The sequence below is a fragment of the Streptomyces sp. CA-251247 genome, from assembly GCF_050952975.1.
In the GTDB taxonomy this organism is placed as follows: domain Bacteria; phylum Actinomycetota; class Actinomycetes; order Streptomycetales; family Streptomycetaceae; genus Streptomyces; species Streptomyces achmelvichensis.
In genome coordinates this window covers 5,509,552-6,432,297 of sequence record NZ_CP191861.1, presented here as the reverse complement: position 1 = coordinate 6,432,297, position 922,746 = coordinate 5,509,552, and the positions used below count along the sequence as shown (strand labels likewise).

Sequence of the window (922,746 nt, the reverse complement as noted above, 5' to 3'; positions counted from 1 at the left end):
CGTCGGGGAACCGGGCGAGGACGTGGGGCGGCTGGAGCGTGCGTCCGGCGGTGACATGACCGAGTCGGGCACGAACCCGGACGGCAGCACGTTCCACGAGGTCTGGACACCCCTGCCCGGCAGCGAAGGGCCGTGCGCCGCCTGGCGGTCGGGCCCGGTGCAGGTCGTCCGCGTGGGCAGGTACGTGGTGCATGTCGACGAGCGCGGCGGCAGTTTCTTCGCCTTGCCGGAGGACGACCGCGGGTGAGTGCCCACCGCGGCTACACCTCGGTCTCTCCCCAGGTGCCGACGGTCAGTTCGTCGCCCACGGACAGCGTGCCGGGCCGCACCACCGCGAATTTCGCGCCGAAGGCGACGCCGCCCTCCCTCGCGCGGCGGTAGCCGGCCAGCGAGCGGAGCGGCTCCGGGCCGTCCCGTTCGCCGGTCAGCTGGTCGACCACCGTCACGGCGCAGCGAATGGCCGGTTTGGCGTAGCCCAGTTCCGCCGTTCCGACGGTGATGCGGCGTGCCCGGTCCTCCGTGTGCGGCTCGTCCCAGCCGCCGACGACGATGTTGGGGCGGAAGCGGTCCGTCGGCATCGGCGCGGCGCCCCGCTCGGCGAGCTTCGCGTTCAGCAGGTCGAGGCTCGACCGGGACAGCAGGTGGACGGCGCAGCTGTCGGCGTAGCCGGAGGTGCCGGGTGTCCGGCCGTCGGTCACCCGGTGGTGCTCCGGCGGCACGCGGACGAGCCTGCTCGGTGCGGCGAGGACGGTGGAGAGCCAGTGGGCGGCGTCGTCGCCCTGGTCGATCCCGAGGAAGGCGGCACCGAACAGATCCACGTCCCTGCGTGGTCCGGTGGTGTCGACGCCGATCGCGACCGGCTCGTGCCGGGGCGCGTTCAGGGTGAGCCGGAGGCCGTCGGCGCTGATCGCGGGGACGATCAGCGCGAGGCGCGGGTCCCGGCGCTGGGTGCGGTACACCCCCTGCTCACCGACCACCATGAAACTCCGGTCGTGTGCGAGTCCCGCAGGTGTCAGCACCGCCTCGTGCAGCGCGCTGCCGGCGCACCCCTTGACGGGGTAGTACGCCAACTCCACCACTCGTGCCACATGCGCCCCCTGGTGTCTCCGCACTCGGCCCGACCGTACCGCCGCCGCCCCGTCACCGCCCGCACCATCCCGCCGACTTGGTCCAGACCTATTGACGAGAGGTCTGGACCACACGACGCTGAACTCCTCCGGCAACACTCCGGCACGAAGGGAGCACGGCATGATCGGACGGAAGTTACGTCTGCTGGGCGTCGGTCTTGCGATGGCGGTCGTCGTACCGCTGCCGGCCGCCGCGGCGTCGAGCGGACCGCCCACGCCGAGTGAGCCGCGGGCCGTCGCCTGCGCGGTGAAGTCCAAGCCCTCGGGCAAGGTGCTCCAGGGGTACTGGGAGAACTGGGACGGCGCCTCGAACGGTGTCCATCCGCCCTTCGGATGGACACCGATCACCGATACCCGCATCCGCGAGCACGGCTACAACGTCCTCAACGCGGCCTTCCCCGTGATCCGTTCGGACGGCACCGTCCTGTGGGAGGACGGGATGGACTCCACCGTGAAGGTCGCCACCCCCGCCGAGATGTGCCAGGCCAAGGCGTCCGGCCAGACGATCCTGCTGTCCATCGGCGGCGCGACGGCCGGCATCGACCTCAGCTCCCGTGCCGTCGCCGACCGGTTCATCCAGACGGTGGTGCCGATCCTCCAGACGTACAACTTCGACGGCATCGACATCGACATCGAGACCGGTCTCGTCGGCAGCGGGAACATCAACCAGCTGTCGGCCTCGCAGGCCAACCTCGTCCACATCATCGACGGCGTGCTCGCGCGGATGCCCGCCAACTTCGGTCTGACGATGGCACCCGAGACCGCCTACGTCACCGGCGGCAGCGTGGCCTACGGCTCGATCTGGGGCGCGTACCTGCCGATCGTGAAGAAGTACGCCGACAACGGACGGCTGTGGTGGCTCAACATGCAGTACTACAACGGCAGCATGTACGGCTGTTCCGGCGACTCCTACTCCGCCGGGACCGTCCAGGGCTTCACCGCGCAGACCAACTGCCTGAACAAGGGCCTGGTCGTCCAGGGCACCACGATCCGGGTGCCGTACGACAAGCAGGTCCCGGGTCTGCCGGCCCAGCCCGGCGCCGGCGGCGGCCACATGGCGCCGAACCTGGTCGCGCAGGCCTGGAACACCTACGGCGGAGGGCTCAAGGGCCTGATGACGTGGTCGGTCAACTGGGACGGGTCGAAGAACTGGACGTTCGGGAACAACGTCAAGGCCTTGCAGCGCCGTTGAGGCGCAGTCGGGCAGCCGTGCGAGGGGCCCGCACCGAGACGGTGCGGGCCCGGTCCGCAGGCGGGGTTGCCGGCGCGTGCTAGATCAGGCCCTGGGCCAGCATCGCGTCCGCCACCCGCTCGAACCCCGCGATGTTGGCACCCGCCACGTAGTCGCCGGGAAGGCCGTAGCGCTCGGCCGTGTCGTGGGCGACCTGGTGGATGTCCCGCATGATGACGGCCAGTTCCTCCTCCACCCGCGTCGCGGTCCACGCGTCGCGGGAGGCGTTCTGCCGCATCTCCAGGGCGCTGACCGCGACACCGCCGGCGTTCGCGGCCTTGCCCGGGCCGAACGCCACGCCCGCGTCCTGGAGGATGCGTACCGCCTCGGGGGTGGTGGGCATGTTGGCGCCCTCGGAGACGGCCTTGACCCCGTTGCGCACGAGGGCGAGCGCGTCGTCGGCGTGCAGCTCGTTCTGGGTGGCCGACGGGAAGGCGATGTCGCAGGGCACGTCCCACACCCGGCCGCCGGGGAGGTAGCGCGCCGATGCGCCGCGGCGCTTCGCGTACTCACTGACCCGGGCGCGCTCCACCTCCTTGATCTGCCGCAGGAGTTCGAGGTCGATGCCCTTCTCGTCCACGACGCAGCCCTCGGAGTCGGAGCAGGTCATGGGGTGGGCGCCGCTGCGCGTCAGCTTCTCGATGGTGTAAATGGCGACGTTGCCGGAGCCGGAGACCACGGCCGCCTGGCCTTGGAGCTCCTCGCCGCGCAGACGCAGCATCTCGGCGGCGAAGAGCACGCTGCCGTACCCGGTCGCCTCGGTGCGCATGGCCGAGCCGCCCCAGCCCTGGCCCTTGCCGGTGAGGACGCCGGCGTCCCAGCGGTTGGTGATCCGGCGGTACTGGCCGAACAGATAGCCGATCTCCCGGCCGCCGACGCCGATGTCACCCGCGGGAACGTCGGTGTGCTCGCCGATGTGCCGCTGGAGCTCGGTCATGAAGGACTGGCAGAAGCGCATGACTTCGGCGTCCGAGCGGCCGCGCGGGTCGAAGTCGCTGCCGCCCTTGCCACCGCCGATACCGAGCCCGGTGAGCGCGTTCTTGAAGACCTGTTCGAAGCCGAGGAACTTCACCACGCCCAGGTTCACGGAGGGATGGAAACGCAGTCCGCCCTTGAAGGGGCCCAGCGCGCTGTTGAACTCGACCCGGAATCCGCGGTTGACCTGAACCTCACCGCGGTCGTCCTGCCAGGGCACGCGGAAGATGATCTGCCGTTCGGGTTCGCAGAGTCGCTCGACGAGCCCCGGTTCCGCGTACTCGGGCCGGGCGGCGAGTACGGGCGCCAGGGTGTCCAGCACTTCCGTCGCCGCCTGATGAAATTCGGGCTGTGCCGGATTGCGGCGCTCGAGGTCGGTGCGCAGCGCTGCCAGTCGGGCCTTCGAAGAAGACAGGGTCACAGCATGTCCCTCCTGCCCGGCCGGCGTATGACGGACCGACCGTGGCGGTGACGGTCCAGGTGTCGTTGCCAGTCAGCAGTACGGCCGTGCGGGGCCGGACGTTCATCGGCCGGAAGTCTGCCACGCCCGGCCCGCCGGGGTGCGGCCGCCGCGCAGTCGGCGCGCCGGTCAGCGGAAGATCGCCATCGCCTGCACCTCCAGCACGGCCTCCTCCGCGTTCCAGTCCTGGACCTTGCCGAGACAGCGGGCGGAGAACGTGCCCTGCGGGACCTCGTTGCGCAGTCCCTCCGTCGCGCAGGTGACCCGCACGCGCGGCCCGCGGGCCGGATCGTCGGGATCCCCGTAGGGCGCGAGCAGGACCGTCGACTCCGCCGACTCGCCGACCTTGCGGAAGCGGCCGCGGATCAGGACGAAGTCCTCGATGTCGCGCAGCCGGGCGGTCGTGGGCGCGGATCGTGAACGGGGCAGTGCGGCCAGGCCGTTGATGAGGGCGGCGTTGCGCCGCACGGTCTGCCGGACGAGGTCGACGTGGACGATGACGTCCTGTGCTTCGAGGACGTCCATGATGACGCCGATCACCGAGATGGGCTCGGCGACCTGGAGGTACTTGCTGACGACCTCGCTGTTGTCGCGCCGCCCGCCCCCCGCGCTCACTCCGAAGACGCTGGCACGGATGGTGCCGTCCTTGCTGTCACTGGTCCGCTGTTCGACCTCCTTGCGCAGGGCCGCCGCGTAACCGCGCATCTGGTAGTGGTCCATGACCGAGCGGTCGTGCAGATAGAAGCAGATGCTGAAGGTGAGGTTCCGGTCGCGGGACCTGCGTCGGCGGACCGCCCACAGGAACACCGCTCCCAGCAGCGCCGCCGCCCCCGCCGCGGTCGCGAGCCACAGCAGCATCCACGGCCACCAGACATCCCACCACGCCTCACTGAACGCACCCACGGATCTCCTTGAAAGCGCTGAGAAGGGACTGGGCGGTGGCGTCGACCATGCGGCCGCCTGTCGCCCGTGCCGCCCGGTCGAGTTCTGCCGTGTCGGCCTCGCCGTAGCGGACGGTGTACGTACGCACCGCCCGCGCCGCGTCCGGACGGCCCGCGTACCGCCGCACGAACGCGTCGAGGCCGAGACCCGCGTTGTTCTCCCCGTCCGTCATCAGGACGACGGACAGGGGCACGTCCGGCCGGTCCCGGACCAAGGCCGCGACCTTCCTGTAGGCGTGGTCGAGGGTGGACCAGATGGCCGTGGCGTCGCCGAAGTCGTCGGAGGCCACGAGGGCCCGCAGTCGCGCCAGATCCCGCGGACCGCTGTAGGTGACGCTCCGTTCGTCGAGGACCCGGCCGCCGAACCGCATCACGGTCACCGTCTCGCCGCGGTGGAACCGGACGAACTTTCCCGAGCGGCTGTCGTCGGCGCCGCTGAGCCCGTCGAAGGTGGCGCGGAGCTGCTCGATGCGCTCTCCCCGCATCGAGCCGGAGAAGTCGAGCAGAAACAGCACATGCCCGGCCGCGTCCCGCTTCGGGTCGCCGTAGTCGGCGAGAAGCCGGTCGACGACGGCCTGCTGGTCCGGGAAGTACAGCGCGTTGCCGATCGGTTCGCGCAGGGCGGGGATGCGGGTCAGGCCGGCGTCGATGGGCCTGCGCTGCGTGCGTTCCATGATCCGCTTCTGGACGCGCTCGCTCTTGAGCCACTCGACCAGCCTGTCGTACGCGGCCCGCTTGGCCGGGTCGAGCAGGAGCAGGGGGTAGTCGGACAGCACCGTGCCGTCCTTGGGTCGGACGATCTCCAGCGGGGTGCGCAGCCTGCCACCGGAGTTGAGGGCGAGGATCTCGGACTCGTAGGTGATGAGAGCGTCCAGGCCGTCCTGCCGACGGGCGAACGCGTCGGTGAGGCGGACGGTGGAGTCGTCGGTGAGGCGGTGGCCGCTGAAGAAGCCGCGCAGCCGGTCGCAGGAGACGTCGCCCGGGCGCAGCACTCCGCCGGTGCCGGCGGCGGCGGTCGCGACGCCGACGAGGGCGGCGAGGCCACTGTTGGTGCGGTGCGGGTCGGCCATGGCGAACCCGAGAGACCCCTCGGCCGCCGCGTCCGCCACATCGGCCCAGGAGATCTGCCCGCCCGGTGCGCCGCGGCGCAACTGGGCCGCGACGGCCGGTTTCATGCCGATGACGACAGGCGAGCGCATAATGCTCGTGGTCAGCGGTTTCTCGGCGTTCCGGCCGGACTCCTTCAGCTTGAGCTGGAACCAGCGGTCGGAGGAGAGCCAGGCGAGATCGTGCCGGTACCTCCCCGGTGCGAGCGCGTTGCCGGCGTCGACGGCACCGCCGTAGTCCATCTTCAGGGTGATCCCGGTGTCCTTGCGGAGGTCGTCCAACAGGGGGCCCATGTCCGCGAGTTCGGAGCCGGCGAGCACGCTCAGGCTGATCCGCCGGGGCTCGTCGGTGGTGCACGCCGTCGCGGATCCCAGCACCAGGGCGGCGAGGGTGAGGGCGGCCCATCGGGTCAGGCGGGAGAGCCTGTTCATCCTGAGGTCCCGGCAGCGGGGTCGGCGGCGGGGCAGTCGCCCACGACGGAGATCATCCGCTCCAGGAAGCGCAGCCGGGGCATCGAGGAGCGGGTGTTGTCGCTCGCCACGGACGGGACGGGGATGCCCCGTTCCGTCAGGAACCGCGAGAGCTGGTCCCCCGCTACCTCGCCCGAGGGATCGAGGATGCGGAAGCCCAGTTCCATGGCGCGCCGGCGCAGCTCGGGGTCGCGGGTGATGAGTTCACCGAGCCGGTCGCCGTCCTCGGTGAGGGCGATGAACAGCGGCTGCGTCACCATCTGTCCGGCCGGGTACAGCAGCACCCGGTCGGTGTCGAGCCTCTTCGACTCGGCCAGGAACTGCGCCTGGTAGGTGAGGTACTGGTGCTCGTACGCCACGACCACCGGCGCTATCCCCTTCCCCTCGGGGGAGATGTACGTGCGGAACACATCGGCCGCGGGCAGTCCCTGCTCCAGCAGCGGCTTGATGGCCCGCGCCCGCGCGTCCGCCTCCTGGTCGCTCTGTGGCACCTCGTTGCCCTTGCCGCGCCAGGTGAAGGAGACGAGCGCGAGATAGGTGCCGGCCGAGTTGGAGCCGCAGACGTCGGGACTCTGGGCGAGGACCCGGTTGGCGTTGGCGATGCCGTACTTCTGGATCCCCAGGTCGTTCCACTGGAGCTTGTCGTCGATGCTCCGGAGGAACTCGAGCATGTCCAGGCCGTAGTAGAGCGGTCTGTCCTGGCCCGGGGTGCGCTGGGCGGCGGCCATGCCCCGGTCCTGGAGGGTCTCGGCGTACTCGCGGTAGGTGGCGAGCACGATGGGGCTGACGAACGGCCGGTGCACCTTGGCGTAGGCGTTCCGGGCGGCGAGCCGGCTGGTGATCAGATCAGCGGCGGGCTGCCCGGAGGGAAAGACGAAGTCGTACGAGGAGATGTCCTGGATCGCCACCTCGCGCGAGCCCGAGCTCGTGATGTGCACCTTGATGTGATGCTTCATCAGGAGCCGCTGGACCTCTTCGTCCTCGAAGAAGTCGCGCTTGGACGCCATCTTTCCTTCGAGGGTGATGACGCGTTCGAAGGGCAGCAGCGTGTTGCCGGAGACGGCCAGCGCGGTGACGCCGGTCAGGACGAAGGCCAGCGCGGGCAGGAAGGCGGCCAGGAAGCCGCGCCGGGACCAGAAGGACGACGACGGCCGCCGTACGGCCAGGCTCGGTTCCTCGACGACACGTCTCTGCCCGACGACCACGGACGCCTCCCCCGATTCCCCCGCCTCAGCCGATGACAGCATTCCGCAGCCAGGTGGCCGCGCGGGCACGGTTGAGCGAATCGACGGTGAACAAGTCCGCTGTCACATAGGGCAGTTGGGACGCGTGATGCAGATGGGGACGAAGGGGGCGTCAGGAGGACGGAGCGCCGCCCGGGGCCGCGTCCCGCAGACGGACGACCTCACCGCCGAGCTTGCTGCGCAGGGAGTCCAGCAGCTCCGGCTTTCCGCCGACGGCCCATCGCGGCCCGACCAGATAGGTCCCGCCGTACATCCGGGCACTGTCCAGCCAGATCGTCTTGAACTTCTCCTCGGGGAACGTGGTGACGGTCCAACTGCCCTGCGCCGTCGTGCACACGCCTTCGCGGAGTTCCTTGGCCTGGACACGGACCTCGGGAGTGCAGCCGGTGAGCGCGCCGATCTTCTCGACGTTCGCGGGAGCCGGCGCCGGCGCGGCCGGGCGGGGTTGCTGCTTCGCCGGGGTCCGCTTCTCCGCCGCCTGCCTCCCCGCCGCCTTCTTGTCCGCCGCCCCGTCCGGCTCTGCGGAGCAGCCGGCGAGCGGAAGTACGAGCAGGCCTGCGAGCAACACGGTGGCCCGTCGGCTCCGGGTCGCGTATCCCATGCTGAAGGTCCCTTCGGGGCGTGCGGGAGCGTACGGGAAGGGATACGTACGACGCGTGCGCCCTGCTCAGCGGCAGCCGTGAGACATCGGTCCAGGAGGGCTGTGGTGTGCCCGTCCGTTCAGGCGGGCTGCTGCGGGTCCGGTTCGGCGACGCCCAGCCGCTGCGCCCACTCCAGGGCGCTGGGCACACGGGACTCCCACGGCAGCGGGCTCGGATCGGAGGTCGAGTCCATCAGGTCTCTGAGAGCCTCGGCGTTCACCGTGCGGGACGCGACCCGGGCGGTGAAGCGCTCGGTCACCTCCCGGTCCCGGTAGCCCGCGTCCGCGCAGCTGTCGGCGAGCGACCTGTCGTCGAAGAGTCCGGCGTAGCCGTCGCAGGAGGCGGCCAGACCGTCGTCCTCGACCAAGTCGGGGTAGGGGGCACGGCCCCAGCGGTCCCCCTCCCACCAGTACAGATAGCCCAGTTCATAGCCGTCGTTCAGATCACGGAGTCTGCCGTGGGGCAGCCAGGAGGGCGCGCCCGCCAGCAGGTCGACGGGCTTGTCGCCCCCGTAGGTGGTGTCGCTGCAGTCGACGTCCTGGCCGAAGAAGAGCGCATTGCCGTCCGGCAGCAGCTCCAGATTCCACCCGCCATTGGAATGCGAACACTCCAACGCGCGCTCCCCCAGGCGGAATGCGGGACGGGCCGTTCTGGTGACGGCGATCAGCACGAGGACGACAGCGCGTTCCCACATGCGCTCGGGCCTGCCCAGGAGGGCTGGTATTTCCGGCTCGTTGGTCATCTTCCGTTTCCCGTGTCGTAGCCACCTACTGACTCACCATTCAGCTGGTATAGAACCATACGGCGGTGCGCAAGGGCGCCGTCGGCGAATGCGCCGCGCCCCGGCCGCGGCATCCTTCGCCGCCGCCGGGGCCCTGAGGGCTGTCCCCAATCCCCGGCGGGACAGCCCTCAGCCCGAAACCCTCGGTGACGTCAGGCGATCGTGTGCACCAGCTGACTGTCCAGTTCGTAGCGCGCCCCGACGACGGCCAGTTCACCGGCGGCGATCTTCGCCGCCAGGTCGGGTTCCGCCGAGAGCCGGCCGTGCACCAGAGCGACCTGACGGTCGATCGTCGAGTCGACGCGTGCGTCGCCGTGCTGGCCGCGGTCTATCGCCGGGCGTATCTGGTCGGCCAGATACTGGATGTGCACGGGGAGTTCCTCCCCCGTCTCGTCGGCGTGCACCGCTGCCTTGACCGCACCGCATGACTGGTGCCCGAGCACGAGGACCAAGGGTATGCCGAGTTCCAGTACACCGTACGCGACGCTGCCCAGCACCGCCTCGTCCAGCACCTCGCCCGCCGACCGCACGGTCAGCAGATCGCCGAGGCCCTGATCGAAGACCAGCTCCGGAGGTACCCGCGAGTCGACGCAGCCCAGCACGACCGCGAACGGGTTCTGCCCGGAGACCAGGGCATGGCGAACGGCCCTGGTCTCGTGGGGGTGTTGCTGGCGGAAAGTGCGCCAGCGGTGGTTGCCCGCGGAAAGCTCCTTGAGCGCGTGAGCGGGGGTGGCCGGGCGGGTGCCGGTCCGCGGTGCCGCCGTGGCGGGCGTCGCGCCGAGCGCGAGCCCGCCGACCGCGGTCGCACCGCCGGCGACCGCGGCACGCAGCAGCGCACGGCGTCCGGTGCCGGGCCGGTAAGGGCCTGCGCCGGTCCGGGGAAGGCCCCTGTCGGCCTGGGGAAGGTTTTTCGGATTCACGGCTCGAACGTATCCGCCGCGATCGACACGCCGTTCCCATTTACTGATCGTTTACCGATCAGGAATGACCACGATGGCTCGAATGCAATGGCCAACGGAAAAGGAGGTGTTGAGTACTCGTGTCACACCCGCGCATGCGCGGTGATGTCCGCTCCGAACTGCTCGATCATTTCGGTCGTCACCGTCGGGCGGCACGCGGAGATCGCCGTCAGATAGTCCTCGGTCCCCGCCCCGAGATCGCGGCGGTCGAGCGGGTCGCCGCCGATCGTCTCCAGGTCCCGCTCGAACGCGCTCTGGGCCGCGATCCGTGCCGCGTGCTCGATGTCGGCGGGCGTGAACAGCTCACTGGCCGCGACCAGGACAGGGACCTCGACATCAGGGCGGCCGTCCGTGAACCGGGACCAGATCGCGGCCCGGGCCGCCGCGTCCGGCGTACCGATCGGAATCAGGTAGTCGAATCTGCCGGGCCGCAGGAACGCCGGGTCCAGTGAGCGTACGGAGTTGGTGGCGCACACCAGGAGGCGCTCGTCACCCTCCCGGAAACCCGGTATGAGCTTGAGCAGTTCATTGGTCACACCGTGCATACCGCCCGGCTGCACCGCGTCTGCGCGCACCGGGGCGATCTCCTCGACCTCGTCGATGAAGACCAGCACCCGCTCCAGCTCCGCGATCCGGGCGAAGGCGCTGCGCAGCGCGGCGGCGAGATTGCCCTCGTCCGCCAGCCGGGACGGCAGCAGTTCGACGAAGGGCCAGCCGAGCCGGGCCGCGACGGCGCGGGCGAACGTGGTCTTGCCCGTCCCAGGCGGACCGAACAGCGCGACGGCGCGCGGCGGTCGGACGCCGTGCCGGGCGGCGCGCTCGGGCTCCGCCAGCGGCAGCACCACCCGCCGTTCGATCAGGTCCTTCTCGGCCTCCATGCCGGCGACCCTGGTCCACAGATCGCTCGGCAGGAACCGGCCGCCGAGGTCCTCCAGCAGATTGGCGGCCGGGCCGTGCAGCGGCTCGACCTTCTCGAAGTAGGCGACGGCGGGCTGCCGGGTGTACCCGGCGTTCAGCAGTCCCTCGCCGAGCAGTTCCTCCTCGGGCAGCACATAGGCGATGCGACCGACGCGGGCGGCGATCAGGCGCCGCTCCAGCTCCACGAGGAGCGCGCTCGCAAGACCCCGGCCGCGCCAGGCGGAGGAGATGGCGATACGCATCACCCAGGCCCTCTCGCCCGCCACGGTGGCGAGCGCCGCGCCGATCGGTACGCCCTGGTGCACGGCGACGACCGCGGGCTGGCGCGAGGTGAGCGCGCCGATGCACTCGGCGAGCGAGAACACGGACTCCTGGCCGAGCTCGGCCGTGGTGTCGATCAGGTGGACCACCGCCGCGAGATCGCTCTCGCGGTAGTCGCGGATGAGCCAGTTCACCGGTACCGCCCCTCGTTGGTGCTGTTCCGGCGAGGCTAGGGGCGGTGTACCGCTGCGGGCCTGCGCCGTTGTGCACAAGGCCGGCGGCGCGAACGCGACGTTCCGTCGGTAGCCAGAGGCACCCGGGTCCGGCGTGGCGCCTTTCGGGCCTCCGGCGTCCCGCCCGCGGTTCAGCCGGTTCAGCCGGACGTCTCCGCGCCCGTCGTGCGGTGGACGATGTTGGACCGGTGTCCGTAGCGCAGAGGCCGGACGCGGATCGCCGCCTTCTTCTCCTGCGGCAGCGTGATCAGCCCGGCGGACTCGATGTCCGCGTCGAGGACCGCGGCGACCCGGTACTCGCGGGCACCGGCGGGCCGTATCTCGATCAGATAGCCCACTTCGTCCCGGGCGTGGTCCTGCCAGGTGAGCTTCACACCGTTCGCGTGCATGACGGTCGCCTTCAGCCCGGTCGGCGCCGCTGCCCTGTCCGGGCCTCCCGTGACGGGGTGCCGAGGTGCGCCGGCCCCTTCGTCGCCGGGGAGCTTGCGGGGCTCGGCCCACCCGTGGTCCTTCCGCTGATCCCGCTCACCGAACCCGCCCGGCGGCAGCGCGATGCCGACCGCGTCCGACGCCGGCCCGTAGTAGGGCCGGAGCCGGTAGTAGAACGGGGTCATCGGGATGAGATCGGGATGGGTGTACGTCCGCCGGCCGGGCGGTGCGAACTGCAGGATGGTGTACGGCCCCTGCCGCTCGGTGGCGAACTCGACGACGTGCCCCGCCGCCCCCGGGTCCCGGCCGCTCCAGTGCAGGGTGATGTCGGTCGGTGAGTCGAGCGTGGCCGCCAGCGTCACACCGGCCGTGGTGTCAGGTTTCCCGGCGGCGGGCCCGTCCGCCCGCGCGCCCGCAGTGGCGTCCGGGGAACTGTCCGTGCAGCCGGACAGGACGGCGGACACCAGAGCGGTGGCCAGCAGCGCGCGGGCGGCCGGGCGGGGAATCGTCGTCATCCGTGGACCGTGCGCTCACTTGCGCCAGAACGTGATGCCGCTCCACTGCACGGTGGCGGTCCCGTTGCCGCTGTTCGTGCGATAGGCGCCGAACTTGTCGTAGTAGCTGCCGCCGGGGCTGTCGTACGTGTGCCGGCGGGAGCCGTTGATGTAGGTGCGGTGGGATGTGCCCACCTGGTGAACGGTGTTGACGCGGACCTGCGTGCCGACCGTCGCACCGTCGGCGACGGTCGCGCCGCCGTGCACGGCGTACAGCCGACCGCCGCGCTCGACGGCGAGCATGAAGTACGGACCGGCCGACGAGCCGTCGCGGAACGTCTGCTTGAGACTGATGCGGGTCCCGCCCATGGCCGTGATGCGGAAGTAGCCCTCGAACTGGTGGGTGCCGCCGTTGTACGTGGCGTACCGGCGCTCGGCGCGCTGGTCGCCGCTGGTGGTCGAGCAGGTGAGGCGGAAGGTGAGGTTGTCGACCTGGCCGCACCCCCTCTCCTGGACGGAGAAGGACGGCGAGTGCGACGTCCACCCTCCCGGCTCGACCTCCGCGGAGGCCTGGGGCGCGACGAGGATCAGTCCGCAGATCGCTGCGGTCCCCGCCAGTAAGAGACGCTTACCGGTCATCATGGGCTCCTTCAACCGCTGCTCGTTCAGGATTCTGAACGATGGGTTAATAGCTGAACAACCTCAGCGATAGGAAGGTAGGTCTGTGGCGTGTCTGCGTCAAGACACCCGGACGCCGCGGTATCAGGCCGCGGGCCGGACGTGGACCGCCGCGCTGCCCGGGGCATCAGGAACTGCCCAGGCCGCGGCGAACCCCCGGCCCGTGGCGGCCAGTCCCATCTGCTCCCCCAGGAAGTAGCCGCGCGGGCTGCTCGCATCGGGAATCCGGGGCGCCTGACGCATGTCGAAGGACTCGGGAGTCAGCCGTGTCTCCTTCCAACGGGCTGAACCGCGGTCCGTACCAGCGGTCGGCAGATGACAGCCGCCCGCGGCCGACGCGAGCGGGCGGCAGCGCACCAGCCAGCGGTCCGTGAACAGGGGCGCCCGGGCGTCGTTGTGGCGGAAGTCGGAGTACGCGACACCGACCGTCCCGTCCCGGGCCACGTCCAGCGAGACGGTGAACGCCTGCTGATGGGGGGCGGGGATGCCGGCCGGTGTGCGGTTCACCTTGACGGGCTCGCTCCAGGTGCGCCCGCCGTCGCCGGAGGACGACAGCGCCACCCCGTCGGCTGCGTCTGAGCTGAACCGCGCGTCCTGCCAGGCCGCGTACATCCGCCCGGTACGCGGATCGACGGCCGAGTCGGAGAGCAGGCTCGTGGTGTGGGAGACCTGCTCCCCCGACTCGGGGTCCTGGAACAGCCACTTCGTGCGCAGATCGGACACCTTGACCGGCGCCGACCAGGTCCGCCCGCCGTCCGTGGAACGCGTGGCCTGCACGGACAGGACGGGGCCGCCGAACCGGATGAGGGTGTAGACGTCGACGAGCGTGCCGTCGGGCAGCACGCTCAGCCGGTGCCCCGACACCATGTGGCCCTCGCCCGAGTCGACGACCAGGTGCGGGCTCTGCCAGGTCCGTCCTCCGTCGCTGCTGCGGGCGATCAGGGCCTGGTTGCGCGAGCGTTCCGTCGCCGGGAAGCGCGGGGTGACGGCGTACATCACCCGGGGGCTGCGCGGGTCGACGACGACCGGTCCGGCGGCGACCCCGCCCTCGGCCGGGTCCGGCTCGCGGGCGATCACCGCCGGGGCGGCCCATGTCGCCCCGTCGTCGTCGGAACGCACCGACAGACCGGCCGAGTCGGATCCGTCGGCCATGAACAGACCGCCCGACACGACGAGTCCGCCGTCGCCCGTGAAGGTCACGGACGGCTCGTCGACGTAGTCGAAGTGGCCACCCGAGCAGCGGGTCAGACCGGGAACGACGGACCGCTTCCACGTGCGGCCGCCGTCCTTCGTCACGGCGACGACCAGACCCCGCTGGCGGTCCTGCGGCCACACCGCGGCCATCCGGCCGGGACGGGACGGGTCGGACGCGAGGCCGGGTTCGATGGCGCCCTCGGCCATCAGTCCGTCGGCCGCGCCGGGGGCACAGCCGGCGAACGGGCTGGGCCCGGACAGCCGTACCGGCCCGGATCCACCCCCGGACGCGAACGCCGTACCGGCGGTGGACAGGGCGATCAGGGGCAGCAGTGCGGTGGCAAGCAGCGCGGCAGGGTGGCGCATGGCGACTCCTTCGGACGGTTGCTGCCATCCTCGGCATCCGCCTCGGGCCGGTCGTCCCCTGCTCGGCGCAACTGCCCGTACCCCACGGGGAGCAGGCCTGGCCGCCGCGTGTCGGCCTGCGGACGGACACGGCGTCAGGGCCACGCATTCCGTTCTCCCCGGAAGGTCACGCCCCCGCGATCAGCCGGTCGACCGCCGCCGTCCCCGACGTGTAGCCGGGAACCATCGCCTGCGAGAGCGCGGCCGCGGGTGCCGCCGGGGGTGCAGCGGTGCGGCCGGGGGCCGGCCGGCGGGCCGGGGACAACCCCCGGGCCGAGACCGGTTCCTGAGCGAGCGCCAGCATCGGTGCCGGGGCCTGCATCTGCATCTGCATCTGGGGCTGCGGCTGGCGCTGGGGCTGCGGCTGGGGCTGGGGTTGGGGCTGTGCCTGCGAGGGGACCTGCGAGAGCATCGGCGCCATCGGCTGCGGAGGCTGCTCGGGGACCTGCACGCTGCGGCCGTAGAGGACCTGTTCCATCGCCGACATCAGCCGTGCCACATCGTGCTGCGGTCTGATCACGAGTCGCAGGAAGCGGCTGGAACTGCCCACCTTGTTGCTGCACTCGCGCACCAGCACGCCGTGCTCGCCGAGCAGGCGGTCACGCAGAACGGACCCGTCCACCCCCTCCGGAAGGCGTACGTAGAGGAAGTTCCCCTGCGAGGGGTAGACGGTCAGCCCCGGCAGCTGGGACAGCCGCCACATCATCTCCTGCCGGTCCTGGCGCGCCTGGGCGAGGCTCTGCGCGTACTCCTGGCGGTGTTCCCTCAGCATGAACACCACGGTCTCGGCAAAGGAGTTGAGGTTCCACTTGGGCAGCGCGGCGCGCACCTTGCCCGCGAGCGTCGGATTCGAGACGAGATAGCCGAAGCGGACGCCGTGCAGGCCGAAGTTCTTGCCGAGGCTGCGCAGCACGATCACGTTCGTCCGCAGGACGGCCTCGGCGGCGACGCTCGGATCGGGTTCGGCGTCCGAGAACTCGAGGAACGACTCGTCGACGACGACCAGATCGAGGTCCTGGAGCTCGTCGAGGAGGGCGATGACCTTCTGCTTGGGCAGATAGCCGCCGTCGGGGTTGTTGGGGTTGCAGATCACGGCGGTGCGGGAGCCGCGGGACCGGATGAACTGCACGAAGGAGGCCGGGTCCAGGCCGAATCCGTGTGCCTCCGGAAGCAGCAGCATGTCGACGCGCTTGCCCGTCTCCATCGGCTGGTCGGTCCACCGTCCGAAGGTGGGCACGGGGACGGCCAGCGACTCGCGGACCAGCAAGTGGTCGATCCAGGTGATCAGTTCGGTGGAGCCGTTGCCCATGGCGACGGTCTGCGGGTTGAGGCCGAGCACCTGGCACAGCTCGGCGGTGATGGTGTCGGCGCCGCTCGGGTAGTAGGTGAGGATCTCGCGCAGCCGGCTGCCGAGCATCTCGAACATCTCAGGGGTGGGGAAGTACGGGTTGCACGGGATGCAGAAGTCGGTGATCTCTCCCGCCTCCGCGCCGCCCGCCCTGTTCAGCGTGAAGTACGAAGGGCTGTGCGCCGTGGACGCGCGAAAGAGTGCCGTGACATTGCTGCCGGCCATGAAGCTGCCTCCCCTGCCTGCCTGTGGCCCTCACGATGCGCAGGGACCCTCTCCGAATACGGATCGTGGAGTGGTGATGTTCAACCCCTGAGGCACGCGGGGCACTACTGTGAAGGTGATGTTCACCCCATCGGGCCCCACCCTTCGCGAGCTGGCCGTCCAGGCTCTCTCGTCGGTCGAGCACGGCTACGACCTGCTGGCTCCCACGTTCGACAGGACGCCCTTCCGTACCCCGGACCGCGTACTGGATCCGGTGATCCGCGCGTTGCGGGCCCTCGGTCCGTTCCGCTCGGGGCTCGATGTCTGCTGCGGCACCGGCGCGGGCGTCGGCGTACTGCGCCAGGTGTGCGAGGAGCAGGTCACGGGCGTCGACTTCAGTGCGGGGATGCTCGCCCACGCGCGGGCGGTCCTGCCGGAGCCGGGCACGCCGAAGGGCCCGTCGGTGCACTGGGTCCGCGCGGACGCCCGGGCGCTTCCCTTCGCTCCGGTCTTCGATCTGGCGGTGAGTTTCGGCGCGTTCGGGCACTTCCTGCCGCGTGAACTCCCGGCGCTGTTCACCCAGGTCCATCGGTCGCTGCGGCCCGGTGGCCGGTTCGTCTTCCCGCTTCCGGCGCCCGCGCGGGTGGGCTCACGGCAGTACTGGACGCTGTGGGGCTTCGACGCGGTGATGCGCGTACGGAACCTGGTCTGGAAGCCGGAGTTCGTCATGTACTACCGCACCTTCCGCCTCGTCGAGGTGCAGGACGAGCTGACCCGGGCGGGGTTCACGGTGGAGTTGCTGCCGCTGGAGGAGCTGGGACGCCTGACGGACGGCAGCCCGCGCTGCCGGCTGGTGGTGGCGACGAAGGGCGGCTGAGACGGGCCGTGCGTCCCGGGTCCGGGGACCCGGGACGCACGACTCGTCGTCACAACGCGGTCAGGCGCTCCAGCGGGAACGGCGGCTGCGCCAGCGGCCGGACCGCGAGGCGTGTCAGCGGCAGGGCGTTGTCATCGCCCGCCGTCCGGTTGGCGTGGAGCACACCGCAGTGCGTACAGCGGTGGACGAGCACCCACTCTCCATCACCGCGTACGGAGATGGCGAGGGGTTCCATCCGGGCGCCGCAGTCGGCCGCCCGGTCGCCCGGGGTGTCGTCGAGGTGACGGCTCCACAGGCAGTTCGGACAGTGGTTGCGGTGGCCGGTGCCGGCAGCGGTCATCGGAACGTCGAGACCGCACTGCAGACAGCGGAAGGACTCGGCGCGCGCCTCGGTGCGGGCGCGCCGGGAGGTGTTGCGTGACATCGTGGACACGACTCCTGGGTGATGCGTGGGACAGGGCGACAGCGGTCGATGTCGTCTCGCATCCGGGGAGTTCACACCACGGGGGTGGGAGGCCTTCCCCGATCGCGAGAACGCTTCCACCGGGCCCTGGGCATACACGCACCACCTCTGAGTCGTCGAGTCTTCCCCCTGATGAGACCGTGCCGTGCGGGAGTTCGGCAACCGAATTCCTGGCGGTCGGCGGGAGCGTCCCGCCGGTGGGCCGCCGGAGCGCGTTCCGGCCCGGGAGCCGCGTCGTTCCCCGCAGGGGCGCAGCGTCCGAGATCGGGCGGACAGGCGGACGGGCGGACGGGCGGACGGGTCAGGCGACCGAGCCGATGCGGCCCGCGGTGCGGTCCGTGCCGTCGTGGTGGATCGGGGTGTGGGCGCCGGTCAGTGAGACGCCGCTGCCGCCGCGGCGATGGGCGACGATCTCCGCGGCGATCGACAGCGCCGTCTCCTCCGGGGTGCGGGCTCCGAGGTCCAGGCCGATCGGGCTGCGCAGCCGGGCCAGTTCGAGTTCGCTGACGCCCACCTCGCGCAGGCGCCTGTTGCGGTCCTGGTGGGTCCGGCGGGAGCCCATCGCGCCGATGTAGGCGACCGGGAGGGTGAGGGCGAGTTCGAGGAGCGGCACATCGAACTTGGCGTCGTGGGTCAGGACGCACAGGACCGTACGGGAGTCGACCTCCGTCGAGTCCAGGTAGCGGTGCGGCCAGTCGACGACGATCTCGTCCGCCTCCGGGAAGCGGGTCCGGGTCGCGAAGACGGGCCGTGCGTCGCAGACGGTCACGTGGTAGCCGAGGAACTTGCCCATCCGTACCAGCGCCGAGGCGAAGTCGATCGCACCGAAAACGATCATGCGCGGGGCGGGGACGCTCGACTCGACGAGCAGCGTCAGCGGACGGCCGCAACGGCTGCCGTCCGCGCCGATGGTGACCGTGCCGGTGCGGCCGGCGTCCAGCAGCGCGCCCGCCTCCGCCGCGGCCGTACGGTCCAGTTCCAGATGGCCGCCGAGGCTGCCCTCGCGGGAGCCGTCGGGGCGCACGAGCAGCGCCCGGCCCAGCAGGTCGGCCGGGCCCTCGGTGATCCTGGCAAGGGCCGCAGCCTCACCCGACGCGGCCGCCGCCAGAGCCGCCGGGATGACGGCGCCGCGGACCGGGGTGACGAGGATGTCGATGACCCCGCCGCAGGTCAGACCCACGGCGAAGGCATCGTCGTCGCTGTAGCCGAAGCGTTCGAGGACGCTTTCGCCGTCCTCCAGCGCCTGCCGGCACAGGTCGTACACCGCGCCCTCCACACACCCGCCGGAGACCGACCCGATCGCCGTGCCCTCGCTGTCGACGGCGAGCGCGGCTCCCGGCTGCCGGGGCGCACTGCCGCCGACCGCCACCACGGTGGCGACAGCGAACTCACGGCCCTGCTCGACCCACCGGTTGAGCTCGTCGGCGATGTCCAGCATGTCGGTCTCCTCAGAGTGTGTGGCGGGCGGCGGGAGCTACTTCACTCCGAGCCAGCCCTCGATCGGGTGAAGGGCGAAGTAGGCAAGGAAGACGACCGACAGCACCCACATCAGCCAGCCGATGTCGCGGGCCCGGCCCTGGACGGCCTTGATGAGGACGTGGGCGATGACACCGGCCGCGATGCCCGCGGTGATCGAGTAGGTGAAGGGCATCAGAACGGTGGTCAGGAAGACCGGGATGGCGGTGGCCTGGTCGTTCCAGTCGATGTGCTTGGCGTTCGTGAGCATCATCGATCCGATGACGACGAGCGCGGCGGCGGCGACCTGGGTCGGGATCAGCTGGGCGAGCGGGGTGAAGAAGAGGCAGAGCGTGAAGGCGAGTCCGGTGATGACGCTGGCGAAGCCGGTGCGCGCACCGTCGCCGACACCGGCGGTGGACTCGACGAACACGGTCTGGCCGGAGGCGCCGGCGAGGCCGCCGATCGCGCCGCCCGCACCGTCGATGGCCAGGGCCTTGTTGAGGCCCGGCATCTTGCCCTTGTCGTCGGCGAGGTTCGCCTGCTGACCGATGCCGATGATGGTGCCCATCGCGTCGAAGAAGCCGGCGAGCACGAGGGTGAAGACGATGACGCCGACCGTGATGCCGCCGACGCTGCCGATGCCGTCGAACGAGACCTGGCCGAAGAGGCCGAAGTCGGGGGTGCTCACGATGGATCCGGTGAGCTCGGGAGCGTTCAGACCGCCCCAGGCCTTCTTGTCGAGCCCGGCGAACTGGTGGACGACGGCGGCGAAGACGGTGCCGCCGATGATGCCGATGAGGATCGCGCCGGGCACCTTGCGCACCTGGAGCAGGAAGATCAGCAGGACCGTGACGGCGAAGCAGAGGACCGGCCAGCCGGTGAGCATGTCGCTGGTGCCGAGCTGGATGGGCTTGGCACCGGCGATGCCTCCGTCTCCGGGCATCGAGGTGACGAAGCCCGCCTGGACGAGACCGATGAGGCAGACGAACAGACCGATGCCCATGGTGATGGCGTGCTTGAGCGCCAACGGGATCGCGTTCATGATCAGTTCACGCAGGCCGGTGACGACCAGCAGGACGATCACGAGGCCGTAGATGACGCACATGGCCATCGCGTTGCCCCAGGTCATCTCCGGGGCGACCTGGAAGGCCATGACGGCGGAGACGCTGAGTCCCGCCGCGAGGGCCAGCGGCACATTGCCGATGAAGCCCATCACGATGGTGGTGGCCGCCGCGGCGAAGACGGTGGCGGTGGTGAGCTGGTCGCCGTCGAGCCGGTGACCGGTCGCGTCGGGGACCGAGAGGATCACCGGGTTGAGAAGGATGATGTACGCCATCGCCATGAAGGTGGTGATGCCGCCGCGCACCTCCCGGCCGACGGTCGATCCCCGCCGGGATATGTGGAAGTAACGGTCGAGCCAAGAGCGTCCGGCGGGCGAGCGAAGCGAGGTGGGGGTCCCCCCAGGCCGAAGGTTCTGGGGGAGGGTGCCGGTGCCGGCGTCCTCCTCGCTGCTTCTGGGCTTTTGGGACTGCTGGGTCATGATGCCTACTCCCAAGGTTCACAGGGGCACCCGCATGGAGACGGAGATTGCGGGATTTGGGATGACTGTGTGGGCTGCACGACCCGGGGGACGGCCCGAGACGAACGGTGGGGGAACGGCCGCGAGCGGTGCGGTGCTCCGGTGCTCCGGGCGGTACGCCGTGGAAGTGTGACGTTCCCTGGACGTACCGCCCGGAGGGCTTGACTCAGGTGCCGGTGAGGTGCTCGGGACGTACCGGCGTCCTGTTGAGTTCGAGACCCGTCGCGTTCCGGATCGCCGCGAGGACGGCCGGGGTGGACGACAGGGTCGGGGCCTCGCCGATGCCACGGAGGCCGTACGGCGCGTGGTCGTCGGCGAGCTCGAGCACATCGACGGGGATGGTCGGGGTGTCGAGGATGGTGGGGATCAGATAGTCCGTGAAGGAGGGGTTGCGCACCTTCGCGGTCTTCGGATCGACGATGATCTCCTCCATGACCGCCACGCCCAGGCCCTGGGTGGTTCCACCCTGGATCTGGCCGACGACGGACAGCGGGTTGAGCGCCTTGCCGACGTCCTGGGCGACCGCGAGTTCGACGACCTTGACGAGCCCGAGCTCGGTGTCGACCTCGACGACCGCGCGGTGCGCGGCGAAGGAGTACTGGACGTGGCCGTTGCCCTGGCCGGTGCGCAGGTCGAAGGCCTCGGTGGGCCGGTGGCGCCATTCGAGCTCCAGGTCGACCGCCTCGTCCTCGAGGACGTCCACCAGGTCGGCGAGGACCTCGCCGCCGTCGGTGACGACCTTGCCGCCTTCGAGCAGCAGCTCGGCGGTGGCCCAGGCCGGGTGGTAGGAGCCGAACTTGCGGCGGCCGATCTCGAGGACCTTCTCGCGGACGTTCTCGCAGGTGTTCTTGACCGCGCCGCCGGTGACGTACGTCTGGCGGGACGCGGACGTCGATCCGGCGGAGCCGACCTGGGTGTCGGCCGGCTGGATGGTCACCTGGGTGACGCCGAGCTCGGTGCGGGCGATCTGCGCATGGACGGTGACACCGCCCTGGCCGACCTCCGCCATGGCGGTGTGCACGGTCGCGACGGGCTCGCCGCCCACGACCTCCATGCGCACCCGGGCGGTGGAGTAGTCGTCGAAGCCCTCGGAGAAGCCGACGTTCTTGATGCCGACCGCGTAACCGACGCCGCGGACGACGCCTTCGCCGTGGGTGGTGTTGGACAGACCGCCGGGCAGCGCGCGGACGTCCGCCTGCTCACCGGCCGCGAGCCACTGCTGCTCGGGCGGGAGGGGCCTCGCCTTGACGCGGCGCAGCAGCTCGGCGACCGGGGCCGGCGAGTCGACCGGCTGGCCGGTCGGCAGCAGGGTGCCCTGCTCCATCGCGTTGAGCTGCCGGAACTCCACCGGGTCCATGTCCAGTTTCGCGGCGAGCTTGTCCATCTGCGCCTCGTAGGCGAAGCACGCCTGGACCGCGCCGAAGCCGCGCATCGCGCCGCAGGGCGGGTTGTTGGAGTAGAGGGCGATGGCCTCGATGTCGACGTCCTCGATGACGTAGGGGCCGACGGAGAGCGAGGAGGCGTTGCCGACGACCGCCGGGGAGGCGGAGGCGTAGGCGCCGCCGTCCAGGACGATCTTGCACTTCATGTGCGTGAGCTTGCCGTCCTTGGTGGCGCCGTGCTCGTAGTAGAGCTTCGCCGGGTGCCGGTGGACATGCCCGAAGAAGGACTCGAACCGGTTGTAGACGATCTTGACGGGCTTGCCGGTGCGCAGCGCCAGCAGACAGGCGTGGATCTGCATCGACAGGTCCTCGCGGCCCCCGAACGCGCCGCCGACGCCGGAGAGCGTCATCCGCACCTTCTCCTCGGGCAGGCCGAGTACGGGTGCGATCTGGCGGAGGTCGGAGTGCAGCCACTGGGTCGCGACGTACAGCTCGACGCCGCCGTCCTCGGACGGCACCGCGAGGCCGGACTCGGGGCCGAGGAAGGCCTGGTCCTGCATGCCGAAGGTGTACTCGCCCCGGACGATCACATCGGCGCGCTTCGCGGCCTCGTCGGCATCGCCGCGCACGATGGGCTGGCGGTGCACGATGTTCGGGTGCGGCACATGGCCGATGTGGTGGTCGTCGCGGTTCTCGTGGACCAGGATCGCGTCCGGAGCGGTCGCCGACGCCTCGTCGGTGATGAGCGGCAGCTCGGCGTAGTCGATCTTGATCTTGGCGGCCGCGCGGCGTGCGGTCTCCGGGTGGTCGGCGGCGACGATGGCCACCGGCTCGCCGTGGTGGCGGACCTTGCCGTGGGCGAGCACCGGGGTGTCCTGGATCTCCAGGCCGTAGTTCTTCACCTCGGTGGGCAGGTCGTCGTGGGTCAGCACGGCGTAGACGCCGGACATCGCGAGCGCCTCGGAGACGTCGATCGACCGGATCTCGGCGTGCGCCACGGTGGAGCGCAGGGTGTGGCCCCAGAGCATGTCCTCGTGCCACATGTCGGAGGAGTAGGCGAACTCTCCGGTGACCTTGAGGGTGCCGTCGGGGCGGAGCGTCGACTCGCCGATGCCGCCCTTGGTCTTGGAGCCCTGGGTGATGTTCGTGGGGGTACCAGTCGTGGCCATGGCTGTCAGACCGTCTCTTCCTGGCGGGCCGCAGCGAGGCGTACCGCGTCGAGGATCTTCTCGTAGCCGGTGCAGCGGCAGAGGTTCCCGGAGAGCGCCTCGCGGATGTCCGCGTCGGACGGCTCGGCGTTGCGCTCGAGCAGCTCGTCGGCGGCGACCAGCAGACCGGGGGTGCAGAAGCCGCACTGGACGGCGCCGGCGTCGATGAACGCCTGCTGGATGGGCGAGAGCTCGGCGCCCTCGCGGGTCTGCGAGTCGGTGCCCTGGGCGCTCCACTGACGGGCGTCCTGAAGGGTCGTCCCACAGGCGCCGGTCGCGCAGCCGCCGGCGGAGCGCTGCTGGGCGAATTCGGCCAGGCCCTCGACCGTCACGACCTCGCGGCCCTCGACCTGGCCGGCGGCGACGAGGCAGGAGCAGACCGGCACACCGTCGAGGCGGACCGTGCAGGAACCGCACTCGCCCTGCTCACAGGCGTTCTTGGAGCCGGGCAGACCCATGCGCTCGCGCAGGACGTAGAGAAGGCTCTCGCCCTCCCACACATCGTCGGCCTCCTGCTTGCGGCCGTTGACCGTGAAGTTCACGCGCATTATGCGACTCCCTCAGTGCTGCGGCCGTTGCCGCGGTACGACTCCCAGGTCCAGCCGAGCGTGCGGCGGGCCATGATCCCGACAGCGTGACGGCGGTAGTTCGCGGTGCCGCGAACGTCGTCGATCGGGTTGCAGGCGCCGGAGGCGAGCTGGGCGAACTGCTTGGCGACGGACGGGGTGATGATCTTCTTGCTGTCCCAGAAGCCGCCCTCTTCGAGCGCGGCGTTCAGGAACTCCTCGGCCGCCGTCGCCCGGACCGGGGTGGGCGCGGCCGAACCGATGCCGGTACGGACCGTCCGGGTCTCGGGGTGCAGCGCCAGACCGAACGCGCAGACCGCGATCACCATCGCGTTGCGGGTGCCGACCTTGGAGTACTGCTGCGGCCCGTCGGCCTTCTTGACGTGCACGGCGCGGATCAGCTCGTCCGCGGCCATCGCGTTGCGCTTCACGCCCGTGTAGAAGGCGTCGATGGGGATCAGGCGGCTGCCGCGCACCGACTCCACCTCGACCTCGGCGCCCGCGGCGAGCAGTGCCGGATGGGCGTCGCCGGCCGGGGAGGCGGTGCCGAGGTTGCCGCCGACGCCGCCGCGGTTGCGGATCTGCGGGGAGGCCACGGTGTGCGAGGCGAGGGCCAGTCCCGGCAGCTCGGAGCGCAGCTGCTCCATGATCTGCGTGTACGGGACGGAGGCGCCCAGGCGGACGTTCTCCTCGCCCACCTCCCACTCGCACAGCTCACCGATGCGGTTCAGGTCCAGGAGGTACTCGGGCCGGCGGTGGTCGAAGTTGATCTCGACCATCACATCGGTGCCACCCGCAATGGGTACAGCGGTGGGGTGCTCTGCCTTGGCGGCGAGCGCCTCCTCCCAGCTGGCGGGGCGAAGGAAGTCCATGAGTGGCTCTCTTCTGAATCGAAGTCGTTCGTCTCAGCGGGCCCGGGACGGTCGGCCCTCGACTGGTTATTCACGTGCTGTTAACGCGGTGTGGCATCAGTACACAAGGGCGTGCTCCGGTCGGTGCAGTCACCGAAACCATGAAGGAGTTGGCTGGTCGCCCGTCCCGTCTTGTAGATTCGAACGAAAGGTGGGGCTCAGTAACCCCACTGTTTTCCCCTGGAAACCCTGGCCACGGGCCACCGGCAACAACGAGACAGATCGGCGGCGACGAGATGCGGCTGCGCGCACTGCTGGAGAACGACGCGCTGGGGCTGCGGCTGCTCGGCGGCGAGGACGAACTCGACCGCGGCGTACGCGGCGTGATGACGACGGACCTCAAGGACCCGAGCCGCTATCTCTCGGGCGGCGAGCTGGTGCTGACCGGGCTGGCGTGGCGGCATTCCGCGGAGGACTCGGAGCCGTTCGTACGGATCCTCGCGGGCGCGGGGGTCGCGGGGCTGGCGGCGGGCGAGGCCGAGATGGGCGACATCCCGGACGATCTGGCGGCGGCGTGTTCGCGCCATCGCCTCCCCTTGTTTGCAGTCAATGAATCCGTTGCATTCGCAACGATCACGGAGTATGTCGTCCGTCAGGTCTCCGGCGAGCGGGCGGGCGACCTCGCCGCCGTCGTAGACAGGCACAGAAGGCTGATGACCTCCGGCCCGGCCGGCGGCGGACCGGAGGTCGTCCTCGATCTTCTCGGCTCCGACCTGGACCTTCACGCCTGGGTCCTCTCCCCCACCGGCCGCCAGATCGCCGGCGCGGGCGACGAGCTCCCCGCTTCCGTGAGCGCCACTCTTGCGGGTGAACATCTGGCCGCGACCCGTACGGGACGCCGTGGCCCGCACCGGGCGACGCTCGGCGGTACGACGTACTCGCTCTTCCCGATCCGGAACACCGGCCGCGGAGCAGCGCCCGCGTCCCGGGACGTCCGCGAGAGCGTCCTGTCCGACTGGCTGCTGGCCGTGGAGGCCGACGCGGGCGACTGGCCCGCCGCCCGGCTGGACCTGCTCCAGGGCGTGACCCAGCTGATCGCCGTCGAGCGGGACCGCCGCGAGGCGGCCCGCACGGTACGGCGACGGCTCGCCCAGGAGGTCCTCGAACTGGTCCAGACGGGCGCCGCGCCCGCCGAGATCGCGGCGCGTCTGCGGGTGGCCGCGCCCGTGCTGCTGCCCGGCCTCGGCACCGCCCCGCACTGGCAGGTCGTGGTGGCCCGGGTGGACTGGGACCAGGAGTCCACCGGCCAGCCGGGTTCGGCGGCCACGGCGATCGAGGCCGGCCCGGTCGCACAGTCCCTGCTGGAGGAGATCCTGGTCGACCCCACGGCCCCGGGACCCGACTCATCGGACCGGATCGCGGTGGCCCATACGGGTGACGAGGCGATCGCCCTGGTACCGCTGCCCGCCGTACCCGCGGACCCGGACGCGGAAGACGCCAAGACCACCGACGAGGGCCTGCACGCGGACGCCCTGCTGTCGTCCGTACGCGACCCGCTGTCGGCCGGCCTCGCGGACGACGGGCGCCTGACGCTGGGCGTGAGCGCGGCGGTGAGTTCGGCGGAGGGCCTGCGTGGCGCCCTGGAGGAGGCCCGGCACGCCCGCCGGGTGGCGGCGGCGCGCCCCGGCCGGGTGTGTGCGGCGGGCCACCACGAGCTGGCGTCGCACGTCCTGCTGCTGCCGTTCGTCCCGGACGACGTCCGGCGCGCGTTCACGGCCCGGCTCCTGGACCCGCTGCGGGACTACGACCGCCGCCACCGCGCGGAACTGATCCCGACGCTGGAGGCCTTCCTCGACTGCGACGGCTCCTGGACCCGCTGTGCGACCCGCCTCCACCTGCACGTGAACACGCTGCGATACCGCGTGGGCCGCATTGAACAACTGACGGGCCGGGACCTGTCGCGCCTGGAGGACAAGCTGGACTTCTTCCTGGCCCTGCGGATGAGCTGACGGGACGGCGGGCCGCTTCGGGTCCGCGGTGAACGGGGCTCGGGGCGCGGGGAGTTGACGCAGCGGCGGCACCTGCGGCCGCGGTCGGTGCGGTGCGTGCGCAGGCCGGTGTTCCCGCTCGACCCGTGCCCGGCCCTCCCGCTCGCGTACACCCGGGTACAGGCAACGAGAACGAACTCGCCCCGCCCGCCGCCGCATCGCGCCCCACCCGGCATTCCCGCCGGATGCCGACATCCGTGGCCGGCGGGCCCCTCGGCACGGGGGGGGGCCGTCACCCCGGCACGGCATCGGGGACTTCACTCGTGGCGGTCATGGAAAGATCCAGCTGGTTGACGCCTCGGCGGCCGATCCCGTAGCCCCACCGACCGCGCCCACTGCGGTCGATCACTCCCCCACGCCGGCGCATATCACGATCCCACCACCCGCTGAGCGATTGTGAATTCATTCACCTAGCCTCTTGGCCCGGCGTGCACATCCATGCTGAGATGCGACTTACTCAACAGCTCAATGGCGTGCTCGGGGAGGGCATAGTGGCGCATACCGCCATGTCTGGTTACGGAACCACTGCGGGTGACGATCCTCTCCAGACCGCGGTATGGCGGCTGCGTTCGCGCGGCTGTTGGACCGACGCGGCTGCTCTCCTCGCCCCGCGGGCCGCGGACCCCGCGGCCGCGCTCGAACGTGCCGGACTGCTCGTCGAGCGCTGCCTGTTCACCGGCGACGGCTGGGCCGAGGCCGAGGACGCGCTGCGGACCGCGGAGGCCGTCGCCCGGGACGACGAGGAGCGCGGTGGGGCCGCCTGCGAGCGCGGCAGGCTGGCCTACGCGGCCACCCGGCTCGGGGTGCGCGACCGTGCGGACGAGGCCCGGTCCGCGCTCGGCCGCGCGGCTGCCCTGCTCGCACCCACCTCACCGGGACGGCCGCTGCTGGACTTCCGCCGGGGGCTGGTCGCCGAGCACATCGCCGACTCGCCGCAGGCCGCTCGCGCCGCGTACCGGCGTGCGCACGACGGCGCCACCGCACAGGGCGACACCCTGCTGCTCTCGTTCACCTGGCACCATCAGGCCGGACTCGCCCTGCGTGAGGGCGAGTTGGCCGAGGCACGGCACGGCTTCGCGGAGTCGCTGCGGATCCGCGAGGAGCTCGGCTATCTGATCGGTACGGCCCCGACGCTGGCCGCGCTCGCCGACTGCGAGCCGGAACCGGAGGCGTCCCGGCTCCGGGCGGAGGCGGGACGGCTGTTCCGGCTGCTGGGCGGTGTGCCGGTGTGGCTCGAGAGCCAACTGGCCGCCGGCATCCCCCCGCAGCCGTCCCCGGCCCAGCCGGAACCCGCCGCATGAGCGGGCTGTCCGCCCGGTGAGAACGCGCCGCAGGGAAGGGGACGTTCCGGAGCCGCGGTCCCGGTGGGACGAGATCACGACGGGCCTGTGGATGGGCGGCCATGTCTGGGCGGACGGGGAGCGGGACCACCAGGACGTGGTCGTGGACCGTGAGTTCGACCTGGTGATCAGCCTCTACACCCGCGAGGGTCACGGCCCCTCCCCCGGTGTGGAGCACCGGGTCGTACCGATCCCGGACGACTGGCTCACCGCGGAGGAGATCGACCGCGTACGCCGGATCGCGGAGGTTGCGGCCGACGCGGTCCGCGGCCGGCGGCGTGTGCTGGTGCGCTGCTACTCCGGATACAACCGGTCGGGGCTGGTGGCCGCGCAGACGCTGATCGAGCTGGGCCACGACGCACCCGGGGCGATCGACCGGGTCAGGCTGCGGCGCTCACCGTGGGCGCTGCACAACCGGGCTTTCGAGGAATACCTGCTGACGGGTCTCGACGTGGCGTCACTGCTGACCGGGCTGGAGCCACCGGCTTCCTGACACGGGGCCCGCGGAGCCACGGACCGTCACCAGCGTCAGCGCGTAAGAGGGTCAGAGGGTCAGAGCGTCGCAAGAAGATCGGTCACGCACGGACGGTCACGAGAGCCAGGACAGCGCTCGGCCGGGATTCATGACCACCAGGGCGACCCCGACCGCCACCACCACCCAGACCAGCCCCCAGGCCCTGCTGCGGGGCTTGTGCACCCGATCCCGTGATGCCCATGCCCGCCATGCGTCGGGCTCCGCCCTGCGGCGCCTGCCGAGGCCCTGCCGCGCGGCCTCCTCGTCGGCCCGCCGCAGCCGCTCGGCCACGATCCGGGCCCGCGCCGAGGGCTCCTTGGGTGCCCGCAGCCGCGCGGGGCCCTCGCTCTCCCGCTGGAACTGCTCCCATGCGTCGTCGGGTATCGACGACGCAGACAACTCACTCGACTCACTCGACTCATTCGATTCCGACGAGTCCGGCGACTCCGCGGTCATGGATGAACCCCCCGTTGCTGAGGACGTGACCGCGCACGAGCGGTACCGCTCATCACTTTAGTCCCCTCCGCCCCGGCAGCACCGGGGGTCGCGGAGGCATACCCGTCACATCAGATCTGACGGTGCGTCAGCCATCCGCGCCCGTGAAGTGCTCCCGCACCAGCGACCGCACCACGGTCAGGTCCTGGGCGATGAGGGCCTCCAGGAGGGCCATGTGTTCCGCGGCGTCCGCGACCAGGTCCGCCCGGCGGCTGACCAGGGAGGTCGACAGCGGCCACTGGGACCGGCGATGGAGGTCGTCGGCGACCATCACCAGCTGGTCATTGCCCGACAGGGCGAGGACGGCACGGTGGAAGGCCCGGTCCGTGTCCGCGTACGCCGCGCGGTCGCCGACGGCCGCCGCCGCTGCGGTCGCGTCCGCGAGCGGACGCAGCTCGGACCAGCGCGCGACGGGCACCGTACGGGCCAGCCGCAGCATGACGGGGATCTCGATCAGGGCGCGGACCTCGGCCAGTTCGGCGAGTTCGCGCGGGGTGCGGACGATGACGCGGAACCCGCGGTTGGGCACGACCTCGACGGCGCCCTCGACCGCCAACTGCTGCATCGCCTCCCGGACCGGGGTGGCCGAGACGCCGAACCGTTCGCCGAGGGCCGGGGCCGAGTACACGGTGCCGGGCACCAGTTCCCCGTCGACGAGCGCGGTGCGCAGCGCGTCGAGGATCTGACCGCGGACGGAGTGACGCCGGACGGTGTGCGGGGCCGGCGGCTCGCTGTGGGTGTGCTCGCCGCGGGCCTGCTCCGGGACACGGGGCGAGGAGCAGGGCACGGGGCGGTCCTCTGCTCCCTGCTGGCCGGGGATGCGCACCGAGGCGTGGGGCTGCGAGGTCGCGGCATCGCGCGCTCGGGCCTGCTCCACTCGGGTCCTCCTCCGGGCTGGGCCGAGTCCGGCCTGCGATGGCGGGGCCCCTGGAGCACGATAGGCGGACCGGCCTCCAGTTCAAACATCGATCACATCGGGTAAGGTAAGGCTAACCTGCTAACGATCGTGATTCGGTGGTCCCCGGCATGGCCGTTCCCACACTTCTGCCCTCCCTCACCTCGCCCGTCGAGGACGCCTACGCGCGCCTCTCCGAGGTCTTCTCCGGGTTGCGCGTGCGCGAGCTGAAGGACGGCGAACAGTCCCCCGCCGGCGGCGGCTGGGTCGGTGCGAGTGATCTCGCACACGGCGGGCCCGCGCTCGACGCCTTCCTGGCCTGGGACAACGCGCAGGTGCTGCGCGACTACGGACAGCAGGCACGGCCCGACGTGATCGCCAGCTTCGGACTCCACCGCTACGCCTGGCCCGCCTGCCTGCTGATCACCGTCCCCTGGTTCCTGCACCGCCGGGTTCCCCGGGTGCCGCCCGAGCACGTGGCCTTCCAGCGCGTACTGGGGCACATGACGGTCCGCGTGACCGAGTTCGCCTGTCTGCCGGGGGACCCCGCGGCCGCGCTCCCCGGCGCCCGGGTCGTGCCGGACGAGGAAGCCCTGCGCGACGAGGTGAGGGCCGCCGTCGCCGAGCATCTCGGGCCCGTCCTGGACGGCTTCGGGCCGCGGATGCGGCGCGGGAAGCGGGCCCTGTGGGGCATGGCGACCGACGAGGTCGTCGAGAGCCTCTGGTACATCGCGGGCCTGTTCGGCGAGGAGCAGCGCGCCATGACGGAACTGGACCTGCTGCTGCCGGGCACCACCAAGCCGTACGTCGGCACCCCCGGCTTCCGGGTGCTCACCGGGCCCGCGGGCGAGGAACTGCCGACCCGGGACCGGGCGAGCTGCTGTCTGTTCTACACGCTGCGTCCGGAGGACACGTGCGGGACCTGTCCGCGCACCTGTGACGCCGACAGGATCACCCGGCTGCTGGCCGACGCCTGACCCCCCGGCCCGCCCACGCCACCCGTGCGAGTGGACTAAATCGAACTCAACTCACTTCGCCCACACGGCCGTTCGAGTAAATCGCACCTATCTGTGCTCCGTGTGGCCCCGTTGGCGTTCTCTTGCCCCGAAACCCTCTGCCGTCCCCAGGACTTCGGCCACTATGGCGGCCGAAACGCCCTACCGCGATGCAGATGCAAGGGACACCGCACATGAGACTGACCGACATATCGCTGAACTGGCTGCTTCCCGCCGGAGTGATGCTGGTGGGAGTCCTGGTCGCGGTGGCGGTCGTCGCGCGCGGCAAGCGGGCCGCCGGGCAGGCTGCGGCCGAGGACTCCTGGGAACGCAGCGAGGAACGCCGCCGGCGCAAGGAAGCCGTGTACGGCACCGCCTCCTACGTGTTGCTGTTCTGCTGCGCCGCGGTGGCCGCCGCCCTCTCCTTCCACGGACTGGTCGGCTTCGGCCAGCAGAATCTGAACCTCTCCGGGGGCTGGGAGTACCTCGTCCCCTTCGGCCTCGACGGCGCGGCCATGTTCTGCTCCGTCCTCGCCGTGCGCGAGGCCAGCCACGGTGACGCGGCCCTGGGCTCACGGCTGCTGGTGTGGACCTTCGCGGGCGCGGCGGCCTGGTTCAACTGGGTCCACGCACCACGGGGTCTGGGCCACGCCGGCGCACCGCAGTTCTTCGCCGGCATGTCACTCTCGGCCGCGGTCCTGTTCGACCGCGCGCTCAAGCAGACGCGCCGGGCGGCGCTGCGCGAACAGGGCCTGGTGCCCCGTCCGCTGCCGCAGATCCGGATCGTCCGCTGGCTGCGCGCCCCCCGGGAGACCTTCGGCGCCTGGTCGCTGATGCTGCTGGAAGGCGTACGCACCCTGGACGAGGCGGTGGAGGAGGTCCGCGAGGACCGGCGCGAGAAGGAGCAGAACCGTCTCCGCAGGCGGGACCGGGAGAAGCTGGAGCGGGCGCGCATCAGGGCGTTCAACCGGCAGCACCGGGCCTGGGGCCGCAGTCGCACCGGCCGGGAGCCGGAGCTCGCCGCCCTCGGTGCGGCAGGCGGACCCGCGCTCGGCGCCGGCTCGGCCTCCGCACCTGCCGTCACCGGCGGATCGGGGTCCGTCGCGGAGCCTGCCATAACGGAGCCGGGACAGCTGCCGCTGCGTTCCCGGCCCTCCCTCCAGGCCGTCCGCGCGGACGGCACTGAGCCCCGCACGGTCGACCTCACCGCCGAGGACGACACCCAGGCGCTGCCGCGGCTGGACTCGCTGGAGCGCAAACTCAAGGATCTGGAGCAGCAGTTCGGCTGAGTGACACAGCCCCGGAAGGCCGGCCCGAACCCTCAGGCCGGCCTTTCGTGCAGCTCGAACCAGACCACTTTGCCCATGCTGTGCGTCCGTACGCCCCAGGCGTCCGCGAGGCTCTGCACCAGCATCAAGCCGCGTCCATGGGTGCCGAGATGGACCTCGGGGAGGCTCGGCATGGGCAGCCCCGCCATGAAGTCACGCACCTCCACCCGCAGGGTGGTGGAGGCCACGGTCGCCGTCACCACGGCGCCGTGATCGGTGTGGATCAGTGCGTTGGTCACCAGCTCGCTCGTCAGCAGTTCCGCGACATTCGCTCGGTCGGACCCGTGCCAGTGGTGCAGCAACTCCCGCAACACCTGCCGGACTTCGGGGACGGCTCTGAGGTCGGCGCAGCCCAATCGCCGCCGCAGCCGGCCCGTCGCCTCCTCCGCCCCGGGGTCGCCGCCGTACCCACCCGCACCGGCTCCGGCTCCTCCCTGACGCCCACTCATCATCCCCACCCGCACGTCGGAACAGCCCCTTACTCCGGAACGGCCTCGAAAGCGTTCACGGAAAGCATTGCCCCGACCACGGCGCGCCACTCATCGGGCCGGGTCAAGCACTCCCAGGAGACGGACTTTGCGCACAGAAGTGGGAGGCGGGGTACGCCCATTGCCGCAGTCGGCACGCGGCCCGAGCGGTTCATGCTTCGTGGTGGAGCACGTCCAGGGCGGTGAGTTCGTCGTCGGACAGCTTCAGGGCTCCGGCGGCCACGTTCTGCGTGAGGTGGTCGGGGTTGCCGGTACCGGGGATGGCCAGCACATGGGGGCCACGGTGCAGCGTCCACGCCAGCCGGATCTGCGCCGCGCTCACCCCGTGGGCGCGGGCGACGGCCTGCACCTGAGGGGTAGCGTCCGTGGTCGCGCCGGCCTCGCGGCCCGTACCGGCGATGGAATAGAACGGCACGAACGCGATGCCTTGTTCACCGCAGGTGCGCAGGAACACCTCCTGCTCGGGCGACGCTCCGATGCCGTACATGTTCTGGACGCAGACCACCGGGGCGATGGCCTGAGCCTCGGCGAGGTGATGGGGACGGATGTTGGACAGGCCCAGGTGGCGGATGAGCCCCGCCTCGCGCAGGTCGGCCAGGGCACCGAAACGCTCGGCGATCGAATCGGTCCCCACGATGCGCAGGTTCACCACGTCCAGGTGGTCGCGGCCGAGCTGGCGCAGATTCTCCTCGACCTGGCTGCGGAGCTGCTGGGGGCCGGCATGGGGCAGCCATGTGCCCGACGGGTCCCGGCCCGGCCCGACCTTGGTGACGATGACGAGATCATCGCTGTAGGGGGCGAGCGCCCGGTTGATCAACTCGTTGGCGGAGCGCAGCGCCGAGAAGTAGAAGGCGGCGGTGTCGATGTGGTTCACCCCGAGTTCGACCGCGCGGCGCAGCACGCTGACCGCCCGCCCTCGGTCGCTCGGGCGGGCATCGGCCGCGAACGCCTCGCCCTCCTGGGTCAGGCGCATCGCGCCGAACCCGATCCGGTGGACCACCCGGTCCCCGAGTGTCCAGCTGCCCGATGCCGCCGCGGTGATCGTCTCTGCTGTCATGCCGGAAGACTGCCGCGCGATAGACTCGCGCACCATTGATTAAGGCATGTCCGAATTCTGGGAGTGGTACCCCTGCAGGAGCTGGCCTTCTCGGCGCATGATCTGGCGCAGCTGCGGTTCGCCGTCTCGCCGATGTGGGAGATCACTCCCAGCTTCCGACTGCTGGAGTCCGCCGCCACGCATCCCGTGCACCATCCCTGGGTGGAGCAGGTCCGGCCGCGCACGGCGGCCGCCGGGGCCGCCCGGGGCTGGCTCGCCGAGCTGATCCCGCCGTCGGGGTACGTGCCCGACTTCCTCAACCCCGCACCCGTTGGCCCGGCCCCGACCCTGGCGGCGGAACTGGCCGCGATCCGCGCCGCACCCGTCGACCGGGTACGTGGCGACCTCGACCACCTGGCCCGGCATCAGGGGCGTCTCGGCCCCCGGGCACGGGCTCTGTACGCCGACCCACGGGCCCTTCTGCCCAAGGTCACCGCAGCGGTCGAGACCTACTGGGAGCTGGCGCTCGCCCCGTACTGGGCCCGGATCCGCACCGTGCTGGACGCCGACGTCTTCCACCGGGCCCGCCAGGTCGCCGAGCGCGGCACCAGCCATCTCCTCAACGACCTGCACGCCACGGTGAGCTGGGACGACAACGCCCTGCGGCTGGCCCGCCGCAAGCAGCCGTTGACCCGCGAGACGGCGGGCGCGGGGTTGGTGCTGATCCCCTCGGCCTTCACCGGCCCGGACCTGCGCACCCGCGTGACCTTGCCCGACCCACCCCAACTCGCCTATCCGGCCCGGGGTGTGGGCCTGCTGTGGGAGTCCCGGCCCATCACCGGCACCGAGGCCCTGGCCGCCGTGCTCGGCCGCTCACGCACGCGGCTGCTGACCGAGCTGGAGACTCCGGCCTCCACGACCGACCTGGCACGCCGTACCGGACTCTCGGCGGCCGGGGTGTCCCAGTACCTGACAGCACTGCGCGACGCGGGCCTGGTCAGCGCCCACCGCGCGGGCCGCTCGGTCCTCTATGCCCGCACCGCCGCCGCCGAGACCCTCCTGGCTGCGGTCAGGGTCCGGAGCTGATCCACCCAACAGGTCTTACGGACACCACCTAGGGCCTCGGCACATTGCGCAGATTCGAGCGGGCCATCTGGAGCATCCGGCCCACCCCGCCGTCCAGCACGATCTTGCTGGCCGACAGGGCGAACCCCGTCACCATCTCCGCGCTGATCTTCGGTGGGATCGAGAGAGCGTTGGGGTCCGTGACCACGTCCACGAGCGCCGGGCCCTTGTGGCGGAAGGCGTCCTTCAGGGCGCCTGCCAGTTGTTTCGGCTTCTCGACCCGGACGCCGTACGCTCCCGCCGCGCGGGCCACGGCCGCGAAGTCGGGGTTCACGTTGGTGGTGCCGTGCGAGGGAAGACCGGCGACCAGCATCTCCAGCTCCACCATGCCGAGCGCGGAGTTGTTGAACAGGACGACCTTCACCGGCAGGTCGTACTGGACCAGGGTGAGGAAGTCGCCCATCAGCATGGAGAATCCGCCGTCGCCGGACATCGAGACGACCTGGCGGTCGCGGTCGGTGAACTGCGCCCCGATCGCCTGCGGCAGTGCGTTCGCCATCGAGCCGTGGCTGAACGAACCGATGATCCGGCGCCGGCCGTTGGGGGAGAGATAGCGCGCGGCCCACACATTGCACATGCCGGTGTCGACGGTGAACACGGCGTCGTCGTCGGCGAGTTCGTCGAGCACCGAGGCGACGTACTCCGGATGGATGGGCATGTGCTTCTCGACCTTGCGGGTGTACGCCTTGACCACGCCCTCCAGCGCGTCGGCGTGCTTCTTCAGCATCTTGTCGAGGAACCTGCGGTCCGACTTGGCCCGGACCCGCGGCGTCAGACAGCGCAGCGTCTCGCGTACGTCGCCCCAGACCGCGAGGTCCAGTTTGGAGCGGCGGCCCAGGTGTTCGGGCCGGACGTCGACCTGGGCGATCTTGACGTCGTCGGGGAGGAACGCGTTGTACGGGAAGTCGGTGCCCAGCAGGATCAGCAGGTCGCACTCGTGCGTCGCCTCGTAGGCGGCGCCGTAGCCGAGCAGTCCGCTCATGCCGACATCGAACGGGTTGTCGTACTGGATCCATTCCTTGCCGCGCAGGGCGTGCCCGACCGGTGACTTGATGAGCTCCGCGAACTCCATGACCTCCGCGTGCGCCCCCGCCGTACCGCTGCCGCAGAAGAGGGTGACCCGGTCCGCCTCGTCGATCATCCGGACCAGTTTGTCGATCTCGGCGTCCCCGGGCCGTACGGAGGGCAGGCTCGTGACGAGAGCGTGTTCGATCGTCTTGGCCGAGGCGGGCTGGGACGCGATGTCGCCGGGGAGTGCCACGACACTGACACCGCTGCATCCGATCGCGTTCTGGATCGCGGTCTGCAGCAGCCGGGGCATCTGCCGTGCGTTGGAGATCAGCTCGCTGTAGTGGCTGCACTCGCGGAACAGCTGGTCCGGGTGGGTCTCCTGGAAATAGCCGAGCCCGATCTCGCCGGAGGGGATGTGCGAGGCGATGGCGAGCACCGGAGCCATCGAGCGGTGGGCGTCGTACAGCCCGTTGATCAGATGCAGGTTGCCCGGGCCGCTGGAGCCCGCGCAGGCTCCGAGCCTGCCGGTGATCTGTGCCTCGGCGCCCGCCGCGAAGGCTGCGGTCTCCTCGTGCCGGACGTGGATCCACTCGATGCCGTCGTGCCGCCGGACGGCGTCGACGACAGGGTTGAGGCTGTCGCCGACGACTCCGTACAGCCGCTTCACACCGGCGCGGACGAGGATGTCGACGCACTGCTCCGCGACGTTCTGCTTGGCCATGGGATGCGTACCCTTCTCGGCTTGACGGCCCGGAGGTCCATCAACCCATGGCGCAGCCGGTTACGCCTCCCAGACGGCGACGGCCGTACGGTCGTCGGCGTAGCCCTTCACCCGCACCTGGGTGTCGGCGAGGAAGGTCGCGAGGCCCGGTGGCTCGACGGATGCCCAGCGTCCGGCCAGTTCGTCGGCGAGGGCGGGCTCGCCGCGCAGCGGCTCCGCCAGGCCCGGGCTGCACAGCAGGAGCGCGTCACCCGGGCGGGCCACGGAGGCACGGAAGCGGAACGGCTCGGGAGGCGGCGGCGGTGGTGCCTCGACATAGGGGGCCGGGGGCGTCGGGATGCCGAGGTCCATCGTCAGCCGGTCGCCGGCGGGGGTCTCCGAGGGGATGCCGGCGAGCGGATTCCCCTGGATGCCGTCCCTCCCGTCCCCGGCCGGTGCGGAGCCGAACCCGACCACGGGAGCGCCGGCCGCCGGCTCGGGAACGGGCGGCTCGATGTCCTGCCACACGCCGTCGCGCAGCCGGAAGAGGCCGCCGGGGCCCACTCCGAAGAAGACGCGGGTACGGCAGTCGGGGTCGGCGGAGAGCAGAAGGCAGCGCAGACCGGCGCTGTAGTCCTCGGGCTCCACGCCCCGCGCCGCGGCGCCGGCCCGGAGCTTGCCGAGGCTGCGGTCGGTGAGCCGGTGCAGACCGGATTTGAGGTCGCCGCGCCGGCCCGCCCGGATGTCCTCCGACAGCCGGGCATGACTGCGGCCGACGGCTCCGCCGATCCAGCGACAGGCGTCGGCGGCGGCGAGATGGGCACCCTCGGCCGCGCGGGCCCCGCTCGCGACGGCGACGAGGAGCAGTGCGGCGGGTCCGCTGCCGAACCGTGCGGTGAGCAGGGCGTCGCGCCGTGGCTCCCCCCGGAAGCGGGCGGAGTCCCCGCGCACGGACGCCGCGCGCAGGGTGTACGTGCCGTACCGGGCGCCGTCGAGCACGGTGTCGGCGACCAGGTCGTCGAGCGCGTCGGGGCCGGCGGCGGGGAGTGCGGTGGGCTCGGGGTCGTAGGTGGGGGGCCCGTCACCGACGTGGTCGACGCGGGGGCGCGGCGATGCGACGGGAGGCTGCGCGGGCGGCTCGGGTACCTCGGCGGCGACGGGTGCGGGCACGTACCGGGGCTGCGGCGGCTCGGGTACCTCGGCGGCGACGGGTGCGTGCCGGGGCTCGGGGGGCGAGGACTGCGGCTGTGCCGGTACGACAGGTGGCTCCCACGGAGCACGCCGGCGCGGCGGTGACGGGGGCACAGGCGGCGTACCGGGTGCGGACGGCCCGCCGTCGTCCGACGGCCGGGGCGGGCGGGCGGACGACGCGCTCCCTGGCCGGTACGGATCGAACCCGGTTCCCGCTGACCGGTCGTCGGTGGACGCCGGTGGCCTGCCGGGGCGGTCCGGCAGTCCGGACCCGGGTGCCGCAGCCGGCCGATCCGGTCCGGGCCGGTCCGGCACCGACCGGGCGGGCGCCCGGGGTTCGTCGGCGTGGCGGGGTGCGGGCGGCCGCGGCGCCTGCCGGTCCGGGGCTGTGAACGGCCAGTCCGGGCTGTCCGAGGTCTCGTCGCCGGACGGGCCGCCCGCCGACGGGGCCGGCGCGGCCAAGCCCTCCGGGAGGCCCGGGACTTCCAGCGTGTCCGCCGGGTCCGTCTCCCACCACGCCTTCGGCCGGTCCGGCTGATCGGCGGCAGGCTCGGGCGCGGAGACCGCGTCCGCTGCCGAGTCGAAGCGGTCGTCCAAGGTGTCGCCCGGCTTCGTCGCCGGGCCGGTGTCCGGGGCGGACTCGTCGTACAGCCGGTTCCACCAGTCGTTCTCGGTGGTGGGCCTCTCCCCCTGCTGGCTCATGCCCTTATTGTCCACCGCCAGGGCGGTACGAAAACGGGGCATCCACAAAAAGAACGCGGCGAAAGTGGTCCGCCGGGCGCCTCAACCCCCCACGGGAAGAACGCCCGGCGGACCCGTTCGTGGTCAGCGCACGGCGTACGCGTCGACCACGAGCTGGGTGACGGAGTTGCCGCGCGCGTCCGTCAGTTCGGTCCTGAGGGTGACGGGCCGGCCCGCCGCGCCCGCGTGGCCGACGGTCGCGGTCCAGACTCCGTCCTTGCGGGCGGTCGACGCCTGGATCCACGTCTCGCCCCGGTCGTACGAGTACGACAGTTTCGCGGCGGTCAGGGCGCCGGGCGTGTAGCCCGCGTGCCCGGTGACGCTCAGGGCGATCTTCTGGCCGTCCTTCGCCGGCAGGGTCTTGAGCCCGTCCTCGGGCAGGCCGTAGTGCGGGAAGAGGAGTCCGAGGCCCTGGGAGTAGACGTTCTCGTCCAGCCGGGAGCGGAACCTCCAGGTCGTCAGCACCTCGGTCGAGCGCTTCCAGACAGCGGCGGGCTGCCCGAACTTGGTGGTGTCGAGGGACAGTTCGTAGGCCGCCTCGTCCGCCGGGACCTCGAAGACCCCGAACGGGTACGGGCTCTCGCCGATCTGCTCACCGTCACGGCGCAGCCGCATGCTGCCGATGTCGCCGAACGAGCCCGCGATACCGGCGTGTTCGGCGTCTCCCCAGAATGCGGGGGCCACGCCGAGGAGATTGCCCTGCCGTTCACCGGCCAGCGCCGGCCGGCCCGTGGTGTCGCGCGGGGCGGCCGGGGCGAGGACCCCGCCGTACCAGCTCTCCTTGCGCACCGAGCCGGCCCGGTAGGTGCGCGGCTCGTCGATCAGGAACTCGCCCCAGGGGAAGCTGGAGGAGACGTAGTGGTCCCAGGAGGTGTCACCGGCCGTGTAGTACTCGGTGCGGGTGCCGGGGACGGCGACCAGGTCGAATCCGGAGGCGGAGGCCGTCGCGCCGCTGGGGCGCTGGGCGAGGACGGAGTCGGAGTAGTCGGCCTTCAGACCCATGGCGTGATACGTCGACTCGTTGCGGCCGAGCTTGCTGTCGCGCACCCGGTAGGTGCGGTCCGAGGTGACCGGGCCGGTCTCGGGGAAGGCCAGGTTGTAGACGTACGGGCTCGCGGCGGTGGCCTTCCAGCGGAGGGTGACCGGTCCGTCCGCGAGCCGCGTCAGCAGGTCCTTCGCCTCGGCGGCCTCCAGACCGAGCACCGGGTGCGGCGCGGTCCCGAAGCCGGTCGACGGGAGCCAGCGGCCGGCGGCCGGACGGTGCACGATGACGGCCTTGGCGCCCGCGGCCTTCGCGTTGCGGGCGACCGTGATGATGTCGGCGTCGGTGTCGGGGACCTCGACCAGGGCGAACGCGCCGTCGGCGCCCGCGGCCCGGAGCTCTTCGGGCGTGCCCGTGCCGGCGTCGACGACGGGGGCCTGTCCGGTGCCGTCGAGGTTGACGGAGCCGAGGCTCGCGACCACGGGGTGCAGTGCGGGTCCGCCGGCCACGGAGAGCTTCTCGATCTGCGGGGCGTAGGCGCGCCAGTAGCTGGCGAACTCGAACCGGCCGTCCTCGGCGCGGCCCTGGACGTCGGCGTAGTAGCCGGCGGCGAGCCGGTTGCCGGAGATGCTGCCGGAGTGCAGCCAGGTGTCGTCCCAGCTGCGAGCGAAGCCCAGGGTGACGGTGCGGCTCTCGCTGGTGCGGTCGGTCCGCACGCTCAGCCGGTGGGCCCTGCGGGCGTCGAGGACGACCGTGGTGTCCTTCGTCAGATCGAGCTGGGGGCGGCTCAGGTAGCCGACCGTCAGGTCGGGCGAGTCGACGAACGAGGACAGGAAGTACGCGCCGGGCCGCAGCCGGTAGACCTGGTCGGCCGCGCCGTCGTTGAACCGCCGCTCGCCGCTCGCGTCGTCGGTGCCGATGACGTCCAGCGAGGACGCTCCCCCGGCGGGCCTGCCGGAGCGGTCGACGAGCTTGACGCGCAGGGTCACGGTCTCGGGCTGGACGTACAGCGCGAAGGGGGTGGAGACGCTGACGCCGGACGCGGTCGCGACGATGCGGCCGGTGACGTCGCCGTACTGGGCGCGGTCGATACGGGCGGACGGGTCGAGGGTCAGCGGCACCTTCACCGTCGCGCCGGCCGGGACGGTGACGGACCGTGCGCCGAGGCGGGCGAGCGAGGAGCGGATGCGGGAGCCGTCGTTGCCGGTCACGGACCGGACGTCCAGGCTCAGCCGGACCGGCTTGTCGCCGGAGTTGGTGTACGGGACCTGGACCGTGGTGCGGTCGCTGCCGTCCTGGGGCCAGTTGAAGGTGCCGCCCTGGACGGCCGGCGCACCGGTCACGGTCGTGGAGATCGCGGCCTTGGCGTCGAGCCGTCCACCGCCGGTCTCGCGCACGTCCCCGGGGACGGCGGTCGTGGCGGAGGAGACGAGCGCGGCCTTGATCTGCTGGGCCGTCCAGTCCGGGTGGCGCTGCTTGACGAGGGCCGCGGCGCCCGCGACATGGGGCGTCGCCATCGACGTACCGGACATCGCCTGGTAGGCGTACACCCCGCGGCCGCCCGCGGCGGCGGCGGAGATGGCGACGCCGGGCGCGGAGATCTCCGGCTTGAGGGTGTGGGTGACGGGCGCGGGGCCACGGCTGGAGAACGAGGCCGTGGAGTCGTCGCGGTCGACGGCGCCGACGGTGAGCACGCCGGGGGTGCAGCCGGGCGAGGAGACGGTGTTGAGGCCCGGGCCGGCGTTGCCGGCGGCGACGACGAACAACGTGTCCTCGCTGCGGGAGAGTTCTTCCGCGGCGACGCTCATCGGGTCGGTGCAGTCGGTCGGTTCGGGGCTGCCGAGGCTCATGGAGACGACGTCGGCCTTGTTGTCGACGGCCCACTGCATTCCGGCGATGATCCATGAAGTGGCGCCGGAGCCGCTGTCGTTGAGCACCTTGCCGTTAAGCAGCGCGGCGCCGGGTGCGACGCCCTTCTTCCTGCCGCCGCTCGCCGCGCCCGAGCCGCCGGCCGTGGAGAGGGTGTGGGTGCCGTGCCCCTGACGGTCGGTGTCGGAGTCGGAGTCGGTGAAGTTCTTCGCCGCGGCGATACGGCCCGCGAGGTCGGGGTGTTCGGCGTCCGCGCCGGTGTCGAGCACGGCGATCCTGGTGCCCTTGCCGTCGTAGCCGGCGGCCCAGGCGAGGTCGGCGCCGATCTGCCGGGTGGAGCGGTCGAGCGTGGCCTCGACCTTGCGGTCCAGCCAGAGCTTGCGGAGCCCCGACGCGGCGCGCGAGCGGGTGGCGGTGACGTCGGACCAGAAGTGCGCGGCCTGCTTCTTGTCGGCCTGGAGGGCGACGCCGTCGACGGCGTTCAGGACGAGGCCGCGGCGCGCGCCCCGGGGGACGACGGGCACCGAGCGGGAGACGTCGGTGCCGTAGACGGCGATCAGCGGCAGGGTGGCGGAGTGGGCGTCGTCGTAGCCCTGGCGGACCAGGCCGGTGACGTTGAAGAGTTCCTCGTCGACCGTGCCGGCCGCGAGGGCCGCTGCGGCGCCCTCGGGGTAGACGTACAGGTCCGAGCCGGACCGGCGGGTCTGCACGAGCGGAGCCGTTCCGTCACCGCCGGGCAGGACGGTGGCGGACGGTGCTCCGGACCGGTCGCGGCTCACGGCCACCCGGTCGCCGGTCACGAGGGTCACGGTGACCGGCCGTTCCGCCTGCGCGGCGGCGGACCCGCTGCCGGTCAGCGGTCTCTTGCCTGTCGTACCGTCGTCGGGCCGCCCGGCGGCCGTCGACGGCGCGACCGCCGTGACGGCCAGAACGGCGGCGGTGGCCGCCCCCAGGGCCGTACGCGTCATCAGGCGCATCGCTCTCCCCATCTGAATTCGGCACAAGTGCACACCAAAGGCACGGATGCCGAAGGCTGTTGGTGCTGCGGTGGCGCCACATTGGCAGAGCGGCGGGTGGTGCAGGGATGATGTGCGCGGCGGGAACACGCCGTGGCCGGTTTCCGCCAGCGCGGCGAGGAAGTGCACGTCCGGGGAGGGTTCTGGTGCTGGGAGCGATAGGTCTCGACGAGAAGCAGGAGTCCGCGTACCGCGCGTTGGTTGCGCTCGGGGCGGCGGAGGTCACCGATCTCGCCCATCGGCTCGCGCTGCCCGAGACCGTGACGGAGCGGGCGCTGCGGCGGCTCGAACAGCACGGGCTGGCGGCTCAGTCGTCGGCGCGCACCGGCCGCTGGGTGGCAGCGCCCCCGGGGGTGGCCCTGGGCGCCCTGCTGACCCAGCAGCGGCACGAGCTGGAGCAGGCGGAACTGGCCGCAGCGCTGCTGGCCGAGGAGTACCGCGCCGAGGCCGCCGAGCCGGCCGTGCACGACCTGGTGGAGGTGGTGACGGGCGCGAGCGCGGTCGCGCACCGTTTCGTCCAGCTCCAGCTCGGGGCGACGGAGGAGGTCTGCGCCCTGGTCACCGGAAATCCGGTCCTGATCACCGGAGCGGACAACGACGCCGAGGAGAAGGCGGCGCGGCGCGGGGTGACCTACCGCGCGGTGATCGAGCGCGAGGTGCTGTCCGCGCCGGGCGGGGTCACGGAGCTGACCGCCGCGCTGGGCCGCGACGAGCAGGTACGGGTGGTGGACCGGGTGCCGACCAAGCTGGTCGTCGCGGACCGCACCCTGGCGATGGTTCCGCTGACGGGCCGTGGCGCCGACCCGGCCGCGCTCGTGGTCCACGGCAGCGGCCTGCTGGACTCGCTCATGGGCCTGTTCGAGGCCGTGTGGCGGGAGGCGCTGCCGCTGCGGCTCGGAATGGGCGCGGTGGGCGGGTCCTTCGAGGAGGTGTCGTCGGGCCCCGACGCGACGGATCTGGAGATCCTGTCGCTGCTGCTCGCCGGAATGACGGACGCTCGGGTGGCCAAGCAGCTGGACCTGGGGCTGCGGACGGTCCAGCGGCGCGTGAAGGGGCTCATGGAGCTCACCGGGGTGACGACCCGTCTGCAGCTCGGCTGGCATGCGTACGCGAAGGGCTGGGTGGCTCGCGACCTGCGGGAATGATCCCGATCCTGCACGCTGGGCAAATGAGCGTGTGGCAGCTCCTGCTGGTCGGCCTGGTCATGGTGCTGGGTCTGGTCGGGGTGCTCGTCCCCGGTGTGCCGGGGCGCTGGCTGGTGTGGGCGGGGATGCTCTGGTGGTCGCTGCATGTGCAGACGGGCCTGGCCTGGACGCTGCTGGTGGCGTCGACGGTGGTGCTGCTCGTCGACCAGGTCGTGGTGTGGCAGCTGCCGCCCCGCAGGATCCGCGAGGTGGGAGTGAGGCCGGAGCTGGCCGCCTGGGCGGGCACCGGGGCGTTGCTCGGGTTCCTTCTGCTGCCCGTGGTGGGTGCGATCCCGGGGTTCATCGGCGGGATCTATCTGAATGAGCGCCGGCGGCTCGGCGGGCACGGTCCCGCGGCCGCGTCCACCCGCGCGGTGATGCGGGCCGTGGGGACGAGTGTGCTGGTGGAGCTGTTCGCCTCGCTGCTCGTGGTGGGTGCCTGGCTGGGCGCGGTCGTCTGGGGCTGAGGGTCCGGCGTTACCGCTCGTGAATGGGATTCAGATGAACGGAGACACATCGGATCTCTCTCCCTGTATTGACGACCTCCCGCCACTTCTCTACGTTCCCTCCCGGGATAGCTCGGATGAATAGGCATGTCGGCAGACGAGCCGCCGGGAGGCGACATGGCAACCGCACCAGACCCATCTCCTGCCGTCGAGGCCGAGCACGTGCCGGAAGGCGGGGAGCCCCCGTCCAGGCGGTCCGTGCTCGCCACCGGGGTCGCGGTCGGCGGCGCGCTGGCCGTCGGAGGTCCGGCCGCCCCTCCTGCCGCCGCCCTTCCCGCCCCGGCCCCGCCCGTGGACGCGACGACCACCGTCACCGCGGCCGGCGACATCTGGCGCACCGTCCTGGACGACGCCGACCTCGTCTGGCAGAAGATGCCGACGACCTGGTACGAGGGCCCCTACCTCGGCAATGGCCGTCTCGGATCCGGCATCTACGCCGAACCCGGCCGAGGCGCCGTCCGCTTCAACGTCCAGCACTCCGAAGTGCAGGACCACCGGCCGGAGTTCGGCTCCCTCTTCGGGCTCGCCCGGCTGCCCATCGGCCACTTCACCCTGGAGCCGGTCGGCACGATCACCGGCCTCGACTGGCGGCTGCGGCTGCGCGACGCGGAGCTCACGGGAACGCTCACCACCACCGCGGGCACGGTACGGCTGCGCGCCTTCATCCACACCACGGCCTCCGTCATGGCCGTCGAGATCACCCCGAGCGCGGGCGAGAAGAACATCCGCTGGGTCTTCCACCCGGCCGAGGCCATCAGTCCGCGGGCCGCGTTCAAGCCGCTGCCCGACGGATACCGCGGCAATCCGCCGGCCGTCGTGGAGAAACACGGTGAACTGACCGCGGCCGTCCAGCCGTTGCTGGCCGGCGGACAGCATGTGACCGCCTGGCGCGAACGCGCCGACCGGCGGGGCGCCGGGCGCACCCTCTACGTCGGCGTGGAGCACTCCTTCCCGGGAACGACCGCTCGCGACCGTGCGCTGCGCGCCGTCCGTACCGCCTCGGCCGTTCCGTACGACGTGCTCGCACTCCCCCACCGCGCCTGGTGGGACCGCTTCTACCGCAAGAGCTTCCTGTCCCTGCCCGATGCCCGGTTGCAGCGCTTCTACTGGATCCAGCTGTACAAGACGGCGTCCGCGGCCCGGCGCGACGCGCCCGCGATGGCGACCTGCGGACCCTGGCTCGAATCCACTCCCTGGCCCAACACCTGGTGGAACCTCAACGTCCAGCTGGAGTACTGGCTGATCCACGGCTCCAACCATCTCGAACTCGACGCCGTGACCCGGGCGCTGAGCGAGTTCAGGTCCCAGCTGACCGCCGAGGTCGCCGCGCCCTACCGCGCCGACTCGGCCGGCATCCCCCGCACCACAGACACCCGTCTGGTCAACGGCGGCGCGACACCGACCGGCAACGGGTACGGCGTCGGCATCCCCGGCGAGAACCCGCCGACCCCCGAGGTCGGCAACCTCACCTGGGCCCTGCACAACGTCTGGCTCTCCTACCGTCACACCATGGACAGGTCGATCCTGCGCGACACCCTGTTCCCGCTGCTGCGCAAGGCGGTCAACTACTACCTGCACTTCCTCACCCCCGGCGCGGACGGCAAGCTGCATCTGCCCGCGACCTTTTCGCCCGAGTACGGCGTGGACGCCCCGGACTGCAACTACGACCTCATGCTGCTGCGCTGGGGCTGCCGCACCCTGCTGGACTCGGCCGCGGAACTGGGCGTCCTCGACCCCCTGGCCCCCCGCTGGCAGGAGGTGCTCGCGCGGCTGGCGCCGTATCCGGTGGACGCGAACGGCTACATGATCGGCGCGGGCGTCCCCTTCGCGAAGTCGCACCGGCACTACTCGCATCTGCTGGCCGTCTATCCGCTGTACGAGGTCACCGGCCGCACACCCGAAGAGCGGGCCCTGATCGAGAAGTCCCTCGACCACTGGGTGAGCTTCGAAGGCGCCCTCCAGGGCTACACCTTCACCGGGGCCGCCTCGATGTCAGCGCTGCTGGGCAAGGGCGAGGACGCGCTCAGGTACCTCGGCGAGCTGATGAGCCGTTTCATCCAGGCCAACACGATGTACAAGGAGTCCGGCCCGGTCATCGAGACTCCGCTGTCGGCGTCCCAGTCGGTGCACGACATGGTCTGCCAGTCGTGGGGCGGAGAGATCCGGGTCTTCCCCGCGCTGCCGGCTGCCTGGCGGGAGCTGGTCGTGCACGACTTCCGTACGCAGGGGGCGTTCCTGCTCAGCGCGGTCCGCGAGAACGGCAGGACGCGCTGGGTCCGGCTGCGGAGCGAGGCGGGCGCGCCCTGCGTCGTACGCCACGGCATCGAGGGACCCATCGAGGTGCGCGACGGGCACGGGCGGCGGCTAACCGGGGAGCCGGCGGGCGACGGGGCGATCCGCATCCGGCTGCGCAAGGGCGAGTCGGCCCTGATCACGGCTCATGGCGACCGCCCGGACCTGCGGATCGGGCCGGTGCGGCCGAACGCGCCGGCGCCGCGGTGGGGGTTGCCGGCATGAGGCGTAGGCCGGGAGCCGTAGACCGATGATCCGATGCGGTGGGCACGCCCGGCGTGTGAGGCTGGCGGTATGACCGAATTCAGTGATGCCGAGCGTGCTTACCTGGCGTCCCAGCGGCTGGGGCGGCTCGCGACTGTCGATCCCAAGGGCCAGCCGCAGGCCAACCCGGTCGGCTTCTTCCCGCAGGAGGACGGCACGATCCTGGTCGGCGGATACGCCCTGGCGACCACCAAGAAGTGGCGCAACCTTCAGGCGAACCCGAAGGTCGCGCTCGTCGTCGACGACATCGTGAGCCTCAAGCCGTGGAAGGTGCGCGGTGTGGACATCAGGGGCGAGGCCGAACTGCTCACCGGACCGCACGAGCTGGGCCCGCACTTCAGCGAGGAGCTGATCCGGATCCACCCGAGGAAGATCCACAGCTGGGGCCTGGACTGACCGGGTGCGGCGCGCGGAGACCGCGCGCCGCACCCTGCCCGTCGAGACCCGTCGAGGCCCGTCGAGGACCGTCGGGACGACGTCAGCGCAGATGTCCGCGCTTCGCCTGCATCGCCGCGCGCCCTTCCGCGCCCTTGCGCTTCCAGTCCTTGAGGATCTCCGAGCGGAGCCGGGCATCGGTCTTGGCGACGATGCGGCGGTTCTCCCGGAGCAGCTTGCGGTAGCTGTCGAGACGGCGTTCGGGCAGTGAGCCGTCCTCGACGGCGGCGAGCACCGCGCAGCCCGGCTCCGCCTCGTGGGCGCAGTCGTGGAAGCGGCACTGCCGCGCGAACTCCTCGATCTCCGCGAAGACCTGGCCGACACCGGTCTCCGCGTCCCAGAGCCCGACACCGCGCAGCCCCGGCGTGTCGATCAGAACACCGCCACCGGGCAGGACGAGCAGGTTGCGGGTCGTGGTGGTGTGCCGGCCCTTGCCGTCGATGTCACGGGTGGCCTGCACATCCATCACGTCCTCGCCGAGGAGCGCGTTGGCGAGGGTGGACTTGCCCGCGCCGGAGACCCCGAGCAGCACGCTCGTACCGTCGGCGACGACGGCACCGAACACGTCCATGCCGTCGCCGGTCAGCGAACTGACGGTCAGTACCTGCACGCCGGGCGCGGTCGTCTCGACGTCCTGGACGAGATACGAGAGCCCGGTCGCGTCCGGCACCAGGTCGGCCTTGGTGAGCACCACGACCGGCTGGGCCCCGCTCTCCCACGCGAGCGCCAGGAAGCGCTCGATCCGGCCGAGGTCGAGCTCGACGGCGAGCGAGACCGCGATGACGGCGTGGTCGACGTTGGCCGCGAGGATCTGCCCCTCGGAGCGGCTGGACGAGGTGGAGCGTACGAAGGCGGTCCGGCGCGGCAGATACGTCCGGACGAACCGGGGATCGCCGGCCGGGTCGACGGCCGCCCAGTCACCGGTGCAGACGACCCGCAGCGGATCGTGCGGGGTGACGAACGCCGTGTCGGCCCGGACCGGGCCGGCGGCGGTGACGACGTCGCACTGGCCCCGGTCGACCCGTACGACACGGCCGGGCAGCAGACCCCGCTCGGCGTAGGGAGCGAACTCGTCCTCCCAGCCCTCGTCCCAGCCGTAGGCGGCCAGCGGATGCGAGGACGACGCGACCGACGAGGAAGACAACGACGATGACGAAGAAGACGACGCCGGAGGAGAAGAGTGGGACGGAGAGAAAGACAAGGGGTGACCCTTCACATGGGTGGCCCCGGCACGCGCACACAGGCGCGGAGAAGTGAGGTGAGGTCAGCCGGAGACCACGGGGGTGGAGTGGATGAACATCTGAGTGAGGGCAGCGCCCAGCGCGATGACAGCCATCGTTCACACCTCCCGGATCATGCTCGGCCTGACGCGGCGACAGTGGGCCACCGCGAGAACGCCGTCACGTTAGCCCGGCCCGCCCGTCCGGCGCCACGGGTTTTTCTCCGTCGTACCGGCGCGGGGCGGAAAACACCCGGTCGCCGCACGCGGTGTATCCATCCGCTCACTCCGTGTGGCGGGCCCGAATGATCACCCATAGCTTCGGCTCATGACGAAACGACAGTTCAGGTGCCTCGCATGCACCGCAGTCGTCATGGTCTCGGGACTGGGCGCCGCCGCCCCCTCGTCCGGAGCGACCATGCGCGCGGTCCATCCGGGCGAATCGATCCAGGCAGCAGTGGACGCGGCGAAGCCGGGCGACACGATTTTCGTCGCACCCGGCACCTATCGCGAGAGCGTCCTTGTCACCACGTCCGGTCTGACCCTGCGGGGCGCCGGCCCGGCCACCGTCATCCGGCCCGCCGCGGCCGGTACACGGGCCGCCAACGCCTGCGCGCAGATCGGCAGCGGCATCTGCGTACGGGGCACGGACAGCAAGCCCGTGAAGAATGTCGCCGTCCGCTCTCTGACGCTGAGCGGCTTCGCGAAGAACGGTCTGTGGGCCACCCGTACCGACAGGCTCTCGGTCCGGAAGGTGACCGCGGAGAAGAACGGCACCTGGGGTCTCGCCCAGGAGCGCTCCACCCGGGGCGTGTTCCGCGAGAACACCGCCCGCTCCAACGGTGACGCCGGGATCTTCCTGGCGAACACCATCGACAGGGAGGGCGGCGCCACCGACATCGGCGGTGCGGTGGTCGCCGGCAACCGGCTGTCGGACAACCGCATCGGCATCACCGTGCGGCGGGTCCGGAACCTCTCCGTACTCCGCAACGAGATCACCGCCAACTGCGCCGGCATCTTCGTCGTGGGTGACGAGTCGAAGCCGGCGGCCGGCGCGATGACGATCGCACGCAACGTCGTCAGCAAGAACAACAAGCACTGTCCGGCCACGGCCCGGCTGCCCTTCCTCCAGGGCTCCGGCATCGTGCTCACCGGCTCCGAGGCCACTGTCGTCCGCCACAACAAGGTGACCGACAACGTGGGCACTTCGCCCCTGTCCGGCGGCATCGTCCTGTTCCAGAGCTTCGTGGGGGCGGCCAACACCGACAACGTCATCGAGAACAACCGGGTGACGGGCAACGGCAAGGCCGACCTCGCCAACGCCACCGGCGGCGCGACCAACAAGTTCAGCGGCAACCGCTGCAAGACGTCCGTACCCGCGGGGATGTGCTGAGCCCGTGACCGCGATCAGCCCCAACCCCCGTTTCACCGGGTCCGCCGGAGCGCGGACCCTCAGACGATTCGAGGCCGCATGACCACCGTAAGCCCCAGACCTGTCCAGCCCGTCGTGGACGACGTCGCCGCCCCTCCCCCGGCCATGCGCCTGCGTGAGCTCGTCTTCGGCGCGGCGGTGTCCGCGGCCGTCCGCGCGGCGGCCCGGCTCGGCGTGGCGGACGCTCTCGACGAGACGCCCACCACCGCCGAGGCGCTCGCCGTCAAGGTGACCACCGAGCCGCAGCCCCTGCGCCGGCTGCTGCGTGCGCTGTCCTGCTACGGGATCTTCGTGGAGACCGAGGACGGCACGTTCGCCCACACGCCCATGTCCCGGATGCTGCGCGAGGACGACCCGAACAGCCTGCGCTACATCTCCCTGTGGTGCACCGAGCCGTGGACCTGGGACGCCTGGCCGCGCCTCGACCAGGCCGTGCGCTCCGGCGAGAGCGTCTTCCAGGACCTGTACGGCAAGGGGTTCTTCGAGTACCTCCACGACGACGCCCGTGAGTCGGCGCACGTGTTCAACCGCGCGATGACCACGTCCAGCGTGCAGTCGGCGCAGGACGTCGCCGACCTGCTCGACCTCAAGGGCGTCAGGACCGTGGCCGACATCGGCGGCGGTCAGGGCCATGTGCTGGCCAGCCTGCTGGAGAAGCACCCGACGGTGAAGGGCACCCTGTTCGACCTGCCGGGCGTCGTGGCGAAGGCGGACCCGCGGCTGCGGGACGGCGGTCACCTCGCGGGCCGGGTCACCATCGTGGCCGGCGACTGCCGCCGCGAGATGCCGGTCGACGTCGACCTGTACGTCATCAAGAACATCCTGGAGTGGGACGACGAGAGCACCCGCAGCGCCCTGCGGAACGTCGTCGAGGCGGCCCGGCCCGGAGCGCGGGTCGTGGTGATCGAGAACCTGGTCGACGACACCCCGTCGATGAAGTTCACGACCGCCATGGATCTGCTTCTGCTGCTGAACGTGGGCGGCGCGAAGCACACCCAGAAGTCGATGACGGACCGGATGACGCAGGCGGGCCTGGTGGTCGGTGAGGTCCGTCCGGTCAACGCCTACCTCCACGCGTTCGAGTCCGTCGTGCCCGGGTGAGTCGGTCCCACCACCCCCGCAGCACGCCGACGCCCCGGGTCCTCCGATCAGGAGGAGCCGGGGCGTCGTCGCGGTCTCACGCGGTGCTGTCGCGTTCCCACCGGTAGAACTGACGGGCCATCGCGTCCTTCGGACTCCGCCAGGTCTGCGGGTCGTAGGGGCTGACGAAGGCCGTCAGCCGGTCGCTGATGTCCTTGAACGCCGGGTGCTCGGTCACCTGGGCGATCGCCGGTCCCGGAGGGCGGTCCGACTCGATCAGATGCATGTACACATCGCCGAACTGGAACAGACTGCGCCGGGTGACTCCGACGAGGTGCGGCAGTTCGCCGCCGTCGGACGCCGCGAACAGCTCGGCGATGTCGGGTGCCGACTCGGGCGCCATGCGGGCCACGATCAGCGCCTGGTGCGGGGAGTTCATCCGCTGTGTCCTTCCTTCCGGGTCAGTTGGAGGGAACCGCGGCGCCGCGGCTCTCCCGGTCGCGCTGCTCGATCTTGTCCTTGATGAGCGCCATCTGGACCTTCGAGTTGCGGTTGATGTTGTCGGTCATCCACTCGTCGTCGACGGGCGCGTCGGGCTTCATGGCGAAGTCCTGGCGCCACAGCATCCGCGTGCCACCGGCGACCTCGGAGTACTCCCAGTGGATGTTCATGTGCTCGAAGGGGCCGGTCTCGACGCGACGGGCCTCGACCGTGCGCGCCGCACGGTTCGGGGTGCGCTCGGAGACCCAGCTCCAGACCGTCCCGTTCTCGTCCGGGTGCATGGTCAGCCGGAACGTCGTGGTGTCGCCCTGGCGCTCGATGACGTCGACGGAGGCGTACTCGCTGAACAGCTGCGGCCAGTTCTCCAGGTCGTTGGTCATGTCCCAGACGAGATCCAGCGGCGCTGCGACGACGATCTCGTTCTCGGTGTGTCCGGACACTTCAGGCTCCGCTCATGAGGTTGGCGTTGACGAGGTCGAGGAACTCCCGCGGGGTCTTGCACCGGTCGGCGTCGGGCGGGAGGGGACGGCCGTGGCGGTTCTCCAGCTCGCCGACGATGCCGAGCAGACCGAGCGAGTCGAGGCCGAACTCGTCGAAGCGGGTTTCGCTCCGGCCGGCGAGGTCGGCGGGATCCACGGTGAGGCCGGCGCCCTTCTTCATCAGGGCGGCGAGCTCTTCGATGGTCAGTACGTCTGACATGGCAGTTCTCCTTGTCACGAGTTGTCACGAGGGCGATCGGCCGCACCGCGCACCACCAGGGCCGCGTTCGAGCCCATCAGCCCGCGGCTCAGGACGAGGGCCGTACGCAGCGGTGCCTTGCGGGCCTTGCCCGTCACGACGTCGATGTCGTGGCACACGTCGAAGACACCCGGGGTGGGCGGCACGACGCCGTGCTCCATCGCGAGGACCGCCGTGGCCACGTCGAGCACGGGCCCGCCGCAGTACGCCCGGCCGATCCCGGTCTTGGGCGCGGTCACCGGGACCCGGCGGCCGTGCGCGCCCAGGGCGTCGGCGATAGCCAGCGCCTCGGCACGGTCGGCCTCGGGCACACCGAGCGCGTCGGCGAAGACCACGTCGATCTCCTCCGGGGCGCAGCCGGCCTGCTCGAGTGCGCCACGGATCGACATGGCCAGTCCTTCCCGGGACTCCTTCCACCGGGAAGGACCGGTGAAGGTGGCCCCGTGCCCGGCCACGTATGCGCGCGGCTGCACACCGCGGCGCAGCGCCGCCGACTCCTCCTCGACGACGAGCATCGCCCCGCCCTCGGCGGGGACGAAGCCGCAGGCCTCCGAGGTGAAGGGCCGGTAGGCCCGGGCCGGGTCGTCGCTGGTGCTCAGGTCCTGGTAGCCGAGCTGGCAGACGACCGAGTAGGGCGCGAGCGGGGCCTCGGCGGAGCCGACGACCACCGCGTTCGTGCCGCGGGCGACAGCGCCCGCGGCATGGGCGAAGGCGTCCAGGCCGCCCGCCTCGTCACTGGCCACCACACCGCAGGGGCCCTTGAAGCCCCCGCGGATGGATATCTGGCCGGTGCTGGCGGCGTAGAACCAGGCGATGGACTGGTACGGCCCGACATAGCGGGAGCCCTGGCCCCACAGCCGCTGGAGCTCCCGCTGGCCGAACTCGCCGCCGCCCGACCCGGCGGCGGTGACGACACCGACGTCGTAGGGCTCGTCCTCGTAGTCGGCGCGGCCGAGCCGCGCGTCCTCGAGGGCGAGATCGGCGGCCGCCATCGCGAAGTGCGTGAACCGGTCGGTCTGGACGAGGTAACGCCCCTCGATCATGGTGGCCGGATCCAGTCCGCGCACTTCGCCGGCGACGCGCAGCGGCAGATCGCCGCATCCCTCCCGGGTGACCCGGTCGAGGACGCTGATGCCCTCCTGCGTCGCCTTCCAGAAGACATCGGTACCGACCCCGTTGGGGGCTATGACACCGATCCCGGTGACAACCGTGCGCCGGTCGCTGCGGGTGCTCATCCTGACCTCCCACTGGGTCGGGTCATGACGACCGCCGACTGGAACCCGCCGAACCCACTGCCGACGGAGAGCACGCTGCGCAGCTTCCGGGAGCGGGCGGTGCGCGGCACGTAGTCCAGGTCGCACTCGGGGTCGGGGGTCTGGTAGTTGGCCGTCGGCGGGACCACCTGCCGGTCCATCGCCAGGACGCACGCGACGAGTTCGATGGCGCCGATGGCACCCAGCGAGTGACCCACCATGGATTTGATGGAGCTCATGGGCGTCTTGTAGGCGTGGTCGCCGAGGGAACGTTTCACCGCCGCGGTCTCGTGGCGGTCGTTCTGCTTGGTTCCCGACCCGTGCGCGTTGACGTAGTCGATCGCGGAGCTGTTGATCCGGGCATGGCCGAGGGCGGTGTCGATGGCGCGGGCCATCTCCAGGCCCTCGGGCGTCAGTCCGGTCATGTGGTACGCGTTGCCGAAGGTCGCGTAGCCACCGATCTCGCAGTACACGGTCGCGCCACGGGCGCGGGCGTGCTCCAGCTCCTCGAGGACGAGTACCGCTCCGCCCTCGCCCATGACGAACCCGTCACGGTCGGCGTCGAACGGCCGGGAGGCGTGCTCCGGGTCGTCGTTGTTCGCCGATGTCGCCTTGATCGCGTCGAAGCACGCCACGGTGATCGGGGATATGGGCGAGTCCGACGCGCCGGCTATGCACACGTCCATCCGTCCGTCCTCGATCGCGTGGAACGCGTAGCCGATCGCGTCGAGTCCGGAGGTGCAGCCCGTCGAGACGGTCTGCACCGGACCGTGGGCGCCGATCTGTTCGGCGACCGCCGAGGCGAGGGTGCTCGGCGAGAACGCGCGCTCGAGGTGCGGTCCCGCCGGGCGGTGGTCCACGTCCCAGCGCGCGCCCGAACTGCTGACGGCGACGTAGTCGTGCTCGAGGCGCGTGGTGCCGCCGACCGCGGTGCCGAGCGACACCCCGATCCGCCAGGGGTCCTCGTTCTCGGGGTCGAGACCGGAGTCCTGTACGGCTTCCCGGGCGGCCACCAGCGCGAACTGGATGTACCGGTCCGAGCGCGCCACCAGCTCGGCTTCGAGACCGTGCCGCGCGGGGTCGAAGTCGACCTCGGCGGCGATACGCGAGCGGAAGCCCTCGGGGTTGAAGAGGGTGATACCCCGCGTGGCCGTACGTCCGCTCGCGAGCAGGTCCCAGAACGCCGGGGCGCCGACACCGCCGGGGGCGACGATGCCGACCCCGGTGACCGCCACCCGCCGGTTCACGAAACGGCCCCAGTCCGTTCCGGCGGCCTGCCCTGCTCGGCAGCCTCCTCGACATGCTCGGTGTCGACGTGCCCGAGTTCGGGGCGCGGCGCGAGCGGGCCGAGGTGGAAGACCATACGGGCCTCCTCGTTGCCGACGTTGCGGAACCGGTGCCGCACGTTCAGCGGGATCATGAGGCCCTGGTCGGGACTCATGGAGTGCGTCTCGCCGTCCAGGTCCACCTCCAGGAGCCCCTTCACCACGTACACGAACTCCTCCGAGTACGGGTGGTAGTGCTCGGCGATGGACTCACCGGGCGGCACGATCGCCAGGCCCATGAACCCGCTGGTCGCTCCCACGGCCGTCGGCGTGAGCACGGCGCGCAGGTCACCGCCTCGCCGGGTGTTGGGCTGGGTCTCGCTGAGGTCCACGATGCGTGGGCTGTGCGTGGTCATGCTGCTTCCTCCAGATGCAGGGTCCCGGTGGTTCGGCCCGCTGGCCGCTTCGCCGGGCGCGGGGTCAGGACGTCGTCAGGACTCGGGCGGCGCGCTCCGGTCGGTGATGAGCTGCATGTCGGAGCGCGCGAGGAAGCGCGAGATCTCCGCGTCGGTGGTCGGCACACCCTCGTCGCCGTCGGCGAGGAGCTTGGCGAGGCAGGCGGCCTTGCGGTCACCTGCGACGCCGAGTGCCATGGCGGGGTGCCCGTCCAGCGGCCCGACGACGTCCACCAGGCGGACAACGATGTCGTCGCGCTGGAAGACCGTGCTGCCGGCGATGGGGTTCCCGGGGCTGTCGGCCGCCGCCTCGTCCTGCTTGGCGAGCATCCGGGCCAGGGCCATCCCGCAGCCCTCCTTGGCCTGGTAGAACAGCGCGTGCCGGTTGACCTCGTCGGTGTCCACTCCGTCGCCCGAGACATGGTGCACGGCGGGCAGTGCGGCACGGGTGAAGAAGAGCCGCGCGGAGTTGGGGTCGTCGAGATCCCGGTCCTGCTCCAGGTACGGGTTGATGGCGTCCTCGACGGCCCGCACCTCGGGCTGCCGTGCCACGTGCCGCAGCGCGGCCATCAGGTCGCCCTGCACCTCGATCGCCCTGACGACGCGGTTGCCGTGCATGAAGAGCGAGGTGCGGCGCAGCCGGGTGTCGTCGTCGACGCGAGCCGACGGCGAGGTGTAACCGGCAAGGATCTTGGCGACCTTCTCCTCGGTGCCCGGCTTGACCGTGAAGGTCAGCGCGTGCCGGACCACTCCGTCGCCGACGCGAGGAGCCGCCTGGAGGCCGCCCTTGCTGGGCGCGAAGGACTCGGTGAACGGCGCTCCGGTCTCCCGCAGCACACTGAAGCGCAGCGAACGCGTGTCCCGTACGCAGCTGTGCAGCGGCTGGACCGTCTCCACGTGCTCCTCGCTGTTGACCCACGCGAGGAAGGGCGGTGCACTCTCCCACTCGCTCGTGATGAGCCACTGCGACGGGTTCTCGATCGACTGGCAGAGCTGGTCGTTGATGTGCCCCGGTACGGAGGCGACCTGGTTCCGCATGTGCTCGTACGCCTCGAGGAACTGCTTCTGCGCCCCGTCGTGGAGGTCCAGCAGCAAAATCACCCGAAGCCTGGAGCCGTCGAAGGCGGACTGCGATATCCGTTCCGACAAGGTTGTCATCCTTGTTCACACTCCTTCGCGACCGTGCCAGACATGGCCCGTCGTCAGTTGTCGGTGGAATCCGCACGGTCGAGCCCTGCGGATCCGCAACGATCGCCCCACATGGCCCGGGGGCGCTCCCGCAACCGATCGTGGTCCGGTCCCACGTCCGGCGCGAGAGCTGAGCACCATGCGGGTGAATGGGCGAGGGAACCCCTGTCGCGCCGGGCATCTAGTTCCCATGGAAGAGAACGCCGATCACCGCGTGCCGGTACTGATCGTCGGCGGGTCCCTGGTGGGCCTGGCCACCTCGATGTTCCTGAGCCGTCATGGCATCGGGCATCTGCTTGTCGAGAAGCACTCGGGCACATCCACCCACCCCCGCGGACGAGGAATGAACGTCCGCACAATGGAGCTGTTCCGCGTCTGCGGAGTGGAACAGGACATCCGCGAGGCTGCGGCCGTCCTTGCCGAGAACCACGGAATCCTTCAGGGCGGGTCCCTGACGGGCAATGACTCCGCTTGGCTGTTCAAGGAGATCGACCCGGGCGGCCGGCTGGCGCGGATCAGTCCCGCCGGCTGGTGCCTGTGCAGCCAGAACGACATCGAGCCGGTGCTCTCCGAGCATTCGCGAAGGCTCGGGGCGCAGATGCTGTACTCGAACGAGATGCTCTCCTTCGAGCAGGACGCCAAGGGTGTCAGCGCGATCGTCAAGGACCGTACGACCGGCGAGCACAGGACCGTGCGCGCCGACTACCTCGTCGCCGCCGACGGGCCGCGCAGCCCCGTCCGGGAACAGCTGGGCATCGGCCAGACCGGCAACGGCGAGCTGTTCCACAACGTCAGCGTCACCTTCAACTCCCGGCAGCTCGCCGACGTCGTCGGCGACCGGCGCTTCATCGTCTGCTACCTGACCAAGCCCGGCGCGGACGGGGCCCTGCTGCCGGTGAACAACGTCGACCGCTGGGTCTTCCACGCTCCGTGGCACCCCGAGGACGGTGAGACCCTCGACGACTTCACCGACGAGCGGTGCGCCGACCACATCCGCCGGGCGGTCGGGGCCGAGGACCTCGATGTCGAGATCACCGGCAAGGCGCCGTGGCACGCGGCCGAACGGGTCGCGGAACGCTACTCGGACGGCCGGGTCTTCCTCGCCGGCGACTCCGCCCACGAGATGTCCCCGACCGGGGCGTTCGGCTCCAACACCGGTATCCAGGACGCCCACAACATCGCCTGGAAGCTGGCGGCGGTACTGAAGGGCTGGGCCGGGCCGGGGCTGCTCGACACCTACGGCATGGAGCGGCTGCCGGTCGCGCGGGTCACCAGCGAGCGCGCCTCGGCCCGCTCGGCGGAGCACAGCCACCCCGGCTACGCACCGTCGCCCACCTCGGGCGGCGGCCGGCAGGGCGGTGTGCTGATGGTGGCGATGGGCTACGGCTACCGCTCGGGCGCGGTCGTCGGGGTCGACCCCTCGCTGGCCGTGGTGCCCGAGCGCATGCAGCTCTCGGGGGACCCCGGCACCCGGGCCCCGCACATCTGGGTCACCGGACAGAACGGCCGTGTGTCGACGGTGGACCTGTACGAGCAGTCGCTCGTGCTGCTGTGCGCCGAGAACTCACCGTGGCGCGAAGGCGCCCGCAAGGCCGCGGCGGGACTGTCCCTACCTCTGGAGGCCTACGCGATCGGCGGCGGGCCCGCCGCCGACCTCGCCCCGGAGGACGGGGAGGACTGGGCCGAGCGGCACGGCACCACCCCCGAGGGCGCGGTGCTCGTCCGTCCCGACGGCTTCGTGGCGTGGCGTTCGCCGGGTGCGGCGGCCGATCCCGAGGCGACGCTGCGGAAGGTGCTCACGGAGGTTCTGAGCCTGGGCTGAGTACTTCCCCGGCAGACAGCTGGTCCGGCACGCGCGACGCATCTGGGCAAACGCGTCGCGCGTGCGGCCGTTGCGCTCTACGGTGCGCGGATAGCCCACCGTATGCGGGAGGTGTAGAAATAGGACATGGCCGCACGCTACGGCCGCCGGCGCTCGGTTCTCCGGATGAGAACCCTCGCAGGTCAGGTCTTTCTCCTGCAGGTGGCGATCGTGGTGTTGCTCGTCGCCGCAGGCATGGGCGCGCTCGTCCTGCAGTCCCGGTCGGACAGTGAGCGCGAGGCACGCAACCGTTCGGTGGCGGTGGCCGAGACGTTCGCGCACTCGCCCGGTATCGAGGCTGCGCTGGAGAGTCCGGACCCCACAGCAATTCTCCAGCCGCGCGCCGAGGAGGCGCGTAAACGTTCCGGCGTCGACTTCATCGTCGTGCTCAGTACCCAGGGCATCCGCTACACCCATCCGCTCCCCGACCGGATCGGCAAGCAGTTCGTCGGCAACCTGGCCCCGGCCCGGGCCGGCAAAGTGGTCACCGAGAAGATCACCGGGACCATCGGGCCACTCGTCCAGGCAGTGGTGCCGGTGCGGGGGGCCAACGGGGCGGTCATCGGCATGGTGTCGGCGGGCATCACGATCGACCATGTCAGCGGTGTCGTGGAGGACCAGTTCCCGCTGCTGCTGGGCGCCGCGGGAGTGGTGCTGCTGCTGACCACCGGTGGCACGGCCCTGGTCAGCAGACGGCTGCGACGGCAGACGCACGGCCTCGGGCCCACCGAGATGACCCGGATGTACGAGCACCACGACGCCGTCCTGCACGCCGTACGCGAAGGCGTGCTCATCGTCGACGGCGAGGGGCGGCTGCTGCTCGCCAACGACGAGGCGCGGCGGCTGCTGAGTCTTCCGGCGGACGTGGAGGGCCGGCCGGTCGCCGAGCTGGGACTGGACCCCCGCACCGCGGAGCTGCTGACCTCGGGACGCATCGCCAGTGACGAGGTGCATCTGGTCGGGGACCGGCTGCTCGCCGTGAACCAGCGCTCGACCGACGCGGACGGCGGACCGCCCGGCAGTGTGGCGACGATCCGCGACACCACCGAGCTCCAGGCGCTCAGCGGCCGGGCGGACGTGGCCCAGGCGCGGCTGAAGCTGCTGTACGACGCCGGTACGGAGATCGGCACCACGCTGGACGTGGTGCGCACCTGCGAGGAGCTGGCGGAGTTCGCCGTGGGCCGCTTCGCCGACTACGCCACCGTCGACCTGATGTCCGCCGTGCTGCGCGGCGAGGAGCCCACGCCGAGCGGCGGCGGCGCGGAGATGCACCGTGTGGCGTTCCACGGACTGCGGCAGGACACGGCGCTCTACCCGCTGGGCACGGCCATCCGCTTTCTGCCGACCACCCCGATGGGCGCGGGGATCGGCAAGGGCGAAGCCGTCCTGGAGCCGGATCTCGCCGCGCTCAGAGGCTGGCAGCAGCAGTCGCCCGTCCGGGCGCAGAAGCTGGTCGACTCCGGATTTCACTCCATGATCGCGGTGCCGCTGCGGGCTCGCGGGGTGATCCTGGGTGTGGCGATGTTCTGGCGCTCCAAGCGGCCGGAAGCCTTCGAGGAGGAGGACCTCTCCCTCGCCGAGGAACTGGTCGCCCGGGCGGCGGTGAGCGTGGACAACGCCCGCCGGTACACGCGCGAGCACACGATGGCGGTGACGCTCCAGCGCAGTCTGCTCCCCCGCGGGCTGCCGGAGCAGAACGCCCTGGATGTCGCCTTCCGCTACCGCCCCGCCCAGGCGGGCCTCGGCGGGCTCGGCGGAGTGGGCGGCGACTGGTTCGACATCATCCCGCTGCCGGGTGCGCGGGTGGCGCTCGTCGTCGGCGACGTCGTGGGGCACGGGCTCCACGCGGCGGCCACGATGGGCCGGCTCCGGACGGCGGTGCACAACTTCTCCACCCTGGATCTGCCGCCCGACGAGCTGCTGTGGCATCTGGACGAACTGGTCGCCCGGATCGACCAGGAGGAGGTCGCCGACGGCAATGAGGGCGGCGAGGCGGGCGTCACCGGCGCGACCTGCCTCTACGCGATCTACGACCCGTCCACCGGCCGCTGCACGATGGCGCGGGCCGGGCACGTCCAGCCGGTGGTGCTCCACGCGAACGGCACCGCGGACTTCGCGGAGGTCCCCGGAGGCCCGCCCCTCGGTCTCGGCGGGCTGCCCTTCGAGACGCTCGAACTCCAGCTGCCGGAGAACAGCAGTCTGGTGCTCTACACGGACGGTCTCGTCGAGGACCGCGAGCGGGACATCGACGAGAGCCTGGCCCTGCTGCGCCGAACCGTCGCGGGGCATCCGGACCGCAGTCCCGACGAGACGTGCGAGGCAGTGCTCCGGGCCCTGCTCCCGGAGCGACCGCGGGACGACATCGCGCTGCTGGTGGGCCGCACCCGCGTACTCGACCCGGCGAAGGTGGCGGACTGGGAGGTCCGGCCGGACCCGTCCGCGGTCGGCGAGGTCCGGGGGGCTGTGGCACGCACGCTGGCGGAGTGGGGTCTGGAGGAGGAGGCCTTCACGACGGAGCTGATCCTCAGCGAGCTCGTCACCAATGCCATCCGCTACGCCATCGGGCCGATCCACGTCCGGCTGATCCTGGACCGCAGCCTGATCTGCGAGGTCTCGGACCACAGCAGCACCTCGCCACATCTGCGCCAGGCCGCCACCACCGACGAGGGGGGCCGCGGCCTGTTCCTGGTGGCCCAGTTCGCCGACCGCTGGGGCACCCGGTACACACCGGACGGCAAGGTCATCTGGACGGAGCAGCCGTTGCCGTCCGAGGACCTGTGACGGGCGGTGGGGGCGCCGGGGTGCTGTGGATCGGCGGCCCGCCCGGCGCCGGCAAGACGACGGTGGCCAGGCTGCTCGCCCGTCGGCACGGTCTGCGCTGGTACAACGCCGACGCGCACACCTGGGAGCACCGTGACCGCGCGCTCGCGGCGGGCCACCCGGGGGCGGTGAGGTGGGAGGCGCTGTCGCGTGAGGAGCGCTGGTCGGCTCCGGTGGCGGAGATGTTCTCGATGTCCCTGCACCGCGAACGCGGGCCCATGATCCTCGACGATCTCCGGGCGCTGCCGCCCGCGCCGCTGACCGTCGCCGAGGGCACCCCGGTCACGCCCTCGGTCACCGGCGCCGAAGCCGCCGCCGTGTGGCTGATGCCCACGCCGGCGGTGCAGGAGGCCCGGCTGGCCGAACGCGGTCTGGAGCGGGGCCAGAGGGAGCTCTACCGGTTCCTGGTCCGCGAGATCGCCGAGGAGGTGGAGGCGTACGGGGGTGCGACGGTCATGGTGGACGGCAGCCGCAGCGTCGAGGACACGCTTGCCGAGGTCGGGAAACATCTCGCGGCGGCACTGGCCGAGGGCCCGGCGGCACGGACGGCGGCCGGGCGCGGTGAGCTGCTGCGGTATGCGAACCGGGCTGTCGTCTCCCAGTACCTGGCCTTCTACGCCCGGCCGTGGGCACCGGGAGATCCGCGGACGACAGTCCTCGCCTTCGCCTGCGAGTGCGGTGCGGACGGGTGCGAGGAGGATGTCCGGCTCGCGGTCGCCGCGTTTCCGCGGAGCCCGGTGCTCGCGCCAGGACACGGATAGAGGCCGAGGAGACCGACGCCGGTGGTGTGTTCGGCCCCTGCCGGCCGAACGGGCCCCAACTGCCGTCACAGCGGCGGCCGGACAGGTCACGGCCGGTCCCGCTCCCCCGCGAGTGGCCGGCCGCAGCGCAGATTCCACCGGCCGGCCCGGCCGCTCAGTTCGGTGAGCGTCAGCGGTGCCACGTCGAGCCGCCAGAACACCTCGGTGGGAAGGCCCAGCGCATGGACGGTCACCGCCCGCGCGAACGCGGGCTCCACGACCGCCAGCACCCGTCCCGCGTCCTCGGGCAGGGAACGCAGCCAGTCGCCCGCCCGGGCGCAGAGCGCCGTCAGGCACTCGCCGCCGTGCGGGACGGCCGACGGGTCGGACAACCAGGCAGCCACCGCCTCGGGTTCGCTCGCGCTCACCTCGTCCAGCCGCCGTCCCCGCCAGCGGCCCATGTCCCAGTCGGCGAGCCGGTCCACGGGCTCGGCCCGAAGCCCCAGCGCCTCGGCCGTCGCGCGGCAGCGCAACGACGGTGCGCACAAGGGCTGTTGGACCCGCGGCAGATCGCCTGCGGCGGCCCGCGCCGCGCGTGCCCCGAGTTCGTCCAGCGGCTCGTCCGCCCCGAATCGCGCCTCCCGCACAGCGGCCGTCGTCGCAGGTGAGACCAACATCACCCGTACTGTCATCGGTTGCCCGTCCTTCCCGCCGCAGTGCCCACGGCGCAAGCACATCACGGGTGTTCCGGTGTTCTCCCGCGCCCCCACGCGCCGTAGCGGCGCGGGCCCGCAAGCGGTACGGTCGCGTGGACATGACGACGGTGTGACGGAAGCCCGGTGAGAATCCGGCACGGTCGCGCCACTGTGAACCCGTACCTCTGCGGGAAGTCAGACCCAGCACCTTCGTCTCAGGCACCACGATCGGGACGCGTGTTCCCCAAGGAGGTTCTGCCATGGCTCAGTCCGTTGCGCCCGCCACCACCGCGCCGGCCATCACCCCCATCTCGCTCAAGGCGATTGCCCCCTGGGCGGCCTTCTTCGGCATTCTGATGCTGGTCCTGCTGTACTTCGTCGGCGCCGAGCAGGGCGCCACCTCGCTCATCGCCGGTGAGAACGTTCACGAGTGGGTCCACGACGGACGCCACCTGCTCGGCTTCCCCTGCCACTGAGATCCCGGGGGAACCGATCATGAACTCCATATCTGTGAGAGCCCTGCTCGTCCGCGGCATGCTCGCCGGACTGGTCGCCGGTGCGGTCGCCATGGCCGTCGCGTACTTCCTGGGTGAGGGTCCCGTCGACTCCGCCATCGCGTTCGAGGAGAGCCACTCCCACGAGCACGGCGGCGAGGAACTGGTCACCAGGGCCATGCAGTCGACCGCGGGTCTCGCCACCGGTGTGCTCGTCTTCGGTGTGGCGGTCGGCGGCATCGCCGCCCTCGCCTACTGTGTCGCGCTCGGCCGCATCGGCCGGTTCGGTCCGCGCGCCACAGCCGCGCTGCTCGCGCTCGGTGCGCTGCTGAGCGTGTACGTCGTGCCGTATCTGAAGTACCCGCCGAACCCGCCGGCCGTCGGCGACCCCGACACGATCGGCCAGCGGACCTCGCTGTACTTCCTGATGGTCCTGCTCAGCGTGCTGCTCTCGGTGGCAGCGGTGATCCTCGGCAAGCGGCTGGCCCCGCGCCTCGGCAACTGGAACGCGACGATCGCCGCGGGCGGTGCCTTCGTGGTCGCCGTCGGTCTCGCCTACGCCTTCCTGCCGTCGTTCAACGAGGTGCCGAAGGGGTTCCCGGCCACGGTGGTCTGGGAGTTCCGGCTGGCGACGCTGGCCATCCAGGCCACGCTGTGGACCGTCTTCGGTCTGGTCTTCGGCTTCCTGGCCGAGCGGCTTCTGACGCCGAGGACGGTGCCGGCGGCGGACGAGAGCGCCTCTGCCTCTCCTGCCGTGGCAGCCAACTGATTTACCGTCAGCATGGAGGAACCCGCCGGGAGACCGGCGGGTTCCTGTGTTTGGCCCGCCCCGGTCCCTTGGAGAAGGGGCCGGGGCGTCGCCTGACTCACCGAGGCCGTCGCCTCACGAACGAGGCAGGCCGCGGCGGCGTCTCACCCACCGAGGGCTTCGCCGCTCGGAGTTCAGCGCGTGAACGTCACGCCGACCTGTTCCGGCGCCTTTCCCGCGGCTCCGCGGCACTGGGCGTCCGCGCCCGGCTCGGCGGTCGCCAGCCTGCCGACGACGAGCGTCAGACAGCGGCCGAGCGCCTGCTGGCCGTAGTAGTTGGGGTGCAGAAGCTCCTGTGCCTCGTCGACGGGGAGTTCGGTCTTCGTCCGTGGCACATAGCGGGCCCATTCGGCCGTGGTGGCGGGCGGCGAGACGACGGCGCCGTCCGCGGCGAAGGCGGTCTGGAGAGACTTCTTGCCGCAGACCTGGTGGCCTTCGAGCAGCCGGCCGAGGTCGACGTGGTCGGCGCCGGTCCGCACGGCAGCCTTCTTGATCTCCCGGTTGAGGGCGGCACCCAGACCGGTCGCGATCCAGCGCAGGTCACGGTTGTAGAAGGGGCAGCCGTACGCGCTCCAGCGGTCCCAGCCGTTCTCGTCGTGCGCGGCGGTCGTGGCCGCCTTCCCCGAGGCCAGCGGCATCGGATAGGACTGCACGAGGATGCGCGGGGAGGACCCGGTGTCCTTGACCGCTGCCCGGACCGCCTCGACGGCCTCGGCCACCTTGGCGCCCACGGTACGCACGCGCTCGGCGGCCGGGGCGGTGACCGCTGTGTCGGTCGAGCAGTAGCGGTTGTTCTTCCAGGCGTCGGCGCACACCTTCATCGTGTCCGTCAGGTGGACGTCGTTCCCGCCGACCGAGACGACGACCACCGTGACGTTGTTCTCGGTGGCCAGCGTCCTCAGCCGGGCCAGCTGCGACTCCTCCGTGCGGAAGTTCCGCGACAGATGCTGCGTCGCCGCCCCGGAACAGGCGATGTTGAAGCGCTTCGGGGTGCCCGCACCGATGACGGCGGCGTCCGCGCGGTGGCAGCCGGGGCTGTAGATCTTCTCCAGGCCGATGCCCGCGGTCTTCACACGGTCCGTCGCATCGCGCAGAGCCTGCGGGATGCCGCCGAAGTTCTTGAGCCCTTCGGCATTCCCCTGCCACCGGGCGCCCTCGCCGGAGATGAAGCTGTCGCCCATGGTCACCAGAGCGTCGGGCTTCGCCTCGGCCGCCACAGCGGCCGGGGTGCCGAAGGTGGCCGTGGCGGACAGGACCGCGAGGGCGCACAGGGTCGCGGCGGCCCGGTACCGGCGTGCGCGCACCGTCCCGGCTCCGGCCGTGGCGGGGGCCGGGACGGTGGTGGCACGCGCGGATCCGGTCGTCTCAGGGGCGGGGCATGTGGTCATCGGCGAGTCCTTCCGCAGTGGTTCCCCCTCTCACTCAGTGATGTTGGAGTCGGCGCGGGACGGTCAGTCCTGCCGGGGCGGGAAGTCACCCGTACGGAGCGGGACGGCTCGGCCGGCCGCACAGGTCCGATTCGTTCAAGACCCGCTGCGGGCGCCCTGCCTAGATTGACGTCATGACTCCACAACTCGACGCGATCGGCATCGTCGCCTCCGACATGGCCGCATCTCTCGCCTTCTACCGCCGCATCGGCCTGGACATCCCGGCCGGCGCCGACACCGCCCCGCACGCCGAGGCGACGCTGCCCAACGGGCTGCGTGTGCTGTGGGACACCGAGGAGACCATCCGCTCCTTCGACCCCGAGTGGACCCGCCCCACGGGCGGCGGCGAACGCATCGGTCTCGCCTTCCGCTGTGACAGCCCGGCCGAGGTGGACGCCGTGTACACGGACCTCACCGCGGCCGGATATCAGGGGCACCTCAAGCCCTGGGACGCGGTCTGGGGACAGCGCTACGCCGTGGTGCTCGACCCCGACGGCTGCGGGATCTCGTTCTTCGCGGACGCCGCGTAGGCACTGAGGGTCGTACCGCCGAGGTCCCGCATCTCCCGGGCGAGGTGCGCCTGGTCGGCACAGCCCGCGGTGAGTGCGGCGTCGGCGTACGGCACTCCGGCCCGTACGAGTGTCAGCGCGCGCTGGAGCCGCAGCACCCGGGCCAGGGTCTTGGGCCCGTATCCGAACGCCGCCAGGGAACGGCGGTGCAACTGGCGGGCGCCGAGGCCGGCCGCGGAAGCGGCGCCGGCGACGGTGCCGCCCTCGTCGAGACGGCGGACGACCTCGCCCAGCAGCGGGTCGGGACGTTCGGCGTCCGCGGCGCGGGCGATCGCCACGGTCTCCAGCTCCCCGACGGTGTCGGCGGCCGTCAGGATGCGCTCGGTGAGCCGGCGGGCCTCGGCCGCACCCCACAGATCGGCGATGTCGACGCGCCGGTCGCGCAGTTCGTGCGCCGGTACGCCGAGGAGCGCGGGCGCGGTGCCCGGGGCGAACCGGACGCCCATGGCCGTGATCGGCCGGGTGTCGGCGATCTGGGCGCGCGAGTCCGGACCGGCGACGAGGAGCCGGCCGTCGACCACCATGAGGTCCATGCAGCCGTCGGGCAGTACGGGGTGGGCGGGACCCGGGCGGTCGGCCGGGGTGCGGGTCCACACGACGGCGCCCTCCAGGCTTGAGGGGCGTTCCACGTACATGCCATCGAGGCTAGTGCTTCCCCCCTCGTCCCGCGGCGGCGCGGACGAGCGGCTCCCGGGGACCCGCCGTCACTCCCCCGGCGGCGCCTGCTTGTGGTGCTCCCTGCCGGAGTGCAGCCGGGAACGTACGTCGTCCGGGGGCAGGAAGCGCGACCAGCGCTCCGGGAACTCCGAGGGCATGGGGGCGTCGTCCCCGTCCGCCTCGTCGTCGTCCGGGTCGTCGTACATGTGCGCCGCCTTCGCGCGGGCGAGGATCTCCGCCGCCTGGGCGGCGCGCATGCGCTCGTTGGCGGCGCGGGCCGCCGACGTCGCGACCGACGGCCAGACACGGTCGATCGCGGCGTTGACCGCGGCGCCGACGAGCACCGCGAACGCGGTCAGACCGATCCAGAGCAGGACGGCGATGGGCGCCGCGAGGGAGCCGTAGATCGTCGGGCCCTCGACCGTGCTGGTGAGGTAGATCCGCAGCAGGAAGCTGCCGAGCACCCACATCGCGAGGGCCACCAGGGCGCCGGGGACGTCCTCGATCCACGGCGAGCGCACGGGTACGGACACGTGGTACAGCGTGGTCAGGAAGGCGATGGAGAGCAGGATGACCACCGGCCAGTACAGGACCGCCACCACTTCCGTGCCCCACGGCATCAGCTCCACCACCCGGTCGGGGCCGACGACCGCCAGGGGCAGGACCACCGCCCCGATCAGCAGGGCGATGATGTAGAGCAGGAACGCGAGCAGGCGGGTGGCGACGATGCCGCGCTGGCCGTCGAGGCCGTACATCACGGTGATGGTGTCGATGAAGACGTTGACCGCGCGCGATCCCGACCACAGGGCGATCGCGAAACCGATGGAGATGATGTCCGGCCGGCCGCCGTGGGTGACGTCCTCCAGCAGCGGCTTGGCGATCTGGTTGACGCCCCGGTCGGACAGTACGGTGCCCACGGCGGTGAGGATGTTCTCCTCGATCGAGGCGACGGTGGTGGTGTCGGTCCAGTCGTCTATGTAGCCGAGCAGACCGATCAGGCCCAGCATCAGCGGCGGCAGGGACAGCAGCGTGAAGAACGCGGCCTCGGCCGCGAGGCCCAGAATGCGGTACTCGATGCACGAGTTGACCGTGTCTTTCAGGAGCAGCCACGCCATCTTCCGCTTCGAGACGTTGCGGTAGAGGACCCGGGCCCGGTGGAGCCGTCCCGGTGGCCGCTCGGGTGTTTCATTTGCTGCCTGCACCTCCTTACCGTAGCGGCATGGCAGCTAGCACCCACACAGTGACCAACCAGGCTCCGCCCCTGGTGGGGTACGACGTCTACACGTCCGACCGGGCCCTCACCGAAGCCGTGGAGCGGCATGTCGCACCGGGCCTTCTCGACGAGGCACGAGAGGAGCTCTCGGAACTCGGCCGCAGCGCCGGATCCGCCCAGGCGCAGGAGTGGGGGACGCAGGCGAACGAGAATCCGCCGAAGCTGCGGACGCACGACCGGTACGGCAACCGGATCGACGAGGTCGACTTCCATCCGGCCTGGCACCGGCTGCTCGGCCACGGCGTCACCTCGGGTCTGACCAACGCCTGGGGCAGGCCCGGCGGACACGTCCGTCGCGCGGCCGGTTTCCTGGTGTGGACGCAGGCCGAGCCCGGACACGGCTGTCCGCTGTCCATGACGCACGCGGCCGTGCCCGCGCTGCGGACGGACCCGGCGCTGGCAGCCGAGTGGGAGCCGAAGCTGACGTCGCAGATCTACCAGGAGGACCTGCGGCCCGCGGCCGACAAGCCGGGTGTGCTGTTCGGGATGGGGATGACCGAGAAGCAGGGCGGCAGCGACGTCCGGGCGAACACGACCCGGGCCGAGCCGGTCGGCGGGGACGGCGAGTATCTGCTCACCGGTCACAAGTGGTTCTGCTCCGCCCCGATGTCCGACGGCTTTCTGGTGCTCGCGCAGGCCGCCGAGGGCCTGACCTGCTTCCTCGTGCCGCGGATCCTCGCGGACGGCACCCGCAACGTGTTCCGGATCCAGCGGCTCAAGGACAAGCTGGGCAACCGGTCGAACGCGTCGAGCGAGGTGGAGTTCGACGGGACGTGGGCGCGCCGGGTCGGTGACGAGGGGCGCGGGGTGCGCACCATCATCGAGATGGTGGCGGCGACGCGGCTGGACTGCGTGCTCGGGTCGGCGGCGCTGATGCGGCAGTCGGTGGCGCAGGCCGTGCACCACTCCGTGTACCGCAGCACCTTCGGCGGTCCGCTGATCGACAAGCCGCTGATGCGCAACGTCCTGGCGGACCTGGCGCTGGAGTCGGAGGCGGCGACGGCGCTCGGGCTGCGGCTGGCCGCCGCGTACGACGCCGACACGGAGGAGGAGCGTGCCTTCCTGCGCCTCGCCGTGCCCGCCGCCAAGTACTGGGTGACCAAGCGGTGCACGCCGACGGTCGCCGAGTCGCTGGAGTGTCTGGGCGGCAACGGCTATGTCGAGGAGTCGGGGATGCCCCGGCTGCTGCGCGAGTCGCCGCTCAACTCGATCTGGGAGGGCTCGGGCAATGTCCAGGCGCTGGACCTTCTGCGGGCGCTCCAGAGGGAGCCGCGGGCCCTGAACGCCTTCCTCCAGGAGGTGGGCCGGGCGCGCGGCGCGGACCACCGGCTGGACGCGGCGATCAAGAATCTGCTGACCGAGCTGGCGGACCTGGACGGCATCGAGGCGCGGGGCCGCCGGCTGGCGGAGCGGATCGCGCTGGTGCTCCAGGGTTCGCTGCTGGTGCGGTGGGCCCCGCCGGAGGTGTCGGACGCGTTCTGCGCCTCCCGGCTCGGCGGTGACTGGGGTACGGCCTTCGGCACCCTGCCGCACACGCTCGACCTGGCGTCGGTCGTCGAACGGGCGCGGGCCGAGGTCTGAGCCGGCGGGGCCGAGACGAACCCGGGGTGGTGCCGCGTCGGCGGCACCACCCCGGGGGCCGTGCACCGTCGTATCCGCGCAGGCAGGTGCGCGATGGCGGCCCCCGGCACGAGCCACGGGACCGCCGTCCACCGTCCGACCCCCCTTGCGCCCCACCGCCCCCCTCATGGTTCCCTGGCGCTCATGAGCATCACCGTGACCACCTGGCACCTGGAGCAGACCTCGCCCTCCGATCTGCGGCCCGCGGCCGCACCCGGGGACGACGTGCGCATCGTGCGCGCGGAGGTGCCGTCGCCCGAGTTCAGCCGGTTTCTGTACACGGCCGTCGGCGGCGACATCCGGTGGACCGACCGGCTCACGATGACGTACGCACAGTGGGAGGAGGTGCTCGGCAGGCCGGGCACCGAGACCTGGGTGGCGTACGACCGGGGCACACCGGCAGGCTACGCGGAGCTGGAGGCCCAGGACGGCGGCTCGGTGGAGATCGTCTACTTCGGCCTCGTCCCGGCGTTCCGGGGGCGCCGCATCGGCGGCCATCTGCTGTCGTACGCGACGGCGAGGGCCTGGGACCTGGCGGAGCGCCGGCCGGACATCACGCCGACGAAGCGCGTCTGGCTGCACACCTGCTCCAAGGACGGCCCGCACGCCATGGACAACTACCTGCGGCGCGGCTTCACTCTCTTCGACACCACGGTGGAAGAGGAGCAGGAGTCGGTCACTCCCGGCCCCTGGCCCGGCGCTCACGGCTGAGTGACCGGCAGCACACGTCTCACAGTACGGGACATCCTTGTCCACATCGTGGATAATGGTGGACTGCCGTCGGATCCGCGTGACACGCTTCCGTCATGTCTCGAGCTGGAATTGCCTTGGTGAGTCGGCGGCACGTCGACCTCGGCCGCATGTCCAGCGCCATCTGTCCGGTCTGCTGACAGACCAGCACAGCCGAGCATTCCCCACCGAGCAACCGCCCTGCGCACCGACGCGCCTCCGCGCGAGTGTGCAGCTCAGAGCCGCCCTCCTGCAGTCTCGAAGGACGTACAGCCATGGCCTCCACCCCCGAAAAGCCCACTCCCGCCGCGTCGCGTCGCAAGACAGGACGTCACCGCGGCGAGGGCCAGTGGGCTGCAGGGCACATGACGCCGCTCAACGCCAACGAGCAGAACAAGAAGGACGACGACGGTCTCAACGTGCGGACACGCATTGAGACGATCTACGCCCACCGCGGCTTCGACTCCATCGACGGCGCCGACCTGCGCGGACGCATGCGCTGGTGGGGTCTCTACACCCAGCGCAAGCCCGGCATCGACGGCGGCAAGACCGCGATCCTGGAGCCGGAGGAGCTGGACGACAAGTACTTCATGCTGCGCGTCCGGATCGACGGAGGACGGCTGACCACCGAGCAGCTGCGGGTGATCGGCGAGATCTCCCAGGAGTTCGCGCGCGGTACCGCCGACCTCACCGACCGGCAGAACGTGCAGTACCACTGGATCCGCATCGAGGACATGCCGGAGATCTGGCGCCGCCTCGAAGGGGTCGGTCTCTCGACGACCGAGGCCTGCGGTGACACCCCCCGGGTGATCCTCGGCTCGCCCGTCGCCGGTATCGCCGAGGACGAGATCATCGACGGCACGCCCGCCATCGAGGAGATCCACCGCCGGATCATCGGCAACAAGGCCTTCTCGAACCTCCCGCGCAAGTTCAAGTCCGCGGTCTCCGGATCGCCGCTGCTGGACGTGGCGCACGAGATCAACGACATCGCCTTCGTCGGGGTGAACCACCCGGAGCACGGCCCCGGTTTCGACCTGTGGGTCGGCGGCGGACTCTCCACCAACCCCAAGATCGGCGTCCGGCTGGGCGCCTGGGTGCCGCTGGACGAGGTGGCCGACGTCCACGAGGGCGTCATCTCGATCTTCCGCGACTACGGATACCGCCGGCTGCGCACCCGCGCCCGGCTGAAGTTCCTGGTCGCCGACTGGGGGCCGGAGAAGTTCCGTCGGGTGCTGGAGGACGAGTACCTGAAGCGCACGCTCGTCGACGGCCCCGCGCCCGAGCAGCCCGTACAGCAGTGGCGCGACCACGTCGGCGTGCACCGGCAGCAGGACGGCCGGTTCTACGTCGGGTTCGCCCCGCGCGTCGGACGCATCGACGGCGCTACCCTCACCAAGATCGCGGACGTCGCCGCGGCGCACGGCTCCGGCCGGCTGCGGACCACCGTCGAGCAGAAGATGATCGTGCTCGACGTCGAGGAGGACCGGATCGAGTCACTCGTGTCCGGACTGGAGGCGCTCGACCTGCGGGTGAACCCCTCCCCGTTCCGGCGCGGCACCATGGCCTGCACCGGCATCGAGTTCTGCAAGCTGGCGATCGTCGAGACGAAGGCGCGCGGCGCCTCGCTGATCGACGAACTCGAGCGGCGTATGCCGGAGTTCGACCAGCCGGTCACCATCAACATCAACGGCTGCCCCAACGCCTGCGCCCGGATCCAGGTCGCGGACATCGGCCTCAAGGGCCAGCTGGTCCTGGACGACGAGGGCAACCAGGTGGAGGGCTTCCAGGTGCACCTCGGCGGCGCCCTCGGCCTGGAGCCCGGCTTCGGCCGCAAGGTCCGCGGGCTGAAGGTCACCTCCGCCGAACTGCCCGACTACGTCGAGCGGGTCCTCAAGCGCTTCGAGGCGGAGCGCGAGGACGACGAGCGCTTCGCCACCTGGGCGGCGCGTGCCAGCGAGGAGGCCCTCTCATGAGCGAGCGCGCCGCCCCGTTCTACTGCCCCTACTGCGGCGACGAGGACCTGCGTCCGAACGAGCAGGGACACGGCGCCTGGGAATGCGCGGCATGCAACCGAGCCTTCCAGTTGAAGTTCCTCGGGCTGCTGACCCGTGGACTTCAGCGCAACGACGGTGGAGGGGACGAGATATGACGCTGACTCGGACGAATCTCGAGGAGCTCGCCGAGCAGGCCGGGCGGGAGCTCGAGGACGCGCCGGCCCTGGACATCCTGAGGTGGGCCACCGAGACCTTCGGGCCCCGCTTCTGCGTCACCTCCTCGATGGAGGACGCGGTCGTCGCCCATCTCGCCTCCCGCGCCCTGCCGGGCGTGGACGTCGTCTTCCTCGACACGGGCTACCACTTCGAGGAGACCATCGGCACGCGGGACGCCGTCGAGGCCGTGATGGACGTCAACCTCATCACGCTCACCCCCCGCCAGTCGGTGGCCGAGCAGGACGCCGAGTACGGCCCGAAGCTGCACGACCGCAACCCCGACCTGTGCTGCGCGCTGCGCAAGGTCAGGCCGCTGGAAGAGGGCCTGACCGGGTACGACGCCTGGGCGACCGGGCTGCGCCGCGACGAGTCCCCGACCCGGGCGAACACCCCGGTCGTCGGCTGGGACGAGAAGCGGCAGAAGGTCAAGGTCTCGCCGATCGCCCGCTGGACGCAGGACGACGTGGACGCCTATGTCGCCGAGTACGGCGTCCTCACCAACCCGCTGCTGACGGACGGCTACGCCTCCGTCGGCTGCGCACCCTGCACCCGCCGGGTGCTGGAGGGCGAGGACGCACGCGCCGGCCGCTGGGCAGGGCGCGGCAAGACCGAGTGCGGGCTGCACGGCTGATGGACGACGACGAGAAGCAGCGGGAGAAGCACGTGACTGGGGCCACTGTCTGGCTCACCGGTCTGCCGAGTGCCGGCAAGACCACGATCGCCTACGAACTCGCCGCACGGCTGAGCGCCGACGGGCACCGCACGGAGGTGCTCGACGGCGACGAGATCCGTGAGTTCCTCTCGGCGGGCCTCGGGTTCAGCCGCGAGGACCGCCACACCAACGTCCAGCGGATCGGCTTCGTCGCCGAACTGCTGGCGTCCAACGGCGTCACGGCACTCGTCCCGGTGATCGCGCCGTACGCGGACAGCCGTGAGGCGGTGCGCAAGCGGCACGCGGCTGAGGGCACTGCGTATGTCGAGGTGCATGTCGCCACCCCGGTGGACGTCTGCTCCGCGCGCGATGTGAAGGGTCTCTACGCCAAGCAGGCGGCGGGCGAGATCAGCGGGCTCACCGGCGTCGACGACCCGTACGAGGAGCCGGCGAGCCCGGATCTGCGGATCGAGTCGCAGAACCAGACCGTTCAGCAGTCCGCGGCGGCGCTGCACGCGCTGCTCATCGAGAAGGGCCTGGCATGACGACGAGCGTCAACCATCCGAGCGGGGACGTCGACAGCCCGTACGCGCTGTCGCACCTGGACGCCCTCGAGTCGGAGGCCGTCCACATCTTCCGCGAGGTGGCGGGTGAGTTCGAGCGGCCGGTGATCCTCTTCTCCGGCGGCAAGGACTCCATCGTCATGCTGCACCTCGCGCTCAAGGCCTTCGCGCCCGCCACGGTCCCCTTCACGCTGCTGCACGTCGACACCGGGCACAACTTCCCCGAGGTCATCGAGTACCGCGACCGCACGGTCGAGCGGCACGGTCTGCGTCTGCACGTGGCGTCCGTGCAGGAGTACATCGACGCCGGCACCCTGCGCGAGCGGCCCGACGGCACCCGCAACCCGCTGCAGACCGTCCCGTTGACCGAGGCGATCCAGCAGCACCGCTTCGACGCGGTGTTCGGCGGCGGGCGGCGCGACGAGGAGAAGGCGCGCGCCAAGGAGCGGGTCTTCTCGCTGCGCGACGAGTTCTCGCAGTGGGACCCGCGCAGGCAGCGCCCCGAGCTGTGGCAGCTCTACAACGGACGGCACGCGCCGGGCGAGCACGTCCGGGTCTTCCCGCTCTCCAACTGGACCGAGCTGGACGTCTGGCAGTACATCCAGCGCGAGAAGATCGAACTGCCGGAGATCTACTTCGCCCACGAGCGCGAGGTGTTCGCCCGCAGCGGTATGTGGCTGACCGCCGGCGACTGGGGCGGCCCCAAGGAGTCCGAGTCGGTGGAGACCCGGCTCATCCGCTACCGCACGGTGGGCGACATGTCCTGCACCGGCGCCGTCGACTCCGACGCCACCACGCTCGATGCCGTGATCGCCGAGATCGCCGCCTCCCGGCTCACCGAGCGGGGCGCGACCCGTGCCGACGACAAGATGTCCGAGGCCGCGATGGAAGACCGCAAGCGCGAAGGGTACTTCTAGCCATGACGACCACCACCGGGCAGCTCGCCGGTATCTCGGCCACCACCCTGCTGCGTTTCGCCACCGCCGGCTCCGTCGACGACGGCAAGTCCACGCTGGTCGGACGGCTGCTGCACGACTCCAAGTCGGTTCTCACCGACCAGTTGGAGGCCGTGGAGCACGCCTCCCGCTCGCGCGGCCAGGAGACGCCGGACCTGGCGCTGCTCACCGACGGCCTGCGGGCCGAGCGGGAGCAGGGCATCACCATCGACGTGGCGTACCGCTACTTCGCCACCGCGCGCAGGCGGTTCATCCTCGCCGACACCCCGGGCCATGTGCAGTACACCCGCAACATGGTGACCGGCGCGTCGACGGCCGAGCTCGCGGTCGTGCTGGTCGACGCGCGCAACGGAGTGGTGGAGCAGACCCGCCGGCACGCCGCCGTCGCCGCTCTGCTGCGCGTTCCGCACGTCGTCCTCGCGGTGAACAAGATGGACCTCGTCGACTACGCCGAGCCCGTCTTCGCCGCCATCGCCGAGGAGTTCACCGCGTACGCGGCCTCCCTCGGGGTGCCCGAGATCACCGCGATCCCGATCTCGGCGCTCGCCGGTGACAATGTGGTCGACCCGTCCGCGAACATGGACTGGTACGGCGGCCCGACCGTGCTGGAGCACCTGGAGACGGTGCCGGTCAGCCACGATCTGACGAGCTGCCACGCGCGGCTGCCGGTGCAGTACGTGATCCGTCCGCAGACCGCCGAGCACCCGGACTACCGCGGCTACGCGGGCCAGATCGCCGCCGGCACCTTCCGGGTGGGCGAGCAGGTGACCGTGCTGCCGGCGGGCCGCACCTCGAAGATCGCGGCCATCGATCTGCTCGGCAACGCGGTGGACGTCGCCTGGACGCCGCAGTCGGTGACCCTCCTGCTGGAGGACGACATCGACATCTCGCGCGGCGATCTCATCGTGCCGAGCGACGACGCCCCGGCCACCACCCAGGACATCGAGGCGACGGTCTGCCATGTGGCGGACCAGCCGCTGACGGTCGGCCGGCGCGTGCTGCTGAAGCACACGACCCGCACGGTCAAGGCGATCGTCAAGGAGATCCCCTCGCGGCTCACCCTCGACGACCTCTCCCAGCACCCGAACCCGGGACAGCTGGTGGCCAACGACATCGGGCTGGTGAAGGTGCGGACCGCCGAACCGCTCGCGCTCGACTCGTACGCGCACTCCCGGCGTACCGGATCCTTCCTGCTGATCGACCCCGCCGACGGCACCACGCTGGCCGCGGGTATGGCGGGCGATTCCTTCGCCACCACCGCCGAGGCCGTGCAGGCGGCCGACGACGACGCCGAATGGGACTTCTGATGACCGACGTCTTCTCCACCTTCGCGAAGGAGGGCGGCCGCGTGGGCAGCGGCACCCTCGGCGCGGGATCCGGGGGTGTCGTGCGATGTGCGCGCTGACCCGCATGCACGACCGAACGCTGCACCACAGACGAAGACACAGACCAGTCGACCTCCCGGCCACGCTCCGTAGGACGTGACCGCCGGGCCTCCGAGAGGAACACCTCCCGTGCCTGCCACCCGTACCACCCTGCGCCGCGGCATCGCCGCCGCCGCCGCACTGCCGCTGCTGATCGGCGCACTCGCCTCCTGCGGATACGGCTCCGAGGCAGAGAAGGACGACAAGGTCGCCCCCGTCGCCAAGGGCAAGAAACTCTCCGCCGACAGCGTGAAGCTCGGCTACTTCCCGAACCTGACCCATGCCACCGCCCTCGTGGGCGAGCAGGAGGGCATCCTCCAGAAGGAACTGGGCGGGACGCAGATCAAGTCCACGACGTTCAACGCCGGTCCGTCCGAGATCGAGGCGCTGAACGCGGGCGCGATCGACATCGGCTTCATCGGCCCCTCCCCCTCGATCAACGCCTACACCAAGTCCCAGGGCAAGAACCTCCGCATCGTCGGCGGCTCCGCGTCCGGCGGTGTGAAGCTGGTGGTCAACCCCAAGAAGATCAAGACCCTGGACGACCTCAAGGGCAAGAAGATCGCCACGCCCCAGCTGGGCAACACGCAGGACGTGGCCTTCCTCAACTGGATCAAGGAAAAGGGCTGGAAGGTCGACGCCCAGAGCGGCAAGGGCGACGTCTCCGTGGTCCGTTCGGACAACAAGATCACCCCGGACGCCTACAAGTCCGGCTCCGTGGACGGCGCGTGGGTGCCGGAGCCGACCGCGTCCAAGCTGGTCAGCCAGGGCGCCAAGGTCCTGCTCGACGAGTCCGCCCTGTGGCCCGACAAGAAGTTCGTCATCACGAACATCATCGTGTCGCAGAAGTTCCTCAAGGAGCACCCGGACGTCGTCGAGGCGCTGCTGCGCGGCACGGTGAAGACGAACGCCTGGATCAACGCCAACCCGGACAAGGCGAAGGCCTCCGCCAACGCCAAGCTGAAGGCGCTCACCGGCAAGGATCTGCCCGCCGACATCATCGACCCGGCGTGGAAGTCCGTGCAGTTCATCGACGACCCGCTGGCCGCGACGCTGCAGGCACAGGCGGACCACGCGGTGAAGGCGGGGCTGCTGGAGAAGCCGGACCTGACCGGCATCTACGACCTGACGTCGCTGAACAAGGTCCTGAAGGCCGAGGGCAAGCCCGAGGTCGCCGACGCCGGTCTCGGCGTCAAGTAACCACGTAAGCCCACGTTCCCAGGAGGTGACGACCATGGCCAGCACCCTCACCAAGGACCAGGCCGAGGAGCGCACGACGGCCGGGCACGCCGCCCGTCTCGAGCATGTCTCCAAGTCCTTCGCAGGACCTGCCGGACAGCAGCTCGTCCTGGACGACATCACTCTCGATGTCGCGCCGGGAGAGTTCGTCACGCTCCTGGGGGCATCGGGCTGCGGTAAGTCCACGCTGCTCAATCTGGTCGCCGGGCTGGACGCGCCGAGCGCCGGGGCCATCGAGACCCCCGGCGGCCGGCCGGCCCTGATGTTCCAGGAGCACGCGCTGTTCCCGTGGCTGACCGCGGGCAAGAACATCGAACTCGCGCTGCGGCTGCGCGGTGTCGCCAAGGCCGAGCGGCGCAACGAGGCCGAACGGCTGCTGGAACTCGTACGGCTCAACGGCGCGTACGGCAAGCGGGTGCACGAGCTGTCGGGCGGTATGCGCCAGCGTGTCGCCCTGGCCCGTGCGCTGGCGCAGGACAGCCAACTGCTGCTGATGGACGAGCCGTTCGCGGCGCTGGACGCGATCACCCGGGACGTGCTGCACGACGAGCTGACCCGGATCTGGCGCGAGACGAACGTGTCCGTGCTGTTCGTCACCCACAACGTCCGCGAGGCCGTCCGGCTCGCCGAGCGTGTGGTGCTGCTGTCCTCCCGTCCGGGGCGCATCGCCCGCGAGTGGACGGTGGGCATCCCGCAGCCGCGCCGGATCGAGGACGCCGCCGTGGCGGAGCTGTCGATCGAGATCACTGAACAACTGCGTGGGGAGATCCGCCGACATGGCCAGCACTGAGACCACCGCGAAGGTCACCAAGTCCGACGACCTCGCCGGGCTCGAGGCCGGCCTGGACGCACTGGACGCGGTGCAGTCGCACCGCACCCCGGTGCGAGAGGTGCTGCTCAAGAAGGTGCTGCCGCCGCTCACCGCCGTCGCGCTGGTGATCGTGGTCTGGCAGGTGCTGGTGTGGGGGAAGGTCACGGACGAGGGCAGCCTGCCCGCGCCGTCCGCCGTCTGGACCAGCGTCTTGGACCTGTGGCTCCAGGGCAGCCTGCTGGAGATCGTGTGGACGAGCATCTCGCGCGGTCTGCTCGGCTTCCTCCTGGCGCTCGCCATCGGCACACCGCTGGGTCTGCTGGTCGCCCGGGTGAAGTTCGTCCGTGCGGCGATCGGGCCGATCCTGTCCGGTCTCCAGTCGCTGCCGTCGGTGGCCTGGGTGCCGCCGGCCGTGATCTGGCTCGGGCTGAACAACCAGATGATGTACGCGGTGATCCTGCTGGGCGCCGTCCCGTCGATCGCCAACGGTCTCGTCTCCGGGGTCGACCAGGTGCCGCCGCTGTTCCTGCGGGCGGGCCGGACGATGGGAGCGACGGGCCTGCGCGGAACCTGGCACATCGTCATGCCGGCAGCACTGCCCGGCTATGTGGCCGGACTCAAGCAGGGCTGGGCCTTCTCCTGGCGCTCGCTGATGGCCGCCGAGATCATCGCCTCGTCGCCCGATCTCGGCCTGGGACTTGGCCAGTTGCTGGAGAACGGCCGCAACAACTCCGACATGCCCGGGGTGTTCCTGGCGATCATTCTGATCCTGATCGTCGGTATCGCCATCGACCTGCTGATCTTCAGTCCGCTGGAGCGCGCGGTGCTGCGGGGCCGCGGTCTCCTCGTCAGGAGCTGAGTGACGTCATGCCCCGACCCGTACTCCTCGTCGTCGCCCACGGCAGCCGCGATCCGCGGCATGCCGCGACCGTCCATGCGCTGGTGAACCGGGTACGGGCCCGGCGGCCGGAGCTGCGGGTCGAGACGGGCTTCCTGGACTTCAACGCGCCGTCGGTGCCGCGTGTCCTGGAGCGGCTGGCGGCGGAGGGCACGGAGGAGGTCGTGGCGCTTCCGCTGCTGCTGACCCGCGCCTTCCACGCCAAGTCCGACATCCCCGCCGTGCTGCGGGAGGCGTCGGGGAGGCTGCCGCGGCTGCGGGTGCACCAGGCGGAGGTGCTGGGCCCCTCACCGCTGCTGCTGGCCGCGGTGGAACGGCGGCTGCGGGAGGCCGGGCTCGGCCCGGCCGACAAGCGCTCGACCGGGCTGGTTCTGGCCTCGGCGGGCTCCACGGACCCGGAGGCGATCGCAGTGATCGCAGAAGTAGCGCGGGAGCTGCGGGACACCGGTTGGTGCGCCGTGCGGCCTGCGTTCGCCTCCGCATCACTGCCCCGCACCGAGGACGCGGTGCGTTCCCTGCGGGCCGACGGCTGCGCGCGCGTCGCGGTCGCCCCGTACGTCATCGCGCCGGGCCGGCTGCCGGACCGGATCGCGGAGGGTGCCGCCGAGGCGGATGTCCTGGCGGATGTGCTGGGCCCGTCGCCCGAGCTGGTCAGCCTGCTGCTGGAGCGGTACGACGAGGCGCGGGTCGGGCACCGGATCGCGGCCACTGCCTGACGGCGGAGCGGCCGCCCCGGCCGCACGGGCCCGATCGGGCGCACGGGCCGTGGGCGCGGGAGCGCCGAGCGATCAGGGCGATCAGGCGCCGAATCCGGTCTCATGAGCCCACAGATGGGCGCAGTTGGAGCACTGGAGCTGGAGTGTGCTGCCCCGGCTGGAGAGCAGATAGCGCCAGTGGGTGCTGCACGAGCGGCCGGCCAGGCAGACGGCGCAGTCCTGGTGGTCGGCGCACCCCGGGCACCGCACCCAGGCCCGTCGTCCGGCATCGGCCGTGGGATCAAGCGGCAGCACGGCCCCCGCCCTCCCCTCCCGGAAGGACGCCGGCCGCGACCAGCCGGTCGTAGGTCTCCTGCTGCCCGGCGTCGAGGTTCGAGTAGAGCAGGCGGTACGCCTCCTGCTCGCCCGCCAGCACGGCCACCGGGTCCCAGTCGTCCCCGAGTGCGCGGAGCACCGCGGCGCGCCGCCGTACCTCGTCACGGGTCAGGTCCATCTCGAACTCGTGGAGATCCGGAGTCTGGTCGTGGATCATGCCTTGCTTCTCCCGCCGGGTCGCTGACCGAACCCGACGTGTCTATCAAGGGCATCCGAACCGAGGAAGCGTCAGCTCAAAGGGGTCGTCACCACCTGAAACGGACGGTCGACCCACTGAAGTCACCACCCTCACATATCGGGCAGAAGCCATCGGAAACGGTGGGTCGTGTGAGGGACTCCACAGGGTCCGCCGGCGCCGGACGGACGCCCTCGCGCACCGGTGGCGGTGCTCTCAGGCCCGTGGGTCGCGGCCGCTCGTCGCGAGCGCCCGCTCGAAGGCCGTGGCGTCCCCGGCCGTCGGGACGGGGGCGGCGAAGCCGTCGTACTGCCGGTAGACCTCGGCGTGCTCCTCGACGACCGTCAGCACGAACGCGCCTGTCGCCTCCGGAAGGCTGAACGCCTGGCCGGTGGAACGGGCCAGGTCCCAGCCGTGGAGAGCCAGTTCCTTGACGATGAGCGAGGCGATCTCCGCGGCGGGCATCGCGGTGAAACCGAGGTCCACCTCCCCCTCCCAGGCCTCGGGCACCGACCAGGCCTTCAGTGCGCGCTCCAGCCGGCCCGCGTACTGCTCGGCCCAGTCGGCCTCGGCGGTGAAGTCCCGCTGTACGAGCTCGTCGGGCAGCTGGACGCGCAGGGCGCGGTGCTCCAGTCCGTGCGAGGAGTACAGGACGAGGTGGTTGGCGAGCTCCCGTACGGTCCAGGCGTCACAGACGGACGGCATCGTCAGCTGGTCGGGGCTCACGGCGCGGGCGACACGAGCGGCCTCGGCGGCACAGGTCGTCAGGTGCGGGTGGATGCTGTTCATGCCTCGACGCTAGGGCGACGCCTCCGACGGGTCTTGAAGAATCGCGACAGCCTCGTCGACCAGGGCGGTCAGCTCGGCGACGGTCATCGAACCGGCCGCGCGGCGCTCGCGGGCGAAGCTGTTGGCGACGCGCTGGAGGGTGTCGTTGACCGGGGTCGGTACGCCGTGCAGCCGCCCGAGCAGGGCGATCTCGCCGTTGAGGTAGTCGGACTCGATCGTGCCCGTACCGCGGTCGAGCGACTGCCAGGACGAGCCGCCGCGCCGCTTGGAACCGTCGAAGGGATCGAAGCGGATCTTGTCGGTCCGTACCTCCTTCTGCTCCTCCTCTCCGGCCACCTCGATGCCCGCGGCCGCGAGGACCACGCGGCCCTCCGCCATCACACGCCGGGCGAGGGCGACTCCGGCCTCGTCGGCGAGGACGCCGGTCGCGGCCTCGATGGCGTTGGCGAGGTTGCTGGTGAGCTTCGCGTACTTCCAGCGCATGACATCGGCGACGACCGGGGCGAGAAAGTTCGACTTCTCCAGGTCGGCGGAGACGCGCCGGGCGGTCTCGTCCGTGCCGCCCGGGAAGCGGCCGATGTGCAGCACTCCGGTCAGCGGCCGGCCGGACGCGGAGACCGCACCCGGTTCGAGGTGGGTGGCGGGCAGATAGACACACATCCCGTAGACCCTGCGGAACCTGCGCAGTGCGAGACGTTCGCTCTCCACGCCGTTCTGCGCACAGACCAGGGGCAGCCGCTCCGACGCGGTGCCGCCGCCGTCCACGGGCTGCGCGGCCCAGTCCTCGAGTGCGGCCGTGCTGTCCTGGGTCTTCACGGAGAGCACCAGCACATCGTCCGGCGTCAGCCGGACGGCGTCGGCCCGGTCGACGACCGGCAGCCGCTGCGTGCCGGTGCCGTCCGCCGTGGTCAGGCGCAGTCCGCCGTCCCGCAGTGCCGCGTAGTGCGCCCCGCGCGCGACGAGCACCACCTCATGGCCGGCCTCCGCCAGCCGTCCGCCGATCGTGCCGCCGACCGCCCCTGCCCCGATGATGATGTAGCGCATACGTACGAGGCTCGCACAGCCGCAGCCGATCTCGCACGGGCCGGCGGTGACACAACCGTGGCGTGGCGGTGACGGCCACGGGGCCCGCACGGTTCACCATCGAGGGAAGGAGGCCGACATGTCGTTCTATTACCACAAGCGGATCACCATCATCCCCAAGCTGCTGCACCTCAACATCGGCTCGCACGGCTGGTCCTGGACTCTCGGCGGGCGTCGCGCCCACCTCACCCGGGACAGCCACGGACACCGCAGCGCGTCGGTGCGGCTGCCGGGCGGCTTCAGCTGGCGCCGGCGCTCCGGACGGCACTGATCCGCGGCGGGCCGTCAGCTCCGTGTGAGCTCGACCAGCTTGACGACCGTGTTCCAGTTGCGGGTGGTGGCGACGATGCCCCGGTTGAACCGGGGCCTGCCGAGCGCCTCGGCGAGCTTGGAGCGCCCGAGCCCGTTCGGCGCGTAGAGGTACAGCGCCCGGTCGCCGATCCGGAACTCCTCCGGGACGAAGGCGGCCGGGTCGATCTCCGCGAACCGTTCGGGGCCGACGGGGTCCGAGAAGTACGTGACGTGGAGCTGCTTGCCCTCCAGCTCGGCCGCGGGGAACGGGCAGTCGTCGGCGATCGCCCGCAGATAGGCGGCGTCGCGTACGAGACAGTCGACGCGGAAGCCGAAGTGGTCCTCGATGCCTCGCTCCAGCTCCACCGCGAGGGACTGCTCGTCGCCGGCGGCCGCGTCGAAGACGGCGTTGCCGCTCTGGAGGTGGGTCGCGACGGCCGAATGGCCCAACTCCTCGATGAGCACACGGAGTTCGGCCATGGGCACTCTCTTGTGCCCGCCCACATTGATCCCGCGCAGAAGTGCCGCATACCTCGTGGTCATCGGCCCACCCTAACCAAGGCGACCGCCGCGCCCCGTGGGGGAGGGCGCGGCGGCCGCCGGTTCAGCGCGGGTGGGCGTCGGTCACTCGACGACCTTCAGCAGCTTGTTGGGCGTGCCGGCGCTCGGGTTGGAGATCTTGTCGGCCGTGGCACCGTCGGTGAGGGCCTTGGCGACCTGCTCCGGGGTGGCGTCCTGGTGACCGGCGAGGTAGACGGCCGCGGCACCGACGACATGGGGCGTCGCCATGGAGGTGCCGGAGATCGTCTTGGTGCCCTCGTCACTGTCGTTCCACGCCGAGGTGATGTCCGAGCCCGGGGCGTAGATGTCCACGACCTTGCCGAAGTTGGAGAACTCCGACTGTGCGTCCTCCTCGGTGGAGGAGGCGACGGTGATGGCCTCGGTCACCCGTGACGGCGAGCCCTGGCCCGCGTCCGAGGACTCGTTGCCGGCCGCGACCGCGAAGGTGACGCCAGCGGCGACCGCCTTGCGGACGGCCTCATCGAGCGCCTCGTCCGCGCCGCCGCCGAGGCTCATGTTGGCGACGGAGGGTCCCTTGTGGTTCTTGGTGACCCAGTCGATGCCCGCGACGACCTGCTCCGTGGTGCCGGAGCCGTTGTTGTCGAGCACCCGGACGGCGACGATCTTCGCCTTCTTGGCGACACCGTGGCTCGCACCGGCGATGGTGCCGGCGACATGCGTGCCGTGGCCGTTGCCGTCGTCGGCGTTGTCGTCGTTGTCGATCGCGTCGAAGCCGCTGGTCGCCCGGCCCTCGAAGTCCTTGTGCGTGACACGGACTCCGGTGTCGATCACGTAGGCCGTCACCCCCTCGCCCGCACTGTCGGGGTAGGTGAACTTCTTGTCGCCCGCCGTGTCGGCCTGGTCGACACGGTCCAGACCCCACGACGGCGGGTTGTCCTGCGTCGCGTTGGCCTTGAACTTCTTGTTCTGCACGACCTTGTCGACCGCGGGGTCGGCGGCGAGGCGCTTGGCCTCGGTCTCCGTGAGACCGCTCGCGGAGAAGCCGTTGATGGCGGAGCCGTAGTTGCGCTGGAGCTTGCCGCCGTACTCGGTGGCCAGGTCCTGCTTGTCGGCCTTCTTGTCCAGCATCACGATGTAGCTGCCGGCGACCGCGCCTTCGGCGTTGGCCCCGAATATGGTGCCTTCGGCGGGCGTTGCCGCACCGGCGAAGGACGTGCCGAGCACGGTCACTCCGGCCGCTGCCGCGACAGCTGTGATGGCAGCGGTGAGCTTCATCCTGCTCGTGCGCTTGTGATCTGCCATGAAGAGGGGTCTCCTCGTCATCATTTGTGGGGGGATTGGCCCTCGGCCGGAAGATCTCCGGGGGCTGGTTCGAAACCCTGACCGATTGACGCGCCCAGATCAAGACCTTCATGCAGCTGTGACTTAGACAACAAGGTTTCGTAATAAGAAACCGGCCAAGGCCTCCCACATCGGGCGGCAGACCCATCTGCCTTTACATGTAAGGGGCTTCGATCCTTCTTGTCGGGGATGCGCCCGGTCCGAAAGGAGGAGATGACGGCCTCCCGGGGTCACCGCCGGGCAGGAGGAGACGGCCTGAATGTGCCCCTAGCGTCAGAACCGAGACGCAGGCGCCGTGTTCGCGTCCGGGAAAAGGGGGCAGCTGTCATGGAGAACGCAGCGAGAGGACCGCGCGGTCTCGCCGCGCGGGCAGGCGGCTGGAGCGCCCGGCACCGATGGGCCGCGGTGGGGATCTGGGTGGTGTTCGTCCTGGTCGCCATGGTGGCCGGCTCGGCCGCCGGCACGGTGGAACTGAAGGACAGCGACCAGTTGAAGGGGGAGACCACTCAGGCATCGAAGATCACCGAGGACGCCGGGGTCGACGAGCCCGCCAGCGAGTCCGTACTCCTCCAGGCGAGGAACGGCTCACTCAAGGCCACCGACGCCGAGTTCCGGTCGGCCGTCGACGCGGTGATGAAGGCGGTCAACGCCACCGGTGAAGTCACCGGCGTCACCTCGCCGTACACCACCCGGAGCATTTCGAAGGACGGGCGCAGCGCGCTCGTCCAGTTCGATGTGCGCGGCGAGGCAGAGACGGCCGGCGAGCGGATCGAGCCGGTGCTCAAGGCCGTTGCCGACGTGCAGGACAAGCATCAGGAGCTGCGGATCGAGGAGATCGGCGGCGCCAGTATGAACAAGACGTTCGACGACGCCTTCGGTGACGACTTCAAGCAGGCCGAACTCTCCGCCGTGCCGGTAGCGCTCGGCATTCTGCTGATCGCCTTCGGCGCGCTGGTGGCGGCTCTGCTGCCCGTCGCGCTCGCCATCACCGCCATCATGGCGACGATGGGTCTGATGGGTGTCGTCAGCCATGTCATGCCGATGAGCGAGACGGCGAACTCGGTGATGCTGCTGGTCGGTCTCGCGGTCGGCGTCGACTACTGCCTCTTCTATCTGCGCCGTGAGCGCGAGGAACGGGCGGCGGGGCGCGACGCCCACACCGCGATGCAGATCGCCGCGGCGACCAGCGGCCGGGCCGTCATCGTCTCCGGTGTGACGGTGTGCGTGGCCATGGCTGGCATGCTGTTCACGGGCATCGGGGAGTTCGAGTCCATGGGCCTCGCGTCACTGATCGTGGTGGCCGTGGCGATGGCCGGCTCGGTGACCGTCCTCCCCGCACTGCTGTCGCTGCTCGGCGAGCGGGTGGAGAAGGGGCGCATCCCGTTCCTCAACCGGGCCAAGCGCGGCACGAACGGCGAGAGCCGGCTGTGGACCGCGGTCCTCGGCGGAGTGCTCAAGCGGCCGATGGTCTCCCTCGTGGTCGCCGCGGGCGCACTGGTGGCGATCGCCCTGCCCGCGATCGGGATGAAGACCCAGAACCTCACGCTGGACCAGGAGTTCGGCGACTCGGTGCCGATCGTGGCGACGTACGAACGGGTCAACGAGGCCTTCCCCGGCGGCGCCGACCCGGCCGAGGTCGTCATCAAGGCCGACGACATCAACGCGGCGCCCGTGAAGTCGGCCATCGCCGACTTCCGTGCACAAGCGGTGAGTTCGGGCGCGTCCAGGGGCCCGGTCGAGGTCGTCACGCACGACGCCGAGAACATCGCCTTCATCTACGTCCCGCTGGTCGGCGGTTCCGACCAGGAGAAGGCGGAGAAGAGCCTGGGCATCCTGCGCGAGGAGGTCCGGCCCGCGACGCTCGGCGCGGTCGACGGCGTCCAGGCGCCGATCAGCGGCCAGGTCGCCGGCTCGAAGGACTTCAACGACCAGCTCACGGGGTCCGTCGCACCGGTCTTCGCCTTCGTGGTGGTGTTCGCCTTCATCCTGATGCTGCTGTCGTTCCGGTCGCTGACGATCGCGGTCACCTCGATCGCGCTCAACCTGCTGTCGGTGGGCGCGGCGTACGGAATCCTGACCGCGGTCTTCCAGCACGGCTGGGGCGCGTCACTGGTGGGCGCCGAGGGCGTGGGCGCGATCATCTCCTGGCTGCCGCTGTTCCTCTTCGTGATCCTGTTCGGGCTCTCGATGGACTACCACGTGTTCGTGGTGTCACGGATCCGCGAGGCGAAGATGCAGGGCCGCGACACCCGCGACGCGATCACGCACGGCGTGGTCACGACCGCGGGAGTGGTGACGAGCGCGGCGGTCATCATGGTGGCGGTGTTCGCCATCTTCGGAACGCTGTCGATGCAGTCGATGAAGCAGATGGGTGTGGGCCTGGCCGCCGCGGTGCTGATCGACGCGACGATCATCCGCGGAGTGCTGCTGCCGGCGGTGATGGCGCTGCTGGGTGAGAAGAACTGGTACTTCCCGACGTGGCTGCGGTGGCTGCCGGACATGACGCACGACGAGCCGGTGATTCCGGTGGAGGCGGGAGCGGGGGTGCGGGGTCATGACGACGACGGTCGCGGCGCGCCGGTAGCCGTGTAGGAGCCCTTCGTTCGGGGCGAACTCGGATGCGCAGCACCGGACCAAGGTGCCCGAACGCGGGGGGCGCGGCCCCGAACCGGGGGCACGGCCCCGAACCGGGGGCACGGCCCCGAACCGGGGGCACGGCCCCGAACCGAGGGCGCGGCCCCGAACCGGGGGCGCGGCTCCGAATCCGAGCGCGGGCACAACCGGCAAGGCCCTCGGTGCACAGCCTCTGACGCACGGCCCCTGTGACAAGGGCCCCCGACCCCGCCTCCTCGATCGCCGGACGGGCTTCTCCCCGAAGCCCGTCCGGCGATCGCCTCATGTCCGCGGCAGCCCGGCCTCGCGTCGCACCCGCGGCAGCTCGGCCTCGATCAGGTCCGCCGCGCGCGGTGTGCCACCCTCCCCCGCCATCCCCGCCCCGATCTCCGTGAGCCGACGGGCCACTTCCGGGTCGGAGGTCAAGGACAGCACCGCCTCCCGCAGGTCCTTTGCCGTCGCGGTCGTCGAGTCCAGACGGCGCGCCACCCCCAGACCCACCAGCATGTCCGCGTTGCCGAACTGGTCGACCGCCTGCGGCACCGCGACCATCGGGGTGGCCGTCGCCAGTCCCTCCTGGCTGCCGCCCGCGCCCGCGTGCGTGATGAACGCGTCCGCCTCGCGCAGCACCGCCAGTTGCGGCACCCACGAGCGCACCTCGATGTTCGGCGGTACGTCCCCGAGCTCCGACTCCTCGACGTAGCGGCCGATCTGGAGCACCACGTGCCAGCCCGGCAGTCCTCCGAACGCCTTCACGCACTCGCGGTAGAACGCCGGGACCTTGGTGAAGGCCGAGCCCAGCGAGACGAGCAGCACCTTCTCCGCGCCGCCCGGCCGCTGCCACTCCCCCTGGTCCTTGCGCTCGCCCTGGCATGCGCCGACGAAGGTGTGGACGGACTCGTCGACCCGGTCGGCGTTCGGCTGAAGTGCCCTGGGGATCAGGACGAGCGACCGCGCCGGGCGACCGACGAAGGCGTCCGGGTCACGGTCGGCGAGCCCGTTCTCCGCGAGCCACCCGCCAAAGCGCGCGTAGTACGCCCGGCCGCGCTCGGACGCCTTGAGCTCCGCGAACATCGGCTCGGCCACCTCTTCCTCGTATCCCTCCCAGGCGACGAGGTTCGGGGAGAGCGAGACGGCGGGCACGCCCCAGCGGTGGGCGAGGATGCGCGCCGGATAGGAGGTGATGTCGTGGATCACGAGGTCCGGCTCGTCGCCCTCGAAGGCCGCCGCCAGCTGCGGCAGCACCTGGATCGCGTCGTGGAGGAAGGGCTCGATGTTGTCGATGAGTTCGGTTCCCCACGCCTCCGGTTCCTCCTCCGTGGGCAGGGTCGAGGTGTAGACGACCGGCGTCGCTCCCGTCGCGGCGACACGGTCGGCGTACGAGGCGGGGATCGCGTAGCTCACGCGATGGCCGCGTGCGACGAGTTCCCGGACGACCTCGATGCTCGGGTTCACATGCCCGGGGGCGGCGATGGAGAACATGGCGATATGGGCATGCTGTCGCTCGGTCATGGGATCAACCGTAAACGAGACGAGACGTCTCGTGCAACCAGAAAGCCCCGGCCGGCGTCAGCGCTGGTAGCGCGCGAGCACCAGATTGCCGTCCTTCACCAGCCGCTTCTCCAGCTCCTTCCGGTCGATGGCACCGCTGTAGTACTCCTGAAGCGCGGGCGTCGCCACCTTGTCCTTCCACTCCGGATAGCCGCGGACCGACTGCGCCGGGGCGGACCGCAGACTCCGCGCGAGCTCCGCGCCGGTGGCCCAGCCGTCCTTCGGGGTGTGCAGTGCCGGGTCCGCGAGCGCCCGGGTGCCGGTCGGCAGCATCCAGTCCCCCTTCGCGAGCCGCACCATGTTCGGCGGCCGGAGCATGAAATCGATGAACGCGGCCGCCTCCTTCTTATAGGGACTGTCCTGCGCGACCGACAGGGTCTGCGGACTGACGCCCTGGGCGTTCCCCTCGTCACCGGCGGGGGCCGGCAGCACCGTCCACGCGAAACCCTTCGGCGCCTGCTGCACGACCTGCTGCCGGAACGAGAAGCCCAGCGGGACCATCGCGTACTTACCGCCGAAGAGGCCGGGAAGCGTGTCGGAGCCGCTCATGCCGAGCGTGGTCCGCGAGGCGCTCCGGTCGGTGTTGACCTGGTCGTGGACCGTCCCGGGCATCACCCCGTCGGCGTCCGTGAACCGGACGGTGACCTTGCCGTCGTCGCCCCGGTGGAAGAGCCGGCCGCCCGCCGACAGCCCGAGGTTGAGCGTGACGGACACCGGCTCCTTGAGCGGCCAGGCGACGCCGTACCTCCCCTTGCCCATCGCGGCCGTCAGCGTCCTGGTGACCTCACGGAACTCCGCCCAGCTCCACGGATGCGCGGCCGTCGGGACCCTGACCCCGGAGGCGTCGAGGATCTTCTTGTTGGCGATCAGGACCCGCGGTTCCTGGAGGAAGGGGACGCCGTAGGTCTTCCCGTCGAAGGTGGCCGTCTCCCAGCTCTGCCGGGGGATGTCGTCCTTCAGCCGCTGAGGCAGGAGGCCGGTCAGGTCGGCGAGATAGCCGCCGTACGCGAAGTCGGCGAGGTCGTCGGACGCGTCGTGGATGATGTCCGGCGCCTCACCGCCCTCGAACGAGGTCAGCAACTGGTCGTGGACGCTGTCCCAGCTGCCCTGGACATAGTCGACCTGCACGCCGGGATGGGTCCTGTTCCACTCCGCGACGAGCTCCTTGTTCGCGTCGACGGACTCCTTCTGCCAGGCGAGGGACTGGAACCGCAGCCTCACGGTCCCGTCCGTCCGCCCGTCGTCGCCGTCCGAGCAGCCGGTGAGCAGCAGGGCCAGCACCGTGGCCGCGGCGGCCAGCGTCCGCGCCCGCATCAGGACTTCACCGCCCCGGCCAGCATGCCGCCGGTGATCCGCTTCTGGATGACCGCGAAGATGACGAGCGAGGGAAGCGTGGCGAGGAACGCGGCGGCGGCGAGCGGTCCGAGATCGGCGGCCCCCTCCGCGCCGAGGAAGTGCGTCAGGACGACCGGCAAGGTCTGCTTCTCCGGGGTCTTGAGCAGGACGAGCGCGAAGAAGAACTCGTTCCATGCGGTGATGAACGCGAACAGTGCCGTGGCGACGATGCCCGGCGCGAGGAGTGGCGCGGTGACCGACACGAGCGTGCGCAGCCTGCCCGCGCCGTCGACGGCCGCGGCCTCCTCCAGCTCGCGCGGCACGGCCCGTACGTATCCGACGAGCATCCAGAGCGCGAACGGCAGCGCCCACACGACGTACACCATGATCAGCCCGGCGAGGGTGTTGATCAGATGCAGGTTCTTGAGGATCAGGAACAGCGGAATGATCACCAGGACGAACGGGAACGCCTGGCTGACCACCACCCACCCGGTGGCGGCGGTGGAGAGCTTGGTGCGGTTGCGGGCCATGACGTACGCTATCGGCGTCGCGATCAGCACCGCGATCAGGGAGGCGGACACCGCGGCGATCAGGCTGTTCCCGGCTGCCTGGAGCAGGGGCTGTTCGTCGAAGGCCTGACGGAAGTTGTCGAGCGTCGGGTTCTCGGGGATCCAGGTGGGGTGCAGCGAGCCCAGTTCCCGCGGCGGCTTGAAGGCCGTGGAGATCAGCCAGAGGAAGGGGAAGGCGAGAAAGACGAGGTAGCACGCCAGCGCGGCGTACTGTCCTGCGCGGCCGGCCCTGCCGGTACGGAGCGTGCTCACTCGTCCCCTCCCTTGAGTCGTCCCACGAGATAGAGGGCGAGCATCACCGAGATGACCGCGACCATCACACAGCCCATGGCGGCGGCGTAGCCGAACTGTCCGTAGCGGAAGGCCTCTTCGTAGGCGAAGAGCATGGGGAGGCGGGTGCGTCCGCCGGGCCCGCCGTTGGTGAGCACGTACACCAGCGCGAACGAGTTGAAGTTCCAGATGAAATTGAGCGCGGTGATCGCGAGGGCGATGGGCTTCAGCGCCGGCCAGGTGACCGTACGGAACCGGCGCCAGGCGCCCGCGCCGTCGAGGGCGGCGGCCTCATGCAGTTCGTGCGGTGTGTTCTGCAGTCCGGCGAGCAGGGCCACGGTGGTCTGCGGCATGCCCGCCCAGATGCCGACGACGATCACGGCGGGCAGGGCGGTGGCGAGCCCCGTCAGCCAGTCGCGTCCGTCGCCGAGCCCCAGATCGCGGATCGTCTCGTTGAGGATGCCCGCGTCGGGGTTGTAGACGAGCCGCCACATGATGCCGACGACCACCTCGGGCATCGCCCAGGGAATGATCGCGAGGGCGCGGGCGAGCCAGCGCAGCCGGAGCTGCTGGTTCAGCAGCAGCGCGAGGCCGAGCGCCAGCACGAACTGCGGCACCGTCACGCCGACCGCCCACAGCAGGCCGATTCTGAAGGAGTCCCAGAACAGCGTGTCGTGGAGCAGGTCCTGGAAGTTGAGGGTGCCGGTCCACTCCGTCGGCTCGGTGCGTCCGGCCTGGGAGTCCGTGAACGCCAGCGAAATGCCGTAGAGCAGCGGCCCCACGCTGAGCACCAGAATGGGGATCAGCGCGGGGAGGACCAGGAACCAGGCTCCATGGTCCGTCCTGCGCGCAGACCGCTGCGCTGCGGTCGCCGATGTCACGGAATCGACTCCTTCGGGCGGCTGGTCCTGCTGGTCCGGCCGCCCTGGCGGCCCCCGTCATGGTGCTGACGGCCCGTCGCTTCGTCAACCCCACCTGCACGGATGCGAGACTTTGGCGGATTCGTCAGGCCGTGGGAGCAAGAGCGGGAGTGGTGCCGAATGGACGAGACGAGGGCACGCGAGGTGCTGAGGGCCGCCGGGCTGCCCGCCGACGCGGCACTGCTGGCGCTCGGCGAGAACGCGGTCTTCTCGGCGGACGACCTGGTCGTGAAGGTCGGCCGGAGCGTCGGCGACGAGACCCTTCAGGCGCGGGCGGAACGCGAACTGGCCATCGGTGTCTGGCTCGCGGACGCGGGGGTGCCCGCGGTTCGGCCCGCGGAGCCGCAGGCACGGCGGGTCGAGGGGCACCCGGTGACGCTCTGGCACCGCCTCCCCGACGCGGTACGCCCGGCCGACGCGACGGACCTCGCCGGTCTGCTGCGTCAGGTGCACGCGCTGCCCGAGCCGGACTTCACGCTGCCGCGGCGGGAGCTGCTGGGCGGGGTCGAGCGGTGGTTGCACCTGGCCGGGGATGCGATCGACCCGGCGGACGCGGCCTATCTGCGGGAGCGGCGCGACGGTTTCGCGGCGGCGTCGGCCGCGCTCACCCCGCACCTGCCGCCCGGGCCGATCCACGGGGACGCACTGCCCCGCAACGTCCATGTCGGCCCGGACGGCCCGGTATTGGTGGACCTGGAGACATTCTCCGGCGACTTCCGAGAGCACGACCTGGTGGTGATGGCCCTGTCCAGGGACCGGTACGGCCTGGGGTGGGAGGCGTACGAGTCCTTCACCGAGGCGTACGGGTGGGATGTGCGGGAGTGGGAGGGGTGCGAGGTGCTGCGGGGCGCGCGGGAGACGGCGAGCTGTGCGTGGGTGGCGCAGCACGCGCCGACGAACGAGGCGGCGCGACTGGAGTTCGGCCGCAGGGTGGAGTCCCTGCGGACGGCCACGCCGGACGTCCGCTGGTACCCCTTCTGACCGCCTGTTTTCCGACCCGGGCGTCCCGCACGCTCTCGGCCCGCATGACCCGCGTCCTGCGACCCTCTGCCGTCAGGCCTGGAGCACGGCCTGGATGTCGAGGTCGATCTTGATCTTGTCGCCCACGACCGTGCCGCCGCCTTCGAGGGGCATGTCGAAGGAGATGCCGAACTCCTTGCGGCTGATCTCGGTCGTGGCGGCGAACCCGGCACGGGTGCCCAGAGGGCTGTCGACCTGGACACCGTTGAACTCGACGTCGAGCTCCACCGGACGGGTGGTGCCCTTGATCGTGAGGTCACCGGTGACCGTGTAGTCCGTGCCGGAGCCCCGCACGCCGGTCGTCACGAAGGTCATGACCGGAAAGCGGTCGCTCTCGAAGAAGTTGGTGCTGCGGAGGTCGTTGTCGCGGTCCTCGTTGCGGGTGTCGATCGAGGACATGTCGATCTCCACGCGTGCGGAGGAGAGCAGCGGGTCCTCGGCGATGATGATCTCGCCGGAGAATCTCTCGAAGCTGCCGCGGACCTTGGACACCATCAGGTGACGTACCGAGAAGCCCACCGAGGAGTGGACGGGGTCGATGGTCCACGTGGCGGGGGTGAGGTCCGGGATCTGCTGTGGAGCGGTCATGCGAAGCGCCTCCGAATGTCGTTCGAACCGTCGACAACGGTCTCGTGGGATGCGTAACCCGGTCGGAGGTCACGAAACGGCCCGTCCGGGCGAGGCACCGCCGACCCCCTGTCGTGGCGCGTGCACGGTCCCCGGCCCGGCCCCGGATGGCCCCCGGACAACGCCCTTCGTCACCGGACGCGAGGACGTCAGGATCCCGTCGGTGCCACTTCCCGCAGGGGCCAGGACGCGTCCACCCTCGCGTCCGCGCTCCCCTTGCGCCGCAGGAAGGCCTCGAAGTCCGTCGCCCACTCCGCGTACCACTCGATCTGACGCTCATGCAGCTGCTCCGGCGTCAGCGACGCCACCGGCACATGACGCTGAGCCAGTGCGCACGCCACCCGCACGGCCGCCAGTGCGTCGGACGTCGCGTCGTGGGCCGTGTCCAGCAGCACGCCGTACTCCCCGCACACCGCCTCCAGATTCCGCTTGCCCTTGCGGTAGCGGTCGACGGCGCGGTCGATGGTGTACGGGTCGATCACCGGGCCGATGGGCCGGCCGTCCAGCCGGTCGCTCAGCGGCGCCAGCCCGTGCCGCCGCAACTCCGCCGTCAGCAGCGTCAGATCGAACGCGGCGTTGTACGCGACCACCGGCACGCCCCGCGCCCAGTACCCGCACAGCGTCGAGGCGATCTCCTCGGCCACCTCGCGGGCCGGACGTCCTTCCGACGTCGCCCGCTCGCTGCTGATGCCGTGGATCGCCGAGGCCTGCGCGGGGATGAGGATGCCCGGGTCCGCGAGCCACACCCGCCGGTCCACCGGCTCCCCCGCCCGCACCTCGACGACCGCGGCCGTCACGATCCGGGCCTCCAGCGGCTCCGTGCCCGTCGTCTCCAGGTCGAAGCCGACCAGCGGTTCCCCGTGCCAAGCCATCGTGGCCCTCCTCCGTACTGCGTGATGCTGTCCCCCGTGCGTTGCTCACCCTCCCACGCGGCACTGACAACCCAGGAAGCCGACCGCCGCACACGGACCGTTCAGGAGACGGGCCGTGAGTCCGCCCAGACCGACTCGAATTCCTCGCGGTAGGTCTGGAACAGACCGTTCTCGGTGTCGTTCCCGGCGCGGACCACGGCCCGGCCCCCGCCGCGCAGCACCAGGACGGGCGCCTCCATGCCGCGTGCCTTGCGCAGATAGGACTGGATGACGGCGAGCCCGTCGGCGCCGTCGCCGTCGACGAGGTAGGCGGTGAAGCGCGGGGTCTCGTCGAAGACGTGGATCTCGAAGGCCCCCGGGTCGCGCAGCCGGGAGCGCACCCGGCGCATATGGAGGATGTTCATCTCCACCGTGCGGCTCAATTCGCCCTTTCTGATGCCCAGTTCCCTCTCGCGCCGTTTGACCGCGCTGCTGGCCGGGTTCAGGAAGAGGAGGCGGATGCGGCAGCCCGACTCGGCGAGGCGGACCAGCCGGCGGCCGGAGAAGTTCTGGACGAGGAGGTTCAGGCCTATGCCGATGGCGTCGAGCCGGCGCGCGCCGCCGAACAGGTCCTCGGCCGGCAGCTGGCGCTGGAGCCGAACCCGGTCGGGGTGGACGGAGACGACGTCCGCGTACCGGTCGCCGACGAGCTCCTCGACCGCGTCGACCGGGAGCCGGTCGGCGGAGGGGACCCCGGCGCCGCTGCCGAGTATCTCCAGCAGTCGCGCCGAGGCGCGCTCCGCCTGGGCGAGCACCGCCTCGTTCAGGGCGCGGTTACGGGAGACGACGTTGCGGGCCACCTCCAGCTCGTCCAGCGCGAGCTCGACATCGCGCCGGTCGTCGAAGTAGGGCTCGAAGCAGGGCCAGTGCTGGACCATCAGCTCGCGCAGCTGGGGCAGGGTGAGAAAGGACAGGACGTTGTCGTCGTTGGGGTCCAGGAGATAGCCCTTGCGGCGGGAGACCTCGCGTACGGCGACGGCCCGCTGCACCCACTCCTGCCCGGCGGGCCCGGCCGCGGCCACCACCCAGTCGTCGCCGTGCACCGGTTCGTAGATGGGGCGCAGCACAGCGGCCACCACGGCCCGCAGCCGCTGCTCCACCAGATTCAGCCAGATGTAGGCCCGTCCGGCCCGTTGCGCGCGCGTACGCACCTCGCTCCAGGCGTCCGCGCCCCAGTCCAGTTCCGCCCCGATCTCCATCGGCCTGGCGAGGGAGACCGCTCCTGGCGGGACCTCGGCGGAGTCCCCCTCGTGACCCGCGTCACCTGGGGGTAGCTCCAGCCCTCCCGAGCTCACCCGCGCACCGCCTTCCCGTCCCCCACCCAACGATCAAGGAAGACTACTCCGCATGCGGGACAAGGTGCAGCCGGATCGACGGGCGGCTTTCCCAACTCCCTTGATCCTCTTGGACGTTCCGCCTGGCGAGATCGGCCGGAGTGAGGGGTTTCATAGCGGTTGGGTACCCGGGCGACAGAAGGAACACGATGTTGACCGCGTCGTCCACTGCCATGGAGGCGTTCGGCGGCGATACTTTCGGGGAGGATCTGGGCCAAGTGCCCTCCAGCACCCGGATCAGAAGTGGAAGAGTCATATCTATGCAGGTCTGGCCGGGACAGGCGTATCCGCTCGGCGCCACGTACGACGGCGCCGGCACCAACTTCGCGGTGTACTCCGAAGCCGCACAGCGCATCGAGCTGTGCTTGCTGCACGACGACGGATCAGAAACGGCGGTGGAGCTGCGCGAGACGGACGCCTTCGTGCGGCACGCCTATCTGCCGGGTGTGATGCCGGGTCAGCGGTACGGCTTCCGGGTGCACGGCCCCTATGAACCGGAGCGGGGGCAGCGCTGCAACTCCGCCAAGCTTCTCCTCGATCCGTACGCGCGTGCGATAAGCGGAAGCATCGACTGGGGCGAATCGGTGTACGGCTACCACTTCGGCAAGCCGGACTCCCGCAACGACCTGGACTCCGCGCCGAACACCATGACGTCGGTCGTGGTCAATCCGTACTTCGACTGGGGCGACGACCGGTCCCCCCGGACGGACTATCACCGGACAGTGATCTACGAGGCCCATGTGAAGGGCCTGACCATGCTCCATCCGGAGCTGCCGCAGGAGCTGCGCGGCACCTATGCGGGGCTCGCGCACCCGGCGGTCATCTCGCATCTGACCGAGCTCGGGGTGACGACGCTCGAACTGATGCCGGTGCATCAGTTCGTCAACGACCACCGGCTGGTGGACGCCGGTCTCAACAACTACTGGGGCTACAACACCATCGGCTTCTTCGCCCCGCACAACGCCTACGCCTCCTGGGGCGACCGCGGTGAGCAGGTACTGGAGTTCAAGCAGGCGGTGCGGGCCCTGCACCAGGCCGGTATCGAGGTCATCCTCGACGTCGTCTACAACCACACGGCCGAGGGCAATCACCTCGGCCCCACGCTGTCCTTCCGGGGCCTCGACAACGCCTCGTACTACCGGCTCACCGACGACCGCCGCTACTACATGGACACCACGGGCACCGGGAACTCGCTGCTGATGCGCAGCCCCCATGTGCTCCAGTTGATCATGGACTCGCTGCGCTACTGGGTGACCGAGATGCACGTCGACGGGTTCCGCTTCGACCTGGCGGCCACCCTGGCCCGTCAGTTCCACGAGGTGGACCGGCTGTCGTCCTTCTTCGACCTGGTGCAGCAGGACCCGGTGGTCAGCCAGGTGAAGCTGATCGCCGAGCCGTGGGACGTGGGCGAGGGCGGCTACCAGGTGGGGAACTTCCCGCCGCTGTGGACCGAGTGGAACGGCAAGTACCGCGACACCGTGCGGGACCTGTGGCGGGGCGAGCCGCGCACGCTCGCCGAGTTCGCCTCCCGGCTGACCGGCTCGTCCGACCTCTACCAGGACGACGGGCGCCGGCCGCTCGCCTCGATCAACTTCACCACCTGCCACGACGGCTTCACCCTGCACGACCTCGTCGCGTACAACGACAAGCACAACGACGCCAACGGCGAGGGCAACCGCGACGGCGAGAGCCACAACCGGTCCTGGAACTGCGGCACCGAGGGCGACACCGACGACCCCGAGGTCGTGGAGCTGCGGGACCGTCAGATGCGCAACTTCATCGCGACGCTGATGCTCTCGCAGGGTGTGCCGATGCTCAGCCACGGCGACGAGTTCGCCCGCACCCAGGGCGGCAACAACAACGCCTACTGCCAGGACAACGAGGTGTCCTGGGTGCAGTGGCCCGAGCCGGGCTCGGACACGGACGGCACGCTGCTCGCCTTCACCCGGGCGATGGTGTGGCTGCGCCGCGACCACCCGGTGTTCCGCCGCCGGCGCTTCTTCCACGGCCGCCCGGTGGAGGGGACGCACGATGAGCTCTCCGACATCGCCTGGTTCACCCCCGAGGGCGAGGAAATGAAGCAGCGGGACTGGCAGGCGGCGCACGCCAAGGCGCTGTCCGTCTTCCTGAACGGGCACGCGATCTCCGAGCCCGGGCCCCGGGGCGAACGGATCGGGGACGACTCGTTCCTGCTGATGTTCAATGCCAGCGCGGAGGAGCTGGACTTCGCGGTGCCGGTGAACCACGGCCGGCAGTGGCAGGTCGTGGTGGACACCGCCCGCAAGGAGGGCGTCCCGCCGGGCGAGGGCCCGAAGGTGGCGGCCGGCGAGCGGGTGAAGCTGGTGGGCCGGAGCCTGACGGTGCTTCGCCGGCCGGCCTGAACCGCCGGCCCCGACGGGACTCCCGGCGCGGCCACGGGCATCAGCGGGCGGAGCTCTCCACGGGCTCCGCCCGCTCCGTCGTTGCCGGTGTCCCGGTCCGTACCGTCCACGACAGCAGGGCGCACAGGGCGGCGGCCGCCACCGCCACGGCGAAGGCCGCAGCCGGGCCGCCGGACTGCGCAAGCGTGCCGGACAGCATGACGGCGGCGGCCTGACCGGCGACGACACCGCTCGTCAGGAAGGCCATGCATTCGGCGAGCCGGGCGGCCGGGACACTGCGCTCGGTCAGGGCGAAGACCGTGATCAGCTGAGGCGCGTACGCGACGCCGAGCACGGTCACCACCGCGTACAGAGCGCCGAGCGAGTCCACGAACAGCAGGGGCGCCGACAGGACGATCAGCGCGGCGGTCGAGGCGCGCCAGCGGGTGGTGAGCCCGAGGCTCTGCGGGAGGGCGGCCATGGCGAGACCGGCCGCCGCGCTCATCACCCCCATGGCCGCATAGACCAGGGCCGCCTGTTCCGGCCGTCCGAGCCGGTCCGTCAGGGCGGTGATGCCGGCCTGCGAGGCGCCGAACATGGCGCCCTGGAGGACCATCGCGACCCGCAGGCCGTGGACCGCGCCGGACAGCCGGGGCTTCGCACCGGACGGGGCCGGTGCGGCCGTGCCGCCGGTTCGTGCGGCCGTCGGATGCAGGGCGAAGGCCGTGCCGCACACCGCCAGCAGCGCCGCGGCCGTCAGCAGCGCGGCCGCCGGATGGGCGAGGGCGGCCGCGATGCCGACGAGCGCGGGACCGAGGACGAACGACACCTCGTCGAGGGTCCCCTCGAAGGAGAGCACCGCGCCGGTCACCCGGTCGTCGGCGCCGGAACCGCGGGCCAGGGCCACCGAGCGACTGCGGGCCAGCGGTCCGATCTGCGGCACCGTCGCGCCCGCGAGGGCGCCGAGGAGCACCAGCAGGGCTGTTCCGGCGTCACCGAGGGCGGCGAGGACGAGCGCGGTCACCGCGACCCCGCCCGCGAGAGCGGCGGCGAGCACGACACCGCGCTGGCCGCGGCGGTCCGCCGCACGGCCGAGCAGGGGGCCACCCACCGTCTGGCCCCCTGCCAGTGCTCCCCCGACGAGCCCCGCGGCCACGAGGCTGCCACTGGTCTCGGCGACCAGCAGCAGACTGCCGAACTGGCACATCGCCGTGGGCAGTCGCCCGAGGAAGGAGATGACCGGCAGCAGCGGCCCGGTGAGGGCCACCACCTCGCGATACGTGCGGAGCATCGGGCGAACGTAGCCCGATCGGCCGACACCGGCGCAGGGACGGATGACACAGAAGCCCTCAAGGTGGGTACGTACGTTCGCATGAGGCCCACCGCCACGTACCGGCTCCAGATCCAGCCGGACTTCCCGTTCACGTCCGCCGCGGCAGCCGTGCCGTACATCGCCGGTCTCGGCGTCTCGCATCTGCATCTGTCGCCGGTGCTGGAGGCCGTGCCCGGCTCGACGCACGGGTACGACGTCGTCGATCCGACCCGGGTGCGCGAGGAGCTGGGCGGTGAGGAGGGCCTGCGGGCGCTCGCCCGCACGGCACGCGAGCACGGTCTCGGGCTCGTCCTGGACATCGTGCCGAACCACATGGCGGCCGTGCCACGGCACAACCCCGCCCTGTGGGAGGTGCTGCGGGAGGGACCGCTGTCGCCGTACGCGCCGTGGTTCGACATCGACTGGGAGGCCGGCGGCGGGAAGGTGCTGCTGCCGGTGCTCGGCGGACGGGTCGGCGACGAGCTCGGCTCCCTGAAGGTCGAGGGGGACGTGCTGCACTACGGGGAGCAGCGCTTCCCGTTGCGCGAGTCGACGTCGCACCTTCCGCTGCCCGAGCTGCTCGCAGCGCAGTGGTACCGGCTCGGCTGGTGGCGCCTCGCCCGCACCGAGCTCAACTACCGTCGCTTCTTCACGATTTCGGACCTCATCGGGGTTCGCGTCGAGGACCCGGACGTCTTCGGGGCCACGCACGCCAAGATCCTGGAGCTGGTGCGGGACGGTGTGGTGGAGGGTCTGCGGATCGACCATCCGGACGGGCTCGCCGATCCGGAGGGCTATCTGCGGCGGCTGGACGAGGCGACGGGCGGTGCGTGCTGGACCGTCGTCGAGAAGATCCTCACCGGTGACGAACGGCTTCCCGCGGGCTGGCCGGTGGCGGGCACCACGGGCTACGACGCGCTGCGGCAGCTGGACGGGCTGTTCACCGATCCGGTGGGTGCCGGGGAACTGGTCACGCTCTACCGGGAGTTCGCGGGCCCCGCGGGCGACCGCGGCGGGTACTGGGAGGCCACGATGCGCCGCGCGGCGTACCGGGTGGTCACCCACGAGCTGGCCGCCGAGACCGCCGCGCTGACCCGGCTGGCCGAGCGGGTGTGCGACCGGGATCCGGCGCTGCGCGACCATGCTCCGTGGGCCCTGCGGACGGCGATCCGGGAACTGCTGGTGCGGGTGCCGGTCTACCGCCCGTACCGCGTCGGCGGGGACGAGGTGCTCACCGTGAAGGCGGCGGCGAGCGCCAAGGGCGCCTTCGCGGTCCCTCAGGAGGGCACGGCGGTCGACGTGGTGCGCGATCTGGCGCTCGGCCGGCTCGGCGACGGCCCGGACCACGTGGCCTTCCGTGCCCGCTTCGCACAGACGTCCTCGGCCCTGCGCGCCAAGTCCGTGGAGGACACGGCGTTCTACCGCTACGTCCCGCTGATCTCGGCCAACGAGGTCGGCGGCGACCCGGGCAGCCCGGCGGTCGCCCCCGGGGACTTCCACGCCTACTGCGAACGGCTTGCGCGTGACTGGCCCGCCACCGGCACCGTGCTGACCACCCACGACACCAAGCGCAGTTCCGATGTGCGGGCCAGGATCGCGGTGCTGTCCGAGTGCCCGGACCGGTGGGCGGCCTTCGTCCAGCAGATCACGGAGGAGGCCGGCCGGCTGGAGGGCGGGCGGGCTCCCGATCCCCATCTGGCGTGGGTGGCCTGGCAGACCGCCGTCGGCTTCGGGTTCCCCTACGAGGGGCGGCTGCGGGAGGCACTGCTCAAGAGCGTGCGGGAGGCGGCGCTGCACACCACCTGGACGGAGCCGGACGAGGCGTACGAGAGGGCCGTCGCCGACTTCGTGGAGGCGGGTCCCGAGGGGCCGCCGCTGTACTCGGTGGCGCAGTTCGCCCGTGAGCTGGACCCGTTCGTGCGGGCCAATGTGCTGGGGTCCGCGCTGCTCCAGCTGACGATGCCGGGGGTGCCGGACCTCTACCAGCGCACGGAGGGCGAGTTCCTGGCCCTGGTGGATCCGGACAACCGGTACCCGTTCGGCGAGGCCGTGCCGAACGAGAAGACGGCGCTGACCCGGGCGGCGCTGCGGCTGCGCCGGGAGCGGCCGGCGGCCTTCGGCGAGTCGGGGACCTATGTGCCGCTGGCCGCGAGCGGTCCGGCCGCCGCGCACTGTGTGGCCTTCTGCCGTACGGGCGAGGTGGTCACGGCCGTCACCCGGCTCTCCAAGCGCCTGGCCGCGGCGGGCGGCTGGGAGGGGACGGAGCTGGCCCTGCCACCGGGGCGCTGGGCGGATCTGCTGGACGGGGCGCGGGAGTTCGACGGCGGCGCGGTGCCGCTGGCCACGCTGTTCGCGGACCGGCCCGTCGCGCTCCTCAGCCGCACGGCCGTACGAGAAGGCTCCGAGGGGAGCGGGTGAGCAGTCCGGTCGCCGTGGGCCGGAACCCGTCGGCCCACCGGAGGCGGGGCATCGCGCCGAAGAGCGCGCGCAGTCCGTGCTCCGCCTCCAGGGCGGCGAGCTCCACGGCGGGGCAGTCGCCCGGCCCGTAGGTCAGCTGGCCGGTGTCCTCCCGGGTGAGGTCGAACAGGTCGGGCTCCCGGAACCGGTCGGGGTCGCGGCCCGCCGCCCCGATCAGACAGGCGACGGTGGCGCCCGCGGGTATCGTGCCGCCGCTCACCCGTACCTCGATGGAGGCCCGGCGCACCACGACGAGGACGGGCGGGTCGCGGCGCAGCGACTCCTGCCAGGCGCGGCCGATCAGCCCGGGGACGCTGCGGAGCGCGGCGATGCGGTCGGGGTGGTCGAGGACGTTGGCGAAGAAGGACGCGAGGGCCATCTCGCGGACCGACAGCTGCGCGACGCACCTGCCGGCGGGACCGACGGCAGGCGCCCGTCGTCCGCGCCCGCCGAGGGCTCCCGTGGGCAGCCAGCGGCAGAACTCCTCGACCAGGTCCGCCTGTTCACGCCGGGCGATGCGGTGCGCGAGGACGTACGAGGTGCGCTCGACGACCTCCTGCATCGCCTGCGGCACGGCACCCCGGTGCCGGCCACAGGCCCGGTCGCCGGGCCGGCGGCCGTCGACGAGGCGTGGGTCGCGCAGGGCAGCGGCGACGTCGGCGTAACGGCTGAGCAGCCAGGCGCCGATGGAGGGGTCGTAGACGAGGGGATGGTCCTCGCGCAGACGGCGGTAGAGCTCGTACGGGTCCTGCTCACGGGTCTGGGAGAGCAGGCCGGGCAGGGGTGCGGGACGTGCCGTCGCGGAGGACTGGACCGGTATCAGATCGCCGGGTGCGGCAGCGTCCATCGTGACTCGTTTCCCTGAGGCCGCCGCGCGCGACTCGTCACGCGGATCCCCCCAAGGCGACCACCGGTGCGCGGTCCGCGCAGTCCGCGTGCGCCGGACGGGTGAGGAACCGGAGGGCCGGCCCGGGTGCGGCTTCGGGCCCGGTCAGGGGCAGCGTCGGTCAGCGCGCGGTGAGCCGGAAGCTCATCCGGCCGAAGCCCACCATGTCGCCCTCACGCACCACGACCGCCCCGGTCACCCGCTGCCCGTTGACGGTGGTGCCGTTGGTGGAGGCGAGATCGCGCAGGATCCACCGGCTGCCCTGCATGCTCAGTTCGGCGTGCAGCCGCGAGACGCTGTCGTGGCTCAGCCGCAGACCGTTGCCCGGGTCGCGGCCGATCCGCAGGGGGTAGGGGCCCGGTTCCGGCAGCAGCAGCGGCGGCAGCTTCTCGGCCTGCCACGCCCTGCGGAGGCGTACGAAGAACGCGGACACTCCGCCCACCGCGCCGAACAGCACCTGTGACGCGCGGTTCTCTACCCGGAGATCGGCGGTGAGCACGCTCAGTTCCTCCGGCCGGCGCGCGACCAGGGCCAGCTCCATGCGCCGCAGGAAGGTGTCGTGCGACAGCTTGCCCTGCGCGGCGCCCTCCCGGAGCACGCCGACGACACGGTCCCGCTCGGCATCCGAAAGCCGTGCGGGGTACGTGGGGAACTCGGGGGACGACGTCACGTCCGTAATTGTCGGGCCGAAAGGCCTGGGGTGTCCAGAAGAACCGGCGTTCTCATCCTTCCCGACCCACCGCTGACCTGCACGGAAGCAAACATTCCGGCCCGGGAAAACCTCGTTGCGCCTGCCCGCGCGGCTGTTACTGTCCCCCGGACCCGAACACCGAGGAGCCCTCACCCGTGACAGCTGCACCGGCGGCACACCCGGAGTTCACCGTCCGCGCGCTGAGCGGACCGGACGAACTCCCCCTGTTCCAGCGCCTTTCGTACGTTCTCGACCATGAACTCGAGGACGATCTCGCCACCGGCCGGCGGCGTCCCGAGTGGATGTGGGTCGCCCTGCGCGGGGAGCGGGTGCTCGCCCGGCTCTCCTGGTGGACGACGACCGGCGGTGACAGGCCGCTCGCCCTCGACTTCTTCGACGTCGACGACGAACTGCCCCCGGCCGAGCGGTCGGAGGCCGGGCTGCGGCTGCTGGAGACCGCGACGGCCGCGGTCGTCCCGGCAGGCGCGCCCCGGCCGGAGTACGGGCGCTTCATCCCGCCCGACTGGCGTGAGGACCCGGCGGCCCGCGCGGTGGTGGAGACCCGCACGGCCGTCCTGGAGGCGACGGGCGCACGGCAGCTGGTGGAACGGCTGCGGCTGGAGTGGCGCCCGGGAACCGCCGTGCCCGCGCCGGGCGGACGTCTGGACTTCCGCGCCGTCGCCGGCCGGGACGATCTCCTCACACTGATGACTCCGGTCATGGAGGGCACCCTCGACGTGCACGCCCGGGCCGATCTCGCCTCCGGCCTCACCGCCCGCGAGGCGGCGGAGAAGCACTACGACGAGGAGCTCGCCGGCTACACGTCGCCGCGCGCGTGGTGGCGGATCGCCCAACTGCCCGGCGGCGGAGAGCCGGTGGGCTTCGTGATCCCCGCCCGCAACAACTACAACGCGATCATCGCGTACATCGGGGTGCTGCCCGGCCATCGCGGCAAGGGGTACATCGACGAGATCCTCGCCGAGGGCACCCGCATCCTGGCCGCCGAGGACGTTCCGCGGATCCGGGCGGCCACGGACCTGGCCAATGTGCCCATGGCCAAGGCCTTCGAGCGGGCCGGGTATGTGAACTTCGAGCGGGCGCTCAATTTCGTCTGGGACTGATCCCGGGGTCCGGGGACTGCTACCGAGGCCCGGGGCATGGCAGTCGTCCCGGAGAGGTACTCCGCCGGCAGTCGCCGGGTCCGGGTGACTGTGGCCGGGTCCCGGGCGGAGGGGCCGAGCGCCGGGCTCCGGCGGGACCGGTCGCGAGTTCCCGGAGTCCCGGACCACGGGCCGGAGCTCACCCGGGAAAAACGCTGGACGGCTCGGGCCGTGCCGTCTACGGTGATCACCACGCCTGTGACGACGGAAGGAGGCGAGTGCGATGCCCACCACACGATTCCCGCGCTCCCGCCCCGTCCGCCCGGCGTTCGCAGTCTGACCGGGAGCGCATCACCCTGATCTCTTCCCGGAGGACTTCCTCATGACCGATCTGGTCATCCGCGCTCTCGACGAGAGCGACGCACATCTCTTCGACTCGCTTCCCGACCCGCTCGGCGTCGGCCGTGCGCTGTCCCGTGCCACCCACCGGCCCGAGTGGAAGCGCGTCGCCCTGCGCGACGGCAAGGTCGTCGCACGGGCCGCCTGGTGGGGCGGGCCCGACGACACGGCCCCCGTCAACGTCAACTGGTTCGATGTCGCCGACGGCGAGGAGGACGCGGGCGCCGAACTGCTGCGCACCTCCCCGCACCAGGTGGAGTACGAGCTGATCCTGCCCGCCGGCTGGCGTGAGGACCCGGTGCTGCGGGCCGCCGGTGAGAGCCGGCTGCGGGCCGCACAGGCGGCCGGGATGACGGTGCTGGTGGAACGCTTCCAGTACCGGTGGACACCGCAGAACGGGCTGCCGGCGCGGCCGGGCCGGCTGGTCTTCCGGCCGGAGCCGGACGACGAGGTGTTCCTCGACGTCCTGCGCCGGGTGCACTCGTCGACCCTCGACGCCCATGCCCTGCGCGCGATCGCGGACGGCGGTCTGGACCGGGCGGCCCAGGAAGAGCTGGACTTCTTCCACTGGTGCCCGTCACCGCGCGAGTGGTGGCAGCTGGCCCACACCCCGGACGGTGAACTGGTCGGGTTGCACATCCCGGCGCACAATCCGTCGGGGCCGTGCGTCGGCTTCATCGGGGTGGTGCCCGGGCAGCGCGGCCACGGTTACGCCTACGACCTGCTCGCCGAGTGCACGCACTTCCTGGCCGAGCGGGGCGCGGAGTTCATCGCGGGCGCCACCGACCAGGGCAACTTCCCGATGGCGGCGAACTTCACCAGGGCCGGGTACCCGGTCGTGCAGGAGCGCGTCCACCTGGAGCCGGGCTCGCAGGACTGAGGTGAGGGCCGGGGCGTCCGGAGTTCCGGGCGCCCCGGCCCCCGCGTCCTCGGCCCCTGCCTGCGCCCCCCGTCCTACTCCCCTGCCCGCTCTTGCCTACTCCGGTGCCGGCGTGCCGATCCGCTTCTCGAACCAGTGGTGGGCGTACGGCTCGTCGTTGAAGGCCGGGACCTCCTCGAAGCCGGCGGAGTGGTACAGGCCGATGGCCGCGTCGAGTGCCTTGTTGGTGTCCAGGCGCAGGAGACCGCAGCCGTGCCGGACGGCCCGCTTCTCCAGCTCCCCGAGGAACCGGCGGCCGAGACCGAGGCCCCGGGCCCGGGGTGCGACCCACATCCGTTTGATCTCGGCCGGTGCCCCGGCCGGCAGCTTCAGACCGGCGCAGCCGATGGGTTCGCCCTGCATCCGGGCGACGAGGAACAGGCCGTGCGGCGGCCGGAGTTCGCCGGCGTCGGGCAACAGACTCCTGGCAGGGTCGAAGCCGTTGTCGAAGCGCTCCTGCAGCTCGGTGAAGTAGGACCGCAGGCAGTCCCGGGCGTCGGGGCTGTCCGGGTCGACGGCGTCCAGTACGACCGTCGCGGCGGTCAGCAGGCGGTCGACCTCGGCCATGGCCGCGACCAGCCGGCCGCGCTGGGCGGGGCTGAGCGGTTCGAGCATGGAGCCCGCCAGCTCGTCGCTGCGGCCGTCGAGCACGGCGCGCTCCGCGCGGCCCGCGTCGGTGAGCCGGACGGTGCGCACCCGTCTGTCCCGGGGCTGGGGTTCCACCGTCACCAGACCGGCGGCCTCCAGCGAGCGCAGGAGACGGCTGACGTACCCGGAATCGAGCCCGAGACGCTCGCGCAGGCGCCGTACGTCCTGGCCCCGGTCGTCGATCTCCCAGAGCAGCCGGGCCTCGCCGATGGGCCGGTCGCGGCCCAGATAGTGGTCCTGGAGCGCGCCGACGCGTTCGGTGACGGTGCGGTTGAACCGTCGCACCTGTCCGATCTGCGTCGCATCCATTCTCTGACTTTAGTCAGAGAATGACGAGGGGTCCAGTGCGGCCCTCACCGTGGCCGAACGGCGTGCTGGGCTGCGATCGCGTCCCGGTACCAGGCGTACGAGGCCTTGGGAGTGCGCTCCATCGTCGCGTAGTCGATGTGGACGAGGCCGAAGCGCTGCGAGGCGCCCTCGACCCACTCGATGTTGTCGGTGAGCGACCAGGTGAAATAGCCGCGCACGTCGACACCCTCACCGATGGCCCGGTGAAGTGCCCGCAGATGCGCGTCCAGGAACGTGATCCGGCGCCGGTCGTCGAGCCCGTCGTAGGAGCAGCCGTTCTCCGTGATGTACACCGGCGGCAGGCGGTCGCCGTAGCGGTCCTTGAGGTGGACCAGCATCTCGCGCAGTCCGTCGGGGACGACGGGCCAGCCGAAGGCCGTGCGCTCCTCGCTCGGTGTCTCCCGCAGCCCGAAGGGCAGTTCGGCCGGCATACCGACGCCCGCGAAGTCACCGAGCGCGTCCTGGGCGGGGGCTCCGACGAGCATGGGGTGGTAGTAGTTCACGCCGTACCAGTCGAGCGGAGCGGCGATGACGGCGAGATCCTCGGCGACCGGGCCGGGCATCAGCGCGGCGACGTTCTCGTCGGGGTAGGCGCCGGTGAGGATCGGGTCGGCGAAGAGCCAGTTGGTCAGCGTGTCGTAGAGGTCCGCGCCGAACCGGTCCTCCTCGCTGGTGCCCGCGGCCCGTACGGGCGAGTGCGACACGGCGATGCCGATGTTCGTCGCGCCGGCCGCCCGCAGGGCCGCGACCCCGAGTCCGTGGGCGAGCAACTGGTGGTGGGCCGCGGGCAGGGCGTCGAACAGCAGCTGCTTGCCGGGGGCGTGCTCGCCGAGTGCGTAGCCGAGCAGGGTGACCTCGGCGGGCTCGTTGACGGTGATCCACAGGGGGACGCGGTCCGCGAGCCGGTCGGCGACCGCGGAGACGTAGTCGGCGAAGCGGTACGCGGTGTCCCGGTTCATCCAGCCTCCCGCCTCGTCCAGCGGGAGCGGGGTGTCCCAGTGGTAGAGCGTGGGCGCCGGGGTGATGCCGTTCGCGCACAGTTCGTCGACGAGCCGGTCGTAGAAGCCGAGCCCGGCCGCATTGACCGGACCGCTGCCGCCGGGCACCACCCGCGGCCAGCTGACGGAGAACCGGAAGGCGTCCGCGCCGAGCCCGGCGAGCAGGGCGACGTCCTCGCGGTAGTGCTCGTGGAAGCCGGTGCCGCGCGAGGCGTCGGAACCGTCCTTGATACGGCCCCGGGCCGCGAAGGCGTCCCATCCCGACGGCCCCTTGCCGTCGGTGTCCGCGGCCCCTTCCGTCTGGAAGGCGGAAGCGGAGGCGCCCCACAGGAAGCCGGGCGGAAAGGCGGGCAGCGGTGGCATGGAGCTGGCCGATGACATAGCCGTTGACCTTAATGGCCGCAACGTCACCCCCTCCAGACCCCGGCCTTGTCAGGATGGGGGTCGGCATCGACGACGAGGGGACCGCCAGTGCTGTTCGAGGTATGGGCACCGCAGGCCGAGGAGCAGGTCACGCTGCGGCTGGAGGGCGCCGAGCGCCCGATGGCCCGGGACGCAGAGCGCAGGGACTGGTGGACCGCCGAGGCGGAGGCCGACGACGGCGCCCGGTACGGCTTCTCGCTGGACGGCGGCCCGGTGCTGCCCGACCCCCGCTCGCGCCGTCAGCCCGACGGCCCGGACGGCCCGAGCGCGCTGGTGCGGCAGGACACCTATGTGTGGCGCCACGCCTGGAACGGGAAAGAGCTGCGGGGTGCGGTGCTGTACGAGCTCCACATCGGCACGTACACCCCCGCGGGAACGCTCGACGCGGCGGTCGAACGGCTCGGCGAACTGGCCGAGTTGGGCATCACCCACATCGAGCTGATGCCGCTCTGCCCGTTTCCCGGGGTGCACGGCTGGGGCTACGAGGGGGTGTCGCTGTGGGCCGTGCACGAGCCGTACGGCGGACCGGAGGCACTGAAGCGCTTTGTCGACGCAGCCCACTCGCACGGCCTCGGCGTGGTGCTGGACGTGGTCCACAACCACTTCGGCCCGTCCGGCAACTACCTGCCCGCCTTCGGTCCCTACCTCACCGACACCCACACCACGCCCTGGGGCTCGGCGGTCAACCTCGACGCCCCCGGCTCGGACGAGGTCCGCGCCTTCCTGCTCGGCAGCGCGCTCGCCTGGCTGAGGGACTACCGGCTGGACGGCCTGCGCCTCGACGCCGTGCACGCCCTGGTCGACCACCGGGCGCTCACCTTCCTGGAGGAACTCGCGGCCGCGGTCGACGGACTCTCCGCCGAGGTGGGGCGCCCGTTGTTCCTCATCGCCGAGTCGGATCTGTGCGACCCGCGCACGACGACACCGCGCGACGCGGGCGGTATCGGCCTGCACGCCCAGTGGAACGACGACTTCCACCACGGCCTGCACACCGCCCTGACCGGCGAGTCCCAGGGCTACTACGCCGACTTCGCCGCAGCGCCCCTCGCGGCCGTCGCCAGGACCCTCACCCACGGCTTCTTCCACGACGGCACGTACTCCAGCTTCCGCGGCCGCGCACACGGCCGCGCCCTGGACGTGGCCGCCACGCCCGCCCACCGCTTCCTCGGCTACGCCCAGACGCACGACCAGATCGGCAACCGGGCACTCGGCGACCGGCTCTCGGCCTCCCTCTCCCCCGGGATGCTGGCCTGCGCGGCCGCGCTGGTCCTGACCGGGCCGTTCACCCCGATGCTGTTCATGGGCGAGGAGTGGGGCGCCCGTACACCCTGGCAGTTCTTCACGGACCACACCGACCCGGAACTCGCCGAAGCCGTACGCAACGGCAGGCGGCGGGAGTTCGGAGAGCACGGCTGGGCGGAGGAGGAGATCCCTGACCCGCAGGACCCGGCCACCCGCGATCGCTCCTGCCTGGACCGCGCGGAACGCGACCGCGACCCGCACGCCCGGCTGCTGGCCTGGCACCGCGAACTGATCGCCCTGCGCCACGCCCAGTCGGACCTGGCGGACCCGGATCTGGCCGCGGTGAAGGTGGCGTTCGACGAGCAGGCCCGCTGGCTGGCCTACCGACGCGGCGATCTGCGGGTCGCGATCAACCTGTCGAAGGAACCGGCGGCGATCCCGCTGGGGGGCGGGGGGAGGGTGCTGGCGGCGTGGGAGTCGGTCGAACCGCCGGGCGGGGACGGGATGTTGCACCTGCCGGCGGAGTCGTGTGTGGTGCTGGCGGACGGGTGAGGCCTCCGCACGCCGGTGCGGCTCTCCCGCTGCGGAGCGGGCGCCGTCAGTCCATCAGGTCCGGCCAGATGGTGAAGTCCCTGTCGTCCACGACGTCCTCACCGAGGCCGAGCTCGTCGCCGAGCGCGAGGTAGCGTTCGTACCGGGCCTCGCTGATCGGCACGGAGTACGCCTTCAGGGCCCGGAGCAGCAGCCGGAAACCCAGGTCGGCCTCGACGTCCGCTGCCTGTTCCATGGCCGGGACGACACCGTCGAGCGCGTTGTAGGGGTGGTGGGCGGTGGCCTGCTCCAGGGCAGGCCCGACCGACCTGATCTCGGTCCGGACCGCCTCTTTCGTCGCGTCGTCCACGATCGGTGCGACAGCCTCGGGCTCGAAGGAGGGGTCGTCGCGCCGGATCCGGTCGGTACAGATGTCCGCGATCTGGCGCAGCCACGCCCGCCCGTCGATCCCAAGGCGCTCCACGTCGAATTCGCGGAACGTCCCTGCCAACCACAGGATCTCGATGTCCCGGCCGGCCAGCGGTGAGTCCAGGAGGACAAGACAGTCCCGCAGTAGCTGATGGGCGAACGCCCCGTCGAACCGGTCGGCAACGCTCGTGACGACGTCCAGGCCGGCGGTCTCACTGATGACCAACGGGTAGCGGATCCACTTGATCAGCCCGCTGAGTCCGATGTCGACACCGAGGTGCCGGTGTGACAGCGTCATGGTTCCGTCTCCTGCTTCGGGTGGGGGGTGTGTATCGGCGTCCGGTCGACTGCCTCCTCGCGGCGACAGAGGGGCTCAGCCGCTCATGCCGGGCTGGGCGGCAACCGCTCGTCAATATGGCCGTCGCCGTAGCCCAGTTGATCGGCAATCGACTTGTACCGGGTGCGCGTGCCCTCGGTGATGGTGATCTCGCACGCACCGACAATCTGCAGGAACAGGCGAAAACCCAGGTCGGGATCGACGGCCATGACCACCTCTTGCAGCGCCGCCACGGCGTTCCGCAGTGTCGCGGCGCCGGTCTCTTCGGTCCTGTCCGTCAAGTTCGGGACCATCTGCCTGACCTCCGCAAGGACCGTCTGCGCCAACTCGGTCCGGGCGGGCGACACGACGGGGGTGTAAGCGGGGTCGACGTTCTCCAGGTGCTCACGGCACACTTCGGCGATTTGCCGGAGCCATGTCCGGCCGTCCGCGTCGAACTCGTCGGTGTTGTTCCACCGTCCCGAAGCCGCCCGCCACAGCGCGGTGACAGCGTCGTCCGGCAGAGTGGAATGCAGCAGCCGTTGCACATCTTCCAGCAGCACGGACGCGTAGGAGCCGGGAACGTATCCGGAGTCGGCAGTGGTGACGTTCTCGACGTTCTCCCGCACGGTGCCGACGTACGGCCACCCGGATCCCTGGAAGACGGCCGCCAGGATCGGGAGCCCGAAGCGCCCCAGCTCGAAGTCACGCCGACTCGAATCGATCGGTGCCCACGACACGTTCAGATCCTCGTAGACGGCGGCTGCCGGATAGGCCAGTCGTTCACCGATCGTCATCAGCCGGTCGTACTGCTCCATCCCGATCGGGACGGAGTACGCCTTGGCCGCGCGCAGCAACATACGCAGACCCAGGTCGGCGTCGACCTGAGCCACCACCTGATGCAGCGCCGCGACAATGCCGGTGACCGCGACAGCCTTTTCCAGGCCGGCTGCGGCCCGGTCGATCTCCGCCGCCACGGTTGCGCGCAGTTCCTCCTCGGCTGCCACCGGTCGTTCCGCGTCCAGGACCATCGCCTCGATCGGGTCCCTCTCCCGCACCCGCGGCGGGCATACATCCGAGATGCGGCGCAGCCAGGCGCGCACATCCGAACCCAGCTCAACCGGATCGAAACACCTTCGCGCGGCAGCCAGCCACACGGCATGGATCGTCCTGTCCGGAAGCGAAGAATCCAGCAGCAGCCGTACGTCCTTACCGAGCTGATCGTCCTCGTCCTCCTCGGCCGCCTTCGCAGCGAGGGCGAGCACCACCGGGTCGTCGAGACGCAGGTTCGTACGGGAAGAGAGGGTTTCCGCGAGGCCGCTGAGCCCGAAGTCCGCGCCGAAGTCGTCGTAGTACACCTCGCGAGGCTGAACCATCACACACCTTTCGCCGGGCACAGGCTCACCGAGGCATGACCTGGAGCGTGCCGTCATCGACAACCAACTCGTGGTACCCGAACCGCTCGCCCAGTTCGCGGTACCGGAGGTGCTGCGACTCGCTGATGTAGATCAGATACGCCTTGAGGACCCGCAGGAAGAGCCGGAACCCGAGATCGGGGTCGACCTCGGTGACGAGCCGTTCCAGCGCCGGAACCACGTCCGGCACGCTCAGGTAGGGATGGTCGGCGGTGGCACGCGCCAACTCGGGCGCGAACGCGCGCACCTCGGCGAGAACCGCATCCTTGAGGTCCCCGAGGTCCGGATCGCAGGGAGTCACCGGAGGGAGGTCGTGGGATCGCGGTTCGTCCCGGCGGATGCGTTCCTCGCAGACGTCCACGATCTGGCGGAGCCAGTCGCGTCCGTCGATCCATCGCTCATCCGGGACAAACTCAGAGCGCACGGCCGCGCACCACAGAATGTCGATCACCCTGGTCGGCAGGGGTGACTCCAGCAGCCTGACAGCGTCTTCCCGGAGGGTGGGTGCGTAGGCACCCTCCCCCCCAGTCCGCGGCAGCGACGACGAGTTCCAGCGGAGTGAACTCGAAGAGGCTGCCGAACCATTTAGTGAGACCGCTGAAACCGAAGTCGATCCAGACGTCCTTGCGATCCATTGCCTTACGGCTCTCATTCCGGGTGCGATGTGGAAACCAGATGGCCGGGCTTGTGCAGGGGGCGAATCGTCCAGCCTCGAAGTCTGGTGCTGCTAGGTGCCAGGTTCCACGAGGTAGTCGATTGCACTCACCACGTACTCCCCGCAGTGGAAGTCCTTTCCCAACGCCTGCAACCTTTCGTACTGCCCCTTGGACAGATACAGATAGTTCGCAGCAGAGCCGCCTGACAGGCACGATCCGACGAAATCACCGTCTGCCCAAGGCCGTTCGCACGAAAGCGACGACCGCCTCCACGAGCGACCCGAGGTCGTCCGTATCCCTCCCCCGTGGCGGCACCGTTCCCCCGGCCGCCGACCGATACGCGTACGTCACGGCAGAGCGGTCAAGGACCGCCTCGCGTATGCGGTGGACACCATAGGCACAGGCCAACACCCCCGAGCAAGGCATTACTTGACCACCCCGTCAGCCCAGCCGCACATCCTCCCCCCGCGCGTGCACCGTCACCCCCGACTCCCCCACCGTCACCTCCGTCGGGCTGAGACCCGCCGGCAGGTCCGGCACCACGCGGTCCCGTTCCGCGAAGGCCCGGGCGATCCGGGGAGCGGAGGGGTCGAGCGGGCGTCCCGCGAACGAGGCCGACACCGGGACCGCCGTGATGGTGCGTCCGGTGAGCCGCAGTTCCGCCGTCACGGTCAGGGGGAGGCCGCGCACCCCCTCGATCCGCAGCCGTCCGTCCTCGTCGGCGGAGAGCGACGCGGCCCCGCCGGAACCGCCGCCCAACGAGTCGAGCGGCACCGTGAATCGTCCGTCCGCGCTCGCCGCCGTATAGGTGCCGGCCTTCTCCGTCACGGTGTGCAGTTCTATCGCCGCACTCACGGGCTGCTCCTCGGCCGTGACCGCGTCGGCCCGCACCGACACCTGCGGGAAGGTTCCGCGGGCCGCGTCCAGGAGGAAGGGGAAGCCGTCGATCCGTACCTGCGGGGTGCCGACCACCGCGGTGCTCACGGCGGCGACCCGGTCGGCGATCCGTCCCTCGGCGACGCCGGCGGCGACGCGGTCGGCAACGGGCAGAGCGGCGAGTACGGCGCACAGCGCGAGAACGGTCCAGCGGCGTCGGCCGCGCCAGGTCGGGAACAGGCGGGTCACGACGCACCTCCGTCGCCCGCGAAGGCCGCATCGGCGACCGCGTCCTTGCGGGGTCGCGCCGGACCGTGGCCGTCGTCCTCGATGTCCATGTGCGGCAGCAGCCGGTCCAGCCAGGCGGGCAGCCACCAGTTGACGCGGCCGAGCAGGATCATCGTGGACGGGACGAGAATGCCTCGGACCACCGTCGCGTCCAGGGCCACGGCGGCGGCCAGGCCGATGCCGAACATCTTCACCACCGGGTCGTCGGACAGCACGTAGCTCAGGAAGACGCTGACCATGATCAGTGCCGCGGAGGTGACGATCCGGCCGGTCCCCGCCAGGCCGCTGATCACCGCACGGCGGTTGTCGCCGTCGCGTACATAGGCCGCCCTGATGGCGCTGAGCAGGAACACCTCGTAGTCCATCGAGAGCCCGAACAGCACGGCGAACATCAGCAGCGGTACGTAGCCGGGTATCGGGACGGCCCCCTCCAGGCCGATCAGTTGCGCGCCCCAGCCCCACTGGAAGACCGCGGTCAGCACGCCGTAGGCGGCCGCCACGGACACCAGGTTCAGCACCGCGGCCTTCACCGCGATGACCGGGGAACGGAAGGCAGGCAGCAGGAGCAGTCCTGCGACCGCCAGGACGAAGCCGACCACCAGCGGCATCCGCCGGGCCAGGCGTTCGTTGAGGTCGGCCTGAGCTGCCGTCGCGCCGCCGACATGCGTGACGAGTCCACTGCCGGCCGTGGCCTCGGGCAGGGTGTCCTCGCGCAGCCGGTGCACGAGAGCGGCGGTGTCCGGATCCCCGGGCGCGGTCTCGGGGGTGACCTGCCAGCGGGCGTGGCGGCCGTCGGCGGCCAGTTCGGCCGGTGCGACCGCGGCGACGCCGGGGGTCGCCCGCAGCGCGCCGACGACCGGGGCGAGCCTCGGGTCGTCGGGTGCGGCCGCGGGGTCGGACAGGGTGCCGGTGACCTGGAGCGGCCCGTTGGCGCCGGGGCCGAAGGCCGCCGCGGTCCGGTCGTACGCGGTACGGCTCGCCGTACCCACGGCCCGGTCACCGCCATCGAGTTGACCGAACGTCAGGTGGGCGGCGGGTGCGGCCAGGACACCCGTCAGGACGAGCCCGGCCGCCAGGCAGCGCCACGGCCGGGCGGCGACGTACTCGGCGATACGTCCCCAGCCGGGCGGGCGGGCGTCGGCGCCGGTGTCGCTCTCCACCGGCCGCGATGCGGAACGCTTCGATGCGAGCTTGGGTATGAACCTCGGTACGCGTATCGGTACGGGCTTCGGTGTCAGCCTGGGCCCGAGCAGCGCCAGCACCGCCGGCAGCAGCGTCAGTGTGGCCGCCACTGCGACCAGTACGGCGATCCCTGGTGCCAGGGCCAGAGCGTGCAGCAGAGGCAGCCCGCCCAGAGAGAGACCGGCGAGCGCGGCGATGACCGCGGCTCCGGCGAAGAGCACCGATTTACCGGAGCCGGCCATGGTGCGTGCGACCGCGTCCTCCACGCCCGCCCCGGCGGCCAGCAGTTCACGGAACCGGGTCAGACAGAACAGCGTGTAGTCGATGCCCACGCCGAGGCCGATCATCGCCGCGATCGTGGTGCCCGACGACGGCATGTCGACGACGTGCCCCACCAGCCCGACCACACAGAGGGAGCCGGCCAGCCCCAGCGCACCCGTGAGCAACGGCACCCCGGCCGCCACGAGACTGCCGAACCCCACGGCGAGGACGACGAAGGCGGCGGCGAGCCCGATGATCTCGCTGTGTCCGGTGGAGCCCTTGTCCTCGGCCTCGGCGAGGTCGCCGCCCGGCGTGACCTCGATGCCCGCGTCGGTGGCAGGGCCGGCCGCGTCGACGATGCCGCGGGTGATGACAGGCGTGATGTCCCGCCCGGTGAGGTCGAGTTCGACCAGCATCCGGCCGGTACGGCCGTCGGCGCTGAGGGCGCTCGTGCCCGACCGGCCGTAGGGGGTGGTGACGGCCACGACATGGTCCACGTCGGCGATGGCCCGCGCCGCCGCCTCGACCGCCGCCCGCTGTGCCGGGGAGGTCAGCCCCGCCTCCCCGGACGCGGTGTGGAGGAGGACGGGCTGGGGCCCGGAGGCCGCGTCGCCGAACGTCTCGCCCACGTCGCGGGCCGCCTGGCTGTCGCTGCCCGGGATGGTGACGGCCTCACTGGTGACCGTTCCGAAGACCCCGACGGCGGCGGCCAGGGCGGTGAGCAGCAGCAGCCAGGCGGCCACGGTTCGCTTGGGTCTGCGGGCGCACCAACGCCCGACGGACAGGAGCATCAGGATTGCGGCCCTTTCGTACGAAACTCATTGCACTCGGCGTGCAATCAGAACCGTTGCATCGCGAGTGCAACAATGTCAACAGCGAGACTTCAGGAGGGACCGTGGTGAAGCAGCCGGCGCGACAGTCACCGGACGGCGGCGAGACGCGTGCCCCGGGCCGGAGCCCGGGCGGCAGCGAGGGACGCACTCCGCCGGGCCGGGCCCAGGGCGGCAGCGAGGGGAACACCCCCGCCCGCGCTCCGGACGGCCGTACCGAGCGCGGACGGCAGACGCGCGAGAAGATCGCCGACGCTCTGCTGGCGCTGCTCGACGAGGGCGAGGCGCACTTCTCCGCGGACCGGGTCGCCGAGCGGGCCGGTGTGTCCCGGCGGTTGGTGTTCCATCACTTCGCCGACATGTCCCAGGTGATCGACACCGCGATCACCCGCCGGCTGGAGCAGCTGTTCGCACAGATCAAGCCGCTGCCGACGGACGGTCCCCGCAGTGCGCGCGTCGCGGCGATGGCCGAACAGCGCGCCCGGATCCTGGAGTGGATGACCCCGACACGGCTGGCGATCATGCGCCAGGACCAGCCGTCGGAACGCGTCGAGCAGGTGACCCGTGAGGTCTACGACTTCGCGCGCGATCGCCTGGCCGAGATCTTCGCCGTCGAACTCGACCGGCTGCCCGCGGACCGCCGGGCGGATCTGCTCAACGGGCTGGACGGGGTGACCACCTGGGGCGCCTGGTACCACTGGCGCAGCAGCGGCCTGGACACCGCGACGGCCCGCCGCGCCATGGAGACGACCGTGCACGCGCTGCTCGCGACGACGGACACGCCCGCGTCGGCGTCGGCACCGACCCCGTAGATCTCCCTGCGCCGGCGACACCGGGCGAGGCCGGGTCTTGCCATCGAGAGTGCTCCAACTCCTAGTCTCGGGGCATGAAGCAACTCAATCTCGGCAGGACGGGTCTGCGCGTCAGCGAACTGTGCCTCGGCACCATGAGCTTCGGCGACGACACCGGCGGTCATGGCGCCCTCGACGCCTTCACCGAGGCGGGCGGCACCTTCATCGACACCGCCGACATGTATGCGCGAGGAGGCTCCGAGGAGATCCTGGGGCGCTGGCTGAAGGGACGCCGCAGGGACGACCTCGTCATCGCGACCAAGGTGTGGGGGCGGATGGGCGAGGCGCCGAACGACGGTGGCCTCAGCCGCAAGCACATCATCGCCGCGGTGGAGGCCAGCCTGCGGCGGCTCGGCACGGACTACATCGACCTCTACCAGACGCACATCTGGGACGCGACGACCCCGCTCGAGGAGACCCTCGCGACGCTGGACACGCTCGTGCGGTCGGGCAAGGTCCGCTACGTCGGCACCAGCAATGTGACGCCGTCCCAGCTCCAACGCGCGCTGGACCTGGCGCAGTTCCGCGGCTGGGAGCCGTACGTCAGCCTCCAGCCGCGCTACAACCTGCTCAGCCGCGAACTGGAGTGGGAACTGGCGCCGATGTGCGAGGAGCAGGGCGTCGCCGTCATCCCGTGGAGCCCCCTCGCTGGCGGCTGGCTGACGGGCAAGTACCGGCGCGGCATGGAGTCCGTGCCCGCCGGTTCGCGTGAGGCCTACTTCCAGGAGCAGTCGGGCAAGGAGGGCTGGCGCGAGCGTGACACCGAGGAGACCTGGCGGACGCTGGACGCGGTGGACGAGGTGGCGCGGGAGACCGGCCGTACGGCGTTGCAGGTGTCGCTGCGGTGGCTGATGCAGCAGCCGGCGGTGACCGCGCCCATCATCGGCCCGCGGAACGCGGAGCAGTTGAAGGAGAACCTCGGGGTGGTCGAATTCGAGCTGACGGAGGCGCAGTTGGCGCGGCTGGACGAAGCAAGCCGCAGGCCACTGCCGTATCCGTACGAGATGCTGGCGCGGCTGTCGCACCACGACCCGCGGTAGGCCCCGGCCCGGGGTGCGTTACTCGGCCCCGGGTGCGTTACTCGGCCCCGGGTGCGTTACTCGGGCCAGGGGCGATGCTCGGCCCGGGGCCGCTAGTCGACGATCGCCATGGTGCGTGGCGTGTTGTTGAACCGGCGGCCCCCGGTCTCCGTCACCGTCACGATGTCCTCGATACGGACCCCGAACCGGCCCGGCAGATAGATCCCCGGCTCGACCGAGAAACACATGCCCGGCACCAGCGGCTGTTCCTCGCCCTCGATCATGTACGGCGGTTCGTGGGTGGTCACGCCGATGCCGTGGCCCGTGCGGTGGATGAACAGGTCGCCGTATCCCGCCTCTTCGATGATCTCGCGGGCCGCCCGGTCGACCTCCTGGCAGGCGACGCCCGGCTTCACCGCGTCGACGCCCGCCTGCTGGGCCTCCAGCACCACGTCGTGGATGTGCTGTTCGGCGGGGGCGGGCTCGCCGACGTGGACCGTGCGGGAGGTGTCGGAGCCGTAGCCGTCCAGCAGTCCGCCGAAGTCGAGGACCACCATGTCGCCGGTCTCGATGGTCCGGTCCCCCGCCTCGTGGTGCGGGTTGGCGCCGTTGGGCCCGGAGCCGACGACCGTGAAGTCGACCTGCGAGTGGCCGAACTGCCGCAGCAGGTCGGCGAGATCGGCGGCGATGTCCGACTCCTTCCGCCCGGAGAAGCGGACCTTGAGGATCTCCTCGTAGGTCGCGTCCGCGGCGGCGCCGGCAGCGGCCAGCCGCTCCAGTTCCGGCCCGTCCTTCACCGCGCGCAGCATGGGCAGCACCTCGGTCACCGAGGCGTACGAGGCATCCGGCAACTGCCGCTGGAGACCGAGCAGATGCATCGCCCAGGTGTTGTCGCTGACGCCGAACCGGCCGCCGGCCGGAAGCAGCGGCCCCGTCACGCCGTAGGGGTCGGTGCCGTCCGTCCAGTCGCGCAGCGTGAGAGCGGGCCCGCCGACGGCACCTTCCGCGTCCGGTGCTTCCAGTTTGGGGACGACGAGCACCGGGTCGCGGCCCGCGACGAGGACGAGCAGCGTGAGCCGTTCGGTGACCCCCGGCTGATAGCCGGTGAGATGCACGAGATCGGGCCCGGGGGCGATCAGCAGACCGTCGAGCCCCGCAGCGGCGGCGGCCTCGGCGGCGCGGACCATACGGGCCCGGTAGTCGTCGGCGGTGAAGGGCGCGGGAGTCGTCGGCATGAGCCCATCCTGCCTCCGGCTCACATCCCGCGCGAGCTCAATCTCCGTATCCGCCGTCCTCGGCCACGAGCCGTTCCAGCAGCTCCTGGAAGTCCTCGCCGACGACGATCCGCAGGCCGTCGCCGTCCTCGTCCCGGTCGCTGAGCTGGGTGAGCGTCCCGTCGCGCCACCAGTAGACGTACGGGCTGATCGCGCCGGGGGTGTCGGCGAAGCCGGAGGCGGCGAACGAGGTCATGGCGCTCAGCGTGGGGATCACACCGGTGTCGTGGATGGCGTGGAAGGCGAGCTGGTGCCGGAACGGCATGGCCACCAGTGCGCCGTCGGCGGTGAGCTGCTCGCCGCCGATCTGCCGGATGACGCTCTCCAGCGCGAGGACGCGGCTCGCGGTGTAGAAGGAGTCGCCGAGGACGACCTCGAAACACATGCCTCCCTCGCCCTTGACGGTCTCGTGCCCCTCGACCGGCAGGCCGCGCAGGTTGTACAGCGCCTGCTCACGGAGGTACGGCAGATCACCGAGCGGCTCCAGGGCCTCGTCGGTGAGCATCATGACGCTCTCCGGCAGATCGAGCGCGATGATCTCGAAGAGGCCGGGGGCGAGGGGGCGGGCGTAGCCGAAGTTCTGCGGATCGAAGCCCTCGTGGCCGACCACCCGGGGGTAGAGCTGGGCGCGGATCTGCTCGGTCGGCAGGGTGTCCAGGGCGGAGGGCGCGTTCATGGTGCGCAGGACCATGCCGACGTGCCGCCGGACCAGCTCGGACCAGGCGCGGGGTCCACGGTCGTCGTTGTGCAGGACGGCGGCCAGATTGCCGAGTCCGAACTGACGTCCGTCGCTGTCGGTGACGACATCGGCGAACACGGTCACTTCGAGGCCGTGCTCCGCGAACGCCTCCCGCACCTGGCCCCGGAAGCGCGCACCCTCGTCGACCGAGAAGAAGGAGAACTCGGGGTCCCGGGGCACATCGAGTCCGTCGCGCTTCGGCCCCCGCCGGAACAACCCCACGTCATCAGCCCTTTCGTTCGCCCGCCAGGACCGGACCTGCCTGGACTCCGAGCGTACCCACCCCGTCGGCGGGTGATCCCCCGGGGAATGGGTCGTGGCCTGCGCTGTGCCCGGCCTGTGCCGACTCATGGGCCGGCCGGGCCGTCAGTACCCCTCGGTAGCATGCGGGCGCATGACCGATCTCGCCCTGGAGCTGCTTCGGCGGCGACCGGATCTGGCGGCCCTGGCCGCGTTCCCCTTCGACTTCGACCTGGACCGGGCGGAGCACGGCGAGGAGGTGCACCTCGCATCCGGCGCCTCGCTGGAGCCGATCGCCGGGGACGACACCGGCGGGACCTTCTTCCTGTGCGGCGGGCGCACGGTGCTGTATGCCGACTCGGAAGGCGGCGCGGGCCTCATCGCGGACAGCGTGACGGACGCGCTGGACGTCGTCATCGGACTGCCGGCGTGGCGCGACCTGATGCACCCGGGCCCCGATCCGGAGACGATCCGCGAGCTGGAGGACGGGATGCGCACCTCCTACGCGCCCGACCTGGACGCCCGGCGCGCCGAACTGCGTACCGCCCTCGGTCTGCCCGAGCGCTCCCCGGCCGAGCTGGTGGCCCGTCTGCACGCCGCGCTGTTGCGCACCGACCCGGACCATCTGCTGCTGAACACGGACGAGTTGCTCGCGTACGACTTCCTGGACCGGCTGCCCCGCGAGCCGCAGCGCTCGATCGGGCCGGTCCGCAGGGAAGTTGTCCGCGCTTCGCTGATCCGCCGGCTCGACGACACGGGCCCGCATCCGGAGCGACTGGGCGAACTGGGCCGGGAACTGGAGCAGATCGGCGAGTACGCGCAGGCCGCCCGGGCGCAACGTGGGTTGCTCTCGCTCCGGACCAGCGCCTGGGACCGGGCCGCGGCCGGCCATGTGCTCGCGCGGCGAGAACGCTCGGCGGGAGATCTCGCGTCCGCCGGCCGGACCCTGGCGCGCGTCCGCACGGCGATCGGTCTGGACTCCCCCGGCACGCCGCCCCCGCGCGAGCAACTGACACGGGACCTCGGTCCGGGCGGCGAATCGCCCGCCCGGGACACGAGCGCCGAGGAATGGCACCGTCGCGGTCTCGGCCGGATGATCACCGAGGAGCATCTCGCGCTGGTGCTCGCCGCGATCGCCGCCGGGGAGGAGGGCCTGGCCCGGGAGACGATGGCCCACGCCCACCACCTGCTCGCGGTGATCGCGAAGCAGTTCCGCCAGTCGCTGGGCGATCTGCCCGCCCGGGCGAAGTGGGCAGTTGCGCGCCTTCCCAAGGTGTGAGCCCTCAGGGCTCCCCGCTCCCGAGATCGAGCTCCGCGCGCACGGTCTTTCCCACCGGGACGCGGTCCAGCACCGACCACCTGTCCGCCAGGGCCTCCACCAGCATCAGCCCCCGGCCGGTGCCGTCGAGTGCGGCGGGCGGGTGCACATCGCCCGGGCCGGGCGGACGGCGTTCCCCGCGAGTGTCGGAGACCTCGATACGCAGGGTTGCGGGCGTACGGGTGAGCCTCAGCTCGAAGTCCCGGCCGGGGACCCGGCCGTGCGTCACAGCGTTCGCCGCCAGCTCGGCGACGATCAGTGCGGCGGTGTCGGACGCCTCGGAGCCGTGCGGCACGTCCCAGGCGTGGAGTTGATGGAGAGCCAGGTGACGGGCGAGCCGGGCGCCGAGAGCTGTGGAGCTGAACCGCTGCGTGAACACACGTACGGTGCCCAGCTGTTGGGGTGTGACGGGTGGGTGCATGGCCCCACCGTGGCCGCCCGGAAGAGGCCTCTCCAGATCAGCGACTCGTACGCTGCGTCAGCGTACGGGTACACACGGTGGACAGTCGCAGTGACCCTCCGTGACCATGGACGCGGGAGGTGGCCGTCCATGGTGGACAGCGGGTGCGGGGAGCCGGAGGTCTCGGACAGCCTGAAGGCGTTCGGGGAAGTGGTCAAGGCTTTCAGGAAGAGGGCGCGACTGACACAGGAACAGTTCGCGCCACGGGTGCGGTATTCGGTGCCGACGGTGGCTTCGATCGAGCAGGGGCGGAGGTTCCCGCCGGCGGATTTCGTGGACCGGGCGGAGGAGGTGCTGGACGCGTTCGGAACGATCCGGGGCGCGGCACGGCACTTGTCGCGGCGGCCGGGGCTGGCGAGCTGGTTCCGGCAGTGGGCCCAGCTGGAAACAGAGGCGGTGAATCTGTGCACCTACGAATGCCGGTTGATTCCCGGCCTGTTGCAGACCGAGGCCTACGCCCGGACGCTGTTCACGAACCAGTTGCCGCCGCTCTGCGACCAGCAGATCGCGGACCAACTGGCCGCGCGGCTGGACCGTCAGAAGCTGTTACGGGAGAGGCCGAACACGGCGTACAGCTTCATCCTGGAGGAGCATCTGTTCCTGCGCCGCGCGGGTGGTGCGCAGATCACACTGGAGCTCATCGAGCACATCCTCGGGCTCGCGGAACTCCGCAACATCGAGATCCAGGTCATGCCGATGGTGCGAGAGAGTCACGCCGGGCTCGACGGCCCCATGCAGCTCCTGGAGACCCCGGACAACAAGTGGTTCGGTTACTGCGAAGGGCAGAAGAGCGGTCAGTTCATCTCCGACCGGAAAGTGGTAAGTGAGCTCCAGATGCGGTATGCCAGGATGCGGTCACAGGCTCTCTCTTTGGAGGACTCCGTGAGCCTGCTGCGGCAGATGCGAGGAGAGGCATGACCACCACGGAACTGGCCTGGTTCAAGAGCAGCTACAGCGGTGGTGACGGCGACAGCTGCGTCGAAGTCGCCCTCGACTGGCGCAAGTCCAGCCACAGCAGCGGATCCGGAGACGACTGCGTCGAGGTCGCCACCTGCCCCACCACCGTCCACGTCCGGGACTCCAAGGTCGAGCAGGGCCCCCAACTCGCCCTCTCCCCCGCCTCCTGGACCACTTTCATCACCCACACCGCTCAGGCCTGACGGCGCCTCACACGCCCTACGGCATCGGTACGACGACGTCCGCCCGGTCCCTGCCCCGTGCGACCAGGCGGGCGTTGGCCTCGTCGGAGTCCCGGACCCAGCACTCGGCGAAGGACATCTCCTTGCCGAACTCCACGTGCCGGTCCACCAGTCGGGGGACACGGACCGCGGGATCGAGCTCCAGGTACCAGATCTCGTCGAGCAGGGCGCGGATCCCGGCCCAGGCACCCTCGTCGTGCAGGAGGTAGTTCCCCTCCGTGACGACGAGGGGAACGTCGGGCGGGACGGCGATGCTCCCGGCGACCGGCTCCTCCAGGCGCCGGTCGAAGGCGGGCGCGTAGATGGTGGTGTCCGCCGACCGCGTGCGCAGCCGGGCGAGGAGAGCGGCGTATCCGGCCGCGTCGAAGGTGTCGGGGGCGCCCTTGCGCCCGGCCCGGCCGAGGCGTTCGAGCTCGGCCTGCGCCAGATGGAAACCGTCCATGGGGACGAGGACGGCGAGCCCGTCGAGGGCGTCCACGAGACGACCGGCGAGCGTCGACTTGCCCGCGCCGGGCGCTCCGGCGAGCCCCAGGATGCGACGCCGGCCGGGGACGGCGAGGGCGCGGGCTCGTTCCAGCAGGTGCGGAGGGGGCGGCTGCGCAAGCATGTGCGCATTGTTCCATCACCGGTCATACGTATAACGTGAGTGCCATGTCGTTCATCGCCCTGGTCACCCTCGTCGTCCGTGACTACGACGAGGCCATTGCCTTCTACACCGACGCGCTCGGCTTCGAACTGGTCGAGGACACCGACCGCGGCGACGGGAGTCGCTGGGTCGTGGTCCGCCCGGCCGGTTCCGGCCATGGCAGCGCCCTGCTGCTGGCCCGCGCCAGGGACGAGGAGCAGCGCGCGAGCGTGGGCGCCCAGACGGGCGGCCGCGTCGGCTTCTTCCTGCACACCGAGGACTTCGCGGGCGACCACGCACGCATGACGGCGGCGGGCGTGCGCTTCCTGGAGGAGCCGCGGCACGAGGCCTACGGTTCGGTGGCGGTCTTCGAGGACCTGTACGGCAACCGGTGGGACCTGCTCCAGCCCAAGTAGCCCCGCCGGACCGGCGGACCGCCCTGCGGCACGGCATCGCGGGCGCGATCGATGTACGGGACGAGCGCGGCAGGCCGCTGCCGTACCGGGACATGGGCGGGGGCAGGATCGCCGTACCGCTGCGCAGGGGGCGGGCCTCGGTGATCAGCCGCGAGGGCAGCCGTCCGTCGCCGCGTCCCCGGGATGTGCCGACGAACGGGCCGGCCGCGGTCTGGGGGCTGCCCTGGGGCAGGAGCCCCGGCCGCGGCCGGCTGTGCTCGGTAGGGGGTCACCCGGCCGTAGCCGGGTTCGCCCGTGGGATCAGCTCTCGTCCGGCGTCAGCCGCAGCGAGATGCTGTTGATGCAGTACCGCTGGTCGGTCGGGGTGGGATACCCCTCACCCTCGAACACGTGCCCGAGGTGCGATCCGCAGCGCGCGCAGCGCACCTCGACACGGGTCATGCCGTGCGAGCGGTCCTCGATGAGTTCGACCGCGTCCGTGTCCTTCGGGTCGTAGAAGGACGGCCAGCCGCAGTGCGACTCGAACTTCGTGTCGGAGCGGAACAGCTCGGCGCTGCATGCCCGGCAGGAATAGACACCCTCCGTCTTGGTGTCGGTGTACTCACCGACGAAGGCGGGCTCCGTACCGGCCTGGCGCAGCACCTTGTACTCCGCCGGATTCAGCTCCGCGCGCCACTGCTCGTCCGGCTTCTCGATGTCGTACGCCATGAAATTCGGCTCCCTCAGCTCGACAGACGGGCCAGGATCAGCGGACCGAGGTCCGTGACGTCTCCCGCGCCCATCGTGAGAACGAGATCGCCGGGCTTCGCCATTCCCGCGACCACCTCGGGGACCGTCTCCTTGTCGTGGACGGCGGTGACGTCCGCGCCCGCCGCGTGGGCGGCGTCGATGATCAGCTCGCTGGTGACGCCGGGGATCGGGTCCTCGCGGGCCGGATAGATGTCGAGGACCACCGAGGCGTCGGTCAGGGCGAGTGCCTGGCCCATCTCGGTGGCGAGCTCCTGGGTACGGGAGAAGAGGTGCGGCTGGAAGACGACCAGCAGCCTGGAGTCGGCCGCGGCGCCCCGCATGGCCTCCAGGTCGGCGGTCATCTCGGTGGGGTGATGAGCGTAGGAGTCGATGACCTGGACGCCCGCGGCCTCGCCCTTCAGCTGGAGCCGGCGCTTGACCCCGGTGTACTTGCCGAGGGCGGAGGCGAGATTGTGCGCCGGGATGCCCAGCGCGACACCGGCGGCGAGGGCCGCCACGGCGTTGTGCGCGTAGTGGCTGCCGGGGACCGAGACGGTGAAGGTCAGGAACTTGCCGTTGAGCAGGACGGTGACCTCGCTGGTGAGGCCGCGCGGGGTGACCTTGTGCACCCGCACGTCCGCGGACTCGGCGGCGCCGTAGGTGACGACCTTCAGCGTGGACAGGTCACGGATGCGCGAGGTGAGCTCCACCGCGCCCGGCTGGTCGGCGGAGATCACCAGGGTGCCGCCGGGGACGACCTTGCCGACGAAGGTCTCGAAGGAGTCGTAGATCTCGTCCATCGAGGCGTAGTTGGCGTGGTGGTCGAGCTCGACGTTGAGGACGATCGCGACCTCGGGGTCGTACTTCTGGAAGCTGCGGTCGCTCTCGTCGGCCTCGGCGACGAAGATGTCCCCGGCGCCGTGCCGGGCATTGGTCCCCGGGCCCTCCAGGTCACCGCCGATGGCGTACGAGGGGTCGAGACCGAGCTCGGTGAGCGCCACCGCCAGCATGGACGTGGTGGTGGTCTTGCCGTGGGTGCCCGCCACCGCGATCGAGCGCAGGCCGGTCATCAGGGACGCGAGCGCGTCGGACCGGTGGACGACCGGGACCGAGAGCTCGCCGGCACGGGCCAGCTCCGGGTTGTCGGCGCGGATGGCGCTGGAGACGACGACACAGCTGGCGTCGGAGGCCAGGTGCTCGGCGGCGTGCCCGATGTGGACCGTGGCGCCCAGCGAACGCAGGCTCTCGGCGGTCGCGGACTCCTTGGCGTCGCTGCCCGCGACCGTGGCGCCGCGCTGGGCGAGGATCTTCGCGATGCCCGACATTCCGGCGCCACCGATGCCGATGAAGTGCGGGCGTTCCATGGCGCTAGGGATGGCGGGTGCCATGCGTGTGTCTCCCCACGAGGTACGAGTACGTGCGAGGGGCCAGCCTATTCGCTGTGCGCGAAGAGCTTGAGCACCGGGACGCCGACCTTGTGGCGGGCTCTGGAGGCCCAGTCCCGGTGGAAGAACTCCTCGACGTAGTGCGGTGCGGTCAGCACGATCACCTCGTCGGCGCCCGCCTCGTCGACGACCGCCTTGAGCTTGTCGAGCGGATGGTCCTCGACGACCTGGCCGACGGCCTCGCTGCCGGCGGCGCGCAGGGCGGCCAGGGAGTTGTCCAGCGCGCGCTCGGCGGGCGCCTTGGCAGCCTCGCCCTCCGGCTCCTCACCCTCCTTGACGGCCTCTTTCAGTTCGCCGTAGGCCACGTCGTCGATGGCACGCAGCAGGAGGTCGGCCTGGTCGCCGCGCGGCTGCATCAGGACGACGAAGGAGACGTTCTCATCACCGTGCAGTGTGGTGACGAATTCCACATCTTCCGAGGTCAGGGGCTTCTCGATCATCAATACGCTTGTGAACACGTCAGGAGCCCTTCTGCGGAAACCATCCTTCCCCGCGCCGGCACGGGGACTGCGAGAGTAGTCTGCCCGGCCGGAGCAAACCGGAACGACAAATTCCGCCGATTGTCAGATGCGACGGTAGCGGGTGAAAAGGAACCCCGCCTCCTCCAGTACGGACGTCGGCGCGAAGCGCTCCGGGACGGCGAGTCCCGGCCCGCCCGTGATGCGCTGCGCGTCCCCGACCGTGAGCATGGGCGACACGGTCAGACACAGTTCGTCCAGCACGCCCGAAGCGGCGAACTGCCCCAGCATGCGCGGCCCGCCCTCGGTGAGCAGCCGCCGCAGACCCCGTTCGGCGAGCGCCCGCAGAGCCCTCGGCGGATCCACCCCGGGCCCGTCGCCCGCGACCACCACCTCGGCGCCCGCCTTCTCCGCCTCCCGGACCCGGTCCTGCGGGGCCGCGGCGCCTGTCAGCACCAGCGTCGGCACCAAGGGCTCGGTGAACAGGGGCAGGGAGAAGTCGAGGTTCAGCGAGGCGCTGACCACGGCGATCGCGGGGGCGGGACCCTGGCCGGCCGCGGCCCGGCGCTCCGCGAAGGCTTCCCGGGCACGTGCGGGCCGGTAGCCCTCCAGACGTACCGTTTCCGCCCCGACCACGACCGCGTCGGCGAGGCCCCGCAGGGTGCCGAAGATCCGCATGTCCGTGTCGGAGGAAAGAGGCTGGGACCGGCCGTCGTGCTGGGCCGCGCCGTCCAGCGAGGACACCATGTTGGCTCGCAGCCAGGCACCCTCCAGGGCGTCCGGATACGCGTAGGCGTCCGCCAGCTCGTCCAGGGACCACTCGCGGTCCTCACCGGATGACTGGTCGGTCACAGGGAGCAGTCGTCGCATGCGGAGCAGTCTGGCACGACCCTTACAGTGGGGAACTGTGTCGACCAGTGCCATAACCGAAGCGGCCCCCCTTTCGCTGTGCGCCCGCGAGCCGCACGTCCCCGCCGACCGGCTGGTCGCGGAGATGGTGCCGCCGCCGCGCTTCGACTCGGTGCGCTTCGACACCTACGTCCCGGACCCGAACCAGCCCAGCCAGCGCGAGGCGGTCACGGTCCTCAGCACGTTCGCGGCGGGCCTCGGCGGGGCGCACGCGAGCGGATCCGGCAAGCGCCGGTGGTTCGCGAAGAAGCCGGCCGCTCCCACCGGGCCTCGCGGGGTCTACCTCGACGGCGGCTACGGCGTCGGCAAGACCCACCTCCTCGCCTCCCTCTGGCACGCCACCCCGGCCGAGCCCTCGCTCAAGGCCTTCGGCACCTTCGTGGAGCTCACCAACCTGGTCGGCGCCCTCGGCTTCCAGCAGACCGTGCGCACCCTGAGCGGTCACCGGCTGCTGTGCATCGACGAGTTCGAGCTCGACGACCCGGGTGACACCGTCCTCGTCTCGACCCTCCTCGGCAAGCTCGTCGAGGCGGGTGTGGCACTCGCGGCCACCTCCAACACCCTGCCGGGCAAGCTGGGCGAGGGCCGGTTCGCCGCCGCCGACTTCCTCCGCGAGATCCAGGGCCTCTCCGCGCAGTTCCGTCCGCTGCGGATCGACGGGGAGGACTACCGTCACCGCGGACTGCCCGACGCCCCTCCCCCGTACTCCGAAGAGACGGTCACCAAGGCCGCGTACGCCACCGACGGCGCCGCGCTCGACGACTTCCCGGCACTGCTGGACCACCTCGCCAAGGTGCACCCGAGCCGCTACGGCGCCCTGACCGACGGCATTCGCGCGGTCTGTCTCACCGATGTGCAGCCGGTGCCCGACCAGTCGACCGCCCTGCGCCTCGTCGTGCTCGCCGACCGGCTGTACGACCGCGAAGTGCCGGTGCTCGCCTCGGGCATGCCCTTCGACCGACTGTTCAGCGAAGAGATGCTGAACGGCGGCTACCGCAAGAAGTACTTCCGCGCCATCTCCCGTCTCACCGCGCTGGCCCGGGACGCAAAGGGCCTTGTGGAGCAGTAGGTTCGGGTGCGTAACCACCTTTCCGTCAGAAGGGATTCGCATCATGGCCACCACGCGTCAGGCGCACACGGTCTGGGAGGGCAACCTCACCGAAGGCACGGGCACCGTCACCTTCGACTCCTCCGGAATCGGCGAGTACGCCGTCTCCTGGCCGTCCCGCGCCGAGCAGGCCAATGGAAAGACGAGCCCCGAAGAGCTCATTGCCGGCGCCCACTCCAGCTGCTTCTCGATGGCCCTCTCGCACGGGCTCGCCCAGGCCGGCACCCCGCCGACCCGGCTCAACACCCAGGCCGAGGTGACCTTCCAGCCCGGCACGGGCATTACCGGAATCCACCTCACCGTCGAGGGCACCGTCCCCGGCCTCGACGAGGCGGGTTTCGTCAAGGCGGCCGAGGACGCGAAGGCCAACTGCCCGGTCAGCCAGGCCCTGTCGGGCACGACGATCACCCTGAGTGCATCGCTCGCCTGAACGGTTGACTTGTAGGGACAGCTGAAGGCTCATGTGGCCCGCACGGTTCCCGTGCATCCAGGTGCGTGATACACACGTGCGGGTCACATCTCCTGTCCCCTCCCCGGCTTCGGCAACGGGAGGTCCCCCCAACAGGGAGTTGCCTCATGTCCGCAACACGTCGACAAGTTCTGGCCCGCACCGGCGCACTGACCGCCGGGATCGCGTTCACCGGCGCCTTCTCCGAGCTCTTCGCGGGGACCGCGGCCGCTCGCGGGCACCACACCGGCTACGGACCGCTCGTCCCCGACCCCGCCGGTCTGCTCGACCTGCCGAAAGGATTCCGCTATCGGGTCCTCTCGCGGGAGGGCGAGCCGCTGAGTTCCGGCGAAGGCCGCGTTCCGAGCAACCACGACGGCATGGCGGCCTTCGCGGGGCGCCGCGGCCGGGTGCACCTCGTCCGCAACCACGAGAACCGCGTGGACGCCGCGATCTCCGTCCCCACGGTCAAGGGTCTGACCTACGACCCGATGGGCAAGGGCGGTTGTACGTCCCTGGAGCTCGACGGGCGGGGCAACGTCCTGTCCGAGCGGGTGGCGATCGCCGGCACCGCCGTCAACTGCGCAGGCGGGCCGACCCCTTGGGGCACCTGGCTGACCTGCGAGGAGACCGAGGACAAGGCCGGCACCAACGGCTACACCAAGGATCACGGGTTCGTCTTCGAGGTGCACGGCGCCGACCCGCAGCGCACCGGGGCCGTACCGCTCACCGCGATGGGCCGCTTCCAGCACGAGGCGATCGCGGTCGATCCGCAGAGCGGGATCATCTACGAGACGGAGGACGCCTTCCAGCGGCCCTTCGGACTCTTCTACCGCTTCCTGCCGAACAGGCCACTGGGCGGGACGCGTTCCCTGCGCGCGGGCGGCGAACTGGAAGCCATGCGGGTGCCGGGCGTGCCCGACCTCTCCGCGATCCAGGAACCGGGAGCGAGCTTCGACCGGATCGAGTGGGTGCCCGTACCGGACAGCCAGGCGAAGCAAACACCCATCCGGCTCCAGGACTTCGGCCCCAAGGGCATCACCCACGCGCAGAAGCTGGAGGGCTGTTACTGGGGCGGGCGCTCCGTCTACTTCGTCTCCAGCTTCGCCCGCAGCGGCGAAGGTTCGGCGGCGGACCACTTCGGCCAGGTGTGGAAGTACGAGCCGCACCGGCGCCGCCTCACGCTGGTCATCGCCTTCGGTCCGAGCACGGACATCCAGCTGCCCGGCGAGTCCCCGGACAACATCTGTCTCGCGCCCAGCGGCGGGCTGATGGTGTGCGAGGACGGCAGCGGCGCCCAGCACGTGTACGGGCTGACCAAGTCCGGCACGGTGTACGCGATGGCCCGCGGCCGCCAGAACATCGGGACCCCGGAGGCGCCGGAGTGGGGCGAGTTCGCGGGGGTCACCTTCTCGCCGGACGGCGAGACGATGTACGTCAACTGCTACACACCGGGGACGACGTTCGCGGTCACGGGCCCCTGGGGCTGACGGACGCGGGCGGGGCAGGCGCGGCAGCGCCGGGCGGGGTGGAGGCTGCCGGGCGGGCCGTCGCCGGGTGACCGGTCCATGGCTGCCGGGGGGTCTTGGCCCCGGGTCGTGGGATCCAGGCTCCGGGCCCACGCGCGGGAGCCCGTGGGCTACGGGCTCCCGCCCGCGGCCACCGTGAGCTCCGGCGGGTGCCGGCCGGGCGGGCGGGATCCCCTGGTCAGCCGCGCCCGGCGTGCGCCCGTGACAGGCGCGCCGCACGATGGAGCCGTCTCCAGAAGCGCTCCCAGAATTCTGGAGCAGCCGGTGAAGCCCGGGACAGGTCCGGTAACTCCCTGTCCCGGGCTTCACCTTGCGCGGGGCGACTACTCGATGACGAGCTCGACCGGCAGGTTGCCGCGGGTCGCCTTGGAGTAGGGGCAGTAGGCGTGGGTCTTCTCCAGGAGGTCACGGCCGGCCTCGCCCTGAAGGTGGTCCGGAAGCTCGACGCGCATGATCACGGAGAGGCCGAAGCCACCGTCGGTGTCCTTGCCGATGCTGACCTCGGCGGTCACGGACGCGTCCTTGACGTCGATCCGCTCCTGTCGGCCGATGGCGCCCATCGCGCTGGCGAAGCAGGCCGCATAGCCGGCGGCGAAGAGCTGCTCGGGGTTGGTGCCCTGACCGTTGCCGCCCAGCGCCGCGGGGAAGGCGAGCGGGAGGTCGATCTGACCGTCGGAGCTGACGGCGCGGCCCTCACGGCCATTGGCGGTGGCGACTGCGGTGTAGATCGCGTCCATGAAATGCATCCCTCTTCGTCCGTTGCGAACCGATGACGCAAGTAGAGCACACAACTAAGTTGTGCACAACTGAATGGGACGCAGGTATGCTGGACGCATGGAGAAGACGCCACTGACCGATGTGCCGGACGAGGCCTTCCTCCGCCTCGACCACCAGATCTGCTTCTCGCTGCACGCCGCGTCCCGGGCGTTCAACAGCGTCTACCGGGTCGCCCTCAAGGATCTGGGGATCACCTACCCGCAGTACCTGGTGATGCTGGTTCTGTGGGAGCACGGCGAGCTGCCCGTCAAACAGATCGGCGAGCATCTGCGTCTGGACTCCGGGACCCTGTCCCCGTTGCTCAAGCGGCTCGAATCGGCGGGCTATGTGGAGCGCCGGCGCAGCAAGGAGGACGAGCGCTCGGTGACGGCCCGGCCCACCGCGGCGGGTGCGGAGCTGCGGGAGAAGGCACTGGACGTACCCCGCAGGATCGGCGAGGCCACCGGCCTGTCGGTGGAGCGGATCCGGGCGCTGCGCTCCGAGCTGGAGGCACTCACGGCCACGCTGGACACGACCGGCGTGGGGGCCGCGGCCTGCCTGACGGAGGACGACTGACGCCCGGCACGGAGGACGGCTGACGCCCGGCGGAGCCGAGGACGTCACGAACGCAGGACGGAGCCGGGCACGGTCGCGGCCGACGCGCCGACCACCCCGGGCACGGACGAGCCCCGGACATCCGCCGATGTCCGGGGCTCCTCGTCTGCGGGTGTCCGCGGAGACTCGGCCTCAGTTGTGCTGGCCCGTGCCGTCGCCGGCCGCGTCACCCCCCGCGTCGTTCCCGCCGGCACCGTTGTCGTCGGCGCCACCGTTTCCGTCGGCTCCGCCGTTGTTCTGCAGACCGCCGTCGGCACCGGCATTGGCCTCGGCACCGCCGTTGTCCTGGACGCCGCCGTCGAGGCCGCCGTTGTCCTCGGCACCGCCGTCGGCACCCGCGTTCGCCTCGGCACCGGCATTGGCCTCGGCACCGCCGTCGGCACCCGCGTTCGCCTCGGCACCGCCGTCAGCTCCCGCGTTCGCCTCGGCACCGGCATTCGCCTCGGCGCCGCCGTCCGCACCCTCTCCGGCGCCCGCGCCGTCACCGATCTGCGCGCCGACCGCCGCGAGGGCCGTGGTCACCGGCTGGAAGAACGTCTCGCCGCCCGAGGTGCAGTCGCCGCTGCCGCCCGACGTGAGGCCGATCGCGCTGCCGTCCTGGGTGAAGAGCGCACCGCCGCTGTCACCCGGCTCGGCACACACGTTGGTCTGGATCAGACCGGTGACGGTGCCCTCGGGGTAGTTCACGGTGGCGTCGAGTCCGGTGACCTGGCCGTCGTTGAGCCCGGTGGTGCTGCCCATCCGGATCACGTCCTGGCCCACGGCCGCGTCAGCCGCCTGGGTGATCGCGACCGTCTGGCCGTTGCCGAGGTCGACCTCGCTCGGTGCCTCGGTCGCCGGGTCGTCGTACGTCACCAGCGCGAAGTCGCCCTCGCCCGGGAACACCGCTTCCTGGACCGTGCCGATCGGCTCGCCGTTCGCCTCCTCGGACCACTGCTCGGCCGCGACACCGCAGTGTCCGGCGGTCAGGAAGCCGGGGCTGCCGTCCTGCGTGGTCACGTTGAAGCCCAGGGAGCAGCGCGCACCGCCACCGAAGATGGCGTCGCCGCCCTCGAGGAAGGTCTTGAACTCACCGGCGGACTTCTGGATGCGGGCCACGCCGGGGCCGAGGGCCTGCACGGCGGATTCCAGTCTGTCCCAGCGCTCGCCGGCGACGGTGCGGTCCGCGGTGACCAGGACCTGGTTGTTCCGCGGGTCGACGGCCCAGGAGGTGCCGGCCATGGTGGCCTGCTTGCTGAGCGTGCTCTTCGCCGCGGTCAGCTTCGTGGCGCTGTTCTGGACGCTCCTCGGCACCGCGCCGGCCTTCTTGACCTGGACGACGACGTTGTTGTTGTTGCCCACGACGTTCACGACGAGCTGCTGCTTGTCGGAGTCGTAGTACGCACCGCCGTAGGACTCGCCGAGCTGCTGGCCGAGTTGCTGGAGGAGCTCTGCCGCGGAGGCGGCGCTCATCTTCTTCGGAGCCGACGCCGCCTCGGACTGGGAACCGTCTTGCCCAGCGTAGGCCTGTGGGAGCAGGATGGCGGCCGCGGCGATGCCGACGGCACCCGCTCCCGCCAGTACGGCCTTTCGCTTGGTTATTCGCCTGTGACTCAACTCGTCGCCTCCTGTAGGGGGTACGGAGTCCGGTTGCCGATGGACACCGGGGGACGCGTCCGCCCTTGGATACGCATGAGGCGCGTGTTGTTCTCATCGCACAAGCAAAAGAACCTTGTTGATGGTTCGTCAGAAAGCGCTCAGGACGCCAGTGAACTGCCGCAACGGCTGCAGTAACGTGCGTCGATTGCTTCGGCCGGACGGTCGCAGGCGGGACAGATCCGGCTCAGCAGACAGGCCGCTTCGCCGCCTTCCGGCTCCGCGGAAACGGCGGCGACGGCGGAGGCGTTGCGGATGGCGAGCCCGGGACGGCGGGTGTGCGCGGTGACGTAGGCGAGTCCGTCCGCCCCGGCCGACAGCGCGCGGTGGCTGCCGCGCGGGAGCCAGGCCACGGAACCGGCCTCCAGACGTTGCCGGCCCGCGTCGGTCTCCAGCTCGCCGTCGCCGTCGAGTACACAGAGCAGGACGTCCAGGTCCGCTTCGGCATGGCGCGCGACCCGGTCACCGGGCGGTACGCGGATGATGTTGGCGTCCAGTTGCCTGCCCGCCTCCGACAGTCGCCACAGCGCGCCGCCCCGGTCCACGGGCACCGCGCGCACGTCGGCCAGGCCGGCGAGAACTCCGGCTCTCGGGGACACCGTCATCTCATTCCTCCCGAACAGGGCCCAGACGTCGGCGAGCCCGCGCCGGGCATCATTGCACAGTGCAAGAGAGCGGTACCGCCACCGGCGGCCGGTGCGGCGCCCCGCCATGAGTACGCGTCGGGCGAGGAGCACGTTCACCGGCGGCGGTCGCCGCGGCAGGGTAGAAAGAGGCCCATGCAGGAGCAGACAGAGCAGCACGGCGCGACCGGTCACCACCGGGAGCCGGCCGGTCCCGGCAGCGGGCTGCGCGCCGACGGAATGGACGACGTGGAGGCGGTCACCGGCGCGGTGCTCACCGCCTCCCGACTGCTGGTCGCGATCTCGGCGCGGTCCCTCGCGTCGGTGGAGGACCGGGTCACGCTCCCCCAGTTCCGGCTGCTGGTCGTGCTGTCCACGCACGGCGCCGCCAAGCTCGTCCTGCTCGCGGAGCGGCTGGCGGTCAGCCCCTCGACGGCGATGCGCATGGTGGACCGGCTGATCGCCGTCGGCCTGGTGGACCGCCGGACCAACCCCGGCAACCGCCGCGAGACGGAGCTGCGGCTGACCCCGGAGGGCGCGCGCATCGTGGACGAGGTGATGACCAAACGGCGCGGGGAGATCAGCACGATCGTCGAGCGCCTGGCTCCGGAGCAGCGCGCGGCCCTGATCGCGGCGCTGAACGCCTTCTCGGAGGCGGGCGGCGAGCCGGACGCCCCGTCCGGACCGGTGGAACTGCACCCGCTCGGCTGGACCTCGGGGACGTAGCCCCCGACACCAAGCGCCGCGTCCCTTCACTGATGGAATGATCGTATATTTTCCGTCAGTGATCATTATCGTACGAAGGCTTGCGGCCGTGACCGCCCTGGGTGCCGTGCTCGCCGGCTGCGGAAGCGGGGCATCGTTCACCCCGCCTTCTCCCGGCAAGGCAGCCGCCGCCTCGCCCCATCCCGGAAAACCCCCGGAGCAGCGCCCGAAGCAGGCCCCGCCGACACTAGCCCCCGGTCCCGGCGGGGTGACACCCGTCTTCGAGCGGGCCGCCACCTCCACCGCGACGGGCGACATGACCGTCGCGCTCACCTTCGACGCCGACATGACGGCGGATCAGGGACCGCGGGCGGCCGACGGAGAGCACTTCGACAACCCCGGGCTCATCGCGTCGCTGCGGGAGCTGAAGGTCCCCTCGACGGTCTTCATGACCGGCCGCTGGGCCGAGCAGTATCCGGACCAGGCGAGGGCGATCGGCAACGACCCGCTCTTCGAGACGGCCAACCACTCCTACAGCCACTACGCCTTCAAAGCCTCCTGCTACGGCCTCCCGACGGTCGCCAGGAGCGAGATGCGGGCCGATGTGGACCGGGCGTTCGCCGCGTTCTCGAAGGCCGGGGTGCGCAACACCGTGCCGTACTTCCGCTTCCCGGGCGGCTGTTACGACGACGCCGCCCTGCGCGCCATCGCCCCGGCCCAGGTGACCGCCGTCCAGTGGGACGTCGTCAGCGGGGACGCCTTCGCGACGGACGCGGACGCGGTCGCGGAACAGGTGCTCGACGGGGTGAAGCCCGGATCACTGGTGGTGATGCACTGCACGCGCAGCGCCGCCCCGGTCACCGAACAGGCGGTCCGGAGAATCGTCCCCGAACTGCGCAAGCGCGGCTACCGCCTGGTCAAGGTCTCGGAGCTGATGCGGAGGGGCCGGGCCTAGGGTCGTAGCCGCAAGGTCCCGCCGTCCGCCGGAGGCGGACATGATCACGACCGGCCCGGGGTCCTCTTCGGGCGCCCCGAGTGGAGCAATCGCCGCCCCCAGGCGCATGCTGGAAACAGGCCTTCAGGGCAAGGGAGCCCTTTGTCCTCGGAGCACGTCCTGCGCTGAGGAAGGCGATGCGCGCATGCCCATCATTTCGCCAGGATTCCACGGCCGGCGGCCTGCCGACGGCAAGAAGCTGCCGCCCGGCCAGTACGAGACATTCGACTTCCCGGTGCTCTCCGCCGGCCCGACCCCCCATGTGCCGCAGGAGACCTGGGAGCTCGCGGTCATCGCGGAGGACGGCCGGCGCCACACGTGGGACTGGGCGGCCCTGCTGAAGCTCCCGATGGAGACTCCCACGGTCGACCTGCACTGCGTGACCAAGTGGTCCAAGTACGACACCGAGTGGCGGGGCGTGTCCCTCGACGTACTGCTCGAAGATGTCGAGACCGCGGCGGACTTCGCCCTCGTCCATTCCTACGGCGGCTACACCACCAACCTCCCGCTGGAGGACCTGCTCGACGGCAAGGCGTGGATCGTGCACGACTACGACGGCCAGGAGTTGGCGCCCGAGCACGGCGGCCCCGCCCGGCTTCTCGTTCCGCATCTGTATCTCTGGAAGTCCGCGAAATGGGTGCGCGCGATCGAGCTCCGCCTGGACGACGAACCGGGTTTCTGGGAGAGCGCCGGCTACCACAACTACGGAGACCCATGGCAAGAGCAGCGATACAGGGGCGACTAGGTGACCGTCTGCGCTGGCGGACCGCTCAGGTGGAGGACCGGCGTACGGAGTCGGGTACGGCGACCACGCTCGTGCTGAGCGTGCCGGACTGGCCGGGCCATCTGGCAGGCCAGCACGTCGACGTCCGGCTGACCGCCGAGGACGGATACAGCACGCAACGCAGCTATTCGATCGCGTCCGTCGCGGACGGCGAGCATCTGGAACTCACGGTGCAGCGCATAGAGGACGGGGAGGTCTCGCCCTATCTCGTGGACGCGCTGCTGGTCGGGGGGCTCGTGGAGATCCGCGGGCCGGTCGGCGGCTGGTTCGTCTGGCAGCCCGAGCAGTCGGAACCGGTCCTGCTGGTGGCGGGCGGCTCCGGAATCGTCCCGCTGATGTCCATGATCCGTACCAGGGCGTCGATCGGCAGCCGGGTCCCGTTCCGCCTGCTGTACTCCGTACGCGATCCGGCGGACCGTCTCTACGCCGACGAGCTGCGCAAGGGCTCACCGGGCCTGGACACGTCGTACGTCTACACACGGGTGACACCCGACGGGTGGCCCCGGCCGGCGGGACGCGTGGAGCCGGACGACCTGGTGCGGCACGGCTGGCCCCCGGAGTTCGAGCCGACCTGCTACGTCTGCGGCCCCACCGGCTTCGTCGAAAAGGCCGCCACCTACCTGGTCCTGCTCGGCCATTCCCCCGATCGCGTCCGCACAGAACGATTCGGCTAGCGGAGGGTGACATGACGGTTTCAGCCGGCTACGCGTCCAGCGGGCCCACCTACAGGGACGGCAACGCACTCGCCGGACCGCTCTCCGAGATCTTCGCGGTCGATGTCACCGCGGCGATGAGCCGGTGTGCGCACTGCACCCGCACCGGGCCCCTCGGCGGGCTGCATGTGTACGACCGCGGCCCCGGCCGCGTGGCCCGCTGCCCGGGATGCGGTGAGGTCATGATGCGCATGGTCCGCGGCAGGGGCGAGGTCTGGCTCGACATGAGCGGCACCTCGGCGCTCGCCATTCCGATGGACGACCGGTGAGCATCCCGTTCGGCTGTCGGACCGGTACGCGCCGGCGAACACGCGCTCCGTACCGTCCTGCCGCGTGACCGGGTGCTGCTCGGGCGGGAGTTGACGCATCGTCGGACGGACACACCGATCGCGCGGAGGCACCGCAGACACCGGAGACACCGGATCGAGGACCGCGCGGATCTCAGCGCTGCTGGTCCTCGGCGTCGGGGACGATATGGACGGCTGCCTCCTCGGCGGAGGCGGCCCCGCCGTCGACGCCCACGTCACGCGCCCAGTAGTCGTAGCCGTCGTAGCGCCGGCCGCCCGTCACGTCGGTGTCCCAGGCGAGCAGGCGGCCCGCTCGCGCATCGCCCACCTCGTCGTCGATCAGCTCGCCATCGGTGTCCGATGCGTCACCGATCCCGTCACCCTCGTCGACCGCGTCCTCGCCGACCTCCCGGGCCAGCCGATGGTCGAGGTCCTCGTGCGACAGCGCCTCTCGGGCCGTGACGCCCCATTCGCCGATGCCCAGAGGCCTTTCCGGCGGCGAGTACCCGGCGTCCAGAAAGTCGCCGATCTCCTCGTCGTCCAGACCCTCCTGGGATCTGAGCAGCCCCGCCGATTCGGAGCTTTCCGACTCGCTCGTCGATGCCATCGCTGAGTCCTTCGTGCCGTGGGATGCGCCCCGGCGAGGGCTGAACAGCGGCCCGGGGGACGCCGCCATCCCGGAATGCATCGTTCCACCCAGCGTAACGCGGTTGGCCGTCAAGGGAATGCGGGCGGACGGGACCCGCTCCCGGTCAGTCCTCCGCGACGCGGATGATCGTCTTGCCGCGGGTGCGCCGGCCGGGGCCGAGTGCGTCCGGCGCTTCGGCGAGGCGCCGCACGGATCCGACGATCGGCTCGACCCGTCCGTCCCGGAGCCGCCGCGCGAGGTCCATGAGCCCGGCGCGATCGGGTTCGACGATGAAGAAGACCGCGCGCCCGTCCTCGGGACGGACCGTGGGCGGCGTGGCGACGGCGACGAGCGTGCCACCGGCGCGCACCAGCGCGGCCGAGCGGTCGAGGACCTCGCCGCCGATCGCGTCGAACACGACGTCGACCTCGCCGGCGTCCTCCAGCCGGTCGTTCTCGAGGTCCAGATAGACATCCACGCCGAGACCGAGGGCCACCTCCCTGCCGCCGGCCCGCCCGGTGCCGATCACCCGCGCTCCCGCGTCGTGCGCGTACTGCACCGCGATCGACCCGACGCCGCCCGCGGCGCCGTGGATCAGTACGGTCTGCCCCGTCGTGAGACGGCCGTGGTCGAACAGGCCCTGCTGCGCGGTCAGCCCGGAGATCGGCACCGCCGCGGCCACCACGTGGTCGACGTCCGACGGGAGCGGTGCGAGGTTGCGGGCCTCCACAGCGGTGTACTCGGCCAGTGAGCCGTTGCGGGCCCAGTCGGTCAGTCCGAACACCCGCTGGCCGACGGTGAGGCCGGTCGTTCCGTAACCGAGTTCGGCGACCACACCGGACAGTTCATGGCCCGGCACACTCGGAGTCCGGTCGCGGCCGGCGCGGTCGGTCCACGTCCCCGGCCAGTCGAGTTCCCCGGAGGTGAACCCCGCGGCACAGACCTTCACGATGACGTCGTTCTCCGCGGCGTGGGGGTGGGGCATGTCCGTCAGGGAGAGTCCACCGAGACCGGCGGCGCGATCTCGAACGGTAACGGCTTGCATGGCAGGTCCTCTCTGTGACGGAGACGTCCGGTCGGAGCGCACAGATCATGCGGACCTCGGTTCACCGGGGGCTTGACCGCCATGTGTTCGCCCGGCGGGGCGACATCAACCGCGTGAGCAACGCGTTCTGCGGGGACGTCTGCGGGCATCTTCGTGCTGCGCGGACCTCGATCATGACGAAGGATCACAGCGGTCGCCCCGCGCACATGTCCCTCCATCGACACAACCACCCAGCCGTGGCACGGGCAACTCGGCCGGGCTCACGCACCGTCGCGCCGCCGGACCTCCCTGTCGTCGCCGGCGTGGTCCACGCAGAGCGGCCCTGCCGGGCCGTTGGGCTGGTGGTGTGGTCGTCCGTCGCCCGCCGCGCCGTAGCGGCCGGAGCAGGGGCCCGGAGCGCACCATGGACGGCGTCGCACCGCCGTGAACGGCACGGTGACAGACTCCAGGAGGGCTCCGTGACCGCCCAGCCGCCGACCGCCGATGCGCTTCCCGACCGCTTCGACGGCCTCCGCGCCCTCGTCGTCAACTGCACGCTCAAGCGGTCGCCCGAGGTGAGCAACACCCAGGGACTCATCGACAAGAGTCGGGCATTGATGGAGACGCAGGGGGTCCGGGTCGACGTCGTACGGGCCGTCGATCACGACATCGCTACCGGCGTGTGGCCGGACATGACCGAGCACGGGTGGCCGAGCGACGAGTGGCCCGCCCTGTACGAGCAGGTCATCGCGGCCGACATCCTCGTACTGGCCGGTCCGATCTGGCTGGGCGACAACAGCTCCGTCATGAAGCAGGTCGTCGAGCGGCTGTACGCGTGCTCGTCGCTGCTCAACGACCGTGGCCAGTACGCGTATTACGGGCGGGTCGGCGGGTGTCTGATCACCGGCAACGAGGACGGGGTGAAGCACTGCGCGATGAACGTCCTCTACAGCCTCCAGCACCTCGGATACACGATCCCGCCGCAGGCGGACGCGGGCTGGATCGGTGAGGCCGGGCCCGGGCCCTCGTATCTCGACCCCGGTTCGGGCGGGCCGGAGAACGATTTCACCAATCGCAACGTCACGTTCATGACCTGGAACCTGATGCACCTCGCCGCCATGATCAAGCGGGCCGGCGGCATCCCCGCCCGGGGAAACCAGCGCACCGAGTGGGACGCGGGCGCGCGCTTCGACCAGCCGAACCCCGAACACCGCTGAGCGGGCCGGTGGGCGGCGGGCAGGTCGCTCGGCGGCCACCGGTCGCAGCGGAACTGCCGGCGGGTAGGTCGCTCCGGGGCCACCGGTCGCAGCGGAACCGCCGGGCGCCTACTCCTTCGACCCGCCGCCGGATCCGCCCTCGCCCTCACCATGGCTCATCTCGACGAAGCGTGCTTCGTCCTTCACCACCTGAACGGCCTCCTCGAGGATGTCCAGCACCTCCGCCCCGGGAATGATCGCCGCCCCGGCCGCGTCGGCGAACACATAGTCACCGGGACGCACCACCACTCCCGACACCACGGCCGGCCGGTTCGCCTCGTACGGCGTGACGGCGTCCCCGCCCCAGTGCACGGCTTCTCCACTGCAGTAGGCGGCGAACTCGTACTCCGCGAGCTCTGCGAAGTCACGCAGGCGAGCGTCGGTGAGGATGCCGGCGAGCCCGTGGACGGCGAGCGGGGAGAGCTTGACCTTGCCGCCGAGCGAGGCGTCCGGGTAGCCGTTGCTCGCCAGGACCAGCACCCGCCCCTGCCCGCCGTCGCGGATGGCCTCACGGAAGAGCTCGGTGAAGTTGTACCGGTCGGTCGGCAGGGACTTCTGGCACGACGGCAGATACGAGACGGTGACGGCCGGCCCGAAGAGCAGGCGATCCGGCGTGGGACTCTTCAGATCCGTCAGATGGCATCGATGCCGGTGAAACCGCCCCACGGCGTCGACCACGTCAGCGGTGCGTACACGAGCTGCGAGTTCACGCAGTCGCGACTCTTCCTCCACCATCGCACCTCCCGCACGTCCGCCGCAGCCCGGCCTGCGGCGCGGGAACGGCGGCGCCAGATGGCGTGCCGGCGCCTTCGGCGAGCTCTTCAGCAGCACTCTCCATCTTGCGCCGCCGAGCGGGCAGCGGCTACACGATCACCGGGGGCGTCAGTTCGACGCGGGCTGCGCCGTGAGCTCGCTGGGCCGCACGATCACGAAGCCCTCGCCCTGGAGCATCAGCTGGACGGCCTCGCCCGAGCCGCCGCGGATCATCGAGCCGACGGACTGGGAGCGGTGCAGCGAGGTGTTCAGCTGGGCGCTCCAGCCGACGACCGCGTCCGTGTCGACGTAGACGGGCTGCTGGGCAGTGACGGGAATGACGATGGGGTTGCCCTCGCAGATGACGGCGAGCTTCCCGTAGCCGGTGAAGAGGCTGTTGAAGAGGCCCCCGCCGGTCATACCGGCGCCCTTCACCGTCCGTATCTCGTACGACAGTGTGGCGTCGAAACAGAGGACGTTGCGGCCGTTGATCGTCAGGGCGTCGCCCTGGTCGATGTCGACGATGAAACAGTTCTGTGCCTCGTGCGCGAACCACGCCTCACCCTGGCCGCGTACCGCCATCAACGCCAGGCCCTCACCGGTGACCGCACGCTTGAGCATGCCGCCGATGCCCTGGCTCTTGCGCTCGAACTGGAGGTTTCCGCGGTAGGCGATCATCGACCCCTGCCGCGCGTGCATCTCGCCGTTCACGGCGTACTTGACCGATTTGGCGTTCTGCAGGGTCATTCCGGGCACGGTGGCCTGCTGCGCCATGTTCTCCGAGGCAAAGAGATCGCTTTTCATGGGGTGCATCGTCGCCCGGACGCATCCGTTCCGCCAACAGCCCCCGCAAAACGGGCCCGGAGCGGCTGGCAGACTGGCGGTGTGAGCAGCGAAGACATCAGCCCCGACAGTCCCTTCCGGCACGAGAGCGTCGCGCGCGACGAAGCGCCTCAGTACGTACTGCCGCTGGTCGTGCGGATCGAGAAGGCCGCGCCCCCGGCGCGCACCGACGCGCTGGAGACCGCCGCACGAGCTGTGCTCACGATCCTGTCCGACGACCGCTCGGCCGGAGACGGCGAGTGGGCGCAGGCGATGCGCGACTGGCAGGACGCCCGCATCCGCAAGGTCGTCCGGCGGGCGCGCGGCGCCGAGTGGCGCAAGGCGTCGGCGCTGCCCGGGATCACCGTGACGGGCGAGGAGGCGGAGGTACGGGTCTTCCCTCCGGTGCCCCTCGACGGCTGGCCCAAGGAGCTGGCCAAACTGCAGGTTTCCGGCACGGATCTGGATGATCCGGAGCCGCCGGCCGAGCCGGGCCCGGGAGAGCCGGTGCTGTGGCTGAGTCCCGAACTGGACATGTCGGCCGGCAAGGCGATGGCCCAGGCCGGGCACGGCGCCCAGCTGGCGTGGTGGGAACTGTCGGACGCCGACCGCAAGTCGTGGCGGGACACGGGATTCCGTTTGTCCGTCCGCACCCCGGGGCGCGCTCTGTGGCAGGAACTCACGGTCAGCGGGCTGCCCGTGGTGCGCGACGCCGGTTTCACGGAGATCGCTCCGGGCTCCTGCACCGTGGTCGCCGATCATCCCTCGCTCCGGAGTTGAACACTCCGCCGCTGCGTTACGTACCTCTCAGTACCGCCGAATGCATTGAACACGGTTTCAGTTGGCGGTTGGTTTGCGGTGTAGCACATCGGCTCAGGAGGCATTTTGTTGCGGCGCATCAACGGGACGGCACTCATCATCGCGGCCCTGGTCGCCACGGTAGGGGCCCTGGCGTTCCCTGTGTGGTCGTACGCGGACCGTTCCGGCACCGGCCAGGACAACGTCAACGCCTCTTCGGTGGCGACCCAGTGGGGACCCCTGACGGCGACGGACCGCGATTTCCTGGTGAAGGTCCGGCTGGCGGGACTCTGGGAGCTGCCGGCGGGGCAGCAGGCGATCGAGCGGGCCCCCACGAAGGCGATCAAGGACGCGGGTGACCACCTGATCGTCGGTCACTCGGACCTCGACAAGCGGTCGCGCACCGTGGCGGCGCAGCTCGGGGTGGAGCTGCCGAACCAGCCCAACGACATCCAGCAGGGCTGGCTGCGGGAACTCTCGGCGGCCAGCGGGCGCGAGTACGAGTACAAGTTCGCCAACCTGCTGCGCAATGCGCACGGCAAGGTGTTCGCGCTGATCGCCCAGGTCCGGCACACCACCCGGAACACACTGATCCGGCAGCTCGCGAGCGACGCCAACCTGACGGTCCTCGACCACATCACCATGCTGGAGAACACCGGCATGGTCGACTTCGACGCCATCGCCAACGAGGCGGCCACCGGCGTGACCGCGAGCCCCACGGGCCCGCCGCCGCCGGACGGCAACCTGCCGCCGGCGCCGCAGCCCGCGGAGCCGTCCGGGAACCAGTCCTTCACCTCGAGCCCGTCGCCGGTCGCGCCGGGCACGGTCAACACCAACCGCCCGGAGGCGTCCGAACCGCAGCCCGCCGGCTAGGAAGCCGGGCGGCCCGCAACCTCAAATCAACCTCTGAACGTCCCCTCCTCCGGATTCACCGCCGTCCTGCGGGGCCATAGGCCCTGCACGCACCGTCACACGGCGCAGTGGGCAGAGGAGGGGACTTCCCATGGAACTGGGTATCGGAATCGGCTGGCGTCCTGAGATCGCGGACGCCGTGGAGGGCCTGCCGGGCCTCGACTGGGTCGAGGTCGTGGCGGAGAACGTCTGCCCCGGCCATCTGCCCGCCTCGCTGACGCGGCTGCGTTCGCGGGGTATCAAGATCGTCCCGCACGGGGTCTCCCTCGGTCTGGGCGGCGCGGACCGTCCCTCGGAGCAGAAGCTGGGGGACCTCGCGGAGCGGGCTGTGGCGCTGGATTCGCCGCTCGTGACGGAGCACATCGCGTTCGTCCGGGCCGGGGGCGTGCTCACCGCCTCCCCCCAGCTCGAAGCCGGCCATCTGCTGCCGGTGCCCCGCACCTGGGACGCGCTCAAGGTGCTCTGCGAAAACGTCCGCATCGCCCAGGACCTCCTGCCGGTGCCGCTGGCCCTGGAGAACATCGCGGCGCTGATCTCCTGGCCCGACGAGGAGCTCACGGAGGGCCAGTTCCTGGCCGAGCTGGTCGAGCGCACCGGCGTGGGCCTGCTGATCGACGTGGCGAACCTCCACACGAACCATGTGAACCGCGGTGAGGACCCGGCGAAGGCGCTCGACGAACTGCCGGTCGAGGCGATCCGGTACGTCCATGTCGCGGGCGGTGTCGAACGCGACGGCGTCTGGCACGACACCCACGCCCACCCGGTCACCGAACCGGTCCTTCGGGTTCTGCGCGAGCTGAGGTCCCGGGTCGCGCCGCCCGGCGTCCTGCTGGAGCGCGACGACGACTTCCCGCCGCCGGGGGAGCTGGCGGCCGAACTGGAGACCGTCCGCGCGACGGTGGTGAACGGCGCCGGGCCCGCGGCCCGCGCCGACGGCGACGCGCACACGACCCGCGCCGGCGATGGCGTGCGCGCGGCGGCGGAGACCACGGACGGCGGCGGGCGCGCCACCGGCCGGGAGGAAGACCCCGGGGCCCGGGAGCGCGTCGGCATCGCCCAGGCCTCCCTGCTCTCGGCCCTGGTCGCCGGGACCCCCGCTCCCGAAGGCTTCGACCCGCGGCGGCTCCGTGTGCAGAGCCGGGCGCTGGCCGCCAAGCGCGCCGACGTCGTCGCCAAGGTCGCGCCCGAACTACCGGAGATCCTCGGCACGGACTACCGGCCCGCCTTCCTCGCGTACGCCAAGTGCCGCCCCATGGAGGCCGGTTACCGGCGTGACGCGCTCGACTTCGCGGAGCAGCTGCTCGTCACCGGGCAGCCCGCCGACGAGACCGCCCGCCGGCTGCTGACCCGCTGGTGGGAGGAGCGGGCCGGAACGCACCCGCCCCGGCGCACCGCCCGCATCGTCCGGGCGGCACGGGCCGCGCTGGTGAGGAGGTGACTGCCGTGACGGTCCTCGCGATCCTGGTCTACGTCGCCGTGGCCACCTCGTCCACCGCGCTGCTGGTCCGGGTGTCCAGGTCGCACCGCGGCCCCGGCCCCGGCCACCGGGCACAGATCCACGACGTGTACGAGGCCGCCTTCCTCGGCGGCGGTCCCGCGCGGGTCGTGGACGCGGCGCTCGCCGTTCTGCACGCGGACGGGCGGCTGGCGATCGGCGGTCCGGGCATCGCCGTCGCCCAGCGCCCGGTCGCCCAGGACCCCGTCGAACGGGCGGTGTTCGACGAACTGGCCGTATCGCCCACCGGGGCGCTGCACACCCTGCGCCGCTCGGTGATGCGCAGCCCCGCGGTGCAGGAGATCGGCGACGGTCTCGCCGCACGCGGGCTGATGCTCCCGCCCCGGGCGAACCGCGCGCTGACCGTCTGGGGCCTCTGTCAGGGGTTCGTGTGCGTGATGGGGATTCCGTTCGCGTTCGTCGTCACGGTTCTGAGCTTCGTCTCCGGTCCCGACGACCCCGACATTCCGTTCATCATGCTGGTACTGCCCGCCCTGTTCGTGGGCATCGGGTTCGGCTTCACGGCGGCCGCCCGCTCGCGCCGCCGGATCAGTTCGGCCGGCCAGGACGCCCTGCGTTCCTTCGGGGTGCAGTTCGCGCATCTGCACTCCCCCGCCCATCTGGTCGCCCTGTACGGCCTGCGCGGGGTGACGGACCCCTTCCTCCAGGCACAGCTGAGGACCGCGGCCCGGACTCCCGTGTCCCGGCAGGAGCGTTCGGCCGCGTTCGCGACCACCACCGCGGTCGTGTGGTGTGCGGCGTCGAGCCCGGACGGCGGCGGAGGGTCCGGCTGCGGCAGCAGTTCCGGTTCGGGGTGCGGCGGTTCGTCGGGAGGGTCGGGCTGCGGCGGGTCCTCCGGCGGTTCGTCGGGCGGCTCCAGCTGCGGCGGCTCGTCCGGCGGGTCGTCCGGCGGATCGAGCTGCGGGGGTGGCAGCAGCTCCTGACCCCGGCTCCGCCGTGCCCGCCGGGCCGTCACCGGTCCCCGATGTGGTGTCCGGATCGTGGACACGATGTGGCGCCGCGAAGGAGATCTCGCGTACAACACGCCCATGCTCTCGCTCCTGTTTCTGTTCCTGGCCTGGTCAGCGGCAGGACTCAGCTGCGCCCGCCTGTGTCTCGCGGCGGTCGACACGGCCCGCCCGCCCAGCGTGCGGCTCGGCGCACAGCGGGAGTTGACGCTGTACGAGGCGGCCTTCCTGGCCGGCGGCCCGCAGCGGGTCACCGAGCTCACCCTCGTCTCGATGCACCGCCGGCGCAGGCTGCTGCTGGCGCACACGGGCTGGGCCACCGTCGTGGACCCGGACGGCGAGGACGAACTGGAACGTTCGGTGATCGGCGCCATCGGGCCCGCGGGTCAGGCGCGGATCGGTGCGGTACGGGCCGCCGCGTCCGCCGCCGACGCGGTGCGCTCCCTCGCCGACCGGCTCGTCCACGCGGGCCTCGCCGTCCCGGACGGAGACCGGACGCAGGTGGCCTCCGCCGTCCGTCAGGTGCGCGGCGCGACCGTGCTCACCGCGGCGCTGGCAGCTCTTTCGCTGCTGATGGTCCCTCAGGAGGAGGGCGGCGGCGGGCCCCTGATCGTCTGGTTCGCGCTGCCGCTGATCCTCACGCTCGGCGCTCTGGCGATCGCGCGGATCGAGGCGCATCCCTACACCCGGTGGGCCTCACCCGACGGCCGGCGCCTGCTGGGCAGCCTCGTCGGCACCGGGGACGGCAGCGAGCGGGCATTCCTGACCGCGGTGGCGGTGCACGGCGTCGGTGCGGTCGACGACCCGTCGCTGCGTGCCGCTCTCACGGCCGGCCGCACAAGTGGTTCACCTCTTACGGGTCATTGAGGCCGACACCTCATTCAGGTTCTTTACATGACTATCTGCTCCGCGAAGGATCTCCCTTTCCACGGCCGCACAGCCGCCGTCCGTACGAAGGGAACGCGATGAGAGCAGTGACGAAGTACGGGGCCGTGAGCGGCCTCGGCTCCTTGGTCATCACCGCACTGGCCGTCGCCCCGGCCGGCGGTACCACCACCCTCGACACCGAGATGCAGGGAACGGCTGTCGCCGCGAAGCGGGCCGCCGACGCGGGCATCGTGTTCGGCACCTGTCCCAAGGTCGAAGGGCTGCCCTCGTCCGTCAGCTGCGGGACGGTCAAGGTTCCGCTGGACTACGCGGACCCGTCGGGCCGTCAGATCACCCTGACCGTCAGCCGGGTGCGGGCGAGCGGTGAGGCGACCGAGTACCAGGGGGCCTTCGTCTACAACCCGGGCGGCCCCGGCGCCTCCAGCATGTACTTCCCGATGGCGGCCCAGCTCCCGGAGTGGAAGCGGATCGCGCGGGCGTACGACATCGTGGGCTACGCCCCGCGCGGGGTGGGCCGTTCGGCGCCGCTGTCCTGCCAGGACTCCGCCGGCTTCGGCAAGGCTCCGACGCCGTCTCCGGTGGACCCCTCCCCCGCGTACAAGAACGAGCGGATCGCGCAGGCGAAGGCGTACGCGGAGGGCTGTGCGCGCAAGACCGGTCCGGCGCTGCGTCATTACACCTCGCTCAACAACGCCCGTGACCTCGATGTGCTGCGGGCGGCGCTCGGCCAGCCGCGGCTGACCTTCATGGGTGCCAGCTACGGCACGTACTTCGGCGCGCTGTACGCGACCCTCTTCCCCTCGCACGTACGCCGCATGGTCTTCGACTCGGCGGTGAACCCGGACACCGACCAGATCTGGTACCGCAACAACCTCGACCAGTCACTGGCCTTCGAGAGCCGCTGGTCGGACTTCCGCGCCTGGGCCGCCCGGCACGACGGGACGTTCCATCTCGGCACCACGCCCGAGCAGGTCATGCGCAGTTACGAGAAGGCGCGCGACCGTCTCGCCACGAAACCGGCGGGCGGGAAGGTGGGCCCGGGGCAGCTGCACGCGGCGTTCCTCGGCACCGGGTACTACGACGACGTCTGGGTGGCGCGGGCGACCGCGCTCTCGGAGTATCTGAAGGGCAACGAGAAGCCGCTGATCGCGCAGGCCGCCCCCAGGCCGGAGCACGCGGCGGACTCGGAGAACGGCAACGCCGTCTACACCGCCGTCGAGTGCAACGACGCCCCGTGGCCCACCGAATGGGAGGTCTGGGACCGCGACAACACCGCACTCGCCCGCCGGGCGCCGTTCGAGACCTGGGACAACGCCTTCATGAACCTGCCGTGCGCGTTCTGGACGGCGCCCCGGCAGGAGCCGCTGGAGGTGCGTACGAAGCGTGGGGCGCTGCCGCCGACGCTGATCCTGGCGGCCGAGAGGGACGCGGCGACGCCGTACGAAGGGGCGCGCGAACTGGCGCAGCGGCTGAAGGGTTCCGTGCTGATCACGGAGGAGGACTCCGGGACGCACGGCATCGGGGGCGGCAGCAACGAGTGCGTCAACGCCCACCTGGAGAACTACCTGCTCCGCGGTGAGACACCGGTGCGGCGCGCGTCGTGCGCGCCGCACCCGGAGCCTGACCCGGTGTCGCTGGACCGGCGGGCCGCGCAGCCGAAGCTGCCGCACGCCGTCTGATCTTCCGGGTCGCCGAGGCCGGGTCCGCGGATGCGGGCCCGGCCTTCATGGTGTGGCCGGCCTCAGGCGAGGCCGGCCACCAGGTCGCCGACCGACTTGCGGCGGCCGGTGTAGAACGGAACCTCTTCACGGACGTGCATCCGTGCCTCGGAGGCGCGCAGATGACGCATCAGGTCGACGATGCGGTACAGCTCGTCCGCCTCGAAGGCCAGCAGCCACTCGTAGTCGCCGAGCGAGAACGACGCCACGGTGTTGGCGCGCACGTCCGGGTAGCCGCGGGCCATCTTGCCGTGGTCGGCGAGCATCCGGCGGCGGTCCTCGTCGGGCAGCAGGTACCAGTCGTAGGAGCGCACGAAGGGGTAGACGCTGACGTAGTCGCGCGGCGTCTCGTCGGCCAGGAAGGCCGGGATGTGCGACTTGTTGAACTCGGCGGGGCGGTGCAGCGCCATGTTCGACCAGACCGGCTCCAGCGCCCGGCCGAGGCGGGTGCGCCGGAAGAGGTTGTACGCGTCCTGGAGCTCGTCCGCGGTCTCGGCGTGCCACCAGATCATGAGGTCGGCATCGGCGCGCAGCCCGGACAGGTCGTACGTGCCGCGCACGGTGACGTCCTTGGCGGCGAGCTGGTCGAACAGCTCCTGGACCTCGTCCGCGTAGGCGGACCGGTCGGTGTCGCTGGGGAGCACATCGCGCAGCTTGAAGACGGACCACAGCGTGTACCGGATGACCTCGTTGAGGTCCTTGGCCTTCTTGCCTGCGTTCGGGATCTTTTCGGGCGCACTCATGAGGCTATTCTCCCGCCTGCCGACCGGTGCCTCGCGCCAGGGTCGGCGTGGCGATGATCTCCTCCGCGGCTCGCCGGCCGTCGGCGATGCAGGCGGGGATGCCGACACCGTCGTACGCGGCCCCGCAGACCCGTAGGCCGGGCAGCTTGGCGACCTCGTCGCGGATGCGGGCGACACGGGACAGGTGGCCGACCGGGTACTGCGGCAGCCCGCCGATCCAGCGGGTCACCTCGGTGGCCACGGGACGGGCCGCGAGCCCCGTCGCCTCACCGAGATCGTCCAGGGACACCGCGACGAGGTCGGCGTCCTCGCGGTGCAGATGCTCCTCCTCGCCGTACCGGCCGATGGAGGTGCGCAGGACGAACAGGTCCGAGGAGCTCTCGCCGACCCAGCCCCACTTGCTGCTGGAGAAGGTGGAGGCCTTGATGGTGCGGCCGTCGACCGGCGGCACCAGGAAACCGCTGCCGTCCGGCAGGCCGGTCAGGTCCGCCCGCCGGAAGGCGAGGGTCACCAGGGCCATGGAGGCGTACTCGATCCGGCCGAGTTCGGCGGATGCTTCGGGCGACTCGGCGGACAGCAGTGCCGAGGCCGACCAGGCGGGGGTGGCGAGCACCACCGCGTCGGCGGCGAACGCCCCGCGGTCGGTACGGATCTGCCAGCCCTCGGCGTCGCGGCTCAGACCGACGACGGGGGTCTCGGTGAGGATCTCGCCGCCGGCGGCGCGCACGGCGTCGGCGACGGCCCCGGGCAGCAGGCCGACACCGCCCGCGATGCCCATGAAGACGGGCCCGCTCTGCGGCCGTTCCTGCGCACGGCGCTGGATCTCGGCCACGCCCTCGAGCAGGGAGTCGTGGGTTCTGGCCGCCTCGAAGAGCTGGGGGACGGCGGCGCGCATCGAGATCCGGTAGGCGTCGCCCGCGTACACGCCGCCAAGGAGGGGCTCGACCAGGCGGTCGACGACCTCGCGGCCGAGGCGGTCGGCGACGTAGGCGCCCACCGCGACATCGTCGCCGAGTTCGACGGGGGCGAGGTCGCGCTCCCGCTCGATCCGGGCGATGCCGTCGGCGGAGAGAAGTCCGGCCAGGGCGTCGGCGGAGCCCGGTACACCCATCACATGCCCCTTGGGCATCGGGCGCAGCGCGCCGCGCGTCCACACGGAGGCGGTGGCCGTGGCGGGCGGCTGGAGCCGCTCGCCGAGTCCCACGGCGCGGGCGAGGTCGACGGCTTCCGGGCGGCGGGCGAGCATCGACTCGGCGCCGAGATCGATGGCCAGCCCTTCGATCTCGCCGGCCTGAAGCTTGCCGCCCAGCCGGTCGGTCGCCTCCAGCAGTGTCACGCGCACCCCGGCGGTGACGAGCCGGTGGGCGGCCGCGAGGCCGGCGATGCCGCCGCCCACGACGACGACATGGCCGGTGGGGGTGCCCGTGTTCGGGGAAGACTCCATGTCCCCACTCTCTCAAACGCCGTTCCGAGTCCCGACCGTGACCGCTTCGGGACCGCAGGACGGCAACCCTTGCCGCGGGCCCGCCGTCGAACCGGTGACACTCACCGATGTCCCTGGGGGGCCGACATGCGGGCTCGACGTACGTTCGCGGCACTGCTGCTCACCGCTTCACTCGCCGTCGCCGGATGCAGCGGCGGGGCGAGCGACGACAAGGGGGAGAGCGCGGCCGGTCCGGCCGCACGGGAGGGGGCGGCAGGGTCCGCCGCGGACAGGGCGGAGTCCGACGCGCAGCACGCCGCGCCGAAGAAGCCCGTCTCCCTCGCGCCGGCGCACATCATCCGTACCGCGGCGCTGGAGGTGGAGGTCGCGGACGCGCAGAAGGCCCTGGCCTCCGCCCGCAGCGCCGTCGAGATGGCCGGGGGTCATGTCGCCGACGAGTCGACGGAACGGATCGACGACACACATGTGGCTTCGCGGGTCGTGCTGCGCGTGCCGCAGGAGAAGTACGACGAGGTGCTGTCGACACTGGCGGGCACGGGCAGGCTGCTGTCCCGCAAGGCGGACGCCAAGGACGTCACCGACCAGGTCGTGGACGTGGAGAGCCGGATCGCCACCCAGCGGGCGAGCGTGGCCCGGGTGCGGGCACTGATGGACCGGGCCACCAAGCTCGACGACATCGTCGCGCTCGAAGGCCAGCTGAGCAGCCGTCAGGCGGATCTGGAGTCGCTGCTCGCGCAGCAGGCCGCGCTCAAGGACCGCACCACGCTGGCGACGATCACCCTCTCGCTCTCCGAAAAGGAGAAGGAGGAGGAGCAGCGCGACGACGACCCGGGCTTCATGGACGCGCTCGGCGGCGGCTGGGACGCGCTGGTGGCCACGGGCCGCTGGGCGGGCGTCGTGATCGGCGCGGTGGCCCCGTTCGCCGCGGTGCTCGTCCTGCTGTACGCGCTCTGGCGGTGGGGGGTACGGCCGCGGCTTCCGCGGCGTGCGGCCACCACGCCGGCGGCGCCCGCGCATCTGCCGTGGCCGGGTGACAGCAATGCGGGTGGCACGGGGTCCGGCCCGGCGCGCGGCCCTGGCCAGGACTGAACCGCCGCTCCCCCGTAGCGTGTTCCCATGGCAACAGAGCGACTGGTGATCGTCGGGGGCGATGCGGCGGGCATGTCCGCCGCATCGCAGGCACGCAGGCTCAAGGGCCCGGAGGAGCTGGAGATCGTCGCGTTCGAACGCGGCCACTTCAGCTCGTTCTCGGCCTGCGGGATCCCGTACTGGGTCGGCGGTGACGTACCCGAACGGGACCGGCTGATCGCCCGTACGCCCGAGGAGCACCGCGAGCGCTCCATCGGTCTGCGCATGCGCACGGAGGTCACGGAGATCGATGTCGCCGGCAGCCGGGTGCGCTCGCGTGACCTGGAGAGCGGCGAGGTGGCCTGGACGGGCTACGACAAGCTGGTGATCGCGACCGGCGCCCGCCCGGTCCGCCCGCCGCTGCCGGGCATCGACGCGCCCGGGGTGCACGGCGTGCAGAACCTGGACGACGGTCAGCAGCTGCTGGACACGCTCGCCGGCACCGAGGGGCGCCGCGCGGTGGTGGTCGGCGCGGGCTACATCGGCGTCGAGATGGCCGAGGCGATGCTGAAGCGCGGCTTCGAGGTGACCGTGCTCAACCGCGGCGAGCAGCCGATGATCACTCTCGACCCGGACATGGGCCGGCTCGTCCACACCGCGATGGACAACATGGGCATCACGACGGTGAACGAGGCCGAGGTCACCAAGGTCCTCACCGGTGAGGACGGCCGGGTCCGCGCGGTGGCGACGGAGGACAGGGAGTATCCGGCGGACGTGGTGATCCTCGGCATGGGGGTGCGGCCGGAGACGACCCTCGCCGAGGCCGCGGGGCTGCCGCTCGGTGCGTACGGCGGGCTGCTCACCGATCTGGCCATGCGGGTCCGCGGCCACGACAACATCTGGTCGGGCGGTGACTGCGTCGAGGTGCTCGACCTGGTCTCGGGCCGCGAGCGGCACGTCCCGCTGGGCACACACGCCAACAAGCACGGCCAGATCATCGGGTCGAACGTCGGCGGCGGGTACGGGACGTTCCCGGGCATCGTCGGTACGGCGGTGAGCAAGGTGTGCGAGCTGGAGATCGCGCGGACCGGTCTGCGCGAGAAGGACGCGGCCGAGGTCGGACTCCAGTACGTCACCGCGACGATCGAGTCGACGAGCCGGGCGGGCTACTACCCGGACACGGCGCCCATGACGGTGAAGATCCTCGCCGAGCGCCGCACGGGCCGGCTGCTGGGCACCCAGATCGTCGGCCGGGAGGGTGCGGGCAAGCGGGTCGACATCGCGGCGGTGGCGCTGACGGCCGGGATGACGGTGGAGCAGATGACGGCCCTGGACCTGGGCTACGCACCGCCGTTCTCACCAGTGTGGGACCCGGTCCTGGTCGCGGCCCGCAAGGCGGTGGCGGCGGTCCGCAAGGCGGGCTGATCCCGGTCCGAACCCCTGCCGTGACCGGACTTCGGCCCGGTCACGGCGACGAGGAAAACTAACGGACGGTCCGCTCGTGGACGAACTCCACGAGCCGGGTCAGGGCGTCCGGGTCCGTCGTCGGGAGCACCCCGTGGCCCAGGTTGAAGATGTGGCCCTCGAGGTCCGACGCCGCGTCCAGCACCTCCCGGGTCTTCGTCTCGACGGCCTCGCGGGTGGAGAAGAGAACCGCCGGGTCGAGATTGCCCTGGAGCGCCTTGCCGGGGCCGACGCGGCGCGCGGCCTCGTCCATCGGGACGCGCCAGTCGACACCCACGACGTCGGCCCCGGCCTCGCCCATCAGACCGAGCAGTTCGCCCGTGCCCACGCCGAAGTGGATACGGGGCACGCCGTACGAGGCGACCGCGTCGAACACCTTCGCCGACGCCGGCATCACCGAGCGCCGGTAGTCCGCGGGGGCCAGCGCGCCCACCCACGAGTCGAACAGCTGCACCGCACTGGCGCCCGCCTCGATCTGCACCTTGAGGAACGCGGACGTGATCTCCGCGAGCCGGTCCAGCAGATCCGCCCACAGCTGCGGATCGCCGTACATCAGCGCCTTGGTGTGCTCGTGGTTGCGTGAGGGGCCGCCCTCGACGAGATAGCTCGCAAGAGTGAAGGGCGCACCGGCGAAACCGATGAGCGGGGTGGAACCGAGCTCCTGGGTGAGCATGCCCATCGCCTCGGTGACGTACCAGACGTCCTCGGGCGTGAGATCGCGCAGCCGGTCCAGGTCGGCCCGGGTGCGGATCGGATCGGCGACGACGGGTCCGACGCCGGGCTTGATGTCGAGGTCGATGCCGATCGCCTTGAGCGGGACGACGATGTCGCTGAAGTAGATCGCTGCGTCGACCTTGTGGCGCCGTACGGGCTGCAGCGTGATCTCGGTGACGAGCTCGGGACGCATGCAGGACTCGAGCATCGGGATGCCCTCGCGGACCTTCAGGTACTCGGGCAGTGAGCGGCCCGCCTGCCGCATGAACCAGACCGGCGTGTGCGGCACCGGCTCGCGCCTGCACGCCTTGAGAAAGGCGGAGTCGTACGTCTTCGGCTGCTGGCCCGAGGGGCGTTCGTTGGCGCTCACGTCCCAAATCTTCGCACGTACACCTGAAGTGGCTGCCCCGGCCCGGGTGTCCCTCCCTGCGCCGAGCCCCCGTTCCGCCTACTCTTCCCCGCATGGCTGCGGCTCAGGGACAGTTTTCTGATCATCCGGATCATTCCAACGGCGCTGATGCGACGGACAGCGCGGAGGGGAATGCCGTCCCTCGCGCGTTCTCGCAGGCGGTCGACGCGCTGCGGGCCGCACGGCTGCGCCCCGAGATCGAGGTGGATCCGGCCCGGCCGCCAAAGCGGCTCGCCCCGCATGCGTACGCGCTGGAGGCGGCGGTGGTCGACGGCGAGGACGATCTCGCCGACGGACGTCTTGTGCTGCTGCACGACCCGGCCGGCCACGATGCCTGGCAGGGCACGTTCCGGATGGTGACGCTGGTGCGGGCGGAGCTCGAACCGGAGATGGCCGCCGACCCGTTGCTTCCGGAGGTGTGCTGGTCGTGGCTGACGGGCGCGCTGGAAGCGCGCGGACTTTCGTACGGTGAGCCGAGCGGCACCGTCACCCGCGCGGGGTCTCACTATTTCGGTGGACTCTCCGACCGGCGGCCGGCGACGCAGATCGAGATCCGTGCGTCCTGGACACCGCGCGAGGGTCACGGCGGGGTGCCGGACTCGGGCGCACACCTCGCTGCCTGGTGCGATCTGCTCTGTCAGATCGCGGGGCTGCCGCCGACGCCGGCCGGTCCGGCGGACGCGGTGACGGGCGTGGTCTCCCTTCCCCAGCGGCGGGGCCCGCAGCATCGGTGACGTTCACCCCCCGCACGGCCCGCGACACTGTGCGCGGGCCGTGCTTCGTGCCGTGCCCGCACCGCTCTCCCCACCGGGCCTCGCACGAACGGCCTGATGAGCTCGCTCGTAGGATGATCGATCACCTGTCCGAATTGCCCCAATTGTTACTCACTAAATCGTGATCATTCTCTAAAGGCGGCCGGGTTCGGTGCCGAAGAGGTCAGTGACCTAACTGCACGGTTTCGCCCCGGCTTCCCCGAGCCGGCCCCGTCCCGCACCTTCCCCAGGAGGCCTGGTGTCCGTTCTTCTCGAGCAGCCCGCAAGCCTGGTCGCCTACCGCCCGAACAAGCCGACGGCCATGGTCGTCGTGGCCGACCCGCGCGTCCGCTCCACCGTCACCCGCCACCTGTGGGCCCTCGGAGTACGTGACGTGATCGAGGCGTCGTCCATCGCGGAGGCCCGTCCCCGCGTCGGCAACCCGCGCGACATCTGCGTTGCCGACGTCCACCTGCCCGACGGTTCCGGGCTGACCCTCCTGTCCGAGACCCGCGCGGCCGGCTGGCCGAACGGTCTGGCCCTGTCCGCGGCCGACGACATCGGCGCCGTGCGCAACGCGCTCGCCGGCGGCGTCAAGGGGTACGTCGTCACCGGTACCCGTACGAACATCGGTCACCCCACCCGTCCCGGCGCGGCGCCCATCGGCGCCGGAGCCGGCCGACTGCACCGCCGCCCCCCGGGTGCCCCGAGCCACCCGGGCGGCTACCGCGAGCTCTCCGGCCGTGAGGTCGAGGTGCTCCGGCTCGTCGCCGAAGGCCAGTCGAACAAGGCCATCGGCGTCTCGATGGGCCTGTCCGCGCTCACCGTCAAGAGCCACCTCGCCCGCATCGCCCGCAAGCTCGGCACGGGCGACCGTGCCGGCATGGTCGCCGTCGCCCTGCGCACCGGCATCATTCACTGATCGCTCCACATTTCTTTCGCGCCCGTCGACGGAACGTTCCGTCGACGGGCGCTGTCCGTTCACAGATACCCTTGACACGTGACCGACGCCCAAGAGACCGCAGCAGAGACCGCACTGCGAACCGCCGGGGGCGCTCCCCCGGACGACGGCGTCGCAGCCGAAGAAGTACCGATCCCCTTGCTGGAGCCCCGCGAGGGGATCCCGCCGGTGGTCGCCGACGCCGATGCGCTGGCCGAAGTGATCGCCGCGTTCGCCGCCGGCACCGGCCCGGTCGCCGTCGACGCGGAGCGCGCGTCCGGCTACCGCTACGGCCAGCGTGCCTATCTCGTACAGCTGCGCCGTGAGGGCGCGGGCAGCGCGCTGATCGATCCGATCGGCTGCCCCGATCTGTCCGGTCTGGGCGAGGTGCTGTCCGGCACGGAGTGGATCCTGCACGCCGCGACACAGGACCTGCCGTGCCTGCGCGAAATAGGCATGCTCCCCACCCGGCTCTTCGACACCGAGCTGGCCGGGCGGCTCGCCGGCTTCCCCCGGGTCGGGCTCGGCGCGATGGTGGAGTCCGTCCTCGGTTTTGCCCTGGAGAAGGGCCACTCCGCCGTCGACTGGTCGACCCGCCCGCTCCCCGAGCCGTGGCTGCGCTACGCCGCGCTCGACGTCGAGCTGCTGATCGATCTGCGCGATTCACTGGAGAAGGAGCTGGACCGGCAGGGCAAGCTGGAGTGGGCCCAGCAGGAGTTCGACGCGATCGCCTCGGCGCCGCCCGCTCCCCCGCGCAAGGACCCCTGGCGGCGGACGTCCGGCATGCACAAGGTGCGCAGGCGGCGTCAGATGGCCGTCGTACGGGAGCTGTGGACGACCCGGGACCGGGTGGCACAGCGGCGGGACGTGTCACCGGGCAAGGTGCTGGGCGACGGCGCGATCGTGGAGGCGGCGCTCGCCCTCCCGGCGAATGTTCAGGCACTGACCGCGCTGCCCGGGTTCGGGCACCGGATGGGCCGGCGGCAGCTGGAGCAGTGGCAGGCGGCGGTCGACCGGGCGAAGGCACTGCCCGACGCCGAGCTGCCGCAGCCGGGCCAGCAGCTGAACGGCCCGCCGCCGCCGCGGTCCTGGGCCGACAAGGACCCGGCCGCCGCCGCACGTCTGACGGCGGCGCGGGCGGCGGTGTCCGCGCTCGCGGAGGAGCTGAACCTGCCGCAGGAGAATCTGATCACTCCGGACACGGTCCGGCGCGTGTGCTGGGAACCGCCGGCGCAGCCGTCGGTCGAGGCGGTGGCGCAGGCGCTGGCGTCGTACGGGGCGCGGCCGTGGCAGATCGAGCAGGTGGCGCCGCTGCTGACGCGCGCGCTGGCGGCGACGGCGACGACCTGACGCAACGGGACCCCGCGCCTCCGGCCCCGCCGCGATCGAGGCGCGCGGTCCGGTCGGGATCCCGCGAGAACCCGCGCACGCCGCGGGCCGGCACACCCTTGCGGGCCTGTCCTCCCCTCCCGACGGGCTGGATGTTCCGGGCCTGCCGGCCATCGAGGCCCGGGGCCACAACCCCCCATGCATCCGCACACCGGAACGGCTGAAGCGCCTCACCCCGGTGTGACGTTCGCCGCTCCCGCCGCTTGGGGTGGGCAGCTTGGTTACCCACAAGTAGCATGGCCGGAGGAAAGCGCGCGCTCAGCGCGCCCCGCAGCAGTGCCACCCCGCACCCTGGAGGAGAGCCATCGTGCCTCGTACCGTCAGGGACGTCGTCTTCGTCGACGGCGTCCGCACCCCGTTCGGCAAGGCGGGCCCGAAGGGCATTTACCACGAGACCCGGGCCGACGATCTCGTCGTGAAGGCGATCCGGGAGCTGCTGCGCCGCAACCCGGACCTCGACCCCGCGAAGATCGACGAGGTGGCGATCGCCGCGACCACGCAGATCGGTGACCAGGGCCTGACCATCGGCCGCACCGCCGGCATCCTCGCGGGTCTGCCGCAGTCCGTGCCCGGCTACTCGATCGACCGCATGTGTGCCGGCGCCCTGACCGCCGTCACCTCCGTCGCGGGCAGCGTGGCCTTCGGTGCGTACGACATCGCCGTCGCCGGCGGTGTCGAGCACATGGGCCGCCACCCCATGGGTGAGGGCGTCGACCCGAACCCGCGGTTCGTGAGCGAGAAGCTCGTCGACGAGTCCGCCCTGTTCATGGGCATGACCGCGGAGAATCTGCACGACCGCTACCCGCACATCACCAAGCAGCGCGCCGACGAGTACGCCGTGCGCTCGCAGGAGAAGGCGGCGAAGGCGTACGCGAACGGCAAGATCCAGCAGGACCTGGTGCCGATCTCGGTCCGCCGCACCAACCCCGAGGCCGGCGAGACCGGCTGGGGCCTGGTCACGCAGGACGAGCCGATGCGGCCCGGCACCACGCTGGAGAGCCTCGCGGGTCTGAAGACCCCCTTCCGTGTGCACGGCCGGGTCACCGCGGGCAACGCCGCCGGTCTCAACGACGGTGCCACCGCCTCGCTCATCGCGTCCGAGGAGTTCGCGCGCGAGAACAACCTGCCGGTCAAGATGCGTCTCGTCTCGTACGCCTTCGCCGGCGTCGAGCCCGAGGTGATGGGCTACGGTCCGATCCCGGCCACCGAGAAGGCGCTGGCCAAGGCGGGCCTGTCGATCGAGGACATCAACCTCTTCGAGGTCAACGAGGCCTTCGCCGTCCAGGTGCTCGCCTTCCTCGACCACTACGGCATCGCCGACGACGACGCACGCGTCAACCAGTACGGCGGCGCGATCGCGTACGGCCACCCGCTGGCCTCCTCCGGTGTCCGTCTGATGACGCAGCTGGCCCGCCAGTTCGAGGAGCAGCCCGAGGTCCGCTACGGCCTCACCACGATGTGCGTCGGCTTCGGCATGGGCGCGACGGTCATCTGGGAGAACCCGCACTTCGACGGAGGCACCAAGTGAGCACCACCACGGAACTCCTGAAGGGCGCGGCCGAGCTGTTCCCGGACGAGGTCGTCACGCAGGCGCACGTACGCCACCTCGACCTGCCCGGCGCCGGCCGGTTCGCGCTGATCACGCTCGACAACGGCCTGGACCACACCAAGCCGACCACCTTCGGTCCGCAGTCGCTCGCGAATCTCGACGCCGCGATCGACCAGGTCGAGAAGGAGGCGTCGGAGGGCTCGATCACCGGCGTCGGCATCACCGGCAAGCCGTTCATCTTCGCCGTCGGCGCCGACCTCAAGGGTGTGGAGCTGCTCAAGGAGCACTCCGACGCGCTCGCCATCGGCAAGGGCGGCCACGACGTCTTCAAGCGTCTGTCCCACCTCGCGGTGCCGACCTTCGCGTACTACAACGGCGCGGCGATGGGCGGCGGTGTCGAGGTCGGTCTGCACTGCTCGTACCGCACCGTCTCGCAGGCCATCCCCGCCTTCTCGCTGCCCGAGGTCTTCCTCGGTCTCGTCCCCGGCTGGGGCGGCTGCGCACTGCTGCCGAACCTGATCGGCCCGGAGCGCGCGGTCTCGGTCATCATCGAGAACTCGCTCAACCAGAACAAGCAGCTCAAGGGCGCGCAGGTCTTCGAGCTCGGCATCGCCGACGCGATCTTCGAGGGCGCCGACTTCCTGGAGCAGTCGCTGCTGTGGACGGCGTCCGTCCTCAAGGGCGAGATCGTCGTCGAGCGTGCGGAGATCGACCGCGGTGACGCCTGGGACCAGGCCGTCGCCCGTGGCCGTGCCATCGCCGACTCCAAGGTGCACGGCGCCGCCCCGGCCGCCTACCGCGCCCTGGACATCGTCGCGGCCGCCAAGGACGGCGACCTCCAGGCCGGCTTCGACGCCGAGGACACCGCGCTGGCCGACCTGATCATGGGCGGCGAACTGCGCAGCGGTATCTACGCCTTCAACCTGGTGCAGAAGCGGGCCAAGCGTCCCGCGGGCGCCCCGGACAAGAGCCTGGCGCGCCCGGTCACCAAGGTCGGCGTCGTGGGCGCGGGCCTGATGGCCTCCCAGCTGGCGCTGCTGTTCCTGCGCCGCCTCGAGGTGCCGGTCGTCCTGACCGACATCGACCAGGAGCGCGTCGACAAGGGTGTGGGCTACGTCCACGCCGAGATCGACAAGCTGCTCGGCAAGGGCCGCGTCAACCAGGACAAGGCCAACCGCCTGAAGGCCCTGGTCTCCGGTGTGCTGGACAAGGCGGAGGGCTTCTCCGACGCCGACTTCATCATCGAGGCCGTCTTCGAGGAGATCGGCGTCAAGCAGCAGGTGTTCGCCGAGGTGGAGGCCGTCGCCCCCGCCCACGCGATCTTCGCCACCAACACCTCCTCGCTGTCCGTCACCGAGATGGCGTCGAAGCTCCAGCACCCCGAGCGGGTCGTCGGCTTCCACTTCTTCAACCCGGTCGCGGTCCTGCCGCTGCTGGAGATCGTCCGCGGCGAGCAGACGGACGACGCCTCGCTCGCCACCGCGTTCGGTGTCGCGAAGAAGCTGAAGAAGACCGCGGTCCTGACGAAGGACGCCCCGGCGTTCGTCGTGAACCGCATCCTGACCCGCTTCATGGGCGAGATCCAGAACGTCATCGACGAGGGCACCCCGGTCGCCACCGCCGAGAAGGCGATCGAGCCGCTCGGACTGCCGATGTCGCCGCTGGTCCTGCTGGAGCTCGTCGGCCCGGCGATCGGTCTGCACGTCTCCGAGACCCTCAACCGCGCCTTCCCGGACCGGTTCACGGTCTCGGCGAACCTGGCCGCGGTGGTCAAGGCCGGCAAGCGCGGCTTCTACGTCTACGATTCCGGCAAGCCGGAGCTGGACCCCGAGGTCGCCGCGCTCCTCCAGCAGGGCGACTCCGTCCTCACCGAGGAGCAGGTCCGCGACCGCGTTCTCGACGCGGTGGCGCAGGAGATCGGTCTGATGCTGGACGAGGGTGTCGTGGCCGAGGCCCAGGACATCGACCTCTGCCTGATCACCGGCGCCGGCTGGCCCTTCCACCTGGGCGGCATCACGCCGTACCTGGACCGTGAGGGTGTCTCCCAGCGGGTGAACGGCAAGCCGTTCCTGGCGCAGGGCGTCGCGAGCGTCCCCGCCTAGTCGTACCGCTGACGAAGGCCCCGGCACCTCTCTCGGTGCCGGGGCCTTCGCATGTCACGCTGGCTGTATGGAACCCCTGCTGATCGTCGATGCGGCCAACGTCATCGGATCCGTGCCGGACGGCTGGTGGCGGGACCGGCGCGGGGCCGTGGAGCGACTGCGCGACCGGCTGCCGCAGGTCGCCGCCGCCGGGCTGCCGACGCATCCCGGTCCCCTCGACGTGGTGCTCGTCGCGGAGGGGGCCGCGCGGGGTGTGGAGAGCATCCCCGCGGTACGGGTCTCCTCGGCACCCGGCAGCGGTGACGACCGGATCGTGGAGCTGGTCGCCGAGGCGGACGCCGGCCGGGACATCGTGGTGGTCACCGCCGACCGGGAACTGCGGCGGCGGGTCGAGGCGCTCGGCGCCGGCTGCGTGGGTCCCCGAGCGCTTCAGCCGCCGGACGAGCGGACGTAGAGCACCGCGCCGTCGATCTCGTCGGGGAGCGGTTCGTAGTGCCGCTCCAGGAGCCTGCGCAGGGTCGGGACGCGTTCGGGGGCGAACGGTTTGCCGCGGGAGTCGTCGACGATCAGCGCCGGCGGGTGGGTGCGCATCTCGTCGGCGAACGTGGGCCAGGCCCCGTCCACCCCGTACTTCTCCCCCACCTGGGGGCCGTTGCGGCCGCCGCTGTAGTTGGTGAGCAGTCCGGCCGTCAGAAAGCGGCTGGCGGGCGGCCGGTCGGCGAGCCAGTACGTCTCCGGGTGTATCCCCCACACGAGAACGCTCTCAGCGGGGCCTGTGCGGGCCTGTACGGCCGTCGCGAGGCGCTGGGCGTGGGCCAGCTCCGGACGAGGCGTCAGCGTCCCCCACAGGAGGAACAGGGCGCAGCCGCAGGCCGACCACAGCAGCGCGGACGCCAGCCGGTGACGCGGCAGGATCTGCAGCGCGCCCGTCGCCAACAGGGCCAGCGGCGGGATCAGTTGCAGGTAGTAGTGCCCGAAGAAGTGGAAACCCAGCAGCACGGCGGCCGCCGAGGACGCCAGCCACAGCCAGAGGTCGCCCACGCCCGTGCGCGCACTGCGCAGCACCCGCACGACCGGCGGGACCAGTCCCGCGCAGGCGACCGAGAGCAGCGCCGTGTTGGCCACGGCCCGGGACAGGACGTGCAGTTCGGAGCCGGTGAACGAGGCGTACGCCCCTGATCCGGTGACCGTCCAGAACAGAAAGCCGGACGGGTCGGTGAGCAACGCGGCGGCCAGCACCGGCAGGGCGAATCCCAGGGCCGTGCGCAGCAGGGCGCTGCGGTGCACCGGCGCGGTCTGCCAGAGCAACCACAGGACCGGGCCGAGGACGGCTCCGCCGGTCTGCTTGGTGAGGAACGCCCCCGCCACCGCGACGCCCGCGGCGCCCCAGCGGCCGCGGTCCGCGTACCGGACGGCCGCGGCCGTGAACGGCAGTATGAAGACCTCGAAGGTGGCGGCCTGGGCGTCCTCGGGGTTCAGACCGATGGACACCAGCAGATACAGCACGCCCGCGGTGCGCCCGGCGCGGTCGCCCCAGCGGCGGCGGGCGATGCTGGCGAGCAGTGCGGCGGTGACGAGCTGGGCGAGGACCGCGAGGACTCTCACCGAGCGCAGCGACTCGTCGCCGAACAGCGCGAACAGCATCTCGTAGAGCAGCGGCAGCAGGGGCGGCTTGCGGTCGACGACCGTCTCGTACAGCGCTCCGCCGTCCGCCAGTATCCGCGCCTGGACGGCGAGATAGCCCTCGTCCGGGCTCCACAGCCGGTGCCCGAAGGACGGGAGGCGGGTGACGAGCGCGAGCAGGCCGAGGGCCGGAAGCAGGCGCCGCCAGTAGTGGAGACGGCGCGCCGGGGCCGGTACCCGGCGGCGCTGCCGGGGCAGGGACCGCGCGGGGACGCGGCGTAGCGAGGATGGCGGCTCCGCCGGCATGAGTGCCTTTCCGGGTCAGGGTGCAGGCCCGGAAACGCACAGTATCCGGCCCCGCAGGTCCTGCCGGGGCAGGACATACGGGGCCGGTGCGAAAGGTGGCGCTGTTACTGCTGCTGAGCGGGGGTGCGGCCCGCCGGGCTACTTGGGGTTCCCGTCACCCGGGAGGGATCCGCCGTGCCCGGCTCGCGTCTGCAACCGGCTGTGCCCGCGGCCGTAGAGGTAGTACACGACCACACCGATCACCATCCAGACGCCGAACCGCAGCCAGGTCTCGGTCGGCAGGTTCAGCATCAGCCAGATCGACGCCCCGATGGAGATGATGGGGAGCGCCGGCACCCACGGGGTGCGGAAGGCGCGGTGCAGGTCGGGGCGGGTGCGGCGGAGGACGATGACGCCGAGGGCCACGATCACGAAGGCGAAGAGCGTGCCGATGTTCACCAGGGCCGCGAGCGCCTCGAGGCTGGTGAAGCCCGCGATGACGGCGATGACGCAGCCGAGCACGATGGTCGCCCGGTGGGGGGTCCGGAACTTCGGGTGGGTGACGGAGAAGAAGCGCGGCAGCAGCCCGTCACGGCTCATCGCGAAGAACACCCGGGTCTGGCCCAGGAGCAGGATCATGCAGACGGTGATGAGGCCCACGACCGCGCCGAGGCTGATGGCACCGGCGAAGAAGGGCTGGTCGACGGACTTGAAGGCGTCGGCGAGCGGCGCGGTCGCCGACATCTCCTTGTAGTTCTGCATACCGGTGACGACGAGCGTCACGGCCACGTAGAGCACGGTGCAGATGACCAGCGAGCCCAGGATGCCGCGGGGCATGTCCCGCTGGGGGTTCTTGGTCTCCTCCGCCGCGGTGGCGACGACGTCGAACCCGATGAAGGCGAAGAAGACGATGGACGCCGCGGTGAAGATGCCCATGACGCCGAAGTTGGTGGGGTCGTAGCCGAACAGCACCTGCACCAGCGGCGCCGTGAGACCGCCCCCCGTGTCCTGCGCCTCGGCCGGCGGGATGAACGGGGTGTAGTTGTCGGCCTTGATGAAGAACGCGCCCGCGACGATGACCAGCAGGACCACGGTGACCTTGATCGCGACGACGATCGCGGTGATCCGGGCGGACAGTTTCATGCCGATGACCAGGATGACGGTCAGCGCCAGGATGAGCAGGAAGGCCAGCAGGTCGAAGTGCCCTCCCGCATCGGGTCCCGACAGCGCGGCGGGCATCTGCCAGCCGAGATTGGTGTCCAGGAGGTGCCGCGCGTACCCGGACCAGCCGACCGCCACCACGGCGGTGCCGAGAGCGAACTCCAGGACCAGGTCCCAGCCGATGATCCAGGCCGGCAGTTCGCCGATGGAGGCGTAGGAGAACGTGTACGCGGAACCTGCCACCGGCACGGTGGAGGCGAACTCCGCGTAGCAGAGCGCCGCCAGTGCGCAGACGACGCCGGCGACGACGAAGGACAGGGCGGTCGCGGGCCCGGCGTTCTCCTTGGCCGCGATACCCGTGAGGACGAAGATGCCCGTGCCGATGATGACGCCGACGCCGAAGACGGTCAGGTCCCAGGCGGAGAGGGACTTCTTCAGCGCATGCTCTGGCTCTTCGGTGTCGCGGATCGACTGCTCGACCGTCTTGGTCCGGAAGATGCCCTTTCTGCCTGCTGGGCCGCCTGCAGGGTCTGTCTGTGTGCTCACCGTGCACCTCCACGCTTGACGTCCCCGACATCATCGGGACGGTGGGTGGTCCACGGGCGGCCGTCAAAGCACGCTTCACGCGAAGGGGCCGGTAGGACCACCCCACCAGGGTGACCCTCCGGCCCCTATTCATGCACGCTGTGCAGCGCCATTCGCGTCAACCGGGTGACGGTCAGTCGCGGGCGGGCTCCACGGCCTCGCTGTCGAAGCGGCCGTCGAGCCTGGCCACGAGACCCGTCACCTGACGGGCGATGTCCGGCGCCGTCAGGCCGATCTCGGCCATGACCTCCTTGCGGGAGGCGTGGTCGAGGAAGCGCGGCGGGATGCCGAAGTCTCGCAGCGGGACATCGACGCCGGCGTCCCGCAGCGCCTGGGCGACGGCGGAGCCGACGCCGCCGACCCTGCTGTTGTCCTCGACGGTGACGACGACCCGGTGCAGCTCGGCGAGCGGCGCGAGGGCCTCGTCGACCGGCTTGACCCAGCGGGGGTCGACCACGGTGGTGGAGATGCCCTGCTTGTCGAGGAGATCGGCGATCTCCAGGCACATCGGGGCGAGCGCGCCGACGGAGACGAGCAGCACGTCGGGGTCGGCCACCTTCGCCTCCCGCAGGACGTCCATGCCTCCGACCCGGCCCACGGCCTGCACCGAGGGGCCGACGGCGCCCTTGGAGAACCGCACGACGGTCGGCGCGTCGTCGACCTCGACCGCCTCACGCAGCTGGGCCCGCACCTGGTCCGCGTCGCGGGGGGCGGCGATCCGCAGGCCGGGGACGACCTGAAGGATCGACATGTCCCACATGCCGTTGTGCGAGGCGCCGTCGGTGCCGGTGACACCGGCGCGGTCCAGCACGAACGTGACGCCGCACCGGTGCAGGGCCACGTCCATCAGGACCTGGTCGAACGCGCGGTTGAGGAAGGTGGCGTAGACCGCGAAGACGGGGTGCACACCGCCGGTCGCCAGACCCGCCGCGGAGACCGCGCCGTGCTGCTCGGCGATGCCGACGTCGTAGACACGGTCGGGGAAGGCCTTGGCGAACCTGTCGAGCCCGACCGGCTGGAGCATCGCGGCGGTGATCGCCACGATGTCCTCCCGCTCCTTGCCGAGCTCGACCATCTCCTCGCCGAACACGGAGGTCCAGTCGAGTCCCGAGCTGGCGATCGGCAGTCCGGTGTCGGGGTGGATCTTGCCCACCGCGTGGAAGCGGTCCGCCTCGTCCTGGAGGGCGGGCTGGTAACCGCGGCCCTTCTCGGTGAGGCAGTGCACGATCACGGGCCCGCCGAAGCGCTTGGCGCGGGCGAGGGCGGACTCCAGTGCCTCGATGTCGTGGCCGTCGATGGGGCCGACGTACTTCAGTCCCAGGTCCTCGAACATGCCCTGCGGGGCGATGAAGTCCTTGAGGCCCTTCTTGGCGCCGTGCAGGGTCTCGTAGAGCGGCCTGCCGACGACGGGGGTGCGCTCCAGGATGTCCTTGCCGCGGGCGAGGAAGCGCTCGTAGCCGTCGGTCGTCCGCAGGGTGGCGAGGTGGTTGGCCAGGCCGCCGATCGTGGGCGCGTAGGAACGCTCGTTGTCGTTGACGACGATGACGAGGGGGCGGTCCTTGGCGGCGGCGATGTTGTTCAGCGCCTCCCAGGCCATACCGCCGGTCAGCGCGCCGTCACCGATGACCGCGACGACGTGGTCGTCCTTGCGGAGCACCTCGTTGGCCTTGGCGAGGCCGTCCGCCCAGCCGAGCACCGTGGAGGCGTGGGAGTTCTCGATGACGTCGTGGTCGGACTCGGCCTGCGACGGGTAGCCGGAGAGGCCGCCCTTCATCTTGAGCCGGGAGAAGTCCTGACGGCCGGTGAGGAGCTTGTGCACGTAGCTCTGGTGACCGGTGTCCCACAGGACCTTGTCCTTCGGGGACTCGAAGACCCGGTGGAGAGCGATGGTCAGCTCGACGACGCCGAGGTTGGGACCGAGGTGTCCGCCGGTCTTGGAGACCGCGTCGACGAGAAAGGTCCGGATCTCTGCGGCCAGCTGATCCAGCTGCTCCGGGCTGAGCCGGTCCAGATCGCGCGGTCCCTTGATACGGGTAAGCAAAGCCACCCGTGCCTCCTTGACTGTTGAGCTGGTCGAGCGTGCCGATTCGTCGAGTCTAATGTTCCGCGACGGACCGCAGTCATCGGGCGGTGCGTTCCGCATCACTCCAACGGCCCAGACGCAGCAGTGCCCGACACCGTGTCACGGTGCCGGGCACTGGCTGGTTGTGCTACGCGCGACCTGCGGTCTTCTGCGTCTTGCGGGTGATCGAGTCGATCACGACGGTGGCCAGCAGCACACCACCGGTGATCATGTACTGGATCGGGGTGGCGATGCCCTCGAGAGCCAGTCCGTACTGGATCGAGACGATGACCATGACGCCGAGGAGGGCGTTCCAGGTCCGGCCCCGGCCGCCGAAGAGGCTGGTGCCGCCGATGACGGCCGCCGCGATGACGTTCATCAGCAGGTCACCGGCGCCGGCGCTCTGGTTCGCCGCCGCGATCTTGGAGGCCCAGAACAGGCCGCCGATGGCCGCGAAGGTGCCGGCGAGCGAGAAGACGGAGATCCGGATGGCCGTGACGTTGATACCGGCACGCCGCGAGGCCTCCACGCTGCCGCCGAGCGCGAAGATCTTCCGGCCGTAGGTGGTACGGCGGAGGACGAAGTCCGTGATCACGAGGACGGCCAGGAACAGGACCAGCGCCAGCGGCAGGCCCTTGTACTGGTTGAACATGATCGCGCCGGCGAAGGCGATCACGGCCAGGGCCACGGTGCGCACCACGATGTCGACGAGCGGCCGGGACGGGATGCCGGCGGCCGCACGGCGGCGGTTGTCGAAGAAGCTGGAGAGGAAGAAGCCGGCCACGGCGACCGCGGCCAGACCGTAGGCGGCGGCCACGTCGGTGAAGTAGTACGTGGTCAGCTTGCCGACGACACCTTCGCCGTCCAGGTTGATCGTGCCGTTCGTGCCGAGCAGCTGGAGCATGAAGCCGAGCCAGAACAGCAGGCCGGCCAGCGTGACGGCGAACGCGGGGGCGCCGATCCGGGCGAAGAAGAAGCCGTGGAGCGCACCGATGGCGGCGCCGCTGACCACCGCGACGAGGATCGCGAGCCACTCGTTCATGCCGTGGGTGACACTCAGCACCGCGACGACGGCGCCGGAGACACCGCTGACGGAGCCGACCGACAGGTCGATCTCACCGAGCAGCAGGACGAAGATGATGCCGACCGCCATCATGCCGGTGGCGACCATCGTGACCGCGATGTTGCTGAGGTTCTCGGCGGAGAGGAAGTTCGAGTTCAGGCTCTGGAAGATCGCGCCGATGATGATCAGACCGACGACGACCGGAATCGAGCCCAGGTCACCGGCGTGCATCTTGCGCTTGAACTCGGAGAAGTAGCCCGCGAGGCCCTGCTCGCGCACCAGCAGCCGCGGGTCGACCGCGGTGACGGCGGCCTTGGCGGCTTCCGGGTTCACGACGGGCGCGTCCGCAGGCGCGCCGGTCGTCGTGGAGGTCTTGTCGATGTTCACTTCTGAACCTCCGCGTTGCGCGCCGCACGACGGGTCACGGCGTTGTCCGTGGCGCCGGTGATGGCGGAGATGATCTCTTCCTGCGACGTGGACTTCACGTCGAAGACACCGTTGTTGCGCCCGAGGCGCAGGACGGCGACCTTGTCGGCGACGGCCTTGACGTCAGCCATGTTGTGGCTGATCAGGATCACCGCGTGGCCGCGCTCGCGCAGCCGCTCGACGAGGTCGAGGACCTGGGCGGTCTGCTCGACACCGAGGGCCGCGGTCGGCTCGTCGAGGATGACGAGCTTGGGCTCGCCGAGCATCGAACGGGCGATGGCCACCGTCTGGCGCTGACCACCGGACAGCGAGGCGATCGGGATGCGCACGCTGGGGATGCGGATCGACAGCGTGTTCAGGAGCTCGAGTGCACGACGCTCCATCTCGACCTCGTTGAGAATGCCGCGCTTGCGGATCTCCCGGCCGAGGTAGAGGTTTCCGACAACGTCGATGTTGTCGCACAGCGCGAGGTCCTGGTAGACGGTCGCGATGCCCAGGGCCTGGGCGTCGTGCGGACGGTTGATCGACACCGACTTGCCGTCCCACTCGATGACGCCGTCATCGATGGGGTGCACGCCGGCGATCGTCTTGACCAGCGTGGACTTTCCGGCGCCGTTGTCGCCCACCAGGGCTACGACCTCTCCGGAGTGGACCTCAAGCTCTACGTCGGTGAGCGCCTGGACGGCACCGAATCGCTTGGAGACCCCTCGCAACGCCAACACGGGCGTAGCGGACACGTGAACCATCTCCTTCGCCGCCTGACCGGCGGGGATGCCGCGCCGGGGTGTGGCGCGGAGGCTGAGCAGCAGGGAACAGGGGCGAAGCGATCCGTCCGGCGCCCCGCCCCATCAGCGGGGTGGTTGGGATGGGGCGGGGCGCCGGACAGGCTTCTGCGGGTGCGGGCCCGGACGGGCCCACGGCCTTACTTCAGGCCCGCCGCGTCACAGGCGGCCTTGTACTTCGGGGTGCAGATCTCCTGGACGGTGTAGACGCCGTCCTTGATGACCGTGTCGTTGATGTTGTCCTTGGTCAGCGAGACGACCGGGACGAGCACGGTCGGGACGCCCTTGGTGGTGGGGCTGTCCACGGTGTCCTTGGCGATCGAGTCGAGCTTCTCGCCCTTGGCGAGCGCGACAGCCATCTCGGCGGCGGCCGCGGCCTCCGGCTGGTACGGCTTGTAGACGCTCATGAACTGCTCACCCGCGACGATGCGCTGCACACCGGCGAGCTCGGCGTCCTGGCCGGTGACCGGCGGGAGCGGGGAGATGCCGGCGGCCTTGAGGGCGGTGATGATGCCGCCCGCCATGCCGTCGTTGGCGGAGTAGACGCCGACGATCTTGTTCTTGCCGAGGGCCGAGATCGCCGCCTCCATGTTGGCGTTGGCGTTCTCCGGCTTCCACTCCTTGGTGTCGTACTCCTTGCCGACGGTGACCTTGCCCTCGAGCTCGGCCTTCGCACCCTTCTTGAAGAGCGCGGCGTTCGGGTCGGTGATCGCACCGTTCATCATGACGATGGAACCGGCCTTGGCCTTGGTGCCCAGCGCTCCGAGGAGCGCCTTGCCCTGGACGTGGCCGACCTCTTCGTTGTCGAACGAGGTGTAGGCGTCAATCGGACCCTCGGCGAGACGGTCGAAGGCGACGACGGGGATGCCCGCCTCCTTGGCCTTCTTGACGCCACCGGCTATGGCCTTGGAGTCGACAGCGTCGACGATCAGAACGTCGACCTTGTTGGTGATCATGGTGTCGACCTGCTGCGTCTGCAGAGTCGCGTCCTGCTTGGCGTTGGCGTAGACGACCTTCGCCTTGCCGTTCGTCAGCTCGCCGACCTTCTTCTCGATCAGCGGCTTGTCGAACTTCTCGTAGCGCGCGGTCTGGTTCTCCGGCAGCAGCAGACCGACCGTGATGTCGTCGCCCTTCGCGGCGCCCGACTCCTTGGCCTTGTCGCCGGACTCCTTCGCGCTGCCACAGGCAGCGAGCGAGACGGCCATGGCGGTGGCGGCAGTAGCAACGGCGGCACGACGCAGATGTGCGTTCATCTGTGGAAACCTCCCTGACGGGGCCGCGTCGTTGCGGCCGAGGTGGCTGGAAGTCAACTCGGCCCCGGTGCCAGCGTCAAGGAGTAAATCCTTAACGAGATGACAACGGTGCCATTCGTTATCTAAGTGAAGGCAGGCGCACTGGTCGGCAGAGCGCTGTCAAGAAGGGTCGAATCGCCCATTTCGCTGAGCACCAGAGCCAGCGCGCCCAGCACCTCGGCCCGTCCGCCGAGGGCGCCCGGTGCCACCGACAGCTGCCGCGCGGCGCTGGGGATGGCGTACCGGGAGACGGACTCACGAATGGGTCCCAGAACCAATTCTCCGGCCTCCGCGAGGTCCCCGCCCAGTACTACGCGGCTCGGGTTCAGGAGATTGCAGAGATTGGCCACGCCGCTGCCGATGTGGCGGCCCACATCGGCGACGACCCGGCGGCAGCCGGGGTCGCCCTCCCGGGCCAGCTGGACCACGCGTTCCATGGTCAGATCGACGCCGTGGCTGGACTGGAGCAGCGGCAGAACGTAGCGGGCCGCGGCGAATGTCTCGAGGCAGCCGCGGTTGCCGCAGCGGCACACGGGACCGGACTCGTCCAGGGTGATGTGGCCGATCTCCCCGGCCGTGCCGCCCGGCCCGCGGTAGATCTGGCCGTCGATCACCAGACCGGCGCCGACACCGCTGGCGACCTTGATGTACGCGAGGTCCCGCACCCCCCGTCCGCTGCCCCAGACCAGCTCGCCGAGGGCGCCGAGGTTGGCGTCGTTGTCCACGTAGACCGGGACGCCGAGCCGTCCCGAGAGCTCCTCGCTGGGGTTTATCCCCGTCCAGCCCGGCAGGATCGAGGTGGAGCCGAGGGTGCCGGACTCCACGTCGATGGGACCGGGCACACCGAGGCCCACGCCGATCACCTTGTCCGGGCCGATCCCGGTCGCCGAGATCAGCCGGTTGACCAGCTGTTCGGCCCGCCCGAAGCCCTGCGCGGAAGAGGCGTCGACATCGAGCGGCTCCGACTCCTCGGCCAGCACCTGGTGGGCGAGATTGCCGACGGCGACCCGCAGATGCGTATGGCCGAAGTCGACGCCGATCACGATGCCCGCGTCACCGCTGAGGGAGACGCTGCGGGCCCGCCGGCCGCCGGCGGAGGTGGGTGTGACCTCGACGGTGCCGCCGTCTTTCAGTTCGCGAACGATGTTGGAGACCGTGGCCGCGGACAGGCCGGTGCTCCTCGCGATCTCGGCCTGCGTCAGCGAGCCCGCCATGCGGACCGCGCGCACAACCCGTTCGAGGTTGGCCCGGTGCAGAGATGTCTGCGATCCCGGAGTCTCCATTGACTCATCCACTCCTGCCCCCGGTGGGCGGCACGACGGCCGCCCCCGGCCGGAATCCCCGTGAGGCAATCCCGACGTCTCTCCAACTTGTGAACTCTAAGCTGAACGCCCAGGGGGTTATCCCGTCAAGACCTTGAGCGGCGCGAGGGACACCCGCGCACCGGTTGTACAGGGCAACGGTACGGCGAATGCCCCGGCGGGAAGGCCCGCCGGGGCACGGCCGTCGCTTCGGCACGGACGGGCTACTTGATCGCGCCGGCCGTCAGTCCCGCCACCACCTGACGCTGGAAGATGATGTACGCGGCAAGCACCGGCAGCATCGCCATCACCAGACCGGCGAACAGTCCGGACCAGTCGCCCTTGTACCCCTGGCTCACGGCCAGCTCCACCAGACCCTGCGAGAGCACCTTGCGGTCCGGGTCCGTGTTGAGCACGGTCGGCAGCATGTACTGGTTCCACTGCCCGAGGAAGTTGAAGATGCCGACGCTGATCAGTCCCGGCTTGGCCATCGGCAGCATGACCTGGAAGAAGGTCCGGGTGTGCGACGCGCCGTCGATCATCGCGGCCTCGGCCACCGACGAGGGCAGCGTCCGGAAGAAGGCGGTCAGGAAGAAGACCGTGAACGGCAGCGAGTAGGCGATGTAGACGAGGATCAGACCGTGCAGCGTGTTCAGCAGGCTGACGTTGTTCAGCACGTAGAACAGCGGCACCAGCGCCAGCATGATCGGGAAGCTCATTCCTCCGATGAAGAGGAAGTAGATGAAGCGGTTCCCGGGGAAGTCGAAGCGCGCCAGGACGTACGCGGCCATGGAGCCGAACAGCAGCGTGCCGATCAGCGAACCGCCCACGACCAGGATGGTGTTGAGGAAGTAGTCGCTCATGTGCGCCTGGCTCCAGGCGCGCGACCAGTTCTCGAAGTGCAGCGAGTCGGGCAGCGACCACGGCGAGGTGAAGATCGCCCGGTCCGTCTTGAAGGACGTCATCACCGCCCACAGCAGCGGCAGCACGACCATGATCGCCCAGATGACGAGCACGCCGTGCGAGAAGACGTTGAGCACGCTGCCCGAGGTCTTCTTGGCGGGGGCGGCGGGCTGCACCTTCGTCTTCATGACCGGCGGGCGGACCTCGGAGACACCGGCGGGCGGCGCGTCAGTGGATTTCACCGGAAATCACCTCGTACTGTCGTGCCGGCCACCGCGACCGAGCTGCTTTTCTGCCGGGGGTCCGAGGGCGTGTCCCCGGGATGACGCCGCATCAGTACTCCAGCCGCTCGCGCCGGCCCAGCCGCATCACGACGGCCGCGAAGGCCAGGGTGACGACGAGCAGGGCGACACCGATCGTGGTCGCATAGGCGGCCTGTCCGTCGCGGAAGGCCGTTTGGTACACGTACAGCGTGAGAACCGTGGTCGAGTAGTCGGGTCCGCCCGGTCCCACGGTCATGATCTGCACGACCGCGAAGGACTCCGCACCCAGGGCGAGGATGCCCATGTAGACCCAGCCGGACTGCACGGTGTCCCACAGCAGCGGCAGGGTGATGCGGAAGAAGGTGGTGAACCGGCTCGCGCCGTCGAGCAGCGCCGCCTCGTAGAAGTCCTTGGGAATGGACGCCATACCGGCGGAGAACAGGACGACGAAGAATCCGACCGTGCTCCAGACCAGGACCGCCATGACGCACCACAGGGCGAGGTCCGGGTCGCCGAGCCAGTCCGGCTGGATGCTGTCGAGACCGACGGCCTGAAGGGCGCCGTTGATCGCACCGTCGTTGGGGTTGTACGCGAACTGGAACAGCAGGGCGACAATCGCGATCGACAGCACCTGCGGGAAGAAGTACGCGATTTTGTAGAACGACGAACCGCGGACGCCGGCGATGGCGGCGCCTTTCCGGCGCCGCCCGCCGACATTCAGCATGAACGCGAAGAACAGTGCGAGGCCGAGCGTCACCAGCGGCAGGAGCAGCGCGAACCAGAGGCTGTGCTGCAGTGATTTCCAGAAGATGTCGTCGTCGAGCATTCGACTGTAATTGTCGAAGCCGACCATCTTGAAGTCCGGGCTCAGGCCCGTCCAGTCCGTGAACGAATAGTAGATGGACTGGATGAACGGCCAGATGACGAAGACCGCGTACAAGGCCAAGGGGGCAGCCAAGAAGCCCACGATGAACCGGTACTTGCCGTGTTGCATGGTTACCGACCCCGATCTTCCGGCGAATGCCGCCGCTGGTGACGCCTGCTCACTGGTGCTTGTAGTGCTTGATCGACTGGTCCTTGGCCGCCGCGTCCGCGAAGCCCTGGATCTTCTTGATGGTCTCCGCGGGGGTCGCGCGGCCGGCCATCATCTCACCGAGACCGGCGACGCCGATCTGCTCCTTCTGGAGCTTCACGTACCAGTCCTGGATGCGCGGGTTGACCACGTTGTCGCCGGCCTTCTTCAGCGAGTCGACGCCGGACTGCATGGCCGTCGAGAGCGTCAGTCCGTCGGTTCCGCCGTTGAACGCCGTCAGGGACTTCACCGACGCGGTGAAACTCTTCGACGAGGCCTCGCTGAGCATGATGCGCAGCTGCTCCATACCGCCCTCGGCGTTCTTCGCCTTGGCCGGCACGATGAAGGGCTCACCGCCGGACGCCCAGATGGTGCCGAACGGCAGCTTGTCGGACGCATCCAGGCTGGAGGGCGCGGCCACCATCATCTTGAAGTCCTTGGGCGTGGTCTTCGCCGCCTCGTTCTCCACCCAGGAGCCGTTGGGGATGAAGAGCGCCTTGCCCTCGGTCCAGGCCGTCTGGGACTGGATGTGGTCGATGCCGGGCGTGCCCTTGAGGATGTAGCCCTTCTGGTAGAGCTCGTAGTACGCCTCGAACGCGGCCTTGACCGCCGGGTGCTCCCAGGCCTTCGGCTCCAGGTTGTCGATGGCGTCGAGGACCTCGCGGCCACCGATCTTGGCGATGAAGGGGTACAGCGAGAACGGCAGGTAGTACGGGTGCTTGCCCGCGTACGTCCAGCCGGCGATGCCCTTCTTCTTCGCCTTCGCGCAGAGCGCGAGCATCTCGTCCCAGGTCTCCGGGTACGCGGAGTCGAGCTTCTCGAGGTTGGTCTGCGAGTACCAGACGCCGTAGACGGTGTAGGCGTAGTAGAGGATCCAGACCGGTGCGCCGTCGAACTGGCCCATCTCGACGATGCCCGGCCGCAGGGTGTCGCGGACCTTCTTGTTGGGGTCGTCGATGGAGGGCGCGTCCAGCAGCGGGGTGAGGTCGGAGAGCTGCTTCTTGCCGACCAGGACGCCCATGTCCATCTGCTGGGCGCCGGAGTTGTCGATCAGGTCCGGCGGGGTGCCACCGTTGAAGCGCGGCTGGAGCTCCGACTGGATCTTCTGGGTGGCCCGGTGCTTGACCTTGGGGGCCTTGGGGAAGGCGGCCTGGTACTTCTTCTCGGCGTCCAGTGCGTACTGCTGGCCGAATCCGCCGTCGAAGATGACCACCTCGAGCTGCGCCGTCTCGTTGACGCCGAGCGGGTTCTTGGCGGACTTCTGGCCCTTGTCGACCTTGTCGCTGCTGCCACCGTCGCCGCTCGCGCAGGCGGACAGGAAGCTCATCGTCGGCACGGTCAGCAGGCCGAGTGCGGCAGACCGCTTGATCAGACTACGACGGCCAAGGCCCTCATTGTTGTGGGCGGAGGTGGATCCCATGCTCAAGTCCTCGCCTTCTCCAGGACTCAGGCGGTGTACCGGTCGCCCGTCCATATCGCCACAGGCGAAGGGCCCCGCCACCGCGGTCAGTTGCTGTGTTCTCCCGGGGGGAAAACCAGTGAAGCTCGGGGTCGTGCACGGTTGGCAGCGGGAACGGATCGTGTGGGGGCGGTAGTCGATACGCTCGGCCGCCCGCCTCCCCCGTCCCCCCTGGCCCGCTGCCATATAAAACAGGTATGCGGACGCCGACAGGTATAGTCCACTTCAGGTCAACGGAGCAAGATCGAAAGCAAGTTTGGGGAGCAGTCTTTCCCGAGTTGAGACCTCGACGGATACCTGGCCCCCGTGCGCGCCCATATGACCACATCATTTGCGGCGGAACGGTCGAATCCAGCCGCGCCACATCGCCAACACCCTTGACACCGCGTGGCACTTGCCTCCCTACTGGAGCCTGCGCATCGCGCTGACAACGTTGTCCGACGCGGCTTCCCCTGGAGGACAGGCCCGTGATGGCCAGACCCAGACTTCGGCAGAGTCCACTCAATGCGGCAGCCCTGGCGGCTGCCGCTTCCCTGCTTGTGGTGACGGGCCAGTCGGCCGCCGTCGCCCAGCCCGCGCCGGCGGCTCGATCCGCCGCGGCAGACCGGGAATTCACGACCTCCTTCGAGGAGGACGAACGCCAGCCCGACTGGCGCAATACCGTAGAAGTCGGCCCGGACGGAAAGAAGCGGTCATCCGGTGTCGATGGCGGCTTCTCCACCGGAATACCGGGCAATATCACCGACAAGGTGATAGAGCTCCGCGCGAGCGGCGAGAACACCGGCGCGGGAGAAACCAAGGAGAACCTGGTCGATCTTCAGCCGGGCACCAAATGGCTGGGATTCGAGCCCACCGCCTGGATCGAGTTCGACACCGACGAGCCGGTCAAGGTCGTCACGTACGCCATGACGTCCGCGAACGACCACGCCGAGCGGGACCCGAAGGACTGGACCCTCAAGGGCTCCGCCGACGGCAAGGACTGGAAGGTCCTGGACACCCGCGAGGGCCAGAGCTTCGAGAAGCGCTTCCAGACCACAACGTACGACATCGGCGCCGCCTCCGAGGTGACGGCGTACGCGCACTACCGGCTGGAGATCACCAAGAACAACGGTGCCTCGGACGCCACCCAGTTGGCCGACGTCCAGTTCTCGGACGGTGACACCAGCGCCCCGACGCCGGACGAGATGCGCAGCCTCGTCGACCGCGGACCGGCCGGCTCCCCCACCGCCAAGTCGAACGCCGGATTCACCGGAAAGCGTGCCCTGCGTTACGCCGGCAACCACAAGGCGGACGGACGGGCCTACTCGTACAACAAGGTCTTCGACGTCAACACGGCCGTCGGCCGCGACACCGAGCTCTCGTACCGGATCTTCCCCTCCCTCCCGGAGACGGATCTGAACTACCCGGCCACGAACGTGTCGGTGGACCTCGCCTTCACCGACGGCACCTATCTGAGTGACCTGCGGGCAACAGACGCGCACGGCGGGCTGCTGACCCCACAGGGCCAGGGCGCCGCCAAGCGGCTGTACGTGAACCAGTGGAACCACGTGGCCTCCCGGATCGGCTCGGTGGCGTCCGGCAAGACCGTCGACCGCGTTCTGGTGGCGTACGACTCCCCCAAGGGCCCGGCGAAGTTCCAGGGCTGGGTCGACGACATCACGCTGGCGCCGAAGGCCCCGGAGAAGCGCCTCGCGCACCTCTCGGACTACGCCTCGACCACCCGCGGCACCAACTCCAGCGGCTCCTTCTCGCGCGGCAACACCTTCCCCGCGACCGCCGTGCCGCACGGCTTCAACTTCTGGACCCCGGTCACCAACGCCGAGTCCAAGAGCTGGCTGTACGAGTACTCCCGCGGGAACAACGCGGACAATCTGCCCGCCGTGGAGGCGTTCGCGGCCAGCCACGAGCCCAGCCCCTGGATGGGTGACCGGCAGACGTTCCAGGTGATGCCGTCGGCGCTCGCCGGCACCCCGGACACCGACCGTGACAAGCGGGCGCTGCCCTTCAGGCACGAGAACGAGACCGCGCGTCCGCACTACTACGGCGTCACGTTCGAGAACGGCCTCAAGGCCGAGATGACACCGACCGACCACGCGGCGATGATGCGGTTCACCTATCCCGGTGACGACGCGAGCATCCTCTTCGACAACGTGACGAAGGAGGGCGGCCTGACCCTCGATCCGGCCACCCGTTCCTTCAGCGGCTACTCGGACGTGAAGAGCGGTCTGTCGACGGGCGCCACCCGGCTCTTCGTCCACGGCGTCTTCGACGCCCCGGTCACCGACTCGGGCGCCACCGGCGTCAGCGGTCACTTCCGGTTCGACGCCGGCAAGGACCGGAGCGTCACGCTGCGCCTGGCCACCTCGCTCATCAGCGTCGACCAGGCGAAGAAGAACCTCGCCGACGAACTCCCGGCGAGCAGCCGCTTCGACCGGGTCAAGGACAAGGCGCAGGACGCCTGGGACGAGGTGCTCGGCCGGATCGAGGTGGAGGGCGCCAACCGCGACCAGCTGACCACGCTCTACTCCAGCCTGTACCGGCTGTACCTCTACCCGAACTCCGGGTTCGAGAACACCGGCACGACGTCGCGGCCCAAGCAGCAGTACGCGAGCCCGTTCTCGCCGATGACCGGCCCGGACACGCCCACCCACACCGGCGCGAAGATCGTCGACGGTGAGGTCTACGTCAACAACGGCTTCTGGGACACCTACCGCACCACCTGGCCCGCGTACTCCTTCCTCACCCCGAAGAAGGCGGGCGAGCTGGTGGACGGCTTCGTCCAGCAGTACAAGGACGGCGGCTGGATCTCCCGCTGGTCATCGCCGGGCTACGCGGACCTGATGACCGGCACCAGCTCCGACGTCGCCTTCGCGGACGCATACGTCAAGGGCGTGGACTTCGACGCCGAGGCGGCGTACGAGGCGGCGCTGAAGAACGCGTCGGTCGTCCCGCCGTCCTCGGGCGTCGGCCGCAAGGGCATGGAGACCTCGCCGTTCCTCGGCTACGCCTCCACCTCGACCCATGAGGGGCTGTCCTGGTCGCTGGAGGGCTACCTCAACGACTACGGCATCGCCTCGATGGGCAAGGCGCTCTACAAGAAGACCAAGAACCCGCGGTACAAGGAGGAGTCGGAGTACTTCCTCAACCGGGCGCGCAACTACGTCTCGCTCTTCGACTCCGAGGCCGGCTTCTTCCAGGGCCGTGACCTCAAGGGCGACTGGCGGGTGCCGAGCGCCTCGTACGACCCGCGGGTGTGGGGCTACGACTACACGGAGACCAACGGCTGGGGCTACGCCTTCACCGCTCCGCAGGACAGCCGCGGTCTGGCGAACCTCTACGGCGGACGCTCCGGGCTCGGCAAGAAGCTCGACACCTACTTCTCGACCCCGGAGACGGCTTCCCCCGAGTTCGTCGGCTCGTACGGCAGCGTCATCCACGAGATGACGGAGGCGCGTGACGTACGGATGGGCATGTACGGCCACTCCAACCAGGTCGCCCACCACGTCACGTACATGTACAACGCGGCCTCGCAGCCCTGGAAGACGCAGGAGAAGGTGCGCGAGGTGCTCTCCCGCCTCTACACCGGCAGCGAGATCGGGCAGGGCTACCACGGCGACGAGGACAACGGCGAGCAGTCGGCCTGGTACCTGTTCTCCTCGCTCGGCTTCTACCCGCTGGTGATGGGCAGTGGTGAGTACGCGATCGGTTCGCCGCTGTTCACCAAGGTGACGGTCCGCATGGACAACGGCCGCAAGCTGGTCGTCAAGGCACCGAAGAACAGCGCGAAGAACATCTACGTCCAGGGCCTGAAGGTGAACGGCAAGTCCTGGAACTCCACCGCTCTGCCGCACGAACTGATCGCCCGCGGCGGCACCCTGGAGTTCGCGATGGGGCCGAAGCCGTCCGCCTGGGGCAGCGGAAAGAAGGCGGCCCCGGTCTCCATCACCCAGGACGACCGGACGCCGAAGCCGCGGCACGACGTGATCGAGGGTTCGGGTCCGCTGTTCGACAACTCGTCGGCGACGGAAGCGACGCTCGGCACGGTGGAGCTCCCGGTGGCGTCGAAGACGCGCGCCCTCCAGTACACCCTGACCTCCTCGGCCCGCGCCAAGGCGCCGACCGGGTGGGTGCTTCAGGGCTCGAACGACGGGGAGCGCTGGAAGGACCTCGACCAGCGGTCCGGCCAGAAGTTCACCTGGGACAAGCAGACCCGCGCCTTCACCGTCGCGCGGCCCGGTACGTACACGAAGTACCGGCTGGTGGCGGTGGGGACACCGACGCTGGCGGAGATCGAGCTGATCTCCTGACCCTGCTCTCCTGATCCGGGCACTGCCCGGCAGTGCCCGGATCAGGCCCCGGTCATACGGAAGGGCCGCACCCCCCACCGGGGGTGCGGCCCTTCCGCCGTACTGCCGTGCCTAGCTGCGGATCAGGTTCCGCAGCACGTACTGCATGATGCCGCCGTTGCGGTAGTAGTCCGCCTCGCCCGGGGTGTCGATGCGGACGACCGCGTCGAACTCCACACCCGTGTCGGTGGTGACCTTGACCGTGCGCGGCGTGGAGCCGTTGTTCAGCTCGGTCACACCGGTGAAGGAGAAGGTCTCCTCGCCGGTCAGACCGAGGGACTCGGCAGTCGCGCCCTCCGGGAACTGGAGCGGCAGGACGCCCATGCCGATGAGGTTCGAGCGGTGGATGCGCTCGTACGACTCGGCGATGACGGCCTTGACGCCGAGGAGCGCGGTGCCCTTGGCCGCCCAGTCACGGGACGAGCCGGAGCCGTACTCCTTGCCCGCCAGGATCACCAGCGGCGTGCCGGCGGCCTGGTAGTTCTGCGAGGCGTCGTAGATGAACGACACCGGAGCGTCGTCCTGGGTGAAGTCGCGGGTGTAGCCGCCCTCGGTGCCCGGCGCGATCTGGTTGCGCAGGCGGATGTTGGCGAACGTGCCGCGGATCATGACCTCGTGGTTGCCTCGGCGCGAGCCGTAGGAGTTGAAGTCGCGGCGCTCGACGCCGTGCTCCGTGAGGTACTTGCCGGCCGGGGTGTCGGCCTTGATGGCACCCGCCGGGGAGATGTGGTCGGTGGTGACCGAGTCGCCGAGCTTGGCGAGCACCCGGGCGCCGGTGATGTCCTCGACCGGGGTGGTCTCCATGGTCATGCCCTCGAAGTACGGGGGCTTGCGCACGTAGGTGGACTGCGGGTCCCACTCGAAGGTGTTGCCGGTCGGGATCGGCAGCGCCTGCCACTGGGCGTCGCCCGCGAAGACGTCCTGGTAGGACTTGTTGAACATGTCCTCGCCGATGGCGTTCGCCACGACGTCGTTGACCTCGGCCTCGGTCGGCCAGATGTCTTCGAGGAACACCGGCTTGCCGTCCTGGTCGATGCCGAGGGCGTCCTTCGTGACGTCGACCTTCATCGAACCGGCGAGGGCGTACGCGACGACCAGCGGCGGGGACGCCAGGTAGTTCATCTTGACGTCGGGGTTGATCCGGCCCTCGAAGTTGCGGTTGCCGGAGAGCACCGAGGTGACCGCGAGGTCGTGGTCGTTGACGGCCTTGGAGACCTCGTCCGGCAGCGGGCCGGAGTTGCCGATGCAGGTGGTGCAGCCGTAACCGACCAGGTTGAAGCCGACCTTGTCGAGGTAGGGGGTCAGGCCCGCCTTGTCGAAGTAGTCGGTGACGACCTTGGAGCCCGGGGCGAGGGTGGTCTTGACCCACGGCTTGCGGGTCAGGCCCTTCTCGACCGCCTTCTTCGCCACGAGCGCGGCGGCGACCATGACGTACGGGTTCGAGGTGTTGGTGCACGAGGTGATCGCGGCGACGGTGACGGCGCCGTGGTCGATCTCGTAGGTCGAGCCGTCGGGGGCGGTGACGGTCGTCGGACGCGAGGGGACGCCGTTCGTGGAGGCCGGGGCGTCGGAGGCCGGGAAGGACTCCTTGCCCGCCTCGTCGTCGTCCTCGACGTAGTTGCGTACGTCGAGCGAGAACTGCTGGGCGGCGTTGGCGAGGACGATGCGGTCCTGCGGACGCTTCGGACCGGCGATGGAGGGGACGACCGTGGAGAGGTCGAGCTCCAGCTTCTCGGAGAAGTCGGGCTCGGCGGCCGGGTCGAGCCAGAGGCCCTGCTCCTTGGCGTACGCCTCGACGAGCGCGACCTGCTGCTCGTCACGGCCGGTCAGGCGCAGGTACTTCAGGGTCTCGTCGTCGATCGGGAAGATCGCGGCGGTGGAGCCGAACTCCGGCGACATGTTGCCGATGGTGGCGCGGTTGGCGAGCGAGGTGGCGGCGACGCCCTCACCGTAGAACTCGACGAACTTGCCGACGACGCCGTGCTTGCGCAGCATCTCGGTGATCGTGAGGACCAGGTCCGTGGCGGTGGTGCCGGGCGTGAGCTCACCGGTCAGCTTGAAGCCGACGACGCGCGGGATGAGCATCGAGACGGGCTGGCCGAGCATCGCGGCCTCGGCCTCGATGCCGCCGACGCCCCAGCCCAGCACGCCCAGGCCGTTGACCATGGTGGTGTGCGAGTCGGTGCCGACGAGGGTGTCGGGGTAGGCCTGGCCGCCTCGGACCATGACCGTACGAGCGAGGTGCTCGATGTTGACCTGGTGCACGATGCCGGTGCCCGGCGGGACGACCTTGAAGTCGTCGAAGGCGGTCTGGCCCCAGCGCAGGAACTGGTAGCGCTCCTTGTTGCGGCCGTACTCCAGCTCCACGTTCTGGCCGAAGGCCTCCGCGGTACCGAACTTGTCGGCGATGACGGAGTGGTCGATGACCAGCTCGGCCGGGGAGAGCGGGTTGACCTTCGCCGGGTCGCCGCCGAGCTCCTTGACGGCCTCACGCATGGTGGCGAGGTCGACGACACAGGGCACACCGGTGAAGTCCTGCATGATCACACGGGCCGGCGTGAACTGGATCTCCTGGCTCGGCTGCGCCTGCGAGTCCCAGTTGCCGATGGAGCGGATGTGGTCGGCGGTGATGTTCGCGCCGTCCTCGGTGCGGAGCAGGTTCTCCAGCAGCACCTTCAGGCTGTAAGGGAGGCGGGCGGCCCCCTCGACCTTGTCCAGCCTGAAGATCTCGTACGACTCGTCGCCCACGCGCAGCGTGCTGCGGGCGTCGAAGCTGTTCGCCGACACGACAGTCTCCTTCATCAATGTGCGCGTACTACGTCCATGCTGCCGCCACGGCTCCTCGCCGATCCGCTAAGGTAAGGCTTAGTTAGGTAACCCTTACCGGTGGCGGCTGCGGTACGCCTTCGGCAGATATCTCGATGTCGAGATAACCCTAGTACATGACCGCGGATCGGTCATGCCTGGACTCAGGTGACGGACCTCATGCCCTGAGCGGGTCCAGGCGGGCGAACCCGGTCATTTCTCCCGAGGGCGAGGCGATGGGCGGAGGGCGGGGCAGGACGTCCGGAGCGGCGATGGGCGTCGCGGCGCGTGCGGGCTCGGCGCGACCGCGGAGACCGGGCGGTCGGTTCGGCCGCCGTGGCGCGGTCGGCGGCCGAACCCCTCGACGGCCCCAACTGTCCCTGAATGGGCAGCATCACCCGTTTGCTCATGATTCGTCACTCCGACAGGCCCCCTTCACGTGATCGCATCTCATATCTGAGATAGCGTGCCCCCATGGCAGACGACTACCTCGTACGCATCGGCAAGCTCATCCGTGACGCCCGGCAGCACCGGGGCTGGACACAGACACAGCTCGCGGAGGCACTCGGCACCAGCCAGAGCGCTGTGAACCGCATCGAGCGCGGCAATCAGAACATCAGCCTTGAGATGATCGCTCGGATCGGCGAGGCGCTCGACAGCGAGATCGTGTCCCTCGGCTATGCCGGGCCGATGCATCTGCGGGTGGTCGGCGGACGCCGGCTCTCCGGCGCCATCGACGTCAAGACGAGCAAGAACGCCTGCGTGGCGCTGCTGTGCGGCTCCCTGCTCAACAAGGGCCGCACCGTACTGCGCCGCGTGGCCCGCATCGAAGAGGTCTTCCGCCTGCTGGAGGTGCTCAACTCCATCGGCGTACGCACCCGTTGGATCAACGAGGGCCTCGATCTGGAGATCGTGCCGCCCGCCCAGCTCGACATGGACGCCATCGACGCCGAGGCCGCCCGGCGGACCCGGTCGATCATCATGTTCCTGGGCCCGCTGCTGCACAAGATGGACGCCTTCAAGCTCCCGTACGCGGGCGGCTGCGACCTCGGCACCCGCACGATCGAGCCGCACATGATCGCGCTGCGCCGCTTCGGCCTCGACATCACCGCGACGGAAGGGCTGTACCACGCGGAGGTGGAGCGGGCGACGACGCCGGACCGGCCGATCGTGCTGACCGAGCGCGGCGACACGGTGACCGAGAACGCGCTGCTGGCCGCGGCGCGGCACGACGGTGTGACCGTCATCCGCAACGCCTCCTCCAACTACATGGTCCAGGACCTGTGCTTCTTCCTGGAGGCACTCGGTGTACGGGTGGAGGGCGTCGGCACCACGACGCTCACCGTGCACGGCATCCCGACCATCGACGTGGACGTCGACTACTCCCCCTCCGAGGACCCGGTCGAGGCGATGAGCCTGCTGGCCGCTGCCGTCGTCACGGAGTCCGAACTCACCATCCGGCGCGTCCCGATCGAGTTCCTGGAGATCGAGCTCGCGGTGCTGGAGGAGATGGGCCTGGACCACGACCGCACGGCGGAGTACGCGGCGGACAACGGCCGCACCCGGCTGGTGGACCTGACGGTGCGCCCCTCGAAGCTGGAGGCGCCGATCGACAAGATCCACCCGATGCCGTTCCCGGGCCTGAACATCGACAACGTCCCGTTCTTCGCGGCGATCGCCGCGGTCGCTCAGGGCAAGACGCTGATCCACGACTGGGTCTACGACAACCGGGCGATCTACCTGACCGACCTCAACCGCCTCGGCGGCCGCCTCCAACTCCTGGACCCCCACCGCGTCCTGGTCGAGGGCCCGACCCGCTGGCGCGCGGCGGAGATGATGTGCCCGCCGGCCCTGCGCCCGGCGGTGGTGGTGCTGCTGGCGATGATGGCGGCGGAAGGGACGTCGGTCCTGCGCAACGTGTATGTGATCAACCGGGGTTACGAGGAGCTGGCGGAGCGGCTGAACTCGGTGGGGGCGCAGATCGAGATCTTCCGCGACATCTGAGGCAGCCCCGGGTCCTACCTCCTGGCGGCGTGCCGGCCGTCGGCCGTGTCACCGGAATCGTCCGGACACGGCTGACGGCCGGGAGGCCGGGCTTCAGGATGCGGTGCACGCCTGGGCGATCGACAGGCTGTTCTCGTACAGGTGGTGCCGGGTGATCCGGCCCTCCTCGACCGTGAGGTGGAGGGCGAAGGGGCCCTCGAAGGTCTTTCCCGTCGCCCGAACGGTTCCCGAGAGGTGCCCCATCAGGACGGCGTCGTTGCCGTCCACGAGGAAGGTGTCGACGGAGGCCCGTGCGTCCTCGGCCACCGTGTGCTCGGCGAGGTCGGTGAACTGGGCGGCGCACTCCGCTCCGGTGGAACGCGGGCGGATCCACGGGACGGCGGGGTTCTCGGCGAGCTGCCAGTCGACCTCGCCGGCAAAGATCTCGACGAGCCGCTCGACGTCACCGGCCACCCGGGCGGCGATGAACTCCTGGACGACGTGACGGGTGGCGTCGTCGGTGGAACTCGCGGTCGTGTCGGGGGACGTGAGAGACATGGTGCGCGCTCCTCGGGGCCTGCGCTTCCGGATCCCTCGCCGGGGATCTCGCTGACGTGTTCCACGGTGCCGTGATCGCGTCGTGGGGTCGATTACGTCAGGGGTAAAGGGACTCCCCCGCCGGAGCATCTCTCCGCGGGGTCGGGTCTCCTTCAGCCAGCCTGTTCGGCGTGCACGAAGGAGCGGCCCCCTGCAGCGCACCTTCCGCGGGCGCTGCAGGGGGCCGCTCCTTCGTCCGATTCTGATTCCGGAGCCCAGGTACGGGCGTTTCACTGGCAGTTGTCGCCTAGGCCAAGCACTCCTGGAACGGGTTCTGTTGCAGGCACTTCGGAAGCGAGTCGTCCCACTGGGTGAGCTTCTTGGTTGCCTCGGACCGTTGCTCGGACGAAGAGTTCGGGTTCTGGGCCGCCTTCATCGTGTTGTTCACCTGGTTCGCGAAGTTCGTCGCCGCCTTCTGTTGCGCTGGTGGCGTACCGGCCTTCAGAGAAGAAACCAGGATCTCCGATGTCGACTTCACGACGTTTGTCGCCGACACCTTGACCGAGGACGGTGCATCCGACTTCAGAACGTCCACCAGAACACTCGTCGTCGTCTCCACCGTGTTCGTCACCGCGACCTTCACTGCGGGCGACGCATTGGACTTCAGAACGTCCACCAGGACGCTGGTCGTCGTCTTCACCGTGTTCGTCACCGCGACCTTCACCGCGGGTGAGGCACCGGACTTCAGGACATCCACCAGAACACTCGTCGTCGTCTCGACCGTGTTCGTCACCGCGACCTTGACCGACGACGGCGCATCCGACTTCAGGACATCCACCAGAACACTCGTGGTCGTCTTCACCGTGTTCGTCACCGCGACCTTCACCGCCTGCGACGCATCCGACTTCAGCACGTCGACCAGCACGCTCGTGGTCGTCTTCACCGTGTTCGTCACCGCGATTTTGACTGCGGGCGAAGCATTGGACTTCAGGACATCCACCAGAACGCTCGTCGACTGCTCCACCGTGTTCGACACAGCGATCTTGACCGCGGGTGACGCATCCGACTTCAGGACATCCACCAGAACACTCGTGGTCGTCTTCACCGTGTTCGTCACAGCGACCTTGACCGAGGACGGCGCATCCGACTTCAGCACGTCCACCAGAACACTCGTCGTCGTCTCCACGGTGTTGTTCACCGCGACCTTGACCGACGACGGCGCATCCGACTTCCCGATGTCCACCAGAACATCCGTCGACTGCTCCACCGTGTTGGTCACTGCCGCCTTGACCTCGGGCGACGCATTCGACTTGTCGACATTCGCCAGGACATCCGACGACTGCTTCACGATGTTCGCGAGCGTGACGCGCTCTGCCAGCGGTGTGTTCGGGTTCTCGATCACCTTGAGCGTGTCGTTCAGCTTGGTTGCCGTCTCCTTGAGCTCTTGCGGGGCGTCCTGCTGATTCGTCAGTTCCTGAACGTCCTTCTTCAGGTCAGGCGTCAGCTTCTTCAGGTCCGCCTCCTGCTCCGCCGGGGGCGGCGGAGGCTGCTCCTGCTCCGCCGGGGGCGGAGGCGGAGGCTGCTGCTCCTCCTCCGGGGGCGGCGGAGGCTGCTGCTCCTCCTCCGGGGGCGGAGGCGGGGGCTGCTGTTCCTCCTCCGGAGGCGGCGGAGGCTGCTCCTGCTCCTGAGGCGGTGGCGGAGGCTGCTCTTCCTCCTCCGGCGGTGGAGAAGGAGGACTTGGTGCGGCCGGCAGCGCAGTCGCTGCTTCAGCGCGTGCTTGGGGTGCTGCCTCAGCACTCGCCAGGCCCGGCGACAGCGCGAGCGCCGCAGCCAGGCAGGAGGCACCGACAAAACGGAAGACTTGTTGCTGAGCAGTTCTCGACATGGCTGTTCCAAGTGTGCTCTGCACGTACTTTCTTGGCGCCCCGAGGAACCCGAGTCTGAAGGCGACGACGGCCCGTGGCATGGAGATCTACAGCTCAACGATGCACAGGCGATACAAGACCCACTCTTCTCCCCCTTGAGGGATCTCGCAAGGCGACCGAAATCGATGGGGGAGCTGTGTCATACAGCGGGCCCGCGGAACCCGTCTCCTGAGCGAAGCAGCCCCGTCCTCGCAGACACATCAAGGAGCGCCCCATGCCCAGGAATCGCACCCGCCTCGCCGCCGCCGGCCTCGCGCTCGTGGGAGCCGCCACCATGACCGGTGTCGCCGCGGGGACCGCCCACGCCGGGACTTCGGGGTTCTACGTGTCGTTGCAGCCGAACAGCAACGTCCGTACAGGCCCCTTCGTCGTGGCCAGACTGCTCGCCAACACGGGCCCCACGGTGGACCGCTTCTACATGGACGGCGTCTGCTATCTGGAGGGCGACCGCGTCACGGCCGGCGGCTACACGACCGACATCTGGTACCGGGGAACGGTCTTCGACAGTGCCTCCCCCGCCACCTATCGGACCGCTTGGGTGTGGGGCGGCAACGTGAACATCGGGAAGGACCCCTCCGACTCCGTCGACCAGTGCTGACACCCCTCGGCGATTCGCCCCCGGTCGCCGTCGGCCCTTCGGCCGCGTGCCGTGCGTCGCGCGCTCACCCCTCCTCCCCCGGCGCCTTGCGCCGGATCCTCACCGCCATCAGGGCCACGTCGTCCTCCGCGTGCGCCGCGTCCAGCTCACGCAGGACCTCGTCCACCAGGTCGTCCAGCGAGCCCTTCGGGTCGGGGCGGACCGCGGCCAGGCGGGCGAGGGAGACGTCGATGTCCTCGCCGCGGCGCTCCACCAGGCCGTCCGTGAACAGCAGGAGCGTGTCCCCGGGGTCGAGGGCGCGGGACACGATGTCGTAGCCGCCGACGCCGGTGCCGAGCGGGGGGCCGACCGGGACGCGGATCAGGTCCGCCACTCCCTCGCGGTCGAAGACCACCGGCGGAAGGTGGCCGGCGCTGGAGAAGGTGGCGAGTCCCCGGGCCGGGTCGAGGCGGGCCAGCAGGCAGGTCGCCGGCCGGCGGGTGTCGGCGTCGGAGATGTCCTGGTCGAGGCGGCGCAGGACGCGGTGCGGCGGGAGGTCGGCGGAGGCGAAGTCCCGCAGGGCCGAACGGTAGCTGTTCATGTCGACCGCGGCCTCGACGCCGTGGCCCATGACGTCGCCCATCGCCAGCAGGGTGCGGCCGAAGTGCAGCCGTACGGTCTCGAACCAGTCGCCACCCACCAGCGTGCCCATGCCCGAGGGCAGGTAGCGGGTGGCGAGCTGGAGGTTGGGGTGCGGCAGACCGGGGTCGGTCAGCAGGGCCCGCTGGAGTTCGACGGCCGTGCGCTGGGCCTGGGCGAACATCCGTGCGTGCTCGATGGCGACGGCCGCCCGCCGGGCCGCGGACTGGGCGATCAGCAGATCGCGGTCGGTGAAGTCGCCGTCGGCGCGGGCGAGGGTCACCGCGCCCAGGACGCGGCCCTTCAGCGCGAGTGGCAGGGCGAGCCGCCCTTCGACGAGGACCGGCCGGCCGCGCAGGACGGCCCGGGGCGGGTGGTCCGGCAGCAGCTCGACCCGCCCGGCGGAAGCCACCCGGTCCGCCACGGGGCCGTTGTGGGCTGCCGGATCCTCCGGCAGCAGGTCGACGGCGGCGGCGTCGGCGAGTTCGGAGTGCAGGAAGCTGACGACTTCCAAAAAGGTGGCCCGCTCGTCCAGGGTCGTGCCGATCCGGTCGGCGGCCTCGGCGATCCGGAGCCGGTCGGCCGTGGTGGTGGTCTCGGTGACCAAGACCACCACACCCAGTACCTCGCCGTGGACGGTGAGCCGCTCCCAGGTGCAGCGCGTGGCGGGCGTGGCGAACGAACGGGTGTGGCCGTCGGCGAGCACGGCGGCCGACAGCGGCGCGGCGCCGACACTGAGCGCCGCGCGGGCGCTGATGCTCCGGCCTTCCAGGCCGGCGCGTACTTCGCCCGAGATCCGGCAGTAGGACGGGTCGGCGAAGAGGTATTTCATGTCCGTATCGAGCACGGCGAGGCCCACCGCCTGGGACGCACCCCCGTCTCCGTCAGGCGAGTCGGCACGCACACGATCACCTCCTCCCTCACGGGCGATGATCTCAGTCTCGGGCGCCCCACGTGACACCGCATCCGGCCCGCCGGCCGTGGGACAGAAGGACCTGGTGGGAGGTGCGGTGTCAGGGGGTGGCCACTGGAGGTGGTGTCAGGGGCCGGGGGTGACCCCGCCTTTCAGCCGCTCCAGGTCGGAGGGCCGGACCTGGATCGCCAGGAGAGCGATCACGGCGGCGATCACCGTGAAGATCGCGGCCACCACGAAGGCCGCGGAGACCCCCGAGGTCAGCACCTCGTCACCCCAGTGCGCCGGCAGCTGCCCCGTACGCTGGAACATCAGCCGTTCCGCCGGGGTGGCGTTCGCCATGAAATCCCCGATCTGGTCCTCGGCCTCGTTGCGGCTGGCGGTGCCGAACACCGTGACCAGGATGGACAGGCCCAGCGAACCGCCCACCTGCTGGGTGGCGTTGAGGAGACCGGACGCCGCTCCCGTCTCGGCCGGTGCCACTCCGGAGACCGCCATCAGTGTCAGCGAGACGAACTGCATGCCCATACCGAGGCTGAAGATCAGCATGGGTCCGAGGATGCTGCCGAGATACGTGGAGTGGATGTCGGTCTGCGTCAGCCAGCCGAGGCCGATCGCGGCGAGGATCGCGCCGGTCACCATGAAGGGCTTCGGCCCGAATCTCGGCAGGAGTTGGGAGGCCAGTCCCGCGCCCACGGCGATGACGGCGCTGACGGGCAGGAAGGCGAGACCGGCCATGAGCGGGCTGAAGCCGAGGACGTTCTGGACGAAGAGCGTGAGGAAGAAGAACATGCCGAAGATCGCTGCCGCGAGGCTCAGCATGATGCCGTACGTGCCCGCGCGGTTGCGGTCGGCGAACATGTGCAGCGGTGTGATGGGCTGGGACGAGCGGCGCTCGACCATGATGAACGACGCGAGCAGCACCACCGCCGCCGCGAACGAGCCGAGTGTGACCGGATCGCGCCAGCCTTCCTGGGCGGCCCGGATGAAGCCGTAGACCAGCGCGACCATGCCGAGGGTCGAGGTCAGCGCCCCGAGGAGGTCGAAGTTGCCTGGATGGCGCTCGGACTCGTTGATGTGCCGGGGGGTCAGCAGCACGATGATCAGGGCGATCGGCACATTGACGAAGAACACCCAGCGCCAGTTGAGCCATTCGACGAGCATGCCGCCCGCGAGCAGGCCGATCGCTCCGCCGCCCGCGGACACGGCGGCGAACACGCCGAACGCCCGGTTGCGGGCCGGGCCTTCGGGGAACGTCGTGGTGATCAGCGAGAGAGCGGTCGGCGACGCGACGGCACCGCCGACGCCCTGGAGGGCGCGTGCGGCGAGGAGTTGGGCCTCGTTCTGGGCGAACCCGCCGAGGAACGAAGCGAGTGCGAAGAGCAGCACACCGAAGATGAAGACCCGGCGCCGGCCGAGGATGTCACCGGCGCGGCCGCCGAGCAGGAGCAGTCCGCCGAAGGTCAGGGTGTAGGCGTTGACCACCCAGGCCAGGCTCGTCGTGGAGAAGTCCAGCGAGCTCTGGATGTGCGGGAGCGCGATGTTCACGATGGTGATGTCGAGAACCACCATGAGCTGGCAGGACGCTATGACGAGGAGAGCTATTCCGTGGCCTTTGCCGGAGTCCGGCGTGGTGGTCGGCGAGGCGGGTGTCGGCTGCGAGCTCGTCATGGCGCATCGTGCCCTCACACAGCGGTGAGCAGACGGTTCCGTCCACTCATCGACGGTAAACCCGGGCACTCGGCGCCACCAGTCGATCAACACCCCCCGGCCGTGGGCTCCGCGATGAACGCGCGCAGGGCGCTCGCGAGCCGCTGCGGCTGGTCCTCCGCGACGAGAGTGCGGCTGTCGTCGATCTCCAGCAGCCGCCCCCGGGGCAGCAGTTCGGCCAGCCGCCTGCCGTGCTCACGCGGCATCATCCGGTCCTCGGTGGCCCAGACCACCAGGGCGGGACGGTCGAATGCCCGCAGTCCGTCGACCGCTTCGAGCAGTTCGGTCCTGCGGACGGCGTTGCCGTAGCGCCGGAAGTCGGCCCGGATCGCCCTGTCGGTCAGCAACGGCCGCAGCCAGGCGTCGACGACGTCGTCCGGTACGCCGTGCTTGGTGAGCGCGCCGAAGCCGACGGGCAGCCGGCGCAGCGGCTTCAGGGCGAGCGTGCGCACCAGCAGGCCGACACCGCCCGGGACTTTGCAGGCTGCCGAGATCATCTTGCCCGGCAGGCCGGGCGGGTAGTTGTCGAAGGCCTCGCAGGAGATGAGCACCAGCCGCGCGAGCCGCTCCGGATGCCGGCCGGCGACGGTCTGAGCGCGCCCGCAGTCGCTCTCGACGAGGGTCACTTCGCGCAGATCGAGCCGGTCCAGGAACTCCGCGATCAGCTCGTTGACGGAGTCGGGGCTCAGCGCGACGTCCGGGCGCATGGGCGTGCGGTGCGCACCGTAGGGCAGGGTCGGGGCGATGCAGCGGTGGTCCCGGCGCAGATCCGCGATCACCTTGCGCCAGACCGTCGCGTCGTGGACGAGACCGTGCAGCAGTACGACAACGGGACCGGAACCGCCGGTGTCCTCGTAGGCGATCGTCCCGGCGCGCAGCTCGATCTCCGGCATGTGCACATCCCCTCGTTCCCCGGCCGTGACGGTGTCGCGGGGGGTGCGTTACGGCAGGACCGCCATGCCGTCGAGCTCCACCAACGCCTGCTCGTCCCAGAGCCGCACGACACCGATGACGGCCATCGCGGGATAGTCACGGCCCGCCAACCGCCGCCAGATGGTGCCCAGTTCGTGCGCGTGGGCGCGGTAGTCCTCGACGTCGGTGGCGTAGACGGTCACCCGGGCCAGGTCCTGCGGAGCTCCGCCGGCGCCGGCGAGGGCCGTCAGCAGGTTCGCCAGAGCCGTCTCGAACTGTTCGATGAGGGTCTCCCCCACGACCTTTCCGCCCATGTCCAGCGAGGTCTGGCCGGCGAGGAACACCAGCCGGGTCCCGGTCGCCGTGACGGCGTGCGTGAAGCCGGTGGGCGGCGAGAGCTCGGCCGGGTTGTGGCGGTGCAGGCTCATACGGGCGGCTCCTTGGCGGCGTACGGCTTCCCGGCGTACAGCTCCTTGGCGATGATCGAGCGCTGGACCTCGGTGGCACCCTCGTAGATCCGGGGAGCCCGCACCTCACGGTACAGATGCTCCAGCAGATGGCCACGCTGCAGCGCACGCGCGCCGTGGAGTTGGACGGCCGCGTCGACGACGGACTGCGCCGTCTCCGTCGCGAGAAGCTTCGCCATCGCGGAGCGCTTGGGCACATCGGCGGCGCCGTCGTCGTACGCCTCGGCCGCGGCGTACACCAGCAGCCGGGCCGCCTCGGTGCGGGTGGCCATCTCGGCGACCTGGTGGGCGACGGACTGGAGGTCCTTGAGCGGGCCCCCGAAAGCCGTGCGGCGGGAGGTGTGCTCCACCGTGGCGTCCAGGGCCGCCTGCGCCATGCCGACGGCGAAGGCGCCGACGCTGGGGCGGAAGAGGTTGAGGGTGTTCATGGCGACGCGGAAGCCGCGGTCGGGTTCGCCGAGCATGTCGTCCCTGGTGACCGGTACTCCGTCGAAGGTCAGCGCGCCGATGGGATGCGGCGAGAGCATCTCCAGCGCCTGTCCGCCGAGCCCCGGCCGGTCGGCCGGTACGAGGAAGGCGGTCACCCCGCGGGCGCCCGCGCCCTCGGTGGTGCGGGCGAAGACGGTGCAGAAGTCGGCCTCGGGGGCGTTGGAGATCCAGCGCTTCTCGCCGGTCAGCCGCCATCCTTCGCCGTCCGGTTCGGCCCGCAGCGCGAGGGCGGCCGCGTCCGAGCCGGCGTCCGGCTCGCTCAGCGCGAAGGCCGCGACGGCGCGGCCCGCGATCACCTCGGGGAGCCAGCGCTCCTGCTGGGAACGGGTACCGGCCTGGACGACCGGGTACGTGCCGAGCCCCTGGAGGGCGAGTGCGGTCTCGGCCTCGGTGCAGCCGTGGGCGAGCGATTCGCGCAGCAGGCACAGTTCCAGCGCGCCCGCGCCGAAGAGGCGGGCGAGGAGACCGCGCTCGCCGAGAGCGGCGACCAGGGGGCGGTTCACCCGGCCCGGTTCGCCCTTCTCCGCCAGCGGGCGCAGCGTCTCGGCGGCCAGGGTGCGCAGCTGGGCACACCAGGCGGTCTGAGCCGGATCGAGCGAGAATACGGGCATTCGTGCCCCCACTTCGACGGCCGGGGGTCCGGCGGTGGCCCCCGGAGCAGCACAATATCGCGGACCATTGACTGTCGTCACCTTAACGATACGCTCCATTCACGACCCCACGACGAGAAGGGGGCGCACCATGGAGCTGACACCCTCGGCCCACGTCGACACCTTTCCGCGCGACCACCTCCCGCCCGCCGGGCAGTGGCCGGAACTCCTCTTCGAGCTGCCCGCGCTGCACCACCCCCCGCGGCTCAACTGTGCCGCCGAGCTGCTGGACCGCACGATCGACCGATTCGGGGCCGAGAGGCCCGTCTTCCGTACCGGAGGGGGCGAGATCTGGTCGTACGGAGACCTGCGCGACCGGGTCGACCGCATCGCCCGCACGCTCACGACCGATCTCGGGGTCGTCCCGGGCAACCGCGTCCTGCTGCGCGGCCCCACGACGCCCTGGCTCGCGGCCTGTTGGCTGGCCGTGCTCAAGGCGGGCGCGGTCGCGGTCACCGTGCTGGCCCAGCAGCGGGCGGGAGAACTGGCCACCGTGTGCGAGATCGGCGCGGTCAGCCATGCCCTCTGCGACATCCGCTCCCTCGACGACCTGGCGAAGGCCGAGGTGCCGGGGCTGCGGATCACCTCGTACGGCGGTGACTCCCCCGACGACCTGCTCCAGCTCGCCGCCGCGCAGCCCGCGGAGCCGTTCACCGCGGTGGAGACGGCCGCCGACGACGTCGCACTGATCGCCTTCACCTCCGGCACCACCGGCCGCCCCAAGGGGTGCATGCACTTCCACCGGGACGTGCTGGCCGTCGCGGACACCTTCTCCGCGCAGGTGCTGAAGCCGGAGCCGGACGACGTCTTCGCCGGCAGTCCGCCGCTCGGCTTCACCTTCGGCCTGGGCGGACTGGTGATCTTTCCCATGCGGGCGGGCGCTTCCGCGCTCCTGCTGGAACAGGCGGGTCCGCTGCAGATGCTGCCGGCCATCGCCGAGCACCGGGTGTCGGTGCTGTTCACCGCTCCGACCGCCTACCGCGTGATGCTGAACAACCTGGACACCTGCGACGTCGGCTCGCTGCGCCGATGCGTGTCCGCCGGGGAGAACCTGCCGTCCGCCACCTGGCAGGACTGGCTGGAGCGGACGGGCCTGCGCATCATCAACGGCATCGGCGCGACCGAACTGCTGCACATCTTCATCTCCGCGGCCGACGAGGACATCAAGCCCGGCACCACGGGCATCCCGGTGCCCGGCTGGCAGGCGCGGGTGGTGGATCGTTCCGGCACACCCGTCCCGGACGGCGAACCGGGGCTGCTCGCGGTCCGCGGCCCGATCGGCTGCCGCTATCTGAGCGACCCGCGGCAGCTGGACTACGTGCGCGACGGCTGGAACCTCACGGGCGACACCTATGTGCGCGACCCGGACGGCTGGTTCCGCTACGTCGCCCGCGCCGACGACATGATCATCTCCGCCGGCTACAACATCGCCGGACCCGAGGTCGAGGAGGCCCTGCTGCACCACCCGGACGTCGCGGAGGCCGCGGTGATCGGACGGGAGGACGGACTCCGCGGGCAGATCGTGGTGGCGTACGTCGTTCTGAGCGACGGGGTCTCCCGGGGCGAGGAGACGGTGGCCGCGCTCACCGAGTCGGTCAAGGACCGGCTCACGCCCTACAAGTGCCCCCGCGAGATCGTCTTCCTCGACGCGCTGCCGCGCACCCCGACCGGCAAGCTGCAGCGCTTCCGCCTGCGGGCCCTAGAGTGATCACGTGGCCGACCAGCACACCCCCCGTTCCCTGATCGTCACCCTCTACGGCGCGTACGGACGCGAACGGCCCGGGCCCCTGCCCGTCGCCGAGCTCATCCGGCTCATGGCGGTACTCGGCGTGGACGCGCCCTCCGTGCGCTCGTCCGTCTCCCGCCTCAAGCGCCGCGGGCTGCTGATCGCCGGCCGCGCGCCCGACGGCGCGGCCGGATACGCGCTGTCCGAGGACGCCCGGCAACTGCTCGACGACGGCGACCGGCGCATCTACGAACCGCCGGCGCCGCTGCTCACGGACGGCTGGGTGCTGGCCGTCTTCTCGGTTCCCGAGGCCGAACGCCACAAGCGGCATCTGCTGCGTTCCCGGCTGGGCCGTCTCGGCTTCGGGTCGGCGGCGCCGGGGGTGTGGATCGCGCCGGCACGGCTGTACCAGGAGACCCGCCACACGCTGCGCCGCCTCCAGCTCGACCCGTACGTCGAACTCTTCCGCGGTGAGCACCTCGGCTTCGCGGCCACGGCGGAGGCCGTCGCGCGCTGGTGGGACCTGGGCGCGATCGCCAAGCAGCACGAGGAGTTCCTCGACGCGCACGAGCCGGTGCTGCGGGTCTGGTCGGCGGGGCACACGGGCTCGCCCGAGGAGGCCTACCGGGACTATCTGCGGGCGCTGGACTCCTGGCGCCGGCTGCCGTACGTGGACCCCGGGCTGCCGCTCGAACTCCTCCCGGAGGGCTGGCCCGGCGGCCGTTCCGCGGAGGTGTTCACCCGTCTGCACGAGCTGCTGCGGGATGCGGGAGCGGTCTTCGTCGAGACGTGAGGGTGGCCGTGGCGGTCGCGGCGGGTGCCGGTCCGAACTCGTCCGCACCCGCCGTCCGCGCCACTCGCCTCAGCGCAGCGTGAGCCTCGGTTTGGGGGCGTCCGTGCGGCCTGTCGGGGGCTTGCGGCTGCCCGCGCCGTACGGCAGCGGCCAGGGCGCGCCCGGGCCCGTGTAGTCCTGTTCGGCCGCCGCGTGCAGCGTCCAGTGCGGGTCGTAGAGGTGGGGGCGGGCGAGGGCGCAGAGGTCCGCGCGGCCGGCCAGCAGCAGCGAGTTGACGTCGTCCCAGGACGAGATCGCACCGACCGAGATGACCGGCACGCCGAGGGTGTTGCGGATCCGGTCGGCGTACGGCGTCTGGTACGAGCGGCCGTACTCGGGGCGTTCCTCGGCGACGACCTGTCCGGTGGAGACGTCGATCGCGTCGGCGCCGTGGGCGACGAAGGCCCGGGCCATCGCCACGGCGTCCTCGGCGGTGGTGCCGCCCTCCGCCCAGTCGGTGGCGGAGATACGCACGGTCATGGGCCGGTCGCCGGGCCAGATGTCCCGCACGGTGTCGAAGACTTCGAGGGGGAAGCGGAGCCGGTTCTCGGGCGATCCCCCGTACGCGTCGGTGCGGCGGTTGGTGAGGGGCGAGAGAAACCCGGACAGCAGGTAGCCGTGGGCGCAGTGGAGTTCGAGGAGGTCGAAGCCGCTGCGGACGGCTCGGCGGGCCGCGTCCGCGAACTGTTCTCGGATGTCCGCGAGTCCCGCACGGTCCAGTTCCCGCGGGATCTGGTTGACACCCGGGCGGTACGAGAGCGGTGAGGCGGCGACGAGCGGCCAGTTGCCGGTGGGCAGCGGCTCGTCGATGCCCTCCCACATGAGCTTCGTGGACCCCTTGCGGCCGGAGTGGCCCAGCTGCACCCCTATGGCCGTGCCGGGCGACCGGTCGTGCACGAAGTCGGTGATACGGCGCCAGGCCGTCGCGTGCTCCTCGGTGTACAGACCCGTACAGCCGGGTGTGATGCGGCCCTCCGCGCTCACACACACCATCTCGGTCATGACCAGCGCGGCGCCGCCGAGGGCCCGCGCGCCGAGGTGGACGAGGTGGAAGTCGGCGGGCAGTCCGTCCGTCGCGGAGTACATGTCCATCGGCGAGACGACGACCCGGTTGCGCAGTTCGAGGCCGCGCAGCCGGAACGGGGTGAACATCGGGGGCGTGGCGGGCGGACACCCGAAGTCCTTCTGGACGTCGTCGGTGAACGCCGGATCGCGCAGCCGGAGATTGTCGTGGGTCACCCGGCGGCTGCGGGTCAGCAGGTTGAAGGCGAACTGCCGTGGCGGCTGGCCGAGATAGGTGCCGAGCTCCTCGAACCAGCGCAGACTCGCGGCAGCCGCCCGCTGCGTCGACTCCACGACCGGCCGGCGCTCGGCCTCGTACGCGGCCAGTGCCTCGTCGAGGGTCGGCTGCTCGTCGATGCAGGCGGCGAGGGCGAGGGCGTCCTCGACGGCGAGCTTGGTGCCGGAGCCGATGGAGAAGTGGGCGGTGTGCGCGGCGTCGCCCAGCAGCACGGTGCGGCCGTGGGACCAGCGGTCGTTGACGACCGTCCGGAAGGCGATCCAGGCGGAGTTGTTGCTCCGCAGCGGCCGGCCGTCGAGAGCGTCGGCGAAGATCTTGGCGCAGCGTTCGGATGACTCCTGCTCGTCGCAGGCGTCGAAGCCCGCCGCCCGCCACACCTCCTCACGCATCTCGACGATGACGGTGGAGGCGTCGGGCGAAAAGGGGTAGCCGTGGAGCTGCATCGCGCCGTGCTCGGTCTCGGCGATCTCGAACCGGAACGCGTCGAGGGCGAAGTCGGCGGCCAGCCAGATGTAGCGGCACCGGTGGGTGGTGATCCGGGGCGCGAAGGCGTCGGCGTGTGCGTCGCGGGTGAGGCTGTTGACCCCGTCGGCCGCGATGACGAGGTCGTGCGTGGCGGCGAGTTCGGCGGCGGGGGGCGCGGGGGTGCGGAAGCGGATCCGTACGCCGAGGGACTCGCAGCGCTCGTGCAGTATCCCCAGCAGTGTGCGCCGGCCCAGGGCGGCGAAGCCGTGGCCGCCGGAGGTGAGGGTGCGGCCGCGGTGGACGATGTCGATGTCGTCCCAGCGGACGAACTCGTCCTGGAGCGCGCGGTAGATGACGGGGTCGGCGTGCTCGATGCCGCCGAGGGTCTCGTCGGAGAGGACGACGCCGAAGCCGAAGGTGTCGTCGGGGGCGTTGCGTTCCCAGACGGTGATGTCGCGGGCGGGGTCGAGCCGCTTGAGCAGGGCGGCGGCGTACAGTCCGCCGGGTCCGCCGCCGATGACGGCGACGCGCAGGGGGCGCGGGCCGGAGCCGGTGGGGTCCGTCGCGGGCAGCGGGGCCCCAGCGGGCCGGTCGGAGGTGCGCGGTGCTTGACCGCCGGCGGCCGGGCCTGCGGCTTCCGCGGGGTTCACCGGCCCTGCCACTTCGGCGGGCGCTTCTCGGTGAAGGCCGCGTGGAACTCCGCGTAGTCCTCGCCCTTCATCAGCAGGGCCTGGGTCGAGGCGTCGAGCTCCACGGACGCGGCGAGCGGCATGTCCAGTTCTGCGGTCAGTAGCGCCTTGGTCTGGGCGAGGGCCAGCGCCGGGCCGTCGGCGAGACGGCGGGCGAGTTCGGCCGCGCGGGCGTCCGCGTGGCCCTCGTCCGTCAGCTCGCTGATCAGTCCGATGCGTTCGGCCTCCGGCGCGCGCACCGCTTCGCCGAGCATCAGCAGCCGGGTGGCGTGTCCGAGGCCGACGACGCGCGGCAGCAGATAGGCGGCGCCCATGTCACCGCCGGAGAGCCCGACCTTCGTGAACAGGAACGCGAACCGGGCCGACGGGTCGGCCACCCGGAAGTCCGACGCCAGCGCGAGCACGGCGCCGGCGCCGGCCGCGACCCCGTGGACCGCCGCGATCACCGGGAAGGGGCACTCACGGATGGCCCGGACGACCTGCCCGGTCATCCGGTTGAAGTCGAGCAGTTGCGCGGTGTCCATGGAGAGCGTCGCGCCGATGATCTCGTCGACGTCGCCGCCGGAGCAGAAGCCGCGGCCCTCGCCGGCGAGCACCAGCGCCCGCACGGAGCGCTCGCGCGACAGCTGGGCGAGCAGATCGCGCAGGTCGGCGTAGGCGCCGAAGGTGAGGGCGTTCAGCTTCTCGGGCCGGGCGAGCGTGACGGTCGCGACGCCGTCCTCCGTGGTGACGCGCAGATGACGCCATGCGTCCGCGCGCGGCGCTGAGCTGGGAAAGGGGCTCATGGAGTGGTGCCTCCCTCGGCCGGCGGTCCTGCCTGCCCTTCGAAGCTATCACTCGTACGTGACTGCCGTCACGAGTGCGCTATACGCCGGACCGGGACGGGCGCCGGGGCTGTGATGTGCGCGACAGTCATGGCGTGACACGGCAATGGTCCTGTAGCGGTTGTGACACAGGTCCTGACCAGGGTGGCCTGCGCCCCTTGTTCGCGCAGCCGCGATTCCTATGGTGGAGGGCAGGACCTCACCTCGTGAACGGATCCACCCAGAGCTGACCCCTGAATGGACCCTGCCTTGCTCGAAGCCTCCGGCCCCGCCTCATGGCGCATCGCCCTGCCGCACACCACGGCAGCGGTGCCCATCGCGCGTGCCCTGGTCCGCACGGCGCTCGCGGAGATCGAGGCGACGGCGGACAGCGACACGGCGGAGCTGCTGACGGCCGAGCTGGTGGCGAACGCCGTGGAGCACACACCCAGCGAGTCGCCCATAGAGCTCGTGGTGGAGCTGCTCGCGGGCGGCTGCCAGGTGGAGGTCCACGACGGCGACCCGGCGCCACCCGGGGATCTGTGCCGTATCGCCGTGCCGGGCGGTGAGCCGGACCCCTGGCAGGAGCACGGGCGCGGACTGCTGCTGATACGGGCCCTGAGCTCGGACTGCGGGCACCGGGCGACCGCGGAGGGCAAGGCCGTCTGGTTCACACTGCCGTCACGGACCTGACGCGCTCCTCCCGCATGACTATCCGGAGAACGCGGCGTCGGCGGGTCCCGCCAGCGTGGCGACCAGGACCGCCTTGATCGTGTGCATGCGATTCTCGGCCTCGTCGAAGACGACGGAGTGCTCCGACTCGAACACCTCGTCCGTCACCTCCAGTTCGCCCAGACCGTACGTCTCGTGGATCTCCCGGCCGACCGACGTGCCGAGGTCGTGGAACGCGGGCAGGCAGTGCATGAACTTCACTTCCGGGTTGCCCGTCGCCCGCAGCACATCCATGGTCACCGTGTACGCCGCCAGCGCCTTGATGCGCTCCGCCCAGATCTCCTTGGGCTCCCCCATCGACACCCAGACATCGGTGGCGACGAAGTCCGCGCCCCGGACGCCCTCGGCGACGTCCTCGGTCAGCGTGATGCGGGCACCGCTGGACTCGGCGGCCGCGCGGGCACGGGTCACGACCTCGTCGGCCGGCCAGTACGCCCGCGGGGCGGCGATCCGTACGTCCATGCCGAGCAGGGCTCCGGTGACCAGATAGGAGTTGCCCATGTTGAAGCGGGCGTCGCCGAGGTAGGCGTAGGCGATCTCCCCGAGCGGCTTGCCACTGTGCTCGACCATGGTGAGCACGTCGGCGAGCATCTGGGTGGGGTGCCAGTCCGCGGTGAGGCCGTTGTAGACGGGCACCCCGGCGAACCGTGCCAGTTCCTCGACAGTGGCCTGCGCGTCACCGCGGAACTCGATGGCATCGAACATCCGGCCGAGGACCCGTGCGGAGTCCCTGGCGGACTCCTTGGTGCCGATGTGGGAGCCCGACGGGTCGATGTACGTCGTCGCGGCACCCTGGTCCGCGGCCGCGACCTCGAACGCGCAGCGTGTACGCGTCGAGGCCTTCTCGAAGATCAGCGCGATGTTCTTCCCGCGCAGCCGCTGCACCTCGGCACCGGCCTGCTTGGCAGCCTTGAGCTCGGCGGCCAGCTCGACCAGAGCGCGGAACTCCTCCGCGGTGAAGTCGAGCTCCTTGAGGAAATGGCGGCCTTCGAGATGTATGGCCATGGCGGCTGCTCCTGGGTCGCGACATGCGGTGACCATGGAAGTGTATACGACAGACCGTATTGCTATACAGCATCCCTCTCGACCGGGCAGCTCATACAGCGGGGCCCGCCCCTGCCACGCCCCAGTTCGCTGCCGGGGATCTCGATCACTTCGATGCCCTGTTTGCGCAGATGCGTGTTGGTGGTGACATTGCGCTCGTACGCGACGACGACGCCCGGCTCCACCGCGAGAACGTTGCAGCCGTCGTCCCACTGCTCCCGCTCCGCCGAGTGCACGTCCTGCGTCGCCGTGAGGACGCGGATCTCCTTCAGCCCCAGCGCCGCGGCGATCGCGCTGTGCATGTGCTCGGGGGGATGGTCGCTCACCTTCAGACCGCTCGAACCGTCCGCGGGCTCGATGGTGTACGAGCGCAGCATGCCGAGACCCGCGTACTGCGTGAAGGTGTCCGCGTCGACCATGGTCATGACGGTGTCGAGGTGCATGAAGGCGCGTCTCTTCGGCATGTCCAGCGCCACGATCGTGCGCGCCGATCCGGCCGCGAACAGCCCCCGCGCCAGCATCTCCACCGCCTGCGGTGTGGTGCGCTCGCTCATCCCGATCAGCACCGCGCCGTTGCCGATGACGAGCACGTCGCCGCCCTCGATGGTGGAGGGGTAGTCGTCCTGCCCCTCCGACCAGTGGTGGAACGGTCCGGCCTGCGAGCCGGTGAAGAGCGGGTGGTACTTGTAGATCGCCTCGAAATGGACCGTCTCGCGCTGCCGGGCGGGCCAGCGCATGGCGTTGATCGAGACCCCGTCGTAGATCCAGGCGGACGTGTCCCGGGTGAACAGGTGGTTGGGCAGCGGGTCGAGAAGGAAGTCGTCCAGGTCCATCACATGGAAACGGACGGACGTCGGCTCGGGGTGTCCCGCGAGGAACTCCCGCTTCGTCATCCCGCCGACCAGCGCCTCCACGAGATCGGGCGTCGGCAACTCGTCGAAGGCGACCCTGAGGTGGTCGGTGGCGAGCGGACCGTACTCCTTCTCGTCGAAGACCCGGTCCAGCACGATCTTGCGGGCCTCGGGGATGTCCAGCGACTCGCGCAGCAGATCGCCGAAGAGGTGCACCTCCACCCCGCGGTCACGCAGTATGTCCGCGAACCCGTCGTGCTCGTGGCGGGCTCGGCGCACCCACAGCACGTCGTCGAAGAGCAGCGCGTCCTTGTTGCTCGGGGTGAGGCGCTTCAGTTCGAGGTCGGGCCGGTGCAGTATGACCCGGCGCAGCCGCCCGGTCTCGGAGTCGACGTGGAATCCCATGTCCCCATCCTCACCGCGCGATGCGCCGTTCACCCGGCGAATGGCCAGTCAAACGATGAATCCTGATGTTTGCCGCCGCCGCATCGGGCATTTCGACGGCGGTTCGCCCTCGCGCACGGACACCTGCACACCGTTGTGCGGGTTCCGGCGCGCCCTCGGTACTGCAACGGCCTCGCGTCCGGGGTGCGGGTCCGGGGTCCGCCGCGGCGGCGGACCCCGGACCGGGCCGCGGCGGCAGATCCGGCCGCCGGGCCCGGCCCGCGCCTGCCGGGAGGTCAGAGCCGCGGGTCCACCGGCTCCGACTCCAGTGCCAGCACCGCGAACACCGCCTCGTGGACCCGCCACAGCGGCTCCCCGTCGGCCAGCCTGTCCAGCGCCTCGAGACCGAGCGCGTACTCCCGCAGCGCCAGCGAACGCTTGTGGTTCAGGAACCGGCCGCGCAGGCGCTCCAGGTTCTCCGGGCGGGTGTACTCGGGGCCGTAGATGATCCGCAGGTACTCGCGGCCGCGGACCTTGATGCCCGGCTGCACCAGGCGGCCCTTCCCGTCGCGGGCCAGCGCCCCGAGCGGCTTGACGACCATCCCCTCGCCGCCCCGCCCCGTCATCTCCAGCCACCAGTCGACCCCGGACGCGACCGAGGACGCGTCGGCCGTCTCCACGACGAGCCGGCGGGTGACCTGGAGCAGACCGGTGGGGTCGTGCTCCACCAGGCGGTCCAGCCAGACCAACTGCTCGTCGTGGGGCACACCCGCGAGCGAACGCCCCCGCACGGCGAGGATCTGGAACGGCGCGAGACGCACCCCCTCCAGCCCCTCGGTCGTCCAGCAATAGCGCCGGTACGCCTCGGTGAACGCGGCCGCGTCGGCGGCCCGTTCGCGCTGCGTGGCCAGCAGGCCGTCGACCGGGATACCGCGCGCGACCGCCTTGTCGAGGGCGGCCGTGGCGCCGGGGAAGACCGACCCGGCCGCGGCACCGACCGCCGCGTACTGCGAGCGCAGCAGGCCCGAGGCCTTCAGCGACCACGGCATCAGCTCCGCGTCGAGCAGCAGCCAGTCCGTGTCCAGCTCGTCCCAGAGCCCCGCCTCGGTCACGGCCGTCCGCAGCCGCTCCAGGATCTCCTCGGTGACGGCCGGGTCGTCGAAGAAGGGCCGGCCGGTACGGGTGTGCAGCGCGCCCGTCGGTCCCTCGACCCCGAACCGCTCGCGCGCGGCAGCGGCGTCGCGGCACACCAGCGCCACCGCCCGCGAACCCATGTGCTTCTCCTCGCACACGACCTTCTCGACACCGTCCGCGCGGTACTGCGCGAACGCCTCGACGGGGTGTTCCAGAAAGCCCTCCGCCTTCGAGGTGGCCGTCGGTGCCATCGTCGGCGGCAGATAGGCCAGCAGCTGAGGGTCGACGGCGAAGCGGCTCATGACTTCCAGCGCCGCCGCCGCGTTCTCCTCGCGCACACCGATCCGTGCCATGTGCCGGGTCTCCACGACCCGGCGTCCCTGGACGTCGGCGAGATCCAGCGGCCGGCCCTCGCGGCCGCCCGGTGCCTCGGTGAGCAGAGGCCTGACCGGCTCGTACCAGACCTTCTCGGCCGGTACGTCGACCAGTTCGCGCTCGGGCCAGCGCAGCGCCGTCATCTTTCCGCCGAACACCGCGCCGGTGTCGAGGCAGATGGTGTTGTTGATCCATGAGGTGCTGGGGACCGGAGTGTGGCCGTAGACCACCGCGGCCCGCCCCCGGTAGTCCTCGGCCCACGGATAGCGCACGGGCAGCCCGAACTCGTCGGTCTCGCCGGTCGTGTCGCCGTACAGCGCGTGCGAGCGGACCCGGCCGGAGGTGCGGCCGTGGTACTTCTCGGGCAGTCCGGCGTGGCAGACGACCAGGTTGCCCCCGTCCAGGACGTAGTGGCTGACCAGGCTGTCGATGAACTCCCGCACCTGCGCCCGGAACGCGTCGTCCTCCTTGTCCAGCTGCTCGATGGTCTCGGCCAGTCCGTGCGTGTGCTGGACGTTGCGTCCCTTGAGGTAGCGGCCGAGCTTGTTCTCGTGGTTTCCGGGCACGCACAGCGCGTTGCCGGAGGCGACCATGGACATCACGCGGCGCAGGACGCCGGGGCTGTCCGGACCGCGGTCGACCAGGTCACCGACGAACACGGCCGTACGCCCCTCGGGGTGCACGCCGTCGCTGTAACCGAGCGCGGCGAGCAGCGTCTCCAGCTCGGAGCTGCAGCCGTGGATGTCGCCGATGATGTCGAACGGCCCCGTCAGGTGGGTGAGGTCGTTGTAGCGCCGCTCCAGGACGACTTCGGCGGCCTCGACCTCCTCCACGCTGCGCAGGATGTGGACCTTGCGGAAGCCCTCGCGCTCCAGGCCGCGCAGGGAGCGGCGCAGTTCGCGGCGGTGGCGCGAGATGACGTGGCGGGGCATGCCGGCACGGTCGGGACGTGCGGCATTGCGTTCGGCGCACACATCCTCCGGCAGGTCGAGGACGATCGCTATGGGCAGCACGTCGTGCTGCCGTGCCAGCTGGACGAGCTGACGACGGCTCTCGGACTGGACGCTGGTGGCGTCGACGACGGTCAGCCGCCCGGCGGCGAGCCGCTTGCCCGCGATGTAGTGCAGGACGTCGAAGGCGTCGCCGCTGGCGCTCTGGTCGTTCTCGTCGTCCGCGACGAGCCCCCGGCAGAAGTCGGAGGAGATGACCTCGGTGGGCTTGAAGTGCTTGTGGGCGAACGTGGACTTGCCCGACCCGGTGGCGCCGATGAGGACGACGAGGGACAGGTCGGTGACGGGGAGCACGCGCTTCGCCGGCGCGGCGGTGGTACTGGTCGTGGTCATGCGGCCTTCGCCTCCTTCTCGGTCCCGGTAGTGCCGTTCCCGGCGTCGTTCCTGCTGTCGGTGTCGCTCTTGCTGCCGTTGTCGTTCTCGATGTCGCTCTTGCTGTCGTTCCTGGTGAACACGGCCATCTGGGTCGGCGGTCCGACCTCGGGGTCGTCGGGCCCGACGGGGACGAACGCGACGCTGTAGCCGTCACGTTCGGCGACGCCCGTCGCCCAGCCGCGGAACTCCTCGCGCGTCCACTCGAAGCGGTGGTCGCCGTGGCGGACGTGTCCGGCGGGCAGCGTCTCCCAGCGGACGTTGTACTCGACGTTCGGCGTCGTCACGATCACGGTATGCGGCCGGGCGGACCCGAACACCGCGTACTCCAGGGCGGGCAGCCGCGGCAGGTCGAGATGCTCGATGACCTCGCTGAGAACAGCCGCGTCATAGCCGGTCAGCCGTTTGTCGGTATACGTGAGCGAGCCCTGCATCAGCCGGACGCGTGCGGCCTGGCGCTCCCCCATGCGGTCCAGCTTCAGCCGCCGCCCGGCGATGGTCAGGGCGCGTACGGACACATCGACCCCGACGATCTCGGTGAAGCGCGCGTCCTTGAGCAGCGCCTGCACCAACTGGCCCTGCCCGCAGCCCAGGTCGAGCACCCGGCCCGCACCGGCCGCGCGCAGCGCCTCGAGGATCACGTCCCGCCGCTGCACGGCGAGCGGCACGGGCCGCTCCTCGGTGTCGGTCGTCTCGTCGACGGCGTTGTCCACGGCCTCGACCTCGAGGTCGTCGGCCTCGGCGAGGCGGACCAGTTCGAGACGTTCCATCGCCTGCCGGGTCAGCCCCCAGCGCCGTGACAGATAGCGGCTGGTGATGAGCTTCTGCTCCGGGTGCTCGGCCAGCCAGCCCTCGCCCGCCCGCAGCAGCTTGTCGACCTCGTCGGGCGCGACCCAGTAGTGCTTGGCGTCGTCGAGCACCGGCAGCAGCACATACAGCTGCCGCAGCGCGTCGGAGAGCCGCAGCTCCCCCTCCAGCACCAGCTGTACGTAGCGGGAGTCGCCCCACTCCGGGAACTGCTCGTCCAGCGCCACCGGCCGCGCGTCCACCGAGGTCCAGCCCAGCGGCCCGAACAGTTTCCGCACCAGTTCGGCGCCACCGCGAGCGGGCATGGCGGGCACCTCGATCCGCAGCGGCAGAGGTGCCTCGGCGCGCTCGGGAAGCGCGGCGCACACGCCGCGCAGGGCGCTCTTGAACACGGTGGTCATGGCGACCGAGAGCAGTGAGGACGCGGCGTAGGGGCGGTCGTTGACGTACTGCGCGAGCGCCGCGTCGGGCGCGCCGCCACGGCCCTTGCCCTTGCCGCGCCGCACGAGCGCCACCGGATCCACCTCCAGCAGAAGTGCGGCAGTGCACCGCTCGGCGGACGCCTCGGGGTAGAAGACGTGCGCCGTGCCGTGCGAGGTGGAGAACGTCTGCGCCTTGTCGGGATGCTTGTGCAGCAGAAAGCCGAGGTCGGTCGCGGGACGCTCTGGGGTGCCGGTGGTGCTGATCGTCAGGAACACCCGTCCGAGTATGGCCGCATTCACCGGTCCCGACCAGGGAATTCCTTGTCGGACGGAAGCGGGTCGACGGGCGCGGCGGCAGGCCGCGGCGCACCTGCGGTTGCTTCGGGCGCCGGAGGTTCGGCCCAGTAATCCGCATGCGTTCCGGCCGCCCCGCGTGCTACCTCAGCACCATGGACGACCTTGTGACAGCGCGGCTCGTACTGCATCCGATGAGCCCCGGCGACGCGGAACGCGTGCTGGCGGGCGAGCCGGACAGCAGCACCCGGTGGGCGCCCGGATACCCGACCGACGGGGACGTGGCCGGAGCCAGGCGCTTCCTGGGTGTGTGCGCGAGCACCGGTGATCCCCAGCCCTTCGGCGCCTATGAGATCCGGCTGCGCGAGGACGGACAGGCGATCGGCGGGACGGGCTTCCACGGTCCCGCGGACCACAGCGGCAGCGTCACGATCGGCTACGGTCTGATCCCGTCCGTGCAGGGCAAGGGATACGCCTCCGAGGCGCTCCGCGCTCTGCTGGCATTCGCCCGCGCACGCGGCATCACCTGCGTGCAGGGTGACACCGACCGCGACAACATCGCGTCCCAGCGCGTCATGACCGCAGCCGGTATGGAGCAGTTCGCGGAGGACGAACGCTTGACGTACTACAAGATCACCTGGCCCGACGCGTCGGCGCTTGCCGACCCGCGCGCTTAGGGAGGGTCCGCAAAGTGTCGTCGTCCGCCGGGAGGGCGGGGTTCGCGGCGTCCGGTGCGTGCGATCGCATCCGGCTCGCGACGGCCGACCGGTCGTGACCTACCCGTCAGGGGTCCAGCCGCCACCACGCGTGAGAGCGGCGACGCGGGCGATCGTGTCGGGACCCACCCGGCAGCAGCCGCCGATCAGACGGGCGCCCGACGCGGCCCAGTCCGCTGAGCGAGCGGGATCATAGGTCGGCCCGCCCCGCCATCGCCGCGCACCGGCGTCCCACTGTTCGCCGCTGTTGGGGTACACGACGACGGGCTTTCCGGTCACCGCGGCCACCTGCTCGACCGCGGGGCCGGCGTCGTCCGGCTCGCAGCAGTTGATGCCCACCGCGATCACCTGGTCGTGCCCGGCGGCCGGTTCGCAGGCGGCTGCCAGCGGCTGGCCGGCCCTGGTCCGGTCACCCGAGACGCTGTACGACAGCCACACGGGAATCCCGCAGCCGTCGACCGCGCGCAGCAGGGCCTCGGCCTCGTCGAGGTCCGGCACCGTCTCCAGGGCGAGGACATCGGGCCCTGCCTCGGCCAAGGCCTCGATCCTGGGCCGGTGGAAACGCTCCAGCTCCCGCACGGACAGCCCGTACCGCCCGCGGTACTCGCTCCCGTCGGCGAGCATCGCTCCGTACGGCCCCACCGAGGCCGCCACCCACACCTCGTTCTGTGTCGACTCCGCGGCGGCCCGGGCCCGACGCACGCTGCGGGCGAACAGCTTCGCCGCCTCGGGACGGCGCACGCCCCGGCGGGCGAAGCCTTCGAACGTCGCCTGATAGCTGGCGGTGATGAGGACCTGTGCACCCGCCCGGACATACGCGGCGTGGGCCGCCTCGATCTGCCGCGGATCGTCCGCGAGCAGCCTGGCCGACCAGAGGTCGTCGGACAGATCGCATCCCTGGGCCTCCAGCTGGTTGGAGAGGCCTCCGTCGAGGACGACGGTGCCTTCGGCGAGGGCGGCGGCGAGCGAACGGGCGGGCTGCACAGGTGTCAGCTCAGCTGGGACTGGACCTGTGCGGAGATCAGCTCCAGGTGTTCCAGGTCGTGCAGGTCCAGGACCTGGAGGTAGAGCCGGGACGCGCCGATCGCCTCGTACCGCCCGATCTTGTCGACGACTTCGGCGGGCGAGCCGGCCAGTCCGTTCGCCTTGAGCTCGTCGACGTCCCTGCCGATGGCGGCGGCTCGGCGGGCCACCTCGGCGTCGTCCTTGCCCACGCAGACGACCAGGGCGTTGGAGTACACCAGGTCGCCGGCCGCGCGCCCGGCCGCCTCCGCGGCGGCGCGGACCCGGCCGAACTGGCGCTCGCTGTCCTCGATGGAGGCGAAGGGGATGTTGAACTCGTCGGCGTACTGCGCGGCGAGGCGCGGGGTGCGGGTCGCCCCGTGTCCGCCGATCAGCACCGGCACCTTGCCGTGGACCGGTTTGGGCAGCGCGGGCGAATCGGTCAGCTGGTAGTGCCGGCCCGTGTGGGAGAACGTCTTGCCGACCTCCGTCGCCCAGAGCCCGGTGACGATCGCGAGCTGCTCCTCCAGCCGCGCGAACTTCTCCTTGGGGAAGGGGATGCCGTAGGCCCTGTGCTCCTCCTCGAACCAGCCGGCGCCCAGGCCCAGCTCGACCCGGCCGCCCGACATCTGGTCGACCTGGGCCACCTGGATGGCCAGCACGCCCGGAAGCCGGAAAGTGCCCGCGGTCATCAGGGTCCCGAGCCGGATCCGGCTGGTCTCACGGGCGAGTCCGGCCAGGGTGATCCATGCGTCGGTGGGCCCGGGAAGCCCGTCGGTGGAGCCCATGGCGACATAGTGGTCGGACCGGAAGAAGGCGTCGAAGCCGAGGTCCTCGGTCGCCTTGGCAACGGTCAGCAGGGTGTCGTAGCTCGCCCCTTGCTGGGGCTCGGTGAAGATTCGAAGATCCATACATCCATCCTGCACCTTCGAGGGTGAGTCAACCCCACCGTCGTGGCCAGTCCCGCCCTGCCACGGTCGGGTGAACACCGTGCCCCGGGGCACAAGACCGGTCGTGGCACACCGGCACCCCCACCGGCACCCGGGGCCGCGCCATGCCCGGCACCCTCGCCCGAGCCGGCGCCGCCTCCGGCACCCGCACCCGCACCCGCACCCGCACCCGCACCGAGTCGGCATACGCGCCCGCGCCGCGCCCGGCACACGCACCGGTCACGATGTACCCGCCGCCGAGTCCACCGCATCCGGCATGACCACCGGCCCCGACGTCCCTGATGTCCCTGACGTGCCCGGCAGCTCCGACGGCCCGGACCTCCCGGGCGGCGCCGGGGGCCCGGACTGCCCGGACGCGCCACGCGGGCACGGCGGACCGGCCTCGGACGGCTTCGTCAGGCGCTCGGCCGGAGAGTCACTCCGAACGGACGGGGTGGCCGCAGGTCCGGCTCTCGCTCTGACCGCATCAGGCGGTCTCGCCGCTTCCCGCGCGGTCAGCCGTCGCAGCATCCCGCGCACCCGGTCGTTCGACTCGTCGGCCGCGTCTATGGCCTCGATGCACTGCCAGTACAGACCCTCCTCGTCGGTGCCGCAGGCCACCCCGACCAGGGCGATCCCCACGTCGCCCAGCAGCGCGCCGAGTCCGATCAGCGTCTCTCGTGCGTCGGCCACCCCGGAGAGCTGCGCGGCTCTGATCCCGGCGCTGCGGACGACCGGGTGGTCCAGCGCGGAACCGCCGCCTCCGCCGATCTCGCTGAGTCCGCGCGCCTCGCCTCTCACCTCCAGTGGCCCGTGGGCCGCCAGCCTGTCTCCGATCGCCTGGGCGAGGGCCTGGGCCTGCCAGGCCTCCGCCACGATGTCCGGCACTTCCCTGCTCTGTGCCAAGGCATGTCGACTCGCGTCGATGAGCCGCTCCGCGTCCATGAACGCCGCCCCCGTTCGTACGACTTACTGCCCACTCAGTTCATTACCCAGAGTGAAGGCGGTTGAGCCTGAACGCCAGAGGAATTCGGAAATCTGTGGACAGCAAGGCGGTTGTGGATAAGTAGACAACTCCGGAGAGTGACAGAAGCATGATCAACAGGCTTCCGGACCCTCTCATTCCACCTGGAGTTCACTTCACCGGGAAGCGGGTCTCGTTGCGGTCGATCTTGTCGGAGAGTGCCGACAGCGCGTCCACACCGAGCACTTCGCAGAACTGGAGCAGGTATGCCAATACATCGGCGACCTCGTCCCGCACCCGGTGCGCCTTCTCCCGGTCCTCCATCACGCGCGCCGACTCCTCGGGCGTCAACCACTGGAAGATCTCCACCAGTTCGGCCGCCTCGACGCTGAGCGCCACTGCCAGATTCTTCGAGGTGTGGTACGGCTCCCAGCCGCGCGCCTGAGCGAATTCGGCGAGCCTGCGCTGCAACCCGGCCACATCCAGTCCGTCGTGTCTCGTCACGGGACCAGATCTACCACCGTCACGCCCTCCACCCCGCGCGCGAAGCCCGCATCGGCGACGGCCCCCACCAGCCGTACATGCCCGCGTGCCGTCATCTCCGCGGCCAAGAGGGCCAGTTCGCGTGCCTGCCGCGGGTCGAGACAGCGGTCGAAGCCGTCCGCGAGGACGGTGAGGGACTGATACGCGGACGGCACCTCCGCCGCCTGGTCCATCGCGAGCACGCCGGGCCCGGTGAGCAGCACCAGCGCGAGTCCCAGGTACCTCAACTCGCCTTCCCCGAGCCGCCCCACGGGCGTCGCGTCCCGCCCTTCGCCCCGGCCGAGCAGAGCCCGTACCGTCCCGTCACCCAGTTCCTCCACGGCCAGATCCGCCACATCCCCGGCGCATCCGGTGCGGGCCGCCGCGGCCAGCCGGGCATGACGCCTGGCACACTCGCTGCGCGTGCGGTGCAGCACTTCGGCGAGGTTGTCGCAGCCCCGTCGCAGCCTGCCCTCCCCCGCCGCCACCGGCCGACGCATGCCGTACGGCTGCGGGTCGCAGGCGAAGACCGAGCGCAGAGCGACCACCACCTGTTCGGCAGCGGCGAGCACGCGTAACTGGCCGTCCGTCTTGCCGGCCACGCGCAAGGGCAGCAGCGCTGTGCCGAGCCGGTCGTCGGGGAGCGGTGCGCGGGTCACGGACACGGATCCGGCGGTGTGCCAGGCAGCTTGGACCGTGGCCCGTCCTGGGTCACGCAGCGCGGTGGTGAGCAGTGTCTGGCGCCCGCAGCTCAACCGCTCGCCGACGATGCGCAGCTCGGGTTCGGCCTGGACGGCGAGGTCGAGCCGTACCGGGCCCACGGGACCGTCGACCGTGCAGCCGATGCGGAATCCCCGTCGCCCCTGTGCGTCGGGCCCCGCCGACTCCGGTACACAGGCCGCCGGGTCCGGGAACGCCTCGTCGAGTTCGTCGCCCGCGCCGAGCCGTGCCAGCGCCTCGTACGCCTGGAGGACACTGGACTTGCCGCTGCCGCTGGGCCCGGCGAAGAGGGTGAGCGGGGCGACGGGATACGTCGCTCCCCGGTGCTTGCGGAAGGCGGACAGCCGCAGTTCGGTGACGGTCGGGCGGGCACTGGGTGCGCCGGCCGGCACGGAATCCGGGCCGGTGAGCGGACTGCTGGTGGTCATGAACCGGACCGTACGCAGCGTTCGACACGCCGAACCGTTCCGCCTCGGCGACCTTCCTACGAACGGGGGACGGAGCGGCTCAGGGTGTCGGTGGCGGCTGCCAGGCCCTCGACCTCGGTGCCGACGGGGGCGAGCAGAAAGACGTTCCGGTCGACCCGGTGCATGGCGCTGCCGAGGCCGAAGACGACACCGCTGCTGAAGTCCAGGATGCGCTTGGCGACATCGGTGTCGGCGCCGGTCAGGTCGAGCAGGACCGGGATCTGCGCGACGAGGTACTCGGCGACCTCGCGCGCGTCGGCGAAGACCTGCACGCGCAGAACGACGAACCGGCGCTGCTCGACGGCCTCGTAGTCGTGGGGGACGGTCCGGTGGTCGACACGCGACGGCCACTCGTTACGGCTGCGCAGGGGGACGACCTGGGCGAGGCCCTCCCACTGCTCGTCGGTGACGTCGTACCTCTCGTACCTACTCATGCTCCCCATCCTGGCGCGCCTCACCCGTTCGGCCCAACAGCGACACGGGTGAGTCGGGCACGGATCGGGCGCGCGGGGTCAGCCCTCGGCGGGTGCGGGCACGAGGCCGTCGGCGACCAGACCGGCGAACACGGCGTCCGCCATGGTCTGCACGGCGGACAGCGGGCGGACCATCACGGTGAACTCCTTGATCCTTCCCGACTCGTCGAACTGAAGGAGGTCGAGGCCATGGATCTGCTTGCCGTTGACCGTGGCCCGGAAGACCAGGATCTCGGACGGCGCCTCCTTGCCGTCCGCGGTCTCCCCGGTGCCGTCGAGCCGTCCGACGTAGCGGAACTCCTCAAAGGTACGGAACAGGACATTGCACAGGCCGATCACCATCGGCCTGCCCTCGAAGGGCTTGAACTTGACCGGGCTGTAGAAGCGCACGTCCTCGGTGAACAGATCGTCCAGAGCGGTGAGATCACGGCTCTCCACGGCTGCGCGGAATCGGTCGGTGGTGCTCGTCATGGTTCCTCCAGGCTTCCCGGACTGACTCTGCATGGATGCCATAGTCAGAATAGTGACTAGTCAGTTTCTTGACTATCACGCCGAGTGCGGACGACGGAAGGGGTGAACGCGGACCCGACGGCCGCGGCAAGCGCCGCCGACCCGACGCGCCTCGGCAACTGTCCACGCCAGGGGTTGACTTGGAGTACTCTCGAAGATCCAGACTCCTCTCCTGCGCCCTGGCACCACGGCGCAGGAGAGGAACCGGGATGAGATACCGCACGATCGGTGAGGACCCGAGAACCCGCCGCGAGGTGAGCGTCCTGAGCCTCGGCGCCATGCTGCTGGGCACCGCCACCGACGAGACCACGTCGTTCGCCGTGCTCGACCGCTATGTCGAGGCCGGTGGCACCTTCATCGACACCGCCGACAACTACGCGTTCTGGAACACCGGAAGCCAGGGCGGGGAGAGCGAGCAGCTCCTCGGCCGCTGGCGGCGCAGCCGCGGAGTCACGGACGAGGTGGTGATCGCCACCAAACTCGGCGGACGGCCCAACAGGCCCAGCACCACGTTCTCCCACGACATCGAAGGGCTGTCGGCGCGGGTGATCCGGGAGTCCGCGGAGCGGAGCCGCAAGCACCTGGGCGTGGAGAAGATCGATCTCCTCTACGCCCACACCCAGGACCGGCGGGTGCCGATGAAGGAGACCGTCGAAGCCTTCGCCGGGCTCGTCGCCGACGGCAGCGTCGGTCTGCTGGGGGTGAGCAACCACTGGGCCTGGCAGGTCGAACGTGCCCGGGCCCTGGCCAGGGACGCCGGTCTGCCGGGGTACGAGGTTCTTCAGTACCACCACAGCTATCTGCGCCGGCGCACCGACTTCCCGAGCCGTCGATCGCCCGACGGTCAGGAAGGCGTGGTGAGCGGGGAGTTGCTGAGCTATCTGCGCTCCGAACCCGGGCTGCCGCTGGTCGCCTACTCGCCACTGCTGTCCGGCGCGTACGTCCGGGAGGACAAGCCGCTGGGGAGCGACTTCGAGCATGCGGGCACGCCGGTACGGCTGGCGGCGCTGCACGAGGTGGCGAAGGAGGCCGGCGCGACCGTCAACCAGGTGGTGCTGGCCTGGCTGATCGGCGGGGAGGTTCCCATGATTCCCCTCGTCGGGGCGTCCTCGGTGGCGCAGCTGAACGAGAGCCTGGAGGCGGTCGACCTGGAGCTCACGGAGCAGCAGCGGGAGCGGCTGGATGCGGCGTACTGACCCGGCGGGCAACCCGGCCGGCGGCCCTCAGCCCAGCGGCTTCTGCAGGACGGCCTTGCGGTGGCTGAACGTCTCGATCGAGTACCGGCCGTGGTAGTTGCCCATGCCGCTTTCGCCGACTCCGCCGAACGGCAGGTCGGAGACGGTGAGATGGGCGAGCGGCAGACCGAATCCGAGGCCGCCGGAGGACGTCTCCGCCGCGAGCCGCCGGCGGGTGTCGGCCGACTCGGTGAAGGCGTACAGCGCCAGCGGCTTGTCGCGGTCGTTGATGAAGTCGATGGCCTCATCCAGTCCGGGAACGGTGACGATGGGCAGGACCGGGCCGAAGATCTCCTCCTGCATGACCGGGGCGCCGGGGTCGACATCGGCCAGGACGGTCGGGGCGATGTACTTGCGGTCGCGGTCGGTGGTACCGCCGACCACCACGCGTCCGGAGTCCAGCAGGCCGCAGAGCCGGTCGAAGTGGCGATCGTTGACGATCCGGCCGTACTCGGGGGAGATCGCCGGCTCGGCGCCGTACAGCTGCCGCACGGCCTCGGTCAGGGCGGGTTCCAGGGCGCGAGCGGTGTCCGGATCGGTGAGGACGTAGTCGGGTGCGACGCATGTCTGGCCGGCGTTGAGGAACTTGCCGCGCGCCAGGCGGGCGGCGACCGTGGTGGGGTCGGCGTCCCGGTCGACGAACACGGGTGACTTGCCGCCCAGTTCGAGCGTGACCGGCGTGAGGTGCTGGGCCGCGGCCGTCATGACGATGCGGCCGACCGTCCCGTTGCCGGTGTAGAAGATGTGGTCGAAGCGCTCCGCGAGGAGGGCGGTGGTCTCGGGAATCCCGCCTTCGACGACGGCCACGGCGTCCGTGTCGAGGAACCGCGGCAGCAGGCGCGCGAGGACGAGAGAGGTGGCCGGGGCCATCTCACTGGGCTTGGCCACCACCGCGTTGCCCGCGGCGAGCGCGCCGATCATGGGCGTCAGCAGCAGCTGCACCGGATAGTTCCACGGCGCGATCACAAGAACGACGCCCAGCGGGTCGTACTGGGTCCAGGCCGTCGCCTCGCCGATGTGCGCGGGGACGGGCGCGGGCTCCGGGCACAGCCAGTCGTCGAGGTGCTCCAGCGTGTGGTCGATCTCGCGGACCGTGAAGTCGATCTCGGTACGGAAGGCCTCGGTGGAACTCTTGCCGAGGTCGGCGTGGAGGGCGTCGGCGAGGTCGGTGCCGTGCTCGGTGAGCATCTCGCGCAGCCGGCGGAGCTGGGCCGTACGCCAGTCGACGGGGGCCGTTCGGCCGGCGCGGTACGTGGCCCGCAGACGGGGAACGATGTCGGCGGGCTGCTCGGGGCTGTGCTGGTTCACGTTTCCTCGCTGGTGACGTGGGAGCTTCGGTGTCGGTCGTTGCAGATACCAACGTTCTGGCGGACGGAGACATTCCGGCGCTGGTGTGCGACTTCCCCGCGCGAGCGGGGATACGGCTGCGGGGGTGAGGTGGTGCGTCCGCGGGGCGACGTGGTGCGGCCGCTCCGGGAGACCGCGAGGGGCCTGTCCGGCGCGATCGGGGTGGCGCGGCTCGCCCATCCCGTCCGTCCGACCCCGAAGGTCCGGCCGGGCCCCACCTCGGTACGGGCCCGGACCGCGTCGCATCGTGTCAGGCCCGCGCCTGCGGCACCTTGGGCGAGGGCTGCTCCCCGCCTTCGGGCAGCGGTGCCGCGGCCACGGCACGGACGGGAATGAGCGCGGCGACGACCGCGGCGGCCAGACCCACGCAGCAGCCGATGCACCTGAGGTCACCGCGTCCGCCTCTCCCAAGGCCCAACTCCTCTGGCTCAAGATGCCTGAGTCGCCGAGGCGGGAAGCGGCGGCAGAACCAACGGGGCGGCGTACGCCGACGCGATGTCGGAGTACGCCGCCCCGGAGGACGATCCGCGGGTGCGGCCCGCAAGCTGCCACCCCCTACTTCGGGTCGCGGTTGAACACCGACTTGGACCAGACGTAACCGAGGACGGCGAGCCCCACGCACCAGACCACGGTCAGCCACCCGTTGTGGCCGATCTCGGTGCCGAGCAGCAGACCGCGCAGGGTCTCGATGGCCGGGGTGAAGGGCTGGTACTCGGCGATCGGCTGGAACCAGCCCGGCATCGCGTCGACCGGGACGAAGGTGCTGGAGATGAGCGGGAGGAAGATCAGCGGCAGGGCGTTGTTGCTGGCAGCCTCGGCGTTCGGGCTGATCAGGCCCATCCCGACGGCGATCCAGGTGAGCGCCGTGGCGAAGAGCACGAGCAGTCCGAGCGCCGCGAGCCACTCCAGAACGGTGGCGTCGGTGGAGCGGAAGCCGATGGCCACTGCCACCGCGCCGACGAGGACCACGCTGGCGACCGCCTGAAGGACGCTGCCGACGACGTGTCCGATGAGGACGGAGCTGCGGTGGATCGCCATGGTGCGGAAGCGGGCGATGATGCCCTCGGACATGTCGGTGGAGACGGAGACCGCGGTGCCGATCGTGGTGGAGCCGATGGTCATCAGCACGATGCCCGGGACGAGATACGCGATGTACTCGGATCTGTCGGCTCCGCCGCCGCCGATGCCCGCGCTCATCACCTCGCCGAAGATGTAGACGAAGAGCAGCAGCAGCATGACCGGAGTGAGCAGCAGGTTCAGGGTCAGCGACGGATAGCGCCGAGCGTGGAGCAGGTTGCGCCGCAGCATCGTGTTCGAGTCACGGACGGCGAGAGAGAGGGCGCTCATCGGACGGTCTCCTTGGACTGGTTGGGGACGGCGGTGGAGCCGGCAGAGGGGCCTGCGGTGGGGCCGGTCAGGGCGAAGAACACGTCGTCGAGGTCGGGGGTGTGCACGGTCAGTTCGTCCGCCTCGACTCCGGCGGAGTCCAGCCAGTCGAGGATCGAGCGCAGCTCACGCTGGCTGCCGTCGCTCGGGATCTGCAGCGACAGCGACTCGTCGTCCCGGGTGACCTCATGCAGGGCAACGGCGGCGGACTGGTAGGCGGCCGGGTCGGTGAAGCGGATTCGGACGTGTCCGCCGGGGATCAACCGCTTCAGCTCGTCGGCGCTGCCCTCGGCGACGATCTTCCCGCCGTTCAGGACGGCGATGCGGTCGGCGAGTTCGTCCGCCTCTTCCAGGTACTGCGTGGTGAGGAAGACGGTGACGCCGCCGGAGACCAGCTCACGGATGATGCCCCACATGTTGTGCCGGGCCCGCGGGTCGAGTCCGGTGGTCGGCTCGTCCAGGAAGATGATCCGCGGATCACCGACCAGCGTCATGGCGATGTCGAGACGGCGCTTCATGCCACCGGAGTAGGTGGATGCGGGCTTCTTCGCCGCGTCCGTGAGGTCGAATCTCTCCAGCAACTCAGCTGCGGTACGCCGCCCTTCGGCACGGGACAGGTGGTGCAGGTCCCCCATCAGAAGCATGTTCTCCTCGCCGGTGATCAGACCGTCGACAGCGGAGAACTGCCCGGTGACACCGATCGCGGCCCGCACCGCCTGCGGCTCGGCAGCCAGATCGTGGCCCGCGACCTGGGCCTGCCCGCCGTCGGCCGCGATGAGCGTGGAGAGGATCTTCACGGCGGTGGTCTTGCCGGCGCCGTTCGGACCGAGCAGCGCGAACACGGACCCGGCCGGCACGACGAGGTCGATGCCGTCGAGGACGGTCTTGTCGCCGTACGACTTGCGCAGACCGACGGCGGATACTGCGGCCGGCGAGGGGGAACCGCCGGACCGACTGGACGTGGGCATGACAGAAGAAGGCATGAGGCCCTCCCATTCGAAGGAGCGGTGAGCGGTGAAGTGGGGCTGGTGGGCGGAGACTTGGCAGTCAGGCGCGGGCGCGGCGGATGTCGATGTTGCCGTAGCGGGTGCGGGCCTTGACCTCGACGGTCTCGTCGGTCTTGTCCGGGTTGTCGGAGGAGGCGAGCCCGTTGCGCACCTGCCCGTTGCTCGAGCTGACGTCGAGCCAGGCGGCCGTGCCCTCGCGGACGCCGATCTCGATGGCGCCGTAGGAGGTCTCCAACTGGACGGTGCCACGGGCCACATCGCCCACGCGCAGGGTGCCGTGGGCGGTGGTCGCGGTGACCGAGCTCTCGGCGCGCTGAATGTCGATGTCGCCGTTGGCTCCGCTCACCCGCAGCTCACCGATCGCGGCGCCGACGTTCGTGGAGCCGTGCGAGTTCTTCAGAACGGCCGGGCCGTCCACGACACCGACGCGCACACTGCCGGAACTGGTGGTGATCTCGGCCAGGCCCTCGACCTGACCGACGGTGATCGAACCGTGCGACGCGGTCAGCTGGAGCGGGCCCGTCTCGTCCAGGCGGACGTCACCCGACGAGGTCTTCACGCGGACCTCGCCGAGCCGGCCCTCGCCGAGCACCTGGGTCCAGGAGCCGGTCGTGTCGATGCGCGAGCCGGTGGGCAGTTCGACCGTCACGTCGACGCTGCCGGTGGGCCCGATGAGGTAGGGACCCTTGGGTGTCCTGATGGTCAGCACACCGCCGGAATAGGTGACCTCGGTCTGCTCGACGACCCGGACGTCCTTGTCCTTCTTCGGGTCGCGGGGCCGCACCTCGACGACGGTGTCGTGGCGGTCGGTCGCGGTGAACTGGATGGAACCGGCGGCCACGTTGGCGGTGACCGAGATCGGCAGAGGGGTGTCGAAAGAAGGCATGGCTGTCCCGTCCTCTTGGGTCTTCGCGGCGTCCCTGCTGGTGGGACGTGGTGTGAGTGAAGTGGGAGCGGGGCGCGGCTAGCGCACCCAGCCCGTGAAGCTGTTTCCGACGGTGCGGGTGGCTCGGGTCTTCTCCGACGTACGCGACTGAGTACCACCGTCGACCGCGGCCGACACGGCCCGCACCAGCCAGGCATTGACCGACAGGCCCTCGCGAGCCGCGGCCTCCTCGGCACGCGCCTTGAGGTGGGCCGGCAGGCGCAGATTGACGCGGGCGGTACCGCCCTCGTCGCCGTCGGCGGGCGCCGGAGCCGGAGCCCTGAGCGGCTCGGCCGGCCCGCTCCCCTCTTCGTACGCCTCGTCGCCCGCCGGCCGTGTCACCACGAAGTCGGGGTCGAGTCCGCGCAGCCGTACGTCGACCGAACCCGGGGCGAGTTCACGGGTGACCTCGTCCATCGCGGCGGAGAGCACGTTGAGCATCGTCAGGCGGGTCGCCGACTCCAGGGGAGCGGTGAGGCGCTCGGCGATTTCGCGGGCTTCTTCGCCGCCGGCTTCGGCGGCCACCGCGAGTTCGCGGCGCAGGTTGTCGACATACGGCGTGAGGTCCATGACGTCATCATGGCACCACAGTGGCATCACAGGCAAGTACCCACGGGAAGCAATCACCGTCTCCGATCAACCTGAAGGCTCTGAGCTGCGGAAATGCGTCATCATCAGATTGCGCCAGCGCGGCACCACATGGATTCACGGCCTCCTGGACGCCACCATCGAGGCACCTGATGGCGCCGACTGGCATCGCCAGGCGCCGCGAGGTTCGACGATCGACCTCCGGGAGCCCGCCCAGAGGGGTCCCTTCAGAGAATGCGCGAGGGGAACTGCCTCCACCCAGCACCCGCGACCCGCGACGACGAAGGGCAGGCACCGAACCTCCGGCACTACATCGAGCCTCCGACCTGCGCATTCGCGATTCACGCCCCGCCACGACACTGCGGGCGGCACGCGCGATGCCGAATATGGCTCCACGTGGCGCCATTTATGTGCCACTATGGCAGCACAGCCTCCGGCCCCGCGGTCGAGGGGTGCGCGTTTTCGCAGAGTGAGAGCCGAAGGGGTCGGACCATGGAGACAGCACAGGGTCAGCAGCAGGCGATGCCCGGCGCCGTCACCGCCTTCGCCCGCTTCGTGCTCTGCGGCGGCGGGGTGGGGCTGGCCTCCAGCTTCGCCGTGGCGGCCCTCGCCTCCTGGATCCCCTGGGCCCTCGCCAACGCTCTGATCACCGCGGTCTCCACGCTCCTCGCCACCGAGCTGCACGCACGCTTCACCTTCGGCGCGGGTGGGCGCGCGACCTGGCGCCAGCATGTGCAGTCGGCCGGATCCGCGGCGGCGGCGTACACGGTGACCTGTGTGGCGATGCTCGTTCTGCACCAACTGGCTTCGGAGCCCGGCGCGCTGCCCCAGCAGGTCGCCTACCTGTCCGCCTCCGCACTGGCCGGTGTCGCGCGGTTCGCGGTGCTGCGTCTCGTCGTCTTCGCACGCAAGCGCTCGCAGGGCGCGGCGGACGCCCACCCGGTGCACCTGACCGTGGGCCGGCCCTCGATCCCGGCCGGCTCCGAAGCGCTCTGCTGCGCCGCCTGACGGTTCCGCCGGGCATCTGCCGCTCGGGATTGATCAAGCTTGCCCGCACGTCGAGCGCCGGCTGTTCGCGACGCACCCCTCATCGGCGCCTGGGCCGCCGGCCCGCACTCGGACCGTGGCGCGGCGGGGCGCTCTTGAACTTGCCGCCGGACACCGACACCCTCGCATCGTGCGCTCCTGAGCGCACGATGGCATCAAGTCACCTGTAGACACCGGCAGTTGAGTCCAGCCTCAAAGCTTGACCACAAATTGCACACATCCTCTCTACAGATCGGCCCTGCTGGTCTAGATTGACCGTGCTTCAACCGCTCGGGCACGAGACGACCAGTCTCGGACACAACGCGACCAGTAGTGACCGACAAGTCCGGCACTACGGAAAGTCAGCAGTCGTATCCTCACCGCCAGATGTGGGGATGATCAGTTCTTGGGGCCCAAGAGGGGGCTTCGGGTGCGGGGAGCACCCGAGGTTCCGGCGGTTCCCATGCACCTCGAGAGTCCGACAGGACGTGCAAGTCCGCTGCTGGCAGGGCGGGTTGTTCAAGTAGCGCCGAAGCGGCCGTGATGTCGTGCAAGGGGCGGGCGGGGGCCCTCCCACAGACGAGGAACAGCGCGGCGCGGGGGGCGATGGGCCTCCCGAGGGGTGGATGCGTGCGGGGGGCGGGGGCCCCCGGGGGGAGGAACAGTGTTAGGCGAGCACGTCGAACCACTGGGAACCTGGGGGGTTCTGTGCAACAGGGGGGACTAGTCGGCCCTGTTCCGTCGACGCGGGGGCGTCTGGCGAATGGGGCAATCAGCCGGCCTGTGAACGGCTGGGAACAGCGGTACCGCCGCACCGTGATCATCAGCGACACCGTGGCCACCGCCTTGGTGGTGGCGGCGATCGGCAACTTCTTCGGGTCCCGAGACGCGGCCAACTGGCACGAGAAGTGGGGAATTCTCGCATTCGGCACCGAACTGCTGGTGCTGGGAGCACTTGCGGTGAACCGGTCGTGGGCTCCGGCGGTACTCGGCCAGGGCGCCGAGGAATTCCGCCGGCTCGGACGCTCACTGTTCACGGCGACCGTCGTCCTGGCGCTCGGCGGGATCGCCCTCACCTCGCGCAACATCAAGCTCTGGATCTTCGTCGCGATCCCCGCGATCGCGCTCGTCACGATGACCGAGCGATATCTGCTCCGCCTCGGGCTGCACAAACAGCGGTACGAGGGACGGTGTTTGAGACCGGTGCTCGCTGCCGGGAGCCCGGCCACCGTGCGCGACCTGATCAGCCGGACCCGCAAGTTCCCGCACCTCGGCTGGCGGGTGGACGCCGTGTGCACGACGGACGGTCTCGGGCTCGACGGTGACCAACTGGACGGTGTGCCGGTCGTCGGCCGACTGACGGACGTCGCGGGCCACGTCCGCCGCGACGGCTACCGTGTCGTCGCGGTCACACCGGACCCGCACTGGTCACCGGACCGGCTCCAGCGGCTGGCGTGGAACCTCGAGGGCAGCGATGCCGAGATGGTCGTGGCCCCCGTGCTCATGGAGGTGGCCGGACCGCGGCTGCACGTCGACGCGGTGCTCGGGATCCCGCTGTTGAGGGTCAGCATGCCGACCTTCACCGGGGGCCGCCGGGCGGTCAAAGGGGTCGTCGACCGCGTGGCCGCGGCGGTCCTGCTGATGCTGTTCGCCCCGCTGATGGTGTTCGTCGCGCTGCTCGTCCTGGTGGACAGCCGGGGTGGGGCGGTCTATCGCCAGCGCAGGGTCGGCAAGGACGGCCGCGAGTTCACCATCCTGAAGTTCCGCACCATGGTCGCCGGGGCCCACGGGGCACGTGCCGAGCTGGCCGGCCTCGACGAGGGGGCAGGGCTGCTGTTCAAGCTCCGCCGGGATCCGCGAGTCACCCGGGTGGGAGCCGTGCTGCGCCGGTACTCGATCGACGAACTGCCGCAGCTTTTCAACGTGCTCACCGGCTCGATGTCGCTCGTCGGTCCGCGGCCGCCGTTGCCGGAGGAGTGCGCTGCGTACGGCCCGGACATCCGGCGACGGCTGCTGGTCAAGCCCGGACTCACCGGCCTGTGGCAGATCAGCGGACGCAGCGACCTGCCGTGGGAGGAGGCGGTCCGCCTCGACCTGCGGTACGTGGAGGACTGGTCGCTCGCCCTGGACACAGTGATCTTGTGGAAGACGCTGCGTGCCGTGCTCCACGGGCAGGGGGCCTACTGATGCGCGGAAGGCAGCGGCTCAACCGGCCGGCCGACGCAGGTACGGCAGGCCACCAAGGCCTGTCTGGGGGGAGGAACGCGTCATGAGAGTCAGCGTTTTCGGGCTCGGTTACGTGGGCTGCGTGTCGGCCGCGTGCCTGGCCAGCATGGGCCACGAGGTCATCGGGGTGGACGTCAACCCGGTCAAGGTCGACCTGGTCAACGACGGCAAGGCCCCGGTGGTCGAGGAGCGGATCGGCGAGCTCATCGCCGACGTCGTACGGACCGGAGCACTGCGCGCCACCGGCGACGTCCGCGAGGCGATCATGGGCAGCGAGGTGTCGCTGATCTGCGTCGGTACACCGTCGGAGCCCAACGGAAGCCTGTGCACCACATATCTGGAGCGGGTCACCGAGCAGATCGGTGCCGCGGTGGCCGAGCGGGGCGGGCGGCAGACCATCGTGTTCCGCAGCACCATGCTGCCGGGCACCTGTCTGAACCTGCTGGTCCCGATCCTGGAGAAGTACGCCGGCGGCACGGCCGGGGTGGACTTCGGAGTCGCGGTCAACCCGGAATTCCTGCGCGAAGGCACCAGCGTGCGGGACTTCTTCGACCCGCCCAAGACCGTCATCGGCGAGCTCGACCCGGCAAGCGGCGATGTGCTGACGGCGCTGTACGAAGGATTGCCCGGCGAGGTGTTCCGGGTGCCGGTCCCGACGGCCGAGGCGATCAAATACGCGGACAACGCGTTCCACGGCCTCAAGGTCGGCTTCGCGAACGAACTGGGTGCGGTGTGCCAGGCGCTCGGCGTGGACTCGCACCAGGTGATGGACGTGTTCCTGGCCGACCGCAAGCTGAACATCAGCCCCGCCTACCTGCGGCCCGGCTTCGCCTTCGGCGGCTCCTGCCTGCCCAAGGACCTGCGCAGCCTGGTCCACGCGGCGCAGCGGGCCGACGTCTCCGTACCCATCCTCGCCCATGTGCTGCCCTCCAACTCCGCACATCTGCAACGCGCGGTGGAGCTGGTCGAACGCACCGGCAAGCGCCGGGTGAGCCTGTTCGGGCTGTCCTTCAAACCCGGCACCGACGACCTCCGCGAGAGCCCGCTCGTCGAACTGGCGGAGACACTCTTCGGCAAGGGGTACGACCTGCGGATCTACGACCCCAACGTGAACCTCTCCCGGCTGCTCGGTGCGAACCGCGAGTACATCGAGACCCGGCTGCCACACCTCGCCCGGCTGCTCGCGGATTCCGTCGACGACGTGCTCGAGCACGCCGAGGTGTGCCTGGTCGGGACCAGAGACCCGGCCGTGCTCTCGGCGCTGCCTCATGGCGACGGCCCGGTGATCATCGACCTCATCCACCTTCCCGACGCCGAAGCGCGCCGGACCGAACCGGGGTACGTGGGCCTTGCTTGGTGACGCAACCAGCGGCGACGGGACGGCCCGTCGCGCGCTGATCCTGGTGGAGAACCTGTCGGTGCCGTTCGACCGGCGGGTGTGGCAGGAGTGCACGACCCTGCGCGACGCGGGCTGGGAGGTGCACGTCATCTGTCCCCGGGGGGAGAAGCGGGACACGGAGCCGGAGGCAGTGATCGACGGGGTGCGGATCCACCGCTACCCGCTGCGCGCGGCCACCGGCGGACCGGCCGGCTACCTGCGGGAGTACGGAACGGCGTTGTGGCACACGGCCCGGCTGGCCCGCAAGGTCGGCCCGGTCGACGTGGTCCACGCCTGCAATCCGCCCGACCTGCTGTTCCTGCCCGCGCTGTGGCTGAAGCGGCGCGGCGCGCGGTTCGTCTTCGACCAGCACGACCTGGTACCCGAGCTGTACCTCTCCCGGTTCGGCCGCGGCAAGGATCTGCTCTACCGCGCCGTGTGCGCGCTGGAACGGCGGACCTACCGGGCCGCGGACATCGTGCTCGCCACGAACGAGAGCTATCGGGACGTCGCGGTGCGCCGTGGCGGCCGACGCCCTGAGGACGTTTTCGTGGTGCGCAGTGCGCCCCAGACCGACCGGTTCCAACCGGCGCCTCCCGAGCCGGAGTTGAAGCGCGGCAAGCCGCATCTGCTGTGCTACCTCGGCGTCATGGGTCCTCAGGACGGCGTCGACTACGCCCTGCGGGCCCTGGCGAAGCTGCGCGACGAGTTCGGGCGGACCGACTGGCACGCGGTGTTCGTCGGTGCCGGCGACGCCTTCGACGCGATGGTGGAGCTGTCCCGGCAGCTCGGACTCACCGAGCAGGTGCAGTTCACCGGGCGCATTCCGGACGCCGACCTGGTGCGCTACCTGTCCACGGCGGACGTGTGCCTGTCTCCCGACCCGCGTAATCCGCTCAACGACGTGTCGACCATGAACAAGGTCCTGGAGTACATGGCGATGGGCCGGCCGATCGTCTCGTTCGACCTGAAGGAGGCGCGCGTCTCCGCCGGTGACGCCGCCGTCTACGCGCCGGCCAACGACGAGGCCGAGTTCGCCAAGCTCATCGCCCTGCTGCTCGACGATCCGCAGGAGCGAGCCCGTATGGGCGGGATCGGCCAGGAACGGATCAGCGGACCGCTGTCCTGGCGGAACTCGCAAGCGTCACTGCTCGCCGCCTACGCCGCAGCCTGCCGCAACCACACTCCGGTATCGGCGGGCGACCCGGACCGTGCAGGGAAGAGGCCGCACCGTTGAGCGATGACACGATACGCCTGGCCACGATCGGCAGGATCATCCGTCGGCGCCGGCGGCTTCTCACCGTCCTCACCCTGGTGGGTGCGCTCGCCGGCTACGGCACCTCTTTGCTGTTGCCGCCGCGCTACACGACGTCGGCATCCGTCCTGCTGCCCGGGGCGTGGGAGGAACGCGAGCTGCTCACCCAGGCGGAGATCGCGACCAGTTCGGTCGTGGTCGACCGCGCGGCTGCCACGCTCGGCTGGAGCGGGGTCAGCGGCAGCGAGTTGCGGGACCGGGTGAACGCCGAGGCCGCCGACGGGAACATCATCACGATCTCGGGAACGGCCGAGACCCCGGAGCGTGCGCAGCGGCTCTCCGACCAGGTGGCCCAGCAGTACGTCACCTTCGCCGCGCGGATCGCGGGCGACAACGCCGACCCGGAGACGGCGGCGGCGCCCGAGGCGCTGCGGAAGATGGTGGCGCAGACCAGCCGCCGTATCACCGAGCTGGCCGAGGCAGCCGATCCGGGTCGGACCGTGGAGAGCGTGCAGACCCGCACCGAGCTCGCGAAACTGCGCACCGCACTCCAGGTGGCCGTCAGCAAGCTGGAGCAGGCCGACCCGGCCACCAACAAGGCCAACATGGTCGTCATGGGGCCGGCTGCCCGGCCGGCCGGCGAGGCACCGCCGACGAGGATGCAGCTCATCGTCGGCGGTGCGCTGCTGTTCTTCCTGATCACGGTCATCGGCCATCTCACCGCCGCACGGATGAGCCGCCGGCTGCGCAGCGAAGCCGAGATCGCCGCCGCGCTGGGCTCGGCCCTCCTCGGTACGGTCGACGTACCTGGTGAACCGCGCGCGCGTCGGCCGAAAGGCCTTGGCCCGCGGGCCCGGATCCGGCGGCTGCTCGGCGTCGACATGCGGTGGGACACACCGCCCCCGCAGGCGTCCGGCGACGAGGCCGGCAGGAAGATCCGCTACCGGCGGGTGTGCGCCCGCCTGCGGGACCAACTGCCGTCCCCCGCAGGGCTGCTGGTCGTCGTCCCGGACGGCGACGAGATCGCCCAGCGGGCCGCCGGGCACCTCGTCGCCGAGGCCCGGAGCGATCCTTCCCCCAGCTCTTCGAGCAGGGGTTACCCCGCGCTGCGCGTGGTGGGGGTTTCGGTGTCCCAGCCGCTGATTCCGGACCGCGACGAAGAGTCCGGTGCCCTGGTCGTGCTCAGCGCGGGCAACTGGACCGCGGCAGAGCTCGCCGGCATCGCCGAGGCGTGCGCGGACGCCGGGCACAAGGTCGTCGGCATCGTCGTCGCCGGCACGGTCCGCGGCCGTCCGACGCCATCCGCCGACGATTCTCCGGATGGCGCCACTCCGGCCGTTCCGGTGGGCGTCGACGCAAGGGGAGGTACAGCATGACGACGAGCACGACGTCGAAGTCGTCGGCCGCCACTCCGCTCTTCGACCTGCACGCGCTGGTCGTCGCGGTGCGCAGGCGCCGCCGCCTCTGGTGCTCCATGGCGCTGCTCGGACTGCTGGCCGGCGCGGCGGTGGCGGTCCTGATGCCGCCGCCGCCGACCGCGGTCACCAAGGTGCTCGTCGCCCATCAGGCGGACCAGCCGAACGACCCCGGAACACTGATCCGCACCGACGTCGCCCTGCTGCAGACGACGCGCATCGCCGGAACAGCCCTGAAGTCCCTCGACTCCCCGGTAAAACCTGAGGACTTCATGCAGGACTACGAGGGTGTCGGTCTGACCAACAACCTGCTGCAGATCAATGCGACGGGTGACAGCGACGCCGAAGCGGTGGCTCGCGCCAAGGCGCTGGCCGAAGCGTTCGTCGCGGACCATGTGAGACGGATCCAGCAAGCCGCGAACGCCGAGGCCAAGGATCTGCTCAGCCAGCGTGACCGCATGCGGGACGAACTCGCCCAGGTCAACGAGGCGATCGGCGAGGCATCGCCTCAGAGCGGCCCCGAAGACTCCGCGAACCTCGAGTCACTCTTCGCCCGCCGGGCCGAACTCACCTCGCGCATAGCCGATTTCGATCAGCGCGCCGGAGAGGCGCGCACCGGCACACCCCGGCTCGTCGCCGGCACACAGATCGTGGACGCCCCCCGCGCGGTGCGGCACTCCCTGCCCAGGGCCGCTGCCACCAACGCCGCCATCGGGCTCGTCCTCGGGCTCGTCCTCGGGCTCGCGCTGGCCGCCGTCGGCACCGTGGTGGCGGACCGCCCCGTACTGCGCCGGGACATCGCGGCGAACCTCGGCGCCTCGGTCATCGCGGAACTGCCCCGCCGCTCGGGCCGGCTGGGGCAGCGCCGGCGGACCCGAGCGGCACGCGAACGGCTCACCGCGTCCCTGGCCCGCACCGTGCGCGGTTCCGCGGAACCCGTGTCGCTGCTCGAACTGGGCTGCGCGCACAGCGCGAGCGTGATCGTCCTGGACCTCGCCAAGGCACTCGCGGCGGAGGAGCCGGTGGTCGTCATCGACGCTCTGCCCGGCCGACAGCTCGCCAAGCGCCGCCCGAAGCCAGGAGACCCCACCGTGGTCGGCAGCGAAGCCGCCGCGACCGTGCCGCATCGGGAGCGCCGGCTCGGCGTCGGCTCCGTGGCGCCCGGCACCGCATGGACCACCCTTCCGGACCTCGGCACGCAGACCGTGCTCGTCGTGCGTGCCGGACACGGCAACGCCGCATGGCTGCACACCGTGGCGCGGCAACTCGCGGACCTGCTCATACCGGTGATCGGTGTGGTGCTGATCGACCCCGATCCGCGGGACCGGACCGACGGCACGCTGTGGGACGGCCTGCACACCGCGCTGCGCAGCCACAACGCGCGGGCCCGGGAGAACGTGACGGACCGGCCGCGGAGTCAGCCGCCGTCATGGGCACGAGTCCCGGACATCGACCAGGAAGCGCGGTAAGACATGTGTGGCATCGCAGGCACGTACCGCTGGCCGGACGGAAAGGCCGTGACCGACCGGCTCACCGATACCCTCGCCCACCGCGGTCCGGACGGAGCAGGCCGCTACAGCCACCCCGTCGGTGACGGCGAAGTGCAGCTCGGACACCGCCGGCTGGCCATCATCGACCTGTCCGAAACCGGCGCCCAGCCGATGGTCTCGGGCGGCCTCGCCCTCACCTACAACGGAGAGCTGTACAACGCGCCCGAACTCCGTGCCGAGCTGACGGCCGCCGGGGTGCGCTTTCGCGGAACCTCTGACTCCGAGGTACTGCTGGAAGCCTGGCGACGCTGGGGCACGGACTGCCTGCCGCGGCTGCGCGGCATGTTCGCCTTCGGGATCTTCGACGAGCGAACCGGTGACCTGGTGCTCGCCCGCGACCAACTGGGCATCAAGCCGCTGTTCTTGCTCCGGCGCGGTGAGGGCCTCGTCTTCGCCTCCGAGCTCAAGGCGCTCGCCGCCGCCACCGGCGGAGGGCTGGAGGTGGACCACGCGGCGCTGGTGGCCTCGCTGCTGTACTACTGGGTGCCCGACTCGCGGTGCGCGTTCCGCGAAGCAGAGAAGCTGCCACCGGGAAGCTGGCTCCGGTGCCGGCCGGACGGCCGGGTGGAGCGCGGCCGGTACTGGAACCTGAAGGACATCGCCGCCGAGGGCCAGGAGCGGGCCCGGGCCGGCGAGCAGCCGGACCTGGCCGCCATCGTCGAGGAGTCGACGCGTCGCCACCTGCTCTCCGACGTACCTGTGGCGACCTTCCTCTCCGGCGGTCTCGACTCCAGCTATCTGACCGCACTGGCGGCCCGCGACCGGCCCGGGATCTCCGCCTACACGATCGGGTTCCGCGCCGAGGACGCCAAGTTCGAGGCGATGCCGGACGACCTGCGCTATGCCCGGCAGGTGGCCGCGCGGTTCGGCGTCGATCTGCACGAGATCGAGATCGCTCCGAACGTGCTCGACCTGCTGCCGCAGATGACCTACCACCTGGACGAGCCGATCGGCGACCCCGCCGCGATCAACACCTTCCTGATCTGCTCGGCCGCCCGCGAGGCCGGGGTCAAGGTGATGCTCTCGGGGATGGGCGCCGACGAACTGTTCGCCGGGTACCGCAAGCACCTGGCCAACCTGATCGCGCTGCGCTACCAGCGCGTCCCACGGCCGCTGCGCCGTGCCCTGTCCACGTCCGTGAACCGGCTACCGGTCGCCACGGCCCGCCGGGGGTACCGCTCGGTGCGCTTCGCGAAGCGGTTCCTCTCCTTCGCCGACCTGCCGGAGGAGACCGCGTTCCGGCGCAGCTACACCATGTACGACCAGGACGAGCTGCTCGCCCTGATCGATCCGGACCTGGCACCCACGGTCGACGACGTGCTGACCGAACATGCGGACATCTACCAGGACAACGACCTCGACGACTTCGTCAACCGCATGTGCCTGGGCGACGCCCGGATGTTCCTGCCGGGCCTGAACCTCGCGTACACGGACCGCTCGAGCATGGCCGCCTCGACCGAGGTGCGCGTGCCGTACGTGGATGTCGAGGTGGTCAAGGCGGCGTTCGCCGTGCCCGGCGACCGCAAGATCGCCGGACGACAGGGCAAGGCCGTCCTCAAGGAGGCGGCCTCCTCGATCCTGCCCCGGGAGATCGTGTACCGGCCCAAGGGCCTGTTCAGCGCCCCGTTGCGGGCCTGGATGAGCCGGGACCTGGCACCGCTGGTGCGCGAGGTGGTCAACGACGGCGTGCTCGTCAATTCCGGGTTCCTGCGCCGCGATGCGCTGGCGCGCATGGTCGCCGAGGACGCCGCCGGGCAGCGGGACTTCTCCAAGCATCTGTGGCATGTGCTGACGCTCGAGTACTGGTATCGCGACGCGACCTCTGGCTCCGGCCAGAGCCAAGCGGCTTGACGGCGTAGAAACAAGAGGAGCTCGGGTGAAGCAGGTTGTTCAGAACTACAAGAGCGGCGAGCTGTCGGTGCTCGACGTGCCGGTGCCGGGGTGCAAGCCGGGCGGTGTGCTGGTCCGCACCGCCTACTCGCTGATATCCACCGGGACCGAGCTCATGAAGGTGTCCGAGGCCGGCATGTCGATGCTCGGCAAGGCCCGCTCCCGCCCGGACCAGGTGGCCAAGGTCATGCAGAGCGTGGCCACCAACGGGGTGCCCGCCACCTACCGCAAGGTGATGGGCAAGCTGGACTCCTACACACCGCTGGGCTACTCGCTGTGCGGGGTGGTCGAGCAGGTCGGCGCCGGGATCGACGACGTGAAGGTCGGCGACCTGGTCGCCTGCGCCGGCAACGAGCACGCGTTGCACGCCGAACTGAACTGGGTGCCGAAGAACCTCTACGCCCCGGTGCCGGACGGCCTCGCGCCGCGGCACGCGGCCTTCGGCACCGTCGGGTCGATCGCGATGCAGGGCGTCCGCCAAGGCGAGTCGCGGCTCGGCGAAGTCGCGCTGGTCGTCGGCCTCGGGCTGATCGGGCAGCTGGTGGCGCAGCTGCTCACCGCCTCGGGAGTCCGCGTCGTCGGGGCCGACCCCGACCCGGCGCGCTGCGAGCTCGCCGAGCGTCTGGGCGCGGCGGCCTGCGGCGATCCCGCCTCCGCCGCCGTGGAGGCCGCCGTCGCCGAACTCACCGGCGGTCACGGCGTGGACCAGGTGTACCTGGCCGCCGGCGGCAGCAGCAACCAGCCCGTCGAGCTGGCCGCGCGGCTCTGCCGCGACCGCGGCCGTGTCGTCGACATCGGCAAGTGCCGCCTGGACCTGCCGTGGAACGCGTACTACGAGAAGGAGCTCGACGTCCGCTTCTCGCGCAGTTACGGCCCCGGACGCTATGACCCGGGGTACGAGCTCGAAGGGCGGGACTACCCGATCGGCTACGTACGCTGGACGGAACGCCGGAACCTGGCGTGCTTCCTCGATCTCCTTGCCCGCGGCAGGGTCGACGTGGAGCCCCTGGTCTCCCACATCGCCGACTTCGATGACGCCGTCGCGACGTACCAGAGCCTCAAGGACGGCGACCTGAAGGCCGTGGCCGTCCTGTTCCGGTACGCCGGCCCCGCTGAGGACACAGCCGAGGCGGTGGCCCCGGTGGTGACCGTGCCCGCGGTGAAGCGGCGGAGCGGCTCGGTGTCCACCCCGGCCCGCTCCGCCACGGCGCCGGTGCGGCTGGCGTTCGTCGGCGCGGGGAACTACGCGACGTCGATGCTGCTGCCTCATCTGACACAGCGCGCCGGCGTCGAGTTGTCGACCGTCGTCACCACGACGGCGCTGTCCGCGGCCAACGCCCAGCGGAAGTTCGGCTTCGCCGAGGCGACCACCGATCTGGATGCCGTACTCGGCGACAAGTCCATCGACGCGGTGTTCGTGGTCACCCGGCACAGCTCGCACGCCGAACTGACCCGAAAGGCGCTGCTGGCCGGCAAGGCGGTGTTCGTGGAGAAGCCGCTGGCGCTCACCGAGGACGACCTGGCCGATGTGCTCGCAGCGGTGGAGGAGTCCGGCAACGACCGGCTGCAGGTCGGCTTCAACCGCCGGTTCGCGCCGCTGTTGCAGGAGGCCAAGAAGCGGTTCGGCGCCCGGACCGGTCCGGCGAGCCTGCGCTACCTGGTCAACGCGGGCCGGTTGCAGCACGGCAGCTGGTACCTCCAACAGGGCACCGAGGGCTCACGGTTCGCCGGCGAGGGCGGACACTTCATCGACACGGCGAGCTGGCTCCTCGATGCCGACCCGGTCTCGGTGTACGCGGTCGCCACGACCGGCAACGAGGTCGGCAGTGACATGCAGATCGTGCTGCGCTACCCGGACGGGTCCACCGCCACCATCAGCTACGTCACCACCGGCGCGGCCGGCTTCCCCAAGGAAACGCTGGACCTTGTCGCGGACGGCAAGGTGCTGCGACTCGACGACTTCGTCCGTGCCTCGCTGTTCGTGGACGGAGGGGCCGGCCGCAGACGGTGGGTCAGCTCGCGGCTGCCCAAGGCCCGGGACAAGGGCCAGTCCGCCGAACTCGCCGCGTTCATCAAGGCCGTGCGGACCGGAGGGCCGATGCCGGTACCGCTGGAATCCCTGGTCACCACCACATCGGCCACCCTCGCCGTGCAGGCCGGCCTAGCCGGCGGCGCGCCGGTGACGCTGGCGAGGACACGATGACGGTGAGCTCGGGGAGTCCGGGCTGGTACCTGCGGCGGCTGTCCCGGATGGGACCTCGGGAGATCAGCGGGCGGGCGGGCGACGCGGTACGCAGGCGCCGGTGGCGGTCGGCGCGGCCGGACTGCCCGAGCGTGACCGGCGCCCGGTTCACCGCGGTACTGCCCGCCGGGACGATCGCGGCCATACCTCCGGACGCGGCGAAGCGTCTCATCGCCGAGGCGGACCGGCTCATGTACGGGCACGCCGAGTATTTCGGCGTGGTCCGCGACGACCTGGACGACCCGGACTGGTGGTGCGACCCGAAGACCGGCCGCCGGGCCCCGTGGGGCTACGCCTTCGACGTGCCGTACCGCAACGAGGACGCGGTCGGGGACATCAAGCAGATCTGGGAGCTGTCCCGGCATCAGTACCTCACCGTGCTCGCCGCCGCCTATGCGATCACCGGCAACGAGCGGTACGCGGAGCGGGTCGCCGAGCACCTGCGGTCGTGGTGGACCGCCAACCCACCGCTGCGCGGCGTGCACTGGATCAGCGGCATCGAGCTGGGCATCCGGCTGCTGTCCTGGGTGTGGATCCGCCGGCTGCTCGACGGCTGGCCGGGGGCGGCCGGACTCTTCGAGGACAACCCGGTGGCGCTGAACCAGATCTGGCACCACCAGCGCTGGCTGGCCGCCTTCCCCAGCCGGGGGTCCTCGGCGAACAACCACATCATCGCGGAGGCCGCCGGACAGTTCGCCGCAGCCTGCGCGTTCGGGTGGTTCCCCTCCTCGGCACGCTGGCGAGCCGGTGCGCTGCGGTCGCTGGAGCGGCATCTGCACGACAACACCTTCGCATCCGGCCTCAACCGCGAGCTGGCCACCGAGTACCACGGCCTGGTGCTGGAACTCGGCCTGGCCGCGACGGCCGAGGCGGATGCCGCCGGCGTGCCGCTCCCCGCGTCGATCCGGCTGGTACTGCAGCGGATGACCGACGCGCTCGCGGCCGTCGTGGACAGCCGGTTACGTCCGCCACGCCAGGGAGATGCGGACGACGGGCACGGTCTGATCGTGGACGGCGCGGGCACCGACCGCTGGGCCTCGCTGCTGGCCACCGGGGACGCGGTGTTCGGCCGGCTCGCCTGGTGGCCGGCGGTGACCGGCACCGATGTGCGCACCCCGCTGCTGGCCGCGCTCATCCGGCCGCACACGAACACCGGAACAGCGCCGGCCGCGACCCGCCCGGCAAGCCGACCGGACCATTTCGCCGACGCGGGCATGACCATCCTGCGCGGTCCGGGGGAGATCTGGTGCCGCTGCGACGGTGGCCCGCACGGCTTCCTGTCCATCGCCGCGCACGGCCACGCGGACGCGCTGTCCCTGGAGGTCCGGCACGACGGGGTCGACGTGCTCGCCGACCCGGGGACGTACTGCTACCACGGGCAACCCGAGTGGCGGCAGTACTTCCGGTCGACGCTCGGCCACAACACCCTGCAACTGGACGGCCATGACCAGTCCGTCTCCGGCGGCCCGTTCCTGTGGACCCGGCATGCCCGCAGCCGCGTCCTGACCGCGGACACATCCGGCGCTTCCGAAGGGGGGACGGCCCGCTGGTGCGCCGAACACGACGGCTACCAGGGCTCCGTGCACCGCCGCCGGGTGGAACTGAGGTCCGCAGCACAGGAGTTGAGGGTGGTCGACGAGGTACGCGGCCCGCGCCGGGCCGTGCGCCTGGCATTCCACCTCGGCCCGGCGATCACCGCGGACCTGGCGGACAACCGGGCACAGCTCACCTGGACCCGGGACGGGCAGGAGCGCACCGCGGAGTTCGACCTGCCCGGGCAGCTGACCTGGCAGGCGCATCGCGGCGAGACGGACCCGCCGCTGGGCTGGTACTCCGCCGGCTTCGGGCGCAAGGAACCCACCACAACGCTGGTCGGCACCGGCTTCACCGACGGCACGGAAGGCTTCACCACCGTGCTCAGGTTCCACGGCTAGGGGGGCGCGTGGAGATCAAGAGGCGGCACCGGGCATGGGCTGCGGCACCACTGGCGCTGGCCCTGCTCGCGGCGACCGGCTGTGAGAGTGAGAGCACGCCCACCGCCCGGGCGAAGCCGACCGCTGCGCCGTCCACGCCCGTGGCCCGCGTGTGCGCCAAGCCCGCCGCCGGGCCGGCGAAGGCGCCGGCAGGCGCCGTGACGGTCGACCCCGCGGTGGTCGGCGACCTGGCGGCAAAGACCCGGAGCAGCCCTCCGAACACCTCGTTCTGGCTTCGGCCGGGCAGGCACACGCTCGCCCCGGACCGCTACGCCCAGGTCGTTCCCAAGGAGGGGAACCGCTACTTCGGTGCGCCGGGCGCGGTGCTCGACGGCCGGAAGAAGAACCAGTACGCGTTCAGCGGCAACGCCCGCAACGTCACCATCCGCCACCTGACCGTGCAGGGCTTCGTCGCCCCGCACAACGAGGGCGTGGTCAACCATGACTCGGCCGACGGGTGGGTGATCGAGCACGCGACGATCCGCAACAACTCCGGCGCCGGACTGATGGCCGGTGCCCGCCAGCAGGTCCGCGCCAGCTGCCTGCGCGACAACGGCCAGTACGGCATCAACGCCTACAAGGCCGGGGACGCCATCCGCGGCCTGGTGGTCGAGGGCAACGAGATCGCGGGAAACAACACCGAGGACTGGGAACGGCGGCGACCGGGCTGCGGCTGCACCGGCGGCATCAAGTTCTGGGCCGTCAACGGCGCCGACGTACGCGGCAACTGGGTGCACGACAACCGCGGAGCAGGGCTGTGGGCGGACACCAACAACAACGACTTCCGCATCGAGAACAACCTGCTCGAGGCCAACGACGGTGCCGCGCTGATCTACGAGACCAGCTACAACGCGGTCATCCGGAACAACACGATCCGGCGGAACAACTGGGTCGAGGGCCGCAGTTACGCCGACCGCGGCGACAGTTTCCCGTTCGCGACCATCTACCTGTCCGAGTCCGGCGGCGAACCACGCGTCCGGGCCCGTACCGACAAGATCGAGATCTACCGGAACGTGCTGGAGAACAACTGGTCCGGGATCACCCTGTGGGAGAACGCCGACCGCTTCTGCAACAGCCCGGCCAACACCTCCGCCGGCGACTGCACGTTGCTGGTGGACACCACCGGCCGCTGCGCACAGCCGGCCATCGCCGGCGCACCGCTCTACGCCGACTGCCGGTGGAAGACACAGCGGGTGGACATCCACCACAACCGCTTCGTGCTGGACACCTCCGTCGTCGACTGCGCGGTCAAGTGCGACCGCATGGCGGTGCTGGCCAACTACGGCACCTATCCGGACTGGTCGCCGTACCAGGGCGAACGGGTGGCCGAGGCGATCACCCACCGGCAGCACAACCGCTGGCACGACAACGTCTACCTCGGACCATGGAAGTTCGTCGCCCACGACCCGAGCCGGATACTCGACCCCGTGCAGTGGCAGGGCACGCCGTACCAGCAGGACGCGGGCAGCACCTTCCGTGCAGGGAACGGTGGTTGAGATGAGCCCGGACCACACGGACCACAATGACCACACGGCGAAGATCGTCGGGGCGGTCTGGGGGCTGCTGATCCTCAACACGCTCGGCTCCGCCGGGGCGAAGACCATCGTCCCGCTCCCCCGCTCCCTCATCCAGATGGTCACCATGGGGGCCCTGGTCGCCGCGTTCGCGCTGGCGCTCGCGGTCAACCTCCATCTGCGCATCCGGCCCAGCGCTTTCGTCTTCCTGCTCACCCTGCTGCTGGTGCCGAGCGTGATCTCCAGCGCGGACCTGGAGTCCGGGTTCGGCGCACTGTTCCGATGCGCCCGGCTGGCTCTCTTCATCGGCACGCTGTGGTTGCTCAGCCGCTGGTGGAACGGCGGCCTCACGTTCGTCCGGCACCACATCCGGGTGTACTTCGCGGTGCTCGGGTCGGTGGCCGCCGGCCTGGTCGTCTCACCGGGCGCGGCCATGCCCGAGCTCTACGGCGGGCGGCTGGTCGGCGCGTTGTGGCCGCTCACCCCGCCGCAGATCGGACAGTACGCCGCGGTGATCATCGGGCTCACCGTGCTGCTCGTCCTGGGCCGGCGGACCGACCGGGTCAGCGCCGCGGTGGTCATCGTGCCGTCACTCGTCCTGCTCGCTCTGACCCATACCCGGACGGCCACGCTCGGCCTGTTCATCGGGTTGGCGTTGGCGATCGGCTCGCTCATCCTGACCAGCACCGCGGCCCGCCGCTTCTTCACCTGGGCGGTGGTGTGCGCCGCGGTGGCCGCGGTGGGATTCGGCTCCGCGCTGCGGGAGTGGTTCCTGCGCGGACAGAGCCAGGAGAACTTCACCAGCCTCACCGGTCGGGCCAAGGTTTGGGACGCCCTGCTGGCAGCGCCCCGGACGTCCGCGGAGGAGTTGTTCGGCATCGGCCTGGGCGACAAGTCGTTCGGAGGACTGCCCATCGACAACAGCTGGCTGGCCGTCTACCACGAGCAGGGTCTGACCGGCGTCACCCTGGTGGCGGCGATCATCGTCGTGCTGGGCGGCGTCGCGCTGCTGAGACCACCGTCGCTGCCGAGGGCCTGCGCGATCTTCCTGATCAGCTACTGCGCGATCGCGTCGTACACCGAGGCCGGCCTCGGCGACGCCTCGCCGTATCTGCTGCATCTGGCCCTGGCCGCCTCGCTGCTGGCGGCGCCGGCCACGGCCGCCTCCCTCGCCACGCCCGCCCCCCTCGCCGCGCCCGACGTACCTCGACGACGTATCCCGCGATGGGCCCGAAGATCGGAGGTGATCTGACCATGCACGGCATTCACGTTCTCGTGGTGCACAACCGCTACGCCTCGGCGCAGCCGAGCGGGGAGAACAAGGTCGTCGACCAGGAGGCGGAGCTGCTGCGCGCGGCCGGCCACCGGGTCACGGTGTTCGAGCGGCGCAGCGACGACATCGCCGCCCGTTCCCTGCTCAGCAAGGCCGCAGTGCCGCTGCTCGTGCCGTGGAACCCGGCGGTCCGTGCGGAGCTCGCCGCCCGGCTGCACACCGAGCGGCCGGACGTGGTGCACATCCACAACGTCTTCCCGCTCCTGTCACCCGCGGTGCTGGCCGCCTGCGCCGACGCCGGCGTGCCCGCCGTCGCCACCCTGCACAACTACACCCAGGTCTGCCCGCCCGGCACGCTGCAGCGGGACGGCCGGCCGTGCACCGAATGCGTCGGGTCGGCGACGGCGCTGCCCGCCGTCCGGCACGGCTGCTATCGCAGCTCCCGCCTCGCGACGGTGCCGCTCGCCGTCAGCCTGCGGGTCAACCGGCGGCGGTGGTGGTCCGGCGTGGAGCGGTTCTTCTGCATCTCCGCGGCGCAGCGCGAGGTCCTGGTGCGGGCCGGCATGCCGGCCGAACGGCTGGCGGTGAAGCACAACTTCGTGCCCGACCCGGAGGCCCGCCGGTCAGGCACCGGCGAACATCTGCTCTATCTCGGCCGGCTCGCGGAGGCCAAGGGCGTACGGCTCCTCATGGCCGCGTGGGACGAGATCGCAGCGAGCGGCGGTGTGGGAGTGCCCCTCGTGATCGCCGGCGCCGGGCCGCTGGAGCGGGAGGTGACCGCCTGGGCGGCGGGCCGGGACGACGTGCGCTACGTCGGCCTGTACGACACGACGGAGTGCCGGCAGGCCATCGCGCGGTCGGTCGCGGTGGTGGCTCCCTCGACATGGCTCGAGGCGTTCGGCCTCGTGGTCGTCGAGGCGATGGCGGCCGGCGTCCCGACGGTCGCCGCCGGCCACGGCGCCTTCGTCGAACTCGTCGACGACGGCGTGACCGGGCTGCTGCACCGGCCGGGCGAGGCGGCCTCGCTCGCGTCCTGCGTACGCCGGATCGCGTCCGAGCCCGCCCGCAACCGGGAGATGGGTCAGGCGGCCCGGCACCGATACGAGCAGGGGTTCAGCCCGGCCGTCGGCCTGGAGCGCCTGCTGGAGGAGTACCGCACCGCGATCGCGGGACGGTCAGCACTGGCTCGCGGCGGAAACGTCCGCGCGAGCAGGGGGGATGGGGACAGCAGATGACACGATGCCGACTCTGCGGCTCGGAAGCGATGGCGAGCGTCGTCGACCTTGGGGCGACGCCACCATGTGAGAGCTTTCTCGCCGCGGACCAACTCGACCGACCGGAGCCGGCGTACCCGCTGCACCTGCGGGTCTGCACCGACTGCTGGCTGGCGCAGATCCCGCCGCTGATCACGCCGGAGGAGACGTTCAGCGAGTACGCGTACTTCTCCTCCTTCTCCACCTCCTGGGTGGAGCACGCGCGCACGTTCGTCGCCGACGCCGTGCAGCGGCTGGGTCTGGGCACCGACGCCTTCGTGGTCGAGGTGGCGAGCAACGACGGGTACCTGCTGCGGCACGTGGTGGACCGCGACATCCGCTGCCTGGGCATCGAGCCGTCGGTGAACGTCGGCGCCTCGGCGCGGGACGCGGGTGTGCCCACGCTGACGGAGTTCCTCGACCCGGCCACCGGCTCGGCCGTCCGCAAGGAGCACGGACCGGCACACCTGGTCGTGGCCAACAATGTGTACGCGCACATCCCCGACGTGGTCGGGTTCACCCAGGGGCTGCGCGCCCTGGTCGCCGACGACGGCTGGGTCTCCATCGAGGTGCAGCACCTGCTGACCCTGATCGAGGAGAACCAGTACGACACGATCTACCACGAGCACTTCCAGTACTACACGGTCGCGTCCGCGATCCGGGCGCTGGCCAGCGGCGGACTCGCACTCGTGGACGTCGAGTTGCTGCCCACGCACGGCGGCTCCATCCGGCTGTGGGCCCGGCCGGCCGAGGTGGCCGGCGAGCCGAGCGGACAGGTGGCCGACGTGCTGGCCCGGGAGAAGGCCGCCGGGCTCCAGGAGCTGTCCGGGTACACCGAGTTCTCCGCCCGGGTGGCCACGGTGCGCCGGGACCTCCTGCGGTTCCTCATCGAGGCGGCCGACCGCGGCGAGACGGTCGTCGGCTACGGGGCACCGGGCAAGGGCAACACCCTGCTCAACCACTGCGGCATCCGGCCCGACCTGCTCCCGTACACGGTCGACCGCAACCCCTACAAGCACGGCAGGTTCACCCCGGGCACCCGCATCCCGATCCTGTCGCCCGATCAGATTGCCGTCGACCGGCCGGACTACGTCCTCGTCCTCCCGTGGAACCTGCGGGCCGAGCTGGTCGAGCAACTGTCCTTCATCGGCGACTGGGGCGGCCGACTGGTCTTCCCCATCCCGGAACTGAGCATTGTCGAGGTCACGTCGTGAAGGTCGTTCTGTTCTGCGGCGGTTACGGGATGCGGATGCGCAACGGAACCCCCGACGACGTGCCCAAGCCCATGGCGATGGTCGGCCCGCGCCCGCTGATCTGGCACGTCATGCGCTACTACGCGCACTTCGGGCACACGGAGTTCATCCTGTGCCTCGGGTACGGGGCCCACCACATCAAGGACTTCTTCCTCAACTACGAGGAGACGACGTCCAACGACTTCGTGCTGCGAGGGGGACGGACCGAGCTGCTGTCCACCGACATCTCGGACTGGACGATCACGTTCGCTCAGACCGGCGTCGAGTCACCGATCGGGGAACGGCTGCGCCGGGTGCGACACCACCTGGACGGCGACGAGATGTTCCTCGCCAACTACGCCGACGTGCTCACCGACGCCCCGCTGCCGGAGATGATCGACCGGTTCGCCGGGCGCGACGCCGGCGCGTCGATGATGGTGGTGCCGCCGCAGTCGTCCTTCCACTGCGTGGACCTCGGCGAGGACGGCCTGGTGGGAGGCATCACCGCGGTGAGCGAACTGCCGCTGTGGGAGAACGGCGGCTACTTCGTGCTCCGCCAGGAGGTCTTCGACCACATCCCGGAGAACGGGGACCTGGTCGCCGACGGATGCGCCCAACTGGCCAAGCACGGACGGCTGGTGGCGCACCAGCACCGCGGCTTCTGGAAACCGACCGACACGGTGAAGGAGCGGGCCGCGCTCGACGCCGCCCATGCCCGGGGCGACCGCCCGTGGGCCGTGTGGGAACGGGACGGCGCGGGGGCGAAGGCCGGAATGAGGACCACATGATCCGGCTCGGCGCCGGACGTCCGGACCGGATCGCCGCGGTGGGCGCGCACTGCGACGACATCGCCATCGGCGCCGGCGGCACGCTGCTGACGATGTGCCTCGCGCGCCCGGGCATCCGCGTCGACGCGCTGGTGCTCTCCGGCGGTGGCAGCGACCGGGAGCAGGAGGAGCAGGCCGCGCTGGCCGCCTTCTGTCCCGGCGCCGACCTGCGGCTCACCGTGCACAAGCTGCCGGACGGCCGGCTGCCCGCGTACTGGGAGGAGGCCAAGGCCGCGGTCGAGGAACTGCGCGGACAGACCGACCCGGATCTGATCCTGGCCCCGCGCACCGATGACGCGCACCAGGATCACCGCGGCCTGGCGCAGCTGATACCCACCGCGTTCCGCGATCACCTCGTGCTCGGCTACGAGATCGTCAAGTGGGACGGCGACCTCGGCCGTCCCTCTGCGTACCAGCCGCTGTCACCGGAGATCGCCGAACAGAAGGTGCGGCTGCTGCAGGAGCACTACCCCTCGCAGCGGCACCGGCCCTGGTACGACCGGGAGGCCTTCCTCGGGCTGGCCCGGATCCGCGGTATCGAATGCCAGGAGCGCTACGCCGAGGCCTTCGCCGTCACCAAACTCACTCTCGACCTGGGGGAATGAACCTTGCGCGTATTGCTGACCGGACATCAGGGCTACCTGGGCACCGTCATGGCCCCGGTGCTCACGGCCGCCGGGCACGAGGTCGTCGGGCTCGACGCCGGCCTGTTCGCCGACTGCGTGCTGGGCCCGCCGCCCGCGGCCCTGCCGGGGCATCGGGTGGACCTGCGCGACGTCACGGCCGAACACGTGGCCGGGGTGGACGCCGTGATCCATCTGGCCGCCCTGTCCAACGACCCGTTGGGATCGCTGGCGCCGGAGCTCACCTACGACATCAACCACCACGCGTCCGTACACCTGGCCCGGCTGGCACGCGACGCCGGAGCGCGGCGCTTCCTGTACGCGTCGACCTGCTCGGTCTACGGGGCCTCCGGCGGTGACGACCTGGTGGCCGAGGACGCCCCGCTGCGCCCGGTGACGCCCTACGCGGAGTCGAAGGTGCGGGTGGAGGACGACCTGCATGCGCTGTCCGACGGTGACTTCAGCCCGGTGTACATGCGCAACGCCACCGCCTTCGGCTACTCACCCCGGCTGCGCGCCGACATCGTGCTCAACAACCTGGTGGGCCACGCGCTCCTGTCCGGCCAGGTGCTCGTCCTCTCCGACGGCACCCCCTGGCGTCCGCTGGTCCACGCCGCCGACATCGCACGGGCCTTCGCGGCCGCGCTGACCGCGCCGCGCGAAGCCGTGCACGACCGGGCATTCAACATCGGCAGCGAGATCAACAACGTCACGGTCGCCGAGATCGCCGAGCAGGTCGCCGAGGCGGTCTCCGGCGCAGTGGTGAAGATCACCGGGGAGAACGGTGCCGATCCGCGCTCCTACCGCGTGGACTTCTCCCGGTTCCGCGCCGCGATACCCGGCTTCGACTGCGAGTGGACGGTCAAGCAGGGCGCGCTCGAACTCGCCGACGCCTACCGGAAACACGGGCTGACGCGGGAGGACTTCGAGCGACGCTTCACCCGCCTCGCCGTGCTGCGCGAGGCGTCCGAGGCCGGCGCCGTCGACGACACCCTGCGGTGGCGCCGATGACCTCTACCGGTGAAGAGATGCACGCGCTGGTGGAGCGGCTCTACCCGCTCTGCCGGAGCATCACCGGCGACGGAGTGCGGGCCACCCTGGACATCGTCGGCGAGTACATCCCGCTGCGGACGCACGAGGTGCCGACCGGGACACAGGTCCTTGACTGGACGGTGCCCCAGGAGTGGAACATCCGGGACGCATACATCGCCGACGCCGCCGGAAACCGGGTCGTCGACTTCGCCGCGTCCAGCCTGCACGTGCTCGGCTACAGCGTGCCGGTGTCGCGCACCATGCCGCTCTCCGAGCTGCGGGCACACCTGCACACCCTGCCGGACCACCCGGCCTGGGTGCCGTACCGCACGAGCTACTACACGCCGGAGTGGGGATTCTGCCTGTCGCAGGAGACCCTGGACGCGCTGCCGGACGGCGACTACGAGGTGCGCATCGACTCCACACTCGCGGACGGCCACCTCACCTACGCCGAGCATGTGATCCCCGGTCAGGTCCCCGACGAGGTGATCGTCTCCTGCCATGTCTGCCACCCGTCGCTGGCCAACGACAACCTGGCGGGCATCGCGGTGGCGACGTACCTGGCCCGCGCGCTGGCGCAGGAGACGCCGTACTACACCTACCGGTTCATCTACGCGCCCGGCACCATCGGGGCGATCACCTGGCTGGCCCGCAACGCGGAGCGGATCGAGCGCTTCCAGCACGGGCTGGTGCTGGCCTGCGCCGGCGATTCGGGGCAACTGACGTACAAACAGAGCAGACGCGGCGACGCGGAGATCGACCGGGTGATGCGACACGTCCTGGCCGCCTCCGAACGCCCGCACCACGTCACCGAGTTCACCCCGTACGGCTACGACGAGCGGCAGTACTGCTCGCCCGGGTTCGACCTCGGCGTGGGCTCGCTCAGCCGCACTCCGTACGCCGGCTACCCCGAGTACCACACCTCGGCGGACAACCCGGACTTCGTCTCCCCCGCGGCGATGGCGGACACGCTCGCCGTCTGCCGCGAGGCGTTCGCCGTCCTCGACCGCAACCGGAGTTACCTCAACCTCAGCCCGTACGGCGAACCGCAGCTCGGCCGACGCGGGTTGTACGACTCGCTCGGCGGCCGCAGCGACGCGAAGCAGGCCCAGATGGCCATGCTCTGGGTGCTCAGCCTCTCCGACGGCGAGCACAGTCTGCTGGATGTCGCCGAGCGGTCCGGGCTGCCGTTCGACACCGTCGCCGCCGCGGCCGACGCCCTGCACGGCGCCGGTCTGATCAAGGCGTGACGCAGATGACCACCGAGGAGGAGAAGGCAACGGCACCGGCCGGATCCGCCCGGCGGGCCTTCGCCGGGCGGCTGTCCTGGGGACTTGCCGACCAGGCGGCCTCCAGCATCAGCAACTTCGCGGTGGGGATCTACGTGGCGCGCTCGCTGGGGGTGACGGCGTTCGGCGTGTTCAGCCTCGCCTGGGTGACGTACGGCGTGGTGCTCAACGTCTCCCGCGGCCTTGCCACCGATCCGCTCGTGGTGCGCTTCAGCGGAGTGTCGGACGCGTCCTGGCGCGGGGCGGTGGCCCGGTCGTCGGGTACCGCGCTCGGCGTCGGTACCGCCATCGGTGCGGTGTGCGTGGTGGTCGGCGTCGCTCTCGGCGGCAGTGTGGGACCCGCGTTCGCCTGTCTCGGCGTCATGCTGCCGGGGCTGCTGCTCCAGGACGCCTGGCGGTACTCGTTCTTCGCCGCCGGCCTCGGGCGGAAGGCCTTCGTCAACGACCTCGTGTGGGGTATCGCGCTGGTCCCGGCCCTGGTCGTGGCGGCCCATGTGGGCAGCGTGGCCGCATTCGTGCTCGCCTGGGGCGCGTCCGCCACGGTGGCCGCGGGGTACGGCTGCATCCAGTCCGGCATCCGGCCCCGGGCGACCCGGGCAGGCGCGTGGCTGCGCGAGCAACGCGACCTGGGCTACCGGTACCTGGTCGAGAACGTCAGCCTCAGCGGCGCGGGCCAGCTGCGTGCGTACGGGCTCGGCGCGATCGTCGGGATCGGCGCGGTGGGTGCGGTCCGGGGCGCCGAGCTCCTGCTCGGCCCGTTCCTCGCCGTGCTGATGGGTCTCTCGCTGGTCACGGTCGCGGAGGCGGCACGGGTGCTGCGGCAGGCCCCGCACCGCCTCGGCACGTTCTGCCTCCTCCTCGGCGGCGGGCAGGCCGTCGCCGCGCTGCTCTGGGGCGGGGCGCTGCTCCTGATGCCGGACCGGCTCGGCGAACTCGTGCTCGGCGACGTCTGGCACACCGCCTCACAGCTCATCGTGCCGGTCACCATCGGCGTCGCGTGCGCGGGCCTCGGCACCGGCGCGGCGGCCGGGCTGCGCGCACTCGCCGCGGCCCGGCGCAGCCTGCGCTGCCAGCTGTTCGCCTCCGCCTGCTACGTGGCAGGCGGGCTCGGCGGGGCTGCCCTGGCCGGCACGGTCGGCTCGGCCTGGGGCGTCGCCGCCGCGACGCTCGCCGGCTCCGCCGTGTGGTGGCTCCAGCTGCGCTCCGCCCTGCGCGAGCACCACCAGGACACCATTCCCGAAGTGAGGACACCATGACCGCGCAACCCAGGCTGAGCATCGGCCTGCCCGTCTACAACGGCGAGGAGTATCTCGCCGAATCGCTCGACGCCCTGCTCGGCCAGACCTACGAGGACTTCGAGCTGGTCATCTCCGACAACGCCTCGACCGACGGGACCGAGGACCTCTGCCGCACGTACGCCGCGCAGGACTCGCGCATCCGGTACATCCGGCTGCCGCGGAACATCGGCGCCGCGCCGAACCACAACTACGTCTTCACCGAGTGCCGCGGCGAGTTGTTCAAGTGGGCCTCGCACGACGACCTTTACGCCCGGGACCTGCTGCGGCGCTGCGTGGAGGCGCTGGACGAGCGGCCGGACGTGATCCTCGCGCACTCCGACCAGGCGGTCATCGACGGCGAAGGACAGCTGAAGGTCCCGTACGAGTACGGGCTCGCCACCGGCTCGCCGCACGCGCCGGAGCGCTTCCGCAGTTTCCTGTTCGAGCCCGGTGGCGACGACTTCTACGGGGTGATGCGTGCCGACATGCTGCGCCGGGTGCGGCCGCACAACAGCTACCACCACGCCGACCGGACCTTCGTCGCCGAGATCGTCCTGAACGGGCCCTTCCACCAGGTGCCGGAGCTGCTGTACTTCCGCCGCGACCACCCCACCCGCGCCGAGCGGGCGAACCCGTCCAAGCGATCCCGTTGCGTCAATCTGGACCCGCGCCGGGCAGGTGCGCTGCACCCGACGCCCCGGCTGCTCGCCGAGTACGTCTGGGGCTTCGTCGCGGCGATCCGGCGGGCTCCGCTGTCCCCGGCCGACCGCCGCGCGTGCTTCCGCCACCTGGCCGCATGGATGACCAGCCGGGTCCGGCCGGGCGCGGGCGAGCGGGTCGAGGACCGCGCCCCGGTCGACCCGGGCCGCCTCACCGTCTCCGTCGACGCCCTCGTCGCCGGACGCGAGGGGAGGCAGGCATGACGTCCGCGGACGAAACTCCGGTGCGTGTGGGGGTGTTCGGCCTGCTCGGCTCCGGGAACCTCGGCAACGACGGGTCGCTGGAGGCGGTGCTCGGGTACCTCCGCGCCGAGCATCCGGAGGCGGTCGTGGACGCGCTCTGCGGCGGACCCGAGGTCGTCGCGGCCCGGTACGGGATCCCCGCGACTCGGCTGCACTGGTACCGCGGGGAGTACCGGACCGCGTCGCGTGCGCGCGCGATCGCGGGCAAGGCTCTGGGCAAACTCGCCGACGCGTTCCGCACCGCCGCCTGGGTGCGCCGGCACGACGTGGTGATCGTGCCGGGCATGGGCGTCCTGGAGGCCACGCTGCCGCTGCGGCCGTGGGGCTTCCCGTACTCGCTGTTCCTGCTCTGTGCGACCGGCCGGCTGTTCGGCACCCGGGTCGCGCTGGTCGGCGTCGGCGCCGCGGCGATCGGCGACCGGCCGACCCGGGCCCTGGTGCGCCGGTCGGCACGGCTGGCCACGTACCGGTCGTACCGGGACGCCCTGTCCCGCGACGCGATGCGGGCGATGGGCGTGGACACCGCACGCGACGACGTCTACCCGGACCTCGCGTTCGCCCTGCCGACACCGAGCGCGGGGGCGCCCTCGGGTCCTCCGGGTCCGGTCTGCGTCGGCGTCATGGCCTTCCACGGCGGCAACGACGACCGCGCCCGTGCCGAGGAGATCCACCGGCGCTACCTCGACGGGACGACCCGGTTCGTCCGCGCGCTGGTCGAGGACGGCAGGCCGGTCCGGCTGCTCATCGGCGACGCGTGCGATGCGCCGGTGGTCACCGCGATCCTCGACGCGGTGGACTCGCCGCTGGTCACCGCCGCCGAGGCGGCCTCGCTGGCCGACCTGATGAAGGAGATGGCGGCTGCCGACACGGTGGTGGCGACCCGGTACCACAACCTGATCTGCGCGCTGAAGGTCGGCACCCCGACGCTCGCACTGAGCTATGCGGCGAAGAGCGACGCGCTCATGGATCGGATGGGGTTGGACGCGTACTGCCACCCGGCTCGCGAGGTGGACGCCGACCGGCTGCTGGAGCAGTTCCGGGAGCTGGAGAAGCAATCGGCGGAGCTGCGGCGGACTCTCGCCGAGCGGAACCTGGTCGTCGCCCGCCAACTCGAGGACCAGTTCACCGCGTTGACCGCCGCCCTGTTCCCGGCGACCGACCACGGACACGCCCGCACCCGGCAGGAGACTCCATGAAGGCGACCGAAGTCCCGGCGATCGCCGGCGCGTACCTCTTCGAGCCGACGTCGTACGCCGACGAGCGCGGCTTCTTCTGCCGCACCTTCGACGCCGACGTGGTCCGCTCGGTGGGCCTCGATCCGAACGCCTTCGTCCAGGACAGCGTGTCCCGCTCGGTCCGAGGCGTGCTGCGCGGTCTGCACCTGCGCTCCGGCGCCGGCGAGTCCAAGCTGGTGCGGTGCTCGTACGGGCAGATCTTCGACGTCGTCGTGGACCTGCGCCCGGAATCGCCGACCTACCGCAACCACGCCTCCTTCGAGCTGTCCGGCGATACGCAGGTGACCCTGTACATCCCGGCGGGGTGCGCGCACGGCTTCCAGGCACTGACGGAAACCGCCGACACCTCGTACCGGATAGACCGCCCCCATGATCCGGCCGAGGACGTGACGATCGCCTTCGACGACCCGGAGCTCGCCATTCCCTGGCCGCTGCCGGTCACATCGATGTCCCAGCGGGACCGGGAGGCGCCGAGCCTCGCCGAGGTCCTGAAGCACAGGGAGAGTTGAGGTCGGCGTGGACACCGAAGAGTTCCAACTGCCCCGGTCGCAGGCGGCGAACGAGCGGCTGCACGCCATGATCCCCGGGGGCGCGCACACCTACGCCAAGGGCGACGACCAGTATCCCGAGAACCTGGCCCCGGTCATCAGCCACGGCCGCGGTGCCCACGTGTGGGACGTCGACGGCAACCGCTACATCGAGTACGGCTCCGGCCTGCGGTCGGTCAGCCTCGGTCACGCCCACCCGCGCGTGATCGAGGCGGTGCGGCGGGAACTCGACCGCGGCAGCAACTTCGTCCGGCCCTCCATCGTGGAGGCCGATGCCGCGGAACGCTTCCTGGCCACGGTGCCGACCGCCGAGATGGTGAAGTTCGCGAAGAACGGCTCCGACGCCACCACCGCCGCGGTGCGCCTCGCCCGCGCCGCCACCGGGCGCCCACGGGTGGCCATCTGCGGCGACCAGCCGTTCTTCTCCGTCGACGACTGGTTCATCGGCTCCACGCCGATGTCCGCCGGTATTCCGGCGGCGACGACCGAGCTCACCGTGTCCTTCCCCTACGGGGACCTGGCCGCGACGGAGGAGCTGCTCACCCGGTATCAGGACGAGATCGCCTGTCTGATCCTCGAACCCGCCGGCCACACCGAGCCGCCACCCGGCTACCTCGCAGGCTTGCGCGAACTGGCCGACCGGCACGGCTGCGTACTGGTCTTCGACGAGATGATCACCGGCTTCCGCTGGTCCGAGGCGGGCGCCCAGAGCCTGTACGGCGTCGTCCCCGACCTCTCCACGTTCGGCAAGGCGCTGGGCAACGGATTCGCCGTCTCCGCACTGGCCGGGCGCCGCGAGCTGATGGAGCGGGGCGGGCAGCGCCACTCCGACGACCGGGTGTTCCTGCTGTCCACCACGCACGGCGCGGAAACGCACTCCCTGGCAGCCGCGATGGCCGTGCAGTCCACTTATGTCGAGGAGGGCATCACCGCACAACTGCACGCCCTCGGCGCACGGTTGGCCGCCGGTGTCAGCGACGCCGCGGCCGGCATGGGTGTCGGCGACCATGTCGTCGTCCGAGGCCGGGCCAGCAACCTGGTCTTCGCCACCCTCGACGAGAAGGGGCAGCCGTCGCAGCAGTACCGCACCCTCTTCCTGCGCCGTCTCCTCGCGGGCGGGGTGCTGGCCCCGTCGTTCGTGGTGAGCAGCGCGCTCAGCGACACCGACATCGAGCACACCGTCGATGTGGTGGCCCAGGCATGTGCGGTGTACCGCAAGGCACTTGACGCCGGTGACCCCACCCCCTGGCTGGGCGGACGACCGGTGAAGCCGGTATTCCGCCGCCGGGCATGACGTGACGTCAGCGGCGGTGCCACCGACCGTTGCCGGCGATCCGGTCCACCAGCCACGCGGTCGCCGGGACCACCACCAGGGCGGTGCACCAGCCGCCGAGGACGTCGGTCGGGTAGTGCGCGCCCAGCGCGACCTGCGCCCAGCCCATGGCGACACCGGCGACCAGCGCCGCGGTGAGCACTGTCAACGTGCCGGCCGTGCTGCCGAGTCCGAGCCGGCCGGTCGCGAGTAACGCCACCACGAGGGCGAGCGCGGTGAAGAAGGCGGTGTGCCCGCTCGGATAGGACAGGTTGTCGGCACCGTGGATGGTGCGTCCCACCAGGGACTTGAGCAGCGTGGTCGTCCCCACGGCCAGGCCGGTGCCGGCAACGACGAGCATCGCCGCGCGGGGACGCCGTAGCAGCAGGCAGCCCGTCACAACAGTCGCGACCAGCGCCGCCGCTCCGGCGGGCTCCCCCAAGAAGTCGATGGCCAGGGCGACTTCCCGCCACGGCGACGGCACATCGCCCACCGCCGACTGGATCCACACGTCCGGACGGCTGGGCTCGCTGTGGCCGGCGTACAGGACCCCGAGCACGAGGACCACGAGCGCGGCGAGGGCCGCGACGAGCCCGAGCCCGGCGCGCAGCGAGGGGGGCAGCACCGCGGGCACCGGCGGGCCGGTCACACGGTCACCGGGGGTGGTCGACCTGCGGTGGCCTGCCGTGATCGGTGGAGGGCGTTCCGGGTCCTGACTTCTGCGCCTCCCCCGTCGTCCACGAGAACTGCCCACTGCCGCCCGCCGAGATGGCCGGGACGTCAGATGTGCGGACTGCGGCTCAGCCTCGTCCGGCTTCGATTCCACGAACCTTCCCTTCAACTCGGGGCAGAACCAGCTGTCACAACCGGCTCCCTCCGCAGGCTCCGCACGCTCACTCCGGACGCCGGCTCGCACATCATGACCCCCGCCCCTTGTCCGGCCCGCCACATCGGAGTCATGTCCTCGAGCCCACAAAGCAGCCCGCACCCGCGCCGACGGACCTCTCTGGCGCGGCCGCATCGAAGGGCTGGCCGCCCCGGGCGACCGGGTGGTGCTCTCCGAATGCAACGGCCGCCTGGGCGGCGCCACCCACCTGCACTGGTTCGGAGAGCGGCGCCGTCGATTCCAACCATGACTGCGTGGGGGCCTTCGAGCCTCATCGGCAGGGCCGCAATCCTGTGATTGCTGCCGCGTAAGATCGATTCACCCGAGCCGACAGCACCAGGAAGGCGAACTCCCATGACGGATCAGCGCGTTGTGGTCGTGACGGGGGGAGGAACCGGAATCGGTGCGGCGACGGCACGGCTGCTCCGGGCGTCCGGCCACGACGTTGTCATCTCCGGTCGACGGCCGGAACCGTTGCACCGCATCGCCGAGGAAACCGGAGCCCTGGCTTGTCCGGCCGACACCGCCGACCCGGACGCCGTTCACCGTCTCGTCGAAACCACCATGGCGCAATTCGGCCGCATTGATGGATTGGTCGTCAATGCAGGAGTGGGACGCGGTGGCGGCGTCGGAGACCTGTCCGACGAGGACTGGGATCTGGTACTCCGCACCAACCTGACCGGCCCTTTCCTCTTGATGCGCGCGGCATTGCCCCACCTGCTCCAGGCCCATGGCTCCGTCGTCGCGGTTTCTTCGGTGTCCGCCCTCCTCAACGGAGTGGGCAATGCCGCGTACGCCGCCTCCAAGGCGGCATTGCTGCAGTTGTGCCGGTCACTTTGCGTGGACTACGGGCCGCAAGGCTTGCGGGCCAACGTGGTCTGCCCGAGTTGGGTACGTACGGAGATGGCCGACCGCCGCATGACACGGTTCGCGGACGACGCCGGACTGACCATCGACGAGGTCGACGAAGCATACGAAGAAGCCACCCGGTTGCTGCCGGCACAGCGCCCCGGAGACCCTCGTGAGGTTGCCGAGGCAATTTCCTGGCTGTTGTCCTCGGCCGCGTCTTTCGTCAACGGAGCAGTCCTGACCGTGGATGGCGGAGCAACCGCACTGGATCCCGGAACCATTCCCTTCGAATTCCACGTCACCCGGCGCGATGTCAAACACTGAACTTTCGTCGGCCGGACCGCGCCGGGCCGCCACAGGCCAGGAGACGTACGTGAGGTGATCGCCGAACTCGTAGCGGAGAGCAGCCTGTTGTTGCGCGAACGGCACCGGGCGGCACTTGCTTCGCGTCCTCGTCGACGAGCTGTCGGCGCCGGTGCCGGTGCCCTTGAGCCCGCAGCTCAGGCGCCCTTGTCCGCCGGCTCCAGCACCGCCACGCACTCCACATGATGCGTCATCGGAAACAGGTCGAACGCCCGCAGCGTCCGCACCCGGTACCCGTTCTCCGCGAAGTACGAGATGTCCCGCGCCAGCGCCGCCGGGTCGCATGCCACGTACGCGATCTTGCGTGCTCCCAGGCCCGCCAGGTGCTTCACCGTCTGCTTGCCCGCCCCCGCGCGCGGCGGGTCGAGCACGATCAGGTCCACCTCGGTGATCTGCGTGCGCGGCAGCACCTGGTCGACCTTGCCCTGTTCGATGCGGACACGCTCGAAGTTCTGCAGGTTGTGACGCGCGTCCTCGACCGCGCGCTTGCTCGATTCGATGCCGAGCACCGCGCCCTTGTCGCCCACCCGGTCGGCGAGGGCGCCCGCGAACAGGCCGACGCCGCAGTACAGGTCGAGCGCCATGTCGCCCTTGCGCGGGAGCAGGCCCTGCATGACGGCCTTCATCAGGGTGTCCGCGGCCTGCGGATGGACCTGCCAGAAGCCGCCGTTGCCGACGCGGTAGGTGCGGTCGTCGGCACGCTCGCGGACGAAGGCGCGGCCGTGCACCCGGTGCACTCCCCCGTCGCGCTCGTCCACCCGCAGCACCGAGACCGGCTTGTCCAGTTCGACCAGCGGGAGCCGGCCGCCCGGCTTCGGGGTCAGGATGACCTGGCGGTCGTGGGAGCCGGTGGCCGCGATCGCCTCGACCGTGGACATCTGGGCCCAGTCCTGCTTCTCGATGCCCAGCTCCGTGACGCCCGGGGCCGCGATCATGCAGTGGTCGATCGGCTGGACGTCGTGCGAGCGGTGCTTGCGCAGACCCGCGCGGCCCTCCGTGTCGATCGCGTACTGCACGCGCGTGCGCCAGGCCGGCACCTCGCCCTGGGGCAGCTTGTCGCCCTCGGCCGGCATGACCGTGCCGTCCCAGCCCGCCTCCTCGGGGGTGAGGCCCGCGAGCCGCTGGAGCTGTTCGGCGATCACCTCGCCCTTGAGCCGCCGCTGGGCACCCGGCTTGGCGTGCTGCCAGTCGCAGCCGCCGCAGTTCCCCGGGCCGGAGTACGGGCAGGGCGCCTCGATCCGGTCCTTGGAGGCGTCGATGATCCGTACGGCGTCGGCGCGCAGGAAGCGGGAGTCCTCCTCGCCCTCGGTGACCCGGGCGACGACCTTCTCGCCGGGCAGCGCGTGCCGGACGAACAGCACCCGCCCCTCCTCGGTGCGGGCGATGCAGTGGCCACCGTGCGCGACCGGCCCGACCTCGACCTCGTACTCTTCCCCGACCAGCGAAGACTCAGGTGCGTTCTGCATGGCGGGGTGACTCCAGGGATCAAAGGAAAACGGCCGGACAACAACCCACCACTGTACGTGGGTCCCGACCGGCCGCTTGCCATGAACGTCTCAGCGCAGGATCACTCCTTGCCGGTCGGCTCCTTGGGCCGCTGGTCCACGGGGCCGCGCCGTACCGAGCCGGGAGCGTTCCAGTCCTGGCGCTTGCGGGCCCGCTTCTTCGCCGCTTCCGAGGACTGCAGCTGGTACGGCACCGAGGTGACCATCACGCCGGGCGTGAACAGCAGCCGGCCCTTGAGCCGCAGAGCGCTCTGGTTGTGCAGCAGGTGCTCGTACCAGTGGCCGACCACGTACTCGGGGATGACGACACTCACCACGTCCCTCGGGCTCTCGCGGCGCAGTCCCTTCACGTACTCGATGATCGGCCGGGTGATCTCGCGGTACGGGGAGTCGAGGATCTTCAGCGGCACGTTGATGCCCCGCCGGTCCCACTCCTCGCGCAGTGCCTTCGTCTCGGCGGCGTCCACGCTGATGCTGAGCGCCTCGAGCTTGTCGACCCGCATCAGCTTGGCGTACGACAGGGCGCGCAGCGTGGGCTTGTGGAGCTTGGAGACGAGCACGATGGCGTGCACCCGGGAGGGCCGCGCGGTGTCGTCGCTGGGCTCGTCCGGTGCCGCGATCTCCTCGGAGACCCGGTCGTAGTGCTTCCGGATCGCGCTCATCGTGCCGTAGAAGATCACCATGCCCAGCAGGGCCACCCACGCGCCGTGGGTGAACTTGGTGGCGAGCACGACCACGAGCACCAGGCCGGTGAAGAAGGCGCCGAAGGTGTTGATCGCCCGGGAGCGGATCATGTGGCGGCGCTTGGCGACGTTCTTCTCGGTCCGCAGATGGCGGTTCCAGTGCCGCACCATGCCCGTCTGGCTGAGCGTGAAGGACACGAAGACGCCGACGATGTAGAGCTGGATCAGCTTGGTGGAGTCGGCTCCGTAGATCCCGACGAGCAGGATGGCCGCGCCGGACAGCAGCACGATGCCGTTGGAGAACGTGAGCCGGTCGCCGCGGGTGTGCAGCTGGCGGGGCAGATAGCGGTCCTGCGCGAGGATCGAGCCGAGCAGCGGGAAGCCGTTGTACGCGGTGTTCGCGGCCAGGAACAGGACGAGCGCGGTGGCCGCGGCGAGGACGATGAAGAAGAACGTCCCGTCGCCGAAGACGGCGGCCGCCACCTGGGAGATCACCGGGTTCTGGACGTAGCTCTCGCCGACGGGGGTGCCGTCGCGGAGCAGATCGTGCGCGGGCTGCTCGGCCATCTTCACGTCGGTGGCCATGGCCAGGCCGATGATGCCGCAGAACATGGTGACGGCCAGGCCGCCCATCAGGGCCAGCGTGGTGGCGGCGTTCCTGCTCTTCGGCTTGCGGAAGGCCGGCACGCCGTTGCTGATCGCCTCGACACCGGTGAGCGCGGCACAGCCGGAGGAGAACGCACGCAGCAGCAGGAAGACCAGGGCGAAGCCGGCGAGGCCCTGGTGCTCGGGCTTGATCTCGAAGTCCGCCGTCGGGGCCTTCATGGTGTCGTCGAGGACGAGGCCCCGGAACGCACCCCAGGCGATCATGACGAACACGCCGGTGACGAAGACGTACGTCGGGATCGCGAAGAGCTTGCCCGACTCCTTCACGCCGCGCAGGTTCATCACCGTCAGCAGCACGATTATCCCGACCGCGCAGAAGACCTTGTGCTCGACGACGAACGGGATCGCGGAGCCCAGGTTCTCGACGCCGGAGGAGATGGAGACGGCGACGGTGAGGACGTAGTCGACGAGCAGGGCGCTGGCGACGGTGAGACCGGCCTTCGGGCCGAGGTTCGTGTTGGCGACCTCGTAGTCGCCGCCGCCGCTCGGGTACGCGTGGACGTTCTGCCGGTAGGACGCGACCACCGTGAACATCAGAACCACGACGGCCAGCGCGATCCACGGGCTGAAGTGGTAGGCCGACACGCCCGCGATGGAGAGCACGAGCAGGACTTCACCGGGTGCGTAAGCCACCGAGGACAGCGGGTCGGAGGCGAACACGGGAAGCGCGATGCGCTTGGGGAGAAACGTCTCCCCCAGCTTGTCGCTGCGCAGGGCCCTTCCGATGAGGATCCGTTTGGGAATGTCGGTCAGTTTGGACACGCAGAGGATCGTATGCGGTCGATATGAACAGCGCCCACCCACCACCCCCGTCGCCCGGGATTCTTCGCCCCCAGCCTCGCGAGGGTCCCCGCGCGGACCGCGCGTGTGTAGCTTGGGCCACGGTCTGAGACCCTGTTAAGCCTGAGTAAGGGCCTTTGCAGAACTGACAGCCGGAAGGACGGGCGTGCACATCGTCATCATGGGATGCGGGCGAGTGGGATCCGCTCTCGCGCAGACCCTGGAGCAGCGGGGGCACACGGTCGCCGTCGTCGACCAGGACCCCACGGCCTTCCGCCGCCTGGGCTCGGGGTTCGGTGGCCGTCGCGTCACCGGAGTCGGGTTCGACCAGGACACCCTGCGCGAGGCGGGGATCGAGGAAGCCGGCGCGTTCGCAGCCGTCAGCAGCGGCGACAACTCCAACATCATCGCGGCGCGGGTGGCGCGCGAGATGTTCGGCATCGAGAACGTCGCCGCCCGTATCTACGACCCGCGCCGCGCCGAGGTCTACCAGCGTCTCGGCATTCCGACCGTCGCCACGGTGCGCTGGACGGCCGACCAGATGCTGCGGAGGCTGCTGCCGTCGGGGGCGGAGCCCTTGTGGCGCGACCCGAGCGGCGGGGTCCAGCTCGCGGAGGTGCACACCTCCGCCGCCTGGATCGGGCACAAGGTCAGCACCCTCCAGGAGGAGACCGGCGTACGGGTCGCCTTCCTCACCCGGCTCGGGGAGGCGGAGCTGCCGACGTCGCAGACCGTGCTCCAGGAAGGCGACCTCGTCCACGTGATGATGCGCACGGACGAGATCGAGAAGGTCGAAGCGGCGTTCGCCGAAGGCCCTGAGGGGGGCGGTCACTGATGCGCGTCGCAATCGCGGGCGCCGGCGCGGTGGGCCGTTCCATCGCGGGCGAACTGCTGGAGAACGGGCACGAGGTCCTCCTCGTCGACAAGGCGCCGACCGCCATCTCGGTGGAGCGGGTGCCGCAGGCCGAGTGGCTGCTGGCCGACGCGTGCGAGATCACCTCGCTCGACGAGGCGGCGCTCCAGCGGTGCAACGTCGTGATCGCGGCGACCGGTGACGACAAGGTCAATCTGGTCGTCTCACTGCTGGCGAAGACCGAGTACGGGGTGCCGCGGGTGGTGGCCCGGGTCAACAACCCGAAGAACGAGTGGCTCTTCAACGAGTCCTGGGGCGTCGATGTCGCGGTCTCCACACCGCGCCTGATGTCGGCGCTGGTGGAAGAGGCGGTGAGCGTCGGTGATCTCGTCCGGCTGCTCCGCTTCAGCCACGGCGACGCGAACCTCGTGGAGCTCACCCTCCCGCCGGAGTCGGCGCTGGCGGGCACCTCGGTCGGCGATGTGGCCTGGCCGGAGGACACCTCGCTGGTCACGATCATCCGCGGCTCGCGGGTGCTCACGCCCAGTACGGAGGAGACACTGGAGGCGGGTGACGAGCTGCTGTTCGTGGCGGCCCAGGCCCGCGAGGAGCAACTGGAGGACCTGCTCTCGGTCCGCCGGGAGACCTCCTGACAGCACAGCATGACGAGAGGGGCCCGGGACCGATCGGTCCCGGGCCCCTCTCGTCGTAAGAGCTCCGTGCGCTGCCGGCGAGGACTACGCCTCGCGCTGCTGCGCCGCCGCCTTGCGCTCCTTCTCGGCAAGCTCCTCCGCCTCCATCTCGGCGAAGACGTCGATGGGCGGGGGCGCCTTCGCCAGGAACAGCCAGGTCAGATAGACGGCCAGCAGGAACGGCGGGATCTTCAGGGCGACCAGGACCCAGCCGAACTGCGTGGTGTCGGCCCACCAGTAGAGCGGGAAGAGAATCGCGCACTTGGCGAGCAGGATCAGGCCCCACGCCCAGCTGGCCTTGGCGTACGCCTTCTTGCGGCCCGGGTTGCGGGTGCGCCAGGACAGGTTCTCCTTGAAGACCGGTCCGAGGATCAGACCGATCAGCGGGACGCCCGCGATGGTCGTGATGATGTACGCGAGGGCCAGGCCGAGGGTGTAGAGCATGCCCGGCAGGTAGAAGTCCTTGGCATTGCCGGTCATCATCGCGAAGACGACACCGAAGGCCACACCGAAGACGCCGCTGAAAGCGTGCTTGACGGTGTCCTTGCGCAGCAGGCGGACCGCGACGAGCGCGAGGGAGACCGCGAGGGCCGCGATCGCCGCGATGTGCAGGTCCTTGTTGATCGTGAAGATCGTGACGAACAGCAGTCCGGGCAGGACCGTCTCCACCATGCCGCGCACGCCGCCGAAGGCCTCGAACAGGGCCGCCTCGGTGACCGCCTTGGCGTCCCTGTCCTGCTGCTGCTGGTCGTTCGTCGTGGTCGGCTTGTCGACAGACGTCACCGGCTACTCCTGTCCGAGTGGTCGGAGTTCGTATTTGGGATTGAACAGCACCCGGCGGCCGTGGCTCATGGAGATCCGTCCCGAGGCGATCAGCCTGCGGCCCGGTTCTATGCCCACGATCGACCGGCGGCCGAGCCAGACGACGTCCAGTGGGGCCGTACCGTCGAAGAGCTCCGCCTCCAGAGCGGGCACTCCGGCCCGCGGGCGCAGGGTGACCGTGCGCAAGGTACCAGTCACCCGGACTATCTGGCGGTCGTTGCACTCGGATATGCGGGTACACCCCGATGCCTGCGCGTCCTCCCGCAGCTCCTCCGATTCGAGGTCTTCCTGCGAGCTGGACAGCCGGTCGAGCATGCGGCGGAAGCGGCCGGCGGGCTTCGGTGCCCGGTCGGCATTCCCGGAACGGGGTACAGCGCTCATACAGCAAGCCTACCGGCCGCCGGGGGCGGCTCCGGGAGCCGCGTTGCCCCGGCTGCCAGGGCGGCCGGAAGGGGCCTCAGGAGCGCTCGAAGCGGTAGCCCATTCCAGGCTCGGTGACGAAGTGCCGCGGGTGCGAGGGGTCGGTCTCCAGCTTGCGGCGGAGCTGGGCCATGTAGACCCGCAGATAGTTGGTCTCGGTGCCGTAGGACGGGCCCCAGACCTCCTGGAGGAGCTGCTTCTGGCTGACCAGACGACCGGCATTGCGCACCAGGACCTCCAGCAGATGCCACTCGGTCGGGGTCAGCCGCACATCGCGTCCGTCGCGGTGGACCTTCTTGGCGGCGAGATCGACGGTGAAGCCCTCGGTCTCGACGATCACGACGTCGTCGTCACCGCCGCCGACCGGCTCGGCCCTGCGGACGGCGGCCCGCAGCCGTGCGAGCAGTTCGTCCATGCCGAAGGGCTTGGTGACGTAGTCGTCGGCGCCGGCGTCCAGCGCCTCGACCTTCTCGTCGGAGGTGTGCCGCGCGGAGAGGACCAGGATCGGCACCCGGGTCCAGCCCCGCAGGCCCTTGATCACCTCGACGCCGTCCATGTCCGGCAGGCCGAGGTCCAGGACGATGACGTCGGGGTGCCGGGCGGCGGCCAGCTGGAGCGCCGTCGCACCGTCGGGAGCCGCGTCCACGTCGTACTTGCGTGCCTTCAGATTGATCACGAGGGCACGTACGATCTGCGGCTCGTCGTCGACCACGAGCACCCGGGTCATGGCGGGCCTGCCTTTCTGCACTGTCGTTTCTCCACTGTCCCCGCCCACGCTGCCCCCGGCTCCCCCGTCGCGGCCGGTCACGTGGTGACCCCGGAGGAGAGACCGGGCTCGGCGGGCTCATGTCGCTGAGCCGCCTGGAGGGTGAGGACCATGGTCATGCCGCCGCCGGGGGTGTCCTCGGCGGTGAGGGTGCCGCCCATGGCCTCGACGAAGCCGCGGGCGACCGCGAGGCCGAGGCCGACTCCGGCACCGCGTGGAGCGTCACCGTAGCGCTGGAACGGTTCGAATATCCGCTCCTTCTCGTCATCGGGGACGCCGGGGCCGCGGTCGGCGACGCGCACCTCGACCCGGTCACCGAGGGCACTCGCGGCCACGGTGACGGGGGTGGCGTCGGGGCTGTACTTGACGGCGTTCTCGACGATGTTCGCGACGGCGCGCTCCAGCAGGCCACGGTCGACGGCCACCATCGGCAGGGTCTCGGGCACGTCCAGTTCGACGCTGTCGTCGGGGACCGAGACGAGGGCCATCGGCACCACCTCGTCGAGGTCGGTCACCCGGATCAGCGGGGTGACGGTGCCGGTCTGGAGGCGGGACATGTCGAGGAGGTTGCCGACGAGATGGTCGAGCCGGTCGGCGCCGTCCTCGATCCCTTCGAGGAACTCGTCCCGGTCCTCCTGCGACCACGCGACGTCGTCGGACCGCAGCGAGGTGACGGCGGCCTTGATGGCGGCCAGCGGCGTGCGCAGATCGTGGCTGACGGCGGCGAGGAGCGACGTACGGATCTTGTTGCCCTCCGCGAGCCTGCGGGCCTCCTCCGCCTGCCCGACCAGGCGCTGGCGATCGAGGACCACGGCTGCCTGCGCGGCGAACGCGGCCAAAACCCGGCGGTCCTCGGCGGGCAGCACCCGCCCGGAGAGAGCGAGCGCCATGTGGTCACCGACGGGCATGTCCACCTCGGCGTCCTCGGGCCGCACGACGGAGCTGGGGCCGACGCTGCCCGCGGTGGTCCACGGATCCACGTCGCTCTGTCTCTCCAGCAGCGCCACGGACTCCATGGCGAACGTCTCGCGGACCCGTTCCAGCAGGGCGTCCAGGGTGGTCTCGCCGCGCAGCACGCTGCCGGCCAGGAAGGAGAGGATCTCGGACTCGGCACGCAGGCGGGCGGCCTGATGGGTGCGCCGGGCGGCGAGATCGACCACGGAGGCCACCGCCACGCCCACCGCGAAGAAGATCACGATGGCGACGAGGTTCTTGGGGTCGGCGACCGTGAGGGTGCGGGTGGGTGGGGTGAAGTAGTAGTTCAGCAGCAGCGAGCCCACCGCCGCGGAGGCCAGGGCGGGCAGCAGCCCGCCGAGCAACGCCGCCAGCACGGTCAGGAACAGGAAGAGCAGGACGTCATTGGCGAGGCCCAGGCGGTCGTCGAGGGCGGTGAGCAGCAGGGAGAGCAGTATCGGGGCGGCGACGCCGACGATCCAGCCCCAGATGATCCGGGAACGGCCGAGCCGCGCGCCGCGGGCCACCGGCAGTCCGCGGCCCTTGCCGGCCTCGCCGTGGGTGACGATGTGCACGTCGAGGTCGGGCCCCGACTCGCGGGCGACCGTGGCCCCCACGCCGGGGCCGAAGATGTACTGCCAGGCCTTGCGGCGGCTGGAGCCGAGCACGATCTGGGTGGCGTTGACCCCGCGCGCGAAGTCCAGCAGCGATGTCGGGACGTCGTCGCCGATGACGTGGTGGAAGGTGCCGCCGAGGTCCTCGACGAGGGTCCGCTGGACGGCCAGCTCCTTGGGCGAGGCGGAGGTCAGTCCGTCGCTGCGGGCGATGTAGACGGCGAGGATCTCGCTGCCGGAGCCCTTGGCGGCCATGCGGGCGGCGCGCCGGATGAGGGTGCGGCCCTCGGGTCCGCCGGTGAGGCCGACGACGATGCGTTCCCGGGCCTGCCAGGTGGAGCGGATGTTGTGCTCGCCGCGGTACTGCTGGAGGTATTCGTCCACCCGGTCGGCGACCCACAGGAGCGCGAGTTCGCGCAGGGCCGTGAGGTTGCCGGGGCGGAAGTAGTTGGAGAGGGCCGCGTCGACCTTGTCCGGCTTGTAGATGTTGCCGTGGGCCATGCGGCGGCGGAGTGCCTGTGGCGACATGTCGACCAGTTCCAGCTGGTCGGCGCGGCGGACGACCTCGTCGGGAACGGTCTCGCGCTGCCGTACGCCGGTGATCGACTCGACCACGTCACCCAGCGACTCGAAGTGCTGGATGTTGACGCTCGACACGACGTCGATCCCGGCGGCGAGCAGCTCCTCGACGTCCTGCCAGCGCTTGGAATTGCGCGAGCCCGGCACATTGGTGTGGGCCAGCTCGTCCACCAGGGCGACGGCGGGCCGTCGCTCCAGTACGGCGTCGACGTCCATCTCCGTGAAGACGCTGCCGCGGTACTCGATCTCACGTCGCCGGATCTGTTCGAGGCCGTGCAGCATGACCTCGGTACGGGGGCGGTCGTGGTGCTCCACGAAGGCCACGACACAGTCCGTGCCCCGCTCCACACGGCGATGTGCCTCGGAGAGCATGGCGTAGGTCTTGCCCACGCCCGGCGCCGCACCGAGGTATATCCGTAGCTTGCCGCGTGCCATGGCCCCATTGTCTTTCAGAAACTGTCCGTCAACCTGCGTGCACCCTACGGCGGGGGTTTCGGACATATCGGACCGATGGCCGTCGTGACCGGCGTCTTTGACGTGATTCTGATGCGTGTACGACCGCGGCGGATGGGGGTGCCGCCGCGGCGCCCGGGAGCTCTCCCGCCGCGGTGTCGGGGGCCTGTCCCGGCACGGCACCCGGCGCCCGTCCCGCGACGGCGCCCGTCCCGCAACGGCGCCCGGACAGCCGGACGGGCCGCACCCCCGCTCGGGGAGTACGGCCCATCCGTCATGCCGGAGCGCTCTCAGCGATCCGTCGTGCCTGACCGGTGTCAGCGGACCTCGGTGATCTCGGGGCCTCGCTGCAGCTGCCCCATGCCTCCGGAGAAGCGGGAGCCTTCCTGCTCCTCCTGCTGGACACCCTCGGGCACCATCTGGGCGTCGTCGGGCAGCTTGAGGACGATCGGGTCGCGCGGAGCCATCGGGCCCTCGCCGCGTACGACGACCGCGTCCCGGAAGATCTGCTCGAGCAGACCGGCGGCCTCCGGCTGCACCGCTCCCTGGCCGGAGATCACTCCGCGCAGGAACCAGCGCGGGCCGTCGACGCCGACGAAGCGCACGAGCTGCACACCGCCGGTGCCGTCCGGGAGCTGGACCGGTACCTGGGCCCGCAGTTCCCAGCCGAGCGGGCCCTCGACCTCGTCGATGATGCCGCCCTGCTGGGTGATGCCCGAGGCGATCTCCTCGCGGACCTCGCCCCAGATGCCTTCCTTCTTGGGCGCGGCGAACGCCTGGAGCTGGACCGCGCTGTCGCGCAGGACGACCGTCGCGGCGACGATCGCGTCACCCGCTACCTCGACGCGCAGCTCCATGCCCTCGACTCCGGGCACGAAGAGGCCGCCCAGATCGACCCGGCCCTCGCCGGGCTTGGAGACCTCGGAGAGGTCCCAGGGGCCGTCGGGCCGCGGCGCCGGCGGAAGATTCGTCCGGCGGGGGCCGTCCTCGTCGTCGGCATACTCCGTGTCGCGCTCGGCAGACAAGTCTGCGACTCGCTCGGCCTCGCCCGTTGCGTCCGCGTCCTCCGCGGAACCACTCTTCTTGCGACGTCCGAACACGTCACTGTCCTTCCCGGTCGGATACGGCCGAAGCGTATCGATTCCCACCCGTAGAGCCGTCCACGACGGAGTGACCGCCGGTGGACCCGAAGCCCCCTTCGGCCCGCGCCGAGCCGGGAAGCTCCGCCACCTCGTGGAAGCGCACCTTCTCGACCTGCTGGACGACCAGTTGGGCAATCCGGTCGAACCGATCGAACCGCACGCTCTCGCGCGGGTCGAGGTTGACCACGATCACCTTGATCTCCCCACGGTACCCGGCATCCACCGTCCCCGGGGCATTCACGAGGGCTACTCCGCAGCGGGCGGCGAGACCCGATCGCGGGTGCACGAACGCCGCGTACCCGTCGGGGAGGGCGATGGACACCCCTGTCGGCAGCACGGCGCGCTCACCGGGGGCGAGTTCGGCGGCCTCGCAGGTCACCAGATCGGCACCGGCATCGCCGGGGTGCGCGTACGCCGGCAGCGGAACCTCGGGGTCCACACGACGGATCAGCACGTCCACAGGGTTGGGCATCAGGGGTTCACCTCGAAGGCGCGTGCGCGCCGGATCTGGTCGGGGTCGGCCATGGCCGCGCGGATCTCCTCCGTACGGCCGTTGTCGATGAAGTGGTCGACCTTGACCTCGATGAAGAGAGCGTTGGCGCGGACGGCTACGGGCCCTTCCGGTCCGCCGATCCGGCCCACGGCGGAGGAGTAGATCTTGCGGCCGGCCACCGCGGTGACCTCGGCCTTCAGATGGAGCACCGTGTCCACGGGCACCGGGCGCACGAAGTCGGTCTCCAGCCGGCCGGTGACGGCGATGGTCCGCAGCAGCCAGTTCAGCGAGCCGAGCGTCTCGTCCAGGGCAGTGGCGAGCACCCCGCCGTGCGCGAGGCCCGGCGCTCCCTGGTGGGCCTCCTTGACGGTGAACTCGGCGGTGATGCTCACGCCTTCACCGGCCCGCGCCTGGAGATGGAGTCCGTGGGGCTGGCCCTCGCCGCAGCCGAAGCAGTGGTCGTAGTGAGCGCCGAGGAGTTCACCGGGGGCCGGGGCGTCGGGGTGGCGGGCCGGCGCTATGGCGTCGGCCGGCGGGATCAGAGCCGAGGCCCGGTCCTGGCGGTCTCCCCGCGCCCCGGGGGCGGAGGGAGAGGATCCGGGGTTCTCCCCCCGGGATTTCGCAGTACTCACAGGCGCAGACCTTACCCGCGCGAATACCCCCCGGCCGCACCGTGCCAAGCTTGACCGCATGCAGCCTTCCGCCCCGCACTACGACGAACGTCTGACCGCTCCCGCTTCGTGGTGGGCCATCACCGCTCTGTTCGGGATCTCGGGCGGTCTCGTCGCCCTCCCCCTCGGCACGCTGCCGATGCTCGCGGGGCTCGTGGGCGCCTGTGCGCTGGCGGCCCTCGTGGTCAGTTCCTACGGCTCGGTCCGCATCCGGGTGGTGGCCGGCTCGCTGGTCGCGGGCGATGCCCGGATCCCGCTGACGGCGCTCGGTGAGCCCGTGGCGCTGGAGGCCGAGGAGGCGCGGGCCTGGCGGTCGTACAAGGCCGATCCGCGGGCGTTCATGCTGCTGCGCAGCTACGTGCCCACCGCGCTGAAGGTGGAGATCACGGACCCGGACGACCCGACTCCGTACGTGTATCTGTCGACGCGCGATCCTCAGGCGCTGGCGGCGGCCCTCACGGCGGTGCGGGCGGCCTGACGCCAGGACCGGGTGTGGGGCTCAGTGCCCGAGCTCCCGGGGCCACTGGCTCGCGTCCAGGGCGTCCTTGTGCTGTTCCAGGGGCGGCAGAGCGGGCAGGGCGTCCCAGGGCACCTGCCGGGTGCGCAGATCCTTGCGGATGCGGTCCGCGAGCTTCCTGGTGTCCCGCCGGTTCATCACCGCACCGACCGCGGCGCCGACCATGAACGGCATCAGGTTCGGCAGGTTGCGGATCGTGCGCTTCATGATCTGCTGGCGCAGCTCGCGCTTGAGACCGCCGCTCAGCGCGATGTTCTTGTAGGTGGCCGGCTTGGTCACGTCGAGTCCGCGCTCCTCCGTCCAGGAGGTCAGATACGCGGTGCTGCGCTCCCTGAGATTGCCTTCCGGCCGCATGCCGTAGACCTCGTGGAGCTCGGCGATGAGCTTCAGTTCGATCGCCGATACACCGGCGATCTCCGCGGCCAGTTCGGCCGGCATCGCCGGAGGTACGGGCATCATCGCGGCGGCTCCGATGCCCGCGCCCACCGTGGAGGTGGCGTTGGCAGCGCCCGCGACGAGTTTGTCCGCGAGCTGCTCGGGGCCGAGGCCCGGGAACTGCCGGCGGAGTGTGTCGAGATCACGCACCGGCACACGCGGTGCGATCTCGATGATCCGGTCCGCGAGGTGGCCGAGCGCCGCTTTGGCGCTCTCGCCGCTCTTGCGGACGCCCTGGCGCACCGCGGCCAGACGCCCCGGCTTGGCCGGGGTCCCGGGTCCGTCCGCCGCGTGCGGGGGGCCTTCGAGCGAGGCCGGACGGCCCCGCCCGTCGTTCCCTGCGCCGTGGGGCACCAGGACGGCCGAGTGCCCGTCAGAAGGCGTGGCGCCTTCTGCGGGTCCCGAACCGCCCCAGGGCGTCTCCGACGGCTTCTGACGCCGGAAACGCCGCTTCCTGGACGGTGTGTCGCCTGCCACGGCCGACCTGTCCTCAGTCGCAGTCGCGGCAGATGGGCTGGCCGTTCTTCTCGCGCGCCAGCTGACTGCGGTGGTGCACGAGGAAGCAGCTCATGCAGGTGAACTCATCGGCCTGCTTGGGAAGGACCCGGACGGCCAGTTCCTCGTTGGAAAGGTCCGCGCCGGGCAGTTCCATGCCCTCGGCTGCCTCGAACTCGTCGACGTCGACGGTCGAGGTCGACTTGTCGTTCCGGCGGGCCTTCAGTTCCTCAAGGCTGTCGGAATCGACGTCGTCGTCGGTCTTGCGTGGGGTGTCGTAGTCCGTTGCCATGTCGCTCTCCCCCTCTGGGTGGTTGCGGTGTCTCCAGCGCACGTAACGCGTGAGAGGCCGGACTTGTGCCCGACCTGAGGCGGAGATTTTGCCTCACATCAAGGTCTGTTACTCAATCGACACCCAACCGGATCCCTCGAGAGGTGATCCGTTGAGTGGCGAAGGGGACCGTACACGGTCCGAATGCCGCACTTCACAGCGCCACCCCGTGTACTTCCCGTGATCCGGACCCCCGGAAACCCGGACTTTTCCCGGCTTTCCGACAAGAGTCTTGATCACGGAGAGTAGATGGCCTGAAATTCATATCTGTGATCGATCCCACACCCTCAACTTCGGAACAGGTCCCGAAAATTCCGCGTAAAGCGAACTAAGTGCGCAGGTGCCGACCACTGTCTCAGACGGGCAGGGTGACTCGCATCACGAGGCCTCCGCCCTCGCGAGGCTCCGCGATGATACGGCCTCCGTGAGCCCTGGCCACCGAGCGCGCGATCGAGAGCCCCAGGCCGACCCCTTTGTCGCTGCCCGTGCGCTCCTGCCGCAGCCTTCTGAACGGCTCGAAGAGGTTGTCGATCTCGTACGCGGGAACCACCGGTCCGGTGTTCGAGACCACCAGGACCGCCTGGCCGCCCTCCGTCTCCGTGGTGACCTCCACCCAGCCGTCGTCCGGCACGTTGTAGCGCACGGCGTTCTGTACGAGGTTCAGCGCGATCCGCTCCAGCAGGACGCCGTTGCCCTGCACGGTGGCGGGCCCGCGCTCGCCGCGGATCTCCACGCCCTTGGCCTCGGCCTCGCCCCGTGACTGGTCGACCGCACGGGTGGCGACCTCCGCCAGGTCCACCGGCTTGCGCTCGATGACCTGGTTGTCGCTGCGGGCGAGCAGCAGCAGACCCTCGACGAGCTGTTCGCTGCGCTCGTTGGTGGCCAGCAGGGTCTTGCCGAGCTGCTGGAGCTCCACGGGTGCCCCGGGGTCGGAGAGATGGACCTCCAGCAGCGTGCGGTTGATGGCGAGAGGGGTCCGCAGCTCGTGCGAGGCGTTCGCGACGAAGCGCTGCTGGGCGGTGAAGGCCCGCTCCAGCCGGTCCAGCATCTCGTCGAAGGTGTCGGACAGCTCCTTCAGCTCGTCGTCGGGCCCGTCGAGCTCGATACGGCGCGAGAGGTCCGAGCCGGCGACCTGGCGGGCCGTGCGGGTGATCCGGCCGAGCGGCGACAGGACGCGGCCCGCCATCGCGTAGCCGAAGGCGAAGGCGATGATGCTGAGGCCGAGCAGCGCGAAGAGCGAGCGGCGCAGCAGGTTGTCCAGGGCGATCTCGCGCTGGTGCGAGACGCAGGCCCGCAGGGCGGCGTTCGCCTCGTCGGCGGAGAGGTCAGAGGTGAGACCCGCACAGCTGTTGTCGGTCAGCTGCACCCTGCTGTCGGGCAGCAGCTTGATCGGCACACCGTTGCCGGCGTGCAGGGCCTGGGCGGTCAGCAGATAGATGATCGACAGCAGCAGGATGCCCGCGATCAGGAACATCCCGCCGTACAGCAGCGTGAGCCGTATCCGGATCGTCGGACGGAGCAGGGGGCGTACCGGGTCCCGCGGGTCCCAGGTCGGCTTCGGGGGCGCCGTGGGCGGCGCGGGAGCGGCGGTCACGGGGTCAGATCCGGTATCCGGAGCCGGGCACGGTGACGATCACGGCCGGTTCGCCGAGCTTGCGGCGCAGGGTCATGACGGTCACGCGCACGACGTTGGTGAACGGGTCGGTGTTCTCGTCCCAGGCCTTCTCCAGCAGCTGCTCGGCCGAGACGACGGCGCCCTCGCTGCGCATGAGGACCTCCAGGACCGCGAACTCCTTGGGGGCGAGCTGGATCTCCCTGCCGTCGCGGAAGATCTCCCGGCGGTTGGGATCCAGCTTGATCCCGGCGCGCTCCAGGACCGGCGGCAGCGGCACCGTCGTACGCCGGCCGAGCGCGCGCACCCGGGCGGTGAGCTCGGTGAAGGCGAACGGCTTCGGCAGATAGTCGTCGGCACCGAGCTCCAGGCCCTCGACCCGGTCGCTGACGTCGCCGGAGGCCGTCAGCATCAGCACGCGGGTCGGCATGCCCAGCTCGACGATCTTCCGGCAGACGTCGTCGCCGTGGACGAGGGGGAGGTCGCGGTCCAGGACGACCACGTCGTAGTCGTTGACACCGATCCGTTCCAGGGCCGCCGAGCCGTCGTACACGACGTCGACGGCCATGGCCTCCCGGCGCAGTCCGGTGGCCACCGCATCGGCGAGCAGTTGCTCGTCCTCGACGACGAGTACGCGCACGTCGCGTTCCTTCCTCCGTGGCCCGTCACCCATGATCAGGGCTGGTTGTGCACTGTCTGTGTGTCTCCATCCTGCCCGTTACGCGCGTAAACCGGCTGTAAGGCGAGGACGGCCGGCCCCGGCGGACCAGGGCCTTCCGGAAAGGGGCGGATTCCTGGGCCAGTTGAGGTTTCCTTGAGAGAAGCGCTGGGGAGGACGACTAAACACCCGCGATCACGCCCTGTATGTGGCACGCCACGACTTGTTCCAGGGTGGATCACCCCACCTCTGCTGCGGCAGGGGGACCCCGAAGGCACACCCCCGTGCCACCGACCCACGACTTGGGGGCGCACATGGACGCATTCACCGCAGGACTGCTTCAGCGCATAAAGGCCGCAGAGACCGACCTGACACTGGCGCGTGAGACGGGCGACGACTTCCTGGCGGATGTCGAGCAGGCGGAGCTGGACGACCTGCACCGCCTGGCCGCCGAGCACGGTGTGCACGTCGACGAGGAGCAGCGGGTCGGCGCAGCCTGACGCCGGTCCACGCACAGTGCCCCGACGCCGCGGGACGGCGTCGGGGCCCCTGTGTGTGCGGGTGCCGCCTCGTGCGCGGAGATCCGTGCGCGCGGCGAGGCGTCAGTCGTGCCAGGCCCCGAACTCCTCCAGCAGCCCCTGGAGCGGCTCGAAGACGCCCGGGCTCGCCGCCAGCGTGAGGTCGTAGGACGGCCGCTCCCCGGGGCGGCCGCCGGTCAGCGCGCCCGCCTCGCGGGCGATGAGGTCACCGGCCGCCAGGTCCCAGGGGCTCAGTCCGCGCTCGTAGTACCCGTCGAGGCGGCCCGCCGCGACATCGCAGAGGTCCACGGCCGCCGAACCGCTGCGGCGGATGTCGCGCAACCGCGGGATCAGCCGCTGGGCCACGTCGGCCTGGTGGCTGCGCACGGTCGCCACGTAGTTGAAACCGGTGGAGACGAGCGCCTCCGCCAGCGGGGGCGCGGGCCGGCACCGCAGCGGCCGGTCACCGGCGTACGCGCCGCCGCCGGTCACGGCACGGTAGGTCTCCCGGCGCATGGGGGCCTCGACGACACCGACGAGCGTCTCGCCGTCGCGCTCGGCGGCGATGGAGACGGCCCAGGTCGGCAGGCCGTACAGATAGTTCACCGTGCCGTCGAGCGGGTCGACGACCCAGCGGATGCCGCTGGTGCCGGCGCTGGACGCGCCCTCCTCGCCCAGTACGCCGTCGTCAGGACGGCGTTCGGCCAGGAATCCGGTGATCAGCTTCTCGGCGGCGATGTCCATCTCGGTGACGACATCGATGGGGCTGGACTTGGTGGCTGCGACACCGAGGTCGGCGGGGCGGCCGTCCCGCAGCAGCTCCCCCGCCCGTCGGGCGGCCTCCAGGGCGATGTCGAGCAGTTCGGACAGGAGAGGGTCGGTCACGGCGACTCCTTGGGCGTACGGATCATGCGTACGGGCTGTCGGCGCCGGCGGCCGCGGGGCGAGGAGCCCGGGCCGGGCAGCAGCCGATGGGGCACAGGTCGTGGGAGGGGCCGAGGGCGCCCAGCGCGCAGCGCTCGGCGGGCACACCGCGCTCGGTGGCGGCGCGCTCCAGCACCAGGTCGCGGACGGCTTCGGCGAAGCGCGGGTCGGCGCCCACGGTCGCCGAGCGGCGTACGGGCAGCCCCAGCTCGGCCGCCTTGGCGGTGGCCTCGGTGTCGAGGTCGTACAGGACCTCCATGTGGTCGGAGACGAAGCCGATCGGCACCATCACCACCGCCGGTACGCCGGAGCCGTGGAGCTCCCCCAGGTGGTCGCAGATGTCCGGCTCCAGCCACGGGATGTGCGGGGCACCGCTGCGGGACTGGTAGACGAGCTCCCAGGGGTGCTCGGTGCCCGTCTCCGCGCGCACGGCGTCGGCGATCTGCCGGGCCACGTCCAGGTGCTGGCGTACGTAGGCACCGCCGTCCCCGTGGTCCGCGACGGGGCCCGAGGTGTCGGCCGCCGCGGTCGGGATCGAGTGGGTGGTGAAGGCGAGGTGCGCACCTTCGCGCACCGCGGCGGGGAGGTCGGCGAGGGCGCTCAGCACGCCCTCGGTCATGGGGCCGACGAAGCCGGGGTGGTTGAAGTAGTGCCGCAGCTTGTCGACGCGCGGGAGCTCCAGCCCCTCCGCCTGCAGGGTGGCGAGCGCGTCCGCGAGGTTCTCCCGGTACTGGCGGCAGCCCGAGTACGAGGCGTAGGCGCTGGTGGCGAGGACCGCGATGCGGCGGTGGCCGTCGCGGGTCATCTCGCGGAGCGTGTCGGTCAGATACGGCGCCCAGTTGCGGTTGCCCCAGTACACCGGGAGATCCAGTCCGTGGTCCGCGAAGTCCTTGCGCAGGGCGCCCAGCAGGGCACGGTTCTGGTCGTTGATGGGGCTGACGCCGCCGAACAGGAAGTAGTGCTGCCCCACCTCCTTGAGCCGCTCCGTGGGGATACCACGGCCGCGCGTCACGTTCTCCAGGAACGGAACGACATCGTCCGGACCCTCGGGGCCGCCGAAGGAGAGCAGCAGCAGGGCGTCATAGGGGGTGGGATCGCGATCGTCGGACATGAAAACGATCCTGCCACCACCCCCGCGCCGTCCGGCGGGGACCCACCCCACGCCGGTGAACCGGAAACGGCGGTGCGCGGCCTCCGCCGGCGGACGTAATCTGTCAACGTCACTGATACGCCTTACGGAGCCCCCCGTTGCCGAGTCCCTACCGCGCCATCTTCGCCGCCCCCGGCAGCAAGGGTTTCTCCTTCGCGGGGTTCTTCGGCCGTATGCCGATGTCGATGATGGGCATCGGCGTCGTGACCATGATTTCCCAGCTCACCGGCCGCTACGGGCTGGCCGGCGCGCTCTCGGCGACGCTGGCGATGTCCGCCGCGGTGATGGGCCCGCAGATCTCCCGGCTGGTCGACCGGCACGGCCAGGCCAGGGTGCTGCGCCCGGCCACCCTCGCGTCGGTGGCCGCCGTGGCGGGCCTGTTGGTCTGCGCGCAGCAGGGTGCACCCGACTGGACTCTGTTCGTCTTCTCCGCCGCGGCCGGGTGCGTGCCGAGCGTGGGCTCGATGGTCCGCGCCCGGTGGGCCGCGATCTACCGTGGCTCGCCGCGCGCGCTGCACACCGCGTACGCATGGGAGTCGATCATCGACGAGGCGTGCTTCGTTCTCGGTCCGATCGTTTCCATCGGTCTGTCCACGGCGTGGTTTCCCGAGGCGGGACCGCTGCTGGCGGCGGCCCTGCTGCTCATCGGCGTCTTCTGGCTGACCGCGCAGCGCTCCACCGAGCCGGTGCCGCATCCGCGCGAGCAGCACACCAGGGCCTCGGCCATGCGCTCCGGCGGACTTCAGGTCCTGGTGCTCACCTTCGTGGCCACGGGCGCGATCTTCGGGGCGGTCGACGTGGTCACCGTGGCGTTCGCCGAGGAGCAGGGGCACAAGGCCGCGGCCAGTGTGGTGCTGGCGGTCTACGCGCTCGGCTCCTGCGTCGCGGGCCTCGTGTTCGGACTGCTCCACCTGAAGGGTCCGGCCGGCCGGAGGTGGCTGGTGGGAGTCTGCGCGATGGCCGTGAGTATGATCCCCCTCCAACTGGCCGGGAGCCTCACCTTCCTGGCCGTGGCGCTCTTTGTCGCGGGCCTGTCCATCGCACCGACGATGGTGACCACGATGGCTCTCGTCGAAGCGCACGTACCGCGCACCAAACTGACCGAAGGCATGACCTGGATCAGCACCGGCCTCGCGGTCGGAGTGGCGCTCGGCTCCTCGGCCGCCGGCTGGACGGTGGATGCCGCCGGAGCGGACGCGGGGTACGCGGTGCCCGCTGTCGCGGGAGCGGTCGCGGCCGTCGTGGCGCTCCTGGGGTATCGCCGGCTGAACAGGCCGGTGCCGACGCGGGAGGGGCGGGCCGATGAGCACGATCAGCACGACGAGCACGAGTCGCACGTGGCGTAACTGGGCCGGAAACGTCTCCGCTCGTCCGGCCAGGGAGGCCTCCCCCGCATCGGCCGAGGAGGTCGCGGACGTCGTACGGCAGGCGGCCGAGGCCGGTCTGCGGGTGAAGACGGCGGGTGCCGGTCACTCCTTCACGGCGGTCGCCGCCACCGACGGACTGCTGATACGGCCCGACCTGCTCACGGGCATCCGGCACATCGACCGCACGGCGATGACCGTGACGGTCGAGTCGGGCACCCCGCTGAAGCGGCTGAACGCGGCCCTCGCCCGGGAGGGCCTGTCGCTCACGAACATGGGCGACATCATGGAGCAGACGGTGGCGGGCGCCACCAGCACCGGTACGCACGGCACCGGCCGCGAGTCCGCCTCGATCGCCGCCCAGATCAGGGGCCTCGAACTGGTGACGGCCGACGGCTCGTTGCTGACGTGCTCGGAGAAGGAGCGTCCTGAGGTCTTCGCCGCGGCCCGGATCGGTCTCGGCGCACTCGGCGTGATCACCGCGATCACCTTCGCCGTGGAGCCGATCTTTCTGCTGACGGCGCGCGAGGAACCGATGACCTTCGACAAGGTCACCGCGGAGTTCGACGCGCTGCACGCGGAGAACGAGCACTTCGAGTTCTACTGGTTCCCGCACACCGGCAACTGCAACACCAAGCGCAACAACCGCAGCATGGGTCCGGCGTCCCCTCCCGGCACGGTCAGCGGCTGGATCGACGACGAGCTGCTCTCCAACGGGCTGTTCCAGGTGGTCAATTCGGTGGGCCGGGCCGTACCGGCGACCATCCCCGCGATCGCCAAGGTCTCCAGCCGGGCCCTGTCCGCCCGCACCTACACCGACATCCCGTACAAGGTCTTCACCTCGCCGCGCCGGGTGCGCTTCGTGGAGATGGAGTACGCGCTCCCGCGGGAGACCGCGGTCGCGGCGCTGCGCGAGGTGAAGGCGATGATCGAGCGCTCCCCGCTCAGGGTCAGCTTCCCGGTGGAGGTCCGCACGGCTCCGGCCGACGACATCACGCTGTCCACGGCCTCGGGCCGGGAGAGCGCCTACATCGCGGTGCACATGTACCGGGGGACGCCGTACCAGTCGTACTTCACCGCCGTCGAGCGGATCATGACCGCGCACGGCGGCCGGCCGCACTGGGGCAAGGTGAACACCCGTGACGCGGAGTACTTCGCCGAGGTGTACCCGCGCTTCGGCGAGTTCACGGCGCTGCGCGACCGGCTGGACCCGGAGCGGCGGTTCGGGAACGACTATCTGCGGCGGGTCCTGGGCGACTGACTGCTCACCGGGTGTCGCCGTCGCCGCGGTCCGTTCACCGGGTGTCGCCGGTGCCGCGGTCCGCTCACCGAGCGTCGTCGGTGCCCGCGTCCGCGCCGGTGCCGGTGCCGGCACCGGGGTCCGGGGCGGAGGCGGACGGCGTGGGAGTCGGTGTGGGCGTGGGCGTCGGGCTCTGCTTGCCGTCGTCGCCGGTGGACGGGGACGAGTCGGGGGACGTGGGCTCGGTGTCCGCGTCGTCGCCCTGCCTGCCGGTCCCGGAATCTTGTGAACGGCCGCCGTCGGGACCCGTGTTCGTCTCCCCTTCCGGAGAGCGCCGCTGATCGCGGTCCTGGTCGGGGCTCTGCGACGGGCTGGTGGCCGGCGCGGGATTCCCGCCGCCCCCGCCCCCGCTGCCTCCACCGCGGACGGCCGAGCCGACGGTCGTGCCGTTGCCGCCGCCGAGTTCAGCCCCGGAGGCCACCTCGTACCCGGTGATGCCGACCATGGCCACCCCGAACACGACGGACGCCGCGACGAGGGGCCGTTTCCAGCCGCGGACGCGGGTGCCGTGGGTACTCGCGGCGCTGAACTCCTCGCGGCCTTCTTCCCGGTGGACCTGCCGGAGCATCTGTGTCGCGTCATCGGCCGGAGGCAGCGGCACCTGACGGCCCTTCGGCTTCGTCTGGACCGTGACATCGCGTATCTGCTCGCCGGTACGGCGGAAGAAGTGCTGGAACACCGAGCCGCCACAGGTGGCGACGACACTGACGAGGCCCGCCCCGATGATCGTGCCGTAGACGCCGAGTTGGGAGGCGAGCACCGCCGCCGCGATCGCCGCGAGCGCGCTGCCCGCCACTTGCGGGACGCTCAGGTCCAGTCGCTGTCCTCCCTCTTGCGTGCGCTGTGCTCCGGTGTCCGGCTTCTGATGCATCCTCAGTCCCTGCTTGCCCTTCTGTCACGTCTGTACCAATGAAGGACAAACGAGCGAAGTGAATAGTTCCCTTTGGGAAGATTCTGTGAATCACGACACCCGTCACCCATGCCCCCGCCCCGAACTGCCGTACGCAGGCAGAAGTTCGGCGGCGCGGCAGTCCACCCACATGGCCCGAATGGAGTACTGTGGCGAGCCCTGGGCCCGGCGTCCCTTGTGGATGCCAGGACCCCAGGTAGGGGGCCGAATGTGGCGCTCGATCCGGCGGCGCCGCGGTACCGCACGGGAACCTGCACACAGAGTGACCGACGGTCACGCTGAGTGCCGAACAGGTAACCGTGCCATAACGGCGATCCAGGGCCTGTGCCCGACACGCCGGGCAACTCGGCAAGGTTGTGGCAGGCTGCACCCGGGCAGGCCACACTCGACTAGCGGAAGCAGCGACGCACGTGACGTCGGCAGGCACCACCCGGGAGGTCCCCATGCCCGAACTGCGTGTCGTGGCCGTCTCCAACGACGGCACACGACTGGTGCTCAAGGCTGCGGACAGCACGGAATACACGCTTCCGATCGATGAGCGGCTGCGCGCCGCCGTGCGCAACGACCGCGCCCGCCTCGGGCAGATCGAGATCGAGGTGGAGAGCCACCTCCGTCCCCGCGACATCCAGGCACGTATACGCGCAGGTGCCTCCGCCGAAGAGGTCGCGCAGATGGCCGGCATCCCGGTCGACCGCGTACGCCGCTTCGAGGGGCCCGTGCTCGCCGAGCGCGCGTTCATGGCGGAGCGGGCCCGCAAGACTCCCGTGCGCCGCCCCGGCGAGAACACCGGACCGCAGCTGGGCGAGGCCGTGCAGGAGCGGCTGACCCTGCGCGGCGCGGAGAAGGACGCCGTGCAGTGGGACTCGTGGCGCCGTGACGACGGCACGTGGGAAGTGCTGCTGGTCTACCGGGTGGCGGGCGAACCGCACTCGGCGAGCTGGACGTACGACCCGCCGCGGCGGCTCGTCCAGGCCGTCGACGACGAGGCGCGCGCACTGATCGGCGAGACCGACGACACCATCGCCTCGCAGGAGCCGAGCTTTCCGTTCGTTCCGCGCATCGCGCGGCTGCCGAGGGACCGGCCGCTGGACCGTGGCACGGAGCGTCCGGTGGAGCCCCCGTCGGCGGAGGACAACAGCAACGGCAGCAGCGAGCGCGATTCGCTGACGAGTCTGCTGGAGGCGGTGCCGAGCTTCCGCGGCGACATGGTGGTGCCGGAGCGCCCGGCCCCGCCGGAGCCGCCGACGGAGCCGGTGCAGGAGCCCGAGGCGGAGGAGCCGGTTGCCCCGGCGGCGTCCGCCGGCGCGGGTTCGGCGTACGCGGATGTGCTGATGCCGCGGTCGGTGGCGGGCCACCGCGACCGTCTGACCGGCACCACGGACCGCCAGGCCGAGGCGGACGGCGTCCGCCCGGGCCGCCGTGCGGCGGTCCCGAGCTGGGACGAGATCGTCTTCGGCACGCGGCGCAAGAAGCAGGAGTAGCAGGCGAGGTGACGCGAAGGGCCCGGCACCGTGGGTGCCGGGCCCTTCGCATGTCTCGTCCGGATACCGGCGGAGGCCTCAGCCCCTGTCCGGGCCCGTCGCCACCGGGCGGTCCGGGTCCTGGGACCACTCCGACCAGGAGCCTGCGTAGAGGGCGGGGTGGAAGCCCGCCAGTTCCAGGGCGAGGATCTCCTGGGCGGCGGAGACGCCCGATCCGCAGTAGACCCCGATCTCCGTACCGGGTTCGGCTCCCAGCGCCGCGAAGCGTGCCCCCAGCGCCTGGGGCGGCAGGTAGCGGCCCTTGTCGTCCAGGTTCTCGGTCGTCGGGGCCGAGACCGCGCCGGGGATGTGGCCCGCCACCTTGTCGATCGGCTCGACCTCGCCCCGGTACCGCTCCCCCGCGCGGGCGTCCAGGAGCAGGCCCGAGCGCGCCAGCGCGGCAGCGGTGTCCGCCGTCAGGACCGGCAGCGCACCGGGGGCGGGCATGAAGTCGCCCTCCGCGGGCTCCGGTGCCGCGGTCTCCAGCGGCCCGGTCCACGCCGCGAGGCCGCCGTCCAGGACCCGTACCTCCGTGTGACCGGTCCAGCGCAGGAGCCACCAGGCGCGGGCGGCCGCCCACCCCTGGGCCGCGTCGTACGCGACCACGGGCGCGTGGGCCGAGACCCCGGCGCGGCGCATCACCGCTCCGAACACCGAGGGATCGGGCAGCGGATGGCGGCCCGCCGCTCCGGGCGGGGTGGCCAGTTCCGCGTCCAGGTCGACGAAGACCGCGCCGGGGATGTGGCCGGCGTCGTAGTCGGGCCGCCCGTGCGGCCCGCCGAGCTGGTAGCGGACGTCGAGGAGCACCGGCGGGCGGGGGCCGGCCAGCTCGCTCGCAAGATCGGCAGCAGTGATGATGGGGTTCATGAAAGCCATCCTCGCGCAGCACCAGGCCCTCCCGTAACGCCGCTGATTCGGATGTGCCGCCTCAAAACGGGCATCCTCCATCGGGAACCCGCCAAATCCGGCGCGGCCGGGGCGCGTCGGACGCTTCGGGGTGCAAGCATCTGCTGGGGCGACCGGCCGTTCCGCACAACGGCCCATCCGGTTCCCCGCACGGCCACCACAATGGTCCGAGGAGAGAGAAGACAATGACCGAGGCGACTCGGCACACGCCCGGCACACCCTGCTGGGTCAGCTTGATGGTGCACGGCCTTGAGGCGACTCAGGCTTTCTACGGCGAGCTGTTCGGCTGGGAGTTCTCGCCCGGGCCACAGCAACTCGGCCCGTACGTCCGCGCCCTGATCGACGGCAACGAGGTCGCGGGCATCGGGCGGCTGCCCGTCGACCGGCATCTGCCGACCGCATGGACGCCGTATCTGGCGACCGACGACGCGGATGTGACCGCGGAGGCGGTCCGCAGCTGCGGTGGCACGCTGGGCGTCGGCCCGCTGGACGCCGGCGACGCCGGCCGCATGGCGATCGTGACCGACCTGGCGGGCGCCGTGTTCGGTCTGTGGCAACCGGCCGCACACGCGGGCACCGCTCTGCACGGCACACATGGCACGCCGGTGTGGAACGAGCTGCTCACCACGGACACGCAGTCCGTCACGAAGTTCTACCAGGCCGTTTTCGGCTACGACGCCAAGCCCGACGGCGATCCCGGCGAGGACCGGGTGACGCTCTGCCTGGACGGCCGTCCCGTGGCCGCTCTGCACGGCGTCCCGTCCCGGACCCGCGACCGGGGCAGCCACTGGATGACCTGGTTCGAGGTCGAGGACCCCGACATGACCGCACGCCAGATCACCAGGATCGGCGGTCAGGTCCTCGAACCTCCCGCGGACGGCCCCCACGGACGGCTCGCGAGGGTCGCCGATCCGGAGGGCGCGGTGTTCACGATCGTACGGTCACTCCGTTGACGTCCACCGGCAGGACGTCCGGGGACAGCGTCGCCGCACGGGCGCTCGCGGCGGTCATCCGGCGCCGGTGGTGCCGTCGGCACAACACCTCGTAGCCGACCTCGTCGCCCGCGTTGACGTCTCCGACCACGACCTGGGCGCCTTCGACGACCATCACCCCGCCGACCGTACGGGCGTTGTGCGTGGCCCGAGCGCCGCACCAGCACAGCGCCTCGACCTGAAGCACCTCGACCCGGTCGGCGAGTTCCACCAGCCGCTGCGAGCCCGGGAAGAGCTTGGAGCGGAAGTCGGTCGTGATGCCGAAGGCGAAGACGTCCAGGTCCAGGTCGTCCACCACACGGGCGAGCTGGTCGATCTGCTCCGGCGCGAGGAACTGCGCCTCGTCGGCGATCACGTAGTCGCAACGGCCGCCCTGGGACAGGCTCTCGACCAGGTACGCGTAGAAGTCGAAGCCCTCCGCGGCCTCGACCGCGTCGGTCACCAGGCCGAGCCGGGAGGAGAGCTTGCCCTCGCCGGCCCGGTCGTCGCGCGTGAAGATCATGCCCTGAAGACCGCGCGTGGACCGGTTGTGCTCGATCTGAAGAGCGAGGGTGCTCTTTCCGCAGTCCATGGTTCCGGAGAAGAACACCAGCTCGGGCATGGGAGGTTGAGGACCTTTCGGGTCTGTGGGCGTCGTTCAGGGGTGCGGTACGGGGGCAGCGGGACGGCTACGAGCGTACTTCGATCAGCGGCACGAGCTGCTCGACGGGGGTCATCGAGCCGTGCATCCCGACCATCGCCGACTCGTTCGGCTCGCGGACGGAGGCGGTCACCACGACGTCGTCGCAGGCCGCGGCCACCACATCGCCGATCCGGCCGTGGACGCGGTCGTCGATCACGGGACCGAACCAGCCCGCCTCGATCGCCTCCTCGCGGCCCGCCACCCAGAACTGCTCGCCGAGCACCTCGCGCCAGACGGCGAGGACATCGGCCTCGGCGCCGGGGACCGCGTAGACATGACGGGCGCGGCCCTCACCGCCCAGCAGGGCGACTCCGGCGCGCAGTTCCCAGTCCTCGTCGAAGTCGATGCGCGACTGCTCGTCGAAGGGGATGTCGATCATGCCGTGATCGGCGGTGACGTACAGCGCCGAGCGGGGCGGCAGTTGCTCGGCCAGGCGCTGCACCAGCCGGTCGACGTACATCAGCTGGCCGCGCCAGGCGTCCGAGTCGACGCCGAAACGGTGGCCCTTGCCGTCGACCTCGCTGTAGTACGTGTAGACCAGCGAGCGGTCGCCGGCGGCCAGTTGCTCGGCCGCCAGGTCCATCCGCTCCTCGGCTCCGAGCCGTCCGTGAAACGTTCCTCCACTGAGCGCGACCTGGGTGAGCGGGGTCTGCTCGAAGGTGGGTGAGGAGACCTGTGCGGTGTGCACGCCCGCCGCGTCCGCGAGCTGGAAGACGGTGGGGTACGGCTGCCAGACCTTCGGCGGCGTCCACGGCTTCCAGCGCAGCTGGTTCATCAGCGCGCCCGAATCGGGGTCGCGGACGGTGTAGCCGGGGAGGCCGTGCACGCCGGGCGGCAGGCCGGTGCCGACGGAGGCCAGCGAGGTCGCGGTGGTGGCGGGGAAACCGACGGTGATGGGACGTCCCGTGCCGCCGCGCGAGGTGCCGAGCAACGAGGTGAGGTACGGGGCCTCGTCGGGATGGTTCTTGATCTGCTCCCAGCCCAGGCCGTCGATCAGGAAGACGCAGTTCCGGTCGGCGGGGGTGAGCTCGGGGATGCTCTGGGTGAAGCCGGGGACGCCCTGGCCGGCGGCGAGCGTCGGCAGCAGGTCGGCGAGTGAGCCGGTGCCGTAGGCGGGCACGGGCGCGGTGTCGACGGCGAGCGGGGCGGGGTGGGCGTTCCCCCAGCCCACAGGCTCCGGGGTCGGGGTCGAGTCGTCTCGCCAGGCAGCGGGCTGGGCCATCAGCGCGTGGCTGCCGTGGCTTCGGAGAGCGCCTGGGCGAAGGCGAGGGTCTGGCGGACCGTGTCGGGTCCGTCGCCCGCCTCGCTGACCCGAAGACTCAGATCGTCCGCCGTGGAGCTGCCGGTGTAGCCGTGGTCCGCCTCGCAGTTGGGGTCGCCGCAGGCGGCGGGCTCCAGGTCGAGCCGGGATACGGCGCCCCAGCCGATGGTGAGGACGACCTCGCGCGGCAAGGTGCCCGGGGTGTACGACTCCGGATTGGCGACGACCCGGCTGACCACGACCGACGAGATCCGGCTGAGCTTGACCGATTCGGTGGAGGTGGTGGCGTACGGCGTCGGGGAGCTGGTGTCGGCGGCCTGCTCGTCGGTGTGGCTCACGATGAAGCGGTTGGCCGTCAGCACGAGGACCGTCACATGGCGGCGCACTTCGTTGGCGTCGAACGTGGTCTCCTGGTGCACCAGGTAGGACGCGATCTGCTCGCCTCCGACGGCGGCCTCCACCGCCTCGGCCACGAGAGCCGGGTAGTAGCCGCTGCGCTCGATCGCCGCGCGCAGCCCCTGGGTCGTCGTACCGGTCTTCGCCATGGGGCCCATCCTACGGGGCCCCGACAGCGGTGAGCGTTCAGTAGCTGGGGAGTCGTCGGGGTCCCAGGTCGCTCTGGGTGGTGGGTGGGGCGAGGCGTACGGACGCGCCGAGGACCGTGAGCCCGTGTTGAGCGACGACGACCGGTTCAAGACTGATCCCGATCACTTCCGGATGGTCGTCGACCAGTCGTGACACGCGGAGCAGCAGTTCCTCCAGGGCAGGGGTGTCGACGGGCGCCGAACCCCGCCAGCCGAACAGCAGCGGGGCGCTGCGGATCGACCTGATCAGCTCGGCCGCGTCACGATCGGTGGCCGGAACGAGACGGTGCGAGGTGTCCCCGAGCAGCTCGGAGGGGGCGCCCGCGAGCCCGAAGGAGAGCACCGCGCCCACGGCGGGATCGAGGGCGGCACGCACCACGGTGTCGACGCCGCGCGGAGCCATCGCCTGCACGACCGGCTGGAGCTCCTCGGGCTTCCCGAGCAGCTCGGTCAACTCGGCGTACGCCTGCCGCAGTTGCTCCTCGTTGGCCAGGTCCAGCCGCACGCCGCCGAGGTCGGCACGGTGCCGCAGATGGGGGGCGGTGGTCTTGAGCGCGACGGGGTAGCCGAGCCGGCCGGCGGCCCGTACGGCGTCGTCCGGTCCGGGAGCGGGCAGGGTCGGCCGCACATGGATCCCGTACCGCGCGAGCAGATCGTGGGCGTCGGCCGGGGCGAGGGTGATGCCCCGGGCGTCCCCGGGGGCCTGGAGCAGCGCCTCGATCCGGGCACCGGCACCGCTCTCGTCGATGTCGTCGTACTCGGGAACGCGCCCGGGCTCGGCTGCCTGGCGTCGCCACTGGGCGTACCCGACGGCCTCGGACAGGGCGCGGACGGCACGCTCGGCCGCGGGATAGGCGGGGATGCGGCTGCCCGTCGGCCGGGCACCGGGTGCGTCCTGCGCGGCACCGCCGGCCTCGCTCGCGTCCGCGGGGCCGCGCGTGTCCGGGGTGCCCTCGGCCGGCGGCGCGGCCGCAGGCGGCTGTCCGGGGACGGTCCGTGTGCTGGTCGCCGCCGAGAGGGCGTCCGCGAGACCGCCGAGTTCGACGTGCACCACCATGACCGGCTTCGCCGGGGCGGTGGCGGCCGCGTCGCGGAGCGCCGCCGCCAGGACCTCACCGTCGCCCGCCTGCGGGTCGCCGTCCTCCCCCACCCACGGAATGGCCGTCACCACCACCGAGTCGCAGCCCTCGTCCGCCAGGGCCCGGGCCAGCGCCGAGCGGAAGTCCGACGGCGTCGCCGCCGTCGTGAGGTCCAGCGGGGGCAGCGGGCGCAGCCCGGCCGCGAGGCAGGCGTCGTAGGTGAGCAGACCGAGGGACTCGGAATTGCCGAGGATGGCGACCCGCGGGCCCGCGGGCAGGGGCTGGTCGGCGAGGAGGATGCCGGCGTCGACGAGTTCCGTGACGGTGTCGACGCGGATCACACCCGCCTGGCGGAGCAGCGCCCCGACCGTCGCGTCCGGGACGCGGGTCGCCGGCACCGCATGACCGGGCGGCTCGCTGCCGCTGTGCCGGGCGCCCTTGACGACCACGACCGGCTTGACCGCCGCCGTGCGCCGGGCGAGGCGGGAGAACTTGCGCGGATTGCCGATCGTCTCCAGGTAGAGCAGGACGACATCGGTGTCCTGGTCCTCGTACCAGTACTGGAGGAAGTCGTTGCCGGACACGTCCGCGCGGTTGCCGGACGAGATGAAGGAGGAGAGTCCGGCGCCCCTGCGGTGCAGTCCCGCGAGGAGCGCGATGCCGATCGCCCCGGACTGGGTGAACAGACCGATGCGTCCGGCGGCCGGGGTCTCGGGCGCCAGCGAGGCGTTCAGCCGGACGGCCTGCGAGGTGTTGATGATGCCGAAGGCGTTCGGGCCGATGATCCGCATGCCGTACGACCGTGCCTGGCGCACCAGTTCCCGCTGGAGCAGCCGGCCCTGCGCCCCCGACTCCGCGTATCCGGCGGACAGCACGACCAGGCCCTGTACGCCGTGCTCACCGCAGTCGGCGACGGCCTCCGGCACCCGTTCGGCGGGCACGGCGACGATCGCCAGGTCGACCGGCTCCGCCGTCCGGGCCACGATCTCGCCGACCGAGCGGAACGCCGGCACGCCCTCCAGCTCGGTCTGCGACTCGGCGAAGGCCCGGTTCACCGCATACGTACGGCCGGTGTAGCCCGCCCCCAGCAGATTGCGCAGCACCGTACGGCCCACCCCGCCGGGCGCCCGGCCGGTGCCGATGACCGCGACCGAGCGCGGCGCGAGCAGCCGCTGCACCGAGCGCGCCTCCGCACGCTGCTCGCGGCCGCGCTGCACCGCGAGGGACTCCGCCGTCGGTTCGAGGTCGAGGGTGAGATGGACGGAGCCTTCCTCAAAGCTGCGCTTCTGGGTGTAGCCGGCGTCCCGGAACACCTTGATCATCTTGCCGTTCGCGGGCAGCACCTCGGCCGCGAAGCGGCGGATGCCGCGCTCCCGGGCCACCGCCGCGATGTGTTCGAGCAGGGCGGATGCCACGCCCCGTCCCTGGTGCGCGTCCTGGACCAGGAACGCGACCTCGGCCTCGTCCGCCGGCGCGCTCGCCGGGCGTCCCGTGGGATCGATCCGGTCGAAGCGGACGGTCGCGATGAACTCGCCGCCGACCGTGACCGCGAGACCCACCCGGTCCACGTAGTCGTGATGGGTGAACCGGTGGACGTCCTTGGCGGACAGCCGGGGGTAGGGCGCGAAGAAGCGGTAGTACTTCGACTCGTCCGAGACCTGTTCGTAGAAGCTGACCAGGCGATCCGCGTCCTCGGCGGTGATCGGCCTGATGCGCGCGGTGCCTCCGTCGCGCAGCACCACGTCTGCTTCCCAGTGAGCGGGGTAGGCGTGGTCCGGCTGGGTCTGCATGGCAGAAAGCGTACGGCGCGATCACCGGTCGCGGAGGGTGTTGGGGCGCGGCAGTCTGAGGATGGCCCGCAGACGTCCGCGGTCGGACCCGGGGCCGGTGCCGACCCGCGACCGCACATGAGAGACTGGTCTAGACAACCGCTAAGACTTGAAGGGCAACACCATGGCTGAGCGCCGCGTCAACGTCGGCTGGGCCGAGGGCCTTCACGCCCGCCCCGCTTCCATCTTCGTCCGTGCCGCCACGGCTTCCGGCGTCCCCGTGACGATCGCCAAGGCCGACGGCAACCCGGTCAACGCCGCGTCGATGCTCGCCGTGCTCGGCCTGGGCGCCCAGGGTGGCGAGGAGATCGTGCTGGCCTCCGAAGCGGACGGCGCCGACGCCGCCCTGGACCGGCTCGCCAAGCTGGTGGCCGAGGGCCTCGACGAGCTTCCCGAGACCGTCTGACCACCCGACGGTCCTGCGGCAAGGAGCCGCGGCATCCCGAATACGGGAGGCCGCGGCTCTTGCATTTCGCCGCCCGACTCTCGGCGATTTCCCGGGCGTCCTGGCCATATGGACGACATTGCCCTGCCATTCCGATCCTGTGAAAGGAATTCGGGCAGCCGGAAAGAAGCCCTGCAAACAACTCCCTCTTTGTATACGGCGCGACTGTTAATTGCGGACGCTCGCGGTGTTTACGGGATGTTGCGAAGTCCTCACGTGTTCCGTGATCCGCAGCCGGTGCGCGGCAGCCGCCCGCTCGGTGTGCAGGGCGGTCAGCGCCCGGGCCCGTTCGGCGTCGCCCCGCGCGACGGCATCCACGATCGCGCCGTGCTCGGCCCACGACTCGACGGGCGCGGCCGGCTGCTCCACGACGTACATCCAGGCGATCTTGTGCCGCAGCTGGGTGAGCAGAGCGATCAGGCCCGGGCTGCCGGAAGCCTGGGCGAGCGTCTCGTGGAACCAGCCGCCGAGCGAGCGCAGATCCTCACCCTGACCACGGCGGGCGCGCTCCTGGCCCAGCCTCACCAGGCCGCGCAGCACCTTGAGATGGGCCTCGGTGCGCCGCTGGGCCGCCCGGGCAGCGCCCAGCGGCTCCAGCAGCATCCGCACCTCCAGCAGGTCGGCCGCCTCCCGCTCGGTCGGCTCCGCCACACACGCGCCCGCGTGACGCCGGGTGGTGACGAAGCCCTCCGACTCCAGGGTCCGCAGGGCCTCGCGCACCGGGACGCGGGAGACACCGTAACGGCGGGCCAGCTGCTCCTCGGTGAGTCTGCTGCCGCGCCGGAACACACCGGAGACGATGTCGTCGCGGATCGCCGTGCATACCGAGTGCGCGGGAATGCGCATGACCGAACCTCCGCTTTAATCCGCGCGAAACGCAGCCGATTGACGACCGTTCGGTGACTCTATTGCAGCGGTCCACATTTTCCGATGCCCGGCGGGCATTCATGGATATCTTTTGGCCAGTTACCGGCGTACACCGCGCGGCATACCCACACCGGCATACCCACACCGGCACACATACATCGGCGCACACGGAAGGCCCCGGCGGTGGGCCGGGGCCTTGGGTGCGGTACGCGGACGTCGGGCGCGCGGCGCCTCTCGGCCGCCCAAGCCGTTTTCAGACGGTCGAGCCGTTCAGACGGTCGAGCGATCAGGCGGTCACGCGGCTCAGATGGTGACGCCGTGCGAGCGCAGGTACGCGACCGGGTCGATGTCCGATCCGTACTCGGCGCCGCTGCGGGCCTCGAAGTGCAGGTGCGGTCCGGTGGTGTTGCCGGTCGAGCCGGCGAGGCCGATCTGCCGGCCCGGGGTGACGGTCTCGCCGACCGACACGTTCAGCGACGAGAGGTGGCCGTACTGGGTGTACGAGCCGTCCTTCATCTTGATCACCACGTTGTTGCCGTAGGCGCCGCCCCAGCCGGCCTCGACGACGGTGCCCGCGCCGACCGCGTGCACCGGGGTGCCGGTGGCGGCGTGGAAGTCGATGCCGGTGTGGCTGCCGGAGGACCAGACGGCTCCCCCGGCCTGGTAGCCGGTGGAGACGTACGAGCCGGAGACGGGTGACACGAAGGCGTTCAGGCGCTTGCGCTCGGCCTCGCGGGCGGCACGCTCCCGGGCCTCGCGGGCCTCCTTGGCGCGGGCCTCGGCCTTGCGCTTGGCCTCGGCGGCGGCCTTGGCGCGGGCGACGGCCTCTTCGGCCTCCTGCTCCTGGGCCGCGGCCTGGTCGGCTATCTCGGTGGCGAGCGAGTCGGCGGCGACGGCCGTGCTCAGGCCGGTGCTCTCGAGAGTGACGGTGCCGGACTCGGGAGCGGCGGCTCCGGTCTCGGCGGCCAGCGACGGAGAGGCGAGGGTTCCGATGACGCCGGTGGTGGCCAGGGCCGCGACGCCGGCGATGCTCGCGCTTTTGCGCGCCATACGGCTCGGGGCACGGTGCTTCCCGGTGGGACGGGCGAACGCCATGAAGTGGCTGGTCCTTTCCTTCCTTCTCGCCTACCGGGTTAGCTGACGGGTTCGGAGCAGGAAGGTCTCCTACGGGCGCCTCCGCCGCAGCACAGCCGCGAAGGCATCCGATTCACCCCAGGGACTTCGTGTGGGTCCCCGGCTCCCCAGGCTCGCGCCTGACGGGGACTCGGCGATGGCTGTCCGTGCCGCGGATGCGGCGGTACTGGCGAACAGCCGGACCGACGCTAAGCGTGGCTACTTTCAATCACCAAACAGACAGCCCTGTTTGTAGCGCATGCCACAGGGCAGAGGGGAAGCCCCGCAGCAAATCGGGCAAACAGCGGAACCCCGGCATCGGGTGATGCCGGGGTTCCCTGGCCGCGCCCACCGCTCCACCGGACCGCGGAGACTGCTCCACCGGGAGGCAGAGGCAGCTCCGCCGAGAGGCAGGGGCGGGCCGACGGCCTCAATCAGCCGGTGACAACCGTCACTTCGCCGATACCGAGCGCCTTGACCGGCTCCTCGATCGCGGACGCGTCACCCACGAGCACCGTGACGAGACGGTCCTGGGGGAAAGCGCTGACGGCCGCGGCCGTCGCCTCCACCGTGCCCGTCTCGGCCAGCCGCACATACAGCTGCGCCTGGTAGTCGTCGGGCAGATGCTGCTCCACCTGGTCGACGAGCGTGCTCGCGACGGACGCGGCCGTCTCGTACTTCAGCGGGGCGACACCCACCAGGTTCTGTACGGCCACATCGCGCTCGGCGTCGGTGAGGCCCTCGGCCGCCAGCGTGCGCAGCACCTTCCACAGATCGTCCAGCGCCGGGCCGGTGTTGGGCGTGTCCACCGACCCGCTGATGGCGAGCATCGAGGCACCCGTGCCGTCGGGCGCCGAACGCAGGACCTGGCCGAAGGCCCGTACGCCGTAGGTGTAGCCCTTCTCCTCGCGCAGCACGCGGTCGAGACGCGAGGTGAGCGTGCCGCCGAGGCAGTACGCACCGAGCACCTGGGCGGGCCAGACGCGGTCGTGGCGGTCCGGGCCGACGCGGCCGATGAGCAGCTGCGTCTGTACGGCTCCGGGCCGGTCCACGATGATCACGCGGCCCGTGTCGTCGGCGGTGATCGCCGGGACGGGCCGGGACTCCGCGGTGTCGCCCGTCCAGTCGCCGAGGGTCTCGGCGAGCACGGCGTCGAGGTCGACCCCGGTGAGATCGCCGACGATCACCGCGGTCGCGGTCGCGGGCCGGACGTGGGCGTCGTAGAACGCCCGGACGCCCGCGGCGTCGATCCGGGCCACCGTCTCCTCGGAGCCCTGACGCGGGCGCGACATCCGCAGCGAGGCCGGGAAGAGCTGCTTGGACAGCTCCTTGGCGGCGCGGCGGGCCGGGTTGGCCATCTCGTGCGGGATCTCGTCCAGCCGGTTGCGCACCAGCCGCTCGACCTCGCTGTCGTCGAAGGCGGGCGCGCGCAGCGCCTCGGCGAGCAGCCCGAGCGCCTTGAGCAGCCGGGACACCGGCACCTCCAGCGAGACCCGGACTCCGGCGTGGTCGGCGTGCGCGTCGAGGGTGGCCCCGCAGCGCTCCAGCTCGGCGGCGAACTCCTCGGCGGAGTGTTTGTCGGTGCCCTCGGACAGGGCGCGCGCCATGATCGTGGCGACGCCGTCGAGGCCCTCCGGCTCGGCGTCGAGCGGGGCGTCGAGAGAGATCTCGACGGCCACGACCTGCTGGCCGGGGCGGTGGCAGCGCAGCACGGTCAGACCGTTGTCCAGGGTGCCGCGATCAGGCGCGGGGAAGGCCCACGGCTTGGCGGTACCCGCCTGCGGCTGCGGGTGGAACGTCATGGCGGTCAACGGCACGGCGGCGTCGCTCACTGGTCCGCCCCTTCTTCCGAGTTGCTCTGGTCGTCCTGGTCGTCCTGGTCGGCGGAGACCGGTTCGTACACCAGCACCGCCCTGTTGTCGGGGCGCAGCCGGGCCTGGGCGACCGCCTGCACCTCCTCGGCGGTGATGTCCAGCACGCGGTTGACGGCCGTCAGCGCGAGCTGCGGGTCGCCGAACAGCACGGCGTAACGGGCCAGTTCGTCGGCGCGGCCGGCGACGGTGCTGAGCCGGTCCAGCCATTCGCGCTCCAGCTGCGCCTGCGCGCGCTCCATCTCCTCAGGCGTCGGACCCTCGGCGGCGAACCGCGCGAGCTCGTCGTCGACGGCGGACTCGATCTGCGGGACCTCGACGCCGGCGGACGTCTTCACGTCCAGCCAGCCGAGCGAGGGGGCACCGGACAGACGCAGCAGGCCGAACCCGGCGGCGACGGCCGTACGGTCCCGCCGCACCAGACGGTTGTGCAGCCGGGAGGACTCGCCGCCGCCGAGGACGGTGAGCGCCAGGTCGGCGGCGTCGGCCTCGCGGGTGCCGTCGTGCGGGAGCCGGTAGGCGGCCATCAGCGCACGCGACGGGACCTCCTCCCGGATCTCCTCGCGCAGCTGCTCACCGATGATCTCCGGCAGGGAGCCGTCGCGCGGCGGCTGCTTGCCGTCGTGGGAGGGGATGGAGCCGAAGTACTTCTCGATCCAGGCGAGCGTGTGCTCCGGGTCGATGTCGCCGACGACCGACAGCACCGCGTTGTTCGGCGCGTAGTACGTACGGAAGAAGGCGCGGGCGTCCTCGAGGGTCGCGGCGTCGAGGTCGGCCATCGAGCCGATCGGGGTGTGGTGGTACGGGTGGCCCTCGGGGTAGGCGAGGGCGGTCAGCTTCTCGAACGCCGTGCCGTACGGCACATTGTCGTAGCGCTGACGGCGCTCGTTCTTGACGACATCGCGCTGGTTCTCCATGGACTCGTCGTCGAGGGCGGCGAGCAGGGAGCCCATGCGGTCGGCCTCCAGCCAGAGCGCCAGCTCCAACTGGTGGGTGGGCATCGTCTCGAAATAGTTGGTGCGCTCGAAGCTGGTGGTGCCGTTCAGCGAGCCGCCGGCGCCCTGCACGAGCTCGAAGTGACCGTTCCCCTTCACCTGGCCCGAGCCCTGGAACATCAGGTGCTCGAAGAGGTGAGCAAGCCCTGTACGGCCCTTGACCTCGTGGCGCGAGCCCACGTCGTACCAGAGGCAGACCGCGGCGACCGGGGTCAGGTGGTCCTCGGAGAGCACCACGCGCAAGCCGTTGGCCAGCCGATGCTCAGTCGCTGTCAGGCCGCCGGAGCCGGCCTGCGCTGTGGCCGTGTGACCCATGGGCATGTACGTCCCTTCGATCGCGATATGGAGAGTGCTGCCACTGTATGCAAGCGGGCTGACACCTGGCGAAGTTCCCGGGTCGTGGTCTGCGTTGTCAGTGGGACGGTCCACAATGGTCCGCGTCAGATCCAGATCCGGTACGTGAAGGAGCAGCAGCCGCGATGGCCCGCCGCAGCACGAAGACCCCTCCGCCCGACGACTTCGAGGAGCGGATCCTCGACATCGACGTCGTCGACGAGATGCAGGGCTCCTTCCTCGAGTACGCGTACTCCGTGATCTACTCGCGCGCCCTGCCCGACGCCCGCGACGGCATGAAGCCGGTGCACCGCCGCATCGTCTACCAGATGAACGAGATGGGCCTGCGGCCCGACCGCGGATACGTCAAGTGTGCACGTGTCGTCGGCGAGGTGATGGGCAAGCTCCACCCCCATGGCGACGCCTCGATCTACGACGCCCTGGTGCGGATGGCGCAGCCCTTCTCCATGCGGGTGCCCCTGGTCGACGGGCACGGAAACTTCGGTTCGCTCGGCAATGACGACCCGCCCGCGGCGATGCGTTACACCGAGTGCCGGATGGCCGACGCGACGTCGCTGATGACGGAGTCGATCGACGAGGACACCGTCGATTTCTCGCCGAACTACGACGGCCAGGAGCGGGAACCGGTCGCTCTTCCGGCAGCCTTCCCGAACCTTCTGGTCAACGGCGCGTCCGGGATCGCGGTCGGCATGGCGACGAACATGCCGCCGCACAACCTGGGCGAGGTCATCGCCGCGGCCCGCCATCTGATCAAGCACCCGGGCGCGGACCTCGAGACCCTCATGCGGTACGTCCCGGGGCCGGACCTGCCGACCGGCGGGCGGATCGTGGGCCTCACGGGCATCAAGGACGCGTACGAGTCCGGCCGCGGCACCTTCAAGATCCGTGCCACGGTCACGATCGAGGACGTCACGCCGCGCCGCAAGGGCCTCGTCGTCACCGAACTGCCCTTCACGGTGGGCCCGGAGAAGGTGATCGCGAAGATCAAGGACCTCGTCGCCGCGAAGAAGCTCCAGGGCATCGCGGACGTCAAGGACCTCACCGACCGTGCGCACGGCCTGCGCCTGGTCATCGAGATCAAGAACGGGTTCGTTCCCGAGGCCGTCCTGGAGCAGCTCTACAAGCTGACGCCGATGGAGGAGTCCTTCGGCATCAACAACGTGGCGCTGGTGGACGGCCAGCCGCTGACGCTGGGGCTTAAGGAGCTGCTGGAGGTCTACCTCGACCACCGCTTCGAGGTCGTGCGCCGGCGCAGCGAGTTCCGCCGCACCAAGCGCCGCGACCGGCTTCACCTGGTCGAGGGCCTGCTCGTCGCCCTGATCGACATCGACGAGGTCATCCGGCTCATCCGGTCCAGCGAGAACTCCGCGGAGGCGAAGCAGCGGCTGATCGAGCGCTTCTCGCTGAGCGACATCCAGACCCAGTACATCCTCGACACCCCGCTGCGCCGGCTGACCAAGTTCGACCGGCTGGAGCTGGAGAGCGAGCGCGACCGGCTGAACACCGAGATCGACGAGCTGACGGCGATCCTGGAGTCCGACGCCGAGCTGCGGAAGCTGGTCTCGGGCGAACTGGCCGCGGTGGCGAAGAAGTTCGGCACCGACCGGCGCACGGTGCTGCTGGAGACCGGCGCCACGCCGGTCGCGGCGGTGGCGCTGGAGGTCGCCGACGACCCGTGCCGGGTGCTGCTGTCCTCGACCGGACTGCTGGCGCGTACCGTCACCGGCGAGCCGATCCCGGACGACGAGGTCAAGCGCTCCAAGCACGACGTGATCGTCTCCGCCGTCCCCGCGACCGCGCGAGGCGATGTGGGAGCGGTGACGTCGACGGGCAGGCTGCTGCGGATCTCGGTGATCGACCTGCCACAGCTGCCGCACACCGCGTCCGCGCCGAACCTGTCGGGAGGTGCGCCGCTCTCGGAGTTCCTCTCGCTGGAGACGGACGAGACGGTGATCTGCCTGACCACGCTCGACGAGTCGTCCCCGGGCCTCGCGCTCGGCACACTCCAGGGTGTCGTCAAGCGGGTGGTGCCCGACTATCCGGCGAACAAGGACGAGCTGGAGGTCATCACCCTCAAGGAGGGCGACCGGATCGTCGGCGGCGTCGAGCTGCGGACCGGCGAGGAGGACCTGGTCTTCATCGCCTCCGACGCCCAGTTGCTGCGCTACCAGGCGTCGCAGGTGCGGCCGCAGGGCCGGGCGGCGGGCGGCATGGCCGGTATCAAGCTCGCGGACGGCGCACAGGTGATCTCGTTCACCGCGGTGGACCCGGCCGCGGACGCGGTGGTGTTCACGGCCGCGGGCTCGACGGGCGCGCTGGACGACTCGATCACGACGGTGAAGATGACGCCGTTCGACCAGTACCCGCGCAAGGGGCGGGCGACCGGAGGCGTGCGCTGCCAGCGCTTCCTGAAGGGTGAGGACATCCTGCTGCTGGCCTGGGCGGGCGCGAATCCGGTCCGGGCGGCCCAGCCGAACGGCTCACCGGCGCGGCTCCCGGATCTGGACCCGCGCCGGGACGGCTCGGGCACCCCGCCGCCGTCGCCGGTGGCGGTGCTGGCCGGTCCGTCGAGCTGATCGAGGCTCTGCCGCATGACGTGCCGGAGGGCTTTACGAGCCCTCCGGCCCGTCCGGTACGAAGCGCAGGACGCCCCACATGGTGTGTTCATCGGGGGTGTCCTGCGGCCCGGCCACGGGGAGGGCGTCGAGTTCCTTGCGCAGGGCAGCGGTGTCGATCCCCGAGCCGATCAGGACGATCCCGCTCTGCCGCCGCTCGCCCACCGGCCAGGGCTCCGGGTGGAACCGGAGGAACCGGCCGACGGCGTGGACGGCGTAGCGATTGCGCGGATCGAGAGCGCCGAAGTCGACAAATCCCTTGATGCGGTACAGGCCTTCGGGCCGTGAGTCGAGGAAGTCCAGCAGCCGGCGCGGGTGCAGGGGTTCGTCCGCGGTGAAGGAGACGCTCTCGTAGGCGGCATGCAGATGGCCGTCGTGCGCCTGCCCATGAGGGTGGCCGGCGCCGTCCTGGTGCCCGTCGCCGTCCTCGTCCTCCTCGCGCAGGTCCTCGAACGAGAGCTGGCCGACGCGCTCGCCGCGGGGCCGGCACTCGAAGAGCAGTTCCGGGTCGATCCGCCCGTACGTCGCGCTGACCAGTGCCCCGCCGCCGAGCCCGCGGATCCGCTCCCTCAGCCGCTGCCCGGCCGCCTCGTCGACCCGGTCCGCCTTGTTGAGCACGACGAGATCGGCGATGCCGAGGTGCCGGGCGATCTCGGGGTGCCGCTCCAGGGTGGCGTCGAACTCGGCCGCGTCGACGACCTCGACGAGCCCGCCGTACATGACACGCTCGTTCTCACTGGCGAGCACCATCCGTACGAGTTCCTGCGGCTCGGCGAGCCCGCTCGCCTCGATGACGATGACATCGAGGCGGGCGTCGGGGCGGGTGAGCCGGTCCAGGAAGACGTCGAGTTCGCTCGCGTCGACGGCACAGCACAGACACCCGTTCCCGAGGGACACGGTGGAGTCCCCGAGCTGCCCGGCCACGGTCATGGCATCGATCTCGATGGCCCCGAAGTCGTTGACGACGACGCCGATACGGGTGCCACGGCTCGCGCGGAGAAGGTGGTTGAGCAGGGTGGTCTTGCCGGATCCCAGGAAGCCCGCGAGGACGATGACGGGCACGGGTTTGCTGGTCATGGGGGTCGAGCGTAGTGGACGCGGCCGACAACTCCGGGCCGGGCACGGCCCTTCAGGACGCCTGCGGCAGCACCGGCGGCGGCCCGACATACCTCGCCGCGGGGCGAATGATCTTGGAGTCCTCCGACTGTTCCAGAATGTTCGCGCTCCAGCCCACCACCCTCGCCGCGCAGAACGTCGGCGTGAACATCTCCCTGGGCAGACCGCACAGCTCCATGACCACGCCCGCGTAGAACTCCACGTTCGTATGCAGCTCCCGGCCCGGCTTCAGCTCCGCCAGGATCGCTTCGACCTGTGACTCCACCTGGACCGCGAACTCCACCAGGGGGCCGCCGAAGCTCTCCGCGATGCCCCGCAGCATGCGTGAGCGCGGGTCTTCGGTGCGGTAGACGGGGTGGCCGAAGCCCATGATGCGTTCGCCCGCGAGGACCCGTTCGCGGATCCAGGGGTCGATGCGGTCCGGGGTGCCGATGGCATCGAGGGTGTCCAGGGCCCGGCTCGGGGCGCCGCCGTGCAGAGGGCCCGAGAGCGCGCCCGTCGCGCCGACCAGGCAGGCAGCCAGGTCCGCTCCCGTGGACGCGATGACCCGGGCGGTGAAGGTGGAGGCATTGAAGCCGTGGTCGACGGTGGAGACGAGGTACTGCTCGATCGCCCTGGCCCGGGCGGGTTCCGGCTCCGAACCGGACAGCATGTAGAGGTAGTTGGCCGCGAACGGCAGGTCCTCGCGCGGTTCGACCGGTTCGAGACCGCGGCCCAGCCGGTAGAGCGCGGTGAGCAGCGTCGGCACGGCGGCGCATGCGGTCAGCGCGTCCCTGCGGCGGGACTCGGTGTCGAGGTCGTAGACCGGCCGAAGCCCGGAGGCGGCACCAAGCAGCGAGAGCGCCGTCCGCAGCCCGGCGAGCGGGCCGGACGGCGCGCTGGAACGGGCGATCGCCGGCAGTGCCGCCCGCACGTCGTCGGGCAGCCGGCGCAAGGACGCCGTCTCGGCGAGGAAGGCCCGGCGCCGGTCGGCGTCCGGGAGTTCTCCGTAGAACATCAGATGCCAGACGTCCTCGAACCCGGTGCTCTGCGCGAGCTCGACGGCCGAATACTGGCGGTAGTGGTAGAAGCCCTCCCGCCCCCGGACATCTCCCAGTGCGGTGTCGGTGACCACGACCCCGGCGAGTCCGCGCGGTACGTCCATCTGCATAACAGCCTCCTTGAATTGATTCGACTGTCCATGCTTGATTGCATCACTGTCAATATTGATTGAATCAATATGTGTACGGTGTTCCTCATGACGGAGAACGCACCGGAGACGGACCGGATCACCACGCGCGAGGCGGCCGAGCGGCTCGGTGTGAAACCCGAGACGGTGTACGCGTATGTCAGCCGGGGACAGCTCTCCAGTCGCCGCGACCCGACCGGCCGGGGCAGCACCTTCGACGCCAAGGAGGTCGCCGCGCTCGTCCGCAAGGGGCGGCGGGAGCCCTCGGCCGGCAGTGACGTCACTCAGCGGATCCGGACCGGCATCACGCTGATCGACAAGGACCGGTACTACTTCCGCGGGGTGGACGCCACCGAGCTGGCCCGCAGCCACTCCTACGAGGAGATCGCCGACTGGCTCTGGACCGGCACGCTGCACCACGGCATGCGTTTCACCTCCCCGCCCGAGCCGCTGACCGCCGCCCGCCGGGCGGTCGAGTCGCTGCCTACCCACAGCGGGTCCACGGACCGGCTGCGGGTGGCGGCGATCGCGGCGGCCGTCGCCGATCCGCTCCGTTTCGACCTCGGCCGCGACGCCGTGCTCGGCAGCGCCCGCTCCCTCATCCCTGTCCTGGTCGACGCGCTCCCCACGGTCGGTGAGCCGCACCGGGGAGAGGGCCGGCTGGCCTGGCGGCTGTGGTCACGGCTCACCGCGACCCGCCCCGACGAGGCGTTTCTGCGCGCCCTGGACATGGCGCTCTCGCTGCTCATCGACCACGACCTGGCCGCCTCCACCCTCGCGGTGCGGGTCGCGGCCTCCGCGCGCGCCCATCCGTACGCCGTCGTGTCCGCCGGGCTCGGCGCGCTGGACGGACCGCTGCACGGAGCGGCCAGCGGACTCGCCCACCGGATGCTCGCCGATGTCCTCGAACGGGGCGGGGCGGCCCCGGTCGTCGCCGACCATCTGCGGGCGGGACGCCGGGTTCCGGGGCTCGGGCACCGTCTCTATCCGGCCCAGGACCCGCGCGCCGAGGCCTTGTTCGGCGCGTTGGAGCAGATCCCGGCTGCTCATAAGGCGCTGGCGGCCGCTCGCGAGGTGGAGTCGACGACCGCCCGCCATGTGGAGCTGCACTCCAATGTGGACATGGCGCTCGCCGTGCTGTCGCTGTCGTCGGGCATGCCGGCCGAGGCGGGCGAGACCGTGTTCGCCGTGGCGCGCACGGCCGGCTGGATCGCCCATGCGCTGGAGGAGTACGAGGAGCAGCCGCTGCGGATGAGGCCGAGCGGTCACTACAGCGGACCCCGCCCGCCCAGGCCCGCGCCGTGAAGAGGCGGGAACGGCCGGGGCGGGCGGAGGCGCACGTCCGTCAGAATCGGTCGGCCCTCAGACCTCCGGAGCGCTGAGGGCCGGGCCGGCGGCTCCGGCCGCGGGTCAGGACCGCAGCCACGCCGCCGTGTCCTGCGGGAGTCGCCCGTCGTCGTCCAGAGGGCCGCTCGTCAGCAGGACGCTGGTGTGGCCGGGGAGTTCGACGGGCTCCCCGGCGAGGTTGACGACGCAGATCAGGCCGCCGGTCCGGACGAAGGCGAGGACGTCCGGTGCGGACCGCAGCCAGTTCAGGGGACCGTCGCCGAAGCCCGCCTCGGTGCGGCGGATGCGCAGGGCTTCGCGGTAGAGGACGAGCATGGAGTCCTCCGTCGCGGCCTGCCGGTCGGCGGAGTAGCCCGTCCAGTCCGCGGGCTGCGGCAGCCACGGCTCCTGCTCGGACCCGAAGCCGTAGTGCGGGGCGTCCGCGCGCCACGGCAGGGGTACCCGGCAGCCGTCCCGTCCGGGGTCCACGCCGAGCGAGCGGAAGTGCATCGGGTCCTGGATGCGGTCCAGCGGTATGTCCGCCTCGGGGAGGCCCAGTTCCTCGCCCTGGAACAGATAGACGCTGCCGGGCAGAGCGAGGGAGAGCAGGGCCGCGGCGCGTGCCCGCCGGGTTCCGGTGACCAGGTCGGACGGTGTGCCGAAGCGCTTCTTGGCGAAGTCGAAGCCGGTGTCCTCGGCCCGTCCGTAGCGGGTGACCGTGCGGGTCACATCGTGGTTGCAGAGCACCCAGGTGGCGGGCGCGCCCACCGGCGCGTGGAAGGCCAGCGTCGTGTCGATGGAGGCACGCAGCTCCGCCGCGTCCCAGGGCCGGGCGAGAAAGTCGAAGTTGAAGGCGGTGTGCAGCTCGTCGGGGCGCAGATAGCGCGAGAACCGGTCCGGGTCGGGCACCCACAGTTCGCCGATGAGGACACCGTTGTACTCGTCGGCGACGGCCCGCCAGGAGCGGTAGATGTCGTGCAGTTCGTCGCGGTCGACATAGGGGGTGGTGTCGTCCTCGGCGGCGTCCGGCAGATCGGGGTCCTTGGCGCACAGGGCCGCCGAGTCGATGCGGACGCCGGCGGCTCCCCGCTCGAACCAGAAGCGCAGCACGTCCTCGTGCTCCTGGCGGACCACCGGGTGACTCCAGTTGAGGTCCGGCTGCTCGGGCGTGAACAGGTGCAGATACCACTCGCCGTCCGGAACCCTGGTCCAGGTCTCCCCCGAGAACTGCGACGGCCAGTTGTTGGGCGGCAGTTCACCGTTCTCGCCGCGGCCCGGCCGGAAGTGGAACAGCTCGCGCTCCGCGCTGCCGGGCCCTGCCGCGACCGCGGCCCGGAACCAGGCGTGCTGGTCCGACAGATGGTTGGGCACGATGTCGACGATGGTGCGGATGCCCAGTCCGCGGGCCTCGCTGATGAGCTTCTCGGCCTCCGCGAGGGTGCCGAAGGCCGGGTCGATGGAGCGGTAGTCGGCGACGTCGTAGCCGCCGTCCGCCATCGGCGAGAGGTACCAGGGGTTGAACCAGATGGCGTCGATGCCGAGTTCGGCGAGGTAGGGCAGCCGGGCCCGCACCCCGGCGAGATCACCGGTGCCGTCGCCGTCACCGTCGGCGAAGCTGCGTACGTACACCTGATAGATGGCGGCGCCGCGCCACCAGTCGTCCGTGTGATCCAGAGGGGCTGCCACGTGAGGTCCTTTCGGGCAGGTGGGACTCCGCCGCCGGCCCGGACAGCGGGGCGCCAGGGCAGGGCCGGCGGCGGAGGCTCGAGGGGGAACAGGCGGTGCGGGCCGGTCAGCCCTTGAGTCCGCCCGCGGTGAGACCGCTCATGATGTTGCGCTGGAAGGCGAGGAAGATCAGGAGGGTGGGGATCGAGGCGATCGTGAGCGCGGCGATCAGCACGTTCTCCGGCACGCCGTTGGAGAGGGAGTAGATACCGACGTTGAGCGTCTGTTTGGTCGGGTCGGGCAGGGTGAGCATCGGCCAGAGGAAGTCCTTCCAGACGCCGACGACCGCGAAGATCGACACGACGCCCAGGATGGGCCGCGAGATCGGCAGCACCACGGACCACAGGGTTCTGAACCGGGACGCACCGTCGATGGCGGCCGCGTCGAGCAGCTCGTGCGGGATCGAGTCGAAGAACCGCTTGAGCAGGAAGATGTTGAAGGCGTTGGTGACCGACGGAAGCCAGATCGCCCAGGGCGAGTTGAGCAGGTTGCGCTCGATGATCGGGACGTCGAGCACCGTCAGGTACTGCGGCACGACGAGGACGGTGGCCGGGATCATCAGCGTCACCAGCATCATCGCCAGGATGGCCTTGCCGAAGACGGGCCGCAGCCGGGAGAGCGAGTAGGCAGCGGCGACGTCGAAGACCAGTTGGAACGCGAGTGCCCCGAAAGCGTAGTAGAGCGTGTTGAACAGCAGCCGGGAGAGGTCCATCACCTCCCAGGCGCGGGAGTAGTTCTCCGCGTTCACCGAGCCCGGGATCAGGGTGGGCGGCGACTGGACGACTTCCTGGGTGGTCTTGAGCCCGCCGGAGACCATCCAGTAGAGCGGTCCGAGGAAGACCAGCGTGAACAGGACCATCACCAGGACGAAGGCGGTCCAGTAGAGCAGTCTGCCGCGGGGCCTGGCGAGTTGGGCCGGTGAGATGAGTGTGCGTGTGGTCATGGCCGTCTTCCCGCCTACTCGTCCTCGGCGCGGCTGAGCCGGACGTACGCCGCGGAGAACCCCGCGAGCAGTACGAGCAGGACCAGGCCGAGCGCGGCCGCGCTGCCGTAGTTGTTGAAGTTGAAGGCGTACTGGTAGATCAGATAGACGACCGTGGTGGTCGAGCCCTCGGGCCCGGCGCCGCCGGCGAGCAGGAACGGCTCGGTGAAGACCTGCATCGTCGCGATGATCTGCATCAGCAGCATCAGCGAGAGGATGAGCCGGGTCTGCGGGATGGTGACGTACCAGATCTTGCGCAGCAGGCCGGCGCCGTCCAGCTCGGCCGCCTCGTAGAGCTCCCCCGGGATGCCCTGGAGGGCGGCGAGGTAGATGAGGGTGGCGCCGCCCATGTTCATCCAGGTGGCGGCGATGACCACGGAGAGCATCGCGGTGTCGGGATCCTGGAGCCATTGCTGCTGGGGAAGGTGCGCGAGCTCCAGGAGCCGGTTCAGCAGTCCGTAGCCCGGGTCGTAGAGGTACTTGAACAGCAGGACCGAGGCGACCGGCGGCAGCATCACGGGCAGGTAGACGAGCAGGCGCAGGAACCCCTGTCCGTGCCGGAACTCGTTGAGGACCAGGGCGACGACGAACGGGACGATGAATCCGAAGACCAGCGCGAGCCCCGTGAACAGAAGGGTGTTGCGCCAGGCCTGCCAGAACGCCGGGTCGTTGAAGACGGTGGTCAGGTTGGACCAGCCGGCCCAGGTGGTCTGTCCGTTCTCAGTCTTCTGGAAGGCCAGGATGAACTCCCTGACCATGGGATACCAGGAGAAGAACGAGAAGCAGACGACGGCGCCGATCAGAAAGCCGTGCGCCGACAGGTTGCGGCGCAGGGCCCGTACGAACGCCTCCCTCGACGCGTTCGTACGGGGCCCGCCGTCGCGCCCGGGACGCGGTGCGGCCTTGCGTGGGATGAGAGTGGGGGCCGACATCGGCTACTGGTTCGCCAGGATCTGGTTGACCTGCGACTCGGCGGTGGCCAGCAGCTTGCCCGCGTCCGCGTTCTTGTTGGTCAGGACGCCCGACATCACGTTGTCGAGGACCTTGTAGATCTCCTGCGCCTTGGGCGGCTCCGCCTTGCCCTGCACCGGGTTGTCCATGAAGGACTTGAAGTTCTCGACCGGCATGGTGGCGTTGGCCGCACGCGACGCGTCGTCCTTCGTCTTGCTGCCGCCCAGCCAGAAGTTGGGCTGCGGCACACCGACGGGCAGACCGTCGGCCTTGGTGCGGGCCCAGTCGAACTGCCCCTTGCCGACCGTGAGGTTCTTGAAGTTGAGCCAGGCGACGGCGGCCTTGATCTTGTCGGGCGAGATGCCCTTCTTGACCATGTAGTTGTTGCCGCCGAAGAGGGTGGCCTTCTGGCCGGGGATCGGGCCCATGCCGAAGTTCTCGTACTTGGCGCCGAGTTGCTGGACCATGTACGCGATGTCGTCGGGTGCGGCGAGGAACATGCCGAGCTTGTCGCTGGCTATCTGCTTCTGGAGGTCGCCCCACTTGAGCAGCTGGGTCTTGCCCATGCTGTCGTCCTGCCAGCGCATCGCCTTGAGGTTCTCGACGACCTGTTTGCCGGTCGCGTCGTTGAAGGCGGCCTTCTTGCCGCTCTCGTCCACGATGTTCCCGCCGAGGCCGTACATCTGGGCGGTGAAGTGCCAGCCGCCGGTGTTGCCGGCGCTGTACTCCCCGAACCCGGCGATGCCGTTGCCGAGTCCGGCGATCTTCTTCGCGGCCGCGCGGACGCCCTCCCAGGTCGTCGGCGGGGCGTCGGGGTCGAGCCCGGCCTGCTGGAAGAGCTTGCGGTTGATCAGCAGGCCCATGGTGTAGTTGCTGGTGGGCAGGCCGTAGAGCTTGCCGTCCTTCTTCAGGGAGTTCAGGACGTTCGGGTCGATGTCCGCGATCGCCGGGACGGTCTTCGGGGTGACGTACGCGGTGATGTCCTCGCCGCCGGCGTTGTCCAGCACCTGCGTCAGGTCCGTGAAGTACGTGTAGAAGACGTCCGGCTGGGACTTGGCCTTGAGCATCGCGGTGAACCGCGGCGGCTCCAGGCACTGGCCGGGGGTGGACCGGCCCTCGATCCTGATGTTCGGATACGTCTTGTTGAACGCCTTGACGTCCTCTTTCCACTCCTTGAGTTCCGCGGCCTTCGCGGCCGGCGGCATGCAGTCGATCGTCAGCGTCAGCTTGGTCTTCGGGTCCAGCGGAGCTGACGGATCGGACGAACCGCCGCCGGATCCCTCGTCGTTGTCACCGCTGCTGCTCGTGCCGCAGGCGGCCAGGGCGGTCAGGGCGAGCGCGGAGACGAGCGCGGTCGCGGCGGAACGGCGCGTACGGCGGAACCCAGCACTTCTCATCGGTGGTCCCCTTCGGGCCTGAGCGTGGATGACCCGCGGCTGACACGCAGCGGGAACGCGGCACACTCAACCACCGGCGACAGAAGACCGCAATATGTCGCGCCGATTTCGTAAATGATTGACAGTCGGTTGAATCAGGAGCGCGGAGCCTTTGCGGTGGAGCCGCGCACCACCAGTTCCGGCTCGAAGAGCAGCTCACCGGGCGGGACCTCGCCGCCCTGGATCTGCGCACAGAGCAGTTCGACCGCGGCACGGCCCATGGCCTCGATGGGCTGACGGACGGTCGTCAGCGGCGGTTCGGTGCAGTTCATGAAGGCGGAGTCGTCGTAGCCCACGACGGAGATGTCGCCGGGGACGGCGAGCCCCCGCCGGCGCGCCGCGCGTACGGCACCGAGGGCGAGCGGATCGCTCGCGCAAATGATGCCGGTGACACCGCGGTCGAGCAGCCTGGAGGCCGCCGCCTGCCCGCCTTCCAGCGAGAACATGGAGCGTTCGATGCGCTCGTCGGTCAGCTCCCCGCCGGATGCCTTCGCGGCCGCGTGGGCCGCCGCGAGCTTGCGCCGGGACGGCACGTGGTCGAGCGGGCCGAGGACGAGACCGATGCGGTCGTGGCCGAGCGAGGCGAGGTGGCGCCAGGCCTGCTCGACCGCCACGGCGTCGTCGCACGCGATGCAGGGGAAGTCGAGATTCTCGATGGCGGCGTTGATGAGCACCACCGGAATCCGGCGTTCTGCCAGCAGCCGGTAGTGGTCGTGCGGGGCGTCCTCCTGGGCGAAGAGCCCACCGGCGAACACCACGCCGGACACCTGCTGCTGGAGCAGCAGTTCGACGTAGTCGGCCTCGGAGACCCCGCCCTTCGTCTGGGTGCACAGGACCGGCGTGAGGCCCTGCTGGGCCAGCGCGCCGCCGATCACTTCGGCGAACGCCGGGAAGATCGGGTTCTGCAGCTCCGGCAGGACGAGGCCCACGAGGCGCGCGCGCTCGCCGCGCAGCTGGGTGGGGCGCTCGTAGCCGAGGACGTCCAGCGCGGTCAGGACGGACTGGCGGGTGGCCTCGGAGACCCCCGGCTTGCCGTTGAGCACCCGGCTGACCGTGGCCTCGCTGACCCCTACCTTCTTCGCCACCTGAGCAAGTCGTCGCGTCATGCACGCAAGACTAGCGCAAGCCATGCAAGCGGCTTGCGCTAGTCCGCGTTTCGATCAGAAGCCGATCACGGGCTTGGTGCCGGGGTCGGCCTAGGGGTTGATGTTGATCTTGAAGGTGGACGTGGTGTTCTTGATGTCCTGGGCGTTGCCGGCGAACCGCAGGCCGTTGAAGGTGACCTCACCCACCGCAGGGCCCTGGCCCGCCTCGGGCATCTCGTTCGCCCAGAGACCGAAGCCGGACTTGGCGTCGAAGGCGTCGCCGCTCTTGCGTGCACCGGTGATCGAGATGTCGCTGAGTACAGTGTCCTTGATCGGGAACTGCGGCTGGCCTCCCACATAGTTGGTCTGGAACATGATTCCGCTGTACGTCGGATCGACGATGTCGACGTTGTTGACCCGGATCCCCTGGAACACCTTCGAAGCCGAGAAGAGCCAGATCCCGGGGAAGGTCTGCGCACCCCAGAAGTGGCCGCCGGCCCGGACGATCGAGACGTTCTCGACGGTCGTCGGCTCGGTCCCGAAGCCGTTCATCGGATACCCGAAGTCCAGCGAGCTGATCGTGATGCCCGAGTAGACGAGGGTGTCCGCGATGTGGATGTTGCGGAAGGTGTTGTTGTACCCGCCGTAGACGGCGATGCCCGCCGCCCTCCAGGTGAGGATCGACGTCAGGTTCTCGTAGACGTTGTTCTTCATGTCCGCCCCGCCGGCGTCGATCGCCGAGAACAGGGCGAAACTGTCGTCGCCGGTGGCCCGGGCCTCGTTGTTGGTGACGAGGTTGTCGGTGGACCCGTTGGTCATGTTGATGCCGTCGGCGAACATGTTGCGGATCCGCGAGTTCTTGATCGTGATCTTGTCGGTGTTCGCGCCCCAGTAGAGGCACACCATGTGCTCGTTCCAGATGTTGTCGATCACGATGTCCGTGACGTTGGAGAAGTCGAACACCTTGCCCGGACCGTCGATGCGCGAGGTGTAGTTCCCGAAGTAGGCGAAGCCGGCGAACGACGAGCCTTTCGCCGACGCCTCCGCCCGGAAGCCCACATCGGTGTTGTCCTGGGTCGAGGGCGCGTTGAAGCGGGTGTACCAGGGCCCGGCGCCGGCCACCTTGACGGCCTTGCCGTAGACCTGGAACTTGCTCGCCGTCTGGTAGTCACCGGCCGGTAGATACACGCCGACCAGCGTGCCGGTGGTGTCCATACGGACCTTGTCCAGGGCGTTCTGCACGTCCTGGTGCGTGAATCCGGCCGGGACGGTGTACCTCGCCGGGTCCGGGTTGGCGACCGGCGCGACCTGCTCCAGATTGACGAAGTCGATCGCGTACCGCGAGGTGTTCGCCGCGTCCTTCTGCAGCCTGATCGTGCTGCCCGCCGGGACGGTCTCGCCCAGCATGACGTGCGCCTCGTCGTAGATGTGCCGAGGGGCGCCGGAGCCCGGCGAGTTCCCTGGGCTCGCCTCCGCGCCGTACAGCCAGGAGTACTTCGACGTGAGGTCGATGGCCTTGCGGAAGGTGCCGTTGACGTACACGTTCAGCGTGGAGTCGATGCCTCCGCCGCCGGGCGCGTCCGGGATGGAGAAGCGGGTCACCAGGGTGTTGGTGCTGGCCCTGGTCGTGAACTCGACGTAATTGCCGGTGTTGTCGAGGGTGACGGCCTTGCGGCCCGAGGCCTCTCCCGCGATGTCGCCGACCGTGCGGTTCGGACCGACGACGGCCGCTCCGCCGCCCGCGGAGCCGTCCTCGGCCTCGTACATGTCATAGGGCATGTTCGCCCCGCGGCCGATGAACAGCGACTGGCTGCTCGTGTTGTTGGCGCGCTTCACGGGCAGTTCGTTGGCGTCGTCGGCGACGACCACCTTCACGGTGTACGAGCCGTTGGCGGCGGCCCAGGTGCCGAGGCTGACCGGCGCAGCGGTCGCGCCCGCGGCGATGACCCCGCTGTGCGCACCGGTGAGGGTCTTCACCGTGGCGCCCTTGGAGTCGGTCAGGGTCAGGGTGATGCCGTGGCTGCCACCGGCCGAGGCGACCGTGCCCTGGTTCTTCAGGGCCACGGAGAAGGTGACGGTGTCACCCGCGGAGGCGCCGCTCGGCGTCCAGTTCACGGCCGAGGCGATCAGGTCGGAACTGTCGACAGGCTTCACCACGAGGGAGGTGGGGCTGGTGTAGGTGTTGTTGGACTCGTTCTGCTCGATGACGGCGTTCGCCTCGTCGGCCACCGCGCTCAGCTGGTACGTACCCGCGTCGCGGGCGCCGATGGTGGCACTGACCGTGGTCTGCGCCCCGGCCGCGAGGGCTCCGACCGCGGCCGAGCCCACCTTCGTCCCGCCGAGGCGGAAGGCGAGGGTGCTCGCTGCGGAGGCCGCCGGACCACTGTTGCGGACGGTGGCGGACAGCGTGATCGGATCCGACTCGACGGGAGCGGTGGGCGCGGCCGTGAGACCGGTGACCTCCAGGTCCGGGTTGGGCGCGGCGACTCCGATGACCTGGAACTCGGCGATCTGTCCCGCGGACGAGCCGGTGTTGGAGGTGAACCTCAGCTGGACGTCGGCGGCGCGGGCGTCGACCGGGACGGTCACGGTGTTCTGGCTCGCGGGGTTGAAGGTGTAGTCCTTGGCGGCCACCAGGCCGGTGAAGCCGGATGCGCTCTGTTCCCGGCCGAGGACCTGGATGTTCTGGGTGCGGCTGCCCCAGGAGCTGTCGGGGTTGAGCTTCAGGACGAGGCTGCCGACGTCGGCGTTGGCACCCAGCTTGACGGTGAGGGTGTTCGGATAGCTGCCCGCCGCGCCCTCCCAGTAGGTGGCAAGGCTGTTGTCGTTGGCGTTCTCCGCGACGAACGTGTGGATCACGGACGACGCGGTGATCGGCTTGCCGACCGCGAGGTTGGACCCGTTGCCGCCGCTGCCGTTGCGGGTGACGGTGTTGCTGTTGCCGGACTGGTTCCCGGCAGCGTCCTTGGCCCGCACGAAGTACGACACGGTCGCACTCGCCGGCTGGGTGTCCGTGAACGTCGTGACATTGCCCGCCACGCTCTGGCGCAGCGAGTTGTTCGCGTAGATGTCGTAACCGGTCACCGCCGTGTTGTCGGTGGACGCGCCCCAGGTCAGCCTGACCTGTCCGGCGGCGGGTTCGGTGAAGGCGAGGCCCGCCGGGGCCGTCGGAGCCTGGGTGTCGCCGGTGTCGCCCCTGCGGGTGACGGTGTTGCTGTCGCCGGACTGGTTCCCGGCCGCGTCCTTGGCCCGCACGAAGTACGACACGGTCGCACTCGCCGGCTGGGTGTCCGTGAACGTCGTGACATTGCCCGCCACGCTGGTCCGCAGGTCACCGCCTGCGTAGATGTCGTAGCCGGTCACCGCGGTGTTGTCGGTGGACGGCTTCCAGGCCAGCCTGATCTGTCCGGTGGCCGGTTCCGTGTAGGCGAGTTCGGTGGGCGCGGTCGGAGCCTGCGTGTCCCCGGTGGCCGGTCCGTAGATCTCCAGCTCGGACAGCTGGGCTGCCGCCCTGCCGGAGTTGGCGGTGACGAGGACCCGGACGTACCGCGTGGTGGCGGCGTCGAAGGTGATCGTCGCCGACTGCCCGCCGGCCGCGTTGAAGGCGTACGCCTTGGAGGCGGTCAGGTCCGTGTAGTCGGTGCCGTTGGCGCTGCCCTGGATCTGGAGGGTCTGCGTTCTCTCCGGCCAACCGTCCGGCAGCCGCAGTACCACGCGGTCGATGCGGACGGACGCGCCGAGGTCGGCGCGGATCCACTGCGGGAGGCTGCCGTTGGCGCTCTCCCAGTAGCTGCCCTTGTTGCCGTCGTTCGCGTTGGCCGCGGTGTAGACCTCGGTGTGGCTGCTCGCGGTGAGCGTCTTGCCGCGGGCCAGATCGACGGACGACTCGCCGGCGGCGTGCACCTCCAGCTCACTGAGCTGGGCGGCGGCCCAGCCGGTGTTGGCCGTGATGTGGACGCGGACGAATCGGGTCTGGGTGGCCGGGAAGCCGACGGTCACGGTGTTGCCCGAGCCCGGCTGGAAGCTGTAGGCGGCCGAGGTCTTGATCGTGGTGAAGCTGGTGCCGTCCGCGCTGCCCTGCACGGACAGCGTCTGGCTGCGGCTCTCCCAGCCCGCGGGCAGCTTCAGCACCACCTCGTCCACCCGGCTGGTGGCCCCCAGATCGGTCTGCACCCACTGGGGAAGGCCCCCTTGGGCGCTCTGCCAGTACGTCCCCTGACTGCCGTCGGTGATGTTCCCGGCGGGGTACTCGGCATGGGCGGTGCTGGCGGTCGCGGGCCTGCCCGCGGCGATATTGGGGCCGTCGGCCGCCGAGGCGGTGAGCGTCGGCCATCCGATCAGCAGAAGGCTGGTCGTGATCACGGCGGAGAGCACCCGCCAACTCCGGCGTTGCGGTCTCATTTGTCCCCGATCTTCGGCCTCGCGCCGAGGCGAGGCGCGGCTCTGTCGGCGTGCATGGCGACGTGCCCGTGCGACTGGCGTTTGTGCACGGTTGAACTGAGACTTTTGCGTTCAGCGGTCAGAGAGTTGCAGAGAACTGCTAAGTCGTCTACTGCCATGACCGCGTCAAATTCTGTCGCCGATCGCCCTGGAACCTTCGAATCCGCCCCACACCAGCGGCTTTATCGCCGACTTTCAGGAAATCGCAAACAGACCGCAAATGACGCAAGCGGCTTGCGTCACAGTCCGGAAATTTCAGAAAGAGCTGCTCGACCTCTACCGTTCGTAGGCATGAGTCCCGAACCGACCCTGCCGGCCGGACGCCGGCGGTTCGGCTGGCCGCAGCGGGTCTTCTCCCAGGTCCTGCTGATGCAGCTGGCCATCGCGACCGGTGTGACCGTCCTGGCCACCGGTCTCTTTCTGGCGCCTCTCAGCGAGCAGCTCGACGACCAGGCCATGCGCCGGGCGCTGGCGATCGCCGAGACCACGGCGTCCACCGAGGTCGCGGGCGACCTCACCGGCACCGAGCCCACGGCCACCGGACCGGTCCAGGCCGAGGCCGAGCGGATCCGCAGGGCCACCGGCGCCGAGTACGTCGTGATCATGGACCGGACCGGGGTGCGCTGGTCGCACACCTCCCCCGCCCAGATCGGCCGGGTCGTCTCGACCGACCCGAGCGAAGCGCTCGCGGGCCGGGACGTCATGGAGATCGACAGCGGCACGCTCGGCCGCTCCGCCCGGGGCAAGGTGCCCCTGCGCGACGACAGCGGGGCGATCGTCGGAGCGGTGTCCGTCGGTATCGAGTACGACAACGTCCGCGCCCGCCTCCTCGCGGCGATCCCGGGCCTGCTCGCCTACGCCGGGGGCGCCCTCGCCGTCGGGGCCCTGGCCGCCTATCTGATCTCCCGCAGACTGCAGCGCCAGACCCATGACCTGGCCTTCTCCGACATCTCCGCGCTGCTGGCCGAGCGCGAGGCGATGCTGCACGGCATCCGCGAGGGCGTCGTGGCCCTCGACGCGGCAGGCAGGGTCCGGCTGCTGAACGACGAGGCGGAGCGGCTGCTCGGCCTCGGCTCCGACGTCAGGGGCCTGCCGCTCACCGAGGTGCTCGGCGAGGGCCGTACGGCCGACGTCCTCACCGGCCGCATCACCGGCGAGGACCTCGTCACCGTGCGCGGCCACCGCGTGCTGATCGCCAACCGGATGCCCACGGACGACGGCGGCGCCGTCGCCACCCTGCGCGACCGCACCGAGCTGGAACAGCTGGGCCGGGAACTGGACTCCACCCGCGGACTCATCGACGCCCTGCGGGCCCAGGACCACGAGCACGCCAACCGGATGCACACCCTGCTCGGGCTGCTGGAGCTGGAGATGCACGAGGAAGCGGTGGAGTTCGTCACCGAGGTCGTCGGGGTGCACCGCGCCACCGCCGAGCAGGTCACCGAGAAGATCCACGACCCGCTGCTTGCCTCCCTGCTGGTGGGCAAGGCGACCGTCGCGGCCGAGCGCGGGGTCTCCCTGCGCATCGCGCCGGACACCCTGCTGCCCGACCGCCTGGTGGATCCGCGCGGCATCGTCACGGTCGTCGGCAACCTCGTCGACAACGCCATGGACGCCGCAGCCGGCTCAAAGGACGCACGCGTCGAGGTCCGCCTGCGGGCAGAGGGGCGTACAGCGGTGCTGCGGATCTCGGACAGCGGCCCGGGAGTCCCGCCCGAACAGCGTGAGCAGATCTTCACCGAGGGGTGGTCCACCAAGGAACTCCCGGCCCACGGCAAGCGCGGCATCGGGCTGGCCCTGGTGCGCAGACTCGCGGAACGGCAGGGCGGCAGCGCCCGGGCCGGCGAAGCGACCGGCGGAGGCGCGGAGTTCACCGTCGTGCTCCCCGAAGCACTGACCGAACTCGCCGATCCGGAGCCGGCCGTCGCCGGGGAGGCACCGTGAACGACCGACCCGCCGAGAACGCCGAGACCGCCGAGGACCCCGTGGAGGTCCTCGTCGTGGACGACGACGTGCGCGTGGCAAAGATCAACGCGGCCTACGTGGCGAAGGTGCCGGGCTTCCGCGTCGCTGCCACCGCGCATTCGGCGGCCGAGGCGCTCGCCCGGATCGCCGACACCCCCGTGGACCTGGTGCTCATGGACCACTATCTGCCGGACGGGAACGGCCTCGCGGTCGTCCGGGAGCTTCGCCGGTTGGGTCATCAGACCGACGTGATCATGGTGACGGCCGCGCGCGACGTGGCCACCGTCCAGGCGGCGATGCGCCACGGCGCGCTCCAGTACCTGGTGAAACCGTTCAACTTCGCCGGTCTGCGGGCGAAGTTGGAGGCCTACGCGGGACTGCGCCGCACCCTGCGCGGCGGCGGGGAGGCGGAACAGGCCGAGGTGGACCGGATCTTCGGCGCGCTGTCGGCCGGATCTCTCGCCCCCGATCTGCCCAAGGGCCACTCGCCGACCACCGCCGAGGCCGTACGCCAGGTGCTGCTGGCGGCCGACGGGCCGCTGTCCACGCAGGAGATCGCCGACCGGGCGGGTGTCAGCAGACAGACCGCCCAGCGCTATCTGAAGCTGCTGGAGCGCACGAGCCGCGTGCAACTGAGCCTGCGGTACGGCGAGACCGGCCGCCCGGAGCACCGCTACTCCTGGTCCGCGAGCCTGTGACCGAACGTCCTGGGTGCCTGACTGGCATCAGACGGCACCCGCGCCGGTCAGCGCCCGTACCTCCGTCTCGGCGTGCCTGGCGTCGTCCGGGGGCTCCGACGAGGTGACGGTGCCGATCCAGCCCGCGAGGAAGCCCAGCGGAATGGAGATCACGCCCGGGTTCTGCAGCGGGAAGACATGGAAGTCGACGCCCGGGAACAGGGACTCCGGGCTGCCGGAGACCACCGGTGAGAGCACTACCAGCAGCATGGCGGGGAGCAGCCCCCCGTACACCGACCAGACAGCGCCGCGCGTCGTGAAGTTCCGCCAGAACAGCGAGTAGAGCAGGACGGGCAGATTGGCGGAGGCGGCGACCGCGAAGGCCAGGCCCACCAGGAACGCCACGTTCAGATCGCGGGCCAGCAGACCGAGGGCGATCGCCACGGCACCGATCCCGGCGGCGGCGAGCCGCGCGACCGCGACCTCGCTGCGCTGCTTGGCGTGCCGGCGCTTCAGCGAGGCGTACAGATCGTGGGCGACCGAGGCCGACGAGGCCAGGGTGATGCCGGCGACCACCGCCAGGATCGTGGCGAAGGCGACCGCGGCGACCACCGCGAACAGCACCGTGCCTCCGGTGGAGCCCGCGCCGCCCCCGAGGTCCAGGGCGAGCAGCGGTACGGCTGTGTTCCCCGCGGCGTTGGAGGCGCGTACCTCCTCGGTGCCGAGCACCGCGGCGGCACCGAAACCGAGCACGATCGTCATCAGATAGAAGCTGCCGATCAGACCGATCGACCAGACCACCGAACGGCGGGCGGCCCGCGCGGTGGGCACGGTGTAGAAGCGCGACAGGATGTGCGGCAGGCCGGCCGTGCCCAGGACGAGGGCCAGGCCGAGGCTGATGAAGTCCAGTCGCGCGGTCCAGTCCCCGCCGTACCGCAGGCCGGGCGCGAGGAAGTCCTTTCCGTGGCCGCTGCGTTCGGCGGCGGTGTTGAGCAGCTGGTTCACATCGCCGTGGAAGCGGGCGAGGACGAGCAGCGTCATGGCGATCGCGCCCGCCATCAGCAGGACGGCCTTGACGATCTGGATCCAGGTCGTCGCCCGCATCCCGCCGAACGACACATAGATGACCATCAGCGCGCCCACGCCGATCACCGTCCAGGACTGGGCGGCCTCGCTGGTGCCGCCGAGGAGCAGCGCGACGAGACTGCCGGCGCCGACCATCTGCGCCACCAGGTAGAGCACCGACACGGTGACCGACGACGTGCCCGACGCGATACGCACCGGGCGCTCCCGCATCCTCGACGCGATGACGTCGGCGAGGGTGAACCGGCCGCAGTTGCGCACGAGTTCGGCGACGAACAGCAGCACGACCAGCCAGGCCACGAGGAAGCCGACGGAGTAGAGCATGCCGTCGTACCCGTAGAGGGCGATCAGCCCGGAGATGCCGAGGAAGGAGGCGGCGGACATGTAGTCGCCGGCGATGGCGAAGCCGTTCTCCATCGGCGAGAACAGCCGGCCGCCGGCGTAGAACTCCTCCGCCGAGCCGTGTCTGTTGCGGCTCACCCAGGTGGTGATGCCGAGCGTGACCGCGATGAACGCGCTGAACAGCAGCAGCGCCAGAGTCTGGTGGTCGCCGGTCACCGCTCGCTCCCCCGGGCCGTCTCCTGCGCCCTCGCCCGGTCGAACACGGTCCAGCGCAGATCGAGCGCGGCCCGGTCCCGGCGCAGTCGCGCATGGCGGGCGTACGCCCAGGTCAGCAGGAAGGTGGTGAGGAACTGGCCGAGGCCCGCGACCATGGCCACGTTCACAGCGCCCGCGACGGGCCGGGCCATCAGACCGGGAGCTGCGGTGGCCGCCACGACGTAGGCCAGGTACCAGAGGAGAAAGGCGAGGGCGGCGGGGACGACGAAGCGGCGGTAGCGGCTGCGGACCTCCTGGAAGGCGGCGCTGCGGTGCACCTCCAGGTAGATCTCCGCGGTCCCGGGCCGGTCGGCGGCCCGCTCCACGGGCTGGACCGGGACGGCGGTGGCGGGAGCACCCGTGCTGTCCAGTTCGCCCCAGCCGGCGGCCAGCGCGTCGTACCACGGGTCGTCGAGCCGCACCGCTGCGGCGTCCTGCCCGTCCTGCTTCTCCACCGATCAACTCTCCTTGTCAGCGAACCGTTTCGGCCGCGTGCCCAAGGATGGACAGAGCGGGAAGATCCCGGACTCTTCTCCCGCCGGTCTTCACCCCATCAGGTGACGCTCGTCCCAGGTGGCTGCGCCAGACCTTCCCGATAGGCGTAGCGCACGGCCTGGGCGCGGTCGTGCAGATCGGCCTTCGAGAACAGGTTGTTGATGTGGGTCTTCACGGTGGCGGTGGAGATGTGCAGCCGGCGGGCGATCTCGGCGTTGGTGAGCCCTTCCGCGATGAGGGTGAGCACCTCGCCCTCGCGGGCGGTCAGTCCGTCGGGCAGCTGCGGCGCGGCCGGCGGGCCGGCGGCGGTGACCTGCTCCAGCAGACGGCGCTGGACGACCGGTGAGAGCCCGGCCCGCCCGGCCATGACGTCCTGGATCGCCCGGACGATCTCGTCCCCGTCGGCGTCCTTGGTGAGATAGCCGCGTGCTCCCGCCCGCAGCGCGGGGAAGAGGGACTCGTCGTCGGCGTACGTCGTCAGCACCACGATCTGGGTCGCGGGGTACTCGCTGCGGATCCGGCGCGTTGCCTCGACCCCGTCGCAGCGGGGCATCCGGAGATCCATCAGGACGACGTCGGGGGCGAGTTCGGCGACCAGGGCCACCGCTTCGTCGCCGTCCTTCGCCGAGCCGACGACCTCGATGCCGGGCAGCAGCCCCAGCAGCATCACGATCCCCTCGCGCACCACCGCCTGGTCGTCGGCGACGATCACTCTGGCGTTCTGCTCGCTCATGCCGGCACTCGCAGCCGCACCACGAAACCTTCTCCCTCCGGTCCCGCCTCCAGGCTGCCGCCGAGGAGTTCGGCCCGCTCGCGCATTCCCAGCAGACCGTACCCGGAACCGGAGGCCCCGAGCTCGCCGGTCTTCGCGGTCGTGCCCGAGTCCCGTACTTCCAGCATCACGTGGTCCGTCTCGTAGGCGAGCAGCACCCGCACCGTGGCGCCGGGGGCGTGCTTGCGCGCGTTCGTGAGGGCCTCCTGGGCCACCCTGCGTACAGCTTGTGAAGCCTCGGCGGTCAGCAGCCTCGGGGCGCCCCGCACCTCGGTCGCGGCTCCGTCGGCGACGGCCGGCTCCCGCAGGAAGTCCTCGACGGGCACCATCTCGCCTCGGAGCGCGGACAGCGCCTGTCTGGTCTCGGCGAGGCCTTCGCGCGCCATGCCGCGGGCCGCGACCACCCGCTCCAGGATCCGGTCGCGGAAGGGCCCTTCCGGCTCTCTCTCGATCTGGATCCGGGCGGCCTCCAGGTGCACGAGCTGCGCGGAGAGGCTGTGGGCGAGGACGTCGTGGATCTCCCTCGCGATCCGCGCGCGTTCCCCGAGTGCCGCCGAGGTGGCCTCGGCCTCGCGCGCGGCCCGCTCCTGTGCGAGCAGCCGGAACCCGGCACCGCGGGCCTGCCCGTCCAGCCGGAGCGAATAGCCGCCGAAGAGGATCGCGGCCACGGTGATGCCCGACCCGAGCGGTCCGCCCTGCTGCATCACCGCGAAGGAGCCGACCATCAGCACTCCGGTGGCCAGGCCGTACGCGAGCGGCAGCCGCTCCATCGCCAGGATGGCCGCCGTGATCCAGGGGACGGCCGCGGCCACCTCGGCGCCCTCCGCGTACGCCCCCCAGCCCACCCCGGCGAAGACGAGCAGCATGCCGAGGGAGGGCAGCAGCCGGTGCCTCAGGGTCGTCTCGTGGAAAGCAAGGAAGGCGCCCGCGCAGAGCAGCAGCCCGACGGCCGGCAGGACCGTCTCCAGGCCGCTGAAGGCGCCGGAGGAGTACGAGCCGGCCAGCGCCCACGTGGCCAGTCCGGCCAGCACGAAGCCGTCGAGGACTGCGCGGGTGCGCGGCACCCCCATCCGGGACAGCGACTCACGCGTGGGCCACGCGGTCCCCCTGCTGCTCAGCACGTTCATGCCCCTCCTCCGTCGCCTCGATGCTACGGAGGAGGGCCGCCGCCCGGAATCGGTTCAGGGGTGGAGCCGGCGGCTCCACCCCTGGGTGGGCGGACGGTGGATCAGGCGTCGATCCGGGACCGGTCCAGCGTGGCCGCGGAACTGGTGATGAATTCCTTGCGGGGCGCGACCTCGTTGCCCATCAGCAGGTCGAAGACCTGCTCGGAGGAGTCGAGGTCACCGATGTTGATCCGGCGCAGCGTGCGGTGACGCGGGTCCATCGTCGTCTCCGCCAGCTGGTCGGCGTCCATCTCGCCCAGACCCTTGTAGCGCTGGATGGAGTCCTTGAAGCGGACCCCCTTGCGCTGGAACTCCAGCAGGGTCTGCCGCAGCTCGTTGTCGGAGTAGGTGTAGACGTACTTGTCCTGGCCCTTCTTGGGCTGGACCAGCTCGATCCGGTGCAGCGGCGGCACCGCGGCGAAGACCCGGCCCGCCTCCACCATCGGCCGCATGTAGCGCTGGAACAGCGTCAGCAGCAGACAGCGGATGTGGGCACCGTCGACGTCGGCGTCGACGAGCAGCACGATCTTTCCGTAGCGGGCGGCGTCGATGTCGAACGTCCGGCCCGAGCCGGCTCCTATGACCTGGATGATCGCGCCGCACTCGGCGTTCTTCAGCATGTCCGACACGGACGACTTCTGGACGTTGAGGATCTTTCCGCGGATCGGCAGCAGCGCCTGGAACTCGCTGTTCCGCGCGAGCTTGGCGGTACCGAGCGCGGAGTCCCCCTCGACGATGAAGAGCTCGCTGCGCTCCACGTCGTCGCTGCGGCAGTCGGCGAGCTTGGCCGGCAGCGAGGACGACTCCAGGGCCGTCTTCCGGCGCTGCGCCTCCTTGTGCTGCCGGGCGGCGATCCGGGTGCGCGCGGCGGAGACGGCCTTCTCCAGGACGGCCCTGGCCTGCGCCTTCGCGTCACGCTTGGTGGAGGTCAGGAAGGCCTTGAGCTCCTTGGCGACGACGGCTGCGACGATCCTGTTGGCGGCCGAGGTGCCCAGCACCTCCTTGGTCTGGCCCTCGAACTGGGGCTCCGCCAGCCGGACGGTGACGACCGCGGTGATGCCCTCCAGGGCGTCGTCCTTGACGATGTCGTCCTCGGCGACGCGCAGCATCTTGGCCGAGCGGAGCACTTCGTTCACCGTCCGGGTCAGCGAGCGCTCGAAGCCGCTGACGTGGGTGCCGCCCTTGGGGGTGGCGATGATGTTCACGAAGGACTTGACCGTGCTGTCGTAGCCGGTGCCCCAGCGCAGGGCGATGTCGACGCCGAGCTCCCGGGTGACCTCGGTGGGGGTCATGTGGCCGCGGTCGTCCAGGACCGGGACGGTCTCCTTGAAGCTGCCGGTGCCGGTGAGCCGCACCACGTCACAGACGGCCTTGTCCTGGGCGAGGTACTCGCAGAACTCGCTGATGCCTCCGTCGAAGCGGAAGATCTCCTCGCTCTTGCCCGCGCCCTCCAGGCCCCGTTCGTCGCGCACGACGATGGTGAGACCGGGCACCAGGAAGGCGGTCTGGCGGGCGCGCTGGTAGAGCGTGTCCAGGTTGAGCTTGGCGTCCTTGAGGAAGATCTGGCGGTCCGCCCAGTACCGCACACGGGTGCCGGTCCGTGCCTTGGGCACCCTCTTGCCCTTCAGCAGGCCGTTCGCCGGGTCGAAGGGGGCGTCGGGGCCCTGCTCGGTGAAGATGCCGGGCACGCCTCGGCGGAAGCTGATCGCGTGGGTGGCGCTGTTGCGGTCGACCTCGACGTCGAGGCGGGCCGAAAGCGCGTTGACCACGGACGCACCCACGCCGTGCAGACCGCCGGAGGCGGCGTAGGAGCCACCGCCGAACTTGCCGCCGGCGTGCAGCTTGGTCATCACGACCTCGATGCCGGACAGGCCGGTCTTGGGCTCCACGTCGACCGGGATGCCCCGGCCGTTGTCCCGGACCTCGACGGAGCTGTCGTCGTGCAGGATCACTTCGATGTGGTCGCAATAGCCACCGAGAGCCTCGTCGACGGAGTTGTCGATGATCTCCCAGAGACAGTGCATCAGACCGCGGCTGTCGGTCGACCCGATGTACATGCCGGGGCGCTTGCGGACCGCTTCGAGCCCTTCGAGGACGAGCAGGTGCCGCGCGGTGTAGTTGGACCCGTCACGGTCTGCGGTCAGTACCGCACTGGACGGCACGGACGTTTCGGCGGTCACGCGGTTCGCTCCTCGCTGAATTTCAGATGTGGCCAAGTGGGGTAGAGGCCCGGCGTCGGTCGCCGGTCAGAGGGTACCGAGGCCTGGTAGAGCCGATGTAACGCCACCCACGTGATTTTTCATGCTAGTCCAGCCTCGCATACATGTTCGATCCCTCGATGGGGTGACGCGTACATCACGTTCCCTTCGAGGCATGAACCATTTAGGCTCCGGGCACGTCCTCATCAACAACCGGCAACCCAGCCGGGAGGGCCAATCGAGACAAGCAACGCGAAATCCGTAGAGCGAAGCAATACGGCTCATTCGCCGCCAACCGGCAGCAGACAGCCGCCTTGAGAAGAAGTTTCGAGGAAAAGCCCCGAGCGGGAACGTTTTCGGGCTGGTTGGATGTTGACCCTGGTACGACAGCTCGTCGAGCTAGAGAAGAGGCGACGTGACTACTGTTCTGACCCCCGCGAGCCCGCTGACGGCCGGTGACCGCTGCGACCGCTGCGGTGCGCAGGCCTATCTGCGTGTCGTCCTGACCAGCGGCGGTGAACTGCTCTTCTGCGCCCACCATGGACGCAAGTTCGAGCCGGAACTCAAGAAGATCGCCGCAGAAATACAGGATGAGACCGACCGACTCACGGCCGTACCGGCCGCCGTCGGTGAAGAGGATCACTGATACCTCACATCCACGACGAGCCAAGGTCGGTCCAGGACCGGCTGACGGGCGGCAGCCCCTGAACACCAGGGGCGGCCGCCCGCTCTCGTACCGTGACCGCGCCAGCGGTCCCTTCTGATCCAGCGGCCTTCAGGACCCGGCCACCGCGGAAACCCGCGTGTACACCCCCGGACTGTCGGCCCGCCCGCAGCCACTCCCCCAGGACACCAGCCCGATGAGGCGGCCCCGGGCCACCAGCGGGCCTCCGCTGTCCCCCTGGCAGGCGTCGTGGCCCCCTTGCGGGTCTCCGGCGCAGAGCATCGTGGAAGCCACGTAACGGCCCCCCAGACCGCCGGGATAGGCCTGCTCGCAGGTCCCGTCCGACAGGACGGTCACGGGGGCGGCACGCAGCGACGAGGCGTAGCGGCCGCTGCCGCTCATGTCGCCCCATCCGTAGACGGTGGCACTGGTGCCCGGCGCGTACGCGGCGTCACCGGCACCCGCCAGCGGCAGGACGAACGACGCCGGGAGGGCCTTCGCCAGCGTCAGCACCGCCATATCCGCACTGTTGGTCGCCGGGTCATAACGGGGCGAGACCCAGCTGTCACTGACGGCGATCTCCTGCCCGCCCGCGCCGGCCAGTGCCGACCGTCCGGCGATGACCCGCAGATCCGCGACGTCGCTCACCTTCTGACCCAGCACGGTCCGGCTCAGGCAGTGGGCCGCGGTCATCACCTTGGTCGGCGCCACCACGACGCCGCCGCAGAACTGACCCGCGCGGGTTCCTCCGAACCGGTCACGGCTGGAGAGGGCCACCACCCAGGGACTGTCGGCGGCGCGTACCGGGGAGCCACCCACGACGACGCCGTCGGCGACTGCCGGAACGGACGCCGCCAGGGGCGCGAGGGCCGCCGTGGAAATGAGGGCCAGCGCCCCTGTCAAGGCTCGGACGAGGGGACGACGCATACGGCCTCCTGACTCTGTGTGAATGGAGTCCACTCAGAGTCACGCAGGTCGACCGCAGCCGCACCCTCACACATGCCGAGGGCCCGGATCCCTGACGGGATCCGGGCCCTCGAACGACCGAAAATCGACGGTGCCGACTAGTCGAGGTAGTCGCGCAGAACCTGCGAACGCGACGGGTGACGCAGCTTCGACATCGTCTTCGACTCGATCTGGCGAATCCGCTCACGCGTCACGCCGTAGACCTTGCCGATCTCGTCCAGCGTCTTCGGCTGACCGTCAGTGAGACCGAAGCGCATGGAGACCACGCCGGCCTCACGCTCGGAGAGCGTGTCGAGCACCGAGTGGAGCTGCTCCTGCAGCAGGGTGAAGCTGACCGCGTCGGCCGGGACGACCGCCTCGGAGTCCTCGATCAGGTCACCGAACTCGCTGTCGCCGTCCTCGCCCAGCGGGGTGTGCAGGGAGATCGGCTCACGGCCGTACTTCTGGACCTCGATGACCTTCTCGGGGGTCATGTCGAGTTCCTTGGCCAGCTCCTCCGGGGTGGGCTCGCGGCCCAGGTCCTGGAGCATCTGACGCTGCACTCGCGCGAGCTTGTTGATGACCTCGACCATGTGCACCGGGATACGGATGGTGCGGGCCTGGTCGGCCATGGCGCGGGTGATCGCCTGACGGATCCACCAGGTGGCGTACGTGGAGAACTTGTAGCCCTTGGTGTAGTCGAACTTCTCGACCGCGCGGATCAGACCGAGGTTGCCCTCCTGGATCAGGTCCAGGAAGAGCATGCCGCGACCGGTGTAGCGCTTGGCCAGCGAGACGACCAGACGGAGGTTGGCCTCCAGCAGGTGGTTCTTGGCGCGGCGGCCATCCTCGGCGATGATCTCCAGCTCGCGCTTGAGCTTCGGCGCCAGCTTGTCGGAGTTCGCCAGTTTGTCCTCGGCGAACAGGCCAGCCTCGATGCGCTTGGCGAGCTCGACCTCCTGCTCGGCGTTGAGGAGGGGGACCTTGCCGATCTGCTTCAGGTAGTCCTTGACCGGGTCGGCGGTGGCGCCGGCGACCGCGACCTGCTGTGCGGGCGCGTCGTCCTCGTCGTCGTCGGACAGGACGAAGCCCTTGCTCTCGCCCTCGGTCTCTTCCTCTTCACCCTTGGCGCCGGGCTGCGCCTCGTCGGCGAGCTCCTCGCCCTCGGCGGGCTCGTCGGAGTCCTTCTTCGACGTGGCCTTCTTCGCCACGGTCTTCTTGGCGGCGGTCTTCTTGGCCGCCGTCTTCTTCGCAACCGTCTTCTTGGCGGCCGCCTTCTTGGCAGGCGCGGCCTCCGAGACCTCGTCGTCGGCCTGGACGTCGACGGACTCGGCCGTCGGCGCCGCGGAGGCGGCGACAGTTTTCGCCGTGGCGGTCTTGGCCGCGACGGTCTTGGTGGCGGTGCGCTTTGCCGGGCTCTTCGCAGCGACGCTCTTGCGGGCGCGCTTCGGCGACTCCGCGGCACTGACCATCAGCGTCACACCCTCTTCCTCGAGGATCTGGTTGAGGCTGCGCAGAACATTCTTCCACTGGGTTGGCGGAATCTGGTCAGCCTCGAAGGCCCGACGCACGTCATCGCCGGCGATCTGCCCATCAGCCTTTCCCCGCTCGATGAGCGCCATCACAGACTCGGACTCGGCGATCTCCGGCGGGAGCGTACGGGATGTGCTGGCCGACACGAACAACCTCTCGGAACGATGGAAACGGCTTCCGGCCCCGCCCATGATCGGGCCGGAGCCGACGACCACCTGGCTGCGGATGTGCCGGTGGCGCGGGCGGAACCTTGGAACTGCACAGCGCCGTGAACGACTGCTGTATTCCCTCCTCGGCTGCCACCTCTTAGGTCATCGCACTGTTTCGAGGAGTGTTACGCCCAATCCGCGTGGCCCGAGTCACACCCCATTCTCCGTGAAACGACCAGAACAGGCGTTCCCCACACAATCGTGCCGCCGGACCCCCGTGGAATCCGGCGACACGCGGTGCGTACGCCTCTGCGTTCCGGCCGTGACCGGATCAGTGCTCGCGGGGGGCGGGCACGACGCGCTCCACCTCCGGATGAACCGTCAACAGTTGACGCATCGCGGACTCGGCGGCGGGCGCGTCCCCTGCCGCGAGAGCCTCGACGATACGGCCGTGGTGCGCCAGAGAGGCCTCGTTCGGGCGGTCACAGCCCGTGACCGGACCGCCGGAGACCTGGAGGGCCGCCGAGACGATGCCGGAGAGGTGCTCCAGCATGCGGTTCCCAGCGAGCTGGATGAGGAGGGCATGGAACTCGGTGTCGGCCCGCGAGAACGTGATGCCGTCACCCTGGGCAAGGGCGTGGCCCATGATCTCGACCATGTCGGAGAGCCGCTGCTGGATGTCCTCACGGCCGTGGCCGGCGGCGAGACGGGCGGCGAGTGGCTCGATGGTCCACCGCAGCTCGGAGAGCTCGCGACGCTGATCGTCACGCTGCGGACCGAAGGCGCGCCACTCGATGATGTCGGCGTCCAGAAGATTCCAGTCACTGACCGGCCGGACCCTGGTGCCGACATTGGGGCGGGCACTGACGAGGCCCTTGGCCTCGAGGACGCGCAGCGACTCACGGACGACGGTGCGGGAGACCTCGAAACGCTGGCCGATCTCCTCGGGGACGAGCGGGCGGTCGGCACCCAGATCCCCGGAAACAATCATCTGGCCGAGCTGTTGCACGAGTTGGCCGTGCAGCCCGCGGCCCCGGTTGCCTGCCGCGCGGCGGCCGACCCGGCCCAACTCCGTTTCCGAACCCTCCCAGGAGGGCGGGCCGACGCGGTCGACACCCGGGGACTCCGGGTAGGGGTAGCGGTCGAGTTCGCCCGGTCCTGCGAGGCCCGAATCGGCGGGGCGGGCGGCGGTCATCATGGTGTGCGCAAGGGTACTCACGCATCCTTTGTCGGCGAGGCTCCGGCGGCCCTTGAGGTCTTTGGTGAAAAGCACACGAAAGGGTGATCGGCGCCCGCCCCGCAATTGACGCCTTATCGGAAGGAAACGGGCGCACTCAAGGGAGTTGTGGGCAGAAGACCGCTCCGTGGTCGCTCATGATCACCAGGGCACCCTGCGACGAAGGCCGGTGACCATATATGCGCAGATCAGGACCGACAACGACAAGACCAGCGCGGCTCCGACGGGTTGGGCAAGGACCCGCACCCCGGCCATGACCAGGTCGTCGGCCTGGCGGGGCAGCCGCACCCAGGTCAGTTCGCGAAGCCTCCCGGAGATTCCGGCGATCGAACGCACGGACGGTCCGATGATCGCCTTCTGCACCAGCGGGGCAATGATGATCGGCACGGCGAGCACGGCGGCCACTCCGGCGGCCGTGACGCGGAAGACTCCCGCCGCGAGCAGACCGGCCCAGGCGCAGCCCACCGAGAGGCCGCCCCAACCGGCCGCCAGGGCGGGCCAGTTCCGCGGCAGGTCGGTCACATCGCTCCCGTAGACGACGCGCAGAGCCTGGGCGTCGGCCACCACGACGACGAGCGCCAACAGCAGGGCAGCAGTGGCGGTGACCGTGAGTTTGGCGATCAGCAGCCCGAGTCGGCGGGGGACGGTGCCGCGGGCGGTGGCGAGCGCGGGGTGGCGGAACTCCTCACCGAAGGACAGGGCCCCGATCAGCCCGGCGCCGAAGGCCGCGGGCGGCAGCGGGAAGAACGGCGGCCAGGCGGCGAGCACGACCGGCAGCGGCATGGTCCGGGAGCGGGCGAGCAGGATGCAGCAGGCGAGGGAGACGAGGAGGACGACGGCGAGGATGACGGCGGGAGTACGCACGCCGAGGAACCGGAGCAGTTCGTAACGCAGCGGCCTCACAGGGCTGGTGGCGGGGCGGGGCAGCGGCGGAGGGCCACCGGCGGGCGGCGTCGGCCGCGCCCCTGCTGCGGCTGCGGTATCCCCGGCAGACGGGGGCGCGAGGCCCGTGTCGCCGATCTCGTCGGTGAGCCGGTGTACGAGCACACCGTGCCGGAAGGCCGTTTCACCGATCTCGGCGCAGCTGCTGCCGTAGACCGAGAGCCGGTTGCCGGCCTCGGTCACCACTTCGACCGACCGCTGGGCGGCCCGGGCCTCGCGCTGCACGACGGCGGCGAGGCGCGCCGTGTGCGGGGTACGTACGGCGACCCGGGGGCGCAGCCGCGTGCGGGAGAACTCACGGGCGTCCTGGTCGCCGACGAGCCGCCCGGCATCGAGGGTGACGACATGATCCGCGAGGCGGGCCGCCTCTCTGGGGTCGCTCGTCGTACAGAGCACGGTTCCGCCGTGTTCGGCGTGCTCGCGCAGCAGGGTGTACAGCCAACCCGTCTCGCGCGGGGCGAGGCCCTTGCCGGGCTCGTCGAGGATGAGGGTCTGCGGGTCGCCCAACAGGGCGGAGGCGAGGCCGAGTCTGCGGTCCATACCTCGCGAGAGCGTGCCGAGCTGCTGGGCGCCGAGACCCGCGAGCCCGACGACATCGAGCATCTCGTCGGCGCGGGCCACCGGCACCCCGGCGGCGGCGCAGAGCATACGGAGCTGCCCCCGGGCGGTACGCGCGGGATGGCCGGGCACGTCGCCGAGGAGTACCCCGACCTCGCGGGCGGGGTGGGCGATGCGATGCAGGGGGTTGCCGCGGAAGTAGGTGATGCCGCGGCCCGGTTCGAGTTCGAGCATCAGGCGCAGCGCGGTCGACTTGCCGGAACCGTCCGCCCCGAGGAGGGCCGTGACCTGGCCGGGCCGTGCCTCGAAGGTGAGGTCGTCGACGGCGGGCGGGAGGTCCCGCCGGTGGGCGCTGGTCAGTCCGATGGCCTGGAGCATCTGTTCTCTCGCGGAGGAGCGGTGGACCGCTCGGCGGCGTGGGGGCTACCGCAGCAAGATAACGCGACATTTTGGACTTTTGGCGCAGGGTGGAGGGTTGACTCGGCGGGTGTCAGACAGCGCGGGCGCAGGACGACGGGGGTGGGGGCGGTGGGGGTGTCCGCAGAGGCGTAAGGGCCGAGGCGGACAAGGTGTCAGGAGGCGGGGCGGGCCCCAGGAGTGCGGGAGGGGCGTGCGGGAGGGGCATGCGGGGCGGGTTGGGAGGGCCGCCGGCGTGGGGCTGGGGCCGGGGCTCAGTGCGGGGGCGTGGGCGGGCGCCCCGGGCCCTTGGGCGCGGCGGGTCGGGTCGGGTCGGGTCGGGTCTCAGGCCGGCTCAGGTCGGGTCGGGTCGTGAAGGGCGCCGAAGCGGGGCTGGGCCCGGGACTCAGTGCGGGGGCGTAGGCGGGCCCCCGGGCCCCTGGCGCGGCGGTGTCAGACTTCCGGGCGCAGCATCGGCGGGTTCAGCACAGTGGCTCCGCCCGCCCGGAAAAGCTGCGCGGGCCGACCGCCCTGGCGAGTGGTCGTGCCGCCCGCCGGAACCAGGAACCCTGGTGTGCCGGTCACCTTGCGGTGGAAGTTCCTCGGGTCCAGAGCGACACCCCACACCGCCTCGTACACCCTGCGCAGCTCACCGACGGTGAACTCGGGCGGGCAGAAGGCCGTGGCCAGCGACGAGTACTCGATCTTGGAGCGCGCCCGCTCCACCCCGTCCCCGAGAATCCGCGCGTGGTCGAACGCCAGCGGAGCCGCCGACTCACCCTCGCGCGCGAACCCGCCCTCCTGGCCGAGAAGGTCCTCGACCGGCGCCCACCGCGCGCTGTTCGCGTCCCCGCCGGCCCGGGGAGCCGGCAGATCGGGAGCCAGCACGAGATGGGCGACGCTGACGACCCGCATCCGCGGGTCCCGCTTCGGATCGCCATAGGTGGCGAGCTGCTCGAGGTGCGCACCATTGCCGGGGGCCGGTGACAAGGGGTCGTGGACGCACAGGCCGGTCTCCTCGGAGAGCTCACGCGCCGCGGCCGCCGACAGATCCTCGTCCCCGCGGACGAAGCCACCGGGCAGCGCCCACCGCCCCTGGAACGGCGGCTCCCCGCGGCGAACGACCAGTGCGCAGAGCGCATGCCGACGCACGGTGAGCACGACCAGATCGACGGTGACAGCAAAAGGGGGGTAGGCCGACGGGTCGTAGGGAGGCATGCCGTGATCATAGTCGTCTGCCTGACGATAAACACTCGTTTCGTCGGGGAGGGGGGTGCTTTCTTCCCCCCTCCCCCCGCCCACCCCGCCCACCCGCTCACACCCCCGGTTGAAGGCCCGGCGCGTCCTCCTCGATCATGCCGACACCCAGCCTGCTGACGCGTACGGCGAAGGGCTCACCGGCCACGCTCAGCCCCAAGATCCCGACCGCGCCGAGCGGAGCGCAACGCACCGGGCGCATGGGTGTGGTGGCGTGTCTTCCGTGGGCTCCGGACAGCCGCTGCATGTACGAAGGCACGGGTCGTACGACCCCGCCACGACGGTGAACGGCTGCACAGGCATACGGGTCACGGCTGTCATGGCTCGCTCCGCGAGTCCTGCCGGCCGTCGCGCCGGCTGTCCGGGCTGCGCTGACCTGCTGCCTTGCGGGGGTGCGCCGACGCGGACGCCGTCTTCGCGGGTCGGCGGGGCCGGGTGCCGATCGGGGCCCGGGCCTGCCGGGTGCGCGGGCGCCCTCGCCGCCCCGCCACGTCGGGTGTCTGCGGCTGGTCGGGTGTCTGGTGGATACGCCGGCTGTCGCCGTCGGCGGCGCTCTGGAGCTCCTCTCGTGAAGTGCGCTCCTTACGAAGGCAGTTGCGCAGGGTCTCCGGGTCCAGGCCCTCGTTGCAGGCCTGGTGGAGGAGGCGGGCGAAGACGTACTGATCGTCGAGGCGCAGGGCGAGTCCGAGAGCGACGCGGGCACTGGGCTCGTCCCCGGTGGACCAGGCGACCCAGCCCGCGAGGGTGAGGGGTGCTGTGGCGTGCTCGGCATACGGGGCGACGCATCGCCGGCACAGGGCCCGCCACAGGCGCAGGGCCGAATCCGCGTCGGGGCCCTCCATCCACTCCGCTGCGCGGTCCCGGGTCTCCCGGTCCTGCAGCCCGAGAATCATGGCGGCGGCTTCGTCGTGGCTGAGGAGTGCGTCGTCGGTGGCATCCGCCTGCGACCTGCTGGAGGTCCAGGGTGTCTCGGCGATGCGGGCCATGAGCGTGCGAGCCAGGGTGAGCGTCTCGGTGGCCACCTGCTTGCGTCCCAGTTCGTCGAGGATCCTCGGCACGAGTGCCGCTCCTGCCCTGTCGAGCGCTTTCGCCTGGGCGCCGGCCGATGAAGCCGTCGTGGGTGCGAGCCGCGCCTCCATCTCGCGCAGTGATCCGCGCACGTGGACCCCGGCGTAGGCCGCGGCGGCCGCCATCACCGATGTGCCGGGGATGGCGAGCCCTTTCCCTTCCGGCGGGCAGCAGCGTTCGTCGGGGCAGCAGTAGGACCAGAAACGTCCGTCGGAGATGCACAGCGCCTCGTAGACGGGCACGTCGAGGAAACCGCATGCGGTCCGCAGTCGCTGGGCGAGAGGGCGCAGTCGCTCCATCACGCTTCGGCTCGTCTCACCTTCGGCCGGGTCCTGGCAGAGGTAGACGACGAAGCCGTCGGGACGCGACCCTCGCCGCTCGCTCCCTTCGATCAGGCATTCCGCGAGCTGCTGGGCCACGGGTGACCATTCACGCTGCGAGCGGGGAATGCCGAGCCTCACCCGGCCTCCGAAGCGGCCGCGGCTGCCGTGCAGCGCGACGATCACGATGGAGTCGGTGGGGTGAAAACCCATCATGTACGGAAGCGCATCGGCCAGTTCGGCGGGGCCGCGCAGGGTGATCTGCTGGTCGTCGGTGCGGTGGACGGGTTCGTGGTGCTTGTTCATGGCATGACGGTCTCGCGGGAGATCACCGTCCGCGACCCCTGTGGATAACGTTATCCACAGGCCGGCGGCTCATTCGCGGTTTGTCGGTGCCATCGGGTTGCATGGGGTCATGACCAACGCAGACCTCGCGGATTCCGCGGACCTCAGGGCCTCGGCCGACGCCGTGCTCGCCCGCCTCGTCTCGGACAGTTCGGGCACGGCCCGGCTGCGCGAGGACCAGTGGCGGGCGATCGAGGCGCTCGTCGCCGACAAGCGCCGGGCCTTGGTGGTGCAGCGGACCGGCTGGGGGAAGTCGGCGGTGTACTTCGTCGCGACGGCGCTGCTGCGCGGGCAGGGCAGCGGCCCGACCGTGATCGTTTCTCCGCTGCTCGCTCTCATGCGCAACCAGGTCGACGCAGCGGCCCGGGCGGGCATCCGCGCCCGGACGATCAACTCGTCCAATACGGAGGAGTGGGACACCGTCCAGGAGGAGGTGGCCGCGGGCGAGGTCGACGTACTGCTCGTCAGCCCCGAGCGGCTGAACAATCCGGACTTCCGCGACCAGGTGCTGCCCAAGCTTGCCGCCGCCACCGGCCTCCTGGTGGTGGACGAGGCTCACTGCATCTCCGACTGGGGCCATGATTTCCGCCCCGACTACCGGCGGCTGCGGACCATGCTGGCGGAGCTGCCGGCCGGGGTGCCGGTGCTGGCCACCACCGCGACGGCCAATGCCCGGGTGACGGCGGACGTGGCGGAGCAGCTGGGTACGGGCGCGGGGACGGACGCCCTGGTGCTGCGGGGCCCGCTGGACCGGGAGAGCCTCAGCCTGAGCGTGCTCCAGCTCCCCGATGCCGCCACTCGTCTTGCGTGGCTGGCCGATCATCTCGGCGAGCTGCCGGGGTCGGGAATCATCTACACCCTCACGGTCGCGGCGGCCGAGGAAGTCACGGCGTATCTGCGCCAGTGCGGGCACACGGTGGCCTCGTACACGGGTCGTACGGAGAATGCGGATCGCCAGCAGGCCGAGGAGGATCTCCTCGCCAACCGTGTCAAGGCACTGGTCGCCACATCCGCGCTGGGGATGGGGTTCGACAAGCCCGACCTCGGTTTCGTGGTTCATCTGGGTTCACCGTCGTCGCCCATCGCCTACTACCAGCAGGTGGGCCGTGCGGGGCGTGGGGTGAAGCACGCGGAAGTGCTGCTGCTGCCGGGCAAGGAGGACGAGGCGATCTGGCAGTACTTCGCGTCGGTCGCCTTCCCGCCGGAGGAGTTGGTGCGGCGCACTCTCGATGTGCTGGCGCAGACGGACAGGCCGCTTTCCCTGCCGGCGCTGGAGCCGTTGGTGGAGCTGCGGCGTACACGGCTGGAGACCATGCTCAAGGTCCTCGACGTGGACGGCGCCGTGCGCCGGGTCAAGGGCGGCTGGACGACCACGGGCCGGCCCTGGCAGTACGACGCCGACCGCTACGCGTGGGTGGCCCGGCAGCGGGACGCCGAGCAGCAGGCGATGCGGGAGTACGCGCGGTCGACGGGCTGCAGGATGGAGTTCCTGCGGCGGCAGTTGGATGACGAGGAAGCGGTTCCGTGCGGCCGCTGTGACAACTGTGCGGGGGGCCGGTTCAGCGACAAGGTCTCCGACACGGCGCTGGACGCTGCTCGCGGAGAGTTGAGCAAGCCCGGTGTCGATCTCGATCCCCGCAAGATGTGGCCGACCGGTCTGGCCGCGGTGGGCATCAATCTCAAGGGCCGGATTCCGGAGGGCGAGCAGGCCTTCACCGGGCGGGCGCTGGGCAGGCTCTCGGACATCGGCTGGGGGAATCGTCTGCGACCGATGCTGACCGCGCAGTCGCCGGACGCTCCGGTGACGGACGACGTGGTGAACGCGGTGGTGACGGTCCTCGCCGACTGGGCGAAGGGGCCCGGCGGCTGGGCATCGGGTGCACCGGACGCACCGGCGCGTCCGGTCGGCATCGTGACCGTCGCATCGCGGAGCAAGCCCCAGCTGGTCGGTTCCCTCGGTGCCAGGATCGCCGAGGTGGGCCGCATGCCGCTGCTGGGATCCGTCGAGTACGCAGCCGAAGCCACGGACACCCGCATCTCGCGCACCAACAGCGCTCAACGGGTGCGGGCACTGCATGAAGCCTTCACGGTGCCGGCCGAGCTGGCCGAAACCTTGACGGCGGCCGGCGGGCCCGTGCTGCTGGTCGACGATCTTTCGGACAGCGGATGGACACTGGCAGTAGCGGCGCGGCTGCTGCGCAGGGCCGGTGCCAAGGGGGTGTTCCCGCTGGTCCTTGCAGTCCAGGCGTGACCGCAGGGGTCAAAGAAGCTGTGGATGGGCAGGGATATCTGCGTCATACCCGCCGAATCCCGCCGGTGGCGTCAAATTGCTCGTTGCCGCATGCCGACGCGCCAGCGAGAATTGGAACGCTCCCCGCACGGCCCGTTCGCGGTCCGGATGAGCCGTGCCGCGGTGCGCCTTCACCCGATCCTGCCCGCACTGTGGGCGCGTATGCGAAGGGAGTTTCGTGACCTTCGGATTCGCTTCGTCCGCAGCCACTTCGATCACCAGCTCGGGCAATTCCGCCAACCGCCTCGCCAGGCTGCTCGAGCCCGCCGAGTGGGCGGCCGCGGGAATCCCGTTGCTGCGCAATCCGCGAGAAGTGGTCAGCGGTCTGCACGCCCGGCACAGCCCCGCCCCGACGACGGCGGTCGTCGCCGTCCTCGATCATGAGGAACGGCTCGCCGCCAGTGCGTCGTTCGCGCGGCGCTCCGCACCCGTCGACGGCTGGGAGTTCCGAAACGTCCTGCTGGCGCATCTTCGCCGGGTCATCCCCCACGATCTTCGCCGTCGTACGCCGGTGCGGACAGCCGTGCTGCTCTACTGCCGTGAGGGCGACGAGCGGTGGACGGAGGAGGACGGCGCGTGGATGTGGGGGCTGCGGGACGCCTGCACTCTCCACGGGCTGCGCTGTGGCGCGTACATCACGCTGACCCGTGGCGGCTGGCAGGTCCTCGGCGAGGGCCGGGGTGGCCGCCGGCCGAGCTCCACGTCGACTCCGGGGGATCTGGCGGAGATGGCGGCGGTCGGCGAGCCACTGGAGCTGCGCACCGCCAGCGGCGCGGTGGACGCGTTGCGGCGCGCGGCCGCCCGCTGAAGCCCTGAGCTGCCGGCGCGCGGGAGCCGCGGCGGCCGCCACGGCTACTGATCAACGGCGGACACCGGGGCGCCCGGCGAACCTGCTACGGCTGACGTCAAACCGATGCCGGACAGGCCCGCCCGGCGTCGTGTCGCGCATCGGACCCGTCGACCAGCCCCCGCACCACGACGTGCCCCGTCAACTCATCGGGCGGCCGGCCAACTGGCAAGGGTTCATGGAGCAGGGCACGAGTACGCGCCGCGGCCTCCTTCATCGGGCGACGCGCACGCCGAAGCGCCCTCTGCGCCCTCCCGTTGTCCGGCTGCCCTTCGTCAGGCTGCCGGACAACGGCACACCGGGAGGTTCCAGTCAGGCCGCCGCACCGAGTGCGGTGTTGATCCGCTTCGGGTCACCGCACACGATGAGTAGTGCACCTGCCTTGGCCAGCGCCGCCGGGAGTGCTGTGGCGGCTTCCTCGTCGGTACCACCGTTGAGCGCGACGACCACCACGGGACGGGTGGAGGCCCGGCCCAGAGCGGTGGCGGCGGCGTAGAACACGTCGTCGCCTGCGTCGTGCTGTGCCCAATAGGTGGCTTCGCCGAAGGACAGCTCATGCGCGGCCCACGGGTGCTGTTCACCCGTGGTGAGCACCAGGACGTCGCCCGGTGCCCTGCCTGTGTCGAGCAGGAGGTCGATCGCCTCTTCGGCGGCGTCGAGTGCGCCGTCCGCGGGGGCGGGGATCAACTGGATCTGCGGCTGGGAACGGTTCTCCGACCGGGCGGCTTGCGGCTGTCCGGTGGAGGTGTGCGTACGCGGCGTCGGCGCGGGCCGGGTGGAACCCGGGCCCGGATGTCCGGGACGCGGCGAGGCCATGGAACGCGGACCGGGTACGGGACGAGGGGTCGGCGCGGTGCGGCCGGCGGCCGGTGTAGCGCGGGGACCCTGGGCGCTCTCGTGAATCTGAGGCTCCTCGGGAATGAGAGGCATGGGTGGATGTCTATCAAATGCCGGTTCGAACGGCATAGGCGGGTGGGCACATGAGTGCGACTGCCCTGCCGGCAGGGCTGGTTCAGAATTCGAAGCCGAGCTGGCCCCCACTCTCCAGTTCTGCCGCCTCCGGAGAGAGTCGAATCTTCTTCAGGTGCCGCCATGCGGGCAGGGCGTCGAGATAGGCCCACGAGAGCCGGTGGTACGGCGTGGGGCCGAGCTCTCTGAGAGCGGCCTGGTGGACGGGCGAGGGGTAGCCGGCGTTGTCGGCGAAGGCGAAGTCGAGGAACTCCCCCTGCAGTTCGGCCATCATCGCGTCCCTGCGCACCTTGGCGAGCACCGAGGCCGCTGCGACCGCGACGCACGACTGGTCTCCCTTGATGACCGTACGGACGCGCCACGGATCCCCGAGGTAGTCGTGCTTGCCGTCGAGGATGACCGCCTCCGGGCGTACCGGCAGCGCGTCCAACGCGCGGGTGGCCGCCAGCCGGAGGGCCGCGGTCATGCCGAGTTCGTCGATCTCCTCCGGCGAGGCATGCCCCAGGGAGTGGGCCGTGACCCACCTCTCCAGCTGGACGGCCAGCTCCTCGCGGCGCTTCTGGCTCAGCAGTTTGGAGTCGGTGAGGCCGACGGGCGGCCGGCGCAGTCCGGTGATCGCGGCGCATACCGTGACGGGACCGGCCCAGGCGCCTCGTCCGACCTCGTCGACACCGGCAATGATCTTGGCGCCGGTGGTCGCTCGGATCGAGCGCTCGACTGTGTGGGTGGGTGGTTCGTACGGCATGGCGCCAGCAAGCCTACGCCGACCGACCCTGCCCGGAACAACCGGATTCCCGTCACGGTTCGACCGCGCCGGACAAGGCCCGTCCGGGAGGGTCGATCAGCCCTTGTGCGGACGGAGCAGTGGGACCATCACCTGGTCGATCATTTCGGCGATGTCTCCGTCAGGCCATTCGCTTCCGCACACCTTGGAGCGATACATCATCAGGCCCGGAATCACGTCGATGACAAGGTCGTGAGCAGCGTCGGGGCGGACGTCCCCCCGGACCATTCCACGGCGTACGACGTCACGGAAGAGCTGCGTGGACGGTTCGATCACCTGGCGGACGATCACCGCGAGAAACCGTTCGGCAGCGGCAGAGTCGCACTCGTGAAGCACTGAGCGGAGTGCGAATCCGGACCGCGAGTACATCGCGTCCCGCACTCGACGGCACAGCTGGAAGAGATCCTCGCGGATGCTTCCGTGATCGTCGGCCTCGACCAGCTGGGGCAGGGCGGCCTGCAGGGCATCGGCGACAAGGTCCTCCTTCGAGGGCCAGCGACGATAGACAGCCGCCTTCCCGGTCTGGGCACCGGCGGCGACACCTTCCATGGTGAGTCCGCTCCAGCCGACGGTGCTCAGCTGCTCAAGCGCAGCATCGAGGATCGCGCGTTCCAGCACCTGCCCGCGACGGCGCAGCGAGACCGGGGATGTCTCGGCAGCGACCGTCCAGCGCGAATTGGCCATCATCTTCTCTCCGTTGGGGACTGGAGTTCAGTGAACGCTTGCGTTCACTGATGGGGACTCTCTACGGTTGACAACAGTGAACGACCGCGTTCACTAACACACTTGTGGGGGGACACCAGTGACAACTTCTGAACTAGCAGCTCCCAGTACGCCCGGGGCCGCTCGCCGACCAGGACGCCCCGGGATTGCCCTCACTGTCATCGCCGCCCTCCAGCTCATGGTGGTCCTCGACACCACGATTGTGAATATCGCGCTCCCCCACATCCAGGGGACACTCGAGTTCACCACGACCCAGCTGTCCTGGGTGATCAACGCCTACACACTCACCTTCGGCGGGCTGCTGCTGCTCGGCGGCAGGGCGGGCGACATACTCGGCCGCCGGAGAGTCTTCATCTTCGGCGTGCTGCTGTTCACCTTCGCCTCGCTGCTGTGCGGCGTCGCGCAGGAGGCGTGGCAGATGCTTGCCGCGCGCGCACTCCAGGGTGTCGGTGGCGCGATCGCCTCACCCACCGCGCTCGCACTCATCACCACCACTTTCCGCGAAGGCCCGGAGCGCAACCGGGCGTTCGGCATCTTCGCCGCCGTCTCGGCCAGCGGCGCGGCCATCGGTCTGCTCGCCGGCGGCATGCTCACCGAGTGGCTGGACTGGCGCTGGGTGTTCTACGTCAACCTGCCGATCGGCATCCTCATCGCCGTACTCGCGCCGATGTTCATCAACGAGTCCGACCGGCACTCCGGCCGCTTCGACATCACGGGTGCGCTCACCTCGACCGTGGGCATGGCGTCCTTGGTCTACGGGTTCATCAGGGCCTCCGAGGACGGCTGGAGCGACGGGCTCACGCTCGGCGCGTTCGCCGCGGCGATCATCCTGCTCACCGCGTTCGTCATGATCGAACGCAAGGCACGTGAACCGATCACACCGCTGCGCATGTTCGCCGACCGCAACCGCTCGGGCACGTATCTGATCATGATGAGCCTCGCCGCCGCCATGTTCGGCATGTTCTTCTTCATCGTCCTGTTCGTGCAGAACGTGCTGGACTACAGCCCCATCACCTCCGGTCTCGCGTTCCTGCCGGTCACCGTCATGATCGTGACTGCGGCCGGGCTCTCGTCGAAGCTGCTCCCCGTACTCGGCCCCAAGCCGTTCCTGGTGGCCGGGGCACTGTTCACGGGAAGCGGTATGGCGTGGCTGACCGCGCTCTCCCCGGAGAGCTCGTACCTCGGCGGGGTGCTGGGACCGATGCTCCTCTTCGGTTTCGGCATGGGCCTGGTCTTCGTGACCGCGACCCTCACCGCGGTCTCCGGGGTGTCGCAGCACGAGTCGGGGGCGGCCTCCAGCCTGCTCAACGCCACCCAAATGGTGGGCGGTTCGCTGGGACTGTCGATCCTCATGACCATCTTCAGCACCGCCAGCCGCGACGAGGCCGAGCGACAGCTGCCGTCGTTCCTTGCCGAGTCCACTCCGGCGCAGAAAGCCGTCTTCGAGAAGACGCACGAGATGCCGCCGCCGTGGGGACACCAGGTACTCGCCGAGGGCATCGCGACATCGTTCTGGGCAGGTGTCGGCCTGGTCGGACTGGCCGCGGTGATCGCCCTGTTCGTCATTCGGGTGCGCAAGAGCGACCTGGAGGCACTCAGCGGGGCAGCAGGCCCTGGAGGGCACGCCGCGTAGCGCCGGGGGTGTGCGGGCCGCGCCGGCGATCGACGCGGCCCGCACAGACGCCCCGACCGCCGATGCGGCTCCCAACAAGGTCCGTCAGCGGGACTGAGCAACAGACCCGAGCAGATCGAAGCCGGGCACGCACACAGAGTGAACCGAAGATCAGCGACAGACCCTCAGCTAGCCGCTGCCGGGAGCCAGCCCGGCAGCGTCTCCGTACGCTCCAGCCACGCGGCCGGCGGCTGTCCGGCCTTCCCCGCGGCGACCACCCCGCAGGCGATGGCGCACGTCGTGTCCACGTCGCCTCCGACCTGCGCGGTCGTCCAGAACGTCCGCTCGAAGTCACCGAGCGACCGAGCGGCTGACCAGAGCGCGAACGGCACGGTGTCGTGCGCGCTCGTGCGCCTGCCGCTGCCCAGGACCGCGGCGACGGTCCCGGCGTCGTTGTAGTCGAGCATGTCCCGCGCCCGGCGCAACCCCGCTCCCACCGCGCTGCGCGGCACAAGCGCGATGACGCCGTCGAGCAGATCCGTGGGCTGGGGAGGTCCCGCCGGATTCGCCGCGATCGCTGCTGCCGCCGCCACAGCCATGGCGCCGACCACAGCCTCACGGTGCTGGTGCGTGGTGTACGAGGAGATCTCGGCCTGGTGCGTGGCCTGCTCCGGGTCGTCCGCGTACCAGGCGCCGAGGGGCGCGATCCGCATCGCGGATCCATTTCCCCACGAACCCTGGCCCTTGAACAGCCCCGTGGCCAGTTCTCGCCAGTCGCCGCCTTCGCGGATCAGCCGGAGCATGCGATTGACGGCGGGGCCGTATCCGCGGTCGAAGTCATGGTGCTCGGCGAAAGAGCCGGCCAGCGCGTCCTGGTCGATGCGCCCGTGATGCGCGAGCACGGCGAGCACCGAGGAGGCCATCTCTGTGTCATCGGTCCATTGCCAGGTGCCCGAGGGCACCTCGCGCCGCTTCAGCAGCGGGTAGTTCGACGGTACGAAGTACTGGGAGCCAAGGGCGTCTCCCACAGACAGTCCGCGCAGGCTGTCCAGGGCGCGTGCGAAGCGCCGGTCGCGAGAGGAGTCAGCGGTCATCTTCCTGCCACTCTATCCGGTGACGCCGTACGGTTCGGGGGTGCGCCAGCGCTCGAACGGCCGGTCAAGGGCATAGCGGCCGTCCTCGCCGAGCTCGAGCACCCGCATGTCGCCGTTGCAGGGATTGGCGAGCGACTCGAAGTCCGCGACCGTCCAGTGGAACCAGCGCATGCAGAAGAGCCGCATGGTCAGTCCGTGCGTCACGAGGAGCACGTTCGGCGGGTGGTCGGGCGACTCGAAGCTCCGGTGAAGGCTCTCCAGGAAGGCGCCGACCCTGTCGTACACGTCCGCTCCGGATTCGCCCTGGGCGAAGCGGTAGAAGAAGTGCCCATAGGCGTCTCGATAGGCCTTCTGGAGCCGCACGTCGTCCCTGTCCTGCCAGTTTCCCCAGTCCTGCTCCCGCAGGCGCGGCTCCTCGCGGACCCGGACGAGTTCGGGGTCGAGGTCGAAGGCGCGGAAGGTCTGGTGCGTGCGGCGGTAGGGCGAGACGTAGACGCTCACCTGCTCCCGGCCGAACAGCTCACGCACCCGGCGGCCCGTTTCCTCGGACTGGGCCCAGCCCTTGCTGGTCAGCCCCAGCGCATGGTCGGGCTCGCGCTCGTACACGGTGTCGTCGGCGTTCCCTTCCGACTCTCCGTGTCGGACGAGGACGATGCGTTGCGGTCTTGCCATGTCTCGACCCTAGATCGCCCTGGGGCCTGCTGAGCGGCGGGACAGGATCCAGGCGGCCGATCCGGCCCGTGAGGTGTGGCACATCAGAGGCCGCCGCCGGGTCGGCAGGAGGCCGTCAGACGGTCCAGGACGGTTCGAGCTGGACGACATCACCGCTGAGTGCCGCCACATCCGCCTCGGTCTGTGCCCGAAGGAGCAGCCTCTCGACGCGTTCCCGGCGGTACTTCCCGTGCTCGGCGGCAGACTGCCACATCGACATCACCAGGAACTCGTTCTCGGGAGCCTCGCCGAACAGCCCCCGGACCATTCCGGGCGAGCCCGCCATGGCCGGGTTCCACACCTTCTCCTGCATGAGCGCGTAGTGCTCGACCCGGTCCTCGCGGACCTTGCAGTGCGCGACCCGCACCACGTCGGCCCCGGTGAACCGCGGCTCGAAGCCGGTCTTCACATCGAAGCGGTGGTCGAACAGCTTGGCCTGACTGTCCTTGTACGTGCCGGACTGGCTGGACGCCAGCCGGTCGTGGGAGCGCGCCATGAACGAGTCGTAGAACGCCCGGCTCTCCCAGAATGCGAACACATGGGCCACATGCGGCCGCCCCTTGCTCCACCCGCCACCCTGTCCCCGGAATCCCGGCTCACCCAGCAGCCCCGCCCACTTCCGCTGTCCCCGCTCGAACCCACGACGGTCCACCACGGTGCAGCGAATCCACTTGACCAGCACCGCGCCATCGTACGGCTCGGAACGTGGCGCCGGTCACTCTCCAGAGGAGTGCACTCCTTCCAGATCGACACAAGCATCGGCCGCCAGTTCGATCTCGAACCCGTCGGCGAGGACCCAGGGCTCACCGACGCTCAGGAATGATCAATTCCGGGCCGCGTGCCGTTCGGCGGTCGGGCAGGACCGGCCCCGCCTCTCCCTGGAAAGCCGGCCGCACTGTCAGACCCACGCTGCACAATGATCGTCATGACGGCGTTGCACACCAATCCCCTGTTCAGCCGGCTGGAGTCGGCCGAGCGCGTTCTCGTCGCGGGTGCGGGCGGCGGGTTCGACGTGTACGCCGGTCTGCCGGTGGCGCTGTCCCTGCATCACCAGGGCAAGGAGGTCCACCTCGCGAATCTGTCGTTCAGCGCCCTCGAAGGTCTGCCGCTGGACGCCTGGCTCGCACCCGACGTCGCCGTCGTCACCCCGACAACGTCGCTTCACCAGACCTATTTCCCCGAGCGCACCCTCGCCCAGTGGCTCGACCTCCACGGCTACCCGAGCACGGTCCACGCCTTCGCCCGCGCGGGGGTCCAGCCGGTGCGCGCCGCGTACACGGCCCTCCTGGAGCAGTACGACATCGACGCTGTGGTCCTCGTGGACGGCGGCACGGACATCCTGATGCGCGGCGACGAATCAGGGCTCGGCACCCCCGAGGAGGATCTGACGAGCGTGGCCGCGCTCCACGGAGTACCGAAGGAGCTCGCGCCGGAGCGGCTGGTCGTCTCCCTCGGTTTCGGTGTCGACGCCCACCACGGGGTGAGTCACGGACTGGTGCTGGAGAACATCGCCGCTCTGGACGCCGACGGTGCCTACCTCGGCGCCTTCTCGGTGCCGCGCAGCACCCGTGAGGGTGCGCTCTTCCTGGACGCCGTGGCCCATGCCCAGGCGCACACCGCGGATCACCCGAGCATCGTCAACGGCTCGATCGCCGCCGCGGTCCGGGGCGATTTCGGTAACGTCCAGTTCACCTCCCGTACCCGCGGCAGCGAACTCTTCATCAACCCTCTGATGTCCCTCTGCTTCGCCTTCGAGCTGGACGGACTGGCCCGGCGCTGCCTCTACCTGGACCGCATCGAGCACACGCATCTCATACGCCAGGTCAGCAGCGCGATCGAGGCATTCCGCGACGAGATCGTTCGACAGCGACCGCCTCGCCGCATCCCGCACTGAGCCGATAACGTCAACCGACCGTGAAATCCGGACAGTTACGGGAAGGGCAATCTGGTGAGCAGCCTCAACAAGGGTGTCGGCAAGGTCGAGGTGTCCCTCCGATGGGATCCGAGTCCCCTGGGCGAGGCGCCCCACGACCTGGACATAGTCGCCGCGACCTATACCTCGGAAGCGCCCCACGGTGAACCGGCGTACGTCGTGCACTTCGACAGCCGGTCGCCCGACGGCACCATCAATCTGACCCGGGACAGCAAGACGGGGCAGGGCTTCGGGTCCGATGAGGTCATGACGCTGGAGTTCGAACGGCTGGCCCCCACGTACGGACGTGTTCTGGTGGGTGTGGTCATACAGCAGCGGGACGGCCACCAGGTGTTCGGCGACGTGGCGAACACCCTGGTGAAAGTCACCGAGGGTCATACCGAGCTCGGGCAGAACGACTTCGCCGGCCTCCCGACGGCCACGGCGGCCGTCGTCGCGGAGTTCGTCCGCGGCGATACGGGCGAATGGCAGTTCCGCGAGGTCATGCGCGGCTACGACACCGAGCCGCAGGTATTCATCTCGCTGATGGGCAGCGACTGAGAGGACGGCCCGGATAAATCAAGAACTTCGGAAGCGTTTCGCGACGCTGACGACCGCCCATCTCGCGGACGCCTGCATCCGCGCCCGGCTGCCGGTGCGCTGCGCCCCGGCGGCCATGCACGCCGTGATACCGGGCAGTCGGCTGGCCGGGCGTGCCGTGCCCGCGCGGCACGTCGGCAGCGTCGACATCTTCCTGGAGGCGTTCGAAGGGGCGCGGCCCGGCGACGTGCTCGTGGTCGACAACCGGGGCCGTACGGACGAGGCGTGCGTCGGTGACCTGGTGGCCCTGGAGGCGCTGGACGCGGGTCTGGACGGCATCGTGATCTGGGGCCTTCACCGCGACACGGCCGACATCCGGGAGATCGGCCTGCCGGTCTTCAGCCTGGGAGGCGTCCCGACGGGCCCACTGAGGCTCGAAGCCCGTCCGGAGGGCGCCCTGGAGTCGGCCACGGTCGGCGAGTGGACGGTGGACCGTGCGGACCTGGTCCTGGGCGACGAGGACGGCGTCCTGTTCATCCCGGCGGCGCATGCCGATGAGCTGTTCGCACTCGCGGAGACGATCCGGGACACGGAGCGCCGCCAGGCGGAACGCATCCGCGCGGGTGAGTCCCTGCGCAGCCAGGTCCGGTTCAAGGACTATCTGACCTCGCGGGAGCAGACGCCGTCGCTGACCTTCCGCGACCATCTGCGCGCCGTGGGCGGGGCGATCGAGGAGTAGCCCCACCCCACGGGCTCAGACCAAGGGGCGGGGAGCCGGAAGAACCCGACTCCCCGCCCCGACAGGGTGGTTCACCCCGAGGGGTGCCCCGGGATCAGCTGCAGCCGCTCGTCGAGCCGCAGCCCTCGCAGATGTAGCAGGAACCGGCCCGCTGCATCTTCGTCCCGCAGGAGAAGCACAGCGGCGCGTCGGCGCTGATGCCCAGCTGCATCTCCACCAGCTCCGCCGAGGTGTGCGCCTGCTGCGGGGCCGGGATGGCCGCCTCCGGGGTGGCGACCGCCTTCAGTTCCTGCTGCCGCGGAGCGGACTGGGCCAGGCCCTCGACGTCCAGCTCCTCGTCGGTCGGCTCGTACGACCCGGTCTCGAGGTGACGCTGACGCTCGTCGGCCGAGTGGATGCCGAGCGCCGAACGGGTCTCGAAGGGCAGGAAGTCGAGCGCCAGGCGGCGGAAGATGTAGTCGACGATCGACTGCGCCATCCGCACGTCCGGGTCGTCCGTCATACCGGCCGGCTCGAAGCGCATGTTGGTGAACTTCGAGACGTACGTCTCCAGCGGAACGCCGTACTGCAGACCGACCGAGACGGCGATGGAGAAGGCGTCCATCATGCCCGCGAGGGTGGAACCCTGCTTGGACATCTTCAGGAAGACCTCGCCCAGACCGTCGTCCGGGTAGGAGTTGGCGGTCATGTAGCCCTCGGCGCCACCCACCGTGAAGGAGGTGGTGATGCCAGGACGGCCCTTGGGGAGGCGCTTGCGGACCGGGCGGTACTCGACGACCTTCTCGACCGCGGTCCGGATCGTCTCCTCCGCCTTCGCGGTGACCTCGGCCTTCTCCTTGTCCTTGGTCTTGGCGGAGAGCGGCTGGCCGACCTTGCAGTTGTCGCGGTAGATGGCGAGCGCCTTGACGCCCATCTTCCACGCCTCGAAGTAGACCTCTTCGACGTCCTCGACGGTGGCGGTCTCCGGCAGGTTGACCGTCTTGGAGAGGGCGCCGGAGATCCACGGCTGGATGGCCGCCATCATGCGGACGTGTCCCATCGCGGAGATGGAACGCTCACCCATGGCGCAGTCGAAGACCTCGTAGTGCTCGGTCTTGAGGCCGGGGGCGTCGATCACATTGCCGTGGTCGGCGATGTGGGCGACGATCGCCTCGATCTGCTCCTCCTGGTAGCCCATGCGGCGCAGGGCCTGCGGAACGGTGCCGTTGACGATCTGCATCGAGCCGCCGCCGACGAGCTTCTTGAACTTGACCAGGGCGAGGTCGGGCTCGAGACCGGTGGTGTCGCAGGACATCGCGAGACCGATGGTGCCGGTGGGCGCGATGACCGAGGCCTGCGCGTTGCGGAAGCCGTTCTTCTCACCGAGGCGGATGACGTCCTGCCAGGCCTCCGTTGCGGCGGCCCAGATCGGGGAGTCCAGGTCGTCCATGCGGACGGCCGTGGTGTTGGCGTCGGCGTGCTGCTTCATGACGCGCCGGTGAGGGGTCGCGTTGCGGGCGTAGCCGTCGTACGGGCCGACAACCGCGGCGAGCTCGGCGGAGCGCCGGTACGAAGTACCGGTCATCAACGAGGTGATGGCGCCGGCGAGCGCGCGGCCACCGTCGGAGTCGTACGCGTGACCCGTCGCCATCAGCAGGGCGCCGAGGTTGGCGTAGCCGATGCCGAGCTGGCGGTAGGCGCGAGTGTTCTCACCGATCTTCTGCGTCGGGAAGTCCGCGAAGCAGATGGAGATGTCCATCGCGGTGATGACCAGCTCGACGACCTTGGCGAAGCGCTCGACGTCGAAGGACTGGTTGCCCTTGTCGTCGTCCTTGAGGAACTTCATCAGGTTCAGCGAGGCCAGGTTGCACGAGGTGTTGTCCAGGTGCATGTACTCGCTGCAGGGGTTCGAGCCATTGATACGGCCGGACTCCGGACAGGTGTGCCAGTTGTTGATGGTGTCGTCGTACTGGATGCCGGGGTCGGCGCAGGCCCAGGCCGCCTCCGCCATCTTGCGGAAGAGCGACTTGGCGTCGACCTCCTCGATGACGTCGCCGGTCATCCGGGCGCGCAGACCGAACTTGTCACCGGCCTCGACGGCCCGCATGAACGCGTCGTTCACCCGCACCGAGTTGTTGGCGTTCTGGTACTGGACGGACGTGATGTCGTCGCCGCCCAGGTCCATGTCGAAGCCCGCGTCGCGCAGGGCGCGGATCTTCTCCTCTTCCTTCACCTTGGTCTCGATGAAGTTCTCGATGTCGGGGTGGTCGACGTCGAGAATGACCATCTTGGCCGCGCGACGGGTGGCGCCGCCCGACTTGATCGTTCCTGCAGAGGCGTCCGCACCGCGCATGAAGGAGACCGGACCGGAGGCGTTGCCGCCGGAGGACAGCAGTTCCTTGGAGGAACGGATCCGGGAGAGGTTCAGGCCGGCGCCCGAGCCGCCCTTGAAGATCATGCCCTCTTCCTTGTACCAGTCGAGGATCGACTCCATGGAGTCGTCGACGGACAGGATGAAGCAGGCGGAGACCTGCTGGGGCTGAGGCGTGCCGACGTTGAACCACACCGGCGAGTTGAAGCTGAAGATCTGGTGCAGGAGGGCATACGCCAGCTCGTGCTCGAAGATCTCGGCGTCGGCGGGCGAGGCGAAGTAGTTGTAGTCCTCACCGGCCTTCCGGTAGGTCTTCACGATCCGGTCGATCAGCTGCCGCAGACCGGTCTCGCGCTGCGGGGTGCCGACAGCCCCGCGGAAGTACTTGCTGGTGACGATGTTGACCGCGTTGACCGACCAGAAGTCGGGAAACTCGACGCCCCGCTGCTCGAAGTTGACCGAGCCGTCGCGCCAGTTGGTCATGACGACGTCACGGCGCTCCCAGACCACCTCGTCGTACGGATGCACTCCGGGGGTGGTGTGGATTCGCTCGATGCGCAGACCCTTGCTCGCCTTGGACCCCTTGGCGCGGGATCCTCGTGCCGGGCCGCTCGTCGTCTCTGTCATGCCGCCTCCCATACATGGGCAAAAACGCCCTGATGTGCCCAGATCTTCCCGAGGCACAGTTCTTGTCCGATGCCGCGAACGCCGCAGGGCGCCGTGGCAGGTCTTGGTGCCGCCTGACTGCGGTCGGCGGGCGATCGGGTGTCCGACCGCTCCGGCCGGCGTCGCTCAGTCGGCGGCGGTGGCGGGAACGGGGACCTCGAGGGTCTCGCCCGTGCCGCCTTCCTCTGCGGGCGGCCGTTGCTCGCGGAGCTCCGCGATGGCCGCCTCGAAGTCTTCGAGTGAGTCGAATGCCCGGTAGACGGACGCGAAGCGCAGGTAGGCGACGAGGTCGAGCTCCTGCAGAGGGCCGAGTATGGCCAGACCCACGTCGTGGGTGGTCAGCTCGGCGCTTCCGGTGGCGCGCACCGCCTCCTCGACCCGCTGGCCGAGCTGGGCGAGGGCGTCCTCGGTGACCGGCCGCCCCTGGCACGCCTTGCGCACGCCGGAGATGACCTTGTTACGACTGAAGGGCTCCGTGACACCGCTGCGCTTGATCACCATCAGCGAGGCGGATTCCACCGTCGTGAAGCGGCGAGAGCAGTCGGGACACTGCCGACGGCGCCGGATCGACGTCCCGTCGTCGGTGGTGCGACTGTCGACGACACGGCTGTCGGGGTGCCTGCAGAAGGGGCAGTGCATGGTTCCCAACCCTCCTTCGCGGCACGACTGAATAGCCTCGACAGGCGGTCGAAGCCCTTTCGAAGCAGCCCCAAGCATAGGCGATGACCACGGTCTTGGAGCACCGGGGACCACAACTTGTGGGCGGCAGACACAATCCAACCACTAGATCTGGGGTTGGGCCGCCTTTTTCGCGCCTAGAGCGTGTCGCGTGGCGAGCGCAGATCGCGGACGGCATACGGGCGGTGACGCCCCGGCACCGACGGCGCTCGACGGGCGGCGAACCCCTGCGAGTGAAGACGCGGTGGCGGGCGGCGCGGACACGCTCACGAAGACCGGCCACGAGGGTACGCGAGGGGCGCGGCGCCACCGCTTTCCGGGGCCCGGATGCAAGACTGCGGGCACCGCCCTGCCGTTCCGCGAGGCGGGCGATTACCGCAATGGCCCGAATTGCCCGCTGAGCGATCGTTCGCACATACACCCAGCCGCGCGCTTGCGTCAGCTAATCTGCCATATTTCACTCGAACGTGTGTTTGGCGCAACCTTTCGAAAGCAACTACCGTTGTCCAGCTAGGGAGACCATTCGAGAGGGGCCGACGTGACCACCACCGCAGACAGTGCCACCATCACTGCCCAGGACCGCTCCCAGAACCGATTCGAGCCGGTGCATGCCATGAATGACGCAGCCACGACCCCCGAGGGTCCCAAGCCGACGCGTTCGCTGCCCGGCCGGCCCCCAGGGATCAGGGCGGACAGCTCCGGGCTCACGGATCGGCAGCGGCGTGTCATCGAGGTGATCCGTGACTCCGTCCAGCGACGGGGTTACCCGCCATCGATGCGCGAGATCGGCCAGGCCGTGGGCCTGTCCAGCACCTCCTCGGTCGCCCATCAGCTGATGGCGCTCGAGCGCAAGGGCTTCCTGCGCCGGGACCCCCATCGGCCCAGGGCCTACGAGGTGCGCGGCTCCGACCAGCCCAGCAACCAGCCGACGGACACCAGCGGCAAACCCGCCGCGTCGTACGTCCCACTGGTCGGCCGGATCGCGGCCGGTGGCCCGATCCTGGCCGAGGAGTCGGTCGAGGACGTCTTCCCGCTCCCCCGGCAGCTGGTCGGCGACGGCGAGCTGTTCGTCCTCAAGGTCGTCGGTGACTCGATGATCGAGGCCGCCATCTGTGACGGCGACTGGGTGACCGTGCGGCGCCAGCCCGTCGCGGAGAACGGTGACATCGTGGCAGCCATGCTCGACGGCGAGGCCACGGTCAAGCGGTTCAAGCGGGAGAACGGCCACGTCTGGCTGCTTCCGCACAATGCGGCGTACCAGCCGATCCCCGGCGACGAAGCGACCATCCTCGGCAAGGTGGTGGCTGTGCTGCGGCGGGTGTGACACCACCCGCCGGCTCCGACCGGGCCCCGGGACCCACTGCGCCGGTCCCGGGGCCCTGCCATGTCTGCAGGGCCCCGCACCTCCACCGCGTCTCGCGCCGTACCCCGGCGTCAGGTTCCTGCCTTCGCCGCGGCGTCGATCGCGGACAGTGACCGACGCACCTGGTTGCGGTCCGTCGTGTACCAGAAGTCCGGCAACGACGCTCGCAGGTAGCTCCCGTACCGGGCGTTGGCCAACCGGGGATCGAGTACGGCAACGACGCCGCGGTCACCCGTGGCCCGTACGAGACGTCCGGCGCCCTGCGCCATCAGCAGCGCGGCATGCGTCGCCGCCACTGCCATGAAGCCATTGCCACCCGCCTCTTCCACTGCCTTCTGGCGGGCGCTCATCAGCGGGTCGTCGGGCCGCGGGAAAGGAATGCGGTCCATGACCACCAGCTGACAGTTGGGACCCGGCACGTCGACGCCCTGCCAGAGCGAGAGAGTGCCGAACAGACAGGTCTCCGGGTCCGCGGCGAAGGCCTTGATCAGCTCGCCGAGTGTCTCCTCGCCCTGCAACAGGATCCGGTTGTCGAGTCGCCCGCGCAGCTCCTCGGCCGCGGCCTGGGCAGCCCGCATGGACGAGAACAGTCCGAGAGTGCGGCCGCCGGCCGCCTCCACCAGCTCGGAGAGCTCGTCCATCATGTCGCCGCGGGACCCCTCGCGGCCCGGCGTCGCCAGATGGCGTGCGACGTAGAGAATCCCCTGCTTCGGATAGTCGAAGGGCGAGCCGACGTCGAGGCCCTTCCACTGCGGGACGTCCTCCCCGGCAATCCCCTCGGGGGACAGACCGAGGGACGCGCCCACACCGTTGAAGTCGCCCCCGAGCTTGAGGGTCGCGGACGTCAGCACCACCGACCGCTCGGTGAACAGCTTCTCCCGCAGCAATCCCGAGACGGTCAGCGGGGCGACCCGCAGAGAGGCGCCGAACCGGTCGTGGCGCTCGTACCAGACGACGTCGTACTCGGAACCCTGGGTGATGCGCTCCGCGACGCCGTGGATGTTCTCGACGGCTGCCAGAGCCTGCTTGCGTACCGCGTCCTCGTCCTGGACGGACTTGTCGCGGGTGGAGCCGAGCGCCGAGATGACATTGCGCGATGCGTCGCGCAGCGCCAGCAGGGCGTATCCGAGATCCTCGGGGATCTCCTCCAACCGGCCGGGAAGGGCGAGCTCCATCAGCCGCTCGAAGGTCTCCGAGGCGGTCTGCAGAGCATCCGCCGCCTTTTCGTTGACCAGCTTGGCCGCGCGCCGCACCGCCCGGTTGACCTGGCCCGGCGTGAGCTCCCCGGTCGCCGCACCCGTCACCCGGGAGACGAGCTCGTGGGCCTCGTCGATGATCAGGACCTCATGGCTCGGCAGCACGGGCGCGCCCTCGATGGCGTCAATGGCCAGCAGCGCGTGATTGGTGACGACGACGTCCGAGAGCTTGGCCCGCTCCCGGGCCATCTCGGCGAAGCACTCAGCGCCGTAGGCACACTTGCTGGCACCCAGGCACTCGCGGGAGGAGACGGAGATCTGCCCCCACGCCCGGTCGGAGACGCCGGGCGTGAGGTCGTCCCGGTCGCCGGTCTCCGTCTCGTCGGCCCAGTCCCGCATACGGAGCAGGTCCTGGCCCAGCTTGCTGGTGGGGGCGGCCGCCTCAAAGGGGTCGAACAGCCCGTCCTCCTCTTCCTGCGGCACGCCTTCGTGCAGACGGTGCAGACAGAGGTAGTTGGAACGGCCCTTGAGCATGGCGAACTCCGGCCGGCGACGCAGCAGGGGGTGCAGTGCGTCCACGGTGCGCGGCAGGTCCCGCTCGACGAGCTGCCGCTGGAGGGCCAGGGTGGCCGTGGCGATGACGACGCGCTCCCCGTGCGCCAGCGCGGGCACCAGATAGCCCAAGGACTTTCCGGTGCCGGTACCGGCCTGGACCAACAGATGCGAACCGTCGTCGACGGCGGCGGCCACGGCCTCGGCCATGGTGACCTGGCCAGGCCTCTCCACACCACCGACGGCGGTGACGGCGGCGTGGAGTAGTTCGGGGAGGGATGGCTTCGTCATAGGCCGACCACCCTACGGCTCACCACTGACAACTCCGATCCGATCACGCCAGAGGGTTGGGGACGGTGCCGTGGACAGCGGCGTGCGGGCGCTGCGGCCGGTCCCGGTAGCCGTCCAGGTGAAGCCGGTTGCGATTGAGACAGAGCCGGTCGATACGGGGAGTGAGCAGGTCGAACGCTTCGTAGCGGTCCTTGAGCTCGGGGAATCGGCCCTGGTGACGCAGGATCTCCGCTCTGACCAGCGCCCAGAAGTCCGCTTCCGGCACGCCCAAGTGGTCTTGGCACAGAGGTGCGAGGTAGCGGAAGACACCGATGAAGAGGCCGGAGTGGATGAACTGGGTGAGGAACGCCGGCTCCTCCGCGAGCAGCACGGAACGCACGTCTTGGGGCATCGAGTCGTGCTCGGGCAGCTGCTGTGCGCTCACGTTGACGTCGTCGACGAAGTCCTTGATCGCGAGGCGTACGGGAACGTCCTGGCCGTCGTAGACGACGATGGCGTTCTCGCCGTGTGGGGAGAAGACCGTTCCGTAGCGGTAGAGAAAGTGCAGCAGCGGCGGAAGCAGGGCGGCGAACAGGCGATGCAGCCAGACAGCGGGGTCGAGTCCGGAGCGGGTGACGAGCTCGGCGGTGAACGAGCGGCCCTGCGGGTCGGTGTGGAGAAGCGACGCGAGCGTCCTCGCTCGCTCGCCGGGTGCCAGGCGCGGCTGCAAGGGCTCGCGCCAGATCGCACCGAGCAGTTCCTTGTACTGGTACGGCACCTCGGGAAGGCGGTCGTAGAGCGGATGCTCGACGCTGACCGACGCGACTTCACCCAGAAGGATCACGCCGCAGTCTTCCCGCAGGAAGGGGTCCCCGTCACGCAGCCCGTGCACCCAGGCGGTGACGGCGGGGGCGGCGAGCGTGCGCTCGGTCGGCAGGCCGCGCCAGACGAGGGTGTTGAGGATGGACAGCGGCAGCTTGACGGTGTGCCGGTGGGGGCGGTCCAGGTTGACGAAGGTGCGGATGGACTGCTGGGGCAGCCGCAGATCGCCGTCGGTCGGCAGTGGCAGGATCTCGCCACGCGCGATAGCCGGCGCGTAGAGGGGCAGGATCACCTCGTCCCACTGCCAGGGGTGCACCGGCAGGAAGAGGTAGGAGTCCGGGTCGAGCTCCTTGGCGCGCAGGGCGTCGACGAAGGACTCGCGTACGGGGACGTCGAGTTCGCGGGCGTACAGGTCGCCTGCGGTGGCGAGGGAGGAGACTCCTCGGAAGGAGGCGAGCGATGTACTGACGGCGATCCAGGGCAGCCGTGCCGGCCTGCGGGCTTCGGGCGCCCACGCGGCGGTGTCGGTGGCAGAGAATCCGATACGGCCCTTGTTGAGCACGAGCCAGGGGTGGCCGGTCTGGTGGCCTTCGAGTTCGGCGTAGCCGAGATCGGCGAGTTCGGCGGCGGACGGTGCCGTGTGGTCGAGACCCGTGTCGGCGACAAGGGTGACGCTGAGCTCACGGAGCAGGTGGCCGAGGGTGGCGCCGTCGAGGTCGATGACGTTGCGGGCCCGGACGAGGAAGTCGAGAGGGTCGGCGTACGGCTCGTCGTCGCACCGGATGGAGTCGGCGTCCACACGCCAGCTTCCGTAGGCTCCCCGGCGTGCGCGGAAGGACAGGCGGGAGGCGTCGTCGAGATCGAGAGCGTAGCGAGCGGGCCGGGGGTGGCCGTTCCCGCTCGGAGCTATGCCCGGTGCCGGTGGGTGCTGGGCGTCGGCCTCCCGGTTCCGTTCGCCGTCGGCCGACGCAGGTGCCTCACCGGCCTCGTCCCGTACCGGCTCGATGATCTCCTCGTACGCGAACTCGCCGAGCATCTTGGCGAGAAGGCGGGCTGCCGCCCGGTCCCAGCGCTGCGCGGTCAGGCCGGGTGGGCTGAAGGGTGCCGCGGACGGGTGCTCGGAGTCGGAGCTGGCAGGAGGCTTGGGCACGGGGACTCCTCGAGTGGAACCGATGCGGGGCGAGCGGTGTATGTAAGGCAGCGGATCGTTCACAGCAGGTTGCGCAGCGCGCGCTCGCGGACCATGAGAGCGGCCCGCTTGCGGGGAAGGTCGATCTCCGCGGAGTAGCGGAAGCCACCGCTGAGGAAGGCGGAGACGGAGGGGGTGTTGCGGAGGTCGGGTTCTGCGATGACGCGTGTGCACCGGGAGCGCTTGTCGAAGATGAGATCGGCGACGGCTCTGAGCAGGGTGGAGCCGACGCCGCGGCCGCGGTCGGCGATACCGCCGACAAGGAGGTGAAGGCCGGTGTCATGAGGACGAGCCGGATAGTGCCGCGCCAAGGGGTCGAGGTCGGCCCGGTAGATCTCGAAGTAGCTCATGGGCACGCCTTCGAGCACACCCAGGCAGGGGAGGCTGCGGCCGTCGCCGTCGAGCTGGGTGCGCAGATGGGCGGCGGTGACGGAGTCGGGTCCCGCCAGCTCCCAGAAGGCCGCGACAGCAGGGTCGTTCATCCAGCGGCTGATCAGGACCAGGTCCCGTTCGACGCGCACGGGGACGAGCTGGAAGGAGCCGTGGGAGGTGGTCGCCGGCCCCCATTCGGCGAGGTGGTCGAGCAGATCGCCGGCACAGCCGTCGGCCTGCTCGGGGTCGGCGTCGCGCTCGGCCTCCCGGAACTGCGCCAGCAGCTCATCCGGGATCCGTAGTTCGAGGGTGTCCTCGACGCTCTCGGCGAGCTGGGGTGCGGGGGCACCGGCTTCGGTTCCGTTGCTCGCATCGATGGGAGGCATTGCGGCGCTCTCCTCTCGCAGGTCGGTCAGGGGTGTGCTTCCTCAAGAACGAAGGGGGTTGGCGATGGTGACGTAGACGGACTGGGTGTCGACCGGGCCCACGAGCTCGTCGAGACCGCGCAGCCGGGTCAGCAGATTGGCCTTGGAGCGCAGGGTCGGGGACTCCAGAAGCTGCGCGGGCAGCGGGGAACCGAGGCCTGTGGCCGCCGCGAGGAAGCGGCGCAGGCCGGCGATGAGGAGCCGCTCGTCGGCGAGGCGTTGTGCTCCGAAGGCACCGATCAGGCCGAGGACGTTGTTGATGCCGAGGTAGTAGGCGAAGCGCTCGTCGGTCACGGCATCGGAGACGAACGTGTCGCTGAGGGTGCCGATGCCGGGGAGACGGCGCTGGAGTTCCTCGCGGTGCGACTCGCGGAAGTAGTAGCCCTGGTTGTCCCGGTAGCGGCCGCCGGCCGGCCAGCCTTCGGGGTCGAGGAGCACGAGGGTGTTCTGCTGGTGGGCTTCGAGGGCGATGCCCGCGGTGCCGTCCAGCCAGAGCACGGGGCGGACAACGCGGTCGAGGTAGCGCAGGAACCACTCGGCGGCGACGGCTCCGACGGGCCTGCCGGTCCGCGTAGCCAGTCGGCCCACGAGCTCGGCGAGGCGCGAGTGCATGCCCGGGCGTCCGGGCCAGGGGCGGAGGGCGGTCAGTCCTGCCATGCAGGCTGCGTCGTCCCCGGGCCCGAACGGGTTGTGCCGGAGCAGGACGTCGAGCCCCGGCACCGGTTCGCCGTCGGCGGTGTCCACGGCGAGCCAGGCGGGGTCGCGGACGATGTCGAAACCGGGGTGGGCAGCCCGCCACTGCTTGGCGAGGCCGGTGCGCAGCAGTCGGTGGACCTCGACACCACGGTGGAGTTCCTTGCGGAGGTTCTCACGACGGGAGTTGGTGATGCGCAGGCCGAGGGAGAGCTTGAGCATGGCGGGGGCGCCGGGGCGGTGCACGGTCCGGATCGAGGAGGTGGGGTGCCAGGGGTCTCCGTGGGCGCCGAGGTCATGAAGAAGACCGGCGTCGAGGAGTGCGGCGACGGCGGGGCGGTCCCGCAGCTCACGTGCCTGCCAGGGGTGCAGGGGCAGGGCGACGCACCTGTCGGGGAGTGACAGGTCGCCGCTGAGCCGGGCGGTGAGCTGCTCGGCGGGCAGCGCACGGCCCTGCTCGGTCCACGCGGAGTCTGTGGCGAGGACGGACCGGTCCACAGCCATCCAGTGGAGGGGGAAGGAGCCGTACAACTCCGGTGAATAGCTCCGGATTTCGCTCTCGGCGAGCCCTTCACGGCTCTTGGGGGTCGGGTGCAGGGGGTGGCCGAGCAGCAGCGACTGCTCGGCGTTGAGGAAGAGGTCGGACTCGGCCGCGGGGGTTGGACGGACGCGACGGTCGGCGATGAAGTCGGCTGTGCGGCGTACGGAGTCGGCGACGCGGCCGACGAGATCGGTGCCTTCGCTCTGGCCCGCTTCCCGGCTGAGGAGGGCGGCGACGGTCACGGCGTCGACGGCCTGCGCGTCGCGAAGTGCGCCCTCCATGGAGGGCGCACCGAAGCGGTGCCAGCCTGCGGCCGACCAGTAGCGCACAGGGACGAGCAGCGCGGTGCCGCTGGCGTACAGCGGGATGCGTAGGGCGGGTCCTTCGGGCCGGTCGAGGTTGTTCTCCCGCACCCAGCAGCGGAGCAGGCTCTCGACCGCTGCCGCGTCCGCCGCGCGGTGGGGGTCGGGGTGGTCGAGGAGTTCGGTGCTCAGGGCTCCGGTGGTCAGCACCACAGGATGCGGTTCACCATGGCTCCCCTGCTGGCGCGGCACCGTCGCCGACTCGGCCGTGAGGGGGCCGCGGTCACCGTCCGGTCGGCGGTCGGCAGCGGTGGAACGGCCGTCGGCCTCGGGGACGTCGGGAGCGGGAATGGGGTTCACGGATGCTTCCTTGCGTTCTGTCCGGGTCAGTAGGACTGCCTGCTGTCGTTGCGTCCATGCGTGGACCGCTCGGCCGCGGCCAGGGCGTCGGCGAATCGGTCGAGGACGGCCATCGCCTGTTCGTCGGTGAGGGTGAGAGGAGGAAGGAGCCGTACGACGGCGGAGTGCCGTCCGCCGAGTTCGACGATGAGCCCGCGGTCGAGGCACTGCTGCTGGACGGCCGAGGCGAGTTCCGGTGCGGGCGGGGGCACCAGCGCGTCCGGGGCCGCGGAGTCCGGGTCGACGAGTTCGACGCCGATCATCAGGCCCCGCCCCCGGACGTCGCCGATGCAGGGGTGGGCCGTGGCCAGGCCCTGGAGGCGGCCGAGCATCCGGGCGCCCAGGGTGGCGGCGCGGTCGGCCAGCCGGTTCTCGCGTACGAACGCGAGAGTGGCGGCACCGGCAGCCATGGCGAGTTGGTTGCCGCGGAAGGTGCCTGCGTGCGCGCCCGGTTGCCAGGCGTCGAGCTCGGAGCGGTAGACGATCACAGCCAGCGGGAGGGAGCCGCCGATCGCCTTGGAGAGGACCATGACATCGGGGACGATCCCGCTGTGTTCGACGGCCCAGAAGGTGCCGGTGCGCCCGACTCCGGTCTGCACCTCGTCGGCGATCAGCGGGATGGCGCGGTCGGCGGTGATCTCCCGCATTCTGCGCATCCAGTTGTCGGGGGCCGGATTCACCCCGCCCTCCCCCTGGACGGGTTCGAGGATCATCCCGGCCGGCATCGGCACACCGCTCTTGGGATCGTCGAGAAGGCTCTCGGTCCACCGCGCGCCCAGTTCGGCACCACGCTCACCGCCGACGCCGTAGGGACAGCGGTAGTTCTGCGGGAACGGCAGCCGGCTCACCCGGACGTCGGTTGCTCCGCCGGACACATCGAGGGCTCCGGAGGTCATGCCGTGATACGCACCCGTGAAGGCGAGAAGCCCGGAGCGGCCGGTCGCCGTGCGGACCAGCTTGAGGGCGGCTTCGACGGCGTCGGTGCCCGCGGGCCCGCAGAACTGGATGCGGGCGTCCTCGGCCAACTCCCGCGGCAGCGTGGCGAAGAGCTCGGTGGTGAAGGCGTCCTTGACCGGGGTCGCGAGGTCCAGGATGTGGAGGGGCGCGCCGGAGTCGAGGACCTTCTTGATGGCTTCGAGCACCACCGGGTGGTTGTGACCGAGCGCCAGGGTGCCCGCGCCGGAGAGGCAGTCCAGGTAGCGCCGGCCGTCCGCCCCCTCGATCGTGAGCCCTCGTGCGCGCACGGGAACGATGGGCAGCGAGCGGGCGTAGGTCCTGGCCGCGGATTCGCGCAGCGACTGCCGGCGGAGAATTCCCTCGTGGGCGGCCGGCGGCGCCGGAGCAGGTTCGGTCACGGCCACGGCTGTTGATCCTCCAGCTGTAACAGTTGCGTTGCACATCGGTACGGCGTCCGTACGCCGCCCACCTGGGATGAACGCTGTCCTGGTGTCCCCCGTACGTACCAACGACGCCGGAAGCCGGAGATCACGGGCAATCGGAAGATCCTTGGTGTGGCGGAACCGCGAACCTGCTGCGTGCCGTCCCCATCGGCACCGGCATAGTGGGGGACGCCTTCCGGCTCCGGGCATCACGGCCGGGATCAGGGGCCCTTGTAGGGTTCCGGCAGTTCGACGGTTCAGTAGCTCATCAGTTCTGAAGTCCCAGGGGGATCACGACATGCGACCCATTCGCCCGAAGCTGGCAGCGGCATCCTTCGCCGCCGTGCTCGCACTGGCTGCCACTGCCTGCGGTCCGAGCGAGGACAACGCGGGCGACAAGCCGAGCGCCGCTGCCAGCGAGTCCACCGACGGCAAGATCACTATTCCGGACGATCTCAAGGACCGGCTCAAGGAGCACGGGATCGACCTGGACAAGTGGAAGAACGGCGAGTGGAAGAACTGGGACCGGGACAAGTGGCTGCGCGAGGCGCAGGACTTCGTCAACCCGATCATCGAGGACCTGTGGGACCCGGACCGGATGCGCGAGGCGGAGAAGCCGCCGGAGAAGCCGGTCGACCCCGACATCTCCGGTGACGAGGGTGTCACCGACCCGACGCCGGACCCGGTGAAGGCGCAGGCGGTGAAGGCCCCGTACAACTCCAGCGAGGCCGAGGCGGGCAAACTCCTCTTCGACGGTCCCGACGGTTCCATGGTCTGTTCGGCGACCGTGGTGAAGGACCCGGCGCACCCCGGCAAGTCCAACATGGTGTGGACCGCGGGCCACTGTGTGCACGCCGGCAAGAACGGCGGCTGGTACCGCAACATCGCCTTCGTGCCGTCGTACAACGACAGCGCCAAGTCCACCGCCGAGTTGGCGAAGGCGCCCAGGGAAGAGATCGCTCCGTACGGTGTGTGGTGGGGCGACTGGGCCCAGACGTCCGAGCAGTGGATCAACCAGGGCGCGGCGACCGGTGGCCAGGGCGCGCCGTACGACTACGCCGTGATCCATGTGACCCCGGAGAAGGGCGGCACGGGCAAGTCGCTGGAGGAGACGGTCGGTTCCGCGCTCCCCGTCGACTTCAACGCACCGGCCGCGACGGACATCGCCAAGATGACCGCCACGGGGTACCCGGCGGCGCCGCCGTTCGACGGCGAGAGGCTGTTCCAGTGCGCCGACAAGCCGGGCCGCCTCTCCATCAAGGCCGACGAGCCCACGATGCACCGCATCGGGTGCACCATGACCGGCGGTTCGTCCGGCGGCGGCTGGGTGGCCGAGGGCCAGGACGGCAAGCCCGCGCTGGTGTCCAACACCTCGATCGGCCCGGTCACGGCCGGCTGGCTGGCCGGCCCGCGCCTGGGTGACGGGGCGAAGGCCATCTACGACGCCGTGAGCAAGAAGTTCGCCGGCCAGTAGGCACACGCTTCGCAGGAATGAAGGGCAGGGGCCCGTGACCGGGCGGTCGCGGGCCCCTGCCTTCTCTCTATCGGGCATCCGGCGTTGAGCGTTGGCCCGGCCTTCTGAACCGGCGTTCGTCGATGCCCCGGAGCCCGGTGATGCCCCGCCTCGTGGAGACTCCGTGCAGGTGAGGGTCCGCCCCAACTCCGTGGCCTGCCACCGTCATAGAGTGGCGCCGCGGTAGCGGGCGGCCCCGGAAGGCCGCCCTTTCGCATGACCGGTCCACGGCCTTTCACGTGACACGTTCATGACGCATTCCGCAGCACGTCAGAAGCATCTACAGAGCACATTCAGGGGGAATCGTTTCCATGCGATCCATACGTCCGCTGCTGGCCGTCATCGGCGCCGCCGCGGCGCTCGCGCTGACGGCCACCGCATGTGGCCCGGGTGAGGACAAGGCTGCCGACAAGCCCGCCGCTTCCAGCTCAGCCGCCGATCAGGGCGGCGCCGAGATTCCCGCGGATCTGGCCGACCGGCTCAAGGAGCACGGTGTCGACCCGGAGAAGTGGAAGAACGGCGAGTGGAAGAACTGGAACAAGGACAAGTGGCTGCGTGAGGCCAAGGACTTCGTCAACCCGGTGATCGAGGGGCTGTGGAAGCCCGAGCGGATGACGACGGCCAAGGCGCCGGCGAAGACGCTCGCCGCCGGAGACATCTCCGGTGATCAGGACGTCACCGACCCGGAGCCGCGCCCGGTGCAGGCCGTCCCGGAGAAGAAGCCGTACCACCAGAACGCCGCACCGGTCGGCAAGGTCTTCTTCGATGCCCCGCAGGGCTCGATGGTCTGCTCGGCCACCGTCGTCAAGGACCCGAAGAACCCGGGTAAGTCCAACCTCGTCTGGACCGCGGGCCACTGTGTCCACGCCGGTCAGGCGGGCGGCTGGTACCGCAACATCGCCTTCGTCCCCGCCTACAACGACAAGGGCCAGTCCCCCGCGGCGCTGGAGTCCGCGCAGCCGCAGGACGTCGCCCCGTACGGCGTGTACTGGGCGGACTGGGTCTCGACCTCCGGCGAGTGGATCAGCCAGGGCGGCCCCACCGGTGGCACGGGCGCTCCGTACGACTATGCCGTGATGCATGTGAAGCCGGAGCGGGGCGGCAAGTCGCTGGAGGAGACGGTCGGAGTCGCGCTCGACGTGAACTTCGCTGCTCCCGAGGCACGGAGCATCGGCTCGATGGGCGCGTGGGGCTACCCGGCAGCGCCGCCGTACGACGGCGCGATCATGCACAAGTGCATCGACCGTCCGGGCCGTCTCTCCATCGCCCCGGGTACGCCCACCATGTGGCGTATCGGCTGCACGATGACCGGCGGTTCGTCCGGCGGCGGCTGGTTCGCCACCCAGCCGAACGGCAAGCTCGCGCTCGTCTCCAACACCTCCATCGGCCCGGTCACCTCGGGCTGGCTGGCCGGTCCGCGCCTGGGTGAGGGCGCGCAGCAGATCTACACGACGATGAGCGACAAGTTCGCGAACCAGTAGTCCCGGCGCGGGCCGCCACCTCCGGATGGGTGCGTCCGCCAGGACGGTCCGCAACAGAGCGACGGCGCCCGCCCCTCTCGACGAGGGGCGGGCGCCGTCGGCTGTGATCAGTGCGCGATCAGTCGGGCGATCAGTGAGGCACCGGCACATAGGGGGCCAGCGCGGCGGCCAGCTCCTCGTGCACCCGTGCCTTGAGCAGGGTGCCCTCCGTGGTGTGCTCCTCGGAGAGGACCTCACCGTCGGCGTGCACCCGCGAGACCAGGCCGCCCTGCGTGTACGGAACGAGGGCCTCGATCTCGACCTCGGGCCGGGGCAGTTCGATGTCGATGAGCGCGAGCAGCTCATCGATGCCCTTGCCGGTCCGGGCCGACACCGCGATCGCGTGCCGCTCGATGCGCAGCAGCCGCTGCAGCACCAGCGGGTCGGCCGCGTCCGCCTTGTTGATCACCACGATCTCGGGTACGTCGACCGCACCCACATCGCGGATCACCTCGCGCACGGCGGCCAGCTGCTCCTCCGGCGCGGGGTGCGAGCCGTCCACCACGTGCAGGATCAGGTCGGCGTCACCGACCTCTTCCATGGTGGAGCGGAACGCCTCGACGAGGTGGTGCGGCAGATGCCGTACGAACCCGACGGTGTCGGCCAGCGTGTAGAGCCGGCCGCTCGGCGTCTCGGCCCGGCGGACGGTCGGGTCCAGGGTGGCGAACAGGGAGTTCTCCACCAGGACACCGGCGCCCGTGAGGCGGTTGAGCAGGGACGACTTTCCGGCGTTGGTGTAACCGGCGATCGCGACGGAGGGCACCTTGTTGCGCCGGCGCTCCTGCCGCTTGATCTCTCGGCCGGTCTTCATCTCCGCGATCTCCCGGCGCATCTTCGCCATCTTCTCGCGGATCCGACGACGGTCCGTCTCGATCTTGGTCTCACCGGGGCCACGGGTGGCCATGCCGCCACCGCCGCCGCCACCCATCTGCCGGGACAGCGACTGTCCCCAGCCGCGGAGCCTCGGCAGCATGTACTGCATCTGCGCCAGGGCCACCTGAGCCTTGCCCTCTCGGGACTTGGCGTGCTGGGCGAAGATGTCGAGGATCAGTGCGGTCCGGTCGACCACCTTGACCTTGACGACGTCTTCCAGGTGGATCAGCTGGCCGGGGCTCAGCTCACCGTCGCAGACGACGGTGTCGGCGCCGGTCTCGAGCACGATGTCCCGCAGCTCCTGCGCCTTGCCGGAGCCGATGTAGGTGGCCGGGTCCGGCTTGTCGCGGCGCTGGATGACACCGTCGAGGACCAGGGCGCCCGCCGTCTCGGCGAGGGCCGCGAGCTCTGCGAGGGAGTTCTCCGAGTCCTGCACCGTCCCCGTGGTCCAGACACCGACGAGCACCACGCGCTCCAGGCGCAGCTGCCGGTACTCGACCTCGGTGACGTCCTCGAGCTCGGTGGAGAGGCCCGCCACACGCCGCAGCGCGGCACGCTCGGAGCGGTCGAACTGGTCGCCGTCCCGGTCTCCGTCGATCTCGTGGCTCCAGGCGACGTCCTCTTCCATCAGGGCATCGGCCCGAAGGCTCTCGGTGCGCGTCTCCGCGAAACTCTGCTCGTCCTGGGAAGGGGATGAAGAGGAGGTCATTGGATCCTTTGCTTCGAAGAAAAATGCCGTGACGTGCCGGAGAACTCCGGTACGTATGTCAGTGACAACGTGTGACGGGCCCGGATCATTCCCGTGGGGAGATCCCGGCCCCGGCCGCGTCGCCGACCTGTTGATGGTCGCACGGTGCCTCCGGGGCCGTCACCCTTATTTCACCGGGCCGCGGCCTGCTTCGGAGCCGTGGTCCGCCAGTCCGGGTGGCCCGGCATCGCCGGGGTCCGCTGCCCGTAGAGCCACTCACGGAAGAACACCGAGAGGTCACGCCCCGCGATCTCGGAGGCGAGTGCGGTGAAGTCCGCGGTGGTCGCGGTGCCGTCCCGGTGCTCGCTCACCCAGGTCCGCTCCAGCTGCTCGAAAGCCTCCTTGCCGATCGTCTGCCTCAGTGCGTAGAGGGCGAGCGCGCTGCCGTCGTAGACCACCGGGCGGAAGAGGCTGATCTTCTTCCCCGGGGCCGGCGGCTTGGGCGCCGCCGGCGGGCCGCCGTCGGTCCGCCACTGGTCGGAGTGCTTGTACGCCTCGCGCATCCGGCTCTCGACGGTGTGACCGGACTTCTCCTCCGCGTAGAGCGCTTCGTACCAGGTGGCGTGGCCTTCGTTGAGCCACAGGTCGGACCAGGTGCGGGGCGAGACGCTGTTGCCGAACCACTGGTGGGCCAGCTCGTGCACCATGATCGAGTCGACGTACCACTCCGGGTAGGCGGGGTTCGTGAAGAGCGAGCGTTCGAACAGCGAGAGGGTCTGGGTCTCCAGCTCGTACCCGGTGTCGGCGTCGGCGACCAGCACGCCGTAGGTCTCGAAGGGATAGGGGCCGGCCTTCTCCTCCATCCACTCCAGCTGGCCGGGCGTCTTCGCCAGCCACTTCTCCAGCCGGTCCCGGTCCTTCGCGGGGACCACGTCGCGCACGGGCAGTCCGCCGGGGCCCTGGCGGTCCACCACGGCCGAGGAGCCGATGGACACCTGGGCCAGCTCGGTGGCCATGGGGTGGGTGGTGCGGTACGACCAGGTGGTGGTGGTGGTGCCGTTCCGGTGCTTCGACTCGGCGAGCCCGTTGGCCACCGCCGTGAGCTCGCTGGGGGCGGTGATGCGGAAGGTGAAGTACGCCTTGTCGGCGGGATGGTCGTTGGACGGGAACACCCGGTGGGCGGCGTCGGCCTGGTTCGCCATCGCCAGCCCGTCCCCGGTGCGCACCCAGCCGCCCGCACTGGCCGCGCCCCTCGGGTCGCTGGTGTGCGCGACGGTGATACGCACCTGGGAGCCGCGCTGGAGGGCGACGGCCGGTTCCACGACGAGGTCCTCACCCGCGGTGGCGAACTCGGCCGGGAGGCCGTTCACCACGACCTCGCTCACCGTGCCGTGGGTGAAGTCGAGGTTGATGCGGTCGAGTCGCTGGGTGGCGACGGCGTCGATCCTGGTGACGGCGTCCAGCGGTGTGGTGTTGGTGCCGTTGTAGGTGAGGGCGATGTCGTAGGAGACCACGTCGTAGCCGGGATTGCCGAGGTGCGGGAACAGCGGGTCGCCGATGCCGAGCGGCGTCGGTGACGGCAGGGCGGCGGCGACGAGGGTGGCCGACGCGGCGGCCAGCAGGGCGGCACGCAGACGGCGCCGGGAAGAGAGCAGCATGCCCTACCGCTACCAGCGCGTAGGGCGGCCGCGGTGACGACGCGCGTCGCGCCACCCGAACGAGGTCAGGTGGTGGCCGCCGGATGCTGGGTGCGGCTCACGTCGTACACCCCCGGCACATCGCGCATGGCCCGCATCAGGGCGGGAAGCCCGGCGGCGTCGGGGAGTTGCAGGGTGTAGGTGTGCCGGACGCGCGACTGGCTCGGCGGCTCGACGGTCGCGGAGACGATGGCCGCGCCCTCGGTGGCGATGGCCTCGGTGAGATCGGCGAGGAGCCGGGGACGGCCGAAGGACTCGGCGACCAGGGTCACCCGGCACGCGGCGGCGTCGCCCCAGCTGACCTTGATCGGCTCGCGCTCCAGGGACTTCATCCGCGCGACGGCGGAACACTCCTCGCGATGGACGGTCACCACTCCGCCGCGTACGGCGAAGCCGGTGACAGCGTCGGGCGGTACGGGTGTACAACAGCCGGCGAGCCGTACGGTCGCGTCGGGCAGATCGACGACCGCGTTCGCGTCGGTGGGCCGCTCGGTGGTGACGGGTACGGGCCGGCGGGGCGCCGCCGCCGCGTCCTTCGTCTCCTCGGGGTTGGCCTGGAGCCAGGTGGTGATGGCGATGCGCGCCGCGGGTGTACGGGCGTGGTCGAGCCATTCGGGCGAGGGTCCCGAGGCGGAGTCGTGGGCGAGCAGCAGATGCACCGTGTCGCCGTCGCTGAGCACCGTACTCAGCGTCGCCAGACGGCCGTTGACGCGCGCGCCGATGCAGGCGTGCGCCTCCTCGCCGTACTGCGCGTAGGCGGCGTCGATGCAGCTCGCGCCGGCGGGCAGTCCGAGCATCCGCCCGTCGGCTCGGAAGACCGTGATCTCGCGGTCCTGTGCCAGGTCGGCGTGCAGCGAGGTCCAGAAGGTGTCGGGGTCCGGGGTGGACTCCTGCCACTCCAGCAGCCGGGAGAGCCAGCCCGGCCGGGTGGGGTCGGCGCGCTCGCCGTCGGCCGGTTCCGTGCCTTCCAGGGGTACGTACGGATTGCCGAGCGCGATGACGCCGGCCTCGGCGACCTTGTGCATCTGGTGCGTCCGGATGAGGACTTCGGCGACCGCACCGTCGGGGCCCGCGACGGCGGTGTGCAGCGACTGGTACAGGTTGAACTTGGGGGCGGCGATGAAGTCCTTGAACTCGGAGATCACCGGCGTGAAGCAGGTGTGCAGTTCGCCGAGGACCGCGTAGCAGTCGGCGTCCTCGCCGACGAGTACCAGCAGGCGTCCGAAGTCCGTGCCGCGCAGATCCCCGCGCTTGAGGCTGACGCGGTGGACGGAGACGAAGTGCCGCGGCCTGATGAGGACTTCGGCGGTGATGTCCGCCTCCCGCAGCACCGCGGCGAAGCGCTCCGCCATGGCATCGAGCAGCGCTCCGGCGGCGGTGTTCTCGGCGATCAGGGCGCGGGTCTGCTCGTACTCCTCCGGGTGGAGGATCGCGAAGACGAGGTCTTCCAGCTCGGTCTTGAGCGCCTGGACGCCGAGCCGTTCGGCGAGCGGGATGAGGACGTCGCGGGTGACCTTGGCGATACGGGCCTGTTTCTCGGGGCGCATCACGCCGAGCGTGCGCATGTTGTGCAGCCGGTCCGCGAGCTTGATGGACATGACGCGGACGTCATTGCCGGTGGCGACGAGCATTTTGCGGAAGGTCTCGGGTTCGGCGGCAGCGCCGTAGTCCACCTTCTCCAGCTTGGTGACGCCGTCGACCAGATAGGCGACTTCGGCGCCGAATTCGGCCTTCACCTGCTCCAGCGTCACATCGGTGTCCTCGACGGTGTCGTGGAGCAGAGACGCCGTCAAGGTCGTGGTCTCGGCGCCCAGTTCGGCGAGGATCAGGGTGACGGCGAGGGGATGGGTGATGTAGGGCTCGCCGCTCTTGCGGAACTGTCCGCGGTGCGACGTCTCCGCCAGGACGTACGCCTTGTGCAGGATGGCGAGGTCGGCGTCGGGGTGGTGGGCGCGGTGCGCTTCGGCGACATGCCCGATGGCGTCGGGCAGCCGGTCACGCCCGGCGGGTCCGAGGAGCGCGGCACGCCCCAGCCGGCGGAGGTCGATCCTGGGACGGCCGCGTCTGCGGCTGTGGGCACCAGGGTTGGCGGCCTCTGCACTCATGGGGGCACCTCCGGCAACAATCGACCGGCGGTGGATGAGCAGGCGTGCCCTCCGGGCCGGTGCTTGATGCTACCGAGCCCACCACGTGGCGCAGTCCGGCTCTCGCTGAGCGTGAACCGGATCACCCATTCGAGCGAAGCTCTATCCGAGCGGGGTTTCGGTCTGTGCGAGGAGCGCGGGCTCGATGTACCCCTCGGCGACGATCACGGCAGGCCCGGTCATCTCGACCTCTCCGTCGGGACGCTCCGTGATCATCAACCGTCCGCCGGGCAGATCCACGGTGTATGTCACGGGCACACCGGTGGCCGCGGGGTCGATGCCGTCCCTGCGGGCCGCCGCGACGGCGACGGCGCAGGCACCGGTGCCGCAGGAGCGGGTCTCGCCGGAGCCGCGTTCGTGCACCCGCATGGCGACATGGCGCTCACCGCGGTCGACGACGAACTCGATGTTCACCCCGTCCGGGTAGACGGCGGCCGGGGAGAAGGGCGGTTCGGTGTAGAGGTTGCCCGCGTCGTCGAGGTGCTCGACGAAGGCAACGGCGTGCGGATTGCCCATGTTCACGTTCTGCGTGGGCCAACTGTGTTCCTGCACCGTGACGGTGACGGTCTGTCCGGGCAGGGCCGCCCGGCCCATCGACACGGTGATGTCGCCCGCGTCGGCTCCGCTGTCGGGTGCGGCCTTCGCGATGTGCACCGTCTTGACGCCGCCCCGGGTGGCCACGGCGAGATCGCCGGACTCGACATGGCCCGCCCGCTGGAGGTAGCGGGCGAAGACGCGTACGCCGTTGCCGCACATCTCGGCGATGGACCCGTCGGCATTGCGGTAGTCCATGAACCATTCAGCTTCGTCCGCCATGGCCCGCGCCTCGGGATGGGCCGCGGAGCGCACGACGTGCAGCAGCCCGTCGCCGCCGATACCGGCCCGGCGGTCGCACAGCCGCCCGACGACGGACGCGGGCAGGTCGATGACGTTGTCCGGGTCGGGGACGATCACGAAGTCGTTCTCGGTCCCGTGACCCTTGAGGAAGGGGACCGCCGAGGTCTGCGAGGTGCTCACGCCGTCCATCGTACGAGGAGGGTGCGACAACGGGTGATCCGAGGCGGCTCCCCCCGGGGCGACGCCCGGGTGCGCCGGGGCAGGAGTCAGCGGAGGCGGGCCACGCGCCAGACGGCGAGCGTGACGATGACGACGCCCACGCCGACGTAGAGGGCGATGACACGCCAGTCCGGACGTTCCCCGGAGCCGCGGGGCGGCAGGCCGGGCCAGATGTGGCCGACCCGGCGGGCGGCCATGACGCCCCAGCCCGCGGCGCAGCAGCTGATCAGGAGGCCCAGCATGGCGACGACCGCGCCGCCGTCCCCGGTGCCGAAGGCGAGGGGGAAGGCGAACATCAGCGATCCGAGGGCCGCCAGCATCACGATGGGGGCGAGCTGCCAGATCCGCAGCCGGCGCGGCGGCCGGAGTTCGACCTCGACCTCGTCCGCGAGGACGTCCTGCTCGTCGGGTCCGTCAGGGCTCAACCGGGACGCGCTGTCCGTCGCGCCCAGCGGTTGTTGCTCTGTGTCATGAGGGCCGGCCTCCATCGCCACGCGCCCTCCCAACTCGGACTCACCGTCGATCGATGCTCGATGATGGCACGGTCCGGGGCGCCGAAATGACGGGCAGGGCGTCCCGATGCCATCACGTGATCAGGCTGTAACCGCTCGTTCGACCAACGTCAGCGCCTGATGCGGAAGTTCCTCCCGGTGGGCGGCAGCCCCGCTCAGCCAGTGCACACGCGGGTCCCTGCGGAACCACGAATCCTGACGGCGCGCGAAGCGTTTGGTGGCGCGTACGGTCTCCGCGCGCGCCTCCTGCTCGGTGCACTCCCCCGCGAGCGCCGTGAGGACCTGCTGGTAGCCGAGCGCACGTGAGGCCGTGCGCCCCTCCCGCAGCCCCTGCGCCTCCAGCACGCGCACCTCGTCGACGAGCCCCGCCTCCCACATCCGGTCGACACGCAGCGCGATGCGTTCGTCGAGCTCGGGCCGCTCGACGTCGACGCCGATCTGCACGGTGTCGTAGACAGCGTCATGGCCGGGCAGATTGGCGGTGAAGGGCCGGCCGGTGATCTCGATCACTTCGAGGGCTCGGACGATACGGCGGCCGTTGCTGGGGAGGATCGCCTTTCCCGCGCCGGGGTCGGCGGCGGCGAGCCGGGCGTGCAGAGCGCCGGGGCCGAGCTCGGTGAGTTCGTCCTCCAGGCGGGCGCGGATCGCCGGATCGGTGCCGGGGAATTCGAGGGCGTCGATGGCGCCGCGCACATACAGCCCGGAACCGCCGACGAGAACAGGGGTGCGGCCCGCGGCGAGCAGCCGGTCGATCTCCGCGCGGGCCAGCCTCTGGTACTCGGCGACGCTCGCGGCCTCGGTGACGCCCCAGATGTCGAGGAGATGGTGCGGGACGCCCGCGCGCTCGCCGGGCGTCAGTTTGGCGGTGCCGATGTCCATCCCCCGGTAGAGCTGCATGGAGTCGGCGTTGACGACCTCGCCCCCGAGCTGCTGGGCGAGAAAGACACCCAGATCGGACTTTCCGGCCGCGGTGGGACCGACGACGGCGATGACCCGCGGTGCGGGAGCTGCAGTTCTCACCGACCCAGTTTCGCAAACATGCGGAGGAGTCCCCGAACGAGCGAGGTGACGGTACGGCCGGGGGTTCGTTGCCTGTTGCGAGGTTCCGAACGCCGGTTTACCGACCGGTGCCCGCGGGCGGCGCAAGGAGACGCTCCGGGCGGTACGGAACTTCGCCCACACGAGTAGGTTTTGGAGTAGATATGGGCGTTTTTTCACGTTTCCGCCGTAAGGCGACACCCGAGGCGCCGTCGGAGGAGACGAACGCCGCGCCGGTGACGGCGGAGGCCCCGGCCGAGGACGCTGCCGAAGCAGTCTCCGACGCGGCCTCGGAGACCGCCCGCGAGGCCGCCCCCGAGGCGGAGGACCCGGCGACGTCGGAGCTGACGCCGGAGGCTGCCGCGTCCGACGAGCCGGAGGCCGCGGAGGCCCCCGTCGCCGACGCCGTGGAGATCCCGAAGCAGCAGTCGGCCGAGGAGGCGGCAGAGACGACAGCGGGCGAAGGCGCGCGCAACTGAGGTTGCTCGGCAGCCACCGCACCGCCTGCTCTCCGGGCCGGCGGTACTGAACGGCGGACGGCCGCGGAACGACATGTCCGCGGCCGTCCGCCGTTGAGTCGACGGGCCGGGGAGCGGGCCACGACCGGTCCGGAGTCTGCGGCAGGTCTAGGACCAGGTGGCCACGAAGTAGCCGACGCCGTACGGGGCGTCGTCATACAGCAGCCGGCCCTCGGGATCGGCGCCCTCGGCCGCCCCCGCGAGAACCTGCCACGGGGCACGGCCCGCCGCCTTGAGTTCGTAGGCCAGGGACTCGTCCAGCGCCTTCAGCGCCGCGACATCGGCGTCGCCGAGCGCGCGCGCGGCGCGTGCGTCGAAGTCCGCGGCCCGCTCGTCCAGGTATCCCGGTGCCTTGAGCGTGCGGCAGGCGCTGCCGTCGCCCATCACCAGCAGAGCGACCCGCCCGGCCCGGGCACCGAGCTCCCGCCCCGTCTCGGCGCAGCGCTCGGCAGAGAGGTCCTCGCTGATACCGAGACCCTCCACCGGACCCGACCACTGGGCGCGGTCGAGCAGCCAGGCGCCGACCACGAGGGACAGCGGCAGGATCCGGTCCAGTGCCTGAGCCCTGTCGTCGCCGAGGCGGACATCGACGTCCACCCCGAAGCCACGGAAGGAGCCGGGCGCCCCGGCGGCGTACGGCCCACTGTCGCTCTCGCCGGTGGGCCCGACCACGACCAGCAGATCGGGGCGGGCGGCGGCGAGCACCCCGAGGGCATCCGCGCACGCTGTCCGCGCCACGTCGAGTTCGGGCGCGGCCCCCGCGGCGACCTCGGGCACGAGCAGCGGCGGACAGGGGCACACGGCAGCGGCGACAAGCATGATCGGCAGCCTAGTCCGCCCGGGGAACGGGCATCCCCGCGGTCGGTGCGAAGTCTCTCCGCGCAGGGCCTGGCACCGTCGCTCAGGCCCCTCCGGACACGGCCCTCAGGGCAGTCCCGTCATCCCCGGCGGGCGCACGACAACAGTTACGGCCCCTAGTCGCAGCCGCAGCCCGGTGCCGCAGCCGCCGGGAGCGGCTCCGGGACGCCGATCTTCGGCAGTCCCAGCATCACGCCCGCGGGCTGCGCCGCCTGCGTGGCATTGCGCTTCTCCCAGGCGTCGCCCGCGCGGGTGCGGCGCACCGACGTGGCCCGGCCCTCCGCGAGCAGATGGTGCGGCGCCGCGTAGGTGATCTCGACCGTCACCACGTCGCCCGGCCGTACCGCCTCGTCCGGCTTGGTGAAGTGCACCAGGCGGTTGTCGGGCGCACGGCCCGACAGGCGGTGGGTGGCACCGTCCTTGCGGCCCTCGCCCTCGGCGACCATGACGTCGAGGACCCGGCCGACCTGCTGCTTGTTCTCCGCCCAGGAGATCTCCTCCTGGAGGGCGACCAGACGCTCGTAGCGCGCCTGCACGACCTCCTTGGGGATCTGGCCGTCCATGGTGGCGGCCGGGGTACCGGGGCGCTTGGAGTACTGGAAGGTGAAGGCGTTGGCGAAACGGGCCTCGCGCACCGTGTGCATCGTCTGCTCGAAGTCCTCCTCGGTCTCGCCGGGGAAGCCCACGATGATGTCGGTGGAGATGGCGGCGTGCGGGATCGCGGTGCGCACCTTCTCGATGATCCCGAGGAAACGCTCCTGCCGGTACGAGCGGCGCATCGCCTTGAGCACGGTGTCCGAACCGGACTGCAGCGGCATGTGCAGCTGCGGCATCACGTTCGGGGTCTCGGCCATGGCCGCGATGACGTCGTCCGTGAAGTCGCGCGGGTGCGGCGAGGTGAAGCGCACGCGTTCGAGACCCTCGATCCCGCCGCAGGCGCGCAGCAGCTTGCTGAAGGCCTCACGGTCGCCGATGTCGGAGCCGTACGCGTTGACGTTCTGGCCGAGCAGGGTGATCTCGGAGACGCCCTCGGCGACGAGTGCCTCGATCTCGGCGAGGATGTCGCCCGGCCGGCGGTCCTTCTCCTTGCCACGGAGCGCGGGGACGATGCAGAAGGTGCACGTGTTGTTGCAGCCGACGGAGATCGAGACCCAGGCCGCGTACGCCGACTCGCGGCGGGTCGGCAGCGTCGAGGGGAAGGCCTCGAGCGACTCGGCGATCTCGACCTGCGCCTCTTCCTGGACGCGGGCGCGCTCCAGCAGGACGGGCAGCTTGCCGATGTTGTGCGTACCGAAGACGACGTCGACCCAGGGCGCTCTGGTGACGATGGTGTCGCGGTCCTTCTGGGCCAGGCAGCCTCCGACGGCGATCTGCATGCCGGGCCGCTTGGTCTTCATCGGGGCGAGCCGGCCGAGATTGCCGTACAGCTTGTTGTCCGCGTTCTCCCGCACCGCGCAGGTGTTGAAGACGACGACATCGGCGTCACCGTCGGCCCCCTCGGGCGCACGGACGTATCCGGCACCCTCCAGCAGGCCCGACAGGCGCTCGGAGTCGTGGACGTTCATCTGGCACCCGTAGGTGCGCACCTCGTAAGTTTTCGCACTCATCGCGCCAACCAGGGTACGGGGTGGCAACGGCCCTCCGCCCCGGCCTTCCGCGAGGCCGGGCCTGGCCATCACAGGGAGTGAGCTGGCAGGATCGCCAGCATGCTCCAGCCCCTGTCCCGTGTCAGCCGTCGTCGTGCTCTGCAGACGTCGGCGACCGCGCTCGCGGTGGTGGGGCTGCTGCTCTGGTGGCTGCTGCCCTTCGGCAGCACCTCTCCGGAGGGCTCGATCACGTTCAGTACGGGCTCGCAGAGCGGTGTCTATCAGCGTTACGGCGTGCTGCTGAAGGACGCGCTCGCCAAGGACCTGCCGGACGTCGACATAGATCTGCGGCTCAGCGAGGGGTCGCAGGAGAACCTGGCACGGGTGGCCTCGGGCGAGGCCGACTTCACCATCGCCACCGCCGATGCCGTCGCGAAGTACAAGCGGGAGAGCAAGGCGGGCGCGGAGCGGCTGCGGGGCTGTGCGCGGCTGTACGACGACTATGTCCAGCTCGTGGTGCCCCGGAGCTCGTCGGTGCTGAAGATCGAGGACCTGCGCGGCAAGAAGGTCGGCGTGGGCCAGGTGGGATCAGGAGTGCGTCTGGTCGCCGAGCGGCTGCTGACCGCCGCCGGCGTCGACCCCAAGAGGGACATCACGGCCGTGCCGGCGGGCATCGACACCATGCCGTCGCAGCTGGAGCGCGGAAAGCTCGACGCCTTCTTCTGGTCGGGCGGTCTGCCCACCAGCACCGTGCAGAAGCTGTCGGAGCGCTACCAGATCCGGCTGGTGCCGCTGGAGTCGGAACTGGTGGAGAAGCTGCACGTCACCAGCGACGGGGCGAACTACTACCGCTCGGCCGTGATGCCGCCCGACGCCTACCTTCAGGCGCAGAGCGGGGCGACCGTGCCGACGATGGCGGTGGCGAACCTGCTGGTGACGACCGACCGGATCGACCCGGCGATGGTGGAGGGCTTCACCCGTACGGTGATCAGGAGCCGCGACCGGATCGGCAACACCGTCCACCCCGCCCAGCTGGTGGATCTGCGGACCGCGGTCTACACCGACCCGCTGCCCCTGCACGAGGGCGCCCGGCGCTACTACAGCTCGTCGAAGCCCTGAGCCGGTACGGCTCCCCTGAACGCGAGAGCCACCGCAGCTCCCCTACGCCCTGAGCCCGCCCGGCCGATCCCGGCAGCCCTCACGGAGACGTGCGCGGCACACTCACCGTCACCACGAGTCCGCGCGGATCATGGTGCGCGTACGCGATCCGACCGCCGCCCGCCGACAGCAGGGCGCGCGAGATGGACAGTCCGAGGCCCGAGCCCTTGATGTTCTGGTGGCGGCCGCTGCGCCAGAAGCGGTCGCCGATGCGCGTGAGTTCCTCGTCGGTCAGGCCGGGGCCGCAGTCGGTGATCACGATGGTGGACCTCTCGCCGTTGGAGGCGACCGTCACCGTGACCTCCTCACCCGCCGGCGTGAACTTCAGGGCGTTGTCGATCACCGCGTCCAGGGCGCTGGACAGGGCGATCGGGTCGACCCAGGCGGTGACGGCGGCCCGGTGCTCGATGAGCCGGACGCCCTTCTCCTCGGCGAGCGGACGCCAGGCGGCGACCCGTTCGGCCGCCAGCTCCCCGATGTCGGTGAGCCGTAGATCCGCGGCGGCGTGCTCGGCCAGCGCCAGGTCCAGCAGATCGTCGAGGACCTGGGCGAGACGCTTTCCCTCGGTACGGACGGAGGCGATCTCCTCGTTGCCTTCGGGCAGTTCGAGGGCGAGGAGTTCGATCCGCAGCAGCAGCGCGGCCAGTGGGTTGCGCAGTTGGTGGGAGGCGTCGGCGACGAACGCGCGCTGCTGTTCCAGCACTTGCTCGACGTTGTCGGCCATCTCGTTGAACGAGCCGGCCAGCCGTCTGAGCTCAGGCGGCCCGCCCGCCGCAGCCACCCGCGACTTCATCCGGCCCGTCGCGATGTCGTGCGTGGCGGCGTCGAGCACGCGAACCGGCCGCAGCACCCACCCGGTCAGACGGATGGCCGCGCCGACGGCGACCAGCATGGCCGCGCTCTCGCCGGCGATGATCAGCAGCCAGCCGCGCAGCACACGCGAGCGCAGCTGGCTGGTGGGTGAGTCGGTGAAGACGACGGCGACGACGTCCCCGTCCCGTACGACGGGCGAGGCGACGACGAGACGGCCGCCCTGCTGCCACGGCCACACCTGCGGCGGGTCCTGGCTGCGACGGCCCGACAGGGCGTCCCTGAAGGCCTCGCGGCCCTCGCCGTCCGGCGGCACGGACCAGTCCTCGGGCGCACGGGCCATCGCATCGCCGTCGCGGTAGAAGACGCCCGCCTTGATGCCGTAGGTGGCGTGGTAGCGGTCGAGCTGCTCCTGGAGCGTGGAGCGCCGCTCGTCCAGGCTGGAGCGGTCGGTGACGAACTGCGCGAGCGCCGCGAAGCGCACCGTGTCGTCGATACGGTCCACGACCACCCGCTGCTGCTCCGCCGCCGCGACGCTCACCGCGAGCGGAAAGCCGAGCGCGAGCAGCACGCCCGCCATGAGGACGATGAGGAGCGGAAGAAGTCGGGTACGCACAGGGGGTTACGCGGCCGGGGCGACCAGGCGGTAGCCGACGCCACGCACGGTCTCGATCAGTGCGGGCATGCGGAGCTTGGAGCGCAGGGAGGCGACGTGCACCTCGAGCGTGCGGCCGGTGCCTTCCCAACTGGTGCGCCAGACCTCGCTGATGATCTGTTCCCGGCGGAAGACGACACCGGGCCGCTGGGCGAGCAGCGCCAGCAGGTCGAACTCCTTGCGGGTGAGCTGCACCGGGGCGCCGTCGACGCTGACGCGCCGGGTGGGCAGTTCGATGGTGACGGCGCCGAGCTGCAGCGCCTCGTCACCCACGGCCACCGCCGGTTCGTCGCCACCCGACTTGCGCCGGCTGACGGCGTGGATACGGGCCAGCAGTTCGCCGGTGTCGTACGGCTTGACGACATAGTCGTCGGCGCCGAGGTTGAGGCCGTGGATACGGGAGCGCACGTCGGCGCGTGCGGTCACCATGATCACCGGGGTCGACGTGATCTTCCGGAGCTTTCCGCACACTTGGTAGCCGTCCTGGTCGGGCAGCCCCAGGTCGAGCAGGACGACGCCGAACGGCGGCTTGTCGGGGTGCGTCGCGGGCAGCACCGCGTGCAGGGCCTCTTCGCCGTTGCGAGCGTGCACGACGTCGAAACCGTGCCGGGCGAGCACCGCGGACAGGGCGGCGGCGACATGGTCGTCGTCCTCGACGAGCAGCAGCCTCATGGCCCCCCTTCGGTCGTGCGGTCTTCCGGCGTACCAGGGCATCAAGGCTGATTCCCGGGCGGACAGTCAAGAGACTTTCCCATGCCCGACGCGTTCCGTTACCCACCCGGTACGCCGACCGTACGCCCTGCGTCAGCGTGTTCACACATAGTGTCCGTTTGCAGCCGGATCGTTATGCTCAATTTCCGCTCAGATGTAATGACGCTGGTCGCGGTGCGTGACTAAGGTCCTTCCAACCGAGGAGGACGGAGCTAGAAGCCGATGAGCGGAGTGTCAGTGACCAAGGGCGCCGACGACGCCGTACCCGCAGCGGGCGACCTGGTCGTGCTGAGCAACGTGAACAAGCACTTCGGCGCGTTGCATGTGCTCCAGGACATCGACCTGACGATCACACGCGGCGAGGTCGTCGTGGTGATCGGACCGTCCGGGTCCGGTAAGTCCACGCTGTGCCGCACCGTCAACCGTCTGGAGACGATCGACTCCGGAGCGATCTCGATCGACGGCAAGCCGCTGCCCCAGGAGGGCAAGGAGCTGGCCCGGCTGCGCGCCGATGTCGGCATGGTCTTCCAGTCGTTCAACCTCTTCGCGCACAAGACCGTCCTGGAGAACGTGACCCTGGGCCAGGTCAAGGTGCGCAAGACCGACAAGAAGGCCGCCGAGGAGAAGGCGCGGGCACTTCTCGACCGCGTGGGCGTCAGCGCCCAGGCCGACAAGTACCCGGCGCAGCTCTCGGGTGGCCAGCAGCAGCGCGTCGCGATCGCGCGGGCCCTGGCGATGGACCCCAAGGTCATGCTGTTCGACGAGCCGACGTCGGCCCTCGACCCCGAGATGATCAACGAGGTCCTCGAGGTCATGCAGCAGTTGGCGCGTGACGGGATGACAATGGTGGTCGTCACCCACGAGATGGGCTTCGCCCGGTCCGCCGCCAACCGGGTCGTGTTCATGGCAGATGGCAAGATCGTCGAAGAGGCCACCCCCGAGGAGTTCTTCAGCAACCCGCGCAGCGACCGGGCCAAGGACTTCCTGTCGAAGATCCTTCACCACTGAGTCCTGGATCCCCCGATCCGCATCACTTCGCGTCAACTCTAGGGAAATCATCATGAAGCTTCGCAAGGTCACCGCCGCTTCGGTCACCGTGTTCGCGCTTGCCCTGACCGCCACTGCCTGCGGCTCGGACGACAAGGACAGCGGCTCGGGCGACTCGGGCGGCAAGAAGATCACCGTCGGTATCAAGTACGACCAGCCGGGCCTCGGCCTGAAGACGCCTGACGGCAAGTTCACCGGCTTCGACGTCGACGTCGCCAACTACGTCGCCAAGGAGCTCGGCTACGCCCCGGGCGACGTCGAGTTCAAGGAGACGAAGAGCGCCGACCGCGAGACCGCACTGGCCCGCGGCGACGTGGACTTCATCGCCGCCACGTACTCGATCAACGACGAGCGCGCGCAGAAGGTCGACTTCGCCGGCCCCTACCTGCTCGCCCACCAGGACCTGCTGATCCGGTCGGACGACAACGTCGCCAAGGGCGACGACCTCAACGGCAAGAAGCTCTGCTCCGTGACCGGCTCCACGTCCGCCCAGAACGTGAAGAAGGACTTCGCGCCCAAGGCCCAGCTGCAGCAGGTCGGCACGTACTCCGAGTGCCTGGCTGCCCTCCAGAGCGGCGCCGTCGACGCGCTGACCACGGACGACTCGATCCTCGCCGGCTTCGCGGCGCAGGACCAGTACAAGGGCAAGTTCAAGCTCGCCGGTCTGAAGCTCAGCAACGAGAACTACGGCATCGGCGTCAAGAAGGGCGACAAGGCGATGGTCGACAAGATCAACGCCGCCCTCGAGAAGATGGTCAAGGACAAGGCCTGGGACAAGGCCGTGACGGACAACTTCGGTCCGGCCAACTACAAGAACGAGCCCGCCCCGAAGATCGGCAACATCGTCAAGTGAAGCAGGGCTGAGACGGCACGCCGCCACTGACGGCGGCGTGCCGCGCCCTCCTACACGCGGAAGCGCGGGAGACAGTGTTCGACTTTCTTGAAGGTTACGACTTGCTCGGGGCGTTCTGGGTGACGGTGCAGCTCACCGTCTTCTCCGGAATCGGCTCCTTGGTACTGGGCACCATTCTGGCCGCGATGCGGGTGAGCCCTGTTCCTCTGATGCGTGCCTTCGGCACGGTCTATGTGAACGTGGTCCGGAACATTCCGTTGACCGTCATCATCGTCTTCTCCTCGCTCGGTCTCTCCAATGTCTTCGGCATGACGCTGGGCGCGGCGGACGACTTCAAGGCACTGGCGTTCCGGCTGTCCGTACTCGGACTGGCCGCGTACACCGCAGCCTTCGTCTGCGAGGCCGTGCGGTCGGGCATCAACACGGTGCCGGTCGGTCAGGCGGAGGCGGCGCGGGCCATCGGACTGAGCTTCAGCCAGGTGCTCATGAGTGTCGTGCTCCCCCAGGCGTTCCGCTCGGTGGTCGGTCCGCTCACCAATGTGCTGATCGCCCTGACCAAGAACACCACGGTCGCGGCTGCCATCGGTGTGGCCGAGGCGGCCCTGCTGATGAAGGAGATGATCGAGAACGAGGCGCAGCTGGTGCTCATCTCGGCCGTCTTCGCCTTCGGATTCGTGGTCCTGACTCTGCCCACCGGTCTCATCCTCGGCTGGGTCGGCAAGCGCGTGGCGGTGAAGCGATGACCTCGGTCCTCTACGACGCTCCTGGCCCCCGCGCCAAGCGCCGCAACATCGTCTACACCGCCGGCTTCCTGGCAGTGCTGGCGCTGCTGTGCTGGTGGTTCATCAGCGTGATGTCGGACAAGGGACAGCTCGAATGGTCCCTGTGGAAGCCCTTCACCGAGGCGCAGGCCTGGACGACCTATCTGCTGCCCGGCCTCGTCAACACGCTGAAGGCCGCCGCCCTCGCGATGGTCATCGCACTGCCCCTCGGCGCGATCTTCGGCATCGCCCGGATGTCCGACCACCGCTGGATCAGGGTTCCGGCCTCGGTCGTCGTGGAGTTCTTCCGCGCCATTCCGGTCCTTCTCCTGATGCTGTTCGCGAACCAGCTCTACGCGAACTCCTCCGGCATCAGCAGTGACGTCCGACCGCTGTACGCCGTGGTCACCGGCCTCGTCCTGTACAACGCCTCGGTGCTCGCCGAGGTCGTACGGGCCGGCATCCTGTCGCTGCCCAAGGGGCAGACGGAGGCGGCCAAGGCCATCGGCCTGCGCAAGGGTCAGACGATGACCAGCATTCTGCTGCCGCAGTCCGTGACCGCGATGCTGCCCGCGCTGGTCAGCCAGCTCGTCGTCATCGTCAAGGACACCGCTCTCGGCGGCGCGATCCTGGCCTTCACGGAACTGCTGAACGCCCGGGGCACACTCGCCGCGAACTACGCGAACGTCATTCCCAGCTTCATCGTCGTCGCGCTGATCTACATCGTCCTCAACCTGATCCTCACGACCTTCGCGTCGTGGCTGGAGCGCAGGCTGCGCCGTGCGAAGAAGAGCACGGGGGCGGTGCTCGCCGCCGATCTGGCCGGCGCCGAGGAGCCCGTCGCCGAGCCCGGCATCAGGACCGGTGACGGCAGGACCACCTGACAGCTCATCGGATGTACGACCGGTGAGGGGCGGCGGCCATGGGCCGCCGCCCCTCACGGCGTTCCGGTGACACGTCCCACGAGTGCCCGCAAAACGCAGGGCCCTCCGTTGCGTACCGTGGTCGCTTGACGCGGGCACGCGCAATAGGTTGCATACGTTCTGTGATCGCGCACCGGGCTCCTACCGCACCTCTCCGCACGTCCCTCCGGGCCCGAGGAGTCACGTCGTGGACCCGGTGATCATCGTCGGCGCGGGTCCCGTGGGGCTGGCGCTCTCCGTGGCCCTTGCCCAGCGAGGAGTCCCTTCTGTCCTGCTCGACGACAGCGTCGGCAAGGAAGAGCCCCGCCCGGCGCGCACGGTCGTGCTCCGCCCCGATGTCGCGTCCATGATGGAGCGGCTCGGATGCACCACTCTTCGTGACGAAGGAGCCCGCTGGGTCGGCTGGCGCACGATGCGGCGGAAGCAGGACGTCCGCGTGGTCGCGCTGGAGGACGATGTTGCTCCCTCACCGCTGCACATCCCTCAGCACGCCCTGGCCCGCGGGCTGCGCGACGCCGTCGCCGCCCAGCCGCTGATCAACCTCGTGACCGAGAGCCATGTGGACTCGCTGGAGCAGGACGACGACGGGGTCAGCGTCCACACCCGTGGCCCGGAGGCCACGTGGTGGCGCGGGAGCCATCTCGTGGGGTGCGACGGCGCGCGGTCGACGGTCCGCAAGCTCCTCGGTGTCCGCTTCCCGGGACGCACGGCGGTGGAGCGGCACGCGGTCGCCACGCTGCGCACCGAACTCCCCTGGCCCGACGAGGCGTTGCTGCACCGCCTGCCGCCGTGGCGGACGGGCGGTGAGGAGATCACCGCGCGCCCGTTGCCGGACGACGTCTGGCGCCTGGACTGGCTGCTGCCGGCCCGTGGCGAACTGGTCACTCCTGATGCCCTGATCGCGCGGGTACGGGACACGCTCGCCGGCTGGTCCGGCGGGACGGCGTCGTACGAGCTGATCGACACCGGAGTCCACACGCTGCACCACCGGCTCGCCCGGCGCTGGCGCGTGGGCCGGGCCTTCCTCGCCGGCGACGCCGCGCATCTTCTCGGCGCCGTGGGCACCCAAGGGCTCGACGAAGGGCTGCGGGACGCGGAGAACCTTGCCTGGAAGCTGGCGCACGTCTGGCACCACGGCGGGTCCGAGCTACTGCTGGACAGCTATCAGGCGGAACGCCGTTCGTGTGTCGCTGCCCGGCTGCGGGCCGCGGACCAGTCACTGCCGATACTGCGCGGCAGCAGCCCGCTGCGTACGTACCTTCCCGGTGCCGCGCGCGGCCACGACGCCCTCCTCATGGACGGCCATCTGGGGCTGGGCCCGCTCGGCGCGCCCCCCGTCTACACGCACTCCCCTCTGGCACCCGAATACGCCCCTGGGCAGACACTCGTCGGTACGGAGGCCGGCGCCCCGGTCGTCGACGTCCGGGTGACCACACCCGACGGGACGAGCGCGCGACTGCGGGACCGGCTGGACGGCGGGCAGTTGCTCGTGGTCCTCGTCGCACCGGGTACGGGGGTGTGGGACCAGCGGCACTGGATGAGCGCGGGGGTGATGCCACGCCTGGCGGCGGCGGTGACGGCACTGCCCGTGCGGGCAGAGCTACTGGTGACGGAGAGCTATCCCGGCGCCTCGGCACACACCGTGCTGCTGGTGCGGCCGGACGGGCATCTGGTCGCCGCGTTCACGGGGGTGCGGCCCGCGGAGCTGTATGCGGCGGCGGACGCGGCGCGAGGTGGCCCACCGTCATCGGTGCGCAGTGACCGCACTGCGGACATCAATTGACCGTCACGGACACGCGTGGTGTACTCCGGAACGTGACCGACACCGATGTGCGCCTGTGGCGGAGGGTCCATATGGACCTCGTCCGCTATGCGGGCTGCGTGTGTCGACCCTCCTGCTGAATTCGCCTCTCCCTCGCGCGCGGGCCACTGAGCCTGCGCGCGCTCCCGCGAACTTCCAGGACGGTTTCCGTGTCCCAGTCTGTCGTGAACCCTGTCACCCCTGCGTCTGACACTTCTGCCTCTGACACCTCTGCCTCTGACATCTCGGTCTCCGGCACCGCTGGCTCTGGCACCGCTGTCTCCGGCACCTCTGCTTCCGAGCCCGCCGTGTCCGTCTCCGGCGCCCCGGTCGAGAGCGCACCGGACTCGGAGGACCTGGTGGCCGAGCCGACGGCTCCGACCGCGGCCGAGCTCCTCGAATTCGTGCGGAACGCCGCCGCCGACACCGACCTCATCGCCTCACTGCCCCTCGACCCCGAGGGCCGCACCTGGGTACGGCTCGAAGGTCCCGGCGGCAGCGAGGCCTGGCTCATCGCCTGGCCACCCGGCACGGGCACCGGCTGGCACGACCACGCCGAGTCGTTCGGCGCGTTCGCCACGGCCGCCGGTGAGCTGAAGGAGAACTCGCTCGCCGTACGGCTGCCCGCGAGCGGCTGGAAGACCTTGGAACTGCACGAAGGCGTCGACCGCGAGCGGCAGTTGGGCGCGGGCCGGGCCCGCGCCTTCGGTACACACCATGTGCACGAGGTGCTGAACGAGTCGGCGAGCGAGCATGCCGTCTCGGTCCATGCCTACTACCCGCCGCTGCCGCTGATCCGGCGCTTCAGCCGGACCGGTGCGGTGCTCCGTCTCGAGCAGGTCGAGAGCCCGGAGGACTGGCAGTGAGTGAGCAGGGTGACCGGGTCGGGATCGACGAACTGCTGGAACGGGTCCGCGAAGGACTGGACCGCGTCGAGCCGAAGCAGGCCTTCGCGGAAGCGGCGGAGGGCGCCCTGCTGGTGGACATCCGCTATGCGGCCCTGCGCGACCACGACGGGCTGATCCCCGGCGCGCTGGTGGTGGAGCGCAACGAGCTGGAGTGGCGCCTGGATCCGCAGGGCAGCCATCGCGCACCCGAGGCGGTCAGCCACGACCTGCGGGTCGTGGTGATCTGCAACGAGGGCTACGCGTCCTCCCTCGCCGCGGCGTCACTGCGCGACCTGGGCCTGCACCGCGCGACCGACCTCATCGGCGGGTTCCAGGCGTGGAGGGCAGCGGGCCTCCCAGTAGAGGCGTAGGCCGGCCCGGGGTCGCGCCGGGCGCCCCCGGGCTTCCGGCTTCCGGCTTCCGGCTTCCGGCTTCCGGCTTCCGGCTTCCGGCTTCCGGCTTCCGGCTGGATGCTGGGCCGTTCCCCCGTGCGCTCCTCCCCCGCCGGCCCGAGAGGCTAGAACCCCCCACCCTCGTCCAGGCCTTCCACGTCCTCGCCCTCTTCCTCCAAGGCTCGTCTGACCACCCGTAGCGCCATGCCCTCCGGGTAGCCCTTGCGGGCCAGCATGCCCGCGAGGCGGCGTATGCGGCGGTCGCGGTCGAGGCCGCGGGTGGAGCGGAGTCTGCGGGCGACCAGCTCGCGCGCGGTCTCCTCCTCCTGCTCGGAGTCGAGCTGCCCCACCGCCTCGTCGATCAGCGACGAGTCCACGCCCTTCGTCCGCAGCTCCCTCGCCAGCGCCCGTCGGGCGAGGCCGCGGCCGTGATGGCGGGACTCCACCCACGCGTCCGCGAAGGCCGCGTCATTGATCAGGCCCACGTCCTCGAAGCGGGAGAGAACCTCCTCGGCCACCTCCGAGGGGATCTCCCGCTTGTACAGCGCATCCGCGAGCTGTTTGCGGGTGCGCGGCGTCCCGGTGAGCAGGCGCAGGCAGATCGCCCGCGCCCGCTCTGCCGGGTCCTGGGGCGACAGCTCCTTCTCGGCCCTCGACGAGTCGGCGCTGTCGCCCGGCCATTCGGTTCGCCGGGCCATGCGCTAGCCCTTGGCCGCCGCCGTCTTGGCCGCCTTGGCCTTGGTGGCAGGCGCAGGCACCGACTTCGCCGCGTCCTCGGCCGGAGCAGCCGGGCTGCCCGCCGCGTCCGCGCCGGGCTCGGCCGCCGGCGCCTCCGGCTTCACACCGACGCCCAGCTTCTCGAGGATCTTCTTCTCGATCTCATTGGCGAGATCGGGGTTGTCCTTCAGGAAGTTACGGGCGTTCTCCTTGCCCTGTCCGAGCTGGTCGCCCTCGTACGTGTACCAGGCGCCCGCCTTGCGCACGAAGCCGTTCTCCACGCCCATGTCGATCAGACCGCCCTCGCGGCTGATGCCATGGCCGTAGAGGATGTCGAACTCGGCCTGCTTGAACGGCGGTGCGACCTTGTTCTTGACGACCTTGACCCGGGTGCGGTTGCCCACCGCGTCGGTGCCGTCCTTCAGGGTCTCGATACGCCGGATGTCGAGGCGCACCGAGGCGTAGAACTTCAGCGCGCGGCCACCGGTCGTGGTCTCCGGCGAGCCGAACATCACGCCGATCTTCTCGCGGAGCTGGTTGATGAAGATCGCGGTGGTCTTCGACTGGTTCAGCGCGCTGGTGATCTTCCGCAGCGCCTGGCTCATCAGCCGCGCCTGCAGACCGACGTGCGAGTCGCCCATCTCGCCCTCGATCTCCGCCCGCGGCACCAGCGCGGCGACGGAGTCGATGACGATCAGGTCGAGCGCGCCGGAGCGGACGAGCATGTCGACGATCTCGAGCGCCTGTTCACCGTTGTCCGGCTGGGACAGGATGAGGTTGTCGATGTCGACACCGAGCTTCTTCGCGTACTCGGGGTCGAGGGCGTGCTCCGCGTCCACGAAGGCCACCGAGCCGCCCGCCTTCTGGGCGTTGGCGACGGCGTGCAGCGTGAGAGTCGTCTTTCCGGAGGACTCCGGGCCGTACACCTCCACCACACGGCCTCGCGGCAGTCCGCCGACGCCGAGCGCGACGTCGAGCGCGGTCGACCCGGTGGGGATGACCTCGATGGGCTCGTTCGGCCGCTCGCCCAGGCGCATCACCGCGCCCTTGCCGAATTGCCGTTCAATCTGTGCGAGCGCGGCGTCGAGCGCCTTCTCGCGGTCGGTTCCTGCCATGGGTTCCACCCGATTTGCTTGAGTCGATCGCTTCACGTCAAAGACGCTATCCCCTGCCACTGACAATGGGCCTCGACGTCCTTCCAGCCTGTGGACAACTCCCGGGTCACCGCGGCCGGAATCCCATAAGAATGGATGTTCGATTTCGGTGTCAAGCGCACCACGCTGCGCACCACGAACCGTCGGCCCCGGCCTGTCCGGGCAGGCCTGCACCCCGCCTGGTGGCGCCCGTCAGGCGGGACGATCGGGGTCGTCGGTGCCGGGCCCCGCACCGGGTTCGCCGTGCGGATCCGGTGCCGCAGGACCACCGGCGGCGGGCGGACCGGCGGGCGGCTCCCCCTCGCACGCAGCTCCCTCGGGCCGCTCGGCCTCGTGCGCGGCCTCCGCGGGCGCGTTCTTCCCCGCTCCCGGGGCGTCCCGCTTCTTGCCCAGCACATCGCGCATCCGCCGGAGCGTCCGGCCGCCGCGATGCCGGTGACCGTGCACCCGCGGGTCGTCGGTGACCTCGTACCGCTTCACATAGGCACCCAGGAAGGCCTGGAGCGTGGCGACCGCCGGAATCGCCACCAGGGCGCCCACCGCTCCCAGCAGCGCCGTGCCGGCCACGACCGATCCGAAGGCCACCGCGGGATGGATGTCGACCGTCTTGGAGGTGAGCTTCGGCTGGAGCACGTAGTTCTCGAACTGCTGGTAGACCACCACGAAGCCGAGCACCCACAGCGCGTACCAGGGGTTCACGGTGAAGGCGATCAGCATCGGCAGCGCGCCCGCCAGGTAGGTGCCGATGGTCGGGATGAACTGGGAGACGAGGCCGACCCACACGGCGAGCGCCGGGGCGTAGGGCACACCCAGGATCTCCAGCAGGACGTAGTGCGCGCCGCCGGAGATCAGTGCCATCAGGCCGCGCGAGTAGATGTAGCCACCCGTCTTGTCGACGGCGATCTCCCACGCCCGCAGCACCTCGGTCTGCCTGGCCGGCGGCAGGACGGAGCACAGGGCGCGGCGCAGCCGGGGTCCGTCGGCCGCGAAGTAGAACGAGAACAGGAAGATCGTCAGCACCTGGAACAGACCGCCGAGCACGGTCGCCGAGATGTCCAGCACGCCGCTCGCGCTGTTCTGCACATAGCGGCGGAGCCAGTCCGAGCGCAGCAGGCTGTCCTGGACCTCCACGCGGGACAGCTCGGTGCTGAAGGTGTCGTTGATCCACTTGATGACCGAGTCGAGGTACTGGGGGAAGTCCTCGACGATCTGCACGATCTGACCTGCCAGCATCGAGCCGAGCAGGAAGACGAAGCCGGCTCCCGCGATCAGCACGGCGAAGAAGACCAGGAAGGTGGCGAGTCCTCGCCGCATCCCCCGCGCGGCCATCCTGCCGACTGCGGGCTCGATCGCCAGCGCCACGAAGAAGGCGATCAGGATGTTGATCAGCAGCCCGATGAGCTGATGGAAGGCCCAATTGCCGAGCTGGAAGCAGGCGTAGAGCGTCAGCGCGAGCACCATCGCGCGCGGCAGCCAACGGGGCATCCGGGCAGAACCGGCGGATCCGGCCACCGGCGGGCTCGGCGGCGCCTGCGGAGGAGTCGCGCCTCCCGCGGGCGTGCCCTGCTCGGTTCTCTCCTGGTCACTCTCGTCGGTCTGGGCCACGGGCTCAGTCTCGCCTACAGCCGCGGCCGCTGGTCGGCCGCCCGGGTGTCCATCACATGAATCACCTCTTGTCGGCAGGTACATCCATGGCTGCGCACACGGCTCGCCAGACGTCCTTGGCCTCCCAGCCGGACCGCAGCGCCTCGTGGACCGTACGCCCTCCGAGCTCGGTCATCACATGGTCGCGCGCGAAGGAGTCGGCGTAGGCAGAGCCGAAGTGGTCCGCCATCCGCTCCCAGAAAATCGTCAACCGCATGACTGCATTATCCCGCTCCCGGGGGTGCAGCATCGTCCGTCCCACATGCCGAAAGCTCTTTCCGCCCTACCGTCGGAGGATGGCTGGAACCGGAGCAACCCCTGTGCCCTCTCCCGCGTCACCACTCTCCCGCGCAGAGCAGTTCGTCTGGCTCACGGCCCGGGTCCTGGAGCAGAGGCGATTCGCGTATCACTTCCTGGGCGGGAGCTCTGATGCCGTCGAGACCGCCCTGGCCGCCTATCTCGACGAGGACGGCGGCTACGGCCACGCCCTCCAACCGGATCTGCGCGGACCCGTGAGCCAGCCCCTGCACACCGCACACGCCCTGCGCGTCCTGGACTCCATCGGCCGTTGCGGCGGGCTCCGCATCGAGCGGATGTGCCGCTACCTCACCGATGTCTCGACCGCGGACGGTGCGCTTCCCGCCGTCCATCCCTCGCAGCGCGGCTATCCGTCGGCGCCGTTCGTCCCCGTGGTCGACGACCCGCCGAGCGAACTCCTCACGACGGGGCCGGTGGTCGGCCTGCTGCACCGCAACCAGGTCTGGCACGCGTGGCTGTTCCGGGCCACGGACTACTGCTGGACCGCCGTCGACGCGCTCGAGAAGTCGCATCCGTACGAGATCGAGGCCGCGATCACCTTCCTGGAGGGTGTGCCGGACCGGGTCAGGGCGGAGGCCACCGCCGACCGGCTCGGGCGGCTGGTGCGCGAGCAGACACTGGCGGTGCTGGACCCGGCACGGGTCGAGGCGTTCCCGGTCGCCGACGGCTATGCGCCGGAGGAGCACCACTTCCCGCACGACTACGCCCGTACACCTGAGTCCCTGGCGAGGCGCTGGTTCACGGACGACGAGATGGAGCGGTCGCTGGACCACCTGGAGAGCCGCCAGCAGGACGACGGCGGCTGGCCCGTGAACTGGTGCCAGTGGGCGCCCGGTACGGCCCTGGAGGCCCGCCCGATCGTGACGATCGAGGCACTGCGGACACTGCGGGCGTACGGCCGTGCGATCGGCTGACCGCGCGGGCCTCAGCCCGCTTCACCGCCTCACTCGTCGCCGCCGCTTCACCCGCCGAGTGCCCGCACTCCCGCCGTGACCGCCACGGCCGCGCCGACCACGATCAGGAAGGGCGCCCGCATCATCAGCGCGACGGCGGCCGCCGCGAGGCCGGCCGCGCGGGCGTCGAGGACCAGGGAGCTGTTGTCACTGAAGGTCTGCTGGGCGGTCAGGGCGGCCAGCAGCGCGACGGGCAGGAGGGCCGCCAGCCGCTGGACGACCGGGCGCTCGAGCGTGTGCGCCGGCACGAGCAGACCGGCCAGCTTGACCAGGTAACAGCCGACGGCGGTGGCTGCGATCGCGATCCAGATGGTCATCGGTCGTCTCCCTTCGTACTGCCGGACTCGTCACGGCCGGACTCGTCACGGCCGGGCTCGTCACTGCCTCGTTCGGTACGGACGGCCTCAGCCGCGTCCGCGTCCGCCTCAGCTGAGGCTGCCGGTCCGGCGGCACTCGCCGCGATGTCGGTCTCCTGTGCCCTGCGCCCGAGCAGCCCCCGCCCCATGAGCCAGAGCACTGCAGGCGCGGCCAGCGCGGCCACCAGCACCGGGACTCCGGCGGGCAGCACCGGCAGGAACCCGAGTCCCAGGACGACGGCCAGCCCGGCGACGACACGTTCGGTGGTCGTCCGCAGCATGGGTGCGAGCAGTGCCAGGAACACGGCGGGTCCAGCGGCGTCCAGCCCCCAGGCATCCGTGTCGCCGAGCGCCTCGGCACCGAGCGCGCCGACCAGCGTGGTCAGGTTCCACAGCACGTACAGCGTCAGACCGGTGACCGTGAAGCCGATCCGTACCGCCCGACGGGTCGGCTGGGCGAGGGAGACGGCCGTGGTCTCGTCGATCACCCAGTGCGCCGCGAGCGGACGCACGAAGCGCGGCAGGGCGAGCAACTGCGACAGCCGCAGTCCGTAGAAGGCGTTCCGCACGCCGAGGAAGAAGGCTCCTGCTGCGGCGGCGAGCGGGTTGCCGCCCGCGGCGATCGCGCCGACGAGCGCGAACTGCGAGGCGCCGGTGAACACCAGAAGGCTCAGCGCGCAGGTCTGGAGCAGGGTGAGTCCGGCGCCCGCGGACGTCACGCCGAAGGCGAAGCCGGAGAGGCCGACGGCGATGCCGACGCCGAGCGCGTCACGGACGACGGCCGAGTCCGGCTTGGACGGGGGCTCTGGGGGTGTCGTGCGTATCTCCGGCGGGCTCGGGGTGCGGGTCTGGGGAGGGGCTGTCTGTTCTGGCACGTCAGGGACGCTACGTGGGGCTCTCGCCCGAGGTCTTGTACGTTCTTGCACGCTCTTTGCGATAAGCGCCGGGAGGCACGCCCACGATCCGGGTGAAATGCCGGTTCAGATGGGGCTGGTCGGTGAACCCCACGGCGACGGCCGCGTCGGCGGGCGCGGCCCCGGCGTCCAGGAGCCGACGGGCCCGGCGTACCCGCGCATTGGTGAGCCAGGTGTGCGGAGGCATGCCGTACGCCGCTTTGAAGGCCCGCAGGAGCGCGAAGGGGCTCGTGCCGAGCTCCAGCGCAAGCCGCTCCAGGGACGGCGGATCGGTCATGCGCTCCTCCAGCAGCGCCTTCGCCTCCGCCGCCGTACGCGCCCCGGAGGCACTCGGCGTCCGGGAGGGCAGCCGGCTGCCGTGCCGCGCGACCAGCCGGGCCACGGCCACTCGGAGCAGGCTGTCGGCGGCGAGTGCGTTGCCCGCCTCCGCCGCCTGATGGACACCGCGAATGAGTTCGGCGGTCTGCGCGTCCTCGACGATCGTCTCGCCGAACGCGGGCGTGCCGCGCACCGCGCTGACCTCGCCGGCTATCTCGGTGACGAGATCCACGGAGGGATACAGGGTCGAGTACGCCCAGCCCTCGTCCACTCCGGCCCGCGCCGAGTGCGGCACCTCGGGATTGATCATGACGACCGTGCCGGGCCGGGCGCTGATGTTGCCCTCCGGCATGCTCACGTCCTCGACCCCGCCGGTGACCGCCCCGAAGACGAAGCCCTCGTGACTGTGGCGGGGAAAGGTGTGCCGCACATAGCGGGCACGCAGGAGGTCGAGGCCGGGCAGTTCCTCGTACTGCCAGTGCCGTGCCCACTCGTGATCCGCCGGACCGCTCATTCAGCCATTGTGCGCCCGAGCGTGCCCCGCTGACCTGCGCGTCCATGACGCGGACAGTAATTGTCAGTGGTCCGGTGCACGATGGTGGACATGGCCAGGACCGCACTCGATTCCTTCTCTCCCGCGACCCGCAGCTGGTTCACGGGAGCCTTCAGCGCGCCCACCGCCGCGCAGGAAGGGGCCTGGCAGGCGATCGGCGAGGGCTCGGACGTCCTGGTCGTGGCGCCGACGGGCTCGGGCAAGACGCTGGCCGCGTTCCTCGCCGCGCTCGACGACCTCGCCTCCACTCCCCCGCCCGCGGACCCGAAGAAGCGCTGCCGCGTCCTGTACGTCTCCCCGCTCAAGGCGCTCGCCGTCGACGTGGAGCGCAATCTCCGCAGCCCGCTGACCGGTATCCGCCAGGAATCCGTGCGTCTCGGGACGCCCGAACCCGAGATCCGTGTCGGCATCCGCTCGGGGGACACCCCCGCCGCCGAGCGCCGCTCCCTGGCGACGAAGCCGCCGGACATCCTCATCACCACACCCGAGTCGCTGTTCCTGATGCTCACCTCCGCCGCACGGGACGCGCTGTCGGGCATCGAGACGGTGATCCTCGACGAGGTGCACGCCGTCGCGGGGACGAAGCGGGGAGCGCACCTCGCCCTGTCGCTGGAGCGTCTCGACGAGCTGCTGCCGCGCCCGGCCCGGCGTATCGGCCTGTCGGCGACGGTCCGCCCGGTGGACGAGGTGGCCCGCTATCTCTCCCCGCAGCGGAAGGTGGAGATCGTCCAGCCGACGTCGGGCAAGGAGTTCGACCTCTCGGTGGTCGTCCCGGTCGAGGACATGGGAGAGCTGGGCGGATCCCCGGCCTCCGAGGCCTCGTCGTCGCCGGACGGCGGCGACAAGCCGTCGATCTGGCCGCATGTCGAAGAGAAGATCGTCGACCTCGTCCAGGCCCATCGCTCCACGATCGTCTTCGCCAACTCCCGCCGGCTGGCCGAGCGCCTGTGCAACCGCCTCAACGAGATCGCCTATGAACGGGCCACCGGCGAGGCGATGCCGGACGAGGCGTCGCCCGCGGAGCTCATGGGGCAGTCGGGGTCCGTGCGCGGCGCCCCGCCGCTCCTCGCCCGCGCGCACCACGGTTCGGTCTCCAAGGAGCAGCGAGCCCTGGTCGAGGAGGATCTGAAGGCGGGGCGGCTGCCTGCCGTCGTCGCCACCTCCAGCCTGGAGCTGGGGATCGACATGGGGGCGGTGGACCTCGTCGTGCAGGTCGAGTCGCCGCCGTCGGTGGCATCCGGCCTTCAGCGCGTCGGCCGCGCGGGCCATCAGGTGGGTGCGGTCTCCACCGGTGTCGTGTTCCCGAAGTACCGCGGCGACCTGGTGCAGTCGGCGGTCGTCACCGAGCGGATGCGCACCGGTTCCATCGAAGCGCTGCGCGTCCCCTCGAACCCTCTGGACGTGCTCGCCCAGCAGCTGGTGGCCATGGTTTCCCTGGACACCTGGCAGGTCGACGACCTGCTGGCACTGACCCGGCGGGCCGCGCCGTTCGCCTCGTTGCCCGAGTCGGCGTTCACGGCCGTCGTCGACATGCTGGCGGGACGGTATCCCTCCGACGCGTTCGCCGAGTTGCGGCCGCGTGTGGTCTGGGACCGCGTCGCGGGTACGGTCACGGGCCGGCCGGGCGCACAGCGTCTCGCCGTGACGTCCGGCGGCACCATCCCGGACCGCGGTCTGTTCGGCGTGTTCCTGGCGGGCGCGGACCCGAAGAAGGGCGGCGGCCGGGTCGGCGAGCTCGACGAGGAGATGGTCTACGAGTCGCGGGTGGGCGACGTCTTCACACTGGGCACCACCTCGTGGCGGATCGAGGACATCACCCGCGACCGGGTGCTCGTCTCCCCAGCGCCCGGAGTTCCGGGACGCCTGCCCTTCTGGAAGGGCGACCAGCTGGGGCGCCCGCTCGAACTGGGGCGTGCGGTGGGCGCGTTCCTCCGGGAGGTCGGCGGACTGTCCCCCGAGGACGCCCGGCTGCGGATGCTGGCCGCCGGCCTGGATGCCTGGGCCGCCGACAACATCCTGGCGTACCTCGACGAGCAACGCCGTGCGTGCGGCCATGTACCCGACGACCGGACGATCCTCGTCGAGCGGTTCCGGGACGAGCTGGGCGACTGGCGGGTGGTGATCCACTCGCCGTTCGGCGCCCAGGTGCACGCCCCCTGGGCGCTGGCGCTCGGCGCCCGGCTCAGCGAGCGGTACGGCATGGACGCCCAGGTCATGCACGCCGACGACGGAATCGTGCTGCGGCTGCCGGACGCCGATCTGATGGGCCTGGACCTCCTGGACCAGGACCCGGTGCATCTGGATGCGACGTTCGACAGCGACCAGGCCCCGGTCGGTGCGGCCGACGCCGTCTTCGACAAGGGCGAGATCAACCAGATCGTCACGGACCAGGTGGGCGGCTCCGCGCTGTTCGCCTCCCGGTTCCGCGAGTGCGCCGCGCGGGCGCTCCTGCTGCCCCGGCGCAGCCCCGGCAAGCGCACCCCGCTGTGGCAACAGCGCCAGCGTGCGGCCCAGCTCCTGGAGGTGGCGAGCGAGTTCGGGTCCTTCCCGATCGTCCTCGAAGCGGTCCGTGAGTGTCTCCAGGACGTCTTCGACGTGCCGGGCCTGACCGAGCTGATGGGCGACATCGAGGCCCGCCGGGTCCGGATGGTCGAGGTCACCACACCCGAGCCCTCGCCCTTCGCCCGTTCGCTGTTGTTCGGCTATGTCGCCCAGTTCCTCTACGAGGGCGACTCACCGCTGGCCGAGCGCAGGGCGGCCGCCCTGTCGCTGGACTCCCGGCTGCTGTCCGAGCTCCTCGGCCAGGCGGAGCTGCGCGAGCTGCTCGACGCCGACGTACTGACCGAGCTGGAGCGCGAGCTCCAGTGGCTCACCGAGGACCGAAGGGTCAAGGACGAGGAGGGCGTCGCGGACCTGCTGCGGCTCCTCGGCCCGCTGACGGACGCGGAACTCCTCGAGCGCGGCGCCGAACGGCAGTGGCCCCGCGACCTGGCCGCGTCCCGCCGGGCGATCCAGGTGCGGATCGCCGGAGCCGATCACTGGGCGGCGATCGAGGACGCCGGACGTCTGCGCGACGCACTCGGGACCGCGCTCCCGGTGGGCGTCCCCGAGGCCTTCACCGAACCGGTCAAGGATCCGCTGGGCGATCTGCTCGCCCGGTTCGCGCGGACACACGGCCCGTTCACCACGGCACAGGCGGCCGGCCGTTTCGGGCTGGGCGTGGCCGTGACCGACGGTGCGCTGCACCGGCTGGCCGCGAGCGGGCGTGTGGTGCAGGGCGAGTTCCACCCCGCCGGCATCGGCCAGGAATGGTGCGACGCGGCCGTGCTGCGACGGCTGCGCCGCCGGTCGCTGGCGGCCCTGCGCCACGAACTGGAGCCCGTACCACCGGCCGCCCTGGCTGCCTTCGTCCCCCAGTGGCAGCATCTGGGCAACAACAGCCTGAGCGGCATCGACGGGCTGGCCCGCGCCGTCGAGCAACTGCAGGGCGCGGCCGTCCCCGCCTCCGCCCTGGAGAAGCTGATCCTGCCGTCCCGCGTCCGCGGCTACAACCCCGCGATGCTGGACGAGCTGACCACGGCCGGCGAAGTCCTGTGGGCCGGGGCGGGCGCGCTGCCCGGCAAGGACGGCTGGGTCTCGCTCTACCTCGCCGACGCGGCACCACTGCTGCTTCCCCAGCCCCATCCGCTGGAGCTCACCGCGCTCCACGAGTCCGTCCTGACCGCCCTCGCCCCGGGGTACGGGCTGTTCTTCCGCCAGATCGCCGAGCAGGTCCGCGCCACGACCCATCCGGACGTGAACGATCCCCAACTGGCCGACGCGGTATGGGATCTGGCCTGGTCCGGCCGGCTCACCAACGACACGCTCTCCCCGCTGCGCTCGCTCCTCGGCTCGGGCCGCACCGCCGGTTCGACGGCACACCGCGCCAAGCGGACGGTGCCGCGCGGGCGCTACGGAAGCCTGACAGCCGCCGCCCGCACCGCTTCCCGTACCGGACCGCCGACGGTCAGTGGCCGCTGGTCGCTGCTGCCGCCTCTCGAACCCGAACCGACCCATCGCGCACACGCGCTGGCCCGCACCCTGCTCGACCGCCATGGCGTGGTGACGCGCGGCGCGGTGGCGGCCGAGGGGGTCGAGGGCGGCTTCTCCGCCACGTACCGGATCCTCGCCGCCTTCGAGGACAGCGGACAGGCGCGGCGGGGCTATGTGGTCGAGGGGCTGGGGGCGGCCCAGTTCGCGATGGACGGTGCGGTGGACCGGCTCCGGGCCGCGGCCAACACCCTGGACCGGAGCGGAGGCGACGCGCCGCCCCAGGCGGTCGTTCTGGCCGCCGCGGACCCGGCCAACGCCTACGGAGCCGCGCTGCCCTGGCCCGAGCCGCCGGACGGCGCCGGCCACAAGCCGGGCCGGAAAGCGGGATCCCTGGTGGTCCTGGTCGACGGCGAGCTCACGATGTACATGGAGCGCGGCGGGAAGTCATTGCTGTCCTGGGCGACCGACCCGGATTCGCCGGTCCTGCACGCGGCGGCCACGGCGCTGGCCAACGCGGCGCGCGCGGGAGCCATCGGCACGATCACGGTGGAACGGGCCAACGGCGTCTCGGCGCTGACCTCACCGCTGTCCCGGGCGCTGGAGGTCTCGGGCTTCCTCGCCACACCACGAGGGCTTCGGCTGCGCCCCTGAGGCGTTGACCGCGAGGCCGGGCCGGGGCGCGCGAGGCCCGGTCCCGTACAGAGAAGGCCCGCTCACGGACACCGCCCCGCTCGCCCTCACAGAGACGGTGCTTCGCCTCGCACACGGCTCGCTCGCGGGTGCGCCCCCTCACGCCGAGGGCTCGTTTGCGTGGCCCGGCTCCCCCACCGAGCCCGCCTCCCGCATCATGGATCCATGCCCGAAGGAGACACCGTCTGGCTGACCGCGAAGCGGCTGCACACCGCCCTCGCGGGCCAGGTTCTCACCGTGTCCGATCTGCGCGTGCCGCGGTTCGCGACCGCCGACCTCACCGGCCGGTCCGTTCTGGACGTCACCTCACGCGGCAAGCATCTCCTGACCCGTTTCGAGGGGGGTCTCACTCTCCATTCGCACCTGCGGATGGACGGCGCGTGGCGTGTGTTCGCCGTCGGCAAGCGCTGGAGCGGTGGGCCCGCGCACCAGATCCGGGTCGTCCTCGGCACTGCCACCCAGACGGCCGTCGGCTATCGCCTCCCCGTCCTGGAGCTGGTCCGCACCGTCGAAGAGAACAACGTCGTCGGCCATCTCGGCCCTGATCTCCTGGGCCCCGACTGGGACCCCGACACCGCCCGGGCCAACCTCCTCGCGGACCCGGCCCGCCCCCTCGGCGAAGCGCTCCTCGACCAGCGCAATCTCGCCGGGATCGGCAATGTCTACAAGTCGGAGCTCGCGTTCCTCGCCGGGGTCACGCCCTGGCTCCCCGTGGGCGAACTGCCCGAGGGCGTCCCCGCCCGGCTCGTCGCCACCGCCCAGCGGCTCCTGGAGCTCAACAAGAACACCTTCGAACGGCAGACCACGGCCACCGACCGCAGTACGCCTGCCGGCCCTCGCCGGCAGGCCTTCGGCCCCCGGCTGTATGTCTACGGCCGGGGTGGACATCGCTGTCTGCGCTGCGGCACCGCCCTGCGCAAGGCGGAACAGAGCGACGGCACCGGCGAACGCGTCACGTACTGGTGCCCGGGCTGCCAGGCGGGCCCGAGCCCGACTCCCTGACATCCCCGGCCTGACGCCCCGCCACCCTGGCCTGACGCCGCGGCACCCCCGGACATCACGTGCACCTGTGACCGGACAACGAGTCGACGACGACTAGTTGACGATGCGTCAGATCCGGCCGTACGGTCCGGGCATGGGTCTCACCGCGTACGACCTCACCGGCCGGTCGGCGTTCGTCACCGGTGCAGCCGGCGGCATCGGCCGCGCCTCGGCCGTACTCCTCGCCGAAGCAGGTGCCGCGGTCCACTGCGCCGACATCGACGAGAAGGGACTGGACGAGACCCGCAGCATGATCAGCGACGCGGGCGGCACGGCCTCCACCCACACCCTCGATGTCTCGGACCGCGCACAGGTGAAAGCCGCGATCGAGAGCGCCGGACGGCTCGACATCCTGGCCGCGATCGCCGGAATCATGCACAGCAGCTCCGTGCTGGAGACCAGGGACGAGGACCTCGACCGCGTCCTGGCGGTCAACTTCAAGGGAGTTCTGTACGCGTGCCAGGAGGCGGCACGCACCATGATCGCGGCCGGCACTCCGGGCTCCCTCGTCACCATGACGTCAGGAGCCGTGGACGCGGCCGGCGCCGGTCTGCTCTGCTACAGCGCGGCCAAGGCGGCCGTCGTCCAGCTGACGAAGACGCTGGCCACCGAACTCGGCCCGCACTCCATACGAGTGAACGCCATCGCCCCCGGCTGGGTCCGCACCCCGATGACCGACCGCCACGACGCGGCGCTCCAGCATCAGGCGGAGGCGGCCATGGTCCGGCTCTCCCCCCTCCGCAGGGTCGGTGAGCCCGAGGACATCGCGCACGCGGTCCTGCATCTCGCCTCGGACGCATCGTCGTTCACGACGGGCCAGATCATTCGCCCGAACGGGGGCGTCGCCATGCCCTGGTGAGGCCGGAACCGCCGTGCACCTGGGGACCCTGCAGTGCCCGCGTGACGCGCCGCATCCATGTGCCGCGCGACGCCTTACCGATACGGCGCGATCCGCCACCGACGCGAGCCGGGTCCTCGGCACCAGCCCCGCCACCGATGCGGGCCACCGCCCCACCACCCCCGCGGGACGCCCTGACCACCCCGCGGGATGCCGTGACATGCACGGGCAGCAGGCTCAGCCCCCAGCCTCCCGCCGCCACCGCCCCCTCGACCAGGCCGGACTGGTCCGGCGCCAGCAGCAGGCGCAGCACCGCCCACCACCACAGACCGCCGGCTATGAGTCCCAGGGCGACCACGGGCACGCGCACTCCTCCGCCTCGTGCCATGGCTCGCCTCCCTCCGGCCCCACGCTAGACCGGCGCGATCAGCCGCCGGGAGGGCGCACCGGATGCAGGCCCGGCGCGCGAAACGGCACCGGGCTCCGATCTACGCGCTCTCGGCCTGGAACATCCAGGCGTGCTTCTCCAGGTCCGCGGTGAGCCCGATCAGGATGTCCTGGCTCACGGGGTCCGGTTCGTCCGTCACCTCGATACGTTCCCGCATCCGCTCGATCACCGCGCCGAGGGCGTCCACCAGCGTCTTCACGGCGTCGACGTCCTTGATCCAGCCCTCGGGCACCGTGCCGATGGCACTCTGCGACGCCACCGTGCCGGCCCGGCCGTCCGGGGTCACACCGATGGCAGAGCAACGTTCGGCCACGGTGTCCGAATGCTGGCGGGCCGTGTCCACGACCTCGTCGAGCTGGAGATGGACGGACCGGAAGCGCGGCCCCACGACGTTCCAGTGGACCTGCTTGGCCACGAGGCCGAGATCCACCAGATCCACCAGGGCTCCGCGCAGCGCGTTACCGACCGCCTTGAGGTCGCTCTCGGACAACGGGCTCTTCACGACAGACATGCGTGTCCTCCAGTGGGTGGTCAGCTCGAGTCAGCTCGGCAGTCAGCCTTACCCACCATGACATAGACGCACGTACCAGACATTCGGGCACAAGCCATGCAAAGCAAAAACCCCGGCGCGCCGCCCACAGGGGCAGCGACCAGGGCTCAGCTCGCAAACGAGCCGCACCAGCCGTACGTATCAGGCGGCCACGACGTCGACCGCCTCCGCAGGCGCCTTGATGGTCACCCGCTCCGTCGGCACACCTGCCACCGACGTCACGGATACGGAATTGAGCATCGGGCGTACTGGCACAGGCACCGTCTCGGTGGCCGCTGCCGACTCGGCCAGTTCGGCCAGCGACAGCTCGTCGCTCACTTCTCGCATGAGCTCGGACATCCGTACGTCAAGCGCGTCGCAGATGGCGGAGAGCAGTTCAGAGGAGGCCTCCTTCTGCCCCCGCTCCACCTCGGAGAGATAGCCGAGCGAAACTCGGGCGGACGAGGAGACTTCGCGCAGAGTACGGCCCTGGCGCTGGCGCTGCCGACGCAGCACGTCACCCAGCAGGCGACGGAGCAGAATCATCGGTGGCTCCCTCCTCGGACCGTGTAGCCGCATCCTTCACGCCCCACCGTACCGCCTCGCGCTGCGGCCGTGCGGGGAGCGATGTCGTGTTCACTCAGGGCTGCAAACATCAATTCCCCCCGTTCTGTTCCGTATCCTGTGCCCTCGCATTTTCGTGCAGTTCGCCGGAGAGCAGCTCGAGCACGCTGCGTACACTCTCTCTACGGATTTCCGCCCGGCCACCGTTCAACCGCAATGCGGCGACTTTCCCTGAACCGTCCGGCCCGGCGACAGCCACGAAGACCGTCCCGACAGGCTTCCCGTCCTGCGGCTCGGGACCTGCCACACCGGTGGTGGCGATGCCCCAGCCGGCGCCCAGGACCGTGCGCACACCGGCCGCCATCTGCACCGCGACCTCGGCGTCCACCGCGCCCCGCTCCGCCAGGAGGGTCCCGTCGACGCCCAGGACGTCCCGCTTCAGCTCGGTTGCGTACGCCGTGACGGACCCGCGGAAGGCCGCCGAGGCTCCGGGGACACCGGTGAGCTCCGCGGCCACCAGACCGCCCGTCAGGGACTCCGCGGCCGCCAGGGTCTGGCCACGCTCCGCAAGCACCGCGATGATCCGGGCGGCGACGGTCACCGGTCGGCCTCCGCCACGGCACGCTCCCTGGCCAGCCCCTTGCGCCTCAGCACGATCGCCTGCCGCACGTAGTCGAGCCCGGTGAGCACCGTCAACGCGACGGCGAGGGCCATCACCCAGAAGCGGAGGGTGGCGAGTGGACCGGTCAGTGCGAGGACGTACATCCCGACCGCCGCGCCCTGCGCGAGGGTCTTCATCTTGCCGCCGCGGCTGGCGGGAATCACGCCGTGGCGGATCACCCAGAACCGCATGAGCGTAATGCCGAGCTCACGGAAGAGGATCACTCCGGTCACCCACCACGGCAGATCGCCGAGCGCGGAGAGGCAGATCAGGCCGGACGCCATGATCGCCTTGTCGGCGATCGGGTCGGCGATCTTCCCGAAGTCGGTGACCAGGTTGTACGTACGCGCCAGATGACCGTCGAAGATGTCCGTGATCATGGCGACGGCGAAAGCGGCCCATGCCCAGGCCCGCCATGCCGGGTCGTACCCGCCGTCCTGCAGCAAGAGCAGGACGAAGGCGGGCACCAGCACCAGCCGCACCATGGTGAGAATATTGGCGATGTTCCAGAGGCTGGCCTGATTGACGGCCGCAGCGCCGAGCTTGCCGCCGGGCGCGGGCCTACCCGTGCCGCCCCCCGCGGATGCCGGCACTCCGGTCATCTGGCCGCCTCCTGAACCCTGTGGTCGTCCTCCAGGACCTCGCAGAACTCGGCCACCAGGTCGACACCCTCCGTACCGACAGCCTTCGCCACGACCATACGGCCGGGGATCAGGCCCTCGCCCGAGGTGAAGATGACCTGGCCGTCCGTCTCCGGGGCCTGGTGCGCGGCGCGGCCGACCGCACCGTCCTCCCCGTCCACGGACTCGACGAGCACCTCCAGGCGCTCACCGAGCCGCTCCTCGGCGCGCTGCGCGGTCAGCTCCTCCGCGAGCCGCGACAGGTGCTCCAGCCGCTCGGCGATGACGTCGGCGTCCAGCTTGTTGTCGTACGAGACGGCTTCCGTGCCGTCCTCGTCGGAGTAGCCGAACACACCGATGGCGTCCAGACGCGCATGCGTGAGGAAGCGTTCCAGCTCGGCGAAGTCGGCCTCGGTCTCGCCGGGGAAGCCGACGATGAAGTTCGAGCGCACACCGGCCTGCGGAGCCTTGGTCCGGATGGTGTCCAGGAGCTCCAGGAACCGCTCGGTGTCGCCGAAGCGCCGCATGGCCCGGAGCACACCGGGGGCGGAGTGCTGGAACGAGAGGTCGAAGTAGGGCGCGATCTTCGGCGTCGAGGTCAGCACGTCGATCAGCCCGGGCCGCATCTCGGCCGGCTGGAGATAGCTGACGCGCACCCGCTCGATGCCGTCGACGTCCGCGAGCTCCGGCAGCAGGGTCTCCAGAAGGCGGATGTCGCCGAGGTCCTTGCCGTACGAGGTGTTGTTCTCGGAGACCAGCATGACCTCCTTGACGCCCTGCTCCGCCAGCCAGCGCGTCTCACCGAGGACGTCGCTGGGCCGCCGGGAGATGAAGGAGCCGCGGAAGGAGGGGATCGCGCAGAACGAGCAGCGACGGTCGCAGCCGGAGGCGAGCTTCACGGACGCGACGGGGCTGGTACCGAGGCGCCGACGCAGCGGAGCACGCGGCCCGGACACCGGGGCGACTCCCTCGGGAAGGTCCTCGGGCACGTCCTCGGGTGCCTGGGCGTGGCCCGGCAGCGCGACCTCGGTCGCCGACTGGCGCTCCACCGGGCTGAGCGGCAGGAGCTTGCGACGGTCGCGCGGAGTGTGCGAGGCGTGGACACCGCCGCTGAGGATGGTCTGCAGCCGGTCGGAGATGTCGGAGTAGTCGTCGAAGCCGAGCACACCGTCCGCTTCGGGCAGCGCCTCGGCGAGTTCCTTGCCGTACCGCTCGGCCATGCAGCCGACCGCCACCACGGCCTGGGTTCTGCCCTGGTCCTTCAGATCATTGGCTTCGAGGAGGGCGTCGACGGAGTCCTTCTTCGCGGCTTCGACGAAGCCGCAGGTGTTGACGACGGCGACGTCCGCGTCGGCGGCTTCCTGGACGAGCTCCCAGCCGTCCGCTGCCAAGCGGCCTGCAAGCTCCTCCGAGTCCACCTCATTACGGGCGCAGCCAAGAGTGACAAGGGCGACGGTACGGCGTTCGGGCATGGGCTCAAGACTACTTTGTCCCGGCCCTCACCCCGGCCCCGAGGGTTCCCGGCCGTCCGCCGCCCTGTGGCGTCAGCCGACCTCGGGGTCACCCTTGGTGTACGACAGCCGCTCGACCTGGCCCGTCTCGAACCGGTCCTCGACCTTCTTGCCGTTGACGTACAGCTCGATCGCGCCGGCGTTGCCGAGGATCAGATCGACCCGCTCGTCGTCCTGGAAGGTCTTGGACTGGCCCTTCGAAAGGGTGCCGTCGAAGAGCAGCTTGCCGTTGTGCGACTTGGCGGAGATCCAGCTCTTGTCGTCCAGGACGGACAGCTTGACCGTGACCTTGTCCTTCGGCACCGCGGCGATCGCGCTGTCGGAGGGTTCGGGCTTGGGGTCGACGGGCTTGCTCGTGGACTTGCTGGGCGAGGGCTTCTTGTCGGGCGCCGAGCCCTCGGCGACGTTGGAGCCGTCCTTGCCCTCTTCATCGCCGTTGAACATCGTGAAACCGACAAAACCGATCACGGCGACGATCGCCGCGACCATCGCCGCGGTCCAGTTGGGCCGCTGGCGCTCGGGGCGGATGCGTTCGGCCTCGAACAGCGGCGCGGCGGGCGTCGGCGCGGGCCGCCCACCGTGCTCGGCGTCGAACTGGGAGACGAGCGGATCGGGATCGAGGGCGACGGCACGCGCGATCATGCGGATGTGGCCGCGCGCGTACACATCACCGCCACAGCGGGAGAAGTCGTCCTGTTCGATCGCGGTGACGATCGGGACGCGCACCCGGGTGGAGGCACTGACCTCGTCGACGGTCAGACCTGCGTCGATGCGGGCTTGCTGGAGCACATGACCGATCGAAGGCCGGTCCTCCTCGGGGGAAGGCCGGTCGTCTTCGGGGGAGTTGCCGATGGACACGGGGGCGCCTTTCGAGCGTGTAGCCACCTGCTGGAGGTTCAGTCTATGGGTGGTACGAAAGGGTGGGGCAACTGGGCGGAGGGAGTTTGTACGCCATCGGAATGGCCGGGCATCCGTGATGGTGGGACATCTGTATGTCCCTCCCTCCAACTTGACGTAGGACCGGGGGAAACGGTTGCTCTCGAAACCCTTACGAGTGAGACTCCCCGCGGATCACGGCCAGCACTCCATCCAGCTCATCAGGTTTCACCAGAACATCACGAGCCTTTGAGCCTTCGCTCGGGCCGACGATGTTGCGCGACTCCATCAGGTCCATCAGCCGTCCGGCCTTGGCGAAACCGACGCGCAGCTTGCGCTGGAGCATCGACGTGGACCCGAACTGGGTGGATACCACAAGTTCGGCGGCCTGGCAGAGCAGATCCAGGTCGTCGCCGATGTCCTCGTCGATCTCCTTCTTCTGCTTGGTGCCGACCACGACGTCGTCGCGGAAGACCGGCGCCATCTGATCCTTGCAGTGCTGGACGACGGCCGCGACCTCGTCCTCGGTCACGAAGGCGCCCTGCATACGGGTGGGCTTGTTGGCCCCCATCGGCAGGAAGAGCCCGTCGCCCTTGCCGATCAGCTTCTCCGCGCCCGGCTGGTCGAGGATGACCCGGCTGTCGGCGAGCGAGGAGGTGGCGAAGGCGAGCCGGGACGGCACGTTCGCCTTGATCAGTCCGGTGACGACGTCCACGGACGGCCGCTGCGTCGCCAGTACCAGATGGATGCCCGCGGCGCGCGCCAGCTGCGTGATGCGGACGATCGCGTCCTCCACGTCCCGCGGCGCGACCATCATCAGGTCGGCGAGCTCGTCCACGATGACGAGCAGATAGGGATACGGCGACAGCTCGCGCTCGCTGCCCTCGGGGGCCTTCACCTTGCCGTTGCGCACGGCCTGGTTGAAGTCGTCGATGTGCCGGTATCCGAACGCCGCGAGGTCGTCGTAGCGCAGGTCCATCTCCCGCACGACCCACTGGAGCGCCTCGGCGGCCCGCTTGGGGTTGGTGATGATCGGGGTGATCAGGTGCGGGATGCCCTCGTAGGCGGTGAGTTCGACCCGCTTGGGGTCGACGAGCACCATCCGGACGTCCTCCGGGGTGGCCCGCACCATGACCGAGGTGATCAGGCAGTTGATGCAGGACGACTTGCCGGAGCCGGTCGCGCCGGCGACCAGGACGTGCGGCATCTTGGCGAGGTTGGCCATCACGTAGCCGCCCTCGACGTCCTTGCCGAGCGCGACCAGCATCGGGTGGTCGTCCTCGGCCGCGTCCGCGAGCCTCAGGACGTCGCCGAGGTTGACCATCTCGCGGTCCGTGTTGGGGATCTCGATGCCGACCGCGGACTTGCCGGGGATCGGGGAGATGATCCGGACGTCGGGACTGGCGACGGCGTACGCGATGTTCTTCGTCAGGGCGGTGATCCGCTCGACCTTGACCGCCGGGCCGAGCTCCACCTCGTAGCGCGTGACCGTGGGGCCCCGGGTGAAGCCGGTGACGGCCGCGTCGACCTTGAACTCCATGAAGACGTTGGAGAGCGAGGCGACGATCGCGTCGTTGGCGGCGCTGCGGGTCTTGCCCGGCCCTCCCCGCTCCAGCAGGTCGAGCGACGGCAGGGAGTAGCTGATGTCGCCGGCCAGCTGGAGCTGCTCGGCGCGCGGCGGCAGGGGCTGGGAGTCGTCGGGAGCGGGCTTGGTGAGATCGGGGACGGGCCCGCTCCGCGAGGGCGTCTCCTCGGGCTCCTTGACCCGTCGCTTCCTGGGCTCCGCCTGCTCGGGCTCGCGTGCCGCCGGCAGCGGGGACGCGGCACGCTGCCGCTCCGCGGTGACGTCCTTGGTCAGATCGGCGACCAGGGGCGAGGGCGGGAATCCGTTGTAGACGGCTCCGTCGAGCGCTGCGGCCGCGGCGGCCGCCACGTCCACGGCGTCCATCGGACGGTCCATGGCGGGCTGCACCGAGCCGCGGCGCGGCCGGCGTCGCCTCGACAGGGCCTCCGACTCGGCCTGGTCCGGGTCGTAGTCGGCGGGGGCCTCGCTGCGGCGGGCGCCCGAGCGACGGGCGCGGGCCGGGACGGCCTCGCGCCACTGCTCGTCGTAGCGGCGGTCGTCGTCCGAGTCCTCCGCGTACTCGCCGTCCCCGTACTCCCCCGGCTCGTACACCGGGTCGAGGATGCCGAGCTTGGAGCCGAGCAGTCGCAGCCGCTGCGGAATGGCGTTGACCGGCGTGGCGGTGACGACGAGCAGACCGAAGAGCGTGAGCAGGACCAGCAGCGGTACCGCGAGCACCTCACCCATGGTGAAGATCAGCGGCTTGGACGCGGCCCAGCCGATCAGACCGCCGGCGTCCTGCATGGCGCCGGTGCCCTCGCCGCGCCCCGGGGAGCCGCACGCGATGTGCACCTGGCCGAGCACGCCGACCACGAGGGCTGACAGGCCGATGACGATGCGGCCGTTGGCCTCGGGCTTCTCGGGATAGAGGATCAGCCGGACGGCGACCGCGCCGAGCAGTATCGGCACCAGCAGATCGAGCCTGCCGAAGGCTCCGGTCACCAGCATCTCGACGAGATCGCCGACCGGGCCGCGGAGGTTGGACCAGGTTCCGGCGGCGACGACCAGTGCGAGACCGAGGAGCAGCAGCGCCAGGCCGTCCTTGCGGTGGGCCGGGTCGAGTCCCTTCGCGCCACGCCCTATGCCGCGGAGCATCGCCCCCAGGCCGTGCGCGAGTCCGAGCCAGAGCGCGCGAGCGAGCCGATAGACACCACCGGTGGGAGACGGTGCCGGTTTCGGCGCGGCTTTCTTGGCAACGGCCTTCTTGGCCGGTGCCTTCTTCGCGGGCGCGGTCTTCTTTGCGACGGCTTTCCTGGCGGGCGCCGCCTTCTTCGCGGCACCGGTCGTACGGCCGGGGCGCGGCTTCGCGGTGCCCGCCGTGCCCTGGGAACCCTTGCCGGACGTACGTGAGGCCATAGTGGTGAGGTTACCGGTGTGGGAGGCAGTGGACACGTGTGCTTACTGCTTCACCCGTTCGTGTCGCCCTGCGGAGGCGGCAAAGTGACGTTCCCTCACACACCGGATGACGCTTCGGCCGCTCAGTTCTGCGAGGGCAGGGCGCTGGGGCCGCCGGTCCCCGGTTCCAGTGCGTCCAGGGCTCTGCGCAAACCCGTGAGTTTGCGCTCGAGATGCGCCGCGGTCGCCACGGCGGCCGCATCCGCGGAGTCGTCGTCGAGCTGCTTCGAGAGCGCCTCGGCCTGTTCCTCGACGGCCGCGAGGCGCGCGGAGAGCTCGGCGAGCAGGCCCGCCGGCTCCTTGTGGTTGTCGGCGCCCGACTGCCCGCCGCCCTCCAGTTGGAGCCTCAGCAGCGCGGCCTGCTCCCGCAGTTGGCAGTTCTTCATGTACAGCTCGACGAAGACCGAGACCTTGGCGCGCAGCACCCACGGGTCGAACGGCTTGGAGATGTAGTCGACCGCGCCGGCGGCATAGCCCCGGAACGTGTGATGCGGTCCGTGGTTGATCGCGGTGAGGAAGATGATCGGGATGTCCCGGGTCCGCTCCCGCCGCTTGATGTGCGCCGCGGTCTCGAAACCGTCCATTCCAGGCATCTGGACGTCCAGCAGAATGACCGCGAAGTCGTCTGTCAGCAGCGCCTTGAGCGCTTCCTCCCCTGACGATGCCCGCACCAGTGTCTGATCGAGCGCAGAGAGAATGGCCTCCAGCGCCAGCAGATTCTCCGGCCGGTCATCGACCAGGAGGATCTTGGCCTTCTGCACCATGCCCCGTCCTCCTCGCCCCGGCGTGGGGTCTCCCCAGCTCTTCGAGCCGGGGGACGCACCGGGCGCCGCCCCAGGGGGCGACTCCCTTGCGTCGCCCGTCCTTGTGCCGGTCATGGTAGCCGCACCCCGCCCGTCGCCACACCCTGTCACCGCGTTGTCACAGTGCACGAAGCAGAAACGTAGCGGGAGACCAGAAGGTTCCCCGGATACCACCGCCTCACACGCCTTTGGCCACAGCCAGTCAACAACGGGCGAAGATCCGAACGGCGGCCGCTCACTCGTCGCGCATCCACTGCTCCATCACGGAGAGCAAATGGTCAGGATCGACCGGCTTGGTGACATAGTCGGATGCCCCCGACTCGATCGCCTTCTCCCGGTCCCCCTTCATCGCCTTCGCGGTGAGCGCGATGATCGGCAGTCCGGCGAACTGCGGCATCCTGCGGATCGCCGTCGTCGTCGCGTAGCCGTCCATCTCCGGCATCATGATGTCCATCAGTACGACCGTCACATCGTCGTGCTGCTCCAGGACTTCGATGCCCTCACGACCGTTCTCCGCGTACAGCACGGACAGGCCGTGCTGCTCCAGCACGCTGGTGAGCGCGAAGACATTGCGGATGTCATCGTCGACGATGAGCACCTTCTCGTTGTCGAAGGTGAACGTCCGCCGCTGCTCCGGCGCCTCCTGGCCACCGCGGCCGCCCTGCCACTCCTCCCGGCCCCGGACACCCTCGCCCGGCGCCCCGGCGCCGTCGCCGGGCGCCCCCTGCCGACCCGGCAGCGCCGTCCGCTCGTCGGTCGCCTCCAGCGCCTTGCGGCGGCGCCGGAAGAGGGCGGCCGGACCCTGCTGCGGCGCGGACCGCTCGGGCCGGGGCTGCGAAGAGACCTCGTCCGCCGCGTCGTCGGCCGGCCCCGGCTGCGCCTCCACGGCGCCCGAGGTGACCTGCGCATAACCCTGCGGCGGCAGTTCACTCGGGTGAAGGGGCAGATAGAGCGTGAACGTCGAACCGCGGCCCGGTTCGCTCGCCGCGTGGATCTCGCCGCCGAGCAGCCGCGCGATCTCCCGGCTGATCGACAGACCCAGGCCCGTACCGCCGTACTTACGGCTCGTCGTACCGTCGGCCTGCTTGAACGCCTCGAAGATCACGCGCATCTTGCCCGACGCGATCCCGATGCCCGTGTCGGTGACGGAGAAGGCGATCAGATCGGCGTCCGCGTCCTGCAACGATCCGGCCTCCAGCAGCTGCTCACGGATCGACTGCGGCACATCCGCGCTCGCCGGCCGGATGACCAGCTCCACGGCGCCGGAGTCGGTGAACTTCACCGCGTTCGACAGGAGGTTGCGCAGCACCTGAAGCAACCGCTGCTCGTCGGTGTGCAGCGTCGCCGGCAGCTCCGGCGAGACACGGACCGAGAAGTCGAGGCCCTTCTCCGCGGTCAGCGGGCGGAAGGTGGCCTCCACATAGTCGACCAGCTGCACCAGCGCGATCCGCGTCGGGCTGACGTCCATCTTGCCCGCCTCGACCTTCGACAGATCGAGGATGTCGTTGATCAGCTGGAGCAGGTCCGAGCCGGCGCCATGGATCGTCTCCGCGAACTCCACCTGCTTCGGCGAGAGGTTCCCCTCGGCGTTGTCGGCGAGCAGCTTGGCCAGGATCAGCAGCGAGTTGAGCGGCGTCCGCAGCTCGTGCGACATGTTCGCCAGGAACTCGCTCTTGTAGCGCATCGAGACCGCCAGCTGCTCGGCGCGCTCCTCGAGCACCTGCCGGGCCTCTTCGATCTCGGTGTTCTTGACCTCGATGTCGCGGTTCTGCTGCGCGAGCAGTTCCGCCTTCTCCTCCAGTTCGGCGTTGGACGCCTGGAGCGCCTTCTGCCGGTTCTCCAGCTCGGCCGAGCGCTCACGCAGCTGCTCGGTCAGCTCCTGCGACTGCTTGAGCAGCACCTCGGTCTTGGTGTTGACGCTGATGGTGTTGACGCTCGTCGCGATCATCTCGGCGAGCTGGTTGAGGAAGTCGCGCTGGATCTGCGTGAACGGCTGGAACGAGGCCAGCTCGATCACCCCGAGGACCTTCCCCTCGAAGAGCACCGGCAGCACGATCACATACGCAGGTGACGCCTCCCCGAGACCCGAGGAGATCCTCAGATAGCCCGGCGGCACATTGACCTGGATCGTCCGCTTCTCCTCGGCGGCCGTCCCGATCAGCGTCTCGCCCGGCCGGAACGACGTCGGCATGAGCCCCGCGGAGTAGCCGTAACTGCCGCGCATGCACAGCTCGTAGGCCAGCTCCCCGTTGCCCGGTACGTCCGAGGTACTGCCCGTCGGCATCGCCATGAAGAAGGCGCCGTGCTGCGCCGAGACGACCGGCGTGAGCTCGCTCATGATCAGCGACGCCACGTCGTCCAGGTCGCGCCGGCCCTGCATCAGACCGGAGATCCGGGCGAGGTTGCCCTTGAGCCAGTCCTGCTCCTCGTTGGCGAGGGTGGTGTCGCGGAGGTTGGCGATCATCGTGTTGATGTTGTCCTGAAGGACCTGGATCTCGCCGGCAGCGTCCACGTCGATCTTGAGGTTCAGATCGCCGCGGGTCACCGCGGTCGCGACAGCCGCGATCGCGCGCACCTGCCGGGTCAGGTTCCCGGCCATCTCGTTCACCGACTCGGTGAGGTCGCGCCAGGTGCCGTCGACGTCCCGCACCCGGGCCTGACCGCCCAACTGCCCGTCCGTGCCCACCTCGCGGGCCACGCGGGTGACCTCCCCCGCGAACGAGGACAGCTGGTCGACCATCGTGTTGATGGTGGTCTTCAGCTCCAGGATCTCGCCCCGCGCGTCGATGTCGATCTTCCGGGTGAGATCGCCCTTCGCGATGGCGGTGGTGACCGTGGCGATCTGCCGCACCTGGCCGGTCAGGTTGGACGCCATCGAGTTCACGGACTCGGTGAGGTCCTTCCAGGTGCCGGAGACGCCCGGCACGTGCGCCTGACCGCCCAGCTCGCCTTCGGTGCCCACCTCGCGGGCCACCCGGGTCACCTCGTCGGCGAACGACGACAGGGTCGTCACCATCGTGTTCACGGTCTCGGCGAGCTCGGCGACCTCGCCGCGCGCCTCCACCGTCACCTTCTTGGTCAGATCACCGTTGGCGACGGCCGCGGAGACGCGGGCGATGTTACGCACCTGGCTGGTCAGGTTGTTGGCCATCAGGTTGACGTTGTCGCTCAGGTCCTTCCAGATGCCGGTGACACCGCGCACCCGGGCCTGACCGCCCAGCACACCTTCCGTACCCACCTCACGGGCGACCCTGGTCACCTCGTCCGCGAAGTCGGAGAGCTGGTCGACCATCGTGTTGACGGTCGTCACCAGCTCCAGGATCTCGCCCTTGGCGTCGACGGTGATCTTCTTGGAGAGATCTCCCTTGGCGACCGCCGTCGTCACCTCGGCGATGTTGCGGACCTGGCTGGTCAGGTTGTTGGCCATGAAGTTCACGGACTGCGTGAGGTCCTTCCAGGTGCCGGAGACACCCTGCACCTCGGCCTGACCGCCGAGGATGCCCTCCGTACCCACCTCGCGCGCCACCCGCGTGACCTGTTCGGCGAAGTTCGAGAGCTGGTCCACCATCGTGTTGAGGGTGTTCTTCAGCTCCAGGATCTCGCCGCGGGCGTCCACGTCGATCTTCTGCGACAGGTCACCACGCGCCACCGCGGTGGCCACCTGGGCGATGTTGCGGACCTGGGCGGTGAGGTTGCCCGCCATGCCGTTCACGGAGTCGGTCAGATCGCGCCACACACCGGCGACACCGGGCACCTGCGCCTGTCCGCCGAGCCGGCCGTCCGTACCCACCTCGCGAGCCACCCTGGTGACCTGCTCGGCGAACGCGGAGAGCTGGTCGACCATCGTGTTGATGGTGTTCTTCAGCTCCAGGATCTCGCCGCGGGCGTCCACGTCGATCTTCTGCGACAGGTCACCACGCGCCACCGCCGTGGTCACCTGGGCGATCTGCCGCACCTGCGAGGTCAGGTTCCCCGCCATGAAGTTGACGGAGTCGGTCAGTTCCTTCCAGGTGCCGCTGACGCCGTCGACCCGGGCCTGGCCGCCGAGGCGGCCCTCCGTACCCACGTCCCGCGCCATACGGGTCACCTGGTCGGCGAAGGACGACAGCTGCGCCACCATCGTGTTGACGGTGTTCTTCAGCTCCAGCATCTCGCCGGCCACATCGACCGTGACCTTCTGCGACAGATCACCGTTGGCCACCGCCGTCGTCACCTGGGCGATGTCACGGACCTGGCCGGTGAGGTTGCGGAAGGCCGTGTTCACCGAGTCGGTGAGGTCCTTCCAGGTGTTCGCGGCGCCCGGCACCTCGGCCTGACCGCCCAGGCGGCCCTCGACGCCGACCTCCCGGGCCACCCGCGTGACCTCCGCACCGAAGGACTGGAGCTGGTCCACCATCGTGTTGACGGTGTTCTTCAGCTCCAGCATCTCGCCGGCCACATCGACCGTGACCTTCTGCGACAGATCACCGTTGGCCACCGCCGTCGTCACCTGGGCGATGTCACGGACCTGGGTGGTCAGATTACGGAAGACGGTGTTGACCGAGTCGGTGAGGTCCTTCCACGTCCCGGCTGCGCCCGGCACCTGTGCCTGGCCGCCGAGCAGACCCTCCGCGCCGACTTCGCTCGCCACCCGGGTGACCTCGTCCGCGAACGTACGCAGCGTCTCGGTCATCTGGTTGATCGTCTCGGCGAGTTGAGCCACTTCGCCGCGTGCGCTGACCGTCACCTTCTGCGACAGGTCACCGTTGGCGACCGCGGTGGTCACCTCGGCGATACCGCGCACCTGGGAGGTCAGGTTGCCGGCCATGGTGTTCACGGAATCGGTGAGGTCTTTCCACACGCCCGCCACACCCGGCACCTCGGCCTGACCGCCGAGCTCGCCTTCCGTACCGACCTCGCGGGCCACCCGCGTGACCTCGGAACCGAAGGACTGGAGCTGGTCCACCATCGTGTTGACGGTGTTCTTCAGCTCCAGCATCTCGCCGGCGACATGGACGGTCACCTTCTGCGACAGGTCGCCCTTGGCCACGGCGGTCGTGACGAGAGCAATGTCACGCACCTGCGCCGTCAACCGGTACGCCATGGTGTTGACCGAATCCGTGAGGTCCTTCCACGAACCGGACATACCGCGCACCTGTGCCTGGCCGCCGAGTTTGCCCTCGGTGCCGACCTCCAGGGCGACCCGGGTCACCTCGTCGGTGAACGCCGACAGCTGGTCCACCAGGCTGTTGACGGTCCGCGCGACCTTCAGGAACTCGCCGCGCAGCGGCCGTACGGCCCCCTCCCCCTCCGGGGCGTGGGAGCGCAGCTCCATCCGCTGTTCCAGGTCGCCCTCGGCGACGGCCGACAGCACACGGCCCACCTCGGACACCGGTCGCGCGAGATCGTCGACCAGCGCGTTCGAGGCGTCGATCGCCGTCGCCCAGGAGCCCTCACAGGCCCCTGTCTCCAGCCGTTCGGTGAGCTTTCCCTCACGTCCGACCATCCTGCGCACCCGGGCGAGCTCGCCCGTGAGGTGAACATTCCGGTCCGCGACCTCATTGAAGACAGCCGCGATCTCGGACATCACCCCGTCGCCGGACACGGTCAGGCGACGGCGGAAATTGCCGTCCCGCATCGACACCAAAGCTCCCAGCAGCCTGTTCAGGGCCGCTGTGTCCACCTCGGTTGTCCCATTGCTACGGGACCGTCCGCCTTTCGCACGCGTGCTCTTGCCACGCGCCGCCACGCCAGACTCCACCGTGTCCCTCCCGCAGGGGTTGACCGTACTGTCCGGGCTGTACCTGGAAGCCTGCCCAGTGTTTCACCTGCGCCGAACCAGGCCATAACAGTTCGGCAGCTTCGCATAGCGTCCCCGCCCCCGTCGGGCGGAAACAGCGGCAACCGGCATCCGCTCGGACAGCGAAGGTAAGTAACCTGGCATCCGGCTGTCCAACCGCCCCGGTCCGCCCGGCGGGGGCGGCCCGGACGCAGTACTACCACCGGGCACCGGGAGGGGCAGGCCGATCATGGCAGAGCCGGGCGTCGAGACGCGTACGAGGAGTTCTGTGATCACCGCGCGGGCGGCTGCCACCTTCGACCCTGTCGGGCGGTCCGTCGCGACCGCCCGGGCCTTCGTGCGGGACACACTCCACGGGTGGGGGTTCTCGGACGTCGTCGACGACGCGGTCGTGCTCACCAGCGAGCTCGTCACCAACGCCGTCATCCATGCCGGCACGGCGGCCGACGTCCTGTGTCTGCGCTCGGACGACGGTGTACGGGTCGAGGTCGCCGACCGCTACCCGGAGCGCGAGGTCCCGATCCAGGGCACCGGTCTCTCCCTCGGCAGCCCCGATCGCGAGAACGGCCGCGGACTGCTGCTGTGCGCGGCGCTGGCGTCCCGCTGGGGCGTCGAGTACTCCCCCACGTTCAAGCAGGTCTGGTTCCAACTCGACCTCCCCCAGCGCCCGGTGGGCACCCGCTCCGCGGGACCCGTCCTGCCGACCCCGCTCCTCCCGGTCGCCGACGAACGCGTCCGCGTGGCCGTCACACAGATCGACAGAAGCGGCGCGATCTCCGTCTGGAACGACGACGCCGAGCACCTCTTCGGATACGCGGCCGACCAGGTCATCGGCAAGCCGCTCACGGACTTCGCCGCCTGGCCGCACACCCCCGGCATCGGCACGGGCATCGCCGAAGCGCTCCAGCTCTCCCGCTGGGAGGGCAGCTACGGCATCCGCGGCACCGACGGCCGAGTCCTCCCCGTCTACGCCTCACACCTGCGCGTGCGGGACACCAACGGCGAACCCTCCACCGTCTGTCTGCTCGTCAGGGACGACGAACGGGCCGTGCTCCAGAGCCCGCAGCGCGCCCCCGTGACCGACACGGGCACCGACAGCCACACCACCGACCCGTTCGAGGTCTTCATCGGCTCCCCGGCGCCCGACGACCTCGACGGCCTCCTCCAGCGCACGGTGGAGCGCGCCCGGGACATGCTCGACGGTGACGCGGCCTTCCTGCTGCTGGCCACCGACGACGAGACCGAGCTGGAAGTACGGGCCAGCACCGGGCTCCCCTCCGCACGCCAGCGCTTCGCCCGCGTGCCCGTCGAGGCCGGCACCGGACGCTACGGGTCAGCGCGGATGCCCGCGGTGCACGAGGACCTCACCGTGGTGCCGGGCGCCGTCCCGCTCCTCAACTCGACGGGCATGCGCTCCGTCGTCACCGTCCCGCTGAAGGTCGAGGGCCGCCTCACCGGATCGCTGGGCGTCGCCGCGGAAGCATCGGGCCGGTACTCCAACGAGGAGGCCCTGCGCCTGCAGTTCGCCGCCGACCGCATCGCGCTGGCCGTGGAGTCCGCCCGTCTCGGCGAGCTCGAACGACTGCGCCGCGGTTCCCTCTCCTTCCTCGTCGAGGCGTCCGACCTGCTCGCCGGCACCCTCGACCGGGACCAGACACTGGCGCTCATGGCGCAGATGACCGTGCCGACGCTGGCCACCTGGTGCGCCGTCTACACGATCGCCGACCAGGCCTCGGACCCGTACCTCAGTTACGTGCTCCACGAGGACGAGGAGCGCATCGACGGCCTCAAGGCGCTCCTCTCGAAGATCGCGCCCCCTGACCCGGTGCCCACCCCCGGCGCACGCGTGTGGACCGCACCCGCCGAAGCGGCCCAGCAGGCGGCGCTGCTCACCTCCAAGCGCGAACTCGGCATCGGCTCCGCCCCACCGGTCTCCTCCGGCATCGGCACCACGCTCGCCACGGCAGCCGCCGTGGGCGGGGAGACGGTCGTACTGCCCCTGGTGGCGCGCAACCGCGTCATCGGCATGCTGACCCTCGGCAAGCCGTCCGACGACCACTTCCGCCAGGAGATCCTGGAACTCGCCGAGGACCTCTCGCGCCGGGCCGCCCTGGCCCTCGACAACGCGCGGCTGTACTCGGAGCGCGTGGCCATCAGCCAGTCCCTCCAGCGCAGCCTGCTGCCGCCGGAGTTGCCGCACATCCCGGGCGTCGAGGTGGAGGTCATCTACCGCGCGGCCGGCGAAGGCAACGAGGTCGGCGGCGACTTCTACGACCTCTTCCCGATCCGCGACGGCGCGTACGGCTTCGCCATCGGCGACGTCTGCGGTACGGGCCCGGAGGCCGCGGCGGTCACCGGCCTCGCCCGGCACGCTCTGCGCCTGCTGGCCAGGGAGGGCTTCGGCGGCCCCGCGGTCCTGGAGCGCCTCAACGCCGCGATCCTCGACGAGGGCGCCCGCAGCCGCTTCCTCACCCTCCTCTACGGGGAGTTGTGGCCGCAGGAGGACGGCAGCGCCGTCCTCAAGGTCGTCTGCGCCGGCCATCCGCTCCCGCTGCGCCTGCGCCAGGACGGCACCGTCGAACCGGCGGCCGAACCGCAGCCCCTGCTCGGTGTCATGGACGACCTCGAGCTGTACGAGCAGATGGTCACCCTCGACCCGGGCGACGTCCTGCTCTGCGTCACGGACGGCGTCACCGAACGGCGCGAGGGCACGCGCATGCTGGGCGACGAGGGCCTCACCGATGTGCTGACCACCTGCACCGGACTGACGGCGGGCGCGGTGGCGGCCCGCGTGCTGCGAGCCGTGGAACGCTTCGCCGCAGAGCCGGCCTCGGACGACATGGCCATCCTCGCGATGCGCGTACCGGAGCCTCAGCACTCCTGAACAGCAAGAAGGCCCCCGCCACTTGGCGGGGGCCTTCTTCGTACGAGCCCCAATACGGAATCGAACCGTAGACCTTCTCCTTACCATGGAGACGCTCTACCGACTGAGCTATTGGGGCCTGCTGCGCTGCGGCAACGGGATAGATCATACCCCGAACCGAGGCGTGGTTCGAACCACCGGGGCCACAGGATCTCCGTCTCTGTCGGCGATCGGTCGTGAACGCAAAAATGCCTCAACCCCCGGACATGGTCCAGGGGTTGAGGCTAAAAATTGTTCGGCGGCGTCCTACTCTCCCACAGGGTCCCCCCTGCAGTACCATCGGCGCTGAAAGGCTTAGCTTCCGGGTTCGGAATGTAACCGGGCGTTTCCCTAACGCAATGACCACCGAAACACTATGAAGATATCGACCCGGAACCCACACAGACGGGGGTTCGACAGTTCGTTACTTCAGAACTAACACAGTGGACGCGAGCAACTGAGGACAAGCCCTCGGCCTATTAGTACCGGTCAACTCCACCCATTACTGGGCTTCCATATCCGGCCTATCAACCCAGTCGTCTACTGGGAGCCTTACCCTCTCAAGGAGGTGGGAATACTCATCTCGAAGCAGGCTTCCCGCTTAGATGCTTTCAGCGGTTATCCCTCCCGAACGTAGCCAACCAGCCATGCCCTTGGCAGGACAACTGGCACACCAGAGGTTCGTCCGTCCCGGTCCTCTCGTACTAGGGACAGCCCTTCTCAATATTCCTACGCGCACAGCGGATAGGGACCGAACTGTCTCACGACGTTCTAAACCCAGCTCGCGTACCGCTTTAATGGGCGAACAGCCCAACCCTTGGGACCGACTCCAGCCCCAGGATGCGACGAGCCGACATCGAGGTGCCAAACCATCCCGTCGATATGGACTCTTGGGGAAGATCAGCCTGTTATCCCCGGGGTACCTTTTATCCGTTGAGCGACGGCGCTTCCACAAGCCACCGCCGGATCACTAGTCCCGACTTTCGTCCCTGCTCGACCCGTCGGTCTCACAGTCAAGCTCCCTTGTGCACTTACACTCAACACCTGATTGCCAACCAGGCTGAGGGAACCTTTGGGCGCCTCCGTTACTTTTTGGGAGGCAACCGCCCCAGTTAAACTACCCATCAGACACTGTCCCTGATCCGGATCACGGACCCAGGTTAGACATCCAGCACGACCAGAGTGGTATTTCAACGATGACTCCACAACCACTGGCGTGGCCGCTTCACAGTCTCCCACCTATCCTACACAAGCCGAACCGAACACCAATATCAAACTGTAGTAAAGGTCCCGGGGTCTTTCCGTCCTGCTGCGCGAAACGAGCATCTTTACTCGTAGTGCAATTTCACCGGGCCTATGGTTGAGACAGTCGAGAAGTCGTTACGCCATTCGTGCAGGTCGGAACTTACCCGACAAGGAATTTCGCTACCTTAGGATGGTTATAGTTACCACCGCCGTTTACTGGCGCTTAAGTTCTCAGCTTCGCACGCCCGAAAGCGTACTAACCGGTCCCCTTAACGTTCCAGCACCGGGCAGGCGTCAGTCCGTATACATCGCCTTACGGCTTCGCACGGACCTGTGTTTTTAGTAAACAGTCGCTTCTCGCTGGTCTCTGCGGCCACCCCCAGCTCGAGGAGCAAGTCCTCTCACCAGTGATGGCCCCCCTTCTCCCGAAGTTACGGGGGCATTTTGCCGAGTTCCTTAACCATAGTTCACCCGAACGCCTCGGTATTCTCTACCTGACCACCTGAGTCGGTTTAGGGTACGGGCCGCCATGAAACTCGCTAGAGGCTTTTCTCGACAGCATAGGATCATCCACTTCACCACAATCGGCTCGGCATCAGGTCTCAGCCTTCATGTGTGACGGATTTGCCTATCACACGGCCTACACCCTTACCCCGGGACAACCACCGCCCGGGCTGGACTACCTTCCTGCGTCACCCCATCGCTTACCTACTACCACCTTGGATCGCCGGCTCCACCACTTTCCATTCCCCGAAGGGTCCGGAACGGCTTCACGGGCTTAGCATTAATGGGCTCGATATTGGGCGTTTCAAAGCGGGTACCGGAATATCAACCGGTTGTCCATCGACTACGCCTGTCGGCCTCGCCTTAGGTCCCGACTTACCCTGGGCAGATCAGCTTGACCCAGGAACCCTTAGTCAATCGGCGCACACGTTTCTCACGTGTGTATCGCTACTCATGCCTGCATTCTCACTCGTGAACCGTCCACCACTGCCTTCCGGCGCGGCTTCACCCGGCACACGACGCTCCCCTACCCATCCCAGCAGGCGTTGGCCCTATATGCTGGAATGACACGACTTCGGCGGTACGCTTGAGCCCCGCTACATTGTCGGCGCGGAATCACTTGACCAGTGAGCTATTACGCACTCTTTCAAGGGTGGCTGCTTCTAAGCCAACCTCCTGGTTGTCTCTGCGACTCCACATCCTTTCCCACTTAGCGTACGCTTAGGGGCCTTAGTCGATGCTCTGGGCTGTTTCCCTCTCGACCATGGAGCTTATCCCCCACAGTCTCACTGCCGTGCTCTCACTTACCGGCATTCGGAGTTTGGCTAAGGTCAGTAACCCGGTAGGGCCCATCGCCTATCCAGTGCTCTACCTCCGGCAAGAAACACACGACGCTGCACCTAAATGCATTTCGGGGAGAACCAGCTATCACGGAGTTTGATTGGCCTTTCACCCCTAACCACAGGTCATCCCCCAGGTTTTCAACCCTGGTGGGTTCGGTCCTCCACGACCTCTTACAGCCGCTTCAACCTGCCCATGGCTAGATCACTCCGCTTCGGGTCTTGAGCGCGCTACTATGTCGCCCTATTCGGACTCGCTTTCGCTACGGCTTCCCCACACGGGTTAACCTCGCAACACACCGCAAACTCGCAGGCTCATTCTTCAAAAGGCACGCAGTCACGACGCAAGGAACAAGTTCCTTGCGCGACGCTCCCACGGCTTGTAGGCACACGGTTTCAGGTACTATTTCACTCCGCTCCCGCGGTACTTTTCACCATTCCCTCACGGTACTATCCGCTATCGGTCACCAGGGAATATTTAGGCTTAACGGGTGGTCCCGCCAGATTCACACGGGATTTCTCGGGCCCCGTGCTACTTGGGTGTCTCTTAAACGAGCCGCATGAATTTCAGCTACGGGGGTCTTACCCTCTACGCCGGACCTTTCGCATGTCCTTCGCCTATCCATACGGTTTCTGACTCGTCTCACCGCCGGCAGACGATGATAAAGAGATCCCACAACCCCGCATGCGCAACCCCTGCCGGGTATCACACGCATACGGTTTGGCCTCATCCGGTTTCGCTCGCCACTACTCCCGGAATCACGGTTGTTTTCTCTTCCTGAGGGTACTGAGATGTTTCACTTCCCCTCGTTCCCTCCACACTGCCTATGTGTTCAGCAGCGGGTGACAGCCCATGACGACTGCCGGGTTTCCCCATTCGGAAACCCCCGGATCAAAGCCTGGTTGACGACTCCCCGGGGACTATCGTGGCCTCCCACGTCCTTCATCGGTTCCTGGTGCCAAGGCATCCACCGTGCGCCCTTAAAAACTTGGCCACAGATGCTCGCGTCCACTGTGCAGTTCTCAAGCAACGACCAGCCACCCACCACCCCGCTGAAAACAGCGAGTTCACTGGGGCCGGCATCGCGAAGGACGAGCTCACGCTCGCACCCTCAGACACCCAACAGCGCGCCCGGCACGACCAGCCTGGAGTCACGTTCCACACTCCGAAGAGCAGTACTAGTGATCCCTGCGGATCGTGCCGAATAGTCAACGTTCCACCCATGAGCAACCAGCACCGGACATTCGCCGATGTACTGGCCTCTGACCTGATCCGAAGATCCGGTAAGAAGTGCTCCTTAGAAAGGAGGTGATCCAGCCGCACCTTCCGGTACGGCTACCTTGTTACGACTTCGTCCCAATCGCCAGTCCCACCTTCGACAGCTCCCTCCCACAAGGGGTTGGGCCACCGGCTTCGGGTGTTACCGACTTTCGTGACGTGACGGGCGGTGTGTACAAGGCCCGGGAACGTATTCACCGCAGCAATGCTGATCTGCGATTACTAGCAACTCCGACTTCATGGGGTCGAGTTGCAGACCCCAATCCGAACTGAGACCGGCTTTTTGAGATTCGCTCCGCCTCGCGGCATCGCAGCTCATTGTACCGGCCATTGTAGCACGTGTGCAGCCCAAGACATAAGGGGCATGATGACTTGACGTCGTCCCCACCTTCCTCCGAGTTGACCCCGGCAGTCTCCTGTGAGTCCCCATCACCCCGAAGGGCATGCTGGCAACACAGAACAAGGGTTGCGCTCGTTGCGGGACTTAACCCAACATCTCACGACACGAGCTGACGACAGCCATGCACCACCTGTCACCCGACCACAAGGGGGGCACCATCTCTGATGCTTTCCGGGCGATGTCAAGCCTTGGTAAGGTTCTTCGCGTTGCGTCGAATTAAGCCACATGCTCCGCTGCTTGTGCGGGCCCCCGTCAATTCCTTTGAGTTTTAGCCTTGCGGCCGTACTCCCCAGGCGGGGAACTTAATGCGTTAGCTGCGGCACCGACGACGTGGAATGTCGCCAACACCTAGTTCCCAACGTTTACGGCGTGGACTACCAGGGTATCTAATCCTGTTCGCTCCCCACGCTTTCGCTCCTCAGCGTCAGTAATGGCCCAGAGATCCGCCTTCGCCACCGGTGTTCCTCCTGATATCTGCGCATTTCACCGCTACACCAGGAATTCCGATCTCCCCTACCACACTCTAGCTAGCCCGTATCGAATGCAGACCCGGGGTTAAGCCCCGGGCTTTCACATCCGACGTGACAAGCCGCCTACGAGCTCTTTACGCCCAATAATTCCGGACAACGCTTGCGCCCTACGTATTACCGCGGCTGCTGGCACGTAGTTAGCCGGCGCTTCTTCTGCAGGTACCGTCACTTTCGCTTCTTCCCTGCTGAAAGAGGTTTACAACCCGAAGGCAGTCATCCCTCACGCGGCGTCGCTGCATCAGGCTTTCGCCCATTGTGCAATATTCCCCACTGCTGCCTCCCGTAGGAGTCTGGGCCGTGTCTCAGTCCCAGTGTGGCCGGTCGCCCTCTCAGGCCGGCTACCCGTCGTCGCCTTGGTAGGCCATCACCCCACCAACAAGCTGATAGGCCGCGGGCTCATCCTTCACCGCCGGAGCTTTCAACCCCTCCCCATGCAGGAAGGAGTGTTATCCGGTATTAGACCCCGTTTCCAGGGCTTGTCCCAGAGTGAAGGGCAGATTGCCCACGTGTTACTCACCCGTTCGCCACTAATCCACCCCGAAAGGCTTCATCGTTCGACTTGCATGTGTTAAGCACGCCGCCAGCGTTCGTCCTGAGCCAGGATCAAACTCTCCATGAATGTTTTCCCGTAATCGGGATGAACACCACAAGAGCGGAACAGTCGATCGGAATAAGACCGACTGTCCACAGCGTCCTCGCTGTGTCATTGCCTACCAACCCCTAAAGGGGCCAGCAGGACTTTCAAAGGAACCTCGCCATCCGAAGATGGACGGGGTATCAACATATCTGGCGTTGACTTTTGGCACGCTGTTGAGTTCTCAAGGAACGGACGCTTCCTTTGTACTCACCCTCTCGGGCTTTCCTCCGGGCGCTTCCCTTCGGTCTTGCGTTTCCAACCCTACCAGATTCTTTTTCCGTTCCGTTTCCGGTGGAGTGTGAATCCGATGGCCGATTGGAGTGGCCTTTTGCCTTTCGGCTGCACCGACTTTATCAGAGATTCTGAGTCGGAATTTCCCTCCCGTTCAGGTCACTGCTTCGAGCGCGTAAGCACATCGAGTTCCCTGCGGGCGGAGACGTAAACGTACTGGAGCGGAGCGCCCCGATGCAAATCGAGGGGCTCCGCTCCGAGAACAGCGACGTCAGAGGGTCAGACCTCGACGACGACGGGGAGGATCATCGGCCGGCGACGGTAGGTGTCGGACACCCACTTGCCCACCGTGCGGCGTACCAACTGCTGGAGTTGGTGCGGTTCGGCGACGCCGTCGGCGCCTGCCTTGGCGATCGCGTCCTCGATCTTCGGGATGACCGCGTTGAAGGCCGAGTCCTCGATTCCGGAACCGCGCGCGTGCAGGTTCGGGCCGCCGACGACCTTGCCCGTCGTGGAGTCGACCACGACGAAGACCGAGATGATGCCCTCGTCTCCGAGGATGCGACGGTCCTTCAGGGACGCTTCGGTGACATCGCCGACCGAGAGACCGTCGACGTACACATAGCCCGCCTGGACCTTGCCGACGATCCTGGCCTTGCCGTCGACGAGGTCGACGACGACTCCGTCCTCGGCGATGACGATGCGCTCCTTGGGAACGCCCGTCTGTGCACCGAGTTCGGCATTGGCCCGCAGATGGCGCCATTCACCGTGGACCGGCATCAGGTTCTTCGGCCGGCAGATGTTGTAGAAGTACAGCAGCTCGCCCGCCGAGGCGTGACCCGATACATGGACCTTGGCGTTGCCCTTGTGGACGACGTTCGCGCCCCACCGGCTCAGGCCGTTGATCACGCGATAGACCGCGTTCTCGTTGCCGGGGATGAGCGACGACGCCAGGATCACCGTGTCGCCCTGGACGATCCGGATCTGGTGGTCGCGGTTGGCCATGCGGGACAGGGCCGCCATGGGTTCGCCCTGCGAGCCCGTACAGACGAGGACGATCTCGTGGTCCGGCAGGTCGTCGAGCGTCTTGACGTCCACGACGAGTCCGGCCGGGACCTTCAGATAGCCGAGGTCACGGGCGATGCCCATGTTGCGGACCATCGAGCGCCCGACGAAGGCGACACGCCTTCCGTATTCGTGGGCGGCGTCGAGGATCTGCTGGATGCGGTGCACATGACTGGCGAAGCTCGCGACGATGATGCGCTTCTGGGCGTTCGCGAAGACCGTGCGCAGCACGTTGGAGATGTCCCGCTCCGGCGGGACGAATCCGGGGACCTCGGCGTTCGTCGAGTCGGACAGCAGAAGGTCGATGCCTTCCTCGCTGAGCCGGGCGAAGGCGTGCAGGTCGGTCAGCCGGCCGTCGAGCGGCAGCTGGTCCATCTTGAAGTCGCCGGTGTGGACGGCCATGCCCGCGGGGGTGCGGATGGCGACGGCCAGGGCGTCCGGGATGGAGTGGTTGACCGCGATGAATTCGCAGTCGAACGGGCCGATGCGCTCGCGGTGGCCTTCGCTCACTTCCAGCGTGTACGGCCGGATGCGGTGTTCCTGGAGCTTCGCCTCGATCAGGGCGAGGGTCAGCTTCGACCCGATGAGCGGGATGTCCGCCTTCAGGCGCAGCAGATAGGGGACGCCACCGATGTGGTCCTCGTGGCCGTGCGTGAGCACGATGCCGTCGATGTCGTCGAGGCGGTCCCGGAGGGTGGTGAAGTCCGGAAGGATGAGGTCGATTCCGGGCTGTTCCTCCTCGGGGAAGAGGACGCCGCAGTCGACGATGAGCAGTCGGCCCTCGTATTCGAAAACCGTCATGTTGCGGCCGATCTCGCCGAGACCGCCGAGCGGGGTGACGCGCAGGCCGCCCTTCGGGAGCTTCGGCGGGGCGCCGAGTTCGGGATGCGGATGACTCAAAAGACTCTCCTCACCACGTACGCCACGTACCGCTGGGGCACGTGGCGTACATGTCATTCGTGCACTTGCTGTTGTCTGTCCGACCGCGGATGGCCGGTTATTCCTGCTTATTCAGTTGTGAAGTCGGTGGTCAGAGCTGTACCCCGCCGGCCGCCAGGTCGATCTTGAGCTGGGCGGTTTCCTGCGGGGACAGCTCGACGAGCGGGAGCCTGAGCGGCCCGGCGGGGAGGCCCTGAAGGGTCAGCGCCGCCTTGGTGGTGATGACGCCCTGGGTGCGGAACATGCCGGTGAAGACCGGAAGCAGCCGCTGGTGGATCTCGGTGGCCTTCTGGACGTCACCGCCGGCATGGGCGTCGACGAGGGCGCGGAGCTCCGGGGTGACGACATGGCCGACGACGGAGACGAATCCGATGGCGCCGACCGAGAGCAGCGGGAGGTTCAGCATGTCGTCGCCGGAGTACCAGGCGAGGCCGCTGCGGGCGATGGCCCAGCTGGCGCGGCCGAGGTCTCCCTTGGCGTCCTTGTTGGCGACGATACGCGGGTGCTCGGACAGACGCACCAGGGTTTCCGTGTCGATGGGGACACCGCTGCGGCCCGGGATGTCGTAGAGCATGACGGGCAGTTCCGTCGAGTCGGCGATGGCTGCGAAGTGACGCAACAGGCCCTCCTGCGGGGGCTTGTTGTAGTACGGCGTCACCGCGAGAAGGCCGTGCGCGCCGGCCCGTTCGGCCGCGCGGGCGAGTTCGATGCTGTGGCGGGTGTCGTTGGTGCCGACTCCGGCCACGACATGGGCCCGGTCTCCGACCGCTTCCAGTACGGCTCGTACGAGCTGGTCTTTCTCCGCGTTGCTGGTGGTCGGCGACTCACCGGTGGTGCCGTTGATGACCAGGCCGTCGTTGCCTGCGTCCACCAGGTGGGCCGCCAGGTGCTGAGCACCGGCGAGGTCAAGTGCGCCGTCAGCCGTGAACGGCGTGACCATGGCGGTGAGGACCCTGCCGAAGGGGGTCTGCGGAGTGGAGATCGGAGCCATGGGTAACACGCTACTCGCTGCTCAGCACGGTGTGTCCCCTCGGGGCACGTGACGTACGACGTGACATGAGGAGCCCGGCACTGCCTGCTCGGGGGTTCAAGCAGTGCCGGGTCCGTTTGATCAGCCTAGATGAACTTCACGAAACACCGCAATGCGGACACTTCACCCGTGGATGCGTACGTATGTACTCGCAGGCGGCTCAGGGAGCCACGCGGCCGTTGGCATTGAAGGCCGCGTAGGTGAGCGGCATCAGCCGCGCCCAGTGCTCCTCCATCCTCTCGCCGACCATCTCGATCTCCCGCTGCGGGAAGGACGGAACGGTTGCCAGCTCGTGCTGGGTACGCAGGCCGAGGAAGTGCATCAGCGAGCGTGCGTTGCAGGTCGCGTACATCGACGAGAAAAGACCCACGGGCAGGACCGCACGGGCCACCTCACGGGCGACGCCCTCGGCCAGCATCTCCTGGTAGGTCTCGTAGGAGCGCCGGTAGGACTCCTCCATGGCCTCGCTGACGACCTTGTGCTGCTCCGGAGTGCCGTCGACGAAGACGTACTTGCCGGGGCGGCCCTGCTGCACGAGCTTGCGGTCCTGGCCGGGGACGTAGAAGACCGGCTGAAGCTCCCGGTAGCGGCCGGACTCCTCGTTGTACGACCAGCCCACGCGGTGCCGCATGAACTCGCGGAACACGAAGATGGGGGCGCTGATGAAGAAGGTCATCGAGTTGTGCTCGAAGGGGCTGCCGTGGCGGTCCCGCATCAGGTAGTTGATGAGCCCCTTGGAGCGCTCCGGGTCCTTCTGGAGCTCCTCCAGCGACTGCTCGCCGGCCGTGGAGACGCGGGCGGCCCACAGCACGTCGGAGTCGCCGGCGGTGTGCTTCACCAGCTCGACTGTGACGTCACCGCGGAAGCTCGGAGTTGCGCTCTCGGCAGGGGTGTCGGGCACCAGGGGTCCTTCCGGTCGTACTCAGGGGGCGGCGACCACTTTAACGACGCAGCATCCCGGGAGTACCTCCGCCCTCGTGAGCCTTCTGGAGCAACTTGCCGAACGATGGCACCTCCGGGTGGTTTCTCGCGTCTCTACCAGGAGAAGCGTCCAGATACCAGACCTCAAGGAGTTTTCTGATGTTCTTTCGGCGAGAAGCCGTCCCGTTCACCTTCGTCGCCGAGGCCGATCGCTTCCGCAGTAACGTCACTCCCCCACCCCGTGAACGACCGAGCGTCTCCGAGCTCACCGGCCGTACGCTGCTCGGGCTGACCGTCGTCGCCGGGCTGGTCGGCTCGCTGCTGTTCGGGCTTCCCGCGCTCGGTTCCGGCCAGGCGCCGGCCCATTCACAGCAGTCCGAGGCGTCCGAGGGGCGCTGATCTCGCCTTCGCGGCCCAGAGCGGGCCGGGGAAGCACCCCCATGGCCCCCCTGGGGTGGTCGGCCGGTGACCTGCTCGGTAGCCTCACCGGGCACAGCCCAATCGAGTGTGCTGGTGAGTGAGGATCAGTCGTGCCCCTGCCCTTCCTGACGGCGGACCGCGCATTTGACACGAACGCGGACGATGTCGCGCTGCCCTTCGACGACCACGACCGGTGGCGCCGGCCGTACCGGCCGGGCCCGTGGCGGGTCGCGGCGGCCGCACTCTTGCTGCTGCTGGCGTCGTTCATCCTGCTCGCCGCGATGATCATCGCCTTCGCCGGCGCGCTGCCCGGTGCCGCCGTCTGTGCGGGCCTGGGGCTCGTGCTCATCGTCGCGGCGCTGCGACTGCTGCGCGTCGGTGTGTGGGTCAGCAGGCACGGGCTGCGCCGCGTGGGCTTCTTCGGGACCACCACGGTTCCGTGGAACGAGGCGGCCGACGTCCGTACAGTGCAGCAGCCGGTCCGCTGGCTGGGCCTGCCGCGGACGGTGCAGGGTCAGGCACTCGTTCTCGCACGCGCGGGCAGCGAGCCGCTGCCTCTGATCACCGACCACAACGCGGACTTCCTGGCGCGCGTCGAGGCGTTCGACCGGGCCGCGGACAGCGTCGAGGCATGGGGTTCGGAGTACCGGACCGTGCAGGCCTGAACCTGCTTTCAGGTGGCCGTCTGTTTCCAGGTGGCAGCCGGTTTCCCGGTGGCCACCGGTTTCTACGGGCTGTCCCGTCATCCCCGGTGGAACAGCGCGCGGCGTCAGATGCGGTGCATCGCAAGGCGAAGGGTCGCCCTCATACTGGGCGTATTCGGGCGATCCGACAACGCAGCGTGGGGGCACCTCCCGTGCCCGAAGGGCTACGGGGGAGTGCCGTAGCTGTCGTCGTGCGCCCGCCGGGGATTACGGGACAGCCCTTAGGTGGGAGCCGGCCGGCCGTCGTGCAGGGCGATGGCGCGCTGCATCGCCTTGCGGGCGCGCGGGGTGTCCCGGGCGTCGTGGTACGCGACCGCCAGCCGGAACCAGCAGCGCCAGTCGCCCGGTGAGTCCTCGGTCTCCGCGCGGCGCCTGGCGAAGACGGAGTCCGCCGAATCGCGGTCGATGCGGCCGCCGGGGGTGCGTTCCAGTTCGTCGACCGGCAGCCCGCCCTCGGCGTCCAGTTCGGCCGCGAGCTGGTTGGCCCGGGTCACGAACTGTGTGTTCTTCCAGAGGAACCAGAGGCCGATCACCGGCAGGATCAGCACGGCCACGCCGAAGCTGACGGTGAGCAGGGTGCCGTGCTGTATGAGCATCACCCCGCGGCTGCCGACCAGGACGAAGTAGACGACCAGGACGGCAGCCGTGACGAGGTACGTGATTTTCGCGCGCATGAGGGCTTTCCGGGTCAGCCGAGGTCGAGGAAGTGTTCCAGGCCGAAGGTGAGCCCGGGTGCGGACACGACCTGGCGGACGCCCAGGAGGATGCCCGGCATGAAGCTGCTGTGGTGCAGCGAGTCGTGCCGGATGGTCAGCGTCTCGCCCTCGCCGCCCAGCAGGACCTCCTGGTGGGCGAGCAGACCGCGCAGCCGTACGGCGTGCACCGGAACGCCGTCGACATCCGCGCCACGCGCGCCGTCCAGCGCGGTGACCGTGGCGTCGGGCTGCGGTGCGAGGCCCGCCTCGGCGCGGGCGGCCGCGATCAGCTGGGCCGTGCGGGTGGCCGTGCCGGAAGGGGCGTCGGCCTTGTTCGGGTGGTGGAGCTCGACGACCTCGACGGACTCGAAGTAGCGCGCCGCCTGCTGCGCGAACTTCATGGTGAGCACTGCGCCGATCGAGAAGTTCGGCGCGATGAGCACACCGGTCTGCGGGGAAGCGGCGAGCGAGGTGTTGAGCTGCGCGAGGCGTTCGTCGGTCCAGCCGGTGGTGCCGACGACCGCGTGGATGCCGTGGCGTACACAGAAGTCGAGGTTGCCCATCACCGAGGTGGGGGTGGTCAGTTCGACCGCGACCTGGGCGCCGGCGTCCACCAGGGCCTCCAGCTTGTCGCCCCGGCCGAGTGCGGCGACCAGTTCCATGTCCTCGGCGGCCTCGACGGCCTGTACGGCTTCCGAGCCGATCCGGCCGTTGGCACCGAGGACGGCCACGCGCAGCTTGCTCATCGTTTCTATCCCTAATGTGAGGAACTCTAGGAGACAGCTTCGTGCAGGCGGTCGGCCTGCCTGTCCTTGAGCGGGCCGATCACCGAGAGGGACGGGCGCTGTCCCAGCACCTCGCCGGCCACCGCGCGCACCTCGTCGGGGGTGACGGCCGCGATCCTGGCGAGCATCTCGTCGACCGACATCTGCTCGCCCCAGCACAGCTCGCTCTTGCCGATGCGGTTCATCAGCGCGCCGGTGTCCTCCAGGCCGAGCACCGTGGAGCCGGAGAGCTGGCCGACGGCGCGGCCGATCTCGTCGTCCGACAGTCCCTCGGAGGCGACCCGGTCGAGTTCGTCGCGGCAGATCTTCAGCACGTCGTGGACCTGGCTCGGGCGGCAGCCCGCGTAGACGCCGAAGAGTCCGCAGTCGGCGAAGCCCGAGGTGTACGAGTACACGCTGTAGGCGAGGCCGCGCTTCTCCCGCACCTCCTGGAAGAGGCGCGAGGACATGCCGCCGCCGAGGGCGGTGTTCAGTACGCCGAGGGCCCAGCGGCGGTCGTCGGTGCGGGCGAGGCCCGGCATGCCGAGGACGACGTGGGCCTGCTCGGTCCTGCGGTTGAGCAGTTCGACCTTGCCGGCGGTGCGCAGGGTGCGGTGTCCGTCGCGGGGGGCGAGCGGGACCGCGTCCGTGCGGGTCAGGGCGCCGGCCTTCTCGAAGGCGCGGCGGACCTGCCGTACGACGGTGGCGTGGTCGATGTTGCCCGCGGCGGCCACGACCAGATGGGTCGGGTCGTAGTGCTTCTTGTAGAAGCGGCGGACACGCTCGGCGGTCAGCGCGTTGACGGTGTCGACGGTGCCGAGGACCGGGCGGCCGAGGGGGGTGTCACCGAGCATGGTGTGCGCGAACAGGTCGTGCACACAGTCGCCCGGATCGTCCTCGGTCATCGCGATCTCCTCGAGGATGACACCGCGCTCGGCGTCGACGTCCTCCTGGAGGATCAGCGAACCGGTGAGCATGTCGCAGACCACGTCGATGGCGAGCGGCAGATCGGTGTCGAGCACCCGTGCGTAGTAGCAGGTGTACTCCTTCGCCGTGAAGGCGTTCATCTCGCCGCCGACCGCGTCGATCGCGGAGGAGATGTCGAGGGCGGAGCGCTTGTGCGTGCCCTTGAACAGGAGGTGCTCGAGGTAGTGGGTGGCGCCGTTCAGCGCGGGGGTCTCGTCGCGGGAGCCGACGTGTGCCCAGATGCCGAAGGTCGCCGACCGGACGGACGGGAGCGACTCGGTGACGATGCGCAGGCCGCCCGGGAGGGTGGTGCGGCGGACCGTGCCGATGCCGCTCTCGCCCTGGAGAAGCGTTTGGGTACGGGCGACGGCCCGCGCCTCCGAGGAGGTGCGGGCCGTCGTCGTGGAACTACGAGCCGTCACTTGGCAGCGTCGTCCTTCTCGGCCTCGGGCTCTTCTTCACCCTCGACGACGGGGATGAGGGAGAGCTTGCCGCGGGAGTCGATCTCGGCGATCTCGACCTGGACCTTGGAGCCGACCGCGAGCACGTCCTCGACGTTCTCCACGCGCTTGCCACCGGCGAGCTTGCGGATCTGCGAGATGTGCAGCAGGCCGTCCTTGCCCGGGAGCAGGGACACGAACGCACCGAAGGTGGTGGTCTTGACGACCGTACCCAGGTAGCGCTCGCCGACCTCCGGCATGGTCGGGTTGGCGATGCCGTTGATCGTGGCGCGGGCGGCCTCGGCCTGCGAGCCCTGCTGGGCACCGATGTAGATGGTGCCGTCGTCCTCGATCGTGATGTCGGCGCCGGTGTCCTCCTGGATCTGGTTGATCATCTTGCCCTTGGGGCCGATGACCTCACCGATCTTGTCCACCGGGATCTTGACGGTGATGATCCGCGGGGCGTTCGGGGACATCTCGTCCGGGACGTCGATGGCCTCGTTCATCACATCGAGGATGTGGAGGCGGGCGTCGCGGGCCTGCTTCAGCGCGGCGGCCAGGACCGAGGCGGGGATGCCGTCGAGCTTGGTGTCGAGCTGGAGCGCGGTGACGAAGGTCTTCGTACCGGCGACCTTGAAGTCCATGTCGCCGTAGGCGTCCTCCGCACCGAGGATGTCGGTGAGGGCGACGTAGTGCGTCTCGCCGTCGATCTCCTGCGAGATCAGGCCCATGGCGATACCGGCGACGGCGGCCTTGAGGGGCACACCGGCGTTCAGCAGCGACATGGTGGAGGCGCAGACCGAGCCCATGGACGTCGAGCCGTTGGAGCCCAGCGCCTCGGAGACCTGGCGGATCGCGTAGGGGAACTCCTCGCGCGTCGGCAGCACCGGCACGATGGCGCGCTCGGCGAGCGCACCGTGGCCGATCTCGCGGCGCTTCGGCGAACCGACGCGGCCGGTCTCACCGACGGAGTAGGGCGGGAAGTTGTAGTTGTGCATGTAGCGCTTGCGGGTCACCGGGGAGAGGGTGTCCAGCTGCTGCTCCATCCGGAGCATGTTGAGGGTGGTGACGCCCAGGATCTGGGTCTCGCCACGCTCGAACAGCGCCGAGCCGTGCACGCGCGGGATGGCCTCGACCTCGGCGGCGAGCGTACGGATGTCCGTGACGCCACGGCCGTCGATACGGACCTTGTCCTTGATGACGCGCTCGCGGACCAGCTTCTTGGTCAGCGCGCGGTAGGCACCGGAGATCTCCTTCTCGCGACCCTCGAACTGCGGGAGCAGCTTCTCGGCGGCGATCTCCTTGATGCGGTCGAGCTCGGTCTCGCGCTCCTGCTTGCCCGGGATGGTGAGGGCCTGGGCGAGCTCGTCCTTGACCGCGGCGGTGAGCGCCTCCAGGACGTCGTCCTGGTAGTCGAGGAAGACGGGGAACTCGCCGACGGGCTTGGCGGCCTTGGCGGCGAGGTCGGACTGGGCCTTGCAGAGCGCCTTGATGAAGGGCTTCGCGGCCTCGAGACCGGCGGCGACAATCTCCTCGGTGGGAGCCTCGGCGCCGTCCTTGACGAGCTGGATGGTCTTCTCGGTGGCCTCGGCCTCGACCATCATGATCGCGACGTCGCCGTCCTCGAGGACGCGACCGGCGACGACCATGTCGAAGACGGCGTCCTCGAGCTCGGTGTGCGTCGGGAACGCGACCCACTGGCCCTTGATCAGGGCGACACGGGTGCCGCCGATCGGGCCGGAGAAGGGCAGGCCGGCCAGCTGCGTGGAGCAGGAGGCGGCGTTGATCGCGACCACGTCGTACAGGTGGTCGGGGTTGAGCGCCATGATCGTCTCGACGATCTGGATCTCGTTGCGCAGGCCCTTCTTGAAGGAGGGGCGCAGCGGGCGGTCGATGAGGCGGCAGGTGAGGATCGCGTCCTCGGAGGGCCGGCCCTCACGACGGAAGAAGGAGCCGGGGATCTTGCCGGCTGCGTACATCCGCTCCTCGACGTCCACCGTCAGGGGGAAGAAGTCGAGCTGGTCCTTGGGCTTCTTGGAGGCGGTGGTGGCCGACAGCACCATGGTGTCGTCGTCCAGGTACGCCACGGCGGAACCGGCGGCCTGCTTGGCCAGGCGTCCCGTCTCGAAGCGGATGGTGCGGGTGCCGAAAGTACCGTTGTCAATGACGGCCTCGGCGTAGTGGGTCTCGTTCTCCACTAGCGTTTTCTCCGTTACGTTGCGTCTTTCGTCCTTCCGCCCGTGTGGCGGGAGGACGGTGGCGGAGAAGCTCTCGTTCTGCGGGCCGGTCTTCGATCGAAGCACCCGGGGGCTTGTGTCTCCGGGAGCCACTACCGAGGACCGGCGGCGGCGAGGCGGCTTCCCGCTCGTGTTCGGTGGTGCGTTCTGCGACCAGACTAATTGGCGTCCGGTACGTCGCGCACGTACAGCAAAGGGAGCGGCCCCCTCAGAGTGGGAACCGCTCCCTTCACGGCGTCCTTACTTGGCACCGCCGGCCGCACCACGGCGGATGCCGAGGCGGTCGACCAGGGCGCGGAAGCGCTGGATGTCCTTCTTGGCCAGGTACTGCAGCAGACGGCGGCGCTGGCCGACGAGGATCAGCAGACCACGACGGGAGTGGTGGTCGTGCTTGTGCGTCTTGAGGTGCTCGGTCAGGTCCGAGATACGGCGCGAGAGCATCGCGACCTGCACCTCGGGGGAGCCGGTGTCGCCCTCCTTGGTGCTGAACTCGGTCATGATCTGCTTCTTCGTAGCGGCGTCGAGAGACACGCGGTACTCCTCTTTGATGTTCGATGCGCCCACGAGTGCCCCTGGTCTGGTTCTCAGGAGTGCTTCCGTGACTCGGAGGCGAAGGTCCGATGAGCGCTGCACCCAGAGCATCGAGGCTCCGGGAAGGGCGTACACAAACGGCCGTCACACAGCGTACCAGCCTCGGCTACGAGGTCAGCGCCCGGATGGAGTGGTACACGTCGAACACCGCGAGGCACAGCGGCACCAGCGTGAGCAGCACAAACGTCTCGGCGACCTCCAGGAAGCGGCCCCAGAAGGGGGTCACTCCCTTACGGGGCACGATCAGGCCGATGGCGGTGATCAGCGCGGCCACACCGGCGACGGCGGCGGTCAGCCAGATCGTACGGACGTCGAGGGCCGTGCTGTCGCCGCGCAGGGCGTCGCGCATGAGGCCGGCCGGCGGGTTGAGGCACAGGCCGAGCCCGAGCAGCACCAGGGAGCCGAGGCCGGCGCCCAGCGCGCAGCCGACCTGCGCGGTGTAGCGGAAGAGATGGGCGCGCATCAGCATCGCGATGCCGGTGCTGAGGGCGAGCAGCTGGCCCCAGACGTTGTCGGAGAAGCCGAGGACGGCGGCGGAGGCGACGGCGACCAGCGCGCAGCCGCCGACGAGGCCGACCATCAGCTCGTGGCCCCGGCGGGCCTGGGCGGCGATGCGCTCGGCGTCGACCGGGCCCGCGGGCTCGGGGTCGCTGCCGTACTCCCCCATGGTCGTGCGCGGCGGATCGAAGCCGATGGGCAGCCGGGCGAAACGGGTGGAGAAGCCCGGAAGGAAAGCGAGGGCGCCGACGGCGAGGGGTGCGCACACCGCGGCGCTCTCGACCGGCTCCAGGTCACGCAGGATCGCGACGAAGGTGACGAGCACGCCGACCGTCGCGGCGAAGACGAACGCGACGAAGGGGCCGTCACCGGCGGGGGCGACGATGGTCAGGAGCACCGCGAAGACCAGGACGGCGGCGCAGGCGAGCAGGAACTGGAGCTTGCCGATGCCCTGTCCGGTGGCCGGGGGCAGCAGTCCGGAGCCGGCGACGGCGGCGTTCGCCATCGCGCCGATGCCGAGGGCGACGGCCGATCCGCGGTCGTCGTACACCCGGGCCCGTACGCAGGCGAGCGCGAGCAGCAGGACGCCGGTGACGGCGGCCAGGATGCCGGCGAGTCCGTGCATGTCGTGCAGCGGGTCGGCCGTCCACAGCACGAAGCCCACCAGGACGAGCAGGACCGAGCCTCCGAAGAGGCCGGCGCCCCGCATCAGGCCGTCGCTCCACAGGGTGCGGTCGCGGGCGACCGCGGAGGCGACGGCGTCGGACACGTCGTCGAAGACCGCGGGCGGCAGCGACTCGGAGAACGGCCGCATGGACAGCAGTTCGCCGTCGAGGATGCGCTGGGAGGCGAGGGAGCGGGTGCTGTCGAGCACAGTGCCGTCGCGGCGCACGAGGTGGTAGCCGACCGGAGCGCCCTGCGCGGGGCTCTGTCCGGACAGGCGCAGGATCTCCGGGTAGAGGTCGGCGAGGGGGATGTCCTCGGGCAGTGCCACATCGACGCGGCCGTCCGGCGCGACGACCGTCACTCGGCAGAAACCGGTTCCGCTGCTCGACGGAGTCGCGGAACCCGGATGACCCGTCCCCGCAGCCGCCGCTCGGGCCGTCATAGTCACCTGCTGCATCCCCTCGTGGTCCTCATGCTTCGTACGCCCGGCATTGCGCTCCGAATGACCCATTTTTTGCGGAAGTTCATGGGTGCGCAAAGACGTCGCGCCACCCTACCGCCCACCCGTCCGCCCCGGCGCAAGTAGGATCCCTCCCCGCGGACGGGACCCGTCGCCACGGGGGCGCCGATAGGAACATTTCCGTCCGGCAAGGGAATTGGTGAGCTTGTGAGTCAGATCGTCGTCAAGCGCCCACCCCGGGCCCTGCCTGCCGAGGTACCCGGCGAGCAGGTGCAGTTGCAACCTCCGCCCGAGCTGCCGAGAGGGCAGCAGGAGGGCGCGCTCATGCAGCTGCTGCCGATGCTGGGCATGGGCGGTTCCGTCGTCTTCTTCTTCATGACCCCGAATCCGATCATGCGGATCATGGGTATGGTGATGATCGCGTCGACGGTGGCCATGGCGATCGCGATGCTGGTGCGTTACCGCAAGGGCACCCAGGGGCAGCTCGCCGACCTGCGTCGCGACTATCTCAAGTACCTGACGCAGACCCGCCGTACGGTGCTGCGGACGGCTCACCTCCAGCGTGACGCGCAGTACTACCTGCACCCCTCCCCCGAGCAGCTGTGGGCCCTGGTCGCCGAGGGCAGCCGGGTGTGGGAACGCCGGGTCGGCGACGCCGACTTCGGGCAGGTGCGCATCGGGCTGGGCAGCCAGCAGCTCGCCACTCCGCTGCTGGCCCCCGACACCGCTCCCGTCGACGAGCTGGAGCCGCTGACGGCGGGTGCCATGCGCCAGTTCCTGTCGGCCCACAGCACGCTCGACGGACTGCCGATGGCCGTGTCGCTGCGGGCGTTCTACCACGTGACCGTGAGCGGTGAGCCCGAGTCCGTGCGCTCCACCGCCCGCGCGATGGTCGGCTCGCTCGCCTCCCTCCACTCGCCCGAGGACCTGGTGATCGTCGTCGCCGCGGGCCGGGAGTCGGCGCGGCACTGGGAGTGGACGAAGTGGCTGCCGCACCTCCAGGCGTCGGGCCCGGGTGACGGTGCGGGCAGCCGTCGTCTGATCACCGCCGACGCACGGGAGTTGGAGGACCTGCTCGCCGGGCGGCTCGACGGCCGGCCGCGCTTCCAGGGCATTGCGCACCCGCTGCTGGACCAGCCGCACCTCGTCGTCGTCCTCGACGGTCAGTCCGTACCGCAGACCTCGCCGCTCGCGGCGGCCGAAGGGCTCCAGGGCGTGACGGTTCTGGAGGTCGTCGCCGGTGAGGTCACCGGCGCGCGCGGCGAGCTGTCCGTGGTGGTCCACCCGGATTCGCTGCAACTGGAGTCCGGGCACGGGCTCGTGTACGACGGTGTCCCCGACCGGCTGAGCCTGGAGGCGGCCGAGGCGCTCGCCCGCCAGCTCGCGCCGCTGCGGGTCGCCACCGGCGGCGACGACGACGAACCCCTGCTCGCCAACCTCGAGTTCACCGACCTGCTGAACCTCGGCGACGCCGCATCCGTCGACGTCAGTCGCACCTGGCGCCCCCGTTCGCAGTCGGAGCGGCTGCGGGTCCCCATCGGTGTCGGCGAAGACGGCGCCCCTGTGATGCTGGACCTCAAGGAAGCGGCGCAGGAGGGCATGGGCCCGCACGGTCTGTGCGTCGGCGCGACCGGTTCCGGCAAGTCCGAACTCCTGCGCACGCTGGTGCTCGGCCTGGCCGTCACGCACTCCTCGGAGACGCTCAACTTCGTCCTCGCGGACTTCAAGGGCGGCGCGACCTTCGCCGGTATGTCGCAGATGCCGCACGTCGCCGCGGTGATCACCAACCTGGCCGACGACCTCACGCTGGTCGACCGCATGGGCGACTCCATCCGCGGTGAGCTCAACCGCCGGCAGGAGATGCTCCGCGACGCGGGCAACTACGCCAACATCCACGACTACGAGAAGGCGCGTGCGGCGGGTGCCCCGCTGCAGCCCATCCCGTCACTCGTTCTGGTCATCGACGAGTTCAGCGAACTCCTCACCGCCATGCCGGACTTCATCGAGATGTTCGTGCAGATCGGCCGCATCGGCCGTTCGCTCGGCGTCCATCTGCTGCTGGCGTCGCAGCGTCTGGAGGAGGGCCGGCTGCGCGGCCTGGAGACCTATCTGTCGTACCGGGTGGGTCTGCGGACCTTCTCGGCGGCCGAGTCGCGGGCGGCGATCGGTGTGCCCGACGCGTACTCCCTGCCCAACGTCCCCGGTTCCGGCTACCTGAAGTACGGCACGGACGAGATGGTGCGGTTCAAGGCCGCGTACGTCTCCGGTGTGTACCGCGTGAGCGGCCACCAGGCCGCGTCGAGCGGCGGCCCGCTGCCGGTGGACCGCAGGCCCGCCCCGTTCACCGCGGCGCCGGTACCGGTCCACTACGCCGAGCCGACCGCGGGGGCTCCGGTGCCGGACGCGCGCCGCTCCTCCGACGACGACGCGCTCGCCGACTCGGTGCTGGACGTGATCGTGCGCCGGCTGGAGGGCCGCGGGGCCGAGGCCCACCAGGTGTGGCTGCCCCCGCTGGACAACCCGCCGCCGCTGGACGAACTGCTGCCGGGGCTGTCGAACGTGGACGGCCGCGGACTCACCCAGCCGGGCTTCGAGGGCTCGGGCCGGCTGGTCGTACCGCTCGGTGTGGTCGACAAGCCCTTCGAGCAGCGCCGGGACACGCTCTACCGTGACTTCTCCGGCGCCGCGGGCCACATGCAGATCGTCGGTGGTCCGCAGTCGGGCAAGTCGACACTGCTGCGCACGCTCATCGCGGCGTTCGCGCTGACCCACACGCCGCAGGAAGTGCAGTTCTACGGACTGGACTTCGGTGGTGGCAGCCTCTCCTCGATCTCCGGGCTGCCGCACGTCGGCGGGGTCGCCTCACGACTGGACCCGGAGCGTGTGCGCCGGACGGTGGCCGAGGTGTACGGCATCCTGACGCGCCGGGAGGAGTACTTCCGCAGCGCGGGCGTCGACTCCATCGCGACGTTCCGCAGGATGCGGGCGCGCGGCGACATCTCGGTGACGGAGCAGCCCTGGGGGGATGTGTTCCTGGTCATCGACGGGTGGGGCAACTTCCGTTCGGACTACGAGGGTCTGGAAACCGCGGTCGTCGACATGGCGGTGCGGGGGCTGGGCTACGGGATCCACGTGATCCTGACGGCGTCCCGCTCGATGGACGTGCGCTCCAACATCAAGGACCAGCTGATGAACCGCCTGGAACTGCGTCTGGGCGACCCGATGGACTCCGAGGTGGACCGCAAGATCGCCATGAACGTGCCGCCGGGCGTCCCCGGCCGCGGTCTGGTTGCCGAGAAGCTGCACTTCATGGCGTCGGTGCCGCGTATCGACGGCATGCAGTCCGACAGCGACCTGTCGGAGGCGACCACCGCGATGGTGCAGGAGGTCACCCGCCACTGGACCGGCCCCGCCGCGCCGCAGGTGCGTCTGCTCCCGCGCGAGCTCCCCGCGGGGCAGCTCCCGGCGGGGTTCGCCGAACCCCGGCGCGGAGTGTCGTTCGGGATCGACGAGAACAACCTGGAGCCGGTGTTCGCCGACTTCGCCCGCGACCCGTTCTTCCTGGTGTTCGGTGAGAGCGAGTCCGGCAAGTCGAACCTGCTGCGCCTGCTCATCAAGCAGTTGACGGAACGGTACGAGGGCAACGCCGCCAAGTTCTTCGTGATCGACAACCGGCGCGCCCTGCTCGACGTCACCCCCGCCACGCACCTGGCCGAGTACGTGCCGATGTCCAACAACATGGACCATCACGTCGACGCGCTGGCGGAGCTGATGCAGCGCCGTGCGCCGACGGCCGACGTCACGGCGCAGCAGCTCCGCGACCGGAGCTGGTGGCAGGGCCCGGACGTCTTCGTGGTCGTCGACGACTACGACCTCGTGTCCACGTCGAGCGGCAACCCGTTGGCCAAGCTCACGGAGCACCTGCCCTTCGCGCGTGACGTGGGTGTCCGCTTCATCATCGCCCGCAACTCGGCGGGAGCGAGCCGCGCGGCGTACGAGCCGTTCCTGCAGCGGATGATGGAGCTCGGCGCACAGGGTCTCCTGCTCTCCGGCGATCCGCAGGAGGGCGAGATGCTGGGCGTCCGTATGCGGCCGATGCCGGCGGGGCGTGGCATCTTCGCGTCGCGCCAGCGGGGGAAGCCGCTGGTGCAGACGGGGTGGCTGGGGGATCCGCAGTGACGGCGTGCGGGGCGGGAGCGGTAGACGGCGAGCTCGCCGTCGCCGCTCTGCCTCTGCCCGCTGCCCTCTGCCCGCACAGCGGAGCAACGGAGAGACCTGACGCGGGGTGAACCCACCTCGACCTCGGGCTGCGTGACAGCGGATGGCCGGTGGCGCGCCCCGCGAGGCCGGGCGGGGGCCGGCGCAGTGGCACACCCCGCGGGCGGCTGCGAGATGCGTCGGGAGTCCGTCGACAGACCCCCCCCGATCAATCGAACGAGTTGAGCTGAACGGAGGCACTCCATGGCTTGGGACGAGTGGGAACAGCTGAAGGCGTCGGCGGCCGGGAAGGGGCCGACACAGATGCAGCTCAACGGAATACCGGACGAGGACAAGCCCAACGCCGGCGGTCCGGTCGGCGACCTCAACGTTCGTCAGCAGGACCTGGCGAAGATCGGGGACCACGCCTTCAAGCTCTACAACCGGCTGTGGCAAGAGGCCCGGGTCACCAGCACGGACGGCGCCGGCAGCGACCTCGCCGGGCAGGGCTTCGCGCTCGGCGGTGCGCTGCAGCACGTGTCGACGCGCTGGGACAAACAGCTGGGGTCGGTGATGGACGCCTGCGCGCTGATCTCCAACCACATGGACTTCACCAAGAACGCGCACGCCGGTGACGAGGTCTTCATCCAGCGGCATGTGAGCAGCATCCACACACTCGACGCGGGATTCGACGAGAACTGGGCCAAACCGGGCAAGGCGAACGGAATTTACGGGACGAAGGACACGAAGGACAAGGACTGACTCCTATGGATTTCGAAGCCCTGCACTCGGCCAACTTCAAGCTCCTCGATGACACCGTCGGCGACTGGTCGACTGTGCTGACCAATCTCGAAACGTTGAAGAAGGACGCCGAGGACGGTCTGCACGGTCAGGCCAAGAAGTCCAGCTGGGCCGGCTACAACGCCACCGTCTCGCGTGAGTTCATCGGAAAGACGGCCGGGGAGTTCGGCGACGCACTCACCCAGGCGACGTCCATCCGCAACATCATGCGCGACACCCGCGACGAGCTGAAGTCCCAGCAGCGTCTGCTCAAGGAGGCCATCGAACGCGGCCGGGGAAAGAACCTCACGGTGACCGCGAACGGCGGCGGTGGCTACACCGTGCGGGAGAACCCCGACAAGAAGGCTCCGGGCGGTCAGACCGATGTCGACGGATTGCGCGACGAGATCAAGGTGATCCTCGACAAGGCCACCGAGATCGACAGCACCGCGGCAACCTCCCTCAAGGCCTTGGTGGATCTCACCGACTACGGGTTCTCCGACGCGACCTACAAGAATCGGGACGAGGCGGCCGATGCCCTCAAGGAGGCCGAGCGGCTCGCGGCGCTGGCGAAGAAGAAGCCGGAGGACATGACGCGGACGGACTTCGACGCATTGAAGTCGGGGCTGGAGAAGTACTCGGGCGACGAGATCTTCGCCGAGCACTTCGCCACGACTCTCAAGCCGGAGGGCGTCCTGAACTTCTGGGCGGGGCTGAACGATCACCATGCCGCCTACAAGGTCGGCAGCGAACGGGTCGACCAGTACGACGATCTCCAGAAGGCACTCAGCCTGACGCTCGCCTCGGCCACCCAGGCGGACACGCCAGAGATGTCCCGTTGGAAGGTCGACATGGTCAACCTCGGTGACCAGCCGATCTCCAGGAACAGCACCATGGGCTTCCAGGTCATGAGCAACCTGATGCGCTGGGGCGACTACGACGACCGTTTCCTGAACGACTACGGGAACAGGCTGATCGAGACCGAGAAGAAGCTGACGGACAACGGCCGGCGCGAACCCATGGCCTGGCACCGTATGGGTACGGACCCGCTGCTCAACCGTACGGGTACGGACTCGGGTGCCGATCCCATGACGGGCTTCATGAAGGCTCTCGCCAACAGCCCCGACGCGGCGACGGAATTTTTCAACGCCGATTTCGTCACCAAGGACGAGGACCACGAGTTCGAGCGGGACACCGACAATGACGGCAAGAACGGTAAGGTCGGACTCAGCAACTTCCAGTACCTCTTCGAGGAGAGGGACTGGCCACAGGACAAGGACGTCAAGGGCGAGGACAGTATCGCCGGGCGCAACAACCTGGCCATGGCGCTCGAGGCGGCCACGACCGGCCACCCTGCGGGGCAGATGCGGACGGACGACACACCACCGCACAATGCCGAACAGACCAAGCTGATGGAGAACCTCGTCCAGTCCATCTCGGACAACAACAAGCGGCTCACGGACCACGGCTACATGTCCGACAGCATGGGGCAGATCGCGTCCGAGTACCTGCCGGACATCAACCGTGCAACGACCGAGACAAACGCGGACCCGAACGCCACCCAGGCCGAGAAGGAAGCCCGCGACAGGATCGAGCGTTTGTTCCCGGTCGCAGGTAGCGAAGCGGTGATGGACCACCGAGCAGTCTCCCGCTTCCTACTCACCGTGGGTCAGGACCCGGAGGGGTACGCCGCCGTCGAGGTCGGCCAGAAGGCGTACATGGCCAACCTGATGGACTACCACCTCAATCCGGACCTCCCTCAGGCCGACCGCTTCTCCGACGATCGGCAGCTCGTCGTACGGGAGATCGCGCATGCTTCCGGGGAGGTCTCGGCGACTCTGAATGTCGGCCGTCAGGAGGCGACAGCCGGCGACGCCGAGACAGCGGACAAGGAATACGAGCAGTCGGTGGCGATGTGGAAGTCCGGGATCTCCGGTGTCGTGGGAACAGGCATCGGTGTCGGCACCTCCTTCGTGGCCAGCCCCGTCGTCGGTGCCGCTGCCGGTGGCGCTGCGTCGACCGTGAGCGGCATGATTCTCGAGGGTCTGTTCATGGACGCCGAAGGCAGCGCCAAGGAGGGCGCCGGAGCCCAGATGGGCGAGGACTGGGAAAACGGCCTCGAGACGAACATCAAGCACACCGCCGGTGCGGCCGACGCGGCGGCGAAGGCCCACGGACTCGCGAATCCCGGAGATATCGCGGAGTACGCACGCTCAGGTGTGCGGGACGGGTACGACTTCGGGGGCAATTTCGCCGACCGGGTGGCTCCGGAGCTCCGGACGAACATCTGATCCGAGTGCTCGCCCAGGCGACCGGCATCGCCTCGTTTCGCACCCGGCTGGAGGGCCTCCGGGCCCTCCAGCACTGCCCAGGAGACATCGTTGCAGATCACATCTTCCACACGCCCGGCCCAGCGCTGGAAGTGCTCACTCGCCACTCTCGCCCTCATCACTCTGGCGGGTGGCGTCACCGCATGCTCGACGGCATCGAGCGGGGAGAGCAAGGAGTACAAGGTTCCCTCCACTCTGTGCGGTACACCGGTCTCGGGCGAACTGCTTTCGCCGTTCCTACCGTCCGGGGGCTCAGTGTCGAGCAAGACCGAGGGCACGGCAGGGACGGGCATCAAGCGCTGTGAGATCACCGTCGACGAGAAGCCGGCTTTGACGGCAGCGACAGAGTGGCGGGAGAGGGGCGAGCGCCCGTCGGACGTCGCACTCGATCACAAGCGTGTGGACATGACCGACTACGAATCAACTGGCACCTACCTGTTCTCGGGCACCGGCGCTGTGGGCAGGGTCGACGGATGCAACAACCCGTCGTTCAAGGGGGATCTGTTTACCGTCATCGAGACCCAGGTGGACAGCGACGACAAGGCGGCCATGAAGAAGCTCATCACGGCCTATAGCGAGGCGACCCGAAATACGGGCGACTGCGGCGCGCGATGACGCGATGAGCCGAGGCGCACATGGTGCGCCTCCCTCGCCCTCGTCCCGCTGACAACCGTCGCCGCAGGGCGAGTTGCCGAGCGCGGCGGCGCAACGGCACGGCGGCGCGAGGGCGCGACGGCGCGGCGGCGCGGCGGCGCGGCGGCACCAGGCTCACAGCCCGCGCCGTGCCCTCCCCCCGCCTCCCGATAGGCTCCGGGCATCGTTCACTTCACAGGGGGATTCGCACATGGAACGAGGGCGCCCGCAACGCCCCGTCGGGGACGGGCTGCGTCGCATCGGGCCGTACCAGCTGATCACCCGGCTCGACCCGGACGGGCTCGGTCCGTCTCTCGTCACGGAGCGCCGGTTCGTCGCGCGCAGCGCGGACGGGGAACGCACGGTGCTGATCTGCGCGCCGTTGGCCGGTGTCGACGCGGAACGGTTCCTGGTCGAGGCGCAGGCGGCGCGGGGGTTCGGCGGGCCCTGGGTGCTGCCCGTCGCGGAAGTGTCGCCGTCCGCAGAGGCGCCCTGGTACGCCACGCCCTACCTCCCCGTGCTGCCTCTGCCCGTCGCGCTCGCCGTGCACGGCGGCCCGTTGCCCGAGCACACGGTGCGGGCCCTGGGCACAGCCCTCGCTCACACCCTCGCGGCGGCGCACGCCGAGGGTGTCACCCATGCCGGCCTGTCCCCCGCCGCGGTCCTGGTCGCCTGGGACGGGCCACGGCTCACCTGCTTCGGCGCGGTACGCGCCGCCGGGCCCGACGGAGAGGCGCGCGTCGGCCGCCCCGGTCTGGAGCCAGGCAGTCTCTCCCCCGAAGCGGCGGCCGGAGCACGCCCGCGCCCCGCGGGTGACATCCACGGACTCGGCGCGGTACTCGCCTACGCGGCAACCGGCCACACCGTCCCGGACCGTGCTGAACTGCCCTCGTCCTTGGCGCCGTTGATTTCCCGCTGCCTGTCCCGCGACGCAGCGGCCCGCCCGTCGGCGGCCGAGCTGCTGCACGGTCTTCCGCCGGCGTCGTCCGCTCCGTCCGCCACGGTGCTGGACTCGGCGGCGTCACTGCTCACGCCCGGCTGGCTGCCGGGTCGCGTCGCCGCCGCTCTCGCCAGCCAGTCGGCCCAGGTACTCGCGACCGAGTTCCGTGTCCCCGACACTGTTTCCAGGACCTGATGACCATGCCCTCGCCCCTGACCCACGACGACCCCGGCGAGATCGGTGGCCACCGGCTTCTCGCCCGCCTCGGCCACGGCGGCATGGGCACCGTGTACCTCGCGCGCTCCGCGACGGGCCGCACCCTGGCCCTGAAAACCATGCACGCCCGCATCGCGTCCGACCCGGCCGCGCGCACCCGCTTCCACCTCGAAACGGACGCCGCCCGGATCATCGGCGACCACCACGGCGCGGCTGTCTTCGCCGCCGACCCCGCCGCCGAAACGCCCTGGCTCGCCACCGAATACGTCCTCGGCCCACCGCTCGACGACGCCGTCGCCCTCTGCGGCCCCCTGCCCGAGGCATCCGTCCGGGCCCTGGGCGCGGCTCTCGCCGGCGCGCTCGCTCAGCTCCACGCCTCCGACGTCGTGCACCGCGACCTGAAGCCCTCCAACATCATGATCACGGCGTACGGTCCCAAGATCATCGACTTCGGCATCGCCCGCGCGGCCGGCGACGACCGCCTCACCCGTACCGGCACGGCGGCGGGCACGCCCGCCTTCATGTCTCCGGAGCAGGCCACGGGCCAGGAACACACGCCCGCGGGCGACGTGTTCGCCCTCGCCGGGGTCCTCGTCTTCGCCGCAACCGGCCGCGGCCCCTTCGGCACGGGCCAGGCGGCCGACCTCCTCTACCGCGTCCGCTACTCCGACCCCGACCTGTCGGGAGTCCCGGCCGACCTGGCGCTGGTCCTTGACCGGTGCCTGGCCAAGGCCCCCGCCCAACGCCTCACCACCCGGCAACTGGCGGCCGAACTGCACGACGGGCACGGCGATTTCGCCAACCACCTGCCGGCCCCGCTGCTCACCGACATCGCCCGCCGCGCCACCGCCGTCTGGCAGCACCAGCCGCAGCGACTTCCCGCACCCCCGGACCACACCACGCGGACCATTGCTTTCGGACGCCGTGTATACAGCAGGCGCGCCCTGCTCACCGTCGGTGGCGCGGGACTCGTCGGCGCCACGGCGATCGGCGGTGGCATCCGGACGTGGGCCACCTCGGCGGACGGAAGCAGAGACGACACCTCGGGCGCCAAGAACACATCCCCCACGCCGACGGCCGAAAAGGGCGATTGGCTGTGGGAGCTTCCGCTGCGCCTGGAGGGAGCCTCACTGTCCCCGCCGGTTCCCCTTTCCTTCGGCGTCAGTCTCGCCATCGCGGACGACGACGGGCTGCGGACCATCGACGTCGGCAAGGGTGGCGTCGACATCCCCTCACTGTTGAAGGGCCCGGCGCACCGGTGCACTGACGACGAGGACATCGACGAGTCCAGGGTGTACGCCTCCGAATCCCCGCGATCCGGCAACCACCCGCTCACCATTTCCTCTGTCAAGTCCGGCCGCGATCTGAAGCCTGACATCGTCGAACTGGAGGACTACAACGGAGTTCTCCCCGCGACACAGCTCCTGAGCGCCTACGCCGGCGTCGTCTTCCTCGCGGCGGGACAGGGCGAGCACTTCGACACGGGAATCGGCTACGACAGTTCCCAGGAGGTACCTGCTCGCTGTCGACGTGCACACCGCAAAAGTACTGTGGCGGCAGCCGCTTCCCTCCCGACCGCGAACGTCGGACCGGCTGCATTTCCTGGCCGCGCGGGCCGTCAAGGACCATCTGGCCGTCCTCCAGGAAATGGCCGACGGCACGGTCACTCTGGCTGTCCACGACTCACGTCGGGGAAAGGAACTGTGGAGGCAGTCGCTCGACGTCCCCGCCCCGGACGCCATCCGGGGAATGCTGGAGGTCGACGATGGGCAGGTCTACCCTCCGGTGGGCCGGCTGCGCGCTCTTGACCTGAAGAACGGCGAGGAGAAGTGGTCGTTCGGGCCGGGCCGCGCCAAGGCACGGACGGGGCCGCCCGCGTTGGGGGGAGATGGCGTGCTCGCCGTCGAGGAGGGCTTCGGTCTCATTGCCCTCGACTGGGTCACGGGAGAACTGCGGTGGCGCGCCCCGGGCCGCAGCGGAGCTGACCTCGACGTAACGCTGCCGCCCGCCCCCGGCGTTGGCGAGGTTTACGCGTACAGCAGTAAATCTGGGCTACTGCGGTCGTTCTCCATCCGTACGGGCAAGGCGGGCAGAACTCGCAAGGCTCGGGGGGACCGCTTCTACGCCTTCGACGGCATCCCGGAGGCGATTGTCGCCGTAGGCGAGGACTACTTCGCCGCCTATCCATACAGCTGACCCCCGATCGCGCAGAAAGCAGCCTCCCGCGTGAAACCCCTCGGCACCGGCGACCCGCTCCGGCTCGGACCGTACCGACTCCTCGGCGTTCTCGGCGAGGGCGGTATGGGCAAGGTCTACTTCGGCCAGGACTCCTTCGGCAGAAAAGCCGCCGTGAAGGTGCTCCACCCTGAACTGGCGCACGACACGAATCTGGCCCAACGCTTCGTCCGCGAGGCCCAGATGGCGCGGTCCGTCACCAGCAACGGCGTGGCACGGGTGCTCGGCGCACACACCGAAGGCGGGCGCCCATGGATCGCCACCGAGTTCCTCACCGGTCCGACGCTGGACGACGCCATCGGCAGACACGGACCACTGGATGAGCCGGCACTACGCGTCCTGGCCTCCTCGCTGGCCCGGACACTGGCCGACATCCATGCGGCCGGGCTGATCCACCGCGACCTCAAGCCCGCCAACATCGTTCTGACCTCGGCCGGACCGCGCGTCATCGACTTCGGTATCGCCCGGCCCGAGCACGGGCTCACCCTCACGACCACCGGGCAGATACCCGTCACTCCCGGCTTCGGCGCTCCTGAGCAGGTGGTGGGGCAGCGTGTCGGACCCACGGCAGACGTGTTCTCACTGGGTGCCGTACTGATCTACGCGATCACCGGGGCCCAGGCGTTCACCGGAACCCACGTCGCAGCGGTGCAGTACGAGGTCGTGCACGGAGCACCACGTATGGACCGGGTCCCGCCGCATCTCGCGCCGCTCATCGGCCCCTGCCTCGCCAAGGAACCGGCACATCGGCCGACGCCCGGTCAGCTGGCGGTCGCGTTCGCGCCCGCCCGCGGCGCGGAACGGATCTGGCGCCACGGACCGCTGGCGTCGGACATCAAGGAGCGGGAACGTACGATCCACCACCTGACGACGGTGGTTGCCTCCTCGGGCTCTGGGGGGATGTCACGACGGCGCATGCTCACCACACTCGCAGTGGGCGGAGCGGTGCTCGCAGCCGGAGCCGGGGCAACCGCCTGGTGGCTGGGCAACGGCGGCGACTCGGGGCCCTACGCCCTGCCACCGGCGGCCGACACCCCGATGGCCGACCCGGTTGCCGCGACGGCCGGGAAGCCCAAGCCGCTGTGGGGGCCCGTACAACTGCTGGCCAAAACGGGGGGCGGACTGGTGCCTGTACGCGACGTCGTGTTCGCCATGGACACCGCAGAGGCTGGGCTGACTGCCCACAGCGTCGTCGACGGCAAGCCCCGCTGGCACGCCCCCGGCCCGGTCGCTGCCGCCGGTATCGTCACCATGTCGGACGCGCTCGTCGCGGCCGTGGACAAGCAGGGCAACGTGATGACGTTCGTCGCCTCCTCGGGCGAAGCCCGGTGGTCGGTCCCCGCATCCGCGAAGTACGTCCTCGCCGCCGACGAATCGGCCGTGTACGTCCTCACCGAGAACGACCGGCTCCGCGGCATCAGCCGCTCCGACGGCAGCATTCTCTGGACCGTCCGCCCCAAGGTCTTGCTGGATGCCAAGACCGGACCGCGCAGCGTGGCCGGGGGCGGCCGACTGGTGATCGCGACGGGCAAGGGCCGTGTGCTGGCCGTCGACACGGCCGACGGACGCGAGGTGTGGAACATCGATGACCAGTCGTCCATCGACCAGGCAGGTCTCCACCCTGTGTTGCACAAGGAGATGGTCCTGATCAACGGTGCCACGCTGACCGCCCGCAACCTGTCGGACGGCACCGAACGGTGGGCAAAGAGCATCACGGTCGACGGCATGCTGCAACCCTCGGGCCCCCCTCTCGTCCAGGACGACATCGTGTACAGCACGCAGGGCCCGTACATACTGGCCTGCGACGCGACAGACGGCACCGAGGTCTGGAGATCACCAAAGGGCTACTTCATATACAGCCCTGTCGCAGTACAGGGCGATGCGGTGTGCGCCATCAACTCGAGGGCGGGCGATGGGGACGACTGGGAGCTCTACGTGATGTCCCGCAGCGACCACCAGCACGTCTGGAGCCGCCGACTGCCGGACGATGCCGGCTCCTACTGGGTGCAGGGCGACGGCAACCGCCTCTTCGTGAGGGCGGGGGCACAGGTGACGGCGCTGCCGGTCTTCGAGTGAGAAGTCGTCGTCTGCCGTGAGCGGCCGGGGGCCTGGCAGAGGCAGTCACCGGCCCACTGACGCACCCGGTCATGGAGCTGCCGCAGGCCACGTGTTCAAGCGACGGTGATGGCGCAGCCGGTCTCCTCGAACAGGCCGCCTGTGTGTCGACACAGCAAGAGGGTGGGCACCCCTCGCGCGTGCCCACCCCACCTTGCTGCGTACTACTTCGAGCTACTAGTGGAAGTAGCTGGCAGCCTTCTTGTCTCCACCCATGTAGTCGCCGCCTGCCTGGCCGACGACCTTGCCGATCCCCTGGAGAGCCTGCTGAATGTCTGTGGCTTCCTTGTCCCACAGCTCTTGCTGCTCGACGTAGGCCTGGTGCGCTTCGCCCTCCCAGCCGGCGGCGACGCTGGCCATGGCCGTCTTGATGGAACGCAGGTCCTCTTCGAGCTTCTTGGCCTGGTTACCGAGCACCGTGGCCGTTGCGTCGAGAGCTCCGTACTTGACGACAAGCCCGTCGTAATTCGTGCCCATGATTCCCTCACTCACCTGTTGTTGTGATTCGGCTTTGGCCTGCCGAGATCGGATCCGCCCAGTGGTACTAGAGCTTGCTCAGGTTCGACGGCGCAGTGGTACCGACACCGAGGTCGACGTTGATGCTCTGAACAGCGGCACGGACGTCATCCTCCGAACCGTCCTTGATCTTCCTCGAAGCGCTCAACGCCTCGAGGAACTTCGCCAGGATGTTGCCGAGACGCACCATCGAGGTGTTGATCTCTTCCTGCTTGCCGTCGAAGGCTCCGCGGGCGATACCCTGCCACTGGCCCTCAAGGCTGTCGATCGTGCCCTGAATCTGCTGAAGCTGGCCCTTGATCGAGGTGAACTTCTCGAAGAGGTGCTTCTCGAGCTGGATGACTTGCTGGTCTGAAAGCCGCTGGCCCTGTGACACGGTTGCGTTTCCCTTCTGAACTACGGTTGTGACTGGTTACGTTAAGCCTCACCGAGTAGCGAGGTGAAGCACAACAACTTGACATGAAGGTCTGAACGGGCCTTAACGGCCCGGCCGTTCGGTCAGGCGCTGCGACGCTTACGGACGACGACGAAGGCGCCGACGGCGATCACCACGGCTGCGCCGATCCCGATGATGAGCCCCAACTGGCCGCCGTCCGACGTGCTCTTGCTGGAGCCTGCCACGGTGGCGTTGGATCCGGGCTTGGGCTTGGGGGGCTGTGACGAAGCTGGTGCAGAGGGGGCGGCGGAGCCGCCGGTCTTCTCATTGGTCAGCGGGCTGAGGTTCGGGTCGCCCGGCTTCCCGATGCCTCGGTTGATGGCGGCGTTGGGGCGGACGATGCCGTGACCGAGGTAGTTGCTCACAGTGCCGGGCTTCCAGTCGTCGCCCCGGCCGGCGGACTCGAACATGACGCGGAGCACCTGGTTGGCGGTCCAGTCGGGGTGTTCGGACCAGATGAGCGCGGCGGTCGCCGAGGCAAGAGCGGTTGCGGCACTGGTTCCGCCGTTGCCGACGCAGTACTTGGCGAAGGTCGCGTCGCACCAGTACGGGATGTCATTGCCGGGGGCGGCAATGTCGACGAAGTCCCCGTGCTGGGAGTAATTGGCGACTTGACCCTCGCGATCGGTAGCCGCGACGCCCACGACTTCGTCATAGTTTGCCGGATACTCACGCTTGTTGGACTTGTTGCCGCTGTTACCGACCGGAGCAAAGAAGAGCTTGCCCTTGCTCTGCGCGTACTTGACGGCTTCCTGCTCCCGGTAGGTCAGGAACGGGGTGCCGAGCGACATGCTGATGATGCGCGCGTCGCTGTCGGCGGCTGCCCTGATGGCAACGGCCTCGTCCCACGCGTTCACCCCCGTGCCCTTGAAGTCTTCGGTGGCAACGCGCATTGGGATGACCTTGGCACCGGGTGCAAGTCCTCGCAGACCGCCTCCCTTGCCTGTTCCGGCGATCAACTCGGCCATTGTCGTCCCGTGGCCGGTGTAGTCGTCGGTCGCCTCCCCTTCGGATTCCGTTGCGTCAAGCCCCTTCAGGACTTGCCCCTTCAGCGAAGCAGTGGACGAGTTGACACCCGTGTCAATGACGGCGACCTTGATGCCCTCGCCGGTGCTGGACTTCCAGATGTCCTCGGCACGCATAGCATCCAGGTACCACTGCTTGGACCTGATGTCCGCGGCAACCGCCTCAGGAGCGGCACCGATAGTGCCCGCTGCCCAGACCCCCAACGCGGCAACCGTGCACAGCAAGCCACGCCTCATGGCGTACGACCCGCTGCGCTTTCGGACCTGGCTCATTCCTGCCGTCATCCCTACTTCCGAACCTTCCGCTGTGCCTAGTCGATGACCGGGGGAACGGCATTACGCCGCCTGGCCGCCCACGTTTCTTCGTCTTCCGTCAGGTAGTCCGGACGCGCAGACCCGGAACTCTCCTGTTCCTCGTCATTGCGCTGCCGCTGTCCGGGGCGGCTGCCGCTGAGCCCTGCACCGCCCGTTGTGAAGGCGCCCGCACCCGACCGAGAGCCACCTGCGCCGGCACTTCGCGGCGTGCCCACAACGCCGTTCGAGCTGGGAGTTCCCCGACCTGCCGGCCGTGCAGCGCTCTGAGCAGGGCCTGCGCCCACGACACCAGACTGACTGGGCCTCGCGGCGGAAGAACGCCCTACCGTGGGCCCCTCGCCGCCGATGACAGTGCCGCGAGGGATACGCGAACCGGATGAGCCACCGGCGGTGCGCTGTGGTGTCCCGCCCACGATGCCGTCGGCTCGTCCGGACCTGGGCCCGGAGCCCCTTGTCCCGGCACGTCCAGCCGTCGGCTGCCCTGCTGCACCAGCGCGGCCCGTGACTGGGCTCTGCCCCCCAGCGACTGGCCCACCGGCACGTCCCCCAGGCGTCCCGCCGGCGCGTCCGGCGGGAGTGCCAGTACCGGTGGCTCCCGGTCGGCCGACGGGTCCGGCATTGCCGGCTGTTCCCGACCGGCCTACCGACGGGGACCCGTTGCCTCCCGTGGCCCGCCCGACAGGGCTGGAGGTCCCACCGCCACCGGCCCTCGGCACGCCGGGCGTGCCTCCCGAGCGGGCAGTCCCGCCCTTTACGGGGTTCGCGAACCCACTGGTCATCGGCGGAACCGGCCCTCCGCCTGTGGTGCTGGGAATACCAGTGGCCGTGACGGGCTGTGTAGGTCCGGGGCTCGTGGTCGGAGCCGGTGGCGTCACGACGTTGTCGATCTGCAACGACGTCTCGGGAGTCGGCGTCGGCTTCACCACGGCTTCCGCTTCGGGGCGTGTGGTGCCTTCTGTGTCAGCTACTTCGGCTTGTGAAGGCTTCAGCTGCTGGCTGACGGCGCTCACAGAATCACTGTTTGAAGCCGCGGTGGTCGACTCAGTGCCTCGCTGGGAGATCTCCGGCCGTGGCACCGCCGCATTCAGCATCTTCGGCATCTCCGGCGGCTGCTGCTGGGCCAGCGACTGCTCCGAGACCGCGTAGAACGACGACAGCCGGTTCATCTGATTGATGGCCTCTTGGCGGTTCTTCTCCACCTTGACGGCCTCGATGTACTCCGGGTTGGTGTCCTTGGCCGGTGCCAACGCGAATGCTTCAGGCTTCTTCGCGATCAGCCGAGTGTCGCGCTCCCGCGGCATGGAGTTCTTCACCGAGGTCAGGCCCGTGCTGGCGACCGTCATCTGCGTGCCGACCACGTTGGCGAAGGCGCCCAGCTTCCAGGCGTAACCGGCAAGTTCGCTGCCGTAGCGCTGGAACTCGGTCGCTCCCTCGCCTTTCCAGTCCGTCTTCTTGACGAAGTCGTCGAGGTCCTTGGCCGCCTTGTTGAGGGCGACCCGAGCCTTTTCGAGGTTTTCTCCGGCCCGCTCGAGGTCCGAGGGGTTGGAAGCTTCGAGCAGGTCGAGCATGGCGTTGAGCTGAACTTCTTCGAAGCTCGTCTTGCCGAACAGGCCGCCGGGGTTACCGAAGCCGATCTTGTCCATCACCGTTGCGAAGCGCTCGAGGGCGTCAGTCGCGCCGAATTGGCCCTCGATCTGCGAAGCGGTCTCGGCCTGCTTCTTCTCGTGATCCTGAGGGGTCAGCTCCGGCTTCTTCTCATCACCCATCAGTCGTCACCCCCATTCCCCTGTGCCACCGGTGTCGTTCTGGCGAGGTGCATCGGGCTCGCCACCCTTGTCTCCCGGCTTCTTCTCCCGCTGCTCGTGAGCCTTCCTCTCCTCCTCCAGGCGTGCCTGGATGGTGTGGAAGCGGGACCGCAGATCTTCCTCGACGTTGCCGTAGCCGACGTCGGCGGCGTGTACGCCGATGCTCATCAGCTCGATCTGGTCGCTGAGACTCCGGGAGAGCGACGTGAGTGCCGAGTGCACACGGTTGTACTGGGTGAAGAAGCCGTCGGCTTCGGCGAAGGCCATATTGGTTCCGCTGAACGAGCCGCGCGAGACTTCCTGAGCAGCCACCTTCGACTTCCCGGCCGCGCCGCCCTCGAACTCCGCCAGCAGTGCGTTGATCTGCTTCTGGAACGTCTTCAGCGCGCCTACACCGCGCGCCAGGTCACTCCCACCGGACGTGCTGCCCCCGCCACCCTCTGCCTCGAGCACGATGCCCGTTCCTCCCCGTTTGCTCCAGCTGTCCCACGTTGCGATCGTGGTGAACCGGCCATCACCGATCGTCGACCTACCACTCTAGCCACTGGGTCTGACAGCCCCAAGTGCCTTATACGTCACTCGACTTCTCTGGTGTGACGCTTCACGACCGCTATGCGGTTGCAATCGTTCCCATCATGACAGTCCTGTGAAAGTTGACCCCACAGGGCCCACCAACCCCTCACAGAGCACCCCTGACCACAGCACCGCTGACACAGCACCTCGACAGAAGCAGGGCTACCCTGCCCCGAGCCGCCGCGCGCGGCGCTTCGAGTCGCGGAACGCCACCGCGCCGCCCGCGATCGACGCCACCAGGACGCCCCCTCCCACAACGACGTACGTCGCCATCCGGGAGTTGCGCTCTTCGGCCGATTCCCCGAGTTGGAGTTCGGCCGGGGTCGGGACCTCGCCCTTTGTCACTCCTTCGTGGGCCACCGGTTGCTCGATCGGCTTGTCATCCTCCGTCAGGGCGCGGACCGGGTCCACGACTCCCCAGCCGACCAGGCGGTCGTGGCCCGGGGTGGAGCGTTCCGCCGTCTGCTGGATCTGGGCCACGATCTGCTTCTGGGTCCAGCCCTCGTGCTTGCTCTTGATCAGGGCCGCGACCGCGGCGACGTAAGGGGCGGAGAAGCTGGTCCCGTTGTCGGGGCAGTGGCCTTTGCCGGGGACCGTGGTGACCATGTCCACACCGGGGGCCGCGATGCCGACGAAGTCGCCGGACTGGGAGAAGGCCGCCCGTTCGTTGTTGCGGTCCGAGGAGGCCACCGCCAGGACGCCGGGGTACGAAGCGGGGTACGTCTTCTTCACGTTGCCGCCGAGGCCGTCGTTGCCCGCGGATGCGACGACCACCACGCCCGCGCCCAGGGCAGCGTCCACCGCCTGCTTCAGGGCGGGTGCCGGCTCCACCGCGTCGGCCGTGTCCTGGGAGATGTTGATCACGTCGGCGCCCGCGGCCACCGACTTGGTGATCGCCGAGGCCAGGGTCGCCGCGGTGCCGTTGCCCTCCGCGTCGTTCTGCTTGACCGGGATGATCGTGGCGGCGGGGGCGAGGCCCACAACGCCCGTGCCCTTGAGAGGGCGGGCGGCGATGATGCCGGCGACCTTGGTGCCGTGGCCCACCGTGTCCGTGGTGCCGTTGCTCGCGCCGCGGTCGATCTTCTCGCCCTTCTTGTTCTTGGCGGGCAGCAGGTTCAGCCCCTTCTTGGCATCGACCGCGCGCTTCAGCTGTGGGTTCTTGGTGTCCACGCCGGTGTCGATGACGGCGACCTGCACGCCCTTGCCGGTGGACTGCTTCCACAGTTCGTCCAGCAGTACGCGTTGCAGCGCCCAGGGGCGGCCCTTGTAGGTGTCGCCGGGGAAGTTGCACTGGCCGGAGTCGGCGGCGGCCGTCGTGGCCGGCAGGCCGATGAAGACCAGCACCGTTGCCGCCGCGAGCCTGAGGGATCGGTGGGTGTACGTCATCTCCGGCGGCCTCACGAGCCCTGGGGCTGGATCGCGGCGCCGGTCGACAGACGGGGGCCCGTCGGCAGGAAGCCGGACCAGGCGGCCGGGATCGGCAGCGGGTCGACCTCCTTGTAGCCGAGCCGCTCCTGCGCATCCTGCGCTTCTTGCTGGACGTCTTCCTTGTCGGAGCCCGAGGACCCGATGCCGGAGTCGTCGGTCGCGCTGTCACCGTTGGACTGCATGGCATAGCGCAGACCCGTGTCGGTCACGAGGAAGAGGAAGCCGGAGCGGGTCGAGGAGCCCTTGAACTGGCGGAACAGCTGTCCGGATCCGGGGGTGACGTACGCACTCGTGGAGCCCGTGGGCAGCACTTCCGGAAACGCGGTGCCGGCCCAGGTGCTGAGCGTGGTCGTGCCGTCGTCCTCGTCCACCTTGCGCAGCACGTTGCACACCGTGTTGCGGCTTCCCTCGTCGGTGCTCGCCGAGTTGACCGGCCTGGGCGCGTTCGCGGGCCACTTCTTGTCGTCGCCGAAGGGGGTTCCGGGCTGGAAGCTGGCGGCGCTGACGGAGGTCGCCCGGCCCGCCTGGCCGAGGCGGATCAGGTCTCGGCTGTTGAGCAGCAGCTTCGCGGTGAAGTCGGAGACCGGGGCGACCCTTCCGCGGAGGACGACGTACTGCTGGTTCTTCGTCCCGTCGGTCGCGGTGAGGACCATGCCGACCTTGTTGACCTCGGGGTCCAGCTCTCCGGACACTCCCGCGTCGGCGCCGGGGGTGTCGGGAATCCTGGGGAAGGAGATGGGGTCGCCCTTGTGCAGGGTGCTCAGCCAGGCCTCGGAGACCCGCTGGGGCTCACGGCCTTGGCCGACGAGCTGTCGCAGCAGCAACTCGTCGTCGGCGACCGGGTATGCCGTGCCGCCGGCGTCGACGATGTACCGGGCCTCGCCGGGCCCTTCGACGTACATCAGATCGCCGCCGGTGAGGCGGTTCGGCCCCTCGGTCTTCGACTCCTGCCGCTCGGCGAAGACGAAGGCCGCCTTCTCGATCGCCCTGCCGCCTTCGCCCGGACGCTCGCACACGGCCCAGCGCTTGGCCGCGCCGGCTTCCTTGGCCTCGGGCAGCCGGTCGGGGGCGTAGGGGATGCCGAGGGTCGCGCCGTGCGGGATCTTGCCGCTGTCGAGCACGGATTCGTCGACGTTGATGACCTTGCCCTTGCCGGGCTTGAGGAGGAGCTTGGCCGAGGACATGTTCAGCACCGGGTGGAGCTGCCTCTTGCCCTTCGTCTCCAGGACGACGTACCGGGTGGTCGACTTGCTGGCGATGATGACGTTCTCTTCGGCGACGTCCCAGCCCTTCGGCGCGACGGGCTTGAACATCCCCCACGCACCGAACCCGGCGAGGATCACGACACCGACGATCGCTCCCGGTACCACCGCACGCAAAGGACGGGGCGCGCCCTCCTCCGAGCCGGTCGCGTTGGGCTGGAGGAACTGCGCGATCAATCTCCGCTTCGCGAAGGTGTATGCGTTGAGTTCGTCCCGACGTGATGCCATCTGTCCGCTGTCCCTCTCCCCGCTGTGCGGCCGGGCTGTGCACTCTCCGAGCGGGCCCGCCGTCGTTCCGCCCCCCTACTATGCCTGCTGGGGTTCACGACTTACTGCTCAGGTAGGGTGATCGCCCGGTCAACGCCCATGGGAAATTGGCTATTACGGACACGAGGGGGCAACGCGGCGATGGGTACGGCGACGCGCGCGCGAAATGGGCGGACTTCCGGACAGGCGCCCGGCGGTTCCCGCGGGCAACGCAGCAATGCGCAGGTGAGAACCCCTTCGTCGGCCGCCCCCGCGACGACCACCCTGCGCCCCCTGTCCCGCACCAGACGTGTCGGTCCCTTCCAGTTGCGGCAGCTCGCCCTGGTGGAGATCGCGATCGCCCTGGCGCTGATCGGGATGGTCCTCGGTGACCTGTGGATGATCCCCGCGGCGGTCATCGGCGGAGTCCTCGTCCTGCTGGCTTTCGTACGGCGGCGTGGCCACGCCGTCCAGGACTGGGTGGCGACCGCCCTCGGCCTGCGGGTGCGCAGGCGGGCGGCAGGTCCCGCAACGGCGGACACCGACCCGTCCCTGGCACCTGTCGTCGAAGGCGCCCCCGGTCTGCGTCCGTTCACCTTCGTCGACCGCGACCGCCGCACCATCGGGATGCTCGGTGACGGCACGTTCCTGACCGCGGTCGTCCGCATCGAGGCGAGCGGCTCCGCGCTGCGGCCGGCGTTCGGTGCGCGGTCGTTGTCGCTCTCGCTGCTCGGCGGGGCTCTCGCGGTGGACGACATCGTGCTGGAATCGGTGCAGTTGGTGCAGCAGGTGCGTTCGGCACCTGCTCCGCATCTGCCCCAGCAGTCGGTCGCCCGGCTCTCGTACGCACCGCTCCAGGAGCGGACCGGGGCGCCCGCCCTGCGGATGACCTGGGTGGCGGTGAAGCTCGACCCCGAACTCTGCCGGGAGGCCGTCGAGGCACGCGGCGGCGGGATCGAGGGCGCCCAGCGCTGTCTCGTCCGTGTCGCCGACCATGTGGCGAGCCGGGTCACGGGCGCCGGGTTCCAGGCCGTCGTCCTGGACCAGGAGGAGCTGAACTCCGCGATGGCGACGGCCGCTTGCGCGAGCCCACGTCTCGCGGCCCGCGCAAGCAGGCCCGATGCCGCACCGCAGCAGCGGACCGCGGAAACAGCGCGGGTCTGGCGCTGCGACGACCGCTGGCACACGACCTACGCGGTGGGCCGCTGGCCCGAGTTGGGGCGCGGCGCTGCGCCGCTGCCCAAGCTGGTGTCCACCCTCACGGCGGCGCCCGCGTACGCGACGACCTTCAGCCTCACCCTGCGGCACGGTGCGCACCAGGGCGGGCTTGCGGTGGCCGGCCATGTGCGGATCACCGGCGGCTCGGACTCCGAACTCATCGGCGTACGGCGGACGTTGGAGCAGTCCGCCCGTGCGGCGAAGGTCGGTCTCGTACGGCTGGACCGCGAGCAACTGCCCGGTGTCCACGCGACTCTCCCGCTGGGTGGTGTTCTGTAATGGCCAGGATGGCAGCGATGCGCGGACTGATCGGTCCGCGCCATGCGGGGCACACCATGGCCGCCGACCATCTCGGCGCGCTGTCCCTGCCGGTCGGGGACGACGGTGTCGTGATAGGCGACGACTCCGAGGGCCGGCCCCTGATGGTGGGATTCCACCGGTCGACCCCTTACGACGTGCTGTTGATCGGCGGGCTGTGGACCGCTCAGGTGCTGGCGCTGCGTGCGGCGGGCACCGGCGCCCGGGTCGCGGTGGAGACCGGGCGCGCACAGGCATGGACGACACTGGCGCAGGCCGCAGGCGCGGGCCTCGACTGCATCGCCCTGCACGACGTGGGCCGGGTGCCGCCGATGGGCGCGACGGTCGGCAGCCCGGTCGTGGTGGTGCGGGACTGCGGTATGCGGCCGCCGCGCGGACGCGTGGTGTCGTCGCCCTGGCAGTCGGTCCTGACCCTGCTGCCGTATCTGAGCCCTGTCGCGCCGCGTCTGCTGCGGGACTCGACGCTCGTGGGCGTCCAGCGGGTCTCACCACAGGAGGCGGAGCAGATCGGGCGGATCCTCGGTCTGACGCGCGTCGAGATCGACGCGCTGCCGACGCTGGCGGACGGTGTCACGCTCTGGGTCGCCGGGCGCGAACGCCACTGGGTCATGACGAGCGGCACCGACGCCGAGACGGGGCTGCTGGGCGTCGCCCGCCGGATGGACTGACCGCCGGTCCGTACACCGCCGTCCCCGTACGGGGGAAGCCCGCAGGACGCGGGAAGCGTTCCCGTTCGTGGGAAGCATCTCCGTTGCCCGGAATCTGCGGGCGGGACGGACATAAACTGCCCGCGTGACGTGGACTTGCATCTGGCTCCGGGAAGCCTCCCGGCATGCGGGGCAGGTCCGTCCCGCCGTTACCGAAAGGGAGCTTGGCTGATGGGGAGCGCTCAGGAGAAGGACGAGCTGTACGCCCTCGACATCTCTGACGTCGAGTGGCTCAGCGCCCCCGGCACGAGCGAGGACGAGGAACGGGTCGAGATCGCGCATCTGCCGGGCGGAGCCGTGGCGATGCGGTCGTCTCTGGAGCCCGACACGGTCCTGCGCTACACCGAGGCCGAGTGGCGGGCGTTCGTGCTCGGTGCGCGGGACGGGGAGTTCGACCTCCGCTGAGCGCGTTGAGCACTGAGCACTGAGCACTGAGCACTGCGGGCGCCGGACGGGCGTCCTTCACGGGGCGCGCCGCCCGCGCTGTGCTGGGCGAGCGGTGCCGGGTGAGCGGTGCCGTTTGCGTCGGCGTGCTTCGCCCGTGCCGCGCGCCGGTGCGTGGTGCGCGCATCGTGGTCGCCGGTCGTCGAGACCGGATTGTTGGCGCGGCCTCCTGGACGACCGGTGGCGCCGAATTCCGTAGGCAGTTGTACCGGTTTGCCCCACGGGTTTCCTCACGCTCAGCCGCCCGAAGTTCACTTGGGGGCATCGGGTGACGTACGGGACAGCAGCCTGGGGGTGGGCGGGCCTGCCGGAGCGCCCTTGTTGACGATTAGGGTGGTACGGAAAGCGGCAGAGGAACCTGCGGGGATGCCCGCTGCGTCCCCAGGGGGAGAGCCGGGCCGATCGGTTGTCAGCGGTCGCCGCCCCCACCCACTACGGCACAAGGGTGCTCGACCACACCAGGAGGCACAGTGAACAGCGATCGGGACGAGATCCGCGGGGGATGGGACCTTCCCGCCGACGAGTCCGACGCGGAGCCCGCCGAGCTGACGGGTGAGTTCACCATCGACTACACCCCTCCGGCCTGGTACACGCAGAACGCCTCGAGTGACTCCTCGGGCGCGAACGCGGGGCAGCAGGGGCAGGGTGGTACGCCGCCTCCGCAGCCGACCGGGGCGCCGGTGGCGATGCCCGGAGCGCCCGCGAGCGGCGGCTACGAGCCGAACTGGCAGCAACCGGCTCCGCCCGCCCAGGCACCTCAGGCGCCGCAGACGCCTCCTCCGTCGCAGACCCCTCCTCCTGCGCAGACACCGCCCGCGGTCGTGCCGGGCCCCGACCCGGTCCAGGGGCAGCCGCAGGTTCCGCAGTCTCCGGAAGGTGCCGCCGCACCTGAGGCTCAGGCACCCGCTCCTCAAGCACCCGCGCCGGGCCCGGAGTCGACTCCCGAGCCCGAGCCGCAGCCCTTCGGCGGCGGTGATGTGGAGAGCGGCGCCACCATGCGCTTCTCCCCCGCCGCGCTGAGGCGCGAGATGGCGGAGCGTGCGGCGGCGAAGGAAGCGGAGGAGGCCGCTGCCTCGGACGCCACCGACGAGCCCGAGCCCAAGCCCGAGTCCGAGTCCCCCGAAGCCGGCGCTCCGGCCGACGCCGAGACCGCCGCCGACACCTCCGAGCAGACCGCCGTCGCCGAGCCGGAGTCGGACACCGAGGACCACTCCGAGGTGGACAGCGACACCGGCGACGGCGGCGACGGCGACACCCCGCCTCGCGCCGAGGACGGCCCTGAGGGCCCGGACACCGCGACGAACGACGACGTGACGGCGGAAGCGGCCACGGCGGACGAATCGTCCGACTCCGTGCCCGAGGACGCCGTTCCCGAGGGCCCCGCGCCCGTCACGCCTGCCGAGCCGCAGGACGCTCCCCCGGCGCCCGCCCCCGCTCAGCCCTGGTCTCCCACGCCGCCCGCACAGGATGCCGGGCTGCCTCCGCTGCCGCCCGCCTTCCAGCCTGCGGCACCGGCGCCGGCGCCGCAGTGGCCCACGACTCCGCAGGCTCCGGACCCGTCCGTGCCGCCCCAGGCCCCGGCGCCGACCGGGTACGGATTCCCTCAGCAGGCACAGCCCGGGCAGCAGCCGCAGGCCGTACCGCCGGCCCCGCTGCCGCCGACGGCTCCCGGCCCCAACGCCCAGCAGCCGCAGGCCGGTTACGGGTTCCCGCAGCCCGGCCAGCCGCCGCAGGCAGCTCAGCCGCCCCAGACACCGCACAGCGGCGGCTACGGCTTCCCCCAGCAGGCACAACCCCAGCCCGCACCCATCCCGCCCACGGCCCCCGGCCCCAACGCCCAGCAGCCCCAGGCCGGTTACGGATTCCCCCAGCCCGGCCAGCCCGGCCCCGGCCAGCCCGGTCAGCCGCCGCAGACACCCCAGCCGCCCCAGACACCGCACAGCGGCGGCTACGGCTTCCCCCAGCAGGCACAACCCCAGCCCGCACCCATCCCGCCCACGGCCCCCGGCCCCAACGCCCAGCAGCCCCAGGCCGGTTACGGATTCCCCCAGCCCGGCCAGCCCGGCCCCGGCCAGCCCGGTCAGCCGCCGCAGACACCCCAGCCGCCCCAGACACCGCACAGCGGCGGCTACGGCTTCCCCCAGCAGGCACAACCCCAGCCCGCACCCATCCCGCCCACGGCCCCCGGCCCCAACGCCCAGCAGCCCCAGGCCGGTTACGGATTCCCCCAGCCCGGCCAGCCGCCGCAGGCACCTCACGTACCCCCGCAGCAGACGCACCCGCAGGGACCGCCCCCGGGCGCCCCCGTCGATCCGCGTGCCGGTGCCGCGTGGCCCACGCCGGTCACGCACGACCAGCGTGAGCGGTCCGTGCCGGGCGCGCCGCTCGGGTACACCGCCGCCGTCGAGCTGTCCTCCGACCGTCTGCTGCGCAACAACAAGCAGAAGGCCAAGTCGAGCCGCAACCCGTCCGGCGCCGCCGCCCGCTTCAAGCTCGGCGGCAAGAAGGAGGAGGCCGAGCGGCAGCGGAAGCTCGACCTCATCCGTACGCCGGTGCTCTCCTGCTACCGGATCGCGGTCATCAGCCTCAAGGGCGGTGTCGGCAAGACCACGACGACGACCGCGCTCGGCTCGACCCTGGCCACCGAGCGGCAGGACAAGATCCTGGCGATCGACGCCAACCCGGACGCCGGCACGCTCGGCCGCCGGGTGCGCCGGGAGACCGGAGCCACGATCCGCGACCTGGTGCAGGCGATCCCGTACCTCAACTCGTACATGGACATCCGCCGGTTCACCTCGCAGGCCTCCTCCGGTCTGGAGATCATCGCGAACGACGTGGACCCGGCCGTCTCGACGGCGTTCAACGACGAGGACTACCGGCGCGTGCTGGAGGTGCTGGGCAAGCAGTACCCGATCATCCTCACCGACTCCGGCACCGGGCTGCTCTACAGCGCCATGCGCGGAGTCCTCGACCTCGCCGACCAGCTGATCATCATCTCCACGCCGTCCGTGGACGGCGCGAGCAGTGCGTCGACGACGCTGGACTGGCTGTCGGCGCACGGATACGCGGACCTCGTGCAGCGTTCGGTCACGGTCATCTCCGGTGTCCGGGAGACCGGAAAGATGATCAAGGTCGATGACATCGTCCAGCACTTCCAGACCCGCTGCCGCGGTGTCGTCGTGGTGCCTTTCGACGAGCACCTGGCGGCCGGCGCCGAGGTCGACCTGGACATGATGCGCCCGAAGACCCGCGAGGCGTACTTCAATCTGTCCGCGCTGATCGCCGAGGACTTCGCCCGGGCCCAGCAGCAGCAGGGCCTGTGGACCGCCGACGGCAACCCGCCGCCGACGATGGCCCCGCCCATGCCGGGACACCAGCAGGCGCCCGGACAGTATCCCGCCCCGCAGATCCCCGGGCAGCAGATGCCCGGACAGCAGGTGCCGGGCCAGCCCGCCCCGGGTCAGCAGCCCTACCCGCCGCAGCCGCCCCACCCCCAGGGCCAGCAGCCTTACCCGCCGCAGCAGGGCCAGCCGCCGCAGCCGTACGGCGGTCAGCAGCCGCCCCAGCAGCCCTATCCGCCCCAGGGATGGCAGCAGCCGCCCCAGGCTCAGCCTCCGGCGCAGCCCGCCGGAGCTCCGCCGCAGCCGGGCCACCCCGGTCAGCAGGCCGGCCCGGGGCAACCCGATTCACCAGGACCTGTTCCGTCCGCCGAGTGGATGCAGCAGCAGCCTCCGCAGGCGCCGCCAGCCCCTCAACAGTAGGGCGTCAGAGGTCTGAACCAATGAGGGCCCGCACCGTCTCCACGGTGCGGGCCCTCGGCGCATTCCCGCAGACCACACCACGTTTGACGCGCCGTTGACGCCGCTCGACCACCGCTGATAAACCTTCGCTTCACCAGCTGGCGAACCAGAGAAATGAGTCCCGCCTCCACGCGGGACTCCACAGCGAGTGATGACGCGAGGTCACGCCCCATGGTCCACAAGGATTCGTCCCGCACTGCCCGGCAACGCCCACGGTTCCTCCGCCTTCTCCTCGCCTCGGGCCTCGCTGCCTCCGCGCTCGTGGCCGTACCGCAGCAGCCTGTCCAGGCGGCCGACGACGACGGCAAGAAGGTGCTCACCGTCGCCGTGTCGCAGAGCGTGGACTCACTGAGCCCGTTTCTGGCGCAGCGTCTGGTCAGCACCACCGTCCACCGGTTGGCCTACGAGTACCTCACGAATTACGACGTGAAGGACGGCAGCACGATCCCGGGGCTCGCGACCGAGTGGAAGTCGTCGCCGGACAAGCTGACGTGGACCTACACCATCCGCAAGGACTCCAAGTGGTCCGACGGGAAGCAGGCCACGGCCGAGGACGCCGCGTGGACGTTCAACAAGATGATGACGGACGAGAACGCCGCCACGGCCAACGGCAGCTTCACGTCCAACTTCAAGACCGTCACCGCGCCTGACCCGGAGACGCTGGTCATAGCGCTGAAGAAGCCGCAGGCCACGATGACGGCGCTGGACGTCCCGATCGTGCCGCGGCATGTGTGGGAGAAGGTCGGGGACTTCTCGAAGTTCAACAACGACAAGCAGTTCCCGATCGTCGGCAACGGCCCGTTCGTCGTGACGGACTTCAAGGTCGACCAGTTCGTCAAGCTCAAGCCGAACAAGGACTTCTGGCGCGGCGCACCCAAGTTCGACGAGCTGGTGCTCAAGTACTACAAGGACGGTGACGCGGCGGTCGCGGCCCTCCAGAAGGGCGAGGTCTCCTTCGTCCAGGGCCTCACTCCCGCCCAGGCGTCCGCGCTGAAGAGCGCGAAGAACATCAAGGTCAACGACGCGCCGGGCCGCCGCTTCTTCGCTCTGGCCACCAACCCGGGGGCGAAGTCGAAGGACGGCAAGGCGTTCGGCAGCGGCCACAAGGCCCTGCTCGACCCGAACGTGCGCAAGGCGCTCTTCCAGGCCACCGACCGCAAGACGATCGTGGACAAGGTCTTCCAGGGGCACGCCGTCGAGGGCGAGGGGTACATCCCGCCGCGCTTCGGGTCCTACTTCTGGAAGCCGGCGGCCACCCAGAAGATGGGGTACGACCCGGCGAAGGCGGCCTCGCTGCTGGACCAGGCGGGCTACAAGAAGAACAGCAGCGGCAAGCGCGTGGGCAAGGACGGCAAGGCGCTCGACCTCCGCATCCTGTGCCACGCGACCGACCCCAACGACAAGGCGATCGGCAAGTACCTCCAGGAGTGGTGGGGCGAGCTCGGCATCGGGCTCAAGGTCGACTGTCTCGACAATGTGTCCGACCCCTGGCTCAAGGGCGACTACGACCTGGCCTTCGACGGCTGGTCGGTCAACCCCGACCCGGACTTCGTCCTGTCCATCCACACCTGCGCGGCGCTGCCTGCCACACCGAAGGACACCGGCGCCACCGACAACTTCATCTGCGACAAGCAGTTCGACCAGTTGTACGCACAGCAGGCGGTCGAGTACGACGCGGCCAAGCGGGCCGATCTGGTGAAGCAGATGCAGTCGCGGCTGTACGACACGGGTTACATGAATGTCCTCGCGTATCCGAACGCGGTCGAGGCGTACCGTACCGACCAGATCAAGTCCATCACGACGATGCCGGAGGCGGCGGGCAACCTCTGGGGTCAGGACGGGTACTGGAGCTGGTGGTCGGCCGAGCCGGCCGCCGGTGACGGCGGTTCCGACAGCGGCTCCTCCACGGGCGTCGTGATCGGCATCGGCGCGGCCGTGGTCCTCGTCGCCGCCCTCGGAGTGTTCGTCGCGATGCGCCGCCGGTCCACCGCGGAAGACCGTGAATAGCCGATGAGCACCACCAGCACGACAGGCACCGCCACCGCGGTGGCGCGGGTCCCTGAGGCCCGCGCCGCCGGCGGGAACGCACGGGCCTATCTCCTCTATGTGGCGGGCAGGCTGGGCGGCGCGGCGATCTCGCTGCTGGCCGTGCTCGTCACCAGCTTCTTCCTCTTCCGGATCATCCCCGGTGACCCGGTGAAGGCCATGACGCACGGCATGCCGACGTCGGCCGAGCAACTGGCGACGCTGCGCAAGCAGTTCGGGCTGGACCAGCCGATGTGGCAGCAGTTCACGGACTACTGCGGCAAGGCGCTGACGGGCGATCTGGGCATGTCGTACCAGTTCCACGCGCCCGTCGGCGAGCTGATCGCCCAGAAGGTCCCGGCGACGCTGCTGCTCACGGGTGTCGCCGTCGTCGTCTACTCGGCGATCGGCCTGTGGCTCGGCACCCGCTCCGCCTGGCGGCACGGCAGCCTGGGTGACAAGGTCAACACGGGTGTGGCGCTGACGCTGTGGTCGGTGCCGTCGTTCTGGCTGGGTCTGCTGCTGATCATCACCTTCTCGGTGGGCATCGGCCCGATCCCGGGGCTGTTCCCCACCGGCGGCATGGAGTCGGGCGACGAGACGGGCTTCGCCTACATCGCCGATGTCGCCCACCACATGGTGCTGCCGGTGATCACGCTGGTCGCGGTCGGCTATGCGCAGACCCTGCTGGTGATGCGGTCCTCACTGCTGGACGAGATGGGCAGCGACTATCTGACGACGGCACGGGCGAAGGGGCTGCGCGACGACGTCGTGCGCCGCCGGCACGCCGTGCCCAACGCCCTGCTGCCCACCGTGACCATGGTGTTCATCAATCTGGGCCATGTGGCGGCCGGCTCGATCCTGGTCGAGACGGTGTTCTCCTGGCCCGGGCTCGGCGGCCTGTTCTACCAGGCGCTGAGCGTGCCCGACCTGCCGCTCGTCCAGGGCCTGTTCGTGGTCTTCGCCGGCGCGATGATCGTGATGAACCTCCTCGCCGACCTGCTGTATCCGCTGCTCGACCCCCGGGTGGGCCGATGACGACCGCAACCACCGCCTCGTCGCTGACGTGGGCGCGCCGCCGCGACTCGGTGAGCCGCTTCTGGCGCTCGTACCGTACGCACCGGGCCGGGCTCTTCGGTCTCGGAGCGCTCGTCCTGATCGCCCTGATCGCGGTGGCCGCACCGCTGCTCGTCGGTGACGACGTGCAGAGCGTGACGAACGCGCCCGGAACCGCGCTGGAACGGCCGAGCGCCGAATTCCCGCTGGGCACCGACCAGTTCGGCCGGTCCCTGCTCAGCCTCCTGGTGTGGGGCGCCCGGATCTCGCTCACCGTGGGTCTGCTGGCCGCCGCGCTGTCGGTCGCCATCGGGACCGTCGTGGGGATCATCGCCGGGCACTACGGCGGCTGGTTCCAGACCGTGCTGATGCGGGTCACCGACTGGTTCCTGGTGATGCCGACCCTCGTGCTGGCGATCGTGCTGGCGACCGTGATGTCCCGCAGTGTGTGGACCGTGGTCATCGCCATCGGCGTGACCAGCTGGCCGACGACGGCGCGCCTGGTGCGGGCGCAGACCATCGCGGTCGAGTCGCGGCCGTACATCGAACGCGCCAAGGCACTCGGCGGCGGACACGGACACATCATGAGCCGCCATGTGCTGCCGAACGTGATGCCGCTGGTCCTCGCGCAGACGACCCTCGGCATCTCGACGGCGATCCTCACGGAGGCGACGCTCGCCTTTCTCGGCCTCGGCGATCCGACCGTCGTCTCCTGGGGCGGCATGCTCCAGGATGCGCGGGAGGCGGGTGCGGTCTCGTCCGGCCACTGGTGGTACCTGGCACCGCCCGGGCTGGCGATCGCGCTCGTGGCGCTGGCGTTCACCCTGTGCGGGCGGGCGATCGAGTCCGTGCTCAACCCGAAGCTGGGGGTGGCGCGTTGAGCCTCCTGGAACTCAAGAACCTTCAGGTGACGTACGGCTCCGGCGCCCGCGCCGTGCCCGCCGTACGCGGTGTCGACCTCACGCTCGCGGCGGGACAGAAGCTGGGCATCGCCGGTGAGTCCGGCTGCGGCAAGTCGACACTCGCCCTCGCGCTGCTGCGTCTGCTGCCCGCCTCGGCACAGCTGAGCGGACAGATCCTGCTCGACGGCGAGGACATCCTGAGCATGCGGTGGGGGCGGCTGCGGGCCGTGCGGTGGGCGGGTGCGTCGATCGTCTTCCAGGGCGCGATGCACTCGCTGAACGCGGTGCACCGGATCGGCGACCAGATCGCGGAGCCGATCCTGCTGCACCAGAAGGCCACCCCCGCCGTCGCGAGGAAGAAGGTCGGGGAACTGCTCCAGCAGGTGGGTCTGCCGGTGGCGCGCGCCGACGCCTATCCGCACGAGCTCTCCGGCGGTCAGCGGCAGCGCGTGATGATCGCCATGGCCCTCGCCTGCGCCCCGCGACTGATCGTGGCGGACGAGCCGACGACCGCGCTGGACGTCATGATCCAGGCGCAGATCCTGCGGCTGATCGAGCAGTTGGTGGCCGAACAGGACATCAGCCTGCTGATGATCAGCCACGACCTGGCGGTCCTGGCCGACACCTGCGACCGGCTCGCGGTCATGTACGCCGGCCGGATCGTGGAGGAGGGCCCCGCCCGTACCGTCTACGACTCCGCCCAGCACCCCTACGGCCGGGCACTCTCCGACGCGTTCCCGCGCATCGGCGACATCGGCTCCCGCCGGGCGCCGCGCGGACTGCCGGGCGACCCGCCGGACCCCGCCGCCCTGCCCACCGGATGCACCTTCCATCCCCGCTGTCCCGTGGCCCTGGACATCTGCACGGACGCGGACCCGGAGCTCGTGTCGGCCGGGGACACCCACCAGGCGGCGTGCGTGCATGTCGGCGCGGCGGTGGAGAAACAGCTGTGACCCAGGAGCCCGTCATGACCACCACTCCCCTGCTCTCGGCCGCCGGTCTGCATGTGACCTTCCCCGGACGGCGCGGCGGCCCGTCCGCCCGCGCCGTCGACGGGGTGGACCTCGACATCGGCGCGGGCGAGATCGTGGCCCTGGTCGGCGAGTCCGGCTGCGGCAAGACCACCCTGGCGCGCTCGCTGCTCGGCCTGGTGCCGCCCACGTCGGGGCGTGTCACCTTCGGCGGCAGCCCGCTGGACTACGGCTCGCGTGGGCTCAAGTCGTACCGCAAGCGGGTCCAGCTGGTCCTCCAGGACCCGAGCGGCTCCCTCAACCCGCGGCACACGGTCTACGACGCCGTGGCCGAGGGCCTGCGGATCCACGGATACGAGGGCGACGAGCGCACAGCCGTCGCCGGAGCACTGTCCCGGGCGGGGCTGCGTCCGCCCGAACGCTTCTTCCTGCGCTATCCGCACGAACTCTCGGGAGGCCAGCGTCAGCGTGTCGTCATCGCCGGCGCACTGGTCCTGGAGCCCGAACTGATCGTCGCGGACGAACCGGTGGCCTCGCTCGACGCATCCGTGCGCGGCGAGATCCTCGCGCTGCTGCTGCGCCTGCGGGACGAACTGGGCCTGTCGGCCCTCGTGGTGACGCACGACCTCGGCCTTGCGTGGAACATCGCGGACCGGGTGGCGGTGATGTACCTGGGGCGGATCGTGGAGACCGGCACGGTGGAGGAGGTGCTGACGGCCCCTCAGCATCCGTACACACAGGCGCTTTTGTCGGTTCTCCCGGAGTCGGAGGTGCCGCCGGTCGTCCTCACGGGCGAGCCCCCGGATCCCTCCCGCATCCCGTCCGGCTGCCGTTTCCACGCCCGCTGCCAGGTGTTGTCCTCGGGCGAGGCGGACCGAGCGGGGGTGTCGGGCGACTGCCGTACGAAGGAGCTGCCGGTGCTGGGGAGCGGAGCGGTGGCGGGGGTGGCCTGCCACTGGGCATCGGCGTGACGCCGGCGGGGTGTTGAGCTGCACGAGCGTGCGGCCGGCGGCGGGCCGGATTCCCTTCGGGTGACGGCCCGCCTCCGGTGCCGTTACGCCGTGCGGGTTTCGAGTTCGGCGAGGACCCGGCGTGCGGTGTCGACGCTCGACTGCGGGTTCTGCCCGGTGATCAGGTTGCCGTCGACGACGACCTTGCTCTGCCAGGCCGGACCCGCGTCGATGACGGCACCGAGCTCCCGGAGCCGCGTCTCGACGAGGTACGGGGACGCGTCCCCGAGTCCGCCCTGCTTCTCCTCCTCGTCGGTGAACGAGGTCATCGAGCGCCCGGCGAAGACGAAGCCGCCGTCCGCGCGGGTGGCGCTGAGCAGGGCGGCCGGTCCGTGGCAGAGCGCGGCGACGAGCTTCCCGCGCGCTTCGGCCTCGATGAGCAGCCCGGCGAGGTCGGCGTCGTGGGCGAGATCGGCCATCGGGCCGTGGCCGCCGGGGATGAAGACGGCGTCGTAGTCGTCCACCGACACCGCGTCCAGGGCCAGCGGAGCGGCGAGGTCCCGCGCGATGCCGTCCAGGTACGTGCGGAACCGTGCCGCGTCCGCCTCCTCCACGCCGCCGCGCTCGTCGAGGCTGATCGGATCGACGGTGGGGGCGGCGCCGCCCGGGGTGGCGATGTCGACATCGGCCCCGGCCTCGCGCATGAGCTGGTGGGAGGCGGCGAGCTCCTCGGCCCAGAAGCCGGTGGGGTGGGCGGTGCCGTCGGCCAGCGTGAGGCTGTCGGCGGCGGAGACGATCATGAGGATCCTGGCCATCGTGTTCTTCTCTCTCGTCGTTCTCGGTCGGACGCGTCGGGCGATCGCTCGCTTCCTTCGCGTACCTCGTTCCGGTCGACACAACCACGGAACCATCAGCGTTAGTCCAGTAGGCTGATTCCAGTCATCACCATTCTTATGACTGAAGGGTTGCGTGGTGGATCTCGACCTGCTGGCCACCTTCCTGGAGATCCACCGCGCGGGATCGCTGACCACCGCCGCCACCCGGCGCGGTCTCTCCCAGCCGGCTGTGACCGGCCAACTGGCGCGCCTGGAGCAGCAGATCGGGGAGCCTCTGTTCGTACGCTCGCGCCGCGGTGTGACACCGACCGCGCGCGGCGACGACCTGGCCCGGCGCGTCGGGCCGCACCTCGACCAGCTGCGGTCCGCCATCAGCGACGGTGACAGCGGCGGGGACGCGCTCTACGGACAGGTCCACCTCGCCGGCCCGGCGGAGCTCGTCACCGCCCGCGTCGTCCCCGCTCTCGCTCCGCTGGCGGCCCGCGGGCTACGGCTGCGGATCAGTGTCGGACTGGCCGGTGATCTGCTCTCCGCCCTGGCGAACTCCCGTCTGGACCTCGTGGTCTCCGCCGTGCGGCCCGCCCTCAAGAATGTGGCGGCGACACCGTTCGCGGACGAGGAGTTCGTACTCGTCGGACCGCCGACGCTGGCCCGCACCGTCGACCCCGCCCTGCTGGCCACGGATCCGGTCAAGGCCCTGGGGACGCTGCCCCTGGTCGCGTACGCCGAGGAACTGCCCATCATCCGCCGCTACTGGCGCTCGGAGTTCGGCCGCCGGCCGTCCAACGAGGTCGCGGTCGTCGTGCCCGACCTCCGCGCGGTGCTGACGGCGGTGGTCGCCGGAGCGGGTGTCTCGGTGCTGCCCCGGTACCTCGCGGAACCCGCCCTGGCCGCGGGCTCGGTGGAGCTGCTGCACCACCCACACGTGGCACCGCTCAACACGCTCTATCTGGCCACCCGCGTCGGCGGTCTCGCCCATCCGTCCGTGGCGCTCGTCCACGACCACCTGATGAAGCGTTCACGCCTGTGGGGAGCGCTGTGACCCGCGCCGCGGCCGGCGCCGGCCGCTCACGGCGCTAGAGACCCGCCGTCAGCGCGCGGCACTTCTTGACGTCCGCGGCGATCGCCTCCAGGAGCGCCTCGATCGACTCGAACTTCTCCTGGCCCCGCACGTACGCCAGGAAGTCCACGGCCACATGCAGTCCGTACAGATCAAGACCCACCCGGTCGATCGCGTACGCCTCCACCGTGCGTTCCGTGCCCTCGAACTGCGGGTTCGTGCCCACCGAGATCGCCGCCGGCATGCGTTCGCCGTTCGCCGTCAGCCAGCCCGCGTACACACCGTCCGCCGGGATCGCCGTGTGCGGAAGCGTCTCCACGTTCGCGGTGGGGTAGCCCAGCTCGCGGCCGCGCTGCGCGCCGCGCACCACCACGCCCTCCACCCGGTGCGGGCGGCCCAGGATCTCGTTCGCGCCCTCGATGTCACCCTCGGCGACCAGCCGCCGCGTGAGGGTGGACGAGAACGGTTCGCCGCCGCCGGCCTCACCCGAGACGTACAGATCGACGACCTCGACCCCGTAGTCGTACGTGGGGCCCAGCTCCGCGAGGAACTCGACGTTCCCCGCGGCCTTGTGGCCGAACCGGAAGTTCGGTCCCTCGATCACCGCCTGCGCGTGCAGCTTGTCGACCAGCACCTTGACGATGAAGTCGGCCGGCGACAGCTTCGAGAACTCGGAGGTGAAGGGCAGGATCAGGACGGCGTCGACGCCCAGTTCCGCCATCAGCTCGGCGCGCCGGTGGTGCGGGGCCAGCAGCGGCGGATGGCTGCCGGGGCGGACGACCTCGCTGGGGTGCGGGTCGAAGGTGACGACGACCGACGGCACCGAGAGCTCACGCGCCCGTTCCACCGCCCGCCCGATGATCAGCTGGTGCCCGCGGTGCACCCCGTCGTAGGAGCCGATGGTGACGACGCTGCGTCCCCAGTCCTGGGGGATGTCCTCCAACCCACGCCAGCGCTGCACTGTGACCGCTCCTCGCCCGAACCTGTGTCTGGATTGCCGATTACGCAGGTCTAAGACTGCCATGCCCGCGGCTTCCGGCATGCATCGGCACCGGGCTGCCCAGGGTCTCGACCATCCGCCGTGCGCTCGGACCGACGACCGCCGCCCATTCCTGCGGCGCTCCGGCCAGCCAGCCCGCTACCTGGGCGGCGAACCCGGGCACCTCACGGGCCAGCTCGACAAGTCGACGGTCGAAGCAGGTGGCGCCCTCGGGCGTACGGACGAGGAGCATGCCGGTGCGGTGCACCAGAGCGCGGGTACGGGCCTCGGGCCGGGTCGCGCAGCCGAGCGCGGCGGCCCGCAGCACCGCGTCGAGGACGGACGGATCACGGCTGCTCCGCGATCTCTGCGGCGCGACGCGTCCGTACCCCGGTGCGTCCGGGGCGGACCCGTGTCCCAGGGCGGGCCCGTACCCCGGTTCCTGTTCCCGCTCCTCGCAGTCCAGCAGGATGTCGAGCAGCTCGGAGCGCAGCGCCCGCGACACCACCGTGCCAGGAGCGGCCAGCACCGGTGCCAGCGCCCGGCGCACCTGGCAGGGGCGGCCCCGCAGCAGCCCTCTCACCAGGGGAAAGAGGACAGCTCTGGCTCCGGGCCCCTGTTCCAGGCGGCGCTCGACGTACGCGGCGACATGCGCCGCACCCTCGGGCCGGTGATCGAGGTACTCGCCGACGAGTTCCGCCGCCCGGCGCGCCAGGACCGGTTCGTCGACCTCCGCCAGGGCCCGCAGCACCTCCGCCGCGCCTTCCCCGGGCTGGTGCAGCCGCTCCCGGAAGGCGGCGAGCACGGGCTCGGGGTGGGTGGTCAGGGCCCTGGCGAGCGCGCTCACCGGCAGCCGCGGGTCCCCCGCGGTGAAGGCGGCCAGCGCCCTGCCGAGGTGCCGGGAGCGGGTGTGCGGGTCGCGGACCAGGAGAGCGAGGGCGGGCCCGTGCAGCGAGGTGTCGGCGGCGCGGGCGAGGAGGGCGAACGCGGCGTAGCGCAGCAGTTCACGGTCGGCCTCGGTGGTGACCCGGGCGGCGGTGACCGGTCCGTACGCGGCGGCCGCGACGCGCCGCTCGGGCCGCGGGTCGTGGGCCCAGCGGTCGACGGCCCGGCACAGGGCGGACGGCTCGTCCCCGGCGAGCGCGGCGAGCAGTTCGTCGGCGCGGGGGTGGGCGGTGGCGACGAGGGCCTCGGTGAGGTCGTCGACGGCGAGGTCCCGGCGGGCGTAGAGCAGCGCCTGCGCGGCGCCCGCGACGGTGGGCCGCAGCTGCGCGCCGGGCTCGGCGGGCAGCGGTGTGGTGTCCGTGAACCAGCGGCACAGCAGCGGCTGTACGGCCGAGGGGGCGGCGGCCAGCCGGGCGGCGGCGGCGTCCAGATAGCGGGGAAGGCGCCGGGCCCCGGGAGGCCCGTCGGCGGGCACGAGCCGGCGCAGCAGATCCAGCCGCTCGGCCTCGGGCACCTGGAGCCGCTCCCAGAACCAGGGCCCGAACTCGCCCAATCCGCCGAGGTGTTCGGGGCCGCCCTCGCGTACGGAGCGCCGGGTGATCCGGTCGGCGAGCAGCCGCAGGACGGGGAGGTACGCACGCGCGTCGGGAACCCGCAGCAGGGCCTCGCCGAGCAGGTGGGCACCCCACCAGCGTGCGTCGTCGACCCGGTCCCGCGCACCGGTCCGCTCCCCCGCCACGGCCGGATCAGGTGCCACCACGTCCTCCCTGTCGCCGACCGCCCACGCCGTATACGCCCGGTCGCAGTCGGCGGGCCGGTCGCCGCCGGAGTCCTCGCGCACCTCGTCCAGGCGTTCCAGCGCATCGATCAGCTCCTCCAGCCGGCGGGTGAGCGCAGCCGGGCCGTGTACCCGGTCGAGCAGGAGCAGCGCCTGGACGACGGGTCCGATGCGATGGCGCGGTACGGCGAGCGTCGGGGCGCGGGTCCCGCCCGACCCCGGTGGCGGCGGAACGTATCCGCCGCCACCACCGCTCGCACCCGGCCTCGACGGCAGCCCCACCGGCGCGCTCGCGTGCCAGCGGTGCACCAGGGAGTGCAGGGCCGCGTCCAGGTCGAGATGCGCGCCCTGGACCCAGTCGGCCGGTTCCTCGTGGGCGAAGCGGTAGCCGGTGCCCGCGGGAACGAGCAGTCCCTCGGTGAGGACCGCCGATGCCCAGCCGGTGCGCCACGGGAAGATCTCCTCGAACGACTCGCGGTCCAACTCCCCCTGCCCCGGCCCCAGACAGCGTCGTGCGGCCTCATGGACCCGGCCGGACACCCGCGCCGCCAGCCGGCGTACGGCAGCCCCTCGCAGCGGTGGGCGTGAGGCGGCCGCGATGCGTACGGCGATGCGCAGGCACAGCAGATCCAGATGCGCGGTGAAGATCTCCTCGCGCGAGGGCCGTCCCGGTACGTCGCCGGGCAGCGCCTCGCGGACCTCGGCGAGCAGCCGCAGCGCCAGCGGATGCCGTTCGTCGGCCGCGTCGACCGCGTCGGCGGGCAGTCCGTACCGTTCGCGCGCCTCGCTCGCCTCGTCCGCCGAGAGGGCACCGACGCGGACCGCGGGCGGCAGCCGAAGCGCGGACCGGGCCGGCTGGTGCAGTACCTCAGGCGGGCACAGTGCCCCTGTCTGCTCCCAGTACTCGGGGCGGCAGCCGACCACCATCCGCACCCCGCAGTCGCCGAGCCACTCGACCGTGCCCGCGGTCCAGTCGGCGAGCCGGTGGGCCAGCTGGGGCGGCATCTCCTCGGGCCCGTCCAGCAGAATCATCAGCGGGCGCCCGGCGGCCCGGGCCAGGCGGGCGACCCGTCCGGGCGTGACGAGCCCCATGTCGCCGTGCGCGCCCGACGCGGTGAGGATGCGCCCGGCCTGTCGCAGTGTGCGGGCGAAGGCGTCGGCGACGGAGGTGTCGTCGGCGTGCAGATCCGCGCCGCGCAGCCACACCGTGGGCTCGGGGCGGGCACCCTGGCCGCGGCGGCAGGCGAGCGCGGTGAGTTCGGTCGTACGGCCGGTGCCGGGATCGCCGACGAGTCCCATGACGAGGGCGGTGAAGGAGCCGAACTCCCGCAGCAGCTCGGGCCGTTCGACCGGGTGGGGCCAGGCACTGGGGCCGCCGACCGTGCCCACGGAGGTCGCGGTGAGTTCGAGGACGGCGGCCAGGTTGAGGTCCTGCCCGTAGGCCGGGACGGTTGCGGCATTGCGCCGCAGCAGGTCGGCGAGGGGCCCGTCCGCGGGCGCCGCGGCGGTCCGCAGGGGCAGCGCGAATCCCGCCGCACGATGTCCGCTCTGCAGTGCCGTGCCGAGGACGGCGAGCACAGCGCCCGTCGAGGAGTCGAGCACGGGGCCGCCGGCGGCCCCGCCACCCAGTCGCAGCGCGTCGCTGCCGTCCGTCCCGATCGCCAACTCCACTGCCTCGGCGACGAGATGGAAGCGGTCGGTGGCGGTGTAGGTCACCTGTGCCGATCCGAGGACCCGGGCCTCGCGCCAGCCACCGGCGGGCAGCCGCACGTATGTCCCCGCCTCGATCCGCTCACGCGTACCGATCGGCAGGGGCCGCACACCGAGACCGTCGGTGCGCACCAGCGCGAGGCCGGCCTCCGGCAGCGGGGTGATGGCGTCGGCCTCCGCGAGGCAAGTGCGGTCGCCGGGCGCGTGCAGCACCAGCCGCACCAGCCCGTCGACAGCCTCATGGCTGGTCACGACCGTGCCGAGCTGGTCGGCCACGAACCCGGTGCCACGCGGCCGCCCCGCCAGATCGCAGATACGTACCAGCGTTGCCAGGTCCCCGCGTCCCATGGTGCGACGGTAGATCGGCAGTGATCAGCGGGAGAAGTACGCAAGTCGAACGCGCCCCCGAGTGCACCCGTGGTCACTCCGAGCGCCTGCTCGATGGGGTGAATCCAGGGTGCCCGGTGGATAGACACCGTCCGAGGGGGATCGTGGAACGGGCAGCGACCCTGCCCGTTCCACGATGAGGCCGTGTGCGTCCGCGGACGTTGCACGGTGAGAGCCTGCCCGCCCCGGACGTGCCGGTGGGCGTGCTCCGGAGCCGGTGCCGCCCGGCCGGCGGTCAGCCGAAGACGGCGAGGCTCTTGGCCTTGCCCTTCTGCTCCTCGACGAGGGCGATGAAGCGTCCGTCGGGCCCGAACGCGGCGACCGGAGCGCGGTCGAAGGCCGGCATGTCCAGCCGCACACCGTTGATCAGCAGCCGGGAGCACTTCTCGTCCACGTCCCAGCGCGGGAACGCCGCCTCGGCGGCCTCCGCGATCGGCATGACCGTGAGCTCCTTCTGGAGCTCGTCGAGCGTCTTCGCCGAGTCCAGCCCGTACGGGCCGACGCGGGTACGCCGCAGCGCGGTGAGATGGCCGCCGACGCCGAGGCCGGCACCGAGGTCACGCGCCAGCGCACGGATGTACGTCCCGGACGAGCAGACGACGGAGACGATCAGGTCCACGACGGCGGTCCCGTCCTCCGCGACCGCTTCCCGCACGTCGTACACGCGGAACGAGGAGACCGTCACCGGACGGGCCGGGATCTCGAACTCCTCGCCGCCGCGCACGCGCGCGTAGGAACGCTTGCCGTCGATCTTGATGGCGCTGACCTTGGACGGCACCTGCATGATGGCGCCGCTCAGGGCCGCCACACCGGCGTCGATACCTTCCCGGGTGACCCCGGAGGCGTCCACGGATGCCGTGACCTCGCCCTCGGCGTCATCGGTGACGGTCGTCTGACCGAGCCGGATCGTGCCGAGGTACTCCTTCTCGGTGAGCGCCAGGTGCCCGAGGAGCTTGGTGGCCCTCTCGACCCCCAGCACCAGGACCCCGGTCGCCATCGGGTCGAGTGTTCCCGCGTGTCCGACGCGACGGGTCTTCGCGATCCCGCGCATCTTGGCGACGACGTCGTGCGACGTGAAGCCGGACGGCTTGTCGACGATGACAAGGCCGTCCGGCGTCTTGTTCTGCTGTGTCATTCCGAGGCTTCGTCCTCGTCCTCCGGCTTGCGGTACGGGTCCGCCTCACCGGCGTACGCGGCGCCCGAGGACGCCTCACGCACCTTCGCGTCCGAGGCCCGTGCCTTGTCGAGCAGGTCCTCGATCGTCTTGGCGTTCTCCGGGAGGGCGTCCGCCACGAAAGCCAGGGTGGGCGTGAACTTGGTGCCCGCCGCGGCGCCGACCGCGGAGCGCAGAACGCCCTTGGCGCTCTCCAGTCCTGCAGCGGCGCTGGCCCGGTCCTCGTCGTCGCCGTAGACCGTGTAGAAGACCGTGGCCTCCCTCAGGTCACCGGTCACCCGGGTGTCCGTGATGGTCACGTGCGTGCCGAGCCGCGGGTCCTTGATGCCGCGCTGCAGCTTCTCGGCGACCACCTCCCGGATGAGGTCCGCCAGTTTCTTCGCCCGCGCGTTGTCGGCCACTGGTCCTTCTCCTTCTTTGCCTTGCCATCAGTCTTCGTCGCTGTGGAGCCTGCGTCGAACGGACAGCAGCTCCACCTCCGGCCGGCCGGCGACAAGGCGCTCGCACCGGTCGAGTACGTCTGTGAGGTGCCCCGTGTCCCCGGAGACCGCCGCGAGGCCGATCTCTGCCCTGCGGTGGAGGTCCTGGTCTCCGGTCTCCGCCACGCTCACCGCGTACTTCCGGTGGAGCTCGGCGACGATCGGGCGGACCACGGAGCGCTTCTCCTTCAGCGACCGTACGTCGCCGAGAAGCAGATCGAAGGACAGTGTCCCCACATACATGTATGTATCCGGATGTCCCGCCGGTTCGGGTTCATGACACCTGCCAGGGTTTGGCAGGGACACAAGAACCGTACACGCAGCGGCCGGGGCCGCTCGACGGATATTTTCCCGTCGAGCGACCCCGACCGATGCTGCGTGGATCAGCCGCGAGGCTTCTCCCGCATCTCGTACGTCGCGATGACGTCGTCGATCTTGATGTCGTTGAAGTTTCCGAGGTTGATACCGCCCTCGAAGCCTTCGCGGATCTCGGTGACGTCGTCCTTGAAGCGGCGCAGACCCTGGATGTTGAGGTCCTCCGCGATGACCTTGCCGTCGCGGATGAGCCGGGCCTTGGTGTTGCGCTTGACCTCGCCGGAGCGGATGAGAACACCCGCGATGTTGCCCAGCTTGGACGAGCGGAAGATCTCGCGGATCTCCGCCGTACCGAGCTCGACCTCTTCGTACTCCGGCTTGAGCATGCCCTTGAGGGCCGCCTCGATCTCCTCGATGGCCTGGTAGATCACCGAGTAGTACCGGACGTCGACGCCTTCGCGCTCCGCCATCTGCTGGGCACGCCCGGCAGCGCGGACGTTGAAGCCGATGACGATGGCGTCGGAGCCCATCGCCAGGTCGATGTCCGACTCCGTGACCGCACCCACACCGCGGTGCAGCACCCGGATGTCGACCTCTTCGCCGACGTCGAGCTGGAGCAGCGAGGACTCGAGAGCCTCCACCGAACCGGACGCGTCGCCCTTGATGATGAGGTTGAGTTCCTGCACCAGACCGGCCTTGAGCGCCTCGTCCAGGTTCTCCAGGGAGAACCGGACACCCTTGCGGGCGAAGTTGGCGTTCCGCTCACGAGCGGCACGCTTCTCGGCGATCTGCCGTGCGGTGCGGTCCTCGTCGACGACCAGGAAGTTGTCGCCGGCACCGGGGACGTTGGTGAGACCCAGGACCAGGACGGGAGTGGACGGAGCCGCTTCCTCGACGTTGTTGCCGTTGTCGTCGAGCATCGCCCGGACACGGCCGTACGCGTCACCGGCAACCATCGTGTCGCCGACGCGGAGCGTTCCGCGCTGGACGAGCACCGTGGCGACGGCACCGCGGCCGCGGTCGAGGTGAGCCTCGATCGCAATACCCTGCGCGTCCTGCTCCGGGTTGGCCCGCAGGTCGAGCGAGGCGTCCGCGGTGAGGACCACGGCCTCCAGCAGGGAGTCGATGTGCAGACCCTGCTTGGCGGAGATGTCGACGAACATCGTGTCGCCGCCGTACTCCTCGGCCACCAGACCGAACTCGGTGAGCTGACCGCGCACCTTGGTCGGGTCCGCGCCCTCGACGTCGATCTTGTTGACCGCGACCACGATCGGCACACCGGCCGCCTTGGCGTGGTTCAGCGCCTCGATCGTCTGGGGCATCACACCGTCGTTCGCCGCCACCACGAGGATCGCGATGTCGGTGGACTTGGCACCACGGGCACGCATGGCGGTGAACGCCTCGTGACCCGGGGTGTCGATGAAGGTGATCTTGCGCTCTTCACCGTTGACCTCGGTGCCGACCTGGTACGCACCGATGTGCTGCGTAATACCGCCGGCCTCGCCCGCAACGACGTTCGTCTTGCGGATCGCGTCCAGCAGTCGGGTCTTACCGTGGTCGACGTGACCCATGACGGTCACGACCGGCGGACGGGACACGAGGAACTCCTCGCCGCCCTCGTCCTCGCCGAACTCGATGTCGAAGGACTCGAGAAGCTCGCGGTCCTCCTCCTCCGGGCTGACGATCTCGAGGACGTAGTTCATCTCGTCCGCGAGCAGGCGCAGCGTCTCGTCGGAGACGGACTGCGTGGCAGTGACCATCTCGCCGAGGTTCATCATCACGGCGACGAGCGACGCCGGGTTGGCGTTGATCTTCTCCGCGAAGTCGGTGAGGGACGCACCGCGCGACAGACGGACGGACTGTCCGTTGCCACGAGGCAGCATCACACCGCCGACCGACGGGGCCTGCATGGCCTCGTACTCCTGGCGCCTCTGCCGCTTCGACTTACGGCCACGACGCGCCGGACCGCCGGGACGGCCGAACGCACCCTGCGTGCCACCACGGCCACCGGGACCACCCGGACGTCCGCCGAAGCCGGGACGGCCACCGCCGCCACCGGGACCACCGGGACGACCGGCGAAACCGCCGCCACCGCCACCGGGACCGCCGGGACGACCGGCAAAGCCGCCGCCACCGCCGCCGCCACCGGGACGACCGGCGAAGCCGCCGCCGCCACCGGGACGACCGCCGCCGCCGCCACCGCCGGGACGACCGCCACCGCCGGGACCACGGCCACCGCCGCCGCCACCGGGACCGCCACCAGGACGGGGACCGGCAGCAGGACGCTGCGGCATCATGCCCGGGTTCGGGCGGTTACCGGCAGGACCGCCGCCGCCACCGGGACGGGGCGCCTGCGGACGGGGCATGCCGCCGGGAGACGGACGAGCGCCGCCCTGGCCCTGGGGCCGGGGAGCGCCGCCGGGACCACCCTGCGGACGCGGGGCGCCGGGAGCGCCGCCGCCACCGGGACGGGGAGCGCCACCCGGACGGGGCGCCTGCGGGCGCGCCATTCCGGTGGAGCCACCCGAGGTGAAGGGGTTGTTGCCCGGACGGGGACCGGCCGGACGGCTGCCACCGGGGCGCGCTCCGCCCTGGCCCGCGGGGCGGGCAGGACGGTCGCCGCCGCGGCCGCCGTCACGCTGACCACCGTCGCGCTGACCGCCGGCCGGAGCCGGACGGGCAGGACGCGGGGCGGGGGCACCGGGACGGGGGGCCTGCGGCGCGGCGGGCTGCGCCGGGGCAGGTGCGGAGAACTCGGCCGCGGGCACCGGAGCCGCCGGAGCGGGCTTGGCCGGCGCGGGCTTGGGACCCGGGCGGGGGCCGGAAGCCGGTGCGGTCGAGGGAGTGCTGCTCGCCGGAGCCTCGGCTGCGGCCGGCTTGGGGGCCGGGACGCCGGGCTTGGGGGCAGCGGGACGGGCCGACGGCGCCGGGGAGGGCGCGCCGGGCGTGGGGGTACCGCCCGCGCGGTTTGCCGCTGCGGGGGAGGGCGCGGCCTTGCGAGGCGCGCCGGGCTTCGCAGCGGACTTGCCGGCGTTGCCGCCGGGCCCCTGCAGTGCGTCAGTCAACTTGCGTACAACCGGCGCCTCGATCGTCGAGGACGCCGAACGGACGAATTCACCGAGTTCTTGGAGCTTGGCCATGACGACCTTGCTCTCAACCCCGAACTCCTTGGCGAGTTCGTATACCCGGACCTTAGCCACTTCGCTCCTTTTAGGTCCGGGTTACCGCCGGACCGTCGCTACTTCATGGGCGTACTCATCGCGTACTCATCGAGTGCTCATCGCAATCTCGACCTACTTCCAACTCGCGAGGTACCTGACCGCACGGGGTTCCGTGCCGTACTTCTCTTCCTTACGGTGCTGCCTGCTCGACATACCGCCGTACTCCAGCCGTGTCGAGCGGTCCCTGGGCCCGGAAGGCCCGTGGGAAAGCCCGGCGGCGTACAGCCAGGTCGAGACAGACCGAGGCGGGGTGTACATACGCACCCCGGCCGGGCAGCGTACCGCGATCATCGGGGACACATTCGCCACCGACCACCACGATGCGCAGCAGATCGCTCTTGGCCGCCCGCTCCCGGCATCCCACACATGTGCGTTCAGGGCATGCTCGGTCGTGCGTCCGGCCAGACACGTCTAAGTCTACCTCCCCGTAGCGACCTCACCCCTTCGGGGCAAAAATCGAACGATCGTTGTCTCGATCCCGGTGAGGCGCCCCGTTCGTGAAACGGCGCTCAGCCCGGTGGCATTCCTCAGCCCTGGTCGGGGCCGTGGTCGTCGCTCTGCTCCGTGTCCGGGCGGATGTCGATGCGCCAGCCGGTGAGACGGGCGGCCAGACGGGCGTTCTGCCCCTCCTTGCCGATCGCCAGTGACAGCTGGTAGTCGGGGACGGTCACCCGGGCCGAGCGTGCGCCGAGGTCCACGACCTCGACCTTGCTGACGCGGGCGGGCGAGAGGGCGTTGGCCACCATCTCGGCGGGGTCGTCCGACCAGTCCACGATATCGATCTTCTCGCCGTGCAGCTCGGCCATGACATTGCGGACCCGGCTGCCCATGGGGCCGATGCAGGCGCCCTTGGGGTTGAGTCCGGAACGGGTGGAGCGGACCGCGATCTTGGTGCGGTGGCCGGCCTCGCGGGCGATCGCCGCGATCTCGACGCTGCCGTCCGCGATCTCCGGGACCTCCAGCGCGAAAAGCTTCTTCACCAGGTTGGGGTGGGTTCGGGAGAGCGTCACGGACGGGCCGCGCACACCCTTCGCCACCCGGACGACGTACGTGCGCAGACGCAGACCGTGGGTGTACTCCTCGCCCGGGACCTGCTCCTGCACCGGCAGGATCGCCTCGAGCTTGTCGTCCAGCCTGACGAGAACGTTCTTCGGGTCCTTGCCCTGCTGCACCATGCCGGCGACGACATCGCCCTCACGGCGGGCGTACTCGCCGAAGGTGACGTCGTTCTCGGCGTCCCGCAGCCGCTGCTGGATGACCTGGCGGGCGGTGGTGGCGGCGATACGGCCGAAGTCCGAGGGAGTGTCGTCGAACTCCTTGGGCTCCTGGCCCTCCTCCAGATCGGCCTGCTCCTCCTTCGCCCACACGGTCACATGGCCGGTGTCGCGGCTGAGCACGACACGGGCGTGACGGCGGCTGCCGTCGGTGCGGTGGTACGCGATGAGGAGGGCCGACTCGATCGCCTCGACCAGCAGGTCGAAGGGGATCTCCTTCTCTTGTGCCAAGCCCTTCAGGAGCTTCACATCGATGTCCACGGCTACGCCTCCTCTTCCTTCTTGTCCTTGCGGCTGAACTCGATCTCCACGCGAGCCTTGGCGATCTCGGCGAAGGCGACCCGGCGGGCGGTGGGCTTGCGGCCCTTCACGCCGGGCACCTCGAGGTCGAGCCCCTCGTCGTCCACGGCCAGGATGCGGGCCACCACGTCCCCGCCCTCGGTGAGTTGAAGCTTCACGAGCCGGCCGACGGCACGCACGTAGTGGCGGTGCTCGGTCAGGGGGCGGTCCGCGCCGGGCGAGCTCACTTCGAGGACGTACTCGTCCTCGCCCATGGCGTCGGTCTCGTCGAGCTTGGCGGAGATGGCGCGGCTCAGCTCGGCACAGGCGTCCAGCGTGGCGCCTTCGTCGGAGTCCACGATGATCCTCAGCATGCGACGCCGGCCGGCCCGGGACACCTCGATCTCTTCCAGATCCAGGTCCGCGGCGCTGACGAGCGGTTCCAGCAGCCCGCGCAGCCTCTCGCTCTGGGTGGTGCTCATCCGGGTGACTCCTCGGCCGCGTGTGCTGTTGTGGGATCGTCGCGTGTCAGATCAAAGGGTATCCGGTCCCGAGGGGTGTTGCCGTCCACCTGCACGGCACCCGCAGGTACGCTCGCCTGCGGCGATGATCACGAGATGCCGAGGGAGAGACGCGTGGGGCGCACGGGGACGACACGCAGACGTGCGTTCATGGCGACGGGTGCGGCTGCGGCGGCGGTGTTGACGGGCTGTTCGGACCGGCCGGCCGCCGAGACCCGGACCTCCGGCCCGGCGGGCGACCCGGCCCGGGCGGAGAAGGCCCTGCGCAGGCGCCTGGCCGCGACGAGCGGGTCCCTGCGGGACCACTACGACGCCACCATCGCACAGCATCCGGCGCTGGCCGGGCGGCTCACCCCCTTGCGCACGGCGGTGGCCGCGCATGTCACGGCGCTCGGCGGGACGCCCCCGGTGGCCCTCACTGCGCCGGTCCCCACGGTTCCCGCGCAAGCGCTCGCCTCGCTCGCCAGTGCGGAGAAACGTGCCTTCGAGGCACACGCCGCCGCTCTGGACGAGGCGCCGCCCGAGCTGGCCCGCCTGCTGGCGTCGGTCGCCGCGGCGGGCGCGACGCACGTCTACCTGCTGACGAACGGGGCCTCGCCATGAGCACGGACGAGGTCCTGAAAGCCCTTCAGGCGGCGCTGGCCGCGGAGCACGCCGCGGTCTACGGCTACGGGGTCGTCGGCGCCCGGGTCGGCGAGGCCCGCCGGGCCGAGGCCACCGCCGCGCACGGAGCGCACCGCGCCCGGCGTGATGCGCTCGTCCGCACCGTGCGGGACCTCGGCGGCACGCCCGAGGCGGCGGCCGCCGCGTACAACCTGCCCTTCGCGGTACCGGACACGGCCGCGGCCGTGCGCCTCGCGGCAGTACTGGAGGACCGGATCGCGGGCGTCTGCTCCGATCTCGTACGGGCCGCCGACGGACCGCTGCGGCGCGAGGCCGCCGGGGCGCTGCGGGAGGCGGCGGTGCGTGCCGTGCGCTGGCGCGGCAGCGGCGTAGCCTTTCCTGGGCTCGCCGAGCGGGCGGCCGGGCAGTGAAAGGGAAGCACACACGTGGGTTTTGAAGCGCCCCGGCGTCTGGTTCGGGCGCTCGGCGAGAGCGACGACTGGCTCGGGCTGCTGCCCGCGCTCACCGACGAGGCGGTGTCCCGTGAGGGGCTGGACGTCGAACGGGTGATGGCCCCGGGGGCCGGAGCAGTGTGGTCGTCCTCGTACGCCTGGAGGACGGCACCCCGGCCGCGCTGAAGCTCGCCCCGCCCGCGGCCGCGCCCGCCCTGGAACGGGCCGCGCTGGAGCACTGGGACGGCTGGGGCGCGGTGCGCCTCCTCGCGGCTCCCGGCGACGCACTGCTGCTGGAGCGGCTGCACCCGGAGATGAGCCTGCGCTCACTGCCGGAGGCCAAGGCGCTGCTGGAGGCGTCGGGGATCGTACGGCGGCTGTGGGTCGAGCCGCCCGCGGGCCACGGTTTCGAGTCGGTGGCGGACCGGACGGCACGGCAGGCGGAGGCGATGCGGGTCTCGGCGGAGGCGTCGTCGGCGCTGGTGTCCGAGGCGCTCGCGGCCCGCGACGAACTGACCGCCGCGCCGCCGGAGACGCTGCTGCTGCACGGCAACTTCCGCCAGGGCAAGGTCCTCGCGGGCGACCGCACGCCGTGGCTGGCGGTGGGCCCGGAACCGCTGGTGGGTGAACGCGCCTACGACCTGGCGCGGCTGGTCCGCGACCGGGTGGAGGACCTGATCGCCGCGTCCTCGGGGGCGTCGGCGGCCCGCCGCCGGGTGAACAAGCTGGCGGACTCACTGGAGGTGGACCCGGACCGGCTGCGGGGCTGGACGCTGTTCCGCGCGGTGGAGTCGGCGACGAGGGCGCAGTCGTCGGGCCGGGCGCAAGAGGCGGAACTGGGCCTGGAGTTCGCGAGCTGGCTCTGAGGTGTCGCCGGCCGGGCTGAACGTGCCCCGCACACCGGGCCGCACATCCAGCCCCGCCAGGGCAACGGGCCGCACATCCAGCCCCGCCAGGCAACAAGCCGCACCATCCCAGCCCTCGCCAGGGCGGCAGGCCGCACCATCCAGCCCCGCCGGCGATTGAGGCGCGGGGTCCGGGCCCCGGGGCAGCGCCCCGCCAACCCGCCGCGCCGTCACTGCCGGGCACGCCCTACGGGCATGTCCTCGAACGCCGGACGGGCTGGAATCGGGCGCCCCCGACCGCTCAGCCCCGCAGGCGCGCGACCGCCTCCGACACCGGGAGCTCCTCCCGCTCCCCCGTGCGGCGGTCCTTCAGTTCCACCACGCCCTCCGCCGACCGGCGGCCCGCCACCAGGATCTTCGGGACACCGATCAGCTCCGCGTCGGTGAACTTCACGCCCGGCGAGACCCCGGGACGCTCGTCCACCAGGACCCGCAGGCCCGCCGCCGCCAGCTGGTCGGCGACGTCCAGGGCGAGCTCCGTCTGGAGTGCCTTGCCCGCGGCGACCACGTGGACGTCCGCCGGGGCGATCTCCCGCGGCCAGCACAGGCCCTGCTCGTCCGCCGTCTGCTCCGCCAGTGCCGCCACCGCGCGCGAGACGCCGATGCCGTACGAGCCCATCGTCACCCGCGCCGGCTTGCCGTTCTGGCCGAGCACGTCGAGCTGGAAGGCGTCCGCGTACTTCCGGCCGAGCTGGAAGATGTGGCCGATCTCGATCGCGCGGTCGAGCTTGAGCCCCGTACCGCACTGCGGGCAGGGGTCGCCGTCCTGGACCACGACGACGTCGAGGTAGTCGTCGACCTCGAAGTCGCGGCCGGCGACGACATTGCGGGCGTGGGTGTCGGCCTTGTTCGCGCCGGTGATCCAGGCCGTGCCCGGGGCCACCCGCGGGTCGGCGATGTAGCGGACCTTCTCCAGGCCCTGCGGGCCGACATAGCCGCGTACGAGGTCGGGGCGGCCGGTGAAGTCGTCCGCCGTGACGAGTTCCACGGTGGCGGGCGCCAGGTGGTCCGTCAGCTTGCCGAGGTCGACCTCGCGGTCGCCGGGCACACCGACGGCGACGATCTCGCCGTCGACCTTGACCAGCAGGTTCTTCAGCGTCGCGGAGGCGGGGACCTCCAGGAGCGCGGCGAGCGTCTCGATGGTCGGGGTCTCGGGGGTGTCCAGCTCCTCCACCGCGGGGTGGTCGGCGGAGACCGCCTGGGCGACGAAGGTCACGGCCTCCGTGTTCGCGGCGTAGTCGCAGGACGGGCAGTACACGAAGGTGTCCTCGCCCGCGGCCGCAGGCGCCAGGAACTCCTCGGACGCGGAGCCGCCCATGGCTCCGGAGACGGCCGAGACGATGCGGTGGGAGAGCCCGAGACGCTCGAAGATCTTGATGTACGCGGCGCGGTGCAGCGCGTACGACTCCGCCAGGCCCTCGTCGGTCGTGTCGAAGGAGTACGAGTCCTTCATCTGGAACTCACGGCCGCGCAGGATGCCCGAACGGGGACGCGCCTCGTCGCGGTACTTCGCCTGGATCTGGTAGAGGATCACCGGCAGGTCCTTGTAGGACGTGCACTGGTCCTTGACCAGCTGGGTGAAGATCTCCTCGTGCGTCGGACCGAGCAGGTACTCCGCGCCCTTGCGGTCCTTGAGGCGGAACAGCTCCGCGCCGTACTCCTCCCAGCGGCCCGTCGCCTCGTAGGGCTCCTTGGGCAGCAGGGCCGGCAGCAGGACCTCCTGGGCGCCGATGGCGTCCATCTCCTCGCGCACCACGCGCGTGACGTTCTCCAGGACCCTCTTGCCGAGCGGCAGCCAGGACCAGATGCCCGCCGCGTTGCGCCGGACGTACCCGGCGCGGACGAGCAGCTTGTGGCTGAGCGTCTCGGCGTCCGCCGGGTCGTCGCGCAGTGTCTTGACCATCAGACGGGACATGCGCTGGACCTGGGCTGCCATGGGGAATTCTCCTGCGTCGTATAAGGATGCTGGCAGGAGGTTATCCGGGCGGTGGGTGCGGGCGGAAATCAGTTCCCGCGGAGCAGGGGCAGCGGGGCGCCCATCACGGCGTACGGACTGGGGGCGCTGGGGAACAGAACCTGGCGCGCGAGGTCCCGGTAGCCGAGCGAGCGGTAGAGGGCGCGGGCCGGGCTCTCGATGTCGATGGCGGAGAGGATCGACCGCGGCTGAAGTGCCCGGTCGGTGATCGTGGTGATCAGCTCACGGCCGATGCCCTGGCCCTGGAAAGCGGGGTGGACGTGCAGTTCGGTGATGACGAAGGAGTCGTCGAGCCAGCCGTCGCTGTCGTCCCGCCGCAGATAGGGCTCGACGACGGTGGACCACCAGTGGGTGCGGTCGTTGGGCATGCCGTAGACGAAGCCGACGAGACGCCCGTAGCCGGTCAGTGCGCCGAGGGCGCAGGCGCCGGGCTGGAGGAGATGGCGGTCGACGATGTGGCGCCGGACCTCGACCTCGTCGTCGCTCAGCCCGAAGGCGAGGGCCTGCACCGCGAGGGCCTCGTCGATGCGCGCGGCCAGATCGACCGGTCCGACGGAGATGTCGGGGGTCAGGGGTGCGCCTCCGGGAAGTGCTGCCATGCGCGAACCCTACTTGCCGTCGCGCTCCGTCAGAACAGCACGCTCATGAAGGCTCCGACCTCACGGAAGCCGACGCGGCGGTACGACGCCCTGGCAGCGGTGTTGTAGTCGTTGACGTACAGGCTGACGACCGGGGCGACGTCCGCGAGCGCGTAGCGCAGCACGGCCGCCATGCCCGTCTCGGACAGTCCCCGGCCACGGAACTCCGGGTCCACCCACACCCCTTGGATCTGGCAGGCGTCCGTGGTCGCCGCGCCGATCTCGGCCTTGAAGACGACCCTGCCGTCCTCGATCCGGGCGAACGAGCGCCCCGCGGCGACGAGTTCGGCCACGCGTGCCTGGTAGAGCAGTCCGCCGTCGCCCGCCATCGGGGAGATGCCGACCTCCTCGGTGAACATGGCCACGCAGGCGGGCATGATCACTTCCATCTCGTCCTTGCGGATGCGGCGGACGTGAGGGTCGGGCTCGATGTCGTCGGGGACCTGCTCGGTGACCATGAGCGGCTGGTTGGCGCGTACGTCCCTGGCGGGGCCCCAGCTCGGTTCGAGCAGCCGCCACAGCTGGGCGGTGGGCTCGGCGGGGCCGACGATGGACGAGCAGCGGCGGCCGGCTCTGCGGGCCCGGTCGGCGAAGGCGCGTACGGCTTCGGGTCCGGCGCAGATCGGCACGAGGTTGGCGCCGGAGTAGCAGAGTGAGCGGAGCCGCCCGTCCGCGTACCAGCCCCACATCTCGCCGCCGAGGCGCCAGGGGTCGAGCCCGGCGACCTGGACCCGGGATGCCACGAAGGCGTTCGTCACGGGCTCGCTCTCGAGGACGGCGAGCGCCGCGCCGAGGTCGCTGGGTTCAAGGACCCGGGTGGTGGTCTGCGTCAACACGAGGGGCCTCACCATACGGTCTGCTGATCTCCGAACTGTACCTGGCGGGTACCCCGGGTGCCGAGCTCAGCAACAGGCCCCGGTGCACGACACTGCGTGCCCGGGGCCCGATGGCGTCTGTCAGCTGACCGAGACCTCGGGTTCGCCGGACATGACGCCGTCCTTCTCCATCTGTTCGGCGATCTTCATCGCCTCTTCGATGAGCGTCTCCACGATCTTCGACTCGGGCACCGTCTTGATGACCTCGCCCTTGACGAAGATCTGACCCTTGCCATTGCCGGACGCGACACCCAGATCGGCTTCACGGGCCTCACCCGGGCCGTTCACCACACACCCCATGACCGCGACCCGCAAAGGCACCTCCATGCCCTCAAGACCCGCCGTCACCTCATCGGCCAGCTTGTACACATCCACCTGCGCCCGACCGCACGACGGACACGACACGATCTCCAGCCGCCGCTGACGCAGATTGAGCGACTCCAGGATCTGGATACCGACCTTGACCTCCTCCGCCGGCGGCGCCGACAGAGAAACCCGGATCGTGTCCCCGATCCCCTCACTGAGCAGCGCGCCGAACGCCACCGCGGACTTGATCGTGCCCTGGAACGCCGGACCCGCCTCCGTCACACCCAGATGCAGCGGATAGTCCGACTGTGCGGCCAGCTGCCGGTAGGCGTTGACCATCACCACCGGGTCGTTGTGCTTCACCGAGATCTTGATGTCCCGGAAGCCGTGCTCCTCGAACAGCGACGCCTCCCACAGCGCCGACTCCACCAGCGCCTCCGGCGTCGCCCTGCCGTACTTCGCCAGCAACCGCGCATCCAGCGAACCCGCGTTCACCCCGATCCGGATCGGGGTCCCCGCATCACCCGCCGCCCGCGCGATCTCCTTCACCTTGTCGTCGAACTGCTTGATGTTCCCCGGATTCACCCGCACCGCCGCACAGCCCGCGTCGATCGCCGCGAACACATACTTCGGCTGGAAATGAATGTCCGCGATCACCGGAATCTGCGACTTGCGGGCGATCGTCGCCAACGCGTCCGCGTCGTCCTGCGTCGGACACGCGACCCGCACGATCTGGCAACCGGACGCGGTCAGTTCAGCGATCTGCTGCAGCGTGGCACCGATGTCCGACGTCCTGGTCGTCGTCATCGACTGGACGGAGACGGGGGCGTCGCCACCGACGGCGACGGTGCCGACCTGGATCTTCCGGCTCACCCGGCGGTCGGCGAGCTTGGTCGGAACGGATGGCATACCGAGAGAAATCGCGGTCATCTGCTGTGCAACCCCAAGGAGTGGATCGAGGTCCCGAGATCGGCGGGCTCCAGCAGTCGAGATTACGGCACCGGGGTTGTCGTCAGCACATCGCGCAGGCAAACACCCCGAAAAGGTGAGCGGCCGGACACATGGGGTGTCCGGCCGTCTCCGTACCTGTCCGCCGTGGCGGATCCGCTCAGCTGATCTTGACGGGGTTGACGATGTCGGCGACCAGGACGAGCAGGGTGAAGCAGATGAAGATGCCCGCGACCACGTAGGCGACCGGCATCAGCTTGGCCACGTCGAAGGGGCCGGGGTCGGGACGCCGGAAGAGCTTGGCCAGATTGCGGCGTACGGACTCCCACAGGGCGCCCGCGATATGACCGCCGTCCAGTGGCAGCAGCGGCAGCATGTTGAACAGGAACAGCGACAGGTTGAAGCCGGCGAGCAGCATCATGAACATCGCGATCAGGTTCTGTGCCGGTGCGTCGAGGTTCATCACCTCACCGCTGATACGGGCCGCACCGACCACGCCCACCGGGGAGTCGTCCTTGCGGTCGCCGTCGCTGAAGGCGGCATTCCACAGGTCCGGGACCTTGGCGGGCAGCGCCACCATGGACTCGACACCGTTCTCGATCATGTCGCCCATGCGGTCGACCGAATCGGGGAAGGACAGCGGCAGGATCTCGGTCTTGGCGGCGAAGCCGAGGTAGCCCGCGGGGACGTACTGCCCGGGGACGACCTCGCCGTCGGCGTTCTTCTTGGCCACCGAGTTCTTGGCGAGCGTGGCCTGAAGGACCTGCTCCTGTCCGCCGCGCTCGACGGTGATGGTGGCCGGGCCGATGGTCTCGCGGATGCGGTTCGACAGGGTGGCCCAGTCGTCGACCGGCTTGCCGTTGAAGGCGACGATCTTGTCGCCCGTCTGCAGGCCGGCGGCCTCGGCGGGCGAGACCGGGTCGCCCTTGGCGCAGGTGTCACGGTTCTCGCTCTGGGAGATCACGCACTTCTGGACCCCGGCGACCTCGGTGGTCTGGGTCGCGAAGCCGAAGGTCATCGCCACCCCGAGGAAGATCGCGACGGCGAGGATCAGGTTCATGAACGGCCCGGCGAACATCACGATCACGCGCTTCCAGGGCTTGCGCGTGTAGAACAGCCGCTTCTCGTCCCCGGGCTTCAGTTCCTCGAAGGCCGCCGAGCGGGCGTCCTCGATCATTCCGCGCCAGGGCGACGTCGACCGCGCCTCCAGCCGGCCGTCCTCGCCGGGCGGGAACATCCCGATCATGCGGATGTAGCCGCCCATGGGGATGGCCTTGATGCCGTACTCCGTCTCGCCCTTGTGCCGCGACCAGATGGTCGGGCCGAAGCCGACCATGTACTGGGGGACGCGGATGCCGAAGAGCTTGGCCGTGGAGAGGTGGCCGAGCTCGTGCCAGGCGATGGAGATCAGCAGCCCCACTGCGAAGAGAGCTATGCCGAGGACCGTCAACAGAATCGTCATGCGCGAGCCTCCGCCGTAGCCTTCACTGCCAGTTCCCGGGCCCTCGCCCGGGCCCAGGTCTCCGCTTCCAGGACGTCCGACACCGTCAGCCGGGTTCCCTCGGCGGGCACTCCGTGCTCGGTGACGACTTCGGTGACCGTATCCAGGATTCCGTTGAACGGCAGCCGCCCTGCGAGAAACGCGTCGACGCACTCCTCGTTCGCGGCATTGAACACCGCCGGCGCCGTGCCGCCCAGCTGCCCCACATGCCGGGCGAGTCCGACGGACGGGAAGGCCTCGGTGTCCAGCGGGAAGAACTCCCAGGTCGACGCCGTGGTCCAGTCGAAGGCCGGGGCGGCGTCGGGGACCCGCTCGGGCCAGCCGATGCCGACGGCGATCGGTCCGCGCATGTCGGGCGGGGTGGCCTGGGCGATGGTCGATCCGTCCGTGAACTCCACCATCGAGTGGACATAGGACTGGGGGTGGACGACGACCTCGATGCGGTCGAACGGGATGTCGTAGAGGAGGTGCGCCTCGATGACCTCCAGTCCCTTGTTGACCAGCGTCGCGCTGTTGATGGTGATCACCGGGCCCATCGCCCAGGTGGGGTGCGCGAGGGCGTCGTCGGGGGTGACGTTCGCCAGTTCCGCGCGGGTCCGGCCGCGGAAGGGGCCGCCCGACGCGGTGACGACGAGCTTGCGTACATCGGCCCGGGTGCCCGCGGCCAGCGCCTGGAAGAGTGCCGCGTGCTCGGAGTCGACCGGGATGATCTGGCCGGGCGCGGCGAGCGCCTTCACCAGCGGCCCGCCGACGATGAGCGACTCCTTGTTGGCGAGGGCGAGAGTGCGGCCCGCCTCGAGCGCGGCAAGGGTCGGGGCGAGGCCGATGGAGCCGGTGATGCCGTTGAGCACGGTGTGGCAGGCGGAGGCGGCGAGCTGGGTGGCGGCGTCCGGCCCGGCGAGGATCTCCGGCAGGGGCTCGGTGCCGTACTGCCCCGCGAGCGCCTCGCGCAGCGCGGGCACGGCGTCCTCGCGTGCCACGGCCACCGTGTCGACCCGCAGCTGCCGGGCCTGCTCGGCCAGGAGCCCGACCCGTCCGCCGGCGGCGGAGAGTGCGGTGACGCGGAAGCGGTCGGGGTTGCGCAGGACCAGGTCGATGGCCTGCGTGCCGATGGACCCCGTGGAGCCGAGGACGACGATGTCCCGGCGGCCTTCGGACGGATCGAAGGCGATATGGGGGTCGGCGAGAGGGGATGGGCTGTCGCTCATTCCCCCATTGTGGCCGTAACCGCTGTGCGGTCGGACAGTGCGTCCCGCGAACGGGCGCCCGCGCCGGGGTGACCGGGGGCTGTCTGCACGACCGGGCGCCGGATGCCGGTCGGCGCGTCGGTGCCCCGGCCGCCGCGGATCGGGAGATCGACGACGGCCGGGGCACCGGGTGCGCACGGTCAGCGGATGGGGCGGTGGACGTTCTCCCGCTGCGCCGGGCCCGGAGTCGCATCCGCGATCCAGGGGCCTTCGCCGCTCGGGTCGACGATGCCCTCCTCCAGCCAGGTGTACCTGCCGGACAGCACACCGCCCACGACCTTGTTGTCGAGGTCGTCGGTGTTCGACCACAGACGGGTGAAGAGTTCCTCGACCCGGATGCGGGACTGCCGGCAGAACACGTCGGCCAGCTGGTACGCCTCACGGCCGTGCGCCTCGGTGGTGCGCAGCAGTTCGGCGCGTACGCAGGCCGCGCTCATCGCAAAGAGTTCGGCTCCGATGTCGACGATCCGGCCCAGGAAGCCCTGCTTCGTCTCCATGCGTCCCTGCCAGCGGGACATCGCGTAGAACGTCGAGCGGGCGAGCTTGCGGGCCGAACGCTCGACGTAGCGCAGGTGTCCGGACAGATCCGGATGCCCGGGCGGGTGGAACTCGTTGTACGTGCGCGGCAGTTGACCCGGACCGGTGACCAGCTTCGGCAGCCAGCGGGCGTAGAAGGCCGCCGCGTTGGCGCCGGCCCTCGCCTTGTCGCCGAGCGTCTTGTCGGGGTCGATGATGTCCCCGGCCACGGCGAGATGGGCGTCGACCGCCTCGCGGGCGATCAGCAGATGCATGATCTCGGTGGAGCCCTCGAAAATGCGGTTGATGCGCAGGTCGCGCAGCATCTGCTCGGCGGGGACGGCCCGTTCGCCGCGCGCCGCCAGCGAGTCGGCGGTCTCGAAGCCGCGGCCGCCGCGGATCTGCACCAGCTCGTCCGCCATCAGCCAGGCCATCTCGGACCCGTAGAGCTTGGCGAGCGCCGCCTCGATACGGATGTCGTTGCGGTCCTCGTCGGCCATCTGGGACGAGAGGTCGAGCACCGCCTCCAGCGCGAAGGTGGTCGCCGCGATGAAGGAGATCTTCGCGCCGACGGCCTCGTGCTTGGCGACCGGCCTGCCCCACTGCTCGCGCACCGCCGACCATTCACGGGCGATCTTCAGGCACCATTTGCCCGCTCCGACACACATCGCGGGCAGCGAGAGCCGGCCCGTGTTGAGCGTGGTGAGGGCGATCTTGAGTCCGGCACCCTCGGCGCCGATGCGGTTGGCGGCCGGGACGCGCACCTGGTGGAAGCGGGTGACGCCGTTCTCCAGGCCGCGCAGGCCCATGAAGGCGTTCCGGTTCTCGACGGTGATGCCCTCGCTCGCGGCCTCGACGACGAAGGCGGTGATGCCGCCCTTGTGCCCCTCGGACTTGGGCACACGGGCCATCACGACGAGGAGGTCGGCGACGACACCGTTGGTGGTCCAGAGCTTGACGCCGTCGAGGATGTAGTCGTCGCCGTCGGGGACGGCCGTGGTGGCGAGACGGGCGGGGTCCGAGCCGACGTCCGGCTCGGTCAGCAGGAAGGCGGAGATATCGGTACGGGCAAGGCGCGGCAGGAACGCGTCCTTCTGCTCCTGCGTGCCGAAGATCTTCAGGGGCTGCGGTACGCCGATCGACTGGTGCGCCGAGAGGAGCGCGCCGATCGCGGGGTTGGCCGAGCCGACGAGCGCCAGGGCCTTGTTGTAGTACACCTGGGTGAGGCCGAGGCCGCCGTACTTGATGTCGATCTTCATGCCGAGGGCGCCGAGCTCCTTGAGCCCGTTGATCACCTCGTCGGGGATCCGTGCCTCGCGCTCGATGAGCGCGCCGTCGATCCGGGTCTCGCAGAAGTCCCGCAGTTTCGCGAGGAATTCCTCGCCGCGGCGGGCGTCCTCGCCGGCGGGCATGGGGTGCGGATGGATCAGGTCGAGCCGGAAGCGGCCGAGGAACAGCTCCTTGGCGAAGCTCGGCTTGCGCCAGTCCTTCTCGCGCGCGGCTTCGGCGACCTGTCGTGCTTCACGCTCGCTGACCTTGGGACGGTTTTTTTCGAGTGGTGCGGTCATGAGGCTCACCTCGCCGCGAGTCGGGGCCGGGGGCATGGGCCGGGGCACGGAAGCGCCTGTACCGGCCGGTGCTACTCGTTCGTAGTACCCGATTACCGCGCGCTCCACCAGTCCGCGTGCCGCACCGAAAGCCCCGTCCGACGGGGTACGGGAACGGCCGGAGCCCCCGCACAGTGGGCTCCGGCCGTGGTCGGTGACGTACGGGCGCTACAGGGCCAGTCCAGTGAGGACCAGAACCCGCTCGTACGTGTAGTCGTCCATCGCGAAGGCCACGCCCTCGCGGCCGACACCGGACTGCTTGGCTCCGCCGTACGGCATCTGGTCCGCGCGGTAGGACGGCACATCGCCGATGATCACGCCGCCGACCTCCAGGGCGCGGTGGGCGCGGAAGGCGGTCTGCACGTCGTGCGTGAACACGCCCGCCTGAAGGCCGTACTTGGAGTCGTTGGCCGCGGCGAAGGCCTCGGCCTCGCCGTCCACCTTGCGGATGGTGAGGACGGGCCCGAAGACCTCCTCGCAGGCGATGGTGGAGTCGGCGGGGACGTCGGCGAGGACGGTCGGGGCGTACGACGCACCGTCACGCTTGCCGCCGGCGAGGAGCGTCGCACCGGCCTGCACGGCCTCGTCGACCCATGCCTCGACCCGCTTCGCGGCGTCCTCGCTGACGAGGGGACCGACGTCGGTGGCGTTGTCGGACGGGTCACCGGTGACCTGTGCCTCGACCGCCGCGACGATCTTGGGGACCAGCCGGTCGTGGACGGAGGCGTCGGCGATGACACGCTGCACGGAGATGCAGGACTGGCCGCCCTGGTAGTTGGAGAAGGTGGCGATACGGGTCGCCGCCCAGTCCAGGTCCTTCTCGGAGGCGAAGTCGCCGAGAACCACGGCAGCGCCGTTTCCGCCGAGCTCCAGGGTGCAGTGCTTGCGCGGCACGGAGTCCATGATCGCGAAGCCGACCTTGTCGGAACCGGTGAAGGAGATGACCGGCAGCCGCTCGTCCTGGACGAGGGCGGGCATCTTGTCGTTCGGCACCGGCAGTACGGACCAGGAGCCCGCGGGCAGCTCGGTCTCGGCGAGCAGCTCGCCGATGATCAGGCCGGAGAGCGGGGTGGCGGGCGCGGGCTTGAGGATGATCGGCGCACCGACGGCGATCGCCGGGGCGATCTTGTGCGCGCAGAGGTTCAGCGGGAAGTTGAACGGCGCGATGCCGAGGACGACACCCTTGGGGAAGCGGCGGGTGAGCGCGAGACGGCCCTGGCCGCCGGCGTCGGTGTCCAGCCGCTGGGCCTCACCACCGTTGAAGCGGCGGGCCTCCTCCGCGGCGAACCGGAAGACGGACACGGCACGGCCGACCTCGCCTCGGGCCCACTTGACGGGCTTGCCGTTCTCGGCGGAGATCAGCTGGGCGATCTCCTCGGTGCGCTCGACGAGCCGGCGCGACACGTGGTCGAGGGCCGCGGCGCGTACGTGGGCGGGGGTGGCGGCGAACTCGTCGCGCACGGCGTACGCGGCGGCGACCGCCTCCTCGACCTGGGCCTCGGTCGGGACGGAGACCTGACCGACGAGCCGTCCGTCCCAGGGGGAGGTGACGTCGAGGGTGGCCTCACCGGTGGCCTGACGGCCGGCGAGCCAGAAGGCGTGGGTGGAAGTCATGTCCCGGCCCTTCCGAGATAGATGGGGATGTCTGCGCCCCACGGTAGGGGCGGGAGGCCGTCCTGGCGTTTGTCCGCGATGGAGTGTTGCCGGGCCCGCCCCCGCCGCTTTGTCGTGCGAGCGGCGGCCCCCATGGAGGACGCGACGGACGGGCACCGCGGATCGTGCGGCCGGACAACCCGCCCCCCACCTCACCTCACCGTCGACGTTCCGTCGAGACGATCAGGCACACCCCCGCCACCACCACCGCTCCCCCCAGCGCGATCGGCCACGACAGCTCCTCGTTCAGGATCAGCGCGCCCAGCAGCACCGCCACCACCGGGTTGACGTACGCGTACGTCGCCACCAGCGACAGCGGGGCCGAGTGCAGCAGCCAGGCGTACGCCGTGAACGCCACGATCGAGCCGAACACCACCAGATACGCGAGCGCCGTCCACGAGCGGGCCGAGACCTCGCCGAGGACGAAGCCGTGCTGCTCTCCGCGGCCGAGGCCCACCAGCGCGCAGCCGATGCCGCCCGCGACCATCTCGTACGCACTCGCCGCGAAGGGGTTCACCGGCATCGGGATGCGCGACGAGGAGAACGAGCCGACCGACCACATCAGGGTCCCGACGATCACCGTGAGGACGCCCCACAGCTGTACATCACCGCTGAGGCCGGGCAGCGTCAGAACCGCGAGGCCCGCAAGTCCGAGGAGGACACCGCAGTACGCCCCGAGACCGGGCCGATCCCCGGACGCCCTGCGCAGGACGACCACCCAGGCCGGTACGACGGCGATCAGCAGCGCGGCGAGGCCCGAGGGCACCGTGGTCTCGGCGAGGACGACGAGGCCGTTGCCGCCGAGCAGGAGCAGCAGACCGACCAGCGCGGCGGACGCCAGCTGCCTGCGGGTGACCTTGAGCGCGGACGGGCCCTGCCGCCAGGCGACGAGCGCCCCGAGGACGAGTCCCGCGACGACGAAGCGCGCTCCTGCGGACAGGAAGGGCGGCATCGTCTCGACGACGATGCGGATGCCGAGGTAGGTGGAGCCCCAGACGACGTAGACGATGGCGAGCGCCGCCCAGACGGCTCCCGAGATCCGCCGGTCGGGGCCGGAAACCCCGTCGGCCCCGGCCACGCCGGCGACGGCGGAGGCCGTGGAGGTATCGGCAGGAGAGGTGTTGGAGGTGGGTGTGCCGGATGAGGCAGCGCGTCGTGTCATCGGTCCTTCTCGTCCCTGGACGGCGCCCGGGAACTCCCCGGCGCCGGCGACCACGAGGCAGGACACTAGGCATTCCGGCAGCCGAGTGCCAGATTTCTGCCCGACTTCGGGCACCGAAACAAGAAATCCTTCAGGAAGTGGCCGAATTCCGGGAGTTGGGGAGTCCGAGAGTTCGGGCCGCCGGCTCACTCGGAACCGGCCGACGACTCACGCGGAACCGGCCGACTGCTCAGACAGAACCGGCCGACGTCTTGAGCGCCAGCCACAACTCCATCCGGACGTCCGGGTCGTCCAGCGACCGCCCCAGGATCTCCTCCACCCGCCGCATCCGGTAGCGCAACGTGTGCCGGTGGACGCCGAGGTCCGCCGCCGCCGCGTCCCACTGGCCGTGCCGCGAGAGCCACGCCCGCAGCGAGGCCACCAGATCGCCCCGCCCGGTCGCGTCGTGCTCGTACAGCGCCCGCAGCATGCCGTCCGCGAACGCCCGCACCGCGTCGTCCGCGAGCAGCGGGAGGATCGATCCCGCCGCCAGTTCCTCGTGCTCGACGAGGGCCCGGCCGCGCCGCCGGGCGACCGAGAGCGCCTGCTCGCACTGCTTGTAGGCGCCCGCCGCCGCTATCGGTCCGGTGGGTGCCGAGAGTCCGACGACCAGCGCGGCGTCGTCGGCCTCCTGCTCGCCGTACGCCGCCGTGCAGGCGCTGACCACGGCTCCGCCGTCCGCGGCCAGCACGACCAGCCGGTCCTCCGTGTCCGGCACCGCGAGCACCGGCTCGGCCGCCCGTGCCGCCGCCGATTCCAGCATGTCGGCGAAAGCCCGGAGCGGCGGCTCCGCGCCCGGCGGCTGCTCCCCCGCCGGCTCGGCGATCAGCAGCCGGAACGGTGCGTCGAGCAGCCCGCCGTAGAGATCTCCGGCGACCGCGCGGGCATGGTCGGGCTGACCGGACAGCAGCATCCGCAGCACCGCGGCGCCGAGCCGCTGCTCCGCCGCCTGGAGCGCACGCGAGCGCTCCGTGGACAGGGTGAGCAGGGCGACGGCCGAGTGCACGGCGTACCGCGACGCGGTGCCCAGTGGCGCGCCCGTGCCGACGGCCAGCGCACCGCGCACCCGCCGTCCGCTGCCGAGCGACTGGAGTTCGACGCGGTCGTCGTCGGTGTCGCCGACGACCGCGCTCGCGGGCGCCGCCCGCTCCCGCAGCCGTTCCACGTCCCCGGTGAGGCGGGCCGCCCGCCGCGCGGCCCACTCGGGCGAGGCCGCGACGACGGAGCCCGAGGCGTCGTACAGCGCGGCCCAGCCGTCCACGTGGGCGGCCAGTTTGGCGACGACGGCGCCGGGGCCCTCGGCCAGCGCCGCCCGGGTCAGTTCCCGCTGGGCCTCGAAGCCGGCGGTCACCGCGCGGTACTGGTCGGCAGCGATCGCCGCGGAGACCGCCTTGCTGATGGCGAGGAAGGGCGTGCGGCGCGGTACGGCGAGGAGCGGGAAGCCCTCCGCCTTCGCCGCGTCGAGCAGCGCGTCCGGGATGTCCTCGTAGTACACGCCGACCGCGAAGCCGAGCCCGACGACACCGGCGCCGACCAGCCTGCGCACATAGCGGCGCATCGCCTCGGGGTCCTCGGCGTCCAGGGTCATCGCCGTGACGAGCAGCAGCTCGCCGCCCTCCATGTACGGCACCGGGTCGGCGAGCTCGCTGACGTGTGCCCAGCGGACGGGCGTCTCGAGCCGGTCCTCCCCGGAGCGCACGGTGAGTTTGAGCGCCGAGTGCTGGACGAGCGAGGCGAGCGTGGGCGGCATGGGACTTCTCGGCCCTTCGAGCAGCGATGAATTTCGCCGTCCCGTATGAACGGCGTACTTCGATTCTGCCAGGGCGTAGCAGTACGGGCTCCGCGGCGGGAGCCCGTACCTCAGGTGCCCGGATCCACCGGCTCAGGTGCGCAGATCCACCAGCAGCGGCGGCGCGTGCTCGCCGCGGACGCTGGTGAGGGAGAGCACCGCATGGCCGGCCGGGACCGCGTGGGCCAGGTCCGAGGCGGACCAGCGGGCGCGCTCGACCTCGCGGACCGTGATCGCCTCGGCCGTGGCCGCCTTGCCGGTGACCAGGCGGCGCATCATGTGCAGCGCCTTGGTCAGCGGCTCGTCGGAGATGATCTGACGGTTGGTGACATCGCGGGTCTGGACCCATTCGGTGCCCCAGGCCTCAGCGAACCGTCCGCCGTCCCAGGGCGCGAGCCCGGCGAACGCCATCCGGCAGCCGACCGCACCGAGCAGCGGTCCGCGCAGCGGCTCGGGCACGTCCTCCAGGGTCCGCAGCGCGAAGACGACACCGGCGTTGGCGGAACGCAGCCGCTGAACGGCGCGCACCGAGTCCGCGGTGACGGTGTAGGTCGCGTCGTCGAGGACGAGCGCGGCGAACAGCGAACGGTCCGACCGGCTCAGCGCCGCCTCGGTGAACTGCGCGAGGATCAGCCGCGCCACGATCCGCGAGGCCTCGGCGTGCCCCCGCTCGGGCAGGTCGACGCGGACGCGCAGCGGGTGCTCGATGGCGCGGAGCGAGAACTGCCGCCCGCGGCCGTCGGTGCGGAAGAACGTGGCGAAGGCGGGCCGGTCCAGGAAGGCGATCCGCTCGGCGAGCAGGACGCCGATGTCGTCGGCGCGGGCCGACTGCCGCTCCCGGGCGTCCAGTTCCCGCAGCTGCGCCGCGGCGACCGGATCGCCCCGCGACTCCAGCGCGGCCCGCAGCGCTCCGACGGCGACGGGAGCGCCGCTGAGCAGCTCCCGCAGCTCCGGTACGGCGGGGAAGCGCTCGTGGACGCAGCGGTACGGCCCGATCAGCTGGGCCAGCGCGGTCGCGGCCCGCCGGCTGTCGCCACCGGGCAGGGTGGCGGCGAGATCCCCGACGAGCGCCTCGGCGAGCACACGGGCGGCCTCGTCGGGGTCCTCAGCACCGCCGTAGAGGTCGAGGTCGTGGGTGGAGTCGGGGCGTCCGACGGAGATGACCAGGTCGAACGAGTCGTCGGGGGCGAGGCCCGTGCCGTGGGCGGTGACGGTGACGACGGCGGCGCGGTTGGCGAGCGCGTGCAGACACATCGACTCGACGACGGGCCGCACGAGCCGCACGCTCTTGCCGGACCCGGAGGGCCCGACGGCGAGGAGCGAGGTCCCGAGGAGGGCGGGTTCGAGTGCGACGCCGGTGGTGCGGCGGGGGTAGGGGTTGCGCTCGTCGTCGACGGCCGTGCCGATCTTCACCTGCCCGGTGGCCAGGTCGTGCGTGGCCGTGCGGACGGGCAGGTCCCGTACGCCGGAGGGGTGGGCGCAAGCGGCCGCGGCATCGGTGCGGACGGTCTCGCTGAACGCGGCGAGCCGGTCCGGCCGGGCGTGGACACCCTGCCAGGCACGCCGGATCCGCGCGTAGTCGACGTCCCCGAGAGCGCCGGCGCGCGTCGCCTCGGTGAGCCGCTGGGCCGCGTCCACCAGCCCGGCGCTGCGCAGCTCGGGCCATTCGGCGGGGTCGGCCTCGGGCGGTGGGACGGGCACCGGAGCCGGCTTGTCGGTGCGGCGCACATAGCGGTGCCAGATCTCCGGCACATGGCCGATCCGCGCGAAGAAGACGAGCAGGGCGCCCCCGACGATCGCGTAGTAGACGTAGCTGGCGGTGGCCCAGGTGGGCGGGTCGGAGCGCCAGGAGTCCGGGGTCAGTACGAGCAGGGGCCAGATCCAGTACCGGCCGAGGTAGCCGTTCCAGAGCAGCGACCACAGGAGCCAGCCCGCGAGCAGCGCGATGAGCGCCCCGGCGAAGAGCCGGCGGGCGGGTACGAGCTCGGGCTCCTCCGCCGGCCGGGCCCGGTGGCCGAGGCGCCACACGCCCGGTTCGGCGCCGGGGCGGGGGATGCGCAGCCAGTCGGCTACGGCGGGACGGGTGGTCGGCGCGTGGCCGGGTACGGCGGGAATCCCGGGGAGGCTCGGCGGCCCTGCGGGCCGTGGCACAGGGTTGGCCTGTGTGCCGCGTGCGTCGAATGTGCCTTCGGATTCCATGAAACCGCTGCCCCCTGACCAGCCAGGCCCGCTCTGTGCACGGTCAATCTAGTGCCCCACTGGGGGTAGTTCACTGATTCGCCCCGCCCGGCGTGCGCGAAGGGCCCTTCCGCGCCCGCCTATGTCCGGCACGGACAACGACACACCCCCAACACTCCCGAACGGCGCATGCCCACCCCCCTCCCCCGCACCTAGCCTGCGGAGAAAGAAACACGAAGCGTCCCACAGCACCCCAGGAGCCCCTCATGACCGCAATCCCGCAGGAGCGCCGCGTCGTCACCGCCATTCCCGGACCGAAGTCCGTGGAACTTCAGTCCCGCCGCACCGCCGCGGTCGCCGGTGGCGTGGGGTCCGTGCTGCCCGTCTTCACCGCGCGCGCCGGCGGCGGGATCATCGAGGACGTCGACGGCAACCGCCTCATCGACTTCGGGTCCGGCATCGCCGTGACCTCGGTCGGCGCCTCCGCCGAGGCCGTCGTACGCCGGGCGTCCGCGCAGCTCGCCGACTTCACCCACACCTGTTTCATGGTCACGCCGTACGAGGGCTACGTCGCGGTCGCCGAGGCCCTCGCCGAGCTGACGCCGGGCGACCACGCGAAGAAGTCCGCGCTGTTCAACTCGGGCGCCGAGGCCGTCGAGAACGCCGTCAAGATCGCCCGCGCCCACACCAAGCGCCAGGCCGTCGTCGTCTTCGACCACGGCTACCACGGCCGTACGAACCTGACGATGGCGCTGACCGCCAAGAACATGCCGTACAAGAACGGCTTCGGTCCGTTCGCGCCCGAGATCTACCGCGTCCCGGTGGCGTACGGCTACCGCTGGCCGACCGGCGCCGAGAACGCCGGCGCCGAGGCGTCCGCGCAGGCCATCGACATGATCAACAAGCAGGTCGGCGCCGAGAACGTCGCCGCGATCATCATCGAGCCGGTCCTCGGCGAGGGCGGCTTCATCGAGCCGGCCAAGGGCTTCCTGCCGGCGATCGCGCAGTTCGCCAAGGACAACGGCATCGTCTTCGTCGCGGACGAGATCCAGTCCGGCTTCTGCCGCACCGGCGAGTGGTTCGCGTGCGAGGACGAGGGCATCGTCCCGGACCTGATCACCACCGCCAAGGGCATCGCGGGCGGTCTGCCGCTCGCCGCCGTGACGGGCCGCGCCGAGATCATGGACGCCCCGCACGCGGGCGGCCTCGGCGGTACGTACGGCGGCAACCCGGTGGCCTGCGCCGGTGCGCTCGGCGCCATCGAGACCATGAAGGAGCTCGACCTCAACGGCAAGGCCAAGCGCATCGAGGAGGTCATGAAGAGCCGCCTGGGCGCGATGGCCGAGAAGTTCGACATCATCGGCGACATCCGCGGGCGCGGCGCCATGATCGCGATCGAGCTGGTGACCGACCGTGAGACCAAGGAGCCGAACGCGGCCGCGACCGCCGCGCTCGCCAAGGCCTGCCACGCCGAGGGCCTGCTGGTCCTGACCTGTGGCACCTACGGCAACGTGCTGCGCTTCCTGCCGCCGCTGGTGATCGGCGAGGACCTGCTCAACGAGGGTCTGGACATCCTCGAGCAGGCGTTCGCGGGCGTCTGACCGGGCCCTCGGACCGTAGCCCTGAGCGTGACCGGAACAGCGGCCCGGACCGTGGGTGATCAGCGGCGGAGCAGCCGGAACGGTCGGGGCCTGTGAAGAACGTGTGGGGGGCCGATGGCGGGATGGAGATCCGTCTGTCGGTCCCCCCGGCCCCTGCCGTACGGTTTCTGCAGATGAGAGAAACACCCCGCTCGCAGGGGACTGCGGGCGACTCCAGGCCGAGGCCTCCCCAGCTTCGTCCTGGCCGTGCCCTCGCGCACACCACTGGAGCTTCTGGCTCCGGAACTCCTCACCGATCGGATGGCCGCCCGCCCCAAACCCCCCGGGGCGCGCGGCAAACCGGTCAGGCCGGCCGCTTCGGAACTACCCCCCCTGTTCCGAGGTGGCCGGCTTTTCCTCGTCCGGTGTGGCCGGCCGTCCTGTGCGCCGTGCTCTTCTCGCTGATCACCTGGCAGGTCGCCGCCGGCGGACCTCTGCGCTCGCAGGACGAGCGCGTCGAACTCCGCATCGCCGGCCACGGACCCCGGCCGCTCACCGAAGCGCTGGCCGATCTCGGCAGCGTGGCCGTCGCTCTGCCCGTGCTGGCCGCCGCCCTCGCATATGCCCTGTGGCGCGACAGGAGGGCCGCACGCCGTGACGCTCTGGTCGCCGTCCTCACGATGGCCGCCGTACCCGCGCTGGTGGTGCCGCTCAAGGCACTGATCGACCGCCAGGGACCGCTCACCGACGCGGGCGGCTACTACCCCTCCGGCCATACGGCGACCGCGATGGTCGCCTACGGCACGGCCGCGCTGCTCCTCGCCCCGTATCTGCGGCTGCGACGGTCGATGCCCGTCGCCCTGGTGCTCACCCTGGCGACGGGCATCGGTCTGGTGCTGCGCGGCTACCACTGGCCGCTGGACGTCATCGGCAGCTGGTGCCTGTGCGGGATGCTGCTGCTGATCAGCTCCAGCGGTATGCGTCGAAGTTCCTGGAGAATTCCCACTGGTTGAAGCGGTCCCAGTTGATGGACCACGTCATCAGTCCGCGCAGGGCGGGCCAGGTGCCGTGGGTCGCGTACGAACCACAGCTCACCTTCTTCGTCAGACAGTCGAGCGCCTTGTTCACCTCGGCGGGTGAGGTGTGCCCGTTGCCCGCCTGGGTGGACGCCGGCAGGCCGATGGCGACCTGCTCGGGCCGCAGAGCGGGGAAGAACTTCGACTGGTCACCGGCCACCGGGAAGCCGGTGAGCAGCATGTCGGTCATGGCGATGTGGAAGTCCGCGCCGCCCATCGAGTGGTACTGGTTGTCCAGCCCCATGATCGAGCCGGAGTTGTAGTCCTGGACGTGCAGCAGCGTGAGGTCGTCCCGCAGCGCGTGGATGACGGGGAGGTAGGAGCCGGCGCGCGGGTCCTGGCCGCCCCAGGGGCCGGAGCCGTAGTACTGGTAGCCCAGCTGCACGAAGAAGGTCTCCGGGGCCATCGTGAGGACGAAGTCCGAGCCGTACTTCGCCTTGAGGGTCTTGATCGCCGAGATGAGGTTGACGATCACCGGTGAGGTCGGCGAGCGGAAATCCGTGTCCCCGGTGTTCAGCGAGAGGGAGTGACCCTCGAAGTCGATGTCCAGGCCGTCGAGACCGTACTCGTCGATGATCTTCGAGACGGAGGAGACGAAGGTGTCACGCGCGGCCGTACTGCCCAGCTGCACCTGCCCGTTGGCACCGCCGATGGAGATCAGGACCTTCTTGCCGGCGGCCTGCTTCGCCTTGATGGCGGCCTTGAAGTCGGCGACGGACTCGACGTTCGGGCACTCGGCCGCCGGACAGAGGCTGAAGCGGATGTCGCCCGAGGTGACCGAGGTGGGCTCACCGAAGGCGAGGTTGATGACGTCCCAGGAGTCGGGGACGTCCGCCATGCGGGTGTAGCCGGAGCCGTTGGCGAAGCTCGCGTGCAGATAGCCGACGAGAGCGTGGGCCGGGAGGCCGGTGCCCGGGTTGCCGCCGCCCGTGGTGGTCGCGCCCACGACCGCGGACTTCGGGGACTCGCCCGCGCTGTTGGTCGCGGTGACCTGGAAGCTGTACGTGGTGCTGGGCGACAGCCCTGTCACGGTGGCCGACGTCCCGGTCACGGAGGTGACCTTGGCGCCGCCGCGGTAGACGTTGTAGCCGGTGGCGCCGGAGACGGGCGACCAGCTCAGCGGCACGGAGGTGGAGCCCGGCGATCCCGCGGTGAGGCCGGTGGGGGCGGCCGGCAGCTGGACCGGGTCGCCCCCGGGGCCGAACAGGGAGACGTCGTCGGCGTGGTAGGCCGCCGTGCCGTACCAGCCATGGGTGTAGATGGTCACCGAGGTGGTCGAGGCGCCGGTGCGGAAGCTCGTCGAGAGTTTCTGCCAGCCGGACGCGGACGGTGTCCAGGTGGAGACGTCGGTGGTGCCGGTGCCGGAGGCTCCGAGGTAGACGTAGCCGCCCTGGACCCAGCCGCTGAGGGTGTAGTCGGAGTTGGGCTTGACGGTGACGGTCTGGCTGCACTTGGCGTTGTCGCTGCCGGCCGGAGTGGCCTTCAGGGCCGAACTCCCGCCGTGGACAGGCGAACTGACGACGGCTCCGCTGCTCGCGGTACAGCTCCAGCCGGTGAGGCCCGCCTCGAAGCCGCCGTTGCGGGCGACTTCGGCGTCGGCCGCTTCGGCGGCGGTGGACGTGGCGACAAGTCCGCCGAGGGCGAGCGCGGCCGCCGTCAAGGCGGCCGAGAGTCTGGTGCGGTCCACAACTGCCTCCGGGCATGGGGGGATTCGAGTGGGAGCTCCCGCAATTTGGTCCAGACCAATGCCGTTGTCAAGACCTCTGACAACGGCACACGAAGCCGGCAGGATCCGAACGACGGGCCCTGAGCCCTCACTCCCCCTCGCGGCGCGCCATGGCCCCCGCAGCCTCGTGCATCGCGAGTTCCAGCAGCGTCGGGTCCGTGAGCGTGCCCGAACCGTCCGGCACGACGAGCCAGCGCACCCCGCCGCCACCGGCACGCCCCGGGTACGGCACGACGATCCAGGTGCCGGCCCCCGCGCTGCGTACACCGGTGCCGAGCCACCGTGTGGCCGTGCCGGGCGGCACGAAGAACCCCATACGGGAGTCGCCGAAGTCGGCGAGCACCGGCCCGGGCCTGTCGACCAGCCTGCTCAGCACATCGAGCGTCGGATAGCCCAGTGCTCCCGGCAGGATCAGTACGTCCCAGCGCATGCCGGCGGGCAGCAGCGCGACCCCCAGAGGGTTGCGCTCCCACTCCCACCGGCAGGCCTCCGGGTCCGGTGCGACCGACGCCAGCCACTCCACCGCGGTCCTGGCCCCCGAGTCGTTCATGACCCCTCTCCCTTCCCTGCGCACCGACGGTGCGTTCACAGGGGAGAGCGGCCAGGGGCCGTCGTATGACGCGAGTTGGGGCTACCAGTTGGTAGTGATCTGGGTCACGCCGGGTCAGCTGTCGAAGCCGAGTCCCATCCGGTCCATGGCCCGCAGCCACACATTGCGTCGCCCGCCCTGAGCATCCGCCCTGGCCAGCGCCCACTTGGTGAGCCCGATACCGGCCCAGGCGACGGGCTCGGGCGGGAAGGGCATCGGCTTGCTGCGCACCATCTCCAGCTCCGTGCGCTCGGTGCGCTCCCCCGACAGCAGGTCGAGCATCACATCGGCGCCGAAGCGCGTGGCGCCGACCCCGAGACCGGTGTAACCGGCGGCGTAGGCGACCTTGCCGCCGTGCGCCGTGCCGAAGAACGCGGAGAACCGCGAGCAGGTGTCGATCGCGCCGCCCCACGCATGGCTGAAGCGCAGTCCCTCCAGCTGCGGGAAGCAGCGGAAGAAGTGGCCGGCGAGCTTCAGATAGGTCTCGGGCCGGTGGTCCAGCTCGGCGCTGACCTTCCCGCCGTACGGGTAGATCGCGTCGTAACCGCCCCACAGGATGCGATGGTCGGCGGTGATCCGGAAGTAGTGGAACTGGTTGGCGACGTCGCCGAGGCCCTGCCGGCCCTCCCAGCCGATCTCGGCGCGCTGCTGCTCGCTGAGGGGTTCGGTCATCAGGGCGTAGTCGTAGACCGGGACGGTGTACGCGCGCACCCGCTTCACCAGCGAAGGGAAGACGTTGGTGCCGAGCGCGACCCGGCGGGCGAAGACCCGGCCGTACGGGGTGCGGACGGCCATCCCCGCACCGGACGCGGCGAGTTCCAGTCCGCGGGTGTTCTCGTAGATGCGGACCCCGAGGCCGCGGCAGGCCTCCTTGAGGCCCCAGGCGAGCTTCGCCGGGTTCAGCATGGCGACCCCGCGGCGGTCCCACAGCCCGCCGAGGAAGGTCGGGGAGTTCACCTCGGCGCGCACCGCGTCCGCGTCGAGGAGTTCGAGCCCGTCGAAGCCGTGCCGCTGCGCCTCCTCGTGCATCTCCGCCAGCTCCGCGACCTGGTACGGCTCGGTGGCGACGTCGATCTCGCCGGTGCGCTCGAAGTCGCAGTCGATGCCGTGGCGTGCGACCGCCTCCTCGATGGCGTCGAGGTTGCGGTCGCCGAGCTCTTCCAGTCGTGCCAGCTCGCCGGGCCAGCGGGCGAGCCCGTTGCCGAGGCCGTGGGTGAGGGAGGCGGCGCAGAAGCCGCCGTTGCGGCCCGAGGCGGCCCAGCCCACCTCGTGCCCCTCGATAAGGACGACGTCCCGGCCGGGGTCGCGTTCCTTGGCGAGGAGCGCGGTCCACAGTCCGCTGTAGCCGCCGCCGACGACGAGGAGGTCGCAGTGCTCGTCGCCGGTGAGCGCGGGCAGGGCGGCGGGTTTGGCGGGGTCGTCCAGCCAGAAGGCGACGGGCTGGGCGTCGGAAAGGGATGAGGCAAAGGTCATGGCGTCTGGGGCCATGGTTTCCACTCCTTCGAGGGCCTTGCGGGCCTGACTGCAGACCTACTTGGCCGCGGCGCTGTTCTTTCTCCGGCCGCTGATCAGCTGGCCGGCCACGACGATCAGTACGGCGATGACGAACATGGCCGTGCCGATGACGTTGATCTGGACGGGCGTTCCGCGCTGGGCCGAGCCCCACACGAACATGGGGAAGGTGACGGTGTTGCCCGAGTTGAAGTTGGTGATGATGAAGTCGTCGAACGAGAGGGCGAAGGCGAGCATCGCGCCGGCGGCGATGCCGGGGGCCGCGATCGGCAGCGTGACCCGCAGGAAGGTCTGCACGGGTCCCGCGTACAGGTCGCGGGCAGCTTCCTCGAGACGGGGGTCCATCGACAGCACGCGCGCCTTGACCGCCACCACCACGAAGCTGAGGCAGAACATGGTGTGCGCGATGAGGATGGTCCAGAAGCCCAGCTGGGCGCCCAGGTTGAGGAAGAGCGTGAGCAGCGAGGCGGCCATGACCACCTCGGGCATCGCCATCGGCAGGAAGATCAGCGAGTTGATCGCGCCGCGCGCCCGGAAGCGGTAGCGGACCAGCGCGAAGGCGATCATCGAGCCGAGCACGGTGGCGCCGATCGTCGCCCACAGGGCGATCTGGAGCGACAGCGACAGCGAGCCGCACATGTCGGCCACGCCGCAGGGGTCGCGCCACGCATCGGTGGAGAACTCGCGCCAGGAGTAGTTGAACCGCCCGGCCGGCTTGTTGAACGAGAACACCATCACGACGATGTTCGGCAGGATCAGGTACGCGAGCGTGAGCAGGCCCGCGATCACCACGAGGTTGCGCCGTATCCAACGCATCAGACCAGATCCTCCGTCCCGGCCCGCCGGATGTAGACCGTGACCACGATCAGCACGACTGCCATGAGAATGAACGACAACGCGGCCGCGGTCGGGTAGTCGAGCACCCTCAGGAACTGCGACTGGATGACGTTTCCGACCATTCGGGTGTCCGTGGAGCCGAGCAGTTCGGCGTTCACGTAGTCGCCGCTGGCCGGGATGAAGGTCAGCAGCGTCCCGGAGACCACACCCGGCATGGACAGCGGGAAGGTCACCTTGCGGAAGGTGGTGGACGGCTTCGCGTACAGGTCCCCCGCCGCCTCGTGGAGCCGTGGGTCGATCCGCTCCAGCGAGGTGTAGAGCGGCAGGATCATGAAGGGCAGGAAGTTGTACGTGAGACCGGTGACCACGGCCAGCGGTGTGGCGAGCACCCGGCTGCCGTCGGTCATCCCGAGCCAGTTGGTGACGTCGAGGAAGCCGATGGAGTTGAGCGTCTCCACCACGGGTCCGCTGTCCGCGAGGATCGTCTTCCAGGCGAGCGTGCGGATCAGGAAGCTGGTGAAGAACGGCGCGATGACCAGGACCAGCAGCAGATTGCGCCAGCGGCCGGCCTTGAACGCGATCAGATACGCGAGCGGGTAGCCGAACAGCAGACACAGCGCGGTGGCCGTGCCCGCGTAGAGCACCGAGCGCAGGAACTGCGGCCAGTACTCGGTGAGCGCGTCCCAGTACGTCTGGAAGTGCCAGGTGACCTGGAAGCCCTCCTCCAGCGAGCCGGTCTGCACCGAGGTCGACGCCTGGTACACCAGCGGCAGCGCGAAGAAGACCAGCAGCCACAGCATGCCGGGCAGCAGGAGCCAGTACGGCACCAGCTTGCGGCGCACGGACGGCTTGTGGACGACCGGTTCGGGGGCGGGTGGCGCGGGCGGCGCCGCGGTGACGGTCACGGCGTCGCCTCCACCGTCTCCACACCGGCGTCGATGTCCTGGCCGGCGTCGAGACCGAAGGTGTGCTCGGGGTTCCAGTGCAGGACGACCCGGGCGCCGGGGACCAGTCGGGGGTCCCGCTCGATGTTCTGCGCGTACACCTCCAGCTCCGGGCAGACCGGGCTGTCGATGACGTACTGCGTGGAGACACCGATGAAGCTGGAGTCGGCGATCGTGCCGGTGAAGCGGTTGCGGCCGTCCGCGATGCTTCCCGCGTCGTCCGCGTGCGCCAGCGATATCTTCTCCGGCCGCACGCCGACCAGCAGCTTTCCGCCGGCGGTGGGCGCGGTCGCGCAGCGCTGCGCGGGCAGCCGCAGCTTGGCGTCGGCGGCGGTGACGACGACCTCCCCGCCCGTGTTGGACGCCACCTCGGCCTCGATGAGGTTGGAGGTGCCGAGGAAGTTGGCGACGAAGGTGGTCTGCGGGTTCTCGTAGAGCTCGGCGGGCGCGCCCAGTTGCTCGACCCGTCCGCCGTTCATCACCGCGACGGTGTCGGCCATGGTCATGGCCTCCTCCTGGTCGTGGGTGACATGGACGAAGGTGATGCCGACCTCGGTCTGGATGCGCTTGAGTTCCAGCTGCATCTGGCGGCGCAGCTTGAGGTCCAGGGCGCCGAGCGGCTCGTCGAGCAGCAGCACCTGGGGGTGGTTGATGAGCGCACGGGCCACGGCGACGCGCTGCTGCTGGCCGCCGGAGAGCTGGTGCGGCTTGCGCTGGGCGAAGTCGCCGAGCTGGACGAGGTCGAGCATGTCGCCGACCTGCTTCTTCACCGACTTGATGCCGCGGCGGCGCAGGCCGAAGGCGACGTTCTCGTAGATGTCGAGGTGCGGGAAGAGCGCATAGCTCTGGAAGACGGTGTTGACGGGGCGTTTGTGCGGCGGCAGGCCGGTGACGTCTCTGTCGCCGAGGAACACGGATCCGGTGGTCGGGTCCTCCAGACCGGCGATCATCCGCAGCGTGGTGGTCTTGCCGCAGCCGGACGCCCCGAGCAGGGCGAAGAACGAGCCCTGCGGGACGGTCAGGTCCAGCGGGTGCACCGCGGTGAAGGAGCCGTAGGTCTTGCCGATCCCGGAGAGGCGGACTTCGCCGCCCGCAGTCTTTTCAGTCATGGGTCGCGATCCCGGTGGTGTCGGTGGAGCGGAGGAGGTCAGGCGCCGATGAGCTTGGCGAACTTCTCTTCGTAGGCCTTCTCTTCCGCGCTGGTGAGGGAGCGGAAGGAGTGGGACTTGGCGGCCATGGCCTTGTCCGGGAGGATCAGGGTGTTCGAGGCCAGCTCGGGGTCGATCTTCGCCAGTTCGGCGCCGACGCCCTCCACCGGGCAGACGTAGTTGATGTACGCGGCGAGCTGCGCCGCCACCGGGAGTTCGTAGTAGTAGTCGATGAGCCGGGTGGCGTTGCGCTGGTGCCTGGCCTGAGCCGGGACCAGCAGGTTGTCGCTGGAGGTGATGTAGCCGGGGGCCGGGATCGCGTACTGGATCGCGGGGTTGTCGGCCTGGAGCTGGATGACGTCACCGGCCCAGGCCAGACAGGCCGCGAGGTCGCCCTTGTCCAGGTCCGAGGTGTAGTCGTTGCCGGTGAAGCGGCGGATCTGCTTCTTGTCGACGCCCTTCTGGAGCCGGCCGATGGCGGCGTCGTAGTCGGCGTCGGTGAACTTCGCCGGGTCCTTGCCGATGTCCAGCAGCGTCATGCCGACGGTGTCGCGCATCTCCGTGAGGAAGCCGACGCGACCCTTAAGGGAGGGGTCGTCGAGCAGCTGGGTGACGGAGTCCACCTTCTTCCCGCCGGTCGCCTTGGTGTTGTAGGCGATGACCGTCGAGATGCCCGTCCAGGGGTAGGAGAACGAGCGTCCCGGGTCCCAGTCGGGGCTGCGGAACTGGGCGGAGAGATTCGCGTACGCGTGGGGCAGCAGCGCCGGGTCGAGCTTCTGCACCCAGCCGAGCCGGATCATCCGGGAGGCCAGCCAGTCGGTGACGCATATCAGGTCACGGCCGGTTTCCTGCCCGGCGGCGAGCTGCGGCTGGATCTTGCCGAAGAACTCGACGTTGTCGTTGATGTCCTCGGTGTACTTGACCTTGATCCCGGTGCGCCGGGTGAACTCGGTCAGTGTGGGACGGCTCTTCTCGTCCTCACTGACGTCCATGTACTCCGTCCAGTTGGAGAAGGCGATCTGCTTCTCCTTCGCGGAGTGGTCGTCGGAGGCCGCTTCGCCCTCGCGCTTGGCGGGCGGGATTCCGCAGGAGCTCAGCGCGCCGATGCCGCCGACGGTGAGGGCTCCGACGCCGGTGGCGCGCAGCATCGAACGGCGGGTGAGGGCTCCCCGGCCGTTGGTCAGACTGCGCCGCACCGCGGCCAGTTGGGCCGCGGACAGGCCGTCGGGCTCGTTGTGGTCCATGAACAGTGCCCTTTCGGGATGGGTGCCGCTGGTCGGGCGTGCTGGCTATCGGTCCCCGAATACGGTGCGGTGCCAGTCCTTGCGGACGACCGCGGTGTTGTCGAACATCACGTGCTTGACCTGCGTGTACTCCTCGAAGGAGTAGACGGACATGTCCTTTCCGAAGCCGGAGGCCTTGTAGCCGCCGTGGGGCATCTCGCTGATGATCGGGATGTGGTCGTTGACCCACACGCAGCCGGCCTTGATCTCACGGGTGGCCCGGCCGGCGCGGTAGACGTCCCGGGTCCAGGCGGAGGCGGCGAGGCCGTACGGGGTGTCGTTGGCGAGCGCGATGCCTTCGTCGTCGGAGTCGAAGGGGAGGACGACCAGGACCGGGCCGAAGATCTCGGCCTGCACGATCTCGCTGTCCTGGGCGGCGCCGGCGACCAGGGTGGGCCGGTAGTAGGCGCCGCTCTTGAGTGCCCCCTGCGGCGCCTCGCCGCCGGTCACGACGGTGGCGTAGCCGCGCGCCCGGTCCACGAAGGCGGCGACGCGGTCGCGCTGGAGGTGGGAGACGAGCGGGCCGAGGTCGGTCGCGGGGTCGAAGGGGTCACCCAGCCGCACGGTGGCCATCAGATCGGCGACCCCGCTCACGAACGCGTCGTAGAGCGGGCGCTGTACGTAGGCGCGGGTGGCGGCGGTGCAGTCCTGGCCGGTGTTGATGAGGGAGCCGGCGACCGCGCCGTGCACCGCCGACTCCAGGTCGGCGTCGTCGAAGACGAGGAAGGGTGCCTTGCCGCCGAGTTCGAGGTGCAGCCGCTTCACGGTGGAGGTGGCGATCTCGGCGACCCGCTTGCCGACGGCGGTGGAGCCGGTGAAGGACGTCATGGCGACGTCCGGGTGCCCGACGAGGTGCTCGCCCGCGTCGCGTCCCGCGCCGTTGACGACGTTGACGACACCGTCGGGGATGCCCGCCTCGGTCGCGGCCGCGGCGAACATCAGCGAGGTCAGCGGGGTGATCTCGGCGGGCTTGAGGACGATGGTGTTGCCGGCCGCGATCGCCGGCAGGACCTTCCAGGCCGCCATCTGGAGCGGGTAGTTCCAGGGCGCGATGGAGCCGACGACGCCGATCGCCTCGCGGCGTACGTAGGAGGTGTGGTCGCCGCTGTACTCACCGGCCGACTGGCCCTGGAGATGGCGGGCGGCGCCGGCGAAGAAGGCGGTGTTGTCGACGGTGCCCGGCACGTCGAACTCGGTGCTGAGCTTGATCGGCTTGCCGCACTGGAGGGACTCCGCGCCGGCCAGGTCCTCGGACTGCTCGGCGAGCACCGACGCGAACCGGTGGAGGGCGTCCGAGCGCTCGCCGGGCGTGGCACCCGACCACTCGGGGAACGCCTCACGCGCGGCGGCGACGGCCGCGTCGACGTCGGCGGCCCCGGCGAGCTCGTAGCTGTGGACCGTCTCACCGGTCGCGGGGTCCACGATGTCCTGCGTACGTCCTGAGGTGCCGGGCCGCGGTCGGCCGCCGATGTACTGCGCGCCGTCCGCGAAGCGGTCCTGCACCTGGAAGCGGTTGCCCATGACGCTCTCCGTTGTCCCAGCTCGATTTGAGTGCCGATCCTGGCAGAGCACGTGTTGCCCAACAAGTGATTCCGTAGTTGCCTTTTGGTTACGCGACGGATTCGGTCGACCATGTGTCGCGTTGCGCCCCTCATCCCCGTACGGAGTGTCAGTGGTGGATGCGAGACTCGCGTGCATGGGGATGGATGAGCTGATCCGGCAGGTCAGCAGCGGTCAACACGTCACGTATCTGCACTTCTGGGGGCACGCACCGCGCAAGGACGGTCGCATGGGTCCGAGCTGCCTCAGCCAGTGGTGGGAGGCGCCTTTCGAGGTGGACGGCGTGCGGTATGCGACGGCCGAGCACTGGATGATGGCCCACAAGGCACGGCTGTTCGGCGACGCGGACGCGGAGCGGAAGGCGCTCGACGCGGCGAACCCGGGGGCGGCGAAGCGGGCCGGGCGCGGGGTGCGCGGTTTCGACGACGCGGTCTGGAAGCGGGAGCGGTTCGCGATCGTCCGCTCGGGCAGCGTGCACAAGTTCGCGCAGCATGCGGCGCTGCGGGAGTTTCTGCTGGCCACGGGAGACCGGGTGCTCGTCGAGGCCAGCCCGCTGGACCGGATCTGGGGTATCGGACTGGCCGCGGACGACGAACGGGCAGGGGACCCCACGCGCTGGCGCGGGCAGAACCTGCTGGGGTTCGCGCTGATGGAGGCGCGCGAGGAGCTACGGGCTGCCGGGGAGCAGGGCTCCTAGGGGGCGAGGCTCACCTGTGGCCGGGGCTGCGGGTGCGGGGCCGGCCCGGGGCCGCCCGAGGTGGGCGCGGGTACCTGTGGCGCGACCCGGACCAGGAGCCTGCACACGCGAACCGCTCCAGGAACGCGTGGTCCGGTCAGCGCGCGGCCGAGAGCGCGGCGGGCGGCGCCGCGCTGTCGATCACCAGCGTGTTGCCGAAGTCGTCGTTCCTGTTCCGCTCGTCGTTGATCGCCTCGGTGATACCCCAGGCCAGCAGTCCGACGACGACCAGGCCGATGACGATGCCGACGGAGCCGAGGATGATGCCGGAGAGCGCCATCCCGCCGTTGGTGGCCTCGCCGCGCTGGACCCGCTTGCGGCCCAGGATGCCGAAGATCAGCGCCAGGACGCCGAGGACGATGGCGACGACGCCGTAGAGGCAGAACAGGCAGACAGAGAGGATGCCGAGCACCATCGCCGTGGTGCCCATGCCGTTCGCCGGGGCCGCCTGCCAGCCGGGCTGGCCGTAGGTCTGGTAGCCGGGATATCCGGCGTGGCCGAAGGGATCGCCGGCGGCGGGTCCGGTCACCGGAGGGGCCGCGGGGTAGCCGTACGGGCCGGGGGCGGGCTGGGCGGGTCCGCCCGGGGCTATCGGGGGCGGCGGCACCGAGCCGGTGTCCCCGACGCCGGGCATGGAGGTGACCGTCATCTGGTCGTGCACCGGCGGGACCGGCGGAGCCGGGGTGGCGGGCTTGTGCAGCGGAACCTTGTCCTGCGGCGCGCTGCTCGCCGGCGGAGCCCACGGGTCGCGGTCACGGGGCTCGGGTCCGCCCGGCGGCTGGGCCTGGTTCTCTGCCATGGTTCTCCCCCATCGTGGTTCGCGCTCATGCTACGGCCTGCCCCATGTCGCGGAACGGCCGCCTACGATGATCCCTGACACCAGCGGCCGCACAGCACACGGAGGACCCCGATGACCGATCTGCACCCCTTCATCGCCGGGCTCCCCAAAGCCGAACTGCATGTTCACCACGTCGGATCGGCCTCGCCGCGCATCGTCGCCGAACTCGCCGCCCGGCACCCGGACTCCAAGGTGCCGACCGACCCCGAGGCGATCGCCGACTACTTCAGCTTCACGGACTTCGCCCACTTCATCGAGGTCTATCTCTCGGTCGTGGATCTGATCCGTACCCCCGAGGACGTCCGGCTGCTCACCTTCGAGATCGCCCGGGACATGGCCCGCCAGAACATCCGCTACGCCGAGCTGACCGTCACGCCGTTCAGCTCGACCCGCCGCGGTATCGACGAGAAGGCCTTCATGGCCGCGATCGAGGACGCCCGCACGGCCGCCGAGGCCGAGCTCGGCGTCGTGCTGCGCTGGTGCTTCGACATTCCCGGTGAGGCGGGCCTGGAGGCGGCGGAGGAGACCACCCGGCTCGCGGTGGACCTGCACCCCGAGGGCCTGGTCGCCTTCGGTCTGGGCGGACCGGAGATCGGTGTGCCGCGCCCGCAGTTCAAGCCCTACTTCGACCGTGCCATCGCCGCCGGACTGCACTCCGTGCCGCACGCCGGCGAGACGACCGGACCGCAGACCGTCTGGGACGCGCTGAACGTTCTGCGGGCCGAGCGGATCGGGCACGGCACCAGCTCCGTCCAGGACCCGGCGCTGCTCGCCCATCTCGCCGAGCGGCGGATCCCGTTGGAGGTCTGCCCGACGTCCAACATCGCGACCCGGGCCGTCACCGTTCTCGACGACCACCCCATCAAGGAGATGGTCGCGGCCGGCGTGCTGGTGACCGTCAACAGCGACGACCCGCCGATGTTCGGCACCGACCTCAACAACGAGTACGGCGTGGCGGCCCGGCTGCTCGGTCTCGACGAGCGCGGTCTCGCCGCGCTCGCGAAGAACGCCGTGGAGGCCTCGTTCCTCGACCCGGCGGGCAAGGCGCGCATCGCCGAGGAGATCGACGCGTACACCACGGCATGGCTCGCACGTTGATCCCCGCGGAGAACGGTCCCGTGCGCACCGTCAGTGTCGTGGCCCATCGCGGCGATCCGTACCGCGTCCGCGAGAACACCCTGCCCTCGCTCCGCTCGGCCGTCGTGCGGGGTGCGGACACGGTCGAGATCGACGTACGACTGACCCGCGACGGTGTTCCCGTGCTGCTGCACGACGCGACACTGAAGCGGCTGTGGGGGCACGACCGGCCGGTGGCGGGCCTGACCCGTGCCGAGGTCGAGGAGCTGACGCTCGGCGGTGTGCCGACCCTGCGGGACGCGCTGCTCGACGTCGGCACCCACCGCCTGATGATCGACCTTCCCGGCGCCACCGAGGAGTCGGTACGGGCGGTGGTCGGCCTGGTCCGCGAGTGCGGGGCGGCCGAGCGGGTGTACTACTGCGCGGGCCCGGTCGCCATGCTCGCGGTACGCAGCGAGGACCAGGCGGCCGAGATTGCGCTGACGTGGACCTCGCTGGCGCCGCCGCGGCCGGTCCTCATCGACGCCGTACGTCCGCGATTCCTCAACTACCGCTTCGGGCTGGTCGGTCAGGAGCTCGCGGACCGTGTGCACAAGGACGGCATGCTGATCTCCGCCTGGACGGCCGACACCCGGCGCACCATGCGCCGGCTGATCCGGTCCGGCGTGGACTCCGTCACCACCAACCGGGTGGACGTGCTGGCATCCGTCGTCCGGGACAACTCCCTTACCGGTCCGCCCTCTTGATCGTTCCGGCATGATGGACCCACTCACCCGGCGGAGGAGCAGAAGTGACCGACAGGATCCGTACCGACGTAGCGCACAACGCCAGGGTCTGGAACCACTGGCTGGGTGGCAAGGACAACTACCCGGTCGACCGTGCGGTGGGTGACCACGTCACCGGCCTGTACCCGAGCATCGGCGAAGTGGCCCGTGCCGACCGGGCGTTCCTGGGCCGTGCGGTGGAGTTCCTGGCCGGCGAGGCGGGCGTACGGCAGTTCCTGGACATCGGCACCGGGCTGCCGACCGTCGACAACACCCATGAGGTCGCCCAGCGCAGCGCACCCGACGCCCGGATCGTCTACGTCGACAACGACCCGATCGTCCTCGCGCATGCCCGCGCTCTGCTCACCAGCTCCACCGGCGGTACGACGGAGTACCTGGACGCGGATGCCCATGACCCGGCCGGGATCGTGCGGGCCGTCGAGCCGACGCTGGATCTGCACAAGCCGGTGGCCGTGATGATGCTCGGCATCCTGAACTTCGTGATGGACACCGACGAGGCGCGCGCCATCGTGCGCACGCTGATGGACGCCGTGCCCTCCGGCAGCTATCTGGTCCTCACCCATCCCACCCTGGAACTGGGCGGGGAGGGCAACGAGGACGCCATGCGCTTCTGGAACGAGAACGCCACTCCCCCGATCACCGCCCGCAGCAGCGCGGAGTTCGCCTCGTTCCTGGAGGGCCTGGAGGTGCTGGAGCCCGGCATCGTCTCGTGCTCCCGCTGGCGGCACGACGTGGCGCGGGAGATCCGGTTCCCGCAGGTGGCGCAGTTCGGCGCGGTGGCCCGCAAGCCCTGACCGCGACGGCGAACTCCCGCTGACTGCCGCCTCCTTCACGCGCCCGTCCACTCGGGCGCACCCTGAGACCCGGTGCACCCGGCGAGGTGGAGCCGGCGAGGTGGAGCCCGCTACAGCCCGACGAGGGAGTTCCATCGCCGGGCGAAGTCCGCGCGCTCCTGCGAGGCGATGTCCCGGGCGATCGCGAGCCGTCTGCGCATCACGTCGTCGGGGAAGATCAGCGGGTCCTCGGCGAGCGCGGCCGTCTCCTCGTCCTTGGACGAGGCGAGCACATCGCGTGCGGCCGGGACCGGGCAGACGTAGTTGACCCAGCTCGCGAGTTCGGCGGCGACCTCCGGCCGGTAGTAGTGGTCGACCAGTGCCTCCGCATTGCGCTTGTGGCGGGCGAGGTTGGGGATCATCAGGCTCTCCGCCCACAGTTCGCCGCCCTCCTCGGGCACGACGAACTCGATGTCGGGGTTGTCCGCCTGGAGCTGGATGACATCGCCGGAGTACGCCTGGCAGGCGACGACGTCACCGGTGTCGAGGTCCTTGATGTAGTCGTTGCCCGTGAAGCGCCTGATGTGCCGGCGCCGCACCAGCTTCTCCAGCCGGTCGCAGACGGCGTGGAAGTCGTCCGCGGTCCACCGGGTGATGTCGACGCCGTCGGCCTGCATCAGCAGGGCGAAGGACTCGTCGAGCCCGGACAGCAGTGTGACGCGGCCGCGCAGATCGTCCGCCCACAGATCGGTCGTACGCCGCAGTTCGCGGCCGAGCTTGCGGCGGTTGTAGGCGATGCCGGTGATTCCCGACTGCCAGGGGACGCTGTGCAGACGCCCCTTGTCGAAGGCGGGCGAGCGCAGTTGCGGGTCCAGGTACCGGGTGACGTTGGGCTGCTTCGTCCGGTCCATCTCCTGCACCCAGCCGAGGCGTACGAAGCGCGCGGCCATCCAGTCGCTGACGACGATCAGATCGCGTCCGGTCTCCTGATGGTTCATCAGGGCGGGGCTGATCTTTCCGAAGAACTCGTCGTTGTCGTTGATCTCCTCGGTGTAGGTGACGGAGATCCCGGTGCGTTCGGTGAAGGCGTCGAGGGTGGGGCGCTCGGAGGTGTTCTCGTCGTCGGTGTCGATGTAGAGGGGCCAGTTGGCGAAGTCGAGACTGCGGTCGTGGCCCGAGTCGTCGCGCGCCGCACGGTCGCCGGGCTCGACGTAGGCCGCGGGCACCCCGCATCCGGCGAGCACGGCGGGGCCGGCGAGGGCGGCTCCCGCGCCGATGGCGCGCAGCAGGGTCCGCCGTGACATGGGGTTCATCCGGATCGCGGGCACGTCCGCAGGATGGCGGCCGGCGCGTGCGGGCGGCAATGGACGGTGCGTCGACCCCTGGGGACAGGAGGGGACACCCTGTCGATCATGGACAGGTGTCTATACTTCATGGACACCTGTCCACGAAACCTGTCCACGCAACAGAAACGAGCCGGTCATGAACACAACGGCCCATGTCCTGGTCGGCCTGGTGGCCGCGCTCCACCTCTACATCCTGATCCTGGAGATGTTCCTCTGGGAGCGGAGACCGGGCCGTCAACTCTCCGGCTTCGACGCCGAGATGGCCCGCGCCACCGCTCCGCTCGCCGCCAACCAGGGCCTCTACAACGGCTTCCTCGCGGCCGGACTCGTCTGGGGCCTGATCGCCTCGGACCCCACCGGCTACCGGGTGCAGGTCTTCTTCACCGCGTGCGTGGTGGTCGCCGGACTGTACGGAGGCTTCACCGCGAACCGCCGCATCCTCTTTGCGCAGGCGCTGCCGGGAGCGCTCGCTCTGGCAGCGGTCCTGGTGGCCGGATGAACGACCCCAGGGCGGAACGCACCCGGGCCCGGCTGCGGGCCGCGCTGCTCGATGAGTGTGCGGACCGTGCGCTCGACGAGGTCAGCGTGGCCGCGGTCGTCCGCAGGGCGGGGCTCGGCCGCGCCACGTTCTATCTGCACTACGCGGACCTTCAGGCGCTGGCGGTCGACGCCTGCGCCGAGGTCGTACGGGAGGCGGTGGAAGCCCTGCACGCCTGGCGCGGCGTCCCCGACCCGGGGGACCCGCCCCCGCCACTGACGGACTTCTTCACCGGCCTGTCCGCCCGCGCGCACCTCTACCGCCCGCTCCTGCGCGAGGGCGGCAGCGGCCCGCTCGGCGATCTGCTCCACACGGAGCTGCGCGCCCGCAGCCGCCGCGAACGCGAACTGGTCGGCGCTCCCCGCCCGGACCTGATCTCCACGGCCGTGGCGGCCACCTTCGCCGGCCTGCTCGCCGACTGGCTCCACGGCGCGATCGAGGCGGACCCCGCGGAGATGGCCGGCCAGGCCTGGCGGCTGCTCATCGCGCTGCACCGGGCCCCCCTGTCGTAGCTCCGGGCAGGCGACAGCCCCCGCGCCCGGACGGGGCGCGGGGGCTGTCGAGTGGCCGGTGAGCGACGCCGGTCAGACGTCCAGCGACGTCATCACGTGCTTGACGCGGGTGTAGTCGTCGAACCCGTACGCCGACAGGTCCTTGCCGTAGCCCGACTTCTTGAAGCCGCCGTGCGGCATCTCCGCCACGAGCGGGATGTGGGTGTTGATCCACACACAGCCGAAGTCCAGCGACTTCGACATCCGCATCGCGCGGCCGTGGTCCTTCGTCCACACCGACGAGGCCAGCGCGAACTCGACGCCGTTCGCCCACTCCAGGGCCTGCGCCTCGTCCGTGAAGGACTGCACGGTGATGACCGGGCCGAAGACCTCGTTCTGGATGATCTCGTCGTCCTGCTTCAGGCCGGAGACGACGGTGGGAGCGTAGAAGTAGCCCTTGTCGCCGACCCGGTGGCCGCCCGCCTCCACCTTCGCGTGCGCCGGGAGCCGGTCGATGAAGCCGGTGACCTGGGCGAGCTGGTTGGCGTTGTTCAGCGGGCCGTAGAGCACGTCCTCGTCGTCCGGAGCGCCCGTCTTCGTCTCCGACGCCGCCTTCGCCAGCGCCGCGACGAACTCGTCGTGGATCGACTCCTGCACGAGCACACGGGTCGCGGCCGTACAGTCCTGGCCGGCGTTGAAGTAGCCCGCCACCGAGATGTCCTCGACGGCCTTGGCGATGTCGGTGTCCTCGAAGACGACAACCGGCGCCTTGCCGCCCAGCTCCAGGTGGACCCGCTTGACGTCCTTGGCCGCGGAGGCCGCGACCTGGATGCCCGCGCGTACGGAACCGGTGATCGACGCCATCGCCGGCGTCGGGTGCTCGACCATCGTGCGGCCGGTGTCACGGTCGCCGCAGATGACGTTGAAGACACCCTTGGGCACGATCGAGCCGATGATCTCGGCGATCAGCACCGTGGAGGCGGGGGTGGTGTCCGACGGCTTCAGCACGACGGTGTTGCCCGCCGCGAGCGCCGGAGCGAACTTCCACACCGCCATCATCATCGGATAGTTCCACGGCGCGACCTGCGCGCAGACGCCGACCGGCTCGCGGCGGACGATGGAGGTGAGGCCCTCCATGTACTCGCCGGCCGAGCGGCCCTCGAGCATGCGCGCGGCGCCCGCGAAGAAGCGGATCTGGTCCACCATCGGCGGGATCTCTTCGGTACGGGTCAGCTCCAGCGGCTTGCCCGTGTTCTCCGACTCGGCCGCGATGAGGTCCTCGGCCCGCTCCTCGAACGCGTCCGCGATCTTCAGAAGCGCCTTCTGGCGCTCGGCGGGCGTGACATCGCGCCAGGCCGGGAAGGCCGCCGCGGCAGCGTCCATCGCGGCGTCCACATCCGACTGCCCGGAGAGCGGCGACGTGGCGTACACCTCGCCGGTGACCGGGTTGATGACATCGATCGTCCGCCCGTCGGCGGCGTCCCGGAACTCCCCGTTGATGTAGTTGCGCAGACGACGCAGCTCGGTGGTCACTGTTGCCACCCCTCCTGTCAGATTCCGATGGGTGAGACAACCCACCCTAATCGCACGGCCGACGCTTTCAACAGCCCCGACCCTCCCCATCTTCGGATTCGGTGACATCCAAGCCCTTCAACGACGAATTTCATCGCTCAGGGCTTGCGAGACAGACGAGTCCCGGTGCACAGTGACCCCGTGGCCAGTCGAAGCGCAGAATCCAGGAAGACGAACGGATCGTCCCCGACGATCGACGCCGTCTCCCTCGCGATCATCGAGCAGCTCCAGGAGGACGGTCGCCGTCCGTACGCCGCGATCGGCAAGGCCGTGGGCCTGTCCGAAGCGGCCGTGCGCCAGCGCGTCCAGAAGCTGCTCGACCAGGGCGTGATGCAGATCGTCGCCGTCACCGACCCGCTCACCGTGGGTCTGCGACGCCAGGCGATGGTCGGCATCCGCGTCGAGGGCGACCTCGACGAGATAGCCGAGGCGCTGACGGCCATGGCCGAGTGCGAGTACGTGGTGATGACCGCGGGCTCGTTCGACCTCATGGTGGAGATCGTCTGCGAGGACGACGACCACCTTCTCGAAGTGATCAACAAACGGATTCGCGCGCTCCCCGGCGTGCGGTCCACCGAGAGCTTCGTCTACCTCAAGCTCAAGAAGCAGACCTACATGTGGGGAACCCGATAGCCGTGAGCAAGGACCTCTCCAAGACCGCGTACGACCACCTGTGGATGCACTTCACACGTATGTCGTCGTACGAGAACGCACCCGTGCCCACCATCGTGCGCGGTGAGGGCACCTACATCTACGACGACAAGGGCAAGCGCTACCTCGACGGCCTGTCCGGCCTGTTCGTCGTCAATGCCGGCCACGGCCGTCACGAGCTCGCCGAGACCGCCTACAAGCAGGCTCAGGAGCTCGCCTTCTTCCCGGTGTGGTCCTACGCCCACCCGAAGGCCGTCGAGCTCGCCGAGCGCCTGGCCCAGCACGCTCCCGGTGACCTGAACAAGGTCTTCTTCACCACCGGTGGCGGCGAGGCCGTGGAGACCGCGTGGAAGCTGGCCAAGCAGTACTTCAAGCTGCAGGGCAAGCCCACCAAGTACAAGGTCATCTCGCGTGCGGTCGCCTACCACGGCACCCCGCAGGGCGCGCTCTCCATCACCGGTCTGCCCGCGCTGAAGGCCCCCTTCGAGCCGCTGGTCCCCGGCGCGCACAAGGTGCCGAACACCAACATCTACCGCGCCCCGATCTACGGCGACGACCCCGAGGCCTTCGGCCGCTGGGCCGCCGACCAGATCGAGCAGCAGATCCTCTTCGAAGGCCCGGAGACGGTCGCCGCCGTCTTCCTGGAGCCGGTGCAGAACGCCGGCGGCTGCTTCCCGCCGCCGCCCGGGTACTTCCAGCGGGTCCGTGAGATCTGCGACCAGTACGACGTGCTGCTCGTGTCCGACGAGGTCATCTGTGCCTTCGGCCGCCTCGGCACGATGTTCGCGTGCGACAAGTTCGGCTACGTACCGGACATGATCACCTGCGCCAAGGGCATGACCTCGGGCTACTCCCCGATCGGCGCCTGCATCATCTCCGACCGCCTGGCCGAGCCGTTCTACCAGGGCGACAACACCTTCCTGCACGGCTACACCTTCGGCGGCCACCCGGTCTCCGCGGCGGTGGGCCTGGCCAACCTCGACATCTTCGAGAAGGAAGGCCTCAACCAGCACGTCCTGGACAACGAGGGCGCCTTCTTCGACACCCTGAAGAAGCTGCACGACCTGCCGATCGTCGGCGACGTCCGCGGCAACGGCTTCTTCTACGGCATCGAGCTGGTGAAGGACAAGGCCACCAAGGAGACCTTCACCGACGAGGAGACCGAGCGCGTGCTCTACGGCTTCCTCTCGAAGGCGCTCTACGACAACGGCCTGTACTGCCGCGCCGACGACCGCGGCGACCCGGTCGTCCAGCTGGCGCCGCCGCTGATCTCCAACCAGGAGACCTTCGACGAGATCGAGGGCATCCTGCGGAGCGTCCTCACGGAGGCCTGGACGAAGCTGTAGTCCTCCCCGCCCACCGGCGCCGACACGGCCCGGGTGCGCCCATCCGAGTGAGATGGGGGCACCCGGGCCGTGTGTTTCCCCGGACCCCGCATCCGACTACCTAGCGTGCGAGTGACCGATCGGCCCTGACGTCGTTCCCCCGTACGGGGGAGGACAAATCTGATCAGAACCGAGGTGACACCATGGTGGCCCCGCCGGACAACGATGTGATCTGGGCACGCTCCCTGCACCACGCACACAGCGGCTCCCCCGCGCTGGCAGGTGTCTCGCTGGGGGTGCGGGAAGGCGAGATCCTCGCCGTGAGCGGCCCGCGCGGCAGCGGGAAGACGACACTGCTGCAGTGTCTGTCGGGCCAACTCGTCCCGCACGAGGGCGAGGTGTGGTTCAACAGCTCCCCCGTGCACACCCTGGCCCCGATCCAGCGGGAGCGGCTGCGCCGTGAGCGGTTCGGCTGGATCGACCCGGAACCGACCCTGGTGCCCGAGCTGACGGCATGGGAGAACGCCGCACTGCCGCTGCTGCTGCGCGGCACCTCCCACCGCAAGGCCAAGAAGGCCGCGACGGAGTGGCTGGAGCGACTCGACATCGGCGCGTGCGCGCGTAAGCGTCCCCGCGCCCTGGATCAGGCGCAACGGCAGCGGATCGCCACCGCCCGGGCACTCGTCAGCGAGCCGTCCGTGCTGTTCGCGGACGAGCCGACGGCCACGCTGCACCGGGCCGAGCGCGCCCAGGTGCTCCGTACGATCACGGCGGCGGCACGCTCGCACCGGATCACAGTGGTGCTCGCGACGCACGACACGGAGGTGGCGGCGCTCGCGGACCGTTCGATCTCGCTCCTGGACGGCCGTCGCGTCAACTCCCTGACGGCCGAGGCGGAAGGCCGGGCCGAGTGCTCGCTCTCCGTCTAGCCCGCGGCTCCCACCCCCTGGCCCTGCTGCGCCGGCTGCTGGTGGCCGCGGCCTCGGCGGGGGTGGGTTTCCTGCTGCTGTGCACGCTGTCGTACGCGCTCGCCCACCCCGGCTCGGCCGCTTCCGTCGCCCGCCTCACCTGGTGTCTGATCCCGCTCGCCGCGACGGTGCACTTCGCCGTGGCCGTGGCCCGCGCGGATCCGAGCACCCGGCCGCGGCCCGGCCTCTCCGCGATCGGCCTCGGACCGGGCCGGCTGGCGGCGCTCGCCGCCGTCTCCACGGCCATGTCCGGCGCCCTCGGCAGCATGGTCGCGATGCTCTTCTTCCTGCATCTGCGGGGCGACCTGACCGGGCTGCCGTTCGACGGGGCCGCCTCCGAGCTGCTGGCCGCCGACCGGCCGCTGCCCCTGGCGGCCATGCTGATGCTGCTGGCGATCGCGCCGCTGAGCGCGACGGCCGCGACGGCGCTGACCCTGCGTCCCCGGCGGACGCCGACGGGCCTCGACCCGGAGCCCGTCGACGAGCCCACGGGCCCGCCGGGAGGCCTGCCCTGGGGCTGCGCGCTGACCACGGCAGGACTGGCCATCGAGACCTACACGGCCCGGACCAGCCCCGGTTCGTCCTTCCCGCTCGCCGGTTCCTTCGAGTCCAACCCGGTCGGCGTCCTCGCCGGCTGGACGCTCACCGCCCTCGGCCTCGCCCTCGCCGGGCCGGCCATCACCCACTTCTGCGGCCGCCTCCTCCAGACCCTGCGGCCCGGCGCGATCCGGCTGCTCGCCGGACGGACACTGATGGACGAGGCCCGCGGCATCGGCCGTCCGCTGGGGGTGGTGTCCGCGGTCGCGTCGGCGGTGATCACGGCCTCGACGCTCTACGAGTCGGGCCCGCGCCCCTTCGGCCCGCTCACCGGACTGGGCGCCGCGCTGGTCATCGCGTGCACGACGGCGACCCTGCTGACCTCGGTGGCCGAGTCCCGCCACGCCCGCTCGATCACCACCGCGAACCTCCGCAAGCTCGGCACCCCCGCGGCCATGCTCCGTGCGGCGGCCGGACTGCGCCTGGCAGCCCTGCTGTTGGTCTTCGGTCCTCTGACCTGGACCGTGGCGACGCTGGCGGCGATCCCGCTCTCGGGCTGAGCCCACCGGGCCGCCGGGGTTCGCCGGCGGCCGTGCAGGGGGTGGGGCCGCCGTCCCGGCCCCACCCCCTATCGTGGCCGCATGGCGCACGGATCAGAGCCCGACTGCAGCGGGCACAGCAACGACCGCGAGATCGAGACCATCGAAGAGTTCGACGACGTCGTCGGGCACGGCTCCCTCGCCGGCTACCGCGTCCAGTCCGTCGATCTGACGGACCGCACATTCCCGCTCCTGTCCCTCGACTGCACCGGCGCCGTGTTCCTCGGCTGCCCGATGGAGCCCGACGCGGCCGTCAAGGTCCGCGCCGAGGGCGCGCTCGTCTTCCCGCCCGTGCCCCATCTCCCCTTCGACCCGTACCGCGGGCTGCTCTACACCGCGGACGAACTCTTCGCGGAGCTCGTCCGGGGCGGCTACGAGGCCACACCCGACGCCCGCGCGTACGCCTGGTTCCAGGAGACCAAGGCCGACCGCGACATCTTCGCCTCGATGCTCCGCGCGGTACACGACGACGCGATCTCCGACGCCCTGGACGAACACCTCGTGGGCGCCCGCGTGGTGGGGGTGATGGGCGGTCACGCGATGGCCCGCGGCACCGCCGCGTACGAGGGCGCAGCGCGCCTCGGCCGGGCGCTCACCCGCTCCGGGTTCACGGTCGCCACCGGCGGCGGTCCGGGCGCGATGGAGGCCGCGAACCTCGGTGCGTACGCCGCACCTCACCGCGACGAAATGCTGCCGGAGGCGCTCGAACTCCTCGCCAAGACACCCTCGTTCGTCCCGTCCGTCTCGGACTGGGCCGGCGCCGCCCTCGACATCCGTGACCGCTGGCCGGGCGGCGGGGACTCCGTCGGCATCCCGACCTGGTTCTACGGTCACGAGCCGCCGAACGCTTTCGCCGGACACATCGCCAAGTACTTCGCCAACGCCACCCGTGAGGACGGCCTCCTGGCACGGTCCAACGCGGGGGTGATCTTCCTGCCGGGCGCCGCGGGCACGCTCCAGGAGATATTCGACAACGCGACGCCCAATTACTACGAGTCCCGCGGCGAACCGACCCCGATGGTCCTCGTGAACACGGCGCACTGGACGGAGAAGCTGCCGGCCTGGCCACTGCTCCAGGCTCTCGCGGCCGGCCGCTCGATGGAGTCCCGTATCGCCCTCGTCGAATCCGTGGAGGAGGCACCGGCCGCACTGGCACGGCTCGGCGGCGGCCTTCCGTAGTCGGCGAGCACTCCCCGGAGCCCGCGAAGGCTCCCGAGGGTCGCGAACGCCTCGAAGGTCTCGAAGCACAAGGCACCGAAAAGCAACGCCATCCGCCGAAATCACGTCTGGCAGTCCAGCCGGAGAGCTGAACCGACCGACGTGAATGGAGCCCTTGGTGCTGATCGGCCTTCTGACCGCTGTCGCGGCCTCGATCTGTTACGGCACGGGGTCGGTGCTGCAAGCCGTCGGTTCCCGCAAGTCCGCGCGGCGCGAGGCGGCCGCGGCCGGCGTCACCCAGCACGGCGGCCCCAATCTGTCGTCCACCGCGAAAGCCGCGATGACCTGGGAGTTCATCGTCGGCACCATCCTGGACTTCGTGGGCTTCGGGCTCGGCGCCCTCGCCGCGCGGATGCTTCCGCTGTTCCTCTCGCAGACCGTCATCAGCGCCAACCTGGTGATCACGGCCGTGCTCAGCGTGAAGCTGCTCGGCATCCGGCTGAACCGCGCCGAGTGGACGTCGATCGCCGTCGTCTGCTCGGCCCTGGTGCTGCTCGCCACGGCGGCGGGCCCGGAAGGCAGCGGTCACACCCCCATCGCCACGCACTGGTGGCTGCTGGCGATCTCGCTGCTGCTGATGGTCGGTGGCACCGTGGCCGTACGGCTCCTCGGAGCGCGCGCCGCGATCCTGGCGGGTCTGCTGTCCGGCCTCGGCTTCGGCGCGCTCGGGGTCGGGGTACGCATTCTGAACGGCATCGACCCCTTCGACCTGGGTGCGCTGCTCACGGACCCCGCGCTCTACGCGATCCTCGTCGCCGGCATCGGCGGCATGTATCTGCACACGGTCGCCCTGCAGATCGGCTCGGTGAACGGTGCGACGGCGGCGCTGGTGGTCGGCGAGACCGTGCTGCCCGGCATGATCGGCGTCCTGTGGCTGGGCGACACCTCCCGGCCCGGCTTCGCCTGGGTGGCGATGACCGGCTTTCTGCTGGCGGTGGCCGGCGCGGTGGCGGTGGCCTGGTTCGGCGCTCCCGAGGCGCACGGGGCGACCGGGCAGGAACCGGAGCAGCTGCCCGAGGACCCGGAGCAGGCGGTGGGACCAGACCGGCTGGCCCACAGCGGGCCGGTGCGGTGAATGCGGCCCCGGCCTACACGGTGGGCAGGGAGAGGCCGGCGGCGGTGGCGTACGAGGGGTTCTGGTGGGTGTAGTCCACCGGCTTGAGCTTCCCGGACCTGGCTGCGGCCTGAAGGTCGGCGGGATAGGGCTCGTCGACCAGTGCGTAGGACGTACCGCCGTACAGGTAGCCGTGCGCGTACGGGGCCGTGAGGTTCACATCGCTGGTGCTGGGCAGCGAGGTCCCCGCCGGCCCGAGCGGTGCGAGCAGCCGGGTCCGGAGGGTCGCCTCCCCGTGGGGTCAGCCCAGCACCACGACGTCGTCGGCGGCGAAGACCACACCCACCTCGGCACCCTCGTGCGGAGCGTCGGCCGGTGCGCACTCGGCCTCCAGCGGCGGGCCGTCGACCGGCCGAAGCCGCAGGACGACATGGTTCCCGCGGAAGGAACGGCTCGCGACCGTGCAGCGCATTCCGTCACCGGCGTCCGTGAGGCGTACGCCCGTGGGCCGTACCAGCAGCCGGCCCTCGCCCTGAGGCGAACCGTCGGGGACCGGGATCTTCCCCCACGGGGTGTCCGCGGCCGTGCCGCTGACCGTTGCGGCCACCACGTTGTCGAAGCCGAGGAAGCGGGCCACGAACGCGTCGGCCGGCTTCTGCCAGACCTCCAGCGGTGTGCCCGCCTGCGCGATCCGGCCCTCCCGCATGACCACGACCCGGTCGGCGAGTGCGAAGGCCTCGCCCTGGTCGTGGGTGACCGCGAGCACGGTGGTGCCCAACCGGCCGAACAGCCCGCGGAGTTCGACGACCAGGCGCTCGCGCAGACCGCGGTCCAGCTGGCCGAGCGGTTCATCCAGCATCAGCAGCCGCGGCTCGGGCGCGAGGGCACGGGCGAGCGCGACCCGCTGCTGCTCACCGCCCGAGAGCGAGGCGATGGCGCGGCCCTGCGCACCGGGCAGCCCGACCATCTCCAGCAACTGCGCGACGCGACGCTCCTGTTCGGCTCGCGCGACGCCGTGCATCCGCAGCCCGAAGGTGACATTGCCGCCGACGTCGCGCTGCGGGAAGAGCTGGTGGTCCTGGAACATCAGGCCGACCCCGCGCCGGTGCACGGGCACTCCCGCCTGGTCCGTGCCGGAGAGCAGCACCCGCCCCGAGTCCGCGCTCTGCAACCCCGCGACGATCCGCAGCAGTGTCGACTTGCCGCTGCCGCTGGGGCCCAGCACGCACACGATCTCGTGCTCCGTGACCTCCAGGTCCACGGCGTCGAGCGCCGTATGGGTCCCGAACCGTACGGTCACGTCCTCGAGTCGCAGCAAGGCCATCAGAACTCCCCGGCGGATCGGTCGACGGGCGCACCCCGGGACGAGGTCCGGGGGCGCATCCTCTCCAGCAGCAGCAGCGCGGACGCGCACACCACCATCAATATCGTGCTCAGGGCCATCGCCTGACCGTAGTTGAGCTCACCCGGCCGGCCGAGGAGCCGGGCCACGGCCACCGGCAGCGTCGGGTTGTCCGGCCGCGCGATGAAGACGGTCGCGCCGAACTCGCCGAGGGACACGGCGAAGGCGAAGCCCGCGGCGATCAGCAACGCCCGGCGCACCAGCGGCAGATCGACCTCGCGCCACACCCGCAGCGGGGACGCGCCGAGCACGGCGGCGGCCTCGCGCAGCCGTCCGTCCACGGCCCGCAGGACGGGCAGCATGATCCGTACGACGAAGGGGACGCCGACCAGGGCCTGGGCCAGCGGCACCAGGATCCACGACGCCCGCAGGTCCAGCGGCGGTTCGTCGAGCGTGATCAGGAAGCCGAAGCCCACGGTCACGGCCGAGACCCCGAGGGGCAGCATCAGCAGGGCGTCGAACCCCCGGACCAGCCGGCCCGCCCTGCGGGTGAGCGCGGCCGCGGCGAGGCCGCCGACGATCACGGCGATGCCGGTCGCGACGAGCGCGTACTCCAGGGAGTTCCACACCGCCTCGACGGGCGGCACGAGGAAGGTGCCGCCGGACGCGTCGAGGGAGCCGAGCGCCCGGTAGTAGTCGAAGCCGTAGCCTCCGGGCCCGTCGAGGGAGCGCTCGACGAGGACGCCGAGCGGGACGAGCAGGAGCAGCACGATGGTGGCCAGCACCCCGCCGAGCAGGGCCCACTGGCCCGCGCCGCGCGGGCGGCGCGCGGTCCGTGCCGGGTCCACGAGCCGCAGCGCGGCCTCCCGGCGCCGGACCGTCCACGCGTGCACGGCGAGGACGATGCCGACCGCGGCGAACTGGACGAGGGTCAGCACGGCAGCCGTCGACAGGTCCAGCAACTGGGCGGTCTGCCGGTAGATCTCCACCTCCAGGGTGGAGTACGACGGTCCGCCGAGGATCTGGACGACACCGAAGGAGGTGAAGGTGAAGAGGAAGACCATCAGGGCCGCCGCCGCCAGGGCGGGCGCGAGCGCCGGCAGCGTGACGCGCCGCCAGGCGGCGAAGCGTCCCGCGCCCAGTACCCGCGCTGCCTCCTCCTGCCGCGGGTCGAGCTGTGCCCACAGCCCGCCCACCGTGCGCACGACGACGGCGTAGTTGAAGAAGACATGCGCGAGGAGGATGGCCCACACGGTGGTGTCCAGCCGGATGCCCCACAGCTCGTCGAGGAGCCCGCCGCGACCGAGCAGCGCCAGGAACGCGGTGCCGACGACGACGGTCGGCAGCACGAACGGCACCGTGACCGCCGCTCGCAGCGCCCCCTTACCGGGGAAGTCGAACCGCGCGAAGACATACGCGCCGGGCAGCGCGATCAGCAGCGTGAGCGCGGTGGACGCCAGCGCCTGCCAGGTGGTGAACCAGAGCACGCGCTGCATGTCGGCGCGGCCGAGCACCTCACCGATCCGCCCGAACTGCCAGACGCCGTCGATCTCCAGGCCGCGTCCGACGATGGCGACGACGGGGTAGGCGAAGAAGAGCGCGAAGAACGCGACGGGCACGGCCATCAGGCCGAGCCGCGTCGCGCTCCCGCGCAGCGCGGTGCCGCGGGCCCCCGGCCCGCGGTCCGTTGCCCCGTGGTCGGGCTTCGTTACTTCACTACGAGTGAGGACCACGACTGAACCCACTGCTCACGGTTCTCGGCGATCTTGTCGGGGGCGACGGTCTCCGGCTCGTCGACGACCGCGCCGAACGTGGTGAACAGCTCGGGCAGCTTCGCCCCCTCGACCACCGGGTTGACGAACATGTTCAGCGGCATGTCCTCCTGGAACTGCCGGGAGACCAGGAAGTCCAGCAGCGCCTTGCCGCCCTCTTCGTTCTTCGCGCCGTCGAGCAGTCCGGCGAACTCGATCTGACGGAAGCAGGTACCCGTGGCGACACCCGTGGGCGCCTCCTTCGGCTGCGGCTTCGCGAACAGCACCTCGACCGGCGGGCTGGAGGCGTACGAGACGACGAGCGGCCGGTCCGCCTTGGCCTTCTTGCCGCCGGCCGAGCCGGAGAACTCCTCGTTGTACGCCTGCTCCCAGCCGTCGACGACCTTCACGCCGTTGGCCTTGAGCTTCTTCCAGTAGTCCTGCCAGCCGGCGTCGCCGTACTTCCCGACGCTGCCGAGCAGGAAGCCGAGGCCGGGCGAGGACGTCGCCGCGTTCTCGGTCACGAGCAGGTTCTTGTACGCGGGCTTGATCAGGTCGTCGAACGACTGCGGCGGCGCCAGCTTCTTGTCCGCGAAGTACTTCTTGTCGTAGTTGACGCAGATGTCGCCGGTGTCGACCGGCGTGACACGGTGCTTGTCCTTGTCGAGCTGCACCTCGGCCCGCACCTGGCCGAGGCCCTTGGCCTCGTACGGCGTGAAGAGACCGTTGTCGAGCGCACGGGAGAGCAGGGTGTTGTCGACGCCGAAGAAGACGTCGCCCTGCGGGGAGCCCTTGGTCAGGATCTCCTTGTTGAGCGCGGCGCCCGCGTCACCGCTCTTGAGCACCTTGACCGTGTAGCCGGTCTGCCGGGTGAACTCCTTCAGCACGGCGTCGGACGCGGCGAAGGAGTCGTGGCTGACGAGGGTCACGGTCTTGGACTTCGTGCCGCCGGACGAGGAGTCCTCGGACTCTCCGCCGCAGGCCGCGAGGGTACTCACGCCTATCGCCGCGGCCAGCGCGGTGACCGTGATCTTCCTGGTGGTGCTCACTGAATTCCTCCTGGGGGTGACCAGGAAGAGACGCGGCCCTGCCCGGTCTCCGAGGAGATCCGGGCAGGGCGCAACAGCTTGAGTAGCGACCGAACTTCCTACCCAGAATGACCTGGGCAAGGTTCAGAGGGTCTGCGGCCTGACGGTGCCGCACTCTCAGCGCTGTGGCGCTCCCCTGTCGGAATATGAAAATGTCCGAGCCCAGCCTACAAGGTCACCGCTCGGAGGCAGCGAGCTGTCCACAGGCGCCGTCGATCTCCTGACCACGGGTGTCACGGACGGTCACCGGAACACCATGGGCGGCGATCGCCTCGACGAACGCCTTCTCGTCCTCGGGACGGGAGGCGGTCCACTTGGACCCGGGCGTCGGGTTGAGCGGAATCAGGTTCACATGGACCCGCTTGCCCTTGAGCAGCCGGCCCAGCAGATCACCGCGCCACGCCTGGTCGTTGATGTCGCGGATCATCGCGTACTCGATGGAGATGCGGCGACCCGACTTCTCGGCGTACTCCCAGGCGGCGTCCAGCACCTCACGCACCTTCCAGCGCGTGTTCACCGGGACGAGCGTGTCGCGCAGCTCGTCGTCCGGGGCGTGCAGGGAGACGGCGAGACGGCACTTGAAGCCCTCGTCGGCGAAGCGCAGCATCGCGGGCACGAGACCGACGGTCGACACGGTGATTCCGCGCTGCGACAGCCCGAGCCCGTCCGGCTCGGGGTCGGTGAGCCGCCGTACGGCGCCGACGACGCGCTTGTAGTTCGCGAGCGGCTCGCCCATCCCCATGAAGACGATGTTCGACAGCCGCGCGGGACCCCCCGGGACCTCGCCGTCGCGCAGGGCACGCATGCCGTCGACGATCTGGTGGACGATCTCGGCGGTCGACAGATTGCGGTCGAGCCCGGCCTGCCCGGTGGCACAGAAGGGACAGTTCATACCGCAGCCGGCCTGCGACGAGATGCACATGGTGACGCGGTCCGGGTAGCGCATCAGCACGGACTCGACGAGCGTCCCGTCGTGCAGACGCCACAGGGTCTTACGGGTGGTGTCGTCGTCACAGGAGATGTGCCGCACGACGGACATCAGGTCGGGCAGCAGCTCGGAGGCGAGCTTCTCGCGCGAGGCGGCCGGGATGTCGGTCCACTGGGCGGGTTCATGGGCGAACCGCGCGAAGTAGTGCTGCGAGAGCTGCTTGGCGCGGAAGGGCTTCTCGCCGATCGCGGCGACGGCGTCCTTGCGCTCGGCGGGCGTGAGGTCGGCGAGGTGCCGCGGGGGCTTCTTGGCTCCGCGGGGCGCGACGAAAGTGAGTTCTCCGGGCTTGGGCATGGTGGTACCAGTGTCGCAGACGGGTTGCCGTGCCCCGGCTGGTCGCCCGCGGAGGAGGACGGCACGCTCCATCGGCCGGCAAGGCCCGTCCTCAGGCGGCCCACGGACGGCCCGGCTCCCGGTGCGTCGGCGCCGACACGGCCGCGGACGCTCCGACGCGCAAGGCGGCGATCGAGCAGTCGCGGCCGGCTGGGAGGGAGTCCCGGATGCGGGCTTGAAACTGCCGCAGCGGCAGCCTCTACCGTCCTGACCAGGGCCGGAGAGACTGGCCCAATGAGCCGGCGAGGGAGGCGGGAGATGGCCTGGCCGATCGCGGAGGTCGCCCGGATGTCGGGTGTGACGGCACGGACGCTTCGGCACTACGACGAGGTCGGCCTACTGCCGCCTGCGTGGATCGGCACGAACGGGCACCGCTACTACGAGGAGAGCCTGCTGCTGCGGCTCCAGCAGATCCTCGTGCTGCGGGCGCTGGGCCTGGGTCTGCCCGAGATCGGCCGGGCCTGGCCGCGTACCAGCGCGACGCCATCGAGGCATACGTCACCGCTCGCCTGAGCTGAAGCGGACAGCCGTCGGGCGCCGGGGTGGGCGCCCCGGGCCCGACAGGCACGCGAGCCCCGCGGACACGCGAGAAGGCCAGATCGCACCCCCGTACGACCTGGCCTTCTCTCCGGTGAGCCGACCGTCCGCTCAGCAGACAGGCACTCCCGGGACCTGGTTGTCCGGCGAGCTCAGGTAGATGTTGGTCATATAGCCGCCGTACTGCGGCAGGTACGCCCACCAGTCGTTGAGGTAGGGCGGCACGCTGACCTGCTGGCCGCGCTTCTGGCAGCCGACGAGGACTTCCACCCCGGCCGGGAGCGTGGTGAGCGGCGATGCCGCGGTGGTCGCCTGGGTGCGGAGCCGGACGCCGCTGCCCCAGGTGCCGATCCAGGTGCCCGCCGGGCGGGAGGCGCCGGGCACGTTGAGCGAGCGGGTCAGCCGGCCCAGGTCGGTGTAGGCCTTGCCGTACGCGGTGCCGCTCGGGTGCAGGGTGTACGCGGCCACGATGGAACGGTCACCGGAGCCGACGACGCCCGTCGTGTGCAGCGCAGGGCGGGACAGGTCCACGGCGTTGATCCCCGCGGCCGACCGGACGGCGGCCGCCGCCGCGCCCGTCTGCCTGCCGGCGCCGGCCGGTGCCTTCGCCGCCAGGCCCGCGGGTGCCGTGCAGCCGCCCGAGCTGAAGCCCGACCAGCCCTGCTTCACGGCCCAGGGGCGGTTGAAGGCCCCGGCGATACCGAAGTGCTGATCGTAGCCGTCGGTGGCGCAGCGGGTCGACTGACGCAGGTTGCCCATCATGTAGTCGCGTACGGACGCCGGGGCGGAGTCCAGCAGATAGCGGTAGATCTTCACGGTGTCGCGGGCCGACAGAGCCGTGTAGCCCCAGAATCCGGGGTGGCTCGCCGGGGGCCGGGCGGTGTCGGTGAGGCCGAGGCGCGGCACCATGCGGTCGATGATGGCGCCGCCGCCGTTGTTCGCCCAGAACGTGCTGGCCGCGTTGTCGTCGCTGCTTCGCAGCATCGCGTCGACACGCGCGCGGTCGGTCGCCGAGAGGTCGCCGGGCTGGCGGTTCCACAGCAGATCCAGGGCGATGAGCAGCTTCACCACGGACGCCGACCGGAACTGGCCGGCGCTGTTCACCTGCTCGGTGAAGGTGCCCGTCTGCCGGTCGAAGACCGCGACACCGGCCGTGACCCCCGCGGGCACTTCGACCTGGGCCGCGCGGGGCGCCGGCTTCTCGGGCGGCGCGGCGGACGCCGCCGAGGTGGTGGACATCAGCGCCGCCAGGCCCACCGACAGCAGCCCGGCCCAGGTGGCGCGGCGGGTACGGGATCCCGGGGCTCTCGTGTCCCCGGTACGGCGTGAGCGGCGTGGCAGAGCGCGGACGAGTCCGGATCCGAGATGACGAGCCATGGTGGTGGTACCTCCGAGAGGTGAAGCCGACGCCGGCCCGAGGGCGGAATCGGGGGAAGGAGTGTTCGCGGGGTCGGGAGCGCCGCAGCGGGCGGGGCCGCTAGGAATGTCGTGGGCGGGACCGCTCGGACCGTCGAGGGCGAGGCCCTGCGCGCGATCAATGGCAGCGCCGCCCGAGCGGCGGAGCCGGCCCGCGTCGTACCGAGGTGTCACGGCCCGTAGCACTGGGGGACGCCGGGCAGCCAGTTGTCCGGGTGCGAGATCCAGTAGCTCGCCATCCACCCGTCGAAGCCCCGGGTCCGGTTCTCCACGAAGACCCAGTTCGGGTTGGTGCCGACCGTCTCGCCCCGCGTCTGGCACGTCACTTCGAGCTGGTCGCCCGGCTGCGCCTGGCCGATCACCCGCGGGCAGTTGCCGGGCGAGGGGAATTCGGGGCAGCGGAAGCCCGGGGCCGAGTCCTTGCGGACGTTCACATCCGTCGCCCAGGTGGTGAAGACCGCGCCCGCGGGCCGCTGTTCGGCAGTCGCCTGGGCGGGCGCGGCGCCCACCGTCATGGCGAGCGCGCACAACACCGCCGCCGCGCCGCCCAGACGGGCGCCGCGCCTCGCTGACTTGTTCAACATGTCGTCCCCTTCGGACCGTTCGGACGCGTGCCCATCACGGGTTCGTGGTCGGTCAGGTGCGTCGTCCGCACCACCGGGTGGACGGGCTCACACGCCGCGCCGTATGAGGACGGGGCAGAGAAACATTTGCTGCCGGGACGGTCATACGCCGAGGCGCCGAGTCCCGTCTGTGAGGCGGAAGCGGATGCCCCGGGCCGCGAGCGACGAGCCCGGTTCTGACCTGACGAGGGGTTCACCATGATGTGGTCACGCAAGAGCACGGACCGGCGCGGCAGCACGATCGCCCGCCGCGGACTGCGCGCGGCGGGGGTGGCCGCGGTCATTCCGACGGCGTTCCTGATGGGGGCCCAGCCCGCCGCGGCCCACCCTCCGTCGGGTTCGGTCCACGTGTGGGGCAGTGACGTGCGGGTGCGCAGCTGCCAGAGCACGTCGTGCGACCTCGCCACGACGGAACGGCTCACCAATGTGCGGGTCAAGGCGTACTGCCAGATCGACAACGGTGAGAAGGGCCGGGTGACCGACGGCGCCTACACCAACACCTACTGGGTGCAGGTCATCACGCCCGGCAGGACCCTTGGCTGGATCTCCGCCGTGTACGTCAGCGGCGGCAGCAACAACGGCCCGGTGCCCGGCGCCCCGGTGGACTCGCCGAGCAACCCGACCATCGACTGCGAGTACATCTGACCTGCGCCGCGCCTCTGCGCGGTGAGCAACACGTGCCCCCGGTAACGCCGTTCACGGCGGAGCCGGGGGCAACTTCGTGTCCCGGTCCGTCATATGGCGTGGCGCCGCATCCGGTCTCACAGGCAGAGCCCCACACCTGCATACCAAGGAGTCCACCATGTTCCAGCGCAGCGCCCGTCTCACCGCCGCCGGTCTCGCGGCCGGCACCGCCCTCGCCCTGTTCGGCGGGGCCGGTGCCTCCCAGGCGGCCCCCAGCATCTCCCAACCGGCTCCCAGCACCGTTCAGGCCTCCTCGATCCTGCAGCCGAACAGCAACATCAGAACCGGGCCCGGTACGTCGTACAGGATCCTCAACACCAGCGGGCCGGAGGGAGCCACCGGAGTGGCGAAGTGCTACGCGCGCGGTGAGCGCGTCACGGCCGGCGGCTACACGACGAACGTCTGGTACCAGGTCACTGTCCACTTCCCCGGGCACACGTACTACTTCGTGTGGGCCTGGGGCGGCAACGTCAACGTCGGCGCCGACCCCGCCCCCGGCATGGAGGTCTGCCCCGCCTGATCTCACCCGTCACGTAGTTCGCCCCCGGCACCGTGTCCAACGGTTCCGGGGGCGAAGTGTCCTACGTACAGCGGTTGTTCAGCAGTTCGGCAGACCGGTGTCCGGCTCGTCGTCGCCACCGCCGACGAGGAAGATCTCGCTCATGTACGACGACGGCGCCATGCCCATGGCCGGAGTCTTGATCCACCAGGTGTGCCAGTAGCCGCCGTAGGTGGCACGGCCGCCCTTGACCTGGCAGACGGCCCGGATGAACCCGTCGTTCGGGGACTTCGCGCTCACCGGTGCATTCGGATCGGGGGCCGAGCGCAGATTGATGTCGGTCCCCCACATCGGGCACTTGTAGGTGCCCGGGTAGCCGGGGTAGGGGGTGCAGGGCGCGGAGTCGGCGGCCTGCGCGGGTGCGGTGAAACCGGGAGCGAGGAGCATCACGGCGGCCAGAGCTGCCGCCGCGATGCCCCTCGAACCGGCTTTGGTACCGGTCAGCACGTGGGAACGCCCGGCAGCCAGGCGTCCTTGTGGTCGATGTAGATGTTGGTGATGAAGCCGCCGAGCGCCGGGATGTAGGCCCAGGCGTCGTTGCTGTATCCCTCGGCGGTGACCATGTCGCCGCGCTTCTGGCACGTGACGTTGACGGGGGTCGGCCCGGTCAGGGTGCGGACGACGGCCGCGTTCAGCTTGGCGTCGGTCCGCACGCGTACGGAGGTGCCCCAGGTGGTGAAGTTGGTGCCGGGGTTGCTCCCGCCCGGGGTGCACGGCAGGCTCACGCCGCGCTCCGCGAGATACGGGCCGGGGTTCATGCCGCGGGTGCTGGAGGTGGAGCTGTGGGCCTCGAAGTGGAGGTGCGGGCCGGTGGACTGGCCCTCGGAGCCCATCCGTGCGATCAGCTGGCCGCCGCTCACCCGCTGGTTGACGGACACGAGCCGCTCGTACATGTGGCCGTACTCGGTGACCGTGCCGTCGTCGTGCCTGATCCGGATCCACTGGCCGTAGCCACTGGCGGTGCCGGAGACGATGACGGTGCCCGCGCCGGTGGAGTAGATCGGCGTGCCCCGGGTGTTGGCGATGTCCACGCCGTCGTGGCCGGAGTGCCAGCCCTGCGTGACGGTGCCGGCGGTCGGGCAGGAACCGGCGTAGCCGGCGGGCTGGGCCGGCGCGGCCTCGGCCGTGGCGGCGGAGAGCGGGACCAGCGCGGACGCGACGGCCGCGGCTGCCAGCAGACCGAGTGACTTGGTGCGGTTGATCACGGGCATGGCGAATCTTCCTCCGAACAGGGATGGGAACAAGGTGGGTCGAGATTCAGTGACGCCGGCGGGCGTCGCTCAGCACTCCGGGACGCCGGGAAGCCAGGCGGCCGGGTCGTCGATGTAGATGTTCGAGATCCACGCCTTGTACGTGGGCAGGTACGACCAGACGTTGTTGGTGTAGCCCTCGGCGGTGACGCTCTCCCCGTAGGCCTGGCACAGGACGTCGACGGCCGTGGGGCCGGGCAGACGGGTCACCGGCGGCTTGCCCGTGCCGGCCTCCGGGCGCAGGCCCACGCCCGTGCCCCAGGTCATGAAGCGCTTGGTGTTCGCCGGAGGCTGCTCGTTGTTGGTGATGCGCAGAGCGCCCGCGTACTGGGCGTTCAGCCGTACGTCGCTGACCATCACCACGGTCCCGGACTCCCGGGCCTCGACCATCTTGCCGTTGCCGAGGTAGATGGCGATGTGGTGCACGGTGTCGTGATTACCGGGACTCGATGCCCACAGCAGCAGGTCGCCGGGCTGCAGCGGGGCGAGGCCCTGCGCGCGGGTGAAGCGGGCACTGGCACCGCTCCACTTGGCCTGGTTCCACGAGCCCTCGGGCAGCGCGATCCCCGCTCCCTGCCAGGCCGCGTACTGCACCAGGTGCGAGCAGTCGAAGCCCTTCACCTTGCTGTCGTGCGCACCGGGACCGCCGCCGGGATAGTCCTGGCCGAAGGTCGGGCCGTGGATCGAGCCTCCGCCCCAGGAGTACGGCACCCCCAGCTGCGAGCAGGCGGCGTTCACGATGGCCGCGGCCTGGGCGGACGCCCCGGTCAAAGGACGGCAGTCGGCGGCGGTCACGGTCCGGGCCTGCTGCGGTGAGTCGGCCACCGCCACGCCGGTGGTACCGACGGCGGCGAGCAGAACTCCGCCCGCCACCGTCACCAGCGTCCGATTCATGCGGCGCACGTGTGTTCCCCCTCGTTTCGGTTCCACTGCTTGCGGCTGAACTGAAGGCAGCATGCGATCCCGCCGCCCTCGTTCGTCGTAGCCGGTGCCGGTGCCGGTGCGCGGTTCGTGGCGCCGGCCTTCAGTGAGGGGACGGGATCGGGGACCGTTGTGTATGCGTCGAGAGCGGCACGAATTTTGGCGAGCCCCCGCATCCGGTTGCGCTGCACGGTTCCGCGGTGCGCGCCGAGCCGCTGACCTGCGACGTCGTGGCTCAGCCCTTCGAGATCGATGAGGATGACCGCGGCCGCCTCCTTGGGTGACAGATGCCGCAGGAGCGCGACCGTCACCGCCTCCGCCTCGCGTGAGGCGAGCCCGCCGTCCCAGCTCTGCTCGGGCAGCCGGTCGGTGCACCGCTCGCGCCGGGAGGGGTGCAGCCAGGCGTCGCGCAGCAGGTTCAGCGCGGCGGCGCAGGTGTAGGCGTACGGGTGCCGCTGGCGGGCCAGGGTCTGGGCGCGGGCGCGGCGGGACAGCCGCAGATACGTCTCCTGGAGCAGGTCGTCGGCGTCGTGCGGGTTGCCGGTCAGGGCCAGCAGCCGGCGGCGCAGCTTCGGCATCACGGCCGTGAAGGCCTCGTCGAACTCGGCGGCGGTCATCCGGTCGGCGCCCGCGAGGAGTTCGGGGGCGAGCTGCTCGGCGCGCTTGGTCTTCGGAGCGGTCGTCGTCGCCGCGTCCGGACGCACCGCGTTGGCTGCGGCGGTGGCGGTGGTCGTCCCCATGGGCTTCGAGACGGCGGTCTTCGTCGTCGCGGTGGTCGTCGTCGCGGTGGTCGGTGAAGGCGAGATGCAGGTGCTGCTTTCCACGTACTTCCCCCGGGTGGTGTCGTCACGGTGCATTCCGGCGTATGCCGGTGTGGTTCGTCGGCTCGATGCGTGGTGGTGCGTGGTGATGCGAGGAAGGTCTTCGGACGAGCGCCGGATGAGTGGGGTGCGTCAGCCCCGCGCGATGGGCCCGTACCTGGCCGCCGGCTCTCCGCTGAGCAGCGCCCAGTACCGGTCGCCGTACGACCAGTGCCACCATTCGGTGGGGTAGTTGACGAAGCCCCCCGCGGTCATGGCCCGGCACATCAGCTCCCGGTTGGCGCGGGGCTCACCGGTTATGCGGGGCGCGGCCGTACGGCAGCCGCCTTCGCTCTCCTCCGGGGTGGCGTTCACCTCGGTGCCGAGCGCGAGTTCGACGCCGTCCTCGGTGCACAGAGTCAGATCGACCGCACCGCCGCTGACGTGCGGGGCGACCTCCGGCGGGGAGATGTACGCGCTCGTCAGCTCGCGGACCCGGTCGGGCGACGCGTCCGGCTCTGCCGCCCGCATGACGGCGGCGTACTCCTGGAAGTAGCGGCCCTGGAGCTGAGGCGGGCGGAATCCCTCCACCAGCAACAGGCGGATACCCGTGGGCAGTTCGTCCTGGGCGATGAGCAGCCGGCGCACCACGTCCGCCCGCAGGTGGGCGTACGAGCCGTCGCCGTCGGCCTGCCGAGTGTCGACGCGGAGCCCGGCTACCTCGCGCACGTCGACCAGCGGCTCGCCGTTGTCGACGACGGGCGTTGCGGCGACTCGGCGGTCCGAGAGCAGGATGATCTCTGTCACGCTCACCAGCGTGCCCGGGGGCGCTGCAGAAGCGATGCAGATCCTCTGCAGGACCCTCTGCATCCCCTTGCATCTCTCTGGGCGCTCCCGCAGGACGTCATGCAGAAGCCGCCGTGCAGGACCGTCCGGAAGACGCTCAGGCAGCGTCGGCACCGGTCAGGGAGACAGGTCCCGGCCGGCCTCCCCTGCGTCGACCGTCTCCACGGCGACCGCCTCGGCGGCCTCCCGGCTGCCGAGCTCCCGGAACACCTCGAGCGCCTCGTCCCGCGCGGCCCGGGCCGCCTGCGCGTCACCCCTGCCGGCCGCCGCTGCCCCCAGGTCCCTCAGCGTACGGGCGCGCCACAGCGGCAGCTGGAGCTTCTCCCACAGGACGATCGAGCGCTGAAGCTCCGCCTCCGCCGCGTCCCACTCCTCCGCCGCGAGGTGCCACTCGCCGAGCGACCGCAGGACCAGCGCCTCGCCGAACAGGTCCTGGCGCTCGCGGGTGACCTCCAGGCACCGTTCGAGCTGCTCCCGCGCCTCGGGCAGCCGGCCCTGCCGCAGATGGACCTTGGCCAGTGACTGTCCGGCGTACATCGAGCCGAAGGTGTCCCCGGTCTGCTCGAAGATGTCCAGAGAGCGCGACAACATCCGCTCGGCGTCGCCGAGTTCGCCCTTGGCCCGGTGGCACAGACCGAGGGAGCGCAGGGTCAGCCCCTCGCCGTGCCGGTCGTCCACCTCCCGGTACAGCTCCAGGGCCAGCGACAGTTCGTCCCAGGCCTCGGCGTACCGTCCCAGATCGCGGTGCACACTGCCGATGCCGTAGTGCAGCTGGGCCACGGCGGTGGTGTCGGCCAGTTCACCGCACAGCACGAGCGCCTGTCCCAGCAGGTCCAGGGCCTCGGTGAACCGTGCCTGTTCGCGGCGCGCCGAGCCCATGCCGGCCAGAGCGCCCGCGCGACCGCGTGCGTCAACCGTCTCCTCGAACAGCCCCAGGGCGTCCTTGAAGTACGCGTACGCGGCCTCGAAGCTGTCCTGTTCGAGGCGGAGTTGGCCCAGCCCGCTGAGCAGCCACGCCTCGCCCTCGGCATCGCCACCGCGGCGGACCGCCTCGAGGGCCACGGTGTGCGAACGGGACCAGGCGTCGAACTGGTTGTAGAGCGCCGCCGAGCTCGCCATCAGCACGGCCGCGAGATCACGCGCCGCGCGGGCCAGTCCGTGGTCCGCGCAGTGCGTGACGGCCGCGACCAGACAGGGCTGTTCGGCCGCGAACCAGGCGGCGGGCCTGGCCAGCAGTTCCCGTACGACGAACGGGTCCAGGGTCACATCCGCGCTCTTGCCGGCGAAGAGCCGTGCGGCCCCGCCCGGCCCGCGCGCCGCCGCTTCCTTGGCCAGCGACAGCCAGCAGGAGACCAGTCGCAGGACGGCATCCTCGCGGGCCTGCTCGGTCTCCTCGGTGTGGCAGCGCTCGCGGGCGTGTTCCCGGGCCAGATCATGGATGCGGTACCGGGTCTGCCCCGTCTCGTCGACCCCGACGAGGTCGATGAAGTGACAGTCCACCAGGCGCTCGACGGCCTCCTCGGCCTCGTCGACGCCCACGTCCAGGAGCGGCGCCGCGACCCACGCGGCGAAGTCCGGCAGGTCCATCAGCGCCAGCCGGCGCAGCGCGCGGCGCTCCTGCTCTCCGAGGTCCGCGTACCCGAGCTCCAGGCTCGCCCGCAACTCCAGGTCACCGGCCTGGAGTTCGTCGAGCCGGCGGCGCTCGTCGCGCAGCCGGGCGGCGAGACGTGCGGGTGTCCAGTGCGGGCGCGCGGCGAGCCGGGCGCCCGCGATCCGTACGGCCAGGGGCAGCCTGCCGCACAGCGCGACGATCTCGGCGACCTGCCCCGGCTCGGCGGTGGCCCTCCCGGGGCCGGCGACCTTGGCCATCAGGGCCAGCGCTTCCTGCTCTCCGGGGGCCGCGAGGTCCAGATGGGCCGCCCCTTCGAGCGCGACCAGCCGCCGCCGGCTGGTGATCAGCACGGCGGAGCCGGATCCCGGCGGCAGAAGAGGCCGCAGCAGGGTCTCGCCGACAGCGTTGTCCAGGATGAGGAGTATCCGGCGGCGGGCGATGTGCGTGCGATACAGCCCGACGAGATCCTCCAGGTCACCGGGCAGTGCGTCGGGGTCGGCCCCGAGGGCCCGCAGCAGCCTGGCGAGGGCGTCGGCCGTCTGCACGGGTGCGGAGTCCGACGCCCGCAGGTCCAGGAACAGCTGCCCGTCGGGGAAGAGCGCCGCCAGACGGTGGCCGATGTGCACGGCGAGCGTCGTCTTGCCCATCCCGGAGCGCCCCGAGATCACTCCGATCGGCGGGGCGGTGCTCGCAGGGTCGTTGACTCTGTCCAGCAGAGCGGTGGCCCAGGCGATCTGCTCGGTCCGGCCGACGAAATCGGAGACGTCGGGCGGCAGATGGGACGGCGTGGGGTGTCCGGGGGCGTCCGGTACCGCCTCGCGGCGTACGGCCTCACGCGCTACGGCCTGACGCGGCCCGCCCTGACGAGGTAAGGCCTCGCGCGGGACCGTCTCCCGCGCGGTCGCCTCATACGGTGCGCGCTCGGCGCCCGGCTCGGTCCCGCCGGAGGCGGGCTGCGGGCCGGCGGCCAGCAGCGCCGTGTCTCCGGTCAGCAGGGCCTGGTGCAGCGCACGCAGCTCCGGACCGGGGTCGATCCCCAGCTCCGTACGCAGCAGTTCGCGCCCCTCCTGGTAGGCCCGCAGCGCGTCGGGCACCCTCCCGGTCCGGAACAGCGCGGTCATCAACTGCCCCCGGGGCTGCTCCCGCAGCGGGTGCGCGGCCACATGCGCGAGCAGTTCCGCTACGAGCTCCGCCCGGCATCCGAGAGTGAGTTCGGCGGCGAACCGTGCCTCCTGGGCCACCAGCCGCAGTTCGGCCAGTCGCGCTGCCTCGATCCGGGCGAAGGACTGATCGAGACCTTCCAGCGCGTCCTGCCCCCGCCACAGACCCATCGCGTCCCGCAGGATCTCCACGGCCTCGGCGGCCCGCCCCTCGGAGGCCGTGCGCCGACCGAGCGCGAGCGCCTGCTCGAACCGGTGGGCGTCGATCCGGGACGGGGGGAAGTCTGCGAGATAGCCGGGTGAACGGGTCTGGATCGCGGTGTCGTCCCCCGCCCCGGCCAGCGCCCTGCGCAGTGCCGACACATGCGAGGCGACGAGGGCCCGCGCGGTGACGGGCGCCTGTTCCTCCCAGACCAGGTCCACGAGGCGGTCGGTGGAAAGCACCTCACCGAGATTGACGACGAGAGCCGCGAGAATCGCCGTGGGTTTGGGGCCGCTCAGCGGAATGCGCCGATGTCCGTCCCACACCTCGGCCGGGCCCAGAAGGCGCACCTCCAACGTCGTCCTCCGATGTCGCGGCCCCTCAGTTGCGGTGCCAACGATATTCGGTGGGAAGGTGCTGGACACGACTGTTACCGGACTGCCTGCGACGACTTCCGCAGTCCGGTGACCTGTTTGTTGCGTCGCCACGGCCCTCGGTCTCGGGAGAGGTGTCCTCGCAATCGGGAATGGGCCGTGATTCCGCTCGGGGAAGGGACGGGACTCACGCTGTCCCCGTATGAGTGAGCCGCGAAGAATTTCTCCGTTGACGAGGAATTCCACGCGGACATGCGAGAGGCCCCTTCCGGAACGTTCCGGAAGGGGGCCTGTCACTGCCTCAGAACGCCTGCCTCAGAACGACAGGAGTCGGCTGCGGGTCAGCCGCTGCCCACGAAGATCACCAGCAGGAGCCACACCACGGGCGCCGTCGGCAGCAGGGAGTCGAGCCGGTCCATGATTCCGCCGTGCCCCGGCAGGAGCGTGCCCATGTCCTTGATGCCGAGGTCCCGCTTGATCATCGACTCGCCCAGGTCACCGAGAGTGGCGCTGGCGGCGACCGCGAAGCCCAGCAGCAGGCCCTGCCACCAGGAGCCGCCGTCGATGAGGAACTGCATGCACAGCGCACCGGCCGCCATCGCGAACGTGACCGCGCCGAGCAGCCCTTCGCGGGTCTTCCCGGGGCTGATGCGGGGCGCCAGCTTGTGCTTCCCGAAGCGCCAGCCCACGGCGTACGCGCCGGTGTCACTGACCACCGTGAGGACGAGGAACATCAGCACGCGCTCGGCGCCGTCGTCGGCGGTGAGCATCATCGCCACGAACGTCGCGAGGAACGGGACGTAGAACGCGGCGAACACACCCGCGGTGACGTCCTTCAGATATCCCTCGGGAGGCTCGGTCATCCGCCAGACCAGCACCGCCAGCGCGGTGAGGGCCATGGCGACCCAGGCGCCCTCGGCTCCGCGCACATAGCCGGCCACGATCATGGCCGCTCCGCCGACCGCGAGCGGCACCAGCGGGGCCTTGATCTGCTTGCGCTCCTCGAGCCGGGACGTCAGTTCCCACAGCCCGACCACGACGGCGACCGCTATCACGCCGACGAACACGGCCTTGACGATGAAGAGCGACGCCACGATCACCGCGCCCAGACCGACGCCGACCCCTATGGCCGCCCTCAGGTCACGCCCGGCCCGCTTCCTCTGCGGCGGTTCGGGCGCCGGCTCGGGGGTAGGCATGGGCTCCTGCGGAATCTCGTCCCGGAACAGGGGGCCACTCAGTGGAGCGGCCCCCCGGTCGAGGTCGTTGCGCTCGTCGCGGTCGTTACGGTCTTCGGCGTCTCTACCTGCGTCGGGAAAGTCCGGCACGATGGGCATGGGCCGAGTCTGCTGTGCGTCATGCTCATCGTATGCGGGACCCGCCGGGGCAGGCCCCTGGTCGGGGGGCAGCCATTCTCCGACGTACCTGGCTCTCTGCGGAGCCCCCCAGGAAGAGTCGTTCATCAGACCTCGAGCAGCTCGGCTTCCTTGTGCTTGAGCAGCTCGTCCACCTGCGCGACGTACTTCGCGGTGGTGTCGTCGAGCTCCTTCTCCGCGCGGCGGCCCTCGTCCTCGCCGACCTCGCCGTCCTTGATCAGCTTGTCGATGGCTTCCTTGGCCTTGCGGCGCACGGAGCGGATCGAGATCTTCGAGTCCTCGGCCTTGCTCTTGGCCACCTTGATGTACTCGCGGCGGCGCTCCTCCGTGAGCTCGGGGAACACCACACGGATGATGTTGCCGTCGTTGCTGGGATTGACGCCCAGGTCGGAGTCACGGATCGCCTGCTCGACATTGCGCAGCGCGGTCTTGTCGAACGGGGTCACCACGGCCATCCGCGGCTCCGGCACCGAGAACGAGGCCAGCTGGTTGATCGGGGTCAGCGCACCGTAGTAGTCGGCCACGATCTTGTTGAACATCGCCGGGTGCGCACGTCCGGTGCGGATCGCGGCGAAGTCATCCTTGGCGACCAGGACGGCCTTCTCCATCTTCTCCTCGGCCTCGAGGAGGGTCTCTTCGATCACCACTTGCTCCTGCGTGTCTTGAGTGGGCCCGGCATGCAACTGGGCTGGGCGGAACCTGTGTCGCGTCTTCCCCTGCACGGTGTCCGACCGGCAGGGCTTTGTCTATCCCTGGAGGGACGCCCCCGGGTCAGCCCCGGGTGCCCTGGTCGCTCACGAGAGTCCCGATCTTCTCACCCTTGACGGCCCGCGCGATATTGCCTTCGGTGAGGAGTTCGAAGACGAGGATCGGAAGGGCGTTGTCGCGGCAGAGGGTGACCGCGGTGGCGTCCGCGACCTTGAGGTTGCGGGTGATCACCTCGCCGTACTCCAGCGCGTCGAACTTCACCGCGTCCGGGTTGGTCTTGGGGTCGGAGTCGTAGACACCGTCGACACCGTTCTTGCCCATCAGCAGGGCCTCGGCGTCGATCTCCAGGGCTCGCTGCGCGGCGGTGGTGTCGGTGGAGAAGTACGGCATGCCCATACCGGCGCCGAAGATCACGACGCGCCCCTTCTCCAGGTGGCGCACGGCGCGCAGCGGGATGTACGGCTCCGCGACCTGGCCCATGGTGATGGCGGTCTGGACACGGGAGTCGATGCCCTCCTTCTCCAGGAAGTCCTGGAGGGCGAGGCAGTTCATGACCGTGCCGAGCATGCCCATGTAGTCGGAGCGGGCCCGGTCCATGCCGCGGACCTGCAGTTCTGCGCCGCGGAAGAAGTTTCCGCCGCCGATGACGACCGCGATCTCGGCGCCGTCGCGTACCACGGCGGCGATCTCGCGGGCGATGGCGTGCACGACGTCGGGGTCGACGCCGAGACCCCCACCGCCGGAGAACGCCTCACCGGACAGCTTCAGCATGAAGCGCCCGGCCTTCTTGTCGTCGTGGTCGCTCTTGTCGCCGGTTGCCTGGTTGGCGTCCGCGCCCTTGTTCATGGAGATCTCCTCGTGCACATACGAGAAGGCCATTGCCGGTGGGTCTGTTTCCCTGTCGGCAATGGCCTCCTCGTCAGATCTGCGGTCGTCCGGCGCTGCAACGCAGTGGTGCCGTCAGGCACGCGCGGCCGATGACTGCATAGGAAACCCTATCGGGCTCCCATGTCGATCGCGTACTTGCTCAGGCGCCGACGCGGAGACGCGCGAAGCGCTTCAGCGTGACACCGGCCTCGTCCAGAACCTTCTGGACGGACTTCTTGTTGTCCTTCGCGAACGGCTGGTCGAGGAGGGTGACCTCCTTGAAGAAACCGTTGACGCGACCCTCGACGATCTTCGGGAGGGCGGCCTCGGGCTTGCCCTCCTCGCGCGAGGTGGCCTCGGCGACGCGACGCTCGTTCTCGACGACGTCGGCCGGGACCTCGTCACGGGTGAGGTACTTCGGCGCGAACGCGGCGATGTGCTGCGCGACGTCCTTGGCGATCTGGGCGTTCTCCTTGTCGAGCTCGACCAGCACGCCGACCTGCGGCGGGAGGTCGGGCATCGTGCGGTGCATGTAGACACCGACGTACGCACCCGAGAACTGCGCGAAGCGGTCCAGGACGATCTTCTCGCCCAGGTTGGCGTTGGCCTCGTCGACGTACGCCTGGACGGTCTTGCCGGCCTCGATCTCGGAGGCGAGCAGCGCGTCGAGGTCGGCCGGGGAGGTGGCGGCGACGTGCGCGGCGAGGGAGTTGGCGACGGCCTGGAACTTGTCACCCTTGGCGACGAAGTCCGTCTCGCACTTCAGCTCGAGCAGGACACCGGAGGTCTTGTCCTCGGAGATGAGGGAGACGACGGCGCCGTTCTCGGCGTTGCGGCCCTCGCGCTTGGCGACGCCCTTCTGGCCCTTGACGCGAAGGAGCTCGACGGCCTTGTCGACGCTGCCTTCGGCCTCGTCGAGGGCCTTCTTGCAGTCCATCATGCCGGCGCCGGTGAGCTCGCGGAGCTTCTTGACGTCAGCGGCGGTGTAGTTCGCCATGTCCTTGAATCTCTCTCGAAAGTCGAAAGTCGAAGATCTACGGGTGAGCGGCGGGGGCCGGCGCTTGTGGCACCGTCCCCCGCCGTTCACCTACCGAAGCTGTGCGGTTCAGGCCTGCTCGGCGTCAGCCGGCTTCTCGGCCTCGGCGGCGGGGGCCTCGGCGGGCTTCTCCGCCTCGTCGGCCGCAGCCTCGGCCGGCTTGTCGGCCTCGGCAGCCGGGGCCTCGGCAGCCGCGGCCTCGGCGGGCTTCTCAGCCTCGTCGGCCTTCTTCTCGCCCTCGAGGAGGTCGCGCTCCCACTCGGCGAGGGGCTCGCCGGCGGCCTTCTCGCCCGGCTTGGAGTCGCCGGTGGCGACGCCGGAACGGGCGATGAGGCCCTCGGCGACGGCGTCGGCGATCACGCGGGTGAGCAGGGTGACGGAGCGGATCGCGTCGTCGTTGCCCGGGATCTTGTAGTCGACCTCGTCGGGGTCGCAGTTGGTGTCGAGGATCGCGACGACCGGGATGTGGAGCTTGCGCGCCTCACCGACGGCGATGTGCTCCTTCTTGGTGTCGACGATCCAGACGGCGCTCGGCACCTTCTGCATCTCGCGGATGCCGCCGAGGGTCTTCTCCAGCTTGGCCTTCTCGCGCGAGAGGACCAGGAGCTCCTTCTTGGTGAGGCCGGACGCGGCCACATCCTCGAAGTCGATCTGCTCGAGCTCCTTGAGGCGCTGCAGGCGCTTGTAGACCGTCGAGAAGTTGGTCAGCATGCCGCCGAGCCAACGCTGGTTGACGTACGGCATGCCAACGCGCGTCGCCTGCTCGGCGATGGCCTCCTGGGCCTGCTTCTTGGTGCCGACGAACATGATGGAGCCGCCGTGGGCGACGGTCTCCTTGACGAACTCGTAGGCGCGGTCGATGTACGACAGCGACTGGAGCAGGTCGATGATGTAGATGCCGTTGCGCTCCGTGAAGATGAATCGCTTCATCTTCGGGTTCCAACGACGGGTCTGGTGACCGAAGTGGACGCCGCTTTCCAGCAGCTCCCGCATCGTGACGACGGCCATGGCCGTATCTCCTTGGATTCTCGGTTTGTCCTGACGCCCCGACGCGCCATGCCACAAGGGACCGAGGAGCGCGGCCATCGACCTTCAGAGGGTGAATGGCGGGGCGTGCGAAGTCGACCCGGTGACCCGGATCGCCAGAAGAAGTGTACGGGACCCGGACAGTGCCGGGTGACGGCGCTGTCCACAACCGATCGGTACTCCACAGATCCGGAGCATGATCCACTCGGTTCCGGCGTCGTACGGGACCGTCTGTGCCATGAACCGCAGACGTCTCGGGCCCCTGCTCGCCCTGTTCCTGCTGGTCGTCGCGACGGCATCGGCCGACCGGGCGTCCGCTGGTCCGCTGCCCACGGGCGACACCGGAAGCTGGCCGCTGGGGCCACCACGGCCACAAATCGTACGGGGCTGGGAGCCACCGGCCTCGGCGTACGGACGGGGGCACCGCGGCATCGACCTCGCGGCCGCGCCCGGGGCACCCGTGCGGGCCGCCGCGCCGGGACGGGTCTCCTTCGCGGGCAAGGTGGCGGGCCGGGGAGTGCTCACCATCAGTCTCACCGGTACGGGGGATCCGCCCCTGCGCACGACCTACGAGCCGGTGACGGCGACGGCTGCGGTGGGCACTCAGGTGAGTGCCGGCGAGGTGGTGGGGCACGTCGCGACCGGCCCGTCGCACTGCGCGGTCGGCTGTCTGCACTGGGGCCTGCTGCGCGGCACCGCGTATCTGGATCCGCTCTCACTGCTGCCTCCGTGGCTGCTGCGCCGAGGCCCGTCGCGGCTGCTTCCGGTCCTGGGAGTACCGGAGCCGGCCGCGGGTGCGGTGGCCGAGCCGGACGCAGAACAGGCGGCTGAGCCGGTGTCGGCGCGCGCGATGGGCTCGGCAGGGGCGCTCCACACGGCAGCGCTGCTGGTCACGGCAGCGCTGGTACACGGTGGGCTGAGGAGGTGGGGGCCCGGTCCGGCTCGGCTTCGGCGGGCCCGAGCGGCAAGGTCCGTCCGCCGTGAGCGCCGGGCCCCGCGACCTGCGGCGGTTCGGCGGTGCACAGCAGCAGCCCGGAGCCGGCTCCGGGCTGCGTCAGCGCGGGAAGCACGGGGGCGCGGCCGGCGGCTGGACCACGATGGTGCTCACCGACGAGACGGGCCGGCGAGCGCAGGTGCCCGGCGGGACCGGCCGGCCGGACAGCCGGACAGCCGGACGGCCGACGTTCAGCAGCGGCGACAAGGAGCAGCGACAGGAACCAGGAGCACGAGCAGGGAAAACCCGGGCTCAGCCGCGGACACCCCGGAGCGCCATGGACACCGCCGCGTCCGCGACCGACGCAGGATCCTCCGCCGCGCCCAGTTCGATCCGCCGGACCGCCGCGTCCACCACGCCCTGCAACAGCATCGCCGCGAGCCGGGGCTGCTCATGACCCAGCTCGCCGAGCGCCTCGACGATCATCGCGATCAGGCCGCCGTGCGCGGCACGGATCTTCTCCCGCGCGCCCGCGTCCAGCTCGCTCGCGGAGATCGCCACCACGGCACGGTGCCGCCGGTCCCCCACGAGGGCCAGCTGCCGGCGCACATACGCCTCGACCTTGTCCTCCGCCGAGTCCGCGCGCTGCATCGCGGTCTCGACCTCCGCCGCCCACACGGGGAAGTCCACCGCGCAGAGCTCCTCGACGACCGCTGCTCGCGAACGGAAGTACTCGTACACGGAGGACCGGGCAAGGCCCGTGCGTTCGGCGAGAGCGGGGAAGGTCAGCGCCTCCGTCCCGCCCTCGGACAACAGAGAACGCGCGGCATCCAGCAGGGCGTCGCGCTGCATCGTCCGGTGCTCGGCCACGGAGGCCGCTCGAATCCTTGGCACGCGCCCACTCTACGGATGTCCCGCCGGAGGCAGGCAAGAATCGGCGTCAACGTCCCACGTCGGCGAGCTTCGCCCGCAGCTGGAGGACCGATTTCGTGTGAATCTGGCTGACCCTGCTCTCGGTCACTCCGAGGACGTTGCCGATCTCGGCGAGGGTCAGGCCCTCGTAGTAGTAGAGGGTGACGACGGTCTTCTCACGATCGGGAAGGGTGTTGATGGCCCGGGCGAGCAGCCGGCGCAGTTCGCGGTCCTCGGCCACCGCGACCGGGTTGTCCGCGGCCGTGTCCTCCAGGGTGTCCATCAGGCTGAGCCGGTCGCCGCCCTCACCCCCGGCGTGCAGCAGCTCCTCCAGGGCGACCACGTTCGCCAGGGACAACTGGCTGAAAACGGCGTGCAGTTCGTCCACACCGATACCCATCTCGGAGGCGACCTCGCCCTCGGACGGGGTACGTCTCAACTGCGCTTCGAGCGTGGCGTAGGCACGCTCGACGGCGCGGGCCTTCTGCCGTACGGAGCGCGGAATCCAGTCCAGGGCCCGTAGTTCGTCGATCATCGCGCCGCGGATGCGGGTGATCGCGTACGTCTCGAACTTGATGGACCGCTCGATGTCGAACTTCTCGATGGCGTCGATGAGCCCGAAGACCCCGGAGGACACGAAGTCCGCCTGCTCGACATTGGACGGGAGGCCGACGCTCACCCGGCCCGCGACGTACTTCACCAGCGGTGAGTAGTGCAGGATCAACTGCTCCCGCAGCCGCTCGTCCCCTGTGTCCTTGTACGACCGCCACAGCTCCTCGAGGGAGGAGGGAGCGGGGGGCCGCACGGTGCCACGGGCAGCGGGGGGCACTGCCGCGCGGTCAGACCCGGAGGTGTGCTGGGGCATGCGTTGCCTTGAGCCGTTCTGCTGTGGGGGGGAGGGGAGTGAAGGGGGACGAGCGTCTGGGGCGGAAATGGTGAGCGTAGCGTGACTGCGCGGTCGCGGTGGGCGAAGGCAGGGGGATGGAACCTGTGCGGGGTATCAGCCATCGGCCACACCTTCGAACCGGCGCGAGCACGGCACGCGCCGGTCCTTCCGGTGTCACCAACAGGCCTGCGGAGGTCATCGCTCACACCTTTTCACCCGAATGCTCCAGGTCAAGGACCGCCTCGCCGCGCGTTCGACCGCCGGACGGCGGTGCGCGTCAACTGCCAGCTCTCTCCGTGCCGTTCGACAAAACCCAGGGCCTGCAGTTCGTACAGCCTGCCGAGCGCCTCGTCCGGGGTGACGCCGGCGGCGTGGGCGATCCGCCCGCCATCGAGCGCGCCACTCGCCGGCAGAGCGTCAAGGACCCGTGCGCTGAGGGGATCCAGCGCATCGCGCGGCAGTACCGGGCCACGCCGCTCGGGCGCCAGCTCTCCGATCTCTCCGACCAGCTCGGCCACTTCGTCGGCGTCGGTGACCAGCACTGCCTCGCCGCGCAGCAGTTCGTGCACGCCGCCCGAGAGACCGCTGGTCGCCGGTCCGGGTACACCCATGGTGTGACGGCCCAGTCTCTGGGCGCTACGGGCCGTGGCCAGCGACCCGCTGCGGTACTCGGCCTCGACGACGACCGTGCCCCGGGTCAGGGCGGCAATCACCCGGTTCCGGAGGATGAACCTGCTGGGCGTCGGATGGTCGCTCGGCGGCAACTCCCCGACGACCAGGCCCTGTTCGGCGATCCGTCCGAGCAACTCGGTGTGGCCCCGCGGATAGGCGACGTTCACGCCGCAGGCAAGCACGGCAACCGTGGCACCGCCTGCCGCCAGTGCGCCGCGATGCGCCGAGCCGTCGACCCCGAAAGCCGCACCCGACACCACGACCCAGCCCCGCTCGGCCAGCCCCGACCCGAGGCCTGCGGCCATGTGCGCCCCGTACGGCGTGCAGGCCCGGGCGCCGACCACCGCGACCGACCGCAGAGCCCATTTCCGCAGGTCGGGCCGCCCCCGGACCCACAGTCCCACGGGTCTGGCATCGCCGAGGTCGTCCAGTTGGGTCGGCCACTCCCCCTCCCCCGGGCAGATGAACCGGCCGCCGAACGAGGCCACAGCCTCCAGATCGCGCAGCGGGTCGACCGCCGCCGCCCGTATGCGGTAGCTCGCCACCCGACGCGGTGACGCGCCCGGCAGCGGCACGTCGTCGGGCCCGGGTGCGGTGAGGCGGGCCATGAGTTCGAGGGGGCCCATCTCGGCCAGCCACCGTCCGCCGCGCTCGTCCCCCGGCTCGATCACCCGGGTGAGGGCGGCCCGTGCGATGCGCTCGTCGTCGCCCACCGACGAATTGCCGTCCGGCATCACAGCCCTCCTCCACCGGTCGGCATCGGCGCACCGCGCGAGACTCCGGTGCGCAGCTCCAGGGCCAGATCGACGTCCTGGGGCTGTGGCCTGTCGTGCCCGGCGAGGTCCGCGATCGTCCAGGCCACCCGCAGAACCCGGTCCAGCCCGCGGGCTGTGAGCAGTCCGCGCTCCATGTCGCGCTCGGCCGCGTGCAGGGCGCCGGGTGCGACGACCCAGCGGGTCCGCAGTTCGTGCCCCGGCACCTCACTGTTGACGTTCCAGGGGGTGTCCCGCAGCCGGGCTGCGGCACGCTGTCTCGCCGCGAGCACCCGCTCCGCGACCACCGCTGTCGGCTCGCCCCGTCCGCCCGGACCGAGCAGATCGCTGCGGTTGACCGGTTCGACCTCGACCCGCAGATCTACGCGGTCGAGCAGTGGTCCGGACAGACGTGCCTGATAGCGGCGGACGGCCGACGGCGGGCACTCGCAGCCAGTGCCCTGCAAGGTGTGCCGTCCGCAGGGGCATGGATTGGCCGCGAGAACCATCAGAAAGCGCGCCGGCAGCCGGACCACGCCGGCGGCGCGCGCCACCACGACGTGGCCCGACTCCAGCGGCTGACGCAGGGCGTCCAGCGCCTTGCCGGAGAACTCGGGCGTCTCGTCCAGGAACAGCACGCCCCGGTGTGCCAGCGACACGGCCCCTGGCCTCGGCAGCCCGTTCCCGCCGCCGACGAGCGACTGCATGGTCGCCGAGTGGTGGGGTGCGCAGTAGGGCGCTCTGCGCACCAGCGGTTCGCCGGGCGGCAGGATGCCGGCCACCGAGTGCACCGCCGTGACTTCGAGGGACTCCTGTCGCGTCAGCGGCGGCAGCACGCCGGGGAGCCGCTCCGCCAGCATCGTCTTTCCCGCACCCGGCGGGCCGTACAGCATCAGATGGTGGCCGCCCGCCGCGGCGACCTCCAGCGCCGTCCGCGCCGCCCACTGGCCCGCGACATCGGCGAGGTCGGGGCCGTCCACCGCCTCCGGCGCGTGACCCGTGCCGACGCCGGCCCCGGGCACCATCAGCCCGGCCAGTATCGGATCGGGACTGCCCTCGGGCACCGGTTCCTCCTCCGGGACGGGCTCGTCGCTCAGCACCGCGATCAGCTGCCGCAGACTTCTCACCCCGAGGACCGAGACGCCGGGGACCAGCCGGGCCTCCCCCGCGGTCTGCTCCGGCACGACCACCTGCCGGTATCCCGCTTCGGCGGCGGCGAGGACGGCGGGGAGCACGCCACGCACCGGCCGCACCCGGCCGTCCAGCCCCAGTTCCCCGATCAGCACCAGATCGGCGATGGCCTTGGGGTCGACCCGTTCCGACGCACCGAGGACGGCCATCGCCACGGCGAGATCGAAACCGCTGCCGCCCTTGGGCACGGATGCCGGGCTGAGACCCACCGTGAGCTTCTTCTGCGGCCACTCGCCGCCCGAGTTCACCACCGCGGCCCTGACCCGGTCGCGGCTCTCCACCAGGCTCTTGTCCGGCAGTCCGACCAGGGTGAACGCCGCGACGCCCGGCTCCAGGTCCGCCTGGACCTCCACCACCACGCCTTCGACGCCGACCAGCGCCACCGAACACGCTCGCGCGAACCCCATCAGGCCACCCCCCGCGCGTGCTCCACGACGGGCGCACCACGCCGGGGCAGCATCACGCCCACCAGGTCGATGCGCACCCCGCCCGGCGGTGGGCCGCCGTGCCGCTCCAGCCAGCATTCGGCGAGCCGTCTGAGGCGGTCCGCCTTCGTGGGCGTGACCGCGGCCATCGGATGCTCGAAGGGACCCGCTCGGCGGGTCTTGACCTCACAGACGACCAGCAGGTCGCCGTCCCGGGCGACGATGTCGATCTCGCCCGTCCGCCCGCACCGCCAGTTCCTCGCGAGAAGCGTCATACCGGCCTCGGTCAGCAGCCGCGCCGCCAACTCCTCGCCGTACCGTCCCAGTGCCCCCGTAGCGTTCATCTCGGCACCACCTCCGGCACCGACTGTGACGCTTCAGATCCTCACGTGTGGATCTTGGTGGACAACTCGCCCCTTGTGGAAAACTCAGCCACTCGGAAGTTCGAGATCGCTCTTGTTGAGCTCCTCGATATTCACGTCCTTGAACGTGAGTACCCGTACCTGCTTGACGAATCTGGCCGGTCTGTACATGTCCCAGACCCAGGCGTCGGCCATCGAGACCTCGAAGAAGACCTCGCCCTGCACCGAGTGGACCTGCATTTCATAGTCGTTGGTGAGGTAGAAACGACGCTCGGTCTCGATCACGTACTTGAACAGCCCGACGACGTCTCGGTACTCCCGGTAGAGCTTCAGCTCCATCTCGGTCTCGTACTTCTCGAGGTCCTCGGCGCTCATGGCATGTTCCCCTTCAGCCGTGCGTCCCCCTATTGTGCGACAGCCCTGGGACCCCTAGACCACTTCTGGGGCCAGGACCACCGGTGTACTCGGAGGACCCTCGTCGAGCAGCGTGCGCAGCAGCTCGGCGAGCCTGGTCGGATACACCGTCTCACGCGCCGCCGACAGTTCGGCGGAGGTCCACCACCTCAGACCCGCGACACTGCGTCGCTCCAGCTCCGTGAGACCGCGCGGATCCGTCGCCGTCTGTGCCGTACGCGCGAGGAAGTACCACTCGTCCTGGTCCCAGCGGCGTCCGGCGAAGGGGAACGAGCAGGTCCGGCGCCACAGGACCGGCCCGAGTTCCACCTCCGTGATCCCGGTCTCCTCCACCAGCTCCCGCAGGGCCGCCTCCTCACGGGTCTCGTCGCCCTCCAGCCCGCCCCCGGGCGTGAACCACCAGGTGTGGGCGGGATCGTCGGGCTCGAAGCCGTGCATCAGCAGAATCCGGTCGTCGGGGTCCAGCAGGACGACCCGTGCGACCCTCCGCAGCTCGCCCCCGGAGCCCGGCGGACCCTCGCCGCCGGCCCTGCCCGGGAAAGCCTCGCCACTCCCGAGATCCCCGCCGTCTCCGGAACCCTCCGAGACCGGCCCAGGGACCCGTCCGAGATCGTCACCCGACACCGGCCGTCGCCTTCCTGCCCCCGCTCCCGGACGCCCCGCGCTTCCTGCCGGACAGCCGCTTGGCCAGCGGCCCGTACGCCGCCCCTCCGAAGATCAGCAGCGCGCCGGTCACGATCACACCGACGATCAGTTGCACCGGCCCGATCCGGGAGATCCCTCCCGGCAGTGCCTCGAATCCCTCGGGCCGCTCCAGCAGCCCGCCGTCCAGGGGCCATGCCACGGCGTCCAGCCGGGCCTCCACCGCCGAACGGGGCACCGACCCCTGCCCGGGGTCCTGGAGGTGCACACGGGAGTCCAGCGACCCCATGCGCTCGTCCCCGAGCATGAACAGCTGGCCCTGCGGGACCGTCGCGCTGAAGGTCTTCCCCGAGGCGGGGCCCTTCTTCTGCAGATACGGTTCGTCGATCGCCGTGCCGTTGACGGTCAGCTTTCCGCCGTCACCGCAGCACGCGACCTTGTCCCCGCCGACGCCGACGACCCGCTTGACCATCGGCATGTCTCCCCACTGGGAGTCGCGGAAGACGACGATGTCCCCGCGCCGCACCTCGGCACCGTCTATCCGCTGCGCCAGCACCCGCTCCCCGACCCGTACGGTCGGCGTCATGGAGTCGGTGGGCACGGTGTACGGCTGATAGACCACGGCACCCCAGATGAACCCTCCGAGGAAGAGCACACAGCCGACGGCCACGGCCACGCCCGACAGAGCACTGCCGAGCCGGCCGTGGCCGTCATCCGTACGTCCTGTTCCCATCCCAGCGCTCCCCACCTCGGAGACTCGCCCCCGGGATGCGCTGCCCGGGGATCGTGCGATCTGGGACGGCACCCTACCCGGCGGTACGCCCGTCGGTCAGCCTCCGCCGGCGCCAGAGCACGATCGGCAGGGCACCCATCGCGCCCATCGCCAGCGGCGCGCTCGACGAGACGGCCGCCGCGGCGGTGTTGATGCCGGGCTGGTCGAAGGTGGACGGCACCGGCAGCGTCGCCCAGCGGTTGAGCGGCCACGCGACCACGACAGCGCGTCCGACGACCTTGTCGACCGGGACGAACCCGCCGTTCACGTCCTCCATGTGGTACCGGGAGTCCCGGGAGTTCTGGCGGTGGTCGCCCATCACCCAGATCCGGTCCTTCGGCACCTTGAACGGCCCGAACGGCTGGTCGTCGCAGGGGGTGTCCCCCGGGAAGATGTACGGCTCGTCGAGCGCCTTCCCGTTGACCTTGACCGGGCCGCCCTTCTTGCACTCCACCGTGTCACCGGCGACCGCGATCGTCCGCTTGATCAGGTCCTTCTCCTCGGACGAGGGCATCAGACCGATGAAGCTGAGGAACTTCTGCGCGATGTTCGGGGCCGGGGTGGGCTCACCGTCGAGCCAGCCGCCCGGGTCGTGGAAGACCACGACCTCGCCGCGCTCCGGTTCCGAGCCGAACCACGGCGTGAGCTTGTCCACGAGCACCCGGTCGCCGCGCTGCAGGGTGTCCTGCATCGAGTCCGACGGGATCGAGAAGGCCTGCACGAGGAAGGTCTTGATGAGCAGCGCGAGAAGCAGCGCGATACCGATCAGGAGCGGCAGTTCCTTCCAGAAGGATCGCTGCTTCTTCTGTCCCGTACCACTGCCATCCGCCGATCCGCCGTCCGCGCCGTGGTCGTCACCGCGCGGCGGATCGTCCGCCGTCCCGCCCGTCATTTCCGCGGGTGGCTCGGCGTGCCCGCCCGGCCTGTCCTCCGGCTGTCCGTGTCCGGATCGTGCGCCGACCGCCACATCCCCCACATCCACTCCTGTCTCCGTGCGTACCGCCTGCCCCGAAGGAGAAGCAGGCCCACCACTCCCATAACGAGCGGGAGTTCCGCAGGGCTCGGGAGCAGGATCAATCCGTTCCGATCCTGAGGAGACACACTATTCGACGCTCCGAGTGCCCCGGTCGCACCGGCGCGCGCGTTGGGGACCGATGCGTATGTCTCCGGCTCTTCCAGTCTGCGCCAGTGACCGATGGGCCAGGCGATCACGACCGCGCGCCCGACGACCTCGTCCTCGGAGACCGTGCCGCGGTCCTTCTCGTCGAGGTGGAAGCGCGAGTCGGCCGAGTTGGCGCGATGGTCACCCAGCACGAAGATCCGCCCCTTGGGTACGGCCACCTCGAACTTCAGCGTCGAAGGAACGTTTCCGGGGTTCAGATAGGGCTCGATGAGCGGGGTCCCGTTGACCGTGACGCGACCGTCCTTGTCGCAGCACTTGACGGTGTCCCCGCCGACCGCGACCACCCGCTTGATCAGGTCCTGCTCGTCGTCCGACGGCAGCAGCCCGATGAAGGTCAGGCCCTGTTTGACCTGCTTGACGACGATCGGATCCTCGGTCGTCGACGGGTTCTGCTCGTCCTGGAGCCAGCCGCCAGGATCCTTGAAGACGACGACGTCACCGCGCTCGGGCCGGGAGCCGAACCACGGCGTGAGCTTGTCCACCAGCACACGGTCCTGGATGCGGATCGTCTGCTCCATCGAGCCCGACGGGATCACGAACGCCTGCACCAGGAACGTCTTCAGCACCAGCGCGATCATCAGCGCCACGGTGATGAGGAGGGGTATCTCCTTGACGGCGGAACGACGGCGCTTGCGTTTCACCTTCTGCGCGAGCCGGCGCCGCTCGGCCCGGCCCGGCAGGGACCTGGAGCCGTTGGTCGGCCGGGTCCCGGTCGGCAGCCGGGTGTCGGACCGGTGGCTCGCACGACGCCCACGGTTACCCATGGGCGCCGTCCGGCATTCGTCCCGCTTCCGGTACGCGGGAGAAGGTGTCCGGGCGCTCCAGGGAGGTCCAGCGGCCCAGCGGCCAGCCGATCCAGTCCGCGCGCCCGATGACGTTGTCGACGGGCACCATGCCGCCGCCGGGCTCACCGAGATGGTCCCGGGAGTCGCGCGAATTGCTCCGGTGGTCCCCCATGACCCACAAAGTGCCCTCGGGAACGACGATGTCGAAGGGCACCTCGGACGGAACGTCGTCGGGATGGAGATATCTCTCGTCCAGCGGTACGCCGTTCACCTCGACCCTGCCCCCCTTGTCGCAACAGACCACACGGTCGCCGCCCACACCCACCACGCGCTTCACGAAGTCGGTCTCGGCCGGCTCGGCGAGACCCAGTGCCGCGAGCGCACCCTGTGCCGCGGCGCTGACCGGATTCTCCGCCAGGCCCTCTTGGACGAAGGAGCCCGTGCCGTCGAAGACGACCATGTCCCCGCGCTGCGGCTCCGAGTCGAAACGGTACGCCAGCTTGTTCACCAGCACCCGGTCCCCGACCTGAAGGGCCGGCTCCATGGAACTGCTGGGGATCTGGAAGGGCTGCACCACGAAACGGCTGAACATCAGGACCGCGAACGCGCAGGCCACGCCCAGCAGCGCGGCTCTCCTCCACGACATCCCGGCGAGCCGGGAGGAACGCACGGAGCGCGACCCCTCTCCCTCTACCCCGGCTTCGGGGGTGGAAGAGCGGTCGCGCTCTGTGTTCTTCGCTTCGGTGTCCATCGAGGGCGAAGCCTATCCGGCCCTTCTGTGGACACGGGCGTCGTGTGAGCCGAAGCTCAGTCGCACGACGCTCAGTTGTCGCGCTTCTCCTTGATCTTCGCGGCCTTGCCGCGCAGCTCACGGAGGTAGTACAGCTTCGCGCGACGGACGTCACCACGGGTGACGAGCTCGATCTTCTCGAAGATCGGGCTGTGCACCGGGAAGGTGCGCTCGACGCCGACGGAGAAGGAGACCTTGCGGACCGTGAAGGTCTCGCTGACGCCCGCACCCTGGCGGCGGATGACAACGCCCTTGAACTGCTGGATACGCGAGCGGTTGCCCTCGATGACGCGCACGTGGACGTTCACGGTGTCACCGGGACGGAAGGCGGGAACATCGCTGCGCAGCGAAGACGCGTTGACGTTGTCGAGCAGGTGGGCCATGGTGAGCTGCTTCCTCGCCGATGCCACAGGTCATCGACGGAACGGTCGAGAATGAGATATGGGTCGCTGTCCTCGTCGAGCGGGCGTCGGTCCCCCTGTGGCAGGGGCGCCGGCCGGACGCACAGCAGCGGCCTATTGTTCCACGGCCGGGGGCCTGCGCCAAAATCGGCCGCCGGGCTCCGGGGCCCAGCCCAGGATGGACAGCATCTCCCGGTCCTTCTTGTCGAAGCCGGCCGGGTCGCAACGCTCGATCAGGTCCGGCCTGTTGAGTGCCGTACGACGGAACGCCTCGTCCCTGCGCCAGCGCGCGATCTTCCCGTGGTGCCCGCTGACCAGCACGTCCGGAATGGCGCGGCCACGCCACTCGGGCGGCTTGGTGTAGACGGGCCCTTCGAGGAGGTTCGCCATCGCGCCGGGTGCGAACGAGTCGTCGCGGTGCGACTCCGCGTTACCGAGGACGCCGGGAAGCAGCCTCGCCACCGCCTCGGTGATCACCAGGACGGCAGCCTCGCCGCCGGCCAGGACGTAGTCGCCGATGGAGACCTCGTGGACCGGCATCCGGGTCGCGTACTCGTCGATCACCCGGCGGTCGATGCCCTCGTAGCGGGCGGGCGTGAAGATCAGCCAGGGGTTCCCGGACAATTCCACGGCGAGTTCCTGGGTGAAGGGACGGCCGCTGGGGGTGGGCACGACCAGCGCGGGGCTGTGGGCGCCTGCCTCGTAGCCGCTCGCCAGCACGTCGTCCAGGGCGTCGCCCCACGGCTCGGTCTTCATGACCATGCCGGGGCCGCCGCCGTAGGGGGTGTCGTCGACGGTGTTGTGCCGGTCGTACGTCCACTCCCGCAGATCGTGCACCTGGACGTCGAGCCGTCCGCGGGCGCGTGCCTTGCCGACCAGCGAGACGTTCAGCGGTTCCAGGTACTCGGGGAAGATCGTGACGACGTCGAGCCGCATCAGTTCTCTTCCTCGGCAGCGCGCGTCTCGGCCTCGGCATCGCGCGACGAGGCGACCTCGGCCTCGCTGTCGTCGATGAGCCCGGGCGGCGGGTCGATGACGGCCCGCTGCTCCTCCAGGTCGATGCCGGTGACGATCTCCTCGACGAAGGGGATCATCACCTCGCTGCCGTCGGGGCGTTCGACGATGAACAGGTCCTGCGACGGCAGATGGCTGATCTCGGTGATCCGGCCGATCTCGGTGCCGTCGGCGAGGACGACGTCGAGGTCCATCAGCTGGTGGTCGTAGTACTCGTCGGGCTCCTCGGGCATCTGCTCCGGGTCCACCTCGGCGATCAGCAGGGTGTTGCGCAGGGCCTCGGCGGCGGTGCGGTCGCGTACGCCCTCGAAGCGCAGCAGCAGCCGGCCACTGTGCACCCGGCCGGTCTCGATCGTCAGCGGCCCGACCGCGGCGGGCTCGGTGGCGAGGACAGCGCCGGGCCCGAGCCGCAGCTCAGGCTCGTCGGTGCGCACCTCGACGGTGACCTCGCCCTTGATGCCGTGGGCACGGCCGATCCGGGCGACTACCAACTGCACGTTGCACTCTCTCTTTCGTACGACCCCTACGACGACGGGCCGGGGACGGCTCGAAAGCCCTCCCCGGCCCGTGCCGGTGTTCCTCTGGTCAGCTGACCTGGTCCACGTCGACGAGGTCGACGCGGATGCCACGGCCGCCGATTGCGCCCACGACGGTACGCAGAGCGCGCGCGGTGCGGCCATTGCGGCCGATCACCTTACCGAGGTCGTCGGGATGGACCCGGACCTCGAGCACACGTCCACGGCGCAGGTTGCGCGAGGCGACCTGCACATCGTCCGGGTTGTCGACGATGCCCTTCACGAGGTGCTCGAGAGCCTCCTCGAGCATGCTCAGGCCTCGGTCGACTCAGTGGCGGACGCCGACGAATCGGCAGCCTCAGCCGCCTCGTCCGCCTTCTTGTCGGACTTCTTCGCCTTCGGGGTGATGGCCTCACCCTTGGACTCGCCGCCCTCGATGCTCTTGGCGAACTCGTCGAACGCGGCGCGCTTGTCGGCCTTCGGCTCAGCGACCTTCAGCGGCGCCGGGGCCGGCAGGCCCTTGTGCTTCTGCCAGTCGCCGGTGAGCTTGAGGATCGCCATGACCGGCTCGGTCGGCTGGGCGCCGACGGACAGCCAGTACTGCGCGCGCTCGGAGTCGACCTCGATGCGCGAGGGGTTCTGCACCGGGTGGTACAGACCGATCTCCTCGATGGCCCGGCCATCACGGCGGGTACGGGAGTCGGCGACGACAATGCGGTAGTGAGGCGAACGGATCTTGCCCAGACGCTTCAGCTTGATCTTGACTGCCACGGAAGTGGTGTCTCCTGGTCTTGACGTGGTTGGGCACAACGGGATGCCACGTGGGGTTGCGGTACTCGGGGTGCCCGATGGACGCGTCAGCCGGAGGAGAGAGGGGTCCTGTGCGACTGTCGAGTACAGCTAGCCATTGTGCCACACGCCGACGGCGCGCTTCCCCCCGGACCTGCACCGCCCCCGTCGGCGGCCGGTGCCGGGGGTCAGCTCGCCGCGGCGACCACTTCGGGAATACGGAAAGGCTTGCCGCAGCCACCGCAGACGATCGGGGCCTGGGCCAGGACGGACGGCACCACCCGGACGTTGCGACCGCAGTCGCAGACGGCCTTCACCCGCACACCGCCGCCCGAGGAGCCGTGCCGGGCGGCAGGTCCGCGGAAGGAGCGCTTGGTGTCGGAGGCGGTGGCGACCGTGTGCGCCTTGAGGGCGCGCTGCAGTCTCTCCATCGTGGGACGGTAGCGGCGCTTCGCCTCGGGGCTGAGCGCAACCAGGGAGAATCCGCTGCTGGGGTGCGGCTCCTCCACATGGTCGAGACCCATCTCCTCGGCGATCGCCAGGAATCGACGGTTGTGGTAGCGGCCGGCGCGTGAGGTGTCGCGGACACCTCGTGCGGCGGCGATGCCGTGGACTGCTTCGTGAAGCAGTCGCTCGAAGGAGAGCTCGGCGCCGCAGGCGGACGAGGACTCTCCGATCAGGGACTCGGGCGCGGCAAGATCCGGCAGTTCGGGGTGGTGCCGCTGAATGTCGGCCCACGCCTGTGCCAGCTCTGCGGCGAGAACAGGTGGTGTCGTGCTCACGTCGTGATAACGAGCCGAACGTCTCGCGGGTTCCATTACGGGGCATCCCAAATAATTTGCACGTACCCGTCAGTTGCCATTGATGCGTCCTGACGAGGGCGGGTGCGCTGATCTGCGGAGAAGCCTCGCAGCTCACAACAAGGTGGTACGTAGCGGCTCGTACGCCCCAGCGCGTGGACGAGCGCTGCGCGCCGGGGGCGGCGGCCCGGAGCCGGGCCGCGTGGCGCGGGCCGCGCTGCCTCAGTAGGCCCGCGCGACGATCGCGACATTACCCGGCGCGTCGTCGGCGTCGGGCACCGACCCGTCCTCGGCGACCAGACAGCGCACCGACACCGACTGCTCGGCGAGCTTCGCCTCACCCTCCTGGCCCAGCGTCGCCCAGGGGATCCTGGCCCAGCCGCCGGCGGTGGCGGCCTCGGCGGCCTCGGCGATCCCGGTCACATCGGCGGTACGGGACTCGCGCCGTTCGCGGGATTCGCGCAGCAGCTGGGCCTGGTCCTCCTCCAGCAGCGCGGGCAGCAGTCCCGCCAGGTCGTCGATGCGCACCGGCTCCTTGCCTCCCGGAATCCGGCGGGCGAGCATCGCGGTACCGGCCTCCAGGTCCCGCGGGCCGATCTCGACGCGTACCGGGACGCCCTTGAGCTCCCAGTCGACCGCACGGCGGCCGAACGGCGTGTCCGTACGGTCGTCGACGTGGACGCGCAGACCGGCGGCCTTCAGCCGGTCGCCGATCTCGCGCACCTTGGCGACGGCCTCGTCCCCCTTGATGGCCATGACGACGACCTGGACGGCGGCCAGGCGCGGCGGGACGCGCAGTCCGTTGTCGTCGCCGTGGGACATGATCAGTCCGCCGACCATCCGGGTGGAGCTGCCCCAGGAGGTCTGCCAGACGAGCTCCTGCTTGCCGTCCTTGGACAGGTACTGGGTGTTGAAGGCCTTGGCGAAGTTGGTGCCGAGCTCGTGGCTCGTACCCATCTGAAGCGCCTTGCCGTCGCCCATCATCCCTTCCAGCGTCAGGGTGTTGACGGCTCCGGCGAAGCGCTCGCGCGCGGTCTTGCGGCCGAGGACGACGTCGATACCGAGGACGTCGACCATGAATGCCGCGTACACGTTCCGGTGGATGTGCGCGGCGTAGTCCCGGGCCTCCTCGTAGGTGGCATGGGCCGTGTGGCCCTCCTGCCAGAGGAATTCCGTCGTACGCAGGAAGACGCGCGGGCGCATCTCCCAACGGACCACGTTCGCCCACTGGTTGATCAGCAGCGGCAGATCGCGGTAGCTCTGCACCCACTTCGAGAAGTAGTCGTTGATGATCGTCTCGGAGGTGGGACGGACGACGACGGGCTCCTCGAGCTCCTTGCCGCCACCGTGCGTGACCACGGCGAGCTCGGGCGCGAAGCCCTCGACGTGCTCAGCCTCGCGAGTCAGGTAAGACTGGGGGATGAAGAGCGGGAAGTAGGCGTTCTGGGCACCCGCGTCCTTGATGCGGGCATCCATCTCCTGCTGCATCCGCTCCCACAGGCCGTAGCCGTACGGCCGGATGACCATGGTGCCGCGCACCGGGCCGTTGTCCGCCAACTCGGCCTTGTTGATCAGGTCCTGGTACCAGCGAGGGAAGTCTTCAGCCTGGGGCGTGAGAACAGGTGCCTTTGCCATGGCGCGCATCGTACGGCGACACGGGTCCGACCCGTGAATCGACCGGAGCCGGGGCGCACATGCGTACGGGAAGCTCCGGGAACCCAAGCATTCCCCCCACGCCCCCTGGACGCGGGGACGCATGGGGAGTTCTCTGGCATACGGGGGATCGCACGGCGCACGGAAACACGGGGGCAGTCCAGTACTCGGCCACACACGGCGGATTGGGGCGCTTTCCATGACACCAACGCTCGTCCGACACCGACCCCGTACGGCGTCACCGACGCCCGCCGAGGCGTGCGCACGGGCCCGGGACTGGGCCGAAATCCAGGAACGGATGCTGGTGCCGCTGTACGAAGCGGTGTACTCACGCCTGGAGGTCGGTTCACGGACCCGGCTGCTCGGCCTCGGCTGCGGCTCCGGTCTCGCCCTGCTGATCGCCGCCTCGCGCGGAGCGAGCGTGACGGGCGTCGACACGGACCGGGAGCGGCTCGCCCTGGCGAAGGAACGGATGGCACCCGACGACGGACCGCGCGCGGCCGCGCCGGACGTCGACGTGGTGGACGGCGAGGTGAGGGACGCGGCCGGCGCGGCTGGGTCCCCGTACAACATGATCACGGCGTTCCAGCCGATCGGTTGCGTCGCCGGTGACACCGAGGGGCTCGGACCGGCGCTGGAAGAGGCCGTGGAGCTCGGCGAGCGCGGCAGCGCGGTGGTGCTCACCGGGTGGGGACCGCCGGAGCGCTGCGCCACCGCGGGCGTGCTGCGGGTGGCCGAGCGGATGCGCGGCAGTGGCTGGCGGCCCGCGCGGCGGGACGACCTGGAGGACGTGGCCTCGAAGGCGGGCCTGAAACCGGACGGCTCGGGCCGGGTGGCGTGCCCCTTCGGGTACGCGGACCTGGACAGTGCGGTGCGGGGACTGCTGTCGACCGGGCTCTTCTCGGCGGCGGTGCGCGCCACGGACCTGGCACAGGTCCGCAAGGAGATGGCGGAGACGCTGCATCCGTACGTCCGCGGTGACGGGACGGTGTGGATGCCGAACGTCTTCCGCTATCTGATAGCCCGGACCCCCTGAGACGCGAACCGTCCCCTCCGGCGGGAGGGGACGGTCAGCGGCGCTGACGAGGGTCGTGAGCGGCCGGGCGCATCCCTGGCGGGTGCGGCCCGGCGCGAGAGACGCGAAAGGGGTCCACGGCCTGCCGGCCGTGGACCCCTCGCGTCGTGCGTGTGAGCCGTCAGCCCATGAACTTCCTGAACTCGTCCGGCAGTTCGAAGTCCTGGTCCTGACCGCCCGGGAGGCCGAAGGCACCGCCCTGCGCGGCGGCCTGCTCGCGGCGGGCCGCGGCGGCCTCCTCCTCGGCCTTGCGCTTCATCGGGTTGCCGCTCTTGCGCTTGCCCTTGGCCTGCTTGATCTGCTTCTTCTGACGGCCGGGGCCACCACCCGTGCCGGGCATCCCGGGCATGCCCGGCATCCCCCCGCCCTGCGCCATGCGCGACATCATCTTGCGGGCCTCGAAGAACCGCTCCACCAGGTTCTTCACGGCACTGACCTCGACACCGGAGCCCTTGGCGACACGGGCACGGCGCGAGCCGTTGATGATCGTCGGGTCCTGGCGCTCGGCCGGGGTCATCGACTTGATGATCGCGGCGGTGCGGTCCACCTCGCGCTCGTCGATGTTGTTGATCTGGTCCTTCATCTGCCCCATGCCGGGCAGCATCCCGAGCAGCTTGGAGATGGAGCCCATCTTGCGGACCTGCTCCATCTGGGCCAGGAAGTCGTCGAGCGTGAAGTCCTTGCCCTTGCTGCTCGCCAGCTTGGAGGCCATTTTGGCGGCCTCTTCCTGGCTGAAGGTCTGCTCGGCCTTCTCGATCAGGCTGAGCACATCGCCCATGCCGAGGATGCGGGACGCCATGCGGTCCGGGTGGAACGCGTCGAACTCGTCCAGCTTCTCGCCGTTCGAGGCGAACATGATCTGGCGGCCGGTGACATGCGCGATGGAGAGCGCCGCACCACCGCGGGCGTCACCGTCGAGCTTGGAGAGCACCACGCCGTCGAAGCCGACGCCGTCGCGGAAGGCCTCGGCGGTGTTGACCGCGTCCTGACCGATCATGGCGTCGACGACGAAGAGGACCTCGTCGGGGCTGACGGCGTCGCGGATGTCCGCGGCCTGCTGCATCAGCTCCTGGTCGATACCCAGACGGCCGGCGGTGTCGACGACGACCACGTCGTACTGCTTGGCCTTGGCGTGCTCGATGGAGTCCTTGGCGACCTTGACCGGGTCGCCGACGCCGTTGCCCGGCTCCGGCGCGAAGACCGCGACGCCGGCGCGCTCGGCGACCACCGCGAGCTGGTTCACGGCGTTGGGCCGCTGGAGGTCACAGGCGACGAGCAGCGGGGAGTGGCCCTGTCCCTTGAGCCAGAGGCCGAGCTTTCCCGCGAGGGTGGTCTTACCGGCACCCTGGAGACCCGCGAGCATGATCACGGTCGGGGGCTGCTTGGCGAAGCGGAGCCGGCGGGTCTCGCCTCCGAGGATGCCGATGAGCTCCTCGTTGACGATCTTGATGACCTGCTGGCTGGGGTTCAGCGCCTTCGAGACCTCGGCGCCCATGGCCCGCTGCTTGACGTTCGCGATGAACGCACGGACCACGGGAAGGGCGACGTCCGCTTCGAGCAGCGCGATACGGATCTCGCGTGCTGCGGAGTCGATGTCCGCCTCGGACAGGCGGCCCCGACCGCGGAGAGTCTTGAACGTCGCACTGAGACGATCGGAAAGGGTATCGAACACGGTGGTCGCAGATCCTCGGGTCGGGGGCTGAGTCAGTCGCCCCCCAGGGTATCCGGCCGCACAAATTGCGTTACCAGGCCCGTCAGGAGCTTTCCGGACACCGGTCAGCGCAGCGCCTGCTCCACCTCTCGCGCCACTTCGGCCGCGCGGGTGTCGGAGAGCATCGACCCGTCCGCGGCCGTGACGTAGACCGTGTCGACCGCGTTGGCGCCGAGCGTCGAGACATGGGCGCTGCGCAGCCGTACGCCGGCCGTTTCCAGGGCGTGACCGATGCGGTGCAGCAGCCCGGGGGCGTCCTGGGCGCGGACCTCGATCACGGTGGCGTGCCGGGAGGCCGCGGAGGCGACGGTGACCCGGGGCGGCGGGGCCTGCACCCCGCGGCGCCGCGGATAGGCGGCCTCGCGTTCGGCGAGGCGGGACGCGATGTCCAGCGAACCGTCCAGGGCGCGGACGAGGTCGGCCCGCAGCCGGGCGGCCTGCGGCAGCGAACCGAAGGCGGCGGCGACCCGCCAGTTCAGGACGAGGACGGACCCCGGCCCCACCGCGCTCGGCAGCTCGACGGCGCTGAGATCCGCGGCACGGACCGTGAGCCGGTGCAGGGCGAGGACTCCGGCCGCGGCAGGCAGCACACGCGGCTGGTCCGGCAGGGCGATCAGCAGCTCCACACCGACCGGCTCCGGCTCACCCTCACCCTCCTCCTCCCGCTCTCCCTGGGGGTTCTCGGCCTGTGCGTGCAGCGAGAGCACCGGGCCGCCGGTGCGCAGCGCCTCGACGGCGAGCCGCTCCTGCTCCGCGCTGGGCGCGGTGGGTTCGGGCTCCTCGGGGGCCTCCCCCGCGAGGACGCCGGCGACCCGCTTGACCAGGTCGGTCACGAGCGAGCCGCGCCAGGTCGACCAGGCGGCCGGCCCGGTGGCCAGCGCGTCCGCCTCGGTCAGGGCGTGCAGCAGCTCCAGGGTGCCCGGGGACTTCACGACGGCCGCGACGGAGGCCACGGTCGCCGGGTCGTCCAGATCGCGCCGGGTGGCTGTCTCGATGAGCAGCAGATGGTGACGGACGAGGGTGGCGATGACGGCGACGTCGGCGCGGTCGAAGCCGATGCGGGTGGCGACGTCCTTGGCGATGGTCTCGCCCGCCACGGAGTGGTCGCCGGGCCAGCCCTTGCCGATGTCGTGCAGCAGGGCCGCGACCAGCAGCAGGTCGGGGCGGTGGACGCGGCGGGTCAGCGCGGAGGCCTTGACGGCTGCCTCGACGAGGTGCCGGTCGACGGTCCAGGTGTGCACGGCGTTGCGCTGCGGCCGGCACCGCACCCGCTCCCAGTCGGGCAGCAGGCGGGTGATCAGTCCTTCGGCCTCCAGCGCCTCCCAGACGGCGACGGTGGACTCACCGGCCCCGAGCAGGGTGACGAGCTCCTCGCGGGCCTCGGCGGGCCACGGCACGGGCAGCGGGCGGGTGGCGGCCGCGAGCCGCCGGACGGCGTGCAGGGAGAGCGGGAGCCCGTTCTGGGCGGCGGCCGCGGCGGCCCGCAGTGGCAGCACGGGGTCGCGTTCGGGCTTCACGGTGCGGGCGAGCACCACTTCGCCGTCGAACTCGACGACGCCCTCGGCCAGCGGGGTGCGCTCCGGCTCCGGCCGGCGCCCCGCGCCGAGCATGGCCCTCAGCCGGGGGCGTACGGACCGCGCCTTGAGGACGCGGTTCACCTCGCGCCAGGTGACATCGGTGGCGTACGAGACGGTCCGGGCCGCCTCGTACACCTGGCGCAGCAGGGCGTCGGCGTCCAGCAGGCCGAGCTCGGCGGCGACCTGGTCCTGCTCCTGGAGGGCGAGGCGGTCGGTGGCCCGTCCGGTGACCAGGTGCAGGGCGTCGCGGGCGTCGAGCAGGGTCCGGCGCGCATCGGCGAGGCCCTCGCGCGGCGCGTCGGCGAGCCAGGACGCGGCGACGGCCCGCAGTGCGGTGGCGTCCCGCAGCCCGCCGCGTGCCTCCTTGAGGTCGGGCTCCAGCAGGAACTGCAACTCGCCCTGGCGCTCTGCCCGTTCCCGGCACAGCTCGTCCAGCTCGGGCAGCCGCTTGGTGGCTTGATTCCGCCAGTCGGCGAGGACGGTGGTTCGCAGCGCGGAGACCAGCCCCAGATCACCGGCGACCGGGCGGGCGTCCAGCAGCCCGAGCTGGACCTTCAGGTCCTCGCCCGCCGTCTTGCGGGCCTCCCCCGGGGTGCGTACGGAATGGTCGAGGGCGAGCCCGAGGTCCCACACCGGGTACCAGATGCGGTCCGCGAGCGTGGCGATCGCGCCGGAGCCCGCGGAGCCGTCGTGGAGCAGCAGCAGGTCCAGGTCGCTGCGCGGGGAGAGCTCACCCCGCCCGTAGCCGCCGACGGCCACGAGCGCCGCGCCGCGCACCCCGGCCTCCTGGCAGGCCGTGCCGAACAGCGCGGCCAGCCACCGGTCCGTGAGGCCGGCGAGGGCCGCACGGCGCGGCGGCCCGGACTGCTCCTTCTCGGTGAGAAGGTGCAGCCGGGCCGCCGCGTAGCCGCTGGGTCCCGAGTCTTCCGCGTCGGTCGTCACTTCGAGGCTCGTCACCCGGCAGCTCCCTTTCGTCCTACAGCGCGTCCGGGCCGCGTTCGCCCGTGCGCACTCGTACCGCCGTCTCGACGGGAACGCTCCACACCTTGCCGTCACCGATCTTGCCCGTTCGGGCGGCCTTGACCACCACATCGATGAGCTGTTCGGCCTCCTCGTCCTCGACCAGCACCTCGATGCGGATCTTCGGTACGAGGTCGACCGTGTACTCCGCACCGCGGTAGACCTCGGTGTGGCCGCGCTGGCGGCCGTATCCGCTGGCCTCGGTGACCGTGAGCCCCTGGACGCCGAAGGCCTGGAGGGCCTCCTTGATCTCGTCCAGCCGGTGCGGCTTCACGACTGCGGTGATGAGCTTCATGCGTCCACCTTCTTGTTCGGCGCTGCGGAAACGGCGTCACTCGGCCCGGGGGCTGCCTTGCGGGACCCGGCGCCGCCGCCCGCTCCGCTGAAGTCGTACGCGGTCTCCGCGTGCTCGTCCTGGTCGATGCCGGAGACCTCGACGTCCTCGTCGACCCGCATGCCCATCGTCTTGTCGATGACGAAGGCGAGGAGTGCCGAGGCCACCAGAGAGTAGGCCAGGACCGCGAAGACTCCGGTGGCCTGCTTGCCGAGCTGGTCGAGTCCGCCGCCGTAGAACAGGCCCTTCGCGTCCGACTGCACTCCGCCGGTGGCGAAGAAGCCGACCAGCAGGGATCCGACGACACCGCCGACGAGGTGGACACCGACGACGTCGAGGGAGTCGTCGTAGCCGAACCGGAACTTCAGGCCCACGGCCATGGCGCACAGCACACCGGCGATGGCGCCCACCGCGATGGCGCCGAGCGGGCTCACGGCACCGCCGGAGGGCGTGATGGCGACGAGACCGGCGACCGCACCGGAGGCGGCACCGAGGGTGGTGAACGCACCGTGGCGGATCTTCTCGTACGCCAGCCAGGCGAGCATGGCGGCGGCGGTGGCGACCTGGGTGTTGACGAACATCACGGCGCCCACGCCGTCGTCGTTGCCGAGCCACGAGCCGGCGTTGAAGCCGAACCAGCCGAACCACAGCAGGCCGGCGCCCAGCATCACCAGCGGAAGGCTGTGCGGCCGCATCGGGTCCCTCTTGAAGCCGACGCGCTTGCCGATGACGAGGATCACGCCGAGAGCCGCGGCACCCGCGTTGATGTGGACGGCGGTACCGCCGGCGAAGTCGATGACCCCCATCTCGAAGAGCCAGCCGCCCGCGCCCCAGACCCAGTGGGCGACCGGGAAGTAGACCACGGTGACCCACAGGGTGATGAACAGCGCCCAGGCGGTGAACTTCACCCGGTCCGCGAGCGCACCGCTGATCAGCGCGGGGGTGATGATGGCGAACATCAGCTGGAAGACGGCGAAGACGTACACCGGGATGGTGTAGCCGTCCCACAGCTGGGTGAGGCCGAGGCCGCTCAGCCCCACATAGTCGGACGACCAGCCGATGAGGGAGCCGTGGTCGGTGCCGAAGGCGAGGCTGAATCCGTACAGGACCCAGAGGATGGTGACGATCCCCAGGCTGATGAAGCTCATCATGAGCATGTTCAGCGTGGACTTGACGCGGACCATGCCTCCGTAGAAGAAGGCCAGGCCCGGCGTCATCAGCATCACGAGGGCGGAGCAGATGAGCATGAAGCCGGTGTTGGCGGCAGACAGCGTGGGTGCGTCTGCGGCAAGCGTCGAGATGCCTGGAGGCATCGGCGTCTCCTCGTCGTCGGTGCGGCGGCGGGTGCCGGGAAACTTCCGGAGCCTGAGCGATTCGGGCGAGCCGGTTATGCGCCATGAGGTTGGCGCAGCGCGGTTTCCGACAATGCCGCACGATGTTTCGCCGCAGTGACGAAGAGGTCCGGCGTGTTACGCAGCCATGAACTGACGGCTCAAGGATGTGGCCCGGGCGTATCCTCTGCGCACATCACGGACCGGCCGCGGCGGTCACCCGATTGACCTGGCACGGGGGAGCCGAGTCGGGCTGTCGGGGTGATCGCCGCGGCCGGAGTACAAGGGGACGCGGGAGCCGGGTGTCGGGGGACGCGGCCCTCAGACGGCCTCCGCGGTCTCGGGCAGCTGCGAGGTCAGCAGGTCGGTGAGGTGGGCGACCTCGGGCACGTCACCGAAGTCACGGGCGGCGGTGTCCACGGTCTTGCGGAGCCGGGTGTTGACCCGCTCGGAACGGACCCGCTTGGCGACGGTGAGGGCCTGGGACGCGAGGGCCGTCGACTGCTCGGGCTCCCTCTTGAGCAGATGGACCGTCGCCATACCGACCAGATTCAGTGCGTACGACCGCTGGTGCTCGTCGTCCTTGCCGAAGAGGTCGACGGCACGCTCCATGACCGGCTCGGCGAGGGAGGCGTAGGTGGGGCTGCGGCCGGCCACATAGGCCAGGTCGCGGTAGGAATGGGCGTTCTCGCCGTTGAGCTCGGCCTCGGAGAAGAACCGGATCCAGTCGGGCTCGGGCTCGCCGTCGATGCCGGCGTCGGAGAAGGTGTCCTCGGCCATCCGGACCGCCCGCTTGCACTTACTGGGCTGGCCCATGTTGGCGTACGCGCGGGCCTCCATCGCATACAGCATGGCCTGGGTGCGCGGGGTGGCGCAGTCGCGGCTGCCGTACTGGGCGAGGTGGACGAGCTCCAGCGCGTCGTCGGGCCGTCCCAGGTGGATCATCTGACGGCTCATCGACGACAGGATGTACGAGCCGAGCGGCTTGTCGCCCGCCTCCTTGGCGGCGTGCAGCGCCAGCACGAAGTACTTCTGCGCGGTGGGCTGGAGGCCCACGTCGTAGCTCATCCAGCCGGCGAGCTCGGCGAGTTCCGCCGCGCAGACGAACAGACGCCGGGACGTGTCCTGCGGCTGCGGTTCCTGGAGCAGGTCGGTGACCTCGTGCAGCTGGCCGACGACCGCCTTGCGGCGCAGCCCGCCGCCGCACTGGGCGTCCCACTGGCGGAACATGGCGGTGGTGGATTCGAGCAGGTCCAGCTCGGGACCGGAGAGCCGGGAGCCCCTGCGCCCGCCAGCGGTGGGCTCGGATCCGGTCTGCTCGGAGGCGGGCGAGGGCACCAGCCAGCGCTGCATGGGCTCGACGAGGGCGGGTCCCGCAGCCAGTGCCAGCGATGTCCCGAGGAAGCCGCGCCGCGCCAGCATGAGGTCGCTGCGCGAGAACTCGCTGAGCAGGGCGACGGTCTGCGGGCCCGCCCAGGGAAGATCCACGCCGGACACCGAGGGTGACTGGTGCGCGGAGCGGAGACCGAGGTCCTCGATCGCGACGACGCTGCCGAAGCGCTCCGAGAACAGTTCCGACAGGATCCGCGGAATCGGCTCACGCGGCTGCTCGCCGTCGAGCCAGCGCCGCACCCGCGAGGTGTCGGTGCTGATGTGGTGGGCGCCCATCTGCCGCGCCCGGCGGTTGACTTGGCGTGCCAGCTCGCCCTTGGACCAACCGCTGCGCACGAACCACGAACTCAGCTGCTCGTTCGGGCGCTTGCCGGTATTCGTACCGGCGCCGCTGCCGTCCACTGGAACGCCCCCATCCACTGATGCCCTGTCGCGCGAACCCCTACCAGAATGCCGCGAGTTGCGGCTCTCCGTACGGTGGATGCACTCCTTCGAACGGGAAGCCGAATTGCCTCCGGCATACCCGTGAGTACACACACTTCCAGGGTTCGTGCACTGAAAGTAATCCTACGATCACCGACTCAGCGAGTGGGATTGCAGAAACGCCACCATTCGCCACCCCTTCGAATGAACTCCCTTGCGGTCAGGCGCGATTCACTTGACACGGGACGATCGAGAGGGAGCGGAGCGATGCGCGCAGGGGCGCGCGGCCCGGTCCGCACCACTCCTCGCACCACAGTGCGCCGTCGGAGCTTCACCGATTGCGACGCTGTGTAACGAGGAGACTTCAGGTCGTAACCACCGGCGAGCGCAACCCGTTGGAGGGGGCATGGGCTTCACTATCGGCGGCATGCGGGACATCCGGTCCGGCTCACGACGCCGCGGCCGCACCACGGAGTGCACCGTGGTGGCGGAGTACACCGGCCTGTGGGGCTGGGCCGTCGTGCCAGGGGCGCGGGCGGCGTCCGGCGACTGCTCGTGCGGCGTCCCGGAGTGTGCGTCCCCCGGGGCTCATCCCCTGGGCTACGCACCCGAGATCCCGGCCGGCGCGACGCTGGACGATGTCACCAAGGCGTGGGCGGAGGTACCCGGTGCGGCCGTGCTGCTGCCCGTCGGCCGCACCTTCGACATCCTGGACGTCGCCGCACCGGCCGGCCGGCGCGCGCTGGTGCGTCTGGAGCGGATGGGACTGCCGCTGGGCCCGGTCTCGGCGACTCCGGACGGGCGCTGCCAGTTCTTCGTGGCGCCTGGCGCCGCCGCCGAACTTCCGCACCTGCTCTACCGGATGGGCTGGGACGACGCCGGGCTCGATCTGCACTGCCTGGGGCCGGGCAGTCACATCACCGCGCCGCCCTCCGACCACGCGGGCCTCGGACCGGTCAGCTGGCTGCGGGCGCCCTCGCTGGACACCGCCGTCGCGCCGCCGCAGGCGCGGCTGCTGCTGGGCACGCTGGCGTACATCTGCCACCGCTCGGCGGCTTGAGGCCCGCAGGGCAACCGACGCACGAGGGCGGGGCCGGATACTCCGGCCCCGCCCTCGTGCGTCCACTGTCCGGGGCTCGCCCCGGCTCTTCCTCACTCCCCGATGAGCGCGTCGACGAACGCCTCCGGCTCGAACGGCGCCAGGTCGTCGGCACCCTCGCCCAGACCCACCAGCTTCACCGGTACGCCCAGCTCACGCTGGACCGCGATGACGATGCCGCCCTTGGCGGTGCCGTCGAGCTTGGTCAGCACAATGCCGGTGATGTCCACGACCTCCGCGAACACCCGCGCCTGCACGAGACCGTTCTGACCGGTCGTGGCGTCGAGGACCAGCAGGATCTCGTCCAGCGGGCCGTGCTTCTCGACCACGCGCTTGACCTTGCCGAGCTCGTCCATCAGGCCGGTCTTGGTGTGCAGCCGGCCCGCCGTGTCGATGAGCACCACGTCGGCGCCCTCGGCGATGCCTTCCTTCACGGCGTCGAACGCGATCGAGGCCGGGTCGCCGCCCTCGGGTCCGCGCACGGTGCGGGCGCCGACGCGCTCGCCCCACGTCTGGAGCTGATCGGCCGCCGCCGCACGGAAGGTGTCCGCGGCGCCGAGGACGACCGAGCGGCCGTCGGCGACGAGCACCCGGGCGAGCTTGCCGGTCGTGGTGGTCTTACCGGTGCCGTTGACACCGACGACCATGACGACGCCCGGGGTGTCCAGGCCGCTCTCGGTCTTGACCTCACGGTCGACGTCGGTGCCGATGAGCGCCAGCAGCTCCTCGCGGAGCAGGTTGCGCAGATCGTCCGGCGTACGCGTGCCGAGCACCCTGACCCGCTCGCGCAGCCGCTCGACGAGCTCCTGGGTCGGCGCCACACCGACGTCGGCGGTGAGCAGCGTGTCCTCGATCTCCTCCCATGTCTCCTCGTCGAGGTGCTCGCGGGACAGGAGCGTGAGCAGCCCCTTGCCGAGCGAGTTCTGCGAGCGGGCGAGGCGGGCGCGCAGCCGGACGAGCCGGCCGGCGGTGGGCTCCGGGATCTCGATCGCGGGGGCGGGGGGCTCGGCGACGACCGGGTCCTCGACGGCGACCGGCGTGTCGGCGGCCTCCTCGGCCGACGGGAGGTCGACCTCCTCGATGGTTCGGCGTGGCTCGTCCCGCGGTGTCTCCGCCTCGTCGCCGACATGCGGCTCGGCGGGCGGAGCGGTGATGGTCGGCGTGCTCGACGGCGCCGAGGGCGGCAGCTTCTTCTTCTTGCGGCTGCTGACCACGAGACCGCTGATCGCGCCGAGAGCGACCAGGGCGATGACTACGGCAAGGATGACGATTTCCATAACCCACCCAGTATCGGCCACGACTCTTCGGCCGCGGCGGCGTCGGACGGTCCTTCAGGGACCTCGGACTGTATTTGGACCTTTTGGGGGGTACATACGATGCTGGTGACTCCGGTTTTCCGCCGGCACCGGCACTGTCCCGGAGTCCCCCCACCCTCTTCACGGAGCTCCCCCATGCCCCACGCCTCCGATGCCGAAGGCGCGACAGAGAGCGCGGTCGAGACGCGCGGCCTCGAACCCGTCCCCGACGGGGAGCGCACAGGCCACGTCCGCGAACTGTTCCCCACCTGGGTCGCCGCCAACATCAGTGTGCTGTTGCTCACGATGGGCGCGGGTCTGGTGGTGTTCAACGGTCTGAACTTCTGGCAGGTCCTGGTCGTCGCGATCGCGGCCCCCGTCGTCTCGTACGGCATCGTCGGCCTGATATCCGTGGCGGGCAAGCGGGGCGGCTCCCCCGGCATGGCCCTGTCCCGCGCGGTCTTCGGGCAGCGCGGCAATCTGCTGCCGGGCTCGCTGATCTGGGTGGCGCGCTGGGGCTGGGAGACGATCAACGCGGTGACCGGCGCCTATGCCGTGCTGACCGTGCTGGATCTGCTCTTCGGCGTACGCAGCAACACCGCGCTGATCATCGTGACGCTGCTGCTCTTCGTCGCCTGCACCTTCCTCGTGTCGGGGCTGGGCATCAACGCCCTGCGGCGGTGCAGCACCTGGTCGACCTATCTCTTCGGCGCCTTCAGCGTGCTCGTCCTGGTCCACCTGGTCACTCACACGGACTGGTCGGCGGTCTTCGACAAGCCGGCCGGGTCGACGGCGATGATGATCGCCGGCATCGGCACGATCGCGGCGGGCGGCATCAGCTGGGTCCCCTCGGGCCCGGACTTCACCCGCTATCTGCCGCGGACGGCGTCCAGCCGCGCGGTGGTCGGCTCGACGATCGGCGGCGCCGGGATCGTCGTCCTGCCGATGGTGCTGATGGGCGCGGTGATGGCGGTCTCGACTCCGGACCTGGCGCGTGCCACCGACCCGGTGGCGTTCATCGGCGAGATCCTGCCGTTGTGGCTCGCCGTGCCCTATCTGCTGATCGCCCTGGTCGGCATGCTGCTGATCAACTCCATGTCCATGTACTCGGCGGGCTTCACCGCGCAGACCCTGGGCATCCGGGTCCCGCGCACCTGGGCCGTCAGTGTGAACGCGGTCATCAGCCTGGTCCTCGGCTTCCTGCTGATGGTGGTGGCGACCAGTTTCACCGGCTCGTTCATCTCGTTCCTGACGCTGCTCGCGGTGGCGTTCTCCGCGTGGATCGGTGTCTTCGGCGTGGACATGCTGCGCCGGAAGGAGTACGACGGCGCGGCCCTGATGGACACCACGCGCACCAGCGCCTACTGGTACCGCGGCGGTTTCGCCTGGCAGGCGACGGCGTCCTGGGCCGCCGCGCTGCTGGTGGGTCTGCTGTTCACCAAGGTCGACTGGTTCTCGGGACCGCTCGCCTCGTCGTGGCTCGGCGAGAACGGTCTCGGCTGGGGAGTGACGATCGTGGTGGCGGCGGCGCTCTACGCGGTGCTGCCCCGGACCGGGACCCCGGCCGCGGCGAGCACACAAGCGGCGGAAGCCGAACCCGTACGCCTGTCGCTCTGACTGCGGCGGGGCCTGTGAGCCACGCTCCTCCCCCGCCGCCGGAAGGCCGGCCGGTCCAGGCCCTGGGAATCTGACATCACGTCAGCTAACGTCCTCCCTCGCCAGGTTCACAACCGGTGGAGGGGGATGTCCCCATGGCCTTCACAGTGGCCCGCTTCAATCTCGTCGATCCCGGCGCGACCCCCGAGACGCTCGCGGCCCGTTACCGCGCGGCGCTGGAGATGGCCGCGTACGCCGACGACCGCGGTATCGACACCATCCAGACCGAGGAGCACCACGGCGCGGTCAACAACTGGCTGCCCTCCCCCTTCGTGTTCGCCGGAGCCGTGCTCGGCGGCACGAGCCGCATCGCGGTCACCGTCTCCGCGATCATCGGCCCGCTCTACGATCCGCTCCGGCTGGCCGAGGACATCGCCGTGCTCGACCTGATCGGGCGCGGCCGGCTCGTCACCGTCGCGGGCATCGGCTACCGGCCGGAGGAGTACGAGCAGCTGGGAGCCGACTGGAGCCGGCGCGGCGCGCTTCAGGACGAACTGCTGGAGACGCTGCTGACGGCCTGGAAGGGCGAGCCGTTCAGCTACCGCGGCCGTACGGTCCAGGTCACCCCGCGTCCGTACACCCAGCCGCATCCCCTGCTGCTGGTCGGAGGCTCCTCGAAGGCGGCCGCGCGGCGGGCGGCCCGTCTCGGGCTGCCGTTCTTCCCGAGCGCGCATCTGCCCGAACTGGAGGCGTACTACCAGGAACTGCGCACGCAGTACGGCACGGACGGCTTCTGCATGATGCCCGCGGAGAAGACCCCGCTGCTGCATCTGTCCGAGGATCCCGACCGCACCTGGGCGGAGTTCGGCGAGCACTTCCTGCACGAGGCGCGCACGTACGCCTCCTGGCAGTCCGCGGACATCCGCTCGGCGGTGCGGTCGAAGGCGACGACGGTCGAGGAGCTGCGCGCCGAGGGGGTGTACCGGGTCGTCACGCCCGACGAGTGCGTGGGTCTCGGGGCCGACAGCCTGGTCCTGCATCCGCTGTGCGGCGGGATGCCGCTGGACGAGGGATGGCGTTCGCTCCAGCTCTTCGCCGAACAGGTGATTCCCCGGCTGACCGCTGCGTAAGGCCCGGTGACGGCGGACTGCCCCGGCTCGATCGGCGAGCCGGGGCAGTTCCGTGAAGAGGAGAGGGGCAGCGGGGATTAGCCCATCTCCTCCAACGCCTTGCCCTTGGTCTCCTTCACGAACAGCAACACGAAGGGGATGGAGAGCACGGCGAAGAATGTGTAGATGATGTAGGTGGCCGAGAGGTTCCAGTCCGCCAGGCTCGGGAAGCTCGCGGTGATGGCCCAGTTGGCGATCCACTGCGCGGACGCGGCGACACCGAGAGCGGCGGCGCGGATCCGGTTCGGGAACATCTCGCCGAGGAAGACCCACACGACGACACCCCACGAGAGGGCGAAGAAGAGCACGAAGACATGGGCCGCGATCAGGGCGACGAGGCCCTGGGTGTCGGGGAGTTTGCCGTCGACGAGGTCGGCGGAGAAGGCCCAGGCCTCGACGGCGAGGGCGATGGCCATACCTGCGGAGCCGACCAGGGCGAGCGGCCTGCGGCCGACCCGGTCGACCAGGACCATCGCGATCACGGTGCCGATGATGTTCACGATCGACGTGGTGAACGAGTAGAAGAACGAGTCGGTCGGGTCGATGCCGACGGACTGCCAGAGCGTCGAGGAGTAGTAGAACGCGACGTTGATGCCGACGAGCTGCTGGAAGACCGAGAGGCCGATACCGACCCACACGATGGGCAGGAAGGCGAAGCGCCCGCCCAGCAGGTCCTTGAACGTCGACTTGTGCTCCCGGCGCATGGCCCGGTCGATCTCGGCGACCCGGGCGTCCAGGTCGATCTTCGTGCCCTCCACCTCGGCGAGGACCTCCTTCGCCCTGGCGACCTTGCCCACGGAGATGAGGAACCGGGGCGACTCGGGAATCGCGAAGGAGAGCAGTCCGTAGAGCACGGCCGGGACGACCATGACGCCGAGCATCCACTGCCAGGCCTCGATGCCGGCGATCTCACCGCGCTGGTCGCCGTCGGCGATCTGGAGGATGCCGTAGTTCACCAGCTGGGAGATGGCGATACCGATGACGATCGCGGCCTGCTGGAAGGAGGCGAGCCGGCCGCGGTAGGCGGGCGGGGAGACCTCGGCGATGTAGGCGGGGCCGATGACCGAGGCCATACCGATGGCGAAACCGCCGACGATGCGCCAGAAGGCGAGGTCGTAGAGGGCGAACGGCAGGGCCGAGCCGACGGCGCTGATCGTGAAGAGCACGGCGGCGATCTGCATACAGCGGATGCGGCCGATGCGGTCGGCGATACGGCCGGCCGTGGCGGCGCCGATGGCACAGCCGATCAGGGCGATGGCGATGACCTGGGCGAGGGTTCCGGACCCGATGTCGTAGCGGTCGCGGATGGCTTCGACGGCTCCGTTGATGACCGAACTGTCGTAGCCGAAGAGGAATCCGCCCATCGCGGCCGAGGCCGTGATGAAGATGACATGCCCGAGGTGGTCGGGGTGGGCCTCACGGGCGCCCGATGCCGGTGGTGGCTCAGTGCTGGTCACGTGTACTCCTGGGGCCTCCGGCAGCGCCGGGCGTGGGGGGCGAGCCCTTCAAGTGGCGCACAACTTCATGCGGCCCACCACTTGAAGGTAAAAGCAACGTTGCAGAGACTATTCGTTCAAGTTTCGAAGTCAATACCTCACCGCCAACGGATTTGGGACACAGGCGTGTCGACTTCAGTTCAAGAGTTGAAGAGTTGTCAGCGGAGGCGCTGACTGATGACCTTGGAGACTCCGTCGCCCTGCATGGACACGCCGTACAGCGCGTCCGCGACCTCCATCGTCCGCTTCTGGTGCGTGATCACGATCAGCTGGGACGACTCCTGGAGCTCCTGCATGATGCGGATCAGGCGCTGGAGGTTGGTGTCGTCGAGCGCCGCCTCGACCTCGTCCATCACGTAGAACGGGCTCGGCCGCGCCTTGAAGATCGACACCAGCATCGCCACCGCGGTCAGCGAACGCTCGCCTCCCGACAGCAGGGAGAGCCGCTTGACCTTCTTGCCCGGCGGCCTGGCCTCCACGTCCACACCCGTGGTGAGCATGTTGTCGGGGTCGGTCAGGATCAGCCGTCCCTCGCCCCCGGGGAAGAGGCGGGAGAAGACGCCCTCGAACTCCCGGGCGGTGTCGCGAAAGGCCTCCGTGAAGACCTGCTCGACGCGCTCGTCCACCTCCTTCACCACCTGAAGCAGGTCGGCCCGCGTCTTCTTCAGGTCTTCGAGCTGCTCCGAGAGGAACTTGTGGCGCTCCTCCAGCGCCGCGAACTCCTCAAGGGCCAGCGGATTCACCTTTCCGAGCTGCTGATACGCCCGTTCGGCCGACTTCAAGCGTTTTTCCTGTTCGGCGCGGACGAAACGTCGCGGCTGGTTGCGCGGGTGGTCCGGGTCCTCCGGCAGCTCCTCGCCCTCGGCCGGCAGCGACGGCGGCACGAGCTGGTCCGGCCCGTAGTCCGAGACCAGCCCGGCGGGCTCCACACCGAGCTCTTCGAGCGCCTTCGTCTCCAGCTGCTCGATCCGCATCCGCTTCTCGGCGCCGAGCACTTCGCCCCGGTGGACCGAGTCGGTGAGCTTGTCGAGCTCGCTCTTGAGGTCGCGGCCCTCGGTGCGGGCCGCCGTCAGCTCCCGCTCCCGCTCGGCCTTCGCCGCCTCGGCCGCGACCCGTTCTGCCTCGGCGCGCACCAGTGAGACCTCGACATGGGCCAGCAGCTGGCGGGCGCCGCTCGCCACCGCGGCGGCGACCTCCGCCTCGTGCCGCAGCCGTGCGCGGTGCTGTTCGGCCCGTGCCCGCGCCTCGCGTTCGGCGCGCGCTCCGCGGTCGAGCGTGTCGGCCCGCCCGGCGAGCCCCTTCACCCGCTCCTCGTGCGTACGGACCTGGAGCCGGGCCTCCATCTCGGTCTGCCGCGCGTTGGCGCCGTCCGCGGCGAGCCGGTCCCGTACATGCGTGTCGGGCTCCTCCTCGACGGGCGTCTCCTCGGCGACCAGCAGCCGTTCGGCCAGTTCCTCGGCCTCCCCGCGGGCCCGCTCCAGCGCCTCCTGCGCCCGGGCGACGGCCGCGGTCGTCCGCTCGGCCTCACCCGCGGCGCCGCGCGCCTGACCCGCGAGCCGGCCCAGCCGGCCGGAGACCGCCGACTTCTCCCGGTCGGCCGCCCTGCGGCGCTCCCCCAACTCCTCGACGAGCCCGGCACATGCGGTGCGCCGCCCGGCCGCCTGCTGCTGGGCGGCCGCCAGTTCCTCGCACCGCACGGCGAGCTCCTCCAGCTCGGCGGCGGCCTCGTCGACGGAAGCCTGTACCTCCAGAAGACTCGGCGCACCGGCCGAGCCGCCCTGCGCGAAGTGCGCGCCGAGAACATCGCCTTCGGCCGTCACGGCGGTGAGTCCGGGCCGTGCGTGGACCAGGTCCTCGGCGTCCTCCAGCGTGCCGACGACGACGATGCCCCGCAGCAGCGAGCGCACGGCGGGCATCAGTTCCTCGGGCCCACGCACCAGATCGGCGGCGTACACAGGGCCGTCCGGGTGCCGTTCCTCGGCGGTCTCGGGGCCGCCGGCCAGCAGTATGGCGGCGCGCCCGGCATCGGTCTTGCGCAGCAGCCGCAGTGCTTCGGCGGCCGTCGCCGTGGTGGAGACGGCGACGGCGTCGGCGGCCGCGCCGAGGGCCGCCGCCACCGGTACCTCATGGCCGGGTGCGACCGTGAGCAGCTCCGACGCCGGTCCGAGCAGTCCGCCGAGCCGGTCCTTCGCCGCCAGCAGGGCACCGGTGCCGTCCTTACGGCGCAGGCCCAGCGCGAGCGCCTCACGCCGGGCGGCGACAGCGGCGCGCTTGCGCTCGGCCGCGGTGAGTTCCTCGCGGGCCGAGCTCAGGGCCGCCTCGGCCTCGCCCAGTTCCCGCTTGGCCGCATCGTGCCGCTCACCCAGCTCCGTGTCGTCGGCGTCGAGGCTGTCGACCTCGGCCTGGAGCTGCTCGTACTCCTCCTGCGCGGCGACCGCCCGCTCCTGTGCCTCGTCCTTGGCGGCGGCCAGCCGGTCGATCTCGGCCTGCGCCGAAGCGGCCCTGCTGCGGGCGGCGTTCACCTGGCCGCCCAGCCGGGCCAGTCCTTCGCGACGGTCCGCGATGGCACGGGCCACGTCCTTGAGCCGGCGTTCCTCGACCGCGAGTTCCCGTTCCAGATCGGCGCGGTGCGCGACGGTGTCCTCCAGGGCGCGCTCCGCCGCGTCCAGCGCGGCCGCCAGCTCGGCCTCCTGCTCACGGATCCGGGCGGCCTCACGCTCCATGTCCTCGGGATCGCGGCCGCGCCGGTCCTCCGCGGGCTGCGCGGTCGCGCTCTTGACCCGGGCGTCGGCCAGCGAGACGGTGCCGCGGACGCGCTCGGCGAGCTGGGAGAGTTCGTACCAGCTCTGCTGTGCCTGCTGGAGCCGCGGCGCGAGCCGCCGCACCTCGTCCTCGAGATCGGCCTCCCGGCCGAGCGCGGCCTTGAGTTCGGCCTCGGCCGCCTCCTTGCGTTCCTTCAGCGCGGCCTCGTCGGCGACCTCGGTGCTCAGCGCCTGCCTGAGCTGTGCGAGATCGTCGGCGAGCAGCCGCAGCCGGGCGTCGCGCAGGTCCGCCTGGATGACGGCGGCGCGGCGGGCGACCGCGGCCTGCCGTCCGAGGGGCTTGAGCTGCCGCCGCAGTTCGTCGGTCAGGTCCTGGACGCGGGCGAGATTGGCCTGCATCGCGTCCAGCTTCCGCAGCGCCTTCTCCTTGCGCTTGCGGTGCTTGAGGACCCCGGCGGCCTCCTCGATGAACGCCCGCCGCCCCATGGGGTCGGCGTGCAGGACGGAGTCGAGCTGGCCCTGGCCGACGATGACGTGCATCTCGCGGCCGATGCCGGAGTCGGAGAGCAGCTCCTGGATGTCGAGCAGCCGGCAGGTGTCACCGTTGATCTGGTACTCGCTGCCGCCGTTGCGGAACATGATCCGCGTGATGGTGACCTCGGCGTACTCGATCGGCAGAGCGCCGTCGGAGTTGTCGATCGTGAGGGAGACCTCGGCGCGGCCCAGTGGCGGGCGCCCGGTCGTCCCGGCGAAGATGACGTCCTCCATCTTGCCGCCGCGCAGCGACTTGGCCCCCTGCTCGCCCATGACCCAGGACAGCGCGTCCACGACGTTGGACTTGCCCGAGCCGTTGGGGCCGACGACACAGGTGATGCCCGGCTCGAACCGCAGTGTCGTGGCGGAGGCAAAGGATTTGAACCCGCGCAGGGTCATGGCCTTGAGGTGCACGCAGCCGGACTCTACCTTTCGCCTCGCTCGGACCGCCGGACCCGGCCCGTCCCGGCCTGCCCCCAGGGACAGTTCGCGGGTGCGCTCGGTCTCGCCATCCGGGACGGCGGGCGGCTCACGGTTTCACCCATGAGGGCGCAGGGCAGATCACGCGGTAGAAGAAGGACTGTAGGACGCCGGGGGGAAAGAAAGAAGGGACGCCGAAGCGTCCCTTGCATATCTTGTGCGGTTGATCTACCGGCGTGACCGAGCTCTGTCAGGTGAGCGCGGGCTCCGCCTGGGGTACGTCGATGTCGATGCCGTCAAGCAGCGACTCTCCAGGGTGCTTGGCGACGGCAGCGTTGAGCGCGTCGTTCTCGGACTGGATCCGTACAAGCTCGGATTCGAGGTCCTGGACGCGCTGCTGAAGCCGTCGCATCTCGGCGAGGAGTCGCGGGTCGGAGCCGCCGACGTAACCGAGAAGCGCCTTTGCCATGATGGATGGTCCTCCACACTGAGTGACCGACCGGAAGCGGTGTGGGTCGTGAGGGAATCGCACCCGCGGTGCTCGACAGTGCTATTGGTGCTCATGTCGCTGCGGTTCGTACTGCCAAACAGCTAAGGTGCGCGGGGCTTCCAGAGTCTCACCAAAAAGTTTGACGGTCAACACGATCACACCCCGTATCAAGGGCGAACCCGGGCGCTCGCTGCCGCGCAACACGCGGTGGAGCCTCTTCTCCGGGGCCGAGGGGCGTGGAGATCATCCTTACGGCCGCAGCCTGGCATGACAAGCCCTTCTTGGCAACCACCAGGCTGTTTCTGCCACGGACAGGTGCCGGAGGCATGCGTTCCGCGACGGCCGGGGCGGGCCGGCGGGGGAACCTCAGCGGATCGCGAAGCTCTCGTAGCCTCCGCGGGGCGTGTCCCAGATCTCAGTGACGCCGTCGACTCGACCGGGTGTGTCGTCGGACCGCAGCCAGTCCAGCAGACGGTGGCAATTCTCACGTGGACCCTCGGCCACGACCTGCACCCTGCCGTCGTCCAGATTGAGGGCGAAGCCGGTGAGGCCGCCGATCTCCAAAGCGTTTGCCCTGGTGAACCAGCGGAATCCCACTCCCTGTACTCGGCCGCGTACCCACGCCGTCAGACGTACAACATCATTCATGGCTGCAAGGTAGCGAATGGACCACTGCTGCATCACATCCCTTTTCGGCGTCATGGCGTACAGTCCGGTCGAAATGAAACTCACCCGTTCGGGTGAGCCTCTTTTTGTACAGCCGTCGAGCACAAGGAAGGCCAGCAGATGGGACGTCATCGACGCTCCGCCAAACGTGCGGGCAGGCCCGTACGCACTGGACTGCTCGGCGTCTCCGCTGCCGTGGCGGTGGGCGCCGTGATCGTCGCGTCCGGCCTGCTGCCGGGTGGCGACACCTCCATCGTGGGCGGCGAGAGCTCGCCCGCCAAGCAGGTCCGCAGCGAGGGATCCGCCCGGCTTCAGACCCAGGGCGACGCGAGCGCCGAACCGACGCCCGAGACGTCGTCGCCGGCCGCCCCGTCATCGCCGTCCTCGCCCGCCACGACGCCCCCGCGTCCGAAGGCACCGGCGAAAAGCCCTGCTCAGAAGCGCGCGAAGCCCGTGAAGCCCGTGAAGCCCGCGGAGCCGACCAAGCCCGCGAAGCCGGCGAAGCCGGCGGCCAAGCCGTCGACGAAGGCTCCGGCCCCGAAGCCGGCCAAGCCCGCTCCCGAGAAGAGCGAGAAGGAGAAGAAGGAGAGCGCCCCGACCCGTACGGAGTCGCGCGCCCCTGACCGCACTCCCGACCGGCAGAAGCCCGTGTCGCCCTCCTCCGAGGCAGCGGCCGAGGCCGAGGTGCTCAACCTGGTGAACGAGGAGCGGTCCAAGGTCGGCTGCAGCCCGGTCCGGACCGACGCTCCGCTCGCCAAGCTCGCCGGCACCTTCAGCAAGGACATGGCCAACCGCGGCTTCTTCGGACACACCGACCCCGACGGCGATTCCCCCTGGGGCCGCGCCGCGCAGTCCGGCGTGACCAACCTCGGCGCCGAGAACATCGCCCGCGGCCAGGCCGACGCCTCCGCGGTCATGAACTCGTGGATGAACAGCGAAGGCCACCGAGCAAACATTCTCAACTGCGATTACAAGACGCTCGGCGTCGGTGTCCACATGGCCGACGGCGGCCCGTGGTGGACGCAGGACTTCGGCTTCTAGCAGTCGCGCCGGGAGCTGCCCGGGGCTGGAGCCTCCTGCGCTAGAGCTTCCCGGGCAGCGGCGTGCGCACGATTCTCGGCGGGCGCTGACAGCGCGGGCAGAAGTAGCTGGAACGGTTCATCCAGGGGCGTCGCCGCATCAGGGTGCCGCAGCGACGGCAGGGCTCGCCCTCGCGGCCGTAGGCGTCCAACGAGCGATCGAAATAGCCCGATTCGCCGTTCACGTTCACATACAGGCTGTCGAAGCTGGTGCCTCCGACGGCCAGGGCCGCGTTCATCACGTCCCGCACATGACCCAGCAGCTCGGCCGAGCGGGCACGGGGCAGGCCGGTCGTGGGGCGCTCGTAGTGGAGCTTCGCCCGCCACAGGGCCTCGTCGGCGTAGATGTTGCCGACCCCGCTGATCAGTGACTGGTCCAGCAGTGCCCTCTTGATCGTGGTACGCCGCAGCCGCAGCGCGGTGTGGAAACCACCGTCGTCGAAGGCCGGGTCCAGCGGATCCCGGGCGATGTGTGCGATGACGTCGGGCAGCCCGTCCGGGGTGTTGTCGTGGAGCGAGAGCCCGCCGAAGGTGCGCTGGTCGACGAACCGGAGCTCGGTGCCCAGGGAGTCGTCGAAGCGGATCCGGATCCGGAGATGCTTCTCGTCGGCGGCGTCCTCCGGCTGCACCAGAAGCTGTCCGCTCATCCCGAGGTGTCCGAGGACGGAGCTGTCGGTGTCCGCCAGCGGCAGCCACAGGTACTTTCCCCGCCTGCGTGCTATCCCGACGCTGTGCCCCTTGAGCCTGGCCGCGAAGTCCCCGGCGCCGGCGAGATGCCGGCGCACGGCGCGCGGGTGCAGGACCTGCACCTCGGCGATGGTCCGTCCGCTGACCCAGCGCTGCAGTCCGCGACGTACGACCTCGACCTCGGGCAGCTCGGGCACGGGGCTCCTTCCGGGGAGGCTCGGAGTGACGCCCGCAGCGTACCTCTCCGTCACCTGCGGAAAAACGCCGAGGCCCCTGCGCTCCGGGAAGGAACGAGGGGCCCCGACGAGGTCGGAAGGAATGCAGCACCACGGACCGGGCCGGGCCCGGTCAGAAGGTTCCGAGGACTAGGCCGTGGCCCGGTCCGCCGGTTCCGAGGACGAAGAGGTGTCGGCGGCCTCTCCGTCTGAGGCGTCGGCAGCAGTGGCCACCGTCTCCTCCGAGCTCGCTGCCGCGGCAGCGAGTTTGTCCGCCTCGGCCTTCTCCGCCTCGGCCTTCTCGGCCTTGGCGGCGGCGATACGGTCGTCCGCGGCGGCACGAATCTCCCGCCATGCGGACTCCGCCGCCTGCTGCTCCGCTTCCTTCTTGCTGCGGCCGGTGCCGGTGCCGTACGAGACACCACCGACGCGGGCGGCAGCAGTAAAGGTCTTCTCGTGGTCCGGGCCCGTCTCCGTGACGAGATATTCCGGAACGCCGAGTCCCTCGGCCGCGGTGAGCTCCTGGAGACTGGTCTTCCAGTCCAGGCCCGCACCGAGGTTCGAGGATTTTTCGATCAGCGGGTCGAAGAGCCGGTGCACCAGCTCGGACGCCGCTTCGAGACCCTGATCGAGATAGACGGCGCCGATCACCGCTTCAAGGGTGTCGGCGAGGATGGATGCCTTGTCCCGTCCGCCCGTGCCTTCTTCACCCCGGCCGAGCCGGATGAAGAGACCCAGTTCCAGACCGCGACCGACTTCCGCCAGCGCACGCGAATTGACCACCGCGGCCCGCAGTTTGGCCAGTTGGCCTTCCGGCAGGTCGGGGTGGGTGCGGTACAGCGTGTCGGTGACCACCAGACCGAGCACCGAGTCCCCGAGGAACTCGAGCCGTTCGTTGGTGGGCAGGCCGCCGTTCTCGTACGCGTACGACCGGTGGGTCAGTGCTCGCACCAGAAGGGCGGACTCGAGGTGATACCCGAGCCGCCCTTCCAGAAGCGTGTGGGACGAGGCTGCGTTGGCTGTGTTTACTGCGTCTGCCTGCTTCTTGGCATGGGACAGTTCAGACATCGGGCCTCTCACCAGCCGCTCAGACCTCGAGGACCTGGCGCTTGTTGTAGGTGCCGCAGCTCGGGCACGCGATGTGCTGCTGCTTCGGCTCCTGGCAACGCTCACACGAAACCAGGGTGGGGACCGCAGCCTTCCACTGCGACCGGCGGTGGCGCGTGTTGCTGCGCGACATCTTCCGCTTCGGAACAGCCACGGCTACTTCTCCTGCTTCTCGTCGACGCCCGCTTCGGCGCCGCCCATGTTGTCCTTCTCGCCGTCCTTGATGGTTTCGGCGAGTCCCTGCAGTGCCGCCCAACGGATGTCGGCGGCGTCATGGTGGTGACCGGGGTTCTCGTCCAGCCTGATCCCGCATTCGGAACACAGGCCGGCACAGGTCTCCCGGCACACCGGCTGCATCGGCAGTGCGAGCACCACCGCATCACGCAGCACGGGCTCGAGGTCGAACAAGCCGTCCTCGAGAAAGAGCGTGTCCTCGTCCTCGGCGTCGTCGACGGGTTCCGCAGTGCGAGTGCGGCTCCGGTCATCGGCGTCGGGGTACGAGAACATCTCCTGGAAGTCCGCCGCGACCTCTTGGTGCAGCGGCTCCAGACACCTTACGCACTCCCCCTCGGCGGTCGCACGGGCGGTGCCGGTGACAAGCACACCTTCCATGACCGACTCGAGACGGAGGTCGAGCTTCACGGACGCACCTTCCGGTACGCCGATGACTCCTTCGATACCGAAGGTCGCCGGCGAACCGGGCGCCTCCACCGAGCGGGACACCCGCTGGAGCGCGCCGGGACGCCGGCCCAGCTCGTGTGTGTCGAACACGAGGGGGTTGCGGTGGTCGAGGCGGGCGTTCAGGGGTCTTCCTGCTTTCGAATCGTGGGGAGTGGGCCGGCCCGGTGCTCCGAGGGAGCGGGCAGCCTGCATCGCGGATCTACGCGCGACCGAAGAACCAGGTTACCGGACGGGCCGCCGTAGACCCAATCCGGTCCCCGTCGGCAGCCGCTCCGCCCGGGGTCAGTGCCCCTGCTCGTACCGGCGCAGCTGTTCGAGGTCGATCATGCTGGTGTCGAAGAGGCTGGTCTCGTCGAGGGCTGCCGCCTGCTGCTGGTGCTGCTGTGGCTGCTGCTGGACCGGCTGCTGGTACGCGTACGGGTCCTGCTGGCCGTACTGCTGGTCGTAGCCCTGCTGCTGGTACCCGGCGTAGGGGTCCTGCTGGTACGCGGCGTACTGCTGGTGCTGGTCGCCGTAGCTCGCGGCGTAGGGGTCCTGCTGGGCCGGGATCGCGGGCTGGGCCTCGGCCACCGGCTGGTACTGCGGCTGCTGGGGCACGGGGGCCTGCTGCGGCATCGGGGTCTGCTGGGGCTCCGAGATCTCGGCCAGTCCGGCCAGGTAGTCGGCGTCGCTGGAGTGCTGGACGCCCGCGGCGTCCTGAGCGGCCATGTGCTCGCCGAGCGCGTCGCTGGTGGTGCGGCCGTGGAGCTTCAGCCGGCCGCGGCCGACGGCCTCCAGGGTCTTGGACAGGACCGCCTCGAAGGCGCCGAGCTTGGCGTCCACGTACTCGTCGGCGCGGCCGATCAGGGTCTGCGGGTCCGAGCTGTACTCGGGGGCGTCCTCGTCGGCGTATCCCTGCGCGTCCAGGCCGGGCCCCCGGCCGAGCAGCTTCTCGCGGCCGCGGTCCACCGAGCCGATGGTCTTGGTGAGGACGACCTCGAAGTTGGCGAGCTTGGAGTCGACGTAGTCGTCGGCCTCCGCACGGATCTCCTCGGCCTCCCGGCGGGCCTCGGAGAGGATGCGGTCCGCCTCGTCCTGGGACTGGCGGGCGACATGGGTGTCCGAGATCAGCGAGCCGCGTTCCGCGTGGGCGCTCTCGATGATCCGCTCCGCCTCCTGGCGGGCCTGGGCGACCAGCTGCTCACGGCCGCCGATCAGCTCCTGGGCATGCGCGAGCGAGCCGGGCAGGGCCTCACGGACCTCTTCGAGCATGGCGAGCAGCTCGGCGCGGTTGACCACGCAGGAGGCCGACATGGGCATGGACCGGGCCGAGCCCACCGCCTCGACGATCTCGTCGAGCTTCTTCTGCACGTCCACCGTGGTTCGCCACTCTCTGCCTGATATGAGACGGACGGGACGACTGTACGGCCCCCGACCGTCCGCCGGACACCGGGTGACGGGCTGTCAGTACGTCACTTCTCGGCGAGCCGCCGGGTGAGTGCCTCGTGCACGACGGGAGGCAGCAGGTGGGAGACGTCACCGCCCCAGGCGGCGACCTCCTTGACGAGGCTGGAGGAGAGGAAGCTGTAGGTGGGGTTGGTCGGGACGAAGAGCGTCTCGACGCCGGAGAGGCCGTTGTTCATCTGGGCCATCTGCAGCTCGTAGTCGAAGTCGCTGACCGCCCGCAGGCCCTTGACGATGGCCGGGATGTCCCGCTGCTTGCAGAAGTCGACGAGCAGGCCGTGGTGGGACTCCACCTCGACGTTGCCGTAGTCGCTGGTGACGTCGCGGATCAGCTCGATCCGCTCGTCGACGGTGAACAGTCCCTGCTTGGACTGATTGATCATCACCGCGACATGTACGACGTCGTACAGCTTGGAGGCGCGGGCGATGATGTCGAGGTGTCCGTTGGTGATGGGGTCGAACGACCCCGGACAGACTGCTCGGCGCAACTGAAGTCCCTCGCTCTCCGGTCCGGTCATGGTGCGTCTTCGCACGTAGAGGCGGCGCGACCGTACCAAAGCGTTCCCTCGCCGTAGCGACGGGCCCGCACCGGTTCGAAGCCCTGCGGCCAGACGAATTCACCGCCTCTGGTGCTGCGCTCCACGGTGACGACGGCATCGTCCGCGAGCCAGCCCTCAGAGCGGAGTGTGAGCAGGATCTCGCGAAGATCATCGTCGGTGACGGCGTACGGCGGGTCGAGGAAGACCACGTCGTAGGGGTCGCCCGGCGCCGGACCCGTCACGATCTGTTCCGCTTTGCCGGTACGGACCTCGGCACCCGGCAGTCCGAGGGTGCCGACGTTCTCCCGGACGATGCGGGCGGCACGCGCGTCCGCCTCGACGAGCAGCGCGTGGGACGCTCCGCGGGAGAGTGCCTCCAGGCCGACGGCGCCGGAGCCCGCGTAGAGATCGGCGACCCGCAGTCCGGCCAGCGTGCCGAGGAGCGATTCCCAGCTGGAGAAGAGGCCCTCGCGAGCACGGTCGGACGTGGGGCGGGTGCCGGTGCCGGGCGGGACGGCCAGGCGGCGTCCGCCGGCCGTACCGGCGATCACGCGGGTCATCTCAGTCCTCACTCGCAAGCGGCCGGGAGCTCGTGCCGGCCGGCCTGGCCAACATCCTCACGGACCAGTGTCTCAGCCCTTGTCGAGATACCGCTCGCGCTCCTTGTCCAGCAGGGCGTCCAGGGCCGTGCGCAGCTCGGGGAGCCGCTCCAGCTCCGGGTCCTCGCCGACGACGGTGACGGCCTCCTCGCGGGCGGCGGCGATGACCTCCTCGTCGTCGATGACGGTGAGCATCCGCAGCGAGGAGCGCACACCCGACTGGGCCTGGCCGAGGACGTCGCCCTCGCGGCGCTGTTCGAGGTCGATACGGGAGAGCTCGAAGCCGTCGAGGGTGGCGGCGACCGCGCCGAGCCGGGCCCTGGCCGGGGTCGCCTCGGGCATCTCGGTGACCAGCAGGCACAGTCCGGGGGCGGAGCCACGGCCCACCCGGCCGCGGAGCTGGTGCAGCTGCGAGACACCGAACCGGTCCGCGTCCATGATCACCATGGCGGTGGCGTTCGGGACGTTGACCCCGACCTCGATGACGGTGGTGGCGACCAGGACGTCCACCTCGCCCGCGGCGAAGCGGCGCATGACGTCGTCCTTGTCGTCGGGCGCCATCCGGCCGTGCAGGACCTCGACGCGCAACCCGTCGAGGGCTCCGCGGGAGAGCTCCTCGGCGATCTCCAGGACGGCGAGCGGCGGCCTCTTCTCCGCCTCGTCCTCGGCCGACTTCTTCTTCGTCTTCTCGTCCTCGCCGTCGCCGATGCGGGGGCACACCACATAGGCCTGGTGGCCCTTGCCGACCTCTTCGCGGACGCGCTCCCAGGCGCGCGCCAGGAAGTGCGGCTTGTCCTGGGCCGGGACGACATGGGTGGCGATGGGTGAGCGGCCGGCGGGCAACTGGTCCAGTACGGAGGTCTCCAGGTCGCCGAAGACCGTCATGGCGACCGTCCGCGGGATCGGGGTCGCGGTCATCACCAGCAGATGCGGCGGCTGCTTCCCCTTGGAGCGCAGGGCGTCGCGCTGCTCCACACCGAAGCGGTGCTGCTCGTCGACCACGACGAGTCCGAGGTCGTGGAACTGCACCTTGTCCTCGATGAGCGCATGGGTGCCGATGACGATGCCGGCCTCGCCGGTCACCAGATCGAGCAACGCCTGCCGGCGGGCGGCGGCGCCCATCGAACCGGTCAGCAGCACGACCTTGGTGGCCTTCTCGGCGCTCCCGAGCATGCCGCCCTCGGCGAGCTCGCCCATCATCTCGACGACGGAGCGGTGGTGCTGCTGGGCGAGGACCTCGGTGGGCGCGAGCATCGCCGCCTGACCGCCGGTGTCCACCACGGTGAGCATGGCGCGCAGCGCGACCATGGTCTTGCCGGAGCCGACCTCGCCCTGGAGCAGCCGGTGCATCGGATGCTCGGTGGCGAGGTCGTCGAAGATCTCCTTGGTGACCTTGATCTGCCCGTCGGTGAGGGTGAAGGGCAGCTTGGCGTCGAAGGCGTCGAGCAGCCCGCCCGGGACGGGCCGGCGGGCCACGGCGGGCAGTTGGGTCTCCGCGAAGCGCCGCCGGGCCAGCGCCACCTGGAGCACGAACGCCTCGTCCCACTTGAGCCGCTGCCGGGCGTCCTCGATGTCGGCCTTGGTGTGCGGCCGGTGGACCTTCAGCAGCGCCTCGGGCAGCGGGACGAAGCCGCGTCCCTCGCGCAGGGCGGGCGGCAGCGGATCGACCGCTTCCCGGGCGCTCGGCAGCACGGCGTCGACCGCCTTGGCGATCTTCCACGACTCCAGCCCTTTGCAGGCCGGGTAGATGGGGATGAGCGCGCCCGCCCAGGACTCGACGTCAGGGGAGTCGTCCCCGCTGTCGGCGGCGAGCTTGGCGTACGTCGGGTGGGCCAGCTGGAGCTTGCGGTTGAAGACGGAGACCTTGCCGGCGAACATCGCCCGGCTGCCGGGCAGCAGTTCCTGGTGCGGTTTGTGCACGCCCCGGCCGAAGAAGACCAGCTGGAGCCGGCCGCTGCCGTCCGTGATGGTGATCTCCAGCCGCTTGCCGCGGCCGGCGTTGAAGGTGTGCACCCGTGCGTCGGCGACCTGCGCGACCACGGTGACGTCCTCGTCCAGCGGCAGCTCGGCGAGCCGGGTGAGCTGGCCGCGCTCCTCGTACCGCCGGGGGTAGTGGTGCAGCAGATCGCCGGTGGTGTGCAGGTCGAGCTGCTCGGCCATCACCTTCGCGGTGGCGGCTCCGAGCGTCTTCTTCAGGGGTTCGTCGAGCGCGGACACGCGATCCATTGCACACCACGGCACCGACAGACGTCGCACACCTGTGGATAACCGCTGGTCACACCGGTGCCGTGGACCCTAGGATGGCGCGGTCTCCCCCGCCTTCCCCGCTGCCTGCCCACGCCGCGATCACCTTCGACGGGATCGCCCGACCCGCGCCGCCGCTCGTCCCCCCACCGGCGCAGCGACGATGACTTCTGAGACCACGCGACCCACGTCCGAGACCACCCCGCACACCTTCCAGGTGGATCTGCGCGGCCTGGTGGATCTTCTCTCCCATCACCTCTATTCGAGCCCCAAGGTGTATCTGCGCGAACTGCTGCAGAACGCCGTGGACGCGATCACGGCCCGGCGGGCCGAGGAGCCGGGCGCACCCGCGCGGGTACGCCTCTTCGCCGAGGGCGGGCGGCTGCGCGTCGAGGACTCCGGCATCGGTCTGACCGAGAGCGATGTGCACAGCCTGCTCGCCACGATCGGCCGCAGCTCCAAGCGTGCCGGTGCCGACGGCATCGCCTCGGCGCGCGCCGACTTCCTCGGCCAGTTCGGCATCGGGCTGCTCGCCTGCTTCGTCGTGGCTGCCGAGATCCGCGTGGTCAGCCGTTCGGCGCGGACGCCGGACGCGCCGCCCGTGGAGTGGTCGGCCCGCGACGACGGTTCGTACACCGTGCGTACGCTGCCGGACAGCGCGCGTCCCGAGCCCGGCACGACCGTGCATCTGACCGCCCGCCCGGGCAGCGGCGACTGGCTGACGGAGGAGCGGGTGCTGGCGCTCGCCCGGGACTTCGGCTCGCTGCTGCCCTACGACGTACGGGTCGGGGACACCGCGGTCACCGATCTGCCCTCGCCCTGGGACCGCGCCTACCCGGGCCCTTCGGCCCGCCGGGTGGCTCTGGCGCGCCACTGCCACGAGCTGTTCGGCTTCACCCCGCTCGACTCGCTCGACCTGAACGTCCCGCTCGCCGGGATCCGCGGGGTCGCGTACGTCCTGCCCCAGGCCGTCAGCCCCGCCCAGCGTTCCGGCCACCGGGTGCATCTGAAGGGCATGCTGCTCACCGACCGGGCCGACGAACTCCTCCCGGACTGGGCCTTCTTCGTACGCTGCGTGATCGACACCGACTCGCTGCGGCCCACCGCCTCCCGCGAGTCGCTGTACGCCGACGAGACGCTGGCGGCCGTACGGGAGGCGCTCGGCGCCCGGATCAGGGAGTGGCTCACGGGTCTGGCGGCCGGTGATCCCGACCGGCTGGCGCAGTTCCTGTCCGTCCACCACCTGGGTGTGAAGTCGCTGGCCAGGCACGACGGCGAGATGCTGCGCACGATGCTGCCGTGGCTGCCGTTCGAGACGACCGACGGCTCGCTCTCGCTGGAGGAGTTCGCCCGTCGGCATCCGGTGGTGCACTTCACGCGCACCGTGGAGGAGTACCGCCAGGTCGCACCCATCGCGTCCGCGCAGGGCATCGGCGTCGTCAACGGCGGCTACACGTACGACACCGAACTGGTCGAGAAGCTCCCGTCGGTTCGGCCCGGAACCGTCGTCGCCGAGCTGGACGCCGACACCGTCACCGCGCATCTCGACACCGTGGACCCGGACGCCGAACTCGCGCTGGCGGGCTTCCTCGCGGCGGCCCGCGCCAAGCTCGATCCGCTGGGCTGTGACGTGGCGTTGCGCGCCTTCCACCCGCTGACCGTGCCCGCACTGCATCTGGACGACCGTGCGGCCCGTCATGAGCGCTCTCGCGCCGAGGCGGAGGAGCAGGCGGACGATCTGTGGGCCGGCATCCTCGGGTCGCTGCGCGGCAGCGCGCCGAGGGCCCGGCTGGTGCTCAACCACCTCAACCCCCTGATCCGCAGGATCAGTTCGCTCGACGACAGGGAACTCGCCGGGACCGCGACGGAGGCCCTGTACGGGCAAGCCCTGCTGATGGCGCAGCGGCCGCTGCGCCCGGCCGACTCCGCACTGCTCAACCGTGCGTTCGTCGGCCTGCTCGAATGGGCCACCCACGACCAGGAGAACGGCCGATGAGTACCGACGTCACATCCCTGCGGCAGGCCCTGGCCGACAACTACGAGGAGCCGGAGGGCCCGGCGCGCAACGCCCGCGCGGAGCGGATATTCGCCGGCATCGAGCAGTCGGGCGACACCGACCTGCTGATCGACGGCCTCAACCATCTGATGCAGGTCTACAACTACAGCTCCGAGGCGGACAAGATGTTCGTCCCCTTCTCGCGGCTGCTGCGCATGTGGGACGAGCGGCCCGGTGACTTCGACGGCCAGCAGACGCACAGTCTGTTCTGGATGTTCAAGTGGGTCTCCAGCGGCATGATCGACCAGCCCCACATCCCGCTCGCCTCCATCGAGAAGTGGCAGGGCGAGATGGAGCACCGCTACCGGGTCGCCGGGCACTCCGAGCGTGCCGTGCGCCAGGGCGAGCTGCGGATCGCGCGCCATGTGGGCGACACGGAGCGCGCGAGACGTGCGTACGCGGCCTGGCAGGCGGCGGACCGCGACGACAAGAGCGACTGCCGGGCCTGCGAGCTGCGCGCCCAGGGCTCGTACCTGGCGCACCGCGGCGACGACGCGGAGGCGTTGGAGACCTGGCGGCCGGTGTACGAGGGCGAGTTCAGCTGTGCGCACGAGCCGCACGCCGTGCTCTCGTCCTCGCTGCTGCCCCTGCTGCGTCTCGGGCGGCCGGACCAGGCTCGCGCGCATCATCTGCGGGGCCACCGGATGGTGCGCTCGATGGAGAGCATGCGCAGCGCCGTCGCCCAGCATGTCGAGTTCCTGGCGCTGACCGGCAACGAGGCACGCGGTCTGGAGATCCTCGCCGAGCGTCCGGCGTACTTCACCGACTCCGGGGAGCCGAGCAGCCTGATGGGCTATCTCGCGGTGACGGCGCTGCTCACCGACCGGCTCACCGCCCTCGGCCACGGAGAGCAGAGCCTCGCCGGACCGGGCGGCCGCGACTGGGCGGCGCGCGAACTGGCGGTGCACGCCCGCAAGGAGGCCCTGGCTCTCGCCGCGCGGTTCGACGAGCGCAACGGCAGCTCCGAGGTGAGCCGCACGATCCGGGAACGGATGGACCAGGAACCGCTGCTGGAGCGGCTGCCGCTGGGGCTGCGCCCCTCCCGGCCCGTCCCGGTGCCGCGCCCGGCCCCGGTCCCCGCGCCCGCCGCCTCCCTCGACTCGCTGCTGGCCGAGGCGCGCAGCCTCTCGGAGGCGCAGCGCCCCGACTCGCTGGAGGCCTGGGCGGCCGTCGCCGCCGCGGCCGGGCGCGAGGGTGCCGAGCTCGGCGCGCGCGACCGTGCCGAGCTGGAGGAGCACCGGGGCCTGGACCGTACGGTGCCGCCCGCCGAGAGCGCCGCGCACTTCCGCGCCGCCGCGGACCACTACGAGAGCGCGGGTGACCTCGGCCGGGCAGTCGCCGCACGGGCGAGGGCCGCCTACGCGCTCTGCCAGGACGAGCACTCCGAGCAGGGTTTCGACGAGGCGCTGGCCGAACTGGCCGGGCTCCGGGCCCGGATGCCGGCCCTCCAAGCGGAAGGCAGCGCGAGCGCCCACCAGGTGAGCCGGGTGCTGCTGTGCCGCTGCCGCATCCTCAACGACCGGATCCATCTGTCCGAGGACACGGCGGCCGCGGTCGGTGCGCTGGAGGAGTCCGTACAGGAGCTGCTGGCCTTCGCCGAGCCGCACCGGGACGACCCGGGCGTCGGCACCACGGTCGGGGAGGCACTCGGCTACCTCGGCAACATCACGGCCTTCGGGGGTGACGCGCAGGAGGCAGCCCGTCTGTACGCCCGGGCAGCCGAGGCGTACATCGCAGCGGAACGCCCCTGGTACGCGGTCGAGGCCGAGACCCAGCTCGCGGGGGTGAGCCGGCATCTCGGCGACCCGGAGACGGCCGAGCGCGCCTCCCGCGCGGCCCTGGAGCACGCACGGGCCTACGCCGAAGCGGGCGGGCTGTGCAGGCTGCACCTCCAGCTCGTCGAGTCGCTCGCCGACAACGACAAGCTCGCCGAGGCCGCCGAGCACGCGCTGGAGGCCGCGCACTGGGCGGACGAGGCGGGCGAGAGCAAGGGCAACGGCGCGTACGCGCGGCACCGGCTCGGCGGCTTCCTGCTCCAGCTGGGCCGCGTCGACGAGAGCGCCGCGGTGCTGGAGGCCGTGCTGCCGGACCTGACCGCCGACGATCACGGCGACGGCATGATCGTGCAGACACTGTGGTGGCTGGGCGACTGTCTGGCGGCGCTGAACGAGCCGCGTTCGGCTGCCGAGCACTGGCTCAGGGCGGCGGACATCGCGCGCGGATGGCCGGAGCAGCGCGACCACGCGATGCTCGCGAACCTGGCCGGCCAGGCGCTGTACCGGGCCGACCTCAACTCCGAGGCGGAGCTGGCCTATCAGCGTGCCGGAGAGCTGTGGCGGGAGCTGGGCGACGTCCACGCGTATGTGCGGACGCTGCGGGTGCGGGCCTGGATCGCCGTCCGTGAGGGCCAGGCGGGCCCGGCGGTGGCGCGCGAGCTGATGGCGTCGGCTGCGCAGGCGTGCGAGGCCGCCCCGGAGGGTGCCGACGACCGGGAGGCACGCGACGGCCTCCGCGCCGAACTGGCCGACACCCACCGGCAGACAGCCGAGCTGATCGCGTCCGCCGTCGAGGGCGGGCCGGGCGAGAACGACACCGACGGCTCGGCACGGGCCGCGTACACGGAGGCGGTGGCGTCCGCGGAGAAGGCGATCGCCGCGTTCACGGCAGCGGGCGAGCAGTACGCCGAGCAGCGGGCCCGGTCGGAACTCCTTGCGGGCTGGCTGGAGGCGGACCTCGGCGCGGCCGACGCGGCGGAGGCCCGGGCCCGGGGAGTGCTGGCACGGCACGGCGCCGAGGGTGTGGGCGCGGATGCGCGGTCACTGCTGGAGTACGTGGGCAAGGGGTGAGCGGGAGGCCCTGCGGCGGGGAGCCGGCCGGGAGCGAGCCGGGGGCCCGGGCCTCGGAAGGCTGAAACCCGGCCTGACGGCAGGGCCGGGCCTCGGGAGGCTGAACCCGGCCTCACGGCAGGCCCGGGCCTCGGGAGGCTGAACCCGGCCTCACAGCAGGCCCGGGCCTCGGGAGGCTGAACCCGGCCTCACAGCAGGCCCGGGCCTCGGAAGGCAGACACCGGGCCTCACCCCGGGGCCGGGCCTCACGGCAGGGCCGGGCCTCACCCCGGGGCCGGGGGTACTGCCTCCGGCCCCGGCCCGGCCGCCCGCTCCCCTACTCCACACCGATCAGCAGCGGTGTCGAACCCCGCCCGCCGCGGTAGAGCACGGTGTCCACGGCCAAGTGCGTGTCCCTGACGTGACGTTCCAGCTTCGCGGCCACCTCGTCGCCGTCGGCGACGCCCTCACCCAGCACCAGCGTCACCAGTTCGCCGCCGGCCGCCAGCATCCGGTCCAGCACGGTCGTCGCCGTCGTCATGAGGTCCGTGCCGATCACCGCGACGTCTCCGTCGATCAGACCGAGCACATCGCCCTCCTGGCACACGCCGGCGGTCGTCCACGACTGCCGCTCGGCCACCGTGACTTCGGCGTAGCGCGTCGCCCCGGCGGCCGCCGTCATCGCGACCACGTCCTCGTCGAAGCGCCGGTCCGGCTCGTGCACCGCCAGGGCGGCGATGCCCTGCACCGCCGCGCGCGTGGGGACGAGAGCGACGCGGACGCCTTCCGTCCTGGCCTGTTCGGCCGCGGCGGCGGCCGTGTGCCGCAGGTCGGCGGAGTTCGGCATGAGGACGACCTCGCGGGCGTGCGCGCGGCGGATGGCGTCGACGAGTTCGCCGCTGACGGGCGGCTCCCCCGGCCGTGCGAGCACCGTCGTCGCGCCCGCCTCGGCGCACAGACCGGCGAGCCCCTCACCGGAGACGACCACGACCACCGCCCGCTGCACCTGCTCCCGTACGGGGGCCGCCGCCAGGTCGAAGTGCGTGATGCGGATCCGGTAGGGGCGCCCCGCCTCGACACCGGCCTCCACGGCGGCACCCGCGTCGTCGACATGGACGTGGACATTCCACAAACCGTCGCCGCCGACGACGACCAGGGAATCGCCGAGGGAGTCCAGCCGGGTCCGCAGCCGCGCCACGGCCTCGTCCTCCGCCTCCAGCAGGTAGATCACCTCGAACGCGGGACCGCCGTCGTCGGCGCAGGGCTGCGCCGGGGCGCCGAGACCTTCGGGACCCGGCCGTACGTGCGCCAGCGGCGGGGGCACCGGGGCCTCACCCGACACCGCCTCGACCAGCGCGCCCAGCACCGCGAGAAGCCCTCGCCCGCCGGCGTCGACGACTCCCGCACGGCTGAGCACGTCGAGTTGTCCGGGCGTCGCCTCCAGCGCGGCCCGTGCCCCCTCGTAGGCCGCGCGCGCGGCATCGTCGGGGGCGCTCTCCGCGGCTTCCGCGGCCGCGGAAGCCACGCTCAGGATCGTTCCTTCGACAGGGTGCGCGACGGCCTCACGGGCGAGCGCGGAAGCCCTTCGCAGAGCGCCTGCCAGGTGGTCCCCGTCGCAGAGCCGCTCCGCCATGCCCCGCAGCAGCTGCGCCAGGATGGTGCCGGAGTTCCCGCGGGCCCCGATCAGCGCTCCGTGCGCCATGGATCGGACCGCGTCGGCCGCCGCGGGGGCCGAGGACCCCGTCTCGTGCGCGGCGAAGACGGCCTCGACCGCCTGGGCCGCCGATTCGAGGGTCAGATAGAGATTGGTGCCGGTGTCCCCGTCCGCGACGGGGTAGACGTTGATCGCGTCGATCTCCTCGCGCTCCCGGCCCAGTGCCTCCAGCGCCCGTGAGCACCAGATGCGTACCGAGGCGGCGTCGAGGGTCTGCGGCACCTGGTGATCCTCCTTGAGCGGCGGGTTGCACCGCAGAGTAGACCCCGGTGGGAGCGGGGGCCGGGGAGGGGGCGGGGCGAACCGTGGTAGTTTCGTATCTCGGACGCAGTCGTTGTATGCTGCTCCGGTTGCCCGATGAAAGTCGGGCCATTCCCCCGGCAAAGCCACCGAATCAGATCACTGATTTCCGGCCGCCGGAATTCACTGTAAGTGCATCTGAAGTCTTTGGAGTGACCCGTGGCTGCCAACTGCGACGTCTGCGGCAAGGGGCCGGGCTTCGGCAACAACATTTCGCACTCGCACCGCCGTACGTCTCGTCGCTGGAACCCGAACATCCAGCGTGTGCGTGCCGTGGTCGGTCGGACGCCGAAGCGGCTCAACGTCTGCACCTCGTGCATCAAGGCCGGCAAGGTCTCGCGCTAACCGCGACGTTTCGTCGTAGCGCAGCCCCTGCGGTTGCCTTGAAAAGCCGGTCCACATCAGTGGACCGGCTTTTTGCCGTGCCGTCGTGCCCGACCGTGCCGCCCCGCTTCGGCCGAGGGAGCGTGCACGGCCGTGCCGTACAGCCGCCGTCTACCGCTGACGCCAGGCGTGATCCACCGGGCCGATGCCGCCGCCCAGGGCGAACCCCGCCGCGATCGCCCCCGTGACGTACTCCTTCGCGGCCACTGCCGCCTCCGGGACGGTGAGCCCCTTCGCCAGCCCCGCGGCCACGGCGGAGGCGAGCGTGCAGCCCGTCCCGTGCGTGTGCCGGTTGTCCAGCCGGGGCGCGCGCAGCCAGTGCTCCTCGGCCCCGTCCGTCAGCAGGTCCACGGCGTCGCCGGAAAGATGCCCGCCCTTGATCAGCGCCCAGCGCGGCCCGAAGCGGAGCACGGCGTCCGCGGCCCGGCGCATCCCGGCCTCGTCCGTCACCTCCAGGCCCGTGAGCTGGGTCACCTCGTCCAGATTCGGCGTGGCCACGGTCGCGACCGGCAGCAGCTTGGTGCGGACCGAGTCCAGCGCGGAGGCCGCGAGCAGGGAGTCGCCGTGCTTGGAGACCCCCACCGGGTCGACGACGACGGGCGCGTCCGTGCCGGCCAGCAGTTCGGCCACGGTCTCCACCAGCGGCGCGGACGCCAGCATGCCGGTCTTCACGGCCTGGACGCCGATGTCGTCGACGACGCTGCGGTACTGGGCGCGTATCGCCTCGACGGGGAGCTCCCACGCACCCTGCACACCCAGCGAGTTCTGCGCGGTGACCGCGGTGATCACGCTCATGCCGTGGGTGCCGAGCGCCATCATGGTCTTGAGATCGGCCTGGATCCCGGCGCCGCCGCCCGAGTCGGAACCGGCGACGGTCAGTACGCGGACCGGCGTCACGAGTCCTCCCCGAAGTGGTCCCAGCCGCTCTTGCTGTGCCAGGGCAGACCGTCCACGGTCACCTGGGGCAGCGCGGACGGGTTGAGCACCTCGCCGATCACCTTCCAGCGGGCGGGCAGCTTCACGTCGGACGGGAAGGTCGCGACGATGGCGTGGTCCTCGCCGCCGGTGAGCACCCACTGCAACGGGTCGACACCGACGGCCTGGCCGATGTCGTTCATCTGGCTCGGGATGTCGATCGAGCCCGAACGCAGGTCGATCCGGACCTTGCTCGCCTCCGCGATGTGCCCGAGGTCGGCGACGAGTCCGTCGCTGACGTCGCACATGGCGGTGGCGCCGAGACCGGCCGCCGCGGGACCCGCGTGGTACGGCGGCTCGGGGCGCCGGTGCGCCTCGACGAACGCGCGCGGGGAGCGGAATCCGCGCGAGAGGACCGCGTGCCCGGCGGCCGACCAGCCCAACCAGCCGGTGTAGGCGACGACATCGCCGGGCCGGGCGCCGCCCCGGGTCACCGGCTCGTGGTTGCGCAGATCGCCGAGCGCCGTGATGGCGAGGGTGATCACCTCGCCGCGGACGACATCGCCGCCGACGACCGAGGCCCCGGCGACCTGACACTCGTCGCGGATGCCGTCCATCAGCTCGGTGGCCCAGGTGACGGGGAGTTCGGCGGGGACGACCAGGCCGAGCAGCAGTGCGGTGGGGACCGCACCCATGGCCGCGATGTCGGCCAGATTCTGGGCGGCGGCCTTGCGGCCCACGTCGTACGCCGTCGACCAGTCACGGCGGAAGTGCCGCCCCTCCAGGAGGATGTCCGTGCTCGCCACGACACGGCGGTCGGGCGCGGCCACGACCGCCGCGTCGTCTCCCGGTCCGATGCGGACCGCTGGGGTGGAGGTGAGCCGGGAAGTGAGCTCTCTGATGAGCCCGAACTCCCCCAACTCGCCCACAGTGCCCTTCACCGAGTCTCACCTCTCCGTCGTGCTGCCGGAACGTCCGGCAGAGCCGCTTCCTTGCGGTCGCGAGCGGTCTTGGCGGTGGGTACCGTCAAGAGATACGTCAACTTCTGCTTTTCCTGCGCCACGCTGCGGGTGCCACCCGGCGCGCGGGTCTCCCCGCGCCCCATCACGACGCGATACCGTGGCGTCCCTTCTCTCCCCCGGCATCTCCCCACCGAAGGTAGGGGAAACGATCCCCGGGCCGTTCTGGAGGTTCCGTGGTACAGGCGTACATCCTCATTCAGACCGAGGTGGGCAAGGCGTCGACCGTCGCCGAGACCATCGGGAAGATTCCCGGAGTGATTCAGGCCGAGGACGTCACAGGTCCCTATGACGTGATCGTGCGTGCGCAGGCCGACACGGTCGACGATCTCGGTCGCATGGTGGTCGCCAAGGTCCAGCAAGTGGACGGCATCACCCGAACCCTGACCTGCCCGGTCGTGCACCTGTAGCCCCCGTCTACGCTTGGCCGGTGACGTCTGCCCACCGGTCCTTCCGTCTGTTCGCCGCCGCGGCGGTGTTCCTCGCCGCCGCGGGCTGCTCCACCACTCACGCGGCGGCGCCGGTAGCGGTTCCCAGCCCCCCGCCCGAGGAAGCGGCCCTGTGCGGTGCGCTGCACAAGGAGCTGCCGAAGACTGTCGCCGGGCAGCGCCGTACCGGCACCGAACCGGACTCCGAACTGACCGCCGGCTGGGGCGACGCCGCGATCGTACTGCGCTGCGGTGTCCCCCGGCCGGAGAAGATGAGCGACGCCCAGTCGCAGGCCGTCGATGCGAACGGGGTCAACTGGCTGCTGGAGCAGCGGGCCGACGGTCCGCGGTTCACCACCACGTACCGCAAGACCTATGTGGAGGTCACGATGGACGAGCGGTACGCGCACGACGTCACCCCGCTCGCCGAGCTGGCCGGCGCCGTCAAGAAGACGGTGCCGGCCACACTCGAAGTCCCCTGAGGGCCGTCCCGACCGGGGGAAGCGTTTCCCTAGCGCAGTCCGGTGGACCGGCGCAGTGCCGCCTGGATCAGCAGGTCGACGAGCTCGGGGTAGCTGACCCCGCTCTCCTGCCACATCCGCGGGTACATGGAGATCGGCGTGAAGCCGGGCATCGTGTTGATCTCGTTGATGACGAACTCCCCGTCCTCGGTGAGGAAGAAGTCCGCGCGCACCAGGCCCTCGCAGGACGCCGCGTCGAAGGCCTCGACGGCGAGCCGGCGCACTTCCGCGGTCTGCTCCTCGGTGAGCGGGGCGGGCACGATCCCGGACGCCGAGTCGATGTACTTGGCCTCGAAGTCGTAGAAGTCGTGGCTGCTGACCGGGGGGATCTCGGCCGGAGCGCTGGCCCGCGGACCGTCGGCGAACTCCAGCACGCCGCACTCGATCTCGCGGCCGCGCAGCAGCGCCTCCACCAGGATCTTCGGGTCGTGACGCTGCGCCTCGGCGATCGCCTCGTCGAGGCCCGCGAGGCCGTCGACCTTGGTGATGCCGATCGACGAACCGGCGCGCGCGGGCTTGATGAACAGCGGCCAGCCGTGCTCACCGGCGAAGTCGATGATCTTCTTGCGGGCCGCGGCGGGGTCGAGCTTCCACTCGCGGGGGCGGATCACCTCGTACGGACCGACGGGCAGTCCGAAGGAGACGAAGACCCGCTTCATGTACTCCTTGTCCTGGCCCACCGCGGAGGCGAGGACACCGGCGCCGACATAGGGGATGCCGGCGAGTTCGAGCAGTCCCTGGAGGGTGCCGTCCTCGCCGTAGGGGCCGTGCAGCACCGGGAAGACGACGTCGACCTCGCCGAGTGCCTTGGGCACGGCGCCGGGTTCGCTGTACACGACCTCGCGGTTCGCCGGGTCGACGGAGAGCACGACGCCGCCCTCGGTCGACTCGGCCAGCTGCTCCACGCTCGGCGTCCGGCGCTCGGTGATCGCCATGCGGTCGGGCTCGTCGGCGGTGAGCGCCCACCGGCCGTCCGCGGTGATGCCGATGGGCAGTACGTCGTACTTCGTCCGGTCGATGGACCTCAGCACGGCTCCGGCGGTGACCACGGAGATCCCGTGTTCGGAGCTGCGGCCGCCGAAGACGACAGCCACACGCGGCTTGCGGAGCGGCTGCTCCGGGCTCTGGGGGAGGTTCTCGGTGCTCATATCGCGTTGAGACTACCGTGCGCACCCGGCGCAGTGGAGTGCAGGCACAGCGCGTGCCGGGTCAGTGGCGCTCGGGCTTCGCGCTGCGCGACATCAGCTCCTTGAGGGCCACCACCGGCGGCTTGCCCTCGTGGACGATGCCGACGACGGTCTCGGTGATCGGCATGTCGACGCCGTGCCTGCGGGCCAGATCCAGCACCGACTCACAGGACTTGACGCCCTCGGCGGTCTGCCGGGTGACCGCGATGGTCTCCTGAAGCGTCATGCCCTTGCCGAGGTTGGTGCCGAAGGTGTGGTTGCGCGAGAGCGGCGACGAGCAGGTGGCCACCAGGTCGCCGAGCCCGGCGAGGCCGGAGAAGGTGAGCGCATCCGCTCCCATGGCGAGTCCGAGGCGGGTGGTCTCGGCGAGGCCGCGGGTGATGAGGGAGCCCTTGGCGTTGTCGCCGAGTCCCATGCCGTCCGCGATGCCGACCGCGAGGCCGATGACGTTCTTGACCGCGCCGCCGAGCTCGCAGCCGACGACGTCGGTGTTGGTGTACGGGCGGAAGTACGGGGTGTGGGCGGCGGCCTGGAGTCGCTGGGCGACGGCTTCGTCCCGGCAGGCGACGACGGCAGCGGCGGGCCGGCGCTGGGCGATCTCCTTGGCGAGGTTGGGCCCGGTGATCACGGCCACGCGATCGGAGGGAACTCCCGCGACCTCCTCGATGACCTCGCTCATCCGCTTGGCGCTGCCGAGTTCGATGCCCTTCATCAGGGAGACGAGCACGGTGTCCGACGGCAGCTTCGGCACCCAAGCCGCCAGGTTGTCCCGCAGGGTCTGGGACGGAACGGCGAGCACGGTGAAGTCCGCGCCGTGCAGTGCCTCGGCGGGGTCGGTGGTGGCCCGCAGCGTCGGCGGAAGTTCGATGCCCGGCAGATAGTCGGGGTTGGTCCGGGTGGTGTTGACGGCGTCGACGAGTTCGGCGCGGCGGCCCCAGAGGGTCACATCGCAGCCCGCGTCCGCGAGCACCATGCCGAAGGCCGTGCCCCACGAGCCCGTTCCGAAGACGGCCGCCTTGGCGGGGTGTGTCACTTGGTGCCCTCCTCGGCGGCCTTGCGGCGCTGCTCCGCGCGCATTTCGCGCAGATCGAACGGGTTGCGGGGGGCCTGCTCGCCGCGCAGTTCCTCCAGCAGTTCGGTGATCGCGGCCATGATGGCCTCGGTCGCCTCCTTCAGTACCTCGGGCGTCGGCTCCTGGTGGTAGAACCGGTCGAGGTCGACCGGCGGACCGGCCTTCACCTGCAGCGTCTTGCGCGGGAACAGGCGGAGCCTGTTCTCCTTGGCGTACGGCGGCATCGCCAAGTTGGCGCCCCACTGGGCGACCGGGATGACGGGTGCGTGCGTCATCATGGCCGCCCGCGCCACTCCGGTCTTCGCCGTCATCGGCCACTGACCGGGGTCCCGGGTGAGGGTGCCCTCCGGGTAGAAGGCGACGCATTCACCGGCCTCGACGGCCTCGACGGCGGCCCGGAAGGCTCCGAAGGCGTTGGAGGACTCGCGGTAGACGGGAATCTGGCCGGTGCCCTTCAGAAGGATCCCCACGCCGGGCGCCTTGAAGAGCGCCGCCTTGGCGAGGAATCGTGGCACACGTCCGCTGTTGTACTGGAAGTGGCCATAGGAAAACATGTCCAGATACGAGTTGTGATTCACAGCGGTGATGAATCCACCCGCGGCCGGAATGTGTTCCATTCCCTGCCAGTCCCGCTTGAACAGAACCAACAGCGGCGGTTTAGCGATGACCGCCGCCAGGCGGTACCAGAAGCCGATTCTACGGCGGGACACGCGAGCACCTTCCTCTACTGCCGGGCCACTGCCCGGCTGCTGGGGGTCAAGTGTCGCCCCAGGCCCCTGGTCTGTCGAGAACACCGTACGCCCCGGTCACCGGGCCGGTCGTCCGCCCCTTCGCGGGGCCGGGACACAATGGGGCGCGATGCACATGGACGATGAGCGTGCCACCAACTGCGACCCGACGGGCCTCTGGTCCCTGGTCGTCCCGCTGAAACCGCTCGCAGAGGCAAAGAGCAGGCTCGCGGCCGCTGCCGACGACAGCCTGCGCCCTCATCTGGCGCTCGCCTTCGCGGAGGACACCGTCGCCGCGGCCCTGGCCTGCCCGTCGGTACGGAATGTGGCCGTTGTCACGGACGATCCGGCGGCCTCCTTCCGGCTCGCCGCACTGGGCGCGCGGATCGTGCCGGACGCCCCCGCGGCAGGCCTCAACGCGGCGCTGACGCACGGCGCGGAAGAGGTCCGCCGCCTGACTCCGGGCGCCGCGGTGGCCGTCCTCAACGCCGATCTGCCCGCGCTGCGCCCACAGGAATTGGCACGAGTACTCGCGTACGCATCGGGATTTCCCCGGGCATTTCTGACGGATAGGGCCGGGATCGGCACCACATTGCTCTCGGCGGCCGCGGGCACCGAATTGCGTCCCGGTTTCGGCGGCCGCTCACGGCGCCGGCATTTGGCGTCGGGGGCCGTGGAAATCCCGCTCGACGGCGTCGATTCCGTACGTCAGGACGTGGACACCGCCGAGGATCTGGCGGCGGCGCTGGCCCTGGAGGTCGGGCCGCGGACGGCCGAGCGTCTGGCGATGACCGACCGCGTTGCGGACATCCCCTAGTGCCCTGGTGCCTGGACCGGGCAGAGCCTGCCGGGAGCGGCACTAGGCTGGCGGCATGCAGGCGACCTCGTACACCTACGACGCTTTGACCCGCAGCGGGAGCGTGCTCCTCGACGACGGCACGCCGGTCGAGTTCGACGCCGCGGCCTTCGACGCAGGCGGCCTGCGGCTGCTGAGGCCGGGCCAGCGGGTGCGCATCGAGACCGAGGGCGAGGGCGATGCCCGCAGGATCACGCTGGTGACGCTGCAGACGCTCTGACGGGCCGAGTCGGGCTGAACCGTGCGACGCCCCCCGGGGAAGCCCTTCACCGGGCGAAGGGCTCGGCAGCGCGCCGGGAAGCGCCCGAACCGGAACACGCCGCGGGCCGGGCTCCCCCAGAGGAGCCCGGCCCGGCGCGTGAGTGGCCCTGCGACCTTGTGCCGCTTACCTCTTCCTGGCAGTGGCCTTCTTGGCGGCGGTCTTGCGCGCCGACGCCTTCCTGGCCGGCGCCTTCTTCGCGGTGGCCTTCTTGGCCGGCGCGGTCTTCTTGGCGGCCGCCTTCTTGGTGGTCGTCTTCTTGGCCGTGGCCTTCTTGGCGGTCGCCGTCTTCTTGGCGGCCGTCGTCTTCTTGGCCGCGGTCTTCTTGGTCGCGGTCTTCTTCACGGCAGCCTTCTTCGCCGTGGCCTTCGTCGCCGTGGCCTTCTTGGCGGTGGCCTTCTTGGCCGCGGCCTTGGTGGTCGTACGGGTGGAAGGACCGCCCGAGAGGCTGCCCTTGGGCGCCTTCTTCACCGAGACCTCGCCGCCGCGCGGGAGCTTCTTCGAGCCGCTGACCAGGTCCTTGAAGCCCTGACCGGCACGGAAGCGCGGAACAGAGGTCTTCTTGACCCGGACCCGCTCCCCCGTCTGCGGGTTGCGGGCGTAGCGGGCGGGGCGGTCGACCTTCTCGAACGAGCCGAAACCGGTGACCGAGACACGGTCGCCGCCGACAACTGCGCGGACGATCGCGTCAAGTACCGCGTCGACAGCCTCGGCGGCCTGCTGACGGCCACCGACCTTGTCGGCAATCGTTTCTACGAGCTGCGCCTTGTTCACGTCTTCCCCTTCGGAGACATTGCCGGAACGAATGCGTCCAGGCTTTTTCGCACGTTAGGCAGATATATACCGCAAATCAAACACGAAACGGGCTAATCACCCTAGTGCCGCAACGAAGTGCGCCGCTGTGGAGTTCGGGTGTCAGTCGCCTTCAGGGAATCGGCCCTCGTCGAGGTCCTGCATGAAGCGGTCCAGACGCCTGGCCGCATCCGGGAGATCGTGCTTCGCCGCTGCCGTGACGACCAGCAGCTTCCGGGACAGCGCCATCCTTACGCCCTCCGGGACTTGCAGTGTGCGCACTCTTGTGTGCGCTTCTTTCAGCCGGGCCGCCACCGCCTCGTAGAGCTCGAGTTGGCTGTCACGGTCCATGCACCGATTGTGCCATCTGGGGCGAGTTGTCGCCCGGCAGGACCTCAACAGACGACTGCGCCCCCCACCGGACGGTGGGGGGCGCAGTTGGGGAAAAGCGCTGATCAGACCTGAATTGTGCGCGGTTTGAAGGCCGGCCTGGAGGCCTCGTAAGTGGAGATGTCCGCTTCGTTCTGAAGGGTGAGGCTGATGTCGTCCAGACCGTTCAGCAGCCGCCAGCGGGCGTTCTCGTCCAGCTCGAAGTCGGCGGTGATGCCTGCCGCACGCACCTGCCGCTGCTCCAAGTCAACAGTGATTTCGGCCTTCGGGTCCGACTCGGCCAGCTCCCACAGCCGGTCGACCGTCTCCTGCGGCAGAACGACGGTCAGCAGCCCGTTCTTGAGCGAGTTGCCGCGGAAGATGTCGGCGAACCGCGAGGAGATGACCGCCTTGAAGCCGTAGTTCTGCAGGGCCCAGACGGCGTGCTCGCGGGAGGAGCCGGTGCCGAAGTCGGGGCCGGCGACCAGCACCGAGGCGCCCTGCCGCTCGGGCCGGTTGAGAACGAAGGAGGCGTCCTTGCGCCATGCCTCGAAGAGCCCGTCCTCGAAGCCGTCGCGGGTGACCTTCTTCAGCCAGTGGGCCGGGATGATCTGGTCCGTGTCGACGTTGCTGCGGCGCAGCGGCACGGCCCGGCCGGTGTGTGTGGTGAAAGCTTCCATGGTTCTCAGACTCCTGCGGGGGTGGCGGCCGAGTCGGATGCGACCAGATCGGCCGGCGAGGCCAGATGGCCCAGTACCGCGGTGGCCGCGGCGACCTGGGGCGAGACCAGATGGGTGCGTCCGCCCTTGCCCTGCCTGCCCTCGAAGTTGCGGTTGGAGGTCGACGCGGAGCGCTCGCCGGGCGCCAGTTGGTCGGGGTTCATGCCCAGACACATCGAGCAGCCGGCGTGCCGCCATTCGGCTCCCGCGCCGGTGAAGACCTTGTCCAGGCCCTCCTCGACGGCCTGGAGGGCGACCCGTACGGACCCGGGGACCACCAGCATCCGTACGCCGTCGGCGACTTTGCGGCCCTCCAGGAGGGATGCCGCCGAGCGCAGGTCCTCGATACGGCCGTTGGTGCAGGAGCCTACGAAGACGGTGTCGACCTTGATGTCGCGCAGCGCCTGCCCGGCGCGCAACCCCATGTACTCCAGGGCCTTTTCGGCGGCGAAGCGCTCCGAAGCGTCGTCGTACGAAGCCGGGTCGGGGACGTTGGCCGACAGGGGCGCTCCCTGGCCGGGGTTGGTGCCCCAGGTGACGAACGGCGCCAGTTCGGCGGCGTCGATGAAGACCTCCGCGTCGAACACGGCGTCGTCGTCGGTGCGCAGCGTCTTCCAGTACTCAACCGCCGCGTCCCAGTCCGCCCCCTGCGGAGCGTGGTCGCGGCCGCGCAGATAGTCGAAGGTGGTGGCGTCCGGGGCGATCATGCCCGCGCGGGCGCCGGCCTCGATCGACATGTTGCAGATGGTCATCCGGGCCTCCATCGAGAGCTTCTCGATGGCCGAGCCGCGGTATTCCAGGATGTAGCCCTGGCCGCCGCCGGTGCCGATCCGCGCGATGATCGCCAGAATGAGGTCCTTGGCGGTGACGTCGTCGGGCAGCTCGCCCTCGACCGTGATCGCCATGGTCCTCGGCCGGGCCAGCGGCAGCGTCTGGGTGGCCAGTACGTGCTCGACCTGGGAGGTGCCGATGCCGAAGGCCAGCGCGCCGAACGCGCCGTGGGTGGAGGTGTGCGAGTCGCCGCAGACGACGGTGGTACCGGGCTGGGTCAGTCCCAGCTGGGGGCCCACGACGTGGACGACGCCCTGCTCGACGTCGCCCAGCGGGTGCAGCCGTACGCCGAACTCCGCGCAGTTCTTGCGCAGCGTCTCCAGCTGGGCACGGGAAACCGGGTCCGCGATGGGCTTGTCGATGTCGAGGGTCGGGGTGTTGTGATCCTCGGTGGCGATGGTGAGGTCGAGGCGGCGGACCTGCCGGCCGTTCTGACGGAGACCGTCGAAGGCCTGGGGGCTGGTCACCTCGTGCAGCAGGTGCAGATCGATGAAGAGGAGGTCGGGCTCGCCCTCGGCGCGCCGGACGACATGGTCGTCCCAGACCTTCTCCGCGAGTGTCCTACCCATCGCTTTCCCTCCGGCCGGCCCGGGGGCCGACACCACTAGAGATCTTGTCGCGGAACCCGTTGGTCTGCGGGCCGCCTCTACAGACTGGCGGGTTTCCGGGAAAATTGAACTTGCGTTTCACAGTGTGAGACGTGAATATCGTTGCATGGACAACTCTAGCGGCGTCGGCGTTCTCGACAAGGCAGCTCTGGTATTGAGCGCTCTGGAGTCCGGTCCGGCCACCCTCGCCGGGCTGGTCGCGGCGACAGGGCTTGCACGGCCCACGGCACATCGTCTTGCCGTGGCACTGGAACACCACCGGATGGTGGCGAGGGACATGCAGGGCCGGTTCATCCTGGGCCCGCGGCTGGCGGAGCTCGCCGCCGCGGCGGGCGAGGACCGGCTGCTGGCCACGGCGGGGCCGGTGCTCACACATCTGCGCGATGTGACCGGCGAGAGCGCGCAGCTCTACCGCCGGCAGGGAGACATGCGCATCTGTGTGGCGGCGGCCGAGCGGCTGTCCGGTCTGCGGGACACCGTGCCGGTCGGCTCCACGCTCACGATGAAGGCGGGGTCGTCGGCCCAGATCCTGATGGCCTGGGAGGAGCCGGAGCGGCTGCACCGCGGCCTTCAGGGCGCGCGCTTCACGGCCACGGCCCTGTCCGGCGTACGACGCCGGGGCTGGGCCCAGTCGATCGGTGAGCGGGAGCCGGGCGTCGCCTCGGTCTCGGCGCCGGTCCGCGGCCCCTCCAACCGCGTGGTCGCGGCCGTCTCGGTCTCCGGACCGATCGAGCGGCTGACCCGGCACCCGGGCCGCATGCACGCCCAAGCCGTCATCGACGCCGCGGGCCGCCTCAGCGAGGCCCTGCGCCGTACCGGCTGACACCTTCGTCCACACTGCTTCCGGGCCGGCCGCTCCGACGCCGCAGCGGCCGGCCCGCGTGCATCCCGGTACACAACTCCCCGTGCGCGGGCGCGAGTTGGCGAGGGCCGGCCGAGGGTCCAACTGACGTCACCCGGGGGCGAGTTCGCAGACACGGCGGACACGCCGACCCGGTCGGACAACGCGAAGAGGCCCTCCGCATGATGCGGAGGGCCTCTTTCGTCTGTACCCCCGACCGGATTCGAACCGGCGCTACCGCCTTGAGAGGGCGGCGTGCTAGGCCGCTACACAACGGGGGCCTTGCGGATGAGCTCCGCGAGCTGGCCTACCAGGACTCGAACCTAGAATGACGGTACCAGAAACCGTAGTGTTGCCAATTACACCATAGGCCATGGTGACTTCCGTACCCCCGACCGGATTCGAACCGGCGCTACCGCCTTGAGAGGGCGGCGTGCTAGGCCGCTACACAACGGGGGCCCTAGCGATCCCACCCGGCGGGGCCGGGTGATGTCACTGCGCGGTCATCGGGAGCGACCCTGATGATCAGCAGGATGGATCTGTACCCCCGACCGGATTCGAACCGGCGCTACTGCCTTGAGAGGGCAGCGTGCTAGGCCGCTACACAACGGGGGCGATGCAGATGAGCTCTGCGAGCTGGCCTACCAGGACTCGAACCTAGACTAACTGAACCAGAATCAGTCGTGCTGCCAATTACACCATAGGCCATCAAAACTCAACCCCCGACGTGGGGGTTCTTGTTTGATTCGCGCTGTCCGGGCGGGCCTTTCGGCCTTCTCGGGCGGCGCAGGAAGAACATTACCTGAAGGTGTCCGGCGCTCCAAAACGGGATTCCCCGCGCAGCAGGCCGGGAAGCTCCCCGAGACCCGTGATCCGGATCAGCTCGGGGCGCCCTCCCACACCGGTGCGGTCCAGCCAGACCGCGGCGAGTCCCGCGTCGATCGCACCGCGGGCGTCGATGTCCGGCTGATCGCCGACGTAGAGCACCTCGCCGGGCGGCAGACCGAGCGCGTCACAGCCTGCGTGGAAGGCCTCGGCGGCGGGTTTGGAGAACCCCAGCTCCGCGGCGCACAGCAGCACCTCGAACCGGTCCCGCACACCGAGCACCCGCAGTTTGCGCTCCTGGTTGCGGAGCGAGGAGTTCGACAGGACCGCGTGCCGGTACTCCCCCGCCAGCAGGTCGAGAGCGGGCACGGCATCCGGGAAGAGGGACCAGGCGGCCTCGTAGTGAACGATGTACCGGTCGAACCAGGCGTCGGCCTCGGGATCGCTCAGGGTCAGCCCGGTGAACATCCGTACGCGGTCACGCCGCTGCTCCTCCCAGCCCACCTCCCCCGCGGAGAAGCGCGCCCAGTGCAGGGCGGTGACCTCGCGCCAACGGCCGAGGGCCTGGTCGACGGAGACGTATCCGTCGGCCAGGCCCTCGGTCCGGAGGTGCTGCATCATTCCGGCGCGGTCGGCGCTGCAGTAGTCGAAGATCGTGTCGTCGATGTCCCAGAGGACCGCGCGGATCGGCATGGTCAGACCCTAAGGGCTGTCCCGTCATCCCCAGCGAGCCCTTAGACGGTGAGCTTCGCCAGCGCGGCGTCGATCCGGGCGAGCGTCTTCTCCCGGCCCAGGATCTCCAGCGACTCGAAGAGCGGCAGACCGACCGTGCGGCCGGTGACGGCGACACGGACCGGGGCCTGGGCCTTGCCGAGCTTGAGGCCGTGGGCCTCGCCCGCGGCCAGGACCGCCTCCTTGAGGGAGTCGGCGCTGCTCCAGTCCGCGGCCTCCAGCTTCTCGCGGGCCGTCCGCAGCAGCGCGTCCGAGCCCTCCTTCATCGCCTTGGTCCACGACGCCTCGTCCTCGACGGGGGCGTCCAGGAACAGGAAGTCGACGTTGGCGGTGATGTCGGAGAGCACCGTGACGCGGGTCTGCGCGTGCGGGGCGATCGCCTGCCACCGGGACTCGTCGAACTGCTCCGGCGCCCAGGCGGCGTGCGGGGCCTGGAGCCAGGGGCGGCAGGCCTCGGTGAACGCCTTCACGTCCAGCATGCGGATGTGGTCCGCGTTGATCGCCTCGGCCTTCTTCAGGTCGAAGCGTGCCGGGTTGGCGTTGACCTCGGAGATGTCGAACTTCTCCACCATCTCCTGGATGGAGAAGACGTCCTGGTCGGCCGAGAAGGACCAGCCGAGCAGCGAGAGATAGTTGAGCAGGCCCTCGGGGAGGAAGCCGCGCTCGCGGTAGAGGTTGAGGTTCGCCTGCGGGTCACGCTTGGAGAGCTTCTTGTTGCCCTCGCCCATCACGTACGGCAGGTGGCCGAAGGCCGGGATCTGCTGGGCGATGCCCAGCTCGATCAGCGCCTTGTAGAGCGCGATCTGCCGCGGGGTGGAGGAGAGCAGGTCCTCGCCGCGCAGTACGTGGGTGATCTCCATCAGCGCGTCGTCGATCGGGTTGACGAGCGTGTAGAGCGGGGCGCCGTTGGCCCGGACGATGCCGTAGTCCGGCACGTTGTCGGGCGTGAAGGTCAGCTCGCCGCGGACCAGGTCCGTGAAGGTGATCGGCTCGTCGGGCATCCGGAACCGGACGATCGCCGGGCGGCCCTCCTCCTTGTAGCGCGCGATGCGCTCGGCGGGGAGGTTGCGGCAGGTGCCGTCGTAGCCCGAGGGCTTGCCGGCGAGGCGGGCCGCGTCGCGGCGGGCCTCCAGCTCGACGGCGGTGCAGAAGCACTCGTAGGCGTAGCCGCCGGCCTTCAGCTTCTCGGCGACGTCGCGGTAGATGTCCATCCGCTGGGACTGGCGGTAGGGCTCGTGCGGGCCGCCGGTCTCGGGGCCCTCGTCCCAGTCCAGGCCGAGCCAGCGCATCGAGTCGAGCAGCTGGGTGTAGGACTCCTCCGAGTCGCGGGCCGCGTCCGTGTCCTCGATACGGAAGACCATGGTGCCGCCGTTGTGCCGGGCGAACGCCCAGTTGAACAGGGCGGTGCGGACCAGACCCACGTGGGGGTTGCCGGTCGGGGAGGGACAGAAACGTACGCGGACATTCGCGTTAGCCACGCTTGATCACCTTGTTGGCGAGAGTGCCGATACCTTGGATGGTGACGGCGACCTCGTCGCCGACGTTGAGGGGGCCGACCCCCGCGGGGGTGCCCGTGAGGATGACGTCGCCCGGGAGCAGCGTCATGGCCTCGGTGATGTTGACGATCAGGTCCTCGATGGAGTGGATCATCTGGCTCGTCCGGCCGAGCTGGCGCTGTTCTCCGTTGACCGTGCACTGGATGGCGAGGTCGTGGGGGTCGAGGTCGGTCTCCACCCAGGGGCCGAGCGGGCACGCGGTGTCGAAGCCCTTGGCCCTCGCCCACTGCTTCTCGCGCTTCTGCACATCGCGGGCGGTGACGTCGTTGGCGCAGGTGTAGCCGAGGATGACGTCCTTGACCCGCTCCCGCGGGACCTCGCGGCACAGCCGGCCGATCACGACGGCGAGTTCGGCCTCGTGGTGGAGCTCCTGGGAGAACGAGGGGTACGCGATGTCGTCGCCGGAGCCGATCACCGAGGTGGAGGGCTTGAAGAAGGCGAACGGCGCGTCGGGCACCTCGTGGCCGAGCTCTGCCGCGTGCTCCGCGTAGTTGCGGCCGAAGGCCACGACCTTGCTCGGGAGCACCGGCGGCAGCAGGCGGACCTTGCTCAGGGGGACCTTGGTGCCGGAGAGCTCGAACTCCGCGAACGGGATGCCCTTGATGATGTCGAGGACGAGCTCGTCCGGGCTGTCGCCCTCGACCGCGCCGAAGGCGACATTCCCGTCGATGGAGAATCTGGCGATGCGCACGGGATGCGGATGCCCCTCTACTACTTATTACGCTGCTGGCGTCTGACGCTTCAGGCTAACGCGGTAGGGGGCTCCCGCCTCGCGCATTACGCTGCGGGGGCGTCCATCAGGACCGTACGGCGGGGATTGGCCGTCTGCGTGGGAAGATCGAGCGAGTGCTCCTGCTGCTCCGGCGTCTGGAGTTCGTCCGCATCCTCGAGGTGGGCGAGAGTGGTGCGCCGGGGGTTGGCTATGTTGCGGAACATCATCGTCTTCATCGGTGGTTTCAGACCCTTGTCGGCGTACGGCCGCTCAGTGAGCGGCGGTTGACGGATTACCCATCCCTGTAAAGCGCCAGGCTAAACATCCAATTCCCCTGTGAGGGGTGTCCAAGTCCGCGATCTAGGTGTGAGTTTCCTCACCAAGGGACGGGCAATCCGGGCAATGCGGACTATGAATCGTCCAGAGTGAAACGGACATTGCATAGCTGAACCAGTCATTCCGCTCCTGATCATGGCGACTGGGGAGCCATCACCCCCAGTTGACTCGTAGAGGAATGCCCCTTTTTCTCCGGGAACAGCCTCTACGTCTTGTCACACGGTGCTCACACCGTGTCATCCAGGTCACAGCCCGGTACGCGGCCCTTGTTGGAGATCCGGCACTGTGCTGGAATTCCACGCACCGCCGCGGCTTCAGGCCGGCGCGCAACGGGCGCAACGCAGCGCCGGGCAGCGGCGGAGAAGGGGGAGAAGCGCCGGTCACTCAACGACCAACAAAAGGGGCGCTCTCGCGCCCCTCACCGACGCCGACACCGTCCCGCCGCTCGCGGTGGGACGCCTGGTCCAGAGGTTGCGACGCTAGTGCAGGGACGTTTCAAGAGGGATGGCAGCGCTGCGGCGGAACAGGAGCCGCGCGGCGGGACCGACCGCGGCTCCTCGCCCCAGCACGCCCAGCACACCCACAAGGCAGATCCGGCATCCCCCGGCGACAGCGGTGACCGTGCCGCACGCCCCGGCGCCGCTTCGTCCGGAGGCGACGGGCCCAAGGCCCCGCCGAAGGCGAAGAGCCCGACGGACACCGGCTCACGAATAGCTCTGCGCAACTGGCGCATCAGCACGAGACTCGTCTCCCTGCTGACCCTGCCGGTCGTCGCGGCCACCACGCTGGGTGGACTCCGTATCAACGAGTCCATGGCGGACATGAAGCAGCTGGACCACATGCAGCTGCTCACCAACATGACCAAGCAGGCGACCGACCTCGCCCAGGCGCTCCAGGCGGAGCGGGACCTGACGGCCGGCCCGCTGGCGAACAACCCCGACGCGACCGACTTCAAGGTCACCGGCCCGCGCGAGGTGACGAACCGCGCCCGGAAGGCCTTCCTCGAAGCCACCCGTGACATCCCCAACACGGACAAGGACGACGCGCTCGAGAGCATCCGGGCCAACGCGAACCAGATCGCCGTCCAGGTCAACAACCTCGGCTCCATCCGCGAGACGGCGTATCAGACGGGGCGCCCGCACTCCCTCACGGTCGAGAACTACCACCGGCTCATCGAGTCGTTGCTGAGCCTGTCGCAGGACATGGCGCAGGCCACCAGCAGCCCGGAGATGATCAAGCGCACCCGCGCGCTGGCGGCGTTCTCGTCCGCCAAGGAGTACGCCTCCATGCAGCGCGCGATCATCGCCGCCGCACTTCCCGGCGGCAGCGGCTCCAAGGGCAAGGGCCTCGAGGACAACGACCGCCTCTACGGCAAGGCCGCTCTCGAGAACGGCGAGTCCTCGCTGGCCGCCTTCGAGTCGGTCTACGAGTCCTCCGGCGGCAACGCCCAGGAGCTCACCGACCCGCTGGACAACGGCAACCCGACCATCGAGGCCTCCGAGAAGTACGCCAAGCGCGTCCTCGACAACAGCAATGGTCTGGCCAGCCAGGACGAGCGCTCCTTCCTGGACTGGACCGACGACTACGGCGTCCGTATCCAGGCCATGCGTGTCATCGAGTCCACGCTGCTCGGCCAGATGGAGGCCAAGGCACGTGAACTGCGCGAGGAGTCGCAGCGCGACGCGATCATCAACGGTGCGCTGATCCTGCTCGTCCTCGGTGTCTCGCTCGTCGGCGCCTTCGTCGTGGCCCGGTCCATGATCCGCTCGCTGCGCCGGCTCCAGGACACCGCGACCAAGGTCGCCCAGGACCGCCTGCCGGACCTGGTCAAGCAGCTCTCCGAGTCCGACCCGCAGGACGTGGACACCTCGGTCGAGTCCGTCGGTGTGCACTCCCGGGACGAGATCGGCAAGGTGGCCGCGGCCTTCGACGACGTGCACCGCGAGGCCGTCCGTCTCGCCGCCGAGCAGGCCCTCCTGCGAGGCAACGTCAACGCGATGTTCACCAACCTCTCCCGCCGCTCCCAGGGCCTCATCCAGCGTCAGCTCTCGCTCATCTCCGAACTGGAGTCCCGCGAGGCCGACCCGGACCAGCTGTCCTCCCTCTTCAAGCTGGACCACCTCGCGACCCGTATGCGCCGGAACGGCGAAAACCTTCTCGTCCTCGCGGGCGAGGAGCCGGGCCGCCGGTGGACCCGGCCGGTCCCGCTGGTCGACGTGCTCCGTGCCGCCGCCTCCGAGGTGGAGCAGTACGAGCGCATCGAACTGGCCGCGGTCCCTGCGACCGAGGTCGCCGGACGCGTCGTCAACGACCTCGTGCACCTCCTCGCGGAGCTGCTGGAGAACGCCACGTCGTTCTCCTCGCCGCAGACGAAGGTCCGCGTCACCGGTCACGCGCTGCCCGACGGCCGCGTCCTGGTCGAGATCCACGACACCGGCATCGGCCTCTCCCCCGAGGACCTCGCCGCGATCAACGAGCGGCTGGCGTCGCCGCCCACCGTGGACGTCTCGGTCTCCCGCCGCATGGGTCTGTTCGTGGTCGGCCGCCTGTCCCTGCGACACGGCATCCGTATCCAGCTCCGCCCGTCCGACTCCGGCGGCACGACCGCACTGGTCATGCTGCCCGTCGACGTCGCCCACGGCGGCAAGAAGGCTCCCGGCTCCCCCGGCGGTCCGGGCAACGGCCAGGGCGCCGTTCCCCCGGGTCCCGGCGGTCCCGCGGGTCTCGGCGGCCGTCCGGGCGGCGGTCCCGGTGGCACGGGCGGCGGCAGCCGTCCCGGCCTCGGCGGTGGCCCCGGTGGTGCCGGTGCTCCCACGGGCGGCCGGATCGGCACGGGCGCTCCGCGTGGTCAGGTCGGGGCCGGTTCGGCTCCGCGGGCCGCGCTTCCCGGCCGCGACGGCGGTCCCGGCCAGGGTCAGCCCGGTCAGGGCCGGCAGGGCGGCGGCCTCGCCGGCGCCTTCGGCTCGGGTGCCGGCCGTGGCGCGCAGAACGCTCCGGCCCGCGGCGAATCCCGCTCGGAGGGCTTCCCGCAGGGTTCCGGCGACCGCGGCAAGCAGCTGCCGGGCGGTCCGCGTGCCGAACTGCCCGGTGCCGGTGGCCCGCAGCGTCCGCCGTCCACCAGCTGGGGCAGCGAGCAGCCGCCCGCGCGCAACCAGCGTCCGGCGGACGCGCCGCGCGGTCACGAGGACAACGACCGCGGCGCCGCCGCCACGGCGGAGTTCGCACGTCCCGACTTCAACGCTCCTCCGCCGCAGCGCGGCGCGGGTTCCGGCCCGTCGACCGGGCAGTTCGTCCGCCCGGACGTGTTCGGGCCGACCAACCCGGCCGGTCAGACGTCCGGTGGCGGTTTCCAGCCGCCCCGCAACGGCTCGCAGGGCGGCCCGTCCCAGGACCCCGCGTCCACCGGGCAGTTCACCCGCCCCGACCTCGGGGCTCCCCAGCCGCCCGCCCCGGGCCGTGCTCCGGCCCCGCGCCGCGAGGCCGCCCAGAACGGCGACTACGGCGCGCGCCGGCCGAACGCCCTGCCGCCGCAGCCGCAGCCCGAGGCGCTGCCGCCCGCGACCGGCCCCGGCGACGGCCGTACTCCGCTGTACGACACGCTCGAGACGAACTGGTTCCACGGCGGCCCGCAGGGCCGGTCCGAGGAGCAGGAGCCGTCCCGGCCCGCGTCGCCCGCCCCCGTTCCGCAGCAGTCCGCGGAGCGCCCCGCCCCGCCGATGCCGCAGCGCACCCCTGCCGCGGCACCGCACAACGGGCAGAGCACCAACGGTGGCGGCTGGCGCTCCTCCCCCAATGACGAGCTGGTGCGCCAGGCCGAGCGGGTCAGGAAGCCCGCGGCCGGCGGCGTCACCACATCAGGTCTGCCCCGCCGGGTCCCGCGAGCCAATCTCGTCGCGGGAACCGCGCAGGAACAGAACACCCAAACAGGTCCGCAGGTCTCGCGTGCGCCGAACGACGTACGCGGCCGGCTGACCAACCTCCGTCGTGGCATTCAGCAGGGCCGTCAGCAGAACTCGACGACCGGCAGCTTCAACCTCGGCCCCACTCACCAGCAGGAGCGATAGTTGAGCCCGATGAGCCAGGCGGCGCAAAATCTGAACTGGTTGATCACCAATTTCGTGGACAACACCCCTGGGGTGTCGCACACGGTGGTGGTCTCCGCCGACGGTCTTCTGCTGGCGATGTCCGAAGGGTTTCCCCGCGACCGCGCCGATCAGCTGGCGGCTGTCGCATCCGGCCTGACCTCGCTGACCGCGGGGGCGTCCCGGATCTTCGAAGGGGGACCCGTCAGCCAGACGGTCGTCGAGATGGAACGGGGGTTCCTCTTCCTGATGTCCGTCTCCGACGGCTCGTCGCTGGCCGTGCTCGCACACCCCGAGTGCGACATCGGCCTCGTCGGCTACGAGATGGCCCTTCTCGTCGACCGCGCGGGCAGCGTCCTCACGCCGGACCTGCGCGCCGAGCTTCAGGGAAGCCTCCTGCACTGAGCCGTGCCCCACACACGGCTCCGCAGGCAAGCGCCAACGCACCAACCCGTCAGGTCGCTCTTTTGCCCCCCACCGGCCCACTCAGACGGCACGCCGACCACTTGCTGTCCCGCCCGGAGGACTCATGACCCCGCCAACCGCCTCTCACGATCCGTACGGAGCGTCCGCGGACGCCTACGGACTGGAGGGCGACCAGCCGCTGGTACGTCCGTATGCGATGACCGGCGGCCGGACCCGGCCGCGTTACCAGCTCGCGATAGAGGCGCTGGTGAGCACCACGGCCGATCCGGCGCTCCTTGCCGGGCTGCTTCCCGAGCACCAGCGGATCTGCCACCTGTGCCGTGAGGTCAAGTCGGTGGCCGAGGTGTCGGCGCTGCTGTCCATGCCGCTCGGTGTCGCCCGGATTCTGGTGGCGGACCTGGCGGAGGCGGGCATGGTGGCGATCCACCAGCCGGGCAACGGAGAGGCCGGTGGCACGCCGGATGTGACACTGCTCGAAAGGGTGCTCAGTGGACTTCGCAAGCTCTAGCGGCGGTGCAGCCCGATCGACCACCAGCGCGAAGATCGTGGTGGCGGGCGGATTCGGCGTGGGCAAGACCACGTTCGTCGGCGCCGTCTCGGAGATCAACCCGCTGCGTACCGAAGCCGTCATGACCTCAGCCTCGGCCGGCATCGACGACCTCACACACACCGGGGACAAGACCACCACCACGGTGGCCATGGACTTCGGCCGTATCACCCTCGACCAGGACCTGATCCTCTACCTGTTCGGCACCCCCGGACAGGACCGCTTCTGGTTCATGTGGGACGACCTCGTACGCGGCGCCATCGGCGCCGTCGTCCTCGTCGACACCCGCCGCCTCGCCGACTGCTTCCCCGCCGTCGACTACTTCGAGAACAGCGGCCTCCCCTTCGTCATCACGCTCAACGGCTTCGACGGACACCAGCCCTACAACCCCGAAGAAGTCCGCGAAGCACTCCAGATCGGCCCCGACACCCCGATCATCACCACCGACGCCCGCCACCGCGCGGACGCCAAGAGTGCCCTGATCACACTGGTCGAACACGCCCTGATGGCCCGGCTCAAGTAGACGGCGACATACGGCACTTGTCGTAGTTGTGACGGGGCGGGCTGTGTCCTTTGACACGGCCCGCCCCCGTGTTCATAACGTTTCGACAGAGAATTCCGGCGGTCCGGACACCCGGTGCGTTCGTCCGGTACCACTGCGCTCAACTTTGCCTCGCCTTTTGGCGGCCCTCGCTCTTTATGCCCGTTTTATCTGTGGTCGCCACTACACGGAATGGCTGATTCCAACTGTTTGGAACGGACCCACCCCGCATGCTGAAATTCGATGAACTCCCTAGTAGTACGGCTCCGAACGAAATACGGCACAGCGTTGGTGCCGACGCCGAGAGGTTGTTGGTCGAGTGAGGCGAAGCATGACGAGCTCCGCACAGCAGCAGGCGCGGGGCAACTTCACCCCGCCGCCGCGCACAGTGGTGTCGCCTGCGGACGAGCCGGCGCCCACGCCGCCGCCCGGTGGCAGCTCCAGCCGGCTTTCCCCGCGCAACTGGCGAGTTCCGACGCGCCTGAACGCGATTCTCCTCATACCCGTGCTCGTGGGCCTGGTCATGGGCGGTTTCCAGGTCAAGAGCTCGATCGACACCTGGAACGAGGCCCAGGACGCCGAGAAGACCGCGCTCATCGTGCGCGCCGCCGCGGAGTACGGCCAGGCGCTGCTCAACGAACGTGACCTGACCGCCGTACCGCTGCTGACGGCCACCTCTCCGGAAGCGCGCAACAGCGACAAGGTGACGGACGCCTACGCCACGACGGACGAGGCGAAGAGGAAGTTCGACGTCGCCGTCCAGGACATGCCGGCGAAGCAGGGCCTCGAACGCCGTCTGGCCCTGTTCCGCAACGAGGAGCCGACACTCGCCGCACTGCGGAAGGTCGCCTACACCAGTGGGATCGAGGCGCAGTCCGCGGTCGGCACCGAAGAGGGCTACGTCAAGGTCCAGCACTCGCTGATGGAGTTCGCGAACGAGCTGGGCCTCGGCACCGGCAACGTCACGAGCTACGGCCGTACCGTCTACGCCATTCAGCTCGCCAAGGCGGCCGAGTCCCTGCAGCGTTCCATTGGTACACACCTGTTGGTGCGGCCGAGCCAGAACAAGACGATCTTCGCCAAGCAGACCGTGGCGTTCAACTCGTACAACTACCTCGAGCAGATCGCGCTCGGCGAGTACAACTCCGGCGGCACCCAGGCCGACACGGACAAGCTCAAGGCGATCATGACGGAGAAGGCCGCCGCCGGGCAGAAGCGTCTCGAGGCCGCCGGCCTCAAGCCGCCCGTCGGGGAGAACGACGGTTCGGTCTTCACCGGTATGGCCCGCGCGATCGGCACCGGCGCGGAACCCTCCGAGCTGGCCAAGAAGGACGTCACTCCCACCACGTGGATGGGAGCCGCCACCGCCAAGTTCGACGGCTACACCGAGATCGAGAACGACCTCGTCGACAAGGCCGTGAACGAGGCCGCGACGATCTCCAACGACGCCAAGCGCGACGCCATCCTCAACGGCGCCATCGTCGTGATCGCCCTGCTCGCGGCGTTCATCCTGGCCGGCCTCATGGCACGCCAGATGAGCCGCTCGATGCGCCAGCTGCGTACCGCCGCGTTCGGCATCGCCGAGCAGCGTCTGCCGATGCTGGTCGACCAGCTCTCGCGTACCGAGCCGGGCCGCGTCGACACCCGGGTGCAGCCGATCCCCATCGACACCCAGGACGAGATCGGCGAAGTCGCCCGCGCCTTCGACCAGGTCCACCGGGAGGCCGTCCGGCTCGCCGCCGAGCAGGCCATGCTCCGTGGCAACGTCAACGCGATCTTCACCAACCTGTCGCGCCGCAACCAGTCGCTCATCGAGGGTCAGCTGACCCTGATCACCGACCTGGAGAACAACGAGGCCGACCCGGACCAGCTGGAGAACCTCTTCAAGCTGGACCACCTCGCGACCCGTATGCGCCGGAACGGCGAGAACCTCCTGGTCCTCGCCGGCGAAGAGCCGGGCCGCCGCTGGAACCAGCCGGTCCCGCTGGTCGACGTGCTCCGCGCCGCCTCCTCCGAGGTGGAGTCCTACGAGCGCATCGAGCTGACCGGCGTGCCCGAGACGGAGATCCACGGCCAGTCCGTGACCGACCTCGTGCACCTGCTGGCGGAGCTGCTGGAGAACGCCACGACGTTCTCCTCGCCGCAGACCAAGGTCCGGGTGACGGCCACCAGGCTCCCCGACGGCCGGGTCATGATCGAGATCCACGACAAGGGCATCGGCCTGACCGCCGAGGACTTCGCCGACATCAACCACAAGCTGGCCAACCCGCCGACGGTGGACGCCGCCGTCTCGCAGCGCATGGGCCTCTTCGTGGTCGGCCGCCTCGCCGACCGGCACGGTATCCGCGTCCAGCTGCGCCCCTCCGGCGAGCAGGCCGGCACCACCTCGCTGGTCATGCTCCCGGACGCCATCACCCACGGTGGCGGTGGCGAGGCCCTGCCCGAGGACGACTTCACGGTCTCCCAGATCATCCCGGAGCAGTCCTCCTTCGAGCACGCTCCCATGCTCACCGCGGCGGAGCTCGGCTTCGACGACTCACGCTACGAGGAGCCGGAGGGCGCCCAGCTCGACCCGGTGAACCGCTCGCTGATGCGCGAGGAGCGCCGTGCGGCGCTGGAGGCGCAGGCACACGGTGATCGGCCGTACGGCCAGGAGCAGGACTACTCCCAGGAGCAGGGCTACGGCCAGGACCAGGGTTACGCCCAGGGCCAGCAGCAGTACGCCCCCGACTACGGTCAGAACTACCCGGAGCAGGGTTACGCCCAGGACCCGTCCCAGCAGGGCTACGACAACTACCCCGCGGTCAACGGCTACCCCGAGCACCAGGACCGTCAGGAGCAGCCCGAAACCAGCTATGCGGAAGCCGGTTACCAGGCTTCGCAGGGTTCCGAGCCGCAGTACGACGGGCAGTACGACACCCAGCCCCACCAGGGCGAGTGGCCGGATCAGAGCGCCTACCAGGGTGCTTATGAGCCGGAGTACCGGCAGGAATCGGAATCTGCGCCCAGCGCCCCCACGGCGGCTCCCGAGCGCGTAGGCTTCGACCGTCCGGGACCCTCTCCGAGCAACAGCCACGCGCTGACCGACGCCGGTCTGCCGCGGCGCGGCGGCCCCCAGCCGTCACAGCCCCAGCAGCAGCCCGAACAGCAGTGGCAGCAGCCCGCAGAGCAGCCTCGACAGGCTCCGCAGAACAGTCAGCCCGAGTCGGCAGGCGGCAGCAACGGCACCGTCGACACCACGGACTGGCGCTCGACCAACGACGAGCGCTGGCAGCGGGCGGAGAAGCTCCGCGAGCCGAAGGCCGGCGGAGTGACCTCCTCCGGACTTCCGCGGCGGGTGCCCAAGGCGAACCTCATCGAGGGCACCGCGGAGCAGACCCAGCAGCGGGGCCCCCAGGTTTCCCGCGCCCCTGAGGACGTGCGGGGCAGGTTGAGCAACCTGCGGCGCGGTGTCCAGCAGGGACGCAGCGCGGGATCGGACACGAACGGATCGGGCTTCGGCCCGGGCAGTACCTACAACCAGGAGCGTTAGTGTGAGCCCGATGAGCCAGGCGGCGCAGAATCTGAACTGGTTGATCACCAACTTCGTGGACAACACCCCTGGGGTGTCGCACACGGTGGTGGTCTCCGCCGACGGACTCCTGCTGGCGATGTCCGAAGGTTTCCCCCGGGACCGAGCCGATCAGCTGGCGGCGGTCGCCTCCGGTCTGACCTCGCTGACCGCGGGGGCGTCGAGGATTTTCGAAGGCGGTGCGGTCAACCAGACCGTCGTGGAGATGGAGCGCGGCTTCCTCTTCATCATGTCGATCTCCGACGGCTCCTCGCTGGCGGTGCTCGCTCACCCCGATGCCGACATCGGTCTCGTGGGCTACGAGATGGCTCTGCTGGTGGACCGGGCCGGCAGCGTGCTGACCCCGGATCTCCGTGCGGAGCTCCAGGGCAGTCTTCTCAACTAACAGACGGACAGTGCGTTTCACGCCACCGCACCATAGGGTGCGGTGGCGCGGCTCCACAGGGACAGGAACCGGCTACCGGCAGTCGGAGGAGGAAACGTGGCAACACCCCCAGGCGGACGCCCCTATGACGGCGGTGCTCACCAGATGCCGGGTGAGCACTCTCAGAACCGCTTCAACTTTCCTTCGACGCCGAGTGGTCAGGGTGCCCAACCGCCCTACCACCAGCCGCAGTCGCCCTACGGGCAGCAGCAGCCGCCGTCGCGCATCCAGCCCGTGCAGCCGCGCAGGGCACAGGAGCCGGCGTCGGGTTCGGGTTCTGCCCAGAACGCGCACAACCCGCTGGTGCGTCCGTACGCCATGACCGGCGGCCGGACCCGGCCGCGTTACCAGCTCGCCATCGAGGCGCTGGTGTCCACCACGGCCGATCCCGCCCGGCTGCAAGGGCAGTTGCCCGAGCACCAGCGGATCTGCCGGCTGTGCTTCGAGATCAAGTCGGTCGCGGAGATCTCGGCGCTTCTCACCATTCCCCTCGGCGTTGCCCGGATCCTCGTCGCCGACCTGGCGGAGGCCGGACTTGTCGCCATCCACCAGCCCGGCGGCGACGAGTCCGCCGGCGGCCAGCCAGACGTGACACTGCTCGAAAGGGTGCTCAGTGGACTTCGCAAGCTCTAGCGGCGGTGCAGCCCGCTCAACCACCAGCGCGAAGATCGTGGTGGCGGGCGGATTCGGCGTGGGCAAGACCACGTTCGTCGGCGCCGTCTCGGAGATCAACCCGCTGCGTACCGAAGCCGTGATGACCTCAGCCTCGGCCGGCATCGACGACCTCACACACACCGGGGACAAGACCACCACCACGGTGGCCATGGACTTCGGCCGTATCACCCTCGACCAGGACCTGATCCTCTACCTGTTCGGCACCCCCGGACAGGACCGCTTCTGGTTCATGTGGGACGACCTCGTACGCGGCGCCATCGGCGCCGTCGTCCTCGTCGACACCCGCCGCCTCGCCGACTGCTTCCCCGCCGTCGACTACTTCGAGAACAGCGGCCTCCCCTTCGTCATCGCCCTCAACGGCTTCGACGGACACCAGCCCTACAACCCCGAAGAAGTCCGCGAAGCACTCCAGATCGGCCCCGACACCCCGATCATCACCACCGACGCCCGCCACCGCGCGGACGCCAAGAGTGCCCTGATCACACTGGTCGAACACGCCCTGATGGCCCGGCTGCGGTAGCCGGTACCGCGGTTCGTGTCCCCAGTCGAAAAGGCCCCCGCACCGCGGGGGCCTTTCGTGTGTCCGCCGCGATGCGGCGTGCCCGTCGGCGCTGCGCGCGGTACGACGAAGGGCCCCGCCCGCCGGAGTACCGGCGAGAGGGGCCCCAGAAGGCCTCAGGAGAGCCTGGCGTCAGCCCCGCCAGCTGTGGGAGGGCTGGAAGCCGCGCTGGCGCTCCAGACGGCGCCAGCCGGCCGTGGAGCGGCCGCGGTGGGCGGGCGCCTCGGGCTGGGAGGCGGCGCGGGCGAGCAGGACCGCGGTGATCGCGGCCAGTTCCTCGGCGTCGGCGTGGCCCTTCTCGACGCGGAGCAAGGACGATGAGTCGGCAGGAGTGCTCATGGCTGTTGGGGCTCCAGTTTCGTCGCAGGGTTACTGCGGGGGGTTGCCGTGCTTGCGGGACGGCAGGTCGGCGTGCTTGTTGCGGAGCATGGCCAGAGATGCGATCAGCACCTCACGGGTCTCGGCCGGGTCGATGACGTCGTCGACCAGTCCGCGCTCCGCCGCGTAGTAGGGGTGCATGAGCTCGGCCTTGTACTCCTTGACCATGCGCGTCCGCATGGCCTCGGGGTCCTCGGCCTCCGCGATCTGCTTGCGGAAGATGACGTTGGCGGCACCTTCGGCGCCCATCACCGCGATCTCGTTGGTGGGCCAGGCGTAGGTGAGGTCCGCACCGATGGACTGGGAATCCATCACGATGTAGGCACCGCCGTACGCCTTGCGCAGGATCAGCGAGATCCTCGGCACGGTGGCGTTGCAGTACGCGTACAGGAGCTTCGCTCCGTGCCGGATGATTCCACCGTGCTCCTGGTCGACGCCGGGCAGGAAGCCGGGTACGTCCAGAAGAGTGATGATCGGAATGTTGAACGCGTCGCACATCTGGACGAAGCGCGCCGCCTTCTCGGAGGCCTCGATGTCCAGGACACCGGCCAGGGACTGCGGCTGGTTGGCCACGATGCCGACCACCTGGCCGTCGAGACGGGCCAGTGCGCAGATGATGTTGCGGGCCCAGCGCTCGTGGATCTCCAGGTAGTCGCCGTCGTCGACGAGCTCCTCGATCACCTGGTGCATGTCGTAGGGCCGGTTGCCGTCCGCCGGCACAAGGTCCAGCAGGACGTCGGAGCGACGGTCGGCCGGGTCCTCGGCGGGCACCGACGGCGGGTTCTCGCGGTTGTTCGAGGGGAGCATCGCCAGCAGGTAGCGCACCTCGGCGATGCAGGTCTCCTCGTCGTCGTACGCGAAGTGCGCGACGCCGGAGGTCTCGGCGTGGACGTCCGCGCCGCCCAGACCGTTCTGGGTGATCTCCTCACCGGTGACGGCCTTGACGACGTCCGGGCCGGTGATGAACATCTGCGAGGTCTCGCGGACCATGAACACGAAGTCCGTCAGCGCGGGCGAGTACGCCGCGCCACCGGCGCACGGGCCGAGCATCACCGAGATCTGCGGGATGACACCGGAGGCGCGGGTGTTGCGCTGGAAGATGCCGCCGTAACCGGCGAGGGCGGAGACGCCCTCCTGGATACGGGCGCCGGCGCCGTCGTTGAGGGAGACCAGGGGGGCACCGGCCGAGATGGCCATGTCCATGATCTTGTGGATCTTGGTGGCGTGGGCCTCGCCCAGCGCGCCGCCGAAGATCCGGAAGTCGTGCGCGTAGACGAAGACCGTGCGGCCCTCGACCGTGCCCCAGCCGGTGATGACACCGTCGGTGTACGGCTTCTTCGCCTCCAGGCCGAACCCGGTCGCCCGGTGCCGGCGCAGCTGCTCGACCTCCTTGAACGAGCCCTCGTCCAGCAGCAGCGCGATGCGCTCACGGGCGGTCAGCTTGCCCTTGGCGTGCTGCGCCTCGGTGGCGCGGTCACTGGGCCCGCGCCGCGCACGGTCGCGCAGATCGTGCAGCTCGGCCACGCGTCCGCGGGCGTCGCTCGGCTCACTGGCGGTCTCGTCCAAAACGGTCATGCCTCGACCCTACGGATCCGACCGAGGAAACCCTGCCGTCGACTCCGTACAGTCTCCGGTCCGTTCTCCTGTTGGCCTTGCACAGAACCATTCGGCACAGCAGCCCAACCACCAGCTCAGTGCCACTGATGTTTGTGGAAGTCCAACAAGGAGTTCAGCTGAGAGTCACCTCACAGCGGTAGCTCGCCCCCGCGGCGCCCCCGGTGAGGCGCAGTCGCAGCTCCCGTCCGGCGGCGAGCACCTCGATGCCGTCGTCCGCGGCGACGACCCGGCGGACCGGCCGGCGCCAGGTGATCTCCAGGGGTGCTCCGGTGCGCAGCGGATCGCTGAGGTGGAGCGTGGCCGTGCGGCGGCGGGTCCGCAGCAGAACACTGGCGGGCGCCGTCGTGGTGAGCGGGCCCACCGTACCGGGCTGCCAGAAGTTCGCCGCGGTCAGGCCCAGGGAGCGGACGGCGACCGCCTGGCGGGCCGCGCTGTTGTCGAGGATCTCCAGCCAGCGGCGGTCGTGCGCGCGCGCCGCGAGCGTGCGGCGGCTCGCGCCCGGCATGAGCAGATAGGCGTAGGAGGCGTCGACGGGGTCGGTGCCGTGGTCCAGCCAGAGGGTGCGGTAGCGGCGGGTGGCGCGTTCGGTGGAACTGGTGGTGTTGATGTCGCTCCACGCTCCGGTCCGGTCCTCCCACAGGGTGCGCAGGTCCTGTGTCCCCGCGGGAAGGACCCAGCCGCCGTGGCCTTCGAGGTGCGCCCAGCCGTGGCCGCGGGTGAACGCGTTCCTGCCGCCCTCGCCCAGATTGCGGTTGTCGACGACGGTCTCGACCGGCACCCCGTCGGTGCAGGAGATACCGGCACCGAGGCAGATGACCGCGTCGGCGACGCAGAACCAGGACTTGTGGGCCCGCAGGGTGGAGCCCAGCCCGAGGAGGTGCTGCCCCACGGCGGCGAACTCGCCGTCACACGCTCCGCCCACCCACCGCGCCGCCGGTTTGGGCAGTCCCCACTCGCCGCCCGCCCTGTCGGGCAGCCGCTTGGTCGACACGGTCGTGCCGGGGAGCCGGTAGAAGTCCACGGTGGGCCAGAACCAGTCGGTGTACTGGTCGCCCTGCTCCTCGCCCGGCCACCAGTAGAGCATTCCGGCGCCGGTGTGCCAGCCGCGCGGATTCTCGCCGTTGCCGCACTCGTAGGACGAGATGCGCTGCGAGGCCATGGAGATGTTCGCGGCCCAGTCGGGCCGACGGTGGACGGCCCGGTCCATGGCCGCGAAGAGGTGGTGTCCGACGGGCTCGGGCGCGGCCGGGACGGGGGACGCGTCGACGGCGTGCAGCCGGGACAGGTCGGCGACCCCGAACTGGGCGCCTTCGAGGATCGGGGTGGTGGTGTCGCGGTCGATCCAGCCCTTGATCCGCGCGTGCCAGCGTTCCCGCTCCGCCGCGCTCGCCCCGCCGGCGAGCAGCGCGATCGCGGCGATCACCGCCTGGCCGTGGAAGTGGTCGCTGCGCATGACCCGGCGGTCGTCGTCCTTGAGGTAACCCCGGCTGATGGCACGGCCGTTGACACTGTCCATCATCAGACCGTTGTGGATCAGGGGCGCGTACGCGCTCTCGACGCTGTCCAGGATGATCTGCCGGCCCGGGTCGGTGACCGCCCAGCTGGAACCGGCGAGGAGGGTGAACAGCCGCCCCAGGCCGTCGAGCATCACCTGTCCGTAGGTGCCCGAGTAGGCGACCCAGGTGTGCTGGACGAAGGAGCCGTCGGCGTAGAGGCCGTCGCCCTCGGTGACGTACGGGAAGACGGGCGACAGGGCGTCGCGGGCCAGTGCGATCTTGGCGGGCGCCTTGCCGAGTACGCCGCGCAGAGCGACCGAGCGGCACAGGTCGACGCGGTTCGCGCCGGTGGAGGTGCCGGTGTAGTCGCCGAGCATCGTGTCGGGGACGAAGTGGTCGACGGCGGCGAAAGCGGCGTCCCGCCGGGCCTGGCCGAGGTCGCCGTGGAGGACGGCGACGGTGTCCATCAGGAGGCGGGGGCTGCCGATCTGCCACTCCCACCAGTTGCCGTAGCGGGTCGTCGAGGGGTTGTAGACGGTCGTCGCGAGATGGTCGAGGCCGCGGAGGATGTCGGCGAGCAGCCCGGCGTCGCCGGTGTGGCCGGTGCCCTGCTGCGCGTAGGCCTGGGTCATGGTCCAGAGCCGGGTGTAGCTCTGGGTGATGCCGGCGGGCGGGTCGAAGGGGTAGCCGGGCCACAGCGAGGTCGCGGTGGGCGCCATCGAGGCGCGGAAGCCCGCGGCGAGCGTCCCGGTCTCGGCGAGACGGGACGCGTACGGTTCGACGGTCGCGTCGTAGCCGCTGCCGAGGCTGATCTCCACCCAGCGCTGCCGCAGGGTCTCGTACTCGTCGTCCGCCGCACTCACTGGTGGTGCGAGAGCGACGCAGAGAGCGCTTGCTCCCGTGGTGGCCAGAAAGGTACGGCGGGACCAGGCTGACGACAGCGGCACAGGGGCCTCCGGTGCGTGAGTGATTCGGTCCGGTCGACCTGTGGTCTAGCACGGCAGCCGGATGCCTTCAATGGTCATGACACGAGGTCCCAGCAAGCGCTTGCGGCACGCATACGGGCGTCGCACCACCCGCCTTAACTCCGCCTTATGGGCAGTGAAAAGCTTCCGAGAGCGCTCTCAGTCACACCTCTTGACGCGTGTACCGGGCGTCGCAACAGTGAGAACTCCCCCACGAGCCACAGGAGTTCTGTCCGTGATATCCCGACGTATCTTCCTCAGCGGAGCGGCCGCCGCAGTCACCGCGGCCACCTATCCCGCCTGGGGAAGCGCTCTCAGCCCTCGCGCCAAGGCCGCAGCCCCCACCTGCGAGCTCGCCCTGGAGAACAAGTCCCTGCCCGGCACGGTCCACGCCTACGTCACCGGACACGAGCAGGGCACCGACCGATGGGTGCTGCTGCGCCCGGGCGGCGGCGTCCACTACCCCGAGAACCCACCGGCGCCCGAGACCCCGCTGCCGGTCGACTGCGCCATCCCGCTGCCCGCGGCGGGCTCCGGCCCGGTGGTGCTGACGCTTCCTCAGATGTTCGGTGCCCGCGTCTACTTCGTCCGCGACGACAAGCTGGACTTCTTCGTGAACCCGGGGCCTTCCCTGGTCGAGCCCGCTTTCGCGACGCCGTCCGACGCCAACTACGACCGCATCTGGTCCTTCGCCGAGTTCACGTTCAACCCGCAGCAGTTGTACGCGAACATCAGCTACGTCGACCTGGTGACGGCCCTCCCCATCGGCCTCACGCTCACCGGGGACGCCACCCACACCGTGGCGCCGCTGCCGGACGGCGCGGTGCAGAAGATCGCCGACGGCCTCGCCGCCCAGGCGGCCAAGGACGGACAGCCGTGGGACAAGCTCGTCATCCGCGGCGCTGACGGTGAAGTGCTGCGCGTGATCGCGCCGCAGAACCTGATGGCCCCCTACTTCGACCGGCCCGCCGAGATGCCGTTCCGCGACGCCTTCGCCTCCTACATCGACCAGGTCTGGGAGAAGTACCGCTCGACCGATCTGCGGATCGATCTCCAGGGCGGACGGGGAGTGTTCACCGGCCGGGTGAACGGGGACACGCTCACTTTCAACGGCGGTCACACCTTCTCGAAGCCGTCCTCGAAGGACGTCTTCACCTGCAACCACGGGCCGTTCGCCAACAACCCCGGTGACCCGGACGACAAGAAGGGCCTGCTCGCCCGTCTCGCCGCCGGCTTCAACCGGACGACGCTGCTGTCCCACCCCGACCAGCCGAACGGAGCGACCGCGGCCGACTACTACCTCGACCCCGGCACGAACCACTTCTCACGTGTCGTGCACGCCAACACCCCGATCGGGTACGCGTTCCCGTACGACGACGTCCGTCCGGACGGACAGCCCGACGTCTCGGGTGCGGCACACGACGGCAACCCGCGGCGCTTCACGCTGACCGTCGGATCCTGACCGCCGGACCTGACCGCCGGGTCCTGACCGCCGGGTCCTGACCGCCGGCACGTGACTGCGCCGAGTGCCCGGCCCCCGCAGGCAGCGGAGGGGCCGGGCACTCGCACGCAGGGTCAGCAGCCGCCGCAGTTGTAGTAGGTCACGTCCCAGTGGTTGCCCTCGTCCGCGTAGACGTTCCCGGACCCGGACCTCCACTGCGGGGCGCCGTCGCCCGGCCGTGCGCCGATGTAGCTGAAGGTGTTCTTGATGTAGTTCCCCACGCACGTGCCCTTGCTGAAGTCGAGCTTGTAGCCGTTCCAGTGGGAGTACGTGCCGCTCGCGTGCCCGGTCTCGGTGCCGCCGGTGATGTTGAGGGCACATCCACTCGCGCTCTTCAGGGTCTGGGCTCCCTGCGCGGACATGAGGTTCAGCTGGTCGAACGACGTACAGGTGGGGTTGTTGCGGTTCGAGCAGCCGCCGGACGAGGACCAGGTGATCCCGGACGAGCGGAACATCGACGTGGCCGTGGCGTGACTGATCTTGGTGGCCGCGTGGGCCTCGGTCGCGCTGCTGAGGACGCCGAAGCCGGGAGCGAGGAGCGCGCCGGAGACGAGCGCGAGCGCGGTGAGCGTCGAGCGGATTTTCATGGGGGGAGATCCCTCCTGCTGATGACCGTTGGGGACCGTGCCTAGTCCGGTGGTACGGGCGGTGCAGGTGGAGCACAGAGATGCTGCCCGAGTTCTACGCGCGTCGCCAGGGGGTGCGCACGTCGTTCGGGTGAACCCCTCGAGAAGATGTTGAACTTTAAACGGAATAGGTCTATGGTCCATCTCGTTGAAGGTTTAACTACCGACCGCCCCGTCCCCGAGGAGTCCGACATCATGGGTATCTTCAATCGCAAGCCCGAAGCCGCAGCCACCGCCACCGCAACGGCCCCCCAGGTCGACCCCGCCCTGGCCGCGCTGTCCGGCAGCTACACCATCGACCCGGCCCACAGCAGCATCGGCTTCACGGTCCGCCACGCGATGGTCACCAACGTCCGCGGCTCGTTCGGCGAGTTCTCCGGCAGCCTCGAGCTGAACGGCACGGACCCGCACCACTCCACCGCCGAGATCGACGTGACGATCACCAGCATCGACACCGGGATCGCCGACCGCGACGGCCACCTGCGCAGCGGTGACTTCTTCGAGGCCGAGAAGTTCCCCCTGATGACGTTCCGCTCGACGCAGGCGGAGAACCTCGGCGGCGACACCTACCGGCTCACCGGTGACCTGACGATCAAGGACGTCACGCGTCCCCTCGCCATCGACCTGGAGTTCAACGGCTCCGCCACCGATGTCTACGGCGCCGAGCGCGTCGGCTTCGAGGGCAGCGCCGAGATCCTGCGCTCCGACTGGGGTCTGACCTGGAACGCCGCGCTGGAGACGGGCGGCGTGATGGTCAGCGACAAGGTGAAGCTGACCTTCGACATCTCCGCGATCAAGGCCGCGGCCTGATCCGGGGCATCACCCCCGCACCCAGAGCGCGCCCGTCCTGCCGTCCCCACGGCCGGGCGGGCGCTCTGCTGTCCGCGCGCTGTCGCTGCCGTGCCCGGGCCCACGCCTCAGGACGCTGCCACCGCCGGGTGCCGCCCGCCGTTCAGAACCCGCCCCCGAAGTCCCCGCCGCCGCCGAAACCTCCGCCGCCCCCGAAGTCCCCGCCGCCGCCGAAGTCCGACGAGCTGAAGTCGGCACCCGAGTAGTCGCCGCCGCTGTAGTCGGCGCCGCCGTAGTCCGCCGCGTACGCAGGGGTCGCGAGCACGCTGCCGAGCAGCGTGCCGGCCAGCAGGCCGGGGAGGATGCCGCCGCCGAAGTAGCCGCCGGCCCAGGGGCCGTACGCCGGTCCTGCCTCCCAGTACGGCCGCCGGCCGTCCCCCGTCTCGACCGTGCGGGCCATCGGGTCCAGGCCGCCCTTCAGCCGGGAGGCGTCCATCGCGCACACCGGGATCTCACGGGCCTGGCCACCGTCCGGGGTCCAGGTCATGTCGGTGACCGAGGGGCCGTGGCGCGGGTCGAAGAAGCAGGGGGCCCTGCGCTTCGGCACCGGCCGGTCCGTGCGCCGGGCGTCCAGCGCGGCCAGGCTGAAGCGCCCGTCCTCCAGCGCTTCGGTGACTCCTCGCACGTCGGAGGGGTGGCGGGCGGCGCCCATCAGCGACTTCGCCCTGTCGTACGAGTCGAGTGCCCTCTCGTAGTCGGCGCGCATCGCGTCGGTCGCGCCCTTCTCCGAGGGGTGGAAGTCCAGTCGGTCGAGCTCTTCGCCGAAGGCGGTGATGTCCTCGTCGACCACCACCCGGAGCTTGTCGAGGGCCTCCCGCTCCTCCTGGGCCTTGCGGCGGCGGTTGCGGGCCACGAGCGCGTAGGCGCCGGCGCCGCCCGCGGCGAGCACCGCGCCGAAGGCGATCACGGCTCCGCCGTTCACGCCCTCGTCACCGCCGGTGGTGCCCCAGGAGGCGGGCGCGCTGCCCCGGATCTGCGGGAGCGCCTGGTCGACGAAGTTGTTGAGCTGGGTGGCGGCGTCGGCGCCGGGAGGCGTCTTGACCGCGGTGACCAGGTTCTGGACGGCCTGGCCCGACAGGACGCGGCTGTCGGCGGCCGCGTTGAACCCGTCGCCGAGGCGGATGGCGTAGAGGCCGGTGACACCCGTCTCGGTGCGGACGTTCCGCAGGACGGATTCGGGCGGGAACTCGGCGGACGCGGGCAGGACGGCCACGAACAGCGGCTTGTCCGCGTTCTTGATCTTCTGCGCCAGCGCGTCCGCGTCCGCCTTCGAGAGCTGATCGGAGGCGCGCGGGTCCACATAGACCGGGCTGTTCTCCAGTGCCGCGGCCACGGTGTCGGGCCCGGTGGCCGCGTGCGCTCCCGGCGCCACCCCGAGGGCGGCCGCCGAGAGCGCGAGCAGCAGACCGGACAGTGCGGTGAACAGCCTGGTCCTCATACCTTGACGCTACCCGAAAGGGTTGATTTTCGGACATGCACCGGAGGTCTGATTCAGGCCACCTTGTACGCGGCCGTCAGCTTGGCCACGGCCGCGGCCGGCTTGCCCGACAGCAGCAGATGGTCCGCGTCCGCGAACGGCTTCGCCGACGCGGCCGTGATCCGCTGGCCGATCTTCTGCTGGACGAGCAGCCGGGCCTGGGAGACCAGCTCACGCGCCTCCGGGGAGTCGCCCCGGCCGGTCACCTCCAGGAGCTTCGCCGCCAGCGCCATGGCCCTGAGGGTGAGTTCCCCGCCGGCCGGCGGCTTCTTCAGGGTGGTGAGCCCCCAGCCGTAGGGGTACTGCGGGTCGTAGGAGGTGTCCCCGACGTTGATCGGCAGCTGTCCGGCCGACTTGGGCCAGGTGACGGGCAGCCGGCCGGTGAACGCCTTCCGGCCGTAGAGGACGTCGGCGACACCGTCGCCCTCGGTGCCCGGCAGCCAGGACGCGACCAGTGCGTCGATGTCACCGAGGCGGTCCCCGATCAGCTGCGGGCGGCCGGAGACGATCAGGACGGCGCACTTCATGGCGGCGCAGACCTTGTCGACGGCGGCCCGGTCGGCCGCGCTCAGCTCCAGGTCGTGACCGTTGCCGACATCTCCGACACCCTCGGCGTAGGGGGTCTCGCCGACGACCACCACACCGACGTCGTGGCCCTCCAGCGGAGCGGACGCGTCCTTGGACCAGGTCACCGTCTCGGGAGCGGCCTTCTTCATGCCCTCGAGGATGGTCGTGCCGGGGGTGATCTTCCCGGACGAACCCTGCCAGCTGATGGTCCAGCCGCCGGCCTGGTTGCCGATGTCGTCGGCGTTGGACCCGGCGACGTACACCTTCTGCGACGGCTTGAGCGGCAGGACCGCACCGTCGTTCTTCAGCAGGACCTGGGACTTGGCGACGGCCTCACGGGCGACCGCGCGGTGGGCGGCCGAGCCGATGCTGCCGAGGTGGGTGGTGTCGGCGTACGGCTTCTCGAACAGGCCCAGGGCGAACTTCTGGGTCAGGATCCGCGAGACGGCGTCGTCGATCCGCGCCTCGGGGATCCGGCCCGCCGTCACCTCGTCCCGGAGGGTCCGGTGGAAGTCCGGGTAGGCCGTCGGCACCATGATCATGTCGAGTCCGGCGTTGACCGAGGTGCGCACATCGCTCGCGTAGTCGCCGGGGATCTGGTCGATGGCCTGCCAGTCACTGATGACGAAGCCCTTGAAGCCCATCCGGTCCTTGAGCACGCCGTTGATCATCTCGGCGTTGGCGTGCATCTTCACCGGGCCCTGGTCGTCGCCCAGGACGTCCAGCGACGAGTAGGACGGCATGACCGTGCCGGCACCGCGCTCGACGGCCTCGGCGAACGGCGCGAGATGGACGGCCTCCAGCTCCTGCCGGGTGACCTTGGTGATGCCCTGGTCGATCGTGTACGAGCCGGTGGAGGACGAGCCGTACTCCGTACCGCCGTCGCCGACGTAGTGCTTGGCGCTGGTCAGCACCTTGTCGTTGCGGGCGAGATCCTTGCCGGACGGTGCGCCCTGCATACCCGTGATCACCGTCTCCATGGCGGTGACCAGGGCGGGGTCCTCGCCGAAGGCCTCGTAGGAGCGGCCCCAGCGCTCGTCGCGGGTCACGCAGAGGCAGGGGGCGAAGTCCCACGGGATACCGGTGGCGCGGACCTCCTTCGCGGTCACGGCGCCGGTCTTCGCGGCGACGGCCGGGTCACGGGTGGCCCCGATGCCGATGTTGTGCGGCATGATCGTCGACCCGATGACGTTGTTGTGACCGTGCACGGCGTCCACGCCGTAGATCAACGGGATCTGGAACCGCGTTGCCTGCGCGCGCAGTTGGTAGGTGTCGACCATCTTCGCCCAGGCCTCGGGGGCGTTCGGGGTGGGCACCGAACCACCGCCGGAGAGCAGCGAACCGAGGTCGTAGGCGGCGATGTCGCCCTGAGACTTCAGGGCGTTGCGCTCGGCCTGGGTCATCTGCCCGGCCTTCTCCGCGAGCGTCATCCGCGAGAGCAGGTCGGCGACGCGCTTCTTCACCGGGAGCTTCTTGTCGAGATACGGCAGACCGTGGGCGTCCACGACGATCTGCGGGGTCTCGGCGGGCGCCTTCGCGCCGGTGACGGTGAGCTTCAGCCCAATCGTCTCGGCCGACTCGGCCGAGCGGTCCTTGCGGGTGGTGACGGCGACCGATGTGGAGGTGCCCGAGACGGAGCCGGCCGGGAAGGTGACCGTGCCGGAGACCGGGGTGTAGTCCTTGCCGGGCTGGGCGGACCCGCCCTCGGTGGTGTACGCGACGGTGACGGGCTCCTCGGTGGGGCCCGAGCCGGTGGTGGCCACGGAGATCTTCACCTTGGCGGTGCCGCCCTCGTCGACCGGGTGGACGGCCGCGTCGGTGATGACGCTCGCCTTCAACGCGGGGTCGGCCTTTCCGTACAGCTCGACACCGTCCAGGGCGAACCTGCCGGGGGCGCCGGTGGGCAGGGTGAGCGCGTAGCCCCACATCTCGTTCAGTCCGAGGATCTGGTCGATGCCGCCGACGGGCTGGTAGTCGGCGCGGTAGACGAAGTCCGCGAAGGGGATCTCGACGAGATGCCAGCCCTCCCAGTCGTCGGTGAAGGAGGTGGTCCACAGCTCGGAGGCCTCGCCGTTGGCGCCGCCGTCCTTGAGCTCGAAGTTGATCCTCTTGCCCGAACCGGGCGGCAGCGGTGCGGTGTTCTGCCCGTACCACCAGAAGCGGATGCCCTTGTACGGGGTCCAGTTCTGCGCGGGCTTGTCGAAGGCGAAGTCGTGGGTGAGGCCGCCCCAGCCGCTGATGTCGTAGGAGCCTTCGAGGACCTTGGCGCCCTCGGGGGCGTCCGCGCGCTCCTTCAGCTCCAGCCGGGGCTGGTCGTCGGCGTCGCTCCCCCACGTGAAGATGCCCTCGGCGGGCGGGTTGGCGAACGGGACCTCGCCCTCGAAGCGGTCGACGGCGAACGGCGCCGGATCGTCGGCCGCCGCGCTGACTCCGGCGCCGGTGAGCAGGGTGGTCAGGACGGCGGTCGCGGCGAGCGCGGCCGTGCCGGCTCTGGTTCTGAAGCGGGTACGGGTGGGGGGCATTGCGGCTCCTTCGGTGCGGACGGGGTGGCACGGCAGGAAGGTCGACGGGCGGGAGGGGTGGTGCGAAGGGAACGTCAGGGAGCGGGCGCGGGTCAGGCGGGTGCCGAGGCGCGCGCGATCAGTTCGGTGGGCAGCACGACGGGTTCGACCGGAGCGGGAGTGCCGGCGAGGTGGGCGAGCAGCATCCCGGCCGCCCGCTCCCCCATCCGGCGCATCGGCTGGCGGACGGTGGTCAGCGGTGGTTCGGTGTGCTGGGCCATGGGGATGTCGTCGAAGCCGACGACCGCGATGTCGTCGGGGACGCTTCTTCCCGCGGCGCGCAGGGCCCGCAGCACGCCGACCGCGCTGAGGTCGTTGTGCGCGAAGACGGAGTCGAAGGCCCTGCCGGTCGCGAGGAAGCGTTCCGTCGCCAGCCGCCCGGAGACCTCGGTGAAGTCGCCGCCGACGACGCGGTCGGTCGGCAGCACGTCCAGAAAGCCCTCCAGCCGCTCACGTACACAGCCGAAGTCGGGGCGGCCGGTGACGATCAGCGGCCGGGAACGGCCGTCGGCGAGCAGATGGCGGGCGGCCGACGCCCCGCCCTCCCGGTTGGTGGTCGCCACGGACGGGAACTCCGGGTGGTGGCCGCGGTCGTCGATGAGGACGACGGGAAGGCCCTTGCGGTGCATCGCGGTGATCGTGTCGAGGGTGCCCTCGGGCTCGACGACGAGGAGTCCGTCGAAGGCGCGGGCGGAGACCTGGCCGGCGAAGTGCTCCACGGACTCCCGTCCGCGGTTGCAGGTGAAGAGCAGCAGTCCGTAGCCGGCGGCCTCGACGGTGTCGACGACCCCCTGGAGGACCTCGCCCATCCACGGCCAGGTGAGCGGGGGCGTCAGCATGGCGACCGTACGGCTGCTGCCGCGGGCGAGTCCGACGGCTCCGCTGCTGGGCACATAGCCGAGGGCCGCGATCACTTCACGAACGCGGGCGGCGGTACCGGCGTCGACCTCGCCCCTGGTGTTGAGCACCCGCGACACGGTCGTCTTGCTGACACCCGCCTGACGTGCGACATCAGCGATGGTGACGGGCATGGGGAGGCCTCCGCGACGAGGTCCGGTACCGGTACCGGAACCGGTACCGGTGGTGCGCGGCGAGTCAACTAGCCGCCCGTCACGCCGTCAAGACTTCACACCGGAATCGCTGAAACCCCAACTTCAGTCCGTGCATGGGCGGTTGTTCGTTCAGAGTGTGAATGCGCAATCTCTTGACGGACGTTCGCATCGGCAGTTCACTCACGCCTCGACCCCCACACCTCTGCCGAGAAGGGCTCCAGCCCATGGCAAGACGACCGAAGCGAACGATCAGAATCCTGCTCGCGGCCACCCTCGCGGCCGCCGGTCTGACCGGTCTGACCGCCGGTACGGCGCAGGCCGCCGGCGAGCAGGTGAACGTCTGGCTCACCACGACCAGCGACGCCGGCGGCCGCACCGTCACCCGCGGACTCCAGCAGCAGACCCCCGTCAACTTCCAGGCGGGCAACGGCGGCAGCGGCACCAACATCACCGTCGACGAGAACACCCGCTTCCAGACCTTCAGCGGCGGCGGCGCCTCCTTCACCGACACGGCCGCATGGCTGATGAAGGGCAGCGGCGCACTCTCCCAGGCCACGCGCGACGCGACGATGCGCAAGCTGTTCTCCCCCACCGACGGGATCGGGCTCTCCTTCGTCCGCAACCCGATGGGCGGTTCCGATCTGGCCCGCTTCGGCTACACGTACAACGACCTGCCGGCCGGGCAGACCGACCCCTCGCTGTCACGGTTCTCCCTCGCCCACGACCTCGCCGACGTGCTGCCGCTCACCAAGCAGGCGCGGCAGCTCAATCCGGGCCTCACGCTGGTGGCGTCACCCTGGACGGCGCCCGCGTGGATGAAGGACAACGGCCAGCTCAACGGCGGCTGGCTGAAGGCCGAGAACTACGGCACGTACGCCAACTACTTCGTGAAGTACCTCCAGGCCTGGCGCGACCAGGGCGTCCCGGTCGACTACGTCACCGCACAGAACGAGCCGACCTGCTGCGCCGGTTACCCGTCCATGAGCTGGAACGGCTCCGGGCTCGCCTTCTTCACCAAGAGCGAACTGCTGCCGAGGCTCCAGGGTGCGGGCCTGCCGACCAAGGTGCTGGCCCACGACTGGAACTGGGACACCTACGACGCGTACGCCGCGCAGACGGTGAACGACGCGGCGGTGCGCAGCCACCCCAACTTCGGTGGCGTGGCCTGGCACGGCTACGGCGGAAACGTCTCCAAGCAGACGGACGTGCACAACCAGTATCCGCAGCTGGACGCTTTCCAGACCGAGCACTCGGGCGGCACCTGGATCGGCAACCAGCAGCGCGAGGACATGATGAACATCATCGACTACACCCGTAACTGGGCGAAGTCGGTGACCAAGTGGTCCCTGGCGGTCGACCAGAACCGCGGACCCCACAACGGCGGCTGCGGGACCTGCGACGGTCTGATCACCGTGCACAACGGCGACGGCCGGCACGGGCAGGTCGACTACACCATCGAGTACTACACGATGGGACATCTGACGAAGTTCGTGAAGCCGGGCGCCCACCGGATCGCCTCGACGGCGAGCGGTGACGTGCCGAACGTGGCGTGGCGCAATCCCGATGGCTCCAAGGCCCTGATCGCCTACAACGACTCGTCGTCGGCGCGTGAGATGCGGATCAACTGGGGCGGCCAGAACGTCCGTTACTCGCTGCCGGGCAAGACGTCGGCGACCTTCACCTGGTCGGGCACGCAGGGCGGCGGCTCGGACGCGTCGGGCGCGCTGGTGGGTCTGGCCGGGAAGTGCCTGGACGTGGCGGGCGGCTCGACCGCCGACGGCACGGCCGTCCAGCTGTGGGACTGCAACGGCTCCACCGCCCAGCGCTGGACGGTCAGGGCGGACGGGTCGGTCCAGGCATTGGGCAAGTGCCTGGATGTGACGGGCGCGTCGACGGCGAACGGCGCGAAGATCCAGCTGTACGGCTGCAACGGGTCGGCGGCGCAGCAGTGGCGGTACGAGGCGTCCACCGGTGATCTGGTCAACGCGGCGGCCGACAAGTGCCTGGACGTCTCGGACAACTCGTCGGCGAACGGGGCCCGGGCGCAGATCTGGTCGTGCACCGGAGCCGCCAACCAGAAGTGGCGGCTCCAGCCCTGATGCTCCGGGGCGCCCCCGCCCGTGGGTCTATTCGGCCGGTTCGACGCCGGCGCGCAGCAGGCCGTAGGTGTAGGCGTCCTCCAGGGCCTGCCAGGAGGCGGCGATGACATTCTCGGCGACGCCGACGGTGGACCATTCGCCGCCTCCGTCACCCGTGGTGATCAGTACGCGGGTGATGGACTCGGTGCCGTGGCGGCCTTCGAGGATGCGGACCTTGTAGTCGACCAGCTCCATCTTGGCGAGCTGGGGATAGAACCGCTCCAGGCCGACTCTCATCGCGCGGTCCAGGGCGTTGACGGGGCCGTTGCCCTCGGCGGTGGCGACGATCCGCTCGCCCTTGGCCCACAGTTTCACGGTGGCCTCGTTGGCGTGGGTGCCGTCGGGGCGGTCCTCGACGATGGCCCGCCAGGACTCGGTACGGAAGTAGCGGCGCGGGCGGCCCTCGGCCTCGGCGCGCAGCAGCAGTTCGAACGAGGCGTCGGCGGCCTCGTAGGTGTAGCCGGCCAGTTCGCGTTCCTTGACCCGCTCCACCACTCGGCCGATCAGCGCGCGGTCACCGCCGAGCTCGACACCGAGCTCCTTGCCCTTCAGCTCGATGGAGGCACGGCCCGCCATGTCGGAGACGAGCATCCGCATGGTGTTGCCGACCTGCTCCGGGGCGATGTGCTGGTACAGGTCCGGATCGACCTTGATCGCGGAGGCGTGCAGACCGGCCTTGTGCGCGAACGCGGACACTCCCACGTACGGCTGATGCGTGGAGGGCGTGAGGTTGACGACCTCCGCGATCGCGTGCGAGATCCGCGTCATCTCCGCCAGCGCACCCTCCGGCAGCACGCTCTTGCCGTACTTGAGCTCCAGCGCGGCGACGACGGGGAACAGGTTGGCGTTGCCGACCCGCTCGCCGTAGCCGTTGGCGGTGCACTGGACGTGGGTCGCGCCGGCATCGACGGCGGCGAGCGTGTTCGCCACGGCGCAGCCGGTGTCGTCCTGGGCGTGGATACCGAGCCGGGCGCCGGTGTCGGCGATGACGGTGGAGACGACGGCCTGGATCTGGGCGGGCAGCATGCCGCCGTTGGTGTCGCACAGGACCACCACATCGGCGCCCGCCTTTGACGCGGTCCGCACGACGGACTTCGCATAAGCGGGGTTCGCGCGATAACCGTCGAAGAAGTGCTCACAGTCCACGAACACCCGCCGGCCCTGCTCGCGCAGGAAGGAGACGGTGTCGCGGACCATCTCCAGGTTCTCCTCCAGGGTGGTGCGCAGGGCCAGTTCCACATGCCGGTCGTGCGCCTTCGCGACCAGGCACACCACCGGCGCGCCCGACTCCAGCAGCGCCCGCACCTGCGGATCGTCCGCCGCCTTCGCTCCCGGACGGCGCGTGGCACCGAACGCCACCAGCTGCGCGTGCCGGAAGGTGATCTCCTGCTGCGCGCGGGCGAAGAACTCGGTGTCACGGGGGTTGGCACCCGGCCAGCCGCCCTCGATGAAGCCCACGCCGAACTCGTCCAGGTGCCGGGCGATCGTCAGCTTGTCCGCGACGGTGAGGTTGATGCCCTCACGCTGCGCGCCGTCGCGCAGGGTCGTGTCGAAGACATGGAAGGCGTCGTCGGTATCCGTGTCCGTGGCCTGTGTGGTCATGGCTGTCCTGACTCCTGTCGGATGAGTGGCTCCGGAAATACTGGCTCCACTTGCCCCCGTCTTCGCGTGCGGCTCGCTCCCGGCCGGGTGAGGCCGTAAAACGAAAAAACCCCTCGCGGGTGCGAGAGGTCTGCGCGCGGGTCTGGGGCACGGTGGCCGCGTCATACATGGTGGTATGAGGCGATCACTGCGGACCGGCGCGCCTGCTGCCGATAATCATGGCGAACGAAAGCACGCTGGCAGTCTGCCACATCGCCGCCGTTCCGTGGACGGTGGTCTCAGTATGCGGGCGGTCCGTCCAGTCCCGGGGCCCGCACCCGGCCCGCACCGCCGATGATCAGGCGCTTTCCCGCAGCAGCGCGTCGCGGAGGAACTCCCTGACATGGGTCAGGACGTGTTCGCGTCCGGTGCCGGGGATGCCGACGGCTACGTGGACGCTGAAGCCGTCGAGGAGCGCACGGAGGCGGGCGGCGAAGCGGTCGGGGTCGACGGGCAGGAACTCGCCGCGGGAGATCCCCTCCGCCAGCAGCGCGACGAGATCCCGGTGCCAGGCCCCCTCGATGGCGGCCTGGCGGGCGCGGGCCTCGTCGTCGGCGTTCTGCGAGCGGTTCCAGACCTCCAGCCACAGCGTCCAGTGCGGATCACGCGGCCCGTTGGGCACATAGAGATCGACATACGCGTCGAGCCGCTCGGCGGTGGGCGCCTGCCGGGACAGCAGCGCGCTGCGCTCGGCCCCCAGCCGGCCCTCGCTCCACTCCAGGGTCCGCAGCAGGAGTTCGTCCTTGGTGCGGAAGTAGTAGAGGAGATGGCCGCTGCTCATGCCGACCTCCCGGCCGAGCCCCGCCATGGTCAGCCCGTCGAGACCGCGCTCGGCGATGGTGGCCATGGCGGCGGCGAGGACGGACTCACGGGGCGGCGCGATGTTCCGCCGCCGGGCGGCGGGGGTCATACGGCGGCCCCGGATGCGGACCCGAGGGCGCCTGCAGCGGTGTGCGACTCATTCACGCGTATGTTCTACCTGATCGTCGGCGCTTGTCGTGGGCCGTCCCTCAGACCTTCGGCTGCTGCTGGGTGATGCAGTGGATGCCTCCTCCGCCCGCGAAGATGGCGCGCGCGTCCACCAGCGTGACCGTGCGGCCCGGGTACAGCCGCCGGAAGATGCCTGCCGCCGGCTCGTCGCGGGGGTCGTCGAAGGCGCACAGGACCACACCGCCGTTGCACACGTAGTGGTTGATGTAGGAGTAGTCGACCCACTCGCCGTCCTCCTGGAGCACGGTCGGGGCGGGGACCTCCACCACCTCGATACGGCGGCCCTTCGCATCGGTCTGCGAGCGCAGCAGCGCCACGTTCGCCTGGCACAGCTCGTGGTCCGGGTGCGCGGGATCGGGCTGAGTGTGGGCGACGACGACGCCGGGCCCGGCGAAGGCCGCGACGATGTCGACATGACCGCGGGTGCCGTACATGCCGTAGTCGCCGCTGAGGCCGCGCGGCAGCCAGATGGCTTTGGTCGTGCCGAGACGGGCGTGGACCTCGGCCTCGACCTGCCGGCGCGTCCAGCCGGGGTTGCGCTCCGGCCCGAGCTGGACCGTGTCGGTGAGGAGGACGGTGCCCTCGCCGTCGACGTGGATCGCGCCGCCCTCGTTGACCAGCGGCGAGGAGTGGACCTCGACGCCCGCGATGTCGGCGACATGGCGGGCGATCTTCTTGTCGTGATCCCAGCGCGCCCACTCGGCGGCGCCCCAGCCGTTGAACACCCAGTCCACGGCCGCCAGTCGGGAGCCGTCCGTGGTGAAGGTCGGGCCGATGTCGCGCATCCAGGCGTCGTCCAGGTCGCGTTCGACCAGCTCGATGCCGGGCCCGAGCAGCTCGCGCGCGGACGCCGACTGCCCGGTGCCCACCACCATGGTCACCGGTTCGAAGCGGTGCACGGCATGGGCCACGGAGGCCCAGGCGGCGCGGGCCTCGGCGAGTTCCTCGTCATCGGTGAAGGTGGGGTTGGGGCCGGGCCAGGCCATCCAGGTGCGCTCGTGGGCGGCCCATTCGGGTGGCATGCGGAACATGGGTGACGTCCTAGAGGAAGTAGAGGCGGTTGAGGGAGATCGCGTCGGCGGGTTCGGAGCGGATCGGGTCGCCGTCGAGGGTCACCAGGCCGGTGCGGCCGTCCACCCCCACGTCGCCGATGCGCGAGTTGAGCCGGAGGTCTGCTGGGCCGATGCCGCGGGTGCCGCGGACCGCGACCCTGCGGCGACGGGTGGGCATGTGGTCGGAGCCCAGTTCGGTCGCCGCGCGTGCCACGAAGGCGACGGAGATGTCCGCCGGCGTCGCGCCGTGCGCCCCGAACTGCGGGCCGAGGACCAGCGGTTCGCAGGTGTCGGTGGCCGCGTTCGGGTCGCCCGTCACTCCGTACGCGGGGAAGCCCGACTTCAGGACGAGCTGCGGCTTCGCGCCGAAGTACTGCGGGCGCCACAGCACGATGTCGGCCAGCTTGCCGACCTCGATGGAGCCGATCTCGTGCGCGAGGCCGTGCGCGATGGCGGGGTTGATGGTCAGCTTGGCGACATAGCGCAGGACGCGGGCGTTGTCGTCGTGCGCGCCGTCGCCCGCCATCGGGCCGAGCTCGGCCTTCATCTTCCCGGCCATCGCGAACGTCCGGCGCACGGTCTCGCCCGCGCGGCCCATGCCCTGGGCGTCGGAGGACGTGATGCCGATCGCGCCGAGGTCGTGGAGGACGTCCTCCGCGCCCATCGTCCCGGCCCGGATGCGGTCCCGGGCCATCGCGGCGTCGCCGGGCAGGTCGGTCTTCAGGTCGTGGACGGAGACGATCATCCCGTAGTGCTCGGCGACCGCGTCCCGGCCGAAGGGCAGGGTCGGGTTGGTGGAGGAGCCGATCACGTTCGGCACGCCCGCCATCTTGAGGACGTTCGGGACGTGACCGCCGCCGCAGCCCTCGATGTGGAAGGCGTGGATGGTGCGGCCGTCGAGGACGCGGAGGGTGTCCTCCACCGAAAGGCACTCGTTCAGCCCGTCGCTGTGCAGGGCGACCTGGACGTCGTGCTCCTCGGCGACCCGCAGCGCGGTGTCGAGCGCGCGGGTGTGCGCGCCCATGTCCTCGTGAACCTTGAACCCGGACGCGCCGCCCTCGGCGAGCGCCTCGACGAGCGGCGCCGGGTCGGAGGACGAACCGCGGGCGAGGAAGCCGATGTTGACGGGCCAGGCGTCGAAGGCGTTGAAGGCGTGCTTCAGCGCCCAGGGCGAGTTGACGCCGACGCCCCACACGGGACCGAACTCCTGGCCGATGACGGTGGTGACGCCGGAGGCGAGCGACGCCTCCATGATCCGCGGCGAGAGCAGATGGACATGGGTGTCGACGGCTCCGGCGGTGGCGATCATGCCCTCGCCGGAGACGATGGAGGTCCCCGTGCCGACCACGACGTCCACCCCGTCGAGGGTGTCGGGGTTCCCGGCGCGTCCGACCGAGCAGATGCGCCCCTCGCGGATGCCGACGGAGACCTTGCGGATGCCCTGGACGGCGTCGATCACCAGGACATTGCTGATCACCACGTCACAGGTCTCGCGGACGGCGGCGGCCTTGAGGTGCAGTCCGTCGCGGGCGGTCTTGCCGAAGCCGGCGAGGAACTCGTCGCCGGGCTTCTGGGAGTCGTCCTCCACACGTACGACGAGTCCGGAGTCGCCGAGGACGACTCGGTCGCCGGCGCGCGGGCCGTGCACGGCCGCGTACTCGTGGGGATCGATGCCGGTCACTGGTCCTCCTCCTGGATGTCCTGCGAGGCGAGGGGCGCCTCCGTATCCGCTGCTGCGCCGGGCGGTGTCGCGCCCAGATAGCCGCACGCCGCGGCCCGGCGCAGCGCCTCCGCCCTGGCGCCCGGCGCGTCCAGCGGGCCGTCCACCAGGCCGGCGAACCCGATGGCCACGCGTGCGCCGCCGATCGGGAGCAGCCCGACCTCGGACTGCTCGCCCGCGCCGAAGCGGACCGAGGAACCCGCGGGCACGCACAGCCGCATGCCGTAGGCCGAGGCCCGGTCGAAGTCGAGGCGCGGGTTCGCCTCGAAGAAGTGGAAGTGGGAGGTGACGCTGACCGGCACGGTCGCGGTGTTGCGCACCGTGAGTCGCAGTACCGGCTCCGGCTCGACGTCCGCGGGCCCGGGCACGACCGCGCCGGGCGCGGCACTGCCCAGGGAGCCGCCGCCGATCGGGTCGGAGACGACCGCGAGACGCGAGCCGTCGTCGAAGACCGCCTCCACATGCACCTCGGTCACGACGTCCGCCACCCCGGGCAGCACATCGCCCGGACCGAGCACCGCGCGCGCCGCCTCGATCGCCTCCGCCAGCCGCCGGCCGTCCCGGGCGGCCTCGCAGACCGTGTCGGCGATCAGCGCGGTGGCTTCGGGGACATTGAGCCTCAGGCCGCGGGCCCGGCGGGCCCGCGCCAGCTCGGCGGCGCCGAAGAGCAGCAGCCGGTCGCGCTCCGTGGGGGTCAGTCGCACGTCGGAAACACCTCCTGTTTGAACGACACTCTAATCATGAGTTTCTTTCCTGGGAAGCATTGACGGGTCAGCATCCCCTGGGTCACATTGAGCGGCATTCAAACAGTCGAGCGTCAGGGGCAGCCGTATGCCGATGGAACAACGCGGGGTCGACACCATCCCGGAGCAGGAGCGCACCAGCACCCCGCGCGACCTCGTCTCGATCCTGCTGGGGTCGAACCTCTGCCTGGGCGTGATCGTCTTCGGCTGGCTGCCGGTCTCCTTCGGCCTCGGCCTGTGGCCGGCCGTCACCTCGGTCGTGGCGGGCACGGCCGTCGGCGTGGCGGTCACCGCCCCGCTCGCCCTCGTCTCGCTGCGCACCGCCACCAATCTGTCGACGTCCAGCGGCGCGGCCTTCGGGGTGCGCGGCCGGCTCGTCGGCTCGGTCGTCGGCCTGCTGCTGTCGCTCGGCTACACCGCCCTCACCCTGTGGATCGGCGGCGACGTGATGCTGGGCACGCTGTCCCGGATCGCGGGAGTGCCGACGGGCGCAGCCGCGCACACCCTCGTCTACGCCCTGCTCGCCGGCTGTACCGTCGTCGGCGCCGTGTACGGCTACCGGCTGCTGCTGCGCATGAGCCGGATCCTCGCCGTCGGCATGACGGCGCTCCTCCTGCTCGGCCTGCTCGCGTACGCACCCGACGCGACCACCGCCGCTCCGCCCGGGACCCCGTATCTGCTCGGCTCGTTCTGGCCGACGTGGCTGCTGTCCGCGGTGGCGGCGGGGCTGAGCGGCCCGATCGCGTTCATCACCCTGCTCGGCGACTACACCCGCTACATCTCGCCGCAGCGGCACAGCCCGCGCCGCGTGCTGCGCGCCACCTGCCTCGGGCTGTTCGCGGGTCTGCTGATCCCGCAGCTGTTCGGCACCTACACCGCGCTCGCCGCCCGCGCCGCGCTGGACTACGCCGGGCCGCTGGTCACCGCGTCACCCACCTGGTACCTGGTCCCGCTGCTGCTCGCCGCCACCGCGGGATCGGTCGGCAACGCGGGGCTGATGCTCTACTCCATGGGCCTCGACCTGGACGCGATCCTGCCGCGTGCCACCCGGACCCGGGCCACGCTGGTGGTCGCCGTGGTCGCGACCGGCTTCGTCTTCGTCGGCCACTTCGCCTGGAACGCCCAGTCGGCGATGACCTCGTTCGTGCTGCTGCTGACCGCGATCGGCACGCCCTGGGCGGTGATCACGATGATCGCGCACCTGCGCTGCGGCGGCGTGTACGACCCGGAGGCCCTCCAGGTCTACAACCGGCGGGCCCGCGGCGGGATCTACTGGTTCCGGGCGGGCTGGCACCCGCGTGCCACCGTGAGCTGGGCCGTCGGCGCCGCCGTCGGGCTCTGCGCTGTGTCCACCCCGCTCTACGAGGGTCCGCTGCTCGCGCTGACCGGCGGCGTGGACTCCAGCTTCGTCCTGTCGGGCGTGATGGGCGGGCTGACGTACACCGCGCTGACGCTGCGGTCCTACCCGACGGTGCCGGTCAAGTCCTTGGCGTAGGCGTCGATCGCCCGCCGGAACCTGCGCACCGAGGGGTCCTCGCTGGTGGCGGCGAGGAGTTCGAGCAGCAGCCGGACGGACTCCTCGTGGCTGCCGGTGTTGAACAGCGCCATGGCCAGAAAGGCCCGCAGGCCGCCGTGCGCGGGAAACTCCTCGGTCCCGCGCCGCAGGGTCCGCTCCGCGTCCTCGTACCGGCCGAGCACCCGGTAGGTGCTGCCGAGGCCCAGCAGGGCGTCGCAGCGGTCGCTGTCCGGCAGGCCGTCGCCGGCGAGGGCGCGCTCGTAGTACGGAACGGCCTCCGCCTCGAGGCCGAGCACATCGTGCACCCAGGCGGTCTGGTAGGCGATCTCCACGTCGTCGGGCAGCCGTTCGGCGAGGCGGAGCAGTATCCGCCGGGCGTCCTCGGCGCTCCCCTGCTCGCGCAGTCGTACGGCCTCGGCCAGTTCACGGTCCCGCTCCGGTGCACCCATGCCCCCATCCTCGCCGATGCCGGACGGCGGGAACGGGGGCAGGGTGGCCGATGAAGTACTGAGCGGGTCAGGCCAGTTCGTGCATCCAGCCGTGCTTGTCGGGCGTGATGCCGCGCTGGATGTCCAGCAGTGCCCCGCGCAGCTTCATCGTCAGCTCGCCCGGCTCACCGCCCGCCTGCGTCCACTCGCCGCTCTCGCACTTGACGGTGCCGACCGGGGTGATCACCGCGGCCGTGCCGCAGGCGAAGACCTCGGTCAGGGTGCCGTTCTCGGTGTCGCGCCGCCACTGCTCGGTCGAGATACGGCCCTCCACGGAGTCGTATCCGAGGTCCTCGGCGAGGGTGAGCAGCGTGTCGCGGGTGACGCCGGCGAGGAGCGAGCCGTTGAGCTCGGGCGTGACGATCTTGTTCCCGTACACGAAGTACAGGTTCATGCCGCCCATCTCCTCGACCCACTTGTGCTCGACGGCGTCGAGCCACACGACCTGGTCGCAGCCCTTGGCGGCGGCCTCGGCCTGGGCGAGCAGCGAGGCGGCGTAGTTGCCGCCGGTCTTCGCGAAGCCCATGCCGCCGGGGACGGCGCGGACGTAGTTCTCGGAGAGCCAGACGGAGACCGGCTTGACCCCACCGGGGAAGTAGGCGCCGGCCGGGGAGGCGATCACGAGGAACAGGTACTCGTTGGCGGGCTTCACGCCCAGACCGACCTCGGTGGCGATCATGAAGGGCCGCAGGTAGAGCGAGGCCTCGCCGCCGTGCTCCGGGACCCATGCGTTGTCCTGCTGGACCAGGACGTCACAGGCCTCGATGAACGTCTCGACCGGCAGTTCGGGCATGGCGAGACGGCGGGCCGAGCTCTGGAAGCGCCGGGCGTTGGCGTCCGGGCGGAACGTGGCGACCGAACCGTCGGGCCGGCGGTAGGCCTTCAGGCCCTCGAAGATCTCCTGCGCGTAGTGCAGCGTCATGTTGGCCGGGTCGATCGACAGCGGCGCGTACGGGGTGAGCTGCGCGTCGTGCCAGCCACGGCCCTCCGTCCACTTGATCGTCACCATGTGATCGGTGAAGTGGCGGCCGAAACCGGGGTTGGCCAGGATCGCCTTGCGCTCCGCGTCGGACAGGGGGTGCGAGGAGGGCTTGAGCTCGATCGTGGGCGTCGTCATGAGTGCAGTGTCCTTCACCGTTGGTTGTGACGGACCGCGCTCACGCCGCTACAGCTGCAGGGACGTCCGAGCATTCCCGCATGCCACGGCCCGGTTCGATTATGGCTCGGGCCGGCCGGTGCATGAAACGGGGTGAAAGCGGTCCGGGGTTGATGGTGGCACCCGGGAGCCGCACAGGAGAAGCCGCCGGGTGCGTGTGCGACCCGGCGGCTTGGTGGAAGCGTCGGGTCAGCCCGCTACGCGTACCGCGAGCGTGTCGCCGATCTCGTCCGTCGTGCGGAACGTGCCGTCGCGTCCCGCGAGGTCGGCGGAGACGGCCTCCTCGATGCGCACGGCCTCCGGCTCGAAGCCGAGGTGACGCAGCAGAAGGGCGACGGAGAGGATCGTGGCCGTCGGGTCGGCCTTGCCGGTGCCAGCGATGTCGGGCGCCGAGCCGTGGACGGGCTCGAACATCGACGGGAAATCACCCGTCGGGTTGATGTTGCCGGAGGCGGCCAGGCCGATGCCGCCGGACACGGCGGCGGCGAGGTCGGTGAGGATGTCACCGAAGAGGTTGTCGGTGACGATGACGTCGAAGCGCTCCGGCTGGGTGACGAAGAAGATCGTCGCGGCGTCGACGTGCAGATAGTCCGTCGTGACGTCGGGGTACTCCTGGGCGACCCGGTCGAAGATGTTCTTCCACAGGTGGCCGGCGTAGACGAGGACGTTGTTCTTGTGGACCAGCGTCAGCTTCTTGCGGGGGCGGGCAGCGGCCCGCGCGAAGGCGTCGCGGACGACGCGCTCCACGCCGTACGCGGTGTTCAGGCTGACCTCGGTGGCGACCTCGGCGGGCGTACCGGTGCGCAGGGAACCGCCGTTGCCGGTGTACGGACCCTCGGTGCCCTCGCGGACGACGACGAAGTCGATGTCCGGACGGCCGGCCAGCGGTGTCGTCGTGTTCGGGAAGAGCTTCGACGGCCGCAGGTTGACGTAGTGGTCGAAGGCGAAACGCAGCTTGAGCAGGAGGCCGCGCTCGAGCACACCGGACGGAACCGACGGGTCGCCGATGGCACCCAGCAGGATCGCGTCGTGGTTCTTGAGCGACTCCAGCTCCGCGTCGGGGAGGGTCTCCCCGGTGCGGTGCCAGCGCTGGGCACCGAGGTCGTACGCCTTGGTCTCCAGCTTCACGTCCTGGGGAAGGACGGCGGACAGGACTTTCAGGCCCTGGGCCACGACTTCCTGGCCGATGCCGTCACCGGGGATCACTGCGAGATTGATGCTGCGAGACATGTCGGCACCCTACTCGCCGTCCCAGCACATGACACATGACGTCCACCATCTGGACGATGGTGGAGTCATGGCGGAGCGCGAGAACTCAGTGGCCGGTGGAGCCACCGTTGTCGCGGCGGTCCAGGGCCCGCTGCAGCGCGGCGGCTGCGTTCTTGCGGTCGGACTCACTGGTGCGGGAGGTGTGACGGACTCGGCGGGCGGTCGCAGCGCGCATGATGATCGACTCCTTGAGATCGGAAAGATTTCGAGGCGCCGGAGGGCGGGGAGCGTGCCGCAGGGGTTACCTGCCGGGGGCACGAGCTCACTGCCGCCATTCGCTGGATCGAGCGAGACGTTCGGCTTCTACAAAGCTAGGACAGGTACGCGCTCCTGTCTCTACAAGTAGTCGGACTTCCTACTATATGAGACGGCGATCATGGAACGAGTCCTCCGGGAGCACTGCCAAATGCGTGCACCGCGCGGCGTTTCACCTGGTCAGGAGCGTCTGCCCGGGCTGCGGACGGTCCGCCGCACGCGCACGGCCCGAGGACCGAAGATCACCACAAATGCCGCTTCCGGAGGCGGAGCGGTGCGCGGCCGGGAACACCACGCCCGGGCCCTCCTCGTCCCGGCGGCAGCACCGCCCATCGGATCCCCCGACAGATACTCAGGGCGAATTGAGTACGCGGCTCGTGGTGAAGGCCCGCCTCCGGGACGACAGTTGGCCCCATGAACGGCCTCTACGCTCTCAAGCCCTGGTACGCGGCCCGGCTCTCCGGGGTCCGTGGCGCGCTCGCCCGTCGTGAGGTGTCGCCGGACACCCTGACGGCGGCCGGTGTGCTCTGCGCCGCCGGCGCGGCCGGGGCGCTCGCCTGGCTGCCCGCACCTCTCGCGGTGCTTCCGGTCGCCGTGCTCCTCGCGGCCCGGCTCGGCTTCGCCAACCTCGACGGCGCGCTGGCCCGGGACACCGGCCGCACCACCCGGCGCGGTGCGGTCATCAACGAACTCGGCGACCGGGCAGCCGACTTGGTGGTCCTCGCCGGATTCCTCACTCTGGCGCCGCTGTGGCTGGTGGCCGTGGCCGCACTGGCCGCGACACTGCCGTCCTGGGTGTCTCTGGCGGGCGCGGCCGCGGGTGCTCCGCGCCGCAACGGCGGCCCGGTCGGCAAGACCGAACGCTGCCTCCTGGTGGCCGTCGCCGCCGCGACGGGCTGGGCGACGCCCGTACTGATCGTCATCGCCGCCGGTTCCGCGCTCACCGCGCTGATCCGGCTCGGGTGGCTCCGGAAGGAACTCGCATGAGCGCGGTCGTGGTGGCGGGGGAAGCGGTGGGCCGGGCGGTGCCGCTGGTCGCGGGTGCTCTCGGGGCCGGGGGCCTGGCGGTCGCCGCGCTGCCGTCCCGGGTGCGGATGCGGGCCGAACTGCGGCGGCGCTGGCGGACCTGGGCCGTTGCCGCGCCCGTATTCCTGGGCGCGCTGTTCCTCGGCGCGGGCGGGGCGTTCGCGCTCGCCGCCTCGCTCGGCGTGATCGCGGCCGGCGAGTACGTACGGATGGCGGGCCTGCAGCCCGCCGACCATGCGGTGCTCGTGGCCGCCTCCGTCGTCCTGCCCGGGCTCGCCTGGCTGCTGCCGCAGACGCTGGACCTGCGGTCCGCCGCGCTGCTGCTGGTGGCGGCCGCGCTGCCGCCGCTGCTCGCCGGGGACCACACCGCGGGCTTCACCCGCGCTTCGCGGACCGTGTTCGGACTTCTGTGGATCCCGGTGGCCCTGACCGGTCTCGTGACGCTCGGGCAGACGGCGGTGGCGGTGGGCCTGGCGGTGGCGCTCGGGGACGTGGGGGCCTGGTGCGGCGGTACGGCGCTGGGACGGCGCGGCCCGCTCGCCGCACCGCTCTCCCCCCTCTCCCCCAACAAGACCTGGGCGGGCGTCCTGGGAGCCGGAGTGGCAACGGCCCTCGCCCTGCTGGCGGTCGGGGCGTTCTCGGCCCTGCTGTGGGCGGCGGTGCTGACCGGGTGCGTACTCGGCGATCTTCTGGAGTCCATGGTCAAGCGGGAGGCGGGGGTGAAGGACGCCGGCAACTGGCTCCCGGGGTTCGGCGGACTGCTGGACCGGATCGACTCGCTGCTCCCGGCGCTCCTGTTCGCGATGGTGGTGACGGCGTGAGGGCCAAGGCTCGTGCCGCGGGGCACGCGACGGCCGCGCCCCCGGCGACGCGGGCCCGGGTCCGGCTGCGACGCGGCCACCGCGGTGCCGTGCGGCGGCTCCCTGGGACCACCCGGCGGACCCCCGTCGTACGCGAGGGCCCTCGCCCCGGTGCCTCGACACCTGGCCCCGCACCGGCCACCTCCCGTACGGCCGCGCTGCTCCGACGCGCCCTGTGGTGGTGCGTCCTGACGCTGACGGGCGGGGTGGAGCGCCGCGGCCACCTGCCGCGCGGCGGCTGCGTCGTCGTCGCCAACCACTCCTCGCACGCCGACACGGCCGCTCTGCTGGCCGCGCTCGACTCCCGGCACACCCCCGCCATCGGCGCCGCGGCCGACTACTGGTTCGCCTCGCCGTGGCGGAGCAGGATCTGCCGCCGCCTCGCGGCCGGCTTCCCGGTCCGCCGCACCGGCGGCGGTATGGACGATCTCCTCGCCACGGCCGGCGCGCTGCGCGCCGGACGCGCGGTCGTCCTCTTCCCCGAAGGAACCCGCGGGGAGGGCGGCGTCGGTTCCTTCCACCGCGGAGCGCTGGTGCTCGCCGAGCGTGCGGGTGTGCCGGTGGTGCCGGTCGGCATCGCGGGCACGGACCGGCTGCTGCCCAAACACGGGCGGCTGCGTTCGTCGCTGGTGCGCGTGCGGATCGGGGCGCCCCTGCCGTCCCTGGTCACCCCGGACGAGGCACGTGCGGCGGTGGCCGCGCTGCACGGGCGGACGAACGCCGAGTCGCTGCGGGACTCCCGGTCGCGAAGGCGGGTGGCGGCCGTGGTGACCTCGCGCTGGGGTTTGCCGATCGCGTTCCTGTGGGCCTTCGCCGAAGCGCTGAGCTGGCCGCTGATGCCGGAACTGCTGCTGGCGATCGCCTGCGTGGCGGTCCCGCGGGCAGCTCTCCGTCTCTCGGTGGGCGCGCTCGCCGGCAGCCTGGCCGGCTCGCTGCTGGCGCTCCAACTGGCGGGCGTGGGGGTACAGATGCCCGCGCCCCTGACGACGGACCGGATGCGGGCGCAGGTGCGCCAGGAGCTCACGCTCGAGTCCGCGGACGCGGTGCGGCACCAGCCGTGGAACGGCATCCCGTTCAAGGTGTACGCCGCCGAGGGCGGGCGCGCGGACGTACCGCCCGGCTCGTGGCTGACGTCGGCGGCGGCCGCCCGCGGCTCGCGCACCCTGACGGTGGGTCTGGTCTGCGCCGCTCTGGGACTGCTGCTGCGCCGGTACCGGCGGTTCTACGGCTCGTATCTGATGGTGCTGGGCGCCGGGTTCACCCTCGGCCTTTCGCTGATCGTCTCCGGCTGGCAGTGATCCGGGCGCCGAACACCAGCCACGTCACCTCGGACGCGGTGAGTCGTGCCGACCTGCGACCACCGGGACGACGCGCAACCGACAGGTTGCACTATCCACCATGACGTGCAACCATTGAGTAGCACGTCATGGAAGAACCGGAGGTGGAAGCCATGACCGAGAACCGGATCGAACGAGAGATCAGCATCGCGGCGCCCGTCGAGCGGGTATGGGCGGTACTCACGGAGCCGGAGCACGTCGGCTCCTGGTTCGGGCAGGGCAGTCCGACGCCCGTCGACCTGCGCCCGGGCGGCACCATGCACCTGGACCACGGCGAATGGGGACAGTTCCCGACGACCATCGTCACGGTCGACCCGCCGAACCACTTCTCCTACCGGTGGGCGAGCGCGTACCCGGGCGAGCAGGCGGTGGAGGGCAACTCCACGCTCGTCGAGTTCACCCTCACCCCCGAGGGCGACGGCACCCATCTGCGCGTGGTGGAGACCGGCTTCGCCGAGCTGGTCATCCCCGAGGACAGGAAGGAAGGGGCGTCGTACGAGAGCCACTCGCAGGGCTGGAGCGAGCAGGTCGTGAACGTCCAGAAGTACGCGGAGCAGCTCGCGGCATGACGGAGGCCGACCAGGATGCCGTGACGGAGGTCCTGTCCGCGCTGGCGGACCCGACCCGCCGCCGGATACTCGACGCGATCGCCGCCCACGGCGAGGCGACCGCCACCGTCCTGGCCCGGGAGCTGCCGGTCAGCCGGCAGGCGATCGTCAAGCACCTCGCGGTCCTCACCCGGGCCGGCCTCGTCACCGGCCACCGGGAGGGCCGCGAGGCCCGCTACACGGTCCTGCCCGCACGGCTGAACGTCACGGCCCGCTGGATGGACCGGGTGGCGTCCGAGTGGGACTCCCGGCTCTCCGCGATCAAGCGGCTGGCGGAGGACGCCGGCGGCGGCAGCACTGCCACGGGCGCCTAGTTCGTGTCCGCAGGGTCTGTCGTTCGGATCAGGCCGGTGAACCCACCTCCCCGTGCGGTGGGTTCACCGGACAGCCCGGGCCGGGGCGGTCGCAGAAATCCGTCGCGCCCGCACGCCACGCGTGTGCTCGGCCTCCCCTCGCGTCACGCCAACGCCCCCTCCCGACGGGCCGCCTGGTGACCTCCCGGTTTTCACGCAGGTCCGCAGGGCACCCGCGTACGGGAGGTTCACTGATGAACGCACGTGCGTTGACGCTTCGTGGACACATGACGGCCCGTCGGGCGGCGAACAGCTCTGCCATGGACGTGGCAGCCCGCTGGGGTTTCGTCGCCCGCGGGGTGATCTATCTGCTCGTGGGCATTCTCGCCCTGCAGATCGCCTTCGGTGACGGGGGGAAGCAGGCCGACCGCGGCGGCGCGCTCGCCGAGTTGTCGGAGAAGCCCATGGGGTCCGTGATGCTGTGGGCCGTGGGGATCGGGCTGGTCGGGATGGCGCTCTGGCGCCTGTCGGAGGCGCTGTTCGGAGCCGCCGGGCCCGACGGCCACAAGACGCACAAGCGGCTGCTGTCGGCTGGCCGCTTCCTCTTCTACGGCTTCGTCGCCTACTCCGTACTGGCCTTCGCCGCGGGCGACCGCAGCAGCGGCGGAGGCGGCGGGTCCTCGGACCAGCAGTCGCAGGACATCACCGCGCGGGCGCTCGAACTGCCCGCGGGCCAGTGGCTCGTGGGCATCGCCGGAGTCGGCATAGCCGTCGCCGGCATCTGGGTCGGCGCCCGGGCCGCCCTGCGGAAGTACCACAAGCATCTGAAGCTCGGCGAGATGTCGCGCAGGACCCGTCAGCTCGTCGATGTCACCGGCGTGGGCGGCGGCGCGGCGCGCGGCGCCCTCTTCACGGCGATCGGGGTGTTCGTCGTACGGGCCGCCGTCGACTACGAACCGGACAAGGCCAAGGGCTTCGACGACGCTCTCCGCTCCTTCGCCGACACCCCGGTGGGGCCGTGGCTGCTGGCCGTGATCGCCGTCGGGCTGGCTCTGTTCGGCGTCTTCTCGTTCGCGATGGCCCGCTGGCGGAAGGTCTGAGGTCCGCGAGCGAACGATGCGGAGAACCGAGGGCGCATGAAGCCGCCCCCGTGCCGGCGTGGGGGCCGGGACGGGGGCGGAGTGCTGGGGGCGACGGAAACCGTCAACCCATGTGCGGGTAGCCGTACTCGGTCGGCGCTACCAGCGTCTCCTTGATGGCGCGGGTCAGCGTCCAGCGCATCAGGTTCTGCGGGGCACCGGCCTTGTCATTGGTGCCGGAGGCCCGGCCGCCGCCGAAGGGCTGCTGGCCGACGACGGCGCCGGTCGACTTGTCGTTGATGTAGAAGTTGCCCGCGGCGTACCGCAGCTTCTCCATCGCGTGCGCCGCGGCCGCGCGGTCGTTGGCGATGACCGCACCCGTCAGCGCGTAGGCCGACACCGACTCCATCTGCTCCAGCATGGCCTCGTACTGGTCGTCCTCGTAGACGTGGACCGCGAGGAACGGACCGAAGTACTCGGTGGTGAAGACCTCGCTCGCGGGGTCCGAGCACTCGACGACGGTCGGGCGGACGAAGTAGCCCACCGAGTCGTCGTAGGTGCCGCCGGCGACGATGGTGCAGCTGTCGTCGGCCTTGGCCCGGTCGATCGCGGCCTTGTTCTTGGCGAAGGCACGCTCGTCGATGACGGCGCCGATGAAGTTCGTCAGATCGGTGACGTCACCCATCTTGATGCCGTCGACCTCGGCCGCGAACTCCTCCTTGAAGCCGGAGTTCCAGATGGAGGCGGGGACGTACGCACGCGAGGAGGCCGAGCACTTCTGGCCCTGGAACTCGAAGGAGCCACGGGTCAGCGCGGTCTTCAGCACGGCGCGGTCGGCGCTCGGGTGGGCAACGACGAAGTCCTTGCCGCCCGTCTCACCGACGATGCGCGGGTAGGAGCGGTACTTCTCGATGTTGTTGCCGACCGTCTTCCACAGGTGCTGGAAGGTCTTGGTCGAGCCGGTGAAGTGGATGCCGGCCAGCTCGGGGTGGTTCAGCGCCACCTCGGAGACGGCGATGCCGTCGCCGGTCACCAGGTTGATGACGCCCTTGGGCAGGCCCGCCTCCTCCAGCAGCTGCATCAGCAGCACGGCGGCGTGGGTCTGCGTCGGGGACGGCTTCCACACGACCACGTTGCCCATCAGGGCGGGGGCGGTGGGCAGGTTGCCGGCGATCGCGGTGAAGTTGAAGGGCGTGATCGCGTAGACGAAGCCCTCGAGCGGCCGGTGGTCCAGCCGGTTCCACACACCCGGGGAGTTGGCGGGCGGCTGCTCGGCCAGCAGGTCACGGGCGTAGGAGACGTTGAAGCGCCAGAAGTCGACGAGCTCACAGGGGGTGTCGATCTCCGCCTGCTGCGCCGTCTTGGACTGGCCCAGCATCGTGGAGGCGGCGAGCGTCTCGCGCCACGGACCGGCCAGCAGCTCGGCGGCGCGCAGGATGATCGCGGCACGGTCGTCGAAGGACATCGCGCGCCACGCGGGCGCGGCGGCGAGCGCGGCGTCGACCGCGTCCTGCGCGTCCTGCTGGGTGGCGGCGGCGAAGGTGCCGATGACCGCCGTGTGGTTGTGCGGCTGGACGACGTCGACCCGCTCGCCACCGCCCATCCGACGCACTCCGCCGATGGTCATCGGCAGGTCGATCGGGTTCTCGGCCAGCTCCTTGAGCTTGGCCTCCAGGCGGGAGCGCTCGGGGGTGCCCGGCGCATAGGAGTGGACCGGCTCGTTGACCGGCGCGGGGACCTTGGTCACAGCGTCCATGGTTGCCGAATCTCCTTAATCAGTAGGTCAGTTGGGGGGTTCAGCCGCGGCTGACCAGCGAACGCAGGAAGAACGCCAGGTTGGCGGGGCGCTCCGCGAGGCGGCGCATGAAGTATCCGTACCAGTCGGTGCCGTAGGCGATGTAGACACGCATCCGGTGGCCCTCGGCGGCCAGCCGGTGCTGCTCCGCCTCCCGGATGCCGAACAGCATCTGGAACTCGTAGTCGTCGAGCTTGCGGCCTGCCCGGCGGGCGAGCTCCTGGCTGATGGAGATGATCCGCGGGTCGTGCGACCCGACCATCGGATAGCCCTCACCCTCCATCAGGATCTTCAGGCAGCGGATGTACGCCTTGTCGACCTCGGCCTTGTCCTGGTACGCGACGGACGCGGGCTCCTTGTAGGCGCCCTTGACCAGACGCACGCGCGAGCCCGCCTCGGCGAGGGCCCGGCAGTCGTCCTCCGTACGGAAGAGGTACGACTGGACGACCGCGCCGGTTCCCGGGAAGCGCTCCCGCAGATCGGCGTGGATGGCCAGGGTCGAGTCGATGGTGGTGTGGTCCTCCATGTCGAGCGTCACCGTGGTGCCGATCTCGGCGGCGGCCTCGACGACGGGGGTGACGTTCTTCAGGGCGAGGTCGTGGCCCCCGGGGAGCGCCTGGCCGAAGGAGGACAGCTTCACCGACATCTCGGCGCGGGTGCCGAGGCCGAGCGGCTTGAGCGCCTCGATGAGCTCCAGGTAGGCGTCCCGGGCGCGCAGCGCCTCGGTCGGGTCCGTGATGTCCTCGCCGAGGACGTCGAGCGTGACCTCGAGACCGCGGTCGGCCGTGTTCTGGACGACGGGGATCGTCTCGTGGACCGACTCGCCGGCGATGAACCGGTTCACCACGGGCTTGGTGACCGGGGCGGCCGAAACGACGCGGCGCATCTTGTCGCTGCGCGACGCGGCGAGGATCACGGGACCCAGCACGGGGACCTCCACGGAGAGTACGGACAGGGCCGGCACGGCCCGCGGTGAACGGATCCGGAACGGCACGAAGAACCACCGTGAAACCTAAGGATCGCTCCGATCGTCTGCCATCGACAGCTGTCACGCATCCGTGTCCGCGATCTCATACATTTGTCTGAAGGGCGTGCCAGAATATCTGCATGAAGGGCGACTACCAGGAACTCGTGGACGAGATCTCGGCGCTGCTGGCCGTTCCGGCGACGCTGGAGAACCGCGATTTCGGGCTGATCGCCTTCGGTGCGCACGACAGCGACGACGACACCGCGATGGACCCGGTCAGGACCCGTTCGATCCTCACCCGCAAGTCGACACCGGCCGTCCGCGCCTGGTTCGAGGGCTTCGGCATCACCCGGGCGACGGGTCCGGTCCGCATCCCGGCATCCCCCGACGCGGGGGTGTTCCGGGACCGGATCTGCCTGCCCGTACGCCATCGGGGCATCGTGCTGGGCTACGTATGGCTGCTCGACGCCACGCCGGGCCCGACCCCCGCGCAGCTGTCGGCGGCCATGGAGGTCACCGAACGCATCGGCACACTGCTGGCGGACGAGGAGCGTGCGGGCGCGGACCTGTCGCGGGAGTTCCGTGCGGTGCTGACGGCGGAGCGCGACTGGCACTACGACATGGCGGTCGCGGACCTGCGCACGGCGCTCGGCAGCGGTCCGGGGCCGGAGGGCCCGCACGCGGTGGTGTGCGTGTCGCCCTGGCCGGCCGTGGACGCGCCCGCGCCGCGCTCCCTGCCGGGGGTGGCCGCCGTGTCCACGGTGCCCCGGCCCGGCGGGCTCCCGGACCATGCCCCGCAGTCCGCCGACGCGGGCGCCCGGCTCGCCGCCCTGGTGCGACTGCGGACCACCGAGTCGCCTGCCCCCGCGCTCGCCGTCGCCGAACGGCTGCTCGCGGCGGCCGGCACCGCGACCGTCGGGATCGCTCGCGCCCGTCAGGGGCTCACCGGCCTCAACGCGGCCTGGCAGGAGGCGACTTCGGCCGCCCGGGCCGCCCGGGCACAGCCCCGCCTCGGGCCGGTCGCGCAGTGGTCGGAGATCGGCCCGTACCGCATGCTGACGGCGCTGCCCGCGGAGACGGCCCACGACCCCGTGGTCGCCACCTTGTTGACCGGCTCCCACACCGAACTGGCGCGTACCGCCGAGGAGTTCCTCGACTGTGCGGGCCAGGCGAGCCGCACGGCGTCCGCGCTCGGCATCCACCGGCAGACGCTCTACTACCGCCTCTCCCGCGTCGAACAGCTCACCGGCCTCGACCTCTCACAGGGCGAGGACCGGCTGCTGCTCCACATGGCTCTCAAGGCGGCGCGGCTCCAGGGAGTGGCCGGGCCGCCCGCCCCCTGACCGCTGGTGACAGACCGTCAGCTGCGGTCCTCCAGCACGGCCCGCAGACCGTTCGTCAGGTCGTCGGCGGACGGCGCGGTGTCCGGGTCCACCAGCCACTGGATCATCACGCCGGCCAGCAGCGCCTGGTAGAACAGGCCCGTCACCCGGGCCTTCTCGGGATCCGCCACCGGATCGGTACCGGCGAACGCCTCGGCGAGACCGAGGCGGCCCTCCGCCTGCGGGTCGCGGATCGCGTCCCGCAGCTTCTCGTCGTCGTCGAGGCGGGAGACGACCTCCAGTTGGAGCTTCCACACGGGCCTGCTGCTGTCGAAGGTCGCCAGGACCTCTTCCCAGGTCTTGCGGAAGCGCTCCAGCGCGTCCTTCGGAGCGTCGAACTCCTCGCGGCCGGCCGGGCCCACCGCATCCCCCCACTCCTCCGTCACCGCGAGGAACGCCTGGTGGAGGAGGGCGTCCTTGGAGCCGTAGTGGTAGCCGATGGAGGCGAGGTTGGTGCCGGACGCGGCGACGATGTCGCGCGCCGTCGTGCGGGCGTAGCCCTTCTCCAGGAGGCAGCGCTTCGCGCCTTCGAGCAGATCCTCACGATGTCCCATGTCAGCAGCCTAGCGCGGTGCCATACAGCCGTCCTATACGTTTGTTTTACACAACTGTTCTAGACAGATGTTTTATACGCTCGTACATTACGAGGCATGACCGAACTCCGCCACTTAGCCACATCTCGCGCCGGCCGCCGGGAGTGGACCGCCTTCGTGGTCCTCCTGCTGCCTCTTCTGCTGGTCTCGATGGACGTCTCCGTCCTCTACTTCGCCGTCCCGGCCATCAGTCGCGAACTGGACCCGAGCAGCACGCAACAGCTCTGGATCTTCGACATCTACGCCTTCGCCCTCGCGGGACTCCTCATCACCATGGGTTCGCTCGGCGACCGCATCGGCCGGCGCCGGCTTCTGCTCATCGGTGCCACCGCCTTCGGCGTCGCCTCGATCGGAGCCGCCTACGCACAGAGCGCGGAAATGCTCATCGCCGCACGGGCGTTGCTCGGCATCGGCGGAGCCACGCTGATGCCGACGACCATGGCGCTGGTCCGCAACATGTTCCGCGACGACCGCCAGCGCAGCCGGGCGATCGGCATCTGGTCGGGAGCCATGGCGGGCGGGATCGCGCTCGGCTCGGTGATGAGCGGCGTGATGCTCAACCACTTCTGGTGGGGTTCCGTCTTCCTGGTCAACGTGCCGGCGATGCTGCTCCTGCTCGTCCTGGTGCCCCTGCTGGTCCCGGAGTTCAAGGACCCGGCGCCCGGACGGTTCGACCTGCTCAGCGTCCCGCTGTCGATGGCCACCGTCCTGCCGGTGGTCTACGGGCTGAAGGAGTTCGCGGCCGAGGGCCCAAATACCGTCGCGGTGCTGTGCGTTGTGGCCGGACTCGCCGTCGGCGCGGTCTTCGTCCGCCGGCAACGCACCCGCTCCGACGCGATGATCAGCAAGGACCTCTTCACCCACCGCATCTTCGGCACGGGCATCGCGCTGAACACCGTCGCCGCCTTCGCCGTGATGGGCTCCGCCTACTTCACCACGCAGTATCTGCAGTCCGTGCTCGGTATGGGCACCCTGGAGGCCGCCCTGTGGAGCCTGGCGCCCTCGCTGGCGATCGGCGTCGCCGCCCCCGTCGCCACCACGCTCGGCGGGCGGACCGACCGGGCCCACGTCATCGCCGGCGGGTTCGTCGTGGCGGCCGCCGGATTCGCCGTCCTGGCCTGCTCGGGTACGGACTCGCTCTGGCTGCTGCTGGCCGGGGCCGCTGTCATCGGCTGCGGCATCGTCACCGTGATGGCGCTGGTCAGCGATCTGGCACTGGCCGGGGCCCCGGCGGAGAAGGCGGGTTCGGCCGCGTCCCTGCTGGAGACGGGACAGGAGTTCGGGGGCGCGCTCGGCATGGCGCTCCTCGGCTCCATCGGCACGGCCGTCTACCGGCAGGACATCGCGGACTCCGCACCGAAGGGCGTACCGGCGGACGCGCTGGACGCGGTCCGCGAGACGCTGGGCGGGGCGGCGGCCGTCGCCGGTCAACTGCCGGACGGGCTGGGCGAATCGGTGCTGGCGGTGGCCCGTGACGCCTTCGTCCACGGCATGCAGCTCGCGGCCGTCGGAGCGGGCGTCGTGCTGGTCGCGGCCGCGGTCCTCGCCGCCACCCTGCTGCGGAACGCCACTCCCCCGCAGACCGTGCGGGCCGCACATGACCCGGCCGGGGACGGCGCGGCCGAACCGGCCGGCGCCCGCTGACACCGGGCAACGCGAAGGGCCCGGCGCACTCCTGTGAGCCGGGCCCTTCGGCGTACGACGACGGACGGTCAGTCGGTGAGGTTCACCGAACGGGCCGAGACAGCGCCGATCTCGTCCGCGATCTCGGTCAGCACCTGCTGCGGCACGGTGTCGTCCACGGTGAGCACGACGAGCGCCTCGCCGCCCTCCTCCGCACGCGACACCTGCATGCCCGCGATGTTCAGACCGGCCTCGCCGAGGATCCGGCCGACGGTGCCGACGACACCGGGCCGGTCGTCGTAGCGCAGGACGACCATGTGGTCGGCGAGCGCCAGGTCGATGTCGTGGTCACCGATCGCGACGATCTTCTGGAGGTGCTTGGGGCCGGCCAGCGTGCCGGAGACCGCGACCTCCTCGCCGCCCGACAGGGTGCCGCGGACGGTGACGACGTTGCGGTGGTCCGGCGACTCCGAGCTGGTCGTCAGGCGCACCTCGACACCGCGCTCCTGCGCGAACAGCGGAGCGTTGACGTAGCTGACGGTCTCGTCGACGACGTCCTCGAAGACGCCCTTGAGCGCGGACAGCTCCAGGACCTTGACGTCGTGCTGGGTGATCTCGCCGTAGACCTCGACGTCGAGACGGACCGCGACCTCGCCCGCGAGCGCGGTGAAGATCCGGCCGAGGCGCTCGGCCAGCGGCAGACCGGGCTTGACGTCCTCGGCGATCACACCGCCCTGGACGTTGACCGCGTCCGGGACGAGCTCACCGGCGAGCGCGAGACGCACGGAGCGGGCGACCGAGACGCCGGCCTTCTCCTGCGCCTCGTCGGTGGAGGCGCCGAGGTGCGGGGTGCAGACGACCTCGTCCAGCTCGAAGAGCGGGGAGTCGGTGCAGGGCTCCTTGGCGTACACATCGAGGCCGGCGCCGGCGACGCGGCCCTCCTTGAGCGCCGAGTAGAGCGCCTCCTCGTCGACGATCCCGCCGCGCGCGGCGTTGACGATGCGGACGGTCGGCTTGACCTTGTGCAGCGCCTCGTCACCGATGAGACCGAGGGTCTCGGGGGTCTTCGGCAGGTGCACGGTGATGAAGTCCGAGACCTCGAGCAGTTCGTCGAGCGAAAGGAGCTTGACGCCCATCTGCGCGGCCCGCGCGGGCTGGACGTAGGGGTCGTAGGCGACGATCTTCATGCCGAAGGCGGACATCCGCTGCGCGACCAGCACGCCGATGCGGCCGAGACCGACGACGCCGAGGGTCTTCTCGCTGAGCTCGACACCCGTGTACTTGGACCGCTTCCACTCGCCGTTCTTCAGGGCGGTGTTGGCCTGCGGGATGTTGCGGGCCGTGGCGACCAGCAGACCGCAGGCGAGCTCGGCCGCGGTGACGATGTTGGACGTCGGCGCGTTCACGACCATCACGCCGGCCTTGGTGGCGGCGGAGACGTCGACATTGTCCAGTCCGACGCCTGCGCGGGCGACGACGCGCAGCTTCCGGGCCGCGGCGATGGCCTCGGCGTCCACCTTGGTGGCGGAGCGGACGAGAATCGCGTCCACATCGGCGATGGCGGGGATCAGCTCCGCGCGGTCGGCGCCGTTGCAGTGCCGGATCTCGAAGTCCGGGCCCAGCGCGTCAACGGTGGCGGGCGACAGCTCTTCAGCGATGAGTACGACAGGTTTCGAGCTCACGTGTGTCCTCACAAGTCCATGGGGCCCCCGCCCGTGCGCCACGCGCTACGGGGGAGAACGGCCGTCCCGACGGCCGAAGGCGGTGGAGGGGCAAGCCGCGTGGAAGACGCACGACACTGTGGGCCTGACGCGTATGTGTTGAGAAGTGTAGTGGTGCTTCGGCGCTGGTCTTACGCCTCCGAGGCAGGATCACCCGTCCGTGGTCAGCCACAATGGAGCAGCGGCCGGACCGCGGCGCGGTGTGCGACGGGGGCCGGGACTCTGTTGTCCCGGCCCCCGTCCGCGGCTCACGCCTCGTCGTTGTCGACCCAGCTCATGAGCTTGCGCAGCTCCTTGCCGGTGGTCTCCAGCAGCGACTCGCTGTCGGCCTTCTTGTACTCGTTGTACTTCTTCAGACCGCCGTGGTACTCGTCCATCCAGTTCTTGGCGAAGGTGCCGTCCTGGATCTCGGCGAGAACCTTCTTCATCTCGGCCTTGGTCTGGTCGTTGATGATCCGCGGGCCGGTGATGTAGTCGCCCCACTCGGCGGTCTCGGAGACCGACCAGCGCATCTTCTCCAGGCCGCCCTCGTACATGAGGTCCACGATCAGCTTCAGCTCGTGGAGGCACTCGAAGTACGCGATCTCCGGCTGGTAGCCCGCCTCGGTCAGGGTCTCGAAGCCCGCCTTGACGAGCGCGGACGCACCGCCGCAGAGAACGGCCTGCTCGCCGAAGAGGTCGGTCTCGGTCTCCTCGGTGAAGGTCGTCTTGATGACACCGGCGCGGGTGCCACCGATGCCCTTGGCGTACGACAGCGCCAGCTCGAAGCCCTTGCCCGTGGCGTCCTGCTCGACGGCGGCGATACACGGAACGCCGCGGCCCTCCTCGTACTGACGGCGGACCAGGTGGCCCGGGCCCTTCGGGGCGACCATGGCGACGTCGACACCGGCCGGCGGCTTGATGAAGCCGTAGCGGATGTTGAGGCCGTGGCCGAAGAAGAGCGCGTCGCCGTCCTTCAGGTTGTCCTTGATGGACTCCTCGTAGACCTGGGCCTGGATCGGGTCCGGGACGAGGATCATGATGACGTCGGCCTCGGCGGCAGCCTCGGCCGGCGTCACCACGCGCAGGCCCTGCTCCTCGGCCTTGGCCTTGGACTTGGAGCCCTCGTGCAGACCGACGCGGACGTCGACGCCCGAGTCACGGAGCGACAGCGCGTGGGCGTGGCCCTGGCTGCCGTAACCGATGACCGCGACCTTGCGGTTCTGGATGATGGACAGGTCGGCATCGTCGTCGTAGAACAGCTCGGCCACTGGAATATCTCCTTGGTGTGCAGGTGTGCGTCCCACCGTACGGCGGGGTCGGGGGCGAAAGTGCGACGGTCTCGCGATGCGAGCAGAGCGCGGGGCGGGCGCTGTCAGGCGCTGCGGTCCAGAGCGCGCAGGGACCGGTCGGTGATGGACCGGGCACCGCGCCCTATGGCGATCGTGCCGGACTGGACGAGCTCCTTGATGCCGAACTGCTCCAGCATCTTCAGCATCGCCTCGAGCTTGTCACTCGAACCGGTGGCCTCGATGGTGACCGCCTCGGGTGAGACGTCCACGGTCTTGGCGCGGAACAGCTGGACGATCTCGACGATCTGCGAGCGCGTCTCGTTGTCGGCGCGGACCTTCACCAGCACGAGTTCGCGCTGGATCGCACCGCCAGGTTCGAGCTCGACGATCTTCAGGACGTTGACCAGCTTGTTGAGCTGCTTGGTCACCTGCTCCAGCGGCAGGTCCTCGACATTGACCACGATGGTGATGCGGGAGATGTCGGGGTGCTCGGTGACGCCCACGGCGAGCGAGTCGATGTTGAAGCCGCGGCGGGAGAACAGGGCGGCGATCCGGGCGAGGATGCCGGGCGTGTTCTCGACCAGAACGGAGAGCGTGTGCTTGGACATGGGTCGGTTTCTCTCTACTCGTTCTCTTAAGCGCGCTCAGTCGTCTTCGTTGTCGCCGAAGTCGGGGCGGACCCCGCGGGCGGCCATGACCTCGTCGTTGGAGGTGCCGGCGGCGACCATCGGCCACACCATGGCGTCCTCGTGGACGATGAAGTCGATCACGACCGGGCGGTCGTTGATCGCGTTCGCCTCGGCGATGACCTTGTCCAGATCGTCCGGGGACTCGCAGCGGATCGCGTGACAGCCCATGGCCTCGGACAGCTTGACGAAGTCCGGGACGCGGGTGCCGCCGCTGGACTGGCCCGCGACGGCGATGCCGTTCTCGGGGCCGGAGTGCAGCACCGTGTTGGAGTAGCGCTGGTTGTAGAACAGGGTCTGCCACTGGCGGACCATCCCCAGGGCGCCGTTGTTGATGATGGCGACCTTGATCGGGATGTTGTTGAGCGCGCAGGTGGTCAGTTCCTGATTGGTCATCTGGAAGCAGCCGTCGCCGTCGATCGCCCAGACGGCGCGGTCCGGCATGCCGGCCTTGGCGCCCATCGCGGCCGGGACCGCGTATCCCATGGTCCCGGCGCCGCCGGAGTTGAGCCAGGTGGCGGGCTTCTCGTAGTCGATGAAGTGAGCGGCCCACATCTGGTGCTGGCCGACGCCGGCGGCGAAGATCGTGCCCTCGGGCGCGAGTTGCCCGACGCGCTGGATGACCTGCTGCGGGGACAGACTGCCGTCGTCCGGCTGGTCGTAGCCCAGCGGGTAGGTGTCGCGCCAGCGGCTGAGGTCCTTCCACCAGGCGCTGTAGTCACCGGTGCGGCCCTCGCTGTGCTCGGCCTGGACGGCCAGCACCAGGTCGGCGATGACCTCGCGGGCGTCACCGACGATCGGGACGTCGGCTGTGCGGTTCTTGCCGATCTCGGCCGGGTCGATGTCCGCGTGCACGATCTTGGCGAACGGGGCGAAGCTGTCCAGCTTGCCGGTGACACGGTCGTCGAAACGGGCTCCGAGGGCGACGATCAGGTCGGCCTTCTGCAGCGCGGTGACGGCGGTGACCGCTCCGTGCATGCCCGGCATTCCCACGTGCAGCGGGTGGCTGTCGGGGAACGCGCCCAGCGCCATCAGGGTGGTGGTGACGGGGGCTTCGGTGAGCTCGGCGAGAACCCTCAGCTCGGCGGTGGCGTTGGCCTTCAGAACGCCGCCGCCGACGTACAGGACGGGCCGCTTGGCCTGGGTGATGAGCTTGGCGGCCTCACGGATCTGCTTGGCGTGCGGCTTGGTCACCGGGCGGTAGCCGGGCAGGTCGGTCTGCGGCGGCCAGCTGAAGGTGGTCCGCGCCTGCAGGGCGTCCTTCGCGATGTCGACGAGAACGGGACCCGGGCGGCCGGTGGAGGCGATGTGGAAGGCCTCGGCGATGGTGCGCGGGATCTCGTCGGCGTTGGTGACCAGGAAGTTGTGCTTGGTGATCGGCATCGTGATGCCGCAGATGTCCGCCTCCTGGAAGGCGTCCGTGCCGATGGCCTTGGAGGCGACCTGGCCGGTGATCGCGACCATGGGGACGGAGTCCATGTGCGCGTCGGCGATCGGGGTGACCAGGTTCGTGGCGCCGGGGCCCGAGGTGGCCATGCAGACGCCGACCTTGCCGGTGGCCTGCGCGTAGCCGGTGGCGGCGTGACCCGCGCCCTGCTCGTGGCGGACCAGGACGTGGCGCACCCGCTGCGAGTCCATCATCGGGTCGTACGCGGGGAGGATGGCGCCGCCGGGGATGCCGAACACCGTGTCGGCCCCCACTTCCTCGAGAGAGCGGATGAGGGACTGCGCGCCCGTGACGTGCTCAACTGCAGCGGTCTGGTGTCCGCCGGTACGGGCCCGCGGCTGCGGATGGTGGGCCCCGGTGGCCTGCTCGGTCATCGGCATTCTCTTCTCGAAGCTGAGGGTTTATGCGAGGACTGCTCGTTTTGTGCGTTTTGACGGTGGTGCCGGTGCAACAAAAAACCCCTCGTGCCATGAGGCAAGCGAGGGGAGCGCGTCGGGAGGGGTCTGCGGGCCGTCATGGCCCACTCAGCCGACGCGCTTTCCAAGTACGAGAATTCGGGTGCGCATGGCACAGACCCTCCCCCCGACGCGGGGGGAGTGTCAAGTGGGTGGGACGCGCGTCTCACCATGTGATCCGCTCTGGGCCGGTAGAGCGCCACCCGTCAGCACCGGCAGAGCGATGCCGCCGGGCACCGGGAACTCGTCGCGGACCAGCGCTCTGCGCAGCCGATACTCGTCCAGCGCGCCGGAGAAGGCCATGCCCTGGCCGTGTGTACATCCCATGGCACGCAGCGCGAGAACCTGCTCCGGCACATCCACCCCGTCGGCCACGGACTGCATCCCGAGGTCGCAGGCGATGCGCAGCAGACCACTGGTGATCTTGTGCAGACGCGCCGACTCCACGACGCCCTCCACCAGTCCTCTGTCCAGCTTCAAGACATCCACCGGCAGTCTGCGAAGGGCGTTGATGGCGGCATAGCCGCTCCCGAAGCCGTCGAGGGCGATCCGCACGCCCAGCCGGCGCAGCGAGACGAGGCGCTGCTCCAGCTCGTCGAACGAGATCCGCGGATCGCTGTCGGCCAGTTCGATGATCAGCGCGCCCGACGCCAGTCCGTGCCGGGTCAGCAGCGCCTCGATGGAGCCGAGCGGCATCGATCTGTCCAGCAGTCCCCGCGCGGAGATACGGACGGAGACCGGCACCCGGTGGCCGATTCTGCTGCGCTCGGCGGCCTGCTCCACCGCTTCCTCCAGGAGCCAGCGGCCGAGCTCCGCGGTGCGGTCGCCGTCGTCGGCGACCCGCAGGAACTCCGCGGGCGTGAACAGGATGCCCTGGGTGGAGCGCCAGCGGGCCTGCGCCGCGACGGCCTCGATCCGGCCGGTGGCCAGGCTCACCACCGGCTGGTGCAGCAGCGCGAACTCGCCGTCGTGCAGTGCGCTGCGCAGCCGTGCGGCGAGTTCGGAGCGGCGGACCACCTCGGCCTGCATCTGCGGTGCGTACAGCTCGACACGGTCCTTGCCGCCGGCCTTCGCGCGGTACATGGCGAGGTCGGCGTTGCGCATCAGGTCGGTGGGGGTGATCGAGGGCTCGGCAAAGGCCACCCCGATGGAGGCGGCCACCCGCACTTCGCTGCCGTCGATGCGGTACGGCTGCGAGAGCGTGAGCCGCAGCCGGTCGGCGATCTCGCGGACCTGGGACTCGCGGGCCGACGCGTCGCGGGTGCCGTCACCGAGGATCAGGGCGGCGAACTCGTCCCCGCCGAGCCGCGCCGCGGTGTCCCCCGCACGGACGGACTCGGCCAGCCGGCGGGCCGCCTGGATCAGCAGCTCGTCACCCGCCTGGTGGCCGAGGCGGTCGTTGACCCCCTTGAAGCCGTCGAGGTCGATGAAGAGCACCGCGGTGCCCGGGTCCCCGGACCGCCGGCCGGTGAGGGACTGACGCACGCGCTCGGTGAACAGCGCCCGGTTCGGCAGATCGGTGAGCGGGTCGTGTTCGGCGTTGTGCTGCAACTGGGCCTGAAGTCTCACCCGTTCGGTGACATCGCGGCTGTTGAAGATCAGGCCGCCCTGGTGCCGGTTGACCGTGGACTCCACGTTGAGCCAGTCACCGGTGCCGGAGCGGAAGCGGCACTCGATCCGGGTGGTGGGCTCCTCCGCCGGTGGAGCGGCGAGAAACCGGCGCACCTCGTGGACGACGCGTCCGAAGTCCTCGGGATGGATGAGCGAGGCCAGTTCCGAACCGATGAGCTCGTCCGCCTCCCGGCCGTACACACCGGCGGCGGCGGGGCTCACATAGCGCAGGATCCCGGTGGAGGCCGCGATCATGATGACGTCGCTGGAGCCCTGCACGAGGGAGCGGAAGTGGTTCTCCTTCTGCGCCAGTTCATGGGTGAGCGCGATGTTGTCGAGGAGCATGATGCCCTGCCGGACCACCAGGGCGAGCACCACCGTGCAGCCGGTCAGGACGACGACACGGTCGACCCGCCGGCCCTCGACAACGTTGTAGAGGATGCCGAGGGTGCAGACCGCGGCGGCGAGGTAGGGCGTGAGGGCCGCCAGGGAGCCCGCGACCGGCCGGCTGGGCAGACGGGGGCCTCGCGGCCCTCCGGGCGCTTCGACCGAGCGCCGCGCACCCCAGGGCGCGTAGGCCAGCAGCAGGGAGCCGGCGAACCAGCCCGCGTCGAGGATCTGGCCGGAGCGGTAGCTCTCCCGCAGCAGGGGGGAGGTGAACAGCGCGTCGCACAGCACGGTGAGGGCGAGCGCGGCGATGGCGGTGTTGACGGCGGAGCGGTTGGTGGACGAGCGCCTGAAGTGCAGCGCGAGCACCATGCTGACCAGCACGATGTCCAGCAGCGGATAGGCCAGGGAGAGCGCGGCGGGCGCCACGCTCGTCTCCTGGACGTGCGTGGTGTGGGCGAGCGCGAGGCTCCAGGAGAGGGTCAGCAGCGAGCCGCCGATCAGCCAGGCGTCGAGGGCGAGGCAGACCCAGCCGGCCCGGGTGACGGGACGCTTGGCGAGGACCAGGAGCCCGACGATGGCGGGCGGCGCGAAGCAGAGGAAAAACAGATCGGCGATGGACGGGCTCGGCACCTCACGGTCGAGCACGACCTCGTACCAGCCCCACACGGCGTTCCCCGCGGATGCCATGGCGGAGGAGACCGCGAACAGCACCCAGGCGGGACGGAAACGGCTCTGCCCGCTGCGCGCGTAGAGGAAGCAGGAGACCGCGGCGATCAGGGCGGCGGCACTGAGGCCGAAGTCGCCCATGATCAGCGACAGTTCGCGGGAGCCCCAGCCGAAGGCCGCGCCCACGCCGTACCCCGCGCAGACGCCGGCCAGCACCAGTTGCGGGACCAGCCCCGAGCCCTTGCCGGGGACCGCCCGCCGGGCCATGAGCGCTCCCTGCGCGCTCACCGCGCCACTCCTCGCGGAGCCGGCGTCGCACCGCCGCCCGGAGGAGGGTGCAAGGGTGGTCGTCGGCGGCCCTGCCGCGTCGGATCGTTCGTCCATTGGCCGTACATCGCCCGTCGCCCCCCTCGAAGTCTGATCGGCAGTCAGGTCGCGTCACTGCGCCGCCCCTCGCCCGGCACAGCCCCCGAGTCCGGACGATACACCAGGATCGTCACTCTGGGATATAGCCCCTCTACTCTCCGTGACCGTCGCTCGTGTCACCGGCACGCGGTGCAACCGAGTGACTTCACAGAGTTGCCGCATGTGGCGGGGTGTTCGTTCATTCAGTTGTGAGCACGACGTTGCGTACGGGGTCACCTGCCTCGAATCGGGTGACTTGTCCGGCCAGCAACCGCTTGGCACGCGGCATGAACGCCGAAGTGGAGCCGCCGACATGAGGGCTGATGAGTACGCCGGGAGCGTGCCACAGCGGATGCCCGGACGGCAGCGGCTCCGGGTCGGTGACGTCGAGGGCGGCCGTCAGCCGGCCGCTGCCGACCTCCGCGAGAAGAGCCTCGGTGTCCACGACCGGGCCGCGCGCGACATTCACCAGAAGGGCGCCGTCCTTCATCCCGGCGAGGAAGCCCGCGTTCACCAGGCCCTTCGTCCGCTCGGTCAGCGGCGTGGACAGAATGACCACGTCCGCTTGCGGCAGCAGGGCCGGCAGATCGGTCAGTGCGTGCACCTCGCCGCGCTCCGAAGCGCGTGCGGAGCGCGCGACGCGCGCCACCCGCGCACATTCGAAGGGCACGAGCCGGTCCTCGATCGCCGCGCCGATCGAGCCGTACCCGACGATGAGCACCGACTTGTCGGCCAGAGCCGGATAGAAGCCCGCCCGCCATTCCTCCTTGTCCTGACCGTGGACGAAACCGGGGAAGCCGCGCAGGGAGGCGAGGATCAGGGCGAGCGTGAGCTCGGCGGTCGAGGCCTCGTGGACGCCCTTGGCATTGCACAGCCGTACGCCCGGAGGCAGCGAGCCCACGCCCGGCTGCACATGGTCGATACCGGCCGAGAGCGTCTGCACGACCTGTACGGAGGTCATGGCGGACAGCGGACGCACCGCGACCTCCATGCCCTTCATGTAGGGGACCGCGTAGAAGACGCAGTCCGCCGGGTCGGCGGGGAAGTCCGGACCTCCGTCCCAGAAACGGTAGTTCAGACCCGACCCGGCGGGGTCCGGGAGTCCGTCGATCTCGCCGGCCGGAATGGGGAGCCACACGTCTGAAGTCATGGTCAGGAGGCTAATGGTCGTGAGGCTGCGCGCAGCGCGGGCCGGTGCATTGGTTAGTTTGGGGTCGGCCGACGGAGGGATACGGGCAGTTGGAGCGCAGGACAATCGGTGCGGCGGCTCTCGAGACGGGTGCCGTCGGACTCGGCTGTATGCCGATGAGCTGGGCGTACAGCGCCTCCCAGCAGCGCGGCGACCGCTCGCTGCGAACGGTGCACGCCGCGCTGGACGCCGGTTCCACGCTGCTGGACACGGCCGACATGTACGGGCCGTTCACCAATGAACTGCTGGTCGGCCGGGTGCTGAAGGAGCGCCGCCGCGACGCGTTCGTCTCGACCAAGGTCGGCCTGCTCGTCGGTGATCAGCACGTGGTCGCCAACGGCCGCCCGGGCTATGTGAAGCGGGCCTGCGACGCGTCGCTGCGCCGGCTCCAGACCGATGTGATCGACCTCTACCAACTGCACCGCGCCGACCCCGAGGTCCCCGTCGAGGAGACCTGGGGAGCGATGGCGGAGCTGGTGGGTGCCGGGAAGGTGCGCGCGCTGGGACTGAGCGCCGTGGGGGCCCGCGCGTCGCGGCGCTCGGGCGCCCATTTGTACGAGGGAACGATCCGGCAGCTGGAACGCGTCCAGCAGGTCTTCCCGGTCAGCGCCGTGCAGGCGGAACTGTCGGTCTGGTCCCCGGAGGCTCTGGAGCGGCTGCTGCCGTGGTGCGCGGCGCGCGGAGTGGGCTTCCTCGCGGCCATGCCGCTGGGGAACGGGTTTCTGAGCGGGACGCTCACACCGGGGCAGGGCTTCGAGCCGGACGACGTCCGGGCACGGCATCCGCGGTTCACGGCCGAGATGATGGCGGCGAACCAGCCCGTCGTCGCCGGCCTGCGGCGGATCGCGGAACGGCACGGCCCGGACACCACTCCCGCGCAGGTGGCACTGGCCTGGGTGCTGGGCCGGGGCCGGCACGTGGTGGCCGTCCCGGGGGCGAAGCGGGAGCGGTGGGCGGTGGAGAACGCGGACGCGGTGCGGCTGGCGCTCTCGGCCCGGGACGTGGCGGAGGTTGCGGGACTGCCGCCGGCACGCGGATCTTGGGACTGACGGCAACTCTTGTGATCCGGTCCGGAAGATCGGGAACCTCTGGGGCCCGGGCGGTGTAGGAAGGGTAGTCAGGCAGCTTCCGCAGCCGTCGAAAGGATCAGTCCTGTGCCACGTCCCGCAGTGACGGCCGTGCTGGCCGCTGCCCTCCTGGTGCTCACCGCCGGGTGCTCGTCCGATGACGGCACGCCCGCGGGCGACCGGTCGGGGGCGACCGCGAAACCGGCCCCCACCGGGTCCGCATCCGGCGGTGCGGCGAGTCCCTCCGCGCCTCCGGCGAAGGGCTCGGCGAAGGTGGTGTCCACGCTCACCGAGAACCTCAAGTCCCCCTGGGGCGTGGCCGCGCTGGCGGACGGCGACCTGCTGGTGGGTTCGCGCGACGAGGGGACGGTCACCCGCGTCGACGTGGAGACCGGGAAGCAGACGGAGATCGGCTCGGTGCCGGGTGTCTCCCCGGAGGGCGAGGGCGGGCTGCTGGGCCTGGCCGTCTCCCCGACCTTCGCCTCCGACCACCAGGTGTACGCGTACTTCACCACCGCGTCGGACAACCGCATCGCCCGCATGCTGTACGACGAGCGGAAGCCGCCCGGCCAGCAGCTGGGGGCCCCGGACACGGTCCTGCGCGACATCCCCAAGGGCTCCATCCACAACGGCGGACGGATCGCGTTCGGCCCGGACAAGATGCTCTACGCGGGCACGGGCGAGACGGGTGAGACGGGGCTCGCGCAGGACAAGAAGTCACTGGGCGGCAAGATCCTGCGGATGACCCCCGACGGGCAGCCGGTGCACGGCAATCCCGACGCCGACTCGGTCGTCTACTCGTGGGGGCACCGCAATGTGCAGGGGCTGGCCTGGGACTCCGAGAAGCGGCTGTGGGCATCGGAGTTCGGGCAGAACACCTGGGACGAGCTGAATCTGATCGAGCCGGGCAAGAATTACGGCTGGCCGGAGGTCGAGGGCAAGGGCGGCGGGTCCGGCTTCGTGCAGCCGGTGGCGGTCTGGAAGACGTCCGAGGCGTCGCCGAGCGGCATCGCGTACGCGGAGGGCTCGATCTGGATGGCGGGGCTGCGGGGCGAGCGGCTCTGGCGGATCCCGCTGGCGGGCACCAAAGCCTCGGCGGACCCGCAGTCGTTCCTGGAGGAGGAGCACGGCCGGCTGCGCACGGTCCTGGCGGTGGGCGGCTCCGAACTCTGGCTGGTGACCAGCGAGACGGACAACAGGGGCACGCCTGCGGCGGGCGACGACAAGATCCTCCAGCTGGACGTCACGTAGGCGCCGCGTAGGGGCGGTCCCCGGGGGCGGGTGACCCCCACCCGCTCCGGGCTCGGGCACCCCACCGGGGCGTCCGCCCGGCGCCTCGAGCCGGCCCCCGGTTCACGGCGAGCCTGATCGCCCCTTCAGGCTCAGCCCTACGGCCCGTTCAGGCCGAAGCCGGGTGGTCCTCGTCCGGCGTCGGGAACAGGCGCAGGCGGTGGGCCGTCGCCGCCGCCTCGCCGCGGCCCGAGACGCCCAGCTTGGCCAGGATGTTGGAGACGTGCACGCTCGCCGTCTTCGGCGAGATGTAGAGCTCCTCCGCGATCTGGCGATTGCTCCGGCCCGCCGCCACCAGCCGCAGGACGTCCTCCTCGCGGCGGGTCAGACCGAACACCGGGCCAGGGGCGGCCCGGGTCGCGGCCGGGGCGGTGGGCGGGTCGTCGGTCAGGGAGATCCGGGCGCGCTGGGCGAGCAGTGCGATGTCCTCGGAGAGCGGGCGTGCGCACAGCCCCCGTGCCGTCTCCGCCGCCTCGCGCAGCAGTGTCGCCGCGCGGGTGCGGTCCGAGGGCAGCAGGGACTCCGCCCAGCGCATGCGGACCCGTGCCAGGTCGTGGGGGAAGTCCACGGCCCCGAAGGCCACGCCGGCTTCTTCCCAGTCGGCGGCCGTGTCCTGGCCGCCCGCGCGCAGCAGTTCGGCCCGTACCCACCGCTCGTGGGCCGTCCAGACGGGGACCGCGGTGACCAGCGTGCGGGCCGCCTTGCGGATGCGGTCCAGCGCTTCGGCGCGGCCCGGTACCGCCGTGGGCAGGCCACGGGTGTCGGCCTCCAGCGTGGCCGCCGCGCGCAGCAGCGGCCAGGCGTACCGCTGGGTGCCCGGCGGGAAACCGGCCTTTGCCGCCCGCTCGAACTCCGCCCGCGCCTCCGTGACCCGTCCCTGCGCCGCCGCGATGCCCAGGGCGATCACGTCCAGCGGGAGGGAGCTCTGTGGCATGGGGTCGTGCGGCCCGAAGTGGGCGCGCGCCGCCTCCAGATGCTCCGTGGCCCTCGCCGTGTCGCCGCGGGCCAGGGCCAGGGTCGCGAGCCGGGTGGCCGCGTAGCCCCGGGGCTTGGGACTGAGCCCGATCCGCAGGGCCCGTTCCGCAGCCTCCAGCGTCTCGTCCCAGCGGCCGAGCGAGTGGTACGACTCGGCGAGGTTGCCGAGCATCCAGGCCTCGGTGTCGCACAGACCGTACTTGCGGGAGAGCGTGACGCCCTCGGCGAGCACGTCCACCGCCTCTGCCGAGCGGCCGATGCCCTCCAGTACGGACGGGAGGTTCACATGGGTGCGGCCGATGAGCGAGGGCAGGTCGAGAAGCACGGCACGCTCCTTGACGAGGTACATCTCCGCCAGGCCGTCGTCGACATGACCGGCGTCGACCAGCAGGCTGCCGTGCGTCAGCCGGGCCCTCAGTTCGTTGTCCTCCTCGCCGACCATGCGGGCGTACTCCACGGCGCGCTCGGCGGTCGCCAGACTCCCCGGGCCGGGGGCATGCACCATGCCCCAGCTTGCCGCCTCGGCGAGCACCTCCGCGTGCACCGGGGACGGCGGCAGTCCGCGCACCAGTTCCTGGGCGTCGGCGAGTTCGGCCCAGCCGTCGCCGCGGCCCAGCGAGGAGACCAGCAGGGAGCGCTGGAGGGAGAACCAGGCGCCGCGCAGGGGGTCGTCGTCGGCTTCCGCGAGCCGCTGCCCCCGTTTGGTGATCTTCAGGGCACGCTCGCGTTCGCCGCACAGGCGCCCGGCGACCGCCGCCTCCGCCATCAGATCGAGGAAGCGCAGTGGTGTGGTCTGCGGGTCGCAGCCGCACGGAGGGTAGGCCTCCGCGTAGTCCAGGGGACGCAGCGCCGCCCGTACATCGGCGGGGGCGCTGTCCCACAGCTCCATCGCCCGCTCCAGCAACCGCAGTTGTTCGGAGTAGGCGTGGCGGCGGCGGGCCTCGACCGAGGCGGCGAGCACCGCGGGCAGGGCCTTGGCGGCGTCGTGCGCGTGGTACCAGTAGCTGGCCAGCCGCATGACGCGTTCCTCGTCGCGCACGAGCGTGGGATCGGCCTCCAGCGCTTCGGCGTAGCGCCGGTTGAGCCGGGAGCGCTCGCCGGGCAGCAGATCGTCGCTGACGGCCTCGCGGGCCAGGGAGTGCCGGAAGCGGTAGCCGTCGCCGTCCGGTGTGGCCAGCAGGATGTTGGCGCCGACGGCTGCCCGCAGGGCCTCGATCAGGTCGTCCTCGGACAGCCGGGCGACGGCGAACAGCAGCCCGTACTCCACGGTCGAGCCGCCCTCGGCGACGATGCGCGCGACCCGCTGGGCGTCCTCGGGCAGCGCTTCGATGCGCACCAGCAGGATGTCCCGCAGCGAGTCGGGCAGGCTCGGGCAGCGGTCGGCCATGCTGCGCGCCAGTTCCTCGACGAAGAACGCATTGCCGTCGGAGCGCTCGAACACCCGGTCCACCATGGGCGGTTCGGGTTCTGCGGCAAGGATTCCGGCGAGCTGGCGGTGCACCTCACCGCGGTTGAACCGGGTCAGCTCGATGCGCTGCACGGTCCGCATGCGGTCGAGCTCGGCGAGGAAGGGCCGCAGCGGATGGCGGCGGTGCACATCGTCGGAGCGATAGGTCGCGATCACGACCAGCCGGCCGCTCCGCAGCGTGCGGAAGAGATAGGCGAGCAGATGACGGGTCGACGCGTCGGCCCAGTGCATGTCCTCCAGCACCAGCACCACCGTGCGGTCCGTGGCGATCCGCTCCAGCAGCCGGGCGGTCAGCTCGAAGAGGCGCGCCATGCCCTCCTCGTCGTGCCGGCTCCGCTCGTGACGCTCCCCCAATTCGGGGAGCAGACGCGCCAGTTCGTGTTCCTGGCCCGCCGCGGCCGCGGCCAGTTCATCGGGCAGCTGTCGGTGCAGGGCGCGCAGCGCCGTCGAGAACGGCGCGAACGGCAGCCCGTCCGCGCCGATCTCGACGCATCCCCCGACCGCCACGACAGCGTCGCGACGGCACGCCTCGGCGAGCACTTCCTCGACGAGGCGGGTCTTGCCCACCCCGGCCTCACCACCGACGAGCAGCGCCTGCGGTTCGCCCGCGGGGCTCCCCGAAGCACCGCCGCCGGCCGCGCGGGCGAGTGCGTCGGTGAGCACCGACAACTCCCCCGCCCGCCCCACGAACACCGGACTCACGGACATGGTCTCCACGGTGCCGAGCATCGCACAGGGCTCCGACAACGCGGCGGGATCCCTGCCTGCGGCCCTGCCCTCGGCCCTGATCGGTACGACGGTCACGGTCGGACGGCCCGGCCGGTTCAGGCGGCCCGGACGAAGCGTTCGCTGAGCCGGCTCACCGGCCCCTCCCCGTCCTTGGCCGACCGCCTCGCGGCACGGCGGGCCCGGCGCACCTGGCGCACCAGACGCTCGGTCTCGGCCTCCTGAATCAGCTCGGCCCGGCGGATCTGAGCGATCTCGTACTCGAACATGTCGTACTCCCTGGTCGGATTCTCCGGTGGTCCTGCCGGCTTTCTGCCGTGCCACCAATCTCGTCGCCCAGGGGGGTCGCTCACATCGGGAGAGTGCCGCATCTTCGCGGGGGCGGGGGCCTTAGACGGGCCTTACGACGGCCCAGTACCGCCTAAGGCCCGGCCGCGTACCGCCTCAGCGCGCGCTGCGGGGGCCTCAGACGGTCGGTCGCGACGCGTGGACGCGCTGCTCGTAGAGGTAGGGCGTCGTGGTGGTGAGGACGGCGAATCCGAGCCGCTGAAGAATCGGGCGGCTCTGGTCCGACGCGTCGACCTGGAGGTAGCGGTAGCCCTTCGCCGCGGCGAGGCGGGCGCGGTGGGCGACCAGGGCGCGGTAGATGCCGCGGCCCCGCCAGGCCGCGAGCGTGCCGCCGCCCCACAGGCTCGCGAACCCGGTGCCGGGGTGCAGTTCCATCCGGGCCGCGCAGACCGGCAGGTCACCGGCCATGGCCAGGGTCATCAGCACAGTGTCCGGGGTGCGCGAGAGCTCAGTGAGGAGCTGGTCGCGCAGTTTCGCCGCACTGGTGCCGAAGGCCTGCTCGTGCACCTCGGCCATCAGCTCCACACCCGCGGGGTCGATGACCTCCACGAGCCGGATGCCGTCGGGGAGCGTGGTGGGGGCCGGAAGAGCGGCGGTCTCGGCGACCATCAGCGTCTCCTCGGGCTCGGGCGTGAAGCCCGCGGCCCGCAGCCGGGCACCGAGGTCGTGGGGTCGGTCGTAGGCGTACAGCTTCCACTCGAAGTCGCGTCCGAGCGCGGTGAAGTACGCGATCTGTGCGGCGATGGCCGCGTCGGCGGTGGCGGCGTCGAGACCCGACCAGACGACGCCGTGCCAGTCGTCGTCGGATCCGCTCTCCCGGATCACGTCGCCGGCCCGCCGCAGCCGGGCCTGTGGCCCGTCGGCGCCGGTGCGCCGACGGAGCCTGCGGTCGAACAGCCGGAGTGCTTCCTCATGGTCCATCCGCACAGGGGAACACCCGGCAGGGGCTCGGGGCACCGGATTTACCGGTGCCCGGTGCCCACGGGTGGCTGTCCGGTGCTCAGGACCCGGCGCTGGGCAGGGCCAGGATGATGTCGAAGTACATGCCGATGGACACGATCAGTCCGAGGGCGCCGAGTGCGGCTCCGGCCACGGCGACGGCGTGTACCCAGCCGGACTTCCGGGGCCGGGTGAGGACGACGAGGCCGATGATCAGCGCGAGCAGTGCGAAGACGCCGTTGCTGAGGGCGGTGGTGTGCCAGGCGTCGCCGTAGATCGCGGAGATCTGGTCGGCCGGGGAGCCGCCCTGGGACGTCTTGATCTGACCGATCAGGGTCTGCCGCTCGGCGGCGATCCGGCCGATCCAGCTGCCGCTGAGGCCGACGACGCCCAGTCCCGCCGCGAAGACGGCTCCGGCGGACGCGGCGAGGCCGGAGGAGGCACGGGGCGTCCGTCCGTCATCGTCCACATCAAGCCGCTCGTCGGCGTCGATGTCGTCGGAGACCGCGGTGTCGTGCTCGTCCCCCACGGTCTCCGCGGTCGTGCCTGCGGTCTTCTCCGACGTCCCGGGGGCCGCGACGGCCGTGTCCTCGGCCTTCGTGTCGACAGCGCCGGTGCCGGCTGCCGCCGGCTGCGTCGTCTTGTCGGTGGTCTTGTCGGTTTCGGTGGGGTTCATGGGGCGCACGCTAGGCGGCTTGTCTGAGAGTCCCCTTAACAAGCGCGGCCGGCCGCGCAGGCACGGCCGCTCAGCGGCTCCGCAGCTCCCGCCACTCCGGCGCCAAAACGGACCAGACCTCCATGTCGTGGCGCACGCCGCGGTAGGGGAACGCGTCCCGCAGCACGCCCTCCCGCGTCATCCCGAGCCGTTTGGCGACATTGACGCTCGCGGTGTTCCCGGAGGCCGCCATCCACTCGACGCGGTGGATTCCCCGCTCGACCACGGCCCAGTCGATCAGCAGCCGGACCGCCCGGGTGACGAGCCCCTTGCCGACGGCCGCCGGTTCGAGCCAGCAGCCGACCTCGCAGTACTCCAGGGCGGCGTCGAAGACCCGGAAGAGCACCCCGCCGACCAGCGTCCCGTCCAGCCAGATGCCGTAGATCCGTCCGCCGTCCGCCGCCTGCTTCTCCGCGTAGGAGTGCAGGAAGGCCCGGGCCGAATCGAGGTCCGTGGCCGCGGCGGCGAGGGCGATGAACTCACCGATGAACTCACGCCCGCGGTCCATGTGGGCGAGGAACTCCTCGGCCTGCCACGGCTCCAGGGGGCGCAGTTCCGCCGCCTCGTCGCCCAGGGATATCGCGAACATCGGAGCTCCTTCGGCCCGTCATGGCACGAGCTGCCCGTCCTCGCTCGTGCGCTGCTCTGGGATCCTCGCATGCGAACGGATGTCGGGAGCTTCGATACTGATCCTCGGCAGCCGGCGGTCGAGCCAGCCGGGGAGCCACCAGTTGGCGCCGCCGAGCAGGTGCATGAGGGCGGGCACCAGCAGCGTGCGCAGGACGAAGGCGTCCAGGGCGACGGCCGCCGCGAGCGCGATGCCGAACATCGCGATGACCCGGTCGCCGCTGAGGACGAAGGCGAGGAAGACGGAGATCATGATGACGGCCGCGGAGTTGATCACCCGGCTGGTCTCGGCGAGCCCGACGCGCACGGCCCGGCAGTTGTCCCCGGTCTCCAGCCACTCCTCGTACATCCGGCTGACCAGGAAGACCTGGTAGTCCATCGAGAGTCCGAAGAGCACCGAGACCATGATGACCGGCAGGAACGGCTCGATGGGGCCCGCTCGGCCGAGTCCCAGCAGCTCGCTGCCCCAGCCCCACTGGAAGACGGCGACGACGATGCCGAAGGACGAGGCGACGGCGGCGACGTTCATCACGGCGGCCTTCACCGGGATGCCGACGGATCGGAACGCCAGCAGCAGAAGCAGACAGCCGAGTGCGATGACCACGCCCACGAAGAGGGGCAGTTTGCCGACGATGATGTCGGCGAAGTCGTCGTAGCTCGCGGTGACTCCGCCGACGTACACATCGAGCGACGTGCCGTCGGTGGCGGCCGGCAGGACGTCGTCGCGCAGCCGGTCCACGAGTTCGCTGGTGGCCTTCGACTGGGGCGCCGAGTCCGGTACGACGGCGAGCAGGGCCGTGTCGCCGCTGCCGTTGTACGTCACCGGGCCGGCCGACGCGACGCCCTCCGTACCGCGCAGAGTGCCCGCCAGGGTGTTCATCGCGAGCCGGTCGTCGGCGCTGTCGAGGCGGGCGACGAGGGTGAGAGGTCCGTTGACGCCTGCGCCGAACCCGTCGGCGAGCAGGTCGTAGGCCTGACGGGTGGTCGCGGTGGAGGCGTTGTTGCCCTGGTCCGAGGTGCCGAGGTGGAGCGAGAGGGTCGGCACCGCGAGGACCAGCATGACGACGGCGGCGACACCTCCCAGCAGCTTCGACCGGCGTTCCACGAACGCGGACCAGCGAGCGGCGAACCCGGAGGGCAGTTGTCGCCGGGGGCCGCGCCTGGCCAGTCGGCGCCGTTCCCGGGCGCCGAGCGCACGCATGCCGATGAAGGACAGCAGGGCGGGCAGCAGGGTCACCGAGGCGGCCACGGTCAGCACGACGGTGAGGCATGCGGCGATCGCGACACCGTTGAGGAAGTCGAGCCGCAGGATGAGCATGCCGAGCAGGGCGATGCAGACGGTGGCGCCGGCGAAGACCACGGCTCGCCCGGTGGTGGCGACGGCGTTGCGGGCGGCCTCCGCGACGGGCAGCCCGCGGCGCAGGCCCGTGCGGTGTCTGGTGACGATGAACAGCGCGTAGTCGATACCGACGCCCAGCCCGATCAGCAGCCCGAGCATGGGCGCGAAGTCGGCGACGGTCATCACATGACCGAGCAGGACGATGCCCGCGTACGCCGTGCCGACGGAGACCAGCGCGGTGGCGATCGGCAGCAGACAGGCCGCGAACGAGCCGAAGGCGAGGAACAGGACGACGGCCGCGACGGCCACCCCGACGACCTCGGCGACATGCCCCGGGGGCGCCGACTCCGTGCGGACGACCGCACTGCCGCCGAGCGCGACCCGGACTGTGTCCGTCTCGGCGGCTTCGGCCGCGGTGACGACCGCTTCGATCTGCGGCAGCGGAATGTCGTCGGCCTTCTGCGTGAAGGTCACGGTGGCGAAGGCGGTGCGTCCGTCCTCGCTGGTCTGCCCGAAGCCCTCGGATCCGTACGGGCCGGTGACGGCGGCGACTCCGTCGAGTCCGGCGACCTCACCGAGCATCCGGGACATGCGCTGCCGGACCTCGGCGGCCCGGACGCTGCCGTCCTCGGTGTGCCAGACGATGGTGTCGGAGTCGCCGCCGCGGCCGGGGAAGCCGGCGTCGAGCAGCGCCGTGGCGCGGCCCGACTCGGTGCCGGGGACGTCGTAATCGGTGGAGTACGCAGACCCCGCGAACCCCGCGGCGGCGGCGACGCCCCCGAGGGTGAAGAGCCAGAGGAGTACGGCGACGAGCCGGTGCGCGACGCACCAACGGGCAATGGCTGCCAACGGACTGCTCCCCGGATGGTTCGTGGATCTTTGTCCGGGAACAGCCCGCAAAGAACTCATGACCTACAAGGCAACACTCTGACAGTCGATCGTGATCGTTTGCCCCTTTCGTGGGCTTGCTCACAGGGTTGTGCGCTCACCCCGACACGCTGGCGCGGCCGTTCTCGACATGACCCGTCAACCGGCGGCGGAACGCGGGCTCGCGGTCGGCCGTCACCTCGATGTCGTACCAGCCGTGCGCATCCGCCGCCGAGTGGACGACGGTGCGGCTGCGTCCGGGCTTGACCGTGATGGAGCGGGTCCAGTCGTCGAGGTCGGCCTCGTCGACGTAGGCCAGCGGCCGGACGGTGAACGTGACCGGCCTGCTGCCGTCGTTGCGCAGCACGAGGTGGAGATCCCGGTCGTGGTGGTCGACCTGTGTGGTGAGCGCCGCGGAGCCTTTGGCGGTGCCGGCGAACTCACGGCGGAAGCCGTTGGGGCCGGTGATCGTGAAGCGGTAGGCGTCCCCGGCGAGGGGGACCGTCCAGTGCGCCGTGCCCCGGACGTCCTTGTGCTGCGGGACGGGGAACTCGCCGGCGTACGGGTACAGCGCGAAGTGTGCGCTCGACCGGCCGCTGTTGCTGAGCGCGACCGTGAACGAGCCGCCGGTGACCCGGCCGTGGGCATCGGGCTGGTACGGCAGCGGCCGTGCGGGCCGGCTGCCCGGCTCCTGCTCCGGCATCCGCTGGACCTGCGGCGGCTTCGGCTGCCAGCGGCCGCTGAACGCCGGAATGGCGCCGGGCTGTTCGACGTCCGGCTGCGGCCTGCCCCGGCGGAAGTCGAACGCGGAGGTGAGGTCGCCGGTGACCGTGCGACGCCAGGTACCGATGTTGGGCTCCCGTACGCCCGTCCATTCCTCCAGGAAGCGGATCACGGAGGTGTGGTCGAAGACCTCGGAGCAGACGTAGCCGCCGACGGACCACGGCGAGACGACGAGCAGCGGCACCCGGATACCGAGGCCGGTGGGCTTGCCCTGCCACTGCTCCTCGGTGACCTCGGGGGGCGCGACGGGCGGCGGCACATGGTCGAAGAAGCCGTCGTTCTCGTCGTAGTTGATGAGCAGGGCGGTGTGCCGCCACACATCAGGATGCCTGCCGAGGGCGTCCAGGATCTTGTAGACGATCGTGGCGCTGTGGATGGGCGAGGAGACGCTCGGGTGCTCGGAGTCGACGGCGGAGGGGACGAGATAGGACACGTCGGGCAGCGTGCCCGCGGCGACGTCCCGTGCGAACTCCTCGGCGAGGGTGCCGGTCGGCACGCGCCGCAGCCCGCGCTCGAAGAGCCGGCGCTCGGTGCGGGAGAGCGTGGCGACGCCTTCCTCCAGCAGGGACAGCAGCCGTTCGCGTCCGGCGGCGTCCTCGGTGTCGCGGACGGCCGCGTAGAACGACTCCATGAAGGTGTGGCCGCCGGTCCGGGCGAGCGCCTTGCGGGCCACGGCCTTGAAGGTGGTGAAGAACTCCAGCTGGTTGTCGGTGAAGTTCTCCCACTCGGTGTACGTCTTCCAGCTGCGCCCCGCCCGCTCCAGACGTTCGGCGTAGGTGCCCCAGTCGTAGCCGGGGTGGGTGCCCTCGTCGTAGGCGTCGTTGTCGACGGCCCGCGTCCCGTCCGCCTCGAAGCCGGTCTTCCCGCTCCACAGGTGGTTGCGGTTGGGGCTGGTGGAGGTGTGGATCGAGGAGTGGTAGGCGTCGCAGATGGTGAAGGTGTCGGCGAGCTCGTAGTGCAGCGGTATGTCACGCCGGTCGTAGTACGCCATCGTCGCGGCCGACTTGGCGGAGACCCAGTTGTTCATCCAGCCGCCGCCCCAGGCCTTGGCGCCGCCGCTCCAGGAGTGGTCGAGTGCGCCGATGTACTGGAGGTCCTTCTGCTGCGCCTCGGCGGCGTCGCGCACCGGGAAGGGCAGCACGGCGCTGCCGTTCGGTCCCGGCTGCTCGAAGACGGAGCCGCCGGTGGGCAGCTCGACGGCGTTGCGGTCGCCGAAGCCGCGGACACCGCGGAGCGCGCCGAAGTAGTGGTCGAAGGACCGGTTCTCCTGCATCAGCACGACGACATGCCTGATCGCCCGCATCCCGCCGGAAGGAGGCTCGGCGGCCAGTGCCGCCTGCAGGGACGGAGGCAGCAACGACCCGGCCGCCGCGGCGCCGATGGCGCCTCCGCCGAGGGCGAGCAGACGCCGCCGTGACATGTCCGTGGTCAAGTGATCCTCCTGATTCCGGTGCTGCCGGGACCGTAGTCGGGCCGGATGACGTGGGGAAGACCCGTGGACGGCGCCGTGGTGAACGGTCCCGTGCCGGCCCTCCCCCTGCCGACGGGCCGCGCCCGTCCCCTCGGCACCGCGAATTCTCGCCAGGTCCGCGGGACTCCGATCCGGCTGCGTCGGGCTGTGCGGCGCTTGTCGGCCGGGCGGGACAGGGCCGTGACCTGTACGCCCGCGTCCGGCCGGTGTCCCGGAGGTAAATCCGCGCCGTCCGGAAACCGTAAATCCCCCTGCGCACCCCCGGTGTTGTCGGCGGCGACTGGCACGATGGACGGCATGGAGACCACGGGGACCAATCAGCCGATCCTGACGCCCTGCGAAGCCGCGGACTTCGCGCTGGCGCTGCACGACGCGCCCGCGGGGTACATCGGCCGCGTTCCCGTGCCCGTGCTCGCCTACCACCCGAGCGCCTCGCTGCGGGAGCGGCGGGAGGCGTTCCGGGAGGTGTACGACGCGATCGTGGCCCGGATCGGGGAGCCCACGCTCTACGGCGGCTCCGCCGACGGACCCAATGTCCGCTGGCGGGACGCCGCAAGGACGGTCCTCCTCTCGGCGACCCGGCACCACGCCGAGCTGTCGGTCCACCCCACGGAATACCTGGAGAGCGAGGAGCGCCGCACCTTCGAGTGGGGCGGCGCCTGGTCGGCGGACGAGCATCACGACTTCGACCTGCTGCCGTACATCTGGCAGCTGGACCGCAGCGGCCCCGGCGAGCGTCCGGTGGAGCGGCCCGGCGGGAGGATGGCCTCCAGCCTCGACCACTTCGAGAGTGCCCTGGGGCTGCTGCTGGGCGCCTGGATCGAGCAGCTCTCCGTACAGGTGGGAGGCGACTGGGCCGGGTTCTCCCTGACCAGCGGCGCCGACCGCGGCCGCCAGCTCCAGATCTCCTACTCGCTGCCGGACGGGCTGCATGTCTCGGTCGACGACCGGGACGGCGAGGACAGCCCGGAGCGTGCCCGGCTGATGTTCTCCCGTGGCTGGCACTCCCGCGACCGAGGCTGGTGGCAGGCGGAGTTCCCGCAGCCCGAGCGGCCCGAAGCGGCGGAGGCAGCGCGGCTGGCGCTGGCGGAGCTGAGGGCCCGGGGCACGTCGCAGCCGAACGAACTGCGGGCCCGGGACGCCAGCTGCAAGGACCGCGGCGAGCTGCTGCTGCCGGGCCTGGGCATACGCAACTGACCTGGGGCAGCCGACGACCGCGGGGCTCCGCGCCCACGGCGGAGACGCCGAGGCGGCCCGCACCGTTCGGTACAGGCCGCCTGGGACGGTGCGTGTCGATCAGCCCTCGGTGACGCCGAGCTTCTCCAGGATGAGTTCCTTGACGCGAGCCGCGTCCGCCTGGCCACGGGTGGCCTTCATGACCGCGCCGACCAGCGCGCCCACGGCGGCCACCTTGCCACCGCGGATCTTGTCCGCGACGGCCGCGTTGCCGGCGATCGCCTCGTCGACGGCCGTGCCCAGCGCGCCCTCGTCGGAGACGACCTTCAGGCCCCGCTTCTCGACCACGGTGTCCGGGTCGCCCTCGCCCGCGAGGACGCCCTCGATGACCTGGCGGGCCAGCTTGTCGTTCAGATCGCCGGACGCGACGAGCGCGGTGACGCGCGCGACCTGCTCCGGAGTGATCGGCAGCTGGTCCAGCGCACGGCCGGACTCGTTGGCGTTACGGGCCAGTTCGCCCATCCACCACTTACGGGCCTGGTCGGCCGGGGCGCCCGCGTCGGCGGTGGCGACGATCAGGTCGAGCGCACCCGCGTTGAGGATCGACTGCATGTCGTGCTCGGAGACACCCCACTCCTCGCGCAGCCGGTTGCGGCGCAGTCGCGGCAGCTCGGGCAGGGTCCCCCGCAGCTCCTCGACCCACTCACGCGGCGGAGCGACCGGGACGAGGTCGGGCTCCGGGAAGTACCGGTAGTCCTCGGCCTCCTCCTTCACACGGCCGGACGTCGTGGAACCGTCCTCCTCGTGGAAGTGGCGGGTCTCCTGGACGATGGTGCCGCCGGAGCCGAGCACCGCGGCGTGCCGCTGGATCTCGAAGCGGGCCGCACGCTCGACGGAACGCAGCGAGTTGACGTTCTTCGTCTCCGAGCGCGTGCCGAACTTCTCCCGGCCGTGCGGGCGCAGCGACAGGTTCACGTCGCAGCGCATCTGGCCCATCTCCATCCGGGCCTCGGAGACACCGAGCGCCTTGATGAGCTCGCGCAGTTCGGCGACGTACGCCTTGGCGACCTCGGGCGCGCGCTCGCCGGCGCCCTCGATCGGCTTGGTGACGATCTCGATCAGCGGGATGCCGGCACGGTTGTAGTCCAGCAGGGAGTGGGACGCGCCGTGGATACGGCCGGTGGCACCGCCGACGTGCGTCGACTTGCCGGTGTCCTCCTCCATGTGGGCGCGCTCGATCTCGACGCGGAAGATCTCCCCGTCCTCGAGCTGGACGTCCAGATAGCCGTTGAAGGCGATCGGCTCGTCGTACTGCGAGGTCTGGAAGTTCTTCGGCATGTCCGGATAGAAGTAGTTCTTCCGGGCGAAGCGGCACCATTCGGCGATCTCGCAGTTGAGCGCGAGGCCGATCTTGATGGCCGACTCGACGCCGATCGCGTTGACGACCGGGAGGGAGCCGGGCATACCGAGGCACGTGGGGCAGGTCTGCGAGTTGGGCGCGGCGCCCAGCTCGGTCGAACAGCCGCAGAACATCTTGGTCTTGGTGCCGAGTTCGACATGGACCTCGAGGCCCATGACGGGGTCGTACTCGGCGAGGGCCGATTCGTACGACACCAGTTCAGTGACGGTCACGGTGAAACATTCCCTCTCAGCCCAGCAGGACGTCGTCGTCGCCGAGCCGCTTCAGCTCGCGATACAGGATCGCCAGGCCGGTCACGATGGCCGCGGCGGAGATGGCGGCATCGATGAGCCGGAGCGTGTCGTTGTCCTGGCGGGCGAGCCTGGCCTGCTTGGCGACGCTGAGCGCACCGAACGCGGTGGTGCCGAGCGACACGTAGAGACCGGACTTGGACTTCTTGAAGTTCTTGGCTTTCTTGGCCATGGCACTCATAGCGACGGAGCCTCCTCAAGCAGCGGGTGTCCCCACTTTTCCACGAAGGCGGCCTCGACGGCGGCGCCGACCTTGTACAGCCGGTCGTCCTTCATGGCGGGGGCGATGATCTGCAGTCCGACCGGGAGATTGTCCTCCGGGGCCAGGCCGACGGGCAGCGACATCGCCGCGTTGCCGGCCAGGTTGGTCGGGATGGTGCACAGGTCGGCAAGGTACATCGCCATCGGGTCGTCGGCGCGCTCACCGATCGGGAAGGCGGTGGTCGGGGTCGTCGGCGAGACGATGACGTCGACCTGCTCGAAGGACCTGTCGAAGTCCTGCTTGATGAGCGTGCGGACCTTCTGGGCGCTGCCGTAGTACGCGTCGTAGTAGCCGGAGCTGAGCGCGTACGTGCCGAGCATGATGCGTCGCTTGACCTCGTCGCCGAAGCCGGCCTCACGGGTGAGAGCGGTGACCTCCTCGGCGGACTTCGTGCCGTCGTCGCCGACCCGCAGGCCGTACCGCATGGCGTCGAAGCGGGCGAGGTTCGAGGAGCACTCGGACGGCGCGATCAGGTAGTACGCGGAGAGGCCGAGGTCGAAGGACGGGCAGTCCAGCTCGATGATCTCGGCGCCGAGCTCCTTGAGCACCGCGACGGCCTCGTCGAAGCGCTGCATGACGCCGGCCTGGTAGTGCTCGCCGCGGAACTGCTGGACGACACCGACGCGCATGCCGGTGACGGAGCCGTTGCGCGCGGCCTCGACGACCGCCGGGACCGGGGCGTCGATGGACGTGGAGTCCAGCGGGTCGTGACCGGCGATGACCTCGTGCAGCAGGGCCGCGTCCAGGACCGTGCGGGCGCAGGGGCCGCCCTGGTCGAGGGAGGAGGAGAACGCCACCATGCCGTAGCGGGAGACGCCGCCGTAGGTGGGCTTGACGCCGACCGTGCCGGTGACGGCCGCGGGCTGGCGGATGGAACCGCCGGTGTCCGTGCCGATGGCGAGCGGGGCCTGGTGCGAGGCCAGCGCGGCGCTGGAGCCGCCGCCGGAACCGCCCGGGATACGGGTCAGGTCCCACGGGTTGCCCGTGGGGCCGTACGCGCTGTTCTCGGTGGAGGACCCCATGGCGAACTCGTCCATGTTGGTCTTGCCGAGAATGACGACGTCGGCCTCCTTGAGCTTGCGCGTCAGGGTGGCGTCGTACGGCGGGATCCAGCCTTCGAGGATCTTGGAGCCGACAGTGGTCGGGATGCCCTCGGTGGTGAAGATGTCCTTCAGCGCGAGCGGCACACCGGCCAGCGGGCCGAGCTTCTCGCCCGCGGCGCGCTTGGCGTCGACGGCACGGGCCTGCGCGAGCGCGCCCTCGCGGTCGACGTGCAGGAAGGCGTGGACCTTCTCGTCGACGGCTTCGATACGGGCCAGGTGGGCCTCGGTGACCTCCACGGCGGTCAGTTCGCCGGCGGCGATCTTCCCGGCGATCTCGGCCGCGGTGAGCTTGATGATGTCCGTCATGATGATCAGTCCTCCCCCAGGATCTGCGGCACCTTGAAACGCTGCTGCTCCTGGGCCGGGGCGCCGGAGAGCGCCTGCTCGGGGGTGAGCGACGGACGGACCTCGTCCGCGCGCATGACATTGGTCAGCGGCAGCGGGTGGGAGGTCGGGGGTACGTCTTGGTCGGCGACCTCGGAGACGCGGGCGACCGCGCCGATGATGTCGTCGAGCTGTCCGGCGAAGTGGTCGAGCTCTTCGCCCTTCAGCTCCAGACGCGCCAGCCGGGCGAGGTGGGCGACCTCCTCGCGCGTAATGCCAGGCATGCAGCGATCCTCAGGGGTGAGTGTGTGTGGTTTGGCCCAATCCTATGGGGCCCGGGGCGCTGCCCACGAAACGGTTTCGCGTCCGGGCCGCTCCACGGGCTCCGGGCGGCCCATCCTGACAGCTGCCGGGGACGCGGTTGCGGGCGCGGGTGGCGAGGCGGGGCGGGCGCCCGGCTCATGGCCGGGGGGCGCCTCCCGGACAGCCTCCCGAACAGCTTTCCGACCTCATGGGCCGCCGCGGTACCGGCGAGGACGGGTCACAGTGGTACGGCAGACTCTCCCGGCGCCTTCGGACAGGTCAGGGCCGGGGCGGCTGAGCGCCCGTCGAGGCCGGCGTACGGCCCTTCAGGGCACCACTTGGCCGGATGGTTCGTCGGCGTCCGAGGACTCGACCTCCTCGTGGCGGTGCCAGCCGCGCTCTCCCCTGGCCCGCAGCCAGGCCGTCGTCTCCTGCGGCGGCATGGCGGCGGCGACCAGCCATCCCTGCACGGCGTCGCAGCCCAGATCGCGCAGCCGCTCCCAGGTCTCGTCGTCCTCGACGCCCTCGGCGACGACCAGCAGGCCCAGCGAGTGGGCGAGGTCGACGGTGCAGCGGACGATCTCCGCGTCCTCGTTGTCGACGGCGAGCCTGGCCACGAAAGAGCGGTCGATCTTCAGTTCGCTGACGGGGAGCCTGCGCAGATGGACGAGCGAGGAGTAGCCGGTCCCGAAGTCGTCCAGGGACATCTTCACGCCGTGGTCGGTGAGCCCGGCGAGGGTGTCGGCGGCGCGCTGCGGGTCCTCCAGCAGCACGTGCTCGGTGATCTCCAGCTGGAGGGCTCCCGGCGGGACGCCGTGCCGGGCGAGGCGTGCGGCGACGGATCCGGCGAAGCCGGGGGTGTGGACGTCGCGCGGCGAGACATTGACGGCGACCGGGACGAACAGGCCCTGCGAGCGCCACTTGGCGACCTGCGCGAGGGCGGTGTCGAGCACGTACTCCGTGAGGTGGGGCATCAGTCCGGAGGACTCGGCGATCGCGATGAACTCGTCCGGCGGGACCCGCCCGCGGTCCGGGTGCACCCAGCGCACCAGGGCCTCCAGGCCCGCCACATGGCCGTCGAAGCGGACTTTGGGCTGGTAGTGCAACTCCACGTCGCCGGCGTCCAGCGCGCGGCGCAGATCGCCGAGCAGGCCGAGCCGGTCGGGGGTGTTGCTGTCGCGCTTGGACTCGTAGACCTCGACGCCCGTACGGTCCCGCTTGGCCTGGTACATGGCGACGTCCGCGCGGCGCAGCAGTCCTTCGGCGTCCAGCGCGTGGTCGGGGAAGACGGCCACCCCGGCACTGGCCTCCAGGACGAGGGTAAGCCCGTCCAGGTCGAGCGGTGAGGACAGTTCGGCGACCAGGAGGCGCGCGACGCGCTGGGCGCTGGTGGTGGAGTCGGCGACCGGCAGCAGCACGGCGAACTCGTCGCCGCCGAGCCTGGCCGCCTCGGCGCCGCGCGGCAGAGCGAGCCGCAGCCGCTCGGCTATCTGCAGCAGCAGCCGGTCGCCGGCGAGATGGCCGAGGGTGTCGTTGACGGAACGGAACCGGTCGAGGTCGATGAGGACGAGCGCCGACCGGGCGCCGCTGCCTTCCGCGTCCTCCAGCGCGGCCCAGGTCCGCTCCAGCAGCCACTGCCGGTTGGGCAGCCCGGTGAGCGGGTCGCGCAACTGCTCCTCCGCCCTCGCCCGGGCGATCCACAGGGTGGAGTCCAGGGCGATCAGCGGCACCGCGAACAGCGGCAGCATCAGAGGCATGGCGACGGCGACGACGCAGATCAGCGGGGCGATGCCGAGCAGGGCGACCGCGACAAGGCCCTGCCGCATCAGGGCCGTACGGGCGATGGTGGGCAGCCCGCTGCCCTGGGGCGAGAGCACGTACCACAGCAGGATGCGGGTGACGGTGAGGTAGACGGCGGCCGCCAGCATCACTTCCGGCAGGGCCGCGATACCCCAGTCGAGTGGTTCCCAGGGCTTCTCGACGCTCGGTGTCACCCCGAAGAGGGCGAGTACGAGAGCCGCGGCGCCGATGCCGAGGATGTCGACGGAGCCGTGCAACAGACCTTGCCGCCGGCGGTGGGTGCGGGCCGCGCCGACGAGGGCGACGACGGCCAGGCTGACCAGTCCGGCCGGCACCCAGCCGAACAGCAGCAGGACGGCGAGGGTCAGGGCGGAGCCGGATCCGGTGCCGCCCCACCAGCGGTCACGGCCGAGGGCGACGAGGTGGCCGACGATGATTCCGGTGAGGACAGCGAGCGACCAGCCGGCGGCGGAGCCCGGAAAGAGTGCGCGGCCTTCGCGGACGGTGTCGAGGACGCCGGTGACGAGCACCAACGCGGCGCCGGTGACGACGGTGACGGGCAGTCCCGGCGTGATGCCGGCCAGGGCCGCGAATCCCCGCGGCCGTGAGACCGGGGCGGCGCTCTCGGTCGGTTTCATTCCCGTCCCTCTCACAGCCGGCGGTGCCGATGCCACGCGATGGCTCCCGTTGTCATGCCACCACGGCTGACATCCCACCACGCAGCCGTGCACGACAGGCGCACGTCTCAACAGTAGGCCGCAGTTGGCTCCGACGGGCAGCGCTCTACAGGTCTTGCCCGAATGCGACCCGGCCACCCTTATCCATCTGCTATGCGCTGAACGGGTGACCTGTACCGGTCGTCGGAACCCCGCACGGGGCGTCTCATTCCCGCCCCGCGCGCCCCCTTCGGCTCCTCGAACGAGCCCCCTCGAAGACCCGCGCACGCCCCCTCCGTCACGCCTCTGGGGGCACAGCGGCCTCACGAGCCGCATCCGGCCCCTGTTCGAGCAGAATCACCAGCCCTTGTTCGTCCAGGACGGGCACCTTCAACTGCATCGCCTTGTCGTACTTGGAGCCGGGGTTGTCCCCGACCACCACGAACGCCGTTTTCTTCGAAACAGAACCGGCCACTTTCGCGCCGAGGCTCTGGAGGGCCTCTTTTGCGCCATCCCGCGTGTAGTTCTCCAGTGTTCCGGTGACGACGACCGTCAGTCCTTCGAGCGGGCGGGGCCCCTGGTCCTCCCCCGCTCCCTCTTCCTCCGTCCGGACGCCGGCCGCGGCCCACTTGCGCAGGATCTCCTCGTGCCACGGCTCCGCGAACCACTGCTTGAGGGAGGCGGCGATGATGTCGCCGACGCCGTCGGTGGCGGCCAGTTCCTGCTCGGTCGCCTGGCGGATCCGCTCGATGGACCGGAATTCACGGGCCAGCGCCTCCGCGGCGACCGGCCCCACATGCCGGATGGACAGCCCGGTGAGGACCCGGGCGAGCGGGCGTTCCTTGGCGGCGGCGATGTTCTCCAGCATCGCCACGGCGTTCTTCTTCGCCTCGCCCTGCTGGTTGGCGAAGACCGTGGCGATCTTCTCCTCGCCGGTCTTCGGGTCGCGCTTGGGCAGTCCGCTGTCCTGGTCCAGGACATAGGCCTTGATGGGCAGCAACTGCTCGATGGTCAGGTCGAAGAGGTCGCCCTCGTCCCGCAGCGGCGGCTCCGCCGGCTCCAGCGGTCTGGTCAGCGCGGCGGCCGCCACATAGCCGAAGTGCTCGATGTCCAGGGACTTGCGGCCCGCGAGATAGAAGAGGCGCTCGCGCAACTGGGCCGGGCAGGAGCGGGCGTTGGGGCAGCGCAGATCGACGTCGCCCTCCTTCATGGGCCGCAGGGCCGTCCCGCACTCGGGGCACTCGGCCGGCATCACGAACTCCCGCTCGCTGCCGTCCCTGAGATCCACGACCGGACCGAGGATCTCGGGGATGACGTCGCCGGCCTTGCGCAGCACCACGGTGTCCCCGATGAGCACGCCCTTGGACTTGACCACGTCCTGGTTGTGCAGGGTGGCGAACTCGACCTCGGAGCCCGCCACGGTGACCGGCTCCACCTGGGCGTACGGCGTGACGCGTCCGGTACGGCCCACGCCGACCCGGATGTTGACCAGCTTGGTGTTGACCTCCTCCGGGGCGTACTTCCAGGCGATGGCCCAGCGCGGCGCCCGGGCGGTGGAGCCGAGGCGGCCCTGGAGCGGGATCTCGTCGAGCTTGACGACCACCCCGTCGATCTCGTGCTCCATCGAGTGGCGGTTCTCGCCGAAGTGGGCGATGAACTCCCGCACGCCCTCCAGTGAGTCCACGACCTTGTTGTGCCGTGCGGTGGGCAGGCCCCACTCGCGCAGCAGGTCGTACGCCTGGGACAGGCGGTCGATGTCGAAGCCCTGCCGGGCGCCGATGCCGTGCACCACCATGTGCAGCGGGAGGGTCGCGGTGACCTTGGGATCCTTCTGCCGCAGCGAGCCCGACGCGGAGTTGCGCGGGTTGGCGTACGGCTGCTCGCCGGCCTCCACCCGCCGGGCGTTGAGCTCCTGGAACTTGGCCATCGGGAAGAAGACCTCGCCGCGGATCTCCACCAGGTCCGGGATGCGGTCGCCCCGCAGCCGGTTGGGGATGTCCGCGATCGTGCGGACGTTGGGCGTGATGTCCTCGCCGACCCGGCCGTCGCCGCGGGTGGCCGCCCGGGTCAGCCTGCCCTTCTCGTACGTGAGGTTCACCGCGAGGCCGTCGACCTTGAGCTCGCACAGGAAGTGGAAGTCCGAGGTGCCGACGTCACGGGCGACGCGCTCGGCCCACGCGGACAGTTCGCCCTCGTCGAAGGCGTTGTCCAGGGAGAGCATGCGCTCGCGGTGCTCGACCTTCGCCAGGTCGGTCTCGTACTGCCCGGAGACCTTCTGTGTCGGGGACTCGGGTGTGCGCAGCTCGGGGTACTGCTCCTCGAGCTCCTCCAGCGAGCGCATCAGCCTGTCGAACTCGCCGTCGCTGACGACCGGCTGGTCCTTCACGTAGTAACGGAAGCGGTGCTCCTCGACCTGCTCGGCGATGAGGGCATGCTGCTCCCGTGCTTCTGCGGGCAGTCCCGTCTGCTGTTCGCCAGCCACCGTTTCGTCCTCCCGATTCCCCGGCACCCTTACTCAGGGTTGTCTGCGAGCGATCTCGCGGCCCGGACGCCGTGGGCGAGCGCCGCCCGCGCGTACGCCGGTGAGGCACCCGCCAGTCCACAGGTGGGAGTGATCACGACGGACTCGGCGAGAGTCCCCGGATTCAGCCCCAGCCTGCGCCACAGCGTCCTGACACCCATGACGCTACCCGCAGGGTCCGACAATGCCGTGTCAGTGGACGGCACGACTCCCGCGAACAGCTTCGTGCCGCCCTCGACCGCCTCACCGATCTCGTCCTCGTCACGCTCGGTGAGCAGACCGAAGTCGAACGAGATGCCCGCGGCGCCGGCCCGGCGCAGCAGGGCGAACGGCACGTCCGGCGCGCAGGAGTGGACGGTCACGGGGCCTTCGCTCACTCCCATGACGTCCCGCAACGCGGACTCCACGAGCTGCCGGTCCACCGCCCGGTGCGTGCGGTAGCCGCTGGCCGAGGCGATCTGCCCGCGCAGCACCGCGATCAGCGAGGGCTCGTCGAGCTGGAGCGTCACCCAGGCGCCCGGCATCCGGCGGCGTACATCCGCCAGATGCGTACGCAGTCCTTCCGCCAGCGACGCGGTGAGGTCCCGGCAGGCACCCGCGTCGGACAGGGCCGCCTCGCCGTTGCGCAGCTCCAGGGCGGCGGCGAGCGTCCACGGCCCGACCGCCTGGATCTTCAGTGGCCCCTCGTACCCCTGGGTGAACTCCTCCAGTGCGTCGAGGTCTTCGCCGAGCCAGGAGCGGGCGCGGCGGGTGTCGCGGCCCGGACGGTCACTGATCCGCCATCCGCTGGGCTCGACATGCGCGTACATCTCCACCAGCAGCCCGATGGTCCGCCCGATCATGTCGGCACCCGGCCCGCGGGCGGGCAGCTCGGGCAGATACGGGAACTCCTCGACGGACCCGGCGACCGTCTTCGCGGCCTCGCGTGCGTCCGTGCCGGGCATGGAGCCCACTCCGGTCGCGGGGCCGAACAGCACGTCGCTCACCGGCCCGGCCGCACGGTCACGTCGTTGATCTCGGCGTCGCGCGGCAGGTCCAGCGCGGTGAGGATCACCGTCGCGACGGACTCGGGGTCGATCCAGCGCGCGGCGTCGTACTCCTTGCCCTCCTGTGAGTGCACCTTGGCCTGCATGGGGCTTGCCGTGCGGCCGGGGTAGACCGAGGTGACCCGTACGCCGTTGCCGCTCTCCTCGTGGCGCAGCGAGTCGGCGAGCGCCTTCAGTCCGTGCTTGGAGGCCGCGTACGCGGACCAGTCGGCGTGCGCGTTGAGGCCGGCGCCCGAGTTGACGAACAGCACCTGGCCCCGGGAGGCGCGCAGTTGCGGGAGCATCAGCCGGGTCAGCTCGGCGGGCGAGATCAGGTTGGCGTTGAGCTGCTGGTGCCAGGTCGTCGGCCGCAGTTCGGCGACCGGGCCGAGGTCGACGATGCCCGCGATGTGCAGGAGCGAGTCGAGCCGGTCCGGCATGGGCTGCATGCCGAACGACTTGGAGATGCGGTCCGGGTCGGCCAGGTCGGCGACGAGCGTACGGGCGCCCTCGTACCGGGCGGCGAGTTCCTTCGCACGGCCGGCGTCGCGGGCCAGCAGGACGAGTGCGTCGCCGCGCTCGTGGAGCCGGCGGGCGACCGCCGCGCCGATGCCGGAGCCCGCCCCGGTGATCAGATGTGTTGGCATACCGCCCATGCTCGCACTGCCCCGACCGGCTACTGCACCCCGGCGGCCTCCTCCAGGTAGGCGAGGGCCGCGACACCGTCCTCGGCGAAGAACACCAGGTCGGTCAGGGGCAGGGGCAGGAAGCCCTCCTCGTCCATGCGCCGGAACTGCTGCTTGAGGCCGTCGTAGAACCCGGCGGTGTTCAGCAGCACGACCGGCTTGGTGTGCTTGCCGTGCTTCTTCAGCTCCAGGATCTCGGTCGCCTCGTCCAGGGTGCCCGTGCCGCCGACCATGATCACGACGGCGTCGGAGCGGGAGAGCAGCAGCGCCTTGCGCTCGGACAGGTCCTTGGCGATCACCATCTCGTCGGCGTCGGCGCGGGCGAGTGTGTGCAGGAAGTCGACGGAGACGCCCACGAGCCGTCCGCCCGCCTCCTGCACCCCGTCGGCGACGACCTTCATCAGCCCGCTCTCGGAGCCGCCCCACACGAGCGTGTGCCCGCCCTTGCCGAGGAGCTCGGCGAACTCGCGGGCCGGGCGGGTGTAGCGGTCGTCGAGGTCGGCGGCGGAGAGGAAGACGCAGATGTTCATGACGCCACCGTACGACCGGGATACCCGGCGCCGGAGACCCGGAGAGGGGGCACGTCGGGAAGAAGCAGGCCGCCGCCGGTGCTGTAGCTGTCATGACGAAGGCACACACCGGACATCGCATCACGGTCGAGCAGGGCACGGTCCATGTCATCGCCCGCCATGGCGGGGTGCTGCTCGCGGAGAGCCGCCGGCCGCTGATCCTGCACGAGACCGGCTATCCCGACCGCTACTACCTTCCGCCCGAGGACGTACGCAGCGATCTGCTCACCCCCTCCGGCACCCACAGCCACTGTCCCTTCAAGGGCGACGCGGACTACTGGTCGCTGCCGGACGCACCGGACCTGGTCTGGTCGTATCCGGAGCCGAAGACCCAAGTCGCCGAGATCAAGGGCCACTTCTGCTTCTACGACACCGAGGTCGTCGAGGACTGACCGCCGTCCCCGCCGGGTCCGCGGAAAAATCTCGCGCGCGACCGATGAGTTCCTGAGCGGGCCCCGGTCAGCCCTCTCATGGACAACATGAGCAGGACGCTGAGCAAGGCGGAGTCGGGGGACGGCACCCTCATCGCGTACGAGCAGCGGGGCGACGGTCCGCCGGTGGTTCTGGTCAGCGGCGCGCTGTGCACGTCCGCGGCGGAGGCACCGCTCGCGGGGCTGCTCGCGTCGCGGTTCAGTGTGTTCACGTACGACCGGCGCGGCCGGGGCGCGAGCGGTGACACCGCTCCGTACGCCGTGGAGCGGGAGATCGAGGACCTGGCCGCGGTGATCGGTGAGGCGGGCGGAGCCGCGTCCGTGCACGGGACGTCCTCGGGCGCGGCACTGGCGCTGCGGGCGGCGGCCGCGGGGCTGCCGATCACGCAGCTGTCCGTCTATGAGCCTCCGTACGACCCGGACGAGGCGCCGGGAGCCCCGCCACCGCCCTACGAACACCGGATGCGGGCACTCCTCGCCGAGAACCGTCGCGGGGAGGCGCTCGCCGTCTTCCTGGGCGAGATGGGAATGCCGCCCGAGGCCCTGGACGCGATGCGCGGGACGCCGATGTGGACGGACATGGAGGCGGTCGCCCCCACGCTCGTCTACGACCACGAGGTCATGGCGGGAGGCGGTGTGCCCACGGCGATGCTGAGCGGCATCGGAACCCGGGTGATGGTCGTGGACGGCGGGATGAGCCCTCCCTTCATGCGGGAGGCCGCACGCCTGGCCGCCCAGGCCCTCCCGCGCGGCCGGCACCGCACCCTGACGGGCCAGACGCACGAGGTGGCCCCGCATGTGCTGGCTCCGCTGCTGCTGGCGTTTTTCTCCGCATAGGGCCGGGCGTCGGCCACAGGACGCGTCAGGCGACCGATGCCGTCTCGCGCCGCGTGGAGGCGATCGTCGCCGAGCCGACCACCCGCGTGCCGTCGTAGAGCACGACCGCCTGGCCGGGGGCCACTCCCCGCACCGGCTCGGTGAAGGTCACCCGCAACTCGCCGTCGACCAGTTCCGCGCTCACCTCGGTCTCGCCGCCGTGGGCCCGCAGCTGCGCGGTGTACGACCCCGGACCCGTCGGCGCCGCCCCGCACCAGCGGGGCTTGATCGCGGTCAGGGCGGTGACGTCCAGCGCCTCCACCGGGCCGACCGTGACCGTGTTGTTCACCGGGGAGATGTCGAGGACGTAGCGCGGCTTGCCGTCCGCGGCCGGGTGCCCGATCCGCAGGCCCTTGCGCTGGCCGATGGTGAAGCCGAACGCCCCGTCGTGGGTGCCCAGCTTCGTACCGCCCTCGTCGACGATGTCGCCCTCCGCCGTGCCGAGGCGGTTCGCCAGGAAGCCCTGGGTGTCGCCGTCGGCGATGAAGCAGATGTCGTGGCTGTCCGGCTTCTTCGCGACCGCCAGCCCCCGCTCCTCGGCCTCGGCCCGGATCTCGTCCTTGGTGGTGAGGGTGTCACCGAGCGGGAACATCGCGTGCGCGAGCTGGCGCTCGTCGAGCACACCGAGGACGTACGACTGGTCCTTGGCCATGTCGCTGGCACGGTGCAGCTCGCGGCTGCCGTCCGCACGCTCGACGACGGTGGCGTAGTGGCCGGTGCAGACGGCGTCGAAGCCCAGCGCGATCGCCTTGTCGAGCAGCGCGGCGAACTTGATCTTCTCATTGCAGCGCAGACAGGGGTTGGGTGTGCGGCCCGCCTCGTACTCCGCGATGAAGTCCTCGACCACGTCCTCGCGGAAGCGCTCGGCGAGATCCCAGACGTAGAACGGGATGCCGATGACGTCGGCCGCGCGGCGGGCGTCGCGGGAGTCCTCGATGGTGCAGCAGCCGCGCGCACCCGTGCGGAAGGACTGCGGATTCGCGGAGAGCGCCAGATGGACACCGGTCACGTCGTGGCCGGCCTCGGCGGCACGTGCGGCGGCGACGGCGGAGTCCACGCCGCCTGACATGGCGGCGAGCACACGGAGGGGACGCTGGGAAGTCTGAGTCATAGCGATACCAGGGTAAGGGGCCCGGGGAACCAGAGGCTCGCGAGTATGCGTTGAACAGCGCATGGGAAGCGATGAGAAGCGCGGCGGACAGCGGCGGATCAGCAGACGTGCCGCGCTGATCGGCGGCACGGCCGCGGTGGTGGGGGCGGGTGCGCTGGCCCACGACGAGCTGCGACGGGTCTGGTGGCGGGTGCCCGGCGTGGAGAAGAAGCGGGTGGAGGGTGAGCTGGACCACGTGGGCGCGGTCTGGACGGCCGCGGCCCGGGCGAACTGGCGCCGGGCCGACCGGCCCGACGACTACGGCATCGACCGGGTGGTCATCCATGTCGTACAGGGCAGCTATCCGACGGCGCTGAAGGTCTTCAAGAATCCGGGGCACGGCGCGGCCACGCACTACGTGGTGGGCAAGGACGGCCGCGTCGCCCAGATGATCCGCGAGCTCGACGTCGCTTTCCACGCGGGGAACCGGGAGATGAACGAACGGAGCATCGGCATCGAGCACGAGGGCTTCGTGGACCGGCGCCGGGACTTCACCGACGCCATGTATCTGTCCTCGGCGAAGCTCACCGCGGGGATCTGCGTGCGGTACGGGATACCGGTGGACCGCGAGCACATCATCGGCCATGTGGAGGTGCCGGGGACGGACCACACGGACCCGGGACCGTACTGGAACTGGAACCGCTATCTGAAACTGGTGCGCGGCCAGATGCCGTCGGCCCGGCAGGTGGCGGAGAAGAAGGCCTGAGCCGGGTCCGGGACGACAGGGCCCCGAGCAGCCTCGGCCAGGCCCTAGCTGAGGCCCGCGGTGCGCGCCCGCTGCACCACCGGTCCGATCGCCTCGGCCACCGCCTTCACATCCGCCCTGGTGGAGGTGTGGCCGAGACTGAAGCGGAGCGTGCCACGCGCGAGGTCGGGGTCCGAGCCGGTCGCCAGCAGGACATGGCTGGGCTGGGCGACACCGGCCGTGCACGCCGACCCGGTGGAGCACTCGATGCCCTGGGCGTCGAGCAGCAGGAGCAGTGAGTCCCCCTCGCAGCCGGGGAAGCTGAAGTGCGCGTTGGCGGGGAGCCGGTCGGCCGGATCGCCACCGAGGACCGCGTCGGGCACCGCCGTACGGACGGCGTCGACCAGTTCGTCGCGCAGGGCGCCGATCTCGCGGGCGAATTCCTCGCGTCGCTCGGCGGCGAGCCGGCCCGCGACCGCGAAGGCGGCGATCGCGGGGGTGTCGAGCGTGCCGGAGCGCACATGCCGCTCTTGGCCGCCGCCGTGCAGGACGGGGACCGGGGTGTACTCCCGGCCGAGGAGCAGGGCCCCGATGCCGTAGGGGCCGCCGATCTTGTGGCCGGAGACGGTCATCGCGGCGAGCCCGGAGTCGGCGAAACCGACGTCGAGCTGGCCGAAGGCCTGGACCGCGTCGGAGTGCAGCGGAATCTCGAACTCCCGCGCCACGGCGGACAGTTCCGCCACCGGCATGACGGTGCCGATCTCGTTGTTGGCCCACATGACGGTGACGAGGGCCACGTCGTCGGGGTTCCGCTCGACGGCTTCGCGCAGGGCTTCGGGGTGCACCCGCCCGTACGCGTCGACCGGCAGATACTCCACGGTCGCGCCCTCGTGCTCGCCGAGCCAGTGGACGGCGTCGAGTACGGCGTGGTGCTCCACGGGACTGGTGAGAATCCGGGTACGGGCGGGCTCCGCGTCCCGCCGCTGCCAGTACAGGCCCTTGACGGCGAGGTTGTCCGCCTCGGTGCCGCCGGCGGTGAACACCACCTCGCTCGGGCGCGCGCCGAGTGCCTCGGCGAGGGTCTCGCGGGCCTCCTCGACGGCGCGGCGGGCCCGGCGCCCGGCGGCATGCAGTGCCGAGGCGTTGCCGGTGACGGTGAGCTGCGCGGTCATCGCCTCGACGGCCTCCGGCAGCATCGGAGTGGTCGCAGCGTGGTCCAGGTAAGCCATGGTGGCCCCGATTCTACGAGGCGTGGCGGGGGCGCGGACGCGGCGCAGGGGGGCACGGGCGCGCGGGGCCCGCCACGCCCGGCCCCGGGGGCGGGCGAGCGGGCTCCGTCGAGGACCTGGTGCGCGTCCTCGACGAGCTCGACGCGCTGCAGGCTGCCGTGCCGGGCCTCGCCGGACGCCTCGACCGCAGCCGTACAGCCGTGGCCGGCCACTCCTGGGGCGCCCAGACCGCGAGCACACTGCTGGGCGCGCGGGTCCTCGGCCCCGACGGCGTTCCCGGGGAGGACATGTCCGACGCGCGGGTGACGGCGGGCGTACTGCTGACCCCGCCCGGCCGGGGCGGCAACGACCTGACCCCGTTCGCCGTCGAGAACCTGCCCTTCATGAACCCGTCCTTCGACGGCATGACCACGCCGGCGCTGATCGTCGCCGGTGACCGGAACCGGTCCGCGCTCACGACCCGGGGGCCGGACTGGTTCACCGACCCCTACATCCTCAGCCCGGGAAGCAAGAGCCTGCTCACCCTGTTCGGGGCGGAGCACTCGCTCGGCGGCATCCCGGGGTACGAGGTCGCGGAGACGACGGACGAGAGCCCCGAACGAGTCGCTCTGATCCAGAAGTTGACGTGGGCGTACCTGCGCAGCGCGCTCGACCCGGCCGACGGCGGCTGGAAGGCGGCACAGGCCGCGCTGGAGGAAGATCCCCACCCGCTGGGGTCGCTGCAGAGCAAGTAGGCCCCGGTAGACGCCGACCGCCTCCCGCAGCGCTGCGGGAGGCGGTGGGTGCGGCGCGGCGAGGAACGCTCGCGGCGCGCCGGGAGTCGCGGGGCGGTCAGCCGCCGAAGCCCCAGACCACGGTTCCGTTCATGGCCACGAGCACTCCGAGGACGACCAGGTCGGCGACGCCGAGGGCGAGTCCGAGGAGGGCGCGGCCACGGCGTGCGGTACCCCGCCACAGGGCGAGGGAGGCGAGCACGACGGCGGTGGGGCCGAGCAGGATGTTCATGACGAGCAGGCCGACGAGTCCGAGGACGAAGGCGGCGACAGCCATGCCGTCCGCGTCACGGCGGCCCGTCGGACGGGTGTGCGCGGCGGAGTCCGGGGTGCTCGGGGTACCGGAGTCCGGCGTGTCCGCGTTCGGCAGGTCGGAATCGGGGGCGCCGGCGTGCGGAGCATCGGCGCCCCGGGCGATGGTGCGTTCCCGCTCGGCGGTCCCCCGGGCGGTGCTGCGGCCGCGCGGGGTGCGGTCGGTGTGCTGAGTGCGGTCGCTGTGCTTGACGGCGGAGAGCTGCATGGCCGGTTCGGCTCCTTCCGGGTCAGTGCTGACGGGCGCGACGCTCGCGCACGGCGAAGACGAGAAGCCAGACGCCGATGACGGCGCAGGCCACGAAGGTGGCGGAAAGGGGGAGTTGGGCCACGGCGCCCAGCAGGATCCCCAGGAGGAGCAGTGCTGCGACGAGGGCGATCATCGTCATCCTTTCGACATTTCGGTGAACACTTGTCGGTACGACTGTTCACTGACTGGCGAGTCTACACTTCCCTTATCCGGAGAACGGTTGTTTACTCAGTTCCATGAGTCACACCGCCGGAATCCGCCAGGCCCAGAAGCAGAAAACCCGTCAGGCCCTCCTGGACGCAGCCCTGCGGCTGCTCGAGGAGCAGAGCCTGAGCAGTCTCGGACTGCGCGAGGTGACCCGGGCCGTGGGTGTGGCGCCGACGGCGTTCTACCGCCACTTCAGGGACACGGCCGACCTCGGTGTCGCACTGGTCGAGGAGGCGCTCGGCAGTCTGCACGCCACGATCGGCGAAGCGCTCACGGAAGAGGCGGACGATGCGCGCATCGACCGGACGGTGGCCCTGATCGTGGATCTCGTCCGCACATCCCCCGCTCATGTCCGCTTCATCGCGCGGGAGCGGCACGGCGGAGTGCAGTCCGTACGCGAGGCGATAGCCGAGCAGTTGCGGCAGTTCGGCGACGAGGTCGCGGCGGCGTTCGCCGACGAACCCGAGGCGGAGGGCTGGAGCGCCGCGGATCTGCGGATGCTCGCCGGGGTGTACGTGGACCACATGGTCATGACGGCGTCCTCGTTCCTGGAGGCCGGGCCTTCGGGGCTCGACCGGGCCGCCTCGCTGGCCCGCCGTCAGCTGCGGCTGATCAGCCTCGGCCGCCGGCACTGGCTGGACTGACGGCGCCCGTCCCGTAGAGCGCGACGATCTCCGCCGCGGCGCGCGCCAGTTCCGCACGCGCCTGCGGCGGGGAGAGCACCTCGACGCTCTCACCGAAGGCGAGCAGCACGCGCACCGCCGCCAGGGAGCCGAGGGCGAGCTCCACCCGGGTCCAGCGCGGTGTCTCCGCGCCCGCCTGCCGCCCGGCCGCGTCCGGCCCCTCCGGCACGGGCTCGCCGGTCAGCCGGCTGCCGTGCATACGCAGAAACAGATCCAGCCGCTCCTGGCTCACCCGCGCCGTCACGCACACCTCCGCGGGCCGGTCCTCGACCTGACGGCGCAGCACCTCCCAGACATCGGCCAACTCCTGGCCGGCACGCCGCCGCACAGGATCGTCGGTGACGACGGCCGACAGAACCCGGTCCGCCCGGAAGAGGCGGGGCGCGCCCCGGTGGTCGGCGATCAGGTACCAGATCCCGGCCTTGACCACGAGGCCGTACGGGTCGAGGGTGTACGTCCGCGGTTCGGTGGTGCCGCTGTGGCGGTAGCGCAGCCGCACCCGGCGGTCCGTGAAGACGGCCGAGTTGAGCGCGTCCAGATCGACGGCCGGACCCGGTGCCTTCATCCAGCGCGCGGGGTCCACCAGGATCCGGCGGCTGGTCAACTCGGCTCCGGGCCGGTGGGGTTCGGGCAGCGCGGCCATCACCTTGCGCAGCGCGGAGCCCAGCGCCTCGTCGAGGCCGAGCGCGCTGTGGGCGCCCTGGGCGGCCAGGACGAACAGCGCGCGGGACTCGTCCGCCGTCAGTCCGGTGACATCCGTACGGAAGCCCGGCAGCAGGGCGATCCCGCCGTGCCGGCCGCGCTCGGCGTAGACGGGGACACCGGCGGCGGAAAGGGCCTCGACGTCGCGGTAGATGGTGCGGACGGACACCTCCAGGCGCTCGGCGAGCTCGGCGGCGGGCACGAGGCCGCGGGTCTGGAGCAGCAGGAGGATCGAGAGCAGCCGGTCGGATTTCACGTGGCGAGCGTCTCCGGAAAACATGACGGGAGATGTCAGGTTATCCCGGAACAGTGCGGGTGGCCGGCGAGCAGCGAGCTCGCGGGCCTTCGGAGTTCGAGGAGATGGATGACATGAACGATCCCCGCCCCCTGTACGAGCGCGCGGCCGAGCAGTTCGCCGGCCTGGTGAAGACGGTGACACCGGACCGGCTGGACGCTCCGACGCCCTGTCCCGAGTTCGACGTACGGGCGCTGCTCTCCCATGTCGTGGGCGGCACGCACCGGATCGCGCTCGTCGGCGAGGGAGGTGACGGTCTGTCGGTGCCCGCCCGCGCGGACGGCATCGCGGACGACGGCTGGAGCGCGGCGTACGACGTGGCGCGCAGCCGCTTCGCCGAGGCGTGGGCGGACGACGCGAAGCTGGCGCGTCCGGTGACGGTGCCGTGGGGCGCCGAGATCCCCGGAGCGGCCGCGGTGGGCGGCTACGTCATGGAGACCCTGGCCCACACCTGGGACCTGTCCCAGGCGCTGGGGCATCCCCTCCCGCTGGAGCAGGAACTGGCAGAGATCATCCTGCCGCTGGCCCGGGAGGTCCTCCCGGTCGAACCCCGCGGCGGACCCGTCCCCTTCGGGGCGGTGCAGGAAGCGCCGGAGGGCTCCGACGCGTACGCGCAGCTGGCGGCGTGGCTGGGCCGGACCGTGTGACGGCACGCCCCGGCCAGGGCCCCGGGAGCGGACGTCACCGCTCCTGGAGCCTGGCCGCCAGGTGCTCGATGCGCTGTCGCCAGGAATCCAGCGCGGCCCGGGTGTCCAGGTCCGCCGGGCCCGTCTGCGTCAGGACCAGGCGCGGGCCGTGGCCGGTGCCCTGGCCCAGTTCCCAGCGGACCTCGCCCTCGGAATGCCAGGCGTAGACGAGCAGTTCGGGGGCGCGGACCTCGACGACCGGTCCCGCGGGGGCCACGGGCGCGGTGAAACCCTCGGGCGCCGGGACCCCGGCCTCGGGAGTCCCGCCGCCGGCCAGGAGGTCCCACACCGTCCCGGCGGGGCGCACGAGCTGCCGCTCGAAGCGGATCCGCGGGCCGTCGGCCGTGTCCTCGACCGTGCCGGCGGCGAGGCCGAACCGCTCGACGTACGCCTCGTGCAGGGTGCCCGCCCTGTCCCCCTCGACGTCGGGCGCCCGGCCGTCGAGCAGTTGCGCCAGCGCGGTGATGCAGACGTGCCAGCCGGAGGCGAAGCTCGCGGCGCCGAACCGGTCGCCGAAGGTGTGCACCAGGGTCAGCAGGGAGCCCTCGCCGTCCGGTGCGATCTCCCAGCGCAGATGGTCCTCGCCCCAGGTGAAGGCGAACACGTGCGGCTCGTCCGCGTCGGTCACGGTGCCGGTCATGCCGGGCTCGGCCTCACCGGGGAACAGGAACCCGATGGCGCCGCCGGGACGCAGTTCCACGCTCACCTCGGAGGGAAACCACTGGGCAAGGTGTTCGGGCGTGGTGATCGCGGCCCAGACCTTCTTCGGCGGGTGCTCGAGACGGCGCTCCATCCGCAGCGCGTTGCGCCCGTCCTCGGTGGTGAGGGTGTCGGGGTGCGGGGTCATGAGGAGTCGTCCTCCATCGCGTCGAGATGGCGTTCGAGGGCATCGAGGCTCCCCGCCCAGAGATGGCGGTAGTGCGCGAGCCAGGCGTCGAGCTCCGCGAGGGGCTCGGGACTCAGCTCGTACCAGCGGCGCTGCGCGTCCTGCCGGACCCGGACCAGCCCGGCCTCGCGGAGCACGCGCAGGTGCTTGGAGGTACCGGGCTGGCTGAGGCCGAGCCGGTCGGTGAGCTCACCGACCAGATGCGGACGCTCCAGGAGCAGATCGAGGATTCTGCGCCTGCTGGGCTCCGCGAGCACGTCGAACGGTATGGGCATACCTCGAACATACTCATTGAGTTATATAACCGCAAGGGAATGAAGAGCTAGCGCGGCGCCTTCGCCAGCTGCCGGGACTGGGCGACGAGCCGGTCGCGGCTGTCCCAGACCTCGGCGTCCTCCTCCAGGAATCCTCCCGCGAGGTTGCGAGTGGTGATGGAGACCCGCAGCGGGCCGGGCGCCGGACGGCAGCGGATGTGTGTGGTGAGCTCCACCGTGGGGGTCCAGCCCGTCAGCCCGAGCTCGAACGAGGTCGGCGGCAGGGCGTCGACCGTCAGGAGCAGCGAGAAGGGGTCCGCGTCACGGCCGTCCGCGAGCGAGAACCAGCCGCGCATCTCCCCCTTGCCCGAAGGCGCCCCGACGGCCCAGCCGACGGTCGCCGGGTCGAGCCGGATGTTCAGCCGCTCGGTGATGGCGGAGCTGCCGGGGATCGCCACCGGGCCGTCCGCGGGGCCCAGACACTGCTCGTACGGGGCCATGGCCGGCGGGGCCGCGGTGGTGCGGACGTCGTCGGGGAGCGCGTCGAGATCGCCGTACGTGGCGAGCACGCGGATGCGCTCGACCTCCGTGCCGTCCTCCTCGAACTGGACCAGGGAGGCCTGACCGGTGGAGAGCGTGCGGCCGGTGCGGACGATCTCGGTACGGATCACCGCGGGTCCCGGCTGCGACGCGGTGAGGTAGTGCGCCGAGACGGTGAAGGGGTCCGGGTGCGGCAGGGCCTCGCCGAGGGCGCGGCCGAGAAGGGCCAGCAGGTACCCGCCGTTGACGGCGCGGACGATCGTCCAGCCCGCCGAGAGCTCCGCGTCGTAGACGCCCGGTGCGCGCAGGGACACAGCGGTGTCGCGGTCGAACTCGCTGTCCCCGATCGATGCCTGAACTGCCTGTGCCATACCGGTACGGTACAACAAGCCATTACTGAGCGGTAGCTTTTTCTGCTGCGGAGCGTCCCTCGGGGCGGCCTCGGACACCGGCTACGCCTCCTCCGCGGCGGACGAGCGCCGGTTCCAGGCACGGGGTGCGCGCCAGTTGAACCGCATCGCGGCCAGCCGGAGCAGGAAGGCGGTGATGACGGCGGTCCCGCTGGTGAACGCGTTCAGCACGTCGAAGCGGATGCACAGCACGACCATGGTCGCGCCGACGATGGCCGGGACGGCGTAGAGGTCGCGGTCCCAGCGCAGCAGGGACGGGACCTCGTTGGCGAGGACGTCCCTCAGCACACCGCCGCCGACCGCGGTCGCGAGGCCGAGCACCGCCGACGAGGTCAGGCTGAGCCCGTACTCGTACGCCTTGGTCGTGCCGGTGACGCAGAACAGGCCGAGGCCGGCGGCGTCGAAGACATTCACCCCGGACTGGATGCGCTCGACCTGCGGATGCAGGAAGAAGATCAGCGCGGCGGCGACCAGAGGCATGAGGAAGTACCCCAGGTCCGTGAAGGCTGCCGGGACGATCCCGATGACCAGGTCACGGAACAGCCCTCCGCCCAGCGCGGTGACCTCGGCGAGCACCGCGATGCCGAAGACGTCGAAGTTCTTGCGCACGGCGAGCAGTGCACCGGAGATCGCGAAGACGAAGATTCCGGCGAGGTCGAGCGAATGCTGGACGGAGGGCGTGAACAGTTCTTGGAGCACCGGACGATTGTGCCGGTTCTACTCCTTGGCGGTGTCCCCCGGGCCCTTGGCCTCGTCCGCGTCGGCGGCCTCGGCCGCCGGCGTCTCGGACACGGTGGTCGTGGCAACAGGGGCGTCGGGCTCGGCAGTCTCGGCCACCGGCGCCTCGGCCACAGCGGCCTCGGGCTCGGCGGCCTTGGTCACCGGCTTCTCCACCACGGGGGCCTCGGGCTCGGCGGCCTTCGTCACCGGCGTCTCGCTCACAGCAGGCCCGGCGACCGGGGCGTCGGCCGCGGCGGCCTCCGCCGACTCCTCCGACTTCGGCTTCGCGTCGACGATGTCGATCGCCTCCCGCGCCGACGCGATCACCACGTCCTGCGGGACCTGGTCCGGCGCGTTCTCCGGGTGGTGGCAGGCCACTTGCTGACCCGGCTTGAGGGCGATCAGCGGCGGCTCCTGCGTGGTGCAGATCTCCGTCGCCTTCCAGCACCGGGTGTGGAAGCGGCAGCCCGTCGGCGGCGAGATCGGCGAGGGCACATCGCCCTTGAGCAGGATGCGCTCGCTCTTGACGCCGCGACGACGCGGGTCGGGCACCGGCACCGCCGACATCAGCGCCTTCGTGTACGGGTGCATCGGCGCCTCGTACAGCGATTTGCGGTCCGCCAGCTCCACGATCTTGCCCAGGTACATGACCGCGATGCGGTCCGAGACGTGCCGGATCACCGACAGGTCGTGGGCGATGATCACGTAGGTGAGGCCCAGCTCTTCCTGGAGGTCGTCGAGCAGGTTCACCACCTGCGCCTGGATGGAGACGTCCAGCGCGGAGACCGGCTCGTCGGCCACGACCAGCTTCGGCTTCAGTGCGAGCGCGCGGGCGATGCCGATGCGCTGGCGCTGGCCGCCGGAGAACTCGTGCGGATAGCGGTTGTAGTGCTCGGGGTTGAGACCGACCAGGCCCAGCAGCCGCTGGACCTCCTTCTTGATCCCGCCCTCGGGCGTGACGCCCTGGAGCTTGAACGGCGCGCTGACGATCGAACCGACCGTGTGACGCGGGTTCAGCGAACCGTAGGGGTCCTGGAAGATCATCTGGACGTCCCGGCGCATCGGGCGCATGGCGCCCACGCCGAGGTGCGTGATGTCGGTGCCCTCGAACTCGATCGAGCCTCCGGTCGGTTCGAGGAGCCGGGTGATGAGCCGGCCCATCGTCGACTTGCCGCAGCCGGACTCGCCCACGACGCCGAGCGTCTCGCCGGGAAGCACGTCGAAGCTGATGCCGTCGACCGCCTGGACGGCGCCGGCCTGCCGGCGCAGCAGCCCCTTGGTGATCGGGAAGTGCTTGACCAGTCCGGTGACCTTGAGCAGCGGCTCGGGCGAGGAGGTGGCCTGCTCCGGGATCGTCATCTCGGAATCCTTTGTCTCGCTCACAGCTTCGGCGCAATCTCTTCGGTCCAGATCCGCGTGCGGTCCTCCTGCGACATGTGGCAGGCCGAGTGGTGCCGGCTGCCCACCTCACGCAGGTTCGGCCGCTCGGTGCGGGTGATGCCGCCCTTGGGCACATCGGCGTACGGGCACCGCGGGTGGAAGGCACAGCCACTGGGGATGTTGATCAGGCTGGGCGGGGAGCCCTTGACCGGGATGAGGCGTTCGGTCTGGTCGCGGTCGATGCGGGGCATCGAACCCAGCAGGCCCCAGGTGTAGGGGTGCTGCGGCTCGTAGAAGACCTTCTCGGCCGGACCGCGCTCGACGCAGCGGCCGCCGTACATCACCAGGATGTCGTCGGCCAGCTCGGCGACCACGCCCAGGTCGTGCGTGATGATGATGACCGCGGAGCCGAACTCCTTCTGCAGATCCCGGATCAGGTCCAGGATCTGCGCCTGGACGGTGACGTCCAGGGCGGTGGTCGGCTCGTCGGCGATGAGCAGCTCGGGGTTGTTGACGAGCGCCATCGCGATCATCGCGCGCTGCCGCATACCGCCCGAGAACTCGTGCGGGTAGCTGTCCACGCGCTTGTGGGGCTCCGGGATGCCCACCCGGTCCAGCAGCTGGACGGCGCGCTTCAGCGCCGTCTTCTTGTCCACCTTGTTGTGGACCTGGTACGCCTCACTGATCTGCTTGCCGATGGTGTAGTACGGGTGCATCGCGGACAGCGGATCCTGGAAGATCATCGCCATGTCGCGGCCGCGCAGGCGGCGCACCTCGTCCGGATCGGCGGACAGCAGTTCCTTGCCGTTCAGCCAGATCTCGCCGGACAGGTGGGCCTTCTGCCGGCCGTACTGGCCGACGCGGTGCAGGCCCATGATGCCGAGTGAGGTCACCGACTTGCCGGAGCCGGACTCGCCGACGATGCCGAGGGTCTTGCCCTTCTCCAGCTGGAAGGAGAGTCCGTCGACGGACTTCACCAGACCGTCGTCGGTGGGGAAGTGCACCTCGAGGTCGCGGACTTCGAGGAAGGCCGTCGAGGGGGCCGATCCCGCGGAGACGGGCTCGCCGACGGCGCCGGTCTTCGTCAGTTCGGTCATGAGAGCCTCACTCGGGGGTCGATCACTGCGTACATGAGGTCCACGACAAGGTTCGCGAGGACCACGAAGAAGGCCGAGATGAGGGTGACCCCGAGGATCACCGGCAGGTCGTGGTCGCTGATGGCCTTCACCGCGTTGTACCCGAGGCCGTGCAGCGAGAAGGTGCTCTCGGTGAGCACCGCGCCGCCGACCAGCGCTCCGAGGTCGAGGCCGAGGACCGTGAGGATCGGGGTCATCGTCGAGCGCATCGCGTGCTTGCCGATGACCACGGGTTCGGTGAGGCCCTTGGCCCGGGCGGTACGGATGTAGTCCTCGTTGAGGACCTCCAGCATGGTGGCCCGGGTGAGCCGCGCGTACATCGCGGCGTACAGGAAGGCCAGGGTGACCCACGGCAGGATCATGCCGTTGAACCAGGTCGCCGGATCATCACCGAATTCCGTGTCCGGGCGCCCGAACCAGCCGAGCTGGTCGGAGAAGAGCGCCAGGGACAGGATGCCGGTGAAGTAGATCGGCAGGGAGACACCGCCGAGGGCGATGCCCATTGCCGAACGGTCCAGCGGGGTACCGCGCTTGAGGGCGGAGACGATGCCGGTGGCGACACCGCCGATGACCCAGAGCACGACGGCACCGAGGGCGAGCGAGAGGGTGACCGGCAGCCACTCGAGGAGCAGCGGCCAGACCTCCTGCTCGGTCTTGAACGAGTACCCGAAGCAGGGCGCGGCGCACTGCGTCACGTCGGAACCGTTGGAGTACGTACGTCCGGCCACCAGCCCGACCATGAACTTGCCGAACTGGACCAGGATCGGGTCGTCCAGGCCCATCTTCTGCCGGATGCCCTCGATGGCGGCCGGGTCGGACTGCTTGCCGACGAAGTAAAGCGCCGGGTCCGTCCCGATCATCTTGGGGAACAGGAAGAAGATTCCGAAGGTCACCAGAGTGATGACCATCAGCATGACGATGACGGCGAAGATTCGCCGGATGAGATATGCAAGCACTGCGCTCGGCCCGACGGCGACCCGGGGGCCCTCTCTTCTGGAGAGGGCCCCGGGCCACCGCTCGCGGCCATCACCTGCCCTTCGTGCCTAGCGGGTGTGGCACTGGAACGTGAACTGACTGGGTTTTACTTGACGACGCCGAGCGAGGCGTAGTCGTAGCGGCCGTTGTAGGCGTCCGCGGTGTAGGCGTTGGTGAGGCGGGTGCTGCGCCAGGTGATCGTCTTGTCGTAGACGAAGGGAAGGTAGACAGCGGCCTCGGAGACCTTCTGGTTCATCTGCTTGTAGATCTCGCCGGCCTTGTCCGGGTCGGTCTCCGCGATGGCCTGGTCGAAGAGCTTGTTGACCGCCGGGTCGTTCAGCTCCGAGAAGTTGTTGTTGCCGCTCTGGAGGATGAAACGGCCGTCGACCAGCGGCTGGGAGAAGCCCTGTCCGGACGGGAAGTCCGCACCCCAGCCCATGATGATGATGCCGTAGCCCTTGTCCTTGACGACCTTCGGCGAACCGATGATGCCGGACGTCTGGGCGCCGTCGAACTGGTCGACCTGGGCGTCGATGCCGACCTGCTTCAGCGCGTTCTGCAGCGAGACGGCCGTGGCGACCTCGACCGGCTTGTTGTTGCGCACCGCGATGGTGGTCTTGAAGCCGTTCGGCTTGCCACAGGCCTTCAGCGCGGCCTTCGCCTTCTCGACGTTCGGCTTGCTGTCGTTCTTCAGGACCTCGTACGGGTCGTACGACGGGTCGGCGCCCTTGATGCCCGCGGGGAGCATGTTCGGGGCGATGTCGCCACCGGCCTGCGGGCCGCCACGGGCGGTCTGCAGGGACTTCTTGTCGGCGGCGTAGATGACCGCCTTGCGGCACTCGATGTTGTCGAACGGCGCGACCGTCTGCGGGAAGACCGCGTAACGGATGAAGCCGGTCTGGCCGTTGTCGAGGTTGCCCTTGTGCTCGCGGATCGCGGTGGTGCGGGCCGCCTGGCCGATGCCCGTCGCGTTGATGTCGATGTCGAAGTCACCCTTGAGCAGGCGCTTGTCCATGTCGTCCGCGTTGGTCATGAAGGTGACCGAGATGCTGTCCGGGAGCGCCTTGCGGATCGTGTCCGACGAGGCCTTCCAGTTGGCGTTGCGCGACAGCTTCATCGACTTGTTCGGCGAGTACGAGTCGATCTTGTACGGACCGTTGGAGAAGGGCTTCAGGCCGTACTTGGCGGCGGTGTCCTTCTCCTTCTTGACCGGAGAGGCGGCCGGCATGGCGAGCATCTGCTCGAAGTCGCCGTTCGGCTTCGGGAGCTTGAAGATGATGGTCTTCGCGTCCGGCGTCTCGATGGCCTTCAGGCCGAGCTTGTCGGCGGACTTGTCCTTGTAGGGGCCCTTGTACTCCGACTTCGGGTCCAGGACCTGCATCAGGTAGACCGGGCCGCCGGAGATGACGTCCTGGGCCCAGGTGCGCTCGATGCCGTACTTGATGTCCTGCGAGGTGACGGGCGTGCCGTCCTCCCACGTGACGTCGTCCTTCAGCGTGTACTTGTAGGTCTTGCCGTCGGGCGAGATCTCGGCCTTCGCGCTCGCGAGGTCCGGGACGAGCTCGGTGCTGCCCGCACCCGGCGACGGCTTGAAGCTGACCAGCTGGCGGGTGTAGTAGCGGGCGAAGTCCCACATGAAGCCGTAGTAACCGCGCTGCGGGTCCCACGAGTCGGCGTCCTGCGTGCCGACGAACTTGAGTTCACCGCCCTTCGCGGTGGACGCGTTGGCGACCTTGCCGATGCCGGCGTTGAAGCCGGGCGTCTTGCCGGCTCCGTCCTTGCCGTCGTCGTTGTTGCCGCCACAGGCCGTGGTGGTGAGCAGGGCCGCGAGCGCGACAGCCGTGCCTGCGGCAAGCCTGCGCTTCGACGTGCGATGGGTTGTCACGATGCTCGCAACCTCCGTGGTAGTCACGGCCCTTGAGGGCCGCGGGTTCTGGGCTGTCGCTCCTGACTGGTGGCAGGGGCTGTGGGTCCGCAGGGGCTTGTGCGGGGGTTCAGCGGGATCCCTTCGGATCCAGCGCATCCCGTACGCCGTCACCGAAGAGGTTGAAGGCGAGCACGGTGATGAAGATCGCCAGACCCGGGATGATCATGAACACCGGGTCGTCCTCGTAGGTGCGCACGGCCGTCTGGAGCATCTCGCCCCAGGACGGGGTGGGCGGCTTCACTCCGACACCCAGGAAGCTCAGCGCGGCCTCGGTGAGGATGTTGGTCGGGATCATCAGCGTCGTGTAGACGGTGATCGGCGCGACCAGGTTCGGCAGCAGCTCACGGAAGAGGATGTAGGACCGGCCGGCTCCCAGGCTGCGCGCCGCCTCGACGTACTCGCGTTCGCGCAGCGACAGGGTCTGGCCGCGCACGATGCGGCCGATGTAGGGCCAGCCGAAGAAGCCGATCACCAGGACCAGGACGGCGATGCGCAGTCCGGAGCCGGAGAAGCCGAACAGTTCGTTCGGGGTGACGGAGATCAGGGCGATGATGAAGAGCAGCTGCGGGAAGGCGAGCAGAAGGTCCATGACCCGGCTGATCGCCGCATCCACCCAGCCTCCGAAGTAGCCCGCGATGACACCGAAGAGGGTGCCGAGCGAGACGGCCACGAAGGCGGACAGGAAGGCGACCAGGAGCGAGATACGGGCGCCGTAGATGATCCGGCTGAAGACGTCACGGCCGTTGACCGGCTCGACTCCGAGCAGGAAGTCGGAGCTGATGCCGCCCCAGCTGCCGATCGGGGTGCCGAGGAGCGGGTCGATCTGGTCCTCGTGCAGCTCCTCCGGCGGGTGGCCGAACGCGTCCACGATCAGCGGAGCGAGGAGCGCGACCAGGACCAGCAGGAGCACCACGACCCCACCGGCCAGCGCGACCTTGTCCCGCTTGAGGCGGACCCAGGCGATCTTCCAGGGTGAACGCCCCTCGATGTCCTTCTGCGGGACATCGGCGGCGACATCGACGGCCGCGGTCTCGGCCGCGCTCGTGTCGTGCAGTGGTGCCGTCATCGTGGTGGGGACCCCTCTCGGCCGGTGGTGACCGACCCATGCCCGCCGCTGTAGCGGCTTCGTTCACATCAGTGGTGCAGTTGTGTGCGGTGCGAGGAAAGTTTGAAGAAGCAGGTCGTACGCGGGACCGAAGGGTCCTTGTTGCGGGGAGTCTTCAACGCTGCCGCGATCACCCGCCAGACCCCCCGGGGAATGTTTGCGTAAACGTGATGAGGGAAGCAGGTTTCCGTTATACGGACGGGACCGCCGACTGAGCGGAACGCCAAATAGCCCATATGGGACGGAAGTTCACCGATGCACCGCCCGTCACGCAGAGGCGCCTCATTCGAATACAAGGCGCTTCACGGGTTGCGCACACACAATCCGACCAGAACATCCGCGCAGGGCATGGAAAGAGGACGAATTCGCCCTCAGGAGCGGTGTGGTGGAAAAGCGGCCGGGGCCGGTCCGTTCAGTGGCCGTGGGGCGGCGGATAGCCGTAACCGCCACCCTGCGGGGCGCCGTGCGCATCACGGTCGTAGAACGGCCGGGAGTTGGCCCGGAGCCACATCGTGACGGGGTCGTACTCGTCGGACATCGCGACGGTGGACACCGGCAGTCCCTCCGGGACGGCCGCGATCGACTGCTGCATCATCGCGCGGACCGCGTCCACCGACTGCCGTCCCGTGTCGTACAGATCGAGCCCGATCGCCAGGTACGGGGCGCCGAGCGCGGGCTGCACCCAGGCGCGGCGCAACGAGCGGACGGCCGGGGTGCGGTGGGCGTTCTGCGAGAGCAGGGCGTAGAACTGCGGGATCTCGATGGCCGGCTCGGACAGCCGCAGCGGTCCCGCGGGCATCCGGTCGAGACCGGTGGCGATCCTGCGGAGGTCGGGCCAGGGGATGCCCACGCCGCCGCCGGGGGCGTGCGGATTGAGCCAGATGCCCCAGCGGTCGGGGTAGAGGGCGCGGGCGATGTCGAGGCCGCCGACGACCTCGTGCGCGCGGTTCCAGCCGGAGACGGCGAGCTCCTGGGCGGAGGTGACACAGGGGGCGTAGCCGACGCCGTCGACCTCCATGTTCCCGTACTGGGCGTCGGGCGAGCCCGCACGGCCGTGCCAGAGCAGCATCCAGACCTGGCCGCTCGCCGGGTCGGCCAGCGCCTTCAGCAGCGCCTCGTACGCGTCGTAGCGTCCGGGAGTCACCTGGCGCAGCATGTGCTCGACCTGCCCGGCCGCCGCGGTGCCTGACGCACTCACTCTGGGTTCCGCCCCTCTTCGCATCACGATTCAGCAGGCCATGAAACCAGCTTAATCGGCCGTTTCGACACCGACTTGACGACTACACGTGCTCTCGTTGGTAGAACGGCCGCACCCGCGCCAGCATCCAGTCGGCGACGGGGTCCTGGGCGACGTCCAGCAGGACGAGGCTGACCGGCCAGCCGACCTGGACCCGGCCGAGCGCCCGACCGAGGGCGTCCATGGGCGCGTTGCTGCCGACCGCGTCCCAGCCGGACAGCTGCACACCGATGAACAGGGTGGGCGGATCGCCCTCGATGGACGCGAGCGCCCGCCGGGCGGTGACGACGACTCCGGACTCCTGGAACTCACCGGCCGCGGCGGCCAGGAAGTCGACGGGCTCCTCCTGCCAGTCCGGCTCGAACAGCCGCACCCGCCCGCCGCTCGGCGCGCCTGCGCCGGCCTGCGCGTCGCCCGGTTCGTGCCGTCCGGCCCGGCAGAGCTCCGCCACGGCGGACGGCGGCAGCGGTGTGCCGACGACACCGCCCGGGTTGACGGCGATGCCGAGCTGCGGGGGCAGCCCGCGGGCGAACTCGCGCGCGGGCGCCACGGTGAAGGGCATGTGGCTGCCCACACAGGTCAGGAACTGGTGCTCGGAGCTGAAGACCGGCACATACGCCTGACCCTCGATCTCCGTGGTGGGCAGATCGAGGTTCGGACTGTCCGGGCCGCCGCCGTTGGGCAGTGGCACCCAGAGGAAGCTGCGGCCGAGGACCTCCACGAGCCGGCCCCCGGCGGCCGGGTTGCCGAGCGAGGCGCCGAGCACCTCTTCGAGCTCGTTCGCCGGCCAGCCGCCGGACGGATGCGGATGCGCCTGTCCCGGAATGGTCATGTGCTGGTCTCTCCCCCGGCTCTCCTCTGTGCTTCCCCCGACCCTAATGTGCGCGCCGGCCGGGCCGGGGACGGGGCCGGACGATCACTCCTCGCCGAAACCGACCCGTGACAGCACGGTCGCCGCGTCCCGGTCGAGCAGCACCGCCGAGGCGCAGCCGGCGGGCAGCTTCCCGGCCTCCGCGTCGCCGATCAGCCGGCCCACGGCACGCTGGTGCCGGGCGAAGGCGTAACCGGACACCCCGCGGCCCCGCTCGCGCTGTCCCTGGCGGGCGATCCCCGGAGAGACGTCGAGGAGGACGAGGTGGAGCGCACTGCCGCGGCGCCGCGCCTCCCGGCCCAGCCAGCGCCGCACCCAGGTCTGGGTTCCGCAGTCGTGCACGACCACGCTCTCGCCGGAGCGCAGGGCCCGGCGCAGGCCCGCGTAGTGGGCGAGCCGCACGAAGGGGCGGTAGACGGCGTACGGGAGGAGTCTCGGCATCCTCGCGTCCCAGCGGTCCCGCGTGTCCTGGGAGTCGATCCGCCGGCCGCTCGCCGCGCGCCTGATCAGCGTGGACTTCCCGCTGCCGGGCAGGCCCGACACCACCACGACGTCGCCCGCGGCGAACCCCAGGCTGCGCGGGCTGCGCCCCGCGCGGTCCCGCAGGTCACGCAGCACGGGCGCCGCTCCCAGGACGTCGCCGGTCTCTCGGGCGGGTACCTGCGGCGGCGCAGGCACTCCCGCGGCGGTCGCATATGCACCGGACTGCTGCAAAGTCATCACCCTCCCCCTGTCGGGTCACCCCACACACTTGCCCATGGAGCGTAAAGAAATGGTAATGCGACGAGGTCGATTTGCCGCTGAGGAGCGCCGCGCCGTCCGCAGAAAGCTCCGGAGCCGTCCACTCCGTCCCCGAGGCCTCCGGCCTGGGGGGACGCCCTTTGGCGCGATGCGTGCAATGATGTGCCCGCCAACTGCATACCGGCCGCTTGAATCCACGCGGGAGAGTCCTGGCCACTGTGTGCGCCGGGCGCCGAAGGAGCAAGTCCCTCCCTTGAATCTCTCAGGCCCCGTACCGCGTGTGATGAGGCAGATCTGAAAAGCGAGCCGCGTTCGAGTGGCTCCACCCAAGGTGCAAGTCACGTCCACCAGTACGTGTGGTCGGGACGAACCTCTCAGGTTCCGATGACAGATGGGGAGGATTGTCCTCGCCGGCCATGCCCTGGGAGTCACATCCATGACCAGTTCCCCCCGTCTCACCGCCCTCGATGCCCTGCATCGCTCGCTGGGCGCGACCATGACCGACTTCGCGGGCTGGGACATGCCCCTGCGGTACGCCAGTGAGCGCGACGAGCACACCGCGGTCCGCACCCGGGCCGGTCTCTTCGACCTCTCCCACATGGGCGAGATCACCGTCACCGGCCCGCAGGCCGTGGACCTGCTGAACTACGCGCTCGTCGGCAACATCGGCACTGTGGGCACCGGCCGTGCCCGCTACACGATGATCTGCCAGGAGGACGGCGGCATCGTCGACGACCTGATCGTCTACCGCCTGGCCGACACCGAGTACATGGTCGTCGCCAACGCGGGCAACGCCCAGATCGTGCTGGACGCGCTGACCGAGCGCGCCGCGGGCTTCGACGCCGAGGTCCGCGACGACCGCGACGCCTACGCGCTGATCGCGGTCCAGGGCCCCGAGTCGCCCGGCATCCTGCAGTCGCTCACCGACGCCGACCTCGACGGGCTGAAGTACTACGCGGGCCTGCCCGGTACCGTCGCGGGCGTCCCGGCGCTGATCGCCCGTACCGGCTACACCGGCGAGGACGGCTTCGAGCTCTTCGCCCTGCCGCAGCACGCGGAGAAGCTGTGGCAGGCGCTGACCGAGGCGGGCGCCCCGGCCGGACTGATCCCGTGCGGGCTCTCCTGCCGCGACACGCTGCGCCTGGAGGCGGGCATGCCGCTGTACGGGCACGAGCTGACCACGGCGCTCACGCCCTTCGACGCCGGCCTCGGCCGGGTCGTGAAGTTCGAGAAGGACGGCGACTTCGTCGGCCGTCAGGCGCTTCAGGCCGCCGCCGAGCGGGCCGAGACCGCACCGCCGCGCAAGCTCGTCGGTCTGATCGCCGAGGGTCGCCGGGTGCCGCGCGCCGGGATGTCCGTGGTCGCCGGCGGCCAGGTCGTCGGCGAGGTCACCTCGGGCGCCCCGAGCCCCACGCTCGGCAAGCCGATCGCGATGGCCTACGTGGACGCGGTCCACGCGGCGCCGGGCACGGAGGGTGTCGGGGTCGACATCCGCGGTACCCATGAGCCGTACGAGGTCGTCGCGCTGCCGTTCTACAAGCGCCAGAAGTGATCGTCCGCACTCCCCCCTCGTTCCCCAGCACTCCCCCGCGTACAGGAGAATTCAGGCCATGAGCAACCCCCAGCAGCTGCGCTACAGCAAGGAGCACGAGTGGCTGACGGCCGCCGAGAACGGCGTGTCGGCGGTCGGCATCACGGAGCACGCGGCCAACGCGCTCGGCGACGTGGTGTACGTACAGCTCCCGGAGGTCGGCGACACGGTGACCGCGGGCGAGACCTGCGGTGAGCTGGAGTCGACCAAGTCCGTCAGCGACCTGTACTCCCCGGTCAGCGGTGAGGTCACGGAGACCAACGAGGACGTCGTCAACGACCCGTCGCTGGTGAACACGGCCCCCTTCGAGGGTGGCTGGCTCTTCAAGGTGCGCGTCTCGGAGGAGCCGAAGGATCTGCTCTCCGCGGACGAGTACACCGAGTTCTCCGGCAACTGACCACCCTCACGACAGGGACTGTGATTCCGCGATGTCGACTCTGAACACCCCTCTTCACGAACTGGACCCGGACGTCGCCGCTGCGCTCGACGCCGAACTCCACCGTCAGCAGTCCACCCTCGAGATGATCGCCTCGGAGAACTTCGCTCCGGTCGCGGTCATGGAGGCCCAGGGCTCGGTCCTCACCAACAAGTACGCCGAGGGCTACCCCGGCCGCCGTTACTACGGCGGCTGTGAGCACGTCGACGTGGTCGAGCAGATCGCCATCGACCGCATCAAGGCGCTGTTCGGCGCCGAGCACGCCAATGTCCAGCCCCACTCGGGCGCCCAGGCGAACGCGGCCGCGATGTTCGCGCTGCTGAAGCCGGGCGACACGATCATGGGTCTGAACCTCGCGCACGGCGGGCACCTGACCCACGGCATGAAGATCAACTTCTCCGGCAAGCTCTACAACGTGGTCCCCTACCACGTCGACGCCACCGGCCAGGTCGACATGGCCGAGGTCGAGAAGCTCGCCAAGGAGTCCAAGCCGCAGCTGATCGTGGCCGGCTGGTCCGCGTACCCGCGTCAGCTGGACTTCGCCGCCTTCCGCCGGATCGCGGACGAGGTCGGCGCCTACCTGATGGTCGACATGGCGCACTTCGCGGGCCTCGTCGCCGCCGGGCTGCACCCCAACCCGGTGCCGCACGCCCATGTGGTCACCACCACCACGCACAAGACGCTGGGCGGACCCCGCGGCGGGGTGATCCTGTCGACGCAGGAACTCGCCAAGAAGATCAACTCCGCGGTCTTCCCCGGCCAGCAGGGCGGCCCGCTGGAGCACGTCATCGCGGCGAAGGCGGTCTCCTTCAAGGTCGCGGCCAGTGAGGAGTTCAAGGAGCGCCAGCAGCGCACCCTGGACGGCGCCCGCATCCTGGCCGAGCGTCTGGTCCGGGCCGATGTGACCGAGCACGGCGTCTCGGTGCTGTCGGGCGGCACGGACGTGCACCTGGTCCTGGTGGACCTGCGCAACTCCGAGCTCGACGGCCAGCAGGCCGAGGACCGGCTCCACGAGCTGGGCATCACGGTCAACCGCAACGCGATCCCGAACGACCCGCGGCCGCCGATGGTGACCTCGGGTCTGCGGATCGGCACCCCGGCGCTGGCCACCCGCGGCTTCCAGGACGAGGACTTCCGCGAGGTGGCGGACATCATCGCCGAGGCGCTGAAGCCGTCGTACGACAGCGACGCCCTGCGTGCCCGGGTCTCCGAGCTCGCCGCGAAGCACCCGCTGTACCCCGGTCTGAAGTAGTTTCGTACTCTTTTTGACAGGAAACCTCGGGGCACCGCGCACACTGGGCTGTGAGCGCGGTGCCCTCCCCCTTGTTCCGCCTTGTTCCGCGCCTGCTCGCACCACCCCGGCAGACAACGGCGTCTACCAACGTTCTAGGAGTCACCCCGTGGCCATCTCGGTCTTCGACCTGTTCTCGATCGGCATCGGCCCGTCCAGCTCCCACACGGTCGGCCCGATGCGCGCGGCCCGTATGTTCGCCCACCGTCTGAAGAACGAGGGCGTACTGGACCGGACCGCCACCGTCCGGGCGGAGCTGTTCGGCTCGCTCGGTGCCACCGGCCACGGCCACGGCACCCCCAAGGCCGTCCTGCTCGGCCTGGAGGGGCACTCGCCCCGCACCGTCGACGTCGAGTCGGCGGACGCCGAGGTGGAGCGCATCCGCACCGATCGCCGCCTCCGGCTGCTCGGTGTGCAGGAGATCGACTTCGACTTCGACGAGCACCTGGTGCTGCACCGCCGCAAGACGCTGCCGTACCACGCCAACGGCATGACGGTCTTCGCGTACGACAGCGAGGGCGCGAGCCTGCTGGAGAAGACGTACTACTCCGTGGGCGGCGGCTTCGTCGTGGACGAGGACGCCGTCGGCGAGGACCGGATCAAGCTCGACGACACCGTGCTGAAGTACCCCTTCCGCACCGGCGACGAGCTGCTGCGGCTCACCCAGGAGACCGGCCTGTCCATCTCCGCCCTGATGCTGGAGAACGAGAAGGCCTGGCGCACCGAGGAGGAGATCCGCGAGGGGCTGCTGGAGATCTGGCGGGTCATGCAGGCCTGCGTCTCGCGCGGCATGTCCCGCGAGGGCATCCTGCCGGGCGGCCTCAAGGTCCGCCGTCGCGCCGCCAACTCCGCCCGCCAGCTGCGGGCCGAGGGCGACCCGCTGGCCCGTGCGATGGAGTGGATCACTCTGTACGCGATGGCCGTGAACGAGGAGAACGCGGCGGGCGGCCGGGTCGTCACCGCGCCCACCAACGGCGCCGCGGGCATCATCCCCGCCGTGCTGCACTACTACATGAACTTCGTGCCCGGCGCGGACGAGGAGGGCGTCGTCCGCTTCATGCTCTCCGCCGGTGCGATCGGCATGCTGTTCAAGGAGAACGCCTCCATCTCCGGCGCCGAGGTCGGCTGCCAGGGCGAGGTCGGCTCCGCCTGCTCGATGGCCGCGGGCGCGCTCGCGGAGGTGCTCGGCGGCAGCCCCGAGCAGGTCGAGAACGCCGCGGAGATCGGCATGGAGCACAACCTCGGTCTGACCTGCGACCCGGTCGGCGGCCTGGTACAGATCCCATGCATCGAGCGCAACGGCATGGCCGCGGTGAAGGCCGTGACGGCGGCGAAGATGGCGATGCGCGGCGACGGCAGCCACAAGGTGTCGCTCGACAAGGTCATCAAGACCATGAAGGAGACCGGCGCGGACATGTCGGTGAAGTACAAGGAGACCGCGCGCGGCGGACTCGCGGTGAACATCATCGAGTGCTGAGAGCCGCAATCGCGGCACCACAGTGCGGCCCCCGGCGCTCCGCCGGGGGCCGCGCGTGTGTCCGCTGCGTCAGGCCTTGTTCAGGTGGGCCCAGAACTCGTCGAACGACAGGAGCTTGTCCTTGTCGGTGTCCTGCGCGGCGATCACGGCCTCGGCCACCGGCTCGGTGACGTTCCAGTCACCCATCTGTGCCATGGCCGACTTGTACTCGGCCGCAGTGATGAAGCCGTCGCCGTCCGCGTCGTAGCGATCGAACGCCTTGCGTGCTTCCTCGATGTCCGCCACCGGTCCACCCCTTCTTGGTGCATTACTGACGTGGGTCAGATTATCCGCAGGGCGCCTCACCGGTTCCGGCGGCCGTCCCCGACCATGGACGCATGAGCGAGAAGCTGGCACGGATACTGGCGGCGGCCGCGCGGGGGGACTTTCCTCCGCAGGACGGAGCGACCCGCGTGATACGGCAGCCGAGCGCGCGGGACGCCGGGGTGATGGCGTTCACCGCGCATTCGGTGGTCTTCACCGACGAGGATCCGGCGTGGGTGCGGGCCGAGTTGGCGGCCACCGACGCCGACCGGCTGGCGGCCGCGATGAACCCGGCGTTCCTGGCCGCCCTGATGGCCCGGACGGGCCGCTCCACGAACACGATCGACCTGGTGACGGTGGCGGGCGCGCTGCCGGGCGGGCCGGACATCTTGTTGCGGGAGATCGAGGATCCGGACCACCCGCGGGTGGCGCGGGCCCTGAAGGCCCGTGACGGCGTACGGGTGTGGGCCGCGGACGGCGGGGTGCTGGTGCTCGGCCGGGGGGTCGCCGGCCGCTGGGAGTGCGCCGTCGAGGTGGACGAGGAGGCCCGCGGACGGGGTCTGGGTATCGCGCTGGCGCGAGCCGCCCGCCATATGGTGCCGGACTCGGTGGTGTGGTCGCAGCAGTCGCCCGGCAACGCCCGCAGCGTGCGGACGTTCCAGACGGCCGGCTTCCGCCCGGTCGGCTCCGAGGCGCGGCTGACCGCCAACTGACAGGGCGTCACACGACATTCCGCAGAGCGGAAGATGTTTTTCGGTCCCGTCCGGAGCGGATCCCGCCAAACCCATGGCCCTCGTCGTCACTCTCCGCCGACGGGGGCTAACTTCATGGCGTCGCCGCCACACCAGGAGCACAGGGCTCCCAGGGACAAGCGGCGCAAGGGTGATGTCATCAGTGACGATCACAACCGAATCCTTCACAGCCCGCCCCTTCACCCCCAACTGCCGTCTCCTCATGGACGAGGGCGACCATGTCCTGATCGGGGTCTCCCCCGGCAACAGCTACTTCTCCGCCCGGCGCATCACCGAGCTCGCCGCCTGGGCGGCCCCGCGTTTCACCGCGGTGGACTTCGTCTACGCCGATCTGCATGTGGCCTCCGTCTTCGCCGCCCTCGGCCACGCCCCCGAGCAGGCCGTCCGGCGCGCATCCAAGGAACTCAAGGCGGTACGCCGGCGGATCCTGGGCGGCGTGGAGGCCGCGGGTCCTTGGGGGCGGCGGATCGGCGTGCGGGCGCTCTCGGAGTTCTCCGGCGATCCGGTGTACGCACTGCTGCACCGGCGGGTGCGCCACTTCCTCGCCACCGACGAGGAGTTCCGCAAGAGCTGCGACCGCATGGTGCGGCAGTTCCTGGCCCCCCGGATCGGCGAGGGCGGGGCCGTCACACCCGAACAGCGCTCCGCGTGCCTGGACTACATCGCCGCCGAGCTCCCCTTCTTCCTCGACACCCCGGGGATTCTCGGCGTCCCCTCCTCCGTCTCCTGCTACCACGCGCTGATGCCGCTCACCGAACTGCTCTTCGGCAAGGGCGGCGGACTGCGGGCCGCCCGCAACCAGGGCTACGCCGTCGTACAGCCGGACCGGCCCGAGAGGAGCGCGGACGATGGACACCGGACAGCTGCAGCTTGACTTCCCGCTCTCCCGGCGGGGCGACGTGCTTCCCGCGGAGTGCGCCGCGCTGCGGAAAGGGGCGCCGGTGGCCCGGGTGCGGACCCTCACCGGCGACCACGCCTGGCTGGTGAGCAGCCACGGGCTGGCCCGCCAGGTTCTGGAGGACGACCGCTTCGGCCTGAAGGAGACGGCGTCGCCGGACGCTCCACGGCAGTACGCCCTGACCATCCCGCCCGAAGTCGTCAACAACATGGGGAACATCAACAGTGCCGGGCTGCGCGGCGCGGTGATGCGTTCACTCAACCCGCGGTCGGACGACGGCCTGCGCGGCTGGCTGCGCACCCGGGCCGACGAGCTGATCGAGGGGCTGCTCGCCGAGGGGCCGCCGGTCGATCTGCGGGCCGCCTTCGCCGACCCGTTCTCGGCGGCGCTGCACTGCAAGGTGATCGGGGTCCCGTTCCGCGACTGGCGGCGGCTGATGTCCGGTCTCGACATCGCCTTCATGACCAGCGCCCGGCCCTTCGACGGGGCCGGACTGAACTGGTACAAGGACCTCGACTACATGGTCGAGCGGCTCAATGTGCCGGAGGCGGAACGCGCCGGTCTGCTCGGCCGGTTGGCGGCGCTGCGGGAGGACGAGGAGTCGGCGCATCTGACCGACGAGATGCTCGCCACCGTCGCCGTGTCGCTCTTCGGCGCGGGCGCGGTCTCCACCTCCGCCTTTCTGCTGCTCGCGGTCGTCGCGCTGGTGCAGCGGCCGGAGCTGATCGAGTATCTGCGGGACCATCCGGAGCGGATGGGGCCCGCCGTCGACGAACTGCTGCGGTGGAACCTCTCCATCGGCGACGGACTGCCGCGGCTCGCCCTGGAGGACGTGCAGCTCGGTGACGTCCTCGTCCGCAAGGGCGAGCTGGTGCTCGTCCTGGTGGAAGGAGCCAACTTCGACCCGGACGTCTTCGAGGACCCGGACCGTCTGGACCTGGAGCGCACGCCCAACCCGCATCTCTCCTTCGGCGGCGGACGGCACTTCTGCCCGGCCTCCGCGCTGGGCCGGCTGCATGCCGAGACCGCGCTGACCGCGCTCGTGACCCGGCTGCCGCGGATGCGACTCGCCGTGCCCGAGGAGCAGTTGGTGTGGCGTACGGGCTTCATCAAGCGGCTGCCGGAGAGGCTGCCCGTGCTGTGGTGACACGCGCGCGCCCCGGTGCCCGGCGGGATGCCGGGACCGGGGCGCGGCGGCGCCGGTGTGGTGGCGTCAGCGGAAGACACCGGTGTGTCCGAGCGAGTAGCGGCCGGGCTGCGGGTAGACGGCGAGACCGTGCGGCCCGCTGCCGACGGGGATACGGGCGAGCTCCTTGCCGCTCGTGGTGTCGATCGCGTACACCTCGGCGTCGTAACGGCCGGACAGCCACAGGACCTTTCCGTCCGCCGAGACACCGCCCATGTCGGGGCTGCCACCGCCGGGCAGCCGCCACTTCTTCGTCAGCCGGTTCCGCGCGAAGTCGAAGACCGAGACGGAGCCCTCACCGCGGTTGGGGATGTACATCTCCCGGGAGTCGCGGCTGATGTAGAGACCGTGGGCGCCCTTGCCGGTGGGCAGCAGCATCGGAGGGGTGAACTTCTCGCCGTCCAGCACCCAGACGCCGTGCGCCACCATGTCGGCGATGTAGAAGGTCTTGCCGTCCGGGGAGATCTTCACGTCCTGCGGCATCGCGCCGGTGAAGGGCAGCTTCTGCCTGCCGATGACCTCCATCTTCTCCGTGTCCACCTTGAGCAGCTCGGCCGAGAACTCGCAGGAGACGATGAAGTAGCGGCCGTCGGCGGAGAAGTCGGCGTGGTTGACGCCGTAGCAGGAGACGGGCGTGGTCTTCAGCGGGGCCATGGTGTGCGGATCGCGGAAGACGAGCTGACGGTCCAGGGAGGCCATCACGACGGCGTACTTGCCGTTGGGTGTGAAGTAGAGGTTGTACGGGTCGTGCACCTCCACCGGCTTGCCCGCCGCGCCGGTGGCCGGATCGATCGGGGTGAGCGTGTGGCCGCGGTTGTTGTTGACCCACAGCGTCTTCAGGTCCCAGGACGGGACGACGTGCTGCGGCTGGTTGCCGACGGGGATGGTGTCGATGACCTTGTAGGTCCTGGGGTCGATGACCGAGACGGTGTTGGAGTTGGTGTTGGGGACGTAGACCCGCGAGGGGAAGCCCTTGACCGCCGGCGAGAACATGCCCGGCCGGTCCGCGGCGTACAGGTCCTTCGGGTCCAGCACCGGAGGCATACCGGGCAGGACGGCCGGGACGGCCTTCCTCGGCGGCGCGGGGGGCGGCGGCGCGGTGGTGTTGCTGTCGGCCCGCATCGGGCCGGCGGGCGAGCCGCACCCGGCGAGGAGGGCGAGGAGGGCGCCGGCGACGACCGCGCCGGCCCGTCGGGTGGCAAGGAGTCTCGGGTGCATCAGCTCAGTAGCTCCGTGGTGGTGACCGCGTGCAGGCCGCGGCGGTCGAGTTCGGCGAGCAGGGCGGGGAGGGCGGCGACCGTGTCCGGGTAGCCCAGGTGCAGGCTGACCACCGAGCCGGACCGGATCTGCCCGGTGACGTTGCGGGTCACGGCCGTCGCACCCGGCGAGGTGAAGTCGAGCGAGTCGACGTCGTACGAGAGGACGTGTGGGTAGCCGGCCCTGCGTGCGAGCCGGACGAGCAGAGGGGTGGCGTACTGGGCCCGGGAGGGGCGGAACCAGGTGCCGATCGATCCGGAGAGTCTGCGCAGCCGCTGTGCGCAGCCGGTGATCTCGGCGTAGGCGTCGGCCTCGGACATCTCCGAGATGCTCAGATGGCGCTGGGTGTGGTTGCCGAGGTCGTGTCCGCCGTCGAGGATCCGGCGGGCCAGGTCCGGGTACTGGTCGAGCCAGCTGCCGACGGCGAGCACCGTGAGCCGGGCCCCGGCCCGCTCGGCCTCGGCGAGCACGGCCCGGGTGACGGCCGGCTCGCCCTGGCCGTGGAAGGTGAGGGCGACCCGGTCACGGTCGCGAGGGCCGTTGAGGATCTGCGCGGGCTGCCCGGGAAAACGGCGGGCGGCGGGGACGGGACGCGAGCCGCGTGACGACGGGGCGGGAGCCGCCGGCCCTACGGGCTTCTGGGGCTTCCCCGGCTGCCCGGGGCTCTCGGCCTTCCCCGTCCGCTCCGCGGGAGGACCGCCGTCGGTGCAGCCCGTGGCGAGGGCGCCGGCCACGGCGGCGCCCGCTCCTGCGCGCAGCGCGCCGCGACGGTCGATCAAGGTCACGAATAGGCACAGTAGATGCTGATCGGACAAAAGATAACGATTGCATCAGAAAGGCTCACCCATCCGGCCTGTCCCCAAGGGGGGCTCGAGTCAGGGTGACCGGTGAAACACCTGATCCAGCTCTCATTCACTCCATATTTACCAGGCGGGTGGCCCACCTCACCTATGATTCACTTCTTCTTGGTCCTCATTTGACCGGTTATGCCGGAGTAGGAGTTTTTGGCATCGAGTCGCCCATCTGCCATAGTCGGAAACACGACCCCCATTGACCCGGGCCAGGTCGTCTTCGGACGCCGTGGAAACACCCCCCCCGTTCCACGGCGCCGTGCAGAAGCCCCCGACGCGCCGCATCCCGGCCCGTACGGGGGTTTCTGCGTGGCGGCGCGAAAAAGGGCCGCACCGACGGTGCGGCCCCGCATCAGGAGGAGAGGCGCTCCGAGACCCGCATCTCGAACCAGGTGGTCTTGCCCCGCGGCAGCAGATCGACGCCCCAGCGGTCGGAGAGCTTGTCGACGAGGAAGAGCCCGCGCCCGCTGGTGTCCAGCTCCTGGACCGGCATCAGACAGGGCAGCCCGCGCGAGGGGTCACGGACCTCGATCCGGATCCAGCCGCGGCGGCGCAGCATCCGCAGACCGAAGACCCGTGCGCCGGTGTGCCGTACGGCGTTCCCCACGAGCTCCGAGACCAGTAAAACCGCGTGCTCCGCGGTCTGGGCGGAGAGCGCCCACTGGCGCAGCACCACGCACTGGGTCAGCCGGCGCGCGGTGGCGGCGGACTCGGGGCGCGAGGGGAGCCTGACCTCTTCCTCGGTGGGGTCACCGAACAACTCGATGACTTCGAGGGTCTGTTCGCCCTCGCTCACAGGCATCCAACGCGCTGCGGTGGCACTGCCGCGCTGCCGCATGTGTTCCACACCTTCGAGGCCCGCCATGCTCCCATCATGGCCGCAACAGGCGGTCTGCGTGGCTGTTCCCGCGGAATGGAACCCCAGGAACGAGGCATTCCGTAAAGACCTATTGGCATATGACTCCGGCGACGTACGGACCTGCCCACCCAGCCTGAGCTGCACTGACGCACGGTCGGCGAATGATCACCGAGCGCAGCGGACGGACGTCGCTTAAGTCTCCCTTAAGGTCCGGTTAAGGCCCACACATGGTTGACGGGGCCCTCGAAGGTGTCAACTGACCAGAATTCAGAGGAACTTGGCCTTGCCCGGGCCTTCCTCCACAAAGCTGCGCATACCGCGCTCGCGGTCCTCCGTCGCGAACAGGCCTGCGAACCAGTTCCGTTCGATCGCGAGTCCCGTCTCGATGTCCGTCTCCAGACCGGCGTCGACGCACTCCTTCGCGGCCCGCAGCGCCAGGGCGGGCCCCTGGGCGAGCTTCGCTGCCCAGGCGTGCGCCTGCTCGTAGACCTCGGCGGCAGGGACGATCCGGTCGACGAGCCCGATCGCGAGCGCTTCCTCGGCCTTCACCTGGCGGCCGGTGAAGATCAGGTCCTTGGCCCGGGACGGGCCGACCAGCCGGGACAGCCGCTGGGTGCCGCCGGCGCCCGGGATCAGACCCAGCAGGATCTCCGGCTGACCGAGCTTGGCGTTGTCCGCCGCGATCCGGAAGTCGGCGCAGAGCGCCAGCTCGCAGCCGCCGCCGAGCGCATAGCCGGTGACGGCCGCGACGACGGGCTTGGGGATGCGGGCGACCGCGGTGAACGACTCCTGGAGCGCACGGGACCGCACGACCATCGCCGCGTGATCCATGACCTGCATCTCCTTGATGTCCGCGCCGGCCGCGAACACCTTCTCGCCGCCGTAGAGGACGACGGCGCGCACGTCGTCCCGGCGTCCCGCTTCCTCGGCGAGCTCGCGCAGCCGGTTCTGGATGGCGATGTCCAGCGCGTTCATCGGCGGGCGGTCCAGCCGGATCGTGCCGACACCTTCGGAGACCTCGAGATTCACAGTCGTCATGCAGGCAGGTTAACCGGCGCTAACGACAACGGACCCGGTGCTGTCGGTCACAGCACCGGGTCCGCCGCACGGCGTCGAGGAGGTCCGGCCTCCCCTGAGGGGACCGTTACTTCGTCCAGTCCGCCCAGGACATGTTCCAGCCGTTCAGGCCGTTCTCCGGGGCGATCTGCTTGTCCTTGGAGTTCTTCACGATCACGACGTCGCCGATGATCGAGTTGTTGAAGAACCAGGCGGCCGGCGTGCCCTTGTCGTAGCCGCCGCGCACATCGCGCAGACCGACGCAGCCGTGGCTGACGTTGGCGGAGCCGAAGGTGCCCGACGAGGCCCAGTAGTTGCCGTGGACGAAGGTGCCGGAGGTCGACAGGCGCATCGCGTTCGGTACGTCCTTGATGTCGTACTCACCGCCGAAGCCGACGGTGGCGCCGTTCATCCGGGTCACCTTGTACTTCTCGCTGATGACCATCTGGCCGTTGTACGTCGTCGTCGACGGCGCGCCCGCGGTGATCGCGACGTTCTTGATCTGCGCGCCGTCCCGGACCACCGTCATCCGGTGCGACTTGGCGTCGACCGTGGAGACCTGGCTGCGGCCGATGGTGAACTTCACCGTCTTGACCTGCTTGCCGTACACGCCCGGCCGTCCCTCGACGCCGTCCAGGTTGAGCTTCACCGTCACCTTGGTGCCGGCGGCCCAGTACTTCTCCGGCCGGAAGTCGAGCCGGTCGTTGCCGAACCAGTGACCCTCGATCGGCACCGACGGCTCCGCGGTCACCTTGATGGCCTTCTCGACGGCCTCCGGGCTGGTGATGCCCCGGGTGAAGTTGATGGAGACCGGCATGCCGACGCCGACCGTGGAACCGTCCTCGGGGGTGTACTGCCCGATGAAGGTGTTCTTCGGTACGAGCGTGGTGAACGTGGTGTCCTTCGCGGACTCACGGCCGTCCGCGTCCTTGGCCACGGCGTGCACCTTGTACTTGGTGGAGCCGGCCAGGTGCTGGAGCGGCTGCCAGGAGGCGCCGTCCGCCGCGACCTTGCCCTCGATCGGGGTGCCCTTGTCGTCCTTCACGGTGACCGTGGTCAGCTTGCCCTCGGCAGCGGTGACCTTCAGCGCTCCGCTGGTGGCGACCGATGTGGCGCCGTCCTTGGGCGCGATGGTCACGACCGCCTGGGAGGCGGAGTTCCCGACCTTCCCCCCGTCCTTCTTCCCCTTGTCGCCGTCGCCCTTGCCGGAGCCCCCGCCCCCGCAGGCCGTCACGAGCACCAGCAGTGCTCCGACGACAAGGGCCAGCAGCGCGGAGCCCCCACGCCCACGCCCGGCACCGACCGATGCCCCCGATATCGGCTGCCCGTTCACCACGGTCTCTCCCCTCGCACGGCCTGGCCCCGCCACGGCCCGCACCCCCGCGCACCTCACGCACGCACTTCGCTAGATAATCACACCGCGGGTTGTTGAATCTTCCCGCGATTGTCACCGTTCAGTCCCAACGTGTTGGCCGGGCTCGGGGGGTGGGGTGCAGGCCGTGCGGGGTGCAGGCCGTGAAGGGTGTGCAGGGGCCGTGCGGGGCGCAAGCCGTGGGGGCTGTGCCCGGACCGCCGGGGTCAGCGCAGCGCGGAACCTTCCTTCCACTGCTTCCAGTCCAGGTTCCAGCCGCTGAGCCCGTTGCCGGGATCGACCTGCTTGTCGGGCGAGTTCACCACCTCGACCACGTCGCCGATCAGCGTCCGGTCGAAGAACCAGCCGGCCGGGGTGTCCGAGCTGCCGCCCTTCACGTCCCGCAGACCGACACAGCCGTGGCTGACGTTGGTCGAACCGAACGTCTCCGGCGCGGCCCAGTAGTTGCCGTGCAGGAAGGTGCCGGAGTCGGTCAGCCGCATCGCGTGCGGCACGTCCTTGATGTCGTACTCGCCGCCGTAGCCGACGGTCCTGCCGTCCATCCGCGTCACGTCGTGGAGCTCGCTGACGACCATCTTCCCGTTGTACGTCGTGGACTTGGGCGCCCCCGCGGTGATCGGCACGGTCGCGAGCACCTCGTCGTCCCGCCGTACCTCCATCGTCTTGGCCTCCGCGTCGACGACGGATACCTGGGAGCGGCCGATGGTGAAGGAGACCTTCTTCTGCTGGATGCCGTAGGAGTGCGGCGCCGCCTGCACATCGCGCAGCCGCAGATCGACCGTGACCTTCGTGCCCGGCTTCCAGTACTCGCGCGGGCGGAAGTCGAGCCGGTCCTTGCCGAACCAGTGGCCCGCGATCTCGACCGGCGGCTCGGAGGTGATCCGGATGGCCCGTTCCACAGCCTCCCGGTTACGGATCTCCTTGTTGAAGTCGAAGGAGACGATCATGCCGGTGCCCACCGTCGCCCGGTTCTCCGGTTTGAAGTAGCCGATGAAACGGCGGTCGGGGACCTCGGTGGTGAAGGTGGTGTGCCGGGCCGAGCGGCGGCCGTGGCCGTCGAGGGCCAGGACGTCGACGCTGTACTTGGCCGCGAGGCCGAGCCGAGCGCCGTCGTTCGGCTTCCACCGCAGACCGTCGTCCGAGATCCGGCCGGGGATCTCGGTCGGCGCCTCGTCCTCGATCTGCGTCACCGTGACCCGTTCGAGCCGTCCGCTGCGCAGTTTCACTTCGAGCGGCCCCTTCGGATCCACCCCCTTGGCGCCGTCCTCGGGAATCACCCGAATGGCCTCCTCGGGCGACCGCGGCTTGCTGCTGATGTCGAACGCCCCGCCGGTGCAGCCGGAGAGCCCGGCCATCAGTCCTGCGCATGTCAGGGCAACGGCCATGCCTCGCCCGGCCCGCTTCAGTACGTGTCTCACGACCACCCAACGACCGCGCCCCTCCAGGGGAAACGTGGGCGGGGGTCATGTTGGGACATCAGCAGTGAGGGAAGAACAGGTGGGAGGACCACGCGCGGGGCGTCACGGCCGGGACTCCGTGACCGCCGGGGGACGTGGCCCGACGAGCCGCGGGAGGCCGGCAGGTGACGAGCGCAGCCGAGCAGGAGACAGCGCAGGAGGGGGTGCGGGCCGACGGGCCCGTCCCCCTCCGGGCAGGCGGCGTCAACGGCCGCCGGGCGGACCCCGGTGCGCCCGGGCCGTCGGTGTGGCCGGGGGCACCGACGCCGCTCGGTGCCCGCTTCCGGGTGGGGCCGGACGGGGTCGCGGGGACCAACTTCGCGCTCTGGGCGGGCGGGGCGGAGGCGGTGGAGCTGTGCCTGTTCGACGAGGACGGCGTAGAGACCCGGGCGCCGCTGACCGAGCTGACCCATGAGATATGGCACGGCTTCGTCCCGGGGATCCACCCGGGCCGGCGGTACGGCTACCGGGTCCACGGCCGCTGGGACCCGTGGACCGGAGCGCGCTGGAACCCGGCGAAGCTGCTCCTCGACCCCTACGCCCGGGCGGTGGACGCGGGCCGGGGCAACGACTGGGGTGCGCTGCCTCCCGAGGTGTACGGGCACGTCCGCGACTGGCCGCAGCAGCATGTCGCCGACACCGTGCGCGACGACCGGGACTCGGCGCCGTACGTCCCCAAGGGTGTCGTGGTGCACGACGACGACGACTGGGCGGACGACCGCCGGCCCAAGACGCCGTGGGCCGACACGGTCATCTACGAACTGCACGTGAAGGGCTTCACCCAGCTCCACCCGGACATCCCCGAGGAGCTGCGGGGCACCTACGCGGGCCTGGCGCATCCGGCGGCCGTCGACCATCTGGTGCGGCTCGGGGTCACCGCCGTCGAACTGCTGCCGGTGCACCAGTACGCCCACGAGGACCATCTGCTCAAGCGCGGCCTGCGCAACTACTGGGGCTACAACTCCATCGGCTACTTCGCCCCCCATGCCGCGTACTCCTCCAGCGGGACGCGCGGCGAGCAGGTCGGCGAGTTCAAACGGATGGTGCGGGCGCTGCACGCCGCCGGGATCGAGGTCATCCTCGACGTCGTCTACAACCACACGGCGGAGGCGGGTGAGCTCGGCCCGACGCTGTCGCTGCGCGGGATCGACAACCGCGGCTACTACCGGCTGCATTCGGACCCACGCGCCTATACGGACTACACCGGCTGCGGCAACACCCTGCACGTGGTGCAGCCGCATGTGCTGCGGCTCATCACCGACTCGCTGCGCTACTGGGTGACGGAGATGGGCGTCGACGGGTTCCGCTTCGATCTGGCCGCGGCGCTGGCCCGGTCGATGCACGACGTCGACATGCTCTCCCCCTTCCTCGCCGTCATCGCCCAGGACCCGGTGCTGCGCCGGGTGAAGCTGATCGCCGAGCCGTGGGACGTCGGCAGCGGCGGCTATCAGGTGGGTGCCTTCCCACCGCTGTGGACGGAGTGGAACGACCGCTACCGGGACGCCGTACGCGACTTCTGGCGCGGCTCGGTGCCGGACGTACGCGACCTCGGGTACCGGCTGTCCGGCTCCAGCGATCTGTACGCCTGGGGCGGGCGGCGGCCCTACGCCTCGGTCAACTTCGTCACCGCGCACGACGGATTCACCCTGCGCGACCTGGTGACCTACGAGCACAAGCGCAACGAGGCCAACGGCGAGGGCAACCGCGACGGCACCAACGACAACCGGGCCTGGAACTGCGGCACCGAGGGCGAGACCGACGATCCGCTCGTCAACGCCCTGCGCAGGCGGCAGATCCGCAATCTGCTCACCACCCTGCTCGTCTCCACGGGTGTGCCGATGCTGGTCGCGGGCGACGAGATGGGGCGTACGCAGGGCGGCAGCAACAACGCGTACTGCCAGGACAACGAGGTCAGCTGGGTGGACTGGTCCCTTGCCGGACAGCCCGGCCCCAAGAGCCTGCTGGACCTCACCACCCGGCTGCTGGCGCTGCGCCACGCCCATCCGGTGCTGCGCCGGCGTGCCTTCTTCTCGGGCCGGGCCCATGCCGCGGACGGGCTGCGGGACCTGGCCTGGTTCACGTCCAAGGGCACGGAGATGACCGAAGGCGACTGGTATGCCCCGGCGTCCACGCTGGCGCTCTATCTCTCGGGCCGTGACATCCCCGGTCGTGACGCCCGGGGAGCGGAGGTGACGGACGACAGCTTCCTGGCGATCCTGCACGGCGCGGACCGCCCGACGGACTTCCGTCTGCCGGGCGCGCCCTGGGCGCAGTCCTACGAGGTGGTCGTCGACACCTCCTGGGAGGAGCAGGAGTCGGCGCCGGGAGTCGTGTACCGGGGCGGAGAGACGGTCAGCGTGGGGGCGCGGTCGGTGCTGCTGCTTCGAGCGGTGATGTGAGAGGGCCGGGACAGCGGCCTCCGGGACATGGGTGCACGGGGCACCGGCCGTCGGTGGGTGCCCGTAATTCGGATGAGCGCTGTCAGTGGTGAACCGTAGGCTCACCCCTGATGTCCACACCACATGCAGCCACCGAGGACCGGTCAGCCGTGCGTTCGTTGCTGCGGTTGTGGCCCTATGTACGACCGGTGCGAACGCGCCTGTTCAGCGCGGCTTTCGTCGCCGTCGTGGCCTCCTGTCTCGGCCTGGTCATCCCGCTCGTCCTGAAGTGGATCGTGGACGGCCCGGTGGCCGACCGCGATCCCGGCGGGGTGTGGCTCGGGGCGCTCGCCCTGCTGCTGCTCGGGATCGCCGAGGCCGTGCTGTTCGGCTTCCGGCGGTGGCTGGTGGCCCGGCCGCTGGCCGGGGTCGAGGCGTCGATGCGCGCCGATCTGTACCGGCATCTCCAGCGGCTGCCGGTGGCCTTCCACGACCGCTGGGCGTCGGGGCAGTTGCTCTCACGGGGCACCACGGACCTGATGCTGCTGCGGATGTTCCTCGCCTTCCCGCTGACCTTCCTGCTCGTCAACGCGACGACGATCCTGGTCGGCTATGTGATCCTGCTCGGCCAGGACTGGACGCTCGGGCTGGTGCTGATGGCGCCGATCGTGCCGCTGGTCGTGCTCTGTTCGTACTTCGAGTCGCGCTACGCCGTCGTCGCCCGACGGGCACAGGACCAGGTCGGCGATCTGACGACGGTGGTCGAGGAGAGCGTCCTCGGCATCCGCATCATCAAGGGCTTCGGCCGCCACCGCAGCCAGGCGCTCGCCTTCCGTGAGCTCTCGCAGCGGCTGCGCGGGACCGAGCTGGGCAAGGCCCGGCTGCTGGCCGGGATCTGGGCCCTGATCACCACCATCCCCGAGATCACCATCGGCGCCGCGCTGGTGCTGGGCACGGTCCAGGTCGCGGACGGCGGACTGTCGGCGGGCACCCTGGTGGCGTTCCTGTCGACGGCACTGGCGCTGCGCTGGCCCGTGGAGTCGATCGGATTTCTGCTGGCGATGAGCCAGGAGGCGGCCACGGCGACCGAGCGGTACTTCGAGGTGATGGACGCCGAGAGCGAGTCGCAGGTGCCCGCCGAGTCGGGTCCGCCGGCTGAGGGCGGGGAGGGACTGTGTTTCGAGGGCGTCGAGTTCCGCTACCCGGACGCGGCGGCCGACGCCCCACCGGTGCTGGCGCGCATCGATCTGCGGGTGCGGCCCGGCGAGACGATGGCTCTGGTCGGCGGGACCGGCAGCGGGAAGACCACGCTGACCGCGCTCGTCCCCCGGCTGCACGAGATCACGGGCGGCCGGATCACGCTCGACGGCGAGGACATCGCCGCGATGCCGCGGGAACGGCTGCGGGAGCTGGTGTCGGTGGCCTTCGAGGAGCCGACCCTCTTCTCCGCGAGCGTCGGCGAGAACGTCCTGATGGGCACGGACGGCGCGGGCGCACCGGAGCTGGAGCGGGCACTGGAGGTGGCACAGGCCGGCTTCGTCTCGTCCCTCCCGCACGGCCGGGACACCCAGGTCGGGGAACAGGGGCTGAGCCTGTCGGGCGGTCAGCGCCAGCGGCTCGCCCTGGCCCGTGCGGTGGTCGGCCGCCCCCGCTTCCTGGTGCTGGACGATCCGCTGTCGGCGCTGGACGTCCACACGGAGGCGCTGGTGGAGGCAGCGCTACGGCGCGTCCTCCAGGACACGACGGCCCTGGTGGTCGCCCACCGGCCCTCCACCGTGCTGCTGGCCGACCGGGTGGCGCTGCTGTCGCAGGGACGGATCGCCGCGGTGGGCACCCACCACGAACTGCTGCGTACGAACGCGGAGTACGCCTGGCTGATGTCGGGGGCCGACAGCGCGGCTCCCGGCCCCGAAGGCGCGCAGTCCTCCCACGCAACCGAGGCCTTGGACGACCGGCTCAGTGAAGGGAGCGCGCGATGACCGCGACCACGACGACGACCGCCGCCGGTTCCGCCGCAGGCGGCGCCCCCGTCGAGGGCGATCCCTTCGACCGGGACGACCTCCCGACGGCCAAGGGCGCGACCGGCGCCCTGCTGCGGTCGCTGCTCGCGCCGCACCGGGCGCGCGTCGTGCGGGTCGCCCTGCTCCTGCTGCTCCAGCAGGCCGCCGTGCAGGCCGGGCCGCTGCTCGTGGCGTACGCGATCGACCGCGGTGTGCCGGCCTTCCGGCGCGACGACTACGGGCCGCTGATCCTGGTGGCCGTCGGCTACGCGGTCTGCTCGTTCGGCGCGGGGCTGCTCCAGTACTCCTTCATCCGGGCGTCCGCCCGGGTCAACCAGGACGTCCTGCTGGATCTGCGCGGCCGTATCTTCCGGCACGCGCAGGCCCTCAGCGTCGACTTCCACGAGCGCTACACCTCGGGGCGGCTGATCTCCCGGTCGACCACCGACGTCGAGTCGCTGCGCGAACTGCTCGGCGAAGGGCTCCAGGAGCTCATCAACGTCATCCTCGCCTTCGTCTACATCTCCGTGATGCTGCTGTGGCTGGACCTCGGGCTCGGCGCGGTGGCCGTCGCCTCGTTCGTCCCGCTGTATCTGCTGGTACGGCTCTACCAGCGCCGGGCCAGGGCCATCTTCGCCCGCCGCTCCACCGCGATCGCCGCCGTCATCGTGAAGTTCGCCGAGACGATGAACGGCATCAGGCCGGTGCGGGCGTTCCGGCGCGAGCAGGCGAACGACGCCGCCTTCCGGCAGCTCAACGACCGCCACGGCCGGATCAACGGCGACTCGCTCCTGGAGATGGCGCGCTATGTCGTCGGCTCGCGGCTCGTCGCCAACACCGCTGTCGCCGGGATCGTGCTGTGGGGCGCGTACCGGGTCGCGGACGGGACGCTCGCGCTCGGTGTGCTGGCTGCGGCCGTGCTGTATCTGCGCCGGCTCTACGACCCGATCGACCGGCTGGGCATGTTCCTCAACTCGTACCAGTCCGCGGCCGCTTCGCTCCAGAAGATCGCGGGCCTGCTGGCCCAGGCGCCGTCGGTCCCGCAGGCCGCGGCGCCCCGCCCGCTGCCCGCCCTCGCCGGTGACCAGCCGGGCCGTGAGGTGGTGTTCGACGAGGTGCGCTTCGCCTATCGCACGGGCGGCGAGGTACTGCCCCGCTTCGATCTGACGATCCCCGCGGGCCAGACCGTCGCGGTCGTCGGCACGACCGGTGCCGGAAAGTCCACGCTGGCCAAGCTGCTGGCCCGGTTCTACGACCCGACGGACGGCCGGGTCCTCCTCGACGGCGTCGATCTGCGCGACCTGGCCACGCCCGAACTGCGGCGGGGTGTCGTGATGGTCACCCAGGAGGCGTTCCTCTTCTCCGGCACGGTCGCCGAGAACATCGCCGTCGGGCGCCCCGATGCCACCCGCGAGGAGATCGAGCGGGCGGCCCGGGCGATCGGCGCGCACGACTTCATCAGCGGCCTGCCGGACGGCTACGACACGGACGTCCGCAAGCGGGGCGGCCGCATCTCGGCAGGCCAGCGGCAGCTGGTGGCCTTCGCCCGGGCGCTGCTCGCCGACCCGTCGGTACTGATCCTCGACGAGGCGACGAGCTCGCTGGACATCCCGGGCGAGCGCGCGGTGCAGCGGGCGATGGACACGGTGCTGCACGGGCGTACGGCCGTGGTGATCGCGCACCGGCTGTCCACGGTGGAGATCGCGGACCGGGTGCTCGTGATGGAGCACGGCCGGATCGTCGAGGACGGCGCTCCGGCCGATCTCGTCGCGGGCACGGGCCGGTTCGCGGACCTCCACCGGGCGTGGCGGGACAGCTTGGTCTGAGGCGGTGTGGTGCGAACACGTCGGCACCGGGCCGATGCAGTCGTGGACGGACGCCGCCCGAGTCGGTCAGGGAAGCAGTTTGTTGACGGCCGCGGTGCCCTCTTCGGCCATCTTGCGCTCCGCCCACTTCAGGTTCGCGGGGGTGACGTCCCGTCCCGAAGCCAGCACCAGGTCCTCGGGCGTCACCTCGCCCTCGGCGCCGGTGCGCAGTCTCGCGTCGGGCGTCACATCGCCGGGTGACGGCCGCTGCGACTCGGATTCTGTACTCATGCTGCCTCCTTGTGTGCTCCATGGGGCGCGCGGCCCCCTGGGGCGTCCCCTCTCGGGGGTGCCGGCCGTCAGCGGCGGCCGGCGATGGTTTCCTCGACCCATGTGCGCAGGGTCGCGGCGGGCGCTGCGCCCGCTTGGCGGGCGATCACCTCTCCGTTGTCGAGCAGGAGCAGGGTCGGTACGGCTTGGACCTGGAACCGCTGGGCGATGCGGGGGGCCTGGTCGACGTCGACCTTGACGAGTTTGATCCGGCCGGCGAGTTCGTGGGCGACCTGCTCCAGAGCGGGGCTGACCATGCGGCAGGGGCCGCACCAGGTGGCCCACAGGTCCACGAGTACGAAGGGCGTGGCCTTCTCCGCGACCTCCGCGAAGTCGTCGTCGCCGGCGTCGGTGATCCAGGGCAGCTCGGCCCCGCACTTTCCGCACCGGGGGCGCCCGTCGGCGGACGCCGGCACGCGGTTCCTGCCGCCGCAGCGGGTGCAGGCGACCGTTCTGTTCGTGACCGCGGCCATCGGAGTCACGCGGCCTTCTGCACGTCGGTACGGTCGGACGCGCCGTAGGTGACGATCAGTTCGCCGTTCTGGGCGTCGACCCGGATGACCGATCCGTCCTGCACGTCACCGCGGATCAGGGCCCGGCCGATGAGCGTCTCGACCTCGTGGGAGATGTACCGGCGCAGCGGCCGGGCTCCGTAGACGGGGTCGAAGCCCTGCTGGGCGATGAGTTCGCGGGCTGGCTCGGTCAGGTGGACGGTGATCTGCCGCTCGGCCAGGCGCCGGCGCAGATCCTCGAACTGGAGCTCCACGATGTGCTTGATCTGGTCCATGCCCAGGGGCTTGAACAGCACGACGTCGTCGATGCGGTTGAGGAACTCGGGGCGGAAGTGGCTCTGCAGTTCGCCCATCACCAGGGCGCGTGCTTCGGGTTTGATCTCGCCGTCGGCGCTCACCCCGTCCAGCAGATGGGTCGATCCGAGGTTGGACGTCATGATGACGACCGTGTTGCGGAAGTCGACGGTGCGGCCCTGGGCGTCGGTGATGCGGCCGTCGTCGAGTACCTGGAGCAGGGTGTTGAACACATCGGCGTGCGCCTTCTCCACCTCGTCGAACAGGACCACGGAGTACGGCTTGCGGCGCACCGCTTCGGTGAGCTGGCCGCCTTCCTCGTAGCCGACGTATCCGGGCGGCGCTCCGACCAGCCGGCTCACGGTGTGCCGTTCCTGGTACTCGCTCATGTCGAGGCGGATCAGGCTCTCCTCGCTGTCGAACAGGGCGGCGGCGAGTGTTTTGGCCAGCTCGGTCTTCCCGACGCCGGTGGGGCCGAGGAAGACGAACGAGCCGATGGGCCGCCGCGGGTCGCGGATGCCGGCGCGGGCCCGGATGATGGCGTCGGTGACGAGCTTGACCGCCTCGTCCTGGCCCACCACCCGCTCGCCGAGGATCTCGTCCAGTCGCAGCAGCTTCTCGCGCTCGCCCTCCTGGAGGCGGGTGACGGGGATACCGGTCCAGGCGGCGACGATCTCGGCGATCTCGTCCTCGGTGACGACCTCGCGCAGCAGCCGGCTCTCGCCCTGCTTGGCCGCGAGTGCCTCCTCCTCGGCCGCCAGCCGCCGTTCCAGTTCGGTGAGCTGGCCGTAGCGCAGCTCGGCCGCGCGGTTGAGGTCGTAGGTCCGTTCGGCCTCCTCGGCGTCCTGGCGGACCTGTTCCAGTTCCTGCCGCAGTTCCTGCACACGCCGGATGGCCTGGCGTTCGGCCTCCCACTGGGCGTGCATCGCGTCGGACTCGGAGCGCAGGTCGGACAGTTCACGGCGCAGTTCGTCCAGGCGCTTGGCGCTCGCGGCATCGCTCTCCTTCTCCAGCGCCGCCGCCTCGATCTCCAGCCGGGTCACCCGGCGGGTGATCCCGTCGAGTTCGGCCGGCATGGAGTCGATCTCGGTCCGCAGCCGGGCGCAGGCCTCGTCGACCAGGTCGATGGCCTTGTCCGGCAGGAAGCGGTCGGAGATGTAGCGGTGGCTGAGCATCGCCGCGGCGACCAGCGCGGTGTCCTGGATCTTCACGCCGTGGAAGACCTCCAGGCGCTCCCGCAGTCCGCGCAGGATGGAGACGGTGTCCTCGACGCTCGGCTCGTCCACCACAACCTGCTGGAAGCGGCGTTCGAGCGCCGCGTCGGACTCCACGTACTTGCGGTACTCCTCCAGGGTGGTGGCGCCGATCATGTGCAGCTCACCGCGGGCCAGCATGGGCTTGAGCATGTTGCCCGCGTCCATGGCACCCTCGGCGCCGCCTCCCGCACCGACGACGGTGTGGAGTTCGTCGATGAACAGCAGGATCCGCCCCTCGCCGCCCTTGACCTCGCCAAGCACCGCCTGGAGGCGTTCCTCGAACTCACCGCGATACTTCGCGCCGGCCACCAGCGAACTCATATCGAGAGCGAAAATCGTCCTGTCACGCAGCCCGTCGGGCACATCACCACGGACGATCCGCTGCGCCAGACCCTCGACGATCGCGGTCTTGCCCACCCCCGGATCACCGATCAGGACAGGGTTGTTCTTCGTCTTACGGCTGAGGATCTGAATCACACGCCGGATCTCCTCGTCACGGCCGATCACCGGATCCATCCGGCCCGTCCGCGCCTCCGCGACGAGATCACGACCGTACTTCTCCAACGCCTCGTAAGAGCCCTCGGGCGTCGCCGAGGTGACGCGCTGGTTGCCGCGGATACGGGTCAGGGCGGACAGGAACCCGTCCTTCGTGACACCGTTCTCCGCGAGCAGACGTCCCGCAGCCGTCGCGGACCCCTCATCACCCAGCGCCAGGACGAGGTGTTCGACCGACACATACTCGTCCTTCAGCCGCTTCGCCTCCTCCTCGGCCACGTCCAGCAGCTTCGCCAGCCGCTGGGTGATGAACACCTGCCCCGGGGTGGCGCCGGGGCCGGTCACCTTCGGCCGACGCGCCAACTCCGCAGACAACGCCGAACGCAACGCCTCGGTATCCGCACCCGCCTGGTCGAACAGACGCGGAATCAGCCCATCCGGCTGATCGAGAAGGGCAAGCAGCAGATGCTCACCATCGACCTCGGTCTGATTCAACCGGCCGGCGATCGTCTGCGCCTCCTGCAAAGCCTCCTGCGACTTCTGCGTGAGCCGGTTCATATCCACGATTCATCCCTCCTCGAACTGGTGTTACTACGCCGCAACGCCTCCTCCAGCTCGGTGATCCGATCGAGCAGATCCAGAACCAGACCGATGGACGCGTAGTTGAGGGGAAGCCCGGCCCGCAACCGCTGGATACGGGCCAGGGTCGCCGGAGCGGTCGGCGGGAACCGGAGCTCTCCGCGGTCGTCACGGGTCGCCTCGACGAGGCCGAGGCTGACGAACCGCCGTACGAGGTCGGGGTGGAGACCCGAGCGCCGGGCGACGGTGTCCAGGCTGAGCCGGCGCACGGGCACCATCGCGTAGCTGCGGACCCGCACATCGAGGTGCTGTGCCGGGGCTGCCTCCGTGCGGCTCGCTCCCCCGGGTCCCGGGGCGGCTGCGGATCGCGGATCGTTGCTCATCCTGGCTTCCTCGGGTCGAAGGTGGACACGGCCGCCAGCTTCTCGAAGAGCTCGCGCTCCTCGTCGTCGAGCTCGGGCGGCACCATGATGCGGATCTCCGCGTAGAGGTCTCCGTCGGGGCCGCGCGGGTTGGGCATGCCCTCACCCCGCAGCCGCAGCCGCCGGCCGCTGGAGGAACCGGCGGGCACCGTGACCCTGGCCGATCCGGTGGGGGTGGGGACCGGCACCGTCGCGCCGAGGGCCGCCTCCCAGGGGGTCACCGGTACCGCGACGTGGATGTCCCGGCCCTCCAGCCGGAACTGCGAGTCCGGCTTGATCCGGACCCGCAGGAGCAGGTCGCCCGCCGGTCCGTCGCCGCTCCCCCGCCCCCCTTCCCCGGCCAGCCGGATGCGCTGACCGTCGACCACTCCGCGCGGGATGTTCACGTCATAAGTCCGCTGCCCGTCCGGACCGGCCAGGGTGATACTCCGGTGACCACCCCGGTACGCCTCCACCACGCCGAGCTCGATCTCCGCCTCCTGATCCGCCCCGGGGACCGGCCCGAAGCCCCCACCGCCGGCACCGCGCCCGAACATCCCGCCGAACAGGTCCTCGAAGTTGATGCCCGCATCGTCGAACCCCTGCCCGCCGCCGGTGCTGTAGCGGACCCGGCCGCCTCCACCCGGCCCGCCGTAAGGGCCGCCACGCGCGCCCGCGCCCGCCGCCACCCGCTCGTCGTAATCCTCCGGAATCTGCCGGAAGTTCTCACCGAAACGGTCATAGCGCTGCCGCATCTTGGGATCGGAGAGCACGCTGTACGCCTCGTTGATCTCCTTGAAACGCTCCTCGGACTGCGGGTCCTTGCTGATGTCGGGATGATGCTTGCGCGCCAGCTTGCGGAACGCCTGCTGGATCTCCTCGGAGTCCGCGTCCCGCCGCACCCCGAGCACGTCGTAGAAGTCCCGTGCCATGGAAGGCCTCACTCCTGCCGTTTGGCGACGATCACGGAGGCGGGCCGCAGTTGGCTGTCACCGGCGCCGTAGCCGGGGCGTACGACCTCGACGACCGTGTTCGGCTCGGCGCCCTCGGCCTCGACGACGCCGACGACCTCGTGCTCGGCCGGGTCGAAGGGCACCCCCGTCCTGTCGTCACGGGGATAGCCGAGGCGGGTCAGTACGTCGACGGCCTGGTCCCGTACGGCTCTGACGCCTTCCAGCACGGGTGAGGAGTCGGACCCGGCGTGGGCGAGGGCCAGTTCCAGATTGTCGAGAACGGGCAGCCAGGCCGCCGCGGTGCGGGCGCGCTCGGTGCCGCGTTCGCGTTCCAGCTCCCTGGCGTGGCGTTTGCGGAGGTTGTCCAGATCGGCGAGGGCCCGGTGCCAGCGGTCCCGGAGGTCGTCCAGCTCGGCGGCGCGGTCGTCCGCTTCCGGCCCCTGCGGTGACTCCGCGGGCTCCGGCCGGTCGGCGGACTGCGTCGGCGGGGTGGCGCCCATCTCCTCCGGGGGCGTCACCGGCCCCTGTTCGGTGGACATGACCGCACCTCAGCTCTTGTCGAATTCGGCGTCGATCACGTCGTCCTCGGATCCGCCGGGGCTCGCGGCGCCGGCGCCGGCCCGGTCCTGCCCGGATGCCTCCGCGCCCGCCGGCTGCGACGCCAGCGAGGCGTAGATCTGCTGGAGTTCGGAGGTCAGCGGCCTGACCTTGTCCACCGGCGCTGCCTGCTGCACCGCCTCGCGGGCCTCGGTGACGAGCATCTCGGCCCGTGCCTTCTCGTGCGCCGGTGCCGCGTCGCCCATCTCACCGAGGCGTCGTTCGACCTGGTACGCCACGGCGTCCAGCTCGTTGCGGGCGTCCACGGCCTCGCGCAGCGCCTGGTCCTCCCCGCGGTGCCGGTCGGCCTCCTGGACCATCCGCTCGACCTCGCTCTGGTCGAGGTTGGATCCCTCGCTGATGGTGATGCTCTGTTCCCTGCCGGTGTCCTTGTCGCGCGCGGTGACGTTCAGGATGCCGTTGGCATCGACGTCGAAGATGACCTCGATCTGCGGCTCGCCGCGCGGTGCGGGGCGGATGTCGGTGAGCTGGAAACGGCCCAGGACCCGGTTGTCCGCGGCGAGTTCGCGCTCGCCCTGGAGAACGACGATGTCGACTGCGGCCTGGTTGTCCTCGGCGGTGGAGAAGGTCTCCGTGCGGCGGACGGGGATCGTGGTGTTCCGCTCAATGATCTTGGTCATGACGCCGCCGCGGGTCTCCACACCCAAAGACAGCGGGATGACGTCGAGCAGCAGGACGTCCTGGACCTCTCCCTTGAGCACACCGGCCTGGATCGCGGCACCGAGAGCCACGACCTCGTCCGGGTTGACGCTCATGTTCGGGTCCTTGCCGCCGGTGAGGCGGCGGACCAGCTTCTGCACCGCCGGGATACGCGTCGATCCGCCGACCAGGATGACCTCGTCGATGTCGTTCTCACCGATCTTGGCGTCGGCCATCGCCTGCTTGACGGGTTCCAGGGTCCGCTCGACGAGGTCCGCCGTGATCTGCTCGAACGTGGACCGCATGACCGTCTCGGTGAGGTGCTTGGGGCCCTCGGCGTCCGCCGTGATGAACGGCAGGTTGACCTGGGTCTGGGTCACCGAGCTCAGTTCCGTCTTGGCCTTCTCCGCGGCCTCGAAGAGCCGCTGGAGTGCCTGCGGGTCCTTGCGCAGGTCGATGCCGTTGGACTGCTGGAAGTTGTCGGCCAGATAGTCGACGAGGCGGCGGTCGAAGTCGTCGCCGCCGAGGTGGCTGTCGCCGGAGGTGGAGCGCACTTCCACCACGCCGTCGCCGACGTCCAGGATGCTCACGTCGAAGGTGCCGCCGCCGAGGTCGAAGACCAGCACGGTCTCGTGCCCCTTCTTCTCCATCCCGTAGGCGAGGGCGGCCGCGGTCGGCTCGTTGATGATCCTCAGGACGTCGAGGCCCGCGATGCGGCCGGCGTCCTTGGTGGCGGTGCGCTGTGCGTCGTTGAAGTACGCGGGCACCGTGATGACGGCCTCGGTGATCTTCTCACCGAGCTGCTTGCTCGCGTCGTCGACGAGCTTGCGCAGCACCAGGGCGCTGATCTCCTCGGGCGCGTACAGCTTGTCGCGCACCTCGAAGCGGGCGACACCGCCCTCGCCCTCGACGACGTCGTAGGCGACGGCCTTGGCCTCGTCGGAGATCTCGTCGTAGTGGCGGCCGATGAACCGCTTGGCCGAGTAGATCGTCCCCTTGGGATTGAGGATTGCCTGGCGGCGGGCCAGCTGTCCCACCAGTCGCTCACCGCTGTCGGAGAAGGCGACGATGGAAGGCGTCGTGCGGGTGCCTTCCGCGTTCGGTACGACGGTCGGTTCGCCCCCTTCCCACACGGCTATCACCGAGTTGGTGGTGCCCAGATCGATTCCGACTGCCTTACCCATGAGGAACTCCTTCGCCTGGCACTTCCCGGCGTCCGCCCGTACCTGGGGGGCGTTTCTGTTGGAGGTGGGGCCGTGGGACGGCGTTCCGCGCGGTCCTGCCGTCACGCGGTGCGGTCACGCACCGACCCGTCTCGTGGTCACGTGGGCAGGCGGACGGCATCACTCCGTGCACCCGCCGGCGCGACGAACGGGCCCGGAGCACCGGCGCGGAGGGCATCACCGCTCGGCGCCTGCCCGCCCCCTTATCGTACCGAAAATGCCTAAATCGGATGAAATGCACAATTGCTGGCATGCCCGGTGTGGAGGACGGTATGCCCGGTGCCGCGAACGAGTTGGGCGGAGCGAGCCGCCCGGCGGGGCCCAGGACGCGTTACGGCGGGCCCGAGCCGTTCAGCCAGAAGGCTCCGTAGACGGCGCCTGCCGCGGTCAGCGTGGTCAGCGTCGCCCAGAGGCACGCGGGGCGTGACCGGGCGAGCACCACCGCGAGCGGCAGCAGCAGCGGAAAGGCCGGCATCAGGAGGCGCGGCTTCGAGCCGAAGTAGCCCGAGGCTCCCAGCGCCAGCAGCGTGACGACGGCCGAGTACACCACCAGAGCCACCGGCTGTCCCTGCCGCAGGCCGATCCGGTGCGGCCACGCGGCCAGCAGGAACAGCAGAACGACCACGACGGCGGTCACGACTCCCGAGTGGGCGAAGGACGAGAGGAAGCGGGCGAAGGCGATGCCTCCGTCGAAGCCGTTGCCCCAGCCCGCCTGCACATCGAGGTAGCCGAGCAGATGCCCCTGCCGGTGACCCACCCACAGGACGAAGCCCGCGGCGCCGAGCGGCGCGATCGCGCAGCCCACGGCCATGGCGGCAACCGGGTCCGGGAGCCGGCGCCGGGTGCGCAGACTGTCCGCCGTCGCCAGCAGCGCGGCGACGATGAGGGCGGCGCACACAGCCAGCCCAATGGGTCGCGTGAGGCCCGCGAGAAGGGACAGCAGTCCCGCGGTGATCCATCGTCCGGTGAGGACGGAGTACAGCGACCAGGCCGCGAGGGCGACGAAGAGGGACTCGCTGTACGCCATGGACTGGACGATCCCGACGGGCAGGGCCGCCCAGAGGCCCACCAGGACGAGGCCGGCCCGGGGGCCGTGGACATGGCTCGCCACGGCGTGGATCCCCCACGCGGCCGCCACCGAGGCCAGGGCGCTCACCACGAGTCCCGCGTCGGGCAGACTCAGCGGGCTGACCGCCGACAGGCCCTCCTCCAGCCAGGGCAGCAGCGGGAAGAAGGCCATGCCGGACAGGCTCCGCCCGTCGGGCGCCTGGAGGGTGAAGTCGTAGCCGTGCTCGGCGACGCGGGTGTACCAGAGCGAGTCCCAGCGCCTGCTCAGCAGGACGTGGGCGCTCTTGCCGGTGGACGCCGACCAGAGGACCAGGACGACGAGGCCGAGGGAGCGGATCGCGAGGTAGAGCGCGAGCGAGGGGCGGGCGGCGCGAAAGCTGTTCCGTAGCGCCGCCAGGCGGGCGGCGGCGAGGCCGCCGGGTGCGCGGAGCGACGGACGGGACGAGGTGATCGACATACAGCCTTCTGGGAGACGCCGTGGAGCGGGCAGGACGGACCATTGAACCGTGACCCGCCGCGGAGACCTATTCGACGGTGCGCGGGACCTCGCTCCCGCGGTGCGCGGACCGCCCGCTCGCGCCGTACGTGCACCGCCGTATGCGCACCACCCCCTCCGGCCACCCGTGCACCGTCCGCCTCTGCCCTGCACGGACCCGCCCACCTCCGCCGACGAGGCGCCGTCCACACACGTGACCCCCCGGGCAAGCACGCGGACGCGGAAGCCGCCTTGGTACGCAGCCGCCGCGACCCGCCCCCGCCCGCGTATGTGATCGTGGGCGGCATGACGAGTGACGTGACACCGGACCCGGCTCCGGAGACGGTGGTGGTGCCGGAGCTCTACGTCGGTTACCCCGGCGTGGCCTTCGGGGGCTTCGTGGCGGGGCTGCTCGCCGAACGGTCCGTCGCGGGCACCGTACGGGTCGACTTCCGCGGGCCCGTGCCCGTCGGGGTGCCGGTGCCGATCGCCGGAACGACGGGCGCCGGCTGGGCCCTGGGCCCCGCGGACATGCCGCTGGCGACGGCACGGCCCGCCGGACCCGACGACCGCCGCGACGATGCGCCGCCGGCACCCGGGTGGGACGAGGCGGTCGCCGCCACCGAGGCCTTCCGGGCGGCGCCGCCGCCGGGAATGGTCGACTGCTTCGGCTGCGGGCTGGACCGTACGCCCGACCGCGGACTGCGCCAGCACTGCACACCGGTCCCGGGCCGGGACGTCGTCGCCTGCGGCTGGATCCCCGACCCGGCGCTCGCGGACTCCGACGGGCTGCTGCCGCCCGAACTGGTGTGGGGCGCACTGGACTGCCCGGGGAACTGGGCGGGACGGCTGCTCGGGACCCAGCAGGCGGGGGCGGTGACGGCGTCCCTGACCGCCACCCTGCTACGGCCGGTGGCCGCGGCGGCGCCGCACGTCTCGTACGCCTGGCTGCGCGAGGAGTCGGGCCGCAAGCACACGATGGGGGTGGCCCTGGCGACGGCCGGGGGCGAGCTGTGCGCGGTCGCCGAGGCCCTGTGGCTGGATCCGCGACCGCGGGCCGCGTGACCCGCGGGCCCGCTGACCGCCTCCGGGCCGGGTGGGTCCGAAAGGACGCGATGAGGGGCGCGGAACGCGCCACACTTCGGGGCGTTCACCGTGGGCGGCGCGTACCCTCCGCCGGCCTGTCCGTTCGAACGGAACGCACACAGGTTTGATATCGGGATTATCGGCGGCTCAGGGCTTGTACGCCCGCCGGCCGGTGCCCTGGTGATGATCGACGAAACGTTCGCTTAACGAACATGACCAAACGGGCACCGGACGAAATCCGGCCAACTTGTTGACGCGGTCCTGACAGGACCCGTTCACCCCTGCGACTCTTCCCCCGATCCACGCACCACATGCTCCGCAGGCTCTGCCCGGACGACCCCACCCAGTCGTCCGGTACCCCCCTCGCAGAAGGAGTTCGCGTGAGACCCACGCCTCGCCGGCGCACCACAGCGACCGGAGCGCTCATAGCCACCGCGGCCCTCCTTGCCGTCGGATTCCAGGCCGGACCCTCGTCGGCCGATCCGGCGGCATCCGCCGTTCCGGCATCGGCGCAAGCAGGGAAGGCCGACCCCGGCGCCCTGCCGCTGAGCCTGAGCCCCGCCCAGCGCGCGGAGCTCATCCGCAAGCAGAGCGCCACCACGGCGGCCACGGCGGCCGAACTGGGCCTGACCGCCCAGGAGAAGCTCGTGGTCCGGGATGTCACCCAGGACCGCGACGGCACCACCCACACCCGCTACGAGCGCACCTACGCGGGCCTGCCGGTCCTCGGCGGCGACCTCGTGGTCGCCGAGAGCAAGGCCGGTGCCACCGAGTCGGTGACCAAGGCCTCGAAGACGGTCCTCAAGAACGTCGACACCAGCGCCGACGTGACGCCGGCCGCCGCGGAGAAGCAGGCGCTCGGTCTCGCCAAGGCCGAGGGCTCCACCAAGACCGACGCGGACCGCGCGCCGCGAAAGGTGGTCTGGCTGGCGCAGGGCAACAAGCCGGTCCTCGCGTACGAGACCGTCGTCGGCGGCCTCCAGCACGACGGCACTCCGAACGAGCTGCACGTCGTCACCGACGCCACCACGGGCACGAAGCTCTACGAGTGGCAGGCCGTCGAGAACGGCACCGGCAACACGCAATACAGCGGCCAGGTGACCCTCGGCAGCACGCAGTCCGGGTCCACGTACAACCTCACGGACGCCGGACGCGGCAGCCACAAGACGTACAACCTCAACCGGGGTACGTCGGGCACCGGCACGCTGTTCTCGGGTCCGGACGACGTCTGGGGCAACGGGCAGGCCTCCAACCTGGAGACCGCCGGCGCGGACGCCGCCTACGGTGCGGGTCTCACCTGGGACTACTACAAGAACGTGCACGGCCGTTCCGGCATCCGGGGTGACGGTGTCGGCGCGTACTCCCGCGTGCACTACGGCAACAACTACATCAACGCCTTCTGGCAGGACAGCTGCTTCTGCATGACGTACGGCGACGGCGCGGGCAACGCCAAGCCGCTCACGTCGATCGACGTCGCCGCGCACGAGATGACGCACGGCGTCACGGCGGCCACCGCGAAGCTCGTCTACAGCGGTGAGTCCGGCGGCCTCAACGAGGCGACGTCCGACATCTTCGCGGCGGCGGTGGAGTTCCACGGCAACAACGCCCAGGACAAGGGTGACTACCTCGTCGGCGAGAAGATCGACATCAACGGCGACGGCACCCCGCTGCGCTACATGGACAAGCCGAGCAAGGACGGCGCGTCCAAGGACGCCTGGTACTCGGGCATCGGCGGCATCGACGTGCACTACTCCTCGGGCCCGGCGAACCACTGGTTCTACCTGCTCTCCGAGGGCAGCGGCGCGAAGACCGTCAACGACGTGAACTACGACTCGCCGACCTCGGACGGGCTGCCGGTCACCGGCATCGGCCGGGAGAAGGCCGCGCTGATCTGGTACAAGGCGCTCACCACGAAGTTCAACTCGACGACGAACTACGCGGCGGCCCGTACCGGCACGCTCGCGGTCGCGACGGAGCTCTACGGCGCCACCAGCGCCGAGGTCAAGTCCGTGACCGACGCCTGGGCCGGCATCAACGTCGGCGCCCGTCCCGGCGGCGGCGACCCTGACCCGGGCGGCGTCTTCGAGAACAGTGCCGACGTCGCGATCCCGGACAACGGTGCCGCGGTCACCTCGACGGTCAACGTCACCGGCCGCACCGGCAACGCCCCGGCCGCGCTGAAGGTCGGCGTGGACATCATCCACACCTGGCGCGGCGACCTGGTCGTCGACCTGGTGGCGCCGGACGGCACGGTGTACCCGCTGAAGCCGTTCAGCTCCTCCGACTCGGCGGACAACGTCCAGACGACGTACACGGTCAACGCCTCCTCCGAGGCCGCGAACGGCGCCTGGAAGCTGCGGGTCCAGGACCGGGCGCGGCTGGACACCGGCTACATCAACAGTTTCAAGCTGACCTTCTGATCCTTCGGGGTCATCGGTCGCACAGCCGCCCGGGGTGGAATTCCACCCCGGGCGGTTTCGCGAGTCCGGCGCCTCGTGGACGGTCAGTTGGGGTTGCCGGCGTGGGTGAGCGTCTCCCAGCCGACGAACAGGTTGTTGGACCCGGCGGGCCGCTGCTGCTCGGTGAGGCGCTGGGTGTTGCTCATGTCGATGCCCATACGGGTGTGCAGGGCGTTGAAGCCGACCTCGGTGACCGGCCCCAGCTTGTCCTTGAGGCTGCCGTTGCAGAGAGTGCCGGGAACCGGGGTGCCGAGCTGGTACTTGGCGTGCAGCCCGAGCGCGTGCCGCAGCCGGTCGGCGATCTCGGGGTAGAGGTCCTGGCCCTGGATGCGGGTGGTCTCGGCGAAGTGCGAGATGGCAGAGAGCCCGTAGCCGGTGTGGGTCAGATCACGGCAGGTCTCCTGGCTGAGCCCGTCCATGAAGGTCGACTGGCCCTGCCAGTAACCGATGATCTTGTCCCGGGTGTTGAGGCCGGACCCCGGTGCCGTCTTCGGCAGCGCGCCGTCCGAGGCGATGTAGATGTACGCGGGCACCCGGCCGCGGAACGTGGTGACGGCCTTGTCGTACGCCGTGCGGTCCTCCAGGAAGACCGCGATGCCGATCGCGGCCTCCATCATGCTCAGCTCCCAGTTGCCGTTGGAGTGCGAGCCGTTGATGACCTCGGGCAGATAGACGGTGCGGAGCATGGTGCCGAAGCGCCCGGAGTTGGGCCAGGAGCTGTAGGTGTACTTGATGATCTCGGCGGCCCGCGGCCACGAGGAGCCCGCCCAGCCGGTCTGCAGCGGGGCGTTGCTGTTCGTGTGGTCCTTGATCACCGCGGACCAGGCGTCCATGATCTGGACGGCCTTGGCGGCGTAGCGGCTGTCACCGCTGATGTACCAGGCGAGCGAGAGGGTGTACGCGGCGATCGCGTCCTCGCGCTCGTCCGTGCAGCCGTTGTTGGGGTTGGAGTACGAGCCGCACTCGACGACCGCGCGGGGCTTGGCGGTACGGGAGAGCGAGGCGTACTTGCTGCCCATCATCTGGTCGTAGGCGCCCTTCCAGGGCTGGGCGTTCGCCTGGACCTTGGCCTTGACGAAGTCGAGCTGGGGGCGGCTGACGAGCACGCCGGGGTGGGTGAAGGCGGCCGGGGCCGCGGCCGCGGCGGCCGCCTTCGCGGTTCCTGCGGGGGCCTCCTTCACGGCGGAGGCCGGGGATATGAGGGTGGCGGCGAGCACGCCGGCCAGCACGGTGGACAGGGCGAGCGCGAGCGTTCGTGGCCTGCGCAGGGCATGGGAGGTGGATCCGGTGCGCATGGGGATGCCTTCCGGGTGGGGGGCTGCGGTCCAACTCGGTTCACTCATATGAACGTTGAGCGTGAGAGTGAACGCGATGGTGGATCAGGAAACTAAAGGCATCGCATGTGCACGTCAAGACACTGAGTTCACGCCATGAAGAAAGTGTGCCCGGCCGCGTCGCGGCCGGGCACACAGGACAAGCGCTCCCGAAGAAGCACGGGGGTCAGCGCATCAGCACGCCCGCGCCCTCCCCCGTGGCCTCCGTCGGGAGGGCCACCAGACCCAGGTCCGCACTCGCCGCGAGCAGCCGGTGCGCGGGCAGAATGCGGACCGTGTAGCCGAACGGGCCGGTGCGGTCCAGCGCGAGCGGACCCTCGTACACCCAGCGGCCCTCCAGATCCGGGCCGCTCGCCGGCTTCAGCGGGAAGGTCTGGGCGTCGGCGATCGCGTCGTCGGAGTCGACCCGGCCGGCCACCGCCTGCACCTCCACGTCGTCCGGCTCCAGATCACCGAGGGCGACCCGCACCCGCAGCCCGAGCGTGGCGCCCAGCTCCGCCGTGCCCTCGGACGCCGGCTGCTCCGACGCCTCCACATGGTCCACGGCGACCCGCGGCCACGAGGTCCGCACCCGCCGCTTCCAGGAGGCCAGTTCGCGTGCGGTCTCCGCGCCCATCGCCCGGTGGGCCCGGGCCGCCGGTGCGTACAGCCGCTCCACGTACTCGCGCACCATGCGCCCGGCCAGCACCTTGGGGCCGAGAGTGGTCAGCGTGCGGCGGACCATCTCGATCCACCGCGACGGCAGGCCCTGGTCACCGCGGTCGTAGAAGCGCGGCGCGACCCGGTTCTCGATCAGTTCGTAGAGGGCCGCGGCCTCCAGGTCGTCACGGCGGTCGTCGTCGGTGGCCGCGCCGTCCGCGGTGGGGATCGCCCACCCGAAGTCCGGCTCGAACCACTCGTCCCACCAGCCGTCCAGCACCGACAGGTTGAGGCAGCCGTTCAGCGCCGCCTTCATCCCACTGGTGCCGCAGGCCTCCAGCGGACGCAGCGGGTTGTTCAGCCAGACGTCGCAGCCCGGGTAGAGCTTCTGCGCCATGGCCATGCCGTAGTCGGGCAGGAAGACGATGCGGTGCCGCACCCGCGGGTCGTCCGCGAACCGCACCAGCTCCTGCACCAGCCGCTTGCCGCCGTCGTCCGCGGGATGGGCCTTGCCGGCCACCACGATCTGCACCGGCCGGGTGGGATGCAGCAGCAGCTCCATCAGCCGGTCGCGGTCGCGGAGCATCAGCGTGAGCCGCTTGTACGACGGCACGCGGCGGGCGAATCCGATGGTGAGCACGTCCGGGTCGAGGACGGTGTCGACCCAGCCCAGCTCCGCTCCGTCCGCGCCCCGCTGCCGCCAGGAGGCACGCACCCGCCGGCGCACCTCGGTCACCAGCTGCTCCCGCAGTTCGCGGCGGAGCCCCCAGATGTCGGCGTCGGGGATGTCGGCGACGGCGTCCCAGGGCCCGGTGTCGCCCACGGACAGGGCGTCGTCGGCGCGGCCGGCACCGATCTGGCGGGCGCCGAGCCGGAACACCTCGGGCGCCACCCAGGTGGGCGCGTGCACGCCGTTGGTGACGGAGGTGATCGGCACCTCCTCGGCGTCGAAGCCCGGCCACAGGCCCGCGAACATGCCGCGGCTCACGGCGCCGTGCAGGGTCGAGACCCCATTGGCGCGCTGGGCGAGCCGCAGTCCCATCACGGCCATGTTGAAGAGGTTGGGCTCGCCGCCCGGGTAGGTCTCCATGCCGAGCTGGAGGATCTTCTCGACCGGGACCTCCGGCAGTTCGGCGTGCTCGCCGAAGTGGCGGGCGACCAGCTCCCGGTCGAAGCGGTCGATGCCGGCCGGCACGGGGGTGTGCGTGGTGAACACGGTCCCGGCCCGCACCGCTTCGAGCGCCGCCTCGAAGTCCAGCTCCCTGCCGCCGTGCTCGGCACCCTGGCCCAGCTCGCGGATGCGCTCCAGACCGAGGAAGCCGGCGTGCCCCTCGTTGGTGTGGAACACCTCGGGTTCCGGGTGTCCGGTGAGCCGGCAGTACGTCCGCACCGCCCGCACTCCCCCGATGCCCAGCAGCATCTCCTGGAGCAGCCGGTGTTCGCTGCCGCCGCCGTACAGTCGGTCGGTGACGTCGCGCTCGCCGAGGCCGTTCTCCTCGACGTCCGAGTCGAGCATCAGCAGGGGCACCCGGCCGACGTGGGCGACCCAGATGTGCGCCCGCAGCGAGCCCCCGCCGGGCAGCGCGAGGGACACCCGCGCCGGGGTGCCGTCCTGTTCCCGCACCAGGGTGACCGGCAGCTCGTTCGGATCGAGCACCGGATAGTGCTCCAGCTGCCAGCCGTCGCGGGAGAGGGACTGACGGAAGTAGCCGTGGCGGTAGAGCAGTCCGACGCCGATCAGCGGTACGCCGAGGTCGCTCGCGGCCTTGAGGTGGTCGCCGGCGAGGATGCCGAGACCGCCGGAGTACTGCGGGAGCGCGGCGGTGACGCCGAACTCCGGCGAGAAGTAGGCGACGGCGGCGGGAAACTCCGGCCCGCCGTCGCCGGAGGTGCCGCTGTGCGTCTGGTACCACCTGCGTCCGTGCAGATAGTCGTCCAGTTCGGCGGCCGCGGCGGCCAGCCGGTGCAGAAAGGGTTGGTCCCCGGCCAGCTCCGCCAGCCGGGAGGCGGACACCGAGCCGAGCAGCCGCACGGGATCGCCTCCGGCCGCCCGCCACCCCGCGGGGTCGACGGCCTGGAAGAGGTCTCGGGTCTCGGTGTGCCAGGACCAGCGCAGATTGCGCGCGAGGTCGCTGAGCGGGCGGAGCGGTTCGGGGAGGACGGGGCGGACGGTGAATCGACGAATGGCCTTCACGGGTCCCACCTTCGCAGGGGAGGTACGCATCCGAGGGGACGCACGGCGGTGTGCGTCTCTCCGTCATGCACGACGTTAGCCGCACCCCGCCCTCCACAACCACGGCGCGCGGAGCCCGGTGGATGCCCGCCGGGGCATTCAGCGCCGGGCGCGCACCGTGGGGCCGTAGGGGGAGCCGAGGCTGACCGTGGCGACCGGGTCCGGGTGCAGGGCGAGGACGTGGGCGAGAGCGCGGCCGTCGACGACCGACCGCGTCGCACCGTGGGAGCCGATGGGGTGCATGGCGTGGGCGGCGTCCTCGATCAGGGTCGTACGGCCGTGCGACCCGCGTTCGACCGATTCGCGGGAACCGACGCAGGCTTTCGGCCAGGGTCCGGGCCGTTCGGCGCGGTGGGTGCCGGTGGAGCACGGCGTGTTCGAACAGGGCCTCGCCCAGATCCTGGGTGCCGCCTCGGCGGCCGGGGCCGCCGGGATCCACCCCTGCATGGCCGCCGCGGTGGAACCCGCTCCGATGAGGGGTGATGACGGTGCGTCGGGGGCCGCCCCGTCGCTGAAACCGGCGCCCGTCGACGAGTGGACGGTCCGTCAGCCGTGGCGGACGTGGCCGGGCGAGCCGTCGTGAACGGGCGGCCCGAACCGGGCCGGGGAACCTGGACCGCGCCCTAGCCGGAATCGAACGGAGTGCGAACGGGGTGCGGGTGGTCACGCGATGCGTGGGCACCCGCACCCCGATCCGCCGATTCGTTTCCCTTGTGCAGCCACCTACGTCCTAGTAGTTAACAAACCACCGGATTGCCCACCCGAAAAGCGTGGGAAGGCTCACCCGGTACGTGCGCGACCGCACTCCCTGAGCGACAGGTTTCAGCCCACCCGAGTGAACGCGGACAGGAGCGGCCATGCCCGCAGCACGCCAGCCGTCGACTGACCAGCTACAAAGAACAGGCAAAGCAGGAATTAGTAGACAATCCGCTCAATCTGTCCTGTCCGAACAGCCCTCAGGTGAGCCCATGATCGGTCGCATCCCTGTCCTGGACGTCAGTCCCCAAGTCGACTGCGGGAGGAGGCCCGCCAAAGCGGTCGTCGGCGAGACCTTCCAGGTCGCCGCCACCGTCTTCCGCGAAGGACACGACGCGGTCGCCGCCAATGTCGTGCTGCGAGACCCCAGCGGCCGCCCCGGCCCCTGGACCCCCATGCGGGAGCTCGCGCCCGGCACCGACCGCTGGGGCGCCGACATCACCCCGGACACGGAGGGCCGCTGGAGCTACGCCGTCGAGGCCTGGAGCGACCCGGTGGCCACCTGGCGCCACCAGGCCGGCATCAAGGTCCCCGCCGGCATCGACACCGCGCTCGTACTGGCGGAGGGCGCCGAGCTGTACGAGCGGGCAGCGGCCGGCGTGCCCAAGGGCGACGGGCGCGAGGCCGTGCTCGCCGCCGTCGACGCCCTGCGCGACACCTCGCGCTCGTCGGCCGCCCGGCTGGCCGCCGCCCTGGCCCCGGACGCCGCCGCGGCGCTCTCCCGTCATCCCTTGCGTGAACTGGTCACCATCTCCCGCCCGTTGTCCCTGCTGGTGGAGCGCAGGCGGGCCCTGTTCGGTTCCTGGTACGAGCTGTTCCCGCGCTCGGAGGGAGCCCGGGTCACCGAGGACGGCCCGCCCGTCTCCGGCACCTTCCGGACCGCCGCCGAACGGCTGCCCGCCGTCGCCGCCATGGGCTTCGACGTGGTCTATCTGCCGCCGGTGCACCCCATCGGGACCACCTTCCGCAAAGGGCCCAACAACACCCTCTCCCCCGGCCCCCACGACGTCGGTGTCCCGTGGGCCATCGGCTCCGCGGACGGCGGCCACGACGCGCTCCACCCCGACCTCGGCACCTTCGAGGACTTCGACCACTTCGTCGAGACAGCGCGCGGTCTGCGCATGGAGATCGCCCTCGACTTCGCGCTCCAGTGCTCGCCCGACCACCCCTGGGTGACCGAGCACCCCGAGTGGTTCCACCACCGCGCCGACGGCTCGATCGCGTACGCCGAGAACCCGCCGAAGAAGTACCAGGACATCTACCCGATCGCGTTCGACCAGGACATGCGCGGACTCGTCCAGGAAACGCTCAGAGTGCTGCGTTTCTGGATGGAACACGGTGTACGGATCTTCCGCGTGGACAACCCTCACACCAAGCCCGTCGTCTTCTGGGAAAAGGTGATCGCGGACATCAACCGGACCGATCCGGACGTGATCTTCCTGGCCGAGGCGTTCACCCGGCCGGCGATGATGCACACCCTGGGGGCCATCGGCTTCCAGCAGTCGTACACCTACTTCACCTGGCGTACCGGCAAGCAGGAGCTCACCGACTACCTCACCGAGCTCTCCGGCGACGCCGCCTCGTACATGCGCCCCAATTTCTTCGTGAACACCCCCGACATCCTCCACGCCTACCTCCAAAAGGGCGGCCGTCCGGCCTTCGAGGTGCGTGCGGTGCTCGCGGCGACGCTGTCGCCCAGCTGGGGTGTGTACGCCGGCTACGAGCTCTGCGAGAGCGCGCCGGTGCGGGAGGGCAGCGAGGAGTACCTGCACTCGGAGAAGTACCAACTCAGGCCCCGGGACTGGGAGTCGGCCGAGCGCGAGGGCCGCTCCATCGCCCCGCTCATCACCAAGCTCAACCGGATCAGACGGCGCCACGGCGCCCTCCAGCAGTTGCGCGACATCCACTTCCACCCCGTCGACAACGACGCGGTGATCGCCTACTCGAAGAAGTCCGGTCCGAACCCGGGCGACACCGTGATCGTGATCGCCAACCTCGACCCCCACCACACCCAGGAGGCAACGGTCTCGTTGGACATGCCGCAACTCGGACTCGGCTGGCACGAGACCGTACCGGTGCGCGACGAGCTCACCGGCGAGACCTATCACTGGGGCAGATCCACCTATGTGCGCCTCGAGCCGGGCAGCACGCCCGCGCACATCGTCGTTCTGCGACCGTCCCCGCCGATCGGAGGGTCACCCACATCATGATCGTCAATGAGCCCGTCCACGACACGTTCGAGGACACTCCCGCCAAGGACCGCGATCCCGACTGGTTCAAACGGGCCGTGTTCTACGAAGTCCTCGTGCGGTCCTTCCAGGACAGCAACGGCGACGGCATCGGCGACCTCAAGGGCATCACCGCCAAACTGGACTATCTGCAATGGCTGGGGGTCGACTGCCTCTGGCTGCCGCCGTTCTTCAAATCCCCTCTGCGGGACGGCGGTTACGACGTCTCCGACTACACGTCGGTCCTCCCCGACTTCGGGGACCTCGCCGACTTCGTCGAGTTCGTGGACGCCGCCCACCAGCGCGGTATGCGGGTCATCATCGACTTCGTCATGAACCACACCAGCGACCAGCACGAGTGGTTCCAGGAGTCCCGCCGCGATCCCGACGGCCCTTACGGCGACTACTACGTCTGGGCCGACGACGACAAGCAGTACCAGGACGCGCGGATCATCTTCGTCGACACCGAGACGTCCAACTGGACCTTCGACCCGGTCCGCAAGCAGTACTACTGGCACCGCTTCTTCTCCCACCAGCCGGATCTCAACTACGAGAACCCGGCGGTGCAGGAGGAGATCATCTCGGCGCTGCGGTTCTGGCTCGACCTGGGGATCGACGGCTTCCGGCTGGACGCCGTGCCGTACCTGTACCAGGAGGAGGGCACCAACTGCGAGAACCTCCCCGCCACGCACACGTTCCTCAAGCGGGTGCGCAAGGAGATCGACGCGCACTACCCGGACACGGTGCTCCTGGCGGAGGCCAACCAGTGGCCGGAGGACGTCGTCGACTACTTCGGCGACTTCCCGGCGGGCGGCGACGAATGCCACATGGCGTTCCACTTCCCGGTGATGCCGCGGATCTTCATGGCGGTACGGCGTGAGTCCCGCTACCCGGTCTCGGAAATCCTGGCCAAGACGCCGGCGATCCCGCAGAACTGCCAGTGGGGCATCTTCCTGCGCAACCACGACGAGCTCACGCTCGAGATGGTCACGGACGAAGAACGCGACTACATGTACGCCGAGTACGCCAAGGACCCGCGGATGCGGGCCAACATCGGCATCCGTCGGCGACTCGCGCCGCTCCTGGACAACGACCGCAACCAGATCGAGCTCTTCACCGCTCTGCTGCTGTCGCTGCCCGGCTCGCCGATCCTGTACTACGGCGACGAGATCGGGATGGGCGACAACATCTGGCTCGGCGACCGGGACGCGGTGCGCACGCCGATGCAGTGGACCCCCGACCGGAACGCGGGCTTCTCCTCCTGCGACCCCGGACGGCTCTATCTGCCGACCATCATGGACCCGGTCTACGGCTACCAGGTCACCAACGTCGAGGCGTCGATGAGCAGCCCTTCCTCGCTGCTCCACTGGACCCGCCGCATGATCGAGATCCGCAAGCAGAACCCCGCCTTCGGACTCGGCGTCTACACCGAACTGCCTTCGTCGAATCCGGCGGTGCTCGCCTTCACCCGCGAGTACAAGGACGACCTCGTGCTGTGCGTGCACAACTTCTCGCGGTTCGCGCAGCCCACCGAGCTCGACCTGCGGCAGTTCGGCGGACGGCATCCCGTCGAGCTCATCGGCGGAGTGCGGTTCCCGGCCATCGGCCAGTGGCCGTATCTGCTCACTCTCGCGGGCCACGGCTTCTACTGGTTCAGGCTCAGGAAGGACGCGGCGGCAGCCTGATGCCCAGGTAACGAGAGGTACCTCCTGCGGGGCGGTTTCCCCCGTCCCGCACCGGGCACTCTCCCCTTCATCCCCGCGCGCCGCCGGACAGCCACTGCTGTAATCCGGGACACTCTGCGCACATGTGGTGTACCCGGGGAAAGGACGCGAAGCCATGTCGGAGGCTGCATCCACCCGGACTCAGATCGCTCTTCTCCCGTCCCTCGCCCCTCTGCTGCACGCCTGGCTGCCACGGCAGCGCTGGTTCGCCGGAAAGGGCCATCCGGTCACCGGGTTCTCGCTCGTCTCGGCGACCGAGCTGCTGCCCCTGGACGGCACGGGACCGGGGCTGCTGCATCTGCTGGTGGACGTGGAGCAGCCGGGCCTGCCGGCCGACGCACCACAGGACTGCTATCAACTGCTCCTCGGCGTACGCGAGACCCTGCCCCCGCATCTCGCGCCCGCGCTGATCGGGCACCCGACGGACGGCCCGTTGGCGGGCCGGACGGTCTACGAGGGTCTGCGCGACCGGCGGCTGGCCGAGATCGTCCTGGAACGGCTGCGCCGGCCCGGACAGCTCGGACCGCTGCGCTTCGCCCGGTTCGAGGGTGCGCCGACGATCCCCGGATCGCTGGTCGCCCGCCCCCTCGAGGCCGAGCAGTCCAACTCGTCGCTCGTGTACGGCGACGCGTACATCCTCAAGTTCTTCCGCCGGGTCCAGCCCGGTCCCAACCCGGACCTGGAACTGCCGCTGGCGCTCGCCCGCGCCGGGTGCGACCGGGTTCCGGCGCCCGTGGCCTGGTACGAGGCACGGCCCCAGAGCGGTTCGACGCCCTACACCCTCGGTGTGCTCCAGCCCTTCCTGCGCGGTTCCCAGGACGGCTGGCAGCTGGCGCTCGACGCGTTGAACAAAGGTTCCTCCTTCACCGCGGAGGCCCGTGCACTGGGCCGCGTCACCGCCGAGGTGCACACCGCGCTCGCGGACGAACTGCCCACCGTCATGCTGCGCCGTGCGCAGACGGAGCACCTGGCGGCCGCGATGAACCGGCGCCTGGAGGAGGCCGCGCAGGCGGTGCCGGCCCTGCTGCCGTACGTGCCCCGGCTGCGGACCGCCTTCGACGCACTGGCCGAACTCGGCCGCGACGGCCGCGCCTGGCGGGCCCAGCGGGTGCACGGCGACCTGCATCTGGGCCAGACCCTGTACGGCGGCTCGCGGACCGAGAACGAGTGGTCGGTCATCGACTTCGAGGGTGAGCCGGCCCGGCCGCTCGCCGAGCGCCGCAAACCCCAGCCCCCGGTGCGTGACATCGCCGGCATACTCCGCTCCTTCGACTACGCGGCCCGCACCCACCGCCCGTGGAACCCGGCCTGGGCCGAGCTCTGCCGGGCGGCGTACTGCGAGGGCTACGCCGAGGCCGCCGGCACCGATCCGCGTACCGAGCCCGAGCTGCTGCGGGCGTACGAGACGGACAAAGCCGTGTACGAGGCCCTCTACGAGGCACGGCACCGCCCCGACTGGCTGCCGGTGCCCATGGCGGCGATCGACCGCCTGGCCGCCACCCCCTGAACCCACCGCGCCCAAGGAGGCCGCCCCCGTGACCGCCCGACCCCCGTCCCGAAATTCCTCCGGATCCGATGCCACCAAGAAGCCGGCCGCGGCCGGCACGGCCGACCCCCGCGCGAAGAAGGCCGCCACGCCACCGCCGCGGGCCGGCGGCAGCCACGGCGTGCGGGCGGCCCAGCCTCTCGGGGAGGGCGACAGGGAGCGGCTGCTGAGCGGCGGGCACCACGACCCGCACGGGCTGCTCGGCGCGCACACGGTGCGGGGCGGCGTCGAACTGCGCGTCCTGCGCCCCTTCGCCAGGACCGTGACCGTGCTCGCCAAGGGCCTGCGGGCCGAGCTGCACGAGGACGGCGACGGCCTGTTCTCCGGCGTGCTGCCGCTGCGCGAGGCCCCCGAGTACCAGCTGCTCGTCTCCTACGACGGCGAGGGGGGCGTGGGTTCGCACGAGGTCGAGGCCCATGACCCGTACCGCTTCCTGCCCTCGCTCGGCGATCTCGATCTGCATCTGATCGGCGAGGGCCGGCACGAGGAACTGTGGCGGGCGCTCGGCGCGCAGCCGATGATCCACCAGGGCGTCACCGGCACCCGGTTCACCGTGTGGGCCCCGAACGCCCGCGGTGTGCGGGTCGTCGGCGACTTCAACTACTGGGACGGCACCGGCTTCCCGATGCGCTCGCTCGGCTCGACCGGCGTGTGGGAGCTGTTCCTGCCGGGGGTGGGCGAGGGCGCTCTCTACAAGTTCCAGATCATGCGCCCCGACGGCTCGTACACCATGCGGGCCGACCCGATGGCGCGCCGTGCCGAGGTGCCGCCCGCCAACGCGTCGATCGTGACCGAGTCCCACCATGTGTGGCGGGACGAGGACTGGATGGCCCGCCGTGCGGACCGGCCGGTGCACGAGGCGCCGTTCTCGGTGTACGAGGTGCATCTGCCGTCCTGGCGCCCCGGTCTGACATACCGCCAGCTGGCACTCCAGCTCCCCGCCTATGTGAAGGACCTCGGGTTCACCCATGTCGAGCTGATGCCGGTGGCGGAGCATCCGTTCGGCGGCTCCTGGGGCTACCAGGTCACCGGCTTCTACGCCCCGACCTCCCGGATGGGCACCCCGGACGACTTCCGCTATCTGATCGACGCCCTGCACCGGGCGGGCATCGGTGTGCTGATGGACTGGGTGCCGGCGCACTTCCCGCGCGACGACTGGGCGCTCGCGGAGTTCGACGGCCGCTCGCTGTACGAGCACGAGGACCCGGCACGCGCCGCGCACCCCGACTGGGGCACCCTCGAGTTCGACTACGGCCGCAAGGAGGTCCGCAACTTCCTGGTCTCCAACGCCGTGTACTGGTGCGAGGAGTTCCACATCGACGGGCTGCGGGTGGACGCCGTCGCCTCGATGCTCTACCTCGACTACTCCCGCGAGCACGGCGAGTGGTCGCCCAACGAGCACGGCGGGCGGGAGAACCTCGACGCGGTCGCCTTCCTCCAGGAGATGAACGCCACGGTCTACCGGCGCTGCCCCGGCGTCGTCACGGTCGCCGAGGAGTCCACGGCCTGGGACGGCGTCACCCGGGCGACCCACCATGTGGGCCCGGGCGGCTTCGGCGGGCTCGGCTTCGGCCTGAAGTGGAACATGGGCTGGATGCACGACTCGCTCGACTACGTCTCGCACGAGCCGGTGCACCGCAAGTTCCACCACCACGAGATGACGTTCTCGATGGTGTACGCCTACAGCGAGAACTATGTGCTGCCGATCTCGCACGACGAGGTCGTGCACGGCAAACAGTCACTGGTGAGCAAGATGCCCGGCGACTGGTGGCAGCAGCGGGCCAACCACCGCGCCTACCTGGGCTTCATGTGGGCCCACCCGGGCAAGCAGCTTCTGTTCATGGGGCAGGAGTTCGCGCAGGGGGCGGAGTGGTCCGAGAGTCACGGTCCGGACTGGTGGCTGCTCGACCCGTCGTACGCCGCCGAGGCGGACCACCACGGGGTGCGGAAGCTGGTCCGCGATCTGAACGGCGTGTACGGCGCGACGCCCGCCCTGTGGCAGCGCGACACCGATCCCGAGGGCTTCTCCTGGGTGGACGGTGACGCGGCCGAGGACAACGTCTTCGCGTTCCTGCGCTTCGACACCTCGGGTGCCCCGCTGCTCGCGATCAGCCACTTCTCCCCGGTGGTCCGCCACGAGTACCGCATCGGGGTGCCGGACTCCGTGCCCGCCTGGACGGAGGTCCTGAACACGGACGCGGCACGGTACGGCGGCTCGGACATCCTCAACTCCGATCCGCTGAAGCCGGAGTCGACGCCGTCGCACGGCCGTCCGTCCAGCCTCCAGCTCACGCTGCCGCCGCTCGCGACGGTGTGGCTGCGGCCCGCCGAGGACGTGTAGGACGGAGCGAGGGGCGGCCGGGCGCGGGATGCGCCCGGCCGCCCCTTTCTCGCGCCGTCCCCCTGCTGCTCAGCTTCCGGACGTGAGCGCCGTCGGCAACTCACCCCGGTGGACGAGACCGAGCCGCTGGGTGGCGCGGGTCATCGCCACATACAGATCGCTCTCGCCGAAGAGCCGGGGCTCGACCACGATCACCGAGTCGAACTCCAGGCCCTTGGCCTCGCGCGGGTCGAGCAGCACGACGGACCGGGTGAGATCGACCGGGCCGCTGCCGAGCGCGGACAGTTCGCCGTGCAGTTCGCGCGGGGCGATGACCGCGAGCCGGCCCTCCTTCGGCGTCTCCCGGGCCACGGCGGCGAGGACCGAGGTGCCGAGGTCTCCCTCGGCTGCCCGCTCGGTCCACGGCCCCTCGCCCGTCGAGCGCACCGAGCGCGGCGGCTCGAAGCCGGGGTAGGTCTCCCGGCGTACCTGGGCCGCGAGCTCCATGATCTCGGCCGGCGTACGGTAGTTGACCCCGAGCCGGGTGTGCTGCCACCGGTCGCCGACGTACGGACCGAGGATCTTCTCCCACGAGCCGAGGCCCGCCACGTCGCCGGTCTGGGCCGGGTCTCCGACCAGGGTCATCGACCGGGTGGGGCAGCGGCGCATCAGCAGCCGCCAGGCCATGGCGGAGAGCTCCTGCGCCTCGTCCACGATGATGTGCCCGAAGGCCCAGGTGCGGTCGGCCGCGGCACGGGCGGCGGCGCTGCGGTCGTCGCTCTCCTCCTGGCGTTCGGCCAGTTCCTCCGCGCCGATGACATCGTGCGCGGCCAGTACCTCGGACTCCTCGTCCTCGAACTCGTAGGTCCGGGAGCCCTGGGAGAGCTCCAGCACTCCCTGCGCATAGGCGACCCGCCGCATACGGTCGGCCTCGGCCTTCGCGCGCTCGGCACTGTCGTCGGCGCCGAGCAGTTCGGCGGCCTCGTCCAGCAGCGGCACATCGGCGGGTGTCCAGGGGCCGGTCGCGCGCCGGATCAGGTCGGCGTCCTCGTCCGGGAGCTGCTCCTCGGGCCGGGCGAGGAGGTCCGCGACGAGCTGCTCAGGGGTGAGTACCGGCCACAGCTCGTCGATCGCGGCGTGCACCTCGGCGCTCGCGGCGATCTCCTTGGCGAGCTGCGCGACGTCGTCGGGCCCGAGGAGATTGGGGCCGCCGAACGGGTCCGCGCCGAGCCGGTCCACCAGCTGCTCGGTCAGCAGGTCGATGATCCGGAAGGCGAAGTAGGGCCGGGCGGGATTGTGCGGCAGCCGGGTGGAGCGGGCGCGGTCGCGCGCCTCGTAGGCCATCTCCCGGTCGAGCCGCAGGACGCCGTACTCCTCGTGGTCGATCTCCAGCGCCGGCCCGGGCAGGGTGCCCTCGTCCTCGTGGTCGACGTCCGGCACCGTCTCGGGGAGCGACTGCCGGTCGCGTACGGCGCGGGCGAGCACCTCGGCCATCTCCGCGCGGCCCTTCACCTCCGCGGCCGCGGCACTGTCCGTGCCGGTGGCGTGCACTCCCGGATACAGCTCGGCCATGGTCGACAGCAGCACGCCGGTCTCACCGAGCGAGGGCAGCACTTCGCCGATGTAGCCGAGAAACGCCGGGTTGGGCCCGACGATCAGCACGGCGCGGCGGGCGAGCTGCTCGCGGTGGGCGTAGAGGAGATAGGCGGCGCGATGCAGCGCGACGGCGGTCTTGCCGGTACCGGGTCCACCCTCCACGACGAGAACACCGTGCCGCGGGGCACGGATGATCCGGTCCTGCTCGGCCTGGATGGTCTGCACGATGTCGGCCATCCGCCCGGTGCGGGCCGCGCCGAGCGCCGCGAGCAGGACGGCGTCGCCGTCGGGATCCTCGTAGCCGGTACGGGTCGCGTCGGCGAGGTCGAGGATCTCGTCGTGCAGCGCGGTGACGGTCCGGGCCTCGGTGGTGATGTGCCGGCGGCGGCGGAGGCCCATCGGTTCATAGCCGGTCGCGAGGTAAAAGGGACGGGCCACGGGAGCACGCCAGTCCACGAGCATCGGTGTGTGTTCCGGGTCGTCCCGCCGGATTCCGATACGGCCGATGTGATGGTGGCTGCCGTCCTGAAGATCGAGACGACCGAAACAGAGCCCGGCGTCCACGGCATTCAGGGCGGCGAGCCGGGCGGAATGCTCGGCAACACCGACATCGCGCTCCAGCTTGGCCTGGAGACCCGTACTGACCTGCCCGATCGTGGACCGGACTGCGGCCTCGGCCTCGTCGCGGAGCACATCGAGGCGCTCGTAGAGCAGAGAGACGAATTGCTGCTCATGATGCATTTCCTCGGTTGACAATTCCGCTCCCGACGCGATATGGTGTCCCTATATTGAGTGCCCGCATCGGTTTATGAAACCGAGCATGCAAACACTCAATATACGCAGCGAAACACCCCGGCCGTCAATTCGGTACCGGGGTATTTTTGTGCGCGGGTGAGCTGCTTCGCCGGAAGTCCGCTTCCCTCCGGCCTCATGCGCCGGGCCGGATCACATCCTCGAGTTCCTGGAGGAGCCGGCGCTTGGGACGGGCACCCACCATCGACTTCACCGGTTCCCCCGCGCGGAACACCATCAGCGTGGGCATCGACAGCACGGCGTACCGGGCCGTGATCTCCGGATTGGCGTCCACATCGAGCTGCACCACCTTGAGCCGGCCCGCCTCCTGGGCCGCCGTCGCACTCAGCACCGGCGCGAGCTGCCGGCACGGCCCGCACCAGTCCGCCGTGAACTCCACCAGCACCGGGAGCTCGGCCCCCAGGACCTCGGCGTCGAAGTCCGCGTCGGTCACTTCCGCGACACCCTCTGCCCGCATCATGTGTGTCCTCCGAATTCGCATCGTGGTTCCGGACCCTGTGCGAAGTCCGCCTCGGCCTTCGCGAGTTGTGCGCCCACCTGGGCGCGTACCGACTGGAGCTGCCCGATGAGCGCGTCCAGTTCACCGAGCTTGGCCCGGTAGACGGCGAGCGAGGCGGGGCAGGAATCGCCCGCCGGATGCCCGGACCGCAGGCACTCGACGAACGGCCGCGTCTCCTCCAGCTCGAAGCCGAAGTCCTGGAGGGTCCTGATCTGCTGGACGAGCCGCAGATCGCCCTCGTCGTACGTGCGGTAGCCGTTCCCCGCTCGCCGCGCGGGCAGGAGCCCCCGTGTCTCGTAGTAGCGCAGGGTCCGTGTGGTGGTCCCGGCCCGCTCCGCCAGCTCGCCGATTCGCATGTCGTCGACGGTAATCCTTGACGTCGGGGTGAAGGAAAGCCCCGCAGGGGAGGGCCGACGGCGGGCCGCTGTACGCCGGTCGGCGCGGACCGGGTCCTTTGGTCGGCCGCTCATGGACCGAAGACGGATGCCGCTGACCCATCCGGCCTTCCTAGCGTGACGGCATGACCGTCGACACCAAGGCGCCGCCTGCGCGGCGGGGCGCCGTGCGACCCCAGGAGCGGGCGCTCGCGCCCGATCTCGCGCGCGGCATCATGCTCCTGCTCATCGCCTCGTCCAACACGGCGTTCCATCTGTGGGCCGCTCGCCGCGGCCCCTCGGGCTGGCAGCCCGTGGACGGCTCGTGGCTCGACCACGCCGTGCAGTTCACGATGATCACCGTGCTCGATCTGCGCGTGTACCCCCTCTTCGCCTTCCTCTTCGGGTACGGCATGACGCAGCTCTACCTGCGGCAACGGGCCGCGGGAAGCTCCGAGAAGGAGGCGGTCGGGATTCTGCGCCGCCGCAGTCTGTGGCTGATCGTCATCGGACTGGCGCACGCGAGCCTGCTGATGGCCGGCGACATCCTGGGGTTCTACGGGCTGATGAGCCTCGTCCTCGGATGGCTCGTCCTGCGGCGCAGCGACCGCGCGCTGGGGTGGTGGATCGCCATCGCGACCGCGCAGCTCGTCCTGCTGACCGTCGCACCGGTCCTGCCCGCCCTGTTCCAGGGCGAGTTGAGCTCGTACGGGGACGCCTCGGCGGAGCCGGGCAACGAGGCCTACGCGGCCGGTGAGCAGAGCTGGCTCGCCGCCTCCGGCACCCGGCTGACCACCGGGCTGTTCGTCACCTTCGCCGCCGCGCCGCTCTCCCTGCTCGCCGGCGCCTACGTCATCTTCCTGCTCGGCTTCTGGGCCGCGCGCCGCCGTGTCCTGGAGGACAGCGGCCGCCACCTTCCGCTGCTGCGCCGGACCGCGGTCATCGGCATCACGGTCGGCTGGCTCGGCGCACTGCCCGCCGCGCTCGCGCACATCGGCGTCCTGCGGGTGCCCGACGCGGCCCAGAGCGAGTCGGGGGCGCTCACCCTGCTCCGGGACGTCACCGGCAACGCGGCCGGTCTCGGCTATGTCGCCGCGGTGGCCCTGTTCACCCGCTGGTGGACCGGACGCCCAAAACGGCGGGGTGCGCGGGCCGTGACGGCGGTGGCCGCCGTCGGCAAACGGTCGCTGTCCTGCTATCTGGCGCACTCGCTGGTCTTCGCACCGGTGCTCGCGGCCTGGGGGCTCGGCCTCGGAGAGCATCTGACCAGCGCCACCATGGTCCTGTTCGCGACCGGCGTCTGGCTGCTCACGGTGGCCGGGGCGTACATCCTGGAACGCGCCGGCCGCCGCGGCCCCGCCGAGGCGGTGCTGCGGCGGCTGATGTACGGCGCCGACGGCCGACGACGACGTGAGGCGCGCACGCACCCCGACCGGGTCAGGACGCGGACCGCACCGCCTCCACCGTGCTCGCCCAGTCGTCCGAGCCATGACCCCGCGCGATCGCCCGGTCCGCCACCGCCTTGACCGACTCCAGCTGCGAGACGTCGAGCCCTCGGGCCCGCGCCGCGTGCAGGATGTGGCTCACGCCCGACGCCATCATGGCGAGGCCCGCCTCCTGGCCGGGGTAGCTGCCCGCGTCGATGTTCTCGGCCGTGTACTGGGCGATGGGCGGCAGGATCTGGACGATGGAGTCGAGATACGGGGCGATGTCCGCCGCCTTGACGCCGTCGGCGGTGGCCAGCGCGTAGGCGTGCACCAGACCCGAGATGCTGCCGTAGAAGAAGTCGAGCAGCGCCAGGTCGTACACGGCGGCGAGCCCGGGGTCCGTACCGACGAAGGCGGCCCGTCCGCCGAGGGTCTTGAGGGTGGACTCGTGCCGCTCGTACGCCTTCCGGGAGCCCGCGTAGAAGAGCAGCGCGTCGGGTGAGCCGACGAGCGGGGTGGGCACCATCACGGCGCCGTCGAGATAGTCGATGCCGTGCGAGGCAGCCCAGGCCGCGGCCTGACGCGAGCGCTCCGGGATGTCGGAGGTGACATTGACCAGCACCCGGCCCCGGAGGGCCTCACCGAGCGGTTCGAGGATCGCGTCCGAGGCGTCGTGGTCGACGACGCAGACGATGATCAACTCGCCCGCCCGGACGGCCTCCTCGGCGCTCGCGGCCTCGACGGCGTCGCGGGCGACGAGGTCGTCCCCCTTGCCCGGAGAGCGATTCCAGACGGTGGTGGGACGGCCCGCGTCGAGAAGGGCGCCGGCGAGTGCGCGGCCCATGGCGCCGAGGCCGATGACGGTGACTGGGGTGAGGGAGTTCTGCGTGGTGGACATGCACACCATGCTTCTTCGGCACGAACTGCCCCACAAGTACCGACTCTTAAGTGGGATACTCACCAAAAGGTGAGCATCCAGGTCAGGGCGGTGCTTGATGCAGCAGCGCATCGCGGTGCTCACGACGGTGGCAGCAGCGGCTTCCGCTCCAGCGGCGAGGTGAGCACGATCGACGTGGTCGTCCGCCCCAGCGCCGACACCAGCTCCAGCACCTCTTCGAGGTGGACCGTGTCCGTCACGGCGACCTTGATGATCCAGCAGTCCTCGCCGACCACATGGTGTGCCTCGGTCACCTCGGGGCGCTCCATCAACTCGCGCGTCCGCGGGTGCCTCAGCGTGTAGCCGCCGTGCGGATCGACGCGGATGAAGGCCTGTATCCCGTGGCCGAGCCGGGCCGGGGAGACATGCGCGCCGTATCCGGTGATGGCGCCGCAGGCCTCGAGCCGGCGGACCCGTTCCGTGACGGCCGCGGGGCTCAGCCGTACCCGGCGGCCCAGCTCACTGAGTTTGATCCGGCCGTCCGTCTGAAGGAGCTCCAGGATCTGCCGATCGATGGGGTCGAAGCGACTGGAACCGGCCACCGATGTTTCGACGGCGGTAGGACGTGAATGCCGAGGTTCTTTCGGCAAAGAGGCCGGATCTCCCATGACTCCCCCTTCAGGTTGCGGCCCGACAACGTAACACTTGCCGTAGAGCGAGAGGGAGTTGAGGAATGCGCGAGATATGCGTCATCGGGGGAAGCCGCTATATCGGAAAGCGGCTGATCGCCCGGCTGCTGGAATCCGGGGACCGGGTCACCGTCATCAACCGCGGTTCGTCCGCGGCTCCCGCCGGAGTGCGGCATCTGGTCGCGGACCGGGACGACGAGAATTCCCTGCGGGCCGCGATCGGTTCACGCTCCTTCGACGTGGTCGTCGACCAGGTCTGCTACACACCGCGCCAGGCGGAGATCGCCGTGCGGGTGTTCTCGGGACGGACCCACCGCTATGTGATGACGTCCACCGTCGAGGTCTACGAGTACGAGCACTCCCCCGAGCCGGTGCGCGAGGAGGCGGTCGACCCGCTGGCGGTGAGTGTCGACATGGCCCTGCCGTGGGACGACGCCACCTTCCGGGAGGAGCACTACGGCGAGGGAAAGCGGCAGGCGGAGGCGGTGTTCGCGGCCGCGACGGAATTCCCGTCCGTGTCCGTGCGCGTCGCCCATGTTCTCGGCGGACACGATGACTTCACCGGACGCGTGGACCACTATGCCGAACGCATCAGAGCCGGCGAGCCGATCGCCGTCCCGGTGAAGAACCAGCCCGCCACCTATGTGTACGTGGAGGAGATCGCGGACTTTCTCGCCTGGACAGCGGGGCAGGAATTCACCGGACCGGTGAACGCCCACGCGAACGGCCCGCTGACGACCGGGGACATCTGCGCCGCGATCGAGCGGCAGACCGGCGGCAGGGTGGAATTCGCCCCGGTACGCGTGGGCGAGACCTCGCCGTTCTCCTTTGCCCGTGCCTACGCCATGGACAACTCCCGCGCCGCCGGCCTGGGATACACCTTCCGGCATGCATCGGAGTGGCTTCAGCAGGCCGTGTCCGAGACCCTCGCGGCGCGCGAGGAGGTGCGGTGATGAGGTACCGCACGCTCGGCGGACTGCGGGCGGGCGCGGTCGGACTGGGCGCGATGCCGCTGTCCATCGAGGGACGTCCCGACGAACGGCAGGCCGTCGCCACCCTCCACGCCGCTCTGGACTCGGGCGTGACGCTGATCGACACGGCCGACTCCTACTACCCGCCGGGCGGCGAACCCGGGCCGGGCGAGCTGCTGGTCGCCCGGGCGCTCGCCTCGTACGGAGGGAACACCGACGCGGTGCTCGTCGCCACGAAGGGCGGGCGTGGCCGGACGGACGACGGCGGCTGGACGGTCGGAGCCGCCCCCGAGCGCCTCAGACGGGCGGCCCACGCCTCGCTGGCCCGCATCGGCGGCGCGGCGATAGGCCTCTACCAGCTGCACAAGCCCGATCCGGCCGTCCCGTTCGCCGAGTCGGTGGGCGGGCTGCGGGAGCTGCTGGACGAGGGCACGATCCGGTTCGCCGGGATCTCCAACGTGGACACGGACCAGATCAGGCTGGCGCGGGAGATGCTGGGCGACCGGCTCGTCTCCGTGCAGAACCGGTACTCGCCGGCGGTGCGCGACGGCGAGGCCGAGCTGCGGCTCTGCGCGGAGCTGGGACTGGCGTATCTGCCGTGGAGCCCGCTCGGGGGGATCTCCCGCAGTGCGCTGGACGGCCCGGCGGGCGGACCGCAGGCCGCGGGTCCGTACGCGGCGTTCCACCGGGTGGCGCGGGCGCGCGGGGTGAGTCCTCAACAGGTGGCTCTGGCGTGGCTGTTGGCGCAGTCGCCGACGGTCATCCCGATCCCCGGCGCGAGCCGACCGGAGAGCATCCGCGACTCGGCAGCGGCGGCCGACCTCGTACTGAGCACGGAGGAGGTGGCCGCACTGGACGCGAGCGGCTCGCGCGCTGCGGCCGGATCGGACGCGACAGGTACCGGACAGGACACCGCCGGATCCTCCGCGTCCCCCGCAGTCACCGGACAGGGCACCGCCGGGTCGCCCGCCGCCACCGGACAGGGCACCATGCCGAGGTGACGGACTACGAGACGGACGGCGGGCGTCCGCGGCGCTCGGTCGACCGGGGCGCCAGGATCGAGGCCTACGCCGATCTGATCCATGTGGTGTGCCCGGGATGCGGCGGGCGTGCCGACGTGGTGCCCCGGCCGGGCCTGCCGGAGCTGAAGTACCACACCGAACTGCTGTTCCGGCCGCGCCGGCTGGCGTGCGTTCGCTGCGCCCCGGTGCGGGACTGGGAGGCCGAACGCCGTGGGGGCGCGCTGATCGCCGCCACACTCGGCGGACCCGACGAACCCTTCTTCGGGCAGCCGCTCTGGCTCCGCACTCCGTGCCGCGGCAAGGTCCTGTGGGCGTACAACGAACGCCACATCGACGCGCTGGAGCACTATCTCGCCGCCGGCCTCCGGGAGCGCGACGGTCATCCGCACATGAGCATGCTGACGCGGCTGCCCGCCTGGATGAAGGCCGCCGGCCATCGGGAGGACGTACTGCGCGGGCTCTCACGGATGCGGGAACTGCTCCATGCCGACGCGCCCGCCGACCGTCCGTCCTCGGCCGTCGGGTCGGGGCCGGGGCGGCTCGCGCGGCCTGTCCGGGCCAGCTGGTCGCCGCCGTACTGACCCGGCCGCACCGGCCTGCGGGCGTACGGACTCCGCGGCCCGGGCACCCGACCAGCCACATCGTGCAACTGCCCTGTCCCTTCAGGAAGTCGACGATCCCGAGCCATTGACGCCTCCACCGGCTCCAACTACAAAACTATCTGAGAGCGCTCTCACACACCCTTGGCACCACCCTCCCGGAGGTGTTCCGTGAGTACGAGCCGCATCAGACGCACCCCCCTGCTCACCGTCGTCGTGGCCCTCGTCGTCGCGCTCGCCGGCTTCATCGGCGTCACCGGCGCCGGGCAGGCGCGCGGTGACGTTCCCCCCACGCCCGGCTGGAATCTCCAGTGGAGCGACGACTTCAACGGCGCCAACCGCACCCTGCCCTCGTCCGCCAACTGGCAGATCGACCTCGGCCACGGCTATCCCGGCGGCCCCGGCAACTGGGGCACCGGCGAGATCCAGAACTACACCGCCAACCCCGACAACCTCAGCCTCGACGGCAGCGGAAACCTGCGGATCACCCCGCTCAGGGACGGCGCCGGCAACTGGACGTCCGGCCGGGTCGAGACCAGGCGCGCCGACTTCAAGGCCCCGGCAGGCGGCACCCTGCGCATCGAGGGCCGTATCCAGATGCCGAACGTCACCGGGCAGGCGGCGCTCGGATACTGGCCCGCCTTCTGGGCCCTGGGCGCCCCCTACCGGGGCAACTACTGGAACTGGCCGGCCATCGGTGAGTTCGACATCATGGAGAACGTCAACGGCATCAACTCGGTGTGGGCCGTGCTGCACTGCGGTGTGAACCCCGGCGGCCCCTGCAACGAGACCAACGGCATCGGCGCCAACCGCGCCTGTCCCGGCGCCTCCTGCCAGTCGGCCTTCCACACCTACCGCTTCGAGTGGGACCGGTCCGTCTCGCCCAACCAACTGCGCTGGTACGTGGACGGCCAGCTGTTCCACAGCATCAGCCAGGACCGTTTCGACGCGGGCACCTGGGCCAACATGACCGACCACGCCGGGTACTTCATCCTGCTCAACGTCGCCATGGGCGGCGCCTTCCCCAACGGTGTCGCGGGCACCGGGACCCCGACCCCAGCCACCGTCCCCGGCCGCCCCATGCTCGTCGACTACGTCGCCGTCTGGACCCGCGGCGGCGGCACGACTCCCCCGCCCACCACCCCGCCGCCGTCCGGCTCCTCGCAGCTGTATCTGCGGACGGGAGGCGGCGCGGGCGACGCCACCGCGTCGGCCGGCTCGGTGAGCGTCCCCTCGGCGGGCGGCGCCAACTACGACGGCACCCCGCACAACCCGCAGGTCTTCACCTCGTCCGGCATCACCCGCAGACACAACGGCGGGGCCACCCAGTTCGACCTGTTCGCCGACTCCGGCTCGGCGGTGGCCAACGGGCAGCAGGTCAGGGTGAGTTACGACCGGACGGGCGACGGCAGCTGGGACCGGACGGAGACGTACCACTACTTCGCCACGGACCCCGTGCCGGGCTACGAGCACTACACCCAGGCGAAGGGCCTCAAGTCCGCGACCGGCGCGCTCGGTGATCTGAGCAACGGACGGGTTCGCGTCGAGGTCTGGAACGCCATCGGCAACGGCGCGAGCACGGTGGGCGTCGGCAACCAGTCCGTCGTCCGCATTCCGTTCGACTGAACCGGCAGCACGAGGGAACGGACGGTTCCATGCTCCGCCGACTGCTCGCGAGCACGGCCGCCGTGATCTTCCTGATCACAGCGGGCTGGGTCACCGCGGGGAACCACTCACCGGCCTCCGGGGCCGCGGACGACGACGGTGTGCCGGGCCATGCGCGCGCCGGTCACACAGCACACGACCACACCTTCAGCCCGGCGCAGGCGGCCGCCATCGTCGCGCAGGCGGCGGCGCCCGTGCGCGGGAGCGAGTTCCGCGCGGAGTGCTTCTCCAGCCATCGCCGGGGTGACGACCCGATCGTCTTCCCCGGACAGGCGGGCCGCTCGCACATCCACGAGTTCTACGGGAACCGGACGGCGAACGCGTCCTCGACGCTCCAGTCCCTGGCCGCCGGCACCACCAACTGCTCGCCGTCGGTGGACCTCTCCTCGTACTGGACGCCCACCCTCTACAAGAACGGAGCCCCGGTGGCCCCCGAGCGGGTCACCGTCTACTACCAGGGCATCACCGACCACACCCGTGCCGTCACGCATCCCCGCGGCCTGCGGTACGTGGTCGGCAACGCCACCGCCACCTCGCCCGATCAGAACCCGGCCGCACGCTGGTCGTGCGTGGGCCGGCCGGAGTCCGGCCGGGACTTCGTGAACTGCCCGCCCGGCACGAAGCTGGAGAACTATCTGGACTTTCCCACCTGCTGGGACGGGCGGAACCTGGACAGCGCCAACCACCGCGACCACATGGCGTACGCGGCCGGACAGACCTGTCCGGCCTCGCATCCGGTCGTCGTGCCGCGCCTGGAGCTGCTGATCACCTGGCCGGTGAACGGCGGCGGGCTGACGCTCGCCGGCACCAGGAACGGGACCAACGTCACGGATCAGCCGGGCTACACCTTCCACGGGGACTTCTTCAACGCGTGGAACGACTCCGAGCTGAATCGCCGTGTCGCCGACTGCATCGTGGCGGGCTACATCTGCGGGACCGACGGCCGTCCGATCCAGCAGTGACGGCAGTGACAGCACGGTGACGGGCGGAAACGACGGTTCCCCGGGCGCCCTCAGGGGCCCGGGGAACCGGCGGTACGCCGCCAGGTGGAATCACGGGGGAAGTCGGCGTACCGCCGTGCGGAGAGAGGGGGCGCCCCTCAGACCTTGGAGACGGCCCCTTCCCCGTCCCGGGGCTCCTGGCCGACGATCGTTGCACCGGAGGCGGAACCCTTGACCAGACGGACGCCGTCCGCGTCCTCGGCGGGAGCGCCGTGGCCGTCGTCCGCGGAGTCGCCGTGGCCGTCGTCGAGCAGTGTCTGCTCGTCGAACGGGATCCGCCCGGCGAGCACCTCGTCGACCCGCACCTTGTCGATCTCCTTCGTCCAGGTGCCGATGAGCACCGTCGCGACCGCGTTGCCCGCGAAGTTGGTCAGTGCGCGCGCCTCGCTCATGAAGCGGTCGATACCGACGATCAGGCCGACCCCGTCGACCAGTTCCGGCCGGTGCGACTGCAGACCGCCGGCCAGGGTGGCCAGACCGGCGCCGCTGACGCCGGCCGCGCCCTTCGAGGCGACGAACAGGAAGAGGAGAAGCGGGATCTGCTCCCCGATCGACATCGGGTCGCCCATCGTCTCGGCGATGAAGAGCGACGCCATGGTCATGTAGATCATGGTGCCGTCGAGGTTGAAGGAGTAACCGGTCGGGACCGTGATGCCGACGACCGGCTTGCTGACACCCAGGTGCTCCATCTTCGCTATGAGCCGCGGGAGCGCGGACTCGGAGGAGGAGGTGGAGAGGATCAGCAGGAACTCGCGGCCCAGGTACTTCAGCAGCGTGAGGATGTTGAGGCCCGCCACGATGCGCAGCAGCGCGCCCAGCACCACGAAGATGAAGAGGAAACAGGTGACGTAGAAGCCGAGCATCAGCACGGCGAGGCTCTTCAGGGCGTCCAGACCGGCCGAACCGGTCACGGCCGCGATCGCACCGAAGGCGCCGATCGGCGCGGCCCACATCACCATGGCGAGGATGCGGAAGACGAGGCGCTGAATGTGCTCGACACCGCGCAGCACCGGCTCACCGACCGAGCCCATGGCCTGGAGGGCGAACCCTGCCAGCAGCGCGACAAGCAGGGTCTGCAGGACCTCACCCGAGGTGAAGGCGGAGACGATCGTCGTCGGGATGATGCCGAGCAGGAACTCGACCGTGTCCTTCGCCTCCTCGCCGACCTGGCCCTGGCCGGCCTCCTTGACCGCGTCGGTCACCGCCAGCCCGTCACCCGGGTTGAGGATGTTGCCGACGACCAGGCCGATGGCGAGGGCGACGAGCGACATGACCATGAAATAGCCGAGCGCGATACCGCCGACGGCACCGACCTTGGCGGCCTTGCGTACCGAACCGATGCCCAGCACGATCGTGCAGAAGATGATCGGCGAGATCATCATCTTGATCAGGTTCACGAAACCGGTACCGAGTGGCTTGAGCTCAGTGGCGAACTCGGGGGCGGCCAACCCCACGGCGATACCGAGTACGACCGCGACGATCACGGCGATGTAGAGATAGTGCGTGCGGTCCCGCCTGACGGCTCCAGCAGCCACGGGTTTCCTCCTTGTTACCGGTCCATGTCCCTATGGATTGCCGTGAGCATTCACCACCCTGTGATGCCGGTCACCCTTGCGTTCGTTTCGTTCATACAAATCCGGCCAGGCACTATGGGCCCATGCGCATACCCCGCCCGCGCAGCCTCGCGGGCCAGCTCTTCGCGATGCAGGTCGTCCTGGTGGCCGCGATCGTGGCCGGCTGCGCCCTGTTCACGTATCTCAAGGACAGCTCTCAGGCCGAGGAGACCGCGCGCCTCCAGTCGAGGGCCACGGCGGCCGCGGTGGCGGAATCGCCGTCGGTCATCGCCGCCGCCCGGTCTGCGAACCCGTCCGCGACGCTCCAGCCGTACGCGGAGGGCCTGCGCCGCGACGCCGGTGTGGACTTCATCGTGATCATGGCTCCGAACGGCACACGGTGGACGCACCCCGAGCCCGGCGAGATCGGCAGGACGTATCTCGGCCACACCGAGCAGGCGCTGCGGGGCGAGATCCACAGCGAGCGGTACGTGGGTGTGCTCGGCTCCTCGATACGGACCGTGGTGCCCGTCATCGACCGCGGGGAGATCGTCGGGCTCGTCAGTGCCGGCATCACCATCCAGAAGATCAGCGAGCAGGTCAGCAAGCAGGTCGTGGCGCTGCTGGCCATGGCGGGCGGGGCGCTGGCGCTCGGCGGTCTGGGGACGTATGTGATCACCACCCGGCTGCGGCGGCACACGCACGGGATGAACGCGGCCGAGCTGAGCCGGATGCACGACTACCACGAGGCCGCGCTGCACGCGGTGCGTGAGGGGCTGCTGATGCTGGATGGGCAGCGCCGGATCGCCCTGTGCAACGACGGGGCGCGGGAACTGCTCGGCCTCGACGAGAACGCGGTGGGCCGGCCGGTCGCCGAGCTGGGCCTGCCGACTCCGCTCACCGGCGCGCTGCTGGCGTCCGAGCCGCGCGTCGACGAGGTGCATCTGACGGGCGACCGGGTCGTCGTGGTGAACACCAGCCCGGTCGTCGGCGGCGAACAGCGCGGCACGGTGGTCACCCTGCGCGACCACACCGAGCTCCAGGCCCTCGCCGGCGAGCTGGACTCCGAGCGCGGCTTCACCCAGGCCCTGCGCTCCCAGGCGCACGAGGCGGCCAACCGGCTGCACACCGTCGTCTCGCTCATCGAACTCGGCCGGGTCGACGACGCCGTCGACTTCGCCACCGCCGAACTGGAGCTGGCCCAGGTGCTCACCGACCGGGTGGTCGGAGCGGTCGGGGAACCGGTGCTGGCCGCGCTGCTGCTCGGCAAGGCGGCGCAGGCGAACGAGCGGGGTGTGGAGCTGGTGCTCGCGCAGGACAGCCGGATCGACGACGGTGTCCTGCCGCCGTCGCTGCCCTCCCGTGACCTGGTGACGATCCTGGGCAATCTGATCGACAACGCGGTGGACGCGGCATCCGAGGCGGCCGCCGGCCGGGAGGGCGGGCCGCAGCCGGCCGGGCGGGCCCGCGTCACCGTCGTCGCCCGGGCCGACCGGGACGAGCTGCTCATCCGTGTGCACGACACGGGCGCGGGAATCGACCCGGCGTCCGCGGACGAGGTGTTCCGGAGCGGCTGGTCCACCCACGGATCGGGACGAGGTCTGGGTCTCGCGATCGTCCGGCAGACGGTGCACCGCAGCCGGGGCACGGTGGTCCTGGCGAAGGGCCCGGACGGAGGGGCCGACTTCACCGTACGGCTGCCGCTGGAGGGCGCGGGGGTGCCGGCGTGAGCGGGGATCCCATCAGAGTGCTGGTCGTCGAGGACGATCCGGTGGCCGCCGACGCGCATGCCCTCTATGTGGGCCGCGTCGCCGGGTTCACGGTGTCGGGGGTGGCGCACTCGCGCTCGGAGGCGGTCCGGGCGCTGGAGCGGACCGAGGTCGACCTGCTGCTGCTCGATCTCTATCTGCCCGACGGGCACGGCCTCCAGCTCGTCCGGTCGCTGCGCGCCGCGGGTCACTCCGCGGACGTCATCGCGGTGACGTCGGCCCGCGACCTCGCGATGGTGCGGGAGGGCGTGTCCCTCGGGGTGGTCCAGTACGTCCTGAAGCCGTTCACCTTCGCGACCCTGCGCGACCGCCTCGGCCGGTACGCGGAGTTCCGCGCGGCGGCCGGTGAGGCGAGCGGCCAGGACGAGGTGGACCGCGCTCTCGGCGCGCTGCGCGCCCCGCAGGGCGGTGGCCTGCCCAAGGGGCTGAGCGGCCCGACGCTGGAGGCGGTCACCCGGTCGCTGCGTGACGCGCCGGAGGGGCTGACGGCCGCCGAGGCGGGCACCGCGGTGGGCATCTCCCGGATCACCGCGCGTCGCTATCTGGAACATCTGGTCACCGCGGGACGGGCGGCGCGCAGCCCGCAGTACGGGCAGATCGGCCGGCCGGAACTCCAGTACCGCTGGATCCCCGCCACTCACTGACGGCGGGCGCCTGGCCCTGCACGGCGCGGGCCGGTGCGCCGGTCAACGACCGTCCCCGTACGCCCCGTAGACCGGCGCGAGGCCGACACGTACGGAGCGGCCCCCGGCCGATCCGCGCTGTTTGCACGATTCGTGCCGAACTCCCCGCAGGAGTAGCCTGACGAGAGTCGGCGCGGACAAGCGCAGACCAGGGAGTGAACCGGGGTGGCACGGGCGCGGCGCGCTGACGAGAGGGTGAGGATTTCCCGCCGTCAGCAATGCGAGGAGCGCCGTCATGTCACTCACGGCCGAATCAACAGACATCCGTCCGTTCCGGGTCGCGGTTCCGGAGAACCAGATCACCGAGCTGCGACGCCGGATCGAGGCGACGCGCTGGCCTTCGAAAGAGCTCGTCGCCGACCGGTCGCAGGGAGTGCAACTGGCGACGGCGCAAGCACTCGCCCGCTACTGGACGACCGAGTACGACTGGCGCACATGCGAGGCGAGGCTGGACTCGCTGCCGCAGTTCGTGACGGAGATCGACGGGGTCGCGATCCACTTCATCCACGTCAGGTCGCCGCACGAGAACGCGCTGCCGCTGATCATGACGCACGGCTGGCCCGGCTCGGTCGTCGAACTGCTGGACACCATCGGTCCGTTGACCGACCCGACCGCTCACGGCGGCTCCCCCGAGGACGCGTTCCATCTGGTGCTGCCGTCCCTGCCCGGCTACGGCTTCTCGGGCGAGCCGGCCGAACTCGGCTGGGGAAACGGGCGTATGGCGCAGGCGTGGGCGGAACTCATGAACCGCCTCGGCTACACGCGCTACGTCGCCCAGGGAGGCGACGTGGGCGCCGCCGTCACCGACGCGATGGGCCGCCAGGGCCCCGAGGGGCTGCTCGGCATCCATGTGAATCTGCTCGCCGGGGCGATCGGCATCAAGGACCACCTGCCGATGGAGTCCGAGCAGGAACGCGCGGCGTTCGACGCGCTCAACACGTTCATGACGGACGGCTTCGCCTACTTCCTCGAGCAGACCACCCGGCCGCAGACGATCGGGTACTCCCTGCTGGATTCACCCATCGGGCTGGCCGCCTGGATGCTCGACCACGACACGGACAGCTACTACAAGATCTCCCGCGCGTTCGTCGACCGCGCGCCCGTGGGCAATCTGACCCGGAAGAACATCGTCGACAACATCACGTTGTACTGGCTGACGGGCACCGGCGCCTCGTCCGCCCGGTGGTACTGGGAGTTCGGACGGGAGATCGCGGGCGGCCAGGCTCCGCCCCCGGTCAGGGTTCCGGTCGCCTTCACGACGTTCCCCGGCGAGATCTGGGCCGCCCCGCGCAGCTGGGTGGAGACGGTCTATCCGGGCGTCGCGTACTTCAACGAGGCCGACAAGGGCGGCCACTTCGCCGCGTGGGAGGAGCCGGAGCTCTTCGCCCGCGAGGTGCGGGCCGCGTTCAGGTCACTGCGCTGACGACGCCGTTCCGTACGGCCGCCCGACCCGCGACACGATGACGGCGGCCGTACCCACGCAAAGCACACATCGTTGCACCGTTCAACGACCCCGACCTGCACGGGCATTGACCTTGTCAGCGAGCCGGTCCTACGGTCACGGCAGCCCCCTGGGCCCTCGGCCCGGACTCCGGCTCAGAGGAGGTCGTGCCCGTGCGCCCCAACGCCCCACTGATCCTCGTCACCGCCGTCACCGCTCTCGCCGCGGCGACGCTCACCGCCTGCGGCAACGGTTCGGGCAGCGACCCCGACACCGTGAAGGTCGTCTACAACCGCTCGACGGACAACAAGATCCGCTTCAAGGACCAGCATCTCGAAGCGGCGAAGAAACAGTTCGAGAAGGAGCACCCGGGCAAGAAGGTCGAACTCGTCCCGATCCAGGCCCCGGACAACGACTACGCCACCAAGGCGCAGCAGATGATGCGCTCCCCCAAGACCGCGCCCGACCTGGTCTACGAGGACACCTTCCGTATCAACTCGGACATCAAGGCCGGGTACTTGAAGCCGCTGGACTCCTATCTGCCCCAGTGGGACCAGTGGGGCCAGTTCGTCGACACGGCGAAGGCGGCGGCCAAGGCCGAGGACGGCAAGACGTACGGCATCCCGGACGGCACCGACACCCGTGGCCTCTGGTTCAACAAGGCGATCTTCGCCAAGGCGGGTCTGCCGGCCGACTGGCAGCCGAAGAACTGGGCCGAGGTCCTGGACGCGGCCCGCACCGTCAAGCAGAAGGTCCCCGGCGTCATCCCGCTGAACGTCTACACCGGCAAGGGTCCCGGCGAGGCGGCCGTGATGCAGGGCTTCGAGATGCTGCTGTACGGCACCGGGGCCGATCCGCTCTACGACGAATCGGCCAAGAAGTGGGTCACCGGCACCAAGGGCTTCCGGGACTCGCTCGACTTCGTCCGCACGGTCTACACGGAGAAGCTCGGCCCCGATGTCTCCGACGCGCTCGACCCGAACGTCGGCACCCGGGTCGCCACCGAGTGGTTCCCCGAGGGCAAGCTCGCGATCTCGCTCGACGGCTCCTGGATGGGCCAGAACTGGATCAACAAGGGCCCCAAGGAGTGGCCGGACTGGAGCAAGGACCTCGCCCAGACCCCGATGCCCACGCAGAACGGACAGGCGCCCGGCAAGGTGTCCATGTCCGGCGGCTGGGCATGGTCGATCCCGCAGAAGGCGGACAACGCCGATCTGGCCTTCGAGTTCATCAAGACGCTCCAGACGGCCGAGAACGCGACACAGTGGTGCGTGGTGGCCGCGCAGATCGCCGTACGCAAGGACGTGGCGGCCGACCCGAAGTATCTGAAGTCCATGCCGGGCATCGAGTTCTTCACCGGGCTCGTGCAGTACACGCACTACCGTCCGGCGCTGCCCGTCTATCCGCAGGTCTCCACCGCCATCGGTGAGGCCATGGAGAAGGTGACGACGGGTGACGCCTCGGCCGCGGAGGCGGCGAAGGCGTACGACGAGCAGCTGAAGACCGCCGTCGACGGCGCGGTCGTCCGCAGGTGACCACGACGAGACGAGGGGTGTGGCGGTGGCTGCCCATCGCCCCCGCCACACTCCTGCTGCTGCTCTTCCTGGCCGGCCCGATCGGCTACTGCGTCTGGATCGCCTTCACCGACACCCAGTTGACCGGTGCCTCGGGTTCCGACTTCGTGGGCCTGGACAACTTCCGCCGGGCCTTCGCGGACGACGACTTCCGCAACGCCGTCTGGCTCACCCTGGTCTTCACCTTCGTCTCGGCGGTGGTCGGGCAGAACACCCTGGGTCTGGCGCTGGCCGGCCTGATGCGGGCCGCGTCGCGCCCGGTCAGAACCATCACCGGCACGCTGGTGATCACCGCCTGGGTGCTGCCGGAGATCGTCGCCGCGTTCCTTCTGTACACGTTCTTCCGCCGGGAAGGGACGCTGAACGCCCTGCTCGACTGGCTCCATCTGCCGTCCCAGAACTGGCTGTTCACGCTGCCCATCCTCGCCGTGTCCTTCGCCAACGTCTGGCGGGGCACCGCGTTCTCCATGCTGATCTATTCGGCGGCGCTCTCCGAGATCCCGCGGGACGTCGTCGAGGCCGCCGAGGTCGACGGGGCGAGCGGGCCGCGGCGAGTCTGGCACATCACCCTGCCGATGATCCGCCGTTCCATCGGCACCAATCTGATGCTGAACACGCTCTCGACGCTCTCCGTCTTCGGACTGATCTGGGCGATGACCCGGGGCGGACCGGGCAACCGGAGCCAGACATTGCCGGTGTTCATGTACGACCAGGCGTTCCTCAAGAGCCTGATCGGCTACGGCACCGCGGTGGCGCTGCTGCTTCTGCTGGTGGGCTCGCTGTTCTCGATCGTCTATCTGCGTCTGATGAAGGTGGAGGTGTGATGCGCCGGTCCACCCGCGCCCGGCTCGCCGCCAACGCCGCACTGCTGGTGACCGCTGCCGCGTTCGCCCTGCCGCTGGTGTGGCTCCTGCTGTCGTCCGTGGACGCGAACGCGGACCTGCGGGTGCGGGTTCCGTCGTCGGTCACCGGGGACAACTTCGACGCGGTGCTCACCGACGAGATCACCTTCACGCCGATGCTGAACAGTCTGCTGCTGTGCGGCGGGGCGACGCTGCTGACGGTGGTGTGCGCGGCGCTCGCGGCGTATCCGCTCTCCCGGCACCGCTCGCGCTTCAACCGCCCGTTCCTGCTGACGATCCTGTTCACGACGTGTCTGCCGATCACCGCGGTGATGGTGCCGGTCTACGGCCTGTTCGTGCAGGTCAATCTGATCGACACGATGTACGGCACGGGGCTGTTCCTCGCCACGTCCCAACTGCCCTTCTCCATCTGGCTGATGAAGAACTTCATGGACGGCGTCCCGATGGTCCTGGAGGAGGCGGCCTGGACGGACGGCGCGTCGAGCCTGCAGACACTGTCCCGGGTCGTCCTGCCCCTGATGGGGCCGGGCCTGACCGTGGTGACGATCTACACCTTCATCCAGCTCTGGGGAAACTTCTTCGTTCCGTTCATGCTGATTCTGACGCCGGATCAGATGCCGGCCTCGGTCTCGATCTTCACCTTCTTCGGCAACTACGGCTCGGTGATCTACGGCCAGCTGGCGGCGTTCTCGATCCTGTACTCGGCGCCGGTGCTGGTGCTGTACGTCCTGATCTCGCGCCGGCTCGGGGGCGGCTTCGCACTGGGCGGCGCGGTCAAGGGCTGACGGCCGGCTCTGCCCATCTCGCCGGTGGCACGATCACTGCACGTTACCAAGTGGTAGCGATCAGCTCGGACGTTCCTACGACAGGTGGCGTTGGGTGAACGCACCGTAGTCGCGACGCCCCACCGGCCTCTAGCGTTACCGCGTGCACCACGCTCCCACGCCCCCGTTCAACGCCCCCGCCGCCCGACGGCTGCGCGAAGCCCTCGGAATGGCCCCCGGCCATGTCGCGTACGGCCTCCGCGCCCAGTACGGGCTCCACGTCTCACCGGACACGGTGGTCTCCTGGGAGCGCGGGCTGCTCGCCCCGGATTCCCGCGAACTGGGCGCGCTGGCGGGGGTGCTGTGGTGCGCGCCGCACGACCTGCTCACCGAGGCCTCCAGCCTGCGCGAGCACCGGCTGGCGCGGGGGTACGCACCGGCCGACCTGGCGCGACACCTCGGCGTGGACGCGGACAGCTATCTGCGCATGGAGGAGTCGGGCCGCTGGCGCGGCACCGAACGCCAGACGGCCGCGCTCGCCGAGGCCCTGCAACTCGGCCCGCGCGAACTGCTGATCGCGACCGGCCGCGAGGAGGATCTCGCGGAGCTGCTGCGCAGCGCGGTCGCGGCACGCTGGCAGGCGTACGTCCGCCCGGTCTCCAAACTCGTTCCGATGGAACGGCCCCAGCTCGAAGCGGTGCTGGAGGAGCTCCACGCCGCCTACCAGTCGCGGATGGTGGCGACGCTCAGCTGGGGCTCGACGACGGAGGACACGGGCAGCGCGGGCCGTGAGTTCCTGGACCGGATAGCCGACCACTTCTGGGACCTGGCGCGGAGCTGAGCCGTGCACCCGGCCGGCCGTCGTCCCGATCGGGCCGCACCCGGGATCGGGGTCCCGCGCGCCACCGCACAGACCGACACCCCGCCGGTCAGAACACCGCCGGTCAGAACACCGACTCCGCCTCGTGCATCCGGTTCGGCGGGACCGTCTTGAGGCGGGTCACCGCCTCCGCCAGCGGGACCATCTTCACCTCGGTGCCGCGCAGCGCCGTCATCATGCCGTACTCGCCGCGGTGCGCCGCCTCCACCGCGTGCCAGCCGAAGCGGGTCGCGAGCACACGGTCGTACGCCGTCGGGGTTCCGCCGCGCTGGACGTGGCCCAGGATGACCGGCTTGGCCTCCTTGCCGAGCCGGTGCTCCAGCTCCGCGGCGAGGCGGTTGCCGATGCCCTGGAAGCGCTCGTGGCCGTACTGGTCGATCTCGCCCTTGCCGTAGTCCATCGAGCCCTCGGCCGGGTGCGCTCCTTCGGCGACACAGATGACGGCGAACTTCTTCCCCCGCGAGAACCGCTCCTCGACCATCTTCATCAGGTCCTCGATCTGGAACGGCCGCTCCGGCAGACAGATGCCGTGGGCGCCGCCCGCCATGCCCGATTCCAGGGCGATCCAGCCGGCGTGCCGGCCCATCACCTCGACGACCATCACCCGCTGGTGCGACTCGGCGGTCGTCTTGAGGCGGTCGATGGCCTCGGTGGCGACCATCACGGCCGTGTCGAAGCCGAAGGTGCGGTCGGTGGCGGAGATGTCGTTGTCGATCGTCTTCGGCACGCCGACGACGGGCATACCGCCGTCGGCGAGCATCCGGGACGCGGTGAGCGTGCCTTCGCCGCCGATCGGGATGAGCGCGTCGATGCCGTGCTGCCGGGCCAACTCCGGGGCGTTCTCGCAGGCTTCGGCCAGCCGGCCGCGCTCCAGACGGGCGGAGCCGAGGATCGTGCCGCCGCGGGCGAGGATGCCACTGACGGCGTTGAGGTCGAGCGGCCGGTAGTGGCCGTCGAGGAGTCCCTTGAATCCGTCCTCGAAGCCGATGACTTCGTCGCCGTGAAAGGTGAGGGCACGGTGCACGACCGACCGGATCACAGCGTTCAGTCCGGGGCAGTCGCCCCCTGCGGTGAGCACTCCGATGCGCATCGTGCTGTGTCTCCTGCTCGTCAGTGGTACAGGTGAGCCCACGTTCGATTGTTCCACGGACACGGGAGAACCCGCGCTCCCGGCTGCTCCGAGGCACGGCGTACGGCCCTCGCGAGGAGCGCCTCCGACCGCCCCCGGTCCGCCGGGCGCCCTAACCATCCACGGAGGTATTGTCAAGAGGGAAAGGCCGCCCTCAGCGGTTTTTTTGTACGTACCACCTTTTTCGTACCGACCTTTTCGCACCCCAGAGAGCATGGACGGGAGAGCACGCGTGACGCGCAGCGTGTACGTGACCGGGATCGACCGCGGGGACGGCCGGCAGGTCGTCGAGCTGGGAGTCATGGAGCTCCTCACCCGCCAGGTGGACCGGGTGGGTGTTTTCCGCCCGCTGCAGCACGACGGACCGGACCGGCTGTTCGATCTGCTGCGGGCCCGATACCGGCTGTCGCAGGATCCGGCGTCCGTGTACGGCATGGACTATCACGAGGCCTCCGCCCTCCAGGCCGAACGGGGTACCGACGAGCTGGTCTCCCAGCTCGTCGAGCGCTTCCACCGGGTCGCGCGGGAGTACGAGGTCGTCCTCGTCCTCGGTACCGACTTCGCCGCCACCCAGCTCCCCGACGAGCTCGCGATCAACGCACGGCTCGCCAACGAGTTCGGCGCCTCGGTGATCGCGGTCGTCGGCGGCAAGGGCCAGAGCGCGGAGTCCGTGCGGGCCGAGACGCGCAATGCCCACCGCGCGTACGAGGCCCTGGGCTGCGACGTCCTCGCCGTGGCCGTCAACCGGGTCGCCCCCGAGGAGCGCGCGGAGATCGCCGAACGACTGGCGGCCCGCCTGCCCGTCCCCTGCTACGTCCTGCCCGACGAGCCGGCGCTCGCCGCCCCGACCGTCGCCCAGATCACCTCCGCGCTCGGCGGCACGGTGCTGCTCGGCGACGACGCGGGGCTCGCGCGCGACGCGCTCGACTTCGTGTTCGGCGGCGCGATGCTGCCGAACTTCCTGAACGCCCTGACGCCCGGCTGCATGGTGGTGACCCCCGGAGACCGTGCCGATCTGGTGGTGGGCGCGCTGGCCGCCCACTCCGCCGGCACCCCGCCCATCGCCGGCCTGCTGCTCACCCTCAACGAGCGGCCCAGCGACGCGGTCCTCACCCTCGCCTCCCGGCTCGCGCCCGGCACCCCGGTGGTCTCCGTCGCCGGCAACAGCTTCCCCACCGCCGCCGAACTGTTCGCGCTGGAAGGCAAGTTGAACGCCTCCACGCCCCGCAAGGCCGAGACGGCACTCGGTCTGTTCGAGCGCCACGTCGACACCGGCGAACTGCTGGCCCGGCTCGCGGTGGGGCGCAGCGGGCATGTCACCCCGATGATGTTCGAGCACGACCTGCTGGAGCAGGCGCGCGCGGACCGCCGCCGGGTGGTGCTGCCGGAGGGCGCCGAGGAGCGCGTACTGCGCGCGGCCGACGTCCTGATCCGCCGGGACGTCTGCGACCTGACCCTCCTCGGCGACACCGAGGTGATCCGCAAGAAGGCCGCCGACCTGGGCATCGACCTCAGCTCGACCCAGCTGATCGACCCCGTCACCTCCGAGCTCCGCCAGTCCTTCGCCGAGCGGTACGCCGAACTGCGCGCCCACCGTGGCGTGACGGTGGAGCTGGCGAACGACGTCGTCGCGGACGTGAACTACTTCGGCACGCTGATGGTGCAGGAGGGCCTGGCCGACGGCATGGTCTCGGGCTCGGTGCACTCCACCGCCGCCACCATCCGCCCGGCCTTCGAGATCATCAAGACGAAGCCCGAAGCCTCGATCGTCTCGTCCGTCTTCTTCATGTGCCTCGCCGACCGGGTGCTCGTGTACGGGGACTGCGCGGTCAACCCGGACCCGGACGCCGAGCAGCTCGCGGACATCGCGGTCCAGTCGGCGGCGACGGCGGCCCGTTTCGGCGTCGACCCGCGGATCGCGATGCTGTCGTACTCGACGGGCACCTCCGGCTCCGGGGCGGACGTGGACAAGGTGCGCGAGGCGACCAAGCTGGTGCGGGAGCGCCGGCCGGAGCTGAGGATCGAGGGCCCGATCCAGTACGACGCGGCCGTCGAGCCGTCCGTCGCGGCGACGAAGCTGCCGGACTCCGAGGTGGCGGGCCAGGCGACGGTACTGATCTTCCCGGACCTCAACACCGGCAACAACACCTACAAGGCCGTGCAGCGTTCGGCGGGCGCCGTCGCCGTCGGGCCGGTGCTCCAGGGTCTGCGCAAGCCCGTCAACGACCTGTCGCGGGGCGCGCTCGTCAGCGACATCGTGAACACGGTGGCCATCACGGCCATCCAGGCCCAGCCCGTGCCGTCCGCGCGGCCGGCCCCGAGCGAGCCGGACGCGCCGGCCGGCCGGCCCGCATCCGTATGACCGCCCCCCGCACAGAAGGCTCCGTGACTGTGACCGCGACCCGCGTCCTCGTCCTCAACTCCGGCTCGTCCTCGGTGAAGTACCAGCTGCTCGACATGCACGACGGCTCGCGGCTCGCCGCCGGGCTGGTGGAACGGATCGGCGAGGAGACGTCCCGGCTCGTCCACACCCCGCTCATCGGCGGCGAGAAGCGCGAGCGCAGCGGTCCCATCGCGGATCACGGCGCGGCGCTGAAAGCGGTCGCCGACGAGCTGGCGTCCGACGGTCTCGGGCTCGACTCCCCCGAGCTGGCGGCGATCGGCCACCGTGTGGTGCACGGCGGTCTGCGGTTCACCGAGCCGACGGTGATCGACGACGACGTACTGGCGGAGGTGGAGCGGCTGGTTCCGGTGGCGCCGCTGCACAATCCGGCGAACATCATCGGTATCCGTACGGCACAGGCGCTGCGTCCCGACCTGCCGCAGGTGGCGGTCTTCGACACGGCCTTCCACACGACGATGCCGGAGGCGGCGGCCCGCTACGCCATCGACGTGGAGACGGCGGACGCCCACCGCATCCGCCGCTACGGCTTCCACGGCACCTCCCACGCGTACGTCTCGCGCAGGACGGCGGAGCTGCTGGGCAAGGAGCCGTCCGAGGTGAACGTCATCGTGCTGCACCTGGGCAACGGCGCGTCCGCCTCGGCGGTCGCCGGCGGCCGGTGCGTGGACACCTCGATGGGGCTGACACCTTTGGAGGGGCTGGTCATGGGCACCCGCTCCGGTGACATCGACCCCGCGGTCACCTTCCATCTGATGCGGGTCGCGGAGATGTCGGCGGACGAGATCGACGCGCTGCTCAACAAGAAGAGCGGTCTGGTGGGGCTCTGCGGTGACAACGACATGCGGGAGATCCGCCGCCGGATCGACGAGGGGGACGAGCGGGCGCAGCTCGCCTTCGACATCTACATCCATCGTCTGAGGAAGTACATCGGCGCGTACTTCGCCGTACTCGGCCGGGTGGACGCGATCGCGTTCACGGCGGGGGTCGGGGAGAACGCGGCGCCGGTGCGGGAGGCTGCCATGGCAGATATGGAGGGATTCGGTCTGACGCTGGACCGTGAGCGGAACGCCGCCCGTTCCGACGAGGCACGGATTATTTCCGCTTCCGAGGGGCGGGTCGCGGTGGCCGTGGTCCCGACGGATGAGGAGCTGGAGATCGCGCAGCAGACATTCGCCCTGGTCACGAGCGGTTCCCGGACGGGAAATCCCTGATTCCCCGCCAGGTATCGCCTGAGCGGAGTCCCGCCCATTTGTACTTTCCACCAGACGGAATATTCCGAGTCGAAACAAACCGATAGGATCCGCCTTATGCGCCGTTCCAAAATCGTCTGCACGCTGGGCCCCGCCGTCGACTCGTACGAGCAGCTGAAATTGCTCATCGAGGCCGGTATGAACGTGGCCCGATTCAACATGAGCCACGGGACCCACTCCGAGCACGAGGAGCGGTACCACCGCGTCCGCAAGGCCGCCGAGGACACCGGCCGCGCCGTCGGCGTGCTCGCCGACCTCCAGGGCCCCAAGATCCGTCTGGAGACCTTCGCCGAGGGACCCGTCGAGCTGGTCCGCGGTGACGAGTTCATCATCACCACCGAGGACGTGCCCGGCGACAAGTCCATCTGCGGCACCACTTACAAGGGCCTGCCGGGCGACGTCTCCAAGGGCGACCCGATCCTCATCAACGACGGCAACGTCGAGCTGCGCGTGGTCGAGGTGACCGGCTCGCAGGTGAAGAGCATCGTCGTCGAGGGCGGTGTCATCTCCGACCACAAGGGCATCAACCTCCCCGGCGCGGCGGTCAATGTCCCGGCCCTGTCCGAGAAGGACATCGAGGACCTGCGCTTCGCGCTGCGGATGGGCTGCGACATGGTCGCGCTCTCCTTCGTCCGCGACGCGAGTGACGTCAAGGACGTCCACAAGGTGATGGACGAGGAGGGCCGCCGGGTCCCCGTCATCGCCAAGGTGGAGAAGCCGCAGGCCGTCGAGAACATGGCGGACGTCGTCATGGCCTTCGACGGTGTGATGGTCGCGCGCGGCGACCTGGCCGTCGAGTACCCGCTGGAGCGGGTCCCGATGGTGCAGAAGCGGCTCATCGAGCTGTGCCGCCGCAACGCCAAGCCGGTGATCGTGGCGACCCAGATGATGGAGTCGATGATCACCAACTCCCGCCCGACGCGCGCCGAGGCGTCCGACGTGGCGAACGCGATCCTGGACGGCGCGGACGCGGTGATGCTCTCCGCCGAGTCCTCGGTCGGCGCGTACCCGATCGAGACGGTCAAGACGATGTCGAAGATCGTGGTCGCCGCGGAGGAGGAACTGATCTCCAAGGGCCTCCAGCCGCTGGTCCCGGGCAAGAAGCCGCGCACACAGGGCGGCTCGGTGGCCCGCGCGGCCTGCGAGATCGCCGACTTCCTGGGTGGCAAGGCCCTGGTCGCCTTCACCAAGTCCGGCGACACGGCCCGCCGTCTGTCCCGCTACCGCGCGGAGCAGCCGATCGTGGCGTTCACGACGGACGAGACGACGCGCAATCAGCTCGCGCTGAGCTGGGGCGTGGAGTCCTATGTCGCACCGCACGTCGACAACACCGACGCGATGGTGGACCTGGTGGACGCGGAGCTGCTGAAGCTCCAGCGGTACAACGAGGGCGACATCATGATCATCACCGCCGGTTCGCCTCCGGGCGTGCCGGGCACGACGAACATGGTGCGGGTGCACCACCTGGGCGGGGAGTCGAAGGACTGAGGTCCTTCCCGCACGTCGGGTACGAGCGAGGGCGGCGCGCCGGTTCACGGGAACCGGCGCGCCGCCCTCGCTTGCTTCACGCCCCCTTCACGGAAAGTCTCGCCCGCCTCCGCATACGGAGGGTCCTTCCGCTGCTGTGTTCGATATGCAATGATCTCCTGGCCTTCGGGGGGAAGGCCGGGGGATGCCGCGCCCAACAGGGTTGCGCAGAGGGCTTGTTGACCATGTTCGACCGTGCCTGATCTATCGTCGGTCACCGGGGAGGCGTCGCCTTCCCACCCGTTTCCCGTCCGTACTTCCTTCCTGGGCCGACCTTTTGCCGAAAAGACAGGCTGAGAAGTGCGAAGAAGCATGCTGCCCCAACCCGGACGCGCAAGACGCGCCTGGACGAAGGGGTTCGCGGGGACCGCTCTGGTCACCGCGTCCTCGATCCTCATGGGCCTGGTGTACGCCGTACCCGCGCAGGCGGACGAACCGGGGGACAATCCGACCGACCCGTGGCTGAGGACGCTGCGGATCAGCCTGGGCGCGGACGCCCGGAAGGACCGCTGCCAGGTGGCCCGGGCCGTCCACTACGGCGGGCCCGAGATGAAGGCCGTGGCGAACACGGCGCTGTCGGGCACCGACGCCGACATCAAGGCCGCCTGGAAGGACTGGCACTTCGGCTTCGGTCCTCTCGGTGAGGCACAGACGGCCGACGAGGCCGCGGCCGGCGCCCGCCGTGACGCCTTCCGCGTCCGTCAGGACAAGCTCAACGAGACGAACAAGCCGTACGCGCACACCAACAGCGTCGGCGGGCGGGACTACCACGCACCGGAGTTCGGCGGAGACATCCTCGCCTTCGCCACGAAGGAGCGGGAGTTCTCCTACAAGACGGGCGAGGACCCCACGCCCAAGCCGGGCAAGGCTCCTCTGGACAAGGCCAAGGAGGTCATCGCCGCCTTCGACACCTCCGGTGACACCTGGGAGACGAACTACAAGCCCGTCGCCCGTGACGCGGTGGTGGGACTCAACAACGGTGAGAGCGGACGTCCCGGTTCGGCCAACGACGTCGCCAGTGTGCTCCGGTTCGGCGGCTTCCTGAAGACCGCGCCCGAACCCGGCTCCCTGGAGCACCGGGCGGAGGTCGAGTCCCTGAAGGTGGCCTGGGCAGGCTGCGACAGCGACAACCCCGTCGACCACTACCGCGCGCTCACGGGCGTGGTGGTGGACGCGTACTCCGAGTGGGAGGCGGAGTACACCGGGCAGACCAAGCAGCGCCAGGAGATCGCCGCCGCCGAGCTCACCACGTCCAAGGAGGTCCGGGTCGCCACCGAGGCGATGCTGGAGTCCATCCGGCAGGCGTGGCAGGCGGACCAGATCCTGTACTTCCAGAAGTACTGGGCGGGTCAGCCCAAGGACAGCATCCTGCGCCCGAAGCCCGCGGTCTTCACCAAGGCCGCGGCCGACCTGACCGCCGCCCGCAAGGCCGCGGCGGCGCAGGTCCCGATCGCCGACAAGGCCGTCGCCACCGCCAAGACCGCGGCCGACAAGGCGTCCGCCTCGCAGAGCGCGGCGTGGGCCATCGCGGACGCGGCCAAGACGCCGCGCGGCCGCGGGCTGATGTACGCCCAGCAGTCGGTGCAGGTCACCAAGGCCTCGTACGCGGCGACCCAGGCGGCGGCGAAGACCGCACTGACCGCGTCCAACGCGGCCAAGGCGACCGTCGCGGACAGCCAGGCGCTGCTGGCGCTCGCCAAGACGCAGTCACACGCGCTGAACACGGAGTTCCGCAAGGCAGCGGCCCTGGAGGCCGCCGCACAGGCCAAGTCCGCCGCCGCGGCCGCGGACGCGCAGGCCAAGGAGGCCGCGGCGAACGCGGCGAAGGCGAAGACCGCGCAGGGCACGGCCGAGGCCGCGGAGCAGACGGCGAAGGCGGGTGCCGCGGAGGCGAAGAAGCAGCGCGGGATCGCCGAGAAGGAGAAGGGGATCGCGGCGGCGGAGCGCGCCAACGCGACGAAGGAGCGGGAGAAGGCGGCCGCTGCGGAGCAGCGGGCCGGCAGCGAGCGGGAAGCCGCGGGACGGGCCCGTACGGCAGCCGAGTCGGCCGGTACGACAGCGGCAGCCAAGCGCGATCAGGCCGAGGAGGCGGAGGCCGAGGCCTACTTGGCCCGGGACGCCGCCATCGAGGCCGAGCGGGAGAAGAAGGCGACCGCGTCACGCGCCGCGGCGCTGGAAGCGGCCGCCGCAGCAGCGGAAGGCACAGCCGCCGCGGGAGAAGCCCGCGAGGCGGCGACCGAGGCGCGCAGCGCGGCGAACGACGCGGCCGGGGCTGCCACTCGCGCGCGGGCCGCGGCCAACGAGGCCTCGACCGCGGCCGTGAACGCACGCGCGGCCGCCACCAGGGCCCAGGGAGCGGCGTCCCGCTCGCGGGCCGCGGCGGACAGCGCCTGGTCGGCGTACATGACCACGCATGCCGCCGCCGCGACCGCCCACGCAGCGGCCGCGGACGCCATCGACGCGGCTGCCGCCGCCCGGACCAACGCCAAGAACGCGGAGGCCGAGGCCAAGAAGGCCCAGGCAGCTGCGGTCAAGGCGCGCCAGGAGGCAACGGCGGCCAAGGCCGAGGCGGACAAGACGGCTGCCTGGGCCGTCAAGACGGCCGGGTTCGCGTTCGCTGCCGGTCAGGCGGCAACCGCCGCGCGTGACGCGGCGACTGCGGTCACCAGGGCCGCGAACGAGGCCATCACGATCGGCGCGCCGTATCAGGAGACCGACACGTCCGCGGCCTTCGCGGTACTCGTCGGGCAGACCTCGAAGACGATGGCCGAGCAGCAGGCGGCAGCGGCGAAGGCCAAGTCGGACGAGGCCGCCAAGGCTGCTGCCACGGCGAAGGCTCTGGCCGACAAGGCCGCCGGGGACGCCAAGATCGCGGCGCAGGCCGCCGCTGCCGCGGCTGCCGACGCCGCCAAGGCGCTGGCGTCCGTCGCGGCCGCTCGTGCCTCGGCAGCGGAGGCGGAGAAGTCCGCCGCCGCCGCGAAGAAGGCGGACCTCGCCGCCCAGAAGTACGACCAGGAGGCCGGCACCGACGCCGTCTACGCGGGATTCGCCGCCACGGACGCCGAGTCGGAGGCGGCCGCCGCCGACCGCGAGGCCACCGACGCCGAGCGGGACGCCGCGAGCGCCCGCGCCTCGGCCGGTGCGGCGGAGAAGGACGCGGCGAGCGCCGATGCCACGGCGACCAAGGCCGAGAAGGACGCCACGGCTGCCGAGACCGCGGCGAAGAACGCGGACGGCGCGGCCAAGGACGCGGACTCGGCGGCCGACCGGGCCGAGGCCGATGAGCGCAAGCGGCTCGAAGAGGCCCGCAAGGCCGCGATGGAGTCCGGTGACACCGGGGCCGAAGGACCCGCCGAACCCGGTCTCAGCGCCGATGACGAGGCAATTCTGCTGGCTCAGTGCGGTCAGCAGTGCGTCGACCAGTTCCGTGAGGCGCTGGCGGCGACGAACAAGACCGTCATCGACTGGGTGCGGGAGAACGGCGGCGAGATCCTCCTCGAGGTGCTCGGCGTCAACAACGTCAAGCGCTGCTTCGGAGAGGGCGACATCGAGAGCTGCCTCTGGTCGCTCGTCGACGTCGGCAGCCTGGTGCTCGTGGTCGGCAAGCTCCCGGCGGTGACGAAGGCGATCGTGGCCGTGGTCAGCGGAGTGGCCAAGTTCTTCGAGAAGGCCCGCTGGGGCAAGAAGGTACTGAAGTCCCTCAGGGAGATCATCGAGAAGTACCGCAAGGGCGAAGTCGTCGAATGCGCCGTCGATCTCATCGAGGCCGGTGCGAGTGGCCTGCCCAGCAGCAAGGGCAGCTCGCGCGCACTCGCCGCGAAGGGCAAGGCCAAGAAGTTCTGCGGGATCGATCATGTCGGACAGCTCTATCCCGACTTCTGTGAGAAGGGGCTGCACATCAACCTTCGCAAGACTCCGTCGCTGAAGGAGGCCGAAGTGTCCATCGTTCCCGACCACAACGGAGGCTTCACCGGCAAGGCGGTCGAGGGCGTCTCCCGGCTCGCAACTCCCGAGGAGGTCGCTGCCACGGTCGCGGAGGTCAAGAGGGATCCGTATCTGCGTCTTCAGCTGAGGAACCGGGCTTTCGAGGGCATGAAGCAGTTCAACATCCCGGGCAAGCCGAAGCGAGACAAGGATGGCAACCTGATTCCGACGTTCGGCGGGCCGTGGGGTTGCACGACGAACCGCGCGGCGGAGCTGCACCGTATCGTCAAGATCATGGACAAGCTGGGCGTGGAATAGTCAGACACCATGCGGTGGTGCGGCCGTAGGCAACAACGGTCGCACCACCACCAGCCATCCGATCCGATTGCCACCATGACTTCCATGAACATCACCGACGTGTTGACGCAGTTCGCAGCGACGGGCGGCGTTGGCCCCTTGCGACCACTCGCCGCCCTGGGCGACATCACAGCGAAGCTCGGGCCACCTCAGGACGTGGGCCGAGTTGCGTCGAAACGCCATTGGCCGCATTGGTACCGCTACGGTGACGTCACGCTGGAAGTGTGCCGATGCCAGGTGGTGAACCGGGTCAGGATCGACACATATCGTGACACGGTAACCGTTCCCACGGAGGCCGGGAGGCTGACGACCTTGCGAGCCAGGGCCGCGTACGGCCCTCTCGAAGCGGCTCTTGCGGCCAAGGGCATCATCTGGACGACCGTCCTGGAATCCGACGTCGGCTGCACGACCGAGATCGAACTCCCCGACGAGGTGACCATCCACTTCACCTTCGTGGGCAACAGCCCGGTCGCCGGCCCGGAGGGCCTACCGGTCCACGGCGCCCAAGCCCAGGAGTTCACACATGCCTGCGGTCCGGCGAAGCCGGACGACCAGAACCCCGACTGCTGACAACTGTGGGCCGTACCCCTTGCAAGGGATACGGCCCACAGCCTTCTCGCGGCTCCCGGAGGACTCAGTTCCCGGTGTTCCCACCGGTGAAGTAGTTGTTCAGACCCGGCACCGTCAGCGTCCCGCCGAACTGGCCCGCCTGCTTCACCTTGGCGTTGGTGAAGAACGCGAACGGCACGTTCAGCGGCGGCGGGCTCGTCGGGCTGAAGGTGATCGGGATGAGGCCGAAGAGGTTGCCCTTCAGCTCCTCCGTGTACATCGTCACCGTGCCGCTGCGGATCGTCGAGGTGGAGCCCTTGTCCGCCTCGACATGCGCGGTCGTCCCGTTCGGGCCCTCCACCAGCTGGTGCAGGTCCTTGATGTCCACGCCCGAAGCCGTGAACTTCAGCACCTTCTTGATCTTGCCGCTGCCGGTCTTGACCTCGACGATGCCCTTGTAGTCCAGGCCCGTCAGGGTGAGCAGCGAACTCTCCAGCACCCAGGGCTCGTCCGGGAGCAGCGGGATGCCCGGCTCCAGGTCGGCCGCGGCCAGCGCCTTGGGGTCGGCCTCGGGGCACGGGAAGCGCGGCTTGGCACCCTCGGGGATGTCCGTGTCGCTCTTGGGGTCGAGGCTCTTGACCGCGGCTTCGAGCTCCTCGGTCGTCGCCCCGGCCTTGTCCGCCGCGTCCTTGATGGCGTCCTTGACCTTGTCGGTCTTGTCGTCCGCCTCATCGGCCTTGTCGGCGGGCTCGGCCGACGGCTTCTCGTCCTTCGGCTCCGTGGGCTTCGCCGTCGGCTTCTCGCTCGGCTCGTCGGCCGGCTTCTCGCTCGGCTTCGCCGTCTCGCTGGGAGTCGGCGCCGGCGTGGCCGTCGGCTTGTCGGGGCCGTCGAACAGGTCCTTGAGCGCGTCACCCACACCCAGCGGATCCAGCGGGTTCCTGGTCTCCGACTCGGTGGGCGTCGGGGTCGGCGTCGGCTTCGCCTCGTCCGGCTTCTCCTCGTCGGCACGCCCCGGGTCGGAGGCGGACGGCGTGGTGTCCGGCTTCGGCTCGGTGGTGTCGTCCTTACCGTCGTTCTCGTCGGCCGGAGCGGTCGAGGAGGGGTCGGGCGTCTCGGACGCCTCGTCGGACGGCTTGGCCGACTCGGAGGGCTTGGGCGACTCGGACTCCGCCGGCTCGTCCGAACGTGTCACGCACGGACCGGGAGCGAAGGGAATGTCCTTGTCATCGGCGAGCGCCAGCTTGGGGGTGAGGCCCATGCCGACGAAGACGGCGGTGGGCATCGCGGCCAGGGCCATCGCCTTGCCCGCAGGCCTCTGGAGCTTGGTCAGCAGCGACTTCCTCGGGGCCGCGTGCCGCGGCCCCTTTCTGACCTGTGCCCCATCGCCCCCAGCCGTGGTCAGCGGTGTGACATCACCCTGCACTGTTCCTCCCGCCGTTGGATTCGATGGTGGTGTCGTGCGTGTTCGCGCCGTAGGGGCCCCAGGGCTCCGGATCGGCGCCACCCGCCGGCTCGGCCGGTGCGGATGCGGCGGTCTTGTCCTCGGCCGGCTCGGGCTGCGGCTTCCCGGGTACCCAGGCGATCGCCAGCGCGCCACCGAGCATCGACAGCAGGAATCCGACGATGAAGCCGCCGAGGTTGGCGATCGGGATCGAGATCAACGCGAGCAGGATCGAGGCGATTCCCGCGAAGACACGGACGATGTGGTGGAACCACATCGTCAGGCCCAGCGTGACCAGCAGGACGCCGATGATCAGCGAGCCCGCCCCCGCGGTCGTCGCCATGGAGAGCGTCATGTGCCCGAGCTTGAACGTCGCGTACGGGAAATAAGCGATGGGGATTCCGCCGAGCAGGGTGAACAGTCCGGCCCAGAAAGGCCGCTGGCCCCGCCACGTGCGGAAGTTCCGCCGAAGGACGCGGAGGAAGTGCTCGTCCCGTCCCGGTGACACTGCAGACTCGGCGCTCATGGAAAACAGCTCCCTGGAACTGGCATTGCTGTGTGAAGAGTTGGGCGGGCGGGCGCAGCCGTGAGAGCTCTACCCGCCCGCCCGGACGGGATGACCGTCAGTAGCACTCGACCCCGTCGCCGGAGCCCTTGAGCAGACGCATGCTCAGTCCGCTGAGCTCGAAGGTGCCGGCGGTGGTCGCCCAGGCCTTCTGCTCGACGTTGGTGAGCTCGGCACGCTCCGCCTGCTGGGCGAACCCGTTGGGCAGGATCGACTCGTCCTTGACCGCGGGGCCCTTGCCGGTCCCGGGGTTGTCCGTGTCCTTGGCCGCGACGCCGATGTCGATGTTCGTGAACTTGGCGTTCGCGTCCAGCGAGGACACGTCCAGGTACAGGTTCTTCGCCTGGACCGGGGTGCCCTTGTCGCCTGCCTTCAGCCTCAGCGTGATCTTGCCAACGAAGGGCACGTCGGTGACGACCGACTGGCACATCTTGGTGATCGACGCGTTCTTGAAGGTCGAGATGGCGACCGGGTGCGCCGTCTTCTCGTCGCCCTTGAGGTCCTTGTACCCCATGTCGACGCCGCCGTACTGGGCGAACCCAGTGCCGTCAAGATAGCCGGCGGTGACCTTGAACTCCTGGCCGGACACAGCGAACGACGCGGCGAGCGCGCCCTGTGCCAGACCGACGCCTATCGCAGCCGTTGCGGCCACGCTCGGCACCATGACAAGGGCGAACCGCTTCCATCTGGTTCCACCCCGAGTCACTGACTCCATGACTTTCCTCCTTCTCGGACGTACATCTCCGGTCCGGACCGTGGGTCCGTCCTGGGATGGGAGAAGTGCTACGTCCTCGGGAAGGAGAGCGCCTGTACTTTCAGGCGCATCCGCGTCCGAAACACCGGCGATCACCCCCGAGCGACAACCACTGGTCGCGCCTGACACGCATCACGCACAACCTGTCGGACAGGCCCCGCCGTTCGGCAGGAACCCCCCTGTCCGCGACCGGCGCCACTGCCGCCGGTCCACCCGGTGGGGACCCAACGACCACGGCGCGGCTGGGGGCCGGGCTGGTGCGGTATTGGACCGAGCGTCGCCGATCGTGGTCCATTACCGGCCGCGACACAAGGGGGTTCGTTACTCACTAGTAACGGCCTGATAACCACGCCACGACGGGCTGATGCCGACCGGCCACGCAGGGTGCAAGGGGTCGCCTTGCCAGAAAGGTGGATTGCCGCCAATAAGCGGACAGAACAAGCCGGTTGATTTACTACGAGTAACAGCTCGCTGATTTACCAAGTTTTGGTAAAGAGCGGCCGCGTTCTGTCACCTTGTCGCCAAAACGGCGATGGCGCCTCACCAGCGCCACCGCCGCAAACCCCACAGACCTGGCGGAACGGAATGTTCGGCTCAGGCAGCTTCAAACATGGCTCAGAACAGCACCCTGGCGAGCGCGGAACGCGCCGCCGTCACGCGGGGGTCGTCGGGGCCGACGACCTCGAAGAGTTCGAGGAGGCGCAGCCGGGCCGCGTCGCGGTCCTCGGCGGTCGTACGCCGCACGGCCTCGACGAGACGGCCGAAGGCGTCCTCCACATGGCCGCCCACCAGGTCCAGGTCCGCCGCGGCGATCTGCGCGTTCACGTCGGCCGGCTTCTCGGCGGCCTCCTGGCGCACCTTCTGCGGATCCATGTCCTGGACACGGCCCAGCAGTTCGGCCTGGGCGAGACCGAGCTTCGCCTCCGTGTTGCCCGGGTCGTCGGACAGCACGTTCTTGTACGCCTGGACGGCACCGCCGAAGTCGCCCGCGTCAAGAGCCTGTACGGCCGCTTCCAGCAGAGCGTCGTAGGGGCCGGCGGGCACGGGCGCCGGGGCCGTCTCCTCACCCTCCGCAGCCGCGTCGACCGCGATCCCGGTGAGACCGAAGCGCTCCTCGGCGACCTGCACCAGCTGGTCCAGCGTCTGGCGGATCTGCGCCTCGGGGGCCGCTCCCTGGAAGAGGGGGAGCGCCTGCCCGGCGACGACGGCGAACACGGCCGGGATGCCCTGGATCCCGAACTGCTGCATCAGCATCTGGTTGGCGTCGACGTCGATCTTGGCGAGGAGGAAACGGCCGTTGTACTCCTGCGTCAGCCGCTCCAGCAGCGGGCTCAGCTGCTTGCAGGGCTCGCACCACTCGGCCCAGAAGTCGATGACGACCGGGACCTCGGCGGAACGCTGGAGGACGTCGCGCTCGAAGCCCGCCTCGTCGACGTCGATCACCAGGCTGGAGGGGGCTACGGCACCGCCGCCGCCGGTGCGGGCGGACTCGGCACGAGCCTGCTCCGCCTTGGCCTTGGCCTCTCCGGCCGCCTTCACCGCGGCGAGGTCGACGACGCCGCTCATGGACATGTTCCTAGGCTGCATGAGTACATCCTCCCCCCTCCGCGCACGCATGGGAAAAACACGGTCACAGGACCGCCGTACGGGTACTGCTCGAAGAACGCGGCGCGGGGTCCCCACCCGTGCGCCAGTGTGGTTGTCGCGGAGCCGGTCACAGCTTTCGCTACGGGTCGTAGCGTAACTGCACCAGTCCGGCCGCGTGTGAGATTTTTCCGGTGAACTGCCTCACAACGAAACGCCTACCGGCCGGTATGGTCGCCGACATGTGCCGCCACACTTCCCCCAAACCCGTACGTACCGGGCGTACGGGCCGCCCTCGTAGCGCCGAGGCCGACTCCGCGATCCTGGACGCGACCCGGGCCGCGCTCGTCGAACTGGGCTGGTCGAAGCTGACGATGGGCGATGTGGCGACCCGCGCGGGGGTCGCCAAGACGACTCTCTACCGCCGCTGGACGAACAAGAGCGAGCTCGTGGTCGATGCCGTCGCCGTGCTCTTCGACGAACTCGAACTTCCCGACCTCGGCAGCCTGGAGGCCGATGTGCGGGGCGTGGTGCTCCAGTTCGCGGCGCTGCTGGAGCGGCCGGAGGCCCGGACCGCGCTGATGGCCGTGGTCGCGGAATCCACCCGGGACGAGGCGCTGCGGGGCCGTATCCGTACGGCGATCGTCGAGCGCCAGAAGCTGTTGGTCCTGGAGGGGCGGGCGCGGGCACAAGCGCGCGGGGAGCTGCCGTACGAGGCGGACGAGGAGACGGCGGCCCGCAACGCGGACCTGATCTTCGATGTGATCGCGGGCGCGGTGGTCCACCGGCTGCTGGTCAGCGCGGAGCCGGTGGACGAGACCTGGGCGGCCGGCTTCACCCGCCTGTTGCTGTCGGGCCTGGCCTCCCTGCAGAACTGACACGGGAGGAACCGGCACACGGCAGAACGGGCACGGGCGGCGGGGAGAATCCCGCCGCCCGTGCCCGTGTCAGCAACCGGCCGTGGCCGTGGTGTTCAGAAGCCCGGCGGTTCGGTGTACGTGCCCCACTCGTCCCGCAGCGCGTCGCAGATCTCGCCCAGCGTCGCCTCCGCGCGGACCGCGTCGAGCATCGGTCCGATCATGTTGGAGCCGTCCCTGGCCGCCGCCAGCATCTTCTCCAGCGAGGACCGGACGAGGGCGTCGTCGCGGTGCGCCTTGCGGTCCGCCAGGATGCGCACCTGCTCACGCTCCACCTCGTGGCTGACCCGCAGGATCTCCAGGTCGCCGGTGACCGAGCCGTGGTGGACGTTGACGCCGACGACCCTCTTGTCGCCCTTCTCCAGCGACTGCTGGTACTGGAAGGCCGACTCGGCGATCTCGCCGGTGAACCAGCCGTCCTCGATACCGCGCAGGATGCCGGAGGTGATGGGACCGATGGGGTGCTGCCCGTCGGGGTGTGCCCGGCGGCCGCGCTCCTTGATCTGGTCGAAGATCTTCTCGGCGTCCGCCTCGATGCGGTCGGTGAGCTGCTCGACGTACCACGAACCGCCCAGCGGGTCCGCGACGTTGGCGACACCGGTCTCCTCCATCAGCACCTGCTGGGTGCGCAGCGCGATCTCGGCCGCCTGCTCGCTGGGGAGCGCGAGGGTCTCGTCCAGGGCGTTGGTGTGCAGGGAGTTGGTGCCGCCGAGGACCGCGGAGAGCGCCTCGACCGCGGTGCGTACGACGTTGTTGTAGGGCTGCTGGGCGGTGAGCGAGACGCCGGCGGTCTGAGTGTGGAACCGCAGCCACTGCGCCTTGTCGGTCTTCGCCCCGTACTCCTCCTTCATCCAGCGCGCCCAGATCCTGCGCGCCGCGCGGAACTTGGCGATCTCCTCGAAGAAGTCGAGGTGCGCGTCGAAGAAGAAGGAGAGGCCGGGCGCGAAGGTGTCGACGTCGAGGCCCCGGCTGAGCCCGAGTTCGACGTAGCCGAAGCCGTCGGCGAGGGTGTACGCGAGCTCCTGCGCGGCCGTCGCGCCCGCCTCGCGGATGTGGTAGCCGGAGACGGAGAGCGGCTTGTACGCGGGGATGCCCTGCGCGCAGTGCTCCATCAGGTCGCCGATCAGCCGCAGATGAGGCTCGGGCTGGAAGAGCCACTCCTTCTGGGCGATGTACTCCTTGAAGATGTCCGTCTGGAGGGTGCCGTTGAGCACGGCCGGGTCGATGCCCTGGCGCTCGGCGGCGACGAGGTACATGCAGAAGGCGGGCACGGCGGGCCCGCTGATCGTCATGGAGGTGGTGACATCGCCGAGCGGGATGTCCTGGAACAGGACCTCCATGTCGGCGGCGGAGTCGATGGCGACACCGCAGTGGCCGACCTCACCGAGCGAGCGGGGGTCGTCGGAGTCGCGGCCCATCAGGGTGGGCATGTCGAAGGCCACGGAGAGTCCGCCGCCGCCGTTGGCGAGGATCATCTTGTAGCGCTCGTTCGTCTGCTCGGCGTTGCCGAAGCCCGCGAACTGGCGGATGGTCCAGGTACGGCCGCGGTAGCCGGTCGGGTAGAGCCCTCGGGTGAAGGGGTACTCCCCCGGCCAGCCGATGCGCTCGAAGCCGTCGTAGTTGTCTCCGGGCCGGGGCCCGTAGACGGGCTCCACCGGATCCCCGGAGAGCGTGGTGAAGTCCGCGTCCCGCTTGCGGGCCTTGTCGTAACGGGCCTGCCAGCGTCGGCGGCCTTCCTCGATGGCGTGAGCGTCCATACCCTCGAATTTACTAGGACGTCCTAGTAAATGTCGATGGGAAGCCCCCGCGAGCCGTCGGCGCACGGGGGTGGGGCTAGGCCTCGACTGCCGCGGTGGAGCCGTCCGTGATCAGCGGACGGACCTCGCGGGTGATCTTCGGTTCCACGAAGAAGCTGGCCACAGGGATGCAGCCGGCGGCCAGCACCCACAGCAGCTTGCCGAACGGCCACTTCGCCTTGGAGCCGAGATCGAACGCGAAAATCACGTAGATGATGAACAGCACACCGTGGATCTGCGAGATCAGCATGGTGTCGCCGGTGTCGAACCCGTACTTCAGGATGATCGCGCCGGTGAACACGAGGAGCCACACGGCGGTGATGTAGGCCATCACCCGGTAGCGGGTCAGCACATTCGCTTTCATGGCACCGAGCGTAACCGGGCGCAAGGGGCGATCTTCGGGCGGGTGGGACGGTACGGGGCCCGGCCCTGCCGCCGGCCGGCGCACTCAGGACACCCGGCCGCGTACCGCCGGGAACGCCGGGCTACGCGTCGTCGAAGTCGTGCGCCGACAGCCGCAGAGGACGCAGCATCGCGAAGATCTCCCCGCACTCCTCGGAGTCGTACGCCCCGAGCCCGAAGTCCATCCCCATCAGATCGCGCGTGGCCGCCTCCACGACCTCCCGCCCCTTCTCCGTGATGGAGGCGAGGGTGCCGCGGCCGTCGTTGGGGTTGGGGCGCTTGTCGACCAGACCGGACCTGACCAGGCGGTCGACGGTGTTGGTCACCGAGGTCGGGTGGACCATCAGACGCTCGCCGATCTTGGACATGGGCAGTTCGCCGGCCTTGGAGAAGGTCAGCAGCACCAGCGCCTCGTACCGCGCGAAGGTCAGCCCGTACGGCTTGACGACGGAGTCGACCTCGGCGAGCAGGATCTGCTGCGCGCGCATGATCGAGGTGATGGCCGCCATGGAGGGGACGGGACCCCAGCGCTGCTGCCACAGTTCGTCGGCGCGCGCGATGGGGTCGAAGGGGAGGCTGAGGGGCTTCGGCACGGCACCGACCCTACCGACAGGTCATATGGCGGTCAGCCCCGTCTCGCCCTTCGGTCCGCCGGGCTTCGGCGACCAGCAGCAGACAGCAGACGGTGCCGATGACTCCGGCGCCCGTCACGACCGTGCTGACCGCGTAGAACTCCGCCGCGAGACCCGCGAGAGCCATGCCCACACCCTGGATCGTCATCAGCCCGGCCGTCATGAGGGTCATGGCCCGGCCGCGCAGCTCGTCGGGCACCGCCTCGATGAACCACCGGTCCACACCGAGGGTGTACGCGCTCGTGGCGCCGGCGACGACGAGGACGAGCAGAGCGAGAGCGAGGCCGGGCGTCAGCGCGAACGCCACCAGGGGCAGCAGGGAGACGGCGGCGAGCGGGAGGGCGATACGGGCGCGGGTGCCCGGGCGCAGCGCGGAACCGGCGTACAGCTCTCCCGCGATCGTGCCCGCGGGCAGCGCGCACATCAGCAGCCCCAGACCGGCGGGTCCGATGCCGACGGCGTCGGCGTAGGGGGTGGCGAGGACCTCCGGCGCGACGCTGAACATGGGCGGCACCCAGAACAGCAGCATCAGCACCCGCAGCCTGCGGTCGGCGAAGACCTGGCGTGCTCCGGTGAGCGACGAGCGCAGCAGGGCGCCGCTGTCGCTGTCCCGGGCGGGGCGGCGCTTCGTCCCGAACCGGAGCAGGAGCGCGGAACCGAGGAAGGTGCAGCAGGTGACGGCGAGGGCGCCGCGCGGCGGCACCACGGCGAGCAGCAGCCCGCCGAGCCCGAAGCCGGTCAGCACGGCGCTCTGGGACACGATCCGCAGCAGCGAGCGGCCGAGGACGAAGAGGTCGCCGTCGCCCAGGATGTCGGCGAGGGTGGCGGTCCGCGTCCCGTTGAACACCGGTGAGACGGCGGCGATGGCACAGCGGAGGGCGAGCAGGACGGCGACGGGCGTGAGGGGCAGCACCATCGCCGCGGCGCATCCGGCGCACACGAGATCGCACAGCACGAGCACCCGTCGCGCGGGGTACTTGTCGGCGACCCCGGCGAGCAGCGTCCCGCCCACGAGGTACGGCAGGAAGCCGAGCGCGAAGGTGAGGGCGCTCAGCAGGGGCGAGCCCGTGAGCCGGTAGATCAGGACGGTGAGGGAGATCTCGCAGACGACGACGCCGAGCAGGGACATGAGGTGGGCGACGAAGACGGCGCGGAACTCGCGGACGCGGAAGACGGCGCCGTAGCCGTGCGGGGGGCCGGTCGGCAGGGCGGGCGGGGATGGCGGGGCACCGCCGGCGGGGTGCGCACCGGCATCATCCGCGAAGCCGGGTGGCTCACCGGCACCTTCCGCGAAGCCGGAGTGCGCACCGGCATCTTCCGCGAGGCCGGAGTGCGCACCGGCATCATCCGCGAAGCCGGGTGGCTCACCGGCACCTTCCGCGAAGCCGGAGTGCGCACCGGCATCTTCCGCGAGGCCGGCGTGGGCACCGGGATCATCCGCGAGGCCGGGGTCCGCACCGACGGCCTCGGCGGTCGCGAGGTGCGCCTCGACCGCCGCCTCGGCCGCGGGGCTCGTCGCGACGGGCTGCGCACCGCCGGCTTCCACGGTCGCGGGACCTGCACCGACCTGGTGCACATCGGCGGCTGCCGCATCCGCAGGGCCCGCGCCGACTGCTTCGGCGGGACCGCCGGACCACGCGTCCGCGGGCACGTTCGTGCCGCCGGCTGCGGAGGGCGGTGGGAGAGAGGGACGACTCATGGGCGCAGCCTGCCGACCCTCTGCGCCCGGCCCTAAACTTTCGGCAGCAGCCGAATCTTCAGGAGCCCGCCATGCCGTCCGCCATGCACTTCCGGGAGGCGGACCTTCTGCGCATCCGGTTCGCCGTGTCACCGCTCTGGGAGACGCACGAGGCCGTACGCACCCTCAAGCGTCCCGACCGGCACGGCTACCACCTGCCCTGGCTCGCCCGGATCCGGCGGGACGCCGCGCGGCTCGACCTCTCCGCCCTGTGGCTGCTGATGCCCCGGCGCGGACACGCCCCCGACTTCCTCGGGCCGCCGCCCATCGGTCCCGCCGCGTCCTTCGGCGAGGAGATCGCCTCCGTACGGGCCGCGGATCCCGAGTCCGCCCGCCGGGACATGGCGTGGTCGCTGGCCTGCACCCCCGGCGCGGCCGAGTCGCCCGCGGGCCGGGCGCTGCTCTGCGATCCCGACCGCGCGGTCCACGAGCTCGCCGACCGTCTGGAGGAGGCGTGGCACGTCCTGGTCGAGCCCGAGTGGCCCCGGCTGCGCACACTGCTGGAGGCCGACGTGGCCTTCCACTCGCGCCGGCTCGCCGACACCGGCATCGAGGGTCTGTTCGCCGATCTGCACCCCCGGCTGCGGTGGGCCGACGGCACGCTGACGCTGGAGCAGAGCTCGGACCATGTGCGCCATCTCGACGGCCAGGGACTGATGCTGCTGCCCAGCGTCTTCTGCTGGCCGGACGTCGTGACCGGCTTCGAACCGCCCTGGCAGCCGACTGTCGCCTACCCGGCACGCGGGATCGGGGCCCTGTGGACGGAGCCCGCTCGGAGCACACCGGACGCGCTGGCCCGGCTGCTCGGTCCCAAGCGCGCGTCCGTGCTCGTCGCCCTGGACGAGCCCGCGGGGACGAGTGCCCTCGCCCACCGGCTGCGTCTCGCGCCCTCGTCCGTGTCCGCGCATCTGTCGGTGCTGCGGGACGCGGGCCTGCTGACCTCACGCCGCTACGGCCACCAGGTCCTCTACGAGCGGACCCCGCTCGGCATCGCCCTGACGGCCTCGCACCCCGGCGCCTGACCCGGCTGCGGCACTCAACGGCGGGTGGAGCGCCGCAGCTTGTGCCGGACGGCGCGCTGGGCCACCGGACCGAGTTCGTCGAGGGCGGCCGCCAGGGCCGTGAGCTGCTCCAGGGCGGCGAGCGCACGCTCCGCGCCGCCCGGGTCGACGCCCTCGTACAGTTCGAGGCCCACGAACGACGCGGCGACCGCGCGCGCGAGGCCCACCGGGTCGGCGAACTCCCCGAGCGGAGAAGCCGCGAGGACCCTGACCAGTACCGTCTCGATCTCGGCGATCCACAGCTCCAGGCCCGCGGCCGTGGCGGGCGCGAGGCGCGGCTGGGTCTGTGCTCCGGCGAGCAGCTGACCGAGGACCGCGACATGGCCGCCGGCCCGTTCCTCGGCGTGCATCTCGCGCCCGAGCGCGAGGAGTTCGGCCAGCGTGCCGATCCGGCCGAGCCGTTCGCGGTAGCGGGACACCCGCTGCTCCGCACCGTGGCGGCAGGCCGCGGCGAGCAGTTCGTCGACAGAGCCGAAGTGGTAGAAGACGAGCGCCTGGTTGACTCCGGCGGCGGCGGCGATGGAGCGGGCGGAGGTCTTGGCGATGCCCTGCTCGGTGAGCGTGCGCAACGCTCCTTCCAGCAGCTTCTCCTTGGTCTCCTGGCTCACGCCCGTATCTCCTCGCGTACCGGGCGCAGCCCGGCGCGCACCCCGTGCGAGCGTACGTCGACGTACTCGGCCGTGAACGAGCCCTCGTAGCCGAAGAGCGGCCCGAAGCGGCGGTTGGTCACCCGCACCCGGATGCGGAAGCGGCCGGTGGCGTCGTCGTAGGACTCGCGTACTTCGGCGTCGCCGCCGATCAGTTCGGGAACCCGCAGGTCCACCGGCCCCTCGCGGAAGCGGTGTTCGCCGGAGCGGATGAGCAGCGAGCCGTCGGGCTCGGCGAAGAGGCGCAGGTCGCTGGCGAGATGCTGGTGCGTGCCGAGATAGTCGACGATGCGGTCGCCCGCCGGGCCGGCGATCATCGTCGCGTCGAAGCGGCGCGGCCCACCGGGCAGGGCGAAGGTCCGGACGAAGGTGACGGTCTCCCGGCCGTAGCTGTCGGCGTAGGGGACGTTCTCGATGGTGAAGGGGACGCCGCGACCGGTGCGCGGCACCAGGATGTTGCGGCTGCCGCCCAGGGACAGGAACGGTTTGACGAAACCGCGGCCGTGCCAGATACGGTCCATCACCCCCCGTCCGACACATGCTTCACCGGACGCCAGTCCGACGGAGAAGCGGCGCTGGAGCTGCGGGTGCAGCCGGCCGAAGTCATTGCCCATGACGGTACGGAAGATCGAGCTCATGCGTGCTCCAGGGTGTTCGTCCGCTCCAGGGAGCCGAGGAGTGCGGGCGCGGCCGCCGGTCCCGGCGGGGTGCGCAGACAGCGGCGGGCGGCCGGCGTGCGGGGCGAGGGCGGCAGGACGACCGCCACGAGGGCGGCCGCGAGCCCCGCGAGGGGGTCCATCGACAGGGCGGTCCCGGCGGCGAGCACCCGGACGCCGAGGTCGGTGAGTGCGTGGACCAGTGCGCGTTCGGGGGTGATGCCCCGCTCGCACCACAGCCGCAGCCGGTCGAAGGACCAGGCGGTGGCCCATCCCATGAGTGGACGGAACACCAGGCGGTCCGCGACGCGGCCGAAGCGGCCCCAGCGCGGTCGGTAGTCGTAGCCGGTGAGGAAGCGCACGCCGTCGCCCGTCGGTACGTATCGCCAATAGCCGCTCCCCTCCTTCAGCACCGAGAGGGGGTGCGGCGAGGCGAACCGGAGTGCGGAGACGCGGTCGCCGGCCCGGTGGCGCTCCCCCGCGGAGACACCGGTGCCGGCGACGGTCAGCCAGGGCAGGACGCGGGTCGCGTACCGGAAGCGCCGCGGCTCTCCCGGGCGACGCGGCAGGTAGTCGATCTCGGTGAAGCGCAGGTCCCACCGCTGGTGTTGCGCGGGCTCCTGGGTGCGCTCCCAGAGCGTCTCCAGCTCCGCGCGTACGCACGTCTCGATGTACAGCCTCATGCCGAACCCCCGTACAGCCGGTTTTGAGCGATCGCTCAAAAGGAAGGTAGCAAGGATTTGAGCGGTCGCTCAACCCCGAGACTCCATCCTGAACTCGACCTGCTCACGCACCTCGTGGCCCGCCTCCTGGACATGAGAAAGCCCCCGACTGTCAGGAGCCGGGGGCTGACGCGAAGAGAGTGCGGGTGGCGCGGATCAGGCGGAGAGATGCCGTTCCACCGTCGCGACCTTGGAGGTGAGACCGTCCTCGACGCCGGGCCGGATGTCGGCCTTGAGGACCAGGGAGACGCGCGGCGCGCGGGCCTCGACGACGGCGACGGCACGCTTGACCACGTCCATCACCTCGTCCCACTCCCCTTCGACCGAGGTGAACATGGCGTCCGTGCGGTGGGGCAGACCCGATGCACGGACCACACGCACGGCGTCGGCGACGTACTCCCCGACATCCTCACCCACGCCCAGGGGCGTGACGGAGAACGCGACGATCATGCGCTGACCCCGTCCTCGCGGCGGGCGCGGGAGGCGATGACGGCGTCGTCGGCCGCGCGCCGCAGCTTGCGCTCGGCATAGAAGCCGCCGAAGGGCAGCACGGAGAGGACGAAGTAGAGGGCCGCCGTCTTCAGGTCCCACTTGGTGCGGTTCCAGGCGTCCAGCCAGAAGAGCACGTAGAGGATGAAGAGCACACCGTGGATCGCGCCCATGACCGGGACCGCGTTGAACTCCGTCGTGCGCTTGAGTACCGAGCAGACGAGCAGCAGGAGGAAGGAGATGGCCTCCGGCGCGGAGACCAGGCGGAGACGGTGGAGTGACGAGGCGGTCTTGATGTCCACGGGGGCACCTTCGATGGGAGGGGCGGCAGTGATCTTGTGAACGCGCTCACAAGCGCTGCACCATTGTGGCAGCTCACTTTGCCAAGGCTTTGTCCGGGGGTCCGTCCAGGAGTCCGGGATCTTCCCTCGGGCCCTGTTCGTCCAGCGCACGTCCGGTTAACGTCGCTCCGTGGCAATGTTCCGGCTCCAAGGGAGCAAAGTGCTCGCGGTCGACATGACCGGCGACGCCGTCAAAGCGAAGAACGGCTCGATGGTCGCCTACGACGGCCAGATGGCGTTCAAGAAGATGTCCGGCGGCGGTGAGGGCATACGCGGGATGGTCACCCGCCGCCTCACCGGCGAACAGATGGTCGTGATGGAGGTGAGGGGCCAGGGCACCTGCTACTTCGCCGACCGCGCCTCCGAGATCAACCTCGTGAATCTGCACGGCGACAAGCTCTTCGTCGAGTCGAGCAATCTGCTCTGCACGGACGCGGGCCTGCGCACCGGGACCAGCTTCACCGGTCTGCGCGGCGGGGCGACGGGCAACGGCCTGTTCACCACCACCGTCGAGGGCACCGGCCAGGCCGCGATCATGTCGGACGGCCCGGCGGTGATCCTGCGGGTGACACCGCAGTACCCGCTCGCGGTCGACCCCGGCGCCTACATCGCCCACCAGGGCAACCTCCAGCAGAACTTCCAGTCGGGTGTGACCTTCCGCACGTTCCTCGGCGAGGGCGGCGGCGAGGCCTTCCAGATCCGCTTCGAGGGCGACGGACTCGTCTACGTCCAGCCCAGCGAGCGGAACACCATCGGGGGCGACGTCTGATGCCGTTCCGTGAGATCAACTCCAAGATGGTCGAGGCGACTCTCGCCCCGGGCCAGAAGATGTTCAGCCAGCGCGGCGCGATGCTCGCGTACCGCGGCGAGGTCAGCTTCACCCCGAACATGCAGGGCGGCCAGGGCGGTCTGATGTCGATGATCGGCCGGCGCGTGGCCAACGAGGCGACGCCGCTGATGACGGTCGAAGGCAATGGCACGGTGATGTTCGGCCACGGCGGCCATCACATCCAGGTCATCCAGCTCACCGGCGACACCCTCTACGTCGAGGCCGACCGGCTGCTCGCGTTCGACGGCACCCTCCAGCAGGGCACGATGTTCATGGGCTCGCAGGGCGGGGTCATGGGCATGGTCCGCGGCCAGGTGAGCGGCCAGGGCCTGTTCACCACGACGCTCAAGGGCCACGGCGCCGTCGCGGTGATGGCGCACGGCGGAGTGATCGAACTGCCGATCGTGCCCGGACGGGCGGTCCATGTGGACCCGCAGGCGTACGTGGCTCACCACGGCGACGTACGCAACAAACTCTCCACCGCGCTGGGCTGGCGCGACATGGTGGGGCGCGGCTCGGGCGAGGCGTTCCAGCTGGAACTGAGCGGCAGTGGCGCGGTGTACGTCCAGGCGTCGGAGGAGAAGCTGTGAGCACCCCGGTGGTTTTCGACCCGATGACGCTGCCGAGCGACGACAACGTCAACGCGTACACGTTCTGCGTGGAGCTCAAGGGCAGCCAGTGGTTCCTGCAGAAGGGGAAGATGATCGCCTACTACGGGCGCATCGACTTCAACGGCATCGGCCACGGCCGGCTCGACCGGCTGATGCGGACCTCGTTCCACTCGCCGCTGCACGCGAGCGACTGGGTGGTGGCCGAGGGCAGCGGCAAGATGCTGCTCGCCGACCGCGCCTTCGACGTGAACTCCTTCGACCTGGACAACGGCAATCTGACGATCCGGTCCGGCAATCTGCTCGCCTACCAGCCGACGCTGGCGCTGAAGCAGTCGATCGTGCCGGGCTTCCTGACGCTGATCGGAACCGGGAAGTTCGTCGCCGCGTCCAACGGGCCCGTGGTCTTCATGGAGCCCCCGCTCCGGGTGGACCCGCAGGCGCTGGTGGGCTGGGCCGACTGCCCCTCCCCCTGTCACCACTACGACCACGGCTATATGACCGGCGTGATGGGAGGCCTGCGTGCGATGACCGGGATCGGCGGCGCCTCCGGTGAGGAGCACCAGTTCGAGTTCATCGGCGCGGGCACGGTGCTGCTCCAGTCGACCGAGATGCTGATGGCGGAGACGGCGACCGGTGCCGTACCGCACCAGGCGGGGGTGCCGGGCGGCCACGGCGGAGGGACCCCAGGTCAACCGGGGGGCAGCCCCCGTCTCCCCGGTCAGCTGGGGGACCTCCAGCGTCGCTTCGGCCTGTGAGCGGTAGTCTGCGGAGTGTGACGTCGAACGTCTGCACCCACCGGTGCGCTGCGCCTTTCGTGTACCGGGTGCCCGGCGTCACAGCTCACAATTCGTCCGTCTTTCAACTTCTTAGGTAGAATCCATATATGGAGACCGAGACGGCCACCCGCTGGCTGACCGATGACGAGCAGTGCGCCTGGCGCACGCACCTGGACGTCAGCCGACTGCTGATGCACCAGCTCGAGAAGGACCTCCAGCCGTTCGGCCTGACCAACAACGACTACGAGATCCTGGTCAACCTCTCGGAGTCACCGGACCGGCGTATGCGGATGAGCGACCTGGCGGCGGCCACGCTCCAGTCCAAGAGCCGCCTCTCCCACCAGATCACGCGCATGGAGAGCGCGGGCCTGGTCCGCCGGGAGAACTGCGAGTCCGACCGCCGCGGGCTGTACGCGGTGCTCACCGACCAGGGCACCGAGACCATGCAGAAGGTCGCGCCGCACCATGTCGCGTCCGTACGCAAGCACTTCATCGATCTGCTGACGCCGGAGGCTCTCGCGGACCTGCGGGCGTCCCTCTCGCCGGTGGCCGACCACCTGCGCGGCCGGCGCGGCAAGGCGTAGCCGGGTCACGGCACTACGCGGCGGGCAGGCGGAGCTCGAAGAGCGCGCCGCCCGCCGCGGCCCGGCCCGGTTCCAGCGTCCCGCCGTGGCGCACCGCCACATCGCGGGCGATGGCGAGCCCGAGGCCCGCGCCGCCCTCGTCCCTGCTGCGGGCGTCGTCGAGGCGCACGAACCGCTCGAAGATCCGCTCCCGTTCGCTGTCGGGCACTCCGTCGCCGTCGTCCGCGACGCTGAGCACCACCTGACGCCCCTGCCTGGTCACCGAGGCGCTGACCGATGTACGCGCGTGCCGCTGGGCGTTGTCCAGGAGATTGCCCAGCACCCGCGCCAACTGGCCGCGCGATCCGGTCACGTCGAGCCCCTCGCCGGCCTCCACCACCACCGCGATCCGGTCACCCGTCCGCTGTGACGTCTCCTCCCGCACCAGCGCGGCCAGGTCCAGCCGGCTGCTCCCGGGCCGCTCCCCCGCGTCCAGCCGGGCCAGCAGCAGCAGATCGGCGGCGAGCTGCTGAAGCCGTACGGTGTCCTCCACCGCGCCCGGCACATCCAGCAACTCCGGGTGGGCCACACCCACTTCGAGCTGGGTGCGCAGCGAGGCGATGGGGCTGCGCAGCTCGTGCGAGGCGTCCGCGACGAAGGCACGCTGCCGCTGGACGGAGGCCTCCAGGGCGGCCAGCGTCTCGTTGGTCGTCCGGGCCAGCCGTGCGACCTCGTCCCGCGAGCCGGGCTCCGGCACGCGCCGGGAGAGATCCTCGGACGCCGTGATCGCCGCCATCTCGCTCCGGATGCCCTCGACGGGCTGAAGGGCGCGCCGGGTCACCAGCCAGGTCACCCCGCCGACGACGACCAGCAGCAACGGCAGCCCGACCAGCATGGCTTCGCGCACCGTGTTCACGGCGTCCTGCTCGGGAGCCAGCGGTGCGCCCGCGTAGACGGTGAGCGTGAGACCGTCGCCGTTCGCCGCCTCGACGGCGGCGAACCGGTACTCGGCACTCTCGCCGTCCACCGTGGCACTGCCCGTGCTGAACCGCGGCTCCGCGCTCGACACCTCGCCCGGGCGCGGATCGTCGTCCTGCTCCTGCCCGTCGTCATCGTCGTCGCCGGCGGGCGGCTGGACGGCACCCTGGGGCTTGACCTGGCCGGTCGCGGTGCCGGAGATGCTCTCCAGCCCTTCGCTCACGGCCCGTACCCGGCCCTTCTCGTCGACGATCTGCACCGGCCGCTCATCGCCGTCGGGCAGGTCGAGCCGGTCGAACGCCGTGCCCAGGGCGACCTGGGACGCCGTCTCGCGGGCCGCGACCTCGGCCTGGAGATCCGTCTGATCGATGAGGTTGGTCCGCAGCACGAGGAGGACGGAGACACCGGCGGCGATCAGGGCGACCGCGACGACCAGCGTGGCCCCCAGAGCGGCTCGCGCCCGCACCGACCTCATGACGTGGCCACCAGACGGTAGCCCGCGCCGCGCACGGTCTGGATGCGCTCCGCGCCCAGCTTGCGGCGCAGCGAACTGATGTAGACCTCGATGATGTTGGGATCGCCCTCGTAGGCGAAGTCCCAGACGTGCTCCAGGATCTGCGCCTTGCTCACCACATCCCCCGCGCGCACGGCGAGCTGCTCCAGAACGGCGAACTCCTTGGCGGTGAGCGAGGCTTCCTCCGTACCTCTGAAGACCCGGCGGGCCGCCGTCTCCACCCGCAGATCGCCGACGTTGAGGACGGGCGAACCGGCGGCCGGACCGCGGCGGCGGAGCAGGGCCTTGATCCTCGCGACGAGGACCACGTACGAGAAGGGCTTCGTCAGGTAGTCGTCGGCACCGGTGTCGAGCCCCTCGGCCTCGTCGTACTCACCGTCCTTGGCCGTGAGCATCAGGATCGGGACGTCGTGGCCCGCGGCGCGCAGCGCCCCGCAGACGCGGTAGCCGTTCATGCCGGGCAGCATGATGTCGAGGACGACGAGGTCGTAGTCGCCCTCCGAGGCCCGGTGGAGCCCCTCCAGACCGTCGTGGACCACGTCCACGGCATAGCCCTCGGCCGTCAGTCCCCTGGCGAGGGACAGAGCGAGCCGCTTCTCGTCCTCCACGATCAGCAAACGCATGTGCCCAGGGTCGCGCACCGAAGCTGAAGAACCCTTCAGGTGGCTTCAGCTCGGGTTCAGCATCACCCGAGGAGATTGGTCCCCGTCGCAACCAACCGATCCCTAAGGACACCTCATGAAGCGCAAGATCCTGATTTCCGCAGTGGCCGTGGCGGCCCTGGTCGGCGGCGGCACCTACACCGCGGTCGCCGCGTCGGCCGACGACGCCGCGCCCACGTCGAAGGTCACCGTCTCCGAGGCGGTGGACGCGGCGCTGCAGAAGGCACCGGGCACGGTGGAGTCGGCCGGCACCGACGACGACGCGGGCGTCTGGGAGGTCGACGTGCAGGGCAAGAACGGCGACGACCGCGAGGTGACGGTGAACGCGTCGGGCAAGGCGTCCGCGGCCCAGGACGACAAGGGTGACGACTCCGATGACGACAAGTCCGACGATGGCAGGTCCGACGACGCGGCCGAGCGCAAGGCCCTGAGCGCGGCGAAGGTCGACGCCCGGCAGGCGAGCGCCGCGGCGCTGGAGTTCCGCCCGGGCACGGTCACGGAGGTCGAGTTCGACGACGGTCACTGGGAGGTAGACGTCCGTGGCAAGGACGGGGCGTCGCACGACGTGACGGTGGACGCAACCACGGGCAAGGCGTCCGCATCGCAGGACGACGCCGCCGACGACACCGACACCGACGGCTCCGACGACGACAAGACCGCCAAGACCGCCAACAGCGCGTCGGACGACGGCACTTCGAAGGACAAGGCCGACGACGGCTCGGACGACTGATTCCCGGTTCGGCCTCCGGTCGTCTCCTCGGTCGCCTGTGGGGCTTGAGCGCTCAAGCCCCGCAGGCGACCGAGGCGCGTCGTCTCACGGCCCCCGCGGACCGCCCCGTCAGGACTCCGTGAGACCCGCGACCAGTTCGTCCGCCGCCGTGTACGGGTCCAGTTCACCCGCCACGATCCGCTCCGCCAGCGCCCCCAGCCGGCGGTCACCGTGCAGATCACCGATCCGCTCACGCAGGCGGGTGACCGCGATCGTCTCGACCTCGCCCGCCGCACGGCGGGCCCTGCGCTCGGTCAGGACCCCGTGCTCCTCCATCCAGGCGCGGTGCTTCTCCAGCGCCTCGACGACCTCGTCCATGCCCTCGCCCCGGGCCGCGACCGTCTTCACGATCGGCGGGCGCCAGTCGCCCGGCCCCCGCGCCTCACCGAGACCCAGCATGTGGTTGAGCTCGCGGGCCGTCGCGTCCGCCCCGTCCCGGTCCGCCTTGTTGACGACGTAGACGTCGCCGATCTCCAGGATGCCCGCCTTCGCCGCCTGGATGCCGTCGCCCATCCCGGGCGCGAGCAGCACCACCGAGGTGTCGGCCTGCGAGGCGATCTCGACCTCGGACTGGCCCACGCCGACGGTCTCCACCAGGATCACGTCGCAGCCGGCGGCGTCCAGCACCCGGATCGCCTGCGGCGCCGCCCAGGCCAGCCCGCCGAGGTGACCGCGGGTGGCCATCGAGCGGATGTAGACACCGGGGTCGGAGGCGTGGTCCGACATCCGGACCCGGTCGCCGAGCAGCGCACCGCCGGAGAAGGGCGAGGAGGGGTCGACCGCCAGCACGCCGACCCGCTTCCCCGCCCGCCGGTAGGCGGTCACCAGCGCGGAGGTGGAGGTGGACTTGCCGACGCCGGGCGAGCCCGTCAGGCCGACGACGTACGCACCGCCGGCCAGCGGTGCCAGCGCCGCCATCACCTCGCGCAACTGCGGGGACGCCCCCTCCACCAGCGAGATCAGCCGGGCCACCGCCCTCGGCCGGCCCTCCCTCGCCTGGGCGACGAGCTGGGGGACGTCCACCATTGCCGTGCTCCTTCTCTCGACTTGCCCGGCCTACTTCGACGGCACGCGGACGATCAGCGCGTCACCCTGTCCGCCGCCGCCGCACAGCGCGGCCGCACCCACGCCGCCGCCCCGGCGCCGCAGCTCCAGCGCCAGGTGGAGCACCACCCGCGCGCCGGACATGCCGATGGGGTGGCCGAGGGCGATCGCACCGCCGTTGACGTTCACCTTTTCCGGGGATACCCCAAGATCCTTCATTGACTGCACCGCGACCGCGGCGAACGCCTCGTTGATCTCGATGAGATCCAGGTCGGAGACCGCGAGACCGTCCTTCTTCAGGGCATGCGCGATCGCGTTGGCGGGCTGCGACTGGAGGGAGTTGTCCGGCCCGGCCACGTTGCCGTGGGCGCCGATCTCCGCGATCCACTCCAGGCCGAGCTCCTCCGCCTTGGCCTTGCTCATCACGACGACCGCCGCCGCACCGTCGGAGATCTGCGAGGAGGTACCGGCCGTGATCGTGCCGTCCTTGGCGAAGGCGGGGCGCAGCTTGCTCAGCGACTCCACCGTCGTCTCGCCGCGGATGCCCTCGTCCTTGGCGAAGACGACCGGCTCGCCCTTGCGCTGCGGGATCTCGACGGGCGTGATCTCCGCCTCGAAGATGCCGTTCTTCTGCGCGGCGGCGGCACGCTGGTGGGACAGCGCCGCGATCTCGTCCTGCGCCGGGCGCTCGATACCGAGGCGGGTGTTGTGCTTCTCGGTGGACTCACCCATGGCGACGTTCTCGAACGCGTCGGTCAGACCGTCGTACGCCATGGCGTCGAGCATCTCGACGGCGCCGTACTTGTAGCCCTCGCGGGACTTCGGCAGCAGATGCGGCGCGTTGGTCATGGACTCCTGGCCGCCGGCGACGACGACATCGAACTCGCCGGCGCGGATCAGCTGGTCCGCCAGCGCGATGGCGTCGAGGCCGGAGAGACAGACCTTGTTGATGGTGAGCGCGGGAACGCTCATCGGGATGCCGGCCTTGACCGCGGCCTGGCGTGCCGGGATCTGCCCCGCGCCGGCCTGCAGCACCTGGCCCATGATCACGTACTGCACCTGGTCACCGCCGATGCCCGCGCGGTCCAGCGCCGCCTTGATGGCGAAACCGCCGAGGTCGGCACCGGAGAAGGACTTGAGTGAGCCGAGCAGACGCCCCATGGGCGTACGGGCGCCCGCGACGATCACCGAGGTGGTACCGGTCGTTCCAGACATGAGACAGGATCCCCTTTCAGCACGGGGCTGAGGAGTGAACGAGGGTTTACCTCAATGTACTGAGCGGTACTGCTCCGGGTCATCGGCCGACCGGTGTGATCGCGCGCACGTTGCGTAACCACCGCACGTGGCGCTGCACTGGGGGAATGCTGACGCGAATCGACCACATCGGGATTGCCTGCTTCGACCTCGACAAGACCGTCGAGTTCTACCGGGCCACCTACGGCTTCGAGGTCTTCCACACGGAGGTCAACGAGGAGCAGGGCGTGCGGGAAGCCATGCTCAAGATCAATGAGACGTCCGACGGCGGCGCCTCCTACCTCCAGCTCCTGGAGCCCACCCGGGAGGACTCCGCGGTGGGAAAGTGGCTGGCCAAGAACGGTGAGGGGGTGCACCACATCGCCTTCGGCACCGCGGACGTCGACGGGGACGCCCAGGCCGTCCGCGACAAGGGTGTGCGTGTTCTCTACGACGAGCCGCGTATCGGCTCCATGGGCTCCCGTATCACTTTTCTCCACCCCAAGGACTGCCATGGCGTGCTGACCGAACTCGTCACCTCTGCAACGGAGCACTGACCGCTGGATTCCCGGCCCGGTAGAGTGGGCGATTCCGGGCCGGGGCCGGGTCGGGGCCGCGCCGCGTTCCCTCCGTTGATCTGTCACCATTCCCCGGGGGGCCGTTCGCCGGCGAACGGTGCTCGTTTGGAGAGAGTTGCGACCAGGGGACGGATGGGACCGCGCAGTGCGGGGCTACGAACGCCAGGAGAGCCACCGAGCTGACGACGACCACCTCTCGCGGTTCGAAGCCGAGATGGACCGGCTGAAGACCGAGCGGGAGAAGGCCGTCCAGCACGCCGAAGACCTCGGCTACCAGGTCGAGGTGTTGCGCGCCAAGCTCCACGAGGCGCGACGCAGTCTCGCCTCCCGTCCGGCGTACGACAATGCGGACATCGGCTACCAGGCCGAGCAGTTGCTCCGGAACGCCCAGATCCAGGCGGATCAGCTCAGGACGGACGCCGAGCGCGAACTGCGCGACGTCCGTGCCCAGACGCAGCGCATCCTCCAGGAGCACGCCGAGCACCAGGCCCGTCTCCAGGCCGAGCTGCACACCGAGGCGAACCAGCGCCGGCAGCGCCTGGACCAGGAGCTGGCCGAGCGCCGTCAGACCGTCGAGGCGCACGTCAACGAGAATGTCGCCTGGGCCGAGCAGCTGCGCGCCCGTACCGAGGCCCAGGCCCGCCGACTCCTCGAGGAGTCCCGCGCCGAGGCCGAGAAGTCGCTGGCCGCCGCCCGCGCGGAGGCCGCCCGGGTCGCCGAGGAGTCCGGCCGGCGCCTCGGATCCGAGGCCGAGTCGGCCCGCTCGGAGGCCGAGTCGATCCTGCTGCGCGCCCGCAAGGACGCCGAACGGCTGCTGAACGCCGCCTCCAACCAGGCGCAGGAAGCCACCAGCCACGCCGAGCAGCTGCGGACCTCCACCACCGCCGAGTCCGACCAGGCTCGCCAGCAGGCCGCTGAGCTGAGCCGCTCGGCGGAACAGCGGATACAGGAGGCCGAGGAGAAGCTGCGCGAGTCCCGCGCGGAGGCCGAGAAGCTGGTCTCCGAGGCCAAGGACGCGGCGGCCAAGCAGCTGGCGTCCGCCGATTCGGTCAACGAGCAGCGCACCCGTACGGCCAAGGCCGAGATCGCCCGGCTGGTCGCCGAGGCCACCACCGAGTCCGAGGCGCTCAAGGCGGACGCCGAGCAGGCACTCGCCGACGCCCGCGCGGAGGCCGAGAAGGTCGTCGCCGCCGCCGCGGAGAAGGCCCGTACGTCCGTGGCGGAGGACTCCGCCGCCCAGCTCGCGAAGGCGGCGCGTACCGCCGAGGAGGTCCTGACCAAGGCCTCCGACGACGCCCGGGAGACCACCCGCAAGGCGGGCGAGGAGGCCGAGCGGATCCGCCGCGAGGCCGAGTCCGAGGCGGACCGGCTGCGCGGCGATGCCGCCGAGCAGGCCGACCAGCTCAAGGGCGCGGCCAAGGACGACACCAAGGAGTACCGCGCCAAGACCGTCGAGCTTCAGGAGGAGGCGCGCCGGCTGCGCGGCGAGGCCGAGCAGTTGCGCGCCGAGGCCGTCGCCGAGGGCGAGCGCATCCGCGGCGAGGCCCGCCGGGAGGCCGTGCAGCAGATCGAGGAGGGGGCCAGTACCGCCGAGGATCTGCTCACCAAGGCACGCGCGGACGCCGACGAACTGCGCTCCGGCGCGAGCAGCGACAGCGAGCGCGTACGCACCGAGGCCATCGAGCGCGCGACGACGCTGCGCCGGCAGGCCGAGGAGACCCTGGAGCGCACCCGCGCCGAGGCCGAGCGGCTGCGGGTGGAGGCGGAGGAGGAGGCGGACTCCGTCCGGGCCGCGGCCGAGCAGGCCGCCGAGGCCGTCCGCGAGGAGACCGAGCGGGGGGTGGCGGCCCGTCAGGAGGAGGCCGCCGACGAACTGCGGCGTCTGCACACCGAGGCCGAGTCCCGCCTCGCCTCCGCCGAGCAGAATCTGACCGACTCGCGTGCCGAGGGCGAGCGCATCCGCCGCGAGGCCGCCGAGGAGACCGAGCGGCTGCGCACCGAGGCCGCCGAGCGGATCCGTACGCTCCAGGCCCAGGCCGAGCAGGAGGCCGAGCGGCTGCGCACCGAGGCCGCGGCCGACTCCTCCACGACCCGTGCCGAGGCCGAGAACATCGCGGTACGGCTGCGCAGCGACGCCGCGAGCGAGGCCGAGCGGCTCAAGAACGAGGCACAGGACACTGCCGACCGGCTGCGTGCCGAGGCGGCCGCCGCCGCCGACCGGGTGGGCGCCGAGGCCGCCGAGGCACTGGGCGCGGCCCAGGAGGAAGCCGTACGCCGCCGTCGTGAGGCCGAGGAGATCCTCGAGTCCGCGCGCGGCGAAGCGGACCAGGAGCGCGAGCGCGCCCGCGAGCAGAGCGAGGAACTCCTCGCGTCCGCCCGCAATCGCGTCGAGGAGGCGCAGACCGAGGCGCACCGGCTCGTCGAGGAGGCCGACCGCCGCGCGACCGAGATGGTCGCCGCGGCCGAGCAGACCGCCAAGCAGGTACGCGACTCCGTCCAGGGGCTGCACGAGCAGGCCGAGCAGGAGATCACCGGTCTGCGGTCCGCCGCCGAGCACGCGGCGGAGCGCACCAGGTCCGAGGCGCAGGACGAGGCGGACCGTGTCCGTACCGACGCGCACGCCGAGCGCGAGCGCGCGGCCGAGGACGCGGCCCGGCTGCGGACACGGGCCCAGGAGGAGACCGACGCGGCGAATTCACTCGCCGAACGGACCGTCACCGAAGCGATCACCGAGTCGGACCGGCTGCGGGCCGACACCCAGGAGTACGTCCAGCGGATGCGGACGGAGGCGTCGGACGCCGTCGCCTCCGCCGAGCAGGACGCGGCCCGCGCCCGGGCCGAGGCGCGCGAGGACGCCAACCGCATCCGTTCCGAGGCGGCCGCCCAGGCGGACCGTCTGATCGGCGAGGCGACGAGCGAGTCGGAGCGGGTCCGTTCCGAGAGCGACGGGATCCTCGACGAGGCGCGCCAGGCCGCCGACAAGCGCCGCGCGGACGCCGCCGAGCAGGCCGACCAGCTCATCAACGAGGCGGCCAGCGAGGCGGAGCGGCTGCGCGCCGAGGCGGCGGAGACGGTGGGCTCGGCCCAGCAGGCCGCCGAGCGCATCCGGGCCGAGGCGCAGAGGCTCAAGGCGGAGGCGGAGGCCGAGGCCGAGCGCATGCGCAGCGAGGCCCGCGACGAGGCCGACCGGACGGTCGACGAGGCACGTGAGGCTTCGGCGAAGCGCCGGGCGGACGCCGCCGAACAGGCCGACCAGCTCATCAACAAGGCCCAGGAAGAGGCGCTGCGCGCCGCGCTGGAGGCCGAGGAGCAGGCCGACACGATGGTCGGCGCGGCCCGCACCGAGGCCGACCGGCTGGTCGCCGAGGCGACCGTCGAGGGCAACTCCCGGGTGGAGAAGGCCCGGACGGACGCCGACGAACTGCTCGTCGGCGCACGCCGGGACGCCGCCGCCATAAGAGAGCGCGCCGAGGAGCTGCGCACCCGCATCGAGGCCGAGATCGACGAGCTGCACGAGCGGGCCCGGCGGGAGACGTCCGAGCAGATGAAGACAGCGGGCGAGCGCGTCGACCAGCTGGTGAAGGCTGCCACGGAGCAGCAGGCCGAGGCCGAGGCGAAGGCCAAGGAGCTGGTGTCCGAGGCCAATTCGGAGGCCGGCAAGGTCCGTATCGCCGCGGTGAAGAAGGCCGAGGGCCTCCTGAAGGAGGCCGAGCAGAAGAAGGCCGAGCTGACCCGTGAGGCGGAGCGGATCAAGGCGGACGCGGAGGCCGAGGCCGAACGTCTGGTCGGCGAGGGCCAGCGTGAGCTCGATGTGCTGGTGCGCCGGCGCGAGGACATTCAGGCCGAGATTTCCCGTGTCCAGGACGTACTCGAGGCGTTGGAGTCTTTCGAGGCGCCCGGCGGGGGCAAGGACGGGGGCGTCAAAGCGGGTGCAACAGCGGGGGTTACACGTTCGAGTGGCAAGTCCCACGAGAGCTAGCCACTCAAAAGGCTGGACATTCTCCAGATCAAACGGGCATCCGCTCGATGACACGCCGCTTCGGCCCCTAGGATTCCCCCTATCACCTCACCGGTCTCATTCGACAGGAACCCCATGAGCGACACTTCCTCCCCCTTCGGCTTCGAGCTCGTGCGGCGTGGTTACGACCGCGGTCAGGTGGATGACCGCATTACCAAGCTCGTCGCCGACCGTGATAGTGCACTCGCCCGAATCACCTCTCTGGAAAAGCGCATCGAGGAGCTCCACCTCGAGACGCAGAACGCCCAGGCCCAGGTCAGCGACGCAGAGCCGTCGTACGCCGGTCTCGGTGCGCGCGTCGAGAAGATCCTCCGCCTCGCCGAGGAGGAGGCGAAGGACCTGCGCGAGGAGGCCCGTCGCGCGTCCGAGCAGCACCGTGAGCTGGCCGAGTCCGCCGCGCAGCAGGTGCGCAACGACGCCGAGTCGTTCGCCTCCGAGCGCAAGGCCAAGGCCGAGGACGAAGGCGTCCGGATCGTCGAGAAGGCGAAGGGCGACGCCTCCACGCTGCGCAGCGAGGCGCAGAAGGACGCGCAGTCCAAGCGCGAGGAGGCCGACGCGCTCTTCGAGGAGACCCGCGCCAAGGCCGCCCAGGCCGCCGCGGACTTCGAGACGAACCTGGCCAAGCGCCGCGAGCAGTCCGAGCGCGACCTGGCCTCGCGTCAGGCGAAGGCCGAGAAGCGCCTGGCGGAGATCGAGCACCGCGCCGAGCAGCTGCGCCTGGAGGCCGAGAAGCTGCGCACGGACGCGGAGCGCCGCGCCCGTCAGACGGTGGAGACGGCGCAGCGCCAGGCCGAGGACATCGTGGCCGACGCGAACGCCAAGGCCGACCGGATCCGCAGCGAGTCGGAGCGCGAGCTGGCGGCGCTCACCAACCGCCGCGACTCGATCAACGCGCAGCTGACCAACGTCCGCGAGATGCTGGCCACGCTGACCGGTGCCGCCGTGGCCGCGGCCGGCACCCCCGCCGACGACGAGCCGATCTCCCGCGGCGTCCCGGCGCAGCAGTCCCGCTAGCACAGCCCGTTTCCTGAGCCCCGCTCAGGGACGTACGCCGTATCGCCGAGTGCCCGGCGCCCTGATGGGTGCCGGGCACTCGCGTGTTCGCCCGACGTGTGCTCGACGGCCGCGAGAAAGTCCCTTCCGCCCGGTGGCGCACGCCATCCCCGGCCCTTAGCGTGGCCGCATGATCGAGCTTGAGGGCCTCACCAAGCGCTTCGGCAGCAAGGTCGCCGTCGACCATCTTTCGTTTCAGGTCAGGCCGGGGATGGTGACCGGGTTCCTCGGTCCCAACGGGGCGGGCAAGTCGACGACGATGCGGATGATGCTCGACCTCGACAATCCGACGAGCGGCACCGTACGGATCGACGGCAAGCACTACCGGGACCTCGACGAGCCTTTGAAGTACATCGGCGCGCTGCTGGACGCCAAGGCCATGCACGGTGGCCGGACCGCGTACAACAACCTGCTGTGCCTGGCCCAGGCGAACCGCATCCCGGCCGCGCGCGTCTCGCAGGTCCTCGATGTCGTCGGGCTGAGCGCGGTGGCGAAGAAGAAGTCGAAGGGCTTCTCGCTCGGTATGGGCCAGCGGCTGGGAATCGCGTCGGCCCTGCTCGGTGATCCAGAGATCTTGATGTTCGACGAACCGGTCAATGGTCTGGACCCCGAGGGAATTCACTGGATCCGCAATCTGATGAAGACTCTTGCATCAGAAGGTCGCACGATCTTCGTCTCCTCGCACCTGATGAGCGAAATGGCTCTGACCGCCGATCACTTGATCGTGATCGGGCAGGGCAAGCTGCTGGCCGACACATCGATGGCGGCTTTCATCCAGGAGAACTCCCGGAGTTATGTGCGGATGCGCTCGCCGCAGCAGGAGCGACTTCGCGATGTGCTCCATGAATCGGGTTTCGTCGCGGTCGAATCGGGAAACGGCACGCTGGAGATCGACGGCACCGGTCCCGAGGAGCTCGGTGAACTGGCCGCCCGGCACCAGATCGTTCTGCACGAACTGAGCTCCCAGCGCGCGTCGCTGGAGGAAGCCTTCATGCAGATGACCGCGGGTGCGGTGGAGTACCACGCACACGGCACGTCCGAGGGCCCGCAGCCGCCCGCCGCCCCACCGGGCCCCCAGTGGGGCCAGAGCTACCAGAGCAGCAAGGGAGCCTGACCCATGGCCTCGGTGCCCGCGGTCCTTCAGTCCGAGTGGACCAAGATCCGTACGGTGTCGTCGACGACCTGGACGCTGGTGTGCGCGTTCGCGGTCACCGTCGCGATGGGGGCCGCGCTCAGCGCGCTGCTGGCCTCGACGTTCGACGATCTGTCACCCGAGGAGCAGCTCACGTTCGACCCGACCTTCATCAGCTTCTCCGGAATGATCCTGGGTCAGCTGGCGATGGTGGTCTTCGGTGTGCTGGTGGTCGGCACGGAGTACAGCTCCGGCATGATCCGCACCTCGCTCGCCGCCGTACCGCAGCGTGCGACGTTCCTCTTCAGCAAGCTGGCGGTGGCCACGGTGCTGGCGCTCGTCGTGGGCCTCGCGACGAGCTTCGTGGCCTTCTTCCTCGGCCAGGCGCTGCTGGGCGAGCACCGGACGACGATCGGCGCGGACAACGTCCTGCGCGCGGTCGTCGGCGGCGGTCTCTACATGGGCCTCATCGCGCTGTTCTCGATGGCGGTCGCGACGATGCTGCGCAGCTCGATGCTCTCGCTCGGCATCCTGATGCCGTTCTTCTTCCTGGTCTCGCAGATCCTCGCGTCGGTCCCCAAGGCGAAGGACGTCGCCCGTTACTTCCCCGACCAGGCCGGCTCCAAGATCATGCAGGTGGTCCCGGACGCGATGGGCAGCGACAAGGCTCCGTACGGCCCGTGGGCGGGGCTCGGGATCATGGTGCTCTGGGTGGTGGCGGCGCTGATCGGCGGCTATCTGGTACTGAAGAAGAGGGACGCCTGACGGGCGGATCGTCCCCCTCGGGCAGCAGCCGGTCGAAGTCTCGCCAGCCGCGCCAGGTCCAGACGTCCTTCTCGAGATTCGGCTCCAGCGGCACGAAGCGGCCGGTCTCGAAGTCGTCGCCGCCGAGGTCGAACCAGCGCTCGTCGACGACTTCGGTTCCCATGCCGACGGTCCGGGCGGTCAGCCGCACGAGGAGCTTCGCCCCGTGCGACCGCGACAGGTCCTTGCCCTGGATCTCGGAAACGGGCAGCTGCGGCACGGGAGCGTCGACCGGGATCCACACCGTGAACGGCGCTCCGCGCTCCACCGCGAGCCAGGAGCGCTCGTCGGCCGGCTCCCCCTTCTCGTCCAGCACCCGGAGCCACTTCTTGTAGATCACCAGACTGCCGTCGTGCGGCGACCGCTCCAGATAGCGCAGATGGACCCGGGCCTTCAGGTCGACGACCGAGAGGTTGTCGAGATGGTTGTAGAAGCGGACCGCGATGATGGCGTCCTCGCTCTCCGCGTGCATCCGTGCGTACCCGGGGAAGTCCGCGGCCCAGGCGTGCGAGACGCTCGCCCGCCGCCGCCAGACGAACGGCCGCAGGGCGAACAGCTTGATCAGCACGATACCGAGCACCACCGCGGGCGCCAGTGCCCCGGTCAACGAGGCGAGCGTCGCCAGCAACTGGTGCGCCGAGCTGTCGTGCTCGGGGCTGAGGCTGTCCGTCCCCACGCAGGCCCGCAGCGCCTCCAGCGCGAGGTTGAGCAGCCCTTCCCCGTCGCTCAGCCGCTCGGAAACACTGCGGGGGGACTTCTCGGTCAGTGTCCACACGACCGCGATGGCGGCGGCGAGGAGCGTCAGAGCGCCCAGCGTCATCAGGAACAGCGCGTGGACGGTGCGCCCGGCGATCCACCAGCGAACCGACGTCCGATACCGCGGATGCGGTCGGCGGCTCCTCGGCCACACCCGCAACATGTTCAACTCACGCCCCCCGGTGTCGAGTTCAGCAGAAGGACAAAGCTATCTGCCCGCTTCCCCTTCGGGTCAACCGTGGCACGACGGGGCGTCCCGTAGGCTCGGCCGGGGTAGATGTGCCGTGGAAGGCTCTGCTCCGTACACGTGATCAATCGCGAAGGGCGTCTCCCGTGAAGGACCGAAGCCTCGAAGCGCTGGGCCTGGACGGCGTGCCGGCCAGGGAACCGCTGACATACCCGGGCCGCCCCACCCCCGAGCCGTCCCTGCTCGCCGGCGACAGACTGCTCCAGCTGGACGTCCGGCCGCTGCGGCTCGGTGAGTGGTACGTGGAGGAGCAGTCACAGCAGCACCGTCTCGATCAGGCGCTGTCCGACCTCGGCCAGGTGGTGACCGGCCGCCGTCACCCGGTGATCGCGGTGGGGTCCAACGCCTCGCCGGGGCAGGTCAGTCACAAGCTCACCCGGCTCGGCATCCCGGCGACGGTGCCCATGGTGCCGGTGCGGGTCGGCGGCATCGGGGTCGGCTGCTCGGGGCACATCAGTCCGGCCGGCTATGTGGCGGGCACGCCGTACGTGGCCCGCGACGCCTCCGCCGTCCTCGTCGTCGCCTGGCTGGATTCCACCCAGCTGAAGGCCGTCGACGACACGGAGTTCCCCGACTACCGGCGGGCCATACTGCCCGGCGACGAGTTCCCCATGACCATGCCGTCCGGCGAGCGTCTGAGCGGCGCCTACATCTACTTCAGCGCCCACGGCGTCCTCGCGGGGCCCGACGGCACTCCCCGGCCCGGTGGCGGCGACCAGTCCGAGCTGCTCGGCTCGCTCCTCGCGCAGTCGCCCCGGCTGCGCGAGCTGCTCGGGCCCGACCCGGCGACCTGGGTGAAGAAGGCCGGCGCCGACCCGGCGCTGCGTGAGGAAGGGACCCTGATCTTCGGATCGGAGGGCTGGGTGCTGCCGCAGACCGACTTCCTTCCCTACCTCGACGACTCCGCCGAGCTGCGGCTCTACGACGATCTGCCGCCGCTCGGCGACTCCCTGCCGTCGTAGCCGGAGCGTTACGACGTGGCCGGAACCGTCAAGGCACGGATATCCTCCTAACTCTTACGGGGGCGTGCGGCCTGGCGGCCTATGCCCGACGACCGAAAGTCGATGGGGCTGGAGAATGATCGAGGCAGTCGGCCTGACGAAGCGCTATGGCGCCAAGACGGCCGTGTACAACCTTTCCTTCCAGGTACGGCCCGGCGCCGTCACCGGGTTCCTCGGGCCCAACGGTGCCGGCAAGTCGACGACGATGCGGATGATCCTCGGGCTCGACAACCCGACCGCCGGCACCGTCACGGTCTGCGGCGCCCCCTTCCGGCAGGTGCCGAACGCGCCCCGGCAGGTCGGGGCCCTGCTGGACGCCAAGGCCGTGCACGGCGGGCGCAGCGCGCGCAACCACCTGCTGTCCCTCGCCCAGCTGTCCGGCATCCCGGCCCGCCGCGTGGACGAGGTCCTCGGCGTCGTCGGCCTCCAGGAGGTCGCCAAGCGGCGCTCCAAGGGCTTCTCGCTGGGCATGGGCCAGCGGCTCGGCATCGCGGCCGCGCTGCTCGGCGACCCCCAGGTGCTGCTCTTCGACGAGCCGGTCAACGGTCTCGACCCCGAGGGCATCCTCTGGGTCCGCAACCTGATGAAGCAGCTCGCCGCCGAGGGCCGTACGGTCTTCGTCTCCTCGCACCTGATGAGCGAGATGGCGGTGACCGCCGACCACCTGATCGTGATCGGCCGGGGCCAGCTGCTCTCGGACATGAGCGTCAAGGACTTCATCTCGGCCAACTCCGCGGACTTCGCGCGGGTGCGGACGCCACACACCGAGCCGCAGCAGCGCGAGAAGCTGTCGGCCGCGCTCACCGAGGCGGGCGGCAGCGTCCTCTCGGAGCCCGACGGCGCGCTGCGGGTCACCGGGCTCGCGCTGCCGCAGATCAGTGATCTGGCGCACGCCTCGGACGTCCGGCTGTGGGAGCTCTCGCCGCACCAGGCCTCGCTGGAGGAGGCGTACATGCGGATGACGCAGGGCGCGGTGGACTACCGCTCGACGGACGACCAGAAGGCCGGCCTGATGCAGCCGCAGCAGTTCGGGTACGCACCGCCGCCGCAGCAGGTCCCGGACGTGCCGCAGCAGGGCTGGTACGCCCCGCCGCCGCCCGGCGCCCAGCCGGCCGGCCCCGTCGGACCCGTGAGCGACAACCCCTACGCGGCCGCGCCGCCCGGTGCGCCCGGGCAGCACGCGCCCGCCGCGCCGCCCGTCGCTCCCCCGGCCGCCGCTCCCGCCGACCTGACCAAGCCCGAGGACGCCCGATGACCACGCCCTACCAGCAGCAGGCCTCGTACGCCCCGAGCTCGTACGTCTCGCCGATCCCCGTGCGCAAGGCCCACCTCGGCGACGCACTGGCCTCCGAGTGGACGAAGATCCGCTCCGTGCGCTCCACCCTGTGGACGCTGGGCGTGATGATCCTGCTGATGCTCGGCATCGGCCTCGGTATCGCCGCGATCGTCTCCGCCAACGAGGTCGACCTGGAGGACCAGTCGGCGCTCGGGTTCGGCTTCTTCGGGGTGCTGCTCAGCACGATCTGCGTCATGACGCTGGGTGTGCTGACCATCGCCTCGGAGTACGGCACCGGCATGATCCGTACGACGCTGACGGCCTGCCCCAGCCGGGGCAGGGTGCTCGCCGCGAAGGCGATCGTGTTCTTCCTGCTCGTCTTCACCCTGACGACGGTCCTCGCGACGCTCGTCGCGGCGATCCAGACGTCGATGATCGACTCGGTCGAGGCGACCGGCGCGGAGTGGCTCCGGGCCACCGTCGGCGTGGGCCTGTTCGTCGCCCTGCTCGGCCTGCTGTCGCTGGCCGTCGGCGGCATGATCCGGCACTCCGCGGGCGCGATCACCATCATGATCGGCGTGATGCTGCTGCCGCTGGTCGCGGCCATGTTCATGTTCTCGCCGTCGCTCGCCGACGTGCAGGACTTCCTGCTCCAGTACGCGATCCCGAGCCAGCTCATCGGCATCTACGGCGAGGCGGCCTCGGGCAACGGCGACGGTCCGACCGGCTGGCAGCCGGTGTGGATCATGCTCGGTCTGACCATCGCGGCGATGGCCGGCGCGTTCGCCGTGCTGCGCAGCCGCGACGTGTAACCGGCTCAGTATTTCGGCGCGTTACGGGACCGCTGCACCCGCGAGGTGCGGCGGTCCTTCGCGTTCCAGCAGGCCTTGTGCCAGTGGCGCCGGTCCTCCACGCCGCCGTGCTCCGGCCAGGCGACCACGTGCGGCAGGGCGGACGGGATCTCCTGGTCGCAGCCCGGACACCGGTACCGCTTGCCCGCGGCACTTGCGCCGGCGACGTGGCGGACCGACCAGTCCTCGCCCTGCCATTCCTCGCTGCGACCGAAGCCGCCGTACCTCTCACCCGGCTCTCCGGGCGGCGCGGACGGGTTCTCGCCGCCCTTGGGGCGGTTGCGGCGCGGGGACACGTGACACCTCACGGGGCAAGTCCGGACAGTTCCCCTCCAGCCTACGGCCCGAAGTCCGGGGTACTCGTCCCGGCGGTGTGGGACGGTGGCAGCCACCGGAGGGCAGTTACCGGAAAATCGCAACAACTTCACTCCTGGCCGTGCCTATGGCACGTGTCAGACGTTAATGCCACTGGGGGGAGTGACGCGTCGGCCGCAAGGAGGCACAAGGCGATGCGCGTGGGAACTTTCGTTCTGGCGGCCCAATTCCCGGGCCAGGGACAGGGGGAGGCACTGCACCGGGCGGTGCGGTCCGCCGAGGTCGCGGAGGAGTCCGGGCTGGATTCCGTCTGGCTGGCCGAGCACCACTTCGTGCCCTACGGAGTGTGCCCCTCGGCCGTGACGCTCGCCGCACTGCTGCTCGGTCGTACGGAGAGAATCCGCGTGGGCACGGCGGTCACCGTGCTCCCCAGCGTGCACCCCGTGGCGCTCGGCGAGCAGGCCGCGCTGCTGCATCTGACCAGCGGCGGCCGCTTCTCCCTCGGCGTGGGACGCGGCGGGCCGTGGGTCGACCTGGAGGTCTTCGGATCGGGCCTCGACGCGTACGAGAGGGACTTCCCCGAATCGCTGGATCTGCTGATGCGTTGGCTGCGCGAGCCCAGCGTCGGCACCCGCGGGGACCGGTTCAGCTTCCGGGAGGTACCGGTGGTGCCCCGGCCCGACGAACTGTTCGGCGGACCGCCGAAGGGTCCCGAGGTGGTGGTCGCCTGTACGTCCCCGAGCAGCGTGACCCTCGCCGCCGAGCGCGGACTGCCGATGCTGCTCGGAATGCACTGCGGGGACGAGGAGAAGGCGGACATGGTCGCCATGTGGCGCCGGCTGGCGCTCGCCGCGGGCCACGCGCCCGAGGAGGTCGCTGAGGCCGGTCATGTGTCCGCGGGCGTGGCACAGATCGCGGACCGCGGCCCGGAGGCCAGGGAGACGCTGCTCAAGGCGATGCCGGGCTGGCTCAAGCAGGGCCTGGAGGCTCACGTGACGGTCGACGGCAGGCACCGCTCGATGCGGGACCCCGTCGCGTACACGGAACTGCTGTGCGGGCTGCACCCGGTGGGCCCGCCCCGGTTCGCCGCGGACCGGCTCGCGGCCACCGCCGAGCGCACCGGAATCCGGCGGTTCGCCCTGCTCGTCGAGGGCTCGGGCGATCTGGCGGCCACGGAGGAGAACGTACGACGGCTGGGCGAGGAAGTCCTGCCCCTGGTGTCGTGAGCCGGGACGCACCGCGCGTCCCGGGCGTGCTGCCGCTCCGGCACCAGTTGCACCTCCTGCGATGCGGAGCGGCAGCAAGGAGATCAGCAGTCGCGCAGTTCGGGCGACTGATTGAGCAACTGGCCCCGTATGGAAGTGAAGCGGGCGAGCCGCTCGTCCACCGATGAATCCAGCGGGAACACCGCAACGCGGTGGCAGTTCTGGAATGCCAGACGCACTCCGAAGTGCCGCTGCAGCGCACCGCGAATGGCATCACTCGCGAGTGCACGCAGCAGCTGACCACGTGCCTGCTCGTCCGGCGGAGGCGTCTGGTTGTCGGCGAAGTCCCCGCCGTCGACCTTCAGCTGTGCCACCAGCGAACTGATCATCTCCCATGCAAAGGGCAGGGAGGTCCGGACGCAGTCGACGAATGCTGCTTCATCGACCTCGCCTCGCTCGGCCTGTTCCAAAAGCGCCGGTGAGACGTCGAGCGACATGGGTTCTCCTCTCGCGACCCCGGGTCGACGGGGCCTTACGGGCAGGGAAGGAGGGTGCCGGGCACGACGACATGAGCCACGCATGACGACGCAGAGTGCACAACCGACAACCTCCTGCATCCACGGTAAGTGCGCAGTCCTGACGACACCAGGAGATTGGGAGCACAACCGGCCATTAACGAACGGGGCTTGTAGGGCGAATCGCGCGCGACCGCGTGCGTCGAGTAGCGTTGCCGACCATGCGTCTTGTCATCGCCCGCTGCTCCGTGGACTACGCGGGCCGGCTCACCGCCCACCTGCCCTCTGCACCCCGTCTGATCCTGGTCAAGGCGGACGGCAGCGTCTCGATCCACGCTGACGACAGGGCCTACAAACCACTGAACTGGATGTCCCCTCCCTGCACGCTCAAGGAAGGCTCCGACGAAAACGACAGCGTGTGGACGGTCATCAACAAAGCGGGCGAGAAACTGATCATCACGATGGAGGAAATCCTCCACGACTCCTCGCACGAGCTCGGCGTGGACCCCGGCCTGATCAAGGACGGTGTGGAGGCGCATCTGCAGGAACTCCTCGCCGACCGCATCGAGACGCTGGGCGAGGGCTACAGCCTCATCCGCCGCGAATACCCCACAGCCATCGGCCCGGTGGACATCCTGTGCCGTGACGCGGACGGCGCGACGGTCGCGGTGGAGATCAAGCGCCGTGGCGAGATCGACGGCGTGGAACAGCTGACGCGCTACCTCGAACTGCTGAACAGGGACCCGCATCTGGCGCCGGTGAAGGGCGTGTTCGCGGCCCAGGAGATCAAACCGCAGGCACGGGTGCTGGCGACGGACCGGGGCATCGGGTGTGTGGTGCTGGACTACAACGCGATGCGGGGCATCGAGGACGACAAGCTGCGGCTGTTCTGAGCGGGGGCCGGTGTTTCTCGGGGGCGCTGCCCCCGAGTGCCCCCGGTCCTCAATCGCCGGACGGGCTGGATTACCACGGCCCACACACCAAGCCCCGCCGGACGGGCTGGACAACCAAGCCCCGCCGGCGATTGAGGCGCGGGGTCCGGGGCAGCGCCCCGCAAGCACCCGCGCTTCACGCCGCGACGGCGGCACCGCCCTCCGGGCGATGTCCTCAATCGCCGGACGGGCTGGGTTACCACGGCCCGCACACCAAGCCCTCCGGACGAGGCGCAAAGTCCCGGCAGGGGCATGCACATCAAGCCCCGCCGGCGATTGAGGCGCGGGGTCCGGGGCAGCGCCCCGCAACAACCCGCGCCCTCGTCAGATGACCGGCTCCCCCGCCGGATCCGACACCGACGGCGCACTGCTCGTCATCGGCGCACCCGACGATTCGCTGGGCCCACCCGCTGACGTGCCCTCCTCGGCCGGCGTGCCTGGCGTCGTCGGCGGCGTCGTCGTGGGCGGCGGCTCACTCGATGACGGGGGCGTCGTCGTGGGCGGCGGTGTCGTGGGCGGCTCACTCGACGACGGAGGCCTCGTCGTCGACGACTTCGTCGGCTTCGGCTTCCCCGACGACGGCTCACCCCCCGGCTCCGACCTGCTCGGCGAGACCCCGCCCCCGGGCCCTTCCTCCCCGTCCGTCGACGCGCTCGACCCCGGAGTCACCGCTCCCGACGGGTCCGGGACATCGGACGGGTCGCTCGGACCGTCGTCCGAGCCGTTCTCGGGCTCGTCCGCGGTGAGACCGTCCTGGCCTTCGTCCTGGTTCGCCGACCGGCCGTTGCCGACCTTGTCGCTCGGCGGGTCCTGGTTGTCCGAGGTCGCGCCCAGCGTGACCACCGTGCCGAGCACGACGGCGAGCAGCGCGCCCGCACCCGCGGCGACGAGGTTGCGGCCGCTGCCGAGTACCGCGGGGCGCCGGCGCTTCTGCGTGCTCCCGTTGACCGGCGTACGGCTCGCGACCAGCGTCTCCGGCGTCGTGCCGGTCGTGGAAGACGTGGAAGACGCCGCCCGCGACGCCCCGAGGCCCGCGAGCGGCACGGGCAGGTTCGCCGGCGCGCCCTTCGCGGGCGAGGAGGGCTCCTTCTGGCGCGCCGGGGCCGCTTCCTTGCCCGCCGGGACGGCAGTGGCGGGAACGCTCGGCACGAGCCCGTTCTCGCGGTCCGTGACGAGCGCGAGCGCCCGCCGTCCGGCGACGGTTCCGCTCTTGTCGGCGAGTGCGCCGCGCAGGGCGATCGACGCCTCCAGCTCGGCGCGCGCCCGGTCCAGGCTGTCCGTGCAGAGCGCCAGGATGCCCAATTCATGATGGAAGTAGGCCTCTTCGGCCACTTCGCCCGCTATTCGAGCGGCTTCGGATCCCACCCGCAGGACACGTTCCCACGCGCCCCAGTGCATCCCGGCCGCAAAGGCGGGCGCGGCGCTGCGGGCGAGCAGGACGGCCGCGCTGGGGTGGCCCGCCTCCGTGCCCGGCACCAGCGCCGCGAGAGCGGCCAGCAGGGCGTCCGACTCGGCCACGGCGCGCTCGGGGGTGACGGACGGGTGTCCGGCCCACCAGGCGTAGTGCTGGGCCGCCGTGTGTGCGTGGGCCGCCGCGTCCTCGGCGTACCCCTTCTCCGTGAGCTGGGCCGGCACACCGGCGGCCAGCCGGTAGCGTCCGCCGACCGGCGAGAGCAGGCCGCAACTCATCAGTTCGCCGAGTGCCGCGTCCGCGTGGGTGTCCCCCACGAGCGCGGGGAGGTGTGCCTGGTGCGGCACCTCGCCGCCGAGTGCGACCGCGAAGCGCAGGGTCTCCCGGGCGGAGTCGCTCAGCCGGGAGGCCAGCAGCGCGGCGGGCGCCGCGCCCTCGCCCAGGCTGGGCAGTGGTACGTCGTTGCCCTCGGCCGCGTCGTACGGCGCGTACGCCTCGAAGGCCTCCGGGTCGGCGCGGAGTTCGTCGCACTGCCGCAACAGCGCGCCCGCCTGCACGAAGCGCAGCGGAAGGCCCTCGGACTCGAACCAGAGGTCGCCCGCCCAGTTCGTCTCGTCCTCGGTCAACGGCCGTTCGACGGTGCGCTGGAGGAGGTCCAGCGAGGCGGCGCGGCCGAGGCCCGTGAGGCCGACCTCTTCGAGGTGCGCATCGGCGCCGGGCGCCGGGACGTCGGGGGTGGCGGCGAGGAGGAAGGCGCACTCGGGTGCCGCGTCGAGCAGTTCGGCGAGCGACGGGCCGCCGAATTCGAGGTCGTCGAGAACGACGATCGCGCCTATCTCGCGGACGTGCGTCAGCAGGCCCGCACGGTCGGGCCGGCGCTGCGGCGCCTTGTACACGGCCGCAAACAGTTCGTGCAGCAGATCCGTCGGGGTGCGGTGCAGTCCGTTCAGGCGTACGACGCCGTCGGGTGCGAGCGTGGCGCACTCGTCGGCGACGGTGTCGAGCAGGGCGCTGCGTCCGGAGCCCGCCGGCCCCGACAGGCGTACGGAGCGTCCTCGGCCCAGCAGCCGCACCAGCCGCTCGCGCTCTTCGTCGCGCTCCGGCAGCGGGAGCCGCGGCGCGGGCGGGCCGGGCGGCACGGGCGGCTGCGCGGCGCGCTGGAGCTCGGCCCGTTCCTCGGCGGTGTGGCGGACCGGCGCGGCCGGTGCCTCTCCCGGTGGGAAGGGTTCTATCTCGCTTCCGTCGACCGGATTGACGGTGAGCAGGAAATCGCCCGCGACGATCTGAACGGTGCGCGCGAGCGCGGGCACATGCTGTCCGAAGTCGGGCGTGCCGGGGTCGCGCGGCGGGCGCGGCTGGCCCGCGCCCTCGCCGAAACTGTCCTTGTCCATGGTTCAAGCCCCCCAGATGCGGCTTCGCATAGGTTCGTCCCCGCCAAGATTCTGTTGACTCTGTGGCGGAGCCACGTGCCGATGTCCCTCCCGGCCACTCTGCACGCCCCGCTGTCGCTTCGGGTCCGGTGCCCGCCGCGTGGGTTCGTCAAAACGGCGGGCGACCGAACCCTAGACGGTTGCAGGGTAACGCCGAACCAGGGGGGTGCCGCCCCGCCCGGGACGTCACATTCTCATGAGGATTGCGAGGTGTCGCACGGTGCGCACCCGGGGGAACGTTCATCCCCGGAAGGAGTGATTCCGCCCCAACCCGGGCAACTCCGCCCGGGGGCGTCAGACCCGCGGCAGCGACTCGGCGGCCAGGCCGCCCTCGATCGCGAGGATGCGGTGCAGTCGGGTGGCCACCAGCAGGCGCTGCATCTGCGGCGGCACTCCGCGCAGAACCAGTCTTCGCCCGCATCGGCCGGCACGCCGGTGGGCGCCCATAATGACCCCGAGCCCGGTGGCGTCCCAGGAGTCGAGGTCGGTCAGGTCGAGCACCAGGTCGCCGACTCCGTCGTCGACGGCCGTGTGCAGGACCGTACGGGCGTCCGCCGCGCTGCGGACGTCGAGGCGGCCCCCGACGACCAGCTCGGCGTGGTCGCCCCTGATGTGCATATGCGCTCCCCGAGAGTGCTTCAGTGCCATGTGACTGACTCTGTCTGCTCTGGCTGGCTCTTCTGTCTTGCAACAACTGACTGCCGGGTGGGCCGACTGGTTGCTGTTTGTAAGCGAACCGATACCGAATTCACCCCATGGGGTGATGCCACATCGGTTCCGGAGGATCAGTGCTTGTAGAAGCCCTGCCCGCTCTTGCGGCCGATGTCACCGGCGTCCACCATCCGGCGCATCAGCTCCGGCGGCGCGAACTTCTCGTCCTGGGACTCGGTGTAGATGTTGCTCGTCGCGTGCAGCAGGATGTCCACGCCCGTCAGGTCGGCGGTCGCGAGCGGCCCCATGGCGTGGCCGAAGCCCAGCTTGCAGGCGATGTCGATGTCCTCGGCGGAGGCGACGCCCGACTCGTAGAGCTTCGCGGCCTCGACCACGAGCGCCGAGATGAGACGGGTGGTCACGAAGCCGGCGACGTCGCGGTTGACGACAATGCAGGTCTTCCCGACGGACTCGGCGAACTCCCGCGTGGTGGCGAGGGTTTCGTCGCTGGTCTTGTAGCCGCGCACGAGTTCGCACAGCTGCATCATGGGGACGGGCGAGAAGAAGTGCGCGCCCACGACGCGTTCCGGACGCTCCGTCACGGCCGCGATCTTGGTGATCGGGATGGCGGACGTGTTGGAGGCCAGCACGGCGTCGTCGCGTACGAGTTTGTCCAGCGCACGGAAGATCTCGTGCTTGACCTCGAGCTTCTCGAAGACCGCCTCCACGACGATGTCCGCGTCGGCGACGGCGTCCAGGTCGGTCGTGGTGGTGATGCGCGCCAACGCGGCTTCCGCGTCGGACGCTTCGAGCTTGCCCTTGGAGACGAACTTCTCGTACGAAGCTTTGATGCCGTCCTTGCCGCGGGTCAGCGCCTCGTCGGTGACATCACGCAGAACCACGTCCCAGCCCGCCTGGGCAGAGACCTGCGCGATACCGGACCCCATGAGTCCGGCCCCGATGACGGCGAGCTTCCTGGCCACTGCGACACCCCTTAACACCTGTTTACATTTCGCCTCTCCGGCGGAGGTTAGCGCTCGTGAGGTGCCGTGTGGCGGCGAAGAGATGCGCGTCACGTCTCAGATGACGGACATCACACTGGTACGCGTCATTCCGCGGTGCGGACCGCGTAGCGAAGGACCCGCTCACCCAGCAGCTCCTCCATCTCGTCGAGGAGGACGAGCGCTTCGCGGGACACCTCGGCGGCTGCGCGCCGCTTGACCATCTCCGCACCGATCCAGCCGAGCACCGTGCCGTGCAGCCAGGAGAGCTGACCGGCGACCAGGGAGGGCAGCAGGTCGCCGTCGGCCGGGTCCGCCTCCTGGCGCATGGTGGCCTCCAGATCGAGGAGGCTCTCCTGCTGGATGGCCCACAGCCGCGAACGCAGGGTGTGCGCCTCGGTGATGACTTTCATGAAGTCGGCGTAGCCGTCGAAGAGTCCGACGGTGGGCGAGACCCCCTCGACGGCCTCGCGCAGTTCGCGCAGGACGGCGTCGGCCGCCGACTCTCCGGCGCGTCTGCCGCGCACCCACCGGGAGAGCCGGTCGACGACGCCGCGGCTGCGGTCGAGGAAGAGCTCCTCCTTGGCCGGAAAGTAGTTGTAGACGGTGTTGACCGACACATCGGCGGCCTCGGCGATCTCGGCGATGGTCACCGCGTCGAAGCCGCGCTGGAGGAAGAGACCGGTCGCGACGTCCGAGATGTGCTGTCTGGTCTGCCGTTTCTTGCGCTCTCTCAGTCCCTCGGCCATGGCGTCATCGTAGCTTTCTTGGCCAGAACCAAAACTTGGAGTCGTTGCAAAATTTCAGGGACTCTGTTTTTCTGAGGCCATGGCAATCATCAGTACGGCCGGGCTCTCCCGGACCTTCCGCACGAAGAACGGACCCGTGGAGGCGGTGCGCGGCATCGACCTCACCGTCCCGAGCGGCGAGATCCTCGGCTTCCTCGGGCCGAACGGCGCGGGCAAGACCACCACCCTGCGGATGCTCACGACCCTGCTCCCGCCCACCGGCGGAGCGGCCACCGTCGCCGGCTGCGACCTGGTCCGCGATCCGGCGGGAGTGCGCCGCAAGGCCGGCTATGTCGCCCAGTCCGGCGGCCTCGACCCCCAGGTCGGCGTCCGGGAGGAGCTGATCACCCAGGGGAGGCTGTACCGGCTGTCCAAGGAGGTGGCCGCCGCGCGGGCGGAGGAGTTGGCGGACGAGCTCGGCTTCGGCGAACTCCTCGACCGCCGGACCGCCGCCCTGTCCGGCGGCCAGCGCCGCCGGCTCGACATCGCGATGGGCCTCGTGCACCGGCCCGCGGTGCTGTTCCTGGACGAGCCGACGACCGGACTCGACCCCGGCAGCCGTAACGACCTGTGGGATCTCGTACGCCGGCTGCGCGACGACCACGGCACGACGGTCGTCCTGACGACCCACTACCTCGACGAGGCCGACGCGCTCGCGGACCGGATCGTCGTCGTCGACCACGGCGTCGTCGCCGCCGAGGGCACCCCGGCGGCGCTGAAGGCGCGGTACGCGGGCTCGCCCGAGGCCACGCTCCAGGACGCCTTCCTCGCGATCACCGGGCGCGGACCCGCGCCCGTCGACGCCACCCCCGTAGCTGTCTGAACTCTCCTCCAGGACTCCTCATGTCTGCACTCGTCTCCGACACCGCGCTGATCTTCGGGCGGTACTCCCGGCAGACCCTGCGCTCCCCCTTCCAGATCCTCTTCGGCGTCCTGATGCCGCTGCTCTACCTGCTCTTCTTCGGCCCTCTGCTCACCGGCGTGCCCCTGTCCTCGGAGGGCAGTTCCTGGCAGGTCCTGGTGCCGGGGCTGCTGCTCCAGCTCGGACTGTTCGGCGCCTCGTTCGCCGGTTTCGCGGTCATCATCGAGAAGAACCACGGCGTGGTGGAGCGGATGCGCGTCACCCCCGTCAGCCGGCTGGCGCTGCTGCTCGGCCGGGTCCTGCGCGACGCCGTGCTCTTCGTCTTCCAGGGCGTTCTGCTGGTACTCGCCGCTCTGGTCATGGGACTGCGCGTGCCGCTCGTCGGAGCTCTGATCGGCTTCGTGTTCGTCGGCCTGCTGACGCTCTCGCTCGCCGCGCTGTCGTACGCGCTGGCGCTGAAGGTCCGTACCCCGCAGGAGTTCGGTCCGGTGATCAACGCGCTCGCCATGCCGTCGATGCTGCTGTCCGGGCTGATGCTGCCGATGACTCTGGCGCCGGGATGGCTGGACGTGCTCTCCCACCTCATGCCGTTCCGCTATCTGGTGGACGCGATGCGGGACGCGTACGTCGGCCGGTACGCGACGGCCGCCATGCTCTACGGAGCGCTCGTCGCCCTCGGACTCACCGCTGCCGCCGTGACGGTCGGCACACGTGTCTTCCGCCGGGCCGGTGCGTAACTAGGCTGGCCACATGGTCAATCTGACGCGCATCTACACCCGTACCGGCGACCAGGGCACGACGGCTCTCGGCGACATGAGCAGGACCGCCAAGACCGATCTGCGGATCTCGGCATACGCCGACGCCAACGAGGCCAACGCCGTTCTCGGCACCGCGGTCGCGCTGGGGCAGCTTCCGGACGAGGTCGTCGCGGTCCTGGTCCGGGTCCAGAACGATCTCTTCGACGTGGGCGCGGACCTGTCGACCCCGGTGGTGGCCGACCCCGAGTACCCGCCGCTGAGGGTCGAGCAGTTCTACATCGACCGTCTCGAAGCGGACTGCGACCGGTTCAACGACGAGCTGGAGAAGCTGCGCAGCTTCATCCTGCCGGGCGGGACACCCGGGGCGGCCCTGCTGCACCACGCCTGCACGGTCGTCCGGCGTGCGGAGCGCTCGACGTGGGCGGCGCTGGAGGCACACGGCGAGACCATGAACCCGCTCACCGCGACCTACCTCAACCGCCTCTCCGATCTGCTGTTCATCCTCGCGAGGACGGCGAACAAGGAGACCGGCGACGTGCTGTGGGTCCCGGGCGGGGAGCGCTGACCCGCCCCCCTGCTGGGGCCGGCTCCCCGAGGGAGTCACCGACGCTCCACCCGGACCGGCTCGCGGTCGGACGTCGCCTCGGCCGCCGGGGCCTTCTTGGGCCAGATCGTGTACGTGAGGGCGATCAGGCCGTGGATGCCCGCGGTGCGCCAGGCGACGTACATCCAGGTCTGCAGCGGACCGGTCCGGCTCGGGTCGTCCACGTACCAGACGGCGAGCTGGAGCAGCCCGGTGGCGACGGCTGCCGCGATCAGGGTGCCGGTCCACACCTTGCCCTCGTGCTTCGCCCGCGCCATGCCGTAGCGCGGCGGCTTCACCGGCGGCGGGGCGCCGCCGAAGCGGTGGGCGGCGTGGCCGTCGAGCCATGTGATGGTCCGGTGGCCGTGTCCGACCGTGTAGCCGATGTAGAGCGCGGCCAGTCCGTGCTTCCAGCTCGGCTCTCCCCCGTTCTTCAGGTCGAGTGCGGTCACGACCAGCAGGACGACCTCCAGCAGCGGTTCGCACAGCAGCAGGGCCATACCCGCACGCGGCATCTTCAGCAGATAGCGCGTGGCGAGCCCCGCGGCCAGCAGCACCCAGAAGCCGACCTCGCAGATCACGATCAGCGTGACGATCACGGCACTCTCCCTTCGTTGCTTCCAGCGTCCCGGCCGCCCGGCCGCCGGGCGTCGTCGGCAGTGAGGAAGTGGCGCTGCATCCTTCGATGTAGCCGGGGCTCACCCCGCACGAGGAGGCGGCGAGTGTCCGCCGCCGTGTTTCATGGGGTGGTGACCTTCCCCCGCCCGCACCGCGACGATGTGCTCCTGGCCGTGGCCATGCTCTTCGGCGGTGTCGTGCTGTGGTCGTTCGGGCTGCACATCACGGAGACCCGGGACCTCCTGCCCCCGTGGGCGGCCCTGGTGCCGCTCGGCGTGACGGCGTTCCTGGAGCTGCTGCGCAGGACCATGCCGCGCACCTGCCTGCTGGCCGGGACGGTGGCGGTGGTGGCCGACCAGTTCACGGTAGGGAACCTCTTCACCGTGCTGATGTTCACGGACCTCGTCTACGCGTCGGTGGTGTACGGATCACCCGGCACCGCCCGCCGGGTCCCGGTGATCACCGGGCTCATCACCGTCGCCTCGACCATCACCTTCCTCGCCTGGTTCCGCGACCCGGCCGGGCTGCTGCTGGGCGTGGTCACCGGTCTGGTCAGCTTCGCCCCGGCCACCACCGGCGCGATCATCCGCAATCACCGCGAGGCCGCCGAGGCGGCGAAGCTGCGGGCCGAGCAGACCGCGCTGCTCGCCGAGATGGACCGGGTCCAGGCCGTGACCGCCGAGCGCGCCCGGATGGCGCGCGAACTGCACGACATGGTCGCCAACCACCTTTCCGCCATCGCGATCCACTCCACCGCCGCGCTCTCGCTCGACGATCCGAAGACCACCCAGGGCGCGTTGGAAGTGATCCGCGAGAACAGCGTCCAGGGGCTCGCGGAGATGCGCCGGCTGATCGGTCTGCTGCGGGACAGCAGCGACGACAAGGAGCCGGCCGCCGCGCCGACGCTCGACGGACTGGAGTCCCTTGTCGAGCAGGCCCGTACGAACGGCTCGGGCAGCGGGCTCGACTTCGCGCTCGACGACCGGCGCGAGAACGGCGTCAGGCTCCCCGCGCCGGTGGAACTGGCGGCGTACCGGATCGTGCAGGAGTCACTGACGAACGCCCTCAAGCACGCGGAGTCGGGACAGGTCAGCATCGCCCTCGCCCATGCGACGGGCCGGGCCCTCACCGTCACGGTGACCAGCCCCTTCGGCCGCCGGCCCGGTCCGCGCGCGCCGGGTTCGGGAGCGGGCCTGGTCGGTATGCGGGAGCGGGTGGCCCTGCTGGACGGGGAGTTCGAGGCGGGACCCGCCGAGGGGCCTCCGCAGGGTCCGGAGAAGATCTGGTGCGTACGGGCGGTGCTGCCCGTACGGGACGAAGGAGAGCCGTCGGCATGACGCAGGGAGCAGGGCACGTACGCGTGCTCGTGGCGGAGGACCAGAGCGCGGTGCGGGCGGGGCTGGTGCTCATCCTCGGCAGTGCGCCGGACATCGAGGTCGTCGGTGAGGCGGCGGACGGCGAGGAGTCGGTGCGTCTGGCGCGCGAACTGCGGCCCGATCTGGTGCTGATGGATGTGCAGATGCCGCGGCTGGACGGTGTTTCGGCGACGCGTCAGGTCGTCGAGGAGAAGCTCGCGGACGTACTGGTGCTGACGACCTTCGATCTGGACGAGTACGTCTTCGGTGCCCTGCGGGCAGGGGCGGCGGGCTTTCTGCTGAAGAACACGGACGCCCACGATCTGCTGGAGGCGGTGCGCACGGTGGCCCGCGGCGAGGGACTGATCGCGCCGGCCGTGACCCGGCGGCTGATCGCGGAGTTCGCCGCCCCGCGGCCCGTACGTTCCCCCGGCGCGCCCGACCCGGCGATCCTCGACGTGCTCACCCGCCGGGAACGTGAGGTCCTCGGCTGTCTGGGCGAGGGACTGTCGAACGCCGAGATCGCGGCCCGCCTCCTGATGGCGGAGGCAACCGTGAAGACCCATGTCAGCAGGCTGCTGGGGAAGTTGGAGCTGCGCAGCCGGGTCCAAGCCGCAGTCCTCGCGCAGGAGTTGGGCGTCTGAGCGGGGATCCGCCCGGAATTGGCCCGCCTTTGGTCTGGACCTATTGACGATTGGTCCAGACCTTCCTACTCTCACCGCACAGCACGCTGCGGTGAGCCCCGCTCGCGTGCCTGCTCGGACCGACCCGTCTTGTCCGTCCGCAACTCGAGGAGCACCCCTTGAGAACGAGCACCTCCCGCACCGGCGGAAGATTCAGATCCAGAGCGACGGCGGGACTCACCGCCCTCCTGCTCCCCCTGGCCGCCATGGTCGGCCTCGCCTCCCCGGCCGAGGCCGCACCCTCGGCAACCGCCACCTATGCCAAGACCTCCGACTGGGGCTCCGGGTTCGAGGGCAAGTGGACGGTGAAGAACACCGGAACCACCTCCCTCAGCTCCTGGACCGTCGAGTGGGACTTCCCCGCCGGCACCGCGGTCACCTCCGCATGGGACGCGGATGTCACCAGCTCCGGCAATCACTGGACCGCCAAGAACAAGGCCTGGAACGGCTCCCTCGCCCCCGGCGCCTCCGTCTCCTTCGGCTTCAACGGCACCGGCAGCGGCTCCCCCTCCGGCTGCAAGCTCAACGGTGCCTCCTGCGACGGCGGCAGCGTCCCGGGCGACAACCCGCCCTCCGCACCCGGCACCCCCTCCGCCTCCAACATCACCAACACCGCGGTGACCCTCAGCTGGGCCGCCGCGACCGACGACAAGGGCATCAAGAACTACGACGTGCTCCGCGACGGCACCCGGGTCGCGACGGTCACCGGACTCACGTACACCAACACCGGACTCACCGCCGGCACGGACTACTCCTACGCGATCCAGGCACGTGACAGCGCCGACCAGACGGGACCGGTCAGCGGCTCCCGCGCGGTGCGGACCACCGGCGGCGGCACCGACCCCGGACCGGGCGACAAGGTCAAGCTCGGCTACTTCACCAACTGGGGCGTCTACCAGCGCAACTACCACGTGAAGAACCTGGTGAGCTCCGGCACCGCGGCCAAGATCACCCACATCAACTACGCCTTCGGGAACGTCCAGGGCGGCCGTTGCACCATCGGTGACGCCTTCGCCGACTACGACAAGGCCTACACCGCCGACCAGAGCGTCGACGGCAAGGCCGACACCTGGGACCAGCCGCTGCGCGGCAACTTCAACCAGCTGCGCAAGCTCAAGGCCCAGTACCCGAACATCAAGGTCCTGTGGTCCTTCGGCGGCTGGACCTGGTCCGGCGGCTTCGGCCAGGCCGCGGCCAACCCGGCCGCATTCGCCGAGTCCTGCTACCAGCTGGTGGAGGACCCGCGCTGGGCCGACGTCTTCGACGGCATCGACCTGGACTGGGAGTACCCGAACGCCTGCGGTCTGACCTGCGACACCTCCGGCCCCGCGTCGCTCAAGAACGTCATGCAGGCCATGCGCGCCAGGTTCGGCTCGGGCAACCTCGTCACCGCCGCCATCTCCGCCGACGGCACCAACGGCGGCAAGCTGGACGCGGCCGACTACGCGGGCGCCGCCCAGTACGTCGACTTCTACAACGTCATGACGTACGACTTCTTCGGCACCTGGGCCGCCCAGGGCCCGACGGCCCCGCACTCCCCGCTCACGTCGTACGCGGGCATCCCGCAGGAGGGCTTCAACTCCGAGGCCGCCATCACCAAGCTCAAGGGCAAGGGCATCAGCGGCAGCAAGCTGAATCTCGGCATCGGCTTCTACGGCCGCGGCTGGACCGGCGTCACCCAGGCCACCCCCGGCGGCACCGCCACCGGACCGGCCCCCGGCACGTACGAGCCCGGCAACGAGGACTACAAGGTCCTCAAGGTGACCTGCCCGGCCACCGGCACCGTCGCCGGCACCGCCTACGCCAAGTGCGGCAGCAACTGGTGGAGCTACGACACCCCCGCCACCATCGGCACCAAGATGTCCTGGGTGAAGAGCCAGGGCCTCAAGGGCGCCTTCTACTGGGAGTTCAGCGGCGACACCGCCAACGGTGAACTCGCCAACGCGGTCCACACGGGACTGCGGTAAGCACACCGAAGCCGGGGTGGAACGGGTCCGTCCCCGTCCACCCCGGCTTCTTCATGTCCTGCGCACGCCCGGTTCCGCCTGCGCGACAGCCTGCTCAAGCCACATTGACTCGTTGCCCGGGAGGCGCCGCCTCCAGCCAGGCGAGGAAACCGGTCAGCGCGTCCTCGCTCATCGCCAGCTCCAGACGCGTCCCCCGGTGGACACAGCCCAGCACGATCGCGTCGGACAGCAGCGCCAGCTCCTCCTCGCCCTCCGGAGTGCGGCGGGCCACGACCTCGATGGCCGAGCGCTCCAGGACTCGGCGGGGACGCGGAGAGTAGGAGAAGACGCGGAACCACATGATCCGGTCGCCGCTGTACCGGGCGACGCCGTACACCCAGCCCTTGCCGGAGACATCCGTTTCGTCCAGGATGTTCCAGCGCAGACTGCAGTCGAAGGTGCCGCCGGAACGCTGGATCAGGCGACGCCGCAGACCGAAGACGAAGAGCCCGATCCCCACCAGCGCGACGAAGACCAGACCGCTCACAAGCAGAGCGAGGAACATCTCCACCGACCTCCTCGCATCGATCTCGTCATGGTCCGCACTGGGGTTCCCATATGCGCCTGCATTGCCTCAGCCGCGACACGGTCTGGAGGTGTCCAGTCCGGGCCGCGGCTGAGGGCGACAACTGTCGGCGGGGTGCTCAGCGCACCGCCACCGCACGCAGTCGGACGTCGGCACGGCGCTCGGCGGCCGCGTCGTCGTCGGACTTGGCGCGCTCCAGCGCACGCTCGGCGCGCTGGGCATCGATCTCGTCCGACAGCTCGGCAATCTCCGCCAGCAGCGAGAGCTTGTTGTCGGCGAAGGAGATGAAACCGCCGTGCACCGCGGCGACGACAGTCCCGGCTCCGCCTTCAGAGCTTGTACGGATGGTCACCGGGCCCGACTCCAGCACACCGAGCAGCGGCTGGTGACCGGGCATGACGCCGATGTCGCCGGACGTGGTGCGCGCGACGACCAGGGTGGCCTCGCCAGACCATACCTGCCGGTCAGCGGCGACCAGCTCGACGTGCAGCTCAGCAGCCAAGGGTGGCTCCTCGGGTCACCACCCGGCGGTTCTGCCGGGTGTTGGGTCAATTCTACGGGGCGTACGAAAGGGGGCGGGACGGACCCCGCCCCCTTTCACGAGTCACGGGACTCAGGAGACGCCGAGCTCCTTGGCGTTGGCCTTGAGGTCCTCAATGCCACCGCACATGAAGAACGCCTGCTCGGGGAAGTGGTCGTACTCTCCGTCACAGATCGAGTTGAACGCGGTGATCGACTCGTCGAGCGGCACGTCCGAACCGTCCACGCCGGTGAACTGCTTGGCGACGTGGGTGTTCTGGGACAGGAAGCGCTCCACGCGACGGGCACGGTGGACAACGAGCTTGTCCTCCTCGCCCAGCTCGTCGATACCGAGGATCGCAATGATGTCCTGGAGGTCCTTGTACTTCTGCAGGACACCCTTGACACGGGTCGCCGTGTCGTAGTGCTCCTGCGTGATGTAGCGCGGGTCCAGGATGCGGGACGTGGAGTCCAGCGGGTCCACGGCCGGGTAGATGCCCTTCTCGGAGATCGGACGGGAGAGAACCGTCGTCGCGTCGAGGTGGGCGAAGGTGGTGGCCGGGGCCGGGTCGGTCAGGTCGTCCGCGGGGACGTAGATCGCCTGCATCGACGTGATCGAGTGACCACGCGTCGAGGTGATGCGCTCCTGCAGCAGACCCATCTCGTCGGCCAGGTTCGGCTGGTAACCCACCGCGGACGGCATACGGCCGAGCAGGGTGGACACCTCGGAGCCGGCCTGGGTGTACCGGAAGATGTTGTCGATGAAGAAGAGCACGTCCTGCTTCTGCACATCGCGGAAGTACTCCGCCATGGTCAGACCGGCCAGCGCGACGCGAAGACGGGTGCCCGGGGGCTCGTCCATCTGACCGAAGACAAGCGCCGTCTTGTCGATGACGCCGGACTCGGTCATCTCCTCGATGAGGTCGTTGCCCTCACGGGTACGCTCACCGACGCCCGCGAACACCGACACACCGTCGTGGTTGTTGGCGACGCGGTAGATCATTTCCTGGATCAGAACGGTCTTGCCGACACCGGCACCACCGAACAGACCGATCTTTCCACCCTTGACGTACGGGGTGAGAAGGTCGATGACCTTGATGCCGGTCTCGAACATCTCGGTCTTGGACTCGAGCTGGTCGAAGCTGGGCGCCTTGCGGTGGATCGGCCAGCGCTCGGTGGTCTCGCTGTTCGCCTCGGGGACGTTCAGCACCTCACCGAGGGTGTTGAACACCTTGCCCTTGGTGAAGTCGCCGACCGGAACGGTGATGCCCGCGCCGGTGTTCGTCACCGTGGCCTGGCGGACCAGACCGTCGGTGGGCTGCATCGAGATCGCGCGGACCACGCCCTCGCCGAGGTGCTGGGCGACCTCGAGGGTCAGCGTCTTGAGCTTGCCGTCCTCGGCCGGGTCGGCCACCTCGACGGTGAGCGCGTTGTAGATCTCCGGCATCGCGTCGACGGGGAACTCCACGTCGACGACCGGGCCGATGACCCGGGCGACGCGGCCCGTGGCAACGGCCGTCTCAACTGTCGTCGTCATTACTTGTCACTCCCCGCGGTCGCGTCGGCCAGGGCGCTGGCGCCACCGACGATCTCGCTGATTTCCTGGGTGATTTCGGCCTGGCGGGCCGCGTTGGCAAGCCGGGAGAGGCTCTTGATGAGCTCCCCGGCGTTGTCGGTCGCCGACTTCATCGCGCGGCGGGTGGCAGCGTGCTTGGAAGCAGCGGCCTGGAGCAGCGCGTTGTAGATCCGGCTCTCGACGTAGCGCGGCAGCAGGGCGTCGAGGACGTCCTCCGCCGACGGCTCGAAGTCGAACAGGGGCAGAATCTCGCCCTTGGTGCCGCTCTCCTCCGCCGCCTGCTCGATGCTGAGCGGCAGCAGCCGGTTCTGCACCGGCGTCTGCGTCAGCATCGAGACGAACTCGGTGAAGACGATGTGGAGCTCGTCCACGCCGCCCTCGGCCGTGTCCTGCTGGACTGCTTCGATCAGCGGCGCGGCGACGTTCTTGGCGTCCGCGTACGTCGGGTTGTCGGTGAATCCGGTCCACGACTCCGTGACCTTGCGCTCACGGAAGCCGTAGTACGAGACACCCTTGCGGCCGACGATGTAGCTGACGACCTCCTTGCCCTCGCCCTGGAGCCGCTCGGTGAGCTGCTCCGCCGCCTTGATGGCGTTGGCGGAGTAACCGCCGGCCAGACCGCGGTCGCTCGTGATGAGCAGAATCGCGGCGCGGACCGGGGACTCCACCTCGGTGGTGAGGGGGTGCTGGGTGTTCGACCCCGTGGCCACCGCGGTCACCGCGCGGGTGAGCTCGGTCGCGTACGGGGTGGAGGCCGACACCTGGCGCTGCGCCTTGACGATGCGCGAGGCGGCGATCATCTCCATCGCCTTGGTGATCTTCTTGGTCGCGGTGACGGATTTGATGCGACGCTTGTAGACCCGGAGCTGGGCTCCCATGAGTCAGGTCCCTTCCGTCGTCACTTGCTCGTGCTGACCGGAGCGTCGTCGCCCAGAAGCTGGCCGTCCGCGGTCTCGAACTGACGCTTGAAGGCGGTGATCGCGTCGGCGATGGACTGCAGGGTGTCGTCCGACATCTTGCCGCCCTCGGCGATGCTGGTCAGCAGCTCCTTGCGCTCGCGGCGCAGGTACTCGAGCAGCTCGGCCTCGAAGCGCCGGATGTCCTGGACCGGGACGTCGTCCATCTTGCCGGTGGTACCGGCCCAGACGGAGACGACCTGCTCCTCGACGGGCATCGGCTGGTACTGGCCCTGCTTCAGCAGCTCGACCATGCGCTTGCCGCGCTCCATCTGCGCCTTGGAGGCCGCGTCCAGGTCGGAACCGAAGGCGGCGAACGCCTCCAGCTCGCGGTACTGGGCGAGGTCCACGCGAAGACGGCCGGAGACCTGCTTCATGGCCTTGTGCTGGGCGGAGCCACCGACACGGGAGACCGAGATACCGACGTTCAGCGCCGGGCGCTGGCCCGCGTTGAACAGGTCGGACTCCAGGAAGCACTGGCCGTCGGTGATGGAGATGACGTTGGTCGGGATGAACGCCGACACGTCGTTCGCCTTGGTCTCGACGATCGGCAGGCCGGTCATCGAACCGGCGCCCATGTCGTCGGAGAGCTTGGCGCAGCGCTCCAGCAGACGCGAGTGCAGGTAGAAGACGTCACCGGGGTACGCCTCACGGCCCGGCGGACGGCGCAGCAGCAGCGACACGGCGCGGTAGGCGTCGGCCTGCTTCGACAGGTCGTCGAAGATGATCAGGACGTGCTTGCCGGCGTACATCCAGTGCTGACCGATGGCCGATCCGGTGTACGGCGCCAGGTACTTGAAGCCGGCCGGGTCGGACGCCGGGGCGGCGACGATGGTCGTGTACTCCAGGGCGCCGGCCTCCTCCAGGGCACCGCGCACGGACGCGATGGTGGAGCCCTTCTGGCCGATGGCGACGTAGATGCAGCGCACCTGCTTGTTCACGTCGCCCGAGCGCCAGTTGTCGCGCTGGTTGATGATCGTGTCGACGGCCAGAGCGGTCTTGCCGGTCTGACGGTCACCAATGATCAGCTGACGCTGACCGCGGCCGATCGGCACCATGGCGTCGACGGCCTTGTAGCCGGTCTGCATCGGCTCGTGCACCGACTTACGGATCATGACGCCAGGGGCCTGCAGCTCCAGGGCGCGGCGTCCGTCGGTCTCGATCTCGCCGAGGCCGTCGATCGGGTTGCCGAGCGGGTCGACGACACGGCCGAGGTAGCCCTCGCCGACGCCGACGGAGAGGACCTCTCCGGTGCGGCGCACCGGCTGTCCCTCCTCGATACCGCTGAACTCGCCGAGGACGACCGCACCGATCTCGCGCTCCTCGAGGTTGAGGGCGAGACCGAGGGTTCCGTCCTCGAACTTCAGCAGCTCGTTCGCCATGGCCGAGGGCAGACCCTCGACCTTCGCGATGCCGTCGCCGGCAACGCTGACCGTCCCGACCTCCTCGCGCGAGGCCGCGTCCGGCTTGTACGACTGGACAAAGTTCTCCAGCGCGTCCCGGATCTCCTCCGGCCGGATCGTGAGCTCCGCCATCTGGGTTCCCTGCTCTCCTTGTTGGGCCCGAAGTTTCTTAGGGGGTCTGGGGGCCGACCCCCAGGAATCTTCTGCAATTTCTGCACGGCCCAACCGGGCCGCTGGTACTGCTCGTCTGTCGTGTTCAGTTAGTGGCGGCCGGGTCAGCCGGCCATACGACGGGCCACCTCGTCGAGGCGGTCCGCGATGGTGCCGTTGATGACCTCGTCGCCGACCCGCACCGAGATCCCGCCGAGGACCTCGGGGTCCACGTCCAGGTTCAGGTGCATGTCGCGGCCGTACAGCTTCGCCAGAGCGGCACCGAGGCGCTGCTTCTGCCGGTCGGTGAGCGGGACCGCCGAGGTGACGACCGCGACCGTCCGCTCCCTGCGCCCGGCAGCGAGCTTGGACAGGGAGTCGAGTCCCTGCTCCAGGCTACGTCCCCGGGGCGCGGTCACAAGACTCACGACCAGTCGCTCGGTGACCGGATCCGCCTTGCCGCCCAGCAGGCTGCGCAGCAGCTCCGCCTTGCGGGACGGCGACACCGACTTGTCGGTCAGCGCTGCACGGAGCTCGGTGTTGGACGCGACGATCCGGCTGAACCGGAACAGCTCGTCCTCGACGTTGTCGAGCACGCCCCTGCGCTGCGCGGCGATGAGCTCGGCGGTGGCCGCCAGCTCCTCGACCGCGTCGACCAGGTCGCGCGACCTCGACCAGCGGGAGCGGACCATGCCGGAGATCAGATCGGCGGTCTCGCCACCGACCTGACCGCTCAGCAGGCGCGCCGCCAGCTCGGCCTTCGCCTCGCCGGCCTGCGCCGGGTCGGTCAGGACCCGACGCAGCGACACCTCGCGGTCGAGCAGCGCGGTGACGGCGGCCAGCTCCTCGGCGAGCTTCGCCGCGTCGACGGACGTGTTGTCCGTCAGCGCGTCGAGGGACTCGCGTGCGGCAGCCAGTGCCTCGCGGCTCGCTCCGTTCATCGCGCGGCCTCGGCCTTCTCCTCGAGGTCGTCGAGGAAGCGGTCGATGGTCCGGCTCTGCCGGGCGACGTCCTCGAGGGACTCGCCCACGAGCTTGCCGGCCAGCTCGGTCGCGAGCGTGCCCACGTCCTGACGCAGCGCGGCAGCCGCAGACTTGCGGTCGGCCTCGATCTGGGCGTGGCCGGCCGCGATGATCTCCTCACGCTGCCGCTGGCCTTCCGCCTTCATCTCCTGGATGATCGCGGTGCCCTGCTCGTTCGCCTCCTGGCGCATACGAGCGGCTTCATGCCGGGCCTCGGCAAGCTGAGCCTTGTACTGCTCAAGGACGCTCTCGGCCTCGATCTTGGCCGCATCGGCCTTCTCCATGCCGCCTTCGATGGCCTCGCGACGCTCTTCCAGAACCTTGTTGATGTTCGGGAGGAGCTTCTTCGCGAAGAAGAAGAAGACGACGGCGAAGGCGATCAGGCCGACAAGCAGCTCGGGGCCCGGAGGAATGAGCGGGTTCTGCTCTTCCCCGGCCGCCAGCTGAACGATGTTGGCGATCACATCAATGCCTTTCGTCGAAAGTGGTCAGCGAAACGAGGATCACTGACCGTAAACGAACGGCAGAACGATGCCGATGAGGGCGAGCGCCTCACAGAAGGCGAAACCAAGGATCTGGTTGGCACGGATCAGGCCGGCAGCCTCGGGCTGACGGGCAAGAGCCTGGGTGCCGTTACCGAAGACAATGCCGACGCCGATGCCGGGGCCGATCGCGGCGAGGCCGTAGCCGATGGAGCCGAGCGAACCGGTGACGGCGGCGAGGGTCTCAGTGGCAGCCATGCTGATTCTTCCTTTTCATTAACGGACCGGTGGGGGTTGGCCACCGGACGCTTCTTGGTGGTGCGGGCGAGGGCTCAGTGGTGCTCGGCGAGAGCGCCCTGAATGTAGGTGCAGGCCAGGAGCACGAAGACGTATGCCTGGACGGCCTGCACGAAGAGCTCGAAGCCGATCATGGCGATCGTCATCACGAACGAGACACCGGCGGCCGGGATCAGCCAGCTGTTCAGCAGGTACCAGGAGGCGACGGTGAACATCACCAGCATCAGGTGACCGGCGAACATGTTGGCGAAGAGTCGCACGGCGTGCGTGAACGGCCGGACCAGCAGGTTCGAGAAGAACTCGATGAACGAGACCAGCCACTTGATCGGGCCGAGCGAGTTGTCGTAGCCGGTGATGTTCTTCCAGCCGCCGACGAATCCGTGCTTCTTGAACGTCAGAGACACCCAGATCACGTAGACGATCAGTGCCAGCACGATCGGGTACGCGATGATCGATGACACAGGGAACTGTGCCAGCGGGATCACGGACCAGATGTTCATGATCCAGACGAAGAAGAAGATGGAGACCATCAGCGGGACGTACTTCTCGCCCTCCCGCTTACCGAGGGTCTCGTAGACGATGCCGCGGCGTACGAAGTCGTAGCCGGCCTCACCGATCATCTGGAGCTTGCCCGGGACGACCTTTGCCTTCCCGAAAGCCAGCGTGAAGAAGGTGACGACGACCAACGAGGTGAGCAGCGCGAGCAGCATCACCTTGTTGAACTCGAAGCCGCCGACGGTGAAGATCGGCTGGAAAAGGAAGGAGTGCAGGCCCGGTGCCGGAAAGCCACAGCCGTTGTCGGCCATGATGCGGCAGCTCCAGTCAAAGGCGAGCGTGGTCTGTTCAGCACTCACCGCGGGCTCCTTCGGCGTGACGCATGGGTTCGGCAACCTCGTTGTGTCGGAGCGGCGCGCAGCCGCGAGTCGGCACCGGAGTGGTGTTTCGGATGTGGGGGCGGCGGTCAGGCGTCAAAGCCTCGCGTCGAGCAGGCGTCAGCTCGGATGCCCGCGCCCGCAGTGCCGCAGTTGGCACCGGACGATAGCAGGGTCTCGAACGGGCATTTATACCGGCCCTACCTGTCACGTCGCGGACCCCGTCGTTTCGCCCTGACGGGGAGCAGACGGTTCGGGTTCGACGTAGAGCATCTTCGCCTTCATATGGGCACGGGCCTGCGCAGACACCCAGACGAGCGTGGCGGCGACCAACGTCGCGGCGAACGCCTTGGGGTTGAACAGCGTCGTGTCCTTGAACGCCGCGACAAAGATAAAGAGCACCAGCAGCTGCGTCGTGTACAGCATCAGGCCCATGGCCTGGAAGAGCTGCGGGAACTGCTTGGCGGTCCGCTGGAGGACCACGATGCCGATCCCCATGAAGACAATGACCACCAGTGCGCCGACCGCCGCGCCGAGCGCCCCTTTTCCACCGGCGACCACTCCACTGATCGCAGCGGCGATGGCGCCGGCCGCGGCGGTGGGGACGGCGGTGAGAAGGAGTGAGCGTGCGTCGTTGGACGGCATGGCGGCAGCTCCGCTTGCTGGTGGGGGCAGTGGTGTCGTCATGGACGAGCGTAGTCCCGGTCCGAGATGGGTCTCGGGGCCAACCAACCGTCGCACTACGGTCCTTCGGCGCTGTCTCCGGGTCTCGTGAACGGTATCACAAACTATTTGATGAGGTCTTTACCCGAAGGTGTGCCAACTCTCACACATGAGAGTGAACGCGCCCGTGTGTGCACGACAAGCCGTCGCTATGTCTGGTAATAGGCGACATGCCGGAAACCGTCAGCCGCGTGTGCCGGCCTTCCGTCGGTCAGGGAGGCGCGAACGAGCGCCGATCGCTGTCGCTCCGTTGACGCCCGCCGGAATCGGCGTCCGCTCCTGGGGCTCCGCGGCCGCCTCGAAATCCGCGGTACCGGCCACGGCCGGCTCGCCCTGCGCACCGTGTGCCGACGAGGACTGCGTGAGGTGCGGCTGCACCGCACGCCGGCGGTAACGGGGCGGGACGAACGCCTCGGCCCAGCGGGGTGCCCGCGGGGTGAAGCGCGGCAGCAGCAGAAGCACCAGGCCGACGGCGCTCAGGGCGACGACGAGCATCACGATCCACATGGACGCCGAGTGCACGGAGTACGCGACCACGCCGAACGCGATCAGCGCCGACCAGAAGTACATGATCAGGACCGCGCGGCTGTGCGAATGTCCGATCTCCAGCAGCCGGTGGTGAAGGTGCCCGCGGTCCGCGGCGAACGGCGACTGGCCGTTCCAGGTGCGGCGGACGATCGCCAGCACCAGGTCCGCGACCGGGATCGCGATGATCGTCAGCGGCAGCAGCAGCGGGATGAAGACCGGTAGTGCCGCGTGCGTGGCCTCACGGGTGCTGCCCTCGAAGATCTTGAGAGCGTCCGGGTCCACCTGGCCGGTCACCGAGATCGCGGCCGCCGCCAGCACCAGACCGATCAGCATCGATCCCGAGTCGCCCATGAAGATGCGCGCCGGATGCATGTTGTGCGGCAGGAAGCCGAGGCACATGCCCATCAGGATGGCGGTGAACAGGCTGGCGGGGGCCGCCGCCTCGATTCCGTAGCTGAACCAGATGCGGTAGGCGTAGAGGAAGAAGGCCGCGGCGGCGATGCACACCATGCCGGCGGCCAGTCCGTCCAGGCCGTCGACGAAGTTCACGGCGTTGATCGTGATGACGACGAGCGCCACGGTCAGCAGGGTGCCCTGCCAGGAGGTCAGCGAGACCGTTCCCACACCGGGCACAGGGATCCACAGGATCGTCAGACCCTGCATCACCATCACACCCGCGGCGATCATCTGTCCGCCGAGCTTGATCAGGGCGTCGATCTCGAACTTGTCGTCCAGGACGCCGATGATCCAGATCAGGGCGGCCCCGGAGAGCAGCGCACGCGGTTCGTTGGACAGCTCGAACACGCTGTTCAGGTTCTGCAGATGGTCGGCGACCAGCAGACCGGCGCACAGGCCGAAGAACATGGCGATGCCGCCGAGTCTCGGCGTCGGCTCTCGGTGTACGTCGCGGGCACGGATCTCCGGCATCGCGCCGGTCGCGATGGCGAACTTCCGCACCGGACCGGTCAGCAGATAGGTCACCGCAGCCGTGACACAGAGCGTCAGCAGGTAATCACGCACGGGCTGCCCCACAGGAATCGCTGGCCATCTCAGCCCCACACCCTAGCTCTGGTCGCCCCATGGTTGAGACATACAGGCGCCGGAGATGGTTGCAGATGCTTCCGGCTACCTCTGGTAGGGCGGAAATCTACCGGCCATCTCGCGCACGTCCGTACGGATCTTCCTCGCCTCCTCGCCCTCTTCACGAATCGCCGCGGTGAACAACGACGCGATCCGGCTCATCTCGGTCTCCCCCATGCCCTGGGTGGTGACGGCCGCGGTCCCGAGCCGGATGCCGCGGCCGTCCCCGTACGGCAGCGCACAGGTGTCGAGGACCAGTCCGGCGGCGGCGAGACGACCGCGCGCGATCCGGCCGTCCACCCCCAGGGGCGCGGGGTCCGCGCTGATCAGATGGGTGTCGGTGCCGCCGGTGAGAACCGCGAAGCCCTCGTCCGCGAGCTCCTCGGCCAGCGCGCGCGCGTTCGCGACCACCCGATGGGCGTAGGTCGTGAACGCCGGCGTCGCCGCCTCCCCGAAGGCCACCGCCTTGGCCGCGATCGTGTGCATCTGGGCGCCGCCCTGGGTGAAGGGGAACACCGCCCGGTCGATGCGCTCCGCGAGCTCGGAACCGCACAGGATCATGCCGCCGCGCGGTCCGCGCAGCACCTTGTGCGTGGTGGCGCACACCACATCGGCGTACGGGACGGGATTGGGCGCGGCGCCGCCGGCGATCAGCCCCATCGGGTGGGCGGCGTCCGCGATCAGATAGGCGCCGACCTCGTCCGCGATCTCGCGGAACAACGCGTAGTCGGGGTGGCGCGGATAGGAGATGGAGCCGCAGACCACCGCCTTGGGCCGGTGCTGTCGGGCCAGGGCGCGCACCTGGTCGTAGTCGATGACGCCGGTCTCGGCCTCGACGCCGTAGCCGACGAAGTCGAACCAGCGGCCCGAGAAGTTCGCGGGTGAACCGTGGGTGAGGTGGCCGCCGTACGGCAGTCCCATGGCGAGCACGGTGTCGCCGGGCCGCAGCAGCGCCGCGTAGGCCGCGAGGACCGCGGAGGAGCCGGAGTGGGACTGCACATTGGCGTGCTCCGCGCCGAACAGCGCGGTGGCACGCTGGACGGCGATCCGCTCGGCGGTGTCGACGAGTTCGCAGCCGCCGTGGTGACGGGCGCCGGGATACCCCTCGGCGTACTTGTTGGCCAGCGGAGAGCCGAGAGCGGCGAGGACGGCGGGCGAGGTGAAGTTCTCCGCCGCGATGAGCTGGAGGCTGTCGCTCTGCCGTTGCTCCTCCCCCAGGATCACCTCGGCGATCTCGGGGTCCTGACGGCGCAGGGCGTCGAAGTCCCCGCCGTGATGGCTGATGCGGGCGGTGTCAGGCGCTGCGGTGACCGGCATCTGTGGCTCCAGGCGTGGGCTGGCCGTGAAGTCCAATGTAGGCCGGTGGGCCGCGCGATGCGCGGCGATCGCGCCGACCGGGTGGCCGGTGGCGGTCCGTGCCCTCAGCGCCGGGCGGGAATGCCCGTCAGCGCGGTGACGACCGGGTCCAGGGCCTGGTTGATCTCGTCGCCGATCGAACGGAAGAACGTGATGGGTGCGCCGTAGGGGTCGTACACCTCGTCCGCGTCCGGGCTCGGCGCCAGCAGCCAGCCACGCAGCGCCGCCGCGGCCCGGACCAGGGCCCTCGCCCGCTCGACGACGCCCTCGTCCCGGGTGTCGGGGAGCGTGGCCGGGTCTATCGCCCGTACGAGCCGGGTGAACTCCTTCAGCGTGAACGTCCGCAGACCCGCCGAGTGCCCCATCGAGATGACCTGCGCCCGGTGGTCGCGGGTCGCCGTGAGGACCAGGTCCGCCCGGATCACATGCTCGTCCAGCAGTTCGCGTCCCACGAACCCGGTCGCGTCCGCGCCGAAGTCGGCGAGGACCACCTCGGCGTTGGCCTCCATCGGAGCGCCCTCGTGGCCCCAGGTGCCGGCGCTCTCCACGATCAGTCCACGGGTCAGGGGATCGCCGAGGCGCGCGCTCAGGGCATGCCGCGTCAGCCGCTCGGTGATCGGCGAGCGGCACACGTTCCCGGTGCTGACGTGGAGGATTCTGAAGGTGTCGACAGCGGTCGCCGCACCTATGCCACGCCCCTCAGGGGCGGTCAATTGGCCACCTCGAGGTCGGGTACGACTTTGCGGAGCTCGTCCGCGTCGAGCGCCCCCGCCCGCAGCAGAACCGGCACCTTGCCCGTGACGTCGACGATCGAGGACGGCACGATGCCCGGCGTCGGACCGCCGTCGAGGTAGACGGAGACGGAGTCGCCGAGCATGTCCTGCGCGGCGTCGCAGTCCTCGGGCGCCGGGTGACCGGTGAGGTTGGCGGACGACACGGCCATCGGGCCGACCTCGGTGAGCAGTTCGATCGCGACGGGGTGCAGCGGCATCCGGATCGCGACGGTGCCCCGGGTGTCCCCGAGGTCCCACTGGAGCGACGGCTGGTGCTTGGCGACGAGGGTGAGCGCTCCGGGCCAGAAGGCGTCGACGAGCTCCCAGGCCTGCTCGGAGAAGTCGGTGACCAGGCCGTGGAGAGTGTTCGGGGAGCCGATGAGGACAGGGGTGGGCATGTTGCGGCCGCGCCCCTTCGCCGCCAGGAGGTCCGCGACACCCTCGGAGCTGAAGGCGTCGGCACCGATCCCGTACACGGTGTCGGTGGGCAGCACGACGAGCTCACCGCGGCGGACGGCGGACGCGGCCTCGCGCAGGCCGGTCGTGCGGTCGGTCGCGTCGTTGCAGTCGTATCGCCGTGCCATCAGTGGGCCTCCTCGTACACGTACAAGATCTTCGTCGTCTGAGTCGTCTGCGCAGTCGCGGAGCTGATCACGGCATCGCCTTGCGGGCGGTGGCGAAGCGCGGCCGCTTGTTCAGGTCGGGGTGGTCGGCCGCGTCCGCCCAGCCGGACTCCTCGTTGAAGATCCACGGCACCTGGCCGCCCTGGGTGTCCGCGTGCTCGATGACCACGAGACCGCCGGGGCGCAGCAGACGGTGCGCGGTGCGCTCGATGCCGCGGATGGTGTCCAGGCCGTCCTCGCCGGAGAACAGGGCCATCTCCGGGTCGTGGTCGCGGGCCTCGGGGGCGACGTACTCCCACTCGGTGAGCGGGATGTACGGCGGGTTGGAGATGACGAGGTCGACCTGGCCGTCCAGTTCGGGCAGCGCGGTGAGCGCGTTGCCCTGGTGGATGGTGACGCGGGAGCCCTCGGCGTTCTTCCGGGCCCAGTTGAGGGCGTCGTCGGAGAGCTCGACGGCGTGCACGCGCGAGCGCGGGACCTCCTGCGCCATCGCCAGCGCGATGGCGCCCGATCCGGTGCACAGGTCGACGATGAGCGGCTCGACGACGTCCATGGCCCGTACGGCGTCTATGGCCCAGCCGACGACGGACTCGGTCTCGGGGCGCGGCACGAACACTCCGGGGCCGACCTGGAGCTCCAGATAGCGGAAGAAGGCCCGTCCCGTGATGTGCTGGAGCGGTTCACGGGCCTCGCGGCGGGCGACGGCCTCCCAGTAACGGGCGTCGAAGTCCGCGTCCTTGACGTTGTGCAGCTCTCCCCGCTTCACACCGTGGACGAAGGCGGCGAGCTCCTCCGCGTCGAAGCGCGGCGAGGGCACGCCGGCGTCGGCCAGCCGCTGGGTGGCCTGGGCCACCTCGGCGAGCAGCAGGTTCACTGGTCCTCCACCCGTTCCGTACGAGGTGTTACTGGGCGGCCGCGAGCTTTGCGGCGGAGTCGGCGTCGACACAGGCCTGGATGACTGCGTCCAGGTCACCGTCGAGCACCTGGTCCAAGTTGTACGCCTTGAAGCCGACACGGTGGTCCGAGATGCGGTTCTCCGGGAAGTTGTACGTGCGGATCTTCTCGGAGCGGTCCACCGTGCGGACCTGGCTGCGGCGCGCGTCCGCGGCCTCCTTCTCGGCCTCCTCCTGCGCCGCGGCCAGCAGCCTGGAGCGCAGGATACGCATCGCCTGCTCCTTGTTCTGGAGCTGGCTCTTCTCGTTCTGGCAGGAGGCCACGATGCCGGTCGGCAGGTGCGTGATGCGGACCGCGGAGTCGGTGGTGTTGACGGACTGGCCGCCGGGGCCCGACGAGCGGTAGACGTCGATGCGCAGGTCGTTGGCGTGGACCTCGACGTCGATCTCCTCCGCCTCGGGCGTGACCAGCACGCCGGCCGCGGAGGTATGGATACGGCCCTGGGACTCGGTGGCGGGCACCCGCTGCACGCGGTGCACCCCGCCCTCGTACTTCAGCCGCGCCCAGACGCCCTGTCCGGGCTCGGTGGCACCCTGGCCGCCCTTGGTCTTCACGGCGACCTGGACGTCCTTGTAGCCGCCCAGCTCGGACTCGGTGGCGTCGATGATCTCGGTCTTCCAGCCGACGCGCTCGGCGTAGCGCAGATACATCCGCAGCAGGTCGCCGGCGAACAGGGCGGACTCGTCGCCGCCCGCTCCGGCCTTGACCTCGAGGAGGACGTCCTTGTCGTCGCTGGGGTCGCGCGGCACCAGGAGCAGCCGCAGCTTCTCGGTGAGAGTCTCGCGCTGCTGCTCCAGCTCCTTGACCTCGGCGATGAAGTCCGGGTCGTCGGCGGCGAGTTCGCGCGCGGTCAGGATGTCGTCCCCGGTCTGCTTCCAGGAGCGGTACGTGCCGACGATCGGCGTCAGCTCGGCGTAGCGCTTGCCCAGCTTGCGCGCGTTCGCCTGGTCGGCGTGGACCGAAGGGTCGGCGAGCTTCTTCTCCAGATCGGCGTGTTCGCCGATCAGTTCCTCGACCGCCTCGAACATTCGGGGGCTCCTGGGGGTGACGATTACTGAACGAGACCTACGGGACGGCAAAGCGCCGGTCCCAGCCGCCCCGCGCGGGGGTGGCCGAGGACCGGCGCAGTTGGCTCGCTACTTCTTGGCGGAGCCGGCCTTGCCGAAGCGGGCCTCGAAGCGGGCCACGCGGCCACCGGTGTCGAGGATCTTCTGCTTGCCCGTGTAGAACGGGTGGCACTCGGAGCAGACCTCGGCACGGACGGCGCCGCTGCTGATGGTGCTGCGAGTGGTGAACGACGCGCCACAGGTACAGCTGACCTGGGTCTCGACGTACTCGGGGTGGATGTCGCGCTTCAAGGTGTCTCCTAGTTTCGGGAGGGCGCCGGGTCGCACGCGCGGGATACGGGTGCGTGAACCGGGGCCGACGTACCAGTCTGCCAGGACCGGCCGTATCTCCCAAAACCGGGGTGCTGTCAGAACTATTCCGCGGCGTCCGCCGCGCCCGGCCGGATGCGCTAGCGCGCCCGGACGACGGTGCCCGCGTCGCCCTTGTCGCCCGCCGAGTCCTTGACCGCGGAGGCCGGGATGGGCTTGTCCTGCTGGAGCGCCGTCCACACCTGCTGACCGGCGGACTTGATCGGGATCACACGGTTCGGGTCGACCGGGTCGTACTCGACCGGCATCGTGATCATCTGCACGTCCTGGGCGTCCAGGCCGCCGAGTCCCCTGGCGAAACTCATCAGCTCGGACACGGAGTCGAGCTCGGAGTCCGGGGTGATGGCCTTGGTCGCGGTGTCGGCGATGTCCAGCAGCTTCTTCGGGTTGGTCAGCACGCCGACGCTCTTGACCTGGTCGATGAAGGCCTTCATGAAGGCCTGCTGGAGCTGGATCCGCCCGAGGTCGCTGCCGTCGCCGATGCTCTTGCGGGTACGGACCAGACCGAGCGACTGCTCCCCGTCGAGGGTGTGCGTGCCCGGCGCCAGGTTCAGGTGGCTCTTGGAGTCGTTGATGGGCTTGGCGGTGGTGATCTTCACACCGCCCAGCTTGTCGATGAGCTTCTTGAAGCCGGTGAAGTCGACCTCGATGTAGTGGTCCATGCGGATGCCCGACATCTTTTCGACGGTCTTCACCGCACAGGCCGGCCCGCCGGACTCGTACGCCGTGTTGAACATCGCGCGCCGGGAGCCCGAGACGGTCTTGCCGTCGCTGTCGGTGCAGTCGGGGCGCTGCACGAGGGTGTCGCGGGGCACGGAGACCACGCTCGCCGTCTTGTGGCCCTCGTAGACGTGCACGATCATCGCGGTGTCCGAACGGGCACCGCCCTCGTCGGGGCCGTACTCGGCATTGGCGCCGGCGCGGGAGTCCGAGCCGAGGACGAGGATGTCCATGGAGCCGTTGTCGACGTCGTCGGGCCGGTCGGTGCCGAGCTGGCTGTTGATGTCGACGCCCGTGATGTTGCCGTTGAGCTTGAAGTAGACGTAGCCGAGGCCGGAGCCACCGATGAGCACGAGGCCCGCCGTGGTCCAGGCGGCGACGGTCATGGCACGGCGGCCCGTGGAGGGCTGCTTGCGGCGCTTGCCGCGGCTGCCGCGTATTCGGCTGCCACTGCTGCTCTGCTCGGCCATGATCTCCCCTGTTCCGCCGTCTGCCGCTACCCCCTGCGCGCCGAACCAGGTGCGGTTTGTCTGACCCTGTCAATTTTTGCTCCGCCACTGGTGAGACGGCGCGGCGACGGAAAGGGTTGCACGCGGGCGTGAGAACCGGGTGAGAACGCGGCTGCGCCCGCCGTGCGGGGCACGACGGGCGCAGAGCCTGTCCCATCAGGGGTTTTCCCGGACGGGACGGTGGAGCGGGGCGGGGTTGCCGCGCCGGCGGGTGTGGTGAAGGTCCCACCACCCCCGCCGGTGTCAGCGGGCGTCAGACCTCAGCCGAAGAGGTTGTAGGCCTGCCAGCCGGTGCCGAAGTCCTTGCGTGCACCGAAGATGCCACCGGTCGCCGCGCTGTTGCCGTTGCCCGGGTAGAGCCACAGCTTGCCGGCCGAGTCACGGACCAGGAGGTCGGCGTGACCGTCGCTGTTCACGTCACCGACAGTGACCAGCGCGGTGAAGCTGCTGAGGGTGAACTTGCCGACCAGACGGCGGGCCTCGAAGGGGGTCGCGGCCTTGCCGGTGCCCTTGTAGAGGTACGTGGAACCGTCGGAGGCACGAGCCAGAACGTCGGGCTTGCCGTCGCTGGTGAAGTCACCGTGACCCCGGACCACGCCGTACTGGCCCCAGCCGCCACCGACCTGGACGGGGGCGGAGAAGCCGCCGTTGCCCTTGCCCGGGTAGAGGACCAGGTAGCCGGTGGAGTTCACGGTGAGCAGGTCCGGCAGCTCGTCGCCGGTGACGTCACCGGGGATCAGGATCTGCTTGTTCTTGGCCCAGCCGGTGGACAGGAGCTTCGGGTCCTCGGTGCCGCTGTACATCCAGTAGGTGTAGCCGTTGCTCGTGCGGTAGACGAGGTCTTCCCAGTCGTCACGGTTGAGGTCGCCCTGGATCGCCAGGTTGACGCCGGAGAAGTTGCCGTGGTTCAGCGTGCGGGCGAACGAGGTGACCTTGGAGGTCCAGCCGAACAGCGTGCTGTCCGAGGTACGGCGGGCCAGCAGGTCGGAGGTGTGGTCGTTGTTCCAGTTCGCGTCGTCGACACGGGACTGGATGGGCGCGGAGTACGTGGAGACCTTCGCGTACACGCCGTACTTTCCGACGGCGGAGCAGTCGATGTCGCCCCACGAGACCAGACCGACGAGCTTGCCGCCGACGACCAGCGGGCCGCCGGAGTCACCGTTGCAGGTGGTCTCGCTCGTGGCGTCCTCACCGGTGGGCGGGGCACCCGCGCACAGCATGTGGCCCTTGATGAAGTCCGCGCCGTAGGCACCGGCGCAGGAGGTGTCAAAGACCGTGTCCGCGTCGGCGACCTTCAGCGTCTGCGAGGCGCTGTTCGGCTCCGTGGAGCTGGTGCGGCCCCAGCCGTAGACCTTGCCGTCCAGGCCCGCCTGGTACAGGGCGCCGTCGGTCGGCTGCGCGAGCGGCAGCGGCTTGACGGACACGGCACGGTCGAGCGTGAGGACCGCGACGTCGTTGTCGAGCGAGACCGCGTTGTACGACGGGTGGTTCCACTGGCGGTACGCGCCCACGATCTGACCGCCGTGGAAGTCCCACACCGGGTTGCCGTCCGGGTCCGTCTCACCGGTCTGCGTCGGCAGCTTGTCGGTGCCGACGACGACACCGCCGTCCTGGTACCACTTGATGCCCTTGACGCAGTGCGCCGCCGTGGCGACCTTCGTCGGGGCGATCACGACACCGCCGCAGAAGTAGCCGGCACCGGTGCTGTCGCTGAAGTGGAGCTGCGCCATCCACGGCGCCGCGGAGATGGTGGTCTCCGTGCCGCCGATGATGCGGCCGCTCGGCGCGGACTTGGCGCCGTCGGGCTGGCTGACCAGGGTGCGCTTGCTCTTCTCGTCGGCCTTCATCACCCCGGCGATCCTCTTGCGGAGCTCGGCCTGGGACGGCTTCGGGGGCTTCTGCGCCGTGTCACTCAGACGCGGCACCTCCCCCGCCTCCGCGGACTGCGACCCGGACAGGGCAATGCCCGACCCGATCAGCGCGGCCACCACGGCCGCCACCGGTATCGCCAGTCTCATGCGGCGCTTGTGCCGACCACCACGGGTGCGAATCTGCACGCGGTATCCCCTTGGACTTGTCCCGGGAAGCGCGAAACCCCACCGGGAAACCGAATCGGTGGGGCGTGAAGACGTCTGGGCAGCCCTGGTCCGAGGCCCCCCGGCCTCTCCTGGCGCTGCGCGATTCCCCCCTGGAATCCCCCACCACGAAGGCCCGATCATATGTGCGGTCACGAGTGATTGACCAGCGCCGGAGGGGACTTGGGAGAAAACGAGACCGCCCCGTCACCTGTGGGGCGACGGGGCGGTCCTGTGTCGTACGGGAACGGCGTCAGTCGTTGCCGTTGCCGACCGACGGGGTCGTCTTCTGGATCTGGAGCAGGAACTCGGCGTTCGACTTCGTCTGCTTCATCTTGTCCAGCAGCAGCTCGATCGCCTGCTGCTGGTCCAGCGCGTGCAGCACCCGGCGCAGCTTCCAGACGACGGCGAGCTCGTCGCTGCCGAGCAGGATCTCTTCCTTACGGGTGCTGGACGCGTCCACGTCCACCGCGGGGAAGATGCGCTTGTCGGAGAGCTTCCGGTCGAGCTTGAGCTCCATGTTGCCGGTGCCCTTGAACTCCTCGAAGATCACCTCGTCCATCCGCGAGCCGGTCTCGACCAGCGCGGTGGCCAGGATGGTCAGCGAGCCGCCGTCCTCGATGTTGCGCGCGGCACCGAAGAAGCGCTTCGGCGGGTACAGCGCGGTCGAGTCGACACCACCGGACAGGATGCGTCCGGAGGCGGGGGCCGCGAGGTTGTACGCACGGCCCAGACGGGTGATGGAGTCCAGCAGGACGACCACGTCGTGACCCAGCTCGACGAGACGCTTCGCGCGCTCGATGGCCAGCTCGGCGACGGTGGTGTGGTCCTCGGCCGGGCGGTCGAAGGTCGAGGAGATGACCTCGCCCTTCACCGACCGCTGCATGTCGGTGACCTCTTCCGGACGCTCGTCGACCAGGACGACCATCAGGTGGCACTCGGGGCTGTTGACGGTGATCGCGTTGGCGATGGCCTGGAGGATCATGGTCTTGCCGGTCTTCGGCGGGGCCACGATCAGGCCTCGCTGGCCCTTGCCGATCGGCGCGACGAGGTCGATGATCCGGGTCGTCAGGATGCCCGGGTCGGTCTCGAGACGCAGCCGGTCCTGCGGGTACAGCGGGGTCAGCTTCTGGAACTCCGGGCGCCCGCGGCCGGATTCGGCCGCCATGCCGTTCGCCGAGTCCAGGCGCACGAGCGCGTTGAACTTCTCGCGGCGCTCGCCCTCCTTGGGCTGACGGACGGCACCGGTGACGTGGTCACCCTTGCGCAGGCCGTTCTTGCGGACCTGGGCGAGGGAGACGTACACGTCGTTCGGGCCCGGCAGGTAGCCGGAGGTCCGGATGAACGCGTAGTTGTCGAGGATGTCCAGGATGCCCGCGACGGGGATCAGGACGTCGTCCTCGGAGACCTGCGGCTCGTTGCCGAACTCCTCGCGGCCACCACGGCGCCCACGGCGGTCGCGGTAACGGCCCCGGCGACCGCGACGGCCGCCCGCCTCGTCGTCGTAGCCGTCGTCCTGCTGCTGGCCGCCCTGGCGCTGCTGCTGGCCGCCACCGCCCTGCTGCTGGCGCTGGCCGCCCTGCTGCTGGTCGTCGCCCTTGCCGCGGCGGTCGCGCTGACGGTCACGGCGGTCGCCGCGGTCGCCACGCTCACCGCGCTGGCCGCGCTCCTGGCGGTCGCGGCGGCCTTCGCCGTCCTGCTGCGAGGACGCGCCGACGGCGGTCTCGGCCTTGGCGTCCGGCTGTGCGTCCGTCTTGACGTCGACGGCCGTGTCGCCCTTGCTCTCGGCCCGGGCGTCGCCCTGGGTCTCCGGGCTGCCCGCCTGAGCGGTGGCACGGCGACGGCGGCGCTCTCCGGCCGGCTGGTCGTCTCCCCCAGAGCCTGCGGCCTGGGCGGTGCCCCCAGCCGGCTGTCCGGGGATGTCGATCTGCTGCTGGGCGGTGGCCTTCTCGGCCTTGCTCTCGGCAGCGGCGGCGGAGTCGCCCGTACGCGCCTTGGAGGTGGCACGGCGCTTCGGCTTGGTCTCGGCCTCACCGGCGCCGGCGTCGGCGCTCTTCGGCGCGGACGCCTTGGCCGGGGCCCCACTGCCGGACTGCGCCTCCTTGATGACCTCGATCAGCTGGCTCTTGCGCATACGCGCGGTGCCCCTGATGCCGAGGCCGGACGCGACCTGCTGCAGCTCGGCCAGGACCATGCCCTCGAGGCCGGTGCCGGAGCGGCGGCGCCGTGAGGTGGTGCCGGAGGAGGCAGCACCTCCGGCGGGCGCGGAGGTGTCGACGTTGTTGTCGGCAGTCACGCCCATCAGATCGGTGGTGTCGCTCACGAAGGGTCCTTCCCTGGAGCGGACGTCGGCCTTCTGGCTCGGCGACCGGTTGTGCTGTCCGGCGACGGCCTGTGACGTTGGATGTCGCAGAACGTTGCCGGGGCGGTGGTCCCGCCGGTGATGACGGCGGAGAGAAATACGTGCAAAGTCCGGCCCGAGGTCCCCCTGCTCGGCCCACTCCTGGAGAAGCGAGGGGTGTCGTGCCGGTTCCGGAGCGTGCTCGAAACTGCTCAGGCAGGCTGCTCAGGCAGTTGGGGAGGCTCCCGGAAGAATGGCGGTCCCTAAGGGGGACACGAAGCTCCGAGCCACAAAGGCATCGGTTGCAGACTTGAGGTTAACACTACCGGCTCCAACAAACATTCCCCCTCTCCATCACCGGCAATCTCGTGTCACTACGAGCTGAGCGGCAGGACGCTCGCGCCCGTGGCGTCGAAGGTGAGCCGGTTGGCCGCCCACCCCTCGCCCGCCAGTCGTGCGACCTTGTCGGCCGCACTGTCCTCGGCCAGCGCGAGCACCGTGGGGCCCGCACCGGAGATGACCGCAGGGACGCCGTCGGCCCGCAGTCGGTTGACAAGGTCGATGCTCTGCGGCATCGCCGGGGCCCTGTACTCCTGGTGGAGACGGTCCTCCGTCGCAGGCAGCAGCAGTTCGGGACGCCTGGTCAGCGCCTCGACGAGGAGGGCCGCACGACCGGCGTTGGCGCTTGCGTCCACATGGGGGACGCTGCGCGGCAGAAGGCCGCGCGCGGTCTCCGTGAGCACCGCCTTGCCGGGGACGAAAACCACCGGAACGACGGAATCGGCCGGGTCCATCCTGATGGCGCGTGCCGCTCCCCCGTCGGTCCAGGCGAGCGTGAACCCGCCGAGCAGACAGGCGGCGACATTGTCGGGGTGTCCCTCGATCTCCGTGGCGAGCTCCAGCAGCGCCGCGTCGTCGAGCTTGGCGTCGCCGCCTATCGTCACCGCGCGGGCGGCGACGATGCCGGCGCAGATGGCGGCCGACGACGAGCCCAGCCCGCGGCCGTGCGGGATCCGGTTGGCACAGACGACCTCGAGGCCGCGCGGCTGCCCGCCGAGCAGGTCGAAGGTCGTCCGCAGGGCACGGACGAGCAGATGGCTCTCGTCGCGGGGCAGCGTCGAGGCGCCCTCACCCGCGATGTCGATGTGCAGACCGGCATCGGCGACCCGCACCACGACATCGTCGTACAGCGCCAGGGACAACCCGAAGGCGTCGAAGCCCGGGCCGAGGTTGGCGCTGGTGGCGGGAACGCGCACCCGGACGGCGGCGGCGCGGAACGCTGGACCGGCCATCGCTCGATGACTCTCCTTGGTTCTGAACTGTGAGATTCGAGAGGTGAGGACCCGTGGGCCGTTACGGCAGCAACACCGCGGCATATGCGGCGGGGCGGGTTCGGTACAGCTTATCGAAGGAAGGTTCTGTGGCGACATAGGGCGCACGGGAGGCGCACGATGCGTGTCGCAAGCCTCCTGTGCCCCTACGTACGCCGTTGCCCGGCTTGCCTTGCTTGTCCATCGGGCGGGAACGCAGTAGGACGCGCTCCCGGGACCACAACAGGACGGCCGGCCTTTTTCGACGAGCTCCCCGGACCGCGACCCTCGGTTCTCGGAAGGGATCCTCGGGCGAGGGCCCCCGAATGCCGGACTCTCAGGCGAGACCGAGACGCTCCGCCGCCGCCACGGCGTCCACCGGGACGGTGACGGGCTGCGGCGCGCCGGCGACGGCCCAGTCCGGATCCTTCAGACCGTTGCCGGTGACCGTGCAGACGATCCGCTGGCCCGGGTCGACCTTGCCCTGCTCGGCCGCCTTCAGCAGACCGGCGACCGAAGCGGCCGACGCGGGCTCCACGAAGACACCCTCCTGCGAGGCCAACAGCCGGTAGGCGCGCAGGATTTCACGGTCCGTCACCTCGTCGATGAAGCCGCCGGACTCGTCCCGCGCGTCGAGCGCGAACTGCCACGACGCCGGGTTGCCGATCCGGATCGCGGTGGCGATCGTCGACGGGTCCTTGACGATCTCACCGCGGACGATGGGCGCGGAACCGGAGGCCTGGAAGCCCCACATCCGCGGCCTGCGCGTGGAGAGGGCGGGCAGCGCCGGGCGGTCCGCCCCGCCGGCCAGCGTGCTCGCGGGCGACGGCTGGGAGTACTCCTTGTACCCCTTCCAGTACGCCGTGATGTTGCCGGCGTTGCCCACGGGCAGCACATGGATGTCGGGGGCGTCGCCGAGCGCGTCGACGATCTCGAAGGCGGCCGTCTTCTGCCCCTCGATGCGGTATGGATTGACCGAATTGACCAGCGCCACCGGGTAGTTCTCGGAGAGTCGGCGGGCCAGGTTGAGGCAGTCGTCGAAGTTTCCGTCGACCTGAAGGATCTGCGAACCGTAGACGAGCGCCTGGCCCATCTTGCCGAGCGCGATCTTGCCCTGCGGGACGAGCACGGCGCAGACCATGCCGGCCCGTACGGCGTAAGCGGCGGCGGACGCCGAGGTGTTGCCGGTGGAGGCGCAGATGACGGCCTGCGCACCCTCCTCCTTGGCGCGGGTGATGGCCATGGTCATGCCGCGGTCCTTGAAGGACCCGGTGGGGTTGGCGCCCTCGACCTTGAGATGCACCTCGCAGCCCGTGCGCTCGGACAGAACGCTCGCCGGGACGAGCGGCGTGCCACCCTCACGGAGCGTGACGACGGGCGTCGTGTCCGTCACCGGAAGACGGTCCCGGTACTCCTCGATGATGCCGCGCCACTGGTGGGTGCCGTTGGTCGTCATGGGTCCCTTACTCCCCTTCAACACGCATGATGCTGGCGACACCGCGCACGGTGTCGAGCTTGCGCAGCGCTTCGACGGTCCCGGAAAGGGCGGCGTCGGGCGCGCGGTGGGTGACGACGACGAGCGATGCCTCGCCGTCTGCTTCCGGTCGGCCCTGCTGGCGGACCGTGTCGATCGACACGCCGTGCTCGGCGAAGACCGTCGCGACCTGGGCGAGCACGCCAGGCTTGTCGGCCACGTCGAGGCTGATGTGGTACCGCGTCACGACGTCGCCCATGGGGCTCACGGGCAGTTGCGTGTAAGCGGATTCGCCCGGCCCCGTGGCCTCGGCGAGCTTGTTGCGGCAGACGGCGACGAGATCGCCGAGTACGGCGGACGCGGTGGGAGCGCCGCCCGCGCCGGGGCCGTAGAACATCAGCTGCCCGGCCGCCTCCGCCTCGACGAAGACGGCGTTGTACGCCTCGCGGACGGACGCGAGCGGGTGGCTGAGCGGGATCATCGCCGGGTGCACGCGGGCGGTGACGGAGTTGCCGTCGGCCGCCCGCTCGCAGATGGCGAGGAGCTTGACGGTGCAGCCCATGCGCTGGGCGGAGACGATGTCGGCGGCGGTGACCTCGGTGAGGCCCTCGCGGTAGACGTCGTCGAGGCGTACGCGGGTGTGGAAGGCGATCCCGGCGAGGATGGCGGCCTTGGCGGCGGCGTCGAAGCCCTCGACGTCGGCGGTGGGGTCGGCCTCCGCGTACCCGAGGGCGGTGGCCTCGTCGAGCGCCTCGGAGTAACCCGCGCCCGAACCGTCCATCTTGTCGAGGATGAAGTTGGTCGTGCCGTTGACGATGCCGAGGACCCGGTTGACCTTGTCACCGGCGAGCGACTCGCGCAGCGGCCTGATCAGCGGGATCGCACCGGCGACGGCGGCCTCGAAGTAGAGGTCGCGGCCGTGCTGCTCGGCGGCCGCGTAGAGCGTTGCGCCGTCCTCGGCGAGCAGCGCCTTGTTGGCGGAGACGACCGAGGCGCCGTGTTCGAACGCGGTGGTGATGAGCGTGCGGGCCGGCTCGATGCCACCGATGACCTCGATGACGACGTCGATGTCGCCGCGTTTGACGAGGGCGGTGGCATCCGTGGTGACGAGGTCCTCGGAGATCCCCTCACGCACCTTGCCCGGCCGCCGCACGGCGACGCCGGCCAGTTCCACCGGGGCGCCGATGCGGGCGGCGAGGTCGTCGGCGTGCGTCGTCATGATGCGCGCCACCTCTGAGCCGACCACTCCACAGCCCAGCAGCGCCACCTTCAGCGGACGCGTACGCATCATCCGACCTCGCTTCTCATCACTTCTACGGTGTGGACCAGTCTCACGCACCGGACGGAAGTTTCTATCCCCCGTCCGGCATACGAGACATCTATCTCAACTATCCGACGTCGAGACGCAGGAGATCTTCCTCCGTCTCCCGTCGCACGATCACCCGTGCCCCGCCGTCCGCGACGGCGACGACGGGCGGACGGAGTGCGTGGTTGTAGTTACTGGCCATCGAGCGGCAGTACGCGCCGGTCGCGGGCACGGCGATGAGGTCGCCGGGGGCCAGGTCAGCGGGCAGGAACGCGTCCTTCACGACGATGTCGCCGCTCTCGCAGTGCTTGCCGACGACACGCGAGAGCATCGGCTCGGCATCGGACCTGCGGGAGACCAGCGCGACGCTGTACTCGGCGTCGTAGAGCGCGGTGCGGATGTTGTCGGACATGCCACCGTCGACACTGACGTACGTCCGCAGGCCCTCCAGCGGCTTGATGGTGCCGACCTCGTACAGCGTGAAGGCGGTGGGGCCGACGATGGCGCGCCCCGGCTCGACGGAGATACGCGGCGTACGCAGCCGGGCGGCCTCACACTCACGGGTGACGATCTCGTTGAGCGCCTTGGCGATGTCGTGCGGCTCGCGGGGGTCGTCGTCCGGCGTGTATGCGATGCCGAGACCGCCGCCGAGGTCGATCTCGGGCAGCTCGACACCGTGTTCGTCGCGGATCTGCTTGAGCAGTCCGACGACGCGGTGCGCCGCGACCTCGAAGCCGGAGGTGTCGAAGATCTGCGAGCCGATGTGCGAGTGGATGCCGATGACCTCCAGCCCGTCGAGCTGGAGCGCCCGGCGCACGGCCTCGGCCGCCTGGCCGCCGGCGAGCGGGATGCCGAACTTCTGGTCCTCGTGGGCCGTTGCGATGAACTCGTGCGTGTGGGCCTCCACGCCGACCGTGACCCGGATCTGCACACGCTGGCGCTTGCCGAGGCTCTGGGCGACGTGGGCGACGCGCACGATCTCCTGGAACGAGTCGAGCACGATCCGCCCGACACCGACGCGCACGGCCCGCTCGATCTCCTCCGGGGACTTGTTGTTCCCGTGGAAGGCGATGCGGTCGGCGGGCATGCCCGCATCGAGGGCGGTGGTGAGCTCACCGCCGGAGCAGACGTCGAGGTTGAGGCCCTCCTCGTGAAGCCACTTGACCACGGCCCGCGAGAGGAACGCCTTCCCGGCGTAGAAGACGTCCGCGTCCTTGCCGAACGCGTCGGCCCAGGCACGGCAGCGGGCGCGGAAGTCGGCCTCGTCGAGGAAGTAGGCGGGGGTGCCGAACTCCTCGGCCAGCCGCGTCACTTCGATCCCGCCGACGGTGGCGACACCGTCGTCGTTACGGGTGACGGTCTTCGCCCAGACCTTCTCGTCGAGACCGTTGAGGTCGGCGGGAGGGGCGCTGTAGTGACCCTCGGGGTAGACATCGGCGTGACGGGGCCCGGCGGGGTGTGCGGAACGGCTCATTCTTCTCTCACAGGTAGTCAGGGGCGCTGATGCCGAGCTGGGACAGGCCACCGGCGAGCACCGTCCCGGCGGCTTCGGCGAGCGCGAGGCGGGAACGGTGGGCGGCCGAGGGTTTCTCGTCACCGAGGGGCAGCACGGTGTGCTGGAAGGAGAGGAGCGCGTCGGCGGTCGCTTCCAGATGCCGGACGAGCCGGTCGGGCGCGCGGAGGCGGGCGGCGGAGGCGAGGACGGCGGGGTGATCGCCGATGGCGCCGGTCAGCGCGGGAGCGTCGACGGTCGACTGCTCGGCGGCGGGCTCCGTGATGATGCCGAGCCGGCCGGCATTACGACTGAGGGCGCGGCTGCGGGCGTGGGCGTAGCGGACCGTGAACAGGGGGTTGGACTCGTGCTGCACGAGGAGATGGGGCCCGGTGCGGGGCCGGTCGTGTGCGGCGGCGGAGAGAAGAGCCCAACGGGTGGCGTCGGCGGCGGGGTCCTGGCTCTGGTCGGGGGCGGGTACGACATGAAGACGCTCGACTTCCCCGTGCCCGGTCTCCGCGCCCTGGGAACGGAGGAGCCGGCCGAGCACGTCGGCCCACACCCGGGCCCGCAGCTCCTCGCCCGCCTCGAACCGCACGGCGACCCCGGCGAGCTGCCCGCTGTGCCCGTACGCCGCGCCCTGCTGCCGCACCCTGTCCACCAGCTCCTGCTGCGCACCGCTGTGCAGGGTGATGTTGAGGAAACCGGGTCCGGTGATCTCGATGGACGCGATCCCGGGCTGGCCGGCGATCCGGTCCCGCAGGGCCTCGGCGACGGCACGGGGCGGCTGGTGGGCGGGCCCGGCGAGCCGCAGGGCCACGTTGGTGGCGTAGTCGCCGCACCCTCCTGGCCTGGGGCGTTCGACGCTGACACTCTCGGGCACCGGCGCGTCCAGCGCACCGTCCGCCACCGCGCGGCGCACGGCGTGCAGCACGGTACGAGAGAGATCGGCGGGCGTCACGGGACAAGCGTATGGGAGGAAGGGGGGCGCTTCGCGAACCGGTTTCGCGATGCGGTCAGCCGCGCGTGCTTCCCGCTCGCCCGGCCCCATGCCGGCCGTCTACGGACGGCGGGCCCTCCCGGTGCATCAACTGCCGTACGAGACGCACGAGCTCGGCCGGCTCGAAGGGCTTGGCGAGGAAGGCGTCCACTCCGGCGGCGATGCCGCTCTCCACCTCGTACTGCGTACAGGCGCTGATGACGGCGACGGGCAGATGGCTGGTGCGCGGATCGGCCCGCAGGAGGGCGGCGGTGCGCAGCCCGTCCAGCCGAGGCATGACCACATCAAGAGTGACGACATCGGGCCGCACCTGCTGCACGACTTCCAGACACTCGGCACCATCGGCCGCGGTCACGACCTCGAAGCCCTCCAGCTCGAGGTTGACCCTGATCAACTGCCGGATGACCCGATTGTCGTCGACAACGAGCACACGGCCGGACGCCCCTGACACAACTCGAGAGTAGGTCGCGGGACGGGGCCGCGTCCGGGTTTTGCGGACTTCCACTCGGTGGGGGGACGGGGGGTGGGGGTGGAGGGGGTGATGGGGCGGGGGTGAGGGTGGTGGCCGGCGGGCGGGAGGGCCGCGGGGCGCGGCGAGGGTTGGGGGGTGGTGGCAGGCGGGGGAGGGCCGCGGGGCGCAGCGAAGGTTGGGGGGTGGGTGGTGGCCGGCGGGCGGGAGGCGAGGTGGCCTGCCAGGTGACGGCTGGGGGCGGCTGAACGGGATGTGGTGCGGCTCGGGGTGGCGCGCCTGAGGGCCGGCTCGCGGGCAGGTCGGAGCCCCTGAATACCTGTTCACGGGGACCCTCTGTGAGCTGGTAGGGTTCTACCCGTCACCGCGCAAGCGGGATGTACGCCCCCGTAGCTCAGGGGATAGAGCAACGGCCTCCGGAGCCGTGTGCGCAGGTTCGAATCCTGCCGGGGGCACCTTGGATCAGGTGCCCAAAGACCCCGCCATCAGCGCTCTAGCTGAGAGCGGGGTCTTCTTGCGTGTGCAGGCGTATGCCGCCCAAAGCAGCCCTATGTCGAGTCCTGTGGACGAGGCGTGGACGGGATCTTGAAGCATTACCGCAGGTGGGGTCCGGAAGGAGAGCGGCCCGCATGCCGGGAAGCACACCCGGACTCACGGAAGCCTCCACGGCTGGGACGTCACAAGGGCATTGACCACCGCCGACTCAGCTCGGCTCCCAGGCCTGGCGATGGCGGGCGACGCTGTAGACCTGCTCAACCTGTTCGGCGGTCAGCACCCCCGAGATCGGCGCCAGTGCCGCTACTTGGCGTTCCCGGTATACCCGCACGCTGAGCTGCGTGGCCACTACCTTCAGATCGGTGATGCCTACAAAGACGAGCACTGGCTCCACCGGTACGGGGAAGGCACAGTAGCGTTCAAGCACCCGGACTACTCGCTTGGCCTCTGCCCGGCTCTTCCGGGCGTAGGGCGCAGGTTTTCCGTGATCGACTTTGACGGCATCATCTCCGACCCAAACGTCCCTCTTGTGGTGATGCTTCGTATTGATGCTGAAAACCCCGCCAGGCCCGATGAGCAGGTGGTCGATGTCCACCTCGCTGGCCAGAGGTATGGAGTGGAGGACCCGCCAGCCGTGGCGCGCTAATCGGTTCCGCTCGGCGCCCACTCGCCACTCCCCTGCCAATCCCCTTCGCCACGAGTCGCCGTCGACAGGTCGCCGCAGAAGCCGTGCGAACACACGCTCAAACACACCCGAACCAGACTCAGTAAGTCGATGACGCAAAGCCTCCCCAGGAGGGTTTGCGGCCAGGTCATCGGCTGGAGTCAGCGGCGGCAGCATCGGGCGGGCGTCAGCCTCGGACGCTTTGGCCGGCGAGCCTGGGACGGGATAGTTCGGTAAGTGCAGAGTCAGGGTTGCGATCACCTCGTCGCGATACTCAGCGCGCAAGACCGTGATCTCTCCCGTTCCGACATCCGCCCACCCGACAGCATTGCCATCAGGCAGGTTCGCGTACAGGCGCTCATGCCCATATCGCTTCCAGCGCGTGACCTTCAGCTCCACTCGCCACAAGGGGGCCAACGCCCCTACCAGAAGCACGGATTGACATCAACGAGAGTTGACAGTCTATATTTTTCAGATGATGCTCCCGCCATGGGAAACGTATTCAGTGAGCGGGTCACCCGGCTCAACGCCAAGGCCGGCAAGACGTACCAGGAGATGGCTTCCGACTGTGACTTCAAGCGATCGGTGACCTGGTGGAACAAAGTGCGGTGGGACGAGATCGAGGACCCGCCCAAGCCGAGCCTCTACCCGTACCTGGCCAGAGCCCTGGAGGTGCCCGTGCGCCGGGTCGCGGAAATGGTCGCCGAGCAGTGGTGCGGGGTGCGGCCGGACGACACGGTGCCCGAGCATCTGCGGTCCCTCCTCGCAATGCTGCGGGATGTTCGCGAGGAGGATGTGTCGGTCATCCAGCGGATGGCGCGAGCCATGTGCGAGAAGCGTGGGGCCGAGGTCGAGGTGGGGCGGGTCTCTGCCAGGCTGCTGACGGCGTTTGGTGAGGCCGATGGACCGTACACACTGGAGCAGTTGGAGTGGCTCAAGCTGCCCGAGTTGCAAGCCGTCAAGATGGACGTGGGCATGGGCCGGGCGGAGGTTGAGGAGGATGCTTACGCGCTGCTCGACTCGATCCCGGACTCTGGGGATGAGTGACGCGCGGCACCGAGTGCTGAATCTACGGCCCGGCAGGCTGCCTACCGGCCGCGCCGCCGCACTTCTAACCTACGCCTAGGTATTCGGGTCCATCCGGGGATGCGCAGTGGGTGTCAGTGACCAACGGCGGACAGCAGTACCGAACGGCTGCCAATAGCGCCAGTGCCCATGGTGTGGGCCGGATCCGTACCAGATCAAGCAATCGCCGCGGTCAATAGGGGCGTGTGGCGGCGCAGGAACGCAGCTACCCACGCTCGGCACCTGGCAGCCACGTGGTCCGCGAGCCGTGTCTGTCGAATGCGTGTCGAAGTGAGTCGAACCAGTCGCCCGTCGCCGGAATTGAAGCAGGTCACGCGACTACCGCGACGCGAGCATCCAAGCGCCTTCTAAGCGCTTGACCAAAGGCGCACGCGGCGAGGCCCCAACCCTTCCCCCGTGATCAGAGGGGAGCCTGGGACTGCCGGGCTGTCACCGAGTTTCTGCGGGTGGTTGCGGCAAATATGCGGCGAAGTTCCTGCGGATCGCCCTACAGCCGGCTACCGGTCGGCTTGCGCTTCCTGCTCGCGGCCGCAGTTCTGCCGGCCAGACACCGCGCTCGGGATCCTGGACTAGGACGCCTTCCGCTCCTCCTCATCGTCCTCGGTCTCTGTAGGGGTGGTCGGATCCTCCCCCTGGATGTTGCGCCGCAAATTCTCCAGGTCGGTCTGCAGCTCGAGCAACGACTGGCGCAGGCCACCGAAGTCGGCGGATTCGATCACCGGCGGCCAGCTGCCGGCCGTGCGGTCGATCTCTGCCAGACCGTCCAGGGCGATCCGAGCGCTCTCCAAGCCGGACCGCAGGGTGCGCCGGAAGTCGGCGGCCCTCCGACCGCTCGGGACGCCGTCGCGGGGGCCGCTGAACGACGTGTCGCCCGGCTTCGGTTCGGGCCAGGTGGTTTCGCCGCCCGCGGGCTCCCCATTTCCGTCGAAAGGCTGGCCCTCCTCGGTGCCCGTACTGATACCCGGGGCGGGTGCGGGAACGGGCAACTGGCGGATCCTGTGCTCCGCGTAGGCCTTGTGGGCGCGCACTTGGTCGGAGGCCCACACGACGTCCCACTCGAACAGCTGCACGGGGACACCGTTCTCGTCCCTGGCAACCTTGTCCGGCCGCTCCAGATCCACCTTGAGGTGGACGTAGGCCGGGCCCTCTTCGTCCTTCGAGTCCCGGCGGACGAACTGCCGCACGGACTGCGCGTTCTCCGGCAGCGCGCTGGCCCGGAACCGGTTGGCTGTCAGCGCCAGGGTCCATAGGCCCAGCTCGTTATCCTCGGCCGAGAGATCCTCGACCACCAGGTGGACGTCGGACCGGAAGGGCACTCCGCCCTTCTCCTTGGGGGCCATTAGGGCCGAGCCGACGTTCCGGGTAAGGAGCTTGTCGGCGATCAGCGCGATGCCGCCGGCCACCGCCAGGGTGCAGCGGGCATCGGCATCGCCTGCCATGGCCGGTTCGACGAGGGTGGTGAAATCGTCCGTCAGAGCCGGCTCCCACTCCTTGAGCATGTCCCGGGTGAGCACGCCGCCATTGCTCCAGGCGTTGCGGGCCTGCTTCGTAACAGCCTTCTTAGCACTGCGCCAGGGCAGGTCGATGATCGGTCCCAGCAGTTCAGCGAAGCCCTTGGCGCTCATCCGGGAGCCGCCCTTGATGGTCTTGGCCTGTTCTTTGAGGCGCTCGTACAGCTCGGGCCGGGTCAGGGCGTGGACCAGCTGGATCCCGCGCCACAGTGCAGTGCCCGGCATCCGGCTGTCGCCGTACTCCCGCGGGAGATCCTCCGGGACGGTACGGCCCACAGCCAGGCCGTAGACGACCTGAAGGCTCTCCTTGGCCACCGGCGCATCACCGAGCTGGATGACGCGCTTGAGAGCGCGGGTGGCCACCTCGACGTTCTGAGCCGCCGAGTCCCACGCCTTGAACTCGACGTGCACGCTGGCCAGGATGGAACGCATAGCGTCGTCAAAAACGTCTTCGGGGGCCAGCAGGTGGCCGGGGTGCCCCTTGGCACCGACCGCCACCTGGGTGGGAACCACATAGGTCTGCGCGATGTGTATTCCGCGATCGCCCGGCTCGGGTTCGGCCATGGCCCGATGGAACTCATCGGCGAGCGTGTGCCGCCAGTCCTCGCGGACCGCCGCCAGCCGCTCGCCAAGCGTCTGACCGTTCGCGGAAGCCATCCCAGAGACCCTTCCGAACAGCGACTCCACCATGAGGTCGGCAGCGTCCGCGGCTTCCGCGTCCGGGCCGGCGAGGACGGCCCAAGTGCTGGCCAGACGGGTGATGCCGTCCCGTACGACAAGGGCGTGGAACGACTCGGTGCCGTCCTCGAAGGTGAACTCCACCGGGTGGGTGATCAGGGGGCGGGTCACCTTACGCCCCAGGATGGAGACTGCGTAATTGTTGAGGGCGAGGGTGCTATGCACGGTCTGCCGGACGTGATCCTTCATGTGCTCAAGGTCGCGGTACCGGTAGCGCACGACGGCACACGGTTCGCCGCCTTTCGTAGTACCCACCACGTGCGGGTCGGGGACGTCCATCACCTCCATGCCCGTACGGGGCTGGATGCCGGGCAGCAGTTCGCTAAGCCAGACCCGGGTGTTGAACGTCCGGAGAGTAGCGCCTTCGACGTTCTCCTCCAGCAAGAGTCCGGCGGGCTCCTGCACGGTGGGCCGCAGCATGACCGCCACGCCCTCCGGGTTGATCACGGCACGGGCCACGGCCTGCCAGGCGTCGGCGGGCAGCGACGCGAGAGAGTTGACTACGCCGGCGGCGGTGACCTCGTTTCGGGCCGACTCGGCGGGCTGTGAGGGCAGGGCGCATTCGACACTGGAGACCGCGACATTCTCGCCCTTCCAGGAGAGCGTCACGGACAGATGAGCGGGACTGGACATACGTCCTCCGGTCATGAGCTGTGGATTGTGTGGGAGACTTGATTCGCGGTCCTGGCCCGGAATTCCGGAGCACCAGGTCCGACCCGGGCCCCGGCTTCACCGCAGGGGCCCGGACCTTTCAGAGGAGCTGTCCGAGATCCATCGGCGCGCCGGCCTCGGGGAAGACCTGGCCGTACCAGTCCCACATGAATGCGCGACTGGGCAACCGGACCACGGACTGGTGCGCGACGTGCGCGACGAAATCGGCCGCCTGCAGCAACGGAATCCGCCTGGCGGGAACGAGCAGGGGATCCCCCAAAACGTGCCGTCGGTCGGCAGGCAGCCGATGATGAGCTGCCCGCAGGGCCCTCTCAGTGCCATTGCCGTCGACGATGAACTGGCACGAACTGCCCGCCGCCGCATGCCGGTTGTTGACCATGCTCACCAGGTCGGCGTAGAGATCCTCACGGGTCGCACCATGGCGGTAGACCGCACCAACGGCGAGCCCTGGCACCCTGGCCAGCGTCCGCAGACCCTGGAGCACGATGTTCGCGGCCTCGGTTTTCTGCCGCTTGGTGGGGGCAGCCCCAGCGACCGGGTGCAACAGCCGACCCCGCCCGGCAATCAGGTCAACGGCGTGAAGCGGGTAGTCGGGCGTGTAGGTGATGTACGGGTTGACCTGCAATTCCTTCAGGAAGGTCGTCCACGCAGCCTCGGCCGTCGACCACCCGTCCACCTGCGGCACTCGCAAGAACCCAAATGCCGAGATATCCGCATTTCCGGAATCGTCAAGGAAGTAAAGACTATCCGGCAAGGGCTGACGAGTCGGTGCACGGAAGTCGGTGAAAGCGTTCCCCCTGGACGTCGGGACGATCATCTGGACGTGGCGGCGAACGCGACACTGCTCGTCGAGGGTCATGCGATAACTCCGTTACGCCAGGGACTTTAGACGAAGTAGTCCTGGCGCAACACCGGGACCGACGCGCCGCCGGTGAACCGTGCTGCGTAGTTCGACCTTAGAGCCTTCCCTCCATCGATGCGACAAGTAAGCTCGCATGCACAACAGTTGATCAGATCTGATCGGAATGCGACTCTTTTCTCACGTCAGATGACGCCTTGCTTCCGGAAATCGCTCAAAGAGCGTCGGAAGTACCGGCGTTCCCATCTTCTCCATCATTGCGACCGATGCCGCGATGATCACGGCCTCTCCGAGCGGGCTGCTCTTCTGGATGACGAAGATGTCATCGGTCTCGGACGTAGGAAGCCGACGGGGCAAGGTCATCAAACCGAGCGCATCCAGAGCCTGCGTGATCTGCTCGCAGAGCTCAACACTGAGGCGAACGCGGTCCGGCGCCGCATATTGCTTGATGAAGCGCATCGAGAACCGCTTGATGCCGTGATCTACTTCGACGGCGTGGGCGACAATGGTGAAATCCATAAGCAAGTAGTTAACCAAGTTATGCCGTTGCCGTCAACGACCGCAGCGGAAGCCGGAGTTCGCCCTGACGGTCCCAGGTCGGCCGGTCTGCGAAGTGACCGCTCCACCGGTCGCGGGACGGGCCCATGTTTCGTCCGAGACGTCAACGCCATCTGCTGCGGGCCCCGGGTCCCAGACCCTCAGAGGCGCCTGGTGCTGCGGAGGGTGGCGGTGAGGGCGACTCCTCGCCGTGCACTCAGGAGGGTCCGTGGTCGGCCTACGACGTAGCCCAGGAAGCCGGCCTGAACCTGCGACCAGCTCGGGCCGCGAGGTATGTGCGATGACGACAGGCTGTAGAGGCCGATAGACAATTCGACCCGCGACAGGCGTGCAGTGCAAACATCAGGCCCTCCTTCGAGCTCGCGGCCCTTCGTGGACGACGACTTGCTGTACACACCGCCCCGAGGCGCTGACCTGCGGAAGCTCCGAGAAGTCAAGCGCCTTCCGGAGCCGTGTGCGCAGGTTCGAATCCGGCCGGGTCACTTCGCATGAAATACCCAAAGACCCATCACCAGCGGAACGCTGAGGCCGGGGTCTTCCTAATTGCGCAGCCGCGTGCCGCCCGCAGTGACCATATGACAGAGGCCGCGGCCCATTCGATGCCTGGATCACGGTGCGGTGCCCCAGGCCGCCAGCCGGAATTGGCGCACGCCCCCCGAACCCGCCCAGGCCCCGCACAGTTGAGCTTCAGCAGCTCACCCTCGGGCCTCGCCGACCAGCGCGCCGTCCGCCGCCGAGAGCTCCAAGCCGTACCGCAGCCCAAAACGGGTGAGCAGGTCGGCGAGTTCGTCGAAGCGCCTCGGGTCGACAACGCCGTTCAGCAGGAGGTCCGACGCGTCGATGGGTTCGATCTCCACCTGGCACCAACTGGTCTCGAGCTCGTACGCGTACCAGGATGACGACCTCGACCTCCAGCCGGCTCTCACGAAGCGCTCCGCCACAGAAGAGGCGTCACGACAGCCGCGCAGGCTGCCGCTTATGTTGTTGCCGACCTCGATCCACTCGGGAGCGAGCTTCTGGCCGTCGTCGGATATGTCCACGCCCGGAGTATGAATCACCATGGCCCGGGCGCGATCACCGGTCCTCGCGCAGCAGGTCTTCGATCCGTCTCCAGAGGTCGGCCCTCCGGAAACGCGGTGCCGCGTGTGGCCACAGCAGCAGCCATCGCGGCGATCCACAACCTGCCGGGCGCTCACCCCCAGAGCCCAACTCCCCTACACAGATGCCGCATTGGTCTAGGCCAACGCCCTCCCGTCCCAGTAGTCTCGTCCCCGGCCAGTGGCACACCATCCCCCCACCCAGGTTGCGTGCTGGCGCGGGCGCCCCCTACCCCCACGCTCCACTCTGCCCAGCAGCCGGGTGAACTCCCCATGCGCCGCCTTCAGGAGGGTCACGGTGAACGTTCGCACCCGAAGCTCCGCGATTATCGGCACCATCTGTCTTGTTGCTTCCCTCGCCCTGTCCAGTGCTTCCGCCGACGAGTCCGCCGCCCCGCCGAAAGTCCCGCCGAAAACCCCGTCGAAGGTGGCCGCGGTCGCTCTCGAGCACGTGGCCACCGCGAAGAATCCGTCGGCCGGTGCCGCCGGGCCCGGTGGGACCGTGTGGATTGCCGAGCGGGCCGGGACCGTACGGGTTCTGGACAGCAGGGGGCTCGGCGCGCCCGTGCTCGACATCACCAAAGAGACCACCGTCGACGGGGAACGCGGACTGCTGGGTATCGCGTTCGACAAGCGGTTCGCGTACTTCTACATCTCGTACACGAACCTCGAAGGCACCAGCACCGTCGACGAGTTCGCCGTGCGGAACGGCAAGATCCAGAAGAACACCCGGCGCACCGTCCTCACCCAGACGCAGCCGTACGCCAACCACAACGGCGGCGACATCAAAATCGGGCCCGACGGCTACCTCTACATCGCCTTCGGCGACGGTGGCTCGGGCGGGGACCCGCACGACTACGGGCAGAACCTCGACACCTTGCTCGGCAAGATCCTGCGGATCGACCCGCGGGGTGCGAAGCCGTACGCGATCCCGGCTGACAATCCGTTCGTGGGTGACCCGAACGCGAAGGACGAGATCTGGGCGTACGGGCTGCGCAACCCGTGGCGGTTCTCCTTCGATGCCGGCACCGGCGACATGCTCATCGGCGATGTCGGGCAGAGCGACTGGGAGGAGATCGACTGGGCCCCGGCGAGCAGCAAGGGCGGCGAGAACTACGGGTGGTCCGAGATGGAGGGCACCCATCCGTTCCGCGGTGGGACCGAGCCGGCGAACCATGTGCCGCCCGTCCACGAGTACGGACGTAACGGGCTGGGCTGCTCGGTGACCGGTGGCTTCGTCTACCGCGGCAAGGCGATCCCGGCCCTGAAGGGGCAGTACCTCTTCAGTGACTACTGCGACGGCACCGTCCGCGCCCTGCAGATGAAGGACGGCAAGGTGACCGGCGAGAGCGACCTCGGCGTCAGTGGCGGTGAGGTCATCTCCTTCGTGCAGGACGGCTGCGGCGAGCTGTACGTCCTCGACATCGGTGGCGCCATCCACCGCATCGACCCGGCGTAGCCCACGCGGCACACAAGCCGTGGCTCCCGAGCCGGACCCGGCTGAGCTGGGTCCGGCTCGGCCGCGTGAGGGTCGCCCCCGGCCGGCGCTGCACCCGACCGGGTGACGCGAGCGGCGCAGGGCCTGCCCGGCGGCTCCGTCAGGGAACCACTCCTCCCGTACGAGGCCTCGTGCGCACCGAACTCGAAGGGACGAGCTTGTGACCACCAGAGTGAGTATCGACAGCGACAAGTGCATCGGCTCGGGCATGTGTGCTCTGACCGCGCCCGCGGTCTTCACCCAGGACGACGACGGGTACGGAGTCGTGCTGGCCGGCCGTGAGGGCGGGGACGGGGACTCGCTGCTGAAGGAGGCTGCTCGTAGCTGTCCCGTGCAGGCCGTGACTGTCAGCGGTTGAGCCGGGTACGGCCGGCCGCTGATGCCGTGGGATGCCGGCCGTGGGATGCACGGGTACCGACCCGGCGCCCGGTGGCGGCATCCCAGCCCGTTAGGCTCAGCGGCCGGCCGTCAGCCCAGCCGTCGTCACAGGAGCCCGTCATGCCCTCGGACAGACCCGACGAACCGGCGGGCAGTCGCCACCTCACCTACGCTCCCGCCGGTGCGACCTGTCCCGGCGACGGCACCTGGACCACGGCAGTCCCGGGCTACCGCCGCTATGAGCGAACCGTGGTCATCGGGCACGGCGACAGCGACTGGCGCGCCGCCTCCGATGCCGTGCTGCGGTGGGGCATCAAGCGCCGTAGCGGTTTCCGCGTCACTCCGCTCGTGGACGCCGGTGAGCGGGTCGTCGAGGGGGCCGAGTACCGGATCACGGCGGCGTGGGGACCCGTGGCCGTTCATGAGCCGGTGCGGGTGGTCGCCGTCGTCGACACCGCCGACAGGTGCGGCTTCGCCTACGGCACGCTGCCCGGCCATCCGGTGTCCGGTGAGGAGGCCTTCGTGGTGGGCCGCGAAGCCGACGGGCGGGTCACCCTGACGCTGCGCTCCCTGACCAGCCGCGCCCCCGCGGGCCCCTGGCGGACCGTGTTCCCGGTGCTTCTGATCGCGCAACGCTGGTACCGGCGCCGGTATCTGCGTGCCCTCCTGCACCCCGCGTCGAAGCAGGACTGAGGATCCCCGATTCTGCCTCGTCAGCCCCGGGCTCCTCACGACCACAGCCGGCAGTCCTCCACGGAGATCTCCGCCACCGCTTCGTTCTCCACCCGCTCGAGATCAGCGACGTAGGGACGTACGTCGGGCAGTGGCGTGCAGAAGGTGACATGGGCGGTGAGGAGCGCGTCCTCGGTGTCGGCGAAGGACAAGGAGACGTATCCCTTCACCCCGCTGTCCCCGAACTCCTTCTGCGCCTCGCGCAGAGCGGCGCAGAGGTACGCCAGGCAGCGTCGCAGCAGAAGGGGCGTGCGCTCGTGAGCAGCGGTGGGGAGGTCGTAGTCGGTCATTCCCCGGCCGTTGACCGTGGTTTCCTCCGCGAGCCGGTCGAAGTATTCGGCCGGGCCCTCCGGGCGCAGATCGGTCAGCACGCGGGCCCCACTGGCCGTCGTGGACCATCCCCGTTCCGCGACCTCACGGAACAGGGGAGGGATGTCCGCGGACCTCAGGTCCCTGAGGTCTGTATCCCCCAGGAGCGCCGTCATCCGGGAATTGGTTCGCACATCTCTGCCCTTCGCCGAGCGCGAGTACGCGTACGAACCGGAGCGTAGACGGACCCTCGGGCGCCCCGGCGTCAGGGATGGGAGGCGGTCCCGGGCAGCGCCTTCGGGTGCATCCATGGCGCGAGTCCGACCGCGCCCTTGCCGTAGCGGCGGTCGAGCTCCTGCTGCATAGGGGCGCTCGGGACCGGGACGTACAGCCGTACCCGGTTGTTCACAGGGTCCGAGCCCACGCCCAGATAGCCGGGGGTTCCCGCGTTCACCCGCTTCACCAAGTCCTCGCGCACCGTGCGGAGTTCCTGCTGGGAGCGCTCGACGGTGAGCAGGCAGAGCGGGCCGCCCCATGTGGTGCGGATCTCTCGTTCGTTGCCGGGGAGGTCACCGGTGAAGGTGACCACGGTGACGGTCCGCCCCCTCCCGATCCCCTTGGGATAGGAGATCCAGTGGCCTCCGTACTCCGGGTCCTGTTCGAGAAGTTCCTGGAGACGCTGCTCGGCCGCGTGCGAGACCTTGGACCGGTCGACCGGCTTCCAGCCGCCCGGAGGTGCCTCGCACGGAGTCCTGAAGTCCGGGTCGTCCGTGCCGCCGCGGGGCTTGTCGCCGGGGCGGAGGTCCTTCGCCGGCTCGGTCAGGGTGAGGCGTGTGCCGTCCCAGGTGCCGGTGAGGTGGTACGTGCCCCATCGGGTACCGCGTACGGACTGGGACGTGACGGCGTCCCAGTCCCAGCCGATCACGTCGGGACCGCTGCACGCCGGGGGCATCATCATCCGCGCGGAGTGGCATATCTGCGGGCCGTGCGAGGCGTTCGCGAGGACCACCGTCGTCACGGCGTACTGCTGCCGCCGGTTCGCGTCCGACTCCGATGCCGAACCCGGCGCCGTACGGTTCGCGTTCTTCTCCTGCCCGCAGGCAGTGACCAGGACGAGCGCCGACAGTGCGGCGAGCGCTCCGAGTGTGCGGAGTGCGGTGAAAGGCGGCCTCATACCGTTGTGACGTGCGTCACTCCGGCTCGGTTCCTGCCGGTCCGTCAGCATTCCGGCAGCATTCCGGACGCGCGCACCGGCGCCCGGGGGAAGGTCAGGTGCCCGCCGTCACCGGGGCGTCGCCGCGGTCGCCGACCGAGTTGTCAGCCGCCGACCCGGGGATCGGGCGGTCCTCGCGCAGGGCGTCCCACACCTGGTGGGATGCCTTCTTCAGCGGGACGACGCGGCCCGGGTCCTTGGGGTCGTACGTCACGGGCAGGGTGACCATGTTCATCCGGTCCGGCTTGATGCCCTTGAGGTCCTTCGCGAGGCCGAGCAGCTTCGTCGCGGATGCCAGGTCCGAGTCCGCGCTGACCGTGCGGGTCGCCGTGTCGGCCAGGTCGTAGAGCTTCGTGGGGTCGCTCGCCAGGCCGATGGAGTCGACGCGGTGCAACAGCGCCTTGATGAACGTCTGCTGGAGCTGGATGCGGCCGAGGTCACTGCCGTCGCTCACCGCGTGACGGGTCCGTACGAGCTCCAGCGCCTGCTCACCCTTGAGCGTGTGCTTGCCGGCGGGCAGGGACAGATGGCTGCTGTCGTCCTTGATGGCCTTGCTGGTCGTGACGTTCACGCCGCCGAGCTCGTCGATGAGCTTGGTGAAGCCCTTGAAGTCGACTTCGAGGTAGTGGTCCATGCGGACGCCGGACATCTTCTCCACCGTCTTGACGGTGCAGGCCGGTCCGCCCGCCTGGTAGGACTCGTTGAACATCGCCCGGTGTTCGGCCGGGGCCGTGCCGCCGCCGGGCTTGGCGCACGCGGGCCGCTCCACGACGGTGTCGCGCGGGACGCTGACGACACTCGCCTTCTTGTGGGTCTTGTCGACGTGCAGCACCATCGCCGTGTCCGACCGGGCGCCGGTGACGCCCGAGCCGTACTGGCCGTGCGTACCCGCCCGTGAGTCGGAGCCGAGCAGCAGGATGTCCATCGAGCCGTTGCGCTGCTCGCCGGGTCGGTCCTTGCCCAGGGCCGCGTTGATGTCGGTGCCCTGGATGTTGCCGTTGAGCTGCGAGTAGAGGTAGGCCAGGCCGCCGCCTCCGACTGCCACGACACCGAGGGCGGTCCAGGCGGCGATCCGCAGTGACCTCCGCCGAGCCCGGTGCCGTGCCCTGCCCCGAGAGCGGTACACCTTGCCCGGTCCGTAGGGGTCCGGCGTGGGGGCGCCGGTCCCGGTGGGCTGGTGCGGTTCTCCGCTCTCGTGCGGCATGCCTGTCCGTCCGTCCTTCGCCGGCCGGGCCTCGTCGGCCGGCCGTCGTTGATCGGGTGGCGCTGCCCGGGTGTTCCGGCAGTCGCCACCGGCCATCGTTCACCGTCAGGCGCTCACCGGCAGTGGTACGCCGGTGGTCGCTCGTGCGGCGGGTGCTGCTGCGCCTGTGACTCAGTACGCGGAGTCGACGTTGTCGATCGAGCCGTACTTGTCGGCGGCGTAGTTGGCGGCCGCGGTGATGTTGGCGACCGGGTCGGTCAGCTCGTGCGGGGTGCCCTTGACGTGGTAGGCGTCGAACGTGGGCTGGATGACCTGGAGCAGGCCCTTGGACGGCGTGCCGTTCTGGGCGTTGATGTCCCAGCCGTTCTCGGCCTTCGGGTCACCGCCGGACTCGCGAATGATGTTGCGGTGCAGGCCCTCGTAGCTGCCGGGGATGTCCTTGGCCTTCATGATGGCCAGCGACTCCTTGATCCAGCCGTCGAGGTTGTTCGCGTACGTCTTCTTCTTCGCCTTGGCCTTCTTGGCCGCGTGCGCGTCGGCCTTGGCGTCCGCCTTGGCCTTGACCGCGGCGACGGAGGTGGTGGACGCGCTCGCGGAGACCGGCTCGGCGGCGTGGGCGGCCGAGGGCATCATCGTGAGCGCGGCCGCCGCGGCACCGGCGGTGGCTATGCCCGCGACCGAGAACTTGCGAAGGCGGGCGATACGGCCGGTACTGCTGGACTTCATGTGCGTGGTCATGCGGATGTACCTCTCCATGGGGGACGTGCGGGGAGGCCGACCGGGGGGTCGGTACGGCTGGAGCGGAGTCGGACTCCGCAGCGTGGGCCGGTGCGGTCGGACGGGCGGGTTTCGCCCGGTCCGGCACTCGGCTCCCCGGAACGTCAGCCATGGTTAACGGCGCTCGGCGGTGGACGCAAAGATGTGACGTACTACCGAACTACGCAGATATGTCCCGTGTGAGATCGAGCGGGGGACGCCTGCGGTCGAGCACGTAGGACGCCACCACTACCGCGCTTAGTAAGTGACGTGGGTCCTATGGGGCGGCTCACAAGCAGGCGGCGATTTGGGATGGTTTGAGGCGGGGTGGAATGCGTGGAGTGACGGGATGTGTGCGTTGAGTGGGCATACGGGGGTGAGGGCGGGCGTGGGCACGCATGCGTGGGGTCAGCGGGGGCGGGCGCGGGGTGCTTTCGCGGGGCGTGCGGCGGCAGGTGCAGAGTGCTTCGCGGGGCGTGCGGGCGCGGGGGGCTCTGCGATGCGTGCGGCGGCAGGTGCAGGGTGCTTCGCGGGGCGCGCGGGGCGCGCGGGGGGCTCGGCGGTGCGTACGGGAGCGGGGGCCTCGCCGAGCGTGCGGGCTGCCGCGGTTACCGCTGCTGCCGCGTGAACACCGCGACGCTCTTGAGCGGCGGCTCCAGCGTCAGGGCCAGGGTCCCGTCGTCCTGGCGGGTGACGGCGAACTCGTGGGCCGTGTGCTCGTCCGCGGGCCAGGTGATCCGCATGTCCCCGCCCTCCGTCTCACGGCAGTCGCCGTAGACGAGCTCCAGGCGGGTGGGCGAGGGGATCGACCAGGTGAACTCGGTGTTGGACGCGTACTCGCCCTCGCGGCCGTACTCGACCCAGCCGCGGCCTGCGGCGGTGATGAGGAGCTTGAAGGAGAGGGGGGCGCGGGACGCGTACCAGAAGCCTTCGAGGTCGGTCATGGGGTGATGGTGGCAGGGCGCGGGCCCATGCCGGGACCCCATTCCCGGACCTCATTCCCGGACCTCGGTCCTCTCAGGACGCCGAAGCCGGAAACGGCACCCGCCCCGGCGGGGCCTGCGGAGGGGCCGGCACGCGGCCCCTCACGCCGAGGCGCGCTTCTTCGGCGAGGCCTTCGTCGTCTTCTTCGCCGCTGTCTTCGCCGCTGTCTTCGACGCGGCCGTCTTCTTCGTCGCCGCTGTCGCCTTCTTGCCCGCCGCCGCTTTCGACGCGGTCTTCGACGTCGCGGTCTTGGTCGCGGTCACCTTCTTCGGCGTCCCCGACGCCGCCTTCTTGCCCGCCGCCGTCTTAGACGCGGCGGTCTTCTTCGACGCCGCCTTGGACGCGGCCGTCTTCTTGCGGCCCTTGATCGGGGTGACCTCCGCGTGCTCGCCCCTGTCCGTGCCCGCGTCCCCGCCCTGCGCGTTCTTCGCGGCCCGCACGCTGCTCTCCAGCGCCGCCATCAGGTCGATGACCTGGCCGCCGCCCTCGCCCTCGGCCGGCGCGGGCAGCTCGGCGCCCTGGGCCTTGGCCGCGATCATCTCCTCGACCGCTTCCCGGTAGTGGTCGTGCAGCGAGTCCATGTCGACCTCGCCGAGGGTGTCCATCAGGGCATCCGCCAGGTCGAGTTCGGCCTCGCGGACCGTGACGTCCCCGTCCGGTGCCACCTCGTCCGGCGAGCGGATCTCGTCGGGCCACAGCAGGCCGTGCATGGCGATCACGTCGTCGATGACGCGCAGCATCCCGAGGCGTTCCCGGCCGCGGAGGGCGAACTTGGCGAGGGCCACCTTCTGGCTGCGCTTGAGGGCCTCGCGCAGCACCGTGTACGGCTTGACGGCCGGGCCGCCGTTGGCCGAGAGGTAGTACGCCGCGTCGATCTGCAACGGGTCGACCGCCGTCCCCGGCACGAAGGCCACGATCTCGATCGTCTTCGCCGTCGGGAGCGGGAGCGTGGCCAGGTCCTCGTCCGCGATCGGGATGACCGAGCCGTCCTCGGTCTCGTACCCCTTGCCGATCTCGTCGTTGGGCACCTCCTTCTCCTCCAGCTCGCAGACCTTGCGGTAGCGGATCCGGCCGCCGTCGGCGGCGTGGATCTGACGGAAGGAGATGGAGTGGTTCTCCGTGGCGTTCATCAGCTTCACGGGGATGCTGACCAAGCCGAAGGAGATGGCCCCGTTCCAGATGGATCGCACGCTTGATCCCTTTCATCCGAAATTCCGGGAATCGTGGGATTCTCATCGTATGACGCCGATCACAGAGGTGGAGGGGCGGCGCCTGGCGCTGAGCAACCTGGAGAAGGTCATCCACCCCGCCACCGGGACGACCAAGGCAGAGCTGCTGCACTACTACGCCTCGACGGCGGACGCGATGCTGCCCCACATCAGCGACCGGCCGGTCTCCTTCCTCAGATACCCGGACGGCCCGGACGGGCAGATGTTCTTCACGAAGAATCCGCCGCCCGGTACGCCATCGTGGGTACGGACCGCCCCGGTGCCGCGCTCCGACGACAAGAACGCCCGACAGGTCGTCGTCGCCGACCTGCCGTCACTCGTCTGGGCGGCGAATCTGGTGGTGGAGTTCCACACGCCCCAGTGGACGCAGGACGCACCGGCCGTCGCCGACCGGATGGTCTTCGACCTCGACCCCGGCGCCCCCGCCACGGTCGAGGAGTGCTGCACCGTGGCGCTGTGGCTGCGGGAGCGGCTGGCGGAGGACGGGTTCGAGGCGTATGTGAAGACCTCCGGGTCCAAGGGGCTGCATGTCCTGGTGCCCGTGCGGCCGACCCCGTCGGAGGAGGTGTCGGCGTACGCGAAGAGCCTGGCGGTCGAGGCGGAGGCCGCGCTGCCCCGGCTGGCCCTGTACCGGATGGCACGCAATCTGCGGCCCGGGAAGGTCTTCGTCGACCACAGCCAGAACGCCGCCGCGAAGACGACCGCCGCCCCCTACACCCTGCGGGCCCGGGCCGAGCCGACCGTGTCGGCGCCCGTCACCTGGGAGGAGGTGGAGGCGCGGCAGGAGCTGACCTTCCGGATGGGTGACATCGCAGCGCGTCTGGAGAGGTACGGCGATCTGCTCGCCCCGCTGACCGATCCCGGGCAGGCGAGGGCGCTGCCGTGAGCATGCCGCGCCCGCCGCTGAAGGTGATGCTCGCCGAGTCGGTGAGCACGCTGCCGCGTGGGGGGCGGCTGGCGTACGAGCCGAAGTTCGACGGCCACCGGATGGTGATCTTCCGTACCGGTGAGAGGGTCCTGCTCCAGGCCCGCTCCGGGCGGATCATCACGGACGCGTTCCCCGATCTGGCTGCCGCCGCACGGCAGTTGCCGGCGGGGACAGTGCTGGACGGCGAGGTCGCCGTCTGGTCGGAGGGGCGGACCGACTTCGCCGCCGTGCAGAAGCGCGCGGCCGCAACCCCGGGGCGGGCTCCCGCTCTTGCGCGGCAACTGCCCGCCTCGTACGCGGCCTTCGATCTGCTGGCCGAGGACGGCGCGGACCTGCGGACCTCCGCGTACGAGAAGAGGCGGGGCCGGCTGGTGGCTCTGCTGGGGACCATGGGACCACCGCTTCAGGCCGTGCCGATGACGCTCGACGCCGACGAGGCCGCGACCTGGTACGACACGCTGCCCGGGATCGGCGTCGAGGGGCTGGTGATCAAAGGGCTGGACCAGACGTACCGCAGCGGCACGCGCGCGTGGATGAAGCTGCGGCACACCTCGGCGCACGACGCGGTGGTCGTCGGATTCACCGGGGCACGGTCCCGGCCGCACGCTCTGGTGCTGGTCCTGCCCGACGACGACACCCCCGTGGTCTCCAGTCCGCTGGCGCCGGCGCTGCGGGTCCAGGCGGCCGCCGCCCTGCCGGCGCAGGCCGCGTCCGGTACCGGCATCGGGGCGGGCGATGCCTTCGGGCCGGGCGCGGCGCCCGTGGCGATGGCGGCCGGCCTCGGCGAGGTCACGTACCAGCCGGTGGCGGCAGGGCTGAGCGCCGAGGTGGAGCAGCGGACCACGCGGCACGCGACCACCACGGTGCTGCGGCTGCGCCTTCCCCCGGACGCCGACAGGGACGGGGACGGGGACGGGGACCTTTCGGGCACGTCCGGCTGACGGCGCCGGACCGGGGCCGCTCCATAGGTCCCCGCCCGAACCGCCCGCGCCGCCGCTCCACATGTCCCGCCCCAACCGCCCGCGTCCGCCGCCGCACCACACGGCCCGTCAGGTTGCCGCCCCACCCGTCCCGTCAGGCCCGCAGCCACGTGCGGCGGTCGCGCGCCGTCGCGTACAGCGCCTCGATGTCCGCCGGCTTCAGCACCCCGCCGAGCCTGGCCAGCGCGGGCACCTCCGTCTCGCGAAGAATCCTGACGTCGGGCGGTGTCGGCAGGACGTCCAGTCGCGCCGCCCCGACCACGGCGAGCACCGGCCGTACGGCCGCGGTCAGGGCCAGCGATGCGCGCTCCGCCCGGCGGCGGGTGGTGCGCAGCAGCGGGACGGGCTGCCCGCGGCCGGCGCGGACCATCGGGTCGGCGACACGTACCCGCTGCTTCCGGGCGGGCAGGGTGTGCACGGCCAGCGCGCCTGCCGGTCCGAGCAGCAGATGGTCGATGCGGTCGGCGCCGGGCAGCGGTATCGAGTGCAGGACGCGCCAGCCCACCGACTCCAGGCGCTCCAGGGCGTCGCCGAGCAGCCGGTCGGCGTCGAGCTGGGCCAGGCGCGGGTCCTGGCGGAAACGGCCGGCGGACGCGGGACTGCGGTCCAGTTCCGTGAGGAGGCTCTCGCCGGAGCGGTTGGGTGCCAGGTCGTCGTCGGGATGGAGGGAGAGCCTGGCGAGGTCGGCGGAGGTGGGCACGGGTGGGGGCCCGATGGTGAAGTCCCCTGTCACATAAGGCGCGAGAGCCGCGAGCACCTCGTCCCGGTGCTCGTTCGCGACCAGGCTGATCCGCCCGGTGTCACGGTCGAACCAGGCGACGTTCCGACCGTCGGGAAGGCTGACGTACAGCCGGTCCCGGCCTTCCCTGTGTGCTGGTGTGACGCGCAGCGCGGTCATGCCATCACCCCCGGACCATGGGAACAGCCCCGGGGCCTTCGGGGCAATAACCCCGCGATGCCTGAGCGGTGGTGCACACTCTCCCCAAGCGCACGTTCTTGGGAGGGGGCAGGCGTGTTCGGGGGAATCAACGACGTCGACTGGGCGTCACTGGAGCATGCCTACGGTCCGGCGGACGACGTGCCGGCCCTGTTGTACGGGCTGGCGTCCCCGGACCCCGCGGAGCGGGAGTCGGCGCTCGACGGGATGTACGGCGCGGTGCACCATCAGGGCGATGTGTACGACTCGACGCTCGCCTGCATCCCCTTCCTTCTGGAGCTGGTCGGCGATCCGTCCGTCGAGGACCGCGGTGGCGTCGTCGAGCTGCTGACCAGCATCGGCGGCATCGATCTCGACGGCGACGACGAACTGGACCCGGAGGACGAGGAGTTCGAGTACGCGGCGAACTACGCGATGGCGGCGTCGGCCGTGACCGCGGGCGCCGACGTCTTTCTCGCGCTCGTCGACTCCGGGGACCGAGGGGTGCGGCTCGCCGCACCCCTCGCGCTCGCCACTCTGCACGGTGACCCGGAGCTGGTGCTGGGGCTGTTGCGCCGGCGCCTGGCCGCGGAAGAGGACGCGGAGGTCCGCTTCGCCTGTGTGGAGGCGGCGGGCCGGATAGCGCTGCGGCACGGCCGGCTGGCATCCGGGGTGGTGGAGTGGCTGACCGGGCTGACCCGGGTGACGTACGGCGCGGGGGTCCGGCTGGCCGCTCTGGCCCAGCTCGCCCGCTGCGCCCCGGACGCCCTGCCGCCCGATGTGGTGACCGGCGTGACGGGCCTGCTGCGGGAGCTGCGCGCCGAGCCGGTGCCCGCCTCCTCGGCGCCCGAGCGGCCGTCGACGCCGACGCTGCTGGGGCAGCTGCGCGAGCGCCGCGAGGCGGAGACGGCCGGCCGGCACGCTCCTTGGACGGCGGACCTGCTGCGGACGCTCCACTCCGGTCTGGGCGACCGGGTCGAGGACCGGACGGCCCTGCTGACGGACCAGTTGTGCAGCCCCGACTGGGGGCAGCGGACCGATGCCGTACGGATGAGCGGCGCGCTGCTGCGGACCTGGCGCGGGGATTACGGCGAACTGGTGGGACTCATGGGCGAGCAGCTCAGCGATCCCGAACCGCGGCTGGCGGACGCCGCGGTGCTCGCGCTCGGCGAGCTGTTCGGCCTGGCCGCGCCCGCGGCGGACGCGCTGGCGGACCGGGTCGCGGCGGACCCGGCCGGCTGGGTGCAGGAGTGGCCCGGCGGGCCACCCATGCTCGGCAGTGTCGTCATGACCCTCGCACGCGCGGGCGACCGGCGGGCGGTGCCGGTGCTGGCACGGCTGCTGGAGCTGGACGAGGCACCGCAGAACCTCGGACATGTGCTGGACCACCTGGGCGAGAAGGCCCTGCCGCTCGTGCCCGCGCTGCGCCGCCGGCTCGGCGCCCTGGATCTGGACGAACGGCTCCATGATCTGGCGGGCCCTCTGCTGTCCGGGCTGACGGCGCTGCGGGCGGCCGACGCGCTGCCGGAGGTGCTGCGGGTGCTGCGCGGGGCGCCCCGGTACCGCAAGGAGTGGGTCGTCGAGCAGGCGCTGCGGGCGCTGACCGCCTTCGGTCCCGCGGCCCGTGCGGCCGCGCCGGATCTGCGGGGGCTGCTGGGCGGGGGCGACTGTTCGGGTGCCTTCGCCGTGAAGAGCGCGGCAGCGCTGTGGGCGGTGGAGCCGGGCGCGCGGGAGGTCCTTCCCGTCCTGCGTACGGCCCTGTCGGCGAGCGAACTCGCCGTGCGGCGCGCGGCGGCCGCGGCGCTCGGTGCCGTGGGGAGCGGAGCGGCGGCGGCCGCCCCCGCGCTGGCCGGACTGTTGCGGGCGCCCGATCCGTGGGCCCGGACGGACGCGGCGATCGCCCTCTGGCGGGTGACGGGCGACGCGGACCGTGCGTGGCCCGTGCTGCGGGCGGCCTGGGAGGCCCTTCCGGGCACGCGTCCCGCGATCGCCGCGTGTCTCGCGGACCTCCCGGAGGGGTCTGTGGAGCCGGTGGCGGACGAGGTGGAGCGGACGCTGCGTGCGGAGATCGCGTCCGTCCGGCGGCACCAGGCGATGGACGGCGGGTACGGCAGCCATGACATCTTTACGGATGAGAAGCTGCTGGCCCTGTGCCGGCGGGCGCTGACGAGGGAGGGACCGACAACATGATCATTTTCGGAACCAAGGGCTACATCTTCCAGCTGGCGATACTGACGCTGGTGTGCGGGCACTGCGGCAACCCGTCCGCGCACACGCTCCGCAAGCGGGTCACCAAGTTCACGCTGTTCTTCGTGCCTCTGTTCCCGGTGTCGACGAAGTACGCCACGCAGTGCACGTTCTGCGGCATGGAGCAGAAGATCACCAAGGAGCAGGCCGACCAGCTGCTGGCGCAGGCCGCGGGCCCGCAGGGCGGAGCGCCCCAGGCCCAGCCGCAGGCGCAGCCGGGGCAGCAGAACCCGTACCAGCGCTGAGGCCACGGCCCGTACCGGCGCCGGGGTCATCCCTCCGTCCGGCCCGAGGCCTCCCTCACCCCTGCCCCACCGGCGCACTCCGGCCGGCGGTGCGTGACCGCCGGGCCGGTGGACAAAAAGGACTTCCCTACGAATAAGGTCTACGGGAAGACCGACTGTCCGAGGAGACCCGTGCGCCCGCCCCGCCTGCTGTACGCCGCGCTGCTGACGGCGGCCACCGCCGTACTGCTGTCGGGATGCGGCGACGAGGGTCGGCTGGAGATCGCCGGCGCCACCCCCACGGCCGTCGGGCCCGTCCGGCTGTGGCCCGGTCTCGCGCCCGTCACCTCACCGCCCAACGACTACGGCGAGACCGACACCGCACGGGTCCCCGGCATCACGGTCCCGGCCGCCGGGGTGCGCGAACTCGACCCGGTGACGGTCCTGCTCGCCGAGGCCGCCGCCAAGCCGAGCACCTTCACCGGCGCCGACGACCGCTACCAGGAGACGGTCGCCCAGCTCCGCGGCTGCGAGGCGAAACCCGCGTCGTGCCCGGTGCTCCCGCCTTACTACCGCGATCTGACCGGTGACGGGCAGGACGAGCTGATCGTCGGCATCACCCTGCCGCAGCAGCAGACGGCGGTGCGCTGCTACATGCCCGACAAGGGCGGGCTGATGCGCGTCATGGCCACGTACGACCAGTTGGTGAACGTGGAGCTGGCCGGCCGGGACCTCGTGCTGCGTTCGGTCTCCGCCGGTATCCCCGGGTACGAGTACCGCACGGTGTGGTCCTGGGACGCCCGGCAGAACGCGATGCTGGCGACCAGCGACGAGATCGTCCGCGTCACACCGTCGCCCTCCCCCTCCGCCACTCCGCCGCCCTCCGTCGCGCCGAGACGTCCGGCGGCCGGGCCGTGAGAACGCCGCGACTGCCCCGCTGGACCGCGACGCTCACCTGGAAGGCCGCGGTCTTCATCACCGTGATGTGCTGCGCGCTCGCGGCGCTGCTGGGCGCGCTGGTGCACGTCGCGGTCACCCGGCAGACGGTGGAGGAGTCCCGCGGGAAGGCACTGGACCGGCTGACGGAGGCCACCGAGGCGTACGAGGGCGGTGCCCCGCTGCCCGGGTACGCGGGCGTGGATCCCCCCGGCCTGCCGGCGGCGTTGCGCGATGTCGCCGTCGGCGGGAAGCGCGGCACGGTCGTGAGCAGCTTCGAGGGACACCCGACGATGTGGGCCGCGGGCCCCGCCGACGGCCGGGCCATCGCCGTACGCGTCGACCACACGCAGAGCGCGAACACCATCGACGGCCTGGACCGGGCGATCGTCGGCTCGTCGGGGCTGGCCATCGGGGCGACGCTGCTGGTCGGCGCGTTCGCCGTCACCCGGGTCACGCGCCGGCTGCATCTGACCGCGCAGGTGGCGCGGCGGATCAGCGCGGGCGACCTCGACGCCCGGGTCAACGACCCGCGGACCGAGGACCCTTCGCGCCGCCAGGACGAGGTGGCGACGGTCTCCGGCGCGCTGGACACGATGGCTTCCTCGCTGCAGGGAAAGCTGCTGAGCGAGCAGCGGTTCACGGCGGACGTGGCGCACGAGCTGCGGACTCCGCTGACCGGACTGACCGCGGCGGCCGAGCTGCTGCCCGAGGGCCGCCCGGCCGAGATGGTGCGGGACCGGGTGCGCGCGATGCGCTCGCTGACCGAGGACCTGCTGGAGATCTCCCGGCTGGACGCGGGCAGCGAGACGGTGGACCTGGAGGTGCACCAACTGGCGCGGCTGGCCGAGCGCGTGGTGCGGTCGTCGGGGACGGACACCGAGGTGCGGGTCGCAGGGGACGCGGCGGTGGAGACCGACCGCCGCCGGCTCGAACGCGTGCTCGGCAACCTCGTCTCGAATGCCCACCGGCACGGGAGGCCGCCGGTGGTGCTGACCGTGAACGGCCCGGTGGTGACGGTCACCGACCACGGGCCGGGCTATCCGGAGTATCTGCGGGCGCACGGTCCCGCGCGGTTCCGCACCGAGGGCGGCAGCAAGGGGCACGGACTCGGACTGACCATCGCGGTCGGCCAGTCGGCCGCCATCGGGGCCGAGTTGCGCTTCACGAACGCACCCGAGGGCGGCGCGGTCGCCCGGCTGACACTGCCCGAGTACGTGCGGTTCGACGACGACTCCCCCGACCTCGCCCCGGAGGGCGAGATGTGACGTTCCGTCGACTCCTCATCGGCACACTATTGACATAAAGGGACATAAGACTTGCGTCTTGCTACGTTGCGTGGCATGACCGCAACGACGGCGGAGGCTCCCCCGCCCGCCCCGCGTCTCCCCCGGCGGCGGGGCGTCGAGCTCTCGCTCCTGGTGGGCGCCGTCCTCATCAGCGTCTTCGGCTATGCGGCGGTGGGGCTCGCCCGCCACAACGCCGTACCGCACGACGTACTGCGCTACGGCGCCGGCCTCGGGGTCCTCGCGCTTCTCGCCCATCTCGCCGTGCGGTTCCGCGCCCCGTGCGCCGACCCGCTGCTGCTGCCCATCGCGGTCCTCCTCAACGGCCTGGGCCTGGTGCTCATCTACCGGCTCGACCAGGAGACACCGCACGACATCGCCGCCCCCGTCCAGCTGATCTGGTCCACGCTCGGTGTCGCCCTCTTCATCACCGCGGTCCTCCTGCTGCGCGACCACCGGCTCCTCCAGCGCTACGCCTACGTCTCGGTCGCCGCCGCGCTCGCCCTGATGCTCGTGCCGATCTTCTTCCCCGCGGTGAACGGCGCCCGGATCTGGATCCGGATCGGCGGACTGTCCTTCCAGCCGGGCGAGTTCGCGAAGATCCTGCTCGCCGTCTTCTTCGCGGCCTACCTCGCCGCCAACCACACCACGCTCGCCAGCACGGGACGCCGGATCTGGCGGATGCAGCTCCCCACCGGCCGGGTGCTCGGTCCCGTCGTCGCGATCTGGCTGATCAGCGTCGCCGTGCTCGTGCTGGAACGTGACCTCGGCACCTCGCTGCTCTTCTTCGGGCTCTTCGTGATCATGCTGTACGTGGCCACGGGCCGGACCGGCTGGATCGCGGTGGGTCTGACGCTCGCGGCGGCCGGGGCGGTCGCGGTCGGCCTGCTCGAACCCCATGTGCACGGCCGGGTCCAGGACTGGCTCGACCCGTTCGCGACCATCGAGGCCGGCCAGGGCCCCAGCCAGGTCGCCCAGTCGCTGTTCGCCTTCGCCGCGGGCGGGATGCTCGGCACCGGCCTCGGCCTCGGTCACTCCACGCTCATCGGGTTCGCGACGAAGTCCGACTTCATCCTCGCCACCGCGGGCGAGGAACTCGGACTGGTCGGCCTCACCGGGATCCTGATGCTCTACGCGCTGATGGTGGCGCGCGGCTTCCAGGCCGGGCTCTGTCTGCGCGACCCGTTCGGACGGCTGCTGGCGGTGGGGCTCGCCTCGATCATCGCCCTCCAGGTCTTCGTCATCGCGGGCGGCGTGATGGGGCTGATCCCGCTCACCGGCATGGCGATGCCCTTCCTGGCGCAGGGCGGTTCGTCCGTCGTCACCAACTGGATCATCGTGGCGCTGCTGATCCGGGTCAGCGACTCGGCCCGCCGGCCGAGCCCGGAACCGGCCGACACCGAGGTACTCGTCCCAGCCCTGGAGGAGGACAGGTGATCCGCTACATCCGCCGCGCAGCCGGCCTCTGCTTCCTGCTGCTGATCGCCCTGCTGATCAACGCCGCTCGGGTGCAACTCGTCGCGTCCGGCTCGCTGGACGAGAACCCGGCGAACCGCCGGACGGCGATCGGCCGTTACGAGGGGCCGCGCGGCGACATCCTGGTCGGCGGCAGACCCGTCACCGGCAACGAGGACACCGGCCAGCAGCTCCGCTTCGAACGCACCTATCCCCAGGGCCCGCTGTACGCACCGGTGACCGGCTTCTCCTCGCAGACGTACGGCACCACCCTCCTGGAGAACGCGGAGGACACGGTGCTCTCCGGCTCGGACCCGCTGCTCACCGCGTTCCCGTTCTGGAACGACGTGGGCGGCAACCGGCGCTCCGGCGGCCATGTCGTCACCACCATCAAGCCTTCGATGCAGGAGGCCGCGTACCGGGGACTCGGCGGCAAGCGGGGCGCCGTCGCCGCGCTCGAACCGTCGACCGGCAGGATTCTCGCGCTGGTCAGCAGCCCGTCGTACGACCCCGGCGAGCTCTCGGGAACGGGTATGTCGACGACGTACGCGTGGGCACGGCTCAACGCCGAGTACACACAGCCGATGCTGAACCGGGCGATCCGGCAGACGTATCCGCCCGGCTCCGCGTTCAAGATCGTGACCGCCGCGGCGGCGCTGGACGCGGGCGTGGTCGCCGATGTCGACGCGCCGACCGGTACGCCCGACCCGTACATCCTGCCGGGCACCCGCACCACGCTGCCCAACGCGACGAAGGACTGCGGCAACGCCTCGCTCGCCTACGCGATCCAGTGGTCGTGCAACACGGTGATGGCGGCCATCGGCGTGAAGATCGGCATGGCCGGAATGCTGGACACCGTCACCAAATTCGGCTTCAACGACCGCAAGCTGCGCATCCCCTCCGGGGTGGCCCCCTCGAACTTCGACACCCGGATGACCGTGGACCAGCTGGCGCTGTCGTCGATCGGGCAGTTCAACACCACGGCGACGCCGCTCCAGATGGCGATGGTCTCGGCGGCCGTCGCCAACGGCGGAGACCTCAAACAGCCCCATCTCGTGGAGCGTGTGACGACCCCCGGCGGCCGGACGCTCTCGCAGACCGACCAGCGTTCGTACCACCAGGCGATGAACCCCTCCACGGCACGGGAGTTGCAGCGGCTGATGGTGCGCGTGGTGGAGGACGGCACCGGCGGGAAGGCCGCGATCAAGGGGGCGAAGGTGGGCGGCAAGACGGGCACGGCGCAGCACGGACTCGGCAACTCGGGTACGCCGTACGCCTGGTTCATCTCCTGGGCGCAGAAGCGCGGCGCCACCCAGCCGGCGGTCGCGGTCGCGGTGGTCGTCGAGGATGCCACGGCGGTACGCGGGGCCATCAGCGGCGGCGGCAGCGCGGGTCCGATCGCGCGCGCTGTCATGGAGGCGGCCCTGCGAGACTGATCCGATGACGGTGGCCCGGGCTCTGGAGCGGATCGAACGGCTGGACCCGCAGGTCTGCGCCTTCCTCGACGTGTGGCCGGAGCGGGCGCTGAGCTGTGAGCCCGATCCGGCGGGGGCGCTGGCGGGGGTCCCGTTCGCGGTGAAGGGGCCGGCCGGCATCCGCGCGTACGCGGCCCGGCGGCTGATCGCTGCGGGCGCCGTGCCCGTCGGGTCGACGGCGGTGCCGGGGCCGGGCACGTACTGGCAGACCTGGGGCCTCGGCCGGCACGGCCGGACCGTGAACCCGTACCGGGCGGACCGCACCCCCGGCGGCTCCTCGGCCGGCGCGGCGGTGGCGGTCGCGACGGGCATGGCCGCTCTCGCCACGGGCAGCGACGGCGCCGGGTCGGTACGCATCCCGGCGGCCTGGTGCGGGGTGTTCGGGCTGAAGACGACGAACGGCCTGCTGCCGTCGCCCGACCGCACCGGCCTCGCCTCGGCGGGTGTGCTCACCCCCACGGCCGCGGACGCACGGACCTGTCTGCGGGCGGTGCTCGACCCGTACGAGGAGGTACGCCCCGTCCTGCCGCTGCGGGCGCGCTGGTCACCGGACCTGGGTTTCGCACGGACGGACCCGGAGGTGGAGTCGGTGGCGCGGGCCGCGGCTGAGCTGCTGGAGACAACCGGAGTGGTACGCCTGGACCGGAGCCCCCTCGAGCTGCTCGACCCGCGGGACGCCTGGCAGTCGGTCCGGGGCGGCCGCCCGGCAGCCGCTGCGGGGGTCCGCGCGGAGAACGACCACCGCCTGGACGCCTTGTTCGCCCGGTCCGACCTGCTGCTGACCCCCGCGACCCCGAACCGCCCCCACGGCCACGACGGCCCGGGCGAGACCTACTCGACGGCGCTGACCTGGGCGTTCAACCTCAGCGGCCATCCGGCGGCCAGCGTCCCGGCGGGCTTCACGGACGACGGCTGCCCGGTGGGCCTCCAACTGGTCGCGGCGCGCGGGGCGGACGTGGCGCTGGTCGAGATGGCGGTGGCGGCGCAGGAACGGCTGCCGGCCGTACGCCGGCCAACGCGGACGCCTGGCGCGGGCGCGGCGAACCCGGGCGACTGAACCCGGCGTACTGCCCGTCTCGTCTGCCGGCCCGCTAGCGGGCCGGTGGGGTCGCCGGAGCGGCGGGCTGCGGGCCGTACGCCGTCAGGAAGCGGTCGCGGAACGTGTCCATCGGCCAGACCGGCGCGTCCGGGGACGGCTTGAGGCCCTCGTGCCAGCCCCAGCCGGCGATCTTGTCGAGAACCGCGGGGTCGTGGGCGACGATCGAAATGGGCACGTCCCGGCCGGCGTTCTCACCGGTGACGATCTTCGCGGGCTGGTGGTCGCCGAGGAAGACCAGCACGGTGTCCTTGTCGCCGTACTTCGCCACGTACGAGACCAGGCTGTTCACCGAGTACTCGATGGAGCGCCGGTACTCGGTACGCACCTGGTCGGGGGCCTTCCAGACCTCCTTCGGGTCCTTCCCGTCCTTGCTGATGGACTGGTAGACCGAGCCGTCACCGACCTCGTCCCACCCGATCGACTTGGGGATGGGCGCCCAGGGGTTGTGGCTGGATACGAGGATGATCTCGCTCATCAGCGGCTTGCGGCCCGGCTTGCTGTTCTCCAGGCGCTCGAAGGCCGACAGGCTGTACTGGTCGGGAACGGGCGCCCAGCTGAACTTCGGGCCCTCGTAGCCGAGCTCGCGGGAGTCGTAGACGGTGTCGAGGCCGTAGAACTTCCCTTCCGGCCACGAGCGGGTGACGCCCGGCATGATGCCGACCGTCCGCCAGGCGTCGGAGCGCTGGAAGGCGCCGGTGAGCGAGAGATGGTCGCTCGAGGTGACACTGCGGTACCGCTGCTGGTTCTTGACCCACAGGCCCGACATGAAGGTGGAGTGCGCCAGCCAGCTGCCGCCGCCGAACGTGGGCGAGGTGAGGAAGCCGCTCCGTGCGGAGAAGCCGGCCGCCTTCAGCCGGTCGGTGCCCTCGGCGAGGGCTTCGTTCATCTGCGGTGCCATCGCCGGGTCCTCGATGGCGCTGCGGCCGTAGCTCTCGATGAACGCGAAGATGACGTCCTTGCCGCGCAGTCCGGTCAGCAGTTGGTCGGCAGGGGTGTCGGCGAACCTGTCGACGGCCGCCACCTTGGCGAACTCCCGCTCGTCCTCGATGCCGGCACGCACCGTGTACAGGCGGTGCTTGGCGAGGTCGGCCGTGGCCAGGGAGGCGACGGGGACGCCGACGTATCGCACCCCGAGCGCCATGCAGGCGACCCAGACGGTCCCGGCCACCAGGACGGAACGGGTGGCGACCGCACTGTGCTCGGCGACGAGTCGGGTCAGCCGGACGACCGCCAGCGTGATGAGGACGAGGACGGCGAGAACCACGGCGATGACCACGATGACGGCGCCGATCGCGCCGGCCGTGCCGACCGAGTCCTGGAGGAACGCCTTCGCGTCGTCGAACAGGATCCAGTCCAGTACGAGGTCGAACGGCCGGTCGAGCACCGAGTAGAACCCCATGTCCAGCAGGTTCAGGATGGTCACGAGACCGAGGCACACTCCGGCGATGACCGCCGTCACCCGTCGCGCCCGCGTCGGCAGGACCAGCAGCAGGGCGGCACCGAAGATCGCCTCGACGGGTATGCGGGTGAAGGAGGCGGGTGTGACACGGGTGAGTTCGTTGGGGACGACGAGCGCGGCGAACACCAGCAGGGCGGCGAGCACGGTCGTCGTCGACGAGCGGGCGCGCGCGAAGCCCGGGCGCTTCCGCCCGCCGGCCGGGGCCGCTTCGGGGCCGTCGGCGTCCGCGTCGGCGGCAGGCTCGGGGTCGGCCGCGACGCCTTCCTCCCCGGCGTCGGTCGGGGCATCGGCGGCCGCGTCACCGGCCGTCGGCGCCGGGTCCCCCTCGGTGGTCGCCGCGTCCTTGTGCAGCAGCTGACGAGAGCGCGTGAAGAGCGACACCCGAAGGTCCTTCCGTGCGAGGCGCGGTGGTGGCACGGCGGACCGGGCTCGGGAGGTCGGGCCGCCGGCTATGAGTACGGCCGGCCGGCGGTCCCGGTTCAACCAGCAGGTCATCCGCGCGGGAAGCGTACGCCCGCGCCCGGAACACCGGCCGACGGCCCGGTGTCCGCCGTCCGCTCCTAGCCGCGCTCCCCGCCGTCCGCGATCGCCTCCTCGACCTCCGCCACCCTGGCCCGCTCCTCCTCCGCGAACCGTTCGCGGTCCAGCTGTTCGGCGATCTCCTCGTCCTGGGTCATCAGCAGGTCGAGGTTGGCGTCACCCATCTCGAAGACGCCCATGTCCAGGTACGCCTTCTGCAGCCGCTCGCCCCACAGCCCGATGTCCTTCACACACGGCACGATCCTGCTGAACAGCAGCTTGCGGAACAGCTGGAGGAACTCGGACTGTTCGGAGAGCTCGGCGGCCTCCTGCCGGGGGATGCCGAAGTTCTCCAGGACCTCGACGCCGCTGAGGCGGTTGCGCATCAGGTAGCAGCCCTCGATCACGAATTCCTCGCGCTCGCGCAGTTCCGCGTCGCTGAGCTGCTGGTAGTAGTCGCGCAGCGCCATCCGCCCGAACGCCACGTGCCGCGCCTCGTCCTGCATGACGTACGCCAGGATCTGCTTGGGCAGCGGCTTGTCCGTGGTGTCGCGGAGCAGGCCGAACGCGGCGAGGGCGAGGCCCTCGATGAGGACCTGCATGCCGAGGTAGGGCATGTCCCAGCGCGAGTCGCGCAGGGTGTCGCCGAGCAGCCCCTGGAGGTTGTCGTTGATCGGGTACAGCATCCCGACCTTCTCGTGCAGGAAGCGCCCGTAGATCTCGGCGTGCCGGGCCTCGTCCATGGTCTGGGTGGCGGAGTAGAACTTGGCGTCCAGGTCGGGCACCGACTCGACGATGCGCGCGGCGCACACCATCGCGCCCTGCTCGCCGTGCAGGAACTGGCTGAACTGCCAGGAGGTGTAGTGCTTCCGCAGCTCGCCCTTGTCCTTCTCGGTGAGCTTCGCCCAGTGGCGCGAGCCGTAGAGGGTGAGCGCCTCGTCGGGGGTGCCGAGCGGGTCGTACGGATCGACCTCGAGGTCCCAGTCGATGCGCTTGGCGCCGTCCCACTGCTTGTCCTTGCCCTTCTGGTACAGGGCGAGAAGACGGTCGCGGCCGTCGTCGTACTCCCAGCTGAAGCGGGCCGCGCCCGAGGCCGGGACCTGCCACTGGAGGCTTTCAGGGGCGTTCGTGTAGCGGTCGTACGTCGACACCGGCGACTCCTTCGCCTCATATCCCGTATACCGAAGGCCACTTGGCAGGCTCACACGTTGGTAGACGAAGAGTCAACAAGTCGTGCGCAAGGGATTGACGAGCTTACTGACAAGGAGTCTCATAACTGCCATGACGACCGTGACCGAACGCGACTTGCGGCTGCTGCGCGATGCACTCGGCCCTCTGAGGGACCGTGAACAGGTCGCCGAGCGCCTGCTCGAGTCCTCCGCCAAGCACTCTTTCGACCCCGACAAGGAGCTCGACTGGGACTCCCCCGTCGAGGACGACAAGTGGTTCTGGCCGCCGGAGCTGGTGTCGCTGTACGACACCCCGCTGTGGCGGAAGATGTCCGAGGACCAGCGGATGGACCTGGCCAGGCACGAGGCGGCTTCGCTCGCCTCGCTGGGCATCTGGTTCGAGATCATCCTGATGCAGCTGCTGGTGCGGCACATCTACGACAAGTCCGTGACCAGCAACCATGTGCGGTACGCGCTCACCGAGATCGCGGACGAGTGCCGGCATTCGATGATGTTCGCCCGGATGATCCAGAAGGGCGGGGCGCCCGCCTACCCGGTGCCGCGGGTCTACCACAATCTCGCCCGCGTCCTGAAGACCGTGTCGACGACGCCCGGTTCGTTCGCGGCGACCCTGCTCGGCGAGGAGATCCTCGACTGGATGCAGCGCCTCACCTTCCCGGACGAGCGCGTCCAGACCCTGGTGCGTGGCGTCACCCGTATCCATGTCGTCGAAGAGGCACGCCATGTCCGCTACGCCCGCGAGGAGTTGCGGCGCCAGATGGTGACCGCGCCGCGCTGGGAGCAGGAGTTCACCCGGCTCAGCTGCGGTGAGGCGGCCAAGGTGTTCTCCGTCTGCTTCATCAACCCTCAGGTCTACACGAACGTCGGTCTTGACCGGCGTGAGGCCGTCGCGCAGGTGAAGACGAGCGGCCACCGTCGCGAGGTGATGCAGTCGGGCGCCAAGCGCCTCACGGACTTCCTGGACGACATCGGCGTGCTGAGGGGGCCGGGGAGGAGGCTGTGGAAGAGCTCGGGCCTGCTGGCGTAGTCGCCGGCCGCCCGGCCACGCGGGCGGACGGTGTCGACGGCCCGGCCACGCGGGTCGGCATGGTCGACGTCGCGGCCCCGCACGCCGGAGCAGCCGACGGCCCGGCCACGCGGCCCGGCCGCATCGTGCCACCGGCCGCCGGAGAGGCGGCCGGGCCCATGTCAGGCTTCCCCGCTCGCCGCCTGCTGCCGGAGCCGTGCGGTTACGCTGCGAGCATGACCAGTCCCGCTCCGGCGACCCGTGCGTACCGACGGCTCAGCGTCGAGGAACGCCGCAGGCAGCTCCTGGCGGCGGCCCTCACCCTCTTCGCGCACCAGCCGCCGGGCGAGATCTCGCTCGACGACGTGGCCGAGGCGGCCGGGGTGTCCCGGCCCCTCGTCTACCGCTACTTCCCGGGAGGGAAACCGCAGTTGTACGAGGCGGCCCTGCGCTCGGCGGCCGACGAGCTGGAGCTGTGCTTCACCGAACCGCCGTCCGGGCCGCCGACGGAGCGGCTCTCGCGGGTGCTGGACCGCTATCTCGTGTTTGTCGACGAACACGACGCGGGGTTCAGCGCGCTGCTGCGCGGCGGCAGCGTGGCCGAGACCTCGCGCACGACCGCGATCGTGGACGAGGTCCGGCGGGCCGCCGCCGAGCAGATCCTTGTCCACCTCGGCGCGGACCGTCCGGGCCCGCGGCTGCGGATGATGGTGCGGACGTGGATCGCGGCGGTCGAGGCGGCGTCGCTGATCTGGCTGGACGAGGGGAAGCAGCCCGCCGCCCAGGAGCTGCGGGACTGGCTGATCGACCACTTGATCGCGCTGCTGACGGCGACGGCGGCGACGGACACGGAGACCGCGGGGGCGGTGACGGCGCTGCTGGGTCTGGAGCGCGCCGAGGGACCGGTGGGAGTGCTGGCGCGCCGGGTCGTCCCGGTGATGGACGACGCGACGCGCCTGCTGTAGCCGGCCGGGCGGCCCAGAGCACCGGACCCCCGCGCATGCCTGCCCGGTTCTCCTACAGGTCGTGCCCCAGACCAGGAGTCGTGGGGATCGCCAGCCAGCCCTGGTCCGCGGTGTGGGCGAACGCCGTCGGGGCCAACGGCTCCTCCGAGACCAGGAGCGGTCCCACCAGATCCGCCGGGACCGTGGCGTGCGGCAGGGACGCCGCCAGATGCGCCGCCGCCAGGGTCGCCACACCCAGCTCCGGCATCGTGCCGAGCTTCACCGACAGCCCCGCCGCCTCCGCGAGTGCCGCGATCTGCCGGGCCCGGTGCAGACCGCCCACCTTGAGGATCTTGATGTTGAGGACGTCGGCCGCGCCCCGCCGCACGATCTCCATCGCGTCGTGCAGGGACTGCATGCTCTCGTCGGCCATCACCCGCACCCCGCCGCTGCTTCTCAGCCCCGCCATGCCCGTCAGGTCCCAGCGCGGCAGCGGCTGTTCGACCAGATCGAGTCCGGCGTCGGCCAGCCGGGCGACGGTACGGCCGGCGGTGCCGGGGTCGTAGCCCTCGTTCGCGTCGAGGCAGAGCTCGGCCGTGTCCGGCAGCACCTCTCGTACGAGGCGCACCAGCTGGACGTCGAGGTCCGGGTCCTCGCCCCCCTTGACCTTGATGTGGGTGAAGCCCCGGGTCGCGTACTCCGCCGCCTCCTTCACCATCTCGTCGACGGTGCCGAGCCCGACCACCCAGGTCGTGGGCACGCGCGGCCGGACGCAGCCGCCGAGCAGCAGATGGACCGGCCGGCCGGCGGCGCGCGCGGAGAGGTCGTGCAGGGCGATGTCCAGCGCGGCCTTGGCGAGGTGCTGGCCGCGGATCGCGCGGTCCATGGCCAGGTGCGCCCCGGCCAGATCGCGGGGATCACGGCCGATGAGCGCGGGCGCCGCGTGGTCGGTGAGCGCGGCTTCGAGTCCGGCGAGTGTCTCGCCGGTGTAGGCGGTCATCGGGGAGGCCTCGCCGAAGCCGGACAGACCGTCGGCCGTGCGCACCTCGACGACAAGGCTGACGAGTTCGGGGCTGGTGCCGCTGCTGATGACGAAGGGGCGTCGGTAGGGGGCCCTGACGACGCGCGTGTGGACCGAGGCGATCTTCAAGCACGGCTCCTTCGGTTTACGGCCCGGGCCGTAAGCGCGGGCTCAGAGGCGTACGCGGTAGACGATCGGAGGGCGGCCGGTCTGACCCAGTTGCCGGCTGCCGGTGGGGACCGCCACACCCGCGCGTTCGAGTCGCTTGAGGATGCGGCGGGCGGTGCGTTGCTGGACGGAGAGGTGTTCGGCGACGCGGTGCGCGGTGATGCCGTCCTCCTCTTCCTCGGCGGCCAGTTCCCGCAGCCGGTCCAGCGTCCTCGGGTTGAGTCCGACGCGGCGGGCCAGCGTGGCCGTGCTCTCCGGACCCGTCGCGGGGCTCACGGGCGGGGTGCGTTCCGCGTCGATGACGATGTCGACATCGTCGGTCATGGAGACGACTCCGGCGACCGCGCCCACCGAGCGGGCCCGGTTGACGGCCCGTCTGGCCAGGGACTCCGCCTCCGCGGCGGTGCGTCCGAGACCGAATCCGACGTGGGCCGTGCCGTGCCGTGCGGCGAGATCGGCGAGGAAGGGGAGGCGGGTGAACTCCTCGCTCACCTCTTCCAGGACCCCGCGGGTGGTGACGACCAGCCGTGCGCCGTCCGGCAGCCCGGCGAGACTTCCGCCGAGCACCCGCAGGTCGGCGGCGAGTTCCCGGTCGTCCGCGGGCAGATCGATGATGCCGAGGGCGATCTGGGCGTCGCCGCTGTGCGCTCCGGCGGTGGCGAGGACCAGCGCCTGGAGCGTGGAGCGTATGGAATGGCGCGAGGGGGCGAGCCGGACGGCGTGCATCTCGTGTTCGAGGAGGTGGAACGCCGAACCGAGGCAGGTGATGGCGACGCGTGCCTGCTTCTTGTCGCGCGCGTTCAGATGGAAGTCGGCGAGGTCCTGCGAGGTCAGCCCCGGCCGGTAGGGCAGGACGTGCACATGCTCGGTGGGCAGTTTGGCCTCGGTCAGCGTCTCCATGACCTCACTGCGGCGCAGGGTGTCGATGGAGATGCGGGAGACGTCGTGGCCGAGGCGCAGCAGCTCCACCAGGGCGCGCAGCAGGGTCGCGCCGTTGTACGGGACGTACATCGCGGGCCGGTCCAGCAGGCCGGCCGCCGCGGCGAGGGTGTGCGGGACGACGCCCGTGAACAGCAGGGCGTCGGCCTCCGCCTGGGCCCGGGCGACCATGCCGAGGGTCTCGTCCTCGTGCCGGTACGCGAGGGGCACGAGGCGCTCGGCGCCCGACGCGCCGCCTACCGCGACCACCTTGTGGACAAGGTCCTCGGGACCGATGACGCCGACCGTGAGAGCCATCGGCCGGTCTCCGTTCTGCTGGAGTGGTGGGAGGGGGTACGACACATTCAGCCGGAGGTTGACGCCCACCAACCCACGGGCCTAATTTCGGCCCAGGCCATAACCGCACACTTGCGGAGAGGATAGTGCCCCGATGCCCGAACGGGAAATGCCACTGCCCACAGATCTCGATCCGCGCGGCCGCACCTTCGGCGATGAGGAACGGGCCGCGGTGCTGCGGGTCCTCGACTCCGCGGTGCTGTGCAGTTCCTTCGGAAGTGAAGCACGCTCCCTGGAAGCGGAGATGTCGCACCTGTACTCCCGGCGGGAGGCCGTGGCCTGCAGTTCGGGTACGGCCGCCCTGCACCTGGCGGTCGCGGCGGCCGGGGCCGGGCCGGGCGACGAGGTCGTCACCACGCCCATCTCGGACTTCGGCACGGTGGCACCCGTCATGGCCCAGGGGGCGCGGGTCAAGTTCGCCGACGTACGGGCCGAGGACGGCAACCTCGACCCGGCGGCGGTCGAGGCGGCCATCACCCCCCGCACCAAGGCGGTCATCGCCGTCCATCTCTTCGGCGCCGCCGCGGACATCGTCGCGCTGCGCGCGATCTGCGACCGGCACGGGCTCGTGCTGATCGAGGACTGCGCCCAGGCCTGGCTCGGCGAGGACGAGGAGGGCCGGCTGCTCGGCACGCTCGGCGACATCGCCTGCTTCAGCCTCCAGCAGTTCAAGCACATCACCGCGGGCGACGGCGGGCTGGCCGTCACCGACGACCCGGAGCTCGCCCGCGGGATGCGGCTGTTCATGGACAAGGGCTGGGACCGCGCCGAGGGCCGTATCCACCGCCGGATGGGCCTCAACTACCGGATGCCGGAGCTCGTCGCCGCGGTCGCGCGGGCCCAGCTGGGCAAGGTGGCGGACGTGGTGTCGCGCCGGCGCCGGCGGGCCGGGCAGCTGGCCGCGGCGATCGACGGCCTGCGGGACTGCCGGATGCCGGAGCGCCGGGAGGGCCACGCCTGGTGGGTGGTGCCGCTCCTGGTCGACGACAACGCCCGCTGGAGCAAGCGGCTCCTGGATCTGGGCATCCCGTCGGTTCCCGGCTATCTGGAACGGCCGCTGTACGCCAACCCGGCCATGCCCGGGTATCCGCCGGGCCTGTGCCCCCGGGCCGAGGAGCTGATCGACCGTACGCTGCTCGTGCTCCCGTGGAACGAGGCGTACACCGAAGACGACGTGGACCGCATCGCGCGGGCCCTGTGCGAGGTGGGAGCACGATGAGCGCGACACAGACGTACGAGTGGCTGCATCCGACGCCGGCGGAGCACATCGGCTGGGACGTGGATGTGCTGTACGGGCCCTGGCCGCGGCACGACCGGGACCTCGGGCTCGCCGAGGTGCGCTCGATCCTGGACCAATCCCCCGTGGCCGGTGCGCTGGCGCTCTCCACCCGGGGGCCCCTCTTCCACGACGGCGCGGGCAACGCCGAGACCGTGCGCGATCTCGCGGACTGCCCGGAGCTGCTGCCCGTCGGCACGGTCGACGTCCGGGACGCGCTCACCGCAGAGGACCGTCTGGACGAACTGGCGGCCGACGGGGTCCGGTTCCTGCGGCTGTTCACCGTCGAGCAGGCGGCCGAGCCCGGCTTCCCGGGCTACCGGCGGGTGGTGAAGCTGGCCCTGGAACGCGGGATGGTGCTCCTGCACGACGGGGACCCGCGCCGCTTCGGACCGGCGCTCGCCGACCGGGGCGCTGAGGTGATCTTCCTGGATCTGCACGCGTATCTGCTGGCGGACTTCCTGCTGATGGCCCGTGACGAGCCGGGGTTCCGGGTCACCACGCGTCTGCTGTCCGGATGCGATTCGATCGAGCGCGTCGTCGACGGGGTGGGCTCCCGTCATCTGGTCTTCGGCTCGCGCACGCCCTTCATGGACATCTCGCCCCTGACGCTGCGGCTGCGCTACGCGGACATCTCCGACGACGACCGTGCCGCGATCTCCACCAAGAACATCGAGGAGTTGCTCGTCTGATGCCGATCATCGATGTGCACGCGCATGTGGGCCGCTGGCAGTTCCATCTGACCTGCGGCGACGCGGACAACAATCTGCGCCAGATGGACCGCTACGGCATCGACGTCCAGCTGGTGTCGGCGTCGGAGGCGGTGGTCCTCGACGCGGTCGCCGGGAACGCGGCGCTGCGGGAGGTCCTGGAGACCCGGCCGCGGCTGCGCGGGTACGCGGTGGTGAACCCGAACCGGATCGAGGAGAGCGCGGCGGACCTCAAGCGGTGCCTGGGCACCGGGCTGTTCGTCGGGGCGAAGATCCACACCCACTACCCCGGGCGGCTGCCGGGGACCCGCGAAATGGCGGAGGCCTTCGACGCGGTCGCGGACGCGGGCGTACCGCTGCTGCTGCACACCTGGGGCCGCGAGGTGACCCTGCTGCCCGAACTCCTGGCGGAGCGCCCGGGGCTGCGGGTGATCATGGGCCATGCGGGCGGGGACGCCTGGCGTGAGGCCGCGCACGCGGCGGCGGGCTGCGACCGGCTGTATCTGGAGCACTGCCGTACGGCGGTGGACGCGGGACGGGTGGCCTATGCGCGGGAGGCAGGGGTGCCGGTGGAGCGGATGCTGTTCGGCACCGACGCGACGCTGATCGATCCGTGCTGGTCGCTGGGCGTGATCCGGGACGCGGGCTTCTCGGAGGAGGAGCGGGAGATGGTGCTGTGGCGCAACGCGCTGACGCTCTTCCCGGAGCTGCGCCCGGCAGTGGCTGCCGCGCCGTAGCCGATCCGGGGCGGCTGGGCAGGACGGGGCCGGGGCGGCTGGGCGGGGCGGGGCGGTCGGCAGAGGCCGGGTGCGGTGCGGGCAGGCCTCAGTCCTTCTCCTGCGAGAGGGACTCCAGGCACCTGATGACCGTCGTCCGCTCCGACTCCGGCAGCCGCGGCCCGTACGGGTCGTGCGCGGCCGACTCGGGGAGCAGGCCCTCCCACACCGCCGCCCACAGCATCCGCTGCACATAGCCCTCGATCGGGGCGGTGAACGTGGCTTCGGCGAAACGGTCGAGGCGGCCCGACGCGCGGACGAACGCGGTGTGGTCGCCCGCCGTCCACGCGTCCAGGACCGCGTTCGTCAGACCCACGCGCGCCGCGGCGATGCCGACCAGGGCCGAGTCGGCGCCCCACAGCAGGGACGGGCCGAACATCCGGTCCTCGCCGGTCACGACGAGCTTTCCGCTGCCCTCGGCCGCGCGGATCGCGTCCTGGCACGCCATCGCGCGGTCCAGGGTGGCGAGCTTGACCCCCACGGCCGACGGCAGGGCCAGCAGCCGGCGGATCAGGGACGGCGGATAGGGGTAGCCGCCGGCCTCGCCGTGGAGGAAGAAGCCGAGCACGGGCAGCCCGCAGGCCTCGGCCACCCGCTCGTGCAGGCGTACGGCCTCCCGTTCGCCCTCGGGGCGTTCGGCGAACTGTGCCAGCGGATAGACCATGACCGCGTCGGCGCCCAGTCCGGCCGCCTGCACGGCCATGCCGACGGTGGCGTCCCACGCTTCCCGCAGGGTGGTGGCGCGGACCGATCGTGGCACCCCCACGCCTGCCACGATCGGTCCGTCGACCGTCTCCCGCCAGACACGCAGGACGTCCGCGCGGTCCGGTTCGCGGAGATGGAGACCGCGGCCGGTGTGCGCCCAGACGGCGACGCCTCCGATGCGTGCGGCCGCGATCCGCTCCGCGTAGCCGCGCAGCGCATCGAAGTCCACGACTCCCCGGGGATCCATGGGGGTCGCCACTGCGGGCACCACGGTGCCGCGCAGTCCGCGCACCAGGGTCTGGGTCGCAGACATGGGCGGTCTCTCCCGTCTGTTGCGGTCGTTCCCGACACGCTAGCCTTTACGGCCCGGACCGTAAAGGAAAGGCGAGCCAGAATGTCCCAGCGCCCCATGCGTCTCGGTCTGTACGTCAATCTCTACGCGGACCAGGCGGACCGGCCCCGGCTCGCCGATGCGGTGGAGCAGGTCCGGCTGGCCGAGCAGGCGGGTTTCGACTGGGTGGTGCTCGGCGAGCGCCACCTGCACCGGCCCGGATACCACGAGGCCGTCACCTCACTGGCGTATCTCGCCGCGCACACCGAGCGGATCGGGCTCGCCACCGCGGGGCTCATCGCGCCCGTCTACCAGCCCGTGTGGCTCGCGGAGACGCTGGCGCACATCGACGTGCTCTCGGGCGGCCGGCTCACGGCCGGGTTCGTCCTCGGCTACCGGCCGGAGGAGTTCGCGCTGTACGGCACCCGGCCGGGCGAGCGCGTCTCCCGGTTCGAGGAGTGCCTGGAGCTGGTGACCCGGCTGTGGACCGAGGACGAGGTGAGCCACGAAGGCCGCTGGACCTCGCTCGACAAGGCGTTCCTCTCGCCGCGGCCCGTGCAGTCACCGCGCCCGCGGATCTGGAACGGCGGGCGGGTCTCGGCGGTTCTGGAGCGCACGGCCCGCATGTGCGACGGCTGGACGACGTCCTTCAACGAACTGGACTCCGAACTTCCCGAGAAGATCGCGGAGTACCGCTCGTACCCACGCGGCGCGGCGAGCCTCGGCTCCGAGGTCATCGTCTGCCGCGAGGGTTTCGCCGCGGCCACCTCGCAGCAGGCCCGCGGTGCTCTGGAGGCGCCGCTGCGGGAGCTGTACGACGCGTACGGCGACTGGAAACGCACCTCGGCGGACGCGGCCCGCTACGCCCAGCAGTGGGACGACATCGAGGCGCGTTCGGTGATCGGCTCGGTGGAGCAGTGCGTGCAGCGGCTGGGGGCCTACGGCGAGATGGGCGCGGACGGGGTGGTGCTGCGCATCCAGCCGCCGGGGATGCCGCAGAAGGACGCGCTGGGCGCGATCGAGGCGTTCGGCACCGAGGTGCTCCCGCGGCTCAACGCCTGAGCACCGAGGTGATCACCCGGCTCAGCGCCTGAGCGGCCGTCTTCTGAAGGCGTGTTGGACCACCAGCGCGGCCTGCGCGATGTCCGCCATGGCCGCGTCGTCCGCCATCAGCATCGGCTGGCGGACCCAGACCACCGAGTCCTCGGCCGCCTCGGCGACCGGGCAGGGACGGATCGCCGCGGCGTAGGGCGCGAGGGAGGGCTCCCGGGTGAGGGAGCGGTACCCGGTGTCCAGCGGCACTCCCTCGGCGTTCATCGCGGCGAGGAAGACCGCCTTGGGGTGGCCGCCGAACGCGGCCGCCTCGTAGCGCAGCAGGGCGAGGTGCCGGGTGTGCCGGGTCGTCCCGGCGGGCTCGGGCAGGGGTGAGAGTCCTTCGACCTCGTCCAGCACCCGGGCGAGGGTGGCCGCTCGTGCCTCGCGGTGGTCGATCTGGCCCTCCAGCAGCGGGAGCTGGGGACCGAGGACGGCTGCCTGGAACTCCGTCATCCGCAGGTTCCAGCCCAGCTCCGGGTGTTCGTACCAGCCGTCGTCGGCACGGCGTCCGACGTTGTGCAGCGCCCACAGCCGTTCGTACACCCGGCGGTCGCCGGTGACGACGATGCCGCCCTCCCCCGCCGTCATCGCCTTGCTGGACTGGAAGCTGAAGCAGGCCGCGTCCCCGAGTGTCCCGGCGGGCCGCCCGTGCCGGCGGGCGCCGTGGGCCTGGGCGGCGTCCTCCACGACGGCGAGACCGTGGTGCTCGGCGGCAGTCCTCAGCGCCTCGGTGTCCGCGGGTGCGCCGGCGAGATGCACCGGCACGACGGCCCTGGTCCGCGGTCCGGCCAGCCGTGCGAGGGACGACGGATCGAGGTGCAGGGTGTCGGTGACATCGGCGATGACGGGCGCTGCCCCGGCGAGGACGACGGCTGTGGCCGTCGCGACGAACGTGTAGGCGGGCACGATCACTTCGTCCCCGGGCCGTACGCCGAGGGCCCTCAGCGCGAGGAAGAGCGCCACGGTCCCGTTCACCGTGCACACCCCGTGGGCGGCGCCGACGCCGGTGGCGAAGTCCTCGGCGAACCGCGCCACCAGGGAGTCCTCGCCATGGCCGGCGGTCGCTCCCCAGCGGCCGCCGTCGAGGACCCGCAGCAGTCGTTCGCGCTGCTCGTCGGTGGCCGGCGGTGGCCACTGCGGCCAGCCCTCGGTGCGTACGGGTGTCATCGCAGCCCCTGGAGCAGTCGGTTCATCGTGCCGTGCAGGATCTGCTGCCGGTCGGCGGCTGCGAGGCCCGCGAGCAGTACGCGCCCCAGTCCGACGCGCAGATCGAGGAAGACGGCGTCGGAGCCGAAGGCGATGCGTTCGGCGCCCGCCTCGGCGACGAGCCGGACGAGATGGCGTGCGGTCATCCGGGAGCCGCAGGTCTCCAGGACGAGGCTGGGGCAGCGCGCGGCCGCTTCGGCGGCGGGTGCGAAACCGTCCGTCCACAGGCCCGAGTGGCCCATCAACAGGGGCAGTTCGGGGTAGCGCGGCGCGACGGCCGCGAACCGGGCGGGGTCGGACCAGGCGGAGCGGTACTGACTGTGTGCGAGGACGATGCGCCCGCGCCCGGCGGCGATCTCGAAGGCGGGGGCGTACGCGGGGTGGTCGAGTGGGAGTTCGTGGACCTCGGGGTGGAGCTTGACGCCGATGACGCCCGGGGCCTCGAGGAGGTCCCGCAGCCGCTCGGGGGCTTCGGGGTCGTGCGGGTGGAAGACGGCGTAGCCGAGGAGGCGGCCGGGGTGGCGGGCGAGTTCCGCGAGCAGGAGGGCGTTGCCGGCGCGGGCGTCGGGGCCCACCGCGAGGAGGTGCGAGACACAGGCGGTGGTGACGCCGCAGCGGTCCATCACGGCCAGCAGGCTCCGCGCGGAGCCGTCGGTGACGGCGAACGCGGGCCAGCGTCCGAGGTGGCCGTGCGCGTCGATCACGCTCACGGGTGCTCGTCCAGCAGCCGCAGGGCGTTGCCGCCGGCGATGAGGGCCGTGTCGGACTTCGGCAGGTCCAGGGTGTCCAGTTGGTAGCGCGGTCCCGCGTCGTCGGTGACCGGGGCGCCCGTGCCGAAGAGGACACGCCGGGCGCCGTAGCGCGCGGCGAACCACTCGACCTGGAGGTGCCCGGCGAGTGTGGAGGTGTCCACGGACAGTTCCTCGTGGACGTCCATGAGTTCGGCGAGCTCCCGCATGCTGCGGTAGCCGGTGCCGGTGAGGACGATCCGCAGGGTCGGGCGGGCGTCGGCGAACCGGCGCACCTCGGCGGCGGTCACCGTCTCCCAGGCGAGCAGTACGGTGGCGCGCCTGCCCGCCAGTTCGGCCGCGAGCGCGAGGGAGTGCTCGCCGGTGAGGGACCAGCGGTGTTCGCCGGGGCACAGCCGCACCAGCCGCCCGGCGGGGACGTCACCGGTGCCGAGCGGGCCGGGGATCAGCACGGGCACCCGCCGCAGTCTCGGCCCCTGCGCCGCCGCCAGGGAGGCGTTGCCGTCCCGGGGGTCGCCGTACACGGCGTGCGTGTGCACCACACAGGCGCTGTCGATGTGCAGACGGTCGAGTTCCGCGGCCAGTCCCTCCGGGTCCCGGCTCGCCACCTCGTCGTACGGCAGCGGGCCGAGCATCCGGTTGATGTCGATGACGGTCACGACTTGAGGCCGGAGGTGGCGATCGAGTCCGTCAGATAGCGCTGGAGCAGCCCGAAGACGAGCAGACAGGGGATCACCGTGATGGTCGCGCCGGCCATGATCTGGTTGATGGTGACGTCCTGGCCGGCGAGCGTGGCGAGGCCCACCGTGAGGGTCCGCATGTCCGAGGACTGGCCGATGACGAGAGGCCAGAGGAAGTCGTTCCAGTGCCACAGGAAGACGAAGACACCGAGGGTGGCGAGGATCGGCCGGATCAGCGGGATCACGATGGTGGTGTAGATGCGCCACTCGGACGCCCCGTCGATCTTCGCGGCCTCGAAGAGCTCGTCGGGCAGCTGGTACATGAACTGCCGCATCAGGAACACTGCCTGGGAGTTCGCCAGCGTCGGCACGATCAGTCCCCAGTAGGTGTCCACCCCGCCCATCTTCGACACCAGGATGTAGTACGGGATCAGCGTCGCCTGGAACGGCACCATCAGGGTGGCCAGGAACGCCCAGAACAGCACCTCGCGGCCGGGGAAGCGCTTCTTGGCGAAGGCGTACCCGGCCATCGAGGAGAACAACAGGATGAGCACGACCGAGACGAGCGAGTAGATCAGCGAGTTCACCGCCCACTGGGTGACGTCGGCACCCTCCAGGACGTCGGTGAAGTTCTGCCAGGTGGCGCGGGTGATGTCCAGGGCCCCGGGCAGCGTCGAGCCCTCCGGCGGGGCGAACGCGACGAGCACCATGACCGCGAAGGGCGCCATGGTGACGAAGGCGACCAGGACCAGCAGCACGGGCAGTCTCAGCCGGCCCATCAGTCCACCTCTCTGCCGATGAGCCGGCGCTGGATGAGCGAGAAGATCAGGACGACGACGAAGAGCATCAGGCCGACCGCGCTGGCGTAGCCGAAGTCGAAGTACTTGAAGCCCGAGTCGTAGAGGAAGTAGACGAGCGAGTAGCTGGCGCGGACAGGGCCGCCGCCGGTCATCACGTACATCGCGTCGAAGACCTGGAAGGCCTGGATCGCCTCGATGACGAGGACGAAGAACAGCACCGGCCGCAGCATCGGCAGGGTCACCCAGCGGAAGCGCTGCCAGGCGCTCGCGCCGTCGACGGTGGCCGCCTCGGTGACCTCGCGGGGGATGGACTGGAGCCCGGCCAGCAGGATCAGCATGGTGTAACCGAAGCCCTTCCAGGCCGCCGTGGCGGCGATGGAGGGCAGGACGAGATTCTCGTCGCCGAGGAAGTCCACGGGTCCGAGTGAGATGGCGCCGAGCGCGGCGTTCAGCAGGCCGTCGTCGACCTCGTAGATCCACTTCCAGATGACGGCCGCCAGCACGATGCTGGTGACGTACGGCAGGAAGAACACCCCGCGGAAGAAGCCCCGCATCCAGACCGTGCGGTGCAGCAGCACGGCCGTGCCGAGGGCGAGGAGCACCGTCATCGGGACGTAGACCGCGGTGTAGATCGCGGTGACGCCGAGGCTCTCCCAGAACAGGGCGTCGCCGAACAGCCGGGTGTAGTTCCGGGCGCCGATGAACTCCCACTCGCCGCTGAGCCGGTAGTCGGTGAGCGAGAGGAAGGCGGCGCCGATCGTCGGCCCGAACCGGAAGACGATGAACAGCACCAGCATCGGGGCGATGAACGCGAAGCCCACGAGAGCCTCGCGCCGCCGCCCCTGACGCCGTCCGGGCCGGGGCGCGACACTCTCGTGCGCTTCGGTGGTGCGCGGGAGGGCCTTGCCCGTGGCCGCCTCGCTCAACGCTGCCGTGCCAGCAGGTCGTCGGCCGCCTTCGCCGCGTCGTCCAGCGCGTCCTTGGGGCTCTTCTTCCCGGTCAGCGCCGCCTGGATCTCAGGTGCGAGCAGACCCATCAGCTGGCGGGCCGCGGGGTTGGGCTCACCGGGTGAGACCGCCGCGAGCGCCGCTTGGTACTGCTTCGCGTACGGCGAGGTGTTCGGCACATGGACGTCCGTACGGGGCGAGAAGTAGCCGCTGGCCTTGCCGAGCGACTGGATCTGCTCAGGCTGGGTCATGAACTCCAGGAATTTCTGCGCGCCGTCCACATTCTTCGACTTGGCGTTGACGCTGAGGGCGCCCGGGATGCCGAAGGCGATCTCCTTGGCGGGGCCCTTCAGCGGAGCGCCCACGACGACGTTGTCCGCTCCCCAGGTCTTGGCGGCCAGTTCGGCGTCGGCGAGCACGACCGAGAAGCCCATGGCCGCCTCCTGCTTGCCGAGCGCGTGGTCGGCGAGGAGGTTGGTGTTCGTCATCGCGGACTTGGGGACCGAGCCGGCCTTCCACAGGTCGGTGAGGAAGGTGAGCGCCTCGACACCGGCCGCACTGTTGAACGCCGCCTTCTTGCCGGACTCATCGAACACGGTGCCGCCGGCCTGCCACAGCAGCGGGTAGAAGTTCAGGTTCAGCGAGGCCTCGGGGCTCGCCGAGTAGTCCAGTATGGCGACGCCCTTCTGCTTGAGCTTGGGGGCGGCCGCCTTGATCTCGTCCCAGGTGCCGGGTGGTGTGGCGACCCCCGCCGAGGCGAGCAGTTTCTTGTTGTAGACCGTGGTGGTGACGGTCTGGTAGATCGGCGCGCCGTAGATCTTCCCGTCCTGCTTCATCGCGGCCAGGGTCGCGGGCAGGAACTTGTCGGTGCTGTTCTTCAGCGCCGCGTCCACGGGCGTGATGGCGCCGCCGGCGGAGAACTGCGGGATCTGGTCCGGTGTGAGCAGGACGACGTCCGGGCCCTTGCCGCCGCCGAACGCGGTGGCGATCTTCTGGTCGCGGTTGTCCCACGGCTGCTGCTCGACGGTGAGCTTGGTCCCCGGTGCCGATTTCTCGAAGGCTTTCTCGATTCCGTCCCAGTAGGCCGCGTTGGCCTTGGGGTCGGCGATCACCGGGTACATCCAGACGGTGACGTCGTCCGAGTCGGAGCCCGAGCCGCCGCCCCCGCACGCGGAGAGCGAGGCGGCGAGCATGAACAGAGCGAGAGGAGCGGTGGCGCGCGTGAAGCCTGTCTTCATGGGGGCCTCCGGAAGGCCTGCTGAGAAGGGAGCGACGGGAGCCCGGCTGTTTCGGCCTGGGCCGAAAGTAGTCGCGGGGGATTTGGCCTGTCAATGAGTCAGGTACGGGGATCCGTTCGAAACAGTGCTCGGTGTCCGCCGGACGGGGCCCCCGGCCGCACTCCCACGGGTGCCGGCCGCGCCGTGGCGCGCCCGGTGACGGACGGGCCGGAGCCACGGGAGACACTGACCGGGTGAGAAGTGAGAACACCCCCTTCGTGGGCGGGCCGCTGGACGGTCGCGTACTGCCGATCCTGGTGGGACCGACCGGACATCCGCCGAAGTGGTACGAGGTCCCCGTGCCGGACGACGACGGCGCCCCGCCGACGGTGCACACATACCGGCGTGTCCCCTCCGGCTACACCAAGCGGCTCGGTCTCCAGCGGGGCTGGAAGTACGAGTACGCACCGGGCGGCAAGGAACGCCGTGAACTGAAGTGGCCCTGGTCGAAGCCCGGCCGCCGCCCCGACACGCCGTAGGGCGCGCGCACTCCCCCTCGACGGATGACGGCATTGCGCTGAATCGACCACTCGCAGCGCGCTCCGGCTTGTGCACACGCACGATCGGCTGTGGGGCGGAATGCCCACCCCGCAGCCGGAGGTGATGACGTGTCAGGCAGGTTGCTGCGCACGGTCTGCACGGCGGCCCTGGCCGCGGCGACGGTGATCGCGGCGGTACCGGCCGCGGCGGAACCCGTTCCGGATCCGCCGGGCGGGCACGCGGCCGGAGCGGTCGGGCCGGCGGACGGGACCGGCGACGAGCCGGTGGACGGCAGTGCGGACGATCCGCCGGACGAGACCGGAAGCCTGGAGACCGGGGGGCCGGAGGCCGGGAGGGACGACACGGCCGACACCTCCGGGAGCGCGGCGGGTGCGCCCACCACCGTCCCGCAGATGCTCACCCGGCTCCGGACGCTGTACGTACAGGCCGAGGAGGCCGGCGAGGCGTACAACGCCACCGAGGAGCAGCTCAAGGCCCAGCAGGCCCGGACCGCCGCCCTCGGCCGTGAGCTCGCCGCGGCCCGCAACGCGCTCGCCGACAGCCGCGGCGACGCCGGACGGCTCGCCCGCGAGCAGTACCAGGGCCGCTCCGAACTCTCCGCCTACGTCCGGCTCCTCCTCGCCCCCGATCCCCAGCACGCCCTGGACGAGGATCATCTGATGGAGCGCGCGGCCGCCGACCGGCTGGCGACCACCGACCGGCTGGAGAAGGGTGCCCGGCGGGCGTCCGCACTCGCGGCGGCCTCCCGTGCGGCGCTCGACAAGGAGCAGACCCTCGCCGCCCGGCAGAAGCGGGCCCGCGACACGGCGGCCGTCCGGCTGAAGGCCGTCGAGGAGATGCTCGCCTCGCTCTCCCCCGAGGAGGTCGCCGCACTGACCGCGCTGGAGGAGTCGGACACCGCTGAGGCGCAGGAGAAGATCCTCGCCTCCGGGGTCCTCGACGGGGAGCGAATGCCGACCGAGGAGGGCGGCAAGGCGCTGCGGTACGCGGTGGAGCAGATCGGCAAGCCGTATCTGTGGGGCGCGGAGGGCCCCGGCTCGTACGACTGCTCGGGGCTGACCTCCGAGGCCTGGGCGGCGGCGGGACGCGCCATTCCGCGCACCAGCCAGGACCAGTGGGAGGAACTCCCCAAGGTCCCTCTGCGCTCGCTGCGCCCGGGGGATCTGGTGATCTACTTCCCCGGGGCCACCCATGTGGCCCTCTATCTGGGCGACGGCATGGTCATCCAGGCGCCCCGTCCCGGGGCCACGGTCAAGGTCTCCCCCATCGCGGCGAACCCGCTGCTCGGCGCGGTGCGGCCCGATCCGAAGGGGAGCCCGCTGGAGGAGTACACCCCGCCGCGGCTCCCGGAGGGTGCCACGGCGGGGCCGGACACCGGCTACTCGGAGGCGGAGGCCCCGGAGGCTCCGGCGACCTCGGCCAGATAGGCCTCGGTGAGCGCGGGGTCGAAGAAGAAGTTCTCGAAGTCCGCCGGGTTGTTGAAGCCGTTGGCGAACCGGTCGGCCACGGGCTGCAACTGCCCCGCGGCGCCGATCAGGTTGAGCACGTGCTCCGGCGGGACGCCGAGCATGGCGTTCGTCCACTTGGTGACGTGCTGGGCCGTGTCCCAGTAGCGGTCGAAGGCGGACTGCATCCAGGCCTCGTCGAACGGCTTGTCACCGTGCTCGACGATCGAGGAGAGATACGCGGCCGCGCACTTGGACGCCGAGTTCGAGCCCTGACCGGTGATCGGGTCGTTGGCGACGACGACGTCCGCGACACCGAGGACCAGACCGCCGCCGGGCAGCCGGCCGATCGGGTTGCGCACCGTCGGGGCGTAACGGCCGGAGAGCGTGCCGCCCGCGTCGGTCAGTTCGACCTTCGTGGCCCGCGCGTACTCCCACGGCGTGAACTTCTCCATGAGTTCGAGCGTCAGGGAGAGATGCTCGGCCGGGTCCTTGATGCCCTGGAAGGCGTCGAGCGGGCCGCCGGGGATGCCCTCCCAGAACAGGATGTCGGCCCGTCCGCTGGTGGTGAAGGTCGGCATCACGAAGAGCTCGCCGACCCCGGGGATCAGGTTGCAGCGCACCGCGTCGAAGTCGGGGTGCTCCGGGCGCGGGCCGAGGCCGTGCACATAGGCGACGGCGAGCGCGCGCTGCGGGGCGTCGTACGGGGAGCGGGAGGCGTCCCGGCCGAACATGGAGACCAGTTCGCCCTTGCCCGCCGAGACCAGCACCAGGTCATAGGTGCGCGAGAAGAAGTCGAGGTCGGAGACGGCCGCACCGTGGATGACGAGCTGTCCGCCGCGCTGGGCGAACGTCTCCATCCAGCCGGCCATCTTCACCCGCTGGTCGACGGACTGGGCGATGCCGTCCAGCTTGCCCACCCAGTCGATCACCCGCTGGGACTCGGGTCCCGCGACGGAGACGCCGAGGCCCTCGATGCGCGGGGCCTGGGACTCCCAGAAGTTGATGCCCAGATCACGCTCGTGCTGGAGCGCGGTGTGGAACATGCACTGCGTCGACATGACCCGGCCGGAGCGGATCTCGTCGGCCGTGCGGTTGGACATCAGGGTGACCTCGTAGCCCTGCGACTGCAGGCCGAGGGCGAGCTGGAGACCGGACTGGCCGGCTCCGACTATGAGTATCTTCCGCATCGGGGAGTCTCTTTCGTCTGTCAGGACTGTTCGGGGGTTGCTTCGAGCGCGTGGGCGACCAGCGCGAGCAGCGATTCGATCACGGTGATCCGGCTGCGCGCATCCATGATCACAACCGGCACGTGCGCGGGCACCGTCAGGGCCTCCCGCACGTCCTCGGCCTCGAACAGCTCGGAACCCTCGAAGTGGTTGACGGCCACGATGTACGGCAGCCCGCTGCTCTCGAAGTAGTCGAGCGCCGGGAAGCAGTCCTGGAGCCTTCGGGTGTCGGCGAGGACTATCGCGCCGATCGCACCGCGCACCAGGTCGTCCCACATGAACCAGAAGCGCTGCTGGCCGGGTGTCCCGAACACGTACAGGACGAGGTCGTCGTCCAGCGTGATCCGGCCGAAGTCCATGGCGACGGTGGTGGTCGTCTTGTCGGGCGTCGAGGCGAGGTCGTCGGTCTCCTCGCTCGCCGTCGTCATCAGCGCCTCGGTCTGGAGCGGTGTGATCTCGGAGACCGCGCCGACGAAGGTCGTCTTGCCCACCCCGAAGCCGCCCGCGACCACGACCTTGGTGGCGGTGGGGGCACGGGTGTGGTCGAGCTGCCAGGCCTTGAGGCCGTCGTCGGTGGCCGGCGGCGGACCGGTCTCCGGCTCCGGGGCGGTCGGAGCGGTGAGCGTTTCAGAGGCGGCGGAGTCCACTCAGCACCCTTTCGAGCAGTGCGCGTTCGGGCCGTCCGGGCCCGTGCCCGGTGCCGTACACACGGATCTTTCCCTGGTCGGCAAGGTCACTGAGAAGGACCCGGACAACGCCCAGTGGCATCTTGAGGATCGCCGAGATCTCGGCGACGGTACGCATACGGCGGCACAGCTCGACGATGGCCTGGAGCTCGGGCATGACCCGCGAGGACAGGTCGCCCTGAGGCAGCTGTCTGCGTTCGGCGGGCGCCTCCAGCGCCGCGACAAAGGTCTCGACGAGCAGCACATGGCCGAAGCGGGTGCGGCCTCCGGTGAGGGAGTACGGGCGTACGCGGGCGGGGCGGCGGTTCTCGCCGCGCACCGGAAGTTTGCGGGCGGACGTCACTGGGAGCCCTCCAACGACTGGCGCAGTTCGCTGCGGAGTTCGGGGGTGAGGACGTGTCCGGCGCGGCCGACGAACATGCCCATGTGGTAGGCGACGACGGACATGTCGGAGTCGGCGTCGGCCTGGACGCCGAGCAGCGAGCCGTCGCTGATCGACATGACGAAGACACTGGCCTCCTCCATGGCGACCATCGTCTGTTTCACACCGCCGCCGTCCATCAGCCGGGCGGCGCCGATGGTGAGGCTGCCGATGCCCGACACGATGGTGGCGAGGTCGGCGCTGGAGCCGCGCGGACCCTCCCGGCGAGGGGCCTCGGCGGAGGCGGCGTTCTGTGCCGGGTCGGAGGACAGGAGCAGCAGTCCGTCCGACGAGACGACGGCGACCGAGCGCACGCCCGGCACCTCTTCCACGAGATTGCCCAGCAACCAGTGCAGATTGCGGGCTTCACTGCTCAGGCCGAACGTCCCGGTCGCAGTCAACTGCGTGCCTCCTCGACTGTGTCCCCCGCATCTTCTGTTGTTGTCCGTGGTGCGGTGCGCTCGATCTCCGCCTGCGCATCGCGGCGGCCCTCCTCGGCCGCCTGCTGGAAGCCGCCGAGCCTGCGGCGCAGGGCGTCGGCATCGACGCTGCCGGTGCGCTCGCCGGGCGTGGTGGCGGGCTGGACGACCTTGGGCGTCCGCTTGGGCAGGCCCTTGTCGGTGACGCGGTCCCAGACGGGCGCGGGCCGGTCGCCGGCGGGCTCCGGCCGGGCCTCGGGCTCTGCGGGCCGCGTCTCGGCGGGCCGCGCCTGAGTCTCGCCAGGGGCCTGGGCGGGGACCGGGGACGGAGCCTGCGCCGCGGGCTCCGCCGTCTCCGGCAGGCGCATCTCGAACGTCGCCTGGTCCGTGCCGAGGAGCTCCGGCTCACCGTCGGGCGTGCGCTCGTGCGTCTCCGCCTCCGCCTCCGCCTCGGCCGCCCGGACGGAGGCCTCCGCGGCCGCCACCAGCGGGTCGGCGGTGTGGGCGAGCTGTCGCGGACTGCTGGGCAGGGCGTTGGAGTTGGCCTCGGCGACCGAACCCGGCTGCTGGACCGCGGGCGTGGCGCCCGCCGTCCTCTCGGTGTGCTGCTCGGCCGGCGGCTCCTTGGGCAGCAGGCCCCTGGACAGCACGACGACCGCGGTGATGCCGCCCTGCTTCTGCTCCCGCAGCTGGACCCGTACGCCGTGGCGTGCGGCCAGCAGACCGGCGACCCGCAGCCCGAGGCCCTCGCCGTCCTTGCCCGGACGGGTCTCGTACCCCTCGGGGTCCTCCAGCCGCGCGTTGAGTTCGGCGAGCCGGCCACCGGTCATCCCTATGCCGCTGTCCTGCACGGAGAGCATCACCTCGCCGCTCTCCAGCAGCCAGCCCGAGAGCTCGACCTGGGCGTCCGGCGGGGAGAAGGAGGTGGCGTTCTCCAGCAGTTCGGCGACCAGATGGCTGAGGTCGTCGGCGGCGAAGCCGGCGACCTGGGCGTGCGGCGGCAGCGACTGGATGACGACCCGCTCGTACCGCTCGATCTCGCTGACGGCGGCGCGCAGCACGTCGACGAGGGGCACGGGGCCGGGGTTCGCGTGGCCGTGTTCGGCGCCGGCGAGGACCAGGAGGTTCTCGCTGTGCCGGCGCATGACGGTGGCCATGTGGTCGAGCTTGAAGAGGGTGGCGAGCCGCTCCGGGTCCTGCTCGCGGTCCTCCAGCTTCTCGATCACGCCGAGCTGACGCTCCACGAGGCCCAGGGTGCGCAGCGAGAGGTTGACGAAGGTGTGGTCGATCGTCGTGCGCAGCCGGGTGAGTTCGGCGGTCAGCTCCTCGGTGCGCTGCTGCAGTTCGGCGCGGCCGGTGGCGAGTTCGGCGGCCAGGTCGTCGCGGGCACCGGCCAGGTCGCCGCGGTCGCCCTCCAGCCGCTCGGCGCGCAGGGAGAGGTCGCTCAGCTTGCCGTGCAGGGTGTTGAGCGACCGTACGACCTGGGCGAACTCGTCGTTGCGGCCGGTGAAGCGTACGGGCTCCTCCACCTCGGGGGCCGCCGCGAGGCGGGCCGCGCCGATGCGCAGGACGGCGAGCGGCCGGGTGAGGGTCCGCGCGACGGCCGAGGAGACGCCGATGGCGAGGATCAGCAGACCGCCGACGAGGGCGATCTGGAGTTCCAGGGCGGTGACGTCGTCGTCCCGCAGCTTCTCGAAGCTGGTGATCCGGCCGGAGGCGAGGGAGGACTCGACGCTGCGCATCTGCTCGATGCGGGCGGTCAGCGAGGCCTCGACCTTCTCGTGGTCGGACTTGCGCTCGCCCTTGGAGAGCACCGGCTGGTCCGTCAGTCGGGCGAGATAGCCCTCGGCGGTCTTGATCTCGGGTCCGGTGACGGTGGCCGCCAGCGAATCGCGGGCGTCCTTGCCGGCGGCCTGGTCGAAGTCGGCGAGGGCGGCGAGTTCGCGTACGCGGGCCTGCTGGGCCGCGCCGCTCAGGCCGTTGCGCAGGGCGTCGCCCGGCGCGTCGGCCTGCTCCTCCTCGACGGGCAGCCCGGTGATCGGGTCGATGGTCTCGGTGGTGCCCTTGCCCGGCACGGCGAGCGCGGCGAGCAGCAGCCCGCGGGTGGCGGACGCCTGCTCGACGGCGAGCCCGAGTTCGGCGGGCGCGCGGGTGTCGCCGCCCGACGCGGTCCGGGACGCCCCCCAGGCGCGCGGCGGGGTCTTCTCGGTGAGTTCGTCGGCGACCGCGTGCAGATGGGCGATGACGCCGGAGTACGCCCGGTGGGCCTCGGTGGCGGTGCCCTTGCCCGTCAGGGCGGTGCGGCGCACGGAGGGCACGGCGGCCAGTTCGCGCCGCAGTCCGGCGTGGTCGCCGGAGATGAGGCTGCCGATCTCGTCGATCTGCCGGTCGACGCGGGCGCTCGTACTGTCGGAGACGACCCGCCGGTCCTTCTCCTCGCCCTTCTGGTCCTCGCGTCCGGCCGCGATGTACGAGGTGACCTCGTCGCGCTCGTCGGCGAGCGAGTGGGCGAGGGTGACGGCCTCGCGGTTGAGGCCGGCGAGGGTGACCAGGCGCTGGGACTCGGTCAGTTCGGCGGAGGCGTTCAGGATGCCGGGCGTGCCCGCGGCGATGACGACGAGGCCGACGACGGCGACACCCGCGACCAGCCGGTTGCGCACCCGCTTCGTGCGGCCGCGCGCGACAGGGTCCGGCGAGGTCTCCTGTGCCGGGAACGTCTCAGGGACCAGGGGGGCCTGAGGCCGCTTCTTCTGCACCGGTGCTCGCAATCCTGCTTGACTTGTCCGCCCTTGCAGCAGAGATGACGACCGGTCACACGCGAGTTCCCGCCCCCTGCACGGCTTCAGACCATTGCAGTGCTCCTGGGAGGGATGCGCGCATCGGCCGCTCCGCCACCTGAACGAGTGAACAGCAATCCGGAGTTGGCAAACAACTCGCGCCGGTCGCCGGATCGGCCCTCTCCGGTCGGCCGGCTGGATCTTCCGGCCGGGCTTTGGCAGGATGCGCGCCCGCAGCTTCGCCGCCCGGCGGCCCGTCACCGAGGAACATGCCCTGACCTGCCGGTACGCGGCATTTCGGCAGGGGTGCAGGCATCGTGAACGAGTCGTGCAGACTGGGGATCATGCGTATCGAACTCGCGACCGCACCCGGCTCGCCCGAACACCCCAACGAGGACTGGGCGTCGGTCGCCCTTCCCGCCTCGGGCCAGGGGGGAACGCTGGTGGTGCTGGACGGTGTGACCCCGCCGGTGTCGGGCTTCGGGTGTGTGCACGGGGTGCCGTGGTTCACCGCACGGCTCGGCGGCGCGCTGGTCGAACTGTCCGGTTCACTCCGGGATATGACACTGGCCGATGCGCTCTCGGCGGCAATCCGGCGCACCGCCGACGCCCACCGCGACACCTGTGACCTTTCTCACGTGCGTACGCCGCAGGCCACCGTGGTGATGGTGCGCTGGGGCGGCCCGCACGACGACGTCGAGCATCTGGTGCTCTCCGACTCGGCGCTGCTGCTGGAGTCGCCCGACGGCCAGGTGCGGGCGGTACTGGACGACCGCATCGACCGGCTGCCGCGGGAACAGCTGCGGACGCACGCCACGGCGGACCTCCTGCGCAATGCGGAGGGCGGGTTCTTCACCGCCGCGGCCGACCCGGCCGTGGCCGCCCGCGCGGTGACCGGCCGGACGCCCCGGTCCGAGGTCCGCGCGGTGGCCGCGCTGACGGACGGCGCCTCCCGGTGGGTCGACATGTTCGCCGAGGGGAGCTGGACCGAGTGCGTGGCGCTGCTGCGCAAGGAGGGGCCGCAGGGCCTGATCGACCGGGTCCGGACGATCGAGGCGGCGGCAGAGGAGCGTACGGAAGTGATCCGCTGGAAGCTGCACGACGACGCGGCGGTGGTTTTCGCGGAGCTCTGAGCGGGACCGGGCCACCGGTCCGATGCACCCGGGTCGGGCCGCCGGTCCGATGCGCGCCGGGGTCGGGCCGCCGGTCCGATGCGCGCCGGGGTCGGGCCGCCGGTCGGCGAGCGGGCGCCCGCCACTCGTTCGGCCGCTTCAGGCGGCCTGGGGACCGCCACCCGTTCGGCCGCCGCAAGCAGCGGCGGCAGGCCACCCGTTCGGCGTCGGCAGACACCGCGGCCCCCGCCACCCGTTCGGCGGCGCCGGGCGGCAGGCCCAGGCCGTCCGCCGGCAGCGGCGACCCGCCACCCGTTCGGCGTCGGCGGTCATCCCATCGGCCGAGCGGCCGAGGACGAAATCTAGCTCTCCGCCCGCGCGTTCAGCTGATGGAGCAGCCTCGCCAGCTCCGCGATCTCGCCGCGGTCCCAGCCCGCGAGCTTGCGGACGTAGCGGTCGCGGCGGGCGTCCCTCACTCGGCGGAACCGCGCGAGACCTTCTTCGGTGAGCCGGACGAGTGACGCGCGGCCGTCGGCCGGATCGGGCTCGCGGGTCACCAGCCCGAGCTCCTCCAGGGCGTGCAACTGCCGGCTCATCGTCGCCTTGCCGACGCCGAAGTACACCGCGAGATCGGTCGCGCGCTGCGGCCCCGTCTCGTCGAGCCGGACGAGCAGACCGTAGGCAGCGGGCTCCAGTTCGGGGTGGACCTCGCGTGCCATCTCGCCGGAGGACGCCCTCGCCCGGCGCAGAAAGACCGCCAACTCCCGCTCCAGGGCCAGGAATTCGTGGTCCACGCCGTTGTCGGCCTGCGGGCCCGCTTCCCCGCTCGTACCGCTTTTGTGCACGTCAGCACCCCTCGCGCGCTTTCCCGATCCCGGATTTTGCTTCCAGCGATTCACACGTTCGCTGCTCCGTCAGTATTTCGCAGGCGTAGACCGATGGCAGCTCCCCACCCCTGACCCTCCGGGCAGGTCTACGTGCGTAGCTTTCCGCATGGCATGTCCACACCATATGGCTGGAGCGGGCGCCTGCCGGCACGTCCTCAGGTCCCCCACCGAGATCTTCGGAGGCACGCTTGTGCCCGTGCAAAGATCCGGAACGACCGTTCCCCTCCGCCCCGCGAGGAGATCCCGCCGCTCCCTCATCGCAGTGTCCGGCGCACTCCTCGCTGTCCTTTCCCTCCTCTTCACCCTCCCCGGCACCGCCGGCGCCGACGACGTCCCCCCTCGGGGCTCCGCCTATCTGGGCATGGGCGTCATCGCGCACGACGGCCAGGGAGGACTGCCGCGCAGCAGCCGCGCCGCCCAGTCGGAAGGCGTCGACGTCTCCAGCCACCAGGGCAACGTCGACTGGCCGACGCTGTGGAGCAGCGGTGTGAAGTGGGCCTACGTCAAGGCCACCGAGGGCACCTACTACCGGAACCCCTACTTCACCCAGCAGTACGGCGGTTCGTACGACATCGGGATGATCCGCGGCACGTACCACTTCGCCACGCCCGACAGGACGACCGGTGCCGCCCAGGCCGACTACTTCGTCAGCAACGGAGGCGGGTGGTCGCAGGACGGCCGCACCCTCCCCGGCGCGCTGGACATCGAGTGGAATCCCTACGGCGACGCCTGCTACGGCAAGTCCCCGGCAGGCATGGTGACCTGGATCGGGGACTTCCTGAACCGCTACAGGGTCCTCACCGGCCGGGACGCGGTGATCTACACCGCCACCACCTGGTGGACCCAGTGCACCGGCAACTACGCCGGCTTCGGCGCGAGCAATCCGCTGTGGATCGCGCGCTACAACACCACCCCCGGCACCCTCCCCGCCGGCTGGGACACCCACACCATGTGGCAGTACACCTCGTCCGGACCGACCGTGGGCGACCACGACCGTTTCAACGGGGCGTACGACCGGGTCGTGGCCCTCGCGAACGGCTGACCCCTGTACCGTCCGGCAACCGCCGGAACGGCCCTGCGACCGCACCGCCCCGCGTGTTCCCTGGTCTCAGGACCAGTGCGCGGGGCGGTCGAGTGTTCCCGGCAGCCTGGTGGAGGCATCGCCCCGGGCCGCGTTCAGCTGCGGCTGGGTGACGAAGAAGCTGCCGGTCAGGTCCGCCCCCGACAGGTCCGCGTCCCGCAGGTCCGCCCCGATCAGGTCGGCGAGGCGCAGATCGGCGCCACCGAGGTCGGCGGCGATGAGATACGCGCCGCGCAGGCTCGCTCCCCGCAGGTCCGCACCCCTGAGCCGGGCGCCCATCAGGTCCGCTCCCCTGCGGTCCTTCTTCCGGCGGCCCGCTCCGGCCCGTACCAGCTCGCTGGTGCGCAGCAGGACCACGTTGATCCGCTGCCGGTGCGCCGCCACGTCCAGTTCCGCGAGGGCGTCGGGCCCGAGATCGGTGAGCGCCTCGGTCTCCGTCAGCAGGCCCCGGATCTCGCCGTGCAGGGAGCGGGCCGGCTCCAGGGTGAGCGCCTCGTTCAGATACCAGAGCAGCTCGTGGAGCTGACGGACGACGGGGAACACCGCGAACATCTGTGCGGCCGTGTCGGGGGCCGACCGCCAGTCCTTGCCGCCGAAGGTCGTCAGGGAGACCTTCTGCCCGGCGCCGAAACAGTCGTAGACCGTGCAGCCGGTGAAGCCGCTCGGCCGCAGCCGGGTGTGGATGCCGCAGCGGAAGTCGGCGGCGAGGTTGGGGCAGGGGGTACCGGCGTCCTTGTCCAGCGCGAAGTCCGCGGACCGGGTGAAGGGCAGGGCCACACAGCACAGCCCGAAGCAGTTCCCGCAGTCCGCCCGCAGCTCGCCGTTCCCGGCCGGTCGGGACGTCGTGTTCATCGCTCCATTGTGGCGGACCGGGCGGGACCCCCGGCGCACGGGCGCCGGGGGTCCCTCTGTCCGTCATGTCATCCGTGCGAGCAGGTCAGCCGCACTGACCCGCGGGACGGTCCCTGCTGACCAGGTCGGTCCAGCCGGTGGTTCCGTCGATCCAGACCACCTGACGGCCGGAGACCGCGGCCGGGGAGATCTGCTCACCGCGGTTGCAGGACAGCCGCTCCTGCTGTGAGCCGTCGGTGGTCAGCTGCCAGATCTTCGGCAGCGTCTCGTTGCGCAGCGCCAGGTCGGGCAGCTGGCTGTTCACCGTGACGGCGGTGTCGGAGACCGTGAGGTCGAAGGAGACCAGCGCCTTCGGCTTGCGCTCCGAACTGATGTCGACCGTGCCGGTGCCGTCCAGCGCCGACCTGCGGATGCCCATCTGGCCCTCGTCGTTCAGGTTCTCGTCCACGAGCCAGAAGGCGTGGGTCGCGTTCACCCCGGTCTGTCCGAGGACCTGCGGCTCGCCGAGCTGCTGGGCCAAGGTCGCCTTGCCGGTCTTCAGGTCGAGGATCTCGACGCCGAGCTTGTAGTCGTCCGGGGTCGGATACAGCTTGGCGTAGGAGAGCTTGCCGTTCCTGATCGCCGGCAGGGCGGTCAGGATGTCGAAGCCGCCGCCGTCGACGAGCGTGGGCCGGGTGTCCCCGGGACGCAGATAGCTGACATGGCGGTCGCCGAAGATGCCGGACGTCTCGAAGACGACGACACCGTTCTCCACCCGCAGTCCGCTGATGCCGCTGAACGAGGTGTAGAGCTTCTTGATCGGCCCGCCGGCGACCGGCCGGGACAGGATGTCCAGGCTGGTGGTGCCGTACGCCGCCCACACGACGGTCTTGCCGTCGGTGGCCGGGTAGACGTGGTAGCGGCCGTCGTTCGGACTGACCGGCTTCGCCGCGCCCTTGCCGTCGGTGCGGCCCGTGTAGACGGAGTACGGCTCCGAGCCGTCGTCGTTGGACTGCGAGACGACCCACTGGCCACCGCCGGCCTGGGCGCCGGTGCCGGTGGTGTTGATCTTGCCCAGCAGCTGGTCGGAGTCGACGCCGAGGGCGTCCTCCCAGCCCGCCACGATGCCGTGGGCGTTGAAGGAACGCTTCACGGCGTTCAGCTGCTTGGCGTTGACGCCCAGGTCCTTGGCGGCGGCGAGGACGGCGTTGCGGCCGTCGGTGAAGCCGTCGAGGGGGGTCAGGTACTCCGCGAGCGCCTTGTAGACGATCCGGTCGGCGAGTTCGCCGCCCACGTCCTGGCGCAGGTCCCACAACGCGCCGGAGAAGATCGTGGAGTTGAGGTGCACTCCGCCGTTGTCGGTGGAGTAGGTGACCCCGAGGAAGTTCTTCGAGGTCTGCGCACCGTCGTTGAGGTCGCGCAGCGCACAGGCGCGGGGCGCCGCCGTACGGCAGAGGTCCTCGCCGATCAGACCCGAGTCCGGGTCGTCCATGGAGGCGCCGGACGCGGCCAGGTCGATGGCGTTGCCGAAGTAGTCGGCGATGGCCTCGTTGAGGGCGCCGGACTGGCCCGCGTAGACCAGGTTGGCGGTGTTCTCCACGACGCCGTGGGTCATCTCGTGGCCGACCACGTCGAGGTCGGCGGAGAGGGGCTTGTACTCCTCGTCGCCGCCGCCGTAGACCATCTTCTGGCCGTCCCAGAAGGCGTTGACGTACGGGAAGCCGAAGCTGGTGACGCCGACGAGGGAGTTGACCGTCATCCCGCGGCCGTCGAGGCTGTCGCGGCCGTGGGCGTCGCGGTAGTAGTCGTAGACCCGGCCGGCGGCCCAGTGGGCGTCGACCGCGCCCGCGTCGGTGGCCTCCTTGCCGACGTCCTTCGACGGGTCGGCGAACTCCTTGATGCCGCCGGGCCAGACGCCCAGGACGTCATTGACGTCCAGTTGCCGCGCGTCCCAGGTGGTCAGCGTGTTCTTGCTGCCGGCCGCCATGCGCTCGGTGTCGCTCATCAGGTACTTGGCGGCGTTCCCGTCGAAGACGAGATTCAGGCCGACCTTGGTCCCGTCCAGCTTGACGCCCGTGCCCTCGCTGCCCGGGATCGCGTCCGCCGTGGCGGAGCCGGCTCCTCGCGCGGCCGCCTTCGGGCCCGTGCCCGACGCGCCGTTGCGCTGCTCGGCCAGCGTCTTGATGCTGCTGAACTGCAGGACCGGATAGCCGGCGCGGGCGTCGATGAAGACCTGCTGGAGCACGGGTTCACCGGTGGTGGGGTTCGTGCCGCGCACGGTCACCTGGTGGGAGAGGACGCCCTCGCCCCGGGGAATCACCACGAGGCCCGCGACCGAGCCGGTGAGTGCGGCCGCGCGGGCGGAGGTGGCGCCCTTGGCGCGGATGGCGTCCGCCTTGCTGAGCGTCTTGCCGCCGAGCCGGGCCGCCGTCGCGGCGACCGCCCGTCGCACCGCGGTCTCGTTGCTCACCGTGGCCGTGGTGCCGGTCTTCAGACCGGTGAAGTACTTGCCGGACGTGCCGGTGACGACCCGCTTGCCGCCCTGGTGCTCCATGCGGACGACGTACTGCCCGCCGAACACCGGTATCCCGTGGTGCTTCTGCTGGAGCCGTACGGCTTCTTCCTTGCCGCGCTCGACGGTCGCGACCGGAGCGAGGTCGCGCCGGGCGTCCGCGATCCGGTAGCGGCTCTCCTTGGCGTCCAGATGGCCACGGGCCGCGTCCGCGGGGCTCGCCTTGGCGTCCGCCGCCTCCCTGATGCCGTCGACGAGCGACGGGGTGGCCGTTCCTGCCCCCGGCAGGACGTCGGCGGGCGGTGCGGCCACCGGCGGGGTGGCCGCCTGAGCCGGTACCGCCGTCAGCAGCAGCCCTGCCGCGCCGAGCAGCGCGGCGAGACCGGTCCCCCTGGTAACTCCCGGTCTCCGTGTGCTTGTTCTGGCCTTGCGCACAGTTCGTACCCCTCCCACGTGCTGGTCAAGCCGTAAAGGTGGTCATGGCCATGCAACCTGTGAGGCGCCAACCGATCAATGTGGTCGACGTGTTGACAAGTGGACACGCACACTTGTGTGGTCCGTGAAGACAAGGTGAGAATCCGATGCATGAGCGAGGGGGAACTGCAGACCCTCGGCCTGGGGGCCGCCGAGGAACGCACCTACGAAGCACTGCTCAAGGAACGGGGACTCCAAGCGGAGGAGCTGGCCCGTCTCCTGGGACTGCCACGCGACCGTCTCGACCTGGCGCTCGGGCACCTCGTCGAGCACGGACTGGCCGTCCCGGCCGACGGGGACGGCGCGCTGCCGCATCCGGCGGCGCCCGCCGCCGCGATCCGTACGCTCATCCACCGCCGCCAGGCCGAACTGCATCTGCGCTCGGCCGAGCTGGAGCGATTACGCATGACCGCGGACCGGATCGCCGGACGGCTGATGTCCGGCTCACCCACCGCCCCGGAGGGCGGGATCGAAGTGGTGACGGGACCGCGGGCGATCGGCGAACGGGCGGAGTACCTGCTGGCGTCGGCGGAGCGCGAGGTCGCGATCCTCGACCGCCCGCCGTATGTGAAGGGCCCGCGCGACGGCAGTGCCGGGCAGGCCGGGCTCGGTATCGAAGCACTCCTCGACCGCGGGATCGAGGTACGGACCGTCCTGGACCGGGACGGACTCGCGACACCGGGCCGGATGGGCTCGGTGGCCGGTCTGGTCGAACGGGGACTGCGGGCCCGGGTCACGACCGCCGTCCCCACCAAACTGATCTGTGTGGACCGCCGGATCACCCTGCTCCCGCCGACCGACGCGGCGGACCCGAGGGCCACCGCCCTGGTCATCGGCGACGCCCTTCTGCACAACGCGCTGGTCCCCCTCTTCGAGACGGTCTGGGAACGCGCCACGCCCCTCGGCGGCCCGGACGGCGAGGACTGCGCGCTCCCGAAGGCACAGAAGGAACTGCTCGGTCTGCTCGCGGCCGGCCTCAAGGACGAGGCGATCGCCCGCCGGCTCGGGGTCCATGTGCACACCGCCCGCCGCAGAATCAGCCATTTACTGGCGACGCTGGGCGCGGAGACCCGCTTCCAGGCGGGCGCGCAGGCGACGCTGCGGGGCTGGCTGGACTGACGGAGCCGGGGCCGGCGCGGACCGCCGCGTGGAGAGGCACTCGTGGAG

The 922,746-nt window shown here is 70.4% G+C and carries 779 protein-coding genes, 7 tRNA genes, 3 rRNA genes, 8 pseudogenes and 2 riboswitches (1 of these 799 only partly in view); of the genes and pseudogenes, 307 read left to right on the top strand and 490 right to left on the bottom strand.

Features of this window, described 5'->3' with window-relative positions; genetic code table 11:
* A protein-coding gene (locus ACQPWZ_RS28545) for a hypothetical protein (RefSeq protein ID WP_356702383.1) crosses the window boundary here: on the top strand, positions 1-247 show its 3' portion. 173 nt of this gene lie to the left of the window's left edge; 247 of the gene's 420 nt are visible here — the last part of the coding sequence; its start codon lies off the left edge, out of view; it ends in the stop codon at positions 245-247.
* A 13-nt stretch (positions 248-260) separates the two neighbouring features.
* On the opposite strand, the gene ACQPWZ_RS28540 is transcribed toward ACQPWZ_RS28545, so the two are convergent.
* A complete protein-coding gene (locus tag ACQPWZ_RS28540; protein WP_433573880.1) occupies positions 261-1,088 on the bottom strand; it encodes an MOSC domain-containing protein in 828 nt (275 codons plus the stop codon).
* Between the two features lie 163 nt (positions 1,089-1,251).
* Here ACQPWZ_RS28540 and ACQPWZ_RS28535 point away from each other — a divergent pair, with 163 nt between their 5' ends.
* Positions 1,252-2,319, top strand: coding sequence for a chitinase (locus tag ACQPWZ_RS28535; RefSeq protein WP_356702541.1), 1,068 nt, complete (start codon positions 1,252-1,254; stop codon positions 2,317-2,319).
* Between the two features lie 79 nt (positions 2,320-2,398).
* Here the strand turns inward: ACQPWZ_RS28535 and gdhA are convergent, their stop codons facing one another.
* The 12 genes from gdhA to ACQPWZ_RS28475 form a co-directional block, all read right to left on the bottom strand.
* Positions 2,399-3,754, bottom strand: coding sequence for an NADP-specific glutamate dehydrogenase (gene gdhA, locus ACQPWZ_RS28530; protein ID WP_383243721.1), 1,356 nt, complete (start codon positions 3,752-3,754; stop codon positions 2,399-2,401).
* 168 nt (positions 3,755-3,922) lie between these two features.
* A complete protein-coding gene (locus ACQPWZ_RS28525; RefSeq protein WP_340476135.1) occupies positions 3,923-4,696 on the bottom strand; it encodes a hypothetical protein in 774 nt (257 codons plus the stop codon).
* Positions 4,680-6,272: a substrate-binding and vWA domain-containing protein gene (locus ACQPWZ_RS28520; RefSeq protein WP_433572722.1), complete on the bottom strand. Its 1,593-nt coding sequence runs from the start codon at positions 6,270-6,272 to the stop codon at positions 4,680-4,682. Before ACQPWZ_RS28520 ends, ACQPWZ_RS28525 begins: the two co-directional genes overlap by 17 nt.
* Positions 6,269-7,516, bottom strand: a complete 1,248-nt coding sequence (locus ACQPWZ_RS28515; RefSeq protein WP_433572721.1) for a hypothetical protein — start codon at positions 7,514-7,516, stop codon at positions 6,269-6,271. Before ACQPWZ_RS28515 ends, ACQPWZ_RS28520 begins: the two co-directional genes overlap by 4 nt.
* A gap of 151 nt (positions 7,517-7,667) precedes the next feature.
* Positions 7,668-8,156 carry a hypothetical protein gene (locus tag ACQPWZ_RS28510; RefSeq protein ID WP_433572720.1) on the bottom strand — a complete coding sequence of 163 codons (489 nt, stop codon included), beginning with the start codon at positions 8,154-8,156 and terminating at the stop codon, positions 7,668-7,670.
* A 119-nt stretch (positions 8,157-8,275) separates the two neighbouring features.
* Complete coding sequence (locus tag ACQPWZ_RS28505) at positions 8,276-8,938, bottom strand: hypothetical protein (RefSeq protein ID WP_433572719.1); 663 nt, start codon at positions 8,936-8,938, stop codon at positions 8,276-8,278.
* Between the two features lie 191 nt (positions 8,939-9,129).
* A complete protein-coding gene (locus ACQPWZ_RS28500) occupies positions 9,130-9,897 on the bottom strand; it encodes a carbonic anhydrase (protein ID WP_423247673.1) in 768 nt (255 codons plus the stop codon).
* Between the two features lie 122 nt (positions 9,898-10,019).
* Entirely contained in the window at positions 10,020-11,309 is a 1,290-nt protein-coding gene (locus tag ACQPWZ_RS28495; RefSeq protein WP_405573665.1) for an ATP-binding protein, read from the bottom strand.
* Positions 11,310-11,488: 179 nt separating this feature from the next.
* A complete protein-coding gene (locus ACQPWZ_RS28490) occupies positions 11,489-12,292 on the bottom strand; it encodes a fibronectin type III domain-containing protein (RefSeq protein WP_433572718.1) in 804 nt (267 codons plus the stop codon).
* A 15-nt stretch (positions 12,293-12,307) separates the two neighbouring features.
* A complete protein-coding gene (locus ACQPWZ_RS28485; protein ID WP_340476127.1) occupies positions 12,308-12,910 on the bottom strand; it encodes a hypothetical protein in 603 nt (200 codons plus the stop codon).
* A 123-nt stretch (positions 12,911-13,033) separates the two neighbouring features.
* On the bottom strand, positions 13,034-14,509 hold the full coding sequence (locus tag ACQPWZ_RS28480; RefSeq protein ID WP_433572717.1) for an exo-alpha-sialidase: 1,476 nt from the start codon (positions 14,507-14,509) through the stop codon (positions 13,034-13,036).
* Positions 14,510-14,675: 166 nt separating this feature from the next.
* Complete coding sequence (locus ACQPWZ_RS28475; RefSeq protein WP_383243656.1) at positions 14,676-16,121, bottom strand: pyridoxal phosphate-dependent aminotransferase; 1,446 nt, start codon at positions 16,119-16,121, stop codon at positions 14,676-14,678.
* Between the two features lie 118 nt (positions 16,122-16,239).
* Here ACQPWZ_RS28475 and ACQPWZ_RS28470 point away from each other — a divergent pair, with 118 nt between their 5' ends.
* A complete protein-coding gene (locus ACQPWZ_RS28470; RefSeq protein WP_433572716.1) occupies positions 16,240-16,977 on the top strand; it encodes a class I SAM-dependent DNA methyltransferase in 738 nt (245 codons plus the stop codon).
* A 49-nt stretch (positions 16,978-17,026) separates the two neighbouring features.
* On the opposite strand, the gene ACQPWZ_RS28465 is transcribed toward ACQPWZ_RS28470, so the two are convergent.
* The 6 genes from ACQPWZ_RS28465 to ACQPWZ_RS28440 all read right to left on the bottom strand — a co-directional run bounded on the left by ACQPWZ_RS28465 (position 17,027) and on the right by ACQPWZ_RS28440 (position 24,505).
* Entirely contained in the window at positions 17,027-17,401 is a 375-nt protein-coding gene (locus tag ACQPWZ_RS28465) for an RNHCP domain-containing protein (RefSeq protein WP_313943402.1), read from the bottom strand.
* A gap of 340 nt (positions 17,402-17,741) precedes the next feature.
* Entirely contained in the window at positions 17,742-18,878 is a 1,137-nt protein-coding gene (locus ACQPWZ_RS28460; protein WP_340476122.1) for an XdhC family protein, read from the bottom strand.
* 36 nt (positions 18,879-18,914) lie between these two features.
* The gene (locus tag ACQPWZ_RS28455) at positions 18,915-20,438 is read right to left on the bottom strand and encodes an NCS2 family permease (RefSeq protein ID WP_327679031.1); all 1,524 of its coding nucleotides are present in this window, start codon (positions 20,436-20,438) and stop codon (positions 18,915-18,917) included.
* 205 nt (positions 20,439-20,643) lie between these two features.
* Positions 20,644-23,028: a xanthine dehydrogenase family protein molybdopterin-binding subunit gene (locus ACQPWZ_RS28450; RefSeq protein WP_340476118.1), complete on the bottom strand. Its 2,385-nt coding sequence runs from the start codon at positions 23,026-23,028 to the stop codon at positions 20,644-20,646.
* 5 nt (positions 23,029-23,033) lie between these two features.
* Positions 23,034-23,615 carry a (2Fe-2S)-binding protein gene (locus tag ACQPWZ_RS28445; RefSeq protein WP_433572715.1) on the bottom strand — a complete coding sequence of 194 codons (582 nt, stop codon included), beginning with the start codon at positions 23,613-23,615 and terminating at the stop codon, positions 23,034-23,036.
* Positions 23,615-24,505: an FAD binding domain-containing protein gene (locus ACQPWZ_RS28440; protein ID WP_340476115.1), complete on the bottom strand. Its 891-nt coding sequence runs from the start codon at positions 24,503-24,505 to the stop codon at positions 23,615-23,617. Before ACQPWZ_RS28440 ends, ACQPWZ_RS28445 begins: the two co-directional genes overlap by 1 nt.
* Before the next feature lie 275 nt (positions 24,506-24,780).
* Here ACQPWZ_RS28440 and ACQPWZ_RS28435 point away from each other — a divergent pair, with 275 nt between their 5' ends.
* The 3 genes from ACQPWZ_RS28435 to ACQPWZ_RS28425 all read left to right on the top strand — a co-directional run bounded on the left by ACQPWZ_RS28435 (position 24,781) and on the right by ACQPWZ_RS28425 (position 28,365).
* Positions 24,781-26,493 (top strand): PucR family transcriptional regulator, encoded by a 1,713-nt coding sequence (locus ACQPWZ_RS28435; RefSeq protein WP_340476114.1) that lies wholly within the window; start codon positions 24,781-24,783, stop codon positions 26,491-26,493.
* 545 nt (positions 26,494-27,038) lie between these two features.
* Positions 27,039-27,833 (top strand): hypothetical protein, encoded by a 795-nt coding sequence (locus tag ACQPWZ_RS28430; RefSeq protein WP_356702351.1) that lies wholly within the window; start codon positions 27,039-27,041, stop codon positions 27,831-27,833.
* A 16-nt stretch (positions 27,834-27,849) separates the two neighbouring features.
* Positions 27,850-28,365 carry a protein-tyrosine phosphatase family protein gene (locus ACQPWZ_RS28425; RefSeq protein ID WP_340476111.1) on the top strand — a complete coding sequence of 172 codons (516 nt, stop codon included), beginning with the start codon at positions 27,850-27,852 and terminating at the stop codon, positions 28,363-28,365.
* A 96-nt stretch (positions 28,366-28,461) separates the two neighbouring features.
* Here the strand turns inward: ACQPWZ_RS28425 and ACQPWZ_RS28420 are convergent, their stop codons facing one another.
* Positions 28,462-28,785, bottom strand: a complete 324-nt coding sequence (locus ACQPWZ_RS28420; protein WP_340476110.1) for a hypothetical protein — start codon at positions 28,783-28,785, stop codon at positions 28,462-28,464.
* 184 nt (positions 28,786-28,969) lie between these two features.
* Entirely contained in the window at positions 28,970-29,758 is a 789-nt protein-coding gene (locus ACQPWZ_RS28415; protein ID WP_433572714.1) for a GntR family transcriptional regulator, read from the bottom strand.
* Positions 29,759-29,907: 149 nt separating this feature from the next.
* On the opposite strand from ACQPWZ_RS28415, the gene ACQPWZ_RS28410 reads away from it, so the two are divergent.
* Positions 29,908-30,753, top strand: a complete 846-nt coding sequence (locus ACQPWZ_RS28410; protein ID WP_340476108.1) for a (2Fe-2S)-binding protein — start codon at positions 29,908-29,910, stop codon at positions 30,751-30,753.
* 212 nt (positions 30,754-30,965) lie between these two features.
* On the top strand, positions 30,966-32,060 hold the full coding sequence (locus ACQPWZ_RS28405; RefSeq protein WP_356702345.1) for a DUF2637 domain-containing protein: 1,095 nt from the start codon (positions 30,966-30,968) through the stop codon (positions 32,058-32,060).
* 32 nt (positions 32,061-32,092) lie between these two features.
* On the opposite strand, the gene ACQPWZ_RS28400 is transcribed toward ACQPWZ_RS28405, so the two are convergent.
* Together ACQPWZ_RS28400 and ACQPWZ_RS28395 are read right to left on the bottom strand one after the other, a co-directional pair.
* Positions 32,093-32,548 carry an ATP-binding protein gene (locus ACQPWZ_RS28400; protein ID WP_433572713.1) on the bottom strand — a complete coding sequence of 152 codons (456 nt, stop codon included), beginning with the start codon at positions 32,546-32,548 and terminating at the stop codon, positions 32,093-32,095.
* Positions 32,549-32,738: 190 nt separating this feature from the next.
* A complete protein-coding gene (locus ACQPWZ_RS28395) occupies positions 32,739-33,644 on the bottom strand; it encodes an aldo/keto reductase (RefSeq protein ID WP_433572712.1) in 906 nt (301 codons plus the stop codon).
* 132 nt (positions 33,645-33,776) lie between these two features.
* On the opposite strand from ACQPWZ_RS28395, the gene ACQPWZ_RS28390 reads away from it, so the two are divergent.
* Positions 33,777-34,709, top strand: coding sequence for a DUF5937 family protein (locus ACQPWZ_RS28390; protein WP_433573879.1), 933 nt, complete (start codon positions 33,777-33,779; stop codon positions 34,707-34,709).
* Between the two features lie 28 nt (positions 34,710-34,737).
* Here ACQPWZ_RS28390 and ACQPWZ_RS28385 read toward each other — a convergent pair whose 3' ends face one another.
* From ACQPWZ_RS28385 to ACQPWZ_RS28375, 3 genes are all read right to left on the bottom strand, one after another.
* On the bottom strand, positions 34,738-36,480 hold the full coding sequence (locus tag ACQPWZ_RS28385) for a pyruvate dehydrogenase (protein ID WP_433572711.1): 1,743 nt from the start codon (positions 36,478-36,480) through the stop codon (positions 34,738-34,740).
* A 60-nt stretch (positions 36,481-36,540) separates the two neighbouring features.
* On the bottom strand, positions 36,541-38,352 hold the full coding sequence (locus tag ACQPWZ_RS28380; RefSeq protein ID WP_433572710.1) for a protein phosphatase 2C domain-containing protein: 1,812 nt from the start codon (positions 38,350-38,352) through the stop codon (positions 36,541-36,543).
* A 123-nt stretch (positions 38,353-38,475) separates the two neighbouring features.
* The gene (locus tag ACQPWZ_RS28375) at positions 38,476-42,219 is read right to left on the bottom strand and encodes a S8 family peptidase (RefSeq protein ID WP_433572709.1); all 3,744 of its coding nucleotides are present in this window, start codon (positions 42,217-42,219) and stop codon (positions 38,476-38,478) included.
* A 185-nt stretch (positions 42,220-42,404) separates the two neighbouring features.
* Here ACQPWZ_RS28375 and ACQPWZ_RS28370 point away from each other — a divergent pair, with 185 nt between their 5' ends.
* The 4 genes from ACQPWZ_RS28370 to ACQPWZ_RS28355 all read left to right on the top strand — a co-directional run bounded on the left by ACQPWZ_RS28370 (position 42,405) and on the right by ACQPWZ_RS28355 (position 46,900).
* The gene (locus tag ACQPWZ_RS28370) at positions 42,405-43,403 is read left to right on the top strand and encodes a helix-turn-helix domain-containing protein (protein ID WP_356702331.1); all 999 of its coding nucleotides are present in this window, start codon (positions 42,405-42,407) and stop codon (positions 43,401-43,403) included.
* 23 nt (positions 43,404-43,426) lie between these two features.
* The gene (locus ACQPWZ_RS28365; protein ID WP_356702329.1) at positions 43,427-43,909 is read left to right on the top strand and encodes a DUF456 domain-containing protein; all 483 of its coding nucleotides are present in this window, start codon (positions 43,427-43,429) and stop codon (positions 43,907-43,909) included.
* A 156-nt stretch (positions 43,910-44,065) separates the two neighbouring features.
* On the top strand, positions 44,066-46,465 hold the full coding sequence (locus tag ACQPWZ_RS28360; protein WP_433572708.1) for a glycosyl hydrolase family 95 catalytic domain-containing protein: 2,400 nt from the start codon (positions 44,066-44,068) through the stop codon (positions 46,463-46,465).
* A 69-nt stretch (positions 46,466-46,534) separates the two neighbouring features.
* Positions 46,535-46,900: a PPOX class F420-dependent oxidoreductase gene (locus ACQPWZ_RS28355; protein ID WP_340476097.1), complete on the top strand. Its 366-nt coding sequence runs from the start codon at positions 46,535-46,537 to the stop codon at positions 46,898-46,900.
* Positions 46,901-46,982: 82 nt separating this feature from the next.
* Here the strand turns inward: ACQPWZ_RS28355 and rsgA are convergent, their stop codons facing one another.
* Complete coding sequence (gene rsgA, locus ACQPWZ_RS28350) at positions 46,983-48,083, bottom strand: ribosome small subunit-dependent GTPase A (RefSeq protein ID WP_433572707.1); 1,101 nt, start codon at positions 48,081-48,083, stop codon at positions 46,983-46,985.
* A 403-nt stretch (positions 48,084-48,486) separates the two neighbouring features.
* Between rsgA and ACQPWZ_RS28345 the strand changes: the two genes are divergently transcribed.
* Together ACQPWZ_RS28345 and ACQPWZ_RS28340 are read left to right on the top strand one after the other, a co-directional pair.
* Positions 48,487-49,551, top strand: coding sequence for a right-handed parallel beta-helix repeat-containing protein (locus ACQPWZ_RS28345; protein ID WP_433572706.1), 1,065 nt, complete (start codon positions 48,487-48,489; stop codon positions 49,549-49,551).
* A gap of 78 nt (positions 49,552-49,629) precedes the next feature.
* Positions 49,630-50,691, top strand: a complete 1,062-nt coding sequence (locus ACQPWZ_RS28340; RefSeq protein ID WP_340476094.1) for a methyltransferase — start codon at positions 49,630-49,632, stop codon at positions 50,689-50,691.
* Positions 50,692-50,767: 76 nt separating this feature from the next.
* Here the strand turns inward: ACQPWZ_RS28340 and ACQPWZ_RS28335 are convergent, their stop codons facing one another.
* The 7 genes from ACQPWZ_RS28335 to ACQPWZ_RS28305 all read right to left on the bottom strand — a co-directional run bounded on the left by ACQPWZ_RS28335 (position 50,768) and on the right by ACQPWZ_RS28305 (position 56,040).
* Entirely contained in the window at positions 50,768-51,109 is a 342-nt protein-coding gene (locus tag ACQPWZ_RS28335; RefSeq protein ID WP_313943426.1) for a TcmI family type II polyketide cyclase, read from the bottom strand.
* 22 nt (positions 51,110-51,131) lie between these two features.
* Complete coding sequence (locus tag ACQPWZ_RS28330) at positions 51,132-51,611, bottom strand: SRPBCC family protein (RefSeq protein ID WP_340476093.1); 480 nt, start codon at positions 51,609-51,611, stop codon at positions 51,132-51,134.
* Between the two features lies 1 nt (position 51,612).
* Positions 51,613-51,870 carry an acyl carrier protein gene (locus ACQPWZ_RS28325; protein ID WP_340476092.1) on the bottom strand — a complete coding sequence of 86 codons (258 nt, stop codon included), beginning with the start codon at positions 51,868-51,870 and terminating at the stop codon, positions 51,613-51,615.
* A gap of 14 nt (positions 51,871-51,884) precedes the next feature.
* The gene (locus tag ACQPWZ_RS28320; protein WP_356702314.1) at positions 51,885-53,144 is read right to left on the bottom strand and encodes a ketosynthase chain-length factor; all 1,260 of its coding nucleotides are present in this window, start codon (positions 53,142-53,144) and stop codon (positions 51,885-51,887) included.
* Positions 53,141-54,409: a beta-ketoacyl-[acyl-carrier-protein] synthase family protein gene (locus tag ACQPWZ_RS28315; protein WP_327679075.1), complete on the bottom strand. Its 1,269-nt coding sequence runs from the start codon at positions 54,407-54,409 to the stop codon at positions 53,141-53,143. Before ACQPWZ_RS28315 ends, ACQPWZ_RS28320 begins: the two co-directional genes overlap by 4 nt.
* A complete protein-coding gene (locus ACQPWZ_RS28310) occupies positions 54,406-54,843 on the bottom strand; it encodes a cupin domain-containing protein (protein ID WP_313943431.1) in 438 nt (145 codons plus the stop codon). The genes ACQPWZ_RS28315 and ACQPWZ_RS28310 overlap by 4 nt, the downstream gene beginning before the upstream one ends.
* Positions 54,844-54,918: 75 nt before the next feature.
* Positions 54,919-56,040 (bottom strand): SchA/CurD-like domain-containing protein, encoded by a 1,122-nt coding sequence (locus ACQPWZ_RS28305; RefSeq protein WP_356702311.1) that lies wholly within the window; start codon positions 56,038-56,040, stop codon positions 54,919-54,921.
* A 220-nt stretch (positions 56,041-56,260) separates the two neighbouring features.
* Here ACQPWZ_RS28305 and ACQPWZ_RS28300 point away from each other — a divergent pair, with 220 nt between their 5' ends.
* The 3 genes from ACQPWZ_RS28300 to ACQPWZ_RS28290 all read left to right on the top strand — a co-directional run bounded on the left by ACQPWZ_RS28300 (position 56,261) and on the right by ACQPWZ_RS28290 (position 61,512).
* On the top strand, positions 56,261-57,892 hold the full coding sequence (locus ACQPWZ_RS28300) for an FAD-dependent oxidoreductase (RefSeq protein ID WP_433572705.1): 1,632 nt from the start codon (positions 56,261-56,263) through the stop codon (positions 57,890-57,892).
* Between the two features lie 126 nt (positions 57,893-58,018).
* Positions 58,019-60,712 (top strand): SpoIIE family protein phosphatase, encoded by a 2,694-nt coding sequence (locus ACQPWZ_RS28295; RefSeq protein ID WP_433572704.1) that lies wholly within the window; start codon positions 58,019-58,021, stop codon positions 60,710-60,712.
* Complete coding sequence (locus tag ACQPWZ_RS28290) at positions 60,709-61,512, top strand: AAA family ATPase (protein ID WP_433572703.1); 804 nt, start codon at positions 60,709-60,711, stop codon at positions 61,510-61,512. Before ACQPWZ_RS28295 ends, ACQPWZ_RS28290 begins: the two co-directional genes overlap by 4 nt.
* Positions 61,513-61,598: 86 nt before the next feature.
* Here the strand turns inward: ACQPWZ_RS28290 and ACQPWZ_RS28285 are convergent, their stop codons facing one another.
* Positions 61,599-62,183, bottom strand: a complete 585-nt coding sequence (locus ACQPWZ_RS28285; RefSeq protein ID WP_340476086.1) for a histidine phosphatase family protein — start codon at positions 62,181-62,183, stop codon at positions 61,599-61,601.
* A gap of 263 nt (positions 62,184-62,446) precedes the next feature.
* On the opposite strand from ACQPWZ_RS28285, the gene ACQPWZ_RS28280 reads away from it, so the two are divergent.
* Together ACQPWZ_RS28280 and ACQPWZ_RS28275 are read left to right on the top strand one after the other, a co-directional pair.
* Entirely contained in the window at positions 62,447-62,662 is a 216-nt protein-coding gene (locus tag ACQPWZ_RS28280) for a CbtB domain-containing protein (protein WP_340476084.1), read from the top strand.
* A gap of 19 nt (positions 62,663-62,681) precedes the next feature.
* Positions 62,682-63,449: a CbtA family protein gene (locus tag ACQPWZ_RS28275; protein ID WP_340476083.1), complete on the top strand. Its 768-nt coding sequence runs from the start codon at positions 62,682-62,684 to the stop codon at positions 63,447-63,449.
* Between the two features lie 173 nt (positions 63,450-63,622).
* Here ACQPWZ_RS28275 and ACQPWZ_RS28270 read toward each other — a convergent pair whose 3' ends face one another.
* Positions 63,623-64,876: a GDSL-type esterase/lipase family protein gene (locus tag ACQPWZ_RS28270; RefSeq protein ID WP_433572702.1), complete on the bottom strand. Its 1,254-nt coding sequence runs from the start codon at positions 64,874-64,876 to the stop codon at positions 63,623-63,625.
* 173 nt (positions 64,877-65,049) lie between these two features.
* Between ACQPWZ_RS28270 and ACQPWZ_RS28265 the strand changes: the two genes are divergently transcribed.
* Positions 65,050-65,445, top strand: a complete 396-nt coding sequence (locus tag ACQPWZ_RS28265) for a VOC family protein (protein ID WP_340476079.1) — start codon at positions 65,050-65,052, stop codon at positions 65,443-65,445.
* Here ACQPWZ_RS28265 and ACQPWZ_RS28260 read toward each other — a convergent pair.
* Together ACQPWZ_RS28260 and ACQPWZ_RS28255 are read right to left on the bottom strand one after the other, a co-directional pair.
* Complete coding sequence (locus ACQPWZ_RS28260; RefSeq protein ID WP_340476078.1) at positions 65,385-66,119, bottom strand: DUF6597 domain-containing transcriptional factor; 735 nt, start codon at positions 66,117-66,119, stop codon at positions 65,385-65,387. The two genes, ACQPWZ_RS28265 and ACQPWZ_RS28260, sit on opposite strands and share 61 nt — an antisense overlap.
* A 69-nt stretch (positions 66,120-66,188) precedes the next feature.
* On the bottom strand, positions 66,189-67,343 hold the full coding sequence (locus ACQPWZ_RS28255) for a YihY/virulence factor BrkB family protein (protein ID WP_340476077.1): 1,155 nt from the start codon (positions 67,341-67,343) through the stop codon (positions 66,189-66,191).
* Positions 67,344-67,360: 17 nt separating this feature from the next.
* Here ACQPWZ_RS28255 and ACQPWZ_RS28250 point away from each other — a divergent pair, with 17 nt between their 5' ends.
* The 13 genes from ACQPWZ_RS28250 to ACQPWZ_RS28190 all read left to right on the top strand — a co-directional run bounded on the left by ACQPWZ_RS28250 (position 67,361) and on the right by ACQPWZ_RS28190 (position 79,232).
* Complete coding sequence (locus ACQPWZ_RS28250; protein ID WP_433572701.1) at positions 67,361-68,995, top strand: acyl-CoA dehydrogenase family protein; 1,635 nt, start codon at positions 67,361-67,363, stop codon at positions 68,993-68,995.
* Between the two features lie 183 nt (positions 68,996-69,178).
* Positions 69,179-69,745: a GNAT family N-acetyltransferase gene (locus ACQPWZ_RS28245; protein WP_356702295.1), complete on the top strand. Its 567-nt coding sequence runs from the start codon at positions 69,179-69,181 to the stop codon at positions 69,743-69,745.
* Between the two features lie 95 nt (positions 69,746-69,840).
* Positions 69,841-69,924 (top strand): putative leader peptide, encoded by an 84-nt coding sequence (locus tag ACQPWZ_RS28240; RefSeq protein WP_351448512.1) that lies wholly within the window; start codon positions 69,841-69,843, stop codon positions 69,922-69,924.
* A gap of 114 nt (positions 69,925-70,038) precedes the next feature.
* The gene (locus ACQPWZ_RS28235) at positions 70,039-71,736 is read left to right on the top strand and encodes a nitrite/sulfite reductase (RefSeq protein ID WP_405573605.1); all 1,698 of its coding nucleotides are present in this window, start codon (positions 70,039-70,041) and stop codon (positions 71,734-71,736) included.
* Positions 71,733-71,912 (top strand): hypothetical protein, encoded by a 180-nt coding sequence (locus ACQPWZ_RS28230; protein WP_313943447.1) that lies wholly within the window; start codon positions 71,733-71,735, stop codon positions 71,910-71,912. The genes ACQPWZ_RS28235 and ACQPWZ_RS28230 overlap by 4 nt, the downstream gene beginning before the upstream one ends.
* Positions 71,909-72,604 (top strand): phosphoadenylyl-sulfate reductase, encoded by a 696-nt coding sequence (locus ACQPWZ_RS28225; protein WP_433572700.1) that lies wholly within the window; start codon positions 71,909-71,911, stop codon positions 72,602-72,604. The genes ACQPWZ_RS28230 and ACQPWZ_RS28225 overlap by 4 nt, the downstream gene beginning before the upstream one ends.
* Before the next feature lie 32 nt (positions 72,605-72,636).
* On the top strand, positions 72,637-73,170 hold the full coding sequence (cysC, locus tag ACQPWZ_RS28220) for an adenylyl-sulfate kinase (RefSeq protein ID WP_433572699.1): 534 nt from the start codon (positions 72,637-72,639) through the stop codon (positions 73,168-73,170).
* A complete protein-coding gene (gene cysD / locus ACQPWZ_RS28215) occupies positions 73,167-74,105 on the top strand; it encodes a sulfate adenylyltransferase subunit CysD (RefSeq protein ID WP_433572698.1) in 939 nt (312 codons plus the stop codon). Before cysC ends, cysD begins: the two co-directional genes overlap by 4 nt.
* Before the next feature lie 2 nt (positions 74,106-74,107).
* The gene (locus ACQPWZ_RS28210; protein WP_313943451.1) at positions 74,108-75,451 is read left to right on the top strand and encodes a sulfate adenylyltransferase subunit 1; all 1,344 of its coding nucleotides are present in this window, start codon (positions 74,108-74,110) and stop codon (positions 75,449-75,451) included.
* A gap of 207 nt (positions 75,452-75,658) precedes the next feature.
* Positions 75,659-76,768 (top strand): aliphatic sulfonate ABC transporter substrate-binding protein, encoded by a 1,110-nt coding sequence (locus ACQPWZ_RS28205; RefSeq protein ID WP_340476067.1) that lies wholly within the window; start codon positions 75,659-75,661, stop codon positions 76,766-76,768.
* 34 nt (positions 76,769-76,802) lie between these two features.
* A complete protein-coding gene (locus ACQPWZ_RS28200) occupies positions 76,803-77,597 on the top strand; it encodes an ABC transporter ATP-binding protein (protein WP_433572697.1) in 795 nt (264 codons plus the stop codon).
* A complete protein-coding gene (locus ACQPWZ_RS28195; protein ID WP_340476063.1) occupies positions 77,584-78,477 on the top strand; it encodes an ABC transporter permease in 894 nt (297 codons plus the stop codon). Before ACQPWZ_RS28200 ends, ACQPWZ_RS28195 begins: the two co-directional genes overlap by 14 nt.
* Positions 78,478-78,485: 8 nt before the next feature.
* Complete coding sequence (locus ACQPWZ_RS28190; protein WP_433572696.1) at positions 78,486-79,232, top strand: sirohydrochlorin chelatase; 747 nt, start codon at positions 78,486-78,488, stop codon at positions 79,230-79,232.
* A gap of 81 nt (positions 79,233-79,313) precedes the next feature.
* Here ACQPWZ_RS28190 and ACQPWZ_RS28185 read toward each other — a convergent pair whose 3' ends face one another.
* The 4 genes from ACQPWZ_RS28185 to ACQPWZ_RS28170 form a co-directional block, all read right to left on the bottom strand.
* On the bottom strand, positions 79,314-79,526 hold the full coding sequence (locus tag ACQPWZ_RS28185) for a hypothetical protein (RefSeq protein ID WP_433572695.1): 213 nt from the start codon (positions 79,524-79,526) through the stop codon (positions 79,314-79,316).
* Positions 79,513-79,764: a DUF6400 family protein gene (locus ACQPWZ_RS28180; protein WP_433572694.1), complete on the bottom strand. Its 252-nt coding sequence runs from the start codon at positions 79,762-79,764 to the stop codon at positions 79,513-79,515. The genes ACQPWZ_RS28185 and ACQPWZ_RS28180 overlap by 14 nt, the downstream gene beginning before the upstream one ends.
* Positions 79,765-79,998: 234 nt before the next feature.
* Positions 79,999-80,571 carry a TIGR03086 family metal-binding protein gene (locus ACQPWZ_RS28175; protein ID WP_433572693.1) on the bottom strand — a complete coding sequence of 191 codons (573 nt, stop codon included), beginning with the start codon at positions 80,569-80,571 and terminating at the stop codon, positions 79,999-80,001.
* Between the two features lie 9 nt (positions 80,572-80,580).
* The gene (locus tag ACQPWZ_RS28170) at positions 80,581-81,615 is read right to left on the bottom strand and encodes a ketopantoate reductase family protein (RefSeq protein ID WP_433572692.1); all 1,035 of its coding nucleotides are present in this window, start codon (positions 81,613-81,615) and stop codon (positions 80,581-80,583) included.
* 118 nt (positions 81,616-81,733) lie between these two features.
* On the opposite strand from ACQPWZ_RS28170, the gene ACQPWZ_RS28165 reads away from it, so the two are divergent.
* Positions 81,734-81,925: a DUF4236 domain-containing protein gene (locus ACQPWZ_RS28165; RefSeq protein ID WP_340476058.1), complete on the top strand. Its 192-nt coding sequence runs from the start codon at positions 81,734-81,736 to the stop codon at positions 81,923-81,925.
* A gap of 14 nt (positions 81,926-81,939) precedes the next feature.
* Here ACQPWZ_RS28165 and ACQPWZ_RS28160 read toward each other — a convergent pair whose 3' ends face one another.
* Positions 81,940-82,488: a DUF1697 domain-containing protein gene (locus ACQPWZ_RS28160; protein WP_340476057.1), complete on the bottom strand. Its 549-nt coding sequence runs from the start codon at positions 82,486-82,488 to the stop codon at positions 81,940-81,942.
* 81 nt (positions 82,489-82,569) lie between these two features.
* Positions 82,570-83,769, bottom strand: coding sequence for a S8 family peptidase (locus tag ACQPWZ_RS28155; RefSeq protein WP_340476056.1), 1,200 nt, complete (start codon positions 83,767-83,769; stop codon positions 82,570-82,572).
* A gap of 366 nt (positions 83,770-84,135) precedes the next feature.
* Here ACQPWZ_RS28155 and ACQPWZ_RS28150 point away from each other — a divergent pair, with 366 nt between their 5' ends.
* Complete coding sequence (locus ACQPWZ_RS28150) at positions 84,136-86,400, top strand: MMPL family transporter (protein ID WP_433572691.1); 2,265 nt, start codon at positions 84,136-84,138, stop codon at positions 86,398-86,400.
* A 303-nt stretch (positions 86,401-86,703) separates the two neighbouring features.
* Here the strand turns inward: ACQPWZ_RS28150 and mgt are convergent.
* The 4 genes and pseudogenes from mgt to ACQPWZ_RS28130 all read right to left on the bottom strand — a co-directional run bounded on the left by mgt (position 86,704) and on the right by ACQPWZ_RS28130 (position 91,027).
* Positions 86,704-87,970: pseudogene (gene mgt / locus ACQPWZ_RS28145) on the bottom strand (macrolide-inactivating glycosyltransferase).
* A 20-nt stretch (positions 87,971-87,990) separates the two neighbouring features.
* On the bottom strand, positions 87,991-89,286 hold the full coding sequence (locus ACQPWZ_RS28140) for an ABC transporter substrate-binding protein (protein ID WP_356702267.1): 1,296 nt from the start codon (positions 89,284-89,286) through the stop codon (positions 87,991-87,993).
* Complete coding sequence (locus ACQPWZ_RS28135; RefSeq protein WP_433572690.1) at positions 89,286-90,128, bottom strand: carbohydrate ABC transporter permease; 843 nt, start codon at positions 90,126-90,128, stop codon at positions 89,286-89,288. Before ACQPWZ_RS28135 ends, ACQPWZ_RS28140 begins: the two co-directional genes overlap by 1 nt.
* On the bottom strand, positions 90,125-91,027 hold the full coding sequence (locus tag ACQPWZ_RS28130) for a carbohydrate ABC transporter permease (RefSeq protein ID WP_433572689.1): 903 nt from the start codon (positions 91,025-91,027) through the stop codon (positions 90,125-90,127). Before ACQPWZ_RS28130 ends, ACQPWZ_RS28135 begins: the two co-directional genes overlap by 4 nt.
* A 159-nt stretch (positions 91,028-91,186) precedes the next feature.
* On the opposite strand from ACQPWZ_RS28130, the gene ACQPWZ_RS28125 reads away from it, so the two are divergent.
* The gene (locus ACQPWZ_RS28125; RefSeq protein WP_433572688.1) at positions 91,187-92,047 is read left to right on the top strand and encodes a phosphotransferase enzyme family protein; all 861 of its coding nucleotides are present in this window, start codon (positions 91,187-91,189) and stop codon (positions 92,045-92,047) included.
* A 72-nt stretch (positions 92,048-92,119) separates the two neighbouring features.
* Here the strand turns inward: ACQPWZ_RS28125 and ACQPWZ_RS28120 are convergent, their stop codons facing one another.
* The 3 genes from ACQPWZ_RS28120 to ACQPWZ_RS28110 all read right to left on the bottom strand — a co-directional run bounded on the left by ACQPWZ_RS28120 (position 92,120) and on the right by ACQPWZ_RS28110 (position 94,919).
* Entirely contained in the window at positions 92,120-92,674 is a 555-nt protein-coding gene (locus ACQPWZ_RS28120) for a YceI family protein (RefSeq protein ID WP_340476045.1), read from the bottom strand.
* 188 nt (positions 92,675-92,862) lie between these two features.
* Positions 92,863-93,585 (bottom strand): 3'-5' exonuclease, encoded by a 723-nt coding sequence (locus tag ACQPWZ_RS28115; RefSeq protein WP_340476044.1) that lies wholly within the window; start codon positions 93,583-93,585, stop codon positions 92,863-92,865.
* Between the two features lie 101 nt (positions 93,586-93,686).
* Entirely contained in the window at positions 93,687-94,919 is a 1,233-nt protein-coding gene (locus ACQPWZ_RS28110; RefSeq protein ID WP_433572687.1) for an SAV2148 family HEPN domain-containing protein, read from the bottom strand.
* Positions 94,920-95,218: 299 nt separating this feature from the next.
* Between ACQPWZ_RS28110 and glgX (ACQPWZ_RS28105) the strand changes: the two genes are divergently transcribed.
* Positions 95,219-97,339, top strand: coding sequence for a glycogen debranching protein GlgX (gene glgX / locus ACQPWZ_RS28105; RefSeq protein WP_340476042.1), 2,121 nt, complete (start codon positions 95,219-95,221; stop codon positions 97,337-97,339).
* A 40-nt stretch (positions 97,340-97,379) separates the two neighbouring features.
* On the opposite strand, the gene ACQPWZ_RS28100 is transcribed toward glgX (ACQPWZ_RS28105), so the two are convergent.
* Positions 97,380-98,609 carry an MFS transporter gene (locus ACQPWZ_RS28100; RefSeq protein WP_433572686.1) on the bottom strand — a complete coding sequence of 410 codons (1,230 nt, stop codon included), beginning with the start codon at positions 98,607-98,609 and terminating at the stop codon, positions 97,380-97,382.
* An 81-nt stretch (positions 98,610-98,690) separates the two neighbouring features.
* Here ACQPWZ_RS28100 and treY point away from each other — a divergent pair, with 81 nt between their 5' ends.
* Positions 98,691-101,048: a malto-oligosyltrehalose synthase gene (gene treY / locus ACQPWZ_RS28095; protein WP_433572685.1), complete on the top strand. Its 2,358-nt coding sequence runs from the start codon at positions 98,691-98,693 to the stop codon at positions 101,046-101,048.
* On the opposite strand, the gene ACQPWZ_RS28090 is transcribed toward treY, so the two are convergent.
* Entirely contained in the window at positions 101,005-101,934 is a 930-nt protein-coding gene (locus ACQPWZ_RS28090; protein WP_433572684.1) for a cytochrome P450, read from the bottom strand. The two genes, treY and ACQPWZ_RS28090, sit on opposite strands and share 44 nt — an antisense overlap.
* A gap of 160 nt (positions 101,935-102,094) precedes the next feature.
* Positions 102,095-102,643, bottom strand: a complete 549-nt coding sequence (locus tag ACQPWZ_RS28085) for a DUF1707 and FHA domain-containing protein (protein ID WP_340476038.1) — start codon at positions 102,641-102,643, stop codon at positions 102,095-102,097.
* Positions 102,644-102,819: 176 nt separating this feature from the next.
* Here ACQPWZ_RS28085 and ACQPWZ_RS28080 point away from each other — a divergent pair, with 176 nt between their 5' ends.
* Together ACQPWZ_RS28080 and ACQPWZ_RS28075 are read left to right on the top strand one after the other, a co-directional pair.
* A complete protein-coding gene (locus ACQPWZ_RS28080; RefSeq protein WP_433572683.1) occupies positions 102,820-103,785 on the top strand; it encodes a GNAT family N-acetyltransferase in 966 nt (321 codons plus the stop codon).
* Positions 103,786-104,146: 361 nt separating this feature from the next.
* Positions 104,147-105,043 (top strand): GNAT family N-acetyltransferase, encoded by an 897-nt coding sequence (locus ACQPWZ_RS28075; protein ID WP_433572682.1) that lies wholly within the window; start codon positions 104,147-104,149, stop codon positions 105,041-105,043.
* 96 nt (positions 105,044-105,139) lie between these two features.
* Here the strand turns inward: ACQPWZ_RS28075 and ACQPWZ_RS28070 are convergent, their stop codons facing one another.
* Positions 105,140-106,039, bottom strand: coding sequence for a helix-turn-helix domain-containing GNAT family N-acetyltransferase (locus tag ACQPWZ_RS28070; protein WP_356702250.1), 900 nt, complete (start codon positions 106,037-106,039; stop codon positions 105,140-105,142).
* Positions 106,040-106,083: 44 nt separating this feature from the next.
* Complete coding sequence (locus ACQPWZ_RS28065) at positions 106,084-107,457, bottom strand: GH1 family beta-glucosidase (RefSeq protein ID WP_433572681.1); 1,374 nt, start codon at positions 107,455-107,457, stop codon at positions 106,084-106,086.
* A gap of 90 nt (positions 107,458-107,547) precedes the next feature.
* On the opposite strand from ACQPWZ_RS28065, the gene treZ reads away from it, so the two are divergent.
* Positions 107,548-109,293 carry a malto-oligosyltrehalose trehalohydrolase gene (gene treZ / locus ACQPWZ_RS28060; protein ID WP_433572680.1) on the top strand — a complete coding sequence of 582 codons (1,746 nt, stop codon included), beginning with the start codon at positions 107,548-107,550 and terminating at the stop codon, positions 109,291-109,293.
* Between the two features lie 46 nt (positions 109,294-109,339).
* On the opposite strand, the gene ACQPWZ_RS28055 is transcribed toward treZ, so the two are convergent.
* The 5 genes from ACQPWZ_RS28055 to ACQPWZ_RS28035 all read right to left on the bottom strand — a co-directional run bounded on the left by ACQPWZ_RS28055 (position 109,340) and on the right by ACQPWZ_RS28035 (position 115,486).
* A complete protein-coding gene (locus ACQPWZ_RS28055; protein WP_433572679.1) occupies positions 109,340-109,999 on the bottom strand; it encodes a hypothetical protein in 660 nt (219 codons plus the stop codon).
* 83 nt (positions 110,000-110,082) lie between these two features.
* The gene (locus ACQPWZ_RS28050; RefSeq protein WP_433572678.1) at positions 110,083-111,375 is read right to left on the bottom strand and encodes a hypothetical protein; all 1,293 of its coding nucleotides are present in this window, start codon (positions 111,373-111,375) and stop codon (positions 110,083-110,085) included.
* A 43-nt stretch (positions 111,376-111,418) separates the two neighbouring features.
* Positions 111,419-111,856, bottom strand: coding sequence for a hypothetical protein (locus ACQPWZ_RS28045; RefSeq protein WP_433572677.1), 438 nt, complete (start codon positions 111,854-111,856; stop codon positions 111,419-111,421).
* A gap of 673 nt (positions 111,857-112,529) precedes the next feature.
* Positions 112,530-113,213 (bottom strand): LmeA family phospholipid-binding protein, encoded by a 684-nt coding sequence (locus tag ACQPWZ_RS28040; RefSeq protein WP_433572676.1) that lies wholly within the window; start codon positions 113,211-113,213, stop codon positions 112,530-112,532.
* Entirely contained in the window at positions 113,210-115,486 is a 2,277-nt protein-coding gene (locus ACQPWZ_RS28035; RefSeq protein ID WP_433572675.1) for an MMPL family transporter, read from the bottom strand. The genes ACQPWZ_RS28040 and ACQPWZ_RS28035 overlap by 4 nt, the downstream gene beginning before the upstream one ends.
* Positions 115,487-115,590: 104 nt before the next feature.
* Between ACQPWZ_RS28035 and ACQPWZ_RS28030 the strand changes: the two genes are divergently transcribed.
* Both ACQPWZ_RS28030 and ACQPWZ_RS28025 read left to right on the top strand, forming a co-directional pair.
* Positions 115,591-116,337, top strand: coding sequence for a TetR/AcrR family transcriptional regulator (locus ACQPWZ_RS28030; RefSeq protein WP_433572674.1), 747 nt, complete (start codon positions 115,591-115,593; stop codon positions 116,335-116,337).
* 74 nt (positions 116,338-116,411) lie between these two features.
* Complete coding sequence (locus tag ACQPWZ_RS28025; protein ID WP_340476022.1) at positions 116,412-117,416, top strand: aldo/keto reductase; 1,005 nt, start codon at positions 116,412-116,414, stop codon at positions 117,414-117,416.
* Positions 117,417-117,508: 92 nt separating this feature from the next.
* Here ACQPWZ_RS28025 and ACQPWZ_RS28020 read toward each other — a convergent pair whose 3' ends face one another.
* Both ACQPWZ_RS28020 and ACQPWZ_RS28015 read right to left on the bottom strand, forming a co-directional pair.
* Positions 117,509-118,630 carry an aminopeptidase P family protein gene (locus tag ACQPWZ_RS28020; RefSeq protein WP_433572673.1) on the bottom strand — a complete coding sequence of 374 codons (1,122 nt, stop codon included), beginning with the start codon at positions 118,628-118,630 and terminating at the stop codon, positions 117,509-117,511.
* 37 nt (positions 118,631-118,667) lie between these two features.
* Positions 118,668-119,630, bottom strand: coding sequence for a hypothetical protein (locus ACQPWZ_RS28015; RefSeq protein ID WP_433572672.1), 963 nt, complete (start codon positions 119,628-119,630; stop codon positions 118,668-118,670).
* 172 nt (positions 119,631-119,802) lie between these two features.
* Between ACQPWZ_RS28015 and ACQPWZ_RS28010 the strand changes: the two genes are divergently transcribed.
* The gene (locus tag ACQPWZ_RS28010; RefSeq protein WP_433572671.1) at positions 119,803-120,927 is read left to right on the top strand and encodes a hypothetical protein; all 1,125 of its coding nucleotides are present in this window, start codon (positions 119,803-119,805) and stop codon (positions 120,925-120,927) included.
* A gap of 4 nt (positions 120,928-120,931) precedes the next feature.
* Here ACQPWZ_RS28010 and ACQPWZ_RS28005 read toward each other — a convergent pair whose 3' ends face one another.
* Positions 120,932-121,387 (bottom strand): ATP-binding protein, encoded by a 456-nt coding sequence (locus tag ACQPWZ_RS28005; protein ID WP_433572670.1) that lies wholly within the window; start codon positions 121,385-121,387, stop codon positions 120,932-120,934.
* 129 nt (positions 121,388-121,516) lie between these two features.
* Between ACQPWZ_RS28005 and ACQPWZ_RS28000 the strand changes: the two genes are divergently transcribed.
* Together ACQPWZ_RS28000 and ACQPWZ_RS27995 are read left to right on the top strand one after the other, a co-directional pair.
* Positions 121,517-122,344 (top strand): helix-turn-helix domain-containing protein, encoded by an 828-nt coding sequence (locus ACQPWZ_RS28000; protein WP_433572669.1) that lies wholly within the window; start codon positions 121,517-121,519, stop codon positions 122,342-122,344.
* Complete coding sequence (locus ACQPWZ_RS27995; protein WP_433572668.1) at positions 122,341-122,586, top strand: DUF397 domain-containing protein; 246 nt, start codon at positions 122,341-122,343, stop codon at positions 122,584-122,586. Before ACQPWZ_RS28000 ends, ACQPWZ_RS27995 begins: the two co-directional genes overlap by 4 nt.
* A gap of 16 nt (positions 122,587-122,602) precedes the next feature.
* On the opposite strand, the gene ACQPWZ_RS27990 is transcribed toward ACQPWZ_RS27995, so the two are convergent.
* Positions 122,603-123,232, bottom strand: a complete 630-nt coding sequence (locus ACQPWZ_RS27990) for a nucleoside/nucleotide kinase family protein (RefSeq protein WP_433572667.1) — start codon at positions 123,230-123,232, stop codon at positions 122,603-122,605.
* Between the two features lie 44 nt (positions 123,233-123,276).
* Between ACQPWZ_RS27990 and ACQPWZ_RS27985 the strand changes: the two genes are divergently transcribed.
* Positions 123,277-123,666: a VOC family protein gene (locus ACQPWZ_RS27985; protein ID WP_433572666.1), complete on the top strand. Its 390-nt coding sequence runs from the start codon at positions 123,277-123,279 to the stop codon at positions 123,664-123,666.
* A gap of 300 nt (positions 123,667-123,966) precedes the next feature.
* Here ACQPWZ_RS27985 and msrB read toward each other — a convergent pair whose 3' ends face one another.
* The 4 genes from msrB to ACQPWZ_RS27965 form a co-directional block, all read right to left on the bottom strand.
* Positions 123,967-124,374 carry a peptide-methionine (R)-S-oxide reductase MsrB gene (msrB, locus tag ACQPWZ_RS27980; RefSeq protein ID WP_340476010.1) on the bottom strand — a complete coding sequence of 136 codons (408 nt, stop codon included), beginning with the start codon at positions 124,372-124,374 and terminating at the stop codon, positions 123,967-123,969.
* Positions 124,375-124,388: 14 nt separating this feature from the next.
* Positions 124,389-125,783: a UDP-N-acetylmuramate--L-alanine ligase gene (gene murC / locus ACQPWZ_RS27975; RefSeq protein ID WP_433572665.1), complete on the bottom strand. Its 1,395-nt coding sequence runs from the start codon at positions 125,781-125,783 to the stop codon at positions 124,389-124,391.
* Between the two features lie 44 nt (positions 125,784-125,827).
* Positions 125,828-126,298, bottom strand: coding sequence for an indole-3-glycerol phosphate synthase (locus ACQPWZ_RS27970; RefSeq protein WP_340476006.1), 471 nt, complete (start codon positions 126,296-126,298; stop codon positions 125,828-125,830).
* 105 nt (positions 126,299-126,403) lie between these two features.
* A complete protein-coding gene (locus ACQPWZ_RS27965) occupies positions 126,404-127,168 on the bottom strand; it encodes a pyrimidine reductase family protein (RefSeq protein ID WP_433572664.1) in 765 nt (254 codons plus the stop codon).
* On the opposite strand from ACQPWZ_RS27965, the gene zapE reads away from it, so the two are divergent.
* The 3 genes from zapE to ACQPWZ_RS27950 all read left to right on the top strand — a co-directional run bounded on the left by zapE (position 127,167) and on the right by ACQPWZ_RS27950 (position 130,253).
* Positions 127,167-128,276 (top strand): cell division protein ZapE, encoded by a 1,110-nt coding sequence (gene zapE / locus ACQPWZ_RS27960; protein WP_340476002.1) that lies wholly within the window; start codon positions 127,167-127,169, stop codon positions 128,274-128,276. The genes ACQPWZ_RS27965 and zapE overlap by 2 nt on opposite strands.
* A gap of 43 nt (positions 128,277-128,319) precedes the next feature.
* The gene (locus tag ACQPWZ_RS27955) at positions 128,320-128,745 is read left to right on the top strand and encodes an OsmC family protein (RefSeq protein ID WP_313943506.1); all 426 of its coding nucleotides are present in this window, start codon (positions 128,320-128,322) and stop codon (positions 128,743-128,745) included.
* A 146-nt stretch (positions 128,746-128,891) separates the two neighbouring features.
* Complete coding sequence (locus tag ACQPWZ_RS27950) at positions 128,892-130,253, top strand: alkaline phosphatase PhoX (RefSeq protein ID WP_340476000.1); 1,362 nt, start codon at positions 128,892-128,894, stop codon at positions 130,251-130,253.
* 362 nt (positions 130,254-130,615) lie between these two features.
* Here ACQPWZ_RS27950 and ACQPWZ_RS27945 read toward each other — a convergent pair whose 3' ends face one another.
* The gene (locus tag ACQPWZ_RS27945) at positions 130,616-131,029 is read right to left on the bottom strand and encodes an organic hydroperoxide resistance protein (protein ID WP_313943508.1); all 414 of its coding nucleotides are present in this window, start codon (positions 131,027-131,029) and stop codon (positions 130,616-130,618) included.
* A gap of 97 nt (positions 131,030-131,126) precedes the next feature.
* On the opposite strand from ACQPWZ_RS27945, the gene ACQPWZ_RS27940 reads away from it, so the two are divergent.
* Positions 131,127-131,624 (top strand): MarR family winged helix-turn-helix transcriptional regulator, encoded by a 498-nt coding sequence (locus tag ACQPWZ_RS27940; RefSeq protein WP_433572663.1) that lies wholly within the window; start codon positions 131,127-131,129, stop codon positions 131,622-131,624.
* Between the two features lie 171 nt (positions 131,625-131,795).
* On the opposite strand, the gene ACQPWZ_RS27935 is transcribed toward ACQPWZ_RS27940, so the two are convergent.
* Together ACQPWZ_RS27935 and ACQPWZ_RS27930 are read right to left on the bottom strand one after the other, a co-directional pair.
* The gene (locus ACQPWZ_RS27935; protein ID WP_433572662.1) at positions 131,796-133,259 is read right to left on the bottom strand and encodes a S1 family peptidase; all 1,464 of its coding nucleotides are present in this window, start codon (positions 133,257-133,259) and stop codon (positions 131,796-131,798) included.
* 140 nt (positions 133,260-133,399) lie between these two features.
* On the bottom strand, positions 133,400-133,903 hold the full coding sequence (locus ACQPWZ_RS27930) for a cupin domain-containing protein (protein WP_340475997.1): 504 nt from the start codon (positions 133,901-133,903) through the stop codon (positions 133,400-133,402).
* Positions 133,904-134,161: 258 nt separating this feature from the next.
* On the opposite strand from ACQPWZ_RS27930, the gene ACQPWZ_RS27925 reads away from it, so the two are divergent.
* The 5 genes from ACQPWZ_RS27925 (at position 134,162) to ACQPWZ_RS27905 (ending at position 137,386) form a co-directional block, all read left to right on the top strand.
* On the top strand, positions 134,162-134,647 hold the full coding sequence (locus ACQPWZ_RS27925; protein ID WP_356702533.1) for a MarR family winged helix-turn-helix transcriptional regulator: 486 nt from the start codon (positions 134,162-134,164) through the stop codon (positions 134,645-134,647).
* 37 nt (positions 134,648-134,684) lie between these two features.
* Positions 134,685-135,581, top strand: coding sequence for a polysaccharide deacetylase family protein (locus ACQPWZ_RS27920; protein WP_433572661.1), 897 nt, complete (start codon positions 134,685-134,687; stop codon positions 135,579-135,581).
* Between the two features lie 184 nt (positions 135,582-135,765).
* Positions 135,766-136,365 carry a molybdopterin-dependent oxidoreductase gene (locus ACQPWZ_RS27915; RefSeq protein WP_340475995.1) on the top strand — a complete coding sequence of 200 codons (600 nt, stop codon included), beginning with the start codon at positions 135,766-135,768 and terminating at the stop codon, positions 136,363-136,365.
* Complete coding sequence (locus ACQPWZ_RS27910) at positions 136,335-137,078, top strand: ferredoxin reductase (protein ID WP_340475994.1); 744 nt, start codon at positions 136,335-136,337, stop codon at positions 137,076-137,078. Before ACQPWZ_RS27915 ends, ACQPWZ_RS27910 begins: the two co-directional genes overlap by 31 nt.
* A gap of 11 nt (positions 137,079-137,089) precedes the next feature.
* Positions 137,090-137,386: a DUF6510 family protein gene (locus ACQPWZ_RS27905; RefSeq protein WP_340475993.1), complete on the top strand. Its 297-nt coding sequence runs from the start codon at positions 137,090-137,092 to the stop codon at positions 137,384-137,386.
* Positions 137,387-137,558: 172 nt separating this feature from the next.
* On the opposite strand, the gene ACQPWZ_RS27900 is transcribed toward ACQPWZ_RS27905, so the two are convergent.
* Both ACQPWZ_RS27900 and ACQPWZ_RS27895 read right to left on the bottom strand, forming a co-directional pair.
* Positions 137,559-138,011: a DUF5709 domain-containing protein gene (locus tag ACQPWZ_RS27900; protein WP_356702202.1), complete on the bottom strand. Its 453-nt coding sequence runs from the start codon at positions 138,009-138,011 to the stop codon at positions 137,559-137,561.
* Between the two features lie 145 nt (positions 138,012-138,156).
* Complete coding sequence (locus ACQPWZ_RS27895; protein ID WP_433572660.1) at positions 138,157-139,077, bottom strand: NADP-dependent oxidoreductase; 921 nt, start codon at positions 139,075-139,077, stop codon at positions 138,157-138,159.
* Positions 139,078-139,535: 458 nt separating this feature from the next.
* Between ACQPWZ_RS27895 and ACQPWZ_RS27890 the strand changes: the two genes are divergently transcribed.
* Complete coding sequence (locus ACQPWZ_RS27890) at positions 139,536-140,273, top strand: flavodoxin family protein (protein ID WP_383243534.1); 738 nt, start codon at positions 139,536-139,538, stop codon at positions 140,271-140,273.
* A 108-nt stretch (positions 140,274-140,381) separates the two neighbouring features.
* Here ACQPWZ_RS27890 and ACQPWZ_RS27885 read toward each other — a convergent pair whose 3' ends face one another.
* Both ACQPWZ_RS27885 and ACQPWZ_RS27880 read right to left on the bottom strand, forming a co-directional pair.
* Positions 140,382-141,047, bottom strand: a complete 666-nt coding sequence (locus ACQPWZ_RS27885; protein WP_433572659.1) for an RraA family protein — start codon at positions 141,045-141,047, stop codon at positions 140,382-140,384.
* 147 nt (positions 141,048-141,194) lie between these two features.
* Positions 141,195-141,869 carry an AIM24 family protein gene (locus ACQPWZ_RS27880; RefSeq protein WP_313943520.1) on the bottom strand — a complete coding sequence of 225 codons (675 nt, stop codon included), beginning with the start codon at positions 141,867-141,869 and terminating at the stop codon, positions 141,195-141,197.
* 81 nt (positions 141,870-141,950) lie between these two features.
* Here ACQPWZ_RS27880 and ACQPWZ_RS27875 point away from each other — a divergent pair, with 81 nt between their 5' ends.
* The 6 genes from ACQPWZ_RS27875 to ACQPWZ_RS27850 all read left to right on the top strand — a co-directional run bounded on the left by ACQPWZ_RS27875 (position 141,951) and on the right by ACQPWZ_RS27850 (position 148,627).
* Positions 141,951-142,667 carry an aminoacyl-tRNA hydrolase gene (locus tag ACQPWZ_RS27875; protein WP_356702194.1) on the top strand — a complete coding sequence of 239 codons (717 nt, stop codon included), beginning with the start codon at positions 141,951-141,953 and terminating at the stop codon, positions 142,665-142,667.
* A gap of 108 nt (positions 142,668-142,775) precedes the next feature.
* Positions 142,776-143,558: a DUF4142 domain-containing protein gene (locus ACQPWZ_RS27870; protein WP_433572658.1), complete on the top strand. Its 783-nt coding sequence runs from the start codon at positions 142,776-142,778 to the stop codon at positions 143,556-143,558.
* A gap of 130 nt (positions 143,559-143,688) precedes the next feature.
* The gene (locus ACQPWZ_RS27865; protein ID WP_433572657.1) at positions 143,689-145,035 is read left to right on the top strand and encodes a DUF692 domain-containing protein; all 1,347 of its coding nucleotides are present in this window, start codon (positions 143,689-143,691) and stop codon (positions 145,033-145,035) included.
* 5 nt (positions 145,036-145,040) lie between these two features.
* Positions 145,041-146,036 (top strand): TIGR04222 domain-containing membrane protein, encoded by a 996-nt coding sequence (locus ACQPWZ_RS27860; RefSeq protein WP_433572656.1) that lies wholly within the window; start codon positions 145,041-145,043, stop codon positions 146,034-146,036.
* 105 nt (positions 146,037-146,141) lie between these two features.
* The gene (locus ACQPWZ_RS27855) at positions 146,142-146,927 is read left to right on the top strand and encodes a TIGR04222 domain-containing membrane protein (RefSeq protein WP_340478043.1); all 786 of its coding nucleotides are present in this window, start codon (positions 146,142-146,144) and stop codon (positions 146,925-146,927) included.
* A gap of 98 nt (positions 146,928-147,025) precedes the next feature.
* Positions 147,026-148,627 (top strand): alpha/beta hydrolase, encoded by a 1,602-nt coding sequence (locus ACQPWZ_RS27850; protein WP_433572655.1) that lies wholly within the window; start codon positions 147,026-147,028, stop codon positions 148,625-148,627.
* A 62-nt stretch (positions 148,628-148,689) separates the two neighbouring features.
* Here ACQPWZ_RS27850 and hemQ read toward each other — a convergent pair whose 3' ends face one another.
* Together hemQ and hemG are read right to left on the bottom strand one after the other, a co-directional pair.
* A complete protein-coding gene (gene hemQ / locus ACQPWZ_RS27845; RefSeq protein WP_313943527.1) occupies positions 148,690-149,409 on the bottom strand; it encodes a hydrogen peroxide-dependent heme synthase in 720 nt (239 codons plus the stop codon).
* 4 nt (positions 149,410-149,413) lie between these two features.
* Positions 149,414-150,853: a protoporphyrinogen oxidase gene (gene hemG / locus ACQPWZ_RS27840; protein WP_433572654.1), complete on the bottom strand. Its 1,440-nt coding sequence runs from the start codon at positions 150,851-150,853 to the stop codon at positions 149,414-149,416.
* A 126-nt stretch (positions 150,854-150,979) separates the two neighbouring features.
* On the opposite strand from hemG, the gene ACQPWZ_RS27835 reads away from it, so the two are divergent.
* Positions 150,980-151,942 carry a DUF4349 domain-containing protein gene (locus ACQPWZ_RS27835; protein WP_433572653.1) on the top strand — a complete coding sequence of 321 codons (963 nt, stop codon included), beginning with the start codon at positions 150,980-150,982 and terminating at the stop codon, positions 151,940-151,942.
* Positions 151,943-151,969: 27 nt separating this feature from the next.
* Positions 151,970-153,346, top strand: a complete 1,377-nt coding sequence (locus ACQPWZ_RS27830) for an FAD-dependent oxidoreductase (RefSeq protein WP_340475979.1) — start codon at positions 151,970-151,972, stop codon at positions 153,344-153,346.
* A 58-nt stretch (positions 153,347-153,404) separates the two neighbouring features.
* Here the strand turns inward: ACQPWZ_RS27830 and hemE are convergent, their stop codons facing one another.
* On the bottom strand, positions 153,405-154,469 hold the full coding sequence (hemE, locus tag ACQPWZ_RS27825) for a uroporphyrinogen decarboxylase (protein WP_383245583.1): 1,065 nt from the start codon (positions 154,467-154,469) through the stop codon (positions 153,405-153,407).
* A 92-nt stretch (positions 154,470-154,561) separates the two neighbouring features.
* On the opposite strand from hemE, the gene ACQPWZ_RS27820 reads away from it, so the two are divergent.
* The 6 genes from ACQPWZ_RS27820 to ACQPWZ_RS27795 all read left to right on the top strand — a co-directional run bounded on the left by ACQPWZ_RS27820 (position 154,562) and on the right by ACQPWZ_RS27795 (position 161,694).
* Positions 154,562-155,242: a DUF3000 domain-containing protein gene (locus ACQPWZ_RS27820; RefSeq protein WP_340475977.1), complete on the top strand. Its 681-nt coding sequence runs from the start codon at positions 154,562-154,564 to the stop codon at positions 155,240-155,242.
* A 277-nt stretch (positions 155,243-155,519) separates the two neighbouring features.
* Complete coding sequence (locus ACQPWZ_RS27815) at positions 155,520-156,182, top strand: helix-turn-helix transcriptional regulator (protein WP_313943533.1); 663 nt, start codon at positions 155,520-155,522, stop codon at positions 156,180-156,182.
* Between the two features lie 78 nt (positions 156,183-156,260).
* On the top strand, positions 156,261-157,550 hold the full coding sequence (locus tag ACQPWZ_RS27810) for a ribonuclease D (RefSeq protein ID WP_356702173.1): 1,290 nt from the start codon (positions 156,261-156,263) through the stop codon (positions 157,548-157,550).
* Positions 157,551-157,896: 346 nt separating this feature from the next.
* Positions 157,897-159,117 (top strand): thiolase family protein, encoded by a 1,221-nt coding sequence (locus ACQPWZ_RS27805; RefSeq protein ID WP_340475975.1) that lies wholly within the window; start codon positions 157,897-157,899, stop codon positions 159,115-159,117.
* Positions 159,114-161,240: a 3-hydroxyacyl-CoA dehydrogenase NAD-binding domain-containing protein gene (locus tag ACQPWZ_RS27800; protein WP_313943537.1), complete on the top strand. Its 2,127-nt coding sequence runs from the start codon at positions 159,114-159,116 to the stop codon at positions 161,238-161,240. The genes ACQPWZ_RS27805 and ACQPWZ_RS27800 overlap by 4 nt, the downstream gene beginning before the upstream one ends.
* Before the next feature lie 67 nt (positions 161,241-161,307).
* Complete coding sequence (locus ACQPWZ_RS27795; protein ID WP_340475973.1) at positions 161,308-161,694, top strand: NYN domain-containing protein; 387 nt, start codon at positions 161,308-161,310, stop codon at positions 161,692-161,694.
* Here the strand turns inward: ACQPWZ_RS27795 and ACQPWZ_RS27790 are convergent.
* From ACQPWZ_RS27790 to ngcE, 10 genes are all read right to left on the bottom strand, one after another.
* Positions 161,670-163,169 (bottom strand): ArnT family glycosyltransferase, encoded by a 1,500-nt coding sequence (locus ACQPWZ_RS27790; RefSeq protein WP_356702167.1) that lies wholly within the window; start codon positions 163,167-163,169, stop codon positions 161,670-161,672. The genes ACQPWZ_RS27795 and ACQPWZ_RS27790 overlap by 25 nt on opposite strands.
* Positions 163,170-163,307: 138 nt before the next feature.
* Positions 163,308-164,855: an amino acid permease gene (locus ACQPWZ_RS27785; protein ID WP_433572652.1), complete on the bottom strand. Its 1,548-nt coding sequence runs from the start codon at positions 164,853-164,855 to the stop codon at positions 163,308-163,310.
* Between the two features lie 172 nt (positions 164,856-165,027).
* Positions 165,028-166,941 (bottom strand): 1-deoxy-D-xylulose-5-phosphate synthase, encoded by a 1,914-nt coding sequence (gene dxs / locus ACQPWZ_RS27780; protein ID WP_340475970.1) that lies wholly within the window; start codon positions 166,939-166,941, stop codon positions 165,028-165,030.
* Positions 166,942-167,104: 163 nt separating this feature from the next.
* Positions 167,105-168,406 carry a sugar ABC transporter permease gene (locus tag ACQPWZ_RS27775; protein WP_340475969.1) on the bottom strand — a complete coding sequence of 434 codons (1,302 nt, stop codon included), beginning with the start codon at positions 168,404-168,406 and terminating at the stop codon, positions 167,105-167,107.
* Entirely contained in the window at positions 168,403-169,191 is a 789-nt protein-coding gene (locus tag ACQPWZ_RS27770; protein WP_313943543.1) for an ATP-binding cassette domain-containing protein, read from the bottom strand. Before ACQPWZ_RS27770 ends, ACQPWZ_RS27775 begins: the two co-directional genes overlap by 4 nt.
* Before the next feature lie 176 nt (positions 169,192-169,367).
* Entirely contained in the window at positions 169,368-170,480 is a 1,113-nt protein-coding gene (locus ACQPWZ_RS27765; RefSeq protein ID WP_340475968.1) for a sugar ABC transporter substrate-binding protein, read from the bottom strand.
* 122 nt (positions 170,481-170,602) lie between these two features.
* On the bottom strand, positions 170,603-171,802 hold the full coding sequence (locus ACQPWZ_RS27760) for an ROK family transcriptional regulator (protein ID WP_313943545.1): 1,200 nt from the start codon (positions 171,800-171,802) through the stop codon (positions 170,603-170,605).
* Positions 171,803-172,044: 242 nt separating this feature from the next.
* Positions 172,045-172,965: a carbohydrate ABC transporter permease gene (locus ACQPWZ_RS27755; protein ID WP_383245559.1), complete on the bottom strand. Its 921-nt coding sequence runs from the start codon at positions 172,963-172,965 to the stop codon at positions 172,045-172,047.
* A gap of 91 nt (positions 172,966-173,056) precedes the next feature.
* A complete protein-coding gene (locus ACQPWZ_RS27750; RefSeq protein ID WP_313943546.1) occupies positions 173,057-173,980 on the bottom strand; it encodes a carbohydrate ABC transporter permease in 924 nt (307 codons plus the stop codon).
* Positions 173,981-174,029: 49 nt separating this feature from the next.
* A complete protein-coding gene (gene ngcE / locus ACQPWZ_RS27745) occupies positions 174,030-175,478 on the bottom strand; it encodes an N-acetylglucosamine/diacetylchitobiose ABC transporter substrate-binding protein (protein ID WP_327679278.1) in 1,449 nt (482 codons plus the stop codon).
* Between the two features lie 509 nt (positions 175,479-175,987).
* On the opposite strand from ngcE, the gene ACQPWZ_RS27740 reads away from it, so the two are divergent.
* Positions 175,988-179,824 (top strand): GH92 family glycosyl hydrolase, encoded by a 3,837-nt coding sequence (locus ACQPWZ_RS27740; RefSeq protein ID WP_433572651.1) that lies wholly within the window; start codon positions 175,988-175,990, stop codon positions 179,822-179,824.
* Positions 179,825-179,935: 111 nt separating this feature from the next.
* Here the strand turns inward: ACQPWZ_RS27740 and acnA are convergent, their stop codons facing one another.
* Positions 179,936-182,665 carry an aconitate hydratase AcnA gene (acnA, locus tag ACQPWZ_RS27735; RefSeq protein ID WP_340475965.1) on the bottom strand — a complete coding sequence of 910 codons (2,730 nt, stop codon included), beginning with the start codon at positions 182,663-182,665 and terminating at the stop codon, positions 179,936-179,938.
* Positions 182,666-183,142: 477 nt separating this feature from the next.
* Between acnA and ACQPWZ_RS27730 the strand changes: the two genes are divergently transcribed.
* Positions 183,143-184,672: a helix-turn-helix domain-containing protein gene (locus ACQPWZ_RS27730; protein WP_340475964.1), complete on the top strand. Its 1,530-nt coding sequence runs from the start codon at positions 183,143-183,145 to the stop codon at positions 184,670-184,672.
* A gap of 93 nt (positions 184,673-184,765) precedes the next feature.
* On the opposite strand, the gene ACQPWZ_RS27725 is transcribed toward ACQPWZ_RS27730, so the two are convergent.
* Together ACQPWZ_RS27725 and ACQPWZ_RS27720 are read right to left on the bottom strand one after the other, a co-directional pair.
* Positions 184,766-185,209 (bottom strand): nuclear transport factor 2 family protein, encoded by a 444-nt coding sequence (locus ACQPWZ_RS27725; protein ID WP_405573467.1) that lies wholly within the window; start codon positions 185,207-185,209, stop codon positions 184,766-184,768.
* Positions 185,210-185,495: 286 nt separating this feature from the next.
* Positions 185,496-187,097: a hypothetical protein gene (locus ACQPWZ_RS27720; RefSeq protein ID WP_433572650.1), complete on the bottom strand. Its 1,602-nt coding sequence runs from the start codon at positions 187,095-187,097 to the stop codon at positions 185,496-185,498.
* A gap of 230 nt (positions 187,098-187,327) precedes the next feature.
* Between ACQPWZ_RS27720 and ACQPWZ_RS27715 the strand changes: the two genes are divergently transcribed.
* The gene (locus tag ACQPWZ_RS27715; RefSeq protein WP_340475959.1) at positions 187,328-187,711 is read left to right on the top strand and encodes a hypothetical protein; all 384 of its coding nucleotides are present in this window, start codon (positions 187,328-187,330) and stop codon (positions 187,709-187,711) included.
* A gap of 64 nt (positions 187,712-187,775) precedes the next feature.
* Here ACQPWZ_RS27715 and ACQPWZ_RS27710 read toward each other — a convergent pair whose 3' ends face one another.
* The 5 genes from ACQPWZ_RS27710 to ACQPWZ_RS27690 form a co-directional block, all read right to left on the bottom strand.
* Positions 187,776-189,161, bottom strand: coding sequence for a PP2C family protein-serine/threonine phosphatase (locus ACQPWZ_RS27710; protein WP_433572649.1), 1,386 nt, complete (start codon positions 189,159-189,161; stop codon positions 187,776-187,778).
* A 207-nt stretch (positions 189,162-189,368) separates the two neighbouring features.
* Complete coding sequence (locus tag ACQPWZ_RS27705) at positions 189,369-190,913, bottom strand: MFS transporter (RefSeq protein ID WP_433572648.1); 1,545 nt, start codon at positions 190,911-190,913, stop codon at positions 189,369-189,371.
* Between the two features lie 86 nt (positions 190,914-190,999).
* Entirely contained in the window at positions 191,000-191,845 is an 846-nt protein-coding gene (locus ACQPWZ_RS27700) for an alpha/beta fold hydrolase (RefSeq protein ID WP_433572647.1), read from the bottom strand.
* Between the two features lie 48 nt (positions 191,846-191,893).
* Positions 191,894-192,292 (bottom strand): RidA family protein, encoded by a 399-nt coding sequence (locus ACQPWZ_RS27695; protein WP_433572646.1) that lies wholly within the window; start codon positions 192,290-192,292, stop codon positions 191,894-191,896.
* On the bottom strand, positions 192,289-193,431 hold the full coding sequence (locus tag ACQPWZ_RS27690; RefSeq protein ID WP_356702143.1) for an acyl-CoA dehydrogenase family protein: 1,143 nt from the start codon (positions 193,429-193,431) through the stop codon (positions 192,289-192,291). Before ACQPWZ_RS27690 ends, ACQPWZ_RS27695 begins: the two co-directional genes overlap by 4 nt.
* A 130-nt stretch (positions 193,432-193,561) precedes the next feature.
* On the opposite strand from ACQPWZ_RS27690, the gene ACQPWZ_RS27685 reads away from it, so the two are divergent.
* Together ACQPWZ_RS27685 and ACQPWZ_RS27680 are read left to right on the top strand one after the other, a co-directional pair.
* Positions 193,562-195,178 (top strand): AMP-binding protein, encoded by a 1,617-nt coding sequence (locus tag ACQPWZ_RS27685; protein WP_433572645.1) that lies wholly within the window; start codon positions 193,562-193,564, stop codon positions 195,176-195,178.
* A gap of 4 nt (positions 195,179-195,182) precedes the next feature.
* Complete coding sequence (locus tag ACQPWZ_RS27680; protein WP_340475952.1) at positions 195,183-195,989, top strand: PaaX family transcriptional regulator; 807 nt, start codon at positions 195,183-195,185, stop codon at positions 195,987-195,989.
* Between the two features lie 69 nt (positions 195,990-196,058).
* Here ACQPWZ_RS27680 and ACQPWZ_RS27675 read toward each other — a convergent pair whose 3' ends face one another.
* Positions 196,059-198,365, bottom strand: coding sequence for a bifunctional salicylyl-CoA 5-hydroxylase/oxidoreductase (locus ACQPWZ_RS27675; protein WP_433573878.1), 2,307 nt, complete (start codon positions 198,363-198,365; stop codon positions 196,059-196,061).
* Positions 198,366-198,439: 74 nt separating this feature from the next.
* On the bottom strand, positions 198,440-199,267 hold the full coding sequence (locus ACQPWZ_RS27670; RefSeq protein WP_340475950.1) for an enoyl-CoA hydratase family protein: 828 nt from the start codon (positions 199,265-199,267) through the stop codon (positions 198,440-198,442).
* A 276-nt stretch (positions 199,268-199,543) separates the two neighbouring features.
* On the opposite strand from ACQPWZ_RS27670, the gene ACQPWZ_RS27665 reads away from it, so the two are divergent.
* A complete protein-coding gene (locus ACQPWZ_RS27665) occupies positions 199,544-199,978 on the top strand; it encodes an ATP-binding protein (protein WP_405573454.1) in 435 nt (144 codons plus the stop codon).
* An 18-nt stretch (positions 199,979-199,996) separates the two neighbouring features.
* Here the strand turns inward: ACQPWZ_RS27665 and argF are convergent, their stop codons facing one another.
* From argF to ACQPWZ_RS27645, 4 genes are all read right to left on the bottom strand, one after another.
* Positions 199,997-201,022, bottom strand: a complete 1,026-nt coding sequence (gene argF / locus ACQPWZ_RS27660; RefSeq protein WP_433572644.1) for an ornithine carbamoyltransferase — start codon at positions 201,020-201,022, stop codon at positions 199,997-199,999.
* Between the two features lie 62 nt (positions 201,023-201,084).
* Positions 201,085-202,317: an arginine deiminase gene (locus ACQPWZ_RS27655; protein WP_313943571.1), complete on the bottom strand. Its 1,233-nt coding sequence runs from the start codon at positions 202,315-202,317 to the stop codon at positions 201,085-201,087.
* A 275-nt stretch (positions 202,318-202,592) separates the two neighbouring features.
* Complete coding sequence (locus ACQPWZ_RS27650) at positions 202,593-205,148, bottom strand: polynucleotide kinase-phosphatase (protein WP_433572643.1); 2,556 nt, start codon at positions 205,146-205,148, stop codon at positions 202,593-202,595.
* Positions 205,145-206,692, bottom strand: a complete 1,548-nt coding sequence (locus ACQPWZ_RS27645) for a 3' terminal RNA ribose 2'-O-methyltransferase Hen1 (protein ID WP_433572642.1) — start codon at positions 206,690-206,692, stop codon at positions 205,145-205,147. The genes ACQPWZ_RS27650 and ACQPWZ_RS27645 overlap by 4 nt, the downstream gene beginning before the upstream one ends.
* Positions 206,693-206,865: 173 nt before the next feature.
* On the opposite strand from ACQPWZ_RS27645, the gene ACQPWZ_RS27640 reads away from it, so the two are divergent.
* Complete coding sequence (locus tag ACQPWZ_RS27640) at positions 206,866-207,387, top strand: GNAT family N-acetyltransferase (RefSeq protein ID WP_340475943.1); 522 nt, start codon at positions 206,866-206,868, stop codon at positions 207,385-207,387.
* Between the two features lie 99 nt (positions 207,388-207,486).
* On the opposite strand, the gene mmuM is transcribed toward ACQPWZ_RS27640, so the two are convergent.
* From mmuM to ACQPWZ_RS27605, 7 genes and pseudogenes are all read right to left on the bottom strand, one after another.
* Positions 207,487-208,410, bottom strand: coding sequence for a homocysteine S-methyltransferase (mmuM, locus tag ACQPWZ_RS27635; RefSeq protein WP_433572641.1), 924 nt, complete (start codon positions 208,408-208,410; stop codon positions 207,487-207,489).
* A gap of 5 nt (positions 208,411-208,415) precedes the next feature.
* Positions 208,416-209,339 carry an LLM class F420-dependent oxidoreductase gene (locus tag ACQPWZ_RS27630; RefSeq protein WP_356702129.1) on the bottom strand — a complete coding sequence of 308 codons (924 nt, stop codon included), beginning with the start codon at positions 209,337-209,339 and terminating at the stop codon, positions 208,416-208,418.
* A 468-nt stretch (positions 209,340-209,807) separates the two neighbouring features.
* Positions 209,808-210,302 (bottom strand): annotated as a pseudogene (locus tag ACQPWZ_RS27625) (DUF6099 family protein); the annotation flags it as partial.
* Positions 210,303-210,492: 190 nt separating this feature from the next.
* A complete protein-coding gene (locus ACQPWZ_RS27620) occupies positions 210,493-210,825 on the bottom strand; it encodes a nucleotide pyrophosphohydrolase (protein WP_340475939.1) in 333 nt (110 codons plus the stop codon).
* Positions 210,822-211,991, bottom strand: coding sequence for an ATP-binding protein (locus ACQPWZ_RS27615; RefSeq protein WP_356702127.1), 1,170 nt, complete (start codon positions 211,989-211,991; stop codon positions 210,822-210,824). The genes ACQPWZ_RS27620 and ACQPWZ_RS27615 overlap by 4 nt, the downstream gene beginning before the upstream one ends.
* Before the next feature lie 56 nt (positions 211,992-212,047).
* Positions 212,048-212,464, bottom strand: coding sequence for a cell division protein SepF (locus ACQPWZ_RS27610; RefSeq protein ID WP_327679321.1), 417 nt, complete (start codon positions 212,462-212,464; stop codon positions 212,048-212,050).
* Positions 212,465-212,542: 78 nt separating this feature from the next.
* On the bottom strand, positions 212,543-212,974 hold the full coding sequence (locus ACQPWZ_RS27605; protein WP_356702124.1) for a nuclear transport factor 2 family protein: 432 nt from the start codon (positions 212,972-212,974) through the stop codon (positions 212,543-212,545).
* Positions 212,975-213,222: 248 nt separating this feature from the next.
* Between ACQPWZ_RS27605 and ACQPWZ_RS27600 the strand changes: the two genes are divergently transcribed.
* Positions 213,223-214,209: an aldo/keto reductase gene (locus ACQPWZ_RS27600; protein ID WP_433572640.1), complete on the top strand. Its 987-nt coding sequence runs from the start codon at positions 213,223-213,225 to the stop codon at positions 214,207-214,209.
* 27 nt (positions 214,210-214,236) lie between these two features.
* On the opposite strand, the gene ACQPWZ_RS27595 is transcribed toward ACQPWZ_RS27600, so the two are convergent.
* The 5 genes from ACQPWZ_RS27595 to ACQPWZ_RS27575 form a co-directional block, all read right to left on the bottom strand.
* Positions 214,237-215,556: an aldehyde dehydrogenase family protein gene (locus ACQPWZ_RS27595; protein WP_433572639.1), complete on the bottom strand. Its 1,320-nt coding sequence runs from the start codon at positions 215,554-215,556 to the stop codon at positions 214,237-214,239.
* Positions 215,557-216,150: 594 nt separating this feature from the next.
* Positions 216,151-216,942: an ABC transporter permease gene (locus ACQPWZ_RS27590; protein ID WP_433572638.1), complete on the bottom strand. Its 792-nt coding sequence runs from the start codon at positions 216,940-216,942 to the stop codon at positions 216,151-216,153.
* The gene (locus ACQPWZ_RS27585; RefSeq protein ID WP_433572637.1) at positions 216,939-217,964 is read right to left on the bottom strand and encodes an ATP-binding cassette domain-containing protein; all 1,026 of its coding nucleotides are present in this window, start codon (positions 217,962-217,964) and stop codon (positions 216,939-216,941) included. Before ACQPWZ_RS27585 ends, ACQPWZ_RS27590 begins: the two co-directional genes overlap by 4 nt.
* A gap of 64 nt (positions 217,965-218,028) precedes the next feature.
* Entirely contained in the window at positions 218,029-218,874 is an 846-nt protein-coding gene (locus ACQPWZ_RS27580) for a DUF4097 family beta strand repeat-containing protein (RefSeq protein ID WP_433572636.1), read from the bottom strand.
* 78 nt (positions 218,875-218,952) lie between these two features.
* Positions 218,953-219,483 carry a toxin-antitoxin system HicB family antitoxin gene (locus tag ACQPWZ_RS27575; RefSeq protein WP_383241899.1) on the bottom strand — a complete coding sequence of 177 codons (531 nt, stop codon included), beginning with the start codon at positions 219,481-219,483 and terminating at the stop codon, positions 218,953-218,955.
* Positions 219,484-219,993: 510 nt separating this feature from the next.
* Between ACQPWZ_RS27575 and ACQPWZ_RS27570 the strand changes: the two genes are divergently transcribed.
* The 22 genes from ACQPWZ_RS27570 (at position 219,994) to ACQPWZ_RS27465 (ending at position 248,815) form a co-directional block, all read left to right on the top strand.
* Positions 219,994-220,509 (top strand): GtrA family protein, encoded by a 516-nt coding sequence (locus tag ACQPWZ_RS27570; RefSeq protein WP_433572635.1) that lies wholly within the window; start codon positions 219,994-219,996, stop codon positions 220,507-220,509.
* Positions 220,510-221,235: 726 nt separating this feature from the next.
* Positions 221,236-222,714 carry a sugar transferase gene (locus tag ACQPWZ_RS27565; protein ID WP_433572634.1) on the top strand — a complete coding sequence of 493 codons (1,479 nt, stop codon included), beginning with the start codon at positions 221,236-221,238 and terminating at the stop codon, positions 222,712-222,714.
* A gap of 82 nt (positions 222,715-222,796) precedes the next feature.
* Entirely contained in the window at positions 222,797-224,113 is a 1,317-nt protein-coding gene (locus ACQPWZ_RS27560) for a nucleotide sugar dehydrogenase (RefSeq protein WP_433572633.1), read from the top strand.
* Positions 224,103-225,368, top strand: a complete 1,266-nt coding sequence (locus ACQPWZ_RS27555) for a glycosyltransferase family 4 protein (RefSeq protein ID WP_340475919.1) — start codon at positions 224,103-224,105, stop codon at positions 225,366-225,368. Before ACQPWZ_RS27560 ends, ACQPWZ_RS27555 begins: the two co-directional genes overlap by 11 nt.
* The gene (locus tag ACQPWZ_RS27550) at positions 225,365-226,762 is read left to right on the top strand and encodes a Wzz/FepE/Etk N-terminal domain-containing protein (protein WP_433572632.1); all 1,398 of its coding nucleotides are present in this window, start codon (positions 225,365-225,367) and stop codon (positions 226,760-226,762) included. Before ACQPWZ_RS27555 ends, ACQPWZ_RS27550 begins: the two co-directional genes overlap by 4 nt.
* Positions 226,759-228,270: a Wzz/FepE/Etk N-terminal domain-containing protein gene (locus ACQPWZ_RS27545; protein ID WP_433572631.1), complete on the top strand. Its 1,512-nt coding sequence runs from the start codon at positions 226,759-226,761 to the stop codon at positions 228,268-228,270. Before ACQPWZ_RS27550 ends, ACQPWZ_RS27545 begins: the two co-directional genes overlap by 4 nt.
* A 3-nt stretch (positions 228,271-228,273) precedes the next feature.
* On the top strand, positions 228,274-230,202 hold the full coding sequence (gene asnB, locus ACQPWZ_RS27540) for an asparagine synthase (glutamine-hydrolyzing) (RefSeq protein ID WP_405573416.1): 1,929 nt from the start codon (positions 228,274-228,276) through the stop codon (positions 230,200-230,202).
* A gap of 25 nt (positions 230,203-230,227) precedes the next feature.
* The gene (locus ACQPWZ_RS27535; RefSeq protein WP_433572630.1) at positions 230,228-232,444 is read left to right on the top strand and encodes a bi-domain-containing oxidoreductase; all 2,217 of its coding nucleotides are present in this window, start codon (positions 230,228-230,230) and stop codon (positions 232,442-232,444) included.
* Positions 232,441-234,417, top strand: coding sequence for an alginate lyase family protein (locus ACQPWZ_RS27530; RefSeq protein ID WP_433572629.1), 1,977 nt, complete (start codon positions 232,441-232,443; stop codon positions 234,415-234,417). The genes ACQPWZ_RS27535 and ACQPWZ_RS27530 overlap by 4 nt, the downstream gene beginning before the upstream one ends.
* Before the next feature lie 8 nt (positions 234,418-234,425).
* Positions 234,426-235,952 (top strand): right-handed parallel beta-helix repeat-containing protein, encoded by a 1,527-nt coding sequence (locus ACQPWZ_RS27525; RefSeq protein ID WP_433572628.1) that lies wholly within the window; start codon positions 234,426-234,428, stop codon positions 235,950-235,952.
* A 1-nt stretch (position 235,953) separates the two neighbouring features.
* Positions 235,954-237,222, top strand: coding sequence for an O-antigen ligase domain-containing protein (locus ACQPWZ_RS27520; RefSeq protein WP_433572627.1), 1,269 nt, complete (start codon positions 235,954-235,956; stop codon positions 237,220-237,222).
* 11 nt (positions 237,223-237,233) lie between these two features.
* Entirely contained in the window at positions 237,234-238,478 is a 1,245-nt protein-coding gene (locus ACQPWZ_RS27515; protein WP_433573877.1) for a glycosyltransferase, read from the top strand.
* Positions 238,475-239,710, top strand: coding sequence for a class I SAM-dependent methyltransferase (locus ACQPWZ_RS27510; RefSeq protein ID WP_356704304.1), 1,236 nt, complete (start codon positions 238,475-238,477; stop codon positions 239,708-239,710). The genes ACQPWZ_RS27515 and ACQPWZ_RS27510 overlap by 4 nt, the downstream gene beginning before the upstream one ends.
* Positions 239,707-240,516, top strand: a complete 810-nt coding sequence (locus ACQPWZ_RS27505; RefSeq protein WP_433572626.1) for a glucose-1-phosphate cytidylyltransferase — start codon at positions 239,707-239,709, stop codon at positions 240,514-240,516. Before ACQPWZ_RS27510 ends, ACQPWZ_RS27505 begins: the two co-directional genes overlap by 4 nt.
* The gene (locus tag ACQPWZ_RS27500) at positions 240,513-241,160 is read left to right on the top strand and encodes a PIG-L deacetylase family protein (RefSeq protein ID WP_433572625.1); all 648 of its coding nucleotides are present in this window, start codon (positions 240,513-240,515) and stop codon (positions 241,158-241,160) included. Before ACQPWZ_RS27505 ends, ACQPWZ_RS27500 begins: the two co-directional genes overlap by 4 nt.
* A gap of 3 nt (positions 241,161-241,163) precedes the next feature.
* Positions 241,164-242,189, top strand: coding sequence for an NAD-dependent epimerase/dehydratase family protein (locus ACQPWZ_RS27495; RefSeq protein WP_340475903.1), 1,026 nt, complete (start codon positions 241,164-241,166; stop codon positions 242,187-242,189).
* On the top strand, positions 242,177-243,460 hold the full coding sequence (locus ACQPWZ_RS27490) for a DUF4910 domain-containing protein (protein ID WP_433572624.1): 1,284 nt from the start codon (positions 242,177-242,179) through the stop codon (positions 243,458-243,460). Before ACQPWZ_RS27495 ends, ACQPWZ_RS27490 begins: the two co-directional genes overlap by 13 nt.
* Positions 243,461-243,465: 5 nt before the next feature.
* The gene (locus tag ACQPWZ_RS27485; protein ID WP_433573876.1) at positions 243,466-244,755 is read left to right on the top strand and encodes a hypothetical protein; all 1,290 of its coding nucleotides are present in this window, start codon (positions 243,466-243,468) and stop codon (positions 244,753-244,755) included.
* A complete protein-coding gene (locus ACQPWZ_RS27480) occupies positions 244,752-245,699 on the top strand; it encodes a glycosyltransferase family 2 protein (protein WP_433572623.1) in 948 nt (315 codons plus the stop codon). Before ACQPWZ_RS27485 ends, ACQPWZ_RS27480 begins: the two co-directional genes overlap by 4 nt.
* Positions 245,696-246,934 (top strand): polysaccharide pyruvyl transferase family protein, encoded by a 1,239-nt coding sequence (locus ACQPWZ_RS27475; protein ID WP_433572622.1) that lies wholly within the window; start codon positions 245,696-245,698, stop codon positions 246,932-246,934. Before ACQPWZ_RS27480 ends, ACQPWZ_RS27475 begins: the two co-directional genes overlap by 4 nt.
* Positions 246,931-247,482 carry a dTDP-4-dehydrorhamnose 3,5-epimerase gene (rfbC, locus tag ACQPWZ_RS27470; RefSeq protein ID WP_340475899.1) on the top strand — a complete coding sequence of 184 codons (552 nt, stop codon included), beginning with the start codon at positions 246,931-246,933 and terminating at the stop codon, positions 247,480-247,482. The genes ACQPWZ_RS27475 and rfbC overlap by 4 nt, the downstream gene beginning before the upstream one ends.
* Before the next feature lie 7 nt (positions 247,483-247,489).
* Positions 247,490-248,815, top strand: a complete 1,326-nt coding sequence (locus ACQPWZ_RS27465; protein WP_433572621.1) for a glutamate-1-semialdehyde 2,1-aminomutase — start codon at positions 247,490-247,492, stop codon at positions 248,813-248,815.
* A 7-nt stretch (positions 248,816-248,822) separates the two neighbouring features.
* Here the strand turns inward: ACQPWZ_RS27465 and ACQPWZ_RS27460 are convergent, their stop codons facing one another.
* Positions 248,823-249,482, bottom strand: a complete 660-nt coding sequence (locus tag ACQPWZ_RS27460) for a phosphatase PAP2 family protein (RefSeq protein ID WP_433572620.1) — start codon at positions 249,480-249,482, stop codon at positions 248,823-248,825.
* 591 nt (positions 249,483-250,073) lie between these two features.
* On the opposite strand from ACQPWZ_RS27460, the gene ACQPWZ_RS27455 reads away from it, so the two are divergent.
* Positions 250,074-250,892, top strand: a complete 819-nt coding sequence (locus tag ACQPWZ_RS27455) for an SDR family NAD(P)-dependent oxidoreductase (RefSeq protein ID WP_340475896.1) — start codon at positions 250,074-250,076, stop codon at positions 250,890-250,892.
* 176 nt (positions 250,893-251,068) lie between these two features.
* On the opposite strand, the gene ACQPWZ_RS27450 is transcribed toward ACQPWZ_RS27455, so the two are convergent.
* Together ACQPWZ_RS27450 and ACQPWZ_RS27445 are read right to left on the bottom strand one after the other, a co-directional pair.
* Positions 251,069-252,397 carry a class I SAM-dependent RNA methyltransferase gene (locus ACQPWZ_RS27450; RefSeq protein ID WP_356704316.1) on the bottom strand — a complete coding sequence of 443 codons (1,329 nt, stop codon included), beginning with the start codon at positions 252,395-252,397 and terminating at the stop codon, positions 251,069-251,071.
* Between the two features lie 101 nt (positions 252,398-252,498).
* Positions 252,499-254,547 (bottom strand): APC family permease, encoded by a 2,049-nt coding sequence (locus ACQPWZ_RS27445; RefSeq protein ID WP_433572619.1) that lies wholly within the window; start codon positions 254,545-254,547, stop codon positions 252,499-252,501.
* A gap of 184 nt (positions 254,548-254,731) precedes the next feature.
* Here ACQPWZ_RS27445 and ACQPWZ_RS27440 point away from each other — a divergent pair, with 184 nt between their 5' ends.
* Together ACQPWZ_RS27440 and ACQPWZ_RS27435 are read left to right on the top strand one after the other, a co-directional pair.
* Complete coding sequence (locus ACQPWZ_RS27440; RefSeq protein WP_313943622.1) at positions 254,732-255,400, top strand: potassium channel family protein; 669 nt, start codon at positions 254,732-254,734, stop codon at positions 255,398-255,400.
* Complete coding sequence (locus ACQPWZ_RS27435) at positions 255,400-256,071, top strand: potassium channel family protein (RefSeq protein ID WP_327679386.1); 672 nt, start codon at positions 255,400-255,402, stop codon at positions 256,069-256,071. Before ACQPWZ_RS27440 ends, ACQPWZ_RS27435 begins: the two co-directional genes overlap by 1 nt.
* A gap of 84 nt (positions 256,072-256,155) precedes the next feature.
* Here the strand turns inward: ACQPWZ_RS27435 and ACQPWZ_RS27430 are convergent, their stop codons facing one another.
* The 7 genes from ACQPWZ_RS27430 to ACQPWZ_RS27400 form a co-directional block, all read right to left on the bottom strand.
* Positions 256,156-256,893, bottom strand: coding sequence for a DUF3159 domain-containing protein (locus tag ACQPWZ_RS27430; protein WP_340475881.1), 738 nt, complete (start codon positions 256,891-256,893; stop codon positions 256,156-256,158).
* Positions 256,894-256,896: 3 nt separating this feature from the next.
* On the bottom strand, positions 256,897-257,313 hold the full coding sequence (locus tag ACQPWZ_RS27425) for an OB-fold nucleic acid binding domain-containing protein (protein ID WP_340475880.1): 417 nt from the start codon (positions 257,311-257,313) through the stop codon (positions 256,897-256,899).
* A gap of 76 nt (positions 257,314-257,389) precedes the next feature.
* Positions 257,390-258,079 (bottom strand): response regulator, encoded by a 690-nt coding sequence (locus ACQPWZ_RS27420; protein ID WP_313943627.1) that lies wholly within the window; start codon positions 258,077-258,079, stop codon positions 257,390-257,392.
* 77 nt (positions 258,080-258,156) lie between these two features.
* Positions 258,157-260,700 (bottom strand): ATP-binding protein, encoded by a 2,544-nt coding sequence (locus ACQPWZ_RS27415; protein WP_433572618.1) that lies wholly within the window; start codon positions 260,698-260,700, stop codon positions 258,157-258,159.
* 335 nt (positions 260,701-261,035) lie between these two features.
* The gene (locus ACQPWZ_RS27410; RefSeq protein ID WP_313943629.1) at positions 261,036-261,818 is read right to left on the bottom strand and encodes a DUF3710 domain-containing protein; all 783 of its coding nucleotides are present in this window, start codon (positions 261,816-261,818) and stop codon (positions 261,036-261,038) included.
* 1 nt (position 261,819) lies between these two features.
* Complete coding sequence (dut, locus tag ACQPWZ_RS27405) at positions 261,820-262,335, bottom strand: dUTP diphosphatase (RefSeq protein WP_313948829.1); 516 nt, start codon at positions 262,333-262,335, stop codon at positions 261,820-261,822.
* Positions 262,332-262,895: a PaaI family thioesterase gene (locus tag ACQPWZ_RS27400; protein ID WP_356704379.1), complete on the bottom strand. Its 564-nt coding sequence runs from the start codon at positions 262,893-262,895 to the stop codon at positions 262,332-262,334. The genes dut and ACQPWZ_RS27400 overlap by 4 nt, the downstream gene beginning before the upstream one ends.
* Positions 262,896-263,043: 148 nt before the next feature.
* Here ACQPWZ_RS27400 and ACQPWZ_RS27395 point away from each other — a divergent pair, with 148 nt between their 5' ends.
* The gene (locus ACQPWZ_RS27395; protein WP_433572617.1) at positions 263,044-263,502 is read left to right on the top strand and encodes a DUF3093 domain-containing protein; all 459 of its coding nucleotides are present in this window, start codon (positions 263,044-263,046) and stop codon (positions 263,500-263,502) included.
* A 21-nt stretch (positions 263,503-263,523) separates the two neighbouring features.
* Here the strand turns inward: ACQPWZ_RS27395 and ACQPWZ_RS27390 are convergent, their stop codons facing one another.
* The 4 genes from ACQPWZ_RS27390 to ACQPWZ_RS27375 form a co-directional block, all read right to left on the bottom strand.
* Complete coding sequence (locus ACQPWZ_RS27390; RefSeq protein WP_340475877.1) at positions 263,524-264,453, bottom strand: hypothetical protein; 930 nt, start codon at positions 264,451-264,453, stop codon at positions 263,524-263,526.
* 13 nt (positions 264,454-264,466) lie between these two features.
* Positions 264,467-264,763, bottom strand: a complete 297-nt coding sequence (locus tag ACQPWZ_RS27385; protein ID WP_005310959.1) for a DUF4193 domain-containing protein — start codon at positions 264,761-264,763, stop codon at positions 264,467-264,469.
* A 394-nt stretch (positions 264,764-265,157) separates the two neighbouring features.
* Positions 265,158-266,396 (bottom strand): sensor histidine kinase, encoded by a 1,239-nt coding sequence (locus ACQPWZ_RS27380; protein WP_433572616.1) that lies wholly within the window; start codon positions 266,394-266,396, stop codon positions 265,158-265,160.
* A gap of 4 nt (positions 266,397-266,400) precedes the next feature.
* Positions 266,401-267,054: a response regulator transcription factor gene (locus tag ACQPWZ_RS27375; RefSeq protein ID WP_313943634.1), complete on the bottom strand. Its 654-nt coding sequence runs from the start codon at positions 267,052-267,054 to the stop codon at positions 266,401-266,403.
* Positions 267,055-267,386: 332 nt separating this feature from the next.
* On the opposite strand from ACQPWZ_RS27375, the gene ACQPWZ_RS27370 reads away from it, so the two are divergent.
* Positions 267,387-267,572 carry a hypothetical protein gene (locus ACQPWZ_RS27370; RefSeq protein WP_313943635.1) on the top strand — a complete coding sequence of 62 codons (186 nt, stop codon included), beginning with the start codon at positions 267,387-267,389 and terminating at the stop codon, positions 267,570-267,572.
* 102 nt (positions 267,573-267,674) lie between these two features.
* On the opposite strand, the gene ACQPWZ_RS27365 is transcribed toward ACQPWZ_RS27370, so the two are convergent.
* Positions 267,675-268,475 (bottom strand): inositol monophosphatase family protein, encoded by an 801-nt coding sequence (locus ACQPWZ_RS27365; protein ID WP_313943636.1) that lies wholly within the window; start codon positions 268,473-268,475, stop codon positions 267,675-267,677.
* A 22-nt stretch (positions 268,476-268,497) separates the two neighbouring features.
* On the bottom strand, positions 268,498-269,625 hold the full coding sequence (locus ACQPWZ_RS27360) for a ferrochelatase (RefSeq protein ID WP_433572615.1): 1,128 nt from the start codon (positions 269,623-269,625) through the stop codon (positions 268,498-268,500).
* A gap of 137 nt (positions 269,626-269,762) precedes the next feature.
* On the opposite strand from ACQPWZ_RS27360, the gene ACQPWZ_RS27355 reads away from it, so the two are divergent.
* Positions 269,763-271,010 carry an MFS transporter gene (locus tag ACQPWZ_RS27355; protein WP_433572614.1) on the top strand — a complete coding sequence of 416 codons (1,248 nt, stop codon included), beginning with the start codon at positions 269,763-269,765 and terminating at the stop codon, positions 271,008-271,010.
* The gene (locus tag ACQPWZ_RS27350; protein WP_433572613.1) at positions 270,967-272,289 is read left to right on the top strand and encodes a D-arabinono-1,4-lactone oxidase; all 1,323 of its coding nucleotides are present in this window, start codon (positions 270,967-270,969) and stop codon (positions 272,287-272,289) included. The genes ACQPWZ_RS27355 and ACQPWZ_RS27350 overlap by 44 nt, the downstream gene beginning before the upstream one ends.
* A gap of 64 nt (positions 272,290-272,353) precedes the next feature.
* On the opposite strand, the gene ACQPWZ_RS27345 is transcribed toward ACQPWZ_RS27350, so the two are convergent.
* Positions 272,354-273,199 (bottom strand): hypothetical protein, encoded by an 846-nt coding sequence (locus ACQPWZ_RS27345; protein WP_433572612.1) that lies wholly within the window; start codon positions 273,197-273,199, stop codon positions 272,354-272,356.
* A 482-nt stretch (positions 273,200-273,681) separates the two neighbouring features.
* On the opposite strand from ACQPWZ_RS27345, the gene sepH reads away from it, so the two are divergent.
* Positions 273,682-274,719, top strand: coding sequence for a septation protein SepH (sepH, locus tag ACQPWZ_RS27340; protein ID WP_340475870.1), 1,038 nt, complete (start codon positions 273,682-273,684; stop codon positions 274,717-274,719).
* A gap of 78 nt (positions 274,720-274,797) precedes the next feature.
* On the opposite strand, the gene ACQPWZ_RS27335 is transcribed toward sepH, so the two are convergent.
* Positions 274,798-275,625 carry a sulfurtransferase gene (locus ACQPWZ_RS27335; protein WP_433572611.1) on the bottom strand — a complete coding sequence of 276 codons (828 nt, stop codon included), beginning with the start codon at positions 275,623-275,625 and terminating at the stop codon, positions 274,798-274,800.
* 224 nt (positions 275,626-275,849) lie between these two features.
* On the opposite strand from ACQPWZ_RS27335, the gene ACQPWZ_RS27330 reads away from it, so the two are divergent.
* Positions 275,850-276,617, top strand: a complete 768-nt coding sequence (locus ACQPWZ_RS27330; protein WP_340475868.1) for a VOC family protein — start codon at positions 275,850-275,852, stop codon at positions 276,615-276,617.
* Here ACQPWZ_RS27330 and ACQPWZ_RS27325 read toward each other — a convergent pair.
* From ACQPWZ_RS27325 to ACQPWZ_RS27310, 4 genes are all read right to left on the bottom strand, one after another.
* Positions 276,592-277,257, bottom strand: a complete 666-nt coding sequence (locus ACQPWZ_RS27325; protein WP_313943644.1) for a thymidine kinase — start codon at positions 277,255-277,257, stop codon at positions 276,592-276,594. The two genes, ACQPWZ_RS27330 and ACQPWZ_RS27325, sit on opposite strands and share 26 nt — an antisense overlap.
* 67 nt (positions 277,258-277,324) lie before the next feature.
* Positions 277,325-278,560, bottom strand: coding sequence for an alkaline phosphatase family protein (locus ACQPWZ_RS27320; RefSeq protein WP_356704324.1), 1,236 nt, complete (start codon positions 278,558-278,560; stop codon positions 277,325-277,327).
* Positions 278,560-279,144 (bottom strand): DUF5998 family protein, encoded by a 585-nt coding sequence (locus ACQPWZ_RS27315; RefSeq protein WP_327679420.1) that lies wholly within the window; start codon positions 279,142-279,144, stop codon positions 278,560-278,562. The genes ACQPWZ_RS27320 and ACQPWZ_RS27315 overlap by 1 nt, the downstream gene beginning before the upstream one ends.
* Before the next feature lie 37 nt (positions 279,145-279,181).
* Positions 279,182-282,052, bottom strand: coding sequence for a GNAT family N-acetyltransferase (locus ACQPWZ_RS27310; protein ID WP_433572610.1), 2,871 nt, complete (start codon positions 282,050-282,052; stop codon positions 279,182-279,184).
* A 163-nt stretch (positions 282,053-282,215) separates the two neighbouring features.
* Here ACQPWZ_RS27310 and ACQPWZ_RS27305 point away from each other — a divergent pair, with 163 nt between their 5' ends.
* Complete coding sequence (locus ACQPWZ_RS27305) at positions 282,216-282,497, top strand: HPr family phosphocarrier protein (protein WP_340475865.1); 282 nt, start codon at positions 282,216-282,218, stop codon at positions 282,495-282,497.
* 207 nt (positions 282,498-282,704) lie between these two features.
* On the opposite strand, the gene ACQPWZ_RS27300 is transcribed toward ACQPWZ_RS27305, so the two are convergent.
* From ACQPWZ_RS27300 to ACQPWZ_RS27285, 4 genes are all read right to left on the bottom strand, one after another.
* Positions 282,705-283,382 (bottom strand): GntR family transcriptional regulator, encoded by a 678-nt coding sequence (locus tag ACQPWZ_RS27300; protein ID WP_433572609.1) that lies wholly within the window; start codon positions 283,380-283,382, stop codon positions 282,705-282,707.
* Positions 283,383-283,706: 324 nt separating this feature from the next.
* Positions 283,707-284,498 carry a M23 family metallopeptidase gene (locus tag ACQPWZ_RS27295; RefSeq protein WP_340475862.1) on the bottom strand — a complete coding sequence of 264 codons (792 nt, stop codon included), beginning with the start codon at positions 284,496-284,498 and terminating at the stop codon, positions 283,707-283,709.
* Positions 284,499-284,511: 13 nt separating this feature from the next.
* Positions 284,512-284,683: riboswitch (cyclic di-AMP (ydaO/yuaA leader) on the bottom strand.
* Positions 284,684-284,950: 267 nt separating this feature from the next.
* Positions 284,951-286,318, bottom strand: coding sequence for a M16 family metallopeptidase (locus ACQPWZ_RS27290; RefSeq protein ID WP_405576008.1), 1,368 nt, complete (start codon positions 286,316-286,318; stop codon positions 284,951-284,953).
* Positions 286,319-286,344: 26 nt separating this feature from the next.
* Entirely contained in the window at positions 286,345-287,697 is a 1,353-nt protein-coding gene (locus ACQPWZ_RS27285; RefSeq protein WP_340475860.1) for a M16 family metallopeptidase, read from the bottom strand.
* Between the two features lie 164 nt (positions 287,698-287,861).
* On the opposite strand from ACQPWZ_RS27285, the gene ACQPWZ_RS27280 reads away from it, so the two are divergent.
* Positions 287,862-290,312 carry a DNA gyrase/topoisomerase IV subunit A gene (locus ACQPWZ_RS27280; protein WP_433572608.1) on the top strand — a complete coding sequence of 817 codons (2,451 nt, stop codon included), beginning with the start codon at positions 287,862-287,864 and terminating at the stop codon, positions 290,310-290,312.
* Positions 290,313-290,345: 33 nt separating this feature from the next.
* Here the strand turns inward: ACQPWZ_RS27280 and ACQPWZ_RS27275 are convergent, their stop codons facing one another.
* Both ACQPWZ_RS27275 and ACQPWZ_RS27270 read right to left on the bottom strand, forming a co-directional pair.
* On the bottom strand, positions 290,346-291,428 hold the full coding sequence (locus ACQPWZ_RS27275; RefSeq protein WP_340475858.1) for a CobW family GTP-binding protein: 1,083 nt from the start codon (positions 291,426-291,428) through the stop codon (positions 290,346-290,348).
* A gap of 52 nt (positions 291,429-291,480) precedes the next feature.
* Positions 291,481-292,617 (bottom strand): citrate synthase/methylcitrate synthase, encoded by a 1,137-nt coding sequence (locus ACQPWZ_RS27270; protein WP_433572607.1) that lies wholly within the window; start codon positions 292,615-292,617, stop codon positions 291,481-291,483.
* A gap of 87 nt (positions 292,618-292,704) precedes the next feature.
* On the opposite strand from ACQPWZ_RS27270, the gene ACQPWZ_RS27265 reads away from it, so the two are divergent.
* Positions 292,705-293,940, top strand: a complete 1,236-nt coding sequence (locus ACQPWZ_RS27265; RefSeq protein ID WP_433572606.1) for a citrate synthase — start codon at positions 292,705-292,707, stop codon at positions 293,938-293,940.
* Between the two features lie 105 nt (positions 293,941-294,045).
* Here ACQPWZ_RS27265 and ACQPWZ_RS27260 read toward each other — a convergent pair whose 3' ends face one another.
* The 6 genes from ACQPWZ_RS27260 to ACQPWZ_RS27235 form a co-directional block, all read right to left on the bottom strand.
* A complete protein-coding gene (locus ACQPWZ_RS27260) occupies positions 294,046-295,647 on the bottom strand; it encodes a glycoside hydrolase family 13 protein (protein WP_340475855.1) in 1,602 nt (533 codons plus the stop codon).
* Positions 295,648-295,753: 106 nt separating this feature from the next.
* Positions 295,754-296,629: a carbohydrate ABC transporter permease gene (locus tag ACQPWZ_RS27255; protein WP_340475854.1), complete on the bottom strand. Its 876-nt coding sequence runs from the start codon at positions 296,627-296,629 to the stop codon at positions 295,754-295,756.
* Between the two features lie 14 nt (positions 296,630-296,643).
* On the bottom strand, positions 296,644-297,600 hold the full coding sequence (locus ACQPWZ_RS27250) for a carbohydrate ABC transporter permease (RefSeq protein WP_340475853.1): 957 nt from the start codon (positions 297,598-297,600) through the stop codon (positions 296,644-296,646).
* Positions 297,601-297,603: 3 nt separating this feature from the next.
* Positions 297,604-299,016 (bottom strand): extracellular solute-binding protein, encoded by a 1,413-nt coding sequence (locus tag ACQPWZ_RS27245; RefSeq protein ID WP_340475852.1) that lies wholly within the window; start codon positions 299,014-299,016, stop codon positions 297,604-297,606.
* 134 nt (positions 299,017-299,150) lie between these two features.
* Positions 299,151-300,161 (bottom strand): LacI family DNA-binding transcriptional regulator, encoded by a 1,011-nt coding sequence (locus ACQPWZ_RS27240; RefSeq protein ID WP_383237283.1) that lies wholly within the window; start codon positions 300,159-300,161, stop codon positions 299,151-299,153.
* Positions 300,162-300,251: 90 nt separating this feature from the next.
* Positions 300,252-304,541, bottom strand: coding sequence for a discoidin domain-containing protein (locus ACQPWZ_RS27235; RefSeq protein ID WP_433572605.1), 4,290 nt, complete (start codon positions 304,539-304,541; stop codon positions 300,252-300,254).
* A 330-nt stretch (positions 304,542-304,871) separates the two neighbouring features.
* Here ACQPWZ_RS27235 and ACQPWZ_RS27230 point away from each other — a divergent pair, with 330 nt between their 5' ends.
* Both ACQPWZ_RS27230 and ACQPWZ_RS27225 read left to right on the top strand, forming a co-directional pair.
* Positions 304,872-306,524, top strand: a complete 1,653-nt coding sequence (locus ACQPWZ_RS27230) for a sensor histidine kinase (RefSeq protein ID WP_433572604.1) — start codon at positions 304,872-304,874, stop codon at positions 306,522-306,524.
* Entirely contained in the window at positions 306,521-307,243 is a 723-nt protein-coding gene (locus tag ACQPWZ_RS27225) for a DUF7342 family protein (protein ID WP_433572603.1), read from the top strand. Before ACQPWZ_RS27230 ends, ACQPWZ_RS27225 begins: the two co-directional genes overlap by 4 nt.
* Before the next feature lie 27 nt (positions 307,244-307,270).
* On the opposite strand, the gene ACQPWZ_RS27220 is transcribed toward ACQPWZ_RS27225, so the two are convergent.
* The 5 genes from ACQPWZ_RS27220 to ACQPWZ_RS27200 form a co-directional block, all read right to left on the bottom strand.
* On the bottom strand, positions 307,271-308,863 hold the full coding sequence (locus tag ACQPWZ_RS27220; RefSeq protein WP_340475845.1) for a solute symporter family protein: 1,593 nt from the start codon (positions 308,861-308,863) through the stop codon (positions 307,271-307,273).
* Entirely contained in the window at positions 308,860-309,357 is a 498-nt protein-coding gene (locus ACQPWZ_RS27215; RefSeq protein WP_340475844.1) for a DUF485 domain-containing protein, read from the bottom strand. Before ACQPWZ_RS27215 ends, ACQPWZ_RS27220 begins: the two co-directional genes overlap by 4 nt.
* 98 nt (positions 309,358-309,455) lie before the next feature.
* Complete coding sequence (locus ACQPWZ_RS27210; protein WP_313943669.1) at positions 309,456-310,130, bottom strand: response regulator transcription factor; 675 nt, start codon at positions 310,128-310,130, stop codon at positions 309,456-309,458.
* The gene (locus ACQPWZ_RS27205; protein WP_405573322.1) at positions 310,127-311,296 is read right to left on the bottom strand and encodes a sensor histidine kinase; all 1,170 of its coding nucleotides are present in this window, start codon (positions 311,294-311,296) and stop codon (positions 310,127-310,129) included. The genes ACQPWZ_RS27210 and ACQPWZ_RS27205 overlap by 4 nt, the downstream gene beginning before the upstream one ends.
* A gap of 101 nt (positions 311,297-311,397) precedes the next feature.
* Positions 311,398-313,515 carry a DNA gyrase/topoisomerase IV subunit B gene (locus ACQPWZ_RS27200; RefSeq protein ID WP_340475842.1) on the bottom strand — a complete coding sequence of 706 codons (2,118 nt, stop codon included), beginning with the start codon at positions 313,513-313,515 and terminating at the stop codon, positions 311,398-311,400.
* Between the two features lie 433 nt (positions 313,516-313,948).
* Here ACQPWZ_RS27200 and ACQPWZ_RS27195 point away from each other — a divergent pair, with 433 nt between their 5' ends.
* Complete coding sequence (locus tag ACQPWZ_RS27195) at positions 313,949-314,179, top strand: DUF7455 domain-containing protein (RefSeq protein WP_313943672.1); 231 nt, start codon at positions 313,949-313,951, stop codon at positions 314,177-314,179.
* Positions 314,180-314,308: 129 nt separating this feature from the next.
* Here the strand turns inward: ACQPWZ_RS27195 and ACQPWZ_RS27190 are convergent, their stop codons facing one another.
* From ACQPWZ_RS27190 to ACQPWZ_RS27165, 6 genes are all read right to left on the bottom strand, one after another.
* Positions 314,309-315,124, bottom strand: coding sequence for a serine protease (locus ACQPWZ_RS27190; RefSeq protein WP_433572602.1), 816 nt, complete (start codon positions 315,122-315,124; stop codon positions 314,309-314,311).
* 137 nt (positions 315,125-315,261) lie between these two features.
* The gene (locus ACQPWZ_RS27185; RefSeq protein ID WP_340475839.1) at positions 315,262-316,821 is read right to left on the bottom strand and encodes an RNA polymerase sigma factor; all 1,560 of its coding nucleotides are present in this window, start codon (positions 316,819-316,821) and stop codon (positions 315,262-315,264) included.
* A 334-nt stretch (positions 316,822-317,155) separates the two neighbouring features.
* On the bottom strand, positions 317,156-318,043 hold the full coding sequence (locus ACQPWZ_RS27180) for a FadR/GntR family transcriptional regulator (protein ID WP_356704341.1): 888 nt from the start codon (positions 318,041-318,043) through the stop codon (positions 317,156-317,158).
* A 159-nt stretch (positions 318,044-318,202) separates the two neighbouring features.
* Positions 318,203-319,939, bottom strand: a complete 1,737-nt coding sequence (locus tag ACQPWZ_RS27175; RefSeq protein WP_433572601.1) for an ATP-binding cassette domain-containing protein — start codon at positions 319,937-319,939, stop codon at positions 318,203-318,205.
* A 471-nt stretch (positions 319,940-320,410) separates the two neighbouring features.
* Positions 320,411-321,175 carry an NUDIX hydrolase gene (locus ACQPWZ_RS27170; RefSeq protein WP_340475835.1) on the bottom strand — a complete coding sequence of 255 codons (765 nt, stop codon included), beginning with the start codon at positions 321,173-321,175 and terminating at the stop codon, positions 320,411-320,413.
* 356 nt (positions 321,176-321,531) lie between these two features.
* Positions 321,532-322,908 (bottom strand): DUF4192 domain-containing protein, encoded by a 1,377-nt coding sequence (locus ACQPWZ_RS27165; RefSeq protein ID WP_433572600.1) that lies wholly within the window; start codon positions 322,906-322,908, stop codon positions 321,532-321,534.
* A 109-nt stretch (positions 322,909-323,017) separates the two neighbouring features.
* On the opposite strand from ACQPWZ_RS27165, the gene ACQPWZ_RS27160 reads away from it, so the two are divergent.
* Together ACQPWZ_RS27160 and ACQPWZ_RS27155 are read left to right on the top strand one after the other, a co-directional pair.
* Complete coding sequence (locus ACQPWZ_RS27160) at positions 323,018-325,198, top strand: RecQ family ATP-dependent DNA helicase (protein WP_433572599.1); 2,181 nt, start codon at positions 323,018-323,020, stop codon at positions 325,196-325,198.
* 217 nt (positions 325,199-325,415) lie between these two features.
* A complete protein-coding gene (locus ACQPWZ_RS27155) occupies positions 325,416-326,045 on the top strand; it encodes a hypothetical protein (RefSeq protein ID WP_313943680.1) in 630 nt (209 codons plus the stop codon).
* 351 nt (positions 326,046-326,396) lie between these two features.
* On the opposite strand, the gene ACQPWZ_RS27150 is transcribed toward ACQPWZ_RS27155, so the two are convergent.
* The 3 genes from ACQPWZ_RS27150 to ACQPWZ_RS27140 form a co-directional block, all read right to left on the bottom strand.
* Positions 326,397-327,014, bottom strand: a complete 618-nt coding sequence (locus ACQPWZ_RS27150) for a hypothetical protein (protein ID WP_405573306.1) — start codon at positions 327,012-327,014, stop codon at positions 326,397-326,399.
* Between the two features lie 82 nt (positions 327,015-327,096).
* Positions 327,097-327,798: a ribonuclease HII gene (locus ACQPWZ_RS27145; RefSeq protein WP_433572598.1), complete on the bottom strand. Its 702-nt coding sequence runs from the start codon at positions 327,796-327,798 to the stop codon at positions 327,097-327,099.
* 96 nt (positions 327,799-327,894) lie between these two features.
* On the bottom strand, positions 327,895-328,521 hold the full coding sequence (locus ACQPWZ_RS27140; protein WP_327686720.1) for a TetR/AcrR family transcriptional regulator: 627 nt from the start codon (positions 328,519-328,521) through the stop codon (positions 327,895-327,897).
* A 118-nt stretch (positions 328,522-328,639) separates the two neighbouring features.
* On the opposite strand from ACQPWZ_RS27140, the gene ACQPWZ_RS27135 reads away from it, so the two are divergent.
* Positions 328,640-330,193, top strand: a complete 1,554-nt coding sequence (locus ACQPWZ_RS27135) for an MFS transporter (RefSeq protein ID WP_340475831.1) — start codon at positions 328,640-328,642, stop codon at positions 330,191-330,193.
* A gap of 164 nt (positions 330,194-330,357) precedes the next feature.
* On the opposite strand, the gene ACQPWZ_RS27130 is transcribed toward ACQPWZ_RS27135, so the two are convergent.
* The 3 genes from ACQPWZ_RS27130 to ACQPWZ_RS27120 form a co-directional block, all read right to left on the bottom strand.
* Positions 330,358-331,266: an ADP-ribosylglycohydrolase family protein gene (locus ACQPWZ_RS27130; RefSeq protein ID WP_433572597.1), complete on the bottom strand. Its 909-nt coding sequence runs from the start codon at positions 331,264-331,266 to the stop codon at positions 330,358-330,360.
* Between the two features lie 12 nt (positions 331,267-331,278).
* A complete protein-coding gene (locus ACQPWZ_RS27125) occupies positions 331,279-331,938 on the bottom strand; it encodes a histidine phosphatase family protein (protein WP_313943685.1) in 660 nt (219 codons plus the stop codon).
* 115 nt (positions 331,939-332,053) lie between these two features.
* The gene (locus ACQPWZ_RS27120; protein WP_340475828.1) at positions 332,054-332,659 is read right to left on the bottom strand and encodes a YdbC family protein; all 606 of its coding nucleotides are present in this window, start codon (positions 332,657-332,659) and stop codon (positions 332,054-332,056) included.
* Between the two features lie 243 nt (positions 332,660-332,902).
* Here ACQPWZ_RS27120 and ACQPWZ_RS27115 point away from each other — a divergent pair, with 243 nt between their 5' ends.
* Genes ACQPWZ_RS27115 through ACQPWZ_RS27105 form a run of 3 tightly spaced genes read left to right on the top strand, consistent with a single transcriptional unit; the run spans position 332,903 to position 335,168 of the window.
* On the top strand, positions 332,903-333,871 hold the full coding sequence (locus tag ACQPWZ_RS27115; RefSeq protein WP_433572596.1) for a DUF1152 domain-containing protein: 969 nt from the start codon (positions 332,903-332,905) through the stop codon (positions 333,869-333,871).
* A gap of 54 nt (positions 333,872-333,925) precedes the next feature.
* A complete protein-coding gene (locus ACQPWZ_RS27110) occupies positions 333,926-334,450 on the top strand; it encodes a TerD family protein (RefSeq protein WP_433572595.1) in 525 nt (174 codons plus the stop codon).
* A gap of 13 nt (positions 334,451-334,463) precedes the next feature.
* Positions 334,464-335,168 carry an RraA family protein gene (locus ACQPWZ_RS27105; RefSeq protein WP_433573875.1) on the top strand — a complete coding sequence of 235 codons (705 nt, stop codon included), beginning with the start codon at positions 334,464-334,466 and terminating at the stop codon, positions 335,166-335,168.
* 94 nt (positions 335,169-335,262) lie between these two features.
* On the opposite strand, the gene ACQPWZ_RS27100 is transcribed toward ACQPWZ_RS27105, so the two are convergent.
* The gene (locus ACQPWZ_RS27100; protein WP_340475824.1) at positions 335,263-338,145 is read right to left on the bottom strand and encodes a vitamin B12-dependent ribonucleotide reductase; all 2,883 of its coding nucleotides are present in this window, start codon (positions 338,143-338,145) and stop codon (positions 335,263-335,265) included.
* A 165-nt stretch (positions 338,146-338,310) separates the two neighbouring features.
* Positions 338,311-338,823, bottom strand: a complete 513-nt coding sequence (gene nrdR, locus ACQPWZ_RS27095) for a transcriptional regulator NrdR (protein ID WP_313943691.1) — start codon at positions 338,821-338,823, stop codon at positions 338,311-338,313.
* Between the two features lie 577 nt (positions 338,824-339,400).
* Here nrdR and lexA point away from each other — a divergent pair.
* Entirely contained in the window at positions 339,401-340,186 is a 786-nt protein-coding gene (gene lexA, locus ACQPWZ_RS27090) for a transcriptional repressor LexA (protein WP_340475822.1), read from the top strand.
* A gap of 110 nt (positions 340,187-340,296) precedes the next feature.
* On the opposite strand, the gene ACQPWZ_RS27085 is transcribed toward lexA, so the two are convergent.
* From ACQPWZ_RS27085 to ACQPWZ_RS27065, 5 genes are read right to left on the bottom strand one after another with little or no spacing between them, the layout of a single operon-like run.
* Entirely contained in the window at positions 340,297-342,264 is a 1,968-nt protein-coding gene (locus ACQPWZ_RS27085) for an ATP-dependent DNA helicase (RefSeq protein WP_433572594.1), read from the bottom strand.
* A 43-nt stretch (positions 342,265-342,307) separates the two neighbouring features.
* The gene (locus ACQPWZ_RS27080; RefSeq protein ID WP_433572593.1) at positions 342,308-344,215 is read right to left on the bottom strand and encodes an IucA/IucC family protein; all 1,908 of its coding nucleotides are present in this window, start codon (positions 344,213-344,215) and stop codon (positions 342,308-342,310) included.
* A 59-nt stretch (positions 344,216-344,274) separates the two neighbouring features.
* Positions 344,275-345,012: a GNAT family N-acetyltransferase gene (locus tag ACQPWZ_RS27075; protein WP_340475817.1), complete on the bottom strand. Its 738-nt coding sequence runs from the start codon at positions 345,010-345,012 to the stop codon at positions 344,275-344,277.
* A gap of 42 nt (positions 345,013-345,054) precedes the next feature.
* The gene (locus ACQPWZ_RS27070) at positions 345,055-346,947 is read right to left on the bottom strand and encodes an IucA/IucC family protein (protein ID WP_433572592.1); all 1,893 of its coding nucleotides are present in this window, start codon (positions 346,945-346,947) and stop codon (positions 345,055-345,057) included.
* Positions 346,948-346,973: 26 nt separating this feature from the next.
* Positions 346,974-348,347 carry a diaminobutyrate--2-oxoglutarate transaminase family protein gene (locus tag ACQPWZ_RS27065; protein WP_433572591.1) on the bottom strand — a complete coding sequence of 458 codons (1,374 nt, stop codon included), beginning with the start codon at positions 348,345-348,347 and terminating at the stop codon, positions 346,974-346,976.
* A gap of 316 nt (positions 348,348-348,663) precedes the next feature.
* Between ACQPWZ_RS27065 and ACQPWZ_RS27060 the strand changes: the two genes are divergently transcribed.
* A complete protein-coding gene (locus ACQPWZ_RS27060) occupies positions 348,664-349,839 on the top strand; it encodes a trypsin-like serine peptidase (protein WP_340475811.1) in 1,176 nt (391 codons plus the stop codon).
* 350 nt (positions 349,840-350,189) lie between these two features.
* Positions 350,190-351,359: a trypsin-like serine peptidase gene (locus ACQPWZ_RS27055; protein WP_433572590.1), complete on the top strand. Its 1,170-nt coding sequence runs from the start codon at positions 350,190-350,192 to the stop codon at positions 351,357-351,359.
* Positions 351,360-351,489: 130 nt separating this feature from the next.
* Here the strand turns inward: ACQPWZ_RS27055 and hflX are convergent, their stop codons facing one another.
* From hflX to miaA, 6 genes are all read right to left on the bottom strand, one after another.
* Complete coding sequence (gene hflX, locus ACQPWZ_RS27050; RefSeq protein ID WP_340475807.1) at positions 351,490-352,980, bottom strand: GTPase HflX; 1,491 nt, start codon at positions 352,978-352,980, stop codon at positions 351,490-351,492.
* Between the two features lie 170 nt (positions 352,981-353,150).
* Positions 353,151-354,617 carry a M1 family metallopeptidase gene (locus ACQPWZ_RS27045; RefSeq protein ID WP_433572589.1) on the bottom strand — a complete coding sequence of 489 codons (1,467 nt, stop codon included), beginning with the start codon at positions 354,615-354,617 and terminating at the stop codon, positions 353,151-353,153.
* Between the two features lie 65 nt (positions 354,618-354,682).
* Positions 354,683-356,761: a RelA/SpoT family protein gene (locus tag ACQPWZ_RS27040; RefSeq protein WP_433572588.1), complete on the bottom strand. Its 2,079-nt coding sequence runs from the start codon at positions 356,759-356,761 to the stop codon at positions 354,683-354,685.
* A gap of 141 nt (positions 356,762-356,902) precedes the next feature.
* Entirely contained in the window at positions 356,903-357,826 is a 924-nt protein-coding gene (dapF, locus tag ACQPWZ_RS27035) for a diaminopimelate epimerase (protein WP_433572587.1), read from the bottom strand.
* A 77-nt stretch (positions 357,827-357,903) separates the two neighbouring features.
* Positions 357,904-358,344: a hypothetical protein gene (locus ACQPWZ_RS27030; RefSeq protein ID WP_313948836.1), complete on the bottom strand. Its 441-nt coding sequence runs from the start codon at positions 358,342-358,344 to the stop codon at positions 357,904-357,906.
* A gap of 105 nt (positions 358,345-358,449) precedes the next feature.
* Positions 358,450-359,388 carry a tRNA (adenosine(37)-N6)-dimethylallyltransferase MiaA gene (miaA, locus tag ACQPWZ_RS27025; protein WP_433572586.1) on the bottom strand — a complete coding sequence of 313 codons (939 nt, stop codon included), beginning with the start codon at positions 359,386-359,388 and terminating at the stop codon, positions 358,450-358,452.
* A gap of 182 nt (positions 359,389-359,570) precedes the next feature.
* On the opposite strand from miaA, the gene ACQPWZ_RS27020 reads away from it, so the two are divergent.
* Positions 359,571-359,885, top strand: coding sequence for a hypothetical protein (locus tag ACQPWZ_RS27020; protein WP_340475802.1), 315 nt, complete (start codon positions 359,571-359,573; stop codon positions 359,883-359,885).
* A gap of 147 nt (positions 359,886-360,032) precedes the next feature.
* Here the strand turns inward: ACQPWZ_RS27020 and ACQPWZ_RS27015 are convergent, their stop codons facing one another.
* Entirely contained in the window at positions 360,033-360,743 is a 711-nt protein-coding gene (locus ACQPWZ_RS27015) for a class III extradiol dioxygenase subunit B-like domain-containing protein (protein ID WP_433572585.1), read from the bottom strand.
* Positions 360,744-360,898: 155 nt separating this feature from the next.
* Positions 360,899-362,389: a tRNA (N6-isopentenyl adenosine(37)-C2)-methylthiotransferase MiaB gene (gene miaB / locus ACQPWZ_RS27010; RefSeq protein ID WP_356704363.1), complete on the bottom strand. Its 1,491-nt coding sequence runs from the start codon at positions 362,387-362,389 to the stop codon at positions 360,899-360,901.
* 99 nt (positions 362,390-362,488) lie between these two features.
* Here miaB and ACQPWZ_RS27005 point away from each other — a divergent pair, with 99 nt between their 5' ends.
* The gene (locus ACQPWZ_RS27005; protein ID WP_433572584.1) at positions 362,489-363,487 is read left to right on the top strand and encodes a TAXI family TRAP transporter solute-binding subunit; all 999 of its coding nucleotides are present in this window, start codon (positions 362,489-362,491) and stop codon (positions 363,485-363,487) included.
* A gap of 79 nt (positions 363,488-363,566) precedes the next feature.
* Here ACQPWZ_RS27005 and ACQPWZ_RS27000 read toward each other — a convergent pair whose 3' ends face one another.
* Positions 363,567-364,952, bottom strand: coding sequence for a sensor histidine kinase (locus ACQPWZ_RS27000; protein ID WP_340475797.1), 1,386 nt, complete (start codon positions 364,950-364,952; stop codon positions 363,567-363,569).
* A 6-nt stretch (positions 364,953-364,958) separates the two neighbouring features.
* Positions 364,959-365,663, bottom strand: a complete 705-nt coding sequence (locus ACQPWZ_RS26995; RefSeq protein ID WP_433572583.1) for a response regulator transcription factor — start codon at positions 365,661-365,663, stop codon at positions 364,959-364,961.
* A gap of 261 nt (positions 365,664-365,924) precedes the next feature.
* Here ACQPWZ_RS26995 and ACQPWZ_RS26990 point away from each other — a divergent pair, with 261 nt between their 5' ends.
* The 8 genes from ACQPWZ_RS26990 (at position 365,925) to ACQPWZ_RS26955 (ending at position 372,345) form a co-directional block, all read left to right on the top strand.
* Positions 365,925-366,710 (top strand): amino acid ABC transporter ATP-binding protein, encoded by a 786-nt coding sequence (locus ACQPWZ_RS26990; protein WP_313943712.1) that lies wholly within the window; start codon positions 365,925-365,927, stop codon positions 366,708-366,710.
* A gap of 52 nt (positions 366,711-366,762) precedes the next feature.
* A complete protein-coding gene (locus tag ACQPWZ_RS26985; RefSeq protein WP_340475795.1) occupies positions 366,763-367,602 on the top strand; it encodes a glutamate ABC transporter substrate-binding protein in 840 nt (279 codons plus the stop codon).
* Between the two features lie 74 nt (positions 367,603-367,676).
* Positions 367,677-368,345, top strand: a complete 669-nt coding sequence (locus tag ACQPWZ_RS26980; protein WP_340475794.1) for an amino acid ABC transporter permease — start codon at positions 367,677-367,679, stop codon at positions 368,343-368,345.
* Complete coding sequence (locus ACQPWZ_RS26975) at positions 368,342-369,247, top strand: amino acid ABC transporter permease (RefSeq protein ID WP_340475793.1); 906 nt, start codon at positions 368,342-368,344, stop codon at positions 369,245-369,247. Before ACQPWZ_RS26980 ends, ACQPWZ_RS26975 begins: the two co-directional genes overlap by 4 nt.
* Positions 369,248-369,473: 226 nt before the next feature.
* Positions 369,474-371,069 (top strand): FAD-dependent monooxygenase, encoded by a 1,596-nt coding sequence (locus ACQPWZ_RS26970; RefSeq protein ID WP_433572582.1) that lies wholly within the window; start codon positions 369,474-369,476, stop codon positions 371,067-371,069.
* 32 nt (positions 371,070-371,101) lie between these two features.
* Complete coding sequence (locus ACQPWZ_RS26965) at positions 371,102-371,188, top strand: putative leader peptide (RefSeq protein WP_311605579.1); 87 nt, start codon at positions 371,102-371,104, stop codon at positions 371,186-371,188.
* 207 nt (positions 371,189-371,395) lie between these two features.
* Positions 371,396-371,953: a cysteine dioxygenase gene (locus tag ACQPWZ_RS26960; RefSeq protein WP_433572581.1), complete on the top strand. Its 558-nt coding sequence runs from the start codon at positions 371,396-371,398 to the stop codon at positions 371,951-371,953.
* Positions 371,950-372,345, top strand: coding sequence for a rhodanese-like domain-containing protein (locus ACQPWZ_RS26955; protein WP_433572580.1), 396 nt, complete (start codon positions 371,950-371,952; stop codon positions 372,343-372,345). Before ACQPWZ_RS26960 ends, ACQPWZ_RS26955 begins: the two co-directional genes overlap by 4 nt.
* Positions 372,346-372,491: 146 nt before the next feature.
* On the opposite strand, the gene recX is transcribed toward ACQPWZ_RS26955, so the two are convergent.
* The 4 genes from recX to ACQPWZ_RS26935 all read right to left on the bottom strand — a co-directional run bounded on the left by recX (position 372,492) and on the right by ACQPWZ_RS26935 (position 376,098).
* Positions 372,492-373,064, bottom strand: a complete 573-nt coding sequence (gene recX, locus ACQPWZ_RS26950) for a recombination regulator RecX (protein ID WP_433572579.1) — start codon at positions 373,062-373,064, stop codon at positions 372,492-372,494.
* Between the two features lie 3 nt (positions 373,065-373,067).
* Positions 373,068-374,198: a recombinase RecA gene (gene recA, locus ACQPWZ_RS26945; protein ID WP_340475790.1), complete on the bottom strand. Its 1,131-nt coding sequence runs from the start codon at positions 374,196-374,198 to the stop codon at positions 373,068-373,070.
* Between the two features lie 231 nt (positions 374,199-374,429).
* A complete protein-coding gene (locus ACQPWZ_RS26940; protein ID WP_433573874.1) occupies positions 374,430-375,722 on the bottom strand; it encodes an AI-2E family transporter in 1,293 nt (430 codons plus the stop codon).
* Positions 375,723-375,903: 181 nt separating this feature from the next.
* Positions 375,904-376,098 carry a DUF3046 domain-containing protein gene (locus ACQPWZ_RS26935; RefSeq protein WP_340475789.1) on the bottom strand — a complete coding sequence of 65 codons (195 nt, stop codon included), beginning with the start codon at positions 376,096-376,098 and terminating at the stop codon, positions 375,904-375,906.
* 79 nt (positions 376,099-376,177) lie between these two features.
* On the opposite strand from ACQPWZ_RS26935, the gene ACQPWZ_RS26930 reads away from it, so the two are divergent.
* Complete coding sequence (locus ACQPWZ_RS26930) at positions 376,178-377,113, top strand: hypothetical protein (RefSeq protein WP_433572578.1); 936 nt, start codon at positions 376,178-376,180, stop codon at positions 377,111-377,113.
* 47 nt (positions 377,114-377,160) lie between these two features.
* On the opposite strand, the gene ACQPWZ_RS26925 is transcribed toward ACQPWZ_RS26930, so the two are convergent.
* The 3 genes from ACQPWZ_RS26925 to ACQPWZ_RS26915 form a co-directional block, all read right to left on the bottom strand.
* Positions 377,161-377,469: an AzlD domain-containing protein gene (locus ACQPWZ_RS26925; protein ID WP_433572577.1), complete on the bottom strand. Its 309-nt coding sequence runs from the start codon at positions 377,467-377,469 to the stop codon at positions 377,161-377,163.
* Positions 377,466-378,332 (bottom strand): AzlC family ABC transporter permease, encoded by an 867-nt coding sequence (locus ACQPWZ_RS26920; RefSeq protein WP_433573873.1) that lies wholly within the window; start codon positions 378,330-378,332, stop codon positions 377,466-377,468. Before ACQPWZ_RS26920 ends, ACQPWZ_RS26925 begins: the two co-directional genes overlap by 4 nt.
* A gap of 61 nt (positions 378,333-378,393) precedes the next feature.
* Complete coding sequence (locus tag ACQPWZ_RS26915) at positions 378,394-379,254, bottom strand: AraC family ligand binding domain-containing protein (protein WP_433572576.1); 861 nt, start codon at positions 379,252-379,254, stop codon at positions 378,394-378,396.
* A gap of 90 nt (positions 379,255-379,344) precedes the next feature.
* On the opposite strand from ACQPWZ_RS26915, the gene ACQPWZ_RS26910 reads away from it, so the two are divergent.
* The 3 genes from ACQPWZ_RS26910 (at position 379,345) to ACQPWZ_RS26900 (ending at position 385,915) form a co-directional block, all read left to right on the top strand.
* The gene (locus tag ACQPWZ_RS26910) at positions 379,345-383,976 is read left to right on the top strand and encodes an ATP-dependent helicase (RefSeq protein WP_433572575.1); all 4,632 of its coding nucleotides are present in this window, start codon (positions 379,345-379,347) and stop codon (positions 383,974-383,976) included.
* A 204-nt stretch (positions 383,977-384,180) separates the two neighbouring features.
* A complete protein-coding gene (locus ACQPWZ_RS26905; RefSeq protein WP_433572574.1) occupies positions 384,181-385,017 on the top strand; it encodes an Fpg/Nei family DNA glycosylase in 837 nt (278 codons plus the stop codon).
* 133 nt (positions 385,018-385,150) lie between these two features.
* Positions 385,151-385,915, top strand: coding sequence for an SDR family NAD(P)-dependent oxidoreductase (locus ACQPWZ_RS26900; RefSeq protein WP_433572573.1), 765 nt, complete (start codon positions 385,151-385,153; stop codon positions 385,913-385,915).
* Here the strand turns inward: ACQPWZ_RS26900 and ACQPWZ_RS26895 are convergent.
* The 10 genes from ACQPWZ_RS26895 to ACQPWZ_RS26850 all read right to left on the bottom strand — a co-directional run bounded on the left by ACQPWZ_RS26895 (position 385,878) and on the right by ACQPWZ_RS26850 (position 400,665).
* On the bottom strand, positions 385,878-386,282 hold the full coding sequence (locus ACQPWZ_RS26895; RefSeq protein WP_433572572.1) for a hypothetical protein: 405 nt from the start codon (positions 386,280-386,282) through the stop codon (positions 385,878-385,880). The two genes, ACQPWZ_RS26900 and ACQPWZ_RS26895, sit on opposite strands and share 38 nt — an antisense overlap.
* Positions 386,283-386,382: 100 nt before the next feature.
* The gene (locus ACQPWZ_RS26890) at positions 386,383-386,853 is read right to left on the bottom strand and encodes a Dps family protein (protein WP_340475779.1); all 471 of its coding nucleotides are present in this window, start codon (positions 386,851-386,853) and stop codon (positions 386,383-386,385) included.
* Between the two features lie 180 nt (positions 386,854-387,033).
* Positions 387,034-387,417, bottom strand: a complete 384-nt coding sequence (locus ACQPWZ_RS26885) for a helix-turn-helix domain-containing protein (RefSeq protein WP_313943729.1) — start codon at positions 387,415-387,417, stop codon at positions 387,034-387,036.
* Between the two features lie 109 nt (positions 387,418-387,526).
* A complete protein-coding gene (locus tag ACQPWZ_RS26880) occupies positions 387,527-388,036 on the bottom strand; it encodes a CinA family protein (RefSeq protein ID WP_340475777.1) in 510 nt (169 codons plus the stop codon).
* Positions 388,033-388,698 carry a CDP-diacylglycerol--glycerol-3-phosphate 3-phosphatidyltransferase gene (gene pgsA, locus ACQPWZ_RS26875; protein WP_433572571.1) on the bottom strand — a complete coding sequence of 222 codons (666 nt, stop codon included), beginning with the start codon at positions 388,696-388,698 and terminating at the stop codon, positions 388,033-388,035. The genes ACQPWZ_RS26880 and pgsA overlap by 4 nt, the downstream gene beginning before the upstream one ends.
* Positions 388,695-390,188 (bottom strand): 30S ribosomal protein S12 methylthiotransferase RimO, encoded by a 1,494-nt coding sequence (gene rimO / locus ACQPWZ_RS26870; protein WP_340475775.1) that lies wholly within the window; start codon positions 390,186-390,188, stop codon positions 388,695-388,697. Before rimO ends, pgsA begins: the two co-directional genes overlap by 4 nt.
* Before the next feature lie 72 nt (positions 390,189-390,260).
* Positions 390,261-391,085 carry a helix-turn-helix domain-containing protein gene (locus ACQPWZ_RS26865; RefSeq protein ID WP_340478031.1) on the bottom strand — a complete coding sequence of 275 codons (825 nt, stop codon included), beginning with the start codon at positions 391,083-391,085 and terminating at the stop codon, positions 390,261-390,263.
* A gap of 190 nt (positions 391,086-391,275) precedes the next feature.
* Positions 391,276-394,083: a DNA translocase FtsK gene (locus tag ACQPWZ_RS26860; RefSeq protein ID WP_340475774.1), complete on the bottom strand. Its 2,808-nt coding sequence runs from the start codon at positions 394,081-394,083 to the stop codon at positions 391,276-391,278.
* Positions 394,084-394,205: 122 nt separating this feature from the next.
* Positions 394,206-394,886, bottom strand: a complete 681-nt coding sequence (locus tag ACQPWZ_RS26855) for a response regulator (protein WP_313943734.1) — start codon at positions 394,884-394,886, stop codon at positions 394,206-394,208.
* A gap of 274 nt (positions 394,887-395,160) precedes the next feature.
* Positions 395,161-400,665, bottom strand: a complete 5,505-nt coding sequence (locus ACQPWZ_RS26850) for a HAMP domain-containing protein (RefSeq protein WP_433572570.1) — start codon at positions 400,663-400,665, stop codon at positions 395,161-395,163.
* 268 nt (positions 400,666-400,933) lie between these two features.
* Between ACQPWZ_RS26850 and ACQPWZ_RS26845 the strand changes: the two genes are divergently transcribed.
* Positions 400,934-403,588: a SpoIIE family protein phosphatase gene (locus ACQPWZ_RS26845; RefSeq protein WP_340475772.1), complete on the top strand. Its 2,655-nt coding sequence runs from the start codon at positions 400,934-400,936 to the stop codon at positions 403,586-403,588.
* Between the two features lie 45 nt (positions 403,589-403,633).
* On the opposite strand, the gene ACQPWZ_RS26840 is transcribed toward ACQPWZ_RS26845, so the two are convergent.
* The 7 genes from ACQPWZ_RS26840 to thyX form a co-directional block, all read right to left on the bottom strand.
* A tRNA-Thr gene (locus tag ACQPWZ_RS26840) sits at positions 403,634-403,706 on the bottom strand.
* A gap of 154 nt (positions 403,707-403,860) precedes the next feature.
* Positions 403,861-403,977, bottom strand: a 5S ribosomal RNA gene (gene rrf / locus ACQPWZ_RS26835).
* Between the two features lie 88 nt (positions 403,978-404,065).
* Positions 404,066-407,189 (bottom strand): 23S ribosomal RNA (locus tag ACQPWZ_RS26830).
* 307 nt (positions 407,190-407,496) lie between these two features.
* Positions 407,497-409,022 (bottom strand): 16S ribosomal RNA (locus ACQPWZ_RS26825).
* Together the 16S, 23S and 5S rRNA genes with 1 tRNA gene alongside form the textbook arrangement of a ribosomal RNA operon.
* A 528-nt stretch (positions 409,023-409,550) precedes the next feature.
* Entirely contained in the window at positions 409,551-411,236 is a 1,686-nt protein-coding gene (locus ACQPWZ_RS26820) for a ribonuclease J (protein WP_356706193.1), read from the bottom strand.
* Between the two features lie 130 nt (positions 411,237-411,366).
* Positions 411,367-412,266 carry a 4-hydroxy-tetrahydrodipicolinate synthase gene (gene dapA, locus ACQPWZ_RS26815; RefSeq protein WP_433572569.1) on the bottom strand — a complete coding sequence of 300 codons (900 nt, stop codon included), beginning with the start codon at positions 412,264-412,266 and terminating at the stop codon, positions 411,367-411,369.
* 199 nt (positions 412,267-412,465) lie between these two features.
* A complete protein-coding gene (gene thyX / locus ACQPWZ_RS26810; protein ID WP_340475769.1) occupies positions 412,466-413,206 on the bottom strand; it encodes an FAD-dependent thymidylate synthase in 741 nt (246 codons plus the stop codon).
* Positions 413,207-413,385: 179 nt separating this feature from the next.
* Here thyX and ACQPWZ_RS26805 point away from each other — a divergent pair, with 179 nt between their 5' ends.
* The gene (locus ACQPWZ_RS26805) at positions 413,386-413,625 is read left to right on the top strand and encodes a hypothetical protein (protein WP_433572568.1); all 240 of its coding nucleotides are present in this window, start codon (positions 413,386-413,388) and stop codon (positions 413,623-413,625) included.
* A 131-nt stretch (positions 413,626-413,756) separates the two neighbouring features.
* The gene (locus ACQPWZ_RS26800; RefSeq protein ID WP_356706192.1) at positions 413,757-414,311 is read left to right on the top strand and encodes a hypothetical protein; all 555 of its coding nucleotides are present in this window, start codon (positions 413,757-413,759) and stop codon (positions 414,309-414,311) included.
* A 260-nt stretch (positions 414,312-414,571) separates the two neighbouring features.
* Here ACQPWZ_RS26800 and ACQPWZ_RS26795 read toward each other — a convergent pair whose 3' ends face one another.
* The 6 genes from ACQPWZ_RS26795 to eccD all read right to left on the bottom strand — a co-directional run bounded on the left by ACQPWZ_RS26795 (position 414,572) and on the right by eccD (position 421,649).
* Entirely contained in the window at positions 414,572-415,024 is a 453-nt protein-coding gene (locus tag ACQPWZ_RS26795) for a tetratricopeptide repeat protein (RefSeq protein ID WP_356706191.1), read from the bottom strand.
* Positions 415,025-415,038: 14 nt separating this feature from the next.
* A complete protein-coding gene (gene dapB, locus ACQPWZ_RS26790) occupies positions 415,039-415,791 on the bottom strand; it encodes a 4-hydroxy-tetrahydrodipicolinate reductase (RefSeq protein ID WP_327679585.1) in 753 nt (250 codons plus the stop codon).
* A gap of 26 nt (positions 415,792-415,817) precedes the next feature.
* Positions 415,818-417,197 carry a M16 family metallopeptidase gene (locus ACQPWZ_RS26785; RefSeq protein WP_433572567.1) on the bottom strand — a complete coding sequence of 460 codons (1,380 nt, stop codon included), beginning with the start codon at positions 417,195-417,197 and terminating at the stop codon, positions 415,818-415,820.
* Positions 417,194-419,413 (bottom strand): polyribonucleotide nucleotidyltransferase, encoded by a 2,220-nt coding sequence (locus ACQPWZ_RS26780; protein ID WP_340475761.1) that lies wholly within the window; start codon positions 419,411-419,413, stop codon positions 417,194-417,196. Before ACQPWZ_RS26780 ends, ACQPWZ_RS26785 begins: the two co-directional genes overlap by 4 nt.
* Before the next feature lie 279 nt (positions 419,414-419,692).
* The gene (gene rpsO, locus ACQPWZ_RS26775; protein ID WP_433572566.1) at positions 419,693-419,983 is read right to left on the bottom strand and encodes a 30S ribosomal protein S15; all 291 of its coding nucleotides are present in this window, start codon (positions 419,981-419,983) and stop codon (positions 419,693-419,695) included.
* A gap of 166 nt (positions 419,984-420,149) precedes the next feature.
* The gene (gene eccD, locus ACQPWZ_RS26770; protein WP_340478029.1) at positions 420,150-421,649 is read right to left on the bottom strand and encodes a type VII secretion integral membrane protein EccD; all 1,500 of its coding nucleotides are present in this window, start codon (positions 421,647-421,649) and stop codon (positions 420,150-420,152) included.
* Positions 421,650-421,874: 225 nt separating this feature from the next.
* On the opposite strand from eccD, the gene eccCa reads away from it, so the two are divergent.
* The 8 genes and pseudogenes from eccCa (at position 421,875) to ACQPWZ_RS26730 (ending at position 435,074) form a co-directional block, all read left to right on the top strand.
* A complete protein-coding gene (gene eccCa / locus ACQPWZ_RS26765; protein WP_405573228.1) occupies positions 421,875-425,846 on the top strand; it encodes a type VII secretion protein EccCa in 3,972 nt (1,323 codons plus the stop codon).
* Positions 425,847-426,128: 282 nt separating this feature from the next.
* Positions 426,129-426,626: a hypothetical protein gene (locus ACQPWZ_RS26760; RefSeq protein WP_356706189.1), complete on the top strand. Its 498-nt coding sequence runs from the start codon at positions 426,129-426,131 to the stop codon at positions 426,624-426,626.
* Positions 426,627-426,631: 5 nt separating this feature from the next.
* A complete protein-coding gene (locus ACQPWZ_RS26755) occupies positions 426,632-428,935 on the top strand; it encodes a hypothetical protein (RefSeq protein ID WP_433572565.1) in 2,304 nt (767 codons plus the stop codon).
* Positions 428,936-429,025: 90 nt separating this feature from the next.
* Positions 429,026-429,589 (top strand): hypothetical protein, encoded by a 564-nt coding sequence (locus ACQPWZ_RS26750; RefSeq protein WP_433572564.1) that lies wholly within the window; start codon positions 429,026-429,028, stop codon positions 429,587-429,589.
* A gap of 229 nt (positions 429,590-429,818) precedes the next feature.
* Positions 429,819-430,742, top strand: coding sequence for a serine/threonine protein kinase (locus ACQPWZ_RS26745; protein WP_433572563.1), 924 nt, complete (start codon positions 429,819-429,821; stop codon positions 430,740-430,742).
* Positions 430,742-431,479: pseudogene (locus ACQPWZ_RS26740) on the top strand (serine/threonine-protein kinase); the annotation flags it as partial. The gene ACQPWZ_RS26745 and the pseudogene ACQPWZ_RS26740, both read left to right, overlap by 1 nt.
* 814 nt (positions 431,480-432,293) lie before the next feature.
* Entirely contained in the window at positions 432,294-432,959 is a 666-nt protein-coding gene (locus ACQPWZ_RS26735) for a PQQ-binding-like beta-propeller repeat protein (protein WP_433572562.1), read from the top strand.
* A 30-nt stretch (positions 432,960-432,989) separates the two neighbouring features.
* Positions 432,990-435,074 carry a serine/threonine-protein kinase gene (locus ACQPWZ_RS26730; RefSeq protein WP_433572561.1) on the top strand — a complete coding sequence of 695 codons (2,085 nt, stop codon included), beginning with the start codon at positions 432,990-432,992 and terminating at the stop codon, positions 435,072-435,074.
* Positions 435,075-435,290: 216 nt separating this feature from the next.
* On the opposite strand, the gene ACQPWZ_RS26725 is transcribed toward ACQPWZ_RS26730, so the two are convergent.
* From ACQPWZ_RS26725 to eccB, 7 genes are all read right to left on the bottom strand, one after another.
* The gene (locus ACQPWZ_RS26725) at positions 435,291-435,590 is read right to left on the bottom strand and encodes a WXG100 family type VII secretion target (protein ID WP_340475753.1); all 300 of its coding nucleotides are present in this window, start codon (positions 435,588-435,590) and stop codon (positions 435,291-435,293) included.
* Positions 435,591-435,657: 67 nt separating this feature from the next.
* Positions 435,658-436,005: a WXG100 family type VII secretion target gene (locus ACQPWZ_RS26720; protein ID WP_313943753.1), complete on the bottom strand. Its 348-nt coding sequence runs from the start codon at positions 436,003-436,005 to the stop codon at positions 435,658-435,660.
* 122 nt (positions 436,006-436,127) lie between these two features.
* Entirely contained in the window at positions 436,128-437,375 is a 1,248-nt protein-coding gene (locus ACQPWZ_RS26715; protein ID WP_433572560.1) for a S8 family serine peptidase, read from the bottom strand.
* Between the two features lie 26 nt (positions 437,376-437,401).
* On the bottom strand, positions 437,402-439,171 hold the full coding sequence (locus tag ACQPWZ_RS26710; protein ID WP_433572559.1) for a hypothetical protein: 1,770 nt from the start codon (positions 439,169-439,171) through the stop codon (positions 437,402-437,404).
* Between the two features lie 6 nt (positions 439,172-439,177).
* Positions 439,178-439,663 (bottom strand): hypothetical protein, encoded by a 486-nt coding sequence (locus tag ACQPWZ_RS26705; protein ID WP_405573206.1) that lies wholly within the window; start codon positions 439,661-439,663, stop codon positions 439,178-439,180.
* A 282-nt stretch (positions 439,664-439,945) separates the two neighbouring features.
* Positions 439,946-441,169, bottom strand: coding sequence for a type VII secretion-associated serine protease mycosin (gene mycP / locus ACQPWZ_RS26700; protein WP_433572558.1), 1,224 nt, complete (start codon positions 441,167-441,169; stop codon positions 439,946-439,948).
* Between the two features lie 11 nt (positions 441,170-441,180).
* Positions 441,181-442,701 (bottom strand): type VII secretion protein EccB, encoded by a 1,521-nt coding sequence (eccB, locus tag ACQPWZ_RS26695; RefSeq protein ID WP_340475746.1) that lies wholly within the window; start codon positions 442,699-442,701, stop codon positions 441,181-441,183.
* 180 nt (positions 442,702-442,881) lie between these two features.
* On the opposite strand from eccB, the gene eccE reads away from it, so the two are divergent.
* From eccE to ACQPWZ_RS26650, 9 genes are all read left to right on the top strand, one after another.
* Positions 442,882-444,216, top strand: a complete 1,335-nt coding sequence (gene eccE, locus ACQPWZ_RS26690) for a type VII secretion protein EccE (RefSeq protein WP_433572557.1) — start codon at positions 442,882-442,884, stop codon at positions 444,214-444,216.
* Complete coding sequence (locus ACQPWZ_RS26685; RefSeq protein WP_340475744.1) at positions 444,216-444,923, top strand: hypothetical protein; 708 nt, start codon at positions 444,216-444,218, stop codon at positions 444,921-444,923. The genes eccE and ACQPWZ_RS26685 overlap by 1 nt, the downstream gene beginning before the upstream one ends.
* Positions 444,924-445,133: 210 nt before the next feature.
* Positions 445,134-445,367, top strand: a complete 234-nt coding sequence (locus ACQPWZ_RS26680; RefSeq protein WP_313943759.1) for a DUF397 domain-containing protein — start codon at positions 445,134-445,136, stop codon at positions 445,365-445,367.
* 509 nt (positions 445,368-445,876) lie between these two features.
* Positions 445,877-449,167 (top strand): SCO5717 family growth-regulating ATPase, encoded by a 3,291-nt coding sequence (locus ACQPWZ_RS26675; RefSeq protein WP_433572556.1) that lies wholly within the window; start codon positions 445,877-445,879, stop codon positions 449,165-449,167.
* Between the two features lie 210 nt (positions 449,168-449,377).
* On the top strand, positions 449,378-451,213 hold the full coding sequence (locus ACQPWZ_RS26670) for an ABC transporter substrate-binding protein (protein ID WP_340475739.1): 1,836 nt from the start codon (positions 449,378-449,380) through the stop codon (positions 451,211-451,213).
* Positions 451,214-451,216: 3 nt separating this feature from the next.
* Entirely contained in the window at positions 451,217-452,269 is a 1,053-nt protein-coding gene (locus tag ACQPWZ_RS26665) for an ABC transporter permease (protein ID WP_313943762.1), read from the top strand.
* Positions 452,266-453,168: an ABC transporter permease gene (locus tag ACQPWZ_RS26660; protein WP_433572555.1), complete on the top strand. Its 903-nt coding sequence runs from the start codon at positions 452,266-452,268 to the stop codon at positions 453,166-453,168. The genes ACQPWZ_RS26665 and ACQPWZ_RS26660 overlap by 4 nt, the downstream gene beginning before the upstream one ends.
* Entirely contained in the window at positions 453,165-454,142 is a 978-nt protein-coding gene (locus tag ACQPWZ_RS26655) for an ABC transporter ATP-binding protein (protein WP_356706175.1), read from the top strand. The genes ACQPWZ_RS26660 and ACQPWZ_RS26655 overlap by 4 nt, the downstream gene beginning before the upstream one ends.
* 14 nt (positions 454,143-454,156) lie before the next feature.
* Positions 454,157-455,131: an ABC transporter ATP-binding protein gene (locus ACQPWZ_RS26650; RefSeq protein WP_340475734.1), complete on the top strand. Its 975-nt coding sequence runs from the start codon at positions 454,157-454,159 to the stop codon at positions 455,129-455,131.
* Between the two features lie 83 nt (positions 455,132-455,214).
* Here the strand turns inward: ACQPWZ_RS26650 and ACQPWZ_RS26645 are convergent, their stop codons facing one another.
* Positions 455,215-455,925 carry a type 1 glutamine amidotransferase domain-containing protein gene (locus ACQPWZ_RS26645; RefSeq protein ID WP_433572554.1) on the bottom strand — a complete coding sequence of 237 codons (711 nt, stop codon included), beginning with the start codon at positions 455,923-455,925 and terminating at the stop codon, positions 455,215-455,217.
* A 157-nt stretch (positions 455,926-456,082) separates the two neighbouring features.
* Here ACQPWZ_RS26645 and ACQPWZ_RS26640 point away from each other — a divergent pair, with 157 nt between their 5' ends.
* Positions 456,083-456,988, top strand: a complete 906-nt coding sequence (locus ACQPWZ_RS26640; RefSeq protein WP_433572553.1) for a LysR family transcriptional regulator — start codon at positions 456,083-456,085, stop codon at positions 456,986-456,988.
* A gap of 34 nt (positions 456,989-457,022) precedes the next feature.
* Here ACQPWZ_RS26640 and ACQPWZ_RS26635 read toward each other — a convergent pair whose 3' ends face one another.
* The 9 genes from ACQPWZ_RS26635 to rimP form a co-directional block, all read right to left on the bottom strand.
* Positions 457,023-457,967: a bifunctional riboflavin kinase/FAD synthetase gene (locus ACQPWZ_RS26635; RefSeq protein ID WP_313943768.1), complete on the bottom strand. Its 945-nt coding sequence runs from the start codon at positions 457,965-457,967 to the stop codon at positions 457,023-457,025.
* A 40-nt stretch (positions 457,968-458,007) separates the two neighbouring features.
* Positions 458,008-461,766 carry a trypsin-like peptidase domain-containing protein gene (locus ACQPWZ_RS26630; protein WP_433572552.1) on the bottom strand — a complete coding sequence of 1,253 codons (3,759 nt, stop codon included), beginning with the start codon at positions 461,764-461,766 and terminating at the stop codon, positions 458,008-458,010.
* Positions 461,767-462,040: 274 nt separating this feature from the next.
* Positions 462,041-462,940, bottom strand: a complete 900-nt coding sequence (truB, locus tag ACQPWZ_RS26625; protein ID WP_433572551.1) for a tRNA pseudouridine(55) synthase TruB — start codon at positions 462,938-462,940, stop codon at positions 462,041-462,043.
* Positions 462,937-463,380: a 30S ribosome-binding factor RbfA gene (rbfA, locus tag ACQPWZ_RS26620; RefSeq protein ID WP_313943771.1), complete on the bottom strand. Its 444-nt coding sequence runs from the start codon at positions 463,378-463,380 to the stop codon at positions 462,937-462,939. The genes truB and rbfA overlap by 4 nt, the downstream gene beginning before the upstream one ends.
* Before the next feature lie 27 nt (positions 463,381-463,407).
* The gene (locus ACQPWZ_RS26615; protein ID WP_313943772.1) at positions 463,408-463,701 is read right to left on the bottom strand and encodes a DUF503 domain-containing protein; all 294 of its coding nucleotides are present in this window, start codon (positions 463,699-463,701) and stop codon (positions 463,408-463,410) included.
* 140 nt (positions 463,702-463,841) lie between these two features.
* On the bottom strand, positions 463,842-466,973 hold the full coding sequence (gene infB, locus ACQPWZ_RS26610) for a translation initiation factor IF-2 (protein ID WP_433572550.1): 3,132 nt from the start codon (positions 466,971-466,973) through the stop codon (positions 463,842-463,844).
* 151 nt (positions 466,974-467,124) lie between these two features.
* On the bottom strand, positions 467,125-467,403 hold the full coding sequence (locus tag ACQPWZ_RS26605; protein ID WP_327679643.1) for a YlxR family protein: 279 nt from the start codon (positions 467,401-467,403) through the stop codon (positions 467,125-467,127).
* A 118-nt stretch (positions 467,404-467,521) separates the two neighbouring features.
* Positions 467,522-468,529, bottom strand: a complete 1,008-nt coding sequence (gene nusA, locus ACQPWZ_RS26600; RefSeq protein WP_340475725.1) for a transcription termination factor NusA — start codon at positions 468,527-468,529, stop codon at positions 467,522-467,524.
* Between the two features lie 2 nt (positions 468,530-468,531).
* Positions 468,532-469,029: a ribosome maturation factor RimP gene (rimP, locus tag ACQPWZ_RS26595; RefSeq protein WP_313943776.1), complete on the bottom strand. Its 498-nt coding sequence runs from the start codon at positions 469,027-469,029 to the stop codon at positions 468,532-468,534.
* Between the two features lie 153 nt (positions 469,030-469,182).
* Here rimP and ACQPWZ_RS26590 point away from each other — a divergent pair, with 153 nt between their 5' ends.
* The 3 genes and pseudogenes from ACQPWZ_RS26590 (at position 469,183) to ACQPWZ_RS26580 (ending at position 470,989) form a co-directional block, all read left to right on the top strand.
* Positions 469,183-469,671 carry a hypothetical protein gene (locus ACQPWZ_RS26590; protein ID WP_433572549.1) on the top strand — a complete coding sequence of 163 codons (489 nt, stop codon included), beginning with the start codon at positions 469,183-469,185 and terminating at the stop codon, positions 469,669-469,671.
* Positions 469,668-470,102, top strand: coding sequence for a ferritin-like domain-containing protein (locus ACQPWZ_RS26585; protein ID WP_340475723.1), 435 nt, complete (start codon positions 469,668-469,670; stop codon positions 470,100-470,102). Before ACQPWZ_RS26590 ends, ACQPWZ_RS26585 begins: the two co-directional genes overlap by 4 nt.
* A gap of 15 nt (positions 470,103-470,117) precedes the next feature.
* Positions 470,118-470,989 (top strand): annotated as a pseudogene (locus ACQPWZ_RS26580) (aminoglycoside phosphotransferase family protein).
* Between the two features lie 280 nt (positions 470,990-471,269).
* Here ACQPWZ_RS26580 and ACQPWZ_RS26575 read toward each other — a convergent pair.
* The 11 genes from ACQPWZ_RS26575 to ACQPWZ_RS26525 all read right to left on the bottom strand — a co-directional run bounded on the left by ACQPWZ_RS26575 (position 471,270) and on the right by ACQPWZ_RS26525 (position 487,483).
* Positions 471,270-472,964 (bottom strand): proline--tRNA ligase, encoded by a 1,695-nt coding sequence (locus tag ACQPWZ_RS26575; protein WP_356706166.1) that lies wholly within the window; start codon positions 472,962-472,964, stop codon positions 471,270-471,272.
* Between the two features lie 68 nt (positions 472,965-473,032).
* A complete protein-coding gene (locus ACQPWZ_RS26570; RefSeq protein WP_340475719.1) occupies positions 473,033-473,602 on the bottom strand; it encodes a GNAT family N-acetyltransferase in 570 nt (189 codons plus the stop codon).
* 29 nt (positions 473,603-473,631) lie between these two features.
* Positions 473,632-474,474, bottom strand: a complete 843-nt coding sequence (locus ACQPWZ_RS26565) for a GNAT family N-acetyltransferase (RefSeq protein WP_313948844.1) — start codon at positions 474,472-474,474, stop codon at positions 473,632-473,634.
* 123 nt (positions 474,475-474,597) lie between these two features.
* Positions 474,598-475,752 (bottom strand): flavodoxin-dependent (E)-4-hydroxy-3-methylbut-2-enyl-diphosphate synthase, encoded by a 1,155-nt coding sequence (ispG, locus tag ACQPWZ_RS26560; protein ID WP_433572548.1) that lies wholly within the window; start codon positions 475,750-475,752, stop codon positions 474,598-474,600.
* A gap of 178 nt (positions 475,753-475,930) precedes the next feature.
* The gene (locus tag ACQPWZ_RS26555) at positions 475,931-477,232 is read right to left on the bottom strand and encodes a M50 family metallopeptidase (RefSeq protein WP_340475718.1); all 1,302 of its coding nucleotides are present in this window, start codon (positions 477,230-477,232) and stop codon (positions 475,931-475,933) included.
* The gene (gene dxr, locus ACQPWZ_RS26550; RefSeq protein WP_433572547.1) at positions 477,229-478,479 is read right to left on the bottom strand and encodes a 1-deoxy-D-xylulose-5-phosphate reductoisomerase; all 1,251 of its coding nucleotides are present in this window, start codon (positions 478,477-478,479) and stop codon (positions 477,229-477,231) included. Before dxr ends, ACQPWZ_RS26555 begins: the two co-directional genes overlap by 4 nt.
* 179 nt (positions 478,480-478,658) lie before the next feature.
* Positions 478,659-480,602, bottom strand: a complete 1,944-nt coding sequence (locus ACQPWZ_RS26545; RefSeq protein ID WP_340475716.1) for an acyl-CoA dehydrogenase family protein — start codon at positions 480,600-480,602, stop codon at positions 478,659-478,661.
* 207 nt (positions 480,603-480,809) lie between these two features.
* A complete protein-coding gene (locus ACQPWZ_RS26540) occupies positions 480,810-482,255 on the bottom strand; it encodes an aldehyde dehydrogenase family protein (protein WP_383246403.1) in 1,446 nt (481 codons plus the stop codon).
* Between the two features lie 196 nt (positions 482,256-482,451).
* Entirely contained in the window at positions 482,452-483,456 is a 1,005-nt protein-coding gene (locus ACQPWZ_RS26535) for an EamA family transporter (RefSeq protein WP_356698699.1), read from the bottom strand.
* 229 nt (positions 483,457-483,685) lie between these two features.
* The gene (locus tag ACQPWZ_RS26530; RefSeq protein WP_433572546.1) at positions 483,686-485,245 is read right to left on the bottom strand and encodes a PucR family transcriptional regulator; all 1,560 of its coding nucleotides are present in this window, start codon (positions 485,243-485,245) and stop codon (positions 483,686-483,688) included.
* A 132-nt stretch (positions 485,246-485,377) separates the two neighbouring features.
* A complete protein-coding gene (locus tag ACQPWZ_RS26525) occupies positions 485,378-487,483 on the bottom strand; it encodes an ATP-binding protein (protein ID WP_433572545.1) in 2,106 nt (701 codons plus the stop codon).
* Positions 487,484-487,728: 245 nt separating this feature from the next.
* On the opposite strand from ACQPWZ_RS26525, the gene gabT reads away from it, so the two are divergent.
* Together gabT and ACQPWZ_RS26515 are read left to right on the top strand one after the other, a co-directional pair.
* Positions 487,729-489,063: a 4-aminobutyrate--2-oxoglutarate transaminase gene (gene gabT / locus ACQPWZ_RS26520; RefSeq protein ID WP_356698704.1), complete on the top strand. Its 1,335-nt coding sequence runs from the start codon at positions 487,729-487,731 to the stop codon at positions 489,061-489,063.
* A gap of 173 nt (positions 489,064-489,236) precedes the next feature.
* On the top strand, positions 489,237-490,055 hold the full coding sequence (locus tag ACQPWZ_RS26515; RefSeq protein WP_433572544.1) for a phosphatase PAP2 family protein: 819 nt from the start codon (positions 489,237-489,239) through the stop codon (positions 490,053-490,055).
* Here ACQPWZ_RS26515 and ACQPWZ_RS26510 read toward each other — a convergent pair.
* The 8 genes from ACQPWZ_RS26510 to ACQPWZ_RS26475 all read right to left on the bottom strand — a co-directional run bounded on the left by ACQPWZ_RS26510 (position 490,006) and on the right by ACQPWZ_RS26475 (position 499,678).
* Positions 490,006-491,805: a chitinase gene (locus tag ACQPWZ_RS26510; RefSeq protein WP_433572543.1), complete on the bottom strand. Its 1,800-nt coding sequence runs from the start codon at positions 491,803-491,805 to the stop codon at positions 490,006-490,008. The two genes, ACQPWZ_RS26515 and ACQPWZ_RS26510, sit on opposite strands and share 50 nt — an antisense overlap.
* A gap of 127 nt (positions 491,806-491,932) precedes the next feature.
* Positions 491,933-492,394, bottom strand: a complete 462-nt coding sequence (locus tag ACQPWZ_RS26505) for a hypothetical protein (RefSeq protein ID WP_433572542.1) — start codon at positions 492,392-492,394, stop codon at positions 491,933-491,935.
* Between the two features lie 114 nt (positions 492,395-492,508).
* The gene (locus ACQPWZ_RS26500; protein WP_340475706.1) at positions 492,509-493,921 is read right to left on the bottom strand and encodes an NAD(P)/FAD-dependent oxidoreductase; all 1,413 of its coding nucleotides are present in this window, start codon (positions 493,919-493,921) and stop codon (positions 492,509-492,511) included.
* 42 nt (positions 493,922-493,963) lie between these two features.
* Entirely contained in the window at positions 493,964-494,761 is a 798-nt protein-coding gene (locus ACQPWZ_RS26495; RefSeq protein WP_313943796.1) for an ABC transporter permease, read from the bottom strand.
* Positions 494,761-495,687 (bottom strand): ABC transporter permease, encoded by a 927-nt coding sequence (locus ACQPWZ_RS26490; RefSeq protein ID WP_313943797.1) that lies wholly within the window; start codon positions 495,685-495,687, stop codon positions 494,761-494,763. The genes ACQPWZ_RS26495 and ACQPWZ_RS26490 overlap by 1 nt, the downstream gene beginning before the upstream one ends.
* The gene (locus ACQPWZ_RS26485) at positions 495,684-496,835 is read right to left on the bottom strand and encodes an ABC transporter ATP-binding protein (protein WP_328861878.1); all 1,152 of its coding nucleotides are present in this window, start codon (positions 496,833-496,835) and stop codon (positions 495,684-495,686) included. Before ACQPWZ_RS26485 ends, ACQPWZ_RS26490 begins: the two co-directional genes overlap by 4 nt.
* A gap of 38 nt (positions 496,836-496,873) precedes the next feature.
* Positions 496,874-498,118 carry a polyamine ABC transporter substrate-binding protein gene (locus ACQPWZ_RS26480; protein WP_340475704.1) on the bottom strand — a complete coding sequence of 415 codons (1,245 nt, stop codon included), beginning with the start codon at positions 498,116-498,118 and terminating at the stop codon, positions 496,874-496,876.
* A gap of 45 nt (positions 498,119-498,163) precedes the next feature.
* Positions 498,164-499,678: a gamma-aminobutyraldehyde dehydrogenase gene (locus ACQPWZ_RS26475; RefSeq protein ID WP_433572541.1), complete on the bottom strand. Its 1,515-nt coding sequence runs from the start codon at positions 499,676-499,678 to the stop codon at positions 498,164-498,166.
* Positions 499,679-499,853: 175 nt separating this feature from the next.
* On the opposite strand from ACQPWZ_RS26475, the gene ACQPWZ_RS26470 reads away from it, so the two are divergent.
* A complete protein-coding gene (locus ACQPWZ_RS26470) occupies positions 499,854-500,414 on the top strand; it encodes an NADAR family protein (RefSeq protein WP_433572540.1) in 561 nt (186 codons plus the stop codon).
* 136 nt (positions 500,415-500,550) lie between these two features.
* On the opposite strand, the gene ACQPWZ_RS26465 is transcribed toward ACQPWZ_RS26470, so the two are convergent.
* Positions 500,551-501,252 carry a DUF4190 domain-containing protein gene (locus ACQPWZ_RS26465; RefSeq protein ID WP_340475699.1) on the bottom strand — a complete coding sequence of 234 codons (702 nt, stop codon included), beginning with the start codon at positions 501,250-501,252 and terminating at the stop codon, positions 500,551-500,553.
* A 111-nt stretch (positions 501,253-501,363) separates the two neighbouring features.
* On the opposite strand from ACQPWZ_RS26465, the gene ACQPWZ_RS26460 reads away from it, so the two are divergent.
* Genes ACQPWZ_RS26460 through ACQPWZ_RS26450 form a run of 3 tightly spaced genes read left to right on the top strand, consistent with a single transcriptional unit; the run spans position 501,364 to position 503,947 of the window.
* Positions 501,364-502,389 carry an adenosine deaminase gene (locus ACQPWZ_RS26460; protein WP_340475698.1) on the top strand — a complete coding sequence of 342 codons (1,026 nt, stop codon included), beginning with the start codon at positions 501,364-501,366 and terminating at the stop codon, positions 502,387-502,389.
* A complete protein-coding gene (locus ACQPWZ_RS26455) occupies positions 502,374-503,114 on the top strand; it encodes a glycerophosphodiester phosphodiesterase (protein WP_433572539.1) in 741 nt (246 codons plus the stop codon). The genes ACQPWZ_RS26460 and ACQPWZ_RS26455 overlap by 16 nt, the downstream gene beginning before the upstream one ends.
* 44 nt (positions 503,115-503,158) lie before the next feature.
* Positions 503,159-503,947 (top strand): SAM-dependent methyltransferase, encoded by a 789-nt coding sequence (locus ACQPWZ_RS26450; RefSeq protein WP_433572538.1) that lies wholly within the window; start codon positions 503,159-503,161, stop codon positions 503,945-503,947.
* A 110-nt stretch (positions 503,948-504,057) separates the two neighbouring features.
* Here the strand turns inward: ACQPWZ_RS26450 and ACQPWZ_RS26445 are convergent, their stop codons facing one another.
* Entirely contained in the window at positions 504,058-505,230 is a 1,173-nt protein-coding gene (locus ACQPWZ_RS26445; protein WP_433573872.1) for a polyamine ABC transporter substrate-binding protein, read from the bottom strand.
* A gap of 178 nt (positions 505,231-505,408) precedes the next feature.
* Between ACQPWZ_RS26445 and ACQPWZ_RS26440 the strand changes: the two genes are divergently transcribed.
* Together ACQPWZ_RS26440 and ACQPWZ_RS26435 are read left to right on the top strand one after the other, a co-directional pair.
* Complete coding sequence (locus tag ACQPWZ_RS26440) at positions 505,409-505,771, top strand: DUF1304 domain-containing protein (protein WP_340475695.1); 363 nt, start codon at positions 505,409-505,411, stop codon at positions 505,769-505,771.
* A complete protein-coding gene (locus ACQPWZ_RS26435; protein WP_433572537.1) occupies positions 505,768-506,322 on the top strand; it encodes a TetR/AcrR family transcriptional regulator in 555 nt (184 codons plus the stop codon). The genes ACQPWZ_RS26440 and ACQPWZ_RS26435 overlap by 4 nt, the downstream gene beginning before the upstream one ends.
* 72 nt (positions 506,323-506,394) lie before the next feature.
* On the opposite strand, the gene ACQPWZ_RS26430 is transcribed toward ACQPWZ_RS26435, so the two are convergent.
* The gene (locus ACQPWZ_RS26430; RefSeq protein WP_383244429.1) at positions 506,395-507,834 is read right to left on the bottom strand and encodes a gamma-aminobutyraldehyde dehydrogenase; all 1,440 of its coding nucleotides are present in this window, start codon (positions 507,832-507,834) and stop codon (positions 506,395-506,397) included.
* 165 nt (positions 507,835-507,999) lie between these two features.
* Between ACQPWZ_RS26430 and ACQPWZ_RS26425 the strand changes: the two genes are divergently transcribed.
* The 6 genes from ACQPWZ_RS26425 (at position 508,000) to ACQPWZ_RS26400 (ending at position 514,246) form a co-directional block, all read left to right on the top strand.
* Complete coding sequence (locus ACQPWZ_RS26425) at positions 508,000-508,506, top strand: Lrp/AsnC family transcriptional regulator (protein WP_313943809.1); 507 nt, start codon at positions 508,000-508,002, stop codon at positions 508,504-508,506.
* The gene (locus ACQPWZ_RS26420) at positions 508,491-509,870 is read left to right on the top strand and encodes an aspartate aminotransferase family protein (protein WP_340475693.1); all 1,380 of its coding nucleotides are present in this window, start codon (positions 508,491-508,493) and stop codon (positions 509,868-509,870) included. Before ACQPWZ_RS26425 ends, ACQPWZ_RS26420 begins: the two co-directional genes overlap by 16 nt.
* A 182-nt stretch (positions 509,871-510,052) precedes the next feature.
* A complete protein-coding gene (locus ACQPWZ_RS26415; RefSeq protein ID WP_340475692.1) occupies positions 510,053-510,778 on the top strand; it encodes an ABC transporter ATP-binding protein in 726 nt (241 codons plus the stop codon).
* A complete protein-coding gene (locus ACQPWZ_RS26410; protein WP_433572536.1) occupies positions 510,760-511,914 on the top strand; it encodes a hypothetical protein in 1,155 nt (384 codons plus the stop codon). The genes ACQPWZ_RS26415 and ACQPWZ_RS26410 overlap by 19 nt, the downstream gene beginning before the upstream one ends.
* A gap of 81 nt (positions 511,915-511,995) precedes the next feature.
* Positions 511,996-513,132: an LOG family protein gene (locus tag ACQPWZ_RS26405; protein ID WP_433572535.1), complete on the top strand. Its 1,137-nt coding sequence runs from the start codon at positions 511,996-511,998 to the stop codon at positions 513,130-513,132.
* A gap of 157 nt (positions 513,133-513,289) precedes the next feature.
* Positions 513,290-514,246 (top strand): hypothetical protein, encoded by a 957-nt coding sequence (locus tag ACQPWZ_RS26400; RefSeq protein WP_340475689.1) that lies wholly within the window; start codon positions 513,290-513,292, stop codon positions 514,244-514,246.
* Positions 514,247-514,259: 13 nt separating this feature from the next.
* Here the strand turns inward: ACQPWZ_RS26400 and ACQPWZ_RS26395 are convergent, their stop codons facing one another.
* The 5 genes from ACQPWZ_RS26395 to rlmN all read right to left on the bottom strand — a co-directional run bounded on the left by ACQPWZ_RS26395 (position 514,260) and on the right by rlmN (position 519,688).
* Positions 514,260-514,445, bottom strand: a complete 186-nt coding sequence (locus ACQPWZ_RS26395; protein WP_433572534.1) for a hypothetical protein — start codon at positions 514,443-514,445, stop codon at positions 514,260-514,262.
* 81 nt (positions 514,446-514,526) lie between these two features.
* The gene (locus ACQPWZ_RS26390) at positions 514,527-515,549 is read right to left on the bottom strand and encodes an ABC transporter ATP-binding protein (protein ID WP_433572533.1); all 1,023 of its coding nucleotides are present in this window, start codon (positions 515,547-515,549) and stop codon (positions 514,527-514,529) included.
* The gene (locus ACQPWZ_RS26385) at positions 515,549-517,192 is read right to left on the bottom strand and encodes an ABC transporter permease (RefSeq protein ID WP_433572532.1); all 1,644 of its coding nucleotides are present in this window, start codon (positions 517,190-517,192) and stop codon (positions 515,549-515,551) included. Before ACQPWZ_RS26385 ends, ACQPWZ_RS26390 begins: the two co-directional genes overlap by 1 nt.
* 83 nt (positions 517,193-517,275) lie before the next feature.
* A complete protein-coding gene (locus tag ACQPWZ_RS26380; RefSeq protein WP_433572531.1) occupies positions 517,276-518,367 on the bottom strand; it encodes a thiamine ABC transporter substrate-binding protein in 1,092 nt (363 codons plus the stop codon).
* Positions 518,368-518,581: 214 nt separating this feature from the next.
* Positions 518,582-519,688 (bottom strand): 23S rRNA (adenine(2503)-C(2))-methyltransferase RlmN, encoded by a 1,107-nt coding sequence (rlmN, locus tag ACQPWZ_RS26375; protein ID WP_340475685.1) that lies wholly within the window; start codon positions 519,686-519,688, stop codon positions 518,582-518,584.
* Positions 519,689-519,985: 297 nt separating this feature from the next.
* On the opposite strand from rlmN, the pseudogene ACQPWZ_RS26370 reads away from it, so the two are divergent.
* Positions 519,986-520,186, top strand: a pseudogene (locus ACQPWZ_RS26370) (MerR family transcriptional regulator); the annotation flags it as partial.
* Positions 520,187-520,375: 189 nt separating this feature from the next.
* On the opposite strand, the gene ACQPWZ_RS26365 reads toward ACQPWZ_RS26370, so the two are convergent.
* Together ACQPWZ_RS26365 and ACQPWZ_RS26360 are read right to left on the bottom strand one after the other, a co-directional pair.
* A complete protein-coding gene (locus ACQPWZ_RS26365) occupies positions 520,376-521,503 on the bottom strand; it encodes a hypothetical protein (protein ID WP_433573871.1) in 1,128 nt (375 codons plus the stop codon).
* Positions 521,504-521,850: 347 nt separating this feature from the next.
* Entirely contained in the window at positions 521,851-522,264 is a 414-nt protein-coding gene (locus tag ACQPWZ_RS26360; RefSeq protein WP_405573119.1) for an SH3 domain-containing protein, read from the bottom strand.
* A gap of 237 nt (positions 522,265-522,501) precedes the next feature.
* On the opposite strand from ACQPWZ_RS26360, the gene ACQPWZ_RS26355 reads away from it, so the two are divergent.
* The gene (locus ACQPWZ_RS26355) at positions 522,502-522,948 is read left to right on the top strand and encodes a hypothetical protein (RefSeq protein WP_433572530.1); all 447 of its coding nucleotides are present in this window, start codon (positions 522,502-522,504) and stop codon (positions 522,946-522,948) included.
* Between the two features lie 157 nt (positions 522,949-523,105).
* The gene (locus ACQPWZ_RS26350) at positions 523,106-523,507 is read left to right on the top strand and encodes a hypothetical protein (RefSeq protein ID WP_433572529.1); all 402 of its coding nucleotides are present in this window, start codon (positions 523,106-523,108) and stop codon (positions 523,505-523,507) included.
* 78 nt (positions 523,508-523,585) lie between these two features.
* On the opposite strand, the gene ACQPWZ_RS26345 is transcribed toward ACQPWZ_RS26350, so the two are convergent.
* The 11 genes from ACQPWZ_RS26345 to rpsB form a co-directional block, all read right to left on the bottom strand.
* On the bottom strand, positions 523,586-523,993 hold the full coding sequence (locus ACQPWZ_RS26345) for a hypothetical protein (protein WP_340475681.1): 408 nt from the start codon (positions 523,991-523,993) through the stop codon (positions 523,586-523,588).
* Positions 523,987-524,757 (bottom strand): M23 family metallopeptidase, encoded by a 771-nt coding sequence (locus ACQPWZ_RS26340; protein WP_340475680.1) that lies wholly within the window; start codon positions 524,755-524,757, stop codon positions 523,987-523,989. The genes ACQPWZ_RS26345 and ACQPWZ_RS26340 overlap by 7 nt, the downstream gene beginning before the upstream one ends.
* A 69-nt stretch (positions 524,758-524,826) precedes the next feature.
* The gene (locus tag ACQPWZ_RS26335; RefSeq protein ID WP_356699596.1) at positions 524,827-525,690 is read right to left on the bottom strand and encodes an NlpC/P60 family protein; all 864 of its coding nucleotides are present in this window, start codon (positions 525,688-525,690) and stop codon (positions 524,827-524,829) included.
* Positions 525,687-526,541 carry an RNA polymerase sigma factor gene (locus ACQPWZ_RS26330; RefSeq protein ID WP_433572528.1) on the bottom strand — a complete coding sequence of 285 codons (855 nt, stop codon included), beginning with the start codon at positions 526,539-526,541 and terminating at the stop codon, positions 525,687-525,689. The genes ACQPWZ_RS26335 and ACQPWZ_RS26330 overlap by 4 nt, the downstream gene beginning before the upstream one ends.
* 129 nt (positions 526,542-526,670) lie before the next feature.
* Entirely contained in the window at positions 526,671-527,324 is a 654-nt protein-coding gene (locus ACQPWZ_RS26325; RefSeq protein WP_433572527.1) for a M15 family metallopeptidase, read from the bottom strand.
* 156 nt (positions 527,325-527,480) lie between these two features.
* Complete coding sequence (locus ACQPWZ_RS26320; RefSeq protein WP_433572526.1) at positions 527,481-530,687, bottom strand: AfsR/SARP family transcriptional regulator; 3,207 nt, start codon at positions 530,685-530,687, stop codon at positions 527,481-527,483.
* Positions 530,688-531,052: 365 nt separating this feature from the next.
* Entirely contained in the window at positions 531,053-532,171 is a 1,119-nt protein-coding gene (locus ACQPWZ_RS26315; RefSeq protein ID WP_433572525.1) for a phosphatidate cytidylyltransferase, read from the bottom strand.
* A complete protein-coding gene (frr, locus tag ACQPWZ_RS26310) occupies positions 532,171-532,728 on the bottom strand; it encodes a ribosome recycling factor (protein WP_313943829.1) in 558 nt (185 codons plus the stop codon). The genes ACQPWZ_RS26315 and frr overlap by 1 nt, the downstream gene beginning before the upstream one ends.
* Before the next feature lie 127 nt (positions 532,729-532,855).
* A complete protein-coding gene (pyrH, locus tag ACQPWZ_RS26305) occupies positions 532,856-533,638 on the bottom strand; it encodes a UMP kinase (protein ID WP_313948849.1) in 783 nt (260 codons plus the stop codon).
* A 181-nt stretch (positions 533,639-533,819) separates the two neighbouring features.
* The gene (gene tsf, locus ACQPWZ_RS26300; RefSeq protein ID WP_340475674.1) at positions 533,820-534,656 is read right to left on the bottom strand and encodes a translation elongation factor Ts; all 837 of its coding nucleotides are present in this window, start codon (positions 534,654-534,656) and stop codon (positions 533,820-533,822) included.
* Between the two features lie 108 nt (positions 534,657-534,764).
* The gene (rpsB, locus tag ACQPWZ_RS26295) at positions 534,765-535,703 is read right to left on the bottom strand and encodes a 30S ribosomal protein S2 (RefSeq protein WP_340475672.1); all 939 of its coding nucleotides are present in this window, start codon (positions 535,701-535,703) and stop codon (positions 534,765-534,767) included.
* Between the two features lie 214 nt (positions 535,704-535,917).
* Between rpsB and ACQPWZ_RS26290 the strand changes: the two are divergent.
* A pseudogene (locus ACQPWZ_RS26290) lies at positions 535,918-536,421 on the top strand (murein hydrolase activator EnvC family protein); the annotation flags it as partial.
* 546 nt (positions 536,422-536,967) lie between these two features.
* Here the strand turns inward: ACQPWZ_RS26290 and ACQPWZ_RS26285 are convergent.
* The 18 genes and pseudogenes from ACQPWZ_RS26285 to proS all read right to left on the bottom strand — a co-directional run bounded on the left by ACQPWZ_RS26285 (position 536,968) and on the right by proS (position 551,595).
* Entirely contained in the window at positions 536,968-537,525 is a 558-nt protein-coding gene (locus tag ACQPWZ_RS26285; RefSeq protein WP_433573870.1) for a TetR/AcrR family transcriptional regulator, read from the bottom strand.
* 70 nt (positions 537,526-537,595) lie between these two features.
* Positions 537,596-538,432 (bottom strand): RNA polymerase sigma factor WhiG, encoded by an 837-nt coding sequence (gene whiG / locus ACQPWZ_RS26280; protein WP_313943832.1) that lies wholly within the window; start codon positions 538,430-538,432, stop codon positions 537,596-537,598.
* A 251-nt stretch (positions 538,433-538,683) separates the two neighbouring features.
* Positions 538,684-539,859, bottom strand: coding sequence for a DNA-processing protein DprA (gene dprA / locus ACQPWZ_RS26275; RefSeq protein WP_433572524.1), 1,176 nt, complete (start codon positions 539,857-539,859; stop codon positions 538,684-538,686).
* Positions 539,859-541,475, bottom strand: a complete 1,617-nt coding sequence (locus ACQPWZ_RS26270) for a YifB family Mg chelatase-like AAA ATPase (RefSeq protein WP_433572523.1) — start codon at positions 541,473-541,475, stop codon at positions 539,859-539,861. Before ACQPWZ_RS26270 ends, dprA begins: the two co-directional genes overlap by 1 nt.
* On the bottom strand, positions 541,475-541,837 hold the full coding sequence (locus ACQPWZ_RS26265; protein ID WP_340475668.1) for a YraN family protein: 363 nt from the start codon (positions 541,835-541,837) through the stop codon (positions 541,475-541,477). The genes ACQPWZ_RS26270 and ACQPWZ_RS26265 overlap by 1 nt, the downstream gene beginning before the upstream one ends.
* An 84-nt stretch (positions 541,838-541,921) precedes the next feature.
* Positions 541,922-542,230, bottom strand: a complete 309-nt coding sequence (locus ACQPWZ_RS26260) for a DUF2469 domain-containing protein (RefSeq protein WP_003993268.1) — start codon at positions 542,228-542,230, stop codon at positions 541,922-541,924.
* A gap of 54 nt (positions 542,231-542,284) precedes the next feature.
* Positions 542,285-542,761 (bottom strand): NUDIX hydrolase, encoded by a 477-nt coding sequence (locus ACQPWZ_RS26255; RefSeq protein ID WP_433573869.1) that lies wholly within the window; start codon positions 542,759-542,761, stop codon positions 542,285-542,287.
* A 121-nt stretch (positions 542,762-542,882) separates the two neighbouring features.
* Positions 542,883-543,644, bottom strand: a complete 762-nt coding sequence (gene lepB / locus ACQPWZ_RS26250) for a signal peptidase I (protein WP_340475660.1) — start codon at positions 543,642-543,644, stop codon at positions 542,883-542,885.
* A gap of 73 nt (positions 543,645-543,717) precedes the next feature.
* A complete protein-coding gene (lepB, locus tag ACQPWZ_RS26245) occupies positions 543,718-544,650 on the bottom strand; it encodes a signal peptidase I (protein ID WP_340478021.1) in 933 nt (310 codons plus the stop codon).
* Positions 544,538-545,630, bottom strand: a pseudogene (lepB, locus tag ACQPWZ_RS26240) (signal peptidase I). Before lepB (ACQPWZ_RS26240) ends, lepB (ACQPWZ_RS26245) begins: the two are co-directional and overlap by 113 nt.
* Positions 545,623-546,402: a signal peptidase I gene (gene lepB, locus ACQPWZ_RS26235; protein ID WP_340475659.1), complete on the bottom strand. Its 780-nt coding sequence runs from the start codon at positions 546,400-546,402 to the stop codon at positions 545,623-545,625. The pseudogene lepB (ACQPWZ_RS26240) and the gene lepB (ACQPWZ_RS26235) overlap by 8 nt, the downstream one beginning before the upstream one ends.
* A gap of 71 nt (positions 546,403-546,473) precedes the next feature.
* Positions 546,474-546,824, bottom strand: coding sequence for a 50S ribosomal protein L19 (gene rplS / locus ACQPWZ_RS26230; RefSeq protein WP_340475657.1), 351 nt, complete (start codon positions 546,822-546,824; stop codon positions 546,474-546,476).
* A gap of 132 nt (positions 546,825-546,956) precedes the next feature.
* Positions 546,957-547,778, bottom strand: coding sequence for a tRNA (guanosine(37)-N1)-methyltransferase TrmD (gene trmD / locus ACQPWZ_RS26225; RefSeq protein WP_340475656.1), 822 nt, complete (start codon positions 547,776-547,778; stop codon positions 546,957-546,959).
* Positions 547,778-548,353, bottom strand: coding sequence for a ribosome maturation factor RimM (gene rimM, locus ACQPWZ_RS26220; RefSeq protein WP_433572522.1), 576 nt, complete (start codon positions 548,351-548,353; stop codon positions 547,778-547,780). Before rimM ends, trmD begins: the two co-directional genes overlap by 1 nt.
* A gap of 88 nt (positions 548,354-548,441) precedes the next feature.
* Entirely contained in the window at positions 548,442-548,681 is a 240-nt protein-coding gene (locus ACQPWZ_RS26215) for an RNA-binding protein (RefSeq protein ID WP_003958958.1), read from the bottom strand.
* A 2-nt stretch (positions 548,682-548,683) separates the two neighbouring features.
* Positions 548,684-549,142 (bottom strand): 30S ribosomal protein S16, encoded by a 459-nt coding sequence (rpsP, locus tag ACQPWZ_RS26210; RefSeq protein WP_383235246.1) that lies wholly within the window; start codon positions 549,140-549,142, stop codon positions 548,684-548,686.
* Positions 549,143-549,348: 206 nt separating this feature from the next.
* Entirely contained in the window at positions 549,349-549,942 is a 594-nt protein-coding gene (locus ACQPWZ_RS26205) for a hypothetical protein (protein WP_313943844.1), read from the bottom strand.
* Positions 549,943-550,182: 240 nt separating this feature from the next.
* Positions 550,183-551,595 carry a proline--tRNA ligase gene (proS, locus tag ACQPWZ_RS26200; protein ID WP_328861860.1) on the bottom strand — a complete coding sequence of 471 codons (1,413 nt, stop codon included), beginning with the start codon at positions 551,593-551,595 and terminating at the stop codon, positions 550,183-550,185.
* Between the two features lie 217 nt (positions 551,596-551,812).
* Here proS and ACQPWZ_RS26195 point away from each other — a divergent pair, with 217 nt between their 5' ends.
* Complete coding sequence (locus tag ACQPWZ_RS26195; protein ID WP_433572521.1) at positions 551,813-552,649, top strand: methyltransferase domain-containing protein; 837 nt, start codon at positions 551,813-551,815, stop codon at positions 552,647-552,649.
* Between the two features lie 160 nt (positions 552,650-552,809).
* On the opposite strand, the gene ffh is transcribed toward ACQPWZ_RS26195, so the two are convergent.
* The 5 genes from ffh to nsdA form a co-directional block, all read right to left on the bottom strand.
* Positions 552,810-554,360 (bottom strand): signal recognition particle protein, encoded by a 1,551-nt coding sequence (ffh, locus tag ACQPWZ_RS26190; protein WP_433572520.1) that lies wholly within the window; start codon positions 554,358-554,360, stop codon positions 552,810-552,812.
* A 104-nt stretch (positions 554,361-554,464) separates the two neighbouring features.
* Positions 554,465-556,933, bottom strand: a complete 2,469-nt coding sequence (locus tag ACQPWZ_RS26185; protein ID WP_433572519.1) for a [protein-PII] uridylyltransferase — start codon at positions 556,931-556,933, stop codon at positions 554,465-554,467.
* Between the two features lie 19 nt (positions 556,934-556,952).
* Positions 556,953-557,291, bottom strand: coding sequence for a P-II family nitrogen regulator (locus tag ACQPWZ_RS26180; protein WP_313943849.1), 339 nt, complete (start codon positions 557,289-557,291; stop codon positions 556,953-556,955).
* Positions 557,288-558,643, bottom strand: coding sequence for an ammonium transporter (locus ACQPWZ_RS26175; RefSeq protein WP_433572518.1), 1,356 nt, complete (start codon positions 558,641-558,643; stop codon positions 557,288-557,290). Before ACQPWZ_RS26175 ends, ACQPWZ_RS26180 begins: the two co-directional genes overlap by 4 nt.
* A 339-nt stretch (positions 558,644-558,982) precedes the next feature.
* Positions 558,983-560,455, bottom strand: coding sequence for a transcriptional repressor NsdA (gene nsdA / locus ACQPWZ_RS26170; RefSeq protein ID WP_433572517.1), 1,473 nt, complete (start codon positions 560,453-560,455; stop codon positions 558,983-558,985).
* A 427-nt stretch (positions 560,456-560,882) separates the two neighbouring features.
* On the opposite strand from nsdA, the gene ACQPWZ_RS26165 reads away from it, so the two are divergent.
* Entirely contained in the window at positions 560,883-561,536 is a 654-nt protein-coding gene (locus ACQPWZ_RS26165) for a bifunctional DNA primase/polymerase (RefSeq protein WP_340475644.1), read from the top strand.
* Between the two features lie 92 nt (positions 561,537-561,628).
* Here ACQPWZ_RS26165 and ftsY read toward each other — a convergent pair whose 3' ends face one another.
* Positions 561,629-562,852, bottom strand: a complete 1,224-nt coding sequence (gene ftsY / locus ACQPWZ_RS26160) for a signal recognition particle-docking protein FtsY (protein WP_340475643.1) — start codon at positions 562,850-562,852, stop codon at positions 561,629-561,631.
* 174 nt (positions 562,853-563,026) lie between these two features.
* Here ftsY and ACQPWZ_RS26155 point away from each other — a divergent pair, with 174 nt between their 5' ends.
* The gene (locus tag ACQPWZ_RS26155; protein ID WP_433572516.1) at positions 563,027-564,487 is read left to right on the top strand and encodes a cytosine permease; all 1,461 of its coding nucleotides are present in this window, start codon (positions 563,027-563,029) and stop codon (positions 564,485-564,487) included.
* Between the two features lie 134 nt (positions 564,488-564,621).
* On the top strand, positions 564,622-565,596 hold the full coding sequence (locus tag ACQPWZ_RS26150) for an LLM class flavin-dependent oxidoreductase (protein WP_433572515.1): 975 nt from the start codon (positions 564,622-564,624) through the stop codon (positions 565,594-565,596).
* 77 nt (positions 565,597-565,673) lie between these two features.
* Here the strand turns inward: ACQPWZ_RS26150 and ACQPWZ_RS26145 are convergent, their stop codons facing one another.
* The 4 genes from ACQPWZ_RS26145 to ACQPWZ_RS26130 form a co-directional block, all read right to left on the bottom strand.
* Complete coding sequence (locus ACQPWZ_RS26145; RefSeq protein WP_340475639.1) at positions 565,674-567,092, bottom strand: sugar porter family MFS transporter; 1,419 nt, start codon at positions 567,090-567,092, stop codon at positions 565,674-565,676.
* Between the two features lie 197 nt (positions 567,093-567,289).
* On the bottom strand, positions 567,290-570,841 hold the full coding sequence (gene smc / locus ACQPWZ_RS26140; protein ID WP_433572514.1) for a chromosome segregation protein SMC: 3,552 nt from the start codon (positions 570,839-570,841) through the stop codon (positions 567,290-567,292).
* Positions 570,842-571,097: 256 nt separating this feature from the next.
* Positions 571,098-571,316, bottom strand: coding sequence for a hypothetical protein (locus tag ACQPWZ_RS26135; RefSeq protein ID WP_313943858.1), 219 nt, complete (start codon positions 571,314-571,316; stop codon positions 571,098-571,100).
* A gap of 387 nt (positions 571,317-571,703) precedes the next feature.
* Complete coding sequence (locus ACQPWZ_RS26130) at positions 571,704-571,985, bottom strand: acylphosphatase (RefSeq protein WP_340478019.1); 282 nt, start codon at positions 571,983-571,985, stop codon at positions 571,704-571,706.
* A gap of 138 nt (positions 571,986-572,123) precedes the next feature.
* Between ACQPWZ_RS26130 and ACQPWZ_RS26125 the strand changes: the two genes are divergently transcribed.
* Entirely contained in the window at positions 572,124-573,044 is a 921-nt protein-coding gene (locus ACQPWZ_RS26125) for a CAP domain-containing protein (RefSeq protein WP_433572513.1), read from the top strand.
* Between the two features lie 40 nt (positions 573,045-573,084).
* Here ACQPWZ_RS26125 and mutM read toward each other — a convergent pair whose 3' ends face one another.
* The 8 genes from mutM to recG form a co-directional block, all read right to left on the bottom strand.
* A complete protein-coding gene (gene mutM / locus ACQPWZ_RS26120) occupies positions 573,085-573,966 on the bottom strand; it encodes a bifunctional DNA-formamidopyrimidine glycosylase/DNA-(apurinic or apyrimidinic site) lyase (RefSeq protein WP_433572512.1) in 882 nt (293 codons plus the stop codon).
* A gap of 168 nt (positions 573,967-574,134) precedes the next feature.
* Positions 574,135-575,052 (bottom strand): ribonuclease III, encoded by a 918-nt coding sequence (gene rnc / locus ACQPWZ_RS26115; protein ID WP_433572511.1) that lies wholly within the window; start codon positions 575,050-575,052, stop codon positions 574,135-574,137.
* 19 nt (positions 575,053-575,071) lie between these two features.
* A complete protein-coding gene (gene rpmF, locus ACQPWZ_RS26110; protein ID WP_026165248.1) occupies positions 575,072-575,245 on the bottom strand; it encodes a 50S ribosomal protein L32 in 174 nt (57 codons plus the stop codon).
* A 2-nt stretch (positions 575,246-575,247) separates the two neighbouring features.
* A complete protein-coding gene (locus ACQPWZ_RS26105) occupies positions 575,248-575,862 on the bottom strand; it encodes a YceD family protein (protein WP_340475632.1) in 615 nt (204 codons plus the stop codon).
* A 192-nt stretch (positions 575,863-576,054) separates the two neighbouring features.
* Positions 576,055-577,128 (bottom strand): DivIVA domain-containing protein, encoded by a 1,074-nt coding sequence (locus ACQPWZ_RS26100; protein WP_433572510.1) that lies wholly within the window; start codon positions 577,126-577,128, stop codon positions 576,055-576,057.
* A 95-nt stretch (positions 577,129-577,223) separates the two neighbouring features.
* Positions 577,224-577,703, bottom strand: coding sequence for a pantetheine-phosphate adenylyltransferase (gene coaD, locus ACQPWZ_RS26095; protein ID WP_313948853.1), 480 nt, complete (start codon positions 577,701-577,703; stop codon positions 577,224-577,226).
* A gap of 26 nt (positions 577,704-577,729) precedes the next feature.
* Entirely contained in the window at positions 577,730-578,314 is a 585-nt protein-coding gene (gene rsmD, locus ACQPWZ_RS26090; protein WP_340475630.1) for a 16S rRNA (guanine(966)-N(2))-methyltransferase RsmD, read from the bottom strand.
* Between the two features lie 72 nt (positions 578,315-578,386).
* Positions 578,387-580,579 (bottom strand): ATP-dependent DNA helicase RecG, encoded by a 2,193-nt coding sequence (gene recG / locus ACQPWZ_RS26085; RefSeq protein WP_433572509.1) that lies wholly within the window; start codon positions 580,577-580,579, stop codon positions 578,387-578,389.
* 181 nt (positions 580,580-580,760) lie between these two features.
* On the opposite strand from recG, the gene ACQPWZ_RS26080 reads away from it, so the two are divergent.
* On the top strand, positions 580,761-582,593 hold the full coding sequence (locus ACQPWZ_RS26080) for an HSP90 family protein (RefSeq protein ID WP_433572508.1): 1,833 nt from the start codon (positions 580,761-580,763) through the stop codon (positions 582,591-582,593).
* Positions 582,590-585,499: a tetratricopeptide repeat protein gene (locus ACQPWZ_RS26075; RefSeq protein WP_433572507.1), complete on the top strand. Its 2,910-nt coding sequence runs from the start codon at positions 582,590-582,592 to the stop codon at positions 585,497-585,499. The genes ACQPWZ_RS26080 and ACQPWZ_RS26075 overlap by 4 nt, the downstream gene beginning before the upstream one ends.
* A 316-nt stretch (positions 585,500-585,815) precedes the next feature.
* On the opposite strand, the gene ACQPWZ_RS26070 is transcribed toward ACQPWZ_RS26075, so the two are convergent.
* Positions 585,816-587,414 carry a DAK2 domain-containing protein gene (locus tag ACQPWZ_RS26070; protein WP_340475625.1) on the bottom strand — a complete coding sequence of 533 codons (1,599 nt, stop codon included), beginning with the start codon at positions 587,412-587,414 and terminating at the stop codon, positions 585,816-585,818.
* Positions 587,415-587,651: 237 nt separating this feature from the next.
* Here ACQPWZ_RS26070 and rpmB point away from each other — a divergent pair, with 237 nt between their 5' ends.
* Entirely contained in the window at positions 587,652-587,837 is a 186-nt protein-coding gene (gene rpmB, locus ACQPWZ_RS26065; protein WP_003957616.1) for a 50S ribosomal protein L28, read from the top strand.
* A gap of 150 nt (positions 587,838-587,987) precedes the next feature.
* On the opposite strand, the gene thiD is transcribed toward rpmB, so the two are convergent.
* Together thiD and ACQPWZ_RS26055 are read right to left on the bottom strand one after the other, a co-directional pair.
* Positions 587,988-588,773, bottom strand: coding sequence for a bifunctional hydroxymethylpyrimidine kinase/phosphomethylpyrimidine kinase (thiD, locus tag ACQPWZ_RS26060; protein ID WP_356698817.1), 786 nt, complete (start codon positions 588,771-588,773; stop codon positions 587,988-587,990).
* Positions 588,770-589,732 carry a thiamine-phosphate kinase gene (locus ACQPWZ_RS26055; protein ID WP_340475623.1) on the bottom strand — a complete coding sequence of 321 codons (963 nt, stop codon included), beginning with the start codon at positions 589,730-589,732 and terminating at the stop codon, positions 588,770-588,772. Before ACQPWZ_RS26055 ends, thiD begins: the two co-directional genes overlap by 4 nt.
* Before the next feature lie 254 nt (positions 589,733-589,986).
* On the opposite strand from ACQPWZ_RS26055, the gene ACQPWZ_RS26050 reads away from it, so the two are divergent.
* Together ACQPWZ_RS26050 and ACQPWZ_RS26045 are read left to right on the top strand one after the other, a co-directional pair.
* A complete protein-coding gene (locus tag ACQPWZ_RS26050; RefSeq protein WP_029384521.1) occupies positions 589,987-590,220 on the top strand; it encodes an Lrp/AsnC family transcriptional regulator in 234 nt (77 codons plus the stop codon).
* Between the two features lie 20 nt (positions 590,221-590,240).
* The gene (locus ACQPWZ_RS26045) at positions 590,241-590,720 is read left to right on the top strand and encodes a DUF3515 domain-containing protein (RefSeq protein ID WP_433572506.1); all 480 of its coding nucleotides are present in this window, start codon (positions 590,241-590,243) and stop codon (positions 590,718-590,720) included.
* A 29-nt stretch (positions 590,721-590,749) separates the two neighbouring features.
* Here ACQPWZ_RS26045 and ACQPWZ_RS26040 read toward each other — a convergent pair whose 3' ends face one another.
* From ACQPWZ_RS26040 to ACQPWZ_RS26030, 3 genes are all read right to left on the bottom strand, one after another.
* On the bottom strand, positions 590,750-591,907 hold the full coding sequence (locus ACQPWZ_RS26040) for a D-alanine--D-alanine ligase family protein (RefSeq protein ID WP_356698820.1): 1,158 nt from the start codon (positions 591,905-591,907) through the stop codon (positions 590,750-590,752).
* A 61-nt stretch (positions 591,908-591,968) separates the two neighbouring features.
* On the bottom strand, positions 591,969-592,979 hold the full coding sequence (locus tag ACQPWZ_RS26035; RefSeq protein ID WP_313943874.1) for an NAD(P)H-dependent glycerol-3-phosphate dehydrogenase: 1,011 nt from the start codon (positions 592,977-592,979) through the stop codon (positions 591,969-591,971).
* Positions 592,976-593,728 (bottom strand): lysophospholipid acyltransferase family protein, encoded by a 753-nt coding sequence (locus ACQPWZ_RS26030; protein ID WP_383233582.1) that lies wholly within the window; start codon positions 593,726-593,728, stop codon positions 592,976-592,978. The genes ACQPWZ_RS26035 and ACQPWZ_RS26030 overlap by 4 nt, the downstream gene beginning before the upstream one ends.
* 148 nt (positions 593,729-593,876) lie before the next feature.
* Here ACQPWZ_RS26030 and cofC point away from each other — a divergent pair, with 148 nt between their 5' ends.
* Both cofC and ACQPWZ_RS26020 read left to right on the top strand, forming a co-directional pair.
* The gene (gene cofC / locus ACQPWZ_RS26025) at positions 593,877-594,563 is read left to right on the top strand and encodes a 2-phospho-L-lactate guanylyltransferase (RefSeq protein WP_433572505.1); all 687 of its coding nucleotides are present in this window, start codon (positions 593,877-593,879) and stop codon (positions 594,561-594,563) included.
* A gap of 55 nt (positions 594,564-594,618) precedes the next feature.
* Positions 594,619-594,822, top strand: coding sequence for a hypothetical protein (locus ACQPWZ_RS26020; protein WP_313943877.1), 204 nt, complete (start codon positions 594,619-594,621; stop codon positions 594,820-594,822).
* 165 nt (positions 594,823-594,987) lie between these two features.
* On the opposite strand, the gene ACQPWZ_RS26015 is transcribed toward ACQPWZ_RS26020, so the two are convergent.
* The 4 genes from ACQPWZ_RS26015 to leuC form a co-directional block, all read right to left on the bottom strand.
* On the bottom strand, positions 594,988-595,635 hold the full coding sequence (locus ACQPWZ_RS26015) for an HU family DNA-binding protein (RefSeq protein ID WP_433572504.1): 648 nt from the start codon (positions 595,633-595,635) through the stop codon (positions 594,988-594,990).
* Positions 595,636-595,776: 141 nt separating this feature from the next.
* Positions 595,777-596,004, bottom strand: a complete 228-nt coding sequence (locus tag ACQPWZ_RS26010; protein ID WP_313943879.1) for a hypothetical protein — start codon at positions 596,002-596,004, stop codon at positions 595,777-595,779.
* Positions 596,005-596,108: 104 nt separating this feature from the next.
* Positions 596,109-596,702 carry a 3-isopropylmalate dehydratase small subunit gene (gene leuD / locus ACQPWZ_RS26005; RefSeq protein WP_340475616.1) on the bottom strand — a complete coding sequence of 198 codons (594 nt, stop codon included), beginning with the start codon at positions 596,700-596,702 and terminating at the stop codon, positions 596,109-596,111.
* Between the two features lie 5 nt (positions 596,703-596,707).
* Positions 596,708-598,141 carry a 3-isopropylmalate dehydratase large subunit gene (gene leuC, locus ACQPWZ_RS26000; RefSeq protein ID WP_433572503.1) on the bottom strand — a complete coding sequence of 478 codons (1,434 nt, stop codon included), beginning with the start codon at positions 598,139-598,141 and terminating at the stop codon, positions 596,708-596,710.
* A gap of 145 nt (positions 598,142-598,286) precedes the next feature.
* Between leuC and ndgR the strand changes: the two genes are divergently transcribed.
* On the top strand, positions 598,287-599,003 hold the full coding sequence (gene ndgR, locus ACQPWZ_RS25995; RefSeq protein ID WP_010984119.1) for an IclR family transcriptional regulator NdgR: 717 nt from the start codon (positions 598,287-598,289) through the stop codon (positions 599,001-599,003).
* Positions 599,004-599,229: 226 nt separating this feature from the next.
* On the opposite strand, the gene ACQPWZ_RS25990 is transcribed toward ndgR, so the two are convergent.
* From ACQPWZ_RS25990 to ACQPWZ_RS25950, 9 genes are all read right to left on the bottom strand, one after another.
* A tRNA-Glu gene (locus ACQPWZ_RS25990) sits at positions 599,230-599,302 on the bottom strand.
* A 21-nt stretch (positions 599,303-599,323) separates the two neighbouring features.
* Positions 599,324-599,395: transfer RNA gene (locus ACQPWZ_RS25985), tRNA-Gln, on the bottom strand.
* Positions 599,396-599,407: 12 nt separating this feature from the next.
* Positions 599,408-599,480: transfer RNA gene (locus ACQPWZ_RS25980), tRNA-Glu, on the bottom strand.
* Between the two features lie 83 nt (positions 599,481-599,563).
* A tRNA-Glu gene (locus tag ACQPWZ_RS25975) sits at positions 599,564-599,636 on the bottom strand.
* Between the two features lie 21 nt (positions 599,637-599,657).
* Positions 599,658-599,729 (bottom strand) — tRNA-Gln (locus ACQPWZ_RS25970).
* Between the two features lie 90 nt (positions 599,730-599,819).
* Positions 599,820-600,539, bottom strand: a complete 720-nt coding sequence (locus ACQPWZ_RS25965) for an HAD family hydrolase (protein WP_433572502.1) — start codon at positions 600,537-600,539, stop codon at positions 599,820-599,822.
* Positions 600,540-600,580: 41 nt separating this feature from the next.
* Positions 600,581-602,056 carry a glutamate--tRNA ligase gene (gene gltX / locus ACQPWZ_RS25960; protein WP_433572501.1) on the bottom strand — a complete coding sequence of 492 codons (1,476 nt, stop codon included), beginning with the start codon at positions 602,054-602,056 and terminating at the stop codon, positions 600,581-600,583.
* Entirely contained in the window at positions 602,049-602,825 is a 777-nt protein-coding gene (locus ACQPWZ_RS25955) for a fumarylacetoacetate hydrolase family protein (protein WP_340475612.1), read from the bottom strand. Before ACQPWZ_RS25955 ends, gltX begins: the two co-directional genes overlap by 8 nt.
* Before the next feature lie 86 nt (positions 602,826-602,911).
* The gene (locus ACQPWZ_RS25950) at positions 602,912-603,082 is read right to left on the bottom strand and encodes a hypothetical protein (protein ID WP_352207796.1); all 171 of its coding nucleotides are present in this window, start codon (positions 603,080-603,082) and stop codon (positions 602,912-602,914) included.
* Positions 603,083-603,664: 582 nt separating this feature from the next.
* On the opposite strand from ACQPWZ_RS25950, the gene ACQPWZ_RS25945 reads away from it, so the two are divergent.
* The 8 genes from ACQPWZ_RS25945 to ACQPWZ_RS25910 all read left to right on the top strand — a co-directional run bounded on the left by ACQPWZ_RS25945 (position 603,665) and on the right by ACQPWZ_RS25910 (position 613,968).
* Positions 603,665-607,246: a nitrate- and nitrite sensing domain-containing protein gene (locus ACQPWZ_RS25945; protein ID WP_433572500.1), complete on the top strand. Its 3,582-nt coding sequence runs from the start codon at positions 603,665-603,667 to the stop codon at positions 607,244-607,246.
* 9 nt (positions 607,247-607,255) lie between these two features.
* Positions 607,256-607,669 carry a roadblock/LC7 domain-containing protein gene (locus ACQPWZ_RS25940; protein ID WP_142214992.1) on the top strand — a complete coding sequence of 138 codons (414 nt, stop codon included), beginning with the start codon at positions 607,256-607,258 and terminating at the stop codon, positions 607,667-607,669.
* Positions 607,670-607,793: 124 nt separating this feature from the next.
* The gene (locus ACQPWZ_RS25935) at positions 607,794-608,198 is read left to right on the top strand and encodes a DUF742 domain-containing protein (protein WP_313943887.1); all 405 of its coding nucleotides are present in this window, start codon (positions 607,794-607,796) and stop codon (positions 608,196-608,198) included.
* Positions 608,179-608,760, top strand: a complete 582-nt coding sequence (locus tag ACQPWZ_RS25930; protein WP_329023655.1) for a GTP-binding protein — start codon at positions 608,179-608,181, stop codon at positions 608,758-608,760. Before ACQPWZ_RS25935 ends, ACQPWZ_RS25930 begins: the two co-directional genes overlap by 20 nt.
* A gap of 337 nt (positions 608,761-609,097) precedes the next feature.
* Positions 609,098-612,310 (top strand): sensor histidine kinase, encoded by a 3,213-nt coding sequence (locus ACQPWZ_RS25925; protein WP_405573038.1) that lies wholly within the window; start codon positions 609,098-609,100, stop codon positions 612,308-612,310.
* Between the two features lie 10 nt (positions 612,311-612,320).
* On the top strand, positions 612,321-612,734 hold the full coding sequence (locus ACQPWZ_RS25920; protein WP_006127847.1) for a roadblock/LC7 domain-containing protein: 414 nt from the start codon (positions 612,321-612,323) through the stop codon (positions 612,732-612,734).
* Between the two features lie 96 nt (positions 612,735-612,830).
* Positions 612,831-613,406, top strand: coding sequence for a DUF742 domain-containing protein (locus tag ACQPWZ_RS25915; RefSeq protein ID WP_313943889.1), 576 nt, complete (start codon positions 612,831-612,833; stop codon positions 613,404-613,406).
* Positions 613,387-613,968 carry a GTP-binding protein gene (locus ACQPWZ_RS25910; protein WP_050791473.1) on the top strand — a complete coding sequence of 194 codons (582 nt, stop codon included), beginning with the start codon at positions 613,387-613,389 and terminating at the stop codon, positions 613,966-613,968. Before ACQPWZ_RS25915 ends, ACQPWZ_RS25910 begins: the two co-directional genes overlap by 20 nt.
* Before the next feature lie 171 nt (positions 613,969-614,139).
* Here the strand turns inward: ACQPWZ_RS25910 and ACQPWZ_RS25905 are convergent, their stop codons facing one another.
* The 3 genes from ACQPWZ_RS25905 to ACQPWZ_RS25895 all read right to left on the bottom strand — a co-directional run bounded on the left by ACQPWZ_RS25905 (position 614,140) and on the right by ACQPWZ_RS25895 (position 618,439).
* Complete coding sequence (locus tag ACQPWZ_RS25905; RefSeq protein ID WP_313943890.1) at positions 614,140-614,346, bottom strand: acyl-CoA carboxylase subunit epsilon; 207 nt, start codon at positions 614,344-614,346, stop codon at positions 614,140-614,142.
* A gap of 30 nt (positions 614,347-614,376) precedes the next feature.
* The gene (locus ACQPWZ_RS25900; RefSeq protein WP_313943891.1) at positions 614,377-615,960 is read right to left on the bottom strand and encodes an acyl-CoA carboxylase subunit beta; all 1,584 of its coding nucleotides are present in this window, start codon (positions 615,958-615,960) and stop codon (positions 614,377-614,379) included.
* A 154-nt stretch (positions 615,961-616,114) separates the two neighbouring features.
* Complete coding sequence (locus ACQPWZ_RS25895) at positions 616,115-618,439, bottom strand: polysaccharide lyase 8 family protein (RefSeq protein WP_433573868.1); 2,325 nt, start codon at positions 618,437-618,439, stop codon at positions 616,115-616,117.
* 259 nt (positions 618,440-618,698) lie between these two features.
* On the opposite strand from ACQPWZ_RS25895, the gene ACQPWZ_RS25890 reads away from it, so the two are divergent.
* Positions 618,699-619,925, top strand: a complete 1,227-nt coding sequence (locus ACQPWZ_RS25890; protein ID WP_433572499.1) for a glycoside hydrolase family 64 protein — start codon at positions 618,699-618,701, stop codon at positions 619,923-619,925.
* A gap of 113 nt (positions 619,926-620,038) precedes the next feature.
* On the opposite strand, the gene ACQPWZ_RS25885 is transcribed toward ACQPWZ_RS25890, so the two are convergent.
* Positions 620,039-620,551 (bottom strand): hypothetical protein, encoded by a 513-nt coding sequence (locus tag ACQPWZ_RS25885; protein WP_340475606.1) that lies wholly within the window; start codon positions 620,549-620,551, stop codon positions 620,039-620,041.
* 234 nt (positions 620,552-620,785) lie between these two features.
* On the opposite strand from ACQPWZ_RS25885, the gene ACQPWZ_RS25880 reads away from it, so the two are divergent.
* Positions 620,786-621,400, top strand: a complete 615-nt coding sequence (locus ACQPWZ_RS25880; protein WP_356698843.1) for a YceI family protein — start codon at positions 620,786-620,788, stop codon at positions 621,398-621,400.
* 142 nt (positions 621,401-621,542) lie between these two features.
* Here ACQPWZ_RS25880 and ACQPWZ_RS25875 read toward each other — a convergent pair whose 3' ends face one another.
* The 3 genes from ACQPWZ_RS25875 to ACQPWZ_RS25865 form a co-directional block, all read right to left on the bottom strand.
* Positions 621,543-622,877, bottom strand: coding sequence for a hypothetical protein (locus ACQPWZ_RS25875; protein ID WP_433572498.1), 1,335 nt, complete (start codon positions 622,875-622,877; stop codon positions 621,543-621,545).
* 53 nt (positions 622,878-622,930) lie between these two features.
* A complete protein-coding gene (locus ACQPWZ_RS25870; RefSeq protein ID WP_433572497.1) occupies positions 622,931-626,005 on the bottom strand; it encodes a glycoside hydrolase family 3 N-terminal domain-containing protein in 3,075 nt (1,024 codons plus the stop codon).
* A gap of 92 nt (positions 626,006-626,097) precedes the next feature.
* Positions 626,098-627,075, bottom strand: coding sequence for a LacI family DNA-binding transcriptional regulator (locus tag ACQPWZ_RS25865; RefSeq protein WP_433572496.1), 978 nt, complete (start codon positions 627,073-627,075; stop codon positions 626,098-626,100).
* A gap of 245 nt (positions 627,076-627,320) precedes the next feature.
* On the opposite strand from ACQPWZ_RS25865, the gene ACQPWZ_RS25860 reads away from it, so the two are divergent.
* Entirely contained in the window at positions 627,321-629,195 is a 1,875-nt protein-coding gene (locus tag ACQPWZ_RS25860) for a ricin-type beta-trefoil lectin domain protein (protein ID WP_340475601.1), read from the top strand.
* 27 nt (positions 629,196-629,222) lie between these two features.
* Here ACQPWZ_RS25860 and cimA read toward each other — a convergent pair whose 3' ends face one another.
* From cimA to ureA, 5 genes are all read right to left on the bottom strand, one after another.
* Positions 629,223-630,836, bottom strand: coding sequence for a citramalate synthase (gene cimA / locus ACQPWZ_RS25855; RefSeq protein WP_433572495.1), 1,614 nt, complete (start codon positions 630,834-630,836; stop codon positions 629,223-629,225).
* A 337-nt stretch (positions 630,837-631,173) separates the two neighbouring features.
* A complete protein-coding gene (locus ACQPWZ_RS25850; RefSeq protein ID WP_433572494.1) occupies positions 631,174-631,785 on the bottom strand; it encodes a TetR/AcrR family transcriptional regulator in 612 nt (203 codons plus the stop codon).
* A gap of 100 nt (positions 631,786-631,885) precedes the next feature.
* A complete protein-coding gene (locus ACQPWZ_RS25845) occupies positions 631,886-632,896 on the bottom strand; it encodes an agmatine deiminase family protein (RefSeq protein WP_356698856.1) in 1,011 nt (336 codons plus the stop codon).
* Between the two features lie 10 nt (positions 632,897-632,906).
* Positions 632,907-634,589 carry an urease subunit alpha gene (locus tag ACQPWZ_RS25840; RefSeq protein WP_433573867.1) on the bottom strand — a complete coding sequence of 561 codons (1,683 nt, stop codon included), beginning with the start codon at positions 634,587-634,589 and terminating at the stop codon, positions 632,907-632,909.
* 5 nt (positions 634,590-634,594) lie between these two features.
* Positions 634,595-635,341, bottom strand: a complete 747-nt coding sequence (gene ureA, locus ACQPWZ_RS25835) for an urease subunit gamma (protein ID WP_433572493.1) — start codon at positions 635,339-635,341, stop codon at positions 634,595-634,597.
* A gap of 127 nt (positions 635,342-635,468) precedes the next feature.
* Between ureA and ACQPWZ_RS25830 the strand changes: the two genes are divergently transcribed.
* Positions 635,469-636,875 (top strand): cytosine permease, encoded by a 1,407-nt coding sequence (locus ACQPWZ_RS25830; RefSeq protein WP_433572492.1) that lies wholly within the window; start codon positions 635,469-635,471, stop codon positions 636,873-636,875.
* Here the strand turns inward: ACQPWZ_RS25830 and ACQPWZ_RS25825 are convergent.
* The 4 genes from ACQPWZ_RS25825 to ACQPWZ_RS25810 all read right to left on the bottom strand — a co-directional run bounded on the left by ACQPWZ_RS25825 (position 636,842) and on the right by ACQPWZ_RS25810 (position 639,984).
* Entirely contained in the window at positions 636,842-637,345 is a 504-nt protein-coding gene (locus tag ACQPWZ_RS25825; protein ID WP_356698862.1) for a tetratricopeptide repeat protein, read from the bottom strand. The genes ACQPWZ_RS25830 and ACQPWZ_RS25825 overlap by 34 nt on opposite strands.
* 67 nt (positions 637,346-637,412) lie before the next feature.
* Complete coding sequence (locus tag ACQPWZ_RS25820) at positions 637,413-638,501, bottom strand: branched-chain amino acid aminotransferase (RefSeq protein WP_433572491.1); 1,089 nt, start codon at positions 638,499-638,501, stop codon at positions 637,413-637,415.
* Between the two features lie 228 nt (positions 638,502-638,729).
* Entirely contained in the window at positions 638,730-639,770 is a 1,041-nt protein-coding gene (locus ACQPWZ_RS25815) for a 3-isopropylmalate dehydrogenase (protein WP_340475591.1), read from the bottom strand.
* An 85-nt stretch (positions 639,771-639,855) separates the two neighbouring features.
* Complete coding sequence (locus ACQPWZ_RS25810; RefSeq protein ID WP_313943907.1) at positions 639,856-639,984, bottom strand: hypothetical protein; 129 nt, start codon at positions 639,982-639,984, stop codon at positions 639,856-639,858.
* A 494-nt stretch (positions 639,985-640,478) separates the two neighbouring features.
* Here ACQPWZ_RS25810 and ACQPWZ_RS25805 point away from each other — a divergent pair, with 494 nt between their 5' ends.
* The 6 genes from ACQPWZ_RS25805 (at position 640,479) to ACQPWZ_RS25780 (ending at position 645,288) form a co-directional block, all read left to right on the top strand.
* Positions 640,479-641,051 (top strand): CDP-alcohol phosphatidyltransferase family protein, encoded by a 573-nt coding sequence (locus tag ACQPWZ_RS25805; protein ID WP_313943908.1) that lies wholly within the window; start codon positions 640,479-640,481, stop codon positions 641,049-641,051.
* Positions 641,048-641,911, top strand: a complete 864-nt coding sequence (locus ACQPWZ_RS25800; protein ID WP_433572490.1) for a phosphatidate cytidylyltransferase — start codon at positions 641,048-641,050, stop codon at positions 641,909-641,911. The genes ACQPWZ_RS25805 and ACQPWZ_RS25800 overlap by 4 nt, the downstream gene beginning before the upstream one ends.
* 197 nt (positions 641,912-642,108) lie before the next feature.
* On the top strand, positions 642,109-643,248 hold the full coding sequence (locus ACQPWZ_RS25795) for a lysophospholipid acyltransferase family protein (protein WP_433573866.1): 1,140 nt from the start codon (positions 642,109-642,111) through the stop codon (positions 643,246-643,248).
* A gap of 152 nt (positions 643,249-643,400) precedes the next feature.
* Positions 643,401-643,856: an SRPBCC family protein gene (locus ACQPWZ_RS25790; RefSeq protein ID WP_313943911.1), complete on the top strand. Its 456-nt coding sequence runs from the start codon at positions 643,401-643,403 to the stop codon at positions 643,854-643,856.
* Entirely contained in the window at positions 643,853-644,209 is a 357-nt protein-coding gene (locus ACQPWZ_RS25785) for an ArsR/SmtB family transcription factor (RefSeq protein ID WP_433572489.1), read from the top strand. The genes ACQPWZ_RS25790 and ACQPWZ_RS25785 overlap by 4 nt, the downstream gene beginning before the upstream one ends.
* A 233-nt stretch (positions 644,210-644,442) precedes the next feature.
* Positions 644,443-645,288: a DUF1206 domain-containing protein gene (locus tag ACQPWZ_RS25780; RefSeq protein ID WP_356698875.1), complete on the top strand. Its 846-nt coding sequence runs from the start codon at positions 644,443-644,445 to the stop codon at positions 645,286-645,288.
* 103 nt (positions 645,289-645,391) lie between these two features.
* Here the strand turns inward: ACQPWZ_RS25780 and pruA are convergent, their stop codons facing one another.
* The gene (gene pruA / locus ACQPWZ_RS25775) at positions 645,392-647,023 is read right to left on the bottom strand and encodes an L-glutamate gamma-semialdehyde dehydrogenase (protein WP_340475585.1); all 1,632 of its coding nucleotides are present in this window, start codon (positions 647,021-647,023) and stop codon (positions 645,392-645,394) included.
* Between the two features lie 40 nt (positions 647,024-647,063).
* On the bottom strand, positions 647,064-647,990 hold the full coding sequence (locus ACQPWZ_RS25770) for a proline dehydrogenase family protein (RefSeq protein WP_340475584.1): 927 nt from the start codon (positions 647,988-647,990) through the stop codon (positions 647,064-647,066).
* A 179-nt stretch (positions 647,991-648,169) separates the two neighbouring features.
* Between ACQPWZ_RS25770 and ACQPWZ_RS25765 the strand changes: the two genes are divergently transcribed.
* On the top strand, positions 648,170-649,372 hold the full coding sequence (locus ACQPWZ_RS25765; RefSeq protein ID WP_433572488.1) for a PucR family transcriptional regulator: 1,203 nt from the start codon (positions 648,170-648,172) through the stop codon (positions 649,370-649,372).
* Between the two features lie 17 nt (positions 649,373-649,389).
* On the opposite strand, the gene ACQPWZ_RS25760 is transcribed toward ACQPWZ_RS25765, so the two are convergent.
* Positions 649,390-649,965 carry a TetR/AcrR family transcriptional regulator gene (locus tag ACQPWZ_RS25760; RefSeq protein ID WP_433572487.1) on the bottom strand — a complete coding sequence of 192 codons (576 nt, stop codon included), beginning with the start codon at positions 649,963-649,965 and terminating at the stop codon, positions 649,390-649,392.
* A gap of 96 nt (positions 649,966-650,061) precedes the next feature.
* Here ACQPWZ_RS25760 and ACQPWZ_RS25755 point away from each other — a divergent pair, with 96 nt between their 5' ends.
* A complete protein-coding gene (locus ACQPWZ_RS25755; RefSeq protein WP_433572486.1) occupies positions 650,062-651,648 on the top strand; it encodes an MFS transporter in 1,587 nt (528 codons plus the stop codon).
* Between the two features lie 68 nt (positions 651,649-651,716).
* Here ACQPWZ_RS25755 and serA read toward each other — a convergent pair whose 3' ends face one another.
* The 6 genes from serA to ACQPWZ_RS25725 form a co-directional block, all read right to left on the bottom strand.
* Positions 651,717-653,309, bottom strand: coding sequence for a phosphoglycerate dehydrogenase (serA, locus tag ACQPWZ_RS25750; protein ID WP_313943919.1), 1,593 nt, complete (start codon positions 653,307-653,309; stop codon positions 651,717-651,719).
* A gap of 287 nt (positions 653,310-653,596) precedes the next feature.
* Positions 653,597-654,598, bottom strand: a complete 1,002-nt coding sequence (gene ilvC / locus ACQPWZ_RS25745; RefSeq protein ID WP_313943920.1) for a ketol-acid reductoisomerase — start codon at positions 654,596-654,598, stop codon at positions 653,597-653,599.
* Between the two features lie 104 nt (positions 654,599-654,702).
* The gene (ilvN, locus tag ACQPWZ_RS25740; protein ID WP_005311534.1) at positions 654,703-655,227 is read right to left on the bottom strand and encodes an acetolactate synthase small subunit; all 525 of its coding nucleotides are present in this window, start codon (positions 655,225-655,227) and stop codon (positions 654,703-654,705) included.
* Positions 655,228-655,263: 36 nt separating this feature from the next.
* Positions 655,264-657,132: an acetolactate synthase large subunit gene (locus tag ACQPWZ_RS25735; protein ID WP_340475580.1), complete on the bottom strand. Its 1,869-nt coding sequence runs from the start codon at positions 657,130-657,132 to the stop codon at positions 655,264-655,266.
* Positions 657,133-657,351: 219 nt separating this feature from the next.
* The gene (locus ACQPWZ_RS25730; RefSeq protein ID WP_433572485.1) at positions 657,352-660,162 is read right to left on the bottom strand and encodes a putative bifunctional diguanylate cyclase/phosphodiesterase; all 2,811 of its coding nucleotides are present in this window, start codon (positions 660,160-660,162) and stop codon (positions 657,352-657,354) included.
* Between the two features lie 316 nt (positions 660,163-660,478).
* Positions 660,479-661,429 carry a 2-hydroxyacid dehydrogenase gene (locus ACQPWZ_RS25725; RefSeq protein WP_433572484.1) on the bottom strand — a complete coding sequence of 317 codons (951 nt, stop codon included), beginning with the start codon at positions 661,427-661,429 and terminating at the stop codon, positions 660,479-660,481.
* 89 nt (positions 661,430-661,518) lie between these two features.
* Here ACQPWZ_RS25725 and ACQPWZ_RS25720 point away from each other — a divergent pair, with 89 nt between their 5' ends.
* Together ACQPWZ_RS25720 and ACQPWZ_RS25715 are read left to right on the top strand one after the other, a co-directional pair.
* The gene (locus ACQPWZ_RS25720) at positions 661,519-662,517 is read left to right on the top strand and encodes an aldo/keto reductase (RefSeq protein ID WP_433572483.1); all 999 of its coding nucleotides are present in this window, start codon (positions 661,519-661,521) and stop codon (positions 662,515-662,517) included.
* A 105-nt stretch (positions 662,518-662,622) separates the two neighbouring features.
* A complete protein-coding gene (locus tag ACQPWZ_RS25715) occupies positions 662,623-663,786 on the top strand; it encodes a PQQ-dependent sugar dehydrogenase (RefSeq protein WP_433572482.1) in 1,164 nt (387 codons plus the stop codon).
* 148 nt (positions 663,787-663,934) lie between these two features.
* Here the strand turns inward: ACQPWZ_RS25715 and ACQPWZ_RS25710 are convergent, their stop codons facing one another.
* The 7 genes from ACQPWZ_RS25710 to ACQPWZ_RS25680 form a co-directional block, all read right to left on the bottom strand.
* A complete protein-coding gene (locus ACQPWZ_RS25710) occupies positions 663,935-666,997 on the bottom strand; it encodes a helix-turn-helix transcriptional regulator (protein WP_433573865.1) in 3,063 nt (1,020 codons plus the stop codon).
* Between the two features lie 95 nt (positions 666,998-667,092).
* A complete protein-coding gene (locus ACQPWZ_RS25705) occupies positions 667,093-667,263 on the bottom strand; it encodes a hypothetical protein (RefSeq protein ID WP_356698889.1) in 171 nt (56 codons plus the stop codon).
* A 196-nt stretch (positions 667,264-667,459) separates the two neighbouring features.
* Positions 667,460-668,263 (bottom strand): GNAT family N-acetyltransferase, encoded by an 804-nt coding sequence (locus tag ACQPWZ_RS25700; protein ID WP_433572481.1) that lies wholly within the window; start codon positions 668,261-668,263, stop codon positions 667,460-667,462.
* Between the two features lie 79 nt (positions 668,264-668,342).
* Positions 668,343-668,957, bottom strand: coding sequence for a hypothetical protein (locus tag ACQPWZ_RS25695; protein WP_433572480.1), 615 nt, complete (start codon positions 668,955-668,957; stop codon positions 668,343-668,345).
* 70 nt (positions 668,958-669,027) lie between these two features.
* Positions 669,028-669,585 (bottom strand): GNAT family N-acetyltransferase, encoded by a 558-nt coding sequence (locus ACQPWZ_RS25690; RefSeq protein WP_313943928.1) that lies wholly within the window; start codon positions 669,583-669,585, stop codon positions 669,028-669,030.
* Between the two features lie 18 nt (positions 669,586-669,603).
* Positions 669,604-671,811, bottom strand: a complete 2,208-nt coding sequence (locus ACQPWZ_RS25685; protein ID WP_433572479.1) for an MMPL family transporter — start codon at positions 671,809-671,811, stop codon at positions 669,604-669,606.
* A 136-nt stretch (positions 671,812-671,947) separates the two neighbouring features.
* Positions 671,948-674,044: a phosphocholine-specific phospholipase C gene (locus ACQPWZ_RS25680; protein WP_433572478.1), complete on the bottom strand. Its 2,097-nt coding sequence runs from the start codon at positions 674,042-674,044 to the stop codon at positions 671,948-671,950.
* A 336-nt stretch (positions 674,045-674,380) separates the two neighbouring features.
* On the opposite strand from ACQPWZ_RS25680, the gene ACQPWZ_RS25675 reads away from it, so the two are divergent.
* Positions 674,381-675,280, top strand: a complete 900-nt coding sequence (locus ACQPWZ_RS25675) for a hypothetical protein (RefSeq protein WP_340475569.1) — start codon at positions 674,381-674,383, stop codon at positions 675,278-675,280.
* A gap of 99 nt (positions 675,281-675,379) precedes the next feature.
* On the opposite strand, the gene gatB is transcribed toward ACQPWZ_RS25675, so the two are convergent.
* From gatB to ACQPWZ_RS25630, 9 genes are all read right to left on the bottom strand, one after another.
* Entirely contained in the window at positions 675,380-676,891 is a 1,512-nt protein-coding gene (gene gatB / locus ACQPWZ_RS25670; protein WP_340475568.1) for an Asp-tRNA(Asn)/Glu-tRNA(Gln) amidotransferase subunit GatB, read from the bottom strand.
* 16 nt (positions 676,892-676,907) lie between these two features.
* Complete coding sequence (locus ACQPWZ_RS25665; protein WP_313943933.1) at positions 676,908-677,150, bottom strand: hypothetical protein; 243 nt, start codon at positions 677,148-677,150, stop codon at positions 676,908-676,910.
* Complete coding sequence (gene gatA, locus ACQPWZ_RS25660) at positions 677,147-678,640, bottom strand: Asp-tRNA(Asn)/Glu-tRNA(Gln) amidotransferase subunit GatA (protein ID WP_313943934.1); 1,494 nt, start codon at positions 678,638-678,640, stop codon at positions 677,147-677,149. Before gatA ends, ACQPWZ_RS25665 begins: the two co-directional genes overlap by 4 nt.
* Positions 678,641-678,645: 5 nt before the next feature.
* Entirely contained in the window at positions 678,646-678,942 is a 297-nt protein-coding gene (gene gatC, locus ACQPWZ_RS25655) for an Asp-tRNA(Asn)/Glu-tRNA(Gln) amidotransferase subunit GatC (protein ID WP_015036350.1), read from the bottom strand.
* A 345-nt stretch (positions 678,943-679,287) separates the two neighbouring features.
* Entirely contained in the window at positions 679,288-681,399 is a 2,112-nt protein-coding gene (locus ACQPWZ_RS25650) for a putative bifunctional diguanylate cyclase/phosphodiesterase (protein WP_433572477.1), read from the bottom strand.
* Between the two features lie 316 nt (positions 681,400-681,715).
* Positions 681,716-683,899 carry an NAD-dependent DNA ligase LigA gene (gene ligA / locus ACQPWZ_RS25645; RefSeq protein WP_433572476.1) on the bottom strand — a complete coding sequence of 728 codons (2,184 nt, stop codon included), beginning with the start codon at positions 683,897-683,899 and terminating at the stop codon, positions 681,716-681,718.
* Positions 683,900-683,928: 29 nt separating this feature from the next.
* Positions 683,929-684,882, bottom strand: coding sequence for a methionine synthase (locus ACQPWZ_RS25640; RefSeq protein WP_405575989.1), 954 nt, complete (start codon positions 684,880-684,882; stop codon positions 683,929-683,931).
* Between the two features lie 38 nt (positions 684,883-684,920).
* Complete coding sequence (locus tag ACQPWZ_RS25635) at positions 684,921-685,610, bottom strand: SDR family oxidoreductase (RefSeq protein WP_340475564.1); 690 nt, start codon at positions 685,608-685,610, stop codon at positions 684,921-684,923.
* A gap of 29 nt (positions 685,611-685,639) precedes the next feature.
* The gene (locus ACQPWZ_RS25630) at positions 685,640-686,179 is read right to left on the bottom strand and encodes a TIGR00730 family Rossman fold protein (RefSeq protein ID WP_340475563.1); all 540 of its coding nucleotides are present in this window, start codon (positions 686,177-686,179) and stop codon (positions 685,640-685,642) included.
* Between the two features lie 92 nt (positions 686,180-686,271).
* Here ACQPWZ_RS25630 and ACQPWZ_RS25625 point away from each other — a divergent pair, with 92 nt between their 5' ends.
* The gene (locus ACQPWZ_RS25625; RefSeq protein ID WP_356698910.1) at positions 686,272-686,610 is read left to right on the top strand and encodes a DUF427 domain-containing protein; all 339 of its coding nucleotides are present in this window, start codon (positions 686,272-686,274) and stop codon (positions 686,608-686,610) included.
* A 78-nt stretch (positions 686,611-686,688) separates the two neighbouring features.
* Complete coding sequence (locus ACQPWZ_RS25620) at positions 686,689-687,486, top strand: alpha/beta fold hydrolase (RefSeq protein WP_433572475.1); 798 nt, start codon at positions 686,689-686,691, stop codon at positions 687,484-687,486.
* Positions 687,487-687,511: 25 nt separating this feature from the next.
* On the opposite strand, the gene mnmA is transcribed toward ACQPWZ_RS25620, so the two are convergent.
* Positions 687,512-688,636, bottom strand: a complete 1,125-nt coding sequence (mnmA, locus tag ACQPWZ_RS25615; protein ID WP_340475560.1) for a tRNA 2-thiouridine(34) synthase MnmA — start codon at positions 688,634-688,636, stop codon at positions 687,512-687,514.
* A 61-nt stretch (positions 688,637-688,697) separates the two neighbouring features.
* Between mnmA and ACQPWZ_RS25610 the strand changes: the two genes are divergently transcribed.
* Complete coding sequence (locus ACQPWZ_RS25610) at positions 688,698-689,381, top strand: N-acetylmuramoyl-L-alanine amidase (protein ID WP_313943943.1); 684 nt, start codon at positions 688,698-688,700, stop codon at positions 689,379-689,381.
* Between the two features lie 44 nt (positions 689,382-689,425).
* Here ACQPWZ_RS25610 and ACQPWZ_RS25605 read toward each other — a convergent pair whose 3' ends face one another.
* Positions 689,426-690,589 carry a cysteine desulfurase family protein gene (locus ACQPWZ_RS25605; RefSeq protein ID WP_433572474.1) on the bottom strand — a complete coding sequence of 388 codons (1,164 nt, stop codon included), beginning with the start codon at positions 690,587-690,589 and terminating at the stop codon, positions 689,426-689,428.
* 107 nt (positions 690,590-690,696) lie between these two features.
* Here ACQPWZ_RS25605 and ACQPWZ_RS25600 point away from each other — a divergent pair.
* Positions 690,697-691,323: pseudogene (locus ACQPWZ_RS25600) on the top strand (alpha/beta hydrolase family protein); the annotation flags it as partial.
* A 97-nt stretch (positions 691,324-691,420) separates the two neighbouring features.
* Here the strand turns inward: ACQPWZ_RS25600 and ACQPWZ_RS25595 are convergent.
* Both ACQPWZ_RS25595 and ACQPWZ_RS25590 read right to left on the bottom strand, forming a co-directional pair.
* Complete coding sequence (locus ACQPWZ_RS25595; RefSeq protein WP_433573864.1) at positions 691,421-691,732, bottom strand: hypothetical protein; 312 nt, start codon at positions 691,730-691,732, stop codon at positions 691,421-691,423.
* Between the two features lie 172 nt (positions 691,733-691,904).
* Complete coding sequence (locus ACQPWZ_RS25590; RefSeq protein WP_313949143.1) at positions 691,905-692,063, bottom strand: hypothetical protein; 159 nt, start codon at positions 692,061-692,063, stop codon at positions 691,905-691,907.
* A gap of 97 nt (positions 692,064-692,160) precedes the next feature.
* Here ACQPWZ_RS25590 and ACQPWZ_RS25585 point away from each other — a divergent pair, with 97 nt between their 5' ends.
* Positions 692,161-692,775, top strand: a complete 615-nt coding sequence (locus ACQPWZ_RS25585; RefSeq protein ID WP_340475554.1) for a TetR family transcriptional regulator — start codon at positions 692,161-692,163, stop codon at positions 692,773-692,775.
* Here ACQPWZ_RS25585 and ACQPWZ_RS25580 read toward each other — a convergent pair.
* Positions 692,744-693,772, bottom strand: coding sequence for a helix-turn-helix transcriptional regulator (locus ACQPWZ_RS25580; protein ID WP_433572473.1), 1,029 nt, complete (start codon positions 693,770-693,772; stop codon positions 692,744-692,746). The two genes, ACQPWZ_RS25585 and ACQPWZ_RS25580, sit on opposite strands and share 32 nt — an antisense overlap.
* A 113-nt stretch (positions 693,773-693,885) precedes the next feature.
* Between ACQPWZ_RS25580 and ACQPWZ_RS25575 the strand changes: the two genes are divergently transcribed.
* Positions 693,886-694,458: a TIGR03086 family metal-binding protein gene (locus tag ACQPWZ_RS25575; protein WP_405572950.1), complete on the top strand. Its 573-nt coding sequence runs from the start codon at positions 693,886-693,888 to the stop codon at positions 694,456-694,458.
* 34 nt (positions 694,459-694,492) lie between these two features.
* Here ACQPWZ_RS25575 and ACQPWZ_RS25570 read toward each other — a convergent pair whose 3' ends face one another.
* From ACQPWZ_RS25570 to ACQPWZ_RS25515, 12 genes are all read right to left on the bottom strand, one after another.
* A complete protein-coding gene (locus ACQPWZ_RS25570; protein WP_433572472.1) occupies positions 694,493-695,344 on the bottom strand; it encodes an SRPBCC family protein in 852 nt (283 codons plus the stop codon).
* Complete coding sequence (locus tag ACQPWZ_RS25565) at positions 695,341-695,658, bottom strand: ArsR/SmtB family transcription factor (protein WP_313943951.1); 318 nt, start codon at positions 695,656-695,658, stop codon at positions 695,341-695,343. The genes ACQPWZ_RS25570 and ACQPWZ_RS25565 overlap by 4 nt, the downstream gene beginning before the upstream one ends.
* Positions 695,659-695,705: 47 nt before the next feature.
* Positions 695,706-696,548: a thioesterase family protein gene (locus ACQPWZ_RS25560; RefSeq protein WP_433572471.1), complete on the bottom strand. Its 843-nt coding sequence runs from the start codon at positions 696,546-696,548 to the stop codon at positions 695,706-695,708.
* 81 nt (positions 696,549-696,629) lie between these two features.
* Positions 696,630-697,286 (bottom strand): trimeric intracellular cation channel family protein, encoded by a 657-nt coding sequence (locus ACQPWZ_RS25555; protein WP_340475549.1) that lies wholly within the window; start codon positions 697,284-697,286, stop codon positions 696,630-696,632.
* Positions 697,287-697,304: 18 nt separating this feature from the next.
* A complete protein-coding gene (locus ACQPWZ_RS25550) occupies positions 697,305-698,666 on the bottom strand; it encodes an ABC transporter ATP-binding protein (RefSeq protein ID WP_433572470.1) in 1,362 nt (453 codons plus the stop codon).
* A 20-nt stretch (positions 698,667-698,686) separates the two neighbouring features.
* On the bottom strand, positions 698,687-699,784 hold the full coding sequence (locus ACQPWZ_RS25545) for an ABC transporter ATP-binding protein (protein WP_340475547.1): 1,098 nt from the start codon (positions 699,782-699,784) through the stop codon (positions 698,687-698,689).
* On the bottom strand, positions 699,781-700,779 hold the full coding sequence (locus ACQPWZ_RS25540) for an ABC transporter permease (RefSeq protein ID WP_433572469.1): 999 nt from the start codon (positions 700,777-700,779) through the stop codon (positions 699,781-699,783). The genes ACQPWZ_RS25545 and ACQPWZ_RS25540 overlap by 4 nt, the downstream gene beginning before the upstream one ends.
* Positions 700,780-700,904: 125 nt before the next feature.
* Entirely contained in the window at positions 700,905-702,683 is a 1,779-nt protein-coding gene (locus ACQPWZ_RS25535; protein ID WP_340475545.1) for an ABC transporter substrate-binding protein, read from the bottom strand.
* 109 nt (positions 702,684-702,792) lie between these two features.
* A complete protein-coding gene (locus ACQPWZ_RS25530; protein ID WP_340475544.1) occupies positions 702,793-703,791 on the bottom strand; it encodes an ABC transporter permease in 999 nt (332 codons plus the stop codon).
* A gap of 451 nt (positions 703,792-704,242) precedes the next feature.
* Positions 704,243-705,028: an enhanced serine sensitivity protein SseB C-terminal domain-containing protein gene (locus ACQPWZ_RS25525; protein ID WP_327679961.1), complete on the bottom strand. Its 786-nt coding sequence runs from the start codon at positions 705,026-705,028 to the stop codon at positions 704,243-704,245.
* Positions 705,029-705,110: 82 nt separating this feature from the next.
* Positions 705,111-705,899 (bottom strand): enhanced serine sensitivity protein SseB, encoded by a 789-nt coding sequence (locus tag ACQPWZ_RS25520; RefSeq protein ID WP_340475543.1) that lies wholly within the window; start codon positions 705,897-705,899, stop codon positions 705,111-705,113.
* An 84-nt stretch (positions 705,900-705,983) separates the two neighbouring features.
* Entirely contained in the window at positions 705,984-706,658 is a 675-nt protein-coding gene (locus ACQPWZ_RS25515) for an AAA family ATPase (protein WP_383236755.1), read from the bottom strand.
* A 210-nt stretch (positions 706,659-706,868) separates the two neighbouring features.
* A riboswitch (glycine riboswitch) is annotated at positions 706,869-706,966 on the top strand.
* A 149-nt stretch (positions 706,967-707,115) separates the two neighbouring features.
* Between ACQPWZ_RS25515 and gcvT the strand changes: the two genes are divergently transcribed.
* The 4 genes from gcvT (at position 707,116) to ACQPWZ_RS25495 (ending at position 711,474) form a co-directional block, all read left to right on the top strand.
* Positions 707,116-708,231 carry a glycine cleavage system aminomethyltransferase GcvT gene (gene gcvT, locus ACQPWZ_RS25510; RefSeq protein WP_356698935.1) on the top strand — a complete coding sequence of 372 codons (1,116 nt, stop codon included), beginning with the start codon at positions 707,116-707,118 and terminating at the stop codon, positions 708,229-708,231.
* Between the two features lie 58 nt (positions 708,232-708,289).
* Complete coding sequence (gene gcvH / locus ACQPWZ_RS25505; protein WP_327679969.1) at positions 708,290-708,667, top strand: glycine cleavage system protein GcvH; 378 nt, start codon at positions 708,290-708,292, stop codon at positions 708,665-708,667.
* A gap of 31 nt (positions 708,668-708,698) precedes the next feature.
* A complete protein-coding gene (gene glyA / locus ACQPWZ_RS25500) occupies positions 708,699-709,958 on the top strand; it encodes a serine hydroxymethyltransferase (protein WP_340475539.1) in 1,260 nt (419 codons plus the stop codon).
* 148 nt (positions 709,959-710,106) lie between these two features.
* Entirely contained in the window at positions 710,107-711,474 is a 1,368-nt protein-coding gene (locus ACQPWZ_RS25495) for an L-serine ammonia-lyase (protein WP_356698938.1), read from the top strand.
* A 69-nt stretch (positions 711,475-711,543) separates the two neighbouring features.
* Here the strand turns inward: ACQPWZ_RS25495 and ACQPWZ_RS25490 are convergent, their stop codons facing one another.
* Complete coding sequence (locus tag ACQPWZ_RS25490) at positions 711,544-711,759, bottom strand: EF-hand domain-containing protein (RefSeq protein WP_313943966.1); 216 nt, start codon at positions 711,757-711,759, stop codon at positions 711,544-711,546.
* Positions 711,760-711,851: 92 nt separating this feature from the next.
* Between ACQPWZ_RS25490 and ACQPWZ_RS25485 the strand changes: the two genes are divergently transcribed.
* The 3 genes from ACQPWZ_RS25485 to ACQPWZ_RS25475 all read left to right on the top strand — a co-directional run bounded on the left by ACQPWZ_RS25485 (position 711,852) and on the right by ACQPWZ_RS25475 (position 714,574).
* The gene (locus ACQPWZ_RS25485) at positions 711,852-712,490 is read left to right on the top strand and encodes a GNAT family N-acetyltransferase (protein WP_433572468.1); all 639 of its coding nucleotides are present in this window, start codon (positions 711,852-711,854) and stop codon (positions 712,488-712,490) included.
* A 181-nt stretch (positions 712,491-712,671) separates the two neighbouring features.
* Positions 712,672-713,403, top strand: coding sequence for a tRNA-dependent cyclodipeptide synthase (locus ACQPWZ_RS25480; protein ID WP_433572467.1), 732 nt, complete (start codon positions 712,672-712,674; stop codon positions 713,401-713,403).
* A complete protein-coding gene (locus ACQPWZ_RS25475; RefSeq protein WP_356698945.1) occupies positions 713,378-714,574 on the top strand; it encodes a cytochrome P450 in 1,197 nt (398 codons plus the stop codon). Before ACQPWZ_RS25480 ends, ACQPWZ_RS25475 begins: the two co-directional genes overlap by 26 nt.
* 66 nt (positions 714,575-714,640) lie before the next feature.
* On the opposite strand, the gene ACQPWZ_RS25470 is transcribed toward ACQPWZ_RS25475, so the two are convergent.
* The 6 genes from ACQPWZ_RS25470 to ACQPWZ_RS25445 all read right to left on the bottom strand — a co-directional run bounded on the left by ACQPWZ_RS25470 (position 714,641) and on the right by ACQPWZ_RS25445 (position 721,426).
* Positions 714,641-715,831 carry a YncE family protein gene (locus ACQPWZ_RS25470; protein WP_433572466.1) on the bottom strand — a complete coding sequence of 397 codons (1,191 nt, stop codon included), beginning with the start codon at positions 715,829-715,831 and terminating at the stop codon, positions 714,641-714,643.
* The gene (locus ACQPWZ_RS25465) at positions 715,831-716,655 is read right to left on the bottom strand and encodes a polysaccharide deacetylase family protein (RefSeq protein WP_433572465.1); all 825 of its coding nucleotides are present in this window, start codon (positions 716,653-716,655) and stop codon (positions 715,831-715,833) included. Before ACQPWZ_RS25465 ends, ACQPWZ_RS25470 begins: the two co-directional genes overlap by 1 nt.
* A gap of 418 nt (positions 716,656-717,073) precedes the next feature.
* On the bottom strand, positions 717,074-717,586 hold the full coding sequence (locus tag ACQPWZ_RS25460) for an ATP-binding protein (protein ID WP_340475530.1): 513 nt from the start codon (positions 717,584-717,586) through the stop codon (positions 717,074-717,076).
* Positions 717,587-717,847: 261 nt separating this feature from the next.
* A complete protein-coding gene (locus ACQPWZ_RS25455; RefSeq protein ID WP_356698952.1) occupies positions 717,848-718,618 on the bottom strand; it encodes an enoyl-CoA hydratase/isomerase family protein in 771 nt (256 codons plus the stop codon).
* 106 nt (positions 718,619-718,724) lie between these two features.
* The gene (locus ACQPWZ_RS25450; protein WP_433573863.1) at positions 718,725-719,969 is read right to left on the bottom strand and encodes a L,D-transpeptidase; all 1,245 of its coding nucleotides are present in this window, start codon (positions 719,967-719,969) and stop codon (positions 718,725-718,727) included.
* A 245-nt stretch (positions 719,970-720,214) separates the two neighbouring features.
* Entirely contained in the window at positions 720,215-721,426 is a 1,212-nt protein-coding gene (locus ACQPWZ_RS25445; protein ID WP_340475527.1) for a L,D-transpeptidase, read from the bottom strand.
* Positions 721,427-721,590: 164 nt separating this feature from the next.
* On the opposite strand from ACQPWZ_RS25445, the gene glgX (ACQPWZ_RS25440) reads away from it, so the two are divergent.
* From glgX (ACQPWZ_RS25440) to ACQPWZ_RS25430, 3 genes are all read left to right on the top strand, one after another.
* Positions 721,591-723,864 (top strand): glycogen debranching protein GlgX, encoded by a 2,274-nt coding sequence (gene glgX, locus ACQPWZ_RS25440; RefSeq protein WP_433572464.1) that lies wholly within the window; start codon positions 721,591-721,593, stop codon positions 723,862-723,864.
* 110 nt (positions 723,865-723,974) lie between these two features.
* Positions 723,975-725,822: an ABC transporter ATP-binding protein gene (locus ACQPWZ_RS25435; RefSeq protein ID WP_433572463.1), complete on the top strand. Its 1,848-nt coding sequence runs from the start codon at positions 723,975-723,977 to the stop codon at positions 725,820-725,822.
* Positions 725,819-727,669, top strand: a complete 1,851-nt coding sequence (locus ACQPWZ_RS25430; RefSeq protein WP_433572462.1) for an ABC transporter ATP-binding protein — start codon at positions 725,819-725,821, stop codon at positions 727,667-727,669. The genes ACQPWZ_RS25435 and ACQPWZ_RS25430 overlap by 4 nt, the downstream gene beginning before the upstream one ends.
* A 66-nt stretch (positions 727,670-727,735) precedes the next feature.
* Here ACQPWZ_RS25430 and ACQPWZ_RS25425 read toward each other — a convergent pair whose 3' ends face one another.
* The 8 genes from ACQPWZ_RS25425 to ACQPWZ_RS25390 all read right to left on the bottom strand — a co-directional run bounded on the left by ACQPWZ_RS25425 (position 727,736) and on the right by ACQPWZ_RS25390 (position 736,473).
* Entirely contained in the window at positions 727,736-727,939 is a 204-nt protein-coding gene (locus ACQPWZ_RS25425) for a hypothetical protein (RefSeq protein ID WP_356698960.1), read from the bottom strand.
* 68 nt (positions 727,940-728,007) lie between these two features.
* Positions 728,008-728,451: a thioredoxin gene (gene trxA / locus ACQPWZ_RS25420; protein ID WP_340478005.1), complete on the bottom strand. Its 444-nt coding sequence runs from the start codon at positions 728,449-728,451 to the stop codon at positions 728,008-728,010.
* Positions 728,452-728,456: 5 nt separating this feature from the next.
* Complete coding sequence (gene clpB / locus ACQPWZ_RS25415; RefSeq protein ID WP_433572461.1) at positions 728,457-731,099, bottom strand: ATP-dependent chaperone ClpB; 2,643 nt, start codon at positions 731,097-731,099, stop codon at positions 728,457-728,459.
* A complete protein-coding gene (locus ACQPWZ_RS25410; protein ID WP_433572460.1) occupies positions 731,090-731,497 on the bottom strand; it encodes a chaperone modulator CbpM in 408 nt (135 codons plus the stop codon). The genes clpB and ACQPWZ_RS25410 overlap by 10 nt, the downstream gene beginning before the upstream one ends.
* A complete protein-coding gene (locus tag ACQPWZ_RS25405) occupies positions 731,494-732,447 on the bottom strand; it encodes a DnaJ C-terminal domain-containing protein (protein ID WP_433572459.1) in 954 nt (317 codons plus the stop codon). The genes ACQPWZ_RS25410 and ACQPWZ_RS25405 overlap by 4 nt, the downstream gene beginning before the upstream one ends.
* Before the next feature lie 8 nt (positions 732,448-732,455).
* Positions 732,456-733,007 (bottom strand): nucleotide exchange factor GrpE, encoded by a 552-nt coding sequence (locus ACQPWZ_RS25400; protein WP_433572458.1) that lies wholly within the window; start codon positions 733,005-733,007, stop codon positions 732,456-732,458.
* 9 nt (positions 733,008-733,016) lie between these two features.
* The gene (dnaK, locus tag ACQPWZ_RS25395; protein WP_433572457.1) at positions 733,017-734,909 is read right to left on the bottom strand and encodes a molecular chaperone DnaK; all 1,893 of its coding nucleotides are present in this window, start codon (positions 734,907-734,909) and stop codon (positions 733,017-733,019) included.
* 370 nt (positions 734,910-735,279) lie between these two features.
* Positions 735,280-736,473, bottom strand: coding sequence for a hypothetical protein (locus ACQPWZ_RS25390; protein WP_433572456.1), 1,194 nt, complete (start codon positions 736,471-736,473; stop codon positions 735,280-735,282).
* A 324-nt stretch (positions 736,474-736,797) separates the two neighbouring features.
* On the opposite strand from ACQPWZ_RS25390, the gene ACQPWZ_RS25385 reads away from it, so the two are divergent.
* Together ACQPWZ_RS25385 and ACQPWZ_RS25380 are read left to right on the top strand one after the other, a co-directional pair.
* The gene (locus ACQPWZ_RS25385; RefSeq protein WP_433572455.1) at positions 736,798-737,556 is read left to right on the top strand and encodes a hypothetical protein; all 759 of its coding nucleotides are present in this window, start codon (positions 736,798-736,800) and stop codon (positions 737,554-737,556) included.
* Positions 737,557-737,957: 401 nt separating this feature from the next.
* Positions 737,958-739,997, top strand: a complete 2,040-nt coding sequence (locus tag ACQPWZ_RS25380; RefSeq protein ID WP_383234708.1) for a M4 family metallopeptidase — start codon at positions 737,958-737,960, stop codon at positions 739,995-739,997.
* A gap of 83 nt (positions 739,998-740,080) precedes the next feature.
* Here ACQPWZ_RS25380 and ACQPWZ_RS25375 read toward each other — a convergent pair whose 3' ends face one another.
* The 3 genes from ACQPWZ_RS25375 to ACQPWZ_RS25365 form a co-directional block, all read right to left on the bottom strand.
* Entirely contained in the window at positions 740,081-741,331 is a 1,251-nt protein-coding gene (locus tag ACQPWZ_RS25375) for an alginate lyase family protein (RefSeq protein ID WP_433572454.1), read from the bottom strand.
* Positions 741,332-741,536: 205 nt separating this feature from the next.
* The gene (gene glgP, locus ACQPWZ_RS25370; protein WP_433572453.1) at positions 741,537-744,203 is read right to left on the bottom strand and encodes an alpha-glucan family phosphorylase; all 2,667 of its coding nucleotides are present in this window, start codon (positions 744,201-744,203) and stop codon (positions 741,537-741,539) included.
* Positions 744,204-744,341: 138 nt separating this feature from the next.
* Positions 744,342-744,689 (bottom strand): FAD-dependent monooxygenase, encoded by a 348-nt coding sequence (locus ACQPWZ_RS25365; protein ID WP_433572452.1) that lies wholly within the window; start codon positions 744,687-744,689, stop codon positions 744,342-744,344.
* Between the two features lie 521 nt (positions 744,690-745,210).
* Between ACQPWZ_RS25365 and ACQPWZ_RS25360 the strand changes: the two genes are divergently transcribed.
* From ACQPWZ_RS25360 to glgB, 4 genes are all read left to right on the top strand, one after another.
* Positions 745,211-747,208 (top strand): alpha-1,4-glucan--maltose-1-phosphate maltosyltransferase, encoded by a 1,998-nt coding sequence (locus ACQPWZ_RS25360; RefSeq protein WP_340475511.1) that lies wholly within the window; start codon positions 745,211-745,213, stop codon positions 747,206-747,208.
* Entirely contained in the window at positions 747,205-748,911 is a 1,707-nt protein-coding gene (gene treS / locus ACQPWZ_RS25355; RefSeq protein ID WP_313943990.1) for a maltose alpha-D-glucosyltransferase, read from the top strand. The genes ACQPWZ_RS25360 and treS overlap by 4 nt, the downstream gene beginning before the upstream one ends.
* Before the next feature lie 154 nt (positions 748,912-749,065).
* On the top strand, positions 749,066-750,457 hold the full coding sequence (locus tag ACQPWZ_RS25350; protein WP_340475510.1) for a maltokinase N-terminal cap-like domain-containing protein: 1,392 nt from the start codon (positions 749,066-749,068) through the stop codon (positions 750,455-750,457).
* A gap of 28 nt (positions 750,458-750,485) precedes the next feature.
* A complete protein-coding gene (gene glgB / locus ACQPWZ_RS25345; RefSeq protein WP_433572451.1) occupies positions 750,486-752,837 on the top strand; it encodes a 1,4-alpha-glucan branching enzyme in 2,352 nt (783 codons plus the stop codon).
* A gap of 69 nt (positions 752,838-752,906) precedes the next feature.
* On the opposite strand, the gene ACQPWZ_RS25340 is transcribed toward glgB, so the two are convergent.
* Positions 752,907-754,850 carry a HelD family protein gene (locus ACQPWZ_RS25340; protein WP_433572450.1) on the bottom strand — a complete coding sequence of 648 codons (1,944 nt, stop codon included), beginning with the start codon at positions 754,848-754,850 and terminating at the stop codon, positions 752,907-752,909.
* Between the two features lie 30 nt (positions 754,851-754,880).
* Here ACQPWZ_RS25340 and ACQPWZ_RS25335 point away from each other — a divergent pair, with 30 nt between their 5' ends.
* Positions 754,881-755,165 carry a hypothetical protein gene (locus ACQPWZ_RS25335; RefSeq protein WP_340475507.1) on the top strand — a complete coding sequence of 95 codons (285 nt, stop codon included), beginning with the start codon at positions 754,881-754,883 and terminating at the stop codon, positions 755,163-755,165.
* A 175-nt stretch (positions 755,166-755,340) separates the two neighbouring features.
* Here the strand turns inward: ACQPWZ_RS25335 and trxA (ACQPWZ_RS25330) are convergent, their stop codons facing one another.
* Entirely contained in the window at positions 755,341-755,685 is a 345-nt protein-coding gene (gene trxA, locus ACQPWZ_RS25330; RefSeq protein WP_356698990.1) for a thioredoxin, read from the bottom strand.
* Entirely contained in the window at positions 755,682-756,080 is a 399-nt protein-coding gene (locus tag ACQPWZ_RS25325) for a MerR family transcriptional regulator (protein WP_383236630.1), read from the bottom strand. Before ACQPWZ_RS25325 ends, trxA (ACQPWZ_RS25330) begins: the two co-directional genes overlap by 4 nt.
* 164 nt (positions 756,081-756,244) lie before the next feature.
* On the opposite strand from ACQPWZ_RS25325, the gene ACQPWZ_RS25320 reads away from it, so the two are divergent.
* Entirely contained in the window at positions 756,245-757,624 is a 1,380-nt protein-coding gene (locus ACQPWZ_RS25320) for a DUF418 domain-containing protein (protein ID WP_433572449.1), read from the top strand.
* On the opposite strand, the gene ACQPWZ_RS25315 is transcribed toward ACQPWZ_RS25320, so the two are convergent.
* Entirely contained in the window at positions 757,536-758,423 is an 888-nt protein-coding gene (locus tag ACQPWZ_RS25315) for an NAD(P)-dependent oxidoreductase (protein ID WP_433572448.1), read from the bottom strand. The genes ACQPWZ_RS25320 and ACQPWZ_RS25315 overlap by 89 nt on opposite strands.
* Before the next feature lie 119 nt (positions 758,424-758,542).
* Positions 758,543-759,070: an Lrp/AsnC family transcriptional regulator gene (locus ACQPWZ_RS25310; protein WP_433572447.1), complete on the bottom strand. Its 528-nt coding sequence runs from the start codon at positions 759,068-759,070 to the stop codon at positions 758,543-758,545.
* Positions 759,071-759,135: 65 nt separating this feature from the next.
* On the opposite strand from ACQPWZ_RS25310, the gene ACQPWZ_RS25305 reads away from it, so the two are divergent.
* The 5 genes from ACQPWZ_RS25305 to ACQPWZ_RS25285 all read left to right on the top strand — a co-directional run bounded on the left by ACQPWZ_RS25305 (position 759,136) and on the right by ACQPWZ_RS25285 (position 764,310).
* Complete coding sequence (locus tag ACQPWZ_RS25305; protein WP_356698999.1) at positions 759,136-760,044, top strand: NAD-dependent epimerase/dehydratase family protein; 909 nt, start codon at positions 759,136-759,138, stop codon at positions 760,042-760,044.
* Positions 760,044-761,063 carry an aldo/keto reductase gene (locus ACQPWZ_RS25300; protein ID WP_433572446.1) on the top strand — a complete coding sequence of 340 codons (1,020 nt, stop codon included), beginning with the start codon at positions 760,044-760,046 and terminating at the stop codon, positions 761,061-761,063. Before ACQPWZ_RS25305 ends, ACQPWZ_RS25300 begins: the two co-directional genes overlap by 1 nt.
* On the top strand, positions 761,060-761,665 hold the full coding sequence (locus ACQPWZ_RS25295; protein ID WP_433572445.1) for a hypothetical protein: 606 nt from the start codon (positions 761,060-761,062) through the stop codon (positions 761,663-761,665). The genes ACQPWZ_RS25300 and ACQPWZ_RS25295 overlap by 4 nt, the downstream gene beginning before the upstream one ends.
* A gap of 189 nt (positions 761,666-761,854) precedes the next feature.
* Entirely contained in the window at positions 761,855-763,309 is a 1,455-nt protein-coding gene (locus tag ACQPWZ_RS25290; protein ID WP_433572444.1) for a glycoside hydrolase family 16 protein, read from the top strand.
* A gap of 29 nt (positions 763,310-763,338) precedes the next feature.
* Positions 763,339-764,310 (top strand): DUF1996 domain-containing protein, encoded by a 972-nt coding sequence (locus tag ACQPWZ_RS25285; protein WP_433572443.1) that lies wholly within the window; start codon positions 763,339-763,341, stop codon positions 764,308-764,310.
* A 137-nt stretch (positions 764,311-764,447) separates the two neighbouring features.
* Here ACQPWZ_RS25285 and ACQPWZ_RS25280 read toward each other — a convergent pair whose 3' ends face one another.
* On the bottom strand, positions 764,448-765,884 hold the full coding sequence (locus tag ACQPWZ_RS25280; protein WP_340475495.1) for a cation:dicarboxylate symporter family transporter: 1,437 nt from the start codon (positions 765,882-765,884) through the stop codon (positions 764,448-764,450).
* Between the two features lie 122 nt (positions 765,885-766,006).
* Here ACQPWZ_RS25280 and ACQPWZ_RS25275 point away from each other — a divergent pair, with 122 nt between their 5' ends.
* The 7 genes from ACQPWZ_RS25275 (at position 766,007) to ACQPWZ_RS25245 (ending at position 773,837) form a co-directional block, all read left to right on the top strand.
* On the top strand, positions 766,007-767,632 hold the full coding sequence (locus tag ACQPWZ_RS25275; protein WP_433572442.1) for a sensor histidine kinase: 1,626 nt from the start codon (positions 766,007-766,009) through the stop codon (positions 767,630-767,632).
* Positions 767,629-768,315 carry a response regulator gene (locus tag ACQPWZ_RS25270; RefSeq protein WP_383238953.1) on the top strand — a complete coding sequence of 229 codons (687 nt, stop codon included), beginning with the start codon at positions 767,629-767,631 and terminating at the stop codon, positions 768,313-768,315. Before ACQPWZ_RS25275 ends, ACQPWZ_RS25270 begins: the two co-directional genes overlap by 4 nt.
* 274 nt (positions 768,316-768,589) lie before the next feature.
* Positions 768,590-769,777 (top strand): epoxide hydrolase family protein, encoded by a 1,188-nt coding sequence (locus tag ACQPWZ_RS25265; RefSeq protein WP_433572441.1) that lies wholly within the window; start codon positions 768,590-768,592, stop codon positions 769,775-769,777.
* Positions 769,778-769,968: 191 nt separating this feature from the next.
* The gene (locus ACQPWZ_RS25260) at positions 769,969-771,330 is read left to right on the top strand and encodes an ABC transporter substrate-binding protein (protein ID WP_356699012.1); all 1,362 of its coding nucleotides are present in this window, start codon (positions 769,969-769,971) and stop codon (positions 771,328-771,330) included.
* Positions 771,327-772,193, top strand: coding sequence for a carbohydrate ABC transporter permease (locus tag ACQPWZ_RS25255; protein WP_340475488.1), 867 nt, complete (start codon positions 771,327-771,329; stop codon positions 772,191-772,193). The genes ACQPWZ_RS25260 and ACQPWZ_RS25255 overlap by 4 nt, the downstream gene beginning before the upstream one ends.
* The gene (locus ACQPWZ_RS25250) at positions 772,193-773,017 is read left to right on the top strand and encodes a carbohydrate ABC transporter permease (protein ID WP_356699016.1); all 825 of its coding nucleotides are present in this window, start codon (positions 772,193-772,195) and stop codon (positions 773,015-773,017) included. Before ACQPWZ_RS25255 ends, ACQPWZ_RS25250 begins: the two co-directional genes overlap by 1 nt.
* A 208-nt stretch (positions 773,018-773,225) precedes the next feature.
* The gene (locus ACQPWZ_RS25245) at positions 773,226-773,837 is read left to right on the top strand and encodes a helix-turn-helix domain-containing protein (RefSeq protein ID WP_383238956.1); all 612 of its coding nucleotides are present in this window, start codon (positions 773,226-773,228) and stop codon (positions 773,835-773,837) included.
* A 103-nt stretch (positions 773,838-773,940) separates the two neighbouring features.
* Here ACQPWZ_RS25245 and ACQPWZ_RS25240 read toward each other — a convergent pair whose 3' ends face one another.
* Positions 773,941-774,966, bottom strand: coding sequence for an ATP-dependent 6-phosphofructokinase (locus ACQPWZ_RS25240; protein ID WP_340475485.1), 1,026 nt, complete (start codon positions 774,964-774,966; stop codon positions 773,941-773,943).
* Positions 774,967-775,237: 271 nt separating this feature from the next.
* Here ACQPWZ_RS25240 and pta point away from each other — a divergent pair, with 271 nt between their 5' ends.
* From pta to ACQPWZ_RS25215, 5 genes are all read left to right on the top strand, one after another.
* Positions 775,238-777,367, top strand: a complete 2,130-nt coding sequence (pta, locus tag ACQPWZ_RS25235; RefSeq protein ID WP_433572440.1) for a phosphate acetyltransferase — start codon at positions 775,238-775,240, stop codon at positions 777,365-777,367.
* Positions 777,364-778,620, top strand: coding sequence for an acetate kinase (locus tag ACQPWZ_RS25230; protein ID WP_340475483.1), 1,257 nt, complete (start codon positions 777,364-777,366; stop codon positions 778,618-778,620). Before pta ends, ACQPWZ_RS25230 begins: the two co-directional genes overlap by 4 nt.
* A 96-nt stretch (positions 778,621-778,716) precedes the next feature.
* Positions 778,717-780,147 carry a pyruvate kinase gene (gene pyk, locus ACQPWZ_RS25225; RefSeq protein ID WP_340475482.1) on the top strand — a complete coding sequence of 477 codons (1,431 nt, stop codon included), beginning with the start codon at positions 778,717-778,719 and terminating at the stop codon, positions 780,145-780,147.
* Positions 780,148-780,498: 351 nt separating this feature from the next.
* The gene (locus ACQPWZ_RS25220) at positions 780,499-784,428 is read left to right on the top strand and encodes an ALF repeat-containing protein (RefSeq protein WP_433572439.1); all 3,930 of its coding nucleotides are present in this window, start codon (positions 780,499-780,501) and stop codon (positions 784,426-784,428) included.
* 84 nt (positions 784,429-784,512) lie between these two features.
* Positions 784,513-785,037: a hypothetical protein gene (locus ACQPWZ_RS25215; RefSeq protein ID WP_433572438.1), complete on the top strand. Its 525-nt coding sequence runs from the start codon at positions 784,513-784,515 to the stop codon at positions 785,035-785,037.
* A 64-nt stretch (positions 785,038-785,101) separates the two neighbouring features.
* Here the strand turns inward: ACQPWZ_RS25215 and ACQPWZ_RS25210 are convergent, their stop codons facing one another.
* The 4 genes from ACQPWZ_RS25210 to ACQPWZ_RS25195 form a co-directional block, all read right to left on the bottom strand.
* A complete protein-coding gene (locus ACQPWZ_RS25210; protein WP_433572437.1) occupies positions 785,102-786,439 on the bottom strand; it encodes a hypothetical protein in 1,338 nt (445 codons plus the stop codon).
* Positions 786,429-786,983, bottom strand: coding sequence for a DUF6114 domain-containing protein (locus ACQPWZ_RS25205; protein ID WP_433572436.1), 555 nt, complete (start codon positions 786,981-786,983; stop codon positions 786,429-786,431). The genes ACQPWZ_RS25210 and ACQPWZ_RS25205 overlap by 11 nt, the downstream gene beginning before the upstream one ends.
* 97 nt (positions 786,984-787,080) lie before the next feature.
* On the bottom strand, positions 787,081-787,737 hold the full coding sequence (locus ACQPWZ_RS25200; protein WP_433572435.1) for a DUF6230 family protein: 657 nt from the start codon (positions 787,735-787,737) through the stop codon (positions 787,081-787,083).
* A 654-nt stretch (positions 787,738-788,391) separates the two neighbouring features.
* On the bottom strand, positions 788,392-789,363 hold the full coding sequence (locus ACQPWZ_RS25195; RefSeq protein WP_356706710.1) for a tetratricopeptide repeat protein: 972 nt from the start codon (positions 789,361-789,363) through the stop codon (positions 788,392-788,394).
* 239 nt (positions 789,364-789,602) lie between these two features.
* On the opposite strand from ACQPWZ_RS25195, the gene ACQPWZ_RS25190 reads away from it, so the two are divergent.
* The gene (locus tag ACQPWZ_RS25190; RefSeq protein WP_313944020.1) at positions 789,603-790,238 is read left to right on the top strand and encodes a TetR/AcrR family transcriptional regulator; all 636 of its coding nucleotides are present in this window, start codon (positions 789,603-789,605) and stop codon (positions 790,236-790,238) included.
* 95 nt (positions 790,239-790,333) lie between these two features.
* Here ACQPWZ_RS25190 and ACQPWZ_RS25185 read toward each other — a convergent pair whose 3' ends face one another.
* The 4 genes from ACQPWZ_RS25185 to ACQPWZ_RS25170 form a co-directional block, all read right to left on the bottom strand.
* Complete coding sequence (locus ACQPWZ_RS25185; protein ID WP_340475474.1) at positions 790,334-792,034, bottom strand: acyl-CoA mutase large subunit family protein; 1,701 nt, start codon at positions 792,032-792,034, stop codon at positions 790,334-790,336.
* Between the two features lie 76 nt (positions 792,035-792,110).
* Positions 792,111-792,437, bottom strand: coding sequence for a DUF3817 domain-containing protein (locus tag ACQPWZ_RS25180; protein WP_433572434.1), 327 nt, complete (start codon positions 792,435-792,437; stop codon positions 792,111-792,113).
* Positions 792,438-792,558: 121 nt separating this feature from the next.
* The gene (locus ACQPWZ_RS25175) at positions 792,559-793,068 is read right to left on the bottom strand and encodes a MarR family winged helix-turn-helix transcriptional regulator (protein WP_340475472.1); all 510 of its coding nucleotides are present in this window, start codon (positions 793,066-793,068) and stop codon (positions 792,559-792,561) included.
* A 10-nt stretch (positions 793,069-793,078) separates the two neighbouring features.
* Positions 793,079-794,806: an MFS transporter gene (locus ACQPWZ_RS25170; RefSeq protein ID WP_433572433.1), complete on the bottom strand. Its 1,728-nt coding sequence runs from the start codon at positions 794,804-794,806 to the stop codon at positions 793,079-793,081.
* Positions 794,807-794,877: 71 nt separating this feature from the next.
* Between ACQPWZ_RS25170 and ACQPWZ_RS25165 the strand changes: the two genes are divergently transcribed.
* On the top strand, positions 794,878-795,867 hold the full coding sequence (locus ACQPWZ_RS25165) for a DUF5937 family protein (RefSeq protein WP_433572432.1): 990 nt from the start codon (positions 794,878-794,880) through the stop codon (positions 795,865-795,867).
* A gap of 14 nt (positions 795,868-795,881) precedes the next feature.
* Here the strand turns inward: ACQPWZ_RS25165 and ACQPWZ_RS25160 are convergent, their stop codons facing one another.
* The 5 genes from ACQPWZ_RS25160 to ACQPWZ_RS25140 form a co-directional block, all read right to left on the bottom strand.
* Positions 795,882-796,514 (bottom strand): TetR/AcrR family transcriptional regulator, encoded by a 633-nt coding sequence (locus ACQPWZ_RS25160; RefSeq protein ID WP_405572873.1) that lies wholly within the window; start codon positions 796,512-796,514, stop codon positions 795,882-795,884.
* Positions 796,511-797,191: a DUF4166 domain-containing protein gene (locus ACQPWZ_RS25155; RefSeq protein ID WP_383240266.1), complete on the bottom strand. Its 681-nt coding sequence runs from the start codon at positions 797,189-797,191 to the stop codon at positions 796,511-796,513. The genes ACQPWZ_RS25160 and ACQPWZ_RS25155 overlap by 4 nt, the downstream gene beginning before the upstream one ends.
* Entirely contained in the window at positions 797,188-797,892 is a 705-nt protein-coding gene (locus tag ACQPWZ_RS25150) for a hypothetical protein (RefSeq protein ID WP_433572431.1), read from the bottom strand. The genes ACQPWZ_RS25155 and ACQPWZ_RS25150 overlap by 4 nt, the downstream gene beginning before the upstream one ends.
* A gap of 195 nt (positions 797,893-798,087) precedes the next feature.
* On the bottom strand, positions 798,088-798,381 hold the full coding sequence (locus ACQPWZ_RS25145) for an MTH1187 family thiamine-binding protein (RefSeq protein ID WP_433572430.1): 294 nt from the start codon (positions 798,379-798,381) through the stop codon (positions 798,088-798,090).
* Complete coding sequence (locus ACQPWZ_RS25140; RefSeq protein WP_327680083.1) at positions 798,378-798,722, bottom strand: DUF3817 domain-containing protein; 345 nt, start codon at positions 798,720-798,722, stop codon at positions 798,378-798,380. Before ACQPWZ_RS25140 ends, ACQPWZ_RS25145 begins: the two co-directional genes overlap by 4 nt.
* Before the next feature lie 175 nt (positions 798,723-798,897).
* On the opposite strand from ACQPWZ_RS25140, the gene ACQPWZ_RS25135 reads away from it, so the two are divergent.
* The 4 genes from ACQPWZ_RS25135 to ACQPWZ_RS25120 all read left to right on the top strand — a co-directional run bounded on the left by ACQPWZ_RS25135 (position 798,898) and on the right by ACQPWZ_RS25120 (position 801,561).
* The gene (locus tag ACQPWZ_RS25135) at positions 798,898-799,530 is read left to right on the top strand and encodes an AIM24 family protein (protein WP_327686744.1); all 633 of its coding nucleotides are present in this window, start codon (positions 798,898-798,900) and stop codon (positions 799,528-799,530) included.
* Positions 799,530-800,180 (top strand): AIM24 family protein, encoded by a 651-nt coding sequence (locus ACQPWZ_RS25130; RefSeq protein ID WP_340475465.1) that lies wholly within the window; start codon positions 799,530-799,532, stop codon positions 800,178-800,180. Before ACQPWZ_RS25135 ends, ACQPWZ_RS25130 begins: the two co-directional genes overlap by 1 nt.
* Positions 800,177-800,956: an AIM24 family protein gene (locus ACQPWZ_RS25125; protein WP_433572429.1), complete on the top strand. Its 780-nt coding sequence runs from the start codon at positions 800,177-800,179 to the stop codon at positions 800,954-800,956. Before ACQPWZ_RS25130 ends, ACQPWZ_RS25125 begins: the two co-directional genes overlap by 4 nt.
* A gap of 128 nt (positions 800,957-801,084) precedes the next feature.
* A complete protein-coding gene (locus tag ACQPWZ_RS25120; RefSeq protein WP_340475461.1) occupies positions 801,085-801,561 on the top strand; it encodes a MarR family winged helix-turn-helix transcriptional regulator in 477 nt (158 codons plus the stop codon).
* 13 nt (positions 801,562-801,574) lie between these two features.
* Here the strand turns inward: ACQPWZ_RS25120 and ACQPWZ_RS25115 are convergent, their stop codons facing one another.
* Positions 801,575-802,993 (bottom strand): ATP-binding protein, encoded by a 1,419-nt coding sequence (locus tag ACQPWZ_RS25115; RefSeq protein ID WP_433572428.1) that lies wholly within the window; start codon positions 802,991-802,993, stop codon positions 801,575-801,577.
* Complete coding sequence (locus tag ACQPWZ_RS25110) at positions 802,990-803,655, bottom strand: response regulator transcription factor (protein WP_383246793.1); 666 nt, start codon at positions 803,653-803,655, stop codon at positions 802,990-802,992. The genes ACQPWZ_RS25115 and ACQPWZ_RS25110 overlap by 4 nt, the downstream gene beginning before the upstream one ends.
* 115 nt (positions 803,656-803,770) lie before the next feature.
* On the opposite strand from ACQPWZ_RS25110, the gene ACQPWZ_RS25105 reads away from it, so the two are divergent.
* A complete protein-coding gene (locus ACQPWZ_RS25105) occupies positions 803,771-804,424 on the top strand; it encodes a PepSY domain-containing protein (protein ID WP_433572427.1) in 654 nt (217 codons plus the stop codon).
* A gap of 108 nt (positions 804,425-804,532) precedes the next feature.
* Here the strand turns inward: ACQPWZ_RS25105 and meaB are convergent, their stop codons facing one another.
* Both meaB and ACQPWZ_RS25095 read right to left on the bottom strand, forming a co-directional pair.
* Positions 804,533-805,489, bottom strand: a complete 957-nt coding sequence (gene meaB / locus ACQPWZ_RS25100) for a methylmalonyl Co-A mutase-associated GTPase MeaB (RefSeq protein WP_313944038.1) — start codon at positions 805,487-805,489, stop codon at positions 804,533-804,535.
* A 30-nt stretch (positions 805,490-805,519) separates the two neighbouring features.
* Positions 805,520-806,722, bottom strand: coding sequence for an acetyl-CoA C-acetyltransferase (locus ACQPWZ_RS25095; protein WP_340475453.1), 1,203 nt, complete (start codon positions 806,720-806,722; stop codon positions 805,520-805,522).
* Positions 806,723-806,868: 146 nt separating this feature from the next.
* Between ACQPWZ_RS25095 and mce the strand changes: the two genes are divergently transcribed.
* The 5 genes from mce to ACQPWZ_RS25070 all read left to right on the top strand — a co-directional run bounded on the left by mce (position 806,869) and on the right by ACQPWZ_RS25070 (position 814,286).
* Positions 806,869-807,297: a methylmalonyl-CoA epimerase gene (gene mce / locus ACQPWZ_RS25090; protein WP_313944040.1), complete on the top strand. Its 429-nt coding sequence runs from the start codon at positions 806,869-806,871 to the stop codon at positions 807,295-807,297.
* Positions 807,298-807,463: 166 nt separating this feature from the next.
* Positions 807,464-811,297, top strand: a complete 3,834-nt coding sequence (scy, locus tag ACQPWZ_RS25085) for a polarized growth protein Scy (protein WP_433572426.1) — start codon at positions 807,464-807,466, stop codon at positions 811,295-811,297.
* Positions 811,298-811,411: 114 nt separating this feature from the next.
* Positions 811,412-812,350, top strand: coding sequence for a cellulose-binding protein (locus tag ACQPWZ_RS25080; RefSeq protein ID WP_313944042.1), 939 nt, complete (start codon positions 811,412-811,414; stop codon positions 812,348-812,350).
* Between the two features lie 169 nt (positions 812,351-812,519).
* Positions 812,520-813,503: an ABC transporter ATP-binding protein gene (locus tag ACQPWZ_RS25075; protein ID WP_328861768.1), complete on the top strand. Its 984-nt coding sequence runs from the start codon at positions 812,520-812,522 to the stop codon at positions 813,501-813,503.
* A 3-nt stretch (positions 813,504-813,506) separates the two neighbouring features.
* A complete protein-coding gene (locus ACQPWZ_RS25070) occupies positions 813,507-814,286 on the top strand; it encodes an ABC transporter permease (RefSeq protein ID WP_340475451.1) in 780 nt (259 codons plus the stop codon).
* Here ACQPWZ_RS25070 and ACQPWZ_RS25065 read toward each other — a convergent pair.
* The gene (locus ACQPWZ_RS25065; protein ID WP_340475450.1) at positions 814,219-815,145 is read right to left on the bottom strand and encodes a hypothetical protein; all 927 of its coding nucleotides are present in this window, start codon (positions 815,143-815,145) and stop codon (positions 814,219-814,221) included. The genes ACQPWZ_RS25070 and ACQPWZ_RS25065 overlap by 68 nt on opposite strands.
* Positions 815,146-815,414: 269 nt before the next feature.
* Here ACQPWZ_RS25065 and ACQPWZ_RS25060 point away from each other — a divergent pair, with 269 nt between their 5' ends.
* From ACQPWZ_RS25060 to ACQPWZ_RS25050, 3 genes are all read left to right on the top strand, one after another.
* The gene (locus tag ACQPWZ_RS25060) at positions 815,415-816,290 is read left to right on the top strand and encodes a hypothetical protein (RefSeq protein WP_383240292.1); all 876 of its coding nucleotides are present in this window, start codon (positions 815,415-815,417) and stop codon (positions 816,288-816,290) included.
* Between the two features lie 115 nt (positions 816,291-816,405).
* The gene (locus ACQPWZ_RS25055) at positions 816,406-817,584 is read left to right on the top strand and encodes an ABC transporter ATP-binding protein (protein WP_340475448.1); all 1,179 of its coding nucleotides are present in this window, start codon (positions 816,406-816,408) and stop codon (positions 817,582-817,584) included.
* Positions 817,581-818,417: an ABC transporter permease gene (locus ACQPWZ_RS25050; protein WP_433572425.1), complete on the top strand. Its 837-nt coding sequence runs from the start codon at positions 817,581-817,583 to the stop codon at positions 818,415-818,417. The genes ACQPWZ_RS25055 and ACQPWZ_RS25050 overlap by 4 nt, the downstream gene beginning before the upstream one ends.
* A gap of 5 nt (positions 818,418-818,422) precedes the next feature.
* Here ACQPWZ_RS25050 and ACQPWZ_RS25045 read toward each other — a convergent pair whose 3' ends face one another.
* Entirely contained in the window at positions 818,423-818,752 is a 330-nt protein-coding gene (locus ACQPWZ_RS25045; protein ID WP_383240300.1) for an ATP/GTP-binding protein, read from the bottom strand.
* A gap of 213 nt (positions 818,753-818,965) precedes the next feature.
* On the opposite strand from ACQPWZ_RS25045, the gene ACQPWZ_RS25040 reads away from it, so the two are divergent.
* On the top strand, positions 818,966-819,997 hold the full coding sequence (locus ACQPWZ_RS25040) for an LLM class flavin-dependent oxidoreductase (RefSeq protein ID WP_340475445.1): 1,032 nt from the start codon (positions 818,966-818,968) through the stop codon (positions 819,995-819,997).
* Between the two features lie 83 nt (positions 819,998-820,080).
* On the opposite strand, the gene ACQPWZ_RS25035 is transcribed toward ACQPWZ_RS25040, so the two are convergent.
* Positions 820,081-820,473 carry an SCO5389 family protein gene (locus ACQPWZ_RS25035; protein WP_266487491.1) on the bottom strand — a complete coding sequence of 131 codons (393 nt, stop codon included), beginning with the start codon at positions 820,471-820,473 and terminating at the stop codon, positions 820,081-820,083.
* 239 nt (positions 820,474-820,712) lie between these two features.
* On the opposite strand from ACQPWZ_RS25035, the gene nucS reads away from it, so the two are divergent.
* Complete coding sequence (nucS, locus tag ACQPWZ_RS25030; RefSeq protein ID WP_313944051.1) at positions 820,713-821,384, top strand: endonuclease NucS; 672 nt, start codon at positions 820,713-820,715, stop codon at positions 821,382-821,384.
* Positions 821,385-821,747: 363 nt separating this feature from the next.
* Here the strand turns inward: nucS and ACQPWZ_RS25025 are convergent, their stop codons facing one another.
* The 4 genes from ACQPWZ_RS25025 to ACQPWZ_RS25010 all read right to left on the bottom strand — a co-directional run bounded on the left by ACQPWZ_RS25025 (position 821,748) and on the right by ACQPWZ_RS25010 (position 826,665).
* A complete protein-coding gene (locus ACQPWZ_RS25025) occupies positions 821,748-824,225 on the bottom strand; it encodes an ATP-binding protein (RefSeq protein WP_433572424.1) in 2,478 nt (825 codons plus the stop codon).
* Between the two features lie 333 nt (positions 824,226-824,558).
* Positions 824,559-824,882 (bottom strand): STAS domain-containing protein, encoded by a 324-nt coding sequence (locus ACQPWZ_RS25020; protein ID WP_327680122.1) that lies wholly within the window; start codon positions 824,880-824,882, stop codon positions 824,559-824,561.
* A 167-nt stretch (positions 824,883-825,049) separates the two neighbouring features.
* On the bottom strand, positions 825,050-825,898 hold the full coding sequence (locus ACQPWZ_RS25015) for a 3-hydroxyacyl-CoA dehydrogenase family protein (protein WP_327680124.1): 849 nt from the start codon (positions 825,896-825,898) through the stop codon (positions 825,050-825,052).
* Positions 825,899-826,023: 125 nt separating this feature from the next.
* Positions 826,024-826,665: a TetR/AcrR family transcriptional regulator gene (locus ACQPWZ_RS25010; protein ID WP_340475442.1), complete on the bottom strand. Its 642-nt coding sequence runs from the start codon at positions 826,663-826,665 to the stop codon at positions 826,024-826,026.
* A 79-nt stretch (positions 826,666-826,744) separates the two neighbouring features.
* Between ACQPWZ_RS25010 and ACQPWZ_RS25005 the strand changes: the two genes are divergently transcribed.
* The 3 genes from ACQPWZ_RS25005 to ACQPWZ_RS24995 are packed head-to-tail and all read left to right on the top strand — an operon-like array spanning position 826,745 to position 828,889.
* On the top strand, positions 826,745-827,527 hold the full coding sequence (locus ACQPWZ_RS25005; RefSeq protein ID WP_433572423.1) for an ABC transporter ATP-binding protein: 783 nt from the start codon (positions 826,745-826,747) through the stop codon (positions 827,525-827,527).
* 20 nt (positions 827,528-827,547) lie between these two features.
* Positions 827,548-828,303, top strand: coding sequence for an ABC transporter permease (locus tag ACQPWZ_RS25000; RefSeq protein ID WP_433572422.1), 756 nt, complete (start codon positions 827,548-827,550; stop codon positions 828,301-828,303).
* 13 nt (positions 828,304-828,316) lie between these two features.
* A complete protein-coding gene (locus tag ACQPWZ_RS24995; protein ID WP_356705477.1) occupies positions 828,317-828,889 on the top strand; it encodes a cob(I)yrinic acid a,c-diamide adenosyltransferase in 573 nt (190 codons plus the stop codon).
* A gap of 35 nt (positions 828,890-828,924) precedes the next feature.
* On the opposite strand, the gene ACQPWZ_RS24990 is transcribed toward ACQPWZ_RS24995, so the two are convergent.
* Positions 828,925-829,506, bottom strand: coding sequence for a hypothetical protein (locus tag ACQPWZ_RS24990; RefSeq protein WP_433572421.1), 582 nt, complete (start codon positions 829,504-829,506; stop codon positions 828,925-828,927).
* Positions 829,507-829,656: 150 nt separating this feature from the next.
* Between ACQPWZ_RS24990 and ACQPWZ_RS24985 the strand changes: the two genes are divergently transcribed.
* The 3 genes from ACQPWZ_RS24985 to ACQPWZ_RS24975 all read left to right on the top strand — a co-directional run bounded on the left by ACQPWZ_RS24985 (position 829,657) and on the right by ACQPWZ_RS24975 (position 833,530).
* Positions 829,657-830,862 carry a sensor histidine kinase gene (locus tag ACQPWZ_RS24985; protein ID WP_383233714.1) on the top strand — a complete coding sequence of 402 codons (1,206 nt, stop codon included), beginning with the start codon at positions 829,657-829,659 and terminating at the stop codon, positions 830,860-830,862.
* On the top strand, positions 830,859-831,524 hold the full coding sequence (locus tag ACQPWZ_RS24980) for a response regulator (RefSeq protein ID WP_433572420.1): 666 nt from the start codon (positions 830,859-830,861) through the stop codon (positions 831,522-831,524). The genes ACQPWZ_RS24985 and ACQPWZ_RS24980 overlap by 4 nt, the downstream gene beginning before the upstream one ends.
* A 158-nt stretch (positions 831,525-831,682) precedes the next feature.
* On the top strand, positions 831,683-833,530 hold the full coding sequence (locus ACQPWZ_RS24975; protein ID WP_433572419.1) for a glycosyl hydrolase family 18 protein: 1,848 nt from the start codon (positions 831,683-831,685) through the stop codon (positions 833,528-833,530).
* Between the two features lie 94 nt (positions 833,531-833,624).
* On the opposite strand, the gene ACQPWZ_RS24970 is transcribed toward ACQPWZ_RS24975, so the two are convergent.
* From ACQPWZ_RS24970 to ACQPWZ_RS24845, 26 genes are all read right to left on the bottom strand, one after another.
* Positions 833,625-834,074 carry a DUF2550 domain-containing protein gene (locus ACQPWZ_RS24970; protein WP_340475432.1) on the bottom strand — a complete coding sequence of 150 codons (450 nt, stop codon included), beginning with the start codon at positions 834,072-834,074 and terminating at the stop codon, positions 833,625-833,627.
* Between the two features lie 139 nt (positions 834,075-834,213).
* Positions 834,214-834,597, bottom strand: coding sequence for a F0F1 ATP synthase subunit epsilon (locus ACQPWZ_RS24965; RefSeq protein WP_340475431.1), 384 nt, complete (start codon positions 834,595-834,597; stop codon positions 834,214-834,216).
* A gap of 111 nt (positions 834,598-834,708) precedes the next feature.
* Positions 834,709-836,151, bottom strand: coding sequence for a F0F1 ATP synthase subunit beta (gene atpD / locus ACQPWZ_RS24960; RefSeq protein ID WP_383233703.1), 1,443 nt, complete (start codon positions 836,149-836,151; stop codon positions 834,709-834,711).
* The gene (locus ACQPWZ_RS24955; protein WP_340475429.1) at positions 836,151-837,068 is read right to left on the bottom strand and encodes a F0F1 ATP synthase subunit gamma; all 918 of its coding nucleotides are present in this window, start codon (positions 837,066-837,068) and stop codon (positions 836,151-836,153) included. Before ACQPWZ_RS24955 ends, atpD begins: the two co-directional genes overlap by 1 nt.
* A 20-nt stretch (positions 837,069-837,088) precedes the next feature.
* Complete coding sequence (atpA, locus tag ACQPWZ_RS24950) at positions 837,089-838,681, bottom strand: F0F1 ATP synthase subunit alpha (RefSeq protein ID WP_313944066.1); 1,593 nt, start codon at positions 838,679-838,681, stop codon at positions 837,089-837,091.
* Between the two features lie 143 nt (positions 838,682-838,824).
* Positions 838,825-839,640 carry a F0F1 ATP synthase subunit delta gene (locus ACQPWZ_RS24945; protein ID WP_340475428.1) on the bottom strand — a complete coding sequence of 272 codons (816 nt, stop codon included), beginning with the start codon at positions 839,638-839,640 and terminating at the stop codon, positions 838,825-838,827.
* Complete coding sequence (locus tag ACQPWZ_RS24940) at positions 839,637-840,185, bottom strand: F0F1 ATP synthase subunit B (RefSeq protein ID WP_433572418.1); 549 nt, start codon at positions 840,183-840,185, stop codon at positions 839,637-839,639. The genes ACQPWZ_RS24945 and ACQPWZ_RS24940 overlap by 4 nt, the downstream gene beginning before the upstream one ends.
* 39 nt (positions 840,186-840,224) lie before the next feature.
* On the bottom strand, positions 840,225-840,461 hold the full coding sequence (gene atpE, locus ACQPWZ_RS24935; protein ID WP_313944069.1) for an ATP synthase F0 subunit C: 237 nt from the start codon (positions 840,459-840,461) through the stop codon (positions 840,225-840,227).
* Between the two features lie 74 nt (positions 840,462-840,535).
* Complete coding sequence (gene atpB / locus ACQPWZ_RS24930) at positions 840,536-841,306, bottom strand: F0F1 ATP synthase subunit A (protein ID WP_383233716.1); 771 nt, start codon at positions 841,304-841,306, stop codon at positions 840,536-840,538.
* A gap of 273 nt (positions 841,307-841,579) precedes the next feature.
* The gene (locus ACQPWZ_RS24925; RefSeq protein WP_340475426.1) at positions 841,580-842,017 is read right to left on the bottom strand and encodes a hypothetical protein; all 438 of its coding nucleotides are present in this window, start codon (positions 842,015-842,017) and stop codon (positions 841,580-841,582) included.
* 261 nt (positions 842,018-842,278) lie between these two features.
* Positions 842,279-843,643 (bottom strand): MraY family glycosyltransferase, encoded by a 1,365-nt coding sequence (locus tag ACQPWZ_RS24920; protein ID WP_433572417.1) that lies wholly within the window; start codon positions 843,641-843,643, stop codon positions 842,279-842,281.
* 105 nt (positions 843,644-843,748) lie between these two features.
* Positions 843,749-845,020 carry a serine hydroxymethyltransferase gene (gene glyA, locus ACQPWZ_RS24915; protein ID WP_340475424.1) on the bottom strand — a complete coding sequence of 424 codons (1,272 nt, stop codon included), beginning with the start codon at positions 845,018-845,020 and terminating at the stop codon, positions 843,749-843,751.
* 104 nt (positions 845,021-845,124) lie between these two features.
* Positions 845,125-845,772 (bottom strand): protein-tyrosine-phosphatase, encoded by a 648-nt coding sequence (locus ACQPWZ_RS24910; protein WP_340475423.1) that lies wholly within the window; start codon positions 845,770-845,772, stop codon positions 845,125-845,127.
* Complete coding sequence (locus tag ACQPWZ_RS24905; protein WP_340475422.1) at positions 845,769-846,416, bottom strand: L-threonylcarbamoyladenylate synthase; 648 nt, start codon at positions 846,414-846,416, stop codon at positions 845,769-845,771. The genes ACQPWZ_RS24910 and ACQPWZ_RS24905 overlap by 4 nt, the downstream gene beginning before the upstream one ends.
* Positions 846,417-846,483: 67 nt before the next feature.
* The gene (prmC, locus tag ACQPWZ_RS24900) at positions 846,484-847,329 is read right to left on the bottom strand and encodes a peptide chain release factor N(5)-glutamine methyltransferase (protein WP_340475421.1); all 846 of its coding nucleotides are present in this window, start codon (positions 847,327-847,329) and stop codon (positions 846,484-846,486) included.
* A gap of 28 nt (positions 847,330-847,357) precedes the next feature.
* Positions 847,358-848,437, bottom strand: a complete 1,080-nt coding sequence (prfA, locus tag ACQPWZ_RS24895) for a peptide chain release factor 1 (RefSeq protein ID WP_340475420.1) — start codon at positions 848,435-848,437, stop codon at positions 847,358-847,360.
* Between the two features lie 108 nt (positions 848,438-848,545).
* A complete protein-coding gene (gene rpmE, locus ACQPWZ_RS24890) occupies positions 848,546-848,767 on the bottom strand; it encodes a 50S ribosomal protein L31 (protein ID WP_340475419.1) in 222 nt (73 codons plus the stop codon).
* Between the two features lie 158 nt (positions 848,768-848,925).
* Positions 848,926-850,035, bottom strand: a complete 1,110-nt coding sequence (locus tag ACQPWZ_RS24885; protein WP_340475418.1) for an LCP family protein — start codon at positions 850,033-850,035, stop codon at positions 848,926-848,928.
* A 299-nt stretch (positions 850,036-850,334) separates the two neighbouring features.
* The gene (locus ACQPWZ_RS24880; protein ID WP_433572416.1) at positions 850,335-852,092 is read right to left on the bottom strand and encodes a trypsin-like serine protease; all 1,758 of its coding nucleotides are present in this window, start codon (positions 852,090-852,092) and stop codon (positions 850,335-850,337) included.
* A 310-nt stretch (positions 852,093-852,402) separates the two neighbouring features.
* Entirely contained in the window at positions 852,403-854,472 is a 2,070-nt protein-coding gene (gene rho, locus ACQPWZ_RS24875) for a transcription termination factor Rho (protein WP_313944080.1), read from the bottom strand.
* Between the two features lie 392 nt (positions 854,473-854,864).
* Complete coding sequence (gene thrB / locus ACQPWZ_RS24870) at positions 854,865-855,782, bottom strand: homoserine kinase (protein ID WP_340475415.1); 918 nt, start codon at positions 855,780-855,782, stop codon at positions 854,865-854,867.
* 355 nt (positions 855,783-856,137) lie between these two features.
* Complete coding sequence (gene thrC / locus ACQPWZ_RS24865; RefSeq protein WP_356705470.1) at positions 856,138-857,256, bottom strand: threonine synthase; 1,119 nt, start codon at positions 857,254-857,256, stop codon at positions 856,138-856,140.
* 7 nt (positions 857,257-857,263) lie between these two features.
* Positions 857,264-858,562: a homoserine dehydrogenase gene (locus tag ACQPWZ_RS24860; protein ID WP_313948866.1), complete on the bottom strand. Its 1,299-nt coding sequence runs from the start codon at positions 858,560-858,562 to the stop codon at positions 857,264-857,266.
* Positions 858,563-858,662: 100 nt separating this feature from the next.
* Positions 858,663-860,054 (bottom strand): diaminopimelate decarboxylase, encoded by a 1,392-nt coding sequence (gene lysA / locus ACQPWZ_RS24855; protein WP_340475413.1) that lies wholly within the window; start codon positions 860,052-860,054, stop codon positions 858,663-858,665.
* A 7-nt stretch (positions 860,055-860,061) separates the two neighbouring features.
* Positions 860,062-861,033, bottom strand: a complete 972-nt coding sequence (gene nrtL, locus ACQPWZ_RS24850) for an ArgS-related anticodon-binding protein NrtL (RefSeq protein ID WP_433572415.1) — start codon at positions 861,031-861,033, stop codon at positions 860,062-860,064.
* A gap of 55 nt (positions 861,034-861,088) precedes the next feature.
* On the bottom strand, positions 861,089-861,523 hold the full coding sequence (locus ACQPWZ_RS24845) for a response regulator (protein WP_356705467.1): 435 nt from the start codon (positions 861,521-861,523) through the stop codon (positions 861,089-861,091).
* A 401-nt stretch (positions 861,524-861,924) separates the two neighbouring features.
* Here ACQPWZ_RS24845 and ACQPWZ_RS24840 point away from each other — a divergent pair.
* A tRNA-Arg gene (locus ACQPWZ_RS24840) sits at positions 861,925-861,996 on the top strand.
* A 248-nt stretch (positions 861,997-862,244) separates the two neighbouring features.
* Here ACQPWZ_RS24840 and ACQPWZ_RS24835 read toward each other — a convergent pair.
* Positions 862,245-863,099, bottom strand: a complete 855-nt coding sequence (locus tag ACQPWZ_RS24835) for a nuclease-related domain-containing protein (RefSeq protein WP_433572414.1) — start codon at positions 863,097-863,099, stop codon at positions 862,245-862,247.
* Positions 863,100-863,189: 90 nt separating this feature from the next.
* Between ACQPWZ_RS24835 and ACQPWZ_RS24830 the strand changes: the two genes are divergently transcribed.
* Positions 863,190-863,747, top strand: coding sequence for a hypothetical protein (locus ACQPWZ_RS24830; protein ID WP_433572413.1), 558 nt, complete (start codon positions 863,190-863,192; stop codon positions 863,745-863,747).
* A 608-nt stretch (positions 863,748-864,355) separates the two neighbouring features.
* On the opposite strand, the gene ACQPWZ_RS24825 is transcribed toward ACQPWZ_RS24830, so the two are convergent.
* The 4 genes from ACQPWZ_RS24825 to ACQPWZ_RS24810 form a co-directional block, all read right to left on the bottom strand.
* The gene (locus tag ACQPWZ_RS24825; protein ID WP_433572412.1) at positions 864,356-866,668 is read right to left on the bottom strand and encodes a hypothetical protein; all 2,313 of its coding nucleotides are present in this window, start codon (positions 866,666-866,668) and stop codon (positions 864,356-864,358) included.
* A gap of 118 nt (positions 866,669-866,786) precedes the next feature.
* Positions 866,787-867,566: a hypothetical protein gene (locus tag ACQPWZ_RS24820; RefSeq protein WP_433572411.1), complete on the bottom strand. Its 780-nt coding sequence runs from the start codon at positions 867,564-867,566 to the stop codon at positions 866,787-866,789.
* Positions 867,567-867,746: 180 nt separating this feature from the next.
* Positions 867,747-868,085, bottom strand: coding sequence for a hypothetical protein (locus ACQPWZ_RS24815; RefSeq protein WP_433572410.1), 339 nt, complete (start codon positions 868,083-868,085; stop codon positions 867,747-867,749).
* 734 nt (positions 868,086-868,819) lie between these two features.
* Positions 868,820-869,164: a hypothetical protein gene (locus ACQPWZ_RS24810; protein WP_433572409.1), complete on the bottom strand. Its 345-nt coding sequence runs from the start codon at positions 869,162-869,164 to the stop codon at positions 868,820-868,822.
* Positions 869,165-869,519: 355 nt separating this feature from the next.
* On the opposite strand from ACQPWZ_RS24810, the gene ACQPWZ_RS24805 reads away from it, so the two are divergent.
* The 3 genes from ACQPWZ_RS24805 to ACQPWZ_RS24795 all read left to right on the top strand — a co-directional run bounded on the left by ACQPWZ_RS24805 (position 869,520) and on the right by ACQPWZ_RS24795 (position 871,790).
* A complete protein-coding gene (locus tag ACQPWZ_RS24805; protein ID WP_433572408.1) occupies positions 869,520-870,680 on the top strand; it encodes a PQQ-dependent sugar dehydrogenase in 1,161 nt (386 codons plus the stop codon).
* A 199-nt stretch (positions 870,681-870,879) separates the two neighbouring features.
* Positions 870,880-871,077: a ferredoxin gene (locus ACQPWZ_RS24800; protein ID WP_340475381.1), complete on the top strand. Its 198-nt coding sequence runs from the start codon at positions 870,880-870,882 to the stop codon at positions 871,075-871,077.
* A gap of 140 nt (positions 871,078-871,217) precedes the next feature.
* Positions 871,218-871,790, top strand: a complete 573-nt coding sequence (locus ACQPWZ_RS24795) for a DUF1990 family protein (RefSeq protein WP_340475380.1) — start codon at positions 871,218-871,220, stop codon at positions 871,788-871,790.
* A 35-nt stretch (positions 871,791-871,825) separates the two neighbouring features.
* Here the strand turns inward: ACQPWZ_RS24795 and ACQPWZ_RS24790 are convergent, their stop codons facing one another.
* The 6 genes from ACQPWZ_RS24790 to ACQPWZ_RS24765 all read right to left on the bottom strand — a co-directional run bounded on the left by ACQPWZ_RS24790 (position 871,826) and on the right by ACQPWZ_RS24765 (position 877,485).
* The gene (locus ACQPWZ_RS24790) at positions 871,826-872,200 is read right to left on the bottom strand and encodes a hypothetical protein (RefSeq protein ID WP_433572407.1); all 375 of its coding nucleotides are present in this window, start codon (positions 872,198-872,200) and stop codon (positions 871,826-871,828) included.
* Positions 872,201-872,403: 203 nt separating this feature from the next.
* The gene (locus ACQPWZ_RS24785; protein WP_433572406.1) at positions 872,404-873,312 is read right to left on the bottom strand and encodes a hypothetical protein; all 909 of its coding nucleotides are present in this window, start codon (positions 873,310-873,312) and stop codon (positions 872,404-872,406) included.
* Positions 873,313-873,406: 94 nt separating this feature from the next.
* A complete protein-coding gene (locus tag ACQPWZ_RS24780) occupies positions 873,407-874,555 on the bottom strand; it encodes an LCP family protein (protein WP_433572405.1) in 1,149 nt (382 codons plus the stop codon).
* 171 nt (positions 874,556-874,726) lie between these two features.
* The gene (locus tag ACQPWZ_RS24775) at positions 874,727-875,293 is read right to left on the bottom strand and encodes a transglycosylase SLT domain-containing protein (protein WP_340475375.1); all 567 of its coding nucleotides are present in this window, start codon (positions 875,291-875,293) and stop codon (positions 874,727-874,729) included.
* Positions 875,294-875,919: 626 nt separating this feature from the next.
* Positions 875,920-876,255, bottom strand: a complete 336-nt coding sequence (locus ACQPWZ_RS24770) for a hypothetical protein (RefSeq protein ID WP_340475374.1) — start codon at positions 876,253-876,255, stop codon at positions 875,920-875,922.
* A 141-nt stretch (positions 876,256-876,396) separates the two neighbouring features.
* Complete coding sequence (locus ACQPWZ_RS24765; RefSeq protein ID WP_433572404.1) at positions 876,397-877,485, bottom strand: Ku protein; 1,089 nt, start codon at positions 877,483-877,485, stop codon at positions 876,397-876,399.
* Between the two features lie 49 nt (positions 877,486-877,534).
* Here ACQPWZ_RS24765 and ligD point away from each other — a divergent pair, with 49 nt between their 5' ends.
* Together ligD and ACQPWZ_RS24755 are read left to right on the top strand one after the other, a co-directional pair.
* The gene (gene ligD / locus ACQPWZ_RS24760) at positions 877,535-878,410 is read left to right on the top strand and encodes a non-homologous end-joining DNA ligase (RefSeq protein WP_433572403.1); all 876 of its coding nucleotides are present in this window, start codon (positions 877,535-877,537) and stop codon (positions 878,408-878,410) included.
* Positions 878,411-878,412: 2 nt separating this feature from the next.
* Entirely contained in the window at positions 878,413-879,393 is a 981-nt protein-coding gene (locus tag ACQPWZ_RS24755; RefSeq protein ID WP_433573862.1) for an ATP-dependent DNA ligase, read from the top strand.
* Positions 879,394-879,526: 133 nt separating this feature from the next.
* Here ACQPWZ_RS24755 and ACQPWZ_RS24750 read toward each other — a convergent pair whose 3' ends face one another.
* A complete protein-coding gene (locus ACQPWZ_RS24750) occupies positions 879,527-880,330 on the bottom strand; it encodes a nuclease-related domain-containing protein (protein WP_433572402.1) in 804 nt (267 codons plus the stop codon).
* Positions 880,331-880,444: 114 nt separating this feature from the next.
* On the opposite strand from ACQPWZ_RS24750, the gene ACQPWZ_RS24745 reads away from it, so the two are divergent.
* The 7 genes from ACQPWZ_RS24745 (at position 880,445) to ACQPWZ_RS24715 (ending at position 889,028) form a co-directional block, all read left to right on the top strand.
* Positions 880,445-882,538 (top strand): HEAT repeat domain-containing protein, encoded by a 2,094-nt coding sequence (locus ACQPWZ_RS24745; RefSeq protein ID WP_433572401.1) that lies wholly within the window; start codon positions 880,445-880,447, stop codon positions 882,536-882,538.
* Positions 882,535-882,840, top strand: a complete 306-nt coding sequence (locus ACQPWZ_RS24740) for a zinc-ribbon domain-containing protein (RefSeq protein WP_313944122.1) — start codon at positions 882,535-882,537, stop codon at positions 882,838-882,840. Before ACQPWZ_RS24745 ends, ACQPWZ_RS24740 begins: the two co-directional genes overlap by 4 nt.
* Positions 882,841-883,011: 171 nt before the next feature.
* On the top strand, positions 883,012-883,737 hold the full coding sequence (locus tag ACQPWZ_RS24735; protein ID WP_383239905.1) for a hypothetical protein: 726 nt from the start codon (positions 883,012-883,014) through the stop codon (positions 883,735-883,737).
* Positions 883,734-885,023: an ATP-binding protein gene (locus ACQPWZ_RS24730; protein WP_433572400.1), complete on the top strand. Its 1,290-nt coding sequence runs from the start codon at positions 883,734-883,736 to the stop codon at positions 885,021-885,023. Before ACQPWZ_RS24735 ends, ACQPWZ_RS24730 begins: the two co-directional genes overlap by 4 nt.
* A 75-nt stretch (positions 885,024-885,098) precedes the next feature.
* Complete coding sequence (locus tag ACQPWZ_RS24725; protein ID WP_356705448.1) at positions 885,099-886,478, top strand: FtsW/RodA/SpoVE family cell cycle protein; 1,380 nt, start codon at positions 885,099-885,101, stop codon at positions 886,476-886,478.
* Positions 886,475-887,932 carry a penicillin-binding transpeptidase domain-containing protein gene (locus ACQPWZ_RS24720; RefSeq protein WP_340475365.1) on the top strand — a complete coding sequence of 486 codons (1,458 nt, stop codon included), beginning with the start codon at positions 886,475-886,477 and terminating at the stop codon, positions 887,930-887,932. Before ACQPWZ_RS24725 ends, ACQPWZ_RS24720 begins: the two co-directional genes overlap by 4 nt.
* 4 nt (positions 887,933-887,936) lie before the next feature.
* Entirely contained in the window at positions 887,937-889,028 is a 1,092-nt protein-coding gene (locus ACQPWZ_RS24715) for an amidase family protein (protein ID WP_433572399.1), read from the top strand.
* A 34-nt stretch (positions 889,029-889,062) separates the two neighbouring features.
* Here the strand turns inward: ACQPWZ_RS24715 and ACQPWZ_RS24710 are convergent, their stop codons facing one another.
* Together ACQPWZ_RS24710 and ACQPWZ_RS24705 are read right to left on the bottom strand one after the other, a co-directional pair.
* A complete protein-coding gene (locus ACQPWZ_RS24710; RefSeq protein ID WP_433572398.1) occupies positions 889,063-890,910 on the bottom strand; it encodes a sulfatase in 1,848 nt (615 codons plus the stop codon).
* A 179-nt stretch (positions 890,911-891,089) separates the two neighbouring features.
* Positions 891,090-892,199 (bottom strand): ferritin-like domain-containing protein, encoded by a 1,110-nt coding sequence (locus ACQPWZ_RS24705; RefSeq protein WP_433572397.1) that lies wholly within the window; start codon positions 892,197-892,199, stop codon positions 891,090-891,092.
* Positions 892,200-892,329: 130 nt separating this feature from the next.
* On the opposite strand from ACQPWZ_RS24705, the gene ACQPWZ_RS24700 reads away from it, so the two are divergent.
* Both ACQPWZ_RS24700 and ACQPWZ_RS24695 read left to right on the top strand, forming a co-directional pair.
* Complete coding sequence (locus tag ACQPWZ_RS24700; protein WP_340475360.1) at positions 892,330-893,265, top strand: AurF N-oxygenase family protein; 936 nt, start codon at positions 892,330-892,332, stop codon at positions 893,263-893,265.
* Between the two features lie 215 nt (positions 893,266-893,480).
* Positions 893,481-894,209 carry a TetR/AcrR family transcriptional regulator gene (locus ACQPWZ_RS24695; protein WP_433572396.1) on the top strand — a complete coding sequence of 243 codons (729 nt, stop codon included), beginning with the start codon at positions 893,481-893,483 and terminating at the stop codon, positions 894,207-894,209.
* 52 nt (positions 894,210-894,261) lie between these two features.
* On the opposite strand, the gene ACQPWZ_RS24690 is transcribed toward ACQPWZ_RS24695, so the two are convergent.
* Entirely contained in the window at positions 894,262-895,338 is a 1,077-nt protein-coding gene (locus tag ACQPWZ_RS24690) for a mandelate racemase/muconate lactonizing enzyme family protein (RefSeq protein ID WP_340475358.1), read from the bottom strand.
* A gap of 42 nt (positions 895,339-895,380) precedes the next feature.
* The gene (locus ACQPWZ_RS24685; protein ID WP_340475357.1) at positions 895,381-896,613 is read right to left on the bottom strand and encodes a hypothetical protein; all 1,233 of its coding nucleotides are present in this window, start codon (positions 896,611-896,613) and stop codon (positions 895,381-895,383) included.
* Between the two features lie 133 nt (positions 896,614-896,746).
* Here ACQPWZ_RS24685 and ACQPWZ_RS24680 point away from each other — a divergent pair, with 133 nt between their 5' ends.
* Genes ACQPWZ_RS24680 through ACQPWZ_RS24670 form a run of 3 tightly spaced genes read left to right on the top strand, consistent with a single transcriptional unit; the run spans position 896,747 to position 899,375 of the window.
* The gene (locus ACQPWZ_RS24680; RefSeq protein ID WP_433572395.1) at positions 896,747-897,871 is read left to right on the top strand and encodes a DegT/DnrJ/EryC1/StrS family aminotransferase; all 1,125 of its coding nucleotides are present in this window, start codon (positions 896,747-896,749) and stop codon (positions 897,869-897,871) included.
* Complete coding sequence (locus ACQPWZ_RS24675; RefSeq protein ID WP_340475355.1) at positions 897,868-898,620, top strand: hypothetical protein; 753 nt, start codon at positions 897,868-897,870, stop codon at positions 898,618-898,620. Before ACQPWZ_RS24680 ends, ACQPWZ_RS24675 begins: the two co-directional genes overlap by 4 nt.
* Positions 898,620-899,375 (top strand): amidohydrolase family protein, encoded by a 756-nt coding sequence (locus ACQPWZ_RS24670; RefSeq protein WP_433572394.1) that lies wholly within the window; start codon positions 898,620-898,622, stop codon positions 899,373-899,375. The genes ACQPWZ_RS24675 and ACQPWZ_RS24670 overlap by 1 nt, the downstream gene beginning before the upstream one ends.
* A gap of 88 nt (positions 899,376-899,463) precedes the next feature.
* Here ACQPWZ_RS24670 and ACQPWZ_RS24665 read toward each other — a convergent pair whose 3' ends face one another.
* A complete protein-coding gene (locus tag ACQPWZ_RS24665) occupies positions 899,464-900,432 on the bottom strand; it encodes a dihydrodipicolinate synthase family protein (RefSeq protein ID WP_433572393.1) in 969 nt (322 codons plus the stop codon).
* A gap of 81 nt (positions 900,433-900,513) precedes the next feature.
* On the opposite strand from ACQPWZ_RS24665, the gene ACQPWZ_RS24660 reads away from it, so the two are divergent.
* Positions 900,514-901,512, top strand: a complete 999-nt coding sequence (locus ACQPWZ_RS24660) for an LLM class flavin-dependent oxidoreductase (protein WP_340475352.1) — start codon at positions 900,514-900,516, stop codon at positions 901,510-901,512.
* A gap of 21 nt (positions 901,513-901,533) precedes the next feature.
* On the opposite strand, the gene ACQPWZ_RS24655 is transcribed toward ACQPWZ_RS24660, so the two are convergent.
* The 6 genes from ACQPWZ_RS24655 to ACQPWZ_RS24630 are packed head-to-tail and all read right to left on the bottom strand — an operon-like array spanning position 901,534 to position 907,165.
* The gene (locus ACQPWZ_RS24655; RefSeq protein WP_433572392.1) at positions 901,534-902,712 is read right to left on the bottom strand and encodes a DegT/DnrJ/EryC1/StrS family aminotransferase; all 1,179 of its coding nucleotides are present in this window, start codon (positions 902,710-902,712) and stop codon (positions 901,534-901,536) included.
* Positions 902,709-903,461 carry an amidohydrolase family protein gene (locus ACQPWZ_RS24650; protein WP_433572391.1) on the bottom strand — a complete coding sequence of 251 codons (753 nt, stop codon included), beginning with the start codon at positions 903,459-903,461 and terminating at the stop codon, positions 902,709-902,711. The genes ACQPWZ_RS24655 and ACQPWZ_RS24650 overlap by 4 nt, the downstream gene beginning before the upstream one ends.
* Positions 903,458-904,159, bottom strand: a complete 702-nt coding sequence (locus ACQPWZ_RS24645; RefSeq protein WP_433572390.1) for an amidohydrolase family protein — start codon at positions 904,157-904,159, stop codon at positions 903,458-903,460. The genes ACQPWZ_RS24650 and ACQPWZ_RS24645 overlap by 4 nt, the downstream gene beginning before the upstream one ends.
* The gene (locus tag ACQPWZ_RS24640) at positions 904,156-904,959 is read right to left on the bottom strand and encodes a carbohydrate ABC transporter permease (protein ID WP_313944142.1); all 804 of its coding nucleotides are present in this window, start codon (positions 904,957-904,959) and stop codon (positions 904,156-904,158) included. The genes ACQPWZ_RS24645 and ACQPWZ_RS24640 overlap by 4 nt, the downstream gene beginning before the upstream one ends.
* Positions 904,959-905,906, bottom strand: coding sequence for a carbohydrate ABC transporter permease (locus ACQPWZ_RS24635; protein ID WP_383234396.1), 948 nt, complete (start codon positions 905,904-905,906; stop codon positions 904,959-904,961). The genes ACQPWZ_RS24640 and ACQPWZ_RS24635 overlap by 1 nt, the downstream gene beginning before the upstream one ends.
* Positions 905,903-907,165 (bottom strand): ABC transporter substrate-binding protein, encoded by a 1,263-nt coding sequence (locus tag ACQPWZ_RS24630; protein ID WP_433572389.1) that lies wholly within the window; start codon positions 907,163-907,165, stop codon positions 905,903-905,905. The genes ACQPWZ_RS24635 and ACQPWZ_RS24630 overlap by 4 nt, the downstream gene beginning before the upstream one ends.
* Positions 907,166-907,398: 233 nt before the next feature.
* Between ACQPWZ_RS24630 and ACQPWZ_RS24625 the strand changes: the two genes are divergently transcribed.
* Together ACQPWZ_RS24625 and ACQPWZ_RS24620 are read left to right on the top strand one after the other, a co-directional pair.
* Positions 907,399-907,683, top strand: a complete 285-nt coding sequence (locus tag ACQPWZ_RS24625) for a hypothetical protein (RefSeq protein WP_327680330.1) — start codon at positions 907,399-907,401, stop codon at positions 907,681-907,683.
* 129 nt (positions 907,684-907,812) lie between these two features.
* The gene (locus tag ACQPWZ_RS24620) at positions 907,813-909,132 is read left to right on the top strand and encodes an NlpC/P60 family protein (protein WP_433572388.1); all 1,320 of its coding nucleotides are present in this window, start codon (positions 907,813-907,815) and stop codon (positions 909,130-909,132) included.
* Here ACQPWZ_RS24620 and ACQPWZ_RS24615 read toward each other — a convergent pair.
* Genes ACQPWZ_RS24615 through ACQPWZ_RS24595 form a run of 5 tightly spaced genes read right to left on the bottom strand, consistent with a single transcriptional unit; the run spans position 909,084 to position 914,661 of the window.
* Positions 909,084-910,340, bottom strand: a complete 1,257-nt coding sequence (locus ACQPWZ_RS24615; protein WP_340475346.1) for a styrene monooxygenase/indole monooxygenase family protein — start codon at positions 910,338-910,340, stop codon at positions 909,084-909,086. The two genes, ACQPWZ_RS24620 and ACQPWZ_RS24615, sit on opposite strands and share 49 nt — an antisense overlap.
* 20 nt (positions 910,341-910,360) lie before the next feature.
* The gene (locus ACQPWZ_RS24610) at positions 910,361-911,026 is read right to left on the bottom strand and encodes a GTP-binding protein (RefSeq protein WP_433572387.1); all 666 of its coding nucleotides are present in this window, start codon (positions 911,024-911,026) and stop codon (positions 910,361-910,363) included.
* Entirely contained in the window at positions 911,007-911,408 is a 402-nt protein-coding gene (locus ACQPWZ_RS24605; protein ID WP_327680338.1) for a DUF742 domain-containing protein, read from the bottom strand. The genes ACQPWZ_RS24610 and ACQPWZ_RS24605 overlap by 20 nt, the downstream gene beginning before the upstream one ends.
* Positions 911,405-911,887: a roadblock/LC7 domain-containing protein gene (locus tag ACQPWZ_RS24600; protein ID WP_340475343.1), complete on the bottom strand. Its 483-nt coding sequence runs from the start codon at positions 911,885-911,887 to the stop codon at positions 911,405-911,407. The genes ACQPWZ_RS24605 and ACQPWZ_RS24600 overlap by 4 nt, the downstream gene beginning before the upstream one ends.
* A complete protein-coding gene (locus tag ACQPWZ_RS24595; protein WP_433572386.1) occupies positions 911,884-914,661 on the bottom strand; it encodes a sensor histidine kinase in 2,778 nt (925 codons plus the stop codon). The genes ACQPWZ_RS24600 and ACQPWZ_RS24595 overlap by 4 nt, the downstream gene beginning before the upstream one ends.
* Before the next feature lie 365 nt (positions 914,662-915,026).
* Between ACQPWZ_RS24595 and ACQPWZ_RS24590 the strand changes: the two genes are divergently transcribed.
* Complete coding sequence (locus tag ACQPWZ_RS24590) at positions 915,027-915,815, top strand: protein phosphatase 2C domain-containing protein (protein WP_356705431.1); 789 nt, start codon at positions 915,027-915,029, stop codon at positions 915,813-915,815.
* Positions 915,816-916,156: 341 nt separating this feature from the next.
* Here the strand turns inward: ACQPWZ_RS24590 and ACQPWZ_RS24585 are convergent, their stop codons facing one another.
* A complete protein-coding gene (locus ACQPWZ_RS24585) occupies positions 916,157-916,639 on the bottom strand; it encodes a MarR family winged helix-turn-helix transcriptional regulator (protein ID WP_433572385.1) in 483 nt (160 codons plus the stop codon).
* 232 nt (positions 916,640-916,871) lie between these two features.
* Here ACQPWZ_RS24585 and ACQPWZ_RS24580 point away from each other — a divergent pair, with 232 nt between their 5' ends.
* Positions 916,872-917,723, top strand: a complete 852-nt coding sequence (locus ACQPWZ_RS24580) for a lysozyme (protein ID WP_405572708.1) — start codon at positions 916,872-916,874, stop codon at positions 917,721-917,723.
* Positions 917,724-917,789: 66 nt separating this feature from the next.
* Here ACQPWZ_RS24580 and ACQPWZ_RS24575 read toward each other — a convergent pair whose 3' ends face one another.
* A complete protein-coding gene (locus tag ACQPWZ_RS24575) occupies positions 917,790-918,614 on the bottom strand; it encodes a pentapeptide repeat-containing protein (RefSeq protein ID WP_433572384.1) in 825 nt (274 codons plus the stop codon).
* An 85-nt stretch (positions 918,615-918,699) separates the two neighbouring features.
* Positions 918,700-921,540 carry a M4 family metallopeptidase gene (locus ACQPWZ_RS24570; RefSeq protein WP_433572383.1) on the bottom strand — a complete coding sequence of 947 codons (2,841 nt, stop codon included), beginning with the start codon at positions 921,538-921,540 and terminating at the stop codon, positions 918,700-918,702.
* Positions 921,541-921,690: 150 nt separating this feature from the next.
* On the opposite strand from ACQPWZ_RS24570, the gene ACQPWZ_RS24565 reads away from it, so the two are divergent.
* On the top strand, positions 921,691-922,698 hold the full coding sequence (locus tag ACQPWZ_RS24565) for a helix-turn-helix domain-containing protein (protein ID WP_340475337.1): 1,008 nt from the start codon (positions 921,691-921,693) through the stop codon (positions 922,696-922,698).
* Positions 922,699-922,746 lie beyond the last annotated feature (48 nt).

Bases quoted from the DNA above. Each gene is read 5' to 3' on its own strand.
- ACQPWZ_RS28520 (WP_433572722.1), bottom strand. From the start codon at position 6,272: ATGAACAGGCTCTCCCGCCTGACCCGATGGGCCGCCCTCACCCTCGCC.
- ACQPWZ_RS28510 (WP_433572720.1), bottom strand. From the start codon at position 8,156: ATGGGATACGCGACCCGGAGCCGACGGGCCACCGTGTTGCTCGCAGGC.
- ACQPWZ_RS28505 (WP_433572719.1), bottom strand. From the start codon at position 8,938: ATGACCAACGAGCCGGAAATACCAGCCCTCCTGGGCAGGCCCGAGCGC.
- ACQPWZ_RS28490 (WP_433572718.1), bottom strand. From the start codon at position 12,292: ATGACGACGATTCCCCGCCCGGCCGCCCGCGCGCTGCTGGCCACCGCT.
- ACQPWZ_RS28485 (WP_340476127.1), bottom strand. From the start codon at position 12,910: ATGACCGGTAAGCGTCTCTTACTGGCGGGGACCGCAGCGATCTGCGGA.
- ACQPWZ_RS28480 (WP_433572717.1), bottom strand. From the start codon at position 14,509: ATGCGCCACCCTGCCGCGCTGCTTGCCACCGCACTGCTGCCCCTGATC.
- ACQPWZ_RS28475 (WP_383243656.1), bottom strand. From the start codon at position 16,121: ATGGCCGGCAGCAATGTCACGGCACTCTTTCGCGCGTCCACGGCGCAC.
- ACQPWZ_RS28470 (WP_433572716.1), top strand. From the start codon at position 16,240: ATGTTCACCCCATCGGGCCCCACCCTTCGCGAGCTGGCCGTCCAGGCT.
- ACQPWZ_RS28465 (WP_313943402.1), bottom strand. From the start codon at position 17,401: ATGTCACGCAACACCTCCCGGCGCGCCCGCACCGAGGCGCGCGCCGAG.
- ACQPWZ_RS28460 (WP_340476122.1), bottom strand. From the start codon at position 18,878: ATGCTGGACATCGCCGACGAGCTCAACCGGTGGGTCGAGCAGGGCCGT.
- ACQPWZ_RS28455 (WP_327679031.1), bottom strand. From the start codon at position 20,438: ATGACCCAGCAGTCCCAAAAGCCCAGAAGCAGCGAGGAGGACGCCGGC.
- ACQPWZ_RS28450 (WP_340476118.1), bottom strand. From the start codon at position 23,028: ATGGCCACGACTGGTACCCCCACGAACATCACCCAGGGCTCCAAGACC.
- ACQPWZ_RS28445 (WP_433572715.1), bottom strand. From the start codon at position 23,615: ATGCGCGTGAACTTCACGGTCAACGGCCGCAAGCAGGAGGCCGACGAT.
- ACQPWZ_RS28440 (WP_340476115.1), bottom strand. From the start codon at position 24,505: ATGGACTTCCTTCGCCCCGCCAGCTGGGAGGAGGCGCTCGCCGCCAAG.
- ACQPWZ_RS28435 (WP_340476114.1), top strand. From the start codon at position 24,781: ATGCGGCTGCGCGCACTGCTGGAGAACGACGCGCTGGGGCTGCGGCTG.
- ACQPWZ_RS28430 (WP_356702351.1), top strand. From the start codon at position 27,039: ATGTCTGGTTACGGAACCACTGCGGGTGACGATCCTCTCCAGACCGCG.
- ACQPWZ_RS28410 (WP_340476108.1), top strand. From the start codon at position 29,908: ATGGCCGTTCCCACACTTCTGCCCTCCCTCACCTCGCCCGTCGAGGAC.
- ACQPWZ_RS28405 (WP_356702345.1), top strand. From the start codon at position 30,966: ATGAGACTGACCGACATATCGCTGAACTGGCTGCTTCCCGCCGGAGTG.
- ACQPWZ_RS28400 (WP_433572713.1), bottom strand. From the start codon at position 32,548: ATGAGTGGGCGTCAGGGAGGAGCCGGAGCCGGTGCGGGTGGGTACGGC.
- ACQPWZ_RS28395 (WP_433572712.1), bottom strand. From the start codon at position 33,644: ATGACAGCAGAGACGATCACCGCGGCGGCATCGGGCAGCTGGACACTC.
- ACQPWZ_RS28390 (WP_433573879.1), top strand. From the start codon at position 33,777: ATGTGGGAGATCACTCCCAGCTTCCGACTGCTGGAGTCCGCCGCCACG.
- ACQPWZ_RS28385 (WP_433572711.1), bottom strand. From the start codon at position 36,480: ATGGCCAAGCAGAACGTCGCGGAGCAGTGCGTCGACATCCTCGTCCGC.
- ACQPWZ_RS28380 (WP_433572710.1), bottom strand. From the start codon at position 38,352: ATGAGCCAGCAGGGGGAGAGGCCCACCACCGAGAACGACTGGTGGAAC.
- ACQPWZ_RS28375 (WP_433572709.1), bottom strand. From the start codon at position 42,219: ATGCGCCTGATGACGCGTACGGCCCTGGGGGCGGCCACCGCCGCCGTT.
- ACQPWZ_RS28365 (WP_356702329.1), top strand. From the start codon at position 43,427: ATGAGCGTGTGGCAGCTCCTGCTGGTCGGCCTGGTCATGGTGCTGGGT.
- ACQPWZ_RS28360 (WP_433572708.1), top strand. From the start codon at position 44,066: ATGGCAACCGCACCAGACCCATCTCCTGCCGTCGAGGCCGAGCACGTG.
- ACQPWZ_RS28355 (WP_340476097.1), top strand. From the start codon at position 46,535: ATGACCGAATTCAGTGATGCCGAGCGTGCTTACCTGGCGTCCCAGCGG.
- ACQPWZ_RS28345 (WP_433572706.1), top strand. From the start codon at position 48,487: ATGACGAAACGACAGTTCAGGTGCCTCGCATGCACCGCAGTCGTCATG.
- ACQPWZ_RS28340 (WP_340476094.1), top strand. From the start codon at position 49,630: ATGACCACCGTAAGCCCCAGACCTGTCCAGCCCGTCGTGGACGACGTC.
- ACQPWZ_RS28335 (WP_313943426.1), bottom strand. From the start codon at position 51,109: ATGAACTCCCCGCACCAGGCGCTGATCGTGGCCCGCATGGCGCCCGAG.
- ACQPWZ_RS28325 (WP_340476092.1), bottom strand. From the start codon at position 51,870: ATGTCAGACGTACTGACCATCGAAGAGCTCGCCGCCCTGATGAAGAAG.
- ACQPWZ_RS28320 (WP_356702314.1), bottom strand. From the start codon at position 53,144: ATGAGCACCCGCAGCGACCGGCGCACGGTTGTCACCGGGATCGGTGTC.
- ACQPWZ_RS28310 (WP_313943431.1), bottom strand. From the start codon at position 54,843: ATGACCACGCACAGCCCACGCATCGTGGACCTCAGCGAGACCCAGCCC.
- ACQPWZ_RS28305 (WP_356702311.1), bottom strand. From the start codon at position 56,040: ATGACAACCTTGTCGGAACGGATATCGCAGTCCGCCTTCGACGGCTCC.
- ACQPWZ_RS28300 (WP_433572705.1), top strand. From the start codon at position 56,261: ATGGAAGAGAACGCCGATCACCGCGTGCCGGTACTGATCGTCGGCGGG.
- ACQPWZ_RS28295 (WP_433572704.1), top strand. From the start codon at position 58,019: ATGGCCGCACGCTACGGCCGCCGGCGCTCGGTTCTCCGGATGAGAACC.
- ACQPWZ_RS28285 (WP_340476086.1), bottom strand. From the start codon at position 62,183: ATGACAGTACGGGTGATGTTGGTCTCACCTGCGACGACGGCCGCTGTG.
- ACQPWZ_RS28280 (WP_340476084.1), top strand. From the start codon at position 62,447: ATGGCTCAGTCCGTTGCGCCCGCCACCACCGCGCCGGCCATCACCCCC.
- ACQPWZ_RS28275 (WP_340476083.1), top strand. From the start codon at position 62,682: ATGAACTCCATATCTGTGAGAGCCCTGCTCGTCCGCGGCATGCTCGCC.
- ACQPWZ_RS28270 (WP_433572702.1), bottom strand. From the start codon at position 64,876: ATGACCACATGCCCCGCCCCTGAGACGACCGGATCCGCGCGTGCCACC.
- ACQPWZ_RS28265 (WP_340476079.1), top strand. From the start codon at position 65,050: ATGACTCCACAACTCGACGCGATCGGCATCGTCGCCTCCGACATGGCC.
- ACQPWZ_RS28260 (WP_340476078.1), bottom strand. From the start codon at position 66,119: ATGTACGTGGAACGCCCCTCAAGCCTGGAGGGCGCCGTCGTGTGGACC.
- ACQPWZ_RS28250 (WP_433572701.1), top strand. From the start codon at position 67,361: ATGGCAGCTAGCACCCACACAGTGACCAACCAGGCTCCGCCCCTGGTG.
- ACQPWZ_RS28245 (WP_356702295.1), top strand. From the start codon at position 69,179: ATGAGCATCACCGTGACCACCTGGCACCTGGAGCAGACCTCGCCCTCC.
- ACQPWZ_RS28240 (WP_351448512.1), top strand. From the start codon at position 69,841: ATGTCTCGAGCTGGAATTGCCTTGGTGAGTCGGCGGCACGTCGACCTC.
- ACQPWZ_RS28235 (WP_405573605.1), top strand. From the start codon at position 70,039: ATGGCCTCCACCCCCGAAAAGCCCACTCCCGCCGCGTCGCGTCGCAAG.
- ACQPWZ_RS28230 (WP_313943447.1), top strand. From the start codon at position 71,733: ATGAGCGAGCGCGCCGCCCCGTTCTACTGCCCCTACTGCGGCGACGAG.
- ACQPWZ_RS28225 (WP_433572700.1), top strand. From the start codon at position 71,909: ATGACGCTGACTCGGACGAATCTCGAGGAGCTCGCCGAGCAGGCCGGG.
- cysD (WP_433572698.1), top strand. From the start codon at position 73,167: ATGACGACGAGCGTCAACCATCCGAGCGGGGACGTCGACAGCCCGTAC.
- ACQPWZ_RS28210 (WP_313943451.1), top strand. From the start codon at position 74,108: ATGACGACCACCACCGGGCAGCTCGCCGGTATCTCGGCCACCACCCTG.
- ACQPWZ_RS28200 (WP_433572697.1), top strand. From the start codon at position 76,803: ATGGCCAGCACCCTCACCAAGGACCAGGCCGAGGAGCGCACGACGGCC.
- ACQPWZ_RS28195 (WP_340476063.1), top strand. From the start codon at position 77,584: ATGGCCAGCACTGAGACCACCGCGAAGGTCACCAAGTCCGACGACCTC.
- ACQPWZ_RS28190 (WP_433572696.1), top strand. From the start codon at position 78,486: ATGCCCCGACCCGTACTCCTCGTCGTCGCCCACGGCAGCCGCGATCCG.
- ACQPWZ_RS28180 (WP_433572694.1), bottom strand. From the start codon at position 79,764: ATGATCCACGACCAGACTCCGGATCTCCACGAGTTCGAGATGGACCTG.
- ACQPWZ_RS28175 (WP_433572693.1), bottom strand. From the start codon at position 80,571: ATGAACAGCATCCACCCGCACCTGACGACCTGTGCCGCCGAGGCCGCT.
- ACQPWZ_RS28170 (WP_433572692.1), bottom strand. From the start codon at position 81,615: ATGCGCTACATCATCATCGGGGCAGGGGCGGTCGGCGGCACGATCGGC.
- ACQPWZ_RS28165 (WP_340476058.1), top strand. From the start codon at position 81,734: ATGTCGTTCTATTACCACAAGCGGATCACCATCATCCCCAAGCTGCTG.
- ACQPWZ_RS28160 (WP_340476057.1), bottom strand. From the start codon at position 82,488: ATGACCACGAGGTATGCGGCACTTCTGCGCGGGATCAATGTGGGCGGG.
- ACQPWZ_RS28155 (WP_340476056.1), bottom strand. From the start codon at position 83,769: ATGGCAGATCACAAGCGCACGAGCAGGATGAAGCTCACCGCTGCCATC.
- ACQPWZ_RS28150 (WP_433572691.1), top strand. From the start codon at position 84,136: ATGGAGAACGCAGCGAGAGGACCGCGCGGTCTCGCCGCGCGGGCAGGC.
- ACQPWZ_RS28140 (WP_356702267.1), bottom strand. From the start codon at position 89,286: ATGCGGGCGCGGACGCTGGCCGCCGCGGCCACGGTGCTGGCCCTGCTG.
- ACQPWZ_RS28125 (WP_433572688.1), top strand. From the start codon at position 91,187: ATGGACGAGACGAGGGCACGCGAGGTGCTGAGGGCCGCCGGGCTGCCC.
- ACQPWZ_RS28120 (WP_340476045.1), bottom strand. From the start codon at position 92,674: ATGACCGCTCCACAGCAGATCCCGGACCTCACCCCCGCCACGTGGACC.
- ACQPWZ_RS28115 (WP_340476044.1), bottom strand. From the start codon at position 93,585: ATGGCTTGGCACGGGGAACCGCTGGTCGGCTTCGACCTGGAGACGACG.
- glgX (WP_340476042.1), top strand. From the start codon at position 95,219: ATGCAGGTCTGGCCGGGACAGGCGTATCCGCTCGGCGCCACGTACGAC.
- ACQPWZ_RS28100 (WP_433572686.1), bottom strand. From the start codon at position 98,609: ATGCTCCGCACGTATCGCGAGGTGGTGGCCCTCACCGGGCCGCTGCTG.
- treY (WP_433572685.1), top strand. From the start codon at position 98,691: ATGAGGCCCACCGCCACGTACCGGCTCCAGATCCAGCCGGACTTCCCG.
- ACQPWZ_RS28090 (WP_433572684.1), bottom strand. From the start codon at position 101,934: ATGGACGCTGCCGCACCCGGCGATCTGATACCGGTCCAGTCCTCCGCG.
- ACQPWZ_RS28075 (WP_433572682.1), top strand. From the start codon at position 104,147: ATGACCGATCTGGTCATCCGCGCTCTCGACGAGAGCGACGCACATCTC.
- ACQPWZ_RS28070 (WP_356702250.1), bottom strand. From the start codon at position 106,039: ATGGATGCGACGCAGATCGGACAGGTGCGACGGTTCAACCGCACCGTC.
- ACQPWZ_RS28065 (WP_433572681.1), bottom strand. From the start codon at position 107,457: ATGTCATCGGCCAGCTCCATGCCACCGCTGCCCGCCTTTCCGCCCGGC.
- ACQPWZ_RS28055 (WP_433572679.1), bottom strand. From the start codon at position 109,999: ATGACGCTGTCACACCGGCACCTCGGTGTCGACATCGGACTCAGCGGG.
- ACQPWZ_RS28035 (WP_433572675.1), bottom strand. From the start codon at position 115,486: ATGCTCCTGTCCGTCGGGCGTTGGTGCGCCCGCAGACCCAAGCGAACC.
- ACQPWZ_RS28025 (WP_340476022.1), top strand. From the start codon at position 116,412: ATGAAGCAACTCAATCTCGGCAGGACGGGTCTGCGCGTCAGCGAACTG.
- ACQPWZ_RS28020 (WP_433572673.1), bottom strand. From the start codon at position 118,630: ATGCCGACGACTCCCGCGCCCTTCACCGCCGACGACTACCGGGCCCGT.
- ACQPWZ_RS28010 (WP_433572671.1), top strand. From the start codon at position 119,803: ATGACCGATCTCGCCCTGGAGCTGCTTCGGCGGCGACCGGATCTGGCG.
- ACQPWZ_RS28005 (WP_433572670.1), bottom strand. From the start codon at position 121,387: ATGCACCCACCCGTCACACCCCAACAGCTGGGCACCGTACGTGTGTTC.
- ACQPWZ_RS28000 (WP_433572669.1), top strand. From the start codon at position 121,517: ATGGTGGACAGCGGGTGCGGGGAGCCGGAGGTCTCGGACAGCCTGAAG.
- ACQPWZ_RS27995 (WP_433572668.1), top strand. From the start codon at position 122,341: ATGACCACCACGGAACTGGCCTGGTTCAAGAGCAGCTACAGCGGTGGT.
- ACQPWZ_RS27990 (WP_433572667.1), bottom strand. From the start codon at position 123,232: ATGCTTGCGCAGCCGCCCCCTCCGCACCTGCTGGAACGAGCCCGCGCC.
- ACQPWZ_RS27985 (WP_433572666.1), top strand. From the start codon at position 123,277: ATGTCGTTCATCGCCCTGGTCACCCTCGTCGTCCGTGACTACGACGAG.
- msrB (WP_340476010.1), bottom strand. From the start codon at position 124,374: ATGGCGTACGACATCGAGAAGCCGGACGAGCAGTGGCGCGCGGAGCTG.
- murC (WP_433572665.1), bottom strand. From the start codon at position 125,783: ATGGCACCCGCCATCCCTAGCGCCATGGAACGCCCGCACTTCATCGGC.
- zapE (WP_340476002.1), top strand. From the start codon at position 127,167: ATGCGGAGCAGTCTGGCACGACCCTTACAGTGGGGAACTGTGTCGACC.
- ACQPWZ_RS27965 (WP_433572664.1), bottom strand. From the start codon at position 127,168: ATGCGACGACTGCTCCCTGTGACCGACCAGTCATCCGGTGAGGACCGC.
- ACQPWZ_RS27955 (WP_313943506.1), top strand. From the start codon at position 128,320: ATGGCCACCACGCGTCAGGCGCACACGGTCTGGGAGGGCAACCTCACC.
- ACQPWZ_RS27950 (WP_340476000.1), top strand. From the start codon at position 128,892: ATGTCCGCAACACGTCGACAAGTTCTGGCCCGCACCGGCGCACTGACC.
- ACQPWZ_RS27945 (WP_313943508.1), bottom strand. From the start codon at position 131,029: ATGGACGCGATCTACACCGCAGTCGCCACCGCCAATGGCCGTGAGGGC.
- ACQPWZ_RS27940 (WP_433572663.1), top strand. From the start codon at position 131,127: ATGGAGAAGACGCCACTGACCGATGTGCCGGACGAGGCCTTCCTCCGC.
- ACQPWZ_RS27930 (WP_340475997.1), bottom strand. From the start codon at position 133,903: ATGACGGTGTCCCCGAGAGCCGGAGTTCTCGCCGGCCTGGCCGACGTG.
- ACQPWZ_RS27925 (WP_356702533.1), top strand. From the start codon at position 134,162: ATGGACGACGTGGAGGCGGTCACCGGCGCGGTGCTCACCGCCTCCCGA.
- ACQPWZ_RS27920 (WP_433572661.1), top strand. From the start codon at position 134,685: ATGATCGTATATTTTCCGTCAGTGATCATTATCGTACGAAGGCTTGCG.
- ACQPWZ_RS27915 (WP_340475995.1), top strand. From the start codon at position 135,766: ATGCCCATCATTTCGCCAGGATTCCACGGCCGGCGGCCTGCCGACGGC.
- ACQPWZ_RS27910 (WP_340475994.1), top strand. From the start codon at position 136,335: ATGGCAAGAGCAGCGATACAGGGGCGACTAGGTGACCGTCTGCGCTGG.
- ACQPWZ_RS27905 (WP_340475993.1), top strand. From the start codon at position 137,090: ATGACGGTTTCAGCCGGCTACGCGTCCAGCGGGCCCACCTACAGGGAC.
- ACQPWZ_RS27900 (WP_356702202.1), bottom strand. From the start codon at position 138,011: ATGGCATCGACGAGCGAGTCGGAAAGCTCCGAATCGGCGGGGCTGCTC.
- ACQPWZ_RS27895 (WP_433572660.1), bottom strand. From the start codon at position 139,077: ATGCAAGCCGTTACCGTTCGAGATCGCGCCGCCGGTCTCGGTGGACTC.
- ACQPWZ_RS27885 (WP_433572659.1), bottom strand. From the start codon at position 141,047: ATGGTGGAGGAAGAGTCGCGACTGCGTGAACTCGCAGCTCGTGTACGC.
- ACQPWZ_RS27880 (WP_313943520.1), bottom strand. From the start codon at position 141,869: ATGAAAAGCGATCTCTTTGCCTCGGAGAACATGGCGCAGCAGGCCACC.
- ACQPWZ_RS27865 (WP_433572657.1), top strand. From the start codon at position 143,689: ATGGAACTGGGTATCGGAATCGGCTGGCGTCCTGAGATCGCGGACGCC.
- ACQPWZ_RS27855 (WP_340478043.1), top strand. From the start codon at position 146,142: ATGCTCTCGCTCCTGTTTCTGTTCCTGGCCTGGTCAGCGGCAGGACTC.
- ACQPWZ_RS27850 (WP_433572655.1), top strand. From the start codon at position 147,026: ATGAGAGCAGTGACGAAGTACGGGGCCGTGAGCGGCCTCGGCTCCTTG.
- hemQ (WP_313943527.1), bottom strand. From the start codon at position 149,409: ATGAGTGCGCCCGAAAAGATCCCGAACGCAGGCAAGAAGGCCAAGGAC.
- hemG (WP_433572654.1), bottom strand. From the start codon at position 150,853: ATGGAGTCTTCCCCGAACACGGGCACCCCCACCGGCCATGTCGTCGTC.
- ACQPWZ_RS27835 (WP_433572653.1), top strand. From the start codon at position 150,980: ATGCGGGCTCGACGTACGTTCGCGGCACTGCTGCTCACCGCTTCACTC.
- ACQPWZ_RS27830 (WP_340475979.1), top strand. From the start codon at position 151,970: ATGGCAACAGAGCGACTGGTGATCGTCGGGGGCGATGCGGCGGGCATG.
- ACQPWZ_RS27820 (WP_340475977.1), top strand. From the start codon at position 154,562: ATGGCTGCGGCTCAGGGACAGTTTTCTGATCATCCGGATCATTCCAAC.
- ACQPWZ_RS27795 (WP_340475973.1), top strand. From the start codon at position 161,308: ATGGAACCCCTGCTGATCGTCGATGCGGCCAACGTCATCGGATCCGTG.
- ACQPWZ_RS27790 (WP_356702167.1), bottom strand. From the start codon at position 163,169: ATGCCGGCGGAGCCGCCATCCTCGCTACGCCGCGTCCCCGCGCGGTCC.
- ACQPWZ_RS27770 (WP_313943543.1), bottom strand. From the start codon at position 169,191: ATGGTTCACGTGTCCGCTACGCCCGTGTTGGCGTTGCGAGGGGTCTCC.
- ACQPWZ_RS27765 (WP_340475968.1), bottom strand. From the start codon at position 170,480: ATGAACGCACATCTGCGTCGTGCCGCCGTTGCTACTGCCGCCACCGCC.
- ACQPWZ_RS27760 (WP_313943545.1), bottom strand. From the start codon at position 171,802: ATGGAGACTCCGGGATCGCAGACATCTCTGCACCGGGCCAACCTCGAA.
- ACQPWZ_RS27750 (WP_313943546.1), bottom strand. From the start codon at position 173,980: ATGCAACACGGCAAGTACCGGTTCATCGTGGGCTTCTTGGCTGCCCCC.
- ngcE (WP_327679278.1), bottom strand. From the start codon at position 175,478: ATGGGATCCACCTCCGCCCACAACAATGAGGGCCTTGGCCGTCGTAGT.
- ACQPWZ_RS27740 (WP_433572651.1), top strand. From the start codon at position 175,988: ATGGCCAGACCCAGACTTCGGCAGAGTCCACTCAATGCGGCAGCCCTG.
- acnA (WP_340475965.1), bottom strand. From the start codon at position 182,665: ATGAAGGAGACTGTCGTGTCGGCGAACAGCTTCGACGCCCGCAGCACG.
- ACQPWZ_RS27730 (WP_340475964.1), top strand. From the start codon at position 183,143: ATGGCAGACGACTACCTCGTACGCATCGGCAAGCTCATCCGTGACGCC.
- ACQPWZ_RS27725 (WP_405573467.1), bottom strand. From the start codon at position 185,209: ATGTCTCTCACGTCCCCCGACACGACCGCGAGTTCCACCGACGACGCC.
- ACQPWZ_RS27715 (WP_340475959.1), top strand. From the start codon at position 187,328: ATGCCCAGGAATCGCACCCGCCTCGCCGCCGCCGGCCTCGCGCTCGTG.
- ACQPWZ_RS27710 (WP_433572649.1), bottom strand. From the start codon at position 189,161: ATGAAATACCTCTTCGCCGACCCGTCCTACTGCCGGATCTCGGGCGAA.
- ACQPWZ_RS27705 (WP_433572648.1), bottom strand. From the start codon at position 190,913: ATGACGAGCTCGCAGCCGACACCCGCCTCGCCGACCACCACGCCGGAC.
- ACQPWZ_RS27700 (WP_433572647.1), bottom strand. From the start codon at position 191,845: ATGCCGGAGATCGAGCTGCGCGCCGGGACGATCGCCTACGAGGACACC.
- ACQPWZ_RS27695 (WP_433572646.1), bottom strand. From the start codon at position 192,292: ATGAGCCTGCACCGCCACAACCCGGCCGAGCTCTCGCCGCCCACCGGC.
- ACQPWZ_RS27690 (WP_356702143.1), bottom strand. From the start codon at position 193,431: ATGCCCGTATTCTCGCTCGATCCGGCTCAGACCGCCTGGTGTGCCCAG.
- ACQPWZ_RS27685 (WP_433572645.1), top strand. From the start codon at position 193,562: ATGGAGCTGACACCCTCGGCCCACGTCGACACCTTTCCGCGCGACCAC.
- ACQPWZ_RS27670 (WP_340475950.1), bottom strand. From the start codon at position 199,267: ATGAGCCCCTTTCCCAGCTCAGCGCCGCGCGCGGACGCATGGCGTCAT.
- ACQPWZ_RS27665 (WP_405573454.1), top strand. From the start codon at position 199,544: ATGGACCCTGCCTTGCTCGAAGCCTCCGGCCCCGCCTCATGGCGCATC.
- argF (WP_433572644.1), bottom strand. From the start codon at position 201,022: ATGGCCATACATCTCGAAGGCCGCCATTTCCTCAAGGAGCTCGACTTC.
- ACQPWZ_RS27655 (WP_313943571.1), bottom strand. From the start codon at position 202,317: ATGGGATTCCACGTCGACTCCGAGACCGGGCGGCTGCGCCGGGTCATA.
- ACQPWZ_RS27650 (WP_433572643.1), bottom strand. From the start codon at position 205,148: ATGACCACGACCAGTACCACCGCCGCGCCGGCGAAGCGCGTGCTCCCC.
- ACQPWZ_RS27640 (WP_340475943.1), top strand. From the start codon at position 206,866: ATGGACGACCTTGTGACAGCGCGGCTCGTACTGCATCCGATGAGCCCC.
- ACQPWZ_RS27630 (WP_356702129.1), bottom strand. From the start codon at position 209,339: ATGGATCTTCGAATCTTCACCGAGCCCCAGCAAGGGGCGAGCTACGAC.
- ACQPWZ_RS27615 (WP_356702127.1), bottom strand. From the start codon at position 211,991: ATGACCACCAGCAGTCCGCTCACCGGCCCGGATTCCGTGCCGGCCGGC.
- ACQPWZ_RS27610 (WP_327679321.1), bottom strand. From the start codon at position 212,464: ATGAGTAGGTACGAGAGGTACGACGTCACCGACGAGCAGTGGGAGGGC.
- ACQPWZ_RS27605 (WP_356702124.1), bottom strand. From the start codon at position 212,974: ATGACGAGCACCACCGACCGATTCCGCGCAGCCGTGGAGAGCCGTGAT.
- ACQPWZ_RS27600 (WP_433572640.1), top strand. From the start codon at position 213,223: ATGAGATACCGCACGATCGGTGAGGACCCGAGAACCCGCCGCGAGGTG.
- ACQPWZ_RS27590 (WP_433572638.1), bottom strand. From the start codon at position 216,942: ATGAGCGCCCTCTCTCTCGCCGTCCGTGACTCGAACACGATGCTGCGG.
- ACQPWZ_RS27585 (WP_433572637.1), bottom strand. From the start codon at position 217,964: ATGCCTTCTTCTGTCATGCCCACGTCCAGTCGGTCCGGCGGTTCCCCC.
- ACQPWZ_RS27580 (WP_433572636.1), bottom strand. From the start codon at position 218,874: ATGCCTTCTTTCGACACCCCTCTGCCGATCTCGGTCACCGCCAACGTG.
- ACQPWZ_RS27575 (WP_383241899.1), bottom strand. From the start codon at position 219,483: ATGGACCTCACGCCGTATGTCGACAACCTGCGCCGCGAACTCGCGGTG.
- ACQPWZ_RS27570 (WP_433572635.1), top strand. From the start codon at position 219,994: ATGGAGACAGCACAGGGTCAGCAGCAGGCGATGCCCGGCGCCGTCACC.
- ACQPWZ_RS27560 (WP_433572633.1), top strand. From the start codon at position 222,797: ATGAGAGTCAGCGTTTTCGGGCTCGGTTACGTGGGCTGCGTGTCGGCC.
- ACQPWZ_RS27545 (WP_433572631.1), top strand. From the start codon at position 226,759: ATGACGACGAGCACGACGTCGAAGTCGTCGGCCGCCACTCCGCTCTTC.
- asnB (WP_405573416.1), top strand. From the start codon at position 228,274: ATGTGTGGCATCGCAGGCACGTACCGCTGGCCGGACGGAAAGGCCGTG.
- ACQPWZ_RS27530 (WP_433572629.1), top strand. From the start codon at position 232,441: ATGACGGTGAGCTCGGGGAGTCCGGGCTGGTACCTGCGGCGGCTGTCC.
- ACQPWZ_RS27520 (WP_433572627.1), top strand. From the start codon at position 235,954: ATGAGCCCGGACCACACGGACCACAATGACCACACGGCGAAGATCGTC.
- ACQPWZ_RS27510 (WP_356704304.1), top strand. From the start codon at position 238,475: ATGACACGATGCCGACTCTGCGGCTCGGAAGCGATGGCGAGCGTCGTC.
- ACQPWZ_RS27500 (WP_433572625.1), top strand. From the start codon at position 240,513: ATGATCCGGCTCGGCGCCGGACGTCCGGACCGGATCGCCGCGGTGGGC.
- ACQPWZ_RS27485 (WP_433573876.1), top strand. From the start codon at position 243,466: ATGACCACCGAGGAGGAGAAGGCAACGGCACCGGCCGGATCCGCCCGG.
- ACQPWZ_RS27480 (WP_433572623.1), top strand. From the start codon at position 244,752: ATGACCGCGCAACCCAGGCTGAGCATCGGCCTGCCCGTCTACAACGGC.
- ACQPWZ_RS27475 (WP_433572622.1), top strand. From the start codon at position 245,696: ATGACGTCCGCGGACGAAACTCCGGTGCGTGTGGGGGTGTTCGGCCTG.
- rfbC (WP_340475899.1), top strand. From the start codon at position 246,931: ATGAAGGCGACCGAAGTCCCGGCGATCGCCGGCGCGTACCTCTTCGAG.
- ACQPWZ_RS27455 (WP_340475896.1), top strand. From the start codon at position 250,074: ATGACGGATCAGCGCGTTGTGGTCGTGACGGGGGGAGGAACCGGAATC.
- ACQPWZ_RS27450 (WP_356704316.1), bottom strand. From the start codon at position 252,397: ATGCAGAACGCACCTGAGTCTTCGCTGGTCGGGGAAGAGTACGAGGTC.
- ACQPWZ_RS27435 (WP_327679386.1), top strand. From the start codon at position 255,400: ATGCGCGTCGCAATCGCGGGCGCCGGCGCGGTGGGCCGTTCCATCGCG.
- ACQPWZ_RS27425 (WP_340475880.1), bottom strand. From the start codon at position 257,313: ATGAGCGCTGTACCCCGTTCCGGGAATGCCGACCGGGCACCGAAGCCC.
- ACQPWZ_RS27420 (WP_313943627.1), bottom strand. From the start codon at position 258,079: ATGACCCGGGTGCTCGTGGTCGACGACGAGCCGCAGATCGTACGTGCC.
- ACQPWZ_RS27415 (WP_433572618.1), bottom strand. From the start codon at position 260,700: ATGGCACGCGGCAAGCTACGGATATACCTCGGTGCGGCGCCGGGCGTG.
- ACQPWZ_RS27395 (WP_433572617.1), top strand. From the start codon at position 263,044: ATGCAGCCTTCCGCCCCGCACTACGACGAACGTCTGACCGCTCCCGCT.
- ACQPWZ_RS27385 (WP_005310959.1), bottom strand. From the start codon at position 264,763: ATGGCAACGGACTACGACACCCCACGCAAGACCGACGACGACGTCGAT.
- ACQPWZ_RS27370 (WP_313943635.1), top strand. From the start codon at position 267,387: ATGGACGCATTCACCGCAGGACTGCTTCAGCGCATAAAGGCCGCAGAG.
- ACQPWZ_RS27360 (WP_433572615.1), bottom strand. From the start codon at position 269,625: ATGTCCGACGATCGCGATCCCACCCCCTATGACGCCCTGCTGCTGCTC.
- ACQPWZ_RS27350 (WP_433572613.1), top strand. From the start codon at position 270,967: ATGAGCACGATCAGCACGACGAGCACGAGTCGCACGTGGCGTAACTGG.
- ACQPWZ_RS27345 (WP_433572612.1), bottom strand. From the start codon at position 273,199: ATGCATCAGAAGCCGGACACCGGAGCACAGCGCACGCAAGAGGGAGGA.
- sepH (WP_340475870.1), top strand. From the start codon at position 273,682: ATGCCCGAACTGCGTGTCGTGGCCGTCTCCAACGACGGCACACGACTG.
- ACQPWZ_RS27335 (WP_433572611.1), bottom strand. From the start codon at position 275,625: ATGAACCCCATCATCACTGCTGCCGATCTTGCGAGCGAGCTGGCCGGC.
- ACQPWZ_RS27330 (WP_340475868.1), top strand. From the start codon at position 275,850: ATGACCGAGGCGACTCGGCACACGCCCGGCACACCCTGCTGGGTCAGC.
- ACQPWZ_RS27325 (WP_313943644.1), bottom strand. From the start codon at position 277,257: ATGCCCGAGCTGGTGTTCTTCTCCGGAACCATGGACTGCGGAAAGAGC.
- ACQPWZ_RS27320 (WP_356704324.1), bottom strand. From the start codon at position 278,560: ATGGCCCAGCCCGCTGCCTGGCGAGACGACTCGACCCCGACCCCGGAG.
- ACQPWZ_RS27315 (WP_327679420.1), bottom strand. From the start codon at position 279,144: ATGGCGAAGACCGGTACGACGACCCAGGGGCTGCGCGCGGCGATCGAG.
- ACQPWZ_RS27310 (WP_433572610.1), bottom strand. From the start codon at position 282,052: ATGCAGACCCAGCCGGACCACGCCTACCCCGCTCACTGGGAAGCAGAC.
- ACQPWZ_RS27305 (WP_340475865.1), top strand. From the start codon at position 282,216: ATGGCTGAGCGCCGCGTCAACGTCGGCTGGGCCGAGGGCCTTCACGCC.
- ACQPWZ_RS27300 (WP_433572609.1), bottom strand. From the start codon at position 283,382: ATGCGCATTCCCGCGCACTCGGTATGCACGGCGATCCGCGACGACATC.
- ACQPWZ_RS27295 (WP_340475862.1), bottom strand. From the start codon at position 284,498: ATGGCGTTCGCCCGTCCCACCGGGAAGCACCGTGCCCCGAGCCGTATG.
- ACQPWZ_RS27290 (WP_405576008.1), bottom strand. From the start codon at position 286,318: ATGACGTTCCACCCGCAGCCGCAGGCGGGTACCGCCAAGCCGTGGGCC.
- ACQPWZ_RS27285 (WP_340475860.1), bottom strand. From the start codon at position 287,697: ATGGGTCACACGGCCACAGCGCAGGCCGGCTCCGGCGGCCTGACAGCG.
- ACQPWZ_RS27280 (WP_433572608.1), top strand. From the start codon at position 287,862: ATGGCCCGCCGCAGCACGAAGACCCCTCCGCCCGACGACTTCGAGGAG.
- ACQPWZ_RS27275 (WP_340475858.1), bottom strand. From the start codon at position 291,428: ATGACCAGCAAACCCGTGCCCGTCATCGTCCTCGCGGGCTTCCTGGGA.
- ACQPWZ_RS27270 (WP_433572607.1), bottom strand. From the start codon at position 292,617: ATGCAGATGGACGTACCGCGCGGACTCGCCGGGGTCGTGGTCACCGAC.
- ACQPWZ_RS27265 (WP_433572606.1), top strand. From the start codon at position 292,705: ATGACGGAGAACGCACCGGAGACGGACCGGATCACCACGCGCGAGGCG.
- ACQPWZ_RS27255 (WP_340475854.1), bottom strand. From the start codon at position 296,629: ATGACCACACGCACACTCATCTCACCGGCCCAACTCGCCAGGCCCCGC.
- ACQPWZ_RS27250 (WP_340475853.1), bottom strand. From the start codon at position 297,600: ATGTCGGCCCCCACTCTCATCCCACGCAAGGCCGCACCGCGTCCCGGG.
- ACQPWZ_RS27245 (WP_340475852.1), bottom strand. From the start codon at position 299,016: ATGAGAAGTGCTGGGTTCCGCCGTACGCGCCGTTCCGCCGCGACCGCG.
- ACQPWZ_RS27240 (WP_383237283.1), bottom strand. From the start codon at position 300,161: ATGACGCGACGACTTGCTCAGGTGGCGAAGAAGGTAGGGGTCAGCGAG.
- ACQPWZ_RS27235 (WP_433572605.1), bottom strand. From the start codon at position 304,541: ATGAGACCGCAACGCCGGAGTTGGCGGGTGCTCTCCGCCGTGATCACG.
- ACQPWZ_RS27230 (WP_433572604.1), top strand. From the start codon at position 304,872: ATGAGTCCCGAACCGACCCTGCCGGCCGGACGCCGGCGGTTCGGCTGG.
- ACQPWZ_RS27210 (WP_313943669.1), bottom strand. From the start codon at position 310,130: ATGAGCGAGCAGAACGCCAGAGTGATCGTCGCCGACGACCAGGCGGTG.
- ACQPWZ_RS27205 (WP_405573322.1), bottom strand. From the start codon at position 311,296: ATGAACGTGCTGAGCAGCAGGGGGACCGCGTGGCCCACGCGTGAGTCG.
- ACQPWZ_RS27190 (WP_433572602.1), bottom strand. From the start codon at position 315,124: ATGCGTCGTCCCCTCGTCCGAGCCTTGACAGGGGCGCTGGCCCTCATT.
- ACQPWZ_RS27175 (WP_433572601.1), bottom strand. From the start codon at position 319,939: ATGCTCCAGGCCATCGGACTGACCAGCGCCCACCGGCGGGACCTCCCG.
- ACQPWZ_RS27170 (WP_340475835.1), bottom strand. From the start codon at position 321,175: ATGCCTCCCTACGACCCGTCGGCCTACCCCCCTTTTGCTGTCACCGTC.
- ACQPWZ_RS27165 (WP_433572600.1), bottom strand. From the start codon at position 322,908: ATGAACAAGCACCACGAACCCGTCCACCGCACCGACGACCAGCAGATC.
- ACQPWZ_RS27160 (WP_433572599.1), top strand. From the start codon at position 323,018: ATGACCAACGCAGACCTCGCGGATTCCGCGGACCTCAGGGCCTCGGCC.
- ACQPWZ_RS27150 (WP_405573306.1), bottom strand. From the start codon at position 327,014: ATGCCTCTCATTCCCGAGGAGCCTCAGATTCACGAGAGCGCCCAGGGT.
- ACQPWZ_RS27145 (WP_433572598.1), bottom strand. From the start codon at position 327,798: ATGCCGTACGAACCACCCACCCACACAGTCGAGCGCTCGATCCGAGCG.
- ACQPWZ_RS27140 (WP_327686720.1), bottom strand. From the start codon at position 328,521: ATGGCCAATTCGCGCTGGACGGTCGCTGCCGAGACATCCCCGGTCTCG.
- ACQPWZ_RS27130 (WP_433572597.1), bottom strand. From the start codon at position 331,266: ATGACCGCTGACTCCTCTCGCGACCGGCGCTTCGCACGCGCCCTGGAC.
- ACQPWZ_RS27125 (WP_313943685.1), bottom strand. From the start codon at position 331,938: ATGGCAAGACCGCAACGCATCGTCCTCGTCCGACACGGAGAGTCGGAA.
- ACQPWZ_RS27115 (WP_433572596.1), top strand. From the start codon at position 332,903: ATGACGGCGTTGCACACCAATCCCCTGTTCAGCCGGCTGGAGTCGGCC.
- ACQPWZ_RS27100 (WP_340475824.1), bottom strand. From the start codon at position 338,145: ATGACAGAGACGACGAGCGGCCCGGCACGAGGATCCCGCGCCAAGGGG.
- nrdR (WP_313943691.1), bottom strand. From the start codon at position 338,823: ATGCACTGCCCCTTCTGCAGGCACCCCGACAGCCGTGTCGTCGACAGT.
- ACQPWZ_RS27085 (WP_433572594.1), bottom strand. From the start codon at position 342,264: ATGACGAAGCCATCCCTCCCCGAACTACTCCACGCCGCCGTCACCGCC.
- ACQPWZ_RS27075 (WP_340475817.1), bottom strand. From the start codon at position 345,012: ATGCCTCCCATCGATGCGAGCAACGGAACCGAAGCCGGTGCCCCCGCA.
- ACQPWZ_RS27060 (WP_340475811.1), top strand. From the start codon at position 348,664: ATGCGACCCATTCGCCCGAAGCTGGCAGCGGCATCCTTCGCCGCCGTG.
- ACQPWZ_RS27055 (WP_433572590.1), top strand. From the start codon at position 350,190: ATGCGATCCATACGTCCGCTGCTGGCCGTCATCGGCGCCGCCGCGGCG.
- hflX (WP_340475807.1), bottom strand. From the start codon at position 352,980: ATGACCTCCTCTTCATCCCCTTCCCAGGACGAGCAGAGTTTCGCGGAG.
- ACQPWZ_RS27045 (WP_433572589.1), bottom strand. From the start codon at position 354,617: ATGCTGCTCTCTTCCCGGCGCCGTCTGCGTGCCGCCCTGCTGGCCGCC.
- ACQPWZ_RS27040 (WP_433572588.1), bottom strand. From the start codon at position 356,761: ATGAGTGCAGAGGCCGCCAACCCTGGTGCCCACAGCCGCAGACGCGGC.
- dapF (WP_433572587.1), bottom strand. From the start codon at position 357,826: ATGGACGGCGTGAGCACCTCGCAGACCTCGGCGGTCCCCTTCCTCAAG.
- ACQPWZ_RS27030 (WP_313948836.1), bottom strand. From the start codon at position 358,344: ATGGAGGCCGGCCCTCATGACACAGAGCAACAACCGCTGGGCGCGACG.
- ACQPWZ_RS27020 (WP_340475802.1), top strand. From the start codon at position 359,571: ATGGGCGTTTTTTCACGTTTCCGCCGTAAGGCGACACCCGAGGCGCCG.
- ACQPWZ_RS27015 (WP_433572585.1), bottom strand. From the start codon at position 360,743: ATGCTTGTCGCCGCTGCCGTGTGCCCCTGTCCGCCGCTGCTCGTGCCC.
- miaB (WP_356704363.1), bottom strand. From the start codon at position 362,389: ATGAGTGCGAAAACTTACGAGGTGCGCACCTACGGGTGCCAGATGAAC.
- ACQPWZ_RS27005 (WP_433572584.1), top strand. From the start codon at position 362,489: ATGCTCCAGCCCCTGTCCCGTGTCAGCCGTCGTCGTGCTCTGCAGACG.
- ACQPWZ_RS26995 (WP_433572583.1), bottom strand. From the start codon at position 365,663: ATGAGGCTGCTGCTCGTCGAGGACGACGACCATGTCGCCGCCGCCCTG.
- ACQPWZ_RS26990 (WP_313943712.1), top strand. From the start codon at position 365,925: ATGAGCGGAGTGTCAGTGACCAAGGGCGCCGACGACGCCGTACCCGCA.
- ACQPWZ_RS26985 (WP_340475795.1), top strand. From the start codon at position 366,763: ATGAAGCTTCGCAAGGTCACCGCCGCTTCGGTCACCGTGTTCGCGCTT.
- ACQPWZ_RS26975 (WP_340475793.1), top strand. From the start codon at position 368,342: ATGACCTCGGTCCTCTACGACGCTCCTGGCCCCCGCGCCAAGCGCCGC.
- recX (WP_433572579.1), bottom strand. From the start codon at position 373,064: ATGGCCCGGCGAACCGAATGGCCGGGCGACAGCGCCGACTCGTCGAGG.
- recA (WP_340475790.1), bottom strand. From the start codon at position 374,198: ATGGCAGGAACCGACCGCGAGAAGGCGCTCGACGCCGCGCTCGCACAG.
- ACQPWZ_RS26940 (WP_433573874.1), bottom strand. From the start codon at position 375,722: ATGCCCCGTTGGCTGCCGCGCGCGATGGTGCTCGCGCTGACGCTCTAC.
- ACQPWZ_RS26935 (WP_340475789.1), bottom strand. From the start codon at position 376,098: ATGCGGTTGACGATTTTCTGGGAGCGGATGGCGGACCACTTCGGCTCT.
- ACQPWZ_RS26930 (WP_433572578.1), top strand. From the start codon at position 376,178: ATGGCTGGAACCGGAGCAACCCCTGTGCCCTCTCCCGCGTCACCACTC.
- ACQPWZ_RS26925 (WP_433572577.1), bottom strand. From the start codon at position 377,469: ATGACCATCTGGATCGCGATCGCAGCCACCGCCGTCGGCTGTTACCTG.
- ACQPWZ_RS26915 (WP_433572576.1), bottom strand. From the start codon at position 379,254: ATGAGCGGTCCGGCGGATCACGAGTGGGCACGGCACTGGCAGTACGAG.
- ACQPWZ_RS26910 (WP_433572575.1), top strand. From the start codon at position 379,345: ATGGCCAGGACCGCACTCGATTCCTTCTCTCCCGCGACCCGCAGCTGG.
- ACQPWZ_RS26905 (WP_433572574.1), top strand. From the start codon at position 384,181: ATGCCCGAAGGAGACACCGTCTGGCTGACCGCGAAGCGGCTGCACACC.
- ACQPWZ_RS26900 (WP_433572573.1), top strand. From the start codon at position 385,151: ATGGGTCTCACCGCGTACGACCTCACCGGCCGGTCGGCGTTCGTCACC.
- ACQPWZ_RS26895 (WP_433572572.1), bottom strand. From the start codon at position 386,282: ATGGCACGAGGCGGAGGAGTGCGCGTGCCCGTGGTCGCCCTGGGACTC.
- ACQPWZ_RS26890 (WP_340475779.1), bottom strand. From the start codon at position 386,853: ATGTCTGTCGTGAAGAGCCCGTTGTCCGAGAGCGACCTCAAGGCGGTC.
- ACQPWZ_RS26885 (WP_313943729.1), bottom strand. From the start codon at position 387,417: ATGATTCTGCTCCGTCGCCTGCTGGGTGACGTGCTGCGTCGGCAGCGC.
- pgsA (WP_433572571.1), bottom strand. From the start codon at position 388,698: ATGACCGGAGTGCCGGCATCCGCGGGGGGCGGCACGGGTAGGCCCGCG.
- rimO (WP_340475775.1), bottom strand. From the start codon at position 390,188: ATGCCCGAACGCCGTACCGTCGCCCTTGTCACTCTTGGCTGCGCCCGT.
- ACQPWZ_RS26860 (WP_340475774.1), bottom strand. From the start codon at position 394,083: ATGGCCTCACGTACGTCCGGCAAGGGTTCCCAGGGCACGGCGGGCACC.
- ACQPWZ_RS26855 (WP_313943734.1), bottom strand. From the start codon at position 394,886: ATGGTGCAGAAGGCCAAGATCCTCCTGGTCGATGACCGGCCGGAGAAT.
- ACQPWZ_RS26845 (WP_340475772.1), top strand. From the start codon at position 400,934: ATGGCAGAGCCGGGCGTCGAGACGCGTACGAGGAGTTCTGTGATCACC.
- dapA (WP_433572569.1), bottom strand. From the start codon at position 412,266: ATGGCTCCGATCTCCACTCCGCAGACCCCCTTCGGCAGGGTCCTCACC.
- ACQPWZ_RS26805 (WP_433572568.1), top strand. From the start codon at position 413,386: ATGTTCTTTCGGCGAGAAGCCGTCCCGTTCACCTTCGTCGCCGAGGCC.
- ACQPWZ_RS26795 (WP_356706191.1), bottom strand. From the start codon at position 415,024: ATGCGCGCGAAAATCACGTACCTCGTCACGGCTGCCGTCCTGGTCGTC.
- dapB (WP_327679585.1), bottom strand. From the start codon at position 415,791: ATGAGCAAGCTGCGCGTGGCCGTCCTCGGTGCCAACGGCCGGATCGGC.
- eccD (WP_340478029.1), bottom strand. From the start codon at position 421,649: ATGACGGCCCGAGCGGCGGCTGCGGGGACGGGTCATCCGGGTTCCGCG.
- ACQPWZ_RS26760 (WP_356706189.1), top strand. From the start codon at position 426,129: ATGGCTTGGGACGAGTGGGAACAGCTGAAGGCGTCGGCGGCCGGGAAG.
- ACQPWZ_RS26755 (WP_433572565.1), top strand. From the start codon at position 426,632: ATGGATTTCGAAGCCCTGCACTCGGCCAACTTCAAGCTCCTCGATGAC.
- ACQPWZ_RS26745 (WP_433572563.1), top strand. From the start codon at position 429,819: ATGGAACGAGGGCGCCCGCAACGCCCCGTCGGGGACGGGCTGCGTCGC.
- ACQPWZ_RS26725 (WP_340475753.1), bottom strand. From the start codon at position 435,590: ATGGGCACGAATTACGACGGGCTTGTCGTCAAGTACGGAGCTCTCGAC.
- ACQPWZ_RS26715 (WP_433572560.1), bottom strand. From the start codon at position 437,375: ATGACGGCAGGAATGAGCCAGGTCCGAAAGCGCAGCGGGTCGTACGCC.
- ACQPWZ_RS26710 (WP_433572559.1), bottom strand. From the start codon at position 439,171: ATGGGTGATGAGAAGAAGCCGGAGCTGACCCCTCAGGATCACGAGAAG.
- mycP (WP_433572558.1), bottom strand. From the start codon at position 441,169: ATGACGTACACCCACCGATCCCTCAGGCTCGCGGCGGCAACGGTGCTG.
- eccB (WP_340475746.1), bottom strand. From the start codon at position 442,701: ATGGCATCACGTCGGGACGAACTCAACGCATACACCTTCGCGAAGCGG.
- eccE (WP_433572557.1), top strand. From the start codon at position 442,882: ATGGGTACGGCGACGCGCGCGCGAAATGGGCGGACTTCCGGACAGGCG.
- ACQPWZ_RS26685 (WP_340475744.1), top strand. From the start codon at position 444,216: ATGGCCAGGATGGCAGCGATGCGCGGACTGATCGGTCCGCGCCATGCG.
- ACQPWZ_RS26680 (WP_313943759.1), top strand. From the start codon at position 445,134: ATGGGGAGCGCTCAGGAGAAGGACGAGCTGTACGCCCTCGACATCTCT.
- ACQPWZ_RS26670 (WP_340475739.1), top strand. From the start codon at position 449,378: ATGGTCCACAAGGATTCGTCCCGCACTGCCCGGCAACGCCCACGGTTC.
- ACQPWZ_RS26665 (WP_313943762.1), top strand. From the start codon at position 451,217: ATGAGCACCACCAGCACGACAGGCACCGCCACCGCGGTGGCGCGGGTC.
- ACQPWZ_RS26660 (WP_433572555.1), top strand. From the start codon at position 452,266: ATGACGACCGCAACCACCGCCTCGTCGCTGACGTGGGCGCGCCGCCGC.
- ACQPWZ_RS26650 (WP_340475734.1), top strand. From the start codon at position 454,157: ATGACCACCACTCCCCTGCTCTCGGCCGCCGGTCTGCATGTGACCTTC.
- ACQPWZ_RS26645 (WP_433572554.1), bottom strand. From the start codon at position 455,925: ATGGCCAGGATCCTCATGATCGTCTCCGCCGCCGACAGCCTCACGCTG.
- ACQPWZ_RS26630 (WP_433572552.1), bottom strand. From the start codon at position 461,766: ATGGGACGCGGGGACCTGGCAACGCTGGTACGTATCTGCGATCTGGCG.
- truB (WP_433572551.1), bottom strand. From the start codon at position 462,940: ATGACACAGCAGAACAAGACGCCGGACGGCCTTGTCATCGTCGACAAG.
- ACQPWZ_RS26615 (WP_313943772.1), bottom strand. From the start codon at position 463,701: ATGTATGTGGGGACACTGTCCTTCGATCTGCTTCTCGGCGACGTACGG.
- rimP (WP_313943776.1), bottom strand. From the start codon at position 469,029: ATGAGCACCACCCAGAGCGAGAGGCTGCGCGGGCTGCTGGAACCGCTC.
- ACQPWZ_RS26585 (WP_340475723.1), top strand. From the start codon at position 469,668: ATGAGCACGGACGAGGTCCTGAAAGCCCTTCAGGCGGCGCTGGCCGCG.
- ACQPWZ_RS26575 (WP_356706166.1), bottom strand. From the start codon at position 472,964: ATGGCAGCCCAGGTCCAGCGCATGTCCCGTCTGATGGTCAAGACACTG.
- ACQPWZ_RS26570 (WP_340475719.1), bottom strand. From the start codon at position 473,602: ATGGCAGCACTTCCCGGAGGCGCACCCCTGACCCCCGACATCTCCGTC.
- ispG (WP_433572548.1), bottom strand. From the start codon at position 475,752: ATGACCGCGATTTCTCTCGGTATGCCATCCGTTCCGACCAAGCTCGCC.
- ACQPWZ_RS26555 (WP_340475718.1), bottom strand. From the start codon at position 477,232: ATGACGATTCTGTTGACGGTCCTCGGCATAGCTCTCTTCGCAGTGGGG.
- dxr (WP_433572547.1), bottom strand. From the start codon at position 478,479: ATGAGCGACAGCCCATCCCCTCTCGCCGACCCCCATATCGCCTTCGAT.
- ACQPWZ_RS26545 (WP_340475716.1), bottom strand. From the start codon at position 480,602: ATGACCGCACCACTCGAAAAAAACCGTCCCAAGGTCAGCGAGCGTGAA.
- ACQPWZ_RS26540 (WP_383246403.1), bottom strand. From the start codon at position 482,255: ATGACTTCCACCCACGCCTTCTGGCTCGCCGGCCGTCAGGCCACCGGT.
- ACQPWZ_RS26535 (WP_356698699.1), bottom strand. From the start codon at position 483,456: ATGACACGACGCGCTGCCTCATCCGGCACACCCACCTCCAACACCTCT.
- ACQPWZ_RS26530 (WP_433572546.1), bottom strand. From the start codon at position 485,245: ATGCCGCCCACGCTCGCCTCGCTCGTCCAGCACTCGGCGCTCAAACTC.
- ACQPWZ_RS26525 (WP_433572545.1), bottom strand. From the start codon at position 487,483: ATGGAATCCGAAGGCACATTCGACGCACGCGGCACACAGGCCAACCCT.
- gabT (WP_356698704.1), top strand. From the start codon at position 487,729: ATGACCGCAATCCCGCAGGAGCGCCGCGTCGTCACCGCCATTCCCGGA.
- ACQPWZ_RS26515 (WP_433572544.1), top strand. From the start codon at position 489,237: ATGAGAGAAACACCCCGCTCGCAGGGGACTGCGGGCGACTCCAGGCCG.
- ACQPWZ_RS26505 (WP_433572542.1), bottom strand. From the start codon at position 492,394: ATGAACGACTCGGGGGCCAGGACCGCGGTGGAGTGGCTGGCGTCGGTC.
- ACQPWZ_RS26500 (WP_340475706.1), bottom strand. From the start codon at position 493,921: ATGGCCCCAGACGCCATGACCTTTGCCTCATCCCTTTCCGACGCCCAG.
- ACQPWZ_RS26495 (WP_313943796.1), bottom strand. From the start codon at position 494,761: ATGCGTTGGATACGGCGCAACCTCGTGGTGATCGCGGGCCTGCTCACG.
- ACQPWZ_RS26485 (WP_328861878.1), bottom strand. From the start codon at position 496,835: ATGACTGAAAAGACTGCGGGCGGCGAAGTCCGCCTCTCCGGGATCGGC.
- ACQPWZ_RS26480 (WP_340475704.1), bottom strand. From the start codon at position 498,118: ATGGACCACAACGAGCCCGACGGCCTGTCCGCGGCCCAACTGGCCGCG.
- ACQPWZ_RS26475 (WP_433572541.1), bottom strand. From the start codon at position 499,678: ATGGGCAACCGCTTCCAGGTGCAGGACCGCTTCGCGGACGGCGCGCAG.
- ACQPWZ_RS26470 (WP_433572540.1), top strand. From the start codon at position 499,854: ATGGGGATGGATGAGCTGATCCGGCAGGTCAGCAGCGGTCAACACGTC.
- ACQPWZ_RS26465 (WP_340475699.1), bottom strand. From the start codon at position 501,252: ATGGCAGAGAACCAGGCCCAGCCGCCGGGCGGACCCGAGCCCCGTGAC.
- ACQPWZ_RS26460 (WP_340475698.1), top strand. From the start codon at position 501,364: ATGACCGATCTGCACCCCTTCATCGCCGGGCTCCCCAAAGCCGAACTG.
- ACQPWZ_RS26455 (WP_433572539.1), top strand. From the start codon at position 502,374: ATGGCTCGCACGTTGATCCCCGCGGAGAACGGTCCCGTGCGCACCGTC.
- ACQPWZ_RS26445 (WP_433573872.1), bottom strand. From the start codon at position 505,230: ATGTCACGGCGGACCCTGCTGCGCGCCATCGGCGCGGGAGCCGCCCTC.
- ACQPWZ_RS26440 (WP_340475695.1), top strand. From the start codon at position 505,409: ATGAACACAACGGCCCATGTCCTGGTCGGCCTGGTGGCCGCGCTCCAC.
- ACQPWZ_RS26435 (WP_433572537.1), top strand. From the start codon at position 505,768: ATGAACGACCCCAGGGCGGAACGCACCCGGGCCCGGCTGCGGGCCGCG.
- ACQPWZ_RS26415 (WP_340475692.1), top strand. From the start codon at position 510,053: ATGGTGGCCCCGCCGGACAACGATGTGATCTGGGCACGCTCCCTGCAC.
- ACQPWZ_RS26405 (WP_433572535.1), top strand. From the start codon at position 511,996: ATGGCGCACGGATCAGAGCCCGACTGCAGCGGGCACAGCAACGACCGC.
- ACQPWZ_RS26390 (WP_433572533.1), bottom strand. From the start codon at position 515,549: ATGGCCTTGCTGCGACTCGAGGACGTGACCGTACGGTTCGGGACCCAT.
- ACQPWZ_RS26385 (WP_433572532.1), bottom strand. From the start codon at position 517,192: ATGGCCGTGCCCGTCGCGTTCTTCGCGCTCTTCTTCGCCTACCCCGTC.
- rlmN (WP_340475685.1), bottom strand. From the start codon at position 519,688: ATGCCCAAGCCCGGAGAACTCACTTTCGTCGCGCCCCGCGGAGCCAAG.
- ACQPWZ_RS26365 (WP_433573871.1), bottom strand. From the start codon at position 521,503: ATGTCCACCACCTCGGCGGCGTCCGCCGCGCCGCCCGAGAAGCCGGCG.
- ACQPWZ_RS26360 (WP_405573119.1), bottom strand. From the start codon at position 522,264: ATGTTGAACAAGTCAGCGAGGCGCGGCGCCCGTCTGGGCGGCGCGGCG.
- ACQPWZ_RS26355 (WP_433572530.1), top strand. From the start codon at position 522,502: ATGATGTGGTCACGCAAGAGCACGGACCGGCGCGGCAGCACGATCGCC.
- ACQPWZ_RS26350 (WP_433572529.1), top strand. From the start codon at position 523,106: ATGTTCCAGCGCAGCGCCCGTCTCACCGCCGCCGGTCTCGCGGCCGGC.
- ACQPWZ_RS26340 (WP_340475680.1), bottom strand. From the start codon at position 524,757: ATGCCCGTGATCAACCGCACCAAGTCACTCGGTCTGCTGGCAGCCGCG.
- ACQPWZ_RS26335 (WP_356699596.1), bottom strand. From the start codon at position 525,690: ATGAATCGGACGCTGGTGACGGTGGCGGGCGGAGTTCTGCTCGCCGCC.
- ACQPWZ_RS26315 (WP_433572525.1), bottom strand. From the start codon at position 532,171: ATGAACGACTCTTCCTGGGGGGCTCCGCAGAGAGCCAGGTACGTCGGA.
- pyrH (WP_313948849.1), bottom strand. From the start codon at position 533,638: ATGAACAAGGGCGCGGACGCCAACCAGGCAACCGGCGACAAGAGCGAC.
- tsf (WP_340475674.1), bottom strand. From the start codon at position 534,656: ATGGCGAACTACACCGCCGCTGACGTCAAGAAGCTCCGCGAGCTCACC.
- rpsB (WP_340475672.1), bottom strand. From the start codon at position 535,703: ATGGCCGTCGTCACGATGCGGGAGCTGCTGGAAAGCGGCGTCCACTTC.
- whiG (WP_313943832.1), bottom strand. From the start codon at position 538,432: ATGCCCCAGCACACCTCCGGGTCTGACCGCGCGGCAGTGCCCCCCGCT.
- dprA (WP_433572524.1), bottom strand. From the start codon at position 539,859: ATGCCGGACGGCAATTCGTCGGTGGGCGACGACGAGCGCATCGCACGG.
- ACQPWZ_RS26270 (WP_433572523.1), bottom strand. From the start codon at position 541,475: ATGGGGTTCGCGCGAGCGTGTTCGGTGGCGCTGGTCGGCGTCGAAGGC.
- ACQPWZ_RS26265 (WP_340475668.1), bottom strand. From the start codon at position 541,837: ATGAACGCTACGGGGGCACTGGGACGGTACGGCGAGGAGTTGGCGGCG.
- ACQPWZ_RS26260 (WP_003993268.1), bottom strand. From the start codon at position 542,230: ATGAGCGCCGAGGACCTCGAGAAGTACGAGACCGAGATGGAGCTGAAG.
- lepB (WP_340475660.1), bottom strand. From the start codon at position 543,644: ATGGGAACAGGACGTACGGATGACGGCCACGGCCGGCTCGGCAGTGCT.
- lepB (WP_340475659.1), bottom strand. From the start codon at position 546,402: ATGGACACCGAAGCGAAGAACACAGAGCGCGACCGCTCTTCCACCCCC.
- rplS (WP_340475657.1), bottom strand. From the start codon at position 546,824: ATGGCCCACCTGCTCGACAACGTCAACGCGTCTTCGCTGCGCAGCGAT.
- trmD (WP_340475656.1), bottom strand. From the start codon at position 547,778: ATGCGGCTCGACGTCGTCACGATCTTCCCCGAGTACCTGGAACCGCTG.
- ACQPWZ_RS26215 (WP_003958958.1), bottom strand. From the start codon at position 548,681: ATGCTCGAGGAGGCTCTCGAGCACCTCGTGAAGGGCATCGTCGACAAC.
- proS (WP_328861860.1), bottom strand. From the start codon at position 551,595: ATGGCAAAGGCACCTGTTCTCACGCCCCAGGCTGAAGACTTCCCTCGC.
- ACQPWZ_RS26195 (WP_433572521.1), top strand. From the start codon at position 551,813: ATGACACCAACGCTCGTCCGACACCGACCCCGTACGGCGTCACCGACG.
- ACQPWZ_RS26180 (WP_313943849.1), bottom strand. From the start codon at position 557,291: ATGAAGCTCATCACCGCAGTCGTGAAGCCGCACCGGCTGGACGAGATC.
- ACQPWZ_RS26175 (WP_433572518.1), bottom strand. From the start codon at position 558,643: ATGCCTCCAGGCATCTCGACGCTTGCCGCAGACGCACCCACGCTGTCT.
- ACQPWZ_RS26165 (WP_340475644.1), top strand. From the start codon at position 560,883: ATGGGCTTCACTATCGGCGGCATGCGGGACATCCGGTCCGGCTCACGA.
- ftsY (WP_340475643.1), bottom strand. From the start codon at position 562,852: ATGGAAATCGTCATCCTTGCCGTAGTCATCGCCCTGGTCGCTCTCGGC.
- ACQPWZ_RS26155 (WP_433572516.1), top strand. From the start codon at position 563,027: ATGCCCCACGCCTCCGATGCCGAAGGCGCGACAGAGAGCGCGGTCGAG.
- ACQPWZ_RS26150 (WP_433572515.1), top strand. From the start codon at position 564,622: ATGGCCTTCACAGTGGCCCGCTTCAATCTCGTCGATCCCGGCGCGACC.
- ACQPWZ_RS26135 (WP_313943858.1), bottom strand. From the start codon at position 571,316: ATGGCAAAGGCGCTTCTCGGTTACGTCGGCGGCTCCGACCCGCGACTC.
- ACQPWZ_RS26130 (WP_340478019.1), bottom strand. From the start codon at position 571,985: ATGAATGATGTTGTACGTCTGACGGCGTGGGTACGCGGCCGAGTACAG.
- ACQPWZ_RS26125 (WP_433572513.1), top strand. From the start codon at position 572,124: ATGGGACGTCATCGACGCTCCGCCAAACGTGCGGGCAGGCCCGTACGC.
- rnc (WP_433572511.1), bottom strand. From the start codon at position 575,052: ATGTCTGAACTGTCCCATGCCAAGAAGCAGGCAGACGCAGTAAACACA.
- rsmD (WP_340475630.1), bottom strand. From the start codon at position 578,314: ATGACCCGCGTGATCGCCGGTACGGCCGGCGGACGCCGCCTGGCCGTC.
- recG (WP_433572509.1), bottom strand. From the start codon at position 580,579: ATGGATCGCGTGTCCGCGCTCGACGAACCCCTGAAGAAGACGCTCGGA.
- ACQPWZ_RS26080 (WP_433572508.1), top strand. From the start codon at position 580,761: ATGACTTCTGAGACCACGCGACCCACGTCCGAGACCACCCCGCACACC.
- ACQPWZ_RS26075 (WP_433572507.1), top strand. From the start codon at position 582,590: ATGAGTACCGACGTCACATCCCTGCGGCAGGCCCTGGCCGACAACTAC.
- ACQPWZ_RS26040 (WP_356698820.1), bottom strand. From the start codon at position 591,907: ATGAGCACCGAGAACCTCCCCCAGAGCCCGGAGCAGCCGCTCCGCAAG.
- cofC (WP_433572505.1), top strand. From the start codon at position 593,877: ATGCACATGGACGATGAGCGTGCCACCAACTGCGACCCGACGGGCCTC.
- ACQPWZ_RS26020 (WP_313943877.1), top strand. From the start codon at position 594,619: ATGCAGGCGACCTCGTACACCTACGACGCTTTGACCCGCAGCGGGAGC.
- ACQPWZ_RS26010 (WP_313943879.1), bottom strand. From the start codon at position 596,004: ATGGACCGTGACAGCCAACTCGAGCTCTACGAGGCGGTGGCGGCCCGG.
- leuD (WP_340475616.1), bottom strand. From the start codon at position 596,702: ATGGAAGCTTTCACCACACACACCGGCCGGGCCGTGCCGCTGCGCCGC.
- leuC (WP_433572503.1), bottom strand. From the start codon at position 598,141: ATGGGTAGGACACTCGCGGAGAAGGTCTGGGACGACCATGTCGTCCGG.
- ndgR (WP_010984119.1), top strand. From the start codon at position 598,287: ATGGACAACTCTAGCGGCGTCGGCGTTCTCGACAAGGCAGCTCTGGTA.
- ACQPWZ_RS25965 (WP_433572502.1), bottom strand. From the start codon at position 600,539: ATGCCGATCCGCGCGGTCCTCTGGGACATCGACGACACGATCTTCGAC.
- ACQPWZ_RS25950 (WP_352207796.1), bottom strand. From the start codon at position 603,082: ATGAAGACGATGATGTTCCGCAACATAGCCAACCCCCGGCGCACCACT.
- ACQPWZ_RS25940 (WP_142214992.1), top strand. From the start codon at position 607,256: ATGAGCCAGGCGGCGCAAAATCTGAACTGGTTGATCACCAATTTCGTG.
- ACQPWZ_RS25935 (WP_313943887.1), top strand. From the start codon at position 607,794: ATGACCCCGCCAACCGCCTCTCACGATCCGTACGGAGCGTCCGCGGAC.
- ACQPWZ_RS25920 (WP_006127847.1), top strand. From the start codon at position 612,321: ATGAGCCAGGCGGCGCAGAATCTGAACTGGTTGATCACCAACTTCGTG.
- ACQPWZ_RS25905 (WP_313943890.1), bottom strand. From the start codon at position 614,346: ATGAGCACTCCTGCCGACTCATCGTCCTTGCTCCGCGTCGAGAAGGGC.
- ACQPWZ_RS25900 (WP_313943891.1), bottom strand. From the start codon at position 615,960: ATGACCGTTTTGGACGAGACCGCCAGTGAGCCGAGCGACGCCCGCGGA.
- ACQPWZ_RS25885 (WP_340475606.1), bottom strand. From the start codon at position 620,551: ATGAAAATCCGCTCGACGCTCACCGCGCTCGCGCTCGTCTCCGGCGCG.
- ACQPWZ_RS25880 (WP_356698843.1), top strand. From the start codon at position 620,786: ATGGGTATCTTCAATCGCAAGCCCGAAGCCGCAGCCACCGCCACCGCA.
- ACQPWZ_RS25875 (WP_433572498.1), bottom strand. From the start codon at position 622,877: ATGAGGACCAGGCTGTTCACCGCACTGTCCGGTCTGCTGCTCGCGCTC.
- ACQPWZ_RS25870 (WP_433572497.1), bottom strand. From the start codon at position 626,005: ATGCCCCCCACCCGTACCCGCTTCAGAACCAGAGCCGGCACGGCCGCG.
- ACQPWZ_RS25865 (WP_433572496.1), bottom strand. From the start codon at position 627,075: ATGCCCGTCACCATCGCTGATGTCGCACGTCAGGCGGGTGTCAGCAAG.
- ACQPWZ_RS25860 (WP_340475601.1), top strand. From the start codon at position 627,321: ATGGCAAGACGACCGAAGCGAACGATCAGAATCCTGCTCGCGGCCACC.
- cimA (WP_433572495.1), bottom strand. From the start codon at position 630,836: ATGACCACACAGGCCACGGACACGGATACCGACGACGCCTTCCATGTC.
- ACQPWZ_RS25850 (WP_433572494.1), bottom strand. From the start codon at position 631,785: ATGACCCCCGCCGCCCGGCGGCGGAACATCGCGCCGCCCCGTGAGTCC.
- ACQPWZ_RS25845 (WP_356698856.1), bottom strand. From the start codon at position 632,896: ATGTTCCGCATGCCACCCGAATGGGCCGCCCACGAGCGCACCTGGATG.
- ACQPWZ_RS25830 (WP_433572492.1), top strand. From the start codon at position 635,469: ATGCCGATGGAACAACGCGGGGTCGACACCATCCCGGAGCAGGAGCGC.
- ACQPWZ_RS25825 (WP_356698862.1), bottom strand. From the start codon at position 637,345: ATGGGTGCACCGGAGCGGGACCGTGAACTGGCCGAGGCCGTACGACTG.
- ACQPWZ_RS25820 (WP_433572491.1), bottom strand. From the start codon at position 638,501: ATGACGACGCCCACGATCGAGCTCAAGCCCTCCTCGCACCCCCTGTCC.
- ACQPWZ_RS25815 (WP_340475591.1), bottom strand. From the start codon at position 639,770: ATGTCTCGCAGCATCAATCTCGCAGTGATCCCCGGTGACGGCATCGGC.
- ACQPWZ_RS25810 (WP_313943907.1), bottom strand. From the start codon at position 639,984: ATGCGCGCTGCGACCGCCCGCCGAGTCCGTCACACCTCCCGCACCAGT.
- ACQPWZ_RS25805 (WP_313943908.1), top strand. From the start codon at position 640,479: ATGAACGGCCTCTACGCTCTCAAGCCCTGGTACGCGGCCCGGCTCTCC.
- ACQPWZ_RS25800 (WP_433572490.1), top strand. From the start codon at position 641,048: ATGAGCGCGGTCGTGGTGGCGGGGGAAGCGGTGGGCCGGGCGGTGCCG.
- ACQPWZ_RS25790 (WP_313943911.1), top strand. From the start codon at position 643,401: ATGACCGAGAACCGGATCGAACGAGAGATCAGCATCGCGGCGCCCGTC.
- ACQPWZ_RS25785 (WP_433572489.1), top strand. From the start codon at position 643,853: ATGACGGAGGCCGACCAGGATGCCGTGACGGAGGTCCTGTCCGCGCTG.
- ACQPWZ_RS25780 (WP_356698875.1), top strand. From the start codon at position 644,443: ATGAACGCACGTGCGTTGACGCTTCGTGGACACATGACGGCCCGTCGG.
- pruA (WP_340475585.1), bottom strand. From the start codon at position 647,023: ATGGACGCTGTGACCAAGGTCCCCGCGCCGGTCAACGAGCCGGTCCAC.
- ACQPWZ_RS25765 (WP_433572488.1), top strand. From the start codon at position 648,170: ATGAAGGGCGACTACCAGGAACTCGTGGACGAGATCTCGGCGCTGCTG.
- ACQPWZ_RS25760 (WP_433572487.1), bottom strand. From the start codon at position 649,965: ATGGGACATCGTGAGGATCTGCTCGAAGGCGCGAAGCGCTGCCTCCTG.
- ACQPWZ_RS25755 (WP_433572486.1), top strand. From the start codon at position 650,062: ATGACCGAACTCCGCCACTTAGCCACATCTCGCGCCGGCCGCCGGGAG.
- ilvN (WP_005311534.1), bottom strand. From the start codon at position 655,227: ATGTCCAAGCACACGCTCTCCGTTCTGGTCGAGAACACGCCCGGCATC.
- ACQPWZ_RS25735 (WP_340475580.1), bottom strand. From the start codon at position 657,132: ATGCCGATGACCGAGCAGGCCACCGGGGCCCACCATCCGCAGCCGCGG.
- ACQPWZ_RS25725 (WP_433572484.1), bottom strand. From the start codon at position 661,429: ATGACTTCAGACGTGTGGCTCCCCATTCCGGCCGGCGAGATCGACGGA.
- ACQPWZ_RS25710 (WP_433573865.1), bottom strand. From the start codon at position 666,997: ATGCTCGGCACCGTGGAGACCATGTCCGTGAGTCCGGTGTTCGTGGGG.
- ACQPWZ_RS25705 (WP_356698889.1), bottom strand. From the start codon at position 667,263: ATGTTCGAGTACGAGATCGCTCAGATCCGCCGGGCCGAGCTGATTCAG.
- ACQPWZ_RS25700 (WP_433572481.1), bottom strand. From the start codon at position 668,263: ATGGACCATGAGGAAGCACTCCGGCTGTTCGACCGCAGGCTCCGTCGG.
- ACQPWZ_RS25695 (WP_433572480.1), bottom strand. From the start codon at position 668,957: ATGAACCCCACCGAAACCGACAAGACCACCGACAAGACGACGCAGCCG.
- ACQPWZ_RS25690 (WP_313943928.1), bottom strand. From the start codon at position 669,585: ATGTTCGCGATATCCCTGGGCGACGAGGCGGCGGAACTGCGCCCCCTG.
- ACQPWZ_RS25675 (WP_340475569.1), top strand. From the start codon at position 674,381: ATGGAGACCACGGGGACCAATCAGCCGATCCTGACGCCCTGCGAAGCC.
- ACQPWZ_RS25665 (WP_313943933.1), bottom strand. From the start codon at position 677,150: ATGAGTGCCATGGCCAAGAAAGCCAAGAACTTCAAGAAGTCCAAGTCC.
- gatA (WP_313943934.1), bottom strand. From the start codon at position 678,640: ATGACGGACATCATCAAGCTCACCGCGGCCGAGATCGCCGGGAAGATC.
- gatC (WP_015036350.1), bottom strand. From the start codon at position 678,942: ATGCCTGGCATTACGCGCGAGGAGGTCGCCCACCTCGCCCGGCTGGCG.
- ACQPWZ_RS25650 (WP_433572477.1), bottom strand. From the start codon at position 681,399: ATGAAACCGACCGAGAGCGCCGCCCCGGTCTCACGGCCGCGGGGATTC.
- ACQPWZ_RS25640 (WP_405575989.1), bottom strand. From the start codon at position 684,882: ATGCCCGGCACGGACGCACGCGAGGCCGCGAAGACGGTCGCCGGGTCC.
- ACQPWZ_RS25635 (WP_340475564.1), bottom strand. From the start codon at position 685,610: ATGCCAACACATCTGATCACCGGGGCGGGCTCCGGCATCGGCGCGGCG.
- ACQPWZ_RS25630 (WP_340475563.1), bottom strand. From the start codon at position 686,179: ATGAACATCTGCGTCTTCCTCTCCGCCGCCGACCTCGACGACCGCTAC.
- ACQPWZ_RS25625 (WP_356698910.1), top strand. From the start codon at position 686,272: ATGACGAAGGCACACACCGGACATCGCATCACGGTCGAGCAGGGCACG.
- ACQPWZ_RS25620 (WP_433572475.1), top strand. From the start codon at position 686,689: ATGGACAACATGAGCAGGACGCTGAGCAAGGCGGAGTCGGGGGACGGC.
- mnmA (WP_340475560.1), bottom strand. From the start codon at position 688,636: ATGACTCAGACTTCCCAGCGTCCCCTCCGTGTGCTCGCCGCCATGTCA.
- ACQPWZ_RS25610 (WP_313943943.1), top strand. From the start codon at position 688,698: ATGGGAAGCGATGAGAAGCGCGGCGGACAGCGGCGGATCAGCAGACGT.
- ACQPWZ_RS25605 (WP_433572474.1), bottom strand. From the start codon at position 690,589: ATGGCTTACCTGGACCACGCTGCGACCACTCCGATGCTGCCGGAGGCC.
- ACQPWZ_RS25590 (WP_313949143.1), bottom strand. From the start codon at position 692,063: ATGACGATGATCGCCCTCGTCGCAGCACTGCTCCTCCTGGGGATCCTG.
- ACQPWZ_RS25585 (WP_340475554.1), top strand. From the start codon at position 692,161: ATGAGTCACACCGCCGGAATCCGCCAGGCCCAGAAGCAGAAAACCCGT.
- ACQPWZ_RS25575 (WP_405572950.1), top strand. From the start codon at position 693,886: ATGAACGATCCCCGCCCCCTGTACGAGCGCGCGGCCGAGCAGTTCGCC.
- ACQPWZ_RS25570 (WP_433572472.1), bottom strand. From the start codon at position 695,344: ATGACCCCGCACCCCGACACCCTCACCACCGAGGACGGGCGCAACGCG.
- ACQPWZ_RS25565 (WP_313943951.1), bottom strand. From the start codon at position 695,658: ATGCCCATACCGTTCGACGTGCTCGCGGAGCCCAGCAGGCGCAGAATC.
- ACQPWZ_RS25560 (WP_433572471.1), bottom strand. From the start codon at position 696,548: ATGGCACAGGCAGTTCAGGCATCGATCGGGGACAGCGAGTTCGACCGC.
- ACQPWZ_RS25550 (WP_433572470.1), bottom strand. From the start codon at position 698,666: ATGACGATCCCGGAGCAGGCCACCTCCTCGCCCGAGCCGCTGCTCAAG.
- ACQPWZ_RS25545 (WP_340475547.1), bottom strand. From the start codon at position 699,784: ATGACCGAACTGACGAAGACCGGCGCCGTCGGCGAGCCCGTCTCCGCG.
- ACQPWZ_RS25530 (WP_340475544.1), bottom strand. From the start codon at position 703,791: ATGACGGCACCACTGCACGACACGAGCGCGGCCGAGACCGCGGCCGTC.
- ACQPWZ_RS25520 (WP_340475543.1), bottom strand. From the start codon at position 705,899: ATGACCATTCCGGGACAGGCGCATCCGCATCCGTCCGGCGGCTGGCCG.
- ACQPWZ_RS25515 (WP_383236755.1), bottom strand. From the start codon at position 706,658: ATGACTTTGCAGCAGTCCGGTGCATATGCGACCGCCGCGGGAGTGCCT.
- gcvT (WP_356698935.1), top strand. From the start codon at position 707,116: ATGACCAGTTCCCCCCGTCTCACCGCCCTCGATGCCCTGCATCGCTCG.
- gcvH (WP_327679969.1), top strand. From the start codon at position 708,290: ATGAGCAACCCCCAGCAGCTGCGCTACAGCAAGGAGCACGAGTGGCTG.
- glyA (WP_340475539.1), top strand. From the start codon at position 708,699: ATGTCGACTCTGAACACCCCTCTTCACGAACTGGACCCGGACGTCGCC.
- ACQPWZ_RS25485 (WP_433572468.1), top strand. From the start codon at position 711,852: ATGAGCGAGAAGCTGGCACGGATACTGGCGGCGGCCGCGCGGGGGGAC.
- ACQPWZ_RS25475 (WP_356698945.1), top strand. From the start codon at position 713,378: ATGGACACCGGACAGCTGCAGCTTGACTTCCCGCTCTCCCGGCGGGGC.
- ACQPWZ_RS25470 (WP_433572466.1), bottom strand. From the start codon at position 715,831: ATGCACCCGAGACTCCTTGCCACCCGACGGGCCGGCGCGGTCGTCGCC.
- ACQPWZ_RS25460 (WP_340475530.1), bottom strand. From the start codon at position 717,586: ATGGCGGGCCTCGAAGGTGTGGAACACATGCGGCAGCGCGGCAGTGCC.
- ACQPWZ_RS25455 (WP_356698952.1), bottom strand. From the start codon at position 718,618: ATGACGACTGTGAATCTCGAGGTCTCCGAAGGTGTCGGCACGATCCGG.
- ACQPWZ_RS25435 (WP_433572463.1), top strand. From the start codon at position 723,975: ATGTCCACACCACATGCAGCCACCGAGGACCGGTCAGCCGTGCGTTCG.
- ACQPWZ_RS25430 (WP_433572462.1), top strand. From the start codon at position 725,819: ATGACCGCGACCACGACGACGACCGCCGCCGGTTCCGCCGCAGGCGGC.
- ACQPWZ_RS25425 (WP_356698960.1), bottom strand. From the start codon at position 727,939: ATGAGTACAGAATCCGAGTCGCAGCGGCCGTCACCCGGCGATGTGACG.
- trxA (WP_340478005.1), bottom strand. From the start codon at position 728,451: ATGGCCGCGGTCACGAACAGAACGGTCGCCTGCACCCGCTGCGGCGGC.
- ACQPWZ_RS25410 (WP_433572460.1), bottom strand. From the start codon at position 731,497: ATGAGCAACGATCCGCGATCCGCAGCCGCCCCGGGACCCGGGGGAGCG.
- ACQPWZ_RS25405 (WP_433572459.1), bottom strand. From the start codon at position 732,447: ATGGCACGGGACTTCTACGACGTGCTCGGGGTGCGGCGGGACGCGGAC.
- ACQPWZ_RS25400 (WP_433572458.1), bottom strand. From the start codon at position 733,007: ATGTCCACCGAACAGGGGCCGGTGACGCCCCCGGAGGAGATGGGCGCC.
- dnaK (WP_433572457.1), bottom strand. From the start codon at position 734,909: ATGGGTAAGGCAGTCGGAATCGATCTGGGCACCACCAACTCGGTGATA.
- ACQPWZ_RS25390 (WP_433572456.1), bottom strand. From the start codon at position 736,473: ATGTCGATCACCTCGTCCCGTCCGTCGCTCCGCGCACCCGGCGGCCTC.
- ACQPWZ_RS25385 (WP_433572455.1), top strand. From the start codon at position 736,798: ATGACGAGTGACGTGACACCGGACCCGGCTCCGGAGACGGTGGTGGTG.
- ACQPWZ_RS25375 (WP_433572454.1), bottom strand. From the start codon at position 741,331: ATGCGCACCGGATCCACCTCCCATGCCCTGCGCAGGCCACGAACGCTC.
- ACQPWZ_RS25365 (WP_433572452.1), bottom strand. From the start codon at position 744,689: ATGCAGGGGTGGATCCCGGCGGCCCCGGCCGCCGAGGCGGCACCCAGG.
- ACQPWZ_RS25360 (WP_340475511.1), top strand. From the start codon at position 745,211: ATGATCGGTCGCATCCCTGTCCTGGACGTCAGTCCCCAAGTCGACTGC.
- treS (WP_313943990.1), top strand. From the start codon at position 747,205: ATGATCGTCAATGAGCCCGTCCACGACACGTTCGAGGACACTCCCGCC.
- ACQPWZ_RS25350 (WP_340475510.1), top strand. From the start codon at position 749,066: ATGTCGGAGGCTGCATCCACCCGGACTCAGATCGCTCTTCTCCCGTCC.
- trxA (WP_356698990.1), bottom strand. From the start codon at position 755,685: ATGATGCGGGCAGAGGGTGTCGCGGAAGTGACCGACGCGGACTTCGAC.
- ACQPWZ_RS25325 (WP_383236630.1), bottom strand. From the start codon at position 756,080: ATGCGAATCGGCGAGCTGGCGGAGCGGGCCGGGACCACCACACGGACC.
- ACQPWZ_RS25320 (WP_433572449.1), top strand. From the start codon at position 756,245: ATGACCGTCGACACCAAGGCGCCGCCTGCGCGGCGGGGCGCCGTGCGA.
- ACQPWZ_RS25315 (WP_433572448.1), bottom strand. From the start codon at position 758,423: ATGTCCACCACGCAGAACTCCCTCACCCCAGTCACCGTCATCGGCCTC.
- ACQPWZ_RS25310 (WP_433572447.1), bottom strand. From the start codon at position 759,070: ATGGGAGATCCGGCCTCTTTGCCGAAAGAACCTCGGCATTCACGTCCT.
- ACQPWZ_RS25305 (WP_356698999.1), top strand. From the start codon at position 759,136: ATGCGCGAGATATGCGTCATCGGGGGAAGCCGCTATATCGGAAAGCGG.
- ACQPWZ_RS25300 (WP_433572446.1), top strand. From the start codon at position 760,044: ATGAGGTACCGCACGCTCGGCGGACTGCGGGCGGGCGCGGTCGGACTG.
- ACQPWZ_RS25285 (WP_433572443.1), top strand. From the start codon at position 763,339: ATGCTCCGCCGACTGCTCGCGAGCACGGCCGCCGTGATCTTCCTGATC.
- ACQPWZ_RS25275 (WP_433572442.1), top strand. From the start codon at position 766,007: ATGCGCATACCCCGCCCGCGCAGCCTCGCGGGCCAGCTCTTCGCGATG.
- ACQPWZ_RS25265 (WP_433572441.1), top strand. From the start codon at position 768,590: ATGTCACTCACGGCCGAATCAACAGACATCCGTCCGTTCCGGGTCGCG.
- ACQPWZ_RS25250 (WP_356699016.1), top strand. From the start codon at position 772,193: ATGCGCCGGTCCACCCGCGCCCGGCTCGCCGCCAACGCCGCACTGCTG.
- ACQPWZ_RS25245 (WP_383238956.1), top strand. From the start codon at position 773,226: ATGGCCCCCGGCCATGTCGCGTACGGCCTCCGCGCCCAGTACGGGCTC.
- ACQPWZ_RS25240 (WP_340475485.1), bottom strand. From the start codon at position 774,966: ATGCGCATCGGAGTGCTCACCGCAGGGGGCGACTGCCCCGGACTGAAC.
- ACQPWZ_RS25230 (WP_340475483.1), top strand. From the start codon at position 777,364: ATGACCGCCCCCCGCACAGAAGGCTCCGTGACTGTGACCGCGACCCGC.
- pyk (WP_340475482.1), top strand. From the start codon at position 778,717: ATGCGCCGTTCCAAAATCGTCTGCACGCTGGGCCCCGCCGTCGACTCG.
- ACQPWZ_RS25220 (WP_433572439.1), top strand. From the start codon at position 780,499: ATGCTGCCCCAACCCGGACGCGCAAGACGCGCCTGGACGAAGGGGTTC.
- ACQPWZ_RS25215 (WP_433572438.1), top strand. From the start codon at position 784,513: ATGAACATCACCGACGTGTTGACGCAGTTCGCAGCGACGGGCGGCGTT.
- ACQPWZ_RS25205 (WP_433572436.1), bottom strand. From the start codon at position 786,983: ATGAGCGCCGAGTCTGCAGTGTCACCGGGACGGGACGAGCACTTCCTC.
- ACQPWZ_RS25200 (WP_433572435.1), bottom strand. From the start codon at position 787,737: ATGGAGTCAGTGACTCGGGGTGGAACCAGATGGAAGCGGTTCGCCCTT.
- ACQPWZ_RS25195 (WP_356706710.1), bottom strand. From the start codon at position 789,363: ATGCAGCCTAGGAACATGTCCATGAGCGGCGTCGTCGACCTCGCCGCG.
- ACQPWZ_RS25190 (WP_313944020.1), top strand. From the start codon at position 789,603: ATGTGCCGCCACACTTCCCCCAAACCCGTACGTACCGGGCGTACGGGC.
- ACQPWZ_RS25185 (WP_340475474.1), bottom strand. From the start codon at position 792,034: ATGGACGCTCACGCCATCGAGGAAGGCCGCCGACGCTGGCAGGCCCGT.
- ACQPWZ_RS25180 (WP_433572434.1), bottom strand. From the start codon at position 792,437: ATGAAAGCGAATGTGCTGACCCGCTACCGGGTGATGGCCTACATCACC.
- ACQPWZ_RS25170 (WP_433572433.1), bottom strand. From the start codon at position 794,806: ATGAGTCGTCCCTCTCTCCCACCGCCCTCCGCAGCCGGCGGCACGAAC.
- ACQPWZ_RS25165 (WP_433572432.1), top strand. From the start codon at position 794,878: ATGCCGTCCGCCATGCACTTCCGGGAGGCGGACCTTCTGCGCATCCGG.
- ACQPWZ_RS25155 (WP_383240266.1), bottom strand. From the start codon at position 797,191: ATGAGCTCGATCTTCCGTACCGTCATGGGCAATGACTTCGGCCGGCTG.
- ACQPWZ_RS25150 (WP_433572431.1), bottom strand. From the start codon at position 797,892: ATGAGGCTGTACATCGAGACGTGCGTACGCGCGGAGCTGGAGACGCTC.
- ACQPWZ_RS25145 (WP_433572430.1), bottom strand. From the start codon at position 798,381: ATGATCGTCGCGTTCTCCGTCACGCCCCTGGGCGTGGGTGAGGATGTC.
- ACQPWZ_RS25135 (WP_327686744.1), top strand. From the start codon at position 798,898: ATGTTCCGGCTCCAAGGGAGCAAAGTGCTCGCGGTCGACATGACCGGC.
- ACQPWZ_RS25130 (WP_340475465.1), top strand. From the start codon at position 799,530: ATGCCGTTCCGTGAGATCAACTCCAAGATGGTCGAGGCGACTCTCGCC.
- ACQPWZ_RS25120 (WP_340475461.1), top strand. From the start codon at position 801,085: ATGGAGACCGAGACGGCCACCCGCTGGCTGACCGATGACGAGCAGTGC.
- ACQPWZ_RS25115 (WP_433572428.1), bottom strand. From the start codon at position 802,993: ATGAGGTCGGTGCGGGCGCGAGCCGCTCTGGGGGCCACGCTGGTCGTC.
- ACQPWZ_RS25110 (WP_383246793.1), bottom strand. From the start codon at position 803,655: ATGCGTTTGCTGATCGTGGAGGACGAGAAGCGGCTCGCTCTGTCCCTC.
- ACQPWZ_RS25105 (WP_433572427.1), top strand. From the start codon at position 803,771: ATGAAGCGCAAGATCCTGATTTCCGCAGTGGCCGTGGCGGCCCTGGTC.
- meaB (WP_313944038.1), bottom strand. From the start codon at position 805,489: ATGGTGGACGTCCCCCAGCTCGTCGCCCAGGCGAGGGAGGGCCGGCCG.
- ACQPWZ_RS25095 (WP_340475453.1), bottom strand. From the start codon at position 806,722: ATGTCTGGAACGACCGGTACCACCTCGGTGATCGTCGCGGGCGCCCGT.
- mce (WP_313944040.1), top strand. From the start codon at position 806,869: ATGCTGACGCGAATCGACCACATCGGGATTGCCTGCTTCGACCTCGAC.
- ACQPWZ_RS25080 (WP_313944042.1), top strand. From the start codon at position 811,412: ATGAGCGACACTTCCTCCCCCTTCGGCTTCGAGCTCGTGCGGCGTGGT.
- ACQPWZ_RS25075 (WP_328861768.1), top strand. From the start codon at position 812,520: ATGATCGAGCTTGAGGGCCTCACCAAGCGCTTCGGCAGCAAGGTCGCC.
- ACQPWZ_RS25070 (WP_340475451.1), top strand. From the start codon at position 813,507: ATGGCCTCGGTGCCCGCGGTCCTTCAGTCCGAGTGGACCAAGATCCGT.
- ACQPWZ_RS25065 (WP_340475450.1), bottom strand. From the start codon at position 815,145: ATGACGCTGGGCGCTCTGACGCTCCTCGCCGCCGCCATCGCGGTCGTG.
- ACQPWZ_RS25055 (WP_340475448.1), top strand. From the start codon at position 816,406: ATGATCGAGGCAGTCGGCCTGACGAAGCGCTATGGCGCCAAGACGGCC.
- ACQPWZ_RS25050 (WP_433572425.1), top strand. From the start codon at position 817,581: ATGACCACGCCCTACCAGCAGCAGGCCTCGTACGCCCCGAGCTCGTAC.
- ACQPWZ_RS25040 (WP_340475445.1), top strand. From the start codon at position 818,966: ATGCGCGTGGGAACTTTCGTTCTGGCGGCCCAATTCCCGGGCCAGGGA.
- ACQPWZ_RS25035 (WP_266487491.1), bottom strand. From the start codon at position 820,473: ATGTCGCTCGACGTCTCACCGGCGCTTTTGGAACAGGCCGAGCGAGGC.
- nucS (WP_313944051.1), top strand. From the start codon at position 820,713: ATGCGTCTTGTCATCGCCCGCTGCTCCGTGGACTACGCGGGCCGGCTC.
- ACQPWZ_RS25025 (WP_433572424.1), bottom strand. From the start codon at position 824,225: ATGGACAAGGACAGTTTCGGCGAGGGCGCGGGCCAGCCGCGCCCGCCG.
- ACQPWZ_RS25020 (WP_327680122.1), bottom strand. From the start codon at position 824,882: ATGCACATCAGGGGCGACCACGCCGAGCTGGTCGTCGGGGGCCGCCTC.
- ACQPWZ_RS25010 (WP_340475442.1), bottom strand. From the start codon at position 826,665: ATGGCCGAGGGACTGAGAGAGCGCAAGAAACGGCAGACCAGACAGCAC.
- ACQPWZ_RS25005 (WP_433572423.1), top strand. From the start codon at position 826,745: ATGGCAATCATCAGTACGGCCGGGCTCTCCCGGACCTTCCGCACGAAG.
- ACQPWZ_RS25000 (WP_433572422.1), top strand. From the start codon at position 827,548: ATGTCTGCACTCGTCTCCGACACCGCGCTGATCTTCGGGCGGTACTCC.
- ACQPWZ_RS24995 (WP_356705477.1), top strand. From the start codon at position 828,317: ATGGTCAATCTGACGCGCATCTACACCCGTACCGGCGACCAGGGCACG.
- ACQPWZ_RS24980 (WP_433572420.1), top strand. From the start codon at position 830,859: ATGACGCAGGGAGCAGGGCACGTACGCGTGCTCGTGGCGGAGGACCAG.
- ACQPWZ_RS24970 (WP_340475432.1), bottom strand. From the start codon at position 834,074: ATGTTCCTCGCTCTGCTTGTGAGCGGTCTGGTCTTCGTCGCGCTGGTG.
- atpD (WP_383233703.1), bottom strand. From the start codon at position 836,151: ATGACGACGACAGTTGAGACGGCCGTTGCCACGGGCCGCGTCGCCCGG.
- ACQPWZ_RS24955 (WP_340475429.1), bottom strand. From the start codon at position 837,068: ATGGGAGCCCAGCTCCGGGTCTACAAGCGTCGCATCAAATCCGTCACC.
- atpA (WP_313944066.1), bottom strand. From the start codon at position 838,681: ATGGCGGAGCTCACGATCCGGCCGGAGGAGATCCGGGACGCGCTGGAG.
- ACQPWZ_RS24945 (WP_340475428.1), bottom strand. From the start codon at position 839,640: ATGAACGGAGCGAGCCGCGAGGCACTGGCTGCCGCACGCGAGTCCCTC.
- atpE (WP_313944069.1), bottom strand. From the start codon at position 840,461: ATGGCTGCCACTGAGACCCTCGCCGCCGTCACCGGTTCGCTCGGCTCC.
- atpB (WP_383233716.1), bottom strand. From the start codon at position 841,306: ATGGCCGACAACGGCTGTGGCTTTCCGGCACCGGGCCTGCACTCCTTC.
- ACQPWZ_RS24925 (WP_340475426.1), bottom strand. From the start codon at position 842,017: ATGCCGTCCAACGACGCACGCTCACTCCTTCTCACCGCCGTCCCCACC.
- glyA (WP_340475424.1), bottom strand. From the start codon at position 845,020: ATGCCGGTCACCGCAGCGCCTGACACCGCCCGCATCAGCCATCACGGC.
- ACQPWZ_RS24905 (WP_340475422.1), bottom strand. From the start codon at position 846,416: ATGGCACGGCGATACGACTGCAACGACGCGACCGACCGCACGACCGGC.
- prfA (WP_340475420.1), bottom strand. From the start codon at position 848,437: ATGTTCGAGGCGGTCGAGGAACTGATCGGCGAACACGCCGATCTGGAG.
- ACQPWZ_RS24885 (WP_340475418.1), bottom strand. From the start codon at position 850,035: ATGGCCGAGCAGAGCAGCAGTGGCAGCCGAATACGCGGCAGCCGCGGC.
- ACQPWZ_RS24880 (WP_433572416.1), bottom strand. From the start codon at position 852,092: ATGAGACTGGCGATACCGGTGGCGGCCGTGGTGGCCGCGCTGATCGGG.
- thrB (WP_340475415.1), bottom strand. From the start codon at position 855,782: ATGGCCGGTCCAGCGTTCCGCGCCGCCGCCGTCCGGGTGCGCGTTCCC.
- thrC (WP_356705470.1), bottom strand. From the start codon at position 857,256: ATGACGACCAACGGCACCCACCAGTGGCGCGGCATCATCGAGGAGTAC.
- ACQPWZ_RS24860 (WP_313948866.1), bottom strand. From the start codon at position 858,562: ATGCGTACGCGTCCGCTGAAGGTGGCGCTGCTGGGCTGTGGAGTGGTC.
- lysA (WP_340475413.1), bottom strand. From the start codon at position 860,054: ATGAGCCGTTCCGCACACCCCGCCGGGCCCCGTCACGCCGATGTCTAC.
- ACQPWZ_RS24830 (WP_433572413.1), top strand. From the start codon at position 863,190: ATGGGAAACGTATTCAGTGAGCGGGTCACCCGGCTCAACGCCAAGGCC.
- ACQPWZ_RS24825 (WP_433572412.1), bottom strand. From the start codon at position 866,668: ATGTCCAGTCCCGCTCATCTGTCCGTGACGCTCTCCTGGAAGGGCGAG.
- ACQPWZ_RS24820 (WP_433572411.1), bottom strand. From the start codon at position 867,566: ATGACCCTCGACGAGCAGTGTCGCGTTCGCCGCCACGTCCAGATGATC.
- ACQPWZ_RS24815 (WP_433572410.1), bottom strand. From the start codon at position 868,085: ATGGATTTCACCATTGTCGCCCACGCCGTCGAAGTAGATCACGGCATC.
- ACQPWZ_RS24795 (WP_340475380.1), top strand. From the start codon at position 871,218: ATGCCCTCGGACAGACCCGACGAACCGGCGGGCAGTCGCCACCTCACC.
- ACQPWZ_RS24785 (WP_433572406.1), bottom strand. From the start codon at position 873,312: ATGAGGCCGCCTTTCACCGCACTCCGCACACTCGGAGCGCTCGCCGCA.
- ACQPWZ_RS24780 (WP_433572405.1), bottom strand. From the start codon at position 874,555: ATGCCGCACGAGAGCGGAGAACCGCACCAGCCCACCGGGACCGGCGCC.
- ACQPWZ_RS24775 (WP_340475375.1), bottom strand. From the start codon at position 875,293: ATGACCACGCACATGAAGTCCAGCAGTACCGGCCGTATCGCCCGCCTT.
- ACQPWZ_RS24770 (WP_340475374.1), bottom strand. From the start codon at position 876,255: ATGACCGACCTCGAAGGCTTCTGGTACGCGTCCCGCGCCCCCCTCTCC.
- ligD (WP_433572403.1), top strand. From the start codon at position 877,535: ATGACGCCGATCACAGAGGTGGAGGGGCGGCGCCTGGCGCTGAGCAAC.
- ACQPWZ_RS24755 (WP_433573862.1), top strand. From the start codon at position 878,413: ATGCCGCGCCCGCCGCTGAAGGTGATGCTCGCCGAGTCGGTGAGCACG.
- ACQPWZ_RS24750 (WP_433572402.1), bottom strand. From the start codon at position 880,330: ATGACCGCGCTGCGCGTCACACCAGCACACAGGGAAGGCCGGGACCGG.
- ACQPWZ_RS24740 (WP_313944122.1), top strand. From the start codon at position 882,535: ATGATCATTTTCGGAACCAAGGGCTACATCTTCCAGCTGGCGATACTG.
- ACQPWZ_RS24725 (WP_356705448.1), top strand. From the start codon at position 885,099: ATGACCGCAACGACGGCGGAGGCTCCCCCGCCCGCCCCGCGTCTCCCC.
- ACQPWZ_RS24715 (WP_433572399.1), top strand. From the start codon at position 887,937: ATGACGGTGGCCCGGGCTCTGGAGCGGATCGAACGGCTGGACCCGCAG.
- ACQPWZ_RS24700 (WP_340475360.1), top strand. From the start codon at position 892,330: ATGACGACCGTGACCGAACGCGACTTGCGGCTGCTGCGCGATGCACTC.
- ACQPWZ_RS24695 (WP_433572396.1), top strand. From the start codon at position 893,481: ATGACCAGTCCCGCTCCGGCGACCCGTGCGTACCGACGGCTCAGCGTC.
- ACQPWZ_RS24685 (WP_340475357.1), bottom strand. From the start codon at position 896,613: ATGGCTCTCACGGTCGGCGTCATCGGTCCCGAGGACCTTGTCCACAAG.
- ACQPWZ_RS24680 (WP_433572395.1), top strand. From the start codon at position 896,747: ATGCCCGAACGGGAAATGCCACTGCCCACAGATCTCGATCCGCGCGGC.
- ACQPWZ_RS24675 (WP_340475355.1), top strand. From the start codon at position 897,868: ATGAGCGCGACACAGACGTACGAGTGGCTGCATCCGACGCCGGCGGAG.
- ACQPWZ_RS24670 (WP_433572394.1), top strand. From the start codon at position 898,620: ATGCCGATCATCGATGTGCACGCGCATGTGGGCCGCTGGCAGTTCCAT.
- ACQPWZ_RS24665 (WP_433572393.1), bottom strand. From the start codon at position 900,432: ATGTCTGCGACCCAGACCCTGGTGCGCGGACTGCGCGGCACCGTGGTG.
- ACQPWZ_RS24660 (WP_340475352.1), top strand. From the start codon at position 900,514: ATGTCCCAGCGCCCCATGCGTCTCGGTCTGTACGTCAATCTCTACGCG.
- ACQPWZ_RS24655 (WP_433572392.1), bottom strand. From the start codon at position 902,712: ATGACACCCGTACGCACCGAGGGCTGGCCGCAGTGGCCACCGCCGGCC.
- ACQPWZ_RS24640 (WP_313944142.1), bottom strand. From the start codon at position 904,959: ATGGGCCGGCTGAGACTGCCCGTGCTGCTGGTCCTGGTCGCCTTCGTC.
- ACQPWZ_RS24630 (WP_433572389.1), bottom strand. From the start codon at position 907,165: ATGAAGACAGGCTTCACGCGCGCCACCGCTCCTCTCGCTCTGTTCATG.
- ACQPWZ_RS24615 (WP_340475346.1), bottom strand. From the start codon at position 910,340: ATGCGGAAGATACTCATAGTCGGAGCCGGCCAGTCCGGTCTCCAGCTC.
- ACQPWZ_RS24590 (WP_356705431.1), top strand. From the start codon at position 915,027: ATGCGTATCGAACTCGCGACCGCACCCGGCTCGCCCGAACACCCCAAC.
- ACQPWZ_RS24575 (WP_433572384.1), bottom strand. From the start codon at position 918,614: ATGAACACGACGTCCCGACCGGCCGGGAACGGCGAGCTGCGGGCGGAC.
- ACQPWZ_RS24565 (WP_340475337.1), top strand. From the start codon at position 921,691: ATGAGCGAGGGGGAACTGCAGACCCTCGGCCTGGGGGCCGCCGAGGAA.